The organism is Paenibacillus sp. FSL R5-0912, from assembly GCF_000758605.1.
In the GTDB taxonomy this organism is placed as follows: domain Bacteria; phylum Bacillota; class Bacilli; order Paenibacillales; family Paenibacillaceae; genus Paenibacillus_AQ.
Genome location: NZ_CP009282.1, coordinates 576,715 through 1,499,460 on the forward strand (window position 1 = coordinate 576,715; position 922,746 = coordinate 1,499,460).

At 51.5% G+C, this 922,746-nt stretch carries 779 protein-coding genes, 19 tRNA genes, 6 rRNA genes, 5 pseudogenes, 8 riboswitches and 1 other annotated feature (2 of these 818 cut by a window edge); of the genes and pseudogenes, 587 read left to right on the forward strand and 222 right to left on the reverse strand.

Translation table 11 applies throughout. From position 1 onward, the window contains the following. Positions 1–744: the 3' portion of an aspartate aminotransferase family protein gene (locus R50912_RS02495; protein ID WP_042232165.1), read on the forward strand. The gene continues 552 nt to the left of window position 1, outside the view; only the last 744 of its 1,296 coding nucleotides appear in the window; the start codon falls outside the window, past its left edge; its stop codon occupies positions 742–744. A gap of 18 nt (positions 745–762) precedes the next feature. After that, positions 763–1,647: a UbiA-like polyprenyltransferase gene (locus tag R50912_RS02500; protein WP_042232167.1), complete on the forward strand. Its 885-nt coding sequence runs from the start codon at positions 763–765 to the stop codon at positions 1,645–1,647. 937 nt (positions 1,648–2,584) lie between these two features. On the opposite strand, the gene R50912_RS02505 is transcribed toward R50912_RS02500, so the two are convergent. The 4 genes from R50912_RS02505 to R50912_RS02520 form a co-directional block, all read right to left on the reverse strand. Beyond that, complete coding sequence (locus R50912_RS02505) at positions 2,585–3,565, reverse strand: polyprenyl synthetase family protein (RefSeq protein ID WP_042232169.1); 981 nt, start codon at positions 3,563–3,565, stop codon at positions 2,585–2,587. A gap of 18 nt (positions 3,566–3,583) precedes the next feature. Continuing rightward, positions 3,584–4,033 (reverse strand): hypothetical protein, encoded by a 450-nt coding sequence (locus tag R50912_RS02510; protein ID WP_042232171.1) that lies wholly within the window; start codon positions 4,031–4,033, stop codon positions 3,584–3,586. A 233-nt stretch (positions 4,034–4,266) separates the two neighbouring features. Next, positions 4,267–6,144, reverse strand: coding sequence for an FAD-dependent oxidoreductase (locus R50912_RS02515; protein WP_042232174.1), 1,878 nt, complete (start codon positions 6,142–6,144; stop codon positions 4,267–4,269). A gap of 49 nt (positions 6,145–6,193) precedes the next feature. Further along, the gene (locus R50912_RS02520) at positions 6,194–7,108 is read right to left on the reverse strand and encodes a hypothetical protein (RefSeq protein ID WP_042232176.1); all 915 of its coding nucleotides are present in this window, start codon (positions 7,106–7,108) and stop codon (positions 6,194–6,196) included. Between the two features lie 480 nt (positions 7,109–7,588). On the opposite strand from R50912_RS02520, the gene R50912_RS02525 reads away from it, so the two are divergent. The 6 genes from R50912_RS02525 to R50912_RS02550 all read left to right on the forward strand — a co-directional run bounded on the left by R50912_RS02525 (position 7,589) and on the right by R50912_RS02550 (position 12,212). Continuing rightward, positions 7,589–7,792, forward strand: a complete 204-nt coding sequence (locus tag R50912_RS02525; RefSeq protein WP_039309803.1) for a CsbD family protein — start codon at positions 7,589–7,591, stop codon at positions 7,790–7,792. Between the two features lie 56 nt (positions 7,793–7,848). After that, complete coding sequence (locus R50912_RS02530) at positions 7,849–8,115, forward strand: hypothetical protein (RefSeq protein WP_042232178.1); 267 nt, start codon at positions 7,849–7,851, stop codon at positions 8,113–8,115. A gap of 126 nt (positions 8,116–8,241) precedes the next feature. After that, positions 8,242–9,639 carry an ATP-binding protein gene (locus tag R50912_RS02535; RefSeq protein WP_042232180.1) on the forward strand — a complete coding sequence of 466 codons (1,398 nt, stop codon included), beginning with the start codon at positions 8,242–8,244 and terminating at the stop codon, positions 9,637–9,639. Positions 9,640–9,756: 117 nt separating this feature from the next. Further along, positions 9,757–11,031, forward strand: a complete 1,275-nt coding sequence (locus R50912_RS02540) for an MFS transporter (protein ID WP_042232184.1) — start codon at positions 9,757–9,759, stop codon at positions 11,029–11,031. 29 nt (positions 11,032–11,060) lie between these two features. Continuing rightward, on the forward strand, positions 11,061–11,723 hold the full coding sequence (locus R50912_RS02545) for an oxidoreductase (protein ID WP_042232186.1): 663 nt from the start codon (positions 11,061–11,063) through the stop codon (positions 11,721–11,723). A gap of 108 nt (positions 11,724–11,831) precedes the next feature. Next, entirely contained in the window at positions 11,832–12,212 is a 381-nt protein-coding gene (locus R50912_RS02550) for a RidA family protein (RefSeq protein WP_039309789.1), read from the forward strand. Positions 12,213–12,393: 181 nt separating this feature from the next. Here the strand turns inward: R50912_RS02550 and R50912_RS02555 are convergent, their stop codons facing one another. Beyond that, positions 12,394–13,158, reverse strand: a complete 765-nt coding sequence (locus R50912_RS02555; RefSeq protein ID WP_042232188.1) for a TspO/MBR family protein — start codon at positions 13,156–13,158, stop codon at positions 12,394–12,396. Between the two features lie 225 nt (positions 13,159–13,383). On the opposite strand from R50912_RS02555, the gene R50912_RS02560 reads away from it, so the two are divergent. The 3 genes from R50912_RS02560 to R50912_RS33010 all read left to right on the forward strand — a co-directional run bounded on the left by R50912_RS02560 (position 13,384) and on the right by R50912_RS33010 (position 20,380). Further along, complete coding sequence (locus R50912_RS02560) at positions 13,384–15,831, forward strand: glycoside hydrolase family 31 protein (RefSeq protein ID WP_042232190.1); 2,448 nt, start codon at positions 13,384–13,386, stop codon at positions 15,829–15,831. Between the two features lie 636 nt (positions 15,832–16,467). After that, complete coding sequence (locus R50912_RS02565) at positions 16,468–19,557, forward strand: DEAD/DEAH box helicase (RefSeq protein ID WP_042232192.1); 3,090 nt, start codon at positions 16,468–16,470, stop codon at positions 19,555–19,557. A 34-nt stretch (positions 19,558–19,591) separates the two neighbouring features. Continuing rightward, entirely contained in the window at positions 19,592–20,380 is a 789-nt protein-coding gene (locus tag R50912_RS33010) for a hypothetical protein (RefSeq protein ID WP_052415940.1), read from the forward strand. Positions 20,381–20,455: 75 nt separating this feature from the next. Here the strand turns inward: R50912_RS33010 and R50912_RS02575 are convergent, their stop codons facing one another. Both R50912_RS02575 and R50912_RS02580 read right to left on the reverse strand, forming a co-directional pair. Continuing rightward, positions 20,456–21,127 carry a GTP pyrophosphokinase gene (locus tag R50912_RS02575; RefSeq protein WP_042241412.1) on the reverse strand — a complete coding sequence of 224 codons (672 nt, stop codon included), beginning with the start codon at positions 21,125–21,127 and terminating at the stop codon, positions 20,456–20,458. A gap of 304 nt (positions 21,128–21,431) precedes the next feature. After that, positions 21,432–21,806: a hypothetical protein gene (locus R50912_RS02580; protein ID WP_042232193.1), complete on the reverse strand. Its 375-nt coding sequence runs from the start codon at positions 21,804–21,806 to the stop codon at positions 21,432–21,434. Positions 21,807–21,996: 190 nt separating this feature from the next. Here R50912_RS02580 and R50912_RS02585 point away from each other — a divergent pair, with 190 nt between their 5' ends. The 4 genes from R50912_RS02585 to R50912_RS02600 are packed head-to-tail and all read left to right on the forward strand — an operon-like array spanning position 21,997 to position 24,618. Next, complete coding sequence (locus R50912_RS02585) at positions 21,997–22,797, forward strand: zinc ribbon domain-containing protein (protein ID WP_042232195.1); 801 nt, start codon at positions 21,997–21,999, stop codon at positions 22,795–22,797. Positions 22,798–22,833: 36 nt separating this feature from the next. Then, a complete protein-coding gene (locus R50912_RS02590; protein WP_042232196.1) occupies positions 22,834–23,652 on the forward strand; it encodes a TrmB family transcriptional regulator in 819 nt (272 codons plus the stop codon). A 42-nt stretch (positions 23,653–23,694) separates the two neighbouring features. Then, positions 23,695–24,000 (forward strand): hypothetical protein, encoded by a 306-nt coding sequence (locus R50912_RS02595; RefSeq protein ID WP_042133213.1) that lies wholly within the window; start codon positions 23,695–23,697, stop codon positions 23,998–24,000. 42 nt (positions 24,001–24,042) lie between these two features. Next, entirely contained in the window at positions 24,043–24,618 is a 576-nt protein-coding gene (locus R50912_RS02600) for a xanthine phosphoribosyltransferase (RefSeq protein WP_042232198.1), read from the forward strand. A 433-nt stretch (positions 24,619–25,051) separates the two neighbouring features. Here R50912_RS02600 and R50912_RS34685 read toward each other — a convergent pair whose 3' ends face one another. The 3 genes from R50912_RS34685 to R50912_RS02610 form a co-directional block, all read right to left on the reverse strand. After that, entirely contained in the window at positions 25,052–25,252 is a 201-nt protein-coding gene (locus R50912_RS34685; protein WP_156122910.1) for a hypothetical protein, read from the reverse strand. Then, on the reverse strand, positions 25,234–26,181 hold the full coding sequence (locus R50912_RS02605) for a diacylglycerol/lipid kinase family protein (protein WP_042232200.1): 948 nt from the start codon (positions 26,179–26,181) through the stop codon (positions 25,234–25,236). Before R50912_RS02605 ends, R50912_RS34685 begins: the two co-directional genes overlap by 19 nt. Positions 26,182–26,267: 86 nt before the next feature. Beyond that, positions 26,268–26,606, reverse strand: a complete 339-nt coding sequence (locus R50912_RS02610) for a DUF4870 domain-containing protein (RefSeq protein ID WP_042232203.1) — start codon at positions 26,604–26,606, stop codon at positions 26,268–26,270. Positions 26,607–27,233: 627 nt separating this feature from the next. Here R50912_RS02610 and R50912_RS02615 point away from each other — a divergent pair. From R50912_RS02615 to R50912_RS02645, 7 genes are all read left to right on the forward strand, one after another. Beyond that, complete coding sequence (locus R50912_RS02615) at positions 27,234–27,422, forward strand: hypothetical protein (RefSeq protein WP_019913840.1); 189 nt, start codon at positions 27,234–27,236, stop codon at positions 27,420–27,422. Between the two features lie 402 nt (positions 27,423–27,824). After that, positions 27,825–28,874: a cytochrome c oxidase subunit II gene (gene coxB / locus R50912_RS02620; RefSeq protein WP_039306711.1), complete on the forward strand. Its 1,050-nt coding sequence runs from the start codon at positions 27,825–27,827 to the stop codon at positions 28,872–28,874. A 137-nt stretch (positions 28,875–29,011) separates the two neighbouring features. After that, the gene (gene ctaD, locus R50912_RS02625; protein ID WP_042241416.1) at positions 29,012–30,850 is read left to right on the forward strand and encodes a cytochrome c oxidase subunit I; all 1,839 of its coding nucleotides are present in this window, start codon (positions 29,012–29,014) and stop codon (positions 30,848–30,850) included. Positions 30,851–30,856: 6 nt separating this feature from the next. Continuing rightward, positions 30,857–31,483, forward strand: a complete 627-nt coding sequence (locus tag R50912_RS02630) for a cytochrome (ubi)quinol oxidase subunit III (protein WP_042232206.1) — start codon at positions 30,857–30,859, stop codon at positions 31,481–31,483. 4 nt (positions 31,484–31,487) lie between these two features. After that, entirely contained in the window at positions 31,488–31,811 is a 324-nt protein-coding gene (locus R50912_RS02635; protein WP_042232209.1) for a cytochrome C oxidase subunit IV family protein, read from the forward strand. Positions 31,812–31,838: 27 nt separating this feature from the next. After that, a complete protein-coding gene (gene ctaG / locus R50912_RS02640) occupies positions 31,839–32,765 on the forward strand; it encodes a cytochrome c oxidase assembly factor CtaG (protein ID WP_042241419.1) in 927 nt (308 codons plus the stop codon). Between the two features lie 18 nt (positions 32,766–32,783). Then, positions 32,784–33,248 carry a DUF420 domain-containing protein gene (locus tag R50912_RS02645; protein ID WP_042133229.1) on the forward strand — a complete coding sequence of 155 codons (465 nt, stop codon included), beginning with the start codon at positions 32,784–32,786 and terminating at the stop codon, positions 33,246–33,248. A gap of 658 nt (positions 33,249–33,906) precedes the next feature. On the opposite strand, the gene R50912_RS34690 is transcribed toward R50912_RS02645, so the two are convergent. Then, positions 33,907–34,347: a hypothetical protein gene (locus R50912_RS34690; protein ID WP_156122912.1), complete on the reverse strand. Its 441-nt coding sequence runs from the start codon at positions 34,345–34,347 to the stop codon at positions 33,907–33,909. Positions 34,348–34,809: 462 nt separating this feature from the next. Between R50912_RS34690 and R50912_RS02650 the strand changes: the two genes are divergently transcribed. The 3 genes from R50912_RS02650 (at position 34,810) to R50912_RS02660 (ending at position 36,382) form a co-directional block, all read left to right on the forward strand. Then, entirely contained in the window at positions 34,810–35,262 is a 453-nt protein-coding gene (locus tag R50912_RS02650; protein ID WP_042232212.1) for a hypothetical protein, read from the forward strand. A gap of 33 nt (positions 35,263–35,295) precedes the next feature. Continuing rightward, positions 35,296–35,802 (forward strand): nucleoside deaminase, encoded by a 507-nt coding sequence (locus R50912_RS02655; protein WP_197073026.1) that lies wholly within the window; start codon positions 35,296–35,298, stop codon positions 35,800–35,802. Between the two features lie 79 nt (positions 35,803–35,881). Further along, the gene (locus R50912_RS02660; RefSeq protein WP_042232218.1) at positions 35,882–36,382 is read left to right on the forward strand and encodes a P-loop nucleotide/nucleoside kinase family protein; all 501 of its coding nucleotides are present in this window, start codon (positions 35,882–35,884) and stop codon (positions 36,380–36,382) included. A gap of 162 nt (positions 36,383–36,544) precedes the next feature. Here the strand turns inward: R50912_RS02660 and R50912_RS02665 are convergent, their stop codons facing one another. The 3 genes from R50912_RS02665 to R50912_RS02675 are packed head-to-tail and all read right to left on the reverse strand — an operon-like array spanning position 36,545 to position 40,619. Next, the gene (locus R50912_RS02665) at positions 36,545–38,134 is read right to left on the reverse strand and encodes a methyl-accepting chemotaxis protein (protein ID WP_042232220.1); all 1,590 of its coding nucleotides are present in this window, start codon (positions 38,132–38,134) and stop codon (positions 36,545–36,547) included. Between the two features lie 29 nt (positions 38,135–38,163). Further along, entirely contained in the window at positions 38,164–40,161 is a 1,998-nt protein-coding gene (locus R50912_RS02670) for a chemotaxis protein CheA (protein WP_042232222.1), read from the reverse strand. Between the two features lie 29 nt (positions 40,162–40,190). Further along, entirely contained in the window at positions 40,191–40,619 is a 429-nt protein-coding gene (locus tag R50912_RS02675) for a chemotaxis protein CheW (RefSeq protein ID WP_042232224.1), read from the reverse strand. Between the two features lie 205 nt (positions 40,620–40,824). Between R50912_RS02675 and R50912_RS02680 the strand changes: the two genes are divergently transcribed. The 7 genes from R50912_RS02680 (at position 40,825) to R50912_RS02710 (ending at position 46,951) form a co-directional block, all read left to right on the forward strand. Next, positions 40,825–41,790: a tyrosine-type recombinase/integrase gene (locus tag R50912_RS02680; protein WP_042232226.1), complete on the forward strand. Its 966-nt coding sequence runs from the start codon at positions 40,825–40,827 to the stop codon at positions 41,788–41,790. Positions 41,791–42,432: 642 nt separating this feature from the next. Beyond that, positions 42,433–43,161: a hypothetical protein gene (locus R50912_RS02685; RefSeq protein WP_042232227.1), complete on the forward strand. Its 729-nt coding sequence runs from the start codon at positions 42,433–42,435 to the stop codon at positions 43,159–43,161. 54 nt (positions 43,162–43,215) lie between these two features. Then, complete coding sequence (locus tag R50912_RS02690; protein WP_042241422.1) at positions 43,216–43,611, forward strand: GntR family transcriptional regulator; 396 nt, start codon at positions 43,216–43,218, stop codon at positions 43,609–43,611. Between the two features lie 14 nt (positions 43,612–43,625). Continuing rightward, positions 43,626–44,555 carry an ATP-binding cassette domain-containing protein gene (locus tag R50912_RS02695; protein WP_042241425.1) on the forward strand — a complete coding sequence of 310 codons (930 nt, stop codon included), beginning with the start codon at positions 43,626–43,628 and terminating at the stop codon, positions 44,553–44,555. A gap of 3 nt (positions 44,556–44,558) precedes the next feature. Then, complete coding sequence (locus tag R50912_RS02700; RefSeq protein WP_042232230.1) at positions 44,559–45,461, forward strand: ABC transporter ATP-binding protein; 903 nt, start codon at positions 44,559–44,561, stop codon at positions 45,459–45,461. Further along, complete coding sequence (locus tag R50912_RS02705; RefSeq protein ID WP_042232232.1) at positions 45,454–46,743, forward strand: ABC transporter permease; 1,290 nt, start codon at positions 45,454–45,456, stop codon at positions 46,741–46,743. Before R50912_RS02700 ends, R50912_RS02705 begins: the two co-directional genes overlap by 8 nt. A 13-nt stretch (positions 46,744–46,756) precedes the next feature. After that, positions 46,757–46,951: a hypothetical protein gene (locus R50912_RS02710; RefSeq protein ID WP_042232235.1), complete on the forward strand. Its 195-nt coding sequence runs from the start codon at positions 46,757–46,759 to the stop codon at positions 46,949–46,951. A gap of 76 nt (positions 46,952–47,027) precedes the next feature. On the opposite strand, the gene R50912_RS02715 is transcribed toward R50912_RS02710, so the two are convergent. Further along, the gene (locus R50912_RS02715; RefSeq protein WP_042232237.1) at positions 47,028–47,657 is read right to left on the reverse strand and encodes a class I SAM-dependent methyltransferase; all 630 of its coding nucleotides are present in this window, start codon (positions 47,655–47,657) and stop codon (positions 47,028–47,030) included. Positions 47,658–47,952: 295 nt separating this feature from the next. Between R50912_RS02715 and R50912_RS02720 the strand changes: the two genes are divergently transcribed. Together R50912_RS02720 and R50912_RS02725 are read left to right on the forward strand one after the other, a co-directional pair. After that, on the forward strand, positions 47,953–48,408 hold the full coding sequence (locus tag R50912_RS02720; RefSeq protein ID WP_197073027.1) for a hypothetical protein: 456 nt from the start codon (positions 47,953–47,955) through the stop codon (positions 48,406–48,408). A gap of 215 nt (positions 48,409–48,623) precedes the next feature. Next, positions 48,624–49,976: an IS4 family transposase gene (locus R50912_RS02725; protein WP_042241427.1), complete on the forward strand. Its 1,353-nt coding sequence runs from the start codon at positions 48,624–48,626 to the stop codon at positions 49,974–49,976. 1 nt (position 49,977) lies between these two features. On the opposite strand, the gene R50912_RS02730 is transcribed toward R50912_RS02725, so the two are convergent. Then, entirely contained in the window at positions 49,978–50,757 is a 780-nt protein-coding gene (locus tag R50912_RS02730) for a hypothetical protein (protein ID WP_042232241.1), read from the reverse strand. A 140-nt stretch (positions 50,758–50,897) separates the two neighbouring features. Then, on the reverse strand, positions 50,898–51,455 hold the full coding sequence (locus R50912_RS34020; protein ID WP_081956353.1) for a papain-like cysteine protease family protein: 558 nt from the start codon (positions 51,453–51,455) through the stop codon (positions 50,898–50,900). A 129-nt stretch (positions 51,456–51,584) separates the two neighbouring features. Between R50912_RS34020 and R50912_RS34025 the strand changes: the two genes are divergently transcribed. The 5 genes from R50912_RS34025 (at position 51,585) to R50912_RS02760 (ending at position 56,688) form a co-directional block, all read left to right on the forward strand. Further along, a protein-coding gene (locus R50912_RS34025; protein ID WP_269322090.1) for an IS630 family transposase occupies positions 51,585–52,621 on the forward strand; the annotation gives its coding sequence in 2 pieces (ribosomal slippage) (positions 51,585–52,082 and positions 52,085–52,621; 1,035 coding nt in all). Positions 52,622–52,804: 183 nt separating this feature from the next. Beyond that, entirely contained in the window at positions 52,805–54,340 is a 1,536-nt protein-coding gene (locus R50912_RS02745) for a tetratricopeptide repeat protein (RefSeq protein ID WP_042232247.1), read from the forward strand. A 323-nt stretch (positions 54,341–54,663) separates the two neighbouring features. Further along, positions 54,664–55,527: a hypothetical protein gene (locus R50912_RS02750; protein WP_042232251.1), complete on the forward strand. Its 864-nt coding sequence runs from the start codon at positions 54,664–54,666 to the stop codon at positions 55,525–55,527. A 257-nt stretch (positions 55,528–55,784) separates the two neighbouring features. After that, positions 55,785–55,982 (forward strand): hypothetical protein, encoded by a 198-nt coding sequence (locus tag R50912_RS02755; RefSeq protein ID WP_042232253.1) that lies wholly within the window; start codon positions 55,785–55,787, stop codon positions 55,980–55,982. A gap of 517 nt (positions 55,983–56,499) precedes the next feature. After that, positions 56,500–56,688: a hypothetical protein gene (locus R50912_RS02760; RefSeq protein WP_042210345.1), complete on the forward strand. Its 189-nt coding sequence runs from the start codon at positions 56,500–56,502 to the stop codon at positions 56,686–56,688. Between the two features lie 502 nt (positions 56,689–57,190). Here the strand turns inward: R50912_RS02760 and R50912_RS02765 are convergent. From R50912_RS02765 to ytxJ, 3 genes are all read right to left on the reverse strand, one after another. Further along, entirely contained in the window at positions 57,191–57,634 is a 444-nt protein-coding gene (locus R50912_RS02765) for a hypothetical protein (RefSeq protein WP_042232257.1), read from the reverse strand. A 176-nt stretch (positions 57,635–57,810) separates the two neighbouring features. Next, positions 57,811–57,978: riboswitch (cyclic di-AMP (ydaO/yuaA leader) on the reverse strand. A 699-nt stretch (positions 57,979–58,677) separates the two neighbouring features. Further along, a complete protein-coding gene (locus R50912_RS02770; RefSeq protein ID WP_042232260.1) occupies positions 58,678–58,920 on the reverse strand; it encodes a glutaredoxin family protein in 243 nt (80 codons plus the stop codon). Beyond that, positions 58,917–59,243, reverse strand: coding sequence for a bacillithiol system redox-active protein YtxJ (gene ytxJ / locus R50912_RS02775; protein ID WP_039306673.1), 327 nt, complete (start codon positions 59,241–59,243; stop codon positions 58,917–58,919). The genes R50912_RS02770 and ytxJ overlap by 4 nt, the downstream gene beginning before the upstream one ends. Before the next feature lie 233 nt (positions 59,244–59,476). Here ytxJ and R50912_RS02780 point away from each other — a divergent pair, with 233 nt between their 5' ends. The 4 genes from R50912_RS02780 (at position 59,477) to R50912_RS02795 (ending at position 61,815) form a co-directional block, all read left to right on the forward strand. After that, positions 59,477–60,199: an SDR family NAD(P)-dependent oxidoreductase gene (locus R50912_RS02780; protein WP_042232263.1), complete on the forward strand. Its 723-nt coding sequence runs from the start codon at positions 59,477–59,479 to the stop codon at positions 60,197–60,199. 73 nt (positions 60,200–60,272) lie between these two features. Beyond that, positions 60,273–60,908, forward strand: coding sequence for a ThuA domain-containing protein (locus R50912_RS02785; protein ID WP_042232265.1), 636 nt, complete (start codon positions 60,273–60,275; stop codon positions 60,906–60,908). A 137-nt stretch (positions 60,909–61,045) separates the two neighbouring features. Next, on the forward strand, positions 61,046–61,411 hold the full coding sequence (locus R50912_RS02790) for a MerR family transcriptional regulator (RefSeq protein ID WP_042232267.1): 366 nt from the start codon (positions 61,046–61,048) through the stop codon (positions 61,409–61,411). A gap of 62 nt (positions 61,412–61,473) precedes the next feature. Next, positions 61,474–61,815, forward strand: a complete 342-nt coding sequence (locus R50912_RS02795; protein WP_042232270.1) for a thioredoxin family protein — start codon at positions 61,474–61,476, stop codon at positions 61,813–61,815. A 179-nt stretch (positions 61,816–61,994) separates the two neighbouring features. On the opposite strand, the gene R50912_RS02800 is transcribed toward R50912_RS02795, so the two are convergent. Continuing rightward, positions 61,995–62,897 (reverse strand): CHAD domain-containing protein, encoded by a 903-nt coding sequence (locus tag R50912_RS02800; protein WP_042232273.1) that lies wholly within the window; start codon positions 62,895–62,897, stop codon positions 61,995–61,997. Positions 62,898–63,184: 287 nt separating this feature from the next. Between R50912_RS02800 and R50912_RS02805 the strand changes: the two genes are divergently transcribed. Then, on the forward strand, positions 63,185–64,090 hold the full coding sequence (locus R50912_RS02805) for a lipoate--protein ligase family protein (RefSeq protein WP_052415941.1): 906 nt from the start codon (positions 63,185–63,187) through the stop codon (positions 64,088–64,090). Positions 64,091–64,603: 513 nt separating this feature from the next. Here R50912_RS02805 and R50912_RS02810 read toward each other — a convergent pair. Next, positions 64,604–65,383, reverse strand: coding sequence for a carbon-nitrogen family hydrolase (locus R50912_RS02810; protein ID WP_042232276.1), 780 nt, complete (start codon positions 65,381–65,383; stop codon positions 64,604–64,606). Between the two features lie 108 nt (positions 65,384–65,491). On the opposite strand from R50912_RS02810, the gene R50912_RS02815 reads away from it, so the two are divergent. The 8 genes from R50912_RS02815 (at position 65,492) to R50912_RS02850 (ending at position 72,535) form a co-directional block, all read left to right on the forward strand. Then, the gene (locus R50912_RS02815) at positions 65,492–65,920 is read left to right on the forward strand and encodes a MarR family winged helix-turn-helix transcriptional regulator (RefSeq protein ID WP_042133283.1); all 429 of its coding nucleotides are present in this window, start codon (positions 65,492–65,494) and stop codon (positions 65,918–65,920) included. Between the two features lie 39 nt (positions 65,921–65,959). Then, the gene (locus tag R50912_RS02820) at positions 65,960–66,595 is read left to right on the forward strand and encodes a nitroreductase family protein (protein WP_042232279.1); all 636 of its coding nucleotides are present in this window, start codon (positions 65,960–65,962) and stop codon (positions 66,593–66,595) included. Between the two features lie 58 nt (positions 66,596–66,653). Further along, entirely contained in the window at positions 66,654–66,950 is a 297-nt protein-coding gene (locus R50912_RS02825) for a putative quinol monooxygenase (protein WP_042232281.1), read from the forward strand. Between the two features lie 271 nt (positions 66,951–67,221). After that, positions 67,222–68,850 carry a phospholipase D-like domain-containing protein gene (locus R50912_RS02830; RefSeq protein WP_052415942.1) on the forward strand — a complete coding sequence of 543 codons (1,629 nt, stop codon included), beginning with the start codon at positions 67,222–67,224 and terminating at the stop codon, positions 68,848–68,850. A 64-nt stretch (positions 68,851–68,914) separates the two neighbouring features. Continuing rightward, positions 68,915–69,292 carry a hypothetical protein gene (locus R50912_RS02835; protein WP_042232283.1) on the forward strand — a complete coding sequence of 126 codons (378 nt, stop codon included), beginning with the start codon at positions 68,915–68,917 and terminating at the stop codon, positions 69,290–69,292. Positions 69,293–69,403: 111 nt separating this feature from the next. Continuing rightward, a complete protein-coding gene (locus R50912_RS02840) occupies positions 69,404–69,730 on the forward strand; it encodes an ArsR/SmtB family transcription factor (protein ID WP_039306638.1) in 327 nt (108 codons plus the stop codon). A 108-nt stretch (positions 69,731–69,838) separates the two neighbouring features. Beyond that, the gene (locus tag R50912_RS02845) at positions 69,839–71,617 is read left to right on the forward strand and encodes a SulP family inorganic anion transporter (RefSeq protein ID WP_042232285.1); all 1,779 of its coding nucleotides are present in this window, start codon (positions 69,839–69,841) and stop codon (positions 71,615–71,617) included. Between the two features lie 216 nt (positions 71,618–71,833). Further along, positions 71,834–72,535 carry a DUF1361 domain-containing protein gene (locus tag R50912_RS02850; protein WP_042232287.1) on the forward strand — a complete coding sequence of 234 codons (702 nt, stop codon included), beginning with the start codon at positions 71,834–71,836 and terminating at the stop codon, positions 72,533–72,535. Here R50912_RS02850 and R50912_RS02855 read toward each other — a convergent pair. Beyond that, on the reverse strand, positions 72,511–72,897 hold the full coding sequence (locus R50912_RS02855; RefSeq protein ID WP_081956354.1) for an MGMT family protein: 387 nt from the start codon (positions 72,895–72,897) through the stop codon (positions 72,511–72,513). The genes R50912_RS02850 and R50912_RS02855 overlap by 25 nt on opposite strands. A 281-nt stretch (positions 72,898–73,178) precedes the next feature. Between R50912_RS02855 and R50912_RS02860 the strand changes: the two genes are divergently transcribed. The 10 genes from R50912_RS02860 (at position 73,179) to R50912_RS02905 (ending at position 83,200) form a co-directional block, all read left to right on the forward strand. After that, positions 73,179–74,726, forward strand: coding sequence for a spore germination protein (locus tag R50912_RS02860; RefSeq protein ID WP_197073028.1), 1,548 nt, complete (start codon positions 73,179–73,181; stop codon positions 74,724–74,726). 14 nt (positions 74,727–74,740) lie between these two features. Further along, the gene (locus R50912_RS02865; protein WP_042232289.1) at positions 74,741–75,877 is read left to right on the forward strand and encodes a Ger(x)C family spore germination protein; all 1,137 of its coding nucleotides are present in this window, start codon (positions 74,741–74,743) and stop codon (positions 75,875–75,877) included. A 2-nt stretch (positions 75,878–75,879) separates the two neighbouring features. Next, positions 75,880–76,083, forward strand: a complete 204-nt coding sequence (locus tag R50912_RS35495) for a hypothetical protein (RefSeq protein ID WP_042232292.1) — start codon at positions 75,880–75,882, stop codon at positions 76,081–76,083. Positions 76,084–76,109: 26 nt separating this feature from the next. Beyond that, positions 76,110–77,219: a GerAB/ArcD/ProY family transporter gene (locus R50912_RS02875; RefSeq protein ID WP_042232294.1), complete on the forward strand. Its 1,110-nt coding sequence runs from the start codon at positions 76,110–76,112 to the stop codon at positions 77,217–77,219. Positions 77,220–77,447: 228 nt separating this feature from the next. Beyond that, positions 77,448–78,068 (forward strand): BTB/POZ domain-containing protein, encoded by a 621-nt coding sequence (locus R50912_RS02880; protein WP_042232296.1) that lies wholly within the window; start codon positions 77,448–77,450, stop codon positions 78,066–78,068. 15 nt (positions 78,069–78,083) lie between these two features. Continuing rightward, complete coding sequence (locus R50912_RS02885) at positions 78,084–78,380, forward strand: antibiotic biosynthesis monooxygenase family protein (protein WP_042232297.1); 297 nt, start codon at positions 78,084–78,086, stop codon at positions 78,378–78,380. Positions 78,381–78,396: 16 nt separating this feature from the next. Beyond that, complete coding sequence (locus R50912_RS02890; RefSeq protein ID WP_042232299.1) at positions 78,397–79,212, forward strand: phosphotransferase family protein; 816 nt, start codon at positions 78,397–78,399, stop codon at positions 79,210–79,212. Positions 79,213–79,237: 25 nt separating this feature from the next. Then, the gene (locus R50912_RS02895; protein WP_042232302.1) at positions 79,238–79,783 is read left to right on the forward strand and encodes a DUF1697 domain-containing protein; all 546 of its coding nucleotides are present in this window, start codon (positions 79,238–79,240) and stop codon (positions 79,781–79,783) included. Between the two features lie 252 nt (positions 79,784–80,035). Then, positions 80,036–82,186, forward strand: a complete 2,151-nt coding sequence (locus R50912_RS02900; protein WP_042232303.1) for an ArnT family glycosyltransferase — start codon at positions 80,036–80,038, stop codon at positions 82,184–82,186. Positions 82,187–82,216: 30 nt separating this feature from the next. Continuing rightward, positions 82,217–83,200, forward strand: coding sequence for a glycosyltransferase family 2 protein (locus R50912_RS02905; protein ID WP_042232306.1), 984 nt, complete (start codon positions 82,217–82,219; stop codon positions 83,198–83,200). 220 nt (positions 83,201–83,420) lie between these two features. On the opposite strand, the gene R50912_RS02910 is transcribed toward R50912_RS02905, so the two are convergent. The 3 genes from R50912_RS02910 to R50912_RS02920 form a co-directional block, all read right to left on the reverse strand. After that, positions 83,421–83,987 carry an FAD-dependent oxidoreductase gene (locus R50912_RS02910; protein WP_042232307.1) on the reverse strand — a complete coding sequence of 189 codons (567 nt, stop codon included), beginning with the start codon at positions 83,985–83,987 and terminating at the stop codon, positions 83,421–83,423. Positions 83,988–84,170: 183 nt separating this feature from the next. Next, positions 84,171–85,799: a sensor histidine kinase gene (locus R50912_RS02915; protein WP_042232309.1), complete on the reverse strand. Its 1,629-nt coding sequence runs from the start codon at positions 85,797–85,799 to the stop codon at positions 84,171–84,173. Beyond that, complete coding sequence (locus R50912_RS02920) at positions 85,796–86,482, reverse strand: response regulator transcription factor (RefSeq protein ID WP_042232310.1); 687 nt, start codon at positions 86,480–86,482, stop codon at positions 85,796–85,798. The genes R50912_RS02915 and R50912_RS02920 overlap by 4 nt, the downstream gene beginning before the upstream one ends. Before the next feature lie 480 nt (positions 86,483–86,962). Here R50912_RS02920 and R50912_RS02925 point away from each other — a divergent pair, with 480 nt between their 5' ends. From R50912_RS02925 to R50912_RS02935, 3 genes are all read left to right on the forward strand, one after another. Further along, positions 86,963–88,126 carry a glucose-1-phosphate adenylyltransferase gene (locus R50912_RS02925; RefSeq protein ID WP_042232313.1) on the forward strand — a complete coding sequence of 388 codons (1,164 nt, stop codon included), beginning with the start codon at positions 86,963–86,965 and terminating at the stop codon, positions 88,124–88,126. Positions 88,127–88,148: 22 nt separating this feature from the next. After that, positions 88,149–89,252: a glucose-1-phosphate adenylyltransferase subunit GlgD gene (gene glgD, locus R50912_RS02930; RefSeq protein ID WP_042232315.1), complete on the forward strand. Its 1,104-nt coding sequence runs from the start codon at positions 88,149–88,151 to the stop codon at positions 89,250–89,252. A 105-nt stretch (positions 89,253–89,357) separates the two neighbouring features. After that, positions 89,358–91,790, forward strand: coding sequence for a glycogen/starch/alpha-glucan phosphorylase (locus tag R50912_RS02935; protein ID WP_042232318.1), 2,433 nt, complete (start codon positions 89,358–89,360; stop codon positions 91,788–91,790). Between the two features lie 140 nt (positions 91,791–91,930). Here R50912_RS02935 and R50912_RS02940 read toward each other — a convergent pair whose 3' ends face one another. Continuing rightward, positions 91,931–92,410, reverse strand: a complete 480-nt coding sequence (locus tag R50912_RS02940; RefSeq protein WP_042232319.1) for a GAF domain-containing protein — start codon at positions 92,408–92,410, stop codon at positions 91,931–91,933. Between the two features lie 221 nt (positions 92,411–92,631). On the opposite strand from R50912_RS02940, the gene R50912_RS02945 reads away from it, so the two are divergent. From R50912_RS02945 to R50912_RS02955, 3 genes are all read left to right on the forward strand, one after another. Next, a complete protein-coding gene (locus R50912_RS02945) occupies positions 92,632–92,931 on the forward strand; it encodes a hypothetical protein (protein WP_039309934.1) in 300 nt (99 codons plus the stop codon). A 171-nt stretch (positions 92,932–93,102) separates the two neighbouring features. Beyond that, positions 93,103–93,672, forward strand: a complete 570-nt coding sequence (locus tag R50912_RS02950; protein ID WP_042232321.1) for a GNAT family N-acetyltransferase — start codon at positions 93,103–93,105, stop codon at positions 93,670–93,672. A gap of 18 nt (positions 93,673–93,690) precedes the next feature. Further along, positions 93,691–95,196, forward strand: coding sequence for an MDR family MFS transporter (locus R50912_RS02955; RefSeq protein WP_042232323.1), 1,506 nt, complete (start codon positions 93,691–93,693; stop codon positions 95,194–95,196). Between the two features lie 125 nt (positions 95,197–95,321). Here the strand turns inward: R50912_RS02955 and R50912_RS02960 are convergent, their stop codons facing one another. Further along, complete coding sequence (locus tag R50912_RS02960; RefSeq protein ID WP_039309924.1) at positions 95,322–95,789, reverse strand: MarR family winged helix-turn-helix transcriptional regulator; 468 nt, start codon at positions 95,787–95,789, stop codon at positions 95,322–95,324. 402 nt (positions 95,790–96,191) lie between these two features. On the opposite strand from R50912_RS02960, the gene R50912_RS02965 reads away from it, so the two are divergent. Next, entirely contained in the window at positions 96,192–96,935 is a 744-nt protein-coding gene (locus R50912_RS02965; protein WP_042232325.1) for an ABC transporter ATP-binding protein, read from the forward strand. Continuing rightward, positions 96,914–98,182: an ABC transporter permease gene (locus R50912_RS02970; protein ID WP_197073029.1), complete on the forward strand. Its 1,269-nt coding sequence runs from the start codon at positions 96,914–96,916 to the stop codon at positions 98,180–98,182. Before R50912_RS02965 ends, R50912_RS02970 begins: the two co-directional genes overlap by 22 nt. Positions 98,183–98,261: 79 nt before the next feature. Here the strand turns inward: R50912_RS02970 and R50912_RS02975 are convergent, their stop codons facing one another. Continuing rightward, positions 98,262–99,530, reverse strand: a complete 1,269-nt coding sequence (locus R50912_RS02975) for a BaiN/RdsA family NAD(P)/FAD-dependent oxidoreductase (protein WP_042232331.1) — start codon at positions 99,528–99,530, stop codon at positions 98,262–98,264. A 445-nt stretch (positions 99,531–99,975) separates the two neighbouring features. Here R50912_RS02975 and R50912_RS02980 point away from each other — a divergent pair, with 445 nt between their 5' ends. The 3 genes from R50912_RS02980 (at position 99,976) to nadE (ending at position 102,958) form a co-directional block, all read left to right on the forward strand. After that, a complete protein-coding gene (locus R50912_RS02980; RefSeq protein ID WP_052415943.1) occupies positions 99,976–101,412 on the forward strand; it encodes a two-component system sensor histidine kinase NtrB in 1,437 nt (478 codons plus the stop codon). A 176-nt stretch (positions 101,413–101,588) separates the two neighbouring features. After that, complete coding sequence (locus R50912_RS02985; RefSeq protein WP_042232334.1) at positions 101,589–102,023, forward strand: BrxA/BrxB family bacilliredoxin; 435 nt, start codon at positions 101,589–101,591, stop codon at positions 102,021–102,023. 125 nt (positions 102,024–102,148) lie between these two features. Beyond that, the gene (gene nadE / locus R50912_RS02990; protein ID WP_042232337.1) at positions 102,149–102,958 is read left to right on the forward strand and encodes an NAD(+) synthase; all 810 of its coding nucleotides are present in this window, start codon (positions 102,149–102,151) and stop codon (positions 102,956–102,958) included. 112 nt (positions 102,959–103,070) lie between these two features. Here nadE and R50912_RS02995 read toward each other — a convergent pair whose 3' ends face one another. Further along, positions 103,071–103,889 (reverse strand): alpha/beta hydrolase family protein, encoded by an 819-nt coding sequence (locus R50912_RS02995; RefSeq protein WP_042232338.1) that lies wholly within the window; start codon positions 103,887–103,889, stop codon positions 103,071–103,073. A 166-nt stretch (positions 103,890–104,055) separates the two neighbouring features. On the opposite strand from R50912_RS02995, the gene acpS reads away from it, so the two are divergent. Both acpS and mutY read left to right on the forward strand, forming a co-directional pair. Continuing rightward, positions 104,056–104,448, forward strand: coding sequence for a holo-ACP synthase (gene acpS / locus R50912_RS03000; RefSeq protein ID WP_042232341.1), 393 nt, complete (start codon positions 104,056–104,058; stop codon positions 104,446–104,448). Positions 104,449–104,585: 137 nt separating this feature from the next. Then, positions 104,586–105,926, forward strand: coding sequence for an A/G-specific adenine glycosylase (gene mutY / locus R50912_RS03005; protein WP_042232343.1), 1,341 nt, complete (start codon positions 104,586–104,588; stop codon positions 105,924–105,926). 163 nt (positions 105,927–106,089) lie between these two features. Here mutY and R50912_RS03010 read toward each other — a convergent pair whose 3' ends face one another. Further along, positions 106,090–106,683, reverse strand: coding sequence for a TetR/AcrR family transcriptional regulator (locus tag R50912_RS03010; protein ID WP_042232345.1), 594 nt, complete (start codon positions 106,681–106,683; stop codon positions 106,090–106,092). A gap of 221 nt (positions 106,684–106,904) precedes the next feature. On the opposite strand from R50912_RS03010, the gene R50912_RS03015 reads away from it, so the two are divergent. Further along, positions 106,905–107,771 carry an SDR family oxidoreductase gene (locus R50912_RS03015; protein WP_042232348.1) on the forward strand — a complete coding sequence of 289 codons (867 nt, stop codon included), beginning with the start codon at positions 106,905–106,907 and terminating at the stop codon, positions 107,769–107,771. Positions 107,772–107,935: 164 nt separating this feature from the next. Here the strand turns inward: R50912_RS03015 and R50912_RS03020 are convergent, their stop codons facing one another. Further along, positions 107,936–108,544 (reverse strand): superoxide dismutase, encoded by a 609-nt coding sequence (locus R50912_RS03020; protein ID WP_039308673.1) that lies wholly within the window; start codon positions 108,542–108,544, stop codon positions 107,936–107,938. A 469-nt stretch (positions 108,545–109,013) separates the two neighbouring features. Between R50912_RS03020 and R50912_RS03025 the strand changes: the two genes are divergently transcribed. From R50912_RS03025 to folE, 5 genes and pseudogenes are all read left to right on the forward strand, one after another. Then, the gene (locus R50912_RS03025) at positions 109,014–109,433 is read left to right on the forward strand and encodes a GNAT family N-acetyltransferase (protein WP_039308670.1); all 420 of its coding nucleotides are present in this window, start codon (positions 109,014–109,016) and stop codon (positions 109,431–109,433) included. 209 nt (positions 109,434–109,642) lie between these two features. Next, on the forward strand, positions 109,643–110,260 hold the full coding sequence (gene lepB, locus R50912_RS03030; protein WP_081956359.1) for a signal peptidase I: 618 nt from the start codon (positions 109,643–109,645) through the stop codon (positions 110,258–110,260). Between the two features lie 38 nt (positions 110,261–110,298). Continuing rightward, positions 110,299–112,070: pseudogene (gene queG, locus R50912_RS03035) on the forward strand (tRNA epoxyqueuosine(34) reductase QueG). Positions 112,071–112,171: 101 nt separating this feature from the next. Continuing rightward, a complete protein-coding gene (locus R50912_RS03045; protein ID WP_042133331.1) occupies positions 112,172–112,423 on the forward strand; it encodes a YneF family protein in 252 nt (83 codons plus the stop codon). 54 nt (positions 112,424–112,477) lie between these two features. Beyond that, a complete protein-coding gene (gene folE, locus R50912_RS03050; protein ID WP_039308661.1) occupies positions 112,478–113,071 on the forward strand; it encodes a GTP cyclohydrolase I FolE in 594 nt (197 codons plus the stop codon). Between the two features lie 87 nt (positions 113,072–113,158). Here the strand turns inward: folE and R50912_RS03055 are convergent, their stop codons facing one another. Together R50912_RS03055 and R50912_RS03060 are read right to left on the reverse strand one after the other, a co-directional pair. Then, positions 113,159–114,340: a Fe-Mn family superoxide dismutase gene (locus tag R50912_RS03055; protein WP_042232355.1), complete on the reverse strand. Its 1,182-nt coding sequence runs from the start codon at positions 114,338–114,340 to the stop codon at positions 113,159–113,161. A 203-nt stretch (positions 114,341–114,543) separates the two neighbouring features. Beyond that, positions 114,544–115,539: an alpha/beta hydrolase gene (locus R50912_RS03060; RefSeq protein ID WP_042241442.1), complete on the reverse strand. Its 996-nt coding sequence runs from the start codon at positions 115,537–115,539 to the stop codon at positions 114,544–114,546. A gap of 348 nt (positions 115,540–115,887) precedes the next feature. Between R50912_RS03060 and R50912_RS03065 the strand changes: the two genes are divergently transcribed. The 3 genes from R50912_RS03065 to R50912_RS03075 all read left to right on the forward strand — a co-directional run bounded on the left by R50912_RS03065 (position 115,888) and on the right by R50912_RS03075 (position 120,232). Beyond that, positions 115,888–116,637 carry an IclR family transcriptional regulator gene (locus R50912_RS03065; protein ID WP_042232357.1) on the forward strand — a complete coding sequence of 250 codons (750 nt, stop codon included), beginning with the start codon at positions 115,888–115,890 and terminating at the stop codon, positions 116,635–116,637. A gap of 167 nt (positions 116,638–116,804) precedes the next feature. Beyond that, the gene (locus R50912_RS36155) at positions 116,805–119,021 is read left to right on the forward strand and encodes a helix-turn-helix transcriptional regulator (protein ID WP_052415944.1); all 2,217 of its coding nucleotides are present in this window, start codon (positions 116,805–116,807) and stop codon (positions 119,019–119,021) included. A 197-nt stretch (positions 119,022–119,218) separates the two neighbouring features. After that, entirely contained in the window at positions 119,219–120,232 is a 1,014-nt protein-coding gene (locus tag R50912_RS03075) for an ABC transporter substrate-binding protein (protein ID WP_042232359.1), read from the forward strand. 117 nt (positions 120,233–120,349) lie between these two features. Here the strand turns inward: R50912_RS03075 and acnA are convergent, their stop codons facing one another. Further along, positions 120,350–123,094: an aconitate hydratase AcnA gene (acnA, locus tag R50912_RS03080; protein ID WP_042232361.1), complete on the reverse strand. Its 2,745-nt coding sequence runs from the start codon at positions 123,092–123,094 to the stop codon at positions 120,350–120,352. A 443-nt stretch (positions 123,095–123,537) separates the two neighbouring features. Between acnA and R50912_RS03085 the strand changes: the two genes are divergently transcribed. From R50912_RS03085 to R50912_RS03130, 10 genes are all read left to right on the forward strand, one after another. Continuing rightward, positions 123,538–124,566: an amidase domain-containing protein gene (locus R50912_RS03085; RefSeq protein ID WP_042232363.1), complete on the forward strand. Its 1,029-nt coding sequence runs from the start codon at positions 123,538–123,540 to the stop codon at positions 124,564–124,566. Positions 124,567–124,585: 19 nt separating this feature from the next. After that, a complete protein-coding gene (locus R50912_RS03090; protein WP_042232367.1) occupies positions 124,586–125,677 on the forward strand; it encodes a D-alanine--D-alanine ligase in 1,092 nt (363 codons plus the stop codon). 46 nt (positions 125,678–125,723) lie between these two features. After that, a complete protein-coding gene (locus R50912_RS03095) occupies positions 125,724–126,041 on the forward strand; it encodes a hypothetical protein (RefSeq protein ID WP_042232370.1) in 318 nt (105 codons plus the stop codon). Continuing rightward, positions 126,038–127,045: a UV DNA damage repair endonuclease UvsE gene (gene uvsE, locus R50912_RS03100; protein WP_042232373.1), complete on the forward strand. Its 1,008-nt coding sequence runs from the start codon at positions 126,038–126,040 to the stop codon at positions 127,043–127,045. Before R50912_RS03095 ends, uvsE begins: the two co-directional genes overlap by 4 nt. A gap of 165 nt (positions 127,046–127,210) precedes the next feature. Continuing rightward, positions 127,211–128,098, forward strand: a complete 888-nt coding sequence (locus R50912_RS03105; protein WP_039308641.1) for an inositol monophosphatase family protein — start codon at positions 127,211–127,213, stop codon at positions 128,096–128,098. Between the two features lie 15 nt (positions 128,099–128,113). Continuing rightward, positions 128,114–128,404, forward strand: coding sequence for a hypothetical protein (locus R50912_RS03110; RefSeq protein ID WP_042232376.1), 291 nt, complete (start codon positions 128,114–128,116; stop codon positions 128,402–128,404). A 106-nt stretch (positions 128,405–128,510) separates the two neighbouring features. Further along, positions 128,511–129,803, forward strand: a complete 1,293-nt coding sequence (locus R50912_RS03115; RefSeq protein WP_042232377.1) for a stalk domain-containing protein — start codon at positions 128,511–128,513, stop codon at positions 129,801–129,803. A 72-nt stretch (positions 129,804–129,875) separates the two neighbouring features. Then, positions 129,876–130,475, forward strand: coding sequence for a peptide deformylase (gene def, locus R50912_RS03120; protein ID WP_042241448.1), 600 nt, complete (start codon positions 129,876–129,878; stop codon positions 130,473–130,475). Continuing rightward, on the forward strand, positions 130,475–130,726 hold the full coding sequence (locus R50912_RS03125) for a hypothetical protein (RefSeq protein WP_042232379.1): 252 nt from the start codon (positions 130,475–130,477) through the stop codon (positions 130,724–130,726). Before def ends, R50912_RS03125 begins: the two co-directional genes overlap by 1 nt. 33 nt (positions 130,727–130,759) lie before the next feature. Further along, positions 130,760–131,377 carry a hypothetical protein gene (locus R50912_RS03130; RefSeq protein WP_042232381.1) on the forward strand — a complete coding sequence of 206 codons (618 nt, stop codon included), beginning with the start codon at positions 130,760–130,762 and terminating at the stop codon, positions 131,375–131,377. Between the two features lie 72 nt (positions 131,378–131,449). Here R50912_RS03130 and R50912_RS03135 read toward each other — a convergent pair whose 3' ends face one another. Together R50912_RS03135 and R50912_RS03140 are read right to left on the reverse strand one after the other, a co-directional pair. After that, positions 131,450–132,775, reverse strand: coding sequence for a glutamate-1-semialdehyde 2,1-aminomutase (locus R50912_RS03135; RefSeq protein WP_042232384.1), 1,326 nt, complete (start codon positions 132,773–132,775; stop codon positions 131,450–131,452). 105 nt (positions 132,776–132,880) lie between these two features. Beyond that, the gene (locus R50912_RS03140) at positions 132,881–133,939 is read right to left on the reverse strand and encodes an LCP family protein (protein WP_042232387.1); all 1,059 of its coding nucleotides are present in this window, start codon (positions 133,937–133,939) and stop codon (positions 132,881–132,883) included. Positions 133,940–134,041: 102 nt separating this feature from the next. On the opposite strand from R50912_RS03140, the gene bcp reads away from it, so the two are divergent. Continuing rightward, positions 134,042–134,503: a thioredoxin-dependent thiol peroxidase gene (bcp, locus tag R50912_RS03145; RefSeq protein ID WP_042232388.1), complete on the forward strand. Its 462-nt coding sequence runs from the start codon at positions 134,042–134,044 to the stop codon at positions 134,501–134,503. Positions 134,504–134,623: 120 nt separating this feature from the next. Continuing rightward, a complete protein-coding gene (locus R50912_RS03150; RefSeq protein ID WP_052416818.1) occupies positions 134,624–138,910 on the forward strand; it encodes a 2-hydroxyacyl-CoA dehydratase in 4,287 nt (1,428 codons plus the stop codon). A 215-nt stretch (positions 138,911–139,125) separates the two neighbouring features. Here R50912_RS03150 and R50912_RS03155 read toward each other — a convergent pair whose 3' ends face one another. Then, positions 139,126–139,815, reverse strand: coding sequence for a hypothetical protein (locus R50912_RS03155; RefSeq protein ID WP_042232390.1), 690 nt, complete (start codon positions 139,813–139,815; stop codon positions 139,126–139,128). 209 nt (positions 139,816–140,024) lie between these two features. Between R50912_RS03155 and R50912_RS03160 the strand changes: the two genes are divergently transcribed. Next, entirely contained in the window at positions 140,025–140,477 is a 453-nt protein-coding gene (locus tag R50912_RS03160; protein ID WP_039310060.1) for a MarR family winged helix-turn-helix transcriptional regulator, read from the forward strand. Beyond that, positions 140,474–142,006, forward strand: a complete 1,533-nt coding sequence (locus R50912_RS03165; RefSeq protein ID WP_042232391.1) for a DHA2 family efflux MFS transporter permease subunit — start codon at positions 140,474–140,476, stop codon at positions 142,004–142,006. Before R50912_RS03160 ends, R50912_RS03165 begins: the two co-directional genes overlap by 4 nt. 91 nt (positions 142,007–142,097) lie before the next feature. Here R50912_RS03165 and R50912_RS03170 read toward each other — a convergent pair whose 3' ends face one another. Both R50912_RS03170 and R50912_RS03175 read right to left on the reverse strand, forming a co-directional pair. Further along, positions 142,098–142,394, reverse strand: a complete 297-nt coding sequence (locus tag R50912_RS03170; protein WP_042232393.1) for a zinc ribbon domain-containing protein — start codon at positions 142,392–142,394, stop codon at positions 142,098–142,100. A gap of 131 nt (positions 142,395–142,525) precedes the next feature. Next, positions 142,526–143,497, reverse strand: coding sequence for a helix-turn-helix transcriptional regulator (locus tag R50912_RS03175; RefSeq protein WP_042232394.1), 972 nt, complete (start codon positions 143,495–143,497; stop codon positions 142,526–142,528). 133 nt (positions 143,498–143,630) lie between these two features. Here R50912_RS03175 and R50912_RS03180 point away from each other — a divergent pair, with 133 nt between their 5' ends. Further along, entirely contained in the window at positions 143,631–144,908 is a 1,278-nt protein-coding gene (locus R50912_RS03180) for an MFS transporter (protein ID WP_042232395.1), read from the forward strand. A gap of 13 nt (positions 144,909–144,921) precedes the next feature. Here the strand turns inward: R50912_RS03180 and R50912_RS03185 are convergent, their stop codons facing one another. Then, entirely contained in the window at positions 144,922–145,608 is a 687-nt protein-coding gene (locus R50912_RS03185) for a DedA family protein (protein ID WP_042232396.1), read from the reverse strand. 109 nt (positions 145,609–145,717) lie between these two features. Here R50912_RS03185 and R50912_RS03190 point away from each other — a divergent pair, with 109 nt between their 5' ends. From R50912_RS03190 to R50912_RS03270, 17 genes are all read left to right on the forward strand, one after another. Beyond that, a complete protein-coding gene (locus R50912_RS03190; RefSeq protein WP_042241453.1) occupies positions 145,718–147,139 on the forward strand; it encodes a polysaccharide deacetylase family protein in 1,422 nt (473 codons plus the stop codon). Positions 147,140–147,260: 121 nt separating this feature from the next. Continuing rightward, positions 147,261–148,760 carry a DUF58 domain-containing protein gene (locus R50912_RS03195; RefSeq protein ID WP_042232397.1) on the forward strand — a complete coding sequence of 500 codons (1,500 nt, stop codon included), beginning with the start codon at positions 147,261–147,263 and terminating at the stop codon, positions 148,758–148,760. Between the two features lie 52 nt (positions 148,761–148,812). Continuing rightward, entirely contained in the window at positions 148,813–151,260 is a 2,448-nt protein-coding gene (locus R50912_RS03200; protein WP_042232398.1) for a transglutaminase domain-containing protein, read from the forward strand. Positions 151,261–151,960: 700 nt separating this feature from the next. After that, entirely contained in the window at positions 151,961–153,499 is a 1,539-nt protein-coding gene (guaA, locus tag R50912_RS03205; RefSeq protein ID WP_042232399.1) for a glutamine-hydrolyzing GMP synthase, read from the forward strand. 300 nt (positions 153,500–153,799) lie between these two features. Continuing rightward, positions 153,800–153,899, forward strand: a riboswitch (purine riboswitch). A gap of 124 nt (positions 153,900–154,023) precedes the next feature. Further along, positions 154,024–155,424 (forward strand): NCS2 family permease, encoded by a 1,401-nt coding sequence (locus tag R50912_RS03210; protein ID WP_042232401.1) that lies wholly within the window; start codon positions 154,024–154,026, stop codon positions 155,422–155,424. Positions 155,425–155,750: 326 nt separating this feature from the next. After that, complete coding sequence (locus R50912_RS03215) at positions 155,751–157,709, forward strand: glycosyltransferase family 39 protein (RefSeq protein ID WP_156122918.1); 1,959 nt, start codon at positions 155,751–155,753, stop codon at positions 157,707–157,709. Beyond that, positions 157,706–161,545, forward strand: coding sequence for a phospholipid carrier-dependent glycosyltransferase (locus R50912_RS03220; RefSeq protein WP_052415948.1), 3,840 nt, complete (start codon positions 157,706–157,708; stop codon positions 161,543–161,545). The genes R50912_RS03215 and R50912_RS03220 overlap by 4 nt, the downstream gene beginning before the upstream one ends. Positions 161,546–161,629: 84 nt before the next feature. Further along, positions 161,630–162,607: a glycosyltransferase family 2 protein gene (locus tag R50912_RS03225; protein WP_081956361.1), complete on the forward strand. Its 978-nt coding sequence runs from the start codon at positions 161,630–161,632 to the stop codon at positions 162,605–162,607. Beyond that, a complete protein-coding gene (locus R50912_RS03230; RefSeq protein ID WP_042232404.1) occupies positions 162,597–163,001 on the forward strand; it encodes a GtrA family protein in 405 nt (134 codons plus the stop codon). The genes R50912_RS03225 and R50912_RS03230 overlap by 11 nt, the downstream gene beginning before the upstream one ends. 169 nt (positions 163,002–163,170) lie before the next feature. Further along, positions 163,171–163,824, forward strand: a complete 654-nt coding sequence (locus R50912_RS03235; protein ID WP_042232406.1) for a class D sortase — start codon at positions 163,171–163,173, stop codon at positions 163,822–163,824. Between the two features lie 127 nt (positions 163,825–163,951). After that, a riboswitch (cyclic di-GMP riboswitch) is annotated at positions 163,952–164,032 on the forward strand. 73 nt (positions 164,033–164,105) lie between these two features. Continuing rightward, a riboswitch (cyclic di-GMP riboswitch) is annotated at positions 164,106–164,186 on the forward strand. Between the two features lie 32 nt (positions 164,187–164,218). Beyond that, entirely contained in the window at positions 164,219–165,010 is a 792-nt protein-coding gene (locus R50912_RS03240; RefSeq protein ID WP_231637763.1) for a transglutaminase-like domain-containing protein, read from the forward strand. A 403-nt stretch (positions 165,011–165,413) separates the two neighbouring features. Continuing rightward, a 16S ribosomal RNA gene (locus R50912_RS03245) occupies positions 165,414–166,971 on the forward strand. 388 nt (positions 166,972–167,359) lie between these two features. After that, positions 167,360–170,288, forward strand: a 23S ribosomal RNA gene (locus tag R50912_RS03250). Between the two features lie 127 nt (positions 170,289–170,415). Further along, positions 170,416–170,532: ribosomal RNA gene (gene rrf / locus R50912_RS03255) — 5S ribosomal RNA — on the forward strand. The 16S, 23S and 5S rRNA genes sit together here, the layout of an rRNA operon. 233 nt (positions 170,533–170,765) lie before the next feature. Next, complete coding sequence (locus R50912_RS03260; protein WP_042232410.1) at positions 170,766–171,512, forward strand: acyl-[acyl-carrier-protein] thioesterase; 747 nt, start codon at positions 170,766–170,768, stop codon at positions 171,510–171,512. A gap of 153 nt (positions 171,513–171,665) precedes the next feature. After that, the gene (locus R50912_RS03265; protein WP_231637764.1) at positions 171,666–172,259 is read left to right on the forward strand and encodes an RNA polymerase sigma factor; all 594 of its coding nucleotides are present in this window, start codon (positions 171,666–171,668) and stop codon (positions 172,257–172,259) included. Continuing rightward, on the forward strand, positions 172,234–173,370 hold the full coding sequence (locus R50912_RS03270; protein ID WP_042232414.1) for a DUF4179 domain-containing protein: 1,137 nt from the start codon (positions 172,234–172,236) through the stop codon (positions 173,368–173,370). The genes R50912_RS03265 and R50912_RS03270 overlap by 26 nt, the downstream gene beginning before the upstream one ends. Positions 173,371–173,446: 76 nt before the next feature. Here R50912_RS03270 and R50912_RS03275 read toward each other — a convergent pair whose 3' ends face one another. After that, the gene (locus R50912_RS03275; protein ID WP_042232417.1) at positions 173,447–174,352 is read right to left on the reverse strand and encodes an AraC family transcriptional regulator; all 906 of its coding nucleotides are present in this window, start codon (positions 174,350–174,352) and stop codon (positions 173,447–173,449) included. Between the two features lie 22 nt (positions 174,353–174,374). Next, entirely contained in the window at positions 174,375–174,824 is a 450-nt protein-coding gene (gene tsaA / locus R50912_RS03280; protein WP_042232419.1) for a tRNA (N6-threonylcarbamoyladenosine(37)-N6)-methyltransferase TrmO, read from the reverse strand. A 127-nt stretch (positions 174,825–174,951) separates the two neighbouring features. On the opposite strand from tsaA, the gene R50912_RS03285 reads away from it, so the two are divergent. The 19 genes from R50912_RS03285 (at position 174,952) to ilvA (ending at position 200,651) form a co-directional block, all read left to right on the forward strand. Next, complete coding sequence (locus R50912_RS03285; protein ID WP_042232421.1) at positions 174,952–177,093, forward strand: DNA topoisomerase III; 2,142 nt, start codon at positions 174,952–174,954, stop codon at positions 177,091–177,093. Between the two features lie 433 nt (positions 177,094–177,526). Next, entirely contained in the window at positions 177,527–178,780 is a 1,254-nt protein-coding gene (locus R50912_RS03290; RefSeq protein WP_052415950.1) for an MFS transporter, read from the forward strand. A 147-nt stretch (positions 178,781–178,927) separates the two neighbouring features. Next, positions 178,928–179,191, forward strand: a complete 264-nt coding sequence (locus R50912_RS03295) for a DUF1294 domain-containing protein (protein WP_039310312.1) — start codon at positions 178,928–178,930, stop codon at positions 179,189–179,191. A gap of 50 nt (positions 179,192–179,241) precedes the next feature. Further along, complete coding sequence (locus R50912_RS03300) at positions 179,242–179,676, forward strand: universal stress protein (protein ID WP_042232422.1); 435 nt, start codon at positions 179,242–179,244, stop codon at positions 179,674–179,676. Between the two features lie 162 nt (positions 179,677–179,838). After that, a riboswitch (purine riboswitch) is annotated at positions 179,839–179,940 on the forward strand. A 239-nt stretch (positions 179,941–180,179) separates the two neighbouring features. Further along, a complete protein-coding gene (purE, locus tag R50912_RS03305; RefSeq protein ID WP_042232424.1) occupies positions 180,180–180,665 on the forward strand; it encodes a 5-(carboxyamino)imidazole ribonucleotide mutase in 486 nt (161 codons plus the stop codon). Positions 180,666–180,745: 80 nt separating this feature from the next. Then, on the forward strand, positions 180,746–182,047 hold the full coding sequence (locus tag R50912_RS03310) for a 5-(carboxyamino)imidazole ribonucleotide synthase (protein ID WP_042241461.1): 1,302 nt from the start codon (positions 180,746–180,748) through the stop codon (positions 182,045–182,047). A gap of 6 nt (positions 182,048–182,053) precedes the next feature. Then, a complete protein-coding gene (purB, locus tag R50912_RS03315; RefSeq protein ID WP_042232426.1) occupies positions 182,054–183,349 on the forward strand; it encodes an adenylosuccinate lyase in 1,296 nt (431 codons plus the stop codon). Between the two features lie 362 nt (positions 183,350–183,711). Further along, complete coding sequence (locus tag R50912_RS03320) at positions 183,712–184,602, forward strand: phosphoribosylaminoimidazolesuccinocarboxamide synthase (protein WP_042232428.1); 891 nt, start codon at positions 183,712–183,714, stop codon at positions 184,600–184,602. A 65-nt stretch (positions 184,603–184,667) separates the two neighbouring features. Further along, positions 184,668–184,913 carry a phosphoribosylformylglycinamidine synthase subunit PurS gene (purS, locus tag R50912_RS03325; RefSeq protein WP_019913657.1) on the forward strand — a complete coding sequence of 82 codons (246 nt, stop codon included), beginning with the start codon at positions 184,668–184,670 and terminating at the stop codon, positions 184,911–184,913. A 5-nt stretch (positions 184,914–184,918) separates the two neighbouring features. Further along, the gene (gene purQ / locus R50912_RS03330) at positions 184,919–185,608 is read left to right on the forward strand and encodes a phosphoribosylformylglycinamidine synthase subunit PurQ (protein WP_042232430.1); all 690 of its coding nucleotides are present in this window, start codon (positions 184,919–184,921) and stop codon (positions 185,606–185,608) included. Further along, positions 185,586–187,832, forward strand: coding sequence for a phosphoribosylformylglycinamidine synthase subunit PurL (gene purL, locus R50912_RS03335; protein ID WP_042232432.1), 2,247 nt, complete (start codon positions 185,586–185,588; stop codon positions 187,830–187,832). Before purQ ends, purL begins: the two co-directional genes overlap by 23 nt. Then, a complete protein-coding gene (gene purF, locus R50912_RS03340) occupies positions 187,817–189,313 on the forward strand; it encodes an amidophosphoribosyltransferase (RefSeq protein WP_042241463.1) in 1,497 nt (498 codons plus the stop codon). Before purL ends, purF begins: the two co-directional genes overlap by 16 nt. A gap of 769 nt (positions 189,314–190,082) precedes the next feature. Next, a complete protein-coding gene (gene purM, locus R50912_RS03345; protein WP_042232434.1) occupies positions 190,083–191,123 on the forward strand; it encodes a phosphoribosylformylglycinamidine cyclo-ligase in 1,041 nt (346 codons plus the stop codon). Beyond that, a complete protein-coding gene (gene purN, locus R50912_RS03350; protein WP_042232436.1) occupies positions 191,123–191,740 on the forward strand; it encodes a phosphoribosylglycinamide formyltransferase in 618 nt (205 codons plus the stop codon). Before purM ends, purN begins: the two co-directional genes overlap by 1 nt. A 473-nt stretch (positions 191,741–192,213) precedes the next feature. Then, positions 192,214–193,761: a bifunctional phosphoribosylaminoimidazolecarboxamide formyltransferase/IMP cyclohydrolase gene (gene purH, locus R50912_RS03355; RefSeq protein ID WP_042232438.1), complete on the forward strand. Its 1,548-nt coding sequence runs from the start codon at positions 192,214–192,216 to the stop codon at positions 193,759–193,761. A 23-nt stretch (positions 193,762–193,784) separates the two neighbouring features. After that, positions 193,785–195,050 (forward strand): phosphoribosylamine--glycine ligase, encoded by a 1,266-nt coding sequence (purD, locus tag R50912_RS03360; RefSeq protein ID WP_042232441.1) that lies wholly within the window; start codon positions 193,785–193,787, stop codon positions 195,048–195,050. Between the two features lie 346 nt (positions 195,051–195,396). Beyond that, the gene (locus R50912_RS03365) at positions 195,397–196,743 is read left to right on the forward strand and encodes an SEC-C metal-binding domain-containing protein (RefSeq protein ID WP_156122920.1); all 1,347 of its coding nucleotides are present in this window, start codon (positions 195,397–195,399) and stop codon (positions 196,741–196,743) included. A gap of 309 nt (positions 196,744–197,052) precedes the next feature. Then, positions 197,053–199,134 carry a methyl-accepting chemotaxis protein gene (locus R50912_RS03370; protein WP_052415953.1) on the forward strand — a complete coding sequence of 694 codons (2,082 nt, stop codon included), beginning with the start codon at positions 197,053–197,055 and terminating at the stop codon, positions 199,132–199,134. Positions 199,135–199,388: 254 nt separating this feature from the next. Next, positions 199,389–200,651 (forward strand): threonine ammonia-lyase IlvA, encoded by a 1,263-nt coding sequence (gene ilvA, locus R50912_RS03375; RefSeq protein WP_039298277.1) that lies wholly within the window; start codon positions 199,389–199,391, stop codon positions 200,649–200,651. 137 nt (positions 200,652–200,788) lie between these two features. Here ilvA and R50912_RS03380 read toward each other — a convergent pair whose 3' ends face one another. Further along, positions 200,789–201,748 (reverse strand): hypothetical protein, encoded by a 960-nt coding sequence (locus R50912_RS03380; RefSeq protein WP_052415955.1) that lies wholly within the window; start codon positions 201,746–201,748, stop codon positions 200,789–200,791. A gap of 41 nt (positions 201,749–201,789) precedes the next feature. After that, the gene (locus tag R50912_RS03385) at positions 201,790–202,452 is read right to left on the reverse strand and encodes a DUF1129 family protein (RefSeq protein WP_042232446.1); all 663 of its coding nucleotides are present in this window, start codon (positions 202,450–202,452) and stop codon (positions 201,790–201,792) included. 224 nt (positions 202,453–202,676) lie between these two features. Here R50912_RS03385 and R50912_RS03390 point away from each other — a divergent pair, with 224 nt between their 5' ends. The 13 genes from R50912_RS03390 (at position 202,677) to corA (ending at position 214,750) form a co-directional block, all read left to right on the forward strand. Further along, on the forward strand, positions 202,677–202,877 hold the full coding sequence (locus R50912_RS03390) for a hypothetical protein (RefSeq protein ID WP_042232448.1): 201 nt from the start codon (positions 202,677–202,679) through the stop codon (positions 202,875–202,877). A gap of 187 nt (positions 202,878–203,064) precedes the next feature. Then, a complete protein-coding gene (locus tag R50912_RS03395) occupies positions 203,065–203,895 on the forward strand; it encodes an alpha/beta hydrolase family protein (protein WP_042232450.1) in 831 nt (276 codons plus the stop codon). A gap of 86 nt (positions 203,896–203,981) precedes the next feature. Next, positions 203,982–204,758 carry a DODA-type extradiol aromatic ring-opening family dioxygenase gene (locus tag R50912_RS03400; RefSeq protein WP_042232452.1) on the forward strand — a complete coding sequence of 259 codons (777 nt, stop codon included), beginning with the start codon at positions 203,982–203,984 and terminating at the stop codon, positions 204,756–204,758. A gap of 147 nt (positions 204,759–204,905) precedes the next feature. Continuing rightward, positions 204,906–206,009, forward strand: coding sequence for a DUF3048 domain-containing protein (locus R50912_RS03405; RefSeq protein ID WP_042232455.1), 1,104 nt, complete (start codon positions 204,906–204,908; stop codon positions 206,007–206,009). Between the two features lie 204 nt (positions 206,010–206,213). After that, positions 206,214–206,831 carry a DUF47 domain-containing protein gene (locus tag R50912_RS03410; protein ID WP_039298293.1) on the forward strand — a complete coding sequence of 206 codons (618 nt, stop codon included), beginning with the start codon at positions 206,214–206,216 and terminating at the stop codon, positions 206,829–206,831. A gap of 13 nt (positions 206,832–206,844) precedes the next feature. Next, a complete protein-coding gene (locus tag R50912_RS03415) occupies positions 206,845–207,834 on the forward strand; it encodes an inorganic phosphate transporter (protein ID WP_039298295.1) in 990 nt (329 codons plus the stop codon). Positions 207,835–208,184: 350 nt separating this feature from the next. Beyond that, positions 208,185–208,913: an amino acid ABC transporter ATP-binding protein gene (locus R50912_RS03420; protein ID WP_042232457.1), complete on the forward strand. Its 729-nt coding sequence runs from the start codon at positions 208,185–208,187 to the stop codon at positions 208,911–208,913. 32 nt (positions 208,914–208,945) lie between these two features. After that, positions 208,946–209,797, forward strand: a complete 852-nt coding sequence (locus tag R50912_RS03425) for a glutamate ABC transporter substrate-binding protein (protein WP_039298300.1) — start codon at positions 208,946–208,948, stop codon at positions 209,795–209,797. 168 nt (positions 209,798–209,965) lie between these two features. Beyond that, positions 209,966–210,616 (forward strand): amino acid ABC transporter permease, encoded by a 651-nt coding sequence (locus R50912_RS03430; protein ID WP_042232459.1) that lies wholly within the window; start codon positions 209,966–209,968, stop codon positions 210,614–210,616. Positions 210,617–210,647: 31 nt separating this feature from the next. Then, positions 210,648–211,298 (forward strand): amino acid ABC transporter permease, encoded by a 651-nt coding sequence (locus tag R50912_RS03435; RefSeq protein ID WP_042133429.1) that lies wholly within the window; start codon positions 210,648–210,650, stop codon positions 211,296–211,298. Between the two features lie 87 nt (positions 211,299–211,385). Further along, positions 211,386–212,675: an ATP-binding protein gene (locus tag R50912_RS03440; protein WP_042232461.1), complete on the forward strand. Its 1,290-nt coding sequence runs from the start codon at positions 211,386–211,388 to the stop codon at positions 212,673–212,675. 3 nt (positions 212,676–212,678) lie between these two features. Then, on the forward strand, positions 212,679–213,581 hold the full coding sequence (locus R50912_RS03445; RefSeq protein WP_042232463.1) for a response regulator: 903 nt from the start codon (positions 212,679–212,681) through the stop codon (positions 213,579–213,581). A gap of 209 nt (positions 213,582–213,790) precedes the next feature. Next, on the forward strand, positions 213,791–214,750 hold the full coding sequence (gene corA, locus R50912_RS03450; protein WP_042232465.1) for a magnesium/cobalt transporter CorA: 960 nt from the start codon (positions 213,791–213,793) through the stop codon (positions 214,748–214,750). Positions 214,751–214,874: 124 nt separating this feature from the next. Here corA and R50912_RS03455 read toward each other — a convergent pair whose 3' ends face one another. Further along, positions 214,875–215,423 carry a hypothetical protein gene (locus R50912_RS03455; RefSeq protein ID WP_042232467.1) on the reverse strand — a complete coding sequence of 183 codons (549 nt, stop codon included), beginning with the start codon at positions 215,421–215,423 and terminating at the stop codon, positions 214,875–214,877. A gap of 404 nt (positions 215,424–215,827) precedes the next feature. On the opposite strand from R50912_RS03455, the gene R50912_RS03460 reads away from it, so the two are divergent. The 4 genes from R50912_RS03460 to rlmD all read left to right on the forward strand — a co-directional run bounded on the left by R50912_RS03460 (position 215,828) and on the right by rlmD (position 219,608). After that, positions 215,828–216,118 carry a YerC/YecD family TrpR-related protein gene (locus tag R50912_RS03460; protein WP_019913624.1) on the forward strand — a complete coding sequence of 97 codons (291 nt, stop codon included), beginning with the start codon at positions 215,828–215,830 and terminating at the stop codon, positions 216,116–216,118. Positions 216,119–216,121: 3 nt separating this feature from the next. Beyond that, positions 216,122–216,892, forward strand: coding sequence for a sirohydrochlorin chelatase (locus R50912_RS03465; protein WP_197073030.1), 771 nt, complete (start codon positions 216,122–216,124; stop codon positions 216,890–216,892). A 264-nt stretch (positions 216,893–217,156) separates the two neighbouring features. Continuing rightward, on the forward strand, positions 217,157–218,050 hold the full coding sequence (locus R50912_RS03470) for a diacylglycerol kinase (protein WP_042232470.1): 894 nt from the start codon (positions 217,157–217,159) through the stop codon (positions 218,048–218,050). 43 nt (positions 218,051–218,093) lie between these two features. Then, complete coding sequence (gene rlmD, locus R50912_RS03475) at positions 218,094–219,608, forward strand: 23S rRNA (uracil(1939)-C(5))-methyltransferase RlmD (RefSeq protein ID WP_042232473.1); 1,515 nt, start codon at positions 218,094–218,096, stop codon at positions 219,606–219,608. Positions 219,609–219,736: 128 nt separating this feature from the next. Here rlmD and R50912_RS03480 read toward each other — a convergent pair whose 3' ends face one another. From R50912_RS03480 to R50912_RS03490, 3 genes are all read right to left on the reverse strand, one after another. Continuing rightward, on the reverse strand, positions 219,737–220,816 hold the full coding sequence (locus R50912_RS03480) for a heparan-alpha-glucosaminide N-acetyltransferase domain-containing protein (RefSeq protein ID WP_042232475.1): 1,080 nt from the start codon (positions 220,814–220,816) through the stop codon (positions 219,737–219,739). Between the two features lie 85 nt (positions 220,817–220,901). Then, a complete protein-coding gene (locus tag R50912_RS03485) occupies positions 220,902–221,453 on the reverse strand; it encodes a GNAT family N-acetyltransferase (protein WP_197073031.1) in 552 nt (183 codons plus the stop codon). Beyond that, positions 221,440–221,904: a MarR family winged helix-turn-helix transcriptional regulator gene (locus R50912_RS03490; RefSeq protein WP_052415957.1), complete on the reverse strand. Its 465-nt coding sequence runs from the start codon at positions 221,902–221,904 to the stop codon at positions 221,440–221,442. The genes R50912_RS03485 and R50912_RS03490 overlap by 14 nt, the downstream gene beginning before the upstream one ends. 599 nt (positions 221,905–222,503) lie before the next feature. Between R50912_RS03490 and R50912_RS33020 the strand changes: the two genes are divergently transcribed. After that, positions 222,504–226,532 carry an S-layer homology domain-containing protein gene (locus R50912_RS33020; RefSeq protein WP_052415961.1) on the forward strand — a complete coding sequence of 1,343 codons (4,029 nt, stop codon included), beginning with the start codon at positions 222,504–222,506 and terminating at the stop codon, positions 226,530–226,532. Between the two features lie 309 nt (positions 226,533–226,841). Here R50912_RS33020 and sstT read toward each other — a convergent pair whose 3' ends face one another. The 3 genes from sstT to R50912_RS03510 all read right to left on the reverse strand — a co-directional run bounded on the left by sstT (position 226,842) and on the right by R50912_RS03510 (position 230,297). Further along, positions 226,842–228,086, reverse strand: coding sequence for a serine/threonine transporter SstT (gene sstT, locus R50912_RS03500; protein ID WP_042232477.1), 1,245 nt, complete (start codon positions 228,084–228,086; stop codon positions 226,842–226,844). A gap of 305 nt (positions 228,087–228,391) precedes the next feature. Continuing rightward, entirely contained in the window at positions 228,392–229,399 is a 1,008-nt protein-coding gene (locus R50912_RS03505) for a hypothetical protein (protein WP_042232479.1), read from the reverse strand. Then, positions 229,377–230,297, reverse strand: a complete 921-nt coding sequence (locus tag R50912_RS03510; RefSeq protein WP_042232481.1) for an AraC family transcriptional regulator — start codon at positions 230,295–230,297, stop codon at positions 229,377–229,379. The genes R50912_RS03505 and R50912_RS03510 overlap by 23 nt, the downstream gene beginning before the upstream one ends. 157 nt (positions 230,298–230,454) lie before the next feature. Here R50912_RS03510 and R50912_RS03515 point away from each other — a divergent pair, with 157 nt between their 5' ends. Genes R50912_RS03515 through R50912_RS03535 form a run of 5 tightly spaced genes read left to right on the forward strand, consistent with a single transcriptional unit; the run spans position 230,455 to position 235,393 of the window. Further along, a complete protein-coding gene (locus tag R50912_RS03515; RefSeq protein ID WP_042232482.1) occupies positions 230,455–230,697 on the forward strand; it encodes an acyl carrier protein in 243 nt (80 codons plus the stop codon). Beyond that, positions 230,694–232,052: an ATP-grasp domain-containing protein gene (locus tag R50912_RS03520; RefSeq protein WP_042232484.1), complete on the forward strand. Its 1,359-nt coding sequence runs from the start codon at positions 230,694–230,696 to the stop codon at positions 232,050–232,052. The genes R50912_RS03515 and R50912_RS03520 overlap by 4 nt, the downstream gene beginning before the upstream one ends. 16 nt (positions 232,053–232,068) lie before the next feature. Further along, on the forward strand, positions 232,069–233,190 hold the full coding sequence (locus R50912_RS03525) for a glycosyltransferase family protein (RefSeq protein WP_042232486.1): 1,122 nt from the start codon (positions 232,069–232,071) through the stop codon (positions 233,188–233,190). Further along, the gene (locus R50912_RS03530; protein WP_042232487.1) at positions 233,190–234,383 is read left to right on the forward strand and encodes a radical SAM/SPASM domain-containing protein; all 1,194 of its coding nucleotides are present in this window, start codon (positions 233,190–233,192) and stop codon (positions 234,381–234,383) included. Before R50912_RS03525 ends, R50912_RS03530 begins: the two co-directional genes overlap by 1 nt. After that, positions 234,380–235,393 carry a Gfo/Idh/MocA family protein gene (locus tag R50912_RS03535; protein WP_042232489.1) on the forward strand — a complete coding sequence of 338 codons (1,014 nt, stop codon included), beginning with the start codon at positions 234,380–234,382 and terminating at the stop codon, positions 235,391–235,393. Before R50912_RS03530 ends, R50912_RS03535 begins: the two co-directional genes overlap by 4 nt. A 67-nt stretch (positions 235,394–235,460) precedes the next feature. Here R50912_RS03535 and R50912_RS03540 read toward each other — a convergent pair whose 3' ends face one another. The 3 genes from R50912_RS03540 to R50912_RS03550 all read right to left on the reverse strand — a co-directional run bounded on the left by R50912_RS03540 (position 235,461) and on the right by R50912_RS03550 (position 239,499). After that, positions 235,461–236,249: a nucleotidyltransferase domain-containing protein gene (locus tag R50912_RS03540; RefSeq protein WP_042232491.1), complete on the reverse strand. Its 789-nt coding sequence runs from the start codon at positions 236,247–236,249 to the stop codon at positions 235,461–235,463. Between the two features lie 82 nt (positions 236,250–236,331). Further along, positions 236,332–237,996 carry a cellulase family glycosylhydrolase gene (locus R50912_RS03545; protein WP_081956362.1) on the reverse strand — a complete coding sequence of 555 codons (1,665 nt, stop codon included), beginning with the start codon at positions 237,994–237,996 and terminating at the stop codon, positions 236,332–236,334. A 204-nt stretch (positions 237,997–238,200) separates the two neighbouring features. Continuing rightward, entirely contained in the window at positions 238,201–239,499 is a 1,299-nt protein-coding gene (locus R50912_RS03550; RefSeq protein ID WP_042232493.1) for an MFS transporter, read from the reverse strand. A gap of 339 nt (positions 239,500–239,838) precedes the next feature. Between R50912_RS03550 and R50912_RS03555 the strand changes: the two genes are divergently transcribed. From R50912_RS03555 to R50912_RS03570, 4 genes are all read left to right on the forward strand, one after another. Further along, on the forward strand, positions 239,839–240,828 hold the full coding sequence (locus R50912_RS03555; protein WP_042232496.1) for a tRNA dihydrouridine synthase: 990 nt from the start codon (positions 239,839–239,841) through the stop codon (positions 240,826–240,828). A gap of 305 nt (positions 240,829–241,133) precedes the next feature. Continuing rightward, positions 241,134–247,163: a fibronectin type III domain-containing protein gene (locus R50912_RS35790; protein ID WP_052415962.1), complete on the forward strand. Its 6,030-nt coding sequence runs from the start codon at positions 241,134–241,136 to the stop codon at positions 247,161–247,163. 377 nt (positions 247,164–247,540) lie between these two features. Next, positions 247,541–248,110 (forward strand): SF0329 family protein, encoded by a 570-nt coding sequence (locus R50912_RS03565; RefSeq protein ID WP_042232498.1) that lies wholly within the window; start codon positions 247,541–247,543, stop codon positions 248,108–248,110. A 235-nt stretch (positions 248,111–248,345) separates the two neighbouring features. Continuing rightward, entirely contained in the window at positions 248,346–249,368 is a 1,023-nt protein-coding gene (locus R50912_RS03570; protein WP_042232500.1) for a carbohydrate-binding protein, read from the forward strand. A gap of 52 nt (positions 249,369–249,420) precedes the next feature. Here R50912_RS03570 and R50912_RS33030 read toward each other — a convergent pair whose 3' ends face one another. Continuing rightward, positions 249,421–250,254, reverse strand: coding sequence for a hypothetical protein (locus tag R50912_RS33030; RefSeq protein WP_052415963.1), 834 nt, complete (start codon positions 250,252–250,254; stop codon positions 249,421–249,423). 145 nt (positions 250,255–250,399) lie between these two features. Here R50912_RS33030 and R50912_RS03580 point away from each other — a divergent pair, with 145 nt between their 5' ends. Continuing rightward, a complete protein-coding gene (locus R50912_RS03580; RefSeq protein ID WP_042232502.1) occupies positions 250,400–250,756 on the forward strand; it encodes a hypothetical protein in 357 nt (118 codons plus the stop codon). A 96-nt stretch (positions 250,757–250,852) separates the two neighbouring features. On the opposite strand, the gene R50912_RS03585 is transcribed toward R50912_RS03580, so the two are convergent. Beyond that, entirely contained in the window at positions 250,853–251,656 is an 804-nt protein-coding gene (locus R50912_RS03585; RefSeq protein ID WP_052415964.1) for a phosphotransferase enzyme family protein, read from the reverse strand. A 139-nt stretch (positions 251,657–251,795) separates the two neighbouring features. Here R50912_RS03585 and R50912_RS03590 point away from each other — a divergent pair, with 139 nt between their 5' ends. After that, on the forward strand, positions 251,796–252,413 hold the full coding sequence (locus R50912_RS03590) for a type 1 glutamine amidotransferase family protein (protein WP_042232504.1): 618 nt from the start codon (positions 251,796–251,798) through the stop codon (positions 252,411–252,413). Between the two features lie 136 nt (positions 252,414–252,549). Here the strand turns inward: R50912_RS03590 and R50912_RS03595 are convergent, their stop codons facing one another. Further along, on the reverse strand, positions 252,550–253,113 hold the full coding sequence (locus tag R50912_RS03595) for a hypothetical protein (protein ID WP_042232506.1): 564 nt from the start codon (positions 253,111–253,113) through the stop codon (positions 252,550–252,552). A gap of 174 nt (positions 253,114–253,287) precedes the next feature. Here R50912_RS03595 and R50912_RS03600 point away from each other — a divergent pair, with 174 nt between their 5' ends. The 6 genes from R50912_RS03600 to R50912_RS03630 all read left to right on the forward strand — a co-directional run bounded on the left by R50912_RS03600 (position 253,288) and on the right by R50912_RS03630 (position 259,492). After that, the gene (locus tag R50912_RS03600; protein WP_042232508.1) at positions 253,288–253,785 is read left to right on the forward strand and encodes a hypothetical protein; all 498 of its coding nucleotides are present in this window, start codon (positions 253,288–253,290) and stop codon (positions 253,783–253,785) included. Between the two features lie 42 nt (positions 253,786–253,827). Continuing rightward, positions 253,828–254,136 (forward strand): hypothetical protein, encoded by a 309-nt coding sequence (locus R50912_RS03605; RefSeq protein ID WP_042232510.1) that lies wholly within the window; start codon positions 253,828–253,830, stop codon positions 254,134–254,136. Positions 254,137–254,361: 225 nt separating this feature from the next. After that, positions 254,362–254,766 carry a DinB family protein gene (locus R50912_RS03610; RefSeq protein ID WP_231637765.1) on the forward strand — a complete coding sequence of 135 codons (405 nt, stop codon included), beginning with the start codon at positions 254,362–254,364 and terminating at the stop codon, positions 254,764–254,766. A 248-nt stretch (positions 254,767–255,014) separates the two neighbouring features. Continuing rightward, positions 255,015–255,344, forward strand: a complete 330-nt coding sequence (locus R50912_RS03615) for a MazG-like family protein (RefSeq protein ID WP_042232512.1) — start codon at positions 255,015–255,017, stop codon at positions 255,342–255,344. A gap of 733 nt (positions 255,345–256,077) precedes the next feature. After that, positions 256,078–258,234 (forward strand): ATP-binding protein, encoded by a 2,157-nt coding sequence (locus R50912_RS33805; protein WP_063840060.1) that lies wholly within the window; start codon positions 256,078–256,080, stop codon positions 258,232–258,234. Between the two features lie 28 nt (positions 258,235–258,262). Continuing rightward, positions 258,263–259,492, forward strand: coding sequence for an Eco57I restriction-modification methylase domain-containing protein (locus R50912_RS03630; protein WP_042232516.1), 1,230 nt, complete (start codon positions 258,263–258,265; stop codon positions 259,490–259,492). Between the two features lie 675 nt (positions 259,493–260,167). Here R50912_RS03630 and R50912_RS03635 read toward each other — a convergent pair. Beyond that, the gene (locus tag R50912_RS03635) at positions 260,168–260,413 is read right to left on the reverse strand and encodes a helix-turn-helix domain-containing protein (RefSeq protein ID WP_042232518.1); all 246 of its coding nucleotides are present in this window, start codon (positions 260,411–260,413) and stop codon (positions 260,168–260,170) included. Between the two features lie 153 nt (positions 260,414–260,566). On the opposite strand from R50912_RS03635, the gene R50912_RS03640 reads away from it, so the two are divergent. The 4 genes from R50912_RS03640 to R50912_RS03655 all read left to right on the forward strand — a co-directional run bounded on the left by R50912_RS03640 (position 260,567) and on the right by R50912_RS03655 (position 266,559). After that, positions 260,567–261,064, forward strand: a complete 498-nt coding sequence (locus tag R50912_RS03640; protein WP_042232520.1) for an aspartyl-phosphate phosphatase Spo0E family protein — start codon at positions 260,567–260,569, stop codon at positions 261,062–261,064. A gap of 186 nt (positions 261,065–261,250) precedes the next feature. Further along, positions 261,251–261,940 carry a nuclease-related domain-containing protein gene (locus R50912_RS03645; RefSeq protein WP_042232522.1) on the forward strand — a complete coding sequence of 230 codons (690 nt, stop codon included), beginning with the start codon at positions 261,251–261,253 and terminating at the stop codon, positions 261,938–261,940. Between the two features lie 43 nt (positions 261,941–261,983). Further along, positions 261,984–264,173 carry an McrB family protein gene (locus tag R50912_RS03650; protein WP_042232524.1) on the forward strand — a complete coding sequence of 730 codons (2,190 nt, stop codon included), beginning with the start codon at positions 261,984–261,986 and terminating at the stop codon, positions 264,171–264,173. After that, positions 264,145–266,559 carry a restriction endonuclease-like protein gene (locus R50912_RS03655; protein ID WP_042232526.1) on the forward strand — a complete coding sequence of 805 codons (2,415 nt, stop codon included), beginning with the start codon at positions 264,145–264,147 and terminating at the stop codon, positions 266,557–266,559. Before R50912_RS03650 ends, R50912_RS03655 begins: the two co-directional genes overlap by 29 nt. A 211-nt stretch (positions 266,560–266,770) precedes the next feature. Here R50912_RS03655 and R50912_RS36330 read toward each other — a convergent pair whose 3' ends face one another. Then, on the reverse strand, positions 266,771–266,854 hold the full coding sequence (locus R50912_RS36330; RefSeq protein ID WP_219214875.1) for a putative holin-like toxin: 84 nt from the start codon (positions 266,852–266,854) through the stop codon (positions 266,771–266,773). A 721-nt stretch (positions 266,855–267,575) separates the two neighbouring features. Here R50912_RS36330 and R50912_RS03665 point away from each other — a divergent pair. From R50912_RS03665 to R50912_RS03675, 3 genes are all read left to right on the forward strand, one after another. Beyond that, positions 267,576–268,679: a slipin family protein gene (locus R50912_RS03665; protein WP_042232530.1), complete on the forward strand. Its 1,104-nt coding sequence runs from the start codon at positions 267,576–267,578 to the stop codon at positions 268,677–268,679. A 135-nt stretch (positions 268,680–268,814) separates the two neighbouring features. Continuing rightward, a complete protein-coding gene (locus tag R50912_RS03670) occupies positions 268,815–269,609 on the forward strand; it encodes a hypothetical protein (RefSeq protein ID WP_042232532.1) in 795 nt (264 codons plus the stop codon). Between the two features lie 151 nt (positions 269,610–269,760). After that, positions 269,761–276,213 carry a DUF4972 domain-containing protein gene (locus R50912_RS03675; RefSeq protein ID WP_042232533.1) on the forward strand — a complete coding sequence of 2,151 codons (6,453 nt, stop codon included), beginning with the start codon at positions 269,761–269,763 and terminating at the stop codon, positions 276,211–276,213. Between the two features lie 74 nt (positions 276,214–276,287). Here R50912_RS03675 and R50912_RS03680 read toward each other — a convergent pair whose 3' ends face one another. Next, the gene (locus tag R50912_RS03680) at positions 276,288–277,391 is read right to left on the reverse strand and encodes a response regulator (RefSeq protein ID WP_042232535.1); all 1,104 of its coding nucleotides are present in this window, start codon (positions 277,389–277,391) and stop codon (positions 276,288–276,290) included. A gap of 282 nt (positions 277,392–277,673) precedes the next feature. Here R50912_RS03680 and R50912_RS03685 point away from each other — a divergent pair, with 282 nt between their 5' ends. Beyond that, the gene (locus tag R50912_RS03685) at positions 277,674–278,828 is read left to right on the forward strand and encodes a cobalamin-independent methionine synthase II family protein (protein ID WP_042232536.1); all 1,155 of its coding nucleotides are present in this window, start codon (positions 277,674–277,676) and stop codon (positions 278,826–278,828) included. Between the two features lie 97 nt (positions 278,829–278,925). Here R50912_RS03685 and msrAB read toward each other — a convergent pair whose 3' ends face one another. The 5 genes from msrAB to R50912_RS03710 form a co-directional block, all read right to left on the reverse strand. Next, a complete protein-coding gene (gene msrAB, locus R50912_RS03690) occupies positions 278,926–280,476 on the reverse strand; it encodes a bifunctional peptide-methionine (S)-S-oxide reductase MsrA/peptide-methionine (R)-S-oxide reductase MsrB (RefSeq protein ID WP_197073032.1) in 1,551 nt (516 codons plus the stop codon). Between the two features lie 19 nt (positions 280,477–280,495). After that, positions 280,496–281,221 carry a cytochrome c biogenesis CcdA family protein gene (locus tag R50912_RS03695; RefSeq protein WP_339842967.1) on the reverse strand — a complete coding sequence of 242 codons (726 nt, stop codon included), beginning with the start codon at positions 281,219–281,221 and terminating at the stop codon, positions 280,496–280,498. Positions 281,222–281,257: 36 nt separating this feature from the next. Further along, entirely contained in the window at positions 281,258–282,298 is a 1,041-nt protein-coding gene (locus R50912_RS03700; protein WP_042232539.1) for a sensor histidine kinase, read from the reverse strand. Then, a complete protein-coding gene (locus R50912_RS03705) occupies positions 282,298–283,002 on the reverse strand; it encodes a response regulator transcription factor (protein WP_042232541.1) in 705 nt (234 codons plus the stop codon). The genes R50912_RS03700 and R50912_RS03705 overlap by 1 nt, the downstream gene beginning before the upstream one ends. 75 nt (positions 283,003–283,077) lie before the next feature. Continuing rightward, on the reverse strand, positions 283,078–283,494 hold the full coding sequence (locus R50912_RS03710; protein WP_042232544.1) for a stalk domain-containing protein: 417 nt from the start codon (positions 283,492–283,494) through the stop codon (positions 283,078–283,080). Positions 283,495–283,751: 257 nt separating this feature from the next. On the opposite strand from R50912_RS03710, the gene R50912_RS03715 reads away from it, so the two are divergent. From R50912_RS03715 to R50912_RS03725, 3 genes are read left to right on the forward strand one after another with little or no spacing between them, the layout of a single operon-like run. After that, on the forward strand, positions 283,752–284,828 hold the full coding sequence (locus R50912_RS03715; RefSeq protein WP_052415965.1) for an ABC transporter substrate-binding protein: 1,077 nt from the start codon (positions 283,752–283,754) through the stop codon (positions 284,826–284,828). A 1-nt stretch (position 284,829) separates the two neighbouring features. Beyond that, positions 284,830–285,606: an IucA/IucC family C-terminal-domain containing protein gene (locus R50912_RS03720; RefSeq protein ID WP_042232546.1), complete on the forward strand. Its 777-nt coding sequence runs from the start codon at positions 284,830–284,832 to the stop codon at positions 285,604–285,606. Between the two features lie 51 nt (positions 285,607–285,657). Then, positions 285,658–287,346, forward strand: coding sequence for a helix-turn-helix domain-containing protein (locus tag R50912_RS03725; protein WP_042232548.1), 1,689 nt, complete (start codon positions 285,658–285,660; stop codon positions 287,344–287,346). Between the two features lie 59 nt (positions 287,347–287,405). Here the strand turns inward: R50912_RS03725 and R50912_RS03730 are convergent, their stop codons facing one another. Further along, positions 287,406–288,023, reverse strand: coding sequence for a TetR/AcrR family transcriptional regulator (locus R50912_RS03730; protein ID WP_042232551.1), 618 nt, complete (start codon positions 288,021–288,023; stop codon positions 287,406–287,408). A gap of 315 nt (positions 288,024–288,338) precedes the next feature. Between R50912_RS03730 and R50912_RS03735 the strand changes: the two genes are divergently transcribed. The 4 genes from R50912_RS03735 to R50912_RS03750 all read left to right on the forward strand — a co-directional run bounded on the left by R50912_RS03735 (position 288,339) and on the right by R50912_RS03750 (position 294,490). After that, positions 288,339–289,220, forward strand: a complete 882-nt coding sequence (locus tag R50912_RS03735) for an ABC transporter ATP-binding protein (RefSeq protein WP_042232553.1) — start codon at positions 288,339–288,341, stop codon at positions 289,218–289,220. Positions 289,221–289,243: 23 nt separating this feature from the next. Further along, positions 289,244–290,857, forward strand: coding sequence for an ABC transporter permease (locus R50912_RS03740; RefSeq protein ID WP_042232555.1), 1,614 nt, complete (start codon positions 289,244–289,246; stop codon positions 290,855–290,857). Positions 290,858–291,056: 199 nt separating this feature from the next. Further along, the gene (locus R50912_RS33040; RefSeq protein WP_052415966.1) at positions 291,057–292,769 is read left to right on the forward strand and encodes an ABC transporter ATP-binding protein; all 1,713 of its coding nucleotides are present in this window, start codon (positions 291,057–291,059) and stop codon (positions 292,767–292,769) included. Further along, entirely contained in the window at positions 292,766–294,490 is a 1,725-nt protein-coding gene (locus R50912_RS03750) for an ABC transporter ATP-binding protein (protein WP_042232557.1), read from the forward strand. The genes R50912_RS33040 and R50912_RS03750 overlap by 4 nt, the downstream gene beginning before the upstream one ends. Before the next feature lie 43 nt (positions 294,491–294,533). Here the strand turns inward: R50912_RS03750 and R50912_RS03755 are convergent, their stop codons facing one another. After that, entirely contained in the window at positions 294,534–295,445 is a 912-nt protein-coding gene (locus R50912_RS03755; RefSeq protein WP_042232558.1) for an SDR family oxidoreductase, read from the reverse strand. A gap of 327 nt (positions 295,446–295,772) precedes the next feature. Here R50912_RS03755 and R50912_RS03760 point away from each other — a divergent pair, with 327 nt between their 5' ends. The 7 genes from R50912_RS03760 to R50912_RS03790 all read left to right on the forward strand — a co-directional run bounded on the left by R50912_RS03760 (position 295,773) and on the right by R50912_RS03790 (position 306,360). Further along, positions 295,773–297,326 carry a response regulator transcription factor gene (locus R50912_RS03760; protein WP_231637875.1) on the forward strand — a complete coding sequence of 518 codons (1,554 nt, stop codon included), beginning with the start codon at positions 295,773–295,775 and terminating at the stop codon, positions 297,324–297,326. Between the two features lie 18 nt (positions 297,327–297,344). Further along, positions 297,345–299,078, forward strand: coding sequence for a sensor histidine kinase (locus R50912_RS03765; protein ID WP_052415967.1), 1,734 nt, complete (start codon positions 297,345–297,347; stop codon positions 299,076–299,078). A 118-nt stretch (positions 299,079–299,196) separates the two neighbouring features. Continuing rightward, positions 299,197–300,894 carry an ABC transporter substrate-binding protein gene (locus R50912_RS03770; protein WP_042232560.1) on the forward strand — a complete coding sequence of 566 codons (1,698 nt, stop codon included), beginning with the start codon at positions 299,197–299,199 and terminating at the stop codon, positions 300,892–300,894. Positions 300,895–301,009: 115 nt separating this feature from the next. Next, positions 301,010–301,969, forward strand: a complete 960-nt coding sequence (locus tag R50912_RS03775) for an ABC transporter permease (protein WP_442950499.1) — start codon at positions 301,010–301,012, stop codon at positions 301,967–301,969. Positions 301,970–301,986: 17 nt separating this feature from the next. Beyond that, entirely contained in the window at positions 301,987–302,901 is a 915-nt protein-coding gene (locus R50912_RS03780) for a carbohydrate ABC transporter permease (RefSeq protein ID WP_042232562.1), read from the forward strand. 611 nt (positions 302,902–303,512) lie between these two features. After that, positions 303,513–305,087: a GGDEF domain-containing protein gene (locus R50912_RS03785; RefSeq protein WP_042232563.1), complete on the forward strand. Its 1,575-nt coding sequence runs from the start codon at positions 303,513–303,515 to the stop codon at positions 305,085–305,087. Positions 305,088–305,196: 109 nt separating this feature from the next. Further along, positions 305,197–306,360 carry a DUF4317 domain-containing protein gene (locus R50912_RS03790; RefSeq protein ID WP_042232566.1) on the forward strand — a complete coding sequence of 388 codons (1,164 nt, stop codon included), beginning with the start codon at positions 305,197–305,199 and terminating at the stop codon, positions 306,358–306,360. A gap of 119 nt (positions 306,361–306,479) precedes the next feature. Here R50912_RS03790 and R50912_RS03795 read toward each other — a convergent pair whose 3' ends face one another. Next, on the reverse strand, positions 306,480–307,235 hold the full coding sequence (locus R50912_RS03795) for a GNAT family N-acetyltransferase (RefSeq protein WP_197073033.1): 756 nt from the start codon (positions 307,233–307,235) through the stop codon (positions 306,480–306,482). Positions 307,236–307,577: 342 nt separating this feature from the next. Here R50912_RS03795 and R50912_RS03800 point away from each other — a divergent pair, with 342 nt between their 5' ends. From R50912_RS03800 to R50912_RS03835, 7 genes are all read left to right on the forward strand, one after another. After that, a complete protein-coding gene (locus tag R50912_RS03800) occupies positions 307,578–315,494 on the forward strand; it encodes an S-layer homology domain-containing protein (RefSeq protein WP_081956368.1) in 7,917 nt (2,638 codons plus the stop codon). Positions 315,495–315,720: 226 nt separating this feature from the next. Beyond that, positions 315,721–316,242: a MarR family transcriptional regulator gene (locus R50912_RS03805; protein WP_042232571.1), complete on the forward strand. Its 522-nt coding sequence runs from the start codon at positions 315,721–315,723 to the stop codon at positions 316,240–316,242. Next, positions 316,223–317,002 (forward strand): Fe-S cluster assembly ATPase SufC, encoded by a 780-nt coding sequence (sufC, locus tag R50912_RS03810; RefSeq protein ID WP_042232573.1) that lies wholly within the window; start codon positions 316,223–316,225, stop codon positions 317,000–317,002. Before R50912_RS03805 ends, sufC begins: the two co-directional genes overlap by 20 nt. Before the next feature lie 23 nt (positions 317,003–317,025). Beyond that, complete coding sequence (gene sufD, locus R50912_RS03815; RefSeq protein ID WP_042232575.1) at positions 317,026–318,333, forward strand: Fe-S cluster assembly protein SufD; 1,308 nt, start codon at positions 317,026–317,028, stop codon at positions 318,331–318,333. A 54-nt stretch (positions 318,334–318,387) separates the two neighbouring features. Continuing rightward, positions 318,388–319,785, forward strand: a complete 1,398-nt coding sequence (gene sufB / locus R50912_RS03820) for a Fe-S cluster assembly protein SufB (RefSeq protein WP_042232577.1) — start codon at positions 318,388–318,390, stop codon at positions 319,783–319,785. 252 nt (positions 319,786–320,037) lie between these two features. Beyond that, positions 320,038–320,277 carry a NifU family protein gene (locus R50912_RS03830; protein WP_042232579.1) on the forward strand — a complete coding sequence of 80 codons (240 nt, stop codon included), beginning with the start codon at positions 320,038–320,040 and terminating at the stop codon, positions 320,275–320,277. A 176-nt stretch (positions 320,278–320,453) separates the two neighbouring features. Then, a complete protein-coding gene (locus tag R50912_RS03835; RefSeq protein ID WP_042232581.1) occupies positions 320,454–320,885 on the forward strand; it encodes a universal stress protein in 432 nt (143 codons plus the stop codon). A 611-nt stretch (positions 320,886–321,496) separates the two neighbouring features. Here the strand turns inward: R50912_RS03835 and R50912_RS33045 are convergent. Then, entirely contained in the window at positions 321,497–321,952 is a 456-nt protein-coding gene (locus tag R50912_RS33045; RefSeq protein ID WP_052415968.1) for an IS3 family transposase, read from the reverse strand. Positions 321,953–321,954: 2 nt separating this feature from the next. Continuing rightward, entirely contained in the window at positions 321,955–322,896 is a 942-nt protein-coding gene (locus tag R50912_RS03845; RefSeq protein WP_042232583.1) for a helix-turn-helix domain-containing protein, read from the reverse strand. A 176-nt stretch (positions 322,897–323,072) separates the two neighbouring features. Between R50912_RS03845 and R50912_RS03850 the strand changes: the two genes are divergently transcribed. The 7 genes from R50912_RS03850 to R50912_RS03880 all read left to right on the forward strand — a co-directional run bounded on the left by R50912_RS03850 (position 323,073) and on the right by R50912_RS03880 (position 332,319). Then, complete coding sequence (locus R50912_RS03850; protein WP_042241508.1) at positions 323,073–324,092, forward strand: glycoside hydrolase family 88/105 protein; 1,020 nt, start codon at positions 323,073–323,075, stop codon at positions 324,090–324,092. A 12-nt stretch (positions 324,093–324,104) separates the two neighbouring features. Next, positions 324,105–326,267, forward strand: a complete 2,163-nt coding sequence (gene gnpA / locus R50912_RS03855) for a 1,3-beta-galactosyl-N-acetylhexosamine phosphorylase (protein ID WP_042232585.1) — start codon at positions 324,105–324,107, stop codon at positions 326,265–326,267. 504 nt (positions 326,268–326,771) lie between these two features. Beyond that, positions 326,772–328,040 (forward strand): helix-turn-helix domain-containing protein, encoded by a 1,269-nt coding sequence (locus tag R50912_RS03860; RefSeq protein WP_042232587.1) that lies wholly within the window; start codon positions 326,772–326,774, stop codon positions 328,038–328,040. A 54-nt stretch (positions 328,041–328,094) separates the two neighbouring features. Continuing rightward, on the forward strand, positions 328,095–329,261 hold the full coding sequence (locus tag R50912_RS03865; RefSeq protein WP_042232590.1) for a GyrI-like domain-containing protein: 1,167 nt from the start codon (positions 328,095–328,097) through the stop codon (positions 329,259–329,261). Positions 329,262–329,347: 86 nt separating this feature from the next. Further along, entirely contained in the window at positions 329,348–330,118 is a 771-nt protein-coding gene (gene yaaA / locus R50912_RS03870; protein WP_042232592.1) for a peroxide stress protein YaaA, read from the forward strand. 485 nt (positions 330,119–330,603) lie between these two features. Next, on the forward strand, positions 330,604–331,239 hold the full coding sequence (locus tag R50912_RS03875; RefSeq protein ID WP_042232594.1) for a glycoside hydrolase family 11 protein: 636 nt from the start codon (positions 330,604–330,606) through the stop codon (positions 331,237–331,239). Between the two features lie 240 nt (positions 331,240–331,479). Beyond that, positions 331,480–332,319 (forward strand): formylglycine-generating enzyme family protein, encoded by an 840-nt coding sequence (locus tag R50912_RS03880; protein ID WP_042232596.1) that lies wholly within the window; start codon positions 331,480–331,482, stop codon positions 332,317–332,319. Between the two features lie 219 nt (positions 332,320–332,538). Here R50912_RS03880 and R50912_RS03885 read toward each other — a convergent pair whose 3' ends face one another. Further along, on the reverse strand, positions 332,539–333,105 hold the full coding sequence (locus R50912_RS03885; RefSeq protein ID WP_042232598.1) for a ClbS/DfsB family four-helix bundle protein: 567 nt from the start codon (positions 333,103–333,105) through the stop codon (positions 332,539–332,541). Positions 333,106–333,172: 67 nt separating this feature from the next. Continuing rightward, entirely contained in the window at positions 333,173–333,733 is a 561-nt protein-coding gene (locus R50912_RS03890) for a histidine phosphatase family protein (RefSeq protein WP_042232599.1), read from the reverse strand. Positions 333,734–333,799: 66 nt separating this feature from the next. Between R50912_RS03890 and R50912_RS03895 the strand changes: the two genes are divergently transcribed. Together R50912_RS03895 and R50912_RS03900 are read left to right on the forward strand one after the other, a co-directional pair. Next, the gene (locus R50912_RS03895) at positions 333,800–334,717 is read left to right on the forward strand and encodes an AraC family transcriptional regulator (RefSeq protein ID WP_042232601.1); all 918 of its coding nucleotides are present in this window, start codon (positions 333,800–333,802) and stop codon (positions 334,715–334,717) included. Between the two features lie 24 nt (positions 334,718–334,741). Then, positions 334,742–335,314, forward strand: a complete 573-nt coding sequence (locus tag R50912_RS03900; RefSeq protein WP_042232602.1) for a GNAT family N-acetyltransferase — start codon at positions 334,742–334,744, stop codon at positions 335,312–335,314. Between the two features lie 136 nt (positions 335,315–335,450). On the opposite strand, the gene R50912_RS03905 is transcribed toward R50912_RS03900, so the two are convergent. The 3 genes from R50912_RS03905 to R50912_RS03915 all read right to left on the reverse strand — a co-directional run bounded on the left by R50912_RS03905 (position 335,451) and on the right by R50912_RS03915 (position 340,233). Then, complete coding sequence (locus R50912_RS03905) at positions 335,451–337,226, reverse strand: ABC transporter ATP-binding protein (RefSeq protein WP_042232604.1); 1,776 nt, start codon at positions 337,224–337,226, stop codon at positions 335,451–335,453. Then, complete coding sequence (locus tag R50912_RS03910) at positions 337,213–338,988, reverse strand: ABC transporter ATP-binding protein (protein WP_042232606.1); 1,776 nt, start codon at positions 338,986–338,988, stop codon at positions 337,213–337,215. The genes R50912_RS03905 and R50912_RS03910 overlap by 14 nt, the downstream gene beginning before the upstream one ends. Before the next feature lie 255 nt (positions 338,989–339,243). Then, a complete protein-coding gene (locus R50912_RS03915) occupies positions 339,244–340,233 on the reverse strand; it encodes a DUF4003 family protein (RefSeq protein ID WP_042232608.1) in 990 nt (329 codons plus the stop codon). Between the two features lie 168 nt (positions 340,234–340,401). Here R50912_RS03915 and R50912_RS03920 point away from each other — a divergent pair, with 168 nt between their 5' ends. The 13 genes from R50912_RS03920 (at position 340,402) to R50912_RS03980 (ending at position 361,138) form a co-directional block, all read left to right on the forward strand. Beyond that, positions 340,402–342,789 (forward strand): GH36-type glycosyl hydrolase domain-containing protein, encoded by a 2,388-nt coding sequence (locus tag R50912_RS03920; protein ID WP_042232610.1) that lies wholly within the window; start codon positions 340,402–340,404, stop codon positions 342,787–342,789. 71 nt (positions 342,790–342,860) lie between these two features. Beyond that, the gene (locus tag R50912_RS03925) at positions 342,861–343,319 is read left to right on the forward strand and encodes a putative immunity protein (RefSeq protein WP_231637766.1); all 459 of its coding nucleotides are present in this window, start codon (positions 342,861–342,863) and stop codon (positions 343,317–343,319) included. A gap of 310 nt (positions 343,320–343,629) precedes the next feature. Continuing rightward, positions 343,630–347,517 carry an AAA domain-containing protein gene (locus R50912_RS33050; RefSeq protein WP_052415969.1) on the forward strand — a complete coding sequence of 1,296 codons (3,888 nt, stop codon included), beginning with the start codon at positions 343,630–343,632 and terminating at the stop codon, positions 347,515–347,517. A gap of 15 nt (positions 347,518–347,532) precedes the next feature. Next, positions 347,533–348,660 carry a DUF559 domain-containing protein gene (locus tag R50912_RS33055; protein ID WP_052415970.1) on the forward strand — a complete coding sequence of 376 codons (1,128 nt, stop codon included), beginning with the start codon at positions 347,533–347,535 and terminating at the stop codon, positions 348,658–348,660. Positions 348,661–348,745: 85 nt separating this feature from the next. After that, entirely contained in the window at positions 348,746–349,585 is an 840-nt protein-coding gene (locus tag R50912_RS03935) for an aldo/keto reductase (RefSeq protein WP_042241512.1), read from the forward strand. Positions 349,586–349,727: 142 nt separating this feature from the next. Next, the gene (locus R50912_RS03940) at positions 349,728–350,624 is read left to right on the forward strand and encodes an SDR family oxidoreductase (protein ID WP_042210599.1); all 897 of its coding nucleotides are present in this window, start codon (positions 349,728–349,730) and stop codon (positions 350,622–350,624) included. Positions 350,625–351,356: 732 nt separating this feature from the next. Continuing rightward, positions 351,357–352,058, forward strand: coding sequence for an ABC transporter ATP-binding protein (locus tag R50912_RS03950; RefSeq protein WP_042133636.1), 702 nt, complete (start codon positions 351,357–351,359; stop codon positions 352,056–352,058). Positions 352,059–352,071: 13 nt separating this feature from the next. After that, complete coding sequence (locus R50912_RS03955; RefSeq protein ID WP_042232614.1) at positions 352,072–354,642, forward strand: ABC transporter permease; 2,571 nt, start codon at positions 352,072–352,074, stop codon at positions 354,640–354,642. Between the two features lie 631 nt (positions 354,643–355,273). After that, a complete protein-coding gene (locus tag R50912_RS03960; RefSeq protein ID WP_042232615.1) occupies positions 355,274–357,019 on the forward strand; it encodes a peptide-binding protein in 1,746 nt (581 codons plus the stop codon). 123 nt (positions 357,020–357,142) lie between these two features. Beyond that, positions 357,143–358,114, forward strand: coding sequence for an ABC transporter permease (locus tag R50912_RS03965; RefSeq protein ID WP_042232617.1), 972 nt, complete (start codon positions 357,143–357,145; stop codon positions 358,112–358,114). A gap of 59 nt (positions 358,115–358,173) precedes the next feature. After that, positions 358,174–359,133 carry an ABC transporter permease gene (locus R50912_RS03970; RefSeq protein WP_042241515.1) on the forward strand — a complete coding sequence of 320 codons (960 nt, stop codon included), beginning with the start codon at positions 358,174–358,176 and terminating at the stop codon, positions 359,131–359,133. Further along, positions 359,100–360,116 carry an ABC transporter ATP-binding protein gene (locus tag R50912_RS03975; protein WP_042232619.1) on the forward strand — a complete coding sequence of 339 codons (1,017 nt, stop codon included), beginning with the start codon at positions 359,100–359,102 and terminating at the stop codon, positions 360,114–360,116. Before R50912_RS03970 ends, R50912_RS03975 begins: the two co-directional genes overlap by 34 nt. Further along, entirely contained in the window at positions 360,113–361,138 is a 1,026-nt protein-coding gene (locus tag R50912_RS03980; RefSeq protein ID WP_042232621.1) for an ABC transporter ATP-binding protein, read from the forward strand. Before R50912_RS03975 ends, R50912_RS03980 begins: the two co-directional genes overlap by 4 nt. A gap of 128 nt (positions 361,139–361,266) precedes the next feature. Here R50912_RS03980 and R50912_RS03985 read toward each other — a convergent pair whose 3' ends face one another. Further along, the gene (locus tag R50912_RS03985) at positions 361,267–361,914 is read right to left on the reverse strand and encodes a TetR/AcrR family transcriptional regulator (protein WP_042232623.1); all 648 of its coding nucleotides are present in this window, start codon (positions 361,912–361,914) and stop codon (positions 361,267–361,269) included. 173 nt (positions 361,915–362,087) lie between these two features. Here R50912_RS03985 and R50912_RS03990 point away from each other — a divergent pair, with 173 nt between their 5' ends. The 3 genes from R50912_RS03990 (at position 362,088) to R50912_RS04000 (ending at position 365,108) form a co-directional block, all read left to right on the forward strand. Further along, positions 362,088–362,840 (forward strand): SDR family NAD(P)-dependent oxidoreductase, encoded by a 753-nt coding sequence (locus R50912_RS03990; RefSeq protein ID WP_042232625.1) that lies wholly within the window; start codon positions 362,088–362,090, stop codon positions 362,838–362,840. 138 nt (positions 362,841–362,978) lie between these two features. Next, positions 362,979–364,430, forward strand: coding sequence for a hypothetical protein (locus R50912_RS03995; RefSeq protein WP_042232627.1), 1,452 nt, complete (start codon positions 362,979–362,981; stop codon positions 364,428–364,430). Between the two features lie 24 nt (positions 364,431–364,454). Then, the gene (locus R50912_RS04000) at positions 364,455–365,108 is read left to right on the forward strand and encodes a M48 family metallopeptidase (protein ID WP_042232628.1); all 654 of its coding nucleotides are present in this window, start codon (positions 364,455–364,457) and stop codon (positions 365,106–365,108) included. Between the two features lie 23 nt (positions 365,109–365,131). On the opposite strand, the gene R50912_RS04005 is transcribed toward R50912_RS04000, so the two are convergent. Both R50912_RS04005 and R50912_RS04010 read right to left on the reverse strand, forming a co-directional pair. Then, the gene (locus R50912_RS04005; protein ID WP_042232630.1) at positions 365,132–366,016 is read right to left on the reverse strand and encodes a GNAT family N-acetyltransferase; all 885 of its coding nucleotides are present in this window, start codon (positions 366,014–366,016) and stop codon (positions 365,132–365,134) included. 13 nt (positions 366,017–366,029) lie between these two features. Then, positions 366,030–366,617: a GNAT family N-acetyltransferase gene (locus R50912_RS04010; protein ID WP_042232632.1), complete on the reverse strand. Its 588-nt coding sequence runs from the start codon at positions 366,615–366,617 to the stop codon at positions 366,030–366,032. A gap of 282 nt (positions 366,618–366,899) precedes the next feature. Here R50912_RS04010 and R50912_RS04015 point away from each other — a divergent pair, with 282 nt between their 5' ends. The 6 genes from R50912_RS04015 to R50912_RS04040 all read left to right on the forward strand — a co-directional run bounded on the left by R50912_RS04015 (position 366,900) and on the right by R50912_RS04040 (position 372,602). Beyond that, on the forward strand, positions 366,900–368,825 hold the full coding sequence (locus R50912_RS04015) for an asparagine synthase-related protein (protein WP_042232633.1): 1,926 nt from the start codon (positions 366,900–366,902) through the stop codon (positions 368,823–368,825). A gap of 29 nt (positions 368,826–368,854) precedes the next feature. Beyond that, complete coding sequence (locus tag R50912_RS34705; RefSeq protein ID WP_042232634.1) at positions 368,855–368,980, forward strand: paeninodin family lasso peptide; 126 nt, start codon at positions 368,855–368,857, stop codon at positions 368,978–368,980. Positions 368,981–369,096: 116 nt separating this feature from the next. Beyond that, positions 369,097–370,032, forward strand: a complete 936-nt coding sequence (locus tag R50912_RS04025; protein ID WP_042241517.1) for a phosphoenolpyruvate carboxykinase (ATP) — start codon at positions 369,097–369,099, stop codon at positions 370,030–370,032. A 2-nt stretch (positions 370,033–370,034) separates the two neighbouring features. After that, entirely contained in the window at positions 370,035–370,334 is a 300-nt protein-coding gene (locus R50912_RS04030; RefSeq protein ID WP_042241519.1) for a lasso peptide biosynthesis PqqD family chaperone, read from the forward strand. Beyond that, entirely contained in the window at positions 370,331–370,789 is a 459-nt protein-coding gene (locus R50912_RS04035) for a lasso peptide biosynthesis B2 protein (RefSeq protein WP_042133659.1), read from the forward strand. The genes R50912_RS04030 and R50912_RS04035 overlap by 4 nt, the downstream gene beginning before the upstream one ends. 13 nt (positions 370,790–370,802) lie before the next feature. Continuing rightward, complete coding sequence (locus R50912_RS04040) at positions 370,803–372,602, forward strand: ABC transporter ATP-binding protein (RefSeq protein WP_042232636.1); 1,800 nt, start codon at positions 370,803–370,805, stop codon at positions 372,600–372,602. Positions 372,603–373,153: 551 nt separating this feature from the next. On the opposite strand, the gene R50912_RS34710 is transcribed toward R50912_RS04040, so the two are convergent. Both R50912_RS34710 and R50912_RS04045 read right to left on the reverse strand, forming a co-directional pair. Next, positions 373,154–373,291 carry a hypothetical protein gene (locus tag R50912_RS34710; protein ID WP_156122929.1) on the reverse strand — a complete coding sequence of 46 codons (138 nt, stop codon included), beginning with the start codon at positions 373,289–373,291 and terminating at the stop codon, positions 373,154–373,156. Then, a complete protein-coding gene (locus R50912_RS04045; RefSeq protein ID WP_042232637.1) occupies positions 373,272–374,462 on the reverse strand; it encodes a nucleotidyltransferase domain-containing protein in 1,191 nt (396 codons plus the stop codon). Before R50912_RS04045 ends, R50912_RS34710 begins: the two co-directional genes overlap by 20 nt. Positions 374,463–374,792: 330 nt before the next feature. Between R50912_RS04045 and R50912_RS04050 the strand changes: the two genes are divergently transcribed. Then, positions 374,793–375,503, forward strand: coding sequence for a DUF554 domain-containing protein (locus R50912_RS04050; protein WP_042232639.1), 711 nt, complete (start codon positions 374,793–374,795; stop codon positions 375,501–375,503). Between the two features lie 41 nt (positions 375,504–375,544). On the opposite strand, the gene R50912_RS04055 is transcribed toward R50912_RS04050, so the two are convergent. Further along, a complete protein-coding gene (locus R50912_RS04055) occupies positions 375,545–376,486 on the reverse strand; it encodes an NADP-dependent oxidoreductase (RefSeq protein ID WP_042232641.1) in 942 nt (313 codons plus the stop codon). 258 nt (positions 376,487–376,744) lie between these two features. Between R50912_RS04055 and R50912_RS04060 the strand changes: the two genes are divergently transcribed. The 4 genes from R50912_RS04060 (at position 376,745) to R50912_RS04075 (ending at position 380,414) form a co-directional block, all read left to right on the forward strand. After that, the gene (locus R50912_RS04060; protein WP_042232642.1) at positions 376,745–377,998 is read left to right on the forward strand and encodes an MFS transporter; all 1,254 of its coding nucleotides are present in this window, start codon (positions 376,745–376,747) and stop codon (positions 377,996–377,998) included. Between the two features lie 135 nt (positions 377,999–378,133). Then, positions 378,134–378,574 (forward strand): HEAT repeat domain-containing protein, encoded by a 441-nt coding sequence (locus tag R50912_RS04065; protein WP_039306501.1) that lies wholly within the window; start codon positions 378,134–378,136, stop codon positions 378,572–378,574. Between the two features lie 268 nt (positions 378,575–378,842). After that, on the forward strand, positions 378,843–379,415 hold the full coding sequence (locus R50912_RS04070) for a hypothetical protein (protein WP_042232645.1): 573 nt from the start codon (positions 378,843–378,845) through the stop codon (positions 379,413–379,415). Positions 379,416–379,523: 108 nt separating this feature from the next. Continuing rightward, complete coding sequence (locus R50912_RS04075) at positions 379,524–380,414, forward strand: CPBP family intramembrane glutamic endopeptidase (RefSeq protein ID WP_042232647.1); 891 nt, start codon at positions 379,524–379,526, stop codon at positions 380,412–380,414. A 155-nt stretch (positions 380,415–380,569) separates the two neighbouring features. On the opposite strand, the gene R50912_RS04080 is transcribed toward R50912_RS04075, so the two are convergent. Further along, positions 380,570–382,105, reverse strand: a complete 1,536-nt coding sequence (locus R50912_RS04080) for an acetate--CoA ligase (RefSeq protein ID WP_042241523.1) — start codon at positions 382,103–382,105, stop codon at positions 380,570–380,572. Positions 382,106–382,470: 365 nt separating this feature from the next. Between R50912_RS04080 and R50912_RS04085 the strand changes: the two genes are divergently transcribed. Together R50912_RS04085 and R50912_RS04090 are read left to right on the forward strand one after the other, a co-directional pair. Continuing rightward, the gene (locus tag R50912_RS04085) at positions 382,471–383,010 is read left to right on the forward strand and encodes a GNAT family N-acetyltransferase (protein ID WP_197073103.1); all 540 of its coding nucleotides are present in this window, start codon (positions 382,471–382,473) and stop codon (positions 383,008–383,010) included. 124 nt (positions 383,011–383,134) lie between these two features. Beyond that, positions 383,135–383,851 carry a stalk domain-containing protein gene (locus R50912_RS04090; protein WP_042232648.1) on the forward strand — a complete coding sequence of 239 codons (717 nt, stop codon included), beginning with the start codon at positions 383,135–383,137 and terminating at the stop codon, positions 383,849–383,851. Positions 383,852–384,007: 156 nt separating this feature from the next. Here the strand turns inward: R50912_RS04090 and R50912_RS34035 are convergent, their stop codons facing one another. Next, entirely contained in the window at positions 384,008–384,133 is a 126-nt protein-coding gene (locus R50912_RS34035) for a DUF4023 family protein (RefSeq protein ID WP_076248006.1), read from the reverse strand. Between the two features lie 276 nt (positions 384,134–384,409). On the opposite strand from R50912_RS34035, the gene R50912_RS04095 reads away from it, so the two are divergent. From R50912_RS04095 to R50912_RS04190, 20 genes are all read left to right on the forward strand, one after another. Further along, a complete protein-coding gene (locus R50912_RS04095) occupies positions 384,410–385,057 on the forward strand; it encodes a TetR/AcrR family transcriptional regulator (RefSeq protein WP_052415974.1) in 648 nt (215 codons plus the stop codon). A 40-nt stretch (positions 385,058–385,097) separates the two neighbouring features. Beyond that, positions 385,098–386,273, forward strand: coding sequence for an Acg family FMN-binding oxidoreductase (locus tag R50912_RS04100; protein ID WP_231637767.1), 1,176 nt, complete (start codon positions 385,098–385,100; stop codon positions 386,271–386,273). 400 nt (positions 386,274–386,673) lie between these two features. After that, positions 386,674–388,231, forward strand: a 16S ribosomal RNA gene (locus R50912_RS04105). Positions 388,232–388,617: 386 nt separating this feature from the next. Then, positions 388,618–391,546 (forward strand): 23S ribosomal RNA (locus R50912_RS04110). A 77-nt stretch (positions 391,547–391,623) separates the two neighbouring features. Beyond that, positions 391,624–391,740: ribosomal RNA gene (rrf, locus tag R50912_RS04115) — 5S ribosomal RNA — on the forward strand. 63 nt (positions 391,741–391,803) lie between these two features. Further along, positions 391,804–391,880: transfer RNA gene (locus R50912_RS04120), tRNA-Ile, on the forward strand. 3 nt (positions 391,881–391,883) lie between these two features. Beyond that, positions 391,884–391,959, forward strand: a tRNA-Asn gene (locus tag R50912_RS04125). Between the two features lie 3 nt (positions 391,960–391,962). Next, a tRNA-Ser gene (locus tag R50912_RS04130) sits at positions 391,963–392,052 on the forward strand. Between the two features lie 50 nt (positions 392,053–392,102). Next, positions 392,103–392,177: transfer RNA gene (locus R50912_RS04135), tRNA-Glu, on the forward strand. Positions 392,178–392,293: 116 nt separating this feature from the next. Then, positions 392,294–392,369: transfer RNA gene (locus R50912_RS04140), tRNA-Val, on the forward strand. A 33-nt stretch (positions 392,370–392,402) separates the two neighbouring features. Continuing rightward, a tRNA-Met gene (locus R50912_RS04145) sits at positions 392,403–392,476 on the forward strand. A 7-nt stretch (positions 392,477–392,483) separates the two neighbouring features. Further along, positions 392,484–392,561, forward strand: a tRNA-Asp gene (locus tag R50912_RS04150). Between the two features lie 94 nt (positions 392,562–392,655). Then, positions 392,656–392,730: transfer RNA gene (locus R50912_RS04155), tRNA-Gln, on the forward strand. A 27-nt stretch (positions 392,731–392,757) separates the two neighbouring features. Further along, positions 392,758–392,833, forward strand: a tRNA-Lys gene (locus R50912_RS04160). Between the two features lie 16 nt (positions 392,834–392,849). After that, positions 392,850–392,933 (forward strand) — tRNA-Leu (locus tag R50912_RS04165). Between the two features lie 7 nt (positions 392,934–392,940). Further along, positions 392,941–393,015, forward strand: a tRNA-Gly gene (locus R50912_RS04170). Between the two features lie 10 nt (positions 393,016–393,025). After that, positions 393,026–393,102, forward strand: a tRNA-Arg gene (locus R50912_RS04175). Between the two features lie 152 nt (positions 393,103–393,254). After that, positions 393,255–393,328 (forward strand) — tRNA-Pro (locus tag R50912_RS04180). A 12-nt stretch (positions 393,329–393,340) separates the two neighbouring features. Continuing rightward, a tRNA-Gly gene (locus R50912_RS04185) sits at positions 393,341–393,411 on the forward strand. 257 nt (positions 393,412–393,668) lie between these two features. Further along, positions 393,669–394,619 carry a helix-turn-helix transcriptional regulator gene (locus R50912_RS04190; RefSeq protein ID WP_042232652.1) on the forward strand — a complete coding sequence of 317 codons (951 nt, stop codon included), beginning with the start codon at positions 393,669–393,671 and terminating at the stop codon, positions 394,617–394,619. A 94-nt stretch (positions 394,620–394,713) separates the two neighbouring features. Here the strand turns inward: R50912_RS04190 and katA are convergent, their stop codons facing one another. The 3 genes from katA to glgP form a co-directional block, all read right to left on the reverse strand. Continuing rightward, positions 394,714–396,165 (reverse strand): catalase KatA, encoded by a 1,452-nt coding sequence (katA, locus tag R50912_RS04195; RefSeq protein ID WP_042232654.1) that lies wholly within the window; start codon positions 396,163–396,165, stop codon positions 394,714–394,716. Between the two features lie 337 nt (positions 396,166–396,502). Further along, on the reverse strand, positions 396,503–397,027 hold the full coding sequence (locus R50912_RS04200) for a discoidin domain-containing protein (protein WP_042232656.1): 525 nt from the start codon (positions 397,025–397,027) through the stop codon (positions 396,503–396,505). A gap of 388 nt (positions 397,028–397,415) precedes the next feature. Further along, positions 397,416–399,032: an alpha-glucan family phosphorylase gene (glgP, locus tag R50912_RS04205; RefSeq protein ID WP_042232657.1), complete on the reverse strand. Its 1,617-nt coding sequence runs from the start codon at positions 399,030–399,032 to the stop codon at positions 397,416–397,418. A gap of 320 nt (positions 399,033–399,352) precedes the next feature. Here glgP and rbsK point away from each other — a divergent pair, with 320 nt between their 5' ends. Together rbsK and aroD are read left to right on the forward strand one after the other, a co-directional pair. Next, complete coding sequence (gene rbsK, locus R50912_RS04210; RefSeq protein WP_042232659.1) at positions 399,353–400,294, forward strand: ribokinase; 942 nt, start codon at positions 399,353–399,355, stop codon at positions 400,292–400,294. 194 nt (positions 400,295–400,488) lie between these two features. Next, entirely contained in the window at positions 400,489–401,253 is a 765-nt protein-coding gene (gene aroD, locus R50912_RS04215; RefSeq protein WP_042232661.1) for a type I 3-dehydroquinate dehydratase, read from the forward strand. 189 nt (positions 401,254–401,442) lie between these two features. On the opposite strand, the gene R50912_RS04220 is transcribed toward aroD, so the two are convergent. After that, positions 401,443–401,850, reverse strand: coding sequence for a carboxymuconolactone decarboxylase family protein (locus R50912_RS04220; protein ID WP_042232662.1), 408 nt, complete (start codon positions 401,848–401,850; stop codon positions 401,443–401,445). Between the two features lie 101 nt (positions 401,851–401,951). Here R50912_RS04220 and R50912_RS04225 point away from each other — a divergent pair, with 101 nt between their 5' ends. Continuing rightward, entirely contained in the window at positions 401,952–402,329 is a 378-nt protein-coding gene (locus R50912_RS04225) for a MerR family transcriptional regulator (protein WP_042232664.1), read from the forward strand. A 160-nt stretch (positions 402,330–402,489) separates the two neighbouring features. Here the strand turns inward: R50912_RS04225 and R50912_RS04230 are convergent. Continuing rightward, positions 402,490–403,253, reverse strand: a pseudogene (locus R50912_RS04230) (MerR family transcriptional regulator). 272 nt (positions 403,254–403,525) lie between these two features. Further along, entirely contained in the window at positions 403,526–404,278 is a 753-nt protein-coding gene (locus R50912_RS04235) for a 3'-5' exonuclease (protein WP_039310164.1), read from the reverse strand. A gap of 280 nt (positions 404,279–404,558) precedes the next feature. On the opposite strand from R50912_RS04235, the gene R50912_RS04240 reads away from it, so the two are divergent. The 8 genes from R50912_RS04240 to R50912_RS33065 all read left to right on the forward strand — a co-directional run bounded on the left by R50912_RS04240 (position 404,559) and on the right by R50912_RS33065 (position 414,622). Continuing rightward, positions 404,559–404,921, forward strand: coding sequence for a nuclear transport factor 2 family protein (locus R50912_RS04240; RefSeq protein WP_042232666.1), 363 nt, complete (start codon positions 404,559–404,561; stop codon positions 404,919–404,921). 166 nt (positions 404,922–405,087) lie between these two features. After that, a complete protein-coding gene (locus R50912_RS33060) occupies positions 405,088–407,220 on the forward strand; it encodes a helix-turn-helix domain-containing protein (RefSeq protein ID WP_052415975.1) in 2,133 nt (710 codons plus the stop codon). Positions 407,221–407,514: 294 nt separating this feature from the next. Continuing rightward, positions 407,515–409,086 (forward strand): methyl-accepting chemotaxis protein, encoded by a 1,572-nt coding sequence (locus tag R50912_RS04250; RefSeq protein WP_197073034.1) that lies wholly within the window; start codon positions 407,515–407,517, stop codon positions 409,084–409,086. A 12-nt stretch (positions 409,087–409,098) separates the two neighbouring features. Beyond that, entirely contained in the window at positions 409,099–409,527 is a 429-nt protein-coding gene (locus tag R50912_RS04255; RefSeq protein WP_042232670.1) for a chemotaxis protein CheW, read from the forward strand. A gap of 22 nt (positions 409,528–409,549) precedes the next feature. Beyond that, on the forward strand, positions 409,550–412,111 hold the full coding sequence (locus R50912_RS04260; protein ID WP_042232672.1) for a chemotaxis protein CheW: 2,562 nt from the start codon (positions 409,550–409,552) through the stop codon (positions 412,109–412,111). Positions 412,112–412,114: 3 nt separating this feature from the next. Next, positions 412,115–412,459: an STAS domain-containing protein gene (locus tag R50912_RS04265; protein ID WP_042241535.1), complete on the forward strand. Its 345-nt coding sequence runs from the start codon at positions 412,115–412,117 to the stop codon at positions 412,457–412,459. Beyond that, a complete protein-coding gene (locus R50912_RS04270; RefSeq protein WP_042232673.1) occupies positions 412,452–412,865 on the forward strand; it encodes an ATP-binding protein in 414 nt (137 codons plus the stop codon). Before R50912_RS04265 ends, R50912_RS04270 begins: the two co-directional genes overlap by 8 nt. Next, positions 412,862–414,622 (forward strand): SpoIIE family protein phosphatase, encoded by a 1,761-nt coding sequence (locus R50912_RS33065; protein WP_052415978.1) that lies wholly within the window; start codon positions 412,862–412,864, stop codon positions 414,620–414,622. Before R50912_RS04270 ends, R50912_RS33065 begins: the two co-directional genes overlap by 4 nt. Here R50912_RS33065 and R50912_RS04280 read toward each other — a convergent pair. Beyond that, entirely contained in the window at positions 414,588–415,325 is a 738-nt protein-coding gene (locus R50912_RS04280) for a spermidine synthase (RefSeq protein WP_042232675.1), read from the reverse strand. The genes R50912_RS33065 and R50912_RS04280 overlap by 35 nt on opposite strands. A 14-nt stretch (positions 415,326–415,339) precedes the next feature. Continuing rightward, positions 415,340–415,492 carry a hypothetical protein gene (locus R50912_RS34715; RefSeq protein ID WP_156122931.1) on the reverse strand — a complete coding sequence of 51 codons (153 nt, stop codon included), beginning with the start codon at positions 415,490–415,492 and terminating at the stop codon, positions 415,340–415,342. 526 nt (positions 415,493–416,018) lie between these two features. Between R50912_RS34715 and R50912_RS04285 the strand changes: the two genes are divergently transcribed. The 8 genes from R50912_RS04285 to R50912_RS04320 all read left to right on the forward strand — a co-directional run bounded on the left by R50912_RS04285 (position 416,019) and on the right by R50912_RS04320 (position 426,299). Next, the gene (locus R50912_RS04285; RefSeq protein WP_042232676.1) at positions 416,019–418,556 is read left to right on the forward strand and encodes a beta-mannosidase; all 2,538 of its coding nucleotides are present in this window, start codon (positions 416,019–416,021) and stop codon (positions 418,554–418,556) included. A gap of 558 nt (positions 418,557–419,114) precedes the next feature. After that, positions 419,115–419,459 carry a hypothetical protein gene (locus R50912_RS04290; RefSeq protein WP_039310202.1) on the forward strand — a complete coding sequence of 115 codons (345 nt, stop codon included), beginning with the start codon at positions 419,115–419,117 and terminating at the stop codon, positions 419,457–419,459. A gap of 316 nt (positions 419,460–419,775) precedes the next feature. Next, positions 419,776–420,867 carry an ABC transporter substrate-binding protein gene (locus R50912_RS04295; RefSeq protein ID WP_042232678.1) on the forward strand — a complete coding sequence of 364 codons (1,092 nt, stop codon included), beginning with the start codon at positions 419,776–419,778 and terminating at the stop codon, positions 420,865–420,867. A 2-nt stretch (positions 420,868–420,869) separates the two neighbouring features. Beyond that, positions 420,870–421,850 (forward strand): nucleoside hydrolase, encoded by a 981-nt coding sequence (locus R50912_RS04300; protein ID WP_042232679.1) that lies wholly within the window; start codon positions 420,870–420,872, stop codon positions 421,848–421,850. Then, on the forward strand, positions 421,843–422,661 hold the full coding sequence (locus tag R50912_RS04305; RefSeq protein ID WP_042232681.1) for an ABC transporter permease: 819 nt from the start codon (positions 421,843–421,845) through the stop codon (positions 422,659–422,661). Before R50912_RS04300 ends, R50912_RS04305 begins: the two co-directional genes overlap by 8 nt. A gap of 4 nt (positions 422,662–422,665) precedes the next feature. After that, a complete protein-coding gene (locus R50912_RS04310; protein WP_039310212.1) occupies positions 422,666–423,454 on the forward strand; it encodes an ABC transporter permease in 789 nt (262 codons plus the stop codon). Positions 423,455–423,484: 30 nt separating this feature from the next. Next, on the forward strand, positions 423,485–424,555 hold the full coding sequence (locus R50912_RS04315; protein ID WP_042232683.1) for an ABC transporter ATP-binding protein: 1,071 nt from the start codon (positions 423,485–423,487) through the stop codon (positions 424,553–424,555). Between the two features lie 22 nt (positions 424,556–424,577). After that, on the forward strand, positions 424,578–426,299 hold the full coding sequence (locus R50912_RS04320; RefSeq protein ID WP_042232684.1) for an adenine deaminase C-terminal domain-containing protein: 1,722 nt from the start codon (positions 424,578–424,580) through the stop codon (positions 426,297–426,299). Positions 426,300–426,892: 593 nt separating this feature from the next. Here the strand turns inward: R50912_RS04320 and R50912_RS04325 are convergent. Beyond that, positions 426,893–427,174: a hypothetical protein gene (locus R50912_RS04325; protein ID WP_042232686.1), complete on the reverse strand. Its 282-nt coding sequence runs from the start codon at positions 427,172–427,174 to the stop codon at positions 426,893–426,895. A 177-nt stretch (positions 427,175–427,351) separates the two neighbouring features. Here R50912_RS04325 and R50912_RS04330 point away from each other — a divergent pair, with 177 nt between their 5' ends. From R50912_RS04330 to R50912_RS04365, 8 genes are all read left to right on the forward strand, one after another. Next, positions 427,352–427,897: a hypothetical protein gene (locus R50912_RS04330; protein ID WP_042232688.1), complete on the forward strand. Its 546-nt coding sequence runs from the start codon at positions 427,352–427,354 to the stop codon at positions 427,895–427,897. A 94-nt stretch (positions 427,898–427,991) separates the two neighbouring features. Further along, a complete protein-coding gene (locus R50912_RS04335; protein WP_042232689.1) occupies positions 427,992–428,486 on the forward strand; it encodes a CYTH domain-containing protein in 495 nt (164 codons plus the stop codon). 219 nt (positions 428,487–428,705) lie between these two features. After that, entirely contained in the window at positions 428,706–430,094 is a 1,389-nt protein-coding gene (gene thrC / locus R50912_RS04340) for a threonine synthase (protein WP_042232691.1), read from the forward strand. 404 nt (positions 430,095–430,498) lie between these two features. After that, positions 430,499–431,485 (forward strand): Gfo/Idh/MocA family protein, encoded by a 987-nt coding sequence (locus R50912_RS04345; protein WP_042232693.1) that lies wholly within the window; start codon positions 430,499–430,501, stop codon positions 431,483–431,485. Positions 431,486–431,542: 57 nt separating this feature from the next. After that, positions 431,543–432,418, forward strand: coding sequence for a radical SAM/SPASM domain-containing protein (locus R50912_RS04350; protein WP_042232695.1), 876 nt, complete (start codon positions 431,543–431,545; stop codon positions 432,416–432,418). Between the two features lie 101 nt (positions 432,419–432,519). Beyond that, positions 432,520–433,194: a response regulator transcription factor gene (locus tag R50912_RS04355; protein ID WP_042232697.1), complete on the forward strand. Its 675-nt coding sequence runs from the start codon at positions 432,520–432,522 to the stop codon at positions 433,192–433,194. Next, complete coding sequence (locus R50912_RS04360) at positions 433,191–434,558, forward strand: sensor histidine kinase (protein WP_042232701.1); 1,368 nt, start codon at positions 433,191–433,193, stop codon at positions 434,556–434,558. Before R50912_RS04355 ends, R50912_RS04360 begins: the two co-directional genes overlap by 4 nt. Positions 434,559–434,740: 182 nt before the next feature. After that, positions 434,741–435,679: an alpha/beta fold hydrolase gene (locus tag R50912_RS04365; protein WP_442950500.1), complete on the forward strand. Its 939-nt coding sequence runs from the start codon at positions 434,741–434,743 to the stop codon at positions 435,677–435,679. A 13-nt stretch (positions 435,680–435,692) separates the two neighbouring features. On the opposite strand, the gene R50912_RS04370 is transcribed toward R50912_RS04365, so the two are convergent. Further along, complete coding sequence (locus R50912_RS04370; protein WP_052415980.1) at positions 435,693–436,208, reverse strand: hypothetical protein; 516 nt, start codon at positions 436,206–436,208, stop codon at positions 435,693–435,695. 291 nt (positions 436,209–436,499) lie between these two features. Beyond that, a complete protein-coding gene (locus R50912_RS04375; RefSeq protein ID WP_042232705.1) occupies positions 436,500–437,333 on the reverse strand; it encodes a helix-turn-helix transcriptional regulator in 834 nt (277 codons plus the stop codon). A 117-nt stretch (positions 437,334–437,450) separates the two neighbouring features. On the opposite strand from R50912_RS04375, the gene R50912_RS04380 reads away from it, so the two are divergent. Both R50912_RS04380 and R50912_RS04385 read left to right on the forward strand, forming a co-directional pair. Then, positions 437,451–438,293: an NAD-dependent epimerase/dehydratase family protein gene (locus R50912_RS04380; protein ID WP_042232707.1), complete on the forward strand. Its 843-nt coding sequence runs from the start codon at positions 437,451–437,453 to the stop codon at positions 438,291–438,293. A gap of 176 nt (positions 438,294–438,469) precedes the next feature. Next, a complete protein-coding gene (locus R50912_RS04385) occupies positions 438,470–440,554 on the forward strand; it encodes a class I SAM-dependent methyltransferase (protein ID WP_042232708.1) in 2,085 nt (694 codons plus the stop codon). 145 nt (positions 440,555–440,699) lie between these two features. On the opposite strand, the gene R50912_RS04390 is transcribed toward R50912_RS04385, so the two are convergent. From R50912_RS04390 to R50912_RS04400, 3 genes are all read right to left on the reverse strand, one after another. After that, entirely contained in the window at positions 440,700–441,050 is a 351-nt protein-coding gene (locus R50912_RS04390; RefSeq protein ID WP_042232710.1) for a nuclear transport factor 2 family protein, read from the reverse strand. A 137-nt stretch (positions 441,051–441,187) separates the two neighbouring features. Then, entirely contained in the window at positions 441,188–442,102 is a 915-nt protein-coding gene (locus R50912_RS04395; RefSeq protein ID WP_042232711.1) for a YwqG family protein, read from the reverse strand. 76 nt (positions 442,103–442,178) lie between these two features. Next, entirely contained in the window at positions 442,179–443,096 is a 918-nt protein-coding gene (locus R50912_RS04400) for an AraC family transcriptional regulator (protein ID WP_042232712.1), read from the reverse strand. 127 nt (positions 443,097–443,223) lie between these two features. Between R50912_RS04400 and yicI the strand changes: the two genes are divergently transcribed. The 3 genes from yicI to R50912_RS04420 all read left to right on the forward strand — a co-directional run bounded on the left by yicI (position 443,224) and on the right by R50912_RS04420 (position 447,487). Continuing rightward, the gene (yicI, locus tag R50912_RS04405; RefSeq protein ID WP_042232714.1) at positions 443,224–445,545 is read left to right on the forward strand and encodes an alpha-xylosidase; all 2,322 of its coding nucleotides are present in this window, start codon (positions 443,224–443,226) and stop codon (positions 445,543–445,545) included. Between the two features lie 394 nt (positions 445,546–445,939). Further along, positions 445,940–447,103 (forward strand): SGNH/GDSL hydrolase family protein, encoded by a 1,164-nt coding sequence (locus R50912_RS04415; protein ID WP_042232717.1) that lies wholly within the window; start codon positions 445,940–445,942, stop codon positions 447,101–447,103. Between the two features lie 96 nt (positions 447,104–447,199). Beyond that, positions 447,200–447,487 (forward strand): hypothetical protein, encoded by a 288-nt coding sequence (locus R50912_RS04420; RefSeq protein ID WP_231637770.1) that lies wholly within the window; start codon positions 447,200–447,202, stop codon positions 447,485–447,487. Positions 447,488–447,607: 120 nt separating this feature from the next. Here R50912_RS04420 and R50912_RS35800 read toward each other — a convergent pair whose 3' ends face one another. The 3 genes from R50912_RS35800 to R50912_RS04430 form a co-directional block, all read right to left on the reverse strand. Continuing rightward, positions 447,608–447,703 (reverse strand): YjcZ family sporulation protein, encoded by a 96-nt coding sequence (locus R50912_RS35800; protein WP_206744043.1) that lies wholly within the window; start codon positions 447,701–447,703, stop codon positions 447,608–447,610. 111 nt (positions 447,704–447,814) lie between these two features. Continuing rightward, the gene (locus R50912_RS04425) at positions 447,815–449,476 is read right to left on the reverse strand and encodes a helix-turn-helix domain-containing protein (protein ID WP_042232719.1); all 1,662 of its coding nucleotides are present in this window, start codon (positions 449,474–449,476) and stop codon (positions 447,815–447,817) included. After that, the gene (locus R50912_RS04430; protein WP_042232721.1) at positions 449,473–451,311 is read right to left on the reverse strand and encodes a cache domain-containing sensor histidine kinase; all 1,839 of its coding nucleotides are present in this window, start codon (positions 451,309–451,311) and stop codon (positions 449,473–449,475) included. Before R50912_RS04430 ends, R50912_RS04425 begins: the two co-directional genes overlap by 4 nt. A 133-nt stretch (positions 451,312–451,444) precedes the next feature. Here R50912_RS04430 and R50912_RS04435 point away from each other — a divergent pair, with 133 nt between their 5' ends. The 4 genes from R50912_RS04435 to R50912_RS04450 all read left to right on the forward strand — a co-directional run bounded on the left by R50912_RS04435 (position 451,445) and on the right by R50912_RS04450 (position 456,760). Beyond that, on the forward strand, positions 451,445–452,326 hold the full coding sequence (locus tag R50912_RS04435; RefSeq protein WP_042232723.1) for a carbohydrate ABC transporter permease: 882 nt from the start codon (positions 451,445–451,447) through the stop codon (positions 452,324–452,326). Then, positions 452,326–453,159, forward strand: a complete 834-nt coding sequence (locus R50912_RS04440; protein WP_042232725.1) for a carbohydrate ABC transporter permease — start codon at positions 452,326–452,328, stop codon at positions 453,157–453,159. The genes R50912_RS04435 and R50912_RS04440 overlap by 1 nt, the downstream gene beginning before the upstream one ends. A 57-nt stretch (positions 453,160–453,216) precedes the next feature. After that, positions 453,217–454,527: an ABC transporter substrate-binding protein gene (locus R50912_RS04445; protein ID WP_081956372.1), complete on the forward strand. Its 1,311-nt coding sequence runs from the start codon at positions 453,217–453,219 to the stop codon at positions 454,525–454,527. A gap of 229 nt (positions 454,528–454,756) precedes the next feature. Then, the gene (locus R50912_RS04450) at positions 454,757–456,760 is read left to right on the forward strand and encodes a beta-galactosidase (protein ID WP_052416819.1); all 2,004 of its coding nucleotides are present in this window, start codon (positions 454,757–454,759) and stop codon (positions 456,758–456,760) included. 21 nt (positions 456,761–456,781) lie between these two features. Here the strand turns inward: R50912_RS04450 and R50912_RS04455 are convergent, their stop codons facing one another. Next, complete coding sequence (locus R50912_RS04455) at positions 456,782–457,015, reverse strand: hypothetical protein (RefSeq protein WP_042232727.1); 234 nt, start codon at positions 457,013–457,015, stop codon at positions 456,782–456,784. 153 nt (positions 457,016–457,168) lie between these two features. Here R50912_RS04455 and R50912_RS04460 point away from each other — a divergent pair, with 153 nt between their 5' ends. Then, on the forward strand, positions 457,169–458,083 hold the full coding sequence (locus tag R50912_RS04460) for a LysR family transcriptional regulator (RefSeq protein ID WP_042232730.1): 915 nt from the start codon (positions 457,169–457,171) through the stop codon (positions 458,081–458,083). A 54-nt stretch (positions 458,084–458,137) separates the two neighbouring features. Here R50912_RS04460 and R50912_RS04465 read toward each other — a convergent pair whose 3' ends face one another. After that, on the reverse strand, positions 458,138–458,974 hold the full coding sequence (locus R50912_RS04465) for an AraC family transcriptional regulator (protein WP_042232732.1): 837 nt from the start codon (positions 458,972–458,974) through the stop codon (positions 458,138–458,140). A gap of 118 nt (positions 458,975–459,092) precedes the next feature. On the opposite strand from R50912_RS04465, the gene R50912_RS04470 reads away from it, so the two are divergent. After that, on the forward strand, positions 459,093–461,123 hold the full coding sequence (locus R50912_RS04470; RefSeq protein ID WP_042232733.1) for a beta-galactosidase: 2,031 nt from the start codon (positions 459,093–459,095) through the stop codon (positions 461,121–461,123). A gap of 78 nt (positions 461,124–461,201) precedes the next feature. Here R50912_RS04470 and R50912_RS04475 read toward each other — a convergent pair whose 3' ends face one another. Genes R50912_RS04475 through R50912_RS04485 form a run of 3 tightly spaced genes read right to left on the reverse strand, consistent with a single transcriptional unit; the run spans position 461,202 to position 465,182 of the window. Then, entirely contained in the window at positions 461,202–462,365 is a 1,164-nt protein-coding gene (locus R50912_RS04475) for a Ger(x)C family spore germination protein (RefSeq protein WP_331281896.1), read from the reverse strand. 19 nt (positions 462,366–462,384) lie between these two features. After that, positions 462,385–463,488, reverse strand: a complete 1,104-nt coding sequence (locus R50912_RS04480; protein WP_042232738.1) for a GerAB/ArcD/ProY family transporter — start codon at positions 463,486–463,488, stop codon at positions 462,385–462,387. 29 nt (positions 463,489–463,517) lie between these two features. After that, positions 463,518–465,182 carry a spore germination protein gene (locus R50912_RS04485; protein WP_042232740.1) on the reverse strand — a complete coding sequence of 555 codons (1,665 nt, stop codon included), beginning with the start codon at positions 465,180–465,182 and terminating at the stop codon, positions 463,518–463,520. Between the two features lie 397 nt (positions 465,183–465,579). Here R50912_RS04485 and R50912_RS04490 point away from each other — a divergent pair, with 397 nt between their 5' ends. Further along, positions 465,580–466,137 carry an SLOG family protein gene (locus R50912_RS04490; protein WP_042232742.1) on the forward strand — a complete coding sequence of 186 codons (558 nt, stop codon included), beginning with the start codon at positions 465,580–465,582 and terminating at the stop codon, positions 466,135–466,137. Between the two features lie 13 nt (positions 466,138–466,150). Next, a complete protein-coding gene (locus tag R50912_RS04495) occupies positions 466,151–466,474 on the forward strand; it encodes a YciI family protein (protein WP_052415982.1) in 324 nt (107 codons plus the stop codon). 32 nt (positions 466,475–466,506) lie between these two features. Here the strand turns inward: R50912_RS04495 and R50912_RS04500 are convergent, their stop codons facing one another. Further along, a complete protein-coding gene (locus R50912_RS04500) occupies positions 466,507–467,964 on the reverse strand; it encodes an amidase family protein (RefSeq protein ID WP_042232745.1) in 1,458 nt (485 codons plus the stop codon). Between the two features lie 208 nt (positions 467,965–468,172). On the opposite strand from R50912_RS04500, the gene R50912_RS04505 reads away from it, so the two are divergent. Then, positions 468,173–469,075 carry a DUF6612 family protein gene (locus R50912_RS04505; protein ID WP_042232747.1) on the forward strand — a complete coding sequence of 301 codons (903 nt, stop codon included), beginning with the start codon at positions 468,173–468,175 and terminating at the stop codon, positions 469,073–469,075. An 84-nt stretch (positions 469,076–469,159) separates the two neighbouring features. Here R50912_RS04505 and R50912_RS04510 read toward each other — a convergent pair whose 3' ends face one another. The 4 genes from R50912_RS04510 to R50912_RS04525 all read right to left on the reverse strand — a co-directional run bounded on the left by R50912_RS04510 (position 469,160) and on the right by R50912_RS04525 (position 473,012). Beyond that, positions 469,160–469,900, reverse strand: a complete 741-nt coding sequence (locus R50912_RS04510) for a hypothetical protein (protein WP_042232749.1) — start codon at positions 469,898–469,900, stop codon at positions 469,160–469,162. A gap of 439 nt (positions 469,901–470,339) precedes the next feature. Further along, the gene (locus tag R50912_RS04515) at positions 470,340–470,834 is read right to left on the reverse strand and encodes a hypothetical protein (protein ID WP_042232752.1); all 495 of its coding nucleotides are present in this window, start codon (positions 470,832–470,834) and stop codon (positions 470,340–470,342) included. 97 nt (positions 470,835–470,931) lie between these two features. Next, positions 470,932–472,344 carry a sensor histidine kinase gene (locus tag R50912_RS04520; RefSeq protein ID WP_042232755.1) on the reverse strand — a complete coding sequence of 471 codons (1,413 nt, stop codon included), beginning with the start codon at positions 472,342–472,344 and terminating at the stop codon, positions 470,932–470,934. Then, on the reverse strand, positions 472,332–473,012 hold the full coding sequence (locus tag R50912_RS04525) for a response regulator transcription factor (RefSeq protein ID WP_042232756.1): 681 nt from the start codon (positions 473,010–473,012) through the stop codon (positions 472,332–472,334). The genes R50912_RS04520 and R50912_RS04525 overlap by 13 nt, the downstream gene beginning before the upstream one ends. 189 nt (positions 473,013–473,201) lie before the next feature. Between R50912_RS04525 and R50912_RS04530 the strand changes: the two genes are divergently transcribed. The 8 genes from R50912_RS04530 to R50912_RS04565 all read left to right on the forward strand — a co-directional run bounded on the left by R50912_RS04530 (position 473,202) and on the right by R50912_RS04565 (position 479,730). Beyond that, positions 473,202–473,918: a YceI family protein gene (locus R50912_RS04530; RefSeq protein ID WP_042232759.1), complete on the forward strand. Its 717-nt coding sequence runs from the start codon at positions 473,202–473,204 to the stop codon at positions 473,916–473,918. A gap of 696 nt (positions 473,919–474,614) precedes the next feature. Beyond that, positions 474,615–474,944, forward strand: a complete 330-nt coding sequence (locus tag R50912_RS04535) for a nucleoside triphosphate pyrophosphohydrolase (RefSeq protein ID WP_156122938.1) — start codon at positions 474,615–474,617, stop codon at positions 474,942–474,944. A gap of 242 nt (positions 474,945–475,186) precedes the next feature. Further along, entirely contained in the window at positions 475,187–475,588 is a 402-nt protein-coding gene (gene tnpA / locus R50912_RS04540) for an IS200/IS605 family transposase (protein ID WP_042232763.1), read from the forward strand. Between the two features lie 5 nt (positions 475,589–475,593). Beyond that, positions 475,594–476,745 carry an IS200/IS605 family element RNA-guided endonuclease TnpB gene (tnpB, locus tag R50912_RS04545; RefSeq protein WP_042241554.1) on the forward strand — a complete coding sequence of 384 codons (1,152 nt, stop codon included), beginning with the start codon at positions 475,594–475,596 and terminating at the stop codon, positions 476,743–476,745. Positions 476,746–476,853: 108 nt separating this feature from the next. Next, positions 476,854–477,852: a Gfo/Idh/MocA family protein gene (locus R50912_RS04550; RefSeq protein WP_042232765.1), complete on the forward strand. Its 999-nt coding sequence runs from the start codon at positions 476,854–476,856 to the stop codon at positions 477,850–477,852. Next, positions 477,845–478,219 (forward strand): hypothetical protein, encoded by a 375-nt coding sequence (locus R50912_RS04555; protein WP_042133833.1) that lies wholly within the window; start codon positions 477,845–477,847, stop codon positions 478,217–478,219. The genes R50912_RS04550 and R50912_RS04555 overlap by 8 nt, the downstream gene beginning before the upstream one ends. Further along, positions 478,216–479,139 carry an ADP-ribosylglycohydrolase family protein gene (locus tag R50912_RS04560; RefSeq protein WP_042133835.1) on the forward strand — a complete coding sequence of 308 codons (924 nt, stop codon included), beginning with the start codon at positions 478,216–478,218 and terminating at the stop codon, positions 479,137–479,139. Before R50912_RS04555 ends, R50912_RS04560 begins: the two co-directional genes overlap by 4 nt. A gap of 84 nt (positions 479,140–479,223) precedes the next feature. After that, the gene (locus tag R50912_RS04565) at positions 479,224–479,730 is read left to right on the forward strand and encodes a hypothetical protein (protein WP_156122940.1); all 507 of its coding nucleotides are present in this window, start codon (positions 479,224–479,226) and stop codon (positions 479,728–479,730) included. 185 nt (positions 479,731–479,915) lie between these two features. Here the strand turns inward: R50912_RS04565 and R50912_RS04570 are convergent, their stop codons facing one another. After that, the gene (locus tag R50912_RS04570) at positions 479,916–480,617 is read right to left on the reverse strand and encodes a class I SAM-dependent methyltransferase (protein WP_042232768.1); all 702 of its coding nucleotides are present in this window, start codon (positions 480,615–480,617) and stop codon (positions 479,916–479,918) included. A gap of 35 nt (positions 480,618–480,652) precedes the next feature. Then, positions 480,653–481,762, reverse strand: a complete 1,110-nt coding sequence (locus R50912_RS04575) for an ATP-binding protein (RefSeq protein WP_042232770.1) — start codon at positions 481,760–481,762, stop codon at positions 480,653–480,655. Positions 481,763–482,046: 284 nt separating this feature from the next. On the opposite strand from R50912_RS04575, the gene R50912_RS04580 reads away from it, so the two are divergent. From R50912_RS04580 to aroB, 8 genes are all read left to right on the forward strand, one after another. Then, a complete protein-coding gene (locus R50912_RS04580) occupies positions 482,047–482,421 on the forward strand; it encodes a Na-translocating system protein MpsC family protein (protein WP_197073036.1) in 375 nt (124 codons plus the stop codon). 125 nt (positions 482,422–482,546) lie between these two features. Continuing rightward, positions 482,547–483,332 (forward strand): ABC transporter ATP-binding protein, encoded by a 786-nt coding sequence (locus R50912_RS04585; protein ID WP_042232771.1) that lies wholly within the window; start codon positions 482,547–482,549, stop codon positions 483,330–483,332. A 111-nt stretch (positions 483,333–483,443) separates the two neighbouring features. Then, positions 483,444–484,253 (forward strand): ABC transporter permease, encoded by an 810-nt coding sequence (locus R50912_RS04590; RefSeq protein ID WP_442950511.1) that lies wholly within the window; start codon positions 483,444–483,446, stop codon positions 484,251–484,253. A 42-nt stretch (positions 484,254–484,295) separates the two neighbouring features. Continuing rightward, complete coding sequence (locus R50912_RS04595) at positions 484,296–485,345, forward strand: ABC transporter substrate-binding protein (RefSeq protein WP_042241559.1); 1,050 nt, start codon at positions 484,296–484,298, stop codon at positions 485,343–485,345. Positions 485,346–485,392: 47 nt separating this feature from the next. Further along, positions 485,393–486,031: a cysteine hydrolase family protein gene (locus R50912_RS04600; RefSeq protein WP_042232776.1), complete on the forward strand. Its 639-nt coding sequence runs from the start codon at positions 485,393–485,395 to the stop codon at positions 486,029–486,031. Then, complete coding sequence (locus R50912_RS04605) at positions 485,998–487,470, forward strand: MFS transporter (protein WP_156122942.1); 1,473 nt, start codon at positions 485,998–486,000, stop codon at positions 487,468–487,470. Before R50912_RS04600 ends, R50912_RS04605 begins: the two co-directional genes overlap by 34 nt. 118 nt (positions 487,471–487,588) lie before the next feature. Beyond that, entirely contained in the window at positions 487,589–488,482 is an 894-nt protein-coding gene (locus R50912_RS04610) for a WecB/TagA/CpsF family glycosyltransferase (RefSeq protein WP_231637771.1), read from the forward strand. A 48-nt stretch (positions 488,483–488,530) separates the two neighbouring features. After that, a complete protein-coding gene (aroB, locus tag R50912_RS04615; RefSeq protein WP_042232778.1) occupies positions 488,531–489,673 on the forward strand; it encodes a 3-dehydroquinate synthase in 1,143 nt (380 codons plus the stop codon). Positions 489,674–489,815: 142 nt separating this feature from the next. Here aroB and R50912_RS04620 read toward each other — a convergent pair whose 3' ends face one another. Genes R50912_RS04620 through R50912_RS34720 form a run of 3 tightly spaced genes read right to left on the reverse strand, consistent with a single transcriptional unit; the run spans position 489,816 to position 492,743 of the window. Next, positions 489,816–491,618, reverse strand: coding sequence for a hypothetical protein (locus tag R50912_RS04620; protein ID WP_042232780.1), 1,803 nt, complete (start codon positions 491,616–491,618; stop codon positions 489,816–489,818). A gap of 56 nt (positions 491,619–491,674) precedes the next feature. Further along, positions 491,675–492,598, reverse strand: a complete 924-nt coding sequence (locus R50912_RS04625; RefSeq protein WP_042232782.1) for a hypothetical protein — start codon at positions 492,596–492,598, stop codon at positions 491,675–491,677. After that, entirely contained in the window at positions 492,591–492,743 is a 153-nt protein-coding gene (locus tag R50912_RS34720) for a hypothetical protein (protein WP_156122944.1), read from the reverse strand. Before R50912_RS34720 ends, R50912_RS04625 begins: the two co-directional genes overlap by 8 nt. A gap of 242 nt (positions 492,744–492,985) precedes the next feature. Between R50912_RS34720 and R50912_RS04630 the strand changes: the two genes are divergently transcribed. The 14 genes from R50912_RS04630 to R50912_RS04705 all read left to right on the forward strand — a co-directional run bounded on the left by R50912_RS04630 (position 492,986) and on the right by R50912_RS04705 (position 519,640). Then, on the forward strand, positions 492,986–494,809 hold the full coding sequence (locus R50912_RS04630; protein WP_081956373.1) for a vWA domain-containing protein: 1,824 nt from the start codon (positions 492,986–492,988) through the stop codon (positions 494,807–494,809). Between the two features lie 89 nt (positions 494,810–494,898). Further along, complete coding sequence (locus R50912_RS04635) at positions 494,899–498,288, forward strand: tubulin-like doman-containing protein (RefSeq protein ID WP_042232784.1); 3,390 nt, start codon at positions 494,899–494,901, stop codon at positions 498,286–498,288. 4 nt (positions 498,289–498,292) lie between these two features. Further along, positions 498,293–500,716 (forward strand): FtsZ/tubulin family protein, encoded by a 2,424-nt coding sequence (locus R50912_RS04640; RefSeq protein ID WP_052415984.1) that lies wholly within the window; start codon positions 498,293–498,295, stop codon positions 500,714–500,716. A gap of 344 nt (positions 500,717–501,060) precedes the next feature. After that, on the forward strand, positions 501,061–502,332 hold the full coding sequence (locus R50912_RS04645) for a vWA domain-containing protein (RefSeq protein ID WP_042232786.1): 1,272 nt from the start codon (positions 501,061–501,063) through the stop codon (positions 502,330–502,332). Between the two features lie 34 nt (positions 502,333–502,366). Further along, a complete protein-coding gene (locus R50912_RS04650; protein WP_042232789.1) occupies positions 502,367–503,002 on the forward strand; it encodes a hypothetical protein in 636 nt (211 codons plus the stop codon). 565 nt (positions 503,003–503,567) lie between these two features. Continuing rightward, positions 503,568–504,830 (forward strand): hypothetical protein, encoded by a 1,263-nt coding sequence (locus R50912_RS04655; protein ID WP_042232790.1) that lies wholly within the window; start codon positions 503,568–503,570, stop codon positions 504,828–504,830. Beyond that, complete coding sequence (locus R50912_RS04660; protein WP_052415985.1) at positions 504,827–508,054, forward strand: GAP1-N2 domain-containing protein; 3,228 nt, start codon at positions 504,827–504,829, stop codon at positions 508,052–508,054. The genes R50912_RS04655 and R50912_RS04660 overlap by 4 nt, the downstream gene beginning before the upstream one ends. Before the next feature lie 516 nt (positions 508,055–508,570). After that, positions 508,571–508,759, forward strand: a riboswitch (cobalamin riboswitch). A gap of 193 nt (positions 508,760–508,952) precedes the next feature. Continuing rightward, positions 508,953–511,133, forward strand: a complete 2,181-nt coding sequence (locus R50912_RS33070) for an S-layer homology domain-containing protein (protein WP_052415986.1) — start codon at positions 508,953–508,955, stop codon at positions 511,131–511,133. 966 nt (positions 511,134–512,099) lie between these two features. Continuing rightward, a complete protein-coding gene (locus R50912_RS04675) occupies positions 512,100–512,963 on the forward strand; it encodes a DUF4430 domain-containing protein (protein ID WP_042232795.1) in 864 nt (287 codons plus the stop codon). Then, on the forward strand, positions 512,960–513,904 hold the full coding sequence (locus R50912_RS04680) for an energy-coupling factor transporter transmembrane component T (protein ID WP_052415988.1): 945 nt from the start codon (positions 512,960–512,962) through the stop codon (positions 513,902–513,904). Before R50912_RS04675 ends, R50912_RS04680 begins: the two co-directional genes overlap by 4 nt. After that, positions 513,820–515,712, forward strand: a complete 1,893-nt coding sequence (locus R50912_RS33075; protein ID WP_052415990.1) for an ABC transporter ATP-binding protein — start codon at positions 513,820–513,822, stop codon at positions 515,710–515,712. Before R50912_RS04680 ends, R50912_RS33075 begins: the two co-directional genes overlap by 85 nt. Beyond that, positions 515,685–516,371 carry an ECF transporter S component gene (locus R50912_RS04695; protein ID WP_042232800.1) on the forward strand — a complete coding sequence of 229 codons (687 nt, stop codon included), beginning with the start codon at positions 515,685–515,687 and terminating at the stop codon, positions 516,369–516,371. The genes R50912_RS33075 and R50912_RS04695 overlap by 28 nt, the downstream gene beginning before the upstream one ends. Before the next feature lie 143 nt (positions 516,372–516,514). Continuing rightward, positions 516,515–518,224, forward strand: coding sequence for a methyl-accepting chemotaxis protein (locus R50912_RS04700; RefSeq protein WP_042232804.1), 1,710 nt, complete (start codon positions 516,515–516,517; stop codon positions 518,222–518,224). 270 nt (positions 518,225–518,494) lie between these two features. Continuing rightward, entirely contained in the window at positions 518,495–519,640 is a 1,146-nt protein-coding gene (locus tag R50912_RS04705) for a hypothetical protein (protein ID WP_042232806.1), read from the forward strand. A gap of 197 nt (positions 519,641–519,837) precedes the next feature. Here R50912_RS04705 and qoxD read toward each other — a convergent pair whose 3' ends face one another. Genes qoxD through qoxA form a run of 4 tightly spaced genes read right to left on the reverse strand, consistent with a single transcriptional unit; the run spans position 519,838 to position 523,735 of the window. After that, complete coding sequence (gene qoxD, locus R50912_RS04710; RefSeq protein ID WP_039302907.1) at positions 519,838–520,131, reverse strand: cytochrome aa3 quinol oxidase subunit IV; 294 nt, start codon at positions 520,129–520,131, stop codon at positions 519,838–519,840. Position 520,132: 1 nt separating this feature from the next. Continuing rightward, positions 520,133–520,729, reverse strand: coding sequence for a cytochrome aa3 quinol oxidase subunit III (qoxC, locus tag R50912_RS04715; protein WP_042232809.1), 597 nt, complete (start codon positions 520,727–520,729; stop codon positions 520,133–520,135). Continuing rightward, positions 520,726–522,675: a cytochrome aa3 quinol oxidase subunit I gene (qoxB, locus tag R50912_RS04720; RefSeq protein ID WP_042232811.1), complete on the reverse strand. Its 1,950-nt coding sequence runs from the start codon at positions 522,673–522,675 to the stop codon at positions 520,726–520,728. The genes qoxC and qoxB overlap by 4 nt, the downstream gene beginning before the upstream one ends. Before the next feature lie 43 nt (positions 522,676–522,718). Then, positions 522,719–523,735, reverse strand: coding sequence for a cytochrome aa3 quinol oxidase subunit II (qoxA, locus tag R50912_RS04725; protein ID WP_042232813.1), 1,017 nt, complete (start codon positions 523,733–523,735; stop codon positions 522,719–522,721). A 504-nt stretch (positions 523,736–524,239) separates the two neighbouring features. Between qoxA and R50912_RS04730 the strand changes: the two genes are divergently transcribed. Beyond that, entirely contained in the window at positions 524,240–525,379 is a 1,140-nt protein-coding gene (locus R50912_RS04730) for a polysaccharide deacetylase family protein (protein WP_156122947.1), read from the forward strand. A 174-nt stretch (positions 525,380–525,553) separates the two neighbouring features. On the opposite strand, the gene R50912_RS04735 is transcribed toward R50912_RS04730, so the two are convergent. Further along, positions 525,554–526,171 (reverse strand): TetR/AcrR family transcriptional regulator, encoded by a 618-nt coding sequence (locus R50912_RS04735; RefSeq protein ID WP_042232815.1) that lies wholly within the window; start codon positions 526,169–526,171, stop codon positions 525,554–525,556. Between the two features lie 157 nt (positions 526,172–526,328). On the opposite strand from R50912_RS04735, the gene R50912_RS04740 reads away from it, so the two are divergent. The 6 genes and pseudogenes from R50912_RS04740 to R50912_RS04760 all read left to right on the forward strand — a co-directional run bounded on the left by R50912_RS04740 (position 526,329) and on the right by R50912_RS04760 (position 531,844). Then, entirely contained in the window at positions 526,329–527,765 is a 1,437-nt protein-coding gene (locus tag R50912_RS04740; RefSeq protein ID WP_042232817.1) for an MFS transporter, read from the forward strand. Positions 527,766–528,002: 237 nt separating this feature from the next. Next, positions 528,003–529,103, forward strand: a complete 1,101-nt coding sequence (gene aguA / locus R50912_RS04745) for an agmatine deiminase (protein WP_042232819.1) — start codon at positions 528,003–528,005, stop codon at positions 529,101–529,103. Between the two features lie 27 nt (positions 529,104–529,130). Then, positions 529,131–529,364 (forward strand): annotated as a pseudogene (locus tag R50912_RS36390) (hypothetical protein); the annotation flags it as partial. A 184-nt stretch (positions 529,365–529,548) separates the two neighbouring features. Continuing rightward, positions 529,549–530,193 (forward strand): ABC-2 transporter permease, encoded by a 645-nt coding sequence (locus tag R50912_RS04750; RefSeq protein WP_042232821.1) that lies wholly within the window; start codon positions 529,549–529,551, stop codon positions 530,191–530,193. Between the two features lie 28 nt (positions 530,194–530,221). Continuing rightward, entirely contained in the window at positions 530,222–530,464 is a 243-nt protein-coding gene (locus R50912_RS04755) for a YgiT-type zinc finger protein (RefSeq protein WP_042232823.1), read from the forward strand. Between the two features lie 858 nt (positions 530,465–531,322). Further along, the gene (locus tag R50912_RS04760; protein WP_042232825.1) at positions 531,323–531,844 is read left to right on the forward strand and encodes a mismatch-specific DNA-glycosylase; all 522 of its coding nucleotides are present in this window, start codon (positions 531,323–531,325) and stop codon (positions 531,842–531,844) included. A 226-nt stretch (positions 531,845–532,070) separates the two neighbouring features. Here the strand turns inward: R50912_RS04760 and R50912_RS04765 are convergent, their stop codons facing one another. After that, positions 532,071–533,030, reverse strand: coding sequence for an MraY family glycosyltransferase (locus R50912_RS04765; RefSeq protein ID WP_197073104.1), 960 nt, complete (start codon positions 533,028–533,030; stop codon positions 532,071–532,073). A 138-nt stretch (positions 533,031–533,168) separates the two neighbouring features. Between R50912_RS04765 and R50912_RS04770 the strand changes: the two genes are divergently transcribed. Beyond that, entirely contained in the window at positions 533,169–533,852 is a 684-nt protein-coding gene (locus tag R50912_RS04770; RefSeq protein ID WP_042232832.1) for a YjjG family noncanonical pyrimidine nucleotidase, read from the forward strand. A gap of 152 nt (positions 533,853–534,004) precedes the next feature. Then, complete coding sequence (locus R50912_RS33080) at positions 534,005–534,688, forward strand: stalk domain-containing protein (protein WP_052415994.1); 684 nt, start codon at positions 534,005–534,007, stop codon at positions 534,686–534,688. Between the two features lie 197 nt (positions 534,689–534,885). On the opposite strand, the gene R50912_RS04780 is transcribed toward R50912_RS33080, so the two are convergent. Next, positions 534,886–535,869, reverse strand: a complete 984-nt coding sequence (locus R50912_RS04780; RefSeq protein ID WP_042232835.1) for a ring-cleaving dioxygenase — start codon at positions 535,867–535,869, stop codon at positions 534,886–534,888. A gap of 192 nt (positions 535,870–536,061) precedes the next feature. Here R50912_RS04780 and R50912_RS04785 point away from each other — a divergent pair, with 192 nt between their 5' ends. From R50912_RS04785 to R50912_RS04825, 9 genes are all read left to right on the forward strand, one after another. Beyond that, positions 536,062–536,901 (forward strand): AAC(3) family N-acetyltransferase, encoded by an 840-nt coding sequence (locus R50912_RS04785; RefSeq protein WP_042232838.1) that lies wholly within the window; start codon positions 536,062–536,064, stop codon positions 536,899–536,901. Between the two features lie 88 nt (positions 536,902–536,989). Next, positions 536,990–537,922, forward strand: a complete 933-nt coding sequence (locus R50912_RS04790; protein WP_042232841.1) for a manganese-dependent inorganic pyrophosphatase — start codon at positions 536,990–536,992, stop codon at positions 537,920–537,922. Between the two features lie 168 nt (positions 537,923–538,090). Continuing rightward, the gene (locus R50912_RS04795; RefSeq protein WP_156122949.1) at positions 538,091–538,666 is read left to right on the forward strand and encodes a hypothetical protein; all 576 of its coding nucleotides are present in this window, start codon (positions 538,091–538,093) and stop codon (positions 538,664–538,666) included. A 30-nt stretch (positions 538,667–538,696) separates the two neighbouring features. Beyond that, a complete protein-coding gene (locus R50912_RS04800; protein ID WP_081956375.1) occupies positions 538,697–538,921 on the forward strand; it encodes a helix-turn-helix domain-containing protein in 225 nt (74 codons plus the stop codon). Continuing rightward, on the forward strand, positions 538,903–539,166 hold the full coding sequence (locus R50912_RS04805) for a nitroreductase family protein (RefSeq protein ID WP_042232846.1): 264 nt from the start codon (positions 538,903–538,905) through the stop codon (positions 539,164–539,166). The genes R50912_RS04800 and R50912_RS04805 overlap by 19 nt, the downstream gene beginning before the upstream one ends. 180 nt (positions 539,167–539,346) lie before the next feature. Beyond that, positions 539,347–540,048 (forward strand): pirin family protein, encoded by a 702-nt coding sequence (locus R50912_RS04810; protein WP_042232847.1) that lies wholly within the window; start codon positions 539,347–539,349, stop codon positions 540,046–540,048. A 37-nt stretch (positions 540,049–540,085) separates the two neighbouring features. After that, positions 540,086–540,415, forward strand: coding sequence for a hypothetical protein (locus R50912_RS04815; RefSeq protein ID WP_042232848.1), 330 nt, complete (start codon positions 540,086–540,088; stop codon positions 540,413–540,415). Positions 540,416–540,597: 182 nt separating this feature from the next. Next, on the forward strand, positions 540,598–541,692 hold the full coding sequence (locus R50912_RS04820; protein ID WP_042232849.1) for a Leu/Phe/Val dehydrogenase: 1,095 nt from the start codon (positions 540,598–540,600) through the stop codon (positions 541,690–541,692). Between the two features lie 248 nt (positions 541,693–541,940). Then, complete coding sequence (locus R50912_RS04825; protein ID WP_042232850.1) at positions 541,941–542,282, forward strand: DUF898 family protein; 342 nt, start codon at positions 541,941–541,943, stop codon at positions 542,280–542,282. A gap of 118 nt (positions 542,283–542,400) precedes the next feature. On the opposite strand, the gene R50912_RS04830 is transcribed toward R50912_RS04825, so the two are convergent. Continuing rightward, on the reverse strand, positions 542,401–543,054 hold the full coding sequence (locus R50912_RS04830; RefSeq protein WP_042232851.1) for a peptidylprolyl isomerase: 654 nt from the start codon (positions 543,052–543,054) through the stop codon (positions 542,401–542,403). 175 nt (positions 543,055–543,229) lie between these two features. Between R50912_RS04830 and R50912_RS04835 the strand changes: the two genes are divergently transcribed. Further along, entirely contained in the window at positions 543,230–544,447 is a 1,218-nt protein-coding gene (locus R50912_RS04835) for an MFS transporter (protein ID WP_042232852.1), read from the forward strand. 3 nt (positions 544,448–544,450) lie between these two features. Here R50912_RS04835 and R50912_RS04840 read toward each other — a convergent pair whose 3' ends face one another. The 3 genes from R50912_RS04840 to R50912_RS04850 form a co-directional block, all read right to left on the reverse strand. Next, on the reverse strand, positions 544,451–545,776 hold the full coding sequence (locus tag R50912_RS04840) for a voltage-gated chloride channel family protein (RefSeq protein ID WP_042232853.1): 1,326 nt from the start codon (positions 545,774–545,776) through the stop codon (positions 544,451–544,453). Positions 545,777–545,840: 64 nt separating this feature from the next. Continuing rightward, a riboswitch (Fluoride riboswitch) is annotated at positions 545,841–545,902 on the reverse strand. Between the two features lie 49 nt (positions 545,903–545,951). Beyond that, positions 545,952–546,557, reverse strand: coding sequence for a hypothetical protein (locus R50912_RS33085; RefSeq protein WP_052415996.1), 606 nt, complete (start codon positions 546,555–546,557; stop codon positions 545,952–545,954). Positions 546,558–546,578: 21 nt separating this feature from the next. Then, positions 546,579–546,758 carry a hypothetical protein gene (locus tag R50912_RS04850; RefSeq protein WP_042232854.1) on the reverse strand — a complete coding sequence of 60 codons (180 nt, stop codon included), beginning with the start codon at positions 546,756–546,758 and terminating at the stop codon, positions 546,579–546,581. A 284-nt stretch (positions 546,759–547,042) separates the two neighbouring features. Between R50912_RS04850 and R50912_RS04855 the strand changes: the two genes are divergently transcribed. Together R50912_RS04855 and R50912_RS04860 are read left to right on the forward strand one after the other, a co-directional pair. After that, positions 547,043–548,941, forward strand: coding sequence for a sensor histidine kinase (locus R50912_RS04855; protein WP_052415999.1), 1,899 nt, complete (start codon positions 547,043–547,045; stop codon positions 548,939–548,941). 116 nt (positions 548,942–549,057) lie between these two features. Next, the gene (locus R50912_RS04860; protein ID WP_231637772.1) at positions 549,058–550,974 is read left to right on the forward strand and encodes a sensor histidine kinase; all 1,917 of its coding nucleotides are present in this window, start codon (positions 549,058–549,060) and stop codon (positions 550,972–550,974) included. A gap of 15 nt (positions 550,975–550,989) precedes the next feature. On the opposite strand, the gene R50912_RS04865 is transcribed toward R50912_RS04860, so the two are convergent. Both R50912_RS04865 and R50912_RS04870 read right to left on the reverse strand, forming a co-directional pair. After that, complete coding sequence (locus R50912_RS04865; RefSeq protein ID WP_039302970.1) at positions 550,990–551,229, reverse strand: NHLP leader peptide family RiPP precursor; 240 nt, start codon at positions 551,227–551,229, stop codon at positions 550,990–550,992. An 83-nt stretch (positions 551,230–551,312) separates the two neighbouring features. After that, positions 551,313–552,251: a hypothetical protein gene (locus R50912_RS04870; protein WP_042232856.1), complete on the reverse strand. Its 939-nt coding sequence runs from the start codon at positions 552,249–552,251 to the stop codon at positions 551,313–551,315. Between the two features lie 220 nt (positions 552,252–552,471). Here R50912_RS04870 and R50912_RS04875 point away from each other — a divergent pair, with 220 nt between their 5' ends. Then, the gene (locus R50912_RS04875; RefSeq protein ID WP_042232857.1) at positions 552,472–553,548 is read left to right on the forward strand and encodes a Gfo/Idh/MocA family protein; all 1,077 of its coding nucleotides are present in this window, start codon (positions 552,472–552,474) and stop codon (positions 553,546–553,548) included. Positions 553,549–553,854: 306 nt separating this feature from the next. Here the strand turns inward: R50912_RS04875 and R50912_RS04880 are convergent, their stop codons facing one another. Beyond that, positions 553,855–555,786 carry a beta-N-acetylhexosaminidase gene (locus tag R50912_RS04880; protein ID WP_052416001.1) on the reverse strand — a complete coding sequence of 644 codons (1,932 nt, stop codon included), beginning with the start codon at positions 555,784–555,786 and terminating at the stop codon, positions 553,855–553,857. A gap of 84 nt (positions 555,787–555,870) precedes the next feature. Here R50912_RS04880 and R50912_RS04885 point away from each other — a divergent pair, with 84 nt between their 5' ends. The 23 genes from R50912_RS04885 (at position 555,871) to R50912_RS04995 (ending at position 586,479) form a co-directional block, all read left to right on the forward strand. Further along, on the forward strand, positions 555,871–556,725 hold the full coding sequence (locus tag R50912_RS04885; RefSeq protein WP_042232858.1) for a helix-turn-helix domain-containing protein: 855 nt from the start codon (positions 555,871–555,873) through the stop codon (positions 556,723–556,725). Positions 556,726–557,350: 625 nt separating this feature from the next. Further along, entirely contained in the window at positions 557,351–558,997 is a 1,647-nt protein-coding gene (locus R50912_RS04890) for a sensor histidine kinase (protein ID WP_042232860.1), read from the forward strand. Between the two features lie 23 nt (positions 558,998–559,020). Continuing rightward, positions 559,021–559,656 (forward strand): response regulator, encoded by a 636-nt coding sequence (locus tag R50912_RS04895; RefSeq protein ID WP_042210777.1) that lies wholly within the window; start codon positions 559,021–559,023, stop codon positions 559,654–559,656. 362 nt (positions 559,657–560,018) lie between these two features. Next, a complete protein-coding gene (locus R50912_RS04900) occupies positions 560,019–560,759 on the forward strand; it encodes a YveK family protein (RefSeq protein WP_039302983.1) in 741 nt (246 codons plus the stop codon). Then, positions 560,743–561,384 (forward strand): CpsD/CapB family tyrosine-protein kinase, encoded by a 642-nt coding sequence (locus tag R50912_RS04905; protein WP_042232862.1) that lies wholly within the window; start codon positions 560,743–560,745, stop codon positions 561,382–561,384. Before R50912_RS04900 ends, R50912_RS04905 begins: the two co-directional genes overlap by 17 nt. A gap of 46 nt (positions 561,385–561,430) precedes the next feature. Further along, positions 561,431–562,321 (forward strand): UTP--glucose-1-phosphate uridylyltransferase GalU, encoded by an 891-nt coding sequence (galU, locus tag R50912_RS04910; protein ID WP_042232864.1) that lies wholly within the window; start codon positions 561,431–561,433, stop codon positions 562,319–562,321. Between the two features lie 30 nt (positions 562,322–562,351). Next, a complete protein-coding gene (locus R50912_RS04915) occupies positions 562,352–563,044 on the forward strand; it encodes a sugar transferase (protein WP_039302991.1) in 693 nt (230 codons plus the stop codon). Between the two features lie 19 nt (positions 563,045–563,063). Further along, positions 563,064–564,005: a glycosyltransferase gene (locus tag R50912_RS04920; protein ID WP_231637773.1), complete on the forward strand. Its 942-nt coding sequence runs from the start codon at positions 563,064–563,066 to the stop codon at positions 564,003–564,005. 14 nt (positions 564,006–564,019) lie between these two features. Beyond that, positions 564,020–565,366, forward strand: a complete 1,347-nt coding sequence (locus tag R50912_RS04925; RefSeq protein ID WP_042232866.1) for an O-antigen ligase family protein — start codon at positions 564,020–564,022, stop codon at positions 565,364–565,366. After that, positions 565,363–566,136 (forward strand): WecB/TagA/CpsF family glycosyltransferase, encoded by a 774-nt coding sequence (locus tag R50912_RS04930; RefSeq protein WP_042232868.1) that lies wholly within the window; start codon positions 565,363–565,365, stop codon positions 566,134–566,136. Before R50912_RS04925 ends, R50912_RS04930 begins: the two co-directional genes overlap by 4 nt. A gap of 31 nt (positions 566,137–566,167) precedes the next feature. Then, the gene (locus tag R50912_RS04935; protein ID WP_042232869.1) at positions 566,168–567,667 is read left to right on the forward strand and encodes an O-antigen ligase family protein; all 1,500 of its coding nucleotides are present in this window, start codon (positions 566,168–566,170) and stop codon (positions 567,665–567,667) included. After that, positions 567,633–569,012 carry an oligosaccharide flippase family protein gene (locus R50912_RS04940; RefSeq protein WP_042232871.1) on the forward strand — a complete coding sequence of 460 codons (1,380 nt, stop codon included), beginning with the start codon at positions 567,633–567,635 and terminating at the stop codon, positions 569,010–569,012. The genes R50912_RS04935 and R50912_RS04940 overlap by 35 nt, the downstream gene beginning before the upstream one ends. 236 nt (positions 569,013–569,248) lie before the next feature. Further along, positions 569,249–570,103: a glycosyltransferase family 2 protein gene (locus R50912_RS04945; protein WP_042232872.1), complete on the forward strand. Its 855-nt coding sequence runs from the start codon at positions 569,249–569,251 to the stop codon at positions 570,101–570,103. Beyond that, complete coding sequence (locus tag R50912_RS04950) at positions 570,090–571,280, forward strand: glycosyltransferase family 4 protein (protein WP_042232874.1); 1,191 nt, start codon at positions 570,090–570,092, stop codon at positions 571,278–571,280. The genes R50912_RS04945 and R50912_RS04950 overlap by 14 nt, the downstream gene beginning before the upstream one ends. Continuing rightward, complete coding sequence (locus R50912_RS04955) at positions 571,277–572,416, forward strand: glycosyltransferase family 4 protein (RefSeq protein WP_042232878.1); 1,140 nt, start codon at positions 571,277–571,279, stop codon at positions 572,414–572,416. The genes R50912_RS04950 and R50912_RS04955 overlap by 4 nt, the downstream gene beginning before the upstream one ends. A gap of 101 nt (positions 572,417–572,517) precedes the next feature. Then, complete coding sequence (locus tag R50912_RS04960; RefSeq protein ID WP_042232879.1) at positions 572,518–573,618, forward strand: glycosyltransferase; 1,101 nt, start codon at positions 572,518–572,520, stop codon at positions 573,616–573,618. A gap of 4 nt (positions 573,619–573,622) precedes the next feature. Then, positions 573,623–574,963: a UDP-glucose dehydrogenase family protein gene (locus R50912_RS04965; protein WP_042232881.1), complete on the forward strand. Its 1,341-nt coding sequence runs from the start codon at positions 573,623–573,625 to the stop codon at positions 574,961–574,963. A gap of 729 nt (positions 574,964–575,692) precedes the next feature. Then, positions 575,693–577,066, forward strand: coding sequence for a sugar phosphate nucleotidyltransferase (locus R50912_RS04970; RefSeq protein WP_039302273.1), 1,374 nt, complete (start codon positions 575,693–575,695; stop codon positions 577,064–577,066). Positions 577,067–577,203: 137 nt separating this feature from the next. Then, a riboswitch (cyclic di-GMP riboswitch) is annotated at positions 577,204–577,284 on the forward strand. Between the two features lie 13 nt (positions 577,285–577,297). Next, a complete protein-coding gene (locus R50912_RS33810) occupies positions 577,298–579,733 on the forward strand; it encodes a PA14 domain-containing protein (protein WP_231637774.1) in 2,436 nt (811 codons plus the stop codon). Positions 579,734–579,944: 211 nt separating this feature from the next. After that, positions 579,945–581,459: a glycosyl hydrolase gene (locus tag R50912_RS04980; RefSeq protein WP_042232883.1), complete on the forward strand. Its 1,515-nt coding sequence runs from the start codon at positions 579,945–579,947 to the stop codon at positions 581,457–581,459. A 220-nt stretch (positions 581,460–581,679) separates the two neighbouring features. Further along, the gene (locus tag R50912_RS04985) at positions 581,680–584,226 is read left to right on the forward strand and encodes a discoidin domain-containing protein (protein ID WP_042232885.1); all 2,547 of its coding nucleotides are present in this window, start codon (positions 581,680–581,682) and stop codon (positions 584,224–584,226) included. Positions 584,227–584,313: 87 nt separating this feature from the next. Then, positions 584,314–585,792 carry a potassium/proton antiporter gene (locus tag R50912_RS04990; protein WP_042232886.1) on the forward strand — a complete coding sequence of 493 codons (1,479 nt, stop codon included), beginning with the start codon at positions 584,314–584,316 and terminating at the stop codon, positions 585,790–585,792. A 231-nt stretch (positions 585,793–586,023) separates the two neighbouring features. Continuing rightward, a complete protein-coding gene (locus tag R50912_RS04995; RefSeq protein ID WP_042232888.1) occupies positions 586,024–586,479 on the forward strand; it encodes a Dps family protein in 456 nt (151 codons plus the stop codon). Between the two features lie 86 nt (positions 586,480–586,565). Here the strand turns inward: R50912_RS04995 and R50912_RS05000 are convergent, their stop codons facing one another. Next, positions 586,566–587,270 (reverse strand): AIM24 family protein, encoded by a 705-nt coding sequence (locus R50912_RS05000; protein WP_042232890.1) that lies wholly within the window; start codon positions 587,268–587,270, stop codon positions 586,566–586,568. 52 nt (positions 587,271–587,322) lie between these two features. Continuing rightward, positions 587,323–587,832: a phage tail tape measure protein gene (locus R50912_RS05005; protein ID WP_042232892.1), complete on the reverse strand. Its 510-nt coding sequence runs from the start codon at positions 587,830–587,832 to the stop codon at positions 587,323–587,325. Positions 587,833–588,044: 212 nt separating this feature from the next. Between R50912_RS05005 and R50912_RS05010 the strand changes: the two genes are divergently transcribed. The 10 genes from R50912_RS05010 to modB all read left to right on the forward strand — a co-directional run bounded on the left by R50912_RS05010 (position 588,045) and on the right by modB (position 598,507). Next, positions 588,045–588,731: a M50 family metallopeptidase gene (locus tag R50912_RS05010; protein ID WP_042232894.1), complete on the forward strand. Its 687-nt coding sequence runs from the start codon at positions 588,045–588,047 to the stop codon at positions 588,729–588,731. A gap of 187 nt (positions 588,732–588,918) precedes the next feature. Then, entirely contained in the window at positions 588,919–589,602 is a 684-nt protein-coding gene (locus tag R50912_RS05015) for a hypothetical protein (RefSeq protein WP_042232896.1), read from the forward strand. 233 nt (positions 589,603–589,835) lie between these two features. Continuing rightward, positions 589,836–590,801 (forward strand): helix-turn-helix transcriptional regulator, encoded by a 966-nt coding sequence (locus R50912_RS05020; protein ID WP_042232898.1) that lies wholly within the window; start codon positions 589,836–589,838, stop codon positions 590,799–590,801. Positions 590,802–591,071: 270 nt separating this feature from the next. Beyond that, positions 591,072–592,061, forward strand: a complete 990-nt coding sequence (locus R50912_RS05025) for an ABC transporter ATP-binding protein (RefSeq protein ID WP_042232900.1) — start codon at positions 591,072–591,074, stop codon at positions 592,059–592,061. Next, positions 592,058–593,050 carry an ABC transporter ATP-binding protein gene (locus R50912_RS05030; protein WP_042232902.1) on the forward strand — a complete coding sequence of 331 codons (993 nt, stop codon included), beginning with the start codon at positions 592,058–592,060 and terminating at the stop codon, positions 593,048–593,050. The genes R50912_RS05025 and R50912_RS05030 overlap by 4 nt, the downstream gene beginning before the upstream one ends. Positions 593,051–593,170: 120 nt before the next feature. Beyond that, a complete protein-coding gene (locus tag R50912_RS05035) occupies positions 593,171–594,841 on the forward strand; it encodes an ABC transporter substrate-binding protein (RefSeq protein ID WP_231637775.1) in 1,671 nt (556 codons plus the stop codon). Between the two features lie 80 nt (positions 594,842–594,921). Further along, positions 594,922–595,926 carry an ABC transporter permease gene (locus R50912_RS05040; protein WP_042133990.1) on the forward strand — a complete coding sequence of 335 codons (1,005 nt, stop codon included), beginning with the start codon at positions 594,922–594,924 and terminating at the stop codon, positions 595,924–595,926. An 11-nt stretch (positions 595,927–595,937) separates the two neighbouring features. Beyond that, positions 595,938–596,831, forward strand: a complete 894-nt coding sequence (gene nikC / locus R50912_RS05045) for a nickel transporter permease (RefSeq protein WP_042232904.1) — start codon at positions 595,938–595,940, stop codon at positions 596,829–596,831. Between the two features lie 204 nt (positions 596,832–597,035). After that, the gene (gene modA / locus R50912_RS05050; RefSeq protein ID WP_442950501.1) at positions 597,036–597,815 is read left to right on the forward strand and encodes a molybdate ABC transporter substrate-binding protein; all 780 of its coding nucleotides are present in this window, start codon (positions 597,036–597,038) and stop codon (positions 597,813–597,815) included. 29 nt (positions 597,816–597,844) lie between these two features. Then, entirely contained in the window at positions 597,845–598,507 is a 663-nt protein-coding gene (gene modB, locus R50912_RS05055; protein ID WP_042133997.1) for a molybdate ABC transporter permease subunit, read from the forward strand. Between the two features lie 59 nt (positions 598,508–598,566). Here modB and R50912_RS05060 read toward each other — a convergent pair whose 3' ends face one another. Together R50912_RS05060 and R50912_RS05065 are read right to left on the reverse strand one after the other, a co-directional pair. Then, positions 598,567–600,186, reverse strand: a complete 1,620-nt coding sequence (locus R50912_RS05060; protein ID WP_042232908.1) for a helix-turn-helix domain-containing protein — start codon at positions 600,184–600,186, stop codon at positions 598,567–598,569. Then, positions 600,173–601,978 (reverse strand): sensor histidine kinase, encoded by a 1,806-nt coding sequence (locus tag R50912_RS05065; RefSeq protein WP_042232910.1) that lies wholly within the window; start codon positions 601,976–601,978, stop codon positions 600,173–600,175. Before R50912_RS05065 ends, R50912_RS05060 begins: the two co-directional genes overlap by 14 nt. A gap of 224 nt (positions 601,979–602,202) precedes the next feature. On the opposite strand from R50912_RS05065, the gene R50912_RS05070 reads away from it, so the two are divergent. The 7 genes and pseudogenes from R50912_RS05070 to dhaK all read left to right on the forward strand — a co-directional run bounded on the left by R50912_RS05070 (position 602,203) and on the right by dhaK (position 612,182). Beyond that, positions 602,203–603,768: an extracellular solute-binding protein gene (locus tag R50912_RS05070; RefSeq protein WP_042232911.1), complete on the forward strand. Its 1,566-nt coding sequence runs from the start codon at positions 602,203–602,205 to the stop codon at positions 603,766–603,768. A gap of 77 nt (positions 603,769–603,845) precedes the next feature. Next, the gene (locus R50912_RS05075; protein WP_042232913.1) at positions 603,846–604,754 is read left to right on the forward strand and encodes an ABC transporter permease; all 909 of its coding nucleotides are present in this window, start codon (positions 603,846–603,848) and stop codon (positions 604,752–604,754) included. A gap of 24 nt (positions 604,755–604,778) precedes the next feature. After that, positions 604,779–605,648: a carbohydrate ABC transporter permease gene (locus R50912_RS05080; RefSeq protein WP_039302214.1), complete on the forward strand. Its 870-nt coding sequence runs from the start codon at positions 604,779–604,781 to the stop codon at positions 605,646–605,648. A 42-nt stretch (positions 605,649–605,690) separates the two neighbouring features. After that, positions 605,691–607,901: an alginate lyase family protein gene (locus R50912_RS05085; protein ID WP_042232915.1), complete on the forward strand. Its 2,211-nt coding sequence runs from the start codon at positions 605,691–605,693 to the stop codon at positions 607,899–607,901. Between the two features lie 398 nt (positions 607,902–608,299). Beyond that, positions 608,300–609,307 (forward strand): AraC family transcriptional regulator, encoded by a 1,008-nt coding sequence (locus R50912_RS05090; RefSeq protein WP_042232917.1) that lies wholly within the window; start codon positions 608,300–608,302, stop codon positions 609,305–609,307. Between the two features lie 134 nt (positions 609,308–609,441). Continuing rightward, positions 609,442–610,542 carry a glycerol dehydrogenase gene (locus R50912_RS05095; RefSeq protein WP_042232919.1) on the forward strand — a complete coding sequence of 367 codons (1,101 nt, stop codon included), beginning with the start codon at positions 609,442–609,444 and terminating at the stop codon, positions 610,540–610,542. Continuing rightward, positions 610,539–612,182 (forward strand): annotated as a pseudogene (gene dhaK, locus R50912_RS34050) (dihydroxyacetone kinase subunit DhaK). The gene R50912_RS05095 and the pseudogene dhaK overlap by 4 nt, the downstream one beginning before the upstream one ends. Positions 612,183–612,272: 90 nt before the next feature. Here the strand turns inward: dhaK and R50912_RS05110 are convergent. After that, complete coding sequence (locus R50912_RS05110) at positions 612,273–613,283, reverse strand: helix-turn-helix transcriptional regulator (protein WP_042232926.1); 1,011 nt, start codon at positions 613,281–613,283, stop codon at positions 612,273–612,275. A 145-nt stretch (positions 613,284–613,428) separates the two neighbouring features. Next, a complete protein-coding gene (locus tag R50912_RS05115; RefSeq protein ID WP_042232928.1) occupies positions 613,429–614,205 on the reverse strand; it encodes a polysaccharide deacetylase family protein in 777 nt (258 codons plus the stop codon). A 247-nt stretch (positions 614,206–614,452) separates the two neighbouring features. Here R50912_RS05115 and R50912_RS05120 point away from each other — a divergent pair, with 247 nt between their 5' ends. Together R50912_RS05120 and R50912_RS05125 are read left to right on the forward strand one after the other, a co-directional pair. Next, positions 614,453–615,862, forward strand: a complete 1,410-nt coding sequence (locus tag R50912_RS05120; protein WP_042232929.1) for a deoxyguanosinetriphosphate triphosphohydrolase family protein — start codon at positions 614,453–614,455, stop codon at positions 615,860–615,862. Positions 615,863–616,070: 208 nt separating this feature from the next. Then, positions 616,071–617,855 (forward strand): methyl-accepting chemotaxis protein, encoded by a 1,785-nt coding sequence (locus R50912_RS05125; RefSeq protein WP_042232931.1) that lies wholly within the window; start codon positions 616,071–616,073, stop codon positions 617,853–617,855. A gap of 714 nt (positions 617,856–618,569) precedes the next feature. Here R50912_RS05125 and R50912_RS05130 read toward each other — a convergent pair. Next, positions 618,570–619,526: a D-2-hydroxyacid dehydrogenase gene (locus R50912_RS05130; RefSeq protein ID WP_042232934.1), complete on the reverse strand. Its 957-nt coding sequence runs from the start codon at positions 619,524–619,526 to the stop codon at positions 618,570–618,572. Positions 619,527–619,617: 91 nt separating this feature from the next. Here R50912_RS05130 and thpR point away from each other — a divergent pair, with 91 nt between their 5' ends. Beyond that, complete coding sequence (gene thpR / locus R50912_RS05135) at positions 619,618–620,229, forward strand: RNA 2',3'-cyclic phosphodiesterase (RefSeq protein ID WP_042232936.1); 612 nt, start codon at positions 619,618–619,620, stop codon at positions 620,227–620,229. 76 nt (positions 620,230–620,305) lie between these two features. Beyond that, on the forward strand, positions 620,306–621,214 hold the full coding sequence (locus R50912_RS05140; protein WP_042232939.1) for a cell wall hydrolase: 909 nt from the start codon (positions 620,306–620,308) through the stop codon (positions 621,212–621,214). Positions 621,215–621,367: 153 nt separating this feature from the next. Here R50912_RS05140 and R50912_RS05145 read toward each other — a convergent pair whose 3' ends face one another. Then, complete coding sequence (locus R50912_RS05145; RefSeq protein ID WP_042232940.1) at positions 621,368–622,564, reverse strand: UDP-N-acetylglucosamine--LPS N-acetylglucosamine transferase; 1,197 nt, start codon at positions 622,562–622,564, stop codon at positions 621,368–621,370. 296 nt (positions 622,565–622,860) lie between these two features. On the opposite strand from R50912_RS05145, the gene R50912_RS05150 reads away from it, so the two are divergent. The 5 genes from R50912_RS05150 to R50912_RS05170 all read left to right on the forward strand — a co-directional run bounded on the left by R50912_RS05150 (position 622,861) and on the right by R50912_RS05170 (position 633,134). Continuing rightward, complete coding sequence (locus R50912_RS05150; RefSeq protein WP_039302173.1) at positions 622,861–623,436, forward strand: TetR/AcrR family transcriptional regulator; 576 nt, start codon at positions 622,861–622,863, stop codon at positions 623,434–623,436. A gap of 195 nt (positions 623,437–623,631) precedes the next feature. Further along, positions 623,632–625,986, forward strand: a complete 2,355-nt coding sequence (locus R50912_RS05155) for a YhgE/Pip domain-containing protein (protein WP_042232943.1) — start codon at positions 623,632–623,634, stop codon at positions 625,984–625,986. 374 nt (positions 625,987–626,360) lie between these two features. Beyond that, positions 626,361–630,956 carry a glutamate synthase large subunit gene (gene gltB, locus R50912_RS05160; RefSeq protein WP_042241606.1) on the forward strand — a complete coding sequence of 1,532 codons (4,596 nt, stop codon included), beginning with the start codon at positions 626,361–626,363 and terminating at the stop codon, positions 630,954–630,956. Between the two features lie 467 nt (positions 630,957–631,423). Beyond that, positions 631,424–632,350: an ABC transporter ATP-binding protein gene (locus tag R50912_RS05165; RefSeq protein WP_042232945.1), complete on the forward strand. Its 927-nt coding sequence runs from the start codon at positions 631,424–631,426 to the stop codon at positions 632,348–632,350. Continuing rightward, complete coding sequence (locus R50912_RS05170; RefSeq protein WP_042232947.1) at positions 632,343–633,134, forward strand: ABC transporter permease; 792 nt, start codon at positions 632,343–632,345, stop codon at positions 633,132–633,134. Before R50912_RS05165 ends, R50912_RS05170 begins: the two co-directional genes overlap by 8 nt. A 55-nt stretch (positions 633,135–633,189) precedes the next feature. Here the strand turns inward: R50912_RS05170 and R50912_RS05175 are convergent, their stop codons facing one another. After that, a complete protein-coding gene (locus R50912_RS05175) occupies positions 633,190–633,639 on the reverse strand; it encodes a bactofilin family protein (RefSeq protein WP_042232949.1) in 450 nt (149 codons plus the stop codon). Between the two features lie 22 nt (positions 633,640–633,661). Continuing rightward, positions 633,662–634,888 carry a M23 family metallopeptidase gene (locus R50912_RS36160; RefSeq protein ID WP_052416005.1) on the reverse strand — a complete coding sequence of 409 codons (1,227 nt, stop codon included), beginning with the start codon at positions 634,886–634,888 and terminating at the stop codon, positions 633,662–633,664. Positions 634,889–635,101: 213 nt separating this feature from the next. Here R50912_RS36160 and cls point away from each other — a divergent pair, with 213 nt between their 5' ends. Then, entirely contained in the window at positions 635,102–636,532 is a 1,431-nt protein-coding gene (cls, locus tag R50912_RS05185; RefSeq protein ID WP_042232951.1) for a cardiolipin synthase, read from the forward strand. 168 nt (positions 636,533–636,700) lie between these two features. Next, positions 636,701–637,609 carry a YitT family protein gene (locus R50912_RS05190; protein WP_042232953.1) on the forward strand — a complete coding sequence of 303 codons (909 nt, stop codon included), beginning with the start codon at positions 636,701–636,703 and terminating at the stop codon, positions 637,607–637,609. A gap of 192 nt (positions 637,610–637,801) precedes the next feature. On the opposite strand, the gene ligD is transcribed toward R50912_RS05190, so the two are convergent. From ligD to ku, 3 genes are all read right to left on the reverse strand, one after another. Then, positions 637,802–638,686: a non-homologous end-joining DNA ligase gene (gene ligD, locus R50912_RS05195; RefSeq protein WP_042232955.1), complete on the reverse strand. Its 885-nt coding sequence runs from the start codon at positions 638,684–638,686 to the stop codon at positions 637,802–637,804. A gap of 84 nt (positions 638,687–638,770) precedes the next feature. Continuing rightward, positions 638,771–639,769, reverse strand: a complete 999-nt coding sequence (locus R50912_RS05200; RefSeq protein ID WP_231637776.1) for an ATP-dependent DNA ligase — start codon at positions 639,767–639,769, stop codon at positions 638,771–638,773. Beyond that, positions 639,762–640,742 (reverse strand): non-homologous end joining protein Ku, encoded by a 981-nt coding sequence (ku, locus tag R50912_RS05205; protein WP_042232957.1) that lies wholly within the window; start codon positions 640,740–640,742, stop codon positions 639,762–639,764. Before ku ends, R50912_RS05200 begins: the two co-directional genes overlap by 8 nt. A 216-nt stretch (positions 640,743–640,958) precedes the next feature. On the opposite strand from ku, the gene R50912_RS05210 reads away from it, so the two are divergent. The 9 genes from R50912_RS05210 (at position 640,959) to R50912_RS05255 (ending at position 649,339) form a co-directional block, all read left to right on the forward strand. Beyond that, a complete protein-coding gene (locus R50912_RS05210) occupies positions 640,959–641,138 on the forward strand; it encodes a hypothetical protein (protein WP_042232960.1) in 180 nt (59 codons plus the stop codon). Between the two features lie 12 nt (positions 641,139–641,150). Next, positions 641,151–641,336, forward strand: coding sequence for an H-type small acid-soluble spore protein (locus R50912_RS05215; RefSeq protein WP_039302140.1), 186 nt, complete (start codon positions 641,151–641,153; stop codon positions 641,334–641,336). Positions 641,337–641,726: 390 nt separating this feature from the next. Beyond that, on the forward strand, positions 641,727–642,737 hold the full coding sequence (locus R50912_RS05220; RefSeq protein ID WP_042232962.1) for a DMT family transporter: 1,011 nt from the start codon (positions 641,727–641,729) through the stop codon (positions 642,735–642,737). 236 nt (positions 642,738–642,973) lie between these two features. Then, on the forward strand, positions 642,974–643,465 hold the full coding sequence (tsaE, locus tag R50912_RS05225) for a tRNA (adenosine(37)-N6)-threonylcarbamoyltransferase complex ATPase subunit type 1 TsaE (protein WP_081956381.1): 492 nt from the start codon (positions 642,974–642,976) through the stop codon (positions 643,463–643,465). Continuing rightward, positions 643,462–644,295, forward strand: coding sequence for a tRNA (adenosine(37)-N6)-threonylcarbamoyltransferase complex dimerization subunit type 1 TsaB (tsaB, locus tag R50912_RS05230; RefSeq protein WP_042232966.1), 834 nt, complete (start codon positions 643,462–643,464; stop codon positions 644,293–644,295). Before tsaE ends, tsaB begins: the two co-directional genes overlap by 4 nt. Further along, a complete protein-coding gene (rimI, locus tag R50912_RS05235) occupies positions 644,292–644,816 on the forward strand; it encodes a ribosomal protein S18-alanine N-acetyltransferase (RefSeq protein ID WP_042232968.1) in 525 nt (174 codons plus the stop codon). Before tsaB ends, rimI begins: the two co-directional genes overlap by 4 nt. Beyond that, on the forward strand, positions 644,813–645,862 hold the full coding sequence (tsaD, locus tag R50912_RS05240) for a tRNA (adenosine(37)-N6)-threonylcarbamoyltransferase complex transferase subunit TsaD (RefSeq protein WP_042232970.1): 1,050 nt from the start codon (positions 644,813–644,815) through the stop codon (positions 645,860–645,862). Before rimI ends, tsaD begins: the two co-directional genes overlap by 4 nt. Before the next feature lie 393 nt (positions 645,863–646,255). Next, positions 646,256–646,557 (forward strand) — a binding site (T-box leader). Between the two features lie 81 nt (positions 646,558–646,638). Continuing rightward, positions 646,639–648,207 carry a 2-isopropylmalate synthase gene (locus R50912_RS05250; RefSeq protein ID WP_042232975.1) on the forward strand — a complete coding sequence of 523 codons (1,569 nt, stop codon included), beginning with the start codon at positions 646,639–646,641 and terminating at the stop codon, positions 648,205–648,207. A gap of 793 nt (positions 648,208–649,000) precedes the next feature. Beyond that, a complete protein-coding gene (locus R50912_RS05255; protein ID WP_042232977.1) occupies positions 649,001–649,339 on the forward strand; it encodes a hypothetical protein in 339 nt (112 codons plus the stop codon). A gap of 654 nt (positions 649,340–649,993) precedes the next feature. On the opposite strand, the gene R50912_RS05260 is transcribed toward R50912_RS05255, so the two are convergent. Continuing rightward, entirely contained in the window at positions 649,994–651,949 is a 1,956-nt protein-coding gene (locus tag R50912_RS05260) for an ABC-F family ATP-binding cassette domain-containing protein (RefSeq protein WP_042232978.1), read from the reverse strand. 309 nt (positions 651,950–652,258) lie between these two features. Here R50912_RS05260 and R50912_RS05265 point away from each other — a divergent pair, with 309 nt between their 5' ends. The 7 genes from R50912_RS05265 to groL all read left to right on the forward strand — a co-directional run bounded on the left by R50912_RS05265 (position 652,259) and on the right by groL (position 657,650). Further along, positions 652,259–652,918: a 5-formyltetrahydrofolate cyclo-ligase gene (locus R50912_RS05265; RefSeq protein ID WP_042232980.1), complete on the forward strand. Its 660-nt coding sequence runs from the start codon at positions 652,259–652,261 to the stop codon at positions 652,916–652,918. Next, entirely contained in the window at positions 652,909–653,385 is a 477-nt protein-coding gene (gene moaC, locus R50912_RS05270) for a cyclic pyranopterin monophosphate synthase MoaC (RefSeq protein WP_039302115.1), read from the forward strand. The genes R50912_RS05265 and moaC overlap by 10 nt, the downstream gene beginning before the upstream one ends. A gap of 90 nt (positions 653,386–653,475) precedes the next feature. Continuing rightward, positions 653,476–653,961 carry a MogA/MoaB family molybdenum cofactor biosynthesis protein gene (locus R50912_RS05275; protein WP_039302112.1) on the forward strand — a complete coding sequence of 162 codons (486 nt, stop codon included), beginning with the start codon at positions 653,476–653,478 and terminating at the stop codon, positions 653,959–653,961. Positions 653,962–654,089: 128 nt separating this feature from the next. Continuing rightward, positions 654,090–654,332, forward strand: coding sequence for a twin-arginine translocase TatA/TatE family subunit (gene tatA, locus R50912_RS05280; RefSeq protein ID WP_042232982.1), 243 nt, complete (start codon positions 654,090–654,092; stop codon positions 654,330–654,332). 115 nt (positions 654,333–654,447) lie between these two features. Then, positions 654,448–655,212 carry a twin-arginine translocase subunit TatC gene (gene tatC, locus R50912_RS05285; protein WP_039302107.1) on the forward strand — a complete coding sequence of 255 codons (765 nt, stop codon included), beginning with the start codon at positions 654,448–654,450 and terminating at the stop codon, positions 655,210–655,212. A gap of 323 nt (positions 655,213–655,535) precedes the next feature. Continuing rightward, on the forward strand, positions 655,536–655,817 hold the full coding sequence (gene groES / locus R50912_RS05290; protein ID WP_039302104.1) for a co-chaperone GroES: 282 nt from the start codon (positions 655,536–655,538) through the stop codon (positions 655,815–655,817). 204 nt (positions 655,818–656,021) lie between these two features. Further along, positions 656,022–657,650, forward strand: a complete 1,629-nt coding sequence (gene groL / locus R50912_RS05295) for a chaperonin GroEL (RefSeq protein ID WP_039302101.1) — start codon at positions 656,022–656,024, stop codon at positions 657,648–657,650. 185 nt (positions 657,651–657,835) lie between these two features. On the opposite strand, the gene R50912_RS05300 is transcribed toward groL, so the two are convergent. From R50912_RS05300 to R50912_RS05310, 3 genes are all read right to left on the reverse strand, one after another. Beyond that, the gene (locus R50912_RS05300; protein ID WP_042232984.1) at positions 657,836–658,813 is read right to left on the reverse strand and encodes a tRNA dihydrouridine synthase; all 978 of its coding nucleotides are present in this window, start codon (positions 658,811–658,813) and stop codon (positions 657,836–657,838) included. 193 nt (positions 658,814–659,006) lie between these two features. Further along, entirely contained in the window at positions 659,007–660,308 is a 1,302-nt protein-coding gene (locus R50912_RS05305) for an ammonium transporter (RefSeq protein ID WP_442950502.1), read from the reverse strand. A gap of 2 nt (positions 660,309–660,310) precedes the next feature. Continuing rightward, positions 660,311–660,850 (reverse strand): hypothetical protein, encoded by a 540-nt coding sequence (locus R50912_RS05310; protein WP_231637777.1) that lies wholly within the window; start codon positions 660,848–660,850, stop codon positions 660,311–660,313. 482 nt (positions 660,851–661,332) lie between these two features. On the opposite strand from R50912_RS05310, the gene R50912_RS05315 reads away from it, so the two are divergent. From R50912_RS05315 to R50912_RS05385, 15 genes are all read left to right on the forward strand, one after another. Next, entirely contained in the window at positions 661,333–662,784 is a 1,452-nt protein-coding gene (locus R50912_RS05315; RefSeq protein ID WP_231637778.1) for a type 2 periplasmic-binding domain-containing protein, read from the forward strand. A gap of 25 nt (positions 662,785–662,809) precedes the next feature. Beyond that, positions 662,810–663,763, forward strand: a complete 954-nt coding sequence (locus R50912_RS05320) for an ABC transporter permease (RefSeq protein ID WP_442950503.1) — start codon at positions 662,810–662,812, stop codon at positions 663,761–663,763. Between the two features lie 63 nt (positions 663,764–663,826). Further along, positions 663,827–664,705 carry a carbohydrate ABC transporter permease gene (locus R50912_RS05325; RefSeq protein WP_042241626.1) on the forward strand — a complete coding sequence of 293 codons (879 nt, stop codon included), beginning with the start codon at positions 663,827–663,829 and terminating at the stop codon, positions 664,703–664,705. A gap of 48 nt (positions 664,706–664,753) precedes the next feature. After that, positions 664,754–665,683 carry an AraC family transcriptional regulator gene (locus tag R50912_RS05330; protein WP_042232986.1) on the forward strand — a complete coding sequence of 310 codons (930 nt, stop codon included), beginning with the start codon at positions 664,754–664,756 and terminating at the stop codon, positions 665,681–665,683. 36 nt (positions 665,684–665,719) lie between these two features. Beyond that, positions 665,720–667,717: a glycoside hydrolase family 31 protein gene (locus R50912_RS05335; RefSeq protein ID WP_042232988.1), complete on the forward strand. Its 1,998-nt coding sequence runs from the start codon at positions 665,720–665,722 to the stop codon at positions 667,715–667,717. A 318-nt stretch (positions 667,718–668,035) separates the two neighbouring features. Then, positions 668,036–668,290, forward strand: coding sequence for a hypothetical protein (locus R50912_RS05340; RefSeq protein WP_042232989.1), 255 nt, complete (start codon positions 668,036–668,038; stop codon positions 668,288–668,290). 159 nt (positions 668,291–668,449) lie between these two features. Beyond that, positions 668,450–668,824, forward strand: a complete 375-nt coding sequence (locus R50912_RS05345) for a hypothetical protein (protein WP_042232991.1) — start codon at positions 668,450–668,452, stop codon at positions 668,822–668,824. Between the two features lie 174 nt (positions 668,825–668,998). Beyond that, positions 668,999–669,976: a peptide-methionine (S)-S-oxide reductase MsrA gene (gene msrA, locus R50912_RS05350; protein ID WP_042232993.1), complete on the forward strand. Its 978-nt coding sequence runs from the start codon at positions 668,999–669,001 to the stop codon at positions 669,974–669,976. Positions 669,977–670,286: 310 nt separating this feature from the next. Continuing rightward, the gene (gene hutH, locus R50912_RS05355; RefSeq protein ID WP_042232995.1) at positions 670,287–671,831 is read left to right on the forward strand and encodes a histidine ammonia-lyase; all 1,545 of its coding nucleotides are present in this window, start codon (positions 670,287–670,289) and stop codon (positions 671,829–671,831) included. Positions 671,832–672,007: 176 nt separating this feature from the next. Further along, positions 672,008–673,687: a urocanate hydratase gene (gene hutU, locus R50912_RS05360; protein WP_156122957.1), complete on the forward strand. Its 1,680-nt coding sequence runs from the start codon at positions 672,008–672,010 to the stop codon at positions 673,685–673,687. Then, positions 673,687–674,961, forward strand: a complete 1,275-nt coding sequence (gene hutI, locus R50912_RS05365) for an imidazolonepropionase (protein WP_042232997.1) — start codon at positions 673,687–673,689, stop codon at positions 674,959–674,961. The genes hutU and hutI overlap by 1 nt, the downstream gene beginning before the upstream one ends. Next, positions 674,961–676,373 carry a Zn-dependent hydrolase gene (locus tag R50912_RS05370; RefSeq protein ID WP_042232999.1) on the forward strand — a complete coding sequence of 471 codons (1,413 nt, stop codon included), beginning with the start codon at positions 674,961–674,963 and terminating at the stop codon, positions 676,371–676,373. The genes hutI and R50912_RS05370 overlap by 1 nt, the downstream gene beginning before the upstream one ends. A gap of 12 nt (positions 676,374–676,385) precedes the next feature. Then, positions 676,386–677,708, forward strand: coding sequence for an amidohydrolase family protein (locus R50912_RS05375; protein WP_042233001.1), 1,323 nt, complete (start codon positions 676,386–676,388; stop codon positions 677,706–677,708). A 390-nt stretch (positions 677,709–678,098) separates the two neighbouring features. After that, a complete protein-coding gene (locus tag R50912_RS05380) occupies positions 678,099–678,833 on the forward strand; it encodes a ZIP family metal transporter (protein WP_081956385.1) in 735 nt (244 codons plus the stop codon). Positions 678,834–679,003: 170 nt separating this feature from the next. Beyond that, positions 679,004–679,297 (forward strand): hypothetical protein, encoded by a 294-nt coding sequence (locus tag R50912_RS05385; protein ID WP_042233002.1) that lies wholly within the window; start codon positions 679,004–679,006, stop codon positions 679,295–679,297. Positions 679,298–679,417: 120 nt separating this feature from the next. On the opposite strand, the gene R50912_RS05390 is transcribed toward R50912_RS05385, so the two are convergent. The 4 genes from R50912_RS05390 to R50912_RS05405 all read right to left on the reverse strand — a co-directional run bounded on the left by R50912_RS05390 (position 679,418) and on the right by R50912_RS05405 (position 683,139). Next, positions 679,418–680,326, reverse strand: a complete 909-nt coding sequence (locus R50912_RS05390; protein ID WP_042233004.1) for an aldo/keto reductase — start codon at positions 680,324–680,326, stop codon at positions 679,418–679,420. A gap of 255 nt (positions 680,327–680,581) precedes the next feature. Continuing rightward, complete coding sequence (locus R50912_RS05395) at positions 680,582–681,571, reverse strand: aldo/keto reductase (protein ID WP_042233006.1); 990 nt, start codon at positions 681,569–681,571, stop codon at positions 680,582–680,584. Between the two features lie 159 nt (positions 681,572–681,730). Further along, entirely contained in the window at positions 681,731–682,576 is an 846-nt protein-coding gene (locus R50912_RS05400) for an AraC family transcriptional regulator (protein WP_042233008.1), read from the reverse strand. A gap of 251 nt (positions 682,577–682,827) precedes the next feature. Continuing rightward, complete coding sequence (locus tag R50912_RS05405) at positions 682,828–683,139, reverse strand: (2Fe-2S) ferredoxin domain-containing protein (protein ID WP_042134087.1); 312 nt, start codon at positions 683,137–683,139, stop codon at positions 682,828–682,830. Positions 683,140–683,512: 373 nt separating this feature from the next. Between R50912_RS05405 and R50912_RS36395 the strand changes: the two genes are divergently transcribed. Beyond that, positions 683,513–684,598, forward strand: coding sequence for a YsnF/AvaK domain-containing protein (locus R50912_RS36395; RefSeq protein WP_042233010.1), 1,086 nt, complete (start codon positions 683,513–683,515; stop codon positions 684,596–684,598). A 177-nt stretch (positions 684,599–684,775) separates the two neighbouring features. On the opposite strand, the gene glpX is transcribed toward R50912_RS36395, so the two are convergent. From glpX to R50912_RS05425, 3 genes are read right to left on the reverse strand one after another with little or no spacing between them, the layout of a single operon-like run. Next, positions 684,776–685,771, reverse strand: a complete 996-nt coding sequence (glpX, locus tag R50912_RS05415; RefSeq protein ID WP_042233012.1) for a class II fructose-bisphosphatase — start codon at positions 685,769–685,771, stop codon at positions 684,776–684,778. Between the two features lie 34 nt (positions 685,772–685,805). Further along, complete coding sequence (locus R50912_RS05420) at positions 685,806–686,606, reverse strand: pyruvate, water dikinase regulatory protein (protein WP_039302045.1); 801 nt, start codon at positions 686,604–686,606, stop codon at positions 685,806–685,808. Between the two features lie 18 nt (positions 686,607–686,624). After that, entirely contained in the window at positions 686,625–687,269 is a 645-nt protein-coding gene (locus tag R50912_RS05425; RefSeq protein ID WP_171717486.1) for a helix-turn-helix transcriptional regulator, read from the reverse strand. A 316-nt stretch (positions 687,270–687,585) separates the two neighbouring features. Between R50912_RS05425 and R50912_RS05430 the strand changes: the two genes are divergently transcribed. Continuing rightward, positions 687,586–688,185, forward strand: coding sequence for a hypothetical protein (locus tag R50912_RS05430; RefSeq protein WP_042233014.1), 600 nt, complete (start codon positions 687,586–687,588; stop codon positions 688,183–688,185). Between the two features lie 104 nt (positions 688,186–688,289). Here R50912_RS05430 and R50912_RS05435 read toward each other — a convergent pair whose 3' ends face one another. Beyond that, positions 688,290–689,240, reverse strand: a complete 951-nt coding sequence (locus R50912_RS05435; RefSeq protein WP_042233017.1) for a DMT family transporter — start codon at positions 689,238–689,240, stop codon at positions 688,290–688,292. Positions 689,241–689,467: 227 nt separating this feature from the next. Here R50912_RS05435 and R50912_RS05440 point away from each other — a divergent pair, with 227 nt between their 5' ends. Both R50912_RS05440 and R50912_RS05445 read left to right on the forward strand, forming a co-directional pair. Beyond that, a complete protein-coding gene (locus tag R50912_RS05440) occupies positions 689,468–690,904 on the forward strand; it encodes an aminotransferase-like domain-containing protein (protein WP_042233019.1) in 1,437 nt (478 codons plus the stop codon). A 321-nt stretch (positions 690,905–691,225) separates the two neighbouring features. Next, the gene (locus R50912_RS05445; RefSeq protein WP_052416006.1) at positions 691,226–691,897 is read left to right on the forward strand and encodes a hypothetical protein; all 672 of its coding nucleotides are present in this window, start codon (positions 691,226–691,228) and stop codon (positions 691,895–691,897) included. Positions 691,898–692,122: 225 nt separating this feature from the next. Here the strand turns inward: R50912_RS05445 and cysC are convergent, their stop codons facing one another. The 17 genes from cysC to R50912_RS05530 all read right to left on the reverse strand — a co-directional run bounded on the left by cysC (position 692,123) and on the right by R50912_RS05530 (position 710,414). Then, on the reverse strand, positions 692,123–692,683 hold the full coding sequence (cysC, locus tag R50912_RS05450; protein WP_042233021.1) for an adenylyl-sulfate kinase: 561 nt from the start codon (positions 692,681–692,683) through the stop codon (positions 692,123–692,125). 445 nt (positions 692,684–693,128) lie between these two features. Beyond that, the gene (locus tag R50912_RS05455) at positions 693,129–694,031 is read right to left on the reverse strand and encodes an STM4011 family radical SAM protein (protein WP_042233022.1); all 903 of its coding nucleotides are present in this window, start codon (positions 694,029–694,031) and stop codon (positions 693,129–693,131) included. After that, a complete protein-coding gene (locus R50912_RS05460; RefSeq protein ID WP_042233024.1) occupies positions 694,028–695,416 on the reverse strand; it encodes an STM4012 family radical SAM protein in 1,389 nt (462 codons plus the stop codon). Before R50912_RS05460 ends, R50912_RS05455 begins: the two co-directional genes overlap by 4 nt. Positions 695,417–695,447: 31 nt before the next feature. After that, positions 695,448–696,233 carry an STM4013/SEN3800 family hydrolase gene (locus R50912_RS05465; protein WP_042233026.1) on the reverse strand — a complete coding sequence of 262 codons (786 nt, stop codon included), beginning with the start codon at positions 696,231–696,233 and terminating at the stop codon, positions 695,448–695,450. Beyond that, positions 696,230–697,678, reverse strand: a complete 1,449-nt coding sequence (locus R50912_RS05470; protein ID WP_042233028.1) for an STM4014 family protein — start codon at positions 697,676–697,678, stop codon at positions 696,230–696,232. Before R50912_RS05470 ends, R50912_RS05465 begins: the two co-directional genes overlap by 4 nt. After that, positions 697,678–698,523 carry an STM4015 family protein gene (locus R50912_RS05475; protein ID WP_042233030.1) on the reverse strand — a complete coding sequence of 282 codons (846 nt, stop codon included), beginning with the start codon at positions 698,521–698,523 and terminating at the stop codon, positions 697,678–697,680. Before R50912_RS05475 ends, R50912_RS05470 begins: the two co-directional genes overlap by 1 nt. Positions 698,524–699,489: 966 nt before the next feature. Beyond that, the gene (locus R50912_RS05480) at positions 699,490–700,899 is read right to left on the reverse strand and encodes a nucleoside recognition domain-containing protein (RefSeq protein WP_042233031.1); all 1,410 of its coding nucleotides are present in this window, start codon (positions 700,897–700,899) and stop codon (positions 699,490–699,492) included. Continuing rightward, a complete protein-coding gene (locus R50912_RS05485) occupies positions 700,877–701,608 on the reverse strand; it encodes a FeoB small GTPase domain-containing protein (protein ID WP_042233034.1) in 732 nt (243 codons plus the stop codon). Before R50912_RS05485 ends, R50912_RS05480 begins: the two co-directional genes overlap by 23 nt. Further along, on the reverse strand, positions 701,605–701,859 hold the full coding sequence (locus R50912_RS05490; protein WP_042233036.1) for a FeoA family protein: 255 nt from the start codon (positions 701,857–701,859) through the stop codon (positions 701,605–701,607). Before R50912_RS05490 ends, R50912_RS05485 begins: the two co-directional genes overlap by 4 nt. 295 nt (positions 701,860–702,154) lie before the next feature. Next, the gene (locus R50912_RS05495) at positions 702,155–702,613 is read right to left on the reverse strand and encodes an SRPBCC domain-containing protein (protein ID WP_042233038.1); all 459 of its coding nucleotides are present in this window, start codon (positions 702,611–702,613) and stop codon (positions 702,155–702,157) included. A gap of 84 nt (positions 702,614–702,697) precedes the next feature. Beyond that, the gene (locus R50912_RS05500; RefSeq protein ID WP_042233040.1) at positions 702,698–703,657 is read right to left on the reverse strand and encodes a helix-turn-helix transcriptional regulator; all 960 of its coding nucleotides are present in this window, start codon (positions 703,655–703,657) and stop codon (positions 702,698–702,700) included. 113 nt (positions 703,658–703,770) lie between these two features. Then, entirely contained in the window at positions 703,771–704,868 is a 1,098-nt protein-coding gene (locus tag R50912_RS05505) for a GerAB/ArcD/ProY family transporter (protein WP_042233042.1), read from the reverse strand. A gap of 9 nt (positions 704,869–704,877) precedes the next feature. Beyond that, positions 704,878–705,111 (reverse strand): hypothetical protein, encoded by a 234-nt coding sequence (locus R50912_RS05510; protein WP_042233044.1) that lies wholly within the window; start codon positions 705,109–705,111, stop codon positions 704,878–704,880. 12 nt (positions 705,112–705,123) lie between these two features. Further along, positions 705,124–706,356: a Ger(x)C family spore germination protein gene (locus R50912_RS05515; protein ID WP_042233046.1), complete on the reverse strand. Its 1,233-nt coding sequence runs from the start codon at positions 706,354–706,356 to the stop codon at positions 705,124–705,126. Then, a complete protein-coding gene (locus tag R50912_RS05520) occupies positions 706,353–707,456 on the reverse strand; it encodes a GerAB/ArcD/ProY family transporter (RefSeq protein ID WP_042233048.1) in 1,104 nt (367 codons plus the stop codon). The genes R50912_RS05515 and R50912_RS05520 overlap by 4 nt, the downstream gene beginning before the upstream one ends. Continuing rightward, positions 707,453–709,075 (reverse strand): spore germination protein, encoded by a 1,623-nt coding sequence (locus R50912_RS05525; protein WP_081956386.1) that lies wholly within the window; start codon positions 709,073–709,075, stop codon positions 707,453–707,455. The genes R50912_RS05520 and R50912_RS05525 overlap by 4 nt, the downstream gene beginning before the upstream one ends. 187 nt (positions 709,076–709,262) lie before the next feature. Further along, entirely contained in the window at positions 709,263–710,414 is a 1,152-nt protein-coding gene (locus R50912_RS05530) for a phosphodiester glycosidase family protein (protein ID WP_042233049.1), read from the reverse strand. A gap of 193 nt (positions 710,415–710,607) precedes the next feature. Between R50912_RS05530 and R50912_RS05535 the strand changes: the two genes are divergently transcribed. Together R50912_RS05535 and R50912_RS05540 are read left to right on the forward strand one after the other, a co-directional pair. Continuing rightward, positions 710,608–711,189, forward strand: coding sequence for a histidine phosphatase family protein (locus R50912_RS05535; protein ID WP_331281899.1), 582 nt, complete (start codon positions 710,608–710,610; stop codon positions 711,187–711,189). Positions 711,190–711,425: 236 nt separating this feature from the next. Then, complete coding sequence (locus tag R50912_RS05540) at positions 711,426–712,277, forward strand: GGDEF domain-containing protein (protein ID WP_052416008.1); 852 nt, start codon at positions 711,426–711,428, stop codon at positions 712,275–712,277. 237 nt (positions 712,278–712,514) lie between these two features. Here the strand turns inward: R50912_RS05540 and R50912_RS05545 are convergent, their stop codons facing one another. Further along, complete coding sequence (locus tag R50912_RS05545) at positions 712,515–713,249, reverse strand: glycerophosphodiester phosphodiesterase (protein WP_042233051.1); 735 nt, start codon at positions 713,247–713,249, stop codon at positions 712,515–712,517. A gap of 386 nt (positions 713,250–713,635) precedes the next feature. Between R50912_RS05545 and R50912_RS05550 the strand changes: the two genes are divergently transcribed. Next, positions 713,636–714,100: an NAD(+) diphosphatase gene (locus R50912_RS05550; RefSeq protein WP_231637779.1), complete on the forward strand. Its 465-nt coding sequence runs from the start codon at positions 713,636–713,638 to the stop codon at positions 714,098–714,100. Between the two features lie 8 nt (positions 714,101–714,108). On the opposite strand, the gene R50912_RS05555 is transcribed toward R50912_RS05550, so the two are convergent. Continuing rightward, positions 714,109–714,711, reverse strand: a complete 603-nt coding sequence (locus R50912_RS05555; RefSeq protein WP_042233056.1) for a hypothetical protein — start codon at positions 714,709–714,711, stop codon at positions 714,109–714,111. A 145-nt stretch (positions 714,712–714,856) separates the two neighbouring features. Here R50912_RS05555 and R50912_RS05560 point away from each other — a divergent pair, with 145 nt between their 5' ends. Further along, the gene (locus R50912_RS05560) at positions 714,857–715,309 is read left to right on the forward strand and encodes a NanQ anomerase/TabA/YiaL family protein (RefSeq protein ID WP_042233057.1); all 453 of its coding nucleotides are present in this window, start codon (positions 714,857–714,859) and stop codon (positions 715,307–715,309) included. Positions 715,310–716,542: 1,233 nt separating this feature from the next. Here the strand turns inward: R50912_RS05560 and R50912_RS05570 are convergent. Beyond that, the gene (locus R50912_RS05570) at positions 716,543–717,535 is read right to left on the reverse strand and encodes a serine hydrolase domain-containing protein (protein ID WP_042233059.1); all 993 of its coding nucleotides are present in this window, start codon (positions 717,533–717,535) and stop codon (positions 716,543–716,545) included. A 459-nt stretch (positions 717,536–717,994) separates the two neighbouring features. On the opposite strand from R50912_RS05570, the gene R50912_RS05575 reads away from it, so the two are divergent. Further along, positions 717,995–718,393, forward strand: a complete 399-nt coding sequence (locus tag R50912_RS05575) for a DUF1835 domain-containing protein (protein ID WP_042233060.1) — start codon at positions 717,995–717,997, stop codon at positions 718,391–718,393. 19 nt (positions 718,394–718,412) lie between these two features. On the opposite strand, the gene R50912_RS34745 is transcribed toward R50912_RS05575, so the two are convergent. After that, positions 718,413–718,652, reverse strand: coding sequence for a hypothetical protein (locus tag R50912_RS34745; protein WP_156122961.1), 240 nt, complete (start codon positions 718,650–718,652; stop codon positions 718,413–718,415). Between the two features lie 41 nt (positions 718,653–718,693). Here R50912_RS34745 and R50912_RS35510 point away from each other — a divergent pair, with 41 nt between their 5' ends. After that, entirely contained in the window at positions 718,694–719,413 is a 720-nt protein-coding gene (locus tag R50912_RS35510) for a DUF1835 domain-containing protein (protein ID WP_231637780.1), read from the forward strand. A gap of 353 nt (positions 719,414–719,766) precedes the next feature. Here R50912_RS35510 and R50912_RS05590 read toward each other — a convergent pair whose 3' ends face one another. Next, positions 719,767–720,426, reverse strand: a complete 660-nt coding sequence (locus tag R50912_RS05590) for a sensor domain-containing protein (RefSeq protein WP_081956389.1) — start codon at positions 720,424–720,426, stop codon at positions 719,767–719,769. 200 nt (positions 720,427–720,626) lie between these two features. Between R50912_RS05590 and R50912_RS05595 the strand changes: the two genes are divergently transcribed. The 3 genes from R50912_RS05595 to R50912_RS05605 all read left to right on the forward strand — a co-directional run bounded on the left by R50912_RS05595 (position 720,627) and on the right by R50912_RS05605 (position 723,406). Continuing rightward, positions 720,627–721,505, forward strand: a complete 879-nt coding sequence (locus R50912_RS05595) for an AraC family transcriptional regulator (protein ID WP_042233066.1) — start codon at positions 720,627–720,629, stop codon at positions 721,503–721,505. Positions 721,506–721,618: 113 nt separating this feature from the next. Continuing rightward, positions 721,619–722,350 (forward strand): ThuA domain-containing protein, encoded by a 732-nt coding sequence (locus R50912_RS05600; protein WP_039309665.1) that lies wholly within the window; start codon positions 721,619–721,621, stop codon positions 722,348–722,350. 363 nt (positions 722,351–722,713) lie between these two features. After that, positions 722,714–723,406: a copper homeostasis protein CutC gene (locus R50912_RS05605; protein WP_042233068.1), complete on the forward strand. Its 693-nt coding sequence runs from the start codon at positions 722,714–722,716 to the stop codon at positions 723,404–723,406. Between the two features lie 232 nt (positions 723,407–723,638). Here R50912_RS05605 and R50912_RS05610 read toward each other — a convergent pair whose 3' ends face one another. Together R50912_RS05610 and R50912_RS05615 are read right to left on the reverse strand one after the other, a co-directional pair. Next, a complete protein-coding gene (locus tag R50912_RS05610; protein ID WP_231637781.1) occupies positions 723,639–725,351 on the reverse strand; it encodes an ABC transporter substrate-binding protein in 1,713 nt (570 codons plus the stop codon). A 146-nt stretch (positions 725,352–725,497) separates the two neighbouring features. Further along, complete coding sequence (locus tag R50912_RS05615) at positions 725,498–726,502, reverse strand: ABC transporter substrate-binding protein (protein WP_052416012.1); 1,005 nt, start codon at positions 726,500–726,502, stop codon at positions 725,498–725,500. Positions 726,503–726,851: 349 nt separating this feature from the next. On the opposite strand from R50912_RS05615, the gene R50912_RS05620 reads away from it, so the two are divergent. Together R50912_RS05620 and R50912_RS05625 are read left to right on the forward strand one after the other, a co-directional pair. Further along, positions 726,852–727,907 carry an SPFH domain-containing protein gene (locus R50912_RS05620; protein WP_042233072.1) on the forward strand — a complete coding sequence of 352 codons (1,056 nt, stop codon included), beginning with the start codon at positions 726,852–726,854 and terminating at the stop codon, positions 727,905–727,907. Continuing rightward, entirely contained in the window at positions 727,904–728,911 is a 1,008-nt protein-coding gene (locus tag R50912_RS05625; RefSeq protein WP_042233074.1) for a diacylglycerol kinase catalytic domain-containing protein, read from the forward strand. Before R50912_RS05620 ends, R50912_RS05625 begins: the two co-directional genes overlap by 4 nt. 117 nt (positions 728,912–729,028) lie before the next feature. Here the strand turns inward: R50912_RS05625 and R50912_RS36345 are convergent, their stop codons facing one another. Continuing rightward, the gene (locus tag R50912_RS36345) at positions 729,029–729,592 is read right to left on the reverse strand and encodes a hypothetical protein (protein WP_063840064.1); all 564 of its coding nucleotides are present in this window, start codon (positions 729,590–729,592) and stop codon (positions 729,029–729,031) included. Positions 729,593–729,847: 255 nt separating this feature from the next. Between R50912_RS36345 and R50912_RS05635 the strand changes: the two genes are divergently transcribed. Next, entirely contained in the window at positions 729,848–730,756 is a 909-nt protein-coding gene (locus R50912_RS05635; protein WP_052416013.1) for a L,D-transpeptidase family protein, read from the forward strand. A 64-nt stretch (positions 730,757–730,820) separates the two neighbouring features. Here the strand turns inward: R50912_RS05635 and R50912_RS05640 are convergent, their stop codons facing one another. Next, complete coding sequence (locus R50912_RS05640) at positions 730,821–731,801, reverse strand: N-acetylglucosamine kinase (protein ID WP_042233075.1); 981 nt, start codon at positions 731,799–731,801, stop codon at positions 730,821–730,823. A gap of 446 nt (positions 731,802–732,247) precedes the next feature. On the opposite strand from R50912_RS05640, the gene R50912_RS35520 reads away from it, so the two are divergent. Both R50912_RS35520 and R50912_RS05650 read left to right on the forward strand, forming a co-directional pair. Continuing rightward, entirely contained in the window at positions 732,248–732,610 is a 363-nt protein-coding gene (locus tag R50912_RS35520; RefSeq protein ID WP_197073037.1) for a hypothetical protein, read from the forward strand. Then, the gene (locus tag R50912_RS05650) at positions 732,603–732,911 is read left to right on the forward strand and encodes a hypothetical protein (RefSeq protein ID WP_042233079.1); all 309 of its coding nucleotides are present in this window, start codon (positions 732,603–732,605) and stop codon (positions 732,909–732,911) included. The genes R50912_RS35520 and R50912_RS05650 overlap by 8 nt, the downstream gene beginning before the upstream one ends. Here R50912_RS05650 and R50912_RS05655 read toward each other — a convergent pair whose 3' ends face one another. Further along, positions 732,912–733,823, reverse strand: coding sequence for a copper amine oxidase N-terminal domain-containing protein (locus R50912_RS05655; protein ID WP_042233082.1), 912 nt, complete (start codon positions 733,821–733,823; stop codon positions 732,912–732,914). A 159-nt stretch (positions 733,824–733,982) separates the two neighbouring features. Here R50912_RS05655 and R50912_RS05660 point away from each other — a divergent pair, with 159 nt between their 5' ends. Both R50912_RS05660 and R50912_RS05665 read left to right on the forward strand, forming a co-directional pair. Then, the gene (locus R50912_RS05660) at positions 733,983–734,447 is read left to right on the forward strand and encodes a hypothetical protein (protein ID WP_042233084.1); all 465 of its coding nucleotides are present in this window, start codon (positions 733,983–733,985) and stop codon (positions 734,445–734,447) included. A gap of 96 nt (positions 734,448–734,543) precedes the next feature. Then, positions 734,544–735,095, forward strand: coding sequence for an RDD family protein (locus tag R50912_RS05665; protein ID WP_042233087.1), 552 nt, complete (start codon positions 734,544–734,546; stop codon positions 735,093–735,095). Positions 735,096–735,188: 93 nt separating this feature from the next. On the opposite strand, the gene R50912_RS05670 is transcribed toward R50912_RS05665, so the two are convergent. The 3 genes from R50912_RS05670 to R50912_RS05680 are packed head-to-tail and all read right to left on the reverse strand — an operon-like array spanning position 735,189 to position 738,341. After that, positions 735,189–737,534: a carboxypeptidase-like regulatory domain-containing protein gene (locus R50912_RS05670; RefSeq protein ID WP_042233089.1), complete on the reverse strand. Its 2,346-nt coding sequence runs from the start codon at positions 737,532–737,534 to the stop codon at positions 735,189–735,191. After that, positions 737,524–737,868: a hypothetical protein gene (locus R50912_RS05675; protein ID WP_042233091.1), complete on the reverse strand. Its 345-nt coding sequence runs from the start codon at positions 737,866–737,868 to the stop codon at positions 737,524–737,526. Before R50912_RS05675 ends, R50912_RS05670 begins: the two co-directional genes overlap by 11 nt. Next, on the reverse strand, positions 737,865–738,341 hold the full coding sequence (locus R50912_RS05680; RefSeq protein WP_231637782.1) for an RNA polymerase sigma factor: 477 nt from the start codon (positions 738,339–738,341) through the stop codon (positions 737,865–737,867). Before R50912_RS05680 ends, R50912_RS05675 begins: the two co-directional genes overlap by 4 nt. A 573-nt stretch (positions 738,342–738,914) precedes the next feature. Between R50912_RS05680 and R50912_RS35525 the strand changes: the two genes are divergently transcribed. From R50912_RS35525 to R50912_RS05700, 4 genes are all read left to right on the forward strand, one after another. Further along, positions 738,915–739,670 (forward strand): YjgB family protein, encoded by a 756-nt coding sequence (locus R50912_RS35525; protein WP_052416020.1) that lies wholly within the window; start codon positions 738,915–738,917, stop codon positions 739,668–739,670. Positions 739,671–739,984: 314 nt separating this feature from the next. Next, positions 739,985–741,139 carry a winged helix-turn-helix domain-containing protein gene (locus R50912_RS36165; RefSeq protein WP_042233095.1) on the forward strand — a complete coding sequence of 385 codons (1,155 nt, stop codon included), beginning with the start codon at positions 739,985–739,987 and terminating at the stop codon, positions 741,137–741,139. A gap of 86 nt (positions 741,140–741,225) precedes the next feature. Beyond that, positions 741,226–742,515: an MFS transporter gene (locus R50912_RS05695; protein WP_042233097.1), complete on the forward strand. Its 1,290-nt coding sequence runs from the start codon at positions 741,226–741,228 to the stop codon at positions 742,513–742,515. An 85-nt stretch (positions 742,516–742,600) separates the two neighbouring features. Next, a complete protein-coding gene (locus tag R50912_RS05700; RefSeq protein ID WP_042233100.1) occupies positions 742,601–743,176 on the forward strand; it encodes a histidine phosphatase family protein in 576 nt (191 codons plus the stop codon). 208 nt (positions 743,177–743,384) lie between these two features. On the opposite strand, the gene R50912_RS05705 is transcribed toward R50912_RS05700, so the two are convergent. After that, positions 743,385–744,164, reverse strand: coding sequence for a TatD family hydrolase (locus R50912_RS05705; RefSeq protein WP_042233102.1), 780 nt, complete (start codon positions 744,162–744,164; stop codon positions 743,385–743,387). A gap of 25 nt (positions 744,165–744,189) precedes the next feature. After that, positions 744,190–745,314, reverse strand: a complete 1,125-nt coding sequence (locus R50912_RS05710) for a stalk domain-containing protein (RefSeq protein WP_042233103.1) — start codon at positions 745,312–745,314, stop codon at positions 744,190–744,192. A gap of 193 nt (positions 745,315–745,507) precedes the next feature. Between R50912_RS05710 and R50912_RS05715 the strand changes: the two genes are divergently transcribed. The 4 genes from R50912_RS05715 to R50912_RS36170 all read left to right on the forward strand — a co-directional run bounded on the left by R50912_RS05715 (position 745,508) and on the right by R50912_RS36170 (position 748,148). Next, on the forward strand, positions 745,508–746,422 hold the full coding sequence (locus tag R50912_RS05715) for a DMT family transporter (RefSeq protein ID WP_331281901.1): 915 nt from the start codon (positions 745,508–745,510) through the stop codon (positions 746,420–746,422). Between the two features lie 61 nt (positions 746,423–746,483). Next, positions 746,484–747,068: a sigma-70 family RNA polymerase sigma factor gene (locus R50912_RS05720; RefSeq protein ID WP_042233105.1), complete on the forward strand. Its 585-nt coding sequence runs from the start codon at positions 746,484–746,486 to the stop codon at positions 747,066–747,068. A gap of 109 nt (positions 747,069–747,177) precedes the next feature. Next, complete coding sequence (locus tag R50912_RS33095) at positions 747,178–747,813, forward strand: DUF3600 domain-containing protein (RefSeq protein WP_197073038.1); 636 nt, start codon at positions 747,178–747,180, stop codon at positions 747,811–747,813. A gap of 2 nt (positions 747,814–747,815) precedes the next feature. After that, positions 747,816–748,148 (forward strand): aspartyl-phosphate phosphatase Spo0E family protein, encoded by a 333-nt coding sequence (locus R50912_RS36170; RefSeq protein WP_042233107.1) that lies wholly within the window; start codon positions 747,816–747,818, stop codon positions 748,146–748,148. Here the strand turns inward: R50912_RS36170 and R50912_RS05735 are convergent. Next, on the reverse strand, positions 748,113–748,688 hold the full coding sequence (locus R50912_RS05735; protein WP_042233109.1) for a TetR/AcrR family transcriptional regulator: 576 nt from the start codon (positions 748,686–748,688) through the stop codon (positions 748,113–748,115). The genes R50912_RS36170 and R50912_RS05735 overlap by 36 nt on opposite strands. A gap of 182 nt (positions 748,689–748,870) precedes the next feature. Between R50912_RS05735 and R50912_RS05740 the strand changes: the two genes are divergently transcribed. The 5 genes from R50912_RS05740 to R50912_RS05760 all read left to right on the forward strand — a co-directional run bounded on the left by R50912_RS05740 (position 748,871) and on the right by R50912_RS05760 (position 755,117). Further along, complete coding sequence (locus R50912_RS05740) at positions 748,871–750,073, forward strand: MFS transporter (protein WP_042233111.1); 1,203 nt, start codon at positions 748,871–748,873, stop codon at positions 750,071–750,073. Between the two features lie 276 nt (positions 750,074–750,349). Next, on the forward strand, positions 750,350–751,675 hold the full coding sequence (locus R50912_RS05745; protein ID WP_231637785.1) for an ABC transporter substrate-binding protein: 1,326 nt from the start codon (positions 750,350–750,352) through the stop codon (positions 751,673–751,675). After that, a complete protein-coding gene (locus R50912_RS05750) occupies positions 751,672–753,375 on the forward strand; it encodes a methyl-accepting chemotaxis protein (protein ID WP_042233113.1) in 1,704 nt (567 codons plus the stop codon). The genes R50912_RS05745 and R50912_RS05750 overlap by 4 nt, the downstream gene beginning before the upstream one ends. A 267-nt stretch (positions 753,376–753,642) precedes the next feature. After that, on the forward strand, positions 753,643–754,155 hold the full coding sequence (locus tag R50912_RS05755) for a sigma-70 family RNA polymerase sigma factor (RefSeq protein ID WP_231637786.1): 513 nt from the start codon (positions 753,643–753,645) through the stop codon (positions 754,153–754,155). Further along, positions 754,152–755,117 (forward strand): DUF4367 domain-containing protein, encoded by a 966-nt coding sequence (locus R50912_RS05760; RefSeq protein ID WP_042233117.1) that lies wholly within the window; start codon positions 754,152–754,154, stop codon positions 755,115–755,117. The genes R50912_RS05755 and R50912_RS05760 overlap by 4 nt, the downstream gene beginning before the upstream one ends. Before the next feature lie 104 nt (positions 755,118–755,221). On the opposite strand, the gene R50912_RS05765 is transcribed toward R50912_RS05760, so the two are convergent. After that, entirely contained in the window at positions 755,222–757,285 is a 2,064-nt protein-coding gene (locus tag R50912_RS05765; protein WP_042233119.1) for a methyl-accepting chemotaxis protein, read from the reverse strand. 275 nt (positions 757,286–757,560) lie between these two features. Here R50912_RS05765 and R50912_RS05770 point away from each other — a divergent pair, with 275 nt between their 5' ends. The 10 genes from R50912_RS05770 (at position 757,561) to R50912_RS05815 (ending at position 768,721) form a co-directional block, all read left to right on the forward strand. Then, positions 757,561–758,643: a LolA family protein gene (locus tag R50912_RS05770; RefSeq protein ID WP_042233121.1), complete on the forward strand. Its 1,083-nt coding sequence runs from the start codon at positions 757,561–757,563 to the stop codon at positions 758,641–758,643. Between the two features lie 180 nt (positions 758,644–758,823). Beyond that, complete coding sequence (alr, locus tag R50912_RS05775) at positions 758,824–760,005, forward strand: alanine racemase (RefSeq protein ID WP_042233123.1); 1,182 nt, start codon at positions 758,824–758,826, stop codon at positions 760,003–760,005. Between the two features lie 210 nt (positions 760,006–760,215). Continuing rightward, positions 760,216–760,497, forward strand: a complete 282-nt coding sequence (locus tag R50912_RS05780; protein WP_039307597.1) for a CopG family ribbon-helix-helix protein — start codon at positions 760,216–760,218, stop codon at positions 760,495–760,497. Between the two features lie 3 nt (positions 760,498–760,500). Further along, complete coding sequence (locus tag R50912_RS05785) at positions 760,501–760,851, forward strand: type II toxin-antitoxin system PemK/MazF family toxin (RefSeq protein ID WP_019913013.1); 351 nt, start codon at positions 760,501–760,503, stop codon at positions 760,849–760,851. 273 nt (positions 760,852–761,124) lie between these two features. Next, complete coding sequence (locus tag R50912_RS05790) at positions 761,125–761,688, forward strand: TetR/AcrR family transcriptional regulator (RefSeq protein ID WP_269322105.1); 564 nt, start codon at positions 761,125–761,127, stop codon at positions 761,686–761,688. A gap of 320 nt (positions 761,689–762,008) precedes the next feature. Beyond that, the gene (locus R50912_RS05795; protein WP_042233126.1) at positions 762,009–763,220 is read left to right on the forward strand and encodes an MFS transporter; all 1,212 of its coding nucleotides are present in this window, start codon (positions 762,009–762,011) and stop codon (positions 763,218–763,220) included. Positions 763,221–763,734: 514 nt separating this feature from the next. Continuing rightward, positions 763,735–765,945: a Tex family protein gene (locus R50912_RS05800; RefSeq protein ID WP_042241667.1), complete on the forward strand. Its 2,211-nt coding sequence runs from the start codon at positions 763,735–763,737 to the stop codon at positions 765,943–765,945. Between the two features lie 538 nt (positions 765,946–766,483). Beyond that, the gene (locus R50912_RS05805; RefSeq protein ID WP_231637787.1) at positions 766,484–767,398 is read left to right on the forward strand and encodes a GNAT family N-acetyltransferase; all 915 of its coding nucleotides are present in this window, start codon (positions 766,484–766,486) and stop codon (positions 767,396–767,398) included. A 6-nt stretch (positions 767,399–767,404) separates the two neighbouring features. Beyond that, positions 767,405–767,854: a GNAT family N-acetyltransferase gene (locus tag R50912_RS05810; RefSeq protein WP_081956391.1), complete on the forward strand. Its 450-nt coding sequence runs from the start codon at positions 767,405–767,407 to the stop codon at positions 767,852–767,854. Positions 767,855–767,956: 102 nt separating this feature from the next. Further along, positions 767,957–768,721, forward strand: a complete 765-nt coding sequence (locus tag R50912_RS05815; protein WP_042233128.1) for a hypothetical protein — start codon at positions 767,957–767,959, stop codon at positions 768,719–768,721. 116 nt (positions 768,722–768,837) lie between these two features. Here R50912_RS05815 and R50912_RS05820 read toward each other — a convergent pair whose 3' ends face one another. Next, a complete protein-coding gene (locus R50912_RS05820; protein WP_042233130.1) occupies positions 768,838–769,806 on the reverse strand; it encodes an S-layer homology domain-containing protein in 969 nt (322 codons plus the stop codon). Positions 769,807–770,094: 288 nt separating this feature from the next. Between R50912_RS05820 and R50912_RS05825 the strand changes: the two genes are divergently transcribed. The 5 genes and pseudogenes from R50912_RS05825 (at position 770,095) to R50912_RS05845 (ending at position 775,020) form a co-directional block, all read left to right on the forward strand. Next, on the forward strand, positions 770,095–772,074 hold the full coding sequence (locus R50912_RS05825; protein ID WP_042233132.1) for a GTP-binding protein: 1,980 nt from the start codon (positions 770,095–770,097) through the stop codon (positions 772,072–772,074). A gap of 81 nt (positions 772,075–772,155) precedes the next feature. Further along, complete coding sequence (locus R50912_RS05830) at positions 772,156–772,569, forward strand: hypothetical protein (RefSeq protein ID WP_042233134.1); 414 nt, start codon at positions 772,156–772,158, stop codon at positions 772,567–772,569. Between the two features lie 473 nt (positions 772,570–773,042). After that, a complete protein-coding gene (locus R50912_RS05835; protein WP_156122965.1) occupies positions 773,043–773,636 on the forward strand; it encodes a hypothetical protein in 594 nt (197 codons plus the stop codon). A 111-nt stretch (positions 773,637–773,747) separates the two neighbouring features. Continuing rightward, on the forward strand, positions 773,748–774,146 hold the full coding sequence (locus tag R50912_RS34770) for a hypothetical protein (RefSeq protein WP_156122967.1): 399 nt from the start codon (positions 773,748–773,750) through the stop codon (positions 774,144–774,146). Positions 774,147–774,362: 216 nt separating this feature from the next. Then, positions 774,363–775,020, forward strand: a pseudogene (locus R50912_RS05845) (Type 1 glutamine amidotransferase-like domain-containing protein). A 141-nt stretch (positions 775,021–775,161) separates the two neighbouring features. Here the strand turns inward: R50912_RS05845 and R50912_RS05850 are convergent. Both R50912_RS05850 and R50912_RS05855 read right to left on the reverse strand, forming a co-directional pair. Next, positions 775,162–776,160 (reverse strand): S-layer homology domain-containing protein, encoded by a 999-nt coding sequence (locus tag R50912_RS05850; RefSeq protein ID WP_042233141.1) that lies wholly within the window; start codon positions 776,158–776,160, stop codon positions 775,162–775,164. A 103-nt stretch (positions 776,161–776,263) separates the two neighbouring features. Next, on the reverse strand, positions 776,264–777,103 hold the full coding sequence (locus R50912_RS05855; protein ID WP_042233143.1) for an aldo/keto reductase: 840 nt from the start codon (positions 777,101–777,103) through the stop codon (positions 776,264–776,266). 625 nt (positions 777,104–777,728) lie between these two features. Between R50912_RS05855 and R50912_RS05860 the strand changes: the two genes are divergently transcribed. The 3 genes from R50912_RS05860 (at position 777,729) to R50912_RS05870 (ending at position 780,573) form a co-directional block, all read left to right on the forward strand. Then, positions 777,729–777,965, forward strand: coding sequence for a hypothetical protein (locus R50912_RS05860; RefSeq protein ID WP_042233144.1), 237 nt, complete (start codon positions 777,729–777,731; stop codon positions 777,963–777,965). 262 nt (positions 777,966–778,227) lie between these two features. Further along, positions 778,228–779,181 carry a phosphotransferase gene (locus R50912_RS05865; RefSeq protein ID WP_197073039.1) on the forward strand — a complete coding sequence of 318 codons (954 nt, stop codon included), beginning with the start codon at positions 778,228–778,230 and terminating at the stop codon, positions 779,179–779,181. 267 nt (positions 779,182–779,448) lie between these two features. Further along, positions 779,449–780,573 (forward strand): GGDEF domain-containing protein, encoded by a 1,125-nt coding sequence (locus R50912_RS05870; RefSeq protein ID WP_331281902.1) that lies wholly within the window; start codon positions 779,449–779,451, stop codon positions 780,571–780,573. A gap of 30 nt (positions 780,574–780,603) precedes the next feature. On the opposite strand, the gene R50912_RS05875 is transcribed toward R50912_RS05870, so the two are convergent. Then, the gene (locus R50912_RS05875) at positions 780,604–781,176 is read right to left on the reverse strand and encodes a CGNR zinc finger domain-containing protein (RefSeq protein WP_042233150.1); all 573 of its coding nucleotides are present in this window, start codon (positions 781,174–781,176) and stop codon (positions 780,604–780,606) included. Positions 781,177–781,445: 269 nt separating this feature from the next. On the opposite strand from R50912_RS05875, the gene R50912_RS05880 reads away from it, so the two are divergent. Both R50912_RS05880 and R50912_RS35530 read left to right on the forward strand, forming a co-directional pair. Next, positions 781,446–781,940, forward strand: a complete 495-nt coding sequence (locus R50912_RS05880) for a DinB family protein (protein ID WP_042233153.1) — start codon at positions 781,446–781,448, stop codon at positions 781,938–781,940. Positions 781,941–782,063: 123 nt separating this feature from the next. Continuing rightward, entirely contained in the window at positions 782,064–782,231 is a 168-nt protein-coding gene (locus R50912_RS35530) for a hypothetical protein (RefSeq protein WP_167549522.1), read from the forward strand. A gap of 113 nt (positions 782,232–782,344) precedes the next feature. Here R50912_RS35530 and cmpA read toward each other — a convergent pair whose 3' ends face one another. Then, on the reverse strand, positions 782,345–782,482 hold the full coding sequence (cmpA, locus tag R50912_RS34775) for a cortex morphogenetic protein CmpA (RefSeq protein WP_099052445.1): 138 nt from the start codon (positions 782,480–782,482) through the stop codon (positions 782,345–782,347). 127 nt (positions 782,483–782,609) lie between these two features. After that, positions 782,610–782,969: a hypothetical protein gene (locus R50912_RS05885; RefSeq protein WP_042233154.1), complete on the reverse strand. Its 360-nt coding sequence runs from the start codon at positions 782,967–782,969 to the stop codon at positions 782,610–782,612. Between the two features lie 121 nt (positions 782,970–783,090). Here R50912_RS05885 and R50912_RS05890 point away from each other — a divergent pair, with 121 nt between their 5' ends. Beyond that, on the forward strand, positions 783,091–783,576 hold the full coding sequence (locus tag R50912_RS05890) for a SprT family protein (protein ID WP_042233156.1): 486 nt from the start codon (positions 783,091–783,093) through the stop codon (positions 783,574–783,576). Here R50912_RS05890 and R50912_RS05895 read toward each other — a convergent pair. Further along, positions 783,573–784,214, reverse strand: coding sequence for a pentapeptide repeat-containing protein (locus tag R50912_RS05895; RefSeq protein ID WP_042233158.1), 642 nt, complete (start codon positions 784,212–784,214; stop codon positions 783,573–783,575). The genes R50912_RS05890 and R50912_RS05895 overlap by 4 nt on opposite strands. Before the next feature lie 227 nt (positions 784,215–784,441). On the opposite strand from R50912_RS05895, the gene R50912_RS33100 reads away from it, so the two are divergent. Next, positions 784,442–791,347 (forward strand): S-layer homology domain-containing protein, encoded by a 6,906-nt coding sequence (locus tag R50912_RS33100; RefSeq protein ID WP_052416024.1) that lies wholly within the window; start codon positions 784,442–784,444, stop codon positions 791,345–791,347. An 849-nt stretch (positions 791,348–792,196) separates the two neighbouring features. On the opposite strand, the gene R50912_RS05905 is transcribed toward R50912_RS33100, so the two are convergent. Next, positions 792,197–792,625 carry an Lrp/AsnC family transcriptional regulator gene (locus tag R50912_RS05905; RefSeq protein ID WP_081956393.1) on the reverse strand — a complete coding sequence of 143 codons (429 nt, stop codon included), beginning with the start codon at positions 792,623–792,625 and terminating at the stop codon, positions 792,197–792,199. Positions 792,626–792,758: 133 nt separating this feature from the next. Here R50912_RS05905 and R50912_RS05910 point away from each other — a divergent pair, with 133 nt between their 5' ends. From R50912_RS05910 to R50912_RS33115, 29 genes are all read left to right on the forward strand, one after another. Further along, the gene (locus R50912_RS05910; protein ID WP_042233160.1) at positions 792,759–793,511 is read left to right on the forward strand and encodes an MBL fold metallo-hydrolase; all 753 of its coding nucleotides are present in this window, start codon (positions 792,759–792,761) and stop codon (positions 793,509–793,511) included. Positions 793,512–793,615: 104 nt separating this feature from the next. Then, positions 793,616–793,691: transfer RNA gene (locus tag R50912_RS05915), tRNA-Asn, on the forward strand. A gap of 6 nt (positions 793,692–793,697) precedes the next feature. After that, a tRNA-Ser gene (locus R50912_RS05920) sits at positions 793,698–793,786 on the forward strand. Positions 793,787–793,989: 203 nt separating this feature from the next. Then, the gene (locus R50912_RS05925) at positions 793,990–794,994 is read left to right on the forward strand and encodes a Gfo/Idh/MocA family protein (RefSeq protein ID WP_042233162.1); all 1,005 of its coding nucleotides are present in this window, start codon (positions 793,990–793,992) and stop codon (positions 794,992–794,994) included. Positions 794,995–795,036: 42 nt separating this feature from the next. Then, entirely contained in the window at positions 795,037–795,954 is a 918-nt protein-coding gene (locus R50912_RS05930; protein WP_042233164.1) for a helix-turn-helix domain-containing protein, read from the forward strand. 17 nt (positions 795,955–795,971) lie between these two features. Continuing rightward, a complete protein-coding gene (locus R50912_RS05935) occupies positions 795,972–797,054 on the forward strand; it encodes a Gfo/Idh/MocA family protein (protein WP_042233165.1) in 1,083 nt (360 codons plus the stop codon). Positions 797,055–797,527: 473 nt separating this feature from the next. Then, the gene (locus R50912_RS05940) at positions 797,528–798,433 is read left to right on the forward strand and encodes a branched-chain amino acid ABC transporter permease (protein ID WP_039296535.1); all 906 of its coding nucleotides are present in this window, start codon (positions 797,528–797,530) and stop codon (positions 798,431–798,433) included. 12 nt (positions 798,434–798,445) lie between these two features. Next, positions 798,446–799,414 carry a branched-chain amino acid ABC transporter permease gene (locus tag R50912_RS05945; RefSeq protein ID WP_197073040.1) on the forward strand — a complete coding sequence of 323 codons (969 nt, stop codon included), beginning with the start codon at positions 798,446–798,448 and terminating at the stop codon, positions 799,412–799,414. Then, positions 799,383–800,165 carry an ABC transporter ATP-binding protein gene (locus tag R50912_RS05950; RefSeq protein WP_042233168.1) on the forward strand — a complete coding sequence of 261 codons (783 nt, stop codon included), beginning with the start codon at positions 799,383–799,385 and terminating at the stop codon, positions 800,163–800,165. The genes R50912_RS05945 and R50912_RS05950 overlap by 32 nt, the downstream gene beginning before the upstream one ends. 4 nt (positions 800,166–800,169) lie before the next feature. Further along, entirely contained in the window at positions 800,170–800,871 is a 702-nt protein-coding gene (locus tag R50912_RS05955; protein WP_039296330.1) for an ABC transporter ATP-binding protein, read from the forward strand. Between the two features lie 75 nt (positions 800,872–800,946). After that, the gene (locus R50912_RS05960) at positions 800,947–802,143 is read left to right on the forward strand and encodes an ABC transporter substrate-binding protein (RefSeq protein WP_042233170.1); all 1,197 of its coding nucleotides are present in this window, start codon (positions 800,947–800,949) and stop codon (positions 802,141–802,143) included. A gap of 159 nt (positions 802,144–802,302) precedes the next feature. Continuing rightward, positions 802,303–803,439, forward strand: a complete 1,137-nt coding sequence (gene ald / locus R50912_RS05965) for an alanine dehydrogenase (RefSeq protein WP_042233174.1) — start codon at positions 802,303–802,305, stop codon at positions 803,437–803,439. A 172-nt stretch (positions 803,440–803,611) separates the two neighbouring features. Next, positions 803,612–803,686: transfer RNA gene (locus tag R50912_RS05970), tRNA-Glu, on the forward strand. Positions 803,687–803,803: 117 nt separating this feature from the next. Beyond that, positions 803,804–803,886, forward strand: a tRNA-Leu gene (locus R50912_RS05975). A 222-nt stretch (positions 803,887–804,108) separates the two neighbouring features. After that, positions 804,109–804,324, forward strand: coding sequence for a response regulator (locus R50912_RS05980; protein WP_042233176.1), 216 nt, complete (start codon positions 804,109–804,111; stop codon positions 804,322–804,324). 53 nt (positions 804,325–804,377) lie between these two features. Then, positions 804,378–804,791, forward strand: coding sequence for a hypothetical protein (locus tag R50912_RS35535; protein WP_197073041.1), 414 nt, complete (start codon positions 804,378–804,380; stop codon positions 804,789–804,791). A gap of 120 nt (positions 804,792–804,911) precedes the next feature. Further along, complete coding sequence (locus tag R50912_RS35825; protein WP_231637788.1) at positions 804,912–805,244, forward strand: ABC transporter permease family protein; 333 nt, start codon at positions 804,912–804,914, stop codon at positions 805,242–805,244. A gap of 27 nt (positions 805,245–805,271) precedes the next feature. Further along, on the forward strand, positions 805,272–805,637 hold the full coding sequence (locus R50912_RS35830; RefSeq protein ID WP_231637789.1) for a carbohydrate ABC transporter permease: 366 nt from the start codon (positions 805,272–805,274) through the stop codon (positions 805,635–805,637). Positions 805,638–806,331: 694 nt separating this feature from the next. Beyond that, a complete protein-coding gene (locus tag R50912_RS05995) occupies positions 806,332–807,069 on the forward strand; it encodes a hypothetical protein (protein ID WP_042233180.1) in 738 nt (245 codons plus the stop codon). Between the two features lie 40 nt (positions 807,070–807,109). Continuing rightward, positions 807,110–808,345, forward strand: coding sequence for an S-layer homology domain-containing protein (locus R50912_RS33105; protein WP_052416026.1), 1,236 nt, complete (start codon positions 807,110–807,112; stop codon positions 808,343–808,345). Between the two features lie 10 nt (positions 808,346–808,355). Continuing rightward, positions 808,356–808,988 carry a hypothetical protein gene (locus tag R50912_RS06005; protein WP_042233182.1) on the forward strand — a complete coding sequence of 211 codons (633 nt, stop codon included), beginning with the start codon at positions 808,356–808,358 and terminating at the stop codon, positions 808,986–808,988. 79 nt (positions 808,989–809,067) lie between these two features. Next, positions 809,068–811,722, forward strand: coding sequence for a DUF5704 domain-containing protein (locus R50912_RS06010; protein WP_052416027.1), 2,655 nt, complete (start codon positions 809,068–809,070; stop codon positions 811,720–811,722). A gap of 190 nt (positions 811,723–811,912) precedes the next feature. Continuing rightward, positions 811,913–812,212, forward strand: coding sequence for a WXG100 family type VII secretion target (locus R50912_RS06015; protein ID WP_042233184.1), 300 nt, complete (start codon positions 811,913–811,915; stop codon positions 812,210–812,212). A gap of 106 nt (positions 812,213–812,318) precedes the next feature. After that, entirely contained in the window at positions 812,319–814,421 is a 2,103-nt protein-coding gene (locus R50912_RS34060; protein ID WP_052416028.1) for a hypothetical protein, read from the forward strand. Positions 814,422–814,440: 19 nt separating this feature from the next. After that, positions 814,441–814,803, forward strand: coding sequence for a hypothetical protein (locus R50912_RS06025; protein WP_042233186.1), 363 nt, complete (start codon positions 814,441–814,443; stop codon positions 814,801–814,803). Between the two features lie 86 nt (positions 814,804–814,889). Next, positions 814,890–815,180, forward strand: coding sequence for a hypothetical protein (locus R50912_RS06030; RefSeq protein WP_042233188.1), 291 nt, complete (start codon positions 814,890–814,892; stop codon positions 815,178–815,180). Between the two features lie 9 nt (positions 815,181–815,189). Next, entirely contained in the window at positions 815,190–815,420 is a 231-nt protein-coding gene (locus R50912_RS06035; protein WP_042233191.1) for a hypothetical protein, read from the forward strand. 606 nt (positions 815,421–816,026) lie between these two features. Beyond that, positions 816,027–816,464 (forward strand): DUF3788 domain-containing protein, encoded by a 438-nt coding sequence (locus tag R50912_RS06040; RefSeq protein WP_042233193.1) that lies wholly within the window; start codon positions 816,027–816,029, stop codon positions 816,462–816,464. After that, complete coding sequence (locus tag R50912_RS33115) at positions 816,461–817,453, forward strand: NHL repeat-containing protein (RefSeq protein WP_052416029.1); 993 nt, start codon at positions 816,461–816,463, stop codon at positions 817,451–817,453. Before R50912_RS06040 ends, R50912_RS33115 begins: the two co-directional genes overlap by 4 nt. 19 nt (positions 817,454–817,472) lie before the next feature. Here R50912_RS33115 and R50912_RS33120 read toward each other — a convergent pair whose 3' ends face one another. Both R50912_RS33120 and R50912_RS35835 read right to left on the reverse strand, forming a co-directional pair. Next, positions 817,473–818,117, reverse strand: a complete 645-nt coding sequence (locus R50912_RS33120; protein WP_052416036.1) for a nitrogen regulation protein NR(II) — start codon at positions 818,115–818,117, stop codon at positions 817,473–817,475. Between the two features lie 36 nt (positions 818,118–818,153). After that, positions 818,154–818,351 carry a Rha family transcriptional regulator gene (locus R50912_RS35835; protein WP_076242814.1) on the reverse strand — a complete coding sequence of 66 codons (198 nt, stop codon included), beginning with the start codon at positions 818,349–818,351 and terminating at the stop codon, positions 818,154–818,156. 146 nt (positions 818,352–818,497) lie between these two features. Here R50912_RS35835 and R50912_RS06055 point away from each other — a divergent pair, with 146 nt between their 5' ends. The 3 genes from R50912_RS06055 to tnpB (R50912_RS06065) all read left to right on the forward strand — a co-directional run bounded on the left by R50912_RS06055 (position 818,498) and on the right by tnpB (R50912_RS06065) (position 820,536). Continuing rightward, positions 818,498–818,866 (forward strand): helix-turn-helix domain-containing protein, encoded by a 369-nt coding sequence (locus R50912_RS06055; protein WP_042233195.1) that lies wholly within the window; start codon positions 818,498–818,500, stop codon positions 818,864–818,866. A 119-nt stretch (positions 818,867–818,985) separates the two neighbouring features. Beyond that, a tRNA-Leu gene (locus R50912_RS06060) sits at positions 818,986–819,068 on the forward strand. 346 nt (positions 819,069–819,414) lie between these two features. Next, positions 819,415–820,536, forward strand: a complete 1,122-nt coding sequence (gene tnpB / locus R50912_RS06065; RefSeq protein WP_042233197.1) for an IS200/IS605 family element RNA-guided endonuclease TnpB — start codon at positions 819,415–819,417, stop codon at positions 820,534–820,536. A gap of 293 nt (positions 820,537–820,829) precedes the next feature. Here tnpB (R50912_RS06065) and R50912_RS06070 read toward each other — a convergent pair whose 3' ends face one another. Continuing rightward, the gene (locus R50912_RS06070; protein ID WP_042233201.1) at positions 820,830–821,309 is read right to left on the reverse strand and encodes a glutathione peroxidase; all 480 of its coding nucleotides are present in this window, start codon (positions 821,307–821,309) and stop codon (positions 820,830–820,832) included. Between the two features lie 172 nt (positions 821,310–821,481). Here R50912_RS06070 and R50912_RS06075 point away from each other — a divergent pair, with 172 nt between their 5' ends. The 3 genes from R50912_RS06075 to R50912_RS06085 all read left to right on the forward strand — a co-directional run bounded on the left by R50912_RS06075 (position 821,482) and on the right by R50912_RS06085 (position 823,004). Continuing rightward, positions 821,482–821,916: an organic hydroperoxide resistance protein gene (locus R50912_RS06075; RefSeq protein ID WP_042233204.1), complete on the forward strand. Its 435-nt coding sequence runs from the start codon at positions 821,482–821,484 to the stop codon at positions 821,914–821,916. 283 nt (positions 821,917–822,199) lie between these two features. Then, complete coding sequence (locus R50912_RS06080; RefSeq protein ID WP_039296361.1) at positions 822,200–822,478, forward strand: hypothetical protein; 279 nt, start codon at positions 822,200–822,202, stop codon at positions 822,476–822,478. 127 nt (positions 822,479–822,605) lie between these two features. After that, positions 822,606–823,004 carry a thiol-disulfide oxidoreductase DCC family protein gene (locus tag R50912_RS06085; RefSeq protein ID WP_042241697.1) on the forward strand — a complete coding sequence of 133 codons (399 nt, stop codon included), beginning with the start codon at positions 822,606–822,608 and terminating at the stop codon, positions 823,002–823,004. Between the two features lie 109 nt (positions 823,005–823,113). On the opposite strand, the gene R50912_RS06090 is transcribed toward R50912_RS06085, so the two are convergent. Beyond that, positions 823,114–824,304 (reverse strand): copper amine oxidase N-terminal domain-containing protein, encoded by a 1,191-nt coding sequence (locus tag R50912_RS06090; protein WP_042233206.1) that lies wholly within the window; start codon positions 824,302–824,304, stop codon positions 823,114–823,116. Between the two features lie 293 nt (positions 824,305–824,597). Between R50912_RS06090 and R50912_RS06095 the strand changes: the two genes are divergently transcribed. The 10 genes from R50912_RS06095 to R50912_RS06140 all read left to right on the forward strand — a co-directional run bounded on the left by R50912_RS06095 (position 824,598) and on the right by R50912_RS06140 (position 835,348). Beyond that, a complete protein-coding gene (locus tag R50912_RS06095; protein ID WP_042233208.1) occupies positions 824,598–825,755 on the forward strand; it encodes a P-loop NTPase family protein in 1,158 nt (385 codons plus the stop codon). After that, a complete protein-coding gene (locus tag R50912_RS06100; protein WP_042233209.1) occupies positions 825,752–827,023 on the forward strand; it encodes a TadA family conjugal transfer-associated ATPase in 1,272 nt (423 codons plus the stop codon). The genes R50912_RS06095 and R50912_RS06100 overlap by 4 nt, the downstream gene beginning before the upstream one ends. Positions 827,024–827,085: 62 nt before the next feature. Then, positions 827,086–827,877, forward strand: coding sequence for a type II secretion system F family protein (locus R50912_RS06105; protein ID WP_042241704.1), 792 nt, complete (start codon positions 827,086–827,088; stop codon positions 827,875–827,877). A 9-nt stretch (positions 827,878–827,886) separates the two neighbouring features. Continuing rightward, positions 827,887–828,768, forward strand: a complete 882-nt coding sequence (locus R50912_RS06110; protein ID WP_042233211.1) for a type II secretion system F family protein — start codon at positions 827,887–827,889, stop codon at positions 828,766–828,768. A 13-nt stretch (positions 828,769–828,781) separates the two neighbouring features. Beyond that, positions 828,782–828,970 carry a Flp1 family type IVb pilin gene (locus tag R50912_RS06115; RefSeq protein ID WP_042233214.1) on the forward strand — a complete coding sequence of 63 codons (189 nt, stop codon included), beginning with the start codon at positions 828,782–828,784 and terminating at the stop codon, positions 828,968–828,970. Beyond that, positions 828,967–829,632, forward strand: coding sequence for a TadE family protein (locus R50912_RS06120; protein WP_042233216.1), 666 nt, complete (start codon positions 828,967–828,969; stop codon positions 829,630–829,632). Before R50912_RS06115 ends, R50912_RS06120 begins: the two co-directional genes overlap by 4 nt. A gap of 362 nt (positions 829,633–829,994) precedes the next feature. Then, the gene (locus R50912_RS06125) at positions 829,995–832,070 is read left to right on the forward strand and encodes a hypothetical protein (protein ID WP_197073043.1); all 2,076 of its coding nucleotides are present in this window, start codon (positions 829,995–829,997) and stop codon (positions 832,068–832,070) included. 15 nt (positions 832,071–832,085) lie between these two features. Further along, positions 832,086–833,060: a TadE/TadG family type IV pilus assembly protein gene (locus tag R50912_RS06130; protein ID WP_042233217.1), complete on the forward strand. Its 975-nt coding sequence runs from the start codon at positions 832,086–832,088 to the stop codon at positions 833,058–833,060. Between the two features lie 27 nt (positions 833,061–833,087). After that, entirely contained in the window at positions 833,088–833,600 is a 513-nt protein-coding gene (locus tag R50912_RS06135) for an A24 family peptidase (RefSeq protein ID WP_042233219.1), read from the forward strand. Positions 833,601–833,641: 41 nt separating this feature from the next. Beyond that, positions 833,642–835,348, forward strand: a complete 1,707-nt coding sequence (locus tag R50912_RS06140; RefSeq protein WP_042233221.1) for a DUF6382 and FHA domain-containing protein — start codon at positions 833,642–833,644, stop codon at positions 835,346–835,348. On the opposite strand, the gene R50912_RS06145 is transcribed toward R50912_RS06140, so the two are convergent. Both R50912_RS06145 and R50912_RS06150 read right to left on the reverse strand, forming a co-directional pair. Beyond that, complete coding sequence (locus R50912_RS06145; protein WP_042233223.1) at positions 835,339–836,244, reverse strand: TIGR01777 family oxidoreductase; 906 nt, start codon at positions 836,242–836,244, stop codon at positions 835,339–835,341. The two genes, R50912_RS06140 and R50912_RS06145, sit on opposite strands and share 10 nt — an antisense overlap. Before the next feature lie 52 nt (positions 836,245–836,296). After that, positions 836,297–836,761 (reverse strand): DUF2621 domain-containing protein, encoded by a 465-nt coding sequence (locus tag R50912_RS06150; protein WP_042241709.1) that lies wholly within the window; start codon positions 836,759–836,761, stop codon positions 836,297–836,299. Positions 836,762–836,932: 171 nt separating this feature from the next. Between R50912_RS06150 and R50912_RS06155 the strand changes: the two genes are divergently transcribed. From R50912_RS06155 to R50912_RS06215, 14 genes are all read left to right on the forward strand, one after another. Then, positions 836,933–838,060: a deoxyribonuclease IV gene (locus tag R50912_RS06155; protein WP_042233225.1), complete on the forward strand. Its 1,128-nt coding sequence runs from the start codon at positions 836,933–836,935 to the stop codon at positions 838,058–838,060. Positions 838,061–838,106: 46 nt separating this feature from the next. Further along, on the forward strand, positions 838,107–839,003 hold the full coding sequence (gene purU, locus R50912_RS06160; RefSeq protein WP_042233227.1) for a formyltetrahydrofolate deformylase: 897 nt from the start codon (positions 838,107–838,109) through the stop codon (positions 839,001–839,003). 273 nt (positions 839,004–839,276) lie between these two features. Beyond that, the gene (locus R50912_RS06165) at positions 839,277–840,056 is read left to right on the forward strand and encodes a hypothetical protein (protein ID WP_042233229.1); all 780 of its coding nucleotides are present in this window, start codon (positions 839,277–839,279) and stop codon (positions 840,054–840,056) included. 31 nt (positions 840,057–840,087) lie between these two features. Beyond that, the gene (locus R50912_RS06170) at positions 840,088–841,152 is read left to right on the forward strand and encodes a CpaE/TadZ family protein (RefSeq protein ID WP_042233231.1); all 1,065 of its coding nucleotides are present in this window, start codon (positions 840,088–840,090) and stop codon (positions 841,150–841,152) included. After that, entirely contained in the window at positions 841,149–842,717 is a 1,569-nt protein-coding gene (locus tag R50912_RS06175) for a P-loop NTPase family protein (RefSeq protein ID WP_042233233.1), read from the forward strand. The genes R50912_RS06170 and R50912_RS06175 overlap by 4 nt, the downstream gene beginning before the upstream one ends. A gap of 11 nt (positions 842,718–842,728) precedes the next feature. After that, positions 842,729–843,778, forward strand: a complete 1,050-nt coding sequence (locus R50912_RS06180; protein WP_042233235.1) for a hypothetical protein — start codon at positions 842,729–842,731, stop codon at positions 843,776–843,778. Positions 843,779–843,789: 11 nt separating this feature from the next. Then, a complete protein-coding gene (locus R50912_RS06185) occupies positions 843,790–844,659 on the forward strand; it encodes a hypothetical protein (RefSeq protein ID WP_042233237.1) in 870 nt (289 codons plus the stop codon). A 61-nt stretch (positions 844,660–844,720) separates the two neighbouring features. After that, on the forward strand, positions 844,721–844,930 hold the full coding sequence (locus R50912_RS06190; RefSeq protein ID WP_042233239.1) for a hypothetical protein: 210 nt from the start codon (positions 844,721–844,723) through the stop codon (positions 844,928–844,930). Positions 844,931–844,935: 5 nt separating this feature from the next. After that, positions 844,936–845,079 (forward strand): hypothetical protein, encoded by a 144-nt coding sequence (locus R50912_RS34785; RefSeq protein WP_156118554.1) that lies wholly within the window; start codon positions 844,936–844,938, stop codon positions 845,077–845,079. A 15-nt stretch (positions 845,080–845,094) separates the two neighbouring features. After that, positions 845,095–845,475 (forward strand): hypothetical protein, encoded by a 381-nt coding sequence (locus tag R50912_RS06195; RefSeq protein WP_039296416.1) that lies wholly within the window; start codon positions 845,095–845,097, stop codon positions 845,473–845,475. Positions 845,476–845,495: 20 nt separating this feature from the next. Then, complete coding sequence (locus tag R50912_RS06200) at positions 845,496–845,993, forward strand: hypothetical protein (protein WP_042233240.1); 498 nt, start codon at positions 845,496–845,498, stop codon at positions 845,991–845,993. A gap of 57 nt (positions 845,994–846,050) precedes the next feature. Further along, on the forward strand, positions 846,051–846,683 hold the full coding sequence (locus tag R50912_RS06205) for a hypothetical protein (RefSeq protein WP_042233242.1): 633 nt from the start codon (positions 846,051–846,053) through the stop codon (positions 846,681–846,683). 9 nt (positions 846,684–846,692) lie between these two features. Beyond that, entirely contained in the window at positions 846,693–848,957 is a 2,265-nt protein-coding gene (locus R50912_RS06210; protein ID WP_042233243.1) for a hypothetical protein, read from the forward strand. 489 nt (positions 848,958–849,446) lie between these two features. Further along, entirely contained in the window at positions 849,447–852,716 is a 3,270-nt protein-coding gene (locus tag R50912_RS06215) for a hypothetical protein (RefSeq protein ID WP_197073044.1), read from the forward strand. A gap of 81 nt (positions 852,717–852,797) precedes the next feature. On the opposite strand, the gene R50912_RS06220 is transcribed toward R50912_RS06215, so the two are convergent. Continuing rightward, entirely contained in the window at positions 852,798–853,442 is a 645-nt protein-coding gene (locus R50912_RS06220; RefSeq protein WP_197073045.1) for a hypothetical protein, read from the reverse strand. A 318-nt stretch (positions 853,443–853,760) separates the two neighbouring features. Between R50912_RS06220 and tkt the strand changes: the two genes are divergently transcribed. Further along, the gene (gene tkt, locus R50912_RS06225) at positions 853,761–855,812 is read left to right on the forward strand and encodes a transketolase (protein WP_042233247.1); all 2,052 of its coding nucleotides are present in this window, start codon (positions 853,761–853,763) and stop codon (positions 855,810–855,812) included. Between the two features lie 35 nt (positions 855,813–855,847). After that, entirely contained in the window at positions 855,848–856,165 is a 318-nt protein-coding gene (gene ppnP / locus R50912_RS06230; protein WP_042233249.1) for a pyrimidine/purine nucleoside phosphorylase, read from the forward strand. Between the two features lie 91 nt (positions 856,166–856,256). Here the strand turns inward: ppnP and R50912_RS06235 are convergent, their stop codons facing one another. The 5 genes from R50912_RS06235 to R50912_RS06255 all read right to left on the reverse strand — a co-directional run bounded on the left by R50912_RS06235 (position 856,257) and on the right by R50912_RS06255 (position 860,840). Beyond that, positions 856,257–857,048: an ABC transporter permease gene (locus tag R50912_RS06235; protein ID WP_042233251.1), complete on the reverse strand. Its 792-nt coding sequence runs from the start codon at positions 857,046–857,048 to the stop codon at positions 856,257–856,259. Between the two features lie 9 nt (positions 857,049–857,057). Then, complete coding sequence (locus R50912_RS06240) at positions 857,058–857,888, reverse strand: ABC transporter permease (RefSeq protein WP_042233253.1); 831 nt, start codon at positions 857,886–857,888, stop codon at positions 857,058–857,060. A gap of 53 nt (positions 857,889–857,941) precedes the next feature. Then, complete coding sequence (locus R50912_RS06245; protein ID WP_231637790.1) at positions 857,942–858,757, reverse strand: ABC transporter ATP-binding protein; 816 nt, start codon at positions 858,755–858,757, stop codon at positions 857,942–857,944. A gap of 535 nt (positions 858,758–859,292) precedes the next feature. Continuing rightward, entirely contained in the window at positions 859,293–859,766 is a 474-nt protein-coding gene (locus R50912_RS06250; protein WP_042233257.1) for a GNAT family N-acetyltransferase, read from the reverse strand. A gap of 171 nt (positions 859,767–859,937) precedes the next feature. Then, the gene (locus tag R50912_RS06255; protein WP_042233259.1) at positions 859,938–860,840 is read right to left on the reverse strand and encodes an NAD(P)-dependent oxidoreductase; all 903 of its coding nucleotides are present in this window, start codon (positions 860,838–860,840) and stop codon (positions 859,938–859,940) included. A 262-nt stretch (positions 860,841–861,102) separates the two neighbouring features. On the opposite strand from R50912_RS06255, the gene R50912_RS06260 reads away from it, so the two are divergent. The 3 genes from R50912_RS06260 to R50912_RS06270 all read left to right on the forward strand — a co-directional run bounded on the left by R50912_RS06260 (position 861,103) and on the right by R50912_RS06270 (position 863,805). Then, on the forward strand, positions 861,103–862,458 hold the full coding sequence (locus tag R50912_RS06260) for a glucose-6-phosphate isomerase (protein ID WP_042233261.1): 1,356 nt from the start codon (positions 861,103–861,105) through the stop codon (positions 862,456–862,458). A 128-nt stretch (positions 862,459–862,586) separates the two neighbouring features. Further along, positions 862,587–863,219 carry a YigZ family protein gene (locus tag R50912_RS06265; protein ID WP_042233263.1) on the forward strand — a complete coding sequence of 211 codons (633 nt, stop codon included), beginning with the start codon at positions 862,587–862,589 and terminating at the stop codon, positions 863,217–863,219. Between the two features lie 4 nt (positions 863,220–863,223). Then, on the forward strand, positions 863,224–863,805 hold the full coding sequence (locus R50912_RS06270; RefSeq protein WP_039296452.1) for a TetR/AcrR family transcriptional regulator: 582 nt from the start codon (positions 863,224–863,226) through the stop codon (positions 863,803–863,805). A gap of 148 nt (positions 863,806–863,953) precedes the next feature. Here the strand turns inward: R50912_RS06270 and R50912_RS06275 are convergent, their stop codons facing one another. Then, positions 863,954–864,355 carry a secondary thiamine-phosphate synthase enzyme YjbQ gene (locus R50912_RS06275; RefSeq protein WP_042233266.1) on the reverse strand — a complete coding sequence of 134 codons (402 nt, stop codon included), beginning with the start codon at positions 864,353–864,355 and terminating at the stop codon, positions 863,954–863,956. A gap of 195 nt (positions 864,356–864,550) precedes the next feature. On the opposite strand from R50912_RS06275, the gene cysT reads away from it, so the two are divergent. The 5 genes from cysT to R50912_RS06300 all read left to right on the forward strand — a co-directional run bounded on the left by cysT (position 864,551) and on the right by R50912_RS06300 (position 869,400). Further along, positions 864,551–865,366 (forward strand): sulfate ABC transporter permease subunit CysT, encoded by an 816-nt coding sequence (cysT, locus tag R50912_RS06280; RefSeq protein WP_042233268.1) that lies wholly within the window; start codon positions 864,551–864,553, stop codon positions 865,364–865,366. Then, positions 865,363–866,160, forward strand: a complete 798-nt coding sequence (locus R50912_RS06285; protein ID WP_042233270.1) for a sulfate ABC transporter permease subunit — start codon at positions 865,363–865,365, stop codon at positions 866,158–866,160. The genes cysT and R50912_RS06285 overlap by 4 nt, the downstream gene beginning before the upstream one ends. A 2-nt stretch (positions 866,161–866,162) precedes the next feature. Next, positions 866,163–867,227, forward strand: coding sequence for a sulfate/molybdate ABC transporter ATP-binding protein (locus tag R50912_RS06290; protein ID WP_042233272.1), 1,065 nt, complete (start codon positions 866,163–866,165; stop codon positions 867,225–867,227). Positions 867,228–867,280: 53 nt separating this feature from the next. Beyond that, positions 867,281–868,345: a sulfate ABC transporter substrate-binding protein gene (locus R50912_RS06295; protein ID WP_042233274.1), complete on the forward strand. Its 1,065-nt coding sequence runs from the start codon at positions 867,281–867,283 to the stop codon at positions 868,343–868,345. A 272-nt stretch (positions 868,346–868,617) separates the two neighbouring features. Next, the gene (locus R50912_RS06300; RefSeq protein ID WP_042233275.1) at positions 868,618–869,400 is read left to right on the forward strand and encodes an MBL fold metallo-hydrolase; all 783 of its coding nucleotides are present in this window, start codon (positions 868,618–868,620) and stop codon (positions 869,398–869,400) included. A 92-nt stretch (positions 869,401–869,492) separates the two neighbouring features. Here the strand turns inward: R50912_RS06300 and R50912_RS06305 are convergent, their stop codons facing one another. Next, on the reverse strand, positions 869,493–869,813 hold the full coding sequence (locus R50912_RS06305; RefSeq protein ID WP_042233277.1) for a MazG-like protein: 321 nt from the start codon (positions 869,811–869,813) through the stop codon (positions 869,493–869,495). Between the two features lie 499 nt (positions 869,814–870,312). Continuing rightward, a complete protein-coding gene (locus R50912_RS06310; protein ID WP_042233279.1) occupies positions 870,313–870,768 on the reverse strand; it encodes an S-ribosylhomocysteine lyase in 456 nt (151 codons plus the stop codon). A 450-nt stretch (positions 870,769–871,218) separates the two neighbouring features. Here R50912_RS06310 and R50912_RS06315 point away from each other — a divergent pair, with 450 nt between their 5' ends. The 12 genes from R50912_RS06315 (at position 871,219) to hydF (R50912_RS06370) (ending at position 888,240) form a co-directional block, all read left to right on the forward strand. Then, positions 871,219–871,800, forward strand: coding sequence for a GNAT family N-acetyltransferase (locus R50912_RS06315; RefSeq protein WP_042233281.1), 582 nt, complete (start codon positions 871,219–871,221; stop codon positions 871,798–871,800). Between the two features lie 14 nt (positions 871,801–871,814). Continuing rightward, a complete protein-coding gene (locus R50912_RS06320; protein ID WP_052416042.1) occupies positions 871,815–873,647 on the forward strand; it encodes an ABC transporter ATP-binding protein in 1,833 nt (610 codons plus the stop codon). Between the two features lie 421 nt (positions 873,648–874,068). Further along, complete coding sequence (gene hydE, locus R50912_RS06325) at positions 874,069–875,127, forward strand: [FeFe] hydrogenase H-cluster radical SAM maturase HydE (protein ID WP_042233283.1); 1,059 nt, start codon at positions 874,069–874,071, stop codon at positions 875,125–875,127. 62 nt (positions 875,128–875,189) lie between these two features. After that, positions 875,190–876,179, forward strand: coding sequence for a 2-oxoacid:acceptor oxidoreductase family protein (locus tag R50912_RS06330; protein ID WP_042233285.1), 990 nt, complete (start codon positions 875,190–875,192; stop codon positions 876,177–876,179). A 26-nt stretch (positions 876,180–876,205) separates the two neighbouring features. After that, on the forward strand, positions 876,206–878,497 hold the full coding sequence (locus R50912_RS06335; protein WP_042233287.1) for a thiamine pyrophosphate-dependent enzyme: 2,292 nt from the start codon (positions 876,206–876,208) through the stop codon (positions 878,495–878,497). A gap of 154 nt (positions 878,498–878,651) precedes the next feature. Continuing rightward, the gene (locus tag R50912_RS06340; protein WP_042233288.1) at positions 878,652–879,149 is read left to right on the forward strand and encodes an NADH-quinone oxidoreductase subunit NuoE family protein; all 498 of its coding nucleotides are present in this window, start codon (positions 878,652–878,654) and stop codon (positions 879,147–879,149) included. A 42-nt stretch (positions 879,150–879,191) separates the two neighbouring features. Then, positions 879,192–881,069 carry an NADH-quinone oxidoreductase subunit NuoF gene (gene nuoF / locus R50912_RS06345; protein WP_197073046.1) on the forward strand — a complete coding sequence of 626 codons (1,878 nt, stop codon included), beginning with the start codon at positions 879,192–879,194 and terminating at the stop codon, positions 881,067–881,069. A gap of 17 nt (positions 881,070–881,086) precedes the next feature. Then, positions 881,087–882,823, forward strand: a complete 1,737-nt coding sequence (locus tag R50912_RS06350) for an NADH-dependent [FeFe] hydrogenase, group A6 (RefSeq protein WP_156122977.1) — start codon at positions 881,087–881,089, stop codon at positions 882,821–882,823. Positions 882,824–882,859: 36 nt separating this feature from the next. Beyond that, complete coding sequence (gene hydG / locus R50912_RS06355) at positions 882,860–884,284, forward strand: [FeFe] hydrogenase H-cluster radical SAM maturase HydG (RefSeq protein WP_042233290.1); 1,425 nt, start codon at positions 882,860–882,862, stop codon at positions 884,282–884,284. Between the two features lie 27 nt (positions 884,285–884,311). Next, complete coding sequence (gene hydF / locus R50912_RS06360) at positions 884,312–885,502, forward strand: [FeFe] hydrogenase H-cluster maturation GTPase HydF (protein ID WP_042233293.1); 1,191 nt, start codon at positions 884,312–884,314, stop codon at positions 885,500–885,502. Positions 885,503–885,515: 13 nt separating this feature from the next. Further along, positions 885,516–886,928: an aspartate ammonia-lyase gene (locus R50912_RS06365; protein WP_042233295.1), complete on the forward strand. Its 1,413-nt coding sequence runs from the start codon at positions 885,516–885,518 to the stop codon at positions 886,926–886,928. Between the two features lie 43 nt (positions 886,929–886,971). Further along, complete coding sequence (hydF, locus tag R50912_RS06370) at positions 886,972–888,240, forward strand: [FeFe] hydrogenase H-cluster maturation GTPase HydF (protein ID WP_042233298.1); 1,269 nt, start codon at positions 886,972–886,974, stop codon at positions 888,238–888,240. Positions 888,241–888,356: 116 nt separating this feature from the next. Here the strand turns inward: hydF (R50912_RS06370) and R50912_RS06375 are convergent, their stop codons facing one another. Both R50912_RS06375 and R50912_RS06380 read right to left on the reverse strand, forming a co-directional pair. Then, entirely contained in the window at positions 888,357–889,163 is an 807-nt protein-coding gene (locus R50912_RS06375; protein WP_042233300.1) for a Cof-type HAD-IIB family hydrolase, read from the reverse strand. A 111-nt stretch (positions 889,164–889,274) separates the two neighbouring features. Further along, entirely contained in the window at positions 889,275–890,186 is a 912-nt protein-coding gene (locus R50912_RS06380) for a DMT family transporter (protein WP_042233301.1), read from the reverse strand. 231 nt (positions 890,187–890,417) lie between these two features. On the opposite strand from R50912_RS06380, the gene R50912_RS06385 reads away from it, so the two are divergent. Then, entirely contained in the window at positions 890,418–891,140 is a 723-nt protein-coding gene (locus tag R50912_RS06385) for a metal-dependent hydrolase (protein WP_042233302.1), read from the forward strand. Positions 891,141–891,499: 359 nt separating this feature from the next. Here R50912_RS06385 and R50912_RS06390 read toward each other — a convergent pair whose 3' ends face one another. Both R50912_RS06390 and R50912_RS34790 read right to left on the reverse strand, forming a co-directional pair. After that, a complete protein-coding gene (locus tag R50912_RS06390; RefSeq protein ID WP_042233303.1) occupies positions 891,500–892,504 on the reverse strand; it encodes a lipoate--protein ligase in 1,005 nt (334 codons plus the stop codon). A gap of 96 nt (positions 892,505–892,600) precedes the next feature. Continuing rightward, positions 892,601–892,744 (reverse strand): hypothetical protein, encoded by a 144-nt coding sequence (locus tag R50912_RS34790; protein WP_156122982.1) that lies wholly within the window; start codon positions 892,742–892,744, stop codon positions 892,601–892,603. Positions 892,745–893,074: 330 nt separating this feature from the next. Here R50912_RS34790 and cobD point away from each other — a divergent pair, with 330 nt between their 5' ends. The 5 genes from cobD to R50912_RS06415 all read left to right on the forward strand — a co-directional run bounded on the left by cobD (position 893,075) and on the right by R50912_RS06415 (position 903,125). Continuing rightward, on the forward strand, positions 893,075–894,166 hold the full coding sequence (gene cobD / locus R50912_RS06395; protein ID WP_042233304.1) for a threonine-phosphate decarboxylase CobD: 1,092 nt from the start codon (positions 893,075–893,077) through the stop codon (positions 894,164–894,166). Positions 894,167–894,850: 684 nt separating this feature from the next. Then, positions 894,851–899,821: an S-layer homology domain-containing protein gene (locus R50912_RS06400; protein ID WP_052416045.1), complete on the forward strand. Its 4,971-nt coding sequence runs from the start codon at positions 894,851–894,853 to the stop codon at positions 899,819–899,821. 253 nt (positions 899,822–900,074) lie between these two features. Further along, positions 900,075–900,989 carry an adenosylcobinamide amidohydrolase gene (locus R50912_RS06405; RefSeq protein WP_081956767.1) on the forward strand — a complete coding sequence of 305 codons (915 nt, stop codon included), beginning with the start codon at positions 900,075–900,077 and terminating at the stop codon, positions 900,987–900,989. A gap of 52 nt (positions 900,990–901,041) precedes the next feature. Then, positions 901,042–902,007 carry an adenosylcobinamide-phosphate synthase CbiB gene (gene cbiB, locus R50912_RS06410; protein ID WP_042233305.1) on the forward strand — a complete coding sequence of 322 codons (966 nt, stop codon included), beginning with the start codon at positions 901,042–901,044 and terminating at the stop codon, positions 902,005–902,007. An 11-nt stretch (positions 902,008–902,018) separates the two neighbouring features. Then, entirely contained in the window at positions 902,019–903,125 is a 1,107-nt protein-coding gene (locus tag R50912_RS06415) for a histidine phosphatase family protein (protein WP_231637877.1), read from the forward strand. A gap of 168 nt (positions 903,126–903,293) precedes the next feature. Here the strand turns inward: R50912_RS06415 and R50912_RS34795 are convergent, their stop codons facing one another. Beyond that, complete coding sequence (locus R50912_RS34795) at positions 903,294–903,533, reverse strand: hypothetical protein (protein ID WP_156122984.1); 240 nt, start codon at positions 903,531–903,533, stop codon at positions 903,294–903,296. A 226-nt stretch (positions 903,534–903,759) separates the two neighbouring features. On the opposite strand from R50912_RS34795, the gene R50912_RS06420 reads away from it, so the two are divergent. The 8 genes from R50912_RS06420 to R50912_RS06455 all read left to right on the forward strand — a co-directional run bounded on the left by R50912_RS06420 (position 903,760) and on the right by R50912_RS06455 (position 912,210). After that, positions 903,760–905,220 carry an aminotransferase-like domain-containing protein gene (locus R50912_RS06420; protein ID WP_042233306.1) on the forward strand — a complete coding sequence of 487 codons (1,461 nt, stop codon included), beginning with the start codon at positions 903,760–903,762 and terminating at the stop codon, positions 905,218–905,220. Positions 905,221–905,234: 14 nt separating this feature from the next. Beyond that, complete coding sequence (locus tag R50912_RS06425; protein ID WP_052416048.1) at positions 905,235–906,206, forward strand: D-alanine--D-alanine ligase; 972 nt, start codon at positions 905,235–905,237, stop codon at positions 906,204–906,206. A gap of 65 nt (positions 906,207–906,271) precedes the next feature. Next, on the forward strand, positions 906,272–907,435 hold the full coding sequence (locus R50912_RS06430; RefSeq protein WP_042241736.1) for an aminotransferase class I/II-fold pyridoxal phosphate-dependent enzyme: 1,164 nt from the start codon (positions 906,272–906,274) through the stop codon (positions 907,433–907,435). A 203-nt stretch (positions 907,436–907,638) separates the two neighbouring features. Next, positions 907,639–908,700 (forward strand): nicotinate-nucleotide--dimethylbenzimidazole phosphoribosyltransferase, encoded by a 1,062-nt coding sequence (gene cobT / locus R50912_RS06435; protein WP_042233307.1) that lies wholly within the window; start codon positions 907,639–907,641, stop codon positions 908,698–908,700. Then, positions 908,697–909,260 (forward strand): bifunctional adenosylcobinamide kinase/adenosylcobinamide-phosphate guanylyltransferase, encoded by a 564-nt coding sequence (gene cobU / locus R50912_RS06440; protein ID WP_042233308.1) that lies wholly within the window; start codon positions 908,697–908,699, stop codon positions 909,258–909,260. The genes cobT and cobU overlap by 4 nt, the downstream gene beginning before the upstream one ends. Next, complete coding sequence (gene cobS, locus R50912_RS06445) at positions 909,257–910,066, forward strand: adenosylcobinamide-GDP ribazoletransferase (RefSeq protein WP_042233309.1); 810 nt, start codon at positions 909,257–909,259, stop codon at positions 910,064–910,066. The genes cobU and cobS overlap by 4 nt, the downstream gene beginning before the upstream one ends. Positions 910,067–910,327: 261 nt before the next feature. Then, positions 910,328–911,881 carry a cobyric acid synthase gene (locus tag R50912_RS06450; protein WP_042241738.1) on the forward strand — a complete coding sequence of 518 codons (1,554 nt, stop codon included), beginning with the start codon at positions 910,328–910,330 and terminating at the stop codon, positions 911,879–911,881. Between the two features lie 2 nt (positions 911,882–911,883). Continuing rightward, positions 911,884–912,210: a YnfA family protein gene (locus R50912_RS06455; protein ID WP_042233310.1), complete on the forward strand. Its 327-nt coding sequence runs from the start codon at positions 911,884–911,886 to the stop codon at positions 912,208–912,210. 258 nt (positions 912,211–912,468) lie between these two features. On the opposite strand, the gene R50912_RS34070 is transcribed toward R50912_RS06455, so the two are convergent. Together R50912_RS34070 and R50912_RS06470 are read right to left on the reverse strand one after the other, a co-directional pair. Next, a protein-coding gene (locus R50912_RS34070; protein WP_156123452.1) for an IS3 family transposase occupies positions 912,469–913,802 on the reverse strand; the annotation gives its coding sequence in 2 pieces (ribosomal slippage) (positions 912,469–913,421 and positions 913,421–913,802; 1,335 coding nt in all). A gap of 172 nt (positions 913,803–913,974) precedes the next feature. After that, entirely contained in the window at positions 913,975–915,663 is a 1,689-nt protein-coding gene (locus R50912_RS06470; protein WP_042233313.1) for a methyl-accepting chemotaxis protein, read from the reverse strand. A 394-nt stretch (positions 915,664–916,057) separates the two neighbouring features. Here R50912_RS06470 and R50912_RS06475 point away from each other — a divergent pair, with 394 nt between their 5' ends. Next, positions 916,058–916,783 carry a queuosine precursor transporter gene (locus R50912_RS06475; RefSeq protein WP_042233315.1) on the forward strand — a complete coding sequence of 242 codons (726 nt, stop codon included), beginning with the start codon at positions 916,058–916,060 and terminating at the stop codon, positions 916,781–916,783. Between the two features lie 71 nt (positions 916,784–916,854). Here the strand turns inward: R50912_RS06475 and R50912_RS06480 are convergent, their stop codons facing one another. Then, the gene (locus R50912_RS06480; RefSeq protein ID WP_042233318.1) at positions 916,855–917,949 is read right to left on the reverse strand and encodes a M24 family metallopeptidase; all 1,095 of its coding nucleotides are present in this window, start codon (positions 917,947–917,949) and stop codon (positions 916,855–916,857) included. A 186-nt stretch (positions 917,950–918,135) separates the two neighbouring features. Here R50912_RS06480 and R50912_RS06485 point away from each other — a divergent pair, with 186 nt between their 5' ends. Further along, positions 918,136–919,494, forward strand: a complete 1,359-nt coding sequence (locus tag R50912_RS06485) for a PQQ-dependent sugar dehydrogenase (protein ID WP_231637791.1) — start codon at positions 918,136–918,138, stop codon at positions 919,492–919,494. Positions 919,495–920,060: 566 nt separating this feature from the next. Here the strand turns inward: R50912_RS06485 and csaA are convergent. Then, entirely contained in the window at positions 920,061–920,390 is a 330-nt protein-coding gene (csaA, locus tag R50912_RS06490) for a chaperone CsaA (protein ID WP_042233320.1), read from the reverse strand. A gap of 182 nt (positions 920,391–920,572) precedes the next feature. Here csaA and R50912_RS06495 point away from each other — a divergent pair, with 182 nt between their 5' ends. Together R50912_RS06495 and R50912_RS06500 are read left to right on the forward strand one after the other, a co-directional pair. Continuing rightward, entirely contained in the window at positions 920,573–921,415 is an 843-nt protein-coding gene (locus tag R50912_RS06495; RefSeq protein ID WP_042241745.1) for an SDR family oxidoreductase, read from the forward strand. A 156-nt stretch (positions 921,416–921,571) separates the two neighbouring features. Further along, positions 921,572–922,075 carry a GNAT family N-acetyltransferase gene (locus tag R50912_RS06500; protein WP_042233322.1) on the forward strand — a complete coding sequence of 168 codons (504 nt, stop codon included), beginning with the start codon at positions 921,572–921,574 and terminating at the stop codon, positions 922,073–922,075. Positions 922,076–922,112: 37 nt separating this feature from the next. On the opposite strand, the gene R50912_RS06505 is transcribed toward R50912_RS06500, so the two are convergent. Next, on the reverse strand, positions 922,113–922,460 hold the full coding sequence (locus R50912_RS06505) for a winged helix-turn-helix transcriptional regulator (protein WP_039299846.1): 348 nt from the start codon (positions 922,458–922,460) through the stop codon (positions 922,113–922,115). A gap of 90 nt (positions 922,461–922,550) precedes the next feature. On the opposite strand from R50912_RS06505, the gene R50912_RS06510 reads away from it, so the two are divergent. Then, positions 922,551–922,746 carry the 5' portion of a YqkE family protein gene (locus R50912_RS06510; RefSeq protein ID WP_042233324.1) on the forward strand. Its footprint extends 65 nt past the window's final position, so only the first 196 of its 261 coding nucleotides appear in the window; the start codon lies at positions 922,551–922,553; its stop codon lies off the right edge, out of view.

Genomic DNA, 922,746 nt, shown 5'->3' on the forward strand with positions numbered 1-922,746 from the left:
GCCGCTGCGCGGTCGATTCAGAGCCTGAAGCGTGTTCTCACGGAGAAAGGCGATACCATCGCCGCCATGATCGTCGAACCGATTCAGGGAAATGGCGGCATGATTATGCCTGCCCTGTCTTATTTCCGTGAGGTGAAGGCGCTGCTGGAGCAGTATGGTATCTTGCTGATCGACGATGAGATTCAGACCGGCTATGGCCGTACAGGAGCTATGTTTGCCATGGAGCACTTCGGCGTAGTTCCGGACATTATCAGCATGGCTAAGGCACTGGGCAACGGAGTGCCTGTCGCCGCATTTTCGACTACAGATGAGATTGCGGCTTCACTGAACAAGCCTTCGGCCTCGACGTTCGGGGGCAACCCTGTATCTGCGGCCACGGCGCTTGCTGTGCTGGATTATATCCAGGGTGAGCGGCTGCCGGAGCGTGCGGCTGAGCTGGGTGGACGTTTGAAGAAGGGCTTGCTCCGGCTTCAGGAGCGCTATCCTGCGCTGATTACCGATGTGCGGGGAACCGGATTCATGCTGGGTGCCGAGCTTGCCGGCTCTGAAGCTGAAGACGCTGCTGAGCGGACGGACAATGTGCTCGAAGAAATGAAGGACCGCGGCTATCTGATCGGCAAAAACGGCATAGGCCGCAATGTTCTCGCCTTCCAGCCGCCCCTGGTTGTCACTGCAGAGAATATTGATGCTATGCTTGCTGCCTTGGATGAAGTGCTGTCCCTGGTCAAGCAAGCGATTCATTGAAGAAAGAGGCACAACATTATGGTTATCATTAATGCTTTTAAGCATACGGCACTTAAATTGAAAATGTTCAGCGAGCTGGTTATGTTCTCCCATACGCTATTCTCCCTGCCTTTTGCCATCATCTCGATGGTATGGGCGGCGGGAGGCTGGCCTTCCGGCCATATGATGCTGTGGGGGCTGATCGCTCTAATCGGCGCGCGTAACGGGGCCAATGCGTTCAACCGCCTGGTGGACCGTACCTTTGATGGCAATAATCCGCGTACCGCACACCGGCATCTGCCGCAGCGTCTGCTCGCTGAGAAAGAAGTTATCCTGTTCATCATCATCAACTATGCACTGTTTATTGTCGCTTCCGGGATGCTCAATCTGCTCTGCCTGCTGCTGTCCCCGGTGGCCATTGTGCTGATCTCGACCTATTCGTATACGAAACGCTTTACCTTCCTGAGCCATCTGTATCTGGGCTTCGTTATTGCTTCAGCGCCTATCGGCGCCTGGTTTGCAGTAACGGGCAATATTGCGTTCACTCCATTTGTTATCGGAACAGTGGTCATGCTCTGGATTGCCGGCTTTGACATCATCTACGGGACCCAGGACATCGATTTCGACCGGAAAAATGGCTTATGGTCCATTCCGAGCTTCTTCGGACTGGAGAACGCGCTGCGGATCTCCAAGGGGCTGCATTTCATTATGATTATGCTGCTGCTGTTCCTGTACCTCTGGCGTGATCTTGGCTGGATGTATCTGGTCGGCATCGGGATTGCTACATTGCTGCTGATGACAGAGCACAAGATCATTAAGCCTTCAAACCGTAAGATGATGAAGGTGGCTTCTTATAATTTGAACCAGGTGATCAGTATGGTGATATTGCTATGTACGTTGATTGATTATTTTTACGTTAACTAGTATGCGTGGGGCGCGGCTGGCGGCTGGTGGCTGGCTGCCGGCAGCGCGGTAGAGGTTGGGAGGCTGCACTGCGATGAATATTTGGACCTCCGATCGCTATTAACTTCGGATTCCCTGATTTGAACCGCTGTTTGCGGTAGGAATCCGAAGTTAAAGGCGAACGCTGACGCTTCTCCAGTTCCAAAATTCCTCTCCGTTCCGTCCTAACCTCTCCCCAGGCAAGATTAACTTCAAAAAGACAACAAGCTACCCAGCAAGGGTGGGCAGCAAAGAGCGCGACAAGCTTGGCTTCGCGCTTTTCTTTTTGCCTCCGTAAGACACCCCCCCAAGGGACAACCTCAAGAGACACCCCCAAGAGAAACCGCCAAGAGAAACCCCCAAGAATAACCCCCAAGGGACAACCCACAAAAGCAAACCAAAAAAGCCACTAAGCTAAACACGCTCACGTTCGCTTTGCTGCGTTCGCTTGATTAGCAACATCAAACCGGTAAAATTAACGCCCCACTTAACTAGTTCTGTTGCACGGCGTACAGTAGAATCCATCAAAAAACACGAATGAATCGTACCTATGGGGTTCTTGTATAGTTTAGGTCTCTATAAAGTACCTGAGTAACTCTGTGCGAGTATAATGTCGTACGTATTACAACTCTGATTCATCAATAGTAGGGTGTTTGGACGGATTGTTGTATGAAATACAACAATTGTTCCGTTAAGAGGCTTGGAGAAGAAGGAATGCTGCAGTTTGTACAACAATTTTGGTTTAGGACCGAGTTTATGAGGGGAATGTTGTATTCTGTGCAGGATTATCAAAAAAATCGCTGGGATAAAGGCGGGGGGGGGGCATAAAGCAAAAAAAACGAGCCCTAAAGGGCCCGTTTTACTTAGTAATTCATGCGGTGTTCAGAGGTTATCCTGCTGCACGGACAACAGTTCCGGTTCACCGGTCGCGTCCAGCAAAATACTGCAGCAGGATTTCCAGATCGGCATGCGCCGGGAAGCTGGAGAGCTGCTGCACGATCGCTGCAGCCTGGGACAGGTAGTCCTGGCTGACAGCTTCTGTGCGGGCCAGAGCGTCGCTGGCTGTGATCAGCTCCAAGACATGCGCAATCTCTTCGGAAGAAGAAGAGGGGCCAATCCGGCGGATCACAGGAGCAAGCTCAGGGTCCTGCAGGGCGAAGAGTACAGGCAAGGTAACCTGGCCATGGCGCAGGTCGCTGCCAGCGGGCTTGCCAAGCACATCCGCAGATTGCGTGAAGTCTAGGATATCATCCTGAATCTGGAATGACATGCCCAGCGCTTCGCCGAAATTATAGAGAAGATCGGAGACTTCTTCGGTGCTTTCTGTGGATAGTGCACCTACCCGCAGGCAGGTAGCCATCAGCAGCGCTGTTTTGTTACGGGACTTCTCCAGGTATTGCTCCAGTGTCAGATTGTAATCAAAGGCATGCTCCATTTGCTGGTATTCCCCCAGACATAACTGGGCAGTGGCCACAGAAGACAGATCGTGAACGTAACGGTTCTTATCACCCGAGTACTTGCTTAGCAGCTCAATGACGCGGGCGGACATATAATTGCCGATATGCACAGCAGATAAGATGCCGGTCTTGGTATGCAGCGCAGGCTCGCCCCGCCGCAGTTCGGCGTCGTCAATAATATCATCATGAATCAATGAGGCGGCGTGGATGAATTCAGCGGCTGCGGATAATTGCAGGGTTCTGCGTCCGGCCGGAGTGCGTCCGAACCGGCTGCCGACTATGACCATCAGCGGACGTAGCCGTTTGCCGCCAGAGCCGGTCAGTTCAAGAATACTCTGCGCCAGCAGCGACTTTTTGGGAACATCCTTATCGCGGGTCACCAAATTCTTAATTTCGCGGTTAATTTCATTCAGATCAATATGCAAAGCTTCGTGCAGCTTCATCTTTTGTGTTCCCACCTGTCAAATGGCTTTGCTTGTGCGGCTTCGCTGTCTGCGCTCCTGAATGAGGAATTCATCAAACCCCTGGGCCGGATCCTGTTCCGTGAAATCTCCATTTGACCGTCCAATTTGCATTTTTTTGATTGAGGGAGCCAAATATGCAACCAGATCCAGCTCTCGGCATTTCACTGCAAACTGCAGGTAAAAGCTGTATAGGTAATCTCCATCCAAAATGCTACGGGTCAGGTCAGGATGATGTGGGACACATTCCATATGGCGCTGTGCAGCCACGGTAAGAATGGTATAAATACCTAGCAAATGGACTTTGCGGTCATATTCCAGATCATGGCGTTCCAGTACCGAGAGCAACTGCTCGCATTCTGCCGGAGAGAGATACAACTGAATTCCGGCGACCTTTGACATTTCAGCCTGAAGCATCCGGAATGTATCTTCAATGAGTTTTTTGTTCACAGGATTCTCTCCTTCTTGTCGGTTTTGCCGGAAGAAACCACAGCCCTGATTATCCCTACAAAACCATTCTGTACATTTTTATGCAGATATGGGCTTTCACCTTGATAAACAAGGAGAGTAATGTGTCCAAGGGACACATTACTCTTAAGAACATCATATTCATGCAGCAACATAGAATGCACATAAGTCGGTGCTATAATTAAGCGGTGCTCAGAAAAAACTTACCCAAAGCGTCAGTCGGTAAACAGATACCAGCGCCGGACGAGCGGGATTCTCTTCCACTGCTTCTTGAGCCAAGGAAGAACATAGTAATCCAGGCCGAACACGCTGCCGGATCCGCCGATGCAGGCAATAGCTGCCGCAACGTACCAGAGCATTTCTGTAGCTGCCATCTTGGTGGTCCAGATCATAACCGCCATACCTATAGTAGCCAGGGCAGAAATAGCTGTGAACAAACCAACGATAAGCATAACACCGAAGACGATTTCGGCACAAACCATGCCGATTTGGAACCATTTAGCCAGGAAGGTGTAAGAACCGTCCGGGTTGTAGAACATAAGATCCATGAACCAGTTAGAAATATCGTAGATGAAACCTGGAACCGGCAAAGCCGATACTGCTTCTTTGGCAGTGGATACTGCGGAAGCTGCAGATTGGGCATCTACGGTGTCTTTAACGGCATCCACAGCCACGCTGGCTGCAGAAGTAGCGTCTGCATAAGGAGCTGCAGGAATCAGGAAAATCTTATTGGGATCAACCCAGATTTTTCTGATCTTCTCTATACCTTCATATAGCCACATACCACCCAAAAGCATACGGAGCGGAACGAGCCAGAAGTTCGGCGAGCGCTTGGAGAAGTATCCGCCGACAAAGCTCTTGCGGTTCTCAACGTGGAAGAACTCGTGCATCATGTAAGTCCATACTTTGTTGAAACCTACAACCTGGGACAGGTAGAACATATTGATGAAATGTTTGGACAGCATAGCCATGAAGCCGGTCAGCATGAAGAATTTGCCCGGAAGACCAACGTTCGCTACACCGTAGCGGCTGCCGATCGAAACCATGGTGCCATGGAATCCTGGTTTGTAAGCCTTTTTAGGCGTGCCCTTGATATCGGCAGTAATATTGCCTGCGATAATAGGTGCAGCTTGTTCAGCATTCTCAACCATTTGTGGAACTGGACGTTCTTCGCCTTCAGGGATGAAGAAGATGTTATCCCCTACAACGTATACGTTCTTATGGTCAACACTTTCAAGGTGTTCATTCGTAACGATACGTTTGCGGCCTTGCTGCTGAACATCAAGACTGCCAACGATTTCGGAGCCTTCAACACCGGCAGTCCAGACGATGGTCTGAGCATCCACGATGTTTTTCTCACCGAGGGCTACAGAACCTGTGCCTACTTCGGTGATTTTGGCGCCGGTAACAATTTCTACGTTCATCTTACGCAGGCGGGCTTCGGCTTTCTGAATCAGCTTCTCTGGAAGGATAGGCAGAATCTTCGGAGCCATATCAGCTACAATCAATCTTACTTCGGAAGGATCAATGAAGAATTCCTTACACAGTTCTTCACGTTGCTCAGCCATTTCACCAACCAGCTCGACGCCAGTGAAGCCGGCACCGATGATTACGAAGGTCAGCATGGAACGGCGTACTGCCGCATTCTTTTCCTTCGCAGCTTTGGTGTACATGTCGCGGATTTGACGCTTCAGGGCAACTGCATCGTCATAAGACCAGAAGGAGAAGGTATTCTCTTCAGCTCCGGGAATTCCGAAGAAGGTTGGTTTGCTTCCTGTGCCGATTACCAGGTAATCATAAGCATAGGTAGCTTTGTCGGACTTCAGCTTCTTGTTCTTGAAATCAATGTTGCTGATTTCGTCGAGAACAACATCCACTTTCAGGCCGGCAAAGATTTTCTTCAAGTCGATTTTGATCGAATCCTCAGGTGCGCGATTCGCAGAAACCTCATGCAGCTCAGTCAAGAGAGTGTGGTATGGATTTCGGTCGATCAGTTTGATTTCTACATCTTTGTCGTTCTTAAACTTCTTTGCCAGTTTCTTAGCCGTGAGTACGCCGCCGTAGCCGCCGCCCAAAATGACTATTTTCTTCAAGAGAAACTCACCTCATTCATCTGATTAGCTGCAAAAGGATAGCGAATAATTATTTCGCGCCTTCAAGTGCTTTTTGTGCCAGTGTGAAATATTCGCCAACGTGGATAGATACGCCGGAAATTGCATCGGTTTTGCCTTCAGCATCCAGGGTAGGAGCTGCGCCTTTATTTTCAAGGAAGTATTTCTCAGCAAGTGCGATCTCTTCATGCCATTCAGCTGAAGCGCCGCCGGCTTTCATGCCGTATTTGCCGTCTACCGAATATTGTTTCTTATCATCGCCTGCAGCATTCACGCCGCTGAAATTAACAGCTACAACGTTACCGCCAGCAACGGATAGAGCTACAGTGGATTTCCAGCCGGATTCAGCATCCATTTCGCCTTCAGCCTTGTAACCGCCGTCTTTGTAAGGACCCACTTGTACTGGACCAGCAGTAAGAGCAGCTTGAGCAGCGCCTACGAAGTCACTAACATGTACAGATACGCCGGATACAGCGTCAGTATGTCCTTCAGCATCAAAAGCGAGTGCTGCCGGATCTTGTTTTTCAATCAGGTAAGCTTCAGTAAGGGCAGCTTGCTCGTGCCATTCGGATTGAGCGCCGCCGATTTTTACCAAACCATAGTTACCGTCTTCGGATACTTTTTTCTTCAGATCACCCGCTGTTTTGGTATTGAAAGCATTCCAGTCAGCTTTGGTGATTTTGCCGCCTTCTACAGTGAGCAGAACAAAAGTCTGCCAACCAGTCTCTGCATCGACATCAACTGTTCCGTAGTAGGTTCCGTCCTGGTATTTGCCTGTTTCGGTTCCGGCATCAGCAGCAGGAGCAGTAGTTGCTTCAGTTGCAGGAGCAGTAGTCGCAGCAGGTGCATTTGTTGCAGCAGCATTGCCCGCATTGTTGTTGCCACAACCGGCTAGCAATGTGCCAAGTACCAGAGCGCTCGACAAGATTACAGAAGCTTTTTTCATTTTGATATGACCTCCAAAGAAAATAGTTTAAAATATATATATTAAAATGTAAAACATTTTAATAGTAAATGGAAGTGATAAAAATCACTTTATAAATGACATTTGTCACTTTGGAATCGGTCTAAGGTCCCTTTTTGTAGCAGGCATACGACATATATCGGCAGGTAATAAGAAAAAATTTAATTATCTCGTTTCTTGTTCGATGGCATTCTAGCACAAGCTGGGAAATACTCATGTGAAAATAATCACTTAAACGATAATAATTTTACTTCTGAAGTATATCAAATTTTAAAATATATGAACAGCTTATTAAAAGACTATTATGTGACAAACTATGACTTTCTTTGCGGTTTGCGCTGCAGTTCTATTATGGGGCTTTTCCCGTAGTTTTGGATTCACACAAAGGGCCGACGGGTAATAATTCACTGAGAATCATAGCTTATGCCAACAATAACCGACAGCTAAGGAGATGAGTTTGTAATGGACAATAATGTGCTGAAAGGTAAATGGTTGCAGATCAAAGGTGAAGCCAAGAAGCAGTGGGGCCAACTGACGGATGATGACCTCGATGTAATAGACGGCGAAAAAGATAAACTGGTAGGTAAGCTGCAGGAGCGTTACGGCCATTCCAAGGATGATGCAGAGGCGGAATACCGCAACTGGGAGCAGTCGATCCGCAGATAAACGAAGAATATGGCCTCAGATCAGATCACCACAAATGCAGGGAGAGGCGGATGTGTATGAATGATTCCCTGGTCGTTACAGGCCGGATTATTGAGATTCATGCTAACCGGGTGCTGACTCAGCAAGGAGATACTATCAGCACCTATCACCCCCGGTACTATATACTGCCGGAAGCAGAGATGTGGACACCGGCCGAAGCTGATCTGAATGAGGCATCTTTTATAGAACTTGGCGGCAAAGGCGGAGCCTCCGTACCCAAAAGGCGCTGGAAGGCAAGGATGCCCTGGTTCACACCGCAGAAGAAGAGCGCAAATCGTATCTGATTTGCGCTCTTCTTCTGCGGACAGGCTATACATATGCAATAGCAATGTGGCTTCATGATTTCATTCCTCTATGATAGTATAAATAATAATCGTTGTTATATCATTTTTTGCTGCAGGAGTGAGGCTATGGAATATGTAAAAATATTTTTTGTAAATACCGCTTTGCTGATTACATTGTCTTATCTGGCAAACTTAATATACAAACATACTGTGACCTATGCTTCAGAACCTGTGAAGAAAGTGAGCTGGGTCCTGCTTGCGATCTTCGCCGGTTGGGTAAGTACAATTTTCGGATATAGACTGGACGAGCATGTGATCTTTGACCTGCGGTTTGTGCCGCTTATTATTTCTACGCTGGCATACCCCCAGCCTCTGGTCCTGATCATTATTGGAGTCGGCACCGGGCTTACGCGGTTGACCTTCGGTGTTACCGAAGCAGCTGTGGTAGGCGTGCTGAATTTATCTATCCTGGGCTTCGTCTGCGCCGGCCTGAGCCTCTGGATGCAGCGTTCTTCTGCCTCTGTGATCCAAAAGGGACTAATTGCTGTCCTGGTGGTAAATGTTGTGAATGCGCTGAATATTACGGTATTTGGGGTCATCCCTGCGCAGGAATACATAACGGATATCCTGCCGGTCACGTTCCCGGCGGGCTTTGCTCTCAGTGTGCTGTTTGCGCTGATTATCCGCGACTTCCAGCTGGATCTGATGCGCACCGGACAGATCGTTAGAGCCAATGAGCTTTTGTCAGAGCAGACGGAGGAGCTTCATAAGAATAAAATCGTGCTGGAGGAGAGGGCCAAGCAGCTGATGCTTGCCTCGCAGTTCAAGTCGGAGTTCCTGGCCAATATGTCCCATGAGCTGAGAACACCACTTAACAGTATCATTAACCTGTCCCAGCTAATTGAAGAAAGCGAAGATGAACTGAGTGTAGAAGAGCTGTCAGAATATGGAGGGATTATTCACCGCTCGGGTGAAGATCTTCTCTCACTTATTAATGATGTTCTGGACTTGTCCAAGGTAGAAGCCGGAAAACTGGATATTATTAATGAAGACTTCAATGTCAGTGAGATCCCTGATCTGCTTCTTCAGCAATTCAGTGTGGTAGCCAAACAGAAACAGCTGGCCTTCGATATTTCACTGGATGCAGACATGCCGGGGGTTATCTATACGGATCCCCAGCGGGTGCAGCAAATTCTCCGCAATCTGCTCTCAAATGCCTTCAAGTTCACTATGACAGGCGGTGTATCGGTGAATGTCCGCGTAGTGGAACGGCAAGAGGGGCTCTCCTCGCGGAAATGGGTCGCCTTTGAGGTGCAGGATACCGGGATTGGCATTCCCCCGGAGAAGCATGATCTGATCTTTGAAGCGTTCGAGCAGGCGGATTCAAATATCAGCCGTAAGTATGGCGGCACGGGGCTTGGCTTGTCGATCAGCAATGATCTGGCCAGACTGCTTGGCGGGTTCATTACCCTGCACAGCCGCGAGGGACAGGGAAGCTTATTCTCCCTGTATTTGCCGCTATAACCTTAGAGTATGGGTAGATTCCGGGCTCCAACTTTATTTGTGATTTCGGTGTATTGACAGGAGATTGATGCGGAGTAGAATGAAGCAAAAGCCGCATCAAAGGAGTGTTATCACCCCATGAACATCATGAGAAACCGGCCGCTGCGGAACCGCTCCAAGGAAGTACGCAAGGCCTCGATACACCGCAAGAATCTGCAGATCGCTACTTTTGAGGGGATACCATCCACAATATTTCAGGTGCTGCTGCAGGGGCAGTTCCTGACAGGCTTTCTGTTATATTTGGGGGCGAGCTCCAGTCAGATCGGATTCGTCCTGGCACTTACCACACTGGTGAACGTAGCGCAGATTGGCGTAGCCTTCCTGATCCAGAAGCTGCCAAGCCGCAAATGGGCTATGGTGACTTTTATCGGCCTGCACAGACTGCTCTGGGGATCCACCGGTCTTGTGCCGTTTATTTTTCCGCAAGAGTACTGGGTTACTGCTTTCATAGTAATGTATACCATAGCATTCATTGCTAATACGGCAGGCGGTGTGCTGTGGAGTTCTGTCATCAGCGACCTGGTTCCGGCACGGGTCAGAGGCCGGTATTTCGGCATCCGGAATACGTTTCTGAATGCACTGGGAAGCCTGGTAATGTATGGGGGCGGCATTATTCTGGACCGTTATCCGGGTGGACACGGGTTTCTAATTCTGTATATTGTCGTATGGATTTTCTCAATCTCGAATATTGTTGTTTTCTTCTTCTATCCGGATGTGCCGTTTGAGAAGTCAGAAGAAAAAGATTTTCTGCCGATGCTCAAAAAACCGCTTCACGATAAGCTGTTTATGAAGTCCACCCTGTTCCTGTCCGCATGGCTGCTGCTGCAGAATCTGACCGTGCCGCTGTATTCCTATGTGATGCTTCAGCTGCTTCATATCAATTATGAGAAGCTGTCACTGCTCAATGTATCGCAGACGATCTTCATGATGGGGAGCTTCTATGTATGGGGTAACCTGAACGCCAAATACAGCAACAAAAGGCTGCTGCTCTGGACCCTGCCGATCATCGCGCTCTCCTCCCTGATGTGGGGACTGCTATCCGTACTGCCGATGCTACCGGTTCTGTTTGCCGCGCATATTGTATTTGGCATGGGCGTAGGCGGCTTCAACCAGCTGGCCTTCAATTTCATTATCGGGGATACGCCGAAGAAGGAACGGCCGATGTATATGGCTATGTATGCGGCGCTCACCGGCCTCGCGGCATTTTTTGGTCCGCTGCTGGGCGGCCGGATCTACGAATGGATTAAGAACTGGCCCGAATGGACGCAGGTGTATGGAATGCAGCTTGTGGTAGGGACGCTGATGATCACGTTGGCGCTGCTGCTGGGCCGGCGTATTTTGCGGGATGAATAGAAGAATATTCTGAATAAGGAGGCAGCCCGGTGACAAGAATTGCGGTAGTATTGGGAGCCACGGGTCTGGTAGGCAGGGCACTGACGGAGGATTTGCTGAACGGGGATTGGGACGAGGTCCGCGTACTGGTGCGCCGGCCGCTGCAATTGGAGCATAAGAGGCTCAAGCAGATTGAGACCGATTGGGAACAGCTGGAGCAATATAAGGAGCAGTTCGCCGGAGTATACGCGGTGTTCTGCTGCCTGGGAACTACGATTAAGCAGGCAGGTTCACAGGAGCAATTCGAGAAGGTGGATCTGGACTATCCGCTTGCTGCTGCGGCTCTGGCCAAGGCCTATGGTGTGAAGCAGTTCCTGGCAGTGTCCTCAATAGGAGCGAACGCGAAATCGCGCAACTTCTACAGCCGGACCAAGGGGCGGGCAGAGGACGGGCTGATTGCTGCCGGATTCCACGGCTTACATCTGTTCCGGCCTTCGCTGCTGCTGGGAGAACGCGAGGAATTCAGGCTGGGAGAACGTGTCGCTTCCGTAATCATGAGGGGGTTGGATTTCGCTATGGTCGGCCAAGCTGCGAAGTACCGGGCAATCCCCGCTGCCAAGGTGGCGCGGGCGATGAGGAATATTGCCCTTGCCGATACAGGCGGCGTGCATATTTATACCAATGATGTGATTCATGTGATCGGCAAGCATTAGATCTTCAGCAGGTTTGCAATAAACAGACCTCAGGACTTACAATGAAACATAAAATGATATGTACATAACGGCCCGCAGGCTGCGTACAACAAGCAGGAGGAGCGAGACATGAGTAAAAAGCAGGTAGCAACGAGCAAAGCCCCGGGGGCCATCGGACCGTACAGCCAGGCAATCACCGCCGGCAACTGGGTGTACACCTCCGGCCAGCTTGGTATGGACCCGGAAACGGCAGCACTGGCGGACAATGTGCAAGAGCAAGCGCGCCAGTCGCTTAGCAATGTGAAGGCCATTCTTGAAGAGGCCGGGGCATCCATGGAGCATGTAGTCAAAACAACGGTATATCTGAAGGATATGAATGATTTCGCAGCTGTTAATGAAGTATACGCCACTTTCTTTACTGAGCCTTATCCGGCCCGCAGCGCAGTCGAAGTGGCGCGTCTGCCGAAGGATGCACTTGTTGAGATCGAAGCGGTAGCACGCAAAAAATAAGCCTTACTGAAGATAGAACCCGAAATGCCGGGCCGAATCCCATGTACCTCTTTGCAGGTGCGTGGGATTTTTGCTGCGGATTAGTGTGGAATAATGAAATCGGCCGGTAAGCCGGCAATGATAAAGGCTGTCCCGACCCTATACAGGAGCGGGGCAGCCTTATGTCTTTTCACCGATATCGTCAATATCTGCTGCGGGTACGCGGCGGGGTGAGCAGCAGCCAGATGCTGTAGAGCAGCAGAAGTCCTGCAGCAATCAGCCCGGTGAAGAAAATATTATCTGTATCCTTCTGTTCAATAGCAATGGCAATGAAGGCCCAGACGAAGACGAGCGGATAAATGCTGTCCCGGTGAGGGAAGCTTACAATAACAGCCAGCACTGCACCTACACAGAGCATAATTACAGCCCAGAGTGAATCGCTTAGCCCGAAGCCGTCCCAGTTGTTCTTCTCCAGCACGATGCTGACATTAACGATGGTAGCTACAGAGATCCAGCCGAGATAAATGCTGAAGGGCAGTCTAACCAGCCATTTCTCGCCGGAGGTAGGGTCCGGGATGCTGCGGGTACGGCGGTAGATTACAATCAGTGAAACCAGCATAAGCACCATGGCAACCAGCGACAGCTCAATGTACAAATAATGCCAGAGAAATAGCCAGCCCATATTAAATATACAGCTGAGCACGAACCAGATGCCTATATGCTGCACGGAATCTCTGCCTCCGGTATCACTGCGGAACTGATAAATAATGAACCCGGCGAGCAGCAGGTAGATCAGAGACCAGATGGAGAATGCGTAGCCGGCCGGTGTAATGTAAGTATGATATCTGTCTGAAATTTCTCCAGTACTGTTCCCGCCAAGCGGCAGCGCCACCGACAGCGTATTGACGGCAATCATGCCGAGGTACAGCAGCAGATTCCACCACTTATAAGGATTGCTTCTTCTCATTCTTGTCACTCCCTAAATTAGGTTATTTAGCATGTGCCTATCCTTGGCCTACATAGAATATACCCGCTTTAACAGCAATTAAGACTATCTCCCGCAAAAAAATGACCAACAGGTCATGAATTTAACGGATAGCATTCCGTAAGCTCGGGGTAATATGTAGAGAAGAAGAGCTAATACGGGAACGATGAAGATCAAGCAGGCAATAGCCGAAGGGGGACAAAAGGCATGGAGAGCAGCGAGGCGATACGCCCTGAGAAGATGGGACCACTCGTAATGAAGGAGACTTGGAACACTCCGGGAAGCGTGGTTTCCTGGGAACGGTCGGAGAATGTTTATATCTGCCGGGGGGAATGCGCGGGGGTTGTCTTTATCTTTTTGAGCGATGATATGTTCCGGATGAAAGTCTTCCATGGTGAGGTTCCGGACCTGACCACATCGGAGGCGGTGATGAATGAGAGCTGTATCCCGCATCTGTTTCCTGTGGATGAGACAGAGGATCAGCTAATCTTCACCACAAGTGCCATCCGGCTGATTATCGAGAAAACATCGTTTCTTCTCCGTGTGGAGAATACCTCGGGCACGGTGATTATGCAGCAGAATCTGACCAGCTGGAACCCGCGCGGTGCGAGTCATGCGGAGTATGATATGCAGCCGGATTCGCATTTTTACGGACTGGGTGAGAAGTCAAGCTTCCTCGATAAACGCGGGGAGCGTTATACGAACTGGAATACCGATGTTTTTGCCCCGCATCTGCCGGAGATTGAAGCGCTCTATGAGTCTATTCCGCTGCTCATTCACATGCACGGCGATCTCACCTACGGATTATTTCTGGACAATACGGGGCGGAGTGATTTCGACATGCGTTCGCATGGCGTTGCTTTTACTATTGGCTGCTCTACGGGGGAATATGACATTTATTTCATTAACGGGCCCGAGATGAAGGATGTTGTCAAAAGATACACCTCGCTCACCGGCCGGATTGCGCTTCCGCCTAAATGGGCGATCGGCTACCATCAGTCACGCTACAGCTATATGAACCAGCAGGAGGTGCTACAGCTTGCCCGGACCTTCCGTGAGAAGCATATTCCGTGTGATGTCATTTATCTCGATATCCATTATATGGACGAGTACCGCGTATTCACCTTTGACCCCGTCAACTTCCCGGACCCGCAGAGAATGATCTCAGAACTCGGGGAGCTGGGTGTGCGGATCGTGCCCATTGTGGATCCCGGTGTCAAAAAAGACCCCAAATACGAGGTGTATAAGCAAGGTGTGCTGGAGAAGCATTTCTGCCGCCGTCTGGAGGGCGATATCTTCTTCGGCGAGGTCTGGCCGGGGATCAGCGCATTCCCCGATTTCAGCGACAGCCGGACCGCCGAGTGGTGGGGCGACCTGCACAAGTATTACACGGACCTGGGCATCCAGGGGATCTGGAATGATATGAACGAGCCGGCGGTCTTCAATGAGACCAAGACGATGGATCTCGATGTGATGCATTTCAACAACGGCAGGCCCGTTACCCATGAGGAATACCACAATCTGTACGGGATGATGATGTCAAAAGCAACGTATGAGGGACTGGCCGAGCATATGGGGGGCGAGCGTCCTTTTGTGCTGACCCGTGCCGGGTATGCGGGCATTCAGCGGTATGCCGCCGTCTGGACCGGGGATAACCGCAGCTTCTGGGAGCATATGGCGATGGCGATGCCGATGGTGCTGAATATGGGGCTGTCGGGGCTGGCGTTCTCGGGGCCGGATATCGGCGGATTCGCCCATCATACGTCTGCACAGCTGCTGGTGCGCTGGACGCAAATGGGCGTCTTTTTCCCATACTGCCGCAATCATTCCTCCATCGGAACGCTGCGTCAGGAGCCCTGGTCCTTCGGGGAAGAAGTGGAGGGGATTCTGCGCGAATTCATCGGACTGAGGTACCGCTGGATGCCGCATTTATACAATCTGTTTCATGAGGCGGAGATGTGCGGGCTGCCTGTGATCCGTCCGCTTATCCTTGAATATCCGCGTGACCCGCATGTGACCAATCTGTGCGATCAGTTCCTGCTTGGCGAGAATGTGCTGATTGCCCCTGTCTACCGCCCGGATACAGATCACCGCTCGGTCTACCTGCCCGAAGGCTGCTGGATTGACTATTGGGACGGGAAGATTCACGAAGGCGGCCGTCATATTCTTGCTGCTGCGCCGCTGCATATTATGCCGATGTATGTGAAGGCAGGCAGCTTCACGGCCGAAGGTCCGCTGAAGCAGTATGCGCTGGAGGACACGGAAGAGACGGTCACCTTCCATCTGTACGGAGCGGAAGCTGCCCAAGGATTCTCGGCGGCATTCAAGCTGTATGAGGATGACGGGCACAGCTTCGGTTACCGTAAAGGGGAATATACAGAGCTTGCCGTGCAGGCTACAGGTACCGAAGGTGCCCTGGTGCTGCAATGGGGATATGGCGTGCATGATTATAAGCCGCGCCGGGAGATGCTGCGGTTTGCGCTCTGTTATCCGTTCTTCACCGTGGCGGCGGTGGACGGACTTGAGGAGATCACCCTGGAACAGCTGGAGGAAGGCAAAGCGGGCTGGGTTTATAACGGCAGGAAAGGTGCGATTATTGTACAGGTAACGGATGCTGCCGACGGCGGGGAGCTGCGGATTCAAGCGAACAAGTAACCCCTTTAGTTTATAAAGAGCCGGCTTCGCCTTGCAAAGAGGGGGCGGACGGTTCTTTGTGTTGCCTGGAAAAAATCAGTTCTGTCGGACACGGACGATGCAAAGGACCGGAATAAGTGGATTATCTCCACCTGCTGGCTGATGACGGGCCCGCTGATAAACAACAGTTGGAAAAAGAGCACTTAAATTTCTGCATAAAATACAACATTCCTTTCGGAAACCTTCTTATTATGGGATCAAAGAGTTGTAATACATACAACATTTTGAATTATTTGATCTGACCACCGTTGATTGAACGGGTGCTTGTTTAAAATTAGTCATAAATACGGACTTCAAGCAGCTGCGACTGGGTCTGAGAGGCCTCTCCGGAATGCTGCCGGAACTGCGGATGAGGGAGATTTGCAAAAGAATCTGCAGATTTTCTGCAGAAAACGTGCAGAAAAGTTTTTAAATGTAGACTTTTTCGTATAAGATGAAGGGATGAAGAAAAAAGTTGCAGTGATAACCACAATGGGATGGCTGTACAGTTACTGCTGCTAGTACAGCTTCATAATATATTTCTCGCAGAGAAGGAAACAGTCTTCCCGCTGGGACGGACTGGCTCTTTCTGTTTGCTTAAAAGAATGGAGATCATCAATGATTAAGCATCTGTATGCAATATGGTTAGGGGACGTATTATTTTGCTTCTCGGGTGAAACTTCTGAGCCGAAGGTGGACGCGTGGACACGCGTGATTAAACGGCTGGAATTTCGGAGTGGCTGGCGTCCTTTTGCGGGTGCTGCGCTGCGGCTGGCGGAAGTGAAGTATCCTGCTGCCGCCGCCGTGGAAGGGAAGACGGCGCGGCGCGGAATGCCGGGGCGCACCCTTGAAGGGCTGGCCCTGTCGCCCAAGGACGCTTTTGAGCTGCTCCTTGCCTGGGATGAGCAGGCAAGCCGCGCCCAGGGCATAGAGCCGGGCGGAGAACTGCGCTACTGGTCGGCTGCGGCCCGGTTTGCGCTGGAGCTGATGGGCAAGGGCGGGATTGTCCCCGGCGCTCAGCCGCCGCGCAAGGTGGGCTCACGCCGCCGCGGCGGCGAGCAGGCGGCAGCGGTATGCTGGTCGCCGGCTTTCCGGGAAGAGGCGGATAAGGAATTCTTCCTGCAGATGGCGGCTTCCATGCCGGTGCTTGCGCTCGGCACTCACGTAGCCGAGGAGGGGGATCTGTCCTCGCGGGAGGAAGCAGGCGGGTATGTGCTCTATTCGTTCCTGCAGGCTGTGATGACAGCGGAGATCAAGAATGTGGTCGCGGCCAACGAGAGCGCACTGGGTCCATTCAAAGCGAACTACCGCCGCGGTTACTCGCCGCTTACTGAGCTGTGGTGGAACAGTCTGCTGACCGGCAGCCGGGATATCCCTGTTCAGGGGACTCCGGCTGAAGTGACCGAGCTTCTGGCTGCCGTGAGTGAGACGGCAGGCAACGAGGTGCCGCATTTCGAGACGGAGGAAGCACGCAGCGGACAGCTCAGCCTGGGCCTGCGGCTGGAGCCGCCTGCAACCGACAGTGAGCTGTGGCGGCTGACGTTCTGGGCGGAGAGCCGGGAGGAAGGTGAATTCTGGATTCCGGCCGAAGCGGTCTGGAGCAGCCGGGAACGGGAATTCACGCTGTGGGGCAAGCGCTACCGCAACATTCAGCAGCAGCTGCTTGCTGCGCTGGGGCGGGCAGCCAAGATCTCCCCGGACATTCAGCGAGCGCTGGCCGAACCGGCGCCGCGCGGGGTGGAGCTGCTTCCGGAGCGGCTGTATTTCTTCCTGAAGGAGAGTGTACAGCAGCTGCGTGAACGGGGAATTACGGTGCAGATGCCTTCACGCTGGAGCCGCGAAGGACGGCGGCGGATCGGGATGAGAATGAAGATGCAGCCGCCGCCGGGCGGAGTGGATGGGCCTGTACAAGCAGCGCTGGGCATGGAGGAGCTGATCTCCTTCCGCATCGAAGCTTCCCTGGGCGATTCGGAGATCAGCGAGGACGAACTGAATGCGCTGGTGGAAGCCGGAGTGCCTTTTGTACGTTTCCGGGGTGAATGGATCGAAGTGGACCCGAAGGAGGTCCGTCAGGTCCTGAGATATATGAAGCGCAACGAGAGCGGAGAGATGACGGCAGCAGACTGGATGCGCCTGGAAGCCGAGGATGGCGAAGAACGGCTATGGAAGGGCATGTCGGTCACGGGCATGGAGACCTCCGGTTTACTGGCCTCTCTTATGCATGGCGATGTGCTGCGCGGGCTGCCCATGCGTCCGGTGCCGGATGATCTGAACGGTACCCTGCGGCCTTATCAGGAACGGGGATATCAATGGCTTACGGCGCTTAGCGGCCTTGGCTTCGGGGTCTGTCTGGCCGATGATATGGGGCTTGGCAAAACCGTGCAGGTGATCACCTGCCTGCTGGACCGTGCGCTGAATGCGCCGCCGGGAGAGAAGCGGGAGCCTGTGCTTATCCTCTGCCCGACCTCACTGCTGGGGAACTGGCAGCGGGAATTGCAGCGGTTTGCACCTTCGCTTAGTGTGCATATCCATCATGGCGGCCGTCGGGTACGCGGAGAAGGATTCACCGAGCTTGCCGCCAGCCATGAGATTGTACTGACTACGTATCATCTGGCAGGCCGGGACAGTGAGGATCTGGCCGGGGTGCGCTGGTCAACCGTTGTGCTGGATGAAGCGCAGTATATTAAGAACCACCGCACCAAACAGGCGCAGAGTGTCATGAAGCTGACCGCGCCGCACCGGATTGCGATGACCGGTACCCCGGTAGAGAACCGGCTAGGCGAGCTGTGGTCGATCTTTCATTTCTTGAATCCGGGGTATCTCGGAACCTATCATTCCTTCCGCCAGCGGTATGTATCTGGCGAAGGCGGGGAACGGCTGCGTGAGCTTCACCGTCTCGTATCTCCATTCCTGCTGCGGCGCCTGAAGAGTGATCCCGATATTTCGAAGGATCTTCCCGAGAAGATCGAGCTGAAGTCGTATTGTCCGCTAACAGAAACGCAGGCAGCCCTGTATCAGGGCGTTGTGGATGAGATGCTTGGCGTAATCGGTGAGCGGTCGGGCATGGCCCGGCGGGGGCTGGTGCTGTCCTCCCTGACCAAGCTGAAGCAGATCTGTGATCATCCGCAGCTGTTCCGCAAGGATGACGGCCGGAGCCTGCGCAGTGAGCCCTCCGGCAAAATGGATGTGATGTTCGAGGTGCTGGACAGCATCTCCGAGCTTGGGGAGTCTGCGCTGATCTTCACGCAGTATGTGGCGATGGGCGAGCTGCTCGTCAGCCGGCTGGCCAGAAGGTACGGGGAGACACCGCTCTTCCTGCATGGCGGCATTCCGAAGCGTGAACGCGACGAGATGGTGCATGCTTTTCAGGAGGGGGAGGGTCCTGCATTCTTCGTCCTGTCCCTCAAAGCCGGGGGCGTAGGCCTCAATCTGACCAGGGCCAATCATGTGCTGCATTACGACCGCTGGTGGAACCCGGCAGTTGAGAACCAGGCTACGGACCGGGCATTCCGGATCGGACAGCACAAGAATGTTCAGGTGCATAAGCTGATCTGCCAGGGAACGCTGGAGGAACGGATCGATGAACTGATTGAACGTAAAAAAAGTCTGTCCGAGCAGGTTGTCGGCTCCGGCGAGAATTGGTTGACCGAAATGTCCAACCATGAGCTGAAGGAGCTTATCGAACTGCAAGGACAGGACTGGATGTAAATGATAGTTGTATGGCAGAAAGAGGGGAACATCCATGATTGAACTGCTGGAGTTGAAGCTGGAGGTGCTGCCGGGAAAGATCAAAGCCACCGGGAGCCTGGGAACCGCCGCTGCGGAAGGTGTAGGCAGACGGAACGGCAAACCCGGTGCAGTTGCAGAGGAACAAGCGCAGCGCGCGGTGTTCACTTTGCATATTCCGGAATGGACGGCCGCCCGGAAGAATGAGGTGCTGCTACAGCTCTCTGCGCATCCGGGTGAATTGTATGAGCTGCTCCAGGGCAGCCTGGAAGGCGGGCTTGCTGCCCTTGAGGTGCTGCCTGCTGATGCTGAACTCGAAGAGGCGGCCAATGAACAAGGCACAGGCTTGCTGCCCGCCGGGGAGCTGCTGCTTCGGGTGAAGCAGCAGCTAACGAAGGAGCCGCTGCTGGCTTTTGCCCTGCGCGGCCTGTCCAAGGAGGAACTGCTCTCCGGGGTGTTTGCTCTCTGGGCGGAGCAGGAGAATGAGCGGGTTATTGAAGAGGGGGCTCCTCCCCCTGTAACGCTTGCTTCCGAGTTGGCCCGGCTGGAACGTAAAGGTCCGGCGGTGTCCTCGGGAGAATGGCTGGCCGAGGCGGCTGCGGAGGGCTCGCTCCATCAGCCGGGGCCGCTGTTTCATGAGATCTCTGCCCGGCCATTTCCGGCAATGCCTGATGTCATTGAACCGGAAGAGGACTGGAGCTCGCTGCTGCCGCAGACGCCTAAGGCCCGGGAAGGACTTGCCCTGCTGATGCGCCGGGTATCGGAAGCCGCCGCCAAACGTGCGGCTGGCTTGAATAAATTGTAAGCGCACAACGCCAATAAAGGCAGTACTTTAACATCCTAGCTGTTAAAGTACTGCCTTTATTGTATACAAATATATTTATACTAAGGGGTCATTACTTTTGCCATCCGCTTCTGACAGTTCGAGGATCTCCCGGCGCAGGCGGAGCATCTTCTGATCCAGTTCATCAGCGGCACGTGCAGCCTCTTTTAATTCCTCAGCCACATGCGGCGGTAGCTGTTTGTCAAATTTATAGTAGAGAATATGCTCCATGCTGGCCCAGAAATCCATAGCGAGTGTACGGAGCTGAATTTCGGCTTTGACCCAGCGGGTTCCTTCCAGCAGCACAAGGGGGATGGCGACGATAAGATGCAGACTCTGGTAGCCATTTGGCTTCGGATGGGCGATGTAATCCTTGATTTCCAGCACGCGGATATCCTCGCGCGCGCACAGGTGATCCACCAGCCGGTAAATATCCTTCACAAAAGCACAGACGATCCGCATACCTGCAATATCGTGAATGTGCTGCTCCATATTCTCCAGCGTGAAATCATGGCCTTTGCGTTCCATCTTCTGTACAATGCTCTTCGGTTCCTTAATGCGTGACTTCACATGCTCAATGGGACTGAAGCCGTCGCGTACCTGCCACTCTGTACGGATGACATCAATTTTATTCTCAAGCTCATTCAGAGCATGTCGGTAAAGCGCCGGCAAAGCTTTGAAATTCTCAACCTGCTTGGCAAAATCTTCGTGTACCTGCCACTTCTGCATATCCTTCACATGGACCTGCAACTTGTGTAGTGTAACCTGTGTACTATCGTATTCTTCCACTGAAACTCTCCCGGTATTCGTTATTTGTGACTGTAGACCATGAACGGATGACTACGGCGTTCGCATAAAATGCGCTGCAGTTTATGTGATTCTATTTTAACCGAAGTACAGCCCCGGAAGCAAAACAAAGCCGGATGAAGCCGAAGAGAAACATTCTTCCCGCAGCAGCGTATTAGCTCACTATAGGCCTATCTATCTGGCGGGACGGGGCTTTACGTTCCAGATTAGGGCGGCAGAGGCGTTTCTACTTGTTAGTCGGAGAACCGCCGCCGTACCCTTCATCCTGATAGCCGGTATTTCCGAGCCTCTGCAGAACATTCATTTCATCAATGAGCCGGCGCGTTTCGTCTGTGCCGTGGTCATGCAAATACTGGAACAGATGAATGGTGGCATCGTCAAACTGCTCCGCAGCATCATCATGATCGGCTGATTTATAGGGGACAAAAGCACGCCGGAAGGCATAGTCGTCCTCACCGGCAAGACCTTTCAGAAGATCCTGGAGCACGGTAAGCTCTTCATCCGAGAGCAGAACCTCAAATTCGTTCGAGTCGTTACGCACATCCTGAATCAGGCCATGATTCACGGATACGAAATATCGTTTATGGTTATCGTTAGGCAATGTTATCCCTCCATTATTCGATAATGTTCGTCATGTAGTATTTAACACCTGACGACAAATAATGAATCTGTCAGGGACTTTTGGTATGATAGAGTCACGTTTCCACTGCTGTACGGAGCGATAACGATGTATGGGGTTATTTTGCGGCTGCGAATCAGCCTATTCTCACTCTGGAGAAGGAGGAACTACAATGAATTTTCTGCAACGCATTAAAGACGGTGCCAGCCGGGTGAGTGAAAAAGCGCAAAGCTCGGTGGAAGTAGGCAAGCTGAACGGGCAAATTTCTGATATCGAACATGAGATGCAACTTGAATTTTTGAAAATGGGAAAGCTTTTCTACGAAGGATATCGTTCCAGAGATATGTCGGTGGCAGAGGGGCAGATGATCGAGCTGGCGCGCGGCTGTAACAAGCTTCAGGAGCAGATTGAGGGCGTGCGCTCAAGAATTGCCGAACTAAAGAATGAACGGCTCTGTGCCTGCGGCCAAATCGTAGCACTGGATGCCAACTTCTGCCCGCACTGCGGACGCAAGCTTGAGGAGCTGCCACTGCGCAAGGAACCGGTGCTGCGCAAGGAACCGGCGCAGGCCGTTACGGTACATACCGTACATGAGCACGAAGATGAGGAAGATCAGTACTACGGTGAGGAAGAATTGACAGAAGCGGAGCGGGAACTCGCTAAGAGACCTGAACAGCCTGTCCAGTACGCCGAAGCCTTGACGGAAATTGAAGTGGAACCGGAGCCTGAAGAGTATGAACGGGTTCTTCCGGATACAGAACGGGGCCGCCGTGAGGCCGATGAACTGGAGCGTGAACGTGAGCGCCAGCTGGAGCTGGACCGCCGGATCCGCGACTGGAAAGCCAGTGAGCCTGCAGAAGAGACTGCCGTCAGCGAATCGGGTACACGGGATATTGTGAAATGCCAGATTTGCCGCGCCGATCTGCCGAAAGGCTCAATGTGGTGCCCGCGCTGCGGTTCGGAGCAAATTTAGACAGGGTTAGACAGACAGCTTAGGGGGACAACATAGATGGAACAGTTGCTGCTGCATCTGCGCAATTTGGGTTTCACAGAGATGGAATCCAAAATTATGGTTGAGCTGGCCACCAAGGGCCAGGCTTCGGGCTACGAAGTGGCAAAGCAGCTAGGAGTATCAAGATCGAATGTATATGCGGCGCTTCAGCGCCTGACTCAGCAAGGCTACGTACGCTGCGGGGAAGGGGAGCCGGCCCGCTACAGCGTGCTGGACCCGGAAGAGCTGGCGACGATGATATCCGGCCGGGTACAGGCGTCGCTGGCCTACATGGAAAGTGAAATGCCGCGCGGAGGCCCGGTCAGCCCTTCATTTTATAACGTGGAAGGTGACCGCAACGTAACGGGAGCGCTGATCCGCCAGCTCAATCTCGCGGCTCAGGAGATCGTGGTTGATGTATGGCGGGAGGAAGCCTCGCTGCTGCGCAGTGAGCTGGAGCAGGCAGAGCTGCGCGGAGTGAAGCTGCTGTGGGCTTTTGACGGCGGCAACGCGGCCTCTGCGCCATACCCGATATGGCCGCCGCTGGACGGTAAGCCACAGCGCAGCGGGGGGCGGAAGTTTTCTTTTGTCATCGACCGTTCCTGGTGTATGCTGGGCATGCGTTATGAGGACGGAACTGCGCAGGCGGTGGTTACCGAGCACCCGGTGCTCGTGGAGCTGCTGCTGAATCATTTTACACAGGAAATGGTATTGTTCGAGCTTGAAGAAGATATGGGACCTCAGCTGCAGAAGCGGTACGGGGAACGCTATGGCCGGATTTACAGCAAATATGTATTGCATGACCAGGATGAAGCCGGGGAAGAACAGGCGGAGTAGCTCCTGAGATGCAGAGGGTACTAAGCTAGGGAGGTGACAAGCGTGGAGTGTATTGTTCATTTTGATGTGCAGCATTCGGAAGGCGTGAAGCCGTTACGCGGATTGCTGTTTTTGGACGAAGGGAAGACCCCGGGAGAGCAGGATTTAATCGGCATGTTCAAGGACATGAATTTTAATGTCCGGCTTGAGGACCGGGAGAAGTTAGTGTTCAAACCTGTAGCACCTGGAGAGAAGTATTCAGAGATTCGGATTACGAGCTTTGACAACGGCAAAAAGAACAGCAAGCAGGATAACGAGCTGAAGTCGATTGTCGGTAACCTGCTGCCCCAGAAACCTACGGGGCTGTAGCAGACGAAGCAGGGTCCATTTGAGGATAGAGGAGGAGCACGGATGGAGTTATTGAGACAAAAGGTCATTAACGAAGGTATTGTTCTCGGCCCTGGTGTGCTCAAGGTTGATTCTTTTCTGAATCACCAGATGGACCCTTTCCTGATGCGTGAAGTAGGACGCGAGTTTACCCGCCGTTTCGCCGGGGAAGGAATCACTAAGGTGCTGACTATCGAATCCTCGGGGATTGCTCCCGGCATTATGACGGCGCTGGAGCTTGAGGTCCCGATGATTTTTGCCCGCAAGCAGAAGTCGCTGACGCTGACGGAAGATATTTATGTGGAGAAGGTCTACTCCTTCACGAAGAAGGAAACTAATGAAATTACCGTCTCCCGAAAGTTCATCGCACCCGGTGAGCGCGTGCTGATCGTCGATGATTTCCTGGCGAATGGTGAAGCGGCCTTCGGGCTGGCACGGATCGTTGAACAGGCGGGCGGCAGCGTTGCCGGGATTGGGATTGTGATCGAAAAAGCTTTCCAGCCCGGCAGCCGCCTGCTGAAGGAAGCCGGGTACCGCGTGGAGTCGCTGGTGCGGATCGCTTCGCTGGATGACGGCGTTGTTGGCTTCGTGGAGGAATAAGGAATACTGCCGAGTGGACTTTTGCGGCAGACGTAAATAACAGGCAGGCCCCCGGAAGGAATCGGGGGCCTGCCTGTTTGTGTTTGAAGGCGGGCATAGGTAGTGCAGCTGAGGGGGAGTGCCTGTTTGTGCTTATAGGCAGAGCGCAAATAGCGCGGCTGAAGCTGCAGGGGGTGGGGTGCTAGCTGCAGCCCCGACTAAAAGCAGAAGCGCTCGCGGCTGGACGCCTACTGCGTGCGGCCAGCCCTACGCCTCCTGTGCTTCGGTTAGGCGAAGCGGACTCCAGTGCGCTTATTTGGTCATTTGGGGTATCATATTGATCCATTTGTGAGGGATAGCGGAATCTCAGTCCGCAAGTCAACTAAAAACCCCCTTGCCGGAGAGAATAAGGTCCTCTCAGTCCGCAAGGGGGTACATAGTGGTTAGATAATGGCTAGATCGCCGGAACGTCGTTGGTGGAAGCAGCCTTAAGCAGTAAAGGGTGCGTTGGCTGCTGCGACTGTGGACGGTACCGGCTGCAAGCATTGAGACCACAGGCAGCCGCTTTTGCCGGCGCAGCCGTTAGCTTAACCGGCTGCGCCATGCTTCCCACAGCCGCAGCGGCACGAGCCCCGCCTAGCCGCTCGCGTGGCACGGCCCGGCTGCGCCCTGCGCGCCGGCCGCCGCCAGCGGCGAGAGCACGCGCAGTGCCCCCGGCTCGCAGCGCACGGCCAGCGGCGCGGTGCCGAGGGCCTCGCCGTCGCCGATGGCATGGCGCGGCTGCGCGAAGTGGACGGCTACGCTGCGTCCGCGCAGCATGGTGACGTAGGGCAACGCAACGTGCTTGCCCTTCACCACCGTCGGGAACAGCCGCAGCAACTGCCCGCGGCTGATCCCGTGGACAACGCAGACGTCGAGCAGGCCGTCGCCTGACTCCGCCTGCGGGCAGATCAGCAGCCCGCCGCCGTAGCTGGGCAGGTTGCAGACCGAGACCAGCCACGCCCGGTCGAAGGTCTGCTCCCTGCCGTCGCAGGTCACGCTGACCCGGCAGGACTTGAAGGTAATCAGCGTATGCAGAATGCCGATGATATAAGCCAGGCGGCCGGCGCCGATGGCATTGCACAGCCGTTTGTAGCGGCTGTTGTTCACATTGACGGCTACCTGGGCATCGAAGCCGCTGGCTACGGCGGTCAGGGTGAGCCCATCCGCGCCCGAGAGCAGATCAGCTTCGAGGCAGCGGTCCTGCAGCGCGTTATCCAGCGCGGCCTCCGGGGTGAGCGGGATGCCGAATCCCCGCGCGGTGTCGTTGCCGGAGCCCGCGGGGATTACGCCGAGCGGCACCCCTCTGCGCCGCAGTGCGCCTAGCACGCTGTGGATCGTGCCGTCTCCGCCGATAACGATGGCGGCGCGCCAGTCCTCGCGGCGGGCAAGGGCGTGCAGCACCTGATTCTCCGCGCTGTCTGCGCTTTGAGTGAACAGCGCTTCATGCGGAATGGCGCGCACCTTGAGCATGGCTTCAACGGTATGCCAAGTCCGCCGCCCCGCTCCGCCGCCCGAGCGGGAATTTATGATCAATAAATACATGGATGTTCCCCCAGCCTGTAATGTTTCCTGTATGTCCTGATTCCATTGTACGGAGAGGACAGGCAAAAGGGAATCTTTTTTACCGGTTACAGCTGCCGCAGCTGACTCTCGGCGATTGCTCCTGCCCAGGGCAGCCTATACCATCTTCCGCCCAGTGCGTGGTAGATCATCAGCAGCCATACGGCAAAGCCCAGCAGGGAGAGAAGGGCGGCCGCGACAGGACCGAGAAAAGGGATGAAGCCGCTCAGTACATGGGCTACCATCAGCGCTCCGAAGGCAATCAGGGATTGCAGCGAGTGGAACAGGACGAACCGGCTGCGCTTCTCCAGCGCGAGGAACACAATGGCACCAATGAACGGGAAGAAGTAACACAAGGCGGCGGCAATATTATCGGGCAATCCGGTGGAAGATCTGAAAGGGGACAAAGGGCTCACTCTCCTTGGTTTGGAGAAGAAAGGTACGGATAATCAACCTTCTTCCCTTCAAGCCTATGAAGAATCACGTTAAAGTATGAACTGCACTGGGGATATGTCCAATATTTTCTGCAGCATTGGGTAGACTAATATTAGGTTCCCGCTGCTGGCGGTAGACATACAATAAATTTTAGCCAGAGAGAGCGGGAGGCGCGGTTGAGGTCAGGTTAGGAGTAGTGGTTGTAGCGGAAAATGAGGATCTTACTTAACGTGGAAGCTAAAGAAGTATAAAAAATTTCCATTCGCATATTTTACAAGGAAAGGTGGAACTTGGACTGGAATATGATACAATATAACGATAAAGCCCGAAAGGAGTGATTCAGCAAGTGGCTCTTCGGGTAACTAAAGTGTCAAGGTGTCTTTACTCTGAGACATCCTTACTCTCAGCCCAAATCACGACGAACCTGCTTCACCGGCAAGGCGGATTTCCGGAATACCGGAAGGATGGTCAAGGCGGATAATGCAAGCCACGTATGTGTAATGGTTTCTTAACTTGCATTTCAAGGTTACGGCGGACTTTTCATCATGCATTCTCTACAACGGAGCATTCATTTTCAATGTTTTGGGAGGGAACTGATCATGGCAAGTAAAGGTCATAACGAAGTCAAGGAAAGTCTACGGGAAATGACACGCATTTTCCGGCCCAAAGATCCCAAGAAATTTGTGAAGGAGTACGTCCGGAAGTATCGGATCACGGGAGGCTATGAAGAAGAGCTGACCATGGTTGTGGAGCATGAACTGGTAAGAATGAATTCGTCCGTTTCTTAAACAACAGATAGAATTGTTCTGCTTCTGCTTTTTGATGACAACATTTTGCGCTATAACATCCATGAGGATTCTCATAAACCGTGCCCGGGCAGCCTGTTTGCCGCTGGAATCGGTTTTTTTTGTATGCCCGGTTTACCGGATACAGAGCCATATCATTAGTCAAATGAATTAATAGACACAAATACATATGAATGCGCTTTAAAAGTAGTTTAACAGTTTTCGACTTATTTTGAAAGCGCTTTTAAAATCAATAAAGACAAGCTTTTTTCTTTTTCGAAATGATTATGTGAAATTGTTGTGAACGATTGACAAAACAGTGGGGCGAACTTATATTAATAGTGATTGTTATAATTGACAGGAAAATACTCTAATCTACGAATTCGGGAAAAGCGGGGTAGATCAATGATGAAAACGTGGCAGGCTGGAAAGCGGCTTCTTCCCATGACCGCAGCGCTTGGACTCATTCTTGCCGGATGCGGGCGGGAAGACTTGTCGGTACTCAGACCGCAGGGACCCGCAGCAGAAAGCTCGTTTGCACTGATGAAGCTGTCGATCTCAATCATGATCGTGGTGCTTTTGGTCGTCTTCTCTATTGCAGCTTATGTATGGATCCGTTTCCGCCGGAAACCGGATCAGAACGAGATTCCCAAGCAGGTGGAAGGCAGCTTCAAGCTCGAAGTGCTGTGGACGGTCATCCCGCTTATTCTTGTAGTTGTACTGGCGGTTCCTACAGTGAAGGCGGTGTTCGCTGCCGGCAATGATCATTCGGATGATAAGGATGCCATTAAGGTCAAAGTGACCGGCCATCAATACTGGTGGGAGTTTGAATATACGGATTACGGGGTGACAACAGCACAGGATCTGGTGATTCCAGCCGGTAAGGATATCGCTTTTGAGCTAAGCACCAAGGATGTCCTGCACTCCTTCTGGGTACCTTCGCTCTCCGGCAAAATGGACACCAACCCCGACGGAACGGTCAACCGCTTCAGCTTCAGTGCGCCGAATGAAGGCGTTTACCGCGGCAAATGTGCGGAGCTATGCGGGCCTTCCCACGGCTTCATGGAGTTTAAGGTGAAATCAGTCAGTAGTACGGCCTTTGAGGAGTGGTTAGCTTCGATGAAGGCTCCTGATTCTGTGTTGCCGGATGATCCGGCGCTCGCGGAGACCTTCAAATCCCAGTGCCTCACCTGCCATGCGACTGGAAGTATGCAGGATCTTTCCCAGGCTCCCAATCTGACCGGAATTGGCTCCCGCGAATCGGTGGCCGGCATTCTGCTTAATGACGACACGCGCGTGGACGGGGCACCGGTAGAAGAGAATCTGAAGACGTGGCTGCATGATCCCCAGAGCGTGAAGCCGGGCAACAAGATGCCGGATCCCAAGGATCTGGGCTTAAGCGATGAAGAGATCGACGGAATTGCCGAGTTTCTGGCCGGTTACACGCTGGACTGAAGCCGGATAGCCTATAGCCCGAAGCGGAAGCAGCATATTTGAAAAAGGGGGTACGTACCTTGGCCGAAGCAGCGCAATCCTTGCATCCCTCCCAGCCCTTGAAGCATGGCCACAGCGTTAAACGGCATACCGGGCTAATGGACTGGATCACCACCGTCGATCATAAGAAGATCGCGATTCTCTACCTGTGGGCTGGAGGCATCTTCTTCGGCATCGGCGGATTGGAAGCGATTCTGATCCGTATTCAGCTGATTAAGCCGATGAATACCTTTCTCGATGCCCAGACCTTCAACGAACTGATTACCATGCATGGCACAACGATGATCTTTCTTGGCGTTATGCCTGTCATCTTCGCACTGATGAATGCAGTCATACCGCTGCAGATCGGTGCGCGTGACGTAGCCTTTCCTTTTCTCAATGCGCTCGGATTCTGGACCTTCCTGTTCGGCGGTATTCTGCTCAACCTCAGCTGGGTAATGGGCGGTGCGCCTGATGCGGGCTGGACCGCATATACCCCGCTCTCCAGCACGGGCTACAGCCCCACGCACGGGGTGGACTTTTATACCATCGGGCTGCAGATTGCGGGCCTTGGCACACTGATTGGCGGCATTAACTTCCTGGCCACCATCATCACGATGCGCGCACCGGGGATGTCCTTCATGCGGATGCCGATGTTCGCCTGGACTACTTTTATTACTTCAGCTATTATTCTATTCGCTTTCCCTGCTATTACTGTAGGCCTTGTCCTGCTAACTTTCGACCGGATACTGGATGCCAACTTCTTCAATGTGGCCGGAGGCGGCAATCCGGTGCTGTGGCAGCATATCTTCTGGATCTTCGGCCATCCCGAAGTATACATTCTGATTCTTCCGGCCTTCGGCGTCATCTCTGAGGTTATTCCGACCTTCTCGCGCAAGCGGCTGTTCGGGTACAGCTCTATGGTGTTCGCAACGATTCTGATCGCCTTCCTGGGCTTCATGGTCTGGGCGCATCATATGTTCACCACCGGCCTCGGTCCGGTAGCGAATGCGTTGTTCTCAGTCTCCACCATGCTGATCGCCGTTCCGACCGGGATCAAGATCTTCAACTGGCTGTTCACCATGTGGGGCGGACAGGTACGCTTCACCACCCCTAATCTGTTCGCAGCCGGCTTCATCCCGACCTTCACCATGGGCGGGGTAACGGGGGTCATGCTGGCCTCTGCGCCTGCGGACTTCCAGTTCCATGATACTTACTTCGTAGTGGCGCATTTCCACTATGTTATTGTCGGCGGTCTGGTGCTCGGTCTGTTTGCCGGACTTCACTACTGGTGGCCGAAGATGTTCGGGCGGATGCTCAGCGAGACGTTAGGCAAGTGGACCTTCTGGACGTTCATTATCGGCTTCCACCTGACGTTCTTCGTGCAGCATTTCCTGGGACTGATGGGCATGCAGCGCCGTGTATTCACCTATTTGCCGAATCAGCAGTTTGATCTGCTTAACCTGGTCAGTACTATTGGTGCGATGCTGATGGGGGTCGGCATGCTGATCTTCCTCACGAATATCTTCCTGACCTCGAGACGGCCGGCTGATGCAGCCGATGATCCGTGGGAAGACGGGCGGACACTTGAATGGACGATTCCTTCTCCGCCGCCGGAATATAACTTCAAGCAGACGCCGCTGGTGCGGGGCCTGGATGCCTTCTGGAAGGAAAAAATGGCCGGACACAAGGCGATGACCCCGTCCGAACCGGTGGGCTCGATTCATATGCCTTCGGCAACGATTCTGCCGTTCCTGATGTCGGTCGGTATTTTCATAGCGGGACTGGGCTTCATGTTCAGCCGTGATGAGTTCAGCAGCAGTATAATGAGCTTTCTGTTCAATAACTATATCGTTACGGCACTGGGACTGCTTATTACCTTCGGTTCCATGCTGATGCGGTCGCTGTTCGATGATCCGGGCTGGCATATTGAACCCGAAGAGCTGGAAGGAAGGTGAGCGGATATGACTACAGCACATGCTGAAGCAGCCAATGGAACTCTCCCGCATGAACCGGAAAAAGCAACCCTCGAAGGACGCAACAAGGTGCTGGCCTTCTGGCTGTTCCTTGGTGGGGAAGCGGTGCTTTTTGGCACCCTCTTCGCAACCTTCCTGGCGCTGCGCAATCAGACCAATGAAGGCCCGTCTGCGAATGAGCTGTTTCATCTTCCGCTGGTCGCGGCAGCAACCTTTCTTCTGTTGGTCAGCAGTCTGACCAGTGTCTTCGCGATCCAGGCGATGCACCGGGGCCGCGTCACTATGCTGCGGAACTGGCTGCTGGTCACGGTCCTGCTCGGACTATGCTTCCTGGTCCTGGAGATTTACGAATTCAGCGTATACATCAGGCATGAGGAATTCGGAATGACCACCAGTGCATTCAGCTCGGCTTTTTATACTCTGGTCGGCTTTCACGGTGCCCATGTGGCCTTCGGTATTCTGTGGATATCAGTACTGATCGGCCAGTTATTGCATAAGGGGCTGACGGTGGTAACCGCACCGAAGATTTATGTGTCGGCGATGTACTGGCATTTCATCGATGTGGTATGGGTCTTTATCTTCACGGTAGTATACCTGCTCGGAAAGGTGGGATGAAGCCATGACGACGAAGCAGCATTCTCCGGAATCTCCGGTGAAGCACCGGCACCGCCCGGAAGGACCGCAGCGGCATATTGTAGTCTTTGTCTTCTCCATTGTACTGACGCTGATCGCCTTTGCCGCAGTGGCTGCCGGAGGGGTGAATGCCACCTTTGCCGTTATTCTGCTGCTGGTGATGGCTGTGCTGCAGGTGATCCTGCAGATGGGCTTCTGGATGCATCTGAAGGACAAAGGGCATATGATGCCGATTATCTTCATGCTGGGCGGATTTTTTATCGCGGGGACTTGCATTATAATGTCGCTCTACTGGGTATGGTGGGATTAATACTGTACGGGGGGAGGGCTTGCGATGATGCCGGGATTACAATACTTCAGCTTTACTGAACTGTGGAGTCCGCTGTTTCTGGCCCTGATGCTCCTGCTGACTGCCGGATATTTTGTGCTGATCGGTCCGCTGGCCTCCCGGTTTGAGGGCAGTACTGCAGTCCCCTTCTGGCGGAGGGGGCTGTTCTTATGCGGAATGCTGGCCCTCTATCTGGCGCAGGGGGGACCTGTCAGTCTGCTGGGGCATATCCTTTTTTCGTTCCATATGGTCAGTATGGCCTTGTCTTATCTTGTCGCAGTCCCGCTGATTATGCTGGGGATTCCTGACTGGTGCTGGCGTGCGCTGCTCCGGGTGAATCCGCTGCGCGGCCTTGCTTTTCTGGCTAAGCCCATCGTTGCCGCACTGCTCTTCAACGGATTATTCTCGCTCTACCATATCCCGGCGATTCATGATTATGTCATGCTGCATTTCGCGGTTCACCGTCTGTACTACGCCGTATTATTCCTGACTTCAGGGCTCATGTGGTGGAATCTGATCAATCCCCTGCCGGAATACCGCGCACTGGGCGGCCTCGGTCAGGTAGGGTTCATCTTTCTGAACATGGTCCTGCTGACACCGGCCTGCGGGCTGATTATTTTTGCCGGTTCTCCCCTGTATGCTACGTATAGTGACCCCAATACCTGGGCGATGGCCATGGGCTACTGTGTACCGCAGAGTCCGGCTGCTTTGCTGCAGGCTTTTGGCGGACCCGGCTTCTTCGGATCTCTGTCCCCCAAGGTAGATCAGCAGGTCGGCGGCATCGTGATGAAGTTCATTCAGGAATTTATTTTTGCCTCGATGCTTGCTTATGTGTTCTATCATTGGTATAAAAAAGAGAACGGACAAGAGGACACGGAGTTGTCCGCGCCTGCCTCTGATCTTGCGGAGGAGGGTCTGAACTATAAGGGCTGGTAAGTGCCGAGGGGGATAATCATGGATATTTTCACATTGTTTCCAACGATCAGTACATCGTTCATCGTCATTAGCGCGGTGCTGGTGGCTATCGGCTGGAGACAAATCATTCAGGGCAAACGCGAAGCGCACAAGAAGACTATGATTGCAGCTGCTGTGGCGGCAATTCTCTTTTTCCTGGTGTATTCGTCAAGAACGATATTCGTGGGGAATACGACCTGGGGCGGACCGGATGATCTGTCGACGCTGTATCATGTCTTCCTGATCTTCCACATTGTGCTGGCTACCGTAGCTGCTGTATTCGGCATCACTACGCTGACGCTGGGCTTCAAGGCCAAGTATGCCAAACACCGCAAGTGGGGAAGAGTGACGGCTATGATCTGGTTTGTCACCGCTATTACGGGTGTTGCCGTTTATGTGCTGCTGTACATCTTCTATCCAGGCGGACATACGCTGCCGGTCTGGAAAGTCATTATGGGCGGTTAGCTGTAATTGAAGACAAGCCTGTACATCTGCTGTTCCGCTTATGCGGGGCGGGTGTACGGGCTTTTTTTTGTTGTACTGAAGCCTGCGAGTGAAGCGGACTGAGAAGACGTTATATCTCCAATAAACCTTATAGCGGGGATGAATCGGACTGAGAAGCGCTTATATGGTTCATTTGAGCTCCAAATGACGGATATCCGGACGCTTAACAGAATCTCAGTCCGATTGACCTGCCATTTCATCAGATTTGACCATATAGTATGCGAAAAACTGAACACCGACAATGTGCTGGCGCGAAGTCCATCGTACCAAATGTAAGCGAAAAACCGAATACAATGTGCTGGCGTGAAGGCCATCGTGGCAAATGTAAGCGAAAAACCGAATACAATGTGCTGGCGTGAAGGCCATCGTGGCAAATGTAAGCGAAAAACCGAACACACTGTGCTGGCGCGAAGGCCACCGGGCCAAATGTAAGCGAAAAACCGAATACAATGTGCTGGCGCGAAGGCCATCGTGGCAAAAGTAAGCGAAAAACCGAATACAATGTGCTGGCGCGAAGGCCATCGTGGCAAATGTAAGCGAAAACAAACATGTCTTTCAAGGCACAACTCCAGCATGAAAATGAGCAGCGTGGCTAAAAAACAGAACATCGTCTTTTCATTTATTTAACATATTTTAACGGAAAACCGAACACAATTGGACTGGGTAAGCCACGTAAGCCAAATGTAATCGAAAAACCGAACACAATTGGAAAGGGTGCACCGCGTAGGCCAAATGTAATCGAAAAACCGAACACAATTGGACTGGGTGCACCGCGTAGGCCAAATGTAATCGAAAAACCGAACACAATTGGACTGGGTGAACCGCGTAGGCCAAATGTAATCGAAAAACCGAACACAATTGGACTGGGTACGCCGCTTAAGCCGAATGTAATCGAAAAACCGAACACAATTGGACTGGGTAAGCCACGTAAGCCAAATGTAATCGAAAAACCGAACACAATTGGACTGGGTAAGCCACGTAAGCCAAATGTAATCGAAAAACCGAACACAATTGGACTGGGTGCACCGTGTAGGCCAAATGTAATCGAAAAACCGAACACAATTGGACTGGGTGCGCCGCGTAGGCCGTGCGTTTATCGCAGTGCCAGACGTATTTTCACAGAAAAACCGAATACAATGTGCTGGCGTGAAGGCCACCGGGCCAAATGTAAGCGAAAAACCGAACACAATGTGCTGGCGCGAAGGCCATCGTGGCAAATATATTTTACAAACCTCAAACCGTGATTGATTCAGTGATTCGTTTATTGAACTGACGGAAATAGAAATACAAATTTGGGACAATGTGGTAAAATGGTTTCGATAACATTTTTGTGCCAATTCTTACGTTCATAGGTATGATCCTTTTCGTATATGGGTTCCCCCAAAAATAGGATGAGATAAACTCATTCAACAGGAAACGATAGCTCACCTAAAGCGAGGTCAGCCTGTCTAGAGGGACGGCTACCTTCGTTGCGCTAAGGGGGCAGGAGAGTTGATATTTAGTGAACAGGGGGGCGATGTTGATGGAAATAAATCATTCAATTAAGAGTCCATCAAAAATCGGAACCATTATAGGGATGATAATTATGATATCGAGTCAATCTATTATTGTATTGAGAATGTGGGATCAGAGAGGTGTATTTTATGCTTCGGTTACAGCGATTCTTATTGGTTTAGTTGTACTGTTATTCGCATTGTATAGAACGTTTTTTAAGAAGCTAACCGAGTTATGCCTATCCGATGACCAAATTGTTCTTAATGGGAGAATAATCAACTCAAGCGATATTAAAGTGATAATGATCAGAGGCTACTTTAAACCTGTTGTCGGGATATTACCTTATAAGAGGAAGATCGTCCCATTGGATATGGCATATAGGTATTCAAAGGATGAAGATAAAGGTATCTCTGATCTAAAGAGTTGGGCAAAAATGAATAATGTAAGTATGGTCAATAAATCGTTTCAAACTTGGATATAAGACGAGGACGAATATAGCTGAGGATGGGTGAAAATGGACAACCACTATGAATACCTTCTGCTTGCCTTCGAAGAGGCGGAAAAAGCAAAAGAAGAAGGGACTTACCCTATTGGGGCAGTCATTATTGATTCTAACGGAACCGTTGTTAGCCGGGGTAGAAATAGAGTTTTTTCCAGCTGTGATACAACATCTCATGCAGAAATTGACGCTATAAGAAAGGCTGGACATAAAATAGTAGATGTTGAAAGCAAGAAATTTGTTGTGAAAAACGGGCTTACGTTATATACGACGTGTGAGCCCTGCCCGATGTGTACGGGGACTATAGTTCTCTCCAAGACTAAAAAGGTAGTGTGGGCAGCAAATGATGCTGATATCGGAGCATTTAAAAAATTCAAAGAAATGACCAGTCCGTTACCGATTTATAATGATTTATTCAATGACATTGAAATTGTGGCTGCTCCCTACTCTGATTTAGAAATTAGACAAAGACGAATGTTGGCTGAATGGAATAATGAATTGATATGTGACGCGGAGTGTTGATCGAAAATTACTAGAATCATATTAATCGACGCAATATACAGTAAAATGTAAGCAGGTTGTCTTGCAGGAGGGAATCAATATGCTGTATATATTTGGCGGGTTGCCGGGCACCGGCAAGTCTGCGTTATCATCTGCTTTAGCAAGTGAACTTCGGGCACCGTATCTTCGGGTTGATGTCGTAGAACAGGCTATGCGTGTTGCCGGGGTCAAGGTTGACGGACCTGAGGGTTACATCGTTTGTTACGAGATAGCGAGGCAGAATCTTATTTTAGGTCTGGATGTGATCGCAGACACGGTCAATCCCATTCACTATACACGCCAAGCTTGGCGTAATGTAGCAGAGTCTTTAGAAATTCCGTATGTCGAAATCGAAGTGGTCTGCTCAGACGAATGTGTACACAAGCATCGGGTCACTACTCGTACAACAGATATCCCCGGCTTTACTCTCCCCACTTGGGACGAGGTTAAGAACAGACATTACGAAGCTTGGGACCGCGACCACATCGTGATCGATACGGCTCATCAAACCGTGACGGAAAGCTGGATGTTATTACGTGAACAGCTAAGTCTGAAGAAATAATAAACTTGAGCTATGATTGTCGTAGACGATGCCTGCCTTACATTTGGATAGGGGAAGAAGCTAAATAAACAGCGACAGTCAAGGACTTGAATTTCTGTCCACAACTGCCGCTGTTTCACTTTCAAGGTCTGTCTAATGTTGCTGCTTGGAGCAAAGGTGAAGCTACAGGCGGAAGGAGGAGACAGTGCTCTGCAGCTCTTCGGCCAGGCTGGCCAGAGATTGGGCGGAAGAAGCGGTCTCTTCGCTGCTTGCAGCCGACTGCTGAGTGGTGGCGGAGATATTCTCTACAGCGGCCAGTACATTGGTCGATTGGGCCGCTTGTTCTTCACTGGCTGCGGCGATTTCGGAAATTTTCTGTCCGGCATTATTCACCATCGTAACGATTTTATGGAAAGAGACACCGGTTTTCTGTGACAACTCGGCACTTTCCTGAACGGCGCTCACACTGTCGCGCGTGTTCAGCTGCATCCCCTTGATGATGCCAGTTATCTGCTTGGTGGCTTCACCACTGCGTTCGGCAAGCTTTCGTACCTCATCGGCAACGACGGCGAAACCTCGTCCCTGTTCCCCGGCCCGTGCGGCTTCAATGGCGGCGTTCAAAGCGAGCAGATTGGTCTGGTCAGCGATATCCTCAATGACATCGATGATATCGCCGACCTTCTGGGAGTCCTCTTCCAGACGGGACATCTGACCGCTGACGGCCAGCATGCTCTCCATCGATTCCTGAATGATGCTGTTGCCGTTCTCGGCAATCGCCACGGTCTCATCGGAGATGACCGAAGCCTGTTCGGTGTTCTGGGCTACAGAGTGGATGGCGCTGGAGAGCTCTTTGAATAGCTCGCTGATCGTCCCGGCATCATTCGCGGTAGAAGTGCTGCCGCTCGCCACCTCCTGCGTACTGGCGGAAATCTCCTCTGCGGCGGCGGACAGGCTCTGGGAATGCAGCAGGATGGACCCTACGGTCTTGCGGAGATTGCTGACCATCTCATTAACCTTGGCTGCCAGTATGCCGATTTCATCTTTGGTGTCGATCTCTGACTGGCTGCGTAAATCGCCATCGGCTACCTTGGAGAGGATCTGTACTACCTTCGCCAGCGGATTTGAAATGATCCGGGAGATCATATAGCCGAGCAGGATGCACAGCAGCACGGCACCTACAATGATAGCAAGCGTAATTGTGCGCGAGGAGCTGTACAGGGAAGCCCCGTCCTGTTTGGCCTGATCCGCTTCCTTGATATTGATGCTGATCAGATTGTTGATGATTTGCTTGAGCTCCTCTGCTTCATTGGCGAGAGCAGGGCTGCGGAGTATGCTCAGCAGTTCGTCGTCCCTCTGGGCGATGGCGGCGCTGATCAGGGAATCGTAAGTTTTTACATAGGCGTTCCAGGCGTTGTCGAACGGTGCGATCGCTTGGACGGAGTCCTCGCTGAGCTTTGTTTTACGGAAGGCTGCGATGCTGTCCAGCACATTCTGCTTTTCGGTTTCATAGTCTTCCACACGCTGATTCCGTTCAGAGGCCGTTTCTTTAATATACAGGTCACGGGCAATGCCGCGCATCACGGAGAAGCTGTTCTGCGAACTCTGGAGTGAAGAGACAGGCACCAGATTGTTTGTGTACATATCATCCAGGCTGTTATTGATTGAACCCAGATTGCTCAGACCATAGAGACCCACGAAGGCTAAAATGACAGCGACTACCAAAAAGGATGAGATTAACTTCACGCTTGTTTTTAAATTATAAAACCATTTCATACCTGTTTCCCCCAGTAATCATGAATTTGTTAAACAAAAGTACCTGCTGTGACAAACAGATTTGCCGTGTCTATGATAAGCGCAATTTTGCCGTTCCCCAGAATGGTAGCTCCTGAAATGCTGTCTGTTTTGCCTATGTATGAGCCTAGCGATTTAATCACAATATCCTGGTTGCCAACAAGCGCGTCTACTGCCAGTGCCAGCCTTTTCTCTCCACGTCCCAGAATGATCAGTGGAACTGAAGCTTCGCTTGCGTCTGCTTCCGGTGGTATCCCCAGGCAATCCTGCAGCCAGACCACCGGGACGAGCTGATTGCGTGCGGTAATGACAGGCTGTCCGCGAACAGAGCGGATCTCACCGGGGGCTGTACGGATAATTTCGGCCACGCTGCTCATCGGAATAACGAAGGTGGCTGAGCCGACATGTACGAGTAGTCCGCGGATGATAGCGAGTGTCAAGGGCAGCCGGATAGTAAAGCGTGTGCCTTGCCCTTTGGTGGTCTCAATATCGATCATTCCATTGATCCGTTCAATGTCATTCCGGACGATATCCATTCCTACCCCGCGGCCGGAGATATCGCTGATCTGACTGGCTGTGGAGAAGCCGGGTCTGAAAATAAGGCGCAGGGCCTCATCGTCAGTCATGTTACGGGCCTCTTCAGCGGTAATGATGCCCTTCTTTAAGGCGGATTGGGCAATCGCTTCGGAATCAATACCGGCCCCGTCGTCTTCAATAACCAGAACGACCTGATTATCCTCATGTGAAGCGGCGATCCGTACGGTTCCTGTTTCGCTTTTGCCGGCGATGCGCCGGGCTTCCGGGGTTTCGATACCATGATCGACAGCATTCCGCAAAAGATGGATAAGCGGGTCACCAAGCTCTTCAATCAGTGTCCGGTCCAGCTCGGTCTCCTTGCCTTCAATGACCAGCTCAATCTGCTTGTTCAGGGAGCCGGACAAGTCTCGGACCATGCGCGGGAGACGGTTGAACAGCTGTTCCAGGGGCAGCATTCGTACCTTGATCATGCTCTCCTGCAGCTCACCAGTAATACTTGCCAGATGGTCAGCCAGCTGACCGAGCTCTGCGGTCAATTCATTCGCACCATATTGTTGGTGGAACCTGCGGTTCAGGAGATGAAACCGGGTTTGATCAATGACTAGTTCGCCCGCGAGGTTCATCAGCTTCTCCAGCCGCTCCACCTGAACGCGGATGGTTTGCGGCTTGGCGATCTGGGAGGCAGCCGGCAGTACTTCCGGCTCTTCCAGGAGATCCTGTCTCTCTGGCTCCGGGAGGGGCGGCTTCATGAATTCAGCGGGACGCAGGGAACTGTCTGGCAATTCTTCTATGTAGATACTCTCAACATCCATGATGGAGAGGACCTCCTGCCGGAGCTCATGGATATTGCCTTTGGGGGACAGCATCCAGGATGCCCCGTCAATCCCGTTGTCATGGGCCTGGATCTCCTCCAGCTCCGGCTTCATTCGCAGGACCGTGGAGAGGCTCCGCAGCTTGGCATCGATCAGGTGAAGCCGCGGCAGCTTCATTTCACAACCGGGAGAGAGCCAGACATGAAGCCAGAACGGCTGGAGAGGAATGCCGGCCCTGCTTGGCCGGACAGACGGTTTCTGTTCATGTCTCTGCCGTTCTTCCACTCCAAATGTGCTGAGCTTCTGAATAAGCCCGGATACATCTGTCGTCTCCTGATCATTAGCGGCGATCTCACTTTGCAGTGCGCGCATTCCGTCCAGCGCCTGGAAGAACAGGCGGATCAGCTCATTCGTAACTTGCCGTTCTCCGTTCCTCATCTGGTGAAGCAGATGCTCAAGATGATGTGTGACCTCCTTCAGCCTGTTATAGCCCATGGATGCAGAGGAGCCTTTCAGGGTATGGGCCGCCCGGAAGAATTGCTGTATTCCGGCTTCCGTTTCTCCGCTCTGTTCAAGCCGGAGTACTTCATCTTCGATCAGCTGTAGCTGATCCTCCAGTTCTTCAAGAAAAATCCCGCGGTATTCTGATAAGTCAACCATAATTCACCTTCTCTCCGTGTAGCCGCCGATTACTCACGCAGCAGTATCTCATCCAGCTTGAGGATTCCGACCAGTCCCGAAGATGAGAAGCCTACTCCGTTGAAGAAGGAAGGGCTGATTCCGGAGAAGCTGTCAGGTGGGGGCTGAATATCGTTAAATGTAGTCACTTTATTCACCTTGTCGACTATGATACCAACAGCGTCCTCCAGGTGATGGACGACCAGAATACGTGTATGCTTGGTATAGTCGAGCTCTGCCATATCCAGCAGCACCCTCAGGCTAAGCACAGGCACGATTTTTCCCCTCAAATTGATGATCCCTTTAACGTAATGGCGGCCGTTAGGAATATCCGTAATCTCCTGCATTCTAATAATTTCATGAACATCAGAAATGGGGATGGCGTAATGCTCATGATCCACCCCGAATTCAACATATTGCTTCTGTAAGGCAGACTCCATATTTTACCTCCGGCTTCTCTAATAATTGCTTGTACGCAGCTGCTCCTTGGGTACGGATTCCTACCCCCTTTTCTTCACAATCGATAATCCTGCTGCTCCTGCAGTGCCCGGTATTCAAGATCGCATGTCGTAAAAAGACAAATTACCGGAAAGATGTCGTACAATATCACTTATGCGACATTTTTATACATGGAGGAGCAGTGAAATGACAATAAAACAGGCAGAAATGAGCAGCGCCCAGTTAAGTTTGGTTTACTCGGGTGCGGGCAATATCAGTGATGATCAGATTGTTCAGATGTTTGTGGTAACCTGCTGCGCCAATACCAATACAGAACGTAATTACAGGAGGGCCATTGCTGACTTTCGTAAATATATAACGGGTACGCCCTTACGGGAAGTGACCTGGAGGGAGATAGAGGCGTATAAATTCTTTCTGACCCAGGGAGGCTACAGCTATCCGAAGCAACTGGCTCCGGCAAGTATTGCCGCATTTCTTGCGCCTTTGAAGTCATTTTATAAATGGGGTAGTGATCAGCATATCGGCATCTTTGCAGCCAATCCCACCTTAAGCGTGCGCATTCCCAAAATTTCAATAACAAGCCGGAAGAATTTCCTGACCAAAAGAGAAGTGGGGAATTTGCTGGGGGAGCTTCAGAAGCAGAGCCTGCGCAATTACCTGATCGGGCTGACACTGGTGATGCTGGGACTCCGCGTATCTGAGCTGACAGCGATGAAATGGGGCGATTTCCATACGGATCCTCTGGAGGCCTCTGTCTGGCTGACGGTCGCGAATGCCAAGGGCGGCAAGCGCAGAGAAATCAAAGTGCCGCCAATGCTTTGGCGTCTGTACTCTCAATTACCCGGTGCCCCTGATGTGAAGGGGAGTGCTGATGCGGAGCTTCGGATGTTTCCGTTATCCTCAAGACAGGTTGAGCGGATCATCAAGACAGCCGGAGAGTCAAGCTCCATTGAGAAAAAGGCTACTCCGCACTGGCTGCGCCATACCAGTGCCACACTGGCGTTGCTGCAAGGGGCCTCGCTTCAACAGGTACAGGAATCGCTGGGACATTCCCACATCAATACCACTCAGCGTTATCTCCACACGGTTCAGCAAATTCAAAAGGCCGCCCCGGATTTTGTGGAGGACAGCCTGCGGAATTTTATTCAATAAGACAAGGTTTGACAAAATGTGCAGGAACACGGGCAGGACTGAATTTTGTCCTTGAAGCCGTCCGTCAAAGCATAGAAGGTTTATTCTACGGAGAATTCAAGCGATTTGCAGGTGGAATCAACTTAAAAGCGGATCGGTTGGAGAGAGTTTTATCCGGGAAGTTTCTATACAGAAGTTAAGAAATGGCCTATAATTAACGCATTGCTGCTTCGTTATGCGTAAATGTGAAGGGTTATTCTTATTTTTGGTGAAAAATGTCGCATAAGTGATATTGTACGACACAATTCGTCAAGTCATACATAAATATTTAATGTATAATATGGTTAATAATGTGTATGATGGGTGAAAAAACTAAATTTATTCTACTGCATCCATGAAGCACATCCGTTTGTCCCACAGAATGAACACAGTGAATCTTTTCAAACGCCAACCCCCTATATGGGGGTTATTTGCTTATGGGGAGCTTTCCTGACCTGGAGATGAAAAGTTCGAATTATCGATGTACTTTGGGTTGACACCGGAAATCACAGGTCATATACTGTGTATATAGATATATACAGTAAGCACAGAGAGAAGCACACTGAACCGTGTGAATCTACTGCCGCCTGCCGCTGATGAACTCACAAAGCGAGGTTAGAGATTATGACAACATTAAAGAATGCCTGGTTCATCGTGCACAGCGATTTCCGCGGTGACAGGCTGAAGCTGCTGTGGGCGCTGCTGTTCGCCGTCGTATTCATGGGGTATATGGCCGCACTGGCCGGAATGGTATTGGATGATGCGATGGACCGGGGCGAGGGGAGGCTGCTGAGCGATGTTTTACTGGTCACCATAATTACTATGCTGGGCATTACCTTCTCCCGGAGGAACATGAAATATTTGGCGGATGATACCTATACCCGGATGCTGGCGTATATGCGTTCCCTGCCGGTACCTGCTGAGGTCATTCTCTGCAAAAGAAAACTGAATACGCTGTTTGCCTTTATCCTGAACAGCACACTGTACTTTGGTTTAATCTATACGATCGGCGCCAATATACGCAGCGAGCTGCCGGTCACCATGTACCTCGCATTCGCCCTTACCTGGATTGGATGCGGTCTGGTTATTGCCGGAATATACATTTTTATCGAGTTCTCGGTCAGCGGCAAAGCATATTTCCTGATTATGATCATCATCATGTTTCTGGCCATAGGCATTGCTGGACTGGTCTATCTGGCCGGAGGGAATCTGCTGCTAGCAAGTGTGGCTGTCTCCAAGGAGTGGGGGCTGTTGTCTCCGCTGATGTGGGGTTCACTGCTGCTCGGCATTGTATCGGTGCAGTTGTTCTCCCGGTGGACGATTCACCGGCTGAAGAGCCGTGATCTCGTATGAAACGGGGCAAAGCGTTAGTCCGGCATGCCGGAGCTTGGAAGGCAGGTGCGTATGATGTGGATACCCATACAGATAAATGAGAACAGCGCAGAGCCGCTGTATCATCAGATCGAAACCCAGCTGAAATCGCTGATTATCTCTGGCACGATCACGGAGGGAACCCTGCTTCCTTCCATCCGTGAATTTGCAGGTGACCTGAAGTGCAGTGTGATTACCGTCCGGCGGGTCTATCAGGATCTGGAGAATGAAGGGCTGCTGCGCACAAGACAGGGAACGGGCACCTTCGTCTCCCATGTAGGCGACGGAACCATGGCAGGCTATAAGCAGGACGCCATCCGCAAAGCGCTGGAGAGTGCAGTGGATGTGGGGCTGTCCGTACATTGCAGTGAAGATGAGCTGACACAGCTGTTCAAGGAAATTGTGCAGGACAAATACGGGAAACAGGAATGAAGGACGGGGATCTCATGGTACAGCAAGCCATAGAACTACGGAATGTGTGCAAGAAGCGGAGGGGCAAGACGGTAGGGCCGCTTAATGTTAATCTGCCGCAGGGTTACATTACTGCGCTGGTGGGTCAGAACGGCTCCGGCAAAAGCACGCTGCTGCACATGCTGCTGCAGCTGACTTTTCCAGAGGAAGGTGAGATCCGCTGGTTTGAGGAAGCCTACCGTGACGGGCTGCCGCTCCAGCTCCGCCAGACTATCGCTTATGTACCGGAGATCTCGCAGAATGAAGAGAATTTCTGGACAGCCAGCGAGGCTGCCGGATTCCGCCGACACTGGTATCCTGCCTGGGACCAAGGCTATTACGAGGAGCTGCTCCTGAAGCTGGAGGTGCCGGAGAATGCCAGGCTGGGCAAGATGTCCAAGGGTGAACGCCGCAAATTCGAGATTGCCGCGGCCCTGGCTGCGAAGCCCCGGCTGCTGCTGCTGGATGAGCCGTCTTCCGGCCTTGACCCTTTTGCCTGGAAGATTATGATTGAGACTCTGCAGCGGTACATGGATGAGCATGAGGCCACCATCGTGATCTCGACCCACATTGTGGAAGAGGTGCGGCGGCTGGCGGATTACATTGTCCTGATGCATCAGGGGCAGCTGCTGGGAATGGCCGAGAAAGACAGCTTGTTCGGCTCCTGGAGTGAAATATGGGTTCAGGCAGAAGGCGGACAGGCGCTGGAAGAACTGGCAGCAGAGCTGCCGCAGGCGCTGGAGCTTAAGCTGGAAACTCCGGGAGTGGCTTCATTTTTGACCCAGCAAATCTTTCAATATGAGAAACGCATTCATGATTTGGGCGTAAAGGTTATCAAGAGCCGCAGCCTGGAGCTGGATGAAATCCTAAGCTTGTGGACCCGGGGACATCGTCCGGTTCTGATCGACCAGAAGAGAGGGGAATAACGAATGGAAGCTTTGCATTTGGAGCAGGTAGTGAAGCAGTACGGTGATAAAACAGCAGTCAACGGAATCAGTCTGAAGGTGGAACAAGGCGAAATTTACGGTCTGCTGGGTGCAAACGGCGCCGGCAAAACGACGACTATGCGCATGGTGCTGGGGTTGATCTATCCAGATGAAGGCAGTATCCTCTATAACGGCAAGCCGTATAGTACGGAGCTTCAGCATCTGATGGGCTATCTTCCAGAGGAGCGGGGCCTATATCCGAAGGTCAAAGTAAGCGATCAGATTATCTATCTGGCGCGGCTGCGCGGGATGCCCGCAAGTGAGGCGGATAAGAGCCTGCGCTACTGGCTGGACCGGTTCGATGTTCCGGAATACTACAATAAGAAGATTGAAGAATTGTCCAAGGGCAATCAGCAGAAGATGGGCTTCGTTGCTGCCGTCGTCCATAAGCCGAAGATTCTGATTCTGGATGAAGCCTTCAGCGGCCTCGATCCGGTGAATGTGGAGCTGCTGAAGGATACGGTCCGGGAGATGCGTGATCAGGGCACAAGTATTCTTTTCTCCACCCACCGGATGGAGCATGTAGAAGAATTATGCCGCAATATTACGATTCTTGACCGCTCTAACACTGTAGTGCAGGGGGATATCCGTGAAATCAAGAAGGGGTATCCGCGCGAAGAAGTCTTACTGCGTACGGCCGGGGATGTGAACGGGCTTGCGGAGATTGCCGGAGTCACTGCAGTGCAGCGCCAGGAACGCGGGTATCTGTTGTCCATCAGCGAGATTGGCGCAGCGCAGCGTATTCTGCAGCTGGCAATGGCTCAAGGCGAGGTAGAGCATTTCGAGATTAAGGAACCGACGCTAAACCAAATCTTTATCAGAGCGGTGGGTGAATCTAATGAATAAGATGGGGAGTATTATAGGCTTCACATTCAAGAATAAGGTAAGAACCAAGTCCTTCATGATTACAACATTAATTCTGGTGCTCCTGCTGAGTATCGGGATGAATATTCCTTATTTGATCAAAGTATTTAAGGGAGAAGACGGTGCTAAGGAAGCTACGCAAATCGGAGTGGTTGCCGAGCAGGGCTTCCGCCCTGCCGAACTGCTTCTGGCGTATACACCACCGGCTGAAACAGATGCTCAAGTCGAATTCACAGCTTATACCTCCGCAGATGATGCAGCGCTGAAGCAAGGGCTGGAGGACGAGAAAGTTGAGGGGTATCTCACCTTTGCTTCAGAAGGCAGTGAGGGGGTACCGCCGGTAACGTATCATAGCAAAGACGGGGATATCAGCGACAAAGTGCAGAGTTATCTTCAAACTGCTTTGCAGCAGGTGAATACCGGACTTATTGTTGGCGATAAGCTGACGGAGAGCCAGGTAGCCGCGATATTCGCTCCGGTCTCCATTGGCACTGAACAGCTGAATGCCGATGCAGCAGCGTCCGGTGCAGAAGAAGGGGATGCCAAGCCGGTCATTAACTATGTTGTCGTCTACGTCCTGCTGATGCTGTTCTTCATGTCCGTGATGATGACAGGCAACATGATCGCCGCTGAGATTACCTCGGAGAAAAGCTCGCGTATCATGGAGATTCTGATCACCAGCGCATCACCCTTAACACAGATGTTCGGCAAGGTCATCGGGATCTTCCTCGTCGGCCTGCTGCAGATCGCCATTATATCTGCCAGCATCGCTGTCAACCTGATGCTTCCGCACAATTCCAGTATACTGACTGACTTTAATCTGGATCTGGGACAGCTGAATGCCGGCATTCTGGTGTATGGATTTATCCTGTATATCCTGGGTTACTTCCTGTATGCCCTGATGTATGCAGCTGTAGGTTCGATTGTCAGCCGGACAGAAGATCTGGGGCAGGCGATTATGCCTGTGCTGATGCTCGGCTTCGTCAGCTTCTACCTGCCGCTGTTCAGCATCTCGAACCCGGATACCCTGCTGGTTAAGGTAGCAAGCTTCGTTCCATTCACCTCTTCACTCAGCTTGCTGCTGCGGATCGGCGTTGGCCATGTGGCCGTTTGGGAGATCATAGTCTCGCTGGCCATCCTGCTGGCAACGACCTTCGTCTTCGGCTGGCTCGCCGCCAAGATTTATCGCACCGGCGTCCTGATGTACGGCAAGCGTCCTAGTATTAAGGAGATTAGAAAAGCGATGAAGGCTTATAAGATCTAAGGAGCGGGAACTAATGGATAAAAAACACCAACAAAACGCCGGATTACTATTTGCAGCTTCTTTTCTTTCCCTAACAGCGGCCCGAATGCTCGATTCTAACGGAAGTAACCTGATGGATTTCACGCAAGGGATGCTAACGGGTATAGGCATTGTGGGTATGGTGGTGACCATCATAGCCTTTGGCAGATATCAGAAGCGCAGCCAGTAAAAATAGATCAAGGCCCATTCGCCGGAGGAGGCGGGTGGGCTTTTTCTACGTATGCAGACAGTGAGCTTGGTGGGCTCTATCCTTCTTTTTTACATTTTACAATTAAGAAGTTTATGAAAGGTTTGTTTTTCATATTCTTACCGGGCTCATCTATTTCTGAACTCTCGACCAGGCCATAATTGGCAAAGTCCTGTTGAATGGAGTCAGCATCATAAAAAAACATTTTCACTCGGTCCATGATCTCGAAATAGTCTGTATCCAGTTGGACACCCTTACCGTACATTGGAGCTTTTTTGGATACCGTTGTAAAGACCATATATCCACCCGGCTTCAGCTGATTATAACAATCCTGAATGAACTTCTCCCGCTCACGCTGATCCAATAAGTGAATCAGGGCATAGCAGAATATACCGTCATAGAGCTTGTTATCAAATGGCATATCGGTTACCGAGCCGTGAAAAATATTCATATCCAGCCCGCTCTGCCTCGCCAGGTCAATCGCTGTTTGCGAAATTTCAATACCAGTAACTTCTATTCCATTGTCCATAAAAACCTTTGCATTTCTGCCATATCCAATGCCGGGAACCAGGATGTCTTTAACATTCTTTTCAAGGAAAAAATCCTTGGTTAGGATGGCCGAGTCAGAAGGTTCAAATCCCCACATCGTTTGTTTTTCTATGAAGCTTGCTTCCCAAAACTCCGTCATAGCCCGGTCTCCTTTAATTCACTAAATAGTTATTGAAGATACATTATATCTACAATGGAATCGATTTGCAATGTTATTGTTAATCCTCGTATCTAAACAGATAGACTTTTGTGAAGCGGGCGGATATTATAGATAACTCGGAAACTAAGGCGATAGATGAAATGAAGGATCTGTAAATAAACACTGATGAATATGAAGTGATGGTGGACAGGTCCTGGGATAACGGGAGTGATGATTCCGCTGTCTATTCAATAATTAAAATGGATGGGGTATGGAAGGTGGATGACCGGTATTGATGAGGAGAAGCAAGAAGACAAATAAGGCGATGCGTTATTTACTTGAAAATGTGCCACCTTCAATCCATGTAGCCTTGGAGAGAGCGAGTCCTAATTTTACGGAATGGGATCATTGTATTTTGATAGATACCACGGAACTTGGAACTTTAAAAACAGTCAAAGAAACAATATACCTAGACAGAACTGAATTAGAAGCATCTATTAACCATGTGCATCTAAGTGATTTTGCAAGTGGCATGAAAATAATGGATCAGTGGACACGGAAACTGCAAGAGGACTATAGCGGCAAGCAATTTATTATCATACTGAGCTGTCAGCCCGACGGAGGAGATGTGGTTGTAAGATTCTATCAGTATAGAAAAGATGACCCGGAATGGGTGGCGCTAGATAATCTTGAAGGCTATAAGGAAGAAGCAATACTTGTTATCGGGCTTATGAATAATGCTGTTCTATAGAGTGATCACAAATCACCCCAAACTGGTTAAACCCCCGCAGATAGTGTACCTTAGTAATATTAGTAACTCAACTTTCGCACCTGGAATATTGTCATAAACCGTTGAGGGCGTAAGAAGGATTCAATATATTGGTCTCTATTGACAAAAAACACCTTCTTGTTTGGTATCATGGAAGTGTCGAATCAACCATGCCAACAAGAAAGGTGCGTAACACTATGGTACAACAACATTCCCTGTCTGAACAGTCTCGCTTTTCCAAACTTTTTGCTTCGCTCCACATCGGGAAAGCCTTACGGCACGCAGGCATTTCCAAATCCTTTGGTCTTTCGAGTCTAGCGGTTTTTCAAATCGTTTTCTCTTTGGTCTTCGAAGGAAAGAACTGGTTTCGACTTCTGGAAAGTGACCGTAGAGCAGATCTTCCCGGCAAAGATGTCATCTATCGATTTTTGAATCAAGCTTCTTTTGCGTGGCGGCGCTTTTTGCAAACCTTAAGTCTTCGCACCGTGCAGGGTTTCGAATCGCTTATTTCATCTACGCGTGTACGAGTGTTCATCATCGACGATTCCGTTTTGAGCCGAAACCGGAGCAAAAAAGCAGAGTTACTGGCACGAGTCTTTGACCATTCCACGGGCAAATTTACCAAAGGTTACACCATGCTAACCCTGGGCTGGTCGGACGGTTTTAGCTTCGCTCCGCTTGACTTTGCCATGCTGTCTTCAGCTAAACTGGCCAATTGGTTGTGCGAAATGGCTTCGAATCTCTCGAAACGCAGCAACGGGTACAAACGTCGAATGGAGGCCTTTTCTCGGAAGCCGGATGCCGTTGTTGCCTTGCTGGAACGGGCTTTACGTGCAGGATTCACCGCCGATTACGTACTCATGGATAGCTGGTTTACGCAAGCTCCACTGCTTCGTCAGCTCACAGGCAAAGGCTTCGCTGTGATTGGTATGGTCAAGGAAATGAAACAGCGCTATCTGGTTCAAGGCAAGCGAATGACGCTAAGTGAAGTTTTTCAAAGCCTTCCGAAGTCCAATTCAAAAGACATCAAAGGCTCCGTCATCGTACACACGACCTGTGATCTGCCCGTGAAGCTTGTTTTTGTCCGTAACCGGAATAAAAAACGGGAATGGCTGGCGATTTTAAGTACAGACGTAACGTTGGATGCTGCTGAAATTGTACGAATCTACGGTATGCGCTGGAGTATAGAGACCTTTTTCAAAGTCACCAAAAGCTATTTGAAACTGGGTACCGAATTTCAAGGCCGTTCCTTCGACCAATTGATCAGTCACACAACGATTGTGTTCAGCCGTTATTTGGCAATGGAATACGAACGGCGTCAATCGAGTGATGACCGGACACTGGGAGGACTCTTTTTCCTCTTTGCAGATGAAGTTCGCGATCTGGACTTCCAGACCGCGCTTCAGCAACTCATGAGTTTATTTCTCGAAATGTCAGAGGCCAAAACCAAGAAGAACAAAACAGCTGTTTTTTGTCAACTACAAGATTGGATCTCTAGTTTACCCAGCTATATCAAGGGTTTGTTTGGAGATTTGGGCTGCGAAAGTTGAGTTAATTATTATTTTTCTTCTTTAAAATGAATAAGATGGGGAGAAATACAATAATGCCAGAGATGAATAAAATTAATGGAAGGTTATTAGAGGTGTCCTCAGATTTAGTGAAACCAACTTGACTTGACCCCATCTGAATTACTCCTTCTTCATTAGGTGTAGCAGCCCGTTCTTCTTTAATATTTTTTATTTTTTCATCAAAAGTTGATTTTGATATAGTATTATTTTCAGTGGATTTTTGAAAATTAGAGTTATCACTATTTAAATCTAATATACGCTCCCCTGTTTCTCCCTCAATATATAAAGCATCTATACCATATCTAGTGTCACTAACAAGTTTAACATTTTCTCCTTTTATAAGAGCAGATTCAGCCGCTATTAAAGATTGCTCAAAATTCACTTTATTAGTGATATTAAAGATCTGCCACGAACCTGAATCATTATTTGAATAAATTGTTCCAGCATCTCGATCATTTATTTTTATTGAAAATAAATAGCCTGCAAATACTAAATCACTTTTATTCGCATCATCAGATATTTTGTAGTAAGCAACCCCCGAACTTAATTGTGCGTTTTCAAAATTTTCTTCCTCTTGAAGCCCATATTCTGATTTCACTGAATTTAAAGAATCGAGATACTTTTGTTTGAATTCATTTTCTATACTAGCTTTAATTTCATTATTGGGAGTCATTTCAAAAGAGTCAGCAAATATGAAGTTATTTAAGTTAAATAGCAAAAGATTGAAGATAATATAAAAAGAAAAAACCATTTTCTTTTTCATTAATTAAACCTCCTTGATTTTATTTAATTACATTCTTTTGTAGAAAGACTCAACTGGTAATGAATTTATTATAGAGTATTCTAAATGCATAAAAATAAGAACGAAATGGATGTTTTGTTGTTTTGAGAAGAATTAAGAATTTAATTTATATAAACTGCAGTTAAAGTATTACCCCAATACCAATTGCTATTATATGAAAAACTACTATAGGACATGGTATTATAAGATCCATTAAAAGGATCAATGTAATATACTGTTTGTGTTGAATTACTCGTATCTTGGTAATATCCTCTGATGAGTAATGCATGTCCACCTCCACCATGATAGCCAATTGCAGCGTTCATATTCATATTTCTATCAATATTGTAAATAATATCTCCAAAAGAAATTGTTGTGAGCAATGCAGTCGAAGATACATTCCAGTTGGCTAATGCATTTTTCATATCGGTAACAGTACCTGTCTGGTCAACTGGAGATCCATAAATGTAGGTAACAATTTGCGATTGTGTCGGTGTAGCACCAAGATAATTACCAAGCATACTTGAAACTGCTGCCCAGCACCATAAAGTTTTTTGTTGAACTTGTGCTGTCACAGAGTTGTATCTGTAATTAATATAAGCAGAAGCGCTAGATGCAAATAACGAGAGAGAAAGTAATAAACACGGCAAGACTAATAATAGTTTTCTTTTACGAGACATTTTTTCCCCACCTTTATTTTAGTGTAAAAATATAGCTATATAAAATGATCTAAAGAAATACCCAAATTAACCTTCATGTCCAAAATCGGGTAATAAAAAGTAAGACGATTTGAAAAGGACGTGAAGGAAATGCAAGTTCAGACAGAAATTGAAGCAGTGGAACAAGCGATGAAACAGACAACAGATAAGCGAATGTACGAGCGTTTTCTTGCAGTTCGCCTTCGATTGGAAGGACAGACCCTTGAACAAATATCAAAGACTCTTCATCGTACGCGAAAAACTATAGGTGGCTATCTGCATAAATATCGGGATGGTGGACTGGATGCATTGGCGATGGAGCATTCACCGGGTAAACCTCCAAAACTGACGAAAACACAGACGGACCAACTCACCAAAGTGCTTACCAACAAACGTCCGGCTGACGTTGGATTTGATGCGAAATACACATGGACCTTGAAACTTGTTATTGGCTATATTGAGCGTGAATTCGATCAAACTTTTAGCGAGCGTGGTCTATCTTTGCTTTTGCATCGACTTGGATTCAGTTACACGAAAGCAACGTATACCTTGACGGCTGCGAATCCAGAAGAGCAACAAAGGTTTCGGGAGAAGACCGCAATCACTTTAAAAAAAAGCTCATGGACGGACAAATCGCCCATTTGCTCTTTGAAGATGAATCCATGATTCGAGCCTACCAATCCCTGCAGTACAATTGGTTTCCTCGGGGGCAACAACGAAAGATTAAAACCTATGGCAAGCATGAGGGCGCGAAGCTCTTTGGAACACTGGATTATGCAACGGGTAAAGTGTTTTACCAAGAAAGCGAATCATACGATGCAAAGGCGTTCGAACACTTCTTGAACTCACTTCTCACCGAATATCCTACCGGGCAAATCGTTATGGTACTGGACAATGGTCGTATTCATAAAGCAGCTTCCATTGAACGTTTTCTACAGGATGAACCCCGGCTAGAGTTTGTGTTTTTGCCCAAATATTCTCCTAATCTCAATCCCATTGAGGGACTCTGGAAATGGTTAAAAAGTGATGTCATCCACAACGTTTTTTACGATAAAACATACAAAATTCGAACCGCTGTCAGCAGTTTTATGAAACGCATAAACCAGAATCCAATGGAAGTGATTGATCGATTGTGTATAAATGTGTAATTCTTTAATTCAATTTATATAGTTAGATTTGATGGAGTTAGTTGGGAGGAAATTGAACAAGATACACTTCAATTCCCTCATTACGAGGATAGCAACGGACAGATTTTTTTAGATAGGTTATTTGAGCGTCATTTAAAGTCAATAAACCGTGAAATTGCTGCTATCAAATGGCTTGATAATCAAGTGATTAGCGAAGCGTTACTTATTAAATTAATATCAAAAATCGGTTTGAATAAACTGAAGATCCGAGATTTAATAAGTGACAATGGAATAAATGGATTAAAAGTCCATGATTTAATATATCAATGCATTTCTCTAAAAGCTAGTCATATAGATTATTCGGATTATTTTGAATCACAGTTTATTGCTTTTTTTAAAGAGCATTTAATAAAAAAAGATTACTTTTATTTTAGAACATTGCATCTTCATAAAGAAAAATTAATTAATATGACCAAAAAATATCCGGATGAGTTTGCCTTAATTTATGTTTCACTTGAACATTTAGAATTAGAAGCTCTAGTAGAAACACTTGAAAAAATCAATATTCACAAGTTTCTTGGTTCAGAATACAATTTCAATCAAGAGGATTACTTTCAAATATTAGCTTTTATTGATTGCATTGAATATATTCATAGGCTTAGAAAATGGAGAAGTACTGATGAAGGTATTAAATTTGCTGAAGAACAGTTACCTTTCCTAGAACAATTGATGGGAATTAAAGGGTTGAGTAATGAAGTTAAATATGAACTAATGCACCATAGAGGAAAGTTTTATGTTTTTGTCAAAGATACTGATAAAGCAGAGGAATATTTTCGTCAAGTAATTGAAAATGTCCCCAAACCATTTCATAGTAAATTGCAATTGTTAAAAATAACTTATACTACAAAGACTGAAGAAGCAAAAGAACATTTAATAGACATCTTTAAATCCTTTGATGAAAATCGTCAGCAGGTAAGTATATCCATTGTACTTGCGGCTTTTAATGAACTTAAAAAAACTGAGTTTAAAGAAGTTATTGACGAATATTTATTTAACGGAACTCTTTTTGAAGAAGCGATATCTATGTCTTCTATTTGGGGATTCACGCAACCGTATCAAGTTATCACTGAGATTGGCAAGACAATATCTTACCATGATCCGACAAGATTTATTAAGATTATGGAGATGATACCAGAACCTTCTGAAGAGTCATCTACTGATTATATGTTGTTTTTATCAGGCCAATTATACAAGGAGCTTGGCAAATGTTATAGGCAAGTCGAAGGTTTGAATTCTGAGAAAGGCCAAAGTGCGTTTGAATCATCAAAAATATTCTTTGAAAAAATGTTCAAAACAAATAGCTTTCAAAAGACCCAGATTTGCGAGTTGTACCAATTATTAGCGTTACCTTCACTTGCAATAAGTAAATTAGAAGAGGTACCAATTAAAGATAGAGACAATAGCTTTTGGCACCATCGATACTCTCTGTCATTATATGATCTATCTGATTTAGGTAATGCTCTATTAGAGATTAATACTGCAATTGATATAATTAAAAAATCTGAAGAACGGTTCAGAACTACTTTTCTTAATCACAAAGCTCAAGTATTAACTGCACTTGGTGATCAAACTAATGCACTAGCGATTTATCAAGAAGCGTTAAAATTCTGTACAAGTGATAAGTTTAGAAATTCAATTGAAACAGCTATAGGAAACTTATCTGGAACTCCAGAAAAATAATTAACTTCAACTTCTATGTAGATTGAACTTGAAAATATACAAAAAGGGAAAAGTGGTGTAAGGGGATTTTGGAACTGTAGGAGCGGAAGCGTCCGCCTTTGTCTGCGGATTTCCACCGCGAACAGCGGTACGAATAAAAGAAATCTGTAGATAACAGCGGCCGGAAGTCCAAACATTCTCTGGAGTCACGGCCCATCCCTAAATAGTGAAATCACAAGTTCAATCTATATAGTTGACTATTTTAACGAATTGACCAATTAGTGTTGAAATACAAAAAAATATATCGCAGTATGAGGGAATTATAGTTAAGGTCGGTGTATATAATGGAAATTAACCAAGAAATTGACTTGCATTCACCCTATGTCTATATAGACTGGAATGTAGTCAAGTATATAAAAAATCCGAGAGCAAACAAGCTAGCTTTAGATATGGAGTTCGGAGAGATTGTTCGTAAAATAAGTAAAAAAAAATATAGGCTCCCTTTTAGCCTCGCGCATATTAATGATAGAATAAACCGATTTAAACCTGAATATGAAATGGAAGTTCAAGGAGATTTGGAGTTTCTCGAGAAAATTACTGACGGTTGGGTGATTGGTTGGAGCGAAGAGTTAAGCCGCATAATACTTTCAAAGATATCACCAGTCAGATTATTTAAACAAGAAATACTTAAACAAGCAGATAACAATGAGAAGAACACTCTAAACCAATTACTCACTAATTTTTTTTCATCTGTAGATTCATACAAAAATCTACGTGATAGGGTAATGGAATTTGTTAAAGAAAGCACAGATCGGAATAATATGGAGTATAGTTACCTGCTTAAATATATGTCGCCTATTCTTGATTTATTAGATGTTTCTGATATAGAAAAATTGAAAGCAGGATGGAAGGATGCTGTTATTCAATGGTCTAAAATGAATTCAAAGGAACCGTTACCTATTGGATTGTTGCTCAGCAATGGCTACATGCTGCTAGACTTTCACCCTTTGTTTAAAGAAGGCATTACTGAAAAAAATACATTAGATAACATTCTTCGAGATGAGAATCATGCATTCTGGGGTATGGGTGCAGAATATTTTATTTCTGAAGATAAAAAAACATTGAAAAAAATTAAGTTCTTATATGATGCATTTGAAATTAAAACAAAGGTTTTATCTATGAGCCAATTCGTCGCAGTTTTTAGTTAGTGGATTGAAAATGAATTAAGATGTCTAACATATTGATTTAATGGTGTAAGATGCTTATTTTAAGCATAGAATAATGCCTTCTGAATAAATCTGATTTATACATGATAAAAACACGCCTTATCTGATTTCAAGTTGTCGATAGTCTGATTTGGGTATTAAAAAAGCATCCTTTTCGGCGTCTTTTTGTCCGATCTATAATGGCTGCTCACAGTCCAAAGATAAACAAAGTACTACTTACCTTTTGGGGAGTGTTTAGAATGGATAAAAAGAAACAGGAATTCGTGATGATGGTATTCTCGGGTCTGATGCTCATTATGCTAAGTCTGATAACCCCGTCTAACGGATCTGAAGTGCGTATATATTTTAAGGGATTCATGACAGGGGGCGGGATCATCGTATTGGCGCTGGCCGTCTCGATGTTCCTTAAGAATAAGGGATTTAAGAGCATGAAATAATTTGTGGATATAGGCAAGGCTGCTTGCTTTCGCTCAGGAGCTGATCTCGTCGCTGGGCGGAATCCTCAAGCTGAATGTAACGATTATGGTCTCCGGTCAGGCCGGAGCACTCAGCCAAGTGCCCGAACTGCTGGAGCAGGCAAGGCAGGCGATGCGGTACCGGAATCTATCCGAGGCGCATCAGGTCTCGTTTGTTTTTCTATGAAGCTTGTTTCCCAAAACTCCGTCATAGCCCGGTCTCCTTTAATTTCACTAAATAGTTATTACAGACATATTATATCCACGATAAAACTGATTTGCAATGTTATTGTTAATCCTCGTATCTAAACAGATAGACTTATGTGAAGCGGGGGATAGGATGTTATTAATTAGTTGCATGTAAGTGATTTAGCGAATCAACCGGATTGGGCTTATGAATAATGCTGTTCTATAGAGTGATCACAACCCCCCCAAACTGGTTAAAACCCCGCAGATAGTGTACCTTAGTAATATTAGTAATTAGGAGTGGTGATTTTTCGTGAAAAAAAGTAGACAAACCCCCGTGCTGGTCGCGGTCTCCATCCTGCTGATCATTATCAGCAGTCTGATCCCGTCGGACAAATCAACCTGGCTGGGAGCACTGCAGACCATCTTGCTGGGCGTCGGGCTGCTCGGATGCTGCATGGCTTTTTGGCGGTTCGCTAAGGGCGGCAAGGGCAAGCGCTGATTTCTGGAATGGAGCAGACAGCATAGGCAAGAACAGGGTATGGGTTGGTTAGTGAATTCAATACAAGTGTTAGTGTTTTAAGCGCTGGCACGAGAGCAAATAGAGAGCCGTGGCGGAAGCTGCGGCTTTTCGTTATTGTCAGGCAAATGTACATTGCCAAAGGCGTGCATGTGTATAAGTTGGGAGCTTCAGTGAGCGTAACCTGGAGCCTTAAGGGAATGAGAACTTATTAGCTTGCCGTCAGCGGAATTCTCCCATACGTAGTGCTACGCGGACTGAGAGGACCTTATTTTGTGAAAAAGCCTGCTTTTTTGCTCGTTGCGGACTCAGGAGCGCTTATATTGTTCGATGGAGCTCAAAATGAGGCGAAACGGGTTAGTTAAGGTCCTCTGAGTCCGCATGGATCGCTGAATGGCCTGACCGGACGAAATAACGGATCTACAGTCCGCATAGATCGCAGCAGCCTGCCTGAGTCTATTGGTGCAGGCCCCAGCAGCTTTCCCTATCCCGCCGACGGACGCGGGACAGCTGGCCGCGCAGCAGCCATATGTTCGCGAATCTCTCTGAGCTGCGCTTTCAGCTCAGGAACGCTTCGCTGCAGGATGAGGCTGATCTCGGGCAGCGGCAGCTGGATGCCGTACCATAAGGCGCTGGCAATCTGATCCTCCCAGGTGAGCAAGGCAGAAGAGCAGCGGCCGCGGTCTTGAGCAACCAGCGAGCATTGCCGGATGCATTCCCTGTAGGCGGCAAGGGAGAAGTCCGATTGGATGCTACCCTTTAGCCAAGGCTCAAAGAGTGCCGCGAATGTGGCAGTTGTGGCTTGATCGGCGCGGGTGCCCTTCTCCAGCAGAAGACAGCTAAGTGCATATACGGTTCCGCTGTATTGCTCAATATAGCCGGTGAATCCGGCAGCGGCAGCTGCCTTGGTCGATAATGGGTCTGGCATGTGGACACGTTCCTTCCTGAATGTGGGCGATTTTATTGTTTGGATATATAGCTGATTGGTTTGCCGAAATGCTGATCCGCCGGAATAAGTGCGCAAAAAACCGCAGACAGAGGAGGACCTCTGCTGCGGTTTTGTTACAGGCGTAAGAAGCCTGGGGCAAAATCGTGGCGGATCAAGATCTCTCTCTTTACGCTTACGGGGTTAGCTGTCGGATTCGGACGGTGAGAGTCGCCCTACCTTTTGAGACTGCGCAATTGAAGTCTCCTTCGGATTCACCCCAAGTAGGCCTGCGGCCTGATGGTTCCCCCGTTTTCCGCTTGGCGGAAATTCAGCGTGCATTCACATTATCGCTGTTAACTTTCAACACGAATCATACCCTTTTAGGATTGTCTTTGTAAAAATGGAAAAGAGTGCTTCTGCGCCGGATTTGCAATAAATTGCTGCTTCGCAAGGAATATTGGAGACTAAAACCATATATGTGGCCGGTTATCATCCGTTTATCTCGCTCAATCGCCGTTTTTTATTTTTGGGAGGCAGTGGCAGGGGAACTCCGGAAATATTAATGCGTTAGACGGAAATACCGTCGATAATGGATTTTTGAAAAATGGTGTATTAGTGAGTAATCGGGAGATAACGGGAGATAAATGTTATTGTATGCGTTACCCGTCAGGCAAATAGATTCGTGATTGTGTTATTAGGGTAATTATGGCGGTTTACAAATTGTCCCTGAATTAGAGTCTGATTTTACGAAAATGCTTCCGTTCTAGCCCTGCAAACGATACATCCCGGAGGGCCTAATTCCCGCTTTCCGAATGCTTGACTTGGACCATACTCCAGGGATTATCATTTGATTCTGTAAGGGCAGACTGTCAATAAAGAGGCGCTGGATCTGCTGGAACCGTCATCGGTGGATGCCTTCGCCCGGCGGTGTGGAAACGGAGTGAAGCTATGACGGAGTTTTTTCCCGGCAGAATAATTTTGAACCCTAAAAAGGTGCCGGCCCTGCTGGGAGGGCGGCACCTTTTTGCATACGGGTAAGCTTATTAATGACCAGCTGCTTCAATAAGCTCCTGAAGCTCAGGAAGATTGAAGCCCTTGACAGCCCGGTCTCCGGATACGGTGACTGGAACACCCATGAAGCCCAGCTTCTCGACTTCTTCCTGATAGACAGTACTGGTCATCACATCTCTGACTTCGAAGGGAATGCCTTTGCTCTCAAGCAGCTGCTTCACCTGATTGCAGTCGCTGCAGCCGGATGTGGAATAGATGATTACGTTCTGGCTCATTGCTCCACAGCTTCCTTGATGGCGCCACGGGTGATTTTCCAGTGGGAAGTGTTCCAGCGGACCTCACCATCCTCCAGCAGGAAAATCTGCGGCGATTCATGCTTAATCCCGAAATCCTCGGCAATCTGATTGGAAACCGGACGGTCTTCGATAACATGTACAATGGCGGCAGGCGTGTCGGAATTCTGTGTATAGGCCTGGAACTCCTCATTTGCTTTGGCGCTGATCGGGCAGGTGGTGCTGTGCTTGAAGAGCAATTTTTTGCCGGGTTGCCCTACGTATTGTTGCAGTTCATCCAGTGTATGGATTTGTTGAATAGACATCAGAGGATCACCTTTCTGGAATAGAATTTTGAAAGCATCTTGTCAACAATTGTGTTGTTAACAACTATTATTCTTGATTGTAACATAGTTCAAAATTAAAGCAAAAGAATGTTCAGCAGGCTTATCCCCCCCTCCCTTGGGGGATGTTGTTAAAGGCTAAATGCCATGCTAATGTGTGAGAGATGCAGTAACGCTCTGCGCATAAATAAGCAGGTATGAGGGGTGTGCAATTCATGAAAAGGGTCGCTTTTGTTACCGGTGCTGACCGCGGGCTCGGGTTTTACATGGTACGCTTTCTTCTGGAGAATAAGTACACAGTTTTTGCTGGCCAGTATTTAGCAGAATCGGAGGCTTTGGGAGTTTTGCAAGCGCAATACCAGGACATGCTGATGCTGGTCCCTCTTGATATCGGCAGCGCAGAGAGTGTGAAGGAAGCAGCACGGAGTATTGCCGGCAGTACGGGCCATATCGATATTATTATCAACAATGCCGGTATTATCCACCGCGCAGACAAAGCAACAATACTCGTGGATATGGATGATGAGGCCATGGCGCAGCTCTATAATGTGAACACACTCGGTGCGCTCAGAGTGAGCAATGCGCTCATGGGATTGCTGCTGCAGAGCAAACAGCGTCTGATTATTAACATCTCCTCAGAGGCCGGCAGTATCAGCCGGAATAAAAGGATTAATATGTACGGCTATTGCATGTCGAAGGCGGCGCTGAATATGCAGTCCTCGCTGATGCACAACCATCTGCGTATGCTGGGCGGACAGGTCATGGTCTTCCATCCCGGGTGGCTGCAGTCTTGCATATACGGAGAGAAGGATTTGAAAGCGGTGACAACTCCGGAGGAGTCGGCCTATAAGATCATGAATATTGTTCAGGAGCATAAGAAGTATCTGGGCGAGGAACCGGTTTACATCGATCTGGACGGCAATCACTGGCCCTGGTAACAGCAGCGCAATATATGAAATAATGGACTAATAAATTATAGATTAACTTTGTAACAAGAGAGGTGTGAATGCAATGACTTCCTTCAAAGCACTTGCGTTTGGCAGCTATACCGAGGTTAAGTACCATCCTTTCGCCGGAGTTGACCGCGAGATTGAGCAGCTGCTGGAACCGGAATTTCAGGTGGCTTCGACTGAGGATTACGGGCTGATGAACAAGGAACAATTGTCGGACTGCAAGCTGGTGGTCTCCTATACTGAATTCTCTGATGAGAAATTATCCGCTGCGCAGAGCGGTGCCCTGCTGTCTTATGTGGCTGGCGGCGGGGGGCTGCTCGTAGTGCACAACGGAATCTCCCTGCAGCGCAATCAGGAGCTCGGCGTAATGCTGGGCGCCCATTTCACCCATCATCCGGACTATACCGCGCTTCATATGACGATTCCCAACCGGGAGCATCCGATTATGCAGGGTATCAATGACTTTGTGATTGAGGATGAGCCGTACTATTTTGAGCAGGTGCCATACTTCGAATCAACCATTCTCGCAGAATATCCCCATGGAGGGGCGATGCGGCAGGCGGCCTGGTGCCATGAATTCGGACAAGGGCGGGTAGTCTACCTGATGCCCGGCCATCATCTGCCTTCCTTCTCGGTAGAGCCGTTCCGCCTGATGATCCGCAGAGGCGGGTTATGGGCAGCCGGACTGCTGTAAGATAATGTGGCGACCAGCTTAAGTTATGCTTAGGCTGGTTTCTTTTGTTTATTCTAAAAAAACACCTTGACCCTGACACTAGTGTCAGGGTTTATACTGAGGGCAGACCATTTCTCATGAACCCCGGGGAGAATACCATGAAAATAGGTGAATTAGCCACACTTACGGGCGTAAGCGTCCGTTCATTGCGATATTATGAGCGTCAGGGACTGATCAAACCGCTGCGCCAGGACAACGGGTACCGTGAATACTCTCCGCTTGCCGTGGATACGGTGGAGACAATTAAGCTGTATTTGAATCTTGGCTTGTCGACAGAAGAGATTGCCGGATTCCTGCACTGTGTTCTGAAGAATAAAGAGGCGTTCTGTGCAGAAGTGATGCCGCTGTACCGCAGCAAGCTGGAAGAGATTGAACGTCAGCTGATTGAGCTGAATCAGATCAAGCTGAACCTGCAGGAGCGGATGGCTTCAATTCTGCAAGAGCAGCAGAATGAAGCGGAATAAGGCGGATCGATTGAAGTTGTTTCTGTGAATATTGAATGTTAAATTTTGTGGGAGGGCTTAAGATGGCTATGATAATTGCCGATAACGCCGGAGCTGTACGTGAACAGCTGAAGGCCGGCGGAACCGTGCTGGTGGATTACGGTGCGTCCTGGTGTCCGCCCTGCAGAACCCTGCTGCCGATTCTGGAAGAGCTGAATGCCGAATACGGGGATGACGTAAGTATGATTAAGGTGGACTGTGATGAACTGCCGGAGCTTGCATCGGAAGCCGGTGTGATGAGCATGCCGACAGTGATCGTATACAGCGGAGGTCAACCTGTGGAGAAGCTGGTCGGCCTGCGGCCAAAATCCGTATATCAGGGTGTGTTGAACAAAGTTGCCGGAGTGGTACGCGGCACTCTTTAAGGTATTGTAACGGGGAGGGGCGGTAGCGCCGCTTTGCCGCCGATATCGTGGAGCACAGGCCCGCGATTCTTCCCAGGCAGCGTTTCCTGGCACCCGCAGCCCAAGAATTAAGGCAGGATGCCGCATGAGGATCATGCAGCGTTCTGCCTTTGTATTTACCGGAAATATATATAATGCCGTTATTTCGTGCTCTCTGCTGCAGGAACAACAGGGACAACCTCATTCTGGTGCAATGCTTCCAGTACCTCTGCGCGCAGACTTTCGGTGAATGCCGCCCATGTTTTTTTGCCGACATCCAGCTCTTCACGTCCAATGGAATTCAGTGTTTCGAGCCACACCCGCTTATCATTAATCACCCCGAGCTGCTCCTGAATATCCTTGTAGATGGCCTCGTGGGCATGGAATTTCTGATTCAGCGCAAAAGCGGCCGCGTTAGCGGTATAGCGCAGATGCTTGGCGGCAATCCGCAGCTCATGAAGAGCTTCGAAGGCTTCCTTCGATTCAGCCTCAGGCCCCTTGAACAGGGTCTTGCAGGCTTTTTTCTTCTGCTCAAAAGCGACCTCAAGCTCGCGCATGACCACATTGGCATCTTTTTTGGCGGCGAGCGGCTCCAGCTGTGTATCGATAAAAGGGGTCCACTGCGCATCAAGAGCTTTGCCGGACAGCTTCGGGAGCCCTTCCTCCAGCTTCTTGCGGAATATCTTCCGCTTGGCCTTCTGGTGTTCGATTACTGCTGTGAGCAGTTCGGCGGTTTTGACATCGCCCGCCTCTTTGGCGGCCTTGCGCCGTTCCTTGAACGATGCGATCAGTACATCTGCGTCCCGTACCTTGCCGAGCTTCTTCTGTGCCTGCTTGAAGGTGCTGTACAACTCTTCCGTAGCCGAATGGCCCGGATCAAGAATGGACAGGAGCGTCAGAAGCTTGCGGCTGTTGACTCTGGCCTGATGAATATCTTCATCTCCGAAGCCCTTCAGCACATCTTGGCTGTAGTCCCGGAAGTTGATATACAGCTTGTTCATTGCCTGCTCCCATTGTCTGGCCTTGCTTACTTGCCTGTCCTTTGTCAGTTGTTCGGTTGTCATGCGGCATCACTCCTAAGGGTTGTGTATAGCATGAGCTTCAACGCGATTCTTATGGCTGGGATTATCTTCTTACCCTCTAAGGATAACGGGTTCCAGCCGCCATTTCAAATACAGAGTCTATATTACGGGGGCTTCGCGGCCAGGACGCAGATCGGTTACAATAGGATTAATTAAGAAAGTGTAATTACAACACAGCGGAATACGCAGCGTAACTTGCGGGATCAGGGCGGTGTCCGGCCTGCCGTATCCGGGAAAGAGGTAGTCAGTGGGACTCGCAGGCAATCCGAATGAGAAGTGAACCTTATAATGTGCTGGAAAATGGAGTGGCGGGCAGGCTGCCTGAAGAGATGGTGCTCTTCACGCATTTGAGCGGGGAAGCGGAGGAAACGGAGGAAACGGAATCCGGGCAGGAAATGCTGGTTCCGTTTGCCTTCGAGGAAATGCTGTGCCGGGATGTCGGAGCCGGACAGGTTCCGCCGGTACTGCATCTTTGGAGCCACCCGGGCGGTGTGGCGCTGGGGCTGCGGGACAGCAGGCTGCCCCGTGCAGGAGCGGCGATGCAGGCGCTTGAGGCGCAGGGAATTCGCACGGCGGTCCGGCATTCAGGCGGCGCTGCGGTGCCGCTGGATGCTGGGATCGTGAGCGTGTCCCTGCTGCTGCCCAAACGTCCGGGCAAGCTGGACTTTCACGATGATTTCCGGCTGCTGGCTTCGCTGATTGCCGAAGCCGTAGCTGTGAGCCATCCGCAGGCGGCGGCTCTGATCCGTGCCGAAGAAGTCACCGGGTCGTATTGCCCCGGTGACTTCGACCTGGCTATCGGCGGCCGCAAGTTCTGCGGCATTGCCCAGCGGAGACAGAGCAATGCGTACTTCGTCCACGCGTTTGTTGTCGTGTCCGGCTCCGGGCAAGCGCGCGGAGAACTCATCCGCAGCTTCTATGCACAGGCAGCGGACGGGGACGAATCGCTGGAATATCCCCGCGTGCAGCCGGAGACGATCGCCGCGCTCGGGGAGCTTGGCGGCCCGGATTCGGCCGCAGTCTTCACCGCAGGCATCCGGCAGGCGGTTGCCCGCCGGGGCACGCTGCTGAAGCCTGCGGATCGCCTGCAGCAGGAGACCGGCTACAGCCTTCAGTACGGCGATCCGCGGGTACTGCAGGCGGCGCATGTGCTGCGGGAGCGATACGCGCGCTGAAGCAAGTAGGCAATGTAACGGGAGTCCTTGGGAGCGTGGAGAGCGGCGAGCGGGCGGCCATTGAAGAGTGCAGACAGGTGCACACGAGAAGGGTGCAGGCAAATGAAGACGAGTGCAGGCGAGCTAAATTCGCCTGCGCTTTTTGCTGCTTGGGGAGGAGGAGGGGGAAATCCCTTTAAGTTGGTTGGTGGGAGGGTATTTGGCTGAAATGAGGGGCAGAAGTGCCCCTGAATCCGAGGGAAGTGGGCACTTGGCGGAAATGAGGGGCAGAAGTGCCCCTGAATCCGAGGGAAGCAGTCACTTGGCGGAAATGAGGGGCAGAAGTGCCCCTGAATCTGAGGGAAGCAGTCACTTGGCGGAAATGAGGGGCAGAAGTGCCCCTGAATCCGAGGGAAGCGGGCACTTGGCGGAAATGAGGGGCAGAAGTGCCCCTGAATCTGATGGAAGTGGTCACTTGGCTGAAATGAGGGGCAGAAGTGCCCCTGAATCCCGGGAGAGGGCGTCTTACCCGCCCTACAGATACAGCTCCGGCCGCCGGTCGGAGAAGACCGGGATGTGCCCGCGCACTTCCTGCACCCTGGCGAGGTTGATCTCGCCGCTGAGAATCTCTTCGCTGCCGGAAGCCTCGCTCACAATCTCTCCCCAAGGGTCAATAATCATGGAATGGCCGCCAAAAATGTTGGCCGGATCAGAACCGGAGCGGTTGCAGGCCACCACGTAGCACTGGTTCTCAATAGCCCGGCTGATCAGCAGCGCCCGCCAGTGGGATAAGCGGGGCAGCGGCCATTCTGCACTGACGAATAGCACTTCTGCGCCCTCTGACATATGAACACGGACCCATTCCGGAAAACGGATGTCATAGCAGATTAATCCGGCGCATAAGGTGCCGTCCAGCTTGAACAGTCCTTTGGCAGAGCCGGGCTGGAGGTAGAGATGCTCATCCATCAGCTTGAACAGATGCAGCTTGCTGTACTGCCCGGCGAGTGCTCCGGTACGGTCAAAGACGAACATGCTATTGGTGACTCCGGTATCCTGTCTCACGGCGACTGAGCCGGCGATGATATTAATCCCATATTCCAGGGCTAGACTGGAAATCAGTGCCCCGGCAGCCTGGCCCCCGTGATCAGCGATCTCATCCAGCCGGGTCAGATCGTAGCCGGTCGTCCACAATTCGGGAAGGATTATGCAGTCCGGGTTGCCGGCGGCGGCTTCGCGAATTTTTCGTTCTGCCGCAGCATAATTCACCTCCGGATTGCCGAATGCTATATCGAGCTGAATCAGGGCTATTTTCATAAGGCGGTCTCCTCTGTTTTTTAATTAGTTGACGGGTCAATGATTTCGGTGTAAAGTAATCTTTGTCAAAAAGATTTTGCACAATATATTTGCGTAAGGGGGTTAATTTTGACAGAACATCTGCCCGATGAAGATACGATCTTTGAGCTGCTGCAGGCGCTGCATAAGGGAATCAGCCCGAAATTCGAGCGCTGTGCTGGCATTACACCCACCCGGTTCCGCCTTCTCCAGGAATTGTTTCGAGTCTCCGAGATCAGCCAGATTTCGCTGCAAAAGACACTCGATATCGATGCCGCAGCGGTCACCCGCCACTTGAGAGGACTTGAAGACAGCGGAATGATTGCCCGCCGGAATAATCCTGCCGATAACAGGGTCACCCTCGTCTCCCTGACCGATCACGGCCGGGAACATATTAATTCCTACCGGGAAGAGAAGACCCGCTTCATCAGCGAACTGCTTACCGGGTTCAATGAACAGGAACGTACCGTACTCGCAGAGATGCTTACCCGGCTGCAATATAATATTAATCTACTGTAGCCGTCACCTATAATCAAACCATAAAGGAGTTAATTATTCATGAACGCAACCAGAAACAATGATTTCACAAGCATTATTACAGGACGCCGCTCAATCCGCAAATACGATACCTCCGTCAAAATCAGCAAAGAGGAAATGACAGAAATCCTTACTGAAGCGACTCTGGCCCCTTCCTCCGTGAATATGCAGCCTTGGCGTTTCCTTATCATCGAAAGCCCGGAAGCCAAAGCCAAGCTGGCCACCATTGCCAAATTCAATCAGCTTCAGGTAGAAACCTCCGCAGCAATGATTGCCGTATTCGGTGATCTGAACAACTTCGATTATGCTGAAGAAATCTACGGGACTGCGGTAGAACGCGGGCTGATGCCTGCTGAGGTAAAAGAAAGACAGCTGGCTGCCCTGGGTGCCCACTTCGCGAAGCTGCCTGCGGACGTGAACAGAGAAACGGTAATGATTGATGCGGGTCTGGTCTCGATGCAATTGATGCTGGCAGCCCGCGCCCACGGCTATGACACGAACGCGATCGGCGGCTTCGAGAAGGATCAGATTGCGGAATTGTTTGATATGGACAAAGAACGTTATATTCCAGTTATGCTGATTTCGGTCGGGAAAGCGGTTGAAGAAGGCTATGCATCCGTCCGTCTACCGGTTAACACCGTTGCCCAGTGGAAATAAACATTGGATAGTGCTGGCCGTGTAAGCTAATATTCAAGAAACTTAGGAGGAATACTAGATGATTATTACCCATGCATTGCTTCAGGTAAATCCCGCACGGGAGCAGGAGTTCCTTGAAGTCGCCAAGACCCTGGTTGCCGCAACCCACGAAGAAGAAGGCAACATCTCTTATGAATTGTATAAGCATACAGCTGGCGGAAATACCTACATTATGGTCGAGATCTGGCGTGACCAGGCGGCTGTAGCCGCCCATAATACAAGCCCGCACTTCACCGGCTTCGCCGCCAAAGCAGGAGAATTCCTGACTGCACCGCTCGATGTTAAGCTGTATAACGCTGAAGAATTGAGCAAATAATTCCGGCTTGAAGAGGGGGAGCATGCCCTCCGGGCTATAGTTCTGTAGCTCTCCTAAGCTAGCTAATATCCCCCCTGGGAAACCCCGGCAGTCCTAACGGCTGCCGGGGTTTCCCATTTTGCATCCGCAGCAGGATTTGGAAGAAAACATTGCTAAGAAGCAGAACGTTTATAAAACAGGCGTGCCGGGTAACTAAGCTTACCCTTACACGCGCTGTAACGCGCAGGCAGGACCTGAAGAGAGTGGGGGATGAAAGGGATGAGGGGATCGAATGGGAAATATACATAGGAACAAGCAACTGCCGCAATTACCTGCAGCGCAGTGGGATGAACGGCTTCGGCAGGATCTCGCGGATTACGTGAATTACCGGATATCCGGCGGCTCATTAAGAACTATCGCTAAGAACACGGACGCCGCCGATTCTATTATTGAGCCTATTCTGGACAGTGCGGTTGTCCGCGCTTACCGGCAGGCACAGCATGGGGGTGTGATCACCGATGTCCGGCAGCTGGAGGAGCTTCCCGGATTCAGCCCGGAGCTGCTTGAACAGCTCGCATCAGCCGTGTCCGGCCTCGATTCCGGCAAGCTTAGAGCGCTGGCGCCGCAGACTACCCGGCATAACCGGGTAGATCCTTATGTGAACGGGCCGCAGTGCCTGGAGATGCTGCTGGAAGAGATTCGCAATGCACAGCGCTATATCCATCTGTCCGTGATGCTGTTCTTCAATGACCATTCGGGAAATCTGATCGCTTCGGAGCTGCTTTATGCGCTTCAGCGGGGAGTAGAAGTCCGGATGCTGGTGAATTACACCGTCACCGCCATGGGATACGGAAGTAATCTTGAAGTAGGAAGTTTCTCTGAGATTGCAGAAGTTCTTGAGCAGGCAGGAGCCCGGCTGAAAGATACATTTCATTCCTGCTACGCTGCTGCGGAATGGGCAGTGAAGCGTGAGGAACTGAAGTCTCAGGGCGTCCCTGAAAGTATCCTCTTTCTGCAGGACAAGGTACAGGAGGATGTGATAATTACCGGGCTGAATGTGATCGACCACCGTAAATTTATGGTCATTGACGGGATAACCTCCGTTATAGGCAGTCTGAATATCGGTGACCAATATACTTTTGCGACGCCTATCCAGGAATCGGCAACTGAACAGATAGACGGACGACCGCTTGGGATTCCCTCCAGGGAAGAGGAGTGGCATGACGGCTGTTTCCGGATTCAAGGGGAGGCTGCCCGGCCGCTGAATGAGGCTTTTCACGCCAGGTGGCTTCTGCTTGGAGGAGATCACTTTGAGGTGGAAGCGCCGTTCTACCACCCTGCAGGAAACTATGAATTCGGCGGGGAAGAATGCACGCTCTTTCTAAGTTTTCCCGGAAATCCGGTGAATCTAATTCAGCAGTATTATCTGGATTTGCTTACGTATGCCGCCGAAGAGACAATTATTGTGAATCCTTACCTAATCGACCAAGATTTCTGGGACCGGCTCGGTGAAGTTGGACCGGAGTGTTCCTGCCATATCTCGATATGCAATTCGCTTGAGGTCAATGATCATCCTACGAACAAGGCAGCTGTGCGCAGCAATATGTACATTCCTTTCTGCAATGGGGTGTCCTTCTATGACTACAGCTTTACAGAACGCTTCTCCCACTGGAAAATCACTTATGACCACAGAGCGCGGGCTGTATTTCACGGCTCCTATAATATCAACGAACGAAGTGCCTGCCACGATTTTGAAATGGGAATGCTGGTTAAGAGTGAGCCGTTCGCAGACAAGGTGAAACGGATGATAGATTATGATCTTGGGGTATCCCGTAAAATCAGCGACAAGCACGAATTCTTCAAGTACCCCTGGCTGCATCCCAGCACGTATCTGAACAAGGCGACGCATAATTACACCTGATATGCCTGCTGGTCCATGTCATGTATAATGAGCGGTATAACATATGAAGATGGAGCTAAAGAGGATGAACATTAACATACTTGGGACAAGCCTGAAGAAGGATGAGGTACTCTTCGCGTCCGAATTCGGCGAGGGCAGAGGAACCTGGCGCGGTGCCGCTGTGGCTGCCGGGGAGGCCTGCGAGGCTGAATTTGAGCTGCCCTCGCTGTTCATGCGCTGGGTGGATATTGTGCCGGCGCACGGAGGCCGCTTTGAGATACGTATGGACGGGAAGGTTGTCATATTGACGGGTATACTGGAGAATATTGAGGAGGACGGCACCGGGTATCTGCGGCTTGGCCGCGATGTAATCATGTTCGATTGCCTGGGTGAACCGATGGCGCTGGGCGGATTCGTGGAGATCAGAACCGGGGAGCTCATGCTGTACCCTGTCAATCTTTGAGCCTGCGGGGCGGATACCGGACTAACTATTTCCTGTCCGGCATAGCCACCTTCAGCTAAATGAGCTAAGATAATATACATTAGAAAGTATAGCAAGAGGAGCAGAAGTCCCATGAACAGCGATATTCAACAATTTAAGACGGAATTCTTCAAGGCGCTGGCTCATCCGATGCGGATTCGCATTCTGGAGCTGCTCAGTGAAGGCGAGAAGAATGTGAATGAGCTGCAGGCGATCCTCGGCTCGGAAGGCTCTGCCGTATCCCAGCAGTTGGCCGTACTCCGTGCCAAGAACGTAGTGGCCAGTGTCAAGGAAGGAACCACCGTAATTTATGCCCTCAGAGATCCTCTCATCAAAGACCTTCTGGCTGTAGCCAAACAAATATTCGACAATCATCTTGTAAACACCATCTCCCTGCTTGAAGGCATCCGCAGCGAATGACCCCGGCTTCCCGGGGGGCTGATTACCCCGTTGACAAGAACGGCAGGCAGGAGTAATGTGAGTCTTATATTCAAATAATCAGATATTCAAAGAAAAGAAGGTTAAATGATGACAGGGTGGGGCCGTTTTAAAGGCTATAATATTGCTTCTCTGCGTAAGGATATTATTTCAGGGACGATTGTCGGCGTGATTGCCATCCCCTTGGGGATGGCATTTGCTATTGCCTCCGGTGTCAAACCGGAGTACGGAATTTATACGACCATAGTAGCCGGTATTCTCATTTCCTTATTCGGCGGTACAAAGTTTCAGATTGGCGGGCCTACGGGTGCGTTTATTCCTATTTTATTCGCTATTGCCATGCAGTATGGATACGAGAATCTGCTGATTGCCGGAATGATGGCTGGGGTCATTCTCGTGGTGATGGGCGTTCTGCGGCTCGGGGTGCTGATCAAGTTCATTCCGAAGCCGGTGACAATCGGGTTCACGGCAGGAATTGCCGTTATTATCTTCAGCGGGCAGATTGCCAACTTTCTGGGTCTTAGGGATATGGAGCGGCATGAGAGCTTCCTGGACAATATGAAAGAGATCGGCGCCCATATCTCGACAATCAATCTGTACAGTATCCTGACAGCAGCGATTTGTCTGGCTGTCGTAGTGCTGGGGATGCGCTTCGCGCCGAAGGTGCCCGGTTCTCTGATCGGGCTATTGTGCGCTACGATTATTGCTGCTCTATTCTTCAGCGGCAAGGTGACTACGATCGGTTCAGCTTACGGGGATATCCCCAATACACTGCCGAGCTTTCATTTCCCTGTCATTACCTGGGAGAAGATCAGACTGCTTATCCGCCCGGCCTTCATCATTGCGATGCTGGGCGCCATTGAGTCGCTGCTGTCCGCAGTAGTCGCCGATGGCATGTCAGGCAGCCGCCATGACAGCAACCGCGAGCTGGTCGGCCAAGGGATCGCCAACATTGCTGCGCCGTTGTTCGGCGGAATACCAGCGACCGGAGCGATCGCCAGAACGGCCACCAATATCCGCAGCGGTGCGGCTTCGCCGCTCTCCGGTATCATTCACGGCGTTGTTGTGTTTCTGATTCTGCTGTTATTCGCACCCTATGCTTCCAGCATTCCGCTGGCCGCGATGGCCCCGATCCTGATGGTCGTGGCCTGGAACATGAGTGAACGTAAGGAATTCCTTCACCTGCTTAAGCTGAAGACGGGGGATTCACTGGTGCTGTTCATTACCTTCCTGCTGACTGTGTTTGCGGATCTGACGCTGGCGGTAGAGGTGGGGCTGGTGCTTGCGGTGATACTCTTCGTGAAGCGTATGGGAGAAGTACACATGGTCTCCAAAGTGCTGCCGGACCCTTCCTCCGTGAAGGTTGAGGCACATATGGTGACGGACAGCCACGATTGTCCGCAGATCGGAATCTATAATGTCGAAGGACCGCTGTTCTTCGGAGCCGCCTACCGCTTCGACAGTACCATGCCGGGACTTGGGCCGGATCAGCCGAAGGTCATTCTGCTTCGCATGGGGAAGGTGCCGCTAATGGACACCACCGGTGAAGCCAATCTGGCCGGTCTGGTGAAGCAGCTGCACGCGGATGGCGGAAGACTGATGATCTCCGGTATCCAGAGCCAGCCGCTGGATCTGCTGAAGAAGACAGGTCTGTATGACAGAATCGGGGCTGCCCAGTTCTATGATCATACAGGGGAAGCGATCAATGAAGCGCTGGGAAGCATTGATTACAGCCGTTGCCTGGGCTGCAAGCATGCTGCCTTCAGAGAATGCAGTGCATTCTCAGGGCTTGATGAGGCCTACCCGCGCAGCGCAGCCTTCAAAGGGCGTACTCCGGCTGTCGCCAGGAAGCTGAGCGGCGGGGTGTAGATAACGGAACCCGTTTCCTGCTGATACAGACTTAACATTAATAACATCAATAGCAACAGCTCCAGCCCGGACATTTACGCGTCCGGGCTGTTTGTATAGCTGCCGCATACAATGTTGGACTAAGCGGTTCCATATTTGTACAATTAGAAGAGTGAAAAGACAATTGAAGTGTGTACATAGCTGAACTATATAACAAGGTAAGGAGATTATCCTCTCATGAAGGAACTGAATTATTCGAAGGTATTTATACTACTGGTTGGAATGACGGCAGCGACACTTGCCGTATATCGCGTAGTTTCGCTGCGGACGGATACGTTCTATGCTTTTCTGCTCTGGAATCTGTTTCTGGCTTGGGTGCCGTTCTTCTTCTCCATGGCCGCGCATGAGCTGGATAAGCGGAAGATCGGGGGGCTGCTGATTCTGCCGCTCGGTATAGCCTGGATGCTCTTTTTCCCGAATGCGCCCTATATTATGACTGACCTCGTGCATTTAACCATCCGCAAAAGCAAATACATCGTCGGCGGGACGATCCAGAACCGGTACTGGTACGATCTGACCACCCTGCTCTTGTTCACCTGGAGCGGCTGGCTGACCGGATTCTTCTCCCTGTACCAGTTCCAGCATGTGATCTACCGCAAGACCAATGGGGTGCTGTCCTGGATCTTCGTGCTGTTTGCCTGCGTAATGGGCGGTTATGGCGTTCTACTGGGCAGAGTCTACCGCTTGAACAGCTGGGATGTGCTGACAGACCGCCATCAGCTGTATCAGCTGGTGATCACCAGTCTGAACCAGCAGTCTGTATTCTTCAGCTTGTTCGTAGCCTTTGTGCTGCTGGTGATTTATGCTACGCTATATTGTCTGCTGAACGGTCTTGCCAGCGGGAGCGGCAAAGCTTATTCGAAGGGCGGCAGAAGATGATCTTCAGCGTAAAGGTTGGAATCTTGCTCCGGATCTAGTTCCAGTTCCAGCCCGGGTCCTGGGTGATACTGATAACGTGCAAGGTCAATCACTCCTCGCTCGTCAATAACAATCCCTTCACCCAGCAGATACAGCTGCTGCAGTGAGCCGGATTCGTCTTCGGTAAGCGAGATCATTCCTTTGGAATTGATGACCCTATGCCACGGCAGCTTATACTTCCTGCTCATGGAGTGCAGAATGCGCACTACCTGCCTGGCTCCCCGGGGACTTCCGGCCGCGCGGGCGATTCCACCGTAGGTCATGACGGCTCCTTCCGGAATGGACTGAATAATGGTGATCACTCTTTTGGTGAATGGTGTCATGTACAGGCTCCTTTGTCTGTAATAGAACTATCCGCTGTATGTACTTAGGACAACCATAACATAAAGCGCTGCATAGAGCATCTGCCGGGATGGAGCAGTTGCGATAGCCTGATAATAGTTCTCCCGGTCCTGCCCTGCCAAGCCTCTGTCTGCACAGACAGGGGCTTTTTGCTGTTCGTTGCCTAAGCCTGAGTTCTTCCTCTACAGCATAATTATGGCGAATAGGAGTTAGAGAGACGGGGGATAATCAGAGCAATAGAAATGCGACAGGGGTGACTGCTGTGAAGAGTAAGGATGCTGCAATGAATAATGAATCTGCCGGCAAAATATCTTCTTACCAGCCGCTGAGTCCTTCGCTGGATGATACGATAGCGCTGTTCCGGAGGATATTTAACAACGACGGCACCCTGAGGGTCCGGGTCATTGAGAATAAACACGGCGTACCGGTCCGCTGCGGTTTAATCTACGTGGAGGGAATGATTGACCGGGATCTTATTCAGAATGGGATTACTAAGCCGGTGATGAACTATGAATTCTCAGAGAAAGAGAGTGGAAATCCTGCCGAGCTGATGGAGAAAATCCGTATGGAAGTTATCAATATCAGTGACATTATGGTCTCTACGGAGCTGGAAGAACTGGTCGGTGCAGTAGTGAGCGGGAAGACCGTATTTCTCTTAGACGGCTATGCCGGGGCGCTCAATATCAATGCCCAAGGGTGGGAGACACGCTCAATAGCAGAGCCTGAGACGGAAAAAGCGGTGCGAGGTCCCAGAGAAGGCTTTACCGAATCGCTGCTCGTTAATCTTACCCTTATCCGCCGCAGAGTGCAGAACTCTGATTTGAAATTTGTCTTCACCAATATCGGAACACGCAGCAAGACACAGACCTGCATCTGCTACATGGAAAGTTTGGCCTCCCCCGACATTCTTAAGGAGCTCTATACACGTCTGGAGCGTGTGGAGATTGACCATTTATTGGATACAGGCTATCTTGCCGAGCTTATCCGCGACGAACCCTATTCACCCTTCGAGCTGATCGGCAGTACTGAACGGCCGGACTCTGTAGTTGGCAAGATTATGGAGGGAAGAATTGCTCTTCTCATTGAGGGGACTTCCTTTGTATTAACACTGCCGTATGTGTTTGTGGAGAATTTTCAGGCCAGCGAGGATTATTATATTAATTATTATTTTGCCTCCTTTAACCGGCTGCTTAGAGTACTTGGAGCCTTCATGTCGGTCAGCATACCCGCCGGGTATGTTGCACTGGTTACCTATGCTCAGGAGATGGTTCCGACGCAGCTGCTGTTAAGCATTGCCAATGCCAGGATGTCAGTGCCTTTCCCTACGATAGTTGAGGCGATAATTATGCTTACAATCTTCGAGGTACTGCGGGAAGCGGGAGCCCGTATTCCAACCTCCATTGGCCAGGCTGTCAGTATCGTAGGAGCACTGGTTCTGGGTCAGGCTGCTGTTGATGCGCGAATTGTCAGTGCACCGATGGTTATTGTCGTGGGATTAACGGGAATCACGACACTGCTCAATCCGCGGCTGACCGGACCGCTAATTATTGTCAGGCTGGGACTGCTTCTGGTGACCTTTTTCCTGGGGATATACGGATATTACTTCGGCCTGCTCGGCCTGGTGATTCACCTGATGAGCATGCGCTCCTTCGGGGTTCCCTACATGCTCGGAGTAGGCTCCATCCGTCCGCAGGATATTAAGGATACAGCCATTCGGGCGCCATGGTGGGATATGTACCTGCGTCCCGCAATGATTGGAGCGCGCAATATGAGGCGGCAGCCATCCAAGAAGCCGGCAAAGCGGTCATGAGGATTTTGCGCAGAATGCTGTCTGTTCAGATCTCGCTGCTGCTGCTGCTGAGCATCACCGGGTGCTGGAATTATACTGAGGTTGATGATATGGCCATTGTAGCTGGAGTAGCGATTGACAAGAACAAGGAGGACGGGAAGCTGCAGCTTACAGCAGAGATAGTTGATACCACTGGCGGAAAGGACAGGAATCAGTCCGGATTCAGGATGTTAAGTCTCAGCGGTGATACCATGTTCGAAATTGTCCGCAATATGATTTCCTTGACTGGCAAGAAGCTATTCTGGAGCCATTCGAAGAGCATTATCGTCAGTAAAGAGATTGCCCGAGACGGCCTAATTAAAGCGTTGGACTGGTACAGCAGAGATACGGAAACCCGGTCAGATGTATTCATATTTGTCTCGGGCGAGAAAACAGCACATGAGGTGCTGGATTTGAATAAAGCGACGCAGACCGTGCTGTCGTTTGAATTGGCCCAGATGATGCGGGACGAGAAGCATGTCGGCTCAGCACCCGTTGTAGAAATATGGGATTTCATTGATAAGTTAGAGACAGTGGGCAAAAGCGCCATAGCTCCCATTATCAGCATTCATGATGAGAACGGGAAGAAGACCGAACGCGTGGACGGCACCGCCATATTCAAGAAGGATAGAATGGTAGGAAGTCTGAACGGTGATGAGACGAAGAGCGCACTGTTTGTAAAGAATAAGATACAAGGAGGAGTGCTGGAGGTGGGTAATAAAGACGGAATCCCTTCGTACTCTCTGGAGATCTTAGGAAGCCGGACCAAGCTGAAGCCTAGAATCGTCGAGGGTAAGGTGCTGATGCAAATTCATACAGATACCCAAGTGGGGCTGGATGAAGTGATGACACATGAAGGCTTCCAGAAGGATGAGACGACCCAGGATATTGAAGCGAGGGCTAGTGAGCAGCTTCAGACGAATATCCTCGCTGTAATCCACAAGGTGCAGCAGGAGTACGGGGCCGATATCTTTGGCTTTGGTGAAGTGATACATGCGTATCATCCCAAATTATGGGCTGAGATTAAGGGGCAATGGCCGGAAGAGTTCGTCCAGGTGGATGTGACAGTCCGTTCAAAAGTTACCATAGAGAGCAGTGCCAAAACCAAGCGGGCCATCAAGCGGGGGGATTAGCCATGGCTATCTACCTTATAGTCATCTATTCGGTTATTGCTGTACTTGACCCTTACGGGCTGCTAAAGCGGGGGATGAAACGTGATTTCTACGTATGCTCCGTGCTGTGCCTGATATCCTTCTCTCTGGCCTTCGCGCTCGCGATGCATTGGGAGATCCCCAGTCCATCACCGGTTATCGTAAATCTGATAAAAAAACTGTACTGAAGCACGCTCCAGAAGGAGGAGATCACATGAGCAAAGAGATCATACCAGCGGGCCAGGCCATTAGCATAACCGTACAGTTTATTATGGGTAGTTCATTATTCATGGGCGTGGCCGGGCAGTCCGGCAGCAGCAGCTGGATTGCCCTGATTATAGCCATAATACTGGCTGTGCCGCTCATGCTCATCTACGCGAGGCTTCATGTCCTGTTTCCGGGTAAGAATCTGTTTGATATGCTGATCGAAGTATTCGGTCCTATTGTTGGCCGGCTGGGTTCCTGCCTGTACATCTTCTACGCGCTGCATCTGGGGGCGCTTGTGCTGCGGAATTTCGGGGAATTCAGCAAGACGGTTGCCTTAACCTCAACGCCGATGATCGCTCCTATGCTAATGATCGGACTGCTATGCGTCTGGGTAGTCATTGCAGGAATAGAGGTGATCGGCAGAAGCGCTAAATTCCTGCTGCTGTTTAGTTACATGGTGATTATACTGATCCAGTTCCTTTCGGTTCCTAAATTTGAGTTCCATCATCTTTTGCCGCTGCTGGACCGCGGATGGAGGCCTGTCTTTGGAGATGCAGCAGGAGCATTTACGTTTCCATTTGCCGAGATTGTGGTCTTTCTGGGCGCCTTCAATGTGCTGCCTGCCAAAGGCTCCGCCAGACGGGTGCTTGTAAGCGGAACACTGATTGCGGGAATAACTATAATTATAATTACTTTCCGTAATTTACTGGTGCTGGGTCCTGATATTATGTCAAGTCTGTATTTTCCCTCGTATGTGGCTATCAGCAGAATTAACATTGGCGATTTCCTGACCAGAATTGAGGGCTCGGGGGCCATAGTATTTGTAACCACGATGTTCATTAAAGTCAGTCTTTGCCTGTACGTCACCTGTATTGGCTTGGCCAGAGTTTTCAAATTGAAGAGCTACCGGTCGGTGGTGCTGCAGATGGGACTTATCATGGTCTATCTATCCGATTTCATTTACACGGATATTATGGATATGCAGTATTTTGCGTATCATATCTATAAGATATACGCACTCCCGTTCCAGGTAGTTATTCCTGTAATTCTATGGATTACTGCGGAGATTCTCTCCCGGGGAAAGGGGCGCAGGCTTGCGGCTTCCCGGCAGCAGTAGCCCGCAAGCGCTGAAGAACAACGTTTAACACGTTTTGAGATAAGATACTTAACTTAGGCGTTATTACCCTTAGTCCCACATTGTGGGGCTATTTAATGTCCAATGATTTAGAATTTAGCTATAATGAGAGGCAGAGACTAACGTTTGAGAATCAGAGGGGGATTTTGGAACTGCAGGAGCGGAAGCGACCGCCTCTATACAACAGGTTAACGAAAGGCGTGAGAATAGATGAGTGTGTCCAGCATCGTAATGTCCTCGCATTGGGGCAGGGAGGTCAGACATAAGTATGTTGTGCAAGGCTCCAAAGCGCTGGTCGTGGTATTTCCGGGACAGAATTATTCTGCCGAGCGGCCCCTGCTGGAATATGCAGGCAAGCTGGCCCGTGAATACGGCTGTGATCTGCTGCTGCTGGAATATGGATACCAAAGTGCACGGATGGCCTTCAAACGTGAAGAGATCGATATTGTCGCAGAAGAATGCAAGGTGGCACTTGCTTCGCTTCCGGAGTATGAGCAGCTGCTGTTCATCAGCAAGAGCATGGGGACCGTTATCGCCGGTAAGGTGGCTTCAGAGACGGGAATGGGGGAGAAGATATCCCAGCTGTTCCTTACTCCGGTAGCTGAAAGTATCCCTTACATTAAGCAGAGCCGGGGCAGCGTTATTTACGGCGGGAGTGACCCGATGTTCACCGAGCAGCATTCCACCGAGCTCAGCGGCTTGAAGCAGGTACGGGTGTACAGAATTGATGACGCTAACCATTCTCTGGAAGTGGGCAGTGTCAATGAATCGCTGGCCGTACTGCTGGTCATTATTAATTTCTATCATGAGTTTTTCCGCGATTCACTTTAAGGGAGAGATAAAAACATGATTACAGAAGCGGCAATGCTGCAGGTGAAGCCGGGACTGACCCGGCAGTTTGAACAGAGCTTCAAGGAGGCCTCTCCGCTGATTGCCTCGATTGATGGTTATTTGGGGCATGAGCTCCAGCACTGTATGGAGGATGACCATAAATATCTGCTGATTGTCAGATGGCGCAGCCTGGAGGATCACACGGTGGGATTCAGAGAATCGGCCCAGTATCAGGAGTGGAAAGCGCTGCTGCATCATTACTACAGCCCTTTCCCGGTAGTGGAGCATTATACCCGGATCAATCTGGACTAGAGGAAAGGAAGAGCGGATGCTGGGGAAAATAATTGGAAAAGGCCGGACTGCGGAAGTCATGGAGTATGGCGAAGGAAGGATTCTTAAGCTCTACCTGGATGAGGTTCCGGAGCATCATGTGGACTGGGAATACGACATCAGTACATATGTCTTTGAACAGGGAGTGCGTACCCCGCAGCCGGTTGAGCTTGTTGCGGAAGAGGGCAGGAAGGGAATTGTGTTCCAGCAGATCCATGGTCCTTCGCTGCTGAAGCTGATGGGTGCCAAACCTTGGCTAATCTCCAGCTACGCGAGGCAGATGGCGGCTCTTCATTACAGCCTCCATCAGCTTGCAGGCCCGGGTGAAGCTGGAGAACAGAAACAGCGGCTGAAGCAGAATGTTATTGCTGCACCTATGCTTAATATGGAAGAGAAGGCACCTATTCTATCTCAGCTGGAGCTGCTTCCGGACGGGAACAAGCTTTGTCATGGGGATTTCCATCCGGACAATGTGCTGATGGACGGGCAGCTGTGGGTCATTGACTGGATGACTGCCGTTTCGGGAAATCCTGCGGCAGATGCTGCGCGGTCCGTAGTCATGTTCAGTATAGGTGCCATGCCTAAACATGCCTCTTTGTTCACCAAAATGTTCTTAGGCTTCGCCAGAAAGCGGATGACGAGTCAATATACCCGTGAATATGTGAGACTATCAGGGCTATCCCTGGCAGACATTGAAGCTTGGATACTGCCGGTAGCGGCCGCACGGCTGGTAGAGTGGCTTCCGGTACCTGAGAAGGAGCAACTGGTCCGCGAAATCCGCAAACGCCTGAGAGCAATGCCGCCCGCCCAATAATCTTCAAGAGAAAGCAGGTACGCTTATGAGTACATACATTGCACTGCTGCGCGGGATTAATGTCGGCGGCAACAAGTTGATCAAAATGCAGGAGCTTAAGGCAATGTTCGCAGAGCTCCAGTATGAGAATGTACGGACTTATATCCAGAGCGGAAATGTTGTATTTGAGAGTGAAGAGTCTTCCGCCATCCGGCTCTCTGAGGTGATCAGCCAGCGCATTCAGGAGACCTTCGGATTCGGGGTGCCCGTGATCATCCGTTCCCTGGAGGAACTGGAAGCGGTCATTGCCGGCAATCCTTTCCCGCTGACGGAGCCGGAGGAATTCAAACGTCTGTACGTTTCGTTTCTGGACGCTGAGCCTTCGGCTGAGGCGCTGGAGATGATTCGTCCCTATGAGGATGGAGCGGACAGGGTGCGGGTGGTCGGTAAAGAAATGTACACCTACTATGAGGTGAGTGTAAGTGAATCGCCGCTCTTCAAAGTACAGTTCGACAGACTGCTGGGCACAACCCTCACCGCACGCAACTGGAATACCCTTGGTAAGGTGACAGCATTGGCCCGCAAGCCGTAGCTTGAGGATTTCGCACTTTGTGCTTTATTTTATAACCCCGCTTCCGTTATTACGGTGCCGCTCCTGAAGCATGGACGGCGAAGCGGGGCTGTTTGCCGTTCATTTGTATTAGGCCAGTGTTTCAGCAAACATTCAGCCTGATTTCATTATGAGTTAAGGTAAGGATGCAATAATACACCTATACAAAGATAAGGCCGGTCAACAAGGCGTCTTACCGGATGTCAAGAAGAACGGATGGGAGTGGATGAATCAATGAAATTACTGAAAAGGCTGGGTTCAGACGTTGTATTGCTGGGTATTCTGCTGCTGGCGGCGGTTCTGTACGGGTATGGAATCTGGAATGATCAATATGTCAATACGTACTACACTACCGCAGTAGGGAGCATGCTGCAGAGCTTCCATAATTTCTTCTTCGCCTCCCTTGACTCGGCAGGGTCAGTGACTGTCGATAAGCCGCCGGTAACGTTCTGGCTGCAGACATTAAGCGCGCTGATCTTTGGCCTGCATGGCTGGAGTGTCATACTGCCGCAGGCACTGGGCGGTGTAGGCTCTGTATTCATTGTCTATCTGCTTGTGAAGCCTACCTTCGGCCGGGCAGCGGCACGGCTCGCGGCGCTGGCTATGGCGGCTACACCGGTAGCAGCGGCGGTAAGCCGCACGAACAATATTGACGCGCTGCTGGTGTTTACTTTGCTGCTGGGGGCATGGTTTCTGTTCAGAGGCATCAGAATGCACAGGATGGGCAGCTTGCTCGCTGCATTCGGGCTGATTGGTGTAGCCTTCAATGAGAAGATGCTGCAGGCTTATATGGTCGTTCCGGCATTCTATCTGTTCTATATCTTGGCGGCCAAGGTCAACTGGAAGAAGAAAACAGGCACTTTGGCAGCCTGCACCGCAGTGCTGCTGGCCGTTTCGCTCTCATGGGCAGTAGTCGTAGATTCCATTCCTGCGGACAAACGTCCTTATATCGGAAGCAGCGGAACCAACTCTGTACTCAATCTGGCCTTTGGATATAACGGTGTTTCCCGTTTGACCGGTGACCGAGGGACTGGCGGTGGCGGAATGCCAGCAATGAATGGGGAGATGCCTGGATTTGGCAGTGAAATGCCGGCAATGAATGGAGCCGGCGGTTCGTGGGCTGCTGCCGGGCAAGAACAGGTGCAGAGCCAGGATTCTGCGGCCGGGGATGATCAGGGCCGTGGCAACAATGGAGCCGCCCCAGGCCAAGGCGACGGAAGCCGGGAGCCGGCTGCCGGACAGGATGGCGGAATGCAGGGACAAGGTGGCGGAAGAGGGTTTGAAGGAGGTGGTCCCGGGTTTGACGGCGGTGCCGGCGGTCAAGGCGGCCCAGGCGGCCCAGGCGGAATGAATGGCGGAGGCGGGATGTTCAACACAGGTACAGCCGGCCCGCTGCGGTTGTTCCAATCCGAATTATCCGGTCAAGCCAGCTGGCTGCTGCCGTTCGTGTTGTTTGGCTGCATCGGAATTTTTGCCAGCCTTCGCCGCAAGAACTTCACCCGGAAGCATAAGGAGGCCTTGTTCTGGCTCGCCTGGCTGGTGCCGGTGATGGGATTCTTCAGTATCGCAGGATTCTTCCACCAATACTATCTGATCATGATGGCTCCGCCGGTTGCGGCGCTGGCAGGTGCAGGCTGGTCGCAGCTCTGGAGCTATTACAAGGAACGTGCGACCAGGCTGTCCTGGCTGCTTCCCGCAGCGGTACTTGCTACCACGGTACTTGAGGTGTATATCATACATCCTTATGACGATACCATCGGCAGCGGCTGGTCTACCGGTGTTCTGGCAGCGGGCGTTGCAGTATCGGTACTGCTGGTGATCCTGCGGATGCTGAAAGGCACCATAGTTAAGCAGTCTCTGGTGCATGCCGCGGCTGTAACAGGACTTCTCGTGCTGCTGATTGGCCCGCTCTACTGGGCGTTTACACCGATCATATACGGCAATAACAGCATGACTCCGGCAGCCGGCCCGGACAGCAGCGGCTTTGGCGGTATGGGCGGCAGGAATAGTGCTACAGGAATTAATGAGAATCTGCTGGCTTATCTCAAGGAACATAACACCGGTGAGAAATACCTGTTCGCAGCGATGGATTATGGAACAGCTGGTGCTTATATTATCGACGAAGGCGAGTCAGTGGTTATCCTTAACGGATTCAACGCCTCGGATGTACCGTATACAACAGATTCACTGAAGGCATTGGTGGAGAGCGGTCAAGTGAAGTACTTCCTGGTATCCAGCGGCGGTATGGGCGGAGGACGCGGAGGCGGCAGCTCTGAAATTACTTCCTGGATCACTGATAACGGGACTGAGGTTCCTTCCGCAGACTGGCAGGGAACACAGACTGGCGGCAATGGCGGAACATTATACGAAGTAACCCTTAATTAAGTTACTACATCATTTGAGGAGGAGCTGCCCATGAGCACCAAAGTACGCTATTCCATAATTATACCGATGTTCAATGAAGAGGAAGTGATTCAGGAGACGTACCGGCGGATCAAGAAAGTGATGGGAGCTACTGGTGAGTCCTATGAGCTGCTCTTCGTCAATGACGGAAGTACAGACAACTGTGCGCAGATGATCGAGGAGTACAGCTATTGGGATGAAAGTGTCAAGCTGATTGATTTGTCCCGTAATTTCGGCCACCAGATCGCCATCACTGCAGGTATGGATTACTCCCTGGGCGATGCCGTTGTCATTATTGATGCGGATCTGCAGGACCCGCCCGAACTGATCCTCGATATGATTGCCGAATGGAAAAAAGGCTATGAGGTCGTATACGCCAAACGCATCAAACGAAACGGGGAATCGCTGTTCAAAAAGTGGACAGCAGCCCTCTTCTACCGGGTGCTCCGTTATTCAACAGATATCTCTATCCCGGTAGATACCGGCGATTTCCGCCTCATTGACCGCAAGGTCTGCGATGAGCTGAAGCGTCTGCCGGAGAAAAACCGTTTTGTCCGCGGACTGGTAAGCTGGGTGGGCTTTCGCCAGAAGGCGCTCGAATACGAGCGGGAGGAACGTTTGGCCGGAGAAACCAAATATCCGCTGAAGCGCATGATTAAGCTGTCGCTGGACGGTATTACATCCTTCTCGTATAAACCGCTGAAGCTGGCGGGCTATCTCGGAGCCCTGCTGTCCGCATCCGGCTTTTTGTACCTTATGTATGTGCTCTACCTGGCGCTCTTTACGGACGCGGCCGTTAAAGGGTGGGCGTCGATGATCGGCATTACACTAACCTTTAACGGCTTTGTGCTAATTATGCTGGGCGTGCTGGGCGAGTATGTCGGCCGGATCTATGATGAATCCAAGGGACGTCCGCTTTACATTGTACAGGAGTTCTACGGCGGCAGACCGCAGCAAAATACGCAGAAGCACAGAGTAGCCCATCTTGACAAATAATTGAAGGCTGCTCGGGCCGATCACGGCAAGCGAGCCGTGATCGGCCCGAGCAGCTTTTTGCTGCGGCTGAACTCTGGAGCATTCTCGTTAACCCCCAAGCCTCTAAGGCTCAACGCCCCGTTATGGCACCCGGCTCAAGAATCCGACCCGCCCCTCATCCATGGATGAAAGGCGGGTCGTTTAGGCATTGTTTAATGGGATTCTTAATAGTCTGCGTGAATTAAGCCTTTAGCAAGTCATGATCAACATACCGCGCGCCGTTCAGCTCACTGATAATATTAACCGCAACCTTGGCCCCGTCTCCGGCAGTAATAATTGCGTGCACACTTACACCGGCAACTGTTCCTGCTGCCCAGATGCCGTCAATGTTCGTTTTGCCTTCTGCAGTAGCTGCAATAACCGTCTTGATTCTTGGCTCCGTGCCATCCTTGGTTTCCACTCCGGCCTTGGCAGCCAGATCAGTCAGAACCCCTGTAGCCAGAATAACATGCTTGGCCTCATAGGTAGCGCCGCTCTCGGTCTCGATTACGAAGCCTTCACCGCTTGCGCTCAGTCCGGTTGCCTGCTCGGCTACGAGTTCAGCTCCGAATTTCACGGCCTGCTTATGTCCGGTCTCCACAAGGTCGGGTCCGCCGATTTCGCTGATTCCGTAAAAGTTCTCATACCAGCCTCTGCGGGTCATGCCTTTGTCATTGTCGATCAACAGTGTTTTTTTGCCCGCCTTGGCGGCGAACAATGCGGCACTTGCCCCGGCAGGACCGGCGCCGATAATAGCGATTTCGTACATGATGTAACCTCCTAAAAGTTTTGTTAGTAGCTTAGCTTCAGTGAAATCCTTCCGACAAAACTCACTTCGGAAGCTTAAGCTTAAGTTTGCTAGCCTAGCCTCTATGAATGATCTTGATGAAGCATTCTATGAGGGCGGCCCTTTCTTCTGCTAACTATTATATCGTTAATTACAGGTCATTAGCTAATCCGGCAGGCAGGGGAGAGAGACTTGGAAGATTGTGAATTCACCAGGAGTGCTGGTTACAGTAATCTCTCCTTGATGCGCCTCCACGATAGACTTGGTAATGGATAATCCGAGCCCCGAGCCGCCGTATTTTCTGGTGCGGGAAGAATCACTGCGGTAGAACCGGTCGAAGACATGCGGGAGATGTCCGGCAGCGATACCGGAGCCGTTGTCCTTCACAGTCAGAACAGCCACTGTTCCTCTGGCATGCAGCGAGACTTGTATCGCTCCGGATTCCGCATCCGTATGCTGCACGGCGTTATGGAATAGATTAAGAATAACCTGCTTTATTTTGTCAGCATCAACAGGGCCGCTCACGCCATAAGAAATATCGAAGTTCACCTCGCGCTTACCGGCCAGTACCCGCAGCTGCGGCTGCATCTCGTCAATCATCTCACCGAGCAGCAGATTCTTGACCCGCAGCTGCGGAGCACCATCCATACGGGCAAGCAGCAGCAGATCCTCCACCAGTTTGTTGATGCGTTTGGCCTCTCCATGCATGCTGTTGAGTGCGCTATAGAGCTGATCCCGGTTATCGGCCGCTCCCCGGAGCAGTACCTCCAGGAACCCGTATATTGAGGTCAGCGGAGTTCTTAGCTCGTGGGAGGCATCTGCCGCGAACCGGCGCATCTGTTCTTTGGCCTCACGTTCATTGTGAAAAGAAATTTCCAGGCGCTCCAGCATTCCGTTGAAGGACTGGGAGAGCTTGTCGACCTCAAGCTGACCCTGCTCTACAGGGAAGCGCACATCGAGATTGCCGGCGTCGATGCTTTGGGCGGATTCCCCCATATTGGACAAGGGAATCAGCGTTTTGCGCAGTGCGGGCAGGTACAGGAACAGTCCGGCCAGCAGTGCGACTACCGATAACGCGCCAAAAATAAGCAGCTGCTGCATAATTACATCTCTCAGCGGCCCGGTTTCCACGCTCATTTGCAGCAGCATTTTAGTAGTACCCGGTCTGCCGAGGTTCATGAAGACAGCCAGATGCTCGTTGCCGTCTGCTGCCGTAATCAGCCTGTATTTCCCGGTAGCCTTATCGGATGCCTGCTTCAGCAGGCTGTTATATTCCCCGTTGCTCATTCTTGGTGCTGCTGAAGCAGACAGGGTTTCTTCCTGCAGATCCTTGAAGGTGCCGTCTGAGCTGTATATGGCTATCGTAGTATGGGCATCAAGCAGCAGCGGGCGGCGGTCTGCGTAGAACCGCTTGTTGCCAGGGCCCAAGTTGGCGTTATTCCCGGCGCTGTCAGCCCCGCCAGGATTCCCGCTTTGGAGAGGGTTACCCGGGCTTATTGTTCCGCTTACAGCTCCGCCAGGAAAATTGCCCCCCGCACTGTCGTTTAGATCTGCTGCATTTCCCGCAGGATTATTAAGATTAATGTAATAGAATTCGCGCGGCACGGAGCGCATCTGGGTTTCCATAGCTTCCGCGCGGTTGCTGTAAATGAAATTCCGCATCAGAGCATACTGGAGTACCCCGATCAGAATCAGCAATACGGACAGGATTAACAGCGAGGTGGCCAGCAGCTGTTTGCGGAGGGATCGCGGTGCCTGCAGTTTGCTGAAGAAGCCCCGGGTCCGGGCAATCATACAAGGTCCACCCGGTATCCCGCGCCGCGCAAGGTGCGGATAATCCGGTGATCCTTGTCACCAAGCTTCTCCCGGAGGGAACGGATGTAGACCTCAACGATGTTTTCCTCACCGCCGAAATCATATCCCCACACCTTGTCCAGAATCATGGGTTTACTCAGCACCAGCCCGTGGTTAATAACCAGATATTGCAGCAGCTCATATTCTGTGGGCGAGAGCTCCAGCACCTCCTCCTTGTGGCGGATTTCCTTGCGCCGGCCGTCAATCCGGAAGGGGCCGCAGCGCACCTCGCCGAGCAGTCCCGGGAACTGGTTGCGCAGGCGGGCCTGAATCCTGGCCAGCAGCTCGTCGAAGCTGAAGGGCTTGACCATATAATCATCCGCACCGATAGACAGGCCTTTAACCCGGTCATCCACTTCATCCTTGGCGGTAAGCATGATCACAGCCACCTCCGTTTCCTCTGAACGGAGATAGCGGACGACCTCGAAGCCGTCCATGCCGGGCATCATGACATCGAGAATCACGACATGCGGCTTGAACTCTGCGGCTGCAGCGATTGCACCTGCACCATCCGGCGCAGTCTGTACTTCAAATCCTTCGTTCATTAATCCCAGTTCAAGAAACTGGAGGATATGAGGCTCATCATCCACCAGGAGCAATCGGACGCCTTGCGCTGCTTTCATTAGCATTTCCTCCATATTCAGTGATTATAGTGTCCATAGTATGACGCTATCCGTTGAACGTTTGCTGAAAATAGGTCATTGGAGCCAAAGATTGGATTCAGAATTGTCGTTCATGGTTAATCATAATGGTTAAACTAATTATACGGAAATATTAATGTTATTAATAAGGATTATAGTTAGAAATTAAAAGTTTTTGAAGCGGACAATAAAGGGTTTTGACGGCGGGTAGAGAACACTTTACAATAAGGATACAATCCCGGTTTTGAGCGTTTTTTTCTGCTAAACCGGTAGCTTGTCCCGATTCTCTGTTTCCTCCCCCGTTTTAAATCTTATTCATTCCTGTCACACGCATTTCTTATGGTTTGCTTCTTTCCGCTTCAATTCTTTTTGGGTTTCAAGGTGGGATCTACACTACACCGCACCAATCATTCAACCTATTTATTACATGCTTCATTACCCATAAGTCAAGGAGGCTCTTCCATGAAGAAAAAAGAGATGGTAGCCATGCTATTGGCGGGAGGCCAAGGAAAAAGATTGAAGGGATTAACCAAATCGATTGCCAAACCGGCTGTTTATTTCGGAGGAACCTACCGCATTATCGACTTTCCTTTAAGTAATTGCTCGAATTCAGGTATCGACACAGTGGGTGTGCTGACACAGTATGAACCGCTGGTGCTGCATTCGTATATTGGAGTCGGCAGTGACTGGGATTTGAACCGCAAGGACGGCGGGGTGTTTGTATTGCCACCGCATGAACGGGAGAATGGAAGCAGCTGGTACCGGGGCACGGCTGATGCGATTTACCGCAATCTTAAGTTTGTTGATCAATTTGATCCGGAGCATGTACTGATTCTGTCCGGTGACCATATTTACAAGATGGATTATCATGCTATGCTGCAGTACCACAAATCTAAGAACGCCGACTGCACCATCTCGGTCATTGACGTGCCCTTGGAGGAAGCGAGCCGCTTCGGCATACTGAATACGGAAGACGATCTCAAGATTTACGAGTTTGATGAGAAGCCTGCCAAACCTAAGAGCACACTTGCTTCTATGGGTGTATATATTTTTAAATGGGATGTTCTTCGCAAGCATCTGCTTGAGGACGGGGAGAACGCCGGCTCGTCCCATGACTTCGGGAAGGACATCATTCCGCTGATGCTGAATGACGGAGAGTCCCTGTATGCTTATCCTTTCGAAGGCTACTGGAGAGATGTCGGTACTGTAGACAGCCTGTGGGAAGCGAATATGGATCTCCTTAGTGACACTCCTCCGCTGAACCTGAATGATACCAGCTGGAGAATCTTCACCCGTAATCCGAATCAGCCGGCACAATATGTTGCACCGGGAGCCAAGGTGTCCAGCTGCATTATTAACGAAGGCTGCATTGTATACGGCGAGGTTAAGCATTCGGTACTGTTCTATGGGGTAGAAGTGGGCGAAGGCAGCGTGATTACGGATTCTGTAATTATGCCTAAGGTGAAGATCGGCAAGAATGTAAGAATCCACAAAGCCATCATCAGTGAGAGCACAGTCATTGAGGATTATATGGAAATCGGCGTCAACCGGGAGAATGAGGACGAAATTCTGCTGATTGACAAACGCAGCAAAAAAAACAAATCCGTAGCAGCCAAAACCATATAACCACAGAGGGCGGGGGATACCGATGAAAGAGCTTATGGGCGTAATCAATCTGGACCATGAACTGGATAATTTAAATGAACTGACCTATTTCCGCTGCGGGGCAGCGGTCCCGTTCGCCAGCCGCTACCGACTGATCGATTTCGTCTTGTCCAACATGATGCGTGCGGAGCTGGAGAGCGTGGGACTGTTTGTCCGCCGCAAGTACCGCTCGCTGATGGACCATCTCGGCGACGGGAAATCTTGGGACATGAACCGTAAGCACGGTGGCTTGTTCATTCTGCCTCCGGACTGGAATGATCCCACGGACACGTCCCTTGGCGACCTGCAGCATTATCATAACAATCTGGATTTCTTCAAACGGGCTTCTGCGAAGTATATTGTGTTCTCCGGCAGCCAGCATATTAACACAGTTGATCTGCAGGAGGTATACCAATTCCATCTGGAGCAAGGCGCTGATGTGACTATGGTCTATAAACAGATTGATGAGCTCCAGCCGGAGCATGATCCCTGCCTGCGGGTTGAGGTAAATGAAGACCATACAGTAACGAATATTCACCATGAGAAGCATCATCCCAATGTATATCTGGATATTTTTATTATGGAGAAGAAGCTGTTCCTGGAGCAGGTGGAGCATTGCATCGCCCATGGCGAGAGCTATTTCTTCCGCGATGCCATTCAGAAGAACCGCCACAAGTTCAAGATTGCCGCATATGAATACACGGGTTATCATTCCGTTATCAATTCGCTGGAGAGCTACTACAAGAACAGCCTGGAGCTGCTGAAGCAGGAGAACTATTTCGGCCTGTTCAAAGAGAGTCCGGTCCAGACCAAGATTAAATATGAAGCCCCTACCCGTTATCTGGATAGCGCTTCAGTCAGCAATTCACTTATAGCTAACGGCTGTATTATTGCCGGAACTGTAGAGAACAGCGTGATCTTCCGCGGTGTGCAGGTCCGCAAGGGAGCCAAAATCATCAATTCAGTAATCATGCAGAAATGTGTAATTGAAGAAAATGCCGTAATTGAGAATGTCATTATGGACAAAGACGTGCATCTGAGCAAGGAACGGATACTTGTCGGAGACAGCAGACGTCCGTTTGTCATTGCCAAGAGCAGCAAGATATAATATCTGGATCAGGGGAACTGTGCAGTGTGGCAGTTCTTCTGATCCAGTGTTGTAATACGCAATATTTTCCCACAAATACAAGCATCTGTTAGGAGGAACCTGCTGTTGTTCAACGATAAAGAGACTTTCAAACAAGTGTTCCGCGAGAAACTCATCGGGAAATTAGGCAAACCGCTGGAGGAAGCTTCAAACGCCGATATTTACAATATCCTCGGGAATATGATCCGCGAGAATGCCGGCAAGAACTGGGCGGACACCAATCAGAAGTTCAAGATCGATCAGGATAAGCAGGTCTATTATTTCTCCATGGAGTTTCTGATCGGCAGGCTTCTGGGCAATAACCTGCTGAATATGGGTGTGCTGGAGGTTGTCCGTGAAGGTCTCTCGGAGCTGGGCTTCTGCCTGCAGGATATCGAGGAGGTTGAAGCGGATGCAGGGCTGGGCAATGGCGGTCTGGGCCGTCTGGCCGCATGTTTCCTCGATTCGCTCGCCTCACTGCAATATGCAGGGCATGGCTGCGGCATCCGCTATAAATACGGCCTGTTCGAGCAGAAGATTGTAGACGGATATCAGGTAGAGCTGCCGGACTACTGGCTGCAGAATGATAATGTGTGGGAAGTCCGCCGTGAAGACAAACAGGTGGAAGTGCATTTCTGGGGACATGTGGATACCCGCTGGGAGAACGATGAGCTGTTCTTTGAGCATAAGGACTATGAAGCCGTGAGAGCCGTTCCGTATGACATTCCTGTTATCGGGGCAGACCGCAGGCATGTGAATACACTGCGCAACTGGAGTGCAGAGTCGATCACGCAGCCTTCGAGAGTATTCGGTGCGCTAGGGGGGACAGATTATCACAAGTTCCTGGAGTACAAGCGCTCCGTAGAATCAATCTCTGAATTCCTGTATCCGGACGATTCACAATACGAAGGCAAGCTTCTCCGCCTGAAACAGCAATATTTCCTGTGTAGTGCAGGACTGCAGAGTATTCTCCGTACCTTCGCCAAGACAGGTGCTCCGATCGACAGCCTGCCTGATAAGGTAGCCTTGCACATTAATGACACGCACCCAACACTGGTTATCCCCGAGCTGATGCGTATCCTGATGGACGTACACGGTCTTGGCTGGGATCAGGCCTGGAGCATGACCACACGCATGGTATCTTATACGAACCATACCATTCTGAGCGAGGCGTTGGAGAAATGGCCGCTTGGCATGGTTAAGGAGCTGCTTCCGCGCATCTTCCTTATCATTGATGAGATCAATGCCCGTTTCTGCGGCGAACTGATGAGCAAATATCCAGGCGATCAGGACCGGATCAATCAGATGGCGATCATTCATGATGATCAGGTCCGGATGGCGCATCTCGCCATTGTGGCCAGCCACAGCGTAAACGGCGTAGCGGCATTGCATACGGAAATTCTGCAAAAGCGTGAGATGCGCCTGTTCAATGAGATGTATCCGCACCGCTTCAATAATAAGACCAACGGCATCACACACCGCCGGTGGCTGCAGCATGCCAATCCTGAGTTGGCCGGACTGATCAGCGAATCGATCGGCACCCGCTGGATTCATCAGCCGCAGGAGATGATCGGACTCATCAAATACAGTGAGGATACCTCCTTCCAGGAGCAGGTGGCTGCAATCAAACGCCGCAACAAGCTGCATCTGGCTGACTACATCTACGGGAAGCACGGTGTCCGGGTGGACCCCGACTCTATCTTCGATGTGCAGGTGAAGCGGCTGCATGCGTATAAGCGCCAGCTGTTGAATGTATTGCACATTATGCATTTGTATAATCAGATCAAAGACAACCCTTCGCTGAACATCGTACCGCGTACGTTCATCTTTGGTGCCAAGGCGGCTCCGAGTTATCATCTGGCTAAGCGGATCATTAAGCTGATAAATACGGTGGCTGATGTAGTGAATAAGGACCCGGACATTAACGGGAAGATCCGCATCTTCTTCCTGGAGAATTATTCGGTATCACTGGCGGAGAAGATTATTCCGGCAGCCGATGTGAGTGAGCAGATCTCTACAGCGAGCAAGGAAGCCTCCGGTACAGGGAACATGAAATTTATGATGAACGGTGCGCTGACCGTCGGGACAATGGACGGAGCCAACGTAGAGATGCATGAAATGGTGGGAGATAATAACATGTTCCTGTTCGGTCTCCGGGCAGAGCAGGTCATGGACTACTACCAGTACGGCGGTTACCACGCCCGCGATATCTATAATGGCGACGGCCGGGTGAAGGAAGTATTGGATCAGCTGATTGTGCCTGGACCGTTCTGCGCTCATACCCAGGAATTCGATACGCTCTACCAGTCGCTGCTTGATAATAATGATGAGTTCTTCGTCCTCAAGGATTTCGCCAGTTATGTGGAGACCCATGTCAAGATTGACCTGGCCTACCGCAACCAGAAGGAATGGCTTAAGAAGTCAATTATCAACATCGGCCATTCCGGCAAATTCTCCAGTGATAATACGATCGCCCGCTATGCCTCCGAGATCTGGCATATCCATCCGGTCCAGGTATAACGCTGAGCTACAGGTTGAATCTCCGCAAGTAGGAGCTTCAGCCTGTACTAATTCTCCACATGGAAGAAGCCGCTCCATCAGCAGGACATTCCTGCAGTGGAGCGGCTTCTTCATGCTCAGGCTTAAGGAGCGGAAGAGAATTACAGCACCTCGGATACCATGGCTGCGAACCGCTCAAGGAAACGGCGTTCCTCATCGTCGAAGCGGTGTTTGAGCGGGCTGTCGATATCCAGTACGCCGTACAGGGTATCCTCCTTAACCAGCGGAACTACGATTTCGCTGTTCGAGGCAGCATCACAGGCGATATGCCCCGGAAAGGCATGGACATCGCCTACGACAAGGGTACGGCGTTCCGCAGCCGCTGTTCCGCATACGCCACGGCCAAGTGGAATACGGATGCATGCCGGAAGTCCCTGGAACGGGCCCAGAACCAGCTCTTTGCCGTCAAATAAATAGAAACCGGTCCAATTCGTGTCCGGTAGAGAGAGCTTTAACAGAGCCGAAGCATTGGATAAGTTGGCGATAGCATTGGGCTCGCCCTCCATAAGTGCCCCGAGCTGGCTTAGAACGGCTTCAAACCGTTCGCTGCGGGTGCCATCATAAGGCATGGCTTGAAACATGAAGCATCACCTTCCTGTACCTTGAGTCAGTATGAATCCATAACTGTTAACTAACAAGATAGTACAGCGGAGCGCAATACGTCAAGCAATAACGGATTTATCCGGTTAGTGGAAAATCAGGAAGATGTATGAATTATCTCCGGTCGGATGTTTCCGGCAACCCCGGGCAGGGTAATGCTTTTATAAATATACCGAAGGCTTATAGCCGGAAGGAGTGGAATATGCGCGCCGACGTACAGAACTTGTTTATTGGAATCCATATGCTATATTTCGCACATGAGAGGAATCTGACACTGACGGAGATGCAGCCGGAGCTGGAGGATCTGGGGTACCGGGTAGCGGAACGCGAAGTGAAACAGGAGCTGGAACGGCTGACCCAGGAGAACTTTCTCACGGCTCATGGTGAGGCATACAGCATTACCGGAACGGGGATAGAGGAATTCAAAGCGATTCAGGCCAAGCTGGGAGTGCTATGTACCGAAGTGCTCAAGCCGGTTAAGGCTGCGGGTACATCGGGTTAATTCTACATCAAGTAACCATTCATGTTCAGGAAACGTACAGCGTCTGATCGCGCGGGAGCAAGCCGCGTGGAGCAGGCGCTATTTGTGTGGAATTCGGATTCATGTTAGATTTCGCTTAAGGGAATGCTTACACCCTGATGTATACTTATTAGGATGAAAGGGGGCGGGAAGATGTATACATGTGGCGGAGTCATTCCGGAATTAACCGGCCGGAGAGTGCGGCTCCGGGCTATGGCTGCCGGAGATGCAGGAGCGCTGTTTAAGATCTGGTGCCATCCCCAGGTTGCGCCCTGGCTGGACGCCCCCTTCTTGTCCTCTGCAGAAGAAGCGGGAGCACTGATTGCTCTGCTGGCACAGATGGCCCTGGAAGAAGAAAGCATACGCTGGAGTATTCTGGGGCTGGATGAGGAGGTTATCGGAAGCTGCGGCTATAATCACTGGCAGCTTGAGGGTGCTTACCGGGGGGAGATCGGTTTCGAGCTGTCACCTGCCGCCATGGGTCAGGGGTATATGCGGGAAGCGCTGGAGCTTATGCTGGACTTCGGCTTCGGCAGCATGGGGCTGAACCGGATTGAAGCCTTATGCCATCCTGACAACATCCGGGCTGAGAAGCTGATTACAAGGCTCGGCTTCCGGCAGGAGGGGCTGCTTCGGCAGTACCGGCATACGGCTTCCGGCTATCAGGATGTAAGGATGTATTCCTTGCTGCAAGGAGAGAAAGTGCAGGCCCTGAGAACATAGAGAGAGGATTTGGATTCATTGAAGTCACCTGGTGAAACTGAACGCAAGTTAATTTTAATTGGAGTACTGCTGGCCACTTTTCTGGCTGCAATCGAAGGGACGGTCACGGGACCGGCGGGACCGGCCATTGTCGGCGATTTTCAGGGAATGCAGTGGCTCAGCTGGATATTCACCGCTTATCTGCTGGCTATGGCCGTTACGACACCTATTTTTGGCAAGTTAAGTGATCTGATTGGCCGCAAGCCTGTATTCATTGGCGGGGCTGTGGTCTTTCTGGCAGGCTCGCTGTTATGCGGGATTTCACAGAGTATGCAGCAGCTGATTATTTTCCGGGGGATACAGGGGATCGGGGCGGGTGCGCTCATTCCTATGACTTTTACGATTATCGGGGATATCTACAGCATTAAGGAACGGGCGAAGACTCAGGGGCTGCTCAGCTCGGTATGGGGGATTTCCTCCCTCGTAGGACCGCTGCTTGGCGGCTACGTGGTTGATTATTTGAGCTGGCGCTGGGTGTTTGTCTTTAATCTGCCTTTTGGGCTGCTATCTATTATATTCATCTCGCGGTATCTCAAGGAAGAGAAGGTCCGGCGCAAGACGAGAATTGATGTGGCTGGAGTGCTGCTGTTCGCGGCAGGAATGGGAGCACTGCTCTTTGGTCTTACGGCGGGAGGGCAGAGTCTGGCTTGGAACTCTCCGCTGCTGCTGGCTATCTTAGCGGGGGCTGCTGTGCTGCTGGCCGTGTTCCTGTTCGTGGAGCGCCGTGCTCCCGAGCCAATGCTGCCGCTGGAGCTCTTCTCTATCCGCAATATCGCTGTCTCTACAGGAGCTAACCTGCTGGTCAGCACCTTAATTATTGGGCTGTCTACGTACGTACCGCTGTGGGTGCAGGGCGTCTTCGGCAAAAGCGCGGCCCTCTCGGGCCTGCTTCTCGCCCCGATGTCGGTGGGCTGGATGCTCGGCTCTATCGCTGGCGGAAGAATGATTCTGCGCGCGGGTACCCGCCGTACAGGGATGCTAGGGCTGTCGCTGATTGTTGTTGCAGCGGTAGGGCTGACTCTGATGAACGGGGATTCGTCCCAGCTGCTGCTATTGATTCTGATGCTGTTCTGCGGCGTAGGTTTTGGTTATGCTTCTACAGTCTTTACGATTATCGCGCAATCCTCTGTACAGCATGAGCAGCGCGGTGCGTCAACGGCCCTGAATACCTTCACCCGTTCACTCGGACAGACGGTGGGGGTGGCGATCTTCGGGTCGTGGCTGAACTACAATATCGACAGGAAGCTGGCGGAACAGTCTGGGGCTGCTGCTACAGGGGCTGATATCAACCAACTGCTTAACCCGCATAGCGGGAGTACCCTGTCTGCTGAGGCCTGGGGCAGTCTGCACGGCGCGCTGGAGAGCGGCCTGCACTCGCTCTTCATTGTGATGGCGGTCTTTGCTGTGGCCTCCCTGGTTATTTCTGCAGGGCTTAATAAAGGGCTGCCAACCATTCAAGAGGGAAGTACCGTGTCCAAGCCGTAATCTTCAATCCTGCTTGTTCATAACAAAGCGGCAGCGCCATCCATCCGGATTACGCTGCCGCTTTGTTATCTTTATATCATGCAGGTTAGTGAATAGATTCACAACCATATCTGCCTTAACTGCGCTTATTTGCGTGGAAGCGGGGAGAGCTTCTCAGCCTGCAGGCCCATCTTCTTCAGAAGAATAATCATTTGTTCCTTTTCTTCATCGCTCAGTCCGCTGAAAGCCAGATGCAGGCGTTCCGAATACTTCGGGTACATCTCGTTCATCAGGCGTTCGCCTTCTACAGTCAACTCGGCAAAAATCACACGTCGGTCACTCGGGCAGGGCTTGCGCTGCAGGTAGCCGCGTTCTTCCAGCTTGTCGATTACGTAAGTAACGTTGCCGCTCTGCAGCAGCAGCTTGGCGCCGATCTGCTGGATAGGCTGTGCCCCCTTATAATAGAGGACCTCCATAACGGCGAAGGCTGTAGGATTGAAACCTTCAATCTTGCTGCCAGTAACGGCGTGTTCGTTAATGCTCTTGAAAGACTTGGCAAAAACCCTGTACAAATGCAGTGTCAATTGAGTATCGCGTTCATAAGATTGTATCATGCTTCTCCACCTCTATTGTTAATCGTACGGGCTTCCCCGCACGGTTTGGAATACTGCTTTTCTTGATCTAGCTCTACATTACTTCAAACAAAGAATGAAGAACATGTCATTTGTCACAATAAGCACACTTTTAATTATTAAAAATCAAACAATTTTTTGAAGGTGCATAGCTGCTGCGGATTTGACACGATTTTCACATGGTGATCGTACCAAAGCTGTAGCACAGGCTTGGAAATAGCGGTATCCGGCGCGGATTTGAGGTCTGTCCCCGGTAATTCGTATAATGGGGATAGAGACCAGGCCGCTGACAGATAGCGGTGGTGAAATTTTTTGCAGCATAGACCCGTCTATGGTGTTATGATCGCATTACTATGAACGATTGCCTAGGAGATGGAGAGTCATATGAACCAGATTACGAATTATTACGAAGAGCGTGAAGACGATGAGGATGTCGTGCTTGATGTTGTGATTGAGGAAGCCGGTTATGAAGCAGGAGATATACGGATATCAGGGATTTCCTTTCAGGTGCGTAAGGGCGAGCTGCTTGGATTAATCGGACCGAACGGCGCAGGCAAAAGCACCACGATCAAGACCCTGCTCGGTCTGCTGAAGCATGCCAAGGCCAAGGTGAAGCTGGGCGGCGAGAACAAATCCTACGCCTATGTACCGGAGCAGCCGGTATTCTATGAGGATCTTACGCTGTGGGAGCATCTTGATCTTGCGGCTGCAGCCTATGGTTTAAGCTATGAAACCTTTGAAACTACAGCGGAGCGGCTGCTGATCCAGTTCGGCATGGAAGGCGTACGCAATGATCTGCCTGCCGGCTTCTCCAAAGGCATGAAGCAGAAGATGATGCTGATGCTGGGCTTTCTGGTCCAGCCCGATGTCTATATCGTGGACGAGCCGTTCATCGGGCTTGATCCCCGGGCAACCAAGGATTTCCTGCGCCTGCTTGAGGCGGAGCGCGAACGTGGAGCCGGTGTGCTGATGTCTACGCATGTTCTGGATACAGCGGAGAAAATCTGTGACAGCTTCATACTGATCTCCGGCGGCAGAATTGCTGCCGAGGGCACATTGGAAGGTATACGCGGAGATGCAGGGCTGCCGGAGGGGTCGTTGTTTGATTGCTTCGACGAATTAACATGAGCAGGAATTCATTTGCGTTTCCTACAGCTGCGGCTCTTTTCCGGCGCCGGCTGGCTTCCCACTTCCGTGAGCAGTCTACTATTATCCGTACAGCTGTGGACTGGACCGTCCTGCTGTATATTATTATCCCGGGAGGCTTGCTAGGCGGACGCTTCTACTATGGTTACTGGAACGGGGAGCAGCCAGCATGGATCAGCTCTGTCCCCTATTTGCTCGTACCTGCGCTGCTGGCCATTCTGCTGGCTACTGGAGGAATCGTATTGCTGCTGCAGGAAGGTGACTCGCTGTTTCTTAGACAGCGGCAGAACTGGATCAGCACCATTATCCTGCGGGGAATGGTCTACAGCCTTGCGGTAACCACGCTGAAGATGGGGGCGGCTGTTGCCGTTCTGCTGCCGTTTCTAATCAAAGGGTTCGGAGTCAGTGCGGCAGGGGCCTACGGGCTGCTCGCGCTGACGGTAACCTGCAGCTGGTCCGTTAAGCTGCTGGGCCATATCGTTAAGGTACAGCGGCAGGGCTTCCGCCGCTGGCTGTGGCTGATTCCGGCTGTCACGGTGCCCTGCGGAGTCTATCTGCGTCTGGCAATCCTCTGGAAGGATAGCCCCGTCCTGCTGTTCATTGCTGCTGGCGGATTCGCCGTGATGGCAGCCATAGTGTTCAGGGCCCGTCTGCGGCTGCGCGGCACCTTCATGAACGATGTGCGCGAAGACTACAAGCAGCGGATGAAGATAGCGGCCATTCTGCTGCGCGGTGTACTGGATAAGCCGCGGCCTACAAGGTATAAACCGTGGATCTTCCGCAAATCGCAGCCGCTGCTGGCCTCCAAGGAACCAGAGAGCCGCTTCTCGGCGGCAGCGGTCAAAGCGATGCTGCGCAATCCGGCCCATTTCAAGCTGTATTTGTCGTTTACCGGCGTGGCGCTTGTGGCCATCTTTATTGTGCCGGTGGTTCTGAAGTGGCTGCTGTTTGCCATCCTGACTACACTGATGGCGTATTGGCTGTCTTCCTTCTGGCTGCTGTTCTCCGGCGATGACTACATCGGTATTCTGCCGTTCACCAAAGCACAGAAGGCGGATGCCGGTTCCAAGGCTATGCCGATTCTATTAATGCCGTTTGCAGTCCTCAGTGCAGCCGTTGTCTGCATCCCCGTGTATGGCTGGTGGGGGCTCCTGCTCTTTATACCGGTAGGCGCTGCGGCAGCCATCTGGATCGCCCGTATATTCAGTGTCATGCGGTTTGCCAGATAACATACAATAAGCCTTCCTCCGTAACCTGGAGGAAGGCTTATTTATTTACAGGAATGAGCCCGGGAACCGCAGCGGCTGCTTATCCGCGCGGCTGCGCGGCCGCATGTTTGCCGGCTGTGTATCCGGTCGAGAAGGCTGCAGTAATGTTATAGCCCCCGGTATATCCGTGAATATCCAGAATCTCGCCGCAGAAATACAGCCCCTGCGTTAGTTTTGATTCCATTGTTCTCGGATCAATCTCCTTCAGATTCACCCCTCCGCCAGTCACAAAAGCTTCCGCCAGGGAACGCGTTCCGTAGACCAGTACCGGCATCCGCTTCAGCAAGGCAGCCAGTGCCTGAAGACCGGTCCGCGGCAGGTGATGCCCTGTAACCTCACCGTCCAGTCCGCTTTTGGCCAGCAGCAGCGGAATCAGGCGCTCAGGCAGCAGGCCCTTCAGTGAATTGCGGATGGCCTTCTTGGGCTCCAGCTCCAGCTTATTCAGCAGCAGGTTCTCTGCCTCTTGCAGAGTCAGGTCGGGGAAGAGGTCGATAGACAACTCTACGGTATCTATACCTGATTTCTTCTGAACCTGGCGCAGGAACTGGCTGCAGCGCAAGGCGATCGGGCCGGACAGCCCGAAATGAGTGAAGATCATATCTCCGCGGTGGGAGATCACCTTCTTGCCCTTGGGATTCCAGACCGTAAGACTCACGTCACGCAGGGATAAGCCCTGCAGCTCACCGGATTTAATCCATTCCTCCCTTGAAAGGATTGGGACCTCCGTCGGGAATAGCTCCGTGATCGTATGTCCTGCAGCAGCGGCCCACGGATAGCCGTCACCCGTAGAGCCGGTCTGCGGCACGGATTTGCCGCCGGTAGCGATAATAACGGCCCCGGCACTGAAGGCTTTTCCCGATTCCAGACGTACGCCCGTGACCGCACCGTCCTCATAGATAACCTCGCGCACCGGACTGTCTGTCATAATCTGCACCCCAAGACTGCGCACTTTGCCAACCAGCGCGGAGACAACACTTGCAGCCTTGTCCGATACAGGGAACATCCGCCCGTTGTCCTCTTCCTTCAGGGCGATACCGAGGGCTTCGAAGAACTCAATAATATCCCGGTTGTTGAAATGATCGAACGAGCTGTATAAAAATCGGCCGTTGCCCGGAATATGGGCGATCAGCTCTTCAGTTTCCTTAATGTTAGTAACATTGCAGCGCCCGCCGCCTGAGATGCCCAGCTTCCGCCCCAGCTTGGCACCTTTATCAACCAATAATACAGCCGCCCCGTGTCCGGCTGCGGCTACGCTGGCCATTAACCCGGACGGTCCGCCTCCAATGACGATTACATCATAATTACTCATAACTCTGCTCCTTTACATGTTGCAACACTCTTCTAACGGCATCATACCATTCCAGCCGGAGTGTAGCCAGGCCCGGAGAAATCTGATGTGTTTGTCGTTGTCAGGAGTGCGCGGTTGTGCTTTAATCTAAGGGGATAGGGTATATTGTCCAAATTGGGGAGTGATTGCAATTACTCATGCGGTTAAGGATATTTTATTGCAAATATCGGCTGCGTGCACCTTCCTGTTTCTGTTTCAGTGGCGTTTAGATCAGGGCCATTTCACACGCAGAAACCGCAGATTTCCGGATGACCAGACTTTTCTGATAATATGCTGTGCACTCGGGGTTACATTGTGTATGGCCTTGTCGACTACAATGTTCGGAGTAGTGTATCTGAATCTGGCTATCCTTCCGGCGTATATAGGGATCTTGTACGGGACTTTTCGTTCAGGAGCTTACCTGGCAATGTATTTCATATTTTGCACTGCACTATTCTCGGTTCCTTCAGGATTTGAACATCTCATATTAAATACGGGAGGCCTGCTCTATCCACTGTTGTTTGGGATGGCCAAGCCCTTTAAGCATGCCACCCTAATCCATAAAGTCGGCATGCTGTGGGGCGCCTTATTTCCCAGTATGCTGTTCATTGTAATTGCACCTAGGATGCAAGGGCATATTATTCTTAACACACCCCCCACTGAAGCGATTCTGTTAGGGGTGTATTTATTAACGGCTGTTATTTTGGGCGGACTGTTTATTGTATATATTGAAACGGCCTGGGATAGGCTGCAGGTCAAGGAACGGATGAAAGGAATCTCCGAGAAATTCCAGTGGGAATCGGAGAAGCTGCAGCAGATTACCAATGTGGTGCCGCTGAATATTATGTCGTTTGATGACAACGGATATGTGACAGAGCTGAATGAATATATGCTCAGCCTGATACAGCGCCATTACCCCCATTTAACCAGAGAGATTATATTATCCCAGCCGGCAGACCAGGTCTTCGGTAAAAGCATGGATCGGGAAATCTATGAACGCTTACGGGGAATTCTGCTGAACAAGCAGCGCTCCAATGCCAAGATCAATTATGATTCCATGACCTATCATATATTTACTGCGCCACTAAAGCATGAGTCCGGTGTTCCGGGCGGCATTGTCATGATTATACAGGATCTTACGGAAGAGGAGAAAATCCGCAGCGAGCTTGATAATGTTGAACGTCTGACACTGGTCGGGCAGATGGCTGCCGGGATTACCCACGAGATCCGCAACCCCATGGCGGTAGTGCGCGGATTTCTGCAGCTGATGCGGGAGAAGAGTCCGGAGGACCTGCACTCCTACTATCATATTGTTATGGAAGAGCTGGACCGGGCCAACAGTATCATCAATGACTTTCTGTCACTGGCCCAGAGCCGGGTATCGGAAAAGGAGATGGTCCAGCTGGAGCTGATTTTGGAAGAGCTTACCCCCTTAATCTGGGCAGATGCCAATCTTCGCGGCCAGAGTGTTGAGCTGAAGCTTAGCCCGTCACTGCCGCCCCTGCGGCTGAATGTCAGGGAGATCAAGCAGCTGATTCTTAATTTGGCCCGCAACGCCATGGAGGCGATGGACGCCAAGGGTGTGCTGACGCTGGAAACCTGTGAGCAGGAAGATACCGCGCAGCTGATCATCACGGATACGGGAAGCGGTATTCCGCAGAGCCAGCTGAAGCAATTATTCACCCCGTTCTACACAACCAAAAGTCAGGGTACAGGACTTGGGCTCCCGCTGTGCTTAAGTATCGCCGAACGGCATAACGGAACCATTCATGTGGAATCCGAAGTGGGAAAAGGAACCTCGGTCATCGTTACGATCCCCTTTGAGCCCGAGAAGGAACCCGCTGAGATTGAAGTCTATTCTTAGGGATTCAAGGCTCGAACTATGCCATATAGCGCTGCCGGATAACGGCTTGGAGGCAGGCTGCTTCTCTTGCTTTCACTGAGTATGTATGTATAATAAAGTTAGCAAGTAGTACAGTAACGCGGCGATGTTATCCGGGTTCTGACAACTATTCAAAGGGTAAAGGAGAGTGCAGAGAAATGTCCATGTCTTTTAATCAATATATGAAGGATTCCATTCAGCCTATGCGCGATGATCTGACGAGTATCGGATTTCAGGAGCTGCTGACTCCGGATGAAGTTGAAGCAACTCTTCCAGCCATTAAGGGAACTTCACTTGTGGTCGTTAACTCCGTTTGCGGTTGTGCCGCCGGCCAATGCCGTCCAGGTGTAGCCCAGGCGCTGCAGAACGAAATTCTCCCCGACCACCTGTTCACGGTATTTGCCGGCCAGGAGAAGGAAGCTACAGCCAAGGCGCGTGAGTATTTTGCTCCGTACCCGCCATCTTCACCATCCATTGCATTGATGAAGGACGGCGAGCTTGTTCATTTCATCGAACGTCACGGCGTTGAAGACCGTTCGGCTGCTGAAATTGCTGCTGAGCTGAAGGAAGTTTTCAATCGTCTGTGCCAGTAAGCTCATTTTCTGTTAGGGATATTCCCGCATCAGCCGGAGGCTAGGCTCATGCGGGATTTTTTCTGAACATATAGGCACCTGAGTCTCTTCGGACAGATCAAGATATGAGAAAAGGGGTGTGTGAAGTGGGAATCCAGGAAGAGATTATTAAGGCCTTGAGAGTTAAGCCGGTGATTGATACCGGAGCGGAAGTGCGCAAACGTGTGGATTTCCTGAAAGCATATACGCTGCAGGCGGGTGCCAGGGGGCTGCTGATTGCAATCAGCGGAGGAGTGGACAGTGCAGTGGCTGCGGGTCTATGCAAACAGGCTACGGACGAGCTGACGGCAGAGGAAGGCAAAGAGTATATTACACTCGGTGTATTCCAGCCTTACGGCGAGCAGGAGGATATTGAGCACAGTTACGCGGTGGCCAAGGCGTTTGAGCTGAAGCATACGGTAGAGACTAATATTGAAGAAGCTGTAAACGAGATCGCGCTGGAGGTAGAGCATAGCCTGAAGGCGCTGGGACAGCACCGCCACATCACCCATCAGGGTAAAGGAAATGTGAAGGCGAGAACGCGGATGGTTATGCAGTATGCACTAGCCTTCGAGAACAATCTGCTGGTAGTAGGAACAGACCATGCCTCTGAAGCCATCACCGGCTTCTATACCAAATGGGGCGATGGTGCGGTTGATATTACACCGCTGTCTTCACTGAATAAACGGCAGGTGCGGCAGTTGGCTGCGGCGATTGGAGTACCGGCCGATATCGTGACCAAAGCACCGACAGCCGGCCTCTGGCCGGGCCAGACGGATGAAACTGAGCTTGGGATCACCTATGATGACAACAGTGACTATCTGGAGGGCAAAGCGGTATCTCCCGAGGTCGCCGGGAAGCTTGAAGCCTACTACCGCAGAACGGGGCATAAACGGGATGCAATCCCTGGAATATAAGCAGTCAGAAGAATAAAAGAACCGCCGGAGAAGCTGCATTCATTTCGCAGAATTCCCGGCGGTTCTGGCTTTCATATAGTAATGCTGGAGAGGCGCTGCCTAACTTGTAAGCTTAGCCGGCCAGGATCTGGTTAATAAACTCCAGGGAGGCGGATATTGCCTCCTCCAGCTGCGGGGTAGCTCCTTCGAACGGGTGCACGGTTCCGAAGGTGTGATTGCCGCCGGGAATCTGCACCCAGCGGATATCCGGGCGGAGCTCCGTTAATTGCTCTGATCCCCGGCGCAGCCGTTCACTGTCCTGGCTTCCCTGAATAAGAACCGCCGGGAAGCTGGCCGTTGTCATCCGTTCCAGCAGGTTGTAGCGCACGGCATGCTGTTCCAGGTCTTCCAGCAATACGGCATCCAGCGGCATTTGCTGGCCGGTCCGGCCATTAAGCACATGGGTCCGGCCGCTGCGCCTCATCTCAATCTTCTGTTCCTCCGTGAACAGGTCGAGGTCGGTAATGCCGTTCCAGGAGATCACTCCGGTGATCTCTCCCGGATGGTCCAGCGCATACAGCAGGCTGTCTCCGCCGCCACGGCTGTGGCCCAGCAGGAATAACGGCAGGCTGCCGAATTTGTGGTGCTGGCTGAGATAAGAGAGCAGGATCTCCATATCCTTGATCTCACGGGTATAGGTATTGCGGGCGAACTTCTCAAGCTCCGTGAAATTCTGCAGATCTTCGCCGATTCCGGCATGTGAGAAGTTGAAGGTTATGACCTCATGCTCCTGGCTGAGGGCTGCCGCAGCATAAGGAAACATCCCCCAATCCTTAAACCCCTTGTAACCGTGGGCGATAACAATCAGGCTCTTAGCCTTATCCCGGGCGGGGAAATGCGAGCAGCGGAGTACAGCATCTTCTCCTGCGGGCAATTGGAAATTACGGGTCATCGGGTAAATCCCCTCTCTATATAATCTGAAACGGATTTGAAGGTTGTATTATTTATAATGTTTATGAATAATGTTCAAGAAGATCATACCATTATTAAAGCAGGTAAGGATAGGGCGGTTTTTTACAGTAATTGCATATTGCCTGTCCAGCTAAGGAGTGGATATAGTGATTTATGGAATCGGAAATGATGTGCTGGAAATCCGCCGGATTACGGCTCTGCTGTCAAGCGGACAAGCAAACGGATTTCTGCAGCGCATTCTTACAGCGCGTGAGCTTGAGCTGGCCGCAGGGCGGAAGGGTAAGGCAGCGGAATTCGCTGCGGGGCGTTTTGCCGCCAAGGAGGCAGTAGTGAAGGCACTGGGCTGCGGAATCGGCGCGAAGGTGGGATTTCAGGATATTGAAATTCTGCCGGACAGCCAGGGCAAACCGGTCGTTTCACTGTCGGAGGCGGCCTGGGACCGGCTGCTTCTGCCGGGCGGCCGCCCTGTCATCCATCTGGCCATTACACACAGCGGGGATCTGGCTTCAGCTTTTGCCGTAGTGGAGCAGGTAAACTAAGCTGCTGCGGAGTGCCGAATCCTGCCCTGCCGCTTCGCAGAGCGGTATTTATACGGGGGAAACCATACGCAATAAGGGGACGAGCCTGCTTATCGCGGAATATAGATACATTCAATATAGAAGCAAGGAGATTAATGATGACTACAAATGAGCAGCAGGAAGCCAAGTCCTATTTCAGCCGTAATTTGCTGGAGTGGTACCATGGGCAGAAGCGGGATCTGCCGTGGCGGCGCCACCGCAATCCTTATTACATCTGGATTTCGGAGATTATGCTTCAGCAGACAAGAGTCGATACGGTCATTCCTTATTTCAACCGGTTCATCGAGCGTTTCCCTACGGTGGAGTCACTGGCCGATGCACCGGAGGAGGATGTCCTGAAGTGCTGGGAGGGGCTTGGTTACTATTCACGCGCCCGGAATCTTCAGCATGCCGCGAAGCAGGTGAAGGAAGAGTATGGCGGGCAGGTTCCCAATGACCGCGATGCCGTATTCGGGCTTAAGGGAGTAGGGCCTTATACGGCTGGAGCTATTCTCAGCATTGCCTTCAACCGGCCGGAGCCCGCTGTGGACGGCAATGTGATGCGGGTGCTGTCCCGATACTTCCTGCTTGAGGATGATATCGCCAAAGGCCCCACCCGCGTCAAAATGGAGCGCCTGGCGGCAGAGCTGATTCCCGAAGGGGAAGCCTCGCACTTCAATCAGGCGCTGATGGAGCTTGGCGCGCTGATCTGCACGCCGAAATCACCGCGCTGTCTGTTGTGCCCGGTGATGGAGCACTGCTCAGCGCGCCTCGCGGGCTGCGAGACCTCGCTGCCCGTCAAGACCAAGGCCAAGCCGCCGCGCCCGGAAGAGCGGCTGGCAGCCCTGATAGAGGGCCGCGGCGAGCACGCGGGCCGGGTCCTCATCCGGCAGCGGCCATCCAGCGGGCTCCTGGCCCGCATGTGGGAGCTGCCGCACTGGCCGGCGCCGCCTGCGGAGGGCGGCGCTTCCGCTGCGCTGCTGCCGGAGACGGCAGCGCAGGACCGGCTGCGCCGGTCCCTGCTTCAGGCCGGGATCTTCGCCCGGCCTGAGGGGCACTGGATGGCTGCGGAGCATACATTCAGCCATATTGTCTGGACCCTGCAGGTGTACCGCTGCAGGGAAGAAGCGGCCCTGCCGCTGGCTGCGGAAGGGCGGGCCCCGTACGGCGCAGCCAGCACAGCTGAGTCCACGGGTGCAGCCGCTTCTGGCGCTGCCGAAGCTGCGGCCGGCGTTTACAGTACCGGCACGGTGCCGCCCGAACCGTCCTCCTCCGCAGGATTGTTCGCGGAAGAGCCCGTCCCGGCGGAGCGGTTCGCGGACGGAAGCGGCCATCCCGAGGACGCAGGTGCAGTACGCTGGATCAGTCGCAGCGATATGGCGAATTACGCCTTTCCCAATGTGTTCCTCAAGCTGCTCAACGCTTATTTCGATGAGCAGGTGGGGAAGTCCGGTAACTGAGGCCCTCATCTGCTGAACCGTACCACAAGTAACGGTAATTGAATTTCCCAGAAGCCCCTTCCGTAGTAACAGGAAGGGGCTTCTAACCTTTTTCACTCTGTTGTTTGCTTATCAGATCCCTCTTGCCATTCGTGCAGAATGAGGATGCCTTCCTGCACGGTCCTTATTCCGTTCTTCGTTCCAAAACAGGTGCCAAACTGGCCCCTACAACCTCTAAAACCTCTTTTACCATTGTTTCCGCCTTGCGACCTTGGGGGTTCCGGCTCCACTGCAAGGCCGACCCGAATATGCCCCAGCTTATGACTAGAGATGTAGCCTCCAGTTTCTCTTGCGAAACCCCGGTAACGGCATCCTCCCTTAACCATTTGAGCAGGAGCTGATGAACTTCCTTTTGCATTGCGATCTCAAACATCGGTTCAAACTGCTTGTCTCCTGGAGTTATATGCTGTCTAAATCCGGTAAGAAATTCGAATACGATTTGGATGAGGGTTGGCAGACAGTCGAAAGTAAATTTTGATTCGTGGGGTAATCTTTTCTTCAAGATGATTTGGGATTTGTCCAGCATCCAGTTCTCGAGAAAAGCAAACTTATCTTCGAAATGGGCATAAAAGGTAGCGCGGTTAACTGTCGCTCTGGTCGTAATATCGTGCACAGAAATAGAGTAGATATTCCTCTTTTGATCGAGTAGTTCCGTGAAGGCCTGCATTAATAATTGACGCGTTCGTTTTACTCGAGGATCGTTAAGGTTCACAATCATACTCTACCTCCCTTATTGATGAACCTAAAACCAACAAAATTACATGAAATGTTGCTAAGGCAACGAAAAGGCCCTTTTGCTGGTAGTCCAAAATGCACAGTTTTCTTATACTTTTTTTATAAAGTGTATTTTACACGCCCTTATATGTGTAGACAACACTGCATTATTATCATCAGTTTGATGGACCCATTCGTGTGAGTAAAGAAAGGATGAGTGTTGTCATGATCATTGTTACAGGAGCCAACGGAAAATTGGGCAGGGCGGTGGTAGAGCAGCTGCTTAAGCGTGCTCCGGCCGAGCAGATTGCTGTGAGTGTCCGGGATCTGAATAAGGCACAGGATCTTAAGGATCGTGGAGTTCGCGTCCGTCAGGGTGATTTCGACGATGCCGATAGTCTTCTCCACGCCTTCGAAGGAGCATCACAGGTTCTCATCGTATCGTCCGGCATCATGGGAGAGGGAGGGATTCGTCAACATCAAACAGCGATTGAAACGGCAAAGAAGGCTGGTGCCGGTCGGGTGCTGTACACAAGTCACATAGGTTCTTCCCCGAACTCGTACTTTCCCCCTATGCTCAACCATGCTGCAACAGAAGAATTACTGAAAGCTTCAGGTATGGCCTACACGTCGCTACGTAACGGCTTTTACGCAACATTAGCGGGGATGTTGATCGGAAGAGCAATCCAGACAGGGGAATTGATTACTCCTGAGGACGGTCCGGTTGCCTGGACATCTCACCCCGATTTGGCCGAAGCTGCGGCGGCTATCCTAATGGAGCAGAAATTCGACGGCCTAACTCCTAATCTTACGGCCTGCGAGGCGATGGATATGGATGGACTCGCGACTATTGCCTCGGAGATTACCGGCCGCCCACTACGCCGAATTGTTGTGTCGGATGAAGAATATCAGGACCATTTAAAATCCCAAGGTCAACCTGAGGATAGGGCTAACATGCTCATGGGGATGTTTCTTGCGAGCCGGAATGGAGAATTCGCGCAAGCGAGTACCACACTGTCTAACCTGATCGGACGACCCCCGATGAATATTAGAGAGCTCTTGAAAGAGTCAATTTCTCATCAACACGGTTGATTTGCTGATGTGGAAATCTATAATTAGGGTCAGAGGACGGTCTGGAAACCTTGCAAGATACTTCCTGCTTCATCCCCCAAAACACAAAAAACCGGGAGCCACCCACAAGGGTGCTCCCGGTTTTTCTTTATACCATGATGCTGCGGCATCAAAGCCGCAATTCGTTATTTTGCGCTTTCGTAACGTTTGCCGACTTCTTCCCAGTTCACTACGTTCCAGAACGCCTTGATGTAGTCAGGACGTTTGTTCTGGTAGTTCAGGTAGTAAGCATGCTCCCATACATCAAGGCCGAGGATTGGAGTTGCGCCTTCGCTGACCGGGTTGTCCTGGTTAGGAGTGCTGGTTACAGCAAGCTTGCCGTCTTTCACGACGAGCCAGGCCCAGCCGCTGCCGAAGCGTGTAGTAGCTGCAGTAGCGAAGTCTTCCTTGAACTTATCGAATCCGCCCAGTTCGCTGTCAATTGCAGCAGCCAGAGCGCCAGTGGGTGCGCCTCCGCCGTTCGGTCCGATAACTTCCCAGAACAAGGTGTGGTTGGCATGTCCGCCGCCGTTGTTGCGAACAGCAGTGCGGATAGCTTCAGGTACAGCGTTCAGGTCAGTCAGCAGCTCATCAATGCTCTTGTCTTGCAGTTCAGGTGCTTTTTCCAGTGCGGCGTTCAGGTTCGTCACATAAGTGTTATGGTGCCTGTCGTGATGAATCTCCATCGTCAAAGCGTCGATGTGTGGTTCAAGAGCGTTGTTTGGATAAGGAAGTGCCGGTAATTGAAATGCCATGGAAAAATCCCTCCTGAGTATATTAGAATTTGTATAGATAAAGAATTTTGGCGGTCTTGACGTCAAAACCCCTTATTTCCGATGTGGCTTATAGGTTATATATCCGTTGAGATACTTATTATTAAACCGTATCTGGAACAATAATGCAACATTAAACAAACATTATTGTTTATAAAGTGTTTTTTCATCTATAGTTCACTACAAATGTTATGGGTGTGTTAAAGTTATAAAACTTCTTAAGAGAGTGCGATAATTTCCTTAATCATGAAAAAATGAACTTTTATTCAATGAAAACGCTTCATATCAAGCGCTTTCAAAAGAAAATTGATGATATCGGGAGAAAAGTGTGTTTTAATAGATTTAAAAGCAGGTATTCCTCGGTTTTTGATGCTTTTTTCCTCTTTACACTGTTATGGAAACTCCTTCTTTTTGTAAAATTCTAAGCCATAGAAAAGGGAGACTTTTAAGTATGCACGTTCGTTCCTTTCAATTAAGCGACGTTACTCCAGTGACTGAATTGCTGCAGACCGCATTATCGGAAGAATGTTTCGAGAGCACGATCGAGCCCTTCTCCAGGCAGCTTTCATGGGATTCAGATCTCATTGTAGTTGCAGAGGATGAAGGAGAAATCATCGGCGCACTGATTGGTACGATTGAGAAGAACCACGGCTGTTATTTCCGCATTGCCGTCCATCCTGAATACCGCCGCAGAGGAGTCGGCAAGAGTCTCGTATCGGCGATGGAACACAGATTCCAGGCACGCAAGGTCAGCGGTATTTATGTAGCCGTTGATGAGCATAATTCCTTCGCACTGCCGCTGTATGAGGCCATGGGTTATGGTGAGGACCAGATCTTCAAATCTGTACGCAAGCTGAGCATTGTCGGGTAATTATTTTTTGAAACGGTGCTGTAAGCGGAAACAATTGGTAGAGTAGAGAACTATTGCAGCCTGTACTTTAGAATAAGATCACACCTGCATAGTCTGTTTCATTATACTAAAGCATATCTTCCCAGTGTCCATTGCATTGCAAATGGGCGGAAGATATGCTTTTCTATTGTTATGGACTTATAAACCCAATCGAAGCAAGTAGGTGGCCTATGAACCGGGAGCTTGAAGAAGAATTCATGCGGAGCCGCAAACAACGATACAGATCAGTCACCCATAACAAATCCAAGCGGGAATCGAGAAGAATTTGGCTTAAGGATATGCGGGAGTGGATCATCACTGCGGGGATTGTATTCGCGATCATGTCACTGCTTAATATATTTGTGTTCAATGTGTCTACTGTGATTGGCCAATCCATGCAGCCAACCCTCTATGAAGGGGAGAAGCTGATTATTAATAAGATTGCACTGAGCTTCGGGAATCCGGGCCGGGGCGATATTGTTGTTCTGCATGACCCCAGTACAGGTCCGGACCGTAAGGAGTACCTGGTTAAGCGGATTATTGGTATCCCCGGGGATATCGTGGAAGTTCAGGACCAGCAGCTTTACGTTAATGGTAAAGTAGTGGATGAGCCTTATATCGATACGGCCATTCAAGACCCGGATTTCAGTCAGCTGACTGTCCAGGAAGGTACCTACTTTGTGATGGGGGATAACCGCCATGCCGGGGCCAGCAAGGACAGCCGTTATTTCGGCGCCGTTGCACAGGAGAGTATCGTGGGGAAGGCATCCCTGATCTGGTGGCCTGTAGCTAAGATGAGAATCCTGTAAGGGATTTGTATAGACCTAATAATAAAGGAGAGGCGGAAATGAATTCTAACTTCCAGTCACCTTATGCTCCGCCGCCTTCCAAGTGGGAGGATCTCAAGGCTGCAATCAAGGCTGCTGCGCCGGCGCTCGGTATTGACGATATCGGGTTCACCACCGCAGAGCCGTTTTTATATTTAAAAAATATACTTCAGGAACATAGGGACAACGGATACGACTCGGGCTTCGAGGAGCCGGATCTGGACAAGCGGACGGTTCCGGCGCTGCAGTCGGGAGAGCAGCCGCTCTCTATTATTGCAATTGCTGTAGCCTATCCCTCCAAAATGGAGGAACCGCCCAAGTCCGAACCCGGAGCACGCAGAGGTATACTGGCCAGGGCATCGTGGGGGCAGGACTATCATCATGTACTCCGTGAAGCGCTGGCGAAGCTGGAGAACTTCATCCGCGAGCGTATTCCGGATGCCGTACTGGAGAGTATGGTGGATACGGGCGCTCTTGTTGACCGGGCGGTTGCAGAGCGGGCGGGCATCGGGTTCAGCGGCAAAAACTGCGCGATTATCTCCCCCAAATGGGGATCGTGGATCTATCTCGGGGAAATGGTGACGAATATACCGCTGCCTCCGGATCAGCCGGTGCAGGAAGGCTGCGGGGACTGTACGAAATGCATCGACGCCTGTCCTACCGGCGCACTGGTCGGTCCGGGACAACTCAACGCCCAGGCTTGCATATCCTACCTGACACAGACCAAAGGGTTCCTCAGTGAGGACTATATGACCAAGATCGGGAACCGGCTGTACGGCTGCGATACCTGCCAGATTGTCTGTCCCCATAACCGCGGCAAGAACTGGAATCACCGCCCGGAGCTGCTGCCTGATCCGGAGATCGTGAAGCCGCTGCTGATGCCGATCCTGGATCTGAGCAATCGTGAGTTCAAGGAGAAATTCGGCAGCAGCTCAGCTGCATGGCGGGGCAAAAAGCCTATCCAGCGCAATGCGGTAATCGCGCTTGGCAATTTCAAGGAAGCTTCTGCCGTACCGAAGCTGACCGAGATTCTGCTGCAGGAGCCGCGGCCGGAGATGCGCGGGACTGCCGCCTGGGCCCTAAGCCGCATCGGCGGCAGTGAAGCCCTCACAGCCGTGGAACAGGCACTGCAGAAGGAAGAGGACGTTACGGTGCGCGGAATGCTAAGCCGGGCACAGGACAAGCTGCTGGGGCAGAAGGAGGCGGAAGGAGAATGAATCACCGTCTAGAGAGCAGCGAAGGGGCGGAAGCTTCGCTCTATTATAAGGAGATCGATTCAATCATTGGCCCTTTGACGCTATGCGCTACAGCTTCCGGACTATGCATGATCAAGTTCGGCACCTATGATGCGAACTCGGACACTATCGCAGGCTGGGTGAAGGCGCAGCTGGGACCCGCTGCACGGATTTATGCGGATGCCAGGAGATTATCCGAGGCGGAGCGGCAGCTTGCAGCGTATTTCGCCGGGGAGCTGCAGAGCTTCAGTCTGCCGCTGGATACGCGCGGAACGGATTTTCAGCGCCAGGTATGGGAAGCTCTCCTCAGCGTGCCTTACGGGGAGTCCGCCTCTTATAAGGATATTGCGGTCAGGATTGGCAATCCGCAGGCAGTACGCGCTGTTGGCGGGGCCAATAACCGCAACCCGGTTCCGGTCATTGTACCCTGCCACCGGATTATAGGTGCCGGAGGCTCGCTCGTCGGCTACGCCGGAGGCCTGGGAATCAAAAGCCGGCTGCTGCAGCTGGAAGCGGAGCAGGCGGGGCCTGATACAAGCGGCACCTATCTCTTCTGATCACGGGATTTGCCAATTGCTGTCCAGTTGTTGAAATGCTATGATAGATTCGCGTGCCTTAAGGGCATTGCCAGACAATAGAGTACAAAGGTGGATTACAGATGAATATTGCATTGCCTATTATTACGCTTGTTGTAGGTCTGATCGGCGGATTCTTTATCGGTGTGTATTATCTGCGCAGACAAATGACAACGATGCAGAATGATCCCGAAATGCTGCAGAAGGTTGCTAAGCAAATGGGATATAACCTGAACGGAAAGCAAATGCAGCGTGCCCAGCAGATGATGAAGAACGGCAATCAGCCGGGGCGTGCGCCTGCGGCAGCCAAAGGACAGGCCCGCAAGAAGAAATAATCAGGATAGAGAAATAGATAAGAGTCAGCTGGTGGTGCGGAAGGGGGAGATTTCATGGGGAGCATCAAGGAGTACATGAACGGGAAGGTTTCTGTAAACCGTGAGCAAATCGAGTATCATGTTGAGAAAATATTAGAACTGATTGGTGAAGATACCAGCCGCGAAGGTTTGCTGGAAACACCGGCTAGAGTCACGCGGATGTATGAAGAGATATTTGGCGGCTATTCGATTGATCCGCGCGAAGCGCTAGGCGTTACTTTTGACGAGTCTCATGAAGAGCTTGTCATTGTGAAGGATATCGTCTATTACAGCCAGTGCGAGCATCACATGGCTCCTTTCTTCGGCAAAGTGCATATTGGCTATGTCCCCAGCGGGCGGATTGCCGGACTGAGCAAGCTGGCCCGGCTCGTGGAAGCGGTCAGCCGCCGCCTGCAGGTGCAGGAGCGCATTACTGCCCAGATCGCCGACATCATGACCGAGGTGCTGAATCCGCACGGTGTTATGGTGGTTGTCGAAGGAGAGCATCTGTGTATGTGTGCCCGGGGTGTGAAGAAGCCCGGGAGCAAGACAGTAACCATGGCAACCCGGGGCACTTTCCGAGAGGATGCTGCTGCCCGGGCTGAGTTTCTTGCTCTGATCAAAGAATAGTACGCGGGACTAATATTCCCTGACTTGTGCAAGGCAAAGCCCGGCGGCCACTTTCGAGTGGCCGCCGGGCTTTTTTGGGGAAAGACCTCAAAAAGGCTGCCATACCAGCTTACGGGCGGCGCTGTACCGCTCGGCTACGTAAGGCCAATTCACGACTTTCCACCAGTCATGGATATAATCCGCGCGCTTGTTCTGATGCTTGAGATAATAGGCATGCTCCCATACATCCAGCGCCAGTAGCGGAACAACATCCCATTGGGACAGATTCTGATGCTTCTCAGCAGTCAGAATCTCCAGCCTGCGGCTGCGCGGGCTCCAGACCAGGATAGCCCATCCGCCGCCCTCCACTTTATTGGCCGCTTCAGTGAACTGGGCCTTGAAGGCATCGTAGCTTCCGAAGCTGCGTATAATGGCATCCAGCAGTGCTCCGGATGGCCGGCCTCCGCCCTGCGGGGACATGACGTTCCAGAAGATCGTGTGCAGATAATGGCCCGCCCCATTAAAGGCAAGCTCCCGCTCCCAGTGTTTAACGAGATCATAATCGTTGTTCTTCCGGGCTTCCGCCAATTTAATCTCTGCTTTATTGAGTCCGTCTACATAGCTCTGGTGGTGCTTGTCGTGATGAATAATCATCGTCTTCTCGTCAATGTACGGCTCCAGCGCATTATAAGCATAAGGGAGCGGGGGCAGTGTGTGCCCGCCGATCGGGACCGGCCCTAATTCCCGGGCTTCCCACAGAGGAGCCGTTTCCTGGGGAGGATCTTCACTTAGGGACACCGCAGGCACAGCAGCCGGTTCATCCTGCTCTAGAGGGCTCTGCCGCATCATCCCGGCGCCGGCGCCATATCCCGGGGCGGTGAGGGCCGTAAGCACGGCAAGGAAATACTCCGATTCGCAGATAAAATGTTTCACTACGACACCGGCCAGAGGGGAGACGCTCATGGCCTGGCTAGCCTCGACCATAGCCTTCAGCTGGCGGATGAATTCACTGGATTGGCTGCAGGCTGTATGAAGCAGCAGCTCTGTTTCGGCGGTAAGGCTTCCCGGACCGCCGTAGGCCGGAGCCTGTGGGCTACGGAGCAGGTGACACGCCGCCTGCTCCGTAGCCAGGAAGACAACTGTCCATTCCTGGAGCAGCTTGACATAAGGCTCCTCCAGGTTTGGAGTAAGCTGGATAAGAACCTCGGCATGTTCCTTCTCTTGTTTTTTCCAGAAAGCGATTTCCCCTAGAATGTGCACTGGCAGCGGCGCACCGGATACATATTGCATAGCATGCAGTCCCCCCCGTCCTGAATTTTCAACGCTTCATTATATGACCGGGAGAGTGCGCTTATGTAACGGTATTCGTTGTGGCCTAAGGCACAATGGTGAGCAAACCCCAAAAAAGCATGCACAGCATGTATAAGGAAATACAGCTGCGCATGCTTATTCAATCCAATATAGGTATAGAACGTTTCTGTTTCTACTTGTGGTTACTTGCTGGCCTGACTTCCGTTGTCCCCGCTGATGCGGGCCAGCTGGACATTTCCGAGAAATGCTGAGACACGGCGCAGGTACTCGCGCGGATGCTCACGGAACAGCAGCTCATGATGACTGTCCTCCACAATCCATGAGTCGGAGTAAGGGTTGGTCTGGTTCGCGGCCAGTTCTTCGGCAATCGGATAAGGGGCCTTCTCGTCCATAGTACCGTGCATGAAGAGTACCGGGAACGGATAGTCCTCGGATTTCACCTTGGAATAGGGAATCTGATTCAGCCCTGTACCGTTCAATACCGGGAACAACAGCTCCATAATCTCCAGTGAAGGCTGGCGGGGAAGATCTATATTCTGCTTGATATTGTGATAGAGTGTATCCGGCTCCAGCAGGAAGGTGCTGTCCAGAATCATTGCATCCACGTCTTTGGTTACGAGACCCGCCTGCAGCGCGGTACCAGCGCCCATGGAGAAGCCCCAGACTACAATTTCGTTTGCCCCCTTGTCCTTGGCATATTCAATCGCCCCAAGGAGCTGCTGGGATTCTTTTTTGCCGCCGGTAGCGATATCCTTATTGATCTTGGAAGCAAAGCCGTAATCAAACATGACCACATTAAATTTCAGGCTGTGCGCATAATGGGCCAGGTCGTACATGGGAACCCAGCTTTCCTCGCGGTTAGCACCGTAGCCATGGCTGAAGACAATGGTCTTCTTGGCTCCCTCTGAAGGAATATACCAGCCCTGCATGATACGGCTGCCGTCCTTTGCCGGAAAGGTGATCTCCTCATACGCCAGCCCTTTGGCAAGATAAGGGTTAGAGTAGAGGGGGGCTACAGTAGGATTCGAGAGCACCCAAGCTATATAGCCGTGCAGGGCGATGAAGCAGAATAATAAGAAGAAGAACACAGATAACAGCAGAGCTACGACAATATGCTTAACGCGTATCATCCGCAGTGAAATAATAGGTATGGAATTAGGCTTATCCTCGTTAGGCATACGGGAGACCGGCGAGCCGGGGTGACTTGTTACAAGATCCATAAGGTCCCCTCCTAAAAGTTTTGTGGAACATCCGCTTCCTATGAGACTACTTTGCAGTGTAACTGCTTGGGAAGCATAAGCTTAAGTTTGAATAGCATAAATACTTCATATATTTAATCGTATGGTTATGCCCTTACAAAGTCAATGAATTGAGCGGTTTTGTAATGTAACTGTAAACTGCGGCCCATTCTTTACCGTACAGTGAATATGCTGGACTTTTTTCGGACTTTTGCACTAAGATAGAATGGATCTGAAGAATAATGTAACCGGGTTTCAAGAGGTGAAACACGTGAGGGGGAGATCAGGGTGGAAGACCGGAAACTGACTGTACGCGCCGTAGAACGTGCGCTGGATATATTGCTGTGCTTCACTCAGGATAATGATTATGACCTCAGTCTGACGGAGATTTCCGCCAAGATTGGCCTGCATAAAAGTACGGTACACCGCTTGCTGACTACGCTTGAAGAGAAGGGCTTCCTGCAGCGTGATGAGGGCACGGAGAAATACCGGCTGGGGATTCGCATCTGGGAGCTGTCAACGCATTTGCCGACGCTGAATGAACCAGCGGTACTGCTGCTGCCGGCGATGGAACGGCTGCGTGACCGTCTGGGAGAGACGGTCAGCCTCTATTTGCGCGACAATCTGGAGCGCGTGCGCATCCAGGCTGTGCAGAGCCGGCAGGCAATCCGCCGGGTGGCACAGATCGGCGCAAGGCTGCCCCTCTCTGTAGGCGCATCGAGCAAGGTGCTGGCCGCTTACGCGCCTCCGGAAGTGCAGGTCCGGCTGCTGGCCGACCCGGCCTGGCCTGAAGCTGTAGACCGGAGCCTATATCTGGAGCAGCTCAAGGAAATCACCCGCAGCGGGTATGCGACCAGCTTCGAGGAACGCGAGCCGGGTGCGGCTGCAGTGGCGGTGCCTATTACCGGGCGTGCCGGGGGAGTGGTTGCAGCACTCTCCCTGTCCGGTCCGGTCAGCCGGCTTTCGCGGGAGACGCTGGAGGATTATGCAGTGATACTGGGTGAGGCTGCAGCTGAAATGGGTCTGATGATGGGCTGAAACGGCGCTTCCCGTTAAATGCCGTGCAAGGGGGTAATTATAGTAAATAGAGGCTAACCAGGCCTGCCAGTTCCATTGTGTATCTAGTTAAAATGAACTATTATTAAAAAATATTAGTTACAATTATTAAAAGTTATGAAATGTAATCCAGAGCATGAGGTGATGGGATGAAAGCTGTAATACCCGATTCACTGATGGGAGAAATTCAAGAGCTCCAGGATACGTTCGGTTCTGTCACGAGTCAGGCTATTGTGCTTACGGATCAGGCAGGGAATGTAATAACCCGTCCAACGCTTTACGGAATATTCTATCAGAAAATGTTCAGTTCTTTGCAGGAGACGCAGCGCCCTTTCGAGCCGGCTTTGCTCAGACTGGGTCCCTTATCGCATCCTGCTGTATTGGAAGAATGGGTTCCCGGGCTAAAGTATGTGGTCAGTCCGCTGGTTCCCGAGTATGGACAGACTTATTATTTGTGGTCGGGCCTATACATGGAAGAAGGGACCCGGGAGCTTGTACTGCAGGCGTTTGAGGCCAAAATGAGGATTCACCCCCACTATGAGGAGTTACGGACTGAACTGCTTGCCATGCCTGAGCTTAGCCGGGAGCATATCGGTAAGATCAGGGGCAAACTGGCCGTTCTTGGAAACATAATGTCTAAATTACTGGCGGGCTGTGTGCTCAAACCCCTGGCGCAGAGAAGCGGCATGGTGGTTTCACAGCTGCTCTCCAATCTGGAAACAGACTTTCTGAAGATTGAGGATGTTTTGCAGCAAATGGCAGGAAGGCTCTCGGATGCCGATTTATATGCTTTTGCCAAAGAGGAAGAGGCAGGCAGGTATAAGGTGAAATATTCCGCCGGCAAAGAAGCGAATCTGTTGATGAATGCCGAGTTCCAGCAGGGGGACGGGTTTCTGGGACAAGCTGTTCTCGGCAGGGAGCCCCGGCACTGGCAGGGCGTTGCCAAAGATCCGAGATCGTTATTCTTCACCCAGCGCGGAATTACGCAGCCGGAGTATTTGTCATGTTATCCGGTTCAGATTCACAGCGGCAAAAAAGCGCTGCTGCTGGCTGTGGGCTTTGGTGAAATCCGCCAGTTGCAGGACCACGCCCAGCAGGACCAGATGGTTGCTTCTCTGCTTGGGCTATCCTCACGCGGGGAGAAGCTCAGGCAGCGCGAAACCCTGCGTAATGATGCTACACTGAGACTTAAAGAGGCCGCGTGCCTGCTGCCGCAGACCACATCATCACAGGAGCTGGGTATTCAACTGCTCGAGATCATTATGGGGATGCCGTTCTATCCTTCATCTGTACTCGTCTACTTTGAGGAGGCAGCAGGAAGCAGCCATCATGCCAAGGGCTGGAGCCCGGAGGCTGCTGCCCAGTATGTCCAGGAGATTGGGGACCGGTATTCGCCGCAAGCCTTTCTCTCCTCCGCTATTATTAACGAGGATGCCGAGGAGCAGGTGCTGCTGGAATGTCCGCTGATTGCCGAGAAGGTATTCAAAGGAATTCTGGCGGTAGGCTTCAGACGCCGCAGTGAAGCAGAGGAATGGCTGACATTCGCGAGCTGTCTAGCCAGTCTGGCCAGCACGGCAATCCGGCTCATCGAGAAGGATAGCAGGCTTGTGAAGCAGGCGGGGGTATTCCTCCAGCATACCCGGGATTATCTGGGGAGCACCAATCCTGAGCTGGAGAGTATGTCGCTGGATGCCTCTTCAATGGCGCATGAGCTTGCCCGCTACACCGGTCTGCCGGAACGGGAAGCGGAACGGATGAGAAACGCCTGTCTGCTGGCTCCGTTCAAACTTGAATTTCTGCAGGGATACGGCTTCTATCAGGAAGAGATAGCTCTGCTGAAGCAGGTGGATCAATTGGCATCCTTCTATTTCAAGATGGATAAGCCGTCGGTTTCTTTGCCCGCACAGCTGCTGGCACTTGTGCTTCATCATACCGCCAAACATGCGGATAGGGATAAGCTTGCGGAACCGGAGCTGGAATGGCTGGAACCCTCCCGCTACAGTCTGGATGAGTACATTGTCGGGGAGATTGACAGTGAGCCGCAATCAGCCCTTCAATCGTTTCTGCGCAGCCGCTCGGATGCTCAACCAATGAGGAGAAAGGTATCGGCGGTCAAGCTGCTGAACAACGCTGCACTGAAGACACCTAAGGAAGAATGGGGAATCTCGCCGCGTGAAGAGGAAGTGCTTGAATTGATTATTCTGGGCAAGACGAATAAGGAAATTGCCAGTGCCTTATTTATCAGCGAGCATACCGTTAAGAATCATCTAAGCCGTATTTTCACCAAAATGAATGTAACGGACCGTTCACAGATCATTGCTCTGGTCTATAAAAGAATACTCGACTCTGAGCGCATCGAGATCTGATCATTAGCCGGTTTAACTGCTTTGCTCCATATGGATATCCATCCCCTTTCGGCTGAAAGGGGATTTTTGCATTCATATGCTGCAGGAAGGCAGGTGGACTATTTAAAATTTAATAAAATGAAGTTGTCAGAGAGAAAACGCTGTGCTATATTATAATTGATAATGATTATCAATATCACATACATAGGGGGATCATTTTGCGACATTCTAATAAAAGTCTGGTACTCATCATCCTCACCTTAGCCTTGGCTCTGCTGCTGGCAGCTTGTGGCCAGTCCGCTAATAACTCTGCAAACCACTCCGCTGCTTCTCTTGAGACGTCTTCTACGGCGACTCCTGCTGCAACAGCCCGCACTGCGGATTCAACCGCTGATGTAGAAATGGTCACTTTCCAAGACAGTGCAGGAGAAGTTCAAGTACCCAAGAATCCGCAGCGAATCGTTGATACTACCGCGTTCTACACAGGATATCTCCTGGCGCTTGGCGTAAAGCCGGTAGGGGTTATGGAAGGAGCCAAGGCTAGTCCGTATCTTGCAGAAATGCTTGAGGGTGCAGAACCACTTGGTGATGATGTCACCCCGGAGAATATCCTGTCCTTGGACCCTGACCTGATAATTGTGTACACCGGCACGGAAGGCATCGATAAGCTGAAGGAGATTGCGCCTGTAGTGCAGATTCAGTATGGCGCAAAGAATTTTAAGGATCAGATGTTGGACTACGGCAAGCTTGTGAATAAGAATGATGAAGCGAAGGCCTGGATCACACAGTGGGAGGCCCGGATTGCTGATTTGAAGCCGCAGGTGCAGGCCGCTGTCGGCAACAAAACTGTATCTATCCTGAACCCGTATGCCAAGGGTCTGTATGTATTTGGACATAATTATGGACGGGGCGGCGAAATTCTATACGGGGAATTTGGTTTGAATGCACCTGCAGAAGCGCAGAAAGAGGCGATTGACAGCGGGACAGGCTGGGCCTCCATCTCTCTGGAGAAGCTTCCGGACTTCGCCGGTGATATTATCTTCACTTGTCCATGGTCAGGGGATACAACAGATCCTAAGATTGTATATGATAATCCGATCTGGGCAGGCTTGCCAGCAGTTAAAGCAGGAAACGTCTTCCAGCTCAATCCTGATGCAGATACTTACAATGACCCGATCTCACTGGAGAAGCAGTTGGATTTCATCACAACAAGCCTGCTGTCCGTGAAATAATCCATAAATGAAATAAGGAAGCTATCTGCAAATCTGCATATAAAAAGCTGCGCCGGTGTCAGATCAATATCTGATACCAGCGCAGCTTTTGTAATATTTAAGCTTGTGTGTATAAGGTTATTCTACCGGCAGAGCCGTTTCCGAAGCTGTGGCATCAGCCAGCATCTGGCGGAGCACCGTCTGCAGGATACCGCCGTTACGGTAGTAGTCGATGTCAACAGTGCTGTCGAGCCGGGCAATGACCGGGAAGTCGAACTGGGTTCCGTCTTCGCGTGTGGCGGTGACGGTCAGCTCCTGACCGGGTAGTACATCGTTGTCGAGACCGGTAATGTCGAAGGTCTCACGTCCGGTCAGGCCCATGCTGCTCCAGCCATGGCCTTCCTGGAACTGCAGCGGCAGTACGCCCATGCCGACGAGATTGCTGCGGTGAATCCGCTCGAAGCTCTCGGCGATGACGGCTTTGACTCCCAGCAGCAACGTGCCCTTGGCGGCCCAGTCACGCGAGCTGCCGGTGCCGTATTCCTTGCCGGCAATGACGATCAGGTTCTGGCCGGCGGACTGGTACAGCATGGATGCGTCATAGATCGACATCACTTCGTCGCTCGGCAGGAAGGTGGTTACCCCGCCTTCGGTTCCCGGAGCAACGGCGTTGCGGATCCGGATGTTGGCGAAGGTACCGCGCATCATCACTTCATGGTTCCCGCGGCGCGAGCCGTAGGAGTTGAAGTCCGCACGTTCTACGCCATGATTACGCAGATATTCTCCGGCCGGACCGGAGGTGGAGATATTCCCGGCTGGTGAGATATGGTCGGTAGTGACGGAATCAGCCAGCAGCGCCAGAACACGCGAGCTGCGGATATCCTTGATGTCGCCGATACCGTCTGCCAGATGCTCGAAGAATGGCGGATTCTGAATATAAGTGGAATTATCGTCCCATTCATACAATTCGCCTTCCGGTACCGGAATGGAATTCCAGCGCTCATTGGCCGTGAAGACATTCTCATATTTGCTGCGGAACATTTCCGGACTGAGCGAGAGTGCTACAGCTTCACGGATCTCGGCAGTAGTAGGCCAGATATCGGCCAGGAAGACAGGCTCGCCCTGCGGATCGTAACCCAGCGGCTCGGTCTTCAGGTCAATATTAACGGTACCAGCGAGCGCATAGGCTACCACAAGCGGCGGTGAAGCCAAATAGTTGGCTTTGACCTGGGCATGTACGCGGCCCTCGAAATTACGGTTGCCGGATATAACAGCGGCAACGGTCATATCATGTTCTGTAATGGCCTGGCTGACTTCATCCGGCAGCGGACCGGAGTTGCCGATACAGGTGGCGCATCCGTATCCGGCCAGATAGAAGCCCAGCGCTTCCAGCGGCTTCAGCAAATTGGCCTTTTGCAGATATTCCGTAACGACCAGCGATCCGGGCGTCAGGCTGCTTTTGACATAACCTGGTTTGGTCAATCCGCGTTCGACAGCCTTCTTGGCGAGCAGTCCTGCTCCAAGCATAACGCTTGGGTTGGAGGTATTCGTACAGCTGGTAATGGCGGCAATTACAACGGCTCCTGTGCTGAGCTTGCTGGTGCTGCCGTTCTTGTGCTGTATTTCCACGACTTCGGCAATCTTCTCATCACTGAGGCCATAGCCGCCCTTGTCAACAGGTGTGCGGATGATGCCTTCAAAGGTTTCTTTCATATGGGTTAGCTCGACCCGGTCCTGCGGACGTTTCGGTCCGGCCAGGCTGGGCACTACAGAGGCAAGATCCAGTTCGATGATATCGCTGAACTGAGGGTCCGGCGTACTTGCGGTGCGGAACATCCCCTGCGCTTTGTAGTAATCGCCTACCAGCTCAACCAGCTCATCCGGGCGTCCGGTGCTGCGCAGATAGGCCAGCGTCTCGTCGTCTACCGGGAAGAAGCCGATGGTTGCTCCATATTCAGGTGCCATATTGGCTACGGTCGCGCGGTCCGCCAGACTGATATTAGCCAGACCAGGACCGTAGAATTCGACAAATTTGCCGACTACGCCTTTCTTGCGCAGCATTTGGGTAACGGTCAGGGCCAGGTCGGTAGCGGTGGCGCCTTCCATCAGACTGCCGGTCAGCTTGAAGCCCACGACATCCGGTGTCACGAAATAGAGCGGCTGGCCGAGCATGCCTGCTTCCGCTTCAATCCCGCCTACACCCCAGCCGACCACGCCAAGACCGTTGATCATTGTGGTGTGGGAGTCCGTTCCAACTAGGGAATCCGGGTATACGACCGTTTCGCCGTCAATAGTCTTGGTAGTGGCTACAGAAGCCAGATACTCCAGGTTAACCTGATGCACAATCCCGGTTGCCGGGGGAACTGCGCGGAAGTTGTTAAAGGCAGTCTGCGCCCAGCGCAGGAAGCGGTAACGTTCCTCGTTGCGCTCGAATTCAACGTTCATATTATATTCCAGTGCGTCGGCAGTTCCGAAGGCATCGACCATAACCGAGTGGTCAATAACCAGGTCAACCGGCACAAGCGGATTAATCTTCTTAGGGTCGCCGCCGGCTTTCTTGACGGTGTCGCGCATTGCGGCAAGATCAACGACTACCGGTACGCCGGTGAAGTCCTGCAATACAATCCGGGCCGGGATGAAAGGGATTTCTTTATTTCGGTCAATGCCGCCGGACCAGCCGGCCAGCTGCTTCACATGCTCTTCTGTAATTGCCCGTCCGTCATACTGGCGGACAGCAGCTTCAAGTAATACCTTAATGGAGAATGGCAGGGATGAAATGTCGCCCACGCCTTGTTCTTCCAGCGAGTTCAAATGATAGTAGCGATAAGTTTTGCCGCCTGATTCCAGGTTCTTAGCCAGTGAGAAATGGTCCTTGCTTGGCATATATGCGCCTCCTCGTTTCATCTGGTGAAACTACATTTCATATTCCTATACTTTAAGTATAACGGTTGCAAAGAGGGGAGTAAAGTTTTTTTTCCTTCTTCATGGAAGGTTTGTAGAGGGTGAAACTGCGCTAAATTAAGCGAAAAAGCCGTTCATTCAGAAAATTTATATGCTTCATGCTGCAAAGCCGTTTCCGCCTATTTCCAGCCATGCCTGGAGCGGATGGTTTCCCGGATTCAATTGTAGTTAAATCGTTCCCGTCCTGTATAGCGGCAGGCAATCCTTCATATATATAGGACTACATAGGACAGCAGCCAACACGGCAAGGGGAAACGGCTATGCCGCCCTAAAAAGGACGGCACAGTTTCAGCGTGAAATAGAAGGATAATTTATAGTGCCGGAGCCTATAAATTCTTATATTTGAACGAAAGGGCGGAGAATGAATGGAGCAGCAGTGGAAGAAAAGTCTCTATGTCTATGTGGATCAGCTGAACAAGGGGCGGGTTGCACCTGGAATTGAACCGCGCCAAACCACAATCAAGGATCCGCGGTTCCTGGACGAACAGCGTACACGCTTCCGCCGTATTGCGCAGTGGTACAGCATGCGGGGAATCACTCCGCTGCGCGGGGAAACAGGCGTCAGGACACTGCGTACCGTGCGGCAGAATCCCGCCGAGGTGGTCGCCGATGTGGCGTTGCACAGCGCATTCTATTATGAGAAGGGCGGAATGACGCACCGCGAGGATGTGATTGAGTCCGAGCGGCTGACCTTTGTGCGGAAAGATGGAGACTGGGAGATAATCAACGTGGAGCGAAGTGTTCCCGAGCGGAATGCTGTGCGCAAAGTGGTGGAGACTGAGCCTGCCTTGCGGCTGTCGCAGTGGGGGGAGGTGCTGCCTGCACCGCGGCCATCCCAGCCGCTGCTGAACCGCAGGGTCCTGCGCGGAGTGAGCAGCGCAAGGGAGGTCCGCTACCGCCGCGAAGAGGCGGCGGCGTATGCCGACCGCTGGTGGAAGGACGGCAATCCGGAGTTCGAGATTTTCGAGGTGGACTGCACGAATTATGTCTCCCAATGTCTCTTTGCAGGGGGAGCACCTATCAACTATACTGGTAAAAGAGAAACGGGCTGGTGGTACAAGGGCTACAATGGGGCACAGGAATGGTGGAGCTTCAGCTGGGCGGTTTCAGACAGCCTGCAGCGTTATTTGAGCGGCAGCCGGAGCAGTGGTCTGCGCGCTGAAGTTGTCGAGCGGCCGGAGCAGCTGATGTTAGGCGATGTGATCCAATACGACTGGGACGGCAACGGACATTACCAGCACAGCACGATTGTTACCGCCTTTGATGCGGGAGGCATGCCGCTGGTGAACGCCCGGACGGTCAGCAGCCGCCACCGCTTCTGGGATTACAAGGATTCCTACGCCTGGACGGACCGCACGGCCTACCGTTTTTTTCATATTAATGACTACTTATAATTCAGAAAGAGGTTAGGGCATGGGGAACGTTAAATTGACCGTAGGACTGGTGTACGGCGGCAAATCCGGAGAGCATGAGGTATCGCTCCAGACGGCTTATGCGGTTATGAACGCTTTTGACTACGATAAATATGAAATTATTCCGTTCTACATTTCCAAACAGGGAGTGTGGAAGGTAGGAGCAGCCCTGGAGGCTCCATTCAGCGGAATTGAAGAGCTTAAGCTGTCCGGAGCTTCCGGTGATATGGGGATGGCCCTGAATGCGTTGTTCAGCGGACTAAGCGGCGGAGATTCCATTGTGGATGTGATGTTCCCGCTGCTGCATGGCACGAACGGGGAAGACGGCACCATCCAGGGGCTGTTCGAAATGGCGAATATTCCGTATATTGGCGCAGGCGTGCTGGCTTCATCGGCGGGTATGGATAAGGTTGTCATGAAGAAGCTATTCGGCGAGGCAGGGCTTGATCAATGTGAATATTGTTATTTCAATGCTGCGAACTGGAACAGCAAAAGCCATGAGCTGATCGTTGGTGTAGAGGATAAGCTGGGGTATCCGGTATTCGTGAAACCGGCCAACCTTGGCTCCAGTGTAGGCATCTCCAAAGCAGCCGACAAAGAAAGTCTGATCAAGGCTGTTGATTACGCGTTCCGTTATGATACCAAGGTCATCATCGAGGAATTCATCGATGCCCGTGAGGTAGAAGTTGCCGTACTTGGCAATGAAGAGCCAGAAGCCTCAGTTCCGGGTGAAATCGTCTCTTCCGGCGAATATTATGATTATGCCGCCAAATACACAGACGGTAAATCGCAGATGCTGATCCCGGCACCTGTCGATCCCGAGGTGGCAGACCGCCTGCGCGAATCGGCATTGCTGGCTTTCAAGGCCATTGAGGGCAGCGGGATTACCCGGGCCGATTTCTTCCTGCGGAAGTCTGACGGCAAAATTCTCATTAATGAAGTGAATACAATGCCCGGCTTCACCCCGTTCAGTATGTATCCTCTGCTGTGGCGTGAGACCGGCGTATCCTATCAGGCGCTGCTGGACCGAATGATCGGGCTCGCGCTGGAGCGGTACCAGTTCAGACAAGGGCTTAAGTACGATAACGAATAATATAGGTGATCGGCGGGAGCATTCCGGCCGGGAAGGAGAGAGAAGCATGGGGTTTCTATCAGAATTCAATTCAGTGTGCAAATTCAAGAATGAACAGGAGCTATATGAGCTGCTGGAGTACGGACGAACCAAAATGGTGAAGCAGGGCTTCCGTGTATACCCGACCGGTCAGAAGGTCATCGCCTACAACCCGGAGAATGTTGCTGTAGCGATCGTCAAGATATCGGCTTCCATAGCTGAAATTAACTTCCAGGGCAATGAGGTTACAGCTGTGGAGATGGATCTGGTACGCAAGCTGAATGAGGAAGAGTCGCGTGTACAGACGGCACTTGCCTACGAAATGTTCTTTGGAGAAGAAGGATGATTGTCCGCTTCGGCTATGTCGCCATGTCTACCGTCATCCCGGACTGCTCACCCTCTAAGACAATGACTATGGCAAGCTTTAACAAGCTGGGCGACCGGGAAGCCGGACTGCGTAAGCTGGAATCAATCGCACGGATTAATCTGCATAATACACTCCGCCTGCTGAAGCATAATGCAGGCTCGGATATTAGGGTCTACCGCCTGACCTCCAAGCTGATTCCGCTGGCTACCCATCCTGATCTGGCGGATTGGCATCCGCTGTCAGCACTGGCGGAGGAGTTCGCTGAGGTGGGCACTTATGTGAAGAGGCACGGCATGCGGGTCAGCTTTCATCCGGACCATTTCACGGTCCTTAGTACTCCGCGTCCAGAGGTCCTCGCAAGCTCGATCCGCGACCTGCAGCATCATGCCGATATGCTTGAGGCCATGGGGTTGCCGGCAACCGCCAAGAGCAATATTCACATAGGCGGTGCTTATGGGGACAAGCCTCTGTCTGCGGCGCGTTTCTGTGAGCAATGCTCCGCGCTGCCGCTTGCACTCCGGGAACGGATGACGCTGGAGAATGACGACAAGACGTTCAATGCGGTGGAGACACTGGAAGTTAGCCGCAGCCTGGGGCTGCCGATGGTGCTGGATATCCATCATCAATGGGTCAACAACGAAGGCGAGCTCCCCTGGGAGCTGTGGCCGGAGATCCAGAAGACATGGACAAGCAGTCTTGCCCTGAAGGATGTCCTGCCCGGGGAAGTACTGCCTCCGAAGATTCATGTCTCCAGCCCGCGCAGCCCGTCCGATCCGCGGAGCCATGCCGACGGCGTGGAGCCGGCTCCGATATTTGCTTTTCTGAAGCGAATCGCCGAAGGTACTCCGGCAGTGGATGTCATGATCGAAGCGAAGCTCAAGGACGGAGCCTTGTTTGGTCTGATGGAGGCCATGAAGGAGCTTGCACAGGGCGGGAACGGAATTACGGTACTAAACGGAGCCAGCGTGAATATACAAGCATAACAGCCAACAAACAAGGGGATTAGGCCTTATTACGGTGCCAATATTGACTTGATAAGTGGGCTGAAATAGGGTACGTTGAATGAAAGTTGAGCAGCAATTTGACGTCCTGCGCGTAACAGCGTTCCATGGGAGAACGATCATGCTCAAAGAAAGCGGAGTGAAGAGATGAGTCCTGTAAGTCCTGATAACCGAAATGAACGGGAACCCTATGTAGTTACAAGCAAGGGACATACGGCGGCGGCAATTAATGCTGCAGCCAAAGCGGGGGAATGGATCAAGAGCAGACAAGGCCAGGTGAAGGAGCTGGGCAGCAAGACATCCGCCCAGGATCTGGTTACGGAGGTCGATAAAGGTGTGGAGCAAATGATCCGCCGGCTGATCCTGACCCATTATCCCGACCATGCCATCCTTGGGGAGGAAGGCGTTCAGCCGGGAGCGGACGCGCTGACTGCTGCCCTGGATGAAGCGCGGGAGCATGAGTATTTGTGGATCGTTGATCCCATTGACGGCACTACCAATTTCGTACACGGATTTCCTTTCTATTGTGTATCTATTGCCCTCGTCGTCAAGGGAGAGCTGACAGTGGGAGTCATTTATGACCCGATCCGTGACGAAATGTTCGTAGCCGAGAAGGGCAAAGGTGCGTATATGCACGGAATTCCTACCGCCGTGTCAGCGGAGGCGGAGCCTGGAAGCAGCCTGATTGCCATGGGCTTCCCGCCGGACCGGGTATTCGCCCAGCCTGCCAATATGGCTGGACTGCAGCAAATTCTGCCTCAGGTGCGCGGCGTTCGCGCCGGCGGTTCGGCAGCGCTGCACCTGGCATATGTTGCGGCAGGCCGGGTGGACGGCTACTGGGAAGTGGGCCTGAGTCCGTGGGACTGTGCGGCAGGTGTGCTGCTGGTACTGGAATCCGGCGGGAAAGTCACTGATACCCAGGGCAATCCCTACGATATCAGTACACGCCATGTAGTGGCGAGCAATGGACGGATACATGATTATCTGGTGAACTCCCTGCAAGCAGCTGACGCCACGGGATTCAAGAAGCAGTAAGGAGGCGGCATTGCCATGAGTGACAATGATGATCTGGAGCGCAGACTGAGTGAGCTTCTGCAGGATGGCGAGATGGAGCAAGACGACAGGCAGGCCAAGGAAATACGCCAGATTTCGCCCAAGTATGAGATCCGGATACAGACTACGCTCGATCCTATAGTCGAAGAAACGCGCCGATACCGCAAAATCGCTTACGAATTGGACAGCCGGTATGATAAATATGTGCAGCGTTCTGATCAAATCAGCGACCCGTCTAGCGCGGGCGGCCATAAGAATTCTACAGAATCCGGCAGCGGAGAGCAGTAAGCCGCAGCGGACCTCAGGAGCGGTTTTCCGATTTATCGGGAAACCGCTCTTTTGCGTAGCGTGGCTGGGTGTTAGAATGGAATTATACTAATGTAGGGGGAATACGATGCTGAAGACATGGAGAAGATTCATATCAGCCGGAACTAGCGGGCTGCTGCTGTTCGCCGTATTGATTAATGTGCATGCAGGCCCTGCCGGTGCCGCTGCAGCAGCTGTTACGCAGGGCTCGGAGCAGGATGTCTTTCGCATCGTGGCACTTGGAGATTCTATTACTGCCGGGTATGAGCCGGGTATGACCGATCCCAATGTGAAGCCGTACGGATACGCCGAGAGATTACTGGAGCAAGGCTGGTATCACGGCAGAAGTACGCTAAGCAATTACGGTATATTAGGCCTGAAGACATCAGGATTGCTTCAGTATACCGCTGCCATCAAAGAGGGTACGGCAACTACTCCTGAGAGTATTCAGCCGGGGTTGCCTGATCCGCGGATTGCCCAGTTTGCCGCTATGACGCCGCAGATTAGAACGGAGCTTGCTGCAGCGGATTTGATTACGATTACTATAGGCGGCAATGATGTCAGCAGTCTGTTTCTGAATGTTAAGACGCTTACGGAGGCTGACTTCACCGCCCAGCTTGCGGAGCGCCTCGCGGCGTACAGCAGCAATGTGAAATCGGCGCTGGATAACATCCGGGCCGTGAATCCCCTGGCAACGATTCTGCTGGCCGATCAATATCAGCCTGCTCCAAGAATTGCCCTGGGCGCTTCATATGACAAGCTGATGAGTGCAGCTGCACAGTTCACAGTAGCGGCTGAGAATATCGCAGCTACCTTGAACCAGGCGGGAGCGCCCGTAAAGGTAGCCCATGTTGCCGCGAAGTTTGCGGGTGTAGAGGGATCGCTCACCCACATTATCGGGGCTGGAGCGGCGGACTTCCATCCGACGCAGCTAGGCTATGAACGGATTGCCACAGTGTTCGCAGAGCTGCAGTGGGGAGGATACCTTACTCCGGCAGCTGCAGTGATGATTTCAGCCGCCGCACCGATGTCAATTGTAGTGAAGGGAACCACACTTAATACGCCCAATAAGCCCATTCTGAAGAATGGACAGAATTTCCTGGCGCTGAAGGACATTCTGAATGCGGTAGGCGCAACCGGTAAATGGGATAACAAAACCTCCAGCGCGACGATTATTTACGGCGGAAGAACCGTGGTGATTACGATTGGCTCGAAGACGATTAAGGTGAACGGAACGGATGTGGCGATTGATACCCCGGCTTTCCTGCAAAAGGTCGGCAAAGAGGATAAAACGTACCTGCCGCTCGCCGCACTCGCTACCGGACTTGGCTTCGATGTGAATTACAGCAGCAAGCTGCGGACAGCTTTCATTAATCCTTAATCCAGCATAATATATCAATATTGCATAATAAAATCAGGCCCGTAAGGCAAAGGTGGATGAACGCAGTTGTCTATTACAAAATATAATGCCGAATATATAATCACGATGGATGATATCGTGCGTGAAGGGGATCCCGTACTCCGTGCGGTAGCAGAACCCGTACAGCTGCCGCTGCAGGAGGAAGACCGCGAAGCGCTGAAGTGTATGATGCAGTTCCTGAAGAACAGCCAGGATGCCGAGATGTCTGCCAAGCATAAGCTCCGTTCAGGGGTAGGCTTATCCGCCAATCAGGTGGGGCTGAAGAAGCGGATGTTCGTGATGTGCCTGAAGGACGATAACGGCAAAAATGTAGAGTATACCTGGGTGAATCCCAAGATCATCAGCCATTCTCTGGCGATGGTATATTTACCGGAGAGCGAAGGCTGCCTGTCCGTGGACCGGCCTGTACACGGCTTTGTGCCACGGTATGAGACCGTGAAGGTTCGGGGGTTTGATCTGAACGGTCAGGTGATTACCCAGAAATTCAAGGGTTATCAGGCGATCGTGATTCAGCATGAGATGGATCATCTGGACGGGATCATGTTCTATGACCGGATTAATCAGCAGAATCCGTTTAAGCTTCCGCAGGATGTGGAAATCCGCAGCCTGTATGAACAGAAGAGCAAGGGGTAATGATGGATATTCAAGGATTGCCGCTAACCCTTCTATATACAGGATTGGCACTAGTCATTGCGCTGGTTTTTGTCTACAGGATTAGAAAAGGTACATTCCACGAGCACATCATGGCGGAAGTGGCCATCGTTGTAAGTTATGTGGTTGTCGCTATTGCGGGAGGCAGTATGCCGCTCGCTGTAAGGCTGGTGACCCCGCTCGCGGTTGCTGCGCTGTTCATGTATGGACAGCGCAAGAGCGGCGGGAGCTGATCATTTCAACCCTGAAATCGGGAGTGAAGCGGTATGGAGTGGAACAGAATAGCTATAAGAGGCTTGCAGAATGTATACAACGATGAAGCGAAGAAGATTGATGAGCAGATTCTAAGACTAGTGCAGCAGAGGAAGTCAGTCGCAGAAGGACAACAGCTGTTTCCGGATCCGGAGCTGATGCAGCAATGGTCCAATGATCTGGGGCTGGAGCTTTCGGAAATATCGCTTGTACTGGGCAGCTTGAATCAATCAGTGCCCAGACGTCACTTTTGGGAAGAGCCGGGTGAATTGCGCGGAGTGCTTCCGATCATGAAGACAACACGGGATGGGGATTTTGAATATGCGCTCACTCATTCCATGCAATATGAGAACCTGAGTATTCTTTCGGTCGAGATCAAGTGCCTGACAGCGTCCGTAGAAAGCGTCAGCATCGAAGCCCCTCTTACACTCGCAATTCTGGGAGAGGCTGAATATGAGGTGCAGATGCATGGTGGCCGGGGCGGCGGTGCCCAGGTAGAGATGCGGTTTTTAATTTGGCCCCCGCTCCCGGAAGCGCTGGATTCCATTGAATTCTCACTGGTCCCTGACGGCAGAGGACTTAGACGTCCGCGTCATAAGGAGGTCACTCTGGACAAGCGGATTGATTTCTAAGGAAGCTGTACGGTATATTGGGTGTGAAAAGAGGCTGGCCCCATTGGGGCCAGCCTCTTTATCTAGAGTTTCTTACAGCTGTTGCTGCTCCGCCGCCATAGCCGAGAACGAGGCCTCTGCTGCCTCCAGCGTAATATCGATGTCGGCGTCCGTATGGGCAGTGGTCAGGAACCACGCTTCATATTTGGAAGGCGCCAGATTAATGCCGCGGTTCAGCATATGGCGGAAGAAGCTGGCGAACATTTCACCGTCGGTATCCTGCGCTTCATCATAATTGGTAATCGGATGGCTACAGAAATGCGTAGAGAATGCACCGCGTATCCGGTTGATGGTCAATGGAATACCGTGCCGTCCGGCAGATTCCTGCAGCCCTTCGGTCAGGCGGATAGCGAGCCGTTCCATCTCATTATAGACACCCTCGGCACTCAGCACCTCAAGGCAGGCAATCCCAGCCGAGATCGAGGCTGGGTTACCAGCCATCGTTCCGGCCTGATATGCCGGACCCAGCGGAGCGACCTGCTCCATGACATGCTTACGTCCGCCGTAAGCGCCGATAGGCAGCCCGCCGCCGATGATTTTGCCCAGTGCGGTCAGATCGGGAATGATATCCTCATGGCCCTCAAGACCTGCATAAGTCTGGGTGGAGCCGTAATGGAAACGGAAAGCGGTGATGACCTCATCGTAAATGACAAGCGAGCCGTTCTCATGCGTCAGCTTGCACAGGCCTTCGAGGAAACCAGGATGCGGCATGACCATGCCGAAGTTACCGACAATCGGCTCGACCATAACGGCAGCCACATCTTCACCCCACTGCTCAAGCGCCTCGCGTAGCCCGTCCAGATCATTGAAGGGTACAGTGATGACTTCCTGGGCGATGCTGGCCGGAACGCCTGCACTGTCCGGGATGCCCAGCGTAGACGGTCCAGAGCCTGCAGCTACAAGCACAAGATCAGAGTGGCCGTGGTAGCAGCCTGCGAACTTGATAATCTTGCTGCGCTTCGTGTAGGCGCGTGCTACTCGGATCGTTGTCATGACGGCTTCTGTACCGGAGTTGACGAAGCGTACCTTGTCCATGGAGGGGATAGCTTCCTTCAGCATTTTGGCCAGCCTGATTTCAAGCTGGGTCGGCGTGCCATAGAGCAGTCCGTTCTGTGCAGCCTCTGTAATGGCAGCGGTGATATGCGGGTGGGCATGTCCGGTAATGATCGGGCCATAGGCGGCCAGATAATCAATATATTCATTGCCGTCCTCGTCCCAGAAGCGGGCGCCTCTTGCGCGTTTCATGAATACGGGGGCACCACCGCCTACGGCCTTGAAGGAACGGGAGGGGCTGTTGACGCCTCCAACGATATGCTGCAGAGCTTCCTGGTATAAATGTTCTGATGTGCTGCGGTTCATGGAATAACATCCTTTCGTATGTCGGAGGCGCAAGGGAACGGGCGAACAGGCGGTGTATCCCGCTGTCCGCCCGCCCCAGTGTGCCAAGCATGGTTATATTGTATTCTAGTTAGATCCAGGTGTAGCGGAAGGGCTGCTGCCCGGGGAAGCCTCTGCTTCAGGAGTCGGAGTAGGATCCGGCGCAGTGACTGTATCCTGCACGAACTGCTGCAGATCTTCATCACTGGTGAAGCCGATGACCTGGGAGCCATCCTTGGTGGTTTTCTCTCGGATCAGCTCCATCGGCGGGATTTGCGCACTGCCTCCCATGGAGCTGTCATAGCCAACGCTACCCAGCTTCCACATATCACTTAACGTAAGATTGGTATCAATATAAGGCGTAACCTCTGACAGAATCGTGGGCAGCTTAATAATAGAAGTGGTACTGATCACCTTGTCCGCCACGGCCTTGAGGAATCCGCGCTGGCGTTCCGTCCGGGTGAAATCGGAAGTGGCGTCATGGCGGAAGCGCACGTACTGCAGCGCCATATTGCCATCCAGGTGCTGGAAGCCTTTTTTGAGATCGATATCGAACTCCGGCCCGTCCGCTTTGGAAGTATAGTGCATGTCTTTCTCAACCTCATAGTCGACACCGCCAACGGCATCTACAAGCTTCATGAAGCCCTGGAAATCGGTATACACATAATATTGAATCGGGATGCCGAGCAGGTCGCTTACCGTCTGCATCGCCGTATTGGGTCCATAGGTAATTGCAGCATTGATCCGCTGTGTCCCGTGGTCAGGGATAGGGATATAAGTATCGCGAAGAATAGAGAACACATAGAATTTTTTCTTGACCGGGTCTAGTGAGGCAACCAGCATGGTATCCGAACGTGGAACCTCGCCTTTCTTCACCCCGCGCGCATCGACACCCATAAGCAGGATGTTCACAGGCTCTGTACCTTCCCATTCAGGGGGCTGAACAGTTTCCGCCGAGGCTGTTGGCACATTGACAAACGGAGAATCTTCACCTGTCTTGTGCAGGTTGTCCAGCTGGTTGTAGATCGCGGTGAAATAATAAACCAGACCTCCGATAATTAGAAGGAGTATGATTGCCAGAGTCCAGAGCAACGTCTTCTTTTTTGATTTGCCGGCTTTTGCGTGCCGGTTCTTTCTTGGCGGCATTTCGTTCTTCCTTTCCGGTTCACATTCTCTACATTATAATTTCTTTTGGGAATACACGCAATTTCCGAATCATCAGCCATATCCATAAGGAGTGAACATTAAATGAATATCAAGCTTGGACAAGCGGTCCCGGACTTCAAGCTCCCCGCTTCCACAGGGCAGGAAATTAGCTTAAGCCAGTATCGCGGCAGGAAAGTCCTGCTCTACTTCTATCCCAAGAATATGACACCCGCCTGCACGCAGGAAGCCTGCGACTTCCGTGATGCCCATGACAGGGTTACAGCCCATGGAGCGGTCCTGCTGGGAATCAGCTCCGATAATCTCGCCTCACACGGCAAATTTATCGCGAAGAACGGTTTGCCATTTCCGCTGCTCTCCGATGAGGAGCATAAGGTCAGCGAATTATTCGGAGTATGGCAGCTGAAGAAGCTCTACGGCAAAGAATTTATGGGCATTGTGCGCTCCACCTTCCTGATTGACGAAGAAGGAATTCTGCGTGCGGAATGGAGAAAAGTCCGGGTCAAGGGCCATGTGGAGGCAGCATTAGAACAAATCGTGAAATAATTAAGTATGCTGGGAGTTAATTGTATTTGTCTGTTACTTTTTTAACAGCTTTGGTCAGCCTCTCTCATGATATAGTTGCCTCATATTACTTCAAATTTGGAGCAAGGCATGGGGGATGGCATGAAAATACTGCGTATTGGGCTTGACGTCGGATCAACTACGGCCAAATTGGTTGTTATGCAGCGGGATACAATTATTTATCAAGATTATGTGCGTCATTTCAGCGATATAAAAAAAGCAGCGCTATCGCTCCTGTCCGATGTACAGGACCGGTTCCCGGATAGCGAAGCGGCACTCACTGTAAGCGGCTCCTCCGGTTTATCACTATCTAAACTGGGGGAGATTCCTTTTGTCCAGGAGGTCATTGCCTGTACCAAGGCGATCAGCGAACGGATTCCGCAGTGCGATACAGCGATTGAGCTTGGCGGTGAAGATGCCAAGATTATCTATCTAAGCGGCGGCATAGAGCAGCGGATGAATACCGCCTGCGCAGGCGGTACCGGAGCCTTTATCGATCAGATGGCCTCGCTGCTGCAGACAGATCCCGGCGGGCTCAATGAGCTTGCAGTGAAGCATGAGCGGATCTATCCAATCGCTTCACGCTGCGGGGTATTTGCCAAGAGTGATGTGCAGCCGCTGCTTAATGAAGGAGCACGCCGCGAGGATGTGGCAGCCTCCATCTTCCAGAGCATTGTGAACCAGACGATCAGCGGACTTGCCTGCGGCCGGCCGATCCGCGGCCGTGTGGCTTTTCTGGGCGGACCGCTGACGTTCTTGTCTGCACTCCGCGACCGTTTTGCGGATACGCTGGGACTTAAGGAAGGCGATATACTGTTCCCGGAGCATTCACAATATTTTGTAGCGATCGGTTCGGCGCTTGCGCAGTCTGACCCCCTATTCCTGCCGCTATCCGGCTGGATCTCGCGGATTGCTTCCGTGGACTTCTCGCTGGACCGTGCGGAGGATGCTGAGCTGGCACCGCTGTTTGAGACTCCGGATGATCTGGCGCAGTTCAGACTCCGCCACGGCCAAGCGACGGCACCGCGTTCGGAGCTGTCCGCCTATCGCGGACCTGTTTATCTCGGCATTGATGCCGGCTCTACAACGACAAAGCTGGTGGTTACCGGCTCGGCGGATGAGATTCTATACACCTCGTACGGAAGCAATAAAGGCAACCCGCTGCAGTCTGTCACGGATGCGCTGAAGGCAATCTACCGGATTCTTCCGGAGAGCTGCTACATCGCCGGAGCTTATGCTACCGGTTACGGCGAGGGATTGGTCAAGGCCGCGCTGCGGACAGACGGCGGCGAAGTGGAGACGGTAGCGCATTATAAAGCGGCCTCCAAATTCATGCCGGAAGTAGACTTTATCCTCGATATCGGCGGCCAGGATATGAAATGCATCAAGATCCGCGGCGGCGCTATCGACAGCCTGATGCTTAATGAAGCCTGCTCGGCAGGCTGCGGCTCCTTCCTGGAGAGCTTCGCTTCTGCGCTGGAGCTCGGCATTGAGGAGTTCGCCCAATCGGCGCTCCAATCCGTCAAGCCGGTGAACCTCGGTTCCCGCTGCACAGTGTTCATGAATTCCAAGGTGAAGCAGGTACAGAAGGAAGGCGCGTCCCTGGCGGATCTCTCGGCCGGACTTGCCTATTCAGTTATCAAGAATGCCCTGCAAAAGGTAATCAAAATCCGCAATCCGGAGGATTTGGGCCGCAACATCATTGTTCAGGGCGGTACTTTCTACAATGAAGCTGTACTGCGGGCCTTCGAGCAGCTGACCGGGAGAACCGTGGTCAGACCTGATATTGCCGGCGTTATGGGCGCCTACGGCTGTGCGCTGATTGCCAAAGAACAGGCTCGCCCAGAAGGGATTAGCACTATTCTGGGACCCGAAGAGCTGGAGACATTCCAATACTCAGTCTCTCCCGGCCGCTGCAGCCGCTGCGCCAATAACTGCGCGCTCACAATCAGCCGCTTCCCGGACAAGAGCTTTCACGTGACCGGGAACCGCTGCGAGCGCGGGGCAGGCGGCAAGAAAGAGAAGAATACGCTGCCGAATCTGATGCAGTATAAATATGAACGATTCTTCGATTATGAGGGATTGCCTGAAGAAGCGGCGGTACGGGGCACGGTTGGAATTCCGCGGACGATGAATATGTTCGAGAATTATCCGTTCTGGCATACCTTCTTCACCTCTCTGCGCTACCGGACCGTACTGTCTCCGAAATCCAGCAAGAAGCTGTATGAGAGCGGGATGGATACCATCCCTTCGGAATCGATCTGTTATCCGGCGAAGATGGCTCACGGACATGTCCAGAGTCTGATTGGGAAAGGCGTTGATTTCATCTTCTATCCTGCGGTAGTCTTTGAGAAGAAGGAAGATGAAGCGGCCCAGAATCATTTCAATTGCCCGGTAGTTGCCTCCTATCCGGAGGTTATCCGCAACAATATGGATGGTCTGAAGGAGCAGGGGGTTCCTCTTGTCAGTCCATTTCTGACCTTTGATGATATTCCGGCGCTGACGCGGGTGCTGGTGAAGACCTTTGCCGATGTTCCCAAGGAGGAGATCGCTGCAGCTGTACAGGCGGGACTTGCTGAAGCTGATCGGGCGAAGAATGATGTGCGTACGAAGGGTGAAGAAACGCTGGTCTTCCTCACGGAGACGGGGACGAAGGGGATTCTGCTCTGCGGTCATCCCTACCATGCTGATCCGGAGATCAATCACGGCATAGCCGATATGATCACCGGCATGGGTCTTGCTGTGCTGACCGAGGATTCGGTCTGCCATCTGGACCACAGTGAAGGAGACGTAGGCGTAGTCAACCAATGGACCTACCATGCGCGGATGTACCGTGCGGCCCGGCTGGCTGCGGGAAGAAACGATCTGGAGCTTGTCCAGCTGACTTCTTTTGGCTGCGGTATTGATGCGATCACCTGCGATGCCGTTCAGGAGATTATGGAACGTCACAACAAGGTCTATACGCTGATTAAGATTGATGAGATCAGCAATCTGGGGGCAGCGCGTATACGTCTTCGTTCCTTGCAGGCAGCTATGCGTGAGCGGGAGAAGGGGGATGTGCAGCCTCAGCTGCTATACAAGACGCAGGCAAATATGCCGTTCACGAAGGAAATGAAGGAAACCTATACCATTCTGGCTCCGCAGATGTCACCGATCCATTTCGAGTTGTTTGAACGGGTGTTCCAGGATGCAGGTTATCGTCTGAAAATTCTGGAATCAACCGGACCGCAGGAGACCGAGGAAGGCCTAAGGTACGTGAACAACGATGCCTGTTATCCGGCGATTGTAACCATTGGGCAGATGCTGTCTGCGCTGAAGAGCGGGGAATACGATCCGGACCGGACTGCCGTGATCATGTCACAGACCGGCGGCGGCTGCCGGGCGACCAATTATATCTCCCTGCTGCGCAAGGCACTGAAGGATTCGAATCTGGGGCAGATTCCGGTCATTTCGCTGAATGCATCCGGAATGGAGAATCAGCCGGGCTTCCGGATCAGCCTGAAGCTGGCGAACCGCCTGATTGCTGCGGCCTGCTACGGTGATCTGATGATGCGTCTCCTGCACCGCTTCAGACCGTATGAGACCGTTCCGGGAAGCGCCGGAGCCTTATTCCGCAGAGGAATGGAGCGCTGCAAGAAAAGCCTCTCAAACTTCTCGTTCCGTGAGTACAAGCGGCTGTGCCGTGAGATCGTTGCTGAGTTCTCCCGGCTCGCGGTCAACCCGGCAGTGAAGCCGAAGGTGGGCATTGTCGGTGAAATACTGATCAAGTTCCATCCCGATGCCAATAACCACATTATCGAGATGATTGAGGCAGAAGGCGGAGAGGCTGTAATGCCGGATTTCCTGGACTTCATTTTCTATTGTGTCTATAATCCGATCTACAAAGCCGAGCAATTCGGCAAAAGCAAACGGCTGGGATATATTAATCCCATGCTGATCTCGTATCTGGAGATTTACCGCAAGCCGGTCAAAGTGGCACTGGAGCAAGCCGGACTGGCCAAAGGCCGGGAGAATATTTATGGGCTGGCCGAGAAAGCAGGCCGCCTGGTCTCTGTAGGCAACCAGATGGGCGAAGGCTGGTTCCTGACAGCGGAGATGATGGATCTGCTGGATAATGGCGTGAACAATATCGCCTGTATTCAGCCATTTGCCTGCCTGCCGAATCATATTACCGGCCGGGGCATGATTAAAGGTCTGAAGGAGCTGTATCCGGGCGCGAATATCGTTGCTATCGACTATGATGCCGGGGTCAGCGTCGTGAATCAGGCTAACCGGATCAAGCTGATGATGTCAATTGCCAGCGGGCTAGAGAGCGGTAAACAACCGTCAGCAGAGGAAGTCGCACGGCTGCAGCCTACTTTAACTGGCACTGTGGGCTGCGGGGTATAAGCTCAGTTATGGTGACAACCCTGCATATGCCAAAGAGCGGACCGGATTAACCTCCGGCCCGCTCTTTTGCGATTCATCCGCTTTCTGTGGCGAAGATCACGTAACTCGTCATAAATTCCTGCCCATTGCTAAAGAAGCAAGTGTAAGGCCTCCGCCAATCCCGCAGCGAATGACCGTAATATGAAGGGTTGTTCTCTTAAGGCGGTTTATATAGTTTACCTCTGCAGCTTCTGCTTCACGCGCATCGCTTTGTTAAGATGGACGAAATTATGCCGTGTGGCAGGCATCAGCACCAGTCCGGCAAGGGTCTTGCCGCTCCAGTAATCGAGCAGCCATTGCTCGGTTTCCAGGACGGCTTTTTCCTTCAGCACCCTGCTGAACTGCGCCGGAGTGGCTTTGCGTCCGAATTGCCCCGGCTGCACAGCGGAAAGGATGGAGCGTGTTCTGATTGCTACAGCACGCCGGTATGCCGCTAATGCCCCGATATTCACCTCGGCACTGAATGCAGCCACTTCCTGATCATTCATTCCATTACCGGAGTGGATGAACGGGGTCTGCAGGCTTTCTGCATAGTGCTCTGAATGAAGCACCTGCGCATGGTCTGCACCAAGGATGTTCATGGTGATGTCCTCGATCCGCGCGCTGTGCCATATATGCCAGACTATAGAGTTACGGCTGCCGGGTGTATGTACAGGATAGCTGCGCAAAGTTGGCTCTAACAGATTATTCCATAAAGAATCCTCGAGACTAGGCTGTTCCCCGCTGCTTATGTCTGCAGTATACAGGGCTGAATGCAGCTTCAGGAATAAAGCAACAGCTTCAGCATGCGCTTCAGGCTTTACGATGATCCCCGACAAAAGCTTATGGTCCCCGCTCCAGCTCTTACGTTGTTGCTCCAGACTCATTTGATTTCCCCGCTTTCTGTGTGGTTTATATTTTGGACCCGGGAAGTCCACAATAAACGCAAACTTTTGCCGGCGGCATCCCGGAAGGAGTGAAAGAATAATTACTTTTTCAGAAAATTTCTGCAAGTTATTGACGAATAAATAGGTAAATAGTAAAATAGTTCGTATACGAAGTATTATTTTATATTGGGTAATTGGAGGGATTGAGGTTGGAGGAAAAGGAAAAGCAGTTGGACGATATTCTGTCCTCTTTCCGCTGTATCAACCATAATTTCCAGCAGCTTTTGTGGAAGGACGCAGAAGAGCTGAAGATTACATCCACCCAGCTAATGGTATTGCGTAAGTTGTCGGCACATCCCGATATCGGTATCACTGAGCTTGCAGACCTGCTGCATCTTGGCAACAGCGCGGCAAGCGGAGTGGTGGACCGGATGGTGAAGGCTGGACTGATTACCAGAGAACGCTCGCAGAGCGACAGACGTATATTTAAGCTGGCGATGACCGATAAGGGCAAGGAGATCCGGGAGTTAAGCAAACAGTCTCTGCGCAGGTACCTGCAGCCCTTGGCTAATATACCTGCTGAGGATGCCGGAGAACTGCTGCGGTTGCATGGTGAAATCATCAAGATTCTAGAACAAGGGAGAGACAAAAAGAAGCTATGAGTACAATTACTGCTGACGCTGCATCGTCCAAGACGATCCGCAGAGGTCCGATTATCGCAGCGCTTCTGATCGGCGCCTTCGTGGCGTTATTGAATCAGACACTGATGAATGTGGCGCTGCCCAAAATGATGGAGGACCTGAAGATCGCCGCCAATACGGCACAATGGCTGACTACAGGGTTCATGCTGGTTAATGGTGTACTGGTGCCGATCAGCGCTTATCTGGTAGAGAAATTTACGACCCGCCAGCTCTTTACGACGGCGATGATGCTATTTTCCATAGGTACACTGGTTTGTGCAATAGGATCGGGCTTTGAAATGATTATGGTAGGCAGAGTTATTCAGGCGGTAGGTGCCGGGATTCTGATGCCGCTGATGAACATTGTGTTCCTGCGCATATTCCCGATTGAAGAACGCGGCAAGGCTATGGGACTTATGGCGGTTGCGATGATTTTTGCTCCGGCAGTCGGACCTACCTTATCCGGATGGGTGGTTCAGAACTACTCCTGGCGCGTGCTGTTCTACATTGTGCTTCCGCTGGCTATCTTCTCGATGCTGCTTGGCATGAAGACGATGCAGAATGTAGGCAAGCTGACTTCTCCAAAACTGGATAAGCCCGGTGTAGTCTTATCTACTCTGGGGTTTGGCGGACTGCTGTACGGCTTCAGTGATGCCGGAACAGACGGCTGGGGGAGTACAACCGTTATCCTCTGTCTGATTCTGGGTATTGTCTCCCTGGGGCTGTTCGTATGGCGTGAGCTTACAGCGGATAAGCCGCTGCTTGAATTCCGGATTTTCCGCTACAACATGTATTCACTTACTACTGTAATTAACATTATCGTGACCATGGCTATGTACGCCGGTATGATTCTGCTGCCGATCTATCTGCAGACGATCCGCGGCTTTACACCGATGGAGTCCGGACTGATGCTGCTGCCGGGTGCGATTCTGATGGGTATTATGTCTCCAATTACCGGAATTATATTTGATAAAATCGGTGCAAGATGGCTGGCAGTTATCGGTCTTGCCATCACGGCTATTACGACTTGGGAGTTCAGCCAGATCAGCAACAGCACAACGTATACACATCTGATTCTGACGTATACTGCACGGATGTTCGGGATGTCCATGCTGATGATGCCCATTGTAACTGCCGGTCTGAATCAGCTTCCGCAGCGTTTGGCTTCGCACGGTACGGCAATGTCCAACACCCTGCGGACCGTAGGCGGTGCACTGGGTATGGCGCTGTTCGTCAGCCTGATGACCAACCGTACGAAGAGCAACATTACCGATGCACTGACAAGCGGTGCGGTATCGCAGACCGATAAGGCGGCGATGCTTAAGCTTACGCAGGAAGCAACGATTAACGGGATTACTCATGCGTTCACTGTAGCTACCTGGGTGACAGTGCTTGCCCTGGTGCTGGCGTTGTTCATCAGAAAGACTTCTCCGCAGCCGGATTTCCTGAAGACGGAAGAAGAGGATGCAGTACAGCCACAGCCTAACAAGGTGAAATCGCAAAGAGCTTAAATGTATGCGCAGGCTATAATTTCATCAAAAGGACTATCCGCAAAGCCGTAAAGGTTTTGCCGGGTAGTCCTTTTGTTGTCCGTTTACAGCCTCAGCTAACCCCGGCTCCCGTGCTCCAGCGCTTCAGCTGAGGCAGGGAATCCCCCAGCATCTGTCGGGCGGCAGCTTCATCCATTCCTTCCTCCACCAAGTACCCGGCACAGAGATCGGTCATCTCCTGCAGAGTGATGTCCGGCTGCTTGAATTCACCGTTCTCATAACAGTAGATACAATACTCCTCCGTTTTGTTGCCTTCCTTGTCGCTGCCCTGCAGCTCTGTTTCGTTAACCGGCATTCCGCAGCTTTGGCAGAACAAGCTCTCCGTTTGTTTCGTTGACGCCGTTTCCATATTGCACACTCCTCAGGGTTCTGGTTCAGGCGGTGTTTGCCGCCTCTTCCTGTCCAGTATAAGCCGGCAAACCTGACAGCATAGTTTCAGGTTCATGTGCGGGTTATGGAAAAAAGATACTATTCCGTTCTTTAATCAGCAGGGTGTGTCGGCTGCGGCTGAGGGAGGCTGGAGGCGTATTTGGCAGCAACGCCTCCGGCCAGCTCGCCTATTCTCCGGCGGATATGTTCCGGCCCAAGCACCTCCAGCACGGTTCCGAAGCTTAGCAGGAAACCGAACAGCCAATCATTCTCAGGATAATGGACCGTGAGGGTGTACCCGCCGCGATCATCCTGCTGCAGTTCCTCGGAGTCGAAATACTCTTCCGCAAGATGCCTGCCTTCCGGTGCAAATTGCAGCCGGATCGGCTGGATATTCTGCGGTTCTTTCCAGCCGTCCGTCCAGGGCAGCTCCTTCAGCGGAATATCCTGGCGGGTATAGTTCCGCTTCTCCTTCACCAGCGCTTTCATCCGCAGCAGCTTGAAGAGCCGGAAATCCCGGCGTTCTGTGCAGAAACCGTATAAGTACCAGCTTTGTCCTTTGAGTACAAGGGTGTAGGGTTCAACGGTACGCGTACTTGCCCGGCCTTCGGCCGAGATATATTCGAAGGAGATGACGGTATTTTCCTCCAGCGCCTCTTTAAGAAGGCTGATCCGCTCTTCCAAAGGGCCCATCAGTCCCCAAGGAGAGAGATCTACGATCATCTGAGTGGTCTTGCTGCGGAAGGCAGCAGTCTGGGAAGGCGGGATCACACTGCTGATTTTCTCCATTAACAGCTGGTGCCCTTCACCGCCATAAGAGGAGACGCTTTGCAGTGCACCGAAGATATCGGCCAGCTCACGCTCGGACAGCACATTACGGTCCAGCCGGTAGCCTTGCATGAGGCCGATACCGCCCCCGGCCCCTTGATACGTGACAACAGGAATACCTGCGGTGTTAATGCTGTCTATATCGCGGTAGATGGTGCGTACGGAGACTTCGAACATATCGGCCAGCTCCTTGGCCTGAATCAGCGGCCGGTTCAGCAGCAGAATGACAATGGAGAGGAGACGGTCTATTTTCACAGAAATGCACCTGCTTTCATTCGGGTTAATGATCTAAGCTTAGCAAATTGTCTGAAATAAAGCATTGCTCCAAATTTCATATTATATTATCATCTAATTAGATATTTATATAATTTAATGAGGGGCTAAAGTTATGAGTACAAATGCAGGATCACTTGCCGGACGCAATAAAGGCTATCAAAGGCTGTTTGCAGCCGGGTTAATCAATGGTATCGGCGACCGTTTCAGCAGTATTGCCATGCTGGCTCTGGTTCTTCATTTGACCGGGTCGGGAATGGCCGTAGGGATATCGCTTGGCGTGCGGGTGCTGCCTTATCTGTTCATGGCACCGCTTGGAGGATTCCTGGCTGGCAGACTGCCGCGCAAAACGATCATGATGGCTGTGGATTTCCTGCGTATCCCGGTAGCCTTGTCTTTGCTCTGGGTGGACGGGAACCATAGGCTGTGGCTGGTGTATGCCGGCAGCTTTGTGATGGCAGCGGGTGAAGCCATCTATAGTCCGGTGCGCAAATCATCCATCCCGCTGCTGGCAGCGCCGGAGGATTTGCTGCGGATCAACGGCCTGGAACAGCTTTTGAACGGCTGCGTGCTGATTCTTGGCGCCTTTACGGGAGGGATTGTCTCGCTTTATTTCGGTCCGGATATGGCCTTTGTTATGAATGCTGTGTCGTTTCTGGCGGCAGGACTTTTGATAAGGGGGATTCATTATCCCAAGCAGGCCCTTGACGGAGACGCCCGCCGGGAGTCTGCACTGCATACTGAAGGCGGAAATCCTAACATAGGCTTGTCTGCCAAAGGGACACGGCGGCGGGCGTTGCGTACAGTTCTTGGAGGCAGCCTGGCACTGCAGATTGTGCTCTGTTATGAATTGCTGGTGCCGGTGATCAATGGCTGGGATAATGTGCTGATCAGCGTATATGCTGTGCAGGTATTTCATGCGGGTGACAGCGGGGTGGGGGCGTTCTACGCAGCGCTTGGCATCGGGCTCAGCCTGAGTTTCTTTGCCGGACGTTTATTCCGCAAAAGGCTTTTAGCGGTAGCACTGGGCGGTCTGCTGCTCGAGGGCATTCTGCTCATGATGATTAGCAGCAGCGGTCATTTCGCTGCAGCATTTCTGCTGTACATTCTGTTATCTTTGGCCGGAGGAACCGGCAATGCCTGTCTGGATACGCTGGTGATGAGAGAAACGCCGCCTGCGCTGCAGCCGGCTGTATTCGGCCTGCTGGCGGCAGTAAGCGGAACCCTGCTGGGTCTGTCCATGTTAGGGGCCGGCTGGCTGCTTGATGAGGTGGAGCCCAGAATGCTGGGATTCGCGGGCGGGGCGGGTTTTACTGTGATTGCGCTGCTATTGGGAGGTTATTACCTGCTGCGCAGCAAATGGAATAAGCGGTACAGGGAGTCCCAGCCTTAATGGTCTGAAAAAATCAGCGGGTTTTGGAGGTTTCTTTGACCTTGACCTTTACTTTGACCTTCGTCTCCAGCGGAGCAGCGGATTTGCGCCGGGACAGCCGGAGAAGGATGGCATTCCGGTAACGGTACATCACAATCAGCGCAGCAATGGCTCCGGCAAAGAGGGCAATCCAGAGGGCATAGGTTTCGATTACGTGGAAAATGCCCATCCACTGCGGTCCGAAGATTTTGCCGATACCGAGGAATAGCAGTACCCAGAACAAGGCGCCGCCATAGGCGTACATTGCAAATTTGCGGAAAGGCAGTGCGATAATACCGGCGAAGTAGCCGGTGAAATGGCGGACGCCCGGAACGAAGTAGCCGATTGAAATCAGCACGCTGCCGTACCGCTCGAACCAGCGCTGGGTCTTTTCCAGCTTGGCCGGAGAGAACATGAACCATTTGCCGTAACGCTGGATGAAGGGCAGCCCGGCCCTAAGCCCAATGAAATAAGTAATGGTCATGCCAACTGTGGTCCCTGCAAAAGCTACGATAACCAGCGTGAAGAAATCCAGCCTCCCGGTATAGGACAGAAACCCGGCGAAGGCCATGGTAGTCTCCCCGGGAAAAGGTAGAGCAATGAATTCCAGCAAAAGCCCAAAGAACAATACGCTATATCCATAGCTGGCGAACAATTCCTGTATCCATTTCAGCATTTCCATACATCCATCACTCTCCGAAGGCTGCGCGCCTGATTCTATTTTGGAGCTTGTCTTCATACAATCTACCAAATGGCGTGAAGGCGCCAATAGAATGCTGGAGGTAGAGAAGATGAAGGAAAGCCGGGAAAATCGTATCCGCCGGTATATGATCCGCGGGTTGCTTGTTATGGCAGTGCTTCTAAGTATGTCAGCCCTTGGGGACAAGGGGCAATCCCCGGCTTCATGGAGGACATTCTCCCTGCAGGCTGAAGCAGGCAGTGCAGCATCTTTACTCTCTAAGAATAATCCTCTGGAAGTCCCGGTGCAAGATTTGCCGCCGGCTGCAGTCAAGAATGCGGAAGCAGAGCCTCTGCTGCCTCCTGTTTCAGGGGGGGCAACTTATGCATCCGCCACCAATCAGCAGGCTTCTACCCTACAGAAAGTGTCCGCCGCTGCGGGCAAATCTAATCAGGATGCTAAGCGCAGCAAGGCAACAAGGGTCGTCTATCTTACATTCGATGACGGGCCAAGTGCAGTTACTCCCCGGGTCCTCAAGATATTGCAGGAGCAGGGAGTGAAGGCTACCTTCTTCGTGCTGGGGGAGCAAGCTGCCAGCCGCCCTGAGCTGGTCAATGCCATTTGGGAGCAGGGGCATGCCATCGGCAATCATTCCTATAACCATAATTATCATGATCTCTATAGCGGATTCACGGAGTTCTGGCGTCAGATCAAACAGACAGAGGAAACCGTCAGAGGCATTACAGGGGTTCGTCCGCAGCTGGTCCGTGCACCGGGAGGCACCTTTGGCCATTTTGACAGTACTTATTTTTATCTGCTGAAGCAGGCGGGCTATGAGGTGATGGACTGGACCGTAGACAGCGGAGACTCCAGCCGCCGGGGAGTACCTGCCGCAGAGATCCTGCAGCATTCGGTTGCTGATCTGGATTCCCGGAGTGTCATCCTGCTGCTGCATGACGGGTCGGGTCATGAGCAGAGTGCCAAGGCGCTGCCGGCTATTATTGAACGCTACAAAGCCGCCGGTTATGAATTCGGCTTACTTAATGCGCAGAGTGAGCCGGTACAGTTCAGAGTGTCGGCTAAGGCAGCGGCACTGCAGCGGGTGAAGCCGTCCAAAGCCTGGATCTCGGCGAATATTGTTCCGAATGCTGAACTGTTTGCACCCGGCAAACCGCTTGCTCTGGAGGTAGGAAGGCTGGAAACCATCCTGAAGCCTGGAGAGTACAACGTTAGAAACGGGCAATATTTCGTACCTCTCCGTACCGCCGTGGAACGGCTGGGCGGGCAAGTTGGCTGGGATGCGGCTGCCCGCAGCGGACAGGTGAAATGGAATGGACGAACAGTGACTGTGAATTCAAAGAAACAGCAGATAGAAGTCATCCAGCCGGACGGAGCAGTGGAGCTCAAGACAGCAGAGATACAGCTCATTGGTTCTTCCCTTTGGGTACCCCTGCGGGATTTGCTCGAAGCCACAGGGCATCCACCGCTTACGGCCAGTGTAAATGCAGAAGAGCGCAGAGTGAAGGCTTATTGAACCAGTGCTAAAAAGAATTCCCTGGATGTCTGGGTACCCTTTTTGATGGGAAGAATAGATAGTAATAGGCTCCCGGAAGCCGAATAGCCAGCGAAATTGCGGGCAGGCGGGGAGCTAGTCTATGACCGAAGAAAGGGTGTCATCCTTGTCCTCTTCATCATTGATAGATCAGATCAAATATGAGCATGGAAAGCGGGAGAGTTCAGGGAAATCTGCGGCTGCGTTCCTGTCCCGCCGGCGTGTCCGCAGCACTGTACAGGAGTGGGCACGGATGCTGCTTTTAACCGCAGCGACCTTGGGATTATATCTGTGGCGGGGCGGGGAATCACTCTTGCTGCTCCTGACGGCTGGCGTAATTGTAATGTCCGGCGGGCTGCTCCTGCATCTCTGCGGTCCACGGAGGGTAGCGGTTCTCCGCACAATAACACCCGCACGTCCTTCGGCCGGGGATACCGTTACCGTTAAGGTACAGATCAGCTTTGTCTCCAAGATCCCGCTTCCCTGGATAGTTGTTGCCGATTACTGGAGTGAAGGCAGCCATCAGGAGCTGCTGTTCCCCGGATTCCGGCGCTCCTTCACCTATTCGTATGAACTGAAGTCTGTTCCCAGAGGGATCCACCAGCTTTACGGCTGCGGTGTCACCTGGGGGGATCTGCCTGGTTTGTTCACAGGCGGCTGTCAGCCGGGAGGCAAGGAGAGCTTCAAGGTGCTCCCGAAGGCGCTGTATCTGGCCGGCAGCTTGCCGGATAACCGTGCAATGCCGGGAGACCGGATGCTTCCCGGACGGGGGAAGCAGGGCAGTGCAGAAGCAGCTGATATCCGTGACTATGCTCCCGGTGATCCGCTCAGCCGGATTCACTGGAAGAACAGCGCCCGTAAGGGAACGCTGCAGAGCAGAGTACCTGAACGGGAAGCCGGGCAAATGACCTGTATCGTGCTTGCCAACTGTCCGGAGGATTATGAGGTTCCTTACGGTGCCCTGGTACCGCGCGGGCAGCGGGGATCGGTTATGCCTGCTTTTGAACGGGCGGTGTCGGCGGCAATGGGCCTGATGCTCTCTGCCGAACGTTCCAGCAGTTACCTGCAGCTCTTCAGCGGCGGTTGGCCGGAAGGAATGGCCAGACATGAAGGCCTGGGTCAGATCCCCGGCAGGGTACAAGACCTGCTTACGGAAATATCCCCATCCGGCTCACAGAGTCTCACCCGGCTGCTGGAGGATGCTTCGCGGGGCTGGATTCCCGGCATGACGGTGTCTGTCATTACCGGCCGGCTTGAAGAAGATTCTGCCCGGACGCTTGCCCGTTTTTTGGTCCAGGGAATTAAGGTTGAGCTGTACTATGTCTGGGATCAGCCCTCTCCGGCCGGAGGAGCGGCGGACGATCCGGTACGGAGTTCAACCGGAACCAAGGAGGCCAGGGAAGGATTCCCTGAACCTGTAGAGAGTTATCCGGCCGATAACTATAGCCCGGGTTCCGGCGGTAAGCAGCGTACATCGGGCACTATAGCCGGAAGTCTGATGCGGCTGGGCGCGCGGATCCATTGTCTGAACGATGTCTCTCCTGCACAAGTGTACAAGGGGGCGGAGTATTATGGATATCCGGGCCAACCGACATCCCATTAGGGTTACGCCAGCAGACTTAGGCGGCCCTATAATTTCATCAGGGGGCAGCAGGTTGCCGGAAACGGAAAGTACGGAGAACAGCTTCGCCGATAAAAGGGAGAGCAGTCCCCTGTATTATCGCGGGCTGTTCTCTTTGGCTATTATGGGAATGTTCACCCTGTGGCTGCTGCCGCTCAAGCGGCTGGCGGCATCGGCGGAGACCGCCGAGCTTCTGAAGCTCCTGATGCTCTCGGCTGCCGGACTGCTGTTATGGGGATGCATTCAGCTTCCTCGCCTTCTGCAGGCCTGCGGGCAGTTCCTCCTGATCTTCCTGACCTGGTTCTACCAGTGCGCGGCACAGGAGGGAACTGCCTGGCTGCGGCTCTATACAGCAGATATCCGTGAGGATGCCCTCCTGCTCCTGTCAGGCCGGATTTCTGCCTTAAGTGAGGACAGCCGGCTGCTGATTCTGGTGCTTGGCTGGGGCCTGTTAGTATCATCTGTCCAGCAACTGGCTCTGTACAGGGGAAGTATCACCTTATTTACAGGTGTAACCCTGGTATATCTGCTGGCGCTCGATATGGTCTATGCTGTCGATACGTCCGGTGATGTACTGGTCTCAGCAGGTCTGATTCTCTGGATGCGGTCATTAAGCGGACTGCTCCGTCTGCAGGAACGGACAGGAAGCCACGCTCTTCCTTACGCCCGCTGGGGAATATGGGCGCTCTCTACAGCGGTGGCCGTGACGGTGGCAGCCTGGATAGGCGGGCAGGGAATTGGTGCCCGGCCGGTGGTCCCCATTACACTGCAGCCGGTTCTTAATAAGCTGGAGAATTGGGCGGAAACGCAAAGGCCCGGAGAATCTGCCGGACCTCAGGCTGCCAGCACCGGTTACAGTGCGGGAGACGGGGAGCTGGGAATGCCCTTGTCGCCAAGCAGAGAGGCCGTCTTTAGCGTAACCGCTGCACGTGCGTCCTACTGGCGGGGAGAAAGCGTGGCTTATTATGACGGCCGCCGCTGGATTAGAAGCGTGGCTTCCTATGAACCGCTTAATTTAACGAGCCTCCCGGTTGCGGAGCCGGAAGCGGCCGGGCCAGCGCCGCTCATTCAGCGGATTCAGTTCGCGAAGCCTTCATCCGGCGGGCTTCCTATCTTCAGCGCCGGCACGGCAGTCGATGTACAGAATATCCGGCTGGCCGATGGGAGCCAGCTTGGTTATGTGCTTGCGAACGGCGAGAAGAGCAGCTTCCGGCTACCGGAGATTTCCGGCTCTGCCAAGTTAACGGAATATACGGTGAAGTCCGTGCTTCCGGAAAGTGATCCGGCTGTGCTGCGCAAGCTGCAGGGGATTGATCCTGAGCGGGTGAGCAATCTGTATTTGCAGCTCCCCGCAGCCGTGCCGGAGCGGGTGAAGCTTCTGGCAGAGCAGCTTACCGCTGCTGCGGCTAACCGTTATGATGCCGCTGCTGCGGTTGCAGATTATTTGCAAACCGGCTACACCTACACCCTGCAGACCCGAGTGCCGCCGTCCGGTGCGGATTTCGCCGACGATTTCCTCTTCGGGACCCGGCAGGGCTACTGCGTGCATTTCGCCACGGCAATGACAATCCTGCTGCGCAGCAGCGGCATTCCGGCCCGTTACGTCCAGGGCTACGGCCCGGGGACGCTTGTGGCCGGCTCCATGCCGCAGCGCTACAATGTGACCGGAGGCGATGCCCACGCCTGGGTCGAGGTCTATTTCCCCGGCGCCGGCTGGGTTCCCTTCGACCCCACGCCTGCTGCCTCCGCCGCTGCCGCAGGCGCGGTGGAGACGAATCTGGCGGCTGCCTCCGCGCCGCCGGGAGCCCGCATGTCCGCGGCGCAGCTCGCGGACGCTCTGTCCGCCGCCCTGCCGCAGGCGGGCGGCACAGCTCCGGCGCCGCTTGCCGCTGCGGCGCTGGGGCTGGCCGCCGCCATCCGCTGGCGGCGTTGCCTGGCCCTGCTGCCGGCGGTGCGCCGCGCCGGCAGATTAAGCCGTGAGCGGCAGCTTCGCGCCGCCGCTCTGGCCTGGCACGGGCTGGCGGCGCGGTATGGGCCGCCGCTGCCCGGGGTTACCGCCAGGGAGTACGCAGACTCCCTGGCCATTGAGGACGGGCGGCTTCGCGCCGCCGTCCGGGACTTCGTACGCCAGTGGGAAATCCTGGCGTACAGCGGATGCGCGGGCGGGCTTGCCGCGCGCGCGCATCCACCGCGCCGGGGCGCAGCCGTATCGCTCCCGCAATCGCCGCGCCCCGGCGCAGCCGTCGCGGTCCCGCAGCCCCCGCGTCCTGGGGCAGCCGTCGCGGTCCCGCAGCCCCCGCGTCCTGAGGCAGCCGGCGCGGTTCTGCAATCGCCGTGCCCCGGCGCCTCGGAGGCGCACGCGCAGTCTCCGCGCTCCATTCCCACCTTGCGCTCCAGTGCTCCTGCCAAGGATGCGGAAGCCATTGACGCAGCCGCGTTCATTGCCAGATGTATGACGATTACATTCCGTCTGACCCGATAAGATAAGAGGCGTTCACTGCTAATGCAGCGGGCGCCTTTTCATCATTTACATCAATATTTAAGTTGAACTTAGATGCCGACTGAATGCCTGCACGAAATACAACAATCTCCTCATAAAAACGAGCCAAATCAAAAACTGTTGCATAAAAAGCAGCATTTCCCCCGTAATCAGGCGGCTAAGCGCGTCAATTCCTGCATTTCATACAACAATTGTTACGAATCCCCCAGCATTCATGAATCCATGTTGTAATACTTACAACATTTAGCCCTTTCTTTGCAGGTGAAAATTAAGTGAGCTCACTTTGCGGCCGGGCGGTGCCCCGGAGAGTACAGCGTGACCCTTGGAGGGCTGCAAAAGTTTAGCTCTGGCGTATTAGTTGGTTTTCCGGCGAATTAGTTAGTTCATAGTCATTTTCCCGATGTACGCCCGCCGGCCAGCCCTCTGTTCTGTCCAGCATATGACGGCATTCCTGAAAGAGGAAATCACTTTTTGGCAACTATAACAGCAGACCTATCCTCACTCGGCTAAGGTGGAAGCGGATACGCATTCCAAGATCTGGATACTGTCTTTACAGGCTCCCCTAAATCGCCCCAGACCCCGTCACATATGGGAGAAATCCCCGAAGACAAGACGTCTCCTTTCCTTGACGCTGAGAATTAACCATGAGTATAATGAATCCAATAATCAAGGGAGGCAAGTAATGAACAAGCCAAATGAAATTATCGTTGTTCTGGATTTCGGGGGACAGTATAACCAGCTTATCGCGCGCAGAATTAGGGACCTGGGGGTATACAGCGAGCTTCTGCCGTACAATACACCAATGGAGAAGATTAAGGCACTGTCGCCCAAAGGGATTATTTTCTCAGGCGGGCCAAGCAGTGTGTACGCTGAGGATGCACCACATGTAGATCCGGCGATTTATGAACTCGGACTTCCGATCTTCGGAATCTGTTACGGGATGCAACTGATGGCCCAGCAGCAGGGCGGCAAGGTAGAACGCGCATCCAAGCGTGAATACGGCAAAGCGGATGTGGAATTCTCGCCAGGGTCCGTGCTTGCAGCAGGTCTTGAGAGCAATCAGACCGTATGGATGAGCCACGGCGACCATGTTGTGGAGCTTCCGGAAGGCTTTAAGCTGGATGCCGGGACAGAGAGTGCTCCAATCGCAGCTATGAGCAATGATGCACGCAAATTCTTCGCCGTACAGTTCCACCCTGAGGTGCGTCACTCTGTGAACGGGAATGAGATGATTTCGAACTTCCTGTATGAGGTCTGCGGATGCGAGGGCAAATGGACGATGGAGTCGTTTATTGATGATGCCATTAAGGATATCCGCGACAAAGTCGGCGACAAAAAAGTGCTCTGCGCGCTCAGCGGCGGTGTAGATTCCTCTGTTGTGGCTATGCTGATTCACCGGGCCATCGGCGATCAGCTGACTTGTATGTTCATTGACCACGGCCTTCTGCGCAAAGGTGAAGCGGAGAGCGTTATGGAGACTTTTGTCGGCAAATTCGATATCCATGTGGTCAAAATCGACGCTCGTGACCGCTTCCTCGGCAAGCTGGCCGGTGTTTCCGATCCCGAACAGAAACGTAAGATCATCGGCAATGAATTCATTTATTGCTTCGACGAAGAATCGGCCAAGCTGGGTGATTTCGCATTCCTGGCGCAAGGCACACTGTATACAGATATCGTGGAGAGCGGTACAGCAACGGCTCAGACAATCAAGTCCCACCATAATGTAGGCGGGCTGCCTGAAGATATGAAATTCAGTCTGATCGAGCCGCTGAACACCCTGTTCAAGGATGAGGTCCGTAAACTGGGTGAAGAGCTCGGAATGCCGCATGCCATCGTTTGGCGTCAGCCTTTCCCGGGTCCGGGTCTGGCCATCCGTGTTCTGGGTGAAGTAACCGAAGAGAAGCTGACTATTGTCCGTGATTCGGACTTTATCCTGCGTGAAGAGATTGCCAAAGCCGGTCTCGACCGCGAAATCTGGCAGTATTTCACCGCATTGCCTAACATGAAGAGTGTTGGTGTGATGGGCGACGAGCGTACGTATTCCTATACCGTAGGTATTCGTGCTGTAACTTCCATCGACGGAATGACGGCCGACTGGGCGCGTATTCCGTGGGATATTCTGGAGAAAATCTCCGTGCGCATCGTCAACGAGGTCGATAACGTAAACCGCATCGTGTACGATATTACTTCGAAGCCGCCTGCAACGATCGAGTGGGAATAGTCTCAGCAGCAGCTGACTATAGAATTCCGGAGCCGGAACGCCTTCATTGGCGTTTTCGGTTTTTTTTGCTGATATAAGAGCAAGCCACCCGGCTATGCCGCTTAGCGCTCCATCATACGTGTTTTAACCTGCTTAAGTACAGTACCGTCCGCGTTTATGCCGAGATGTTTGGCAGATCATCTCTGTACCAAGCGGAATTTGTCATGAAAATGTTCGATTTACGAACAATTGCATAAACCTTACGCTTAATGTTCGTATTTACCATTGACAACCCATGTCATATACACCTAAAATGATAAAGCGCTACAGCAAATATATATTCGTATAATTCCGGGGATTGGCCCGGAAGTCTCTACGAGGTCACCGTAATGACCTGGCTACGATTAAGAAGAGCAGCTTACCTGGAATTCCGGTTAACACCGGATATGCCGGACAAGAACCTCTTTTTTCGGGCCGGTGTCTTCCCAGATGCCGGCTTTTCTGTTGCTGTGATGGCATAACATACACCTTAGGGGGAGAACAATTTGAATCGCTTTTTCAAGTTGAAAGAGAACGGCACCACAGTACGCACAGAGATTATGGCCGGTTTGACTACGTTTATGGCAATGGCTTATATCCTATCGGTGAATCCCAGCACGTTGACTGCCTTCGGCCGGATTGATATGGGCTGGTATTCCGTATTCCTCGCTACGGCGCTGGCAGCTGGTATTTTCACAATTGCCATGGGATTATTCATTAACTTCCCGGTAGCTTTGGCACCAGGTATGGGCCTTAACGCATATTTTGCATCCGTAGTATTGTCTTCAGCCACTACTGACCATGAGTTCACTTGGCAAATGGGGTTAACCGCTGTATTTATCTCCGGTATCATCTTCATTCTGCTGACCGTTACGCGGGTCCGGCAAATATTGCTCACTGCAATTCCTGACAGCCTGAAGCATGCCATCACGGTCGGTATCGGGATGTTCATCACCATTATCGGACTGAAGAACAGCGGACTGATGACGATCGGCGTTGAAGCCGGAAGCGACATTGCTGCTAATAAATTCACAGATGTCCTTTCCTTCGAAACTGTAATTCATATGGGCAGCCTGGAGAACACGAATGTTCAGCTCGTTATTATCGGACTGCTGCTGATCTCCATCCTGATGGTGCTGCGCGTCCGCGGCGCAATCCTGTTCGGTATTCTGGGTACCACGCTGGCTGCAATCCTGATGGGCGCTGTAGATTTCAGTTCGCTGAGTAATCCGCAGACCCCTTGGGTTCCTGACTTCACGCAACTCAACTTCTGGGAATTCGACTGGGAAGGCATTATGCACACCGGTATCGTTTCCGCAATTGCTACCTTCACCTTTGTAGAATTGTTTGATACCTTCGGTACACTTGTAGGTACTGCTGAACGTGCAGGAATCATGAAGGATGCTGAAGAAGGCAAAAGACGTGTTGGTAACGCCATGTTTGTAGATGCAGTAGCCGTTGCCGGTGGTGCGATGCTGGGTACTTCCACAACAACTGCTTATGTTGAGAGTGCTGCCGGTGTAGCTGAAGGCGGACGTACGGGTCTGACTGCAGTAACTACAGGCGTATGCTTCCTGCTTGCCTTGTTCCTGGCTCCGGTTGTAGCGCTTATTCCCGGCCCTGCAACAGCCGCTGCACTGATTATTGTCGGTGTCCTGATGGCCCAGTCCATCCGCGACATTGATTTCCAGGATATGGTCCTGGCGATCCCGGCCTTCCTGACCTTTGTTATTATGCCTTTTACTTACAACATCGCTAACGGTATTTCGTTCGGGATTGTCACTTATGTTATTCTGGCTTGCGTAGCGAATCTGGCCGGCAAGAAGAAATATGATATCCACTGGATGATGTGGGTACTGGCTGTTCTGATTATTCTGCGTTATGTTCTGATCGGCAGCCAAGGCTAAGAGAGAACGACATCCGTCTTTAACTTAAACGGTTCCTTCATTAATATGAAGGGGCCGTTTTTTTATAGAAATATAAGAATTTATTTGCTTCACGCTATCAATTATCCTTCTATTTCTCGCTGAAACGGTACCGTCCTTATAAAAGGACGGCAAAGCCGTTTCTACTTGTTATAGAAATGTACAGGTTTCACTGGAGAATCCCTCATAGGGTGGCTGCAGCTGGGGGGAACTCTGCTTTACCCTTTTCTTCATCCAGTATTTAGATTATATTGTTGAAGAGGTGATAAACGTTGTCCGGCTTACTTACGAGAGCTTACAAGTCCTGCATGAACAATCCCTGGCCGTACCTTTTGTTTCTACTGGGGGCAATCGTTCGTATCATATACATAAATTCAATTCCTCCGGGACTGAACCAGGACGAAGCATCTATCGGCTATGATGCTTACGCCATTCTTCACTACGGGATGGACCGCAATGGTGTACATCTGCCCGTTCATCTTATCGCCTGGGGCAGCGGACAGAATGCGCTGTATGCCTACTTGTCCATGCCGTTTATTCTGCTGTTCGGCCTGACGCCGCTGTCTGTGCGGGCACTCAGTATGGTCATGGGCTTGCTGGCCATGATTTTCTTCTACCTGATTATGAAACGGCTGTCCGCCTCATCCGGAGCAGGAATCGCAGCCATGTTCTTTATTGCGATTAATCCCTGGCATATTATGATGTCAAGGTGGGCGCTGGAATCGAATCTGTTTCCTACGATGATTTTGATAGCTGTGTACCTTCTGCTAAGATCCTTCGACAATCCGAGATGGTTTTATGCGTTTGCCGGCATGCTGGCCCTCTCGCTGTATGCCTATGGAACAGCTTACTTTTTTGTCCCGTTATTTGCACTTGGTACGGCAATTCTTCTATTGTATAGCAAGATGCTTAAGCTCCGGACTCTTGTGTGGAACAGCCTGCTGTTTGCAGCAATGGCCCTACCTATACTATTATTTATTGTTATTAACCGTTACGCTATGCCGGACATAGCCACTCCATTGTTCACTATTCCCAGGCTTACGATGCCGCGTGTGGAGGAGATCTCATCCGTGTTCAGCGGACAGCTGGGGAGGGCAGCTGCGGATAACTTCAGTGCATTCAGCAAGCTTATGCTTAGCGGGACTGACGGCTTGCCATGGAATTCAATTTCTCCTTATGGCTATGCGTACCCGATCGCGCTGCCCTTTGCGTTGCTGGGACTGGTTGTCCTTATACATTCATGGTGGACCAGGCGGCGGGAGAACGCAGGGTATGGAATCTTGCTGCTCTGGTTCCTGATTGCCGTGCTGATGGCGTTTATTACAAGTGTAAATATCAACCGGATCAATATTATTTTCTATCCGTTCATCATGCTGGTAAGCGCCGGATTTGTGTGGCTTGCGGGGAGAGTCAAGGGGGCTGCTGTACTGGCCGCTGCAGTGTTTACAATATTTTTTGTCCTGTTCTCCAATGATTATTTCCGTGAGTTCCCCGGCCGGATCGGGCCGGCTTTTTATGATTCTTTCGGCGAGGCGGTGCAGTATGCTTCCGAACACAGCCCGGGAGAAATCTATATTACCAATAATGTGAATATGCCATACATTTATGTGCTGTTCTATGAGCGGATCAATCCGCAGGACTTCCAGAATTCCGTCGTTTACGCCAATCCGGGAGAAGCTTTCCAGCGTGTATCCTCCTTTGGGAGATACAGATTTGACGATTTGAACATGGTGCCTGCCAATGCCGCATATATCTTTGGGAATAGCTCTCCGCTTCCTGCGGCAAGTGCAGCATATACAGTTAAGCGTTTCGCCAACTACAGTGTAATGCTTACTAATGACAAAGCGGACAGGCTTCCGGTAGCTCCGGAGAATCCCGCTGCTGAATTTAGGAATGGGGGGTTTGAAGAAGGAACTTCGGGCTGGACATTCACTGCGGGAACGGGAGTGGCTGATAATAAGCCTTACGCCGGAACTAGGCTGGCTTATCTTGATGCGGGAGCTGACAAAAGCGTGTCGCAGGTTTTTGCCGCGGCAGCCGGTGACTACAAGCTGTCCGCCATGGTTAGTGCAGGCGGCAGCGGCGGCGGGAAGATCGGAATCCGTGCAGCCGGCACTTTGCTGGCAGAAGCCGAACTGCAGGCAGGGGAAGATTATCATCAGGTTACACTTCCTGTGGTCGCGCTGGAGCAGGGGATGCAGGCAGAAGTTTACATAACCGGCGGTAACGGCTGGATTAACATTGACGAGGTGAGGGTGGAACGATGACCAAGAATACACGTGCGGCGGCAACCGTTATACTGATGCTCTTATTATTTATTCTTCCTGTAACAAACGTTTATGCTGAGGGGAATTTACTGCAGAATCCGGGTTTTGAGGATGGGGAGGACGGTGCTCCAGCCGGCTGGAGCAAAGATATGTGGATCCCGGGCGATGCCTCCGGTCTGCTGTCCGTTCAGTCCGAGGATGTTCACTCCGGCAGCAAAGCGGCAGTCATTGAGAACCTTGAACCCAATCACCTGAAGTGGGTACAGACGGTTGCCGTCTCGCCGGACAGCTACTATAAGATCTCGGGTTATGTCAAAATAGTCAGTACAGCAGGCGGGGGAATGGGTGCTAATATATTCCCAGTCGGGATTGGCGGCGGTTATCCCGCCACCCAGGATACAGCTGGCGATTGGCAGTATCTCGAGTTCATCGGCCAGACCGGCAAAGAGCAGACCGAGATCGGGATAGGTGCTGCCCTGGGCGGATATGCCAACCTGATTCAGGGCAAGGCCTATTTCGATGATCTGTCCGTAGAACAGCTGGATACAGCCCCGGAAGGCGTGAGCATTGTATCGCTGGACAGCGGTGCACCGGCGGCCGGGGCGGATGCGGGCGGCGGGAGCCAGCCGGCAGAAACACCGCATAAGGTGTCACCTGCCAAGCTGCTGCTGATATCGGCAGTGTTCAGTGTGTTCTTTGCTCTTTTATATCACAGAGCCTTCAGCAGTAAACGCCTGCTGAACCAGCAGGACGTGATCTATACACGCTGGCTGTATGTCTTGTTTGGTGTAGCGTTTATTCTGCGGATCTGGATTGGCCTGACTGCGCAGGGCTATCAGAATGATATGAATACATTCATGGCTTGGAGCCATCGTCTGACTGATCTTGGTCCGGGCAAATTCTATGAAGAAGGCTATTTCGCGGATTACCCCCCAGGCTACTTGTATGTGCTGTACCTGCTGAGTCTGCTCCGAGGATTGTTTAGCTTTGCGGGCGGATCAGGCGCAGAGACTGTGCTGTATAAGCTGCCGGCCATCATCTCCGACCTCGTGCTTGGCTGGATCATCTACAAAGGCGCGCGCACCAAGATCGGACCCGGACTTGCGATCGGGCTGATGATGCTGTTCCTGTTTAACCCGGCAGTGCTGATGGACTCTGCAGCGTGGGGACAAGCAGACTCCTTCTTCCTTATCTTCCTGCTGCTCAGCATAATGGGAGTAGTGGATAGAACCTTTGTACGCGCAGCAATCTTTTTCGCCATTGCCACACTGATCAAACCGCAGGCGCTGATTTTCACACCGGTCCTGCTCTTTGCCTTCTATCATCACCGTGCCTGGAAGCAGCTTGCTCTGGGCGCTGTCTATGGACTGGGAATATTTGCTCTGCTCGCAGCCCCATTCTTCTGGAATAACGGTGGTTTTGCCGGAGTGATTGAATTATATAAGAGCACTTTATCTTCTTATCCGTATTCTACGGTTAATGCATTCAATCTTTATGCTTTGACGGATCCGATGTGGTCAGCGCTTGATGTCACCTGGCTCGGCATACCTTACCGCATATGGGGCTTTATCTTCATACTTGTAGCAGTAGCTCTTGCTGCTTATTATTCCTTCAATACCAAGGACCGTAAGGATCTATCTAAATCGTATTTCCTCGGCATGGTGCTGATCACGGTTGTCTTTGTATTTGGTACCAAAATGCATGAACGCTACCTGTATCCTGTTCTGCTACTGTCTCTATTCACCTTCATTGAGAGCAAGGACCGGCGTTTCCTGACGCTGTTTCTCGGATTCTCACTGACTCAATATATTAATGTAGGCTATACGCTGGCCTATCTCAATACCGGCAGCAATCCGCCGACAGACGGAATTGTCCTGGTTACAGCGATTACGACCGTAGTTCTGGCATTATATCTGCTGTATGTTGGGTACGATGTATATATCCGCAAAGCAACAAAGCTCCTGCCAGAGCCTGTTACTACGCAGGCTGAATTTGAAGCAGATGTGCGGCTTGCAGAGGGGATTCAGCCCCTTGCCAAGCAAGAACGGCGTTCCCCGCTGAAGCTGCAGCGCAGAGACTGGATCTGGATGATCGCCATAACGGTGCTCTATGGAGCGCTTGCGCTTTATCATCTGGGGGACAATAAGTCGCCTGAAACCCTGTGGGAGCCTGCCGCCAGCGGCGAGAGCTTCTATGTGGATCTGGGGCAGGCCCACCAGCTGGAGCGGGTAAATATCTTCGGCGGTGTCGGCACGGGCAAGTTTCAGCTGGAGTTCAGCCAGACTCCGGATAATTGGAGCAGCCCGCTGGATGTGAGCGAGGATGTCGGCAATGTCTTCATATGGAAAAGCCAGCCGCTGAACGTATCGGCAAGATACGTCAAGCTGACAGTCACCTCTCCGGGCTTCACCCTGAATGAAGTGGCGTTCTATGGCCAGGAGGCACCGAAGACGCCTCTGCCGATTGCCGGAGTTACACCGGATGCCGCTGCTGCCGCCAAAAGAGGGGAACCAGCCCATCTGTTCGATGAGCAGTCCTTGATCCCGGAAAATTCGAATTTCATGAACAGTACGTATTTTGATGAAATCTATCATGCGCGGACGGCTTATGAACATTATCATGATATTGTCCCTTATGAGAATACGCACCCGCCGCTTGGCAAGCTGCTGATCGGTGCCGGCATGGAGCTGTTTGGCGTTAATCCGTTTGGCTGGCGTATCATCGGCACGCTGTTTGGAATTGCTATGCTACCGCTGATCTATATTATGGCGATGCGGCTGTTCCGGAAGACTACGTATGCTGCATTAGCAGCCGGACTGTTCGCCCTGGACTTCATGCATTTCACCCAGACGCGCATCTCGACGATTGATGTATACGGCGTATTCTTCATTATGCTGATGTTCTATTTCATGCAGCGGTATTATACGATGAACTTCTACCGTATGCCGCTGCGCACAACGCTGGTTCCGCTGTTCTGGTCCGGACTGTTCTTCGGAATCGGAGTGGCCTCCAAGTGGATTGTCCTGTACGGAGGGGCAGGACTTGCGGTGATGCTGGCACTGGCGCTGTTTGAGCGGTATAGGGAGTATAAGGCTGCAGGCCGTCTGCTGGCTGAAGGCAAGCTGACCGGTCAGGGGCTCAAAGCGGCCTGCCGGACAGCGGACCAGTCCTTCTGGAAGAACACCATCATCACTTTGGCCAGCTGCATCCTATTCTTTATTGCTATCCCGGTTATCATCTATAGCCTGTCCTTTGTACCGGCGCTCTCTGCTTCGGCGGAAGGCTTCACCATTAAGGGACTGATTGATGCCCAGAAAAATATGTACAACTATCACAGCCAGCTTGTAGCAACGCATCCGTTCGCCTCCTCCTGGTGGGAGTGGCCGTTCATGAAACGTCCGGTCTGGTTCTTCAGCGGCGGTGAAGGATTGCCGGAAGGCAAGGCCAGCAGCATCGTGACCATGGGGAATCCGCTCATCTGGTGGACAGGAATCTTCGCTATGCTGGCAGCCGTGTGGTTTACCGTGAAACGCCGGGACAAGAATCTGTACATGATCTGGATCGGGTTCTTCTCACAGTATGTTCCGTGGATGCTTGTGCCGCGTGAGACGTTCCTGTACCATTATTTTGCGATGGTGCCGTTTATGATTCTGTCGGTTGTCTATATCCTGAAGCTGCTTGACAGCAGATTCGGCGATGCTAAATACCTGCGGTATGCCTATGTGGCTGCAGCAGCCATCCTGTTTGTAATGTTCTATCCGGTATTATCCGGAATGCAGGTTAATAGCAGTTATATAAATACGGTACTGCGGTGGTTCCCTTCCTGGGTATTCTAGGGGGCACTATTTAATGAGGCACAGATGCTTAAAAAGTCAGTTTTATTGCGGGGGATCTCGTAGAAACTTATAGGAGGAACTAAGGTGAAAGCCAGATACAGTGTGATTGTCCCCATGTTCAATGAGGAGGAAGTCATTCAGGTAACCTATGAGCGGCTCAAAAAAGTAATGGATGGTTGCGGCGATTCCTATGAACTGGTTTTCGTCAATGACGGCAGCCGGGACCGTACGGCGGAGATCATGCGCGAGATCAGCAGCCGGGATGAGCATGTCAAGCTGATCGACTTCTCCCGTAATTTCGGCCACCAGGTGGCGATTACGGCTGGTATGGATTATGCCGAAGGCCAGGCAGTCGTGGTGATTGACGCAGACCTCCAAGATCCTCCTGAGGTTATTCTGCAGATGATTGCGAAGTGGAAAGAGGGCTACGAAGTTGTGTATGCCAAGCGGTTGAAGCGTCACGGGGAGACTTTATTCAAGAAAGTCACCGCTAAGATCTTTTACCGCCTGCTCAGCAGTATGACCAGTGTTGAAATCCCTACCGATACCGGGGACTTCCGGCTGATCGACCGTAAAGTCTGTGATGTGCTGCGCGGTCTGAAGGAGAAGAACCGGTACGTCCGGGGTCTGGTGAGCTGGGTAGGCTTCCGGCAGACCATGGTAGAATATGTGCGGGAGGAGCGCTTTGCCGGGGAAACGAAGTATCCGCTCAAGAAAATGATCCGGTTTGCGCTCGACGGCATCACCTCCTTTTCCCACAAACCGCTCAAAATCGCATCCTATATCGGATTCTTTCTGTCCTTTTCCAGCTTCATCTATCTGTTCCTGGTATTGTTCCAAAAAATCTTTACCTCCTGGACCGTACCCGGATGGGCATCTATAGTTGGCGTGAACCTGCTCTTCAATGGGATTGTGCTGATGCTGCTGGGGGTAATTGGAGAGTATATCGGACGGATCTATGATGAGTCGAAGGACAGACCGCTCTATATTGTGCGTGAGACCAAAGGCTATCCGGATGCGGAAATAGAAGACACGCGGAAGGAAAGCGATTATGCCAGATAAGAGATGGAGTGCGGGGTTCATCCAGTTCCTGAAATTCAATGCGGTAGGCCTGCTGAATACATTGGTTGACTTTGCTGTATTCACACTGCTGCATTCCCTTGGGATGATCAATACCCCTGCGCAGATTATTTCCTATAGCGCCGGTACGGCCAACAGCTTCTTCTGGAACAAAAAGGTAACCTTCCGTGACAGGGACATCGGCAATAAAGAGGGCTTCGACCGGATGCAGCTGGTCAGGTTTATCGTGCTGAACCTGTTGGTGCTGGTTATATCGGTGCTGCTGATTCATATATTGACCGATTCTCTCGGTATTCAAGTGCTGATCGCCAAAGTGCTGGTCACATTTGTTACGGTAATCATTAATTTCTTCGGAAGCCGGAAGTGGGTATTCTGAAAATATATGAATTTATATGCTTGCTGCTATAAATTACCTTCTATTTCTCGCTGAAACGGTACCGTCCTTAAAAAGGACGGTAAAGTCGTTTCTACTTGTTATATAGAAGCATTGCTTCTTAATTATTCCGGAAGGGTATCATCTATTCTATATTACGGAGGCGATTGTCATGCGGAAATTATCCTATTTGATTATACTTGCCGGGGTGCTAATTATGCTCTATCCCAAAGGAAGCGAATGGTACAATGACCGTCAGCAGCAAAAGCTGCTGGAAGAGGCTGAACAGGCCTACAGTGAAATCGTTCCGTCTGCCTCAGCTCCGGCCAGTGCTGATCTAAGTAAGCCTTACGCGGAAGTAACCCAGCTGCTGGCAGATGAGTCGGCTGCGGAAGAGCCTGAACCCTCTGCAGCGCCTGAGATTGAAGTCGGAGGCAAGGTGATGGCGATTATCAAAATCGACAAAATAGATCTGAAGCTGCCTGTACTGGAAGGCGCCACCAAGGCGAATATGAAGCATGCAGCTGCGCATATGAAGGAGACGGCTCCGCTCGGCGCTACTGGCAATGCTGCGATTGCAGCGCATAGATCAAGAACTACGGGAAGGCTGTTCAATAGATTGAATGAAGTCGGAGTGGGGGACGCTATTTCCGTTACAACCGGTAAGCAGGAATACAATTATGTAGTTTATGATGTAACTATTGTGGAACCGACCGATGTATCCGTATTGAAAGGGAATGAGGATGACAAGATTCTTACACTCATTACTTGTGATCCGCTGGTGAATCCAACGCATAGACTTATCATTCACGCAAAGTTATCCTGATGTTTGTAGAATGATGACGGAAAAATTTAAAATACTTAAAATTTTTATTTGTTTTCGCAGAAATCTAGTGATTTAGGTCTTGATAATAGAAATAGATATGGTAAGATATAACTATATAAAGCTAATACACGATAAACGGCAAACCTATCGAAAGGTAGGGACGCAAAGCTAAAGGGCCTTCCCGTAAGGATGGCAGCCAGCTACCGAATGAAGAGGCTTTTTTTGTTTGTTCTTATTGTATATCTAGCATTTTATGGTAGAAGCAAGGACAGATAAAGCTTATACGATAACGGCAAACCTATCGAAAGGTAGGGACGCAAAGCTAAAGGGCCTTCCCGTAAGGATGGCAGCCAGCTACCGAAAGGGGTTTTATCCAATGAAGAAGTTCTATCTAATGTTGGTTACACTATTCGTAGTGGTTACGTCGATGCAGACAGGTACAGCTCAAGCTGCTAATGCAGATGCAGGCTGGTTGAACATAGGTCAACTGGATCAGGGTGTTATCGGAGTATCTTATAATGTTCCTAAGGATAAGAAGATTAAGCTGATGATCACCAAAGACAATAACAGCTACACTTACAACTTGTACACCTCCAAACCAACTGAAACATTCCCGCTGCAACAAGGTAACGGTTCATACAAGGTTTCCGTACTTGAGAACACTACCGGCAACAAATACAAAGTAATTTCTTCCGAGACGGTAGATCTTAGCCTGAGCAACGCCAACGCAGTATATCTGAGCTCCGTACAGAATGTTAAATGGAGTTCTTCCGATAAAGCAGTTCTGAAAGCAGCACAACTTACACAAGGTTTGACATCAGATGAAGACAAAGTGAAGGCTATCTATAATTATATCGTTGCCAATGTGAAGTATGATTATTCCCTGGCTTCCAGTGTAACTACAGATTACATCCCTAACAACGACAGTACTCTTGTTTCCAAGAAAGGAATCTGCTACGACTACGCTTCCTTATTCGCTACTATGCTTCGCAGTGAAGGTATTCCTACCAAACTGGTTATGGGTAACACAAGCTATGTGACGTCTTACCACGCTTGGAATGAAGTGTTCCTTAATGGCAAATGGGTAACTATTGATACTACAGTTGATGCTGGACTTGCCAAGAACAGCAAAACAGCAGATCTGGTTAAAGTAGCAAGTAAATATACTGCAGCTAAGTTCTACTAAGAGCAGATGCATTTATAGTTTCATTGAGGATAACCCGCTTAATTATTAAGCGGGTTATTTTTATTTAGGAAAGGGTTGCTTTTTAGTAGAGAGATAGGGTATTATAAGTAAGCGTTGTTGGAGCGGCAAACTTAATGAGAAATGACTTAAATAAGTGATTTCAAAATAAAGCTTGCATTACTCGGATGAACGTGATATATTATAAGAGTTGCTGGTGACGCGGTAGTCGTCGTTGACAACAAGCTTGATCTTTGAAAACTGAACAACGAGTGAGTGGGAGATCGCTTCGGCGAGATCCAAAAATGATGAGTTTCACAGCGTCTTGTACGCTTTAGAAACTTCATCGTGAGAATGAAAATTCTCGTCAGATGTTTCAAAATGAGCAATCGCTCTTTCTAAAACCAATTTGGAGAGTTTGATCCTGGCTCAGGACGAACGCTGGCGGCATGCCTAATACATGCAAGTCGAGCGGAGTTCATTTGAAAGCTTGCTTTCAAATGAACTTAGCGGCGGACGGGTGAGTAACACGTAGGCAACCTGCCCTCAAGACTGGGATAACTATCGGAAACGGTAGCTAATACCGGATAATTTCTTTCCTCTCCTGAAGAGAGAATGAAAGGCGGAGCAATCTGCCACTTGGGGATGGGCCTGCGGCGCATTAGCTAGTTGGTGGGGTAACGGCTCACCAAGGCGACGATGCGTAGCCGACCTGAGAGGGTGAACGGCCACACTGGGACTGAGACACGGCCCAGACTCCTACGGGAGGCAGCAGTAGGGAATCTTCCGCAATGGGCGAAAGCCTGACGGAGCAATGCCGCGTGAGTGATGAAGGTTTTCGGATCGTAAAGCTCTGTTGCCAGGGAAGAACGTCCGGTAGAGTAACTGTTACCGGAGTGACGGTACCTGAGAAGAAAGCCCCGGCTAACTACGTGCCAGCAGCCGCGGTAATACGTAGGGGGCAAGCGTTGTCCGGAATTATTGGGCGTAAAGCGCGCGCAGGCGGTCATTTAAGTCTGGTGTTTAAACCTTGGGCTCAACCTGGGGTCGCACTGGAAACTGGGTGACTTGAGTACAGAAGAGGAAAGTGGAATTCCACGTGTAGCGGTGAAATGCGTAGATATGTGGAGGAACACCAGTGGCGAAGGCGACTTTCTGGGCTGTAACTGACGCTGAGGCGCGAAAGCGTGGGGAGCAAACAGGATTAGATACCCTGGTAGTCCACGCCGTAAACGATGAGTGCTAGGTGTTAGGGGTTTCGATACCCTTGGTGCCGAAGTTAACACAGTAAGCACTCCGCCTGGGGAGTACGGTCGCAAGACTGAAACTCAAAGGAATTGACGGGGACCCGCACAAGCAGTGGAGTATGTGGTTTAATTCGAAGCAACGCGAAGAACCTTACCAGGTCTTGACATCCCGATGAAAGCATTAGAGATAGTGCCCCTCTTCGGAGCATCGGAGACAGGTGGTGCATGGTTGTCGTCAGCTCGTGTCGTGAGATGTTGGGTTAAGTCCCGCAACGAGCGCAACCCTTGACTTTAGTTGCCAGCAGGTAAGGCTGGGCACTCTAGAGTGACTGCCGGTGACAAACCGGAGGAAGGTGGGGATGACGTCAAATCATCATGCCCCTTATGACCTGGGCTACACACGTACTACAATGGCCGGTACAACGGGAAGCGAAACCGCGAGGTGGAGCCAATCCCAGCAAAGCCGGTCTCAGTTCGGATTGCAGGCTGCAACTCGCCTGCATGAAGTCGGAATTGCTAGTAATCGCGGATCAGCATGCCGCGGTGAATACGTTCCCGGGTCTTGTACACACCGCCCGTCACACCACGAGAGTTTACAACACCCGAAGTCGGTGGGGTAACCCGCAAGGGAGCCAGCCGCCGAAGGTGGGGTAGATGATTGGGGTGAAGTCGTAACAAGGTAGCCGTATCGGAAGGTGCGGCTGGATCACCTCCTTTCTATGGAGAATCGTTTCCTGCAACGGAAACATTCAAATCGGAAGCTAAAGCTTCCACAACGAACCTTAGGGTTCAAACACTCACTCGTTGGTCAGTTTTGAGAGTTTAAGCTCTCATCTTTAAACGGTCTGAATTTTCGAACATCACAGTCGTGATTGTCCCGAAATTTCAGCGCCTTGATCCTTGAAAACTGGATACCGAAACGAATTTGCGTTTTAGAACATCTTTTAGCTGAAACTTGTGTAAGCAAGTTGAAATAGTTATTAGTCATGCTGAGCGATGGTTTTGGATTATGAGCGACTTTTGGCTTTAAACAGACTAGCGGACGGATTCATCCGGAAGCGCTGTTTAAAACAAGATGAGCGAATGAGCCAATACCGGAGCGATTGGTTAAGCTAATAAGAGCACACGGAGGATGCCTAGGCGCCAGGAGCCGACGAAGGACGTGGCGAACAACGAAACTGCCTCGGGGAGCTGTAAGCAAGCTTTGATCCGGGGGTGTCCGAATGGGGAAACCCAGCTGTGGTAATTCGCAGTTACTCGTATCTGAATACATAGGATACGCAGAGGCAGACCAGGGGAACTGAAACATCTAAGTACCCTGAGGAAGAGAAAACAATAGTGATTCCGTCAGTAGCGGCGAGCGAACGCGGAACAGCCTAAACCAAGGGGCTTGCCCCTTGGGGTTGTGGGACGTCTCACATGGAGTTACAAAGGAATATGGTAGGTGAAGAGGTCTGGAAAGGCCCGCGATAGAGGTAAAAGCCCTGTAGCCTAAACTGTGTTCTCTCCGAGACGGATCCCGAGTAGTGCGGGGCACGTGAAACCCCGTATGAATCCAGCAGGACCATCTGCTAAGGCTAAATACTACCTGGCGACCGATAGTGAAACAGTACCGTGAGGGAAAGGTGAAAAGCACCCCGGAAGGGGAGTGAAATAGAACCTGAAACCGTGTGCTTACAAAAAGTCAGAGCCCTATTACTGGGTGATGGCGTGCCTTTTGTAGAATGAACCGGCGAGTTACGTTTAACATGCAAGGTTAAGTCGAGAAGACGGAGCCGCAGCGAAAGCGAGTCTGAATAGGGCGATTAAGTATGTGGACGTAGACCCGAAACCGTGTGATCTACCCCTGTCCAGGGTGAAGGTGCGGTAACACGCACTGGAGGCCCGAACCCACGCATGTTGAAAAATGCGGGGATGAGGTGGGGGTAGCGGAGAAATTCCAATCGAACTCGGAGATAGCTGGTTCTCCCCGAAATAGCTTTAGGGCTAGCCTCGGTGAATGGAGTGGTGGAGGTAGAGCACTGATTGGGTGCGGGGCCCGCAAGGGTTACCAAGCTCAGTCAAACTCCGAATGCCATTAACTTCTTGCCGGGAGTCAGACAGTGAGTGCTAAGATCCATTGTCAAAAGGGAAACAGCCCAGACCATCAGCTAAGGTCCCCAAGTGTGTGTTAAGTGGGAAAGGATGTGGAGTTGCACAGACAACCAGGATGTTGGCTTAGAAGCAGCCACCATTGAAAGAGTGCGTAATAGCTCACTGGTCGAGTGACTCTGCGCCGAAAATGTAACGGGGCTAAACACACCACCGAAGCTATGGCTAGATACTTTGTATCTGGGGTAGGGGAGCGTTGTATGTAGGTTGAAGGTGTACCGTAAGGAGCGCTGGACAGCATACAAGTGAGAATGCCGGTATGAGTAACGAAAAGATCAGTGAGAATCTGATCCGCCGAAAGCCCAAGGTTTCCTGAGGAAGGCTCGTCCGCTCAGGGTAAGTCGGGACCTAAGGCGAGGCCGAAAGGCGTAGTCGAAGGACAACAGTTTGAAATTACTGTACCACCGTAATCCGCTATGAGCGATGGGGTGACGCAGGAGGGTAGTGACGCGGACTGATGGATATGTCCGTCTAAGCAGTGAGGCTGATGTGTAGGCAAATCCGCACATCAATAAGGCTGGGCTGTGATGGGGAGCGAAAATTGTAGTAGCGAAGGTCATGATCTCACACTGCCAAGAAAAGCCTCTAGCCAGGAGAAGGTGCCCGTACCGCAAACCGACACAGGTAGGCGAGAAGAGAATTCTAAGGCGCGCGGAAGAACTCTCGTTAAGGAACTCGGCAAAATGACCTCGTAACTTCGGGAGAAGAGGTGCCTCGGTAGGGTGAATAGCCCGAGGGGGCCGCAGTGAAAAGGCCCAAGCGACTGTTTAGCAAAAACACAGGTCTGTGCGAAGCCGCAAGGCGAAGTATACGGGCTGACGCCTGCCCGGTGCTGGAAGGTTAAGGGGAGTGGTTAGGGGCAACCCGAAGCTGTGAACCGAAGCCCCAGTAAACGGCGGCCGTAACTATAACGGTCCTAAGGTAGCGAAATTCCTTGTCAGGTAAATTCTGACCCGCACGAATGGCGTAACGACTTGGGCGCTGTCTCAACGAGAGATCCGGTGAAATTTTAATACCTGTGAAGATGCAGGTTACCCGCGACAAGACGGAAAGACCCCATGGAGCTTTACTGCAGCTTGATATTGAATTTGGGTACGATCTGTACAGGATAGGTGGGAGCCGTTGAGGCAGGAGCGCAAGCTTCTGCGGAGGCGCCGTTGGGATACCACCCTGATCGTATCTAGGTTCTAACCTAGTACCCTAAGCGGGTACGGGGACCGTGTCAGGCGGGCAGTTTGACTGGGGCGGTCGCCTCCTAAAGAGTAACGGAGGCGTTCAAAGGTTCCCTCAGAATGGTTGGAAATCATTCGCAGAGTGCAAAGGCATAAGGGAGCTTGACTGCGAGACCTACAAGTCGAGCAGGGACGAAAGTCGGACTTAGTGATCCGGTGGTACCGCATGGAAGGGCCATCGCTCAACGGATAAAAGCTACCCTGGGGATAACAGGCTTATCTCCCCCAAGAGTCCACATCGACGGGGAGGTTTGGCACCTCGATGTCGGCTCATCGCATCCTGGGGCTGAAGTAGGTCCCAAGGGTTGGGCTGTTCGCCCATTAAAGCGGTACGCGAGCTGGGTTCAGAACGTCGTGAGACAGTTCGGTCCCTATCTGTCGTGGGCGCAGGAAATTTGAGAGGAGCTGTCCTTAGTACGAGAGGACCGGGATGGACGTACCGCTGGTGCATCAGTTGTTCCGCCAGGAGCATGGCTGAGTAGCTACGTACGGACGGGATAAGCGCTGAAAGCATCTAAGCGTGAAGCCCCCCTCAAGATGAGATTTCCCAACTAGTAAGACCCCTTGAAGACGACGAGGTAGATAGGTTGGAGGTGGAAGTGCAGCAATGCATGGAGCTGACCAATACTAATCGGTCGAGGGCTTATCCAAATTTCTTAGAGCGCAGATTCGTTTCGGATTCAGTTTTCAGGCGATCAAGCCTGTACGCCATGAAATTCATTCACACATCCGTGATGAACCGAATTTCAAGCGGCAGCGTCTGTTTCACAGACGCATGTTTGGTGGCGATAGCGGAGGGGTTCCACGCGTACCCATCCCGAACACGACCGTTAAGCCCTCCAGCGCCGATGGTACTTGGACCGAAGGGTCCTGGGAGAGTAGGACGCCGCCAAGCACATGAAGCCATTGTTGAGCAATCGACAATGGCTTTTTTGTGTCCTATAGAGAATAGTATTACAATTACTTAGGGCCCTATTTCTGGTGCTGCTTGTGAATTTTGTGCATAGCTTGTGTATAATTCGGCGGTAAATAGAAAGAAATGAAAACTTATACACATGTGGATATCGTGTTAGATAATGTGGATACACAGAGGGAATTGTGGATGGATGCGTAAAGGAGCGTAAAGTTATGGACAAGCACGGCAACCTTTTGTGGACAGAGGAATTTATGGTTCATGCAAGTGACACTGATTTTCGGTCAAGGGGCAAGCTCTCCTTTCTTCTTGATATTATGCAGCGTGCTGCGGATTCGGCTGTAAGCAGTCTGGGTTTAAGTATTGATACAATGCTTAATGCAAGAATGGGCTGGATGGTTATCACACTCGATCTAGAACTTCGACATTTACCGTCGCCTAACGAGCTTCTTAATGTGCGTACCTGGAGTAAAGGAAACAAAGGAGCGCTCTGGCAGCGGGATTATCGGATTTTTGATAGTAATGCTGTAGAATTGGCAGCGGCACGCTCGATCTGGGCGCTTGTGGATATGGATAAGCGGAAGATCCTTCGACCTTCAGCCCTTCCCATTGCTGTAGAGCCTTATCTGGAGGATTCGGTAGGAAGTCTCCCGGACAAAGTAATGATTCCCGCTGATCTTTCTCTGCAGGAAGCCTATTGCTATCAAGTAAGATATAGCGGGCTCGATAACAACGGGCATCTGAACAATGCAAGGTATGTAGATTTATGCTGCGATGCGCTGACCTTGGAGGAATGGGGGGAACTGGAGCTCAGCGGTCTTCACATAACCTATGCGCAGGAAGCCCAGTATGGGGAGGAAATTAGTATTTTACGGTCCTCCCGGACTGAAGAAGGAGTATATGTACGCGGGCAAGGCGGGGACAAGGTGTTTTTTGAAGCTTGTCTTAGACTGGCGCGATAGTCCTTTAACAACTAAAGTATTATAAATAGCATTAACTAACGGTAGCTACCCGGTGTTCAAAGGACTGCCGTTTTTTCGTATATAAAGCTAATTCCCGGGATGTCACAAATCCGCACCTGGCATTCGTTATATAGAGGTAAGAGGTAAACGGAGGTGATTCTTTTGGAGCAAGGCAATCCTGGGGGCCAAGTGAATCCAAATCGAATTGAAGAAGCGATTGATAAGGTACGTGCAGGTGAAAAGCATGCTTTTACTTCAGTGATAACTGCATATGAACGGCAAATATATACGTATTGCTATTATATTTTGAGGAGCCGTGAAGAAGCAGAGGATGCTGTACAGGATATATTTGTGAAGGTGTATCAGGAGCTTGGGCGTTATGAGAAGCGTGTCTCTTTTTCAGCTTGGTTATATAAGGTAGCTTATCATCATTGCCTGGACCAGCTTCGCAGGAATAAGCGCCGCAACCGGTTAATGTCACTATATAAATTGCAGCTGGTACGGGAAGCTCCTGAGTCTCCAGATGATTCACCTGTGGACAAAATGTTCGGAGACCTAACTTCGGAGGAGCGCAGTTTGTTGATCCTGCGTGTCATCGAACAATACAGCTTCGAAGAAATTGCGCAAATTACCGGGAGGAGTTCAGCGGCGCTCCGCAAGAAGTATGAAAGGCTCCGGAGAAAACTGATCTTGCAAAAAGCGAACGAAGGAGGCTGCACTCGTGGAGAAGTGGCAGAATCAAACTGAGAAGCAAACGGTGGATTACATTCGCAGCAGCATCGGAAAGATTCAACTCCCTGTAGACACCTATAATGAGCAAATTATGAACCGTATTGAGCATATGGAGATAAAAAGAGGCAGTAAATTGTTTAAAAAGACGTTAGCAGCCGCATGTGTGGCCGTAATGATCGGGTTAGGTACAGTAACAGCAGGATTCATCTCCCCTGTATGGGCCGATACATTGAGTCAATTCCCCGTATTTAGCAGTATATTCAAGCACATGGAGGACCCTGGTTTGAAATTGGCGGCGGAGAAGGGCCTGACTACTTCACCTAACATGAGCGTTACAAAGGATGGAGTTACTTTAAGTGTTACAGAAGTATTTTATGACGGTGCCCGGTTAGCCATTGGATTTGAGAGAGCGGGAATCATGGATGAACGGGTTCTGGCGGAGATTACTGATTTTAAAACCCATGACTTTGATCAATCGACCAAAGGGCTACTGGGGCTGCCTGTAGTTACTCAGGTGTCCGGTGAGCCCATTAACTTCGGCTCCTCTTCTACAGGTGACGTACATGGACAACCGCATACCCTGCTATTAGAGCTGAATAATCTGCGGAACACTGCAGCCTTAGGAGACGAATTCAAGGTGGATATCCAGGTGCCTGTTGCTCAGATCGCAGAGCCGTTTGAGTTCCAGGTAACGGTGAAAAAAGTAACGGAGGGGGTCATTAATCTTACTCCAGGTCAGGGGGCAAGCAAAGGCTCCTTCCAGTACACAGTGAAGAGTCTGGACATTACGCCTGCTACCCTAAGATTGATCGTAACCAGTGAAGGGGAAGTGCCTGCCTCGGCGGAGCAGACAGGAGAATATGCGCCTACCGAAGTATTCTATGAGCTTGTGGATGATGTCGGCAATGTGATCAATCCCCGGCAAATGGGATATGGGATGGGTAAAGCACTTCGCCATCCTATTCTGGATAATATATACGATGTCTTCCCGCAAAAACCAAAGACGGTTACGGTTAGACCGTATACTTGTACTTTTGATAGTGAATTGAATCTCTTGCTGGATGGTAATGGTGAGAGGTTAAAAACTTATTATAAAGAACTTGAGACCACAATAGTGATTCCTTAAATCAGAGAATTAGTTATGCGTAAAATGAACTGGATTCTTGTCCGCGTCTGCTCTGCAGAGGCGGACTTGTTTGTATTCAAAGCAAAGTTAACGGAATGTAGATCTCACTTACTGAATCCGGATTATCCGGGCCAAGATAGCCTGCACCATAATATTCAAATTCATAAGTGAGGTTTAGGCGATAATCGGTTCCGGGCAGAAATACGCCATATATATATTTGTATGTAGCCGAGACTTCTGCTGAGGGACCTTTATGCAGAAACTTGAGATAACGCGCTGGTGGCAGGATGTGAACGGGAAGATCACTATCTGCTTGTCCTCTGTTTGCCCGAAGTGTAGTGCCGGATGGTAAAGGCGGTGATGCGTTCAACTCACAGCCACAGAGAAAAGAGATGCCGCTATCCTCATAATTATCCGGCCAATAGCCAAGCTGATAATACCGCTCTGGAAGCTTACGGCAGGGAATGGAAGAAATACCGCTAAATAGCTTTTCCCAAGCGGCACCTATAATAGAAGGATCGTTGTTAACTGTAATAAACGGTCCCTGAAGTCTGATTTCCCCGAGCTCAATGATTTCCGGAGATCCGGTGTTGTGGACGGTCCAGTGCGGCAGATCCATTCCCCGTATAGGATGCAGCAGCAGAGGGATATCCGGATTTGATTTTTGGCGGATACGGGTGGGGGTGGTATGGAGCAATCTTTTGAAGGCACGGGTGAAGGTCTCATAATCGTTAAAGGAATAATCCAGGGAAATATCCTGGAAGCTGCGGTCAGGCGTTCTCAGAATCTCACGGGCAGCCTCGGAAATTCGACGTCTTGCGATGTAGTCGCCGGGTGTTAGCCCGGTAACCCCCTGGAACAGCCGGATAAAATGATACAACGAATAACCGCTCACTCTGGAGAGGTTCAGGACAGACAATGGTTGCTTCAGATTGGATTCAATGTACTCAATCGCTTGCAGAATAAGCTTGCAGTTAGTCATGAGCTCTCTCCTCGTACTAGTTTTACTCTAGAGCCCACTCTCCCCAAGAGGACGCCCATTCAGGGACTCTGACATGACGGACACGGTCGGTAGCAGGAAAATAGGCTTTGATATCGAGCACAGGCGTTCCTGGATAGGCATCCAGTCCGGTAACCTCAACCATTCCCTGTCCAACATCAACGGACACAATTTCGGCCACAGAAAGGCCAATGGGATTAGGGCGTACGGGAGAACGTGTGGCAAATACACCCGTTACCGGAGCCTCATATGGAGGCTCAATCTGCGTAGTACGCCGGAAGGCATCGTCTGCAAATTCATGAATCCACCAGAGAATCTGGCAGTGGCTGAAATCAGCCAGCCCCTTCAAGGCAGGTCTGTATTGAGGTTTAATCTCGAGACGCAGGTTGTGCTGTGATCCGGATACGGATACTACACCTACTGATATAACATTATACGGTTCTGATGTGAGCATTGGCTGTGACTCCTTTCGGCTGGGGAATAATTCTAGTTTAGCTGAAATGAAATGAAATCAGCCTGATGATATTTGCGGTCTTTTATCCCGTGGTATAATAGGTTGTTGATATGGAGGGGAGAGAATTATGAAGGTACTGGTACTGGCGGAGAAGCCATCGGTTGCCCGGGAGATTGCCCGGGTGCTGGGCTGCGGAAATAAGCAAAAGAGCTATATGGAGGGGCCGAAATATGTGGTTACCTGGGCTCTGGGGCATCTGGTTGGCCTGGCTGAGCCTGAGGACTATAACAATAAATATGCTACCTGGGCATTGGAGGATTTGCCGATTCTTCCGGAGAAGGCCAAGCTGAAGGTGCTGCGGGAGACCAGCCAGCAATACAAAGCGGTACAGCAGCTGATGAAACGGCAGGATATTGAGGAGCTGATCGTTGCGACGGATGCTGCGCGTGAGGGAGAGCTGCTGGCACGCTGGATCATGAATATGGCTGGGTGGAAGAAGCCATTCAAGCGGCTATGGATTTCCTCGCAGACGGATAAGGCGATTAAGGAAGGCTTCGCCGCGCTTCGTCCAGGCAAGGACTTCGACCGGTTGTATGAGTCTGCCCGCTGCCGTGCAGAGGCGGATTGGATGATCGGGCTGAACATTACGCGCGCCTTAACCTGTAAGTTCGGTGCGCCGCTCTCGGCAGGACGTGTACAGACACCAACGCTTGGCATGATTATGGACCGGGAGAATGAAATCACGGGCTTCCGTTCCCAGGAATACGATCAGCTGACTGCCGATTTCGGCAATTTCCAGGCGGGATGGCGTGCGCAGGGCGGGGACGGCCGGATTTTTGACAGAGACAAGACGGGTATTCTGAAGGAGAAGCTGACTGGCCGCAGCGGACGGATCACTAAGGTGCACAAAAGCGAGAAAAGCGAACCCCATCCGCTGGCCTATGACCTGACGGAGCTGCAGCGGGATGCAAACCGTAAATTTGGCTTCTCGGCCAAACAAACCTCAAGCCTGCTGCAAAAGCTGTATGAACAGCATAAGCTGGTTACTTATCCGCGTACGGACAGCCGCTACCTGACTGCCGATATGACGGGTACGCTAAAGGAAAGATTGGACAGCGTAGCAGTCGGACCGTATGCGGCCCTCGCTAGACCGCTACTGCGCAAACCGCTGCCGGTTACGAAACGGATTGTTGACGACAGTAAGGTCAGTGACCATCACGCAATTATTCCAACAGAGCAGACGGTATTGCTTAATCTATTAAGTGCGGAAGAACGGAAGCTGTATGATCTGATTGTACGGCGGTTCATCAGCCTGTTCTATCCTCCGGCACGTTATGATGCAGTGGCTGTGACGGTGAGCGTGGAGGGAGAAACGTTCCAGGTTAAAGGCACTACGGTTAAGGACGCGGGCTGGCGCGAAGTCTATGGCGGGGATATGAGTTCGGATGAGGAGGATGAGAATGCGGGCGACGAGCCTGCAGCGGGCAGTGTGAAGCTGCCGGAGCTGCGGGAGGGCGACAGCGTAAAAATTGAGCGCTGCATCATCAAGCCCGGCCGGACGCAGCCGCCTAAGCGTTATAATGAAGCTTCGCTGCTGACGCAGATGGAGAAGTACGGGCTGGGAACACCGGCAACCCGTGCCGATATTATCGAGAAGCTGGTCAGCTCGGATACGATTGAGCGGCAGGGTAATCTGCTGCATCCGACGGGCAAAGGGAAACAGCTGATCGGACTGGTCTCCGGACAGCTGCGCACGCCGGAGCTGACGGCACGCTGGGAAGCGGAGCTGGAGAAAATCGCGCGCGGGCAAGGTCGTCCGGAGCCTTTTCTGCAGAGCATCCGCAGTATGGCCCAGGAGCTGGTGTCCGGGGTCAAGAATAGCGGGGCGGAATACAAGCCGCATAATGTCTCTAACAGCCATTGTCCGGAATGCGGGACAAGAATGCTGGAGAAGAAGACCAAACGCGGCAAGCTGCTGGTCTGCCCCAAAGAGGACTGCGGCTATACCCGCGCAGGGGAGAAGCAGCTGTCAAACCGCCGCTGTCCGCAGTGCCATAAGAAGATGGAGCTTAAGGAAGGCAAGGCAGGGATGTATGTGCAATGCCTCGGCTGCGGGATTACGGAGACGATGGATAAGGACCACAAGCATATTAACAAACGTGAACAGCAGAAGCTGGTCCAGCAGTACAGCAAGCCGGAAAGCGCCGGCGGCTCTAACCTTGGTGAATTGCTGAAGGCAGCGATGGAAGCCAAGCAGAAGGGGAAATAAGATAGCCTACTGTGTATAGGCAAAAGTGCATTAAATGAAGTGAGCGACTTAAATGAAGTGAGCAACAAACGATGAGCCAAGATACAAACGAAGATACAAACGAAGATAGAAGCCAAGATACAAATAAAGATACAAGCCAAGGCAAGCGTAAGACTAGTTAACGTAAGAGCAGCATGTTTATTCTAAGCTCTGTTATATAGAAGTTAGTTTTCCTTCCAGAGAGGGAAGGCTTCGAGAACAACAAGACTGCCGGAGCATCCGGTAGTTTTGTTGTGTTTATGGAAAAGCGGATACGGCTGGTGTGAAACTGCAGATTAATGCGTAATGTACTTTACGGGGGCTGTCCAAGGGGCGGCAGATATGTTTTACTTAGGAGATTGAGGCTGGAGAGGACTGTTAGGATTCCGGCAAATATAGTGGAGCGGGTGATGAAGTGGCGGCGGCTAAGCAACAAGAGGATCAAATTCAATCGGTACAAGTCTCGGGCAGCCGGGGAGGCAGCCGGTTTTTCTTTCTAGTGATTGTCTTTATGTTCTGGTTCTCTTCTTATATCTATGTGCCTGTGCTGTCTCCGTATGTGGAGCATCTAGGAGCTTCATATATCATGGTTGGAGCGGTGCTGGGCGTATACGGCCTGATGCAGATCTTGTTCCGTCTGCCGATTGGCATCGGTTCGGATTATCTTAACCGGAGGCGGCCGTTTATTTATCTGGGACTGATCGCAAGCGGCTTGAGCTGTCTGCTGTTCCTGGCTGGTGCACATCCGGGCTGGGCGCTGGCTGCACGTGCCGTCTCAGGGATTGCGGCCTCCGCTTGGGTCGTGTACTCGGTGATGTTCGCGGGGTATTTTCCGAAAGAAGAGGCTGGTAAAGCCATGGGCATGCTGCAGTTCACAACGGTTATTGCCCAATTGACCAGTATGATGATCAGCGGCTATATGGTCGATCACTGGGGCTGGAACACTCCGTTTATTATCGGCGGGATTGTGGCGGCGGCTGCGCTGCTGCTTGCACTACGTCTGCCTGAACAGAAGCAGGAGAAGCGGAATGCGATTCAGATTAAAGATCTTGCCGGAGTAGTCCGGGAACCGCTGCTGGTCAAGGTCTCGCTTTTGTCCGTGCTGGCACATTGTGTACTGTTCATTACGATGTTCGGCTATACGCCGAATCAGGCGCTGGATATCGGTGCGAGCAAAGAGAGTCTTGGCTGGCTGACGCTGGCTTTCATGCTGCCGCATGCGATTGCCACATTGTACGGCTCACGTCTGTTCGGCAAATGGCTTGGGGACCGGGGAACGTTAATGCTGGGTTTTGCCGGGAGTGCGGTATTCACGCTGCTGATTCCCTCTATGCCTACTCTGGCCGCTCTCTGTGCAACGCAGGTTGGGAACGGCTTCATGCAGGGGCTTATTTTCCCGCTGCTGCTGGGTAAATCGGTGTCGGGAGTCGCTCCATTCAAGCGGGCAACGGCTATGGGCTTCTATCAGGCAGTGTATGCTATAGGCATGTCCGGGGGGCCTTTTGTAGCGGGCTGGATGAGTGCGGCGTATGGACTGACCGGAGGGTTCTGGCTTGGCGGAATTGCAGCGCTGCTTGCTGCAGTGTTGTCCTGGGTCTGGATCAGAGAGGCCGGGGAACCGGGCACAGGGAGCAGACAAGAGCGGCGGATACTTGGCAGGCAGGGTTAGGTTTATTGTAATAGAAGGGGTCCCCGCAAAGTACCTGAGTGATCACCTGCGCCAAAACCTCACTTTGTGGGGGAACTTATTGGTTTTTTGCCCGAAAGGGTAATATAATAGAGAGTAGATAGGATGCAAGGAGGAGGGGCCGGAAGGATGGTCAAGGTTGTATTGCTGTGGTTCGCACTGATCAATATTATCGGGTATGTAGTGATGTCGGAAGACAAGAACAAGGCCCGCAAAAGACGGGATCGGGTGCCGGAGAAAACACTGTTTCTGCTCGCGTTCATGGGCGGCGCGCTGGGTGTGCTGATTGCCATGTACCGCAAGCGCCACAAGACGAGGCATACTTCCTTCAGGATCGGAATTCCGCTGCTGCTGCTGCTGAATATCCTGCTGTATGGATATTTTTTGAGTTAAGTTTCTTGTAGTTTGGCTAAGGCTGTACACAATAGAAAGAGGTGGCGTATATGTTATTCTCTAAAATTTTGCTAGCCTATGACGGTTCGAAGGCTTCCAATCAGGCACTCGAGCGTGCGATTGAACTGGCTAAGGTAACTCCAGGGTCCTCCCTGTACGTCGTACACGCATTTGAATTCCCGCGGTTCTTCATCGGGGAAGCACTCGCGCCTCTGCCGGCTTCAGTGAATAAGGACTACTATGACCTCGCCGTACAGACTACCGAAGAAGTGAAAAGCCGGCTGGAAGCCGAAGGCCTGAACGCTACTGTAGAATTGCTGCAGGGATCGCCTGCCGAAGTGATTCTGAGTTATGCCAAAGAGCACACGGTGGATGTCATCGTTATCGGCAGCCGCGGGCTTGGCGGAATCCGGGAGTTCGTTCTGGGCAGCGTCAGCCACAATGTAGTGCAAAGTGCCCGCATTCCGGTGCTGGTTGTTAAATAATAGAGATACTTGCAGAGGAGCGCTTAGGCGTTCCCCTTTTTTTCTGTGGAGATGGCCGGAATAGGCAGAATAAGAAAATTAAATGTGCCCAAAAGCGAACATTTGGGAGACATGATATGACAATGTTCGTGTTTAAGTTGACACGAAGTGTAGGGCATTGTTAAACTGAACCTATGAAGAGCTCGTATAAAACCGGGGATAAGGCCCGGAAGTTTCTACCCGGTAACCGTAAATTGCCGGACTACGAGGAAATAGGATAACTGAAACGGCCAGCCGCCGCCGCGTATACCGGGGGTGTGCTCTGCGCCGGCTCTCTTAAAGGCCGGGTATCTGCAGATGCCGGGGCAGTACTCTCCTAATTCCTTAGTAGTCCGGGTCCACCCGCAGCAAAATGCGTCTGGAATCCGGGCTATTTTTTTCGGATTTATGGGAAACTAGAGGGAAATGGGACACACTTAAATCCAAGGAATATCTATAACGGGAAACGGAAGGCTGGGTGAACAATGTCTGTGCAAGTAGGTGTCATTATGGGCAGCAAATCGGACTATGAAACTATGGAGCATGCATGTGCTGTGCTTGAGGAGCTGGGTGTGCCTTATGAGAAAAAGGTCATCTCTGCGCATCGCACACCGGATCTGATGTTCCGTTATGCCGAGGAAGCGGCGGAGCGCGGCTTGAAGGTGATTATCGCCGGAGCGGGCGGTGCGGCGCATCTGCCGGGTATGGTGGCAGCCAAAACGACGTTGCCGGTCATCGGTGTGCCTGTGCAGTCCAAGGCGTTGAACGGCCTGGACTCGCTGCTGTCGATTGTGCAGATGCCGGCTGGCATCCCGGTAGCCACGGTAGCCATTGGCCGTGCCGGAGCTACCAATGCAGGGCTGCTGGCTGCGCAGATCATCGGTGCATTCGAGCCGGAGGTGGCGAGAAAGGTGCAGCTGCGGCGCGAGGCAACCCAGCGCGAAGTGCTGGAAAGCAGCGAGACGCTATGAGGCCGGAGGAATCGACGGCCGGAGGCTCGGAGAGCGTGGCGCAGCAAAGAGCAGAGCGGGATCAAGCCGGAGCTGAGAGAATGGAGCGCCGGGATGAGGCAGCCGCTGGTGCTGTTGAAGCATCAGGGGCGGGAACGTCCCGGACGCTGCTGCCCGGCGCGACGATCGGCGTGCTCGGCGGCGGGCAGCTCGGGCGTATGATGGCGCTCTCCGGCAGCGCCATGGGGTACCGCTTCGTGGCGCTGGACCCCGCGCCGGATGCGCCCTGCGGGCAGGTTACGCCGCAGATTATTGCGGCGTACAACGACCGGGACGCGGCGCGTGAGCTGGCGCAGCGCGCGGACGTGATCACGTACGAGTTCGAGAACGTCGACGCGGGCGTAGCCGCGCTGCTGACGGAGGAATCGTACGTGCCGCAGGGCAGCGCGCTGCTGTATACGACGCAGCACCGGCTGCGCGAGAAGGCGGCGATCATCGCTGCGGGCGTGCCCGTTGCCCCGTACCGCAAGGTCGGCAGCCTGGCGGAGCTTGAGGCCGCGGCTGCCGACCTGGGCCTGCCCTGTGTGCTGAAGACAGCCACAGGGGGGTATGACGGCAAGGGACAAGCCGTCATCCGCCGGCCGGAAGAGCTTGCAGCAGCGTTCCGGCAGGTAGCGCCGGGAGCGGCGGCTCCAGCACCGCAAGCAAGCGGGGCAGCGGCTTCGCCCGACTCGCCGGGAGCGGCTGAAGCGGAAGACGCTGCCGAGGCCACGGCACACGCACCCGAGCTGGTGCTGGAGAAATTTATCGCCTTCAAATGCGAAATTTCGGTCATTGCCGCCCGGAGCCCAGCGGGTGAAGTTAAGAGCTTCCCGCCCGCAGAGAACATCCACGTGGACAATATCCTGCATCTCTCGATTGTGCCCGCAAGGGTGCCGGAGGAGATTCAGCGCCGGGCCTGCGAGCTGGCCGAGCAGATTGTCTCCGGCATGGATGCCGTCGGACTGCTGGCTGTGGAGATGTTCGTGACGGAGGACGGAGAGCTGTTCGTCAACGAGCTGGCTCCGCGCCCGCATAATTCCGGGCATTATACAATGGATGCCTGCGTAACCTCACAGTTCGAGCAGCATGTGCGGGCGATCTGCAATCTGCCGCTGGGTGACACTACGCTGCTTACGCCTGTAGTTATGGTGAATGTGCTCGGCCAGCATCTGGAGGGTGCCATTCAGGCGGCCTGCACTGCGGATGAAGGAACAAACCGGCTTGGGGTATCCCCTAAGCTTCATATATATGGCAAGACTGAGAGCAAGACTGGCCGCAAAATGGGCCATATCAACCTGCTCTGTAAGGACACCGGAGACGGCCTGTCCTGGGTAGAGCAAACTAACCTTTGGAGGAACTGACAAGCTATGATCGAACGTTACAGCAGACCTGAGATGCGGGCCATTTGGACCGAGGAAAATAAATTTAACGCGTGGCTGGAAGTTGAGATTTGCGCCTGTGAGGCTTGGGCCGAGCTGGGAGTGATCCCGCATGAGGATGCCGCGAAGCTGCGCAAGGACGCCAAATTCGACATCGCGCGGATCGACGAAATTGAACAGGAAACGCGTCATGATGTAATTGCTTTTACCCGTGCAGTATCCGAGAGCCTGGGTGCAGAACGCAAATGGGTGCATTACGGACTGACCTCCACGGACGTTGTCGATACGGCGCTTGGCTACCTGCTGCGTCAGGCCAACGAAATTCTGGAGCAGGATATCATCCGGTTCATTGAGATTCTTAAAGATAAGGCAGTAGCTTACAAGGATACCCCGATGATGGGCCGTACACACGGCGTACACGCTGAGCCAACGACTTTTGGACTCAAGATGGCGCTCTGGTATGAGGAAATGAAGCGTAATCTGGAGCGTTTCCGTCATGCGGCGAATGGCGTCCAATTCGGTAAAATCTCCGGGGCTGTCGGCACCTATGCCAACATAGACCCATTCGTTGAAGAATTTGTCTGCCGCAAGCTGGGCACCAGCCCGGCACCGATCTCCACACAGACGCTGCAGCGTGACCGTCACGCGGAGTACATGGCTGCGCTGGCACTGGTCGCCACTTCTCTGGACAAGTTCGCTACTGAAATCCGCGCTTTGCAGAAGAGTGAGATCCGCGAGGTGGAGGAAGCTTTTGCCAAAGGTCAAAAGGGATCATCCGCTATGCCACATAAGCGCAACCCGATCGGCAGCGAGAACATCTCCGGCCTGTCCCGCGTGATCCGCGGGCACATGGTTACAGCATACGAGAACGTGCCGCTGTGGCATGAACGCGATATCTCGCATTCCTCGGTAGAGCGGATCATTCTGCCGGATGCGACCATGCTGCTGAACTATATGCTGAACCGCTTCGGCAACATCGTGAAGAACCTGACTGTATTCCCGGACAACATGAAGCGCAACATGAACCGCACCTTCGGTGTTCCGTTCTCCGGCCGCATCCTGACGAAGCTGATCGACAAAGGCTTCAGCCGCGAGCAGGCATACGACACTGTACAGCCGCGTGCGATGCAGGCTTGGGAAGAACAAACACAGTTCCGTGACATCGTTGAAGCTACACCGGAAATCACTGCTGTGCTTAGTCCGGAAGAGATCGAGGATGCTTTCAATCCTTCTTGGCACCTCAAGCATGTGGATACCATTTTCCACAAGCTGGAGCTAATCTAAAAAAAAGGTGAGTCAGTGGTGAACTGATGAGCTGGAGAAGATACGGGCGGAGGGATGGGGAGTTGTTGTTCTGGAGCGATAAGCGACAGAATTGAAGCTGAGAGATTAGTTAATAAGGAACGGAGAGGAATTTTGGAACTGGAAGAAGCGTCAGCGTTCGCCTTTATGGTCAGATTTCTACCACAGCCTGTGGTTCAATCAGAGAAATATGACCATAACAGCGATCGGAAGTCCAAAATTTTTTGTAGTGGCCGATTAACTAGCCGTTCAGTTCAATTCTCCCGCGTAGCGGGGAATGACAGCGTCCCAGGCGCTTTTAGCCCAAATATAAGCAAGATCATTTGTTCAAGGGAGGAAAGGTCATGACATCAACGGCCGTATCCACAGCCGTGGAACTCGTAAATGCGCCGCTGCTCTACAAAGGTAAGGTTCGTGAGCTGTACGATTTGGGGGATGAGGTACTGATCGTCGTTACGGACCGCATTTCCGCATTTGATTACGTGCTGGACCCGGCGATTCCGGACAAAGGCAATGTGCTTAACCGGCTTAGCGCTTTCTGGTTCGGTCAGACCAAGGAGCTCATTGAGAACCATGTGGTTCATATCGATGTAGACCGGCTCGGGGATATTGTACGGGACCGCGAAGCACTGAAGAACCGCATCATGGTTGTCCGCAAAGCAGAGCGGATTGATATCGAATGTGTCGTGCGCGGCTGCATTACCGGCGGAGGCTGGCGGCAGTACCAGGAGACAGGTAAAGTGAACGGCATCGAGCTTCCCAAAGGGCTCCGCAAGAATGCGGTGCTGGCCGAACCGATTTTTACACCGGCAGCGAAGAATGATGTCGGCCATGATGAGGACATTCCTTTTGAGCAGATGCAGGAGCTGATTGGCGCGGAGCTTGCACTGGAGCTTAAGGAGAAGAGCCTGAAGCTGTTCGCTTTTGCCAGAGAATATTGTAACGACCGCGGCATTATTCTTGCGGATTGCAAATTCGAGTTCGGGCTGCTGGACGGCAAGGTCATCCTGATCGATGAGATTTTCACACCGGATGCTTCCCGTTTCTGGGCCAAAGACAAATATGCGCTGGATATCGAGATCGACAGCATGGATAAAGAGCCTGTACGGACGTACCTTTCGGCATCCTCCTGGGACAAGAATAGTACACCGGACCCGCTGCCGGCAGAAGTCGTTGAAGAGACCTCACGCCGTTACCTGGATATTTATCACCGCCTTACCGGGAAGTCGTTATAGATTGTTTTTGACGGAATGCTCTTATAGAAGTTAGCTCAATAAATTTTAGGAGGAACTACAAGCGTATGTTAAAAGCGACAGTCTACGTCACCATCAAAAAAAGCGTGCTCGATCCCCAAGGTGTAGCCGTGCAAGGGGCGCTGCATTCTGTAGGTTTCCAGGAAGTTGAAAGTCTGCGCATCGGCAAGTATATGGAGCTGACCCTCGATACCGATAACCGCGCAGAAGCGGAAGGACGCCTCAAGGAAATGTGCGAGAAGCTGCTGGCCAACACGGTGATCGAGGATTACCGCTACGAATTGGAGGACTAAAAGTCATGAAATTTGCTGTACTTGTCTTTCCAGGCTCCAATTGCGACATTGACTGCTACAAAGCAGTAGAAGACAGCCTCGGTGAACCAGTAGATTATGTGTGGCATACGGCGACGGATCTGTCGGCTTATGACTGCATTCTCGTGCCGGGCGGTTTCTCTTATGGTGACTATCTGCGCTGCGGCGCAATTTCCCGGTTCGCTCCGGTCATGGCTGAAGTGGCCAAGGCTGCGGAGCAGGGTAAATTCGTGCTCGGCATCTGCAACGGGTTCCAAATCCTGACCGAAGCGGGCCTCTTGCCAGGCGCTCTGCGCCGCAACATGTCGATGAAGTTCCGCTGTCATGACACGGTGCTTAAGGTCGTGAATAACACAACCCCGTTTACTATTGACTATGCGAAGGATGAAGAGATCGTCATTCCGATCGCGCATGGTGAAGGCAATTACTACTGCGATGAAGAGACTTTGGCTGAGCTTAAGGCTAATAACCAGATCGTGTTCACATACAGCGACAATCCGAACGGTTCAGTCGCTGATATTGCCGGAGTCAGCAATGTGGCGGGTAATGTGGTTGGTATGATGCCTCACCCGGAACGCGCAGCGAACAGCCTGCTTGGTTCGGAAGACGGCAAACGGATGTTCACATCCATTCTTACAACATGGAGGGATCGTTATGACGCAGCAAGTATCCGCTAAGGAGCCGACCGCAGAGCAAATCGCGGAGCAGAAAATCTACAGTCAGTTCGGTGTATCGGACAGCGAATATGAGCTCATTACCTCCTTCATGGGACGTAAGCCTAACTATACGGAGATCGGCGTGTTCAGTGTGATGTGGTCCGAGCACTGTGCCTATAAGAACTCGAAGCCGCTGCTGGGCCGTTTCCCGACAAGTGGACCGAAGGTACTGATGGGGCCGGGCGAAGGCGCGGGGATCGTCGATATCGGAGACAACCAGGCGGTGGTCTTCAAAATCGAAAGCCACAACCATCCATCAGCAGTTGAGCCTTATCAGGGCGCGGCGACCGGGGTGGGCGGGATTATCCGCGATATTTTCTCCATGGGCGCAAGACCGGTGGCGCTGCTGAATTCCCTGCGTTTCGGGAAGCTTGAGAGCGACCGGGTAAAGTATCTGTTCGAGCATGTTGTATCCGGGATCGCAGGCTACGGCAACTGTATCGGCATCCCTACCGTCGGCGGGGAAATTATGTTTGATGACAGCTATGACGGCAACCCGCTCGTCAACGCGATGTGTGTAGGACTGATTGATCATGATAAAATCCAGCGCGGTGTCGCCAAAGGTGTAGGCAACCCTGTGTTCTACGTGGGTCCTCCTACCGGCCGTGACGGGATTCACGGTGCGACCTTCGCCTCGGTTGAGCTCAGTGAAGAGTCCGAAGCGAAACGTACGGCGGTACAGGTCGGTGATCCATTCATGGAGAAGCTGGTTATGGAATCTTGCCTGGAGCTGATCGACAGCGGGATCGTACTCGGAATTCAGGATATGGGCGCAGCCGGTCTTACCTGCTCCAGTGCGGAAATGGCGAGCAAAGCGGGCAACGGTCTGGAGCTGTATCTGGATCAGGTGCCGCAGCGCGAAGATGGCATGACCCCTTATGAAATGATGCTCTCGGAATCCCAGGAGCGGATGCTGTTCGTGGTTGAGCCTAAGGATGAAGCTCAGGCGCAGGAAATCTTCGACCGCTGGGGCGTGATTTGCCGCAAAGTGGGTAAGGTTACTGACGATGGCCGCCTGAAGCTGTTCCATCACGGTGAAGTGGTCGGCGACATGCCGGTAACAGCTCTGGTCGATGAATGTCCGATTTATAACAAACCATCGGCAGTTCCTGCTTACTATGAGGAGAATGCTGCGGTGGATACGCTTCGCTATGATGAAGTCACCGATCTGGGCGGAGCCCTGCGCACCGTACTGGGATCACCTACAGTAGCCAGCAAAGCATGGGTATACAACCAATATGATTATATGGTGCGGACCAGCACGGCCGTTCGTCCGGGTTCCGATGCAGCGGTGGTAACGATCCACGGCACACGCAAAGCTCTGGCGATGACTACGGACTGTAACGGACGTTATGTCTATCTCGATCCTGAAGTGGGCGGGCGTATTGCTGTCAGCGAAGCCGCACGTAATATTGTCTGCTCCGGTGCCCAGCCGCTAGCGATTACGGACAACCTGAATTTCGGCAGTCCGGAGAAGCCGGAAATCTTCTGGCAGATGGAACGTGCGGTAGACGGTATGGCTGAAGCCTGCCGTGTGCTTGATACCCCTGTAATTGGCGGTAACGTCAGTCTCTACAATGAAAATGCTTCAGGAGCTATCTATCCGACACCGGTTGTCGGCATGGTGGGATTAGTTGAAGATACCGATCATATTACCACTCAGGCCTTCAAGCAGGAAGGCGATTCGATTCTGTTGCTTGGTGTTACGAAGGCAGAGCTAGGCGGCAGTGAATTTCAGTATGCTGTTCACGGCCTGACCGAAGGACGTCCGCCAGAACTCGATCTGGCAACGGAACGCAAACTGCTGGATGCCGTACTTGCTGCGATCCGCAGCGGGCTTGTCCGCTCGGCGCATGACCTGTCCGAAGGCGGCCTGGCCGGAGCACTGGCAGAGAGCTGCATCAGCGGCACCATTGGAGCGAATATTGAGCTGTCCGCCAGCGGATTGCGCCGTGATGTGGCGCTGTTCAGCGAGAGCCAATCCCGGATTATTCTGACTTCTGCGCCTAGCCGTGCGGAAGAATTACAAGCAGCGGTTGCCGCCTACGGCGTACCGGTCGAAATCATTGGAACTGTTGGCGGAGACCGCCTGCGTATTGCATTGGACGGAGCGGCAGCACTGGATGAAGCCGTTACTGAACTCAAGACCATTTGGGAGGATGCTATTCCATGTCTTATGAAATAAAGACCGGGAACAAGCAGGAAGCCCCTATCCTGTGGACCGGCGACTTTTACAACGAAGGAACGGGCTCGGGAGATATTTTTGACACGTTAAAAGAAGAATGCGGCGTCTTCGGGGTCTTCGGACACCCGGAAGCCGCTTCCATGTCCTATTACGGCCTGCACGCCCTGCAACACCGGGGAGAAGAAAGCGCGGGCATCTGTGTGGCGGATGGACGCGACTTCAACTATCACCGCGGCATGGGCCTGGTGAAGGAAGTATTCGACAAAGATAAGATCGCTTCGCTGATCGGGGACATGTCTATCGGGCATGTGCGTTATTCGACCAGCGGAGACAGCCGGCTGACCAATGCGCAGCCGCTGGTCTTCAAATACCGTGACGGTGATCTCGCGATTGCCACGAACGGCAATATCGTGAATGAACCTCTAATCCGTAAGCAGCTGGAGCAGGGAGGCTCGATCTTCCAGACCACCAGCGACACCGAGGTGCTGGCGCATCTGATCGCGCGTTCGCAGAAGGATTTTGTCGAAGCCACGAAGGATGCCCTGGCCCAGCTGGTTGGTGGTTTCGCCTTCCTGCTGATGACCAACGACAAGCTGATTGTTGCTTCTGACCCGCATGGCTTGCGTCCCTTAGTGATGGGCCGGCTGGGTACGGCGTATGTCTTCGCTTCCGAATCCTGTGCACTCGAAGTCATTGGCGCCCAGCTGGTGCGTGATATTGAGCCGGGTGAGCTGCTCGTGCTGGATAAGGACGGTTTCCGCGAGGACCGCTTCGCGGAACCTAAACGCAAAGCACTGTGCGCGATGGAATATATCTATTTCGCCCGTCCGGACAGCGATCTGAACGGCTCCAACCTGCACTCCGCCCGCAAGCGGATGGGTAGCCGGATGGCGCTTGAAGCCTTTGTGGACGCAGATATCGTAACCGGCGTGCCGGATTCCAGTATCTCCGCAGCTATCGGCTACGCTGAGCAGACAGGCATCCCGTACGAGCTTGGACTGATCAAGAACAAGTATACCGGCCGGACCTTCATCCAGCCGAGCCAGGAGCTGCGTGAGCAGGGCGTGAAGATGAAGCTCAGCGCGGTGCGACGTGTCGTGGAAGGCCAGCGTGTAGTCATGATCGACGATTCCATCGTGCGCGGCACGACCTCGCGCCGGATTGTTAATCTGCTGCGCGAGGCCGGAGCGGCTGAGGTTCACGTGCGGATCACCTCGCCGCCGTTCAAGAATCCCTGCTTCTATGGCATCGATACCCCGGACCGCCGCGAGCTGATCGCCTCTTATAAGACAATCGCCGAGATGTGCGAGGAGATCAATGCGGATTCGCTTGCGTTCCTTTCACCGGATGGACTGATCCAGTCCATCGGCGGCTATAATAGTGACGATTACAAAGGCGGATTATGCCTGTCCTGCTTCGATAATGATTACCCCACGCAGGTGGATTTCGGTGGGGAAGAGAAGGACGGATGCTCGTGTTAGGTGGGACATCCCCCTAAATCCCCCTTGCGAAGGGGGACCCCGGAGGGCGCTACCCTCCGGCCACCCGGAAGTTTGGTGGAAGGAGTTTGCTCTAAACTTGCTAAGAGGGCGTGGGTGCGGGTGCCCGCTTTGTCCCTGTGTGCTGCGCACGGCCGGGACACGCTTCACGGCGCTCCGCGCCCTGGCGGCATGCTTCCCGCCGGGCCTTAGCTCCAGAACCTGCCCTGTTTGCTGCGCAAATCCGGAGGTTCTGTCGCCTTAGGGATCGCACGGCTTCGCCCCGTGCGGGAAGAGCCCCAGAACCTGCCCTGTTTGCTAACGCAAATCCGGAGGTTCTGTCGCCTTAGGGTTCGCACGGCTTCGCCCCGTGCGGGAAGTGCTCCAGAACCTGCCCTGTTTGCTGTCGCAAAATCGGAGGTTCTGTCGCTTTAGGGATCGCACGGCTTCGCCCCGTGCGCTTGGAGGCGCTGGGCTTCGCCCACAGCGCCGAAACATTGCTGCTGTGCAAGGCGCGTAATTCGGCTTGCGGCACGGGTTTGAACCCCGGTGGTTGGAGTCATGGAGAGGAATTTTGGAACTGTAGGAGCGGTAGCGTCCGCCTTTATATTTGGATTTCTACCGCGGCCAGCGGTTCAAATCAAGGAAATCCAAATATAACAGCGGCCGGAAGTCCAAATATTCTTCGTAATGACGACTATAACCACCAATCCGGCCAAACCCAGGCCGCCCCGAACCGCGCTCTAAACTAATTTAAATGAGGTGTCCAAAAGTGTCGGAAGCTTATAAAAACGCCGGAGTGGATATTGCGGCTGGCAATGAAGCGGTAGAACGCATGAAGAAGCATGTGAAGCGCACCTACCGTCCTGAAGTGATGACGGAGCTGGGCGGATTCGGCGCATTGTTTGGCCTGAATAAGGACAAATACGAAGAGCCGGTCCTCGTATCGGGAACGGACGGCGTGGGCACGAAGCTCAAAATCGCGTTCGCAGCGGACCGCCACGACACAATTGGCATCGATGCTGTAGCCATGTGTGTAAATGATATCGTAGTCCAGGGCGCAGAGCCGCTGTTCTTCCTCGACTATCTGGCCTGCGACAAGGTAGTGCCGGAGAAGATTGAGGCGATCGTTGCCGGAATCGCCGAAGGCTGCCATCAGGCAGGCTGCGCCTTGATTGGCGGAGAGACTGCGGAGATGCCGGGCATGTACTCGGCCGGTGAGTATGATATCGCCGGATTTACCGTAGGGGTTGCTGACAAAGCGAAGCTGGTAACGGGAGCAAACATTGCAGCTGGAGACACTGTAATTGGTCTGGCATCAAGCGGCATTCACAGCAACGGATTCTCGCTGGTGCGCAAGCTTTTGCTGGAGGAGGGCGGCTACGGATTGAACGATGTAGTGCCTGAACTCGGCGCTCCACTCGTGGACGTTCTGCTGGCTCCAACCAAAATCTATGTGAAGCCGCTGCTGGCCCTGCTGGAACAGCTTCCGGTTAAAGGCATGGCTCACATTACCGGAGGCGGGTTTATCGAGAATATCCCGCGTGTACTGCCTGAGAATGTAAATGTAGAGATTAACTACGGCTCTTGGCCGATTCAGCCAGTCTTTGCTTTGATGCAGAGCAAAGGCAAGGTAAGCAACCGCGATATGTTTACCACTTTCAATATGGGCATCGGCCTTGTACTGGTGGTAGCTGAAGCGGACGGAGCGCGCGCGCTCGAGCTGCTGAAGGCCAGCGGGGAAGAAGCTTATCGTATCGGCACTGTAACAGAAGGTGAATGCAAGGTTACCTTCACGGGGGCTGAAGTCTGATGGAGTGGAGCCGGATCGCTGTATTTGCTTCGGGGCAGGGCAGCAATTTCGCCGCACTGGTCCAGGCGCAGCAGGAGGGGAAGCTCGGCGGAGGCAGCATAGAGCTGCTGGTCTCAGACAAGCCGGAAGCGCCTGTGGCACAGCGGGCGGAGGAAGCGGGAATTCCCGCCCTCCTGCTGCGGCCGAAGGACTTCGCGGGCCGCGAGCTGTACGAGGCAGCGATTGTTGCGGAGCTTCAGCGCCGGGACATCGGACTGATCGTGTTGGCCGGATACATGCGTCTGATCTCACCGGTGCTGCTTGAGCCTTACGCCGGACGGATCATCAACATCCATCCGTCGCTTTTGCCGGCCTTTACAGGTAAGGATGCGATTGGCCAGGCGCTGGATTATGGCGTGAAGCTGACGGGAGTGACGGTGCATTTTGTCGACGGCGGCATGGATACCGGACCGGTTATTGCCCAGCACAGCGTTGAGGTGAAGCCGGGAGACACAGCCGATTCACTTGCAGAACGTATCCACCAGGTAGAGTACGGGCTGTATCCCGAAGTGGTGGCAGCTTTGGCAGCCGGCAGAGTGGATCTGAACGGAAGAATAACGACAATCGGCGAACAATAGCAGAAGCCATACCAGCCGGATCTGACACACGAATAAATGTATTTCAGGCAGGTGCGGCTGATTCTGATATTTCTCGGGAAATATTGCACAAAGTCTGCAAGATGTCGGATGGGCTGACTGAGCAGTTTGAAATTGCCGGAATTACGGGTTTGCTGAGATGCCGGTTGCTGTCGATATAGCAATTGGATTCACTCCAATTAATTTGTCTGAATACCAGCGATCGTAGAACGTAATTGGATACAGTACAACTAATTCTGGCGCTCATAGGCTCTAAGGCGCATATGGCATCATTTAGATGGACAATATCCAACTAATTTATCCGGCTGATAACAAGCCGAAATTAAATGACGTAAATCCACTTATTATATAAACACTACAAACTCAAGTATAAGCACGGGCTAACCGGCGACAATGATCCTGCGATCATAGGCCACAACCTAATCTAGCGTGAATCCAGAGGAGGACTATTCAAAGTGAGTATCAAAAGAGCGCTGGTCAGCGTATCCGACAAACAGGGCATCGTGGATTTTTGCCGCGAGTTGTCTGCACTAGGCGTAGAAATTATCTCCACAGGCGGCACCAGCACACTTCTGGCTAAAGAAGGCGTTCCGGTCATCGGTATTTCCGAAGTAACGGGCTTCCCCGAAATTATGGACGGTCGTGTCAAAACGCTGCATCCCGCTGTACATAGCGGCCTTCTTGCGGTTCGTGATAACGAGGAGCACACTCGGCAGATGAACGAGCTTGGACTCGACTACATCGACCTTGTAGTGGTGAATCTGTATCCGTTCGCGGAGACCATTGCTAAGCCGGATGTGTCGTATGAGGAAGCTATCGAGAACATCGATATCGGCGGACCTACGATGCTGCGTTCGGCGTCGAAGAACCATGCTTTTGTCAGTGTGGTAGTGGATGCGGCTGATTATGCTACAGTGCTTGAGGAGGTTCGCGCCAGCGGAGATACCACCCTTGCAACCCGCAAACGTCTTGCGGCCAAAGTCTTCCGCCACACGGCGGCTTACGATGCCCTGATTGCCGATTATCTGGCGAATGTAACCGGTGAACCGCTGCCGGAGCGCTATACGGTCACTTATGAGAAAATCCAGGATCTGCGTTACGGGGAGAACCCGCATCAGAAGGCTGCCTTCTACCGCAAGCCGCTGGCTGCGCAGGATACACTCACCGCTGCCGAGCAATTGCACGGCAAGGAGCTGTCCTACAACAACATCAACGATGCGAATGCCGCGCTCCAGATTGTCAAAGAGTTCGAAGAACCGGCTGTTGTAGCTGTTAAGCATATGAATCCTTGCGGCGTAGGCGTGGGGGCGAGTGTATATGAGGCTTATCAAAAAGCGTACAATGCTGATCCAACCTCCATCTTCGGCGGAATTGTAGCAGCGAACCGGATCATTGATGAGGATACGGCTAATATGCTGAAGGATATTTTCCTTGAGATCGTGCTGGCTCCGGGCTTCACGGATGAAGCGCTGGAAATCCTGACGAAGAAAAAGAATATCCGCCTGCTCAAGCTGGGCAACCTCAGCACGGCGGCTTCCCGCAAAACCAGCTTTGTCGTAACCTCCATTGAAGGGGGAATGGTTGTGCAGGAAAGTGACGTCCATTCCGTGAATCCGGAGGAGCTGCAGGTCGTAACCGACCGCAAACCAACGGAAGAAGAGCTGAAGCAGCTGCTCTTCAGCTGGAAGGTTGTTAAGCATGTGAAGTCGAACGCGATCGTGCTGGCGGCTGATAATATGACCGTAGGAGTAGGTGCAGGACAGATGAACCGTGTCGGCGCGGCTAAGATTGCGATCGAGCAGGCTGGAGAGAAATCCAAAGGCTCCGTGCTGGCTTCAGATGCCTTCTTCCCGATGGGAGATACCCTGGAGATGGCTGCCAAGGCTGGTATTACGGCAGTTATTCAGCCGGGCGGCTCGATTAAGGACGAGGAATCCATTAAGGTTGCTAATGAATACGGCATTGCCATGGTCTTCACCGGCGTTCGCCACTTCAAACACTAGAACGCTGGGAGGGTAACATACTTATGGATATTTTAGTGGTCGGCGGCGGCGGCCGGGAGCATGCGATCATCTGGAGCTTAATCCGCAGCCCCAAGGCCGGTAAAATCTACTGCGCACCCGGCAACGCCGGGATTGCGCAGCTTGCGGAATGTGTGCCGATCGGTGTATTTGAGTTCGATAAGCTGACCGCGTTCGCCAAGGAACGGGAGATCGCGCTGGTCGTGATCGGACCGGATGATCCGCTGGCAGCAGGGATCGTCGATGCATTCGAAGCACAGGACATTCCTGTATTCGGCCCGCGGAAGAATGCGGCTGAAATCGAGGGCAGCAAGACCTTCATGAAGGATCTGCTGCATAAGTACAGCATTCCGACAGCGGCGTATGAGAAGTTCAGCGATTACGGAACTGCACTTGCCTATCTGCGGACTCAGGAGCTGCCGATTGTAATCAAGGCGGACGGATTGGCCGCAGGCAAAGGGGTGACCGTGGCGTATTCCCGTGAGGAAGCGGAGGCGGCCCTGGAGGATATTATGGTGGCCAAGGTCTTTGGTGAAGCCGGCGCACAGGTCGTGATCGAGGAGTTTCTGGCGGGGCAGGAAATGTCGATTCTGGCCTTTGTGGATGGCGAAACAGTGCGTCCGATGGCAGCTGCACAGGACCATAAGCCGGTATTCGACGGCGATAAAGGACCTAATACGGGAGGTATGGGGACATACTCCCCGCTTCCGCATATCGATGAGGCTATTATCCGCGAAGCGGTGGAGACCATCATTGAGCCGACGGCCAGAGCCATGGTGGCTGAGGGGCGCCCCTTCAGCGGCGTGCTGTTCGCAGGGCTTATGATCTCGCCGGACGGCAGACCGAAGACGATAGAATTCAATGCCCGCTTCGGTGATCCCGAGACGCAGGTTGTTCTTCCCCGGCTGCAAAGCGACTTGCTGGAGATCTTTCTGGCTGTTACAGAAGGCAGGCTGGCGGATATCCAGATTGAGTGGAGCGAGGAGGCCGCAGTCTGCGTGGTCCTGGCTTCGGAAGGTTATCCCGGTCCGTATCCGAAGGGTGTGCCGATCAGCGGACTTGAAGCGGACACGGACGGACTGGTCTTCCATGCGGGAACCGCGCGCGGTGAGGATGGCAGCTGGGTAACCAGCGGCGGCCGGGTGCTTGGAGTTGTAGGCATGGGGCCTACGATTGCGCAAGCACGTGCAGCCGCATATGCCAGCGCAGCGAAGATTACATTCCCGGGCAAACAAAACCGCAGTGACATCGCTATGAAGGCTCTGATCTGAGGATAAAGCACTGTATTTCAGCCAGATAAGAGTGCCTATGCTTTGGGGCCAATGCAAATTCCCCGTATAGTCATCGAAGCTAAAGCCCCACTTTGCGGGGTTAGTTTATGCTATTAGACCCAAAAAAAGGACTGACAAGTAGTAGGAGAAGTGCTATAATACAACTCGTACGGGGGAAAATGTGCGGATATATACAGAAAAAGGGTCTTTCCTTTCATGGAAAGGCCTTTTTTAAAATTTCAATTGACGTAAAAGTTGTTTCCACTTGCTGATTTTCAGGAGATATAGAAAACCCCGTGCCGGGAAATGATACTTAAGTACAATAACAGCGATGCGGTTTATGCGGATGTTTAGTTACAGATTTAAGGGGGAATTAGTTTTGAGTAAGGTCGGAAGAAATGACTTATGCCCATGCGGAAGCGGGAAAAAATATAAGAAGTGCTGCTTGGATAAAGAAACGTCAGCAGTCGAATCCATACTGCGGCTGGTAACGACGGAGGATGCGGCAGCACAAGAGGCTGTATTCAGCGAATCCGTACAGGAACAGTCAGCAGCGGAGGCCGCTGTACGTACCGAGAGTAAGCTTACACTGCCCAAGCTGAAAAAGATGGTCGCACGCGAACTGAAATGGGAGCATCCGGCCCATGAACAGCTGGCGCTGCAGCTCATTGAGAGCATGAGAAATCAATACGACCGGGAACTGATTCTGGAAGCCCTGGTGCTGTGGAATGGCTTCTCCCGGCAGACCAAACCTGCGGTGAAGAAAGCCGGCTCGTTCTGCGCGGCTATCGAATATCTGCTGTCAGAGGAATACGGCTTCATGCTGTCGCAGACGGAGCTTGCTGATAAATACGAAGTTACGGCGGCCACCATCTCCCGTAAAGTCAAAGAAATATATAATTATGTCGAAGAACACGGAATGGGCGGAGAAGCTGATGAGCTGATCGCGCTGAATGGTCCGGGCACTCCCCAGGAGAAGGCGCAAGCCCTTCTGTACAAAGCGGTGGAGGCCACTTCTGCGAAACGCCGTGTTCAGCTGGCGGAGACGGCACTGGAGATTTATCCGGACAGTCCGGATGCCTATCTTATTCTGGCCGAGGAATCGGAGAATGAGCATGAGGCGCGTAAATTCCTCAAAGCGGGAATCGCTGCAGGCAGACGTGAACTGGGCGAGCTTTATTTTACCAAGAACAAAGGGTATTTCTGGGGGCTTACGGAGACCCGCCCTTATATCCGTATCTGCCAAAGCTATGCGGAATCCTGCTGGTTCGGCGGAAAGGCAGAGGAAGCAGCGGAGATTCTGGAGCATATTCTCGAGCTTAATCCGGGTGACAATACCGGCGCCCGCTATCTTTTGGCCGCTGTCTACTTGTACAGCAACCAGTTGAAGGAAGCGGAGCGGGTGATCAAGAACTACGGGGAAGACGATGCCGCAGCGGCTTTTGCCTATGACCGGATTGTACTGGAGTTCAAGAAGAACGGAATTACCTCACAGCTCAAAATGCTGTACCGTGTTGCGCGCGGAGTGAACAAGCATGTGCCTGATTATCTGCTGGGTGTGAAGCGGCTGCCGCATAATCTCCCGGATTTTGTCGGAATGGGCGATTCCAATGAAGCCATTGAATATGTCATTATGCATTCGCGTTTGTGGGCAAGCATGCCGGATCTGCTCAAATGGATGCTGAAACAATAGAACGTATACACGGGAATATCCAACACAGTCCTCCGGGGCTGTATTTTTTTTGTAGATAACCTGACATGGATTAACCCTCCGACCTACATTATCCGATAAAAATAGTAAATGAAGCCTATTTTTAAATGAAAATGTTTGTTTAATGCTGTGTTTTTCTGAAAATACCTGACATGGTCACACTTATTTCACAGCTCGAAGTAAAACGTTAAAGGGATAAAGAGCTTTTTTGCAGAAATAAGTCGAAAAGACAGGGAGCATTCGAGTGAGAGTATTGCCTGAGCCTATTTACATTTGAAGGTGGGGAGTCCTATGGCACTGAGGAAGAGCAAGAAAGATAAGGCGCTGCTGACATCATTTTTAAGCAATATGGGGATTCGCGCCAAGCTGTTTTTGTCGGTGATTATCTCTGTAGTTGCTATTTTCGTTATTGTATCCGTAGTGATTTACAGCAATGCCAAGCAAATTATAGTCAATGACTTGAACAATTCGCTGACTTATGAGAAAGGAGAGATCAGCGTTAAGGTCAATGAGCTGCTGCAGCCCGCTTCGGACAGTGTAGAGCTTCTGAATGCCAACGCCTATATCCGTGACTATATTGCCAGTGTAGATTATCCGGAAACAGCGAAGACCACCAGCGGGTATAGTGAACTGATCCGCACCCTCAATCTTGTCAAGAGCAACAATAAGAACCTGTTGAATGTGTACATAGGTCTGGATGCTGCGAACAAGGTGATTACGCAGGATGAGTTCGAGCCGCCGGCGGACTTCGTGCTGAAGGAACGGGGCTGGTATGCCAACACAGCCAAGAATAAGCGTGTTACGGTTACGGACCCCTATATTGATGCCGGCTCAGGCAAAATGGTCGTGAGTGTCAGCGCACCTATTCTCGACGATACCGGTAAGCTGATTGGTGTGGCGGGTGCGGATATCTCCACGGAGCAGATTACCCAGGCGCTGAGCGCTTTTAATTACAATGGCAGCGGGTATGCGGTACTGATTGATAAGACTGGAACCTTCATCTACCATCCGGATACAGACAATATTCTGCTGAAGAAAATGTCCGATCTCGGTGAAGACTGGAAAGCAGTCGGGGATAAGATGGTACAGTGGGGCTCGAATGTGATGAAGACGGATATTGACGGAGAGACCAGTTATGTGTCGTATTCGCCGGCAGTAGAGAACCAGTGGTCCGTGGCGCTGATTGTGCCGGAGAAACATGCGGAGAGGGAGCTGCAGAAATTCCAGCTGATTTTTATCCTGTCGATTATTGCTTCAATTGTAGTGATGTCTGTGTTGTTGTATTTTGTCTCGGGCAGTATTCTGAAGCAGATTCCTATCCTGACGGCTGCCTTCCGGAAGGCGATGTCCGGCGACCTGTCGGTAAGAGCGAAGGTTACCGCCAAAGGGGAAATCGGCGTACTGGCAGAGGGCTTCAACGATATGATCTCCTCACAGCAGTCGCTGATTCAGGAAATCATGCGCAGCTCGCAGAGCATCTCTGGCGCTGTGGAGAATACGGAGAAGAATGTATTCGTACTCGACGGCAGCATCACCGATGTGTCGGGGATTACCGAAGAGCTGTCAGCGGGCATGCAGCAGACGGCGGCTTCGATGGAAGAAATGAACGCCAGCACGATTGAATTCGAGCATGCCATTAACGGTATCGCCCGCAAAGCCCAAGAGGGTGCGGAAGCGGCCAGGGAAATCAATGTGCGGGCAGATAAGCTGAAAGAGGGAGCCGCCCAGTCGCGCAGGCAGGCGGATCATATCTACGGAGAGAGTGAAGAGAAGCTGCGCATGGCGATTGAGCAGTCGAAGTCGATCTCACAGATAGACGCGCTCACGGGAGCAATTCTGGAAATTGCCGCCCAGACCAATCTGCTGTCGCTGAATGCTTCCATCGAGGCCGCTAGGGCCGGGGATGCGGGCAGAGGCTTCGCCGTTGTGGCGGAGGAGATCCGCAAGCTGGCTGATAACTCGCGGGAGACAGTGACCGAAATCCAGGGAGTGACTGAAGCGGTTGTCCAGGCGGTATCCAATCTGGTCGAGGGCGCGGAGAGCATGCTGCGCTTCATGGACCGGCAGGTGCTGAAGGATTATGATGCGATGCAGGAGACGGGTGAGCGGTACAGCGAAGATGCCAAGTATATTGATGAGCTGGTTACGGACTTCAGTGCCACCTCTGAAGAGCTGCTGGCCTCCATTCAGAGCATGCTGACCGCGATCAGCGAGACGGGCAGTGCAACGAATGAAGGCGCAGAAGGGGCCGGGGTCATCGCTGTCCAGGCCGAGCAGATCATCGGCAAGTCCGGCAGCATCGTTGCCGAGATGGAGGAGATCAAGATGAGCTCGGCGCAACTGCTGCAGACGGTCTCGCGGTTTAAGGTCTAGTTATAGTGAAGGATGGACGGTCCTGCCGGTTTGCGGCAGGGCCGTTTTGCTTGTTGCGCTCCCTTTTCACTGTTTTTAATTGTACATTATACAACTATATAAGATGAACTTAAGAATGGAGGAGTGGAGTAGCAGGATTCCACGGGCAGTGGATGCTGTGTTGTGTGACGAGGACAAGGGTTGAAAAAATGTCCATGGAAGAGTATGTTACAAGAAGCGAAACGATAAGAAAGAGACAGTGAGGCGAGGAAAAGATGAGAGAAGGCGAAAACCGGATCGTAGGAATGGAAGATATTGTACGCGCACATCATGTGCTGCGGGAGGTTATCGTCCGTACGCCGCTGCAGCTGGATGCGGTACTGTCAGCTAAATACGGCTGTAATGTGTATTTGAAACGTGAAGATTTGCAGATTGTACGCTCCTTCAAGATCCGCGGGGCCTACAATATGATCCGCAGTCTGTCCGACGAGGACAGAGCCAAGGGGATTGTCTGTGCAAGCGCGGGGAACCACGCCCAGGGTGTGGCGTATTCCTGTAAGGCACTGGGAATCAAAGGGAAGATCTTTATGCCGAGCACTACACCTAATCAGAAGATTAAGCAGGTCCGGCGTTTTGGCGGCGAATTCGTGGAAGTGATTCTGAAGGGGGATACCTTCGACGATGCTTACGATGAAGCGCTGCAGGCTTGTATAGACTATAGCATGACGCTGATTCACCCGTTTGATGAGCCGCGCATTATCGCTGGCAATGGTACGATTGCGATGGAGATTATGGAGAGCCTGGACAAGCCGGCTGACTTTGTCTTTGTTACGATTGGCGGAGGCGGCCTGGCGGCAGGTGTAGCCACCTATGTGAAGACCGTGAGCCCGGCGACCAAGGTGATCGGTGTGGAGCCTACCGGAGCAGCTTCCATGAGCGAGGCGATGGAGTGCGGTGAGGTGATCACCCTGAAGGAAATCAATAAGTTTGTGGACGGTGCGGCAGTGAAACGTGTCGGTGGCTTGACCTTCGACATCTGCTCGAAACTCCTGGATGATGTAGTCAAAGTGCCGGAAGGCAAGGCTTGTACAACCATTCTGGAGCTGTATAACGAGAATGCGATTGTTGTGGAGCCAGCAGGCTCGCTTCCGATTGCTGCGCTGGACATGTACCGGGATCAGATCCGCGGCAAAAGCGTGGTCTGCATCGTCAGCGGCGGCAATAATGATATCGACCGGATGCAGGAGATCAAGGAGCGTTCACTGATCTATGAAGGCCTGAAGCATTATTTCATGGTTAATTTTCCGCAGCGTGCGGGTGCCCTGCGTGAATTCCTGACTGAGGTAGTCGGACCCGACGATGACATTACCCGGTTCGAATACACGAAGAAGAACGAGAAGGAGAACGGCCCGGCCCTGGTAGGCATTGAGCTGATGTCTACAGATGCATACGCCCCACTGATTGAGCGGATGAAGCAGAAGGGTGTGGATTACGTAGAGATCAACAAGGATGTCAATTTATTCAGCATGCTGATTTAATATAATCGTTATCGGCGGCAATAGCCGTTTATATGGACATGAAGAAGACCCGCTCCGGGTTCAAACCGGGCGGGTCTTCTTCATGATGATAAGAGTAGGATGCTGCGCGCATCACGTACTGCTGATGTATTCGCTTATCAGGACTGAGGCACCTCTGTCTTCAGATACTGCTCGGCGTCATCATCCAAGAGATAACCGTTGCTCTTCATCAGCTTCATGAAGCCATCGAGCTTCTGCAGGAAAGGGCTGGTGCTGCTGTTTTTGGCCAGGATGCTGCTGTAGGCTTTCTGTGCCTCCAGATCCATTTCCAGATTATCGTAATGGAAGAGCGGCGTGTTGTTCTGACCATAGAATGTATTCACTGCGTACATGTTATAAAGTGTCTTGACTGCTGATAGGCGGTTGGATTTGGGATAGGTCTGAATGAACTGCTCCTGGGTTAGTGCACGGGAAGCGACATCCCCCCAGGCGATCACAAGCCCGTTATCCTTGGAAGGGGGCAGATCCGACTCGGTCGCCATTATTGAAATATAATCACGGATATCCTCTGTCACGTACAGTTTATATTTGCGGTAAGCTGCATAATCAATCACCGGGAAAAAGGTGCCTTCGGCCGTCTCCAGCTTATAGCCGCTCTCTCCCGCGCTTTTCAGCAGCGCACGCAGTGAAGCATTCTCCGTACTCTCGGCCAGCTTCACCATGCTGACTCCCGCCTTATAGACGGAGATGAGCTTCCGTTGTACCTCACTGCTGCTGAATTTCTTCTCCCAGGAAGGCAGGAGCGATTTGTGCAGGTTCTCGAGCTTCAATGTCAGAACAGTCGCCTGATAAGGAGTGACAGCATACAGATTGGTATTCATATAAGTAATAGCACCCGGCAGGTTGCCTGAGGAGAACAGCGGCAGCGCAGCCCTGTAGACAGCCTCAGCATGGCTGAGGACGGCCGTACCGGTAACACCCGCCTTAGCGCTGGTAGCCGCCTCAGAGGTGCCTGTGCTGCGGCCCGCGCTGCTCTCAGCACGGGCAGGAGCGGAGCTTGCTGCCTCCAGCCCCATGAGCAGAGCAATAGCGGCGGTTAGAACGACGTGCTTCTTCATACAAGTCTCCTCCTGTGTGGAATAAAAGTTGAATATATTCTCTATGATTTGAAAAATATTAATTTCAGTCCAAGACCACCGGCTGCGGCAAGAACCAGACTGACCCAAGGTGCAATCCGGATGACCGGGAACAGATTATCGAGGAACATTCCGGCAAAAACGGCCGCAATCGCAATTCCGACATAGAGTCCCAGGCCTTTGATATCAAAAGCCTTGGGCTTCGGGCTATCGTCCTCAGACAACGAGGCCATCCATTTCATAATAAGCTCAATCAGAACAATCGAGCCGATACCTACTATGATAAGGGTGAAAATACTGATCTGGCCGAAGATTTCATCCGGCCCGCCGCTCCACTGCATGATCAGTCCGGCAGCGCCCATCACTCCGAACAGAATGGTCAGGGCGGACAAAGAGATCATCAGGGAGTTCTTCAGCTTGCCGCGCGGAGAGCGCGGGGGGCTGCTGTTCATCACATCTTTGAAATAATCTCCGGGGTTCTCGCCGAAGATTTGCTTGGCATTCCTGCCTTTGGCCTGTCCCTTCAGCAGCAGTTCAGCCGCCTCCAGCAGCAGCTCCTCCGCACGGACAGAGTCTACCGAGCTGGCCCGCATGGCCAGAATCATATCTTCAAAAAAAGAGCGGTTAAATGGCGTCATCTGCTCACGCAGCAGGTTGTTTTGCTTAATCATAGCTTTGACTTTCATAGTATGGACGTATACCTCCAAGGTGGATTGATCAGGTTAGCCTTTAACCTAGAGTATACGTTTGTGCAGCAGTGGTGTGCAAGGACAACCCTTGCAGGCGGATAAGAAGATTCCGCTTCTGCGTAACTTTTCTTTCGTTTATCCCTGAATAATCCGTTTGGAAGAGAGAACACTGAAGAGGTGGTTGCTTCACCAAATATAGCTAGAGGAAGGCAGGGAGCGTTATGAAACAGGAGAACAAACAGGAACCCGGCAAATTTGTGGGCGACGGCTTCGCGCCTGCACCTGTTAATGAAGTGGGGGATTGGGGTAACTCTGACGGCTTCAGTCTTTGGGATGCTGCGGGTGTGGCGCCGGAGAACGGGCTTGATGACTGGGAAGGCCGGCGGGAGACCCACGATATGTTTCACGACAGCTATGACTGAGTGAAGCTCAAGCTTGACCCACGGCCTCTTTTGCTCCTGCGGGAGCGGAAGGGGCTCTTTTCTGGAAGGAGGACTATAGTTATTGACAAGAATTTAATGAGAATCGTATAATAAAGATATAAATCATACTAAATTAATCGGAATAATTATAATTTGAAATAAATCAGCTTTCAGGGAGGGCGCAGCAATGGAACGGAATATTATCATCCGGCATAATGGAGAGGAACTGACAGCGAGCATCCACTATCCATCCGCAGACAAGGCAGGCACCGGACGGTGCAAGAACCGGGTGCCGCTTGCAGTGATCTGCCACGGCTTCGTGGGCAGCCGGATTGGTGTAGACCGGATCTTCGTTAAGGCAGCCCGTGAGCTGGCGCAGGATGGCTATATGGTTATCCGCTTTGACTACGTAGGCTGCGGGGAGAGCAGCGGTAATTACGGGAGCGAAGATATGGAGTCGATGATCAGCCAGACCCGGGCGGTGCTGGATTACGGCATCAGCTCGGCCGATGTGGACCCGCAGCGTGTGACGCTGATCGGACATAGTCTGGGCGGTGCAGTAGCGCTGCTGACCGGTGTCCGTGACCGGCGGGTGAAGAACCTAGTGCTGTGGTCTGCGGTTGGTTATCCGTTCAATGATATCGTAAAGATTGTCGGAAGGGAAGCCTATGACCGGTCGGTGAAGAGCGGCTCAGCCGATTATTCCGGCTATTCGTTCACCCCGGTATACTTCAACTCACTGGCAGCGTTCCAGCCCTTCCAGGAGGCCGGGAAATTCAGCGGTGATGTGCTGGTCATCCACGGAACCTCCGATGATGTTATTCCCGTTGACTATGCCTTCCTCTACCAGAAGCTGTTCTGGACACGTCCTGAAGGCCGCTGCGACAAGGAGATTATTTTCCAGGGCGATCATACCTTCTCGTCAGGTCCGGCACAGGAGCAGGTGCTTAAGCGCACCCGGGATTGGATGAATCAGCAGGAGCATCTGCAGGAAGAATGGCAGAATTGGATGATATAGGATAATACCCCATGCGTGCAATACCCAAGAATAAGCGGTAAAATAAAGGGGCAGACCATATACTGGGTTATGGAGGTTAGCACCCTATGAAATTACCGGCCTTCTTTATTGCGCATGGCTCTCCGCTGCTGGCTCTCGAGGATAACGAATACACTCGTTTCCTGGAGCGGCTGGGTTCTGATCTGGGGAAGCCCCGCGGCATTGTAGTTTTCTCGGCGCACTGGGACAGTCCCAAGCAGCTGATTACAGTGGACGCACAGCATGAAACGCAGCATGATTTCTATGGTTTTCCGGAAGAAATGTATAAGCTGGCCTACCCGGCCCCGGGCGATCCCGCGTTAAGCAGCAGGATATCTGCACTCTTCAAGGATAGTAATCTTTGTCATCAGCCTATACTCGGCCGGGGCCTTGACCATGGGGTCTGGGTTATTCTGAAGAAAATGTTCCCGCAGGCCGACATTCCGGTCGTAGCCTTGTCCGTCGATTCGATGCGTTCTCCCGAGGAGCAGTACAATATCGGACGGATGCTGGCTCCGCTGCGCGATGAAGGAATCCTCCTGATCGGAAGCGGAGGACTGGTCCACAATCTCAGGCTGCTGAAGCAGGATGATCAGCCCGAGCCTTGGGCGCTCGACTTCGATGCCTGGATCGCTGAGCGGCTCGAAGCATGGGATCTGGCTTCACTTTTTGCTTTTGAGAAGCAGGCTCCGCATGTGCGGGAGGCCGTTCCCACTTACGGTAAGGAACATTTCGTACCGCTCTTCTATGTAATGGGTACAGCCGATGAGGGCAAACGGGCGCAATTAATGATTCAGGCCTATCAATACGGTACCCTAAGCTTAAACTGCTGGATGGTCGACTAATACACAAATAAATGCAGGATACAGCCGCTCTAATGGCTGTATCCTTTTTTGTATGCAGATTTTCCGGTGTGCTCAAGACAAACTCTGCCAGCTATGATTAAATGAAAGAAAGCTTACATACAAAACTTTAGGAGGAACAACAAGTTTATGACGATAAACCGGTCTTCAGCCCGTCCTATATCAGTCTTCGTCCTTGCTGCCGCCCTGCTCTCCGCCTGCGGGACAGAGAATGCAGTAACGGTTCCAGTGCCGACTACAGTAGCAGCTACTGCTGAACCCCAGCCGACAGAAGCTGCGCAGCCCACTCCGACAATAGCGCCTGCAGCGGGAATAGTATCCGGATTAACGGGGCTTCCGGCTACGGACGGAACGCTGCCCCGGCCGCTCGCAGTCATGATCAATAATGCCCCGGCTGCCCGGCCGCAATCCGGAGTCAGCGAAGCGGATATCCTCTACGAAGTACTGGCGGAGGGCGGAATTACCCGGCTGATCGGAATCTTCCAGAGTCATACCGGGGTGGTGAAGATCGGCCCGATCCGCAGTATCCGCCCTTATCTGCTCGACATTGGCGAGAGCTACGGCGGTGTGACTGTGCATGCGGGAGGCAGTCCGGCGGCTTACGCCATTCTGCAGAAGCAGAAGAAGGAGGACATGGACGAGATCGGCCGTGCAGGTGCCTACTTCTGGCGGGACAAGGAGCGCAAAGCCCCGCATAATCTATACAGCAATGCCGCCAAGCTGCGGGAAGGTGCAGGGAAGCTGGGATTTGCCGAAAGTGTGGAGGTTCCCGGGTTGCTTTTCACAGATCCGGATTATGCGCCTACTGAGGGGAAGCCCGCGCTGGAATTCAATGTAAGCTTCCTGCTGAAGAGCTATACGGTGGGGTATAAATATAATGCTGAGCAGCGCACCTATGTCCGCTGGGTGAACGGCAAACCGCATCTGGATCTGAATAATAACAGTCCGGTGGCAGCGGCGAACGTAATCGTAATGGGCTCTGACCATAAGGTGCTCGATGATGTCGGCAGGCTGCAGGTGGATGTGGAGCTGGGCGGGGAAGCGCTGCTGTTTCAGCGCGGAGTAGCGATTCCCGGCAAATGGTCGCGCAGGCCCGGAGACATCATCCGGTTCGTGAAAGAAGACGGCAGGGAAGCGCTGATGTACCCCGGCATAACGCATATTCTGATTGTACCGAACAGTCCATCCTTCGGCAGCCATGTCGATTATGCGCTGGCACCTAGTCCCACCTGATAAGCACCGGATAATTAACCGTTCATATGATTATTTTCGCAATTACAGGGAATTGTTATTATAGTGTAAAAAAGTTCGGTTTTTTACTTCTATCCATTCTATTGATATGATAAGATAACAAGGGTTGTCATTCATTTTCATGCTGTTTACATTTGGGTGGCTTCACGTTTTCACGGCAATTTTATGTAAAGGGGTTTAAAGCTAATGAAGTTGAGAAAAAAGGATATATTCTTTGAGACGCTGGAAAACATGGCGGATACCATTGTTCAGGCGGCAGATTACTTCGCTCAGAATATTTCGACTCTCCAGGACAATGTTGAGAATTTCGCCGGGGTGATGAAGAAATACGAATCCCAGTGCGATACCTACACGCACACCGTCATCAAGGAACTGAACAAAACTTTTATTACGCCGCTGGAACGTGACGACATCATGGACCTGATCACAAGCATGGATGATGTTATTGATGGTCTGGAGGCTTCTGCCTCGCGTTTCTATATGTATAACCTGCTGGATGCGGATGAGTATATCGTCCAGTTCGCGGAAATTCTGCGCCAAAGTGCGTATGAAATCCAAAAAGCGGTTCATTTGCTCTCCCAGAAGAAGCTGCTGGCGATCCGTGAATACACGATCCGTCTGAATGATCTGGAGAACCAAGGCGATGAAGTGCTTCGTATCTGTACGAAGGCCCTGTTCGAAACTGTAAAAGACCCGATTGAACTGATTAAGCGCAAAGAATTGTACGAGCGGTTGGAGACGACCACGGATAAATGTGAAGACGTAGCCAACATGCTGGAATCGATCATCATGCGCAATTCATAAGGGGCTCTGAAATATGGATACATCTATATATGTACTAGGTTTTGTTATATTTCTTGCGCTGGCGTTTGACTTTATCAATGGTTTCCATGATACAGCCAACGCAATCGCTACCTCAGTCTCTACACGCGCGCTGAAGCCGCGTACAGCCATTATGATGGCAGCAAGTATGAACTTTATCGGTGCGCTGATGTTTGAAGGCGTAGCGAAGAAGATCGGCGGCAGCATTGCTGACCCGGCACTCCTGGATAACGGGATAGATATTCTTATTGCGACGCTCATTGCGGCGATTATCTGGAATCTGGTAACCTGGTGGCTCGGGATTCCATCATCGTCCTCCCATGCGCTTATCGGAGCTTTGGCCGGAGCGGTATATGTAGGTGCAGGTTCGGAGAATGTGAAATGGCATGGCTTCATTGAGATTGTGGAGGGGCTGATCTTCTCCCCGCTGATCGCATTTGCCATCGGTTATGTTGTGATGATGATTCTAAAGTGGATCTTTGCAAAGCGCAGTCCGCATACCGTGAACAAGGGTTTCCGTTCCATGCAGATCATTACGGCGGCGCTCCAATCCTTCACACATGGTACGAATGACGCCCAGAAGGCGATGGGGATTATCACCTTTGCCCTCGTAACATCGGGACGGCTCGACACTATGCATGTACCACTCTGGGTTAAGATTGCAGCGGCAACATCCATGGCGCTCGGAACGTCCATCGGCGGCTGGAAGATCATTAAGACCATGGGTACCAAAATTTTCAAAATTGAACCGATTAACGGCTTCGCAGCAGATATTTCGGCCGCGTCCGTTATCTTCACAGCTACACTGCTTCATCTGCCGGTAAGTACGACACATGCCATTACCTCTGCAATCCTCGGGGTAGGCTCAGCCAAACGCTTCTCCGCCGTGAAATGGGGAGTAGCCGGACGTATCGTGGTGACCTGGTTTATTACCATTCCGATCAGCGCAGTGCTGGCGGGAGTAATCTTCAAACTCTTTTTCTAGACTTGAATTGAATAGATTGCCCGTACAAGATGTCGCGGAAGCCACGAATGGCTGCGGACATCTTTTTTTGTGTTTCCAGCTTTTTTTGTGTTTCCGGCTTTTCTTGATTTTGCGGGGAGTATTTTGGTTTTTCAAGAGAGGAATGTCACAATAAGTTACAGCGAACTGATAAAAAACATTAATAGGCGTAAAAAGAAAATGAAATACGTCACATTTAGAAAAGAAAATGACATGAGCGATTAAAGGTTTTCGTAGTTTTTTGTAGTTTTCGGTAGTCTTTAAAGTAAGGTGTGTTTTAAGTGTTACCATAGCTGACAAACACATAATGATATACAAAGGAGGCCCTGTCGTTGATCGACTTTCATCAGGTAGACAAACATTACGGACATTTCCATGTACTGAAAGCCATTGACCTGCATGTTCAGGAAGGGGAAGTGGTTGTCGTAGTCGGTCCTTCCGGCTCCGGCAAGAGCACTATGCTGCGCTGCATTAACCGACTGGAGACTATTACGAGCGGCGGACTGACCGTTGACGGTATAACTGTAAATGAACGCAAGACAGATATCAACAAGCTGCGCAAAGAAATCGGAATGGTCTTCCAGCATTTCAATCTGTACCCGCATAAAAAAGTAATCGATAATATCACACTCGCGCCGGTTAAGGTGCTTGGGCTAAGCAAAGCGGAAGCCGAGAAGACGGCAATGTATTATCTGGAAAAGGTCGGGATTGCCGATAAAGCACAGTCCTATCCTTCACAGCTGTCCGGCGGACAGCAGCAGCGTGTGGCGATTGCCCGGGGGCTGGCGATGAAGCCGAAGATTATGCTGTTCGATGAGCCGACCTCGGCGCTTGACCCGGAAATGGTCGGGGAAGTACTCGATGTTATGCGGACTCTGGCCCGCGAAGGCATGACGATGGTTGTCGTTACCCATGAGATGGGCTTCGCCCGCGAGGTGGCCGACCGGGTAATCTTCATGGATCAGGGACAGATCGTGGAAGAAGCGGAGCCGGAGCAATTCTTCGCCAGTCCGCGTGAAGACCGGACACGAACGTTTCTCAGCCGTGTATTAAGTCATTAAACAAATATATAGGATTCAGGGGAGGAACAGAAATGAAAATGTCAAAAAGCTTCAAAATGTTAAGTGTACTGATGATTGCGGCTATGCTCGTGATTGCCGGCTGCGGCAACAACAATGCCAAGAACAATGCCGGAGGGAATGACGCTGCTGCAGGAACGGCTACTGACTCTGAGGCGATTGCCAAGATCAAGGAACGCGGCAAGCTGCTCGTAGGCGTGAAGTACGACACCCGCCTGTTCGGTCTGAAGGACCCTGCATCCGGCAACGTAGAGGGCTTCGACATTGATATCTCCAAAGCCATCGCCAAAAAAATTCTGGGTGACGAGAACGCGATTGAGCTGAAGGAAGTTACCTCCAAGACACGTATTCCGATGCTGAATAACGGCGAAATCGATATGGTTGTAGCTACAATGACCATCACTGAAGAACGCAAGAAGGAAGTTGATTTCTCCGACGTCTATTTCCAGGCAGGCCAATCCCTGCTGGTGAAGAAGGGCAGCCCGATTACCGGACTGGATGACGTAACGAAGGATACGAAGATCCTGGGCTCCAAGGGCGCAACCTCCATTAAGAATATCAAAGAAAAAGTGCCGGGTGTAACCGTGCTTGAATTCGATAACTATCAGGATGCATTCAGCGCCCTGAAGGCCGGCCAAGGCGATGCACTGACTACGGATGATGCGATTCTGTACGGTATGGCTTCGCAGGACCCGGGCTATGAAGTTGTAGGCGAGCCGTTCACCGATGAGCCTTACGGCATTGCAGTTCAAAAGGGCAACACCGATGTAGTTAAAGCCGTGAATGATACACTGGCTGAACTGAAAGCAAACGGTGAGTATGATGCCATTTATACGAAATGGATTGGTAAAGCTCCAGCGAAATAAGCATGTTCTAAGCTCCAGCTTACTTCACAACCTGCCTTATATTACTCGCAGAAACGGATGCCATCCCATAAGGATGGCACTGCCGTTTCTACTTGTTTATAGGAAGGATTCCTATGTAGAGCAAGAACGAACTACGAACTCATCTTTGGGCAAAGGCAGGTGAAATCAATGGAATTTTCAATATTAACGGATTATTTCGGGTTGTATATGGAAGGGTTCTACGGCACTGTGATGTCCAGTGTATTGGCCCTGATCGGCAGCTTCCTGATCGGAGCAGTGATTGCGGTCTTCCGCATTACTACTGTGAGAGCGCTGCGCTGGTTCGGAACGGCGTATGTGGAGTTCATCCGCAATATCCCGCTGCTGCTTGTAGTGTACATCTTCTATTATGGACCTTCTGCTCTGGGCTTTACGCTGGACGGCTTCAAGGCGGGAACGATCGGACTTGCGGTATACACCTCGGCCTTCATCGCCGAAGCGATCCGCGCCGGAATCATGGCTGTTCCCAAGGGACAAATGGAAGCATCACGTTCATCCGGCCTAAGCTACATACAGACGATGCTGCATATCATCCTGCCGCAGGCGATTAAGCTGGTCATCCCGCCGCTCGGCAATCAGTTCATCAACCTGATCAAGAACTCCTCGGTGCTGACGCTGGTAGCCGGCCTTGATCTGATGTATTTCGCGGACAGTATCTCAACAGAGACTTACCGTACCTTCGACACCTACATCTTCGTGGCGTTGTTCTATCTGGTACTTACCCTTCCGCTCAGCTACGGCGTACGCGTGTGGGAACGCAGACTGCAGCGCAAATATTAAGAAGCCACTCAAAGCATAAAGGAGGGATATCATGGATTTTATTGGTGCATACTCCGCCGATAATTTGAAGTTTTTGCTGGACGGACTGTATATTACGCTGATCGTTGCCTTTGTATCGATCATTCTGAGTTTTGTCATTGGCTGTATTATTGGAGTCATCCGTTATTCAGAAGTGCCGGTATTGTCTCCGGTGATGTTCTACCTGGTCGAGCTGATCCGTAATCTGCCGCTGCTGCTGATTATATTCTTCATCCGCTTCGCCTTGCCGGAGGTAGGAATTAAGCTTGGACTGATTACGGCGGCGATTGCTGCACTAACGATATTCGAGGCGGCGATGATCGCTGAGATTGTACGGGGCGGGTTGACGTCCATTGATAAAGGGCAGATTGAGGCTGCACGTTCCTCCGGTCTCAGTAATTTTCAGACTCTGTGGCATATCGTGCTCCCCCAGGGACTGCGTCGTATGGTTCCGCCACTGGTCAGCCAGTTCATTTCGCTGCTGAAGGACACCTCACTCGCGGTAGTCATTTCATTGCCGGAGCTGATGCACAATGCGAATATCGTAATCGGGCACAGCTATGGCTATGCTATACCGACGCTCGCGCTTGTGGCACTGATCTATTTCACCGTAAACTTCCTGCTGTCCATGCTCTCCAGAAGACTTGAGAACAAAACAGCATAAATCGAGCGGGTTCGGGGCAAAACCGTATAAAATAAAGTGCGGGTATGATACTATAGTTGTCAACATCTCTAGGCAGGAGCAGTGGCGATGGGACAATCTATTCTGAGAATGAGAGTTGCAGAGATTCTGCTGGTAGCGGTCGTTACCGCTGTGGCCGGTGAATTCAAAATAAATCCGTTTGATGGCGACATCTTCCGGATTGCTATGGGCAGCAGCGCTTTTCTGCTGTTTTTGCTTTTAATGAGGCAGTTGCCGTATATCAGTACAGGCATTGCTACGGGTGTGGTCGTCCTGCTGTTCCGGACCGCAATGGATGCAGTAGAAGGAAGCGGACTGACGTTTGAGCAGAGCCTGAACAGTCATTTCTCCGCGATGGTCTATTATATTGTGTTCGCCATGCTGATGCATGCCATCAAAAGCCGGCTGGATACCTTCCATCCGCTGGTGCTGGGCGCTGTTGCCGCGGTAATCGATCTCTTGTCGAATGAAATGGAGCTGCTGACCCGGCTGATTGTACTGGATTCGGCCTCCTTCCGGCTGAACGAATGGACGTATCTGATGGCGATCGCTGTCCTGCGTACGTATTTCACGACGGGGGTATACAGCAGTATCTCCGTCAGCCAGATGCGGATCAGGGCGCGTGAACAGAACGAACGGATCGAGCAGATGCTCGGCTTCGGCTCCGGCCTGTACGGGGAAGTATTCTATCTCAAGAAGTCGATCGGAACGCTGGAGAATGTGACTCTAAACAGCTTCGAGCTGTACCGCAATCTGAAGGCCGGGGAAGGACCGGAGCCGTATAGCCGCCAGGTGCTGGATATCACCCAGCAGATCCATGAGGTGAAGAAGGATTCCCAGCGGATTCTGGCCGGGCTTGTGAAGCTGGTGGAGCGCGAGGTTACCGGTGATATGCCGTTATCGGGAATTCTGCGGTTCACGGTCAAGAGCAATGCCAAATACGCCGAAATGCTGGGCAAGCAGGTCAATTTTCATATTCATATTACCTCCGATTACACAACCGACAGTTATATTCCTCTGCTGACTCTGCTTAACAACCTCACTGCCAATGCGGTGGAAGTCATCAAACGTAAAGGCAGCATCAACCTGGATGCCTATGAGAAAGACGGCATGACCATTTTTACAGTGACCGATAGCGGGGCAGGGATTCATAAACGCGACCTGGAGCTGTTGTTCGAGCCGGGTTTTACTACGAAATTCGATGAAGAGGGAATCGCCGCTACTGGGATTGGACTCTCTCATGTACGGGATATAGTGAATATGTTCGAGGGAACGATTACCGTTCAGCCGGTGTCACATGCCGGAGGGGCCATGTTCCAGATTATTGTGCCGAGCGCAAAGCTGCGGAAGGAGGAATAGAGAATGCCACTTTCTTTCTGTATTGTAGATGACGACGCGTCGGCAAGAAGAATGCTGCAGCATATTATTGAGGATAGCGGACTTGGCGAAGTGGTGGGTACGGCGGAATGCGGGCAGGAGGGGGTAGCCCTGATCCTGAGCGAGACGCCGGATATTGTGCTGATGGATCTGTTGATGCCGGACCAGGATGGTATTGAGACGATCATATCCCTGCAGGCGCAGGGCTGCCGTTCCAAGTTCGTGATGATCTCACAGATTGAGAACGGGGATATGGTCAGCCGCGCCTATAAAAGCGGGATCGAGTTCTTCATCCGCAAGCCGATCAATAAGATTGAAGTCGAATCTGTGCTGTACAAGGTGAATGAACGTTATGCGATGGGCCGTTATCTGGATGAGATTAAGCTGACGCTAGGCAAGCTGGAGGGGCTGCAGTTCGGAATGCCGCAGATGCCGTCCGGCAAACGCTCCGTCAAGGAGATTATCCAGCCGATTCTGATGAATATGGGAATGATCTCGGAGAATGGCAGCCGGGATATTATCACGATCATGGAACTGGTGGTGGCGGGGGGGAACAGCGGGAGCCTTCCGCCGCTCAAGGAGTTGTATGAAATGGCAGCCGCTACATATAAACCGGTGCCAGCCGATGCTGCCAAGGAAGTCAAAGCGATTGAACAGCGTCTGCGCCGCGCGCTGGCTGCCGGACTGGCGAACCTTGCTTCCATCGGTCTGACGGATTACGGCAATCCGAAGTTCGAGCATTATGCGCCGCTGTATTTCGACTTTGAAGAAGTACGCCTGAAGATGAAAGAGATTGAACAGGGGAGAGACACCGGCAAGGTGAAGGTGAACATCAAGAAGTTCCTGCAGGTGCTTCATTTGGAAGTGCTGGAGGGGATGGGCCGCTAGAGCGGAATGGATACGGAAAATGAAGCAAGGAATAAACCTCCGGAACCGCTGCCCAGCGGACTGGCGGTTATTTTTTTGAGATTGATAGCAGGAACCGGGAACGATGCAGAAGTTTCATAATAGTAGGCCTCATGCGTTACAATAGTAGCAGGCCGACAGGCAACGGGCTGTTGCCATGCGGATAGCAGGATAAGGTGGAGGACTCATATATGATACGAACGCTTGCGGTAACGCATAAGGGTGAGGTGCTGACTGACCTGCCGCTTCAGAGTATAGTGCTGGATAACTATGCCTGGATTTGGGCGGATTTTGCCATGCCTACGGAAGAAGAAACATTGCTGCTGGACACTTATTTTCATTTTCACCCGCTGGCCATTGAAGACTGTATGCATGTGCTGCAGCGACCGAAGCTGGATTATTACGAGGAAGTGCAGTTCTTCGTGCTGCATGCGCTTAATGAGCGTACGTTGGAGGCGGAAGAGGTCGATCTTTTTCTCAGCAAAAAATTCCTCGTTTCCTACCATCACCAGAATAAATCGGAAATGGAGGAAGCGTGGCAGATGGTCCAAGCTGAAATTCATAGCCGTAAGGGCTGGTCGGGCGGGCCGATGGCTGCTGCTTACACCGTAATGGACAAGCTGGTCGACAGGTATTTCCCTTCGCTGTACACCCTGGAGGATGAACTGGCAGATCTGGAGAGCAAGAGCGACAGTGAATCGGTGGAAGAGCTGATGAGCCAGGTGTTCAACGTGCGCGGAAGACTGCTCAAGCTGCGCCGGACCATCGTGCCGATGCGTGATCTGATGTACCGGATCGTCAACTCGCAGCATGTGCAGAGCAACGGGGAAGAACGGATCTACTTCGGTGATATTTATGATCATCTGCTGAAGCTGACCGACATGATTGAAGTTGACCGGGAAATGACCGCCGATCTGCGTGACAGCTACATCTCGCTCAACTCCAACCGGATGAATTCCATTATGAAGACACTGACGGTGATTACTACCGTATTTATGCCGCTGACGCTGATCGCCGGAATATACGGGATGAACTTCAGGGTGATGCCGGAGCTGGATTGGGATTATGGTTATTTCGCGGTGCTGGTGCTGATGCTGGTGCTGGGAGTTGGAATGTTCAGATGGTTCCGGCGGAGCGGCTGGTTTAAGTGAGACCGTGCAGAGAACCGGACAAGGAGCAGCGGTATAAAAGAATGGTTATGGCTGACGACGCACGGGTATTCTTGGAATACAGCGGCCTCGCAGCAGACAGACAAGGCGTGTTAAACGCCGCCGCTTAAGAACGACGGCGCTTAACAGAGGAAGGGGCCCCGGTTTTGCGGCTCTTGGAGGTATTTTTGCGGCGCTGCGTGGTTGGGCGTCTTTTTTTGCGCCGTTTGGGGGTATACAGTGCCGCATCTTCTTCCGCCGCAAGTGCTCCCGCTGCGTTTCCCTTGCCTTTGCCGAATCCGCCCATCACGAGCTTCACCATGGGAGCCATCTGTGAAAATCCCTGCATGACCTTCTGTACCTTGCCCATGGAGTTGACGATCCCGTCAATCCCGCCCATCCGGTCGACAATTCCCTTGATCTGCTCCATATTCGCCAGACTCCCGAGGTTGCCCAGCCCGCCCAGCAGACCCCCGGCCTTCGCAGTAGCAGCTTCGGCAGCGGGCACAACAAGTGCGGTATCGGCAGCTTCAGCACCCAAGGCAGGCAGTATTCCGGGTTCTCCGGGAAGCGGGGCAGGGGCGTAGGAAGTGAGGCCCGGATAGGGTGACAGATTGTACGGCTCAGCCAGTGAACGCCCTTCCCTGCGGGAATGATTATAGTAATGCTCAGGCATAATATCACATTCCTTCGTTAGTGGTTTGCTATACTGTATGTCATGGGCGAACATACGGTATAGACGAATGCCCGGGTAACCGGGATACTAGCGGAAAAGGGCGAATGCCTACAAGTACCCTCTGGAAGTGAAGAAACCGTGTCCATGCTTGATTTCGTGAGGTTTTGTAGTACTATAGTTAAGGCGGTAAATCCTATGAAGCTAGGGAAAAGGGCCGTTAGCCCCATGAGCGATGTGCGCCCGGGGTGGACGTTTGTCCATTATTTTCGTTCTTTACAGCGTGAAACCGTTAATGCTTGAAAAATGTGCTCCAGTGCAATATAGTAGAGGCAAGATAGTCACATTAAATTTATGCTTCCGAGTATCCATTTTGTATGGACCAAACTTTTAGGGGATGATAAACGATGCAGCTTAAGAAGCTAAACGATAAAAGTATCGATCAATTATTTGAGGCTATTTTAACATTGAAAAATATGGAAGAATGTTATGTGTTCTTTGATGATTTGTGCACAGTGAACGAAATTCAATCGCTCTCGCAGCGCCTTGAAGTCGCGCGGATGCTGGGCAAAGGGTCTACATACAATCAAATTGAAGCAGAAACAGGTGCCAGTACAGCAACAATCTCCCGTGTGAAGCGCTGCCTGAACTACGGCAATGACGGTTACAAGCTCACGCTGGAACGTCTGGGACGATAACTGATGCAGCCGGGTGTGCTGATGATCAGCCACGGCTCCCGCGATAAGACCTGGGTGTCGATCGTAGAGGAAGCCGTGAGTCATTTATCGCTGGGGGAAGAGATTCCCGTGGCGGTATCTTTCCTGGAGCTGGTAGAAGGGCGATTGATCCAAGACGGTATAGACGAGCTGGAACGTGCAGGGGTCACAGATATTATTGTGATCCCCTTGTTTGTTTCTTCCGGCAGTACGCATATCGATGAGATAGAGTATGCACTGGGTGCTAAGCCGGTTCCGGAACGGGAGACGGATCTGGAGCGGTTCAGGGTCACAGCGCGGATTCATTACGGCTATCCGGTTGACGACGATCCGGACATTGCCCAGATGATCTGGGATAAGCTCCGTGGACTCTCGAAGCATCCCGAGCGGGAGACCCTGCTGCTCGTCGGACACGGCAGCATTCATGAGGGCTTCCGGCAACGCTGGGAGCAGGGGATCTCCTCACTCGCGGCGCGGGTACGGGACATAAGCGGGCTGGCTGCGGCCGATTACGGGCTGCTGAATCCGGACAGCGTAAGAAGCAAAGTGGAGTATTGGCAGGAGCAGGGCCATGATGTACTGGTGGCTCCGCTCTTTTTAAGTGAGGGGTATTTCACCAAGGCTGTTATCCCGCAGCGGCTGGAAGGGCTCAGTTATGCCTACTCCGGCCAGACCCTGCTGCCGCATCCGCTGCTGCCGCGCTGGATTGAACGGCAGGTCGAGGCGGCGCTACAGCGTCTGCGGGGCCGGGGTTAGAAAATAACAAAAAATCAAGAAATCTGGGGGCGGGCAGTGGCAGAAAGTCCAAATAGTCACCGTAGAAAAAATAGAATGCGTCCAGTATTTATTTTGGCAGCCGCCGCATACATATATCTATACTTTCTGCCGGGCTGAGGGGTCTCCAGCGCTGCGCGGGAGTATAAATATAATCCTCTGAAGCTCCCTGACATTGCTTGTGGGGTCCTGAATTGGGTATAATCAGTAAGGTTATCCATTATATAAACAGGTGGCGTTCCGGTAATGAAAACTGCGAGATTGATTTATAATCCCACTTCTGGTCGGGAAGAAATGAAAAGACGACTCGCCGATATTTTAGACCGGCTGGATGTTGGCGGCATTGAAGCCTCCTGTCATGCAACAACCGGAGAGGGCGATGCCACAGCAGCCGCAGCTGAGGCTGTAGAGCGCGGTACGTATGATCTGATCATAGCTGCCGGAGGCGACGGTACGCTCAATGAAGTAATCAACGGGATGGCTGAGAAGCCTAACCTTCCCCCGCTCGGCTTGTTACCGCTCGGGACTACCAACGATTTTGCCAGGGCTATGGGCATTCCGAAGAATTGGGAGGATTCCTGCGACCTGATTCTGCGCCAGGAGTCGCGCCTGATTGACCTCGGCAAAGCCAATGACCGTTATTTCATTAATATAGCCGGCGGCGGCCAGCTGACGGAGCTTACCTATGAGGTTCCCAGTAAGCTGAAGACCATGATGGGCCAGCTTGCCTATTACCTGAAGGGTATAGAGAAGATGGCCAGCCTTGCTCCGCAGGAGCTGTACATCCGCGCGAACGGCCAAGAGATGATCCATGACGAGTTCATGCTCTTCCTGATCGCCAATACGAACTCCGTCGGCGGCTTCGAGAAGCTGGCTCCGGGGGCCAGAATTGATGACGGCCTGCTCGATGTAATTGCCGTCAAGAAATGCAACCTGGCCGAATTCATCCGGCTGGTCCGGCTTACGATCCGCGGCGATCATCTGAATGACAAGAAGGTCATCCATTTCCGCACCGATGCAATGGAGGTTACTTCTCCCGGCCACGTCCTGCTTAACCTGGACGGCGAACTCGGCGGCACGCTGCCGGGCAATTTCAGTATTCTGCCGCATCATCTGCGGATCTTCGCGCAGAATAATTAACAAGATTAATAGTGAAGATAATGAAAGAAGTGAACCTATACACATGAGTAAACACCGCAGCGGGCGCAGCGCAAGCCGCCGGGAACAAGGACCGGCCTCTGTCGCCGGACTGCCAGTGATTAAGAATGATGAGGTCCTGCTCGATATTATCGGCATGACCCATGAAGGTGAAGGGGTAGGCCGCGTAGAGGGCTTTACCCTTTTTGTGCAGGGCGCTCTCCCCGGTGAGAAGGTCCGCGCCAGAGTGCTGAAGACCAAGAAGCAGTATGGCTATGCCAAGCTGATGGAGCTGGTACAGGCTAGCCCCGACCGTATAGGGCCGCCTTGCCCGATCTATGATCAATGCGGCGGCTGCCAGCTGCAGCATATGGATTATACCGCCCAGCTGGCGTGGAAACGGCAGCTGGTGGTGGACAACCTGGAGCGGATCGGGAAGCTGCAGGTTGCGGGTGTGCCAAACGCAGGTGCTGCAGGGTCTCCGGGTGCAGGTGCTAATGTGGCAAGTACAATGGCTGCGGATTCCCTGAACGAAGGAATCGTTGTCCTGCCTACCCTTGGCATGGACGAGCCTTGGCGTTACCGCAACAAGGCTCAGGTGCCGATTGGCGTGACCGACGGCGGTCTGGTCGGCGGATTCTACGCACGCGGCAGTCACCGGATCATCGACATGGAGACCTGTCTGATTCAGCATGAAGACAATGACAAGGTCGTTGCTGCCGTGAAGAGCCTTGGCCGTGAGCTTGGCATTACCGCCTATGACGAAGAGACCGGCCGCGGGCTGCTGCGCCACGTTGTGGTGAAGAAGGCCTTCCGCACCGGCCAGATGATGCTGGTGCTGGTTACGAATGGCCGGGATATCCCGCATCTGGATGCCTGGCTCGGCAGTATCCGTGAGCAGCTTCCTGAAGTGGCGAGCATCTGCCAGAACATTAACACCCAGAAGACTAATGTAATCTTCGGTAACGATACCCGCGTCTTATGGGGCAGCGATGTCATCTACGATTATATCGGAGATGTGCAGTTCGCTATCTCAGCGCGTTCCTTCTACCAGGTGAACCCGGTCCAGACCGAGGTACTGTACGGCAGAACCCTGGAATACGCTGCGTTAACCGGAAGCGAGACTGTAATTGATGCCTACTGCGGCATCGGAACCATCTCGCTGTTCCTGGCCCAGCATGCAGACCAGGTCTACGGGGTGGAAATTGTGCCTGAAGCTATAGAGGATGCCCGCGCGAACGCGAAGCTTAACAACATGAGCAATGTGAAGTTTGAAGTTGGTGCCTCAGAGGATGTCATCCCTGCCTGGAAAGAGCAGGGCATCACCCCGGACGTCATCGTCGTCGATCCCCCGCGCAAGGGCTGCGACCCGCGCCTCTTGGAGACCATCTTGCTAATGAAGCCGGAGCGGGTAGTATACGTGTCGTGCAACCCGTCGACACTGGCCCGGGACTTGCGGGTGCTGGAGGATGGCGGGTACAGAACCGTGGAGGTCACTCCGGTGGATATGTTCCCGCATACGGTGCATGTGGAGTCGGTAGTGAAGTTAGAAAGAAGATAAAACAAAGTCATATCAATGAGTATGAAGCCACTGAGTGTTATATTGCACATTCAGTGGCTTTTAATTGTGGAAATATCCACGCACTATTATAGGAACAAGTGTATATTACTAATGAAGTGAATGAGCGTTCAGTGCAGTTGCTTTTTACTTTTTTTTATTGTTAACCATACGAAACTTAAGCCATAAGAAGTCAGTAGTATTGAAACAAGAAGGATGATTTCTGTGAAGTGCGATAGAGAAATGGAAAAAATTGTTGATAAGAATCCGATAATGGTCCATTGGATGACATAGACTGAATTTATATTTTTGCTTAAGCCAGTCATGAAGGCTATCACTGGACCTTTGGTTTGATTAAATAATAAATAGAGTAGTCCGATCCATCCTATTACCAAGATAATGTTAAAAATCATACCTGTGAATGTCATAAAGAAGAATGAATGTTCATCAACAAACATACCCTTTTTAGCGATAAAACAATAAGCGATATAGGTTAATGAGATGGCGAGGGCGAGTGGTGTGACCTTAAAGAAGAAGCCTTTTTTATCTTTTAAATACCGATATAAGTGAGCAAAATAAAACCCTGAGACAACAAAAATAATCCAATTCACAAATGGAAAGGTCACATTGCCATTTGTCGGTATGATTAGACCAACGATATCAGCAATGAGAAAATTGTCTGATTTGAACAAAAAAATATCTCCTAAGAGTGAACAAATGAGGGCGATGACAATAACGGCTGTGGAAGGAATATTTAATTTCTTGACAATGCCAATAAAAATAAATGCCAAAGCTGCGAATTGGAGAATATCCATCATAAAAAAGTTATGAAGTGCAGTCATATTGAATGCGTCTCCAGCAATAAATGTTCGTATTGTTTCAGGGATGATCCACCTGCAGACATTCAGAACAAATCCAATAACAAAGAGATGTAATCCTCTACTAAATAAATCAGATGGGTGGTTCTTACGGGAATAGGTAATGCCCATCCCCATAGTAAACATAAAGACAGGAGCAGCAAAAGGAGAGCCTAAAATACTGACAGCGAAATCCTCAAAAGCACTATAGGTTGGTACTTCAAATACACCAAGAATATGTTGCCATATCATAAAAATAACTGCGAGACCTTTTGCAATATCCAATTCCTTTTGACGCCCAGTGTTTACAGCTTCTTCCGAAAAGAAGCTTCTTAAATAAATAACTTTTAACATAGTATTCTCCTTATAAGTGTGAAGTATGATCTTATACTCCAAGTTGTATTAAATGGGGGTAATGGGCCTCTTTTATGCAGTTTATCTATTTATGATTGTTGGATTTCATGATCTTTATAAAATTAAAGAACCCATCATCAAACCCATCATGATCATCTGAAGGGTCTTCATGTTGGAAATGGGGATCTGGATAGTGTTCATTGTAAAATGCATTGATTTGAAAGCCGCATTTATTCACGTAAAAGTGGATGTTTCTCTTTTCAAAGTAAGGTGTACCAGTTTGCCAGACTAGAGTATTGGGATATTTTTCTTCGATTGCTTGCCACACTTCAAAACCAATGCCCTTGCTGTGATGTTCTGGTTCGATAAAGAAAAAGTCCAAATGATTATGGTTTGTTACGTCATTAATAGACACAATAACGCCGCCGATACGATGGCCGCTCTTGTAGATGTTATAAGTTTCTGCTCCTTTGCTATAAAAATTTCTCTCAATATCTTGGTCGGGTGGAATAAGCTTGTCAGAAGCATCTTCATCCATGACTATTATGGCTAGAGAAAATGCATGCTGGAGTCTCTTTTTAAACGACGTTAATCCGGATTCAATGACGGGTTCGAAGATGAGTTCATTCATTTTCATTTTTTTTTACCTTCTCCTGTTTGATATTGTTCAGTGATGTTTCAAGAGATACGACAAATTCTGAAATGACATGTGTCACAATGTCTACACATGGCTCTAAAGTGGATCTAAATGCATCACTTTCAGCGGCGAAAACATCTGAAAAGATGGTTGTAAGATAGTCATTTCCAGTTTCTGTTAACGATAATTCCTTTTCTTTATGACCGGTAGGAACAAGATCTATATATCCTAACTTTACAAATTTCCGAGTGACTGAGTTGATCGTTGTGCGAGGTACCTGCCATTCATCACAGATTTGGCGTTGTGTATGTGGTTTCCTGTCTGAAAGGGCGTATAATAGCACAAATTCATTCTCATGGACCCCTATTTGCTTAGCAATAGAGTAATATAAGCCGTCTAGTTTATTGATTGCAATCATAAAGTTTAGTATTTTTGTGCGTTCAGAATTCATAGTTGATCTCCTTAATAATAATACGATATCGGATTTACAATAATACGATATCGTATTATTGTCAAGGGTTCATTATCCATGTGCAGCGCACCTCCTGATTTCGCTTAATTACAAGACCGCATGCCTTTGCGAGAGAGGGGCCGGTCTATTTTCGTTTTATATTAAAATCATTCGTGCATTACCCGTATTTAGACTTTCCCTTCCTGTTGTTAATATGAAAATTGTTACAGGGAGTAATTGGCGTTTAAGCACTGCTGGAGAAAGCGTATACAATTAACATTTGGAAGGGAAGGGCAACGTGCGGTTACTGCGCAAGACGTTTTGACGGATCGGTGTAGTCAGCGAAAGCTGGGCTGCATTCAACTGTCAGTGCTGTAGATCATCGAGGCCTTCTAACCGTCAACTTTTGTGAATGCGTTTTCAAATTTTGTCTACCATTTATGTTCAAAGGGAGGTGTGCATTGATCGCAAGTCAGACATGACGTAACCCAAGGAGAAAATATTAACAAATACGATATTTTCCCCGAAACAGCATCTTAACTGGGGTAACTCTATAGCCAGACTTTAGAGACTTCCTCAAGAAAAGGAGTCAGACTAAGATGAACAGTAGAAAATGTGTAATCAGCATCTCCCGCCTCCTAGTCATCATCATGTTGTTCTCCGTATTCACGTATACTCCTGTCCCGGCTGCTGCGGCCGGAGAAGAATTGCCAGTTGAACTGAGCGACCTCATTGCTCAAGCCGAAGCCCTAAAAACCGGCAATCCGGAATTTCCGCTCCAAGTCAGCCAGTCTGTCTATGGTTCCGTCTATGGTTCTGATGTGAACCAGGCTTTGCCCTGGGTGCATGTCGACGAACTCCAAGCTCTTAATGATGCGCTTGAGCTCGCGCGTAATGTGAACACTCCCGCCGACGAAGCTATAGCCATTCTTAAAGCAGCCATAGTCACTTTCAATGAAAATATTAAGTCAGACGGCTCCGATCCTTATTTCCGTCTTGATCCGGGTCCGGGTAAGGTTCCTGTAAAAGTTACCGCGCCCACGAATACCTGGACGGCCAGAACTCCGCTTGACAACCGTGTCCCCGCTGACTTTGCCGGCGGCACGTTCAAGACGATCCCGTATCCTTTTGCAGATTCCCAAGGTAAAGCTGAAGTGCTCCAGATTCATTACGCACATAACGGAAAAAGCACGTTCGGCGGTATAAGTCTGGAATCCCCGTTGTCCCCGGCCGTAAATGTCACAGAGGGTTCAACGATTGAATTCGATGTCTACTATCCCAAGAGTGCGCAAGGCAAATTCATGAGATGGAGAATCAGAAATACGGGCACTAACCTCGATACCTATCTTAGGGATTACCAGTACAACAACCTGAATCCTGACTGGGTGGGCAGCTACAACGGTGAATCCTGGTTGAAGGCGCATCACAGCATTACTGCCTCAACGGGCAATTCCTCGAACTTCATTCTTGAGCTACATGGCGAGAATGCCCGTCCTGCAGAAACCGGTATGCTGCTTGTCGCCAACATTGAGATTACCGCACCTGATCCTAGTGGCGTTGCACTTCCGAGTGTAGTCAACAAGGAAAACCAGAGTGCCGTAGCGCCTCTAAAGAGTCTGTACAATAAGGAGAATGGCCTGTTCATGGTCGGCGCGATCGGCACGGGACCCGTAACCGGAACCCGCGCCAATCACTATGAAATCTTCGTCGACGGCAACAATCTGAAGGCCGATGGTACGCATCCCCGTGGCCCGGAGTGGCTGAAAAGCGTTAGCGGCGAGGCCCTGAACGGCGCAACCACTACCCCTGGATTAGCGGAATATAGCTTCCCGACCAATTCTTATCAGGCGATCAGGGATTCCGGAACTCCCGGACAGTACAAGTCTCACGGCCATGTTCTGGCATGGTACAACCAGGCCCCCGGATGGATGACACAGATGATTCCCGCGAACCTTACTTCCGGGTATAATGGCGGGACCGATTTCTACGGACTGGGCAACGGCGTCACAACTACGGTCAAGGTAGACAAAGAAATGGCGAGAAGGGTGCAGTTCAACCACACCATGTATGTGATGCGGCACTTCCTGACCACAGATACGAAGTACGGCTCCAGCGAATCCCGTGGCGTCATTCCCTTTAATTCCTGGGATGTACTCAACGAAGAGGTTCACGAGAGCCGCCACAGCGAACTCATCCCCGGGGATGCGAACAGCTGGAGAACTAGCCTGAAACATACCAACTGGCTTGCTGCCATGTCGGATGATCAGATTGGCGGCGACATCACCGACCATTACATTTACCTGCTCTTCAAAAACGCGCACATCGCGGCTCCCAACGCCAAGATGGCGGCAGCTTACAAAGCCAATTACACTAATCTTCCGGAGTACATGAAGCTTGATGGACACGACAACGACGGCAGCATTGACACTTACATCGTTGACAATCCACCGAAGCTGACCTATAACGATTACGGACTTGCGACCCGCAGCAAAGCGAGAACAGTATACAATATGGTTCTCGAATTAAATACCGCATGGCGTTCCGATCCGCTGTATGACGGAAGACCCCTGATCGAAGATATCGGTATCCAGGGACACGATGCGGTGGGGAAGACCCTTGCGAGCGATAACCAATATGCGATGGCCCTCTATGCCTCTCTCGTTGACCGGGGCCTGCTATCAGGTATTACTTATTCAGAGCTTGACCTTAAGGTACCGACCGATGCCCCCGGAGGAGGCGCGACCGCTCCCGCAGTGCTCAATGTGAGACAGTCGGATGCCCTTGGTTATCAGTACGCGCTGCTGTACAAAACGTTTAACAAGTTCGCCCCGTATATCGATCACATCATCAGCTGGGGAGTATCCGGTTCCGGATGGCAGGGAAGCTATGTCCTGTTTGACGGTCAGAGCAATGCAAATGCCGGCTACTATGGCGCCATGAAACCGGACAGATTCATTCTTGGACATTCGTATCTGGATGGTTTTTTTACAGGCGAATTCGAGAAAATTCAGAACGATGTCATTGACCTTGGCGATCTTGGAGTCTATAGACCCGGCAGTGTGAATGCGGACCTCAGCAGCTTGACACTGAGCGCGGGAACACTCCAGCCTGCGTTCAACACAGCCACCACAGAGTACGATGTTTCTCTAAAGGATGCTGACAGCATTACCGTGACAGCGGCAGCGGCAGACAGCAGGTCATCCATTAAAGTGAACGATAAGGTGGTTGCAAGCGGTACAGCTTCCGAAGCTATAGCGCTGACACCTGGAACAAGAACGGATATAAAGGTTGAGGTAACAGGTGCAGACGGCAGGGTCAAGACGTACACTCTAAAAGTAGTCAATGGCAAGACGGAGACTCCGTCCACTCCGGAACCAGGAACACCATCTGCAACACCTACGCCTGCAACATCTTCAACGCCTGCACCTGAAGTACCTTCAGCCCCTGCACCTGCAGCTTCTGCAACACCTGCCCCTTCCGCACCAGTGGTACAGGGTCAGACAGTAACCATGCAGGCGACAGTGAACAAGGGTACAGCATTGGTTAAGGTATCGGATCTGGCAAAAGCAAAGGAATTCATGGAGAAAAATGTTACCCTGGACATTCCTGCCGCGCAAGGAGTGAATTCATACTCGGTCGGCTTGCCTGCTGCAGCACTGACAAGCGGAACCAAGGATGACAAACTCACCATTTCCACAGAATTCGGTCAGGTCGTCATTTCCGGGAATATGTTGACAGGCGTGACTGAAAGCAGCGGTAAGGAAGTAGCGCTGGAGATTGGAAAAGGCGACAAGTCAGGGCTCCCGGCGGAAGTGAAGGCGGCTCTTGGCGATAGGCCGGTCATTCAGCTTAGCCTTAAGGTGGACGGAAAAGAAGCAGCCTGGAGCAATCCGGATGCCCCTGTGACGGTATCCGTGCCTTACAAGCCGTCTGCGGATGATTTGAAGAATCCCGAAATGATTGGGGTCTGGTACATTGACGGAAGCGGGAATGTGATGACTGTACCAAGCGGACGGTATGCTTCCAAGACCGGTAGGGTAACCTTCACAACTACTCATTTCAGCGACTTCGCGGTAGCTTACGTATCCAGGACATTCAAAGATCTCGGAACGGCAGCATGGGCCAAGAACGCAATCGAAGTCCTGACGTCCAAGGATATTCTCAAGACTGAGGGCGGTGAATTCCATCCGTCAACCGAGATCACCAGAGCAGATTTCCTGTACTCCCTCGTTAGGGCACTTGGCTTGACTGCCAAGGGAAATGGGAATTTCAGCGATGTGCAAGAGAATGCTTACTACTATAATGAAATTGCCATAGCCAAAGCACTTGGTATTACGAACGGCCTGGACAACGGCAGATTCGGCAGCGCTCTTAAGATCACAAGACAGGACATGATGGTGTTGACCGAAAGAGCCTTGAAGCTGGAGAAGAAGTTGAATAACCCGGGTGCGGCTGAGGATCTGGAGAAATTCTCTGACAAGTCCAAAGTGGCTTCCTATGCGGTGAACAGCGTAGCTGCCATGGTGAAGGAAGGATTGATCGAAGGCAGCGGTAACAAAGTCAATCCGGCCGGCAACACCACCAAAGCAGAAGCTGCGGTATTCCTCTACAGACTGTATAATAAATAAGAGATTCGCATAAGAATGTGGAAACCGTGACAGCTATTGCTGGCACGGTTTTTGCTATGTGCGGCGAAAATATGGATATACGGGATTAAGCACAAGCGTGTAAAAGAACGCAAGAAGACGCTCGGGAATTGCTCCCCGTAGCGTCTTTATTTTTGCGTTTTTGACTTGTTGAGGTATGGCGCAGATCGTGGAAGCGGATATAGCGTAGGTTGTCCGCTCGATTTCCATTTCCACCCTTGAGAATGGATTAATCCAAGCCTCGGTCATGCATGCGTTCCAGAATATTGCTGAGGGGATTCTGCCATTGACCTATAGGTCAGTCACTTTTTTCGTATTAACACGAACTCCTCCTTCTTTACGTTTTTCCGCATATTCAGCGGTTGCAGTAAAGAGTAAGTCCGAGGAAGAATTAAGCGCAGTTTCAAAAGAGTCCTGCAACACGCCGATGATGAAACCTACACCAACGACCTGAATGGCAACATCATTCGAAATGCCGAATATGCTGCACGCTAGAGGAATCAGTAAGAGCGACCCTCCAGCAACGCCTGAGGCCCCAGCAGCAGCTACGGCAGATAGGATACTAAGAATAAGTGCTGTGCCAAAATCCACTTCAATGCCGACTGTATGAACAGCAGCGAGAGTCAAGACGGAAATCGTAACCGCTGCACCCGCCATATTAATGGTAGCACCTAAGGGAATGGACACCGAATAGGTATCCTTATCAAGCTCCAATTGTTCACATAAGCTCATGTTGACTGGAATGTTTGCAGCAGAGCTGCGAGTAAAGAATGCCGTAATCCCACTTTCCTTCAGGCAATAAAGAACAAGCGGGTAAGGATTTCGGCGGATTTTCAGATATACAATCACTGGGTTAACAACAAGCGCTATAAATAACATACAACCAATAAGCACGAGAAGTAGTTTACCGTAATCAAGCAAGGATGAAAGTCCATTGGCTGTAATAGAATCATACACAAGTCCCATGATGCCCAGAGGCGCCAGGTTGATTACCCACTTAACGATATGGGATACCGCATCAGAAAAGTTAGTGAGCATTATTTTTGTACTATCATTGGCACCTTTTAGAGCTATACCAAGAAGGAGAGCCCAAGTCAGGATACCTATATAGTTGGCATTCATTAGGGCGTTTACTGGGTTGTCGACAACCTTAAACAGCAAGCTCTTCAGTACTTCTATAATCCCGTCAGGTGGAGATAGGTCGTCCGCACCCGTTACAAGTGACAAGCTCACCGGGAAGATAAAACTTGCAATAACTGCAGTTAGACCGGCCAAAAAAGTACTTAACCCATATAGAGCAATAATCGACTTCATATTCGTCTGGTGGCCCTTTTTATGCTGCGAGATAGCAGTCATCACTAAGAGCAGGACCAATACAGGCGCGATGGCCTTTAATGAGGATACAAACAAGGAACCGAAAATGGTGAAGCCTGTTGCATCAGGAAACGCTAAAGCCAGGATACTACCAATTATGATCCCCACAAATATTCGTTTTACTAGGCTTACTTGATTCCATTTGAGCAATAAAGCGTTCATGTATTCCCTCCGGTATCAATATGGAAATATAACTAAGCCCTACAGCTTTACTATGTTGATACATAGCCGCTTTACTATGTTAAGGCAATTATATTTAGGCTAGTTTAACACGGAAATAACCTTCTATGTAAGAGTGGGAGAAACTGTGCGTAATTTTTCACATAGAAGTGTAGACCATCCAGATACAGTAGGTTCCTATTAAAACAATAAAAGCCGGACTCATAGAAGGAGGGATCATGAGATGCAGCCGCGTGGGCACAACAGCTTTGGAGAGAAGGTTGAATTCAGATATTTCATTTGGAGCATTAATAATGCTTGTTAATGAACTTACCGGGCCCGTCCACCTGCATCGTCAATTGCACCAATTCCTCCAGAAGCTGCTCCTCCAGATTGATGATTTCACACATTCTTCTGTGAATCTTCACCCGCCCGGCCGGCTTATTGCCGGAACACATCACCTTGATCATGAATTGATTAATCAGATCCCACTGCTCTCCTGCATGACGGTAGCCCTCGGCGGCCCGGGAGAGTGCCGGAACAGAGGCCTCTTGGTTAAGCAGCTGCAGGAACTGGCTGAACCGGATCCGGCTGATGGGCAGGGCGTTCGCGTACAGCTTGAGGCGGGAACCGGCTTCGGCGGAGTTGTCAGCGGGAATTCCTGTATGCAGATAGGTATCGGCATAGATTCTGAGGTTAGCAGCAACCTCGCCGGGCTGAACCTGATGGGCTGGATTCGTCAGCATTTCATGAAGTGTTGTCTCCCAATCTGTGTAGGAACGCGAAGTATCACAGAGCTCAAAGGTAGCATAGAAATGGCAGGCTTGCTCAAGGATATTGAAATCTATTGCCTCAAGCTCTTTGCCATAGTAGGCATCCGTCAGATAGATGATGTTGCCGGGCCGATCCAGTCCAACCGCAAGGCAGGCATGGCTGGTATGCAGCCTGCGGAAGGCCACACACCAGGGGCAGTCATAGGAATCGAAGCCGACCAGCACTGGCATTCCCGAAGACAGTCTTCTCTCCAGAAGGTCAAGCATAAAGTCCTTCTCCATCGCCAGCCCCTTCCGTTCGATGTAATTGAACATAAGGCCATGGTATGCAGAGAGAGAGTCTGTACTGATCCGCGGCAGCGCTAGCCGCTCAATGAGCGGCTGATCCGGGGACTGCTGTTCTGCGAAGGACATCTGCCAGGCATTGCCGTACATACACTTGATGTCCTTGCCCTGCCACTGGGCAACAGACTGGATACAGTCATCTATACAGCTGCGCAGGGTAGGATAGGGCGTACTCTTAATGGGAGCAATGTTCAGCACTGCTCATCATCTCCTTCGCCGACACAAAGTGGCTCTGCAACCGGTTTCGATAAGAGGCAGGAGTCATACCGCTATATTCACGAAATAGCCGGTAGAAATATTTCATGTCGTAAATTCCGACCTCCAGGGCAATGGACTGTATCCCAAGCTCTGTGAACATCAGCAGGAGGCAGCTATATTTCATGCGGATTTCCTGGAGCATCTGGATATAGGACCTGCCGGTCTTAATTTTGAATAATCGCTGAAACTGGCGGGAGCTCACCGCAAACTGGCGGCTCATCTCCTTCAGTGTGATTTTCTCTCTGAAATGACTGATCATATACAGGATGACGTCATGCAGCGGATCATAGTCCATCCCGGGCTGCTGAGCGAACGGAATGGCGGCTGCGGGCAGTATGAGGTCTGCCAGTTCGAACAGCAACGGGTATAGCTGCTGTGGGTCCCCAAGGGAGCCGCAGCTCTGCATCTCATGCATACGGCGGAGTACTAAGGCCAGCTCCACGCTGCTCTCTCTATACCCGAACCATTGCTTCACCTCCAGAAGCTTCAGGAGCGGGAGCATCTCTTCTTCAGAAAAGGGTTCCGGCAGCCCGCTGAGCATCCTGCCAAGCTCAGGCCTGAGCATACAATTGTAGATGAGGAGCGGCTCTGCACCGGTCAGATCCTGCGGCTGAAAGACATGGGAAACCCCGGGTGGTATAACTAACAAATCTCCTTGCATAACCTGCATTTTATCCTCATCCGCTTGGTGGATGCCTTCCCCCTGAACCACATAGGCGAGCTCTACAAAATCGTGCTGATGACGTACGGAAGTGACCGTTTCCTGAGTCAGGAGCATTTGTACCGGCGAACAGGAGTCAAATAGATATTCCCCAGTAAAGACCGGAAAAACTTCCATAACACAAACCTCCGTTTCCTGCTTCCTTAAGATAGACTTCTGGAATCCATCCTAGTATATCTGAATATTTTGGCGTATTCAACCATATATTAACAATCTTTATTTTGGTATATTCATCCTATTAATTCCTAATTTGCATATTGAAAGGGGTATACACATGCAGCAAAAGGTTATTGAGATTATCGCGGAAATCAAGGAGGAGCCGGGCCTGCTTCAGACGCTGAGCGGAGCTTCCGATCTGACACTGGACGCCGCACTGGATTCGCTGCAAATCATCAACTTTATTCTGAGAATCGAAGACGAATTCGATGTCGAAGTAGACTTTGATACCTTTGATCTTGAGCATTTGAAATCGGTGGACCGCTTCTCCGCGTATGTCGAGGGGCTTGCTGTACGATGAAGAACGCTGTACATTGCGGCAGCCTGGAGTCGGAGCGATACTGGCGGGAGGAAGATCTGGCTGCTCTGCCATCCGTTCCTGATGCGAAGGCTCTGGCTATCGTGCAGGCCATGGATGAACTGCTGTTTGTCTTCTGCGGGAGCGGAGATATTCTATTAACCCGTCATGGGATGAACAAGGCTCAATATGATTATCTGCAATCTCTCGATTATTCGTTCAAGACCAATATGAATCCGTTAACCCTGGCCGTGGAGGCATCTGGCACAGCACAGAACGTACTGAATACAATGAATGCAATGAATGTATTCGAACTGCTGGGCAGGCTGAACCCCGGGCAGGAGCCGGACAGGTTAATACCGGAAGGAGCATGGCTTGAGCCCTTTGCCGTGCTTCCCGGAACGCATGAGGCGGTTAAGCGGTATAAGCTTCAGCCCGTTCTCCCGGATGAACAGACTGTGCGCAGAGTGAACACCAAAACCTACTCTGCTGCTATGCGGGACAGGCTGCTGCTGCCGAATATCGCTCTTGTCGTTGATAGCGTGGAAGAGCTGCTGCAATCCGGACAAGCGCTGCTGGAGAAGGGGGCTTTGCTGATCAAGGATGAGTATGGTGTATCCGGCAAAGGCAATCAGCTCGTGGACTCGGAGCGGATCTTGCGCCGGATTGCCGGGTACCTGGAATCCAGCCGGAACCAGGACAAACGAATAAAGTTTGTGCTCGAACCGCTGCTGGACCGGGAGACCGACTTCTCCTGCCAATTTCACATTGACCCGGAAGGCCGGATCTCGATATTGTCCGTTCAGCAGCTGGTCAACCATGGCTTTGCCTTCGGAGAGTCTCATTCTCCGGAGCCGGCTCTGCTCGAAAGGCTGGACCGGGAGGACTATTGGGAGATCATGCACAGCATTGGGCGTGAGCTGTATGCAGACGGTTATTTCGGTGATGTATGCGTGGACTCCATGCTGCTGCGTGACGGAAGCCTCGCCCCTCTGGTCGAGATCAATGCCCGGAAGTCGATGAGTCTGATCAAGCATAATGTAGACCGCCAGCTCAAGCAGGAGGGAATGCATACCTGCCTGTTACAGGTGCCGCTGGCAACCATGGGCGAGGTTCATTATGCAGATCTGCTGGGGCGGCTTGAGCGGGAAGGCATATTATTTTCGCGGGGAGCGGGGGAAGGAGTGATTCCTTTGGCTTCGGGCACACTTCAGCCTCCTGACCCGTCCCGGTCTGCCGGTTCCACTAAGGGCAAGCTGTATGCAGCACTCGCTTACCGGGATGAAGACAGCAAGCACAGACTCACCCGCAAGCTGGACGAATCGCTTCTGCGCTCGGGCTACACTATACTGCGATAAAGAAAGGGACCCTCCAATGAATAACACCGTGACGATTCTATGCTCTGGTTTCGGTCTGGGCTTCTATGTCCCCGGCCTGCTTCTGGAACGGAGACTTACCGCACTTGGCATCCAGGCGGAGATTGAGGTATTTGAAACACTCATGTCCGACAGCAAAAAACAGCAGACAGACAACAGCCGCAAAGCGTACCAGCAGAGCTTCGCCGTCGCCTTGACCTCGCAGAAAATACCGGGAGATATCCGGGGCAGCCTGGATGCTGCGGCCGTGGAACATTTATTACAGCAATGGAAGCAGCAAGAACGGCAGCGCTTCATTGTATTATCCGGGCACTGGGTTCATGTCATGGACCGGTACCGTGAACTGGCCGGCTTTCCTGTGGAGGCTGACCTGCTCTATATTGACGCCGATCTTTCGCCGTCATGGAAGAACCTCCGCAGGCTGAACCCCGGTTACGCGGAAGGCTACCGCGAAGTAAGCATGTATGATCCCGCAAAATGCGAAATTCTGTGCAGCATAGATGCCGGACTCGCGGAAGCACTGCCCGCTTCGGCCAGGAACGGGAGACTGGTTGTTCACGGCGGCGGCTGGGGAATTGGCACCTTCCGCGAGAAGTTTGATAGCCTGGAGTCGGCAGGGTATGAACTGGATATTGCCGCGTACAGTACTCAGGAGATTGGAGAGGCCGTTCATGGTAGACGTTATTATATGAACGATCCGGAGTGGCGGACCTGGAAGCGTGACAGCAGCGGGCAGTATACCTTCCCGCCTTTTGCCGGGGTAACTGTCAGCCAGGCAGACCACTTTCCGCCCTGCCATAACTACGAGGACGGGATGTATGGCGTCATCCGGCAGGCATCCGCAGTCATCAGCAAGCCGGGAGGCGGCGCCCTGATTGATTCCCTGGCTTCGGGCACTCCGCTGGTGCTGCTGGACCCCTTCGGACCGCATGAGAAGATTAACAGCGATCTGTGGGTAGAGCTTGGGTACGGCATCCGTTACGGGGAGTGGGCCGAGATGGGCTTTGAGCGTGAGGCGCTGCGGAAGCTGGCGGACAACCTCCAGTCAGTCAGGGGCCGTTATCCGGATTATGCGGCAAGCTATGCGGAGCAGCTATCCGCAGCAGAAGGGAGAAGCTAATGCAGCCTACCAGTAGAGTGAGCCTGGACGCCAAGTCCTTTGAGGCTCTGAAACGTACGATTAAGAATGTCGTGGTCCCGCACAGGGAACGCAAGCATGATCCCGGCTTCCGGACGGTGATGCCGGAGATTATGTCGCTGAAGCTGACCAACCGCTGTAATCTCCGCTGCAAGCATTGCTACCAGTGGAATGAATCCGGCTATCATCATGATATGGACACTGCCGAGCAGAATCTCGATATGGATGTGGAGATGATCCGGAGGCTGCTCGAGGAGACGGATGAAGCGCAGTCCCGCCTGTATTTATGGGGCGGCGAGCCGCTGTTTCACCGGAATACCAAGCAGATTCTGGAGCTCCTGCAAGAGCATCCCCGGGACACCACGATCTGTACCAATGCCTATCTGATTCCTAAGTATGAAGAGGAGCTGTGTGCAATCTCTGACAACCTGGAGCTGCTGATTCCGATCGAGGGGTTCGAGGAGGAGCATGATTTGCTGCGCGGCAAAGGCTCCTTTCAGAAGGTGATCGACAGCGTCGAACGGCTGCTCGAGCTGCGCAGGCAAGGCCGCTTCCGCGGCCGGATCTCTGTGCACAATGTAATTAATGACAATATGATCGGCCGATTGTATGAGCTGGTGGAGTTTTTTGAGCACAAGGGCGTCGACCTGGTACTGCTCTGCTTCCCGTGGTATATCTCTGCGGACACGAGCCTTGAAATGGACCGCTTCTACGATGAACACTTCCAGTGGCTGGCGGAGCTTCCGCCGGATCACCGGAGCAGCTGGCATGCCTTCAAATACCATATCAAGCCGGAGAATGTCACCAGGCTGACCGAAGACCTGAAACGGATCAACAGCAACACTTGGCAGAATACCCGAATACGTTACCAGCCGGGGCTCGACTTTGATGAAATTGAGGATTTTGTGGCCGGCAAGCCTATGCTCTCCCGCAGTACGTCGAAATGTCTGGCGCTCAGTACTAGGGTGGATATTGCTCCGAACGGGATGGTGAGTGCGTGCAAATTTTTTGGCGAGCTGGCCATTGGCAATGTGAAGGAGCAACCGCTGACGGAAATATGGAATTCAGCCCGCTATGACAGGCTGCGGCGGATTCTGGATGAAGGCTTGTCGCCGGCCTGCTCCAAATGCAATGTGCTGTACCTGAACACTTATGCTGCCCTGACACATGTATGAAGAACGGGTGTGATTCACCTGCCTATAGGCTCGGTATCCTGGGTGCCTCGAATATTGCTGTACCTGCCATGCTGGAGCCTGCGCGGGTTGTGGAGAAGGTGCGGATAGCCGCAATTGCCAACCGGACACGGGAAAAGGCAGTGACTCTGGCGGATGCTTACCAGATTCCTTATGTGGCGGGCAGTCTGGAGGAGCTGCTGGAGCTTGGTGATCTGGATGGGGTATATATTGCACTCAGCAATGACCTTCATGCAGAATGGGCAGTCCGGGCATTGGAGGCGGGGAAGCATGTATTGGTAGAGAAGCCGATATGCTTACATCCCGAAGAAGCTGAACGATTGCAGCTGGTACGGGAAAGCTCCGCCTCCCCGAAGCTCGCCGAAGGTCTGATGATAGCCTTCCACCCCTGGCAGCAGGCTTTGAAATCCATAGTCGATTCCGGGCAATTCGGTCCGCTCCACAGGATCAGTACTAGAATATCCGTACCTGCCAGGGACAGATATGCCGGGAATTACCGCAGTGTTAAGGCGAAAGGCGGCGGCGCTTTTGCCGATCTGGGCTGCTATTGGCTGCAGTTTCTGCAGACCCTTGTTGGTCTTCAGCCCAGAGAGATCCGGGCGCAGTCGGCTTTTGACGGGCCGGAGGGCTGTGATTGGACCTTTCAGGCGGCGCTGCAATATACGAACGGTCTGGAAGCCGAGTGCCTCACTTCCTTCGAGCTGCCTTTCCGGGCTTCGCATACGCTGTATTTCGAACATACGGTGCTGACGGTCCCGGATTTCTTCCGGCCGGTCAAAGGCTTCTACAAAATCAAAATACGGCATGACCGGCCGGACAACCGCAGCACCCTGTGCGAATTCGAGCCGATGAACTATTATGTGAACCAGCTTGAAGCTTTCACGGAGATAATGAGCGGCCAAAGGGCAGAAAGGCTGGAGGATACGTGGGAACGCGTACACCTTCAATCCCTGATCATGGCCGAGGCGCAGCAGCGCCGGGTCTGTCTATGAAGCAATCTTCCAATAACCCAAACGTCAAAACAGCGATTCCCCATCAACGGAGAGTCGCTGTTTGTTGTTAACGGTCCTGCAAGGAAGGGGGCTGCTCTAACCAGGAGCGCTCGTTGTTGATCACATAAATCCCCAGCGCCTGCTCGAAGGTAAGGCCATGATTATAGAAAGCCAGCACCTTCGCGGCGAAGCGCATACTCTTATCTGCTCCGGGCGACTGCAGCAGCTCTGCAGCGAGCTTACGGAAGTCCTTCGGCTTAGCTTCTGCAGCATCAACGGCATCCAGCAGTCCCTTGTGGCTTGGAAAGAGCATGCGGTTATAAGCCAGGATCATTCGCCCGCTGAAGAAGACCAGGTTGCTGGCTGTGTGAGCGAGCAGGTAGGCGTCGTTCTTACGGGCCGCTTCTTTGGCGAAATAGAAAGCGTACAGGAAGATCTGGGCGCAATAGTCCCGCAGATTGCGTTCCCGGCTCTCTTCAGGGTAGAGCGCAATTCGGGCGACCAGTTCACCCAGCTCCGGGATTCTGGAGAATAGAACGCTTGAACCGGTAAAAGCATACCTTGTCGGCTCGTTGCCCCGCCCCGCGGCAAGCTCCAGGAACCGGAGGTTGATCACCTTGATATCGGCGTATCCGCCTTCATAGGTACTGACTTCCCGGTCCACGTAGGACAGTCTATTCTTCCGGTCATACTCTGTGTAGGCTTCATCGGTGAATACCAGGTGAACATCCACATCCGAGGTCTCCTTGGCGGTTCCCTGGGCTACTGAACCACTGGTGATTACCGCCAGGCAGGAAGGATCCTTCTCCTGCTTCTCCACCAGCTTCGCCAGCGTCTGTCTATGGTGCGCATACATCTTCTTTCATCCTCCCTTAACGTGCTCCTGCACATTAAGCGTAACCATTAGACGGCTCACCAGCTATGGTCAATTCAGACATTTAGGGTTCAATTCCATAAATCAGCTGGCCTTGATGATAGATCGTGATGCGGTCATTCGCGGCGTAGCTGATGATGGCGGGCTGGAATGAGTAGTCATTGGCCTGATTGAGATTCGACCAATTCGAGTTGTGAATGCGAAACTGGATATCTCCGGTTGTGCCGGAAGCGGCGAGTGAGCCTGCACTTGCCGTAAACCCGATCTCCGCATAAGTATCCGCACCTGTCCGCGGTGTAGCCAAGGGGACGATTTGCGTCAGCAGGTTTTCTTTGCCGATGACTGCATAATCCAATTCCAGGGTCTGTGCAGCGCTTCCATCTCGATTGTACCAATAACGTATTGTAAGCTCATTCAGCGGAATAGAGGTACCGGACTCGTTCTTCAGCTGCAGGCTCGCCCGGATTGAGCCCACGGCTGTCCCCGTCTCACCGGCACGGTAGAGCAGGCTTGCTTGAGGGTCGCCCTGCCCGGGTCCTTCCCCAGGTCCACCTGGATCACCAATAGGGGTGAAGGTGACCGGTTTCATAATAAGGTCCAGCATAGCCTGCTTCGGCGCATTCCAGGAGGTCCAATCATCCAGCAGCAGCCCGCCGGTATCTCCGCTGTTCGGATTAAGACTCCAGTACGTCCAGTAGAGATTATTCTGGCCGATGTAGCTTACAAGCGCATTCTGCCATTTCCCTTCCACTGAGAGAGTATCCACGCTGCGTCCGCCGAATTCCCCTGCAAGGATGGGAGCGATTTGTTCCTTGCTGATGTATCCCCAGGTATCGTCCCACAGCTTCGGCAGATTATTGGGGAAGTCGGCAGCACTGAACCAGGTCTGTGGGGAAACGCCGGGACCATAATCATGCGGGGAATAGACCACCCGGTCCGGTACAGTAAGCGTGACAGGGTAATTACGCACGCCTGTCAGATTTCCTCCCCACCAATAGCTGCTGGAGTTGCCCTGAACGTTGGTCTCAATGCCTTCGACAATAATGAGCCAGTTCGGATTCGCGGCGAGAATCGCATTGCCTGCCCGTTGACTGGCCAGCCGCCAGTCTGTGGACAGATTACCTGTTCCCCAGCTTGCCGTACCATGCGGTTCGTTATGCAGATCGGCTCCAATGACGGTAGGGTTACCCGCGTAGCGCTGGGCCAGCATCACCCAGTCACTGATCCAGCGGGTTTCGGGATAGGCCGCAGTGTACCACAGCGTCGATTGTCCACCGGAGTCCGGCCGGTGCCGGTCCAGGAAAATCCGGATGCCGCGCTGCCCGGCTTTCTCAATCAGTTTATCCATAATCTGCACCGGCGTAAGACCGGCCAGATCAGGATTCTTGGCATAATCGATACTATTGGCTGCAGAGCCTGAATCGAACATCTGGTTGCAGTAGGGCAGCCGGATCAGGTTATAGCCTTCCGTCTTGATCTGGTTGAGTACATCATCCATGGAACGGGACCACAGCCCATGCGGAGAGTAGTTCGCAGTTTCGAAGCCGAACCAGTTGAGGCCGTTGAATACGGCCGGATTCCCGGCGGAATCCACGATTGAGTTGCCTGAGGTGTGGTAATAGCCTGTTGCACCCTCAGCCTGCACTTCATGACCCGGATACGCATAAGCACTTGCCAGCATTACCAAAGCTACAAACCATACACTGAGTTTCCGTAACCCAAACGACATTCATTTTCCTCCTCTTAGTGGTTTCAGTGAGGTCAGACTGTATAGCATACGATCAAGATGTTAACGTATTCGTCTGAATAAGGATGAATTATGAATAATTGGAAACATTATGTTAATGTGAGTGCGATTGGAATATGGTGATATAGAAAAGCACAGGGCAGCTCTACGGCTGCCCTGTGCTGATTGCAGTTTGGGGAGAAGAAGCTATTCTTCCAGCCTCCAGATATGTTTGTCTGCCCGGAACGGCAGACAAGAACATGCACCGAAAATTCCGATTGCAAGGAATAGCAAAGCTGCTCCGGAGCCTTTGCCTGTTCCGACCAGTGCAACCCACAGGCTGCCTAGCGGCTGTACTGCCATAAAGGGTTCAAACACCCTGTCTACCAGAACACCCCCGCACAGATATCCCAAAGGAATGGTGAAAAACTGTAAGGTATTCCTTGCCGAATAGACACGTCCCTGCATCTCAATAGGAATTGTGGAGCGGAACAGCACATCCATATTTGCGTTCATAACAGGAATGAATATCCATCCGAGGATTGCACCCAAACACCACATAGGCGTGCTTCTGCCAAAGGCAAGGAAGAAATTCTCGGTGCTCATGGAAAAAAGCAGGCAATTACAAATGACTCGAACCCGGCTTCTGGGCGGCGGCAGGATAGCAACCGAAATACTCCCAATCATCAGGGCTATCCCTGTAACGGTGTTGACCATCCCCAGCGCCAGCTCTCCGCCACCCGTCCGTGAGAGCATCATTGCGGGCAGGGCAGCATTGAAAATGGAGGCGGTGAAATTGATCAAGGCCAAAAAAAGGATCAAATCCAGAATTCCCCGGTTATCCCTGAGATACCGCAGGCCGCTTGAAGCTGATTGCAATAAGGTCTCGCTATCGGTGCTGCTCCGCTGTGGAACCTGCGGGATATGGACACAGCATAGCAATACCGTGAACGCTGTGGCAAAGGTAATCAGATCAAACAGGATCACAACCCGGATACTGGTAAAGGAAAGTATTGAAGTGGCAAGTATAGGCGTCAATATGGTAACCAGCGAATTGGAAAAGGACCGCATTCCGCTAACCTTCTGGTAGTGTTGCTGCGGAGCCAGCAGGCTGATGGCTACATCCGACGCCGGCTGCTGTACAGTGTTCATCACGCCAGTCAAGGTATTGATCAGATACAGATGCCAGATCTGGAGTTTACCCATTGTCATCAGTATAAGGACCGTAACGGTACAAAGTGCCGCAAAGCTGTCACTGATCAGCATCGTAGCCTTCTTGTTCCACCGGTCGCTCAGTGCACCTGCGAAGATACTCAGCAGGACATAAGGTGCGTAGGAACAGATAACCAACAGAGCGCTGGTCAGAGCCGATCCATGCTGCTGATAAGACCAGATCACCAGGGCAAAGGCGGTCATTGCACTGCCCAGTGCCGAGAATGACTGTGTAATCCATAAAATCAGGAAAGTACGAAGCTCCCTGAGGTTCATTTTGAATTTTGTTATCATGACTCTGCTCCTCTTTCAATGAATTCTTAACGATTCAATGAAAGTGCAAAGCCGAACGGACGAACTCAATCCGCTCCGTGCAGTTTCGTCCGGTTCAGACTTTGCACGGAGCGTTGTCACTGCATATTCTCATATTCATTCTCCTTCTTGAAGCCTGAAGTTGAATTCACCCCAAAGTAAATTCTTCTTTATTTTACCATATGGAATCGGGGAAATAACTATACAATTGCCAATTTTAAGGGTAAGTATGTTTCTCACGGGGTTATGATATAATTTGGTTTAGTTTTACTACTACTAAGGATAAAGATTTGTCCTGATAAGCATAGAGAGGTTATTAACATGACGAATAATTTCTGGCGTGAATTACCACGCCCCTTTTTTATACTTGCACCTATGGAGGATGTGACGGATGTTGTGTTTCGTCATGTCGTCAGTGAAGCGGGCAGACCGGATGTGTTCTTCACGGAGTTTGCGAATTCAGAGAGCTATTGTCACCCGGAGGGGCATCATGCGGTGCGCGGGCGTCTGACGTATACAGAGGATGAACAGCCGATTGTCGCTCATATCTGGGGGGATAAGCCGGAATACTTCCGCCAGATGAGCATCGGCATGGCCGAGGAAGGCTTCAAGGGCATCGATATTAACATGGGTTGTCCTGTAGCCAATGTAGCCGAGAACGGGAAGGGAAGCGGCCTGATCTGCCGTCCCGAGCTCGCAGCGGAGATTATCCAGGCGGCCAAAGCCGGAGGACTGCCCGTCAGTGTGAAGACCAGGCTCGGGTTCACTGACCTGGGCGAATGGCGCGGCTGGTTAACCCATATCCTGCAGCAGGACATTGTCAATCTGTCGATTCATCTGCGCACCAGGGAGGAAATGAGCAAGGTGGATGCCCACTGGGAGCTGATTCCGGAGATTAAGAAGCTTCGTGATGAGATCGCACCGCATACCCTGCTGACGATTAACGGGGATATCCCCGACCGGCAGACCGGCCTGAGGCTCGCGGAAGAGTACGGTGTGGACGGGATTATGATCGGGCGCGGGATTTTTCAGAATCCGTTTGCGTTCGAGCAGGAGCCGAAGGAACATAGCAGTGAGGAATTGCTTGATCTGCTGCGGCTGCATCTGGATCTCTATGATGAATATTCGGGGCAGAAGCCACGTTCATTCAGCCCGCTGCAGCGATTCTTCAAGATTTATGTCCGCGGCTTCCGCGGGGCAAGTGAATTAAGAAATAACTTAATGAACACCAAGTCTACCAGTGAAGTGCGTGCGCTGCTGGATGAGTTTGCGAGTAAGGAACAGGATGGGACGGAGGGACTTGGGGATTAAGCTGCTACGTATCCAAGCCTTAATTCTTAAATAGTTAAATGATCGAGTCAGAGCTGTAGCAGCTCTGGCTCTTTTTGCTTTTTCACAGAATTGTCTGTTTTTATCACATAAGTGAGCCGACTTAGCGTTAAAAATATCCAAATATTTAAGGAAAATTTAAAGGAACAAGCAGCTTTATGTCGAAACCTTAGTCTTAGCTAACTATGAAAGGACGGATATCTATTAATACTATGAGATTAATAAAAAAGACATTGATGTTGCTCCTTTGTATGCTCATTCTATCAGGAGGACTCACTAATTTTCAAATGATGGGGGTTATATCCGCAACGGCTTCATCAACGGTGACTTTTAACGCGACTGAAACTAACGCAGGCGTGTGGGACGACGGCATTGCTGAGGATGGCGATGGAGGTTCGTTTAATATTCCTAACCTTACTTTACAATTTTTTAATATCAGCGATACTAACGGTACATTAATTTCAAAGACATTAGTACATGGAGATTCGTATGCGGGTGACTTTTTCGATGCACTTTCAAGCTATGATATGGACCTAACTAATAATGGCTGGAAGGGAATGGGGATAAGGTCAGCAGACGGAGCAGAGTTTCAGATCAATGATTTCCTTTATGCAAATTATGGTGAGGCGGTTCCGATTACAATTGACGTGGTTGGATACCGCGACGGAATTATAGTTGCAAACGCTTCATTTCAAACAGATGAGATGATGGATGGATTTGTATCCAAGAATGTCTCACTGAATGAAGATTTTGATAACGTAGACACAGTCTATCTGTATTCAAGTGCGCCAAGCTGGCACGGGATAAATAATATTGTGATTGACGACGCAGTTGTCCCTTTGCCAATCACCGACTTTGCAAGCACAGCGAAGACAAGCACGAGCGCAACGTTTGACTGGACGGCAGCAAGTGGAGCGACAGGTGTAATCATTCAGCAGTCTCCTGCGGGAGCGAATAGCTGGACCACAGCGACGACGGGAGCCATTGCAGCGAATGCTGGAACAGCAACCGTGACGGGATTAAGTCCGGCAATGAGCTACGACTTCCGGCTGGTGGTGACAGGCGGAGCGAACGCGGGGAACTCAAACACGGCAAATGCAACAACTGACGCAGCGCCAATTACCGACTTTGCAAGCACAGCGAAGACAAGCACGAGCGCAACGTTTGACTGGACGGCAGCAAGCGGAGCGACAGGTGTGATCATTCAGCAGTCGCCAGCCGGAGCGAATACCTGGACCACAGCGACGACGGGTGCCATTGCAGCGAATGCTGGAACAGCGACCGTGACGGGATTAAGTCCGGCAATGAGCTACGACTTCCGGCTGGTGGTGACAGGCGGGGCGAGCGCGGGGAACTCGAACACGGTAAATGCAACAACTGACGCAGCGCCAATTACCGACTTTGCAAGCACAGCGAAGACAAGCACGAGTGCAACGTTTGACTGGACGGCAGCAAGTGGAGCGACAAGTGTAATCATTCAGCAGTCGCCAGCCGGAGCAAATACCTGGGCCACAGCGACGACGGGTGCCATTGCAGCGAATGCTGGAACAGCGACCGTGACGGGACTCACCATAGCAACGGACTATGACTTCCGATTGGTAGTCACAGGCGGAGCGAACGCGGGCAACTCGAACACAGCAAGTGTGACAACTGACGCCGAACCAATCACCGACTTTGCAAGCACAGCGAAGACAAGCACGAGCGCAACGTTTGGCTGGACGGCAGCAAGCGGAGCAACAGGTGTAATCATTCAGCAGTCGCCAGCCGGAGCGAATACCTGGACAACAGCGACGACGGGAGCCATTGCAGCGAATGCTGGAACAGCGACCGTGACGGGATTAAGTCCGGCAATGAGCTACGACTTCCGGCTGGTGGTGACAGGCGGGGCGAACGCGGGGAACTCGAATACGGTAAATGCAACGACTGACGCAGCGCCAATCACCGACTTTGCAAGCACAGCGAAGACAAGCACGAGCGCAACGTTTGGCTGGACGGAAGCAAGCGGAGCAACAGGTGTAATCATTCAGCAGTCGCCTGCGGGAGCGAATAGCTGGACCACAGCGACGACGGGAGTCATTGCAGCGAATGCTGGAACAGCAACTGTGACGGGACTCACCATAGCAACGGACTATGACTTCCGATTGGTAGTCACAGGCGGAGCGAACGCGGGGAACTCGAACACGGTAAGTGTGACAACTGACGCCGAACCAATCACCGACTTTGCAAGCACAGCGAAGACAAGCACGAGCGCAACGTTTGGCTGGACGGAAGCAAGCGGAGCAACAGGTGTAATCATTCAGCAGTCGCCTGCGGGAGCGAATAGCTGGACCACAGCGACGACGGGAGTCATTGCAGCGAATGCTGGAACAGCAACTGTGACGGGACTCACCATAGCAACGGACTATGACTTCCGATTGGTAGTCACAGGCGGAGCGAACGCGGGGAACTCGAACACGGTAAGTGTGACAACTGACGCCGAACCAATCACCGACTTTGCAAGCACAGCGAAGACAAGCACGAGCGCAACGTTTGGCTGGACGGCAGCAAGCGGAGCGACAGGTGTAATCATTCAGCAGTCGCCAGCCGGAGCGAATACCTGGACCACAGCGACGACGGGAGCCATTGCAGCGAGTGCTGGAACAGCGACCGTGACAGGACTCACCGCAGCAACGGACTATGAATTCCGACTGGTAGTCACCGGCGGAGCGAACGCGGGCAACTCGAACATAGCAAATGTGACAACTGATGCCGAACCAATCACCGACTTTGCAAGCACAGCGAAGACAAGCACGAGCGCAACGTTCGGCTGGACAGCAGCAAGCGGAGCGACAGGTGTTGTCATTCAGCAGTCGCCAGCCGGAGCGAATACCTGGACCACAGCGACGACGGGTGCCATTGCAGCGAATGCTGGAACAGCGACCGTGACGGGATTAAGCCCGGCAATGAGCTATGACTTCCGGCTGGTGGTGACAGGCGGGGCGAGCGCGGGGAACTCGAACACGGTAAATGCAACAACTGACGCAGCGCCAATTACAGACTTTGCAAGCACAGCGAAGACAAGCACGAGTGCAACGTTTGACTGGACGGCAGCAAGTGGAGCGACAAGTGTGATCATTCAGCAGTCTCCTGCGGGAGCGAATAGCTGGACCACAGCGACGACGGGAGCCATTGCAGCGAATGCTGGAACAGCGACCGTGACGGGATTAAGTCCGGCAATGAGCTACGACTTCCGGCTGGTGGTGACAGGCGGGGCGAACGCGGGGAACTCGAATACGGTAAGTGAGACAACTGACGCCGAACCAATTACCGACTTTGCAAGCACAGCGAAGACAAGCACGAGTGCAACGTTTGGCTGGACGGCAGCAAGCGGAGCGACAGGTGTGATCATTCAGCAGTCGCCAGCCGGAGCAAATACCTGGGCCACAGCGACGACGGGAGCCATTGCAGCGAATGCTGGAACAGCAACCGTGACGGGACTCACCATAGCAACGGACTATGACTTCCGATTGGTAGTCACAGGCGGAGCGAACGCGGGCAACTCGAACACAGCAAGTGTGACAACTGACGCCGAACCAATCACCGACTTTGCAAGCACAGCGAAGACAAGCACGAGCGCAACGTTCGGCTGGACGGCAGCAAGCGGAGCGACAGGTGTTGTCATTCAGCAGTCGCCTGCAGGAGCGAATAGCTGGACCACAGCGACGACGGGTGCCATTGCAGCGAATGCTGGAACAGCGACCGTGACGGGATTAAGTCCGGCAATGAGCTATGATTTCCGGCTGGTGGTGACAGGCGGGGCGAACGCGGGCAACTCGAACACAGCAAGTGTGACAACTGATGCCGAACCAATCACCGACTTTGCAAGCACAGCGAAGACAAGCACGAGTGCAACGTTTGGCTGGACGGCAGCAAGCGGAGCGACAGGTGTGATCATTCAGCAGTCGCCAGCCGGAGCGAATACCTGGACCACAGCGACGACGGGAGCCATTGCAGCGAGTGCTGGAACAGCGACCGTGACAGGACTCACCGCAGCAACGGACTATGACTTCCGGCTGGTGGTGACAGGCGGGGCGAACGCGGGGAACTCGAATACGGTAAGTGAGACAACTGACGCCGAACCAATTACCAACTTTGCAAGCACAGCGAAGACGAGCACGAGCGCAACGTTCGGCTGGACGGCAGCAAGCGGAGCAACAGGTGTAATCATTCAGCAGTCGCCAGCCGGAGCGAATACCTGGACCACAGCGACGACGGGTGCCATTGCAGCGAATGCTGGAACAGCGACCGTGACGGGATTAAGCCCGGCAATGAGTTATGACTTCCGGCTGGTGGTGACAGGCGGGGCGAACGCGGGGAACTCGAACACAGCAAGTGTGACAACTGACGCCGAACCAATTACCGACTTTGCAAGCACAGCGAAGACAAGCACGAGCGCAACGTTTGACTGGACGGCAGCAAGCGGAGCGACAAGTGTTGTCATTCAGCAGTCGCCTGCGGGAGCGAATAGCTGGACCACAGCGACGACGGGAGCCATTGCAGCGAATGCTGGAACAGCAACTGTGACGGGATTAAGTCCGGCAATGAGTTACGACTTCCGGCTGGTGGTGACAGGCGGAGCGAACGCGGGAAGTTCGAACACGGTAAGTGTAACTTCAGCTACGGTTCCAGCAGCCCCGGCGAATGTTTCAGCAACTGCTGGAAACGGGCAGGCCGTGATTAGCTTTACAGCCCCAACCGATAATGGTGGAATGGCAATTACAGGATACGAAGTGACAGCTTCACCAGGAAACGTAGTTATGGGCGGAACTGCAAGTCCGGTTACAATGACAGGCTTAACGAATGGAATAAGTTATACATTTACGGTGAAGGCGATTAATGGAGCGGGCAGCAGTGTATCCTCTGGTGCATCTAATGCTGTTATCCCAATGGCACCTCCAGAACCTGTAACTATACCAACACCGGCACCAACACCGGCACCAACACCGGCACCAACACCGGCACCAACACCGGCACCAACACCGGCACCAACACCGGCACCAACACCGGCACCAACACCACAGGCCGGAACAGGCGTTGATGTTCTCGTTAATGGTAAGGTGGAAAATGCGGGAACGGCAACAACAAGCAACCGGGATGATCAAACGGTGACAACAGTTGCCATTGACCAGAAAAAGTTGGACGACAAGCTTGCCTCTGAAGGCCAAAATGCGATTGTAACCATTCCAGTTAATGCGAAGTCCGATATAGTCGTTGGTGAACTGAATGGTCAAATGGTTAAAAATATGGAAAATAAACAGGCTGTATTAGAGATGAAAACGGATCGGGCAACGTACGTCCTGCCAGCACAGCAAATTAATATTGACTCGATCTCCAATCAATTTGGTAAGGCAGTTGCCTTGCAGGATATCACCATTCAGATTGAAATTGCTGTGCCGACAGCAGAAAGTATGAAAAAAGTAGCGGATGCGGCGGCAAATGGATCGTTTACTTTGGTAGCACCACCCATTGATTTTACAGTGAGAGCAACAAGTTCTGGTACAACCGTTGAAGTATCTAAATTTAATGTTTATGTAGAACGCACTATCGCTATTCCGGAAGGGATTGATCCTAACAAGATTACGACAGGAGTTGTAATTGAACCGGACGGAACAGTTCGTCATGTACCCACTAAGATAGTTACAAGCGACGGTAAATATTACGCCAAGGTAAACAGCTTGACGAATAGTACCTATTCGATTGTCTGGCATCCGCTTGAATTTAGTGATGTCTCGGACCACTGGGCAAAAGCTGCTGTCAACGATATGGGGTCAAGAATGGTGATTGAGGGCACAGCAAACAGCATGTTCAATCCTGAACAGGATGTTACACGTGCTGAATTTGCAGCGATCATCGTTCGTGGATTGGGGCTCAAGTTGGAGAATGGTGTGAGTGCCTTCTCGGACGTGAAGGCTGCAGATTGGTTCAACAATGCTATAAATACAGCTAAGACGTATCACTTGATCGACGGGTTTGAAGATGGAACCTTCCGTCCGAACGACAACATTACCCGTGAACAGGCGATGGTGATTATCGCCAAAGCGATGATGATCACGAATCTAAAAGCGAAGCTATCTAATCCATCCGTAGAAGCAGCACTTCTTCCTTATGCTGATACGGCGGAGGTTTCCAATTGGGCACGGAGCAGTATTGCTGACACCATACAGGCTGGCATTGTCTCGGGAAGAAGCAGCACAGAGGTTGCACCGAAAGACTACATGACTAGAGCTGAGGTGGCAGCGATTGTGGAGCGGCTTCTTCAGGAGTCGGGATTAATTTAGTATCCTTTCAAAAGCGGGGGTAATCCTTTGATGTCCTAAGAGACATAAACGGATTACCCTTTTCTTTTGGTGGGAAAAATAACGTGGAATATAAGGGGATCGATACGGGCGGAGGGGCTTGGATGAAAAAGAGTCAATAACTATGATATTATGAGTTATGTTTCTCATCTTGGTGATGCAAGTGATAGCGGATTCCCCTGAATTAAGTGAAAAGGTTTATCGTTACGAGCTTAAAGCGGGAAGAATCTATCTGTATCGCCTGCATGAAGACAATCTTGCGGAATATCTGAGTAATTGCAATGACAATCAGGATCGGATGAATAGGAAGGGACAAGCCAAGAGCCGTTCCTCTTGTTGGTTATGGAAGGTGGAATCACATGTCCTGGAGCAAATTGAAGCAACAACTGGAGGGTTTTCTCAGTCCTGCGTTAGAGGGAAGGGTAGAATACCGCGCACCGGGTTACCGTTATTTTGCGGATAAATCAGGGATCTGTTACATCTCGGTGGATAAAAAGAACGTACTCAACATGGGTGATAAAACGAACAGGATCAGGTGGTATCAGACAGAGCTGGAGATTAAGAATGATCCGCATCTCCAGATTCCTGTCAGCGAGGACGACATTGAAGCAGTCAGACAAGCTGCCAAGGGGCCAGTGCCGGAGGATCGCCTGATCGTAATGGCTAGAAGCCGAAAAAGTACAGAACACGCCAAAGAGCTAATGTCAGCGCAGACTGCTCTCACTAAATCGAATTTCATCGTGGTGGCGAATAAGTTCCTGACGACGCCTATTGAGGAGAGCCTGGAGAGTAATGATATGGTACTCAATATTCTGGCGCTGGTGGACAGACGGGTCGGGAAAAAGCGGATCGTGGGAATGGCGGAGATAATGGAGCTGAAGCATCCGGCTGTGCAGTATTTCTATGAGCTGCGGCGGGGGGCGTTGTGAGGCGTAATATGTTGCAGGCAACCATAAGAGAATGTAATGCGATAGGAACGGTATTCCATGGAATATCGGCTTGGATAGCTCCACTGACGGCGAATGTCAGTGGAGCTATTTCGTTATGGAGGCAACCCGTTAAAGTTCATCAGTTATGGAATTATTTTCACAAACGACAATACAATATACCTGTGGTTCGCCCAATGGGCGAAACCGGTAAATTAAATAAAGGAGGTTTAAGAGATTGATCAATAAAGTTCCAGCCAAAGCCTTATCCCTCTTGGTAGTCGCAGCCATATTCCTATCCCTATTCTTCACAGCCTTACCGCAGGCAGACGCGGCCGCCAGAGGAGCATGGGCTCCCAATACGGCATATGCAGTAAATGATACCGTAACCTATAGCGGAGGTACCTATACCTGTCTTCAGGCACATACTTCCCTCACAGGCTGGGAGCCAGTTAATGTTCCTGCGCTATGGAAGAGCGCCAGCACCACAACGCCGACACCGACACCTGCGCCGACAACACCCCCGGCAACGAATGGAGTTATCTTCTATGCGAATATTAATTATGGAGGCAACGCCGTAACCCTTGGCGTAGGCAATTATGTATTATCTCAGTTGAATGCTGCCGGAATTCCGAATGACTGGATGTCCTCGCTCAAGGTTCCTAACGGTTGGACGGTTGAAGTCTATGAGAATGATAATTTTGGAGGAACCAAGTGGACCTATACGGCAGATTCCTCCTGGGTCGGCGACAGTGTCAATGACAAGATGACTTCCGTAAAAATCTATACGGGTTCACCGAATCCTTCGGTAACGAGGCCCTCCGAGGTTCCCAGTCAGATCTGGACCTATGTCATGAATGTGGACAATACATTCGGGAAAGGCGGAGATTTCGCACTACTACTGAGCGCGGTGATCAAGAAGGAGAGCAGCTTCGGAGCAGGTCTGCCGGGCAGTCCCTCCGCCGGTGACGGATTGATGCAGGTCGAACCGAACACACGCAATGCCTATCTATCCCAATTCAGCGCCAAATTCGGCCGCACGTATAATCACAGCAGCGAACAGGATCAGGTAGCCTTAGGCGGACTGATTCTCGATGAGAAGATTGTCAGGTTCGGAAATATCTACAACGGACTCTTACACTATAACGGAGGCGACAACTGGTATCCAGGCGCTACCGATTCCTACGGGCGTCCGATTCTGGCGGATCAGTATGCGAATGCTGTGTACGGGACGTATAAGGGGTATGGAGGGCAGAATTAAGGGAAAGCAAAAAGACGCTCGGGGAGTTACCCCGCAGCGTCTTTTTTTCGAGCTAGTATTTAATAATATACCATCCGCTGAATGTAGAATAATTGAGACCATTACCATAATTGCGATCAGCGGTCTGCGGGTTGCGAACGGAGTTGCCGCTTGCATCTCTGAAATCAATGGCGGTCAGGCCGCGTTTATGTGACCAGCCTCCGTCAGCATCTTGTCTATACCAGTGATAATCATAATTGGGAGCAATGACTAATGCCACTTTGTATTCCCTATAACCTGGAACCTCGCTATAAGAAGAACTACGAAGAGATTTACTCATGTAAGGCATGTCTGCTTTTGCTGCAGTAATGATACTGTTTGTTGTTAAACTTGAAAAAATACTTCCTGCCTTTTCACCTGGTTGTAACTTGTGGCCTGAATAGGTAGAGGTATTTAACATATAAGCGTAGCAATTCGCTTTATCTGTCAATGGTGCCCAAACACTGGTGCTATATGGATGTTCGTATCCTCCAGTTACCATGGTTTCAAGTCGTTGGACTTCTGCAGATTTATTGGAATCCTGCTTAGGTTCAGAAGAACTTTGAGTGTACTGTGTTTCATTAATTGGTATTTCACTGGCTGGTAAGGCTGTTTTACTGAATGTGGAGGTATATCCAGCAGGTCTGTAATTTACTTGCAATTGTACTTCCTCAGGTAAGCTATTAAACCATTCTAACCATTCTTTTGGATCCGGATTAAAAGAAGCTAAAGGGTCAACAGATGATTCCAGTTGATTTATTGAAACATTTTGTGAATTGATTTCGTTAGTATTTGTGCTTGCTAATACTGGGGTAGTAAGCAGAAATACCATTACAACAGCTGTGAGCAAGGAAAGTAGTTTTTTCATTCAGAAACCTCCTGATTTTTTAACACACTTGACTTGCAGTTGTTTATCACGCCTCCTTTGTTCTATTATTAGTGTGTTTTACATAAATATGGTATAATAATTTCCAATATATAGCAATTAAAAAATGGAAGAAAAGAGGGATTGTATGACATTATCCAAATGCTTTAAGCTTTCAATGACATTGTTGTTCGTATTAATGTTCTGTGCAGCCTGCCAAAATAAAGAGAAAGAAGATGTAAGGGAATATATTTCATTGCATGAATTAAAGAGCTTATCTGAAAAGGGAGCCTCACTAAGCTGGGATGATTTCGACAAGTATCCGTTCGAAGATATCGGCTCAGGATTGTATATTAGAAAGTACAAAATCGAAGGGGAACGGCAGTTGCTGGTCAGGGGGAAGAGTCTTGATAACCCGCCTGAGCAAATTTCCATTATTGAATCAAATGGTACAGAACGGGAGTTCACACCAGAGATTGTGAGCGAAATGGAAGATATGAAGTGAAATTCTATAGAGAGTATAGGAGGTAGAATGAGAAAGACGCTCGGGAATTTCCGTAGCGTCTTTCTTTTTGCGCGTGTGCCAAGCCCAGGTGAAGGGTCATTCCCAATGCGGCACTCCGCCAAAGAGGAACGATTCATTGTTTACGTAGGCATAAATCTCTCTACTGGCTAATCTACCGATGTGCTCGGGCAGCCATTCTTGCGAGTCTGGTAGTCCCAGCCAGAAATTCATGGTCTCAAGCTGTCCCGCAACGAAGAAACCTTCGAGCAGCTCAATATAGTTCCCTGGCAACAAATGATAGTTAGAATAGGATTGAAGTAACTGTTCTCTGAATGCAGGGTGTATATATGAGAACGTCCAGCCCAGATCAAATAAGTAATAACCGAACCCGCAAGCGCCAAAATCGATGGGCCGCACTTCTTGTTCATAAAATAATAAATTATTTGGAATCAAATCCGCATGAATCATTCCCCAGTTGCTGGTTGTTCGTTCAATAGAGTTCATCAGGTTAATTATCCGCTCACCCGCATGGAGTAGAAGCTCTGTATCACCTGCATCAAGCAGTCCGGTATTAGCGCGTTCCTTAAGCATATTAAGGGATTGTAATATCCGGGAGCCGTCACAGGCAGGGCGTTCAAATGAACCTGGGATTTGCCAAGTAGAGGATTGTCTATGTAACTTGCCGATCATTTCACCTACGGCCCTGGCGTCTTCTATTGTAGGAATAAAAGGTTTCTGCGCACCTTCCACCCAGACCATCTCGGATTGAAGAACTTCCCGCTTACTCCAAATTTGTTCAAATGCGTCACCTTTGGAGATATGTAACCGGAGGCTGTAACTGTTGTTCTCCAGATCAGTGACTTTGTAGATGGGTACAATAACACATCTGCTTTTGGACAAAAATGTAACTGTTGATTATATTTGTTTTTGACTGGAGGTGCTCAGGTTTAATAGCTTCACTGACAGCAGCTGTCAGTGAAGCTATTCTATAATATAGAAATTATAGGGTTCACATGAATCCTTGAAGGAGGACGTACAAATGAATAATAAGGTATATCTATATGTGTTAGACACCATGGCAGACTGGGAGGTAGGGTATCTAACGGCTGAACTGAACTCGGGAAGGTGTTACAAGGAGGGACAAGCTCCATCTACAATAGTAACCGTAGCCAATGAGAAGACACTTATCACTACCATGGGCGGACTGAGAATAATGCCTGACCTCACGGTGGATGAGTTCAGCATGACAAGCGGAGATGCCTTGATTCTACCCGGCGGAGAGACGTGGACCGAAGCCATCCACAAGCCCATCCTCGGGCTTGCTGAGAGATGTATACAGGAGAATGTATTAGTGGCAGCGATCTGCGGGGCTACCATGGGACTTGCCCAGGCTGGACTATTAAATTCACGCCCGCATACAAGTAATGATCTGGAGTACCTCCGAATGATCTGTCCCGCGTACACCGGCGAAGAGTTCTTCCAGAAGCAGCCTGCTGTAACGGACGGCAAGCTGATCACGGCATCCGGCATCGCCCCGCTGGAATTCTCGATGCATGTGTTGAAAGCCCTGGATGTATTGGCTCCACACAAATTAGATGCCTGGTATGGTCTGTATAAGACTCAGGAAGCGAAGTATTACTATGCGTTGATGGGATAAAAGAAGCAGTTAATAAGGGTACCCTCTCTTCACGGAGAGGGTATTTCTGTTGGTCTGGTCAGGGTTGGTAGGACACATCTTCTGGGCATCTATAAGTAGTAGTGGGGGATTTGTCGTGTTCCACTATAGGGTGAATTTAAGTTGCAGTTTTCATGTTACTGCGTAGAATTTTGAAATCCTCTAATATATTGGAGATTCTTAGAATCATATCTCTATTCATATCTTGTTCGGTAGGGTTATTGGGTAAGTATAAGCCCCACTGCTGAAACCTGCCCTCTAATAGAACAAATCCGGCTACATGAGCTCCAAAACCATTTATTCTTGCGGATTCAAGAGTTAATCTGTCGTCATGAAATACATTCACCAGTAGATTCTCAGTCCCCATGAAAAATACCGGATATGTTATATTACTGAAAAAATCTTTATATTCCTGCCCGGCTGCTTCAGCCAGATAATCCTTTGTAATGATTAAGCCATCATAATTTATATTAGTGTCTTCAATAATATCTTTGAGGCTTTTGGGTATGTAGCTTAGATTCCTAATGTTATCAAAAGGAACATCACCAACAACTGCAATTTCTAACTGGATTGAAGGGGGATTATAAAGCTCCTCCGACTGAGGCTCATTTACAATTTTGATGTCACAGCTTATAAACAACACAGATAACAATGAAAGAAGTAATAACATTTTGTTTTTCATTAGAGGGTATCCTTTTTTATTTTAATGGTTACTTTATATTCAAAAATATAGAAAAATAATCCTTTTTGCAAGTGGATAATTGACTCGATTGAGCCTCGGACGATAGGAGGGGAATTCCATCATATGATACGATATGATTGAAATCTATCTGAAGGTTGGAGCTATGACCATACAATGATTGATTTTCTCAAAAATAAGGGCATAAAAGCATTCCACGAAATATTGGAGATAGCAGAACGTCCGGATTTGCTGTTCTCAAACGACAAGAAACAGTACCATGCGGAGGCTCGCTATAACCTCTACACCATTCAGAAGTTGAACAAGCTGATCAAGAAGAACAAGATCTCGCTGAATAAATTAGAGCAGACTATAAGCTTTATTGAGGATTCTTGGTCCCGATATTTGAGCGAACACTATCTAGGGAAGTCCTTTGTCTTTTATTGTTGGGTTGATTACCAGATTCCCGCGATACGCCTTTCCGTAGTTTCTTTTTACGAGGGGTTAGAACTACCTTTTGGATGTGTACTAGAGAAGGTCAATGACATAAGTAAAGTTCTATCGCCATATCTAGATATCGCAGGATTTGAGAGTAGTTTTGAGTCCGGTGACAACGATGATGAGTTGAACGATGTTTATACGTTAAGGGTCTATTCCAGGAAGATTCTTACGTAAGGTTTGATTGGAATAAGCTTTTAGGCTAAGGGGGGAAGGCAGATGAAGGAAATAAATTCTCATAATTGCAATCTGAACATATGGTATTATCTACCTGATGAAGTATGGAATAAAGTTGCTAATATATGCAAGCTTATGCCTGGTTGGAAAGGGTACATAGATGGGATTCCACACTGGTTTGGGCAGGAAGAGGATGATGTTTATATTCAGGCATCGCTTGAGCCAAGTGGATTGTCATTTTTTGCGCGAATGAGTCAGAGCGATTGGGATTCTTGGATAGCAAGGTTTAAATCAGAAGCGACAAAGGTATTAGGGTTTGAGGTGGGGGAACCTGAGGATGGGTTTGTGTAGTATGAAATTTTAGAAGTTACGGCAATTCATAGATAACTCGAAAGCTGATGAAAAACATGAATGTAAACCAAGCGATAAACGTTATAGATATGGAATTATCTCAAACATTAAGTGACTACCAACACTGGTTTACTTTAAATTCCGAAGTACTATCTTTTTAAACCTCAGGTTGGATGGAGTATTGAACAAATATTAGAGCATGTAACACTAACCAATCATTTTTTATTGATCCTAATAAGAAAAGGGACTCGGAAAGCAATTGAACTATCCACAAAGAAAGACTTGAATACAATAATAGAATCAAGCCAAATTAATTTACAAGAACTTGATGTGATAGCTATACATAAGTCTTTTGATTGGATCAGACCAGAACATATGGAGCCAGAAGGGGAAACAGAACTAGGACAAATAAGAGCATTACTAGATAATCAAATAAACGAATGCAAAGAGCTTTTGAAAGAGATGAGTAACGGAGAAGGAATACTTTATAAAACTACAATGACGGTAAATAACTTAGGCAAGATTGATGTTTATCAATATATCTATTTCCTTTGTCAACATGCCAAACGCCACATTGTACAAATGCAAAAGGTAATAGAGGAGTATAGTAAATCTAGTGAGGCTGAGTAACTCAGATTCACGGAATCAACATTTGAGTTTGCGAATTGAAGATCGGATGCATGGCGGGAGCGGATGAGTTCGATCCTTATAAGGATTGAGGGGGGAGCGTGTCGATTAAGGATTAATAAGGACTTCTGATTAACAGAAGTCCTTTTCTGTATAATTTTAGGAATTTCATGGATTTACATTGGCTATCATTATTTTGTGCAGAGCAAGTGTTAGAGATTGAATTAGATCAACATGAAGAGGTGCTAGAAATGGACGAACTAATCGAGAGAATCATTCAATTCCGCGACGAAAGGGACTGGAAACAATTCCATGATCCTAAAGATCTGGCACTCTCTATCTCGCTAGAGTCGAGTGAACTGCTGGAACTCTTCCAATGGAAAAATAGCCAGCAAGCCATAGAGCAAAATTATTCCGGCATGCAGGACGAAATTGCTGATATTCTCCTCTACACGCTAACGCTCGTTCATGATTTAAATATTGACGTAAAGGATGCCATTCTTCAGAAAATAAACAAAAACGCAGAGAAATATCCGGTATCCAGTTCTAAGGGAAGTTCGAAAAAAAGTACGCGGCAGTAAATGAATAGGGGAGAACTCCATGATTATCTAAGAATCGACCAAGCAGCAATTTATGAATGATGCGACCGAAGACAGCATTGCGGTAAAGATTCATAACCAATACGTCCAAAAAGTCGGCAGAGTTTCCATGGGCGAAATCAACGCATGGAAAAATTCCATGAACTACTTTTATAAAGTATTAAATACAGACCATTTTGTTATGAATCAAATTTATAATATAGATTCAAAAAATGACAATTCAAGGAATTTATTAATATATCCCTGGTAATAGAACGTTTGTTTGGAAGGTGCTGGTAGGAAAATGACGAAATATGTATTTAGCTTAGTTTTAAAGTCCTACAGCTAAGTTAGAGTACATACAGGTAGATATAGATTTTCGACATTTTTTTCTGGAAGTTCACGTTGAAGCGAGGGCAACTTGGAAGTACTGCCTCTTGAAGATGAATTATAAGAAAAAAATTAAACTGAGTTACATCATTTTTAAACGCTCTAAAGAAAAAGCTTCTAAGGAGGCGGGCAATATTAGAGAAATTTATTTTATTATATTTAGAGACTCCAACTAGTCCCTACCATTTGAAAGCTTAAAAGGTCTTTTGGAGTAGTTTTTTGTGTCGAAAGTCTCATGGTTTGTTGGTTTTTCTATTTTTATGTCTTCCTTATTATGTTATAGTATAAGGATTAAAATTACATTGATGTTAAAAGAAAGATAATTGTATTCAGGAGTGTGTTGAATTTGGCAGAGTATAAATTAAAAGTGTCTGGAAATGCAATTGGAGAACTCTCTGAGAAGATTCCTTCCAATATAATTGCATTGAACGAGTTAATTAAAAATGCCTATGATGCTGGAGCAAATTCTGTATCAATAAATTTAGATACAAGTAAACAAATAATGACAATTCAGGATGATGGAAAAGGAATGAATGAGGAAGACATCTCCACTTTGCTTCAAATATCAAAGAGCACTAAGCAATATGGTAAGCTTGTCAATAACCGCTACATACAAGGTTCTAAAGGGTTAGGCTTCTTATCTGTTTTTAAGTTCGGGGATAAAGTTACGTGGAAAACGATTAAAGATAAGGAACGATGTTTTTCAATTGATTATAATGAAATATTAGGTCTAGATGATGTGTCAAATTATAACGTGATTATTGATGATGTTCTCAATGGAGATCTTAGGAAAGGTACAAAAATAGAGATTCAATTGAGAAACAGTTTTGGTGTTGAAAATTTAAAATCATATTTATTAGATCAAGTCAATAGAGATAAAATATTGAATTCTTTTATTGACAATACGTTTGAAATTATTCTGGAAATAGAAGGGAGGATATATCGAACAAAGAAGGAATTGTCCCTTGAGAAATACTACGAAGATAATAAAATGTTTCGAGTAACATATGATTCAGATTCTCATGAAATTGATATTCAATATTTTAACCATTCTAAATTTGGACCGTGGAATCCGGATAAAAAGTCTATCCCTGTAGATAGTTTTACAAATATAAATAGATTCAAACTGGAATTAGACCTTATGCTATATGATTTTACGGGAGGTAAAGGAAAGACAAGCCCGGATAAATTGTTTATTGATCCTACTAATACTTTAACTGAAAAATTAACTCCTTTGATTTTTATCAATAAAAACCTTTTTAACAATTACACATTGTTTGATCCCGAAATTTCCAGGTATAAAAGAGCTGGAGATAGCATGGCTCAAATGATTGGAATTGTTCAAATTATTACTGATGATTCAGAACTACAGTTTAACTCAGACCGAACTCAGTTCCAAGAAAACGAACTAACAAATGATATAAAGAACATTCTATCTGCTATAAATTTGTTTATTCAAAAGCAAGGGTCGGAAATTAAGAACGAAATCAAGAAAAGAAATAAAAAGAAAGCAGAAGAAGAAAAAAAGAAAGCAGAAGAAGAGAAAGCAGCCCATGATCATAATACATATCCACCTGAAAATGATCCACCTAAGAGTGATAAAAAAGAAGAAGGAACAAATCCTGAAAACCCTCAGGATGGAACTTCGACACCATCCAATAAACTTCAAGAACCATTTTTAAATTTAAAAGAAAGGGAACTGGCTTTCGAGTTACCACTTGAACCAATCAATTTAGTCGATTTCTTTGAAGTAGCAGAAGACTCATATGGTAATTCGGTTAATTTTGATAAAATTCAATGTGAAGCAAATGGATTAATTATTGAAAACAAAATATTAATAATTTCTTCCTCCGGAGAGCGCGATATATCATTTGGCTTTGAGGATTCATTAAGCGGAAAAGTAACCACTAGTCTTAAGATTCATGTTTTAGAAAAGATAGCAGAGCCGTTAGAAACAAAAAAAACAGATCGTATTCTTATTCCTAATGAGGCCAAAAGTGGATACAAAATTAAGTTTCAAAATACTCCAATTAATGATCTTGTTGATCAACTAAACAGATTGTTTAAGAATACAAGAACATCATATATTGAGGTCATTGCTTGTTCATTACGCTCTGTTTTTGAATTATCAGTTTATGAATGGGAAATGTCTGGAAAGGTAACGTATGTATTTAAAAAAAGTTCTTCGGACAGATTGATGGACAAGGTGGTTACCTTAATAAAAGCAATTATCGAAAACGATTATCTTGTAGGAGAAATAAGTAAGGGTTTAGGTTTGCCAAGTTACCGAGATTTTAAAAATGTCTTAACTGCGAAGGATTATGAGTCAACAATTAAAAAGTCTCACTTAGGAGCTCATAAATCTACAAAATCACTTTCTGAAAAAAATCTTGAGGATATAGGGAAAGATGTAGGTTTGTTTTTAGTGATCATAAACGAACTTTTGAATAATACTGTGATAGACTGGAGAAGAATAGGTTCACCTTGGCAGCTTGAGGTGTAACACTTAATAACTCGGAGATGATCAACAGATGAGAAATATAGCCTTCAAGGATTATAAAAAAAAGAGTGATATTCATGGTACCGTATTATATCCTGCTGTAATGGTTGCTCCGGTTCAGAAAAGTATTTTGGCTGACTTAATTGATACAACAAGAACAATCAGCATATTTGATCCTTTCCATGGATCAGGAACTTCATTATACGAAGCCTTGGAAATATCTGGTAATGTGCAATTGGTAGGGTGTGATATCAATCCTCTTGCCAATTTAATTACAAAAGTTAAACTCCAAGGGATTACGCATAATATTACTTCTGATATACACAAGATTAAGAAGATTTTGTCATCTCCATTTGAAGGAAATGCGCATACTTTTGTAAACATAAATAAATGGTTTAGAGAAGATATTATAATTTCATTGACGCACATTAGACAAGCAATTAAAGAAATAGATGATCAAAAGAACAGGTTGTTTTTTTGGTGTATGTTTAGTGATATCGTTCGAAAGTATAGTAATTCACGTAGTTCAACATATAAGTTACATACAAAGAATAATGAAGATATTAATAAAATGGAGAACAATTCGATCAATGATTTTATCAAATCAATTGAATTAAATTGGTACAAGTTTAACAAAAGTTTTGAACATTTCAGGCTCTATAAAGGAAATACACTTGAATTGATGGACTCCTTTTCTGAAAATAATTTTGATATCTGTATTACTTCTCCACCGTACGGTGATAATAATACAACAGTTCCATATGGGCAATTCTCAATGTTAGCATTATATTGGATTGATGATCAAGATTTAGTTTTGGAAGGTTGGGAGCTTGATAGTTATGCAATTATAGATTCAAATAGTCTAGGTGGAGCATTTTCTCAAGGGAAAGATGGCCATGTTGATAGTGAGCTATTAGTCCCCTATTTAGAAAAGATAACTCCTGAAAAGCATAAAAAGATTTTAAGGTTTTTTAGTGATTATTTTTTATTTCTTGATCAATTAGCTAAAGTTACAAGTTCACATATTATAATGACTTTAGGGAATAGAACAGTTGATGGTGTTAAAATTGATTTGAAAGAAATTACGGTCAATTATTTAACACAAATTGGATTTATAACATTAGAAATGTTGGAAAGAGAAATTGTATCTAAGCGAACTCCAAAAAAAATTTCAAGAGTTAAAAGTAAACCTGTTTCTTCGATGAACAAAGAGTACGTGATTGTGATGGAAAAAAAATATGATAAAGTTGCTTCCTTATAGCTTTTTCGGAATCTTAGATAATACAACGGCTTCATTAAAAATTTTTAATGGTTAATTCAATATACTTCTCACCATTTCACTATTGGGAGCGATTAGTTTTTATACTTAAGAGGGCAGTAACATAAAGTTGCTGCCCTTCATTCTGCTAACATTTTTGCTAACATGGCTGCATATCCCAATCCCTGAACGTAGAAGTGTTTTGAACAAAAAAACGTTAACCCGCGTGGTTAAAGGATTTATGTGCGGTCTTTCTATGGTATAGATAAGGGGCTAAAGTAGCTACTTCAAGACTTAAAATCCTGTGATGAATAACCACCTAACCGGCGCTATTCCAAAATTTTATATTCAAGGCTGAGATAGGCTCGAGTTCTGCGGTGCCTGATAGCCACGGAAATCAGACTGGAAATCCCTTTTTCGTAACTTGCTCAAACAAGCCGGAGGAGGGATTTTTTTGAGAAGAACTTTTACCGATTTGTTAATATCTTGTTGACGAAAAGCTTCTACAAGCAAAAAAATGTATACAGAAGGAATAAAATTAATAGTTCTAAATATGTAAGTTAAGGATTTAGCTACATGAATTACGGATAAGCTCATATATTCATATGTTCATAGTGCATGTGAGCTGCTATTCACTTAAAGATTAGATATTAAATGAGAAATTTGTAATATCCTTCTTCACCCATCCCCCAACAACTCCCCAACAGAAACCTCCAGCGCCTTTGCTATTGCCACCACCTCATAATCCTGCACGAGCCTATATTGACCCTCCAATCGCGATAAACTGGTTGGGCTGATGTCTAAACCAAAGGTTTGTAACCTAGCGAGGAAATCCTTTTGCTTCATTCGCTTAGCCTTTCGAATAGCTATAACTCGGGTCCCGATGATGTTTTTGTCACCAGGGGGCTCTTTGCGATGTCTCATTTCCGTGTCACCTCACAATTTAACCAAATTGTATGCGAGGTAACTGTTGTTTTAATGCGAATATCGAATTAAAATAAAATAAACCGATAAACGCAGTAAAATTTTTCTGTACATCGTCTACAGATATAGCTTTCCCACGAAGGAGAGGGTGCGATGCAACATCTGATGCAGAAATATGAGGAGGAGAAGCGCAAGCTGAATGAACTCGGAAATAAATCATTGGATCAGGGAATTCCGCTAAGCAGCAATGAAGCGGTTCAGGCTCAAAGTCGTAAGGTAGATGAACTCATTAATCAGATGTATCAAGAAAAAAGTGGACATACAGCTTCATTTCGTTTGAAATTCTGTCTTGGAGGGGATGTGGTGAGCTTTCCAGCATGGTTTATACAGACGATTCAAAGTCGATTGAATGAGGTTACCGCACAGATCGAGTATCAGTCCGAGCCTAGACTTCCTTTTGAAGAAGAGAGTAAAGCTTTTCAAGCATTATTTGAGTCCATAGACACTGCACATATGCCAGAGTTTGAGTACTGGGAGGACAAGCTTCAATTGAAGCAAGCCGTTATTTATGAACGCTTATATCTACAAGGGCTTAAGGATGGTATGCAGCTTGCAAATGCCTCTATTGCCCCTCCAGTGCTTTCGGACTAGGACATGTCCTGTGAAACATGCTGTTAAAGTACATTAGTATCAGAGCAAAGAGTGATAAATGCATACTTTATTATTAGGCTGTCCATGTGACAGTCTTTTTTCTTATGCTGATTTTTGGAAGGGAATCCCTCCCATATTGTCGAATTACCATACATATTGTAAATCCAGATGATATGAGGTTGGACTATGTTTAAAGCACTAAGGACACTCTTTCAAAAATCAAACCCTAAACCGCCACAGGCTGTGACTAAGGCACAAACTCCAAAGCCCAAATCAAAGGTTGCCTCCACACGAATTGGTGAGCTAGGCGAGCATAAAATCAATATCCAACTGGATCAGCTACCTAAAGAATGTAAATCGTTAAGTGATCTGTTGCTCCCTAATCCTAAGTCTCGAACAGGCTATGCTCAGATTGATCATATTGTCATTTCCCCATATTGCTTATTTGTCATTGAGACGAAAAACTACAATGGGGAAATTAAGGGTGGGCGGACGGATCAGCAATGGTCAGTGAGCAATCGTTATAAGATGTATAATCCGTTGAAGCAAAACTACGGACATATCAAGGCCATTGAGAGTCTGATAAAAGGTGTAGCGGCAGTGAAATTCATCTCCATGATCTCATTCACCATGAGATGTCGGTTCAGTATTGATCCTGAGCTGCGGAAGATTCATTCAGACGAGCTGGTTGTCTATGATGTGGAACTAAGTGAGTATATCTCTAGGAAGCTGATCAGTTTGAAGACGGGAACTCATGAACCTCCTATTTCTGCGGCGCAGGTCCAAACGATATACGATCATTTGATTAAGGCTAATATCACCGATCCCGAGATTCGTAAGCTTCATGTACAGAGAATAAAGGGAACTAAGGCGTAGCATCAGTACAAGACCTATCATTGGACAAAGGGAGTTAACATACATGATCAAACAACTACGAAGCTGGTGGAAGGATACAGAGATAGCTAACCTAATCGGCCGTAAAAAAGTGGACTTTTCTATCTTTCGTGACGGTACTCATATTCCAGTTGAATTTCATCCGGATTTCTTAGAAGCTAATCAAGGTCAACAGCCTAACCTGGGTGAAGGAATAAAGGTTAAGCTCATTCACGAAGATCGAGACTATGAAGCTACGCTATTTAAAATTGATCAAGCATCGGCTAGTCGGGAAGCTCTTCAACTTCGCTATAACGGAAATCAAACGCTGAAGGAGTTGTTAATTGAAGCCTTCAAGCATTCGTATTCCTACATTATGCAAGAGAGAACGAATCAACTAGCGGATGATGCGAAGCGGCCTCAGGTTGTTGTTCCTGAAGATCAAGCCGAATACATAGATTTCTTTGCGACAGGAGTTCCTTTCGAATACCGTTTAGAGTTTATAACGTATAAGCCGAAGCCTAATGTATGGTGGGTGAATCAGGGAACCACCATTCAAGCGGAGAAGCAAGCGGGAATTCTGTGGGCACCTCTACTGAATACTCAAGGCCGTAAGCTATATCACTGGGAGACGATGAAGGAAGTTAAAGAAGGAGATATCATCCTTCATTATTCCAATAAGGCTATTCGTTATGTTAGCCAGGTTACAGCTGCGGCAGTCGAGGCACCGAAACCAGGCTCTATGGCTAATACGGGTTGGCAAGAGGAAGGAAGACTGGTTCGCACCCATTATGTAGAACTTATTCCGTCCATTGCGCTACAACAGTTCAATCAGCAAATTATGCAATTGAACATAACCCAAGGACCGCTCCATACTGGAGGCGGAGTGAATCAAGGGTATTTGTTCCGCTTTTCAAGACAAGGGCTTCAAGTGCTTCAATCACTCACGACAGAAGTGAATTGGCCTGATTTTACTATTCTAGAGCAAGATGAGGTTGCCTCCAGTATGGAGAGCTTGCGTGAGGTGATTCCTATTCTACCGCCATCCGATTCTAGCATTTCAGCCTTCCTCCACCAAATCCAATCCCACATCCGCCGCCAAGGCTTCTTTTTCCCTGAGCATCTGATCGAGAACTTCTACCTCTCGCTGAAGGCGAAGCCTTTTGTCATCCTAGCAGGTATATCCGGCACGGGGAAGACGCGGCTGGTGAAGCTGTTCGCGGAGGCGCTGGGGGCGACGCGGGATAATGGGCAGTATACGTTGATTCCGGTGCGGCCGGATTGGAGTGATCCTGCGGATCTGCTGGGGTATAAGGATCTGTCGGGCAGGTTCCAGCCGGGTCCGATGACGCAGGTGTTCGTGGAGGCGCGGCAGCCGGAGAATCGGCATAAGCCGTATTTTATCTGTCTGGATGAGATGAATCTGGCCCGGGTGGAGCATTATTTCAGTGATCTGCTAAGTGTGCTGGAGACGCAGGAGTGGCGGGAGAGTGAGATTCAGACGCAGGAGCTGATCTCTCGTGCCTTGCTGGGTACGCCTGAGGACCAAGTGAAATATGGAGGCCTGGGCATTCCGGAGAATGTATTTCTGATCGGGACGGTGAATATGGACGAGACTACGCATCCTTTTAGCAAAAAAGTTCTCGACCGCGCAAGCACCCTAGAGTTCAATTACATCAATCTGCAGCAGTATCCGCAAGGGGCTGAGCAGGACGCTGGTGATCCCGCTGATCTTAAGGAGCTGAATCATCTCTTCCTCCGTTCCGATTATTTGCAGCTGGTGGATGCCTATGATACTCATCAGGAGCTCGTTGTGCGGACGACGGAGAGACTGGTTCAGATCAATACGCTGCTGGAGGATATCCATGCTCATGTGGGCTTCCGGGTGCGGGATGCGATTTGCTTCTATATGATCTATAACGAGCGCTTTGGCCTGATGGATGAGGAAGAGGCGTTTGACTGGCAGCTGCTGCAAAAGATTCTGCCGCGTATCCAGGGAAGTCATTCCTCCGTGCGCCGGGTGCTGCTTAATCTGATGAAGGTTGCTACAGGCAGCGGTGCCGGCATTGCGGTTAATGTTCAAGAACTCATGGACGATGATGCTTCTCCGCTCTATATGAAATGGGCTGCCGGGCAGAATCCGCCTGGGGTCAAGCATCCGCAAAGTGCCCGTAAATTGGCTTATATGCTGAGGAGGCTGGAGGAAGATGGATTCACCTCATACTGGCTTTCTTAATCAGGCGGTGGAATTGCTCCGTATCGAGACGGAGCTTTTTACGCTATATGTGCAGGGGCGGCCCTATCATCCTACGGTGGAGACGTTGCAGCTTCATCGCTCTCCGGAGCAGGAGTGGGTGAATGCTCAGCTTGGAATTACCTGCTCGCAGCGGCTTGGGGAAGTACAGATTAAGGTGTTCTCGCCTGAAGCCTATGGGCTGATCGACTGGCAGCCGGGGGAGTCTTCCTTTCCTTGCTTTTATGAGACGCAGCCGTATGAACTGGTGATTCAGAATAAGAAGGCGGCCAAGCTTACTTTCTATCATGAAAATGTGCTGCTCCGGCAGGCGGTTAAGCCTCTAGGTGAGTCTATCCTTGCAGGTGTGCTGAACTTTGGGAATGAGGTTGGGCTGACGGAATGGGAGATCCGGGGCGAAGGGCAGACGCTGCTGCGGGTGGAGATGGAGATTTTCCCCTCGAAGATGGAATATAAGCGGGATTACCAGAACCTTCTGCATGAGGTGAATGCGCAGATCTATAATTTGGCTTTTGATTTTCTGCGCCGGACCTATCAGCTAACTGGCCTTAAGGAGACGCAGCATCAGAGCCTGACGGAGTTCTTCGCCATCCTACAGCATGTATTCAGACAGCTCTTGGATGCCGTTGAGCGGATCAACAAGAATCCTAATGTTGCGCTGCTCCAGGAGCGGCGGTTAATGGATGCAGGCCGGGTCAAGAAAGCCGGAAGAGAGAACATCCGTGAGCTCGCGAAGCATCCTGAACGGTTAAGAGAAGACATGAACCATGGGTTCTTAACCATCGGTAACCGGAGCTACACAGCATCCCACTTAATGGAGACACGGAAGCGCCTCGCCTATGATACAAGTGAGAACCGGTTCGTCCGCTGGATGCTGGAACGGATTCATGGCAAGCTGAAGGAGCTTAAGAACCGCTGGAAAAAGAACAACCGGACCTCAGATCCGCAGCTCATCCGAAGAATCGACACGATGCTCACTCAGCTGGAGCGGGTGCTTAAGATAGATTTTCTGCGGGAGGCCGGAGCGCTGAAGCAGATATCCGTAACACTAGTGCTGCAGATGGCCCCCGGATACCGGGAGGTCTATCGCTGTTATCTCATGCTGCTCAAAGGCCTGTCAATTCAAGGTGACCTGCTTCGCCTATCCATGAAGGATGTCGCGCAGCTCTATGAATACTGGTGCTTCCTTAAGCTGAATCAGCTTCTGGGGCAGAAGTATAGGCTGGTGAAGCAGGATATCATTAAGGTGAACCGGAACGGGATCTTTGTGACGCTGGATCGCTCGCAGAGCTCGAAGATGGTCTATGAGAATCCTGTTAACGGGGAGCAGTTCATCCTGTACTATAATGCGATTCCTGGAACAGATAGGACCCCAACGCTCAGTCAACGTCCTGACAATGTGCTTACCTTGAAGAAGAAGGATGCGGGTCAGATCAAGGAGTATAAGTATGTGTTCGATGCGAAGTATCGGTTGAATCCGGCGTATGAGGGGACTTCTTATCAGCAGAAATATGGTCAGCCTGGGCCGGAAGAGGATGACATTAATACGATGCACCGCTACCGGGACGCGATAGTCTATCAGGAGATAGGCTCCGGGGAATACGAACGAAGCATGTTCGGGGCGTATGTGTTATTTCCGTACCCTGATGAGGAGCGGTACAAGTCCCACCGTTTCTACAAAAGCATCGGGCTGCTCAACATTGGCGCCTTGCCGTTCCTGCCGAATTCCACAAGTCTGGTGGAGCAATTCCTGGCAGAGATTATTCAGGATAGTCCGGAAAAAGCTTACGAACGCTCGACACGTCCACGTGGGACGAAAGAATACTACGCCAATCAGCTGGCGGGCAAAAATGTGCTGGTCGGTTCAGTCCGGGGGCCGGAACAGGTAGCGGTGGCGGTGCGGGAAGCTTTTTATCATATGCCGCTTAAGAATCTATCCGATGTAAAAATCCTCACTCAGCTCGAATACGTCGCCATGTGCCAATCTCGCAAAAAGTTCGTTGATCCCGCCAAAACAGGCATTCACTGGGTAGGGAAGGTAGCGGATTGGAAGGTGCTGCAGCGTAAGGAGATTAAGGAAGTCCCTTGTCGGCCGGGTACCGAGGAGGATCTGTATGTACGCTTCACGGTTGAGGAATGGAAGAGCTTAGCTGTTCCTATTACGCTAGGAGGACAAGGAATTCTCACGGTGCTCTACACCAGTAAGTATATCCTGGACCGGTCCTTGGAGATTGCTGAGCTCCGGCTGGAAACGGAGGAAGCGCTCCGGGAATGGCGGGAGAAGCGGCGTAAGGGCAGAGTTAAGGTGAGGCTGGATCATGAGGAGTATGTGGATTTGGGTAGTGTTGTGGAGGTTAGGAATATATAGTGAAATAAATAGAGTGAAGAAAGTGAATCCATGGTTGTGTTTTACGTTGTAAAACATTGTCACCATGGTATAATGAACTCAGAAACAGCGTACAATGGCAAAGAGAGCCGTGCTGGTAACACGACTCTCTGCGCAATAGCCGCTTTTAAGGGCGGAGGCTTTTAAAGGTAGACCAGTCAAAGAATAGACCGCTTCCCTTGAGAAGGGCGGTCTATTTCTTTTTGAGGTAATTTAGCAGCGCGATAATGAACATGCCGAACATGAACATCAGGGACAATGCTTGATAAACCTCCATTGGCGTCACCCCCCTTCCGGGAGATTAGCCGACCGCCCATATAAGCCTTCCATTGCTTCTGCGATTATATCATGAATGGAAAAATTTGAATATACGAACCCAATCCCCCAAAAAAGCTCAAGCGCAGGGCTCCCCACACCTGCCTTTGGGCTTTTTTCTATGCCCCCAAGTTCCTCTCTTGGAAATTTATTCTTCCGTCGTAATACTTTCGCCATGTTCGTTGCGCTGGATATCAGCGATGATAGGACCTGTAAGATAACGCCGAGCGCGTTCATCATGCATCCGGTTCTTATCCGGGCGGGCGTAACGAGGCGGGGATCTCAGTTGATCCCGCAGTGCCGGCATGTATGTTACGGTATCCTGTACGGTCCGTTTCGGTAAGAGTCCCTAATCGCCTTCTAAGCGACGTTGGTACAGTACTCGATTTCCATCGAGCGACAATTGAAGCACAATCTGAGTAAGGAAACCAATGGACAGAATCTCCAGCGGCTGGTATAGCGCACTGTAGTAGGGCTTTGCAATCCGTGGATACCGATGGTGCGGCAGCTGGGGAGGCTGTGGCAAGGACAGAAGGGAACGAAGGCCGGCTGAAGTATGGGTTAGCCTCGGACTCAAATGTCCTCCCGGACCTCCCGGCAGACCCGTCTGTCTCAAATGTGATTCCGCCTGAGCTGCAGCGGGATTCTGTCAGCCATTGGTCAAACATGAAGGGGGCATACATATGTTGAAGCAAATCACGATTCAAGCGGATCAGCGCGGTCTGCTCTTTCATAAGGGAAGTTATGTGAAGCGGCTGCTACCGGGAACCTACCGTTACTTATCATGGTCGCAGCATACAGTGGCAGTACTGAATATTGCCAAACCGTTTATTGTCGAGGGCAAAGACCTGCAGCTATTTTTACAGGATGATGAACTCCTGCGGGAGCTCGATGTCGTACGCGTACAGGATCATGAGATTGTTCTGCACTATGAGGATGGCCAATTCATGCAAGTGCTGAAGCCGGGTGTGTATGCTTATTGGAACCTCCTCAGGAAGCACACCTTCGTACATACGGATATAGGGCAGCCGGAGCTGCCTGCCGGGATCGACCGCTCGATTATCCCGAAGCTTACTCCGTACGTGCAGTGCTGCGAAATCGCGAGCTACGAGCAGGGATTCCTGTTCTATGATCATACGCTCCAGCGGGAGCTTACGCCGGGTAAGTATTATTTCTGGAAGGGACCGGTCTCGGTGCTGACGAAGACAGTCGATCTAAGACAGCAGCAGATGGATCTGGTTGGCCAGGAAATGATGACAGAAGATAAGGTCTCGCTGCGTCTGAATTTCGTATGCCAGTACACCATCGTAAGTCCGCACCGCGTTCTGGAGATGAAGGGGTTTGACGAGCAGATACACATCCAGCTTCAGCTCCTGCTCCGGGAGTATGTCGGGACGCTGAAGCTAGACGATCTCCTGAAACGAAAAGAGGATGTTGCCACATTCATTCTGTCCCGTATCCAGGAGAAGGAAGAAGCGTTCGGGGTACGCTTCCTCGGGGCGGGGGTGAAGGATGTCATTCTGCCGGGGGAAATGAAGGATATCCTAAACACCGTCCTGCTCGCAGAGAAGAAGGCGCAAGCGAACCTGCTTACCCGCCGGGAAGAGACAGCTTCGACACGAAGCCTGCTCAATACGGCGAAGCTGATGGACGAGAATCAGACCCTGTTCCGTCTGAAGGAGCTGGAATTCCTTGAGAAAATATGCGACAAAATCGGTTCCATCTCTGTTACGGGCGGTGGAGACCTGCTGGAGCGGTTAAGCTCGCTTATTGGCAGTAATAAGTAGATCGCCTCCTGGCGGTCTATTTTTTATAGATAGATAGAATTAAGCTTAGTCAAAGTTCCGGAAAACAGGTGATTACATAGAAGCTATAGAACTAAGCTAGAGAGCCGATTAAGCCAAACCCGAGGAAGTGATCCCATGGACAACAAAGCAAAGAAAATCCTGATGAACACCTTCTGGACCTCTGCCGGCTGGAAGAATAGTCCTGCTGCCTTCACCGGTGAGGATTTCGACTATGCCAAAAGCAAAGGCCTAATGTTCGATCCTGTGACCATATCTCATGACGAGATTGTCTTGCGGCTGCATGAGCTGCACCAGACGATTACTAAGGAGCGGGTAGCCGCTGCGTTCCTGCACAGTCTGTCGACGAAGAAGGTCCATTTGCGGAGCGCCCTTTCGAGCTGGGTCCTGACTTCCGGTGTACCTGTGCATACCTATGAGCAGCGGAGTGTTGTACGGCCCAATTATAGCAGCTGCGGGGATTGTAACTTTCGCAGATTAATGTCTGACCGGGAATATATGAATGAGGACTTGAATGTGCAGAATTTCGAACGGGTGAAGTGGGGTGGGATTCGTCTGAACTGGCTTTTATACTGCTGGCTGGACCTTGAATTATTAAGTAAAGAAGAAGAGTTCGAGGTTACCGCCGAGGATACTGCCATACTCTCCGGGATGCTCGAAGCGATACGGGATTGTGCGGACCATGAGAGTGCGCGGATGCTGGAGAAGCGGTGGAAGGACGTGGTTCCTTCGAGCAAGAATGAGCGGGATGTAATCATGGAGATCTGGGGCTATGCCGGATTGCTGGTACCGCGGGACACACCCCGGAAGCGCAGAGGCGGGAGTTCTGATTATAACTCTATGGCGGAGTGGCAGGGGGATGACGGTTATTCGCAGGAGGCGGTAGAGTTGTATTTCGGTGCGTTTTTGTAATGACGTCTTTAGAACTTCAATAAGGATTCGTAAGTACTCTATTACTTCATGCCGCCACCATTCGTGGCGGTTTTCTTGTTTATTCTACGTTTAGCGCTGTCGTGTAGAATAAATTGATGTAGAAAAAATGAAAATAATGGAGGAAAAGGCATTGAGATTTAAACGGATAATCGCCTTGTTGCTAGTGTTTGCCATGATCATACCGACGAGCTTGATACATGCGGCTGATCTGGTGTTGAAAGAGGATGCAAATATAGTGAAGCAGACGCCTTCTGGTTTGACAGACCTGGAGGATACTATTGATGTTACGAATGAATCGTATGAGGCAGAGATCATTGTTACCTCTATGAATGGGATGTTGGCGTATAGTCCACAATCTGTTCAATTATCAATTGTGGAAGATAGTCCGGTAGGCAAGCGGATTGTGGGCAATACACTGCTCATTGATCAAGGCGCACCAGCTGGAACGATTACCATCAAAGCTGTATTGCCGGATGATTTCTATACTATTCATACTATTACTGTGAATTCAGGTGCGGGTACTCCGCAACCGGCGCAGCCAAGAATAGCCCATACGCTGCTGGATACAAGTGATCTTAATCATCTCATCATAAGTGCAACGGCACTGGATGACGGAATTCACAAATTACAGATAAGAACATTTTATAAGAATGCCTCTGGTATGGTAGGGGGGGACATTTCCAATCTGACCCGGGAAGGCAATAGTTCAGTATTTTCTGCAGACATTACCGATCAGGTCTCCAGTAAGATGAGAGATTCCAATGCCTATGAAATGACTTATTTCTTCACGATGTTAGATGAAAATGAGGGATTCCTGCAATACCCCGAGGTTATTGACATGAACTCGTTGGAGGGAGCCTTGACGGTTAAGCTGGCGGATGCCCCGGACAACGGATCGGGAGAGCCTGAGTTAGATATAACTAATTTAGTTGCTAAGATTAATGAAGCGAAGGACTTATATTCCTTTTCAGTAGCTGGCAACGGCTTTGGGGAATACCCGGGAGAAGTGATGGATGCATTTAATACAGCTATCGAAGCTGCATCCCAGGCTAAAGATACAGCTACAACCCAGGCTCAAATTGATGCTGCCTATCAAGATTTGCTGGGTTCCATATCAGCATTTAAGGCTGATGCCATCAAGGGAGCGAGTCGCTCGGACCTTATGGACAAATATGACGAAGCGATTATTCTTTATTGGGATGATACAAGAGGCGAAGGGGTTGGACAATACCCGCAACATGCAAAAGAAGCTTTATTTACAGCCATTTTGTCAGTAGAGGGTGTCCTAAACAACCCAGCACCCCCTCAAGAAGAAATTGATAATGCCTACCAAAGTTTATCTTATGCGATAAAGGTATACAGCGCTGCACAAATCAAAGCAGGCGATCCTGCACGGCTTCAGGTTAAAATTGATGAAGCCTGGGACCTTTTTATTGAGAGTAAAGTGGGCGATGAACCTGGACAATATCCTGAACAAGCCTATTCGGCCTTCCTTGATGCTATTTCAGTAGCTGAAGAAGCGATCCGTTATACAACAACGCAAAAGAAAATTGATGAGGCTTATATAGCTTTATCAAATGGGATGCAAGAATTCCTTGCTGCAAAAAATCCCGAGCCGGATAAAACAGAGCTGCTTCAGGCGAAAATTAACGAAGCGCAACGGTTATGGGACTATGCTGACGTAGGGCCATACGTAGGTCAATATCCAGCTGAGGCAAAAGACGCGTTGGGAGCTGCTATTTATACCGCTAATGAAGGGTTGAACAACTCCTCCACAGAAGCTGAGCTGGATGCCACCTACCAAGCATTGAATGCTGCAATCACAACCTTTAAGAATGCTGAAAATAAAAGAGGAGATGCGACGGCACTCAAGGCCAAAGCTGATGAAGCTTCGAATCTTTTACAGCATAGTCAACCAGGTAATGAACCTGGACAATATCCGCCGTTAATATTCACCATGCTGGATCAAGCTATTGGAGAAGCAGAACTAATAATTATGAATTCATCAACTCAAGCGGAAATTGATGAGGCATACAGAGTCTTGGTGGATGCAGTACAAACTTTCCTTGATGCGAAGATTACCGGTCCCGATAAAAAACCGCTTCAAGATAAAATTGCTGCAGCCGAAAGTTTTTTGAACGCCAGTGTAGAAGGTACTAAAGTTGGACAATATCCGGTAGGTTCGAAGGATACCTTGCGTGGCTTCATAGATAAGGCATTTGCTACGTTAACGAACCTATTTGTTACACAAGTGGAAGTTGATGAAGCCTTAACTTCTGTGAATGGTGCATTGGCGGATTTTAAGGCCTCTGTAATTAAGGTTGGAGATAATACAGCACTTCAAGCCGCAATTATTGAGGCGAAAATCCTTTTGGAGGGAAGTACAGAAGGAAATACTGTAGGAGAATATCCGCTAGAAGCCATGGACTTACTGGCATCCGCGATTACAGATGCAGAAACTTTGGCTAACGAAGAAGCGACTCAAGCAGCTATTAATACGGCTATCCTAACTCTGAACAACGCAGTTGCAGCTTTTGAAGCTGCGGTGATCAAGGAAGGAAACAGCACAGAGCTCCAACTCAAAATTGAAGCAGCGAGAAATCTTTTGAGTTATAGCGTAGAGGGTGATCGCCCTGGAGAGTATCCGTCAGAAGCCTTCGATGCTTTGGATAAGGCTGTTGAAGCTGCTGAGATTCTGATTGATTCCCCCGGGACCCAACAACAGATTGATGATGCCCATCATGATTTGGTACAAGCAATCGTAGCTTTCGAAAATGCTAAGATTCAGGAAGGCGAGTATACCCCGCTTCTAGCGGCGATATCGGAAGCAACGACACTTTATGATAGTAGCCCGGAAGGCTACGGCGCAGGACAATATTGGCCGGAAGTCAAAGCGTTGTTCATGACAGCCATTGAGGCGGCAAACGTAGTAGCAGGCGGGCCGTCAACTCAAGAAGAAATAGAGGAAGCGCTCCAAACACTTGCGGATGCGGTTGAAGATTTTCAGCAATCTGTAGTTCGTGCCGGAGACAGCACAAACCTTCAATCGGTCATTACGGAATTGAACACTCTTCTGGGCAACAGCAAAGAAGGTGATGACGTAGGAGAATATCCGGCAGGTTCAAAAACGATTTTGCAGGCAGCGGTTACGGCAGCATCGAATGTGATCAGCGAACCGGCTACCCAGCATGAGATTGATCAGGCTTATGAGGAACTGGTAGATGCGGCAGATATTTTCATAGCTAAAATAATTCTAGCTGGGGATAACTCGAAAGCTCTCGATAAAATTCATGAGGTAGGCAGTCTTTTGGAGGCCAGCAAAGCAGGAACCGCAGTAGGACAATATCCGGCTGAAGCAATAGCAGCATTGGAGGCAGCATTTGATGCAGCGGTTATTGTGGTCGATAAACCATCTTCTCAAGTGAAGCTTGATGCTGCTTACCAAGCCCTTGTAGACGCGGTTGATGTGTTTAAGAAGGCACAGATACAGGCTGGCGACACTGAAGAAGCTGACGCGGTAGTGACCGAAGCAGGAACGCTGCTGAAAGATAGCATTGTAGGAGAAGGCGTAGGCGAATATCCACTGGCAGCCAAAACCGCACTGGAAGCTGCTATTACAGCAGCCAAGGAAGTGCTGGAACATCCAGCGACGCAAGCGCAGATTGATACAGCCAAAGCAACGTTGGAGGCGGCAATTACCGCATTTGAAGCTGCGGTGAATAAAGAAGGCAGCAGCGAAGAAGCTGGAGCGGTAGTAACCGAAGCGGGGACGTTACTGAAAGACAGCGTTGTAGGAGAAGGCGTAGGCGAATATCCGCTGTCAGCCAAAACCGCACTGGAAGCTGCGATTGCAGCAGCCAAGGAAGTGCTGGAACATCCAGCGACGCAAGCGCAGATTGATATAGCCAAAGCAACGTTGGAAGCGGCAATCACGACATTTGAAGCTGCGGTAAATAAAGAAGGCAGCAGTGAAGAAGCTGACGCAGTCGTGAGCGAAGCAGGCACGCTGCTGAGAGACAGCATTGTAGGCCAAGGCGTAGGTGAATACCCGCTGGCAGCCAAAACAACACTGGAAGCAGCGATTACAGCAGCCAAGGAAGTGCTGGAACATCCAGCGACGCAAGCGCAGATTGATACAGCCAAAGCAACGTTGGAGGCGGCAATTACCGCATTTGAAGCTGCGGTGAATAAAGAAGGCAGCAGCGAAGAAGCTGGCGCGGTAGTGATCGAAGCAGAAACGTTACTGAAAGACAGCGTTGTAGGAGAAGGCATAGGCGAATATCCGCAGGCAGCCAAAATGACATTGGAAGCTGCGATTGCAGCAGCGAAAGAAGTGTTCGAAAACCCGGCAACACAAGCACAAATTGACGCAGCCAAAGCAACATTGGAAGTGGCAATCACTACTTTCAAAAATGCAGTGAATAAAGAAGGCGACAGCGAAGAAGCTGGAGCGGTAGTAACCGAAGCGGGGACGTTACTGAAAGACAGCGTTGTAGGTGAAGGCGTAGGCGAATATCCGCAGGCAGCCAAAACGACATTGGAAGCTGCGATTACGGCAGCGAAAGAAGTGCTGGAACATCCAGCGACGCAAGCGCAGATTGATACAGCCAAAGCTACGTTGGAAGCGGCAATCACGACATTTGAAGCTGCGGTAAATAAAGAAGGCAGCAGCGAAGAAGCTGACGCAGTCGTGAGCGAAGCAGGCACGCTGCTGAGAGACAGCATTGTAGGCGAAGGCGTAGGTGAATACCCGCTGGCAGCCAAAACAACACTGGAAGCTGCGATTGCAGCAGCCAAGGAAGTGTTTGAACGCCCAGCCACACAAGCACAGATCGACGCAGCCAAAGCTACGTTGGAAGCGGCAATCACGACATTTGAAGCTGCAATGAATAAAGAAGGCAGCAGCGAAGAAGCTGATGCGGTAGTGGCCGAAGCGGGGACGTTACTGAAAGACAGCGTTGTAGGTGAAGGCGTAGGCGAATATCCGCAGGCAGCCAAAACAACACTGGAAGCAGCGATTGTAGCAGCGAAAGAAGTGTTTGATCACCCAGCAACACAAGCACAAATCGACGAAGCCAAAGCAACGTTGGAAGCGGCAATTACCGCATTTGAAGCTGCGGTAAATAAAGAAGGCAGCAGTGAAGAAGCTGGCGCTGTAGTGACCGAAGTAGAAACGTTACTGAAAGACAGCGTTGTAGGAGAAGGCGTAGGCGAATATCCGCAGGCAGCCAAAATGACATTGGAAGCTGCGATTGCAGCAGCCAAGGAAGTGCTGGAACATCCAGCGACGCAAGCGCAGATTGATACAGCCAAAGCAACGTTGGAAGCAGCGGTGGCAGCCTTTGAGGCGGCAGTCATTCAAGCTGGAAATGCTGGAGAGATTCAAGCCCAAATTACTGAAGCGACCACTCTTTTAAATGAAAGCACTGAGGGCAACGGCGTAGGCCAATATCCGGCGGGTTCCAAAGCAATCCTGCAAGCCGCAATTATGGCGGCGGAAAATGTCATCCGTACGGCGGCAACACAAGCAGAGATTGACAAGGCCAATGAGCAGTTAACAGCGGCTTATACTGCCTTCCGGGCAGCTGTAATCAAGACTGCACCAGTTGATTCGTATACACCGCCCGTTAATTCCTATACACCTCCGGCGGCTACGCAGCCTGGGGTGGTACAGCCGTCTATCCAAATTACAGATGGACTGAACACGGTTGAAACGGGACAAGGCACGGTAAAAACAGCTGCGTCTGAGGTTCAAGAGATCATGAAGGCTGCGAAGCCGGTTATTCTTGAATCTACGCTTGGTGTAATTTATTTTGGTAAGAATGGCTTGAACGTACCGGAGCTCAAACTAGGATTAGGTGCTTCCCTGGAGTTAGGAATACTTATGACAGAGAAGTCCAAAACCGATGAGGTGTTGGCAGGAGCCAAGCTGGATCAGGCGGGCTTGCACCCGCTCGGCGGGAAGGTACTCGACCTGATTGCCCAGCTGAATTATTCGAATGGCACCAGCACGAGAATCAAGAGCTTCGCTGAACCGGTCAAAGTCACGATTAACTTGAAGGAGCTGGGATTGACCGGGGATACAACGAATTTGACAGCGGTTCGATTCGTACCTCAGGCAGACGGCACGTATAAGACGATCAAGCTTGGCGGGGTCTATAACCCGGCAACGAATAGCTTTGAGTTCTATACGGACAGCTTCAGCTTGTACAGCATCGTTAAGGCTGATTCGGTCACCAAGATTACGTTCAAGGTTGACAGCAAAGAGTATTCCATTGGAGCACTTGCTAAGCAAAACGATGTGCCGCCTGTTATCCAGGAGCAAAGAACCCTGGTGCCGATCCGGGCTGTAGCGGAAGCTTTGGGCGCTGAAGTCAAGTGGGACCACGCAACCAAAACAGCGACCATTACGCTTGACGGTAAAGTGCTGACCATGACTTTGGGAGAATTGATTGAAGGCATGGACGTACCTGCGCAGGCGATTGACGGCAGAATTATGGTGCCGCTGCGCTACGTTTCGGAAGCTTTAGGAGCTTATGTCATGTGGTTCCCGCAAGACAAACGGATCGAGATTATCCGTTAGTCTCATCCTAATCTAAAAAGCCGGTTGCCTGTTTCAGGGCAATCGGCTTTTGTCTGCTTATTTAAACTTTCTGCTTACCTGTTCAATCTATGCATCATCTCTCGGATGGGGGTGCCCGGCTGTGTTCCCAGCTCCTGCAGCAGGACTTCCTCCAGCTTGCGGTACCGCCGGATGGCCTCGCTTGTTCTTCCGAGTCCGATCAACAGCCGCAGGGTCTGCCCGGCGATATCCTCGCGCAGGGCATCGATCCGGAGAATTTCATCATATGCCTGCAATGCCTGCTCCATCTGATGCTGCTCGAGATAGTTACGGGCGGCCAACTCTTGCAGCTCTATATAATCCTGCTCCAGGCGGCGCGCCTTGGTGCTGGCCCATTCGTAGGTTTTACCCTTAAGAAAAGGTCCGGTATACAAAGCTGCTGCCTGTTTCAGTAATTCCTTATGTCCGTCCCGGTTCATTCTGATTTCTCTCAGCAAACGCTCGAATGCATACAGGTCACAGGACAGGGAATTCTCCACGATCTGTACCTCATTCCGGTCAGGCAGCAGGCATATCTTAAGCCCGCTTTCACTGATAGCTTTGCGGATATAATACAGATTGCTATTCAGGTTGTTGCTTGCCTTCCCGGACTCAAACCCGCTCCACAGGGTGTCCATAATCTCGTCACGGCTGACTGAGCGTTTGTACAGGAGATAAGCGAACAGTTCCTCCGTCTTGGGGCTCCTCAGCTTGAGTGGCTTCCTGTCCGGTCCGGGGTGCATCAGCTTAAAGCCGTCAAACATGCATACCTCCAGCACAGGCTCCACCTCTTGCCGCCGCGGCCGCCGCCTTATTTTATCCAGAGTCTGTCTCACCCGTTCGGCAGAAACCGGCTTCAGCAGATAGTCAGTCGCGCTGGCGTCGAACGCCTGAAGCGCATATTCCTCATAGCCGGTAACGAATACCACGTCCATAGCATCATATAGCTCATGGAGCTGCCGGGACAACTTCATCCCGCTTACCTCCGGCATGGAAATATCCAGAAAAGCAATATCGATAGGGTTGTCCCTGGCATATTCATAGGCCTTCAACGGATTCCGGAAGGTCTGGCAGATCTCGACCTCTCCACTCTCGGACAGAACCCAGCTGAGCTGATTAAGTGAAAGCCGTTCATCATCGACAATTATCGCCCGAAGCATCTGTTCACCTCTTTAATCATCATGAGTCATTAGTCCTAGAAAATCCAATCAGTCATTAATATTAGCAAATTACAGATAGGCTTTCAATTAGAATTCACACCGGCAAAAGTCTATTTGTGTCGGCACGGAGGGGTAAAGGTACGGTCACTACAAAACCAGATCCTTATTATACCTTTTGACTATAGCCAGATATCACTTTTAAGTGTTACGTACCTCTAAGCCCTCCGTGCTAGAATTTAGACACAAAAGAAAGAGATATGTGAGAATAGAGGAGGACTATATATGTGCAATAGATTTCAAATCGTAGGCAGCCTGCTGCGTCCGGCGGAGCTATTAGAATATAAACAGCAGATTGAACACCGTGATGATATCCAGTATCCCTTTTACCAGGACTTTCAGGGGTATGAGCAGTGTGAAGCGGAGGCCATTCAGGCTGTAGTGGATAAAGAAAGAGACAACGGGTTGTCCATTCTTACGGATGGGGAATATTCCAAGTCGATGTGGCATCTGGACTTCGTCTGGGGCTTCCAGGGGGTTGACCGCTATATCGCGGATCATGGATATTTCTTCAGAGATATAGATGGAGCCTCCAAATACGAGACTAGAAAAGATATCGGTCTGCGCATTACAGGTGAATTGGGCGGAAAGAACCATCATTTCATTCATGCCTATAAGAAGCTTCAAGCTCTTGCCGGTGACCGTGAGACCAAGCTGTGCGTCCCTTCGCCGTCCCATATTTATGGTGAGCTATCCTGGTCGGATAACATTGGCAGTACACAAGTGTACAAGGACAGACAGGGACTGAAAGAGGGCCTGGTCCAAGCGTATAAGGAGTTTGTAGAGGAATTTGCTGCGGCTGGCGGACGTATTCTGCAATTCGACGATTGCTTATGGGAGTTATTTGCCGATGATAACCCGAACTCTCCATTTACCGGCGAGAAAATCAATCATGAGGAAGTACAGGGTCTGGCGGCAGAATTCATTGACATTAACAATACAATCATTGATTACGGCCATAGCTTGGGCCTCCTCATGTGGACGCATAACTGCCGCGGCAACTATGATTCCCGTAATATGGGCGGCGGCTCGTATGCCAAGATTGCGAATCTGTTCCTCAAGCAGCTGAAGTACGACCGCTTCTTCCTGGAATGGGATGATGACCGTGCAGGCTCTCTTGAGGCGCTAGCGGTGTTCAAAGATAGACCGGAGACGGAGATTGTACTGGGATTGCTGTCTTCCAAAACGAATACGCTTGACGATGAGGCCCGTGTAGTTCAAATGCTTGATGAAGCAGCGAAAATTATTGATAAGGACAGATTGTTACTGTCCCATCAATGCGGGTTCGCGTCCTGCGATGGCGGTAATGAATTAACGGAAGATGAGCAGTGGGCGAAGATTAGACAGGGACAAGAGATTGCCCGGCAATATTGGGGTTAAGTAACAAACAACAAGATCGCCCTCCACACAGCTCTCTTGAGCGGATGGAGGGCGATCTTGTTATGAGAAACTCCTGTATCTTCACTATTCCACTAGTCTACTCCACCAGCCTGAGCAAATAACCGTAATGCTCCGTTTCCATCTGGTCCAGGGGGATGAAGCGGATGGAGGCGCTGTTGATGCAGTAGCGTTTGCCGCCGCGGTCTTCGGGGCCGTCATCGAACACATGACCCAGGTGGATATCGCCGGATTGGCTGCGGACCTCGGTGCGTTCCATGCCGAAGCTGGTGTCCGTGGTGTAGGTTACCACCTCCGGGGTAATGGGCTTCGTGAAGCTGGGCCATCCGCAACCGGAATCGTATTTATCCTTGCTGGTGAATAAGGGCTCTCCTGTCGTGATATCGACATACAGACCGGGTTCGTAGTTATCCCAATATTCGTTGCTGAAGGCATGTTCGGTATCATTATTGACTGCGACCGCATACTGTTCAGCGGTTAATTGTTCCTTCAATTGTTCATCGGAGGGGCGGGGGTATTGGGCAGGATCAATCACAACCGCTTGCTCATCCAGAATACTTAAGTCAATGTGGCAGTATCCGTTCGGGTTCTTCTCCAGATAATCCTGATGGTACTCCTCAGCCAGATAATAGTTCTTCAGAGGCAGAACTTCCGTTACGATCGGCTTATCATAGTTCGTCTGCTCCTGATCTACGGCCTGCTGAATGATGGCTGCATCCTCTGGGGACGAATAATAGATTCCTGTCCGATATTGAACGCCTCTGTCATTGCCTTGCTTATTCCGGCTGGTAGGATCAACCACTTTGAAATAAGACTCCAGCAATTGCTGCAGCGTCACTTGCTTCGGATCATATTTCACATGAACGGTCTCCGCGAACCCCCGGTCCCCGCGAATGACATCTTCATAGGCCGGATTCTCGCCTTCCCCGTTGGCATAACCCGAGGTTACATCCTGAACTCCCTGAATGCGGGACATATAGGCCTCCACCCCCCAGAAGCAGCCGCCTGCGAGGTACAGATTGTGCAGATCCTTATCGGCGATGGTGGTGGTCTTCACGGCCCGGACCGGGGCTGCTGAGGCTGACTTCATTCCCTCGAAGGTCTGGGTAATTTGCTCATTGGAAGCATGACCCGGGAGTGATTTCACTAGATTTCCGTCTGCATCAATATAATAGGAGGTAGGGAATGCCCTGACTTCAAATTTCTTGGCCCATACCCCATCCTCATCCAAAAGTACGGTTAAGTTATCATAAGACTGTCTCTTGAACCACTCTGTAAATTCCTTGGAAGACTTTTCTCCCTTGGCATCCGGTGTAACGATCGTGACCACCTGGAAATCATTCTCTTGCCCGGCCAAGGTATTGAGGTCCTCAAGTCCGGCCAGACAGATGGAACACCAGGAAGCCCAATATTTCACATACACTTTCTTACCCTGTAGATCCGACAGTTGAAGAGAGTTTCCCTTCAGATCCTGTAATGCAAAATCAGGTGCAGGCTTTCCTTTGTCCATTGCAGCGGGGGAGCCGGTATTGCCGGCGGGTGCGTCCGGTTTCGTACCACAGGCCATCAGGAGCGACAGCATTCCGCCAATCACCAGGACATATCCCATCCATTTCCACGCACGCCTCATAGCTAACCCTCCTAGCGATTTATTGAATCCAGCCGACAATCGTGTTCAGCCGGTCTGTCATCAGCAGCAGTCCCATTATAATCAGCATACAGCCGGACGCGATTTTGATTCCTCCCATGAATCTGTACAAGCGGCGAATCCGCTTCACTAGAACCTCCGAGAACACGGACATGATCAGGAAGGGGATAGCTAGACCGAGCGTATACAGGAACATGAGGAAGCCTCCATAAGCAGGAGAGCCTTCACCGGCAGCGATGCTGAGAATGCCTGCGAGTACCGGGCCGATGCAGGGAGTCCAGCCGAAGCTGAACGTCAGACCGAGCAGGAAGGCGCCTATATATCCGCCTTTGGTCACACGATTGCTGGATAGTTTTTTTTCCCGTTCCAGCCAAGATAACTTGATGAGGCCTGTCTGATAGATCCCGAACAAGATAACGATGGCTCCGCAGATGGCAATGAATCTCGGGCTGGATATGATATTGCCAAGGATGCCGGAACCGAAACCAAGTAAGATGAAGACTACAGAGAGTCCAAGAACAAACAACAACGTCCGCATCATGAAACTGGAACGAAACCGGAAGGAGCGGGTGTCAGCCACTCCCTGATTCGCGCCATCCACTATACCGCCAGACAGATAAGACACATATACCGGAAGCAACGGCAGAATACATGGTGCAAAAAACGATAACAGCCCTGCGCCGAATACGCCGAACAGAAATATAGAATCACCGGCCAAATCTGTCACCACCTTAATAAATGCTATTTACCGTGACGCTAAGGCTTATCGGCTGGTATAGATGGGGACGGTGAACCAGAAGCAGCTGCCTGCTCCCTGAACACTGTGCACCCCAATATCGCCGCCGTGAAGCTCAACAATCGATTGTGCGATGGCGAGGCCCAGACCGGCGCCTCCATTGTTCTTGCTGCGTGATTTATCAATCCGGTAGAACCGTTCAAATATACGTGCGGTCTCCTCCGCTTCAATTCCCTGACCTTCATCGGTCACTGAGATTCGCAGGTATGTACCCTCCTCAGTGGCAGCCAGAACGATCTTTCCTTCCACTGGGGAATGCTGAATGGCATTCTGCAATAAATTGGACAGGACCCGCTTAATCTGCGCAGGCATCATCAGAGCGGCAGGCAGTTTATCCGGCAGATCAATCTCCACGTTCAGCTTCTTCTCCGTGAGGTGAAACGAGAAGCTCTCCAGAGTACTGATCAGCAGCTCATCGGCATGACAAGGCAGCGGGTCGAAGATTTCGCCGTTGGCTTCCAGACTGGATAATTCAAATAGATCATGGATCAGCCCCGCAAGCCGCTTCGTCTCCAGCCGGATAGTATTCAGATAACGTTGAAACGTCTCTTCATCCTGAATGACATCGTCCTCCAGCGCTTCAACAAACGATTGAATCGAGGCCAAGGGTGTCCGCAGATCGTGGGAGACATTCGCAATCAGTTCCCGCCGTGCAGATTCAGAGTGGTGCAGGTTGTCGAAGCTTTCCTTCAGCTTGAAGCTCATTACATTGAATTGCTGTGCCAAGAGCTTGAACTCCTGCGGGCCGATTAAGGGGACTTCGGTATGGAAATCCCCCTCGGCAATTCGCACAGTCTGCTGTGTAATCCGTGCAATGGATTTCTCTAACGGCCTTGTCAGCAAATGCTGCAGGATGAAGGAGAGCAAGCCCACCCCGGCCGTTATACCGGACAACCAATAGAGTTGATTGATGTTGAGCAGCATTTTGGAGTAGCTGACGAATAAACAGATCAGTAGTACCCCAATCCCCGTGAGGCTGGACAACAATAAATACGTACGCAGTTTCATTAGATGCCATCCCCCGCAAACTTATAGCCTATTCCCCAGACCGTCTTGATATATTTCGGATCAGAGGGAGTCTGTTCGATCTTCTCCCTTAATCTCCGGATATGCACGGTAACTGTGGTGGTATCTCCTTCGTAGCTGAAATCCCATATCTTACTCAGAATCTGGGTCCGTGAGAACACCTGGCCAGGATGACTTGCCAGCAAGTACAGCATCTCGAACTCTGTAACCGTCAAGTCAATTGCTTGCCCGCTGATCTCCACGGTACGCTTCGCAACGTCCACGGTAAGTCCTTCATACTTAATGGTGTGTTCAGCAGCGGTAACAGGCGATGCCTGAACCACTCGCATTCTGCGCAGGATCGCCCGCACACGGAGCACGAGTTCTCTTGGACTGAAGGGTTTGGTCAAATAATCGTCAGCCCCCATGGTCAGCCCCATCAGACGATCCTGTTCCTCCCCGCGCGCCGTCAGCATAATGATCGGGACATCTTCGGTCTGCCGGATCTCGTTGCATACTTCCCAGCCATTCTTATGCGGCATCATCAGATCGAGTACAATCAGGCTGGGAGTCTGACTGCGCCATAGCTCTAGCGCCTCTAGTCCGTCTTTGGCGGTTATCACCAGATAACCTTCCCGTTCGAGATACCTCCGGCACACATCGGTAATATTTGAATCGTCATCAGCGACCAGCACTCGTTCATTCACACTAACCCACCCCATATCCGGAAAAATACATTTGACTCCATCATATCATATGGTGATGGTAAGGCTCGGTCCGTCTTATTTCATAGCCTTGGCAGGCTTCATGTAATCAGCAATCACCGTATTCACCACATAGGTACTGCCATCGTAGAGAGCAGGGGCCATATTCAGGTTAACGTTCTTTCCGTCGACCATAATCTTTTTCGATCCAATCCATACCTTGATCATCTTGCCCGCCGGCTTCATGCCGTCATCCATCATCTCGCCGTCGTCCATCATCTTGTCCATGTATACCAGGGATACAGAGCGGTCCTTGCTGCTCCACTCGATGCTGTAGCCGTACATCCCGGCCGCCTGTCTTAAGTTCATAAGCTCCATGCTGTCTTTTTTCATCGTTGTGATTCCTGCCGCCGCACCGGCTATTCCAGACACCGCCAGAGAGAGCACCAATACCGCTGTCATCATTACCATTTTGCCTGATTTACTTTTACCCATGCTTATCACGCTCCATCGTTTTTTTGGATTACATGGAACAGCATAAGCAAGAGAGCTTACGATTCTCTAAGCTAAGTATTACGATTGTCTTACGAAGCGAGCAGAGATTGGATATCCGGGCTGCTATGAAACACAATGTCGCATTAATCCGGCTGCAATGTCGCAAAAGTACATGGAAACGGAGCAGGCAGATCGATTATACTCACTTTACAAATATGATAATGAAAATCATTATCATATAAAAAGGGGGAGTCAGCATGAAGGCAGCAAAGAGGCAGACAACCGGCAGCAGGATATACGCCGCTCAGAAATCAGGACTATTAATGGTATGGATGCTGGCACTGTTACTTGTGCTGACGGCATGCGGCACTGGAGGAGACACTAATGGAGGCGCAACCGCACAGCCGTCGGCTGTAGCTTCAGCCTCAGCCGAGCCGTCTGCGCCACCGGATACAGAGGCTCAGTCGTCGCCGGAGGCGCAGGCTGCTGCAGCTTTTCCGGTAACGATCTCACACCTGAAGGGCGAATATACACTGACGGAGAAGCCGAAGGTGATTGCTGCGCTTGATGTGAAATTCGTCGATCAATTGATAGCAGTGGGTGAGCGCCCGGCGGGCAGCGTTGTGGCTGGGACGAAGGATGAATTTCCGGAATATTTAAACGCCCAATTGGGGGATGTGAAGGTCCTTGGCACACGGGATGAGCCCAATCTTGAGGCAATTGTGGCACTGAATCCGGATCTTATATTGATGACCGACTTTCAGGAGGAGGTATATGACAGCGTCAGCCAAATTGCGCCTACAGTGGTGCTCGATTTCTACGAGGATTGGCGGGATACGCTGGCTGTCATCGGTACGATAACAGGTAAGCAGGCGGAGGCAGAGTTGGTGCGGCAGGCTTACGGGGACAAAATCACCGGACTGCGGGAGCAGCTGGCGGCGAAGCTGGGCGATGAAACCATAGCGCTGATTCGTCCGAGACCGGAGGGTATCCGTGTACATGGTCCCGAACACCGGACCGGAAGTATTCTTTATGAGGATTTGGGGTTAAATGTCCCGGCCTTCGTTCAGGAGATTAAAGATGACACCTCCGTTGAAATTTCGATGGAGACAGTTGCTGATGTCGGAGCTGATCATTATTTCCTGCTGTCGGATGATTTGTTCGCCAAAGAGGCAGAGGCTCTGGCGGGCAGTCCGGTCTGGAAATCGCTTGATGCCGTCAAGAATAACCGTGCCTATGACGTGAATTCAACGCTCTGGATCGCTTACTATGGCCCTATTGCGCTCAATATTATTGTAGATCAGGCCTCGGAAGCACTGCTGGGAACGCATTGAAATGGACAACTATCTGTCGTCGGCCTCATGGAAGGACATGGCGGAGGAATACCGCCTGTGGATGGGCGGTCCGCCTAAAGACAGCGTCCGCACCCTTGCTCTGGGCCAGCTGCAGGAAGAAGCGGCATGCCGCGAGTATGTAAGCTGGCTTAAGGATTATATTGGCGTGCCGGACATGCAGGTTGCGGCTTCCATGCTGGCTAAGCGGATCGGCTATCTGTGGATCGCGCCGTTGCTGACTGCGATGACCTTTCATAACCGGGAGGTCTCCTTCCCGCTGGACAATAGCTTCCTCTATCATCCGGCTTCCCCTGAGTTTAAAGGGGATACGCAGTTTCCTTTCCTGGCGGTGAGCGGGGTTCGATCAGCATCACCACCGGAAGACAGGGAAGCGTGGCGGGAGGCGGTTATAGAGGAGAATTTTGCGGTTCGGCTTGCCCCGCTGCTGCAGACGCTTGCCGCCATAGGACCCGTCCCGATGGCGGTGCTTTGGGAGAATATTATGGTGCGCATTGCCCCGCTATATTCTCCTGGAGCTGAGGAATCCGGGCAAGACAGGCAGCGGCTGCAAGCCGATTTTGCTTTTCTGACCCGGACGGCCCCCGGGAAGTTGTTTGGTACAAGACGCAATCCGTTTACCCCGTTCATAGAGAACAAGGACGAGATTCCGGCGGCGAAGAACAAACGCATCACCTGCTGCTTCTATTCCCGGATGTCAGGGGAGTATTGCAGGAAATGCCCGAAAATTGACAATGAGAATGAATCTCAATTAAAATGACAACAAGCACGTCCGTTTAGCAGAGGATGCTATTGTCAGGAGATGAGAGAAATGCCGCTGCAGGAGCAGGCAAGTTTATGGAGTGATACGGCGATCAAGACGCTTAACGTACGCAGCGGTACTTTGCCGCCCGGCGGTGTTCTGAGCGAAACGAAATTGTCAGCCAATCTGTTGTTACTGGCAGGCGGCGGGGAAGGGAGGCTTGTGATCAATGGCGAGGTTCGCCATATCCAGGCCTCTTTTGTCTGCCACGCTGTCAAGGGGTCGGCATTTACGATGACTGCCGGACCGGAGAACATTCATTATACCGTTATTATCTACAAGGCTGTTCCAATGGCGGGAGCGGCCCGTGTACTGTTCCCGCAGCAGAGCCACCCGCTGCGCACTTCGTTTGTTCATCATCCCGCGCATCCGGCAGAACTGCATCAGACAGCAGACAAGCTCGCAGCCAAATGGAGCCGGGGAGAAGGGCTGGAACGGTTCCATGCCAATGCGCTACTGCAAGGAATGCTGTACGAGCTTATTATGGAGCATGAACGCGGTCAGGGCGGCGGGGAGCCGGACATGGTGGAGGTTGTTGCTGCCTATATAGCGGGGCATTATCGTCAGGAGCTGGAGCTTAAAGAGCTGGCTGCGCTTGCCGGATGCGGTGCAAGACAGCTGCAGCGGAGGTTCAAGCAGGAGAAGCTGCTCGGCCCGATGGAATATGTGATCCGGCTGCGGATGGAGAGCGCAGAGCGGATGCTGCGTCATACGGATGCTCCTATCGGCGAAATCGCTGAAAGAACAGGCTACCGCGACATGTATTACTTCAGCAGGGCGTTCAAGAAATATTATGGAGTCCCCCCGCAGCTCTACAGGCGGACTGCCGCTTCAGGGCCCGGTGCAGGCGCTGCTTATTCCGGGCTGCCGGACCCCGTGATCGGCCATATGCGGGGCGAATATAACGTCATTGCTTCTCCGCAGCGTATCGCTGTACTCGATGTCCAATATGCTGATCATTTGCTTGCCCTTGAGCTGTCACCCGCAGGAAGTGTAGGATTGGGCGGTGCAGTGTTGAAATTCCCCCAATATATCAGGGAAAGGCTTAAGGCAACGGAAATGCTCGGAACCTACGAGTATCCGGACCTGCAGGCTGTGGAACGGCTGCAGCCGGATTTGATTATCTGTACTGAGGTGCACGATCAGCATTATGAACGCTTAAGCCGGATTGCTCCCACTATCATGTTTCGGCGCAATGAGAGCTGGCAGACGATTCTGAGCCTGCTTGGTGAACTGACGGGCAAGCGGGCCGAGGCGGAACGTATTATTGCCGATTACCTTCGCCGCACGGCATTGCTCTCAGAAGAGCTTGCCCCGGTGCTGGCAGGCAAAAGCGTGGCTCTGATCCGCCCGCGGGAGTCACTGGTCCGGGTACATACGGCTTCGCACCGCACGGGCGCCGTGCTGTACCGGGACCTGGGTCTGCCTGCTCCGCTATTTGTCGCAGATACCTCCGACACGGCGTATCATATTTCCGTCGATAGGCTACCGGCTGTGCATGCCAGCCACTACTTTTGGCTAAGCAACGAGATGCTGCAGGATGACATAGCTGTGACCGAGCAGAACGTCCGGGGATTGCTGGATGCAGATGAACGGCAGCATATATACCCGGTGGATGCCGCTACATGGATCGGCTGCTATGGACCGACAGGCATCAATTGCATTGTGGACCAGGTAGCCCGCGCCTTGCTGGCCTGAGCGGTGCCAATAGTTCTTAATTGAGCGGCGTTTTTAATTATACCGATTGGCGGTTTGTCTTATTTATAGGCTGACCCGGACGGGGGACTTGGTGCAATACCTTTAATCATCAATTCCGTCCATTGGGCGGTATAAGGAATGATCTTGTCGTAGATATGAGGGCTGGAGATCCCTTCAACTAAGGCCTGGAAATAAATCAAAAGAAATTCATCTGAATATTTCAGATCAACCTTGCCTTCTTTACGTCCGCGGTGGAATAAATCCAGCATGATATTAAAGCTTTCCTTAGCGTATTGCTGCATCAGCAAAGATAAGCCATCATCCCCCTTCTTGGTGAAGTAATCCATCAGGTCTAAATAAAACTTTTTGTTGATTTTGTCCAGATAATGGATTTTGTTTTGACTCATGGCAATGAGGGTCTCTTCGAAGGGTTTATTTTCGGCCATGATTCCCCGGGCGACTTCCCCCATTTTATTCAAAAAATACTTAAAAACCTCATGGATCAGATTTTCTTTACTCCCGAAATATTTAAAAATCGTTGTTTTTCCAACGTTGGAATTTTCAGCAATCTCATCCATTGTTACTTTTTCTATACCGGCATCTGTATTCATTAAGTTAAAGGTTGCTTCTAATACTTGATTTTTCTTCTCCTGTGTCCTCTTTTCGAAACCATTCATTTATCATTCCTGCCTTCTATCTGAAGTAAGTAAAAAATGTTTCGAGGTGATTCAGTTCATATTTTTCTTTCCTATATATTATATATCCATAGTTATGGGTTATCAAGCATGCAATAGTTCTAAACTAACGATTTTTAAATTGACTAGGTCTATAAAAAGAGATATAACTGAATATGTAAATGAACTTTGGTTTAAAACAAAGGGTAAATTAGAAAATTATGAACTTTAATGCTGTTAATAGTTCATATTAATCTGAAACTTTGCTTTAGACTGGAAAGCACGTTACTAAAACTGTTTAAAAGGAGTTTTAGTGCTATGGATAAAATTGTGAATGTGCAAGGCCTGCAAAAAAAGTTCGGGAAATTTAAGGCGCTGCATGATGTGACGTTCACAGTAAATGCCGGGGAGGTTGTGGGCTTTATTGGGCCAAATGGTTCGGGTAAGTCAACAACGATTCGTACTTTGCTGGGAATTATCAATCGTGATGCCGGGGATGTGAAGATCTTTGGCAAGGATGTATGGAAGGATAGCCTGGAGATTCATAAGCGGATATCCTATGTTCCAGGGGATGTGGCTCTGTGGGGCACCTTAACAGGCGGCGAAATTATTGATCTGTTTATTAAGCTACATGGTGGAGGAGACAAGGAGAAGCGTGATTATCTGATTCAACGTTTTGAACTCGATCCTAAGAAGAAGGCTAAAGGCTATTCAAAAGGGAACCGGCAAAAGGTTGGCTTGATTGCGGCTTTATCCGTTGACTCCGATTTGTATATTTTCGATGAACCGACTTCTGGTCTTGACCCGTTGATGGAAGCGGTCTTCCAAGATGAGGTTGAGAAAATTAAGTATACAGGGAAAGCAATCTTATTATCCTCGCATATTTTGAGTGAAGTGGAACGTTTAGCAGATAAGGTGGTTATCATTCGTCAAGGAAAGGTTGTTGAAACCGGGACATTGGATGAATTGCGTCACCTGACCCGTTCTACAGTGACTCTCGTAACCGAGGGGGATGTAGTTGAGATGGCATCAGTTAACGGTGTCCATGACTTTAAGCATACAGGCAATCAGGCGACATTCTCTGCGGATAATGAATATATCAATGACATATTGACTAGAGCGGCAACATTGGGTGTGAAGAGGTTTGAAGCTGTACCTCCAACGCTGGAAGACTTATTCATGCGGCATTATGAAGTCTAAGAGTTGGAACGGAGGAACATGCGATGAAAGAAAAATTTGCACGCTGGAATGTACTATTCATGCTATATCTGAAACGTGATTGGAAAAAAATAATGATCTGGATTCTAGGCCTGGGTTTATTTTCAGCAGGTTATGTTCCGGCGTTTGAAGAAATCGGCAAGGGGCAAGGTTTGCAGGGGATGTATGAGACCTTGCAGAATCCCGCCATGATCTCAATGGTTGGGCCGACACCGGTTGATACCGCAGCGGGTTATACCTTGGGTGCAATGTATGCGCACGAAATGTTGTTATTCTGTGGTTTGTTTGCGATGATTATAGCTGCTCTGCATGTTGTGAGCCATACCCGTAAAGAAGAAGAATACGGACTTACTGAACTGGTGCGCTCCTTTCAAGTAGGCCGTCAAGCCAATTCGTTTGCTGTCATTGCCGAAGTAGTGTGTATCAATATTGTATTGGCACTCCTTATTGGCGGGGTTATGACTAGCTTTGGTGCAGATACGATTTCGGCCGAAGGATCATTCCTGTTTGGCGCATCCATCGGGATCGCTGGTATTTTGGGAGCTGTGATTGCATTAGTTATGGCACAAATTATGCCCACCTCCTCCGGTGCAACGGGTTCATCGCTGGGAATTGTAGGTTTACTCTACATTATTCGTGCCGGTACGGATGTATCGAATGTTGATTTCTCAATGATCAATCCTATGGGTTGGACCTATCTGACTTATCCATTTACAGACAACAATTGGGTTCCCCTAATTCTGGCCGTAGCCTTCAGTGTCATTGTATTGATTCTTGCTTTTGCCCTTGAGGGCGGCCGGGATATGGGGGCTGGATATTTACCGGAAAGAGAAGGGCGTGAGGCAGCAAAAAAGTCATTGTTGTCCGTACCCGGCTTGTTTATGAAGCTTAACAAAGGCATTATCATTAGCTGGCTGATTGCCTTTGTAATTATGGGTGCCGCCTATGGTTCGATTTATGGAGATATGCAGACCTTCCTTAGTAGCAATGAAATGATGAGTCAAATGTTTACGATAGCAGGAGTTTCAATCGAAGCATCGTTTACTGGAACAATTATGATGGTAATGATTGGAATGGTTTCTATTTTACCCATTGCCATCGTTAATAAACTGTTTGCGGAAGAATCACGACTGCATTTGAGCCAGATATATTCAACCAAAGTGACCCGGGCTCAGCTCTATTGGACGAGTGTCATTATGGCAATTATTGCTGGATTAGTGGGCGTTCTGCTGGCTTCAGCCGGTCTTGGGGGCACAGCGATTTCTGCAATGGGTGACAGCTCATCCATGAATATAGTGGACTTCTTGGCTGCAGGCTATAACTTCCTGCCGTCTGTGTTGTTCTTTACCGGACTAGCAGCTTTGACTTTAGGCTGGGCACCAAAACTGGGCAAAGCTATTTATGCCTATCTTGGTTATTCTTTCGCCTTGAACTACTTTGGCGGGATTCTGGATTTACCGGAATGGTTCTCTAGTACAGCCGTTCAAAGTTGGATTCCGCGGATGCCGGTAGATAAGTTTGATGGAGTAGTCTTTATTACGATGACAGTGATTAGCATGGCCTTAATGGGATTGGGCTATATGGGATACCGCAAACGGGATATGGTTGAAGGGGCTTAACCGCTTACCGCTACAGGAATTCAAAGCTAAAAGACACGAATGGACTCGTGTCTTTTTTTTTGCGTGGTACATCTTTAGTCAATCGGTCATGGTTCCGCAATGGAAATCATCATTCGCATATACGAACATTTGTGCTACAATACCTTTTGTGAATATATGGAAGGGGCTGCGTGGGTCTATGACAAAAAGGCGATGGGTCATGAAATTTATGCGGATGCACAAATGGGTTTTTCTATGCGGGTTCCTGATCACAACATTGATGACGATGGTCAACCTGATTTATCCGTTCCTGGGCGGTAAGATGATCAATATCGCTTTTTATGATAAAGACATGAGTGCCTTCTTGAATCTATGTCTGATCTATGCCGGTATACTCGTGTTCAATCAGTTTGTCGTTGCGACGCTAAACAATCTTATTTCGTCACAGCTGATGACGGGGTTTGTCTTCGATATCCGGCGGGCTCTGTTCAACAAGATATTACATAAAAAAGGCAAAGACCTCTCCGGGATGTACAGTGGGGATATGATCAGCCGGATGAACCACGACGCTACGGATATTATGAATCTCGTCTTCTGGAGCGGACTGTGGGGATACTCCAACTTGCTGCATATCCTATTCGCTGTCTGTTTTATGTTTTACTACAATGTACTGCTGGGTGCGTTTACAGTCGTTCTGGTTCCCACCGTGTTTCTCGCCTCGAAAGTTTTCAAGACCAGAGCGCAACAGGTCAACAAGGAGCTTCGGGCGGAACAGGGGAAGCTATCCTCGTATGTATTCGAAATTGTGAAGAATCTGCAGGACGTCAAAATCCTTAGCGCAGGAAAAAAAGTAACAAGCACTTATCTAAGGAAAACGGCTGCCATTAATAAAATGAATGTGGAAAACGGAAGAATCGAAGTGACCACAGAAAGGGTGAATACGTTCATCACGCTTGCCGCACAATTGCTCATATTTGTCATCTGCGCCTATTTCATTGTGAAAGGCCAAATGCAGCTTGGCGTCTTTGTAGCCGCCATCAGCTATTTCAATATGGCCGTGAATTACTTCAGCTCCATTAACGGCAAAATTACCGATGTCTGGGGGCAAATCGTCTCCCTGCAGCGAGTCGTGGATATTCTGAATGAGGAGGAAGAGGATTACCAGGAAAACCAGCCTCCGCAGCGTATAAAAGAGGGCATGATTGAATTTAATAATGTCACCTTTGGATACAGCGAAGACAGACAGGTTCTGAACGGGTTCAATCTCTGCGTCGATGCAGGCAGTACGATCGGTATTGTCGGTAGGAGCGGCGCGGGTAAAACAACGATGGGCAACCTGCTCTACAATCTATATCACGTGGACAGGGGCGAGCTTCTGATCGACGGTGTGAATGTTAATGACTATAACCTGCATAGCTTGCGGAGCCAGGTGGGGATTGTCCATCAGGAGACGATTCTGTATGATCAGACCCTGCGTTACAATCTTTCATTTACAAACAGCAAGGACAATGATGAAACCTTAATGGAAGCGATTAAAAAAGCTGCTCTGTATGATGTGGTCATGACCTTCCCGGATGGGCTGGACACTCTGCTGGGGACGGGCGGGCAGGAATTATCCGGCGGGCAGAAACAGCGTCTGGCAATCGCCAGGATATTAGTCAAGAATCCGAGGATTCTGATCTTCGACGAAGCTACATCCTTCCTCGACAGCCGGAACGAAGCGCTGATCCGGAAAGTAATGCGTGAGCTTTCGCAGGACCGGACGCTGATCATCATCGCCCACCGGTTCTCCACCATCCAGAGCTGTGATAGAATCGCGGTGTTAGCAGACGGTGTTGTCAAAGGCTACGATACTCACGACGTACTGATTACGAGCAATCCAACATACATAGACTTATTCAGTGAACAGTATGCAGGAGGGGAAGCAGTATGAAACGATGGGACACCTATAAGGCCTTAACCCGGGATATAGACGGTATCCGAAAACCGCTCCTTGCGCTGGGGATGTTCAAGATATGGAGCTTAGTATTCGGGCTGATCCCCCTGTTCTTGTACTCGTTATTGGTTAACCGCGTTTTGGTAGATAAGCAGTTGAATGAGCTTTGGCTAATCATCGGCGGGTATCTGGTGGTTTTCCTGCTTACTACAACCGGGATTGCCGTCAGTAAGCAGTTTTCCAACCAGTTAATCCTGAAATATGATCTGAGAATCAAGAATAAGCTGCTCAAAAAGCTCATCAGCCTCGATAACGCTGACTATAGCCAATATAGTATTGGCGATGTTAGAAGCCGGATTGAGAACGATTCAACAATTGCCGGAAAATTTTTCGAGACGCATGTCTTAGATTTTATCTACGCTGTTGTTTACGCTTTTGCACTGGCAGTGATTTTACTGTGTTATGACTGGCGGATCGCACTCATTAGTTTTATTTTTGTTCCGGTCTCTTTGGTAACGGTTAATTTTCTGGGAGGGAAAGCGAAGCATACCGGAGAGGAGCTCTGGAAGCTGCAGATTCAATATGAATCCTTTTTACACTCCAATTTTCAAAACTGGAAGGATATCAAAACCAATAATCTTGAAGACACCCAATTGGCTGAGCTAAACGGACATTACAAGAAGATCAGGCATGTGTGGTTTCTTAACCAGCTCTATATGCACCTGGGGATTACCTATTCGTTCTTCACCAAAAACTTCATTACCCAGCTGTTCATCTATTTTATCGGCGGATTATTTGTCATTAAAGGCTACTCGGAGGTTGGTGTGCTGCTTGTGTTTATCAGCTTTTACGGGCAGTTCTTCGGATACATCGAGAACATTAGTAATTCCATGATGAACTTCAAGAATGACTCGGTGAGTATCGGTAAAGTGATCGGGATTCTAAATATAGAAGCAGCTAAGAAGCCTTATAAGAAGATTGAAGGAACAGATATCAATGTTGACCAGCTGAAATTCACCTATGAGGGGAACGATTCATTTGCGCTTGAGAGTATATCATTCTCTGTGGGTAAGGGGGAGCATCTGGCGATCGTTGGTCAAAGCGGCAGCGGCAAATCCACCATCGCCAAGCTGCTGACAGGGCAGCTGGAACCGCAAGAGGGAACGGTAAGCATTGGCGGCACAGATATCTCTTCGGTGAACAGTGAGAGTGTGTCCGATAAAGTGAGTATTGTTGTGCAGGAACCCGTCCTGTTCAATATGTCGATCAGAGACAACCTGTTGCTGGCCAAGGCCGGGGCAACCGACACGGAATTGATAGAGTGCTGCCGCAGGGCGAGTATATATGATTTCATTGTCACCTTGCCGGATCAATTGGATACGATCATTGGAGAAAAGGGTGTGAAGCTCTCCGGAGGCCAGAGGCAGCGGTTATCGATTGCGCGTGCTTTGTTACAGGACAGGGACATCATTATTTTTGACGAAAGCACAAGTGCGCTGGACAGCGAGAACGAGAGTGACATCATTGCAGAACTCAAGTCCCTTTCCTCAGGGAAAACCATGATCTCCATTGCTCACCGTCTATCTTCCATTCTGGACTGCGACAAAGTAATGGTTCTGCAAGCCGGCAGGGTCGCAGCCTTCGATACCCATGAGAACCTGTTTAACCGGAACGAAGCTTATGATTTGCTGTTTCAGAATCAGTATAGGGCAGGTTGATCTAAGGAGACCCGGACGCCTTCAGCGCCCGGGTTTTTGCATTTTATCTGTAACCTTCAGCATCCGCCGGTTTACCGGCATCTACGACCTCGACCATATAACGCCAGCAATCCGGCTGCGAGCCGTCGAGGTCTGTGTACCCGTAGACTTGCGCCAGCTCCCCACTTGAAAGGGACCGTCCGTTCCATCTGGATAATTCGGGGTCTTGAGCAAGAGCAGCGACGGCCCGGCCTACATAACGTGGGGATTCCGAGATGATGAAGTGAGGCTCATTGGCAGCAGCATCCCGCCAGTTATCTTCTTGTACCCCATAGTGTTCGAGCATCATTTCTGAACGGAGCCAGCCTGGCGTGAGCGCTACCGCTGTACAGCCATAAGGCTTAAGCTCCTGGGCAAGAGCCCAGGCCATGCGGGTCACGGAGGTTTTGGCCTGATCATAGAACATCGATACCCGGTAATTTGTGGCATTATATTCAGCGATTCCATCCGTCATCTCAACAATCAGACCATTCTTATTCTTAATCAGAAGAGGGAGCGCGAAATGGCTTGTAATGAGGTGGGTGTCAATAGCGAGCCGTAACATCCGCAGACCCTTCTCTAGGGAATGCTCCCACAACGGGACATTCCATTCGATGATCTTCTCCGCGCCCCAGATATCATTCACGAGAATGTCGAGCCTCCCTTGCTCCTCTTCAATGCGATTCACCAATGTCTCTACCTGGACAGGATCCAGATGATCGACTTGAACCGGGATTCCATGACCGCCAGCCCTGGTGACGAGCTCAGCCGTTTCTTCTATGGTTTCAGGACGGTCATATTCGGAGCGTTGGGCTAGCGTTGATCTTCCTGTCACATATACCGTTGCGCCAGCTGCCCCTAGCTCGGTAGCAATCCCCCGGCCAGCTCCCCTGGTAGCTCCGGCTACTAAAGCAATTTTCCCTTGTAAACTCCTCATTCCGTGATTACCTCCTTTGTTGAATACAGCTTCATTATAGAGTATAGGAATGACATCTATTGTCATATATAGTTTAGTTTTCGTTGCTGCTGACAATGATATTACCGGCAATAACCTGTTTCAATAAAGAGGCTGTCCCCAACTAACATGGCCTGACGGCCACCCTCGTGAATGAAAATGTCTTGGCTTGTGAAGCTGTGTCTTCCATAATGGAAGGGAAGGTCACAGGCCGAGGCTTTTTTGAATTATTAGCTAGAATATATATGCATTTCATAATAAATGAATACACAACCAGATGAAATCGAAGGAGGAAGGGTATTGTATAAGGTGCTGATTGTGGATGACGAAATTTTTGTGCGAAAAGGCTTGATTACGATCATGAATGAATGTTCGCTGGAATTTGAAATCTGCGGTGAAGCTGAGAATGGAGAGCAAGCGCTTGCTCTTATTGAAGAACTAACCCCGGAGCTGGTCATTGTGGATATACGCATGCCTGTGCTTGATGGTCTGGAGCTGATCCGGAAGGTGCAAACGGAAAAGGAGCATCAGCCGCTGTTCATTATATTAAGCGGATATCCTGATTTCTCGTATGCTCAGCAAGCTTTAAGCTACAATGTTTCAGAGTATATCCTCAAGCCGGTTGATGAGCAGGAGCTTGCTGCTGCTTTGAAAAAGATAGCCCATACCCTGAATCAGAAGCAGCTTTTATCAATAACGAGAGAGAAGCCGCTTGTCGAAACTGTCATCGAGAGCTTACTGCAGACGGAACCTGATGATGAGGTTATGGGGAGGATTGCCTATGCCCTGGAGCTTCCGCTCGCCTCTTCCTATACGTATGTCATCGCAGAAATGCAGGACAAGCTTCCTCATGGCGAAAAGGACTATATGCCCGCATTGAAGGCATCGCTGCAGCGTTATTTTCATAAAGAGCTACAGACCTTGCTCATTCATGTACGTGCGAATAATCAATATGGGATCATTGTACCTGAACTCTGGATGTATGAGCGGAATGTGCCTGACCAGAGGAACTATGTCAACATGCTGGATGCGCTGGAGAGAGAGCTTGAAACGACCCTTGCTTTGTTTATAGGCCATAAAGCAAGTCAGCTGAAGCAGATCGATGTGTCCGCCTCCAGTGCCGAGAAATGCCTGAATTACCGTTTTGTCGCTGGCTTCCAAGGCATCTTTATGGCAGGTGAGCTGCTAGAGCAGCCCTTATATTATTTTGATATTGAAGAAGGACTGCACAGCAAGCTCATTTATGAGGTCGAAGCCAACAGCAAACAAGGCTATAGCTCCGTTGTTAATACTATTTTCAACGTGTTTCAGGAACGTTATTTTGCTCCCGGGGCGGTTTCGAACACCATCAGGCGAAGCATGATTTCCATTATTAACATTATCCGGCAGCTCGAAGGGGACGAGAACGATCTCTATTGGACGGACGAACTGCTCAACTGGCAGGTGAAATACCGCAATCTGAATCAGCTGAAGCAGGTTTTCCTGCATTTTGTGGGGGAGGCCGCTGAATATATTACCGAGAAACGCAGCGGTAAGAGCGAAGGCAATATTGAAAAAATCAAAAAATATATTGATGGGCATTACAGAGAAAACATCTATTTGAAAGGGATTGCTGCCGATTTCGATATGAATCCGATCTACCTCGGACAGCTGTTCCGTAAAACTTACGGTACGTATTTCAACGAATATCTGTTATCGCTGCGTATCGAAGAGGCCAAGCGGCTGCTGCGGCAAACGAAGAAACGCATGTACGAAATTGCTGAGCAGGTCGGCTTCCAGAACGCTGATTACTTTGCCACCCAGTTTGAAAAGCTGGAGAATATGACGCCAACCGATTATCGCAATAGGATGATCGGGCAGTAAATAAGGAGGCTCTCTTCTGTGTTCAACATTCGCCTGCATCATATGAAGCTTCGAAGCAAGCTGATCGTAATCTACATTGTATGCGTGTTCATCCCAATTATATTGACCAATGTGATGTTCTACCAGGTAACCACCGTGAATATCAAGAATCAGAAGACAGCGGACGCAGAACAGGCAATGACCCTTTTACAAGCTGAACTTAGGACGGTTATTGAGGATGCGGCAGGCATATCCTACCTCTATTCTATAGACAGGCAGCTCCTCCAGCATTTAAACACCACCTATGTGTCTAATGACCGTTATGTGGAGTCGCTGAATGCTATATCGAATCTGTTCAATCGTACCGACACGGAGAATAAAATAATCAGCTCCTCCGTTATTATGACCGACAATCCCACCGTGCTTGCCTCGGGAAATATCATAAGACTTGAAGCTGAAATGCGGAATAAGGACTGGTATAACCAGATCAATAACACACATCCGCATCTCTTTGTAACACCGGAGAGCATCAGCGTGATTCAAAGACTCACCGAAAGCCGGTTCGATACCTATGAGCATGTGCTTAAAATCGATCTGAATATGAATCATATTAAACAAATTCTGGATTTGTCCAGCTTTAGCGGCGACTTCTACATTCTGGACCCCTCCGGTCAAGCGCGCTTCGGACGTCTCTCGAGCGGACAGCCGAGCGAGCTGATCACTCAAGGACGGACTATATCTCTGGATGAGATTCCCAGGCCAAATAAAGCAATCGTAATCGGCAAGACCTATCAAAACAACCGTTATTTGGTTGGATGGTCGGTATACGGGGTTTTGGATGAAGAGATCATTTTGTCTGATGTCAGACAATCGGGGCAATTTATCCTTTGGTTTGCGGGGATAAACTTCATTGTGCCTACCATCGTTATCCTAATCATCTCCCGCTCGATCCATACACGCATAAAGAGCATTCTGAAGCACATGAAGTCGGTAAAGGGCAATAATTTCGAGTTGATTCCGTATCACCGGGAACGGGATGAGGTCGGTGAGCTTGCCGTGGAGTTTAACCGGATGAGCATACGGATCGAGAACCTGATCAATGATGTATATGTAGCGGAAATACAGAAGAAAGAACTGGAGCTGCGTCAGCGTCAGGCACAGCTGCATGCGCTTCACAGTCAGATTAACCCACACTTTTTGTTCAATGCACTGGAGACGATCCGAATGCGGAGCCTGATGAAGGGCGAGACCCAAACGGCCCGGACGATTCAGAATATGGCGAAGATCTTCCGCAAATCGATCCAGTGGAAGAGCAGCTTCGTGACCATCCGTGAGGAGCTTGAGCTAATCGAGAGCTTCCTGGAGATTCAGAAATACCGTTTTGACAGCAAGCTCGACTATCACATCGAGGTGGATCAATCCTTGCTGGACATTGAAATACCGAAGATGGCTTTTCTTCCATTTGTGGAGAACGCAAGTATTCATGGCATTGAAAATATAGCAGGCATCGGATATATCAACATTCAGATCGCACAGGAGAACGGTCAACTCGTCTTCGTTATCGTGGATAATGGCAAGGGGATGGATCAGGAGAAGATTATTGAGCTTCATCATTATTTTGAGGCGGAGTCAGCCATGGGTGATTCGATCGGCATGAAAAATGTCATTACACGACTGAGAATTTACTATGGTGAATCGTTCAATTTCACCATCGACAGCGAGTCTGGAGGAGGAACACGTGTCCTGCTGCGGCTACCTTTCGACAAAATATAAGTTTTGTTTTCTTTATTATTCAAAGACCGATCTAAGGTTTGCCATATAACGAAATTAAGCGCTTTCTTTTATAATGAAAATGTTTACAAGACAAATCACCATAAAGGGGGATTATGCAATGCGTACAAAGAAATGGTTGCAAACCGGCCTGGCCGTTGTCATGGCTTCGGCTCTCCTTATTGTCGGCTGCTCGAACGGCAATACAGGAACCAAGAACAATGAGAATGAGTCCGGTGGAAAGAACAGCGAGGTCAGCGAGGTCAGCACGGAGCCGGTCACTTTTGATTACTTCGCCTTTGGGACCAACCGGGATACAATGGCCAGTGATACTACAATCGGCAAGATTCTTCAGGAGCAAACGGGTGTCGATTGGAAGATGGAATTTGTGGTTGGGGATGCAAGCACTAAGTCCGGTGTAATGATTGCCGGAGGCGATTATCCTGATGTCATCTCTCCGGTCGGCGAGCTGGCCAAGTTCCTGGATGCAGGGGCACTTATTCCGCTTAATGATCTGATTGAGAAATACGGCCCTAACATCAAACGTGTCTACGGCGACTACATGAACAAAATTACGAATGAGGATGGCAACATCTATATCCTTCCCTTCACTGCTAATGTAAACGGATACTTGTCACCGCCGGACCCGACCAGCACCTTCTGGATGCAAAGACGCGTCCTTAAGGAATTCGGTTATCCTGAAGTGAAAACGCTTGACCAGTACTTTGATCTGATCGAGAAATATCAGGCGAAGTATCCTGCCGTTGACGGAAAAGACACCATCGGCTTCGTAACGTTCGCCGGTACAGCTGGTGAATTCTTCACCATTACGAATCAGCCGATGCATCTGGCCGGTTACCCGAATGAGGGCGGTGTCATGGTCGATATGGAGAGCCATGAAGCCAAGCTGTATCAGGGGACTGAGGATGAGAAACGCTGGCTGGCCAAATTGAACGAGATGAATGGCAAGGGCCTGGTTGACCCTGAAACGTTCACCGCGAACAAAGACCAGTATCTGGCTAAGCTTACCTCCGGCCGTGTACTCGGATTTGCCAGCTATTCATGGCAGATTCCAGATGCCACTACCAACCTGAGGACTGCCGGTAATGACGATCTTCGTTATGTAGCACTCCCTATCGTATATGACGAGAGCATTACAGACGCTTATGTCGATCCACCGTCCTTCGTTAATAACCGTGGCCTCGGCATCTCTGTCAGCGCAAAAGATCCCGAACGCATCATTAAATATTGGGACAACCTGCTGACCGATGAGAATCAGAAGCTGGTTCAATGGGGTGAGGAAGGCGTTACCTACTCCAAGAATGCAGACGGCCGTATGGTGATGTCCGAAGAGCAGCTTACGAACCGCAACGACAATGATTTCAAGCACAAGTACGGCTTTGCATACTTCGATTACGAATGGCCGCGTTATGGTGATAACTCTCTGTATGAGGACGGCAACGCCCATGTTCCGTTCAACCAGCCGGAAGTAGCAGCCATCAACTATACTGAAGGCGACCAGACTCTGCTAAAAGCCTATAACCATAAGACCTTCTCTGAATTCTATGCCGAGCCAGTGGAACGTCCATGGTACCCTGCCTGGAGTATTGAGAAAGAGCCGGGTTCCCCTGAGCAGCTCTTCAGCCAGAGATCCGGAGATTTGCAGCAGAAGTACTACCCTCGTATGGTGCTTGCCGCACCGGGAGGATTTGAAGCCGTCTGGAATGAATACTTGGCAGAGTACAATAAATTGGATATTAAAGGCTACGAGGAATTTATGACGAACAAGGTGAAGAATCGCATCGACGGCAAATGGTAAGCTGACCGCTTCTCCATAGCATGATGAACCGGGAAAAGTGAAGCCAGCCTTCACTTTTCCCTTCTACCCTTGTTACGAAAGAGAGAATATGGAGCTAGGAAAGGGGACGGTACAGGTGGGGAAAACCGCTGTGCAGTTGTCAAAATCAAATACAGGCACTTCGCGCTTCACAACTTTTTTTAAAGAGTTATCTAAACAGAAAATGCTCATGCTGATGTCACTGCCCTTTCTAATCTGGGTGTTTGTATTTAAGTACCTCCCGCTTTGGGGATGGACCATTGCTTTTCAGAAATTCAAACCAGCCAAAGATTTCTTCGACCAGAAGTGGGTCGGTTGGGACAATTTCAAGTTTTTATTTCAGGAGCAACAGTTTTATCGGGTGCTGCGCAATACACTCGTTATGAGCTCCATTAACCTGGTACTCGGTTTTGTAACGTCCATTGTGCTGGCTCTGCTGTTGAATGAGCTGCGTAATATTTTCTTCAAGCGCACGGTACAGACGATCAGTTACTTGCCTTACTTCATCTCTTGGGTCGTTGCATCCAATATCGTGCAAACGGCACTGGCACCGGAAGGGATCATCAATGTGCTGCTGCTCAAGATGCAGCTCATTGATCATCCGGTTCTGTGGCTTGGCGTCGGCAAATATTTCTGGGGAATTCTCGGAGCAACAGAGGTCTGGAAGAATGTCGGCTGGAACACCATCATTTATCTGGCGGCCATCACTTCTATCGACCCGTCCCAATATGAAGCGGCCGAGATTGACGGGGCTTCCCGTCTGCAAAGAATGTTCTACATTACACTTCCAGGCATCAAACCAGTTATTGTGCTGATTCTAATTATGAATCTGGGCCATATTCTCGAGTCCGGGTTCGAGGCACAGTACCTGCTGGGCAACGGTATGAATTTGGACTTCTCGGAGAATCTGGATATCTTCGTACTGAAATACGGGATGCAGATGAACAACTTCGGGCTTGCCACCGCAGCGGGTATATTCAAGACGCTGGTCAGCTTTATCTTCTTAATCTCAGCCAATAACATCGCCAAACGTATGGGCGAAAGCAGATTGTACTAGAAAGGAGGACACATGTTATGACTCAATCCAAATCATTCCGCAACTCTTCAGTAAGTGACCGGATCTTTGATATATGCAATTTTATCTTCATGATTCTATTGATTATTGTCACCCTCTATCCGTTCTTGAATATGTTCGCTTTATCGTTTAATGATGCGAATGATTCCGTCCGGGGGGATATTTACATTTGGCCGCGGGAATGGACGCTGCGAAACTTTGAATATGTGTTTAGCGAATCCAATATCTTCTATGCCACGTTTATCTCTGCGGCACGGACCATTGTTGGGACTGTGGTCTCTGTATTCTGTACTGCGATGCTGGCCTATACGGTAAGCCGCCCGGAATATAAGCTGAAGAAGTTTGTGTCCGTCACTTTTATTTTCACTATGTATTTCAGCGGCGGTCTGATTCCGGGCTACCTGCTGATCAAAGAGCTGGACATGCTTAATACCTTCTGGGTCTATATCATCCCGGGCATCATCGGCGTATTTAATATGATTGTCATCCGCTCCTTCATCGAAGCATTGCCTGAAGGGCTAATGGAATCAGCCAAAATTGACGGCGCTGGGGACTTCATTACGTTCGCGCGCATTGTACTCCCGTTGACCGTTCCGGCCCTTGCTACAGTCTCATTGTTTGTGGCAGTCTATCAGTGGAATTCCTGGTTCGACGTATTCCTGTATAACTCTTCCAAGCCAGGTCTGAGTACCCTGCAGTATGAACTGATGAAAATGCTGTCCACCACAAACACCTCCTCTGCAAGCTCGGCAGCCGATGCCTTTGCTAACGCACAAGCCAACAAGGGCGCCGTGACACCGACTTCTGTACGTGCAACGATGACTATTGTGGCCAGTGTGCCTATTATTATCGTGTATCCATTCCTGCAGAAGTACTTTGTCAAAGGGATGGTTGTCGGTGGTGTGAAAGGCTAAGGTGCAAGCTAAAAGACTACCAACAGGGCCAGCCCTCACGTAGTAAAATAGAGTCATTATAAACAAGCGATCTTCGAGCGGCAGCCAGCCTCTTCTTGAAGATCGCTTGTTTGCTTATAGGGGCTTAACTTTCTAAGGAGATAGTCTTGGGAATCAACGCTTACATCATCCTGATCAAGGATAAAGTTCATTACATATTGTCTGATTCGGGCGGCCGATTCCCGGTCTCCAACCAATTTCCGGACCATTTTGTACGTTCTCACAAGGTCAGGGAAGTCGGTAAATGTGAAATGTGAGGAATCTTTAATTTGAATCCATATCCGTTTATTCGTTGAATGGGCAAATGGATCCTGACTCAGATGTCGATCTGAGGCCTCATTCCTACGGGACCGAGGTCAAGAGAATGATCTGAAGAGGATAAATCGATAGGCGCAGCTATTATCAATGTTATTGTTAGTACTGGTATTAAAAGAATCTGCCGGCAGAAGAATGGTGGTTACATCCACTTTCGTATTCCTATTGCTATTGACGGCATCCCCCGCCGGTATATATATTGAAATTAATATATTCCCGTGGTGTAACGGGTTGACAGACTGCAGAGGAGAACAGAAATGAGCCCGACCCAAGTATGGATCCCCATCGTGTTTTATTGGTTGCCGATGCTCTTCTTCTTCTACATGGGGGTGGACGTGCTGCTGCGCAACCCCAAGAAGATTGAACATCGTCTGGTTAGCGCAACGATCCTGTGCTACTTCCTGCTGTTCCTGGAGGAGTATATCCGGTATATGCTGCCGATTGAATATAGTCCTGTGCTGGCTGCGTTCTGGTTCGCCAATGCGGGCATCTTCATTCCCGGGCTCGGCTTTCACCTCGTTGCCCGGTTGATTGGCTTGCATAAGCGGCTGCCGCGGCCCTGGTACCCATACCTGTTTCATGTACTGGTGCTGGCTATTCCGGCTGGCCTGATCAGTCATCAATCGTATACCTCTGTCCAGGTGTTCGTTACCGCAGGAGTCTGGAAATGGCCGGTGGCCAACGCGGCTTATTACGGTACCTTGACGGCAAGCCTGCTGCTTAGCTTCATCCCCATCGTGATGTTGCGCAGCGCACGCAAATGGAGCGCGGCGGATCCGGCTTACCAGGAGCATGGAGGCATCTTCAAGCTGCTGGAGCACGGCTCCTGGGTTACGTTCGTCTGGGTAGCACTGTTCGGCTATATCCGCTTCGAGGAATTCATGCCGCCCTATGCCTATATTTACGGAGGACTGATCTGGTGCTTCGTGCTGCGTCTATCCATGCAGAAATACGAGTTCCTCAATCATGCGGGACAACGCTACGAGAAGATGTTTCAGATCAACTCCCAGGCAGCACTGCTCGTCTCGCTGCCCGGCAGCATCAAGGAAGCGAATTCGAGTGCCGGTAAGATGTTCGACCGGCTGGCTCTCGGGACGGCCAATCTTACCGATCTGGGCGGTGCGGATATCGTAGCCAAGCTGAGGGAGCAAGAGGATATCGGCGAGATGGAAAGGGTGCTGCGTAACGGAGACAGTATGATCGAGGTCATGATTAATGGTGATTACGTGTCGGTGGATCATGAAATCCATGCTGTTCTGCTTATTCGTGACATCGGGGCGCGCAATCAGCATTTGCGTCAAATCGCGTTCATGGCCTATCATGATCCGCTTACAGAGCTGCCGAACCGCAGGCATTTCTATGATGAGCTGGAGAAGGCTCTTACGGAAGCGGACCGTAACGGTGACGAGCTGGCGATTATGCTGATTGATCTCGACGGGTTCAAGCAAGTTAACGACCGGTACGGCCATGCGGCTGGGGATCTTGTGTTATGCCGGGTGGCCGTCATTATCCGTGAGCTGGCCCAGCCATCCGGACTGGCTGCCCGCTTCGGCGGCGACGAATTCGTGCTATTCTGCCCCTTGGGACACGATGGCCTTACTGCCGCGGAACTGGAACGCCGGCTGCAGGTAGCCTCCGAACAGGCTGTACTGGATTACGGGGGCGAGCAGCTGAAGATTGATATGAGCATCGGCATCAGTCTGTACCCGCGAGACGGCAGGACATCGGACGATCTGCTGCGGCAGGCCGACAAACGGATGTATGAGGTGAAGCGAAGAAGTCCAGGAGCTCCCACTGACAGAGACGATATGGCAAGTGAGACATTGCTGTAAGCTTGTACACAACTGAATAGAACCAGCAATAAAAACCCTTCTGGCGAAGGGTTTTTATATCGTTTATACTGAATAAACCAATTTACTTCATAGGAGCTGTGCCCAGAACATGATAAAGAAAGAAGCCGCACATATACGTAAGCAATTTAAGATGGACCATGATCAGCTGCATCTGTTCGATATTCTGAACGTGTATATTATGAAGGAAACCAATGAGATCTATCATTGTGAGCGCCAGCCGTTCGCTATGCTGGACCGCGAGAAGCAGGAGCTGTACATGGGCAATTTCCGGAAGCTGCTGACCGGAGAGCTGGATCATAAATTGTTCGAGCTGAAGTTCCTGGAGGAAGCCGAGGAACCGTCCCAGGTCATGCTTCACCAGGGTCTGGTGACGGGTGATCCGGAGGAATGGCAGGATCTGATGCTGATGCTCGTGGACAAAATGCTGGTGGATGTCAAGTATGAGAAAGATGCGGTAATCACATTTGTCCGCGGACAATACTTCCGGCCGACCAAGGCACGGAATGACGAAGCCGAAGAGACCGGTAAGGATGAGATGTTCTCACATCCGTTCATTCTATGCAGTGTGAACTCTACGGAGCAGCAGCGCAAAACCCTTCTGTTCGATTACGTGGAGCGGGAGTTCAAATACAACGTGATGGTCGATCCGATCATCAAGCTAAGTACGCCGGAGCAAGGGTTCTTCTACCCGAGTGTGACGGACAACTATTCCGATGTAAATCGTGTTCTGTATTGTACGGGGAGCTCGAATAATCCGAACCCGCATTTCATCGAACAGGTGCTCAATGCGGAACGGTCCGTGACAGCCATGGAAGAGAGATCCATCTTCGAGGATATTGTGAAGGAAATAACGGGCGAACAACTCGACGTGGCGACCATTGCGCAGGTATACGAGGAGATTCACCAGGTCATCGAAGACCACGAGGATGAGGAAGAACCGCCGAAGCTCGATTACCGGGATGTGGAGCGTGTCCTGAAGGCGAGCGGTGTAGAGGAAGTGACAATGGACAAGGTAGAGCGTGCATTTGAAACCATCGTCGACAACAAGCATTATGAGATGAAGGCAACGAGTGTGATACCGAAATTCACATCCAAATCGATCAAGATTGATACGAAGGTAGCTTCGATTACGGTCAGCCCACAGGATCTGAAGTATGTGAGACAGGTGAATTATCAGGGGAAACGCTGCATCATGATTGAGATTGATGAAGATGCCGTAATTGAAGGCTTCACGCTGCTTACGGAGATATGATAATAATCTTGGGTGTGCAGATAGACTTATCATAGAAAATATAGATAGAAAAGTAATGGGTTATCCCCGAAGTCTCTACAGACAGGGGATAGCCCTTGTTGCATTTGTAAGAATAGTTACTAATAAATGCGGAATCCAAGCTTTGGCAGCAGATATTTGATGGGTCCCGTCGCCCTTAAGGTTATAAGCTCAGCACCTTGGGCGGCAGCATCCTGGGCTGCAGCAATGATTGCAGCGGTAGCAACGCCTCTTCTTCGGAACGCGCTAGACACTGCAACAAACTCCAGGGAGAAGATTCCATTATGATTCATAAGGGAGGATACGCCAGCCAGTATTCCTTGATCATATATATTGAAGCATGCAAGAATACCTTCCTGACACACAGGGTAATGAAACTCGGGATGGATAATCGGATAACCTTGGTGAATGACAAAATTATTCAATAGCGCCCATAGCTTGAAATCCTCAGCACTGCTAACCTTCTTGATGCTAATACCTTCGGCTATGTCTGGATAATCAGGCATGTCGGCAACCAGCAGAGCCATCCCTGCCTCATCCTCATTAGGTTCTGACAATGGCTCTGGTCTATGTGCGCCTTCCCCAAAGTACTGAAGCAATCGCTCAGAGGGATACATCCCCCAGAAGGTATGCTCCTTGTGGTCTTGGATCTCCTGAACAACGCGAAGCGCTTCGGATTCTGGCAGCTGATCGATTTGAATATTATAAATGGACGTTCCGCCATGCTGTCCCTTTATAGGACGTATGATCGTGTAATGTGGAAGCTGCGCTGTCTCCATGTGTTCAGATTTTCCTAGAATATCCAGATAAAAAGTAGCGCTTTCTTCGATATGCCTTCTTATAGTTTGGTGATCCATATTCATCGCCCATTTCATATTTTTTTGTAATGTATACGCTATCATTTTGCTTGATTATACGGAATACGGATGAGAAGTACTGTAATAAATGTCAGCGGACTTTAAATTAAACAGGCCTATTCTGTTCAGTGGACAGAGTAGGTTTTTTGTATTGTCTCATGATAATGCAAGGGCGAAAGATATATTAATATCACTTTTTGATATATTTTTTTGTCTAAATGATTAACTTTTTTGCGAAAAATGTCGATAAACTAGGATGTAAACAATTTAACGCTGTAATGGAGAACATCGCGTAAGCGCCATCAATAATATAGGAATGGTCATTCGACAAGGAGGAAAGCTATGTTAAAAAAGATAGGGAAAATAGGAATGGCTTTGATGCTGGTAATTGGGCTGCTGCCGGTGATGTCACTCCGGGCTTATGCTGCCATACCTTCATTCACTGAAAAGGCAGACTTTGTTATTGAGCCTCCGTTAGCGAACACCACGAACAAGAGTGTAACTGATGCTGAGGGTCTTCCGAACGGGAATACGGCAGTAATTCTAAGCACATTTAATTATGTAGGGAATTCGTATGTTTATACTCATTTTTTGAAGGTTTATGATAACACAGGAGCGCTGATTACGGATATTAATCTGAGCAGCTTAATGGATACCTATTACAAAATGACAGATGTGAGTATGCTTGCGCTAAGTGACGGAAATCTGTTGATCACGTACAACAAAAGCGACAGCAGCAGTAACAATCTGCAATTAGGAACCGTTATCGAGAGCACTCCCAATACCTATTTCATGGTGATTAACGAGTCGGGACAGAAGGTGACTAGTCAGACTCAGATTAATACATTTTCTGCCGCCAGCAATCCCGCACTCACGCGTTTTGTAACGATCGCGGAGTTGTCTGACGGCAATATAGCTTTTTCGTGGCAAAGAAATGACAATGTCAGCACGGTTACGCGTGTATTCAGTGCTACGGGCACACCTGTTTCAAGCGAAACACTTCTAGTGAACTATAATGCAAGCATGTCTTATGTATCCGCTGGAGACGGCGTGTATATGGTTGCATACAACTCTGGAGCGTCAGCCGATAACATCTATCTGAAGCTCTTCACTAACAGCGGTGCGCTGTTAAAGACCATTGACTTGGGAGCAAGAACAGGCGAGAAACAGCTGTTTCTGTCTACGCTGGGCAACGGGAATTTCATGTTTAGTCAATATGACTGGAGAACCGGGAACTCCGAGGTCTCCTTATATGACAACGAGGGTACAAGCCAAGGCGGATTTACAGTAAGCGGCTATCTGGGCGAAACCTCAGCTGCTGTTTACAGGAATGGTGCCATGCCGGGCTTTGTAACCATAAGCACGGACCCCACCTCCAATGCTGCAATCAACGATGCGTACAATATCGGTACAGAATGGTCAGGAACCCAGTATGCTTACCTGAATTATTATGACTATGACGGTTACCTGGTCTCAGCACCCAATCAGCCTGTGGATTCCGCTCCGGTGGTCTTTGAGGGCTACAATGAAGCGACCTGGATGTTCGATGTGGAATATTATCCGAAATTCTCTGTATATCCCGCCTTCGGCGATAAAGTTGTCTTCATCAAAACAGATAATACCGATGCCAGCCATTACAGGATTAACGGGAAGCTGTTTGATACCGGACCGGCTCAGGGCAATCATGTATTTACGGTCACTAATACGAATGACAGCGGTGCGGGTTCGCTGCGCTGGGCATTAGAGCAGGCGGGTGCTGTCAGTGGCGGGCAGGTTGATTTCGATCCTTCGCTTGCGGGCCAGACGATTACGCTTCAGTCGAATCTGACAGGCTGGAACGATCAGGACTGGAAAGGTACGACCATCGGCGACGCTTCAACCGGCGGCTTCAAGCTTACAGGTATACAGGATGCCACGGGTCAACCGGCCATAACGATTAACGGCAATGGATACCGGGGCATTCTGGCCACCGGTTCGGGGATATTCGAAATGTCGGATGTTCGCCTGACTGGCTTTGATATTACCGACAGCAGTGGTATGTATGATGCTTTCGGCTCCGCGCTGGCGGTCGGCGGCAACTACTACAGCAGTATTCAACTGAATAACATAGTTTTTGACGCTAACACAATGACGTATAAGCAGACCGGATCGATCGCATCTCTAGCCGCGCTTGCTGCTCCGTACGAAGTTGATCTTGACCGGATAGTGTTCAAGGACAATGTGCTCACAGCCACCAGTACGACTGAAGTAATTCAGGGAGCTGCGCTATACTACAATGGTTACATGGATGGCGTAATCAGCAATTCTCTGTTTGCTAATAACAGCTCGAACAGCAATTCTACAAATGATGCTTACGGATCGGCCATCGGTGTAATGTTAGATCCGCATCTGAAGATCTGGAATAATACATTCTATAACAATCATGCGAATAATACAGGGACAGGGGCATCTTATGGTCCGGCAATGTATGCTGTGTCCAGTTCTCCCGGCTCCAGCTCACTGGATATCTACAATAATGTGCTGATTGGGAATAAGCAGGAGGCGGCTCCGGCAGGCACTTTGGAGGAATTGTTCTACAATTATAATAACGATACTCTTGTTGAGAGCGGAAATAATGTCATTTCCGGCGATCCGTTTGTGGATGCAGCGGGCGGCAATTTCCTTCTGAAGGGCTCCGCAGTATCGGCAATTAATCAAGGGGATAACACGAAAACAGCTGGAGCCCTGGATTTGGCAGGAGTGGCGCGTATTTACGGGGGGACGGTAGATATCGGAGCATATGAGTATGTTCCCGGACCTGCAGTCCCGGTTGCACTGCAATCGGTGGTTGCTGACGGCGTATCCGGAACAACAACCTCTACGAAGATTGATCTGACCTTCGATACCGCGATTGCCGGACTTACGGCAGATGATATCACGATTACGGATGGCACAGGCTCCGCATTAAAAGGGACTTTGAGCGGCGCAGGCACCCATTGGAGCATAGCGCTGACTTCTGTAACACAAGAAGGTACCGTATCTGTAGCGGTAATTGCACCTAACGGTTACACAATCAGCGGTTCGCCGATGGAGGCGACCGTATCGCTGTTCACGGCATCGCCGGAAGCGACGCCATCAGCCGTCATTGACTATGCGGCAGAGCAGCTGATGGATCTGACGCCGAACGGTTCGTACACGATAAACGGTACACTGGCGGTAACGGCGACAGCCGACGGTAAGCTGGCTATAGATAGCAGCTGGCTCGGAACATCGCTGAGTATTCTGAAGAAAGGCAACGGTTCGACAACTATAGACAGTGCGGCGCAGACAGTAAATATTCCTAATCGTCCGGCGGCACCTACTGGTGTGGCGGCAACGGATGAGACAGCGATCAGTGCGAATAACGGCACGCTGACAAACGTGACTATCGCGATGGAGTACAAGAAAGGCGCGACAGGCGCCTGGACGAATGTACTCACGACAAGCGTGACGGAACTGATTCCGGACACGTATTATGTCCGGACGAAGGCAACCTCGATGGCGTTTGCCTCAGAAGCACAGAGTGTAACGGTTGTGGCGTTTGTGCCAACAACGGAAGCGACCCCGGTCGCAGAAATTGACTATGTGGCAGAGCAGCTGACGGATCTGACGGCAAACGGCGAGTACACGATAAACGGTACGCAGACGGTAACGGCGACAGCCGATGGTAAGCTGGCTATAGATAGCAGCTGGCTCGGAACATCGCTGAGTATTGTGAAGAAGGGCAACGCATCGACGACTATAGACAGTGCGGTGCAGACACTGAGCCTTCCTGTTCGTCCGGAGGCACCGACTAGTGTGACAGCGACGGATGAAACAGCGATCAGTGCGAATAACGGCACGCTGACAAACGTGACTATCGCGATGGAGTACAAGAAAGGCGCGACAGGCGCCTGGACGAATGTACTCACGACAAGCGTGACGGAACTGATTCCGGACACGTATTATGTCCGGACGAAAGCGACCTCGATGGCGTTTGCCTCAGAAGCACAGAGTGTAACGGTTGTGGCGTTTGTGCCAACATCGGAAGCGACCCCGGTCGCAGAAATTGACTATGTGGCAGAGCAGCTGACGGATCTGACGGCAAACGGCGAGTACACGATAAACGGTACGCAGACGGTAACGGCGACAGCCGATGGTAAGCTGGCTATAGATAGCAGCTGGCTCGGAACATCGCTGAGTATTGTGAAGAAGGGCAACGCATCGACGACTATAGACAGTGCGGTGCAGACACTGAGCCTTCCTGTTCGTCCGGAGGCACCGACTAGTGTGACAGCGACGGATGAAACAGCGATCAGTGCGAATAACGGCACGCTGACAAACGTGACTATCGCGATGGAGTACAAGAAAGGCGCGACAGGCGCCTGGACGAATGTAGCAGGCACAACCGTAACAGGGCTTGTCCCGGACACATATTATGTCCGCACGAAAGCGACCTCGATGGCGTTTGCCTCAGAAGCACAGAGTGTAACGGTTGTGGCGTTTGTGCCAACATCGGAAGCGACCCCGGTCGCAGAAATTGACTATGTGGCAGAGCAGCTGACGGATCTGACGGCAAACGGCGCGTACACGATAAACGGTACGCAGACGGTAACGGCGACAGCCGATGGTAAGCTGAGTATCGAGAACAGCTGGCTCGGAACATCACTGAGCATCGTGAAGAAGGGCAACGCATCGACGACTATAGACAGTGCGGTGCAGACACTGAGCCTTCCTGTTCGTCCGGAGGCACCGACTAGTGTGACAGCGACGGATGAAACAGCGATCAGTGCGAATAACGGCACACTGACAAACGTGACTACCGCGATGGAGTACAAGATTGGCGCGACAGGCGCCTGGACGAATGTAGCAGGCACAACCGTAACAGGGCTTATCCCGGACACGTATTATGTCCGGACGAAGGCAACCTCGATGGCGTTTGCCTCAGAAGCACAGAGTGTAACGGTTGTGGCGTTTGTGCCAACATCGGAAGCGACCCCGGTCGCAGAAATTGACTATGTGGCAGAGCAGCTGACGGATCTGACGGCAAACGGCGCGTACACGATAAACGGTACGCAGACGGTAACGGCGACAGCCGATGGTAAGCTGAGTATCGAGAGCAGCTGGATCGGAACATCACTGAGCATCGTGAAGAAGGGCAACGCATCGACGACTATAGACAGTGCGGTGCAGACGATAAGCCTTCCTGCTCGTCCGGTGGCGCCTACTGATGTAGCCGCTACGGATGAAACGGCGTTAAATGCTAACGATGGTACATTGACGAACGTAACAACCGAAATGGAATATAGGAAGGGGACTGCGGGTGCCTGGACAGATGTAGCAGGCACAACCGTAACAGGGCTTATCCCGGACACGTATTATGTCCGGACGAAGGCAACCTCGATGGCGTTTGCCTCAGAAGCACAGAGTGTAACGGTTGTGGCGTTTGTGCCAACAACGGAAGCGACCCCGGTCGCAGAAATTGACTATGCGGCAGAGCAGCTGATGGATCTGACGCCGAACGGTTCGTACACGATAAACGGTACGCAGACGGTAACGGCGACAGCCGATGGTAAGCTGGCGATCGATAGTAGCTGGATCGGAACATCACTGAGCATCGTGAAGAAGGGCAACGCATCGACGACTATAGACAGTGCGGTGCAGACGCTGAGCCTTCCTGCACGTCCGGTGGCGCCTACTGATGTAGCCGCTACGGATGAAACGGCGTTAAATGCTAACGATGGTACATTGACGAACGAAACAACCGAAATGGAATATAGGAAGGGGACTGCGGGTGCCTGGACAGATGTAGCAGGCACAACCGTAACAGGGCTTATCCCGGACACGTATTATGTCCGCATGAAAGCAACGGCAGCGGCATTCACCTCGGCTTCGGTGCAACTGACGGTATTGTCGTTCACGGCAACGCCTGAAGCGACTCCGGCAGCGGACATTGAATATGCGGCTGAGCAACTGACCGGTCTGACACCGAACGCTTCATACACAGTGAACGGTATACCAATAACAGCGGCAGCGGATGGTAATTTAGCCATCGATAAGAGCTGGCTGGGATCGTTACTGAGTATCGTGAAGAAAGGTAACACCTCGACGACTACAGACAGTGTGGCGCAGACATTGAGTCTTCCAGCCCGTCCGGCAGCACCGGTTGGTGTCAGTGTTACAGATGTAACGTATAACGGGGCGAATGACGGTATTCTGCAGAATCTGACAGTACAAATGGAGTACAAGATAGGCAGTACAGGCCTTTGGTCAGAAGTTACAGACACAATCATTACTGGCCTTGCACCAGACACGTATTATGTACGGGAGAAGGCAACGGCAACAGCATTCGCTTCTAATATTGCTCAGGTTACCGTTCATGACTCGGATGCAGTCATCCCGGCTGCACCTGAAGTGGCAGCGGATGACCAGAACAATACCATTGTTGGTCTGGATACCAGTATGGAATTCTCAGTGGACGACGACGGAACTTTCGTACGCTACGACGGAACCAACCTGCCGGACCTCAGCGGTGAACACACCGTTAAGGTAAGGGTTGCGGCCAGCGGATCGGTTCCGGCGGGGCCGGCAACTACGCTAACCTTTACAACTAATGAGCTTATCCCTGCGGGGGGCTTGACCGTGAGCGCCAGCGATCCAAGTGGTACGGGGAATAACGGATATACGCAGATCAGCGTTACACCGGAGCCAGCTCCAGGACATAAGCTGCTGTACAAGAATTTTGGCACTGGCAGCGTTGTTGCACCTAATGCGGGGGAAATCCTGACGGGATACACCCTTATAGGAATCAATGGGCTGATTCCAGCGGCTAATGGCGATAGGATCGGGATAGCAGAAGTAGATGCTGACGGTAAGGTAGTGAAGTACGGCAGCACAACAGCTGCTGTGGTGGCTGAGGTTGTTGCACCGGAACCCGATCCGGTTAGCCCGGGAAGCGGAAGCAACCCGAATAGCGGAACTCCTACCGGGAACACGGCGGGCAATGTTACCGATGTGATCGTCCTTGTTAACGGCAAGGAAGAGAACGCAGGCAAAGCAACAACAACGACCTCCGGAAACTTGAGAACAACTACAATTGCCGTAGACCCCGCTAGACTCCAAGCCAAGCTGGATGCGGAAGGTAATGGAGCTGTAGTTACCATTCCGATGATGCTGGATTCGAATATTATCGTTGGCGAGTTGGACGGCCAGATGATCAAGAACATGGAGAATGTATCGGCTACCCTGGTGCTTCAGACAACCAAAGGTACGTATACTTTGCCGGCATCCGAGATCAACATTGGTGCGTTGGCCGAGAGACTAGGAAACGGGATTAAGCTGGAGGACATTACGCTGAAGATTACGATTGGCGGGACCCCGGCATCCATGAACCAGGTAGTGACAGCTGCTGCAGGCAGAGGGAGCTTTACCCTTGTTGCACCGTCTCTGGATTTCACCGTTACCGCAACTTACGGTACATCGACAGTGGAAGTGAGCCGGTTCAATGCTTACGTGGAGCGGACAGTAGCTCTTCCGGATGGTATTGACCCTAACCGGATTACGACGGGAATCGTGGTTGACCTGGATGGAACAGTACGTCATGTACCAACCAGACTCGTCCAGAAGGACGGCAAATATTACGCAGAGATTAACAGTCTGACGAACAGCACGTATTCTGTGGTCTGGCATCCGCTGACTTTTGCGGATGTAGACAATCACTGGGCGAAGAACGCAGTGAACGATATGGGATCGCGTCTGGTCATTAACGGTGTGAATGAAACGACCTTCAACCCGAATGCAGATATCACCCGTGCAGAGTTCGCAGCGATTATCATACGCGGCCTGGGATTGAAGCTTGGGGAAGGAACATCGGCGTTTGCAGATGTTGCAGCGGATAGCTGGTATGCAGCGGCGGTGGAAACAGCATCCGGATACGGGCTGATCACCGGATTCGAAGATGGAACCTTCCGTCCGGAAGCCCGGATCACACGTGAGCAGGCCATGAGTATTATCGCCAAGGCGATGAAGCTGACAGGCCTGGCAGACCAGACTGGTACAGTGGATACAGCAAGTGTACTTGCAGCCTTTACAGATGCAGGCAGCATAGGCGCCTGGGCCGGGGATAGCCTGGCACTTGCTGCTAAGGCGGGCTTAATCACCGGCCGTGGGGACAGCAAGCTGGAGGCGAAAGCTAATGTTACCCGCGCGGAAGTGGCAGTGCTGATTCAGCGGCTGCTGCAGAAGTCGGATTTAATTGATTAATTAGGTTAATTAAGGAGAAGCGAATTCAGACGTAGAGCTGAATTCGCTTTTTTATTGTTTAGAAAATTATACAATTTCCAGAAATATGGAGATGGAGTTAATTGATATTGATTATCAATATCAATTATGTTAATATAATTTTGTTCACTAGCGAACAAAATAAAACAGTCTATAGCTGACACTGAACTTGGTCTGCAACTATTACAAGAGAGGGGAGATAGCGAAATTGGAGTTTCAAAATAATTTTAAGGGTCATCTTTACGAGCAATATATTAGAATGCTGCATCTAAATGAGTTGTATACAGAACAAGAATTTAACTCGTTTCGGCAACAGGCCAGAAAATACCAGATTGATATGCTCTCTAACAATATTACGAGTGTACACGTGATTGATTGCATTGGTGACAATGAACCGATAAATCACACCGGGATTGTGGAGAAGATGGGGTTGTCCAAAGCTGGCATTAATAAAATTTGTTCAAAGCTGCTGGAAATGGGCTTCATTATGAGAAGTCAACTGAACAACAATCGTAAGGAGATTTACTTTAGTTTAACGGATAAGGGAAGACACGTTTATGATTTGCATAAAGAGCTCCACAAAGAAAAAGAAGAAAGGTTCTACCAATTCATTGAATCCTATACAGAGGCTGAACTGCAGACTATTGGCAAATTCATGAGCGATTTGGTGGCGCGTGCCGAAGAATACTCCGAAGGGAAGTTTACGATAGATGACGACATTGAAGATTGAGGAATTAAGATCCAAGATTGAAGGGAAAGAAATTTTAAAAGGGCTCTCACTGGAGATTCAGGGCGGAGAGATTCATGCGATTATGGGGCCCAACGGGACGGGGAAAAGTACGTTAGCTTCAGCTTTAATGGGCCATCCCAAATATGAGGTTACTGGCGGCAAGGTGACACTAGACAATGAAGATCTTTTGGAGATGGAGGTGGATGAGCGTGCCCGGGCAGGCTTGTTCCTCGCTATGCAATACCCAAGTGAAATTGCCGGTGTAACCAATTCGGATTTTCTCAGAAGTGCCATCAATTCACGGCGTGAAGAAGGAGAAGAAATATCCTTAATCCGTTTCATCCGTGAAATGGAGAGCAAAATGAAGGGGCTGGAGATGAACCCGGAATTTGTACATCGTTATTTAAATGAGGGTTTCTCCGGCGGTGAAAAAAAGCGGAATGAGATTTTGCAAATGATGCTGCTTGAACCCAAGTTTGTGATCCTGGATGAAGTGGACTCCGGGCTTGATATTGATGCACTGCGTATTGTGGCCAATGGTGTAAATGAGATGCGCAGCGCGGATAGAGGCTTTTTAATCATCACCCATTATCAACGATTGCTGAATTATATTACCCCGGATTTTGTGCATGTCATGATGAAGGGCCGGATCGTTAAATCTGGCGGTCCGGAGCTTGCCAACCGTTTAGAGGCAGAAGGGTACGATTGGGTAAAAGAAGAGCTTGGGATTACCGATGAGGCAGTAGGCGAGGAAGTTTAAGGGCCGGAGAGGAGGAATAGCAAATGGCTATACAAGCAAGAAATTCAATGAATGTGGACAATTTACGCGCATGGTCAAGCGCTAAGGATGAACCCCGCTGGCTGCTTGAACGCCGGATTCAGGCACTCGGGCTGGCAGGGACGCTGGAGCTGCCAAGCGTGGAGAAAATCAAACTCGAAAAATGGGATATCCACGAAAGTGGAGATTACAAAGCTGAGAATGCGTGGTCAGGTTTGGAAGATGCGCCAGAGATTGTTCGAGGTTTGGTGGCTTCTCCAGTGAAAGGCGGACTAATCGTTCAGTTCAATTCGGATGTAGTGTATACGGAATTGTCCGGGAGCTTAGCCGCCCAGGGAGTAATTTTAACAGACCTGCATACTGCGGCAAAAGAGCATGAGGAGTTGGTTCAACGTTATCTCTTTCATGCAGTGAAGCCGGAAGAGCACAGATTGTCCGCTGTGCACAGTGCCTTATGGAGTGGTGGCGTTTTTCTATATGTCCCAGACGGTATAGAGGTAGAAGTTCCCATTCAAGCGATCTTTTATAGCGATACGAGCGGGGGGCGCTTTGCTCCTCACATCTTAATTGTGACTGGTAACAACAGCAAGATCAGCTATGTGGATCATTATATATCGAGCAGAGATGATATCAAGGTTTTGCATAACGGTGTGGTAGAGGTGTTTGCAGGGGCAGGCTCCAAGGTGCAGGTCGCTTCTGTTCATCAGCTTGCTGCAGCAACAACGGACTTCACCCAGCGGCGTGCGGTTGTGCTTGCGGATGGCGGTGTAGAATGGATTGTCGGCGAGATGAATAATGGCTATACCGCCAGTGATACCAAGACATTACTCCAAGGCAACGGGTCCATCTCTGACGCTAAGGTGATTGCGATAGGCTCTGGGGGGCAGAAATTGAGTTTTACTACGCAAGCCCAGCATTTTGGCAGAAGCTCGGTGAGCCAGATGATCACACGCGCAGTAATGCGTGAAGAAGCTACAGCCATTATCAACGGGATTACAAAAATTGAAAAAGGTGCGACCCATTGTGATGGTCAGCAAACAGAACGTGTACTGATGTTAAGTCCAAATGCGCGCGGCGATGCCAATCCGATCCTGCTGATAGATGAGGATGATGTAACCGCCGGTCATGCTGCATCCGTGGGGCAAGTCAATGCGGAACAAATCTATTATCTGATGTCGCGCGGGATCTCACGGAGTGAAGCCGAATATCTTGTTATTTTCGGATTCCTCGCTCCTGTCATTTCGGAGATCCCGCTGGAGGGAGTGCGTAGCCGTCTGCAGGATGTAGTGGAGAAAAAGCTTGGCAGATCATAGGGAATCAGGGGCCAATCAAAGTGAGTCGTATGAAGGTTAAAAGGAGCGATACTAATGGCTAAAAAAGCGCCGGATATGGGTGAATATAAATATGGGTTTCGCGATGAACACCAGTCTATTTTTCAATCTGGAAAAGGTCTGACTGAAGAGATTGTCCGGGAAATTTCCCGAATCAAGGAAGAGCCGGAGTGGATGCTCGATTTTCGGCTGAAAGCTTTGAAGCAATTCTACAAAATGCCGATGCCTGGGTGGGGAGCGGATTTGTCCGGGCTAAATCTTGATAACATCCAATATTACGTTCGCCCTTCCGAAAAACAGGGAAAGACCTGGGAGGAGGTTCCCTCCGAGATTAAAGCAACCTTTGACAAGCTAGGTATTCCTGAAGCGGAGCAAAAATTTCTGGCAGGCGTATCCGCTCAATACGAGTCGGAAGTAGTCTATCACAGTATGCGGAAGGAACTGGAGGATCAGGGAGTGGTTTTCCTTGATACGGATACTGCTTTAAAGCAATATCCTGAAGTGTTCAAACAACATTTTGGAACGATCATCCCTCCCGCCGACAATAAATTCGCTGCGCTTAACAGCGCGGTTTGGTCAGGTGGCAGCTTTGTATACATCCCGAGAGGTGTTCAGGTTGAGGTTCCGATCCAAGGGTACTTCCGGATTAATTCTGAAAATATGGGACAATTCGAGCGGACATTAATTATTGCCGAAGAGGGCAGCTTTGTCCATTATGTTGAAGGATGCACAGCGCCTATTTATAGTACCAGTTCTCTGCATAGCGGAGTTATTGAAATTATTTGCCGGAAAGATTCCCGTGTCCGTTACACGACCATCCAGAACTGGGCTCCTAATATCTACAATTTGGTAACCCAAAGGGCTGTGGCAGAGGAAAATGCCACAATGGAATGGGTGGACGGCAACATCGGCTCCAAGGTAACCATGAAGTATCCGGCTGTACTATTGAAAGGAAGGGGAGCTAAGGGGTCCATCCTGTCTATTGCCGTAGCCGGAAAAGATCAGCATCAAGATGCCGGCGCGAAGGTGATTCACCTTGCTCCCGAGACAACATCTACGATTATATCCAAATCCATCAGCAAGCAGGGCGGCAAAGTAAACTACCGGGGATTGTCCAGCTTCAGCCGTGATTCCGCAGGCTCCAAGGCTAATATTAAGTGTGATACGTTGATTTTGGACAATCTGTCATCATCAGATACGATTCCGTACAATGAAATTAAGAACGATCAGATTACCTTGGAGCACGAGGCAACAGTATCCAAAGTGTCCGAGGAGCAATTGTTTTACTTAATGAGCCGCGGGCTTACAGAACAAGATGCCACACAAATGATTGTAATGGGCTTCATTGAGCCGTTTACCAAAGAATTGCCGATGGAATATGCCGTTGAAATGAATCGGCTGATTCAATTTGAGATGGAAGGAAGCATCGGTTGATTCATAAAGGAAGTACGAGGTGTTGGTAATGAAGAAAAAGAATTCGGACAATTCAGAACTAGCTCAACTTACCCGGGAGATACGGAAACTTCAGTTCTACTACAATATGCTGTCAGGATTGAGCGCAAGCTGTGGTGCGTTGATACCTTTAGACTCTGTTTATACGCTTATAAGGGAACTTTCGGATCAAGAGGCCAATCTTAGGAAAAAAGCAAAGGACCACTCAGTAAAACAATGAGAGGAGTTGGCATAATGGAGGAGAATGGAATTTTATTCGATGAAGTAGCGGAAGTGCTACTCAAACTACGTCCTTTCTTACTGCGTGACGGTGGTGATGCTGAACTCGTCGAGGTTGAAAACGGTATAGCCAAATTAAGATTTTTGGGAGCTTGCAACGGTTGCCCAAGTGCTACGATTACGTTAAAGGCTGCTATTGAGCGCGCAATTCTTGAGGAAATCGATGATATTAAAGAAGTTGTACAAGTATACTAAATTCCTTTTAACAGAAGAGGCTGTTATACAAAAATCCGCATAGAAGATGTCGCCGGAAAGGAACTCTTCAGGGGTTCCTTTTTCAATACTCATACCGTTCTTCATCATGAGGATGACATCCGCAGAAAAAAAATGCCGAATCATTAAGACATACGAAGGAAAGGATTGATTTAAAAATGTTCGAGAAAATTTTCGTGGCCATCGATAATTCTGAAATAACTAACAAAATCCTTGAAGCAACCGTTGAAATTGCACATAACAAAAATACTCAGGTAACTTTGGTGAATGTCAGCCATGCATATGTAAACAGCGGAATGTCATATATACCAGAGAGCTACTTGGAAGAAATGTTAAATGAAATGGAAAAGATGAGTTTAGAACAGCTTCAACAAGCCCAATCCAAATTAGCGACTGAAGGGATCTTTGCAGAAACGATTCATCTTAAGGGAGACCCTGCGCATGAAATATTAAATTATGCTAAAAACACCAAACAGCAACTAATTATTATTGGAAGTCGTGGGCTAAGCGGTATAAAAGAAATGATGTTAGGTAGTGTCAGTCACAAAGTTTCACAGTTATCGAATTGCCCCGTCCTGATTGTTCACTAAATTTCATATTTTTTGGGTGGAGGCCAGAACGAGCACGGCCCGACGGACCTGAACCGGATCGGATCTCTGATGGGGCACTAGTTGGAATTTCTCCACTTGCTCATGAACGGAGGCACCCTTGCCGGGCAACAGTTGGATAATCAGCACTTAATATGCCGGAAATAGTCCACAATAGAGGGAATGCATGAAATTAAATGACGTTTATACAACTAATTACTCCAGTCACTCCGAAACGTCTAAATTAAGATACGTTTATCCATTTACTAATGTTATCAATCGATTGATGTAGCGGGGAAATATCTGATGCCGGGCTGATCAATGCGCATATCCATCTGTTTGTAGATGGTAAGCCGTTCACGTTGTCCGTCAGCGAAGGGCTGCTGCATTTTGCCTATCATCATATTCTGAAACGAAGCTTGGCCGGAGTGTACTGAAGAAAAGAATGAAGCGGAATGCTCTGACCGCACTGCATTCGGGGGTAACCACTATGCGCAGTGTAGGGGAGTTCTTCTATACAGATGTTCAGTTAAGGGATGAAATGAAGGCGAAACCAGTATGTTGGGCCTAATCTGCTGGTCAGTGGATGAGCTACTTGATTCGGTATAGGGCATTCAGGAGTGATCCTCTGCGAGTTTATCCACCTGCTTGTTGTAAGACGCACGTAAACCAAGTTCCCGCATGTACTTTCCTACTGTCCGCTCGCTAATAATATAGCCCTCTTCCCTTAAGAGGAGGGTGATTCTTGGACTGCCGTATTGGCCGTGGTTAGCCTCAAAGAGGTAAGCGACCCGCTTTAGCAGTAAGGCTTTGCGCTTCGCCTGAGGGCTGACTTCGGCACTTCTCCATTTGTAAAATCCGCTCCGCGATACTTCAAGAAGGCTGCACAGCTTCTCTACCGAAAATTCGGAGCTATGGTCTTCGATGAACTGAAATCTCTGTGCTTTAGATGGCGGAAGATATGCGCGGGTCTTTTTTAGGACGGCAAGCTCCTCTTCTTTTGCCAGCACCTGCTTGTTCAGTTCGTGAATCTTGTCTGCAAGGATAGACTTTTCACCCTCATTATTCATTCTCAAACCCACCCCGTAAATTCCAGAATACTTGCCTTCGCCGACTGCGTCTCGGACTGTGCACTCTTACGCCATTCCTTGGGCGACGTGCCCATTAGCTTAGAGAAACAGCGGTTGAAGCTGGAGATGGAATGAAACCCCACCTTTTCAGAAATCTCAAGAATAGAATCCTCGGTGCTTTTCAGCTGCTTGCAGGCCTCTTCGATCCGGGTACTGCTCAGGAAATCGAGAGGGGCGGTGCCCATCATTTCATGGAATTTGCGGCGGAAGTGGGTGGTGCTCAGGTGGCAGAGGTCAGCCAGGAAGTCGATGGTCATCGGCAGCATATAGTTTCTGGTGATATACTCCAGCGCCGGGGAGATGACGAAGTCGCCCTTCAGATTATGCCCTGCTTCCTGATCGGTCAGCGCCTCATTCGTGGAATGGATTCGGAGCAGCTCGATATACAAGGACAGCAATAAGCCGTAGGCGCTCTCCTGATAATAAGGCTTCTGCTGCAGCAATTCCTCTACGATCGACGTGGCAAGGGTATACACCATGGGATGCTTATCCTTATTCAGGATACAGTTCTTCCCCAGCACCGCCCACAAATTCGGCTCGAAGTTGCTATAGGCGCTTTTGAAGGAATGCTGAAAGAGGTCCTCCGGCGAGAAAAAGAGATAAGACCACAGACTGGCCTCACCCGGAGAACTATACGTCGTATGTGGAAGGTACCGGGGGAGGAAGGTCACATCACCGGCTGTAAAAGGTACAGACTCGCCCTTGATCTCCATGATGCCGCTATCCGAATAGCAAATTCCAATCTCCAGGTGGTTATGGAAATGGAGGTGCTCACTTTTGATATCGGAGATCTTCCAGCGTTCACCGCAGAGCAGCAGCACCGGGAAATGGATCGGCAGGCTGTAGTGGCGGTACTCGATGACGGGCTTCTTTTTTCTGGGCATATCCGGGGTCTCCTCTAGAATATTAATTAGATAAATGGTCGAAAATGCGCAGTTTTGCTATGAATGTGCTTAGATATAGAGTATTTTACTGCTTACAATGGAGTATGTAAAGCGCTTGCAAATGAGACGCTTAGTAAGCGCTCTTGAGGTGCGTGAGACAAGAGAGGGGTATGGAGATGATTCAAGTGGATTTCAACAGGGAAGAGATTCTGAGTATTATCGACAAGATCACCCAAAAGACACTGGCGATGGATTTAACCTGGGAATGGCCTTGCGGCGTAGCATATTACGGGGTATCAAGAGCTTACCAGACTACGGGTAACAAAGAGTATATGGACAGGCTTGTGCAGTGGGTGGATGAATATATTGAGCTGGGGCTGCCGGACTGGACGGTCAACACCTGTGCCATGGGCCACATGCTGATCACCTTATATGAAGCGACTGGAGAGCAGAAATATTGGGATATTGCCATGAGCAAGGTGGAGTACATCCGTAAGAATGCGCTGCGGTTCGGAGACAATGTGCTGCAGCATACGGTATCAATTTCTAATGATTTTCCGGAGCAGGCTTGGGCGGATACGCTGTTTATGGCGGCATTTTTCCTGCTGCGTGTGGGCAGTAAGCTGAAGGATCAGGAGCTGATCCAGGATGCCCTCAACCAATACTACTGGCATATCAAGTATCTGCAGGACCCTGGCACCGGCTTCTGGTTCCATGGCTACAACCATGTGAAGCAGGATCATATGTCCGGATTATACTGGGGCAGAGCGAATGCCTGGGGTGCGTATACGATGTCGCAGGTGAAGCCGCTGCTCAAAGACTGGTATTTGTATCCGCAGTGTATGGACGTGGAATGCTCGCTCCGTGATCAGCTGGCGGCGCTGAAGCTTGTCCAGACGGAGAACGGCTTGTGGCGGACGGTGCTGGATGACGAGGAATCTTATGAAGAAGTATCGGCATCCTGCGGAATTGCAGCAGCAATGATTAATAACGGCAACCCGCTGCATACCAAATATGTGCAAAAAGCGTTAAAAGGCATTCTTGCAAACATCAGCGAAGACGGACGTGTACTGGGCGTATCGGGCGGCACAGCCGTAATGAAGGACCGGGAAGGGTACCGCAATATTCCAAAAGACTGGATTCAAGGCTGGGGCCAGGGCTTAGCACTTGCTTTCCTGTCCGATATGCTTAAATAGGAGGGAACCGAATTGTCCAAACCATCAACAGGCGCTTTCACACTGCCGGGAGAATCCGGTTACGAAGCGCTGACGCTGGAGCTTGCTGAACGCTGGGGTGCGGATGTCATCCGTGACAGTGACGGTACGCAGTTGTCGGATGAGATTATCCATGCCGGATACGGCATTTACTCGACGATCTGTATCATTCGGGATCATAACGAATGGGCATCGCAGAATCCGGATAAGCTGCAGCAGAGCTTCCTCATTACGAATCCGAAGGTGGCTGTGCAGGATTATTTGTGGGTCTACCTGATGGAGGATTTCTTCGCTGCACAATTCAGGGTGAACGATTCCCGTGAGGCGTATAAGTACTGGCAGGTGTATGACCGGACGACTGGTGAAGAAGTACCGAGAGAGCAGTGGAATTACGACCGGGAATCAGGCAATGTGGTGCTTACCGGAATCATACCCTGGCATAAATACACCGTCAGCTTTCTGGCCTACCGGATCTGGGAAGAGATCTCCATGTACAATCACACCACGAATAACTGGAATAAAGAGCATCTGATGCAGATTGATCCTATGTATCGTGACACGCAGAAATACCTGCTGGATTGGATGGAAGACTGGTGCGAACAGCACAAGGAAACAACGGTTGTCCGCTTTACTTCTCTTTTCTATAATTTCGCCTGGATCTGGGGCAGCAGTGAGCGTAACCGCCATCTGTTCTCAGACTGGGGTTCATACGATTTCACGGTGAGTGCCAGAGGTCTGGATCTGTTCGCCCAGAAATACGGCTATCCGCTGACGGCAGAAGATTTCGTGAACGGCGGCAAATACCGCGTCAGCCATATCCCTGCGGAGCAGCGTAAGCTCGACTATATGGCTTTTATCAATGATTTCGTGATCGGATTCGGCAAGCAGCTAATTGAGATTGTACATAAGCATGACAAGCTGGCGTATGTCTTCTACGATGACAGCTGGGTTGGCGCAGAGCCTTACAATGACCGCTTCGGTGAGTTTGGTTTCGACGGAATGATCAAATGCGTGTTCTCGGGTTATGAAGCAAGGCTCTGTTCAGGGGTGAAAGTGGATACGCATGAGATCCGGCTGCATCCGTACTTGTTCCCGGTGGGTTTAGGCGGCACGCCTACCTTCATGGAAGGGGGGAATCCGACACTGGATGCCAAAAAATACTGGATCAACATCCGGCGAGCCCTCCTGCGTGAGCCGATTGACCGGATTGGCCTGGGCGGATATCTGCATCTGGTTGAGCCTTACCCGGATTTCTGTGATTATATCGAGAAGATTGCGAATGAATTCAGAGAGATTAAAGAGCTGCATCAGCAAGGCAAGCCTTATCATATCAAGACCAAGGTTGCTATTCTGCACAGCTGGGGCAAGCTGAGATCTTGGACCTTGTCCGGCCACTTCCATGAGACGGATATGCATGATCTGATTCACATTAATGAAGCCTTGTCCGGCCTGCCGGTTGAGGTGAAGTTCATTGATTTCGAGGATATCCGCAAGGGCGTGCTGCAGCATGTGGATGTGGTGATTAATGCAGGCAGCGCCGGTACAGCCTGGAGCGGCGGGGACTACTGGAAGGACAATAAGTGTGTGGACGTTCTGACTGAATGGGTCTATGGGGGCGGTACCTTTATCGGAGTTAACCAGCCTTCAGCGGTTGAGGGTTACGACTGTTACTTCAGAATGGCGCATGTTCTAGGTGTGGATGAGGACACGGGTGCGCGGGTAGCACATGGCAAATGGACATATGAGGTTCAAGCTGAGCAAGGTCTTGTGCCTGATGGCGCCAGCATTACACCGAAGAATGGCATCCATCTTACGGATGGTTCCGCTGCGGTGATCAGTGAGGCAGATGGCAAAATTACATTGTCTACGAATAACTTCGGCATTGGAAAAGGAATCTATCTGCCTTCCTTCGAATTCGGCTGGGAGAATACCCGCCTGCTGCTAAACCTGATCCGCTATGCCGGTAAGGAGCTACAGGAAACGAAGTATATTCCGGATAACCTGTATACCGAGTGCGCGTATTATCCGGAGAGCAAGATGCTCGTCGTGATCAATAACAGCGACCAGCTGCAAAAGACTACGATCGAGACGGAGTATGGACCGCAGACGCTGGAAGTAGAACCGTTCGATACGATTATTCGGACTATTGGGGAATAACCGGGCCTAATGTATGCGGAAACAAACATGTCTTTCAAGGCACAACTCCAGCATGAAAATGAGCAGCGCGCCTAAAAACAGAACGTCGTCTGTTCATCTATTCAACAAATTTTAACGAAAAACTGAACACAATTAGACCGGGTGGGTAGCGTAAGCCAAATGTAATCGAAAAACCGAACAAAATTGGACTGTGAGCGCCACGTAAGCCGAATGTAATCGAAAAACCGAACACAATTGAACTGTGAGCGCCGCGTAGGCCGAATGTAATCGAAAAACCGAACACAATTGAACTGTGAACGCCACGTAGGCCGTGCGTAATCGAAAAACCGAACACAATTGGACTGGACGTGCCACGTAGGCCGTGCGTTTATCGCAGGTTGTGCCAGAAGTATTTTCACAGAAAAACCGAATGCAATTTGTCACTAGAAGGAGTTCCTTAACATCTGTGGAATTACAAAGCAAAGATGCTGAAGCTTTCAGCGACAAGCTCCCGGAGGACATTCCATGGACAAATCCGCCCGCTTCAAGCAATCCATAGCCTTCATAGAGGAACATTTATACGAAGACATCAACCTCGGACAAGCTGCGCAGGCCGGGTACACCTCGCTGATGCAGCTGTATCGAGACTTCTATACCTATACCGGACACTCGGTAAAAGAATACATACGCAAGCGCAGGCTGTCAGCCGCGCTCGGGCTGATCCGGGCTTCGCAGAGACCGCTTGCCGAGATTGCTTACTCCTGCGGCTATAGCTCCCAGCAGGCTTTGTGCAAATACGTGAAATCCGCAACCCATATGACACCGCTAGCCTACCAGAAGAGTGAAGCCTGCTACTTCTTCCCCAGATTCGACAGTGAAGCCATCCGGCAGGTAACCGTCACCGCTGAAACGATCCCCAAGACTATACACATACAATTCTATGATCCCAACCAGCATGGCATTGAACAGCAGGCGTTGGCTGCACTGCGTTCCTTTTTACCTGAATACCAGGGCAGAATCTTTGGCAGAGACGGGCAGCTGCGGGACGGCTTATTCTGTTATGAGCTCGCTGTGGAGTATGATACGGATTTACTAGACAGACTTGCAGACAGCACTATTCAGGGAATAAAGGTGGCTCAAGAATTCAGTTTAACCTTCGCGAAGACAACCGTTAGGAACGATGAGACCGAGATCGGGCTGGCGTGGGATTATCTCTATCTGAAGTGGCTGCGAACCAGTATGTTCGTGCAGGATAACGGGCGTTATTTCGAAGAATACATCTGCAAAAGCGGGCAAGTGAGGAAGCTGATTCTATATTTGCCGGTGAAGAGGCGGACGGATTATGACAAGATCAGTGTAAATTTCTCTGCAGGCTTAGAGTTTCTGGTATCGTCCCGGGAAGGGGGTCAGGCAGAGGAAGAGGCATCTGCTGCGGTGATGAACTATATTTCCCGGTATACCCCTGAGGCGATAAGCATAGTAAGGGAATTCTATGTAGCCCAAAACGGCTTAAGCTACACCTGCGGAGTGCGGCTGGAACAGGCCATCGAGCTTCCCGTGAATAGCGGGCTTGAAATACTGCGGATTACCGCAGGCCGTTATGCGATGCTTGAGAGCGGCAGCTGTAGTGACCGCGGAGTGTTTATTGCTCTTTTGGATGCATGGGTACAGGAGAACGGATGGAGTAAGGACGATCTGCCCGCTTTTACAACCTATGAGACCGGAGGTCAGGCTGACCCGGACGCTATCACAATGAGAGTGTGGATCAAGCTGAAAGATGTTAAGAACGGATAATATTTAGTGCGCGGTCATCTATAAACTAGATCTATATAGGAAAGGAGCACAATAATGAATCTAAGAAAACAAGCACTGCCGCAGCAAACGCCCGAAGACTACAGCCCCCGTGTGAAGCCGGTAATCCTGAGAATGGTGGAGGAGATGAAGCAGATGGGAATTCCAAGTGAGATCCATGTAGAACAGATTACGGAGCTGTGCAGTATCGTGGACCGGCCGGAGATGAAAGTGGTGGGTATCGCGCTGCCGGTTTCGTATGAGAGCCGGGGGTATGGCGGTTTCTATGGTTTTGAGCATGCGAGCTGTACGTTGAATGATTACTTTTATACCAAGAAGCTGACTTCAGAAGGCGATATCGCGCTCCTCTCTGGTCTCATCAGCCGGCAAATCAAAGGCAAAGAGGTTGTTACCGTACGATCAGAGGTGCAGGGTGACGGCAATTATAAAGTCATTGTGGGTTATGAGGTAAGCAGCTTCGACGGGTTGCCCGCCCATTTGCCGGAATATACGGAGACGCTTACAGTACCTGCTTGCCGCTATGCCAAAGTCCTGATCAACGAGACTAAGGAGGCTGGACGGATCGGCTACGATGAGCGGATGCATGCAGATGAATATTTTATCGGCCAATTTCGTAATGACACCAGCTACGTCTATAACCCTTCCGGCCTTAGCTTCAATACATATGACGACTCAGGGGATATTCTCACCAAATACGAGCCCGTTAGAATTCCGGAAAATGATGCGGAGCGGTTTGACTCTTTGCGCTTCAAGGCGGTGACATTGCCGGAGATGAAGATCGCGTGCAGCATGACGCTGCCGGATGATGAGGAGTTTGTGATCACGAAATATTTCGGTGTGCAAGACCAGGTATTCGCTACTGAGGCGGCTAAATATTATCTGCATGATTATTACGGTTTTCCGGTGAATAGTGAGGAGGAGGGGAAGATTAACTCCTGCTTCGGCACAAGAGTCAGCACCTTGGAGTCACTTCCTGACTGTGTTGAAAAAATTACGGTGCCCGGAGGCATCTATCTGCACATTACCCAGCTCGAAGTGAATGGTGATAATCCCGGAATACCGTATGATGTGGCGTTCAATCATCTGGATGAGCTGTTTCTGAATGCTCACCCGGAGTATACGCGTGATTGGAGCAGGCATGTGATCGCCCGTTTCCGGCAGGCGAACTGTGCCTCTGTATTTGTGCCTCTTGTGCTTGAATAACTTCCCCGGAGCCTGTGAGGGGGAATTATGATAGTATATATAAAGGTATATTTAGTTTTCCCCGCGGGGGTAGAAAAGAGAGCAGCATGAGAATCATTATATCGCCTGCCAAGAAGATGAAGACGGACACGGATTTCTTGGATTACCGCCAAGTGCCGCAGTTCATCAGCGAATCGCAGACTCTTCTGGCCTTATTACGCAAGTTGAATTATGAAGAAGCCAAAGCGCTATGGAAATGCAATGATGCCATCGCCACGCTGAATATGGAACGGATCCGGGAGATGGATGTCACCAGGAATCTGACGCCAGCTATCTTCTCATATGAGGGAATACAGTACCAGTACATGGCGCCCGGAATCTTTCAGACGGAAGAGCTGGATTATCTTCAGCAGCACTTGCGGATTTTATCCGGATTCTATGGAATCGTTAGACCTTTTGACGGCGTTGTGCCGTACAGGCTGGAGATGCAGGCTAAGCTGGGCGGGAGGGGCTTCAGTTCTCTCTATGCGTTCTGGAATAGAAGACTGGCGGATCAGCTGTTCGCGGAGAGTGACATCATTCTGAACCTGGCCTCTAAGGAATACAGCAAGTGTATCTCCCCGTACCTTGGCAAGGACGCTCGAATGATTAGTGTGGTGTTCGGGCAGGACATCGGCGGCAAGGTGGTTGAGCGGGCGACGCTGGTCAAGATGGCCAGGGGTGAAATGGTCCGCTACATGGCCGAGCGGCAAATTACCCGGGTGGAGGATATCCAAGGCTTTAACGGGTTTGATTTCGCATTTGCTGAGGCCTTGTCGGATGAGAAGACTTATGTGTTTATCCAGCAGAAGCATGATAAGAATGAAATGGTAGAGTAAGCCATACAACAGGCAATCTTGAAGACGGTTGAATAACCGTATTTGGGATTGCCTTTTTTTGAAATATAAGAATTTATATGTTTCACGCTATAAATTATCCTTCTATTTCTCGCTGGAACGGTACCGTCCTTTATAAGGACGGCGAAGCCGTTTCTGCTTGTTAAGAAGATTATCTAAGTAACAATAACGCAAAGGATCGGAGGGCTTATGATTTTGGCTGGAAGCAGCGAAGAAGCTGGGCACATCCCTGCTAATCAACGCCATTGCCGTCTCGCCTCCATAAGACCTATAAAAATTGGGATTAAACCTTTAATTTGGAGAGAGAAATGTAAACGCTTACCTTATATAATTTACTCGTGAAGGAGGACAAGTAAATATCTGGGAGAAGACTCAGGATAAGTTAGAATCTGCGGACAGAAGCTACGGGCAAGTGAGGGCGGGGAAGAAAGGCTGTACACCACAAATTATTCTTAGGAGGTAATTCAATGTTTAAGCTAAACAAGAAAATTCTAACGGTATTCATGGCAGCCACAATGAGCTTCAGCGCGTTTGCAGCGACCTCAAGTGCAGCGACAGATTATTGGCAGAACTGGACTGATGGCGGAGGTACAGTCAATGCTACGAACGGAACTGGCGGAAATTACAGTGTGAACTGGTCCAATACCGGAAATTTCGTGGTCGGTAAAGGCTGGAATGTTGGATCGCCAACACGAACAGTCAACTACAATGCAGGCGTCTGGGCGCCATCCGGCAACGGGTATTTGACCCTGTACGGCTGGACAAGAAATTCACTCATCGAATATTACGTTGTTGACAGCTGGGGGACCTATAGACCTACCGGAACGTATAAAGGCACTGTGAACAGTGACGGGGGTACCTATGATATCTATACCACTATGCGCTACGACGCGCCTTCCATTGATGGTAATGCCACATTCCCTCAATACTGGAGTGTAAGACAGTCGAAGAGAGCGACGGGAAGTAACGCTGCTATCACGTTCAGTAACCATGTTAACGCATGGAAGAGCAAAGGGATGAATCTGGGAAGCAGCTGGTCCTATCAGGTGCTTGCAACAGAAGGCTATCAGAGCAGCGGCAGCTCTAACGTAACGGTGTGGTAACAGGCGGCTGACAGGCACTAACCGGGTTCTTAGCTATTGAGCAAGACGGCTGATCATTGATAGGACTGAGGCCTGCCGGTTACACAGCCGGCGGCCTTAATAAGCCAGCTATATGGGCTGAACTCCACATGAGACCTATATGATAATCCTGCACCTAATACATTTATGTACTGTGCGTCCTATATAGATGTTGTTTAGCAGGTCCGTACCTTTGCCAATCGTTTCAAAGGAGATATATCCATGCGAAAACTATTGATTGTCTTATTAATAGCGTTAACGGGTATTGCCAGTGCCTGCTCGCAGGAGAAGCCTGCCAGGGAAGAGCGCCTTGTATGGGTCGAGGGCGGTGCCTTTGTAGACACGAAATCCAATTATTACGGAACAGATGTGACCCTCCCAGACTTTTATATCAGTAAATATGAGGTGACTCAACAAGAATGGCTGGAGGTGATGGGGAATAACCCTTCCCAGTTTCAAGGGGATAATCTGCCTGTAGAGAGTGTAACCTGGTATGATGCTGTGGAGTACTGTAATCAGCGGAGTATCAAGGAGGGCCTGAAGCCCTATTACAACATAGACAAGAACACTGTTGACCCGAATAATACAAGCGACCGGGATTTCATGAAATGGACAGTAACGGCCAATGAAGGAGTGAACGGTTACCGTTTGCCGACAGAAGCCGAGTGGGAATATGCAGCAGGCGGAGGCCAGATGAGCAAGAGCAACAGCTATAGTGGAAGCAATAAGCCAGAAGATGTGGCGTGGTACTGGAGGAATTCCGGAGATCAATTCTTAACCGGGGACTGGAACTGGCCGGCGATCGAGAATAATCATAGCCAGACGAAAATTAGCGGCCTCAAGAAACCCAATGAGCTGGGGCTATACGACATGTCAGGTAACGTAAGAGAATGGTGCTGGAACTGGTACGAGAACCCGGACAGCAACAGGGGCTCCCTCAGACTGGTGAAGGGCGGCGGGTGGATCGGCGGCGTTAATAATACAGAGGTATCGTTTCGGGGCAAGTTTGAGGGGAGCAGCAGGGGGAATGACCAAGGTTTTCGTGTGATCCGCGGTGAGTAAATGGCCAGACCTGTCTAAAGAGGGGGGCTACTCCGTCATTAGCCCCCAGCGGAATCCCAATTTATCTGTAACAGAAGCCATACAGGAACTGTAAGTCGTGCTGCGCAAGGGATGAAGGATACTGCCTTCCCTCGTAAGAGCCTCGTAAGCTAGCTTTACCTGAGCGTCCGTATTAAAAGTAACGGTGAGAAAGAAGGAGCGGCTTCCGGCTGAGTCCTGTTATACCCTATCGCGATCCGGGAGTGAACCTGAAGGGTGGGTTAGCAAAGCGGCGGGGAACTGTTTTTTCCACTTTCTGATCTTCCCCCGGAAGGATTTGAACGGAGCGGCTGAATTGATATGAATCCACCGGGCCATGGGCCAGTGTTCCTTGGTCCCGGTCCATTTACGTGAGCCCTGGGTGAACAGCTCTTCTTCCGTCAACGTGCTGACCCAGTCCAGCCACTGCTGCTCTGATTGCCGGAATAAGCTGCGCAGTTCAGCCAGTGAATACTCAGAATATTTGTCGTAAAAGGACTGATATAATCCGCCCAGCTCATTCCATTTATAATCCTGATCCGGCATGAGGAAGGCCCGTCCTTCCAGCTCGTTCTGATCCCAGCTCCTCACCAGCTCCAGCCATCCCAGCTGATAGGCGATGATCTCGGCGGGGGTTTTATCCACTTCAGGAATTCGCGTATCCTTGTACTTATCGTCTATACCGTCATACTCGGCGTCTAAGAGCAGGTATAGGGTGTGGATCGTTTCCAGCAGCTCCTGTTTGGAAGAATATTCATAGCTTGCCATAGCGTTCACTCCTTTACATTGGTTATACCATAGAGCTGTGACAGCAGTCTGTCCAGTTTAACCAGAGTCAGGTCCTGTTCCAAATCCGCTGCACGCCGGTAAGTGTGTCTCCATTGAAGCTTAGCTTATAGATATCCGGCATATCCAGCTGCTTCCAGAAGCCGTAATCATAACGCTTATCCAGCGCATTCATGATTAAGACCATAATATTACCGTGAGTCCCGATGACCGCGTTACTGCCTTGGTATTGCTGCAATACTTTGTGGAGTGCCTGAACTCCCCTGTCCTGGGCAATCAGGTTAGATTCTCCGCCTTCCCAGGCAAAAGAGGGATTCTCCCATACCTTCGTAATGGCCTGGCCGAAGTCGCTGACGGGTCCGCCGGACAATAACCGTTCTCTGAAATCGTCTTCGATTACAGGTTCAAGGCCCAGGGGGCCGGCCAGTCCTTCAATGGTCTGTATTGCCCGTTTATAGGGACTGGAGATCAGGACATGAATATTCTCATGGATGAGCCGTCCGCTGACCTTCCGCGCATCTGCCTGTCCACGTTCAGATAAAGGTCTGTTTAATTCATCGGCCGAATAAGCCGAGTGCGCATGCCTTACCAAAAACAAATTTGTAACCATTATTCATCCCCTCATCTGCTAATATTTGTAATGCATTGTATCATGAATGAAGCGGGGAATTCAGCGATGAATCTTGATTATAGAGAGCGAATCGATAAGGTCATTGCATACATAGAGGAACACAGCAGTCAGCCGCTTAAGCTCGATACCCTGGCGGAGATCTCCCATTTCTCCAAATTTCATTTCAGCAGAATATTCACAGCTATGGTCGGTGTGACTCCGATGGTATTTGTAAACAGGAAGCGTATACAGCACGCACTGGTGCTGCTGACCGAAACGAATAAGACCATCCTGGAGGTTGCGGGTCAATGTGGTTTCGAATCGGTATCGGTCTTTAATGCCCATTTCAAACGGTATTATGGCTGTACACCGGGCAGTATCAGGAACAGCAGCCGGAGAAACAGCAATTTCGCATCATCCTTTAGCAATATACAGGCAGAATCAGCTTCCCTGGCAGATTACAATAGAGCAAGAAGTAATCCGCTGTTAAGGAGGGCTTGGGATAGTATGGTAGAAATCAGACAGATCCCGGAGATTGAAGTTGCTTATATCAGGCATATTGGAAGTTACCTGGATACGTATAGCGCATGGGACAAGCTAAGCCGCTGGGCAGACCAGCACGGTCTTCATGCAGGGAATCAGCAGTTTATCGGAATATCTTTGGATGACGGGGATCTCGTAGAAGAGTCTGCGTGCCGGTATGATGCCTGCGTTACAGTTCCGGAAGGGTTTGAGCAGGGAGCACACCGGCCGCAGGTAGAATTCAAGACAGTGTCCGGCGGCATGTATGCGGTGTATTCATACTATGATACGGTGGACAAACTGGTCCTCGCGTACGACAGCATGTTCAGCGTGTGGTTACCCCGCAGCGGGTACGAAGCGGACGACAGGCCGTGTCTTGAATTCTGTCTGAATGATCCCATGAAGGATCAGCAAGGCAAGTGTAAGGTTGATTTGTATATCCCCATTAGGCAGCGCGTATAAGTTTCGGAGAATGGAGTGGCGGGAATGAATGTGGACGTTGTGTTTGACCGGTTTCCTGTACTAAGATCAGATGAACTTGTATTGAACAGAATTGAGGAGACTCATCTGGACGGGCTATTTGATATTTACAGCAATGACAAGGTGTTTGAATATTGCGGGATCATTCCGAAGCATAACAAGGCTACAGTCAGCAATATGATAGGACATTTCGAACGGGACTACGCCAAAAGATCAAGGATCAAGTGGGGCATCTTTGCTAGTGGTGAGGAGGGGCGTCTGCTCGGAATTATTGAAGCCTGCGATTTCAATCAGAAGGTGAATATGGTGACGATCGGCTACTTCCTGGCAGAAGCCCATTGGGGACAAGGCATTGCCTCTAAGGCTGTTGAAATCCTGCTGGACTATATCTTCAGAGAGGTTCAGGTGAACAGAATTCAGGCCGAAGTCATGCTGTTGAATGAACCGTCCAAGAAGGTGCTCCTGAAGACAGGGTTCATCAAGGAGGGGGTTCTGCGGCAAGCCGCCTTGTGGTCAGGCAAAGGAATTGTTGATCTGGAGATATACAGTATGCTTAGGGGAGATTATATTCAGGTGTGACCATAAGATAAAAAAGCTCAGGCCCGTTAATAGGCTTGAGCTTTTTGGTGCTGTAAGAACTAATAATCTGTCTGGGGTCCCCGCAAAGTACCTGAGTCAGCTTCGAAGCTGGAGCCTCACTTTGTGGGGAAACTGTTTATGCTTCCATCTTCTGCGCCGTATAGAGCCGGTGGTAGAGGCCGCGGCGGGCGATCAGCTCATCATGCGAGCCGCTTTCCGCAATACCCTTGTTCGAGACATACATGATGCGGTCGCAGTTCTTCACGGTGGACAGCCGGTGCGCGATGATGAACGAGGTACGTCCCTTGAGCAGCTCATTCAGCCCCTTCTGGAGCAGACGCTCGGTCTGCGCATCAATGGAAGAAGTGGCTTCATCCAGAATGAGAATACGCGGGTTGGCCAGCAGGGTTCTGGCGAACGAGATGAGCTGCCGCTGTCCCTGGGACAGCTTGGAGCCGCGCTCATTAACCTCCGTCAGGTAGCCCTGGTCGAATTCACGGATGAAATCATCGGCGCAGACGGCCTTCGCAGCGGTGATGACTTCTTGCTCGGTGGCATCCGGTCTGCCGTAGCGGATATTATCCAGAATCGTTCCCGAGAAGATGAAGCTGTCCTGCAGCATAATGCCCATCTGGCTGCGCAGCGATTTCAGCGTGATCTCGGCAATATCCTGCCCGTCGATCAGGATTCTGCCGCCGGTAAGGTTATAGAAGCGCGAGATCAGATTGACGACCGTAGTTTTGCCTGCACCGGTCGGACCGACCAGGGCGATGCTCTCTCCGGCTGCGACATCGAAGGAGATGTTCTCCAGGATGTTCAGCCCCGGATCGTAGGCGAAGGTTACATCGTCGAAGGTGACCCGGCCCTGAACGGGCGGCAGCTCCTTCGCCCCGGGAATATCGCTGACGGTAACCGGCTCATCCAGCGTTTCGAAGATACGCTCCAGGTAAGCTACCGCATTAATGAAGTTATTGTACAGCTGGGATAGATTGAGAATCGGCTGCCAGAAGCGGGCGGCATAACTGCTCATCGCGAGAATGACACCAAGCGTCATGCTCTGCGGGTTCAGAGTCAGCAGGCCAACCAGGAAAATCATTGCCGTAACCATGGTAGACAAGTTATCGACAGTGAACGGAATAAGCGTATTGTAACGCAGCGCCCGCATCCATTCCGTGCGGAAATTACCGGCTAGGCGAGTAAAGACGCCCTCATTGCGCTGTTCCCGGGAGAACATCTGCGTTACGCCGATCCCGCTGATACTTTCCTGCAGATAGGCGTTCAGATTGGAGCTTTTGTTCGATACCGCCTGCCATGCCCGGCGCTGCCGGGTTTTGATGAGCAGCATGACACCGAGGAATACAGGCAATCCTGCAAGGATGACGAAGGAGAGCCGGACATCAACGGCGAACATGAAGGCAGCGATGAAGATCAGATTCACGATTTCTAGGATAAAGTTAATAATTCCGTTCGACAACACGTCGGACACCGCATTAACGTAGTTTACAACCCGGATCAGGATCTTGCCCTGTGGCCGGTCATCGTAATATTTGAACGGCAAATCCTGCAGATGCTTGAACAGATCGGTACGGATATCGAAGATAATATCCTGCCCGACACTGGTCATTATCCGTGAGCGGATGGTAGCCAGAATTACGCTGACCACAATGGTCGCCAGCATCAGCGCGGACCAGCCAACCAGCGCGCCCATTTCTTTTGCCGGAATGGTTACGTCTACCACATGCTGCATAATCAGCGGGGCGGATAGGGCGATAGCCGCTGACAGTGCGCTAAGCACGAATGCGAGAATCATCGGTTTCTTCTTGCGTCTGATATAGACCATGGCCCGCCGGAAATGCTTAATATTAAACGGCGATTCCAGATTCTCATCGACATCGAATTTATTCCTGGCCACTCTCGGTCACCTGCCTTCCAATGCCCTCGTTCTGCAGCATGAATACATCGTAGTAATACCCCCGCTTGGCCAGCAGCTCGGCGTGGGTGCCTTCCTCAATCAGACGGCCGCCCTCTAAGATCAGGATGCGGTCTGCCTGGGCGGTAGTGGATACCCGCTGTGCAATGATAATCTTCGTGCAGGGATACTCCAGCTCACGCAGACTCCGCTGAATATGCTCCTCCGTCTCCAGATCGACGGCAGACGTCGTATCATCCAGGATTAGGATCGGGCGGTGCACCGCCAGCGCGCGGGCAAGCGCAATACGCTGCTTCTGTCCCCCGGACAAGCCGACACCGCGTTCGCCGACTACCGTATCATAGCCTTCCGGCATTTTGACGATGAAGTCATGGGCTGCTGCGAGGCCGGCATAGGCCTGCGCTTCTTCCTCCGTAAGATCGGGGTCGCCATAGGCGATATTGCCGTCAATCGTATCGGAGAACAGGAGGACGTCCTGCGTAGCCATCCCGATATTCCCGCGCAGTTCATCAAGCTCAAGCTCACGGACATCCCGGCCGTCTACCAGCACGCGGCCTCCGGCCACATCGTAGAACCGGGGGATGAGGTTGATCAGCGATGTCTTGCCTGAGCCTGTCGCGCCCATAATGGCGATCGTTTCACCGGGTTCAATCGTAAAGCTCAGGTCATCAAGCACGGTAGCGCTGTCATATTTGAACCGGACATGCTCGAACTCAATCCGGCCCTCATAGCGGCGGCGCTCTGTGATATTATGCTCGTTCACAATAGCGGGGCGGGCATAATAGATATCGACGATTTTGGATAAGCTGGCAAAAAAGCGCTGGATATCATTGATAATGATCCCGATATTGCGCATAGGGTTGGATACCGCCCAGATTAGCGAGGAGAAGGCTGCGAACTCACCAAAGGTGATCCGGCCGTGCATCAGGAAGTAGCCGCCGGCCAGCATCAGGATGACGTTGAAGGCTTGGGCGAAGGACTCCAGATAAGGAAAGTAATCGAGCCAGACGAGGGCCGCCTTCTTGTTCGCCACAGAGTAGTTGACATTCTTCTCCGTGAATTTGGCAATCTCAAACTCTTCACGGGCGAAAGCCTTGACTACACGGTTGCCTGAAATGTTCTCCTGGGTCGTCGTGTTAAGCTGGGACAGCCGCTCGCGCAGATCAATGTACATGGGACGGACACGTTTGGCGAAGATAAAGGCCACGACAAAAATCGGTGGCGACAAGATCAGCATCCACAGCGTCAGCTGGACATCAATTGTAAGGAAATAAATGACGGCAGCCAGAAAAATCGTCAGCGATTCAATGATCATCTTGAAAATCCACGCCATCGAATGCCGGACCATATCCAGATCGCCTGTCATCTTGGTCATAAGATCACCGGTACGATTGCGGTCATAATATTCCCGGTCCTGCCCCTGAATCTTGTTGTACAAATAAATGCGGATGTTGTACATCATATTCTGGGAGGATATTTCGTACTGCATGGTTGTAAGATAAGCCAGACCTGTGCGCAGCAGGGAAAAGCCGATCATGCCCAGGCAGAGCGCAATGAGCAGTCCCCTTTCTGTAGCAAGATTCTGCCCTGCGTGGTCGCCGGCTATAAACGTATCGACGATACGCTGGCTGAGGTACGGGTTCACTATCGTAAGACTCGAGCCCACTACCGAGAGACAAAGCGCCACGATATACCGTGCCCGGTTGCCCTCGAGGTTTTGCCACAGCCATTTAAGTTCAAACATCTGATCACCTGCTTCTGTTTTCTTATTTTCTTGTGAATAAATCAAAGTGATTATAACACTATGAATCAAAATGTATAGGTTTACAGCTAATTTTCTTGTTACAATCAACCGAACTTCCGCAGGAATAGGTATTATAAAAAAGAGCCGGTCCCTGATCATCATCTGGGTACGGGCTCTTTTAATGTAAATCTATAAGTAAACACTATAGCGGTCTACACAGAACCGGTCTCTGCCACACACGGCAGGCCTATAAATCTAATTCGAAGAAGACGAGGCCGCAGCAGCGGATGTTGCGGCTGCAACCGCAATTGCCGTCTGCTGGGCAATGATGATGTTGGTAATGCTGGTGGATAACGCGGAAGTGATAATGCCGCTTTTCACGTCGTCTATATACGTATAGGACACCAGTGCCGCAGACAGCAGGAGTAGCTCCTGCTTGTTAATCGACCAGTTCCCGAAGCCCTTCCGGGTACGCAGTAACTCATACGTCTCTGAGACATCGCTTACTAGCTCTTTCTGTTCATAGGGGAGCAGCGACAGGATGCCAAGCGAAGGTAGTGTATATTCCTTGTCCATCCGAATGTCCTGTGCACGGAAGGCCTCGCGCAGGCTGAGCACCCGTTCTGCAGATCCGCCATCTTCCTCCCCAAGCAGCATTACCTGTGTCAGCGCCTGAACGCTGTTGCCGGAGAAAAACTCAGGCTTAAGAGCAACATAGAGCTGTTCCAGGCGCTCTACTCCGTGCTCGATTCCGATAGTGGAAATTCCAAGCATGGCAGCGAAGATATAGTCATCCTGTCCAGTCAGGAAAGGATGCTTCGCTCTCATGCCATCGAAGAATGCCTTCGTGCGTTCGATCACCTGGACATATTGCTCGGATGTAGTATGGGCAGCAATCTGATAGGCGGCAATAACGAGATAGTCAGAAGCTCTGAATTTGACATCCTTCATCAGATCATAGACGGCCAGCGTTTCGGCAAGCTGCTGCTCCGGTTTAGCACTAAGAGAGAGCAGGGTAGCAATACTGATGGCGGAAGTCCCGCGGAAGGAAGAGAACATCCGGGTGTTCTCCTTGATCAGCGCATGGTTCGCACGGATCGCTTCAGGATCGGCTGTTTTGTTCTCCACGGTGTAGAGCAATGCGGCCAGGCGGTTCACCTGAGCATTTTGCCAGGGGAATTCTTTCTTGATTCTCTGTGCATTTTCAGCGAACAATTCAAGTCTTGCCAGGTATTGTTCCTTCATCGGGTACACCTCTCATCTATACTTGGACACTTGGGCTAATTCTACTATACAAACCCAAATGATGAAAATGAATCTAATCGCATACTTGCCGCTTAACCTATGAGAGCGTATTCTTGAATTAAGAGAACATGCAGCGCAGTAAACAATTCTTGGAAGAGAGGCATGAGAATGATAAGAGCATCTGAAGATAACGAGTATTACGAGTTGTCGAGTCCGACAATTCTGCCCAAGGCTTCAGGATTTCTATGGAATGAGCGGATGATGATTCATATGAATTGCCGCGGGTATGCGGTAGCCCAGTTCATGCAGCCCGAGCCAGCCAAGTACTCCTATGCGCCGAACCTGGAAGCCAAGACCTTCATGCAGCCGGAGCAGCCCTATTATGCCCACCATCCCGGCCGGTTTGTCTATGTTAAGGATGAGGAAAGCGGTGAGATATTCTCTGCCCCGTATGAGCCCGTCCGCTTGCCCCCTGATCACTATACCTTTGCTGTAGGCAAACATAATATTGTGTGGAAAATAGAGAAGAGTGGTATCGCCATCGAGATGACGCTGAGCCTGCCCAAGGATGAGCCGATGGAGCTGTGGCGGGTGAAGGTAACCAATCTGTCTTCAGCTCCACGGAAAATAAGCATTTATCCCTACTTCACCATCGGCTACATGTCATGGATGAACCAGTCCGGCGAGTATAAGGAGGCTCTGCAAGGGATCGTAGCTACAGCCGTTACGCCATATCAGAAATATCAGGAATATGACAGGATCAAACACCTGAAGGACAAGACCTTCCTGCTGGCTGATCACGCTCCGGCATCCTGGGAGGTGAATCAGGAAGCGTTCGAGGGGGAAGGCGGGATTAGCTCTCCGTCAGCGCTGAGAAGCAGTCTGCTATCCAAAGGGGAAGCCCGCTACGAATCACCGGTTGCCATTCTGCAGTATAGTATCGGACTGGAGCCGGGTGAGGATCGTGAATACCGGTTCATCTTCGGACCCGCCCGGAATGAACAGGAGATTGCTGATATCCGCCAGCGGATGTTCCTGAATGCTGATGCCAACGGCGCAAACGGATTTGAGCTTGCGGAACGTGAATACGCGGAATACATCCGCGAAGGCAGAGGCTGCATTGAGATCACGACTCCGGATGCGGACCTCGATAATCTGGTGAACCACTGGCTGCCCCGGCAGATGTACTATCACGGGCAGACGAACCGCCTGACGACTGACCCACAGACCCGTAATTATCTGCAGGATAATATGGGCATGAGTTATATTAAGCCGCAGACGGCGAGAAGTGCCTTCCTGACTGCTCTAAGCCAGCAGGCGGTAAGCGGAGCTATGCCGGATGGCATTATTTTGCATGAGGCCGCTGAACTGAAATATATTAATCAGGTTCCGCATACGGATCACTGTGTCTGGCTGCCCATTTGCCTCAGTACCTATCTGGATGAGACGGATGATTACAGCATTCTGGAAGAGATTGTCCCGTATGCGGGCGGTGAGGAAGCCGAATCTGTCTTCGAACATATCGATCGGGCGATGCAGTGGCTGATTCATGAGCGGGATGAACGGGGGCTGAACTATATCAACCAGGGTGACTGGTGTGACCCGATGAATATGGTAGGCTACCGGGGCAAGGGAGTATCCGGATGGCTGACGATAGCTACGGCGTATGCCTGCATGATCTGGGCGGATATCTGCGTTCACAGCGGCCGGCTGGAGGCTGGCAAGGCATTCCGCCTTGCGGCCGATGAGACGAATGCGGTCGTCAATCAGTATTTCTGGGATGGTGAGTGGTACGCGCGGGGAATCACCGATGACAATGTCGTGTTCGGAATCAGTGAGGATAAGGAAGGCCGGATCTTCATTAATCCGCAAGGCTGGGCGCTGCTCAGCGGTGCGGCCGATGAAGAGAAGCGGGAGAAGCTGATGAAGTCGGTCACGGAGCAGCTGGAGACACCATATGGGGTAGAAAAGCTGGCACCCTCCTATACCGCCATGCGGGAGGATGTAGGCCGGGTTACGCAGAAGCATCCGGGCACTGCCGAGAACGGGGCAGTCTATAATCATGCCGCAGCGTTCTATATCTATGGCCTGTATGCGGTGGGAGAGCAGGATCAGGCCTACCGTCTGCTGCGCAAAATGCTCCCGGGACCTGACATCGGGGATATCATCAGACGGGGCCAATTGCCTGTCTTCATCCCCAACTATTACCGAGGTGCTTACAAGCAATTCCCGAAGACTGCCGGACGCTCCAGCCATCTGTTTAATACTGGCACCGTTCCATGGGTATACCGCTGCCTGATAGATGGCCTGTTTGGACTCCAGGGCACGCGCGAAGGACTGCAGGTGAAGCCGCAGCTCCCTTCCGATTGGCCGGAGGTTACGGTTAAGCGTAACTTCAGAGGTGCCGGGCTGCATATCAAGATGCAGCGTGAAGCTGGGGTTAAGGGGACAGAAGTCTATCTGGACGGCCAGTTAGCAGAGGCAGGTCTTCTTAAGGATCTGAAACCTGGTACGGAGTATACTGTGCTGGTTAAGCTTCCGCAAGTCACGAACTGATAGCTTATCATAACAACTGAGGGGGCCGGGATCTTTGGAAGATTCCGGCCTTCTTCCATAGGAGGAATATAGTGAATACGAAACTGGCCGCGGGCGGGCTGGATAAGTCCATCGCCGCGCTTGCAGGCGCAAGTAATCATCAGGTGTTAGCGCTCTGGGCTGCCGACTGCGCTGAACGCGTGCTGCCTTATCTGGAGGCAGCATGCCCGGAAGACCAGCGGCCGCGGCAGGCGGTTGAAGCAGGGCGCGCCTGGGTTCGCGGTGAGCTTAAGATGGCCGCAGCCCGCCAAGCTGCGTTTGCCGCTCATTCGGCGGCCCGTGCCGCCGGTCCGGCAGAGGCTTGCGCTGCAGCCCGCGCTGCCGGACATGCTGCGGCAACTGCGCATGTTGCCACCCATGCAGTGCATGCCGCAACCTATGCCGCCAAGGCGGTACATGCCGCAGCGGCTCCTGCCGGAGCCGAACTCGCCGTCACGCAGGAGCGTGAATGGCAATACCGGCATTTGGCCCAGCTTACGAGGACTGATTAGTGATTAAATCGACCGTAATCGGAAATTGTTGTACAAAAGGCAATTTTTCTCCTCTTGCAGGCGGCTTAGCGGTAGAATTCTTGTACTTCATACAACAATTGCGAATTATGGCTATGCCGGCTGAACTAAAGATCCCGATTTAGTCATCCTGATGTCTATGAAAACCAGATCAGGGGGATGAGGGGCGGCGGGTATCCGCGCCTCCTTTTGGAGTATAGAAATCCGGGTATTTAAACCTGGCCGATTATATTATAATTAGTTCAAAAAACAGGATCTTTGTCGCGAAAAGGACAGAGAAGAAGGGCTTTGTATGGGAATTAGTGAAGATCAGCGAATCGCGGCGAGACAGAAGCTTATCCAGGTATTCACCTATCTGCAGGCTCTGCACCAGCTGAAGCAGCCGATAATCAAGCAGATATCCGGGCAGTTATGGTCGCAGTCCCTTGCGGATTTGCCGGTTCATTCTAATGTGACCTGTGATTTCACAGAGGGGATAAGTCCCTCTGAACGTATAGACGAGGAGATGACTGAGGTTCTGCTTCGCGTGAAGCGGCCTGACCGGACAGCCTGTCCGAAGCCGCCCGAGCTGCTGCAGCGCTGGCTGAAGCCGGATTGGGAGAGGATCCATACCCGCCCGGAACGGCTGGAGAGCATGGACAGCTACCGGGAGGCTGCGGATTCCGGGGAATATGAGGCTTATGTCGAACGTTTCGATCAGGACGAAGAGAGAGTGCGGCTCTGGGAGAATTGGATTCTGGAGCATGAGGCCTGGCAGGAGCGGGAGTGGCCTGTCCGCAGAACGATTAAGCTGTTCGAGGATTTGTACATGCTCTATTCTTGGATTGAGCGTGAGCGGGACGCTGTGGAGCTGATGATCGGCGACGGGATTCTGCACTGGGAGCTTACACCGGAGACGATTCACCATCCGGTGCTGTTACAGAGAATCGAGCTCATCTTCGATCCGGAGGGACCCGGATTTACAGTCATAGCCTCCGAAGCCGCCCCCGAATTTCATGGCTCCTTGTTCAGAGATGTGCCCGAAGTCAGTCCGGGGTCAATTAAGAAATGCACCGCGGATTTGCTCGAGGCTGCATGCTCCCCTTTGGATTTCACGGATACGGATGAATATCTGCGCAAAGTATCCGGATACTTGTCTGCCCAGACAGCGTTTATTCCTTATAATAGAACATCTGCACAACCGGCTCAGGACAAGGCAGCAGTGTATATCCGGAGAGAACCGGTTATTTTCCTGCGCAAGCGGTCGGCCGGTTTCGATCATGCCTTCGAAGAGATCATACAGGATCTGAATGACAGAGAGGAACTCCCGCAGGCAATCGCCAGAATAACCGGCATTGATCCGGGGGAGGCTTCGGAAGGAACCCAGGTTTTTTCGTATTCGAATTTGAATGTGAATGGTGAGAATGAAGAGATTCTGTTTACCAAAGAAGCGAACTCAGAGCAGCTGGATATTGCTCTTAAGCTGGGCAGATACGGTTCTGTTCTGGTGCAGGGCCCGCCGGGTACCGGGAAGACGCATACGATTGCCAATCTGCTGGGCCATTTCCTGGCGGAAGGCAAAAGCGTACTGGTCACCAGTCACACCTCAAGGGCACTCGCCGTGCTGCGTGACAAAGTGGCAATGCCGCTTCAGGATCTGTGTGTCAGTGTGCTGGATGATGCCAGCGGACAGAAGCAGCTGGAGAACTCCATCGATAAGATTACTTCCACCTTAAGCTCTATATCCATTGAACAGACGGAAGCGGAAGTAGAGCAGCTGACTGCCGGACGCAAATCCATTCTGGAACAGATCAGAGTCATTGAAGACAGATTGCGGCTCTCCAGAGAGAACGATTACCGGTCTATTGTTATGTTTGGTACTTCCTTCGATCCATCTGCAGCTGCCAAAATGATCTCCGCAGGCCGGGATACGATGGAGCTGGTGCCGGGAAGGATAGCGGCCGGACAGGCTTGTCCGCTTACCCCTGACGAGCTGGAACATTTATATAGAAGCTCTGGGGAAATCAGCGTACTGGATGAAGCGGAATTCCGGTACTTACGCAATCGTATAGAACTGCCTGTCACTCCTGAAATTTTCCATGAGCTTGTGATGGAATATCAGGCACTTGCCGCTGCAGATACCGTCAGACATCTTCCCTACTTCAAGCCCGGTCTGACTGTACATCCCGGGAAGCTGAACGCTGCTCTCCAGCAGCTGCGTGAGGCGTTTGGTGCCGTTACTGAGGAGGACTGGAAGCTGAATCTGGTCTCATCCAAGGAAACGGAGAAGAAGGATTGGACTGATCTGCTGGAGGAAGTGGAGAAGTGGCTTGAGCTGTACCGGGCCGCCAGAACTGCGCGGTACAGATATGGTTTTGAACATTTGGTCGATACGGATCTGCAGCCGCTGCTGCCTGTACTGGAGGAGATGAAGCGGTATCTGGAAGACGGGGGGAAGCTGAGCACGTTCCAGCTGTTGCTTAAGAGGCAGTGGAAGAAGGCCTGCGAGCTTATTGCGCCTCCCGGCAAAGGCATTGAAGAGGTCAACGCTGCCTACCTGGAGGCTCTGCTTACTATCGGTACCTATCAGGCGCAGCGGGCCAAGTCCGTCATCCGCTGGAAGCGTCAGGTTACGGACGGGGGCGGATATGATCTGGCCCGGTTCGGACCGCAGCCCGAAGAGTATATGGATAACATTATTCAGGAGATCCGCAGCCTGCTGGACTGGCGGCAGACAAGCTTTGATCCGCCGCTTCATTCCCTCGAGAGCGAGGGGCTGCTGTGGAATGTTCTGCTGAACGCCAAGCCTATGACGGTAGGCAAACATATGGATTGGGTTCATATGCGGGGGCTGGTAGAGCAAGAGCTTCCTTCTATTATTGGTTCCATTATTAATGCAGAGAAATGGAGAACAGTTAAAGAGCAGATTGCGGAAGCAGGCAGGGCTGCAGATTCGCTGGCAGATTCCCGTTCCGCTATAGCCCGCCGGCTGCAGGAGAGTGTAGCCCGGCTGGATCCGCAGTCCTATGAGCAAGCGTATCAGGCAGTTCGGCGAATATGGGATAAAAGCGCGCTGATCGGCCAAAGGGAAGAATGGCTGGAGCGGCTGCAGCAGAGTGCTCCGGATTGGGCGGAGGCGCTCAGGGACAGAAGCGGGATCCACGGAGAGCACCGGGCCCCCGATGGACTTGAAGCGGGTTGGCTGCTTAAACAATTGGATATGGAGCTTGATCAGCGGGCGGAAATCTCGGCACAACAACTTCAAGAAGAACTGGTGGAGATTCGTAAAAAGTTCAAAGCGGCCACACTTCAATTAGTGGAGAAGAAGGCCTGGCTGGCGCTTGCCCGGAAAACTACGCTGAAGCAGCAGAACGCTCTTCACGGCTGGAAGCTGCTGATGAAGAAAGCCGGCAAGCGTACGGGAAAAGCGGCTCCCCATCTGCTTGCCGAAGCACGGAAGCTGATGCCGGTCTGCCAGACGGCTGTTCCAGTCTGGATTATGCCCACATACAGAGTGGTCGACAGCTTCACTCCATCGGAGAACCGGTTCGATGTGGTTATCGTGGATGAAGCCAGCCAGGCAGATATTATGGCGTTGACAGCACTGTATCTGGGTACACAAATTGTCGTGGTAGGTGATGATGAGCAGGTAAGCCCGGAGGCCGTCGGCCAGCGGCTGGATGAGACCAGAAGACTGATGGATGCCCATTTGGAGGGGATTCCGAATGCTGCACTTTATGACGGCAGCACCTCAATATATGACTTAGCCAAAACCTCATTCGCGGGCATGACGCAGCTTCGGGAGCATTTCCGCTGTGTGGAGCCGATTATCCAGTTCAGCAACCTGCTCTCCTATAATGGTTCCATTCTTCCGCTCCGCGATGCCGGCGGCGTTACCACGAAACCGTATACTGTGGAATACCGGGTCCAGGGCGGGAACCGGAACAGTAAGCGCAATGAGGCAGAAGCAGAGGCCATTGCTTCGCTAATTCTGTCTGCAATCCAGCTGGAAGAATACAAGGATGCTACATTTGGCGTGATTACGCTGCTTGGCGAAGAGCAGGCCATTCTGATTGACCAGTATTTGCAGAAGTATATTCCGGCAACGGAATACAAGCGGCGGAAGATACGCTGCGGCAACTCCGCCCAGTTTCAGGGGGATGAACGCGATATTGTGTTCTTGTCTATGGTGGACGCTTAAGAGGAAGCTGTGCCTTTGCGCCTCATCTCTGATCCGGGGAACCGCACCAAGAAACGGTATAACGTAGCTGTAAGCCGCGCCCGCGACCAGTTATGGCTCGTACATTCGCTTGATTCCTCAACCCAGCTCAAAGAAGGGGATTTGCGGAAACGTTTAATTGAATATGTCAGAAATCCGTATGCAGCGGATGGAGCGTATAAACAGCAGGAGCCCGTGCTGGAGTCCGAATTCGAGCGTCAGGTTATGCGGCGGGTGTTGGACGAAGGCTACAGAGTATTGCCTCAATGGAAAGTAGGGGCGTACCGGATTGATATGGTTGTTGAAGGCGGCGGGAAACGTCTGGCTGTGGAATGTGACGGAGACAAATGGCATCCGGCAGAGAAGCTTAAGGAAGATATGGACAGGCAAGCCATACTCGAACGCCTTGGCTGGAGTTTTGTGCGGCTTCGGGGCGGTGAATATTTCCGGAATCCGGAGCAGGCGCTGCAGCCGCTGTTCCGCAGACTGGAGGAGCTCGATATTCCCCGTGAGCTTCACCGGCAGGAGGCGGATGCGGATGACGGAAATGCCGGACAACCTGCGCTTAAGACGGTTATCGTAAACAGGGCAGCGGAGATCCGGCGGGAATGGCAGGAGCTTATACGGGAACCTGGTGTTGAAGATTCGATCTCTCCGGGGTCAGCGGCGGAGCCGGCGGGGTTCATTGCTGCGGAGCAAGCGCAAGAGAAGACGGCGGAATTCTTTTATCAGGAAATCAGCCGGCAGCCGAATTTGACGGACTATTGGACGGAAGAAATGCGAAGCAGGGAAGAAGACAGACAGGCGGTGCTGGAGCAGGAGCTTAGCTTGCTGGAAGCGGATGCGGGTCTGGAGCTTCCTTACTGGCAGGGCTTATCGGCCGACAGTGCTGAAACGGGAGATGATGGGGACTCCGGCCCCGGATTTAACCTGGTGGAATATTTGTACTGCCGGAATTTGCAGTTTGTAGATACCAGAGATCAGGACGGTGCAGTCTGGATCATTGAAGACTTGAATCTGATCCGCTACTTGCCGGAATTACGGCGGAAGGCTGTACCGTTTAATTATCTGAAGGAAGGGGTCTATGCTACCCGCTGGAGAGCCGCCTGGTATAGCAGATCATGAGAATAATGATATGGGAGATTTTGATATTACCTTCATTCTTTGCGATAATGTAAGCAACTATCTTAATAGAGGAGGCTGCATCATCATGGCTAATCACATTCCAGAAGTATTGTTGAACGACGGGCTGAGTATGCCTGCGATTGGCTTTGGAACGGCGTGGATTAAAGGCACGAAGGGTGTACAGAGTCTGAAGACTGCCCTCGATTTGGGCTACCGCCTGATTGATTCAGCATTTAACTATGAGAACGAAGGCGTTGTCGGGGAAGCGGTGCGGCAGGGCGGAGTGCCAAGAGACCAGCTGTTCATTACCTCCAAGCTGCCGGGACGTCACCACAAGTATGATGAGGCGATCGTGACCGTTCAGGAATCGCTGTACCGGGCAGGGCTGGATTATTATGATCTATACCTGATCCACTGGCCGAATCCGAAGGTGAACCTGTATGTAGAAGCATGGCAGGCACTTATCGATGCCCAGAAGCAGGGGCTGATCCGCTCGATAGGGGTAAGTAATTTCCTGCCGGAGCATCTGGATCGTCTGGTTCAGGAAACAGGAGTAGCACCGAGCATCAATCAGATTGAGCTGCATCCGTATTACAATCAGGCAGAGCAGCGTGCTTACCACGGGAAACACGGGATTATTACAGAATCCTGGAGTCCGCTGGGACGCGGCACGGAGCTGCTGAAGAATGAACAGCTCGGTGCAATTGCCGCCGCCCATCATAAATCCATCTCACAGATTGTTCTTCGCTGGCATGTGCAGCTGGGTGCTGTTCCGATTCCGCGATCCTCTTCGGAAGAGCATCAGCGGGAGAATATTAATATTTTCGACTTTACGCTGTCAGATGAAGAGATGAAGCTGATCGCGGAACTCCCGGCAACCGGACCGCTGTGGGATCAGGACCCTGCGGTGTACGAAGAGTTTTAAGAAGGGTTGAATGGGAAGTGTTAAGCCTCTTGCTTATTTAAGCAGGGGGCTTTTTCATATCCTTGTCATACATAATTCGTTTAGGAAAATGGGAAGCTGGTTACATAGAAAGAGTCAGAAGTTTGCAGAGGAGGAATACACAATGAGCGATCAGTATACGATTCAGGACCCTGCGAAGCAGTATGAAAAAGCTACGCCGGAGTTTGAACAGCAGCAGCCGAGTCCCGGCCTGGAGAAGAAGATGCACCCGCGTCCCGATGATGGGGCGGGAACGTACCGCGGCAGCGGACGGCTTACCGGCCGCAAGGCCGTGATCACCGGAGCGGACAGCGGAATCGGGCGGGCGGTAGCCATTGCTTTTGCACGTGAAGGGGCTGATGTGGTACTTGCCTACCTGCCGGAGGAAGAGGCTGACGCGAAGGAAGTTGTCCAGCTGGTGGAGGAAGCCGGCCGCAAAGCCGTTGCCGTGCCAGGCGATCTGAAGGATGAGAAATACTGCGAGCAGCTGATAGCCAAAGCCGTAGAGGAGCTTGGAGGGATTGATATCCTGGCCAATATCGCCGGCAAGCAGCAGTTTGTGCCGGATATCGCCGATCTGACCACCGAGCAATTCGATGCAACCTTCAAGACCAATGTATATGCGCTGTTCTGGCTCTGTAAAGCAGCGGTGAAGCACATGAAGCCGGGCAGTACAATCATTAACACTGCATCCATTCAGGCTTATGAGCCTGCGCCGATTCTGCTGGATTATGCCACCACCAAAAGCGCAATCAATACCTTCAGCAAATCACTGGCTCAGCAGGTAGCCGCCAAGGGGATCCGGGTCAATGTTGTAGCACCTGGACCTGTATGGACTCCGCTTCAGGTAAGCGGCGGACAGCCGCAGGAAGCGCTGAAGGATTTCGGAGCCAAAACACCACTCGGCCGTCCCGGACAACCGGCTGAAATGGCCCCGGCCTATGTATTTCTGGCCAGCCAGGAATCCAGTTATGTCAGCGGCGAGACTTTGAATGCTAACGGCGGCATGCCGACACCTTAAATCAGCGTATAGGCTCAAACCTCCGCAAGGAGGTTTTTTATTATACTGGAAACTATGATATTCGTTTGTAGTGGATAAAGTCGGATTAGAGCAGATTCGTCTGACGGACGAATGTGTTCTTATAGCAGGATTCCCAGTGAATCCGCCGAAAGTGGGCGATATGGGGAAATCAAAGGGATAAATCCCTCTAAATCAGCCGAAAGTGGGCGGGAGGCGGAAATGAGGAGCATTAGTGCCCTTGATTTCACTGAATGCGGGCAAAAGGAGAAAATGAGGAGCATTAGTGCCCCTGATTTCACTGAATGCGGGCAAAAGGAGAAAATGAGGAGCATTAGTGCCCTTGATTTCACTGAATGCGGGCAAAAGGAGAAAATGAGGAGCATTAGTGCCCCTGATTTCACCGAATGCGGGCAAAAGGAGAAAATGAGGAGCATTAGTGCCCCTGATTTCACTGAATGCGGGCAAAAGGAGAAAATGTGGAGCATTGTGGAGTGGCCTTTATATCTACATAAGCTGCACAGCCTGCATAACCGCATAAGCTACGGCTTGATTTACCGTTAAGGTGATTTTGGTTTGACCCTAGTATCCTGGAGAAGGAATCAAGCCGGGGTGCCGGAACTCCCCTTTTGTATTTATAGGGGACTCTTGTGCTAAACTTGAGAGCAGGACTGCATTTGCCGCTACGTATGCAAAGTGCAAAGGCCGCATGTGGAAATGACAGGAGGAGATGGCATGGCGTTTGTTACTGTGAAAGGCGAATATAAGCGTTACAAAATGGGGGAGACCCTGATTGTCGCCAATGACGGGATTGATTTTGAAATTGAACAGGGCGAGTTCGCTGTGATTGTAGGACCCAGCGGAGCGGGGAAATCGACGGTGCTTAACATACTGGGCGGGATGGATTCCGCCGACGAAGGCCAGGTCATTGTGGACGGTACCGACATCGCTCGTTTCAGCGCCAAAGAATTGACCGGCTACCGCCGTAATGACGTGGGCTTTGTGTTCCAGTTCTATAATCTTGTGCCCAATCTGACGACGCTGGAGAATGTTGAGCTGGCGTCCCAGATCTCTCCGCGTGCGCTGGATGCCCGCAAGGTGCTGGAGGATGTAGGACTTGGAGAGCGGCTGAATAACTTTCCGGCCCAGCTGTCCGGCGGGGAGCAGCAGCGTGTCGCCATTGCAAGAGCGCTGGCCAAACAGCCGAAGCTGCTGCTCTGCGATGAGCCGACCGGTGCGCTCGATTACAATACCGGCAAACAGGTACTGAAGCTGCTGCAGGATACCTGCCGCAATACCGGAACCACGGTTATTGTTATCACGCATAACCTGGCTATTGCGCCGATGGCAGACCGGGTTATTGAAATCAATAACGCGAAGGTACGGAAAATGGTGAGGAACGCAACACCGGTATCCGTGGAAGATATCGAATGGTAAGGAGCCGGAGGCCATGAAGAAACGGGCATTATGGAAGGATGTTTTTCGGGAAATCCGTCATACGAAAGCAAGGTTTCTCTCGATCTTTGCGATTATTATGCTGGGGGTAAGTTTTTTTGCCGGGATCAAGTCAGCAGGACCGGATATGCTGGATACCGCAGCGACTTATTATAAGGATCATAGGCTGATGGATTTACGTGTTCAGTCCACTTATGGGCTGACAGAGAAGAGTATTGATAATCTTCGGGACATCCCCGGAGTGAAGAGTGTTCAGCCTGTGTACAGCTCGGATGTGTTTCTTGGTGAGAGCGGACTGATTGCTAAAGTGTATTCCTATGCTGACGATAATGAACTGAACGGGTACAAAATTATCTCCGGGCATCTGCCTGAGGCATCCGGGGAGATCGTACTTGACGCCTATCTGCTGCAGGAGGAGAAGTTCTCGCTGGGAGATTCAATTACCTTCAGCGGGGACGCCGTGGATGATCTGGCGGGGAATTTCCAGACCTTGAGCTATACCGTGGTCGGCTTCGCGCAGAGTCCGCAATATATTGAAACGTCGACCCGTGGAACGAGCCGGATCGGCAAAGGGACAGCCGATGCGTTTGCTGTCATCCGGGAGGATGACTTCAGCCTCCCGGTGTACACAGAGGCCTATCTCAGCTTCACGGATACGGCTGCAGAAACAGCTTATACGCCGGCTTATGATGCTCTCATCGAGCGGCATCTGCCGGAGACCGAGGAAGTACTGAAGGATTACCCGCAGCAGCGTCTGGAAGAGCTGAAAGCGGAAGCCGCAGAGCTACTGGCTGCGGGCCAGCAGCCTATGGACGCGGCGCAGCAGCAACAGCAAACGCAGCAACAGCAGGCGGAGGCATCGGCAGCGCAGAACCCGCTGGAGCTGCCGAAGGTGTATGTGACAGACCGGACGATCAACCCGGGTTACGCCGAATACAAGGATAATGCAGACCGGCTTTCGGCGATCGCCACGGCTTTTCCGGTGTTCTTTTTCCTGATTGCGGCACTCGTCAGCTTAACAACGATGACCCGTATGGTTGAGGAGCAGCGTCTGCAGATCGGTACCTTGAAGGCCCTGGGGTATGGTGCCATGGACATTATGACCAAATTTCTGGTCTATGGCACATTGGCCAGTCTAGCCGCGTCCATTGCGGGGCTTGCGATCGGCTTCACCTTATTTCCGGGCATTATTTATAATGCCTACAGCCAGCTCTATAACCTGCCGGGCGTGATCAAAAGCTTCTATCCCGCCTACGCTATTATTTCCATAATAGTAGCGCTGGTATGTACAGCCATGACGGCAATGATCGCTTCCCGGGTAGAGCTGCGCAGCAATGCGTCGGTGCTGATGCGGCCCAAAGCGCCCAAGAGCGGACAGCGTATTATGCTGGAGCGGTTCAGCTTTTTGTGGAAACGGCTTAGTTTTGTGCAGAAGGTGACGGCCCGCAATCTGTTCCGCTACAAGCAGCGGATGTTCATGACCGTAATCGGGGTGGCGGGCTGTACCGCGCTTATTCTGACCGGCTTTGGGCTGAAGGATTCCATTGGCAGCATAGCAGGCCGGCAGTTCGGCGGGATTATGAAATATAGCGCCCTGGTGGCGCTGCATGACAATGCAACAGCCGAAGATAAGGCGTCCTATGCAGAACTGATTAAACAGGAGTCCGCAATTACGGGAACGCTGGATGTGCTTCAGGAAGCAATGACTGCCCGGGCCAAAGGGGTTAACGATCAGGAGGTGCGGATTTTTGTTCCTGCGTCTACAGATCAGCTAGCTCCGTTCGTTGTACTGAAGGACCGCATAACGGATGAACCGAAGATGCTTACTGACGAGGGCGCAATCATTACCGAGAAGCTCGCCAAGCTGTATGATCTGGTTCCCGGAGACAGCCTGACTGTTGTGGACAGCAACAATGAGGAATTTCAGGTCAAGGTGTCGGCGGTTACCGAGAACTATGTACTGCATTATGTGTATATGACGCCGGCTTACTATGCAAAGGTATTTGGCGGCGGGCCGGTCTATAACACTCAGCTGTTGAACTATAGCGCGCAGGATAAGCAGTGGGAAGACACCTTCGGGGAAAAATTAACCGCGAGCGGGCAAGTAGCGCTGGTCAGCTTTTCCAGCGGGGTGGGCGAGGCTTTTGACGGGACCATGAAGAGCATGGACGTTGTTATTGTAGTGCTGATCGTGTCCGCTGCTGCGCTGGCCTTCGTGGTACTCTATAATCTGACCAATATTAATGTGTCTGAACGGGTCCGGGAGCTGTCCACAATCAAGGTTTTGGGGTTCTACGATAAGGAAGTCACTATGTATATATACCGGGAGAATATCCTCTTAACACTGCTCGGGATCATCTTCGGCGGTGCACTGGGGATACTGCTGCATAGCTTTGTCCTGTCTACGGCTGAGCTGGATGCCACGATGTTCGCGCCGCTGATCAAGTGGCAGAGTTATCTGTATGCGGCCCTGCTGACCGTGCTCTTCTCGGGGATTGTAATGGCGTTCATGCACCTTAAGCTGCAGCGGATTCATATGATTGAAGCGTTGAAATCTGTGGAGTAGCGTAGTCACTACTTTGTCAAAAATATAATAAGAGCAAGAAAATGAGGAAGAAAAACAGGCTGCCGGAAGAGTTCTCTGGCGTGTTTTTCTTCCTCTTTGTGTATGGAAAAATAGAAATCACTGTGCGACTAAGCTCGAAAAAAAGATAATCATGCTGAAAAATGTCGAATTAACACGAAAATGACAATATTAAGTTATGAAAACTAACCGCATTAAACATAGTCGAATAGTTTGGAAAGGTGGTTTAAAGGTGTTTATTTTACTATATTGGAAGGAATTATTTTTTGTACACATAAATAAGATAGGGAAGTGATGAATAAATATATTGACGTAAGATATATTCACATGTAATATAAACCATAATTTATAGGGAATTGTTAAGACTCCCAGCCGGGAAGGTTACCCCTGTCTCGAATTGACCTGTGGTCTATTCGATCCTTGAATGTCATATGTACTGCATGTAATGTTTTATTACATGGGTTACAGGTGTCAGCTCAATTATAGCGGCAGGGGCAGAATCATCCAGAACATCCCAGTCTCCCGAGAAGCTTTGAAGAGAAGGCGGGTGAACCGGGCTTATGGTTCCGGGTATCGCTCACTACACGCACTTAACTAAGGAGGAGTAAAAGGAATGGCGAAAAAGAGAAAATGGTGGTCTGGTTTACTTGTTTTATCGTTGGTAGGGGTTCTATTCACGGGTTGCAGCACCAATAACACTGCGAGTTCTCCAACTAATGCTCCTGCAGCAACTGCTGCCCCGGCTGAGAGCGCGGCCCCTGATGCTACTGAAGCGCCTGCGGCAGACGGACCCGTTGACGGCGGAACTCTCGTTACAAGCACATTCTCCGATATTGTTAATCTTAACCCTCTCTTAATCAATGACACCTCTTCAGGCGATGTAGCCCAATTCGTATTCGCCAAGCTCTATAACCTGGACCGCGAAGGCAATGTACAGGCAGAGGATTGGTCACTGGCTGCCGAGCTTCCTGAAATCTCCGAAGATGGTCTGAGTTATACAGTTAAATTGAAGGATACTCCCAAATGGAGTGACGGCCAGCCGATCACTGCGGATGATGTAATTTATACCATTGAAACCGGCAAAAACCCGGAAACGGGTTCACCGCTGATCAGCCAATATGACAAGGTGAAAACGGTGGAGAAGATCGATGACCATACCGTGAAATTTACATTGTCCCAGATTTATGCCCCATTCCTGTATGCGCTGGTTCAAGAAATTGTGCCTGCCCATATTCTCAAGGATGTAAAGCCAACTGAAATCCAAACTAATGCCTATGGTACGGACCCGGCCAAGACCGTAACCAGCGGACCATGGAAATGGACAGCCTGGAAACAAGGCGAAAGCCATACCCTTGATGCCGATCCGAACTACTGGGGTACGGTTAAGCCTCATATCGCTCAAATCGTCTACAAAATCTACGCAGACCAGAACACTGAAGTTCAGGCAATCATGAAGGGCGACACGGACCATATCAGTGCGATTCCGGTAACGCAGGTTGAAGCCGTTAAAGCTGACGGCGATATCGACATTATTCAGAAGCCAGGCGCACAGTATGAATATGTAATGTTTAACTTCGACGGTAAGAACTTCCCGGATAGCTATGGCCTGTTCGCAGGACAGAAGACCAGACAGGCAATTGCACATGCACTGAACCGTCAAGGTATGGTAGACAATATTCTTAAAGGCGTAGGCGCCCTGATGAATGCCCCATTCCTTCCGGACACTTGGGCTGACCCGGGTGATGCCGCTGTGAACTATGATTACAACGCCGAAACCGCCAAGAAGCTCCTGGCAGAAGACGGATGGGTTGCCGATGCCAAAGACGGTATTCTCACTAAAGACGGACACCGCTTCTCCTTTGAACTGCAGTACAATGCCGGCAACAGCCGCCGCGAGCAAGTAGCCGCTGTTATCCAGCAGAACCTGAAGGATGTTGGTATTGAAGTAACACCTAAGGCAATCGACTTTGCAGCTTGGATTGACCAGAACGTAACACCGGGTAAATTCCAGGCTCTGCTGCTGGCATGGTCTCTGAATACACCGGATCCGGATGCAGAGAGCATTTTCTCCTCCAAATACTTCCCGCCTGCCGGCCAGAACAGCGGCTGGTATAAGAATGAGAAGCTGGATCAACTGTGGGTTGATGGTTATTCCACGGTTGACCAGGCTGAACGTAAAGAAATCTACAAAGAAGTAGGTAAAGAAATTTCCACGGATCTTCCTTATGTATTCCTGTATCAATATGGTCAGGCTATCGGAACAGGTCCTAGAGTTCACTGGGCAGAAGAAGATGCTCCTGAGCCATCACTGGGCTACGGACAATTCTTCCACGCTATCAAATGGTGGGTAACCGACTAACGAACCGAACTAACTGAATAGAATTACGGGAGGTGAAAGAGAATTCTCTTTCACCTCCCCCTTTTGTATGAATGGGGGAGTCTTCCGTAATCTATCGCCTTACCATCTCTAGGAGGATAGCCCATGACAGAATATCTGATACGTCGAGTGCTTCAATCGGTATTGGTCATCTTTCTGATTACCATACTAACATTTCTACTCATCCACGCTGCTCCGGGTGGACCGACTCAAGTGATGCTCTCTCCGGGACTCACGCCGGAAATATTCGAACAGCAAGCCAAGAACCTTGGCCTGGACCAGCCTATTCCCGTACAGTATGTCCGCTGGATCGGTGACCTGCTGCAAGGGGACTTGGGTTACACTTTTAAGAACCACATTGCGGTATCCGATCTTCTCTGGCCGCGTATTGGCAACACCGTGATCCTGATGGGTTCGGCTTGGCTGGTATCACTGCTGATCGCAATTCCTTGGGGAATCTATAACAGTACCAAAGTATATGGTCTATCTGACCAGACGGCTTCATTCATTTCTTACTTAGGCTTCGCGATGCCGACCTTCTGGTTCGGAATACTCCTCCAGCAATGGTTGTCACTGAAGCTGGACTGGTTTCCGTTGTCGGACATGTATACAAGAGGCAAGGAAGGCGATATAGGGGATTTGTTCATGCATCTGGTGCTGCCGATAACAGTGCTTGCACTTGGTTTCCTGGCCTCTTATATGAAATATGCGCGGGCAAGTATGCTGGAAGTGCTCGATCAGGATTATATCCGTACGGCACGCGCCAAGGGCGTCAAAGAACGCAAAGTGGTCTTCCGCCATGCGCTGCGCAATGCACTGATTCCAATTATTACAATACTCGGCCTTGATCTTCCCATACTAGTGGGAGGGGCTGCATTAACTGAGAATGTATTCAACTGGCCGGGAATGGGCCGTTGGTTTGTAGAGATGGCAGGCGCGCGCGAATATTCGGCACTGATGGCTGTTACTATAGTGACGGCTGTTATAGTCGTTATCGGCAATCTCCTTGCTGATATACTGTATGCCGTAGTTGATCCCCGGGTGAAGCTCGGTAAGCAAGGGGGGAAGACGGCATGAATACAGAGAATACTGAGCTTACCAAAGGGGCTGTATCTAAGCCGCTTGGAACCCCGGACATGAGTCCGATGCCCGGAGGGACAGACCCTGAGATTCCGGTATTGGATTCCAAGCGGCCGCCGGGCCCCTGGAGAGTTTTATGGAAGAAATTCTCGCGCAATCCGTTCGCAATGGGTGGTTTGCTAGTCCTGATTATATTTGTGCTGCTGGCGGGCTTCGCACCCAAACTGACCCAATATAGACCGGAAACGATTGATTTGATGTTCGCCAATCTGAAGCCGGGAGCAGAGGGGCACCCTCTTGGAACAGACGAGCTGGGCCGCGATATTCTCAGCAGACTGCTGTACAGTGCGCGTGTTTCACTCGCCATCGGTTTCTCCGTTGCGTTTGTTTCCGTAGTTGTCGGATCGGTTGTCGGTGCGATCTCAGGTTATTTCGGCGGGTTTGTAGATACAGTATTCATGCGCATTGTAGATGTGATGAACTCAGTTCCGACCCTGTTCCTGAACATCCTGATTATGGCGCTGTTCGGCACACAAATTAAATACATGATTCTTATTCTGGCATTTACCAGCTGGATGAGTATTGCCCGGCTCGTCCGGGGGACCTTCCTGCAGCTGCGTGAAATGCAATATGTGGAAGCAGCCAGAGCGATTGGAGTATCTAGCTGGGGTATTATTTTCCGGCATCTGCTCCGTAATGCAAGCTTCCCGATTATCGTAAATGCGACCCTGATGGTCGGCGGTGCGATTCTAAGTGAATCTGCATTGTCGTATCTGGGCCTCGGTATTCAGGCACCGGCCACAAGCTGGGGACTAATGCTCAGCAACGCTCAGGAATTCATGCTTGTAGATCCGATGCAGGCGGTATATCCAGGACTCTGCATCCTGCTCGTAGTACTCGCGGTTAACTTTATCGGCGACGGCATCCGGGATGCGCTAGATCCCAGACAGCAAGTGACCAAATCCCGGAGGAGGCTGGAACAATGGCGGAAAAACTACTCGAAATCCGGAAGCTGACCGCCGGCTTTGCGGCAGAGAAGGGGCTGCTCAAAGCAACTGACGGTATCTCCATTTCTATTGATAAAGGCCAGACGGTCTGTATTGTCGGTGAATCCGGCAGTGGCAAAAGTGTGACCTCACTCGCGATAATGCGTTTGATTGATTATGCCGGAGGGATGATTCTTGACGGCAGTATTGAATTTCACGGCCAGGATTTGGCGGCGAAGAGTCAGGAAGAGATGCGGGAAATCCGGGGGAATCAGATTGCCATGATCTTTCAGGACCCGATGTCGTCGTTGAATCCGGTATTTACGGTAGGCGAACAGATTGCGGAGAGCCTACGGCTTCATCAGAACAAGAGTGATGCCGAAGCTATGAGGATGGCCGTTGATCTGATCAAATTAGTTGGTATCCCGGCCCCGGAGATCCGTGCCAAGCAGTATCCGCATGAGCTGTCCGGCGGGATGTGTCAGCGTGTGGTAATCGCCATCGCTCTGGCTTGCAAACCTGAGCTGCTGATCGCCGATGAGCCGACAACAGCGCTCGACGTAACTGTGCAGGCCCAGATTCTGGATCTGCTGCGCAAGCTTCAGTCCGAACTCGGGATGTCCATTCTGCTAATCACCCATGATATGGGCGTAGCGGCGGAGATGGCAGACCGCATCGCTGTAATGTATGCCGGAGCCATTGTGGAGGAGGGGACTGTAGAAGAGATCTTCGACCATCCCAGCCATCCGTATACGGTTGGACTGCTCCAGTCGATTCCGGGATTTGAAGGCGGACGGGGAGGCGAGCTCTACACCATCCGGGGGACGATTCCTCCGATTGGCCAGCTGCCATCCGGCTGCCGCTTTAATCCGCGCTGCCCTCATGCCATGGATATTTGCAGGAATCAGGAGCCGCCGGATTTCATGATCTCGGATGATCACCGGACGGCCTGCTGGCTGTTCAAGGATAAGCCGGTGCAGGCGGATTACAGTAATGAGGTGAAACGCGCATGATGAATGAAGCTGTAACCAAACCGGTAAGAGCACATATGCCTTCTTCAGAAATATTGCTCGAAGTTAAGGACGTGAAGAAATATTTCCCGATCACCAAGGGTCTGCTTAACCGCACCGTTGGACAGGTCAAGGCTGTGGATGGCGTTAATTTATCCATCCGCAAAGGAGAGACCTTCGGGCTGGTCGGTGAATCCGGCTGCGGCAAATCCACGTTCGGCCGGGTGCTGCTCCGGCTGCAGAGTGCAACCGGGGGAGAAGTGTTATTCAAGGGGAAGGATATCCATTCCCTGAGCTCAGGTGACATGCGGAAGCTGCGGGAAGAAATGCAGATTATCTTCCAGGATCCGTTCGGCTCACTGAATCCGCGGTTCCTCGTTAAGGATATTATCGGAGAGCCGCTGCGCATTCACCGGAATATGTCGGGGAAGCAGATCGATGCCCGGGTAGTGGAGCTGATGGAGCTGGTGGGGCTGGATGCCAGCCGCCGGAACCGTTACCCGCATGAATTCTCCGGCGGACAACGCCAGCGGATCGGGATTGCCCGGGCGATTGCCCTGAATCCGCAGTTTATCGTTGCCGATGAAGCTGTATCGGCACTGGATGTATCGGTACAATCCCAGGTAATCAACCTACTCATGAAGCTGCAGAAGGAACTGGGGTTAACCTTCCTGTTCATTGCGCACGGCCTTAATGTGGTCCGGCATATTTCGGACCGCGTCGGGGTGATGTATTTGGGCAAGCTGGTGGAGGTGGCTGAGACGGAGGAGCTGTTTGCAGCTCCGCTGCATCCTTACACTGCCGCCCTGCTCTCGGCGATTCCGAAGCCCACGCCAAGACGCAAGCAGGACCGCATTGTGCTGGAGGGGGATGTGCCATCGCCGGCTAACCCGCCGTCCGGCTGCCGGTTCCATACCCGCTGCCCGTTTGTTCAGGACAAATGCCGCCAGGTGGAGCCGCTGCTTGAAGAGGTTGTTCCAGGCCGTCCGGTGGCCTGTCATTTCCCGTTGCTTCCAAATTCGTAGATAATCCGCGATTTCCTAAGGATGTCCCGCAGATTAAGGGGGTGACCCCGCAGCCATATCCACAACTGGCTGCGGGGTCACCCCCTGTTTTTGTATCTCTGGAATAGTCATTGCCCTGCATAAGTGCTCTATGCGAGGGGCTTCAGATAGTCGAGAAACACCCGCTTGAGAATATTCAGCTGGAGCTCTGTCGTAAGATCCGCTTCAAGCATAGGGATGTTCTTCTGCAGTGAGAGCTTCTTCGAGAAAATGCCGAACGTGTTAATTAATGTAGTTAAAGTGTCGCGTACCTCAAGATCAGAGCGGATGGAGCCGTCTTCGATGCCATTCTGAATGATCCGGGAATAAACCTGCGAAATTCTGCGGGTCAGAGCATTGAAATGATGAATATCCTCCAGCGGTTCCGGGAAATGAGCGGCGTAGCTTTCGAAGTCAACCATGAAGGTTGTGCTTAATTTATAGTGATCCTCAATGAAAAAATCAAATAATGCTTCAAGCTTGTCCAGGCATGGCACAGGCAATCCGGCCACATATTCAAACCGCTCCAGCATCGGCTCCAGCAGCCGGGTAGCAACGGCGACAATCAGCTTTTCTTTCTTGGGGAAATATCTGAACAGGGTAGCAATGCCGATATTCGCGTCAGTTGCAATATCCTGCATCGTGGTTTTCTCAATCCCCTTCTGATTAAATACGCGTTCTGCTGCTTCCAGAATCAGGGATAAACGCTGTTGTTTGCCGTCAAGGCGTTCCTTCTCGTATCTTGTTTTGGGATCCATAAGAGCTTATACCCTTTCACCATCGGTATTTGAACTACCAGTAGTATAGCTAGTGGTTATTCATTAAGCAAGGAGGGTTTGAGTTTATTCGCACAAAGTGATATGATAAATATCACAGTGATAGTTTAACTATCACCATATAGTTTAACTCACACAACGAAGGGGATACAGCTATGAATCGACTGAAGGATAAGGTTGCTATTATTACCGGAGCCGGCAGCGGCATGGGACGTGAAGAAGCACTGCTTTTTGCACGGGAGGGTGCCAAGGTTGCCATTACCGATATTAATGAAGCTGCGCTGCAGGCTGTAGTGAAGGAGATTGAAGCTGATGGCGGTCAGGCTACAGCTTATGTGCATAATGTGGTCTCTGAAGAGCAATGGGTCCATGTGATCGAAGAAGTGATGAAGACTTACGGAAAAATCGACGTGCTGGTTAACAATGCGGGAATTTCGCTTGCAACCGGACTTCTGGATACAACTATGGAGCAGTGGAACAAGGTCATCAGCATTAACCTGACCAGCACCTTCCTTGGAATGAAATACGTCGTTCCGCATATGCAGGAGCGTAACGGAGGCTCAATCGTCAATATTTCATCGATCGCAGGACTGACGGGAAGCAGCGGTGCAGGGGCTTATACAGCCTCCAAAGGCGGGGTCCGCATGCTGAGCAAAGCGGCGGCTGTTGATTTCGGTAAAGATAATATCCGGGTCAACTCTGTGCATCCCGGCTTTATCGAAACACCGATGAGTGCTGAGTTCGTGAATGACGAACAAAGGCTGAAATGGTTCCTGTCCCAGACGGCGCTGCCGCGTGTCGGCCGTGCCTCCGAGGTGGCGGAAGCCGTGCTGTTCCTCGCTTCCGATGAGTCGGCTTATATCACTGGTGTAGAACTGCCGGTAGACGGCGGTGTTACAGCGAAATAAGTGCCGAAGCCGGGCTGCCGGGAGGGACAAACTTGAAATAGATGAAGAGGAGTGCTGCCGGGTTTATGGGCAGCGCTCCTCTTTGCTTTTGATAGCGCCGTAAACTAATTATTGTGTAAAAGCCACTTCTATAAGAAAATGAGAAAAAGACTGATTATTGTAATTCTAATCCTAATCAATGCCGCAATGGATGCGGAACCGGAGGCTATGGTGAAAAAGGTCGACAAAGCAGTTTCAGCTCTCTTTATTCTCATTATGATTGTGGCCGCATGGAGATGGGCGGTATCCGTGCATACATGGAGCCTGATGGGGACACTTGCCTCGCTAGTCTGTCTGGGGCTGTTTGTCTGGACAGGGCTGCGGGCCATTCCCGCTTTGACCGGATACATAAGTTCATGGAATATGCAGGAACCGGTAAGTATCAACAATCTGCCTGAGGAGCGGCAGCGGACATGGTGGAAGATTGTGCTCTGGGTGGTGGCCAGCCGTGTGCTGCTCATTGTCATAGCCTATGTATTCTGGACGCTTAAAGACGGGGGATCCGGAAGCCTGTTCTCCCGCTTTATTGATACCTGGCATATCCGCGGAATTGATGCTATGTCTTACCTGGGAATCGCCGAGCACGGGTATGTCACGGAAGGAGACTCCCGGTTCCACATTGTGTTCCTGCCTCTGTTTCCGGTCGTCATTAAGCTGGCGCAGTTTTTCACAGGCAATTATATGGTTGCCGGCTTTGTTGCCGCTAACCTATGCACCCTTGCTGCGGCGTTGTTCGCTTATGAGCTGGCCAGGCTGGACATGGGACGCAGCAATGCGCTGCGGGTCGTGAAATATATTTTCATCTTCCCGTCGGCGTTCTTTTTCTTCATCCCCATGACGGAGGCGCTGTTCCTGCTGCTCTCCCTGATGGCATTGTATTATGTGCGCCAGAAGCGCTGGCTGCTCGGCTGTCTCTGTGCGGCGCTGGCCGGCTTCACCCGTTCTCCGGGGATACTGCTGGCTGTACCGGTTGCCGTGGAATTTGCCCGGGACCTGGCTGCAGGCTACAGACAGCTGGAGCGGAAGGCTTTTATTAACAGACTGGTCAAAGCAGTGCTCTCTCTTGCTACAGTCTCCTTCGGTCTGCTGGCTTATCTCTATATCAATTACAATGTTACGGGCAACGCGTTCCAGTTCAGTATTTATCAGCGGGAACACTGGTCGCAGCAGTTCTACTTCTTTTTCGATACGGTGAGATATCAGATGGAGTATGCCGTGAATACCTTCAAGGATGCGGACTTCCGTTCCTTCCTGGGGTTGTGGCTGCCGAATTTGATGAGTATCTTCCTGGTGCTCTTGATGATGTTCAAAAGCGCAAAGAGACTTCATCCTGCTTATATGGCGTATTTAATCGTCTATTTCGTCTACGTTGTGGGTCCGACCTGGCTGCTGTCCGCTCCGCGTTATTTCGCCGTGGCTTTTCCGCTGGCCTTCGCGGCAGTAGTGTTGACCCAAGATAAGAAATGGAAGGATATCGCGCTTACCTCCTTATTCATTGCAGGGAGCCTGCTGTATCTGGCAGTGTTTGTAGCCGGATATCCGGTATATTAGAAATTACAGAGGGCGATGGTGGCTATGCAGATTCAACTCGAAGATCAGATGATTACGCTCCATGTTCAATATGCCAAGCGCAAGAAAATGTCCGTTCAGATTGACGGATCAGATCTCATTACCGTTAAGGTGCCTACAGGAACAAGTGAAGAGAGTATCCGCAGTGCGGTGGAAGGGCTCGGCCCGAAGATTCTGGAGAAGCTGCGCAGCAATGCGGCGGCCAGGCAGGTGCCGAAGGTCAAGGAGTATCAGGGGGAAGAGAGATACCTCTATCTGGGGAAGGAATATGCGCTGCATGAGTTGATTGCCGTCAATGATATGGATGCGGAGGGCCTGAAGCTTGCGCTAAAGAAGTTTTATTTCAATAGTCTGAAAAAAATCGTTGCAGAGCGCATCACCCGTTATGGGGCACAGCTGAAGGTGAAGCCGAAGAGTATCGAGATTGTGGAATCGCGGACCAAATGGGGGAGCTGCAGCTTTGATAAAAAACTGACCTTTAACTACCGCCTTGCCATGGCGCCGCCTGAGGTGATCGACTATGTCATTATTCATGAGCTGTGTCATCTGCTGCATATGAATCATGACCGTTCCTTCTGGCGCCGCCTGGGAAGTGTAATGCCGGACTACAAAGAGAAGGAAGCATATCTGGCCCGGCAGGGGCAGTTCATGACACTCTGAATCCTATGTGATGACTGCTTGGCTTAAGCGATGGATGTTGCCGGAAGTTTGACGTTCGCAGGGTACTGCAGACTGCTCTGATTCCGCACAAACAAACCGCTAGGGCAGCTCCTGCCCACCAGTTCAAGGTTATCGTCACTTGGCGTGAAGTGGAAGACTATAGTCTCCGTGGCGTTATCCGCAAGCTTCATGGCGGTTTCGCGGACGGCGACGGGCTTCCTGCTGATCAGATCGTAAATCTCTAACCGGCCGCTCTCCTGCAGGCAGATGGCGATGACCTCCTCGTCCTCCAGGTAATATAGATTGCCGCCGAAGACGTTCAGGCAGTAGAACATCAGCAGTCCATCGGTGCCGCTGACGCCAAGGCGTTCAGATACCGGCTGCCGCTGCGCTGCGAAGGTGGCGACCAGGCTCAGATCACAACCTATGGACAGATCCAGCTTGCGGATTCCCGCAGATCCTGCGGACCCGGCTGAACCGGGAGGGCAGTTCATAGAGAAGATCTGCTCCTCTACGGGCTGGAATCCGAACTTGGGATAGAAGTCCATTACCGTATCATTGGCAAAAAGATACATGAATTCACACTGTGGTCCGTAAACCTCCAGCACTTTGTTCATCAGCCGGGCGGACAGGCCCTGTCCCCGGTAGTCAGGATGCGTCATCACCGTCCCGATCTGCACTGCGCGGGACTTCACACCATAAATAATCAGCTCAAGCAGGTTCACCGAGACATTTGCAATTACCCGATGTCCCTCCGCGTAAGAATAAGGAATGTGCCGTTCCCCCCAGAAGCCCTGCTCATACCAGCGCTCCAGCTCAAGTTCAAACGTATCAGCAGCCAAAGCGAAAAAGCTGTTTCTTAGCGGCTCCTGATCTTTATAATTGCAGACAAATTGAAGATCATCCATGGTAGCTGCTCCTTCAGTAATATTCAACCCCGCGAACCTTCGAATAAATCATAGTGTCTCTTAAGGCGCCTTGTACATCTAATTTGTCATTCCGCAGAATGCCTTCCAGAGTGAAGCCTGCACGTTCAGCCACCCGCGCACTCTGTGTATTGCGGGAATCACAGCGGATCTCCAGCCGGGCCGCCTGCAGCTCCTGTACGGCGAAATCGGCAATGGCACTTACCGCCTCCGTGATATAACCTTGTCCGGCGCAGGAGGTGCGGACCCAATAACCGATTTCAAATTTCCGCACCTGCCAATCGATCCGGTGCAGGCCGCTGCTGCCTACCAGATGACCGGTCTCTTTCTTCACGAGCAGCAGCCGGATATCCTTGCGCTCCAGAAATTGCAGCCGTGACTTCCGGAGGGAGGCTTCGGATTCCTCCACGGACGGGATATGCTGTGCCCAGGGCATCCAAGGGCTTAATTCGGCTATGCTCTCTTGGACGGCTTCATTTACAGCGGCGCCGTCTCCCCATAGAGCGGCACGGATCAGTAGGCGGCTGCTTTCAAAGCTCTCCGGCATGGAGATGAGGATCGGGTCAATCGGATGAATAGGCATAAGTTCAGCTCCTAGAGAGATATGTATTCTAAGCGTGAGTATTATATAGAGTTACATATTAAATGAAGCTAATCAGTGAAGCTATTTTTTTAGCAAACTTATATAGGTCTTCACTCAGTTGCTATATATCATATAGCTAGTGATAAGTCAATACGCTGAAGGCTACCTAAAAGTACTCTCTGGTACTATTCACAATCAATGGAAAGAACGTTATCTTATATAGTAAGAAGTGTTCATTATTAAGAACGAATATCGAATTCTTAGACAGCTGGAGGTCGTACAATGAGCGCAATCGCCGGGATCTATTCTATGCAGCATGGGCCGCTGGACCCGGAGCTGGGTCCGCGCCTTATGCAGCAGCTGCAGCGTTATCCGGCTGATGATGACAGGTCCTGGAGGGCGGAGGGACTCTTCCTCGGCTGCCGTTCGCAGTGGATTACCCCACAGTCAAGGAATGAGATTCTCCCCTATTATGATCCGCAGCGCGGGCTGGCGATTGTGGCTGATGCAATCATTGATAACCGCAGCGAACTGTTCGGACAACTTCAGGTTGTCCGGGAAGATCGTGATTCCATTCCAGACAGTCTGCTGATTCTCTTGGCCTATGAGAAATGGGGGGGAGAGGCGCCGGTTCATCTGGTCGGTGACTTTGCCTTCATGATCTGGGACGCACGCAAGCGGACGCTGTTTGGGGCGAGGGATTTCTCGGGTAACCGGACGCTTTACTTTCGCCGGTCCGGCAGAGAGTTCTCCTTCTGTACCGTAATTCATCCCTTGCTGGCTTTGCCTGATGGTCAGCAGGGTCTGAACGAAGGCTGGATTTCAGAGTATCTGGCGAGCCAGGCCCGGAACGATGTGGCAGATATGTTCTCCACGGTTTATCAAGGGGTGGAACAGCTGCCGCCTTCCCACTCGGTTACAGTCAGCGCGAAGGGGGTCTCCTTCTCCCAGTATTACACCTTCCGGACTCCGAATCCATTAAGGCTTCGCGGTAACGGCGAATACGAGGAAGCGTTCCGTGAGGTATTTGGGCAGGCAGTCAGAGATCGGCTGCGGACCCATCTCGCCGTAGGCGCCAATCTGAGCGGCGGACTGGATTCCGGCTCAGTGGTCAGCTTCGCTGCAGAGGAGCTCCGCCGCCGCGGCAAGCCATTATTTACATTCAGCTCTTATCCGCTTGACAATTTTACAGGTTTTAAACTAGGCCAGCGGGTCACCGATGAGCGTCCATATATTCAAGAGACCATCGACCATGTGGGGAACATTCAGCCCAGCTTCTTGAACTTTCCTGACCGGAGCCCTTATGGTGAAATTGACGAATGGCTGGATATTATGGAGATGCCCTACAAATTCATTGAGAATTCCTATTGGCTCAAAGGCATATATGAACAAGCACAAATGAAAGGCGCCGGTGTTCTGCTCAGCGGACAACGGGGCAACTGGAGTATCTCCTGGGGGCCTGCACTGGATTACCAGGCGAAGCTGCTGCGCGAATTTCACTGGATCTCCTTCTACCGGGAGAACAAGCTTTACAGTCGTTCGATGGGGGCAAGCCGCAAGAAAATGCTGAAGATTGTCGGCCGCAAGGTGTTCCCCGGCCTGGGCCAGCTGATCTCCGGGAAGCAGGAGGCCCCTCCAGAGCTGATTCATCCTGAATTCGCACGGCGGACAGGGGTGCAAGAGAAGCTGAGAGAGCTTGAGGGAATTCCTTCGTCTCAGACGGTATACGATATCCGCAGACAGCATTTCCAGCAGCCGCATATCTGGAATGTGAATGGAACGGCAGCTACCAAGCTGTCGCTGAAGTACAGGGTATGGGATCGTGACCCTACGAATGATCTGCGTGTCATCAACTTCTGCCTATCTGTCCCTGAAGGGCAATACGTCCAGAACGGAGTGGACCGCTCGTTAATCCGCCGGGCCATGGAAGGACGGCTGCCGGACAAGGTCAGACTAAACCAGACGCGGCGCGGTATACAGGGAGCAGATGGGATTACACGTATGCTGCCCCAATGGCAGATGTTCCTGCAGGAGCTAAAGGAGATGCTTCAGGACCCCCGGATTTCCTCTTACTTGAATCATGCCGGGCTCGCCGGGTGTTTAGACCGGCTGGGTAGTGAGCCCGCACCATTATTAATATTCAACACGGATTTCCGCCTTCTTACGAGAGGACTGGTGTTCTACCGCTTTCTGAAGCGTGTGACCTGATGGATGTTTCTTGAAAGGGGGTGACAAATATGAAAAAGGAATACAGCAAGCCTGCATTGGAAGTTCTGGATGTTAAAATGACTATGGCTGGACCTGGGATCGCTATTGCCGACTCCTTCCAATCGGATCCGGAAGAAATCGTTAATCACTCCTAGTTTTGCTTGGCAACATCCCGGCCCTCATCCCTCTTAGCTTGCTGGAGGGGGATAAGGGCTATCCTCACATCACCGGCAGGCAGCCGGGTGAAATTGATAAAGGTGGAGTGAACCGTATGGCGAGCACAGTGCAATGCCTGGGGTATAAGGCTTTTGGTCTGCAAATTCTCAGTGAATTCCCCTTGCCGGAACTTCCCCGTACGGAGCAGCCCGGAAGGTTGGGCAGCGTATCTGTTGTGGAGGCTGATTTGTCTGAGCGCTGGGAGGCGATACCGAAGATTTCACGGAATCTGGGTATGGCAGAGCAAGAAGTGATGTTCATGGTTAAAGGCACAGCTGTCTTTTCCATACAGAATGGCAGCACCATTACCGTATCTCCCGCAGTCCATGCTGATCCGGATAGCATCCGCCTGTTCATTCTGGGCAGCTGCATGGGTGTTCTTCTGATGCAAAAAGGCGTATTGGCTCTTCATGGAAGCTCACTTGTTCTGGAGAATAAGGCATACGCGCTGGTCGGGCGTTCGGGAGCGGGCAAATCTACGCTTGCCTCCTATTTAATGGATCAGGGACATCTCCTGGTCAGTGACGACGTTATTCCCGTGTTGGTGCATAATGGAACTCCATTAGCTGTTCCAGGTTATCCGCAGCAGAAGCTGTGGCAGCAAAGCCTGGACTATTTGGGAATGAATTCGTCTGCATACCGCCCGTTGTTTAAGCGGGAGACCAAGTTTGCCATACCCGTTTATGACCGGTTCCAGACTGAACCGCTGCCGCTTGCAGGAATATTTGAATTGTCCGTACAGGACGGGCCGGTGTCAGTGGAGGCTATCAGCGGCTTGGAGAGGCTTCATACCTTATATAATCATACTTACCAAAAAGCGCTGGTGGACCCCATGGGGGTCAGGGAATGGCATTTCAGTATGCTGGCCTCATTCGTTAACCGGCTGCCGATGTACCGGCTGACCCGTCCGGAGCAGGGCTTCAATGTACCAAAGCAGACGGAGCTGATCTTTGAGACGATTACCCAAAAGGTGAAGGAGATGAAAATATGAATATGGATACAGCAGCAGTCCTGTCCCTTGATTCGGTTCTGGTTCAGCGGGAAGGCAATATCGCCAGTGACATGGATGGCGAGAAGGTGATGCTGAATGTGAAGAACGGTAAGTATTACAACCTTGGCGAGGTCGGGGGCGAGATCTGGGAAGCCTTGGCTTCACCGGTGTCCATCCGCCGGATTGCCGAGATCATGCAGGAGATCTTTGAGGTTCCGGCGGAGCTGGCACAGCAGGACGTAGTTGATTTTGTGCAGAATCTGCTGAATGAGGATCTTGTCGCCATCGTCAACGGGCCATGATTACCCTCCGGCGCATCGGTTTACTGCTGAAGTATGACAAAGCCGCGCTGGCGCTGATTCCTGAGGCGTTATGGCGGCTTTTCCTGGTTAGAATCCAGCTGCTATTTCCTTTTGCCAAGACGGCTCCGCAGCTCGGGGTGAAATCCCTGGAGACTCCGGCGGTATCCAAAGACACGGATATTCCCCGCATTCAGCAGATCACGAAGGCCATTCGGGTGATCAGCCGCTATACGCCCTGGAAAAGCACCTGTATGGTCAGAGCCGTAGCCGGTCTGAAGATGCTGGAGAAGCGGGGGATTGAGAGCACTCTCTATATGGGGGTGGCGCGGGATAAGCAGGGACAGATGATTGCCCATGCCTGGCTGCGAAGCGGGGCGTATTATGTCTCCGGTGATGATGCCATGCAGGGATTCGTGGTTGTGGAGAAATTCGCCAAAGTGTTACAAGCTGAGTGATCGAGGTGGGCCCATGCAAGCGATAATCTATTATTTCCGGCAGCTTCAGCGCTTGTCGGGAGCTAAACTATATCTCAACTTGTCCGGTATGGTGATCAGTGGTCTGCTGGAGAGCTCTGCCATATTGCTGCTTGTACCTATGCTGGGTATGGCTGGTATTCAGTTAGGCGGCACAGCCACCACCGGTCTTCATCTTCCGATGCTTGGCTTCATCTCCGAACTGCCGCAGACCACGGCGCTCCTGCTGGTGCTTGGCAGTTATGTATTGATTGTGCTCTGCCAGAATCTGATCTCACGGTCCGTGGCCATCCGCAATGTGGAGATTCAGCAGACCTACGGCAGACAGCTGCGTTATGAGGTATACAGCGCGTTGCTGAGGGCCGAATGGTCTTTTTTTCTGAAAAAGCGCACCTCCGATCTGATCAACGTGATGACCACGGAACTGGCCAGAGTGCTTGCCGGCATCAGCTGCTTCCTGCAGTTTCTTACCTCGCTGCTATTCACGCTGGTGCAGATCGGCTTCGCCTTCTGGCTGTCCCCCAAGATGACGCTCTCCGTACTCGTCTGCGCTGTCCTGCTGTCCCTGTTCTCCCGCCGCTTCATTCGTAAGGCTAAGAAGCTGGGCAGCCGCAGCACGGAGCTTGGCAAGACCTACTTGGGCGGAATTACGGATCAGCTGAACGGAATCAAGGATATCAAAAGCAATAATCTGGAGCATTCCCGGCTGGAGTGGCTGCATGCCTTCACCGGAGAGGTGAAGCAAGAGCAACTGGACTATACCCGCCTGCGTTCGAACTCACAGCTGCTGTACAAGTTGTCCTCTACACTGCTGATTGCCGTGTTTATCTTTGTCTCCTTCCGGTTTATGCAAGCAGAGGGTCCTAATCTGCTGCTGGTTATTCTGGTATTTACCCGGCTGTGGCCGACATTCTCTACCCTGCAGTCGCTGATGGAGCAGCTCGCCTCCGTACTGCCCTCCTTCAAGCAGCTGCAGCTGCTGCAAGACGAATGTCTTGCCGCTGTGGAGCATGACCGGGTGGAAGGCGGGGAAGCTGTAGCCCCTATGATCTTGAAGCATAGTCTTGAAGCTAGAAATGTTGACTTCCGCTATCATCCGCATGAATCGGAGTATTCGCTTCAGAACGTAAATGTCTTGATTCCGGCCCGGAAGATGACCGCCATAGTTGGACGTTCGGGCGCCGGGAAGAGCACGCTCGTTGATCTGCTCATGGGACTGATGCAGCCGGAGACCGGCGAGATCCTGGCTGACGGTGCGCCTATCACAGGTGAGAGGCTGCTGTCCTACCGGAGATCCATCGGGTATGTTGCGCAGGACCCTTTTCTGTACAATGCGACCATCCGCGACAATCTGACGATGATCAAGCCGGATGCGGAGGAAGCGGAATTGTGGGAGGCGCTGGAGTTTGCGTCTTCGGCTGACTTTGTCCGCAAGCTTCCGGATGGACTGGATACGCTGCTCGGCGACCGCGGCGTACGCCTGTCCGGCGGGGAACGGCAGCGTCTGGTGCTCGCGCGCGCGATTATCCGCAAGCCGTCCATCCTTGTGCTCGATGAAGCGACAAGTGCGCTCGATACCGAGAACGAGAAGCGGATTCAGGAGGCACTGGAGCGCCTGAAGGCTTCCGTGACGGTCATCGTCATTGCCCACCGCCTGTCCACCATCCGGGGAGCTGATCAGATTCTGGTCATCGACCAGGGACGGGTGATCCAGCAGGGGATATACAGCGGCCTGGCTTCAGAGAAGGGCGGCATGTTCAGCCGTCTGCTTAGCGGGCAGGAGGAAGCAATATAGGGGAGGGGCTAATTAGCCCCTCCCCTATATTGTCTTTGGCCTATGCTGGGCGTTACTGCGGTGGAGCTTAATGAAAAACAGATGCGGATACGAAGAAAAAGACGTGCCGGAGAGCACGTCCAAGGAAAAGGCGTTAGCTTATTACTTGAAACAAATCGAAAAGTTAGGCTTAACGGTTCAAGTGACGTCCCCCGAAACGAGCTGATTTTTAAAAAATCGCTCAAGATTGGGGTAGGGGGACTTTTTGCGCCTTTAAGAGTAAGTTTATCCCGAAAGAGTTACTTTTAAAACACGGGCTAAGCTCATGCCTACTAAAGCCTGCGTTTATTTTCGTATAAAAATGCAGCATTTCGCCGTTCTCAAGCGGCTTTGCAGGATTATTCTTGTATTTTGTACAACAATCCTCCCGCAAACCCTGCGATCCAGAAATCAAAGTTGCAAAACGTACAACATTTCTGCCAATATTGCTTACTTAAGGGTACACTTATGTCCGCATTGACTCGATTTTGCCGGCAATCAATCAGAAGTGAGGGTTTTTAGTGTTTAAGGGTTTAAGTGTCTATTCCGTTAGTCCCGCCCGCAAGTCCCAGCAGTCTGCCCAGTCCCGCCAGCGATTGACCGGCAACTCGCGTGGTTGTTGAGTAAAGTGCGGTTACCGCATCCCGCTCGTTATATCCGTTTCTCTGCACCCGTCATCTTCCGCCAGCTCCACAGGAAAGGACGCAGGGGGAAATACAAGAAATGCAGCACCTCCGGCAGCGGCAGTGTCTTCGCATCCGCTGCGTAAGGGTACATAAAGCCGGTTACATAGAGCACCTGATGCCAGCGGGATAGAATCGCCGGCTGATAATATTTATAATGACGCTCGACCTCCGGCTCCAGCGGAGGGTTGTGCAGATTGACCATCCGTGCCACATAGAACAAGGCGCGCTGCGCTAAACTGCGGGCTTTGGGTTGGTCCGTCAGAGCGGACAGTCCGGGCTCTATCTCTGCCTCCAGCAGACCGGCTGCCAGAATAAGTGCCTGTCCGCCTACAGCGCTGTAATTGTAGCGCCGCAGCAGCCGGGTCAATACAGCGGAGTCCGGCTGCTGCAACAGCAGCATTTTGATGTCCAGCAGCCATCTCAGCCGGGACCATCCATGTCTGGCTCCATGGGCAGCCAGGAACAGGAACAGATCCTCCTGGCCCAGATAATGGACATTGCGGCCGAATGGGCTGCTTGTCCGCGCATGCTTCCACAGGGTATCGAAATCGGGTTCTTTGGACGGCCCCGGGCTTAATCTCCAGTGTACCTCCGCCTTGATCTTACTGACCGGATGATTGAATGTAGTATGATGCTCACGCCATTTCCAGTCTCCGAGTATGCTCTCGAACGTCTCTTCCTTCACATACCCCAGACGGATCAGCAGGGCTTCCGTATCCTGCAGCTGCGCCATCGGCACCAGGAAATCAAGGTCCCGTGAGGTCCGCAGCGAGATATCTCCGTACAACGCCTGCGCAAGCACCGGACCCTTGAGGAACAGGCAGCGGATATTCAATTCGGCCAGCTGAGTGCCGAGATTACTCATTTCACCGCTGAGCTGAAGCATCTGGACGGTATTGCGGCGATATTCCATTTTTATCCGCTCCAGGACGCTGGCAGGAATCACATCCCCATCCATCCGGCTGAGCTTCGGGTACAAATATGGATATACCCGGTGATGCAAGGTAAGCCGCAAGAATACATCCCAGTCCAGGCCCGTGAACAGCCGCGGATTCTGGTGTGCCGTTTCATTGATATTCTCAGAAGTTAAAAGCGCAAGAAGAAGTAATGTTTCCTTAGATAAGCTCCCCTTATCGAGGGTAGGCCGTTCACTCATAGAGACTCTCCTTACTTGGCTTTGAACAGATCCGCACCGGATTTGTTCAAAGATAAGAATATATATGCCTGACGCATTAAAATGTCCTTATCTTTCCCGCTTAAACGGATACCGTCCTTCACAGGAAGGCTGGCCGTTTCTACTTGTATTTAGAGAATGATATTAGTGAGCGTACCATCGTTAACAGAAATCTGTCAATTTAATCTGGCGATGTCATCCTGATAGGCGCTGTGCATCTGCTCAGCCGGCAACACTCTTGACGCTACGGTGCCTGTTACCCCTATAATGCTAGGATAAGAGAGAAATTATAGTTAGGGGAACTGCTGAGCGATGGTGCTGTTGGGAGCTTTGGTGAATGGAGTAGCTATTATTATCGGAACAATGCTGGGGAAGCTGCTGGAACGCATACCGGAGAGCATGAAGAATACGGTGATGAACGGGATTGGACTGGCGATTGTCGTGCTTGGGGTGCAGATGGGCCTCAAAAGCGGGAATTTCCTGATTGTCATTCTAAGCCTAGTGATTGGAGCGGTAGCTGGTGAATGGATCAACATTGAGGACAAGTTCACCCGTGCAGGGAATTGGCTGGAGCGCAGAGTGGGGGCAGGCGGACAGGGCAGCATCTCGCTGGGATTCGTTACGGCAAGCTTGGTGTTTGTTGTCGGTGCAATGGCTATTCTCGGAGCGCTGGACAGCGGCATCAAAGGTGATCATCAGATTCTGTATACCAAAGCGATTATGGACGGATTCATTTCGATTATTCTGACCTCGACGTTGGGGGTAGGGGTTCTGTTCTCGGCCATCCCTGTTGTTCTATATGAAGGAATTATTGCTCTACTCGCTACACAGATCACCCGGTTTGTGCCTGATGCGCTGTTAAATGACATCATTGCAGAGATGACCGCTGCGGGCGGCATTATGATTATGGCAATCGGCCTGAATCTGCTGGGAATTACCAAGATCAAGGTAGCCAATCTTCTGCCCGGCATTCTTGTGGCTGTGCTGCTAGTCGTGCTGGTGCAGGGATTTCAACTGAATTGAGGGAACCTGGGCGATGAACGGGCATGTGCATTGCCGGACCGTTATTTGATAGTGATGGCTATTTTGCCCTGAACCAGCCGGCCTTCACTGAGCAGATGTGCGCTGCGCAGTCCTTCTGCAGTGAGCGGGAAGGACTGGCCGATTAGCAGCTTCAGCCGGCGCTCGGCCGTCAGCCGGGCCAGCTCGGCTAACTGAAAAGGGTCGGCGGCGGGAGTGAGGTACGCTGCAGTGATGTCCCCGGCCGCCGCTTGTACCGGGTCAGGCCGCTCCGCAGTGGAGATCAGCCTCCCGCCGCCTGCAAGAACTGCGAAGCTCCGGTTCAGGATGAGACCTCCGGCGGTGTCGATTACAACATCTATGCTCTGGCCGAGAATGGCGGCGAAATCCTGCTCTTGGCAGTCTATCACCTGGTCGGCCCCGATGCCCCAGACCAGATCAAGCTCATCGCCGCTTACCGTCGTAATCACGGTAGCTCCCCGGAGCTTGGCAAGCTGTATAGCCAAGCTGCCTATACCTCCCGCACCGTCATGAATCAGCACGCGGTCCCGGCTGGAGACCTTGGCACTGGCCAGTGCCTGCCAGGCGGCAAGTCCGGCAGCCGGCAGAACCCCAGCTGCTTCAAAGGATAAGCCCGGGGGAATCGGCGCCAGCTCCTGACCGTGTGCCAGTGTATATTCCGCGTAGGCACCGCCTTCCATAACCTGCATCAGCCCAAACACCGCATCACCCGGTTTGAACCGGCTTACTCCACTGCCTGTACTCACTACCACTCCGGCAACGTCTATTCCGGGGATTAGCGGAAAGGATGCAGTATGACCGCTACCAGCGTACAATAAGCCTTCCCTGACCTTCATGTCCGCCGGATTAACAGAAGTCGCATACATTTCAATCAGAATTTCTTGTTCACCCGGAATGGGAACAGGGATATCAAGCTCTATTAAGTTTCCAGCGGGGCCGAACTCAAGAATGGCGATGGCTTTCATGGATGGTATGCCTCCTATTACTGCGTGCTGATCAGTTTATACATACTATACTTTTGCAGATTTATTTAAAAGATAAGAATTTATATCCCCTGCGCATGAATTATCCTTATCTTTATCCTTATCTTTCTCGCTGAAACGGTACCGCCCTAAAAAAGACGGCAAAGCCGTTACTGCTTAATCAAAACCATTAGGTAGCGCTGTGGAACTATGCTAGAATATGACTCTAAAGTGCTGAGAAAGAGGAGGAATCCCCTGACAATGAACACTGACTGGAAGAAAAATATTGCCTTTTTCCTTACCAGCCAGACCGTCTCGCTATTCGGGTCTTCACTGGTCCAGTATGCGATTCTCTGGTATATTACCCTGAACACACAGTCCGGAGTCATGATGACGTTAGCGATTATCTGCGGATTTGTGCCGATGTTTCTGCTGTCGCCCTTTGCAGGCGTCTGGGCAGACCGTTACAGCCGCAAATGGCTGATTGTCCTCTCGGATTCCATTATTGCAGCTTCGACGCTGGTTCTGGCGATATTGTTTCTGCTGGGATACGACCAGATGTGGTTGCTTTTTGTGGTGTCTGCCCTGCGGGCGCTTGGAGGCGGAGTGCAGACACCGGCTGTAGCGGCCATGCTGCCGCAGCTGGTGCCGGAAGACAAACTGACCCGGATCAGCGGAATCAACGGCAGCATTCAGGCGATGGTAATGCTGCTGTCCCCGATGCTGAGCGGAGCCCTGCTGAGCATGGCAAGTATTGAAATTATATTTTTCATCGATGTGATTACTGCTGCAGTGGCGGTTATGACGATGTTCTTCTTCGTGCAGGTGCCGCTTCATGCCAAAGCTGCTGCAGAGCAGACACTCAGCTATTTGAGTGATCTGCGCCAGGGCTTCAGCTATATCCGGCAGCATGCTTATATTAGAAGCTTTTTTATTTTCTGTGCTTTTTTCTTTGTGCTGGCGGCCCCGGTGTCGTTTCTGACTCCGCTGCAGGTTACGCGAACCTTTGGCGGGGATATCTGGCGGCTGACCGCCATTGAGATTACGTTCTCGATCGGGATGATGCTTGGCGGGCTGCTGATGGCCGTCTGGCCGGGGTTCCGGAACCGGGTTCATACGATGACCCTATCGGCCCTTGCCGTCGGGTTATGTACGTTTGCGCTGGGTGTAATTCCGGTCTTCTGGATTTATCTTGCCGTAATGGGGCTGGTGGGACTGGCGCTGCCGTTCTTCAATACCCCCTCCACAGTTCTGCTGCAGGAGAAGGTGGAGCCGGATTACCTGGGCCGGGTCTTCGGGGTGCTGGGTATGATTTCGAGTTCTATGATGCCGCTGGGCATGCTGGTCTTCGGGCCGTTGGCCGATCTCATACAGATTGAATGGCTGCTGATCATTACGGGAATGCTGCTGTTTATCCAAGGCTTTTTCCTGCTGGGTAATAAGGTGCTTATCGAGGCAGGCAAGCCTGCTGCTGTTCCTGGTGTTGAGGCGGGGAATGCCGGAGGAAATGAGTAAGATCTGCCGGTTGCTCCGGAATCGCATGAATGTTTGTACAAAAGATTGAAATCAAGGAGTACAGTACTGTAGAATTGCACTATGTAAGATAAACGTTCTATATATCAGATTTAACCAAGAAGGGGATTGTATCGTTTGAATAATGAAGAAGTAATCCAAGAGCTGCCAGAGAATTATGAGGAACTGAAGAAAGCCGCCGGCCGCTCCGCAGATTGGAGAGCGCGTCTTGAAGCAGTGGAAGAGCTGGGCCGCTACAACCACAAACAAATTATTGATATCCTTAATCGTCTGATGATCAGCGATCCTGTATATACCGTTCAAGAAGCCGCGTACAACAAGCTGAGAGCCTTCGGCGAAGAGGTCAAGGTTCCGTCGAAGAACAAGGCCGAACTGTTCAGAGGGGTATCGAAGATTATTCTGCGGATTAAGAAGAGTCTTCCGAAAGACCATTCTTACGAAGAGTTCAAAGAGAAGCTCAAGAAGATGCGGATTGACGTCTACGATGCCTACGAAGGCGAGAAGGGCGAGAATTTCGATGAATGGCTGGAGAAAATGTGGGTTTCGGCTACCAAATAGGTAGAGCACAGCAAGCGGAGAGATGGGGGGTCCTTCCTTATCGATCCGCTTTTTGGTGTGATAAGTGGAAGGATTATGAGTATTGGAAGGATGCTGTGGACTGGGAGTCATTTCCACCAGGGGGATGATTGCGGACCGGCTGCGGGAAGAAATTCATAAGTATAAAAGCCTGCCGGCTCCCAACCGGGATGGCCGATGATGTTCATACAGGTGCACTGTAAGCCGGCATTTGCTATATAACTATTTCACTCAAGAAAAGGATGATTTCATGCTTACTCCTAAATTTCAGGAATTCCTGGAGCTGTCCGCGCATTTGCGGCCCGGCTACACCGCCAGTCTGGGCAAGGCCCAGGCAGGAGGTAGTGCCGCTATTTCAGAGTATGCCCCCGAGGTTCCTCTGATTTTACAGGCAATCTATGACACTGTTCTGGGAACGGGCAGCAGCGAAGAGGACCCCAGCCTGGTTGAATTCATTCCGGGCTACCGGCTGATTCATATCGGGGAATACGGCCAGGAGGTGGCGCTACTGTCAGGTATCCTGCAGGAGAAGGGCTATGCCGGCGGCGGGGTCGTGCTGCCGCTGCTGACGAACTACGGCAGTGATTTTATCTGCTACTACCGGTCTGAGGATGGGGTCGAGCGGGTATGCGACCTGCTGCATGACTACGGCGATTTGGTGACCATGTATGATTCACCGGAGAAATTCCTGGAGACCCTGTGCGAATTCTATAAGCAGGAGGTATATTTCCTGGATGAAGAGGGCTACCTGGACTGTGATCTGGTAACGGAAGGCGAGGTAGGCGCGACACTGAATCCGGATGCGAAGTACTGGTCGGAGTAAGAAGCTGCAGCTCTGGATTATTTGGCATATATTCAATTGTTTTGCAGGGCCCTTCCCTTTCGGTCCGTCTAAAGGATGAGAGGATGAGGAAGGGAAGGGTGACTGCACATGCAATTTCTATTCAGGAACCGGAACGGGCAGCTCAGAGCAGGCTGGGAGATTTTATGTGTCGGCGGGGCTATTGCGCTTCTAACGGTAATTGTCTCCTTTGGTCTATCGCTGCGCGTGGGTTCCACAGGACTATTCGATCCGGACGGCTGGGTGCGTGTCTTCAAATCTACAGCCATCTATTCGTTTATTGCCGTGTGTTATACGGTACGAATAATACATAAGCGTCCGCTGTCCAGCATTGGACTGTCCAGGCCTGACGGCAAGAGATTCGCTGCCGGCTTCGCAGGCGGAGCACTGCTGCTATCCTCCATTCTGCTGGTGCTATGGGGTCTGGGGAATGCTTTGGTTCAGGGAGAGTGGTCACAGCCCCGGTTCGGACAGCTCGATGCGGCGGATATTGTGATTACGGCACTGCTGGCCGGAATCTGCGAAGAGGTGATATTCAGAGGATACCTTCAGCAGCTGCTGTCCTCAAGGCTCGGTATTCCGGCCGCAGTGGGCCTGACCTCCATCTTATTCTCGCTTGCCCATATGGCGAATCCCGGATATAGCTGGATCAGTGGACTGAATATCGTGATTATCGCTTTAATCTTCTCTTGGGTTACTCTCCGGACAGGCAATTTGTATGCTGCGATGGCGCTGCATATTTCCTGGAATCTGTTCCAGGGCTACATATATGGCGTTGCGGTGAGCGGGAATACGCCCAAAGGGATCTATTCGATATCCTTACAAGGAAATGATCTGCTGACCGGGGGCAAGTTCGGCCTGGAAGGGAGTCTGGTCACCACACTTATTCTTGTCATTCTGTATACAGCGTTGCTGCTTCTGTCCAGCGGCAAATGCGGTACAAGGATACAGAGACGGGAAGGTTCGATTCGTATTCGATAGAGCTTAAGGCTGTCTTGAGGTAAAAGCACAAAAATCCCCGTTCCTACGTCACTGTAGGAACGGGGATTTTATTGTTTCCGCTAGTTAGAAACTGCCCTTACCGGCGCGCTTCCAATCAACAGGAGCCAGCCTGCTGCTGCCGGCCAAGCTGCTGCCTACTCTTGCGCAGCCTTCTTCTCCTGCTCACGCAGCTCGATTCTGCGGATTTTGCCGGAGGTTGTCTTCGGTAGATCCGTAATGAATTCGATTTTGCGCGGGTACTTGTAAGGTGCAGTCTGTTCCTTGACATGGGACTGCAGCTCTTTGGCCAACTCCGGTGTGCCGGCATGGCCGTCCTTGAGCACGACAAAAGCTTTGACGACCGAGCCGCGGATCTCGTCAGGACTGGCTACCACTGCGCATTCCTTGACCAGGCTATGCTTCATTAATGCTTCTTCTACTTCAAACGGCCCGATGGTATAACCAGAGCTGATGATGATATCATCCCCGCGGCCTTCGAACCAGAAGTAGCCGTCCTCATCCTTGCGCGCCCGGTCGCCGGTTACGAAATACTCCCCGTGCGAGCAGTTTGCTTTGCGCTCCGGATCTTTGTAGTAATTCTGGAACAGGGCAGGCATGCTCAGATGCACGGCGATATCACCTACGACCCCGGCAGGAAGCGGATGTCCTTCCTCATCGATTACTTCAACAATACCGGGAGCGATTGATTTACCCATGGAGCCGACACGGATCGGCTCATCCTTCAGCGCCGCGATGATCAGGGTGCTCTCAGTTTGTCCATAGCCGTCGCGGATCGTAATATCGAAGTGCTGCTGGAAGGTGTGAATAACTTCCTGATTCAGCGGCTCACCGGCGGATACCGCACAACGCAGATTCGACAGATCGTACTGGGCGAGGCCTTCAGTTTTGGCCATCAGACGGTACTCTGTAGGTGTGCAGCACAATACCCCGATCTTCTCATCCTGCAGCAGCTGAAGATAACGGTCCGGATGGAAAGGGCCATTATAGACGAAGCCGGTAGCCCCGTTGCCGAGTACAGTGAGGAATGGACTCCAGATCCACTTCTGCCAGCCCGGCGCGGCCGTTGCCCAGACAGTATCCGATTCACGGATATCCAGCCAGAGGGAAGAGGTGATCCGCAGATGCGCATATCCCCAGCCGTGGGTATGGACTACGGCCTTCGGGTTGCCGGTTGTGCCGGAAGTATAGGCCAGGATGGCGATATCGTCCCGGCGGCTGGCAACCGCAGGGAAGGAGTCGGATTGTCCGTCCATCAGGCCTTCCAGGTCTACCCAGCCGTTGCCAAGCTCAGCTTCGCCGACAGACAGGCGATAGTCCAGTGAAGGCAGATCTTCGGCGATCTTGTTCACTTCACCGGTAACCTCCGACCAGACAATGACCGCGCGGGCTTCGGAGTGGCGCAGCCGGTAGGACAGATCCTTGGCCCGCAGCATTTCAGAAGATGGAATAACGGCAAGTCCCAGCTTCAGGCAGGCCAGATAGATGACGTAGGCGATAATGCGGCGTGGTACCATAACCAGGACACGGTCCCCTTGCTTCAGACCGAGACCTGACAGCCCCCCGGCCAGACGGTTAGCCTGAGCCATAAGCCGTCCATAGGTGATTTCTTCGAAATCCCCGTTCTCTTGTAACCATTTTAGGGCAACCTTATCTTCAGGATGCTGCTCCATTTCCGAAGTGAGATTGTAGAATTCAGGTGCGATCCAGCGTTGATTATCCAATTGAACCTCTCCTATGCAAACATGATGATGTATCTGATAAATATAGTATAGCACGTTCTCCTAGTACCAGATGCTAAATCGCCATAACGGTACCGAAGAATGTTCTGTGACAGCTTTTATTTTTGATCCTAAGGTTCCGGTAGGCGCATCTATGGACTAGGCCCATCAGATGATGCCTCCGGGTATCTTTTATATAAGCAGGTCCAGACATGTCTAATGTAGCTTCCGATGAAGTTATTCAGACAGGAATTACGGGTAAAATAAAGAGCAAGACGCTTCACACAATAGAAACAGCAGAAAGCGGGCAGCAGAAAATGAGCAATCAGTCGCCAATCAGCGGAACAACCTTTGATGAGATATTCGCCATTATGGAAGCTTCTTTTCCGGCAAGTGAGATCAGAACCTATAGCGGGCAGCGGGCTTTGCTGGCGAATCCGAATTATCACCTGTATACCGACAAGGATGCAGAGAACCGGACGCTCGCTTTTATGGCCGCCTGGGAATTCCCTGAATTGCGGTTTGTTGAGCATATTGCCGTTAACCCGGATATACGGGGCGGGGGAATCGGCAAGAAGCTGATGAACCGCTATATCAGCCGTTCGGACAAGCCGGTGGTTCTAGAGGTGGAGCCGCCTGAGGGGGAAATGGAACAGCGGAGGATCGGATTCTATGAGCGGCTGGGCTTTTATCTGAATCCGTACCCTTATGTGCAGCCGCCGCTGCGCGCGGGTCAAGCTGATCTGCCGCTGCGCATCATGACCTATCCCCGGCCAGCTACTCTGAAGGAATTCCAGCGGTTTAGAGATATCCTGTACACCGAGGTGTATCAGATTACGGTCCCGAACAGACGTTAACCCCTGGTGCAGATTCGGAATTACTTCTTTACAATCCGGATACAAGTTAGAAACAAGTTAATGGTTTAATGAATCTATAGCAAGGGACACTACAAACAACACACACACAAGGGAGACGATAATAATGAAGAGCAAAAAAATGATCATAGCAACCATGGTATTCGGAATGGCTATTACGGGTTCAGCAGGTGTATATGCAGGAACGAATATGCAGAAGATCAGCGCGTACCTGAACCACAGCATCGGCTTCAAAGTAAACGGAGCGGCTTACACGCCGGTAGACGGCAATGGCAAAACACTGTCACCAATTACTTATAATGATACAACTTACCTTCCGGTCCGGGCGCTGGCGGATGCACTGAAGGTGCCGGTAACCTTCAATGCTTCTACTAACCAGGTTATTCTGGGCAGCGGAACGGCAACACCAACACCAGATAACGGTTCTGCTATCACTTTAACGGCAGTACAATACAGTGCAGCGCAAAAAGAACAGATCACCAAGGCGTTCGCTAACTTCGAAGGCTTCGAGACCGCTTATGCTCCGGCACAGATGATCAGCGGCGATGCGTTCCAGAAGGTTGTAGGCGGCGATGACGGCGTGAGCTTCCTGTTCAATAAAATGCGGGTGAATGTATCACCGCGTGACTATTCTTACGATTATGACGGAACTACCGTGAAGCTATCCAACGGAACTGAAGCGAAATGGTACACACCTTCAGATACAGCTATGCTGACCTTTGCGCTGGCAGACCGGTTTGTAACGATCAGCTCACCTGACAAAACACTCAGCAAAGCACAAATCGAGAAAGTAGCCGTAAGCGTTGCGAAGTTGAATAAATAATCACTACTGCTTCTATAGAGATAGAACACACAGAGAAATCTTCAGAAGCATATTTATAGCATGTTCTCATAGTAAAAAGGGATGTCCGCAGAGCCAGCTGAACTGGTCCTTGCAGACATCTCTTTTTGATATACAGCTCTTGCTGAATGTTGTAGCCTATTTATTGGTGCTGTGCTGTTTGTTCGCAAGGCGTGCGCCCGGTGTTCCTTTGCCCCGGTTTCTGTTCTTCAGCGCTTTCCGCTGATTCTCCTGGAATTTCTCCACGAATTCATGAGTGTCCATTACGGCGGTCCTCCTAAAAGTTTGCTCAGCTTAACCCCAGTGAATATACATTGAACAAAACTCACTCCGGAAGCATAAGCTTCAGTGTTGTTAAGCATAGCTATGAAAGCATACGCTTACGTTTGGTGTAGTTAATTTATCCACTTCGGACTCTTCTCATGCATGCTTATTTCTTTCGAATGTAACCAACCTCACAGACATCAGGACCCCAAAAAGCGCAAAGTAAACTCATAGTTTACTTAATTACATTGCGGTGCAGATTGAGGGGGCGAGACTGTGGGAAGCGTCGAACGCAGAATGAAAGAGAAGGAGATTCGCAGGAACGACATTATAGAAGCAGCGGAGACAGTCTTTTTTGCCAGAGGGTATCAGAATACGACCATGGATGACATTGCTACAGCGGCAGAGTTCAGCAAGAGAACGCTATATGTATATTTCAACAGCAAGGAACAGCTTTACTTTGAGATCATGATCAGGGGCTATAGATTGATGCAAGGGATGCTGCAGCAGGAATTGCTCGAGACGAAGACCGCTAATGCCATAGAAAGCCTTATGCAAATGGGCGAGGTTTTTTACCGTTTCAGCAAAGTGCACCCGGAATACTTCAAGGCCATTATGGAATACGAGACCGCAGAGATTGACTTCGATAGGGGAATCACGGACGCCTCCAGAGAGGAATGTTATGCCTTGGGTGAGACGATGACAGAGTACTTAATCGGGCTAACCCGCAAAGGGATAGAAGAGGGCGTAATCCGTACAAGCCTGAATCCAGTCCAAACCGCGCTGGTGCTGTGGTCTTGTGTGATCGGTGTTTTGAATACAGCGCGGAAGAAGGGGAATTATCTCAGGCAGATGCATTCGACAACACCGGATGAACTCGTAATGGCAGCCTTCCATCTGATGCTTGAGTCTATAAAAGTCTAGAGGAGCGGGTCCATTGAAAGGAAAGAGGCGCATTAAAATATTGAAGCTAATTATTTCGCTTATTGCCGGGCTAGTCCTTGCCGTGTTTGCCTTATTAATGCTCTTTAGCGGGGTCTTCAGACAGCAGCATTACTTGCAGCCTTGGAAGCCGGGCTACTCCGCAGCTATGACAGATCCCAGATTGAGACTGGCCGCACATGGTCTGCTGGCTGCAAGCGGGCATAATATGCAGCCTTGGCGGATCAAGCTGGATCAGAAGAATGATAAAGTGTTTACGCTATATGCCGACAACAGACGTCTGTCTCCGGCGGTCGATCCTGAAGCAAGACAGTTCATGATTTCACAGGGAACCTTTCTGGAATATGTACGGATTGCAGGACAACAGCTGGGTTATCAGGTAGATATCAAACTGTTTCCTGAAGGCGAGTATGATGAGAGCAGACTGGAAGAGAGTATGGCTAGCAAACCAGTTGCACGTCTTACGCTCAATAGCATAAGTCTGGTGAGCCAGCCGCCGCTCTACAATTATTTGTTCCAGCCGGATACCAACAGGGGACCTTATACTTCCGATAAGCTCAGCCTAGCTCAATTGAAGGGACTGCAGAGTATTAATGATATCAGCGGTCTACATATGAATATTGCTCAGGATCCAGGCAATATGAAGATATTGGGGGACTATGCCGTGGAGGCGGCAGTAATAGAGGCTGGTGTAGATTCTGTGATGCAGGAATCCGCACGGATCTTCCGTGCCAATGAACGGGAGAAGAATCAATTCCGTGATGGATTCTCTGTAGAAGGACAGGGGACTAGCGGTATTATGCGCCATATCCTTCAGGGTGCAGTAACTCTGTTTCCATCCATGAACGAAGGGAAAGCCGCTTCGAAGCAGTTTATCAACTCCACAACGGCTTCGGTCAACAGCACACCTGCGTACGCGCTAATTATCAGCGATGACAACAGCCGGATCAGTCAGGTCCGGAGCGGCATGCTCTACAGCCGGTTAACCTTGACCGCCCACCTCGAGGGGCTGGCGATGCAGCCGTTAAGCCAGGTGCTGGAGGAATATCCGGAGATGAGTGTGCTGTACAGCGGAATTCACAGCGTGTATGCCGCTCCAGGTCAGACGATTCAAATGCTGGCTCGTGTGGGTACTCCGCTTAAGACAGCGCCGCTTAGCATGAGGCGGGATGTGCTGGAGCTACTGGACAATAATTAAATCCGTAAATCTGCTAGAGATAGGAACAAGCCTTCACTCTGTGGATATTCTCTATCCTGTTGGATCAAATCCGTGAAGAACCTGGAGTTCAAGGTAATGTACAAAATAGTTTCAAAAAAATGCTTGCAATCACAATCCATACATGATATATTCTATTTCTGGCCGCGAAACATCAACGCCGAGCTCGAAAAGAAGTTGAAAAAAAGAGCTTGCATTGATCGGTTGGATGTGATATATTATAAGAGTTGCTGGTGACGCGGTAGTCGTTGCTGACAACGAGCTTGATCTTTGAAAACTGAACAACGAGTGAGTACCTGGAGATCGCTTCGGCGAGATCCAAAATAGAGAATGAAAATTCTCGTCAGATGTTTCAAAATGAGCAATCGCTCTTTCTAAAACCAATTTGGAGAGTTTGATCCTGGCTCAGGACGAACGCTGGCGGCATGCCTAATACATGCAAGTCGAGCGGAGTTCATTTGAAAGCTTGCTTTCAAATGAATTTAGCGGCGGACGGGTGAGTAACACGTAGGCAACCTGCCCTCAAGACTGGGATAACTACCGGAAACGGTAGCTAATACCGGATAATTTCTTTCCTCTCCTGAAGAGAGAATGAAAGGCGGAGCAATCTGCCACTTGGGGATGGGCCTGCGGCGCATTAGCTAGTTGGTGGGGTAACGGCTCACCAAGGCGACGATGCGTAGCCGACCTGAGAGGGTGAACGGCCACACTGGGACTGAGACACGGCCCAGACTCCTACGGGAGGCAGCAGTAGGGAATCTTCCGCAATGGGCGAAAGCCTGACGGAGCAATGCCGCGTGAGTGATGAAGGTTTTCGGATCGTAAAGCTCTGTTGCCAGGGAAGAACGTCCGGTAGAGTAACTGCTACCGGAGTGACGGTACCTGAGAAGAAAGCCCCGGCTAACTACGTGCCAGCAGCCGCGGTAATACGTAGGGGGCAAGCGTTGTCCGGAATTATTGGGCGTAAAGCGCGCGCAGGCGGTCATTTAAGTCTGGTGTTTAAACCTTGGGCTCAACCTGGGGTCGCACTGGAAACTGGGTGACTTGAGTACAGAAGAGGAAAGTGGAATTCCACGTGTAGCGGTGAAATGCGTAGATATGTGGAGGAACACCAGTGGCGAAGGCGACTTTCTGGGCTGTAACTGACGCTGAGGCGCGAAAGCGTGGGGAGCAAACAGGATTAGATACCCTGGTAGTCCACGCCGTAAACGATGAGTGCTAGGTGTTAGGGGTTTCGATACCCTTGGTGCCGAAGTTAACACAGTAAGCACTCCGCCTGGGGAGTACGGTCGCAAGACTGAAACTCAAAGGAATTGACGGGGACCCGCACAAGCAGTGGAGTATGTGGTTTAATTCGAAGCAACGCGAAGAACCTTACCAGGTCTTGACATCCCGATGAAAGCATTAGAGATAGTGCCCCTCTTCGGAGCATCGGAGACAGGTGGTGCATGGTTGTCGTCAGCTCGTGTCGTGAGATGTTGGGTTAAGTCCCGCAACGAGCGCAACCCTTGACTTTAGTTGCCAGCAGGTAAGGCTGGGCACTCTAGAGTGACTGCCGGTGACAAACCGGAGGAAGGTGGGGATGACGTCAAATCATCATGCCCCTTATGACCTGGGCTACACACGTACTACAATGGCCGGTACAACGGGAAGCGAAACCGCGAGGTGGAGCCAATCCCAGCAAAGCCGGTCTCAGTTCGGATTGCAGGCTGCAACTCGCCTGCATGAAGTCGGAATTGCTAGTAATCGCGGATCAGCATGCCGCGGTGAATACGTTCCCGGGTCTTGTACACACCGCCCGTCACACCACGAGAGTTTACAACACCCGAAGTCGGTGGGGTAACCCGCAAGGGAGCCAGCCGCCGAAGGTGGGGTAGATGATTGGGGTGAAGTCGTAACAAGGTAGCCGTATCGGAAGGTGCGGCTGGATCACCTCCTTTCTATGGAGAATCGTTTCCTGCAACGGAAACATTCAAATCGGAAGTATTACTTCCAAAACTCAGGTTTAGGCCTGTTACTCACTCGTTGGTCAGTTTTGAGAGTTTAAGCTCTCATCTTTAAACTGTCTGAATTTTCGAACATCACAGTCGTGATTGTCCCGAAATTTCAGCACCTTGATCCTTGAAAACTGGATACCGAAACGAATTTGCGTTTTAGAACATCTTTTAGCTGAAACTTGTGTAAGCAAGTTGAAATAGTTATTAGTCATGCTGAGCGATGGTTTTGGATTATGAGCGACTTTTGGCTTTAAACAGACTAGCGGACGGATTCATCCGGAAGCGCTGTTTAAAACAAGATGAGCGAATGAGCCAATACCGGAGCGATTGGTTAAGCTAATAAGAGCACACGGAGGATGCCTAGGCGCCAGGAGCCGACGAAGGACGTGGCGAACAACGAAACTGCCTCGGGGAGCTGTAAGCAAGCTTTGATCCGGGGGTGTCCGAATGGGGAAACCCAGCTGTGGTAATTCGCAGTTACTCGTATCTGAATACATAGGATACGCAGAGGCAGACCAGGGGAACTGAAACATCTAAGTACCCTGAGGAAGAGAAAACAATAGTGATTCCGTCAGTAGCGGCGAGCGAACGCGGAACAGCCTAAACCAAGGGGCTTGCCTCTTGGGGTTGTGGGACGTCTCACATGGAGTTACAAAGGAATATGGTAGGTGAAGAGGTCTGGAAAGGCCCGCGATAGAGGTAAAAGCCCTGTAGCCTAAACTGTGTTCTCTCCGAGACGGATCCCGAGTAGTGCGGGGCACGTGAAACCCCGTATGAATCCAGCAGGACCATCTGCTAAGGCTAAATACTACCTGGCGACCGATAGTGAAACAGTACCGTGAGGGAAAGGTGAAAAGCACCCCGGAAGGGGAGTGAAATAGAACCTGAAACCGTGTGCTTACAAAAAGTCAGAGCCCTATTACTGGGTGATGGCGTGCCTTTTGTAGAATGAACCGGCGAGTTACGTTTAACATGCAAGGTTAAGTCGAGAAGACGGAGCCGCAGCGAAAGCGAGTCTGAATAGGGCGAATGAGTATGTGGACGTAGACCCGAAACCGTGTGATCTACCCCTGTCCAGGGTGAAGGTGCGGTAACACGCACTGGAGGCCCGAACCCACGCATGTTGAAAAATGCGGGGATGAGGTGGGGGTAGCGGAGAAATTCCAATCGAACTCGGAGATAGCTGGTTCTCCCCGAAATAGCTTTAGGGCTAGCCTCGGTGAATGGAGTGGTGGAGGTAGAGCACTGATTGGGTGCGGGGCCCGCAAGGGTTACCAAGCTCAGTCAAACTCCGAATGCCATTAACTTCTTGCCGGGAGTCAGACAGTGAGTGCTAAGATCCATTGTCAAAAGGGAAACAGCCCAGACCATCAGCTAAGGTCCCCAAGTGTGTGTTAAGTGGGAAAGGATGTGGAGTTGCACAGACAACCAGGATGTTGGCTTAGAAGCAGCCACCATTGAAAGAGTGCGTAATAGCTCACTGGTCGAGTGACTCTGCGCCGAAAATGTAACGGGGCTAAACACACCACCGAAGCTATGGCTAGATACTTTGTATCTGGGGTAGGGGAGCGTTGTATGTGGGTTGAAGGTGTACCGTAAGGAGCGCTGGACAGCATACAAGTGAGAATGCCGGTATGAGTAACGAAAAGATCAGTGAGAATCTGATCCGCCGAAAGCCCAAGGTTTCCTGAGGAAGGCTCGTCCGCTCAGGGTAAGTCGGGACCTAAGGCGAGGCCGAAAGGCGTAGTCGAAGGACAACAGTTTGAAATTACTGTACCACCGTAATCCGCTATGAGCGATGGGGTGACGCAGGAGGGTAGTGACGCGGACTGATGGATATGTCCGTCTAAGCAGTGAGGCTGATGTGTAGGCAAATCCGCACATCAATAAGGCTGGGCTGTGATGGGGAGCGAAAATTGTAGTAGCGAAGGTCATGATCTCACACTGCCAAGAAAAGCCTCTAGCCAGGAGAAGGTGCCCGTACCGCAAACCGACACAGGTAGGCGAGAAGAGAATTCTAAGGCGCGCGGAAGAACTCTCGTTAAGGAACTCGGCAAAATGACCTCGTAACTTCGGGAGAAGAGGTGCCTCGGTAGGGTGAATAGCCCGAGGGGGCCGCAGTGAAAAGGCCCAAGCGACTGTTTAGCAAAAACACAGGTCTGTGCGAAGCCGCAAGGCGAAGTATACGGGCTGACGCCTGCCCGGTGCTGGAAGGTTAAGGGGAGTGGTTAGGGGCAACCCGAAGCTGTGAACCGAAGCCCCAGTAAACGGCGGCCGTAACTATAACGGTCCTAAGGTAGCGAAATTCCTTGTCAGGTAAATTCTGACCCGCACGAATGGCGTAACGACTTGGGCGCTGTCTCAACGAGAGATCCGGTGAAATTTTAATACCTGTGAAGATGCAGGTTACCCGCGACAAGACGGAAAGACCCCATGGAGCTTTACTGCAGCTTGATATTGAATTTGGGTACGATCTGTACAGGATAGGTGGGAGCCGTTGAGGCAGGAGCGCAAGCTTCTGCGGAGGCGCCGTTGGGATACCACCCTGATCGTATCTAGGTTCTAACCTAGTGCCCTAAGCGGGTACGGGGACCGTGTCAGGCGGGCAGTTTGACTGGGGCGGTCGCCTCCTAAAGAGTAACGGAGGCGTTCAAAGGTTCCCTCAGAATGGTTGGAAATCATTCGCAGAGTGCAAAGGCATAAGGGAGCTTGACTGCGAGACCTACAAGTCGAGCAGGGACGAAAGTCGGACTTAGTGATCCGGTGGTACCGCATGGAAGGGCCATCGCTCAACGGATAAAAGCTACCCTGGGGATAACAGGCTTATCTCCCCCAAGAGTCCACATCGACGGGGAGGTTTGGCACCTCGATGTCGGCTCATCGCATCCTGGGGCTGAAGTAGGTCCCAAGGGTTGGGCTGTTCGCCCATTAAAGCGGTACGCGAGCTGGGTTCAGAACGTCGTGAGACAGTTCGGTCCCTATCTGTCGTGGGCGCAGGAAATTTGAGAGGAGCTGTCCTTAGTACGAGAGGACCGGGATGGACGTACCGCTGGTGCATCAGTTGTTCCGCCAGGAGCATGGCTGAGTAGCTACGTACGGACGGGATAAGCGCTGAAAGCATCTAAGCGTGAAGCCCCCCTCAAGATGAGATTTCCCAACTAGTAAGACCCCTTGAAGACGACGAGGTAGATAGGTTGGAGGTGGAAGTGCAGCAATGCATGGAGCTGACCAATACTAATCGGTCGAGGGCTTATCCAAATTTCTTAGAGCGCAGATTCGTTTCGGATTCAGTTTTCAGGAATCAATTCCTGAAGCATTTACGCTGTAAATGCCCGTTTGGTGGCGATAGCGGAGGGGTTCCACGCGTACCCATCCCGAACACGACCGTTAAGCCCTCCAGCGCCGATGGTACTTGGACCGAAGGGTCCTGGGAGAGTAGGACGCCGCCAAGCGGACAATCCACACACACTGTGGTATTTTTTTTGCCCTTATTAGTTAAATAGGTGTATGAGAACGGGCCTTTAGCTCAGCTGGTTAGAGCGCACCTCTGATAAGGGTGAGGTCAGTGGTTCGAGTCCACTAAGGCCCACCATATTCCCTGATAGCTCAGTTGGTAGAGCACTCGACTGTTAATCGAGTTGTCACAGGTTCGAGTCCTGTTCGGGGAGCCATCTGGAGAGGTGTCCGAGTTTGGCCGAAGGAGCACGATTGGAAATCGTGTAGGCGCCACAAGCGTCTCGAGGGTTCGAATCCCTCTCTCTCCGTAGCTTTACCTTCTCTGTATAGGGATGAGAAAGACAATTTTAAACAGCATGGCTCGTTGGTCAAGGGGTTAAGACACCTCCCTTTCACGGAGGTAACATGGGTTCGAATCCCATACGAGTCACCAATTTCTTCTTCGATTAATGGGATGAGAATTCCCTGGGTTCGTTGAAGCATAGGCATCGTAAGGAATACATCGCAATCTCGTAACGGAGTGGAGAGTATCCCATACGAGTCATACATGGAGGCTTAGCTCAGCTGGGAGAGCATCTGCCTTACAAGCAGAGGGTCGGGGGTTCGAACCCCTCAGCCTCCACCATCTATCTTTAACAGAATAGATCTTTAACATTGACGCGGGGTGGAGCAGCCCGGTAGCTCGTCGGGCTCATAACCCGAAGGCCGCAGGTTCAAATCCTGCCCCCGCAATTAATTTGGAACCGTGGTGTAGTTGGCCTAACATGCCTGCCTGTCACGCAGGAGATCGCGGGTTCGAATCCCGTCGGTTCCGCCATTTTTATTGTATGAAGGTATCAGGGATTGAGCATCCTATATCTCGAAGTATAGAGTATCCACCCGATTCCGTAGTGTCTGCTAATTATTAATATTGGGGATTAGCCAAGCGGTAAGGCAACGGACTTTGACTCCGTCATTCATAGGTTCGATTCCTATATCCCCAGCCATTTCATTTATGTTTATTTCTCTTATGAGAGCCATTAGCTCAGTTGGTAGAGCACCTGACTTTTAATCAGGGTGTCGAAGGTTCGAGTCCTTCATGGCTCACCATTTTCTTATAAAGTGTGCGCGTGTGGCGGAATGGCAGACGCACCAGACTTAGGATCTGGCGTTTCACGACGTGGGGGTTCAAGTCCCTTCACGCGCACCATGTTTTTGCGGACGTGGCTCAGCGGTAGAGCATCGCCTTGCCAAGGCGAGGGTCGCGGGTTCGATTCCCGTCGTCCGCTCCATATAGATTTTGCGCCCTTAGCTCAGCTGGATAGAGCGTTTGACTACGAATCAAAAGGCCGGGAGTTCGAATCTCTCAGGGCGCGCCATTTATAACTTCATTGGATCATCAAAGTGTCCCCAGATTCGAACGAGTTCGTTGGAGCATAGACTTCGATAGAATAACTTCGCAATCGGATGCGAAGCATCCGTATCTCTCAAGGCGCGCCATTATTACTTTGCAGTATAGCTTTTATATTTACGGGATGTAGCTCAGCTTGGTAGAGCACCTGGTTTGGGACCAGGGGGTCGCATGTTCAAATCGTGTCATCCCGATATTTCACCTTTGCGGGTGTAGTTCAATGGTAGAACTTCAGCCTTCCAAGCTGATAGCGTGGGTTCGATTCCCATCACCCGCTTAAATAATAGTTGCAGAAACCCTTGATATTCAAGGGTTTTTGTTTGTTTTATTCCAGGGACACGACAGGTTGATGCTGTTGTGTTTTTTTAGTGTGGGGCGGAAGTGTTACTTACTAAAAATACATAGTATATGCTGGTGGCCGCCCTATGGGCTGGTAATGCTATATTTTGCAGACAGTCATGTTTATATAGACCTGTTATATTAGAACTATGGAAGTACAGGCACTATTTACTTGGAAGTTGAGGAGCATTTATTATGACAGACAAAGTAATACGGATCTTCAAGATTATTAACGCCATCCAGTCGAATCCCGGGATTACGGCTGCGGATCTGGCATTCCGGTGCGAGGTGAATATTAGAACGATTTATAGGGACCTGGATGTGATCAGTCATTTTGCACCGGTGATGAATGAGGGGAGAGGAACGGGGTATAAGTTTATGGGGAAATTCTTCTTATACCCGCTGGATTTCTCCGAGCAGGAGGCGATGGCTTTCTCTCTGTTGCCCTCCGTGCTGGCTCCCGGCAAAATCCCCCCAGGTTTTCTATCTGCCTTTGACAAAGTCATGGGCACACATCTGAAGGAGAAATCCAAACAGAATGGAATGCTTGAGAATATTTCAGATATTATTCAAATGGGCAAGCCTGCGTACCGCAAGGAGAGCCGGAATTTCCTGCAGCCGCTGATCGGGGCGATTATGGAACAACGGCGGATTCGTACGGTCTATCACTCGCAATTGCGGAACGAGACAACGCAGCGGGAGATTGATCCTTATTATTTGATTCCGCGTGACCAGAGATTCTATCTGATTGGCTATTGCCACCTGAAGAGGGCAATCCGCACGTTTCGCATCAGCCGTTTTCAGCAGGTTGAGGTGACGGATACCTCCTTCGACAAAAGGGATTTTAATATTAAACAGTATCTGAAAAACACCTGGTCGATCGACCGGGGCAATAAGAATACGACCTTCAAAGTGCGGTTTCATCCGGAGGTAGCACGTTACATCAAAGAAGAGGAATTGTTCGTTCATCCACGGATGACCGACGAAGAAGACGGAAGTCTGCTGTTTGAAGTCACTGTCAATAATGACAAGGAATTTATCAAGTGGATTCTGCAATATGGTCCTAACGCCGAGATTCTTGAGCCGGCATCCGCGAGACAGGGACTGAGGCAGCAGCTGGAGCAGTGGATGAATGTGTATTATTAGGGAATATACATAGAAAAATGCAAATACGATGATCCCAAGAAACCCCTGACTTATGAAGTCAGGGGTTTCTGTGCGCTGAAGGGTGCAAGTGGAGTTACTCCGGTACCACCAGTCCCAACCCGTCCGCAATACGCCGGCCAAATTCCGGATCAGCTTTGTAGAAATGGCCAATCTGGCGAAGCTTGATCTCATCTGACTCGACAGGAGTCATCGCGCCTACAATATTGCGTACGAGCCGGGCACGCTCCTCTTCACCCAGCAGACGATAGAGATCACCCGGCTGGGTGAAATGATCGTTGTGATCATAAGGGACACTATCGGCTTGGCCGGAGACTGCAAAAGCAGCCGGTTTATCCTGCGGCGATTCAGTTGCCCCGCCGAAGCTGTTAGGCTCGTAATACACGGAGCCTCCGCCGTTATTAGTGTGATTCAGCGCGCCGTCCCGCTGATTATTGTTCACCTCGGCGATGGGCCGGTTAATCGGCAGGTGGTTGTGATTCGCTCCTACCCGGTAGCGGTGGGCGTCGCCGTAGGCGAAGAGGCGGCCCTGGAGCATTTTATCAGGAGAGGCTTCTATCCCTGGCACAAATGATCCCGGAGAGAAGGTAGCCTGCTCTACTTCGGTGAAGTAGTTCTCCGGATTGCGGTCCAGCACCATGCGGCCCACCTCAATCAGCGGGTAATCCTTCTGGGACCATACCTTGGTAACATCAAACGGGTCGAAACGGTAGGTGTCAGCATCCTCTATAGGCATGATCTGCACATGCAGTCTCCAGGCGGGGAAATCCCCTTTGTCGATCGCATTAAACAAGTCCTCTGTATGATAATCCGGGTTATCGCCGGCAATCTGCGCAGCCAGATTAACATCGAGATTCTTGACGCCCTGCTCTGTTTTGAAATGGTATTTCACCCATACTGCCGCGCCTTCTGCATTCACCCACTTGAACGTATGGCTGCCGAAGCCGTGCATATGACGGAGGGTGGCCGGTATGCCGCGGTCAGACATCAGAATGGTAACCTGGTGCAGGGATTCCGGGGAGAGCGACCAGAAATCCCACACAGCGTTCGGGTTCTTCAGATGCGTCTGCGGATGGCGTTTCTGAGTATGGATAAAGTCCGGGAATTTAATTGCATCACGGATGAAAAAGACAGGTGTATTGTTGCCGACGAGGTCGTAGTTGCCTTCTTCGGTGTAGAATTTCACGGCAAAGCCGCGCGGATCGCGCACGGTATCGGAAGATCCCGATTCTCCGGCTACAGTGGAAAAGCGGATGAACATCGGTGTGCGTTTGCCGACTTCAGACAAGAAGGAAGCCTTCGTATATTGGGAGAGATCATTGGTGACTTCAAAATAACCATGGGCACCGGCGCCTTTGGCATGGACGACACGTTCAGGAACACGCTCCCGGTTGAAATGGGCTAATTTCTCCAGCAGATGAACATCCTGCAGCAAAGTGGGTCCGGGGGAACCGGCTGTCATAGAATTCTGGTTGTCACCTACCGGGGCACCCCAGCTTGTCGTTAGTTTGTTATTGCTCTCACTCATGAATACAGTCACCTCGTATTAGGATTTGATTTTAGATTAAGTATAAGTTTTATAATAACAAAAAATTAAATAAAATCAATCCTTTTTTATAATTATTATAATTAACTATATGCGGAAGAAGTTGTGATCATGATAATGCGGACTGCCTCTGGGCACGGAATATATCTCGCAATATTGGATGGCAAGGGCAAGAGCGAGAGAGAGGGAAAGGGAGGTATGAAGCTGAAGAAGTAAGGTGACAACGTCAAAAACCCTCTACGTTAGGCGTAAGAGGGTCTCTATTGCTGCCATCAGTCAGGAAAGCGGCCTGTATCAAATAAGCAGATGTGAGCGTTAATTATTCGTACAGTTCCAGCTCGCCTATAGAAGTGGAGTAAGCGCCGTTGTTGGCGGTAATGACCAGCCTGTAGCTGGTATAGTCACCTGTTGAAGAGAGGTTGAAGTAGTAAGAGGAACCCGGATAATAAAGGCCGGACTGGCTGCTCAGAACGACCCAGCTGCCGCCGTTACTGGAGCCCTGTAGGGTCCAGGTTTTTGGCACATTCGCCTGAGGCTGGGATGAGGTGGTAAGCCTATAGCTGCGTACCTTTTTGGAAGTGCCAAAGCTGTATTGCAGATATCCTGAGCTGCCGCTGGAAGTGGAATAATAGGTGCTGTAATCATGGTCAAAAGCTTTGTAGGCTTCATGGAATGCCCATTCGCTGCTGGCGGAGGCGGTACCCGCCGGACTTGTGTTGGAGGTCATCACTGGAACAAGATTTCCGGCAGCACTAGCTCCGGTTAAGCTGATCGCAGAAGCCATAAGCAGAGTCCCCAAGCCGATACCTACTTTTTTGAAGCTGCCCATTCGTTGCAATTGCATTTGCCCATCTCCCTTTGTAGTGGTTTTACCTGCTTCACTTGTGCGTGTTTGGCCTAAATGAACTCCCGGGAACTTCTAGCCGCTCATCGCCTACCTTATTGTGCAAACGTTTGTAGCACAGTATCACTGTAACCTAAGTGAACTGAAAATATTGTCGGAATTGGACAAGCAGCCAAAAAAAATTGGTTTGGGAAACTGATTTCACTAAGAGTAGGATATTTGCCCGGAATTCCGCTGAAAAGCAGATTAAATGAAGATGATTAATGTTATTAAAGATAAAGAATATGAACTAAAAACTCGTGAAACCTAAAAATTCCCGCCCGCTAAAGCGGGCAGGAGGGAACGAAGAAAGGGCATATAGGAGGAAGCTGCAGAACTGCGACGCGAATCAGCCTTTGATGTACATCCGGTTATAGTATTCATCCAGCATGCGTTTGGTGGCGAACTCGGTGCGGGTGGTCTCAATGCTGCGGTGCATCATCTGCACCCACTTGTCTTTGTTCTCATAGAAGGTCGGCAGAACGCGGTTCAGGAGTGTATCATACAGGGCATCGCTATCGTGCTGGTCAAGTACAGCAAAATCAGTAGTCTCAAAGCCGTCCCCGATCTGCCAGCCGTTCTCGCCGTCTATACAGGCCTCCGGCCACCAGCCGTCAAGGATGGAGCAGTTGAGGACGCCGTTCATGGCGGCCTTCATACCGGAGGTTCCGCTGGCTTCCAGCGGTCTGCGCGGATTGTTCAGCCAGATATCGGAGCCGCGGGTGAGCTGGGCCCCGATGGTCATATCGTAGTTTTCCAGGAAAACTACACTTTTCGGGTATTTTTTCATCATGGCTACGAGGTTGCTGACGATTCTCTTGCCGTTATCATCCAGCGGATGCGCTTTGCCGGAGAAGACAATCTGAACTTTGCCGCTCTCCAGGTAAGGCTCAATCACCTCGGGCTGGGAGAAGATCAGGTCACTGCGTTTGTAGGGAGCCGCGCGGCGGGAGAAGCCAATGAGCAGATTGTCTGCATTCAGGGCAATCCCGGAACGCTCTTCGATGAAGCTGATCAGCTCCTGCTTGATCTCCTTATGCACAGCCCACAGGTCGCCGCCTTCTTCAAAAGCACGGGTCATCCGTTCATCTACCCAGGTAGGCGTATGAATTGCATTGGTAATGCCGATGATCTCGGACCGGCCGGCGACTTCCTTCCACATTTTATTAGCGGTGTCGGCATGGAGCTGGGCAACGGCATTCGAGATGCGTGACAGGCGCAGGCCGGCTACCGTCATGTTGAACGGTTCTCCGCCGATCCGTTCCATCTGGGCGCGGGTTAAGCCGTTAAATGCACCCATGTACTCCAGACGGTCGAGCGGATGGGTCTCATTACCTTCCTTGATCGGTGTATGTGTAGTGAACACAACCTCTTCCCGTGTAGCTTTCCAGGCTTCCTCAAAAGTACTGCCGCCGGACATCTTCTCACGGATCAGCTCAATTGCAGCAAGGGCCGCATGCCCCTCGTTGAAGTGATAGACATCAACCGGAATTCCCAGAGCACGCATGGCTTTGACGCCGCCGATCCCCAGGACAATCTCCTGGGCAATGCGTTCTTCCCCGAACCAGCCATAGAGCTGGCCTGTAATCCAGGCATCACTGTTCTCGGGAATATCGGTATCCAGCAGATAAAGCGGGCTGTTGCCGAAATGCTCTGTTTTCCACACTTTGCAGACGACATCGGTTTTTCTGACTTTTACCGTAACCTTGACGCCGGTATCTTCAAGGAACTCATACACATAATTATGGTAGGAGTCGTACGGATTGCCGTTTGCATCAATTTTCTGGTCCGTGTAGCCTTGTTTCCATTTGAGTCCGATGGGGATGACGGGAGCTCCTATATCCTTGGCACCTTTGATGTAATCTCCGGCCAGAATGCCCAGGCCTCCGGCGTACATTTTGAAGTCGGAATGGAGCCCGTACTCCATGCTGAAATAAGCTACTGACGGCAGTTGGTTCTCGTTCACTTGATAAGCCTCCTAAATATGATTTAGATTATTATTGGCCAAGCTGCAGGCTTTATCTAAGATGCAAACGTTTGCTCAAAAGAATATGTTAGGCTCTGGAAGCGATTGCACACCTATTCTAGCACATTTGTCTTTAAAAAGCACAACGAAGTTTTGATAAAAAAAATTCTTCAAAGCTTCCATTCATAAAAATTTGATTAACCCGGCTGAAGGCCATAAGATAAGAGGATAACAACCAGTAACGCCGGTGCCGTCCCTTCCATGGAGAAGGTAGCCTTAATGGCGAAGAAACAATGGAAATAAACCAAGTGGTGGTGTTCATGTTGAGTATAGTCGTAATTGGAAGTCTGAATATGGATATGGTAGTACGCGCGAAACGGGCTCCGGAAGCGGGCGAGACGCTGTTTGGCCAGGAGTTCGCATTGTCCCCCGGCGGGAAAGGTGCCAATCAGGCCGTTGCTGCAGCCAGACTTGGCGCAGAGGTAACCATGATCGGCAGAGTGGGCCGGGACTCTTTTGGCAGCGGACTGCTGGAGGTTATGACACAGGAGCAGGTTCACACCGGATATATCACGCAGAGTGAGTCACAGGCTACAGGAGTCGCCTCCATTGTGGTGGACGGAGAAGGCGAGAACCGGATTATCGTGGTGCCCGGTGCGAATGTCGAGATGAAGCCGGCTGATATTGAAGCACTTGAACCGGTTATCCGCCAAGCCGGAATTGTCGTCATGCAGCTGGAGACGGACCTGACGATGGTAGAGGCTGCGGCTGCCGTTGCTTCCCGCCATGGAATTCCGGTGATCCTCAACCCGGCACCGGCTCAGCCGCTCGGAGATGAATTGCTTCATCATGTGACTTACCTGACTCCGAATGAAACAGAGGCGGGCATTCTGGCCGGTATTTCGGTAGGGAGTGTGGATGATGCGGAGCGTGCGGCACGGATTTTGCTGCAAAAAGGGGTTCAGCATATTATTGTCACACTGGGCTCCAAAGGGGCGCTGATTGTGAATGCCGCCGGCAGCCTGCATGTTCCCGGGTTCCCGGTACAAGCTGTAGATACAGTGGCGGCGGGCGACTCCTTCAACGGGGCATTGGCTTGGCAGCTTACCCGCGGGAAAACGCTGGATGAAGCGGTCAGATTCGCGAATGCGGTCGGTGCACTGGCGGTTGGCAAAGCGGGAGCGATTCCTTCGCTTCCAAGATTGCAAGAGGTGAAGCAGTTCCTGCAGGAAGCTGCTGATGCCGAGCCGGGCGCACAGTAGATTTAGCGTAAGGAACGTGTAAACGGTCCTTTGAGATTCGTAAGTTCATTCTGTATAAGGATTCTGGTTAATATATTGCGGGGATTGTTGTATTCTGTGCAGGATTGTCTAACTAACCAGACACGGAATGCTGCGGATAAGCGGGCCGGGCGGTTAATTCACAGGCTTAGCCTGATACCTAAGGAGCTGGAGCGATGAGCGGTACAGTAACCGTTAAGAATGTAACCCTCGGGGAGGGGATGCCCAAAATCTGCGTTCCGCTGGTCGGAACAACGTTATCCGAGCTTCGGGAAGAGGCGGAGGCCCTTAAGGCTCTGGCTCCGGATGTGGTGGAGTGGCGGAGCGATTTCTTCAGCCAAGTGGAGGATATCGCAGCGGTAACGGAGGTATTGGAGGAAATCCAGCGTGTTCTGCCGGAGGTTCCGCTGATCTTCACGTTCCGCAGCGCCCAAGAGGGCGGGGAGAAGGAAATCTCCACGGAATATTACTTCCGGCTCAACAAAGCTGCTGTGGAGAGCGGATACGTTGATATTGTGGATGTGGAGTTGTTTAACGAGGAACAGGAGGTCCGCGGGCTGATTGCCACAGCGCATGACAATGCGGTATTCGTGATTATATCGAATCATGACTTCCATGGCACGCCGTCACAGGATGAAATCGTCTCCCGGCTGCGCAGAGCACAGGAGCTTGGCGGAGATCTGCCGAAGATTGCTGTGATGCCGCAGAGTGCGGGGGATGTGCTGACCCTGCTGGCAGCGACAAACAAGATGCAGGAGCAGTATGCGGACCGTCCGATCATTACGATGTCGATGGCCGGAGAGGGCGTAATCAGTCGGCTTGCCGGTGAAATCTTCGGCTCGGCGCTGACCTTCGGGGCGGCGCATAAGCCTTCGGCTCCGGGTCAGGTAGCGGTTGCCGAGCTGCGCAGTGTGCTGGAGCTGCTGCACCGCAGCTTATAATCAAGAATAGAGAAGGATGTTCCCGGGCCTGTGAAATGGCGGGAGCATCCTTTTTCGAAATATAAGAATTTATATGCTTCACGCTATCAATTATCCTTCTATTTCTCGCTGAAACGGTACCGCCCTTGTGGAATGATGGCATATCATACTCGGTCTTTCAGTACGGCACCCCGACATACCTGCAAACAGCTACAACTCAGGGAGGCTGCTGCTGTCTATTTCCAGTCCACGCTCCATAAATACCTCTTTGGCCACAAAAGTAGCATTAAGCACACGCGGAAATCCGGCGTATGGCACGCAGTGCAGAATGGCCTCGATAACCTCTTTTGGGGAAAGTCCTACATTAAGGGCGGCATTGATGTGAACAGTGAGCTGGGGCTCGCAGCCGCCAAGTGTTGTCAGGGAGGATAGGGTTACTAACTGCCGCTGCCGCAAATCCAGCCCTTCACGGGAGTAAATGTCCCCAAAGGCAAACTCGATCACAAATTTCCCAAGATCGGGAGAGATGTCTTTTAGGGATTCGATTACCTTTGCTCCTCCAGTACCATCCACCTCCATCAGCTTCTTCCAACCACGTTCATAACGTTCTGTAGTCATAGGTTAACCTCCATTTAATTTCGTTTTGTTGTCCTGTATTCAGGTTACAGCTTAGAGCGCGCTCTAATGCAACCTTTCATTTGGTGTGCTAAGATTGGGCAATGGAGAACTTACTAACAATTCAGGAAATGTCCCGTCTTACGGGACTGTCGGCACATACGCTGCGGTATTACGAGAAGGAAGGGATGCTGGAGAATGTGGCGCGGAATGAACAGGGCTATCGGGTATATTCGGAGGCTGATGTCTCTTGGGTACAATTCCTCGTTATTTTGCGGGAGCTGGATATTCCGATCCGTGAAATGAAGCGGTATTCCAATCTGCGCAGTCAAGGGCCATCTACCGTCTATGAGCGGCGGCTTATGCTGGAAGCCCACCAGAGCAGGGTTGAGCAGCAGATGCATAAGCTTGGTGAGAATCTGGACAAGGTCGCCAGTAAGATTAGGTATTACAAAGAAATGGAGAACGAGGTTCGAAAATGACTTAGAGGAATGTCAAATACACTTGTAGCGTTAAAACGCTACAAGTGTATAAATGAAGTTAAAGGACTCTGTGAACCCGTATCTTATTCGTTAACAAACGGGAGCTCCAGTTGTATGGAAATTCAGGCGATATAGTGTTAGTGTGGATTCCTTGGTTTCCTTATTCCTGCTTGGTTCCAGTGTAGACATGTACTGCATCCCGCAGGAACCCGGCCAGTCCAGGACGGCGTTTGTCGTAATAGGCGGTAAAGCGTTCATCATCGACATACATCTGCGCTACCCCTGCGTGAGCTTCCTTGGTGTAGGTATCCCAGTAGAAGCTAAGCCACTGGCGGTGCAGATCAGCTGCCTTCTGCGCAAGCTCACCCGCCGAATCTCCGTCCTCCATTGCCCGCTCCAGCGAAGCGAACATGTCTGCTTCAAGCTGCTGGATGGCAGCATACTGCTCCTCGGTCATGTTCTTCAGCTTGCGGTTCGACTTCTCTACGGCGTCTTCGCCGTACTTCTCCCGTATCTCCTGCCCGTACTTCTGCTCGTTATTGTCAATCAGCTTCTGCTTAAAGCCTGCGAATTTCTCATCATTGCTCATTATGATTCTCCCTTCTGTGTGTGCAAGTGTCTGCTCGACGTTCGCGATCAGCTGGTCCAGCTGCTGTCTCCGCTGAAGCAGCTTGTCATGGTGCTCGCGCAGCGCGCGGGCTCCATCGAAGGAAGGTGATGTGACAATCTCCCTGATTCCCTCCAGGCTTAAGCCCAGCTCCCGGTAAAACAGAATCTGCTGCAGCCGGTCCACCTCGGCCTGGCCGTAGATGCGGTATCCCGAGGTATTCTGGCCGGCTTCAGAATCCCGAATTCATCGTAATACCGCAGTGTCCGCGTGCTGATTCCCGCGAGTGCTCCCAGCTTCTGAACAGTGTACTCCATTGTCATTTCAGCCTCCAACTCTGTCTTGGCGTATACAGCATGGACGTGCTCTAGCGTCCCCGCCGTGTAAGCTGCTGCTTACAAAAACTACTCTACACCTTCACGTAACGGCAATGTCAAATCCTAATTTTAGGATAACCCGAGGGCTGGCCGGATAACCTCCCAAACAGCTAACAGCTAACAACTAACAACTAACAGCAAACAGCAAACAGCGGCAGTCTCCGTAGCTGCTGCTAGGAAACTGCCGCTGTCGGGCAGAGCATGCGAGATGTCTATTTCTTGCCGACCTGGGCGGCGAAATACGCCTGCAGTTCCGCTAGCTTCCGGGGATCGGCCAGAGCATCTTCAGCAGGGAAGTAATGCTCGGCCACAAGCTCCCAGGTGGGAACGATCTTCTGGGAGGTCATGGCTTTGATGGCGATCTTGACGGTCTTGCGTTCTCTGGCGTTGGAGAAGGTGTCGATATAGTGCTGAGAGCGCCCGAAATCGAGTTCATTGAAGACCGCACGGAAAATATCGGCCGTCATCTTGGCATCGTCCAGCGCGCGGTGTGCAGAGCCTGAAGGCTCAAGGCCGAACAGGGCCATAGCGCCTTCAACGCTGATGTCATTGCTTAGGCCGCGGGCGCGGAGCACGCCTTTGAGCAGATCAAAGTAGGTCGCTTCCATCCAGTAGGCATCATCGATTTTGTGCATCCGCACGTCCTGGATGATCCGTTTCATATCCTCGCCGCCCCAAGTCAGCAGCAGCACGCCGTCCGTGCTCTGATCAAGCCAGGCTCTGAAGGCGGCTATCACCTTCGGGAACCGGTCGGCGACATCGATATCCTCTTGGGGGATGCCGGTTTTTTTCTTGATAAAGGAATTGAGGGTGGAGAAGTATATGGGTTTGATTAAGGCAGAGAACTCGCCCTTATATTGCAATGAAGCGTCTAGACGGACAGCTCCGATCTCAATGACCTCCATAGGGTGCTCACTGGCAAATTTGCGGCCGTTGAATTCGATGTCCAGAATAATATAATCCACAGGTAATGCCTCCGTTTCAGTGACTGGCGCCGGATTGCCCGTAATTGCGCCGACATTTCTATTTTAACAAAAAAAGTGCTTGTGTGGGGAATTCGGCGGTGAAATGGCAGATTGATGCAGGAACGGCGGCAATTCGGTGTCGAATAGCTTAATAGCAGGTAATCTATTGGATCGGCGGTTCGGCCTGTGCCGGAAAAAGTACGCTAGCGAGGTGGCGGGCCTATTGTTGTGAAGGGAGTCAGCTGCTGCCAGCGGCTCTTGTAAAAAGGAGGAAATTAATATGACAGCTAAAGAATGGCTGGCAGACCATATCTGCGATCTCGAGGAACTACTGCTGAGCAATGAAGTGCGTACGAATCCTGAAGCGGTGTCACTGCTGATCGCAGATGATTACACTGAATTCGGAAGTTCAGGCAGGGTATGGCGGAAACAGGATCAGGTTGGTGAAGGGGGCGCAGGCGAGGTACGGATGACCTTGAGTAACTTTGAACTTCATACATTGTCTGAGGATAATGTACTTGCGACCTACCGGACCTTCAACGAAGAGTCCGGTATGCATTGCCTGCGCAGTTCAATCTGGAAATTCCGCGATGGACGCTGGCAGATGTTTTTTCATCAAGGAACACCGGCCCATGAAATTTAACGCGGATACTACGTATAACAGCATAAAAGTTGCATTATTATGCATTTTTTTATGAAAATTTTGGGTATTGTATCTTTGTTTGTAATTTTATATATAGGTAAAGCAGGAGAATAGTCATAATACGTCGAATTTCTACCTTATGCAGTAGGCAGGAAGAGAGGTATGTATGATGAAGAACAAGCTGAAATCGAATTTGCAGATGCTGCAGAATGCTTACTCTTCTTTATGCGGATTGACGGTTATGATAACTAATCAAGCGGACGAACGGTTAACTGAGCCTTCCGGAATGACTGATATGGTTGGCTTATTATTAGGTTATCAGAGTAACTCCACTGAAGATACCATAATGAAAATTATCGAAAAAGTACGGGGCATTTCCAAGCCGATTATATATGAAACCATCTCAGGGTTTAAGCTTCTGGTGGCCCCCGTGCAAATTAGAGAACAAACGCCATATTATATTCTTGCAGGTGTTTGGATTGATGGAAGTACTAAAGAATTGATTACCGGCAAAATAAAAGAAACGATCACTCCGGAAGAATGGCAGCATTGGATTCGCGCCCTTGATAGGGTTGAAGTATATGACAAACAAAATATTGATAATTTCTTCATTCAACTGGAAGCGCTTGCAGACACAGTGGCGGCTTTACTCGAGTGTGAGCAGAATGGAAATAATTCTTCGAATAATCTGCAGCTGCTGAATCTCGTACATCTGCTGGATTCAGGAAGCCTAAGCTGGATACAAGGTGTGCTGGGCATATTTGTACGTGTGCTGGGACTTGAATTTGCGGGGTACGCCAGTAATGTTACGAATAGTGAACAATTTACTGTAATTGAAACAACCGGGATTCATGGGGATAATCTGCTATTTAGATCTTCCTTTTATGTAGGGGAAGGCTTTTTGGGGCAGGTAGGGCTCTCCAGGCAGATGGGGTATTGGGAGAAGGTCGACCGTGACCCGCGGGTTTCTTTTTTTACTTCAAAGGGAATTAAGCCAAAAGTGATCATCTGTTATCCCATAAAGTATAAAAATAAGCTGTTCGGGCTGTTGTTTGGCGGAGATTCCTTAAGGCAGGAAATATCGGAAGAGCAGGCGGATATGGGTATGCTGATAGCCCAGCAATTCTCATCTACCGTATATCATATGGATAACGAAGCAGAATACGAACGGCGAAGAATGCGGATTGATGCCTTTCTCGAAATCACCCAGACAATGGTCTCCATCCATAACAGGGAGAACTTCCTGCAAATGGTTATGGAAACCGTACAGCAGCAGGTTCAGAGTTCTTTTATTTGTTTGTTATTGCACCTGCCGGATGGTGAAAGAATGGAAATATACACAGCCTCGACTGCTCCTAGTGAACAATATAACGTTTATGCTTCCGATGTTGAAACAACCTATTTTGGAGACGGGGTACCTATCGTTAATATGCTGCGCAGACCTATACAGCGGGAATGGAGGGGAAGGGAATTAATAGAATTCCCGTTGGCCTTTGAGCAGAGACTGCTGGGGCTGATCACGGTCCAATTTAATAATGAAAGTCATCATAAGGAATTTACTACATTTCTTCGGGGAACCTCTGGTTTGGTAGTCACTAAGCTGCTAGGGGTTTCAAAAGAAATCCTATCTGATAAAAAGGATATTCTAAAATTGCTTCTGGATACATTGCTCATGTGGAGACCGGAATCCTATAATAAGGGAATCCTGGTAAAGGAACTTGCGCAGGGCCTGCTACAAGAGTTGAATCGTCCCGCTGAAGAGGTGGAATGGATAGGACAGGCCAGTCTGCTCAGCGAATATGATCCGGAACTGCTGGCTTTGTATGTCGGGGATATCCCGGCTGTAAAGCTGCTGCGTCAATTGCAGCGCTACAGGTCGGGCCAGACTAGAGAGGATGAAGTAAGAGACAACTCCTATACCTTCCTGGGAAAAGCGTTGCTGATGGTTCACTTGTATATCGAGCACGGGGAGAAAGAATGGAAGGAATTCCTTCCTATTCCGATAGATGACCCTATCCTGCGATCGGTAGAACATTATTTGTCTGTCCAGTCTACATCGCCTATCTCTCTATCTCCCCTAGACAGCAAAGGCAGTCTGACCTCAAGGGAAGAGGGAATTCTGAAACTTGTCTTACTGGGATTCAATAACAAGGAAATTGCTGAGAAACTCTTTATTAGTACACATACCGTTAAGAATCATATCACTAAAATATACGAAAAGCTTGGTGTTAACGGCCGGGCCCAGGCGATTTCTCAAATGTATAATTCCTCCTTAACCTATACTTTGAAAAAGCAATGATACCGCATCATAGGGTATCATTGCTTTTTTTTATCCCTAGGAGAGGGAAAATATTCCTGAAATAAACAGGAATATTTTGTCGAAGAACAGGAACTAGTGATGATAGGCACAAGGACCTATATAGGGGATAATGTAAGAGAAATATTTCACAATGTAAACCATTTTGAGCAAAGGAGTTTTCCCCATGAAGAACATAGGGGGATTTCACAATGGAATTAAATATATGCAGCGAAGTACAGTTGGATGAATTGTGAAAGTGAAAACAAAGAGAAATCACTAAAGGGAGTGTTTCATTTGAAATTAACGATCCGTACAAAGTTGTTGGGAAGTTTTCTGGGTATTGTAGCTTTGCTTCTATTGATTAGTGGATTGTCGATTGTGAAGATGGGGCAAATGAATAGCAATTCTGTCGAAATGCGCAGTTATAACTTTCCGGCACTGGTCCAAATGGAGAATATCCGCACAGATCTCTATAAACTACGCGGGGATTTGATGAAGATTATACTGGAGACGCGTACGGCAGAGTTCAGTAAAATACAGACAGCTATTCAAGAAGACCAGGCTAAGCTTGCTACCAGTATTAAATCCTATGGAGCGCTTGACCTGAATGAAGATCAAAGGTCATCCCTGGAGATCATCAAGCAAAGTGTGGAGAAGTATAATGCAATTGTTCCGGACGTTGTTGATATGGGAATGAGAAACGATAATGTTAATGCCTATCAAACCATGCTTGATTCAGTAGCTGATCTGCAAAAGGCGCAGGATACAGCGAATCTTGCCGCTGAGAATGTAATAACAGGAGCAAATAACACAATTGAAGCCAGTGTAGACAGCTATAATTCCGGAAGAACTACCATCCTTATCTTTGCTTTTCTGGCGACAGCGATTGCTATCGCGCTGGCTTTAATTATCTCTCAAGGAATCGTGGGCCCCGTATCCAAGCTTCTAGCTGTCATGATGAAAATGGCGGGCGGCGACCTCAGGGATCAAGTTACGATCAAAAGCCGTGATGAATTCAGCAAGCTTGCCGCGGCTACTAATGAAATGATATCCAACTTAAAAAAATTAATCGGAAATACCGCAGAATCTGCTCAGAATGTGGCTGCTTCCTCTGAGGAAATATCGGCAACCACCGAACAAATTGCCAGCGGCAGTCAGTCACAGGCTCAGGCCGCGCAGAACATCAATCAGCTGATTCAGGATCTGCTCAGAGGCATTGACGAGGTTGCGAAGAATGCGGAGCAGGTGTCGGAACTATCCATACTGACACGTCAAGGCGCCGAAGAGGGAAGTAACGCCGTACGGAATTCCAGTTTGGGCATGAATAATCTGTCGGAGAAGATGGAGCTGCTGGAGCAGGACTCCCAAAAAATTGGTGAAATTATTGAAGTGATTGATGAAATCGCCGAGCAGACCAATCTGCTTGCCCTAAATGCAGCCATTGAAGCAGCGCGTGCCGGAGAGCAGGGCAGAGGTTTTGCCGTTGTGGCCGATGAGGTCCGCAAGCTGGCGGAACGAAGCAGTGAAGCCACCAAACAAATTGCCTCTATTATCCGGGGAATGCAGAAGAATACGGTACTGAGTGTTCAAGCTGTGAGCGAGGTCTCGGTGCTGTCAGACCGGACAGAGGTGCTGATCAATGGCATCGTATCCCGTGTAAATGAGACGAACCAACAAATTGCCGGTATTGCGGCAGCATGTGAGGAACAGGCGGCGCAGACGAGCGAGGTATTAGTATCTATTGGGACTGTGGCTGCGGGAAGTCAGCAATCTGCAGCAGCAGCGCAGGAAACAGCCGCTTCCTCACAAATGCTCGCCACTCTGGCGGATGAGCTGAATGGCGCTGTAGCAGCCTTCAAGCTGTAAGGAGGAGAAGCCATGCTCACAGCGGAATCTGAACAATACATCGTATCCCGGCTGGGAGGCGAGAAGCATGCCATCAATATCCGGGATATTGATGAAATTATCAAGATGGAGCATATCACGGGAGTGCCTAACAGCAAGCCATTCATCAAGGGAGTCATTAATCTGCGCGGCAGGATTGTACCGGTGATTAGTATGTGTAGAAGATTTGGTATTCCTGAAACACCTGTAAAGGCACAGTCACGAATTATTGTGGTGCGATATAAGCAAGAGGCTATGGGCATTATTGTAGATGCTGTGGAGAAGGTGACTTCATTTCAGGAAATCGAGTCTCCCTTAGAATCCCATGAGTCAGATGGAGCGCAATACATGGATGGAATCGGGCAAAGTTCTGAAGGTTTAATTAGTATACTGAACATCGAGCGCTTGTTTGGTGAAGGGTGACGCTTAAAGGAGGGCTTAGAAGATGAATGAGTATCATAATTCCGCATACTTGGGAGTATTTCTGGATGAAATGCACGAGCAGCTACAATACTTGGATGAATCCTTATTAGTGCTGGAAAGTTCAGGCTGTCAGGATACCATCATCCAAAAAATATTCAGGGCGGCACATACCTTAAAAGGATCTTCGGCAGTAATGGGATTTAAGCAGCTTAACGGGTTGACGCATCAGATGGAAAGTGTGTTTGATCTGATCCGTGGCGGGCAGCTGGAGGTATCTCCTGAATTACTGAATATCCTGTTTGACTGTATAGACTTCATTAAGCAGCTGCGCCATTCCATCCTGGGTGGGGTGATGGAGGAAGGAGATACTTCAGACCTGATGAGCCGGTTGGAAGAAGTCAGGGTTTCGGCTGCAGTTGGAGCCGCGACACGTGAACCCGAGGCACGCCCACCCTCACCTGCCCTGCATATTGTGTTTAATGATGTCCACAGGAAACAAATACAGGAAGCCCTGGATAGCGGTTCAGAGGTAATGGCGATTCATGTGCAGTTGGCTGAAGAAGAATCGATGAAATATGTTCGCGCCAAGCTCGCGGAAATCAATCTGATGGAGCAGGGGGAAATTGCTGTCTGCTTCCCTGAGCTGGAGATGATTGAAAAGGATGAAATGTTTGCCGGAGCCATCGTTTATATACTGATTACCAGACAAATGCAGCAAGACATTATGGCCAGTCTGAAGCAAATCTCCCAAATAGACTCTGTGCATGTGGAATATATTACAAATCTGAATCTCAATACTTTTGTAGAAGGGAAAGTTGTGCCCCGAGTCGAAAAGGATAAAGATCACCAAAAGGGTACACTTAAAGCAAAGGAAATAACAGGGGTACCTGAAACTAAGTTACAGGTGGCGCAAACGGTTCGTGTAGACGTAGAACGTCTGGAGGGTCTGCTCAATCTGGTAGGTGAATTGATCATTGATAATACAAGGCTGCACAGCATTAGCGTCAAATTAGGCGAGCAGCTCAAAAATAATAGCGATATCAATGTACTGAATGACATTGCCAATCATTTGAACATGGTTATTTCTGATCTTCAGGAAGGCATGATGAAAACGCGGATGCTGCCGATAGAGCATTTATTCGGCCGATTTCCGCGGATGATTCGTGATCTGGCGCAAAAGTCGGGTAAAAGTATTGAACTCGTCATTGAAGGCAAAGAGACTGAGCTGGACCGCACCCTCATTGAGGTGATAAGTGACCCGCTCATACATATTCTGCGGAATTCCGCTGATCATGGACTGGAGGCTCCGGAAGAACGTGCCGCCATGGGGAAACCACGCAAAGGTACCATAGTACTCCGGGCAAGTCATCAAGGGAATATGATCGTGATTACTATCGCTGATGACGGCAGGGGGATTGATGCCCATAAAGTAAAGGAAATGGCGGTCCGCAAAGGATTTGCTTCAGCTGAAGAGGTTGCCCACATGAGCGAAAAGGAGCTGGTTCTTCTTATATTCCGTTCAGGTGTATCGACAGCACAGCAAGTTTCAGATCTGTCCGGCCGCGGGGTTGGAATGGATATTGTGAAATCGCATATTGAGAAATTGAATGGCGTCATTGATATTGAAACGACACCGAATGAAGGAACCGTAGTTACGATAAAGGTTCCCTTGACCCTTGCGATTATCCGCTCCTTGCTCATTAAGCTGGGGACTAGCACTTTTGCAGTCCCGTTAGTAAATGTTATTGAAATTTTTAGGCTGAAAACATCTGATATTCTTACGGTACAAGGGAAAGAAGTATGTAAATTCCGCAATCAGGTGCTTCCGCTTGTCCGCCTGCACAGCAGGCTGCAGGTAGAGGAGGCGCAGGATGCCGCCCAAGACCGCTTGTTCGTTGTCATTGTCGGATTGGCAGATAAACGAGTCTGTCTGATCGTTGACCAAACGATTGGAAATCAGGAGATTGTAATCAAATCACTGGGTAATTATATCGGCAATGTGTCTTATATCGCCGGTTCGACTATTCTTGGAGACGGTCATGTAGCGCACATCCTGGATGTAGGCTCTATTGCTCGTGAAGCAGGTTCTTCCTATGAATCCATTCTGCTGTCTGAAGCCGCTGAAGGCGCAAAGCTGGATGAGGAAAACGGGAAATATGTAACCTTCAGGCTGTCGGAAATGCATTTTGCCATTCCAATCAGGAAGATGAAAGAAATTGTACCGGTACCGGAGATTCATCCGCTTGCTTCAGCTTCCTCCCATGTCCTGGGAATGATTAATTTACGCGGATTGTTATTTCCGGTATATGATATACGACTCCGGTTAGGTATGAGCACACACGACCGATCTTCGAGCTCTCGAATATTGATCTGTGAAGTATCTGGGCATGAGGTGGGGCTCCTGGTGGATGAAGTATCAGAGGTTCGACCGCTTCCCAAAGCACATCTGGATGAGACACCGGATCACGTACTGCGGAAATCCGAAATGCTGGAGGGCATTTATAAAAATGATCAGCAGTTCATTCATTTATTGAATTTAGAAAAGCTGATCAATCTGGAACCTAAAAGAAAAGAGGTGGGATGATTGATGGAGAATTCTTTACAGGGAAAGATACAACTGCTGAAGTGGAATAAAGACGTGACCTTAAAGAATGTCGATGAGTTCCGCGTGACGATTCTGAAGCTTATAGAAGGTGACTCTGCCGGGCTTATCCTTGAGCTCACTGATGTATCCTACCTGAACAGCGCTGGACTAGGTGTAATAGCAGATGCTGTGCTGACCGCAGGACGTATGGGCAAGGAACTCGTTATTGCGGGTGTACAATCCACCGTGGGTGAAATATTTGAAATTGTACATTTCAGTACACTCATGAAGATATTCGCGGACCTTAATGACGCTTATGATTATTTAAATGGTGTACGGAATGAATAGCGTCTCAGGAAGAACATATGGTCAAATTCTGGTTATTTATAGACGTAATGATATAGCCCTTGCCATAGATATTACCAGGAAAATTGCTCAAATCTCAGGATTTTCTGAGCATGAGTCGATCCTGCTTCAGCTGGTAACCGAAGAGGCCTGCACGAATGCATTTGAGCATGGGAGTTCTTCAGATATATGCAGATTCAGAATTTCCTGGCTGGTTGAATCGGACATCATGGAGATTAAGGTTTGTCAAAATGGCCCATCCTTTGAATTGCATAATGGAGAGGTCTTCCCGGTCGGACTGCATGGCAGGGGATTGATGCTCATTCATGGCATTATGGATGATGTAAGATTGATCTCCGAAGGTGCCTATGTGACACTCTACATGTGTAAGAAAAGGAGAGTGACATGAACAACAGATGGTTATACCGGTTGAGAGAATGGTCTGTCAAAAACAGATTTTTTCTTATTCTAGTCATAATAGTTATTTTGAATTTGTATAATTTTTTTTTCGTTGATAAAGTGTTCAGTTATGAATTTAGGGTCAGCCTTGTGACCCAATTTTTTATTCTTACCTCACTGATTATCTTACATAGCCAGTATGATAGGAGTACAAAGAAACTGAGGGACAGTGAGCAGCGGTATGAATCGTTATTTCTGTACAACAATGCAGGAATATACGTAGTGGATCTAAAGGGTTCAATCATCAGTGTAAGTCCTAATCTTCTTAATAATCTCGGATATTCAGAGGCGGAAATCAAGAACACCCCGTTTATCCATTTATTTCTACCGGAGGATGTACCGTTAATTCAGCAGACCTTTCAGAACATCACGAACGGTAGTATTCTTTCAACTTCACGAAAATTGCAGTTGATTAATAAGAGCGGAGAGACACACATCTTTGATTTATCCAGTGTTGCTCTCATGGCCGACGGAGAAATTCAGGGAGTTATCGGTTTTGCCAAGGATATTACAGAATTTGAAAGAATGCAGGAAAAGCTGGGGGTAGTACAGACCCAGCTGAATAATATTATGAGAAGTATTGATATTATTTTATGGTCCTATGATGTGACTCAGGATAAATTACTGACCATCTCACCAGCAAGTGAAAAGGTCTTCGGTTATACTCCGGAGGAGTATTATCAGTATCCCTATTTATGGTCGGCGCAGGTCTATGAGAAGGACAAGGATATGGTCGGTGCCAGAATAGCCGCCGCCGCCGCCGGGGAAACCTTTCAAAAGAATCTGGAATATCGCATTGTCCATTCAAGCGGGGAAACCCGCTGGGTTGAAAGCCGGCTATTTCCTTTTTATGCTACAAAAAATGATTCGGTTATTATGAATGGAGTTATATTGGATATTACCCATAAGAAGTTGATTGAGCAAAGTATTCGAATTGATCTGGACTTGGCCAGACAGGTACAAAAAAGCGTTCTTAGTCAGCCGATCTATACACAATCATTTGCCATTGATGCCAGATACGTTCCTTCACAGAACCTGGGGGGCGATATGTATGCCTGGTACCGGATAACTGAACACCGTTACGGCATTCTGATTATGGATGTAATGGGTCATGGGGTATCTTCGGCACTCATTTGTATGTCTATACGTTCACTGCTCAGAGGGATCATTCAAACCAGTACGAGCCCGGAAGAAGTAATTGAAGATTTGAACAATCATATGAATAAGCTGTTTAGTGAGTCAATGACAGCTGCCAATTTCTATTTCACAGCCATATATTTGATCGTGGACACAGAGACTAGTTCCATTGAATATATCAACGCGGGTCATCCCAGCGGTTTGCTAATCGACAGCAGCGGGCAAGTATTCCATTTGAAATCATCCTGTCTTCCTATTGGACTTATTCCCCGCTTGAATGTGAAGAAACAAACGATTCAATATACAGGTAAGTCCAGAATCCTTCTGTATACTGACGGCCTAATCGAGAGACCCGGCCAGATGCTGAAGGAACAGATTAATCTGATCATAAATGAAATGAAACAAACGATATCGGAGCCGATTGCCGGAGTACTGGACAAGCTGCTTGTATCCGGTAATGATAGCAGTCTCGCCGGATCGGATGAACTGGATGATGTCTGCCTGATTTACATGGAGATTGGCAGTGAAACAGGATCTAATCCAGGATCACATGCCCTTGCCCAAGCGTAATTTCAACAAAACCAGCCATCTGGCGGGCTTGATAGCGGATGGGCTTGTCACTGGCCATCAGAAGGATGTTGCGGATGTCAGAGTGGCCTTCGGAGGGCAGGGCAAAAGCCTTGATATAGGCGAACTGTTCGCCAAGCGTAGTATGAATGGCGTCCATCAGCCGGTTGTTGTCGCTGCGGCCCATCAGGTTCATGATTACAGAACCGCGGCGCTGTAGCTTCTGGCGGGTAAGGCTGAAGAACCCGCTGGAGATTAAATGCTGCGGAGTTCCTTCGGAGGTGAACGCATCCAGAATGATGTAATCATAGGTATGATCCTGCTCGCTCTCCAGCAGGGTGCGTCCGTCTCCAACCCGCACATTATTTCCGGTATAGCCGAAGTATTGTCTACTCAGTTCAACTACCTCAGGATTCACCTCAGCGATTGTGAATCGCTTCTCCGCATAGTACCCGGCAATCGTTCCGATCCCGTGCCCGATGACAAATACATCCTCGAAAAACGGTTCATTGCACTCCATCAGATGGATGATCGCCCGCGGATATTCAAAGACGATACGACGCGGATGCGTAAGGTCAAGCGCACCTTGAATCGCCTCGCCTGAGAACTGCAGCACTCGGAAGCGTCCTTTCTCGCCATATAGTTCTGTCGTATCATATACCTGGATTTCCTGATGATCTGTTGTCGAATGGAATAGTGGATGCAAGCGGATCAGACTCCTTACACAGATGAGATTCGTTCATATTCATTCGGCGTGACACCGACAACCTTCTTGAACAATTTATTGAAATAGGCGGGGGCGGGATAGCTGACATCGGTGCCGATTTCATGGATTTTGGGGTCTGGGGCATTCTTCAGCAGCAGCTTGACCACTGCTTAGGGCAGAAGCTAAGGAGGAAGATAACAGCTCTTCCATATCGGAAAAAGCCAAACGGGTCTCCAGCTGTTCCTCCAGCACCATAGTTAATCCGTCACAGTAGACCGACTCGAATTCCTGCACTTCCTTACGGTCAAGCTCTTCAATAGTAACATAATGCAGCGGCTGGGATGGGGATATTCAGCAGTCACAGGGACTGTTAGGGATGAATTGAAGATTATAAGGATAACAAAAGATAACGAAAATAACATATTGCTTATTATGTAGTTCTCTTTTTGTTTATTGTTAACGTTTCCGCGACTATTATAGCGCTGAAATATCCGATAAGAAGTGTATTCATTTATTATTTATTGTCTTTATTTGTTCTATTTATAAGGTTATAATTAAGTTATTGCTAACAATAAAATAACAAAATAAAATGATGGAAGCGAATGCTGGAAAAAATTAAAGCGTATGCTTCCGAAGCGAGTTATGCGAAGTGGATTGGAGAAGAATATGCTATCAAAACTTTGAGGAGGACTTATGAAACAACTGCACATCAACCTGACGAACTGGGAATTTAGAGCCTGCGGAGATGAAGCCTGGCTTCCGGCGGTCGTACCGGGAACGGTACATACGGATCTGCTCCGGAATGGAGTGATAGATCAGCCCTTCTATGGAACCAATGAGCATGACCTGCAATGGATCGACAAGAAGAACTGGGAATATAGAACCGCACTTACATTAGAAGAGAAATGGCAGACACTGGCGGTTACGGAGCTGGTATTCGCCGGACTGGATACGTATGCAGATGTGTATGTGAACAATGTGCATGCCCTGTCTGCAGATAATATGTTCCGTTCTTGGACTGTGAATGTGAAGGGGCTTCTGCAGGCTGGAGAGAATGAGATCCGCATCGTATTCCGCTCTGTAGTGACCGAGGATCTGCCGAAGCTGGCCCAGCTGGGCTATGATCTGCCTGCACCGAATGACCAGTCCGAGCTCGGTGGGCTTCAGGAGCAGCGGATCAGTGTGTTTGCCCGCAAAGCGCCGTACCACTATGGATGGGACTGGGGCCCAAGATTCCTGACCAGCGGCATCTGGCGTGAAGCCGTGCTGTGGGGCCGGGACATTGCGGTAATTAAGGATCTGTACATCCGCCAGAATGCGGTGAGTCCGAAGGATGCGCGGCTGACGGCTGTAGTTGAAGTGGATGCTCCGGAAGCTTGGAGCGGCCTGCTGCGGGTAACAGCCGAAGGGCACGAATGGATGAAGGCAGCTTCGCTGGTTCCGGGCAATCAGGTGGTGGAGCTGGAGCTCGTCATCGATACGCCGCGCCTGTGGTGGTGTAACGGGCTGGGTCTACCTGAGTTGTACAATTTCCGTGCAGAGCTGCTGCAGGGAGAGGAAGCGGTGGCCGTGTCGGAAGTTACGACAGGGCTGCGGGAAATTAAGCTGGTCCGTACACCGGATGAGCATGGGGCTTCATTCCGTTTTGAGCTGAATGGTGTACCGGTCTTCGCTAAAGGGTCGAATCATATTCCAAATGATAGCTTCATAACTGAGGTTACGGAGGAACGTTACCGCCATGAGATTGCTACGGCGGTGGAATCCAATATGAATATGCTGCGTGTGTGGGGCGGCGGATTCTATGAAGAGGAGGCGTTCTACCGGCTGTGTGATGAGTACGGGCTGCTGGTCTGGCAGGACTTCATGTTCGCCTGCAGCATGTACCCGGGAGATGAGCCGTTCCTGAACAATATCCGCGAGGAAGCGGTATATAATGTCCGCAGATTGCGGAATCACCCTTCTATTGCTGTATGGTGCGGGAACAATGAGATTGATTCGGCCTGGTCGCAATTCGAGGAGAATATGGGCTGGGGCTGGAAGGAGAAGCTGAGTGCTGAAATCCGCCAGACCTTGTGGGCCGCGTATGAAGAAATCTTCCACAAGATTCTGCCTGACGCTGTTGCTGCCAATCATCCGGGTGTGGATTACTGGCCTTCCTCACCGCTGCGTGAGCTTACCCGCGGTCAGGATCAGCATGCTACGCGGATTATGGGCGAAGGCGATATTCACTACTGGGGAGTATGGCACGGAATCGAGCCATTTGAGAACTATAACCTTAAGGTTGGCCGCTTCATGAGTGAATATGGCTTCCAGTCCTTCCCGGAGCTGAGGTCGGTGCTCAGCTATGCAGAAGAAGCGGATATGGAGCTGGAGTCGAAGGTGATGCTGGCCCATCAAAAGAACGGACGGGGCAATCAGCTGATCAAAGAATACATGGATATGTACCTGCCGCAGCCTAAAGATTTCAGAGGGTTCCTGTACATGAGCCAGGTGCTTCAGGCAGAAGCGATCCGCATCGCGATTGAGAGTCACCGCCGGAACAAGCCTTACTGCATGGGCACGCTGTACTGGCAGATGAATGACTGCTGGCCGGTAGCTTCCTGGGCGGGTATGGATTATTACGGGCGCTGGAAGGCACTGCAATATACTGTGCGCAAATCCTTCAAGGATATACTGCTGTCCATTGACGGCACAGACGGAGAAACCTTAAATATCCACGCTGTCTCCGACCGGCGCCAGGCGCTGGACGGTGAGCTGGTGATCCGTCTTCAGGACTTCAGCGGCGCGCTGCTGCGGGAATGGTCGCAGCCGGTAACTGTGGCTGCGGATTCGGCAGCGGTGGTCTTCACGCTGCCGGTTGCTGAACTGCTGGCAGGCCGCGAGCCGGCTCAAGTGCTGCTGACGGCTTCCCTGCTGGAAGGCGGACAGGTGCTGGAGCGTGGGGAGCATTACTTCGCGGCAGCCAAGGATATCCCGCTTAGCAAGCCGGTGATTACGGTGACGGAAGTTCCAGGCAGCGCCGGGAAGAGCTTCACGCTCAGCAGCGATGTGCTGGCGAGAGGCGTGCATCTGACCGTAGAAGAAGAGGGCATCTTCTCCGACAACTTCTTCGATCTGCTTCCGGGCGAGCCGAAGACGGTAGAGTTTGCGCTTAGCGGCGGTGCGGAGTCTGACTTCACGCCGGCGGCCCCGACGGGGCTGGTGGTCCGCTCGATGGCGGACTATATCTAAAGTAAGAATTAGTTGCGATTAGAATGATTCGCTATCGTGCATCCTTCTATTTCCCGCTGAAACGGATTTCGTCCCTTGATGGGCGGAATCCGTTTTTACGAGGAAAGCGGGCAGGCTTGCGGACTGACAAGACCTTATTGTCTGAAATAAAGCATTATTTCCACGCTTGCGGACTCAGGAGACCTTAATTCCCGCTCAGGAGGCCATTTGGACGATGAAGCGGTGCAATAGGGGCTTTTGAGTCCGCGTGGAAGGAAAAAGTGGTATTTTCAGCGAAATAACGGCTCTCCAGTCCGCTTGGACTTGTCTAGTAAAGATCTAGAATTAAACAGGTTAACTGTAAACAGGCTTAACTTCATTTCACGGAAGCCGGGGCAGAAATGGGCTAATCATCCGCTCATAGATTGACAAGCTATATAACTATGAGCTGCATCGTTCGGGTTTGGCGTCACTTTCATGTTATATTCAGCTTTTTTCTTGCCGGAAAAGCTAGAATTATGTATAATAGCAATTATTATCGATGTGAATGTACGATATTCTGTTTTTGAAGGTGGTTTCATGGCAGAACTGGAAAACAGCGAGCAGAAGAAGAAGATGTGCCAGATCTACAATGAGATCTCCAAGGAATTGTTTGGCTTCGGGACGACCCTGCTCCGCGTTACTGTCGATCAGCGGGTCATTACCTTTCACGCCAAGCACCGCAGGTCTCCACGGTCGACCGCCCTGGAAGGGGAGGCGCCGGAGCTTAAGCAGGAAGTGGACTTCCGGATGTCGCTGCTGTTTAAGAAGAGATTCAAAGAACGGCTTGAAGCAGAGATGGGCTTAACGATTGAGGTTCTGCTGAGGGACTATGATGCACCAACCGGATGGGCTTTTACCAATATGATATTGGCCGGGGAATGAAGCATTTCAGTCATTGAATTCTGAATATCACGGATTTTTGCTTTTGATCTATCTTAAGCGAAGACCGTCCTTCTATAACGGGGTAGCTCTTTCCTTTGTTTATACAAAGAAAGGTGTTCTTGTTCCTACAAGAATGCTTTTCTTTTTTTTGTGAAAAAATAAGGAAAACCAAGTTTTTATTACCAACAGGAGGTGCTGCTGATCCGTTGTCTGCTGCCGATTGCTTAATGGAAGACTGACAGAACATGCCGTATGTATAGGATGACCGCTGGAATTGTACCGCATATATTAATTACATTTGGGAGGTTATTTACTAATGAATAAATTAATGACTACAGGCCTTGCTCTTGCTTTGACTTCTCTGCTTGCCGCTTGCGGCAGCAACAATACCGCTGCGACAAACGGCGCCGGTACGGACAATGCAGCTACACCGGAAGCAACATCTGCGGGTGCGCCAACGGAATTAGTGGTCTCTACCTGGGGATTCTCGGAGGACTTCTTCAAGGAAGCCGTCTACGCTCCGTTTGAGCAAGAGCATAATGTCAAAATCGTCGTCGAGATCGGCAACAACGCCGAGCGTCTGAACAAAATCCGCCAGGGCAGCTCCGATGTGGATGTAGTCTACCTGTCTGATTATTATGCGCAGCAGGCTATCAATGAGGGACTGTTCGAAACGATTGACCGCAGCAATATTCCAAACATCGATAAGATCTATGATATCGCCAAAGCGCCGCTCGGTGAAGAATATGGTCCGGCATATACCGTTGGCCGGCTGGGAATTGCCTATAACCCGGCACTTGTTGAAGGAGAAGTCGGTTCATGGGCAGATATGTGGAGTAAGTTCGACAAGAACCTGGCGCTGCCGGCGATTACTGCCACAGCGGGTCCAATGATTGTGGATGCGGCATCGCTCGTGTCGGGCGGTACCGAGTTCAATGAAGACGGAGCCTTCACGAAGCTGAAGGAGCTGGACAGCAATGTGGTCAAATATTACTCCCAGACTTCGGAGTATGTAAATATGTTCGGCCAGGAGGAAATTGCCGGCGGTCCGATTATGGAAATGTACTTCAAGGATCTCCAGGCAGCCGTGCCGGATGCCAAGTTCGTAGCACCGTCTGAAGGTGCTTATGCCGTAATGAATACGCTCAACGTGGTCAAAGGCAGTGACAACAAGGAGCTTGCTGAAGAGTTCATCAACTGGCAGCTGAGCCAGGAAGTGCAGGAGAAATCGGCCAAAGCCAAAGTCGATTCCCCGGTAAACACAGAAGTTGTGCTGACGGATGAAGAAGCAGTAGGCGTAACGTACGGTGCAGAGGTAATCAGCAAGCTGCGCAAGCTGGACATGTCCTTCGTGAACGAGCATATCTCCGTGTGGACAGACCGCTTCAACCGTGAGATTGGCGGCTAAGGATGACAGGGCGTAAAAAAGTCATTCTCGATGTAGACACAGGGGTGGATGACGCGCTGGCAATTATGCTGGCCGTCACGAGCGGACAGCTCGACATCCTGGGAATTACCACGGTCAGCGGCAATGTCTCGCTGGATCAGGCGACCCTGAATACCTGCAAAATTCTGGAGCTGCTCGGCGTGTCCGGGCAGATTCCGGTCTTCCGCGGAGCGGACAAGCCGCTAATCCGTGATACGGTGTTCGAACACCGTGTACACGGCTCTGATGGCATCGGCGGTGCACTGCGCGATATGACGGTAACGAAGCAGGGGGAAGCAGAGCGGGCGGAGGACTTCATCATCCGCCAGGTGCTGGCACATTCCGGTGAGGTCACGCTGATTATGACCGCGCCGCTGACCAATCTGGCGCGTGCGCTGCACAAATGCCCGGAGCTTACGCAGCATGCCGCCGAGGTGATTGTGATGGGCGGTGTGGTGCAGGGCTTCGGCAATATTACGCCGACTGCGGAATACAACATGTACGTCGATCCGGAGGCGGGCAAGCTGGTGCTGGCTGCGGGCTTCCCGCAGCTGACGCTGGTCGGGCTGGATGTAACCCGCCGGGCGCTGCTTAGCGCGGAGGATATCGCGAAGCTGCGCATTCCGGCGGTTCGCGAATATGTGGAGCAGAGTACGGCGGACTACCGTACGCGTTATTTTGAACGCAACGGGGTGCAGGCCTGTGCGCTGCATGATCCGCTGGCGGTGGGTGTGGCGCTGAACCGGGGGTTTGTTACCGTGCAGAAGTATTATGTGGACGTGGAAACCCGCAGCGAGCTATGCGATGGGCAGACGGTCTGCGATTTCCAGAACAGGCTGAACAAGCCGGCCAACGCCGGGGTCTGTCTTGAGGTGGACGCGCCGGCTTTTCTGGAGTACTTCATTAATAGCCTGAATAGCTTAAATCAAGAGCCGAAGAAGGACGGGAGTCATGAGAATGAATAAAAGAGTGCTGCTTCTCCTGCTGCCGGGCCTCTTATTCCTGGCGGTCTTCATGCTGGTCCCAATCACGCTGACCATAGCCTCCACCTTTGTGCAGGACGGCAAGCTGACGCTGGAAGGGTATTTGTATTTTTTTCGCGACGGGTACTTTAACCGCATCCTGCTGACTACGCTACGGGTAAGTGTGGTGACTACGCTGGTCTGCATGGTGCTCGGGTATCCGGCGGCTTATTATATCTCGCGGGCCAGCGCGCGTAAGAAGAGCCTTCTGCTTGCGCTGTCGATTTTTCCGCTGCTGACCAGTCCCGTTGTGCGTTCGTTCAGCTGGATGATTATTCTCGGCAAAAAAGGGCTGATCAACTCGTTCCTGGTGAACACGGGATTGACCGCGAAGCCGCTCGACATTCTGTATACACCGACCGCGATGATGATTGGGCTGGTGCATCTGTTCCTGCCGCTGATTATTATTACGCTGCTGGGCGTAATGGAGAATCTGGACCATGAGCTGGTCCGGGCGGCGCGCAGTCTTGGAGCTTCCCCGTTTGCCGCGTTCCGCAAAATCACCTTCCCGCTGACCGTGCCGGGGCTGATCATCGGCGGCATTCTGGTCTTCGTCGGCAGCCTCACGGCTTATACTACGCCGGCGCTGCTCGGCGGTAAGGAACGGGTGGTCTCCACCTTTCTGTATCAGAACGCGATGACGCTGAATGACTGGCAGGCTGCTTCGGTGATCGCGGTAATTATGATCGTTATTACATTTGTGGTGGTCGGGCTGATGAATGCCTGGGCTAACCGCTTGAATCCGAAGGGGTGAGAATATGAAGGAAGGCAACCGCATGCTGTCCCTGTACACGCTGCTGGTCTTTATTTTTCTTCTGGGTCCGCTCGTGATCATCTCTATTACTTCCTTTGAGCCGGGCACGGTCCTGAAATTCCCCCCGGAGGGCTTTTCGCTGAAGTGGTATAAGAACATCTTTGAGGTCAGCGCCTTTATGGAGACCTTCAGGACTTCCATTGTCATCTCGCTGCTCGGCAATCTGCTGGCGCTCCTGCTGGGTGTGCCTGCGGCTTACGCACTGAGCCGTTACCGGTTCCGCGGGCGGGACACGCTGAATGCGGTCTTCCTGTCGCCGGTGCTGATTCCCGGGATTGTGCTGGGCTTCACGCTGCTGCGTTATCTGATTGTGGTGTACAATCTGCCGATTGTGGCGGGGCTGCTGATCGGACATACGGTGATTATGCTGCCTTTTATTATCCGGGTGATTGCTTCGAGTCTGGAGAATTTCGATTTCGCGGTGGAAGAGGCGGCGCAGAGCCTGGGGGCGACCCGAGTATACACTTTCTTCAAAGTCGTGCTGCCCAATATCCGCTCAGGAATTCTGGCGGCGATTCTGATCGCTTTCCTGGAGTCGTTCAACAATGTGGATATCTCCGTGTTCATGACGGGGCCGGGTATCAGTACCCTGCCGATTCAAATGCTGACCTATGTGCAAAATTACTTCGATCCCACGATTGCCGCGATTTCGGTCATTCTGATGGTGCTCACGGCAGCACTGATGTTCATCATCGAGCGGCTGATGGGCTTCGCCTATTTCACCAAACGATAACCTATTCAATGATAATGGGGGCCTAGAGCAATGTCACTACTCAGTCTTGAACATGTATCGGTTGCTTATGACAACCGTTTGATCTTAGAGGATTTCAACCTGTCGCTGCAAAAGGGCCAGCTGCTCTCCCTGCTCGGACCCAGCGGCTGCGGCAAAACAACAACCCTGCGGCTGATCGCCGGATTCCTGAATGCTGAGGCGGGGAACTTCATGTTCTCCGGCAAGGATTACACCAAGGTTCCGGTGGAGAAAAGGAATTTCGGCTTCGTGTTCCAGAGCTATGCGCTGTTCCCGCATCTATCGGTCTATGACAATGTGGCGTTCGGCCTGCGGCTGCGCAAGCTGAAGGAAGCGGAGGTCAAAAAGCGGGTGAACCGGATGCTGGAGACGGTCAGTCTGGGCGGTTTTGAGAAAAGACTGCCGGGTGCCCTGTCCGGCGGTCAGCGCCAGCGGGTAGCGATTGCCCGGGCGCTCGTCATCGAGCCGGATCTGCTGCTGTTCGATGAGCCGCTGAGCAATCTCGATGCCAATCTGCGGGTCAACATGCGGGTGGAGATCCGCCGTATCCAGCAGGAGCTGGGCATCACCACCGTCTACGTCTCCCATGACCAGGAGGAATGCTTCTCCATCTCCGATCAGGTCGCTGTTATGAATAACGGGAAGATCGAGCAGCTGGACCATCCGGCGAATATCTTCAAATATCCGGCCAGTGAATTCGTAGCCCGCTTTATCGGGTTCGGGAATTTTATTGCTTTTGACGGCCGGAATGATGAAGGTTCGGATATAGAGCTGAGCAGGGGTGAGCTGAAGTTCCAGGCGGCTAAGCGGCCGGGCGGCGAGGGGAATACCGGACTGCTCGGAGCGATTCGGCCCGACGATCTGCAGCTGCTTGGCGGCGTGGCGGATACGGGCACAGGCATGGAGGGGAATGCTTTGACCGGCAAGGTTCAGGTCAGCACGTACCTCGGCCGCAGCTACCAGTATCAGGTAGAGACGGAGCTTGGGGTATTCACGGTCAATCAGGAGATGGAGCAGCCGTTCATTCAGGGACAGCAGGTCACGGTTTATTTTCCAAAAGAGAAGCTGGTGCTGGTGCAGTAGCGCGTCATAAGGAGCATACACGATGAATACAGATCAACTTATACTGAACGCTAAGGTCTACAACAGTTACTATAAAAGGTTTATGGCGGCGAATGTGGCCGTGAAGGAAGGACGCTTTCTCTATGTTGGTCCTCTTGGCGCAGAGACGTTTGTGGCCGCTGAGACCATTGATGCTAAGGGGCAGTACCTGGTGCCCGGGCTCATTGATATCCATCTGCATATCGAGAGCACAATGATTACACCGGAAACCTTCTCCTACGGCATTCTGCAGCACGGGGTAACCACGATTGTTCCTGAGCCGCATGAGATGGCCAATGTATTCGGGGTAGAGGGCGTCCATGAGATGATCCGGGCCAGCCGGGATTGCCAGGTGGACATGTTCTATGCGATTCCGAGCTCGGTGCCGGCGACAACGCTTGAGACTACGGGCGGCTCCATTGAGATCTCTGATATCGACGAGCTGATGGAGACGCAGCGGATGATCTGCCTGGGCGAGGTCATGAACTTTGTGGATGTGATCCGTGATCCTGAGGGGAAAAGCAACCGTATCCTCCAGCATGTCCGCAGCCGCTATCCGGGACTTGTGATTGAAGGGCATACGCCGAAGCTGCTGGACCTCGATCTGCACCGCCTGATCTATGCGGGGATTGATTCCGATCATACCCATCAGAGTATCGAAGGGCTGACCGCACGGATCGCGGCCGGGATGTTCATCGAGATCCAGGAGAAATCGATGACACCTGAAGTCGTGGAGTATCTGATCGGTCATCCGGTCAGTGAGCATTTCTGCTTCGTGACGGATGATGTCATGACCGATTCGCTGGTGCAGACCGGCCACCTGGACCATCTGGTCCGCAAAGCCATCGCCATGGGCATGACGCCGGAAGACGCAGTCTATGCGGCTACGTTCACCCCGGCGCGGAGGATGAAGCTGGATGACCGCGGCGTGATCGCACCGAACAAAACCGCCGATTACCTCCTGCTGTCCGATCTGGACAGCTTCGCGATTGAGGCGGTGTACAAGCGGGGCTTGCAGGTCTTTGACCGCAAGCGCCCGCAGGCACAGGTCATGAGTGAGCCGCAGTTCCCGGCTCACTTCTATAAGAGTGTGCAGCTGGAGCCGCTGGCGGAGGCTGACTTCACGGTGCCTGCTGCGCTAACGGACGGCCGCTACGGCGCCCGCGTGATGATGGTCAACAACGTGTCCACGTTTACCGAGGAGAAGCATGTGGAGGCCGGAGTGAAGGACGGCCTGCTGCAGTGGGAGGAGACCGGCTGCGGTCTCATCGCGACCTTCGAGCGGTACGGCAAGAACGGCAACCGCGCCTTTGGCCTGATCGGCGGAGACACGATCAAGCGCGGCGCGATCGCGACGACGTATTCGCACGACAACCACAATCTGCTGGTTGTCGGACATAATGCGGCGGACATGGTGCTGGCCGCCAATACGGTCATCGCGGAGCAAGGCGGCTTCTGCGTCGTCTGCGATGGCGAGGTGCTGGCGCTGCTGGCGCTGCCGGTCGGCGGCATCCTGACCGAGGCGCCGCTGGCCGAGACTGCGGAGCAGGTGCTCGCGCTGCGCACGGCGATGGAATTGCTGGGCTATAATCACTACAACCCGATTATGTCCATCAGCACCCACTCGCTGCCGGTCAGCCCGGCGCTGAAGATTACGGACCACGGCCTGATCGATGTCGGAGCCGGCAAGGTCGTGCCGCTGCTCTTCCCGCTTGGGGACGAGTGAGGGGAGCCGGGATTGCGGTGGGATTAGGCTGAAGAGTTGGCAGAGTAGCTAGCGGATAGGCTGGCGGAAAGGCTGGCAGAGAAGGGTGTCCCGGTGGGATGCCCTTCTTTGTTATTTAGCAGTACCTCTGTATTCACCGCCGGAAGTGGGCTGGATGGAGGAATGAAAGGGATAAATCCCACTAATTCTGCCGGAAGTGGGCTGGATGGAGGAATGAAAGGGATAAATCCCACTAAATCCGCAAGAAGTAGGCTGGATGGGGAAATGAAATAGTCGAAAGTGGGCGGCAGGCAGGGATGAGGAGCAAAAGTGCCCCTGAATCCGCCGAAAGTGGCGACAGGCGTTAATGAGGAGCAAAGTACCTTTGGTTTCACCAGGCGTAGGCCATATAGGGATCGCCAGTGGAGTGAAGTGGACTGACAAGCCCTTATTTACTGGAAAAGCCTAGTTTTGAGACGGATGCGGACTGAGATTCCGTTAACTTGTGACTTCGAGCTTAAAACGTGGCATATGCGGACACATAGCGGAATCTCAGTCCGATTGGCCAGCGATTTCGTCTGATCTGACCAAATAACGGAATCTCAGTCCTCTTGCTAGTCGAGGAGTGGCAAAGCCTTAGTAAGTCCCGCCAAATCCGCCAACTCCCGCCAATCCCGCCGTCCCCCCATTCCCCGCCAAGTTCCGCTAAGCCCCAGCTCCCGCAAGCCGCAACTCCCGTCAATCCCCGCCGTTCCGCTAAGCACCGCTAAGCCCCAGCTCCCGCAAGCCGCAACTCCCCCCATTCCCCGCCAAGTCCCGCTAAGCACCGCTAAGCCCCAGCTCCCGCAAGCCGCAACTCCCGTCAAGCCTCTGCCAAGCCGCCGCTCCCGCAGCACCGGCCAAGCCCTCACCCATACTTTAAACTTCGCCCTTTTTTGCCCAACGAACGGTTTTGTACCTGAACACCCGGGCAGGAGCGGGTTTTAGCATACATACCTGGCGAGCGGGGTTTTTAGTGTAACCTATATTGTATATAATGGAAGCAATGTTTGATTTCGGAGGAGGTGCTCGGGGTGACGGAGACGGAGCGGTTGAACGGGCCGGAGAATGTGGAGCAGCGGGGAGAGCGGGGAGGGTCTGGAATGCGGGGGAAGCCGGGAAAACGGAAGAAGCTCACGCTGGGCCGGATCTTCCTGATTATTTTTCTATTGGGGCTTGCGGTTTACCATGTGGGGACGATCGTACAGATGTTCACTTCCTTCGAGGCAAGGGTGTCCAGCCGCATCAGCCTGCAGGATATCACCTCGATAGAAATTACCCGGTCTTTGCCGGAAACAGCTGATGACGTCGTGGTCACGGTGACCGATCCGGCAGAAATCGCGGGGATCATGAATGCTTTTGCCGGCGTGAAGTTAAGAAGCTCTTATGCTTCGCATGATTTCACCAGAAGCTATTGGATTCATATCGATGTGAACAAATACTACCGATTCTCGATTAGAGTGGATGACGCCAAGTATATCTCGATCGGTGACTCCTCCCGGCGAGACAAGTACAGCAACGGATCTTTTAAAATCATCAACGATTATGACATCGGGTCGATCGACCGCTTGTTTCCGTAAGAATCCGCCGCTTCCGGTTGACTTGCGTAGGACCCGCCCCTATGATGATAAATAATATGTAACATTAGGCTCGTACACAGAGGAGAGAAACAGCATGGCTATGGAAATTGAACGCAAATTCCTGCTGCCGGAATACCCGGAGCGGCTGATTGAAGAAGGGCAGCTGAAGGTGCTCACCCGGCACAGCATTGACCAGACCTATCTGGCTATTGAGGACGGACAGGAGCTGCGGGTGCGCAAAATTACCGATCTGGACACGGGCGAAGTTACTTACACTCATACGTTCAAGGATGGCAAGGGCATCAGCCGCCAGGAGATCGAATATTCCATCTCGGCAGGTTTATATAATCAGATGATCGAGGCTGTGAAGGCTGTAGCACTGGTCAAAACCCGCATTACAGGCGAATGGAACGATACCACGGTGGAGATTGATCTCTACACACAGCTGGAGCTTACGGTGCTGGAGGTTGAATTCGATTCGCTGGAGGAAGCGGAGAGCTTCATCGCCCCGGAATGGTTCGGCCAGGATGTCAGCACAGAGAAGAAGTACAGCAACAAAACCGTCTGGAAGCAGCTGCAGAACAAATAGTGGCCATAGGCATCATGCGGTGAATAGGATACGGGCGAAACTTGGCTTCATTTTATGAGAAACGCTAATAATTAACGGACTTTAACGCGTAAACGTGTTACTATGTAAAGTAAAATTAAACACCATATAAGCTGAACTTAAGAATGATGGCGAGTATTGTTATAGGGTCAGTTAATATCAGCAGGTTAAATAAAGAGGGGTTCAGGAGGATGAGGCGGTATGGAGTATGTAAGCACAAGAGGCAAGGTGGAAGCAAGAGGCTTTATTGACACGGTTCTGATGGGGCTGGCGGATGATGGCGGGTTGATGGTGCCTTTTCAGATTCCTGCGGTTTCCCCTGCAAAGCTTGAAGAATGGAGAAGCCTCAGCTTCCAGGAGCTGTTCCTTGAGATTTTCTCCTACTATACCAATGATGAAATTCCCTATGATGACTTGAAAGAAATGGTCTACACCAGCTACGGCAATTTCCGAGCTCCGGAAGTCACGCCGCTGCACAAAGTAAACGACTCCCTGTATGTGCTGGAGCTGTTCCACGGGCCTACGTTTGCCTTCAAGGATGTGGCGCTGCAGTTCATGGGTGAGCTGTATTCCTATATTGCCAAGGTGCGGGGCGAAATTATTCATATTCTCGGCGCAACCTCGGGCGATACCGGTGCGGCTGCAATCCAGGGTGTTCGCGGCAAGGAAGGCATCAAGATCTGTATTCTTCATCCGCATGGCAAGGTCAGCAAGGTGCAGGAGCTGCAAATGACGACCGTGGATGACAGCAACGTGCTGAACCTGTCCGTGGAGGGCAACTTCGACGATTGCCAGAAGATCATCAAGGAGCTGTTCGCCGACCTCGACTTCAAGGGACGGTATCACCTGCGGGCGATCAACTCGATCAACTTCGTGCGAATTCTGGCACAGACGGTCTATTATTTCTATGCCTACCTGCAGCTTCCGGAGAGTGACAAGAAGAAGGTGAATATCAGCGTGCCTTCGGGGAACTTCGGCAATATTTTCTCAGGCTTCCTGGCGCAGAAAATGGGGCTGCCGATCCACAAGCTGATCATCGCCACCAATGAGAACAACATTCTCGAACGGTTCGTGTTAACCGGCGAATACAAACCGGGCAGCTTCACAGGCACCTATAGCCCGTCGATGGATATCCAGGTAGCAAGCAACTTCGAGCGTTATCTGTATTATTTGCTCGGTGAGGATACAGTGAAGCTGTCCGAATATATGGCAGCGTTGCAGAGTGAAGGCGCCATTACGGTTGACGGCGAGCTGTTTGCCCGGGTGCAGGCCGACTTCTCCGCGCTCGGCGTTAAGAACGCACAGTGCCTCGAGATCATTGCCAAATATGAGCAGGAATCCGGCTACCTGCTGGACCCGCATACGGCCTGCGGCGTTGCGGCTTACGAGAAGTTCAGCACAGCAGATGAGACAAGCATCGCCTTCGCGACAGCGCATCCCGCCAAGTTTGACGAGGCGATTGCCCTGACCGGCATCAAGCAGGAATTCCCGGCGCAGATTGCTGCCCTGTTCGAGCAGCCGCAGCATCAGGTCGTGGTCGATCATGATAAGGCGGAGATTGTGCGCCAGCTGCAGGCTTTTTACGGTTAAAATGGCCTGCGGGTCGGGTAGTGGCCCGCCGCCTGAATATTAACAAACAACCCGGGCTCCCAGTAGAGCCCGGGTTGTTTGTTGTACTGTTATAGGCCTCACGCTGCGGATGAACACCGTATAGACGATGCATAAAAGACTGCATAAGAGGCGAAGCGGCTGCATTTATGCAGGTGCTTTTTTTCACAAGCGGAATCTAGCGGAATTTGTCGGAAATTACAGATGAAAAGTGGACATACCTACCACGGAATGAGAAAATAGCAGTTATAGCTCAGTATAACAAGCAGAAATGTAAATGCCGTCCTTCACAGGACGACGATATACGTTTCAGCGGGAAATAGAAGGAAAAGTATATCATGTGAAGCAGATGAAATCTTATATCTACAAAAAGGACGGGATCATTCATGACAATTCGTTTCGGGGTCGTAGGCACTAACTGGATTACTGACCGCTTCGTTCAAGCCGGACTGGAGAATGAGGAATTTATCCTCACAGCCGTGTATTCCCGCACTGAGGAGAAGGGACGGGCTTTTGCCGCAAAATATGCAGGGGCATCGATCTATACGGATCTGGAGGAGATGGTAACCGGCGCAGAGGTGGACGCGGTTTATATCGCCAGCCCCAATTCGATGCATGCGGAGCAGTCCCTGATCTGTCTGAACCATGGCAAGCATGTGATCTGCGAGAAGCCGGCTGCCTCCAACAGCAGAGAGCTGAAGGCGATGATTGACGCGGCGCGCAGCAATGATGTGCTGCTGATGGAAGCGATGAAATCGACCTTTATGCCGAATTTTGGCGTAATCCGGGATAATTTATATAAGCTGGGTCAAGTGCGGCGATATTTCGCCGGGTATTGTCAATACTCATCGAGGTACGATGCTTACCGTCAGGGGACAGTGCTGAACGCCTTCAATCCGGAATATTCGAACGGCTCGCTGATGGACCTGGGCATCTATTGCCTGTATCCCATGGTGGCTTTATTCGGCAAGCCGGATTCGGTCAAGGCAGTGGGCATGTTGCTCTCCTCCGGAGTGGACGGCGAAGGCAGCATGGTGATGCGTTATCCGGATATGGATGCCGTGGTTATGCATTCCAAGATTGCCGACTCTTATCTGCCGGCTGAGATTCAGGGCGAGAACGGGACGATGGTCATCGACAAGATCAACCAGCCGTATCAGGTCAAAATCCATTACCGTGACGGCACCATCGAAGAGCTTACGCTGCCGCAGGTGTTCGAGCCGATGTATTATGAGATTCAGGAGTTCATTCATCTGTTGAAAAGCGGCCAGCGGGAGAGCGGAATTAACAGCCACGCGAATTCCCTGGCGGTCGCCGAGCTGATGGAAGATGCCAGAGCGCAGATGGGTCTGCGCTACGCCTCAGATCTATAGCTGTACGGGCATGTACGGCCTGAATTAGGATGTACGACTGGAAAAGGGGAGCGGAACTTGAAAACTTTCAAAAAGGTATACATCGAGATTACAAGCGTCTGCAACCTGGCCTGCAGCTTCTGTCCGCCAACCGAGCGGCAGAAGAATTTCATGAAGCTGGAGACGTTCCATACCATACTCGATGAGATTAAACCGCATAGCAATCATATCTACCTGCATGTCAAAGGCGAACCGCTGCTCCATCCGAAGCTTGGTGAGCTGCTGGATGCAGCGCATGCCAAAGGCTTCAAGGTCAACATCACGACTAACGGGACGCTGATCCATAAGGCGGGGCCGAAGCTGCTGGGCAAGCCGGCATTGCGGCAGATGAACTTCTCGCTGCACAGCTTCGACGGCCACGCAGGCTCCGAGAACCGCGAAGGCTATGTGTCGGAGATTATTCATTTCGTCCGGGAGATATCCGCCCAGGGCGTCATTGTCTCGTTCCGGCTGTGGAACCTGACGGAGGACAACCGGACGAATCTGGAGAAAAGCCGCAACCGCGAGACGCTGGCTCTGCTGGAGGAGGCCTTCGGGCTCGACTACCGGATCGAAGAGAAGGTTGTCCCCGGCAGCGGGGTGAAGATTGCCCCGCGTGTCTATCTGAACCAGGATCACGAGTTCAGATGGCCGGCTCTTCATGAGCCGGAGGACGACGGCAAGGGCTTCTGCCATGCGCTGCGCAGCCAGGCGGCGGTGCTGGTGGACGGCACGGTTGTGCCGTGCTGTCTCGATGGCGAAGGGGTAATCAACCTTGGCAACATTCACGAGACGCCGTTCTCCGAGATTGTTGAGGGTGAGCGGGCGAACAACCTGTTCTATGGCTTCTCCCGCCGTGAAGCGGTGGAGGAGCTGTGCCGCAAATGCGGGTACCGGCAGCGGTTCGGAACTTAGCGGGATAGCGGGTGCTGGTGAATACAGGAAGCTGCCCCAGGGGAAGTTAAGCTTATATCTGGATATCAGTACAGGCCCGACTATAGGAAAAGAGGAAACGGATGCCTACTATACTTGTTGCAGACGACGATGCGAACATCCGCGAACTCGTCTGCCTATTTCTGCGTAACGACGGATACACAACAGCTGAAGCTGCAGACGGCAAAGAGGCACTGGCCGTCTACGCCTCCATGCAGATTGATCTTGTCATACTGGATATTATGATGCCGGTGATGGACGGCTGGACGTTATGCAAGGAGCTCAGAAGAGCCAATCCCGAGCTTCCGCTGCTGATGCTGACAGCCAGAGGCGAGACCTGGGAGAAGGTGAAAGGGTTCGAGCTGGGCACGGATGATTACCTGACCAAGCCGTTTGATCCGCTGGAGCTGACAGTCCGCGTCAGGGCGCTGCTCAAACGGTACCGGATTGGCAGCGCGCAGATGATACGGTTCGGCAACACTACTCTTGACCGGCAGACCTATAAGGTGATCAGCGGTACAGAATCTATGTCTCTGCCGCTCAAAGAATTCGAACTGCTGTATAAGCTTGCCGGAACGCCGGGACAAGTCTATACGCGTGAGCAGCTGATCGATCAGATCTGGGGAATAGATTATCCCGGGGATGACAGGACGGTAGATGTGCATATCAAGCGGCTACGGGAACGGTTTGCGGCCACACCTGATTTTCGCATTGAGACTGTGCGCGGGCTGGGCTACCGGCTTGAGGTTACCGAATGATCAAATCCTTATATACCCGCGTAGTCCTGACCTTCCTGGTCTCCGTAATCGGGGGGACGGTCATCTCCTTTTTTATGGCCACTTGGCTATTCCGGGATAAATTGAACGAGAATATGCAAATCCCTTTGCTGCACTTCGGGAAGGACATCGTCCGGATCTACGACACCTTTCCGCTGGCAGAAGCGGATGCGTTCGTACGCGGAATAAACCAGCTCTCATCCTACCATATCCGTATTTATGAAGAGACAGGCCAGTTTCAGACTTACGGGGAGCTTAACGGAAATAAGCCGGCTAGAGTGACTATGGAGCAAGTGAGGCAAGTATTGGCCGGGGACATTGTTCAAGTCAATCCGAGCAGGGTATCCACTATTCTTCTGGGGCTGCCGCTCCCAACGGATGCAGGAACGAAAGCGCTGTTTGTAGAATCCACCGGTCCCCCGTCCACCCCTTTTTTGCTGAAATGGCTTCTGAACTTTTCGCTCTATTCGCTAGGATCAGGAAGTCTTGTGATTCTGGTGGCTGCTATGTTCCTCGTCCGGCCGATCAAAAAGCTGACCACTGCAACCCGCCGGATCGCAGCCGGAGATTTCAATGTGAAGCTGAATATTAAGCAGAAGGGTGAGCTTGGTGCTTTGGCGCGCAGCTTCGAAGAGATGATGCGTGATCTGCAGCAGCTGGAGCAGATGCGCAGGGAATTCGTCACCAATGTATCGCATGAAGTTCAGTCACCGCTGACCTCCATATCCGGGTATGCGCTGGCGCTTAAGCAGATGAATATCCCGGAGGGCGAGCGGAACCGTTATCTGGATATTATCATCAGCGAAGCGGAGCGGATGTCCAAGATGAGCGACAGTCTGCTGAAGCTCAGTCTGCTTGAATCGCAGTCACAGCAGCTCCAGCTCACCACGTTCAGCCTGGATGAACAAATCAGACGGGTAATCGTGGCACTCCAGCCGCAATGGTCGGCCCGCAGTATTAGCTTCGAGCTTCATCTGAAGGCCGTCCGGTTGACGGCTGACCATGATCAATTCAATCAGGTGTGGACGAATCTGCTGGGGAACAGCATCAAATTCTCCAGGGATGGCGGCGTGATCAGCGTCAGCCTCAGACAAGACAGCAAGAATGTAACGATAAGGATTTCAGACACGGGCATTGGGATCTCGCCAGAGGATCAGAAGCGGATCTTCGAACGATTCTTCAAGGCCGACCGTTCCCGCAGCCGCCAGTATAACGGAAGCGGTATGGGACTGGCCATCGTTAAGCAAATCGTCTTGCTCCATCAAGGCGATATCCGGGTGGAGAGTGAGCCGGGGCGGGGTGCGAGCTTCATTGTCACCCTGCCGGTCGCTGCACCGGCGGATTAGTCTCTTCTGCTGCGGCATACAGCTCAAGGCTCCTGCTTGGGCAGAGAGCCGCAGCATTTTTCCAATTGCAGCTGTTCATATTCCGTTCATATTGCCGTCACGGGGAGTACATCTTCATTGTGTAAGCTTACCTTATTGGTTCGTAAGGATCTTATCAAACGATGAGGACAGGTGCATGTATAATGAAAAAATGGCTTAGGGTTACGCTTAAATCTATTGCGGCAATAATGATCGCCATAGTGCTTTTCTTAGCCGTTGTGTTTGTAGTGAATATCATCAGCAGCAAATCGGAGCTGGGGAAAATTGAGTCTTACGGCCAGCTGGTGCCTGTAGACGGCAAAAAGATGAATGTACTGATTCAAGGGACGGGCGAGGAAACTGTGGTGTTGCTGCCTGGTTATGGCACGGGCGCTCCGGCACTGGATTTCAAACCGCTGATCGATGAGTTGTCTCCGTTCTACACGGTGGTGGCGGTTGAGCCGTTCGGCTATGGATTAAGTGATAGAACCGATAAGGAACGGACTAACGATAATATTGCAAGTGAAATTCATGAGGCATTGCAGCAGCTGGGTATTAACCGTTATACGCTGATGGGGCATTCCATTGCCGGTATATACGGGCTGGATTATGTGAACAAGTATACAGATGAAGTGACTGCTTTTGTAGGAATCGACAGCAGTGTGCCGACACAAGGGGGCATGGATGCTGAAATGCCAGTCGGAATGTTCAAATTCCTCGACAAATCAGGTCTGATGAGATTGCTCAAGAAAGTAGGCGGTGATCCCTATGCCGGCCTGCCGTTTGATGATCATATCAAGCAGCAGATGAACATGATCTCGAATAAAAACTCCAGCAACGACACTACCATGAATGAAATGAAACATTTCAATGATAACTTTACAGCGGCTCAGGCTTTGACATTCCCTAAAGAGCTCCCGCTGCTCCTCTTCATACAAGCCAATAATACTGATGTTGAGGGCTGGCAGACGCTGCATGAAGGGCAGTTGAAGGATTCTGCGCATGGCAAACTGATCCCGCTTGAAGGGGAGCATTACTTACACCATACCCTGTCTAAAGAGATCGTTCAGGATTACAAAGCGTTCATGGAACAGGTTAAATAATAGAAGCTTTGCGCTATATTCTGGTAAACAGAAACAGCGGCAGCCCGGGACAAGGGGTCCTGGGTTGCCGCTTTTTTGTGGCTTCAATATCATGAAAAGTCTGAAGCCCATGCTCCTGTAACAATTGGTGTAATTCCACCAGCTTATTAATCAATCCCTCTGCAACACGTACGATATTGCCCCTTGAGAAAATATACTTGGTGAAAGTAGCTTGTTCTGTACCCCAAATGACTGTTTCTTTCTTATACAAAACATCAATATAAAATCCTCCGCAACCAAAAATACCACACGAGCAGGTATACATAGGGATTCTCCCTTGACGGGTAAGGGATTCGAAGAACTCAGTGACTACAAATACTTCACCCTCGTCTTCATTTAGCCTTAGTCCATTTACATATAGAGATATAGTTGAAGTAACTACCGGAGCTAATACCCGTTTCTGCTTAGAGATATTCGTATATTTCTTGGATATATCAACCAACATTTCAAAATTCAGGGTGTCTAGACTGTTATCCTCAGAAGCAGCCATATATCATTACCACCTTTAGTTGGAGGTCTGAGCGGACTGAGATTCCCTTATTTCACCAAAAAAACTCATAATAAGGCTGAAACGGACTCAGTCCGAATTACCCGCAATTTGCCGAGATCTTCCTCAATAGGGGAATCTCAGTCCGCTCCAGAGCTGGATGAGCCATGAGGACCCGCCGAAGTTCCAGTTGAGGAATGGTAAGCTCCATACGCAGCCGCTAAGCAGCAACCGTGGACGGGGGGAATCATGTCCTGGTTTGCTGCTGTTATTTTTGAACCCATAACTGCATGATTAATGTTCGCTGGTGTTCATTAGACTTTGCAGACGCGCAGCTGTTTCGGCAGTAGCTGTATAAATCATGATCTTCAGATCCGGATGGCCCTGAGGCTGCAGGGTCACATGTTCAAACTCCAGCTCTCCGATGCCCGGCGCATTCCACTGTTTGTGGCAGTCCGTTACAACCTGAACATCATGCAGCGGCCATTTCTCGCGGAACAGCGGGCTGCTCTGCATAAATTCTCCGATAAGCTCCTTGAGCCTCGGGTCATTAGGGAAATGTGCGTAATCGGCACGAAAGCGTGCAACGAGGACCTCTGCTTTACTCTCCCAGTCCTCCAGATTCAATCTCCGCTTCCCGGTCGTCAACAGCAGTCTCATCCAGTTGGGACGCTCCTGCTTACCCTCTGAGAATGAAGGGAAGCCGAACACTAACTCCGCTGCCTGATTCCATAACAGCAAATCCCAGCTTCTCCCGATTACGAAGGCCGGATTGGGCTCCAGGGCCTTGATCATCCGTTCCAGGCCTGTATTCAGTTGCTGATCTTCTACGGCCTGCTGCTGCACCGGTCTGGCAAGAAGATGAAGATGGTGACGTTCATCCTCCGTTAGCCGCAGCGCGCCTGCTATGTTATTCAGTACATCCTCTGAAGGATGGATACTTCTACCCTGCTCCAGAGAGGTGTACCATGAGGTTCCGATATGGGCAAGCTGGGCCACTTCTTCCCTGCGGAGACCCGGAGTCCGCCGTCTTCCATAAGATACTAACCCGACATCTTCAAGAGTCAGACGTTCCCGGCGCGAACGCAGAAATTCTCCTAACGGCATCCTGGAAGGAATCTCTTCCATGTTGAACTCCTCCTTATCCTGACAGTGGTAGTCCTACGATAAACGCAGGAAGGATGCTACTGCCGCATTCTATTATACTGCCAGTATAGCATCTATACACTTAGGAGGATTTGAACAATGAACATCTTTGTCACAGGAGCCACCGGTAAAGTAGGAAGCCGTTTTGTTCCGCGTCTGCTGCAGCGCGGTCATCACGTTAAGCTGTTGATTAGGGATGCTGCCAAGGCAGATTGGCTTAAGCAGCTGGGGGCTGAGATTGTAGAAGGCGAGCTTCTGCAGCCGGACCATTATGTGGAGGCTCTCCGGGGGATTGATGTTGTGTTTCATCTGGCAGCTCAGTTCCGCGGGGTAGACGAGAACACCACCTGGATATCCAATTTCGATGGCAGCATCGCTCTGGCCAAGGCAGTACTGGAGGCAGGGGTGCCAAGGTTTGTTTTTGCGAGCACCAATAATGTCTATGGCTCCGGAAGTAACGCGGGACCCAGTCAGGAGGATGACGAGCTGAAGCCGGCGTTTGCTTATCCGCAGTCCAAAGCCAAGGCTGAGGCAGCGCTGCTGCAGCTTCATCATGAACATGGATTAGGCTTGCGCATTGTAAGGCTGCCTTTTGTCTATGGTGAGCGGGACCCGCATATCACAGAATTTCTCCCGCTCGTAGGCAACTGGAATCCGGCGAAAAGAATGCATATGGCGCACCATGCAGATGTGGGTCAGGCCCTGCTGCTCGCAGCCTCCGCAGATGGGATAGATGGCCGGATCTACAACGTCGGCGACGATGCACCGATCTCCATTGCGGAGCTGCTGAAGCTGCATCATTTGGAAATTCCCCCGGCAGCCCAGCAGCAGGAATTCAATCCATGGGAGGGAGTCATCGATACCACCCGGATCAGGGATGAACTACATTACCGGCCGATTTTCCCGTCCTTCTATACGGCGAGGGATGCAGGTGCACTTTAAATTGGATTTATCTTCTCCCGGCAATCTGGTATACAATATACAATAGTAATGCATTTTCTTGACCGCAGGCTTCTCTTCAGAAGCTTGCGGTTTGTTGTATGAACAGTTTTTCATGATTCAACCGCAGCCAGCAGGGCTATTGTATAGAGATCGTTATTACATAGGGAGGCAGGCAAATGCTGAAATCATTGCAGGCTATTGAAACATACCGTGAAGAAGGAAGACTCCCCGGTGAAGGATGTCTGTGGCTGGAATATATCGCTCAGGCCGAGCAGACGATTGTGAACCTCGAACGGGTGGAATCGCTGGGGGAACTGGAGCAGCAGAGTCCGGTGCTGGATTATGTAGAGCGGAGCCTGCGTGTACTGGACAGTCTGCCGCTATCCTACTGGATCAGGGAATTGGCTGAAGAGACGCTGATCTGGTCGGAGACTGCCAAGGGGGGTACGATCCGGCAGCGCAGGAGCTGGCAGAAGGACGGCATTAATATATTTGTGCATAATATCGGTTCGGCACAGCTGTACTGGCGTTGTGGAGAGGATGACCGGGAGGACGCTGCCTCTGCGGATAAGCGGCTGATCGTGCACCGGCTGATCGAAACCCACGGGCTGATCGGGCAGCAGATCCGCGGCGAGGTTCCGCCTTCGGTCAATCTTCCATTATCCGGACTGGTGGAGCAGGGGCTGCTGACCGCAGATGAGCTGGAGCGGCTGCTGTTCGCGCTGAATCACTGCATAATCTCAGCTGTAGCCCCGGAGCTGTGGCAGGAGGTTCGTCCTCAGGTGATGGAGCTGATTGCCGTAATCTCCTCGGGTAATCTGCATGCTGAAGTGCCGATGAAGGAGCGTCTGCGGAGAATGCGCTCCGGATCTATCGCGCAGGGTGAGGATTATGAGACGGAGTGGAGCAGTCTTGTGCAGGAGGGCTTCAATCCTGCTGTACTGGAGCCGCTGCAGCCTGTCACCTTCTGGTATGTGGAATCTGCACTGCAGACCTTCTCGCTGGAGCAGTTCCTCAAAGTAGTAAGCCTCTCGGCTAGCAGTGATTTGTCCGCTCTCCACCATATCAGCTTCGAAGCGGTGATGAACAGCATTTATTATGACTACAAGGGCAGCAAGAAGATCAACGTGTACAAGAAAAGGATCATTGAGAAATACTTGTCTGAGCTGGATTGGACAGAGATCTATAGCGGGGAGCAGCCTTCGGTCAATCCGCATCTGTTGCACCGGCTGCTGCGGAAGGAGCATTTGCCTGATACGCTGTTCTTCCATTTCGAATTCTCCCCGGCGGCTGAGAAGCTGATTGAATTCTGCACCGAGGCCGAGAAGTCGGCGCTGTATGAACGGGCGGTGCTGCTGCTGTTCGACCTGTTCGATCTGCGCCGGGATGCGTTCGACCGCTTCCATAACGAGGATACGTACTTAAGCCAGATGAATGATACGGCGGATTATAAGGCGGTCATTCTGGATTACGTCACCGGCCGCAAGGTGCTGGACATCGGGCCGGGCGGCGGGGTGCTGCTGGATCTGATTGAGCAGCGGATGCCGGATGTGATTCCGGTCGGCATCGATATCTCCAGCAATGTTATTGAAGCATTGCGGCAGCGCAAGCAGCGGGAAGACCGCCGCTGGGAGGTGCTGCAGGGCGATGCGCTGAACCTGAAGGATTACGTGGAGGCGGGCACGGTCGACACGGTGATTTTCTCCTCCATCCTGCATGAGCTGTATTCTTATGTGCCGCTGGATGGGAAGAAGTTCAATCACGGGACGGTTGCTGCAGCGCTAACCAGCGCCTTCGGTGTGCTGGCGGACGGCGGAGTCATTATTGTCCGCGACGGTATTATGAGTGAGCCGGAGGATCAGCAGCGAAGAGTGCGGTTTCTGGAGGATGACGGAATGGCGTGGCTGGAGCGGTATGCGAAGGATTTTGCCGGCCGGAGTATCCGGTATGAGCAGCTTGGCGGTCAGGAGGTCCTTATGCCGGTGAATGATGCGATGGAATTCCTGTACACGTATACGTGGGGGGAAGAAGCCTACATCCATGAAGTACAGGAGCAGTTTGGATACTTCACCCCTTCGCAGTATGCTGCGTTCATTGAGCAGACGCTTGGTGATCAGGCGAAGATTGAAGTCTTCCGCCATTACCTGCAGGAAGGGTATACGGAGGCGCTGCAGGATCGGGTCGTGGTGATGGATGAGAGCGGGCAGGCGGTCGCACTGCCGGACAGCACCTGCTTCATTGTAATCCGTAAGGCAGGCTGAAGCCGGGCTTGAGTGGAACATAAAAAGGGGCATTACCGCAGCCGTGTCCGGCCTGGTAATGCCCTTTTTTCAATCGGTATTTGCCGGCATATAATGGGAAAGCATCGCGTTGCGGACCATACTAGAAGAGAATGATCCTGTCCGGCTACTTAAGCGTGATGATCAGGGTGCTGATTTTACCGCCCTGCACCGTGAACTCATGTCTGAACAGCTGCGGAGCGGGAACGCGATTCTTGTTAAATTCCCCTTCCATCTCTGCTGTCACAGCGATGGCTTCTCCGGATTCTTCGATTTCCATGATCGTGTAGCGGACCTTGGCAGAGAACAGCTCTGCTTCCCCCCAAGCCTGTATAGCCTCCCTGCCCGCAATCTCTTTACCGTTATCCTTAACGCTGGCGCCGGGAGTGAACAAATCAATAAAGGCTTCAGGCTGATAGTGGTTGATGGCATTGTAATACTCCTGTACCTCACTCGGCAAGGTAACATGTTGATTCATGGATATCTGCCTCCTGTAAGTAGAGTAGCGGAAGCGGCATGGCTCCACCCTTACACGTAACTTAAACGTATCCGGGCATCCGTAAGCAGATTGGAGGGTGAATAGAGAGATGAGCGATCCTATCGAACCCGCTGACCTCACGTCCCCACGCGATACGTATAGATATTCTCGAAGAATAATTTTTTGAAATCATCCGCTTTGATGAAAAAATGCAACAAACCGGACAAGTCCCATTCCATCCCGATCTGATCATCAGAATCAGCCTGGAATAATAGAATCTCATCGCTGGGATGACCTCCGTATTGCAGTGCTGTCATATGGCCCAGGAAACGGAATCCGATTCCACGGTCGTAAGTAATCAGTAATTTCGGTCTGAATTCCAGGGAATAGCGGTTCAAGTCCGTTTCGTTGTTCATCAGATGGTTGGCTTCCAGATAATCTGAATCGGGAATCGTTAATTCAAGCTTTTTTTCGAGCAGCGCGGATCTGAATAATTGATCTTCCGATAATGTCATCGGTGGCTCCATTCGAACCAATTCTGTAGTTTCAGGGGAGTAATATACAACATTATTATTCTTCTTGTCTGAATCATAGTCATCGCTGTTATACCACACCTCATAATCATACTCGTAGAAAAAGTAGAGAATTCCGGTAGCCGGATACCCCGGGTTAACCAAATTCATAGGGAACTCTTCAAGATTGATTTGAGCGACAAACGACATGGGATGGTTCTTCCACGAAGGCCATTGAAAGGAAGAGGGCATATCAGGATGTCCCCCGATTTTGCTGGCGCCAAGCTTGATTTCCGTTTCATCTGTCATTTTAGGAACCATGTAGAATCCGGGCAGAATGTGATGTTTCAATGTATCCCAATACTTATCAAGACCTGCTTCTCCCAGCATCAAGCGGATCTCACCCATGGAAGGGTCTGTGATTTGATCAGATGCCAGCGGGTGCTTGTATATGGAGGTATCATTGCTGCCTGCTGCATCACCTGTTATTAAGAAGCGGAGCAGTAGTATAAACGCTATTATTATCTTAAATGTATTCAAAGTTTCTCCCGCCCTTCTAAATTGCTATTCTACACGGGCCGGTTAAATTTGTCAGTTCGAAATTATTCCATTGATCTTATGGATAAAGCTGGCCCTGACCGGCTACCGGCATAGCATCCTTGCGGAATTCGGAAGGCGAGCAGTTCATCGCTTTGCGGAAGACTTTGATGAAGTAGCTGACGTTGTCGAAGCCGACATCCATGGCGATATCGGAGATTTTGCGGTCACTCTGCTGCAGCAGGGCTGCGGCTTGGCGGATCCGGTAGGAGTTGATATAATCGACGGGCGTCTTGCGGGTCATGCTTTTGAAGAACCGGCAGAACTGCCCCTCACTCATCGGAATCAGCTCTGACAGATCGCGGGTGCGGATCGGCTCCTGATAATTGTCCTGGATATAGAGGATGACTTTCTTCAGCCGGTCGATCTTCGTGGTATCCACGCCTGCCGACTGGCTGTAGTTCACCGAACGTCCCGGCGGCGCAATCTGAGAGAGCATGATGAGCAAAGTTCCTTTCATAAAGGATTCGAATCCGGGCATTTTATTATCATATGCCTCCATCATCCGCTCCAGGTGCAGCAGAAGCTCCCCTTGCCAAGGGACGGAGGAGGTGATGTGACGCGGAAAGCTCTGGCGTTTCTCCTGAAGCGGCAGAATTACAGTCTGCTGTATCGTATCATATTGGGCGCTGGCCAGGAGATCGGGGTGAAAGACAAGTGCACAGAACCGGCAGGGAGTGTCCTTAACCGCGTAGGCGGCATGAATATCACCGGATTCAATAAACACGGCTTCGCCGGGGCGGAGCGTGAAATAATCCGTATCCACCTGAAAGAGAATCTCGCCTTCAAGCAGCAGGAAGAACTCCGCTTCCTCATGCCAGTGGGTATCCAGGACAGGGGCTCCGGCCGGGAGCTCTATCCAATAGGCGGCCAAGGGAAACATAACATCCCCGTGTTCACGGTCTTCTTTGAGCAATCGCTGCGATGTGCGGTCCATTATAGCCCTCCTTGAGAGAAGAATATCAAAATAGTGTTATAAATAAGCTATATTTTATTAGTTTTGTGATTTTGTTATCGTTATAATGCAACTATAAACACCAAATTGAAGGGTGGCAAGTGCACACATGAAATTTACAGACGGCCTTTGGCTGGTTCGCGACGGAATTACAATCAATGGTGCAGTTCAGAACTATGCGGTGGAAAAAACTGCAGAAGGTCTGACAGCAATTACGCAGACAACTCCGATTACAGGACGTTCGGCAACACTGAACTCTACACTGCTCACCGTAAAATTCCATTCCCCGCTTCCGGGTGTGGTTGGGATTAAGATTATTCATAATGACGGCGTTATCGACCGTGGTCCTTCCTTTGAATTGACTAAGGGAACAGGCGATCATGTTCAAATCGAAGAAACCGAAGCACAGACCGTGCTGATCAGCGGCGGACTCCGCGTGGTCATCAACAAGGGAACTCACTGGTCGGTAGACTTCTACCGCGGCGACGAGCGCATTACAGGCAGCGGTTACAAATCGATGGCCTATATCACGGATCAGGACGGTAACACGTTCATGCGCGAAGAGCTGGATATCGGTATCGGCGAATTCGTGTATGGTCTGGGCGAACGCTTCACTGCTTTTGTGAAGAACGGCCAGGTGGTTGACCTCTGGAACAAGGATGGCGGTACCAGCTCCGAGCAGGCCTACAAGAACGTTCCGTTCTATGTAACCAGCAAAGGCTACGGCGTATTCGTGAACCAGCCTGAATTGGTTTCTTATGAAATCGCTTCTGAGAAGGTGAAAAAAGCCCAATTCAGCGTAGCTGGAGAGAGCCTGGAATACTTCGTTATTGAAGGACCGACTATTAAAGAAGTTATTACTAAATATACTTCCCTGACCGGCAAGCCTGCGCTGCCACCGGCATGGACCTTCGGCCTGTGGCTGACGACTTCGTTCACTACAGACTACGATGAAGCTACGGTTAACTCCTTCGTAGAAGGCATGGCAGAGCGCGACCTGCCGCTGCATGTGTTCCACTTCGACTGCTTCTGGATGCGCGAATACCAATGGACCGATTTCCAGTGGGATTCCCGTGTGTTCCCGGACCCTGTGGGCATGCTGAAACGCCTGCATGACAAGGGGCTTAAGATCTGCGTCTGGATCAACTCGTATATCGGACAGCGATCACCGCTGTTTGAAGAAGGCAAGAAGAACGGCTATCTGCTCAAAAAAGCCACCGGCGATGTTTACCAGACAGATCTGTGGCAAGCGGGCATGGGCCTCGTGGACTTCACGAACCCTGCGGCTTGTGAATGGTATGCAGGTTACTTGCGCGGCCTGGTGGACATGGGTGTAGACAGCTTCAAGACCGACTTCGGCGAGCGTATTCCTACGGATGTTGTCTACTTCGACGGCTCCGATCCGCAGAAAATGCATAACTACTACACTCAGCTGTACAACAAAGTTGTCTTTGAAGTACTGGAAGAGAAGCTTGGCAAAAATGAAGCGGCAGTCTTCGCACGTTCGGCAACCGCCGGCGGGCAGCAGTTCCCGGTTCACTGGGGCGGCGACTGCTACGCAGATTACGAGTCCATGGCAGAAAGCCTGCGCGGCGGCCTGTCGCTCGGCCTCTCCGGCTTCGGCTTCTGGAGCCATGATATCGGCGGCTTCGAGAACACCGCTCCGGCGCATGTCTTCAAGCGCTGGCTGGCCTTCGGCCTGCTCTCCAGCCACAGCCGTCTGCACGGCAGCACCTCGTACCGTGTGCCTTGGGCTTACGATGATGAAGCCGTGGACGTTACCCGCTTCTTCACGAAGCTCAAATGCAGCCTGATGCCTTACCTGTATGATGTAGCCGGACAGGCGCATGAGCAGGGCTGGGCTTCGATGCGGGCGATGGTGATGGAATTCCCGGAAGATCCGACCTGCGAAGTGCTGGACCGCCAGTACATGCTGGGTGATTCTCTGCTCGTGGCTCCAATCTTCCAGGAGAACGGCGAAGTGAAATACTATCTGCCGGCCGGACGCTGGACGCATCTCTTGAACGGTGAAACCGTAGAGGGCGGATCATGGCGCAAGGAGAAGCATGACTTCTTCAGCCTGCCGCTGTTCGTACGTCAGAACTCCCTGCTTGCAGTAGGCAGCGAGGACAGCCGTCCGGATTATGATTTCGCTGAAGGCGTGAAGTTTGGTCTGTACTCCCTTGAGGATGGCAAGGCAACAACTGCAACTGTACGCGATATCAACGGCGCTCCTGAGCTGAAGGTAGAAGCTGCACGCAGCGGCAACACCGTAACTGTAACTGCTGAAGGCAGCGGCAAAGCATTCACATTTGCTGTGAAGGATCTTGGCGCTATCGCTTCCGTAGAAGGTGCGGAGCAGGCAGATGAAACTACAGTGAAGGTAAACGCCGGAGCTACATCCGTATCGTTCACCATTACGCTGAAATAAGCTTATACCGCCTCATACTCAAGCTCTCTGATGACGGGGGACATTCGTCCCCGGTGTATCAGGGAGTTTTTTGAGGATTGAACAACGGTTACGGTATTTGAGGCTATTGGAACTTCTCAAGCTGTTCTTGCCGCGCAAATCCTGCACGAAATACAACATTTTCCTCATATTATCAATCCTAATCCAGAATTGTTGTATAAAAGGCAGCATTTCGCCTTCTCCCGGCTGCTTTGCGGGGGAATTCATGTATTTCGTACAACAAATTCTCTCAAATTGCCTATTATTCAGGCATAGAAGTAGAATGTACAACATTATCGCCTTTTCCATTCATTACAGGTGTGCTGAGAACTGGATAATCCAATTTCTGTAAGAAACGATAGGAGAATAGAATGCTATGAACAATAAAGTGAATACAGGAGTGCTAAGCCAGCCGGAATTCACTTCAGCCACAGCGCTGTCCGCAGCCGCCAATCATATTATGAACTCGCCGGAGCCGTTCACCCATACATACCGGACCTATATCCGCCTGCGGGAGAATGGAAGCCTGACGCTGAAGTTCTGGCACAGCAATGCTGTGGATTCGACATGGGACATGGGGGCGGAGTCTACAGCGAGTGAACCGGGCGGGGAGTGGAGCATCGAAGCGGCATATATGGCTGATGGCGGAGCCGATCCGGATGGCACTGTCGTGCCTGGTTCGCAGGTTCCGTTTACCTTCGCAGGCGAGGCCTCCCGGCTGGTGAAGCCGGGCGAGAAGTTCTGGAGCGATGAAGCCCGGCTGGATCTGCCGGAAGGGCACTATCTGGCCTTTACCTGGACCCTTAAGGCGGATGCCGGCAAGTCGGTTCCCTTCAACGTGGAGGGTATGCTGGTCTCCGGCTACGACGCGCCGGGCAATCTGGCTGCGCAGGAAACCGCAGATGCTTTCAGCGTATCGGATAAGCTGCAGGTATTGCCAAGCTTCCTCGGGTATAAAAAGGAAGTAGCGAAGAAGCTGGTATTCCTCGGGGATTCGATTACACAGGGAGTGCGGACTGCCAAGGATGAATACGCCTTCTGGACGGCAAGAATAGCTGAAGGATTGGGGGCGGAGTACGGGCTGTGGAATATAGGCTCCGGCTGGGGCCGGGCCTATGATGTGGCCACGGATGGCGCCTGGCTGCACAAAGCCTTGCAGGGAGATGAGGTGCTGATTGTGCTTGGCGTTAACGATCTGGATATCGGGCAACGTTCGGCTGAGGAACTGCTGGAGGATCTTACGCATATCATCGCCAAGATCAAGTCAGCGCGCCAAGGCGCTTCCGTCATTCTCAGTACCGTGCCGCCGTTCAACTTCGAAGGTGACCGCGAAACGGCCTGGCGCAGTGTCAATGAAAGCATCCTTACGAACCCTCCGGCTGGTGTGAACCGTGTGTTCGACATCGCTGCGGTGCTGTCCGTGCCGGCTCCGGCAGATCACAGAATCAAGCCGGAGTATATGAGCGACGAGTTTGATCCGCATCCGAACGGCCATGCCGGTAAGGCGGTAGCGGAAGCGTTTTTGGCTTGGTACGCTTAAGAAGCATAAAGAACCCCTTGAACCGGCTAGGCATACTATGTAGTACATTAACAGAAGGGTAGTGTGCCTGTAGTGGGAATGCAAGCGGGAGTACAAGTGCAGCCAAAAGTGCTGTATCAGGCAGATCAGAATTATATTCAAAGTATGAAGTCGATCAGACATCACATGCACCATGTATGCAGACAACATGCAAACCAGATTGTCCAGGTGCAGACGATTGACGGTCAAGTCGTTACAGGGAGAATTCTCGGCTGTGACAGGGGATTGTTTTACCTGGGGGTACAGAATCATCATGGAGCAGGACGCGCCTTCTTCGGAAGCAGTGAAGAAGCCATCCTGACCCTGGTACTGTACGAATTGCTGGTTATAGTTTTATTGTCCTAACTTGAATTGGCTGTCTCATAAGCTGTTATAGGCTAATGGATGGGCGGTATTCAAGGCAAAGGCTATCCCAAGCGGCCATATGATGGCTTTTAGGATAGCCTCTTTTTTGCGTTCACCGGGTTAGAATGTTTTGAGAATAATCACCAGTAGAATATAGAGTACTAAAATTGTAGTGGTAGAAGTGAAAAGTCCGCCGACATTTGCGCAACCGCTCATCGCCTTACCTCCTTCGCAAGTTCATCTTTCAGAACCATGATATGCACTTTCGGCCATCATGGTATAGACAATTGACCAAGAGAACTGCAATGAGTTCTGGCATCCATTCTGTTATGGGGAAACTTGTACACGGTAATCCTTCGGTGAGCAGCCGACCTGTTTCTTGAATACCTTGCTGAAATATTTGACGTCGTGGAAGCCGACCATCTCCGAGATCTGCACCAGCTTCAGGTTTGGATTCTGCATGAGCAGCTTGGCTTTCTCGATCCGGACGTTGACGATATAGTCAGAGAAGTTGATGCCGTATTCCTGTTTGAACTTGCGCGAGACGTACTCGCGGCTGACATAGAATTTGCCGGCAACCTCCTGCAGGGAGAGATCGGACGGGTAGTTCTGCTCGATATACTTAATAATCTCCGTCATCGGATTCCGCTCTTTAATCTGTCTGGCCGAGAGTATCTGAGACAGGCGCTGCATCAGCGCGAAGGACCAGTCACGCCAGGCGAACAGGGAGAAGGAGTAGCCGCTTGGCAGCGGAGACGGGTGCTGGAGGTCCTCCTGCTCAAGCTCAGCCAGCACGCTGTCGGCCAGGCTTCCCAGTGCTTCCCGGACCAGCCGGGAGCGGAACAGCAGTGCGTCCGCTTTCCATGAGTTCAGCATCTGCGGGGTAACCACACCGCGGCGGCTGAGTTCATGGGTCCAATGCTGTGCAGCCGCGGACATTGTTTCGGGAGTGCCGCTGATTACAGCCATCCGCCAATCGTCCTGGACATCAGCGAAATTCAGCGGCGCTTCGGCATCGGCACTGCTGCGCACCTGGCTGCCTGCCGGGAAGCCGCCTTCTCCTGCAACCGGAGCAAAGTGACAATAATCCTCATGTCTTAGCAGATTCCTCCGGAGCAGGGCTTCGGCGGCTTCTGTGCGCTGCGCCGGCAGCTGTCCGGGGAAGTGGCCTGCGGTGCTGATGCCGAAATGCATACGGAACTGCAGGGTATGGTAGATTCCCTGATTGATCCGGCTGATCAGCTCGACTACAGATTCCCGGCCATCCCAGAGAATGATGGCAATCTCCGGGGGGCCGCCCCAATACCGGAAGGCGATTCCGTTATTCTGCTGCTGCAGAAATTCATTACAGATGTTCACAATGGCGTAGTACAGCAGTTCGCTGTCCCCCCCGAACCGTTTGAGCAGCGGATTGTTGCCGCTGTCCGTCTGCACAAGAATCAGCCGCGAGGTCTTGGCACTCTGCGGCATGATGCCGTCCCCAATAAGCCTGCGCAGCGAGGCTTCGGCATTAACCTTATCGTCAATCAATGCGGAGAGCAGCTTCTCTCCGTAGATTGGCTTAATCTCATTCAGCCGGAGGCTCTGACGCTGGCGGTGGCTGCGCTCCGCTTCTTCGGAACGCCAGGCGGCAACCGCCTTGGACACCGCGTTGTTAATCATATCTGCTTCAATCGGCTTAAGAATATAATCTATTCCGCCGTGGCGTACGGTCTGGCGTACGAAATCGAAATCATTATGCCCGCTGACGACAATGAATTTGGTGTTGCCGGCGAATTCATCTACCCAGGTCATCAGCTCAACACCGTTCCCCGATTCCATCATCATATCCATAACCACCAGCGCCGGCTTCTCCTTGCGGATCAGCTGGATGGCTTCATTGCCGTTCCCCGCTTCGAGAATCTCATCAATCTGATGGGCATCCCAGTCCACCAGCAGCCGGACCGCCTTCCGGACTCTTGCTTCATCATCCACTATAAGCGCCTTCATATCCGTTCACTCTCCACTAATATATCAATTTCCAGCCGGATGATTACCCCGCCGGCCTTAAGATTATCCACTGTCAGCATGGCATTATCCCCACACACCAGCCGCAGCCGTGCCAGCACATTCACGAGGCCGATGCCGGCGCCGGGCGCATCGCGTTTGCTGTAACCGTCCTTGTTGTCCGTATGACTCAGATTAACAGGCTCAACGGCTCTGGGCTGCTCCAGCTCCTTGCGCAGCGCCTCCAGCCGGGTGGCCGGAATGGTCAGACCGTTGTTCTGAATGCTGATTTCCATCCGTCCGGAGGTAAGGGGGGCTGCGGTAATCTCGATGAATCCGTCCGTACGGTCCAGATTGAAACCGTGCTTGAAGTAATTCTCCACTATGGGCTGAAGGATCATCTTGGGCATCAGCGCCTGCAGCAGCGATTCTTCCATATCGTAGCGGAAACTGAACTTATTTTCAAAACGTTCCTTCTGCAGCTCAATATAAGCTTTGACATGCTCCAGCTCATTTTGGATCGTCACAATCTTCTCATCATTGTACATGCTGTAGCGCATCATCTTGGCCAGTGCCGAGAGCAGCCCGTAGATCTGCGGCACCTTCAGCTCCAGAGCGAGTGTACCGATAATCTGAAGAGTGTTGTTCATGAAATGCGGATTGATCTGCGATTGCAGTGCCCTCAGCTCATTGGTTTTGTTCGACAGCTCCAGCCTGTACTCCCGCAGAATCAGATTGTTAATCGTATCCATCATGCTGCGGAAATGCTCCGTGACCACTCCGATCTCATCCTTGCCCGCCGGCCGGATATCAATCTCCAGATTGCCGGTCTGCACCTGGTTCATATACCGGGTCAGCTGCTTGATCGGCGCGGTAATCCGGAAGGAGACCAGAACGGTCAGGATAATGATCGTGATGAGCAGCAGCACCAGCAGCAGCATATTGATCCGGGCCGCTTCAAGCGCTTCACGGAACAGATAGGAGACAGGGATCTGCTTCACCAGAGTCCAGTGGAGACCCGCGCCTTCGATTCTCTGATATATAAAGACGGCGCCGCTCTCTTCGAAATAACCCTGCGAGTCACTCTTATCCGCAATCTGGCTGTTATACCAGTCCGCATTCAGCGGTTTGCCAAGCGTGGTGCTGTCATTACTGTATACGAGCGTGCCGCTGTCATCCACCAGATAGAGGTTCTCCTGATCCTGCTCGTACAGCTGGTCCATAATATCGGCAAGTGCGCTCAGCCTGACATCAATCGATAAGAATCCTAGCGCTTCTGTAGATGGGATGCGTTCAATTCTGCGGTGCAGCGTAAAGACCGGCTCCGGAACGAACTGTATGATAGGCAGCTTCAGCCCGTAGGCGTTACTGATATGAGTGCCCTGTACTTTAACCGGGGAGCTTCCCGTAAGGTTGGATTCCTGGTAAGGCATATTCCCCAGCCACCGCTTGGGTGTTGTATTATCGGTTATCAATGTAGCCTTGCCGTCTTTGACGCCGTATAAGTACACCTGTGAGATGTTGGGCTGGGAAGTAGAGATGTAACTGAGCGAATTATAAATTGCAATATCAGAAGACAGATCATCATAACCGGCTTCAAGCAGGCGGTAAAAATCGGAGTCGGCGTATACGCTCAGCGACAGCCGGTTGATCTCCTGAATGAGGCTGCTGATATTTTTGTAGCCCTGGTACAGCAGATTCTTATTCTCATCGACAGCCCGGGTTCTTAATGAGTTTGTTGTATAAGAGTAGTTAATGAACATTGTAGCCATAATACAGATTAGTGTGGGCAGGAGTAAAAAAACAATCAGTTTGGTGCGGATACTGTTCCACTTCATGGGGCCTTGTCACATCCGATCAATATTTTACACCCTAAAGATCACCTGCGTAGGTGTAAGGAGTTCTGCAAAAAACAGATAATATGTTTAGATCATAAACAAGTAAGTGAGCAAAAGAAAGGGGGGCCATTAAATGCGCGGCAATAAGTTGTCCCAATTTGGTCAACAGCTATTTTTCGTTGGCCCGGCGTTATTGTTCTTTACCTTGATTACTATTATCCCGTTTCTGATGGGGATGTACTACTCCTTCACAGACTGGAACGGCGTATCAGGTAATGTAAGCTGGGTGGGCGTTCAGAACTTTAAATCGATTTTTACGAATGATCCCGACTTCTGGTCATCCTTCTGGTTTACCGTGAGATTCACTGTACTGGGAGTAATATTGACCAATGTGGTGGGCTTTTTCCTGGCCTATCTGCTGACCAAACCTTTAAAAACACGCAATATGCTCCGGACCATATTCTTCATGCCGAATGTGATCGGGGGATTGCTGCTTGGTTTCATATGGCAGTTCATTTTCATTAAAGGGTTCGCCACAATGGGCGATGTTACAGGCTGGTCCTTCTTCAATCTTCCTTGGCTTGGGGATGCAACCACCGGCTTCTGGGCAATTGTCATGGTATTCATTTGGCAGTCCTCCGGTTACCTGATGGTTATCTACATTGCTTCACTCAGCAACGTGTCCAAAGAAGTGCTCGAAGCTGCTGAGATTGACGGCGCATCCCGGATGCAGGTGCTTCGCAACATTATCGTGCCGCTGATTATGCCTGCGGTGACGATCGGCTTGTTCCTGGCCATTTCCTGGTCCTTCAAAATGTTCGACCTGAACCTGTCGCTGACTAAAGGCGGACCGTTCAAATCGACGGAATCCGTAGCCATGAACATCTATAATGAAGCCTTCCTGAACAACCGTTACGGTCTGGGTACGGCAAAAGCGTTGTTATTCTTCGTCATTGTAGCGCTGATCACTGTCATTCAGGTTCGTCTTACGAAGAGCAAGGAGGTAGAAGCTTAATGAACGCTAAAACTAAAGGCAGATGGAACATTGGAATTGAAGTAATTATGATTCTTCTGGCGCTTCTATTCCTCTCTCCTTTCTATTTCCTGCTGGCGAACTCGGTGAAATCCTTCGGTGAGATTCTGAGCGATGCGGCAAGCTGGCCGCAGACCTTCATGTGGTCAAACTATGCTAACGCCTGGAAGCTGGCCCGTTTCTCCGAGGCCTTCCGCAATTCGCTGATCGTCACAATCATTAGTGTGATTCTGATCTCCCTGTTCAGCGCAATGGCCGCTTACCGCATGGTACGTGCCAATACCCGGTTTAACCAGGTTCTGTTGCTGCTGTTCGTAGCGGCAATGGTCGTTCCGTTCCAGACGATCATGATTCCGATCTTGAAGGTCGTAAACATCATTGGGGTCAACAACTCGTTCGCGGGTCTGATTATTTCCAACCTGGGACTTAGCATTCCGATGGCCATCTTCCTGTTCCACGGCTTCATCAAATCGGTGCCGCTGGAAATTGAAGAAGCGGCAACCGTGGATGGCTGCAATCCGATCTCGGCTTTCTTCCGGATTGTGCTACCTCTGCTGAAGCCCATGCTGATGACCATTATCGTGCTGAATGCACTGGGCATCTGGAATGACTATCTGCTTCCATCGCTGATTCTTCAGGCACCTGAATTGCGTACCATTCCGCTTGCTACCTTCTCGTTCTTCGGCCAGTATACGAAGCAATGGGATATGGCACTTCCGGCGCTGACTATCGGGGTTGCCCCGATTGTAATCTTCTATCTGTTCATGCAGCGTTACATTGTTGAGGGAATAGCGGCCGGCTCGGTGAAGGGTTAATCACCGGGCTCCCGTTCCACATATTAAGCAGTTAAATTAGTCAAGGGGGAAATACAAATGATGAAGAAACGGTCTGCAGTGATGCTGTCCAGCGTAATGCTGATGTCTGTCGTGCTTGCGGCATGCGGTGGCAACAACACTAACAATAATGCTTCGAATGGTGCTTCGAATGGAAGCGCTGGCAACACTTCCGGCGCTGTGAAAACGGTTAAGATTTTCCAGTTCAAGACCGAAATCGTGGAAGGCCTGAATGAACTGAAGGTTGAATTCGAGAAAGAATACCCTAACATCAAGCTGGACATTCAAACGGTTGGCGGCGGCGCAGACTATGGGGCAGCCCTGAAGACGAAATTCGCTTCCGGCGATGCTCCTGACATTTTCTCGAACGGCGGTTACGCTGAAATGGCACTGTGGGCTGACAAGCTCGAGGATCTGTCCGATCAGCCTTGGGTGAAGGATCTGATTCCTTTGGCTGCTGAGCCAATGACTAAAGATGGCAAAACCTATGGTATGCCGATGAACCTTGAAGGTATTGGTTATGTCTACAACAAGGATCTGTTCGCCAAAGCCGGTATCACTGAAACGCCAAAAACAATCACTGAGCTTGAAGAAGCAGCAAAAAAATTGCAGGCGATCGATGTTATTCCTTTCGGAAACGCATACCAGGAATGGTGGCTGCTGGGTATCCAGGGCATCAGCGTAGCATTTGCACAGCAGGATAATGTGGATGAATTCATCAACGGCCTGAACGCCGGAACTTCCACCATCGTGGGCAACGAGAAATTCAAGGATTGGAGCAACCTGCTTAACCTGACTGTGAAATACGGACAGAAGAATCCTTTGACTACAGATGCTAATACTCACCTGGCTATGTTCGCCAATGGCGAAACCGCTATGATGCAGGAAGGCAACTGGGCACAGACTCTGGTTGACAACATCACCCCTGGCATGAACATCGGTATGTTCCCTATGCCAATCAACGACGATCCTGCGATGAACGATAAGCTGTCTGTAGGGGTTCCTGCCAACCTAGTCGTGAATAAGGATTCCGGATCTAAGGAAGAAGCTAAGACCTTCCTGAACTGGCTTGTAACTTCCGACATGGGTAAAGAGTATCTCGTTCAAAAGTGGAAATTCATCCCTGCCCTGTCCACCATTCCGGCAACACCTGAAGATATCGGTCTTCTGGGTGCGGATGTATGGAACTATGTTCAAGAGGGTAAAGTCTACGGACTTCAGGCTTCGAAATTCCCTGATGGTGTAACTCAAGAATTTGCAAGTTCCATTCAAGAGCTAATCGCCGGTAAAGTGGACGAAGCAGGCTGGGAAAAGAGCATGCAGGCAGCTTGGGATAAGCTGAAGAAATAATCAGTACCTGCAAAGCAAGTACAACGAGTAATTGTAATGTGGTGCTAAACAGAGAGTCCTTATAAGGACCTAACCCGGATAAAGTGGATTGCCAGGACGCTCCAGCCCAATCTCAGCATATGAGGTGAGGCGGGGGCGTTCTTTTGGTTGTCCGGAAACTGGCGGTCTGATATATACTCGAATGGAGAAGATTTCTGTACATGAATGATGAGGAGGAGTGATGGGGCTTATGGAACTTAACAGCTATACTAACGTGCAGATCGGTGTGGATTATTACCCCGAACATTGGGATGAGTCTATGTGGGAGACGGATATTAAATTAATGAAGGAAACCGGAGTCAAGGTGGTCCGGGTGGCGGAATTTGCCTGGAGCCGGCTTGAGCCGGTAGAGGGGACCTTTGATTTCGCCTGGCTGGACCGGGCGCTGGATCTGTTCCACGCCTACGGAATTCAGATTGTGATCGGGACGCCGACAGCGACACCGCCGCGCTGGCTGACTTCTGCCTACCCGGATGTGCTGCCTGTGTTCGCAGATGGAGGTGTATTCCATCCGGGAGTACGCGGCCACCGCTGTTACAACAGCGCATCGCTGCGGAAGTATGGCCGCCGGATTATTGAGGCGCTGGCCCGTCATTACAGCGGTCATCCTGCCGTTATCGGCTGGCAGACGGACAATGAATTCAGTATGCTGGATTGCCATTGTGACAGCTGCAACCTGGCGTTCCGCAAGTGGGTTCAGGAGAAGTACAGCACACTCGCGCAGGTTAACGCAGAGTGGGGAACTGTGGTCTGGAGCGGAGAGTACAGCAGCTGGGACGAGCTGACGGTGCCTTACGGCGGCTCACCATTCCAGAATCCCTCGCTGCTGCTGGATTTCCAGCGGTTCCAATGGGATGCGGTGATCGCTTTCCAGAAGATGCAGACGGAAGTGCTGCGCGAGATCTGCCCGAAGCACTTTATCACCCACAACTTCCATAGTTATCCTCAGCGGCTGGACATGCACGGGCTGGCTGAGGATCTTGATGTGGCTGCCTTCGATTATTATCCGAACCCTTCGCCGAAGAAGCAGACGACGGCTCCCTACAGCGGCGCGCTATCCCTGGATCTGACCCGCGGCATCAAACGCCGCAATTTCTGGATCATGGAGCAGCTGAGCGGCCCGCCGGGCTGCTGGTTCCCAATGTGGCGGACTCCTAACCCGGGGTTTATCCGCGCTTATGCCTGGCAGGCGATTGCCAGAGGCGCAGATACCGTGGTGCATTTCCGCTGGAGAAGCTCCGTAGCCGGGGCAGAACAGTTCTGGCATGGGCTGATCGACCACAGCAATGTGCCCGGGCGGAGATTTGCCGAGTTCGCGCAGCTATGCAGTGAGGTGAACGGTTTGGCTCCGCTGCTGACGGGGACTAAGGTTATCAGCCAGGCGGCTATCCTGTATTCGCATGAGCAGCTGGCTGCGCTGCGCATCCAGCCTCAGGCTGAAGGATTGGACTACTACGATAACATTAAGCAGTACCACCGGGCGCTGACGAAGCTTGGTATCGGGTGCGATGTCATCGACTGGCGGCAGCCGCTTGAGGGTTACAAGCTGGTGATTGTCCCGAGCCTGTACCTGCATGATGAGGAAGCTGCACAACTGCTGGAGACTTTTGCCGGAGGTGGCGGAATCGTGATCCTTACCCATCGCAGCGGTGTGAAGAATATGAACAACATCTGTGTAATGCAGCCACTGCCAGGGCTCTTCTCCCGTGCAGCGGGTGTAACGGTGGAGGAATATGATCCGATCGGAGGCGAAGTTCATTCGCTTCGCAGCGCTGAGGGCCTTCTGTATGAATGCAGCCAGTGGTGCGACATTCTGCGGCCGGCGGGAGCCGAGCCGGTCGCCTGGTATGAAGACGATTTCTTTGCCGGAGCTCCTGCGGTCACCGTAAACCGCTTCGGAGCGGGCCAGGTTTATTATATCGGAACACATGCCGGGGAGAACTACTGGCTGAAGCTTTTGAGTGATATCGCGCTAGACGTTGGGCTTGAGCTGTTCCCGGAATTACCGGAGGGTGTACAGGCATTCAAGCGCACAGGAGAGAGAGGGGGACTGCTGTTTCTGCTGAATCTTAGCCGGACGCCTCAGACTGTAGGGCTAAACAAGCTTTACCGCAGCGCTTTTACCGGTACCCTGATGACTGGCCCGGTAGAGCTTGCGGCGTATGGTGTAGAGATTCTGGAGACTGAAGGCTGAAGCTTGGCAGGGAGCTGAACCTCAGGCGGAAGGATGACGTCTCTTATCCAGCATGCGCGAGAGGAAGGGAATGACCACGGTTCTATGTTGTGGAGGGTTCAATCCTGCAGGCTGGTCCTTCTGCGGGGTCTGAAGCTCTTCTTGCCGTAGCATGTCCAGCAGGTCATAGACCGTTGTGATTTGATCCGAAGTTATAGCTAATTCTTTACCCTCAGGGTTACCGGGGACCTTGAAATTCCATTGTTTGTTTCCCATGGTTATCGCTCCTATTCGTGTGTGCCATTCGGCTGAGGCAGCATGCTTCTTTTATATTTCCATCATAATCTGCGCAGCAGATCATGTATAATGAAGGGAAATGATGGAGGCCATCACTACGGCTGATGGGTGATCCGGGGAGAGAGGTGCGGAATGGATATGGGTCTTCTTAAAGTATTTCTGGCGGTTGCTGAAGAAGGTAGTATCTCTAAAGCAGCCCAAAGCCTGAACTATGTGCAGTCGAATGTGACAACCAGAATTCAGCAATTGGAGCAGGAGCTGAAGACTCCGCTCTTTTACCGGCATAGCCGGGGGATCACGCTGACCTCAGCGGGACAGACGTTCATGGAATATACGGTCAGGATTCTTAAGCTGCTGGACGAAGCCAAGCAGGCGGTTCTGGATTCGCCGGTTCCCAAAGGCTCGATTACGGTCGGCTCGGATACGACGGCTGCCGTCCGGCTGCCTGCCATCCTGTCCACTTACCGGGTCTGTTACCCTGATGTTGAAGTTCATCTGCAGGTCGGGCGGGCGAAGGAGCTAATTGATTCTGTCCTGCAGCATACCGTGCACGGAGCCTTTCTGGACGGACCGGTGGAGCATCCGGAGATTGTCCAGGAGCTGCTTATCCATGAACGGATCGGCCTTGTGATTCCGGATACGATGGAGTATCAGGGCATCCGGTCCATTCATGACAAGACTCTGCTGATCCTGAATGCGGAATGCTTGTACAGGATGAAGCTGGAGCAATGGCTCGCGGAAGTAGGCTGCCGGCTTGGGAAGGTGATGGAGTTCGGGACGATGGAAGGACTCCTCGGCTGCGTGAAGGCGGGAATTGGCTATGCGGTCTTGCCTCTATCCTATTTCACCAGGATGAATGTAACGGAAGGCATCCGCATTTATCCGTTTCCGGAGAAGTATGCAGAGGTTCCGACGGTGTTCATCCGGCGGCGTGACCTCTATATGACGAGCGCTTTCCGGGAGTTTATAGAAGAGCTTAAGGCAGGGCTGCCTGAAGCGGTGAGCGGGGCAGATAGGACGGAGGACAGCGGCAGTGCTGTGAATTAACAGTTATAAAATCAAACAGCGGCACCCCAGCTGGCTTAGCTGGGGTGCCGCTGTTTAATGCAGCTTCCTGAACTGCTCCGGCGTAATCGCCGACTGCTTGCGGAAGGTGGCGACGAAATGGCTGACGTCGCGGAAGCCGACGCGCTGGGAGATGGATTTTACCGTAAGGTGGGGCTGGGTCACAAGCAGTTCCTTGCTCTTGCGGATACGCAGCCGGACGAAATAGGCATAAGGGGAGAGTCCGAAGGTCTGCAGAAACAGGCTGTTCAGATATCGCCCGGATACATCAAGATGTGCCGCGAGATCATAGAGTCCGACATCCGGGTCTCCGTAATGGCCGTCCATCCATTTCAGCAGCGGCTGCAGCTTATCCACATTGCGGGAGATTGCCGTATTATTATGCAGCTGCCCATATTTGTTCAGCGTTAGCAGGAACCGGTAGGCGTCCGTAGATTCACCCAGGTTGAACATGTCTCCGGAAGCATCATGGCGGTCAAGCATCTCCTTCAGCATATAGCGGAGCGGAGATTCATTCTCCCAGCGGTAGAGAAGATTGGTATTCATCGCGAGTGAATCCAGAATATGCCGGGCTGAAGTCCCGCCGAAGGTGAGATAATAGGTGCACCATACTTCGGAAGAGAGGGATTCATAGCCGTGTGGAACACCGGGCATAAGCAGAATGCCGCTGCCTTCAGTGAGTGTGATTCTTTTATTATCGATATGGATGATGCCCTCACCGTTCTCCGTCTGCAGCCAATGGTAAGTATGATAGCCTTGAGGACGGGTTACTTTTTCCTGATTCGGGTTATAGCCCATACTGTCGAGGGTAATCGGAAGCTGCTGCCCGCTCTCCTGGGCAAACACGATTCTTCGCACGGCACTCTCAGACATAATTGTCAACTCCTGTAGTTCCATATTATTATATATGAGTTCGTTTATTTTATATATAAAGCGGAACCGATAGTGATTAGAATAAGAATATACTTATATTATAAAGGATGTGCAAAGTGTGATCAACGAGAAATTATCTAAGATTTGGTACGGTGGAGATTATAACCCGGAGCAATGGGATGCCCCGGTATGGGCAGAGGATGAACGGATGTTCAAGCTGGCAGGAATCGATGTCGCTACCATTAATGTGTTCAACTGGGCAGCGCTTCAGCCGTCCGAAGAGACGTACGATTTCAGCGGTCTGGATGAATTGATTGACCGTCTATATAAGAATGGAACTTATGTATGTCTGGCTACCGGAACCGGAGCGCATCCGGCCTGGATGGCTCACCGTTATCCTGAGGTTACCCGGGTCGATGTCCAGGGCAGGAAGCGTAAATTCGGCGGACGGCACAACTCCAATCCGAACAGTGCGGTATACCGCAAATATTCGACACTTCTGGCCGGCAAGCTGGCAGAGCGCTACAAGGATCATCCGGGACTGGTGGCATGGCATATCTCCAATGAATATGGCGGATATGATTACTCCGAGCAGTCTGAAGTTGCCTTCCGCAACTGGCTGAAGGAACGTTACGGAACGCTTGACGGACTGAACAAAGCTTGGAATACCCGCTTCTGGGGTCATACCTTCTATGACTGGGAGGAAATCGTGGTGCCGAACGAGCTCAGCGAAGAGTGGAACGGCAACCGGACCAACTTCCAGGGGATATCGCTGGACTACCGGAGATTCATGTCGTACAGCCTGCTGGAATGCTATAAGCTTGAGTACGATGCCATCAAGGAGCATAGTACCAATATTCCCATTACGACCAACATGATGGGCTTCTACCCGGAGCTTGACTACTTCGAATGGGCTAAATATATAGACGTTATCTCCTGGGACAATTATCCGGCTCTGGATACACCGGTCAGCCATACAGCGATGACGCATGACCTCATGCGCGGCCTGAAGAACGGCCAGCCGTTCATGCTGATGGAGCAGACGCCAAGCCAGCAGAACTGGATGCCGTACAACTCGCTGAAACGTCCGGGCGTGATGCGCCTGTGGAGCTATCAGGCGGTGGCGCGCGGCGCGGACACGGTGCTGTTCTTCCAGCTGCGCCGGTCTATCGGTGCGTGCGAGAAGTATCATGGTGCGGTCATTGAGCATGTGGGACATGAGCATACCCGGGTATTCCGTGAATGTGCTGAGCTTGGACGGGAGCTGGAACAGCTGGGCGATGAGCTGTTGGATGCACGCAGTGCAGCACAGATCGGTATTATCTATGACTGGGAGAACCGCTGGGCGCTTGATCTCTCTAGCGGCCCGTCGGTGGCGCTAGATTATGTGAACGAGGTTCACAAATATTATGATGCGCTGTATCAGCAGAATATAGAAGCGGATCTGATTGGCGTAGAAGAGGACCTAACGAAGTACAAGGTTGTAATTGCACCGGTCCTGTATATGATCAAGCCAGGATTTGCGGCGAAGGTTGAAGCTTTCGTTCAAGCGGGCGGAACGTTCATTACAACCTATTTCAGCGGTATCGTTAACGAGAACGATCTGGTTACCGTTGGAGGCTACCCTGGAGAGCTGCGCAAGGTTCTGGGAATCTGGGCTGAAGAGATTGATGCCCTGCTGCCGGATATGCGCAATGAAATCGTGATGAATCAGGAATGGGGTCAGCTTAACCGTTCCTATTCCTGCGGTCTGCTCTGCGATCTGATTCATTCCGAAGGTGCGGAGGTGCTTGCCCAGTACGGCACTGACTTCTATCAGGGGATGCCCGCTCTGACCGTTAACCGCTTTGGCGAAGGCAAAGCCTATTATGTAGCCACCAGTCCCGATGGTGCGTTCCTGCGCGCATTCCTGGCTACGGTAAGCGCAGAGAACGGTATTGCTCCACTGGTAAGTGCACCGGAAGGCATCGAGTCCGTTCAGCGTGTGAAGGATGGCGTATCCTACCTGTTCCTGCTCAACCATTCCGCAGAGGAGCTTAGTGCAGATATCGGCACTGATGAACGGACAGACCTGCTATCAGGCAAGAAATGCAGCGGTTCCACTGTAGTGCCAGGCCGCGGAGTGCTAATTTTGTCGGATAAACAATAAACAGTAAACAGTAAATATAATACCTGGTTATGAAAAGCCGCCGCCCGTAATTACAGGGCGCCGGCTTTTGTGTTCTTTTTATTGGGTTAAGGAGCCGAAGTCCGTAAATTTCAGCTCAACGGTGATATGGATAGGCGTCCGGCTGAATACATCATCCCAGTGATCCTTCACCTTGTTCCACATCGCTGGTTCCTGGATACTGAGTCTGGTGCCGAAACCGGCGACATCGGTCTTATATTCGGACTGCAGCTTCTGAATCAGCGACTGCATCATCTGCTCCAGCCGCTTTTTAAACAGCTCTTCTGCTTTTTTTGAATGCTGTAAGTCCGAGGGGGATTTCTCTACATCCCACGTTTCAATCAGCCTTCCTTCCGTAGTGATTTTAACCTCGAAGGCCAGGGCGTCACCGTCTTTTTTGGTATTAATCTTACTTTTCATTGCTTTTAATTCGTAAGTCATTGGTTCTTTGTTCCAATCGTAGGTTTTGATCGTGCCGCTGTCACCCTCATTGGTCAGCCAGGAGAGACATTCGGTATCCTCCTGATTCAGCGCTCCTACCCAGTGTCCGCTATCCCCTTTAATAATGCCCGCACCGGAGAACTCAAGTTCGTCATTCGCCTTCACCAGATTCTGCAGCGCATAACTTCGTTTGGAGTGCATCAGGGCATCCAGTTTGGTTAAAATAACCGGGCTCAGCACCTTGCTTGTCCGGATCTGGTTACGGATCATACTTCTGATGTGAAATGAAGGAATCTCATTTTTTTGCATGGAGGCAAGGGTCTCCGCTGCACGGCCTTGACTTAAGAACACCATCGTACTGGGGCGGATATCATTGTCGCGAAGCAGGAAGTCCATTAATTGATTCATATTCTGCTGCTTGAGCAGCTCGGTCGATAGCACAATAACCTTGAGGTGATGCCCTATAATCGGATGGTCCCGGCGAATAGAGAACTGGCGGAAGATCTCCAGAACAGAATCTCCGGTTCCCGCTAAGTTAAAATATTGAGAATCAGTATTGTTGCCCTGTTGCTCCTTACCTCCTACAGAATTAACTGGAACAACCTGCACTGTGGCCGTAAGTTTATTCTGTTTGTAATAAGTTGCACCCTGCTCTTGAAGTACCTTTTCTGTATCGGTGAGTTCACCTATATCCAGGGCCATGCCGGTGTATAACGCCAGATCTTCAATCTCCTTACTGCTCCAGCAGGAGGTCTGTGTAGCCAGAAGGATTAGGCTGCACATTAAGAGGATAAGCCTTCTTCTATACATGTTGTTTCAACCCTTTCACACGGATGAGCCAGATAACTGAGAGCAGTACGGGCACCAGCAGAAACAGGACGGTTCCCATCTTCCCGATAGCATCCCCGACTGCGAACAGATCTGATAACGATTTAGGCAGCATAGCCGAAATGAAGATAACCGGAATCAAAGCATAAAGAATGGTGTGGAATTTAAGCCGGAAGATCTGCGAAATGCCGAGTGTGGCCTGGAAAAAGAAGCTGCTGAAATTGCAGAACATCTGCATCAGCCAGATGACCATGAACGGAAATTCCATGCGTTCGAAGATGAAGCCCGAAACTTCGAAGCTGCGCATCAGATCAATTGTAGGCCAGGTGCTGGTAACGGCCGAATCCACAGAGATGCCGCCAATAACCATGACCACGGTCAGCAAATAGATAACGAGCAGGACTGAAAGGCCTCCAAGCATCGCTTTGACTGCCTGCTTTGGGTTCTGCATGAACGCTACGAGTGTCAGCGTAACCTCACAGCCGGTGAATATAAGCACAGTAGATTTCAGGCCGCTGAACACAGGGGCCAGTCCATTGCCGAGCACAGGGCGCAGATTATTGATATCAAACATCCGGAAGCTGAGTGCATAAGAAATGAACAGAGTCATAAGGCTGATTGGAAACACAATCTGAAAGACGCGGGCAATGGAATTGATGCCCCCGTACACCAGGTATGTACTGAGCCAGATTATCGGAAGAAGAATTGCCCAGATCGGGGTGCCTTCCAGCAGGAAGAACATAGTCACTTCAGCAACTGTACGGATTTCAAAGCCGGCAATAATGATGAAATAGAGGATCAGCAGCAGGCATAAGGCTCCGCCGATCACCCGGCCTGAAACTTGTCCGGCATATTGGAACACCGTTTTGCCCGGGAATTGCTGACTGATCTTCACCATCAGGAGTACTACCAGCATTACGATGGCTCCGCCGAGCAGGACGGACAGCCAGGAGTCCGGGGTCTTGACACTTTCGCTTACGCTGCGTGGCAGTGTAAGAATACCTGCACCCAGCAAAGTGTTGCTCAAGAAAACGGCCGCTTGTGTAGACGTGATTTTATCATCGGTGCGTATGAACATTAGGCAATCCTCCTTCCGTGTAGGCGCAGTTATGACTTTCGTTTATTCTGCCGGGTTTTCATCATCACAGGTCTGCGTTTCATCAGAGCCAGCGGGGCACGCAGGAACAGGTCCTTCCAGTCACTCAGCCGGTAAGGTGATACTGGTGTGAGATACGGTACGCCGAAGCTTTTGAGCTTAGTGAGATGGCTGCAGATCAGCAGAAAGAACAGGATGGTCCCGTACATCCCGAGCATTGCCGCGAACATCATACCGACGAAGCGCAGCAGCCGCAGTGTGATTCCCGCACTGTACATTGGAATAGCGAAAGATGAAATGGCAGTCACGGCAACAACGATGACCAGAAATGGGCTGACTATGCCTGCCTGTACTGCGGCATCGCCGATGATCAAGCCGCCAACGATACCCATGGCCGGACCAATCGGCTTCGGTAGGCGGATGCCGGCTTCCCGCAGAATCTCGATAGCAACCTCCAGAATCAGTACTTCGATCAGGGAAGGAAAGGGGACACCTTGCCTGGTCTTGATGATGGAGATCGCCAGCTCTGTGGGAATCAGTCCCGGATGAAAGGAGATGAACGAGATGTACAGGGAAGGAGCCAGCAGTGCCAGGAATGCAGCGGCAAAACGCAGCAGCCGCAGACTGGTGCCGGGAAGCCAGCGCTCATAATAATCCTCCGGTGATTGCAGCAGCATACTGAAGGTCACCGGCACGATCAGAGCAAAGGGTGTTCCGTCAAGGAGGATGCCGATCCGTCCTTCGAGCAACGCGCTAATGACCCTGTCCGGCCGTTCTGTATTTTGGGCTTGCTGGAAGGGACTAAGGTAGTTGTCTTCAATCAGCTGCTCGATATAGCCGGATTCGGCCAGGAAATCGATATCTATTTTGTGGATACGGTTCTTAACCTCCTCCAGCAGCTCTGGATTGACGATATCCTTCATGTAGGCCAGAACGATATCCCTCTGAATGGTATTGCCTATCCGGTACGTCTTCATCTCGAGCTGCTCACTGAATCCCTGACGACGGAGCATGGAGGTATTCTCGCTTAACACCTCGGAGAAGCCCAGCCGGGGGCCTCTCAGCAGGGCCTCGGAGACTGGCTCTGCAATTGCACGGTTAGCTCCTCCGGGAAGCTCAATAAGGAGCCCGCAGGGCAGTCCTTCAATCAGCAGGGCACTGTGGCCGAAGAGGACGGATTTATTGAAGCTCCGTACACTGTCTGCTTCATTTAACTGGCTGAAGGGCAGCAGCTGGTTGGCAAGCTCTGCAGAGGACACCGGTCCGCGGGGTATCTCGTACATCAGAAACTGCATAATCCGCATATTAAGAATCCTGTCATTCTGCATGCCGTCTACGTAGATCAGCGCTCCCCGGCCTCCGCCATTCGCAATCATAAATTCCCGGATATGCAGGTCGCTGTTGGCACCGATAGCATTCTTCACCGCGAGCAGGTCGGTAGTGTAGTTGCCGCTGAAGGGGATTGCAGACGGTGTGCCGGCTTTTGCCCCGGCTGCAGACAGTGCTTGTGACCGGGGAACGGTCTTGGTGCCGTAGCCAGTCTGTCCCCGTCCGCTCCCTACGAGCAGGTACAAAGCTTTGTACAAGTATCCGAGGACAAGCGGAACGAGCAGTGCAACACCCGCTTGACCAAAGATTGCCCAGTCGGGTATATAGGATACAATGGTAGCAAGCAATCTGATCAACCCCCAGCCGCAGAAATTAAGAATCCGTGTTAATGAAGTTTTCCAAAGATTGCTTAGATTTAGTCATTTTCTCTAAAAAATATAAAATAAAAACCGGATGCACTCTTGTGGATACGCATCCGGTTTTTATTTATAGGTCTTATACAGATAAGAATTTAATGGAATGACGGGCGCCGCCTCTCCGCCAGGTAACGGACGCCATACAGTCCGTATGAATCTGGAGATGGCTGCCGGACTGCTCTGGGTATGGGCTGCCGGCCAACCTGAAAGCAAGCTTAAAGTTAGGCAGAGCTTTCCCGTAAGTTTCGCTTGGTGAAATGTTATATAATGCATAATAGAGTGGATTTGACAGGGAACAGGAATGAAGCGTTCAGGAAAGAGGCTGCACATGAAAACCTTACTGGTAACAGGCTACCGTGCGCATGAGCTCGGGATTTACGACAGTAAACATCAGGGTATTCCTTATATCAAAAAAGCGCTCGCCAACCGGCTCGCTCCGCTGATAGAGGAGGGGGTGGAGTGGGTTATTACTCCCGGCCAATACGGCGTCGATCTATGGGCTTGCGAGGTGGTGCTTGAGCTGAAACGGCAATACCCCGGACTGAAGCTGGGGATCATTACAGCCCATGCTGCGCCGGAAGAGAAGTGGAAGGAAGAGAAGCAGAATGAATACCGCCGTATTATTGCCGGAGCAGACTACTACGGAGCTGTGAGTAATGCACCCTATGACGGTAGCTGGCAGTTCAGGGCGAGAGACGATCTGCTGTTCCGCAAAAGCGACGGGATTCTGCTGTTCTACGATGAGGATGCTGCGGAAGGCAGTGCGAAATTCACCAAGGAACGGGCAATGAAGCTGCACGCTGAAGGTGATTATGAACTCTATCTGATGCATGCAGAGGAGATTCAGAACATTGCGGACGAAGAGAGCCAGCGCGATTACGAATGAGGAGGAGAGAGTCATGAACCAGGAAACCGCATTTACCGAGGATGTCTGTTATGTTATTCTGCTGAGCCCGACTGCACAGGACCGCAGAGATATGGATATCATCCGGGCGCATGTCAGACATCTGCAGGAGCTGGAGCGCAGTGGACAGCTGGTGCTGTGCGGTCCCTTCAGTGACAGTCCCGGCGGGATGGTCATTATCCGCGCAGCTTCACGCGAAGCAGCGGCAGACATCGCCGAGCAGGACCCGTACGTAACGTCGGGTATCCGCAGCTATGAACTACGCACCTGGGGCCTGTCCCATGAAGGCAACAGGCACATGGGCATAGCCACCGATTAGCGGCTTACAGCTTGCAGGGACTATGAAGGAATTTAGATGAAGCTCTGCAGTGAAGGCGCCTTACGGACCTTGTAATTCTGCTCGTAGGCATAAGCCAGACGGATGAGCACCGGCTCTTCATAGGCCCGTGCCGAGAAGGTTACGCCAAAAGGGGCGCCGGCCGATGTGTAGCCGGACGGTACTACAATGGACGGGTAACCGGCTCTTGACGTGATTCGTGCGCCGAAGTCAGCCGGGAATAAGAGGGCATCCAGCTGATGCTCCCGCATAGTGGCATCGATACCCATTTCCTTGCAGAGCCGCAGATCCGTCGCACGGTCGCGCAGATACTGCGGCTCGGTGAGGGTGCCGGAGGTGGTATATTCGGCATCCAGCAGGGTGGCTTGCCCGAACTTCAGTGTTTCTACCGGATGGGCATGATTGAAATCAATGATATCCTTCAGGGTTCGCATGGGAGCACCCGGGCCCAGTTTTGCCAAATAGGCGTTAAGTGAGGTTTTGAACTCATTCAGCACCACAGAGGAATAGCTGATCTCCCGTGCAGTTGTAATCTCTGCCGGATCAATAATGGTCGCCCCGAGCTCGCGCATTCTGTCCACTGAGGCATTGAACAGCGCGAGCTGTTCGTCTGTAAGCTCCTCGAAATAATAATCCCGCGGAATCCCGATGCGCGCACCCTTCAGGCCGTCTGCATCAAGGAAGACCGTGTAATCCGCGTGCAGTCTGCCTGTATTCGTACCCATTGAGGCATCACTGTTGTCCTGTCCAAGCAGGGCATTCAGCAGAAGTACAGCATCGCGGACGGTTCTCGCCATAGGTCCGGCGGTATCCTGCGTATTGGAGAGCGGAAGAATGCCAGAGCGGCTGATCATTCCCACAGTAGGCTTAATGCCGATGACCGATCCAAGGTTGCCGGGATTGAGGATCGAGCCCGAGGTTTCCGTTCCTACGGACACGGAGCAGAAATTGCAGGCAACCGCCACTGCAGATCCGGCGCTGGAGCCGCCTGTCGGCGTGGAGATATTGTAAGGGTTAAGCACCTGACCGCCCCGGGAGCTGAAGCCTGAGGGCATGCCGTTCGTCATGAAATTGGCGAATTCCGTCATATTGGCCTTGCCCATAATAATCGCCCCGGCTTCGCGCAGCCTGGTAACAATGAAGGCATCCTCCTGGGCAAAAGAATCCGCCAAAGCCAGCGAACCCGCACTGGTATGCATTTTATCCCCTGTGTTGATATTGTCCTTCAGCAATACCGGTATACCGTGCAGCGGTCCCCGGGGCCCCTGAAGCTGTCGTTCCACGTCCAGGGATTCAGCGATGAACAGCGCATCCGGATTAATCTCCAGCACGGAATTGATCGTCAGGCCGTTTTTGTCATGATCTGCAATGCGTTCAAGATACATAAGGACTAATTGTCTGGAAGTGATTTCTCCGGAATCCAGAGCGGCCTGAATCTCCGGTAGGGTAGCCTCTACGATTTCAAAACTCATGCGGGTTCACGCTTCTTTCCCTCTAGGTTTTAGGTTTTCTCCTTCATCTAACCATAGTTTTCCCTGTCTTCATAGTGTTGTTTTTGCTGTCCGGGTTACTCTTACAGTTCATGTTAGTTCTTAAAGAAATGTTAGAGGCGTATCTCCCGTGGTTAATAGTTGACATGCACTAACACATCTTGCCAATAACGATTAGGAGGATTACAACTTGAGAAAATGGACTGCATTATTCATGGGGGTTATTCTGTCTGCTGCCTTAACCGCATGCGGCAACAATGATACGGCTCAGCCGGCTGCTGATGCTTCTGAAGCCCCGGCAGCAGCTGCCGGTACTGCCGCCACTACAGCCCCAGCCGAACAGACAACCGCCGGCGTTCCGGCTCTGGAGGAACTGCTGCAGAAGACGGCTGCTGCACAATCGGAATTGAAGAGCTTCGCCATGAACTCGCAAATTCAGCAGAATATGGTGATGAAGCAGGGCGAAACCAATCAGGAACAGGCCATTGAGATGGCAGTGAACGCTGAATACACTAAAGATCCGCTGGAAATGCATCAGGAGATCGTTATGACTCTGGCAGGCCAGGGAGAACAGAAGATGGAGCAGTACGTAACCGCAGACGGTTTCTTCTCGCTGACGAACGGGCAGTGGGTTAAAATGCCGGCTGCGATGACTGAGCAGTTGACCGCTACTATGCAGCAGTCTGCAAATCCTGAGAAGCAGCTGGAGCAGTTCAACCAAATTGCTGACCAGACGAAAATCACCGAGGAAGGTGACAATTATCTGATAACAGCAGAAGTATCGGGCGAAGAAGTGAAGAATCTGGCGAAGAGCTATCTGAACCAGAGCGGAAGTGTAGACAGCCAGATGACTGCGATGATGGAGCAGATGAATATCAAGAGCATGAACATCGCTTACACCGTGGACAAGAAGACTTATTTCCCGACTTCATCGGATGTTAATCTGGTCATGGATATGATCAGCGGTGAACAGACCGTCTCGATGGATATGAAGATGAAGGCGACCATTAGCGATCATAACAAAATCACGGAGATTAAGGTTCCGCAGGAAGCTCTGGAGGCGCAAGAGGTTCAAATGCCGGCAACCCAGTAACCGGCCCCAACTAAAGAGCATGCCAAACAGGAGGACCCGTAGACCGGGTCCTCCTGTTTGGTCAGGGCAATGCTGATTACATGTTTACAGGCCAAAGGGGGACATGCTGTTGAACAGTCCGTAGGCTGCTCCAGCCAATACCGACATTACCAGCTTGTAGAATATATATCCGGTTGCAACGTTTGCAGTGGCAATCAGGTATAGGGTATCGATTCCGCGGTTGGAGGTGTTCAGCGGATATTGAAACGCCACGGTGTTGATGCTGGCAAAGACGAAAAGAAAGGACAGCACAATCAGGATAGCTGAGAAGGAATAGAGGCTGAGGATCAGCGACAGGATAGCCAGAACCAGCAGCGCTACAGCGGGAACGAGCAGAGTGCCGAATCTTGCGATCAGCAGCTTGAGATCGAAGCTGACTTTCTCCAGCCGGAGTGCGGCATAAGTAGTCCCGCAGCCAACGGCAATTCCTGCAGCCGTTAATAGAAGCGGCTTCAGAAATCCGGGTCCTATGATTGGCGAGATATCCCATTTGATGAACCAGGTGAGAAAATATAGGGCTGACAGTATTGCCGTCAGTCCCATTGTAATCAGACTGTTCAACAATTGGGCGGCCTGGACCTCTTTCATCGTACTGTAAGGACGGGTTAGAGCACTCAAGAAGAATCCCCAGTACTGTTTGCTGACCCGCTTAGCCTGCCTGACGCGTTCATCCTGGAGCAGATTGTCCCATTGCCCGGATGCTCTGCGCTGGGGCTGCGGTTGCCCGTTATCTGAATTTGGCCCTCCGGGATTCGTAAAGGGAGCTCCGCCTTCCGGATTGTTCATTGCTCATCCTCCTTAAGAAAAATATGGAAATCATAGCATTGGCTATAGTATAAGGGGGTTGCCCTATAAATACTATAAATTTGCCAAAGACATAAACCGCCCATAAAGGATTCGTTGCCGGGAGAACCTGGAATTCTTAAGTTTCATAGGGTTTAGGCTTAATGGGCTTAATTGTTGTACGTAGTACAACCTTGCTTCCTAAAATACCTGGGTGTTCGGACAGATTGTTGTATGAAATACAGGAATTGTCCCGCTTCACCGCTATGTGGGAAGAGGAATGCTGCCTTTTGTACAACAATTTCCGATTATAGCCGGGATTACGAGGGAAATGTTGTATTATGGGCAGGATTTAAAAAAGCCTGTATTCCGCAGATAAAATGCGGTTTACAGGCTTTGCGTTGAATGTACCTTACAGGGAAGCTGGCGGGTAATCAGGAAGTTACTCCTGTTCCCGGACAAATCCCTCTTCCGCCAAATACTCCCCGGCTTCTTCTACGGTTTCGAAGGCCATCTCCAGCTGGAGGCCTGCATACAGGTACCACAGATCTTCCTCGAATCTGAGACTCAGCGTGTGGCCATCCTCATTCTTCCATAGAGATTCAGCACCAGTCTGCGCTTTTTTCTTTCTTTTGGCCGGAGCAGGGGCATCGGGAATGAACATGGATAGAGACGCAATCGAAGCATCCACCAGTTCCCGCAGTTCAGCTTCCGAATAATTCCTGATGTTCACGAGACCCTTGTCATCACTCTCATAGCCACGCAGCAGGCCGGCATAGACGAAGCCGTTGCCGTTCGGGTGGATATGGGAAGCAACGGTCTTCTTGTCGTGCCGGCTCTCCTCGAAGTGGTAGTTCACCCGCCCAAGCGAGACATTCCGCCGTTCCAGCTGGGGGTAGGAATCAAGAATAGCTAATTTCTGTTCAAAAGTAAGCATATGCAGCCTCCGGTTCGCATTTTCGTCAGTTGATTATACCATGCCGGCGGGCAGTGGACTATATAGCCTGCCGTAACTGTTACTGCCCTTAAGCGGCTTAACCGGCAAGCGGCAGCCGCAGCACGAACGAGCAGCCCTGCTGCGGGGCGCTGCCAAGCTCAAGGCTGCCGCCCATACCTTCGGCGAGCAGCCTGCTGAAGGTCAGGCCAAGCCCGAGTCCGCGCAGCACGCTCTGCTTGGCGGTGCTGCGGAAGAAGGCTTCGAAGATCAGCTCCCGGCTCTCCGGAGGAATACCCGATCCGTTATCTGTCACCGTGATTTCGGCGCTGTTCTGCGGCGTGGCCGCAAGCTCCAGCGTTAACTGAAGCTTGCGGTCCTGTGCCTTCGCCTGCACGCTGTTATTGAGCAGATTGACGATAATCTGCTGGATACGCAGCGGATCTCCCCGCAGAAACAGCTGGCTCTCCGGCAGATGAAGGATGGGTTCGCAGACATCCTCGCCTTGGGTCAGCTTCCATTGATAGAGGATTTCCTCCAGCAGCGGAGCGGCCTCCAGCCTATCATGACGGACAGCGACAATGCCCGCTGTCAGCGCGTTATAGTCGAGCAGATCCGCGACCATGCGCTGCAGCCGCTCGGCTTCGTGTAAGGCAATGCCCAGGAACTCTCCGGCCTCATCCCCCTCGACCACACCCTCGCGGACCGCATGAAGCAGACCTTTAATAGAGGTGACCGGTGTCTTCAGTTCATGGGACACTCCGGCCAGCATGACGGCCCGGGACTGCTCGAACTGCTGCAGCTTGCCTGCCATCTCCTGGAAGGATACCAGCAGTTCATGGATTTCCCGCTCCTTGGCTCCGGTCTCCAGAACGATGTTATACTGGCCGCCGCTGATCTGTGCAGCAGCGGCAGCGACCCGCTGAATCGGCTTGGCCAGCTTGATCGACAACAGGTAGATCGTCAGCCAGCTTAAGATAATCAGGAAGACAATGATGATGGAGAAGAAGGTGATCTCTTCCTGCGGGATATGACGCAGGGAACGTTTGGACTGTAGGACAATTACCTGCCCGAGCGTTCCCTGATCTCCCTGGATCTGCGCAGCGGCGGCCTTGAATTCCGGGCTGCGCGAATCGGTCAGCGTATCATTCAGCTTATGCCGCATCTCTTCATCCGTCAGCGGAGGCTGGGAATACAGCAGCTCGCCCGCCGGTCCGGTAATGATCACGCACATCTCCATGGTTACCTTGAAGAACCGTTTGCGGTCCTCGACCAGCTTGTCGAGGCCCTGGGTGATGGCGAGCTGTCCGTCTGTGCCGACGCTGCGGTCGGCAATCTCCTGTGCCAGCAGGCCGGTGGTCTGCATCCGGTTGTTCATCGCCTCCTGCTGAATCCACCAGAAGGTTACCAGCGCCGTCAGCAGCAGCCCGATACTGATAATCAGCAGGTAGCGGACGGTCCAGTAGGAGAGAATCGATGTGGGTTTCTTTGTTCTGTTATTCATGTTGTCCATAATTGATAACCTGTTCCTCTCAGGGTACGGATCTCTCCTTCACTGTCCGGCCAGTGCGAGAGCGCCTGGCGCAGTCTTTTAATGGACAGGTCAACGGCCCGGTCGCTTCCTTCGTAATCCATTTCCCATACATGCTCCAGCAGCTGGTCCCGGGTGCAGATCTGATTCGGGCGTTCGGCCAGGAACAGCAGCACGGACATATCGCGCGGACTAAGGCTGACCTCAGCCCCGTTCAAGAACACACTGCGCGCAGTGTAATCAATGAACAGGCTGCCGAAATGGCGCTTGCGGCTGCCGTCCGACCACTGCGAGGGGCGGCGCAGCACCGCATTCACGCGGGCGACAACCTCCTCGGGAATGAACGGCTTCGACATATAGTCATCGGCCCCGCCGTCCAGTCCCGCCAGCCGGTCATTGATGCCGTCCCTGGCCGTGAGCATAATGACAGGACAGCTGCTTTTCTCGCGGATCAGTCCCAGCAGCTCGAAGCCGTCCATGTTCGGCAGCATAATATCGAGCAGAATCAGCGAGGGCGGCGCCACCTCGAAGGCTTCCAGGGCACTCCGGCCGTCGGCGGCACGGGTGACGTGGAAGCCCGCTTTTCGCAGATAAGCACCGAGTACACGGGCAATCGCCTCCTCATCCTCAACAATCAGAATGGATTTCATCTATTCAGCCTCCTTCTCAGGCCCGGCGGGGAATGCTTCTCCCAGGGCTACGGCTATGTGTTAGTTAAAATTACGACAATTCTACCATACTGCGGGCCGGTGTGCTTTGACTTCTTCCCGACATATTGCTTTGTTAGAATGGGAACCAAGCCTAATAGGGCATACAGAGAATTGGATGGAGGGAATAAGATGAAGAAGAAAACAATCGCCTTAATCGCAGCCGTAGTCGTTATCGCAGGAGCCATCACAGCATTCATGTTACTTAACAATAGCCTGGGCAATAATGTTGAGATCGAATCTGTTATTCCTGCGCAGAATCAGGGAACTGAAACCCAGGAGGCGGGAACTGCGAACGCGGCGGCAGCGACTGGTGCTGCAGTTACGGCAGAGCAGCTGAACGGTGCCTGGAGCATTGCGGATACGTCCAAAGTCTACTGGTCAGTGACAACTTCCAAAGAAACTGTTAACTTCGTAGACCCTTCCGTTACCGGAAACTGGGATGTGAACCTGGAGGATGCCAGCTCGATGACGGGCGAAGGAACCGTAGAGATGAGTGCGCTGGATTCCGGCAATGGCCAGCGGGACGAGCATGTCAAGGGAGCAGACTTCCTGGCAGTGACGGAGTTCCCGGAGTCCACATTTACCGTGAGTTCCTTCTCGGAGCTTCCGGCGGAATGGACGGAGGGCACAGCGGTGCCGGTTGAGCTCCAAGGTACGCTGACAGTCAAGGGGATAGAGAAGGATGTTACGTTTGACTCGCAGGCCGTATACAGCGGCGGACAGCTAATGCTGTCGGGCACAACCATGGTTACCTTTGAAGATTTCGGCATGAGCAATCCGCATTCGATTGTGCTGGATACCGAGAATAACCTTGAGGTCCGCCTGGAGCTTGTACTGAGCAAATAATATAGGAATAGCTTGTTTATAAGAAACTCTCCCCGTCACTGCGGATTCGCGGCTGGCGGGGAGAGTTTTTGGCTCGAGTATAAGAATTGATATGCTGTATAGCTTGAACTTGAAAATACACAACGAGGGTGGAGTGGCGGAAGAGAAGTTTGAACTGTAGGAGCGATAGCGTCCGCCTTTAGGTTTGTATTTCTACTGCGAACAGCAGTTTAAATCAGGAAATACAAACCTAACAGTGGCCGGAAGTCAAACATTCTCTGTAGCACGGCTAATCCCCGCAGTGGGATTTTCCCGGTTCAATCTATATAGTGCCTGGGGTGTGAACCGTCAATTAACGGATTCTGAGTCCGTTTGGCCAGCGAATACATCTGATTTGCTGCAATAGAGGATTCTCAGTCCTTTTCACCGGCGGATGAGTTGATTTGTTAAACATTTGATGGTGTACTAAAGGGGGACCTCTATACCCGCTTGCGGGTTCAGAACAAACTCTTCACCCTCCATTTCGAAGGCGGCACTGCCCGGCAGAACAAAGGGGAATTGGTGTGACTGCTGGTGATAATGCTTCACTTCTGAAGTATGAGCTAGCTTCAATGGATTATGTTTGATTCAATGAATTATGATTTGTGGTTGGATTCATCCGGTGATCGTACATAAATATGTCTATAAATTCAATACATCCCCAAGGAGGCAATGAAGTTGGCTGATTATCCGAAACTGGTGCGTGACGGAATACCGGCGCTAATTGCGGCGAACGGGCAAACCTGCAGGACAAGAATCATGGACGAGGAGGAATATATACGGGAGCTGCGTGCGAAGCTGCATGAGGAGCTGGCAGAGTATCTACGGGAGGACAATGACGGACAAGCGCTCGAGGAGCTGGCGGATCTGCTGGAAGTCATCCAGGCTTTGGCGGTAACCCATGGCGGGGACAGCGGTATTCTGGAACAGATCCGTGCTGATAAAGCGGAGCGCCGCGGCGGATTCAAGGAACGGATTCTGCTGCTGCGGGTGGAGAGCAGGGGCTGATAATATTGCCCCGGCGGACGGCGGGAAGCGGGCATCATGTACACACCAGGCACATTTTGATATATTAGTTTTCGCAAACTCGTGACTTAGTCGTAAGTTAGGAAACTTCGGATAAGGCATGTCTATGATATATTAAATCTCCGACATGTGTTCGATTGAAAAATAACTTATATGCCTTATTATCAATGAAAAAACCGATTTTTTTAATGACATATGTTATGATGAATAAGAGGTGACTACATATGTCTGAGATTAAGTATGGACGAGGTTATGTATTCTCCATCCAGTATCATATTGTTTGGTGCGTAAAATATCGTCATAAGGTATTGCTCAATGATGTAGAGATAAGACTTAAAGAAATCCTTAGCCAAATCGCATTAGACAACCACTTTGAGATTGCGGAGATGGAAAGTGACAGCGACCACATTCACTTGCTGGTAGAATGTTCACCGCAACACGCCATTCCTTCCATGATTAAGGCTTTAAAGGGAGTGTCAGCAAGATTGTTGTTCAAAGAGTTTCCTCCACTTAAACAGAAATTGTGGGGCGGTCATCTATGGAATCCCTCTTACTTTGTAGCTACGGTTAGTGAGAACACAGAGAAGCAGATACGGGAATATATTCAAAATCAGAAAGTGAAGTGAGACCCCTGCTAACACATAAAGCGTACAAATTCCGTATATACCCAACCGTAGAACAGCAGATACAGATTGCAAAAACGATGGGATGTAGTCGCTTTGTGTTCAATCACTTTCTGAACCAGTGGAATGAAGCATACAGGGAAACAGGCAGGGGATTAACGTACGCTTCCTGCTGCTCTGAACTCACGAATCTGAAAAAAGAAATCGATTGGCTGAGAGAGCCGGATAAGTTTTCACTGCAAAATGCGTTGAGAAACCTAGATGATTCGTTTAAACGTTTCTTCAAGAAGCAGAATGACGCTCCAAGATTTAAAAGTAAAAAGAATCCTACCCAGTCCTATCAAACGAATTTCACGAATGGAAACATTGCTCTTGTAGGCAAAAAGATAAAGTTGCCGAAACTTGGGCTCGTTCGCTTTGCGAAAAGTCGTGAGGTAGAAGGGCGTATTTTAAATGTGACCCTTAGACGTAATCCTTCGGGTAAGTACTTTGTCTCTGTTCTTGTAGAAACGAATGTAGAGCCCCTTCAACAAACGAATAAAGAAGTCGGAATAGATGTAGGGGTGAAGGATTTTGCGATTTTGTCGGATGGCACCGTATTTGGCAACCCTAAATTCTTTCGTACGCTGGAAGCAAAGCTAGCCGATGCACAACGTATACTTTCTAGAAGACAGGAGTTGGCGCTTACGCAAAAGCGTCCTCTTGCCGAATCCAAGAACTATCAGAAACAAAAAAAGAAAGTTGCACGTATACATGAACACATAACCAATGCTAGGAGCGACTACTTGCATAAAATCTCAACCGAGATCATCAAAAGCCACGATGTAATCGGAATTGAAGATTTATCCATAAGCAATATGCTTAAGAATGGTAACCTTGCCAAAGCGATTAGCGAAGTGTCATGGTCGCAATTCAGAAGGATGCTTGAATACAAAGGAAAATGGTACGGCAAACAGGTTGTAGTCGTAGCCAAGAACTTCGCAAGCAGTCAACGATGTTCAAGTTGCGGATATAAAAATAAAGACGTTAAGAATCTTGCCTTACGTGAATGGGATTGTCCAGAATGCGGAAGCCATCACGATCGAGATATTAACGCAAGTTTAAATCTTAAAAATGAAGCGATAAGACTTCTAACCGTGGGAATTACGGGGATAGCCTAATCAATTAGAAGCCATTAGGTTTCCGTACTTAGGAATCTCGTCACTTTAGTGATGAGTGGTTCAAAGAATCATAGGGACTAAGTTTCATTTAAGAGGAGGATTTAACTAATGACAGAAGATAACGCTTACATGATAAAATGGGGCATTCTCAGCACAGGCTGGATCGCCCATCAGTTCGCTACAGATTTGGCCCATGCCAGCAATGGTGTGGCTTATGCGGTTGGATCGCGCACTCAGGAAAGCGCAGATGAGTTTGCCCGAAATCACGGCATCCCTGTGGCATATGCCACCTACGAGGAATTGGTCAGCGATCCTGAAGTGGATGCGATTTATATTGGAACGCCGCATCCGTTCCACAAAGAGAATGCGCTGCTCGCATTGCGTGCCGGTAAAGCCGTGCTCTGTGAGAAGCCTTTTACCGTGAACAGTGCAGAGCTGGAAGAAATCGTGGCGTATGCCCGCCAGCAGAAGCTGTTCCTGATGGAGGCTATGTGGAGCCGCTATATTCCGGCCAATGCCAAGGTTAGAGAATGGCTCGCAGCAGAGCGTATCGGCGAAGTGCGGCTGGTCAAAGCGGATCTTGGTTTCCGCGCGGACTGGAATCCGGAGGGGCGTCTGCTGAACCCGGCCCTTGGCGGCGGAGCCCTGCTGGATGTCGGTATCTATCCCATCTCCTTCGCGTCGATGGTATTCGGACCTCACCCGGAAGCCGTCTCCAGCACCGTACATATCGGCGAGACTGGTGTGGACGAGCACTTCTCCCTGCTGCTGTCTTATGGGGATGGCAAGTCGGCTTCCCTGAACGGCGGGATTCGCCTGAAGCTGCATGAAGAAGCCTATGTCTATGGAACTGAAGGCTATATCGTGGTCAAAGGCACGCTGGTAAATCCGAAATCGGCTGAGCTGTATATCGGCGGGGAGCTGGTGGAGACCTTTGAGGATGACCGTGCTTCGATCGGGTATTCTTTTGAAGCTGAGGAAGTGGGACGTTGTCTCCAGGCAGGGCTGACGGAAAGCCCGGTGATGACGCTGGATGAGTCCGTTGCGATTCTTAAGCTGCTGGACGGTGTGCGTGAACAATGGGGGCTTAAGTATCCCGGTGAATAAACTGAACCTGACGCCATTATCCCGCAAGCTTCTGCTTCACACTGTAGTCTATCTTGTATTGTTTCTGGTGATCCCGTATTTTCAAAGCGGCGGTTCCGGGGTAATGGAGGATCTTGGCAGCTGGCTGCTGCTGCTGGTTCTGGTGAATCCCACAGCCGTGCTGATTCTTGCTGCGGATTCGGGACTTAAGCTGGGTTTCAACCTGCTGGTATGCCTGTTGCCGTTGCCGCTGTTCGTGTTATCCATCTACGTGTTGTTTGACGGAAGCGGTGCGTTGTTCTATGGCATCATGTACTCCGTAATCGCTCTAATCAGCAATAGTATAGCTGCAAGCGTAAGAAGGAGGAAAAAGGGGGAAACCAAATGACATTGAATGCTGACCGCTACCAGGGCTGCCTGCAGGGTCTGGCCGCTGGAGATGCGCTGGGAACGACCGCTGAGTTCAAAGCACCCGGAACCTTTGAGCCGCTTACGGATATTGTCGGCGGCGGGGTATTTGGTCTCCAGCCGGGACAGTGGACCGATGATACGTCAATGGCGCTCTGCCTTGCGGAGAGTCTGCTTACGAAGCAGGCATTTGATCCTGTGGATCAGATGCAGCGTTATGTGAAGTGGTACCGCGAAGGAGAGCTCAGCAGTACCGGCGAATGTTTCGATATCGGCAATGCGACACGCGCAGCGCTGCATCAATTCGAAGCCGGCGGCGAAGGGTTCAGCGGATCGGAGGATCCTCATTCTGCCGGGAACGGCTCCATTATGCGGCTTGCGCCGGTGGTCATGTACTACGCAGAGAACCCTGCAGAAGCTATCCGCTATGCGGCGCTCAGTTCAAGAACGACGCATGGCGCAGTTGAATGTCTGGATGCCTGCCGTCTGCTCGCGGCGTACATCCTTGCCGGACTGCACGGGTGGAGCAAGCAGGACATGCTGGCCCCGGAGGCTTACCGTGATTGGCTGAATGAAGACAGCCTGACGCCGCATATGCTGAATATTAAGTATGGCTCCTACCGGATCAAGGAGCCGCCTGATATCCAAGGCTCGGGATATGTAGTAGAGTCGCTGGAGGCGGCACTGTGGGCTTTTCACAAATCCTCCAGCTTTGCGGAGGGCGCACTGCTCGCTGTGAATCTGGGCAATGACGCCGATACCACAGGGGCGGTCTACGGCCAGATCGCCGGAGCGTATTACGGGCTGGATGGTATACCGGCAGAATGGCGGAGTAAGCTGGCCATGCGTGAGCTGATCAGTGACTACGCCGGCCGGTTGTTTACAGAACGGGTGGAATAGAAGGAAATAGGCTGCATGAGACAGGCTGAGCGCATCTATAACGGGCACTCAGCCTTTTTTAATTATGGAAAGGGGAGAATGGATATGGGCAAGGGTTGGCGGAAACTGCTGATATGGCTGCTGATTAACATCATCCTGGTAGTATTGACGGATGGGATGACATTCACATATAAAACCGGCGGAACGATATCCGGCAACGGCAATCCGGGAATTATCATGCTTGCGGCGGGATGGCTGTTTGGCATTATTCTTTTGTGCAGTGCGGGCATGGTGCTCTATAGATTATTCCGGTTGAAATCCGTATTCAGCATTCCAAGTCTGTTGATTGCCGTCTCTGCGCTTATTGTGCTGCCGCTCGCGATCTGGCTGGAAGCGGGATATGTCGATGCGTTGAGAGTGCATCTGAGGGGTTTTACCAGAGATGAGGATTCCGTCGTATTCCGCTTCGGCTGGATCAATCAGTATACCAACAACCTGTTCTATAATGCTTATATCCTGGCCGGCGGGATTGCCCTGGTTATCCTTGTGATGTGGATTGCAGCACTGCTGCGGCGGAAAGCCGATATACAGTCCCGGTCGAATTCCGGTTAGTCAGGAGCCGAGGGCAGCGGCGTTTTGTCGATCGGCGATCCTTTTAGGCTGGCTGAATACGATAGGTAGAGATAAGTAGAATGTATGCGAAAAACCGAATGCAATGTGCCAACGATAGGGTTGATGAGCAGTACACTTACGCCAAACCTGACATGGTGTGGATGTGGAAGAAGAGAAGTACGCCGTTAATTTTTTCTGAACAAGGCAGTCCACAGAAAAGCTTCACCAAACAGCGCATCCTCCTGATCCATCTGGCGCATGCGTCTGAACTCTATAAGCTCCAAACCGCTGAAAAAGCTCTTAAGTTTATCCTCGCTGAATCCTAATCCGCCCCGGAGGCTCCGCTGCCGGTATACTTCCCAATCCGTGATCTCCGCACCCATGGCGCCAGCCGCGAAGCAGACCAGTCCGAAATACCCGCCAGGCTTGAGCGTCCTGTTCACCAAATCGAGAAAGGTAACTCTCCGGTAGGGGTAGATGTGATGGAAACATCCGCTGTCATAGATGAGGTCGTAGCTGCCTGGCTCCAGGCTCAGGTCAAAAATATTGCTGCGGGCGAAATTCACCTCCACCTGATGTTTGCGGGCGCGTTCCCTTCCCCAATCTACCGCTGCCTGAGAGATGTCAATGGCATCCACGGCGTAGCCCTGCCGAGCCAGATAAACCGCATTTCTGCCGCCCCCGCAGCCTAATTCCAGCACCTTGCCGGGTGTAATATGCCGCTTGCTTACGTATTCAACCAAATTCTCATCCGGACGATCCTTGAAGAAAGGAATCCCTTTATTCCGGTCCCCGTAGAACTGATCCCACCATTGCCCTTCTTCCCGAAAAAGAGAGTCAAGCATCTTCAGCGTATCCTCATGACTATAGATCGTTTCATGTTTCATATAGCAGCAGTCTCCTTTCATTTCATTCACCCGGTTTAGTTGTTAATGAAGATGGAGAGCCCCGGATATGCCTTCATCAGCTCATGACTGTGTTCATTCAGCCGTGCCTGTTCAAAGCCTGTGCCCAGAAATTCCTGATCCGGCTTAAAAGTCACACTCGTCCCCGTATCCTTCGCGATTCCAACCGTCATCAGTCCGGACTGCGGCACACCATGCCTATATTCCTGGCGGTACATTCTGCCGCCTCGCCGGATATCAACGGTAAGTCTGCCGGAGAGGGCGTTGACCACGGCAATGCTGATTCCCTGCTCAGCACCAGGCACCTTAAAAGCTCCGTCTCCATTAAATCTATGAATATCGGTCAGAATGGATTGAACAGCCGGTATATTGGAATTTGGTAGAGACGCTACCGGAATCCCCCGGCCATTGTCCGTTACGGTTACGCTTCCGTCATCATGCAGAAATATCCCGATTTCGCTGCAATATCCGGCTGCATGCTCCATCACCGGATTCTCGATAACGGCCCACAGCAGGTGATGAACATCGAAATTTTGTGCAGGACCCAGGTAGATCCCCGCGTTATTTCTTGTTCTCATCGTGTCCATATAGTCACTTGTATCCTCCAGAGTACTAACCGAAGCTAGCAGCAGGAGGAAGGGGAGGAGGCGATGAGAAGGGAAAGCATAACGGCCTCCGCTCTCCTGCACTAATAAATCTGCGCCAGTCAATGCTTTGAGATGATGATACAGTTGGCCGGTAGTGCCCATACCCAGACGCTCCACCAGCTCAATGCCTGTAAGCGGCTCCTGAATGACGGATTTCAGAATGTCCAGCCGTTGCCGGTTGCTTAATGCCGCCAGTACTTTGGCTGATTTCTCGTTGTTCACTTCGAGCAGCTGTTCCATTGGGCGCTCCTGGGGTTCCCAGCGGTAGCTTTGTCCGTTAAGACGGGCATGGCCGGAATAAAATACAGATCCGGGTCCCGCGCCGGACTGCTCCGCTTCTGCAGCTGAATTCAAAGATTCCGGCGGAGCAGCATAGGCTGCCAAACTTCTCCGCTCTGTATTCCAATGCTGGACTGCCGCCTGAAGCTCGGCCACCTGCTGCTTCAGCGTATCCAGTTCGCTGCTTAAGTCACGGGTCATGAAAGAAGATCACCTGCTTTCGAAATTATGTAATTACGTAGTTACGTAGTTATTATAATTCATTAGTATTGTTTTGTAAATATTTAGGATGATAGCTTTTATGTGTAAACTAACATTACATATATTCCGAAATATTAATTAACGTGTTAATTTATCTTACGTAAATTTATTGACAACTCTACCTTTTTATCTATAATGATGTATAAGCGGTGGACAATGATGCAGTTGTTGACGTTATTGTGACATAATGTAACATTATTAATAGCTATGAAGGTGTGATCGCAATGATCGCTTCCGCCGGACAATGGAAACAGGATATTTTACGGATTTACAACGAAATCAACAAGAAGCTGTTTAACGCCGGCGTCAAGCAGCAGAAGGTCGACTTCATGGGGAACAAGATTATTATTCTATCCATTAACAGCCGGGTACCCGTACTGAAGGTGCTGGATACCCATGATGCCACGGCCAGCCGCCAGATTAATCTGGTGCTGCATGAAGTATTCAAGTGTGAAATCAAGCAGGCATTTCTGGATGAATTTCAAGTGAATATCAAGGCCGTTCTTAAAGATTATGATGTGGAGACCGAGTATTCGGGTACGATCATAATTTTGGAGAAGGACCTCGAGCATTACCTGAACGTTACGTTGGAACTCTGATCTTCCGGAGAGCCGACCTGCCGTCAGTTTTCGGACATCTGCCCTCTGGGGCTGTGTCTAAAACTGGCGGCTTTTTGTTTATCCGGGCTTACAAATGCTATTAAACCTAATAAGGAGCTGAGTCTATGAAAGCAAAGATTGAGATTGCCGGTGTAAGCAAGTGGTTCCGCCGTGACGGCCAGGAGATTATCGCCATGCAGGAGACGAATCTCTCCATAGAACAAGGCAGATTTGTCAGTATAATCGGCCCCAGCGGCTGCGGCAAATCCACATTGTTCAATATCATAGCAGGTCTGATTCCGCCGTCTACCGGCCGCGTGCTTGCTGACGGTGATGATATCGCCTCAAAGACCGGATATGTCGGATATATGCTGCAGAAGGACATGCTGCTCCCCTGGAGAACGATCCTGGATAACATTATTCTGGGCATGGAGATCCGCGGGGTGCCGCGTAAGGAAGCGGTAGCCCGGGCCCAGCCGCTGATGGACCGCTATGGATTGAAAGGCTTCGGCGGCCATTATCCGGCAGAATTGTCCGGGGGCATGCGCCAGCGGGCAGCGCTGCTCCGCACGCTGCTGTACGACCGGGATATTATTTTGCTGGACGAGCCCTTTGGCGCACTGGATGCCCAGACCCGGCTGACCATGCAGAACTGGCTGCTGGAGATCTGGGAGGATTTCCGCAAGACGGTGTTATTCGTCACCCACGATATTGATGAAGCCATCTACCTGTCTGACGACATTTATGTCTTCTCCGGTCGGCCGGGCAGAATCATTTCCAAGATTACTGTGGATATGCCGCGCCCGAGACATAAGGAGGATACGGTATCTGCGTCATTCATGGAGCTCAAAGCCCATCTGCTGGACCTGCTGTCAGGCGGAGGCGAGGAGCCGGCAGCCCATATCTCGTAGAACTTACAAAACTTGTAGAAGGAGAGAACAACCATGGAGAGTGTGCAAAAGAAAGGGTATGTGATTCACAAGCTGGAGCCGGCCCCGATCCATTCGGTCAAACCTGAGAAAATGCAGAAGGAACCCGTCATCGTGGATGAAGAGGGTATGAAGCGCCGGACACAGCGGATTATCGGGATCGGGCGGCTGACGGTCGGGCTGCTGATCGTGCTCTGCTGGGAGCTGTTTACGCGGATCGGCTGGATGGATTCGTACTATTGGAGCAGCCCGGTTCGGATCCTCAGCACAACCTGGACACAGATGACGCAAGGTACTCTGCTGGAGGATATCGCTTATACCTCCAGCTCGACGGTTCTGGGCTTCATCGGCGGCACCCTGATCGGATCGCTGCTCGGTCTATCCTTCTGGTGGTCACGCAGATTCGCCGGCATCAGTGAACCGTTCCTGATCCTGCTCAATGCCATGCCGAAGCTGGCGCTTGCTCCTGTGCTGGTGATTCTGCTGGGCATCGGATTCTTCTCCAAGGTGGCGCTCGCTTTTGCCATGACGGTAGTCGTTGCAGCCTTATCGGCGCACAGCGGCGTGCAGAGTGTGGACAAGGATATGGAGAAGCTGATGTATTCGCTTGGCGCAAAGCGCCATCAGGTATTTACCAAGGTGGTCATCCCCTGGGCGATGCCCTGGATGATCAGCAGTCTGCGGATTAATATAGCCCTCTCGCTGGCCGGTGCGATTGTCGGGGAATTCATCGCTTCCAGCCACGGAATTGGCCGCATGGTGATCTACGCCGGTACGATCCTTGATATCAATCTCGTCTGGGTAGGGGTTGTGGTCTTGTCTGCTCTGTCGATGGTGATGTATGCGGGAGTGGTGCTGCTGGAGAAATGGCTGTCCAAGGGATACGGGATGAAGAAGGCTTGAGGCGAGAGCAATCATTTATAAGATAAAGGGGAGAAACCAATGATGAATGTAACCAAAGTGAAGTTGTCCGCTGTCCTGCTTGCCTCTGTAATGATCCTGCTCTCCGGCTGCAGCAGCAAAGGGAATGCGGAAGTTGAAGCCGCCGCTGCCGGCAACGAAGCGGGGAAACTCAAGAAGCTGATCATTGCCGAGCCGCTGCACTACACAGGTTATCTGCCGCTGTACGTGGCGCAGCGCGAGGGGTATTTTGCCGATGAAGGGCTTGAGGTTGAAATGCTGCAGGCTGCGGGCGGCACCCATGTGACCTCGGTGGTCAGCGGGGATGCCTGGGGTGTCATCGGCGGACCGGAGTCCAATGCATTGGCGAATATCGGCAACTCGGACCCGATCGTCTCGGTCAGCAATGTGGTGAACCGCGCGAATGTCTATCTGATGGCCAAGAAAGGGACAGCCCCTGCGGGCAGCTCTGAGGAAGAGCTGAAGGCCTTCCTGCAGGACAAGAAATTGAATGCCGGACGTCATGGCGGAACGCCGAACCTGCTGACTCAATATCTGCTGCTGGAGCTTGGGCTTGATCCCCAGAAGGATGTGCGGCTGCTTGAACCGGCGGATGGCTCCACCGTGGTGGCGATGGTTCAGCAGGGGGCTGCGGATATTGCGAACGGTGCGGAGCCGCAGATCAGTGACGGGATCGCCAAGGGGGTATGGGATGAACCCTTTTACAAATTCCATGATATGGGCGACTATGCCTATTCGGTGCTGAGCGTGAAGAAGTCGACCCTGGAGAAGGACCCGGAAACGGTGCAGAAGGCGGTTAACGCCGTCGTGAAAGCACTGAAAGCCATCCAGGAGGATAAAGCTCTGGCGATGAGCGTCCTGAAGGCTGAATTCCCTACACTCTCCGATGATGCGGCACAAGCTGCGCTTGACCGGGCGTATGCCGATCAGCTCTGGAGTCCGGATGGGATGATTTCGGAGGAGGCGCTGGACAAGGACATGGACGTGATGATCAAGACCGGAATCTATAAAGGCGAATATACCTACGATGAGCTGGTCGATATGCAGTTTGTGAACAAGACAGCAGTGAAATAAGCTAAGCGGCGGGCCATAGACCTTCAAAAACTAAAGAGGTGAAGACGATGGAATTAACTGCAGATCTGATTATGCCTGATAAAACCGCACTTATTATAGTAGATGTACAGAACGATTACTGCCATGGGGAAGGTGCACTTGCCACTGGCGGAAATGATGTGTCAGACGTTCGCGAGATGATGCCGCAGCTGCATGGGTTGATCGCAGCGGCGAGGACACAGGGCGTGCCGGTGATCTATATCCAGACCTTCCATGAAAAGGCGACCGATTCGCCGGTCTGGACTTCCCGCTCCGGGCGCGGTTCGCTGGGGGTCTGCCGCAGAGGAAGCTGGGGGGCTGAATTCTACGAGGTGGCCCCGCTTCCTGAGGAGATTATTGTCAATAAACACCGGTATAGCGCCTTTATCAATACCCGCCTCGATTCTGTGCTGCGTTCGCAGCGGATCGAAACCCTGATTATGACAGGAGTGAGCACCAATGTGTGCGTGGAGTCGACGGCAAGGGACGGCTTCATGCTGGATTATCAGATTGTGATGGTTCAGGATGCCTGTGCCTCCTATTCCCGGGCCGCCCATGAGATGACGCTGGAGAACATGAAGGGCTACTTCGGCGTGGTGGCTTCAGCCGCAGACATTGAAGAGAGCTGGAAGATGTGGAATCAGCCCGCCCTGCAGCGGATGATATGAATTCACCGGTACGGTCTTCAGGGCAAGCCGTGAACCGTTCGGCGGTCAAGGTGGTTATCTGCCTCGGGGCCTTTCTGTCCAATCTATCTGCCGGTATGTTCAATATTTCGCTCATCGATATTGCGGCTGATCTGCGGTTCCCGGTGGCCTCTGCCCAGTGGATCGTCAGCATCTATCTGCTGGTGATCTCGGTGCTGCTGCCTGTAATGGGCCGGCTGGGAGACAGGTTCGGCCGCCGTAAGGTGCATAATCTGGGCCTGTTCGCTTTCGCGGCGGGCGCCCTGGGCTGTGCGCTTGCCCAGAACGAAGCCATGCTGCTTGGCTTCAGAGTCATGCAGGGAGCCGGGGCCTCCATGTATCAGGCGACCAATATGGCCCTCATTGTCTCTGTATTTCCAGCCGGGCAGCGGGGCAGGGCACTTGGGCTGATGAGCACCTTCGTCGCTGCCGGCTCCATGGCAGGTCCCGGTCTGGGCGGGTTCCTAATCCAGTGGTTCACCTGGGAGAGCAACTTCTGGCTGCTGGCCGTAGTGGCGGCGGGCGTAGGCGTGCTTGCGCACAGGCTGATTCCCCGGGATTCGGAAACGGCCGGGGGCAGGCTGGATCTCGCCGGAGCTGCCTGGTTTGCGGCCTGTCTCTCCTCGCTGATGATAGCCTTCGATCTCGGCGGCCGCTCCTCATTCCTGTCTCTGCCCGTGCTGCTGTTGCTCGCAACTTCAGCCGGAATGGCGGCTGCTTATACGGCACATGCCCGCTTCTCCCGCAGCAGGGATAAGAGGGGGCCGCTTGGTGAATTCCCGCCAGCGGACAGCGGTGTCAGCCTGTTCACTGACCGGAGCTTTGCCGCCGGCATCGCCATTACGGTTATCACGTATATGGCGGCCTTCGCCGCACAGCTGGCTTTGCCCTCGCTGCTGCGTATATCCGGGGCCGAGCCTGCCTGGGTGGGGCTGATCATGATTGGATATCCGCTGGCGCTGGTGGTGACCGCTCCTGTCAGCGGGAGCATCGCGGACCGCAAAGGGCCGCTCGGCATCCTTACCGCCGGACTGCTGCTGATGAGTGTCACGCTGCTGGCGCTGGGCTTCGGCTCACCTGTGCTGAGGACAAGTGCAATGGTGCTGCCGGTTATGCTGCTCGGCTGCGCAATGGGGATGATTACTTCACCTAACACAAGTATTGTTATGGGGCAGGCGTCGAAATCGCAGCTTGGCCGGGTCAGCAGCCTGCTCGCCTTGTCACGCAACATTGGCATGATGTTCGGCACGGCGGCAGGCGGATTGATGATTGGTGACAGAGGCAGTCCGAACGGGAGCTTTCTGGCTGTATTCGCTGTCTGTGCAGCCGCAGTAGGCCTTTCTTCAGTCTGGCAGCTGTATTCTTTCCGTCACAGCAGCAAGCGCAAAGCGGCGGAACAACTCCATATACCCTATAAATAAGAAGGAGCCTCTGCCCGCTGGGCGGAGGCGCCATAACCGGCTAAAGTAATTTTCAGCATTGAAAAGAAATACCGATGTTGGTATGGTGAAATTGCCCGTGTAAATATATGGTTATCTTATGAGATTCATAGCCTACTACGATCTGTCGCTGCGGTATATTATTCACCGCGTGAAGGATGATCAGGAGATCCGCATTCAGTATATTTTTACAGGTAAGGTGGCAGCGGGCCATTCTGCAGGATTGGGAAGGACAGGTGAAACGATGAAGGACAAGGTTTCCATTCTCGGGGTTCCATTCTCCAAGCTGACGCTTGAACAGACAACCTCGCTGCTGGACAGGCACATCGGGGGCGGACAGGGAGGGGTGTTTCACCTGATTACAGCGAACCCGGAGATTACATTGGCCAGTCAATCGGATGGGCGGCTCCGGGAGATTATCTGCTCGGCGGATCTGATCGTGCCAGACGGGATCGGGATTATAATGGCAGCTCGAAGACAGGGCAATCCCATTCCGGAGCGGGTGACCGGCTACGATCTGCTGCTAAGCCTGCTTGTGAAGGGGAATGAGCAGGGCTGGAGTTTCTATTTTCTCGGGACGGATGAAGTGACCAGCGGACAAGCGGTGGAGAGAATTGCCCTGCGCTATCCGCAGGTGAAGATTGCCGGAAGGCATCACGGATTCTTTACGGCAGCCGAGGAGCCAGGGGTTATCGCCGGTATTCAGCAGGCCAAGCCGGATATTCTCATTCTTGCGATGGGCGCTCCCTATTCGGACAAATGGCTGTATAAGCATAAGGAGGCGCTCAGCGGGGTTAAGGTTGTGTTTGGCGTTGGCGGCAGTCTGGACGTAATCTCGGGCAAAGTGAAGCCGGCACCGGCCATCTGGAAAAAGCTGAATCTGGAGTGGGCCCACAGGCTCCTGTTCGCACCTGTTGCCAAAGGCCAGAAATCACGCTGGCGCAGACAATCCGCCCTGCCCAAATTCGTCTACCGGACGATGATCCGAAAATGAAGGAGACGATTCAATTAAAGAGTGTTGAACAGGAAAGGGGCAGAGTTCATGTCTAAGAGCTTTGAAGTGGTACTCAAAAAGGTAGTCGATCATTCTTACATTATTGAGATTGGCGAGGGTCTGTTCGGTTCCCTGATCCGCGATCTGCAGCAGGGACTTCTGCCGGATGTAAGCAAGTTCGCCATTATTACCGATTCTACGGTCGAGCCGCTGTACGGCCGTCCCTTACTGGAGCTGCTGCGGCGTAGCGGCTTTCAGGCGGATTTATTTTCTTTTCCGGCCGGAGAGAGCTCCAAAACCCGTGAAACTAAGGCACTGCTGGAAGACCAGCTGTTAAGCCAGGCCTACGGGCGGGATTGCTGCATTATTGCCGTGGGCGGCGGAGCCGTAACGGATCTGGCGGGTTTTCTGGCCGGCACCTTTGGCCGCGGGGTCCCTGCCCTGAATTATGCAACCACTCTGCTGGCAGCGGCAGATGCCTCTGTCGGCGGCAAAACAGGCGTGAATACACCTGTCGCCACGAACCTGATCGGCGTGTTCCACCAGCCCCGCAAAGTGTACATAGACCTGGCAGCATGGCGCACCCTTCCAGCCCGTGAGTTCCGCAGCGGCCTGGCGGAGACGATCAAGCATGCCTGCCTGGCCGATGAGACTTTCTTCCGTTACCTGGAGGAGAATATCGGCAGGATCATCTCAGAACAGGGTGGGCTTATCCTGGATGCGGAAGTGTGCGGACATATCGCGCTGACGAACTGCCGGATCAAATACGAAGTGGTGGAACAGGATGAGCATGAGAGCAACCTGCGGCAGATTCTGAATCTGGGTCATACGGCAGGCCGGGCGCTTGAGGCGCTCAGCGGCTACCAGCTGCTGCATGGTGAGGCCGTTGCAGTCGGGCTTGTCATTCAGGCCAGGCTGGGTGTGAAGTATGGATATATGACGGCTGAGCAGGCTGATCGTGTAGTCTCACTGCTGAAGAAGGCAGGCTTGCCGACGGAAATCCCGGATTCTATTTCTAACAGGGCACTGGTGGACAAGATGTACACAGACAAAAAAGTGCGCAGCGGCCGTATCCGCTTCGTCTTCCAGGACGGCATCGGAGAGATGAAGCGTTTCGCAGACGGCTCCTATTCGGTTCCGGTTGAAGAGGCGGATATCATGGAGCTGCTGGAGGAAATACGCGGCAACTGATGCATATAAAGAGTGCCGCGATTTATTTTAACCGATCGGGAAGTTGTCCCCTCCATGTTTCGCAAAAGAAGACGCAAGAGACAAACGGCAGAATCACCGTTCATCTCTTGCGTCTTCTGGCATGCCCGGATCATCCGCCGGATCAGGGTATCTGAATGCTTAAACTACCAATCGAATCTACAATAAAAACAGGTACATACTGCTCGCCGGCATCCGTCTCCGCATAGTCATAGCCGTTCTCGAACTGGCCGCTGACGACAGCTAATCCGGTAACCCCGCCGGTTTCGCCTTGGAGGATCAGATAACGCCCGTTCGAGCTGGCGACCATTCTTCCGGCAGAGTCGATGTAAATATCGCACGAGAGAGTCACTTTCTCATAAGGATGAAGTTCCAGCTGTGTAGCGTCTATAGTGGTATACGTAACCTCCCGGTAGATTTCCGAGAACTCATACGCACCGTTCACTTGGCGGAAAATGGCTGTCTGCCCGTCTTGACCTTCGGCTAGGTCTGTATCCGATACGCGGATGGAGCCGTCTTCTGCCATCAGCTCATAGCCGCCGCCGGCAAAGCTGAACAACTGCGAGATCCCCTCGGGCCTAATGGTGTAGGCTGTAAACGTACGGCGCCCGTCCTCACGGCTGCCTATAGCTGTAACTACAGGTACTTCTGAATAGACAGACAGTGACTCGTCATAAGTAAGCTCTATCAGCGCATCCGCATCCGGAACGGTGCCGCCGGTGCGGGTGGAGAGTGTTCCGTCATCGCTCATATCGGCGTAGACCAGCCTGCCGCTGGCGTCCACTCCGGCCACAGCCACCTTAGCGCCGTAGCGTCCGGTCACGGAGGCCGTAAGGGTATAGCTGCCTTGCACATCTCCGCCGGGCAGCAGCCGCACCGGTTCAGCGGTATTCCAGGCGAGTGTCGCAGCGGCAACCGCCTCGGAGGTGTCCTGCAGCGGATTCAGATCCCCGTAGAGCCGGATGGCTTCGGCATATTGCCCGCCCCGGACCTGGCGCGCCGCCTCGCGGAGCAGCCTGCTAGTGCTGCTGTCGATTAGCTTCAGCACTTTGGAGGATTTCAGGCCAGCTGACTCAGCGTACTTGCGGTAGGCAACAGCGTGTCCGGCGAAGGCAGCGGCACGATCGCCGTCCAGGTCCTTGCTCAGAATAAGTGTGGTACTTTCCTGAACCTGATCCGCTATCCAGTCTGCTGTATAACTATGGCTTTGATAAGCCTCTTCCATTGATAAGGCGCTGTCCAGCATAGGCTGGAAGCTTCCGGCTGCTGCCAGAGCCTTCAGCCTGGCGGTGTCATGAGCCTCGAATTTCGCAGCCAGTAATTCTTCCTTGGCCCCGGGCCCGCCGTAATAGGCATCGGGGATTTGCAGCAGGCTCCATTTGACACTCTCTGCGCTTCCGGCGCCGGTCGTGTTATTCGCTGCGTTCTTCTGGCTCTCCGTGAGCCCGGCAAGAAACTGTTCCTTGAACTGCCGGAACCCTGCCGTCATCTTCTCCGAAATGCCTGAATCAGCAGACAGCTGTCGATAATAGACCTCATAAAGTCCTCCCGTAACCATATACTTGCTCTTCAGGCTGAGCAGGGAGGCGTAACTCTCCATATATCCGGTGAAATCCTTGACCGTTAACTGGTCTTCCAGGGTTAATACCAGTCCCCGTAGGCTGCTGCGTATAGCCGTTATGGGAGCGAGCTCTTTAAGCCGTGCGTTAATCTGCTCTTCCTTGTATAAGATTGCCGTGTTTGCCGCTGCCAGCCGGTACTGGTTCTCGGCAGCGATAAGCTCTCCTGCAGCATACAGCCGCTCAGCCTCACGCACGGTCTGAATCTTGTCCTCTATCGCCAGGGCCTTCTGTCCCAGCAGAACCAGCATGAAGATACACAGAATGATCATAATATTCCGCAGGGTTAATGCTTGTTTGATCGTCATATAGTATAGCCCCTTTATTCGGATATAAGGATTGCGCGTGCTGCCAGCTATCATCCTTATACTTCAGGGTCCCACCGGTACTTGAGCTCGCGGATTTCCGCCACCTTGGCATCCAGGCCGTTCCACGGCTCATAGGGGTTCGCAGCGATCAGCCGGGATAAGCGCAGGAAGCGGTCCTTGGGCAGCTCCTGTACATATCTTCCGATCAGGCCGGAATAGAGCAGCGCATAACGCTTCAGGCGAACGGCGGCCCCGGCAACGACTGTCAGAATAGCCAGCCCTTTGTCCATTTCGAGAATCTGCACTTCGTAGTTCTTCACATAGCGAAGGGTGCGGTCTTTAATCAAATCGGGCCGGACCTTGGCGATTTCACCGATATATTCAGCGAGCAGCGGCTCGAAGTCCTTCAGCAGCAGCTGTTCCAGCTCCAGAACCATGTCCTTGCGCAGCTGGAAGCCGTGCAGCAGGGCGACGCGCTGGCGGGAGATCCTGTCTCCGCGCAGCAGAATGGAGAGCTCGCGGAGCTTCTCATAAGCGAGGACATCATTCTCACGGAGGACGGATACGGCCTCCTGGCGGTTAATCTCCAGATCTTCCTTAATTCTGAGGATGTTACGGCCCAGCAGCTCATTAAGGGCATACAAATTTTCGTTCTGCCGTACTTTCCGCTGCGTATAGTAGACCAGTCCGGCTATCGCGATGCCGCCAGCACCGCACAGCGCCATCTGCTGCAGGCTCTGGCCGAAATAGACCGAGGCCAGAGTCAGCAGAAGAATAAGCAGCAGCCGGGTATGCATCTTGCGCCCGGCAATGGATACCGCCTGCTTCTCCACGGGGGTCAGTGAGGCACGGCCGCAGCGGGTGCAGCGTTCCTCGCCCAGGGCGGTGTAACGCCCGCAGCGGCGGCAGATGCGGAGCTTCTCATAAGAATAGCGTGGAGCCTTGAACGGCCGGAAGGTAACAGGTTTCTTCTTACTCACGGGTTGTGTCGCCTCCGTTCAGTGCAGCAAGGAGCCGCTCGTCTATATCCTCACGGGTAAGCGGCTTCCGCTGGCGTGAAGCGTATAAGAAGATCTGAATAACGGCATAGAGGAACGTTATCCCGAGTATGACGTATGTAATCATGGAACTCTTCCTTTCTCTCTGGTTACGGTCTTTTAATCAAATATTCAGGAACACGGCGTATACTTAGAATAATCCATCCGTCTCAAGATGGCGATTCTACCAGACGGGAGTGCCGGTCCAGCGGTCACAATGTTGATGTTTACAAGGTTTAATTATATCATAATGGCATACTATTTACAGAATTTAGCTATGCTGCCGGATTTGCCAGATCCGCCGAATTTAACACAAGAGGAGCCCTATTTATGCTTCGTACACACCGTAACCCCAGAACGATCAAGAATAGACTGCAGCGCATTTTTCCTGCATTGCTGCTGATCCTATGCATCGCTGTCCTGCCTTTCGGAGGCGCAGCGGCCAGCGCTGCTTCTGCCGCGCCGTCCCATATTGATGCTGTACTGCTGATTGATGTCAGCAACTCCATGAACAAGAGTGACAAGAACAAGATCGCGAATGAAGCGATGAAGATGTTTATAGATATGCTGTCCACGCAAGGAGACAAGGTAGGGATCGTTGCCTATACCGACAAGGTGCAGCGCGAGAAGGCCCTGCTTGGCATCACCTCTGCCGGGGACAAACAGGATTTGAAGGATTTCATCGACGGACTGAACCGCGGACCTTACACGGATATAGCGGTCGGAATGGAAGAAGCTGTGAAGGTGCTGGAGAACGGCAGCGATCCTGGCCATGAGCCGATGATCGTAATGCTGGCCGACGGCAATAATGACTTAGATGAAGCCAGCGGAGCTACACAGGCCCGGTCGGATCAGGAACTGAAGGCCGCTGTAGAAACTGCGAAGCAGAAGGGGTATCCGGTCTATACGATCGGGCTCAATGCGGATGGTAAGCTGAACAAGGAGATTCTGTCTAATCTGTCCGATCAGACAGGCGGCAAGGCGTTCACAACAGATTCTGCGGATGATCTGCCGCAGATTCTCAGCGAGATTTTTGCCAGCCATCTGAAGCTGAAGGTGGTGCCGGTGCCGTCGATTACGGCGAATGGCGACTATCAGGAAGTGACGGTCAATGTGCCGAACGGCAGTGTACTGGAAGCGAATATTTCAATTATGTCCTCGCAGCCTGTAACCGCTAAGCTGAGTGATCCTTCCGGGAAGGAAGTCGCGATTCCTTCGGATGATGTGCTGGTGTCCAAGTCGTCTACCTACACGCTGATCAAGCTGCTCTCGCCGGAGCAGGGAGACTGGAAGCTCCAGGTCAAGGGTGTGGCGAAGGACAAGATCGATATCAATCTGGTATTCAACTATGATCTGGAGCTTAAGATTGATGCGCTGCCTTCCCAGTCCTACCGCAAAGGCGACACCGTCGACATCTCCTCGCATCTGTTCAGCAACGGTGCTGAGGTTACAGAGAGCAGCTTGTACCAGGAGATGAAGGCAGTGCTGCTGGCTACAGATGTTGATACCGGCACGGTGCAGCAGATTCCGATGGACAATTCGGGTGCTGAGTTTAAGGGTGCTTTTGAAATACAAGACAATCATGAATACGACCTGAAGGTCCGGGCTGAAGAGAGCAGCTTCTACCGGGAGAGCGATGTACTTAAGATCAATGCCAAGACGGGAACGGTGGCTACCAGCCCGCCGGGAGCGGGGACTACTACTGGTGAAGAACCGGTAACGGATCAGAAGTCCTCGAACACTCTGTACTATATTATTGGCGGGATTGTACTCCTGCTGGCTGCCGCCGCCGCATTCTGGCTGTTGCGCCGCAGATCAAACCGCGGTTTTGTCGGACAGCTGGTTGTGGAAGTGCTGGACGGCAATACCGGAGAGAAGACCTATCCGCAGTATAAGAAGCTTGCAGGCTTCCGGGGTAAATTCACATTACATCAGCTGCTGCAGCTGGCTCCTGAACTGAAGGAGAGCGAGAAGCTGGCCTTCACTCCGGGGAACAATGACCGGCTGATGCTGCGCGGGGGCGAAGGCATCTCCGTGGAACGGTCAGGGCGTGCCGCTGATACCTCGCGGGGCCTGGAAATGAAGAGCGGTGACCGCGTATCGGTCTCTCTGCAGACAGTAGACAAGACGATATTACTCGAATATTTGATATAACAGCTGACTAAGCGTAAGCTTCCGGAGTCAATTTTGAACGAAGCATGTTCAGGAAGAAGCGCTACGCATAACTTTTAGGAGGATAACCTATGAAACCGATAGTAAGAGAACATATTCAGCAGCTCGATGTATCGCTTGGCGGAGGAATCGTCAGCGACAAAATAAGAGTGGACACCATAGACAACCCGATTCTGATTATCGGACTTGGCGGCACGGGCATCGATGCCCTGCTGCGCTTGAAATACCAGATTAACCGCCGCTTCAAGCTGCCTGAAGATCCATTGTCCAAGAAGAAACGGGATAAGCCCGACAATGTGGAATTCCTGGCGTTCGAGACCAATGAACAGGACCGCGGCAAAAAATACAAAGGCATCGGCCTCGACCCGCAGAATGAATTCGTGCTGCTGGCCAATGCCGAGATCGGCGGACTGCTGCAGAACCGCAGCATTCTTGATTCGTACATTACAGACTGGCTGTCGCCGGAGCTGAGCATCACGGACGGGATGAACGGAGCCGCCGGGGTGCGTCAGGCCGGACGTCTGCTGCTGTTCACCAAGATCAATCAGGTTGTGGCTGCGATTGATAAGAAGATCAAGACGCTGTCGGTCGGCACCAGCAAGAAGCTGATGGTTTTCCTGCTTACCGGCTTGTCCGGCGGAACAGGCAGCGGAGCTTTTCTGGATATTGCCTACATTGTCCGGGGGATTATTGAACGTGACTATGGCGCTGCCGGAATCGACCGCGTGAATACGCTGGGTTACCTGTTCACCCCGGATGTGAATCTGGCGAACAAGAGCCTTAGCGAGCATACCCGCGAGTATATCCGCAAGAACGGTTATGCTGCGCTCAAAGAGCTGGATTACTGGATGAATGTGGACAGCCGGGGCGAACGGTTCCGCCAGCAGTACGGCAATATCCTGAGCGTCAATTCGCCGCTGCCGCCGTTCAATCTGTGTCATCTGATCTCGGCGACGAATACGGAAGGCAAGCTGCTGGAGAATGCCTATGATTACTGCATGAATGTAACGGCGGAGAATATTACCAACTTCATGGCCAGCGAGGAAAAAGCCTCCGGCGAGGAATTCGCCATCCATGACTATATCAGCAACATCCGCACCAACATTGCGCAGATGAATAAGACGTATCCTGCGAATTATGAATACAACATCATCGGCGCTTCCTCGGCGGTGCTGCCGATTGAGGAAATGACCACATATCTGGCCTTCCGCCTCTTCGACAAGATGGACAAGATGTTCCATCACGCCCCGGGGCAGGAGGATGTGGAGAAGATGGCACGCAAGCTCGGCATTGATCTCGATACGATGATCAAGACCTTCGAGTCCCGTGTGCCGGAGCCGCTGCCCGGCTATCAGAACAGCGAGCGCCTCAGCCATGCGAATGTAGTGAAGAACCAGGTGGTCAGCATGGATACGGAGCTGGAGCAGAACTTCCTCGCCCGTGCGCGGGAAGAATACATCAAAGCGAAGAAGCAGCTGCCGGGCGAAATTACCGGACGTTTCGGCGAGGAGCTGGAGCGGATCTTCCTGCATCCGGAGCAGGGGCCGTTCTATGTATCCCGGCTGCTCTACACGGAGAAGGGCTTCTGTATCCTGAAGCTGATTCAGTCGTATATTGAAGCGCTGCGGGAGAGCCTCTTGCGTCTGCCGCGTGATATCGAGACGGCGCAGGACAGTGCAGAGGAGAAGCTGGGCGATGCGCGCAGTGCTTTTGTCTCCAAGGAGAAGAAGAAGAACGCCTATATCGAAGCCAAGATCAATGAATACTGGCTGCATGCCGATGTGGAGCGCACCGAGCAGATGATCCAGTTCTACGAGGATCTGTACGAGCTTCTGAATGAAGAGAACAGCCGGATCTATGGCGTATTCACGGAAATTCTGACAGCGCTCAGCTCAATCTTCGAGAAGAATGGCGACATTCTCATCAATGGCGAAGAGCAGGCTGATCATAAGGGTAACAAAACCTACTATTGGAATATCGTCAACGTGCCGGATATTTCGGCAACGATCTCTAAGGTGATGGACCAGAAGGACGGCGACGATCTGATCCGTGATTTCACGCGCGAAATGCTGAAGCATTCCGGACGCTGGGTCAAAGAGCAGGAGATTGATATCGTCCGTTCGATCTCTGAATTCCTCAGCGACAAGTTCGGTGATCTCATTACCCGTTCAATGGAAGATTTCCTGGTGATGAAGTACGGGCGCGAGGAGCCGCTGGATAAGTTCGTGGAGCGGATTATCGCCGGACGTCTGGATGAGGATGCGGTGCCGATTTTCCACCTCAGCAACAGCTCCGGCAGTCTGCACTTCCCGTCTTGGGGCTTCGTATCCGTGCCGGTGAAGGCGCCGGGTATTCTGAAGGGAATCCGCAATTATCAGAACAATGCGCTCGGCAAATCGCAGTTCACGATCAAGGAAAGCCAGGTTAAGAACCGGATTTTCTGGCTCAATACACGTAACGGGGTGCCGCTGTTTGTATATACGCCGCTGCGGGTGTTCGAGGAGAACTATGAACGGACCATCCTGGACAAGGAAGGCATCGGCCGCCATCTGGTGATGACTGACAAGGATAACTGGACCTACCTGCCTTCCCCGATTCCGGAGAAGTCATGGGGCGATACCTACGTAAATGCGCGGGTCCGTGATTATAATGCCAGAGTGCGTGCTGACTTCTTACGTGCCCTGGAGGCGGGTGTAATTATCGAGAAAGGCATCGACGAGAATACGAGCAGCCGCTTCTCGGTCAACTTCACGAAGCCGTTTGATCTGGATAAAATGCTAAGCGGTTATGATCTGCAGCTTGGCTCGTCGCGTCCGAATCTGGGCGAAGTGAGAAAAGCCGCTGAAGAGCTCAAAGCGCTGTGTGCGGGCGGCCTGGAACGTGAAGGAATTAAGGACATCTTCGGCAGCATCAACCGTGAGCTGGCCCAGGAGAACCTGATCCGCTCACCGCAGCTGATTGCCCGTGTCCGCGAAGAGCTGGCGAAATACGACGCATTGTCGGCCAAGGCAGCGGAACTCGAAGTGCTGGTCCATCAGCATCTGGATGAAGACAAGTGGATCGACCAGTTCATCGAGGCACTGTACACCGATACCATCACCAAAAAAGGTGCGCTCTATGTCTATGACCGTGACGAGGACGAAGATGCCTGGGAGCCGTTCGCGAACCTGATGAAGGAGCGCAGCTATGTGGAGTATGCCGTCTACCGCCATTTCCGTGCACTCGATGAGAAAAGCCGCAGTCTCCTGCTGCGCAAGGCGGCACGCCGGGCGGGAGAGATGACGGCGGCGGAAGATGTGACTCCGCTGCTGTATAAGCTGGAAGGGATGTATGTATCCTTCCTGGAGGCGCGCGACAGCCTGGAATATGAGCGGGTAGAGCATGCAAATGGCGATGAAATGTACGGCTTCTATAAGAGCCTGACCGGCAAGCTCGGCAGCATCCGCAGAAAGCTGAAGTAGGCCTATGATCAGAGATCAGGCCTTACAATATGCAGAGCAGTACGCTGCGCAGGAGGAAGCGCAGCATAACAAGGGGGATGGGCGCAGCAGCATCCATTACCCTGCTCTCTTTCTGTTCCTCGGCGACAAGGTGACCCCGGCCATCGGTCCGGTGCTGGAGCGCTGCGAGCGTAAATGGGACAATGCAGGCGGTGTCATGGCGCTGCACGCGGGTTCTCCCAGCGGCAGCGGCAGTACGCAGGAGAAGGATGGAATCAAGGGATGGATCGGCAGCGGTAACAGCAGCGTTCATGAACGCGTGTTGCACATGGCCCTGCCGAACATGGCGGGCCGTGATCCCCGGACGGTCCGGCGAGAGCTGTACCGTGAATTTCATGAGGACAGCCAGTACCTGGCCGGGATGAACCGGACGCTGCGCCAGTTAAGCAACAGCATAGCGGACTATGGACGACTGTATTCTTCGTTCGATGTCATCCATCTGTCGGTCGTTACGCGTGTTGATGACCCGCTGAATGTGCTGCTGCCTGAGGTTGCCCTGCTGGCCCGCGCCATCCTCAGCCAGTCGTTCAAGTCGGTGCAGACCGATCTGTATGCGCTGATCAACGAGCGGGAGCAAGGGGATAACTTTGGCTATTCCAGCTCGGTAGGGCTGGCTTTTCTGCGTGAGCTGGACGGGATGCAGGCGGCGGATTATGCCTTAAGCGCTCCGCTTCTGGTTACGGAGGAAGGGCTGTCGATCCCCGTGAACCATGGCCCTTCCGCATTGTTCGATCTGGTCTATCTGCTCTCCGACAAGAACGAGCGCGGACTGATGTCCGTCCACGGGATGGACGACAATTATGAGATTATTGCCCATATCAGCCTGCTGAAGAACCGTGTCCGGCCTGCGGCTGATCATGCTTCCGGGCACGGCGGCTACAATAATATGACCTTCAAAAGCGGCATCCGGGGCAGCACGGGCAGACAAGGCTATGCTTCGGCCGGTTTCTCGGCGGTACGCAGGCCGAACCGGCAGATTGCGCTGGCGGTGCTCTACCATGCCCTGCATTACCTGGCTGAGAAGCTGCGTGCCGGCAACAGCCGGAGCCTTAAGGAACGGCAGGCGCTGCTGGGACTCGGAGCGGATTCCCTGCGTTCCCGCGCGGCGGAGCTGCTGCCGGATGAGTCCGGTCTCTCGGAGATGACCGGGCTGATGAGCCATGGACGCCCGTCCTACTCGGAGCTCAGAGCGCTGTCGCTGCGCGAAGCTGAGGAGCTGCTCTTCGGCGAAGGCGGGCAGGCTTATTTCCGCAGCAACTTTGCGGAAGTGTCCGCAAGAAGGACTGCGGCCATCGATCCTCCCCGGGAGTGGGCCGGCGTTCTGGCCGCCGAGGAGCAGGCAACTCCGCCGGTGACTTTCTACCAGCTCGCAGAATGGACAGCTGAGCTGGCAGAGGGCGGAGGGAGTGTGCTCCATGCCCTGCGCCAGCATATGGGCGGACTGCGTTCGGCACTGCTCTCTGCGCAGGAGGAGCTGGAACGGCTCTATGCGGAGAGTGTAGAACGCCAGCCGTTCCAGCGGGTGCCGCTGCTGGATAAACGGACTGTGCGTAATTTCATTCATTATTTATTCGATACCGTATATGGTAAGAAATACGAGATTCTCCGGCTCGAAAGCGAGCTTGCCCTTTGCCTCCGCTATGATGCGGCGCTTGAACAGCTGCATTCGGACAGCAGAGCCAAGGTCCTGGCGATGAAAGCATTGGAGGAGGAGCTGCAGAGCCTGGCCCTCACCAGTATCGGTCGCAGCAAGGATACCGTGGATCAGAACATCATGGAGTATTACCGCAGCGTGACAGAAGAGGTCATGAAGGATATCGAGACGCGGCGGGGCGGGAATATCTTCTTCAGTGAACGGTTTATGGGCAGCCTCTCGGAGCTGCTGCGGCGCGGCGGCGATGCTGTAGCTGAGCGGCTAATTGAGATCTGCCGCCGGGAGCTGCTGACGGCGGGGCTGTTCACGCTTCCGTTCGAGGAGGAGCTGCTGCGGCGTGCCAATGTCGCGGCAGCCTATGAGAACCGGGACATTGTCTCCAAGGAGGAGCTGTTCAAGCAGCTCTACCGGGGTCTTGAGGAGGAGGCGGCAATGAATGTCCGCCTGTTTGAATATACACAGGAGCACCGGCATGAGGAGAAATACTTTTTCGGCGACAGTGCTTCCGAATTCCTGCGCTATGCCTTCGGTGCGGACGAGACGACCCGCATCTACCGGCTGGGCTTCGTGCATGAGCAGCGCAGGAGCGGGGTGGAGAAGCTGAATCTGATGGGCGGCTTCCACCTGGAGGATCTGCTCTATTACCGCAACGGCAAGGTATATTATGAGACCTATGCGGGCAGCGGCTATGCGCTGCATGGTCTTGCTGAGGAGCAATTGCCGGAAATGAGATGAGGTTCGTACATTGGAAATGCGGCGGAACAGGGCGGCAGCAGCTTCGCTGCAGCTAATCTGCTGCAAAAGTACAATAGATTGGTCCTGATTTGTCCTGAAAAAAGGTTCTATTGTATTTTGTGCAACAGAGTTGGGCCAACTTAGTGAATTAGGATAATCCTCATACATTCTGCTGCATGAAGTGCAATAGAATGAAATTTCAGCCCCTTTTTATGGCAATCTGTTGTACAGAATGCATCAGAATAGAATTTACAGCCTATTCACCCTGCAGTTGAAACTCCAGCACCAAAGCGCCGGCTTCAAGCGCATTATTATTAAGTTTTTCCCGGAAAGGATGAATATTAATGCAGCGTAAAATCAATCTGCTTCTGCTCCTCTTCAGTCTGCTGGGCGGTGGCGTGGCCTTTGTGCTTGGCGAGCTGCTCCTGGACCGCAGGCCATATGACCTGCCGCCGATTGTTCTGGTGGGGATCTATTTTGCCATTGCCGCGCTCTGTGTCCTGGTGGGCAGTGTGGTTGCAGAGACGATCTCGCCCAAGCTGAATGGCCAGTCCTGGAAGCTCCGTTATCTCGGTACGTCATGGAAAATGCTTCCACTGGCTGTGGTGCTGCTGTTTGGCATAGGTACGCTGACCGAGTTCGTGTATGAACTGAACTTTGGCGGCATCAAGCCAGTCAAGAATGTCGTCATGGTCATCGATGATTCCGGCAGCATGCTGGAGAGTGATCCTAACAACAGCCGTTACGAAGCAGCCAGAGCACTGGTGCAGCAGTTGGATGAAGATAACAAGGTGGCTGTGGTTACCTTCAGCCATGAGGCTTCCGTAGTCCAGCCGCTGATCTCGCTCTCCAAAGCGGAGAACCGGGAGAAGGTGTCGGAAGTTATCAGCAGCCTGCAGACTACCGAAGGCGGAACGAATATCAGCGGTGCCCTTACAGAAGCGATGAATGTGATTAATGAAGACGGGGCGGACCGCGGAGCGATGGTCATTCTGTTATCCGACGGCTTCAGCCAGTTTGATACGTCAACGGAGCTGAATGCATTTGTGGATCGCGGCATTGCGGTCAATACCATCGGGCTTGCCCTGGAGGATCCGTCCGGCTCCAATCTGCTGCAGGATATCGCCAGTGTGACTGGCGGCCAGTATTATGATGTTACAGATGCGAACCGGCTTGGCGAGGTATTCCAGCAGATCTATGACCGTCTGGGCGACCGGACCCTGCTCACCGAGCGTAGCGATAGGGCAGCAGATAGTCCTTATTATGCTGTAGTGAGGATTCTTGCGTTGATCCTGATTGGTACCGCACTGGGCCTCGGTCTTGGCATTATATTCGATAACCGCCATCTGGCCCGCAGCTTCAGCTTCGGAGGCGCATTATCCGGGCTCGCTGCCGGACTGATTCTCGAATTCGGTCTTAACGGGGATACGGTTACAGACCCGATGATCCGCCTGCTGGCACTGCTGGTGCTCGTTGCTATTCTTACATTGTTTACGTATGTAGTACCTGTAGGGGAAGGACGCCTGTCCCGCAAAGGGAGAGCCGCCGGAGCTGCGGTCACACCTGCGGACGGCTTCCCTCCGCCGCGCCGGAATCGCGGCAGTAAGGGGTTCTGAGTTTGATTTTCACCTAATGAAAGGAGCATGTTGCATGAGGTACGCCGAGGTTCATTCTGCAGCACCGGCTATTACAGAAGTCGTATCCAGAGTGGAAGACCGCTTCTGCACGCTGCGGTGGCGCTGGCCGGATGGCGTGCAGGCAGTATGTATTCATAAAGCCTCTGCGGAGGCGCCGGAGAATGAGGAACATCCGCCTTCCGGCATGAAGCTCTACACACGTGAAGAGTACAAAGCGAATAACGGCTACCGTGACCGGCTGGATGAGATCGGGCTGGTGGCGTATACCATCTATGCCCGGCTGGCCGGGAACGGGGAGACGCTGCTGGTGCGTCAGCGGGATGGTGCCAACAAGACACTGGTCAGCGCAGGCAAAGCGAGAATCTATTATTCCGTCCAGCACAAAAAAGGCCTGTTCAGCAAGCTGAAAACCGTGCAAATGACGATCACCGCTGAAGTGCCTGTACCAAAGGAAGTACTCTGCTACGTGAAGAAGCGGGACGGCCATCCGGCCTCCAGGGAGGACGGGGCGCTTTTCCCGTTCGTGCAGGATTTCGCCCCCGGACGAAATCAGCTTCCCCCGATTGAGGTCAGCAAAGACGACTTCATCCGTATCTTTTTCACGGACGGCCGCAAGTACGGTTTATATTACGAGCTGGTGCCGGAGTAACCGGGCCGGCAAGGTGTAAGAAATAACAGTTGGAGCACGGAGCTCAGCCTGATACGTCCAGATATGGAATAACTGTATTTCATACAATTAAAGTGGATGATTTCTGCCGCATCGGCTGTTTAATTGTATTTTGTACATCTATATCGCGGGGAATCCCTCTAATCATGCTCTCTGCTCCGGTATAGTTGCACGAACTGCAGCTATTCGGACGCAAGCGGGCGGAAACGGTAATATAGCTGTACAAAGTGCAGTTATATGCGCTCCAAGAACTGCGTACAGGCGGAATGCCGGGGAAGTGTAGTGTGTAGGCCGGAGAAATTAAGCGAGCGGACCATCTGAGCTCAGATATAGTAGCGAATTTGTGCGATACCCGTTTTGCGAGCAGCTCGTTCGCCTGAGCAGCTGTTGCGGCAAAACTTTAGGCTTAAACTTTCGAAGCCAGTTTTGTCAGCTGCTCATTCGCCTGAGCTCCTGCATCCAAACTTGGAGATTATGCTTTCGTAGCCAGTTTTGTCAGCCGCTCATTTACCTGAGCTGCCGGCCAAAACGTTGAGGAGGAAGAGAAATGTCTTTTTTTAGCCGCTTCATGAAGAAGAATCAGCCCCCGGCAAGGCCGCTGTATTATGATATCGTCTGCCCTTACTGCTTCTCGAGGTTCGAGCCGGAGGAAGTGGTATTCCGGGCCATGCACAGCCGTGAGGATGACGAGAATTATGCGCTGGGCGAAGATGATCTGCTGAATAAGTACCGTGAGCGCTTCGGCCTGGATACGGTAGACGATATGGAAGCGATTCTGAATCCGGCGGATATTCCGGAGGAGTATCATCATTATACGGACCATGTGCTGACCGGCATCACCGACCGCTATGGCGTGCTGACCCGCAGACGGCTATGTCCGTCCTGCCATAATGAGCTGCCTGTAACTGCCGGCAAGGTGCCGAGCAATATTATCTCGATTATCGGCGCTTCCCAGGTCGGGAAGTCGGTGTATATGACCTCGCTGATTCACACGCTGCAGCATACGACTGCGGGGCATTTTGACGCCGCCTGTATGCCGCTGAATGCCGAGATCAGCCGCAAATTCCGCACACTATACGAAGAGCCGCTGTTCGAGCGGGGAGATCTGCTCGCTTCTACCCAGAAGGAGAAGATGCAGGAGCCGTTCATTTTCCAGTTCGTATTCAAGGATGAATCCAAGCCTCCACTGACGCTGGTGTTCTTCGATGTTGCCGGTGAAGGGATGGTCGATCAGGACTATCTGGGCTTGCACGGCCAGCATATCAAGAACTCCGCAGGCATCCTGTTCATGGTCGATCCGCTGCAGATCCGCTCCATCCGCGAGAAAATCCGCATCAACTTCGGTGACCGTCCGGGCGAGTGGGTGTCGCAGTACGATGAGCCGCGCGATGTGGTGCTGACCATGTTCGGCGACTTCATCGCTTATCAGGAGAAGAGCAAGACCAATATTCCAACGGCCATTGTACTGGCCAAAAGCGACATGCTGCACTCACTCAAGGATGAAGACGGCGATTACATCAAGTCCAACAGCAACGTGTTCAACAACTATGTGCACCGCAACACGCTGAATCTGGACGAGTTCCACAACATTGACGGTGAAATCCGCCGCTTTATCGAGAAGGTCGACCGACCGTTCAAGGACACGATGGATGTGTACTTTGCCAACACCGGTTACTTCGCGGTATCTGCGCTGGGCAGCAATCCGGTCAATCAAAGGATAGAGGGTGTGGTCAGTCCGATCCGTGTGGACGAGCCCTTTATCTGGCTGCTGCACAAGCTGAATTATATTGAGGGGAGCGACGGGCCGTGAACAGATTTTCAGGGTCCATGATCACCCAGCAGATGTATACCCGCGAGCGCCGCGGCGTTTACCGGGCGACAGAGGGATTCGATACGGTAGCGAAATCGGAGAGTCTCGACAATAATTTTGTCAAAAAAATCCTGCACCCCTTCTGCCTCTACGATGCTCCGGCTGAGCTCGCGGCACGGGGTGAGAAGGAGGAGGAGCTGTATCCTGACGCGCTGCATCTGTTCCATACGGAGAGCAATGAGACAGTGATTGGCCTCAGCCGCTATCTGGCGGCGGATTTCACGGGGCAGCGGAGCGCTTTTTTTGCCCATAATTTCGTGGTGCCACCTATCCGCTCGGAGGAGATTGTTGAGGGGTACGGGGAATGGCTGCATGCCGGCTTTGCGCGGAGTTATGAAGGGGAGCCGGGCGGAACACTGCCTGAACTGGAGTCCATTCCAGCGGGGGGCCGTGAAGAGTCTGCAGACCCGCTGACCGTGCTTCGCAGCCTCGGGTTCACCGAAGAGCTGTTCAAAGCCCTGCTGCAGGCGGTTATGCTGTCTGTAGCCGGCAAGAAGAAGATATATGTGGCGCTGGATGTACCGATCAGTGAGTTGTCGCAGCGTGCGGTGGAGCTGACGGAGGTTCTCTATGCTGCATTGCCGCCTGACTTCCGCCGCAGGCTGGGAGTGATCACTTATGCCAAAGAGCCGCAGAGCCGCAAATATATTCACCTGACCTTCGTAGAGAAGGGCTCGCTGCGCCCGGGGGACCGGAGTATTGAGAAGGATTATATTTTTGATCTGACAGGCGCGCGGATTCTGAATGCAGATTTCGGGGAGTCCCGGCAGACGTATGCAGACCTGGCCTGGAAGACGCTGGGGCAAAAGGGCGGGAGTCTCAGAGACTTCGCCAGATTCGCCGACTCCCTGCTGCTTGGGGAGAGTGTGGACCGCAAGCTGTCGCTGGCACTCTACAATGAGCTGGCTGTCTTTTATGAGATTGAGCAAGGCGATGAAGATTTATATACAGGGAACAAGAATGCTGTGCTCGGCGGCCTGCTGTCCTATCTGAAGCCGGAGGGGGCGCTGGAATCCCGGGTGCGTCTGAATGATATGTTCCTGGAGCGGTTCGACCGGGAGTATGATCTGATCCGCAAAAAAGGGGTACCGGCGCCGGAGATTCTGGAGTGGTTCAAGGAGTATTATGCACTGCCTGGCCATAATTACCGGGTCAAAATTGTGGATTACTTCATCAACGGGATGCTGAACTGCCAGTCGGCGGGACGTGAGGATGCGCTTGCTGCCGCTTACGGTATTATTGAGGGTAACGATGAGCTTAGTGCGGCCTTCTTCAAAAGAGTGCTGGCCCAGCCTATATTCCGCAAAGCGCTGCTGGAGCCTTATATGGAATCCCGGCTGGCTGACGCGCCGAAATCGGCGGATATTCTGCGGTTCGTGGCGCATTGGGGCCGTTTCCTTCCGGAGGCGCTTCAGCAGGCTTTCGTGCGCGATACCGTCAAGGAGTATCTGCTGGAGAAGCTGCAGCGGGACAATGATCCGGTGGCGGCGGTGGCATCGGTTCATGAGTCGGTGCAGAAGGCGGAGAAAGAACGCCGCAGAGGCGGCGGTGTGCATCCTGAAGCGCTGTCACTGCTGCAGGAGCTGGGAACCGTTGCTGACCGCTTCCTGCTGAACCGGATTTCGCTGGACGAGCTGACGATGGAGCAGCTGCTGGAGATTTCCTTCCTGCGCTACCGGGATACGGCGGACTGGCAGCCGCCGCTGGATGCAATCGCTAAGCGTAAAGCGAATGCGCTGCGCGCTGCCTACCGCTGGTTCGGGGAGGAGAAGCCGGACGAGGAGATCTTTGCCGGGCTGTCTCCCCGGGAGCTGGATGATGTACAGCTGCTCGGAGGACGCTGGCTGAAGGAGTCGCGGAGCATCGAGCCGTTCGAACGGCTGCCGCTGGCCTTCTACCACAGCAGTGAACGTGAGGGCGGTCCGCTTGATTACGATGCGCTGCTGGAGCTGGTGGCGCGCAAAGCGGGCAATGATAAGGAAACGGTCTACCGTTTCCTGGCCTGGTCGCAGCATAACCGGCTGTTCACCATCTCGAGCAAGAAGCTGTGGCCGAATTACCGGCGGGCGGTGCTGAAGTATTTCCTGAAGAACGACCGCGAGGCGTTCAAGAACCGCGATTTCCGCAAAAGCTATAGCTCGGCCGCAACGCCCGCCATGCAGAATGTCTACAATGAAGCCCGCTCCCAGCTGGCTTCGCCGCTGGCGCGGTGGGTCAGCCGCAGCCGATTTCAGATCCTGATCTCCGGCAGCGTGCTTGGGATCGTACTGATCATCGCCATCATCGCCATCAGCTGGCTGCGGCCGGATGCGGATACCGCTGCACCGCAGCCGACGGTGAGCCCGGTTCGGGGCGATATCAAGAATTCGGATGGGCAAGTTCAAGCCCCTGTCTCTGTACGGCTGGTTGGCAGCGGAGTGGCAGGTGCCGGGACGGGCACTGGGGCCGAAAACGGTGGAACAGAAGGTACCGGGAACGCTGGCGGGGGTGAAGGCGGCGGAACGGAAGGCGCCGGGAACGCAGGCGGGGGTGAAAGCGGCGGAACGGAAGGCACTGGGAATGCTGGCGGGGATGCAAGCAGCGAGGAAGCAGGCGTCAAGCTGGTGTTCAGCTTTGCCGCTGTGGCGGACTGCTCCGCCTTCAACCCGGCGGAGATCATTGTGATGTCCGGTAATAACGTTGCGGACACTTACAAGGTTGTAGCAACTGCGAGCAGTTGCCTGGCCGCCGGAGTTGACGGCGGCTCTGATGAGGGAGCCGTGGGGACTGACGGCGGAGGAGATGCAGCCGCTGGGAATAGCGGCGGCTCTGGTGGAGCGGGCGCCGGAAATGATGGCGGCTCTGATGAGGGAGCCGTAGGGACTGACGGCGGAGGAGATGCAGCCGCTGGGAATAGCGGCGGCTCTGATGAAGCCGAGGCCTCCCCGGCAGCGGGTGCATCGGGCGCAGGAATCCCTGCGCGCGTATATGAAGTGACGGTGGAGCTGGAGCCTGGCGCGAAGCTGGCCGCGGATGATATGATCACCGCCGGAATCTATACGCTGAAGCTACAGGCACAGGCTAGTCCGGGGAGCATTCCGGGAAGTACCCCGAGCACTACTCCGGAGACTACACCCGGCACCGACCCCACTCCTTCCGCCAGCCCGGACACGGATGCGGAATGATTGAGTGAGAGCCTGAATTGGCCAAACCGGATGTAAGAGAAGTCCGGCATTTCATCAACGGTGCTGCCGCCAAAGTTGGCAGAGGGGTCATTGTATTTTATACACTCAAATCCGGAATAATCAGCCCTATTATGCGTTCTATTGTATTTGATGCATTAGATTTCGGATTTCTGAGCCTATCAGGGGTATATTCCACAATCAATTGTATGAAATACAGCAGAATGCCTTATCGCCGTCTTTTATTCCCATTCTGTTGTACATAATACAATCAACAAGCTTCTGGCTCTTGCCGGAAGCGGAAGAATCACTATTTAAGTCCTGAACAGCACGATATGCCGGGAGAATGCGGCAAGTGTTGTTCAGGCTTTTTTGTGCGGAAGGGGCAGGGTCTGCCTATAATTGAAGCAGCTTGTCTATAGACATACAGGGGAATAGTAGATATGATTGTTTGAGAATATTAAAATTTAATAAGCTTTGGAAAAAGGTGCGGATTTCCGTAGAAACAGGCGCTGTCATGCAACAGATAGCCATGCTGGTTCTACGAGAGTAATCTGCTTAAAAGGGAAGGCCGGTGTAAGTCCGGTGCGGTCCCGCCACTGTAAATGCGGAGCGACTCCTGAGAAGCCACTGTCTGATGATCGGATGGGAAGGCGGGGGAAGCAATGATGCGTAAGCCAGGAGACCTGCCTTTTTCGTTGTTGTTTCTATTCTTCGGGGGTAAGAATGCGGAACAGGTGCAAATATAAGCAGGGGCTGTGTGTAGGGAATCCTCATTTCAGCCGCATGTATTGTATCCTTCCCCGGCCGCCCTGTACAGGGCGGTCTTTATGTTGCACCCGCATCAGCGGAGGACGCAGGATTCATCTATACCATTCTATTCACAGAAAGAGGTCAAGCAATGAAGAACAATCTATCATCTAAGTTTATCCGGCTGGGTCTGATCGTTGTCATGATGTTCGCGGTTCTGGGGGCATCCGTGGCTCCGGCAGGACAGGCTTTTGCCCAGAGTGATACCGCATCAGCCCAGTTAAGCTTGAATGCCGCGAATACAGCCTCAGCTCAACCGGCAGGCACAGCAGTTAATGTAGCTGAGGCAGTCTATGCCACTTCGGAGTTTGTGCTGAAGGCCGAAGTCCGGTCCGACTGGCAGGCCATCGGCCTTGCGCAGGCGGGCTACAAGGTTCCGGATAGTTATTTAAAGGCGCTTGAGAGTAAAGTAGCCGCAGCCAAGGGTGTTTACGCCAGAGCTACGGACTATGCGCGGATTACGCTTGCGGTTAGAGCGCTTGGCGGGAATCCGGCGGATGTCGCAGGCTACAACCTGATTGAGAAGCTCTACAATAACGATAAAATTACCGGCCAGACGCTGAACAACGCAGCCTACGTACTGCTGGCGCTTGATTCCGGAACTTATACTATGCCTGACAATGCCAAATGGACGCCGGCGAAACTGCTGGCTGAGATCCTGTCCAAACAGAATACTGACGGAGGCTTCACCCTGACTACGGGGGCTAGTGATCCGGACATGACAGCGATGGTGCTTACGGTGCTGGCAGGACATAAGGATGATCCGGCAGCCAATACCGCGGGTCAGCGGGCGGCAGCCTGGCTGGCGACTGCACAGGACAAGAACGGCGGCTATGGTGACAGCAGCGAGAGTGTCGCTCAAGCCATTATTGGCCTGTCTTCCTTTGGGATTGACCCGGCAGGAGCGGAGTATACCGCAAACAATGTGAACCTTGTCAGTAAGCTCCTTAGCTTCAGTGCAGCAGGCGGCGGGTTCGCTCATACAGCGGGCGGAAGCTACAATCAGCTCTCGACAGAGCAGGCGCTGGAAGCATTGGTAGCTTACAAGCTTTTCAGCACAGGCAGCAAGCTCTATGATCTTAGCAATTCATCTGTGAAAAGTCCTCAGGTTAGTGTGTCTGTTGCCATTGAGGGCCCTAATGGAACCCTGGCAGAAGGCACTGTATATGCTGGAAATGTACTTCAAGCCCTGGAGAAGGCAGCGGCGGCGAAGAAGGTGGCCCTGGTCAATGAAGCGGGTAATTATGTGACGGGAATTGGCGGCGTGACTGCAGGTGCTTTTGGCGGCTATGACGGATGGATGTATGTTGTAGCGCGTGGTGGAGCATGGATTTATCCAAGTGTAGGCATGGGTGATTTCCTTCTTGCGGAGAATGACCGCGTGCTTGTCTATTATGGCGGGGATAATACACAGGTGGTAGCGTCCGTGACGGTCTCCCCTGCACAGCCGCAGCCTGGACAAGATATTACTGTAAAAGTAACTCAAAAGCAGTGGGTATGGAATGAAGCGACCTTCACTTCCGACCCGGTATCCTCAGCAGCCGCAGGGGTTCAGGTATCTATCGGCGGTAAAACTGCTGTTACGGATGCTGCGGGTTCAGCTGTTGTTGCCGGCGGCCTGCCAGCGAATAAATATACAATTACCGTTACCGGATATCTCAAGGACAGCACACCTGCGGTAGTCCGCTATTCGCAGCCGCTGACCGTGGCTTCTGCTGCGGCTAACCGTGTTGCTTTTACCGATGTGAAGTCAATCTCGCCTTGGGCGCTGGAGTCCGTGTATACGGCCTATGACCGCAAGCTGATGGACGGCGTCAGTGAGAGCAGCCTCGTGTTCGCACCGAAGCAGAATATTACCCGCGCTGAATTTGCGGCACTGCTGCTGAGATTGACTGGAAATGAGCCGTCTGCGGCATCGTCAACCCAGAGTTTCAGTGATGTTAAGGCGGATGCGTGGTATTATGGAGCAGTGAACAAAGCGAAGGAACTGGGAATGGTCAGCGGAGTAACAGGCACAGCCTTCAAACCGGACGGCCCCGTTACCCGCCAGGATATGGCTGTAATGATCGTGAGAGCCTTGAAGCTGGACGAAGCTTCGGCAGCAGCAGGAACCGGGAAATTCACCGATGAAGACCAGATCAGCGCCTATGCATTAACGGCGGTACGTACTGTAACCGGACTTGGAATTATGAGCGGTACCGGCGGCGAATTCGCTCCTGCCACTGCTGTAACCAGAGAAATGGCCGCTGCTGTAGCGGTTAGATTGCCTTAGGTGAGCTTTGAAGGATGATGGGTTACACCAGCTATTCTCCTTATAGACGCATCTTCAGATATGCCTTGATCCTGCGCACATGTAGAGAAAAATGCTATATATGCTGAACTTAAGCTATGAATATAATGCTTAGTCTTCACCACAGTTTAATTTGATTTTCAAGGCTGCTGGCGCAAGAATTTCACGATCTCAACCCGCTTTTGAGGTGTGAGTTCGATTGCCTGTTGGAAATCATGCCCATAATACAACATTTCCATCACGATCCCGGCTATATTCGAAAATTGTTGTACGAAAGGCAGTATTCCTCTTCCGACAAGGGGTGTAGCGGGATAATTCTTGTATTTCATACAACAATCTGCCCGAACCCTTTAGGGATTATGAAGCTAAGTTGTATTATCTGCAAGATTTTGCATGAAGCAGTCTAAAGCGAAAGTGCTGGCGGGATATGCAAGTGGATAAATGCCACTTAATTCCGGGTGAATCTCCCGATATGGCGGCGTAGTTGGAAAAACAACACTTAATCTCGCTTGAATTAGTGAATGACCCGGCTAGGGGCAGAATTAAGTGCCATTAATCCAACTAGAATCGGCAGTGAAGTCCGTATAGCATAAATAAGTGCCGAAAATCCAGTTACTGTTCCGGTGGTGGGATATTTTGCGGAGTTTCGCTAGGGAAGGCGAGGCTACTGCAGCTAGTTAATTAAGCTAGAGCAAATGATGCTGATAAAGCTACAGCAGGTGAAACTGAGAGTATGGTGCCAGCCAGTATTCAAAGAGGTTGATTGCTGATAGAGAAGCTCCTGCAGGTTGCGGGACGGATGCTCAGCGGCCAAGGGGCTGGCTGACGGTGCTTTGCTCAGGATTAGTTTGTTTCATGTCACACTAAGAAATCATAAGGTGTTTGAACGGAACGGGGAACAGGCTGACTGCCCCCGTTCTTTTCCCTTTTGTGGAGGTGCTCGAGGAAATGTTCAGTCTATTGAAATCAAGAAGGTCGAGGCTCTATCCGCTGCTCCTGCTCCTGCTTGTCCTGCTGCTCGCCGGCTGCTCCAAGGCGCAGCCGGATTCCGCAGGCGGCGGGCCTGTGCCGCCCGCCAGTTCCCAGGCCGCGCAGACGCCGCGGCCTGAGGGCACTGCCATACCCTCCGCCCCGGCGGACGGCATGGCAGCTTCCAGCTCCGGCGCAGCGCCAGCCGGAGCCGCCCCCGGCGTAACGGAGCAAGCTCCCGTTACGCAAGCCCCGGTGCCGGCTGCAACCGCGCCGGCGCCCGGCCACACCGGTGCCGCCGCGCCAGCCCCGGCGGCTACCGGCAGTGCCGCCGCGCAAGCCCCGGCGGCTACCGGCAGTGCCGCCGCACAATCCCCGGCGGCCACCGCCAAGCCAGCCGTGCCAGCCCCGGCGGCTACCGCCAAGCCAGCCGCGCCAGCCCCGGCGGCTACTGCCACGCCAGCCGCGCAAGCCCCGGCGGCTACCGCCACGCCGGTGAATACGGTGACTCTCTCCATTACTGGAGATGAGGAGCACGGCGTTATTCTGGCCCCGGCGGCTTATGAAATAGAGAAGAATGAGACTGCGCTGGAACTGCTGCGGCGGATTACCCGCCAGCACAAGATCCAGATGGAATATCAGGGCAGCAAAACCTTTGCCTATGTGGAGGGTATTGATAATCTGTACGAATATGATCACGGGGCAGAGAGCGGCTGGATGTATAAGGTGAACGGAGAATTTCCGTCCAAGGCTTCCGGCAGCTGGATTATGAAGCCCGGAGATACGGTTGAGTGGCTGTATACGCTTGATCTTGGCAAGGATATCGGGGCAGCGGCGCCATGAACAGCGGCTTCGGGTCCATGCATCCTGCTGTAGCCCTGCTGTATTATGCCGGGCTGCTGCTGTTCGCCCTGCTGGGGCTTCATCCGTTGTTTCTGGTCACGGAAATAGCAGGTCTGCTGGCGTTGCTGCTGCTGCAGGGCCAGGGGAAGGCGCTGCTGCGCGGTCTGCCTTTTATGCTCCTGATGGCGGTATCGGTTGCAGTGCTGAATCCGCTGTTCTCGCACAGGGGGGCGCATATCCTCTTCTACTGGCTGGACCAGCCGATTACGCTGGAGGCTGTGCTGTACGGACTTATAATGATGACCGTACTGCTGACAATCTTCATCTGGTTCATGTCATACAATTACACGGTAACGACAGATAAATTCATGTACCTGTTCGCCGCAGCTGCGCCCAGAACGGCATTACTTACACTGATGGCGCTCCGGTTCGTCCCCTTATTCCAGCGGCGGCTGCGCCAGATTACCCTGATCCAGCGCCTGCGCGGGGTGGATGTCCGCACAGGAAGCCTGCGCAAGCGGATGCAAGACGGCATGACGCTGCTGAAGGTGCTGCTCACCTGGTCGCTGGAGGAAGCGCTGCAGACCGGAGATTCCATGACGGCCCGCGGCTACGGGGTTGCCAAACGCAGCACGTACAGTATATACAAGCCGGATCGGCAGGATAAGCTGCTTCTGCTGGTACTGATAGTCAGTGGAATGATTGTACTGTTCTTGTGGCTGCAGGGCTACGGTACGCTGGAGATTTATCCCCGGATGAGGAGTATGGATTTGAGCTGGCAGGATGCCGTGATGTACGGCAGCTTCTGTTTGTTCGTCCTGCTCCCTGCAGGTCTTGAAGGAAAGGAGAAATGGTTATGGAGATCCTCAAAGCGGAACAAGTATCCTTCCGCTATCCTGAAGAAGACAGAGACTCGCTCCATGAGCTCTCGTTCACAATAGAAGAAGGCGAATTCGTAGTGCTCTGCGGTCCGTCAGGCGGCGGCAAAACGACACTGCTGCGCCATCTGAAACGCGAGCTTGCCCCGGTAGGCATGTTCAGCGGAAGCCTGACATTTAAAGGGCAGCCCCTGCCCGATCTTCCGGCAGCCGTTGCCGCAGGGGAGATCGGAATGGTCTTCCAGAACCCGGATGCGCAGATCGTGATGGATACCGTCTGGCATGAGCTGGCCTTCTCTATGGAGAATCTGGGGATACCGCCTGCAGTGATGCGTACCCGGCTGGCTGAGATCTGTGGATTATTCGGGCTGGAGCCGCTGCTCTACCAATCCGTGCATGAGCTGTCCGGCGGGCAAAAGCAGCTGCTCAATCTGGCCTCGGTGCTGCTGCTTCAGCCCAAGGTGCTGCTGCTGGATGAGCCGACCTCACAGCTTGACCCTGTAGCTGCCCGGGAATTCATTATGGCGCTGCAGCGGCTGAACGAGGAAATGTCAGTGACGGTAATCATCAGCGAACACCGGCTGGAGGAGGTGCTGCCGTTGGCCGACCGTGTGCTGATGCTGGAGGGCGGCAGGCTGGTGGCAGATGCAGGTCCGCGTGCTTTCGCCCAGCTTGCCGGAGGTGCGGAATTCGCCTCGCGTCAGGCTTATCTGCCGGCAGCTTCGCGGCTATATCTGGCGCTGTCAACGGAAGCGGAGACAGCCGCGCCGGAGAATATCCCGCTGACTGTGCGCGAGGGCAAACGCTGGCTGTATTCTCTGACTGCTGGAGCGGGAGTGAATGCCGCTAATCCCAGCGTAAATACAGCGGCTATAGCTGCACCAGGAGTATCCGGTACAGTCGCCGGTGACATTGTGCCTGCTTATTCCGGCGCAGACCCCGCTGTACACTCTTCAGGACCATCTGTTAACGTCTCCCGCGAACGGTCTAAACTAGCTCCGGATACTGGCACTCCCTACAATTCAGCCGCTGCTCCCGTTACTTATCCACCTGGAGCCTTCGGCCCGGGCGGGCCGGAGTCACCCGTGAACCTTCCTGCATCCTCCGCAGAAATTCTGCTCAGCTGCCGGGAGCTTACCTTCCGCTACGACAAGGAAGGCCGGGAGGTGCTGAGGAAGCTCTCACTAACGCTGAAGCGGGGAGAGCTTCTGGCGGTTATGGGCGGGAACGGTGCCGGGAAGTCGACCCTGCTGCATGTACTGAGCGGCCTGATGAAGCCGCAGCGCGGCAAGGCCGAGCTGTCCAAGGGGAGTACAACCGGGCTTCTGGCCCAGAATCCGCTGCTCTATTTCAGCTATGATACTGTGGCCGAGGAACTGCAGCATATGGCGCAGTATGCCGGGGTATCCCTGGAAGAAGCCGGGCGGGAAATAGATGCCCTGCTGGAAGTCTTCCGGCTCCGCGAGGTACTGCAGAGCCATCCGCATGATCTCAGCGGCGGGCAGCAGCAGCAGACCGCGCTTGCTATGATGATGCTGCTGAAGCCGGATATCCTGCTGCTGGATGAGCCGACTAAAGGGCTTGACCCGGCAGCCAAAGACAGGCTGGCTGCTCTGCTCCAGCAACTGCGCGGGCAGGGGGCCAGTATTCTGATCGTAACGCATGATGTGGAGTTTGCCGCTAAATATGCTTCCCGCTGTGCGCTGCTGTTTGACGGCAGCATAACAGCGGAAGGGGCGCCGGCAGAGTTCTTCAGCAGTAATTACTTCTATACTACGACAGTCAACCGTATGGTCCGGGACTTACTGCCGCAGGCATTGACGATAGAGGATGTGATTCAAACATGGTCCGGTTCCGCGCACCCCTGCTGATTGCTCTGGGATTATTTGTGGCTGGCCTTGCGCTAACAGCGGCGCTGAAAGACCATCATTATATACTGCTCAGCCTGGTGCTGCTGCTGGCGGCGCTGCTGCCGATGTTTCTCCGTCTGGAGCGCCGCCAGCTGGCATCCCGAGAACTGGTACTGCTGGCCGTATTATCTGCTATTGCTGCGGTCAGCCGGATTCCTTTTGCCGCATTGCCAAGTGTCAAGCCCGTGTCTGCCGTTGTCATTCTGTCCGCTTATGTCTTCGGGGCAGAGGCAGGGTTCGTCATCGGTGCAGTGGCGGCGCTGGTCTCGAATATCTACTTCGGCCAGGGCCCCTGGACACCATGGCAGATGTTCGCCTGGGGGATGACCGGACTTACGGCGGGCTGGCTGCGCAATACCTGGTGGATGAAGAACCGGACCGGGCTGCTGATCTTCGGTTTTATCTGGGGATTCCTGTTCGGCTGGATTATGAATCTCTGGGTTATTCTCAGTCTTCCGGATGCGTTCAGCTGGGGGCTTGTGGCAGCGACCTATGGAGCCAGCTTTTATTTTGACCTGGCCCATGCTATATCCAATGTCTTCTTTCTGGCTATTCTGGCTGGAGGATGGACTAAAGTGCTGAAGAGATTTCGCAAGAAGTATGGACTGCTTCAAGAGTGAAAAGATGTTTATAGGTCTTTGTTCATATAAAACGATAATATTTTTCATTTTTCGACATTTTTTTCAACGTATTATCAACATTTTGGCCTAATTCTCCGATAAATACAGTACAGCAAGATATCGAGAAGGCGGGATTATAAGAAATGAGACATCTGAAGATTAAGCATAAAATGACTTTGCTGATTGCAGTGATTGTAGTGTTACTTATAGGCATTGGGACGACAGGCATTATGACCACCAGCAGGATGGCGGACAGGTCCCGGGAGACCTACGAACAGAATTTGCTGCCGATTTATCTCATTACCGAGATCCGCGGGAATAACCGGGCAATCGAATCTTTTCTGCTGGAGGATCTCATTACCAGGGATGCTGCCAAGAGTCAGGAGCTTAAGGCGGCTATTGAAACGAATATCACTACGAACAATGAACTTATAGAACAGCTCAAGACGGTTGAGTTCAGCAATGACAAAATCGCGGCTAATATCAACGAATATCTGCTTCTCCTGCCGGACTACCGCTCCCAGCGTGATAATATCATCCATCTTGCCGATAATAGTCTGAATGATGAAGGTTATCAGGTTTTCTCGGGTGGAGCATTCAGTGAATCGCGCCGGACGATGGTTAAACTGCTGGAGGATACTGCAGCTCTGTTTGTAGAGGATGCATCCGCGCATAATGAGGACACTGTAGCAAGTGCCAAGAGCTCCATCACTTTAAGCGGCATTCTGATTACCGTTGCCTGGGTTCTGAGTATTGTGATCAGCATCATGATTACCCGGTTGATTACGAAACCGCTTAAGGAACTGCAGCAGCTGATGAAGCGCGCAGAGGATGGGGATTTGACTGCCGCCGCCTCCTATCAGTCGAAGGATGAAATCGGCCAGATTAACACTTCGTTTAATACAATGCTGGAAGGTCTCCAGAATATGATGCGAGGAGTTTCCGAGAGTGCCGAGATTCTGTCGGCTTCCTCAGAGGAGATGAGCGCCAGTGCAGAACAGACGGCGCATGCTTCCCAGATGATCGCCGAGACCTCAAGTGAAATCGCTGCCGGATTCGATGTGCAGGCCGAGAGCATCGCACGTACCGCCCGGTCTGTCCGGACGATGACGTATGATATTACCGAGGCCCGGCACAGCGGCAATGAAATGAACGGTCTGATGGCACAGGCTGCCTCATCAACGGACCGGGGTGCCGAAGCGGTTGAACGGATTCTGATCCAAATGCGGGAGATTGACTCCAGTGTATCGGCAAGCCAGAGTATTGTCGGAAGTCTGGGCAGTCTGTCCGAAGAGATTAACACGATCATCACAACCATTAATGACATTGCTACCCAGACTAATCTGCTGTCACTGAATGCCTCTATTGAAGCGGCCAGAGCGGGAGAACATGGGCGGGGCTTTGCTGTGGTAGCGGGTGAAATCCGCAAGCTTGCAGAAGCTACCGGAAGAAGCTCGCTGCAGATTACGGAGATTATTACCCATATCCGCAAGCAGACTGAAAGTGCAGTGGAATCCATGGAGCTGGGCTCCGGGATTGTCTCCCATGGCGTAGCGCAGAGCGAAGTGGTCTCCGCCGCATTTACTGAGATACAGACCTCTATTCAAGCAGCCAGCGAGCAGATGGAATTGATTACGGAGGTTATCGGACATGTCGCCCAGGAATCGGAGGGCGTAACCCAGGCGATGGCCCAGGTGGATGAAATCTCGCGTAAAGGCGCCGGTGATGTTCAGGATACAAGCGCAGCGAGTGAGCAGCAGCTAACCGCTATGGGGGAGATGTCTTCCTCTGCCCAGTACCTCGCCACATTGGCCGAGGATCTGCAGAAGCATCTGGCCCGGTTCAAGCTATAGGAAGTACTGAAGCCTTGTTCGGCAAATGATAGCAGAGAGTTTCCTGTTATCTGCAGCTGAACAAGGCTTTTTTTGAATGATTAAGGTCATCCGGCCTTACAACAGCAAGCAGTTTCCTGCAACATACGGCTTACTGCTCGCGTCTTAAATGTTACTGGGAGAGTAGCTCCGGGGTATTGCTAAGGAAAAGGAAGGGCGCCTTGAGCGCGATTCCACAATTCCAGATTCATTCCGGGTTATAAACCCGAATTCAAGGAGGCGATTCACAGGATGAGAACCCCAATATTCAAGCTGGCAATAGTTCCGGCATTAATGATTACACTTATTGCCTGCAGTGCAGAGCAGGACGGAAATAACGCCGTTGTCCAAGAGCCGGGGAACAGCACGGCTGGCGCGGGTACACCAACCGATCCTGCCCCAACGGCTGAAACCGTCAAATCTGCCGAACCAACCCGGGAAGCAGCCGGGCCTGAATTGACGCCGGGAGAGATCGTGCAATATGAGAATATATCGATTTCAGACTGGTTGGACGAAGATACGGTTGTAGTGTCTAAGGAGAACGACAAGTTTGGCACAATGAGTCTGGTGGAGCTGGCTGGGTCTTTGCCCAAAAGCCTGTATTTCTACCACCTGGATACAGAGGAATACGAATTGATCAAGGAACAGGAAAATGTGTTTCTGGGTGACGCTGCCTTGTCGTCCGATAACAGGTATCTGCTATACAGCGAATTCTCCTTAGGTGATCCTTCCTACCATGTGATGGATCTAGGCTCCAAGAAAACATTCAGCATCACGGGCGATGATATTGCAGGAGCTAAGAGCGCCCGGTGGGCTGAAGATGATACCGTTATAGGAGCTGCATACAGCGGCGGTGCCTTTACAGCAAATACTTCCGGCAAGATCGCTGCTGTGGAGGGACTAGGCGGCGAAGGATTGATTGTTGTCCGGCAAATCCAAGATAAGATTTATTACACTACCAATAGCAATGAATCCTTGCAAACGCTGGATCTGAATACAAAGCAAAAGGCGGATCTGAAAATTGGCCGTATCGGCAACGTAATCCCTTCACCGGAAGGAGATCAATTGCTGATCCTGCAATATCAAGAATCTGGCCAAACGCTTCTCCTCACTGATACAGACGGGGGGAATCAGAAAATAATCGTGGAAGGCGCGGAGCTTGGCGGTATCTCCTGGTCGCCGGACCAGCGGATGATTGCCTACAGCATGTCAGCTGACGGGAACGGTACGGCCTCTGCTGCTCTCTATGTCTATGACCTGGAATCAGGTAAGCCTGCCAAGGTTGCAGACGATACAGGGAACCTGACGACCTCCTGGAGCCCTTCGGGCAAGCAACTGGCATATACCGAGTGGAGCGGGGATGAGAGCAGCAGCAGTGTGGTTCAGTTGAAGTATTAGATATTTTTAGCTTTCGGACTTGAAGGGACAATACAAGATGGAAGTGACGGTGGGAAGTTCAAACCTTCACCGCAGTTACGACCACATCAATATTGATTCATGTACTGCACCAAAAAAGCGGCCCGTCCCGGAACATACCGGAGACGGACCGCTTTTATTATGCTGCGTGGAAGGGGCGTTCCCGCCCCTCATAAAGTTTAAGAGTACCAGCCCCACACGAAGATGAACAGGGTTCCGAAGATGGTAACCAGACCCACGAACAGTGCATAGGCGATGTTGATGTACAGCTCTTTCTTGGAGTCTGCCGATTCCCCGATGTGCATGAATACAAATAGCTGCAGAGAGGCCTGGATAAGCGCTGTAATCAGCAGCACGGCCATATTGGCCCCGGAGGAGAGATCTCCGTAGATGACAATCAGCGCAGCGGCAGAAAGGACCAGAGAGGCCAGATAACCCATCACATGGCGAATTGGGAACAGTTGCTTCATCATGTCACATCAGTCCTTTCAGGTAGACGAAGCTGAAGATAAAGATCCAGACAACGTCCAGGAAATGCCAGAACAAGGAGAAGATAAAAGCTTTGTTGGCGGTGGCTGGTGTGATGCCGTGGCGCCACAGCTGAATCATGATTCCCGCTCCCCACAGGAAGCCGAAGCTGACGTGGGCACCATGCGTTCCGAGCAGTACGAACAGACTGGAGAGGAAACCGCTGGTTTGCAGTGTCGCACCCTCATGCACGTAAGTGAAGAACTCATCGATTTCAATACCGATAAAGCCGAGGCCCATAAGCAGCGTAAGGGCCATGAAGACCATCATCGCTTTCTTATAACCATGCCGCATGGCATGGATAGCCAGGCCGATCGTGAAGGAACTCGATAGCAGCAGGAAGGTCTCGATCAGCACGGGGCCGATTTCGAACAGCTCGCTGCCGCTCGGGCCGCTGGCGAAACGGTTGACCATTACGAAATATACAGTAAACAATGTAGCGAAGAGAGGGATTTCAGCTCCGAGAAAGACCCAGAAGCCGAAGATCTTGTTACTGTTCTCTTCCGTTGAATATTCGAGCGGCTTGGATGCATCTATTTTCATACAATCTCACCCCGCTTCAATTTCTTTTCTGTAGCGATAACCTCTTCAGCCGAAATATAGTAGCCGTGGTCACGGTCGAAGGACATGAAGGCCAGCATGACAATGACACCGATACCCGAGAGGATAGCCGGAATCCATAGGCTGAATACCAGGGCGAATCCCAGGATGAAGAAGATTACGCCCAGAATGAATGGCTTGCCGGTATTGCTAGGCATATGGATCTTGGTTATTTTTGTGTCATCATAGAGCGGAATATTGTCCTGCTTCGCGGACCACAAGGCATCGCGGGTCTGCACAGTAGGTACAATGGCGAAGTTGTAGATCGGCATCGGGCTATGTGTAGCCCATTCAAGTGTCCGTCCATCCCATGGATCACTTGTTGTGTCTCTAGGCATATAACGTGTGCTCCAGTAAATATTGTAGACCAGCAGCAGGAATCCGATAGCCAAGCCGACTGCCCCTACGAAGGACAGCATATTAAGCGGACCGAAGCCTGATTCCTCGGAATAGGTATACGTCCGGCGTGTCATTCCCATCAGACCCAGGAAGAACAGCGGGAAGAAGGTTACGTTGAAAGAAATCACGATCCACCAGAAGGAATGCTTACCGAGCCGTTCGTTCAGGCGGAAGCCGAACACTTTAGGGAACCAGTAATGGAATCCGGCGATGACGGCGAACACGGCACCCGGAATGAGCACATAGTGGAAATGCGCCACAAGGAACATCGTGTTGTGATACTGGTAATCGGCACTGGCCATTGCGAGCATGACACCCGTTACCCCGCCGATGGTGAAAATCGGAATAAAGGCGAGCGTATACAGCATTGGCGTTGTGAAGGTAATCCTGCCTTTTCGCAGGGTGAACAGCCAGTTGAATATTTTAACCCCTGTAGGTACGGCAATGGCCATTGTGGTAATCGAGAAGAAGCTGTTGACCATGGCGCCTTGACCCATCGTATAGAAATGGTGAGCCCATACGAGGAAGGACAGGAGCGAGATAATCAGCATACTGAATACCATTGAGGTATATCCGTACAGGTTCTTTTTGGAGAAGGTCGCAATAATTTCGCTATAAATACCGAAGGCCGGCAGAATAACGATATAGACCTCGGGATGACCCCATACCCAGAACAGATTGGCCCAGAGCATATCCATCCCGCCGTTGGCCATCGTGAAGAACTGGGAGCCGAACAGGCGGTCGAACATCATCAGCGCAAGCGCAACAGTAAGTACCGGGAAGGCGAAGACGATAATGACGTTGGTGATGAGTACGGACCAGGTGAACATCGGCATCTTCATCAGCTTCATGCCCGGTGCACGCATTTTGAGAATCGTTACGATAAAGTTGACCCCTGTAATCAGCGTCCCGATACCGGAAATCTGCAGGGCCAGGGAGTAGTAGTTGTTACCGACTGTCGGGCTGAATTCAAGACTCGCCAGCGGGAAGTAGGCTGACCATCCGGCATCCGGCGATCCGCCGATAACGAAGGAAATGTTCAGCAGCATGGCCCCCATGAAGAAGAGCCAGAAGCTGACGGCGTTAAGCCGCGGGAACGCGACGTCACGCGCGCCGATCTGCAGCGGTATGATCACATTCATCAGACCGATGATGAACGGCATGGCCATGAACAGGATCATGATTAGACCATGCGTGGTAAATACCTCATTGTAATGCTGCGCATCGAGGAATTTCATTTCCGGCGCGGCCGTCTGCAGACGCATCATCATCGCGTCCACACCGCCGCGGAACAGCATGAGCAGCGCCGCGAGGATATACATGACACCGATTTTTTTGTGATCTACAGTAGTAAGCCATTCACGCCAGAGGTATCCCCATTTCTTGAAATAGGTAAGCCCGACGAGAATCCCGATGGTGGCAAGTGCGATGCTGACCATGGCTCCGTATATCAAGGGTTCGCCGTGAACCTTAAATTTGTCTAAATCCATTAGGGTGGCTCCTTTCAGTGTGTTACGTTAAGCTCTTGCAGAGCTAGTTGCCTTCATGAGTCTCGGCATCTACGGGTGAGCTTGGCAGCGGCTGTTCGACTTCCGGATCAGGTTCGCTGTCAAATTCGGTTCCGCTGGACGGCACAGGAGAAGGATGGATTTCTTTGTTATCCTGATGCTCCTCACTGCCGTTGTCCATGTCCATTTCACTTCCGTTACCACTCATGTGTTCACTGTGGTCTCCAGGGGGAGGACTGAACTCTAAGTGGGTCGAGGAATAAGTTTTACGTCCGAGGAAGTCCGTGGCGAGCAGGCCTTTGAATTCATCCTCTGTAAGCTCTGGCGCGGTTTCCTTGACGTCATTCACCCATTCGTCGTAATCCTTGCTGCTCATAACAAGCGCTTCAAATTCCATGTGGGCAAAGCCTTTACCGCTGAAGTTGGCATTCTTTCCAATATAAGAGCCTTCGGTATCAGCTGACAGGTGAAGCGTGGTGAGCATGTCACTCATGGCGTACTTTTGTCCGGCAAGCTGTGGAATCCATAGGCTGGTAATGGTGCCGAATGAGTACATTCTGAATTCAACTGCACGATGCACAGGCATATTCACGTAGTTAACCGTTTCAATGCCTTCCTCCGGATAGCTGAAATGCCATTTCCAGTTGGAGGATGAAGCGTAAATGACCAGCGGTGTCTGATCTTTATAGTCCGCGGCCACGTTCTCGACTTCGGTAGTTGTCTTGACGGTTACAACTGACAGGAAGGCGACGATAATGATCGGGATAATAATCCAGATCGCTTCAAGTACCTTGTTGCCCTCCTCGTGTTCAGGAATGTAACCCTCGTTACTCTTCTTCGCCCGGTACTTAACCAGTACAAAGATATATAAGATGTAGACAACTGCCAGAACACCAAGCATTACAACAATGGAGAGAATGATGGTATCCGATAACGTCCTTGCAGACGGCCCCTTCGGGTTCAGAACAGCGATCGAGCTGCATCCCGGCAGGAGAAGGATCAGGCTTAGAAACAAAGCGTATAACGGTCCCTTTTTTTTCATATAGAACTCCTTCCTTCAATACTACTTTTCATTCGCCGTTCATTAAACGGGCGTACTACTTAACCTGTATCTATAGTAAGAATTACTTACCCATAATGCAAAATACATATTTTGTATAAATAGATAAAAAAGTCCTTAAAAATGGCGAACAAGTTAAATATGTGTGATCAAATTGTTACAACTACTTAAGGGTATGATAAAGATCACTGTAGCGGCGCAGTTTAAGCTAATTTTAAGGTTGTTCAAACTTTGTTCAAGATTGCATATTTGTTATTAATATTGTCACAATTATTTTGGGTCAAAAACACGTGAGTGAACCGCTTATGGCCTGCTGTGACAGCATTCGATGAGAATTGTCGTATTTCAGAAAAAAAGCTGAATATTCATTTTATCATTGCAAAAAGGGTGACAATATTTTAGCTTGCGGTTACAATCTCTCAAATTACGTTATATCTATGTGTGATAAAGTAATAGACAAATATACATAGATTGGAGATTGCTGCTGTGCCTATTAAAAAAATAATGTTGTTATTCCTCTCTTTATTCCTGGTTACGGTTCTTGTACAGATCCCTGCTAACGCTGAAGGTAAGACTAATGTACTGAAGCTCGGGATCAACGATAAATTGAGCGGTATAGAAGCCGTGTCTGTAAAAGGCACTTATTATGTCCCGCTGCGTGCTCTAGCTGATGAATTAAAATGGACGCTTACCGGTCTAACCGACGGAGTTCTGGTGTCGGGCGGCTCCGGGTCGCTGACTTTGCAGGGCGATGCCGGCGCTGTGCTCAAAGATGGTACAGTGGTGCCTGTGAGCACTTTTTTGCAGGACGGTAAACTTATGGTTCCGCTGAAAGTAAGCGGGTATCTTGGGTATATCATATCCTTTGCGGGGGATAAATATTTACTCCGGGTGAAGGACGGCTCAGCGGGACTTACAGATGAAGCTTATGTCACCAAGTATGCAGCTGAACTGAAACCTGTGGAGACAGCCCCGGCGGAGCCTGAACCATCCGCTGAACCCGGCAAGCCGGGACAAACCGTGTATCTTACTTTTGATGACGGCCCGTCGGCGACGACTTCCCAGCTACTGGATATCTTAAGCAAGTATGAGGTGCAGGCAACCTTCTTCATGCTGGGAAATAACATGAGCAAATATCCTAACCAGGTGAAGCGGATTGTGAAGGAAGACTACGGCCTGGGGCTTCATGGCATGACACACCGTAAGGAGAAATTCTATGCTTCCCCGGCTGCGGCGCTTGCGGAAATGTCGGGTGACAATGCTGTCCTCAAGAAACTGACGGGCGCTACTACATCGCTAATCCGGCCGCCTTATGGCAGCAAGCCCTATTTCACCAAGTCTTTCCGGGATAAGGTGCTTGGACAAGGCTATCATCTCTGGGACTGGAATGTGGACTCGAATGACTGGAGATATAAAGAGGACAGTGACAAGATCTACAATACAGTAATGGGGCAGGTTCGCACGCTGAAGAAGTCGAAGACGAATCCGGTTATTCTAATGCATGATCAGAAGGCCACCCTCAAGGTGCTGCCGCGTCTGCTAGAAGCGCTTAAGAAGGAAGGCTACACCTTCCAAGTCATTACGAAAGATATGGAGCCGGTGAATTTCTGGAAGGATAAACGGTGATCCGAAGGGTTTGAATGCAAAAGAGCAAGCTGCGGGAGTTTCCGCCGGCTTGCTCTTTTTTGCGGCTTGTACCGGGAAATTTGGACAAACCTTTGTGAGAAGTAAAGTACAACAATGCAGGTTTGCGGCTGAATCAGCGGGCAGAGATGTGTTAGCACTAGAGTAACGATGGCGCTACTTGTACAGATAATGGACAATCATATTGACCAGCTCCGACTTCAACCGGTCCACGGCGATCCGCTGCGGGGAGAAGGAGATGACATCGACGATGGCGCTCACCGCTTCGAACACAATCACGGAAGCTGCCTCCACGTCTTCAGTCTTCAATTCATCCTGACCCATTTGCAGGTACTTAAGCGTTCTGAGCCGGCCTGTTTCATACTGGGCATCCATCAGCTGCTTGATGACCTCATCACTGTGGTACATGATGCTCAGATCTTTATGATATCCGATAAACGCCTTATGCGAGAGCAGAAGGGTGTCTATCAGATGCAGAATCAGCTCGGAGCGGCCGATCGTTTCGAAATTAATCTCTGACATTGAAGCATCAATCCTGGCTAGAAGGTCATCGCCGTACATATGGAGAACGTCGATGAATATGGCTCTTTTATCAATAAAATAGGAATAGAAGCTGCCTGTGGATACCCCGGCCGCCGCAGCGATTTCCTTGGTATTGGTCTGATGAAAGCCCTTGTCCGAGAATAGCTTCATTGCCGCCTTGATAATGGCTTCCTTGGTTCTGATACTGCGCTCCTGCTGCGGAGTTCTAACCTTGTCCTCGATTTCACCCATGTCTTAAGGTCCCCCTTATAGTACAAATTCTAGAGGAGCAGTTTTGAGCTGTCAATAAAAGTTGAACCAGGGTTCATTTTTTGTGATTGACAAATGTGAACTTTGGTTCATATAATGCGAATATGAACTTTATTTCATATTTTGAAGGGTGATGGAGATGGGCCTTAGAACACGCAGAGCGTTATCTTTTACGGCAATAGTCCTGGGGTTTTTCATGGCGCTGCTGGATACGACGATTATTAATATTGCCCTGCCGGAGATGACACGTCATTTCGGCGGAAGTGTATCACAAGTCTCCTGGGTGATGAACGGCTATAACCTGGCATTCGCCGTGTTTATACTCACCGCCTCCCGTCTGGCCGATCAATTCGGGCGGAAGAAGATGTTCCTCATCGGAGTGGCGCTGTTTACGCTGAGCTCCCTGCTGGCGGGTTTCTCTACTTCGCTCGGCATGCTAATTGCACTTAGAGTCATTCAGGGATTGGCCGGTGCGGTGATAGTGCCGGTCACGATTCCGCTCACCACAACAACCTTTCCCAAAGAAATGCACGGCCTGATTATCGGCATCTGGGGTGCCATCTCCGGGGTAGCGGCTGCAAGCGGTCCGGCGCTTGGCGGGATTCTGACACAGAAGCTGAGCTGGGAATGGATCTTTTTTGTGAATGTGCCGCTTGGGCTGCTGAGTATTGTGCTGACGGCCATATTTATTAAGGAATCACGGGATAACACAGCGGGCCGTTCCATAGATTACGCCGGGATCCTGGGGATCACCGGAGGGATGTTCTTCCTTACATATGCTCTGATCAAAGTGCAGGATTACGGCTGGAGCTCACGAATTTTCCTTGCGCTGCTGGCTGCGGGAGTATTGCTTGTGGTGTTCTTTTTTATTACGCAGTACAAGGGGAAGGCGCCAATGCTGCCCTTGTCATTGCTAAGGATCAGAGCCTTCAACAGCACATCGGTTTCTATGATCATTCTGGGTGCGGCGCTGATGAATGTTTCGCTGCTGACCTCCTTTTATCTTACCCGGGTGATGGGGGTGTCTGAGCTGAAGGCGGGCCTTGTCCTCTCCATGATGGCAGTCGGCTCCATCGCCAGCTCAGCCATTTCCGGACCGCTGTCTGCGAAATATGGCAGCAGCCGGTTTGCCGCAGCAGGCATGGTGTTGATAGGCGGCGCCACCTATTCAATGAGCGGGCTGCACGCCGGCTCTACACTGGGCGCGGTGATGCTCCGGCTCGCACTGGCCGGCCTCGGGGTGGGGCTCTCGATGGCGCCTGTGATGTCTTCGGCGATCAGGGTCGTTCCTGAAGACAAGGTGGGGATTGCTTCAGGGGTAACCAATATGGCGAAGTCACTCGGCAGTGTAATCGGCGTGGCCATTATCGTCACCGTGCTGCAGCATAATACAGCCGGGCAGCTGAGAGCAGCGAGCTCCGCTAACATACGGGTGATACCTGGAGCAGATGTGCAGCAGCAGGCTGCCGTAGATGCTTTCAGCCAGACTTATAAGTTCGCAAGTTACCTGATCCTTCCCGGCATCGCCGCAGCTTTATTCAGTGATGAACGCAGACAGCGGCGGGGCAGCGTTTGATAATTAGCGTGTCGTATCTCTACAGCTGTTTGTCTGTGTCTGGCAGAATCCCTAAAATAATATTATTCTTATAACAACGAAAATTAATTGTTTGCGAAACTGGACAGTGATTATTTTGTTCACCGGTGTTCCGAATCGTAGCAATAAGTCCCGGCCCCGCATAAATTGGAACAGGACGAGATGCCGGGCAGCGTTCTCTGCGGTCCCCATCCTGTTCAAGTGCCGGGAGGGATGCTTATGCCACGCAGAATTACCAGTACACCCAGACAAGACGGCTACCGTATGCCCGGAGAATTCGAGCCGCATCAGGGGACATGGATGCTCTGGCCGACCCGGACGGACACTTGGCGGCTGGGGGCGAAGCCGGCGCAGGCTGCTTTTGCCAGAGTGGCGGCAGCGATTGCGGAGTTTGAGCCTGTAACGATAGGCACCATCAGTGCCCAATATGAGCATGTCCGGGCACTTGTGCCGCCGCAGGTACGTGTGGTGGAGATCTCCTCGAACGATGCGTGGATGCGGGATATCGGCCCGACCTTTGTAGTGAACAGCAGCGGCGGGGTGAGGGGAATTGACTGGGGGTTCAACGCCTGGGGCGGACTGGACGGAGGGCTGTATTTTCCCTGGGACCAGGATCTGCTGGTGAAGCGAAAGGTGCTGGAGATCGAGAAGCTGGACTATTATGACCTGCGGCATTTCATCCTTGAGGGCGGAGCTGTTCATGTGGATGGAGAAGGTACGCTGATAACTACTGAGCAGTGTCTGCTGCATAAGAACCGCAACCCTCATCTGTCCAAAAGGCAGATCGGGGGTTATTTGCGCGATACGCTGAACGTAGACAAGATTATCTGGCTGCCCCGAGGAATGAGCGATGATGAGACGGACGGGCATATTGATGAGGTGGCCGCTTTTGTGAAGCCGGGCGTAGTGGTGATGAGCTGGACGGACGACCGGGAAGATCCGCAATATGAGGTGCTGCACGAAGCCTATTCACGGCTCATCCGGCAGAGGGATGCCCGCGGGCGCAAACTGGAGGTTCACCGGCTGCACATCCCGGAGCGGCTGATCATTACAGATGAAGAGGCGGGATGGATCGACCCGGCCAGCGGCAGCTACAGCCGTGCCTCAGGTACAACATTCGCTGCGACTTATGTGAATTTCTATATCTGCAATGGCGGAGTGGTAATGCCGGCATTCGGGGACAAGCGGGATAGGGAGGCGCTGGAGACCGTGCAGCGTTTATTCACCGACCGCAAGGTGGTTCAGGTCAATACCCGCGAGATCGCCTTGGGCGGCGGGAATATTCACTGTATTACCCAGCAGCAGCCCCAGGGCTGGTAGGTTTACAGAGTACTTCGAAAGTTTACAGAGCGAGTCGGAACCTGGCTGAAATCACACCGACACTGGAAGAGAAGAGACCAACAAAAGCAATTGACTAGGATGCTGCAAGGTTTCTACCAGTATTTCGCACTGTACCACTGTGACTACAAGCTTCATAGTCTGAAACGGCAAATTGAACGACAGTGGGTACGGGTATTGCGCAGAAGGAGCCAGAGACATCGGCTGTACTGGTCTTACTTGAGAAACAGGGACTGGTTTTAGATTGCCGGAGAGAATACCGTTCTGCAAGGAAAGTATGCCCGTCACATCATCGGTACCCGGGTGACCGGTTCCGGTTTTGAAGGGCTTATCCCGAGAAAAGATCTCCAACTTTTTCCGGAGTGCGGATTTCAGTCCGCAACGCTAGACGATATTATATACCTTGCAAGCAAAAGGGAGGCCTAAAGTGAAAAAAGCGATACTGATGACCAGACTGGATCTACTAACAACCAAGTCCTCCATGGGAGCCAATATTTCCTTGCTTGTTCCGGTATTGTTATTGGCTTATCTTAATTCTCCGTCATGGGTCATTTATATGACATGCGGCTGGTTCGCAGCCTTGACTTCCGTCAACATATTTGCTCTGGAAGAGAAAAGCAACCTAAGGCAATTGTACGGTACGCTTCCCATTGGTTGGCGCAATGTAGTTTTGGGCCGTTATTTGTATTTTCTGCTGCTCTATGTATCCTTCCTCATTATTGTGGTGCCTCTTTATTCGATACTTTTGCTTGTCAATGAGCGGGCGCTTGAATTGGATTTGATTAACGGGCTATGCGCGAGTTTAGTCTTGTTCTCCGTGATTATCTCTATGCAGCTTCCTATTTATTTTAAGCTGGGCCATAGTAAAGGGCGGTATTGGTCCCTTGTCCCGTTTATCGGTGCATTAGTAGCAGTTATGGTGTTTTTTTATTTTTTTCCACTTGAGAATGTAATTGGATTTTCGAGGCGGAATACAGTATATTTTATCATAGGCGGGTTTCTGTTGGCTGCTGGTTTGTTGTTTTCTTCCTACAGATTATCGGCCAGATTTTATCGCAAATCCGGTATGTAACCAAAACTGTGGGCAGGAGCGGATTATTATGAAATGTAAAACGTGCAGAAAAAGAATGAAGGGCACCGAAACCAGCTTGAAGATTACCGTCTGCGGAAAAGACAAAGAGGCGGTCCGCGTGCCCGCTTACAGGTGTCCGGTATGCGGAAGCGTCATTGTGCATGACATCATTATGGAAAGACTTATGCGTTACGCGATGCGCAAAGAGGGCAGAATAGTTGATTATGCGGAATGCGAAAACGAGGAAGCCGTAGCCGGTCAAGTTTTATGACCGGCTATAGCTGTCCCCTCAGCCCGTCGGCTTTCACGAGCGCAATGAGCCGAAGATGGTTGAGGGGCTCTTACGAAAAAATATACTAGAATTAATATGCTTCATTGTGAATGAATAAACATTGAGATGAATATTGTGAATACTATACATAAAGGAAATGCTTTTTTTATCAGTATATGTGAAGAATTCTTTAGTGGAATAAAGCATAGGGTGTGCTTTTCTCACCTATTTTTCACTATCACAGTAATATGTTGTGCACTGTAATTAGTTTGTCATCACTTGGAAATTAGTTTGTCACCATATATGAATTGTCAAAGCCTGAACCCTAGTTGGTTCAGGCTTTTTTTCTAGGCCCGATCCCAGGAATACCCCGCGATACGATTATACCGGGAACCGGGAGATTAGTCTGGCTTACAAGCTGGAGAGAGGCAGGAAGCTCGTACGGACCTATATTGTTCCGGAAAAGGGGTTTGAGCCGGAGATGAAGTCCGTCATGTAGAAAGAGGATTTCAAGCGATTATCTGGCCCAGCTGGATGAGCGGGATATGTCGCCGGCACTTAAGGCCCTTCTACCATAGTCTTCTTGTTTATTAAATTAAACCAATGTCAGATTAATGCCCCGTATCCGGTGATGTTTCCCGGGCGGGGGCATTGCTCTGCCGCATCCATGGAATGAATAGCGGTTGAGGCTGCTGCTTTCGGGATGGATGCTCTTGATTCCGCCCGAAGCGTGCCGGAAGAGGGAATGAGGTGCGGATAATGAGGCGCTTGCGTGTCTTAAGCCTCTGCTTTGGGTTATGCTTATATCAAGTAAGCATAATGACTCACATGGGGCTGCCGTGTAAGGAGGGAACTTTAATGGAAGAGGTAACGGATCATCTGGATCATGGACTGCAGATCGTCTTCATAGGATTTAACCCCAGCATCCGTTCCGGAGAGCTGGGTCACCACTATGCCAATCCGCGCAATAATTTCTGGCGCATCCTGCATAAGTCCGGTCTGACGCCGCGGTTGTATGATGCCTCTGAGGACGGCGAATTGCTGAAGCTGGGCTACGGGTTCACTAACATTGTCGCCCGCCCCACGGTAGGCGCTGAAGATATCACCCGGGAGGAATACACGCAGGGCAGGGAACTGCTCCGGGCCAAGCTGGAGCAATACCGTCCGGACATCGCCTGCTTTGTCGGCAAAGGCGTATACACGGAATTCAGCCGCAGAACCAAAGTGGACTGGGGATTTCAAGAAGGTGTGACTCCGGTGGTAGACGGAGTGCGGGAGTTTGTCGCGCCTTCGTCCAGCGGGCTCGTCCGTATGCCAATGCCGGAGATCGTTGATATTTACCGGCGTCTGCATGATTTTACGGAAGAGAAGGAGACTTGAGGCGAGGGTCGCCATTCGCTTGATTCGTAGTTTCCGCAGAATGGGGACTTCTTAGGCCGGTAGGATGAAGGGAATGTTGTATTATGGGCAGGATTTTATTAAAAGTCACCAGATTTCTGCCACGGAAAGCAGATAAGCGGATAAGCTGGTAAAGTCGAACAATGGCAGTCAACTGCACATCAAACAAAAGCCCCCTCAGCTCAAAGGCTTAAGGGGGCTTAGCTAGTTAAATCTGAATCAGCAGCAGAATGATTGATGATAACGACAGGCAGACACTGACCAGATACAGCACAGCGACGACCTGCTTTTGATTCAGGCCGGCTTTGAGCAGGCGGTAATGAACCTGGGTGGCGTCGGCCTGATAGATGGCCTGTCCCTTGAGGAACCTTTTGACGACAACAAAAATATTATCGAAGATCGGCACGCCGAGCGCAAGAATCGGGATGCACAGCGACAGCACCGTTGCCTGCTTGAAGGCACCGTCGAGCGCAATCACGGCCAGAATGAAGCCGAGGAAGGTGGCGCCGGCGTCACCCATGAAGATTTTGGCGGGAGCCTTGTTGTAGCGCAGATACGCGACTGTGACCCCGATTAGTGACATCGCCATGATGGCCGACGAGGATTGTCCCATGGTAATGGCGACTATGAACAGGGTTACTGCCGATATCGCCGTCAGTCCTCCGGCCAGACCATCCATGCCGTCAGAGAAATTAATCACTGTGGTGACGCCGAAGATCCAGATAATCGTCAGCAGGAACTGCAGAATGAACGGCAGTGAGATATAATCTCCTGAGAAGGGATTGATGAATCCCGTGAAGGCATTGCCTGAGAAAAAGACGAGAATCGCTGCGGCGATCTGAACAATGAATTTCGGAAGCGCCGGGAAGTCTTTGCCTTTGGTTTTGTACCAGTCATCAATGGTTCCTATAGTCAGCAGCAGCACGCCGCCGATGAACAGGGCCAGCGTCTCCAGTGAGAAGTCCCGGGCAAACAGCAGATATGTAATAAAGAAGCCTACGAATATAGCATAGCTGGCCGTGAGCGGAATCGGCTCCCTATGTATTTTGCGTTCTACATCTTCCCTGGGCCTGTCCACAAAATCAAGCCGGAAAGCGAGCTTACCAAGAGGGGGAATCAGCAGATAAACGATAAAAAATGACACGAGAAACGCTAAAACGTATAAAATGACAATCACCCCGTTGATTTATTTAAAATATAAGAATATATAGCTTTCACACGATAACTGATCCTTCTATTTCTCGCTAAATTATATCGCAGAAGGTTATACGTTGTCGAACCGGCAAACAAGATGGAGGGAATTATTTTGAAATATGAGTGTGTTTTATTTGATGCTGATGATACGCTGTTTGATTACGGTATGGCGGAGAGCCATGCCTTGTATCACGCCTTTGCCCATTTTGGCCTGCCGACAGGGGCGGAGGACTATGCGTCCAGCTACAAAGCAATTAACCATTCGCTATGGAAGGATTTCGAGCAGGGGCGGATTACCTCTGCCGCGCTGCGGGTGGAGCGGTTCAACCGGCTGTTTGCTGCACATAGCCTTGAGCTGAAGCCGGAGGAATTCAGCGAAGCTTATCTGCGGTTCCTCGGTGAAGGCACGTTCCTGATTCAAGGCGCGATAGAGCTGTGCGGAGAGCTTGCCGGATGCAGGCTGGCGATTATTACGAACGGAATCAAGGATGTGCAGCAATCCAGAATCAAGGGTTCGCCGCTGAGCGAGGTGTTCGAGGCGATTATTATCTCTGAGGAGACTGGGTATCAGAAGCCGGAGACGGGGATTTTTGACTATGCTTTTGAGCGGCTTAAGATTACCGATAAAAGTAAGGTGCTGATTGTCGGTGACTCCCTGACCTCGGATATCCAGGGCGGGATCAATTATGGCATCGATACCTGCTGGTTCAACCCGCTGGAGAAGCCGGGAGATCCGGATGTGCTGCCTACCTATGAAATCCGCAGTTTAGATGAGCTGCTGGAGATTGTGCGCTAGGGTAGGGCGAAATTTGTGGCAGGCGGGTGAAGTGGAGCGCCAATTCCTCTTGAACTTAGCTTCCCGCAGGTTGAAAGATACTCCCCTGTGTTAAATATATAAGGACGCTATATTCATCCTATATTGATAACAACACACGGGAGAGGATTACTATGAACAAAAAATGGCTGATTGCCGCCGTGGTCACCGGACTTACGGTAACCGGCTCTGCAGGAGTCTATGCAGGCGCCAAGCTGCAGCAGATCAAAGCCTATCTCAACCACAGTCTCGGGATTGTGGTGGATGGCACTCCTTACTGGCTGAAGGACGGTAACGGCAAAACTCTAACGCCAATCACCTACGAAGGCACCACTTACCTGCCCATCCGTTCAATCGCGGATGCGCTGGATGTGCCGATAACTTATGATGCCGCGAATTATAAAGTGCGGATCGGTACCGGCAGTGAGGTCACTCCTTCACCGGGAACTTCACCGGGAACCTCCGCCGGCGGCGGGACTACAGCTCCGGTAGAGGGTACTGCCCGGCCGGTTAATCTGCCGAAGGATTTCCCGATTCCGCCCGATGCCCTGATTGCGACTACCCTTGATACGGATGCAAACGGCGTGAAAAAGGTTGCTTTCAGTTACTCCACACAGGAAACGCTGGACATGATGGGATTCGTATACAGTGAATATGTCCGGATTAAGCGGCTCGATAATGCCTCTGAGACCGTATCCGCCAGCACGGTCAAAATTACCGGCAGACTCGGTGGTACAAGCCCGGTATCGATCATTGGTAAAGCTTCGACTGCCCGGCCGGGCTTCAATATCTTCACCGTTACCTGGTCAGAGAGCTGACGGAGTAAGTATGCCGTCATACAGCCGTATACAGACCAAAAACTCCGGACCGCTTGTCGGCCGGAGTTTTTGCTGGGATGCTGCAGATTCAGGCGCTGCCTGGTACCCGGACTTCTGCACTCGGAGACCCTGATTGTGAGCTGACCGTGGGTCCTCTAAGCAGGATAGATGCTGTGCCCGATAGCCGGGCAGAAGCCTTAAGCCTGCTGCCGGGTATCCAGCGGCTTCAAATGGGCTTCGATCTGTACCCGTTTCGACTCCAGGAACGGCGGCAGGGCCAGGGCTTCGCCCAGATGCTCCACCTCTTCATCGGTGGCGAAGCCCGGACCATCTGTAGCCAGCTCGAACAGGATTCCATTCGGCTCGCGGAAGTACAGTGAGCGGAAGTAGAAGCGGTCGACGAATCCTGAATTGGGCAGCTGTACGGTGCGGATACGTTCGATCCACAGCTTAAGCTCTTCTTCGTTATCCACGCGGAAGGCGACATGATGCACGCCGCCCCGTCCGAGGCGCTCCTGCGGCAGATCCTTGCGTTCCTCCAGATGAATCTCGGTGCCGGACCCGCCTTCTCCGGTCTCGAACACGATGACATCCGGCTGTCCGGTTACCGGCGAAGGATAAGTGCCCGCGCGGCGGAAGCCGAGCAGATCTTCCAGAATCAGTGCTGTATGTTCGGCTGTCTCTACTGTTAGATGTGCCGGGCCCAGTCCAACAATGGCATATTCCACCGGAACGGGGCTCTTGTCCCAGGGCTTGCCGCCGGCCATACCCTGATTATGCTCATCCGAGACGAGGATAAGGCGCTGTCCCTCGTGGTCGGTGAAGGCCAGCGTCTTGCGGCCGCCGCGTTCGGTAATCTCATCGTGCTCTACACCAAACACAGTGAACCGCTGAGTCCAGAAGAGCAGCGCATCATCACTTGGTACACGGAGTGAAAGTGCAGAGATGCTGTTGTTGCCGTCGCGGTTGCGGCCGGCGTTCGGCAGCTCGAAGAAGGTAAGCTCCGTACCCGGATTCCCGGTCTCATCCCCATAGAACAGGTGATAGACAGAGACATCATCCTGGTTTACTGTTTTTTTGATCAGGCGGAGTCCGAGCACTTCTGTGTAGAATTTGTAGTTTTCCGGTGCTTTGGCTGTAATGGCGGATACATGATGAAGCCCTTTTAATGTTAAACTCATGGGAAGACCTCCTAATAAAGTTTTGCCGCTTCGTAAGCAGCAGCTATAATTTTGTGACCTTAAGCGGATATATTTGAATGTGCCGGATACTTAATGAGTATTTTTAAGTTACTATAATTTTAATAGTTAATAAGAATAAACGCAAGATGTATTTTATAATCCTATATAGTATCCAAGAAAGCGGGGTTAAACATGCATACCCAATCAAGTCTGCTGCGGCAGCTGGAGAACCTGCGAATCGATCCGCGCGGAACGCTGCTGGTCCATTCCTCCTATAAAAGCATTGGTGAAGTAGAAGGGGGGGCCGACACCGTTCTGGATGCGCTCTCCGAATATATGAAGGAAGGGCTGCTTGTCCTGCCGGCGCATACCTGGTCATATATTAACGGGTCGAATCCGAGGTTCTCTGTTCTGGAGTCTCCCGTCTGCGTAGGCATCCTGCCGGAGCTGTTCCGGAAGCGGCCGGGTGTAATCCGCTCCTGGCATCCGACCCACTCTGTAGCTGCGCTTGGCGCGGACGCGGCGGTCTTCACTGCCGGAGACCAGCGCTGGGATACGCCCTGTGCGCGCGGCTCGGTCTACGGCAAGCTGCTGGACCGCAAGGCAGAGATTATGCTGCTGGGTGTGGATCTGCGGAGAAATACCTTCATCCACGGCATTGAAGAATGGGTGGATATCCCTGGCAGAATGACGGACGGGCATGAACTGCTCTACACTGTTACACCTGAAGGGGAGGAAATCGCTGTTCCTTCACGCAGACATTCCGGACTGTCCTGGTCGCAGCACTTCTGGAAAGTGGAGCCTGTGCTGGAGGAAGGCGGCGCTCTGCGCCGGGGCAGCTTCGGGAATGCCGGGGTCATGATCTGCGGAACCGTGGAGACCACGGATATCCTGAGCCGCATGCTTGCGGATAATCCGGATTTGTTCTCGGACAATGAACCGCTAAGCGGAGGGGATGTGCCTGAAGCATTACCCAAGACGAAGTCCGGAATTCCGCAGCACCGGCCAGCCGGGGAGCGCTCCCGTCCTTAATCCGGGACCGGGTATCTGTTCATTATGGCAAGGCTCTATCAATGTATGGTATATTATTCTCACATAAAACAAAGTAAGGAGATTGGAAATGACAAAAACTTTGATCTTTGGACACAAAAACCCGGATACTGATACCATCTGTTCAGCAATTGCTTATGCAGTGCTCAAGAATGAACTGGGCTGGGATGCCGAGCCGGTCCGGCTGGGAGAGGTCAGCGGCGAAACTCAGTATGCGCTTGATCACTTCGGGGTACCGGCGCCGCGTCTGGTGGAGAATGTTGCCGCTGAAGCGAAGCAGGTTATTCTCGTCGACCATAACGAACGTCAGCAAAGTGCGAATGATATCGGTCAGGTCCGTGTGGTTGAGGTTATCGACCATCACCGGATTGCCAACTTTGAAACTGCTCATCCGCTGTACTATCGTGCAGAGCCGGTAGGCTGTACTGCAACCATCCTGAACAAGCTGTACAAAGAGAAGGGTGTAAGCATTCCGAAGGACATCGCCGGTCTGATGCTCTCCGCTATCATTTCCGACTCCCTGCTGTTCAAATCGCCGACCTGCACAGATGAGGATGTTGCCGCTGCACGTGAGCTGGCTGACATTGCTGGTGTAGACGCTGACAGCTATGGCCTTGCTATGCTCAAGGCAGGTGCCGACCTAAGCGACAAGAGTATTGCCCAGCTGATCTCCCTGGATGCCAAGGAATTCAAAATGGGTGAATACAAAGTGGAGATCGCCCAGGTCAATGCTGTAGATGTGAACGATGTGCTCTCTAAGCAGGCAGAGCTGGAAACAGCCCTTACCGCGATTATCGACGACAAGGGACTTGATCTGTTCCTGTTCGTAGTTACCGATATCCTGAACAACGATTCGGTTGGACTGGCTCTGGGCCGCGTGGCTGTTGCCGTAGAGCAGGCTTATAACGTGAAGCTGGACGACAACAAAGCTGTGCTAAAGGGTGTAGTTTCCCGCAAATCACAGATCGTACCGGTGCTGACCGAAACGATTGCCAAGCTGTAACAGGCACGCCCGGAACTCATCCGGAACAGTGAATTATCCATGATTTTACATAAAACCGGCTGCAGCATTCTTAAGGGGATGAAGCAACCGGTTTTATTTTACAATTGACAGCAACTCCTTCCGGTTTGGCGGGTATAATCAGCATAAGAATATTTGAGGGGGACGGGAATGATGGGGAAGATACGTAAGCTGGCGGTTTCCACTCTTGGACTGATGATTATCTCAGGAGGAACTTTGCTGTATGCTGCTGCGGGCAAAACGGATCTCTCTGTATACATAAATAACGTGCTTCAAAAGCAGCCGGGGATATCATCGGAAGGCCAGACCTATGTGCCGCTGGACCAGCTTCCTGACAATATGCATGCGATCCTGTCTCTGGATGAGTCGGCGGGGACGGTCCATATCTATAAGCCCAATGTGAACACGGTGCTGCTTGATGAAAAGGGTACTATTTTCGGCAAAGTAAGAACCTCGTCCAGCAGCACGTTCTACACACTGGTGCAGGTGGATCAGCTGAAAACGGATATTTCCGATTTGAAAATCACAATTACTGACCCGGCCGGCCAAACGGATACCGTGGACAATCAGCAGATTACGGAGAAGAAGGAGAGCTTCTGGTTCAAGTCGGCGGCGTATAATTACACCTTCACGGAGAAGGGCAGCTATACGATTCAAGTCTATTTGAAAGACGCTGCATCCAAGAAATGGTTCATCGTTTCCGAACTGCAGATATCGACCACTTAAGGTCATCATCATGAAGTAGGAGCGGGGAATATGGCAAAAACACGAAATAGCGGAGCTCCCCAATATAAGTCGTTTGGTCTTGTGCTGCAGGCATTAGTGATTCTCGCGAAAAAAGGAAGTACCTGTTCCAGCTGCGAAATCGCCGAATTGCTGTCGTCTGAAGCCACACTATTGAGGCGCATTATGGCTAATCTGACCCGTGAGCGGATTCTGGTGACCCGCGAGGCTATTCGGGCATGCCTGCTGAGAAGCTGAAGGATATTGCGCTGATAGACGGCGGGCTAATCTCCATGCAGCTTATGCTGGCAGCCAAGGCGCGAGGTTATGATACCGTACCTATGGGCGGATTCGTTCACGACAGCTTCAAGGCGCTGTTCGGGATTACAGAGCGTTATGTGCCGGTGATGCTTATTGCGCTGGGCAAGGCAGCAGTAGAGGGTCGGCCGACAGCCAGACTTCCGCTGGAAGCTGTTGCGCAATGGAACGCTTTTCAGGCCTAATTCTGAAGGATTAAGCTTCACACTATATTACTGTACCTGCTGTCTTCTGAAGAAACGGATGCCGCCCCAAGGGCCGGTGCCCGTTTCTTCTTGTTTGCAGAGCTTTCTGCTACACTGTAGGTATGCAAGACCCTGAACTTCATTAAGACAGACCATAACAGCCTTTAGGAGGAGATCACATTGATTACAGTATATCCTGCAGAGTCTGCACACCGGTTCGATCACGGCTGGCTGAAGGGCAGTCATGTCTTCTCGTTTGGCGATTTCTATGATCCTGACAATACAGCCTTCGGCCCGATGCGGGTCTGCAACGACGATACCATCTCTCCGGGAAGAGGTTTTGGTGCCCACCCGCACAGTGATATGGAGATCGTCTCCATTGTGCTGTCCGGCGTGCTGCGCCATGAGGATAACCTGGGCAATGTGGCGGAGACTTCTTTTGGCGGCATTCAGCGGATGTCAGCCGGAACGGGAGCCATTCATACGGAGCATAACCCTTCTGACAGCGAGCCGGTGCGGCTGCTGCAGCTGTGGTTCATGCCGAGTACCCGGGGAACGGCCCCTTCCTATGCGACAGGCCGCTTCGATCCGGCGAAGCTGGATGGAAGACTGCTTCCGGTAGTGGCAGCTGAAGCTTCGCCGGAGGTCGCCGGCATTGCCCAGGATATGACCATTTATCTGGGCAGAGCGCAGGCTGGCGGATTGCTTGATTTCCGGCAGGAGCCGGGCCGGCGGATCTTCATCTACTTAATCGGAGGACAAATTACGCTGAACGGGGAAGCTGTGCTGAAGCCGGGGGATTCTGCCCGGATTGAAGGGGTGAGCCATTTGGAGCTGCAGGCAGACGAGGATATGCTTGTCATGCTGATTGATCTGCCTTAAATAAGGCTTAAACCTAAATGTGGAGGAGGAATCCTTGATGGCAGAGCAGGAAAGAGTACTGGTAAAGCATTCCGTAACAGGGCGTATGCTGATCAGCAGTACAGAGGGCATAGGCTATACCTTTGATGAGCAGGGCGGGCTAACCGTGATTACCCTAACCGGAGTTCCGGCCGACAAGGGTGCGGCAGTTGCTGAACTCAAGGCTGAGCTGAATGTATTCCGTTTCGAGGAACCGGCTGGCGGGCCGGTGATTAAGCACTGGTATTATGTAGGTGAGCATCCTGTAGTATATGATGCGGCCACGGGCCGTCTGACGATAGCTGTGCAATCCGAGATCGAATACCGGCCGGACCAATACTGGGAATAGAGCTGCAAAGACATCAATCTGACTCTCTAACGCTTCGCGTGAGGTTGATGTCTGTTGCTTGCTGGATTTTGCTGAAAAAAGCTGAAAATGGGACAAAAGATATTGACAACATGTCCTGAAAGGTCTAGCTTTGTTATGAAACGTAACATGTAGATAAAGTGGAGATAGGAGAAATGAATCTAATGGAATTGTTTGCGGCAATGGAGCGGGACGACTACGAGGAAGTGCTGTTTTGTCAGGATAAGGCCTCAGGCTTGAAGGCAATCATTGCTATTCATGACACAACACTGGGTCCCGCACTGGGTGGAACGAGAATGTGGACCTATGCTACAGAGGAAGAGGCGGTTGTGGACGCGCTTCGGCTGGCCAAAGGCATGACGTATAAGAATGCGGTTGCCGGGCTGAATCTGGGTGGCGGCAAGACGGTCATTCTCGGGGATCCCAAAAAAGATAAAAATGAGGCGATGTTCCGCGCCTTCGGCAGATACATACAGGGCTTGAACGGCCGTTATATTACAGCCGAGGATGTAGGCACTACGGAAGAGGATATGGACATCATCCATCAGGAGACGGATTTCGTCACCGGGATCTCCGCTACCTACGGTTCATCCGGCAATCCTTCACCGGCTACAGCTTTTGGGGTATATCAGGGCATGAAGGCAGCGGCGAAGGCTGCATTCGGCAGTGATTCACTGACAGGCAGAACCGTCGCCGTGCAGGGTGTCGGCAATGTATCCTTCACACTGTGCAAATATCTTCACGAAGAAGGCGCCCGCCTGATCGTCACAGATATCAATAAAGAGGCTGTCAGCCGTGCAGTAGAGGCTTATGGTGCTACAGCGGTGGATCCGGACGAGATTATTAAGGCAGATTGTGATATCTATGCTCCATGTGCGCTTGGAGCCACGATTAATGATGAGTCCCTGCCGCTGCTGAGAGCCAAGGTTGTGGCAGGAGCCGCTAACAATCAGCTTAAAGAGCCGCGCCACGGGGATGCCCTGCATGAGATGGGGATTGTCTATGCCCCTGACTATGTAATTAATGCCGGCGGCGTAATCAATATCGCCGACGAGCTGAACGGGTACCACAAGGAACGGGCATTCAAGCAAATCGCCAAAATCTACGACAGCATCACCCGCGTGCTGGAAATCTCCCAGCTGAGCGGGATTCCGGCTTATGTCGCAGCGGATCGTCTCGCAGAGGAGCGGATCTCCCTGCTGCGTAACAGCCGCAGTACCTTCCTTCGCAACGGGCAGCACGCCCTCAGCAGAAGATAAGAATAACCAGCCTGGACAGGAGCGGTGATCCAATCACCTGCATACCTCCGGCATTGCTGAATCTGTTAATCGCACGGCCCTGTTCTCCCGCTAACCAGCGGTGGGCAGGGCCGTCTTTTTGTAGCGCAGATGATTCGACAAAAGTTTGCTATTTCATACAGAATAGTGAGAAATGTAGCAGTGAGCGGCATGGATAATAAGGAAAATAGAACCAGGAAAGATCTTGCAGGATTGAAAGGTGGATACACATGTCAGCGGTGAATATGAATGCGGCAATGAATTACGGAAGCAGGGAATCCTTTTTTGACGGGAAGCTTATCGAGTATATTGGCTGGTGCCTGGCAGGCTGGCTGGTTACGGTCTGCACTCTCGGGATTTGCTATCCCTGGTCTGTGGTAATGATCTACCGCTGGAAGGTGGAGCATACCGTAGTAAACGGGCAGCGTCTGCGGTTTGACGGTACGGCAGTAAGCTTGTTCGGACAATGGATCAAGTGGTTCCTGCTGTCGGTAATAACGCTGGGGATCTACAGCTTTTGGGTCATGATCAAGCTGGAGCAGTGGAGAACGAAGAATACCCATTTCCAATAATCCGCCGCATGATTTAATACGTTTTATAGGCAAAGAGCCATCGTCCGTAACCGGATGATGGCTCTTTGCTGGTTTACTTAGAGTCAGGGCAGGCCTGCGAGGCTGGTTCGCAGAGCCTTTATTGCACCTTTTGCGGCTCCGGGTAGGTTACGCCGAGTGTATCAACCGTAACCTTCTTCATTACCGGCGGCTGTTCAGGGCGGTCATTAGCATCACGCGGCAGATTGACGATATCCTGTACGGCTTCCAGTCCTTCGGTAACCTTGCCGAAAGCGGCATAGTCCCCGTCGAGACTCGGATATGCAGCGGTCATAATGAAGAACTGTGAACCCGCCGTATCCATTTCCCGGCTTCTGGCCATAGACAGAACGCCTTCCGTATGCAGCAGATTGTTAGTGAAGCCGTTGTTCAAGAACTCTCCGGCGATGCTATAGCCCGGACCGCCCATCCCTGTACCGTCAGGGTCGCCGCCCTGAATCATGAAGCCGGGAATAACCCGGTGGAAGATCGTTCCGTCATAGAAGCCCTTCTGGATCAGCGAAATGAAGTTGTTGACCGTGCCCGGGGCAACCTCGGGATACAGCTCGGCCTTGATGATGGCGCCGTTATCCATTTCAATGGTAACCACCGGATGGCTGGCAGTTGCAGAAGGTACGCCTTCTGTAGCTGCAGCAGCATTATTGTTTACAGGCTTGTTGCCGCAGCCCGCCAGAATCACGAGCATCAGACACATCACCGCAAGCAGGATGACGGGTTTTCTTGTAGTAAGCATCAGTCACAATCTCTCCTTTTATCTTTGAATAATCTGGTACAGTCACCCTTGTATCATACCTTCTTTGTCCCGCTTCTTGCAAAGCCTGCCCCTTGGGCCGGGATTGGCACATTCTCCAAAGAGGGGTAGAATGGGGGGATGTGCTTCCAAGAACCACTGAAAGGATGTGTGCAGCATGAATTTTTCATGGAAGCGGAACCTGATCGTGCTCTGGGTAGGGGTTTTCTTTTGCAGTACGGCATATTCGATCTCGATTCCGTTCCTCTCCATTTTTCTTAGCGACCAGTTAGGTGTTACAAGCCATTTGGAGATCTGGTCGGGGGTCAGCTTCGGCATTACGTTTCTGGCCAGCGCGCTAATCTCGCCTTATTGGGGTTCACTTGCCGACAAATACGGCCGCAAGCCGATGCTTATCCGTTCGGGCTTCAGCCTGGCGGCCCTATATCTGATTAATTTCTTCGTGCATGATCCTTATGTATTCTTAGTCGTGCGTATCCTGCAGGGACTGCTCGCAGGGTTCGTTCCGGCAGCAATTGCTATGGTAGCGACCAACACACCGGAGGATAAGACTGGCTATGCGCTTAGCATCATGTCTACAGCCGGAGCCACCGGCAGTATCATCGGGCCGCTCATCGGCGGTGTAGTCAGCTATTATTCCAGCAATCGCATTGCGTTCCTGTTCTCGGCTGTTATTGTGCTGGTCTCCGCGCTGATCGCCACCTTCTTCGCCAAGGAAGAGAACTTCGACCGTTCAGCCCCGCGTTCCAGGGTACGGGATGATATCCGGGAAGCCGGCCAGAACCGGGCATTTATCACCCTGCTTCTGCTGGCGGGCATCAGTACCTTCTCCGTCATGATTCTGGAGCCGCTGCTGCCGATCTATCTGCTGGACATGGGGATTTCGCGCAGCAGCGCCTCGCTTAGCTCCGGAATCGTTTTCTCTGCAGTCGGCATCGCTACCGTAATTATGGCACCGCAGTGGGGAAGAATCGGCAGCCGCAAAGGCTATGGCTTTATTCTCTTCATCGGGCTAATCGGTGGAGGCATCGGGAATATTCTGCAGTATTTTGTATCAGGTTATGTAGAGTTTGCTATTCTTCGGTTTGCCTACGGCTTGTTCTATGCCGGTGTGCTTCCTTCCGTGAACGCGATGATAGTCCAGGTTATTGAACCGGGATTTCGCGGGCGGGCCTTCGGGCTGAATCAGGCGGCCAGCCAGCTGGCAACGATGGCGGGCCCGATTATCGGCGGTCTGCTCGGAGCCTTCCTGCCGATCCGCTGGGTATTTGTCATTAACGGCATCATGCTGCTTGTAGCAGCTGTGCTCGTGAAGACACACAAGCTGGAATCGAAGGTGAATGCTGCCCACGCAGGAATCCAGGTGACACCCTGAGAATTAACTGCCGCCGTTTGTTTTCTTGTGAAGATCTTTGACGGCGGCCAGCGTTGTTCCTTCAGGAACAGGGAGCAGTGCGCTTTTGGAGATGCCGATGAGCTGGGAGCTGTATATGCCGCTGTGTCCGGAGAACAAATAGCTGATTACGCAGGCGATGAACATATATACCGCTCCGCCGGAACCGAACAGTTCAATGCCCATAATGAAGCAGGCAAGCGGTGTATTGGTTGCTCCGCAGAAGACGGCGATGAACCCGAGCGAAGCCAGAAAAGGTCCATAGAGATGAAGCAAGCCGGCCAGACTGTTCCCCAGCGTGGCTCCGATGGCAAATAGCGGCGTCACTTCACCGCCCTGGAATCCGGTCCCCAAGGTGAAGGCTGTGAAGATGAGCTTCCATAGAAAGGCGAAAGGATGTACGTCTGCTTCGAAGGAGCTGCTGATCAGCGGGATGCCCAGACCGAGATAATCTCTGGTACCTGCAATATAGACCAAGGCGATAATGATCAGTCCGCCGAGGGCGCTTTTGAGCATAGGATTACGGATAATGGCTGTGAAGCTCCGCTTCAGATAATGGGTGAGCTCGCTGAACAGCAGGCTGACCAGACCGAATACAATAGAGGCCGCGATGACCTTGACCAGCACCAGCGCGTCCATGCCGGGAAAGACATCCACCTTATAGTGGATATGGTGAACGTCCCACAAGCGGGAAGCCACTAGGTCGCCGGTGAAGCTGGCAACAAAACAGGGCAGCAGTGCCTTGTGGCTGATCAGGCCTATGGCGATAACCTCCAGACCGAAGACTGTCCCAGCCAGCGGAGTCCCGAAGATCGAGCCGAAGCCGCCGCTGATTCCGCACATCAGCAGTATTTTCCGGTCAAGCGGATTGATTCGGATCCATCTTCCAAGCGCATCGGCCAGACTGCCGCCCATCTGCACTGCCGTTCCTTCACGTCCGGCAGAACCGCCGAAGAGATGAGTAATCAGGGTCCCAATAAGGACCAGAGGCGCCATTCGTAGCGGAATGGCTTCATTCCCCTGCTGAATCTGCTCCAGAATCAGATTGTTCCCCTTTGCGCTATTCTTGCCGAACCGCATATACATACCGCTTACCAGAGCGCCCCCCACAGGCAGCAGGAACAGTAGCCAGCCATGCTCCACCCGGACCTTGGTTACGGCATCCAGGCTTTTCAGGAAAATAGCCGAGGCACTCCCCGACAATAGTCCAACCCATCCTCCCAGCACCACCCATTTCACAAATGTACTCCAAAGAGCGAGCTGGCTCTGCCGCGCTGCAAGCTCCACCCACCGTGCATACTTCCTCTTCATCCTGCTATGCCCCCGTATCCCTAGTCTATTCCCTGAAAATAAACAGACTCCTACCAGCGAGTAGTCACTGGTAGGAGTCATTAGTCCCGAAGGACGGTTATGGCGAACTCCATCGCCGTATTGAATGCAATTATAGTAAGGTTATTTCGTTCAAAAGTCAATACAGTTCTGCCGCTTATTCCTCTTCGCCGCTCGAGCCGTTCAGCACATCGGTACCGGGCATAGCATCGGGGTCCGGGGAGACCGGGTCAATGGGGCTTTCGGGATCAAGATCGTCGGCATCCGGAATATCCTCCAGCGGAAGCTCTTCCTCTTCCTCCAGCAGCTCCTCCTCCTCCGCATAATCAATTACATTGCCGGTCAGGCCTGCCGCGCCGGCAGCGTACAGTGCATCCGATTCCAGGAGCTCGTCCCGTTCCGGCGCCGGAGTCCCTGCCTGTGGGGGAGTCCGGTCCGCCCGCGGGCCCAGCCCGGAATCGGGCACATTCAGTCCGATGTCGGCAGCCAGAATATTATCGCCGACCAGTGCCGGATCTGAACCGTCGTCCACTACACCGTCGAAATCTATGGGTGTGAAATTAGCGGGATCATGGCTGGCCAGAGCAGATTCAAGCGGCCGGTTCCCGGCAGTGTCCACTTCGTCGCTTGGACTTTGTTCGGTAATCGTACCGAGCGGACGCAATTCTTCCAGCGGAATATCCTGTTCCGGGGAAACGCCGCCCATTTTGGTATAACGCTCGTACGCAAAGTCGGCTTCGGTCTTATTGAATTCATTGCCCATTGCTGTTCAGCTCCCTTTATTTTAAGTCTGCCCCTCTTTGGGGACAGCATGATTAACCGCCGCTTTCTGATCCTTGTCGGGAAGTGCGCCGGGATAGGTTGCTTCCTGGAACAGTCCGGAGTCTTCATCAATATCCCGCTCGGTAATCAGGTCCTCACGGTCTTGTTCTTCACCATCAGCGGGTTTCTTATGAGTGTCCATCGCGAGCCTCCTTTACCTTTACCTATAGTAATTGTATACCCTTTAAACCGGCGGCGAATCTATTCGGCAGCCAGGCAGGTAGCCATCTGCTTAATATATTCAATCCTCCCGTGGAATAACCACATTTAGCGTGTAAATATAAGAATGCATAAGCTTCACAAGCTAACTTAGCTTCTATTTTTCGAGGTTTTTTGCAGGATAAGGCAGGTATAGTGCGAACGTTGTCGAAAATAAGAATCATATGAACTACATAAATACAACTAAGGATTCACTGGGGTGCCACAATGAAGTTGCCTTCAACTAAAACAGCAGCCGCACTAATTATGCTGCTGCTCGTAATTTCCATAATCCTGGTTGGCATTGCCATGGAATGGGGCGGACATAAAGAAGTAGCCTTACCGGCATGGCAGCTTAAATGGGAACATGCAGCTATACATGATATCCAGGAGGCGATGGCTGCTCCTTCCGGGGAGTGGAGGACCGTGCAGGCGCGGGCAGACAAGCCGCAACCGCCTGCAGAAGCGGATTCAGTCTGGCTGCGGTTTTCTTTGCCGCAGACAGAGGCGAATTCAGCACTCCTGATCGACAAAGTATACGGCGACAGCCTTAAGGCATATATAGACCACCGGCTCATCTATGATTCCAGTGAGGTGATCAATTACAGCGGCAACAAGGTGCTGATTCCGCTATCCGGGGAGGACAGTGCCAAGCAGCTGTATCTATGGAGTGCCGGCGGCGGCAGAGATTTCGGCATCGGGGGTAAGGTCAGGGTAGGCAGCTACGACAAGCTGCTGTCCTTCTATGTGAAGCAGGATCTGGTGGATATTGTCATTGGAGCGGCGCTGATATTTATGGGCGGAGCGCTGATGATCTGTCTGTTCTTCCTTAAACCGGAATTTTTCACAGGCGGATTTTTTCTGATTCTGGTCATTATATCTTTTGGTGTGCTGCTGATTACGTATTCCCCGTTTCTGCGGCTGATCGTGAACAGCCAGGAGCGGCTTACGGGAATCTGCTTCGATCTGGCGCTCTTCACACTTTTGCCGGCGTTTACGATCTACTTTGAACAATTATTTGGACCCGGCAAGCGGGGATATACCACCCGGCTGCGCAATGTTCAGCTGGCTTACTCCTTGTTCTGCCTGGGGGCGCTTGCTCTGAATGCTGTGCTCTCTTTCCGGCTCGACTATCTGTACTCCTTCCTGACCATCAATGTTACAGGTGTGCTGATTATGGCGCAGTTTGTTTATTTGCTGTATATGTCGCTGACTTATGCCCTCAGAGGCAATAAAGATGCTGTGATTTTCTCGGTGGGGTTCTCTGTCTTTGCCTTCCTGTCCCTGAGTGAGCTGCTGATCTATTATTTCTCTTCGGAGAGGTATCATCTGTATTGGTGGAAATGGGGAATGGTTCTGTTCGTTATTTCCCTGATTGTTATTCTGGGAAGACGGTTTGCGGGGAGTCATGAGCAGGCTTTGGAATACTCCAGGGAACTGGAGAAGTTCAATAATGATCTTCAGCGGTCGGAGAAAATGGAGATTATCAGTGAACTCGCGGCCTCGGTTGCCCATGAGGTACGGAATCCTCTGCAGGTAACCCGCGGTTTCCTGCAGATTCTGGGAGAACGCTCCGCACAGAAGGAGAAGGAGTATCTGCAGATGGCCATGGAGGAGCTGGACAGAGCCTCGGTCATCATTACAGACTTTTTGACGTTCGCTAAACCTGGTATGGATACGGTAGATGTATTTGAAGTCTCCGGAGAGCTGAAGCATGTGTCAGGTATTCTGGTGCCCCTCGCCAATCTGCAGGGTGGAGCCATTGAACTGCATCTGCAGGAGGATCTTCAAGTCTCGGGCAGCCCGGCCAAATTCAAGCAAGCGTTCATTAACCTGATCAAGAATAGCATTGAGTCCTTGCAGGAGGAAGGCCTGATTGTAGTAACTGCTTGGAAGACAGGCGGACATGTGGTCATCAGTGTGCAGGATAACGGCGAAGGCATGAAGGTCAGTGAGCTGGCCCGGCTCGGTGAACCGTATTATTCTAATAAGAAGAAGGGAACGGGGCTTGGCCTCATGGTTACTTTCCGGATTATTGAAGCGATGAATGGTTCCATAGAGTTTCAGAGCAGGAAGAATGAGGGGACAGAGGTTATTGTTAAATTACCAGCTAACGGAAATAATTAGGAATTATTTTTGTTTATCCCGTTTTTTTGAAGGGATGGGCGGAGGGTGAAGCGAAATACTAACATTAACAGAACTTTGTTTCTGAAACTTTCTTCTGAGGTGTTTGCATGTCTTTGATGTTCAAAAGTTTACATATATCGTTGGTGCTGTTTCTGCTCTCAGTAGCCTGTGGGCCGTTTCTGGTGTCCGCGCAAAGGTACTATCCTGCCAGCGAGATCAGCCATTGGCAGATGAAGTGGCAGGAGGGGCCGGGAGACAGCGGGCGTAAGATTCCTCTGACGGACACGGAGGGATGGATGGAGATCGAAGCGAGGACTGAGATGCCTCAGCTGCCTTCCGGGGTATCCTCCGCCTGGACGAAGATAACACTGCCCTCATATAGCTATGCAGCCCCTTCTGTCTATATTGATGCGATCTATGCCCTGCATGTCAGAGTGTATGTAGAAGAACGGCTGATTTTCGAGAGTGACCGCAACTTTATCAAGGATAATTATTCACTGCTTGTGCCTCTGGATATGAGGGACAACGGTAAAATAATGTATATTTGGACGGAAACCCTGAAGGACCGGATCGGAATCAAGGATAAGATCGTGGTCGGTGAGCATAGTGTTCTGATTAAGGATTATATTAAAAATGGACTTATCGATGTGATCCTGGGCGGCGCCTTTGTGTTCGTGGCGGTGGTCCTGTTTGTCTGCTCATTTTATCTGAACAAGGAGTACTTCCCGGTAGCAGCTTCTTTAGCCATAGTGATAGCCTCCACCGGAGTGCTGTCTATTACCTACTCTCCGTTTACATATACCTTCTACAGTTATCTGGGACCGGTCAGCGTGGTGTTCTTTGACGTGGCACTGTTGTCGCTGTTGCCTTCACTGACCTTTTTGTTTGAGAAAATATTCGGCGGCGGCAAATTTGGCATCATCCGCTCGTTCCGCAAATTCGAGTCCTGCTACTCCCTTTTTTGCATCCTCTGTCTGATTGTTAATACGCTCTCCGGCGACAGGATTATAGAATTCTACTATTTTGTCTCGACTAAGATTCTTGGGATCATCATGATCTTGCAATTCATTCTGCTAATCGCCTGTGTGATCATATTCTCCCTGAAGCGTAATAAGGATGCCATCATTTTTGCCATTGGTTTCGGTACTGCGGCATTAACCGGGGTCTCGGAGCTGGTCTGGTATTATGTTAAGGGCGGAAATTATGACCTGTTCTACTGGAAATGGGCGCTGGTTGTATTCATTCTGTCGCTGATCGTCATCCTGGGCCGGCGGCTGGCACAGAACCATCAGCAGGTGGTGAAATATTCGCGTGAGCTGGAGCTGTTCAACAATGAACTGCAGCGTTCGGAGAAAATGGAGATTATCAGCGAGCTTGCGGCGTCTGTAGCCCATGAGGTGCGCAACCCGCTTCAGGTTACCCGGGGGTTCCTCCAGCTGCTCAGCGAGAAGTCGAATGGCGATGAGCGGAGATATCTGTTCATGGCACTCAGTGAACTGGACCGTGCAGCGAGTATTATCACGGATTTCCTGACCTTTGCCAAACCGGAGTTTGAGCAGGTTTCCCTGCTTAACGTGAACGATGAATTCAAGCATATCCAGAGCATACTCTTGCCGCTGTGCCATTTAAATGGAGGCAAAATGATTCTGGATGTTGAGGATTGCTTATGGGTTAAGGGCAACTCGTCCAAATTCAAGCAGGCGCTGATCAATATTATCAAGAATAGCATCGAATCACTGGGAGAAGACGGCGCGATCCACCTGCGGGCCTATGGTAAAGGGGATAAAGTATATATTCATATTAAGGATAACGGGGTGGGAATGGAGCCTGCGGTCCTCAGCCGGCTGGGTGAACCGTATTTCTCTTCCAACAAAACAAAAGGTACGGGTCTTGGACTGATGGTTACCTTCCGTATTATCGAGGCGATGGAGGGTGAAATCCGCTTCATGAGCAAAAAAGGAGCCGGAACCGAATCCATCACCATTCTGCCGCGTGCAGAAGGTCCGGATGATTCCAACTCCCTATTAGCTTAATTTCATTAATGAAAGTTACCAGATGCCGAGCGCAGAGACATTAGTCTTCATCATTCCGGAAGCCGGACTCGGAGGAATAACGAGATAGAACTCATTGGAGCCTTCCTCTACTGTCTTCAGTGTAATGTTATCAGGAAGGGTAATGCCGAGCACTTCTTTGAGGGCTGCTTTCGGATCTGTGAGTAGTCTCTGTTTGAAACTTGGATCTTCCCAGGCCTTCTGAATCACTTGATTCTTAAGAATTGCGTCTGACAATACAATCACCCTTTCAAAATGGTTATATTTTCCTGATAAGCATAACATAGGCCAATCTATAATTCTATTGCTTTTTGTATATTTTATAAAATATTCATATTTTTGGTTAACCAATAATTGAGCCCTCCGCTTTGCAATAATTGCTTCTCGGCTTCGATCGCTGCGGCCATATGCTGCAGGTTCTTCACCAGCACCTGATGGAAGGATAGCAGATGGGGAAGCTCCAGCGTGAAGGCTTCAAGTGTGCTGTGATTAACCAGAGCTGTCCCTGCATACGTAGCAAGTCCGCCTGTTGTAAAAATAAAATCCTTCACCGATGATTTAGTGAGCGGTACTCCGTCATCCTCCCCATAGCAGCGTGCCAGAGATAGCAGGCAATTGTAATTTCCCTCCTCCAAATCCTGTTCCCAATCCTCATAGTCGTCAAGCATCTGCAAGGTCAGCAGTACGCCATGAATCATCTCTTCGGCTTCGGTTATCAGGTGGGCTTGGTCTGAGAGCAGCAGTGCCGCCGTGCTGGTAAGCTTAAGCGGACTGGCTTTATGGGAGATGCGGAGGCGATCCCTCAGGAAATAATCTCCGCCGGCTTCACCGCTTACACTGTCTGCCCACTCCGAGATATAACGGCCAAAGTATGACCAGAACGGGGAATCTGCCGGGAACAGCGGACGGTAAATATTCAGAAACTCGACATAGAGCAGATTGGCCAGCGGCAGTGCCTGTGCAGCGGAGAGCTCATTACTGTCCATCAGATCATCCTGGAGGAAAAAGTAGAGCATAAAGAAGACATTGCCGACCGACATTTGACGGGTCAGGGGGATACTCAGGCCGCATCTGTCTTGCAGCCAGAAGGGGAGAAGATAACATATGTAATTTTTGTGGCTTCCTGCCCTAAATACGTTAAACTGATCAAGATAGGCCAGGCCTTGAGCATTAAGCGGTTCGGGAAACGCTGAGATAACCGTGCAGCTCTCCTGAAAAACCAGGCGGAGCTCGTCCTCGTAATCATGAAGCCAATCCATGGGCTTGTCTCCTGTCAACAATGTATTGTTCTTCTACTATTAGGAAAAAAGTGGGTATTTGTCATGATTATAGTCCTAGATTCAGCCTATTTCAATCCAATTTTGGAAATGAGGTCTCTGGGGTCTAACGGACTACTTAACCGGAGAAATTCCAGACCGGGAGAAGGCTGGAACAACGGAATAACATTATGTGAGCACTGCAGAAAGGAAGAAGTTAAGCATGGATATTATCAGGTTCGGACTGGTGGGCGGAGGCTGGCGGGCTGAATTCTATCTGCGGATCGTCAGGGCACTTCCGGAGCGCTTTGCCGTAGGGGCAATGTACGTCCGGAATAAGGATAAAGCGGAAGCATTGAAGAGAATCTGGGGAGTAGAAGTATATACTTCCATCGATAAGTTTATAGAAGCAGGTGGCTATTCCTTTGCAGTCATCTGTCTGAAGCGGGAGATCAGTAAAGACTACATTATTAGACTGGCGGCGGAAGGAATTCCGCTCCTGGCGGAAACCCCGCCGGCGCCGGATCTGGAACAGCTCACTCAGCTATGGAAAGCGCTGGACCGTTCAGCCGTTATCCAGATAGCCGAGCAGTATATGTTCCAGCCGATGCATGCAGCCCGGATCAGGCTGGCCCGCTCAGGACGCCTCGGGACAATCAGTCAGGCTCAGGTGTCAGCGGCCCATGGATATCACGGGATCAGCCTGATCCGGCAACTGCTGGATCTCCGCTTCGAGAATGTGAGTATCCGTGCACAGCGTTTCGGTTCTTCTATTATTAACGGCCCGCAGCGCAGCGGGCCTCCGGCTGCCGAGGAGCTGGTGCAGACCGAGCAAACGCTGGCTACCCTCGATTTCGGCGGCAAGCTGGGGGTCTATGATTTCACCCGTGACCAGTATTTCTCCTGGATTCGCGCTGGCCGCGTGCTCGTCCGTGGGGAACGTGGAGAGATGATGAACGATGAGATATCCTGGCTGCAGAGCTATGACACTCCAGTCTACAGCCAGCTGCGCCGGATCGATGCCGGCCACGGCGGGAACCTGGAGGGCTTATATCTCAGGGGAATTATGGGGGACGGGGAGTGGCTGTACCGCAATCCCTTTATTCCTGCCCGGCTAACGGAAGAAGAAATTGCTATCGCGGAGAGTCTGTACAGAATGCAGCGGCATGTAGAGGGAGGTCCTTCCGTCTACAGCCTGGCCGAAGGCAGCCAGGATCAGTATCTGGCGCTGCTGATGGAGCAGGCAGCGGCAAGCGGGGAGACCGTCATTTCAACTACTCAGCCTTGGGCGGCGGAGTGACCAACTGGCGGGTGGCGGATGGAAGAGCGGAGCAGGGAGTATCAGTATCAGGGAAGTGCCGGATGTAGTGAAAAAACGAGTCCCTATCCACAAAAGTGGATAGGGACTCGTCTGCTTAGAGATACTAAAGGGTTGGGTACCGCAACCGCAATGCAGTGCAACTTCGCTCAGAATTCCTGCACGAAATACAACATTCTTCGAGATATAGAACCCTTAACCGGAAATTGTCTCATTCTTACAACATTTTTTTTGCGCTTACCTGTTCTGATCACACCAAGCGAGTGTATAGTCCTGGGACTAACTCTATTATTGTACTTCAGCTTCACTGAGCCTGGCTGCAAGCGCAACATACTCTCCGCGCAGGCGGACTAGCTTCGACACACTTTGCTCCAGGCCGCCGAGCCGGTTGCGCCGGGTCCATAGCTGCCGGTAATGATGAAGCAGGAGGTCCAGATCATGGATCAGCTCCTGAACGAGTGTCGCATCAATCTGCGGCGTTGCCCCGGCCATTTGTTTCTTAAGCCGGGTCAGCTGCACGGCATGCTTCACGAAGTGAACCCCGTTGCTTAGCTCTTCTGCGACTAGACCGGCATCATCGCATTCCAGGGCGAGCCCTTCAAGCTTGGCTTCTATGCCGGCGATGTAATGCTCAAGCTGCTGAAGCTGCTCTCCGGTCAGCTTCTCTGCCAGATGCACATGATCCAGACTGCTGCGCAGCAGCATGGACATTTCCGTATCATTCGGGCGGAGGGTTCCGGATTCGAAGGTGTAGTAATTACCGAGATCGAGCAGTAATTGCCCGATGGCTCCGGAGCGGTCATGGAAGATGGATGTGTTCAGGTATCCGGCAACATCCGCTTCAAGATTGCCCTCCACATGCCAGGCCAGTGCAGCCCCGTATACCAATCCGGCGTAGCTGACCGGCAGATGCTGCCAGTGGCCGAAATCGCCCCAATCTGTAATCAGGTAGCCGATTGCACCATTACGTTTGCCGTGGACTGCCGCACTGCGCAGATTAGCCAGCATATTGTCGGTCCGTCCGGTAAGTGAATTCCAGGAGCTGGTTCCCGGACAGACATAGAACGGAATCTCTGCTTCACGGAATTTCAGGGTATCCGCTTCGAAAGGATGAGCGGCGCTATAGCCCCATTCCATGGCGATAATATCCTTCGGCAGGCGGGGAATCAGCTCCGGATGCTGGATAATGATATCACCCCAGAACTGCATGGTTTTACCGCGCTCCGTAACGAGCCCGTGGATTTTCTCCAGGAAAGAGAGATAGAGCTCGCCTTTACCTTCGGAGTCGGCCTTCGCTTTGCTTTTGCCAAGCCCCAGTTCATAGGTCTCGTCACATCCGACATTGAATAGCTGCGAATGGAAGTAAGGAAGAAGGTCATCATACATTGCGCCCAGAAGCTTCAGTACTTGCGGATCTTCCGTATCGAAGGTTCCGGGATGCATAAACAGCCCATTGGGATACAGATCACTGTCATACATATGATCAGGGAGCATGAAGCCTTCGGGAATTTCGGCCAGACTATTGAATTCAGGACGGGTCAGCCAGCCCTCCATGTGGCCGAAGCTGTTCTGGTTAGGCACCAGCTCAATATATCGCTCACGGCAGTAGGCATCCAGCAGCAGAATTTCCTCACCGGTAATGGGCGTTTCCAGCTCCCAGACCTGCGGGAAAGACTCATAGGCAAATGGAACTCCTTCTATATATAGCTGTAACTGATTCAGCTTCAGATCGGACATCAGATCAATGATCCGGTACAGGGTCTCCAGCTTGGGGATTTTGTTGCGGCTGATATCGATCATGAGTCCTCTGGCGGCAAAATCCGGCTGATCACGGATAACCAGCTGGGGAATACTTCTGCCATATTGCTCCAGCAGCTGCTTCAGCGTTCCGACCGCATAATAAGCGCCCTCCGGGGAGCCATAGGCAACGGTGATTCCGTGTTCATCAATGTGAATCTCGTAGGCTCCGGCCGTCAGCAGGGCATTATAGCTGAAGGTAAAGGCGGAAACAGTGGAGGGGCGTATCCCCACCGACAGAGACAGACGGAGCTGAACCGCCTGTAAAGTAATCTGTTGAAGCTTGCGGGCTGCCGGGAGTGCGGTTTGATTCCTCTCACCGGCCAGAACAATGCTCCCCCTGGCCGGAAGGAGAAACAGGCCCTGGGATACTGAGACCTGCTGGGGGTAAGGGAGCAGCTGTAAATTACGGATTTCAGGCATAGCGTGGACACCTCTTATTCATGTAGAATATGATCATCTTCATAACAACCATATCACTCCTAAACAGGTGGAGGAATGCAATGTATGCCCAAGCTCATGGATTATATGATCAGTCCCTATCCGATCCGGATTATCGATCCTAAGGTGGAAGCTTCCAGGCTCCGGCTGAAGTCGGTACGGATAGGGCAAGCGGGTCATCTGCCGGGAAGAACGCTTTTTCGTTCAGGTGTGGTGTTCGAGCACTGGGCACTAGTATACATAGTTTCGGGAGGCGGTTCGTATAGTGAGAACGGAGGCAAGGAGCAGCAGGTCCGCGAAGGGAGCCTGTTCTTTTTCCGTCCCGGCTGCAGCTACAGTTTTGGACCGCCTTCAGGAGGGTATTGGGATGAATACTATATTAATTTCGCCGGAAGCCGTGTCACGGAATGGCTGGAGACTGGAATGATAGCCGGAGGGGCTGTCTGTCAGGCGAATGCGGTACAGGGACTTACGGCCTTGTTTGAAGAAGTTCTGGGGCTAATGGACGGCGGGGCTCCCGGAGATGCGGACCGGGCGGCCTTGAAACTCGAAGAGATGCTGCTGGAATGTTCACTGTGTATCGAGGGCAATAACCGGCTCCAGCAGGCAGAACCTATGTCTCATATCCGCGAAGCGCTGAATGCATGCATCTATGAGGAGCCTGATCTGCCTGGAATCGCTGCAGGTCTGCACATCTCCATGTCCACACTCCGCCGTACGGTTCGCAGAAGCAGCGGTTACCCCTTGCATGAATATATCCACCGCCTCAAAATGGCAGAAGCCAAACATCTTCTGCTCAACACTCCCCTGCAGGTGCAGGAAATCGCGGCGATGCTTCATTATAGAGATTCCTTCTATTTCTCAAGGTTGTTTAAGAAGTATATGGGCATTTCTCCGCAGAACTGCCGCAACAACATATAAAAACCGACATAATTCTACTTTATTTTTGGATATATGTCGTAATTTGCAGATTATTGTTGACATGCGGAAAAAGACAGTGATATGATTTAGTATATATTAGCAGTTTTTTGAATAGTTCTTCTAGACTATGCCGGAGATGAAGCCATGAGAGAATATTACTGCATCAGTTGCCGCAGTCTCCATAAGGTGGACGCAAGAAATCATACCTTACGTATTCTGTCCACCGGGTATCATATCGTTGGCGAACAGCGTTACCAGATTTGCATATGCAATAGCGCCAAGCAGCAAATAACCTTGCCGGCGGTGACTGATTAGACTGCAGACGACAGAATGACCATGACGGTAGTGAATATTATATAAGCAACAGCCTGTCCCTCCAGGGAGACAGGCTGTTCGTCTTGTGCAGGAAATTATTGATTGACCATGAATTCGCTTTTATTTCGAATTATGGATATAACTGAGTGCGATTTTGTAAAAAAAGTTATTTAACATGCTTTTTATTTTAAAAGTAAACGCTGTCATAAAAAACGAAACTTGTTATTGTGATTTTTCTCATGTATGATGCTTTTAAACATAGCTTAGAATAAGCTCGAATTTTCCACAAACTGGAGAATAGGGTGGTGGGATGAAAATTAAAGTAACAGCTGAAGACAGAATGATCGCATTTTACAGAACCATTTCTTTGTCCCTCACATCGTTTATGTTCCTCATGGTTCCTGCGGGGCCTTCCGTAATATACAAATCCCTACTAATCATTGTGCTATTCTTATTTGCTCAAGTATTCACTTTCTATTACCGGAGGCTTCGTGCAAGACTGCGTATTCTTAAGCTCGTTATCGGCATAGAGCTGACGGGAATCATTGTACTGACGCTATTTACAGGGGGGTATGACAGCCCGTTTAAGCTGTATGTGCTGAGTCCCGTCCTGATTGCTGCAGGAACGCTATCATTCTATTTTGTATGGAGCCTGCTTCTCGGGTATTTCGGCATCGTTGCCGCGCTATGTTATTTTCTCCCCGGTTCTTCTGGGAAATCTTTCTCCGAAATCGTGCTTGCGAACGGCAACATGTTTCTAGCCCTGGCTCTTGCGGTTATAGTTATGCAAATGGTTAATGGGATAAAGCGGCAACGGGAGGAAGCAAACGCGCGGACCAACGATACCATGGAACATATCAAGTCGCTGTATCACATCGTGGAAACATCGAGCCAGCATGATTTCATGAACATCGGCCAAGTCATTACCGACTACGTTGTAAAGCTTACCAAGCTGGAGAAGGCCTTGTTCTGGTTCGCGAAGAAGAGCGGGGAACCCGCTCCGCAGAGCCGGCAGACGGGCTGGCAGCATGAGGAAGAACGGTTTCTGTTCATGGAGCTGGAGAAGCATGAGCATGAATGGAGGCTGCAGCGGGAACCGGTATTCAAGAGTCTGCCGGGTCTTGGAGATTTCCTGCTGATGCCGGTAAGGATGAGCACACGTTTCGTCGGGATGATCGGTGTTAGGCTGGAATCCTCCGAAGGGCTGGAGGGCCGCAGATGGTATATCCAGCAGCTGATGTTCCTGTCAGAGCTGAGTGCGATTATTCTTGAGCGGCATGAGCTGGGCGTGATCGAGAACCGGCTGATCATCACGAACGAACAGAACCGGATAGCCGATGAAATGCATGACAGTGTATCGCAGAGTCTTTTTGGCATTGTATATGCTACGCATTCCCTGAAGCAGTCGTGGCGCAAAATGTCCGAAGGCGAGCTGGAGGAGCAAATTGAGCTGATCCACGATTCAGCCACCAAGGTGGCCAAGGAACTCAGGATCACCATCTACAGCCTCAGCTCCAAGAAGAGCGGCGGCCCCAGCTGGCTTGGCATGGTCCGTTCACATCTTAAGAGCCTGTCCCGGCTCAATGATGTGGAAATTGAACTAAAAATAACGGGGGATGATTTCAGTCTCCCTTATCCTTACCACAAGGCGCTCTTCCGGATTATCTCCGAAGCGACAGGCAACGCCATACGTCATGGTGCGGCCAGCCGGGTGGATGTTGAATTGTCCCTTAAGCCCAAATGGATCAGACTATCGATTATCGACGATGGCGTCGGATTCGATACGGACTTGATCTGGACCGAGTCTGAGGATAACACCGGCGGACTGGGAATGAAGAATATGCAATATTTGGCACAGTCCCTTGGCGGTGACTTCCAGTTGACCAGCAGTGAGAATGCAGGAACCAGAATTTTGATCTCCATCCCTGTCGGTGTGGCTGAACTGAAAAATGCATAAACTTTAGGCAGGAGGTCGTTCAAGTGAAAATCGTCATTGTTGATGATCACCCTTTGGTGAGAAGAGGATTGGCTGCTGTGATTTCAATGCAGTCTAATCTGGAGTTTGCCGGTGAGGCTACGAATGGCCAGGAAGCTCTTCTCGTTATAGAAGAGATACAGCCTGATCTTGTGCTGATTGACCTGAAGCTGGCCGATGAATCGGGTCTGGACATTATCAAAGCAGCACGTATCCGCGGAATTGTCAGCAAGTTCATTCTGCTTACGTCCTCCGCCAGCCGGGAAGATTTCCTGAAGGCGGAAGAAGTGCTGGTAGACGGCTACGTGCTGAAGGAAGCTTTGCCGGAGGAATTGCTGTTTGCGATTCAATTGGTGCACAAAGGCAGAAAGTATTATGATCCCGGCCTGATGGAAGACAAGATGCGGATGAGCGGCAACAGTCCAACGGATGAATTGACACCGAAGGAGAAGGAAGTGTTGATTGAGCTTGGACAGGGGGCCTGCAACCGGGAGATCGCTTCCCGCTTGTTCATCAGTGAATTCACAGTCAAGAAGCATGTCAGCCAGATTCTGGCGAAGCTTCAGGTAGCGGACCGGACGCAGGCGGCATTATATGCCAATGCGGTTGGGCTTACCAAATACGAGATGTCGTACGACTAAGGTTACCTCATAACGGATGATTTATGAACACGGACAATGATGTCCGTGTTTTTTTGTGTTCTTAGGTCAATAACCTACCAAGGGCATCTGAACATTTTCTGAACAGTTTCTTTAGCTTTCAAAGTATGAGGTGACACGTGAAGTAGGTAACGCTACCAGATGCTGTTAGTTATTACCAGCCATATGGTACTAAAGTATACCATCCCTACCCTCTTAGGGACTAAACGGCATCACACGAAAGTGAAGTGTAAAGGGATGCTATGAGGCATGTGACAAATGTTGCGCGTTGATAGAATAAAAGCAAGAGTTCTGAAATTTTCATGATTGCTTTCAAAATGAACACATGCGGAAGGAGGGTTACTGTGGAAAAGACGATTTTGGATTACATTAACCTGATTAAAAAAAGATTATGGTTAATCACGGTGTTCGTGCTTATCTCCTGCGCCACCACCTTCTATGTCAGCAAAAACTTCGTTGTCCCCGTCTACTCCGCCTCTGGACAGCTGCTGGTCAACAACGTCGTAAATGTTCCCGAGAGCAACAATCTCAACGCACTCAACTTCAGTCTTAACCTCATCGAGAGCTATAAGGAAATCATGAAGTCACCAACGATTATGAAGAGTGTGATTGCGGAGCATCCGGAATTTGGTCTGACGGCAGGCCAACTCGCTGCCAAGCTGCAGATCAAATCCTCAGAGAAAAGCCAGGTAATTAATCTGAGTGTGCAGGATGAGGATTACGCCACCGCAGCTACGATCGTAAACGCGGTCTCGCAAACATTCATCCGCAGCCTGCCGGCGCTTATGAATCTGGACAATGTAACGTTCCTGACCCCGGCGGACCCGGCAAATCAGCCTGGACCGGTCAATAGCGGTTCTACCATGAACATTATCATCAGCTTTGTAGTCTCGCTGATGGCGGCAGTAGGAATCATCCTGCTGATGGAAACGCTGAACGGTACATTAAGATCGGAGAAGGAAGCAGAGTTCGATCTTGGCCTCCCGGTCATTGCCAGTATTCCGGCAATCCGTAAACGTGATTTGGGCAAGGCGGCAAATGCTAAGGCAAGAGTAGGGGAGGGCGCTTATGTTACGGCTGAATAGAAGTTTGATTACGGACATGAACCCGTCCTCGCATATCTCTGAATCCTTCCGCTCGCTGCGTACCTACATCCGCCAGCTCGGTCTGCTGAAGGGCAATGGTGGACAGGTGCTGCTCTTCACTTCTGCGGAAGGCGGAGAAGGCAAGACAACGATCCTCTCCAATCTGGCCGTATCCTTTGTCCAGGACGGCAAGAAGGTGGCTGTTGTAGATTGCAATCTGAGGAAGCCCGGACTGCACAGTGTGTTCGAGGTAGAAGGAAGTCAAGGGCTGGCCGCATATCTGGGCGGTTATGAGGAAGCCAAAGATATTGCCGTATACGGTAGCCTGGCTAATCTGGCCGTCATTCCTGCCGGTATTACCAGTGTCAGTCCCCCGGATCTGCTCGGCAGCGACAAGATGTCAGCCCTGCTGGAAGAACTGAAAGCAAGCTTTGATCTGATTCTGCTGGATTCGCCGCAAGCGGTGGAATTCAGTGATGCCCGTATTCTGGCTCCGCTCTCAGACGGTGTTATCATCGTGGCCAGACATGGCCGGACGAAGCGTGAGTCTCTCCGCAAGCTGAAGGCTCTTATGGAACAAACAGGTGTAAGGATTCTCGGAATTGCGATGAACCAGACCAAATAATGTACTGAAGCGGCAAGGTGAATGAAACTTTTGGGAGGTATGTGTGATGAAAAAGGTCAAAAAGGTAATAATCCCGGCAGCCGGGTTAGGCACACGTTTCCTTCCGGCAACCAAAGCGATGCCTAAGGAAATGCTGCCCATTATCAACAAACCAACGATTCAATATATCGTGGAGGAAGCGATCGCTTCCGGGATCGAAGACATCATCATCGTTACCGGTAAAGGAAAGCGGGCGATTGAGGATCATTTCGATAATGCCTTTGAACTCGAATCCAGATTGCTTGAAGACGGTAAGCTGGAGCTGCTCAAAGAAGTACAGCGTTCCTCAAAAGTGGAAATTCACTATATCCGGCAAAAGGAACCCAAAGGTCTGGGCCATGCCGTATGGTGTGCCAGACGGTTTATCGGGGATGAACCCTTCGGCGTTATGCTCGGCGATGATATTGTAACCGGACAGGTCCCCTGCCTGAAGCAGCTGATTGACCAGTATGAAGAAACACAGAATTCAGTGATTGGTGTTCAGGTCATTCCTGATGAATTCACCAACCGTTACGGGATTATCGAACCGGATCTGCAGGACGGACGGCTCTACCGGGTTAACAACTTCGTGGAGAAGCCTCCGCTTGGAACAGCTCCTTCCAATCTGGCGATTATGGGACGTTACGTGTTCACACCGAAGATCTTCAAGTATCTGGACCTTCAGGAAAAAGGCGCGGGCGGCGAAATTCAGCTCACGGACGCGATCCAGAAGCTGAACCAGAGCGAACGGGTATATGCTTATAACTTTGATGGTACGCGATATGACGTTGGTGAACGCCTTGGTTACATTTTGACCACACTGGAATTTGCTCTACAGAGCGAAGATTTGCGCTATCCGGTCATGGATGCAATGTCGGAATGGCTGAAACAGGCTGGACAAACCACACTGAGCAGCTGAACCAACAATATTTAGGAGGAATGAGGAGAGATGAGCATGCAAAAACTGCCGGAAGACTATGAGGCCGTCCTGCCGAAACTTTACATGCTGCATGCCAATGAAGGAAGTAAGGAAATGGATTCCTATCTGGTATTGAAGCGGATTATCGACATTTTTTTCTCCGCTCTTGGCCTTCTCGTACTGCTGCCGCTGTTCGCGGTGGTGGCTGTCCTAATCAAGCTGGAGGATCCTAAAGGCAAAGTATTCTTCCGCCAGAACAGGGTCGGCAAGGATGAGAAGCTGTTCCCTATGTACAAATTCAGATCCATGGTCTCCAATGCCGAGGAGCTGAAGGCCAATCTGATGGCCTACAACGAGGTGAGCGGCGCAATGTTCAAGATCAAGAATGATCCCCGCATCACGCGGACAGGAAGATTCCTGCGCAAGACAAGTATTGACGAACTGCCTCAGCTCTGGAACGTGCTTATGGGCCATATGAGTCTGGTCGGCCCCCGTCCCCCGCTCGTTGAAGAGGTGGCGCAGTATACGGAGTATGACAAACAACGGCTGATGGTTACACCGGGCTGCACCGGGTACTGGCAGGTTAATGCCAGAAACAGCGTTGGCTTTGACGAAATGGTCCAGCTGGACCTGACCTATATCCACATGCGCAGCACTATGCTGGATCTTAAGATCATTGTCAAAACCGGCCTGATGCTGCTCGGCTCCAAAAATGCTTATTAAAATTATGGGAATTGGGTGAATGCCGATGCTTGTACACGGAGAAGTACCTAAGATTTCCATTATCATCTGCACCTACAACCGGTCGGCGCTGCTGGTCAAGACTCTTCATTCGCTGCTTCCGCTGGAGAATCTGGACCAGGCCGAAATCATCGTAGTGGATAACAGCTCCAAGGATGATACGGCAGCCGCCATCCGGAGGTTTATTGATACCTATGGTGCTGATATGGATATCCGTTATCTTCTGGAGCCGGTGCAAGGACTGTCGGCGGCCCGGAATACGGGAATTCTGGCTTCCAAATCGCCGCTCATCGCCTTCCTGGATGATGATGCGATACCTTGCCGGACCTGGATTAGTACGATCGTAAGTACGTTTGAACAGAAGCCGGAAGTGATGGCCATGGGCGGTAAAATTGCTCCGATCTTCGAGAGCAAACGGCCGGAATGGCTGATTAAGCCATTCGAGCTTCCATATACCATAGTTGATCTGGGCAACCGGATCAGGGAATATCCGAAGCGTCTGCACCCCTGCGGAGCCAATATGGCGATGCGCAAGATCGTGTTCGACATCAGCCTGTTTCCGCTGGAGCTGGGGAGAAAAGGTGATTCGCTGCTCTCCGGTGAAGAGACCTGGCTGTTCGGCCAAATCCAGCAGGAGGGGCATTCCATTCTCTATCATCCGGAGATGGCGGTGGATCATTTCGTACCGGCTAACCGATTGACGGAAGACTGGATTATGAAACGTTATTACAGCCAAGGCATATCCAATGCGATGAAAAGCGAAGGGATGAAGGGCAACCTGCTGCTGCTGGGCAAAACAGGAGCCAAGGTGATGTACATTCTGGCAGATTCCATTCTCTCCCGCAGTCAGGGAAGAAGGCTGCTGAATAAATGCCGGCTGGAGAGTATTCGCGGAACTCTCCATATGATTTGGAACCGGAAGAGGGAATCCGCAGCGGGGTGAGGGGAGTGCGTGACATGACTAATTTTGAATGGGGCTCCAAAATAAACGCTTTGCCATACGGAATGCTCTATCTCATGTCCGCATTATTCCTGGGGGCAGCAGTCATCTACCAGCCGGTCATAGCCATAGCTGCTGTACTCCTGATTATGCTGCTGTTCGTCTCCATCTCCCGTCCGGAACTGATCAGCTACTTCGTTCTGCTGACCACCGCAGTCTCGATTAACTTCCTGTTCAGCGGCAGTATGTTCGGTGTTGAGATTCTCTCACTCTACAAACTGGTTATCCTGATGCTGCTGGTGCCGTGCATTCTGGTCAACGGCCTGAAGTTCCGGCTCAGCCCCCCCCTGTGGGCGATGCTGGCGCTGGTCTTCATCACCTTCACCTTCTCCATCTGGCTGCCGGAGATGAGCTCATCGATTGCAGTCAAAGCTTTTATCGGATTATCGCTGCCCTTCGTATTCCTGCTTATCAATTGGAAGAAGGAGGTGGCTGAGAAGCAAATCCGCATCATCACCCTGCTGCCGCTGGTCAGTGTATTAGCCGGAGTGGTGCTGCAGGCGGCTCATCTGCATTCCTTACTCGACATCGAATTCACCGGCGCAGTACGGATTCAGGGGGCGAACATTCCGGCGCATCTGGCTATGCTGGCTTTCATGGGAGTCGCGATCGCATTCATTGAAATTAAGCGAAGCCCGCAGCATATCCGCTTTTACTACACAATGCTGGGTCTGAATTTCCTGATCCTCATTGGAACCGGGACACGGGGGCCGATTCTGGCACTGGTCCTGATGGTGCTCTATTATTTCTACGACATCTCACGCCAGTATTTAAAAGGCAAAACGAAATTCCTGATCCCGCTGCTGTGCTCGCTGCTGGTAATTACCTCAGCAGTATACCTGCAGCTCGATAACATCAAGAAACGTTCCTTCGAACGTACGACGGAAACGGGGGTCGACCTGTCAGGGCGTGCGGAAGCCTGGGAGTACTTCCTGAACAAAGCGGAGGATTCCCCCTATGCGGGACGGGGTCTTGGAGCGGTGACGGTGGCGAATGACGGATCGCTCTACAAAGGGTTTGTTGTTCCGCACAATGAGTATATCCGCTTCTACTTCGATGGAGGGTATTTCGGCGCAATCCTGCTGCTGCTTTCCTTGTTGGCTGTGTTCCTTCTGGTGTACAGGGCTTTGGCACCGCCGGTCAAACCTTATTATCTGCTCTTTATAGCAGCGTTTCTGATCTACTCATTTACAGATAACACGCTGTCGACGGTCCAATTCATCATTCCGTTCTGTTGGTACCTGAACTGCCTGTATCGATCTTCACAGCTGGCCGATTCCCCACAAAAAGAAGTGATACGATGAACCAAGTGAATATGTTCGATGTCAATTTCGATAACTATGATTTCATGGACCTGCTCGATTACATTGACAAAACGATTCAGGAAAGGAACCAGTCCTACATCCTGACATGCAATGTCGATCATGTGATCAAGCTCCGCAAGGACAAAGAGTTCCAGGAAGTCTATTCCGAAGCCGGAGCTGTTGTGGCAGACGGAATGCCGCTCATCTGGGCTTCCAAAATGCTCGGTAAGCCGCTGAAGCAAAAGGTATCGGGAGCAGATCTGTTCAGCAGGCTGGGCAATGCTTTTGAACAAAGGAAATACCGGCTGTTCTTCCTGGGCTCAGCGGAAGGCGTGCCGGAGCAGGCGACGAAGAACCTGAAAGCAGCTTATCCGGGTATCAATGTTGTCGGCTGCTATTCTCCTTCCTACGGCTTTGAGCACAACGAAGAAGAGAACCAGCGGATTATCCAGATGCTGACCGAGAGTCAGCCGGATATTGTGTTCGTAGGCGTGGGAGCGCCGAAGCAGGAGAAATGGATATACCGTCACTATACCTCTTATCAGGCGCCGATCTCGATCGGTGTGGGCGCAACCTTCGACTTCCTGTCAGGCTCGGTCAAACGGGCTCCGGATTTCATGCAGAGAACCGGAATGGAATGGCTGTGGAGGCTCAGTCAGGAGCCGGGCCGTCTATGGAAAAGATACCTTGTCGATGATGCCCAGTTCCTGGTGCTGCTCCTGAAGGAGCTGCGCAAGCGGGAAAAAGTGAAGAACAGCAAATCGCAATAAACGAGAAGCGGCGGAGACGGGAGGCGGGGGAATGAAGATGCTAAGCAGGGATGAGAACAGTCTGAGTCTTCCCTCTAGATCAGCTGTGAAGTCAGCGGCAGTGATGACCATGATCTGCGGCGCAGCAGTGATTCTGCCGCTGCTGATCGGCTTCGCCAGTGCGAAGCTCAGCTCATCGAACAGTCTGCAGGGCGTGATACTGGCAGGAATCCTCTTCCCGGCCTTCCTGCTGGCGCTGCTGAATACACGGCTGCTGATTCCTTACACGCTGCTGATCTGGGCGGTTGCTCCGGAGCTGCGGCGGATTGCAGACTGGTATGAAGGAGTGTATCACTCCGTATCACTGCTGAGTCTGGCGCCCCTGCTCACCGGAGCTACCTTAGCCATTCCGGTGCTGAAGGAGATTCACAAGATCCGCAAATCCTCTACCCGGATCCTTCTGCTGTTCTCCATTGCGCTGGCCTACGGCGCGATGATTGGCCTCGCGAAGAACGGCATTGGCTCGGTATACGATCTGGCGAATTATATCGTACCGCTGCTGCTGATTCCGTTCTTCGCGGTAACCCCGTACAAACCGAAGGATATCGACCGGCTGCTGTATGCTTTTGCCAATATCGCCGTGCTGGTTGCAGCGTATGGAATTGTACAGTATCTGACGGTTCCTCCGTGGGACGCCTTCTGGATGCGGAACGCGGATATGATGTCCATCGGAACACCGTATCCCCTGGAGATCCGGGTGTTCTCCACTCTGAATTCTCCGGGCCCGGCGGCAACCTTCCTGGTCTTCGCGCTGGTCCCGATGATTCTGGAGAAAAGATGGCAGGGAACACTGCGCTGGATTGGTGTTCTGCTCGTAGTAGTCTGCCTGCTGACTACGCTGGTGCGTTCCGCATGGCTGGTCCTGCTGGTAATGCTGCTGGTGTACATTGCCTCCTCTCCCTCCAAGGGCAAATGGAAAACTCTGCTGCAGCTTGTATTCGTGGCAGCCGCGCTGTTCACGATAGTTCCCAAGCTGCCGGGGGCAGAGGGGCTGGTCGCCCGGATGGAGACCCTCACCTCGGTGCAGGAGGATCATTCCTACAATGAACGTCTCAGCTTGTGGACGAACATGCTGCCGATGGTGGCAGGCAATCCGGTCGGTCAGGGTATCGGCAGCGTAGGACAGGGGACGAAGATCGGCAACGGCGGGGAGCTTGGTGAATACGGCAACATGGATAACGGTGTGATCGCACTGCTGCTTACCTTCGGAGTACTCGGCGCATTGTTCTTTTTCGGAGCCCTGGGGGCCGTCATTAAAGAGATTGCCGTCAGAGTAACCAGCAAGGATCACCTTCAGCCTTACGCCCGCCTGTCGCTGGCGGCATGGATGGGGGCTGTGGTAAGTCTGGTATCGGATAACGGATTTCCGGGTCTCAAGGGTTATCTGATCTGGATGCTGATCGGACTCGGACTCAGTGCCAAAGAGATTACTCAGAGCAGAAAGAAGGGTATACCACATGCAGCAGTTGAACGCGAAATCACTTCCCGCTAATACAGTCTGGTCCTCCCTCAGGCGCTTCACGAAGAGTAAGGACAACAGCTCGGCGGCCGTAAAAACAATGTTCGTCAGCGTATTGATTCTGCTGGTCAATATGCTGACCGGTGTGCTGACCGCCCGGTATCTCGGTCCGACAGGGCGGGGGGAACAGACCGCTATGGTGAACTGGTCACAATTCCTGGCGTTCAGCATGAGCTTCGGCATCCCCTCGGCACTGATCTACAACGCCAAGAAGAACCCGGATGAAGCCGGAGTACTGTACAGGGTGGCGCTGCTGATTGGACTTGTGTTCGGGACGATGGCCATGATCATCGGGATTATTGTTCTCCCGTATTGGCTGAAGTCCTTCAGCCATGATGTTGTGGTCTTCGCCCAGTGGTCGATGATCCTGTGTCCGCTGATTGTGGTCTCGCAGGTCAACAATGCGGCGTTCCAGTTCAGAGGGGATTACAAAACCTTCAACTGGCTGCGTTATCTGATTCCTCTGCTGACGCTGGCCGCGATTGGGATACTCATCCTGACCGGACACATGAATCCTTATACAACAGCGCTGGCCTATCTGGTCCCGTCGGTTCCGCTGTTCATCGGAATGACGGTCTCGCTGCTCCGCACCTACAAAGTAAAGCTGCGGGATGCCTATCTTAACTTCAAAAGATTGTTTACTTACGGTATGGGCTCCTACGGTAATGATCTGCTTGGACAGTTCTCGTATTACATAGACCAGATCATTATTGCCGGGCTGCTCCGGCCGGCCGATCTGGGGCTCTATGCGGTTGCTGTAAGCTTGTCGCGAATGGTCAACTTCTTCTCTAATTCGATTACGGTGGTCCTGTTCCCCAAAGCCTCCGAGATGTCAAAGGACGAAGCAGTAGCCCTTACCTTCAAGGCTTTCCGGATCAGCACCACCTGTACACTGCTTGGCGCACTGTTCCTGATGCTGGTTGCCCCGTTTGTTATCCCGCTGCTCTACGGCAAGGATTTCAACACGGCGCTTACCGTGTTCCGCCTGCTGCTGCTGGAAGTGACCATCAGCGGAGGGACGCTGATTCTGGCCCAGGTGTTCATGGCGCTGGGCAAGCCGAAGTTCGTATCCATCCTTCAGGGAGTCGGCCTGATCCTCGTGATTCCGCTGCTCTTCCTGCTGGTGCCGAAATTCGGATTGTTCGGAGCGGGAGTGGCTATGCTCTCATCGGCAGTGCTGCGGTTCCTGTTCATTATTCTTAATATCAGATACAACCTGAAGGTTAAGCTTCCGCGGCTGCTTATTAACGCCCAGGACCTTCAGTGGCTGAAGACGACGATGAATTCGTATATTCGCAAAAAACCTATGGATGTGTAAGCGGAAAGTGAGCAGAGGCACGATGCGAACTGCCTTTCTGCTTAAATGAAAAAGGACAGTGTTTGGAGGAAAGTAGAGAAAATTTGGAGCTGGAAGAAGCGTCAGCGTTCGCCTTTGTCTTCCGATTTCAACCGCAGTCAGCGGTTAATCAAGGAAATCGGAAGACAACAGCGATCGGAAGCCCAAATTTTCTCGGATTGACGATAGACACTGGACTGAAAAAGGAGGATACCTTCATGGATTCAATGACAAGCGTGCTTGGCGGCCGGGGGAGTTACCCGATATCGGCGGTCATCATCGCTCAGGATGACGAAGTTCGAATCTCCGCGGCTATTCAGTCCTGCCAGTTGTTCGCCGACGAGGTGGTTGTAATCGACGGGGGCAGCAAAGACGGGACAGTCCAACTGTCCGAGAGCCTGGGATGCCGGGTGTATGTTAACCCATGGCCCGGATACGCGAAGCAAAGGGAATTCGGAGTGGAACGCGCCGTCCATGATTGGGTCTTCCTGATTGATACCGACGAAGTGGTCAGTGAAGAGCTGGCGCGGGATATTCTGGAGCGCAAGCCGGGACTTACGGATGCCACCGTAGCGTTCTCGCTATACCGGATTGGTGATTTTCTCGGCAAATGGCTGGATAAGGGTGAGTACCTGGTGCGGCTGTATAACCGCAAGGAGTATGGCATCCGTAACAGCCTGGTGCATGAGATGCCCGAGGTATCCGAGGAACGGACGGTGAAGCTGAACGGAACGCTGTGGCATCAAGGCTTCCGCAGCATCAACGATCATGTAGCCCGGTTCAACAAATACACGGATCTGGAAGCGCAAAGCGCCTTTGCCAGCGGCAAGCCGTTCAAACTGAGCCACTTGCTGCTGCGTCCGCCGGCACGTTTCCTGCAGAAGTATTTCGTGCACGGCTTATTCAAAAAAGGGATTTCAGGCTTCGCGGTATCGATATTCTGGGTGATGTATGAATTCATGGTCGGCTTCAAGCATTACGAATTACACAGCTCCGGTAAGCTGACCCGGCATAACACCCAGGGCCAGGCCGACAAGGAGAACAAAGGGGAGAGAAGCTATGTCGTACAATGACGGATTGAACATTATGACGACCGGCCTCAGCTGGCCCTCGTTACAGCCCGGAGGACTGAACACCTATTTCAAATCCGTATGTGAGCAGCTCTCCACACGGAACCTGGTGCATGCCCTGATCTGTAGTCAGGAGACACCGGCTACCCCAAAGGAACTGATCATCCATAACGCCGGCGATCCCAAGGAGACGATCTGGAAACGCAAGGATGCCTTCCAGCGCAAGGCGGCGGACCTGATGGGAGACGGCAGCGGGCGGATTGATATCCTCTATACCCACTTCGCACCTTACGGCATCGGACCGGCGATTGAAGCGAAGAAGCGGGGCATTCCGGTGGTGATGACCTTCCACGGCCCCTGGAATGAAGAGATGAAGATCGAAGGTCAAGGCATCAAGCACAAGGTGAAAACAACGATTGCCAAATCGATTGAACATAAGGCTTACAAGCTGGCGGACAAATTCATTGTCCTAAGCGATTACTTCCGGGGTATGCTGCATGATCTGCATGGGGTGCCGCTGCACAAGATCATCGTCATTCCGGGGGCGGCCAATGTGGAACGGTTCGTGCCTTCCACCAACCGGCTGGCGGTCCGGCGGACACTGAATCTGCCGGAAGGCGCAACGACCGTGCTGACGGTCCGGCGGCTGATGAACCGGATGGGGCTGCTGCAGCTGCTCGAAGCCTGGAAGCAGGTCGCCGAGCGGTTCCCGAACGCGATTCTGCTGATCGGGGGCAAAGGCCCGCTGCGCGGGGAGCTCGAAGAGAAAATAGCCGATTACGGACTGGGCAACAAAGTCCGGCTCCTGGGCTATATTCCCGATCATGAGCTGGCCTCCTATTATCAGGCGGCGGATATGTTCGTCGTTCCTTCGCAGGCGCTGGAAGGCTTCGGCCTGATCACCGTTGAGGCGCTGGCCTCAGGACTTCCGGTGATGGCGACGCCGGTCGGCGGCAACAAGGAGATTCTGCAGGGCTTCCGGCCGGAGCTGCTGTTCAAGAGTGCAGGCAGCGATGATATGGCAGAAGGCATGATTCATATGCTGAGCAACCGCAAGCTGCTGCCGGGCCGTGACGAATGCCGGAATCATGTGCTGGAGAAATATACCTGGCAGCATGTGGGCGATCAAGTGGAGTCCGTATTCCTCGAAACTTTGGGAAAGGGTGTGAGCGTAGGATGATCAAAGTCGCTTATATTGATCACACCGCCAAATGGAGCGGCGGAGAGGTTGCCTTGTTCAACATTCTCACCAACATCGGTGAACAGATTCAACCGCTGGTGATTCTGGCGGAAGAAGGCACTTTGGCCGAACGCCTGCGGGAAAAGGGCATCGATGTCCGCATTATCCCGCTGGATGAGAGCATCCGCAGCCGCGGACGCAACGCTGTGAACCTCGGTGCTCCGGCTGCTGCAATGAAGCTGTTGGCCTACGGCCGTAAGCTTGCTCCGCTGCTCAAAGAGGAGAAGGTCGATTGCGTGCATACCAATTCACTGAAATCGGCATTTTACGGAGCGGTGGCTGCCAAAAAAGCCGGGGTGCCCCTGATCTGGCATATCCGGGACCATATCGGAGCCCCGTACCTGAAGCCGGTTGTCGCCAAGGCGATCCGGCTGCTGTCACGCCTGCTGCCGAACGGCGTCATCGCCAATTCCCATTCCACACTGAATGCCCTGGAGCTGCCGCGGTCAAAGAAGACGCTGGTCGTTTACTCCGCTTTTGCCAAAGCGATTGGTGAAGGAATCGGCAAGCGGGACCAGAAGGACTTCAACGTCCTGCTGGTGGGACGCCTGGCTCACTGGAAAGGCCAGCATATTGTACTGGAAGCCGCCAAGGCCTTCAAGAATGACAGCCGGGTGAAGTTCTGGCTTGCCGGAGACGCGCTGTTCGGAGAAGAGGAATACAAACAGGAATTAATTCAGCAGATGCAGCAAGGCAACATTACCAATGTCAGCCTGCTGGGTCATGTAGATGATATACAAGGACTTATGAACAAAGCCGATTTACTGATTCACACGTCGATCACCCCCGAGCCGTTTGGCCAGGTCATCGTCGAAGGTATGGCGGCTGGACTGCCGGTGATTGCCTCCAATGAAGGCGGACCGGTTGAGATTGTAGTTCCTGGCGTAACAGGAATGCTGATCCAGCCGGGAGATGCTACTGTACTTGCAGACTCCATCACCTGGATGCTGAACCATCCCGAAGAGCGTAGACGGATGGCGGATAATGGAATGAAACGGGTGAAAGAGCATTTTGTCATCGAGAATACGGTCAAGGATATCGTAGCGTACTACAAAGGTCTGCTGGCGGTTACCTGACCTCGCGCTTGGACAATGCTTAAGACTTGCTTCACGATCCGTTTCTACCATGCGTTCACTGCATGATGATGCTGCTCCATAAAACTTTGAGGATGATTCACATGAAAATTGCGATAGCGCACGATTACTTAATCCAAATGGGCGGAGCGGAAAGAGTGGTGGAGGTTTTTCATCACATGTATCCGGATGCTCCGATTTTCACAACGGTTTTTAACGGAAGCCGCCTGACCGATAACCTCAAAGATGCGGATATCCGGGCCTCCTGGCTGCAGAAAATCCCCGGCGTGAAGCGGAATTTCAAAGGGGTGCTGCCGCTCTATCCGATGGCTGTCCGCGATTTGGACTTCAGCGGATATGATATCGTCCTTAGCTCCAGCAGTGCTTTTATGAAAAGCATCCAGGTGCCCGAGTCTACGTTTCATCTGTGTTACTGCCATACCCCCATGCGGTTCGCCTGGGATTATGACACTTACATGGAGCGGCAATCCAATTCAGGATTATTCAAAAGACTGCTTAAGGTATATATGCAGCGGCTGAAGAGCTGGGATCAGCGTACCTCCAAGAATGTAAACCAGTTCGTAGCCAACTCCTCCGTCGTGAAGACGCGGATTCAGAATTATTATCACCGGGATTCCGATGTCATCTTCCCGCCGATTAATACAGCCCGCTTCACCAGCTCCCCTACCATTGGAGATTATTATCTGATCGTATCCCGGCTGGTTTCCTACAAGCGGATCGATCTGGCGGTAGAGGCATTCAACCGTAACGGCGTGAAGCTGTACATCGTGGGAGACGGGCCGGACCGCAAGCGTCTGGAAGGCATGGCCAAGGATAATATCTCTTTCCTGGGGCGGCTGGAGGATGAAGAAGTGACAGGACTGATGTCGCAGTGCCGGGCTTTTGTTTTTCCCGGAGAAGAGGATTTCGGCATTACGCCCCTGGAGGCGAATGCTGCAGGAAGACCGGTCATCGCCTATCAGGCCGGAGGAGCGCTGGACACGATTATTCCTTACGTCAACGGCGTGTTCTTCCAGCACCAGGAAGTTGATGATCTGCTCCAGGCCATTGATGAAGCAGAATCCTATGCGTGGGATATCGAGCAGATTATGGGCCATGCACGTAAATTTGATGAGCAGGCGTTTATGGTCCAGTTCAAGCAGTATGTGGAACAGGCCTACGTCAATTTCCTAAAAGGAGGATGATTGTATGAAACTCGCAGTAATCGGTACCGGCTATGTAGGTCTTGTCTCGGGCGTATGCTTCACCCTTAACGGAAATCATGTCATCTGTGTCGATAAGGATGAGGAAAAAATCAAGAAGCTGAACCGGATGGAATCCCCCATCTATGAGCCGGGCATTGAGGCGCTGATCGAAATGAATCTCCGCGAGGGCAGGCTGAGCTTCTCGGCCGATCTTAAGGATTCGGTCCGCCGCTCCGACATCGTCATCCTTGCCGTAGGGACCCCCTCACTGCCGGGCGGTGAAGCAGATCTAAGATATATTGAAGGGGCCGCCATTGAAATTGCGCAGGCGATGGAAGGCTACAAGATCATCATGACCAAGTCGACCGTACCCGTAGGCACCAATGAGAAAATCCGCAATTTGATCGCTTCGCATACGAATCATCCCTTCGATATTGTCTCCGCCCCTGAGTTCCTCCGTGAAGGCTCCGCGATCCGCGACACGCTGCATCCCGACCGGATCGTGATCGGACTTGATAATCCTGAGCTTGAGCCTACGATGCGCCAGCTGCATCAGGGCTTCACGGACAATGTATTCGTCACGGATATCCGCAGCGCCGAGATGATCAAATATGCATCAAATGCGTTCCTGGCCACTAAGATATCGTTCATTAACGAGATCGCCAATATATGCGAAAAAGTGGGAGCTGATGTAACCGAGGTAGCCGAGGGCATGGGAATGGACCGGAGAATCGGGTCTACCTTCCTGCAGGCCGGCATCGGTTATGGAGGCTCCTGTTTCCCGAAAGACACCAATGCGCTGATCCAGATTGCCGGCAACGTGGACTACGAGTTCAAGCTATTGAAATCGGTGGTCGAGGTCAATAAAGGACAGCGGTTCATGATTATCTCCAAGCTGCATGAATCGCTTGGCAGCCTGCGCGGCGCAGTTATCGGCATCTGGGGCCTTGCCTTCAAGCCGAACACCGATGATGTCCGCGAGGCGCCTGCCCGCGAAATCGTTGAAGCGCTGGTAGCTGAAGGTGCTACCGTCAAGCTGTATGATCCGATTGCCGCCGATAACTTCCGGCGAGAGTACGATCACCCGCAGCTCCGCTGGTGCGGACTGGCGGAAGAGGCTGCCGAAGGCAGCGACGCAGTATGCCTCCTGACCGACTGGAGCCAGTTCAAGGATATCGACCTGCATCAGCTCGCTGGGAGCATGCGCCGCCAGGTATTAATTGACGGCCGCAACGTCTATACCAAAGAGCAGATCGAAGGAACCGGCCTGGAGTATCATTCCGTCGGACGCCCGCAGATGGGCGGCCTTAGCGGCTTCTCCGCCAGCGTTGCTGGCGCGATCTAATCGTCTAGCGGATATCCCGCAGCCTCCCCAGAAGTGGCTGCTTAGGGAAATTAGAGGGAAAAATCCCTTTGATTTCACTGGATGCGGGCTAAACGAGGAAATGAGGAGCATTAATGCACTTGATTCCACCGGATGCGGGCCAAACGAGGAAATGAGGAGCACAAGTGCACTTGATCCTTGCCCTACCCGCCGCGTGAGTGAGCGGCAAGCCCTTGGAACAAGAGTCTTGTGTCTTGGTCTTGTGAGAGTCTTGTGAGAATCTTGTGTTGCCCCCGCTGCTACGGCGAGCGGGAGTCCCTTGGAACAAGAGGCACTTAAGCATCTTTAAATCTTTCCTGCCGCGCAAGCATAGCGGCAGCCACGGTTCAATTGCCGCAACAACAAGCGGCAATAGCTGGATCTTTAGCCGGGAGCTTCGCCTGCGGGCGAAGCGAATAGCCCCAGCTGTTATGTAATGGAACGGAGAGGAATTTTGGAACTGTAGGAGCGTTAGCGTCCGCCTGAAAGCTTTCCGTAGGAAAGCTAGCTTCGGAAGCATATGCTGTCTCTGGATTTCTACCGCGAAGAGCGGTCTAATCAGGAAATCCGGAGGCAACAGCGGCCGAAAGTCCAAACATTCCTTGCAGTGACTCTCATAACAGCCAGCGCATTAAGCTTTTCCGCAATCTGCAGCTCCCAATAACAATCCGATATTTTCGCGACATCACATAAACTTAGGAGGGTTCACTTATGAAACTAGTACTTCTATCAGGCGGTTCTGGTAAACGGCTCTGGCCCTTGTCCAATGATTCACGTTCGAAGCAATTTCTGAAAGTACTGGAAAGCCCGGCAGGTGAACCGGAATCCATGGTACAGCGGGTATGGAGACAGCTGCAGGAGACAGGGATGGCGGAATCGTCCTACCTGGCTACCGGCCGCAGCCAGGTAGAGATGATTCAGAGCCAGCTGGGCAGCGGGGTGCCGATTATCGTTGAGCCGGAGCGGCGCGATACCTTCCCTGCTATTGCATTGACTGCAGCATACCTGTATTCGATCGCCGGTGTTTCACCAAGCGAGACGGTAGCCATCCTGCCCGTCGACCCTTATGTGGAGTCGTCCTTCTTCGATACCGTTCTGCAGCTGGAGAGCACGATGCTGGAGAGCGGCGCCAATCTGGCGCTGATGGGCGTAGTTCCGGAGCATGCTTCCGAGAAATACGGCTATATCATTCCTACCAGCGCCGAAGCGGGAGCGAGCGGGTATCTGCAGGTCAGCCACTTCCAGGAGAAGCCGGACCGCAAGCAGGCTGAGGAGCTAATCAGTCGGAACGCCCTCTGGAACTGCGGCGTGTTTGCTTTCCGTCTTGGGTATCTGCTGGATATTCTGCAGCGCAAAGGACTGCCACTGAACTATGAGGAACTGCAGAAGCAGTATAAACTGCTGGCTTCCATCAGTTTTGATTATGAGGTGGTAGAAAAAGAAGAGAATATCGTGGTTCAGCCTTACGCCGGATTCTGGAAGGACCTGGGCACCTGGAATACGCTGACCGAAGAAATGACCAGCAATCATGTTGGCAAAGGTTTCGTCACTGCAGATTCCGAAGGCACCTGCCTTATCAACGAACTGGACATTCCGATCACCGTGATCGGGGCGAAGGATCTGATTATCGCCGCCAGCCCGGACGGAATTCTGGTTACGCACAAGGCGGAGAGCCCGCGCATTAAGGAAGTGCTGAAATCTTTTGAACAAAGACCGATGTACGAAGAACGCCGCTGGGGCCACTACAAGGTAATTGATTATGTGAAATATGCGGAAGGTAATGAGGTGCTGACGAAGCGGATCTTTATCTCTGAAGGTAAAAATATCAGCTATCAGCTGCATCACAAACGCAGTGAAATCTGGACCATTGTCAGCGGTGAAGCCAGCATTGTGCTCAATGAGAAAATGCATAATGTAAAGGCGGGGGATGTCGTACGGATTCCGGAAGGCACCAAGCATGCGATCCTGGCATTGACAGATATGGAATTTATCGAAGTGCAGACCGGCTCTGAGCTGGTGGAGGAAGATAACATCCGAATCACCTTGGATTGGGAAGATATCGCCTTGCAGCAATTTATTTCGTAGGTCTAATCTATCTATATAACCAATTGTTACAAATCCAAAACAGGTATTAAGAACCAATTATTAAGAAAAATTCATTTTTGCTCTAAATTAAAACTAAATAGAGACGATACTTACGGTAAGAGGGATTAATCCTTCCAATACGACAAAGGCAAACCTAATCGAAAGATAGGGACGCAAAGCTATAGGGCCTTCGCAAGAGTGGCAGCCTGGCTACCGAAAGGAAGATGGATTTTGATAACTTACCGTAAGTCTCGTTTGCTGTGCACTGTGCTGTCTCTGGCCCTTTTATTGACTGCAGTACCTCTGGGACTCGGCGGAATGCCTTCATCTGCAGAAGCTGCATCTAGTTCCAAAGCGCCCGTTAATCCGGAGGCTTCAACCGAAGCAGTCAGATTGCTGGACGATCTGTATTCTATCACTGGAAAAGGCATTATTACCGGCCAACATGACTATCTGGAAAGTCCGGACGAATTCAGCAACAAGCTGAAGGGAACCAGCGGACAATATGCTGCTCTTCACGGGTATGAACTGGGCGTAATTAGCGGGCAATCGGAAAGTACAGCAGCGGCGCAGCGCAGAAATGTTGTGAACAGCGCGATCAACTGGTATAAGGGCGGCGGCATTGTAGCCATGACTTTTCATGAGAATCTGCCCGGTACCGCATACCTCTGGTCCAATGTTCAGAAACCGCTGAGCCAGGCGGAATTCAATAAATATATTACTCCAGGTACAACACAGTACACTGCATTGATTGCAGATCTGGACAAAGTGGCAGTTTCACTTAAAAGCCTGCGGGATGCTGGTGTTCCCGTACTCTGGAGACCTTACCACGAAATGAACGGTAACTGGTTCTGGTGGGGGAAGAAAAATAACTTTGCTTCGCTTTGGAATATTATGTATGACCGTTTCGTGAACGTTCATAAATTAAACAACCTGCTGTGGGTATGGAACCCCAATGCACCCAATGCCTGGTCTGATCCTTATGCGCTGACCTATCCGGGGGCTGACAAGGTGGATGTACTCGCGGCAGATATATATGAGAACGATTATATGAATAAATACCATGACGGCCTGCTTGCCCTTGCGAATGGCAAACCGATTGCCATTGGCGAGAATGGACAAATGCCAAGCACGGCAAAGCTGCAGCTCTCCCAGAAAAATTGGGTATATATGATGAGCTGGGGAAAAATGCTGTATGAAACCAATACCGATGCTACCATCAAAAGCTTCATGAGCGACAGCTATACGGTGACCCGGGACGATTATAAAGCAGGCACATTTGCTCCGTCAACGCCGGTACCAACAGCAACGCCAACGCTGGTACCAACAGCAACGCCAACGCCGGTACCAACAGCAACGCCAACGCCGGTACCAACAGCAACGCCAACGCCGGTACCAACAGCAACGCCAACGCCGGTACCAACAGCAACGCCAACGCCGGTACCGACAGCAACACCAATGCCGGTACCGACTGCAATGCCGATCCCGACGCCCCCTGCTTCCAATGATACTGTGACGGCCCCCGTCGTTCAGAATGGTCTTCAGGGGGAATACTACAAGAACATGACGCTTTCGGGCACTCCGGTTCTGGTCCGGAAGGATGCGCTGCTGAACTTTAACTGGCGCCAGACAGCGCCGGATGCGAAGCTCGGAGTGGATAGCTTTTCTATCCGCTGGACGGGTCAGATCAAACCGACTTTCAGTGAAACCTATCAGATTATCACTACATCCGATGACGGTATCCGCGTCTATATTGACGGCACAGCTGTAATCAACAGCTGGACCAAACAGAGCGGTACCGAGCGTACAGGAAGCATAAACCTGCAAGCAGGCCAGCTCTATGATATCAAAGTGGAGTATTACGAGAATGCAGGCGATGCCAATATCCGTCTGATGTGGCAGAGTCCAAGCCAGGCGAAGGCAACTGTACCTACAAGCGCGTTATTTGTGAACACGGCTGCTTCTTCAGCCAGCAAAGCAGGCTTGGATGCTCCGGCAGTGACTGCAACACCAGTACCAACAGCAACGCCATTACCAGTATCAACACCAACACCGGTGCCAACAGCGGCACCGACGCCAACAGCGGCACCGACGCCAACAGCGGCACCGACGCCAACAGCAACACCGGTGCCAACAGCGGCACCGACGCCAACAGCGGCGCCAACACCAACAGCGACACCAACGCCGACAGAAGGTTCAACGCCGGAGAATCTTACGGCGGAGGCTCCGGCGGTGAACGGGCTGGTTGCGGAATATTTCAATAATATGACGTTGTCTGGTGCCCCGGCAGTGGTACGTACCGATGCAGTGCTTGACTTCAACTGGCGTCAAGGCACGCCGGATGCCGCAATCGGCATAGATTTCTTCTCTGTACGCTGGAGCGGTAAGCTCAAGCCGCTATACACTGAGACTTATCAGATTTATACCACTTCAGATGACGGCATCCGCGTACGGATCAATGGTGAGCTTGTGATCGACAGCTGGATGAAGCAGAGCGGGACCGAACGCACAGGAAGCATAAGCCTGACAGCCGGTCAGCTATATGATATACAAGTGGAGTACTACGAGAATCAAGGAGATGCCAGAGCACGCCTGATGTGGGAGAGTCCGAGCCAAGTTAAGGCAACGGTTCCCGCGAGCGCACTGTTTCTCCCTTCCGCTTCCTAGGATCATACCCCCGCAGCTGTATTCATTATTGGCGCTGATACTGGTTAAGACGTTACAATTCTAAATCCTATAAAGTCCAATCTTAATGGCCCTGCTATTAGCAGGGCTACTAAGCTATAGACCATCCGGTTAATTCATTGCAGCCTCTTAACAGAGAACTGCATACCTGCCTGCCTAAGGCGGCAGTGAAACCCGGGGAAAGGAGATTATATTGAACACTTACCGTAAGTACAGGCTATATACAACAATTATTCCTATTATCCTTATCCTTTCACTTCTGCCATGGGGGGAGGCGCGCAGTCTTCCCGTAGCACGCCCCGTAAACACTCCTGCCGTTTCCATCAAACCCGTTAATCCCTCCGCTTCCAAGGAAGCTGCTGCACTGCTCAGCTATCTGTCCGATCTCAGCGGCAAGGGCATGATCTCCGGCCAGCATGATTACCTGGAGAGCCCCGATGAATTCAATAATAAGCTTAAGAACGCAAGCGGACAGTACGCCGTTCTGCACGGCTACGAGCTGGGAGCCATCAACAACCAGTCCAAGGAGACCATTGCCAGGCAGCGTCAGGCTGTCGTAGACAGTGCCATTAAGTGGCACAAAGGCGGAGGCATTGTAGCGATGACCTTCCATCAGAATCTGCCGGGAACCTCTCCCGAATGGGCTAATGTAAAAATGAATCTGAGCCAGGACAAATTTGACGCATACGTTACTCCGGGAACTCCTCAGTACAAAGCTCTGATCGCCGAGCTGGATGAGGTAGCCGGGTACTTGGGAGAACTGCGGGATGCCGGAGTTCCGGTTTTATGGCGTCCATATCATGAAATGAACGGCAACTGGTTCTGGTGGGGGCACAAGGATAACTTTGCCCGGCTGTGGGATATAGTGTACGACCGTATGGTGAACACACATAAGCTGAATAACCTGCTCTGGGTATGGAACCCGAATGCACCGAACGAGTGGGCGAAGCCTTACAGCGATTATTATCCGGGTGCCTCCAAGGTGGATGTACTGGCAGCCGATATTTATAACAATGACTTCAAGCAGTCCTATTACGAGAACCTTCTGATGCTGGCTGACGGCAAACCCATCGGTATCGGGGAGAGCGGAGAGCTTCCAGACCCTGTCATATTGTCTCAAACCCAGAGTAAATGGGTATATACGATGACATGGGGGAAAATGCTGCTTGAGAATAATAATCTCCAGAAAATTCAAAGCTTTATGAGCAATAAGTACACCGTATCACGGGATGATTACAAGCTGGCACTGAATGCTCAAATCAACACACTTGCTGCGGTATCGCGCAACGGTCTCAAGGGGCAATACTTCGGCAATACGGAGCTGTCCGGCAAACCGATGCTTACCCGGAATGATAACAGGATTGACTTCAACTGGCATGGGGATTCGCCGGCGCCGGGAATCGGCAAGGACTCTTTTTCCGTACGCTGGACCGGTAAGATCAAGCCAGTCTACAGTGAAAAGTATACTTTCACAGCCTCTTCTGATGACGGCATCCGTGTGTGGATCGGCGGCAAGCTGATCATTGACAGCTGGAAGAAGCAAAGCGGTGTCAGCCGGGAGGGAAGTATAACTCTTACAGCCGCAACTGCCTACGATATTAAAGTGGAGTATTATGAGAATCACGGTGACGCAAGCGTTCGTCTGATGTGGCAAAGCCCGCGCCAGAAGCAGGCGTTGATTTCCCAGAATGCGCTGACTCTTCCTTAAGGAATGAAGCTGGTCATGATGAATGAAGCTCTACGGAACCCAGTACATTACAGCCACCCCGGAAGAAAGCGAGGACAAAGGAATGAGGACTAGACTCAAGACAAAGAGAAACAAACCCATTCATCTACTACTAAAATTTGCAGCATTGATCATCTTGTTTCTGTTGTCCGTTTCTGTCTTCGGAGAGGATGGGACAAATAGCGGCGAGGTGGAAGTTGACATGTCGGAATTATCTGCGGCCAAGGATGCGGGTCCCGCAGTTCCGGAGGGGACTGTGCTATGGAAGCTTGGCCAGCATGACGGTTCATCCGCAGAGTTTGCATCAGCCGGATCAAACGGGGCCAAGGGGGTATTCAGCGTTGCTTCAACCGCAGTCAAGGCGGCGGAGCTTCAGAGTATCCCGTCCGGGCTGCACGGCGCTACCAATCCTGAACTGCGGATTACCTACAAGCTGGATAAGATCCCGGTTAACGGGGTCTTATTTCGTGTCAGCATCCTTGATGCCTACAAATCCGTACCGCAGATGAGCGTATTCTCCAACCGGCAGCTGTCAGGGATTATTCAGATTGCCGGTGTGGACGGTACGGACAGTAAATACGATTTCCGCAAAACCTATGAGCTGTACATTCCCAAAGAACAGCTCATCAGCGGAACCAACGAGCTGACGCTGCGGGCAGCGCGCGGGATCTATTCCTCGGCTGCGGAGGATAAGTATAATTGGTGGACATGGGATAACCTTAGTCTGGAAGCACTGAAGACTCCGGTCAAGGAGCCGATTCACGGGAGCTATACGCTGACCGGAACCATGGTCAACAACAAACAGTTCTATTTTGACAAAGGTGCAGTTACGCATTTGCCTTATATTATGAAATGGCTGGGTTTAGCCTACAGCGGCAACATTATGCGGACCAGCTGTGCCAGCGATGTGGGCAGATCCTGTGAGAATATGGGGGAGTACTACGAGGTCCTGAAGGATTATAATATGCAGGCTGTTGCCCTCTATCTGTACACGGGTGATATCAAGCTCAAGGAAGACGGTTCACTGCCGGATGATGCGGAGAAGAAGCTGACCGATTATTTCAAGCAGTACGGCCAGTATTTCCAGTATTATGAGGTGGATAATGAGCCCGGACTGTTCAACCGTTCCAAAGCAGTCAATCTGGCGATAGCCGACTGGCTGAATAAGAAAGGCAAGACGATCGCACCGCATCTGCAGACGGTGGCCCCGGGCTGGGCATACTGGCCGGGTTACAGCGAAGATTCCTGCGGTAATCAGAAGGGGATGCTTAAGCAGTGCGGAGATCCGGACGGCTGGGAACGGGACCCGGAGCAGCGGAACGAGTTGGAGGAAGTAACGGATTTGACCAATGGGCATTCCTATGGTGAATCGTATATTTTCAGCAATGGAGGCAGCTTTACAGAGAACCTGAAGACCTTTGGGGGAGCTGTAGACGGCCTCAGCAAAAAAATGCTCACCACCGAATTCGGCACCTCGGATACTCATGTGGATGCCTATCAATACGGCGCGTCCGAGCGGACAGCGGCAGTGTTTGACCGGATTATGCGGGGGCATATCGGATATGCCGATATGTTTGTGCAGCATGCCGCTTTCTTCAAGAACTTCAGTCTGTTCAAGTACGGCTTTAACCTGGAGGAGCATGATCCGGGAGCTACAGAGATTTATTATACCAAAGAAGGTGAAGACTCACGCGTAAGTATTATGCGCCGGCTGGATCTGGCTTATGCCACACACGGGGCGCCGCTGAGCTATCAGATTACGAACAAAGATGATTTGGCAGACAAAATGGTGTATGTACGGGCGGTAGACACTTCCACCCTTGAGCCTCTGGCAGGCAGCGGAGCCACATCCAACAAGCTGCTTGTGAACTTTGTCAACTTTGAAGAAACCGAGCAGACCATTAAAGTAAAGGTGACCATGCCGGAGAAGACCGTATATGAGGGTGAACGCTTTGGCCGCGGAGATACTTATGAAGAGGCACGCAGCTATATGTCGGGCAGGAATGCCACACCTATACTGGAATTCACCGAAACGCTGGCTCCGGGTGAGGCGGTGCAGTATATTCTGCAGCCCTCTTCCGAAGTAGCGGATATTGCGCCGCAAGGCTTCAAGGCCACGGCAGTTAAAGGGCTGTCGATGCATCTGAGCTGGCTGGAGGCTCCCGGGGCAAGCTATGAAGTGCTCCGGGCCGACGGCCCGGGCAGTGAACTGAAAATGATTGCGGCAGGTGTGCGGAACACAGAGTATACTGACAGCAAACTGCAGGAGGGCACATTGTATACTTATGCGGTAAGAGTGTCGGGCTCTGGTGTCATGTCGGAGAAGACACAGATTTCAGCAACCGGACTCGTCCCGCTGGACCGGACCGGCTGGAAGGTTACGTCTAATGTGAACACGGCAGCGTCGAAGCCGGAGAGTGCCATTGATGGAGACAGGCGTACACGCTGGGATACCGGCAAACATCAGGCATCAGGTGAATACTTCCAGATTGATTTAGGTGCAGTACATGCAATAGAAGCCATAGAGCTGATTTATACTTTATCATCGTATGATTATCCCCGGGGATATACCGTCCAGGTATCCGATGATGCCAAAAGCTGGAATCAGGTAGCATCCGGCAAAGGAAAGCTGGAATTGACCAGGATTGCCTTTTCCCAGGTCCAAACCCGTTATATCCGCATACAGCAGACCGGTTCCGGAGGCAACTATTGGTCGATTCAGGAGCTGCAGGTGTATTCAAGAGAATAAAGGACGGCATAATAAGCTCCGTGGATTTAACAAGCCACCGGGGTTTTTTGCTGCGAAGTATGAATGGGAAAGGGGTGAACCGGATCGATGACTCATCTTGCAGATCAAATTATTCTGCTGCTGGCGGTCTTGCTGCTGGTAGGCGTGCTGTCCACCAAATTCTCCACCCGTTTTGGTATGCCCGCACTGGTTCTGTTTATCGCTGCCGGTATGGTGCTCAGCCATTTCATTTATTTCAACAATGCTTCATTAACACAGATCGCCGGGATTTTTGCGCTTGTGGTTATTCTGTTTGAAGGCGGAATGCAGACGAGTATGAAGGATATCCGTCCGGTCATGAAGCCGGCGCTGTCGCTGGCTACGGCAGGTGTGCTTTTGACAACGGGAGTTGTCGGTGTTTTTGCCAGATTTATATTAGGCGTGCCGTGGGCGGAGAGCTTCCTATTCGGGGCGATTGTCGGCTCGACGGATGCGGCTGCGGTGTTCTCAGTACTGGGCGGCAAAAACATTGATAAACGCCTGACCTCTACACTCGAAGCAGAATCCGGCAGCAACGATCCGATGGCGGTATTTCTCACCGTCTCCCTGATCGAATGGATACAGCATCCTGATACTGCAATCTGGAGTCTGGTGCTCTCCTTCTTCTGGGAGATGGGGATCGGTCTCCTGCTGGGGATTCTTATCGGTAAGCTGGCTACATATCTGATCAACCGGATTAATCTGGACTCTACCGGGTTGTATCCGGTGATGGCTATCGGCTTTGCGGTTCTGACCTACGGGGTTTCGGCGATGGTCCACAGCAGCGGCCTGCTTGCCGTCTATGTTATGGGGCTGGTGCTGGGGAACTCCGAGCTGATGTATCACCGTACGATTATGAATTTCAATCACGGCTTTGCCTGGATGATGCAGATTGCCATGTTCATCCTGCTCGGTCTGCTGGTCTTTCCCCAGGAGCTGGCGGATATTGCCTGGCAGGGCATACTGCTGTCCGTTATTCTAATGGTAGTAGCAAGACCTGCGGGCGTATTCATCAGTCTGCTGTTTGCCAAGTTCTCCTTCCGCGAAAAGACACTGATCTCCTGGGCCGGACTCAGGGGTGCCGTCCCCATTGTGCTTGCGACCTACCCGCTGCTCGCGGGGCTTCCGCAGGGCCGGCTGTTCTTCAATGTAGTATTCTTTGTTGTCCTGACCTCTGCGGTCATTCAGGGAACGACCATTTCACCACTGGCCTCACGGCTGAAACTGGTCGGCCGGGAGGATGCGGGCCAGCCGTCACTGATGGAACTCGTCGCCCTTGGCAAGACGGATTCCGAGTTCAATCATATCGGAATAGACCGGCATATGCCGATTGCCGGGATGCAGATAGCGCAGATCGGCCTGCCGGATGATATCCTGTTCACGGCAATTATCCGCAACAAGAGCATTGTGACGCCCCATGGCAGCACGGTTATTGAACCGGGAGACACGGTGTACGTGCTCAGCCCCAAGAGCAAACGGGACGAGATGCGGGCGATCTTCCGGAGCGGGAAGGGGAAGGCAGCGGAGACAGATATCACATTGGTTTAGGATAAATGTGAGCTTCTCTGCCGGACGGGGTGACTTGTGTCAATATAGGTTTTTTAACAGCATTGTGACGGAAATAATAGGATGTTCTGAAAGGGGAGTGCTAGAATTTGCAGTAACCTTATATTAGTAAAACGAGTTGCAATACGGCGTATTCTGTGTTAAATTGTATATAGATTTAGAATGAGTCTAAATACAATAACAAATAAATACACATCCCAGGAGGTTATTAGAATGAGTACACAAGTCAAAAGCCAAACTGAATTGCATGCTGCCCTGAACCGTCAGACAGCGAACTGGACTCTGCTTGGAGTGAAGCTGCATCATTACCACTGGTATGTCAGCGGAGCACAATTCTTCACGCTGCATGAGAAATTTGAAGAGTTGTACAATGAAGCTGCCGGTTATGTGGATGAGCTGGCTGAACGCTTGCTCGCCATTGGCGGACAACCGGCTTCAACCATGGCCCAATACCTGGCCCTCTCCGGACTGAAAGAAGCTGCCGGCGGAGAAAGCGCGAAGGATATGGTTGCTCAGCTGATTAAGGACTTCACTGTTGTAGCCGAAGAGCTGAAGCAGGCGATCTCTGCTGCCGAAGAGCTTAGCGACCAGCCTACTGCTGACCTGCTGATCGGTATTAGAACAAGCGTAGAGAAAACGTCCTGGATGTTGAACGCTTACCTGGCTTAAATCACATCAAGAGTATATAAGAAGAGCGCCCGTGGTATCCCCACGGGCGCTCTTTGCAGTGGAATGGCCGGTTATCCCGGCACGTTTTACTTGATAAATACTCCGCCAAACGGCAACGCCTCCCGCAGGAAGCGTTTGATAATGCCGTCTTCATTATTATCCCGCTGAAAACGCCTGCTCTGGCGTCCGGCCTGGAACAGTACAGGCCCGTGGCCGGTCATCTTCCAGTGATAGCTCATATGCTGGCTGGCGAGATGATTGCCGTAGACCGTAAGCTCAAGCCGGGCATTCTCGGGATAGGCAATAATACTGCCGGCATCGACGTACAGCGGATCAAACGGGTCAAGCTCGGCTTCACAGACGGTGCCTTCTGTCAGAATGCCGATGCTGCCATGACCGGAGAATTTCACCTTGATGATATCCCGGGTAATCAGCATATTCTTCATATTCAGCACTCTGGTCTGCATGGTGACTCCTTTGCTGTAGAAGAACAGATGCCTGAAATCATATAGCAGATCGCTCTTGCCGTCGAGCTGCAGCGTTTTGACCCGGTAACCGGGCGGCAATGCAGCGACGAACCGGCAGGGTCCGGTGATATCCGAACGGATCAGCTTCCGCTTGCGGTACATGCCCTTCACATCCATCAGCCGGTCCGCCCGTCCTGAAGAGGGGCCTTGATAAGCTATAATCTGCTGCGGATGGAGCACATGAACCTCTTCATTCTCTGCGACGGTAAAAGCAACGGCCTGTCCGCTGCCGCTGTCGCCTTCATCCTGGACGTCAACGTTCATTCTTCATGCTCCCCTCGTGCATTGCCGTGTATATGCGCTTCCTGCCCCGGTCTTAACGCAGCCGGTCGCTTCTTCTGGAACGGTGGCGCATGGTGAAGCGCAGCAACCGGATAAGCAGGAAATAACCCAAGATAAGAGCAAGTCCGGTGATCACAGTCACCTTGATCCGGTTATAGTAATTTTCACGTGCCGTACGGTCATTCTTCAGTTCATCGACGACTTGGCTGAGCTGGCGGTTCTGTTCCTGCAGGGCAGCGTTCTGGGCCTGGTAAGTCGCCATTTGCTGCAGCGTCTGGTCCAGCTGGTCTTTGGTCTGCCCCAGCTCGTCCACTGCCGTTCCCAGGTTCTCTTTGGTCTTCTGAAGCTCCTCTGCCGTCTGCTGATAGCTCTCCTGCAATTTGTTGACCTCTCCGGGCAGCTCCGAGAAGCTCTGTAGTCCATTATATAAATCAGTGAAATAGTTGGCTTTTGCCGCGGGGATATCATAGCTGAAAGAAATCCCGAGCAGCAGCAAGGCCGACCCCAGCAGCTTTATCATATTTCTTGTTGCGCGATTGTTCATTACTGATCACCACCTGTTATAGGCTTGTTGTACTCTTATTTTATCATAGCCGGTCCTGATTTGGGCAGTGCGGGCAGCTTTAGGCATAATTACCCTTCCTGTCTATGCAGGTAACCATATGTGTAATACAGCACAAATCATATGAAGGTTTCTATTATATTGAGTGTGCACATAAATTAACGTATACTTTGAACGGAAAGGAGCTGCTTCGAGTGAATAAATGGCTCAAAACGTTGTTGTTTCTGGCGGGTTCTGCACTGTTGACCCGGTTTATTCCGTTCTCATCCTTATTCCGTAATCTGGATACGATGTTTCACGAATTCGGCCATGCGCTGGTAACCCTGCTGCTCTCGGGGAGTGTGCTGCGGATAGAGCTGTATCCCGATCATAGCGGTGTAACCTATTCAGCGATTGCCGCAGGGGGGAGGGCAATTCTTGTATCGCTGGCCGGATATCCTCTGGCCTCACTCTTCTCATTGCTTCTCTTCTATTTATATAGTAGAGACAAGCGGCAGTGGGGGCTGATGATAGCCAGCGGTGTTGCGCTGGTGATGCTGGTGCTCTATGTACGGGGTGGCTTTGGGATGATTTGGCTGAGCGGTTTTATTCTGCTGAATGCCGCTATGGTGTTCCTTTGGCCGAAGGTCAGCAAATATTATTATTTATTTCTTGCATTTCTGACTCTGGAGGAGTCCGTGATGGGAACGCTGTTTCTGGTAACGGCTTCGGTACTGACGCCTTCCCGTGCGGGCGATGCAGCTAATTTGGCCAGATTAACACCGCTGCCGGCTATATTATGGGCGCTGCTGTTCTTCCTCTTCTCGCTGCTGTGTGCCAAGTGGGCGCTGGGCTTTTTTTTCAGGGAAGAAAAATCAGTGAACCGGGAAAGAAGCCTATAATGCGCAAAACTGTGTTCGTCATATTTTGACAAAATAATAGACTTTCGCAAAGAGGCAATTACCTTTAGTGGTAGGTTGGCTCTTTTTTTGTCGATATTATAGGACCGAACATACATTCCATGACAAGGAGTTGTCCGCCATTATTGGTACATTAATAGAAGACCCAAAAAAAGAAAGAGGTGGAAATATGCAAGCAAGTATTCAGCCCATATTTACTTGGAGCCAGGATCGAATTTTAGCAGGAGGTGCGAAGAATATTATCCTGCTCGTGGAATGGAAGGGAATGTCACAAGGAGAGGAATTCCGCAAGAAAAGCCGAAAGGTTGTAGCACGGGAGATTGAGCTGCGCGTATGGTTGGAAAGTCACGTATCGGTAACCGGATGCTACGGGTGTACAGCAGAAGAAGGAGAAGGCCGCTCCCTGCTGCTGAAGCTGGGCAAAATCCATTCCGGGCAACGCAGGTTTATTGCTTTGGAATTTACGATGTCAGGCATGCCTGCAGGCATACATGAGGCGCTTTGGCTGCAGTGGCAATACAGACAGCCCACGGTAGAACGTATACGTGAGCTACCGCTCAAGAAGCTGGGAATGGAATATTCACGTCATACAGATGTAATGAACGCTCAGTGTTGTTTTCATGTAGAGAAGCATGTAGAGCTGCTCAAAATGGAGGGATTATTAGCAGAAAGGGAAGTGACCAGAGCCCAAAATCATCAGCAGGTCTCCACGGAGAAGCTGCGGCGTCAGGCGGATAAATTGCTGCTTCTTGCTGCACGTTCGGGCGATATGCAGCTTGTGAAGGAAGCGGAAGCGCTCTATAAGCAGCTCGAGGCGGAGATGACTCCCTTAGGAAAGGTTGTAACGATATAAATGTAAAGAAGGTAGCAGGGATATAATAGGCAGTGATCATACATATAGGTTAAAATTTGAACCCAATTCGCAGAAATAGATAACGAATCGTGTAATATATAAATGTGGTAATATAGTAAAATAGTTCTATTATATTTTCTTATCTCGGTTATTACATCCTTGGTTATAGATATATATAACTAGTTTATTTAAAATAATGGGTCTATTTTACCATGAATCAAGGAGAACTGAAAATGACAGACCGATTAATCCGGCTGATGCGCATTATTACGCTAGTTCAAGCCAAACCGGGAATTCTGGCCCGTGAGCTGGCGGAACGATGCGGCAACAGTGAGAGAACGATTTACCGGGATATGGATGCGCTGAGTGCCATGCATATCCCCATTACCCATATGGGACACGGTAAGGGATATGCTTTTATCGGTAATTTTGCACTGTACCCTTTGGATTGGTCAGAAGAAGAAGCAGCCGCATTTTCACAGTTGCGCAGTATTATGACGGATATCAAATCTTTACTGCCCCCGGAGTTCGAAGACGCCTATGAGAAAGTGATGGCCGCAGAATATAAGCAAAAGGCAGAAAGGGAAGAAACGATGGAGAGCGCGAAGAAGGAAGCGGGTCAGCATTGGATGGAGAGAAGCGGATCTCATGGAGATCAGCCATTCTATCTGGCCGGGATTCTGGATGCCGTGATGAAGCAGCGCAGTATACAGGCGGACTACAGTGAGAATGCATATGAAGAAAAAGGTATCAAAATTGATCCCTACTGCCTGGTCCCGTTGGAGAATCGTTTTCATTTGATTGGGTTTTGTCATCGCTTCGGGATCATCCGCACTTTTCATATTAACGGGTTCTCCAGTGTGAAGCCGCTGGACAGCTGGTTCTCCAAGGATAAATTTGATTTACAGGCTTTTATGGAGCAGAAGTGGTCTCTGGACCAGGATAGTCTGCAGGTCGAATTCAAAGTCAAGTTCTCGGAACGGATGATGGAGCGGCTTAAGCATGAGGAGATGTTTGTGAAGCCCAGCAGGGTAGACCGCCAGAACCGCTGTCTGCATTTTAAGGTAGCGGTAGAACAGGATATTGGCTTTGTTCACTGGATTATGAGATACGAGGAAGAAGCTGAGATTATGGAGCCGGTCTACTACCGGGAAGTTCTCAGAAATCAGCTCGAGAAATGGCTGTCGCTATACAAATAGCGCAGTTTTTCTTTTTATACATAAATAATTCCACTAATTGGTATTTAATTATTCATACAAAAACGCTCATGTTAGTTATATGTGCAAATTTTCCTTGTCTAGTCGAGGTATATATAGTAAGTTATACATTAAATAACAACAATGTGTATTTATGCGGATTATTATAACGTTTCATGTCAGGTATTCGTTAATATATCTAACTTTTTAAATATATTTTCTATCCTGTCATTTGACCTTTGTTCAATTTTTAAGTAGAAGAGAGGTAGAGATTTGATCCAGCCCATTCTAAAAATTGAAAATTTGCACACCCACTTTTTTACCGACCGCGGTGAAGTTCCTGCAGTTGACGGTGTTGATTTGTACATTAATCCGGGTGAGGTTCTGGGTGTGGTCGGCGAATCCGGCTGTGGTAAAAGCGTAACCTCCCTGTCCATTCTAAAGCTGGTTCCGGATCCCCCGGGAAAAATCGTGGACGGACGCATCCTGCTGAAGGGCCGTGATCTTGTCCCGCTCAAAGAGAAAGAGATGCGTAAGATCCGCGGTGATTCGGTCTCGATGATTTTTCAGGAACCGATGACTTCGCTCAATCCGCTGTTCACGGTCGGACAGCAAATTATTGAAACCGTACGCCTGCACCGTGGCCTCTCCAAGAAGGAGGCCCGGGAGCACGCTGTAGAGATGCTCCGTAAGGTAGGCATTCCCCGGCCGGAGGCCATTATTGATGAATATCCGCATCAGCTGTCGGGAGGCATGCGCCAGCGTGTAATGATCGCCATGTCCATCTCCTGCAGTCCGGAGCTGCTGATTGCCGATGAGCCGACGACTGCGCTTGATGTGACGATTCAGGCACAGATTCTGGATCTGATCCGCCGGCTTAACGAAGAACAGGGGACGGCCGTTATGCTGATTACCCATGATCTTGGTGTTGTAGCAGAGATGTGCCACCGTGTTGCGGTTATGTATGCCGGCAAGGTAGTGGAGGAAGGTAGCGTACGTGATATTTTCAAGAATCCGCTGCATCCGTATACCCGAGGGCTAATCGAATCTGTACCCCGGATGGATGAAACCAGAGACCGCCTGCATTCTATTCCGGGCAATGTGCCGATTCTCAGCAAGGAAATGCAGGGCTGCCGGTTCGCGCCGCGCTGTCATGAGGTGATGGATATTTGCCGTCAAAGTCTTCCTAAGCTTACGCTCCAGGAGGAACAGCACAGCTGCAGATGCTGGCTGCATGAAAGTCAACAGGAGGATGCGGTATGAGTGAGAGCCTGCTAGAGGTCAAGGGTCTTAAGAAGTATTATCCGATCAACAAAGGATTCTTGGGTAGGGCACAGGGTGATGTCAAGGCTGTGGACGATATCTCCTTCTCGGTAAGCAAAGGTGAGACCTTTGGCTTGGTTGGAGAGAGCGGCTGCGGTAAATCCACAACCGGCCGTGCCTTGCTTCGGCTGATTGAGCCCACGGCGGGAGAGATTTGGTTCGAAGGTCAGGATATCACGAAGCTATCTATAGAAGAGATGCGGGGGCGGCGCCGGGAGATGCAGATTGTTTTCCAGGACCCGTTCTCATCCTTAGATCCACGCAATACTGTACAGCGTATTCTTGAAGAGCCGATGATTGTGCACGGAGTAGGCGATGCCAAGCAGCGCCGGGCTGCAGTAGAACGTCTGGCTGATGTAGTCGGGCTGGCTAAAGCGCATTTGCAGCGTTACCCGCATCAGTTCTCCGGCGGACAACGCCAGCGGATCGGGATTGCCAGAGCACTGGCGCTCCAGCCGAAGCTGATTATCGCCGATGAGCCTGTATCTGCACTGGATGTATCGATCCAGTCACAGGTCATTAACCTGATGCAGGATTTACAGAAGGAATTCGGATTGACCTATATCTTCATCGCCCATGATCTCAGCGTGGTGAAGCATATCTGCGACCGTGTAGCCGTGATGTATCTGGGGCGGATTGTTGAAGTCACCGATAAGCATAAGCTCTATGCCGATCCGCAGCATCCCTATACGCAGGCACTGCTGTCCGCAGTTCCTGAGCCCGATCCCGATATCCGTAAGGAACGGATCATCCTGCAGGGTGAGGTACCGAGTCCGGCGAATGCGCCGGTCGGATGTGCTTTTAATACACGTTGTCCCCGGGTGATGGAGATATGCCGTAATGTCAGACCTCCGCTGCAGGAGACAGGGTCCGGACATTTGACCGCCTGCCATCTGTATGATGAGGAAGTCCGATCCCGGCTTGCGTAATGAAATAAGGAAGAATTCAATACCGCTCTCTATGCATTGGCCCTGATATATGGCAGCGCTTTGGCGCAGCTCCATATAAACGCTTTAATACTTTTAATGAAAGAAGGGAGTTTTCTAGAGATGAAGAAGTGGAGTAGTCTTGCACTGGCAGTAACGCTGGGGGCGGTATTAACATTAAGCGGCTGCGGGGGTAACAATAACAACGCTGGCACAGAAGCGACAGCAGCAACGAATGCAGCGGCGACTACCGCACCGGATAGCTCGCCTGAAACATCGGCTAACACGCAGGATACGCTCATCCTTGGACGCGGCGGCGATTCTGCATCGCTGGATCCTGCCATTGTCACAGATGGCGAATCCCTGAAGATTGCCCATCAGGTATTTGATTCCCTGCTGGAATACAAGCCGGGTACCTCTGAAGTACAGGCTTCCCTTGCTGACAGCTGGGAGGTATCGCCTGACGGTCTGACGTATACCTTCAAGCTGCATCCGGGCGTGAAGTTCCATGACGGAACGGATTTCAACGCTGAAGCAGTAGTCTTTAACTTCACACGCTGGAGTGATCCGGCAAGTGAATTCAAGTTCGAAGGAGATTCCTTCGACTACTATGATTCGATGTTCGGTCCGGACGGCAGCCGTGTAATCAAAGAGGTTAAGGCTGTAGACGCAACTACGGTAGAGTTCACACTCAATCAGCCGCAGGCACCGTTCCTGCAGAATATTGCTATGACCTCCTTCGGGATTGCCAGCCCTGCTGCCATCCAGGAGAAGAAGGAGAACTTCAAGAACGAGCCGGTAGGCACAGGACCTTTCGTGTTCACGGAGTGGAAGCATAATGATTCCATTACACTGGACAAGAATTCGAATTACTGGAAAGAAGGGCTTCCTAAGCTGAATAAAGTCATCGTCCGCTCCATTCCGGACAACTCGGCACGTTTCAATGCTCTGCAGAACGGGGAGATCGATCTGATGGAGGATTTGAGCCCGGATGATCTGTCCACGCTTGAAGGCAACACTGAACTGCAGAAGATTGAACGCCCGCCGTTCAATGTAGCTTACCTCGGCTTCAACTTTAAGAAGAAACCTTTTGATAATGTGAAAGTAAGACAGGCGCTGAACTATGCGGTGAACAAACAGGCAATCATTGATGCATTCTTCTCAGGTCAGGCTACTGCAGCTGTTAACCCGATGCCGCCTTCACTGTGGGGCTACAACGATGCTGTGAAGGATTATGAATATGATCTGGACAAAGCGAAGGCGCTGCTGGCGGAAGCCGGTTACCCTGACGGTCTGCCGGATACAGTAACCCTGTACGCTATGCCGGTATCCCGGCCTTACATGCCTGACGGCAAGAAGGTTGCGGAAGCCATTCAGGCGGACTGGGAGACAATTGGCGTGAAGACTGTAATTGAATCCCCGGAATGGGCGACTTATCTGGATGACACCAAAGCTGGCGAGAAAGATGATATCTACATGCTCGGCTGGACTGGCGATAATGGTGACCCGGACAACTTCCTATATACGCTGCTCGACAAGGATGCTATCCCAGGCAACAACCGTACCTTCTATGTGAATGAAGAACTGCACACGATCCTGATCAATGCACAGAAGGAGACGGATCAGGCGAAACGTTCCGACCTGTACAAACAGGCTCAGGAAATCATCAAAGCGGATGCACCGTGGATCCCGCTTGTGCACACTACACCGCTGCTGGCTGCGAAGGCCAATCTGAAAGGATTCGTTCCAGGCCCTACAGGTACGGAATATTACAGCGAAATTTACTTCGAATAGTATGCTCCATAAGCATTTCCTTGCCGCCGCGTGCCTGCTGCGGCAAGTTATGCTTAAGGACCACTGGAAGGTGAGCCAACTTGAACTCCTACCTATTAAAACGTGTCATGGTTTTATTCCCTGTGCTGATCGGAATGACGATTATCGTCTTCTCCATTATTCACGCCATTCCGGGTGATCCGGCAGAAACCATTCTGGGCCAAAAGGCAACCGAGCAGTCCAAACAAGCGCTGCGCGAGCAGTTGGGTCTAGATAAGCCTTGGCTGCAGCAATACTTCAACTATATGGGAGATTTGGTGCAGGGCGATCTGGGAACCTCAATCCGGACCAAAACACCGATTGCCAAAGAAATTATGCCTTATCTGGCGGCAACGCTGGAGCTTACCGCAGCGAGTATGCTGTTCGCTACCATTGTAGGAGTGAACGCCGGTATTCTAAGTGCCTGGCGGCAGAATTCCTGGTTTGATTATACCGCGATGATTATAGCGCTCATTGGCGTGTCCATGCCGATCTTCTGGCTGGGGCTGATGGAGCAGATGTTATTCGCGCTGAAGCTGCACTGGCTGCCCTCTATAGGCAGGATGGATCAGCGGAATCCCGTGGAGAGTATTACCAATCTATATGTGATCGACACGATACTGGCAGGAGACTGGCGCCAGCTGTGGACGGTCATCAAGCATCTGATCCTGCCAAGCATAGCACTGGGCACCATTCCGATGGCAATTATTGCCCGGATGACCCGTTCGAGCATGCTGGAGGTCATGAACTCTGACTATATCCGTACGGCAAAGGCCAAAGGGTTGTCGCAATTCCTTGTCGTATATAAGCATGCTCTAAAGAATGCACTGATTCCCGTGCTGACCGTAGTAGGTTTGCAGACAGGTGCACTTCTCGGCGGTGCAGTGCTGACAGAGACAATCTTTGCCTGGCCCGGCGTGGGAAGATATATATTTGAGGCGATCAGCTCACGCGACTATCCGGTAATCCAGACCGGAATCCTGATCATTGCTTTTATCTTCGTGTTCATTAATCTGCTGGTGGATCTGCTCTATGCCGTCATTGATCCGCGCATCAACTACAAGTGAGGGGTGAACCTATGGGACAGGCATCAATTCAAGTAACGCCCCCGGCTGTACCTGCTGACAAGGTTTCCGGGCCTTGGCGGGATGCGTGGAAGGCTTTCCGTAAGAATAAGACGGCGATGCTCGGCCTTGGCATCATTGTGTTTTTTGTGCTGATTGCCCTGCTGGCACCCGTAATCGCACCTTACGGCTTCAAGGAGCAGGAGCTGGTCAACCGGCTCAAAGCGCCGTCTGCCGACCACTGGTTCGGCACGGATGATCTGGGAAGAGATATGTTCACCCGCATACTATACGGTGCCCGGATCTCCCTCTGGGTCGGCTTTTTCTCGGTTATCGGCTCGATTGTTGTCGGTACGTTTCTGGGGATTCTTGCGGGCTTCTACGGCAAATGGATCGATATGCTGATATCCCGCATGTTCGATATTCTGCTGGCCTTTCCGAGTATTCTGCTGGCCATTGCAATCGTAGCCATTCTCGGGCCTTCGCTGCAGAATGCGCTGTATGCCATCGCCATTGTTAATATTCCTACGTATGGCCGGCTGGTACGGGCCAAGGTGCTCTCCCTGAGATCGGAGGAGTACATAACGGCGGCCCGCGCAATCGGAATGACGAACAACCGCATTCTGCTGACCCATATTCTGCCTAACAGCTTAACGCCGATTATCGTGCAAGGGACACTTGGCATCGCTACCGCGATCATTGAGGCCGCTGCGCTTGGCTTCCTTGGACTCGGCGCACAGCCGCCCGATCCGGAATGGGGCAAGATGCTCTCGGATTCACGGCAATTCATCCAGAAGGCACCCTGGACGGTTATTTTTCCGGGGTTGTCCATTATGCTGACCGTGCTTGGCTTCAACCTGGTAGGGGACGGCCTGCGCGATGTGCTTGACCCGCGGATGAAGAATTAACTTCTGTTCACTGATAGCCCTGCAGGCCTTTGGCTTGTAAGGGCTATTTTTTCAGAGTAGCAATACATAAAGCTGGAATTATCACTTATTCATATCAATAATAACTAAATATAATTAAACATAATCAAAACGTATAGAAAAACCAAAAAAGATGTGATAGAATAGCACCAAAATATATAAGATACATATACGGGAGGAATGGAAATGTTCAAGAAGCTGGGGGTAGTGTTAGTGGCGGGATTGGTAGCGGCGGGATTGTCTGCTGCACCTGGTGAACAGGCACAGGCAGCTAAGAAAACTGAAATTATTGTATCTGCGGCAGCTAGCCTGCAGGATAGTCTTGACAAGATTGCCGCGACTTACGAGAAGCAGCATCCTGGTATTGATCTTATTTTCAACTACGGTGCTTCCGGTACGCTGCAAAAGCAGATTGAACAGGGCGCTCCGGCTGATCTGTTCTTCTCTGCAGGAGACAAACAGATGACTGCCCTGGTAGATGGCGGGCTCATCAGTGATCATACCGGGCTGCTCAAGAATCAGCTGGTCCTCGTGGTGCCTTCTGATTCGAAGACTTCCATTACTACTATCACCCAGCTTACCGATAAAGCCTTCAAGAAGGTGGCTGTCGGCCAGCCGGAATCCGTGCCGGCCGGGCAATATGCGCAGCAGTCATTGACGGCTAAGAAGGTATGGGATACGCTGCAGAGCAAGCTGGTCTTTGCCAAGGATGTCCGTCAGGTATTGTCTTATGTGGAGACGGGAAATGCAGATGCCGGCTTCGTCTACAAGACAGACGCGCTTACCTCGAACAAAGTGAAGATTGCCCTGACAGTGGGCGGACATGTGCACAAGGCCATTAATTATCCGGTTGGCATTGTGAAGGAGTCGCCGCATCAGGCGGAGGCCAAGGCATTCTACGAGTATGTACAGACAACAACGGCGGACGCGGTATTTACAAGCTACGGCTTTCAATTAGCACAATAATACCTACTATACAAATGGGGTGAGAAGAGATGGAGATCAATTGGACCGATTTTTTCGCCCCGGTCTGGCTTTCGGTCAAGATTTCGGTGATTACCAGCATTATCGTGTTCTTACTGGCTACGCTCGCAGCCAAGAAGATGGCAGGGCGGAGGTTCTTCGGACACAGCCTGGTTGAAACGGTCCTGCTGCTTCCGCTGGTTCTGCCGCCGACGGTTGTCGGCTTCGTCCTGCTGGTGATCCTCGGCCGGCGGAGCTGGATTGGCAGGCTGTATGAGCAGTTCACCGAGCATACTATTTTGTTTACATGGGGCGCGGCAGTCATTGCCGCAGTAGTGGTTGCCTTCCCTCTGGTGTACAGGACGGTTAAGGCGGGCTTCGAAGGTGTGGAGAAGGACCTGGAGGATGCCGCGCGGGCGCAGGGAGCCAGCGAGCTTCAGGTTCTGCGCTATGTAACTCTCCCGCTGGCCAGCCGTTCACTGGCCGCAGGTTATGTACTGGGGTTCGCCCGCGGACTGGGCGAATTCGGCGCTACGATTATGGTAGCAGGGAACATCCCCGGGCGTACCCAGACGGTGCCGACGGCAATCTATGTAGCGGTTGACGGCGGCAATATGACGCTGGCCTGGATGTGGGTATGCTCAATCATTGTCATTTCGGCCCTTATGCTGATGTTTGTTAACCGCCGGTCCTGACGGAGTGTAAGCTAAATTACCCCCGGTATCATCAGAAATTCTGGAGATACCGGGGTTTTTCATTGGGGCATTCCCATCCCCATTCTGCGGTAATCGGAAGGGGATACGCCGGTCTCTTTCTTGAAGATCCGGTTAAAGGACCGGTAATTCTCAAAACCGATAGATTCGGAAATTTCAAATGTCTTATGATCCGTGGTAAGCAGCAGCAGCTTTGCCTTTTCAATCCGCAGACGGGTCAGGTATTGAATGAAGCTTTCGCCTACTGCTTTTTTGAACATGGAGCTGAAATAAGGCACACTGTAATTAATCGAAGCTGCCAGCTCCTCCAGCTTATAGGGATAGCTGAGGTCTTCGCGCATATGTTGAATGATTCTTGTAATCGAAGCATCGATCTTCCGGCCGCCCTCCTGAAGCTGCTGAAGCTTGCGGAAATAATCGCAGGTCGCCTCGTGTACGGAGTCGAAGGTTTGGCACAGCTCCATTTTTTTGCGCAGGTTCGCTTCGAGATCCGCACCGCCCTCTGTTCCAATAACGTTATGGCTCATATCCAGGAAGACTCTCAAATATAAGGATTTGATCTGCTCCGGATCCCAGGATTGCTCCATAGCCTGGCGGTATAAGGAGAGGCGCTCCTGCTCCAGTGCAGCCGTGTTCAAATGCGGCTCCAGCAGTGCTTTCTTGAGTACCTTGCTCCAGAACCGGCTGAGCGGCTCCGGAATCCGCTGGAAACGGGCGATTTGTTCCCAATCCTCAATAGCGATGCTCTCGCCAAAGCGGTAAAAGAAAGGATAGGGTGCAGAAGCCAGCCGTTTCAGTGCCTCAGGCCTGGCCTTCAGCCCCTGTCCGAAGCTGCACTGCAGGGCAATGCAGCTCATTTTAAGATTGGTGGCAAAGGAATCCAGCACCTGTTCCGGGAAATTGGGGCGCATAGCCTTTGACGTTTCGGTGTATATGGCGAGAAAACGTCCCTTGTCGAGCGCGATGACTTTATGCGGGCCTATGCCGGCCAGCAGCTCCTTGAGTACGTTGACTCCGGCGAATTGCCACAGCTTCAGCTCTTCAAGCTGATCAATCGGGAAGCGAAGGGAATTCCTGTCCAGCTCCAGCAGCAATACCTTGAAGCTTTGTTCGTGAAGAGGGAGCTGGGAGTCCTCCAGACTGCGCAGCCATTTGGCTTCGGCTGCCGGATTCAGCAGCATATCCAGAAAGAGGCTCTGCTCAATCTCCACCTCGCTGAGCCGGACCTGCTGTTCCAGCTGGAGATGCTTTTCCCGGGTTTCATCAAGTGAGTTCACCTGGGAGGCCAGCTCCTCCATCGTCCGGGTCAACAGGCCGGGATCAGAAAGACAGTCATCTTTAATGAGATAGGCTGCAGCCTTCAGATGAATGGCCTGCTGGGCATAATGGAAATCCTGGTGGCAGGTAAGGATGATGATCTGCGGCGGACGTTCCCCGCTTTTCTCAATTTCGCTTAGCATCTCAAGTCCATTCATGCCCGGCATGGTGATATCGGTTACGACAAGCTCCGGCTTGTGCTTCAGGAACAATTCCAGTCCGTCCCGGCCGTCTTCGGCTTCGCCAACCAGCGTGAATAAATCGGCACGCTCTTCAATGAAATGACGGAATACCGTTCTTGCCGGAATTTCGTCCTCCACGAGTACAACTCTATAGGGATTCATGAGGCTCCTCCTTTACAAGAACATTCTCAGACGGCAGCATAATACGGATCGTCAGCCCTTCACCCGGGGCACTGGAGAGCAGAATTTGCGCATCCCCTCCGAATAGCAGCTTCATCCGCAACCATACATTCTGCAGCCCGATGTTCTCCGTGGACTCTTCATGGAGCAGATGGAGCTGCAGCTTCTTCAGTTCGGCTTCCGCAAGGCCAATCCCGTCGTCAGTAATCTCAAGAATGATATAGTTCTTGCGGGTATCGGTGAAGACCCGTATACTGATATGCCCCTCCGGCGTTTTACGCGGAAGAATCCCATGGAACACAGAATTTTCGATCAACGGCTGGAGGCTCAGCTTCGGAATCTGCATGCTCTGCAGCGGCTCCTCGATGCTTGATTCCAGCCGGATTTGACATTTATACCGCATATTGAGCAGCCCCACATAATCCGCCAAATAATCAAGCTCCAGCCGAAGCTGCACGGTCTGCTCGAAATTCTCCATAGAATACCGCAGCAGCGCCACCAGCCGGCCCATCAGCGAATTTATCTTCTCATAATCCTTCATCATCGCGAACATGCGGATGGTATTTAAAGTATTGTACATGAAATGGGGATTAATCTGCGATTGCAGCGCCCTGATCTCCAGCTTGCGCTTCAGGTCCTCCGAATCATGCAAATCTGCCACCAGATCCTGAATGCGTACCGCCATCGTATTGAGCATCCGCCCCAGATCCCCGATCTCATTATTGGCAAAATGGGTGACCCGTGCATCGAAATGGCCTTTCTTCAGCGCATCGACCTGCCGCTTCACGGCCTGCAGAGGCCGGTACAGCTGATACCCGAAGCCGACCACACACAGCGCCCCCAGCAGGGCCAGAATCACCAGGAAGTAAGTAACCGTCCGGCGGATAATTGCGGCACTGGCAGTAAGCTCCTTGGACGGGATTTCCGAGACCACAATCCACTTGTCATAGGTGGAGGTCTGCTTGACGGAGACAATGGAGGAGCCTGATGCGAACTGGTCCGGACGGTTCAGCTCTGTCCAGTGCTTCAGAATCTCCTGTACCCGCCGCGTATCCTCCTGCTTCCCCAGCTTGCTGGTTGTGGCAATGGTCATGCCGTCTTCAGTCAGCAGCGAGATGGAGCCCTTGCTCCCGAGCTGGATATTCTCGATCTGCTGCTGATATTGGCTGTTGTTCATGGAGATCAGCAGCACGCCCTTGAGGTCCTCATACAAATCAAAGGGAACGCGTGAGATATAATAGGTTGAAGAGTCCAGCACCGCAAGTCCCGGCAGCGAGTGCTTGTCCAGGAAAAGATTGGGCCGGCCCGATTCCAGATACGCTTCTATCAGCGGACGGTACCGGGACTCCCCGAGCTGGGCCGGGGCTTCCGTCGAAGAGAGCACCTCTCCGGTGATTGCGGAATAGACCTGCAGCCCCTCCACATTTCCGATAATGGCCGAGGCGTTGCTGAGCACGGAGATCAGATCCTTTTTGCGGACAACCTCCTCAAAATATTGAGCCGACGGGGAGACCAGCGCGCCCTGAATGGACGAGATACGGGAGTACTGCTCGCTTAATTCCCGCAGTCTAATCATGGTTAATTCAATCCGGTCTATGACCTGATTGACCAGCTGGGCGTTCAGGCGGTTCACCTGCTGCTCCACCGTTGTGCTGGAGACGCTTACAGAAATAAATGACAATACAATCAGCGGAACCACAGAGATGGCGAACATAACCACAATCATCTTGATATAGAAGCTCCGCCGCAAAAAGCTGAAGAAGGGTGAATTCATAGGGGCCACATCCGTTACTGGGTTTTGGACTCCGGATACCGGGCAGGCTATCCTATAAAGATTATAGTACATTGTAGAATGGGTAGAAACCTGGAACACAGCGAATCTTAAAAATGGTGACACTTTGGCTCGAATCCGGCATGTTCACAAGCCGGGGCGTCTTCTATAATCCAAAGTGTAAGGATAATGTAAACGCAATCAATACAAGCAAATGGGGGATGACAATGAGTTTCAAAAGAAAGCTTGTACCGCTTGTGGCCTCAGCGGCGTTGATGGTAACCACCCTGGCGGCCTGCTCCGGTGATAATAATCCAGCGGCAGGCAGCACGGCCGCACCGGAAGGCGGGACACAGGCGGGCACGGCCGCCAAGCCGGCCAGCATCAAGGCGATGACCATTCTCTTCGGCAATCCGCCGGAGATGACCAACAACAAAGCGCTCGAGGATCTGGAGAAGCGCGGTAATGTAGATCTGAACGTAACCTTCGTGCCATCCGAAGCCTACACTGACAAGCTCTCCGTGGCTGTATCCGCCGGAGATTCCTATGACCTGCTGCTGATGGATGGAGGGAAGGATGACAAATTCAACAACCTGGTGAAGATGGGCGCTTTTCATGACCTGACGCCTTATCTGGAGAAGACGGAGAACATCAGCAAGATTGATGAGGTTGTCTGGAACGGAGCTAAGATTGAAGGCAAAACATACGGAATTCCCCGGCCGCGCGGCCTGTACGGCGGCGGTGAAGCCAACATCCTGATCCGCAAGGACTGGCTGGACAAGTATAATCTGGAGGTCCCGAAGACCATCGATGAGCTGACAAATGCTCTTATGGTATTCAAGGAGAATGATCCGGCTGGCGGCGGCAAAACCATTCCGTTTACGATCTATGGTTCAGACGGCGTGAACAGCCCCGGACCTTTCTCGGGGGTACTCCCGATTCAATATGCTTTTGGTATCCCGAATGTATGGAAGCTGGAGGGGGAGAACGTCGTACGTGATTTCCAGACTCCCGAATACAAGGCATTCCTGGAGTGGCTCAGAGATTCCTGGAGCAAAGGCCTGATTGACAAGGATGCGCCGGTGCTCAAGAACCAGGGTCAGGCACGGAGTAAATTCCTCGCAGGTACTGCGGGTGCTTTTGTAGGGAATGTCAGTGACATCGTGGAGACCAACGTGGAGAAGCTGAAGCAGACGGACCCGAATGCTGAAATAGCGATTGTCGATGTGCTGGAAGGCGCAGACGGACAGAAGGGTGCTTCGATCCTCTCCGGGTACTACGGATTATGGGCGATTCCAAGCTCTGTGCCGGAAGAGAAGGTACAGCAGATTGTCGATTTCCTTGATTTCACCGCCTCCGAGGAGAATGTAGCCTTCTCCAAAGCGGGAGTCACCGGCATACATTCCAGTGATTTCAAGGATGGGGTGGCTGTACAGACCGAGGAGCAGAAGAAGCAGTATGAGCTGGATAAGCCGAACAATTTCATCCTGGAGAACCGGGCAGATCCATATGTGTACGCCAACTCCAAGGAACCGGAGATTCTGACGCTGCAAAAGACCGTGCTGGATACGATCAGTACCATCGGGGTGGAGAATCCGTTCCTCAGCTACAACTCCCAGTACGCCAGCAAGAATCCGGACAGCTATAAGAAAATGAGTGCTGTCATGACCAAATATGTGCTGGGTGAAGGCACCTGGGAGGATGTACAGAAGGAGATTGATACCTGGACTACGGGTGCAGGTGTACAGATTACCAAGGAGCTGCTGGATCAGTATCGTGCCGAGCATCAATAAGGAACACCTAAATATAAACAGAGGCAAAGGAGGGGGAGATCCCCTTTCTTTTGCCCATGGATAAGGAGGTTTAGCCTGTGCAGAGAGCTTTACGCCCTAGACGGTTTCATCAATTGTGGCCTTTTTATTTACTGGCGGCACCGGGTATTCTCTATTTTCTCATTTTTCATTACATTCCGATGACGGGACTCATTCTGGCCTTCAAGGAATACAGCCCGTTCAAGGGCATTATGAACAGCCCGTGGGTGGGGCTGGATAATTTCAGACAGTTTTTCGGAACCTCCGATTTCTATATGTTGCTGAAAAATACACTGCTGATCAGTCTGCTGAACCTGATTATTTATTTTCCGTTTACGATCCTCCTGTCGTTACTCCTGAATGAAGTGCGGCTCAAAGTGTTCAAACGGGTATCGCAGACGATCGTCTATCTGCCTCATTTCCTGTCCTGGGTCGTTATTTACGGGATTACGATTTCGTTCTTCGGGCCTTCAGGCGTTATTAATCATTATCTCAGCCAGTGGTTTGACGGCAATGCCAATTTCCTGGTGAGCAATGAATGGTTCCGGCCGCTGGTCATCTTCCAGTCCATCTGGAAGGATGCAGGCTGGGGGACAATTATCTTCCTGGCGGCACTGGCGGGGATCAACCCCGAGCAGTATGAAGCGGCCAAGGTGGATGGAGCGAGCCGGCTGCAGAGCATCTGGCATATTACCCTCCCCGGCATCAAGAGCACGATTGTTATACTGCTGCTGCTCCGCCTGGGCTCCTCTATGGACTCCAACTTTATGCAGATCTTCCTGATGACCAACAGCCTCAACCTGGATGTCTCCAATGTGTTCGATCTGTTCGTCTACCATATCGGTCTGGAGCAATTCAATTACAGCTTCGCGATTACCGTAGGCATGTTCAAATCCGTTGCCAGTCTGATCCTTGTAGTCGGGGCCAATTATGCGGCAAAGCTGCTTGGCGAAGAAGGCATATTCTAGAACAAGAACAGGAGTGGAGACGCTATGAAGCTCAAGGCAACAGGGTTTGACACCATTATTGTAGTTATTATCTGCTTAATCAGTCTGCTGGTTATTCTGCCTTTTCTATACATTATCGCGGTATCCTTCAGTCCGCCCGGAGATTCAATGGCCGGGAATTTCTTCATCTGGCCCAAGCACTGGACGCTGGATGCTTACAGCTATCTGCTGAATGCGAATACGTTCCTGACCTCGGTCAAGAACTCCGTTATTATCACGGTAATGGGTACGCTGCTTAGCCTGTTTGTATCGATTACCCTGGCCTATGCCTTATCCAAGAAGTTTCTGCCCGGCCGCCGCATCATGCTGCTGATTATTTTCTTCACCATGATCTTTCACGGCGGTATGATTCCCAGTTATCTGGTGGTCAAAAATCTGGGTCTGATCGATTCTTACTGGGCAGTGGTGCTTCCGGCGGCTTCCAGCGCTTTTAATATCATGGTCATCCGCTCGTTCTTCCAGAGCCTGCCGGAAAGTCTGGATGAAGCGGCAAGAATTGACGGGGCAGGAGAGTTCAGGATTCTGTATTCGGTCGTGCTCCCGCTGTCCAAACCGATCATCGCCACGTTTACGCTGTTCTTCATGGTGCAGTTCTGGAATGAGTTCTTCTCTGCGGTCATCTATCTGAATGATACATCGCGCTGGCCGATTCAGCCGCTCCTGCGGCAGATGGTGGCGATCAGTGCCTCCAATATTTCGGCAGAGGCTGCAGTTGACGCACAGCTTGCGGCCAACCTTGGACCGAATGTCCAGAATGCGGCGATATTGCTCGCCATGCTGCCAATTGTAATCGTGTATCCGTTCCTGCAGAAGTATTTCGCCAAAGGAGCCATGCTCGGTTCGATTAAGGAATAGATGCGGATCAGATCCGTTAAACCAATAAAGGTGAGGGTTCAAATGACGATTGGGTATAAAGACTTGCGCCATAATCCTATATATACAAAGCCGCAGCTGTCGGATGAAGAATTCCTCGGCACCATGCTGGACTTGAGCAGACCTGAGCTTGCCGGTGTGGCCGTACAGCTGAAGACAGGTGATGTCCTGGCTGCACGGAATGCCTATCTGGAGGTCGTTGCAGCAGGTAACAACGGGAGATATTACTTTGAAGTGAAGGATGTTCCCAAGCTTCAGGCGTATGCCGCAAGCTACTACGGCCATGAGGAGGAAGCGTTGCAGACAATCGCTGAGGCAGACCGGATCGTAGAAGGGGATATCCCGCTATTCAAAGGGAAAAGAGTGGTCTTTCCGCGCGGCACCTATGACTGGAACAGCTGGCTGTATGACAGCTCACAGTATCAGCTGCATCTGACCCGGTTCGTATATGTGAAGCATCTGTCCAGAGCTTATGCGCTGACCGGTGATGAGAAATACGCCAAATGCTTCAATGACATGATCAGCGACTTCATCGATGATAATAGGGTGCCGGTGGATGATACGTTCCGTTCCGAGCATTCGACCTGGGACCCGCTGTCTGTCGGGGTGCGGCTGTTTATGCTGCCGGAAGCCTTCATCATCTTCTTCAGCTCACCTGCGTTCGAGCCTGAGGTTAAGCTGAAGCTGATCAAGTCCTTCCAGGAGCACGGGCAGTATGTGCGCAAATACCATGCCGGCGGCGGCAATCATGTCTGCATGCAGCTGCGGGGGCTGATCCAGACGGCGCTGCTCCTGCCGGAGCTGAAGGATTCCGCAGAATGGCTGGAGTACGGGCTGCGTGAGCTGCCGGGATATATCCGCCAGAACGTATATGCGGATGGGGTACAGTTCGAAGGCAGTCCTAATTATCATCTGATCGTGATGCGCGATCTGTATGAACTGGTGGCACTGTTCCATAAGCTTGGAATCGACGCCGGGGAGTATCGCGACACCTTGGAGAAGATGTTCACTGTGACGATGCATCTGCTGGCTCCCGACGGACAGCTGGTCAAATTCGGCGATACCGATGTGCAGGTGGTCAGCGAGCTGCGCAATGTCATGAGCCTAGGCGCTTATCTGTATCAGCGCGGCGATTTCAAAGCGCTGGGGCATGAGCGGCTGCCGTTCTCCCTGCTCTGGAGAGTAGGGCCGGATGCGGTGCAGCAATATGAGCAGCTGAAGGCGAAGCAGCCTGCCGAAACGGCAGCCTGCTTCCCGATTGGAGGTTACATTACCTCCAGGCAGGGCTGGAGCCGGGAAGACATGTACATGGCGATGCGTGCAGGTGTTGGAGTGGGCGGACATGCCCATTCGGATGCGCTGAGCCTGGTACTCTACGCCGGAGGGCGCGAGCTGCTGGCGGATTCAGGCATGGGCTTGTTCGAGTGGAACAAGGAACGCAAGTACACCGTATCCACCCGCGCCCATAACACGGTAGTGGTGGATGGCGAGGACCAGCATGTCCGCAGCTTTCACTGGAATACGCCGGCTACGGCAAGCTGCAGAATCTGGGATACCCAGTTTAATGAAGGGTATGACTACACCTTTGCGAGCCAATACGGATATACCCGTTACGATGATCCGGTGATCCATTCCCGCAAGGTGCTATTCATCAAGAACAGCTACTGGCTGATCGTGGATCTGTTTGAAGCGAAGGAGCAGCACCATTATGAGCAGTATTTTCATCTGCCTACCGGAGGGGCGGGGTATGACTGCCACAGCGGGGAAGTATCCACACAGCTGGCGGAGGCCAATCTGCTGCTGAAGCATCTGCCGGCCGGCCACGCTGAGGACCAGCTGGTGCTTGAGCCGGGACTGATTTTCAAGCAGGGGGAGTATGCTGAGAGTCCGGTGGTGAAGCGTTCGCTAACTGTGACGGGGAGGACGGCAATCGTAACGCTTGCCATTCCGTTCGGAACGGAGAAACCTAAGGTGACCATTGAGCCCCTGCCTGCACGGATGAACGGGAACGAGCTATCTGCTGAAGAGGCAACGGCCCTGCGTATTGTAATGGGAGATAGAGTAGATGAAATCTGCTTATACCATGGCAGTGTAGAGGTGGAGGGCTACCTTGATCATACCGGCAATATCATTGCTGAAGCACTGCTGCCGCGCAAGAAAGAGCCGGAAGGCTTGGAGTTTGCCGGGGGCAGCTATAGCCGGGATGTTATTGTACATACCGGTTCCAAATCATAAAGGCTGAAATGAACAACGTCCATCCTGAACCGGGGTGGGCGTTGTTTTAGTTGTTCGTTGCGATTGGAATGCTGGCAGGACCGGCTAAGTCCAGGGGGTTCTAACTCTGCCAGGTTGTTTGAGAACGGACCGGGTGCGACTAGGGCAACTCTTACTCCTGGCCAAAATCAACTTTGGCTGGATAAACGGACTCCATGCTTACTTCCCTGCGACTATCTGTCCCCCAGCCGCCGCAGTAGCATTGCAAGAAAGCTTACCTTCTGGACGAGTCTGAAAAGTGGATAAAAATGAGACTGTTTTAAAGTGTGAAAAATAAGATTCCAATCTTCAATATAGTTGTTGCAACCGTTATCATGTTATAATTTTAGATATAATTTGAATGATTATGGAGGGACTCTATGCGGAACTCTTTGGAACTGCTTGAGGATGTCGTGGATACACAGGCGCTGCAGATCATTCAGGACGATCTTGCTGCGGTGACGGATATGGCTGTGCTCACCGTCGATGCTGGCGGCAAGCCGGTGACTCGGCACAGCAAATGCACGGACTTTTGCAGAGCGATGAGATCGGCCACCCAGTCCTCCCGGTTATGTGAGAGCTGTGATTACCGCGGGGGATATGCCGCACAGAGTATGCAGCGCCCCTATGTCTATAAATGCCATATGGGGATTGTGGATATGGCGGTACCGCTGGTAGTCGGCAGCAAGTACCTTGGCTCCATTATGCTGGGGCAGATCTCTATTCCCGCACAGGATACCGGTAAGAAGCTTGATATGCTGAGCGCAACCAGCACTCCAGATCAGAGGGAGCATGACAGCATGCTGGAGGAATATTACCGGAGCCTTCCGGTGATGTCTTATGAACGGATCGAATCCGTAGCCCGTCTGGTCACCCACATGAGCCATTATATAACCGGCAGGGTAGGCGCCAGGAACCGGACTTATGTATTCGGCACTTCTGCAGCTGCTGCGGATGTGAAGCTTACAGAAGAAGCAGCACTGGTACATGAGCTTCCCCGGCAACTGGTACAGGAAGAGGTGGACGGGCCGACTGACAGGAAGCAGGCTCCGGGCACAATAGGCGGGAGCCTCAGGCTGAAGCCAGCGCTGGAGCATATGCATGGGCATTTCCGGGAGCGGCTGAGACTGGCGGACATGGCCCAGTTATGCTGGATCAGCGCGGATTATTTCAGCAGGCTGTTCCGGCAGGAGACGGGCAGCACCTTTTCTTCCTATATAAATAGCCTTAGGCTGGAGGAAGCGAAACGTAGTCTGGTGGAGGGGGAAGAATCTGTGGTGAGCATCGCATATTCGCTGGGTTTTGAGGATAGCGGGTATTTCATCCGGACCTTCAAAAAAGCTACAGGAGAAACACCGGCGGTCTACCGCCTGAAGAGCCGTGCATAATCCATGCTGCGCTGGGAGTTTATAGGATGAAATGACGGAATAGTTCTATACAAGATCGTGCAATGCCAAACAGCAGCAAAGCGTTTATACTGAGTAGGAAGCGTTTACAAATCCTGCCTAAGGAGTGCTGTGAAATGAGAAAAATACTAACCTCTCCCTCTAAATATGTTCAGGGCAAAGATGAGCTGTACAACATCGGGGACTATGTAACGATCTATGGACGGAAAGCGCTGTTGGTGGCGCATAAGGATGATCAGGCCCGGGTTCAGGAGTACCTGGACAAAGCGGTTGCCAAAGGCGGATTCGAATTCGTAACCGGCGGGTTCGGCGGGGAATGTACACTGAAGGAGATTGACCGGCTGGAACAGTTCGCAGCGGCAGAAGGCTGTGACGTCATTGTCGGCCTCGGCGGCGGCAAAGCGCTGGATACCGCCAAAGCCATCGCCAACCGGGCGAGAATTGCCATTATTGTCGTGCCGACGATTGCGGCGACCGACGCACCGTGCAGCGGCTCTTCCGTAATTTATTCGGAGCATGGCGAGTTCGAATCCTATCTGTATGCGCGGCAGAATCCGAATGTGGTGCTGGTGGATACCGGAATCATTGCCAATGCACCGACTCGTTTTCTGGTGGCCGGGATGGGGGATGCGCTGTCGACCTTTTTTGAGGCGAGATCCTGTGTCAGAGGGTTCACCTATAACAATTCCGGGGCGGTAAGCACGAAGGCGGCGATGGAGCTGGCCCGTCTCTGTTACGAAACACTGCTGGAGGACGGACTGAAGGCCAAAGCGGCCAATGACAGCAAGGTGGTTACGCAGTCGCTGGAGAATATTATCGAGACGAATATCCTGCTCAGCGGGCTTGGATTCGAGAGCGGGGGACTTGCGGCAGCGCATGCCGTGCATAACGGGCTGACCCTTCTGGAGGAGACTCATCATTATTATCACGGGGAAAAGGTGGCTTTCGGCACGCTGGTGCACATGGTGCTGGAGAATGCGCCGCAGGAAGAACTGGACACGGTGCTTGGCTTCTGCAAGTCGCTCGGATTACCTACCTGCCTGAAGGAATTGGGTGTTACCGATATCAGTGAAGCCCGGCTGATGCCGGTGGCCGAAAGAGCCTGTGCCGAAGGGGAGTCCATTCATAATATGCCGTTCCCGGTTACGAAGTATGATGTATATGCGGCCATTCTGGCTGCGGACCGGCTGGGCGGAAGCGGAGGCGAAGCCAGATGAAGAAGATCATCAACGCCCCTGAAGATGTAGTCGTGCAGATGATCGAAGGCATGGTGCTTGCCCATCCGGAGCTGCTGGAGTGGAACCGGAAATACAGGATCATTACGCGTAAAGAGCTGAACCCGGACAAAGTCACCCTGATCAGTGGCGGAGGCAGCGGACATGAGCCGGCCCATGGCGGATACGTAGGCAAGGGAATGCTTGATGCGGCGGTATGCGGTGATGTGTTTGCCTCTCCTTCGACCATTCAGGTCTACAACGCGATTACGAAGACGGCATCCTCCCAAGGAACGCTGCTGATCATCAAAAACTATTCCGGCGACTGCATGAATTTCGATGCGGCGGCGGAGATGGCGTTCGAGGACGATGATATTTCTGTGGAGAAAGTGTATGTGAACGATGATGTGTCCGTGGCAGACGATGCCTCAACGGCAGGCAGAAGAGGCGTGGCCGGAACGGTGTTTGTGCATAAAATCGCCGGAGCGGCTGCAGAACGCGGAGATACACTTCCGGAGGTCAAGGCCATCGCGGAGAAAACAGTACGCAATGTCCGGTCGATCGGCTTCGCGCTGACTTCCTGTACCGTGCCGGCCAAAGGCTCGCCAACCTTCGCGCTTGGAGAGGATGAGATCGAATTCGGTGTAGGCATTCACGGCGAACCGGGTATTGCCCGGGAAAAGCTCGTTCCGGCCGATGAACTGGCCGTGAAGGCGGTGCGGGCGCTGCTTGCCGATATGCCGGTTAACCCGGAGGAAGAGGTTGCGCTGATGATTAACGGCTTCGGGGCAACGCCGCTGCAGGAATTGTACATTCTGAACCGTTCCGTCAGCCTGCTGCTGGAGGAAGCCAAGATTAGGGTATACCGGACCTTTGTCGGCAATTATATGAGTGCGATTGATATGGCGGGAGCATCGGTCACCCTGCTGAAGCTGGATGATGAGCTGAAGCAGGCACTCGACTATAGCGCGGAGACGGCAGCTTATAGATGTTAGGAGGCGGAAGCAATGGAGAAGCTGCTTACAGCTGATATAGTAGTGATGATCGATGAGATGGCAAAGCTTATCATTGAGAAGGAAGTCGAATTCTGTGAACTGGATTCCTTTGCCGGAGACGGGGACTTCGGCATGTCGCTGGCCAAAGGCTTCCGGCAGCTGAAGCTGGAATGGGAGGAGCTGCCGCAGGAGGAAATCGGTGAATTCCTCAAAGCCTGCGGGATGGTGATCATTGAGCACTGCGGAGGCGCCTCGGGTCCAATCTGGGGCTCAGCCTTCCGCAGCGCGGCGAAATACGCCAAGGGCCGGACAGAGCTAAGCGGACTTGAACTTGCCGAGCTGTTGGAGCATGCGGCGGAAGGGATTCAGAAGCGGGGCGGAGCGAAGCTTGGCGATAAGACGCTGCTCGATGCACTGATTCCTGCTGCTGAAGCCCAGCGGAAGAGTGCGGAGAATGGCGACGCCCTGCTGATTAGCATGCGCAAGGGGGCAGAAGCGGCGGTGCAGGGAGCCGAGCACACCAAAGACATCATCGCTTCCAAAGGGAGGGCAAGCTATGTGGGCGAGCGGAGCCTCAGCCACCCGGATGCCGGAGCTACAGCGATAGGTATTCTGTTCACCGGGATTGTAGACCGGATGCAGCAGTAAGGCTTGAATGCCCAATTGACATACAGATGCAGTGAAAAGGGACGCCCGGTGGTATATCTCCGCCGGGCGTCCCTTTGCTGTTCCGCTAGTTCAAGTCTCGTAAATGATAATTCCAGTCTCGGTCAGGTCATAGCTGTGAATGGACTTCAGCTCATTCTGGAAGGCGGATGAACGCAGAATATCAATAACCGTGCTGATCCATTGTTCATTCTCGGGTTTCTTGACCATGACCAGATCGTAGCGTTCCTTGATGAGCGGAATGAAGTCGATGCCGTCAATAATCTTGGCGGCCTTCTCGGTGCCGATGCCCACATCGGCACTGCCCCGCGCCACCATTCCGGCTATAGCCAGATGGCTATTCTCTTCGGTTCCGTAGCCCTCCAGCGATGCGGATGGAATTCCGAGCAGGCGGAGCTGCTCATCCAGCAGCACCCGGGCCCCGGAGCCGCGTTCGCGGTTGATGAGGGTCAGCCCGCTCTGCCGGAGATCACTCCAGCTGCGGATGCCTTTGGGGTTGCCCTTCCGCACATAGAACCCGGCACTGCGTGATAGCAGATGTACTACTTTATAAGAAAAGCCTACAAGCAGCTTGCGGATATAAGGCAGATTATATTCGCCGGTATCCCCATCCAGGAGATGGGTGCTGACAATATCCGATTCCCCGTGATACATGGCAATCAGGCTGTCCAGACTGCCGGCATACGAACGGAGCGGGCGGGTGGACGGCAGCGTACGCTCCAGATAGGTCGCCAGAATATCAAGCGACATATCCTGGCCGGTAATGACCACATTCATACTGGTGCTTTTGCCGGTGTGGGGCGGCGGCGGGGCGAAGGCCTGATACGGAGCCGCGAAGGAAGCGGGCGTCTGCAGCGGCTGTATTTCCTGTAATCCGCTTCCGCCGGGGAGTGGATGCCCATAGGCCCCGCTGCTGCGGGAGTTCTGCTTGTATGCCTCCAGATCAGAGAGGTCAACACGCATTTGTTTGCCGACACGGTAGGAGGGCAGCTCTCCTTTTTTGATCAGATCATAGACTTTAAGTTTGGATATTTTGAGTAACCGGGCGATTTCCTCGGTTGTATAGGAAGTATTCTCGGACATGAATTAAACCCTCCCAGGGGATGCACTGCGGCAGTAGTCACAGGTAGCCATTATAATGCTTATAATGCTCAAGACTACCTTATTTTGTGGACCTGCGCAATCTAAGAAACCCCCGGACAGCAGGCGGAGAGCGGAAGACGGAGCTTCAATAAGTCCCGTGCCGCTCTGTCTTCACCTGCTGCGCATCGGATAACGTGATCAGCTCGGAGACGGTAACGAACCGGAACCCCTGCTTCTCAAGCTCGGGCAGGATGATCTTCAGCGCTTCCTTCGTTTGCGATTGTCCATGGACATGGTCGTGGAACAGGACGATATCGCCACTCTTGGCATTGCGGATCACTCTATTGGAGATGCTCCAGACTCCGGGGCGGTTCCAGTCGCGGGTATCCTGATGCCAGGACCAGAGCACCGGCTTCAGGCCCATGCTGTTGGACACATCAATCATCGTGTCGTCGTACATTCCGCCCGGCGGTCTGAACAGGCTGCTGTGTTTGCCGGATACTTTGACAATCTCCTTCTCCGTCAGCTCCAGCTCCTCCTGAATCTGCTTCCCGGAGACCGGTTTTTTGAAATAAACGTGATTATAGGTATGGTTCGCAAGCTCGTGGCCTTCATTAATGACGCGTCTGGCGACCTCGGGATAAGCGGCGATCCGTTTGCCAATTGCAAAAAAAGTGCATTTCGCATTGTATTCATGCAGTACCTCCAGAATACCATCCGTTTCGAAGGGGTCCGGGCCGTCGTCGAAGGTGAGTGCAATAACCTTTTGGCTGGTCTGCACCTCCCAGATCATGTCGCCCCGTTCCTCATAATAATAGCGGTTCTTGGCCCTGTTCGGGCTGCCGAGGGCAATGTCTGCAGAGCCGTTTATAAGCGCGAGCGCTGCAAGGGCCGCGGCAGTGATTCGGATTCCTCTTTTCATGCGTCTCAAGTTTCACTCCACACCCTGTGTTTTTATAAGCCGTTCCTGCGCTGCTTGAGCCTTAGAATGCTCCATTTGCCCCGGGAAGTATGCATTTTATGTAGAGGGAACTGGAAGGTTAATGATAAAGGTGAAAGTAATCATCTGAACCAGAAACTGTTTCGGTCGCATTTTAGAGTGAAAGTTCTGCCGTAAATGACTTATAATGAGATACTAAATACAGATCAATGGAATAGGGGCAGCGGAGATGACACTAATTGAGAAAAGAGAGCATAGGCAATATCCGGAAATTACCCGGCTGGAAACGTCCAGAGCCGCATATGAACGCGATTATTCGCGTCTGATCCATTCGCCGACCTTTCGACGGCTGCAAGGCAAATCACAGGTATTCGGTGCAGGCACCGGAGATTATTACCGCACAAGGCTGACCCACTCGCTGGAGGTGGCGCAGATTGCCCGTGAAGCGGCCAAGAGTCTGCTGCGTTCTTACCCTGAGGTAGAGACGGGGGCCGCTGAGAACCCAGGTCTGGTTATTGATCCGGAGGTCGTGGAATGTGCGGCCATTGCGCATGATTTCGGCCATCCGCCGTTCGGGCACAAGGGGGAAGAGGTGCTGGACAGTCTGCTCGAAGGGCTGATTGCCAAGAAGACGGCAGAGGCAGCCGCGAAATCCGGGGCCGGTCCGGTACAGAAGCAGACGATCCATGAGAGCATGAAGCGTAAATATGAACATTTTGAAGGCAATGCCCATAATTTCCGCCTGATCATGTTTCTGGAAAAACGCGAGAATATCGATGGACTGAACCTCTCCGATGCAGTGCTGCTGGGCATTAACAAATATCCGTTTCCCGGTACTGTGCTGAAGAAGGGCATGTACCTGCATGAATGGGAGTACATCAACGAGATCCGTACCCAATGGGGGGTTCCGGCAGGCAAAAAGACGCTGGAAGCACAGCTTATGGACTTATGCGATGACATAGCCTATTCAGCCCACGACCTCGAAGACGGCATTAAGGCCGGCAAGATAGAGGTACACGAGCATTTCATGCACGACGAATACAGCCAGCGGCTGATTGTAGAGAAGATCACCACGCTGGAGGATGCCTTCTGGTCAGGCTGGCAGGCGGAGGCGATCAGCGCCAAGGTGGAGGAAGTGCTTAGCTCATTCCTCCGGGTATGGATGGAGAAAATGCCGACCTGTGAGAATGACTACTCCCGCACGCGCCGTGAAGTGAAAGCTTATTGGGTCAGTACTTTTGTCGCCAGCCTCGGCGTTATCGAGGACGGGGACTGGAAGAAGGTTACCTTCATCAAGGAAGGCCAGGAGGATGAGGATATGCTGCGGACGGTCAGTGTGCTCAAAAGCTTCGCCTGGGTAACGATGATCCGCGATTTGCGTGTGCAGCGCCTGCAGAAACGCAGTGAATGGATTCTCCGGCGGCTGTGGGAGGCCTTCCTTGATCCCGAGACCTCGCGGAGTATTATTCCGACCGACTGGCTGCAGCGGTATGAGAAGGATCAGAAGTCGGGCAGGCCCATCTGGACCTGGGAGCATATGGTGATTGATTATATCGCCGGAATGACCGATGCGTTTGCCGAGAAAATCTACAATGAGCTGTACGGGCTGAAGGTAGGCTCGATTTACGATCTGGATTAGGGCATACTGCTGCGTCTATAGTACCTGTCAGCCGGTTTGGCTGGCGGGTACTGTTTTTTATATGATGTGGATATACATATAAAATTTTTTAGGTATTTTGCCGAAATAGTACTAGCAACCTATTTTTTTTGTTCTTTTATGAAAATGGAATGTAAGTGAATGGAATTCCAGTCATGTTTTCGGAAAAAGCTTGAGGAGGCACGCGTATATGGGCAAGGGTCAACAATTGAAAAGTGCAGTTAAACAATGGGCGAGCCGAACAAGAAAGGTGCGCCAGACCGCTGTAGCTAAAGGCAGTAAAAGTATTGGATTCAAGATTGCCTCCGGTTATGCGGTTTTGGCAGTACTGGTTCTGGTTACCGGCGGGGTCTCGCTCTATCAAATGAACGGTATGCAGAAGAACACAGGCGATATTATTAATCAGAGCATTCCCGCACTGGATAAAATCCACAATGTAAATTACCTGACAGATCATGTTATGTCTATCAGCATGCAGCATATTCTGAGTACGGATAGCGCAGAGAAAAGCACACTGGCGGAAGAACGGGCCAAATTCATCCGCGAAGTGTCAGATACATTGAAGGAGTACAAGCTCACCTTGCGCGGAGAGCAGGAGCTGGGGCAATTACAGTCGCTCGTCGGGAAGTGGGGAGAGTTCCTGACCGTCAACAATCAGGCAATCCTGCTGAGCAGCTCGAATGACGAGGAATTAGCACTGGAGGTATCCCACAAGGGGGTTGAGGCGTTTAATTCGATGCAGATTGATCTGGGCGCGCTTGTTGCACACACTCAGGATGAAGCAGCGAGTGAGGGCAAGGTTTCCGAGAAGATTTTCCGCACCTCCCTTACGTTGAGTATTGCAACTGTGCTGATTGTCCTGGTAGTCATCGGAATGATTAACATGGTGATCCGTAAGACCATGATCAATCCGCTCAAAAAGGTAACCGTACACCTGCAGCGGATCTCCGGCGGTGATCTGACTGCAGAGGATACCCTGATCGGCAATATGGATGAAATCGGCCAGCTTGCCAAGACCGTTAACGAAACTAACCGTACCTTGCTGGAAATGGTCAACCGGATCAGGAATGTCTCCGAGGTGATTTCGGAACAGGGCGATGAGCTGATGCATACGATTTCCGATACCAAGGAGGGCAGCAGCCAGATTGCCTTGACCATGGAAGAGCTGGCCAAAGCCTCCGGAAGCCAGGCCGAAGCAGCGGTTGATGCTTCTAAGGCGGTAGAGGAATTAAATGCTATAATTGAGAATTTTGCCGGCAGGGGAACTGACCTCTCGCTTCATTCGGAGCAGGTGCGGCAGAAGGGTGAAAAAGGCAAAGCGCTCATGGAGAGCTCAGTGGCACAAATGAACCAGATTGCGGACGCTGTGTCGCAGTCTATGGACACGGTGGAGGAGCTGAACCGGAAGAACGAGGGGATCTTCCGGCTTGTGGGCTCCATCCGCAGCATCTCCGAGCAGACGCATCTGCTGGCGATCAATGCGGCCATTGAGGCGGCGAGAGCCGGTGACAGCGGCCGGGGCTTCGCGGTAGTAGCACAGGAGGTGCGCAAGCTGTCGGAGGATGTGCAGCGGACCGTAGCGGAGATTACCGGAATTACACAGGGAATCCAGCATGACTCCAGAGCGATGGTTGAACAATTGCGCGGCGGCGTGGCGAAGACAGAAGAGGGCAGCCGGCAGATTGTCGAGACAGGCGAAGCCTTGGCCGATATCAACGGCTCGGTGGGGGTAATGGCGCTCACGGTGGAAGGAATGGCCAAGGATCTGGAGCAGATGACCGGAGCCAGTGAAACCATGAACGAGTTCAGCCAGCATATCTCGGCACTCGCCCAGCAATCTGCGGCCGGTGTAGAAGAGACTTCAGCTTCGGCCCACGAGCAGCTTAGCGCGACTACGGAAGTGGCCAACGGTATCGAACATCTGAAGCTGCTGCTTACTGAGCTTAAGGAGTCTGTTACTCGGTTTCAAGTGTGAGGGGGCTATATAGGCTGAATTAAAGATATTCACTTAAAGCACGCGCGTCACTACGGTGAATATTTGGACTTCCGGCCGCTGTTAGGTTTGGATTTCCTGATTTAAACTGCTGTTCGCAGTAGAAATCCAACCCTAAAGGCGGACGCTAGCGCTCCTACAGTTCCAAAATCCCCCTCCGATCCTTTGCTCTTTTTGTTGCACTCTTAATTCTTCTTATATAGTGAGATGGGAATAAAAAAACAGCCTCTGCTTAGTTTTGCAGAGGCTGTTTTTTTGTCTTGGGGATAAAGCATTGGGAGCAAAGCTATATTGCTTTTCAGCTTGAATAGGTGATTTTTCGGATGGCCCCGGCTCCTAGCTCGAACCCATGGCTCGAACTCCTGGCTAATCGATGACGAGACCCGCGCCGCCAAAATGCTAACTAAATGTATTGTGCAACTAAACTAATCCATTATTGCGCTGCCAGGACTTTAATTGCATCCTCTGCAGTTAAAATCTGCATATTCTAGAAAAAAACTGCAGGAAGTACAATTAACGTAACTGCAATTCACTCCGCACAGCTAATTATTCTCCATAGACTTGTAAGTGCAGGAGCCTTGCTGGCGCAGGGCTCTACGGAATAGTTGATATTCAAGTTCAAATCATATCGTTGAAATCCTGATAGTTGAAATCCAGCAACCCCGCAGCCAGCTCGCCAGCTCAGGCGGCAGAGGTTTAATATTGGCGGCTGTAGTCGACCAGATTGAGTGAAGGCGTTCCGGACTCCAGATAGGCCTTCATGTTCTCAACGAAAATATCCACTACCCGGTCCGCGTAACGGTCGGTTACTCCGGCACAGTGAGGGGTCATAATGACCTGCTCCATTCCCCACAGAGGGTGATCCTCCGGCAGCGGCTCTTTCTCGAAGACATCGAGTCCGGCACCGGCAAGCTGTCCGCTGTGCAGCGCAGAGATTAGATCGTCCGTATTGGTAGTCGCTCCGCGGCCAATATTAATGTAATAAGCCCCCTGCTTGGCAGCGGAGAAGATGTCTGCATCGAATAGTCCTTGCGTCTCGTCGGTGATCGGCAAAGTGTTGATAATAAAGTCGGCGTCACTCAGGGAAGCCTTCAGCTGTCCGGTCGTGAAGACCTCATCGAAGCCGTCAACCGGCCGGCCGGAACGGCTCACACCGATCGTCTTCATACGGAAAGCCTTGGCAATTCTGGCGGTTTCACTGCCGATGGAGCCGGTTCCGGCAATCACTGCCGTCTTGCCGGTCAATTCACTCTCTTGTCCATCCGAATGCCAGCGGCGTTCCTGCTGGTTGCGGATAGCGGTATGCATGTTCCGGGTGAACATCAGCATGAAGCTGAAGATAACGGCAGTAATCGGTTCGGCATGAACACCGCTGGCATTCGTCAGCAGAATCCCGCGTTCATGCATGGCTTCGAGCGGAAGTTTCTCCACACCGGCAGACCAGGCCTGGACCCAGCGCAGCGGTGAACCCTGGCGCAGAAGGGTATCTCTGATGCCCTTTCCCCAGCCGATGATAATTTCCGCACCGGAGAGCAGCTCAAGGTCCGGATTCCTGGAATCTCCGAGGGTAAGAGTATAATCTGGTGCAGCGGCGCGGATCAGCTCCTGCTGCCCGGCTGATAGATGCTGCATACAAACGATGGATTTTGTCATGTTGGTTCCCTCCTATTCTACATTTCAGTAGAGAAATGGACGATAAGTATAGAATAAGCATAACAAATCTGCCTGGAAAGGTGAAATTAGAATGGAACATAAGGAGCCGGAGCAAGAATTTGAGCGTCTGTTTATCGCGATACCTTTGCCGGAAGCACTGCGCTATTATCTTAAAAATGAGTCTGCCCGCGTGTCTTCCGGACTTAAATTTGCCAGATGGACACATTTTGAAGATTTCCATATTACGCTGCAATTTCTTGGCGACACTCCGAAGGAGGATATCTCGGCCCTGTTCGAGGCGCTCCGGGAAGTTTCCTCGTCAAGCAAAGGCTTTCAGCTGAAGCTCGGAGAATGGGGGACATTCGGCCTCCCGGACTCGCCAAGAGTGCTCTGGACGGGGGTTTCCGGAGAGCTCGAGCCGCTCAGGGAGCTGCAGAAAAGGGTGGTTTCCGCGACACTTCCGCTAGGGTTCACAGCAGAAACGCGAACGTATAATCCCCATTTGACAGTGGCCCGCAAATACCGTGAGGAGCAGCCGTTTACGCTGGAACGGCTGGAAAATTTACGGGCAAAGGGACGTCCCGCAGGCAATTTACTTCCAGACTTAGGCTGGACGGTGGATGCTTTTGTGGTGTATGCTACCAGGATGCATGCCATTCCTATGTATGAAATGACCGAAAAATTTACATTTTTCTCAACATAAATCGACAAGAAAGTTTTCAAAGCTTCCATTTTCGGTTACATACAATAGGAGTGTGCCGTAAAATAGGAGGTAAATAATGTTAATATTTAAACAGAGCCGCTGTATTGCGCTGCTGGTTAGTGTAATTCTAGTGTCTTTCTCAGCGATAAGTTTGATGAACCCCGAAGGATCTGCTGCTACCGGGGAGAATGCAATAGAAATGGGTAAATTGAAGTCTGCCGGCCATGAGTCTCTGGAGCCCAGTGTTCCGAAAGCTGCATCCGTTGTATATAGGACAAGCCCTTCATCCAGCACAATGATTCCCATGCTTTACACCACAGCTGCCGAACCGGTCCACACCTGGGCCCGCATGGTAAGCGCCGGATGGTTAAGCCCCGAGAAGCTGCAGCGTCAAGAGGCTGCGAAGACGGGCGCCGTTCAGCCTAAGCCTAAAGCTAAGGTAACTGTGGTGAAAGCAACGCCGTCAGCGGCGCAAGCGCTGAAGAAAGCGGCCAAGGGGACAACGAGCGTAAATAAAGTCAAAGCGGCAACTCAGCAACATCCCCCCGCAACATTGTTCTTCTCTCGGACTAAGCTACTAAGCCAGGAGCAGCAAGCTGAAGCCACCTGGAGCTACGCCGTATCCGAAGAAGACCTGCTACTGCTGCGAAAAATCGTTATGGCAGAAGCAGAAGGCGAACCGTACCAGGGCAAGGTGGCAGTTGCCAACGTTGTTCTGAACCGGCTGCGGTCAGCCAATTTTCCCGACACCATTCATGATGTAATCTATCAGAAAAGCCAATTCAGTCCTGTCGCCAACGGCCGTCTAAAGCGTGTGAAACCTAACGCAGACAGTATCAAGGCTGTTAATGCTGCACTTATGGGAGTTAAGGAAGTTACGGATGACACGTACTTCTTCTTATCGCTGACACTCGCGCAGGATCTTACTGTGCATCATTCACGTACACTCCTTAAGACCATCGGCAATCATACCTTCTACAAATAATCATTGTTACAGTCTTGCCATCCGAATTCACGCTGGCTGCGCGCGGAGAAGGTTTCCGCTGCATTCTCATCTTAATGTAATGCAAAAGAACCTCCAAATCCACGCTTACCAGTGGCTGGAGGTTCTTTATGTTGTTGTTCACCTGGGGGCCGTTTACGGGGTGACATAGACGGCCTCTTCATTGCGCACCTGTGAGGGGGAGCTCCACGACTCGGATTCGGCAACAGCCTGGCTGGCGGGCTTGCCCAGCAGCTGGAGCACAGTAGCTGCACAATGCTGAGGCTGCTGGCGTTCCGGGGAAGTCCGGCGTTTCCGCTGTAATTCAGGTCCGGCATATTCATGCAGCAGCATGGAGAACCATTTGTTCACCACTTCCGAATCCAGCACTTCGGCCAGCCCCAGCTCTACAAAATACTGGCTGTTCTTCTCTTCCTGCCCCGGGATGGCGCTGTAGAACAGCATCGGAATGCCTTTGGCCTGACCTTCAGTACAGGTCATTCCGCCCGGCTTCGTAATCAGCAGATCGGAAGCATCCATTAATTTGTTGATCTCGCTGCTGTAGCCGAGGATCTTTACATTGGGATGGTCCAGCAGCGGGTTGGCTTTCATTTTGGCTACCAGCTTGTCATTGCTGCCCATACAGAATATAAGCTGGATCTCATCCATCCGGGCCGTGAGCGAATTCATGATATCCTTCCCGAACATCAGGCCCCAGCCGCCGCCCATAATGAGCACGGTAGGAATGTCGGCGAGCCCCAGCTCCTTGCGGAGCTGAGTCTTGCTATGGCGCTCCCAGAACTTCGGATGCACCGGGATACCGGTAACCGTCACCAGCTCAGGAGATACGCCCCGTCCGGTAAGAATCGATTTGACGCGTGAAGTAGAGACGAGATAACGGTTGGCTTCGGCGTTCACCCAGCTGCCGTGCGCATCATAATCTGTAATCAGCGTGTAGAGCGGGACATCCAGCCCCTGCTGCTTCAATCTGGAGATGACTGCGGCCGGAATCGGATGAGTGCAAATAATCAAATCGGGTTTAAGCTGCTCTATGACCTGTGAGGCATGTGTATAAAAAATCCGGTGAAGAGCCAGCTTAGTCAACCGGTTCAGTGATTTATGATATTGGGTCTTATACATCATGCCGACCAGCTTAGGCTGGCTGCTGACTGTTTTGCGGTAAGCGGAAAGAATCCATGGTGCGACCGTAGGATTGAGGAATTTTCCAAGCTCAATGACCCGGCACTGCACATCCGGACTCAGCAGTCTTATTCCTTCGGCCAGAGCATAGGCTGCCCCTGTATGGCCCGTGCCGAAGCCTTCCGAAAACAGCAGTACTCTTTTCTTTCGCATAAGTTCACCTGCTACTTTCCATCATGGGTAGAATTACGAGTTCTCTTCATCGGTTCATTCGAGATCCCATGTACATGTTCTATTATATTATACTAGGGTTTTTGCTTCTTTTCTCACATTATACAAATAAGACGTAAATAGAAAGTTAAAACACTGCAATAAAATAAAAAAAGTTGGGCATAAGTATTGCATTGGCAGGAGCATCGTGATAAAGTTGGTCTTGACCGAGTGACCGGATTAGTAAATTGGTCAGAACGCGGACGCAATGATATTTCCTGACGAAAGGGAGTGCACGGGTGGCTGTGGTAGATCGAAGGCAGCAGGTGCTTCAAGCGGCGACGAAATCTTTTTCATTATTCGGCTATAAGGCAACTACAATGGATCAGGTCGCCAAGATTGCCAATGTCGGCAAAGGGACGATTTATACCTTTTTTACGAACAAGGAACAATTATTTGACGAGATTCTGCGAGATGTCATTATTGAGATGAAAAGAATCGCCGAGCGGGAGATTAAACGCGACAAGCCGTTTTTTGATAATCTGCACCGCGTGCTGGACGCCCTGCTGGAATTTCGGAGCGAACATGAGCTATTCATCAAGCTGTCCCAGGAAAGTCGTGATTTCGGAACGCCGCAGGCCGGTGATGGGCTCGACAAGATCGAGAGTGTCGTACTTGAATATTTGGAACGGGAGGTGGAACAGGCAATCCGTCAAGGGGAGATCAAACCCTGCGATCCCCAGATTGTCTCGGTAGTAATGTTCAGGCTTTATATCGTACTTACTGCTGAACTGAGCAAGGTGCATGTGCCTTTGACCAAAGAGCAGATTAAATGCTACTTTCATTTATTTTTGGCAGAAGGCCTGTCACAGTAGAATTTAAGTCCGGTATAGGGACGGCGCCCTGCGAACCTGCGCTTTCCCTGATGTGAACAGGCAATTTTTTTTGCTCTTGACTGACTGAGTGGGGAAAATGGTCAATCGGTGTTACTGTAACATTCACGAAAATATCATTTCAGAGGAATTTATAGCATTTTAAAGAGAGCATATGATTAGAAGGAGAGAACCAGAATGAAATTTTTATCCGTGTTTATCAAGGATCTTGGCGCGGTTTTTAAGAATCCCAAGATGCGTATTTCCATGTTTGCCATTCTGTTCATTCCTGTACTGTACAGCGGATTATTCCTGAAAGCATTCTGGGATCCTTACGGCAAAATGAACGAGCTTCCGGTGGCTGTCGTCAATGAAGATAAAGGCGCTGATTATGAGGGCTCCAAGCTGAGCGCCGGATCAGACCTGGTGGCGGAGCTGAAGAAGACGGACGGGTTCAAGTGGAATTTCGTCAGCCGTGAAGCAGCAGAAGCCGGACTTGCGGACAACACCTATTATATGGCGATTATTGTTCCGGAAGACTTCTCGGCCAAAGCTACTACCCTGCTGGATGCGGATCCGCAGCCGGCCAAAATCATCTACGAGCCTAATGAAGGCTACAACTTCCTGGCTGGCCAAATCGGCGGCACGGCAGTGAAGGATATCAAGAATAAAGTGTCCGCCAAGATTACAGAAGCGTATACCGAATCTGTATTTGATAAAATCACGGATATCGCCAGCGGCCTTGGTGAAGCCGGGGACGGCGCCACCAAGCTTGCTGACGGTGCCACCAAGCTGGATGACGGAGCGCTTAAGCTGAAGGACAATCTGCTTGTCCTGACTGAAGGCACCGGCAAGCTGCTGAGTGGCGTAGCGCCGCTTACCCAGGGTGTGACGGATCTGAATACCGGAGCAGCAGCTCTGGAAGCCGGCAGCAGCACGCTGGCCGGAGGGCTTCAGCAGTTGTCCGCAGCCCATAAGCAGCTGCAGGATGGTGTGACCCAGTCGGCAGCCGGCAGCAAGCAGCTTGACGCAGGGCTGCAGAAGACTGCAGCCGGAGCGGCTTCGCTTAAAGACGGCACACAGTCGGCTGTAGACGGAACTGCCAAGCTGCAGGCTGGCACGAAGTCGGTGGTGGAAGGCAGCGCGAAGCTGGAAGCGGGCCTGACCTCTTCCGCAGAAGGCAGCGCGAAGCTCGAAGCCGGTCTTACGGCTTCGAAGGAAGGCAGCGCGAAAGCGGCAGCCGGAGCCAAAGCGGTAGCAGACGGTCTGCAGGCACTGGCGAAGTCAAATCCGCAGCTTGCGGCAAGCCCGGATGTGCAGAAGCTGCTGGCGGCAAGTACAGCAGTGGCCACTGGCACTGCTCAGCTGGATCAGAGCCAGGAGCAGCTGCTGGCAGGAGCAACGGCACTGCACAGCGGCCAGGAGCAGCTGGTGCAGGGAGCGAATCAGCTGCACAGCGGTTCCCAGCAGCTTGATGCAGGTGTAACGCAGCTGCATGCCGGAGCGCAGCAGCTGAACGCCGGCAGCGCACAGCTGCTGGAAGGACAGCAGCAGCTGTCGGCTGGCGCGGGCACACTTGCAGCAGGCGGCGCTAAGCTGTCGGCAGGCATGCAGCAGTTCGGCGCGAAGCTGGACGAAGCGGCCGCAGGCGGAGTGAAGCTGGCAGACGGCGGCAAAGCGCTTGAAGCCGGAACAGCGAAGCTGCTGAGCGGCGCAGGACAGCTTGGCAGCGGCCTCAGCTCTGTAGCTGACGGCTCGAAGCAGCTGAGTGACGGAGCAGGTCAGCTCAAGGACGGTCTGGATGAGCTGAAAGCAGGCTCCGGTGAGCTGGCCAGCAAGCTGGTCGATGCCGCAACGCAGACTAATGCTGTGAACAAGAGCGATGCGCTGGTATCCATGTTTGCCCAGCCGGTACAGATTGAAGAAGTGAAAGTCAGTAAGGTACCGAACTATGGAACAGGGTTCGCCCCTTACTTCCTGTCGCTCGGTTTGTTCGTAGGCGCACTGATCTGTACGATTGTTATTCCGATGCGAGAATCTGAAGTAATCGGAGCCAGCCGGTTCAACCGGTTCATGAGCCGTACCCTTACGTTCTCCATGATGAGCTTGCTCCAGGCGCTGCTCGCCATCCTGATTGTTCTGTACGGCCTGGGCCTTGAAGTGCAGAGTGTAGGCTTGTTCTACGCCTTCTCCTTCATTACCAGCCTTGCCTTCATGTGGATGATCCAGGCGATCGTAACCTGGCTTGACCAGCCGGGCCGTTTCGTAGTCATCCTGATTCTGATCTTCCAATTGACTACGAGTGCGGGTACATTCCCGCTGGAGCTGATTCCGAACTGGATGAAGATATTCAATCCGCTGCTGCCGATGACTTACAGTGTCAAAGGCTTCAAGGCAGTCATCTCTACTGGCGACTTCAGCTCGATGTGGAATGATGCCGGACTGCTGGCCGCTTACGGCATAGTATTCCTGGCCCTTACCTTCACCTACTTCATGACCCGTGACCGCGGTAATGAGGCTCTGCTGAAAAGTGAACAAGTTTTGACTGTATAATGGAACACTTTTCCTTGTAAATATGAGGACACAAAAACGCCCCCGAGGGGGCGTTTTTGGCTTATACAGAAAACTAAATGGGTAAAAAAAGTACCATATCTATGGCAGGAAAATAAATGGAACGCTTTCAATGCATAAGAACTTATTCGTCTTTTATGCATAATTATGCACCGAGAAGATTTTTTACGCTTTTATCCGCTAAAGCTGCGCTGCAAAAGCATTTGTTAATCAAGCTCATAAAAAAGTTTAAATTGCACTCATGTCAGGTCGATGATAAAATAATATAACCAATCTGGCTTGAATAATTATTAAGATTTTCCTCTGAAAAATTTTCCTGGAATTCCGTCTACTTTATAATAGAAAGGTTGCGTATGATGAGACACACTGAACTGCCCGGCAAACAGGGCCTTTATGATCCTCAGTTCGAAAAAGACGCTTGCGGCATGGGATTTGTTGCCCATATTAAAGGCAAACCGTCCCATGATATTGTTAGCAATGCTCTGACTATGCTCTTTAATATGGAGCATCGGGGAGGCCAGGGAAGCGAGCCGAACTCTGGTGACGGAGCCGGCATTATGCTGCAGATTCCGCACCGTTTCTTTGCCGGCGAAGCAGCGAAGCTTGGCTTTGAGCTGCCGGAACAGGGCCATTACGGCGTGGGCATGATCTTTCTGTCTCATAACGAGGAGATCCGGGCCCGCCATGAGGCGCTCCTGAGCGAGATTATCGCTGAAGAGGGCCAGCAGGTGCTCGGCTACCGCGATGTGCCTACCTTTGACGAAATGCTCGGCAAGACGGCCAAGGCTGCCAAGCCTTATGTGCGGCAGGTATTTATCGGCCGCTCTGAAGGAATTAAGGATGATCTTTCTTTTGAACGCAAGCTGTACGTGATCCGCAAACGTGCGGAGCTGTCGATCCGCTACGGCGGAGCAGAAGAGGGTGAATCCTTCTACGTACCGAGTTTATCCTGCAAGAAGATCGTATACAAGGGCATGCTGACTACTGTACAGGTAGGACAGTTCTACCTGGATCTGCAGGATGAGAAGCTGGAGTCGGCGATTGCGCTTGTCCACTCCCGGTTCAGTACCAATACCTTCCCAAGCTGGGAACGTGCCCACCCTTACCGCTTCATGATTCACAATGGCGAAATCAACACCCTTCGCGGCAATGTGAACTGGATGCATGCCCGCCAGTCACTGTTCAAGAGCGAAGTGTTCGGAGAGGATCTCGGCAAGATCAAGCCGGTAGTTAACCCGGACGGCTCCGATACTGCGATGTTCGATAATACGTTCGAGTTCCTGTACCTGAGCGGACGCTCCCTGCCGCATGTTGCGATGATGATGGTTCCTGAGCCTTGGAGCAATCATGACAGCATGGACGGGAAGAAGAAAGCCTTCTATGAATTCCACAGCACCCTGATGGAGCCATGGGACGGGCCTGCCGCTATGGGCTTCACCGACGGCGTGCAAATCGGGGCGATCCTCGACCGTAACGGTCTTCGTCCTGCGCGTTATTATGTCACCAAAGATGATCTGATCATTCTGTCCTCCGAAGCGGGAGTCCTTGATATCCCGGCAGAGGATGTACTATACAAAGACCGCCTGAGACCGGGCCGTATGCTGCTCGTGGATACGAAGCAGGGACGGATTATCTCTGATGAAGAGGTCAAGGCTGAAATCGCTGCAGAGCAGCCTTATCAGGATTGGCTGGATGAGCACCTGATCAGCCTGGATGAGCTTCCGGAGGCACCGGAGCTGCCGAATCCGAAGCATGATAATGTGCAGCAGCTTCAGCAGTCGTTCGGTTATACCTTTGAAGATCTGCGCAAGGTGCTGGAGCCTATGGCTTCCACAGGTGCCGAGGCTGTCGGGTCCATGGGTTATGATTCACCACTGGCGGTATTGTCTGACCGTCCGCAGCGGCTCTACAACTACTTCAAACAAATGTTTGCCCAGGTAACCAACCCGCCGATTGATGCGATCCGTGAAGAACTGGTAACGTCCACGGCAACAACGATCGGGCCTGAACGCAATCTGCTCAAAGCAGAACCGGAGAGCTGTCGTCAGATCTCGCTGGATTCTCCGATTCTCTCGAACGAGGATTTCGCCAAGCTGCGTCATGTACGCCGTGCCGGCTTCAAATCGATGTCCATTCCGATTCTCTTCCCGGCAGAGCTGGGGGCGGAAGGGCTGCGTATCGCTCTGGAGCGTATGAATGAGGCGGCAGACCGCGTTATGGCCAAAGGACATAATATTCTTATTCTGTCCGACCGCGGGGTAGACCGCGACAATGCTGCAATCCCGGCGCTGCTGGCTGTCTCCAGCCTGCATCACCATCTGATCCGCTCGGGAACACGGACCAAGGTCAGTATCCTGCTGGAATCCGGTGAACCGCGTGAAGTTCATCATTATGCGCTTCTGCTTGGTTATGGTGTCAGTGCGGTCAACCCTTATCTGGCCTTCGAGAGTCTGGATGATATGATCGGCCAAGGCCTGCTCCGCGGAATCTCGCATGAGAAGGCTGTGAAGAACTATATCAAGGCAGCTACGAAGAGTGTTGTCAAAATTCTGTCCAAAATGGGTATCTCCACGATTCAATCCTACCGCGGCGCACAGATTTTTGAAGCTGTAGGCCTGAACTCGGAGTTCGTAGACCGCTACTTCACCTGGACACCATCCCGTATCGGGGGAATTGGCCTGGAGGAAGTGGCTCTAGAAGCACTTGCCAGCCATAACCGCGCCTTCACCGACAAAGACGGTAATGACAAGGTGCTGGATTCCGGCGGTGAATACCAGTGGCGGAGTGACGGGGAAGAGCATCTGTTCAACCCGCAGACGATTCATCTGCTGCAGCATTCCGTACGCAGCGGAGATTACGAGATGTACAAGAAATATGCGGCACTTGTTCAGGGCGAAAGCGAGAAACACCAGACGCTACGCTCGATGCTGCAGTTCAAACCGGCTAATGGACCTGTGCCGCTGGACGAGGTAGAACCGGCGGAATCGATCATGAAACGCTTCAAGACCGGCGCCATGTCCTTCGGCTCGATCAGCAAGGAAGCCCATGAGACACTGGCCATTGCCATGAACCGTATCGGCGGCAAGAGCAATACCGGTGAAGGCGGGGAAGATCCGGCTCGCTTCATTCCGGACGCTAACGGCGATTCCCGCCGCAGTGCGATCAAGCAGGTGGCATCGGGACGGTTCGGCGTAACCTCGAACTATCTGGTGAATGCCGACGAGATCCAGATCAAGATGGCACAAGGCGCCAAGCCGGGTGAAGGCGGACAGCTTCCAGGCCGCAAGGTATATCCTTGGGTTGCCGAAGTCCGCGGCTCTACAGCAGGTGTAGGTCTGATCTCACCGCCGCCACATCATGATATTTACTCGATTGAGGATTTGGCGGAGCTGATCTATGATCTGAAGAATGCCAATCCTCGTGCCAATATTAACGTTAAGCTTGTATCCGAAGTCGGCGTAGGTACCATTGCCGCCGGTGTGGCCAAAGGCCGTGCCGATATTATCCTGATCAGCGGTTATGACGGCGGCACCGGTGCTTCACCGATGAACTCCATCCGTCATGCCGGACTTCCTTGGGAGCTGGGTCTGGCTGAGACGCACCAGACACTGATGCTGAACAATCTGCGCGACCGTGTTGTGCTGGAAACAGACGGCAAGATGCTCAGCGGGCGTGATCTGGCAGTAGCTGTTCTGCTTGGCGCCGAAGAATACGGCTTCGCTACTGCACCGCTGGTAGCTGTAGGCTGTATCATGATGCGTGTGTGTCAGATGGATACCTGCCCGGTCGGCGTTGCTACGCAGAATCCGGAGCTGCGCAAGAACTTCATGGGAGATCCGCAGCATGTCGTTAACTTCATGACCTTTGTAGCACAGGATCTGCGTGAGATTATGGCAGAGCTTGGCTTCCGTACCATTGAGGAAATGGTCGGCCGCACGGATTGCCTGGATGCGGTTCAGGCTTCGACCCACTGGAAGAAGCAGGGCGTTGATCTGAGCAGCCTGCTGCACACACCGGCTATGCCGGAAGGAAGCACACGCTTCCGCAGCAAACACCAGAATCATGGCCTGGAAGAAACGCTGGATATGACTCACCTGCTCGATATTGCCGCTCCTGCACTGGAATCCGGCACAGCAGTTGAAGCATCTCTGCCGATCACGAACGTCAACCGTGCAGTGGGTACGATTCTGGGCAGCGAGCTGACGCGCAAATATGGCGCAGCAGGTCTGCCGGATGACACCATCAAGCTGTATTTCACAGGCTCGGCCGGACAAAGTCTGGGCGCATTCGTACCGAAGGGCATCACGATTACGGTCGAAGGCGACTCCAATGACTATGTCGGCAAAGGGCTGTCCGGGGGCAAGCTGATTATCAGACCGTCCCGCAAGGCAACCTTTGCGGCAGAAGATAATATCATCATCGGAAATACGGCGCTGTATGGAGCAACTGGCGGCGAAGCTTATGTCAGCGGTATCGCCGGTGAACGCTTCGCAGTCCGCAACTCCGGGGCGAATGTAGTCGTTGAAGGCGTGGGTGACCACGGCTGCGAATACATGACTGGCGGCCGTGTAGTTGTTCTGGGTGAAACGGGCCGCAACTTTGCGGCAGGGATGTCAGGCGGTATCGCCTATGTATATGATCCAGACAGCACGTTCATCAAACGCTGTAACCTGGAAATGGTATTGCTGGAGCGTGTGGAGGAGGCGGATGAAATCGCTGAGCTGCATGGCCTGATTACCCGTCATACCGAGCTTACAGACAGCAATGCGGGCAGAACGATTCTCGATTCATGGGATCAGGCCCTGCCGAAGTTTGCCCGTGTCATTCCGAAGGATTACAAACGGATGATGGAACAGATCCGCAAGGTGGAGCAGAATGGCCTGACCGGCGAAGCTGCCCTGATGGCTGCTTTTGAGGCGAATATGCGTGAGCTTGCCCGTGTCGGCGGCTAATTATAAGTGGCAGTAGTAATTAATAATGAACAGCCAGTCCGTATAGATAGCCCAATTCACCGCTGTTAATCGCTAATGATTGAGCATCCGTACCCGACTAGTTCAACATACTATGTCTCACGACCAAAGGGACAGTATCCTCTTCGTATACCGAAGGGATACTGTCCCTTTTACTATTACTGCATATTTTTCCGGTTTTCAGGAAAAAGGAAAGTTGTGGTAGAATATAAAAATGTATGAAATGGGTTTTTGTTTTACACTAAGGTGAAAGTAGCGGAGGGGAAGTTTGGAACTGTAGGAGCGGTTGCGTCCGCCTTTGTCTGCGGATTTCCACCGCAAAAGCGGTATGAATCAAGAAATCTGCAGACAACAGCGGCCGGAAGTCCAGACATTCCCCGCAGTTACGACGGACACTTTAAGTAAAAAGATAGCCCGTTTCATCCAAACCGACGAAAGGAAGTGAAGTTATGCCGAATACGGCAGAAGTTGTGAAACCTGTGGCCAGCCTGATGGGGGTTACCAAAAAGATCGGCTCCAAAACGCTGATCAACGACTTGACCCTCGATATTCCGCCCGGGCAAATCTTCGGATTCCTGGGCCCGAACGGTGCCGGTAAAACAACTACCATCCGCATGATGGTAGGTCTCATCTCCATTAGCCGCGGGGATATACTCATCTGCGGACGCAGTATTAAAGATCATTTTGAAGAGGCGATAGCGAATGTAGGGGCTATTGTGGAGAATCCGGAAATGTACAAGTTTCTTACCGGATACCAGAACCTGCGCCAGTATGCCCGCATGGTCCCCGGTGTGACTAAGGAGCGGATTAATGAAGTAGTAGAACTGGTAGGTCTCGGCCAGAGAATCAACGACAAGGTTAAGACCTATTCTCTGGGGATGCGCCAGCGGCTGGGTGTGGCCCAGGCACTGCTGCACCGGCCGAAGCTGCTGATTCTCGATGAGCCGACTAACGGGCTGGACCCGCAGGGCATCCGCGAGCTGCGCGATTATCTGCGCCTGCTGTGCCAGAAGGAAGGTACTACTGTTTTTGTCTCCAGTCATTTGCTCGCTGAAATGGAACTCATGTGTGATAGTGTGGCGATAATCCAGAACGGCCGCCTGATCGAAGTGAAACAGCTTAAAGCTGTAGGCAATGTGATGGTGCCGGTGGGTGAGACCCTGTTCGAAGTGGATCAGCCTGAAGCTGCGCTGGAACTGATGGGCCGTGGCGTGGTGAAGGACGGGGGCATTGCTGTAGAGGCGGTGCGGGAGGAAATTGCCGAGCTCAACGCGAAGCTGGTGGCCGGCGGAATTAAGGTGTACAGCATCAAGCCGCTGTTCCGGTCATTGGAAGATCAATTCTTGGAGATTACAGGAGGTGAAGGCATTGGGTGAGTTCGCTGCTCTCATACATAATGAGAATATCAAAATTTACAGACGTCTGCGGACATGGATTATGCTGTTCATTCTGGCGGTTATGAGTGCGCTGTTTCCGGCGCTAATCCATTTCACCAGTGGGGGCAATGAGGTAACGATCGGGTTATGGGACAGCTTCCAGACTACCGTAGCAATTGCTTTTTTCCTGAATACCATCTTCACAGCCCTGGTGGCTGCTGACTCCGTTGCGGGCGAATTCACCTGGGGAACGATTAAGCTGCTGCTGATCCGCCCTTGGAGCCGCTCCAAAATCCTGCTCTCGAAATATATATCGATGGTGCTCTTCAGCTTGTTCAGCACTCTACTGCTGATCGTGTTTGGTTATGGCTCAGCCCTGATCTTCTCGTCCTCAGCCGTGGATTCGTTAGGGGGCCCGACGATGGACTGGAGCCAGGGAGAATACGTTTTTCTGACGATTATGTGCGCCTACATTGAGCTGTTTCTCACAGCAGCCATTGCCTTTATGATCTCCAGCGTATTCCGTTCCAGCGGCCTTGCAATTGTACTGTCGCTGTCCATCATGTTCACCAAAGATATCTTTATCGCCATCTTCAGCCCGGAACGGTATGAGTGGGCCAACTATCTGATTTTTGCCCATATGAATCTAAGCGGCTATCTGCTGTCGGACACCGGCCCCGGAGGCGCTACATTAGGGTTCGCGATTGCTGTCCTCGCGGTGTATTACGTTATTTTCATGCTCGTCTCATGGATTGTATTCCGTAAAAGAGATGTAGCTGCTTAATGTGGTACAAGGCTGTACAAGGACTGGAAGCAAGCATATGCGGGGTTATGCCCGCTCAGCCTGCTTCCAATTTGTTCTGTTTATGGGAACCCCGCTCACCTGCCTTGTCCGCAGAATCACCTGCCTGAAGCCCGCCCGCTGTCTTTGTGGCGGGCTGTTCGGCCATGGCCACAGATCCGTTCAGCACGCTGCCTTCCATAATACTCAGCGCACCGGCCGCAATATTACCGTGCAGCTGTCCGGTTTCGGTCATGATCAGCTTCTGATCAGCGGTCACGTTGCCGTAGACCTTGCCGGCGATAATAATCTCCTGTGCCTTAATGCTGGAGTGAACGGTTCCCTGTTCACCGATCGTAACTGTCCCCTGACACAGGATTTCCCCGCTGAAATTCCCTTCAATCCGCAGATTGGTATCGCAATGGACTTTACCTTCAAGTGTGCCTCCATGTCCGATAAGTGAATCGGTCGATTTATAGGGAGCACTTTGTCTACGTTTGTTCCACATGCCTGCATTCCTCCTTGTATTCTTAAGGTTTAACATAATTCAACGGATTCACCGGCTTATTCTGCTTCACAACCTGGAAATGGAGATGGGGACCCGTGCTGCGTCCGGTGTTGCCGAGCATGCCAATTTGCTCCCCTTTGCTGACCTTGTCACCGGGCGAGACCACCATGCCGTTCAAATGCATATACCAGGTTTCCAGCCCGTTCGCATGTTTGATAATGATATATTTGCCTCTGGCGCCCAGCTGGTCGGCAGAGGTGACCACACCTTCCATCGCTGCGTATACAGGGTCACCGATGCGGCCGGCAATGTCGATTCCGGAGTGGTAGGCGGAGACACCCTTGAAGGGATCGGAACGATAACCGAAGCTGGAGGTGATCACCTTCGAGCCTGTGGGCCATAGAACAGCCGGGGCCAGTCTCGCTTTTTCTTCATGTGCCTTCTTGGCTTGCAGGTTAGCTTCCAGAGTATTGGCTTTTTCGGCCTCTGTAATCGTAGTGGAGATACGGCTGACCATTTCGTTCAGCATCGTTTTTATTTCTTCGTAGTCGTCTCTTGTTTCCTGAACCAGCTCCAGCGGGTCATTGGCATACACAGCGATGTACTCCCCGCCAACCTGGGAGGGGACTGTACTTCCTAATGCAGCGGTAACTACACCGAAACGGAAATCAACTGCAGACAGAGTACCGGCAGATGAGTCTGATGAAGGTTCTGCAAGGAACAAGGTCGTACTTGAACGGCCTAAGGTTCCCTTGACGTCTCCCGTAGTCCCGCTTGCAGCCACTTTGGCTGATGCAGCAATGAACGGCCGGCTGCTTGCAGCAGAAGCTGCAGAGGCTGTGGGTTCATTGTCGTCTGTACCGGAAGAAGAGGTCGTCTCTTGCTCAATCAGCGACTGCAGCTGCTGCTCCAGTTCAGAGACACTCTTCAGCTTCTCTTTGATGGTCTGGGCTTCCTCCGAGAGCTCGGTCACCTGGCTGCGGAGCTGCAGCAGCGCCTGGTCCTTGTCGGCGACCTTAAGCTCCATCCGGATATTCGTCAACGATAGTGCTGCAGCTTCGGCCTCCAGCTCAGAAATGGACTGGGAGGCATGAATATGCATAGAGGTGACCAGACTGGAGAGGGAAAGGGCAGCCGCAGCAGGCAGGGCGAAGGCAAGCGGCTTGGACAGCTGCAGCTGTCTGACCGGCCGTCCGGCCTCACGGACGACGAGCAGCGTAATCTTTTTATGATCGGGCTGACTCTTCATAACGTCTCCTTCCTGCGGCCTTTAGCAGCCGCGTGGTATGAACTGAGTGAATCCAGCATTGCTATATCGCGGGGCTCATCCGATTCGTCCTACTACTCTATGTATTCCATTCCTCTGGCGAACATGACAACGGTTTGTTTGAATAAAGAAGGTGAGTTACGGCAAGACCTGTAGTAGATCATCTTCAATAACATAACTTTTAGGAGGCCCGGAATGAGGATATTCGCTGTTATCTTATGTCTTTTTATCATACAGATTGCCATTATCGTTATATCGGAGTTCCGCCGTCCGCAGAGGGCACTGGCCTGGATAATCATTACCTTCTGCTGTCCGCCGCTGGGGCTGCTGTTCTATTATTTCCTCGGGCGGGATTATTGGCAGAGCCGGAAGCTTGGTAAACGGTGTGTGTCTCTGCTGAGGGAGATCCGCGCCCATGTTGCCGGCAAAATCCATATCGTCAAAAGCACGGCAGATACCGGGAATCCGGGTTTTGAGAACCGTAAGGAGCTGCTGCATTTGCTATCAGGCCTGTCAGAAAGTCACATTACAAGCCATAATCAATGTCAGGTGCTCAATAATGCCGGAGATGCCTATAAGGCGATGCTGGATGTGATGGAGAATGCGCAAGAGCATATCCACATGGAATTTTATATTTTCCGGGATGATGATATTGGCAGGCAGTTTCAGGAGATTATGATCCACAAGGCGCGTCAGGGGGTTAGGGTGCGTCTGCTTTGTGATGGGCTTGGGAGTCATCAGCTGAGCCGGAGATTCGTGAATACGCTCAAGAATGCAGGGGCGCAGGTTCACTTTTTTCTGCCTCCGCTTACTTCGCTGCTGGACCGCCGCTTCAATTACCGCAATCACCGCAAGATACTCGTGGTCGACGGGCTGACCGGCTTCACCGGGGGAATGAATGTAGGGGATGATTATCTGGGAAAAGACTCCAAGATGGGCTATTGGAGAGATACGCATCTTCGTCTTGAAGGGGATGCTGTATATCATCTGCAATATGTGTTTCTCAAAGACTGGAGACTGGCAGCCGGTGACAGTATGAGCCATCCGCGTTTTTTTCCTGCTCATGCCTGCAGCGGACCGGATGCTGTACAGATTGTTGCTAGCGGGCCCGATGGGGCAATTGATGCCACACAGGAGATGTTTTTCGCTTCACTCTGTGCGGCGAAGGAGCGCATCTGGCTGACCTCCCCGTATTTCATTCCGGACCCTGCCATCTGCCGGGCGCTCAAGAATGCGGTGCTCAGCGGAGTGGATGTGAGGATCATTATCCCGGCGAAGCCGGACAACAAGCTGGTGTATAAGGCAACCCTGTCTTACCTGGAGAATCTGCAGGATGCCGGAGTGAAGTTCTACTGCTATACAAGAGGCTTCATGCACGCGAAAGTTATGATTATTGATGATGTACTGGCAACGGTAGGCAGTGCGAATCTGGACATGCGCAGCTTCTATTCCAACTTTGAACTGACGGCTGTTCTGCTCCGTCCGGCGATCATTGCGGAACTGGCAGAGGACTTCAGACAAGACCTGAAGCACAGCGAATTCATCGATCCCAAAAAGTTTATGAAGAGAGCGCATAATGTCAAATTGATTGAGGGGCTTTGTCAGCTCTTATCACCGCTTTTATGACGTTAAATATGAAGTAAGCATCGTTTTTCGAAGGTTATATCATGTTCCATGCGTTATTTGAGCTTCCTTTATGATATAATAGGAATATAAGAAGCAAAGGGGAGAAAGCCTAGCTGTGAAGTCTGCTTTCGTATACTTCTTAGATATACTATTTATAGGGGGAGTTCTATGACTGTAAGCCAACAAATCTTTACGAGTGAGGAACAGAAGAAGCCTCAGAAATCAGGGGCTTTCAAGACAGCGAAGCTGGCCCAGCGGATTGTGATGATTATCATCGGAGCGGCCATGATGTCTGTTGCGCTTGAGATTTTTCTTGTTCCCAATGAGTTGATTGACGGCGGAATAACCGGTATTTCTATTATGTTGTCCCATATTTTCAATATACCTCTGGGTATTTTATTGACACTGCTTAACCTGCCGTTTCTGGTAATTGGTTATAAGCAGATTGGTAAGACCTTTGCCTTATCTACTTTATTTGCGGTAGTTGTGATGTCCATCGGTACTCAATTGCTCCATCCTGTAAATCCGATTACGGTTGAACCGCTGCTTGCCGCAGTATTCGGAGGGGTAATTCTCGGAGTAGGGGTTGGACTCGTTGTACGTTATGGCGGATCGCTTGATGGTACAGAAATTGTGGCCATCCTTGTGTCCAAGAGGCTTCCGTTCTCTGTGGGAGAAGTTGTAATGTTCTTTAACCTGTTTATTCTTTCCAGCGCGGGCTTCGTTTTTGGCTGGAATAATGCCATGTTTTCACTGATTGCCTATTATATTGCTTTTAAACTGATCGATATTACATTGGAAGGTCTGGATCAATCGAAATCGGTATGGATTATCAGTGATAAATTCCGTGATATCGGTGAAGCATTGACGGAGCGTCTGGGACGTGGAGTAACGTATCTGGATGGTGAAGGCGGATTCTCCGGCGATAACAAGAAAGTTATCTTTGTAGTCATTACCCGTTTGGAAGAAGCAAAGCTTAAGTCCATTGTAGAAGATTGGGATTCTGACGCATTCATCGCGATCGGCAATATCCATGATGTCAAAGGCGGCCGATTTAAGAAAAAAGCAATCCATTAGCGGGTACGGTATAACCGGAGCGCTTCCGAAGGAAGGTATATTTACGAACGTCAGAGTAATCAATGCGGCGGTCCTTGCTTGCTGCGCCGTATTCTCATATATAATACCTTCTGTCCATATGCTGGACGCCAAATAAGCCCGCAGCCTAGAGTATAGGTAACTGCGGGCTTATTGCTGTCTTCAGGGCCATTCTCAGGGCAGCTTGGCAATAATATCACCCACCCGCTGCGGAGGGACCTTGGCGATAAGATCGCCCATCCGGGCCAGACGCTCCTCAATGTTCAGCAGATGGTAATCGGTAGGCTTGACGTTACGCTGCACTTCCTCCCACAGGAGGGGCGTTGAGACTGTTGCCAGCGGACGGGCCCGCGGGGTGTATGGGGCAGCGAGAGTTTTGCCGCCGTAATGCTGGAGGTAATCGAAATAGATTTTGTCCCCGCGGTTTTTCTTCAGGCGCTCCAACGTGAACAGGTCGGGACGCTTCTCCGTGACATAGCGGCCGACGAAATGACCTACCCGGCGCAGGCCGTCGAAGGTGACTCCCGGCTCCACCGGAACAATGATCTGCACTCCGGTGGCACCCGAGGTCTTGGGCACAGAGGCCAGCCCCAGTGACCTCAGTACTTCGCCTACCGTAGCGGCTGCCTCCATAATGCGCGGCTCGACCTCAAGCGAAGGGTCCAGATCAATCATCCATTCGCAGGGGAGCTCACTGCCCGCATAATGCAGCGAGGGATGGAATTCGAGCGCGGCCAGATTGCCGAGCCAGAGCAGCTCCGGGAGCCCCTGCAGCACAATATAGGTAATATTCTCATGAGTTGCTGTATGCACGAATTCCGGCAGCGGCTCGGGGGCATTCTTCTGGTAAAAGGACATCCCCGGAACACCATGAGGGTAGCGGATTACCGTGAGTAGCCGTCCCTGGCAGTAGCGCAGCAGATAAGGAGAGAGTGCGGCCAGCTTAAGCAAATATATCTGCTTGGTGATGCCGCGTTCGGGCCATAGCAGCTTATCCGGGTTCGTAATTCCGATCTCATGTCCGCCTGCGGTAATGGAGCCTCTGATCGTCTTCGGCATGCGGTATCCTCCTTGTATAGAGTTATACGAGCTAAGATAAGGCGAGGCTTAGTCAGGGAAGGATCAGGCCCGGTGATCCCGTTACTACGTCTGTGTTCTCTGGTCCATGCGGCAGGATAGCGGAGGGAGCTCTACCTGGGACTGTATAACCGGCTGGCGGAAGGTTCCGGAAGTATTCCATTCCAGATAGTGCAGCTTGAACACCAGCTCAGGCTTAATCCAGACCGACCCTTTACTGCGCTGGGGCAGCTCTGCAAAAGGCATCTGCTCTGTGATCAGGCCGCTGATCTGTGCGGTCAAATTCCGCCAGTCCTGTACGGTCATTTTGCCTGCTCCTGCATGGCCGATATAGTGCAGCTTGCCCGCATCATCATATAGTCCGAAGAGCAGGGCGTTAACCAGACCGTCACGGAAGGTGACGCCGCCGGCTACAGCAGTGACATCGGAGATAATTTTGCATTTCTGCCAGCGCTTGTCTTTGCCTCCCGGGGCATAGGTACTGGTGAGCTCTTTGCATACAATCCCCTCCAGCCCGCCCTTCAGAGCGGCAGCGTACAGCTGTGCGGGCTGATGGTAGCTTGGCACATTCTGCACATGGGGATGCGGCAGCAGCATTTCACTTAACATCTGCTGCCGCCGGGACAACGGCTGGTCCAGCAGCCAAATGCCATTGCAGTACAGGATATCGAAGACCATATAGAGCACCGGTACCTGCGGACTTACCGCCCGGATCGCTGCTTCATTCTTCAGGCTGTCCCGCCGCATCACCTCATGGAAGGAGGGCTTGCCGCCGCTGAGTGCAATAATCTCGCCATCGAGAATGACCGAACCGGCCCGGCAATACGCCTCCGGTCTGGCAAGCTCAGGATACTGCAGCGTGCGCCGGTTGCCCCGCCGGTTGATCAGCTCGGCATGGCTTCCATCGGAATAGGAGAGCATCCGCACGCCATCCCATTTGATCTGGGCGATCCACTCCTCGCCCTCCGGGAGCCTGGAGGCCAGCACGGGCTCGAATGGAATAATCGGCTGCAGCGTAAGCGGACCGCCTATAACTGGAGGCGCGGATGACCTGCTCCTAGGCACCGGTTACCTTGCTCTTGGCCGTCCGGCGTTTCGGCTTCGGAGCGATGACCGGAATCGGCCCTGTTGCCTCGTTACCTGCCGGCACTGCCGGTTCAGGGGCAGGGGTTCCGGAGGCTGTGGCCTGTGCCGGTTTTTTCTTGCCGCCCGCAGCCGTCCGCGGCTTCTTGCCTGTGCCGGACAGTGAAGGTCCGGGGTCGGACGGAATATGCTGTACTGCTTCGATACTGGCCTGCAGGGCAGCCATCAGATCGATCACATTGTTCTCCTGGCGCGCCGGAGCAATATGGAATTCCTCACCGGCGATCTTGTGCGTGATCAAGTCAAGCATCCGCTGGCGGTAATCGTCCGTGTATTTAGCGGGTTCAAACGGTGTGGACAGCTGAGAGATCAGCACCTTGGCCATATCCAGCTCTTTGTCGTTCACGGTCCCCGGCTCCGGCAGACCGGGTACCTGCGATACCGGACGGACTTCGTCCGGGTAATAAATGGTTTCAATCGCCAGGCAGTCGGCGAGGACGCGGATCGCAGCCAGACTGCTTTTGGAGCGGATGGAGATTTTGGCGATCCCGATTTTGCCGGTCTGGCGCATCGCCTCCATGAGCAGACGGTAGGCGTTGGCGCCGGCCTGATCGGGAGACAGGTAGTATGTTTTCTGGAAATAAATCGGGTCGATCTCCGTCAAATCCACAAAATCCAGAATCGTAATGCTCTTGCTGCTCTCCTCGGTTAACTGATCCAGCTCTTCCTTATCGAACAAGACAAACTTGCCCTTCTCATATTCGTAACCCTTGCCGATCTCTTCCCAGGCCACTTCCTTCTCGCACACGGGGCATTTACGCACGTAGGATAGCGGACTTCCGCATTCTTTATGGATGTAACGCAGCGAGATGTCCTTGTCCTCCGTAGCGGAGAACATTTTGACCGGAACATGCACAAGCCCGAAACTGATGGCTCCTTTCCAAACGGTATGCATGAGAATCGCCTCCTGAGTATAAGTGCTGTTTATAATTGCTGTATCAAGATGAGTTCACGATCAATATGGCTTAGTATGACGCGCTGGGGCTTTTTCTAGCCGGATGCATTATTTGCGATTCATGGGAAAAAATAAAGCCGTTCAGCATAAGCATTGCACAGTGAATGAGACATTCATTGCTGGTCATTGCTGGATATCATGCAAAGGGAGGCTGTTATGGAAAAAGAGCGGAACAACTGGAGCGACGCCCTGTCCGAGCAGGATATCCCGGCGGAGGCTGTCGATTGGGAGAGCATTATTGCCGAGCCCGGGGAAGAGGCGCTGTACGGCGAAGCCGGACTGCTGGATGCCGATGCAACCATCGGCGAACTTTCTGCAGAAGATGAGGATGAATAGGGAGGCGACAAAATGGATGTGAAACGTGCGGGGGATATTTACGCCTCCAAGGATAGGATTGCTGTCCATCTCGATGGTGAACCGGTATGGATTGAGCATGTGGATGCCGATAACGGCATGGCCACTGTACAAGTAGGCTCCAGGCCGGATAATACACGGACCGTTGGTGTAGACCGGCTGGAGGAGCAGGGAAGCTAGGGTAGGTTGATGCCTACCTAGGCAGAGGCCGGATGAGGTAGAGAAAAGGACGGATAGGAACGAACAAGAACGGATAAGGCAGAAAAAAAGAGTATATAAAACCGGTTGAGGAGGTATCCAATCAGCCGGTTTTTTTGTAGTTTAGAAATTATGTGATGAACGCAAGTTGCTACGGCGAACCGAGCCAAACGTATGCGAAAAACCGAGTACAATGCGCTGGAGGGGGCTGGTTGGTGAACATAAAGGGGGATGTCTCTTTAAATCCGCCAGAAATTGGCCAGAGCGTCATTCCGGTAAAAAGATCATATTAGAGCTGACACAAAGGTTGACGGAATGCGCCATAACCCCCTATATTTGGGGGAAGAATTTTGACGAAAAGAGATGATAGGCGTGCGTCCCATTTTGCTTGGCGTCTGTTCGGCGCTGTTTTTTGCGGTAACGTTTGTGCTTAACCGTAGGATGGAGCTTGCAGGAGGAAGCTGGGCCTGGAGCGCCTCGCTGCGTTATTTCTTTACCCTGCCGTTTCTGCTGGCCCTTGTGGCCGGAAGAGGGCGGCTGAGGCCACTGCTGTCTGCGATGAGAGAACGCCCGGGGGCCTGGCTGTTGTGGGGGACGGTCGGTTTCGGCCTGTTCTATGCGCCTATTTGCTTCGCGGCTGCGTATGCACCCGGCTGGCTGACAGCAGGGACCTGGCAGATCACGATTATCTCGGGATCGCTGCTCGCTCCATTCTTCGGACAATGGGTGAGCGGCTCATCCGGTTCTGTATACATAAGAGGTAAAATCCCGCTCCGCGGGCTGCTCCTGTCCCTGATCATTCTGGCCGGAGTAGCGCTGCTTCAAGTGGAAAATGCGCGCCAGCTGACTCCAGCCCAGCTGCTGCTGGGGATTATTCCGGTACTTATTGCTTCATTCGCCTATCCGCTCGGCAACCGCAAGACGATGGAGCTCTGCGGAGACCGGCTGGATGTGTTCCAGCGGATTCTCGGCATGACGCTGGCCAGCCTCCCCTTCTGGCTGGCAGTCGCATTATATGGCCTGGCAGATGCGGGCCTGCCGTCGCCCTCGCAAGCGGGTCAGTCCGTGATCGTTGCCCTATCTTCGGGAATAGTGGCTACCGTACTCTTCTTCCGGGCTACGGATATGGTCTGGGGCAGCATGAGCGGTCTGGCGGCAGTTGAAGCGACCCAGTCCCTGGAGGTGCTGTTTGCCCTGCTGGGTGAGATGCTGATTCTGGCTTCCCCGCTGCCTTCCCTCCTATCATGGGTTGGGATTGCGGTAATTATTGCCGGCATGGCGCTGCACAGTCTGTTCTCCCGGCATCCGGGAGAAGCGCCTTCCGGGACAGTGAAGCGGCGCGGAGGAGCTGAAGTTCCTGCAGCCGGAGGGAAGGCTACATAATAACAATCCGTGCAGCTTGCTTTGTACACTGGCTCCTTATACAGATAACAGCGGCCTGTTGCGGTGCAAGTATCATACCGATATAATTAAAAGTATTGTTAACCGTTAAGGGATATCAAGTAAAACGGCTACGCCGTCCTTGAAGGACGGTACCCGTTTCAGCGAGAAATAGAAGGATAAAATATAGTGTAAAACATATCCCTTCTTATATTTTCTAAAAGGTGGTAGTTGCAGTTTTGGACAATAATATTGAAACGGTGTTTACTTACCGTTCCTCCAGCCTTCAGGACACTGAGGCGCTTGCAGCCGCCATCGCAGCCGTGTCGGAGCCGGGGATGGTGATCGGCCTGGACGGGGATCTGGGCGCGGGCAAAACCGCGTTCTCACAGTGCTACGCCCGCCACTTAGGTGTGGAGGGGATTGTGAACAGCCCTACTTTTACAATTATCAAAGAGTATGAGGGTCGTCTGCCGCTGTATCATATGGATGTATACCGGATTTCCCTCCAGGAAGCGGATGAGCTGGGGCTGGAAGAGTATTTCTACGGCCAGGGAGTAAGTCTGGTGGAGTGGAGCAGTATCATTACGGACCTGATGCCGCCGCGGCATTTGCATATAGAGCTGAAGTCAGCCGGCCCGGAGAAGCGGGAGATTACGGTAACCGGAATCGGGGAGCCTTATGGCGGAGTGTGCCGGGCACTGATCCAGAAGTGGGGTAAAGAAACATGACGAATCTGAATAATGAGCCGCGTAAGCGGTTTTTGGCGCTGGATACATCAACGGCTGTGCTGGGGGTGGCAGTGACCGGGAACGGGGAGCTGCTGCATGAGATGAATGCTTCCGGGGAACGGAATCACTCGGTACATCTGCTGCCGATCATTGAGCAGGTGCTGCAGGCCTCGGCTACGGCTGCAGACATGATCGGCGGTATTGCAGTCGGTGTCGGTCCGGGATCGTATACCGGGACAAGGATTGCTGTAACTGCAGCCAAAACGCTGGCCTGGGCCTGGAACGTGCCGGTCACCGGGGTATCCAGCCTGCATGCGCTGGCGTGGGGCGGTTATCATGCCGCGGCTCTTCAGCAGGAATCCGGACAGGCTGATGTGACGTCCGCGAACGGGACAACGGGTCCGGACTGGATCATCCCGCTGATCGACGCGCGCCGTGGACAAGCCTACACTGCGCTTTTTGCAGCGGACGGGGACAACCCTCCGCAGCGGCTGGCGCCGGATGCCATCCGTCTGATGAGAGACTGGGTACGGGAGCTAGGAGAACGGCTGAAGGATGCTGCAGCGGAAGGCATGCTGCCGGGCACACTATGGTTCACCGGGGACACCGCACTGCATGGAAGTGCAGAATCGCTGGCCCCGCTAGCCGGAGCAGGTATTGTTCAGGCAATGCCTTACGAGCTTGAAGGCCGCTGGACCGGATTCTTAGCCGAAGCGGGTAGCTATAAGGAATGCGCAGATATTCACGTATTGATTCCCAACTATACGCAGCTTACCGAAGCAGAGGCTAATCTCCGCCGGAACAGTGAAGGGAGCCTGAACCAAGGATGACGGAACCGGTACCAGGAAGAGATCAGGGGACTGAGCTTGTTTTTCGCCTGATGCGGCTTGAGGATATCCCTGAGATTCTTGTGATTGAACGCGAAGCCTTCACGATGCCATGGACGGAGGAAGCGTTCCGCAACGAGCTGAGCCATAATCATTTTGCTAAGTATATGGTAATGGAGCTGGCCGGGCATATCATCGGCTACGCCGGGATGTGGGCGATTGTCGATGAGGCGCATGTGACGAATATTGCGCTGCTGGAGGCCTACCGGGGACGTAAATGGGGAGACCGGCTGCTGGACGAGCTGATGAAGACGGCGGCGTATCTCGGGATGAAATCCATAACCCTTGAAGTGCGGGTCTCGAACGAGGTGGCCCAGAATTTATATCGCAAAAAAGGCTTCCGTCCTGCCGGCACCCGCAAGGGCTACTATTCGGACAACCGCGAGGATGCGCTCATCATGTGGGCGGATCTGCCGGAGTATGGGGAGCAAGGTTTGACGGAAGGAGGCGTGGACTTGAAATGAAGACCGAAACGGGCGCACTTAAGCCTGTATATATACTCGCAATTGAAACCAGCTGTGACGAAACATCGGTAGCTGTGGTGAAGGATGGCTGTGAGGTGTTATCAAACATCATTTCCAGCCAGATTGAGACACACCGGGCATTCGGCGGCGTGGTGCCTGAAGTGGCCTCCCGCAAGCATGTAGAGGTGATCACGCTGGTTATTGAGGAAGCCATGAACGCGGCGGCAATCTCGCCGCAGGACCTGACGGCAGTCGCGGTCACCCAGGGCCCGGGGCTTGTCGGGGCGCTGCTGGTCGGTGTCGTGGCGGCCAAAAGCCTGGCGCTGGCCTGGGGCAAGCCGCTCATCGGCACCCACCATATTGCCGGCCATATCTATGCCAACCGGCTGGTCAAGGAACTGCAGTATCCGAATATGACGCTGGTGGTATCCGGCGGTCATACGGAGCTGGTCCTGATGGAACGGGAAGGCGAGTTCAAGATCATCGGGCGCACCCGGGACGATGCTGTCGGCGAAGCTTACGACAAAGTGGCCCGGGCGCTGGGCTTTCCTTATCCGGGCGGTCCCCATGTGGACCGGCTGGCGCGGGAAGCAGAAGAAGCCTTCCCGCTGCCGCGTGTGTGGCTGGAGCCGGGTTCGTATGACTTCAGCTTAAGCGGCCTGAAGTCTGCGGTGCTCAACGCGGTGAATCAGAGTAAGATGAAGGGGCTGGAGCCGGATGTGGCCGGAATTGCCCGCGGCTTCCAGGAATCTGTCGTCGAGGTACTGGTCGAGAAGGCTGTGCGTGCCGTACGTGAGTTCAGCGCGGGGCAGCTTCTGCTCTGCGGAGGGGTGGCTGCGAACAAGGGCCTCCGTGAAGCTCTGACCTTGAGATGCGCCGCAGAAGGGATCGAGCTGATCATCCCGCCGCCGGTGTATTGCACGGATAATGCAGCGATGATTGGGGCTGCGGCCTATGTGAAATGGAAGCATGAAGGCGGAATTCCGCTGGATATGGTCGCCGATCCCGGCTTCTCGCTGGAGAAATGGTCTGTATCTGCCTATTGACTTCTTTTGTCGAAGCCGGGTATAATCAGTTCAATTCATGAATCTTATATTTGAACAAACGCGATGATTGGAAGCAGTAAGGTAACTCCGGGATAAGAGAGCTGCGGGCGGGTGCGACGCAGTCGAAGGAGACCTGAACTCGTCCGGGAGCGGAGCGGTGGAAGCAGGGTACTTCTGGATAGGAGTGCTGACCGGTGAAGAATGTAGACCGGGCCCTTTCGTACACCGTTACGGTTGACCTCCGTAAGAGGGTTGTTGAGTGGATACCGCAGGCGCAGCAGAAGAGTTGCTGATCCGGGGATCAACAAGAGTGGTACCGCGAGGGTGAACAGCCTGTCGTCTCTTGAATGAGATGGCAGGTTTTTTTGTGCGCTGGTATAGGCATTCATAGAAATACACGCAATGAACGGGAGCAGTAGACGGCCAAGGTGAACAGAGAGCTGCGGGTGGTGCGACGCAGTCACCGGAGGCCGGCGAATCTCGCCCGTGAGCGGAGCGGCGGAAAGAGCTTCAGGTACGCCGTTACGGATGTCCCCGTTACCGGACTGTTCGTATCCCCCGAGCTTACCGTTACGGGAGCAGGGAGATATGAAGCGGAGCTGGACGCAGCTTGGGCATGCCTGGACTGGATTGAGATCAGGAGCCTATGCGTCAAAAAGAGTGGTACCGCGGAGGGGTGACCCGCCGTCTCTTTAATTAGAGACGGCGGTTTTTTGTGTTTGTTGAAGTTGATCTGGAAGGCTGGCTGGATGAACCCAATTTGAGGAGGATGAACAATGATTATTCCGGTAAAGAAACGAATTCAGATTTTTGATACGACGCTGCGTGATGGAGAGCAGGCCCCGGGGGCTAGCCTTACCCCGGAGCAGAAGATCATTCTGGCCGGCAAGCTGGCCGAGCTGGGCGTGGATGTCATGGAGCCGGGCTTCCCCGTATCCAGTCCGGGTGACTTTGCAGCGGTAGAGACCATCTCCCGCAAGATTCAGGGCGTAGAGATCTGCGGCTTCGCCCGCGCGGTCAAAGGGGATATCGATGCTGCTGTGCGGGCAACCCGGGATGCGGAGCGGCGGAGGATTCATCTGTTCATCTCCTCCTCCGACATTCATCTGCGCCATCAGCTGCGCAAGAGCAGACCTGAGGTAGTTGCCGCCGCGCGCGAGATGACAGCCTATGCCCGCCAGTTCAGTGATGTAGTGGAATTCACCGCCATGGACGCTGCGCGGACGGGAATCGATGATCTGATCGAGATGGTCGAGGCGGTGATTGAAGAAGGCGCAACCATTATTAATCTGCCCGACACAGTAGGCTATGCATTGCCGCAGGAATACGGGGAAATGTTCCGGCGTGTGCGGCTCGGCGCGCGGGGCGGCGACAAGGTCATCTATAGCGCCCATTGTCATAACGATCTGGGGCTGGCCGTGGCGAATAGCCTGGCGGCTATTGCCGGCGGTGCCACACAAATTGAGGTCACCGTCAACGGAGTGGGCGAGCGGACCGGCAATTGTGCGCTGGAGGAACTGGTTATGGCGCTGGAAACGCGGGGGGATGCCATCGGTGCAGAGACAGGCATCCGACTTGAGAAGCTGTACGATACCTCGCGTATGATCAGCGGGGCGATGCATTTCCCGATTGCCTTCAACAAGCCGGTGGTCGGCCGGAATGCCTTCCAGCATGAATCCGGCATCCACCAGGACGGCTTGCTCAAGGACCGCAGCACGTATGAGATCATGGACCCGGAACGGCTGGGCATCCCGCGCAGCATGATCATCCTCGGCAAGCATTCCGGCAGGCATGCGCTGAAGGACCGCGCAGCGAAGTACGGGATTGCCCTGGATTCAGCGGAGCTGGACGCGCTCTATGAATCCTTCAAGGAAACCGCTGACCGTCAGAAGGCCGTCAGCGATGATGAGCTGCTGCGGATGGTCAGCAGCACCACCGGGCAGCAGGCGCAGGTCTATGCGCTCGGCGAGGTGCAGGTACTGGCAGGCAGCGCGCCGCGCCGCGTAGCCGCCGTAACGGTGCGCCATCTGCAGAGCGGCGCAGACACCACGCACACCAGCACCGGAGACGGTCCGCTGGAAGCGATCATTGCCGCCATCGGGCAAGGGATCGCTGAGGATATCCGCTTCGACGGTCTGGAGCTGCACTCTCTGGGCAGCGGCGGGGATGCCCAGGCTGAGGCTGCTGTTATGGTGGAATGGAAGGACACCAAGTTCCGGGGGACGGCCATCCATCATGATATTGTGATGGCAGCGGGAATTGCTTACATTGCTGCCTGCAATGCAGCGCTGCTCTCGGCATCGGCTGCGGATTCTCCGGAAACGGGAACTGCGGTGAACGGCTAAGCATTACCTGGAATGCTGCTCCGCTAACATCCGCAAGCGCGTCTTGCCATGTTCATTCCGACATGGCGGGGCGCGTTTTTTAGCGGATAATCCGGAGATGCAGCGGCGCAAGAAGCTGGCACGGGGGTTGCTGGTGCCGGCGGCCGGAAACAAGTGGATTTTCTCCACTTGTTTATGGACTGAGGAGCTCTTGCCAGGAAACAGTTGGATAATCAGCACTTAATCGGCTGCGAATGTCCAGACTTGAAGGAATGCATGAATTTAAATGACATTTATCCACTTAATGATCTCAAATGCTCCAAAACAGCCAAATTAAGATACGTTTATCCAACTAAATTATTATGCATCGTGGAGGCCCATCAAACTCATCACCGCCATTTCATACACCTGCTAATGCAAGTGGGAATTTAGCCGGGAGCGGCGGTTATGGTCTAATCCAATCTTAGTGTGTTGCTGATCCGTCTCCGGTGACGGCGTTCCGGGCTGACAGTACATACGTCCGGCAGCGGGAATGCAGGAATTCGGAGGCGGAGGCAGACTTCAGCAGAAGCATCACAATGCTGTATAATTTTACAGCAGAAATTGGGATAAAAACGAGTAATTCCGTTTAGTAGAATCCGCCCTGATCTGCCTTTCCGCTGCAAGCGCGGAGAGCAGGTCTTTTTTATTGTTTTGGAGATTATGGTGTTCATCTGTAACGTTATTGAATCCCCAGAAAGCCGACAGCAGGGTCAAGTCAAAGGGATAAATCCCTCTAAATCCGTCAGAAGTGGGCTTAAGAGCAAAGGAGGAAATGAGGAGCACTAGTGCCCTTGATTTCCCTAAATACGGGCCAAAGGAGGAAATGAGGAGCATTAGTGCCCTTGATTTCCCTAAATACGGGCCAAAGGAGGAAATGAGGAGCATTAGTGCCCTTGATTTCCCTAAATACGGGCCAAAGGAGGAAATGAGGAGCACTAGTGCCCTTGATTTCCCTAAATACGGGCCAAAGGAGGAAATGAGGAGCATTAGTGCCCTTGATTTCCCTAAATACGGGCCAAAGGAGGAAATGAGGAGCATTAGTGCCCTTGATTTCACCCGTTGGCGGCCCCGGAAGTATTCTGAATTGGGTAATGATGTGAGTTGGCTTTAACAATCTGCATCAGCCGCACAGGCTGCATAAGCCGCATTTAAGCCGCATAGCTACATACGCTCAGCTCGATTCATCTGTTAGGGTGACTGTTTTCGTTTTGAGATTTGTAATTGCTTTTCCCGCTTGAAACAGCGTAGAGGGTGGAACGATTGTGTACAAGCGGCCGTGGTCGCGGCCGCTTAAAAGCTTTCCGCGCAGGAATTTGCACTTCGGAATCATCCGTAGTCTCTGGATTTTCACCGCTAAGGAAACTGATAAACTGGAGAGCACCGCGATGAGGAAAATGGTCAGCTTTAATCTTTTTATCAACAAATTTTGGTGCATTGCGGGTTTTGTCAAGCTGTGGACAACGTTATCCACATATTCCGCACGAGTTGTGTAAAAACCGTGTGAAATCAGCAGCAACGCCCTTTTTTCGAAGGCCATAAACAGGAGGTTATGCATTGAAACGGTTTTGTGAAAACTGTGGATAATGTGGATAATTCGGTGGATAAAAAGTCCTTGACAAGGAGAATAGCGATTTTACGCATAAAAAAAGCCCCGGAGGGCTATTTTTCAACAAGAGTTATGCACGAAAACTGTGGATGGCGCTGTGGATAACTATTTATGAACAAATCGGAAACAGTTGAATTTTATTTTTTTACTGCCTTTACATTATTCGTCAGCCAGTTGCTCCCATTCGCTAAATAAATCTGCCAGCTGCTGTTTCTTGTCCTTCAGATCACTTTCATGCTCCTGAAGCGCCAGGTAATCCTGATATACCTCAGGTTTGGTCATTTCATGCTCAATCCCGGAGATGGCTTCCTCCAGCCTGGCGATATTCTCCTCAAGGTCAGAGATTCTCCGCTGGCGGTTGCGCTCCTCACGCTTGGCCTGTTTGTCTGCTTCATAAGAGAGGGAGGTCCCTTTCTCGGCAACAGCAGCCTCTCTGTCCGCATTCCGGGAGGACTTGGCGGCGGCAAGCTCCGCTTCCTCCTCGGCAATGGCTTCTAGTTCACTTTTTTTCTCGACATAGTCGTCATAGTTACCGAGATACTGATCAATACCGTCAGGATGCAGCTCGAGTACCCGCTCAGCCATTTTGTTCAGGAAATAACGGTCATGGGAAATGAACAGCAATGTGCCTTCAAAATCAATCAGTGCCGCTTCCAGCACCTCACGGCTGACCAGATCCAGATGATTGGTAGGCTCATCGAGAATCAGCATGTTAGCTCCGCGCAGCATCAGCTTGGACAGCGCTACCCGTGCTTTCTCGCCGCCGCTGAGTGCGGCAACCCTCTTCAGGACATCCTCGCCGCTGAACAGGAAATTGCCGAGAATGGTACGGATCCGTGCTTCCTCCAGCATCGGGTACTCACTCCATAGCTCCTCCAGAACGGTGTTGCGCGGATTCAGCCTCGTCTGCTCCTGATCGTAGTAAGCGATCTTCACCTTGGTTCCCCAGTTGACCGTTCCGGCGGAGGGTTCACGGGTGCCGGTCATGCACTGCAGGAGCGTGGACTTGCCAATACCGTTCGGACCGATCAGCGCTGCTGTCTCGCCGCGTCTAAGCTCAAAGGAAGCATTGCGGAACAGTGGGGTAGCCCCTTCGTTAAAAGCCACTGCAACCTCGCGGACCTGCAGCACTTCCTTACCGGACATAAAGTCAGGCTCGAAGGAGAAGCTGGCCTTCTTCAGATCGCCCAGCGGCCGGTCGATACGCTCCATTTTGTCGAGGGCCTTGCGCCGGCTCTGTGCCCGTTTGGTGGTGGAAGCCCGCACAATATTGCGTTGTACGAAATCCTCCATCCGCGAAATCTCGTCCTGCTGCTTCTCATATTGCTTCATGCGGATCTCATATTCCGCAGCCTTCAGCTCCATATAGCGGCTGTAATTGCCTGTGTATCTGCGGGACTGATGCCGCTCAATTTCCACTATGGTCGTGACCAGACGGTCGAGGAAATACCGGTCATGGGAGACCACCAGGATACCGCCGGGATATCCGCGCAGATAATCCTCCAGCCAGGTGAGCGTCTCGATGTCCAGGTGGTTGGTCGGCTCATCAAGCATTAGCAGATCAGGGGCCTGCAGCAGAATGCGCGCCAGTGCCAGGCGTGTCTTCTGACCGCCGCTGAGCGTAGCGATCGGCGTATCGGGTGCAAATTCCCCGAAGCCCATCCCATGCAGGACGCTGCGAATCCGCGTGTTCATCTCGTAGCCGCCATGATCCTTGAACCAGTCTGAACGTCTGGCGTAGCGCTCCAGCAGATCCTCATAACGCTTCGGATCTTCCGCGAGCGCCGGATCAGCGATATCTGTTTCCAGCTGCCGCAGCTCCGCCTCCGCCTCAAGCAGCGGCGCAAAAACAGCGAGCATCTCTTCCTGAATGGTTTTATCGGATTGCAGGCCGCTGTTCTGGGCCAGATATCCTATAGTAGTTTCTTTGGATTTATGAATTTGCCCGCTGTCATACGACATCTCGCCTGCGAGAATCTGCAGGAAGGTGGACTTGCCGGCCCCGTTGACGCCTACCAGACCGACTCTTTCCTTCTCATTGACCATCAGGCTGATGCCGTCCAGCACGCTTTGTATTCCATATGATTTCGAAATTCCTGTCGCTTGAAGAAGCATTCTGATGAAACCTCCGCCCTTGCATATTCGCCTTGGCTCATTACGCCCGGCTTGTAATAATCTTATTCTATAGTTTACATGAAAAAGGTTTGCCGCGCGAGGGGGCAGCATCATTCCCGAGGGTCCTGACGGCAGCAGATCAGCTGTCCGGGCTCCCGGCATTTCACGGCGGAGCGGACAAAGACAGTGCGCAGAACATTCTTCTAACAATGTAAATACCATAGCCTTGGCGAACCGGGGAGAAGAGTGGTAAACTGAGCTTACAAACTATGATAAGCTAGGAATATGTTGAAGAGGAGGCGGCTGCCTATGCAGGACAGCAGCATGCGGCTTGCTCTCCGGAAGCGTGAGCTGCGGGCCGGGAAGGCCGCTCTCCGGGACGGACTATCCGCGGAACAGAGAGGCCGGTTGTCTGCTCTGGTATGCAGTCATGCCTTGACCTGGTTCTCTCAGGAGCAAAGGGATTCACTACTGGCCTATGCCCCGTTCCGCTCCGAGCTGGATTGCCGTCCACTGCTGGCTGAGGCTTGGACCAGAGGACATGAAGTGCTGCTTCCGAGGGTCGTCCGGGAGAGCGGAGTCCTGAGCATTCATCAGGTCCGGTCCTGGGAAGAGCTTGCTCCGGGAGCTTACGGTATACCGGAGCCCGTAACCGAAATAGCAGGACCAGGCTTATACGCCGGCAAGAGTGAGAGATCCGGCCTGCCGGATGCCGTATTCGTACCCGGCCTAGCCTTCGACTTGCGCGGTGGACGGCTCGGCTATGGGCAGGGCTACTATGACCGCCTGCGGGCAGCCTGGGAAGCAGAGCTTCCTGAATCTGCCACCAGGCCCCTGTGGGTGGGACTGGCCTTTAGCCTGCAGCTGGTGCCTGAAGTGCCGCTGGAAGAGCATGATGCCTTAATGGATGTGCTGATTACGGAGAACGGCATTTGGGACTGCCGGAAGGAGAGGAAGACATGGAGTTAACTCATTTCAATGAACAGGGCAGAGCCCGCATGGTGGATGTGAGCGAGAAGGAAGTCACCAGCCGGACAGCGGCGGCGCGAAGCCGGGTGCAGATGGACCCGGAGACGCTTACCGCCATTAAAGCGGGCAGAATCAGCAAGGGCGATGTGCTCGCCGTAGCCCAGGTTGCGGGAATTATGGCTGCCAAGCAGACCTCCGCCTGGATTCCGATGTGCCATCCGCTGCCGCTTACCGGGGTGGATATCAGCTTCTCGGATAACAGCAAAGATGAACTATATATAGAAGCAACCGTCAAGACTACCGGCAAAACCGGAGTGGAGATGGAGGCGCTGACTGCAGTTTCAGCAGCGGCGTTGACCGTATACGACATGTGCAAGGCGCTGCAGAAGGATATGATTATCGGACCTACCCTGCTGGTGTCCAAGAGCGGCGGCAAGAATGGCGATTACGCGCTGGAGGAAGAATAGCTAACAGCATGAGATTTACGCTGAAGGTGCGGGCAGCGGCTGTATCAAGCAGCCGGACTTACATAGTACATAGAGAGGGAGGGACAACCTATGGCGTGGAAAACAGCAATCCTGACGGCCAGCGATAAAGGGGCCAGAGGCGAACGGGAAGACACGAGCGCCCAGGTTATTCGGGAACTGGTGGAAGAGGAGCTTGGAGGCGAGATTGTAGAATACCGGATCGTACCCGATGAGCAGGATGAGATTATTGCTGCATTGATTGAACTGACGGATTATTTCCAGGCGGATCTGGTGCTGACTACCGGAGGAACCGATCTGGCGATCCGCGATGTTACACCGGAGGCTACACGGCGTGTCATTGAACGTGAAGTCCCTGGACTCTCCGAGGCGATGCGCAGCACCGTGATGCAGAAGAACCGGGCGGTGATGTTGTTCCGGGGAATCTGCGGCATCCGCGGCCGGACATTAATTGTCAATCTGCCCGGCAATCCTAAGGGTGTGCATGAGAACCTGGCGGCTATTATGGATCAGCTGCCTGAAGCCTTGCTGATGGTTACCGGGCAATATCGCCAATAATAGCACATGCTCCGGTAACTTCAGCATGATTCGTCACTCTAGACGATGGATGTGTGATATAAGTTATGGTATTATTAATTTATCGTTAACGATATCATGAACGGATAGAGTGATGGGAGGAAATGGTAATGCTAAATGGTATTGGTGCACCCGGAATTATTCTGTTGGTTATCTTGGCGCTCCTGCTCTTTGGCCCGAATAAGCTTCCTGAGCTTGGGCGGGCAGTCGGACGTACCTTCCGTGAATTCAAGGACGGGGCGCGGGAGATCATTAATGAACCGGAATCGGCCCGGAAGAGTGAAGTGCCTGCTCCCCCGGCTCCGCAGACTGTAGCAGCAGAACTTCCGCAGGACCGCCGTCTGCCGGAATAATTTCCATCCACTTACGCAGGGGCGTCTTTCCCAGGTCTGCTTCAGACTGGGGCGGCGCTCCTTTTTTCTCTAATCTATATAGCCATTTTATATGTCATTTCGGGTGGTGTCAGTCATGTCTCTGGAAGCGGAAGAAATGTCTTTGGTCGATCATCTGACTGAGCTGCGCAGACGGCTTATCTACGTGCTGATTGTATTTGCAGCCGGACTTGTACTCGGGTTGTTCGTTGCCAAACCGATCTATTTGTATCTTATCAGTGCTGACCCTGCCCAGGGATTCGTGCTGCATGCCTTCTCTTTCTGGGACGGGATCGGCATGTACATGAAGATTGCCATGGCCGTGTCACTGGCGTTCTCCGTGCCGTTTATTGTCTTTCAGCTGTGGGCCTTTATCAGCCCGGGCCTCCGGCCTGTTGAACGCAGCGCAGCGCTGCGTTATGTGCCGTATGTGTTCGTTCTGTTTATTCTGGGCATAGCCTTTGCCTATTACATCGTATTTCCTATGGCCTTGTCCTTTACGATCTCGATTACACGCAGCATGGGACTTGAGGAGACATACGGCATAGCCGAATATTTCAATTTCCTGTTCAGTCTGGTGATCCCGCTGGCCTTGCTCTTCGAGCTGCCGCTGATTGTCATGTTCCTGACCAAGCTGAGAGTGCTCAATCCGCTGCGCCTGCGCCGGATGCGGCGGTATGCATATTTTGCACTTGTATTTATTGCTGTGGTGATCACACCGCCCGATTTCATCTCGGATTTTCTGGTGACGATTCCGCTTCTGGTGCTGTATGAATTCAGTGTATTTCTGTCTGCGTTCGTTTACAGGAGGCAGTTGGCGGAGGATGCGCAGCGGGAAGCACGTTATATTAAGGCGGAGTAATGGAGGGGGCATATTTTGCCCCCTGGTGGATAGAATGTAAGAGAGTGTGTGCCGGACAACCCCCGAAACCATAATTTTCCCCAAAACAAATACGATTTTACGTAAAAGGACTTGAAATCCGTCTTCAAGTTGAGTATCATAAAAATTGTTGTTAGCACTGCAAGCAGTTGAGTGCTAACGCTGTGGAAAATAGGGAATGGGCCGGCGAAACGGCATTTAATTATGCTGATTCTCAACATTGCCATAAGGACCGCTAAGATTCCCGGCAGTTCAATCTATGTTTTCAAGGTAAACAACATAATTTCAAAGGAGGCTATTTTTTCATGATTAAACCACTAGGTGAACGCGTATTGGTAGAACCAAGCGAGCAAGAGCAAACCACTTCTTTCGGGATTGTGCTTCCGGACTCTTCCAAGGAGAAACCCCAAGAAGGCACTATCATCGCTGTAGGCAGCGGAGCTTTGAAAGACGGAGTTCGTGTAGCGCTGGAAGTTAAAGAAGGCGACCGTGTGCTTTTCTCGAAATATGCCGGAACTGAAATCAAATACGAAGGCAAAGAATATCTGATTATGAAAGAAAGCGACATTCACGCGATTCTTGACTAGTCTGCTTAGAGCCTTTCATAAGTTAGACCCCGATTACTTATATAACACAAAACTTAAGTTTATGCTTTCGAAGCGAGTTTTGTACGAAGTGAAATCAATGAAGCGAATGCTACACAAAACTTAGCGTATGCTTTCGAAGTCATTTTTGTACACAGCTGAATCACCGAAGTATTCCTGACAAAAATTTAGGAGGTTAACAACACAATGGCAAAAGAAATTAAATTCAGTGAAGATGCCCGCCGCGCTATGCTGCGCGGAGTTGATGCTTTGGCAAATGCGGTTAAAGTTACACTCGGACCTAAAGGCCGTAACGTGGTGCTTGAGAAGAAATTCGGCAGCCCGCTGATCACTAATGATGGTGTTACTATCGCCAAAGAAATCGAGCTTGAAGATGCATTCGAGAACATGGGCGCGCAGCTTGTTAAAGAAGTTGCTACCAAGACTAACGATGTAGCCGGTGACGGTACTACAACTGCAACAGTTCTGGCTCAAGCCATGATCCGCGAAGGTCTGAAGAACGTTACTGCAGGCGCTAACCCTATGGTTATGCGTAAAGGGATCGACAAAGCGGTTAAAGCTGCTGTTCTTGAACTGCAGAGAATTTCCAAGCCTATCGAAGATTCCCAGTCTATCGCCCAAGTAGCTGCTATCTCTGCTGCTGACGAAGAAGTAGGCCAACTGATTGCTGAAGCTATGGAAAAAGTCGGCAAAGACGGCGTTATCACCGTTGAAGAATCCCGCGGATTCCTGACTGAGCTTGAAGTGGTAGAAGGTATGCAGTTCGACCGCGGTTACATTTCCCCGTACATGATTACAGATACGGACAAAATGGAAGCTGTTCTGGAGAACCCGTACATCCTGATCACTGACAAGAAGATCAGCAGCACTCAGGAAATTCTTCCTTTGCTGGAGAAGATCGTTCAACAGGCGCGTCCGCTGGTTATTATCGCTGAAGATATCGAAGGCGAAGCTCAGGCAATGCTGATCGTGAACAAGCTGCGCGGAACGTTCAATGCTGTAGCTGTTAAAGCTCCTGGATTCGGCGACCGCCGTGAAGCTATGCTGCAGGATATCGCTGCTCTGACAGGCGGCCAAGTGATCACTGAGAAGCTTGGACTGGATCTGAAAAGCACTTCCATCGAGCAACTGGGTAACGCACGCCAAGTGCGCGTAACCAAAGAAAACACGACAATCGTAGACGGAAGCGGCGACAAAGCGGATATCAATGCACGTGTAAGCCAAATCCGCTCCCAGCTGGAAGAAACGACTTCCGAGTTCGACAAAGAAAAACTGCAGGAGCGTCTGGCTAAATTGGCTGGCGGCGTAGCCGTTGTCAAAGTCGGTGCTGCTACTGAAACTGAACTTAAAGAGCGCAAGCTCCGCATCGAAGATGCCCTGAACGCAACCCGCGCTGCGGTTGAAGAAGGTATCGTATCCGGTGGGGGTACTGCTCTTGTGAACGTATATGCTGCTGTTGCTGCTGTAGTAGCTGAAGGCGACGAAAGAACCGGCGTTAACCTCGTGCTGCGCGCACTGGAAGAACCTGTTCGCACCATCGCTGCTAACGCAGGCCAGGAAGGTTCCGTTATCGTGGACCGTCTGAAAAAAGAAGCTGTAGGTATCGGCTATAACGCTGCTACCGATGAGTGGGTAAACATGTTCGAAGCGGGTATCGTTGACCCTGCGAAAGTAACCCGTTATGCTCTGCAGAACGCGGCTTCCGTAGCTGCAATGTTCCTGACCACTGAAGCTGTTATCGCTGACAAGCCAGAACCGGAAAAGGGCGGAATGCCTGATATGGGCGGCATGGGCGGTATGGGCGGCATGATGTAATCAAATCATTATCGAAGTAATTCGATGATGAGCGACCGCGTATAAGCGGTAGATTTCATCGCCGATGGAGCAGAATAACGCTCCCTGCGGTAATCAGGACCACATAGTGCAAAAAATGAGAGACCTTTCAGGAGTTCATTGAACTTCTGGGAGGTCTCTCATTATTTTTGATAAGCATGTATGCTTCAAGCTAATTCCTGATCTAAAAGAGGTTTTACTAAACGACGTACTTCGTCTGTTGACGTGGTATCCATTAATTGGTCTCTTAGTTCGCCTGCGCCTCTAAATCCACGAGCATAGATTTTGAAATAGCGAAGAAGGGGTCTAAATGAACGTGGCAGGGTTTCTGTTGAATATTTATCGTGAAGATCCAACTGTAAAAGAAGTAAATTGAGAAAATCCTTCGCGCTATGTTCTTTAGATTCTTTCTCAAAAGCAAAGGGATTGGTGAAAATACCGCGGCCAATCATGACACCATCAACGCCGTATTGTTCTACTAATTGTAATCCTGTTGCGCGGTCCGGAATATCTCCATTAATGGTTAACAACGTATGTGGAGCAATCTCATCGCGCAATTGTTTTATTTCAGGAATTAGTTCCCAGTGTGCAGCTACTTTACTCATCTCTTTTTTGGTACGAAGGTGAATGGAAAGATTCGCAATATCTTGTTTCAATATATGTCCTAACCAATCGCGCCACTCATCAATTTTAGAGTACCCCAATCTTGTTTTAACACTAACCGGCAATCCACCTGCTTTTGCAGCTTGAATAATTTCTGCTGCAACTTCAGGATGCTTTATTAATCCAGCCCCTTTTCCACTGGTTGCGGCATTTTGTGCTGGGCATCCCATGTTTATATCGATACCACGAAAACCAAGTTTTTGCATATCAATACTCATCTGCTCAAAAAGTGCAGGTTTATTGCCCCAAATATGAGCGACAATCGGTTGCTCATCATCTGTGAACATTAATCGTCCCCCTACATTTTCTTTTCCAACAGGGTGACAATAATTTTCTGTACTTGTGAATTCCGTGAAAAATACGTCAGGTGTTGCAGCTTCACTAATGACGTGACGAAATACAATATCTGTGACGTCTTCCATGGGTGCTAATATAAAAAACGGTTTTGGTAAATCAAGCCAAAAATTTGGTTCGTTACTCATATGATCTTCTCCTGTTGCAACATATAAATCGATAGAATCTATAGCAAAGTCTTTTACCCATCATAACATAGTATCATTATTTTTCGTTTGATGCACAAAACAAAACGTCCTTTCGCATTCCTGTTGGAAAGTGAAAGGGCGTTGTTTGTGTCCACAATATTTGGGGTTTGGTGGTGCAGAGAGCGATGTACCCTTATCTTCTTGTATTATTGCGGGAATCCATGTCGTCATCCGCCAGATAATGATCTTCAAGTTCAATAAATTCGGCTGAACGGTGCGCGGCGATCATGCCGTGATAACTGATATCTAGGCCAATGTCTTCCTCTTCCTCACTGGACCGTACCTGAACCAGCTTACCGATCAGCTTCAGCCCGCACCAGGTGGTTGCGAACCCCCAGACTGCCAATGTGACAAGACCAAGGAGCTGCACCCCGAGCTGGTGCCAGCCTCCGCCATAGAGCAGTCCGCCATCGGTAGCGAACAAACCTACAGCCACAGTTCCCCAAGCGCCGGATACGGCATGCACCGGAAAGGCGCCGACGGGATCATCGATACGGCGGGCTTCCAGCCAGTTGGCAGCCGCCATCATAAGCAGTCCGGAGACGGCGCCAATCAGGATGGCTGCACCGTCACTGACAAACGCACAGCCGGCGGTAATCCCGACCAGACCGGCGAGCGAACCGTTAATGACGGAAGGTGCATCTGAACGCTGGTAACGGAATAAGGTGTAGATCAGGGTGATCCCGCCGCCCGCCGCCGCCGACAGCATCGTGGTAATAGCGATATGCCCGATCCGGACATCGGTAGCACTTAAGGTGCTGCCTGCATTGAAGCCGAACCAGCCGAACCAGAGCAGGAAGGCACCCACTGAAGCGAGCGGCAGGTTGCTCGGAAGAGCAACGGTGCTATTCCCGGCCTCATTGAACTTGCCCTTTCTGGGGCCGATCACCATAGCCGCCGCCAGTGCCGAGAATCCGCCCAGGGCATGAATAACAGCTGAACCAGCGAAGTCCTGCAGGCCTAACTGGCTAAGCCAGCCGCCGCCCCAGGCCCAGTGACCGCCTAGAGGATAGATCAGGCCGGTCATTAATATGATGTACAGCAGATAAGCGCGGAAATTGATTCGTTCAGCAACCGCACCTGATACGATGGAGATAACGGCAATGGTAAAAGCCGCCTGGAAAAGCCAGAAGGTATCCATCGAGATGGTGAAATGAAGATGGGAGAGATCACCGCCAAGCATAAATCCGTTGGTGCCTACTAAACCGCCGGCATCTTTGCCGTACATTAGCCCAAATCCAAAAATATAAAAAATCAGCGTTCCAATAGTAATATCTGCGAACACTTTCATAATAATGTTCACACTGTTTTTATATCGTACAAAACCGGCCTCCAGCAGAGCGAAACCGCCCTCCATCAGCAAAATCATAGCGGCGCTCAATACGACCCAAATCGTATCTACACCTCCGCCAAGCGATTCCAGCGTCACATTCATTTCTATAATGCCTCCATGCCCCTAATGGATTTGATCTCTCTTATGATTTCAGGTGACAGCGGAATCTCTTCTGTAGCCGGGCGAGAAGCGAGCAGCAGCAAGACCTGATTCAATTCTTGGATGTCTCTTTTAATGCGGTCTATTTGTTTGAACCGCTCTTTGACATGAACAATATATTCTACGGCTGTGTGATGGCTCGCCGGATGCCCTGCAAACCATTTCCGGATGGGGGAGAGGGATTGGTACATTGCCTCTTCTGCCCGCCTTTTTTGTTCATATTTATTGATTTTACTCTTAATTCCCTCGATTTCTTCTTCTTTCCTGACCTTGAGGCGTTCAATGAGGTCCTTTATTTCCTCGCTAGTCAGATGATATACAACATTTTGGTATACTTCATCCACAATAATCATGTCAGATCTCCTTACATGAAAAGTCATAGACTGATTATAGGGACAATGCAAATACAAGTCAACAGGTTTTTCAATGGTTGAAACAAGAATTTGGTCATTATTCGTCGATTCCCCGAACAGGATTAATTTCATGATGGACGGGCCCCCTTATGATGAACTGCCCTTCTTCCGGCTAGTTTACACTTCTGTGGCTTCTTATCCGGAAGCAAACAGATCCTCCTCATTGAGACAGGCCACAGCCAAAAGGGTCAAAATACGATGATTAAAAGGTAATATACGGTGAGACACAGTACAAGAAGAGCATCTATAATTATGATAACGCTTTAATTAATAATTAATCTATTTAATGTATTAATTGTTGGAATTTTTTTGGCAGACAGGGCCTTGCCCTTAAGCATAGTAAGTTGATTAATTACAATTAGGGGGTATGTGTAGTGACAACGAAGAAACTCCTTGCCGTCTTAATGACAGGTTGCTTGATTGGGGCGGTATTGGCGGGTTGCAGCAAGGAGAATAGTCCGGATTCAACGAATACCGGCACAAACTCACCCGCAGAAAAAACAAAGTTGAAGGCTATCATTGTAAAGCATTCCCTGACCAAGGACGTTACTCAAATGAAGTGGCTCATGGATTTGGAGGAGAAGGCAAATGTAGATATTGAGTGGCAGCAAATCTCTGCAGACTGGGATCAGAAGAAAAGTGCGCTTTTTGCAAGCGGGGAAATACCGGATTTGTTGTTTAATGCTACCCAAAATTCAGATTTTGTCCAGTTTAACGGATTATTTGAGGATATGGGGCCACTGATTGAAAAGGAAGCCCCCAATATACAAAAGATGTTCAGCGAACATCCTGAATTGAAAGCGCTTGCCACGCAGATGGACGGGAAAATCTATGGTACCCCAAGATATAAGGGGATCTGGCCCGGCTCCACAGCCACCATGTTTATCAACAAGACCTGGCTTGACAATCTTGGCCTCAAGGTGCCAGCCACCTGGGATGAGCTTGAGCAGGTGCTGATTGCTTTCCGGGACGGGGACCCGAATCAGAATGGCGACAAGACGGATGAGGTACCGATGGACTTCAACCCGATCGGGTGGGATTTCACTCCGAAGCTGCTGCTGGGCAGCCTGGGTCTGCCTTTGTCCAACAGTGCCGGTGACGGGTATTTCACAGAAGACGCCCAAGTCAAGAATTTCTATGTGGATGAGCGCTTCAAGACCTTGATGCAATTCCTCCAGAAGCTGTACGGCCAGAACCTGATCAACAAGGAAGCCGTTACGCAGGACTACTCGAAATTCCAGTCACTGGCCCGGGGCAACGGGACTACAGCCAAAGTGGGCTTCACCTGGGGCTGGGAAACGGGTGACCGTTTCGGCAATGAACTGAAGGATCAGTACATTTCACTCTCGCAGCTCAAGGAGCATGCAGATTCCACCAATGAGCTGTACTGGAGCAATGACTACTACTTCCAGAACTATGGAGCCAATGCCGTTTCCATAAGCGCCAGCTCCAAAAAGAAGGATGCCGCCATGCGGTTCATCGACGCTTTCTATGATCCGACGGTCAGTATGCAAGTGTTGTTTGGCGGAATGAACGATACGGACAAGGGAATTAAGGATAACGGGGACGGGACGTATCAGGTTCTGCCGCCTGCAGATTCTTCGCTTGACCCGGGCTCTTGGAAATGGACGAACTCGTTCGCGGATAACGGCCCGATGTATATTGCCGATGAACTGAAGGACAATTTGAAGCTGGGCACGGATATGCAAAGTGTACTGAAAGAGAAAGACATTTATACGGAGCTGCTTAACAAGGCAGATCCGAAAACAAATATCTACCCGCAGACATTTATGAAATACAGTACGGAAGACACGAATACACTGGCCATGAATCAGGCGAACATCAATAATATCACCGATCAAAAATGGGCCAACTGGCTGACAACGAAGGCAAATATCGAGAGCGAGTGGGACGCCTACGTGGCAAGTGTCAACAGCTCCGGTCTTGAACAGAATCTGCAGATCCGTCAAAAAGCTTACGAGGAATACCTCTCGACCTTGAAATAGAAACCTCATGGAAGGGGAGCTTGTTATGAAGCAGGCACAACTAAACGGATCGCAGCACACCCTTCAAGGGAAGAGCTGGCTGCAGAAGCTGGGAGGACAGTATCAGCTGTGGATTATGGTTCTTCCGGCTATTATTTACATTGCTATTTTCTGCTATGGTCCCATGTACGGAATTCAGCTTGCCTTTCGGGATTTTGATTTCAGCAAAGGGCTGACAGGTGGCGATTGGGTCGGATTTAAGTATTTTGAGCAGTATTTCAACAGTCCCATGTTCTGGCCTACGCTGAGGAATACTTTTGTCATCGCGTTTGTCTCTATCTTGTTTGGCTTCCCTATGCCTATCCTGCTGGCGCTGGTTGTTAATTCAATCCGAAGCAATAAGCGTAAGCGTGTGCTGCAGACTACCGTGTATATGCCCTACTTCATCTCCACCGTTGTCCTTGTAGCGTTGCTGCAGATCATGCTCTCCCCTACAACAGGGCTTATCGACGGTTTGCTCAAAACACTGCATTTGCTCCCGGCGGATACTAATCTCATAGGCGATCCAGGGTCGTTCGTGCCCGTCTATGTCATCTCTGCCATCTGGCAGACCTGCGGCTGGAACAGCATTATCTTCATTGCAGCACTGTCTTCGGTAGATTCACAGCTGTATGATGCCGCCCGGATTGATGGCGCGAACCGCTGGCAAACCGTCTGGCATGTGGAGATTCCGGCAATCCTGCCGACCATTATTATTTTGCTGATTATGAATATGGGGAACATTCTGAGCGTCGGCTTTGAGAAAACCTTTCTCATGCAGAACAGTCTCAACAAATCGGTATCTGAGGTTATCTCTACTTATGTATTTAACGTAGGGGTGAAGTCCAATCAGTTCAGCTTCGGATCGGCTGTGGGATTGTTTAATACAGTCATTAATTTCATGTTCTTAATATTGGCCAACTCGCTGGCCAAAAAATCTTCTAACATCAGTCTAATGTAAGGAGGGGATGGGATGTCAAGCAGACAAGCCTCTCATTCGCAACATACGGTCTATTCGGGCGGCATGGCAGACAGATTGTATACACTGATTGTTGTGCTTGTGAGTATTGCCGCATTTTTGATGGTAGCGTATCCGTTGTATTTTATCATCATCGCTTCAGTCAGCAATTCGACAATGGTCAGCCAGGGGAAGGTTATTCTCTGGCCGAAGGATATTAATTTTTACGGCTATGAACAGATTTTTAAGGATACCCGCATATGGCAGGGGTATTTCAACACGATTGTCTACACGGTGCTTGGCACTATTCTGAATCTGCTGGTTACGCTGCCGGCTGCTTACGCGCTGGCTCACCGGAAGTTCAAGGCCCGCCGGGTGATTATGCCGCTCTTTGTGTTTACCATGTATTTTGGCGGCGGGATGATTCCCACGTATCTGCTTATCCGTGACCTGCATCTGCTGAACACCCCTTGGGTAATGATCATTAACGGGGCAATAAGTGTTTTCAATCTCATTATTACAAGAACTTTCTTTGAAAGCTCAATCCCGGAAGAGCTTTACGAGGCGGCTACACTGGACGGATGCTCACATTTTCGCTATTTTATCTCTGTTGTGATTCCACTGTCCAAAGCGGTGATTTCCGTGATCACACTCTATTATATGGTGGGACACTGGAATGACTTCTTTAACGCGCTGCTCTATATTAATACCGATAGTCTTCAGCCTCTGCAGATTATTTTGCGCAACATTCTGCTGTCTAATCAGGCCTTTGCAGGCGGAGCAGGGTCAGGCGCCGGGGCGGGAGCCGGCAGCTATGCCCAGCAGTTTGCGGATCAGATTAAATACGCTGTAATCATCGTTTCCACGGTTCCGGTGCTGATGATCTATCCGTTTATTCAAAAATATTTTGAAAAAGGTGTAATGATCGGCGCCGTGAAGGGCTAAGTCAGAAATGTGAAGGGCTGCTTTTTTCAATCCGGGAGGGAGGCTTATATGAAAAAAAGTCTTGAACTGCCGGCTTTCAAAGGTGTACCGGTATCACGGGATATGAAGGAAATACTGACGCATGGCAGCAGGGAGTTCCGCATGAGTGCGCATATGACAAAGGTGCATCCGATGAACAATCTTGTGCTGTATTCACATTGGCATGAGGAACTGGAACTGCTCGTTATGGTCAAAGGCTCTGCAAAGTTTCACGTCGGGCAGGAGAAGTTTGTTGTTCAGAGCGGGGAAATTGTCTTTATTCAGCCGAACCTGCTGCATTCCGCGATCCGGCTGCAGCAGGAGGAGATCGTTTTTTATGCGGTGCTGGTACACTTCAATTTTCTCTCCAGTCTGGAGAATGATCAGATTCAACAGCAATATATTCTTCCCTTGTTCCTGAACAACAGTCGCTATCCCGTCTTGATCATGCGCGAAATGGAGGCAGAACTTCGTCTTATTCCTCTATTGGAGGAAGTATGTGATATTTACCAGCAGGAGCCTCACGCCTTTGAGATGCTGGTTAAGGCCAAGCTGTTTGAGGTATTGTACCGTCTGGAGAAGTGTGCTGCCGAGTTCAGCAGACCAGCGTTGCCCGGACAGTCACGCGGGGGCAACAGCTCCCTCTTGGCCAAAAAAACGCTGGCCTATGTCCAGCAGAATTACAGCAAACGGATCACACTTACAGAAATGGCGCGGCAGGTCAATATGAGCCCGTCTTACTTCTGCCGCTTTATGAAGAAGCAATTTGATCTTACTCCCCTGGAGTTTCTGAATGAATACCGGATATCGGAAGCCGTTGGTCTGATGGAGACGACGGATAAAAAAATCATGGAGATTGCCGAAATGACAGGCTTCAGCAATGTCAACCGATTCACGGAGACGTTCAAGAAAATGTATGGCTGCCGGCCGATGGATTACCGGAATTCAATTCGGAATTAGAGTGCAGTTGAAAGCTTGGAGGGAACTGGAGGGAATATGGATATTTTTCAGAGTTCAGACAATCGGCTGATTTGGCAGGGAAACGGGGAGACGTTATGCCTGGAGGCATGGGGCAAGGACAGTCTTCGCGTACGCAGTGCGATGATGGGAGATATTCTTGACACGGATTATGCGCTGCTGGCGCAGGATAATGAAGAAGTGGAGATTGTCATCAACGGGCATGAAGCCTCCATCCGTCATGGTAAGCTTAAGGCCATTCTGCGGTATCACAGCTGGTTCAAGAATTGCCGGATCAGCTTTTATAATCAAGAGGGAACACTGCTTCTGGAGGAATTAGACAACCATGGCAGTCTGAATCTTTCTGCCCGTAAGTTCAAGCCTATCATCGGAGGCGATTTCCGCTTGACTGCAAGCTTTGAATCGAACGCAGCCGAGAAGCTATACGGAATGGGGCAATACCAGCAGGATATTCTGAATATTAAGTACTGCAATCTTGAGCTTGCACACCGGAATTCGCAGGCCAGTGTTCCTTTTGTACTGTCGAGTCTGGGATACGGGTTGCTGTGGCATAATCCGGCTGTCGGCCGGGTCAGCTTCGGCAAGAATGTCACGGAATGGGTGGCGGAAAGCACGAAACAGCTGGATTATTGGATTACTGCAGGAGATGCACCGGCTGACATTGAGGCTAATTATGCAAGCGTTACCGGATTTGTGCCGATGATGCCTGAATATGGGCTTGGGTTCTGGCAGTGCAAGTTGCGGTACTGGAACCAGGAACAGCTCCTGGAAGTGGCCCGTGAGTATAAACGCCGCAGCCTGCCGATTGATGTGATTGTATGCGACTTTTTCCATTGGCCCAAAATGGGGGATTTCCGCTTCGAGGAGGAATTCTTCCCTGATCCGAAGGCGATGGTGGAGGAGCTCAAGCAACTAGGCATTGAGTTAATGGTATCGGTGTGGCCGCAGATTGACCTGCAGAGTGAGAATTTCGAGGAGATGCGCCAGAAGAACCTTCTGGTCAAACCTGAAATGGGGGTTAATATCTGTATGCGTTTTGGCGGTGAGAGCGTATTCTATGATGCGACCAATCCCGAAGCGCGCCGTTATGTCTGGAAGAAGTGCAAAGAAAATTACTATGACAGCGGGATTCAACTCTTCTGGCTCGATGAGGCGGAGCCGGAATACGGGGTATATGATTTTGATAATTACCGCTACCGGATGGGACCCAATGTGCAGGTCGGCAACATATATCCCCAGCTGTTCTCCCGTACCTTCTACGACGGGATGATAGCTGAAGGACAGCGGAATGTGGTTAATCTTGTTCGCTGTGCGTGGGCAGGAAGCCAGCGCTACGGTGCACTGGTCTGGTCCGGCGACATCCATAGCTCGTGGACTGATTTTCGGCGGCAGCTGTGTGCGGGATTGAATATGGGGATCGCAGGCATTCCGTGGTGGACTACAGATATTGGCGGCTTTAGCGGCGGAGACCCTGGCAATGAGAGCTTCCGGGAGCTGCTGGTGCGCTGGTTCCAGTACGGAGCCTTCTGTCCCGTAATGCGTCTGCACGGTGACCGTCAGACAACAGAGAAGGTATACCGCCAAGACGGCTCGGAAGCCCTGTTCACCGGAAACGACAATGAGGTGTGGAGCTTCGGGGAGGAGGTCTATCCGGTTCTCGTGAAGTATATGAATCTTCGTGAAGCCATGCGCCCTTATACCCGCAGCCTGATGCAGGAGGCTCATGAGAAGGGATCACCTGTTATCCGGCCTATGTTCTACGACTTCCCTCAGGAGGAGACCTGCTGGGAGCTGGAGGACCAATATATGTTCGGACCGGATATGCTGGTGGCCCCCGTGCTGGAGGAGGGAGCTTCAAGGCGCAGTGTCTACCTGCCTGCCGGGGCCCGATGGACGGAGCTTCACAGCGGGAGCGTGTATGCAGGCGGGCAGACCCTTGAAGCCGCAGCCCCGCTTGAGATCATTCCGGTCTTTTTGAAGAATGGCGCCTGGGAAGAATTAGTGGGTATGATATAGGGAGGATAAGAAATCTGGGGCGGGCAGTGGCAGAAGTGCAAATATTCACCGTTATGACGAATGAACTTTAGTGTGATCTGAAAAAGCAGTCATTCCGCTTGGGGATGAACTGCTTTTTTTTATTTTATGTACCCAGCTTTTTTAACAATATACTGCTCTACCCAATCAGAATTGCATTTGAAAGAGTAGATTACTATGAGGGTGTTGTGGTTGGAGCGGTAGCAATGGCTTGTGGCGAAAAAGTGGACAGGGGGTAAAGGGCGCATTCATTTCTGATGACAGAATTCAGATTTCATTATAGGAACGGGGGGACTATCCATGGATTTCAGTGCATTGACTGGCCTTTTTGTGAATAACAATGGTTCGGTCGTGCTAAATGTCCTGTTATCTACTGCATTAATCTGGAGTATTAAGCAAATTGCGAACAAAGAGAAAGTGATTCAGAATTACCAGAAACGTGATGAAGAGAACGAAAAGCAGTTGAATGAATATAACCGTACGCTCGTGAAGCTGCTAATCGAGAGAGGCCATGCGGAGAAAAAACCTAAAGATGAGGAGGTCGTCAACAAGTGAAGCTCCTCGATATATTCAGAAAACACGAGGTAAAGCCCTGCCGTGTGGAGCATGAGATAGATACCTTGGGCAAAATTCAGGAAGCGTACGAATCCAATGATCTGGAGAAACTCATTGATCTGCACCGTACCGGCTTAGGTAGAAGGGGAGATGATCTGCATGGAAATTGTTGACTTGACACTAATCACACTGGAAACGATAGCCTTTATGGCTTTTACTGCTTATGTTATCCGTTACCGCAGATATTTTATGGGACGAGGCGCCTTGCGGACGTATAATTTGTATCTCCGGAGTGTATGGGTTACCTACGGGGCTGTAGCACTGCTATGTCTCAATTTGTTGTGGGGACGGCTGAACATCATTCTCGGATATAATACAGACGGCAGCCTATCGGACATCATGAGGGAATATGTCCTGATTCTGACCCTTATAATGCTCGTATTCTCAGGCTGGATGCATAAGGAGCTATGGGATTCCAACCGGCGTGAAGAAAGGACCCGTGCCCGTTCAAGCCAATCAAGCAGACTCAAATAGGCCTGAATTGGCCCAGAGAGGTGCTGATTCACCTCAAAGCTATTCTGGTGCAGGACGAGCTGGCCAACGGACGGGATCTCCCGGGGAAGTATACAGCATTCACAGCGTATTCTGCTCTCGTGAACAAGGAAATTCATATATAATAGGGGAAAAGAGTACAAGGAGGCGGTCTGTTTGACTACTAAAAATACACTCCAGGTGGCCACCTTCGCCGGCGGCTGCTTCTGGTGTATGGTCAAGCCGTTCGACGAGCTGCCGGGTATAGTCTCGGTGGTATCCGGTTACACGGGAGGACATACGGAGAACCCTACCTATGAGGCATTAGGAAGAGAGGCTACAGGGCATAGGGAGGTGGTGCAGATCACCTTTGACCCGGAACGTTTCCCTTATGAACGACTGCTGGACATTTATTGGCAGCTGATTGATCCGACAGACGGCGGCGGGCAATTTATGGACCGGGGGCGTGCGTACGAGGCGGCGATTTTTGTACACAGCGAAGAGCAGCGGCAGAAGGCGGAGCTGTCGAAGGCGGCGCTTCAGGCCAGCAAACGGTTCAAAGCACCGATTGTGACGGAAATTCTGCCGGCAGCAGCCTTCTATCCGGCGGAAGCGGAGCATCAGCATTATTATAGAACTCATCCGCTCGACTATAAGCTGTACCAGAAGGGTTCAGGCCGTGATGATTTCACGGAGCTGCACTGGAACAGCCGGGAAGATAAGAAGCAGCTGCTGAATCAGCTGACAGAGCTGCAATATGAAGTATCGCAGAGGAAGGCCATGGAGCCGCCGTATCAGAACGAGTATTGGAACCACTTCGGGGAAGGGATCTACGCCGATATTATCAGCGGTGATCCGCTATTCAGCTCCACTGACAAATTCGATGCTGGCACCGGCTGGCCCGGATTCACCAGGCCGGTGGAAGAGGGGCTGATCCGCCGAGAAGCAGACTACGGCAGCGGCGAAGTGCGGACGGTCCTGCGCAGCAGGCTGAGCGGGGCTTATCTGGGGGATTTATCCTACGATGGCCCGGAGCCGGCGAAGCTGCATTACCGGGTGAATTCCGCCGCACTGCGTTTTATTCCGAAGAATGAGCTTGCGGAGAAAGGGCTTGGGCGGTATTTAGAGCTATTTGAGCGGGAGAGCCAAGGATAACCCCGGATTGAAGGCTGGCTTCAGGACTGTATATCATATGTATTAGGGCAGGCTCCCGGATGTGGGGGACTGCCCTAACTTGTTTTTAACGAGGATTATTCATGATTAGCGAGTGTAAGGCATATTATATAACGTGATGAGCCGGAGGACTCTTTTATTCGCGGAATCAATGTTGTATTAAGTCGCATTCCCGATTGTGAAGAAGCAGCCTGAAACAGAATAAGCCGTAATTTAGTGATTAGTGATATAGAAGCCGGTACCTCTATTAGGGTATGGGCTTTTTCTATTACCCGGGAAGCAGGTGAGGCGTATGCTCCAAATAGACAATCAAACCGTCATGATCCACGGCAATACATTAACTATTGAGGAAGTTATTAAGGTGGCCCGGTATCATCGGATGGTGGACCTGGGCGTGGAGAGCTGCCGCAAGGTGGACCGTAGCCGCAAATATGTAGAGAAGCTCCTGTTGGAGAAAAAAGTAGTGTACGGCCTCACGACCGGCTTCGGCAAATTCAGTGATACGTGCATCTCGCCGGAGGACACGAAGCAGCTGCAGCTTAATCTGATCCGCAGCCACTGCTGCGGAATTGGCGAGCCGTTCCCGGAGGAGATCGTGCGCGCAATCTTGCTGCTGCGGATAAACGCCTTATCCCTTGGTTATTCCGGCATCCGTCTGGAGGTGATCCGGCTGATGGTGGAGATGCTTAACCGGGGCGTCATTCCGGTGATTCCTGAAAAAGGCTCCCTGGGCGCAAGCGGTGACCTTGCCCCTTTGTCGCATATGGTACTGGTTCTGATCGGCGAAGGCGAAGCTTATTATCAGAGTATACGGATGCCCGGTGCTCAGGCGCTGGCCAAAGCGGGGCTTGCGCCAATTGTTCTTGCAGCCAAGGAAGGGCTGGCCCTGATCAACGGAACACAGGTGATGACCGCTGTCGGCACGCTGGCCTGCTGGGATGCGCTGAATCTGGCCAACTGGGCGGACTGCACAGCCGCACTCAGCTGTGAGGCGCTGCGGGCGGTCCGTGATGCGTTCGACCCGGCGACACATGCAGTTCGTCCGCATAAGGGCCAGCGGCAGGTAGCCGACAACATCCGCAATCTGACGGACGGCAGCAAGCTGATGACCGGCCAGGGAGAAGTGCGGGTGCAGGACGCCTATTCGCTGCGCTGCGCGCCGCAGGTTCACGGCGCAAGCCGTGATGCGCTGGCTTACATCGCAGAGAAGCTGGAGATTGAGATCAACTCGGCCACAGACAATCCGCTGATCTTCGCGGATGAAGACAAGGTGATCTCAGGCGGGAATTTCCACGGGCAGCCGGTTGCGCTGCCGATGGATCATCTGTCCATCAGCGCGGCGGAGCTGGCGGATATTGCCGAGCGGCGGATCGAGCGGCTGGTCAATCCGCAGCTGAACGAGGGACTGCCCCCGTTCCTGACGAAGAACGGAGGGCTGCAGTCCGGGTTCATGATCGCCCAGTATGCGGCGGCGTCTGTGGTGTCCGAGAATAAATCACTGGCTCATCCGGCCAGTGTGGATTCGATCCCCTCCTCCGGCAATCAGGAGGATCATGTAAGCATGGGCACGATCGGCGCCCGGAAGGCGAAGCAGATCGTCGATAATGCCTATGCGGTGCTGGCGATCGAGCTGCTCTGCGGGGCGCAGGCCATTGACTTCCGGGGGCCGGAGCTGCTCGGGGCGGGCACGAAATGGCTGTATGACCGCTGCCGCGAGCAGGTCCCGTTCGTGGATGGTGACCGGGTGCTGTCCGGTGATTTCGCCACCATCGCCGAGTGGATGAAGGAAGCTGATGTACTGGAGGAGCTGTTCGCACTGGTTCCGTTTCATTCCTGATCAAGGGCAACCGATTACGGCCGATTTTGATGAAGGGAATGTTGTATTTTGCACAAGATTTTTAATCAAACCAGCACGTATGAAAGTTTCCCGCTGGAAGGGGAGTTATCTCCAGCATAAGTAGTCACCGGGTTTCCGGCATGATCAGCGTGTTCAATGGAGGGGGAGTTAAGAATATGAATATGGATGAACCAAGAGTCTGCCGCGCGCCAAGAGGCAACGGGCTGAACACCAAGGGCTGGGTGCAGGAAGCGGCGCTGCGCATGCTGATGAACAATCTCGATCCCGAGGTGGCGGAGCACCCGGAGCAATTGGTTGTCTATGGCGGAATCGGCAAGGCCGCGCGCAACTGGGAGAGCTATGGTGCTATTGTGCGCTCCCTTAAGATGCTCGAAGACAACGAAACCCTGCTGATTCAGTCCGGCAAGCCGGTTGCCGTCTTCCGCACCCATCGTGATGCCCCGCGCGTGCTGCTGGCGAATTCCAATCTGGTCCCAGCCTGGGCCAACTGGAGTACCTTCCATGAGCTGGATCAGAAGGGGCTGATGATGTACGGGCAGATGACGGCAGGCAGCTGGATTTATATCGGCACACAGGGAATTGTGCAGGGCACGTACGAGACCTTCGCGGAATGCGCCAGACAGCATTTCGGCGGTTCGCTGCAGGGGACGATCACACTTAGCGCGGGACTCGGCGGCATGGGAGGCGCGCAGCCGCTGGCTGTCACCATGAACGGCGGGGTATTCATCGGCATCGATGTGGACCGGACACGGATTGAGAAAAGAATCCAGTCCCGCTACTGCGATGTACTGGCCGAAACGCTGGATGAGGCGTTGGCTCAGGCTGAAGCGGCCCGAAGCGCCGGGCGGGCGCTCTCGGTTGGCCTGCTCGGCAATGCAGCGGAGCTGCTGCCGGTGATGATTACCTGGGGCTTCGTCCCGGATATTCTGACCGACCAGACCTCGGCCCATGATCCGCTGAACGGCTATGTGCCGGAAGGCTTCACGGTGGATACGGCTAAGCTGCTAAGAGTTCAGGACCCGCAGGAATACGTCAAATTGGCCAAACAGAGTATCGCCCGCCACGTCGAAGCGATGCTGGAGCTTAAGCGGAGGGGAGCGGTTACCTTCGACTACGGTAATAATATCCGCCAGGTGGCCTATGATGAAGGCGTGAAGCAGGCTTTTGACTTCCCGGGCTTCGTCCCGGCCTACATCCGCCCGCAATTCTGTGAAGGCAAAGGACCGTTCCGCTGGGTCGCCCTGTCGGGCGATCCTGAAGATATCTATAAGACGGATGCGGCTATTCTGAAGGCATTCCCGGATAACGAAGGGCTGCAGCGCTGGATTACTCTGGCGCAGGCGAAGATCTCGTTCCAGGGGCTGCCTGCACGGATTTGCTGGCTCGGCTACGGTGAACGGGCGAAGTTCGGGCGGATTATCAATGATATGGTGGCAGCCGGAGAGCTGTCTGCGCCGATTGTTATCGGCAGGGATCATCTCGACGCAGGCTCTGTCGCTTCCCCCAACCGGGAGACGGAAGCGATGCGTGACGGCAGTGATGCGGTGTCGGATTGGCCGCTGCTGAATGCACTGGTCAATACCGCTGCCGGCGCCAGCTGGGTATCACTGCACCACGGCGGAGGCGTCGGCATGGGCTATTCGCAGCATGCCGGAATGGTTGTGGTGGCGGATGGAACGAAGGAAGCGGAAGCACGGCTTGAACGGGTGCTGACCTCAGATCCGGGGATGGGCGTAGTCCGCCATGCGGATGCGGGTTATCCTCTGGCTGTGGAGACAGCCAAGGCGCAAGGCATTGTGATACCCATGCTGATTGACCCGAAAGGAGTCAAGTGATGATCTATATTCAGAACGCTGCCCAGATCGCGACGCTTGGCGGTGCCAGCAATAAGCCGAAGACAGGCAAGGAGATGGAGGAGCTTGGGCTAATCGAGTACGGGGGAATCGTGATCGAGGACGGTATCTTCACCTTCGTCGGCAGTGATGAGGATGCGCGCGGCTATGTGAAGCAGCATGCCGGGAATAAGCAGGTGACGGTGTTCTCAGCGGAAGGGAAGACCGTCACGCCGGGGCTGGTCGATCCCCATACCCATGCCGTTTTTGCCGGCTCCCGGGAGTTTGAGCTGAATCTGCGGCTGCAGGGCGCTAAATATATGGACATTCTAAATGCCGGAGGTGGAATCCTGTATTCCACCGAACGGACCCGGGAAGCTACGGAGGAGCAGCTGATCGCCGAAACCGTGAAGCGGCTGGACCGTTTCCTGGCGCATGGAGTAACCACCATCGAAGCCAAGAGCGGATACGGCTTGCGGCTGGAGGATGAGCTGAAGCAGCTGCGCGCGGCCCGCAGACTGGATGCTTCCCATCCGGTAGAGGTGGTGTCCACATTCATGGGAGCCCATGCCGTGCCGGTGGAATATCGCGGCGATGCAGATGGATATGTCCGCAGTGTAATTGAAGAGATGATTCCGGCTGTGGCCCGGGAGGGGCTGGCGGAGTTCTGTGATGTGTTCTGCGAAGAGGGAGTATTCACGGTGGAGCAGTCAAGGGACATTCTGGAGGCAGGCCGGAGCTGGGGGCTGAAGCCCAAGCTTCATGCCGATGAGATTGTCTCCTGCGGAGGAGCGGAGCTGGCCGCCGAGCTGGGGGCAGTGACAGCGGATCATCTGCTGCATGCTTCCGAAGCTGGCATACAGGCAATGGCGGAGAACGGGGTAATCGCCGTATTGCTTCCCGGCACAGCCTTCTTCCTGATGGCGAAGCCGGCCGATGCCCGGGCCATGATCAATGCCGGTGTGCCTGTCGCGCTGTCGACCGACCGCAATCCAGGCTCCTCCCCGACGGAATCGCTGCCGTTTATTATGAATCTGGCCTGCCTGACGATGGGCATGACTCCGGCGGAGGTGCTGACGGCCTGTACAATCAATGCGGCACATGCCCTTGGCCGGGCTGATAGGATCGGCAGTATTGAGGTTGGCAAACAGGCGGATCTGGTGATGTTCGATGCACCGAACGTTCTCTACCTTCAGTACCATTATGCGGTAAATCTGGTGGATACCGTGTTCAAGAAGGGTGAGGCAGTCATTCAGAACGGACGGAGGGTATGGTGATGAGATCCTTGCGGATTAATGCGGACCGTCTGCAGAATAACATCCGGGAGCTGGGCATGTTTGGCCTGAATGAGGAGACCAGAGGGTTGGACCGGACGACCTTCACTGAGGCTGAACTGGCCGCACGGCAGTGGCTCAAGAGTAAGCTGCTGGCTCTGCAGCTGAAGGTCAGGGTAGATGAAGCGGCGAATATCTGGGCCACCCGTAGGGGAGCGGGACAGGGGAATGCATCCGGAGTCTCGGATGCTATGGAATATCCAGAGGTTTCCGGAGATTCAGAGGTTTCAGGAAATATGGCTGGAGTGGAGGGTTCAGATCCTTCAAGAGATTCCGCAGCTGCCGGTGGCTTCGGCGTTTCCGGCAGAGCACATCGCAGCCTTCCCGTCATCGCATTCGGCTCACATATCGATACGGTCCCGAACGGCGGTAAATATGACGGTGCGCTAGGGGTTCTGCTGGCGCTGGAAGTAATGACAGTACTGGTAGAGAATAAGACCAGTACCCGCCATCCGCTGGAGCTGGTCTCCTTCAGCGCCGAGGAGCCGAATCCGTTCGGACTTTCTACGTTCGGCAGCCGTGCGGTCGCGGGAAAGCTCAGCCGGAGTGATCTTACCGGAGTGCGTAATGAACGTGGGGAGCTGCTGACGGAGGCCCTGCTGCTGGCCGGCGGTGATCCTGAGCATTTCGGGAACTGCCGGAGAGCCCCGGCGGAGCTTGCTGCTTATCTTGAAGTCCATATTGAGCAAGGCAAACGGCTGCTGGACCGTGACATTCCAGTAGGGATCGTGACTGCCATCACGGGGATATATCGCGAAGAAATTACCGTTACGGGAGAAGCCAATCACGCCGGGACAACCCTGATGGCTGACCGGAAGGATGCGCTGATGGGCGCCTCAGAGATGATGCTGGCGTTCGAAGCGGTCTGCCGGAAGCATCCGGCGGATGAAGCCGTAGGCACGATTGGCCGGATCTGCAATGAACCGAATGCCGCCAATATTATTCCGGAGAAGGTAGTCTTTCACCTGGAGGCCAGAGGGGAGACGCGTCAGCGTATTCAGGAACTGATAGAGGCCTGGGGCGAGCAGGCTCAGGCTATTGCCGGGAGAAGAGGTCTACTTCTGGAGCGGCGGCTGATTCTGGATCAGGCACCGCAGCCAATGGATGCGCTGATCATGGATGTGAGTGCTGTACAGGCGGAGGCCCTGGGGATTTCTGCCCTTCACCTGGGCAGTATGGCGGGGCATGATGCGACCCATATGGCTTCGCTGACCCGCGCAGGAATGCTCTTCGTTCCGAGCCTGGGCGGTAAAAGCCACTGCCCGGAAGAAGAGAGCCGGATAGCGGATATTGAGAAGGCGGGCAATGTACTGCTGCAGTCTATTCTGGCACTCGATGAGCAACTAAGCCGTTAGGAGGATCAAACCATGCGCGAAATATATTCAGCAGATGTTCTGTACACGCAGGACGAATTCAAGAAGAATGGCGCGCTGTTGGTAGAGAACGGGATAATTGCGGATGTGGGAGAGCGTGAGGAGCTGCTGCGCCGCTATCCCGACGCCAGGCACATCCCCTGGGAGGGCAGAGCTATCGTTCCCGGCACCGTTAATTCACATAATCACTCCTTCCAGAGCCTGCTGCGCGGGATTGCAATTGATAAGCCGTTTCTGGAATGGCGGGATCGGGCCCTGTACAAGTACACGCCGCTTCTCGATGAAGAAGCCATCTATACCGGTGCGCTGCTTGCTTTCGGGGAGATGCTGCGCTACGGAATCACGACAGTCTGCGATTTCTTCTATGTGCATAACGGCGGAACTACCTATGATGAAGCCGTAATCCGGGCTGCGGGTGATCTGGGTATCCGGCTTGTATTTGCCCGTACCATGTATGACTGGACCGGGGCGCCGCTGGCTTACCGGGAGACGGTTCCGGAGGCTGTGGAGCGTACCCGGTTATTAGCCAAGAAGTATCAGGGCAATCCCATGGTTACGGTGCATCCGGCTCCGCATAGTCCGCATGCGGCTTCATCGGAGATGATTAAGGCCGGGCATAAGCTGGCCATGGAGCTGGATACACCTTTTCACATTCATGTGGCGGAAGAAATATTCGAGGTTGAAGAGATCCAGCGTGACTATGGCCTGCGGCCTGTGCATTATCTGGATTCCCTGGGCGTGCTCGACGAGCGGATGATTGCAATTCATCTGGTCTGGCTGGAAGAATCCGAGATTGAGCTAATCGGTGCTAGACACGGGTCACTGGCGTATTGCCCGTCCAGCAACATGTTCCTGGCTGACGGTGTGACCCGTATTCCCGACCTGCTGAAGGCAGGCGTCAGAGTAACACTCGGGACCGACGGAGGCTGCAGCAACAACCGGATCAGTGTGTATGAGGAGATGCGCATGTGCGCGCTGCTGCAGAAGGTCAGCCGGCTGGACGGCACCTGCATCACCGCCGGGGAGGTGTACCGTATGGGCACCCGGAGTGCCGGTGGGATTCTACGGCTGCCGGTGGGCTCGCTCGAAACCGGGCAGTACGCCGACTTCGCGGCGCTCGACCTTCATGATCTGTCACTGGCACCTAAGCGGGAATTGTTCGCGAACATGGTCTATGCGATGCAGCCGGGAGCGATCCGGACAGTAGTCGTGGGCGGGAAGGTGGTTTTTGAGCAAGGAAAGATTCAGACCGTGTCCGATTCGTCTATCGGCCGGCGGGTAGACCAATGGTTTGAGAAATGCGCGAAGCTGGAGTAGTTCTAGATAGATCTTCATTGGAGGATGATTGTATTTAGTACAGTAGAACTCAACTTATTTGGGGTTAAAACTCTTTCTATTGTATTTCATACATTTGATTTCTGGAGTTTGGCTCCATAACCCCTTTACTGCTGGATTCTGCTGTACAGAATACAACAGATGCAGTTTTTACGTAGATATGGAGCTGATTTATTGTGCAAAATGCAATTGAACTCTCGTTTGGGCGCTTTGAACGCTTAACGTAACTCCTATGGAGTTGTAGAGCAGCTCTAACGTAAATTCCACCAGTGCGATCTGTATAAAAAGTAAATAATGGAAGCCTGGTTATAATTAAAGCTGCCGAAAGCATAAGCTTGTCTATAGGTCCTGTCCACAAAAGGGGTTGAAGACTTGGCGAGTGCACTTCTAGGCAGCTTTTTATCTGCAATGGCTACGGTGCTTGGCGTGATTCCCATCCTGTTCGTGAAGCGGCTGTCAGAGCTGTGGAAGGATGTTCTGGTTGCCTTCACCGCCGGAATTATGGTGTCAGCGACCACCTTCGGGCTGATGCCGCAGGCGATCAAAGAGTCGGGAATCATCGCCCTTACGCTTGGCTTGATTACCGGGGTGCTTCTGCTTGATCTGATCGAGAGTCATATTCCGCATATTGATGTGGAGAACAAGCCCGGTCTCAGTAATCTGGATTCCAAAGCGCTGCTCGTGATGATCGCGCTGTTCATCCATAATATTCCCGAGGGGCTCAGTACGGGCTTCAGCTATGCGAGTGAACAGGCAAGCCTGGGTCCCATGGTGGCTATTGCAATCGGAGCCCAGAATATGCCGGAAGGCCTGATCCTGGCAGTGTTTCTGATGAATGCCCGCGCGACCCGGCGCAAGGCATTGACTATTGCTGCCCTGACCGGCCTGATGGAGATGGTGTCTGCGGTTATCGGGTATTTTACAGCCAGCTATGTGCAGAATGTAGTCGGTTACGGGCTGGCCTTCGCGGCCGGAGCGATGCTCTTCATTGTCTATAAGGAGCTGATCCCGGAGAGCCACGGCCACGGGTATGAGCGGCCTTCAACTTATTCGTTTATATTCGGCCTGCTGGCGATGGTGTATATTACAACGTTTTTTGGCGGATGAAGGATTTGATTCTCAATAATCAGACCGCCTATGGTGCCATGGACACCAGGCGGTTTTTCGTATTGGAATGGAAACTTCGCACCATTTGCGTCTGCTTCCCAAAGCAGCTATACTGGCTGTTATCCCAGCGATTCATAGAGCGCTAGCTTGAAGATGGAAGGTGTGAATGGATGGACAGACTAACCTGGGAAGCTTTGCTGACATTTGTACTTCTGGTTGCTGGTTTCATAAGCTTGTATGCTGCAATTCACAAACGGACGAATTTTGCCCGTTACAGTATGACGGTTCTGCTGGCAGCCAGCGGGGCGCCGCTCGCGGTAATGCTGGTGCTGGAGAGCCGGAGAGACGCGCTCGATGCGAATATTGGACTGGGTATGGCTTTTTTGCTGACATGGCTCATTACTGCCCTGGTATTTGCCGCTTCGGTGATTATATGGATCGTTAAGAAGAGAAAGCAGGGTTAACCGGATTTATTGCTGTAATTCAAACTTGTTCCCCGGATGTATGAAAAAAGAAGCTGTCCAATGACTGCAGATTTCCTGCAGCTTCAAAGGCAGCTTCTTTGGCTTTGTAAACATTCAACTCTACAAGTGCAGTGTATACCGTCCTGCCTTGCTCACCTTACGGACAGCCTCTAGCTCAAGCGCAGAGAGCGGCGGTGAGGCAGCGGATGCAACATTCTGCCGCAGCTGCGCAAGGCTGCTCGCTCCGGGAATAATAGCGGCAACGGCCGGCTCGGCCAGCGGATACTGCAGCGCTGTCTGTGTCAAGGTACGGGTGAGGGTAGTCTGCTGCATCAGCTGGCCGTGCAGCTCTGACAGCTCCGCGGCAGTATAGTCCAGATATGCCCGCTTCGCCTTGCTGCGGCCATGTTCTGTCAGGATGCCGCTGGCCAGCGGTCCCCGCGCAATCAGGCTGATGCCCTCCCGGGCCAGCAGCGGAAGGATACTCTCCTCCGGGCGTCTGTCGAGAATGCTGTACTGGCTCATCACGCTGACAATTCCTGAGCGCTGCACATATTCCCGGATGACATTCGGCCGGATGGAGGAAATCCCGTAATAGCGGATGACCCCTTCCTGCTTCAGCTCCTCAAAGGCTTCGATCGTCTCGTCAATCTCATCCTCCAGTGTTCCCCCATGCAGCTGATACAGATCGATATAATCGGTCTGCAGCCTGCGCAGACTTTCTTTCACCGCCGAGCGGATATAGGCTTTGGAAGCATCCCAGCTCCAGCCCTCTTGACCGGGAATTCTGCGGTTGCCCACTTTGGTGGCCAGAATTACATCTGCACGGCGGTGCCGGATCGCCTGGCCGACGATTTCCTCATTGCGGCCTTCATCGTAGAGATCGGCGGTATCCAGGAAATTGATTCCGTGATCAAGCGCCTCGTGAATAATAGCAGCAGCCTTCGCCTCATCCGTCCCTAGCGACATACAGCCGAGGCCCATAGAGCTTACATATAAATCAGATTGTCCCAAACGGTTAGTGTTCATCTGACCTGACGTCCTTTCGTTACTGTAATTGTGTCTATTATATCATCAGGATCAAGTGGAAACGGCTACACCGTCCTTCAAAGGACGGTATCCGTTTCAGCGAGAAAGATAAGGAACATTTATTGCGTGAAGCATATACATTCTTATCTGTGCGCAAAAACGGCAATCCTGCCGCCGTTGACTGTCAGCCGGGCGTGTAGGATTGCCGTCATAAGTATGAATAGAAGTTGTCTTACAGTCTTCCAGGCGCTTGGGTTATCCGCGTAAAATGTTCTCAATCTGCTCCAGCTCTTCTGCACTCAGCTCAGGCGCATTCAGGGAAGCTACAGCATCTTCGATCTGGCTGACTTTGCTCGCGCCGATCAGGGCGGAGGTCACTTTGCCGCCGCGGAGTACCCAGGATAAGGCGAGCTGGGACATCTTCTGTCCGCGGGCTGCGGCAATATCGTTCAGCTTGCTTACCTTGGCGATCACCTCGGCCGTGATTTCCTTCTCGGAGAGGAACACGCTTGGTCCGGCTGCGCGGGAATCCGCGGTAATGCCTTTCAGGTAACGGTCGGTCAGGATACCCTTTTGCAGCGGAGAGAAGGCGATAGTGCCGATGCCTTCTTCAGCCAGCACATCCTGCAGCCCGTCTTCGATCCAGCGTGACATCATCGAATAGTTCGGCTGATGAATCAGGCAGGGAGTGCCGAGACGGCGGAGAATCTGCGCGGCTTCACGCGCCTCTTCAGGCTTGTAGTTCGAAATACCGACATACAGCGCTTTGCCCTGGCGTACTAACAGATCCAGTGCAGACATGGTTTCTTCGAGCGGCGTATTCGGATCTGGACGGTGGTGATAGTAGATATCCACATAATCCAGGCCGAGCCGCTTCAGGCTCTGATCGAGACTGGACACGAGATACTTCTTGGAGCCCCATTCGCCGTACGGGCCGGGCCACATATAGTAGCCGGCTTTGCTGGAGATGATCAGCTCATCGCGGTACGCGGCGAGATCCTTCTTCAGAATCTGCCCGAAGCTCTCTTCGGCGGTGCCTGCGGGCGGACCGTAGTTATTGGCGAGATCGAAGTGGGTAATCCCCAGGTCGAAAGCGCGGCGGACCATGGCCCGGCCGTTCTCGAACACATCGTTGCCGCCGAAATTATGCCAGAGTCCAAGCGAAATCGCCGGGAGCAGCAGGCCGCTGCGGCCGGTGCGGTTATATTTCATAGTGTCATAGCGTTCAGGACTAGCGGTATACATATTATTCCTCCTGTAATTTGTTGGTTAGTGTGTTCTGTGATTAATGTGTACAAACTGGCGCTCCCTATCCGGGGAATGTTAGCGTTTGCTTCTCAGGGCAGGGCACGTCCTTATTGTAGCGAATCCGTGGGGATAATCGTATGTCAGCATGGATGAAGTTTATAGAACAATGTCAGTATCCGTGTGGCGGATGCGGTATTCTTTGGGGGGGCAGCCTTTAACCTTTTTGAACATACGGGAAAAGAGCAGTGCATCCTGATACCCGACCGAATGCGAGATCTCGCCGATGGTGCAGCTGGTCTCGGTCAGCAATTCGCAGGCCTTGGCAATCCGGAAATTAAGCAGATACTGCTGCGGCGGCAGACCGATCGTCCGTTTGAACAGCGTGGACAGATACTTGCGGTCCAGCTTCAAGGAAGCGGACATGCTCTCCACGGTGACATTCTCACAGTAATGGGCATGCAGGTAGTGGAGGCATTGCTCGACATAGACACTCTTTTGACGCGGAATCACCAGGTTGGCAGTGGCCGGAACCGTGCGCAGCAGCAGGGAGAAGAACTCATAGAGGATTACCTTGAGCGGCAGATCCAGCATATCCTGGCAATCAGCGGCTTCAGACAGCTTCTCGAATAGAGACGGCATGAGCTCTTGATCCATCGGGAACACCGGCTGCTCCGGCGACAGCGACGTCCGCGACAGCAGATATCCGGCTTCTTCTCCGGTAAAAGCAATCCATGAGTAGGTCCAGGGACTGTCCGGGTCTGCGGCATAATGCGTCACAACATGGGGATAGGTGAGGAAGGCTTGTCCTGCCCCCAGCGTGTGGCTCGCTTCCCCGACAACGACTTTGCCGGTGCCTTCGTGAATGAAGTGGATTTTGTACAAATCACGGACCCCGGGTCCGACGGAATGGCCGGGTGCGCATTGCTCCTGTCCCCAATAATGGAGATGGAGATCGGGACTGGTGCGGTGTGGACGATGGGAATTATATTTGAATATGGCCATGCTTCAGCCTCTTTCCTGTATAGGGAGTGTTCTTTGCCTAAAAAGCGTATATTCCCCATTATACATCAGTTTCACCAAGGCTGATCAACCGCAAAATAACCCCATAAAGTGAGGCTCTGGCTTCGATGAATTGCTCAGGTACTTTACGGTGACCCCAAGGCAGATACACCGCAAAAAGTCCCGGCTCCGCTGAAAGGGAGGGGGACCTTACGTACATATTTCATAACACAGATGCCGGAGTTTCGGCAGGGTCAGGCTTCCATTTTGAGCATAACGAGCTCTTCCACGGGCACCCCGTTCACCAGATGCTCCTCCACAATGCGCGCCACATCATCGGTGGTTACATTGTAGTACCAGATTCCGTCAGGATACACGATGACAAAAGGGCCGTTGCCGCATAGGCCGAGGCAGCTGGTTTTGTTGATTTTGACCGTTTTGTTAATCCCGTGTTCCACCATCTGCTCTTTGAATTCCTGCATGACCTCTTCGACATCCTGGTTATTGCAGTGTTCGCTGCAGCAGAAAAGTAAATGCTTCTTGAGCACCTTCAAACGCATATTCATCGCGGTTCCCCCTAAATGATATCTGAGTGGCTGACCTGTCTTATGAGGAGTATAGTCTCTTTTGGCGGTGCTGTAATGTGGTTGAGCCCATTGTTCTAAAAGGCTTAATAAATGCCATGAGGAGGATAATTGGATGTGATCTATGCTGACTCCGAAACGGGAAATATGAGTAAAATGTGTCCGGGATGCAGGAGAAAATGCGCTTGGGAATTATTTCCCGGATTATTTCCTGTTTCATAAATAATTTTGAGGTTACGTTTACAGTTTTATAAAATATCAGTTTCGCGGATGCCTGTTTGGTTAAGTAAGGGATGTGAAAGTTAAAGTGAGACCAATCCTTATTCACAAAATAAGCTACCAGGAGGGAATCGTTATGAATAAGAAAATTGTAGGTGTATTCTATACCGAGCATGAAGCTTCACGGGCCATTGAAGACTTGAAAAGTCACGGGTTTCTGACAGAGGATATCTCAGTGATAGCGAGAAATAAACGGGATGTTGAAGCGATCAGTGATGAGACAGGAACCAAGGCGCCTGAGGGCATGGCATCGGGTGCAGCAACAGGCGGTATACTCGGCGGTGTCACCGGGCTGCTGGCAGGCATCGGCGCGCTGGCGATACCGGGGATCGGGCCTATTATTGCTGCGGGACCAATTGCCGCGACATTGACGGGAGCAGCCGTAGGTGCAGGAACAGGCGGGCTTGTGGGCGGTCTGATCGGGCTGGGTATTCCGGAGGATGAAGCGGAGAGTTATGACAATTATGTGGATGAAGGGCGCATTCTGGTTATGGTTGATACAGATAACACGCGGGAAAGTGATGCATACTCGATATTCCGCAACCATAATTCAGCGAACGCAGACCGTTATATGGATGATCCTAATACAACCGGCGATGCTGCGGATACCGCACGTCATTCGGTAACAGATACCGTGGATGCCGCGTTCAACGGCTCGGGTCTTGAAGGCAGGGATGATACAGGGCTGGATACGATGAATTCGGCAACGGAGCATGATCTCCCGGGGACAAGAGCACTGGATGATGTGAACCGGCCGGGAATGACGGGAGATGTATATTCCGGTACAGCGAATGGCATAGACGGGACGCTGGATCATACACGAACTGGCAGGTCCAATGATCTGGATGAAGACCGCAAGCTGCGTTTGCGTGAAGAACAGCTGGATGTATCCAAGAACAAGGTGCAGACAGGTGAGGTCAACGTACACAAGGAGATCATTGAAGAGCAGAAAATGATCAATGTCCCGGTGAGCGAGGAGCAGGTGGAGGTCCGCAAGAATACGGTCGATACCGGTGAAGTCGGAATTCACAAACGTGAGGTTCAGGGAACCGAGCAGGTACAGGATACGGTCAGACGCGAGGAAGCGCGGGTCAACAAGAGCGGTGAGGTGAAGGTGGACGGCAGTGACGAGCTGCTGAGAGACCACAGCCGCAGCCGGTAAGAATCAGGGACGTTATGACGTGCTGACAGGCTAGATGACGGAATTTGTCATTAAAGCTAAAGCTAATGGGAACGGCTTTGCCGTCACTTTAAGCATGGAACTGTGTCAGCGAGATAATAAAAGGGTTTCCGTGAAGTCCAGCCGGACTTCACGGAAACCCTTTTGTATATCCAGATCCTACATAAAGGCCGCATTGGCTCTGGCCGGAATGACCTCCGGGATGTCCTTGCCCGGCAGGAAATGAATGCTGCGGATGTAGCGGATCGTGCGGCTCTGCGCCCGCATGATCACCGAATGGGTCTCGGCGCGTTCCTTGCCGATGAAGCGGACGCCGCTGAGGAACTCGCCGGAGGTTACCCCGGTGGCGGCGAAGATGACATCGCCGGTGCCGACCATATCCTCCATGGACAGCACCCGTGCCGGATTGTCCAGGCCCATCTGCAGGCAGCGCTGCATCTCGAAGGGGCCTTCGGGCAGCAGCCTGCCCTGAAGCTCGCCGCCCAGGCAGCGCAGTGCGGCAGCGGCGAGGACACCTTCCGGTGCTCCCCCGGAGCCCATGTACAGATCTACATCGCTGTCCGGCAGCGCAGCGGCTATTGCCCCGGCGACATCGCCGTGATTGATCAGCTTGATGCGCACGCCTGCTTCACGCAGGATGCTGATTAAGCCTTCATGCCGCTTGCGGTCCAGCACCATCACCGTCAGCTCGGAGAGCGCTTTGCCGGTGATCATGCCGGCTTTGCGCAGCGTTACTTCGGCCGGTTCGTCCAGGCTTAGCTTACCGGCCAGCTCCGGTCCGCAGGCCAGCTTCTCCATATAGATATCCGGCGCATGCAGCAGGCTGCCCTTGTCAGCAATTGCAATCACCGACTGTGCATTATGCAGTCCGCAGGCGACGACCTCGGTCCCTTCCAGCGGATCTACCGCTACATCGACTGAAGGCCCGCTCTGGTTACCGACACGTTCTCCGATATAGAGCATCGGCGCCTCATCCATCTCGCCTTCGCCGATCACCACGGTTCCGTCAATGGAGACAGAATCGAACATGGAACGGATTGCGGTTGTGGCAGCATCATCTGCCGCATTCTTGTCGCCCCGGCCAATCCAGCGTGCTGAGGATAAAGCACCCAATTCAGTGACCCGTACAATTTCCAGTGCCAATTCGCGTTCCATAATGATTCCCTCCAGTGTAGTTAGAATAGTTAGATTAGATATATCCCATGATAATGCCGGCGGTTTCTTCAATCGCCTTATCCGTAATATCAATAACCGGGCAGCCCAGCTTGGCGAACAGTGTTGCCGCATATTCCATCTCTTCTGTAATGCGTTCGAGGCTGGCATATTGCGAGCCGGTAGGCAAACCCAGCATCTTCAGCCGCTCAGAGCGGATCTTCAGCATGTACTCCGGCTTCATGGTCAGTCCGATGATCCGGTTCGGCGGCAGGCTCAGCAGCTGCTGCGGCGGACCGACCTCCGGGACAACCGGATAATTCACCACCTTCTTACCGCGGTGGGCCAGAAAGATGCTGAGCGGTGTCTTCGAGGTGCGGGACATGCCGAGCAGAACAATATCTGCCTTAAGCATGGCCCCGAGATCACGTCCGTCATCACAGGCGACGGTGAATTCAATCGCCTCGATCCGGCTGAAATATTCCTCATCCAGCTGATGGAGCAGTCCGGGCCTGGCCTCCGGAGCATCATCGAAGGTATCGATGAAGGCCTGCATCATCGGGCCCATAATATCCACAATCCGCAGATCGAGGCGGACCGCCTCCTCGCGGATCATCTCCCGCAGCTCCGGCTGGACCAGGGTATAAGCTACGAAACCCTGAAGCTGGGCGGTCTCTTCCATTAATTTGCGCAGTTCATCTTCATGTCTGACATTGCCGTATCTTCTGATCGTGACACGCTGATTCTGAAATTGGTGAATGACGGCCTGCACGACAGCTTCCGCCGTATCTCCAATAGAATCCGAGCATATCGTAATGTAATGGGTGGATGGCTCCATGCTCTATCGATTCCTCCATTATCCTTTGGCTTCAAGCTCGAGGAGAAGCTTCACGATGGAAGTCTTCGTGAGCCGCCCTACTACGTCCAGACCTGAGCCGGACCCTTCCCCGCTGCGGGGAACAACTACCGGCAGACTGTCTACCTCGTGGTATATCATGCGCTGCGCGGCGTCAAGCACCGTGTCATCGGGCGAAACAGTTACTACCTTGGGCTGGCGGGTCATGACCATGCTCACAGGCATGGTTACCGCTCCGGGATTACCGAGCGTGACCTTCAGGAAGTCCTTGCGCGAGGCGACACCGGTCAGCTTGCCGTCGCTATCACAAATGATCAGCGTACCGACATCCTGAAGAAACAGTGTAACTACAGCGTCCTGAATCGTTGTATTCTCGCGGATAATGACCGGGATGCTCTGGATATCGCTAACCTTGGTATCCTGCAGCAGCCCCCGGCTGTTATGGCGCGCTGCAGCTTTGGTACCGGGGAAGTAGCCGACCTTCGGCTTCGCATCGACATATTCGAGCATAACCAGGATAGACAAGTCCCCCCGGATGGTCGGCCGGCTCAGGCCCAGGCTTTCCGCGATTTGGTCTCCGGTAATCGGCGCTCTTTTTTTCACAATCTCAATAATTTGCAATTGCCGGGTTGTCAGTTCGATCACAGTTTTCCTCCACTTTCCGGTTTACGTTATAGATACAGGCACTCCCTTGGCAGAAAAGGAGCACCGTGCGCCGATTCCCCCTCTTCATTCAGACGTCCTATTTGGAATTAAATTCCCTAACTTGCTTATATAATACGCAACAATGATCATAAATGCAATATATAGTACGTCATATATAATAATTTTCTGAAAAAAATAGGTAGCTTAATCAGATTTGCGTTAAGGAAAAAATAGAAAATTCTAATATATGGTATTTATTTAATGCTCTTTCCTCACATGTATGGTAAGGTTTGATCAGGCAAGGAGGTGTATTCATTTGAGGAAATCATGCTTCGTTCTCATATGCGGGATAGTCATCCTAACGTTGTTATCTGCCGGATGCAGCAAGGACACCCCGAAGTACGCAGAATTGTTCACACAGGTGGAAGGGCACAGGGCTGTGTTCAACCAGCCGCTCGAAGACGGGCTTGCCGTTCTGGAAGTTACGGATGCTGTTGGGGAATTTGATCCGAATTTGGGTACAATCATGCAGGATGAGATCCTGACCGTCAATCCAATGGAGTTCATCCAGCAGATTACGGCAGATGTTACAACGGGTACAATCATTGGGTACCGGATAGGGACGGTCTTCCCCAGATCGGACAGCGGTTATGAGGATGCAAGAGAGCTGGTGCGTGCTTTTCTGGACCAATACAAACCTGCGGACGCTGAAGAGACTGACAAAGTCGAGCAATCCGTTCAATCTATTGACCGGATGGCCTTTCCGCTTAAGCCGCTGACAGGCTCAATCGAAGAATCCTGGGCATACGGCGAGGGTGAGAACAAGCTGTTTATCACCTACAGGATATCGAACAGTAACCAGAGTGATGAAGAATTGCCGCTGAATTTGTATTTCAGCTCTGTGGAGCAGCATTAAGGTTCATGGTGCTTGAGCCATATTTGAGCCATATATAAAGACAACAGAACAGCCCGGAGCCCTTTGATCAGGGTCCAGACTGTTTTTGTTTGGCACGGGCAGAGCTACTCCTGCGGAAGAGCTTCAATACTTGTTTTATGTAGTACGGGTATTGCCGGTTTTTGTTTGAAAATCAGCTGCTTCAGCGCGCCTGCATTCACAAGGACCGTGCCAGCGATAATGGTGAATACACCAAGCAGCGTTACCCAGGTTACCGTCTCGTTATAGAACAGGAAGCCCACCCCGACGGCAATCGGCGGAGAGATATACAGCCAGGTTGACGGAAAGACGGGATTCGTCTTGGAGACGAGCCAGTAGAACATGGTATGACCAACCATGGAGCCGACAACGGTCAGGTAGAGCAGGGAGCCTGCGGTTTTGAACGATAGCAGGAAGGAGGGATGCAGCGGCTCGGTAATCAGCGATATGATGAACAATAACGCTCCGCCGTACATCATCTGGGCCGCATTCAGTGCCACAGGTGATACTCCGGAGAAGGTAGTGGTTACTTTTTTGGAGTAGATCGCACCTGCCGCATAGCAGATTTCTCCGATCAGGACGACAACACAGCCGATCAGCCAGAGCGGAGTGACATCAGCCGCAAGGCTGGGCAGCACAAGCAGCAGTACGCCGGTGAAGCCGATGATACAGCCGAACAGCGAGTAGCCAGGAGCCTTTTGCCGGAGAAAAGCCATCTGCATCAGCAGAATCATCATCGGCCCGGTTGCCGATAATACGGCCGCAAGTCCGGAGGATACATATTGCTCGGCCCAGTAAAGTGCGGCGAAGGTGCCGAAGGTCAGCGTTGCTCCGGTGAACAGCATTTCCTTGCGCAGTAGCAGCGAGAAGCTGGCTTTGCCTTTCACTACCATGAACAGGAACAGCACCGCCCCTGCCGTGAAAAAACGAAGTCCCGCAGAGAAGAACGGCGGCGCTCCGGCGTCTACGCCGATTTTGATCGCGAGAAAGGTTGTGCCGAAGATCAGACAGACCAGTGAATAAGCTAACATAATCATGTTTCCGTGCCCCTTTGTGGTGGTAATGTGGCAATCTCTTGAAGTATTCTGTTAATCATATCCTCATAGGCGCAGAACAGATTGCGGAACACAGAACAGTTGCCGGGCGGAATGCTGTACAATAGGGCAAAGAGCAGTTGGCGAAAGTGTGCGCAGGAGTGAGCGGCGAGCGGTGAGCTGTGGGCAGCGGGGCGGCTGTGAGTATATTGTGGAGAGGGCGGGGGTATATGAAGAAGTCAGTGGGAGCAGAGCAAAGTAATCCCTTGTTCCGCCAAGTCTATGAGTTCATGGCGAATCGGATCGGGCGCGGGGAGTGGAAGCCCCATGACAAGCTGCCGTCGATCCGGCTGCTGGCGGATGAGCTGGGTGTCCACCGGCTGACGGTATTTAAGGCTTACCGGGCACTTACGGAGAACGGTATGCTGTATGTCAAAGACAAATCCGGTTATTATGTATCGCCGGGCAGCCGGCTGGCCAATTCGGTGGAGGAGGGGGCAGCCGTATTAGGGTATACGGTCAAGAGTCCGATGTCTGATATTCAGCGGAAGCCGGTGACTTACCAGTTCTCTCAAGCGCTGATTGATCCGGGTCTGCTGCCCAACCTGTTCCTGTCCGATTATGTCAAAAAAGTATTCGACCTCTACCCGAAGGTCATGGGTACCTATTCCACCGTGCAGGGGGATGAGGAGCTGCGCGCTACGCTGAGCAGCCATTTCCATGACCGGTACCGGCTGCAGCTGTCGGCCCGCGAGCTGCTGATTACTTCGGGAGCGCAGCAGGCGATCAATCTGATCGCCGGAATCATGCTCGGCCCGATGGATGCCGTGCTGGTGGAGCGTCCGACTTATAGTGTGGCGCTGGATATTTTCCGCCGGGCAGGCGCGCGGCTGGTTCCGGTGGAGATCTCGCCCCAGGGGTATGATCTGGCGGCGGTCGAAGAACTGATGCGCAGGCATAAGCCGCGGATGTTCTATATTAACCCGACGCACCATAATCCGACGGGTTATACGGTGCCGGCTAAGCAGCGCAAGCTGCTCGTTGAGCTGGCGGAGCGCTACCGCTGCCTGCTGGTGGAGGATGATCCGTTCCGTGATATGCACTTTGAGGAGGAACCGCCGGCACCGTTTTTTGCCTATGATACCGAAGGCTGGGTCATCTATATCAGCAGCTTCAGCAAGTACGTGGCCCCCGGGCTGCGGATCTGCGCAGTAGCCTGCCGTTATCCGTTCATGGAGCGGCTGATTGCCGCCAAGTCGCTGGCGGACAACGGGACGCCGCTGCTGAATCAGAAGATATTTCTCCACTACTACACCTCGCCGCGCCTGCAGCAGCATCTCGGCAAGCTGCGGATCGCGCTTCAGGTGCATAAGGAGATTATGGAGGAGGAGCTTGCAGCCACCGGCTGGGAATGGACAGCGCCGCAGGGCGGGCTGAACCTGTGGGTGAAGCTGCCGGACACAGTGTCCGTAGATACGCTGTTTGTACGCTGTATGGAGCAGTCTATCTCCTTCGTTCCCGGTGAAATCTGTGATCCGCTGGGCGAGATGAAGTCCTGGCTGCGCCTCAGCTACTCCTTCGCCAGCGAAGCACTGCTGCGCGAAGGGATGCGGCAGCTGACCGCAATTGCGCGGGAGATCGAGGCGGAGGGTGGACATAGAGAGTGAATTTAGAGAGTAAATACGAAGAGCAGATGCAGAAAGTAGATGCGGGTAAATATTGGGGGTTAGCCTGCAGACATGATGAGCCAGCCGCTATCATATATCCGTCAGGCATAGCTGGTAGCACATGCTCATGATGCAGCCGTTATCACGTAGCTGTCTGGTCGCAGCTTGCTATCACATGCCCATGACGCAGGCGTTATCACGTAGCTGTTATTACGCTGACTGTCCTATTATTCCCGCGTGCCTTTTAGCTGGTATGGGATTTTATGGTTTATAGAGTAACCTTTCTCTGGGAATTTCGTCTGGGGAATAAGGAGAGTGATTATGATGATTGCGATAAAAAGAATCCCGGGCGTCTTGCTCATGATCCTGTGCGTCCTGCTTGTCTCCATGACACTACTGACTGTACGTCCGCAGGTTACCTATGCCTGTTCTTGTGTCATACCAGCTCCGCCGCTGGAGGCTCTGGAAGACAGTGCGGCTGTGTTTGAAGGCACCGTAATATCGGTCACCAAACCATCCGGAATTATGCAATCCAGTGCTGATCCCATGCAGGTTACCTTTCAGGTGGGGGCCCGGTGGAAGGGGGATTTGGGTAATCAAGTGACCGTAAATACGGCGCAGTCCGGAGACAGCTGCGGCTTTGAGTTCGCCGAGGGGGAACGCTATATGGTTTATGCAAGAGGAGCGGAAGCAGATGGAAACCTAGCGAAGGGGGATGAAGAACAGAGTGAGTTGACTACGAGCCTGTGCAGCCGAACTGCCCTGTATGCTGACGCGCAGGAAGATCTGAATGAGCTGGGGCCAGGTACCGGCGGCGGGTCGCCGACAGCTCCGCCAGAGACCGCTGAAGGTGATGCACCTTCAGTACCTGTAGACAACCATTCAGCAACAGCACCCTGGCTGCTATATGTGGGAGCGGGTGCGGGGATGGTGATCTTGATAGCACTAGGGCTAACCTGGCAGCGCCGTCAAAGTAACAAATCACGGAAATAAGCAGCAGCTGATGATCACTGTGTAAGACATAATGAAGCAGGATGAGGCGGAGTAAGAGGAGGCGCGGTAAAGCAACGGTGGAGGATGCCTGGGCAACGCAGCTGGTTTGTTAGAAGAACGGGAGCTTCATATCAATAGAAGGGAGGCTCATGGCTAAACGCTATAAGTCTCCCTTCTATTATGCTCATAGTGCAGGCGAAGCAGGAGAATGTCCGAACTCTAACTTTAGCGCCACGGCTGATAGAGCCGGTTCTCCGTAAGCCAGTCTATCATTTCCTCCACGCATTCCTCTGGGGTACGCTCTGCCGTGTGCAGCCTCAGCTCCGGGTGGTCCGGAGCCTCATAAGGATCGGAGATCCCGGTGAAGGCCGGGATTTCACCGGAGCGGGCCTTGGCGTAAAGCCCTTTGACATCCCGCGCTTCACACACGGGGAGAGGGCAGTCTACATAGACCTCCACGAACCCCGGCAGCTCCCCGCGGGCATAGCTGCGCATGTCGGCATAAGGGCTGATCACCGAGACCACGGTGACGACGCCGTGCCGGTTCAGCAGGCCGGCGATATAGACCGCCCTGCGGATATTCTCGAGCCGGTCCTCGCGGCTGAAGCCAAGGCCCCGGCTCAGTATGCGCCGCAGCTCATCACCGTCAAGCCATTCGACTGCCCGGCCCTGCTCCTGCAGCCGGTCCTTGAGCAGAGCGGCAAGCGTGGACTTGCCCGCCCCGGACAGGCCGGTGAGCCATATCGTTACCCCTGTTTGTGTCTGAGCATGTAGCTGAGCCGTCATTGCTTTGTCCTCCCGTAACTTTTCGCTTCATTGTAGCCACCTTGTAGCCATATTGTAGCCACATTTGCTCTATCCACTGAACGGTACTCTTTCGAAATAGCGGCCTAGGAGATAGAACCAGACTTCTGCTCGAAGCTAAGAACCTCATCCGACAATAACTGTATTAACTACAACTAAAATCACCAGCCATTGTCTTTCCAGTCTAATAGCTGCACTTTCTACAACTAAAAGGACAGACTTTCCCCAAATGAGCGCCTTCGGCCATTTTTAGTTGTACAGCATACACTTATCCGCACACATCCGGTGTTTATCCTTCTTTTAATTGTACGAAATACACACATAGAAGAGAAAGTGTGTTTGGAACTCGCCCGACCTTAGAGGTATCTATCCATCGCCGTATCCATTCTATCGAATCTGCCAACCCAATCTGCCAACCCAAACCCGCTCACCGCTGGATCCCCATTTCCCTCATTTCGTCTGGGATTCTCTCTCCCGCGCCGTAAGGGATCCGCTCCAGCAATCCGGAGCCGTAAATCTGCTCCAGGCCAAGCTCCGGCATATGAATATAGCCGATGTAGCAGTCGCAGACCTTCATCCGGCAGCTGCGCAGCGCAGCGAGTCCTTCGAGACCATCGTGGTAGAGGTTACCGATGACCGCGCGGTCCTTGTAGCAGCGTTTCACGAGACCTGCCCCTTGCACATAGAACACGTTGCTGCCTGCATTGCAGCTTTTGCCCAGACTGTCGTAGTCAACGGCATTGATCCGGAAATAAGGATCTATCCCACTAAGGAAGCCTACATCCTCTGGCGCATAATAATCCGGCTTGTCCTTGTAGGCGTTCACCCACAGATAGACATCCTCCGGCAGGGCGGCACGCAGCGAGGCAATAGCCGGAAAAGCGCCATGAACACCTACACTGCCCACGCTGAATGGAATGCCCTGCCCGTATACAGTCATACACTGCGCCAGGAACCGTTCCTCACTCACCTGCCCGGGATGATAGGTCGCCCAGAAGGCGGATTTGGCCGGATTCAGCTCTGCGGTGAAATCAAGCCGGGCCGACAAATTCGTCTGGATGGCGACTTTGTCCACATGCTCCAGATGGGATAGAGTGATTAGCGCGTCCCGGTACCAGCGGTGTGTCAGTCCTTCCCCGTAGGGATTGAAGAAAATAGACAGCCGGTGGCCTGCCGCTCCCTGCTCCGACACCCAGTGGACGAAGGCCGTAAGATGCTCACGGTCTTTGGCGAGGGTAGCGGCGCTGTCTTTTATTTTGCCGAAGGGGCAGTAAGGGCAGTCATAGTTGCAGGAGGAGAGGGAGCCGCGGTAGTAGAGGACCGCCTTCATGGCAGGATGAACCCCTTCATCTGCTCCCTGATCTCGCCGGAGATGAACCAGTCCCCGATGGAATCGGAGTAGCCGAGCCCATCCGGAGTCAGCCGCAGGATGCCCTCTTCATCCTTGGCGAAGCCGCTCTGTACCAGCAGGCCCAGCTCGGGATGATCTTCCCGGACCGCAGAACCGAATCTCCTGCTGTAATCTGCCACGGTGAGACCTTCGCTATGCAGGATAGCTTTGAGAATGAAGCGCCGTTTCTGTTCTGCAAGGCTCAGTACAATCCCGTAGTCAGCAGTATCATAACGTTCGGCTGCTACATAGTCAGCGATGATGCGCTCTGTAGCTTTGCGGCTGACGCCGTAGCGTGAAGCGTAGTGCACATTCCGGGTATAGGAGCGGGCACCGCAGCCGAGACCGACCATGCCTTCCTCCTGGCAGCTGTAATCCAGAAGATCCTTCCCGGTTCCTGCATCCTCCTTGGCGAACCTGCGCATCGAGTACTGGCGGTAGCCATGCTCCGCCAGCAGCCGGCATGCAGCCTGATAACACTCATGGCGGATATCACTCTGACGCAGCAGATCGCCCGGCTTCACAATCGTATGCTCACGGGTGTAGAGCGGATAGATGAAGATCTCCTCCGGCTCATGCAGCAGCGCCTGATTCAGCGAATACAGCCATGATTCCACCGTTTGCCCCGGAAGTCCGTAGATCAGATCCAGATTGAGGATGGGGAAATCATATTTGCCCAGCAGCTCAAGCGCCCGGTATACCACGTCCGGGTCCTGCGGCCGGTAGATGGCAGCCGACTCGGCGGCCACGAAGCTCTGGATGCCCATGCTGACCCGGTCCACGGCATGCTCCTTCAGAATCGACAGCTTCTCCTCCGTCAGCGTCTCGGGTGAGGTTTCGACGGAGATGGATGTGGCTGAGAGATCCACTCCCATGATATCCGCAGCAATGCCGAACAGCCGGTTCAACTGCGCGGGAGCCAGCAGGCTTGGCGTTCCGCCGCCGATGGCGAAGCGCGCATAAGGTTTGTGACTGGTAAAAGCAGCCCACTGCTTCGCCTGCCGTTCCAGCGCGTCTACGTACTCGGCGTGGACATTCGCTCTTTTATCGGGCAGGGTGAACAGGTTGCAGAAGCCGCAGCGTGCGCCGCAGAAGGGAATATGCATATATAAGAAGAAACTCTCCGCAGGCTCGTTCCGCCACAGTTCCTCTAAAGAAATGGGGGCCGCGAACTCGCGGTAAGCGGTTTTGTGCGGATAGGAATAGAGATAATTGCGGTAAGGATTGGCCGTAATCTGTCCGGTCCATTCCTGAAGCTCCCCGGAGGAGAAGGGAGGTTGCCCGTCATTGCTCTTGTAATAAGTGGATTGCCGGATTGACGTCATACGTTCTCCTTCCTTTTGCGGGATAGTACAGCTATATAAAAAATTCGCGGTAAGGAACATTCCATACCGTTTCATGCGCCAGCCGGTGGCCCTGGTAGCCGTCTTCACCGTAAGCTTCTCCATGATCGGAGAACGCCAGGCAGAACACAGGGTTACCGCGTTCGCGGAAGGCAGCAAACAGACGCCCCAGTTCACCGTCGGCATAGCGGAGGGCAGCGCGCTGGCTGTCCACAGAATCACGCTTCGCCCCAGGCAGGAACATATGATTCGGGCCGTGGATCGCCGAGACATTAATGAACATAAACAATCGCTGGTCCAGCGCGGTATTGTTCAGTATCTTGAGCGCATGATTTACCTGATGCTCCGTGGAGCGCGGGTTCGTCACCCCGAACGTCATCCGCCAGTAGCTATGCTGGAAGTAACCGGGCAGGACACGGGCGAGGGGAACCTTTTTGCTGAAAAAGATGACGCCCCCGATACACACCGTCTGATATCCCGCCGCCGCCAGCCCTGACACCATATCCGGCGTATCGAACAGCCAGGTATGGGGATGCGTCGCAAGGCCGGTATTCCGGGAATGGAAGAGCCGCACATGCTCAGCCTTATTCGTAGTGGCCGGAGTGGGCAGGAATCCGCCGAAGAAGGCGTGATGGGCCGCATAGGTGAAGCTGCCGGGTGTATGCCGCTTTTCCCAGGAACCGCTGCCGCACAGATTGGGACAATTGGCCTCCTCCAGAACAGCGGCATCATAGCGCAGCGTATCGAGCGTAATCATTAAGATATCGTGGGTGCCGACAACGGCATTCATATCGGTCATAGGGCCAGGTTCCTCCCGGATAGCTGTTTCATTTCCCATTCATAGGTGCTGCAGCCGTGGTATTCCACATCGTACAATAAGTCGCCAAAAGGGTTCACATCCGCCGTATACGTCCGCCCGGTGCTCCCCAAGAGTACATCAATTCCCGCCACGGAGGAACGCGGAAAAGCAGCCAGAGACTGCTCGGCCGTATGCCGTACCTCTGCCTGCATGTCCTCCGTGAGACCGGCTTCGGCCGGGGTCATCCGGCGGCTGCGCAGATGCAGGTTCGTTATCGGTGTGCTGCTTACCCGTGCAACCGAGTGGCAGGCCACACCGGCAACAACCAGCTGGCGGATATCGAACGATTGCCCGCCCGCGCCGGGCTTCGGAATCCACTGCTCGGCATAGGCGCCGTGGCGGTAGAGCCAATTGATGATTCCGGCGAGGAGCGCAGAGTCCGTATAGCGCCGCAGCTTGCCGGAATTATAATACACCGGGGGGCGGGTGATATAGCTCTCGACCCCGATGGTAGTGACCGCCACCTCGGCTCCCGTTGCCGGATGGAGCTGATAGGCAATGACGCCGGATGCGGCTGAGCCGCTGGCCAGCTTGATGAATACGCGGTGCATCCGCTGCGAGAGCATCAGCCCGCGGAGGGAGGCGTAGTCCACGGGTGCTTGTCCGCTGCTGCTCCTGAGCGGCCGGGGAATAGGGACGCCAGCCGCGGCCAGAATCTGCTGCGTCCGGCGTTTATCGGTCATCGCGGCAATCTCGCCGGGATGGTTGGTCCAGCGGGCGGAGGGCAGGAGCTGCGCGGCTTCACGCTGAATCCGGGCCAGCAGCCGGCAGTAGCCGCGGAACCACTGGGACGGATGATGCAGCACGCCGGGCATATCCTTGAGCGCGCCGGCCGTCTTGAAGCTCAGCGGACGGAGGTCCGGCTGGCCGCCGTAAGGATGCAGCGAGTCGTCTGCGTCCGGCGCATCCGGCGCACCGAGCGCGATCAAGGCGCGCTCGGTTTCGAAGCTGCCGCCCGGCGACTCCAGCCGCAGCAGCGGCGGGGCCGTGTCCGGGGCAGGCGCTGCGGGGGCAGATGCGGCCGGCATGGCCAGCCGGCTGATGTCGCGGCCTTGGGCAGCCAGCTCTGTTAGCTCCGGCAATCTGTCCGGTGCCGGTGAATTCACCTTTGCTTGTCCCTGCAATGCATCCAGTACCTGCATTGCATCAACCCGCTGCCCCGCCTGCCCGGACACTCCGCCCAGCGGCTGCTCCCGCACCGGTAGCATGTCCAGCCTATACCCCGTCTGCTCCAGCAAATCAGCCAGCGGCTGGCCCTGCAACAGCCCAGCGTACGGAATCAGGACTGCCGGAGGCATGCCGAGGCGGCTTCGCGCCTGCTGGATGCCTTCCGAGCGCCTGTCGCCGGGATTGCAGAACACAATCAGCGGCTCTACGGGTGGCATCACTCGGTGATCGACGGATAACGCCAGTCATCCTCGTCGTCGCTTTTCTGCTGGTCGCTGACATCGGCAGGCAGTCCGCTGTTCTTCCAGCGCTGAATCATTCCGTCAGACATATAATGATGGCTCAAGTTGAGCAGCTTTAGTCCTTTGATCTTCCCGCTGGCGAGCAGCGCCTCGGCGCCGGTATCGCTAAGGGTTCCGAGTGACAGGTCGAGCGTCTCGAGCTGATCCAGAATAGGTGCATCGGCTAAGGCTGCAGCGATTTCATCCTGGATTTCACTGTTTTTGAGTCCCAGATAGGTAAGCTTGGGGAACTTTCCGGGTTCGATCAGCGGATACAGGTCTTCCAGACCGCCGTCAAAGCCGTAGTTGTCCACGCCTAGATATAATTCCAGCTTTTGCAGATTAGGCAGATTGGCGGCGGCGATATCGGCCAGGACATTTTTACCGAGTCCGCCTGTTATAATAATCAGTTCCTCGAGCTTCTCATGCTGCAGTTGGCTCAGCCGCAAGTCCGTGCCGCCCTGCGCAGTCAATGACTGCAGCTCCGGATAAGCGGGAAGCAGTGGAGAGAGGTCCGTTTGGGTAATCCACGAAATTTCACATTCCTCATACCCCATTTCCCCAATAAAAAGCTTGCGCAACGCAGGGAAACTTGCACTGTGCTTCACCAGCGCCTGGACGGCATCCTCCGAGCTGTTCTCGTAGGCTTGCCCCCAATCCCCAATCGTCAGACTGCTTACTCCAGCGGCTTCGGGGCTTTTGCTCAATTGTTCAATCTCCGTCTCTATCCGCTTACCTTCTTCAAATGCATCGTAATCGATACTGAGCTTCACTGCTGTCATGAACATTCCCTCCCGGAAAATTATGGCTTCCAAATCACCCTAACATTAAGCAGAAGGGGAGTCAAATAGCCAAGACGGAGGGTCACGGGAGGGATCGGCAGCAGCTGGAGCGGTAGGGTAGGAGGGACATTAGAGTAGGATGAGGGAGGCTGGAGAGTAGCTGGAGAGTAGCTGGAGAGCAGATGTAGAGTGGGAGTATAGCAGTAGTAAAGGTGCTTGTTGAGTAGTATGTGGTATAGCAGAGAGTGGCTGGAGAGCGGTTTTAGAGTAGGAGTAGAGCAGTAGTAAAGGTGCTTGTTAAGTAGCATGGGGAGTGGCTGCAGAGTAGCTTGAGAGGGATGATTTTCGCAAATTTATGGAGTTTTTGATATCTGCAGAGTAATTTTAGGCTTTTGTGTACGCGAAATGAAGTTATGCAGCCTGTATGTAACGCTACTCCTAATTAGCAGCCTTCCCATCGCTGATAATAAGATGAACTGATTCAAATGTTGCACAAATTACAACTTTGAGTAGCGGTACCGGGCCATTAAAGAGAATTATTGTAGAAAATGCAAGAATTTTAACATAAATTCAATGAAAACAAGGGAAATCCTGTATTTTTGAGGCGTCATGGGAGTTTTTACAACAATTTCGATTTTCATCGCTTATCGCGATGGGAATGTTGTATTTCATGCAGGATTTTGAAGAGGAAGGGGAGGAGGGGCAGCAAGCCCCGAAAGTACCGTGAAGCCCCCGAATCACCAGCCCCCCCGATAATGCACCAAGCGGCGTATAATGCATGGCAGTGGAATCGCAGCCTAATGCAGCACCGCCCGCACATTTTCTCCCTGGCATTCCGTCCGGCCCCGACGCTCCACTCCATCGCCTAGCCCGGGCGTCCCGCTTCATCGTCCGGCCCCAACGTCCGCCCCAACATCCCGCTCCCCCCGCCCTAAAGCGGCAGAGAGACGGGCCAGCGGCGTGCCATCATACCCAGCCGAACAGCCGGGCAGCGGCTGCAACCAGGAAGGTTACCGCGATGGCGATGCCGAGCGGAATGACGGCGGAGAGCACCGCCCACTTCATGCTTTTGGTCTCCTTGTAGATGTTCACCAGCGTGGTGCCGCAAGGATAATGCAGCAGGGAGAACAACATCATATTCAGTGCAGTCAGCCAGGTCCAGCCGTGGCTCAGGAAGATATCCTTGATGCTGCCAAGACCTTCAATATCGACCATGGCACCCGAGGACATGTAGCCCATGAGCAGGATGGGCAGCACAATCTCATTGGCCGGGAGCCCCAGGATGAAGGCCATAATAATGAAGCCGTCCATGCCGAGCAGTTGGGCAAAAGGATCAAAGAATGCAGCCATATGGTTAAGCACGCTCTCCCCGCCGACAAACACATTGCCGAGAATCCAGGTGATAATGCCGGCCGGTGCGGCTACGACGATAGCACGGGTCAGCACATTAAGCGATTTCTCTTTGGAGGAGCGGATGATTGTCTTCCAGATCTGCGGGCGGCGGTATGGCGGAAGCTCCAGCGTGTAATGGGTAGGCACACCGCGCAGCGCTGTTCTGGACATGACCCAGGATACACTCAGAGTTACGGTAATGCCGACCAGCACGATGCCCATCAGTACCAGAGCCGTGGAGAAGGTGCGCAGCATTCCGGTTGTAGCGGCTCCGACCATGAACATGGAGGAGAGCAGGATAAGTGTGGGCCAGCGGCCGTTGCAGGGCACGAAGTTGTTGGTCAGAATAGCCAGCATCCGTTCACGGGGCGATTCAATAATGCGGGTCGAGAGAATGGCGGCAGCATTGCAGCCGAAGCCCATCGACATCGTTAAGGCCTGCTTGCCGTGGCCGCCGGATTTCTTGAACAGGCGGTCCATGTTAAAGGCTACCCGGGGCAGATACCCGAAATTCTCCAGCAGCGCAAACACCGGGAAGAAAATCATCATCGGCGGCAGCATGACACTGATGACCCATGAGGTTCCGCGGTACAATCCGAGCACAAGGACGCCATGCAGCCAGGCCGGCGCATGAAGAGCGGTGAATCCTGCAGTCAGATAGCCCTCGATCCAGCTGAAGAGGGAGGCAAGCCAGCTTGAAGGATAGTTGGCCCCGGCAATCGTAATCCAGAATACCAGGCCGAGACCGGCAAGCATGATGGGGAAGCCCCAGAGCTTGGAGGTAACGATATTATCCAGTTTATAGGTGCTGCCAAGCTTCTTCTTATCTTGGTAAGTGACTGCATCGCTGCAGATGGCGGCGGATACGCCGTAGATCCCGCTGACAATCTCATCGCGGATTCCCCCTTGATCAGCCAGCTTCTTAGCGGCCGCGAGCAGAGAATCCACCGGGTCGTGACCGTTAATGGCATGCGGTGATTCCATGGCCGACCACCTCCTCGCTTACGGGAATATCCTTGCGGCCCATGCGGGCTTTGAGTGAAGTAAGCAGGCTGTGATCACCATCCAGCAGCCGGAGGGCAATCCAGCGGGCGGGGTATCTCGAACCGATGGTCTGCTCAACCATAGGAATCAGCTCGGCAATGCCTTGCTCAATGTCGGTGCTGTAGGTGATTTTCAGCGGCTCTGCCTTGAATGCACCCGTGGCCACGCGCTCGATTTGATCAAGCAGCGCTTCAATACCGATTTTGTTACGGGCAGAAATAGCGGTTACGGGAACGCCGAGCCTCTTGGAGATCCGCTTCAGATTGATATCAATTCCAAGCCGGCGGGCTTCATCAATCAGATTGATGCAGACCACGGCACGGCCGGTGATCTCCAGTACCTGCAGGGCAAGGTTAAGATTGCGTTCCAGCGAGGTAGCATCCAGGACCACTAGCGTTACATCCGGCTGTTCAAAAATAATATAGTCCCTCGCAGCCTCTTCATCGGCGGAGTTGGAGTAGAGCGAGTAGGTGCCCGGAAGATCCACAGCCAGGTACGTGTGGTTCTTGTGGTAGAACCCGCCTTCGGCGGTGACTACGGTTTTGCCTGCCCAGTTGCCGGTATGCTGGCGCATGCCGGTCAGCAGATTGAACAGCGTGCTCTTACCCGTGTTGGGATTGCCTGCAAAAGCGACCGTGTACTGGCTCATCCTTCACCGCCTCCCATTAATTGCCCGTAGATTAAAGAGCTCTCTTCCCGGCGCAGGGCAATCGTCGTATTGCTTACCCGGAATGCCGTAGGATCTCCCAGCGGGCTGCGCCGCAGCACTTCTACGCTATTCCCGACGACGAATCCCAGATCAAGCAGTCTTCTCCGCAGCACACCTTGAACTTCAATGCCGCTGATGCGCAGCGTACTGCCGTTCACAGCCTCTGACAATGGAATAACGGCTTCAGCCATAAGATCTCCTTCTTTCGTATGAAATGGAATGAATGAATATATAGCCATAAGTATGGAGTATGCATTTATATAGTGTATTGTGCACGCGGCATAGATTATTGCAGCCTGCCACAATAATAGTATATGTGAATAAATTTGTCCTTGCAACAAGAATGTTTCCCTAGGGAAAGAAAAAATAATCCCTGCTATAAAAGCGGCACAGGCCTCTTTATAGCAGGGATACGGAAGAGTAATAAATTAGAAGCGTCTATTCTGTGGTGACGATTGTTTGAACATAGGCGGAGGCTGTCTGCTGCTACTCCTGGCTGCCGAAATCCAGTGTGCGGCCGGTTTCTGCCAGCGTCTTCGTATTGCAGAGAATCTGCCACCATGAACTGTTGCTGGCATCGTAGGAAGGATCATCCGGATGCCAGTCTCCATGAACCAGTGTCAGCCTGGTACAGCCGCCCGCTGGCTCCAGCTTCCAGGAGATGACAGACTCATAATTCTCTCTATTCGTGAGGTAAGCGGGGCCGGTCCTATGGGTATAGCGCAGCGTCTGCTGCGGAACATATTCGAGCAGAGTGCCGTAGACATGTACCGTCTCTTCCCCGGCTGCCCCCGGGCCTACATACTCCAGCTGCTCACCCACAACAAAACTGGAGCGGATTACACTTCCGTAATAGATTTGCCGGACCTTCTCCGGGGAGACTAGAACCTCCCATACTTCTGCCACGGCAGCACCGATATAGAAGTCATACTTCAATTCTCTCATTCCCTGTTCCTCCTGGCATTATTGGATTCATGAACAATATACACAAGGATCACTGACAACTGCGGTCAGTGATCCTTCAGGAGATTAAGAGTCCTTATAATGTTCGGCAAGATCCGCAGCAACCCTGGACAGCTTGTGCTTGAGGGACGCGGGTTCCACAATGGCCAGCGATTTGCCGTAAGGCAACAGGAAATAAGGGGCGTAGCTGTGTAAGGCAGCCTGATTCAGCAGAAACCGGGCACTTCCCGTGCTGCGCCGCTCCAGCGTATGCCCGAATAGCCAGTGACTGCACAGATCGTTCAGGGTGGCTTCGGCCGCTTCGATGACCACAGCGGTTAACTCAGAGTCCTCCTCCGTTGCAGGAAGCAGCCTCTGCAATAAGAAATCTCGTGCCGAGAATCCGTCAGGACGAAGGAAGGCTGCCCCTGTCCGCTGCAGTCCGATGATCCGGTCCACCCGGAAGTTGCGGATATCCTGGCGCAGATGGCAGAAGCCGGAGAGATACCACTGGCCCTTCCACATCACCAGACCATAAGGGTCGATGCACCGGGAGGACGCCGGGGTACCGTTCCCCTTGCGGTATTCCATCTGAAGAGAGAGACCCTCCGCAGTGCAGACTTCCAGTTCTTCAAGCAGCAGCGAAGGGTGCTCTCCAGGGGAGTGGAGGATCGCAAGTCCGCTCTCATGGCGCTCCATCTGCGACAGCTGGGCCTCATTGCTGTAACGCTTAAGCTTGGCAATTGCCCCGTCGAGCGCATCAACGTAAGGGTAGCCGCTCCCCCTGGCAAAGGCAGATGCCTGTACAAGTGCCCGCCGTTCTCCATCATTGAAGAATAGCGGAGCAGTGCTGAATTGCTCCGGCAGCCAGAAGCCGCCGCCCGGCCCGGCATCGGCCTCTACAGGGACACCGCTGGCGCACAGCGCATCGATGTAGCGGTAGATCGAGCGGACGCTCAGCTCAAGCTCGTCTGCCAGTTCGGCGGCCGTTCTTTTGCGCTGCTTCAGCATCCAGAGTATAGACAGCATATAATCGGCTTTGGCCATTGGCTTGTTCCTCCTGGGCAGATAACTGATTCTTACAGCCAGTGTACCTTCAACAACCCGTTTTGCCAACCTTCTGCAGAGCCGCCGGGTGATGAAGCCAGGCCGGGACCGGCCTACGAAGTGGATCGCTTAGACCCGCTGTGCACCAGGATGGAAATAGCCAGCAGCAGCGGGATGGCGACTTGAAACACCGGATCAAGCTTAAGGCTTGGGCCCAGGCCGATGGCAATATGCTGTGTGTAGTCGCGCTCCAGAAAGGAAGCTCCATAGATAACGGCGCCTACCGGAAAGACCCACCACTTGGCCGGTTTGCCGGTCAGCTCCGCAATAGCTTTTACCGAACAGAAATAGAAGAGCATCATCTTAATCAGCAGCCCCAGGAAGAGCTGGATGGTCACCAGGATATCGAGCCGTTCCACAAACTTGAGGTTCGATAAGGTCCGGACAGTTTTGAGAAAAGGCAGCTGGCTGATCCCCGCTATGGTCGGACCGAGAACCGCCACATTGAGCGCGTTCATGAAGATCAGGAACAGACTGATGAGCAGATAGGCGTTCACTGTATATTTTACGGGCACACCAGGCTTATCCCATAGAGACCACAGCATCAGGAACACAATCATCTGCCCGAAGGGGAACGAGACGATATCCGGCAGCGCAGCTTTGACAACCGGCATCAGTCCGCCATCCAAGACAGGACCCAGGCGGGTGAAATCAATGGAACCCATTATTCCAAGCAGCACAACAAGCACAATGTAAAAGAAGATCATCACCGGCAGCAGAACCTCAGGCAGCCTGAAAATAACCTCAGCCCCCTTCCAGATAGCATACAGGGCAAGAAGTACAAAGATTATCATCGTGATCGACATTGGCGTTCTTGGAAGCAGAGTCATTGACGTCAATTCACCCAGATCACGGACATTACGCATGGACTGGTAGGCGAAATATAAGCTGTAGATTCCTCCGATGAATGATCCTGGAACCTTGCCGAAATGGAATTTAAGCATACCAATCAGATCTGTATCCTGAGAACGGTGCTGGATCCACATCAGAAGAAGCAGAAGGATGAATCCGGCAGCAGAACCTGTACACATCGCCAGCCAGGAATCCTGCTTGGCCTTGCCACCAAGCAGAAACAGCGGCGTGCTGCCGATTTCAAACAGCATGATCATGAACGCGATTTGCAGGGAAGTGACCTGTTCTTTCTTGGGCATGGTCCGAAATCAGCCTCCTAACCAATAGATAATGGCTCTGCCTACAGGCTGGAAGAACGCCGTATAGAAGATACCCAGCGAGAAATGGGGCGTTTCAGTAATCCCGCATATATTAATATAGGCGCAATAGCCAAGGATGCAGCCGAACCAGAGCCGGTGCAGCTTGCGGCCTGGTCCGCGCAGCTTGGTCCAGCCCCATAAGAATGCAATCACATAGAGTAGAAGAGTTATGGCTATTTTCATAGTGAAGCTCCTTTACTCCTGCTGGACGGATTTGAACGATTTATTGCTGAGGCCTGTCCGTTCAATCTGGAACGAGACATGCGGGCGGATCTCAATCTCCTTAAATACGCTGTCCCAGCTCTTCTCCTTCTCAATCTGCTTCCAGTGCTTGCGGTCGCTGCGGTGAATTCTCACCGCAAATCCCGTGACGTCAGCACCCAGCTTTTTGATCTCCGCCCAAGAGGTATTCACGAGCTCCGTCACCTGCTGTTCGAGGGATTCCTCCATTCCGGTGATGGCAGCGCGGTCATTCAAATCCATAACGCTACCGAGCTCGGTGAGCACACCGCTGCCTTTGATATTTATATCCATAATATAATGATCCTTGGCCCAGACCGGACGCACGGAAGTAGTTGAATTCTGGAGAATAAATGAAGCATCCGGCTTGCCGCTTATTGCGGGCTGGGATGCAAAGGCTATAGTAGCCGACTCGATATTGTCAGTCATAAAAGATAATCCGAAGGCTTGTTTCTGGTTAAGCCAGCCCACAAACTTCTCACCCTTTAGCACACCCAGCCTTCCCAGCTCCAGGCGCGAGGGCAGGTCCGTAACTCCGGTCTCACTGGTCTCATCCATAATCTTAGGTCCGGTGAGCCGGATTTCCGGCAATACCGCACTGCCGGATTCAGAGGAGAGTGCCATGGCCAGCTCATACAGGCGGGTGCCGGGATAATAGGAGAGGAGCTTTGCTTCCTGCTCAATCATAAGCTGGATGCCGGCGCCCTGATTCTTGGTCATCTGCATCAGCTGATCCAGAATATCACCGGCATCTCCCTGGGAAATAAACATATATACTGTTTCCCTGGCATCCTGCTTGCGCAGGAACAGGTCCAGCAGTTGGTTAATCCCGTGCTTAGCCAGGCTTTCCCCGATGACGGTAATCCGTGAATGAGAGAAGAACATCTCGCGGGTGCTGGTCAGATTGGTTCTTTCAATGGCTTCCATGATCGTCCTGCCTTTTACCGTGAAGGTGAGGAATGGCGGAGAACTTGTACTGCCGCCTCCGCTGCCTCCCATGCCGCTTGAACCTGAGGAAGGATTGATGACCTGATAGGTGGCCTTCCACTCGTTGTTCTCCCAGTCATAAGCCGAACCCGAAGTAATGCCGAGCTCGCTCAGTTCGCGGTTATCCCAGCAGCCGGAGAGAAGCGCGGATAGAAGCGGGACCATGAGTATAAGGCACAGCGTTCTTCCCGGTTTATTCATGTTTCCCACCCTTTCCGTTTGGATCTCGATTTCTGGAACCGGTACAGCAGAACCGCTCCCAGCGGAACCAGTACGTTGAACAGGAAGAAGACCAGGAAACGGCCTTCTTTGTTATACTGGTTGAGTTTGGCCGGGTTTTGCCATGTGAACAGACATTCCAGCGCAATGACCAGACCTAAAGCACCAATGAACGGACGGCTGCTGCTGACCCGGAAGGTCTGCTTGAAGCACTCTACCGTCACAAACAGGAAAATAGCTAATTTCAGATAGATGGACAGCACCCAATAGGAGATAAAGAGAATATCCAGCTTCTCAATGAACCTCCCGATCCGTACGATACCAACGGTTGTGAATCCCGGATACGCGCTCAGCTTGATAAATTGAGGACCAAATACCATCAGGGCAGAGATCAGGGAGAACATCATCAGTGCAGCAACGAATATCAGTCCTGTCCAGCCGATAACCCGTGCTCTCTGCGGATATTGCAGGTAAGGAGCCAGGAACAGCAGAACAGCGACTTCGGACATCCAGGCCGTTGGAGTGAGACTGGCCAGTGTCAATTCAGCCAGGGTATGGTCGAACATCGGCAGTAATTGATGTACATTCAGATCATGGAGCAGCCCGAACAGATACAGCGGCGCAAAGAACAGGTAGAGCAGAATGATCAGACTGTTCACTCTGGAGATGGCTTCAATCCCCTGTCTTACCATGTAGATGGTAATGAACAGAATGAGGATAACCAGTACGGTTACTGGTGTATTGATCAGCACGTTGTCTTTGATGAAATTGACAAACTCGCGCAGGATCGTTGCTGTTGTGTCCAGGTAGAACTGCAGCATCAGCAGACCGAGGATGGTAGAGATAACCGGGGAGGTTTTCTCCCCAACCCAGTCCAGAAAAGGAGCCCCATTGCTATAGCGGATTACTGTCCCGACAATGGCCGCGATGAGCAGCCCCGCCAGCGTTGACATAATAATGGACAGCGGTGCGTCTTGTTCAGCATAGCTCGTGATAATGATGGGCAGCACGACGGTGGCCGTCGGCAGAATCGTATTGACAACGAGCATAGCTGCCTGGGTAGTGCCGATTTTTCCGTTCAAGCTGGATCCTCTCCCTGCGGCTTAGGCTGTTCCGTAGATTTTTGATTCGCTCCTTCAGCTGGCTGAGGCTTCTGGTTGGGTCCTTGTCTGCGGGTTTCTTTGCCCAGATCGGTTTTGGGACGCATGGTCATACTCCATAGCGGGACGCGGATGAAGATATCCTTCAGATAACGCGGAATCATCGGCGCTACCGGAGACAGATAGGGAACGCCGAAGGAACGCAGTCCCGCCATATGAATCAGGAGCACCATCATGAAGGACATGATGCCGAACAAGCCGAGCGTTGAAGCGATGAACATCATTACAAAGCGGATCAGGCGGATGGAGTTGGCAATCGCCAGTGACGGTATCACAAAGTTCGAGATAGCGGTAAAAGAAACCACAATAACCATAGCCGCCGAGACAAGACCGGCCTGAACGGCAGCCTGCCCCAGCACCAGTGCGCCGACAATGGAGATAGCCGGTCCGATGGTACGCGGCATGCGTACCCCGGCTTCGCGCAGCACATCGAAGGTGAGCTCCATGAGCAGCGCTTCCGCCAGCGCGGGCAGCGGTACCCCCTCGCGCTGGGCAGCGAGACTGATCAGCAGGGTGGTCGGCAGCATTTCCTGGTGAAAGGTAGTGACAGCAATATAGAGTGCGGGCAGCAGCATCGACACAAAGAAAGCCCCGTAGCGGATCAGCCGCAGAAAGGAGGAGATATCGTACCGCTGGTAGTAGTCTTCACTGGACTGAAAGAAGTTGAAGAAGGTAGAAGGCGCCAGCAGCGCAAAGGGCGTGCCGTCAATAATAATCCCGATCTGGCCTTCCAGAATACCTCCGGCTACAGCATCGGGACGTTCTGTGTTCTGAATGGTAGGGAAGGGGGTCAGGCCACCGTCCTGAATGAATTCTTCAATATAGTTGCTCTCCAGAATGGCATCCGTATTAATGGCATTAAGCCGGCGGCGGATTTCTGTCAGCACCTGTTCACTGGCGATGCCCTTCAAATAAATGATGGCGATTCCGGTCTGGGTACGTTGGCCGATTTTATATTCTTCGATCCGCAGATCGGTAGTTTTGAGCCGGCGGCGCAGCATGGAGGTGCCCGTGCGCAGACTTTCCGTGAAGCCCTCCTTCGGACCGCGGATGACACCCTGGGAGGTCGGCTCGTTAATGCTTCTCTTCTCCCAGCCGGAGGTGTCTGCGGCCAGTGCGACCTGAAGTCCTTCGAACAGAATCAGCGTATAGCCTTCAAAAAGCAGAGCCAGCAGAACTTCCAGCGTTTTGCCTTCCTTGACGCCCCCGACCGGCAGCATCTGGTCCTTGATCATACTGAAGGCCGCTTCGGCGGTAATCGTATCTCCTTTCAGTGTCACATTCTCCATCAATGGCTGGAGCACCGTCTGGTTGACAGAATCGGCATTCACCAGACCGTCAATATATATGAACGTAAGGGAAAGGGAGCTTAAGGATTCATTGGTGAAGTTGCGGATAACGATATCCGAGCTGCTGCCGATCCGCTTTCCGATTTCCTGCAAATTCACCTCAAGTGAGGCGTTCAGCGGGAGCGGTGCGGGCACAGAGGTTTCCACGGGATCTTTGCCAGTCTTCCGGCCTTTCTGCTGATTCTGCGGCATCTTCGGGGGCTCCTTTCTGCTGGATTCTGGATTCTTTGGCTGTATTATCCCCCGCAGGTGGATTCCTTATTCTGCCTGATTTACGGAGTCAGTGGTTGAATTACAGGCTTATGAACGCGAAAAAGGCATTTCTCCAACCTGTTCAGGATGGGAGAAATGCCTCCATATAGATACTTATAGCCGGATATTATTTGGTCTGGACGACCAATGCGTTGCTGATCAGGCGGCCGGGTGTGGTCAGATATTTGCCGTTATAGTAGAGGCCGCTTGAGGCGCCGCCATCCAGATTCATCGCCTGGTACGCACCAGCCTGCTTCATAATTTCCGCCAGCTGGGGGATGGTTGCCCCGCCGGAGGTCAACAGAATCAGCTTGTGGTCGCGGGTCAGACCCAGCGCGCTGCGGGAGCCTCCGCCTGTCAGTATCTTAGGGTCCTTGAAGCCCTCGGCGAGCACATTGAGGGATATTTTGCCGTTCACCAGCAGCCGCGGGCCTGCCTGCAATGCGCCTTGAATGGAGCCGGCGTTGAAGCGGTTCATGAATTCGCTGCCTGGGATCAGCTCAGCCAGCAGGTTGCCGTCATAGGCAAAGACCGTCCGCTTGTCGCCGGGGCTGTTCTTCAGCATTTTGCCACCGCTGATAATATAGCCGTAAGGTGCATAGTAGGTGCCTTTGGTGTAGGCATCGAAGAAGGTGCCGTTGATGGCGGCTGCGGCATTGCTGCGCTTAGCGATGCTGGCGAGCGCCTCTGTCTTGCCGACAGTATTTCCGGCAAGGACGGCATCCAGCTTCACTGACGGATGCAGCAGGGAGACTGTAACGGTCTGCACGGCGAAGGAACGTCCGCCGACCTTATAGGTATGCTTGCCGCTGACTACAGCAGGCGTACCGCTCTTGAACAGGGCGCCGTTCTGCACGGGCAGGGTGGCTGTTGCCCCGCCGCTCGTGAGGGTAAGCGCTGCGGAATCTTTATTCCACTGGAGCTGTATGCCAAGCGTTTGGCTGACGAGAGACAATGGAATATAGGTCATGCCATTCCCGCTAAAGGGACGTTCGCCCAGGGTAACGGACTTGCCGTTGACGGAGGCTCCGGCCTTGCCTGGAGTGAAGGTAATAGACACATCATCACGTGTTACCTGGATCTGGCCTCCAGCAGAGCTTACTACAGACTGTATGCCGGCGAAGCCGTTCAGGAATCTTAGCGGAATGAACGAATGGTTCTCCTTATCAACATAGATGGCAAGTTTGGCTGATGTCGCCGCAGCGGCCCGGGGTTGCAGGGGAGCAAGAAGGACAGTGAGCAGACAGAAAGCGGTGAAGAGGACAGACATTCTTTTCATAGTAAACGAAATCTCCTTCAGATTGTAGCAGTATAACTGCAATTTTGGATGAACCCTGGAATGGACTCCAGAAAGAAACACTTGAAATACAATAATATAGCGGGCTCCGTTGACCGTCAATGGAACATGCATAGAGAGGGATGTTCGTTTATAATGAGATCACTTACGGATATTCGCACAAAGGCGGGAAGCGATGATAACAAGAATAGGCTTGATTCGGCACGGCAGCACACTCTGGAATCAGGAAGGCCGGATACAGGGCCACACGGATAATCCTCTGGACGAGGAGGGCTTCCGGCAGGCAGCCGTACTTGCAGAGCGTCTCAGCGGTGAATCGTGGGATTATATCTATTCAAGCGATATGCTGCGGGCCAGACAGACAGCGGAGGTCATTGCCGGGAGGCTGGGGATTCCGCTGGCTGGTCTGATCCCGGGGATTCGGGAAATGAACGGCGGGTTAATAGAAGGTACTACGGAGAAGGAACGGATCGAGCGGTTCGGCAGCGGGTGGAAGACGATGGATATGAAGCTGGAAAGCCGGGACCTGGCTCAGCAGCGGGGTGTCCGGGCCGTTGAAGAGGTTGCCGCCCGCCATCCGGGGCGCAATGTCCTCATAGTCAGTCATGGCGCCATTCTGCGCAGTACGCTGGCTGGACTTGTTCCCTCACTGGATCTCAGTGTAGTGCTGAAGAATACATCAATTACCCGCTTGATCAGAGATGCCGGCGGCTGGACCTGCGAACTGTACAATGACGTGGAACATATGAACGAATAGACAGTCTGGATGATTCTGGAATAGAAGAGAGTCTCCCGCGCAAAGGGTGGCTCTCTTCCATATGTCCCAGAACATACCATCTCAAATCCTGCAGCGTTTGCCGATAATATTCTTAGCATTCATGCAAAGCCCGGCCTTACCTGCCGGATATGTTTAGAATATGTTCAGACTAACCCTGTACAGTAGCGCTTAAATGCGATATATCATATGGATTATCAGAAGGAGGGCAGAGTAATTTGGAAGAGGCCCGGAATTATATACTGGTTGTATTCTCTATTCTCGTTGGTGTGCTAACGGTGTACAGCATCCTCAGGCTGACGCGGAATTTCTCCAAATGTCACCCAAGAGCCCGCGCGGTCCGCACGAGCCTGGTTGTACTAGTTATTAGTGCCGGTCTTGGCAGCATGCACCTGCTGGGCAAGAGAACTTTGTCGGGGTTCACCGCTGAAGATAGCAATCTGTTTATTACTATGGCACTCTATGCGCTTACGCTCGCCGGAATATTGTACCTGTTCCTGCGTGTGCGTATGCTCCTCGGAGAGCGCGAGCAGCTGAAAGAACTGGCCTACCGGGATACCTTAACCGGGCTGCTCAACAAGAACGGAATGGATCATTTCTGGGATCACTGCAAATCAGGCGAACAGCTTGCGGTATTATATCTTGACCTTAACCGCTTCAAATCGATCAATGATACACTCGGCCATCATGCGGGAGATGTGCTGCTTGAAGCCGTTGGCGGCAGTCTGCAGCAATTTTCCCGTAAAGGCAAACGGCATATCTTCAGGGTGGGCGGGGATGAATTCGTCATCATCGCCAAACGCTGCAGCCGTAAGGATGCGGAGCAGCTGGCCCTTAAGGTTCTGGAGAATATCACCCGGAATTACAAATTGGAGACGCATGAATTGTTCGTATCTGCGAGCGTCGGCATCACTATGAGCCAAGGCAGAATTGACCGGAAGCGGCTGCTCCAGGAAGCTGATTCCGCTATGTACAATGCCAAGCAGCTGGGCAGCGGGCGTTATGCGGTTCATAAGCAGGAGAATAGTCTTCCTCCTGTGAAGCTGGTCAGCAGCTCCAGAGCCCAATAGCTTGTGAAATCCTTCCCGAAATACAACATTTTGCTCATAAAATCGGCTAATCTACAATTGTTGCCGAGGCTGCAATGAATCTGGTATGAGCCAGGTGTGAGACATTGTAGCTTTACGCAGAAACGGATACCATCCCTTAGAGGACGGTATCCGTTTCTGTTTGGTACGGCTGCTGCCTGAGTGCTTCAGACAGCTCATGATCCGGAAGCGGCAGCCAACCCGGCCTTTATGCCAATACTATAATCCCTTTGCTGCCAGCAGACCGGCAAGGACATCCGGGTGGTCCGTAATGATGCCGGCTACTCCGGCCTCAATCAGATAGGTCATCCGTTCGGGATCATTGACAGTCCAGGGATGATAGACGATCCCGCTCTCCGCTGCATCGGTGACGAACTCCGGCAGAACGGAAGAGAAATGGGCATGCAGCGCATCCGCCTGAAGCGTAGCCGCATAATCCCAGGGACGGTATAAGCCTTCGCCATACAGAATGCCGGTGCGGATCTCCGGTGCCAGCGACTTGCAATAAGCAAGGGAGTAGTGGTTGAAGCTGGAGATGACTACCCGCTCACTCATGCCCTGCTCCCGTACAGCGGCTATTACCTTTTCCTCCATACCGGGATATAGGAACGTGCCGTTCTTCAGCTCAATATTAAGTACTGTCTCACGCCCCTGAAGCAGATCCAGCAACTCGTCAAGTGTCGGAATCCGCTCTCCAGTGAACTCAGGACTGAACCAGGAGCCTGCATCGACCTCCAGCACTTCACGAAGCGTCTTATCCTTCACATATCCGCTGCCTGTAGTGGTGCGGCTAAGATTCTCATCATGGATGATTACTATTGCTCCGTCACTCGTCATCTGCACGTCTGTTTCAATGCCGGTTGCGCCAAGCTCAAGACCCTTGCGGAATGCCGCCATTGTATTCTCCGGGGCGACTGCCGATGCGCCGCGATGCGCGAAATTAATGATGTTCATGTACTGTAATTCCCTCCGTCTCTTGGTTGTGATGATGCCCGTGCCAGACGGGCCCCCTTGTAGTGTATTCCACATAACATGAAGAAACCCTGTCCGCAAGCAGCGAAAAGGGTGTGATTTCTTGGAAACTTGGAAATTACCATTGCACCGGCAGAAGCCAATAAAATGAAGGATTAACTCTCCGGCGATAGCGTCTTACTGGAGAGCGGGTTTTTTTTGCCGGGAAGCGTTCTATGTGCGGTATTGAATTACGGCTGGTGTGTTCTTCAGCAATCGCTTAGAATAAGTCTGAACTATACCCATAACAGAAAGAAGCGATACACTTGAAGTTTTGTCTCGAATGTGGAAGCCGTCTGGTCCTGAAGGAATGTAACGGAGAAGGGGAGGTGCCATACTGTGAATCCTGTGCTGCGTTCCGGTTCCCGGTGTTCAGCACGGCGATGAGTACAGCGGTGCTGAACAGGGGGCTGGATAGAATCCTGCTCATCCAGCAGTATAACCGCAAGGATTATATCCTGCTGGCCGGTTACGTGAATAAAGGGGAGAACGCCGAGGCAGCGCTGATCCGCGAAGTGCAGGAAGAAGCAGGGCTTGAGATCATCGCTTATGAATATATGCGCAGCCAGTATTTCGCCCCTTCCAATACGCTGATGCTTAATTTCATCAGTGTGGCTGACACGGAGGACTTAAGTAGGGTGAGCGCTGAGCTGGATCATGCAGCATGGTTTACGCTGGATGAAGCTGCGGACGCCATACTGAAGGGCAGTCTCGCGGAGAGCTTCCTGCTGACAATCATGGATAAGCTTAGACAAGGGCGGACCCTTGATAGCTTCACTGCAGCCTCACGCTAAGCATGGTTTCAGGCCGAGACGATATTGCGGATTCTTTCGTGCACCTGCTGCGCCTCCAGAAAGGCTGCGGAGTACTGAAGATCTGTTTTTCGGGCCGGTAGCAGCCTGGGCAGGAAGGGAATAGATACGACAGGCGTGTCCGCGTTGTTAAAATAGATTTTTAGCGTCAGCTCGTTGATCTCTTCGGCATTGTTTCTGGCTTGGACAGCTTCTGCGAACCCGGGGGCGGCGGCTACACTTGGGCGGATTCTCGGCACACTGGTCGTAATCCGGCTGGTTTTGCTGACTTTGCTGAGCGTTAAGGCATTCTCGACGATCTCCGCTCCCAGAATGGTATCGAACGTGTAGATGGTGGCTGTCGCCGGCTCCTGTCTGCCGGGATGCAGCAGACCGATGGCCATAGTCTGGCCGGCCTCATCCAAGGCGATCATATGGGATTCATCAGGTGTGATGAACCGCTGGGGGAACTTAAGATTGAATGCGGACAGAGCATGGATGGTCTCTTTCCCGCCGGGTGCTTGGGGATGGCAACGTATGAACTGAAGCACCGCAGCTGACAGCAGGAGTGAAACGCCAAGTACAGCAAACATGTACATCAGAATAATAAGCACTGAACCGCCTCCTAAAAGGTAACTATTTAATAGATATGCGGAGAGTACATGAACAAATACATAGACCTGGCCTGCCGGGATCATATATTATTTGGGTATTCTGCAAGGCGGGGAATAATTCAGAGATTTCAGGGGGATTCCAGGCATGATTATTGATACACTTAGCCATTTGCTCAAAGATGAGGCTGCATACGGAGAGAAGGTCCAGAGGGGGCTGCAGTTTCTGCGCGATACCGATTTCACCGGGCAAGCGGCCGGACGCCATGAGGTCAATGATGAGATGTTCTATTTCATCAACGAATATCAGACCAAGGATGCCGGAGAATGCTTCTGGGAAGCGCACCGCGTGAATCTGGATCTGCACTATATTCTGGAAGGTACAGAGCGGATCGGCTATGCTGCTGTTGAGCAGCTTGATGTGAGAGATGACTACAGCGCAGAGAAGGATGCAATCTTCTTCACCGGTGCAGTAGAATCTACGGTAACTGCAGGACCAGGTGCTCTTGTCGTGTGTTATCCGCAGGACGGACATATGACAGGGATTGAAGCAGATAAGCCCGAGGCGGTGCGGAAGGTAGTTTTGAAGATTAAGCTATAGTCCATTGGACAACCAGAAACGGCTATGCTGACCCTCATGGGCCGGTATAGCCGTTTCTGGTTAAGCTGCAAGAACTCATAAGAAGCGAGCAAACAAGAGGAGATAGACGAGAGAAAGTATCAGTCTTTATATTCCATTATATGTTAATATATAGGTGGCGTTGATATAAAGAAACGCCATAAGGAGGACTATGATGAAACGGATGCCATTTGAACGTCCAACCGAGCATTATGATGAACGGATTTTTAATATTGATGAGCAAATTTGTGCGTTGCTAAATACGAACTCTACGAAGACTTTTTGAAGTCGGTATTCGGAACTTTGAGAAGTGAAGAACATTTTAAACCTATGGTTGAACCATCTGGATTCAGAAAACATATCCCAGTCCTTAAATCAATTGAAAAAGATGAACATTTTTATTCTATAACCTCTTTACGACAATATAGCAATGCAAGCGTAATAACTTTTAGCATAGATTGGGACATGACAACTGACCTTTCACCAAATACGCATATACACAGTCATTTTGATTTGTACTTAGGAGAAAAATACGACTGTCGACTGACTAATGGTGGAAGTGACGGAGGGATGCATAAATAGGAGAAAGACGATGGGCTAACAGACAAGAGCGTGCGGAATCAAGTTATACTAGGTGACTAAATAAGAGGAGGTGAACAAATGAATAAGATTTGGGTAAATAACTTGTTTATTTGGGATTCTTAGTAATCGTGGGCTTAGTTTTTATATTCGGATTAAGCTATCAACATCATTTAGAGGTAGAAGCACGCATAACGTATCACCCTCTAACAAGTGCTGTCTTTTCTGTTCTTTTTCCGATTTTCTTAGGATTATTACTCGGTTTACTAAGATTATTTGAATTACTGCGAAAGACTGGAGAATGGAAAATAAATTGGATTAAGCTCTGTATTTTCGGCTTACCTTCACTCTATGTCTCCTTATTTCCACTATTATTTTGGTCTGGTTTGTCTATTTCATATAATGCTTTACCTTTGGGCTACCTTTTGATTACTTCGGGAACAACAGCTCATACAATTAGCGGTCTGATATTCGGTTTTTTGTTATTTTACGTAATTGAAAGGAAAAGCAAAGAAAGTTAGAGTATTCATTAGCTAACAGCAAAAGATAGCATTATGACAATAGGCAGTTGAGCCTAGCTGTCGGAACAAAAAACGGCACTTTTTTAGCGTCAGATTGTATTATTAATTTGGGATTTTATAAAGGGTTATGAGCAATAGCAGCTAGTCCCTTGCTAATCTCACTAATATCATTCGAGATATTACTGAGTACAATAACTGTTATTCCACTATCTAAAAATCTTAAAAGCATTGAGGTATAACCAGAGATCCCCCCGCTATGTAAAGCAACTAGCCCGAAAGGAGTGTCTTGTATAAACCATCCGTAACCATATTGTGAATTGTATAATATAGGTTTGTACATTTTGCTTTTAAGACTGGGGGAGATGAACTTGTCGGAATATAAAGCGCTGTCCCATAGATGGAGGTCCGAAACTGTAGAGGTAATATTCCCAGTAGCAAAGGCGTTAGTGGTGTTAAAAAATGGTGAGTAAATTAGTGACTGCGACTGATCCAGCTCATATCCTGTTGAGCGATTCTCCACAATTCTAAAAGCTACTTCAATGTCTGAATCTTGCATCCCCAAAGGGTCGAAAATACCTTCTTTAATAACAGAATCATAAGATTTACCGGTTATTTTTTCAATTACCATACCAAGAATAACGTAGTTTGAATTTGAATAGGAATACTCAGTTCCAGGACTAGATTGTAATTCTTTGTTTGAAAAACGTTGGAATATTTCATCGGGGCTTACGTTAACATTAGCCCATTCGTTCATAGTGGGATTTTCGGTATAATTTTGAATACCAGATGTATGAGACAACAAGTGGCTAATTGTTATTTTGTCCCCCTCTCTCTGTGACGGGAAAAACTTTTCAATACGATCATCTAACTTTAGTAAACCTTTATCAACCAACTGTAATATGGAAACGGCTGTGAAAGTTTTTGTGATGGAGCCAATCCTAAATTTTGTTTTTGATGTAATAGGTACACCTAACTCATAACTTGCTTTTCCATGGCCTTCACAGTATATAATCTCAGATTGTTTTGAAATCAAGACCGCGCCTGAAAACAAATTATTGCTTTGATATTCTTTTATATAATCACCAATATTTTCAGCTATACTCGGCAATATTGACACTCCTTAGTTTTCAAAATATTGGTTTATTATGTTTCTCAATGCTTCTGACTGAGATGTTTCATTCGCATTACAATAAGAATTAATTTTTTTCCATTTATCTTCTGTTAGAGTCAAGGATATCTTTTTTGTTATACCTAACCGTTTTTTCCCCGATCCAGTACGTGCCCCCCCTTTATTTAATATAATACTTAATTGCCCGTCATTTCGAGGTATACCTAGACTAATCTCTTTCTTCTGCAAAATACCACACCCACTTTTCTTTGAAATAGGTAACCTAAATCAATATGTCATTAAACTAATGATAGCATCAAATGGAAAATGCTACAATAGAGATATTCCTTCCTCCCTAGATAAACGATAGCGGCAGAGGCAGTAGCTACTATACAACTAGAGGTAGGATTATTACAATATATGGTACTATAGTGGATATGCCCTGTGAGGAGGATATCCATGGAGAAGTTCTACGATAGCCTACATCAATTTGATGGAAATGATCTGCGGTTGTTCCTTTACAATTTGTTAAATACAGTAGATCGTTATGGTAAGGACGGCAGTATTGAAGAAAAAAAGTTAGCAGCAGGACTCGTTAATATACTTCAAACCCAGATAGAGGCGGTTCACAACCATAAATTACAAATGAATGAACTCCAACAATATGTCTATCTTGTTTTCAGCCTCTCTGATGCAGGTTCATTAAAAGTAACTCTAAGTAAAATCGGCAAACGGGAGCTATGCCAAGTCTTAGCATTCAATGAATTGTTTTCAGTTGGACCCATAACTAATTTAGATACGAAAACAAACATGTCTTTCAAGGCACAACTCCAGCATGAAAATGAGCAGCGTGGCTAAAAAACAGAACATCGTCTTTTCATTTATTAACATATTTTAACGGAAAACCGAACACAATTGGACTGGGTGCACTGCGTAGGCCAAATGTAATCGAAAAACCGAACACAATTGGACTGGGTGCACCGCGTAGGCCAAATGTAATCGAAAAACCGAACACAATTGGACTGGGTGCACCGCGTAGGCCAAATGTAATCGAAAAACCGAACACAATTGGACTGGGTGCGCCGCGTAGGCCAAATGTAATCGAAAAACCGAACACAATTGGACTGGGTGCGCCGCGTAAGCCGTGCGTTTATCGCAGTGCCAGACGTATTTTCACAGAAAACTGGGCAGCAGAATAGACTTTTTTGGTTGACGGAAAACGATGGAGACTTTAGCTATGTCCCAGAGCATCTGCTTGCGAAAATGGTAGAGGCAGTAAAGAATATTCCAGAAAGTAAAACCATTGTCATTTGGTGCGCGGATAACGCACATGATCAGACAGGCTTACGTTTCGTAATACATTTGTTGAGAGATCGAAAACAGCCAGTTAATGTTGTCAATGTGACAGAACTCTTTAATGCTACTGGGCTTCATTACAAAGAAGGATTAAACCCCTATTTTAGTGGTTTAATCGATCGAGAGCATTTTCAGGAAATCGTAAAAAAGAATTATGAAGGTGCTCCTCTTGATCCTAACCAAAGAAAAAGGTATGAATCAGAATGGCTAATGCTCTCGAATGAAAATCATGTGCTCCGTTTGTGGAAAGAAGGTTCTGTTAAAGGTACTGATGAATCTGCTCTGGACGAAGTGATAATAAGGTCAGTCATTGAACTAGAGCAAGAACAAGATGAGAATGGGTTTATCAAGGCGGGGAGTGTCGTCGCGAGAGTATGTGATACGTCTCATCAACTCGTAGGGTATTCATTTATTACCAATAGAATATGGAGCTTAGTTAACCAAGGGGTTTTAAAGTTTAGCGGACTGCCAAGGCCCTTGTATCAGTTCTCTGTTAAACTTGGCACCCGTAGGTTGAGCTAACGGATAATGATAGCAGCATGACAATAGGCAGCCAAAATCATTGGCTGCCTATTGAATAGAAGGAGGTCACTATGAAAAAACCATTAATCCGAAGCCTGATTGTAGGACTAATATTTGCATTTGTTTATTATGCTATTCAGATTATTCGCGGGATGTATCTTTCAAAGAAATATGTTCCAGACATTGTAAATGAGTATACGACTATGGATTATCTACAACATAAAATAACATTTGGACATGAATATAGTTCAATGTGGAGAATAATTGAATTCTCCAGTCTAATGCTACTTGGAATAATTGTATATTTTACTTGGAGAATATTGAGAAATATAACCACTAAGAGTGACAAATCATTACGCTAATATTTCGAGCGGAGCTTTCACATCCTGATGTGTTCCAGAGATCATGTTGATCCAGGCAGTATACAAACGTCCAAGGCCCGATAGCAGTAGCGGCAGGATCAGCAGCAGTACAAATCCCATTCCGCATACGATCCAGGAGCGTTCGTCCGGTGTAGTATCAGACAGGAACACGAAGACATCCGGGTCCAGCACATTCTGGTCATAGGAGAATACGGAAGAGCTGACTTTCTGGACTACAGGCGACAGGAGGGCGCTAATGGCAACCGAGGGCAGGGTAAGAGCAAGGGTGAATCCCAGAATACCTGCGGGCAGCTGCAGTATGCTGTACAGAATTCCCCGGTAAGACTGGCCTTGGCGAAGCTGGTATCCTAATGTCCGCAGACCTTCCCAGCGGAAGGCAGGCGGATGGTCTGGCATAATTTGCTGCGCGGCCCCCCCTTTACCATGAGACCAGGCTTCAGCAGCCTTCTGTTCACTGATCATCATCGTGCGGCACCAGGTTAGTGTCAGGGCCAGCAGAGGCAGCCCAACCCATATAATTACCAGAGGCAGACTTACACATAGGCCTGTAACGGCAATAACAAAAGCGATAATTCCTTTAGGCAAAGAAAGCATGAGCATTTTCCACGCGTTTATACTTCGTCGTAACATCAGGGCAACCCCTCTCCAAATTTTACCTTCTTCAGTATAAAGGTTAAATCCATACAATACACGCACCCGGAGGCGGGAATAATACTGGTCTTTGGTCTAGTGCGGCTCTCCTTTACTTTAAGGTGGCATGGGCAGGCATATTTCTCTAAAATGAATATAGAGTGTGCAGTGATCAATATCCCGGACAAGGAGCCGCGCTTATGAATATCTATCTGGAAATTCCGGATGTGGACAAGCATTTTCCGTTTCGCAGCCTGGTCTGCGGAGGAGATGATCTGACCTATCCGCATTGGCATAAAGAAATCGAAATTATCTATGTAACCAAGGGAAGCCTGAATCTGGGAATCAATGATGTGCCGATCCGGATGGAGCAGGGTGAAGTGCAGTTCATCAACGGCGGAGATGTGCATTATTTCCTGGCGTCAACGGGCAGTGAGCGGGTAGTGATACAGTTTGATCTGAATTTCTTTCAGGAGGTTGCAGCACTGGGAGGCAATGATTATCCGCTGCGGGATATGTTCATGGAGATGGAATTCTCCAGTTCAAAGTGGCCGGAAGGGGCTGCCGCCAGTATAAAGGCTCTGATTGAGAGCATTTATGAGGAGGATACACAGCGCCGGGAAGGCTACGCTTATCTGATTAAGGCCAGGATGTTTGAAATGCTGACGGTTATTATGCGGGAGGTGCCGAAGAGCAGGGTCAAGAAGCAGCCCAAGTTCTCGGAAGACACATTGTCCCAGTCCAGAGAGACGCTGGAGCGGCTGGAGCGGATCTTCAGCTATGTGGAGCAGCATTATCAGGAAGCGATTACACTGAATGAGGTGGCCGGGTACATGGGCTTCAGCCCGTATTATTTCACCAAGCTGTTCAAGAAGAATACGGGGATGACCTTTGTCGCGTTTTTGACGGAATACCGGCTGAATAAGGCCAAGTGGATTCTGCTCAATGAAGACCTGCCGATGTCAGCGGTAGCGGAAGCGGCCGGGTTCGGCAGCGGGAAGACCTTTCACCATTTATTCAAGGAAGCTACGGGGATCTCTCCGCTTAAATACCGCAAGACAATATCCGGGAATAATTGAGCAAGAATGCAGGAAGAAAGCCTGCTTGCAGATTTGTATGATAGAGGTATAAAAAGTAGTCAAAAACTAAAATTAACCGTAAAATTCACCTTTGAAACAGGAGAGTGTCCATAGTGACCAGAGTAACCGTATGGAATGAATACCGCCATGAGCGGCAGGAAGAACGAATCCGCCAGGTCTATCCGAATGGCATACATGTACAGCTGGCCTCTTTTCTGAGCGCAGCGGGACTGGATACAAGAACGGCAACGCTGGATGAGCCGGAGCATGGCCTGACAGAAGAAGTGCTGAATAACACTGATGTACTGGTATGGTGGGGGCATGTTGCCCATCAGGAAGTGAGTGACGAGGTAGTGAACAGGATTCATAAGCGTGTGCTGGAGGGGATGGGGCTGGTGGTGCTGCATTCAGGCCACATGTCCAAAATCTTCATCAAGCTCATGGGCACAAGCTGTGATCTGAAATGGCGTGAAGCCGGGGAGAAAGAACGCCTCTGGGTGATGGAGCCCAGCCATCCGATTGCCGCAGGCATCGGCGAATATATTGACCTGGAGCAGGAAGAGATGTACGGGGCGCACTTTGACGTGCCTGCACCGGAGAGCCTGATCTTTGTCGGCTGGTTCGAAGGCGGCAATGTGTTCCCGAGCGGATCAACGTACCGGCGCGGCAGCGGGAATATTTTCTATTTCCAGCCCGGCCACGAGTCCTATCCAACCTATTACAACAAGGAAATTCAGCAGGTTATCATCAACGGCGTGAACTGGTGTGCTCCGGTCAAGCGTGATGTTCCGGTGTACGGCCATTCCGAGGCACTTGAGCCGATTAGAAGCACAGTAGGTGTATAACCTCTAGCCTTGCAGTCGATAGAAAAGTTACCCGTCAGACCTAACGGTTTGGCGGTTTTTTGTGCTGCTGCGCTTAACGGATACAACAATCCTTAAAAATGCTTCAGTATAGGGAGGCTCGAGTAGCACTACGTACAATATTTTCATTTTGAGGCTGGCCTTCACAAATTTGGATGGTGAACATTTCGATGCATCAGCCTGCGGAATCCTTTATACTGAATGAAATTTATTGGATCGTGGAAGAGGCTGATGATATGTGGCGGTGGAGCAACTAGAGGCAGCGGGCGGCTGGGATAGAAATGACCGGGCGCGGCGTGGATGATTAGGAACAAGAAAAAACAAGGAAGGGAAGGAGCGTGAATTATGCTGCTAGAGGTCATAGCCACGACAGTAAGTGATGCAATCACAGCAGAACGTTATGGAGCGGACCGGATCGAGTTGATTACCGGGATCCGTGAAGGCGGATTAACACCCAGCCTAGGGCTGATTGAAGCTGTGCGGGAGGCAGTCAGTATTCCCGTAAGAGTGATGGTGAGGCCGCATGCATATTCCTTCATGTATGACCCATCCGACGCAGAAACGATGCTGCGCGATATCCGCCACATTGCCGGGATAGGCGGCTTATCCCTGGTTATGGGTATGCTCCGCAGTGACCGGACTGTAGATGAAGAACTGCTAATCCGGCTGATTGATGCTGCGGACGGAATGGAGGTTACGTACCACCGGGCCTTTGATGAGGTGCGGGATCAGCTTGAGGCCCTAGAAGTTTTGAAGCGGTATCCGCAGATTACGGATATATTGACCTCCGGCGGCAGTGCCGTAGCTACTTCGCCGGAGGGAATGGCACGGATTGCCGTACTGCAGCAGCTGTCTGCAGATACTCCGCTATCCATCCTGGCCGGCAGCGGCTTAAACGCTGCAAGCCTGAAGGATTTCCTTGCCCATACCGCAGTCAGCCGGGTACACTTCGGCTCAGCGGTCCGGTTGGACGGTGATCCGCTGAAGCCTGTTGACCCCCGGCGGCTGGAAGCTGTCCGCAGGATACTCCAGCCATAGAAGAGGTGAGCTTTGGCACTTTGACATAACGGACGTTGCATGAACTGCGCAAAGAGCAGAAGCTGGAACGGAGAGCTGAAATGGAGCCGGGCCGCAGGCGGCCGCACTATAGAACTGCCGGAAGCGAAGCCGGCCTGGGCATTCTGTTGCTGAAAATCAAGGACTTTACTCCTGAAGCGGCAAAATAAACATTTGAGCTGTAGAGAGGCGGCAACCTAAGCCACTGCCCGGGCTACCCGCCCGCTCCCCCCAGCAGCCTGGGCAGCAGGGTCAACAGCCGCTCGCGGGTCAGGGCATCGCCGGAATTCCATTTGGCGCCGTCGAGCATATAGACGCGGCCCTCCTGTACGGCGGGCAGGCTGTTCCACAGCGGCGTCCGCAGCAGCTGCTCCATGGCTTCCCGCGAGTCCGGGCGCTCCGGGATGAGCATGAAGACGCGGTCCCCCGCATAGCTGTGCAGCTTCGCCGGATCAACCTCGCCGAAGCCAAGCCCCTGGTCCAGCAGGCCCTTAATCTCTGCCGTCGGCTGCAGGCCGCCGGGAGCATACAGGGCCGTGGACAGTCCGGTCATCGCCATAGCGAACAGGCGGTTGCCATGGTCGTAGACCAACGCGGAGGCGGTTTCTCCCGGCTGGAGTCCCTCTGCGTACAGACGCTGCCACATGGCAGCGTTTTTGGCGTGATAGGCCTCCAGCCAGGCTTCCGCTTCACGCTGCCTGCCGAGCCACCCGCCAAGTATCCGCAGCCGCTGCTCGAGCGGCGCGAACGAATCGAAGGTGAGGGTCGGGGCGATACCGGAGACGCGCGTATAGGCGCGCTCGTCCGAATTCGCGATAATAATCAGGTCGGGGCTGATCAGCCGGGTCAGCTGCGGGTCCAGCGGGAAGCCGACATTGGCCAGATTCTTGACCCTGTGCTTATAGACGCTGTTCCGGGCGAAGGCCTCATCGCCTCCGGCAGGCTTGACTCCCAGCGCCAGCAAATCTCCCAGTGTCTCCCCGTGGTAGACAATCCGCTTCGGCCGCTCCGGAATTTCCACTTCATGCCCCGTCCAATCCTTGACGGTAACTTTGCGCTGCTGGGCCTGGGCATACTGCCCGGGCGTGACTCCCGTCTTCTGCCGGAAGCGGCGGCTGAAGTAATATTCATCGGAGAAGCCGACCAGCCGGGCGATTTCGCGCAGCGGCTCGGCCGATTCCAGCAGATAGTTCTTGGAGTGCCCGATGCGCAGATCGGTCAGATAATCGAGCGGCCGCTTGCCGGTCAGCTTCTGGAAGATAGGGGTGTATTGCCAGGGAGAGACCTGTGCCAGCTCCGCAAGCTGCTTCACCGTAATGCTCTCCATATAATGATCCTGCAGGAATTGGATCGTACTCTCCACGGATTGCGCGGGACTGGGCAGCTGGCGGGTGGAGTAATTATGTTCAAACAGCAGGAGCAGCAGCTCCTGGAACTGCAGCTGCTGTCTGAAATACTGGAGCTCGTCCCCGCTGCCCGGGTTCGCAAGCAGCTCTTCCGCGAGCCGGATCACCCGGGTGAAAGGGTGGACGATTAGCTCTTTCCGGCCCGGCAGCAATTCAGCTGTATGGGAAGCAGGGGAATCTCCAGCCGTAATAGCGGCAAAGGATATCAAATAATAGTATAGTGTCATTTCTGCGTTATCCGTACTGTAGGAAGTTCCGGGGGACAGCAGACAACACTTGTCTGCATGTACTGAAAGGGCCGGCTGCTCCCCGATACAGAGCTCACCGCGGCCTCCGGTAAAGATCAGAAGTGTATGCTGACCGGCAGTCTGCACAGCGGACACAGTGTTGGCACTCTGGATTACCAGCTCAATGCCCTTCAGCTGAAACAGCAGGGAGCGGAGCGGAACCGCCGGCAGGGCCGGAGCCGCTGCGAGTGCGGAGGCAGGGGGGAGTCCCGGATTCAAGGCATTCTGTCTCAAGGCTCAGCACTCCTTTCAGGGCAGTTGAATTTAGATGTATATTGAGAACGATTATCAATAAACCTCATTGTATATAAAATAAAGCAGCTTATCAACATTAGTTGATAAGCTGCTTTTAATATTCGTCCTGTCTGCATGCGTAATCGTTACTTATTCAGCATGGCGGGGATTTCACCCAGCAGCCATTCTCTGGTGGCGGCATCACTGGAGGTTTTCATGATGTCCTGTGTATAGACATAGCCGTTCTTAACAGCCGGCAGGCTTTTCCAGACTGCACTCTCCAGCAGCTTGTCGGTCGATGCCTTGGCTTCGTCAGCTACCGGCGTCAGAAGGAAAATACGGTCCCCTGCGTATTCCTGGATAACCTCCATCGAAATCTCCTGGAAGCCCATGTCGGCGTCAAGCACCTTTTGGATCGCCGGAGTAGGCTTGAATCCGTTCTCCCCATACAGTACCTGCGACAGGCCGGTTGTAGCCATTACAAACAGTCTGTCGCCCGGATAGTAGGTGAAGACTGCGGCAGTTTCGCCTTCCTTCATGCCTGAAGCTTTAAGCTGGGCCCACATGGCATCTTCCTGTGTCTGGTACTGGGCCAGCCAGGCTTCTGCTTCTGCCGTCTTGCCCAAGATACCGCCGATTTCCTGCATCCGTTCCTTCAGCGGGGCGAAGGTATCGAAGATAATCGTTGGAGCGATTTTGGACAAGGCATCGAAATCAGCCTCTTCAATTCCGGCATAGATGATCAGATCCGGCTGAAGCTCAAGCGTCTTCTCCAGGTTGATCGGGAAGCCGACATCTTCTACCCCGGTCAGCTTGTCCTTGAACACCTGGCCTTCAGCCATGGAGAGCGGATAGCCGATGGCCTGTACGCCCAGGGCAATCAGATCGCCGTAAGTTTCCCCGGAGTAGATGATTCGCTGCGGGTTCACAGGAATCTCAACCGTATGGCCTTTGTAATCGGTGTAAGGGCGTGTTGTGGCTGCCGGTTCTGAAGTAGCTTCTACGGTTGGAGCGGCGGTTGCAGCGGTATTGCCGGCAGCTGTGTTAGCCGCAGCGTTGCCTTCATCATTCTTGCTGCTGCAGGCGAGCAGTAAGGTGCTCATCAGGAAGATGATGCACAGGATAGCGAAAGGTTGTCTTGCCTTGTTCATTGTAAGTATGCCTCCCATGTGTATACCGATTACCAATAATGATAATCATTCTCGTTTAAATTATCATAGAGGATAACCCTTCGTTACTCAATGGACAAAACCCAAAGCGGGAACTCGAGTTTGTGCAAAAGAAGAATGCCGCCATTCAGTCAATATTCAGTTTGGGTTGTAATGATGCATGAAATCCGTCCCTTCCGCAGGTCTTCTTAGGTGTGGGGAAATATAGCGGATTTTAGTTATTAACATATTGATAATATCATCAAAGTCTGCTAAGATGTTGTTAATAACAAATTAATAATAACATTAAGTTAATATCAATCTCTAAAATAAACAGCAGGAGGTAATGACCATGTTCGGATTCCGCTTCGTAAAGTTCCAGCCCAGTGAATATGTCCTTAAGGTGAAGAACGGTAAGGTAGTGCAGGAAGGTGTAGGACTTTCTTTCCATTATTACGCGCCTACGACCTCGGTTGTAGTGGTGCCGGTCTCTTCGATTGATGTACCGTTTATGTTCGAGGAAATTACGGCTGATTATCAGACGGTGACCGTGCAGGGGCAGCTGACCTACCGGATCGTGGATTACCGCAAGACTACACAGATTCTTAACTATACGTATAATCTGCGGAAGAATACCTACCTCTCCGATGATCCGCACAAGCTGGCCCAGCGGGTGATCAATATCGCCAAGGTGCTGACCAAGAAGCAGCTCGGGCAGCTGCCGCTGAAGGAAGCCATTCAGTCGAGTGAACGTCTGGCTAAGACAATTACGCTCGAAATCGGACAGAGTGCGGAGATAGAGAAGCTGGGCATCGAGCTAATGGGGCTGTCCATTCTGGCGATCGTGCCGAATAAGGAAACGCTGCGCGCGCTGGAGGCGCAGGCCAGGGAGGAGATTCTCCGCAGCGCCGACGATGCGCTGTATGAACGGCGCAATGCCTCGATTCAGCAGGAGCGGCGTGTGAAGGAGAATGAGCTGAATACGGAGATCGCCGTGGAGACGAAGAAGCGGCAGATCCGCGAAACCCAGCTCGATGCCGAACGCTCGGTGAAGCAGAAGCAGAACGAGATGAAGGAAGAGCAGCTCAGCTTCGATACTGCGCTGGAGGAGAAGAAGCAGGAGCTGATTGAACTGACGGTGGCGAATCAGAGAGCGGAAGCGGATGCCAAGGCCTACGAGTTGTCGGCGGTGATGAATTCGCTCCAGGGCGTAGCACCAGGTGTACTTCAGGCACTGACGAATGTAGGCATGAATCCGGATAAGCTGATTGCCATCGCGTTCCAGGAGCTGGCTGAGAATGCCGGGAAGATCGGGCAGCTCAATATTACCCCGGATCTTTTGCAGGGAATTATGGCCGGGTCGCCGGGTAACGGGGCGGGCGCGGCAAGAGGAGGCAACGGACGATGAGCAGCCCGGTATCCGAGAACAAGATTATTCTGATCAAACGCAAGACGCGCCTGGAAGAACTGGTGGTCCGCTACAATACGATCCAGCAGGCCCAGTTCTATATTGAACGGCTGGGGGCCGATTTCAGCGATTATCTCAGCGAGGACTTCACTTACCGCAAGGCGGTAGAGGCTGCTGTAACCGAGCTGAGCGCGGTAGGCCGGCTGCAGCTTCTGGACCGGCAGCATGTGCCTAACTTTATTTTTGGAGAGCGGGATACAGTAGTGGTGCTGGGGCAGGATGGTCTGGTCGCCAATACGCTGAAATACCTGCGGGAGCAGCCGCTGATCGGTGTGAATCCGGATCCGCAGCGCTGGGATGGTGTGCTGCTGCCCTTCACGGTTAAGGACCTGCGGCAGCTGGTGCCGGAGGTGCTCCGCAGCCAGCGGCAGGTGCGCGAGGTTACACTTGCCAGGGCAGAGCTGAACGACGGACAGAGCCTGTACGGTGTCAACGATCTGTTCATCGGCCGCCGGACCCATGTCTCGGCCCGTTATCAGCTTGAACTGAACGGCACGCTGGAGCAGCAGTCCTCCAGCGGGATTATTGTCTCCACCGGCATGGGCTCCACCGGCTGGCTCAAAAGCGTTCTCGCCGGAGCAGCAGGAATTGTCAGCCAGGCGGCACAATGGCAGGCAGCGGAACAGGCGACGGTAAATGCGGGCATGGAAGCACATGCGTCTGTACACGGGGACAGACCACAGGAAAACGGGGCGGCGCTCAAGCTGGCCTGGGATCATCCGGAGCTCTACTTTACGGTACGGGAGCCTTTTCCCAGCCGGACGACTTCGGCCGATCTGGTATTCGGCAGGATCAACAGCCGTATGCCGCTGCGAATTACTTCGCAGATGCCGGAAGACGGGGTAATCTTCAGCGATGGAGTCGAGAGCGACTACCTGGAATTCAACTCCGGCGTAGAGGCGACGATTGGTCTCGCGGAGAAGAGGGGACGGCTGGTAGTCTAACATGCATATGTATGAATGCCGAGGCGCAAAGCGCAGATACAAAGAAGGGGTTCTCCGCGTGCCGCTGGTATGGCTGAGAGAACCCCTTTTGTCTTGAACCGCGTAGTCCGGCGTATATTACTGCTGGAAGCTGCGTCCCTGATTCATCATAGAACCGTAGGAATGGTTAGTCTGCATGGGTGTATGCAGCGGCTGCGGGTTAAATGAAGAGTTAATTGAAGCGTTAATTGGGCTATGCAGTGAATTTACCGGCTGGCTATTGGAAGTGAAGGATGGGCTGAAGGAAGAATTATATCCTCCAGAGCCTGTGCTGAAGCTTTGATTGCCAGAGTTACCAGTGCTGAAGCTTGGGATTCCTGTATTGAAGCCCTGTTGTTCGGTATTGAATCTTTGAATACCACCTGTATTGTAGCCGGCAGTCTGCGGAATCTGCTCCAGCTGTCTGATTAACTGCGAGACCTGCTGCAGCTGCTGCATAGCGGTCTGATGGCCCTGCAATGCCTGCTGAATCATCTGAATGGCCTTATTGCTGTGCTGGCTGAGCTCCTGCAATTTGGCGGCATGCTCCTGCTCCTGCTGCAGAAGCTGCTGGTAATTCTGCGTGCCCTGCTGGGTCTGTGTCATCAGCTGCTGGATGATTTGTTCGCTTTGGCTGATCTGGCTGGAATGGTTTGAATTCAAGTAAGTGGCCTCCTTGGCGGGTGCTGTAATGGTCATGCGGGCTTATTATCTCTGGCGGAGGCATTTAATATTCATCCTCATGAAACCGCACGCGAAGCACCGCTTGAACGGTTACAATTGTGCAAACTCTGCTTCAAATCCGCAGGGACGAGTTGATAAGAATAGGTACATGCTGCTGTGCAACTAATGCGGCAGACTGGCGTCTATGTAGAAAAGAGTTTCCAGAATCACCCATAACCTGGAGGTGGGGCAACCATGAATCTGCGTGAGCGTATCAGCCTGACTACAACTTATGTTCCAAGGAGCATCAAGCTTATGCTTGTGTTCGCAGTGCTGTTCACAGCATGCTTCACAGGATCAGCCGCAGCAGCGTCATCATCATCCTCAGATCTGATTATTGTGAACAAAAAGACGAATAAGCTGGCCTATTTCAGCGCCGGTAAGCTGGAGAAGGTTTTTCCGGTCGCCACCGGCAAGACCAAGAGCCTGACGCCTGAAGGCAGCTTCAAAATTGTGGTCAAAATCAAGAACAGACCCTATTACAAAGAAAAGATTCCCGGAGGCGATCCGGCCAATCCGCTGGGCGACCGCTGGCTGGGGCTGGAAGTGAACGATACCTACGGCACGACCTATGCCATTCATGGCAACAATAATGAGGCCTCCATCGGTAAATATGTCAGCGCCGGATGCATCCGGATGCATAATGAGGATATCCACTGGCTGTATCCAAGGATAGCCAATAATACTCCCGTGATCATTACTACTTCAGGACTTGATATGGCAAGCATCGCAGTGAAGAGCGGCTATTCCGCGGGGCCGACAATGATTGCGGGCGTCTTTATCATCAATGGAGAAAAGCTGGAGGTTAAGGATTCTTTCCTGCTGGAGAATTCACGGGTATTCGTTCCGCTCCGCGAATCGGTTGCCCTGCTGGGCGGAACTTTGAAGCTGGAGGCGGGAACCGGAGCGCTTATCATTACTATAGGTGGGCACACCGCGGTCCATCAACCGCTTAGCGAAACAGCGAAGGTGAACGGCAAAACGGTGGCCATGCTGGCCTCGCGGAGCGTAAACGGGCGGTTGTATATTCCCTTAGGCAGCTTGACGCCGCTCTTTGGCCTTCCCGTCATATGGAATGCCAAAGAGGCGACTGTGGAGCTGTGAAGCGACTAAGCTAGAAGCTGCCAGATGGAAGGTCTGTTCGTAGCAATTACGCGCTGCATATATGTCATTGTGGCAGCTTGCTGCTATGCTGCAGCCGGCTGATTATGTTTTCTGTGACCGGCCGGCCTAATTGCTCCATTGCATACAGGACAGCTCCTGCTTCGGGCGGGAGCTGTGGCGTTACCACCTTATACTGTTTGTTGGCCCCGTTCTTCAGTAATTTGCGCAGTTCAGACTGGAAGTAACTGCTATTCGCTACACTGCCGATGAACGCTACGGGGACTGTATGCTGTGCAAAAGATGCGGCCAGCAGCTCAATGCCGACCTTGATCTGCGCTGCCGCTCTCCCGCAGATCCTTAGGGCGGCGGAGCTTCCGCGCTCAGCCTCCTCCGTTACTACAGGTGCGAATTGTCCAAAGCATTTGTCCCGGGCTTTCCGGTCAATGTCGAACCCTTCGCTCGCAAGCCGGTATAATTCAGACACGGCAGTAACATTCCAGTGTGCCAGCATCCGGTCGACAAGCAGCTCATCGCTTGAATCCGTGTGACCGGCCAGCACTTCAAACACGGTATCGTAAGAGAGGAACCGGGCGGCACTTGCGGCATAATGATGGAAATCATAATTGCGTAAATAACGTCCGTCTTCATTAATGGCAATAATGATGGAGCCAGTTCCCGAGATGACAATAATGCCGGGCTGCGCAAGCAGTGCTCCGTAATGGGCGATAAGCGCGTCATTGACATGCCACCTGGGACAAGTCAGCTCCGGAACTCCGGTGAGCGGCAAGATCCAGTCCAAATCCTCAGGTGAGTCATATCCGGCAACACCGGCAGCGATGCCAATGACCCTTCCGGGCTCGATGCCGCCGCGTTCCAGCGCTTCTATAATCGCTGACCTCACGTTATGCTGAGCGGCAGAGTCCCGGTACGCGGAAGCGCTTCCTTTTTTACAATAAGCCAGTACATTCCCTTCGATATCAGCGGCTATGACCCGGGTATGAGTTCCTCCTCCATCGATTCCAATTACCACATCTGTTCGTTGCATTCTAGACACCTCTTCACGTTCTTTTCTACAGAATACTATAATCACTCCGGCGTTGGATATAACACAGGCAGATACTGCAAGGGAGAAATGCTCCTTCACGACAGCCGCTATACCGCCAGCTTGCGGTTGCTGAAGCAGGATTAACAGGATAAATATAGAAGTTATAGAAGTAAACTGGAGGGGTATTCTTCCGGGTTGCGACGTGGACGGTTGATCAGTCGGGCATTCCATAGGAGGGAGCTAGGATTAGAATACGGATTATAGGTGGCTGCGGCAGCGGTAAATCGTATATAGCCAGAGAATTATCACGAATCTACGATATCCCCTGCTATGAAACTGACAATTATGTCTGGGACCGGAGTACGGACAATACCCGCAACTCAACAGAGGTCAGGGATACCCGGTTAGCTGAAACAGTCGCTGAGGAGTCGTGGATTATAGAAGGCGTGCATCACAAATGGGGGACAGAGAGCTTCCGGGAAGCGGATTTGATTTTTCTGATTCAACCTGATTTGTATGTGCAGAATGGGCGGGTAATCCGGAGGTTCATTAAGACAAGGCTGGGTCTGGAGAAGGGAAACTATAAGCAGACGTTCAAGAACCTGTACATGATGCTGTTCGAATGGAACCCTGGATTCATCAGGGAAGGTGTTCCTGCCATTATGAAATTAACTGAAGCGTACAAGGCTAAGAGGATAATAGTGCACAATAGCAGCGAGATTCTACAGCATGTAAGCAGATACATCGGAAATGCCAGTCTTCTGGAGGCGGGCAATGTAAATCATGAAACCGGAGGACAAAATGAGTAAACTCGCAAGTTTTATGGCAGAAATGCTGCGTTTAGTGGTTCTGCTGGTTCTGACACTAGGTATACTCGGGGGTGTGGAGCAGTGGATCTTCAAAATGTTATATGGATGGACCGGGTATTTGTATACTGCAGTAATCGGTAATTTTCTCGTATTCTTAGTGATGTACCGGAATTATTGGCAGTTCAAGGGCTGGTACAAATCGGAGAAGAATCAGAAGCTGAAGCCGGTGTGGACCCGGAGTCTGAGTGCCGCCGCGCTGCTGCTGATTCTTGTTCCGTTTGCGGTACCGATCTTGATGTAATTAGTTTTGTACAGAGGATGATGCTTCCCCTGGAATTTCAAAGAACTCATTTAGCTTCATATTTTGTTGCCCGGCCGTCCTGGAGGCACCCGTAGCATCAATGAATCCATAGGTTGCCTCCATAACCGGAAGCATCAGATGATAGAACGCGAGGCTACCCTTATAGGAGGGCATTTTTCCGGCCTGATCCACAATTTTGTACGGTATAAAGAAGAGTCCGGCAGAGGATGGGGCACTGTAGTCTATTTTGGCAGACCAGATTTCTTCCGCATAATTACCTGCAACTTCATAATACGAAATACCAGGCCCGCCTTGAATGAAGAAACGGCCCGCTGTGCCTTCCGGGAAATAATAGTCCTGATTCTGTGACTCATTAATGATAGGGATTTGCTTAAGCGTGCTGACGCGGGGAAAATGAAGTGCTGCTGTACGTGCTTCCCCCAGATTCGCGGATTGGAGTTGAGTGATCAGCGCCTCATCTGCTTTGGCGACATACACAATCCGGGTGGCCGCATTCCAGGCTACATGCGCATCTGCGGCTTCTGCTATAAAGCGGATCGGCACCATGACTCTGCCATTAACCAAGACCGAGGCGACAGGCAGGGCGGCTTGTTTGGTACCAATAAGGGCGGTCTTGTGACCCGCAACCAGTGTGATTATTACCCCGCTCCGGTCAATCGTAACCGTCTTGGTGGCATTGCTCCAAGCGACAGTAATCCCCGGGATATGCTTCACTACATTTAGCGGGACCATGGTTGTGCCTTGTGTGAGATAAGGGGGCATGTCGGTGCTTATCGTGGAGTTGTTTAATTCTACTGAAATGGTTGGAGCTGAAGCAGGGGCCGCCAGGGCAGTGCCGGACAGCAATATTAACAGCAGCAGCGGCAGGCAGATAAATTTGATGACCTTCATCTTGAGTAGTCCTCCTTCGGGAATATCGTTGATTTACTAAAATTATACAGTTATAGACGCCGGATCTAATTGAAAGTTGCGTATATGCCAGTTGTACTCCGATATGTCTTGGAAGTTCATAGTAGAGGAGGGTGAGCTCTGATCCGGAAATCATGGATAGTGTCCGCAATAACAGTACTGATCGTGGCATTCCTCGGCTATGAATGGTTTCGTCCGCAGCATGTGGAGCGGGAGTACCCTAGTGTGATCTACTCCAATAATGAAGTCGTGAAGCATAGCGCAATCGGGCTGAGGGGTGAAGTATGGAGAGGTGTGCCCGGAAGCAGTGAGTTTACCGGCGAGCTTACACTGGATGGAGGTCTTCATTATAATGTGAAGCTTAAGGATGGCGGCGGATACTACTTGGGAATTCTGACGGTCCTGGATGCAGACCGGTCACTGCGTTCGATTGGCTCTATTATAACGTCTCAGAAGCTGGATAAGTTCTGGATTATGCTGACCCATCTTGATGAGCGCTACGGGCTTACCGCCGGAGAGGGATATATCTCGGGTCCGGCTAATACGTTAGAGGAGGCCATACAGACCGGGAAGGATATTATGGGTTCAGCCAGGGATAGCAAGTAGAAGGCCGAGATACATATCTTGGTACATACCGGATGGAAATGCTGCGTCGCACAGCAGGCTGCCGGATTGATTATTATACACTGAGGGGAGAACAGTATGGAGCAGCGGATAGAGGAACAGCTTGATTGGAGTGACTATGTAGGTTTTTGGAAAAGGGTGCTGATCCATTTTGTTGATTTTCTGATTCTGGCCCTTCCTACGTATTTGCTGAACAGGATTTGCGTCTCAGCCGCAGAATCGGCGGAGTCGGCGTTTCCGCTTTTTATTCAGTTTGTGCTGCTGATGGGCTTCAATGTGTTCATGGTTGTCAAATATGGGGGGACTCCGGGCAGACTAATTCTGGGGGCAAGAATAATTAATGGGGACGGTAGGTATCCGGCGCTGAAGCAGGCTCTGATCAGGGATTGCTTCCTCATCATCAACGGCTTTCTTGCAGTTATTGTGAGTCTGAACACAGAGGAATTATCTGCGGTTTCCAGCAGTCTTGCCAATTGGAGTCCGCTCGCCACGAATTTGAATGTGTTCTTTGGCTGGGTAGTGGTCGCCGACTGCCTATTCGTTGTATTCACCCAGCGTAACCGGGCGCTGCATGATATGATGGCCGGAACCTATGTGGTTAAGAAAATTGCTCTGGACCATCTTGTTTGAGCCCACAGGATAGAATTAACCAAGTACAAAGGGAATAGATCAGGCGGCGTTACCGCTCTTGTTCTATTCCCTTTGCCCTGTTTCGGAGGTGGATCAGCCCACCTCCAGAACGGCTTTCATGAACGTCTTCAGCGCGGAATCCCCGCTTTCTTCAGTCCATTCCCTAAGTTTCCCGGACCTTGCTGTATATAGCTCCAGCATCTGCTTCAGCTGCCGGTCAAAGAGCTCCGGCTGTCCCGTACGCTCTGCCTTCATCTGGGTTATCAGCTTCGCCCAGTTAACAGTGCCGGAGCCGGGACTATGCTGGGGATAACGCAGAGCAAGCTTTAGTACGTCATCCAGCGGCTGTCCCGCCGCCAGCTCTGCAGCCAGATAGCTGCCGGTGAAGCGGTGGCTGCCATCCTCCTCCAGTGAGGCGACGAATTGCCTGCGGGCTTCGTCCAATTCCCCCTGGTGCATCAGCGCGGTAGCGTTAATTCCCTGATCATAGCTGTGCGGTTTCTGCTCACGCAGCTCAAGAAACCAGGAATAATAGTGATTGTAGCTTTTCCAGTCGGACTGCTCATAGTAGTAGAGCGCCAGGTTGAAGACAGAGTCTGCAGTCGGACGCAGCTCTACAAGCTTCACTAGCAGAGGTATCGTTGCGGCTTCTAAGGATTTGTCTTTAGTATAGGAAGCCTTGGCTGTCATGAGATGAACCAGCATTTTGAGCGCATGATCATCCTGTGGATCTCTGGCATAGTCGTGGCGGTACGCTTCCAGTGCCTGTTCAAGCTTCTGCGCTTTAACCAGCTGATCGGCAGCGGTAAGACTGCGTGATTGTAAATAGAAGAAAGGCAGATTGCCGACGGTGTCCTCGTTCAGCCGGTAGCCATTGCTGCGGGTAATCACCCGCCCGGATACATCATAGGCTTCTATGCTCCACGAGAAGCGTCCGCTTGGATCGGCGAAGCCGAGCAGCGAGGAGGGCTCAACGGATTCCCAGCCTTCTCCGCTGCTGCTGGTGGAGAAACCGCCGCTGTTATACAGATCTGTTACAGGGATGGAAATCTTATTCCCCGTGATATGCTGGCGGATTACATAACTGAAGGTGCTGCCTTCGGCTGAGACTGTGCCGCTGAGACTGTAAGAGGCCGCATTCCGGACAGTCTCCCACTCGAATTCTACAGAATCACCTGTAAGGAGCTGCGAATTTACCGGTGACTTCAGCTCCAGCAAGGGCTGAAGGATAATATTATTAGTCAAACGGTCATTTGGTTTGATTTCGATCCAGTCATCCGCCTGCACAGGCCAGGTCCAGCCATCGATCTGCTCAAAGCTCAGGCCCAAAAATAACTGATAATAGCCGGGAATGACGCCTGAGAAGGAAAAACGGCCCTGTGCATCTGTGACGATTTCATACGGCTCCGAGCCATAAAACACACTATGACTAACTTCGCTCTCCGGCCGCAGGAAGATGCCTGCCCGGGAGACCGGAGTGCCGTCGCTGTAGGTTAGTGTCCCTGACAATGTGGCAGGAGCAGAGTTTCCTGCTTCCGCAGTAGCTGTAAGTGCGGTCTGCAGTGCAAGCAGCTGCCGCTGCATTTCGGAAGTGGGTTCACTCATATTCTCTGTAGCAGCTTCAAGGGAATCTTGAGCCGATGAAGGTTGCTCTGTGGAGCCCTGGGGGCTTAAGTCATTTCCTTCGTTCACTTCATGATAATTCTTGTCACGTGACTCCTGGTAACTCTTCAGACTGTTGTTCACCAGCTCCAGCGCTTCGCTGCACTTACCTTCTGCAAAGAGCAGCCGCGCACCAAGCCAGGCTGAACGGGCTTCATGTTCGTATTCGCCATCATGTACGGGGGAATGGGCTTGCTTCAGCAAGTCTCCTGCAGCCGCCCAATTCCCTGCGTTCAATGCCCTCTCAGCCTGAAGCAAAGCCAGCTCTCTGAACATAGAGGATTTACTGCTGATTCTGGTGCGTACTTCCGTAAGTACCGCATCCCCGTCATCTCCGGCACCCAGTACATCGTATTCATAGACAAGCTGTTTAGCGGCAGTAAGCAAATAGCCGTCTATAGGGCCTTCTAGCATATATTCTCTCAGGAACCGGAGCTTATCTGCGGGTAGCAGCGGCAGTGGTGTCTCTTCGTTATTGTTCTGGCTCCACTGGCTAGAAGAGGAGCCGATATACACATTGAAATCATAGGGCTGTATCCAATTGCCTGGTTCAATTATTGTAGTGCGGATAAGCGTCATACGCTTGCTCCCGCTGCTGGCATCCAGCTTGCTCAGCAGCATTTCGCGTGCCAGAGTCCCGGTATCCGCTGTGGCGGAGGTTGCAAGCTGAACCGATGGCGCTGCTGCCTGTTGAAGAACAGCTGGTATTAGAATTAGCAGCGCAAGCGGAAGCAGCACGAACAGCACCAGCTGCTTGACCTTGATCCTAATTTTCATGGCTTCTCACCGCCTGTTCATAGATGTCTTTCCAGTACGTATTGCCGCCAGCTTCAATCAGTTCCCGCTGGCCCTGTACGGGCAGTGTACGGGCCCCATGTTCCGGGGGCCCGCTCTGCGGGTAGCAGAGGATCAGCGCACCTGCGATTAATAGCGCAGATAGCGCACCCAGTGGCTTGAGTGGAATTTCCAGCTCCTTATTCCATAGTGCCCGCAGGCGGGCCAGCGGTGCGGTAGGATGAGTCTGCTGCAGAACCCGTTCCTGTCCGCTGAAGGAGAGGCTGCTCAACTCTTCATCCAGACGGCGTTTGATGTGTTCTTGTTCATTGCTCATAGAACATGCCCCTCCTTCTCCAGAATCTGCTTCAACAGTGTCCGTCCCCGGGATAACCGGGATTTCACCGTATTGTCCGGTAATCTCAACTGCCCGCTGATCTCACGGATGCTCATCTCATGGTAATAGTACAGCGTCAGACATTCGCGGTAGATGTAATCCAGACTTCTTACAGCTTCACTTAGCTGCAGATTATGCCATTCTGCTATAAACAGCTCTTCTGCGCCTGCGGAGGCGCCTGCTTCATTCTGTACCCAGGCCCCGCCCTCCGGCGCAGGACAAATATTTCGCCAGCTCCATGTCCGCTGCCTCATCCGGCAGCGGTTAACCACGATGGCAATCAGCCAGGGTCTCAGACGCTGAGGGTCCTTCAGCTGCCCGATTTTGGCATAGGCCTGAATGAAGGTATCCTGCACGGCTTCCTCGGCAGACTGCCGGTCCCGCAGGAGCAGCCAGGCGGTCCGGAGCAGCATATCCCCATATTGCTCCATCAGCTGGCGGAGAGCGGACTCATCCCTGGCTTTGATTCTCTCTATAATATCCAGATGAAGCTCCCCTCCCTTTATTAGTAAGATGCGTGCTGCGGGAGGAAGGTTGCGTGCTGCAGGGAAATAATTCCTGAATTGAAGGGCTTGAGCAGCGAATGTGCTCTCAATTGCAGAATGTGCAATAGAAAACCCGTTTTTGGAGGCTGGAAAGCAATCTGCTGTATTTGATGCAACAGAATTTTGAGGAATGACTGTATAAGGGTGTTTTTCTGATTGTTGCCTGCAGAAAGTGCAATAGAATCAAATTCCGGGTAATTTTTAGGGAGTTCTATTGTACTAAATGCAACAGATCCGGTATTGCAGCTTTGGGGCGGGTAGCGGTAAGAGAAACGCTGCAACTACACGCGGCAGTATCAGTCCCAACTGGAACATGCCAAAAATGTTCTATAGAAGGGCGGCCTGAAAAGGAGCATCGTGCAACCTTTAGCGGGGGCACTGCGTCATAGGTTAACAGTTTAGATTGTAGAGGAAGTTCCCGAAAACGAAGGAGATGGCATCATGATCACATCATTCAAAACGATAGCAGGCATAATTCTACTTGGCGGAATGCTCAGTCTAACGGCTTGTAATTCCGGTAAGCCGGATGCGGTGAATACCGGCGGGGCGGCTGCGCAAGCCTCGGAGGCTCCGGCGTCTGCACAGCCGGAAGGGAGTCCCGCCCCTGGTGCGGGCACGGAGCCGGCTGAAGCTGGCGGCGGTGCAGCAACAGCTCCACCTGACGCGGCTCCTGCTGCGCAAGGCGGCACTGGAGCGGCCGCTTCACCTGCGGCTGCAGAGCCTGGCGCAGCGGCAGGAGCCTCGTCGGCTGCTACGCCGCAGGAGCTGAGCAAGCAGCTGAAAGAGCTGCTGCAGCTTGCCAAGCAGGGCAAGGTGCCCGGCGTGGAATATGCTGCACACAGTGGACTCATTGACGATGTGGAAGCAGCATGGGGAGAGCCGGACACCAAAGAATCGGCAGGCAAAGGCATTTATTCCACGTATGCCGGCAAGCACGTGGTATTCGGCTTTAACAAAGGCAGCCAAATCTTTGATGTGCGTTCAAGCGCCTCCGATTTACAAAAGCTGACGCTGAAGCAGATTGAAGAAGTCCTCGGCAAGCCGGACGCTACCTCAGTGAACGGCAGCGATGACATTTATATATACCAGGCGGGCAAGCAGTACCAGCTCAAGTTCATCATCCCGGATTCAACGGGTACCGTGGATCATATCTCAGTATTCTCCAAACAGGATTCCATCAACAATATGGCTGGTTAGAACAGCATCTGTAAGCCCCCGGATTGCGGCAGCTGCAGTCACATAGATAGCAATTTATGAAGAGTCCCTTCGCAGCGGCAACTGTGGAGGGACTCTTCTTGTTAACCACAAATAATATTGCAGATAAGTACCTGCCAGCAGGCTCGGCTTCCGACGAAGTCTGCTGGTTACATGCTTCCCTACGCTCCCGATGAAGTTACGCCATCCCCGAACCGGCTGTCCCTCATGAATGCAGTTGCTGCTATCGTGCGCAGAACTTCTTGCTGATATAATCAGTTTATGGGTTGATCTGTAGAAAGAAGAGAGGCACAGCTATGCATCTGGAGTTGAACGAAAGTGAATATAAAGTATCTGCCGGCGGATTAACCATAGAGCTGCTGCCCAAGGAGTTTGCGCTTCTGCAGTTTCTGTACCGCAACAGGGGGAGGACCTTCAGCCGCGAGCAGCTTCTGGATAAAGTCTGGCCCATGGAGTATCCGGTGGAGCGGACCGTCGATGATCATATCTACCGGCTGCGGAAGAAGCTGCGCGGCCTTAGCGGAATCGACATCAAGACCATCCGCGGATTCGGATACAGTCTGGCTGTGCAGGGCTCTCCGGAGGGCGTAGCGATGAATCCGGCAACGAATGATCCGGAGCTGCGGAATACAATGAGTGAGGTATTCATGAAGTTTCATATCTACGGTCAGGGCAAATCGATGCTGACCCTCGCACGCCAGCAGGACATTCTCGGCTACGAGCTGGACCCGCATTATTCGATGGTCGTTCATTTCGTCCAGGGAGATTTGGAGTGGCTGATCTACACGGACGAGGTTCCGCTGAAGGACCGGCTTTTTTACCTCAACCTGTTCTATTTCTTCATAGGTGACCCTAAGGTGAAGATGGAATATGCCGAGCGTCTGATTGAGCGGAAACTGCTGAACCCCCCTGAACAGCTGGAACTGGAGATTCTGACCATGCTGGATTTGTACACCTTGGCAGGCCAGCCGGACAAAGCGCTGGAACGCCTGAAACGTTCCTATCAGGTAATATCCGAACCGGATTTTGAGAACTTCGTTCCGGCGACGCAGATTACGGAGCTGTTCATTCATCTGGTGGCGGGAACCGGGGATGAGCAGTTGGAGCGTATGGACGAAACCGTCAGCCGGACCCTGAGGGACAAGCCTTTTCTGCGGGAGATCGGCGGTTACAAAGTAGTAAAGGGACTCTGGGCGCTTCGGCGGGCACAGTGGGCAGAGGGAGAGAAACTGATCAATGAAGGATTGCAGGTGCTCGATATGTCCGGGTTTGTGCCGCTGCGGTTCTATTCGGTGTACCGGATCAACCATTTCTGCCGCATGTTTCTGGCCGGAAGTCCCTTGGGACGCAAATACGAGAGCCTGTTTACAGCAGAGCTTGAAGCGTTTGGTCTGGTAAGGCTGGAACGGGCACTCGAAAATCTGCTGCTGCCGCTGCTCGAGGCCCACTGATAATTCTCTGACAATTCTCCGTTACAGTAGGATCATGAATGTTTCGCACATTCAATGATATTACATGTAACCTGGAGGAATGTCAGATGGAGCTTTCAACGAAGCAGGGAACCAGCCTGCTGCATAACAAAACGTACATGCGCGTGTACAGCGCCTTCGCCACGGCAAGCTTCGGCGACTGGTTCGATGCACTGGCTATTCAGGTGCTGGTCGGCTACCGCTGGCAGGCCGGGCCGCTGATGCTGGCGCTTATTCCGGTGGCGCTGGCGCTGCCGAGCATTCTGTTTGGCTCGGTTGCCGGAGTAGCCGCCGACCGGCTGAACAAGCTGAAGCTGATGCGTGTATGCGATCTGCTGACTGCGCTGTTGACTGTACTGGTGCTATTCGCCCCGAGCATGTTCTGGCTGCTGCCTTTGCTGGCGCTGCGTTCAGCGCTATCCATGCTGAATATGCCTGCCCAGCAGTCTTTGACCCGCAGCCTGGTCAGAGAGGACCAGCTGCTGCAAGCCTCGTCGCTCAATGGGCTGGTTAACCAGGGCTCCAAAATTGCCGGCCCTCTGCTCGGAGGTCTGGCGCTCGCTTTCCTTACGCCGCAATGGTGCATCCTGATCAATGCCTTGCTGCGCGGCTGCTCTTATCTGCTGCTGCTGTCCGTGAAGAACATCCGCACGGATGAAGATAACAGCAAACAGCCTGAGGCGCCGGAAGACAAGATTCCGCTGCATACGATGTGGCGGGAAGGCTGGAGCTTCATGCTGCGCAGCCGGATCCTGCTGAGTACTATGCTGTTCGGGCTGGCCGGGGCACTGGTGATTCAAGTGGTCGACTTCCAGTTCACCAGCCTGTTCCGGGTGTTTGCACCGGAGCGGGAATCCTTGCTCGGCTGGATGGTAGCCGCTACCGGAGTAGGAGCTGTGCTGATTATACTTCTCCTGAACAAGCTGAATCCGGAAACGGGATATAGCTGGAGGCTCGGCTCGGGATATGTATTGATTGGCGGTTCCATTGCTGCACTTGGATCGCTCCAGCCGGGCGCTTCGATAGTATGGGTTCTGCTGATCGGATTTGTACTGGGGATCGGAAACGGGGTATTTATGGTTACGTTCAATTATTGCCTGCAAAAAGAAACCCCGCCGCATATGACAGGCCGTATCTTCGGCATCCAGAACACCGTACTCAGCACGGTACTTATTATTGCACCATTGCTGGGTGGTCTGCTTGTCCAGTATGCAGGCCCTGCCCGTATTTTTATCAACACCGGCCTGCTGCTGCTCCTTCTGGGTCTGGCGGGTCTGCTGTTCGGGCGGCTGCTCTGGCCTGAGGCCAAGCTTAAGCTGGAAGGTGCACAGCCTGTAGCCGCAGTAGATCAGGGGTAGATTAAAAAAAGGCAGACAGTAAGTTTAAGATCAAGCCCTTCGGGGCTTTTTCTGCACTGCCACATTACATATTCAGGAGGAGCCAATGACGACATATATTTACATGGTGAGACACGGGGATTCACTCCGGACCGGGGTGGACGAATGGACGCGCGGCCTATCTGCAAAAGGGGAAGGGGATGCGCGCAGAGTAACAGCATGCCTGCGTAATGAAGGCATTAACACGCTGTACAGCAGCCCGTATATCCGGGCCATAGATACGATAGCCGATTTGGCCAAGGTACTTGGGCAGGAAATTACCCTTAAGGAGGACCTGAGAGAGAAGGTCTGGATGGAGGGCAACCGTCAGTTGGCTGATGAAGATTTGCTTCCGGCACTGCAGAAGATGTACGACGATCCGGACTTTGCCCTGCCGGGCGGTGAATCGAACCGCGAATGCCAGGCAAGGGCGGTAGAGGCGCTGCAGGAAATCCTGCAGGCACATGAAGGAGAAAGAATTGCCATTGGGACTCACGGGCTGGTAATGGCGCTAATGATGGGTTATTTTGCCCCCGGATATGATCTGGACTTCTTGCTAAAGACCACCAAGCCAGATATTTATGTCATGGCCTTCTCGGAAGGCCGGTTGACCGGGGTGGAGCGTCTTCTAGTTAAGGAATGAGCATGGAGAATGGCCGGAACAACGTCCCAAGCCGCGGATTGGCTGGGTGCGTTCTTTGGCGCGAGGGAGTAGAAATGCTACCTTTTCTACAACAATTTGAGATTGTGGACGATTTGATGCGGGGAATGTTGTAGTTTGTACAGGATTTGCTGGCGGTCACCGCGGCGCGGCCGAGTCCATCATTCACCGGGGTACGGTGACGGCTAAGCTACAGTCCGTAGAACCGCACCGTATTCGCTGTTAGAATAGCCTTCGCCTCGCTCCCGGTATATCCATGCAGCGCTCCCCAGGCGGCGGCAACGTCATGCACCATTGCCGGATGGGTGGTACGCCCGGTGAATGGGCCTTCAAAAGGCCACGGACCATCGGTCTCCGCCATGACCAGCTCCGGCGGGTAGCGGCGCGCGAGATCCTGAATCTCCTCTTCATAGAGAATATCGGGAGTGAACGAAATATAATAGCCGCGGCTGATCATACGGTCGACAGTATCTTCCGGGCCCTTGAACCAATGGAAATGGGCCCGGGTAATGTGATGCTGCTCAAGCAAATCACATACGGTCCAGGCATCTTCATAGACGGCATGCAGCACCACCGGTTTGGCTAAACAAGCTGCCAGCTCAAGGAGTCTGTCCAGAAGCCGGATATAAGGTTCCATATCCCATGCCTCCCCGCGTTCTATAGCTTCGGCCCTGGAATAGTAAGGAAGCCCGATTTCACCTATAGCTGCCATATCCGGGGCATGGAGCGTGATCCAGTCCAGCAGCGCGGCCAGCTCCTCCTCCGGCGGCAGCGGCTGCTCGGGATGGAAGCCGTAGGCGGGTCTCACCAGCCCGGGATAACGGGCTGCTATCTCCTGAGTACGCAGACTGGAAGTGAGGTTCATCGAGACCGCAATCAGCGCCTCAATGTCCTGCTCCGGCAAGCTCTGCAGCAAGGAGGATAACAAAGTCTCTTCATATTGGTCCAGATGTATATGGGCATCAATCATGCGTAATTGCTCCTTCCTCCGCAGGTTACTTCTCTACAAATTGCTGAGTGCTATCATGCGGTTCGAAAATGATCGAGCCAAGCTCCAGCCCCGCTGTCCCTGCCTTGTATTCCAGCTTCAGCGTTCCCATGCTCTCGGTCATTCCTACCATTAGGCTGGTATCCGCTAACAGCTTGCCGTCTTTCACCGAGTAGTAGGTAACAGCACCGATTCCTGCAGTCTTGCCGAAATATTTCAATCCGTCTTCTGCACGGTCCGGAATTCTTATCGTTACTTTGGACGGGGTTGCTCCTTTGAGCTCAAGCTTCAGCAGCACATCCTTCTTATCCAGCGAAATGCTGGAGGATACTACAGCAGAAGCAGCTTGTTCCGCTGCAGGCACGGAGAGCTCCTTCCACTGCTCAGGCTTGACCACATGAACTTCCTGCACTACCAGCGAAGTTCCGGTACCCAGTGTGAACACAACGGTTACTTCAGGTTTCCCGTCTGAATCTACATCCGCATAGAAGAGCTGGGGCGGATTCGAGAAATCTCTGTCTACGGTCCAGTCGAAGCTGTGCTTCTTGCCGTTCACTTCCAGGATGAATCCTTTGTAGGTGTTGCCGTCCTTCAGCGCGGCATACAGCTTGACCTTGGCATGACCCCCGGCCACAACGAGGGGTTCAGCGGGAACCCTGACGGTTGTGCTGAGACTGCCCGGCGTAATCACGACCCGGGTTCCTCCCGATTCCAGCTCTGTGGTAGCACCCGTAAGCGAATTCAGACTATCTGCCGGAATATATACATGTCCGGCCTTAAGAATAACAGTAGCCTCCAGGCTATCTTGATAACTTCCATCTGTTTGTGTATAGCGGACCTGGATAGAGGAGCTGCCGGGGGTAAGGACTTTAGTATCCCAACCAGTCGTGAGAGTAAGCTGCTTGAGGACATTATTCCATTGCAGCTGGATAGGGTAAAATTCCTTCAGGGCAAGAGCCGGTACATATAATATCCCATTGGAATGGAATGGCGGAACTTGGGGAAGAACGGCTTGTCCGTCTACCTTAAGGGCTAGTGGAGCTGCAGCAGAATGGGCAATATTTATGGATGATGCCGCCGCATGACCTGCGATGAGCAGGGCAATCGCGGAAGCGGCAATTAATTTTTTCATAAGATAACCTCCGGAGTCTGGAAATTCCAATCCATTTTATTATAAATGAAAAACTCCGCTTGCGGGTCACGTTCTGTTAACAAAGATAAGTCAAGCCTGTTACGGTTCAAGTTTAGTATGATCTATCTACCAGAGGAGACAGCCGGTAATTCCGTATAATTAACACTAAATATCTATACATATACGCAGGAGGGTGGAGTTATTGTTGCGGACCCAAGGAATTATTATGGCCTCCGGCGGAGCGTTATTATGGGGAGTATCGGGGACGGTCGCCCAGCATTTGTTCCAGCAGTCCATGCTGCCTGCAGCCTGGCTGGTGACCCTGAGACTGCTGGTATCGGGAGTCCTGTTCCTGATGTTTACACTCCGTAAGGAGGGCTCGCAGGTATGGAAGCTGTGGCTGGACCGGAGATTCGTTCTTCAAATGCTGCTGTTCGGGCTGCTGGGCATGCTTGGGGTACAGTACACGTACTTCGCTTCCATTGAGTCAGGCAATGCTGCAATCGCCACACTGCTGCAGTATTTAGCCCCGTTGTTTATTCTCCTGTACACTGTTATCTGGACAAGAACGAAGCTGGCTCCGCTGGATATCATCGGTGCGCTGCTCGCGCTGGGAGGAACGTATTTACTGCTGACCGGCGGCGATTCCTCGGAGCTGACCGTTCCCCTGAGAGGCTTGATCTGGGGGATTCTATCCGCAGTGTCCTTGACGTTCTATACCCTCTATTCAGGTCCGCTGCTGAAGCTGTACAGCACTTCACTGCTGATGGGCTGGGGGATGATTGTGGGAGGAGCAGGGATGAGTCTCATTCATCCGGTCTGGTCCGTTCCGTCTGCCGATTGGTCGCTGTCTATCATTCTGGCTATTCTATTCGTTATTCTGCTGGGAACATTAGCCGCCTTCTATCTATACATCGGCAGTCTCCGCCACATTGCTCCGCATGAAGCCAGCCTGCTGTCCTGTACGGAACCGGTCTCAGCAATTGTCTCCTCCGTAATCTGGCTGTCCGTCCCCTTCAATCTGTACCAGGCACTGGGAGCGGGAATGGTTGTACTTATGACTGTAATGGTTTCTTTGAAATCACGGACTAAAGAGACCGCGAATTAAATCGAACGAAATCCCTGAATCCTTCCAAGTAGATAGTGTAAGCCTGAAGGGGGAATGACGGATGAAGACAACAGAACCATATTCGCAGCTCATCGGACTCACGCTAGCCGGCAGCCGTGAAGCTTACGGTGAGTTATACGAGGCGACTATTCATGATGTCTATAAGGCCGTGCGTTTCCTCGTTTCCGGGGTTTCAGATGCAGAGAATATTGTGCAGGAGATATATATTGAGCTGTACCGTTCACTTAGGAAATTTGACAGGACACAAGCGTTTAGACCCTGGCTTATGGGGCTCACGATACGGCAGATTCATGCCCATAGGCGAAGAAGGTGGAGACAGTTCCGAATTCAGAACAAAGCGGAGCAGACTTGCCAGACTATAGAACATGATCTCGCCAGCGATGTTGTGGACCGGATGGCAAACCGGGTACTTACCGATATGGTAAGCCGTTTGCCGTACAAGCTGAAGCAGGTCATTATCCTGCATTACTTGCATGAGTATACTCAGGAAGAGATCGCTGCCATCCTTCAGATTCCGCTGGGAACGGTGAAATCACGGCTCCATGCCGCTCTGCAGAAGCTTAGACGGAAACATCAGGTGACTACGATCAGGTTAGGGAAGGTGGAGGATCTGCATGAATCTTGAGCACAATTTGCGGCGGGCGCTTCAGGAAGAAGCCGGAGCTATGCACGCTCCACCCGAACTGAAAGGGGAGATCCTTAACAGGATTGCACTCAGACAAGGAGGGAAACGCATGAAAAAATGGCTGGTAGCGGCAGTAGTAGCTGCAACCTTAATAATCCCTACCGGAGCGTATGCCGGTTACAATTATCTGGCGGATTCACTATACGGCTCGCAGGACAATACAGCGAAGATCGGCGGCACACAGCAGCATTACGACCAGCTTGAGGCTAAGTTACAGCAGGCCAAGTCCAGTTTGAGCGGGGATGACTTCACTGCACTGTCAACTCTGCTGCATGAGTTAGCTGGCTATAATCTGCAGATCGCCGATGATCAGGGGGGGCTTCATCCTGAGAAGCTGAGTGCCGCAGATCAGCAACGCTACAAGGAGTTGGCTGCAGCAATTGAGCCGTATAATGACAAGCTGAATCAGGCAGAAGCTCCGGGAACTGCCGCAAGCACCACGGATACGGATTTCGCCGCCTTTAGCGATCAACTGCTTGTTAAGGCTGAGCAGACGTTTAGCGGTGAAGAATTGGCTGCAGTCCAGCAGCTGATTGGTGAATGGAAGATGTATACAGCCCGAATGAGCGGTCCGGATCATAGCATTGTATCAGATGCTGAGTTAGCCGAGCATGCCGCTCTGCTGGAGAAGCTTAATCCATATCTGGAAAAGATGGGGTATAGGATAAAGCCTTCTAACCGTTAAAAATGCCGCCATGCACAAAATCAAAAACCACCGGACAGGGGAAATTCCCGTATATCCGGTGGTTTTTATATAAATATAAGAATTTATATGTTTCACATGATAACTTATCCTTCTATTTCTCGCTGAAACGGTACCGTCCTTACAAAAGAACGGCAAAGCCGTTTCCACTTGCCATACTGCGTTGTAAGGAGCGTACCCGGCTGAATCAGATGGATGAGCAGCACGGCCGCCTGCATCCCAGTGTAATCAGACAGTCTCAAAAATTGGACGACCTCACTAATGAATATCACAAAGAGCAGTCAGGCCTGAATTCCCTCAAGCGCCAGCAAGACTAAGTTCCGGACAGATTCCTCGTTCAGTGCATCCCCCGTCAACAATAACCGGTAAAAAATAGGCCCGTAAATCAAGTCGATACTGCTCCAGATGTCGAGCTCTTGCTTCAATTCTCCTCTCGCCACTCCCCGTTCGAGCAACTGCCAGGCCTCCTGGCGGCGAGGACCGAAAAATCTGCTGCGGTAAGCCTCAGCCAGTCCTGGGTCGAATTGCCCTTGACCGATCAGTTCAGTAATGACTTTGCCTTCCCGGCTGGACAGGAACATGGCCAGATTTCCCGCGTGGATCACCAAATCCTCCTTCACAGAGCCGCTGTCTGGTATAGGCAGTCTGGCGGAAGCGGCAAAAAGATATCCGTCTATCACTACCGCAGCTTTATTCGGCCACCATTTATAGATGGTCGCTTTGCTGACCTGAGCCAGTTCCGCGATTTTCTCCACCGTAACTGCACCGAATCCCATCTCCAGCAATAAATCATATGAAGCGTTCAGAATGGCATTCTTCGCCTCCGTATTGCGCGGCCGGCCCCTCTTCTTATCCATGGCGCGTTCCTCCTAATAGATGACTACATATATAACCTGCGACATCCAAACTCAAGATCGATCTGTAACTGGAGTATATCATAAAACCGCCTATTTACAAAACTGAACGTTTAGTATATTATTTGGTCATAGGAATTACTAAACTGTACGTTCAGTATTTAAAATTGAAAGGTGGAATTGATATGCAACAACAAGCTGTATCTTCTGTAAACCACAAGGCTATTCCAGGCTGGATCACATTTCTGCTCGCAGTATCCTGCGGCCTGATTGTGGCGAATCTCTATTATGCACAGACGCTGGTCGGACCGATCGGGCAGGCCATTCATCTGTCTCCAGGAGCCACGGGGCTGATTGTGACGCTGACACAAATCGGTTATGTTGTCGGGCTGCTGTTCATTGTCCCGCTCAGTGATATTATCGAGAACCGGCGGCTCGCTGTAACGTCCCTAATTCTGGTCGTAGCTGCACTTGCAGCTGCGGCACTTGCACCGAATGCTCCGCTGTTTCTTGCAGCCTCCATGTTCATCGGGCTAGGTTCAGTGGCAGCGCAGATCCTGGTGCCGTATGCATCGTATCTGGCGGCAGAAGAGGAACGCGGCCGTGTGGTAGGCAATGTGATGAGCGGACTGCTGCTGGGTATTATGTTTGCCCGGCCGGTGGCAAGCTTCATGGCCGGATTGTGGGGCTGGAAGTCTATATTTGTTGTCTCTGCAGTTGTGATTGCGCTCCTGACCCTGCTTCTGTCCCGCATACTTCCGGCACGCAAGCCAGAATCTACGTTGAATTACGGCCAATTAATCCGTTCGCTGGGTACACTGTGGATGCATACGCCGCTGTTACGCCGCCGGGCGATATACCAGGCCAGCCTGTTCGGCGCCTTCAGTCTGTTCTGGACGACAGTTCCAATGCACCTGTCCAGCTACTATCACCTGTCCCAGCAAGGCATTGCCTTGTTTGCTCTCGCCGGTGTGGGCGGAGCGGTAGCAGCCCCGATTGCGGGAAGACTGGCGGACAAGGGCTGGACCAGACCCTTGACTGGCCTTGCCATATCCCTCGCCGCAATATCGTTTATCATGGCTTATCTGCTAAGAGATGATTCTAGACTTACACTTGGCCTGCTGGTACTGACGGCAATCCTTCTGGACATGAGTGTATCCGGCAATCTGGTACTGGGACAGCGGGTCATTTATTCACTCGGCAATGAAACCAGAGGACGGCTGAACGGGTTGTTTATGGCGATATTTTTTGTAGGCGGAGCGGTGGGTTCTTCTCTGGGCGGTTGGGCCTATGCTTACGGCGGCTGGAACCTTGCCACACTGATCGGGCTTATTCTGCCGGTGCTGGCGCTGGTCTACTTTTTGACCGAAAAGAAGAATAACGGATAAGCACGGAACCCCTGCCTGCGGTTCACTGGGAATCTCCCTGTTTGAGGACCTCTTACACCAAGAGGTCTTTTTTGTGCAATAACTATTGATATGGAAAATAACTTTTTGGAGAAGTTCTGCTATGGAAACAGATACAAAGTGACATTTTTTTCACAAGTACTATTTTCCATTTCATAAAGACGATAGAGTGTCCGATAAAGAGAAAGTAGCATAGAGATAAAACTACAATATATTCAAAAATTCGACATTAAACGACAAGAAAAGGCGGCTGATGAAGTGAGTGTAAGACGATTGAGGACAGTTTCACAGGTGTTAATTAGTATTATTGTACTGGCGGCTATGTTGGGCTGCAGTTCATCAAACGGAAGTACGGCGGACAAGACCGCCAAGGATCAGGAAGTGAAGCTGAAGTTTATCTGGTGGGGGAAGGACCAGCGCAAGCAGGATACCCTGAAGGTTATTGCACTCTATGAGAAGCAGCATCCGAACGTACATATTATGACAGAAGATTACTCAGTGAATAATGATGTTGCTACCCAGCTGGCAATGGAGACCGCCGACCAGGCTACACCTGATATTATACAGGGGGATTACAGCTTCATCTTCGATTATATTAACCGTGATCTGATTGAACCGCTGAATCCTTACATAAAAAATAAGACGCTTTCGACTTCCGATATTGCCAAGTCGACACTGCTTCCGGGGATGAAGGGTGATGAATTATTTGCGCTGAATATCGGCATGAATTCTGAAGCTCTTTTGTACGATCCTGAGTTTTTCCAGGAGGCCGGCCTTGCAGTTCCTTCAATGGACTACACGATTGATGAACTGCATACCCTGCTAACGCAACTGAAAGAAACAGTGGATACTCCGGATTTCTATCCGCTTGGGAATATGTTTAATGCGAATTATTATCTGAGAACCCGCGGAGCCTCGATGTTCAACGCTGCAGGAACGAATCTGGGATATGATGACGATACTATATTATCCGATTATCTGTCCCTGTATAAGCAGTGGTATGACGAAGGCCTGATTAAGCCGGATTCCTACCAAGATATCCCTGTAGATGAGAGTCATCCGGTTATCAGCAGACAATCGGCTTTTTACTTCGGGTTCAGCAATAATGTTGCTGCGCTGAGCAAGTTAGCCGGCCACACCATCAAGCTGCTGCCCCTTCCTGTGATCACAGAAGACGGTGAAGGCAGATTCATCAAGCCGTCGATGTTCCTGGCGGTGTCTTCCTATTCCAAATATCCGGAGGAAGCTGTCAAATTCCTGGACTTCTTCGTGAATAATGCAGAGGCGAATGATATTCTCCAGGGCGAACGCGGCATTCCGGTATCCAAAGTGATCTCTGCCAAGCTATCAGCAAAAGCGGATGAGACCGGTAAGCAGCAATTGGAGCTGATCAACTATCTGAACACCCATTCGGCGCCTATAGATGCTCCTGCTCCCGGGAACTCCATTGTTGTAAGTAATTCTTTCCTGTTAATCCTCAAGCATGTAGTAGAAGGCAGCATTACACCGGAACAAGGTGCTAAATTTTACCGCTCAGAGGCGACCGGGATCCTGCAGGGTTCTGGGACGGAGGGCGAGAAATGAGCAGATTGATTGGTGAATATACGATCAGAAAAAAACTGTACAGCGGGTTTGGCCTAGTTCTGCTGCTCCTGATCATCGTGTCTGTCAGCAGCTACTCTTATCTCTCAGAGGTAAATAACTCTTATACTTATCTGCTGCGGAATAAATCGGAGTCGGTGCAGTTAATCAAAGATTTGCGGATCACGGTAGAGACGGAGAAGTCCAGTCTTTACGGATATGTAATCAACGGCGATGAGGAGAGCCTGACGGCATTTACAGAAGCACAGTTGAACTTTGACAAAATATTAACACAGCTGAAGCCGCTGATCGAGGACCGGAATGATAAACAGATCATCGCAGGTCTGGATCTGCTGCAGAGCCGCTACAGCAGTACGGCCATGCAGGTGATCGACAGCAAGAAACAGAATGACAGTGCCGCCTACCTGGAGCTGATTGCCAGCCAGGCCCCAGTGTTGGAGAAATTCAGCAGTACCGCAGAGCGGTTCGTGAAGCTCCAGGAGGATGATCTGAAGGCAGCAGCCGATCAGACGTTTGATCAAGTCGCTCACATTAAGATCCTGGTCCTTACCTTGACAGCAGCTGCCCTGCTTCTCGGCGTGCTTGCCAGTATTCTGATCAGTAGAGCCATATCGAATCCGATCCGCAAGCTCCAGAAGATGGCCGCCCAGATTGCTGAAGGCGACTTAAGGAATACACTTGTTGAGATTAAGAACAAGGACGAGATCGGCCAATTGGCGCAAGCCTTCAATAACATGGGCAACCATTTGCGGAGCTTAATTCAGGAGGTCGGCATGAATGCAGAGCAGGTGGCTGCTTCTTCTGAAGAGCTGACTGCCAGCGCTGAACAGACCGGACAAGCTACAGAGCATGTCGCGCTGATTACAGAGAAACTGGCCGAAGGTGCGCAGGTCCAGGTGAACAGCATCGAAGAGAGTGTGGCCCTTGTTCAGAAAATGGATGGTGAAGCAAAGGAAATCGCACAGGCATCTATTCATGTCAAAGACTCGGTGGATGCAGCATTCGGGCTGGCCACAGACGGTATCGTGGCTGTAGAAACCGCTGTTGACCAGATGAATGCTGTGTCCGCGAATGTAGGAGATGTCTCACAAGTGGTCAGAGCTTTGGGTGAAAGCTCCAAAGAAATTGGCGATATTATCGCTATTATTACGGATATTGCCAATCAGACGAATCTTCTCTCCCTCAATGCAGCTATTGAAGCCGCGAGAGCGGGGGAGCATGGCCGCGGGTTCGCTGTTGTGGCCGGTGAAGTGCGCAAGCTGGCGGAGAAGACGGCTGAATCCGGAAAGCGGGTATCCGATGTTATCCATTCGATTCAACAGGAAACGCACCGTACGATAGAGATGGTCTCCCAAGGAGAGAAGGAAGTAGTGCGCGGAATTGATGCGGTTCAAACCGCAGGGAAGTCCTTTGCAGAGATCAAGGATTCTATCCGGGCGATTAATGAACAGATTCAAGGCGTATCGGACTCTTCACAGCAAATGTCCAATGGCACCCATGAACTGGTCATTGCTTTTGAGCAGATTAATCAGATCACCATTGCTTCCTCTGAAGGAACGCATGATGTCTCAGCTTCAGCGCAGGAGCAATTGGCCAGCGTAGAAGAAATTGCTGCCGCATCGCGTCTGTTGTCGGGACTTGCGGAAGAACTTCAGGAGAGTATATCTAAGTTTACGGTTTAATCAATTTCGTTCATCTGCAGTTAATAGACAGAGGGTGTTCTTCGTGGCCATTTAACATGGCGCTGAGGACACCCTCTTCGTATTCGGATTGGGAGGGCTGGGATTTTCTTTCTTTTTATTTGGTCTGATGATGTAATGGAATGGCTATAGGTGACGTATTAGCTGATGTACATTACTTGGCCAAGTAAATTCAGCCGGGAAGGGAGGGCCATCAGGATGCAAGAGCGCGCATTGCAGCCTTTGATTCACGAAAGGGTTCGAGGAAATATGGAGACAGAATTGCAGTTCGCTGCGATCTTTGAAACCTACTATAAACGGATATTCAATTATATTGCCTACCGGGTGAGCTGCCGTTACACCGCCGAAGACCTGGCCAGCCAGGTGTTCGAGAAGACACTGTCCAAGCTATCCGGTTACTCCATGGAGAAGGCGCCGCTGGAAGTGTGGCTGTTCGCCATTGCCCGAAATGTAGTGAATGACTATTACAGAAGCCGGGCCAGGCACCGTTTCTTCTCGCTGGATACCCTCCGGGAGCTGGTATCGGGCAAAAAAGAGCCTGAGGCGCTGATCTTGGACAGCGAGCGGAGTGACAGGCTGAACCGGGCGCTGGATACACTCAGCGCGAAGGAACGGAACATTATCGCCCTTAAATTCGGGGCAGATCTGAAGAATACAGAAATTGCACGGGTTACAGGAATATCAGAGAGCAACGTCGGGGTTATCCTCTACCGGAGTATGAGGAAGCTGAAATCTGAGATTAGGAGCGTGGAGGGATTATGAACAACAAGTATATGTGGCAGAAGTTCTCCATGGATATTGACGCCAGGTCCGGGAATCCGGCATCCGGTGCAGAGAAGGATGCTGCGGAATATCTGGAGCTCCTGGAGCTGGGAGAAGTTCTGGCCCGGCAGGATTTCAGCCAGGGCTCGAACAAGGCGGCGGTCCTCCTCCAAGCCAGAAACCGTGTCTTAACAGAACAGGAGGAACCAAAGATGAGCATTAGACAACGGATCAAACGGCCGGCCATGATCGTGGCTTCCCTGCTGGCAGCAGGCATAGTGAGTATTTCCTTCGTCAGGCCTTCTTTTGCACAGGAGATGCTTGTCCGGGCGTTGAATACCATCAATCTCGGCCACATTATTGCGAGTGAAATGGATCCGAATTACAAGCCGGAGTTCCCGGAAGCGTGGAAAGGCAAAATGTTTGATAAAGACGGCCATCCGATCACTTCATTTAATCATAAGCTTGGCACAGTCTTTAATGCTGAGGGTGAACGTATAGTGAATTTTGACGGAGACAAACTCATTACCCAGAGTGAGCAGGAGAAGCTGGATAAGGAACAGGCGGCGCGCATCTTTGCCGTCAAGGATCCTGCGGAGCTGGATAAATACGCTCTCTTCAGAGTGAAGCTGCCGGAATATCTGCCTGAGGGCTTCGCCTTTGACCATGGAGAATTCTACAAGGGCGAGGAAGGGGTCAATGGACAGGTTGTTGAATTGTTCTTCACTAGTGAGCAGACCGGCAAACGGATCTGGATGCAGCTGCGCTTATCTAATAAGGACAACGCCTATGAGATGTCGACGAGCGGCAAGATGGAGCAGGTGGAGCTCAATGGAGTCGATGCCGTCATGATGAACGAACGGACCTTGGACTGGGAAGCGAACGGAGTATTGTATGACCTCAGCACCCATGGTCTCGACCGGGCCGAGGTGCTGAAGATCGCCGAATCGATCCGCTGGTAACCGGATAGCAACCGGGACAGATGGTGAACCGCAAACAACAGGCAATGATCCCTGAACGGGGGTTCACAGCCTGTTGTTTTTGTTATATGGGCATGCGGTGAAGGTTACTCCACCTTGAAATTTGCTGCAGAATCGGCGAGGGTCTTGGTTAACTGATCGATAGTTTCGACCATATCCGCAAGCCGCTGTACGGTAGAGGATTGTTCATGCATGGTAGCTGTAACTTCCTCAACCGAAGCTGAGATTTCTTCTCCTGAAGCGGACAGGCTTTGGGCGGATTCCATGACTTCATCTTTGTCATTTTGCAAATAGGAAATTTCATCTGCCATGGTTTTGATCTGGGCAGTTATTTCTGTGATTTTCTTCAGAATGGTTTTGAATGAATCCTGGGTATGCCCCACGAGTTCATCCTGTTTATTGGAAATTTGGTTAATGGCTGCGACACAACTATTATTTTCAGTTACATATGCAAGATTCTGTTGGATGATCGCATAGATTTCATTCGATTGTCTGGAGCTTTGCTCCGCCAGCTTACGGATTTCGGAGGCTACGACTGCAAATCCTCTGCCGTGTTCCCCTGCCCGTGCAGCTTCAATAGATGCATTCAGCGCCAGCAGATTGGTCTGACTTGCAATTTGGCTAATCGCATTTGTAATTTGGCTGATGCTGCTGGAGCTCTCCTGAAGCTTCAAGGTAATTTCTGAAATTTTATGAACTTCCTCTTCATTCTTTACGTTGATTTCAATTAATTGTTCAACCACTTGTGTGCTTGTATGGAAGACTCCGACGATTTCTTCTGCTCTTGTCCGGACCAGCTGGGCATTGAGATTCATTGCAGCGAATTTCTCGCCAAACCCATGAAATTTTTGGACAATAGTATCGGTATCTTCGGACTGGGATTCCATAGCCTGGGCGATCCCCATGGAAGTGACTGAGGTTTCATTAATGGACCGGGAGGTTTGCTTCGATGTTTCGTCCAGTTCATTTGTACTGCTATGAAGAATGGCGATAGAATCGTTCATGCTGCTGATCAGAGCTTTATTTTGCCGGGCCATATGGTTGAAGCTGTCAGCCAATTCCCTGAACTCATTGTCATAGCGGCCTTCGGCTTCAACGGTCAAATCCCCGGTAGCTAATTGTGTGAACAGGCTGGTCAATTTGACAATGGGATTGGCGATCGAACGGGATAACAGCAGACCGAACCCGACGGCTATAAGAAGCGCCACAGTCGTAACGATCAGCAGCTTGTTAAACATGTCCTGCACAGGGCGCTTAATGTCATTATAAGGATCTGACACCGATACCGTGAGGTCAACACCCGGTATTTTACTGATTCTTATATAATCATCACCTATCGTGGTGGTTTGGGTTTTTATCTCTGTAGTAGCACGGTCAGCTAGAAAAGCTTTGATCTCCGGAGTGTTTCCAAGGCTTTGCCCTTTCTTCGACGGATCGGCTGAGTTGTAGAGGATGGTTCCGCCACGGCTGACAATCTGGACGAAGCCTTCCTGATTGATATTAATGCCGCCTAATTCGTCCAGAAAAAGATTGCTGTCTATGGTGAAGACGAAGAGGCCAAGCAGCTTGCCGCTTTGATCTTTGATGGGCTGGGCAAATGGGATAACTAATGTACCGTTTGATCTAGACACAATGGCATCAGCGATATAGGGAGCGCCTTTCAGACCTTCTATGAAATATTCGCGGTCCGACCGGGATTGGCCATGACTATCCGCATTGGTTCCCGCCACGATAGTCCCCTTTAAATCCAGCACGAGCATAGAGTCTGTACCTACGCTACCCTTCATGCTGTTTTGCAGAATTTTATTGGCTTTGCTGTAGTACGGATTTTTTGACGAGTAGAACTCCTGGTCTGAGAGTGTGCCTTCTGCTCTAAGCTTCAGAAGCTCCTTGAAAGTATCGTGTACTGAAATTACGTAAGACGCCTCTTGCTTAAATTTCATCGAATTCCAGAGTCCTTCACCGATCCGGTCCGCATTGGCATTGATTTCATCTTTGCTTTTTTTCACTAATAAATCGGACGATACCCAATATATCGTAACGGAAGTGGCCAGCAGTACTGCAGCAACAAGCAAGCTCATTAAGAGAGGCAGCTTAACCTTTAATGAAATCGTGTTAAATTTTTGGGTGAATCTACTAATGTTCTTCATCTGATCCAGTCTCCTTCAATGTATATATGTCTATGAAAAATTAGGCGTTCTACGCGACCTATCCTAGGGATGACTTATTTATAACAAGCAGTTATAGAGAATTTGTGATCTAAAAATATAAAATTGTGAAAACATATGAAACAGTCGTAGCCGGTGCTTTTTTCTTTTCACTGGTCCAAGTCTTACGCTTGTCATGCCCGTCTGCATAATGCGGCCAAGTTCCTCATAGACATGTACTAATCAATGCATTCAAAACAGGTTAAGGGGATGATGTCATGCGCCGGATAACATGGGTACTCGCGATCATTATGAGCGTGGCCTTAGTATTGACGGGGTGCGGGAAGAAGGATGCCGCCTCTGTGGTCAAGGATTTGAATAGTGTGTCTGACAAGCTGGAGAGCAAGCAGGGAGCTTATCAAGGCTCAGGCACGATGACCTTGTACACCGGGGAGCAGCCGCAGGAATACAAAGTGGAAGTGTGGTACAAGAATCCGTCCTACTACCGGATCAGCCTGTCTAATGTCCAGAAGGATGTGAAGCAGATTGTGCTGCGCAATGATGAGGGCGTATTCGTACTGACACCAAGCCTCGGCAAAAGCTTCCGCTTCCAGAGCGACTGGCCGGACAGCCAGGGACAGGTATATCTGTACCAGACGCTGCTCAAGGGAATTGTCTCTGACAACAACCGCCAGTTCGTAGAGGACGGGGACAATTATGTGTTTGAGGTAGCCGCAAATTATCAGAGCAGTGCGCTGGTCCGCCAGAAGATCTGGCTCGCCAAAAAGACTTATGAACCCAAGCAGGTTCAGGTATCGGATTCCGAAGCCAAGGTTGTCGTTAACGTGACCTTCGACAGCTTCAAGTTTGATCCGGAATTCGCCGCAGATTCTTTTGATATGCAAAAGAATATGGCCACGGGCTCACCTTCAGAGAGCACTGTAGCTGAAGTGGATGAGAACGGAAATCCGGTAGTGGCGGAAGACGGGGAACAGGCCGGCCAGCCGGTTACGGCAGAACTGGGTGACTTCGGAATCATCGAGCCGGATTATGTTCCGGCAGGCGTGAAGCTGAAGGATACGAACAAAATCGAAGGCAGCAAGGATCATGCGGTGCTTATCCGCTATGACGGTATCTACCAGTACACCATTATGGAAGCCCGTCCGCTGGACCGTGCGGTATCGCTGGCTCCAGGTAGTGTGATCGATCTCGGGTTCACCTGGGGACTTCTCAGCGGAGACGAGCAGCAGACATTGACCTGGATGAATGAGGGCGTCGAATACCGGATCACGAGCGATAATCTGCCAGTTACGGAAATGATGCAAATAGCCGCTTCTATGGAGGAACAATCGGGTAAATAAAGTTCAGTAGGCGGATACTGCGCAATGTGGGAATTATTCCTCTACACGCAGTGTCCGTTTTTTGCTAGTTCTGCTTACATTGACAGCGGCCTTCCCGAGCATTACCATTGCAGTAAGACCCCAAGTTCTATGTGATTTCGGCGTAGATGTTTTACTACAATGTAAGAAGGTGAACCTGAAGTGCAAGCAAGCTATCGACCGACAGTAGCCGAGATCAATCTGGATGATTTGCGTGCCAATTATGAGGCTTTCCGGGCGGCACTGCTGCCGGAGACCAAATTCATGGGATGCGTCAAAGGAAATGCGTACGGACACGGTGCCGTGGAAGTGACCCGGGAGCTGGAACGACTTGGAGCGGATTATGTTAGTGTCGCCTTTTTGGATGAGGCATTGGAGCTGCGTCAGGCGGGAATACTACTTCCTATTCTGGTGCTGGGCTACACCTCCCCGGAAGGAATAGCCGTTGCCTGGAAGAATAACGTTACCGTAACACTGTTCACACCGGAAGTACTGGAAGCTGTTAGAGCGCTTCCTGTAGAGAAGGAGCACCGGCTGAAGGTGCACATCAAGATTGACAGCGGGATGGGCAGGCTGGGATTATTGCCGGCCGATGCACCTGCTTTCATTGCTGAAGTGCATTCAGTAGCGCAGGCGGAGCTGGAGGGCATGTTTACTCATTTTGCTAAGGCAGACGAACAGAACAAAAGCTATACACTGATGCAGCACCGACGTTTCATGAGCGTGGCGGAAACGCTTCGGGATATGGATATTAAGATCCCGATCATACATACGGGCAATAGCGCTACGGCCATTGATACACCTCTCTTATCCAGCAACATGGTGCGTGTAGGCATAAGCTTGTACGGATTCTATCCTTCAAGTGAGGTGAACCGTGAGCTGGTGGCTTTACACCCGGTAATGACGCTGAAGACGCAGGCTGTCTATATCAAGACCCTGCCGCCTGACTCAGGCATCAGCTACGGCACCCGGTATTTCACGGACAGCGATGAGGTTATCGCTACGCTTCCCGTGGGATACGCTGACGGATATTCCCGCATGCTAACGGGCAAAGCGGAGGTGCTAATACGCGGACGCCGCGTTCCTGTCGTCGGAACCATCTGCATGGACCAGTGTATGGTATCACTCAAATCTTTCGCTGAAGAAGCGGAACAAATCAAAGCTGGCGAAGAGGTTGTACTCATCGGCCGCCAGGGAGCTGTGTCGATCACGGCAGACGAACTGGCGCTCCATCTTGGGACGATTCACTACGAAGTCATCTGTATGCTGGCTCACCGGGTGCCCCGCGTATATGTACGCGAAGGCATGTTACCCAACCTCGTGAATCCCTTGCTGCAGACTTGAAGCCCTGACCAGAGACCTTATCCAGGAATTGAAAATAAGGACTACCCGTATAGAGCATGTGACTTATAGTCTATACGAACCGCCATTTCTAGTTTATAATGGGATGCAGCATACTTGATATACTGGCGGCATATATTCCTTGTATAAAATTCCTTGTATATTGTAACACTGGAACACAAGGGCAGAAGGTTTGTGGGGGTGGAAGAGAAGGTGGCCAATTTGCAGAACACCAAAAGAATCATGATCAGCTTGCCCGATCATCTCTTGCAGGAAGTGGATGGGATCGTTCAATTGGAGAACTCTAACCGTAGTGAATTGATCAGGCAGGCCATGAAGCTGTACTTGACTGAACGGAGGAAACGTACCATCCGGGAGTCGATGCAGCGGGGATACATGGAAATGGCTAAGATTAATTTGACCATGGCAAGCGAGGCCTTTCTCGCAGAGGAAGATGCAGACAGTACTCTTGGCCGCTTAGTAAGCGGGGTGTAAATATTGATTGTTAAACGCGGCGACGTTTTTTTTGCCGACCTTTCACCGGTCGTGGGTTCAGAGCAAGGCGGAGTTAGGCCGGTACTGGTCATTCAGAACGACATTGGCAATCGCTTCAGCCCGACTGTAATTGTGGCAGCTATCACTGCCCAGATCCAGAAGGCCAAACTGCCGACGCATGTGGAGATTGATGCGGCTGCCCATGGCTTTGACCGGGATTCCGTTATATTGCTGGAGCAGGTTCGGACCATTGACAAACAACGCTTAACCGATAAGATCACCCACTTGGACGATGAGACCATGAAGCTGGTGGATGATTCGCTGCAAATCAGCCTGGGTCTGATTGACTTCTGAACCATATAGGGCTATGACATCAATAATTGTACTAAAAGGCATGCCGGAGATGTATCCGGTATGCCTTTTTTACAAGGATAAATACGTTCGGAGTTCACGGAAAGTAGCTGCGTAATCATCGAAGATAATGTCCCGCTGTGTGGGTTATTGGATAGTCTCACCGGGTGTTGTGCTAGGGCTTGACCTTATGTTATAATTAGACCGGTCAGTCGGTCTATAGGGGGGATACATATCAAAGGACGCTCGGATGGAGAAGAAACCAAGAACCGCATTCTGCAGAATGCTTCACATTTGTTCGCACACAAGGGTTATGGTGCGGTAAGTATGAATGAAGTCTGCTTAGCTGCGAAGGTCAGCAAGGGTAGCCTGTATCACCATTTTCCCAGCAAGGATGAACTGTTCTTGTATGTGGTGGAGGATGATACCCAGAAGTGGCTCTGTGAGTGGGAGGAGCTGCGGAGCAAGATCAGCGGGACGGAAGCCAGGCTGTTCGCGCTGGGAGACCATTACGCGAATGACTTCCAGAATCCGCTGATTCATGCGCTGGAGGAATACGCCAGATCCCGTACGCTTACCGATGATATCCGCCAGCGGCTCTCGCAGATCTACGAATCTGCATCACAGGCCTGCCGTGACCTGCTTCAGGAGGGTATGGATTCCGGATATCTGATTCCAGGCAATCTGGACAACTATGTGACCATCGTCAGCGGCATGCTGGAAGGGATCGGCAGGGTCAGCGAGATTACAGCACTCGCCAAGGGGCCTGAGGATATCAGGGAATATTACCGCGGGGCCATTCAGCTGTTGCTTCAAGGACTGCGTACCCGGGAGAGCTGAACGGTAAACGGGATTATTAATCCACAAGCAGAAACGGCTAAGCTTCATTCATAGGAGCTTATGCTTCCGAGGCAGCGATATTGCATATTGCTTTCAGGCTGTTTCTGCGTGAAAGATAGGGATAATTATTTGCGGTGCGAAGCGTATAAATTATCATTTTTTAAATAGACCGGATGGTCGGTCTAGTCCACGGCGTTATGCAAGCAGCTGTACCCGTGCCGTTATGAGTTCTTTGCCGTTAATGGGAGAGACTGTTATTACATGAGATGAAGTACACCTGGAGCCTGAAGATTTGCCCGGGAAATACGGAGGGATTTACAATGTCATTATTACTAAGAAACCGGGGCGCGATGCTGCTCCTGATGTTGAATATATTTTTGGCGTTCACGGGGATTGGTCTGGTTGTCCCTATTATGCCGACCTACATGAATGAGCTGGGCATTGGCGGGAGTGTTGTCGGACTGCTGGTGGCCGCTTTTGCCCTGACACAGCTGCTGGTATCACCGTTTGCCGGGAACTGGTCGGACCGGATGGGCCGCAAAAAAATCATTATCGCCGGACTAATTGTCTTTGCCTTTTCGGAGCTGCTCTTTGGTCTGGCCACGGTACCCTGGCTGCTCTTCGTATCCAGAATGCTCGGCGGTGCGGGTGCGGCGATGATTATGCCGGCGGTTATGGCTTATGTTGCCGATACGACTTCTTCTGAAGAACGCGCCAAAGGTATGGGCTTGATTAATGCGGCCATCACTACGGGATTCATCATTGGTCCGGGAATTGGCGGGTATTTGGCTGAGCTCGGCATCCGGGTCCCTTTTTTCGTCGCTGCCGGAGCGGCTGCCGTTGTGGCACTCATTACTTTTGCCGTTCTGCCGGAATCACTGTCTGCGGAGAAGCGACATGAAGCGAAGTCTGATGAGGGGAACAAGGAGAATCTGGGGATGCAGATGCTACGCTCTTACCGGGAGCCTTATTTCTTCGGTCTGGTGATCATATTCGTGCTCTCCTTCGGACTGGCTAACTATGATACAGTGTTCGGGCTGTTTGTGGATCATAAGTTCGGGTTCACTCCTAAGGATATTGCGTTTGTCCTGACATTCGGTTCCATCGCGGGTGCGGTGGTTCAGGTTACAGTGTTTAGCTGGATTTTGAACCGTTTCGGCGAAAATAGAGTGATTTCCATCTGTCTGCTCATTGCCGGACTGTCTATCTTCCTCACGCTGTTCGTTCATGGGTTCGCAGCTATTGTTGCAGTGACCTTCATCGTATTCTTGGCGATGGATATTCTCCGCCCCGCCGTCGGTACGCAGCTCTCCAAGATGGCGGATGAATCACAGCAGGGGTTTGTCATGGGGATGAACTCTGCCTACACCAGTCTTGGCAATATTGCCGGCCCGATTGTTGCCGGAATCCTGTTCGATATGGATGTGAATTTCCCTTATGCGGCGGCTGCGCTCGTCATGGTGCTCTGCTTCCTCATGTCGCTGAGTTACGGCAGAAGGAAACGGAGCCGGCGGAGTCCGGTGATGCGGTAACGTGAGGGTAAAGACACCGGGAACCTCCTTATTAACCAGGGTGGGCTGCAGCAGGCCAAGGAAATAGTTGGATTTTTTCCACTTCCTCATAAATGAAGAAGCCGCTCTCAAACAGCAGTTGGAAAAACAGCACTTAATCTAAGGCATATCAGCCAAAGCAGAGGAAGCGCATGGAATTAAACGACGTTTATCCAACTAATTCACTCAAATGCTCCAAAACAGCTAAAATAAGATACGTTTATCCAACTACTGTTGCAGAGCGGGTGCCTAAGGGAACCTTAAACGGGCAAGATATGTAAGGTAGGCTCCAATTAACCTTGGTAAGCTGCATATGAAATATGTTTTGGGATCCCGCAAATCTGCTGAGTTATCACCGGGTTGGTAGCTTGCGTTGCGGGGGTACTTTACCGTGCCAAACTTTGGTCCTGCGGCAAACTGTGATAGTATTTTAGTAGAGAGTTATGAACTCAGACTGTGTATAGAAAGAGGGATATACTTGAGCGTTGATACTAATATGGCAGGTCAAGCGGCGGAAGAAGCAGCTGCCCGCCAGGAGCAGGAACTGATTACTGCAGCAATTGCGAAGGAACTGGGCATTAGCCTGAAGCAGGTACGGACTACGGTAGGGCTGCTGGATGAGGGCAACACGATTCCGTTTATTGCCCGGTACCGCAAGGAAATGACCGGAGAGCTGGATGAGAACGCGCTGCGCGACATCGAGGAACGGCTTGGATATCTGCGCAACCTCGGTGAGCGGAAGAAGGATGTCATCCGCAGCATTGAGGAGCAGGGCAAGCTGACCCCGGAGCTGCAGGCGCAGATCATGAAGGCAGTGAAGCTGCAGGAAGTGGAGGACTTGTACCGTCCGTTCAAGCAGAAGCGCAAGACACGGGCCAGTGTTGCCAAGGAGAAGGGGCTGGAGCCGCTTGCCGATTGGATCATGGAGCAGCGCCGCCAGGGTAATCCTTATGAAGAAGCGGCGAAATATATAGATGCGGATAAAGGTGTAGACAGTGCTGAGCTTGCTGTCCAAGGGGCAATGGATATCATTGCCGAGAATATTGCCGATGATCCGGCCATCCGTTCCTGGGTGCGCCAGTATACGGCGAGCCAGGGGATTCTGGTCTCCGAAGCGAAGGATGCGGAGCAGGAGAGCGTATATGAGAATTACTATTCCTACCGTGAGCCTGTGCACAAAATGCCGCCGCACCGTATTCTGGCCATTAACCGCGGGGAGCGGGAGAATGTGCTGAAGGTCGGCATTGAGATTATTGCCGACAAGATTCATGCTTTCATTATCCGCAAGCTGGTGAAGGGTCCGTCCCCGGTCAAAGAGCTGCTAGAAGCAGTGACCGAGGATGCCTACAAACGGCTGATTGCACCTTCCGTCGAGCGCGAGGTGCGCGGGGAGATGACGGAAAAAGGGGAGGCGCAGGCGATTTCCATCTTCTCCGGAAATCTGCGCAGCCTGCTGCTGCAGCCGCCGGTGAAGGGCCGCCATGTGCTGGGCGTAGACCCGGCTTACCGCACCGGCTGCAAGCTGGCCGTTGTGGACGATACCGGCAAGCTGCTGGAGGTAGCGGTCACGTATCCGACGCCGCCGAACAATAAGAAGCAAGAGGCGGCGACCAAGTTCAAAGAGCTGATTGCCAAATATGGCATCCAGCTCATCGTAATCGGCAACGGCACCGGCTCGCGGGAGACGGAGCAGTTCACGGCCGAGGTCATTGCCGAGGTCGGGAATCCTGAACTGGCCTACCTGATCGTTAACGAGGCAGGGGCCAGCGTGTATTCGGCCTCCAAGCTGGCGCAGGAGGAGTTCCCGGACCTGGATGTGGCGGAGCGCAGCGCCGCCTCCATTGCCCGCCGCGTGCAGGACCCGCTCGCGGAGCTGGTGAAGATCGACCCGAAGGCGATCGGTGTCGGGCAGTACCAGCATGATGTGTCGCAGAAACATCTGGAGGAGAGCCTGAAGGGCGTAGTGGAGTCGGCGGTTAACCACGTCGGTGTCGACGTGAATACCGCTTCGGCCTCGCTGCTGTCCTATGTGGCGGGAGTCAATGCGACGATCGCCAAGAATATTGTGAAGTTCCGCGAGGAGAACGGCAAGTTCGCCACGCGCAAGGCACTGCAGAAGGTGCCGCGCCTGGGCGCGAAATCCTACGAGCAGTGCATCGGCTTCCTGCGTATCCCCGGAGGGGATAACACATTGGACCGCACGCCGATCCATCCGGAATCCTATCCGGTGGTCGACCGGCTGTTCCGTGAGCTGGGCCTCGATGTGGAGAGGCTCGGCAGCAAGGAAGTAGCACAGCAGCTGGAGGTGCAGGATGCCGCCGAGCTGGCTGTGAAGCTGGATGTCGGCGTGCCTACGCTGCGCGACATCCTGGAGAGCCTGCAGCGCCCGGGCCGCGATCCGCGCGAGGAGCTGCCCCTGCCGATCTTCCGCACGGATGTGCTGAAGATCGAGGACCTGGTTCCCGGCATGGAGATGCAGGGAACCGTCCGCAACGTGATCGATTTCGGCGCGTTCGTCGATATCGGCATCAAGAACGACGGGCTGGTCCATATCTCCCAGCTGAGCGGCAGCTTCGTGAAGCACCCGATGGACGTGGTCTCCGTGGGAGACAATGTCACCGTATGGGTGATGGGCGTCGATCTGAAGAAGGGCCGCGTCAGCCTCACCATGCGCCAGCCGCGCGAGGTGGCCGGCAGCGTGAAGTAGACCCACGATATCGCCGGCAGGTTGAAGCAAGGGCAGGCGGTATACGGGGAGTCTCTGGAGTCCGCAAGGAAGAATGCCGACATGTCCAGTGGAGTGGAGCACCCGGGCAACTGGATCTTGGACAGTCACTGTGGAGCTCCAGCAAACTAACCTATTAATATGGCCAGCCAATGAATACAGCAGCAGAAGAAACGAATACGAAACACCACGGCTAATAACCAATCAAGATAGAATAAGACCCAAATCAGCACCAACCCAAGCACCAACCCAAGCACCAACCCAAGCACCAACCCAAGCACCAACCCAAGCACCAACCCAAGCACCAACCCAAGAACCAACCCAAGCACCAACCCGCTTGACCAGACGGACGGCTGCGCTTCCTTGACCAGGACGGCGCAGCCGTTTTTTGGCAATCTTAAATAGCAGAAGAAACGCTACAGGCCAAGCTGCGGTAAAGAATGGTTATAATTATTAATGATCTTAATCCCTCTTCTACACAGTGTTATGATGAACAAAAACAGAAGGTGGCGGACTGGTATTGAGCAATAGAGTGATCCGGAATTTCGGGCAGAATGATATGGCGGCGCTTGGGGAAATGTATGCGCAGGTATCGGCACAGGAGGATGTGCTTTTTTGGTGGGTAGGGGAGGAGAGCAACTGGAAGAATGTAATCTGTGCCTTTGAAGGGGACAAAATGGTGGCCAAAGGCCAGCTGCAGATTTTCAATGTAGTTCCCCCTGGACGTCTGCCTGGGAGCAAACATAAGATTTTTGTGAATCTGAAAACACTGCCCGGGCGTGAACAGGATATCGGACTGCTGGATAGTATCTACTCCCTTCTGCTGGAACGGGCGCATGAGCTAAAGGGAACACTGCCCCGGGAATACGGAACGGTTCTGTGTACGGGGAATTACGCTGCGGAGGAGAGCTGCAACACTTATTTCGCACAGCATCTGGGTTACCTGCCGCATAGCCGGTTATATACGCTCCATCGTGACTTGAACGAAACTATACCCGTAGTAGAGCTTGCGGCAGGTCTTGAATCAGCGTGGGTTCAGTTGGATTCGCCGGAGCAGAGAGAAGCTTATCTGGAACTGGAGGCGGAGATCTGGCCGGATACCCCGCTGGGCGTGGAACGTCTGATGGAATATCAGGAGCATCCGCTCTGGACATCGGCTGTTGTACGGGATGCAGGCAAGGTTGCCGGCAGTCTGATGGTCTGGCAGGAAGATCAAAAAGGGATTATCGAGGATGTGTTTGTCCGTGAGCCATGGAGAAGACGGGGGATCGCCAAGGCGTTGCTGGTCCGTGCCCTGGCGTATCTGAAGGAGCACGGGCTGGAGCAGGCGCAGCTTATCGCCATGACTACCAATGAATCAGCGCTGTCCCTGTACGAATCCGTGGGTTTTCAAACCGGACGGCAGGAGATTAGATTGTATACGGAGCTGGGATAATTTTATATGACTGTGGAACTAAAGCCAGTGTGTATTAATAATTGGTATGAATGCACCCAGCTTACAGTTAAGCAGGAACAGCTTTATGTTTTTCCTGCACCTGTGGTTTATTGGATTGCTGAATCGAAATATGTTGATGAATTTGAATTGCGTGCGATTTACTCAGAAGAGGTCCCCGTTGGATTTCTCGTATTTTGTACCCGTCCAGACAAGGATGATAACTGTTGGATTCCTGCCTTAATGATTGATCACAAGCATCAAGGCAAAGGTTATGGCAAGGCTGCAATGGAAATCTTGATTCAGCTGATGAGTGATTCCAATTGTACTAGAATCATGATTGGACACCGGCCAGACAATCTGATTGCGGGAAGAATGTATGAAGCTTTAGGGTTTCTAAAAGCCAGTGAAGAAGTAATTGACGGTGAAATTGTACGTCTGCTGCAAATCAGTAACTAGCCCCCTCCCAATGCTTACCTCCCCATGTGACAAGCGCCCTGCAACTATATCGGGGCGGGCAGCGTCTACAAGGGTAAGAATAGCAGCATGAGGAGGGATATCATGTATAAGGCAAGATCCATTGGATTCGCTGCGTTAACGGCCGGAATGCTAATGCTTACAGCCTGCAGCTCAGCGCCGGAAGCGGCGCCGGGGACCACATCCACACCGGAGCAGACTCAGACATCTGCCCCAGCGACTGCTACGGCCGTACCATCGCTATCTCCATCCCCGGCACCGGCGGCAACGCCAGCTCCAAGTCCTGAGGCTACGGAACCAACTCCGGTAGCGGAAGACCCCGGACCGCCGGAGGAAGGCACACCGCCTACAGCGCTGGAAGCGGCAACCACAGTAATGCGGGCGCTGAAGAACGGGAATATGGAGACGCTCGCCGCGTGGGTACACCGGGACAGAGGGGTCCGCTTCTCCCCTTACGCTTATGTAGATGTTGATAAAGACATTGTGTTAAGCCAGGATGAGCTGAAGGCTGCCATGCAAGATCCGGTAAAGCGCGAATGGCGTGAGTTCGCCGGTACGGGAGAGCTGATTAAGCTGACCTTTGCGGACTACTATAAGCGGTTTGTGTACGATGCGGATTTTTCCGGTAAATCTGAAGTTGCACTGAATCAGGGCTTGGGCCAAGGAACAACTCTAAATAATCTCAATGAGGTGTACCCCAAGGAGACCCATGACTTCTTAGAATATCATATCGCCGGTATCGATCCTTCCTTAGAGGGCATGGATTGGCGCAGCCTGCGGCTGGTTTTTGAGAAGAATGGCCAGGACCATATTCTTGTAGGGATCATTCATGATCAGTGGACACCTTAACGTAAGGACTGAAAGCGCCAGCCAGTTATTCATAAAATCGCAAAGAGCCGCATCCCTTGGTTATCCCAACGGTGATGCGGCTTCTTTTGACGAATATGCGTTTATAAATTTCTCACTTACATCCCTGCGGATGAAGCAGCAGAAGCTGAACCTGTTACAGATTTGGCTACCGCTGTATAACCTTCTGGCAGGTAAGTCACGGCGGTGGCGCTGGAGATGACCTGCAGATTCATGGAGCCGGCAGGCGGTGCAGTCACTTTGAAATAGATCACTGCTGTTTGGTTAGCGCCGAATTCAATCCGCTCAATCGACAGGCCGTAACCCGGGTTAGGCAGATTCTCAACCGTTACAGTGGCTTTGTTTACGCCTGTTGCCGCTTTTTCCAGTGTAACCGCTGCTTCATAGTCATTAACCGGAGCAGTGGCGCTGTCATCGGGAGTGATTACCTCTTTGGCAAATTTGGCTGCATCATAGATCAGGACTGCGGCTTCCGCGCGGGTAACCGGTTCATTCGGACGGAAGGTGTTATTCTTCTCTAGTGTGATCAGGCGGGTATTGACCAGAATCTGCAGACTGTTCATTTCTGCTGTAGACAGCTTGCCGCCATCTGTGATCTCCGCATACATCAGCGTAACCGGGAAATTCCCTTTACTCTGCAGCGCCTGGGTCAGCAAATGAGCGAACTGGATCCGCGTCATTGCCGCATTGGGGTCGATGGACTTGTCCAGAGACAATCCGCTTTGCTTGGCAGCCACGAATGCGGAGGCATACCATGCGTTATCTTTTACCTTGTCGAAGTAATCGCTGGCTTTGCTGCCGGTAGTATTCTGCGGAGACAGCTTGAGGCCGCTGACGATGAACTGCAGGCCTTGGGCGTAAGTCAGCTTGGATTTCGGTGCGAACCTATCACTGGTAATTCCGTTAATGATGCCATTTTGATGAAGTGCATTAATTTTGGATTCGGAAGCATGGCCTTTCATATCCGAAAAGGCGGAAGCCGATGCTCCGAATGATACTGTTGCAGCCAGAATGCTGCACGCTAGAGTGATTTTTGTAGCGCGCTTCTGGAATGATTTATTCTTCATTGTGCCTCACCTCTTATACTCTTAGATGGCTAAAGGGGCCGAAATGTTGCAGGCAGATCTGATTAAGCTGAAAAATATTAGTTAGGCTGAGTGATGTTCGTCTGTACCCTAATTGCAGAAGACTCGTTCGTTGAGGGTAGTATCAGCAGACGGGAGGACTGTCATCCGGGAAAGTGCTTAACGATTGAACATTAGCGGCATTTGGCTGTACACTTGAAGCAGAGTCAGTAAACGGATTCAACTACTATCGGGCCATTCATAAATTCAGCTCATGACAGGAGAACATAGATGATTCAGCAGCAGGAGATTGAACGGATCAACGTGGGGATTTTTGCCCATGTGGATGCGGGGAAGACGACTACGACGGAGCATATTTTGTATGAGAGCGGGCGGATTCGCGCACTTGGCAGTGTGGACAGCGGAACGGCGTTGACGGATTCCATGGAGGTTGAGCGGCAGAGGGGAATTTCGGTGCGGGCGGCTCTGGCTTCGTTTACATGGCGGGGAGTGCAGATTAACCTGGTAGATACCCCGGGGCATGTGGATTTCCTGTCCGAGGTGGAACGCAGCTTGCGGGTGATGGATTGTGCGGTATTGATCCTGTCAGCAGTGGAGGGCGTGCAGGCACAGAGCGAGATGATCTGGAATGCGCTGCGTAAGCTGGGAATTCCGACGCTCATCTTCGTGAATAAAATGGACCGGATTGGCGCGGATCCAGCCGCTGTGCTAACACAGGCGCGGACCTATCTGTCCGGGGATATTGTGCCTGTGCAGCAGCCCTTCTATAGGGAACGGGAATACATAGGGGCGGCGGATTTGTGGAGTGAAGGCGCAGACGCGGCGGCGCGGACAGAGCTGCTGGAAGCGCTCGCGGAGCGGGATGAAGAGCTGCTGGAGCTGTATATGGCGGGCGGTACGGCAGATCTGGCGCGGTGGAAAAGAGAGCTGGCCGTTCGGACGGCTGCAGGAAGAATGTATCCGCTGGTGTATGGCGTAGCGGCCAAAGGTCTCGGTGTCACGGCGCTGCTCGATGCCATGACGCAGTATTTCCCCCGCGCGGGCGGGGATGCGGAGCAGCCTGTGTCCGGCATCGTGTACAACATCCAGCGTGACAAAAGCATGGGCCGCATGGCCTTCGTGCGCCTCTATCAAGGAACTATCCGCAACCGGGACACGGTGATGAATTATACGCAGGAGGTTCAGGGCAAGGTGACGCAGATCCGCAAGGTCGAAGGCGGACGCACCGAGGATGTGGGGGCGCTGGAAGCGGGTGACATCGCTGTAGTCTATGGGCTGTCCGGCGTGCGGATCGGCGATGTACTGGGCCGGCCGGAGGCCATTCCGCAGGAGGCGAAGCTTGCCGTGCCGCTGCTGACCGTGCGTGTCTTCTGGGGAGCGGATGCCGACGACCATAAGGTGATTGCCGCATTTCAGGAGCTGGCCGACGAGGACCCGCTGCTGGATACCCAGTGGCTGCAGGAGGAACGGGAGCTGCATATCAAGGTGATGGGGCCGATCCAGCTGGAGATCCTGGATAGTGTATTGCAGGAACGATTCGGGCTGAAGGTCACCTTCGGCCCGCCGTCGGTGATCTACCGCGAAACGCCAAGCCGCGCAGGGGAAGGCTACGTTGCCTACCTGATGCCGAAGCCGTGCTGGGCGATTCTGAGGTTCCAGATTGAGCCCGGCCCGCCGGGCAGCGGCCTCGTCTATGAATCATTGGTGCGCAGCTCCGATCTGCTGCCGCAATACCAGAACGAGACGGCCCGCCGCGTGCCGGAGGCGCTGCAGCAGGGTCTGCGCGGGTGGGAGGTTACCGACCTCAAGATCACACTGGTGGAGGGGAACCACCATGTGTGGCATACCCATCCGCTGGATTTTGCCGTGGCTACGCCCATGGCCATCATGGATGGGCTGGCCCATACCGGCACCAGCCTGCTGGAGCCGGTCCTGCAGGTGCGCATCGTCGTGCCTGAGGAGAACGGCGGCCGTGTGATGAACGACCTTGTGCAGATGCGCGGCACCTTTGAGCCGCCCGTGCTGCAGGGCGATCGGATGATCATTGAAGGCAGGCTGCCACTGGCAACCTCGCTAGAGTATCCTGTGACCTTAAGCTCCTACACGAAGGGGCGGAGCACGTTTACTTCCTTTTTTGCCGGCTATGAACCGTGCCCGCCGGACGTCACTGCTGAGCGTACCCGCCGGGGCGTGAACCCGCTGGATCAGGCCAAGTATATTCTGAGCGTGCGGAAGGCGCTGCAGGGGTAGGATGGGTAGAGAAATAGGCAGGGCGTGAGAATCAGTAGCATAGTATAACGAGAGAAGCAGCAGTGGAGAGGAGTGAACCGCATGTTCAGAAGCCTGAAGCGGCGAATCGACAATGCGAACCAAATGCAGCGAATGCGAAGCGAGAATCCAGTGGAGTTCCGGCGGGCACTGGAGAAGCATACCCGTGAACAGCAAGCCCCTGATAACACTCTCCCGGTACAATCCGGACCAGTTATCCGGTTTACCCGTTGGTTCCTCTACTTGCTGACTGCGCTCATACTGCTGGTCATTTTCCTCGGTGTGCCCCAGGCGGATAACCCCATATTTTCACTGCTTAGCTTCGGCCTGCTGCTGTCACTCCTGTATATGACGGCTGGTCTGGCCCATCCCTCTATTTTATTTTTCCGGAAAAAACGTTCCCGAATGTTTGCACTCGAACTGTTCGGGCTGATCAGCGGTTTGCTGATTCTTCTAATGACGGTTTTTCATACTTAGGAGGGAAGACTTGTGCGTGGGGATATAAACCCTAGGAAGCCCTAATAAAATCTTCGGGTTTAAGTGAATCTGGTAAATTTGGCCAACCAGGAATTTTCGCCAGCCTTAAGGTCGGACTTTCATTTTTTGAGCAGAGGCCAGAATAAGTAAAGTTCGACGGACCCGAACCGGATCGGCTCCCTTGCAGGCAATCCGAAGGAGGCAGGTGCCTTATTCCTGAGTAAGTACGAACAAAAATAGTCATACCGCTCACCTCGAGAGAGTTGGATTTACGTAAAATTACCCGTTGTCCCAACAACTATAATCTCGGAAAGGGCACTAGTAGCCAGCTTCATAAGGGGATGTATAATATCCTACCACTAATTGAGTATCCAATTGGAAATTATCTCAAATTTTGACTTTCCATTTTTTATGAGATAGAATAGGTTTTGAGATTGGCCAATCTACTAATATTTAATCGAGGTGCTATTTTGTTGAAATTGAGTAAATATTTTAAATTCATTGCAGTTTCTCTATCTCTCGCAATTAGTATAAACCCAATTTTCGCATTCGCATCTTCTTCCTCAGCAAATGTCACTGATCAAGCGGCAACAAACGTCCAAGTTATAAGTAGCGATCCTTATGAAGAAGGGTTGCTGGAATATCAAAAAAGTCAAATCAATCAAAACGAATCTGATCCTCAAGCAAGAGCTGGTATTGTTAGTTTAGTAAAAGTTGTTTTTAAACTTCTTGCTAAAAATGCAGATGACGTTGTTGTAACTGCAACAAAGAAAAACGTTACAACTACTCTCAAAAATCATGCAATTAAACAAGCTGTTGCACGAGGTATTACAGAAATAATGTTAGATAATATATTATCCGAAACTGCAGTATCAATGTTAAGAGTTTTAAAATTTGAAGATGTTCTAGGGCAATCAAGAATAATGTATGACCCTGGTAGCAAACTCACCGTTGTCTTATCTTTGGTTGACAACATCATAATTACCACTTACGTTGACAATGATAATACTATGCCAAATAGAGTTAATGCAGGTCGTTGGAAGCCTTCAACATTTACTTTTAGATAATATAATTATTAGTTATTGGACTAGGCATTTTTATAGTTGATATTGTTTTTAATCAGTGAACAATCGATTATAGATTTGCATAGTCCTTTAACTGTTAACGGGGGTATTACTGTGGCTAAATTACAAGACCATTATGACAATAATAAATTTTTGGATTTGGAATTTATTTATCGTGATGTGAGACCTGATCAAGGCTGTAGATTTATTGTTTCAAATACTGAGAATAGAAGTATTATAGATAGTCAAATAGGATGGACGAACTTTACCTTAAATAAATTCATTGAAATGCTTATTAATTTTCCCGTGATCTCATACAATGGTTATTTTTCACATTATGATGAATCGTTTGAATGGAAATGGACTCAGCAATCTGATAAAGAGATGTATTTAATTACAATTTATTCTTCGGGCAAAGTATTTACTTATTACAGCAGTATTAAAGACATTCAGGAATTTGGAACAGCGGTTCTTAAGGATATTGATACTGCTCAAGATTTAGATTCAATATAAAGAACCAACACAACAATTCCAAAGACGACAATTAAGAAGATGATTACAAAAAAATCGTCCTAAACTCCTCGCTCCTTCCTCGCCATACATCATCTAACGGGCAGTTTAACGTGCAAACATATTCCACATACTACAATTCTAGGTTATGGTAATGTAGGATTGAATTTATGAAAAGTGTTCATAGGATGTAAATAATACATATGGAGGTATCTAAGTTTGAGTGCTCACTACTATTTCAGTTGGTTTAATAATTATTTTCCAGAGAAGCTGGTCCATTGTTTGCATGAGGATATACAAGACAGACAATCGCTTGTCATGATTAGCGCTGACCCGTCTGGTTATACAGATGAGCAAATTAACTTTGATGATATTTCTGAATGGACATGGCTCTATCAAGCTAAATGAATATCATTTCATTGATTACCGTATGCAGAAGGAGGATGCCCAGAGGTTCATTCACAACGCTTCTGTCATTTTTTTATGCGGTGGGTATCCTGCTTTGCAGAGCGATTTTTTGACGGATTATGAATTATTAGATGTTATTAAGAACAGCGATGCCGTTATACTGGGTGCCAGCGCCGGTGCGTTAAACATGGCTGCCAAATGGTTAAGCCTGGATAACACTGGCGATGAAGTTGAAACAAGTACGATTTATGAGGGAATTGGCTTTGATCCTTTTGCCTATGAATCCCATTCTCAACGTGACTACGCCACGTTTGTTCGAGGCTACCTGTTCCCTTTGTCTGAAGAGATTGATGTATATGCGGCAGAACAAGAGAGCGCTATACGAGTAAAAGACGGCAAAATAGCAACAATGGGTCCTATATATTTAATTTCCCGCTCAAAGATTCAGAAATTGGCTGAGACGCTCTAAAGGCTTACGGCGAGTCATCTCAGGTTTCCTAACATGGAATACGTGGAAGTAAAAAACAGATCATGTCCCGGAAGGCAGGCATGATCTGTTATTTACTTTATTTGTAATTATTTTTACAATTAGCCTTGCTTCACAAATTAATCACTCAACATCGGTTGCCGGCTGCAGCCAACGCGATCCCATAACAGGCTCTGCTGTAGCAGTGTAGCCTTCGGGCAGATAAGTGGAGACCGTCCCTTTGGTGATGACTTGCGGGTACATCATATCCGGATCGGGCAGGGTTATTTTGAAGTAGATCACTGCTTTGGTGGGACTGGTGAATTCGATGCGCTCTACCGCCAGGCCGTAGCCGGGATTAGGCAGATTATCGACGGTGATGGTGGCTTTATTAACGCCTTCAGCAGCTTTTTCCAGGACAACATTGGAAACGTAGTGATTAACCGGAACCGGTTCTGGTTCAGAAGGCTCAATTACTGTATCGTCTTGGTTGATGGCCCGTGCTGCAAACTCAGCGGCATCATGAACCATAACAGCAGCCTCGGAGCGGGTGATGATATCCGCCGGGCGGAATTTTCCGTTGTCCAGCGTAATAACCTTCGTGTTCAGCAGAATTTGCAGGCTGTTCATGACATCAGAAGAGAGCTTGTCGCCATCCTCAACCATGAAATACATTTTGGTAACGGCAAAATTACCTTTACTCTGCAAGGCTTCCGTGAGCAGATGAGCGAATTCTGCGCGGGTCAGGTTTGCATTCGGATTGGCATTCTGTGCCAGAGTCAAACCGCTCTGTTTGGCGGCCAGGAAAGAGGAAGCATACCAGGCATTATCTTTTACATTGTCAAAAAAACTGCTGGCTGTAGAAGGGGTGTTGCCCATATCCGCCCTTGGTGTCAGCGCCAGCCCTTTGACGAGAAATTGAACGCCTTGCGCCAGGGTTACTTTAGCGTTAGGAGCAAAAAGATCACTGGTTATACCGTTAATCACACCGGCATCATGCAGCGCATTGATTTTGGGTTCGGCAGAATGTCCGTTCAGATCAGAAAAGGCAAAAGCGGATGCTCCAAACGACAAGCTGGCAGCCAGGATTCCGCACGCGATGCTCATTTTTTTTGCGCGCTTTATAATATTAGTTGTTCTCATTGTGCATCACCTCTATATACTATGATGGTTATTAGAGGGGAAATGTTGCAGTTGGTGTAGAAAAATCTAAAGCGGGAGATAAACATTACTTTGTTAATGATAGTTATGACAATGGGATAAAGCGGGTTGTCCATAGGTAAAATTTGTTTTGAGGATCGACAAAGCCTCTTTTATTTTGTTCCAGGGCACAGATTTGGTTCATCTCTTCGTCAGACAGCGCAAAATCAAACACTTCCATATTTTGTTTCAGCCTTGCGGGAGTAACCGATTTCGGAATCACTGCGATATCCCGCCCAAGGTTCCATCTCAGGATGACTTGCGCCGCTGTTTTATCATATTTGGCTGCAATTTCGGTTAGTACAGGGTGGGCAAGCATCTGCTTGTTCCCGTGTCCAAAGGGACTCCAGGCAACATGCTGGATACCATGCTTACCCATGAATTCATGAAGCGCACCTTGCTGCAGAAGCGGGTTCGTTTGGATCTGATTCACAGCAGGTATAATCGTTCCCTGCATCATGACCTTTTCCAGATGATGCTGCTCAAAATTAGAGACTCCAATGGCCCTGATCTTTCCTTCTTTGTATAGAGACTCCATTAGATGCCAACTCTCCAGATAGTTTTTGGCTGGCCAGTGGATCAAATAAAGATCAATATAATCGGTTTGCAGTTTTTGCAGACTGGTCTCAAACGCCTGACGGGTCTTCCGCCCCAGATCAGTACTCCATACTTTGGTTGTAATAAAGAGATCGTTTCTGTTTACGCCTGATTTCCGGATGGCACTGGCGATCAGCTCCTCGTTGCGGTAAGCTGCCGCCGTATCCAGATGCCGATACCCGTTATTGAGCGCCCACAGTACAGCGTCTTCATTATTATCTTTGATGTTATACACACCCAGACCAATCTTCGGCATCATCACACCATTATTCAAAACGAAATGTTCCATTTAAGAGTCACCCTCCTCTTTTATTTCAGGCATGGAAGCTTCCTGAAGATCGTCCCCTTCATTAATGGTTTGACTTTGTGAACGATTATAGCACAAGAAGGCAGGGATCAATCTTTGGGAAAGATAATCGAGACGAACCAAATGGCTGAACGAAGGGCCTTGCTCGCTGTGAATGCCAAGCCCCATGAAATCCCCGGGTCCTTCGCACCTCGGACTTTGTCGAACCCATAAGGAATAAAGAGTGTTTATCAAAAGTCAATGATTGATGTATACTTTTTCTCGTATAGTTTAATGAAAAAATAGAGAATTGATGCGGGGGAAGCATAGATTATGCGGATTTCCACTGTCGCACTCCGTGTGGGGAGCGTGGATTGAAATCCGACTGCCTGTGTCTCTGTGATATAAATGTACTTGTCGCGCTCCCCGTGCGGGATCGTAGATTATAATTTGTTGTGCCTCTTCTAGAGCAGCCAGTAGCTTAGGTCACTCCCCATGCGGAAACGTGGATTGAAATCATATCTTCAATTCTTTGCATCTTCGTATGTTCATATGTTCGGAATACCTTTTTTAACAACATGTGATCGCGAACATATATTAGTACAGATGAGAAGAGGAGGTACAGAAATTGGCCATTGATAAGGACCTACGCGATATTGAAATTGCCCAGTTGGCTTTTATTGGAGGCTCTATTGCTGCATTAGGTGACGGAATCGCGGCGCTGGCTGCCGGATTAGCGTTAGATGCTTTAAAACAGGATTATAAAACCAAAAAAAATAGTCGTACTGCTTCTATTAAATCAACTAAGAATCAACTTGATTATTTTATTAACGAGCTAATTAAGATCAGAAATATTGTTGATTGACAAGATCGTTAGTAGGCTTAATGATACATTGGATAATCTACCGGCACTTTTGCCGGTTTTTTCTTTGCATCTTACTGGCGTTACCTCTTCGTACTGCGTAATAACTAACGGAACCACTTCTCATAAGAATATAAAATATTAGCCGTCGAAGGCATTAAGCTAACAGGCAGATTAGTGGAGCAAAAGGTCTAAAACTTTTCTCACATTGAAACTAAGGATTGTGGTACATTTAGGTAAAATATTACATGATTGGGTGAGCAACTTGGCTTTAATAAATAACAATCTCCTAAAATTGTTACAAGAGACTGCAAAGAAATATATGGACCCTAAAGCAGAAGTTTTAAGCATTGAAAGCACTCCTATCAGTATGGGCTCACAAGCAGTTGAGTTAATGCGCCATAGTGTACTAATAAAAGTACTTGACGAAACATCGAAGTTGTCCCTTGTTTCAAAATATGCAACCAGGATTGAACGTCAGGTACTGACGAGGCTTTACTCCCAAAGAGCAAGTGTACCTTTTTCTTATTCCGATGGTTCTGAATTAGATGAAAGGTTTCTTATTTGTATACAGGATGTTGATTATCAAACAAACTATAGAAACATAAATGTTAGGTTACTTCAGAAAAGTGAAACGAAGGCACTATCATACATTCACGCCTCTAACTTTGGCCAAAGGAGAGAACTTTCATGGTTACCTGAAGTAGACAGCTTACATATAGAAAAGATGATATACGAGCGGTGGAAACCCCAATGGCAAGCTGCTAAGAGAAACGAACAGTTTATAGACATCTTCGGGGATTACATCCCCTTTGTGGAAGCTGTAGCTAATACGATTTTCGAGGATATTCAACATTTAATAAATGATGAAAGCAGCCAAGCATTAATTCATAACGACCTTAATCCAGGAAATGTATTGGTACATAACAATACTGACGTACTTTTTATTGATTGGGAAGAAGCTAGGTATGGCTCTTTATTTTTAGATATCCCTCTGCGTTGTGGTACCTCGGAACAAATTGAGGATTACAAGGGGCTACTGGCTGATAAAAGCATAGAATTTTCTTATGATCATTTCAATCAAATGTATGCAATCGCCTCCCGCTACCTGGGACTTAGATATATGAGTTGGAATTTAGGAGCTTGGACTAGTAATTCACACGCCAAAGATGACTTAAAGAAATATTTAGACATGGTGGTGGGAACTTCGCCAACCTAACGAGAAACGTTAGTGAAACAACAACACAGCGGCAGTCTATGGCTTTGGTTTTCGTTTAGAGCTGCCGCGATAGGCTAAGTTTTCTCACCATAATTTTCCTCCTTACTGCACAGTTTGCGTCTACTGCTCAGCACGTGCAGTCACGCTCTATACAGGCATGCATCCCCCATAATAGTACATATCCCGCAAGTGAGTATCGCACCAGATCCATACATGTTAAAATAGCAGAAATGTGTTGATCAAATCTACGTGCAGCGGGTGAATGGTTTGAGATTAAGAGATTTCATGGGCCCCTCGGATACTTCCGCACAGCGGCAGGCCAAGTGGATCAAGCGTTTTTTGCGTACCTATTGGCTCGTGATTGCTCTGCATTTTGCTGCGCAGCTCTGGGCCTTTCTGTTTCTTACATACCCTATGGGACCGTATGAATTTTATTATGATGTCCTGCTCTATCCGACGCTGCTGATGAGTGCGGTTGTCGGGGTGACCCAGTTCGTCGATGCGATTGCGCCAAAATATTCCTTTGTCCTGCTGTTTGTGTCCGGGACCATTATTGCCATGATGATTATCCATCTGAATATGGATATCCGGATTATCGGGGCGCTGATGCTGCTGCCGATTTTTGCGTCGGCGATCTTTTTCCGGCTGGATCTGACCTTATTTACGTCTGCCCTGCAGGCGGCTGCGTTCTTCATTCTCTACCGCTGGGATTACTGGTTCCAATATTATCTGAATGATTTCGATCTGATTGCCATTCCGCTATTTCTGCTGGTGGGCACGCTGGTAGCCGGCATTATTATTATTAACGGGCGGGAGCTGGCGAGTGATCTGGAAGCGACACTGACCGCCAAGCAGAATCTGATGATCGAGAATGCGGTGATCCGCAAGCTGTCCACTACGGATGCGCTGACCGGCCTGTACAATCATATCTCCTTCCATGAGTTCTACGACAAAGCGCTGGAGTATGGGAATCAGGGTGCGCCGTTTCATCTGGCCTTGATTGATATAGACAATTTCAAGCTGGTTAATGATAAATATGGACATCGTACAGGGGATATTGTGCTGGCGAGGGTCGCGAAAGTGATTAAGGAATTCATCTCTCCAGCGGATATCGCCGCACGTTACGGCGGTGAGGAATTCGCCATATTGTTGTTTGAGAAGACCTTTGAGGAAGCATATGAGCGGATAGAATGTATCCGCCAGAAGCTGTCGGAAACATTCCATGAGGAAATGGAAGGCCGGGAAGTTACCGTTAGTATCGGCCTCCAGAGCTATTCCGAAGGGATCACCAAAGAAAAGCTGTTTGAAGAAGTTGATAATCTGCTCTACACGGCTAAGCATTCCGGTAAGAATAAGACCCTCACTCCGCTGACCCAGCTGATTGTGGTGTAGCCTGCACGGTTGCGCTCTATAACCGGGGTGTTATCCGGGCGGGCCTTCATCCTCCGCAGCCTTCTTCCGCGCCCGGAACCGTCTGACCTTCATCAGATTGCCGCACATCTTGTCATCGCAGTAGCGCTTCGAGCGGTTGCGGGTATCGTCGTAATAGACCCAGAGACAATCGGGATTCCCGCAGATCCGGAAGCGTGAGGACTCCTTCTCCATTAATGCTTCGGCAAAAGAAGCCGCTATCTCCGCCATAATCTGCTCCCAGTCTGCACGCTGGGGGAGCAATGAAATCCCGGCTTCGCCGCCGGTACCCCAGACTACTTTCCGCAGAACAGGCCCGTTGCTCATATATTGATTCAGCTGTACCAGCAGAGCGTTTTCCGTAGGTTGTCCCTGTACCAGCCGTTGTACCTCGTCCCATAATAATCCGCGCAACTGCTTCAGCCGCTCCAGTTCAACCGGCAGAATCGGTCCTGCCGCAGGTAATTTCTGTGCCGCCAGCCATTCTGCCAGCCACTCCGGTTCATCCAGCCTGTCCCGGTCCTTGCTCCGGTCGCCTGTCCGCCAATTCCGCCAGTAGCTGTTAATGAAATCCTCCCACAGCAAGCTTCATCGTTCCTTTCACCGTGATGTTTCCTTTGATTGTAACAGTTAAAAATAAGTTTTGCTAGTTACTTGAAGCGCTTCGGCAAATATGCTACATTGCTAATGTAACCTTCATTAAGGTTGTTTAACCGTTACGAAATTCGGATTTTCTAAGCTCTGTAATCAGGGAGCGAATGCTCCGAGAAACGAAGCTGATGATTTCGAAGCTTGCCTTACTGCGAAGAAACTCGAGGTGCATAGGCTCCGCAAAACTTTTAGGAGGGTGAAATATGCAAAATAAGATTAGCGATGTTCTGGTGGAGAACTGGGATTATGTGATGGATGTTGAGGATTGGCAGCCGCCGCTTAAAGACGCGCTTGAAGGTGTGACTAGTGAACAGGCAAGCTGGAAGCCGGAGGGGGCAGCGGGCAATTCTATCTGGGAGACCGTCAACCATCTGACTTATTATAAGGAACGTCTGCTGCGCAAGCTTAAGGGCCTGGAGAAATTGCCTGATCTTGAGAGCAATGATGCTACGTTTACGGTAACGGAGAGCGGGGAAGAGGCGTGGAAACAGGCAGTTGCCAAGCTGAAGTCCGTTCATGCCTCTTTGCGGGAGATTATTGTGGCCCTTGAGGAAGGCGCTTATGAATGGGGCGGCTCCGGACATGCACCGGGCGAAGAAGTGATGAGTCTGATTCTGCATGATTCCTACCATACCGGACAGATCGTACTGGTCCGCAAGCTGCAGGGCTCCTGGCCGGGCCAACGCAGTTTTGACTAAAAGCTGATTTTCAGCAGAAACGGATGCTGTCCCTTAGGACGGCGCCGTTTCTTTTTGTTTCAGTCCGAAACACGGGGGTTAATGGAAGACATACAGCTAACGAACCGAGAGGAGAGATTGAAGATGGAACCGAATACCAAGGATAGAAGCATTGAGGTCGAACGGACAGAGGTACACAAGAAATCCGATTCCAGTCTCGTCGCATCCACCTTTATTAAATATGCCGCGTATATTATCATCATTTTTGGACTGCTGTTCTTCCTGGTGAAGTATGTATTCCCGATGTTCTAAGCAACAGAATCCGGCCTGGATATATATGTTAAAGGGAGTGCCTCACAGCCATGATTTCTACGGCTGCGCGGTCACTCCCTTTTGGCGCTTACGGATATAATGCGGAATAATACCTATACGTCTTTGGTGATGAATTCACGGGTTTCGGCAGAATTCCGGTAAAAGAACCAGCATTCATTCAGCAGTTTGATCTGACGGCGGTCTTTCTTGAAATAAGCCTTCATGAGCTGTTGGCAAAGCCACTGCGGCAAGGGTACCCCTCCTCTGGCATGCATCCTATGTACAGATAGCATATGGAGAAGGCCGCCCAAAGGTGCGGCAGCAGCATTCATTTACAGGTGGTAATTAGCCGTACAGCTCGATCCATACAACTGCTAGCTACTGCACACTTTCCTCTTCCTCTTCGTACCATTGCTCCAGCTGGGCCTGCAGCGCGCGGATTTCCGTTAATAACGAGATCAGCGGATACTCAGTCTCTTGTATAGAGGCAAAAGCATTTTCCAGACGGTTGATATAGGCCAGTCCGGACTCCAGGTGATGCTCCTGACGCAGCAGCTCCAGGGAATCGCACTCGGCAATCGCCCGCGGCAGACCGGGTACATTCTCCGCAGTCAGCTTGTCAATTTCTTTATTCAGGCGAAGATTGAGGGCGCTCAGCTGGTAAGCATACTCCTCCGGCATCTCCACGAATTGCAGTTCCTGATCCTGCTGCAAAATTACATACCGCATTTTCGGCATAACTCATTCTCCCTCCGGACTTGTCTTCCTTCTTGACAGTGTAGCCTATGGGCAAGTTACAATTCAAGTAGAGATCTTATTTCCTTAAGGAGAGGAGCCGTGAAGGAGCGTTATGATAAGTATGAGCAACGAAGAGCTGCAGCAGTGGATCGAGCAGGTGTCACTGAACAGCTTCGGCGTGCCTTTCCGGCATACAGCCAGCTTTAACAGCAGACTTACGACAACGGGCGGACGATATTTTACCAAAAGCCATAATATAGAGATCAATCCCCAGCAGCTTGCCATCCACGGCCGGGAGGAGACGGAGAAGATTATTAAGCATGAGCTCTGCCACTACCATCTGCATCTGGCGAAGCGGGGATATATGCACCGGGATGATGATTTCAAAACACTGCTCGCCCGGGTCGGGGGCAGCCGCTACTGCCAGACACTGCCGGGAGCCAAGGCGCGTAAGCCACAGCCTTACCGGTACAAGCTGGTGTGCGTGGCCTGTGCCACCGAATATCTGCGCAAACGCAGAGCCGATCCGAAGCGTTACCGCTGCGGGAAATGTTCGGGCAAGCTGAAGCTGGTCACCCTGGAGGCAGACGGGAGTCCGGCTACTTAATATTTAATCACGAGTCCCAGCAGTCCGGCGAATGAAGCCGCCTGCTCCGCCGAGATTACACAGCCGTCCAGATCCTGGAGGTCAACCACTAGGCCGGTGAATTCGCAATCGCTCAGGTCAATATCCTTCAGCTTGCACCCGGCCAGTGTGGCCTGATCCAGATTGCATTCAGAGAAGTAAAGGCCGCTTAGGCTGGACTGATAATAATCCGCGCTGATCAGCGAACAGCGCTCGAAGGACGCTCCTTTGAAATTCGCAAACCTGAACACCGCGAACTCCCCGATGCACCCGGTCACCGATACATTTTGAAACCGCGATCTCGTGAAGTCCGTGCCAATCAGCCGGCAATCCCTGAATTCTGTCCGGTGCATGAAGGCATCGCTGAAATCCACATTGGACAGGTCACAATGATCGAAGATGACGTCGGTAAGCTCAATTCCGTGTAAGGAAGATTCAGTAATGGTGACGTTCTTGAAGATGGTTTTGTCAAAAGAAACTCTGGCGGCGTCCTGATATTCAATGAGGGAACCTGAAATGAGGCAGCGGCTGAATTCGTCTTTGGAAGACAGAGAATGAATCTGCTGCGGCAGCAAAAGCTCCGGTTCCGGGATTCGAGGTTGTTCGATCTTGTTATTCATGAATGCCTCCGTAGAATTAGTTCCATCCGTTCAAGTATGGACAACTTGGCGGCTGAATGAGTTAACTATCCTGCGAACCGGGACTTTTGTCAATTACAGCGGCTACAGCCCGCCTTAAGCATGTACGTACAAATACACCTGTGGATGGATAAAATCACACATCGTCTTGTAAGCGTTACCACACTAAGATGAACAAGAAGTCCATTTTAGTTAGAGGGGGCGCACTTATGAAACGATTCAGGTCCGCGGTCGCGGGTCTGCTGGCGCTGTTGCTGTTTTTTCCAACCCTGAGCCTGCAGGGAGCCGGCGGGTTCGTTCATGCAGACGGTATCGGGGGGACAGGTGCAGCGCAAATTCCTACAGGCACCGTTCTGATCAAGAACAAGTGGAAAAACAATTTTTTGTACGAGACCAGTGAAGGCGTTGTCCGCTACGGGATGACCAATCCGGCTGACACCTCTTCCCACTGGACCGTGGCGACGGAGGGGGGCTTGTCACGGATTCAGAATGTGAAGACAGGCCACTTCATTACGCTTGAAGGCAATGCGGGCAAAGAGGATTCACTCAAGGCAGCTGCTGCCCCGGGCGGGGGGAGCACTGCTGACCAATGGCTGATAGATACTTCAAACAGAGCCGGCTATATGGTCATCCGCAGTGCAACCGCTCCGGAGAGCAAGCTGGTCATCCATGAGGAGAATCAGCTGGGTTATGCCCAGGCCAGCGCGGATATCAACATTACATTTGAAAGTCCGCAGTGGACTTTTGTAGACCTTGATACCGCACTTAGTGTGCGGCTGGAGAGCCGCTTCCGCCCGGGTCAGGTCATGTATGAGGATAAGCAAGGCAATGCCCTCTATGGAGAGCAGCCGTCCAGCAATAGGGCCGCACTCTGGATCTTTGAAGAGGGGACAGATGCGGGAAGCCTTCGGATCCGCAATCTGGAGACAGGCCACTTTCTGGGGCAGAACGAGATTACCTGGGCCGGGCTTCAGGTAACGGTAATTGATCCGGTGAAGCCGGGCTTAAGTGAATGGATTCAGGAAGCCGCACCCGGGACAGAAGGAATGGGGTATGTGGCTTACCGGAACTATGGCTTGACCGAGGGCGGCGGTTCTTTATGGTTAAACGCCCAGTTTCCTACGGACAATAATGTCCGCTCCAATACTTGGACGGGCGGACCGGGTAATCCCAGTGCACAGTGGCGGATTGTTCCGTTCATTGGTTCGCAGCCGGTGCGGCTGGGCACCTATACGGATGAACAGTCTGCAACGGATTTTCTCTATGAAGCGGCAGCTGCCGGTCAATTGGGGCACGGGACCATTGGCGCAGGCGGCCTGAACGGAATGGTCTATCAATGGATTGCCGAGGACTATGACGGCCATAAACGCATCCGCAATGCAGCAACCGGACATTATCTGAACTATGCGGATGGTATCGCTGCTGCCGTGACGATGAATAGTAGTCTGCCTTCTGATCAGTGGGATTTCAATGAATCGGATGATTATGATGACTACCAGACGATTGAGAATGTAGGGACTCCGGGGATATATCTGGCTCAGCTGGGAGGCGCGCAAGCCGGCGCCGGCTCTGATGCCACTTCGCTGTCCGCCCAGTGGCAGCTGCTTGATCCGAATATGCCGGCAGACGGGGCCCTGCACTACTTCAGGATCCAGAATACCTGGCAGTCCTTCTACTGGTATGAGAGCAGCGACGGTGTGCTGAAATACGGCAATATGCAGGAGGATGGGTCAGACCAGTGGCTGATTGAGAAGTACAACGGCCGCAAGCTTTTCAAGAATAAAAAAACAGGCCACTACATGAATGTAGCGCAGATGCCGGATGGTCATATTTCAGTGGCTCCGCTTGGCAGTAAGGATAATGTGGACCCGGCGTACATCTGGACTGGCAGAAATACCGGAGACAGCACGTATGTTATTGCCAATGTGCTGGATAAGGAGCCAAATAAGCATCCGCTGAAGTATATTTCTTTGCAGAATCTGACCAAATATGCCGAATATGGGGTGATCAATCCCGATTGGGGCAGTCCCAAGTGGACGTTCGTACCCGTAACCGAGAAGAAACATGATTTGTTCCGCTTCAAGCTGGATGGAGTGAACGGGGAAGATCAGTATCTTAAGGATGATGCTGTTCCTGCTCCTGTGCTGAAGGTTACGCTTCCGGTTAATGATGATACCGTTACAGAGGATGTATATGATCCGCAGGATCAGGCTGGCGGAGACCTGGAGGATATAGCGGAGAAGGCTGGTTTGGAAGAAGAGCCCCCGCTTAGTGCAGGTGGCGGTGCTGCTGCTGCTGATCCGACGGTCGGTCAGGCTACGTACGGAGAGCTTATTCCCGGAGACGATTCCTTCGTCTGGCAGCTGATCGATATCCCGGGCAGCAATGGTGCGGTAAAGATTAAGAATAGAGGGACCGGCAGGTTCATCTCTCTGGAGAGTCTGGGGGCGGTGATTGAACAGGAAGAACCGCCGGCTCCTGTCCGGACTGAGCAGACGGTATATGACGTCTGGGCAAGCATCAGATGGATAGTTGATATGCAGGAATCCGGACGGACTACCTTCAAAAGTGCCTGGGCAGGCCATTACCTGTATGGCGCCGCTGATGATAACGGCTATCCGGTAATCCGGATTAGCAAGGCTGCGGATGCCCCCACCAGAAACAGTGCGCAGTTTACTGCTGAACCTGTTTTCGAACCGGTACCGCCTCTTCCAGTCACCCCTGTCCGGTTCAAAAATGCAGGCACCGGAGATTACCTGTACGAGAACGAACACGGCGTGGTCCTATACGGCCAACCTGCTTCAGATAACGGCTACTCGCACTGGAGCATCGTTACGAATGAAGGGCAGCAATATATCGTGAATCGGGCCACGGGCCACTATATTACTTTGAATAGTGATTACTCATTCCTGGAGAGTACCGGCGGTGATCCGGCGGATACCGGCGCTTCAGCATGGGATATCAGTCTCGCTGCGGATGCCAAGCATTATACCGTCCGCAGTCTCTACGGTGAATATAACGATGAGTACATCCATCTACAGAACAAGACGGGATATGCTGAGCGTGCATTGCTGCTGGACACTGAGGCCTCATTGCAGTGGACCCTGGAAGCTGCACCGCAGGACTTCGGCATGCCGGAAGGTGAAGCCAGAAACACGGATACGGCTACACCGGTTCAGAACGACACGAATATCATTACCATCGCACCGCAAGGAATGGACGGCACATTCGTGGCGGAAAAGGACGGCAAGCTGGTTTATGCCGATGCTTCTACAAGTCCCGCCCAGGCGCAGTGGCTGGTGCAGGATTTCAATGGCCGGAACCGGGTGATGAACGTTAAGACCGGGCATTATCTTGCTCGCGATCAAGAAGGCGCTATTGTCCTCGTGGATTCCGGTGTCAAGGAAGACTCGCAGTGGACTATCCAGGATAAGCTGGGATACCGGCTGCTGTTAAGTGCAGATAAGCAATCTGCGCTTACTTACGGGGAGGCAGGAGTTCAACTGGGAGCGGCTGGAGCACAGGCTGCGCTATGGAGCTTCGTTCCCGTAGCTAAGGATGCTGCGTATGCCGGGACAGAGGCTTTTCATGGGGACGGGGTGCTGCGGTTTGCCGTGAATGCTGATGTAGCGGGGGAATACGACGTTGTGCTCCGTTACCGGAATGCGTCCGCCGCTGCGGCTGAGCTGGAAACCCGGGTCAATGGCCTTAAGCAGAGTGAGGTAAGCCTTGCTGCCAGAGCCTCCGCTTCCGTATGGCAGACGGCTGAGCTTACGCTGGACCTGCGGACAGGAATCAATACGGTTTCATTCAGTGGCGCAGAGGCGTCATGGAGCGGGATTACAATTGATAGCCTGACTGTCAAAAATAGCATCAATAAAACCTACCGCGGAGCTACGCTTCCTTATATCAGCTATGAAGCAGAAGATGCCGTTACGAATGGAACGCTGATCACGCCTTCAAGGAAATACCGCAGTCTGGCTTCCGAGGCTTCAGGACGTGAAGCCGTCATCCTGAAGAACACCGGCGAGTATGTGGAGTTTACGCTGGCCAAACCTGCGAATTCAATAGTACTCCGTTATTCCATACCGGACAGTCCGGATGGAGCGGGTGCAGAGGAAACATTGTCGCTCTTCGTGAACGGGGAACGTCAGGTGCTTAACCTCACGTCAAAATACGCCTGGGAATATGGCAGCTACCCATGGTCGAATGACCCGCGTCAAGGCAGCGGACACCGCTTCTATGACGAGATTCATGCGCTGATCGGTGAGGCTCCGGCAGGAGCGGTGATCCGCCTTGAGAAAAGCACGGATGATCATGCTGCCTCATATGTAATCGATCTGGCAGACATGGAGCAGGTTGCACCTGCGCTGGCTCAGCCTGAGGGGTTCCTGTCTGTCACTGATTTTGGAGCTGTCGCCGGTGATGATGGCGATGATACTGCCGCATTTAAGGCAGCACTTGCCGCAGCCGAAGCTCAGGATGCAGGCGTCTGGTTCCCGGAAGGCAGCTTCAATGTCGGCAGCGGACTACTGGATCTGGACGATGCGCAGATCCGCGGCGCAGGCATGTGGTACACGACGCTGAACGGCGCCAAGTTCTACGGGCACGGCGGCAAGATCGGCGTATACGATCTGCTGATTGAGGGCGGCATTAACGTGCGCGACGATGAGGCGGTTACGAATGCTTTTCACGGCGCCTTCGGTCAAGGCTCGGTCATTCAGCATGTATGGATTGAGCATACCAAAGCAGGCTTATGGCTGACCCAGCCCAAAGGTGAGAAGGCGCGCACCAATGGCCTCTATATGGCCGGGCTGCGTATCCGCAACCTGATGGCGGACGGGATCAACTTCGCTGTAGGCACAGGGAACAGCATGATGGAGCAGAGCGATATCCGCTATCCAGGCGATGACGGTATCGCCATGTGGTCCTTCACCGATGCCGGGCTGAATGATGTCAATGGCAGCGAGCGGACGCCAAGCTTCAATAATACGGCGCGGTTCAACAATGTATCCCTTCCTTGGCTGGCTGATAATATCGTTGTATTTGGCGGCAGGGATAATAAGATCCAGGATAATATTGTGAAGGATACTGTGACGAACGGAGCGGGGATCGCCGTATCTACACGCTTCAGCGCAGAGCCGTTCCAGGGCACAACCGTTGTGGAGCGCAATACGTTGCTGCGGACCGGCAGCTATGATTCCGGGTATAGTGTGAATCTGGGAGCTATATGGCTCTATACCGGGGAAAATAACATCAACAGCAATGTGCTGATCCGCAATAACATCGCACTGGACAGCACCTATTCCGGACTCATCGTCCACGGCAATCTGAATATGGAAGGAATCACCCTAACAGATAACGTGATCGACGGAGCAGGCACTAACGGAGTAGAGATTACGAAGGAAATGAGAGGCAGTCTGCTGGCCGATAACCTGATTATCCGCGGGGAGCGGATGAATCTGGTGGCGAATACCTCGTCAACATTTACGGTTCTGGAGAAGAATCAAGGTATCGCAAGCAGCGTCAAACCATTCTCGATCAAGCTTGGGGATGGACAGACCGGACCTGTGGTATTAAAAGAGGGAACAGGCTCCAAGCTGCAGGTACTGGATCAGAAGGGGACAGATATCACTGCACAGGCAGTCATCAGTATTGCAGGCAGCAGCCTTGCCACTGTGAAAGAAGGGAAGCTGCAGGCAGTTGCTAAAGGGAACACTACCTTTACCGTGTCCGCCCTTGGCAGCACAAGAGTGTATGATCTTGTGATATCGGCCGCTGACCCTGTCGATCCAGTCGATCCAGTCGATCCAGTAGACCCTGTCGATCCGGGAACTCCAAGTCCGACCCCGAGTCCGACTCCGAGTCCGACGGCGGCTCCGGGGCCGAATACGAACCCGAACCCGCAGTCAACTCCTGCGGCTACCCCGGCGCCAGTGATTGTGCCTGCGGCAAATAACGATGCACAGCTTAAGAGTATTGCCGCCGGGCAGAAGGTAATTGAAGTGGCGGCTATTGCAGACGGTACCGCACGCTTCAGCGGTGCGGCTCTGCGGGCAGCGGCAGCGGCGAGTCCGGACGCTGTGCTGGTGGTCCGGAGCGGGGAGGCGTCCTACCGTCTCCCGCTGGCCCTGGCAGACAGCGTTCTGAAGGGCGCGAAGCTGCCTGATGGAACGCTGGAGTTCAAGCTCGCGCCGCAGACAGGCGCGGAGCTTGCGGGGCTGCTTGCCGCTGCAGGCAAGCAGAACTATAAGGTGAAGGGAACGCCGGCAGGCTTCACCTTGAATGTTACGGACGGCAAGACCTCATTGCCGGCCGGAAGCTTCGGCACTGTACATGTCGAGCGTACCTTCACCATTAACGAAGGAATGGACGTCAAGACAGCGGTGGCGCTGGTCTATAATGCCAAGGACGGAACCTTCCGATACGTTCCGGCAGTATTCGAATCCGGGGAGGGTATGACCCGGATTACCGTTAAGAGCAGTTTGGCCGGAGGTGTAATGGCCGTTGCCATGAATCCGGCAAGCTTCGGCGATCTCTCCGCCCACTGGGCCAAGGATGAGATCAATCTGCTGGCCAGCAGATTGATTGTAAACGGCCAGTCGGCCGGCGTCTTTGCCCCGCAGCGCACCGTCAGCCGGGCGGAATTCGCATCCATGCTGGTCCGCTCGCTTGGACTGCAGCCGGATGCGCTGCCGGAAGCTGCAGCCGTCGCTTTCCGCGATGTGCCGGCCAGCTCCTGGTACGCCACCGATGCGGAAACCGCCGTATTGTTGGGGCTGGTTCAAGGCTACGCGGACGGTTCCTTCCGTCCGGATGCGCCGGTCACCAGAGAGCAGATGGCGGTCATGGCCGCCAGAGCTTGGAAGCTGCTTCACGCCAATGCAGCAATTAATGAAGCAGCTTCTGCGTCAGCACTGCCGGGGCCAGGTGCGTTTAAGGATGCTGCCAGCATCTCTGCTTGGGCTAAGGAAGCTGTGGGCACATTAACCGCCACCGGCATTATGAACGGCCAATCCGGCGGATATTTTGCGCCGGACAGCAACACCAGCCGTGCAGAAGCCGCCGTTATTCTGACCCGCCTGCTCCGTGCCGGCAAGCTGCTGAACGAGTAGCCGCAAGTCGTCACGGCTTAACGAACAACCTACAAGCCGCTGCAAAGGAACGCGGGATTTCCCCCCGTCTTCCTTCGCGGCGGCTTATTTTTATCTAGGCCAGGAGGCCGTGTTTTTTAACTCGCTCGAAGTGGACTAAAGAGGAAAGAAGCGCGGAAGTGCCTTTGATATCGCTCAAAGTTGGCAGAATGGAGTGGAGGAAAGGAGGCGACTAAGTATCCGAATTATCGCTCAAAGTTGGCATATTGGAGGAACAGAGACGCAGAAGCATTTTTGAATAAGCTGAAGTGTGTTAGAAAATTAGCTAAAAGTTAGCAGAAGGGAGTGAGGGAGACGCATAAGTCTGTTTAAGATCGCCCAAAGTCGGCAGAGTGGAGGGACAGAGTGATGCGAGACGGCAGAAATCCTGCAGAAAATACAACAATCCCGGATCTGAAGGTAACAATTCTCCAGTACTCCCGCTCATATAGGAAGAGTAGCTATAATTTCACTCAAAGTCGGCTGAGCGGGACATACAGGGATGGAGAGTGTTTATAATTTTCATCTGCAGCAGCAAATAATATTTTCATCGAAATTATCGCTGAAGCTTTCGTAGGGGTCCACTGCTGGTTCCATAGCTACTTCCGCTGCCGGTCTTATGGATGATTCCATACGTAGTTCTATCGTGAGCACATCGGCGGGTGCAGCTCCTAGAGAACCAATTAAATCGCTGCCCGGATAACTTGTTTCTAACTATGACTTTAACCTCGCCCCCTATCCGCAAGGAAGGCAATCCTTACAAAAGCTTCGCTCTGTTTGCCTTCGGCTGCCCTCTGCCTGCCCTATACTTGCCCTCAGCCAGCAACAGAACTACTTGATCTGGCCCATGTCCAGGTTGACCCGGTAATTGCCGTACCTCAGCAGCTCGTCGAGAAATGCAGTCAGCGCTTCCTGATTCACAGTGCGTACGCGCATCCAGTAACAGCCTTCCCCGCTGATGCGGTACAGCTCCGCAACACTCTTATGGTTCTTCGCAAAGTTCTGGAAGGGCAGATGAGCGGCGTTGGTGCTGAGAAACACTGTAATAAAGGCATGGATATTCTGCCCGATCCGGAGCGGGTTCCAGCGGATGGTGTAGCCTTCAATAATCTCCAGCTCCCGCATTCTGCGGATACGCGCGCCTACGGCTTGGCCGGTCAGGTGAACTTCAGCTCCGATATCTTTGTGGCTTAATGTAGAGTCTTCTATGAGAAGCTGTAAGATGCGGTAATCCGTATCGTCAATGAGGTAGGGCATCATAAGTGTAATTTCCTTTCCGGGTGAAAGTAGAACAGGCTAAACTCTTTCGCGGCACAATGTATTCTAATCTGCGGCCGATTTATAATTGATTGTAGCAGAACACAAGCACAAGTATAAGGAAGAGGTGTTTATTATGAAAATCCAACTGATCCGCCACGCCTCATTATGGCTGGAATACGGCGGAGTAACCTTTCTGGTTGACCCGATGCTGAGTGCACAGGGAGCCAATCCGCCAATTATTAATACCTCGAATGAGCAGCGGAATCCGCTGATTCCTTTACCTGAACCTGTACAGCAGTGGCTGGAGCCGGATGCTGTGCTCGTGACTCACCTCCACCAGGATCACTGGGATGCAGCGGCGGCAGAGCTTTTGTCGCATGAGCTTCCGGTACTATGCCAGGAGGGAGATGGAGAGAAAATTACATCACAGGGCTTCGCCCGAGTTACAGAGATTAAAGACAGTGCGGCAGCTTCTGTGCGTGGAGTAACCCTGATGCGTACTGGTGGCCGCCATGGAACGGGAGAGACCGGGGAGAGAATGGGCAAAGTCTCCGGGTTCGTATTCCAGGCGGAAGGAGAGCCCGATCTGTATCTGGCGGGAGACACAATCTGGTGCGGCGAAGTCCGGCAGGTACTTGATGATTATCACCCGGAAGTTATCGTCGTGAACGCCGGAGGGGCAAGCTTCGTAAGCGGAGGACATATCACTATGAACGAACAGGATATTGTGGATGTATGCCGTGCAGCCCCGGAAGCATCCGTGATTGCCGTTCATATGGACGCCATTAACCACTGCCACGTTACCCGTAAACAGCTGAAGCTCCGCCTTGAACAAGAGGAACTGCTTAACCGTGTCGCTGTACCATTGGATGGAGAATGGGTGTAGTCCCAAGGAAATTTGTATAGTTTGAAAACGTTCTTTCAATCTCTTTTGCTAAGCTTGACTAACCTAAAGAATCATGATAAATTAATCCTTGTTCATGTTAATGTTCCCTGATAGCTCAGTTGGTAGAGCACTCGACTGTTAATCGAGTTGTCACAGGTTCGAGTCCTGTTCGGGGAGCCATTACTTGGAGAGATACCCAAGTGGCTATAAGGGGACCCTCTGCTAAGGGGTTAGACTGCGTAAGCGGTGCGAGGGTTCGAATCCCTCTCTCTCCGTATGATTAATACAGAAGGAGCTCATTTTGAGCTCCTTTTTTTGCGTTCATCCAGTCAGGGCGATGTGAAGCCTTGAAGTATGCGGGTTTCTTCTCGTGTCGTAATTACATATAGTTATTGTCGTATTTATCTACTAAAAAACCTGCATGTTATGTGATACCTTATAGTTAATGTCAGAATACTATATATGGAGGTGCAGGCGAATGAGCATTAGGATTGGCAAAATCAGCTTTTGGCATGTGCATGCCTGGGATTATACGAAGCAGGCTCAGGAACATAGTGATACTGCAATCGCTGCGGTGTGGGACGAGGATGCGGAGCGCGGCAAGACGGCTGCGGACAGCTTGAATGTTCCGTTTTATGATTCTTTGGATGACCTGCTTGCCCGGAAGGATATAGATGCCGTTATTGTGGACGCGCCAACCTGTCAGCACCGGGATATCATCATTGCGGCCGCCAAAGCCGGTAAGCACATCTTCACCGAAAAGGTTGTGGCTGCAACGTTGAGTGAGGTCAATGAAATCCTGTCAGAAGTCTCGGATCATGGAGTGAAGCTAACGGTCTCCCTCCCGCGTCTAAACGATGGTTATACTTTATCGGTTCAAGAAATTCTAAACCAGGGACTGCTTGGAGAAATAACGTATGTCAGAGTCCGCTTATCTCATAATGGCGCAACTGCAAACTGGCTTCCCGAACATTTCTTTAGTCTGGAGCAATGCCAGGGCGGTGCCTTAATTGATCTTGGCTGTCATCCCATGTACCTGACCAGGCTCTTTCTAGGTCAAGAAGTGACCGGTGTAAGTGCGAACTTTGGATATGTAACAGGCAAGGAAGTTGAAGACAACGCGGTGGCGACGCTCTATACCGATTCAGGAGCTATTGGTGTGGTGGAAGCCGGATTCGTGAATAGCTACTCACCGTTTACGATCGAAGTGCATGGAACGGAAGGAACCCTTTTATACGGAACGCCTGAAGAGAAGCTGCTCGTTAGAAGTACTAAAGCGCCAGACAAAGGGGATTCCTGGATAGATATGCCTCTGCAAGACCACCGGGAAACTGCATTTCAACAATGGGTCAGCCACATTCAGAACAACACGCTTGCTACCGAGAATATTGAAATCGCAACTGAGCTTACAAGGTTAATGGAGGCGGCGAATCTCTCCGCGAGTGCAGGCCGTGTTATCCGGTTAGCCGAATTGAACGCCTGATTACTCATCCATGAAGAGCTTAGCTCAAGCAGGAGGATTACCATGAGCCATTTTCCCTTCGGGATTATGTTTGAGAAGCAGGATATGCTTGAAAGGCTGGATATTTCAATCCTGTGGGGACATTATGAAATTTCAGTTCTCCGGTTTCATTTGACCTCTTTTCCCCCGGGAAAGGTCATTGATTTCCATAACCATGCTGAATTTGAATTTCATTTCATTCCGCGGGGCAAGGGGACGGTTATTCTTGGCGATCAGCGGTATCCTTTATCGGAGGGAATGCTCTATTTAACCGGACCGGGAGTCATGCATCGTCAGGAAGCGGATTCGGAAGTATCGATGGAGGAGCTGTGTCTGCATGTCAATATTGCAGCAAAGCCCAGAGAAGATGCGGATCCATGGGAGGTTGCGGAAGCCGAGGAATGCGTGGAGAAGCTGAGGAGGCTTCCCACTGTTCCTGCACAAGATTATCACAGAGCTATGAAATGCTTTCTCGAAGCTTATGAGGCCTGTGACGGCAAGCTTACGGGATATTACACTTCTATTAAACATCTCGTGATCAGTATTTTACTGAAGGTAACCAGAGCTTACGATGCAGGCGGGATGGGAACCTCCGCACCGGTCCGGGATATGTTGACCTCCCGCTATCAATATGCCATTCAATACATGGAAGCGAATTCTTCAGCAACCGTAACCCTGGAGAATGTTGCGGAGAAGCTCAATATCAGCTCCAGGCAGCTGCAGCGAATATTTAAGCAGATCGATCCGGATAGAACATTCAGCCGGGTTCTTGAAGAGATAAGGCTGCAGGCCGTATGCAGCAAACTTGAGACCAGCGCTCTGCCGATCGAATACATCGCTGAGTCTGAAGGATTTACGAATGCGACTTACCTGCATTCGGTTTTCCGCAAGCGGCTCGGAATGACCCCGGCGGCCTACCGCAAGTCCAAAAAACTAAATTAAAGTGAGGATGAGAGGATATGAGTAAAGTGTATCGTGTTGGAGTTATCGGATGTGGAGGTATTGCTAACGGGAAGCATCTTCCGAGCTTGAGCAGACAGGATAAGGTCCAAGTGGTTGCCTTTTGCGACATTATTAAGGAACGGGCGGAGTCGGCTGCAGAACAATATGGAAACGCGGAGGCTGTTGTCTATACGGATTATCAGGAATTATTGAAGGATGCTTCTATTGATATTGTCCATGTGCTTACTCCGAATGATGCGCATGCGGAAATATCTATTGCGGCATTAGAGGCAGGAAAGCATGTGATGTGTGAGAAGCCAATGGCCAAAACAGCGGCAGATGCCAAGCGTATGGCCGAGGCGGCGAAACGTACAGGCAAGAAGCTGACGATCGGTTATGACAACCGGTTCAGACAAGACAGCTTGTATTTGAAAAAGGTTTGCGAATCAGGGGAGCTTGGCCATATCTATTATGCGAAAGCACATGCCATCAGACGGAGAGCCGTTCCGACCTGGGGTGTTTTCCTGGATGAGGAGAAGCAGGGTGGAGGCCCGCTTATTGATATCGGGACCCACGCGCTTGATCTGACGCTCTGGATGATGGATAACTACAAACCGAAGGTTGTGCTGGGTACCAAGTACCACGAGCTCGCACAGAAAAAAGATGCGGCTAACGCCTGGGGCCCATGGGACCCGGAGAAATTCACCGTAGAGGACTCCGCGTTCGGAATGATTGTGATGGAGAATGGCGCAACGATTACGCTGGAAGCAAGCTGGGCACTGAATTCGCTTGATGTGGATGAGGCTAAGTGCAGCTTAAGCGGAAGCGAAGCGGGTGCGGATATGAAGAATGGTCTCAGAATTAACGGGGAGAATCATAGTAAGCTATACACGAAGGAAGTTGAGCTTGGTGCCGGAGGGGTAGCGTTCTATGAAGGCAAAGCAGAGAAGGCTACGGATGTGGAATTGAGAAAGTGGATTGAAGCCATTGAAGAGGATAAAGATCCGGTCGTGACTCCTGAACAGGCTTATGTAGTCTCCCGGATTCTGGAAGCTATCTATGAATCGGCACAGACGGGTAAGGCGGTTTATTTGGACTAAACGTTAAACGGTCTGCAGAGTGTATCAGGCAAATAAGCTGGACCTCCCGATGTAAGAGGTGCCAGCTTATTTGCTTTTCAGACAAATAACGACAAAAAGTCTGTCGGTTCAACCCGTTACCCCTTTAATAAAATGAAGGAGTGATGCTGTAAAGAGACAAATGTTATATTAATTGCGTGAAAATAAAGTATTGTATAAGAAAAGGAAACAAATCCTAAAACTATCCTGCTTTAAAATCCTCTGTTTTACTCCCGTTTTCTACGAATTTTTCGAAAACTAACAAAAACCTACCGAATACTACACATACCATGTAATGTAACATAACATAAAATCTTGAATTTTATATTAATTCACATAAAAATTAGTGACGACACCCAACCCTTGTGTTAATATAAATGACATCATAAAGAAATAAAAGAGAGGCAAGGCAGAGAAAGGGGAATTATGATTATTATGGGGAAAAGGGGATGGCGATGGAGTACTTCATTCAGCAACTAATTAACGGGATTTCCGTAGGCAGTATCTATGCTCTGATCGCCCTTGGTTACACTATGGTTTACGGTATCATCAAACTGATCAATTTTGCGCACGGCGATGTATTTATGGTAGGTTCGTTCATCGGACTCTACAGTGCCAAATATCTGGCGAATGCCGGATTGCCGCCCATCGTTGTCCTGCTCTTGTCGCTGATCATTTCGATGACCATCAGCGCATTGCTCGGTATAACAATAGAGCGTCTGGCTTACAAGCCGCTTCGCAAGTCAACCCGGATTGCCGCGCTGATCACTGCGATTGGTGTATCCTTCCTGCTGGAATATACCGGGGTATTGATTCTTGGCCCTCAGGCTCAAGGCTTCCCGGATATTATGGAGAAGAAGCAATATCATCTGTTCGGTTCTTCCATCCAAGTGGAATCTAATCAGATCATGATTCTTCTAACAACGATTATTCTAATGCTTGTCCTGCAGTATATCGTCCGTTATACCAAAACCGGTAAAGCAATGCGGGCGGTATCATTCGATGTGGAAGCGGCGCGATTGATGGGGATCAACGTAGACCGCACCATTTCAGCTACATTCGCAATCGGTTCAGCGCTTGCTGCTGCTGCCGGAGTCATTTTTGGAATGACATATAACTCAGTAGATCCTTTGATGGGCGTTATGCCTGGACTCAAAGCTTTCGTAGCTGCGGTGCTCGGGGGAATCGGAAGTATTCCTGGTGCCCTTGTAGGCGGATTGCTGCTGGGAACGGTAGAGACAGAGATTTCTTCACTCGGGTTCTCCTCATGGCGTGACGGCGTGGCATTCGCGGTACTGATTCTGATCCTTATCTTTAAACCATCCGGACTGTTTGGCAAGAATGTCCGGGAGAAAGTGTAGGAGGGAACTGCCGTGAAAAATATAAATAAAAAGTTCTGGATGGGCATAATCGTTGCCCTTGCGTTCTATGGAGTCGTCAAAGTTCTTTTAACAACGGGAGTGCTAAGTGATGTAAACCAATCTATGCTGCTTCTCATTGGTGTTAACATCATGCTTGCGGTGTCCCTCAACCTGATTACCGGGATTACCGGGCAGTTCTCCATTGGTCATGCCGGATTTATGTCCGTAGGTGCATACACTTCGGCTATCCTTACCCTTGACTACAACGTGCCATTCATTCCAGCCATTATTGCAGGCGGACTCCTGGCGGCGGTGTTCGGCGTATTGATCGGGATGCCTACTCTCCGGCTTAACGGTGATTATCTTGCCATTGCCACACTGGGATTCGGTGAAATCATCCGGATTATCATGCTGAATACAGAATTCGTCGGCGGAGCTTCCGGGCTCAGCGGTATTCCTGCCAAAACAACGTGGACGATGTTATTCTTCTTCACCCTGATATCTGTAGTTCTGATTAATAACTTCATTAGATCTACACACGGCCGGGCGTGTATTGCTATCCGTGAGAATGAAATTGCAGCAGAGGCTATGGGTATTAATACGACACGCTACAAAATTATCGCTTTCACCATCGGTGCATTGTTTGCCGGGATTGCAGGCGGGCTGTCAGCTCATACGTTCTACGTTATTACACCGGGTAGTTTCAACTTCCTGAAGTCGTTTGAAATTATCGTTATGGTTGTTCTCGGGGGACTTGGCAGCACGGCGGGTTCCATCGTCGGAGCGGTGTTCGTTACCCTGCTCTACACCTACTTACGTGAATTCCCGGAATGGCGGATGATTATTTACTCCATTGTGCTCATCCTGATGATGATCTTCCGCCCAAGCGGCCTGCTGGGCACAACCAAATTCTCATTCGGCAAGTTCGGCAAAAAGGAGGCTAAGGCAAATGACGCAATCGAAGGCAGCAGTGCTCCTTGATGTTAAGGAGGCCAGCCGATCCTTTGGCGGACTTAAGGCAGTCAGTGAGGTTTCCCTTCATATTAACAAAGGTGAACTGATTGGTCTGATCGGACCCAACGGCGCCGGCAAAACAACATTGTTCAATCTGCTGACGGGGGTTTACCCCCCTTCATCAGGCAGCATTCTTCTGAATAACGAATCCATTGGCGGGATGAAGCCTTATAAAATTAACCATAAAGGTGCCGCCCGTACGTTCCAGAACATCCGCTTATTTACGGCTATGACTGTGCTGGAGAATGTCAAAATTGCTTTTCATCAGCATGCCAAACACTCGTTATTCTCGTCTATGCTCCGTTTGCCGAAGCATTTCAAAGGAGAGGACGAAATTACCCGGAAGGCGATGGATATTCTCAAAATATTCAATCTTGCCGATCAGAGTCAAGAGGTAGCCAGCAACCTGAGCTATGGTAACCAGCGCCGACTTGAAATTGCCCGGGCGCTTGCTGCCGGACCTAAGCTGCTGCTGCTCGATGAGCCGGCAGCCGGAATGAACCCGAATGAGACGCGTGATCTGATGAATCTGATTGCCTGGATCCGTGAGGAATTTGACCTTACCATTCTGCTGATTGAGCATGATATGTCACTGGTTATGGGTGTCTGCAACCGGATTTACGTACTGGACCGCGGAATCCTTATCGCTGACGGAACTCCGGTGGAAATCCGGAATAATCCGAAGGTTATCGAAGCGTATTTGGGACAGGAGGCGTAGAACTATGCTTACAGTACAAGGAATCAATGTTTATTACGGAGCTATTCATGCCTTGAAGGATCTCAGCATCAACGTGAAGCAGGGAGAGATCGTTACACTGATCGGTGCTAATGGCGCCGGCAAGTCAACGCTGCTCAAGACGCTGTCGGGGCTGCTTAAACCCAAGACAGGAAGTATTGAATTCCTGGATAAATCGATTGCCAATCAAAGTGTTCAAGCGATTGTTAAGGAAGGGCTAATTCATTGTCCTGAAGGACGCCGCGTCTTCGCGAATATGTCCGTTGAGGAGAACCTGGAGCTGGGTGCTTATCTGCAGGATTCCGGCAGCCTAGCAGCTGACTTCCAGAGAGTCTACAACACTTTCCCGCGTCTGCTGGAACGTAAGAAGCAACAAGCCGGAACGCTGTCCGGCGGGGAACAGCAGATGCTTGCCATGGGGCGGGCGATTATGGGACACCCCAAGCTGCTGCTGCTGGATGAACCGTCCATGGGGCTGGCGCCGCTGCTGGTCCAGGATATTTTCAAAATCATCAAAGAAGTCAATGACGCCGGAACCACTGTACTGCTGGTTGAGCAGAATGCCCATCAGGCGCTCAAAATCGCTGACCGTGCCTATGTTCTGGAGACAGGTAGAGTAGTGCTTGAAGGGGACGCCAAGGAATTGGCCGATTCCGATGAAATCAAAATGGCTTATCTTGGTCACTAAACAGATACGCCTAACTACAGCAGCATCACAGAAACAACATATAAAAATTAATTAATCGGGAGGCTGGGAGAAACAATGAAGAAAATTGGGGCCATTATTTTGTCGACAGTACTGACTGCGGTATTAGCATCGGGCTGTGGCAACAACACAGAGAACAGCGGTAACTCTGCAAGCGGCGGAAATGCTGCCGGAGGCACAATCAAAATCGGGGCTGACCTTGAGCTCACAGGCGGTCAAGCTTCTTTCGGCGACTCCGCATCAAAGGGCGCGAAGCTGGCTGTTGACGAGATCAATGCTGCAGGCGGGATCCTGGGCAAACAGCTCGAGCTGGTCGTAGCTGACAATGCTTCGAAATCTGAAGAAGCTACACAGGCGGCACAGAAGCTTATTACCAATGATAAGGTTGTTACAATCATCGGGGCTTCCACTTCTACCAATACGCTGGGTATCGTTCCGGTTGCTACCGAGAAGAAGATTCCACTCGTTGCAGTAGGTGCCACCAACCCTAAAGTTACTGTAGATGAGCGCAGTGGCAATGTGAATGAATATGTGTTCCGCGCAGCCTTTATCGATCCTTTCCAAGGTGAAGTGATGGCTAACTTTGCAATCGACTCCCTGAAAGCCAAAAAAGCAGTAATCTATACAGATACTTCGAGTGACTACTCCAAAGGTCTGCAGAAGTTCTTCGAAGAGACCTTCAAAGCTAAAGGCGGCGAAGTGCTCAGCCAAGAGTCCTATCAGCAGAAAGACTCTGACTTCAAAGCGGTTCTGACACGTATCAAAGCAGCAAACCCCGATGTAATTTACCTTCCTGGCTACTATGAAGAGGTTGGTAAAATCGTGAAACAGGCCCGTGAAATGGGCATCACTGTTCCTTTCCTGGGCGGAGACGGATGGGATTCCCCGCAGCTGGCTGAAATCGCTGGTGCAGAAGCCTTGGAGAACACTTATATGTCCAATCACTACTCGCCTGAAGATACAGCTACTGAAGTAACCAGCTTCGTTGAAGCCTACAAAGCAGCTAATGGCGGCGCGGTTCCAGATGGTATGGCTGCCCTTGGTTACGATGCACTGAAGCTGGTGGCTGATGCCATCACCCGTGCCGGTGAAGCGGATCCGGCCAAAATTACAGAAGCTTTGGCAGCAACCAAAGATCTGCAGCTCGCTACAGGAAAAATTACCCTGAACGAAACACATGACCCGGTTAAAGCGGCTGTCGTTCTAAAATTCGTTGACGGTAAACAGACCTTCGAAACAAAGGTTAATCCTTAAGAGGTAAATCCGCATATACTAGGGTGAATGGAATTGGGGTTCTAAACCGCAGGGGGCACACTGCCTCCTGCATCACCTTAGCTGAGAAGAGAAAGGCTCAATTCTGAGCCTTTCTTTTCGCATATCACTATGCTTACACAACTTGGAGGGGGAATCAGCATGATTGTTGGGGTACCCGCAGAAATCAAGAATAATGAGAACCGCGTTGCCATAACCCCGGCCGGGGTAGAAGCACTCCGGAAGGCGGGGCATGAAGTGTATATTGAAGCCTCTGCCGGCTCAGGCAGCGGCTTCGATGACCAAGAATACCTGGATAAAGGTGCTGTGGTTCTGGACACCGCTGCGGAAGTCTGGGGCAAGGCGGAGATGATCATTAAAGTCAAGGAGCCTCTGCCGGAGGAATATGCTTATTTCCGCAAAGGGCTGATTCTCTTCACATACCTGCATCTGGCGGCGGAGGCGGTTCTGACCAAGGCGCTTGTGGAAGGCGGGGTAACAGCGGTAGGGTATGAGACCATCCAGCTTGAAGATGGCTCCCTGCCGCTGCTTATCCCGATGAGCGAGGTTGCCGGACGGATGGCTGTGCAGATCGGTGCCGGGCTGCTGGAGAAGCCGCAGGGCGGTAAGGGTATCCTGCTGGGCGGGGTGCCGGGAGTTCAGCCTGGAGAGGTAGTGATTGTCGGCGGTGGCATTGTCGGCACCAATGCGGCGAAGATTGCCCTGGGGATGGGAGCACGCGTGACGGTGCTCGATCTGAATGCGGGCAGGCTGCGTGTTCTGGATGATATTTTTGGCGGAAGGCTTGTTACAGTGATGTCGGATTCCTATCATCTTGAGCAGGCTGTCCGCAAAGCGGATCTGCTGATCGGAGCTGTGCTGATTCCAGGTGCCCGTGCTCCCAAGCTGGTTAAAGAGTATATGGTACAGCAGATGGCAGAGGGTTCTGTAATCGTGGACGTGGCGATTGATCAGGGCGGCTCGATTGAGACCATCGACCGGATTACAACCCATGAGAACCCGACCTATGTGAAGCATGGCGTGGTGCACTATGCGGTGGCCAATATGCCGGGGGCGGTCGCCCGGACCTCTACACTGGCGCTGACCAATGTGACAATCCCTTATGCGCTGCAAATTGCCAATCATGGCATTCATGTGGCTGCGGTCAACAATGCTGCGCTTGCGCGCGGCCTAAATGTGGTGGCTGGATACGTAACGAATCTGGCAGTAGCGCAGAGTCTGGGCTATGAATGCTCGGATGGAATCCGCGTCCTAGCTGCGGCTGGCGGACGTATTTAAGAAGGGGAGAATATTGTTTTCGGCTTCGCGGGAAGGCGGGGCTGGGAGAGGGAGAAGCGGAAGCTGCACGCCCAATTCTCCCTGATATTTTCTTGAGAAAATAAAGCTTGTCAAATTCATTAAGGTTTGATATACTCATTTTTGTTGTGACAAACACACAAACTTATCATCTGGCTCGTTGGTCAAGGGGTTAAGACACCTCCCTTTCACGGAGGTAACATGGGTTCGAATCCCATACGAGTCACCATAATCTTCTTCGAATGATGGGATGAGAATCCTTGGGTTCGTTGAAGCCTCGGCTACGTTAGGAATACTTCGCAATCTCTTAACAGAGTGGAGAGTATCCCATACGAGTCATCAATATGCGGTAGTGGTGGAATGGCAGACACGCTATCTTGAGGGGGTAGTGGGTGTATACCCGTGGAGGTTCGAGTCCTCTCTACCGCATAATTTGAAATGAACGGGAAACCCTTGATGATTCAAGGGTTTTTTTGTTATATAAATAGAGCGTTTAGAATAGCGACTTGTCTCCGGATGAGTTGCTATTTTGTTGTTGGTTGTGAATTATTGTCATCCCTACAGTTAGGGAGGTATTTCCATTGACGGCGTCTTCATGTCCCGTTATACCTGCATATATATCCGAAAACGACAGGAACGGGAGGATCTGCAATGAATTTTGTAATTTCGGTCATGCCTGTGGACGATGAGCCGCTTGCACTGGAGAATGTATATGATATGGTGCCTTGGGCAGAGCATGGTTTTGAGGTAGTTGCGAAGGCAACGAGCGGGCGTATGCGCTGCGGTTATTCGAGAAATTGCAGCCGCAACCGCCTGCTGGAACAGCTGAGGAAGAAGGCCGCGGACATGCACTTCAAATTCTGCTGAAAGATATGTTAGCGGGCAAATATCAGGTCCCTGCGGGGAATCAGGAGTCCCGGATGCACCGGCTGGTTACAGAATATCAGCAGAGGCAGCCTGCGCTGCTGTATTTTGAGCTGACGGCTGCCATGCTGCTGGATGGCAGCCGCCGGAACACACGCTGGCCGGTATCCTCCGTGTGGAAGAGCATCGAAGATGAAATCCGCCTACAGTCCACGGAGATAGAGGGAATTCACATTTTAGAGATGGATGAAGGAGGCTACATAGTGCTGCTGAAGCTGTCATCTTCCAGCAGTCTGTTGCTCCAGCATTATATCTTGCGGCAGATTGCAGGCCAAATGCTAGTTACGGCTCGACCTTCACACCAATCTGGTATATGTTCGACGCTTCCTTCAACGGCAGTGCGTTCAAGTATGGCAAAGGGGCAGCAATCGCTTATGGCACCTTCCTGTTCATCGCCTTGTTCACGGTAGTTGGCATGAAATGGATCAACAGGGATGGTGACGACAAATGAGAGCAAAGAAATTTTTTACCGTATTGCTGCTTAGTCTGATCGCTGTCGCTTTCCTGTTCCGTTCTATATGATGATTGTGATGGGAACCTATTCCGAGGACCTGTTCAAGCAGCTTCCAATTCTGCCCAGCGGCTATCTGCTGGAGAATCTGCAGACTATCATGTCCGCCAGCTTCCTGCGGAATTATTGGAACAGCTTCTATGTAGCCGTATTGTTCACCCTGGTGACGGTGGGGGTGGCCTCGATTACCGGGTTTGCTTTTGTCAAATATGAATTCAAGGGTAAAAATGCGCTGCACGGCTTCATTCTGCTGACGATGATGATTCCCGGACACCTGGGCCTGATTGCTTATGTCATGGAGATGAAGTGGTTCCATCTGAACAACACCCATGCGCCGCTGATTCTGGCCTGACTGAACAACGCCTTCGGCGTATTCTTCATGACCCAGTTCATCCGTTCCTCTGTCCCGACCGAGGTCATCGAAAGTGCGCGGATCGACGGCTGCTCGGAGCCGGCGATTCTCACCAGAATCGTCGTTCCGTTCCTGATGCCGGCCATCAGCACCCTGGGGCTCATCTCCTTCCTGGGCTCATGGAACGGTTATCTGTTGCCTCTGGTAACGATAAACAAGCCGGAACTGTACACGCTGCCGCTGGGAATTGCCAATCTGTCTACCGTCTTCCGCACGGATTATTCGGCAAGTATCCTGGGGCTGACCCTAGGCACGCTTCCGCTGATCGTCCTTTTCCTCTTCGGCTCCAAAACATTGGTCCGGGGACTCACCGGCGGTGCGGTTAAAGGGTGAGGCCAAAAATCAAGCAGAATACCTGAACTAGTTCAGCAGAAGAATAGGCCGCCATTTTGGCGGCTTATTTGTTTTTGAGTACTACAAAAATTGAGGTGAAGAAGTATATTCCCGCAGGTATTTTATTTTAATAGGACAATGGAATAGTTTTGGCGCAGTCATTATTCATAGTATCGAAGTCCTGATGCAGAGAAGCCGGCTGTGGCTGATAGCTAAATAAAAAAATGACGGAGATGTAGTGATAACAAAATACATTTAAAGTAAAAATGTACATTGGATGGGGAATAGGGTAGGGAGTGGGTTGGGAATGTAAATATGCCATTATGCATAATTCTGGTGCTTGCGGAAATGAGCAGTGTGGCTATGGAACTATATCTTTATCCTCTGTTAATTTTAATGTGATAAAGAGAATGATAACTTATTAGGGATTAATGAACTATATTAACAATAAATGTTATGGAAAATATAAACTATTGTCGAGGATTACCGATAATGCTAAATATAAATCCCGAATTAATGAGATTTTATATTTTTTATTCAAAATTTTAAATTAAATGAGCTTGGTAATCCAAAATTCCTATCCAGTGGTGATGAAAAAAATGAGTGTACAAGAAATGCTGGTCAATCAGGTACGATAACGGCAGTCCATTATGGCCGGGAGCGCCAGCTGAAGCTGGATCAGGATGTGCTGAGTGTGTTCTACAGTAACCTGGCGATGAAATTCGGACTGGAGAATAATAGGGCTGAATTGAACAATCTGAAAATGCATATGCCGGCTCTTGTGATGTTCGGTTATAGCGGATATACGCTGGTTACGCTTGATGATACAGCCGGTAACGGGGGAGAGAAGGAGCTTAAGCCTGTCAGCTGGCCGGAGCGGCCCTACTACTACAAGCTTCGGAATAATAACCTGCTCTATTTCACCTTAGATGATAACGCCCGGGTATACGACACTGGGACCAATGAATTCTATGAAGGAGAGTATGCAGAACTGGCTGCAGAGACGAATCTCGCACCTATTAACTCACTTGAGCTATTCCGCGAGATTCGCCAGAGCACGATCACTTCACTGGTCGAACAGGATCTGGCCACGGCCATTAATAGGCACATGGAGCTGGTGAAGCGGATGGGCTTGTCCATCCAGTTCACACTCCCGCGGGGTCTTCAGGAGCAGTCAATTCAGGATGTGGGAATTATGGCCTTTATACAAGGCTATCCGCTTCCCGGCGGGGAACTGCTGGATGCTTATTCCCTCGGCAGCGGCGCGGTCATGCGGCGCAAGGTGCTGATCGGAACCCGGAATGCAGCAGGCCGGCGTACGGCCTACGGTGAAAGCTGCTTGCCTGCCGGAGCGAATGTCATTGAGAGCCTATTCGATCCGGAGGAGGCAGCGAGGAAAGGGTATTTTGTGGAGGATTGTGCGGTTAGGTGAAGGAACATGAATGAGCCCAATACAATAGTGGAGGTACATAATGAGAAAAATAATACTTAACAGTCTATTGATTGTTTCTATGATATGCACAAGTTTGTTGGTGCAGAGTCGTCCAGTGCTAGCAGCAGAGCAGTCTGCTACATTTACGGACATTAAAGGACATTGGGCCAAAGCAGCTATCGATACGGCGGTAAAAAATGGCTACTTCAAAGGTTATGCTGACGGCACATTCAAACCGAATGGATCAGTAACCCGGGCAGAGTTCGCGGCATTGTTGGCAAGGGCGTCGAAGGCACAGCCTGAGACAGCACAACCGGGAAATTTCCCGGATCTGGCAGGGCATTGGAGTGAGACTGAAGTGAACCGGGCAATTGGACTGGGGTACATTAATGTCAGTGATTATCCGAATGGGTTCAAGCCAAGCACGCCCATTACACGGATGGAAATTGCCAAATGGATGGCATCCGGACTTGCGGCAGCCGATCCAGAGTATAAGGAGGCCTTGCAGGACACGGTTACAACGGTGCTTCCGGTAAAAGAGTATTTTAAACCGGGAGTCTCACAGTCCCAAGCTCCGTATATTGCGGTTTCGCTTGGGACCAAGCTGATGAGCGGCTATCCGGACGGATCCTTTGGATTAACTCAAAAAGCGACACGAGCGGAAGCATCCGCTATCCTGCTGCGTTTGAATGAGATTAGCCAGCAGGAGGCAAGCAGCTTTGTAGGTTTAAACGAATTGCGGGAAGTGGGAACCAAGCGGACGAATATGGAGAGCATCAGTCCGTTTACGACGGGTAAATCTTCCTTTAATGATGCTGCTGAGAAAACATTCACATTCAAAAATAAAAGCTGTATTGTCAAATTAAATCATTTCATTTTTGTGAATGCACAGGATCCCAAAAATCCTAAAGGGATTTATGCACCTTTGTTTTTCGATGAAAGTGAAATAATAGCTGAACAAGATAAACCTGGAGTATATAGGGCGTATGTTGAAGTTACTATTTATCCGTTGAAAAGTCCATTCTCCATAGGTGATTATTACAGTGATCATGATAGTGGTTTATTTACAGGAAATAGAACAAGGACTGATAATCTTAAAAATAAATATGGATATAATACTTTACCCTATGATGAACCTCAGCAATTCTTTGCAAACTATATGGACGGAAAAGGGGTTACTTTATGGCAGGTGCAATTCATAGAAGTTGGGCAAAGTAAAAAGGGTTTGACGATGGATGACGGATACTGGCTCTATTATAAACCGAAAGAGGAATAGGTGAGGCGGTATGAGAAAATGGGGCGTTGGCTTACTCCTTCTAGCTTTAATACTTGCTCTATTTCCAGTTCCGTCTTATGCAACAGGATTTAATCAGGGATACCCGGAAGGGGTCCTAGACATTGATGTAACTCCGCAAGGTCTGGCACCCATGCAGACTGTGAAAGTAAAAGTAAGAGGTGAGAAAGAGGCACGTCCCAAAGTCGTATGGGTGCAATCAGATGGTCCCGAATGGACAGCAACTTATACAGGCGGGCCAAAAACAACTTTAACGAATGGATCTGGAGACTCTGCGGTTCCGAAGAAAGAACGTACCGATTTTATTTTGGATATGAGAGATTATGCCCCTGAATCCATGAAAGACCAAAGAGAAAATGCATTCCCCATATCTGAAATCAAAAATCTGGAAATATCAGATATGGCATGGAAAGCAGTTGGGGACACTTATACGCCAGCTGTGGCTGGCGGAAATCCGGAGTTTCAGGCAGGTACAATGACAGCTAACATCAAGGTCTATACGGGCTATCCGTTAAATTATAATCTAAAAACAAAATTTGGTACTAGAGCGGATGGGGCGAATAAATATACAGCAGAATACTATATTCCAATGGATGTAAAATACGAAGGGTATGTATGTAGTTGAAAAAAAACAAATGCGTGTACTCCAAAATGCTACTCTTCAAGTTAATGATTCGAAAAACCTGCAGGCTCAGGTGCGGACAATGGCTACTGACATGACCGAATTCCCCAACAACTGGAACGATGTGACATCGGCGACAACGAATACGACCTGGAGCTCAGATAATTCAGCAGTAGCTACTGTAGACCAGTATGGGAAAGTAGTGGCCCATGCAGAAGGAACTGCACATATCACAGCCAAGTGGAACAAATATCCATATTCCCTATATGGAACTGCTACCATAACCGTAGGCGGGGGAGAAGGCTCAGGTTCAGGCGAATGCACCTACACCATTCAACCTCCGAACAAGATCGCGGCTCCGCAAGCATCATTTATGGACCCGTCAGCGAGCGGGGTAATTCTGGGTGATGATGCATCGAATGGGATACACTTTGATGCACCGACCGGAATTCCTACCTCAGATCATTTATACGCTAATGCGTGGGGAAAGAATTATTTGTTTGAACATACCTTTGCCAATATGGCAGGGCAGATACGCTATTCCTGCAGTGTGGATGTTACCTATCCTACTAAATGGGAGGAAGCCCAGCCGGATCTTCCGGGAGAGGATGGTGGAGATCCGATCCCCCAAGATCCAATTCCCAAAGATTCATCCTTTGACAAAACCTATACCTTTGAACTGACGCCTAGAGAATATGCGTACTGGCAGATCGATCAGTTATCCGTCTATCAAATCGACCGGGCACTGATGGAGAACTATGCCCTGCCGGGAGGGTCGGTCACACTTTACCCTAACAACTATAATGCTCCGGCGGTTGAACTTGCCAACAGTACTGTGGTGGAAGAGCATGTTGTTCCCCAAGAGACAGGAACCCTATCGTTTACGCCGGAGGTGGTCGATGGCGGGGACCATGAACCAAGCCCGAGCGATGTTGATGATAAAGATGAGCTTAAGAGTCTTGCAGAATCGCAAACGAACGATCCAAAGGTGCAGAATGACCGGCTGGTATTCAACGGACAGATGATTATGGATGACACTGTCTCTACAAAGACCGGGCCCGTTCCAGGAAGGATTGCCGATCCGCAGGATACCGGAGGCGATGTACTTTATCAAGGCCAGTTGATGATTAACCGGAGTCTGCTCAACCGGGCAAATGCGGCCAGTTCTGGCTCAATATATTACACGATGCTGCCGGAGAATGTGGAGGGACAGGGGGACCGGGCGTATTCAATCAATGGCATTAACTCCATCACCGTACACACACCAGTCGTCAACTATTCACTTCTCCCGGATGATAACCGTCCTTACGACCAGCGGATGGACCCGGATTACGACCGGACGGTGCTGATTCTGGACCGGCCCTTTACTGTTCATTTCACAGAGAGCGGGCAGCACCTGAACATCCCAGGCTATGGCAACCGGGATTATGGCAAGTACACGCAGAACAAACGCATCCAGTTTCCGTTCGGTGTGTTCCAAGAGGGAATGTATTACCCGGAGAACACCTGGATCAATATCCCTGTCGGGACACTGTACATGAACTTTACCATGCCGACTTGGGTTAACGAAGGGGACTACACCATTCATACACAGTCTTGGGCAATCAATGCCCCGTCGGACGGGGCGGAGTTGTGTCAGGTGAATCTGAACGGAAATCTGGCAAATTACTGCGCAGCAGAGAGCTTCAATGTCGGGGTGGTCGGCCGGCTGTTCGATTTTCGGATCTGGGATATCGGGGATTTCCGGTTTGAAAAAGTATTCCGCACGGGAACGGGCAACCTTGATCATAGCAACGCAATGTATTATACGGGCGGGAACGATGAGAATGGAACACCAACGGCTTTAAGCAGCCAAAAACAGTGGCATCTCCCAATCCGCAAAGGCTCACATCCCACGGAGCAGATAACAGTTCCGCATAATGGCTACTCGTTTCTGTTTGACTTTCGGACCATCGGGAATCTGTGGCAGCCGGGAGAGGGAATCCGGATTGAGCCAAGCTTCTATTTTATTCCGAAGACTGGAGGAAGTGCAGCGCCCGTTGATCTGTATTATGACGTCTCGGGTTCGGGCAATAAGATGATCGGCGTCGGCTCACCGAAGGACAAGCTGAGCTATACCCGCACCTACCGCTTAGCCGATGGTCTGCGGAACATATCAGGTGGCGAGTTATCCACGGCGGCCAGCTATGAGTATAACTACATCCTCACGGAGGCGGAGCGGGGACAAACGAATTGGCTGAAGTTCTACGAGAAGTATCTAAAGCGCAAAACCGAGATTTCCGAAGGCTATAACCTGGAAATTCTGCCTTATACATCGCGTACCTTAGTCGGTCCTACGAATATTCCGAATGGAGTAAACCCCATTGCCGCAGTACGCAGCGTGCAGCACTGGTACGGGGAATACAACCTGCCGATAGCTCCTTACATCCTGCCCAAGGGGACTAACATTGTGACTTTGGCGACTCATTATGGCGGCGCACTGGACGGCCATGAACAGGAGTTCATTTCCGGCGGCTATATTCTGGTGAAGTTCGAAATTTATACGGTCAAAAATAGTGATGCCGGCACCCGCATTCTGGGCTACAAGGCGCCTGAAGCCAATATGTGGGCGATTGAAGGCCAGATGACCACAGACACTGATGAAATGGGACATCCGTTTTCTTTTTCCTCCGGGGACATTATCCTGTTCGAATCGGATTTCTCGGTGCGCAATGACTATCAGGGTCAGGGGAAATGAACCTGAATTAAGTAGAGGTAAAAAATTCTTTAAAAGGAATAAAATATAAAATTATCAACGCATTAGACCGATAAATAAATTATGCAGAACCAGAGCTATACTAATGGACTTGAAATTTTCTGCAAGTTTATAACTGTGTTTTTCAAGTTCATTTTTATATAAAAATATGATTTATAAGGAGCGATTTATAATGGCAGACAAAGTTACGGTAAATTACGATGGTTTGAAAACACTTGCAGACAATATTATAAAACAAAAAGGAGAATACGATAATTTAATGAAAAAAATTACGACTACAGCTACGACATTGAACAGTATCTGGGAGGATACTGCCGCAAGAGAGTTTGCCGAAAAGGTGAAAGGAATGGATAAAACCTTTACTGCATTTGGCCAAGCGCTTGAGAATATTGGAATTCATATGAGAAATGTTTCGAACAGTTATGAAACTCTTTCTAAAGAAATTAAAGCTGCTCAGAACAAAAGCTTCTAATATTTTCTTTATCCAATAAACAGCAAGAGTCCCACTACATAAGAATGCAATCAGCTATGCAGCATGCTGCATAGCTGATTTTATTAGAAATTGGCAGGGGGAAGCCATGGCGACGACGAAATTATTGTTCAATGTCGATGAAGTAGAGCGCCTGCGGACGAAGATTGGACTGGTCAGCCAGGACACAAACCGCCTGCATCTGCAGTTCAAGGGAAAAGCCTCGGACTGGGGCGGCATCCCGCTGGGGCAGGAGCTGCTAAAAGCCCAAGTGCTCATTAAGGAATTAACCAGCGAAGCTGAGAAGCTAGAGGATCTGATCCGAAGTGCCGTCCAGGGAGTCCAGAGTGTTCAAGCCGAGAATAAGCGGCAGGCAGGTCAGCTCAGCCAGCAGCTGGGTATACTGGCAGGGCTATTCGGAAGCGCAGGCAGCCGTGGGTCATTCGGTCCGCTTTCTATCCCCTTCTTGGCACAGAAGGCCGTGACCAGCCTGATTCGTACGTTAACGATCCTGAGTGCCAAGGATGAATGGAGCAGCGATCCGGTGGTGCAGAAGCTGCGGGGAATGATTCAGCAGTCAGGCCTGGTAAGCATCGATGGACTGGCCGCGGAGATGAAGCTGAAAGAGATTTACGAAGCACGGGAGCAGATTGGAAAGTCACAGATCGCCTACGAGGTGTACAAGACCTTTGGCAATCAGGCACAAATGGAGGCGGCCCATCAGCAGGCGGAGGAAGCGCGCAAGAAGCTGAAGTCGATGGGGATCAGCGAAGTCCAGTATCAGCCCGGGAAGGACCTCAGCGGATATTACAAGGAGTCCGCCATCAAAGCCTGTGACTACGATCCATCCATTACAGACAAAAGCGTTCCGCTGCTGGAGAAGGAAGAATATGCGCTTTTGCTGCGGATGGCGATGGAGCCGGGAATACAGGGGGAGTGGGCGAAGCAACAGCTGGCCCTGATCCAACCGGAAGCAACGATAGGGCCGGTAGACCCGTATAACAGCGTGTCAGAAGCGGACATTCTGAACCGGAACGATCCGAAGGTGATAGAGCGGTTGAAGGGCACGTACTGGTTTACTTTGCCGCCTGAGGAGCAGGACCGGCGATATGAAGAGCTTAAGGCATATTACGAGAAGCTGGATAAGGAAGCAGCAGACCAAGACCGATTGGTGAGAAGCGGAGTCGGAAACCAGACAGTGGCGAACATCCTGATGGGTGGAAGCAATATAATTGTCCAAGCGATTAATACGGCCTCATTTGGACTCCCAAGGACGCTGGGGGACTGGATTGCGGGTCCAATGCCGGAATGCTATGTGAACCCAATGGACGATCCGTATGGGAAAAAAGCGGGACAAATAGCCGGAACCTTCATCAGTATCGGCCTGCCCTGGAAGTATCTGAGCGCCGTGAAGACGCCAGGCGTGGTAGGTAAGTTCTCGCCTACCTTACTTAAATCCATGGTAGCCGGAGCGATTAGCGGAACCCTTGAAGAAACCATGGACGCTGTCAATGATTACCGGGAGGATGGGAAGCAAAGCGTGGGAGCGCGGTTACTCTCGGTAGGCATCAATACCGTAATTGCCGGGGCGGGAGATGCGTTATTCACCGCCGCCAGCAAGGGGCTGGCGAATGTGAAGAAGCTCGTGAACGGTACGATAGGCGATGTGAAGGTCAAAGAGGTGGATGGTACCGCTAAGGCTAAGGCGGAGATCGATGGGAAGGGTAAGGAGCTTGAGGAGGTTCGGGTTGGGGGGACGGAAGGAGTTGATTTTGATCAATTTAAAGGAGATCCTGCTCGAGTATTAAATGATTCGGGAAGGATATCACAACCTGAAGAGTGGAATAAAATAATTGCTGATGTTGAACAGGCAGGGGGAACGGTCCGACTAGTTGATGGGGATACTATGGGGTACACACCTAAAATTGGAGATACACCGGGCGAGATTACGATAAATAAGGATGCTTCTTTATCAGCTTTAAAGCATGAAGCACAACATTTTTATTATGATAAAGAGACTGGCTGGCCAGGCTGGATGTCACTATTTGATCCGGAAGCACGTATTGCGAACGAGTTGAAAGCCTACAGCCAAGAAATTGATCTGGCCAAAAGTTTGGGGCAAACAGACTTAGCGAATAAGTTATGGGATAATTTTCTATTAGAAGTTGAAACGATTTGTAATGACTATAACTTTCCAAACCCATACAAATAATATGTAATCAGGAGGTAGTATGCAAAAATCAGATTGGGAACAAAAAATGGATATGGCGTTGATAGACGTAGCTGCGATAAACTCAGCGTTGGAGTCTAACCTGAAAATGATTCAACTTAAAGCAATGTTCAAAATTGTTCAATCAGGATTGTTTAATGATAAAACAATTGCGGTTCTTCAAAGTATGAGCAAACGTTTTGAAAAAGATAAGGATCAGGTTATGGGAGTATATATGCTCGGGCATTTTAGCCTAGCTACCTTGTTTGAAATTTGTAATAAAAAAAATTCAGATTCATTTAAATCTGTTTTTGATGTTTTAGATGAGGATACCCAAAGACAAGTGAATATTTTAATAAAATCAAAATCCTTATATCAATCATAAACTTATTTACAAAACAAACAACAAGATCGTGCAATACATTCTGCCAAGCCACAATGCAAGCTACACGCCTGTATTGTGGTTTTCTGTTGTCCCTTTCTCAACTCCACACAGTGCCGAATGTGAAGGGAACCTACTGGTTCACCTTACCAACTGAGGAACAGGACCGGCGGTATGAAGAGCTTAAGGCATATTACGAGAAGCTGGATAAGGAAGCAGCAGACCAAGACCGATTGGTGAGAAGCGGAGTCGGGAACCAGACAGTGGCGAACATCCTGATGGGTGGGAGCAATATGATGGTCCAAGCGATTAATACGGCCTCATTTGGACTCCTAAGGACGCTGGGGGACTGGATTGCGGGTCCAATACCAGAAGGCTAAGTCAACCCAATGGACGATCCGTATGGAAAAAAAGCGGGACAAATAGCCGGAACCTTCATTAGCATCGGCCTGCCCTGGAAGTTTATGGGCGCAGTGAAGACGCCAGGCGTGGTAGGCAAGTTCTCGCCCACCTTACTTAAATCCATGGTAGCCGGAGCAATCAGCGGAAACCTAGAAGAAACCATGGACGAGATCAACGATTACGGGATGATGGGAAGCAAAGCGTGGGAGAGCGGTTAATCTAGGTAGGCGTGAACACGACGGTTACCGGAGCGGGAGATGCGTTATTCACCGCCGCCAGTAAAGGGCTGGCGAGTGTAAAGAAGCTTGTGAACGGGGTTCTACGTGAAGTGTAGTTCAAGGAAGTAGAAAGCACCGCTAAGGCTAGACGGAGATGGATGGGAAGGCGAAGGAGCTTCAAGAGGTTGGGTTAGGGGACGGTAACCCTGGTAGACAGATAATTGATGATCTTTATGATACTGGACAGTCAAAAGTTCTACACCTGTAAATAAGCGGCGACGGTAGCCTTGGAAACCACGGCATGGGACGGCGTACGCAAATTGGGAAAAACAACGCTGGCGTCAGGCTGGATAAGCGCAAGGCATTAACTGCAGCAGTCCCATTGTGATGCACTGGCACATGACAAAACACTCGATTGCTTGAATCGTTTGTTCAATCCGATACTGATCCTGTTCATCTTTTACGGTTTTGAGCGCGAAAACTCCAGTGGAGAACGGAAATCCTTAGCGATAAGGGTTTCCGTTTTTTTGCAATAAAATGCTACAATACTCGTAATGACAGCCTGCGAATGCTTGCTTTGAATCATAAATTCAGGGGAGTGTAGGTATGAATAGTGACCGGTTTACCGATAAAAACGAAATGCCAACGGAAGACGAGCTGTATTCATCTCTTGGAAGTGGGGCGAAGGCTGCCTGGGTTCAATTAATGAGCTTTGCAGAGGAGCATTACGACCACGTAGCCGAATGGAATTACGGAGGCAAGAATTACGGCTGGAACGTCAGGTACCGTAAAAGCGGAAAAACCCTATTTAACATGTTCCCGGAGAAAAACGGATTTACCGTCCTGCTTGTCCTTGGAAAAAAGGAGATTGAAGGATATCAGGACAGATGTGCAGAGTTCAGCGGCGCTTTCCGCTCCTTGTATGATTCTGCAGCCCAGTATCATGACGGGAAATGGTTATGGATAAGGGTCGAAGCTGCAGGACAGCTTGAGGATATCCAAAGGATGATTCTGATCAAGAGGAAAGCGAGAGTCCACCGATGAACTGGACGGTTGAACGTATTCTGCATTTTGAAGAGCGGAGCACAATTATCGACGGATACTGTCATTTCGGTTTTCACGACGGTCAGGGGAACCGGTTCATACTGGATCATGATACACATTGGCTGGGGAAAATAAGCGGGAGCAGCAATGCGCTCAGCTGGACGGCCGGGAAGTCACCGATGAGGGCTGGAGTCCGGCATATCCATGTTGATCTGGCTAACCCCACTTATATGACTACAATAGATTCAGATACAATCATGGTTGTAAGCAGCGGGAATAACAAGGTATTCCGGATAAATCACTTTACAGGCAGTTCGCAGCTATTGATCGCCGGAGACGTATGGGGGCTGAAGGACATCGGCAATTGCGAGTATGATCCGGACGGTTTCCTATGGATTAATGAGGTGACCGGATGCAGAGTGCACAAGTTCGACCTTGAAGGCCAGCTGCTTACCACTTTTGGCAACGGTGTACCAGGGTTTGCGCAGGATAAGGCGGCAAGGGATGAAGTGCAGTTTAATTGGATTTTTGATCTGCGGCGCGGGCCTGATGGCAATATCTATGTTCTGGATAGCGGGAATTATTGCGTACGGATGATTGATGTTAGCTGTGATGTAGTAATACGAGTGGCAGGTACGGGGACAGGTGGTTATTCCGGAGATGGCGGCCCGGCATTAGAGGCAACCTTCGGATCTAATCCGGATGAGCACTTCGATGGGCCCTGGTCTTTGGCGATTGATGAGGCGGGCAATCTATTCATTGGTGACACTCAGAATCATGTGGTTCGAATGGTCGAACGGGAAACGGGGAGGATAACCACGATTGCCGGCCGTACCCCAAGGGTCCCTTCCTACATTAATGATTCAGCTATATCTATAAATCCGCTTGCTCTGCAGCTGCCCAAAATTTGCAGTCTTGACTATTATAACAACCGCTTGTTCATTCCCGAATGGGATGGAGAGTTAATTATTCTGGCAAGGCCTCGCTAACAGAGCTTATTAACCGGATTCACCACTTCAGGGCTGCGGCGTATTTAGGGTACAGCTCGCGGATGCAGTCCGGGCAGATATCATGAGTGAATTGTAAAGAGAGCTGCAGCTGCAGGAAACGTTCAATGGAGATCCATTCCTCCTGGCTGCTGCGGACTGATTTGCAGGCTGCACAGATGGGGACGAGCTGGGGGCTCGGGTGTAGATGGACGACGCTGGGGCACTGGGTTACAAGGGCAGGACCGGCAGATTCCTCTGCATTAGGGGAAGGTCCAATATCACGCAGTGTAAGGACGGCAGTCTGATGCGCGGGTGCTTGTTGTTCAGTAAGGAGCGGGAAAATATCCAGGTGAAATATTCTGTTGCCGTTATTCCCGGTCAGGAGTGTTAGCTCAGCGCTGGCAACAAGGCGGATTCCCTTGAAAATATCACGCAGCAGCTGCTCCAGCTTTACCATCCCGTCCGGATCAGCCAGCTTTTGCCGAAACAGCTCTAGCACATTCAATTCGAGCCAGTTCCCAGCACTTGAGAAGCCATACAGCCGGTTAAAGTCCTCCCAGTGATCGCTGGCGAAACGGATGTTTCCAGTGCTGCCGATTACCAGCGAGTTATGCTTCATGGCATTCAGGGATTGGATGATGGAAGAAGAGATACTGTCCGGCAATGGTAATCGCTCCTTGGGTGGTGCAGGAATGACAAGCTAGGATGGCGGGAGGTTCAGCAGCTCGGCGACTTGGCGGCGGTAACGGTCGGCTTTGCGTGTGCCGTGAATCAGGTTGGACAGGCGATAGGGTGGGATGCCGTGTAACTCACAGAATTTCTTCTGGTCCAAATGCAGTTCTGTCAGACGTTGTTTGATAGCCCAGCCATATGGAGTAATAGGTCGTTTGCTGTTCAGATCACTCACCTCTTATCGACTATCCAGCCGCTATGTTATAATTAGGAAAAGACATAATAATAGTTAATTATATACTTTTTTACGTCATTTTACAATAAAAATAACGTTTTTACGTATAAAATATTTTGGCGGAAGGCGGGTACCGAATGCACTCCATTTACGAACGAATTGAATCTCTGATCAAACGGCAAGGACTTACGAAGAAAGCTTTCTGTGAGCAGCTGAATATCAGCACCGGCAACATGGGCGACTGGAAGCGGGGCAAGTCGACGCCCGGCACGCATAAGCTGATTGAGATCGCCGCATTTTTTAATGTCAGCCTCGATTGGCTGATTCTGGGCAAGCGGAATGTCGACACGGTGAAAGAAAGCGGAGAGGATTATTTTTTTGGCCAAATGCGGCAATTGAATTGCCAAACGGATGAACTGCTGCAGAAGGAGAAGGAGTTTATCAAGGAATACATTGAATTTACAGAGTACCGTAAGCGCAAGGCGGATGGCGATAATTCTATCTGAGTATGGGATGCTCTGACAGGATTAAAAATTCTTAAAAGGGCATCTTTACTTTTCGAAGCAATGGATTTATAATATTGAATGTTGGCCTCAAACAAAGCTATAACTTTTGTACACACCGCGCGGTAGTGGTGGAATGGCAGACACGCTATCTTGAGGGGGTAGTGGGTGTATACCCGTGGAGGTTCGAGTCCTCTCTACCGCATACTATGTAAGCAGAAGAAACCTGAAATTCCTTATCTATAAGGGACTTCAGGTTTTTTGCTGTTTAGGAAATTATGAATTTCGTCTGTTGTGGATAAGAGTGAATAAAGATGCGGAAAACCGAAAACAATCTGCAATGTGCTGGCGCGAAGGCGTTCAGACCAACTGTATGCGAAAAACCGAAGGCACCAGCATCGTTTACCCGTCAGGGTGATTTATTTATGTTTATCTAAAAAAGCTGAGAATACCCCACCCTCGATAGGGTGGGGATGAATCTGTAGTTTTCGATTTCAAGACGAACGTATGTGCTATAATATGGATGAGATCACTAAAAGGAGGTGTTGCACATGCTCGTGTCTGCGCAGGAGGTTTCTTCGAAACACCTGGTTCATCAAGCCTATAAATATCGGATCTACCCCAATACAGAGCAACAGCAACTCATTCGTCGAATGTTTGGCTGCTGCCGTTTTGTGTTCAATTACTTCTTGGGAGCTTGGAATCAAAGCTATGCGGAAACGGGAAAAGGCTTGTCTTATCACGCTTGTGCGACACAACTCCCCGGTTTAAAAGCACAATACGACTGGCTGAAAGAAGTCGATAGCATCGCTTTGCAGTCGGCTGCTCGTCATGTGGCGGATAGCTTTGATCGTTTTTTCAAGAAGCAAAATCAAGCGCCACGCTTCAAGAGCCGAAAGCATCCGATTCAAAGTTACACGACCAAATTCACCAACGGGAATATCGCCATGGAGGGCAGTCGCTTGAAGCTCCCCAAACTCGGCTGGATACGTTTTGCAAACTCCCGGAAGCTGGAAGGCCGGATATTGTCCGCTACCGTTCGTAAAAACGCCAGCGGGAAATTTTTCGTCTCGCTCGTTTGCGAAGTTCAAAAGAACCCTCTGCCTCAGGTGGATACACCTATTGGCATCGACTTAGGCTTGAAAGAATATGCAGTATGCTCAAACGGCGAACATATCGCCAATCCTCGCTTTTACCGTCAATACGAGAACAAGCTGGCGCTTTGGCAGCGGCGGATGGCTCGGCGTACTCCGGGCGGCTCCAACTGGAAGAAAGCAAGGCAGCATATCGCTCGTATTCACGAACGCATTGCCAATAAACGAAATGACTTCCTCCACAAGCTGACCACGAGACTGATTCGTGAAAACCAAACGATTAGTATCGAACATCTGCGTGTGGCGAATATGATTCAGAACCCCAAGCTTTCAAAATCCATTGCTGATGCGTCTTGGGGCGAGTGGGTGCGACAGCTGACGTATAAAGCGAAATGGTATGGACGAAATCTTCGGATCGCCGAAACGTTTGAGCCGACCAGTCAGCGTTGCCATGTGTGTGGCACAATCCACCCCGAGGTGAAGAACCTGTCCATTCGGGAATGGACGTGTACGGCCTGCGGGACGATCCATGACCGTGACGAAAACGCCGCTCACAATATTGAACAAGTAGCGGTTTAACCCCCACCTAACCAAACGATAGAATTCAACATTTCACTAGCGTCAAAAATGTAAAACTGCGGGAACGCAGGGATCGCTTGCTCCATAAGAAGAGGGTACTCTTCTGTTCGCAAGAATCCGCCACTTCAAGCGTTAGCTAAGTGGGGGAGAATTCAATTGGGTTTGTAGCTGCAAGGACTGGAAGCAAATATGAAGGAGCTTAGATTGTAATAGAAAAAAAACCCTTCACACCCGCATTCATTCGGGCAGAAAGGGTGTTTGTGTTTTGCGGCAGACAGATGAATTAGGTCGCTCTACCCCAGCAGCTTGGCGATGTCTGCTTCAATCTGGTCCGGTGTGGTTTGCGGTGAGAACCGCTTCAGCACGCGGCCTTCCTGATCCACCAGGAATTTGGTGAAATTCCATTTGATGCTCTTCGAGCCGAGTACACCGGGTGCTTCTTTGGACAGATATTTGAATAACGGATGGGCTTCGCTGCCGTTGACATTAATTTTCTCGTACATAGGGAAGGTTACGCCATAATTAATCTCGCAGAACTCGGAGATATCCTCACTTTTACCCGGCTCCTGTCCGGCAAATTGGTTGCTGGGGAACCCGAGAACTTCAAACCCGCGGTCTTTGAATTTATCGTAGACCTCCTGGAGACCCTTATACTGGGGGGTTAATCCACACTTGCTGGCTGTATTCACGACGAGCAGTACTTTACCTTTGTATTTGGAGAGTGATTCTTCCTGGCCCCGCAGGGTGTTGGCTTGATAATCATAGACACTCATGGATAATTCCTCCCGAACATTGATTTATCACAATTTAATTGTACACTATTTACCGTCAGAAGCAACCCTCCAGGTTGTGACAACATTGCATAATCGTTTCAAAATGCAGGGGATGTTTAAGTTAAAGGTATGTGTCGATACAAAATCCGCTTGAAAAAGGAGAAGATCAAAGATGACTGCAGTGCAACTTAAGGCGTTATATACAGCTACAGCAACCGTTCGCGGGGGTCGCGAGGGTTCAGTGGAATCATCGGATGGAGCCCTTAAGCATGACCTCAAAATTCCGAAGGAGCTTGGCGGTCCCGGCGGTGCCGGTACGAATCCTGAGCAGTTGTTCGCAGCGGGATATGGTGCCTGCTATGAGAGTGCGCTAGCCAACATTGCGCGTAAAGAGGGCGTGAAGCTGCAGGATGTGGAGATCACTTCCAACGTTCTGATTGGCAAGGACGAGAGCGACGGAGGCTTCAAGCTTGCGGTTAAACTGGATGTGAAGCTGCCGGGTATTGAACGGTCTGTAGCGGAAGATCTGGCGAAGAAAGCTCATGATTTCTGCCCGTATTCGAAGGCGACCCGCGGGAATATTGAGGTTGAACTGAACGTACTGTAAGGTATGGTGAAGTTATATCATTGAAAGTGATATGTTCCCGTATAAGGCCGGACAGCCGATGTCCGGTCTTATCCTATGTGGAGCCGCAGAAACAACGGGTAGGAATGAACAAAGCTGGGAATAATGGCTAAATAGAGTCGGAGAAGGTTAGAAGTGCAATAAATAGCGGGCGCGAGCTTGCTGTTTGGTTGACATCACCCCGGAAATTCTTTAATATGTCTAAGTATCTGTTAATGTCGCGTGTGCTATTAACTACCAAAAATTTAAATAATGGGTGATGAAGATGTCTTACAGACCGAATATTACGAATGTGACCAAAGCCAGCAGCAATGATAAGGAAGGATTGTACGAGTTCATTATCAAGCTTGCTGACGGAACGGAGTGCCGCGCGTTCTACAATCGGTTTCCGGAATGGAAAATGACGAACATCAGCCGCCTGCTCAAGACGCCATGTCCGGTATGCCGCAAAGATTTCATCTGCAGATGCATGGATTCCTTCACAGCTGATTTCGAAGGGCAAATGATCGGGGACGAGTGGATTAACAAGGCAATTGCTGAATAATTACACGTACGGACGTTGTAGGCGCGGGAGCTATCCCGCGTTTTTTGTTTTTTTTCAGAAGAGGATATGATGGGTACACTATGCTTAAGAGGAAGGGGGCGGCGAAGTGGCTGAAGAGTACAAGGAAATGCAGGGTAAATCCATTGTGCTGATTGATGGAGTCTGTCATCTGTGCCAGGGGCTGGTCCGGTTCATTGTTCCCCGTGATCCCCGGGCGAACTTCATGTTCGCCTCCTTGCAGAGTGAGGCGGCCAAGGAATTGCTGAGGGCTGGCAGCCTGCCAGACAATCAGTTAAACACTGTGGTGCTGGTGGAGAACGGCAGCTATTATACAGAGTCGGCTGCAGTGCTGCGGATTGCCCGCAGACTGCGGTTTCCGTGGCCGCTCGCCTATGTATTCATCCTGGTGCCGAAACCGCTGCGTAACGCCTTGTACAGGCTTGTGGCAAGGAACCGCTACCGCTGGTTCGGCCGTGATGAGCAGTGTCTGCTCCCTTCACCGGATCTGAAGCGGAGATTCCTGTAGCGGGGAGCCCTGTTTAATGAAAAGCAGTGCCGGCCTCTGAGGGCGGCACTGCTTTTTGGCAAGAAGATGATTAAGACTTAGATGAATTCCACGGTTTCTGAACGGGGCCTTACGGCTTCAGAGGTTCTGTCTTAAGCATATAGCTCTGGGAAAGCTTCCATTTGCCGTCAGCAGACTTCTTCAGGGTTGTCACAGTGGTGGAGCGGCTATCCGGTAATGCAGGACCGCTTAGTTTCTTGGTCGTCTGCACCAGATATACGGAGGCTTCATCAGCTGTATAATCAATGATCTTCGAAGACTCGATAGCGGAATCCAGATCATAGACCTGGAACATCTGGGCATACGCCTGCTTGGTCTGAGCATATGCCGGAGAAGTCTCGTCAATGGTCGAGAGCAGGCCGTCCAGGTTCTCTTTGTTGGTATAATCAAAATTAGCCTGAACCACAGCATTGATCAGATCTTCGTCAGCTTTGGGGACCGAAACGGCTGCTTCGAGCGTTCCCTCCGGAAGGGAATACTCTATAGCTTTGATCTGCAGATTACTAATCTGCCACTGTGTGCTGGCGGTACTCCGGGTCAGGGAATAGATGTATTCAGCTTTGCTGTTCAGCATAAAATCACCGCCGAGCTTCTTGCTGGTTTCAATCGTCTGCACGGTTGCTTCACTCTTCTGCACATCAATAATGTTCAGCTGCTCAATGGTGGTCTTGGTATCATACTTCGCCATTTGTTCCTCAAGCTGCGGACCAATCGCGGTTAGCGGAGACTGCGGATCGATAAGCGACACGAAACCTTTGGCATTCTCCTTATTCAAATAGTCGGCGTACTTATCGAACAGGGCTGAGATTTCTTTGGTGGATGCAGCAGTGTCTACTGCACTGGTGATCGCTACGGTATTGGCTTTGGCATCCCAGGTCACCTGATTGCCAGTAGCTTCACTGACGAAGCGCAGCGGGACGTACGTCACATTATTAATCATCCGGGGAGCGGATACCAGCGACTTGACCGTTCCATTCACGCTGGCTTTTTTGCTGCCGATCTGCAGCTTGATGCTCAGGCCTTCCTTGCTGGCGGTGACGGTGCTGGTCTTGGCATCCCAGGCTAGCTCCAGGCCCAGCTTCTCGAAGATCGGGCGCATAGGCACGAGGATAGAATCGTTGTCTTTGACCGGCGAGCTGGAGCTCAGGTTCAGCTTCTGCTGATCAATGAGGACAGTAATAGGTTGTTCTGCTGCGGCAGCGGATAAGCTGACTGCACCGGATAAGGCAAGAACGGCAAGGAATCCGGGAATTAGTTTCATAATTGTAAAACTCCTCTCTATAATCTGGACTAACTTATGTATGTACGTTTGTATTATAAAGGTTTGCGGAGAATGATCACATATCCCTCGCAGGACATGTAAGGTAGGGGGATTCTGGGAGGTTCACTCGGATATTGGTAAAAAAGCTATTGCTGAGCTCTTATATATATGCTACTATAGCTGTAAATTATAGGAACAGTAACGGAAGCACCGTTCAATGACCGTATCCCACGGTTATTGGCGGTGCTTTTTTGCTGCCATTTTTGCCAATTTTCTGAGAGGAGAGTGATTTCATGACGGCAAGAATTGTACTTGCAGTCCGGGAGAGCGAGTACATTGAACCGCTGCTGCATTATCTACACCATAGTGAGTATGGGGAAATGCTGCGGATCACAGCGTTCAGCAGACTAGACACTTTTATGGAATTTATGAAAGGAGACGAAATTCCGGATGCTGTTGCCGGAGACCCATCCTTCATAGAAGCCTGGCTGGTTGAAGGAAGGAGCGCGGTTCCGTGGGCAGTGTTGAGTGATGCGGGAGACCTGCCGAATGCCGGTAATGTGGCAGGAGGAATGAGGATTGCCAAATACCAGGCGCTCCCCTCTCTGCTGGAATCCATTCTCCAGCTGTGTGATCTGAAGCGGGTCAGAACTGCTGCTGCCCCCAAGGAGCAAACGCTGCTGCTGGGAGTTGTCTCGGCAAGCGGCAGCAGCGGTAAAACAACGCTTGCCCTGAATATGGCGAAGCAGCTTGGTGCACTCGGCCTCTCCGTGTTCTACCTCAACCTGGAGAGTGTGGACAGCAGCGGATTATATCTGCGGATGCCGGGCGGTAACGCTCCAGGCTTTGAACGCCTGCTCTACGAACTCAAGGCTGGGGGAGAGAATAAGGGAGGGAGGGGGAAGCCCTTATGGAAAGATTATGCGTTCAGGCATGATAGCCTGCGTTGTGATGCATTCAGACCTGTGGAGAATTTCAGGGAAATGCTCCAGATGTCACGGCAGGATACGCTGGAGATATTAGAAGGGCTGGCTGCGTCCGGAAGCTATGATGTGATCATTGCGGATACCGGAAGCATTGAGGAGGAGCGGGCTCAGGCTGTATTGCACAGATGCGGACTCCTGCTGTGGGTACTGAAGAACGAGCAGGTAAGCCGGCACAAGACGGAACGCTGGCTTACCCACGTCGACAGCCCGCACTCCGGCATGCCTCCGGAACTGAGGGGCAGGAGCAGATTCGTGATGAACTGCTGCACGGAAGCGGTGAATGACAACCCGGCGGATGCCGGAACCGGGCTGGCGGGTACACTTCCGTATATTCCTTCCTGGGGGATGCAGCATTACGGAGAGCTCTGCCTGAGCTCACCCCAATTCATAGCGGGAGTACAGCAGCTCTGCAGAAGCATTATTGAACCGGCATTGCCAGGCGTATTTACCGGGAGTTCTGCATGAATGAAGAAATGTTCAGAGCACTGCGCAGCGACATCCGGGCAGGGCTGGACGTTACTTCGGCCATAGGAAACCATGAGCTTGCCGTCTTTATTGAACGGATTATTCTTGAACGGGACAATTTGCAGTTTTTGACGGCTAAGGAGAAGCACGAACTGGTGAAGAAGCTGTTTGACTCCTTCCGGGGGCTGGATATCCTGCAGCCGCTGATAGATAATCCGGCCATTACCGAGATTATGATCAACAGCCATGAGGAGATCTTTGTGGAGGAGGACGGGATGATCCGCAGACTGCCGCTGGCTTTTGAATCCAGAAGCCGGCTGGAGGATATTATCCAGACTGTAGTCTCAGGCGTTAACCGGGTGGTGAATGAGTCTTCGCCAATTGTAGATGCCCGGCTGCAGGACGGTTCGCGTGTCAATATCGTGCTGCCGCCTGCTGCGCTAAGGGGCCCGGCAATGACCATTCGTAAGTTCCCTGAGACGCCTATGACCATGGCCGAGTTGGTGAAGCGTGAAGCACTCAGTAAAGAAGCCGCAGAGCTGCTGCAGATTCTGGTAGCGGCGAAGTACAACATCTTCATCAGCGGGGGGACAGGCTCGGGAAAGACTACCTTTCTGAATGCTCTGTCGCAGTTCATACCGCCGCAGGATCGCGTGATTACGGTAGAAGATTCTGCAGAGCTGCAGATTGTTACGGTCCCGAATCTGGTCTCGCTGGAGACCAGAAATGCTAACACGGAAGGAAGGGGCGAGATTACCATCCGCGATCTGATCCGCACTTCACTGCGGATGCGGCCGAACCGTATTGTTGTCGGTGAGGTGCGTGGAGCAGAGTGCCTGGATATGCTGCAGGCGATGAATACCGGCCATGACGGGTCGTTATCAACGGGGCATTCCAACAGTGCGCAGGATATGGTCAGCCGGCTGGAAACTATGGTCCTCAGTGCCGCGGAGCTGCCGGTGGCTGTAGTCCGTCAGCAGATCGGGTCAGCGATTGATATATTCGTACATCTCTCACGGCTGCGGGACCGTTCGCGCAGAGTCATGGAGATTAGTGAAGTTGCGGGTCTGCGCAGCGGAGAGGTCGAGCTGAATCCGTTATATGAATTTCGGGAAACCGGAGAACGGGATGGCCGGGTACTGGGCGGCCTTGCCGCCTGCGGCAATCCGCTGCTGCATACAAACAAACTGCGAATGGCCGGAATTAGTGATTATTCATTGCTGCGCTTCAGCGCAGCCAGCCGGAAGCCAGAGGAGGTTGTGTCCTGAATGCCTTGAAGAACAGAAGCCAGAGTGTACCCCAAGCGGATAGAAGGATATTCGCGAAAGGAATTAAGCCGGTTCAGCCGTCTGGCGGGTCTGCTGCGGGTGAGCAAGCAGTGCTTCCGGATTATACCCGGTACGAACTGAACGCTCTGCAACGAATTCTGGTCATTCTGATGGGTGGTGTACTGTTATTTGGCCTTGGTTACCTGTTCTATCATCACCTGCTTCTCTCTGTGCTGCTTGTGCCGGGTAGTGCAGCCGGCCCACGCCTGCTGCGCCAATACCTGCTCCAGCGCAGGCGCTCAGCGCTTAATCTGCAGTTCAAGCAGATGCTCTTCTCGCTCTCTTCATCGCTATCCGCCGGACGGTCGGTAGAGAATGCATTTCGCGAGGCTGTGCTTGATCTGCGGATGCTTGACCCGGAGGGCAGCGGTGACATGATCGCTGAGCTGAATATTATCTGTACCCGCATGGAGTACGGGGAGCCGGTAGAAGAGGCGCTGTATGATTTCAGCAAAAGGGCAGGCATGGAGGATGTGGAACGTTTTGCAGATGTATTCATGGTCTGCAAGCGGACGGGCGGTGATCTCGTGGAGATCGTGCGCCGCACTTCGACAATTATTGGAGAGAAGCTGGATATCCAGCAGGATATTGCGGTCAGTATTGCCCAGAAGAAATTTGAGGCCAAGGCCTTACTCGTCTCTCCGCTGATGATGGTGATGTTCATGAGCCTGACAGCGGGAGACTACATGGAGCCAATGTATACAGGTGCTGGAATAGCGGTCTCCACACTGGCGCTGATTGCCTTATTTCTCTGCTATCTCTGGACCTCCAAGATCATGGATATTCCATTGTGAAGAGAAGGGATGGATGACATGTCACTGTTATGTGCTGCAGTCATGCTTATCTTCACCGCCGGCTGGCTGATTCTGCGCTTCAAATGCGGCGGCCGCTACGCAGCGTTGCGTGAGCTGCCCATGGCAGGGCTCCGGCTGCGGTGGCTGGGCGAGCCAATCCTGCTGCTTGTGGAGAAGGGGAAGGTCGTTAGCCTAATCCCGGCAGTAATGTTCAAAATTCAGCGCTCGCTGCAGCGGATCTACGGCATGCGCCATAGCGCAGAAAGAACTTTGCTATTCATGGGAGAGATGCTTAGCTACAGCTTGCTGTTGATCACAGGAGGCAGCGTACTGACCTTGTTCACGGGTGAGCAGGCGGGAATCTCAATTGGCGGCCTCTTGGCAGTTCTACTTCCGGTTGCGATGGTCAGTGACCTGCACAAGAAGGTGCGGCTGCGGGAGCAGCTGATCCTGCTTGAATTGCCGGAGCTACTGAATAGTTTAGTTTTACTTGTTGGTGCCGGCGAGACGGTGCAGCGGGCGATTCTCCGCTGTGTCAACAGCCGCCTGGGAGACAACGCCCATCCGCTGTATGCTGAACTGCTGAAGATGACAGCGGAATGGGAAGGCGGCTATTCGTTCCAGCAGGCGTTTGAGAACTTCAGCAAGCGTTGTGCGGTGCAGGAAGTCTCCATCTTCACAACTACAGTACTGCTAAATTACCGCAGAGGCGGAGCTGACTTTGTTCTGTCGCTGCGTGATCTGTCACGGATGCTCTGGGAGAAGCGGAAGGCTATCAGCCGGACGCAAGGGGAACAGGCTTCCTCAAAGCTGGTCTTCCCGATGGTGGTTATCTTCTTGATTGTGATTGTGCTGGTGGGGACACCGGCGCTGATGATGTTAAAAATGTAGGAGGTAGAAGCATATGATGACGCTGTTTGCAGAAGGTGTGAGGAATTTTTGGAGAGATGAAGATGGACTGGGTACGCTCGAGATGATACTGATTATTGCGGTGTTGATTGCGGTAGTGCTGGTGTTCCGTGAAGAGATTGTAAAGGTAGTTAAGGACTTGATTAGTACTGCCGGAGATAAGAGTCAGGAAGTATTTGAGTGATCCCTCTACAGGAGGAGGAGGGAAGCTTCACAATCGAGGCTTCGCTCCTGCTGCCGATCATTATGTGCATCACAATGCTGCTAATGTTTTTCTCACTCTATAGCTACCAGAAGTCGATGCTGCTGCAGGTGGGCTCAGCTGCAACCGAGCGTGCGGCCTATAATTGGGAGAATAGCAACAGGGCGGTGGATGGGGAATTCGCAGCTGGCAATTATGATCCGCTGTACTGGAGAATCAGCGAAGATGGATTATTGGGGTCCTTGTTCGGAAAGAGTGCTCAGAATGGTAGTACGGCAATTGCACTGCCTGGTGAGGCGGAGGGTGGGGGCGAATTGCCCGTAGTGAAGCTGCGGCAAGCTTCGAAGATTGTCCCGTTGAATCTGACGGGTGAGCTTAGCTACACTTACGGATTCACAGGCCGCAAGATCAGCGCTGAATTAAAGAAGGTGCTGCGTTTACCTGTCTTGGATGAATTATTGGCGGATGAGGCGGTTCCCGAGGTGTCTGCCAGCTCCTATGTTACTGAGCCTGTTGAGTTTATTCGAACCGTAGACCTCATGCGTTACTACGGGTCCAAGTTCAAGAAGCATTCATCCGGCAGCAAGGAGGACACGGGCATGGAGAAGAAGAATGCTGCCCTCATGCTGGACAAGCTGCACTAAGCTGCCAAAATCTCGGCGGGACTGGTTCAGGGGATAGGGCCTGAGGGAGGTAATAACGGATGCAGCATTCCAAGGAATGCAAGTTGTTCAGCAAGCTTCCTAGCCCGAGCAGCTGCTGGAATTATGCTGGGCGGAGCGGAACTAGGAACAGAACTAGGAACAGAAGTAGGAACAGGACTAGCAACAGGGGGAGCGATAGTAATAGAACCGGAAGATTAGTGAGGTGTACCGTCAGATATCTGCATACAACTGAAGGATCTGTCTCCATTTTTCTGATTATGATACTGGCTTTCGTATTTCTTTTCACCACTGTGCTCATAGATTACGCGCGAATTGCGGCTGTGAATGTGCAGGAGGAACGTTTGGCGAGAGCAGGGGTCCGCTCCGTGATGTCCTCTTATGATATTACTTTACGGGACCGGTACGCTCTGTTCGCCTTCGGCGGTAACGATGGCAATCAGCTGCTGTCCAAGGTGCTGAACGATAATCTGTATGAGGGCGGGCGGGCAGATGCTTTTAATCTGCTGCCGGTAAAGCTGGATTCCTCTTCCCTGAACTGGAGCCGGCCGCTTGGCAGCTATGATATCTTCCGGCGGCAGATTATTGAAGAAATGAAGTATAAAGCACCTGTTGATTTCGCACTGGAGCTGGCAGGAAAGCTGAAACCCCTGTCTGCGGCAATGACGGAGGCTTCACAGACAACACAGATACTGGGAGACCTGCAGCCTTTATATACTCAGCGTGAGGAAGCGTTGGAACTTATGCTGCAGAAGAGAAGAGATGCCGCTGACAGTACAGTGAAGCTGCAGAAGCTTCTGATGAATCCTCCTGCTGATCATATATATCCTACTGAGCTGGGCTCCATTACTTCAGCAGCGGATATCCCGGCGATGTATAACGATTATTTTGCCAAGTATTACGAGGATTTGTTCCGGGATACTAAAAAATCGCCGAAGTACTCAGGTGTTCTATCGCTGTATAGAAATCAAGTATCTGATTTGATCAGCCGGATACCTGGTGTTCTGGCTGAGGTTCAGGCAGACCATAACTCCCGGTTACAGGAGGCCAGGTCAGCACTTACGAAGGCTGAGGATCTAAACCGGCAGATGAAAACCATGCTCGATCAGTCAATGGCTGACGCAGATCCAGCCGGAAATGATCCTGCGCGGAACTGGGACATCCCGGGGAGCGCGGAAGAAATGAATTCAGAGCCGCTCAGGAAGCTGAGGGAGCAAGCAGCAAGTCTTATTCTCCCATCCTCCGAGTTCAGTACTATGGACAATAATTTAGGGGAACAGGAACGGGCAGCAATGATCCTGGAGCCGGCAGTATCCGGATTACCAACCGTATTGAGTTCATTATCTGAATCATCTGGAGAGTATTCAGGCATGGTTACAGGTGTTCTGAATGCTTCAGGGACAGTTCATAGTTATATACAGAATTATGGCGAGCATGGATCCATTATTACAGCTGAGGCCGCGCAGATTGACGGCCGCCGGACTTCGGACAGCGGGCGCAGGCAAACGGAACAACAGGCGAAAACCAAGCTCGGGGAGGCCATGAAACTGCTTGATCAAATCCGCGGTGTGGGTGAAAGTGCGGGGGAAGCCATGGAGCGGTACCGTAGTCTGCGCCAATACTACGAGGAGAATGTCTCTTTCAATGAGGGTATTGAGCAGGACGCAGCAGCTACCGTGAATAGTGGTGATCAATATACTGCCGGAAAGTCATCGATGAAGAATATGGACGGCTTGTACACAGCGATGAGCAGTGTTCTGGAAGGTGCCAGGGACAGAATATATCAAACAGAGTATTCAGCAATGTATTTCCGTCATTTTGATCTATCCGCGCTGACTCCGCTGGCTTCCGGGTCTGCTGAAGAATTCGGAGAACAGCTGGGGGAACAACTCGATCCTCAGGCTCAGGAGCTGGAGTATATTCTGTATGGCTTCTATAATCCTGCCGGGAATGTAGCGGCGGCATATGGGGAGATCTTTGCCTTGCGGCTGGCCGTACGGACTATGGAGGGAATGATAGAGAAAGCCAGTCTGGGTAATCCGCTGGCGGTCTTGGCTGCTGCACTTTTGTATGGAGTTGAACAGGCTGTTCAGGACATGCTCCTGCTCTGCCGGAACGGGGAGATTCCCTTATCCAAATATATGACCGCGAAGCTTACCTATCGTGATCATTTGCGGCTGTTTCTTCTGCTGCATGGAGGAGGGGAGGCGCAATTGGCCCGGATGCTTGCACTTATCCGCCTGAATACCGGCACTGATCCGGCGGGTAAGTTCACGTATGCCTCAGCAGAGCTCACAATGAGCATGCCTCTGTGGTTTCTCCCTGGAGTAGTGAAGCTGGTAGATTATAGTGCAGGACTCTCCGGGGACGTCCGGGGCAAGAATTATTTCAGGAAAGTAGGGGCCGACTTTTCTTATTGAAGGAGGATTGGCTGAATGAAGCTCTGTCTGCGGAAATCGCCGGGCCCGCGTGATGAAGGCAGCATGGTTGTAGAGGCGGCGCTGGTTCTACCCATGTTTCTGTTGTTTGTCTTGTTCCTGATCTTTATTGTGCAAATGACACTATATTCCACGGCGCTGCAGAGCACGGTATCCGATACGGTTAAAATAGTCTCGGCGCATATGTATCCTGCGGCTTTGGCCGCACAGCAATGGGATGCTGCAGGTGAACCAGAGAACACAGATTCGTCCGCTGGCTCTGCCTCCCCGGATGTATGGAGTATTCCGCGGTTGTCGCTTGCCGAATGGAGCGAGAATTATGTAAAAGAGCTTCCTGAACCTATGGAATCTTGGGTCAGCGCTGCAATCCAGCAGGGAGAAGGACCGCTCCAGAAGATGCAGGCCGGAGCTTCCGAGGCCGTACTGGATATAGCACTTAAGCCTATGCTGAAGCCGTATCTGTCTTCGGACTGGCTTGAATACAGCCGGATTCATGTGTCTAATGTAACCGTCCCTGATCTGAATAAAGGAACACATCCCTACTTCGGGCTGGTAGTCAGCTATGACTTGCCGATGAAGGTCCCGTTCCTGAATCAAAAGATTGTACTTGAGGCCAGTGCAGTCGAACGCTTATGGATCGGCAACACAGATGTATCCGGAGATGGTGCTGCGGCCGGACCTGATGAAGAAACAGGCATCATTGTCGTCCTGGAGAAGCCTAATCCGGGCGTGGCGAACCATCAGGGCCTGATGAAGGTTAAGGTGCCTCCGGGTGCTTCGGCGAACCTGGCCATTTTTTACAAAAGCGGTCAGAGCACAGCCAAATATCTGGGCTGGAAGCAGGCGGATGAGAACGGATATATCGAATGGGAATGGAAGATAGGCGTAAATACAACACCGGGGACCTGGCCCTTCGTTATTTGTTTGGCTGACGGCACCACCTTGGAGGCTACTTTTACAGTTGTGAAATAACTGAAGTTTACGGGAAGGGGAGTGCGGATGACAGAATGGGCTTTTTGGGGCTTCCTGCCGTTCCTGACAGCAGCATTATTCACAGATATACGCTGGATGAAGATCCCTAACTGGATTACATTGCCTGCACTTGTTGCGGGGATATCCCTGCAAGTGATTATGAACGGCCGACATGGACTGCTCTTATCTCTGTGCGGTGCAGGTTCGGGGTTTCTGCTGCTGCTGATCATGTATTTCATCGGGGCAGTGGGGGCTGGAGATGTTAAGCTTTTTGCCGGAATTGGTGCCTGGACTGGTGTATTGTTCTCCCTGCAGGTAATTGTGTATTCTGTGCTGTTGGGAGCCGTTGTCGGCTGGATCATGATTCTCTTCAGGCGGGAAGCAGGCCGGAGGGTACGCGGTGTGTTAAGCAGAACAGCGGGATTCCTGCTGCTCCGTAATACGGATATGTTCAAAAAAGGGCAGGGGACTGACCTGCTCCGGTTTCCTTTTATGCTGGCTGTTTTTCCGGGATTTATCTGTGCGTATTATTATTTCTGACTTGAGGTTTGGAGTTATAACAGCTCAGGAGGTGAAGCTGCTTGTTTGGACTGGAACGTGATTTCGTGCAGCAGGATGGGATAACGATGCTGCTCGGCAAGCCAGAGGGGTTGGCGGCAGGAGAGCTTAACATGGTTCAGGCCCGCATGCTGATGAACACAGGTATTCCGCATCATCTGCGGCTGTTGCTTAGAGAGATAGACCTGCAGGTGACACTGGAATATACCGTATCAAGACGAAAAATGCTGGGGGCTCTGCTCAAAAGTGAGAGGCTGAGCATGCTGGAATTCTTCGGGCTGCTGCTGCAGATCGCTGCAGGAATGGAGGAGGGGCGCCTGTATATGCTGCGTGCAGAGCAGTACGCGTTGCATGAAGACTACATCTTCATTGAGGGTCCATTAAACAGTGGAAAAGTGTTCCTTACCTACCTTCCGCTGCAGCATACAGAATCAGCTGTAAGTCCGGGGAAGTCACTCAGATCGCTGATCATGGTTTTTATGGCGGCCATCCACGAGCTGTCCGGTGACGGAATGCAGCGGCTGCTGCAATACTGCGGGGAGGAGGCTTTCAGCCCTGCAGGGCTTAAGGAACTATTAGCAGAATTGCTGACAGGGGCAGACCAATACAGGGCTCCTCCGGAAGCCATGGGGCTGGTTCAGGGGAAGCTGGCAGGAGCGCCGATTCGGTCAGCAGACAGAATGGAACAGCCTCCGCTCCGTAATCTGGAAGAGCCAAAGACGGCTTTCCCGGGAAGAGCAGCCTTCGCGTGGGAGCAAGAAGATAAAGACACAGTGACTCCTGCTCCTGGACAGGCGCCAGATCAGGCTCCATGGATGAGCGGCGCACCGCGGCTGAAGCGGAAGGATGGGGGAGCAACCGGAGAACAGCTGAGGCCTGATATGCCTGAACAAACCCTCCAAGCTGCTGTGGACGGAACATCATCGTATCGGACGTATATTGTACTTGGTGCAGTGCTGTGCGATGCGTTGTTATGGAAGTTTCTCTATTTAAATAATCCCTTGATGCTTTGGCTCGCGGTCTGTGCAGCAGTAACTCTGGGGATGGCAGTTGTATGCTGGATGGTGTGGAGCGGTAGGATTACCTGGGGCGGATCTGCTGAAGAGGAAGAATTTTTGGAGGAGGGGACAGAGGAACGGAAGGGTGCAGGCCGGCAGCTGAGGAATGAGCTGGAATGGGATTTTGGCAGAAATCCTGTAGCGCCGCTCCGGACTTCAGCTCCCGCTAATATGCGTTCAGAACAAGCAGTATCTGCTGAAATCTCTTACCCAAGGGTGACAATGGCAGGCGGACAGGGTACAGCCCCGGAGATTGCGGAGGGCCGCCTTCATGTGAAAGAAGCACCTGCTGCTGTAGCTGCCACAGCGCTGCTTATCCGGGAACCGGAACCGGTCAAAGGGGGCGGGCTCTCATCATGCGGGCGGGCAGCTCCTTATCTGGAAAGAAGCGAGGCGGATGCTGGCGGAACTCCTGAGAGAATTGAACTGAACCGCCCCAGCTTCATTATTGGCCGCTCTTCAGAGGTTGCCCAGTATGTAGAGACATCTGAAGGGGCATCGCGGGTACACGCCGAAATTTCCAGAAGCTCCGGCGGGTATATCCTGAAGGATCTGGACTCCAGGAACGGCACGTTTCTCGCTGGTGAGCTTATGGTTCCTTATAAAGAGTATCCGTTGACCGAAGGAACGGTGTTCACGATTGTTAAGGGCTGTTATACGTTTCACACTTGAGATTTCAGCTGTTCAAGCGCCGGCTGCAGGGTTGGAAAGGTGAATGTGAAGCCGATATTCACTGCTTTGGAAGGAAGTACGCGCTGTCCCTCAAGCAGAATTTCCGACAGCTCACCTACGGCAGCCTTCAGCAGAAATGCAGGGACGGGGAACCAATGCGGACGATGATAGACTTTGCCGATCATCCTTCCGAATTGTTCGTTCGTAACCGGCTGCGGAGCAGTAGCATTAACAGGACCTTTGATCTCAGGATGAAGAATGCAGAATTCGATTAGCCGGACGATATCTGTCAGGTGAATCCAGGACAGCCACTGCTTGCCGCTACCGATTCTGCCGCCGAAACCAAGGGAATAAGGCAACTTCATTTTGGGGAAAGCACCGCTCTCATTGCCCAGCACAACGCCTGTGCGCAGTTTGACCAGCCGGCAGCCGGAATATGCTTCATCGGCAGCCTCTTCCCAGGTCTTGACGACTTCTGAAGGGAAGTCTACAACGCGGGTTGGAGAGGATTCATTATAGGTATCCTGCCGTGAAGTCCCGTAAATGGCGACAGCAGAGGACTGGACAACTACCTGGGGCTTATGCTGCAGCGACTGCAGCAGCTTCCCTGCTGCGGTAACGGTTTCCAGCCGCGATTTCATAATCGCCAGCTTGCCGCTTTGAGTCCAGCGCTGGCTAAGGGAAGCTCCGGCAAGATTAACCAGTGCATCTGCGCCTTCGGCAGCTTCGGGATTTGATTTCAGACTGTCCCAGGTAAGATAGCTCAGACCCGGATGAGATCGTGGGTTCGCCGGAAGCTTGCGGCCGACACTGATGAGCTGATGCCCGCTTTGCAGCCAATATTCGGTCAGCTCGCTGCCGATGAAGCCGCTGCCTCCGCAAATGATATATTTCATAGGGGGTGCTCCTGTTCTGGACGCCTGACCATGGCGTGACCCTGATTAGCAGTTATTTGACTAAATGTTTATAAGGTGTGTAGTCGATGCCGTTCTTTTCCAGGAAGGTAACCAGAAAGCGGTTGTCGCGCCGTGGTGTAGCTATAATATAGCCTTTGATGCAGTGCTCGCGGGTTACCTCCGGAGCGTTGCTCTCCACAGCAATTCTGCCGATCTCGGCAGCAATGGAATGTTTGGCGATGTCGCGGAAGGGGCTGGGTACCGGCTGAACCAGCTGGTCCAGAAAAGCCTTCATCTCGTCGCTCCATAGTGGACGGCTGCGTTCTACCCAGTAATTCTGCCAGTCCAGCTTGGACTTGCCGTCAGCCTTGGGCAGTACCTTCAGAAATTTGCGGAACATAAAATAGCCGCCGATGCACATACAGCCCAGCAGTAAAAAGGTCCAAAATGCGATGGAATTCATAAACCAGTTGCTCGGAGCTGCAGATAACAAGCTTGAGGGTGAATGAAAATGCATGTATACACCGCCTTTGACAATGATGATTGTCACTTTCCTTTTACTCATCTAAAGTATAGCGTATTTCCAAAGTTTTGCGAAGCGGAAGCAGCCTTCTGGGGCTTGCCTAGATTTATTTTCCCGATCACGGTAGAATAAGGGTTAATTCGTGAAGGAAAGAGGGAAATAGGCATGCTGAAAATAGGTTCACATGTGTCCTGCGCGGACAAGGGTCTCCTGAGCGCGGCCAATGAAGCAAATGAGTACGGATCTACCTCGTTTATGATATATACGGGAGCGCCGCAGAATACGCGCCGTAAGCCAATTGAATCGATGTTCCCTGAGGAGGGGAAGCTGGCTATGGCGCAGAATGGCGTCGAAGAGATTGTGGTTCACGCCCCATACATTATTAACCTGGGCTCCTACAAGGAAAGCACCTACCAGCTGGCAGTTGATTTCCTGCAGGAGGAGATCCGCCGTACCCATGCGCTTGCCGTTAAGCATATTGTCCTGCATCCGGGTGCATTTACCGATAAGGATGCCGAATATGGCATTCAGCGTATTGCAGACGGACTAAATGAGGTCCTTGGCGGTACGAATGAGACGGAAGTGCATATTGCTCTGGAAACAATGGCCGGCAAGGGAACAGAGGTCGGACGCAGCTTCGAGGAGATTGCTTCCATTATCGATAAGGTCGTACATAATGAGCGGTTGTCCATTTGTCTCGACACCTGTCACATTCATGATGCCGGATACGATATCGTGGGCGATCTGGATGGCGTGCTGAAGAAATTCGATGATACCATCGGCCTGGGACGGCTCGGCGTTATCCACATTAATGACAGCAAGAATCCGCGGGGAGCGGGCAAAGACCGTCATACTCCGATCGGCTCGGGCTATATTGGTTTTGAGACGATCAACAATGTCGTACATCATGAAGCACTGGCGGGTCTGCCGTTCATTCTGGAGACCCCGTGGATAGGCAAGGATGCCAAGAAGCTTCGTCCAATGTATGAAGTGGAAATTGCTCTGCTGCGCGGCAATGTGGCTGAACGTTTCGGAGCAGAATTCCTGCAGGAGCTGGAAGAGCTGCATGCTTTTTTTGCCAAACAGGAGCTGGACTCCCGCCGCTATGTGCTTGATGTATGGGAATTGCTGAAGAATGATGCCAAAGCGAAGAAAGCCGATCCCCGTGAGCCGCTGGAACGTCTCTATGATCAAGTAATTGCCGCCGGATTATTCCCTCAGCTTAGTGAGGAAGCCGTCAACCAGCGGCTGATCGCCTGGCTGGCAGGCAAGCAGCTGCTCGTGAACGCTTAATCCAACAACAGATTGCGCAAGCAGATGAGAGGATGGACGGAGAAATATGGAGTTACATGTGAAAAGAGATCATTCATCAGGCAGTCAATATCCGGACCGGGCGCGTATGCTCATTTCCTGTCCCGACGGGCCGGGTATCGTAGCGGCTGTGTCGCATTTCTTGTACCAGCATGGTGCGAACATTGTGCAGTCGGATCAATATACGATGGACCCGGACGGCGGAATGTTTTTTATGAGAGTGGAGTTTGACCTGCCTAAGCTGAATGAACGGCTGGAAGAGGTGCGTACGATCTTTGGCGGCGTTGCCGAGCGCTTCAAGATGAACTGGCAGATCTTCAATGTAAGCCACAAGAAGCGGCTGGCGATCTTTGTATCCAAAGAGGATCACTGTCTGGTGGAGCTGCTATGGCAGTGGCAGGCCGGTGATCTGGATGCGGACATTGCTCTTGTGGTCAGCAACCATACGGACATGCAGGCTTATGTTGAATCCTTCGTCATTCCTTTCCATCATATTCCGGTTACGGCGGATACGAAGGAAGCCGCAGAGAAACGTCAGCTTGAGGTGATCGGTGATGATATCGATGTGATCATTCTGGCCCGGTATATGCAGATTATCTCCCCTTCGTTCATCGAGCATTACCGGCACCGGATTATCAATATCCACCACTCGTTCCTGCCGGCATTCGTCGGTGGCAAGCCGTACGCTCAGGCGTATCAGCGCGGGGTCAAGATTATCGGCGCTACTGCCCACTATGTGACTGAAGAGCTGGACGGCGGTCCGATTATCGAGCAGGACGTGCAGCGGGTCAGCCACAGTGATGATGTGAACGAGCTTAAGCGCATCGGACGCACCATTGAACGAGTAGTTTTGGCCCGTGCAGTGAAATGGCATATTGAGGACAGAATTCTCGTGCATCATAATAAAACAGTAGTTTTTAATTAAGCAGCGAAGCTTTCCAGTTAAACTATTACAACCACTCCGGTAAAAGTCAGGAATCACACGGATGCATATAACATCCTTCCGGCCTGATTTTTACCGGCATCATCTTCAGCCGGGAGCTTCTCCCGCAGCCTCAAGCTATACAACAACCTCACAGTAATAATCTAATACACTTCTCACCACGACAGGTAAAAAAGCATTTTACCGGCATTTTGGATCTTAAGCCAAAATGTATTTTGTTATGTGCAGATTTCACATTCAAAGGGGGTAAAGGGCTTGTCATCACAACGCGGACATTTATTAAAACGCAATTACATCTTTGCCTTCCTCATCCTGACCACCGGCTTCGGCGGACTGCTTGGCTATGATCTCTATTTCAAACCCTATGTACTCTCTCAGACTGTCGTCAAAATCAAGGTGGATGGCGGAGGCTTTTTACCGAAAAATTATGAGCTGAAGCCCGGAGATCTCTATCTGGATTCCGTGCAGACCAAAGACATTCCGGCTGGTGTCATCCGAAGCCTGGATCAGGTGGAACGGAAGATTACGAATGTGAATCTGACGGATGGCAGTATTCTGACCGAATCACTGATTGATGTGAGCAATCTGGAGCCGCAGCAGGATGAAGGGATTTTCCCCATACCCAAAGAGGCGATCTATGCCATTAACGGTTCTCTCCGCAGCAGAGATAAGGTGGATATTTATCTGGTCGAAGGGGATTCGCCGGTTAAGGACCGGACAGGCTATAGCCCGGCAGCTGGGGCAGCAGAAGCTTCTTCAGGAATGAAGGTTTCAGGACCGGCATCTGCGGTGGATGAGGAAATTCAGCCGGCGCTTCCCGGCCGCAAAGCATTTCTCAGCGGAGTAACCGTGAATTATGTGCGCACCGAAGACAACAATGATGTGCTGGATTCGGAGAATGGCAACAATAATAACCGCTTTACCTCGACCGGCAAAGTGGCGGCACCGGAGCTGAAGCTGAAGAAGAGCGACGGGGAGCTGATGGGGGCATATCTGGAACAGGGCAAGAAGCTGTGGATCGTAAGAGTGGAGTAGCAAAGTGAAGCAGAAGGGAGGAGGGATGAGCTTGAAAATATTCAGTCTGGGTATGGATCAGCTGACAATTAATGAAATAAAGCTTGCCGGATTTACGGTCATTGCCCAAAGCGTGCTGCCTGAGCCTGCGCAGGCCGGAGGACATCTGCTGATGGTGACAAGCGAGCAGGTACCCGTATCTGGACTCAGCGGGCTGCGCCGGAGTTATCCGGATTCCAACATTTTGTATGTATATCTGCAAAAAGGGGTGAGGGGTTATCAGGCTATTCATATGCTATGTGAGAGCCTGGGGATCTTCTTCATGCCTCCGCGTTCGACCTCATCGGCTATTATCGATAAGCTGCGCTACATGCTTGAGGATGAGCAGGCAGAGCGGGGGAATCTGATTGGATTCTTCGGGTCCGGGCCGGGCATTGGCTGTACAAGTGCAGCTAAGCTATTCGCCAGACGAATTGCGGCTTCGGGGCTGCGGGTAACCGTGCTGGGTCTTGATCTGTACGATCCGGGTTATGACCGTAAGACAGCAGTCAGCCTGGACAGGCTGCGGCCGCGGATTACCGGCAAAATGCTTCACGATGAGGACTTTGCCGGGTTTGTGAAGCAGGAAGGATATTCGTATCTGCCGGGCAACTTCGATTATTTAAGCGCTCAGGACTATCAGGAGGAGGAGATCGAGTATTTGCTGGACAGAGCAAGTGACAATGCCGATGTGGTGGTGGCTGATTTTGGGTCCATTCCGGAAAGTGCCGCCTGGTATGTGGGCATGCAGAAATCCGTCCTGCGGATGATTGTAACGCATCCCCGTCATGAGTACAGGCTACAGCCTCTGATGGAGCTGGCCGGGCATATGGATCTGCATCCGCAGGATTTCCAGTGGATCATTAACCGCAGCAATGTAGAAGAGCTGACCTCTTCCAAGAATCTGGCGCTGCGCTTTGGCAGTGAGATCCTGCTGGAGCTTCCATATTACCAGCCTTTCCTGGAGAGCCTGCCGCTCGGCAAAAAAGAACTTCAGCATTTAGACGATAAGGTTCATGCGCTGCTGGTCTCGCTGGGTCTGGCTTTGGAAGTCCGAAAGAAGGGGATATTTCAATGATTGAATATCCGGATGAAGCTTGGCTGCTGAAGCAGGGACGCCCTTCATCAAGATGGACGCCGCGGGACCCTGAGCATGGAAGGCGGCAGGAAGAGGAGGACGGGAGCGAACAGTTAAGGTTGTCGGAGGCTACTGAGAACAGGCGGCTTTTCTCACTGAAGCAAAGTGTGCTCCGTACCAGCAAACCCGGCAAGGAAGACTTCTACAGCTTTCTGCAGAAAATGAAAAGTGAAATGAACGCCGGACTAGAGCGTGAGGATGACAGCTATTTCGAGCTAAATGCCAAGGCATTGATTGGTGATCCGCAGGCAGTCAGCTTTTTCATGAACGAGATCGAGAAGTATTTGCGCCGTACCCCGTTTACGGGCAAGGTGCCGGAGGCTTACCGTACAGCGGCAGAGGCGCTGTTCCATGAATGGAAAGGGTTCGGACCCGCTTACCGCTGGTTCACGGACCGGGCTTATAGTGAATCAACCGGTCTGCAGATGATCGGACGGCAAATTTTCTATAACCACCAGGGCAGGTTTGTAGCTTATCCGTATGAGATGCCTTCGCTGGATCGTGTAGAGCAGCTGAAGCGATCTCTGTTGAAAAGCGATCCCAACAAAAAGCTGAACAAGGATAATCCTTCGGTGGAATTCAAAATGGATGATCCCCTCTGGCCGGGGCGGTTCATCCGGCTAGCCATCTGGGTATCGCCACGGGTCTGGGAAGGCTTCACCACCATATCCCTGCGCCGCCAGGTCGTCGAATTTCTGGATCTGGATGATCAGGCCGGCACGGAATGCATCCCTGCGGAAGCGATTGAACTGATCCGTGCGCTTACGGGGACGTTTCGTAATACGATTATCGCGGGTGCCGTAGGCTCGGGTAAAACCACTTTTGCCAATACAATTGTCGGTGAGCAACTGCTCGGTTCCTCCTCCTGCATGGGAGTGGTGATGATTGAGAAGCATCCGGAGTCTATTCTGCCATATCAGATCAAGGGCCACCGGATCATTCCGATCCAGGCATCCAATGAGGAGCTGATGGAGGTCGGCGTGGAATCGTTGCGGCATGACCCGAACATTCTCTATATGACGGAGATGCGTTATAACGAATGGGAATTCTATCTATGGAGCGGCGAAAAGGGCTATGACGGCATCACCGGAACCTTTCATACCGTGGATTCGGAGGATATTCCTTACCAGGGCGCATTTGCCGTATCTACACGGATTGGCGGCAGCCTGAAAGGGCATTTAATCTCAGCGCTGAAATCCTGTGAGCTGGTCTTTATTCTGGAAAGTGTGCCCGATGGGAAGAAGCGGCTCTCGCGGATATCCGAGGTTTTTTATGAGGAAGCCAGCAACTCGGTATTCGCTAATGATCTGATGCGCTGGGAGCCGGAGCAGTCGGCCTGGAGCTATAATGACAAGCTGACGCCGGGGCTGATGGTGAAGATGAAGAAGAAGAATGCGCGGGCCACGCGGATGATGCTGCAGGAGCTTGGACATCTCGCTGCCCAGAAACCGATGGTGGGCCCGCTGAAGGAAAGCTTGAAATCCAGGATTGTTTTGAATGAATGAGGGGGGAGCCTGTGGCGCTGCTGTACTATATCATCCAGTTTGTCTTTCATTTACTGGTCGCGGGCGGATTATGGCTATTGGTGAAGCCGCTTATTGAGCGGCATTTATCGCAGTGGGGACAAAAGATGGATTTCCGGATGAACCTGAGGATGAGTCTGTTCGGCAAAAAAGTAAGCATGATTAATAAAAGAATGTGGCTATACCGCCATCTGGATGATTTGCTGTATTTTGCCCATAAGCGGTATGAGCCGGGAATCAGTGTTATGCGTTTTGTCACTCGTTCAGGCATGCTGTTCACGGGGATATTTCTATCGGTTCTGCTGACTCTGCGGGAGCTGCCGGGACATATGAGCTTTAATAATCCTTTCCTGGAGGGGATTGTGTTAAATGAGGGTACAGCTGTGCAGGACGCTTGGCGGCTCCCGCTGTTTCTGGCAATTCTCTCGGCAAGCATTCCATACTTACGGATGAGGTATACCTATGTTCAGAGGAAAGTGCGGGGGAGCTACGATCTGCTCGATGTGATCAAAATCGCCACCAAATTCACTCATTTATCTGCGGATTCCATTCTGTCGAGGACCAGTGATTTGCTGGCCGGGGATAATGTGCTGAAGACTCCCTTGAAGCTGCTTGGAGCGGCGTTTGCCAATTACAGCAATGAACGGGAGCTGAATGAGGAAGCGGGGCGTTTTGCCGGAGCGATCGGAACGACCTTTGCCGTAGAATTCGTATCGGATCTGCTCTATTGCGAGAAGGAAGGCACACGTTATCTCAAAAGCTCGCTCATGATGCTTAACCGCTCCATGGAGCAGCAACGGGAGACGATTCTGACGGTCAAAGCAAGCAGCAGGGATGCGATTAGCCTGGGGCTGTACGGAAATCTGGTTGTGCTCGTTTCTTCGGTTGGAACATTTATGTATATGCTGAAGCCAGACGTCTATTTCAAATTGCAATTTGAGACTACAGTTGGCCTTACATTTATGATGGTCATCATTGCGGGAATGTTCATCTCGTTCATGATCAGTACCATCCTCGCCAGGCCCAAGCTGGACTACCACTAAGGTGATGAATAATGGATAGATTACTACTTTTAATAGCTGTAACAGGTATTGTGTATCTCGCTCTATTGGTTTTTGTCAGCAGCAGCAGCCGTCAGGAACGTTATGTACTCCGTCTCGGTGTGAAGTGGAAGGCCTTTGGGGAACGGGTGCAGAATGAACGGCTGCAGCACTTGCTGAATCAGAGCGGTCTACCCATATCAGCAGCCAAAATCACACTGTTCCGGTACTCGGCGGCGCTGATTTATCTGCTGGTGCAGACGGCAGGTGACTTCGTACGTTCAGAGCCTTTATCTATCTATGATCCGCTTATTGCTGCGCTTATTCTCCTGATTACCAGTCCGCAGCGGGTTCTGCCGCTTGGCTGGCTGCTGATCTGGCTGCATCAGAAGACACTTATTCAAAAAGACGGGGAGCTGATTTCCTTCATCCGTCTCTATGAGAATAACCGGCTGCGCAAGCGCGGGTATGTGGAGTTTGGAGCTTTTTGTGCAGGGACAGCCAGCCACTTCAATTATATCCGTCAGGATCTATATGAGCTCTCGGAAAGGGCGGTAGATGAGGGAACCGAGCGTGCGATTGAATGGTTTTGCGGAAAATTTCCCGAGAACCACGCTTTTATCAACGATATCCGTTCGATTCTGCTGGCGACGGAGGGCATGGATGATGATCATGAAGCAGCGAATTATTTACGGGAGCAGGGCAAGATTATCACCAAAATATCGAGCGACCAATATTTGAAGAAGTGGTCCTTCATCGGCGATGTATCGACCATCATTAATGTAATTCCGTCTATCGCTACCTTCCTGATGATTGTATGTCTGGCTATGCAGTACATTATGCTGATTAAGGGCAATTTTAGCGGTGTGGGGATGTTTCAATGAGTGAATTTTTGTATATTCAAACAGCAATTAAAAATATAAAATAAAAAGGGAGATATTAACAATGAAAAAGGACGCTATTTCTACTGGTTTATTTATCGCTATCGGATTTCTGTGTGTGGCTATCGTAATCGCAATACTGATTCCTGTCGTACGGGACGTAATCGACGATGCAGATGATAACAGACCGCTCATTCCGGCGGTTAGCCTGGTTAAGCCGTCAGGCTCGGGTGTGGATGCGGCAGGACATAAGTTAGTTGATTTCCTGGTTTAACGGAGATGAAGAAGGACTCGATTTCCGTCGCACTGTTTCTGGCTATTGGCTTTGTGATTGCGGGAATTTTTATCGCCGGGGCAACAAGTATTATCGGCGGCAGCCAGGATGATATCATTACCCATGTCAAAGCAGTTGAACAGTATTAAAAGGAGGCGCTGCGCTTGAAGGCAACCGTCCTCCGGGCATTGTTTATGTGGCTGGTGCTGTTCATTATCCTGCAGCCGATTTTTACGTATATTGATTATCTGCTGGATTTGCAGGTCAAAGCCAACACATCCTATATCACACAAAAGGCCGCAACGGAAGGCATGGTTACAGCCTCTATGCGAGGCGAGGTCATCTCGAACCTGAAGGCGGTCGGTTTTCCGGAGAGCTCTATTGAAATTACTAGCAGTACGGAAATGATTCTTGAGCGCAAACAGCGGATAGATGTGTATGTAACAGCACCAAGGGTAAACCTGTTTCCCTACAATTTCTCCGGCGTATCCCAGCCGACAAGGTATTATGGGCACGGCTCGATCATGAGTGAATATCTCGATTAATTAAGGGATGAAGCTAACCTATGGATTATATTATTAAGCTGGCATTTGTCCTGCTGATCTTTATCTACTCCTGGTTTTTTCAAATTCAGAATCAGGAGTGGGACATCATGCGCAGTATGCTCAAGGATGCTAACAATATGGCGGTTCACGATGCATCACAGGAGTTGAACGAAGCAGCGCGTGCACAAGGACGGTTGGTTATTGATCCTGATGAAGCCTATGCTACCTTCCGCCACACGCTGCAGAATAATCTGGGACTGGACGACGGCTTATCCCCCTTAGCGGGGAGCCGACTCCAGGCTCAAGTGAGGATCGTCAAGTTCGATATTGTGGATGAATCAACGGGAAATACGTTTCCCATGCTCTATGAAGACCCTGCTTACGGCATCACCAAATACATACAGGGACCATCGGTCATCGCAGTTATTCAAACGGAGCATCCGGTCCTGATCTCCAGAAACAAAGTACAAGAAGCAATTACCGTGCCGGCGGTTCAAGAATATAAGCTGAATCATTAGCCATATGAGCTTCGGCGGGTCCTGACCCAACTACTACAATTAAGGGAGAGTTCGATTATGAAAAAGACGATGCTCAGCAAGACAATGGTGGGGAGAACAGCTGTAAAAGCCTTACTGGCAACAGCATTGTTAGCCGGTGTAATTGTAGGTCAAGTTGGGCCTGTCAGTGCAACAGCTGCAAAGCCGACGGCGGCTCCGATTATGAGAGATAATCTTTCGAAGTATGGGTTGGTGAAAGATGTGGAGCTGCCAGTGACGGTTACGGCCGGGGGACTGAGCTATACATTGGAGAAGATTATGATTTATGATTTTAATTCTAAAGATGCAATCAATTTGAGAAAAACATATAAATATGGCGAAGAATCATCGCTTATTTCAAAGCCTACCTATTTTGTTTGGACAAAGATAACAATAAAAAATAATAGCAAAAAAATAGTGAGTAATGATAAAAACGGAGAATACTGGGTATTGAGCTTTAAAGGATTGGTATCAGTTGATCCTGTAAGAAATTGGTCACGCATTAAAAAGCCAAATGATAAAATGGCTCTTAATAGTTTTATTCTTAAGCCAGGGGAACAATTATCAACCTATCAAGCTTATATGTATGGCAACACTGCTTTCGATCATTTTGCTATTCGTTTGTACTTCGATGGTCAATTCAGCGAAAAATTCGTAGTGGAAGAACTGTAAGGAGGAAGTATGAGGAAATTTAGTTGTTTGATTTTGATTATTATTTTACTGGCAGCAAGCTTTCCGAATGATTATGCTCAAGCTTCGAATGGCACTAAATCAAGTTCTGTCGCTGTTCCCATCACTACAGGTTTAGTAGGATCAAATAATAGTGCAAAAAGTTTTTACTTGGATTTGCCTAGCGGAGTTACCAGCTCTGCAATCTTACACAATACACTTAATTATACTGGCAATAATCAGACCATTGGAAGTATTAATATAGAGAATGGAAAAATAAAAGTTACTTTAAAAGGTACGGAAAATAAAAAAGTTCTTGAAAAAGTTAAAGGGTATAGGGCTTCTTTTGAAGCAATGTACAAGACTGAAATCTACAATTCAATATGGCTGTATTCAGATGGAAGACGTTGGCAAATTAATGAATATGATGAACGTAATGATCGAATGAAGACAAAAGATGTAACAGCTACCGATGATTATCCATCACAAAATCCTCCATCTATAGTAGTAACAGCTGGTCCTTTACAAGATCAGCTGTATCTCAAATGGTATAACGGTTCTAAAACAGAAGATATTGATTCAAAAGATATTGTTGCATCGTCTATAAAACCAATATTACTCGAACATTCTTCATATACTAAGGGGTTACCAACATTTAAGAATGGAAGAGTAATTATAAACTATTTTATCCCCAATAGTACTCCATGGAAATCAGAACCGGATGACGGACTTTCAGGAAAAGCAGAAGGTCGGAGATATTTTGCACTGGTTACTTATTATTACGAAGCAAACGCAAACGTCACCTCCTACAGCTACGGCGGCCTAGTCACCTTCGACTACGGCCTCCCGGATGAAGCAACGCTCACCGGGGCAGCTATTCTTGAAAAGCCCTCACCCAACCCTGTGAAATTTGAGGAAAAGGACGTACCGGTGCAGATCAACCTGAAGGGGGAGTTGTTGGCATATAAAGATTCGTCTAACATCGAAGAATGGGTGTTTTATGCTAAAGAAAAAGGAAATGAGAGTTCGCTGAAAACGCTAAAGGATTATTCTAAAACCCTTACGGCCGCCAAAAAGATTGATTTTACCATTCCAAAATCAAAAGTGAAATCTCCTAGTATCACACAGGAGTACGAATTAAGTGTAGTCGTGAGGTTCAAGAAACCCGTTGTAACCAAAACGGGAACCATCACTTCATTGAAGGAGTCCTACAACGTTAAAGCCGGAGTGTATACAACTCCAACTCCTCCAGGCGGGGACTTTCCAGGACCAACTTCTCCTCCAAATCCTCCGCGAGAGCTGAAGCCGCCGATTGCCCTTATCTCAGCGCCAAAGACGATTAAGGCAGGACAAGAGTTTGAAGCCAGCGGCGCAGGCTCTTTTGATCCGGACGGCTTTATCAAGAGCTATTATTGGGACACGACGAATGCTATAGGAGAATTGACGGATCGGCCGCGGGGGACCCTTTGGTACGATAAGGAGCATTTGGGCGAGCAGTCGCTGGCACTTACGGTTTTGGATGATGATTCAATGTCCGGGAGCACCAGTACTGAAATTACGGTCATTGAGCCGGTTCCGAATGCGTCCATTTATGCTGAAGGAACCTTGAAACAGAACCGGAAGGTCATTATTCGCAGTTATAGCAGCAGCCCTACACATTACCCGTTGGTAGATTCTAAAACTAAAATCACCATCACTGCCGTTTCTGGGGGGGCTAATGCAGACATAAAATACAGCGGGTCGCTGAATGGCGTGCCAAGTAAAGATGTACTGTTTAAAAAGCCAGGCAGATATAAAGCAACAATCTATGTCGAGAATACCCTGGGGCTGTCTGCGAGCAGCGAAGTGTCGTTTGATATTGTACCGGATGAGAAGCCCTTTGCTTACTTCACACTTCCTGGATCCGCGTACCGTAACCCTGCAGATGGCAATCAGGCGACGATCTCTATCGATGACATGTCCTATTCTCCGGATAAAGACATTGTGGCCCGGAGGCTATGGGAATATCGCTACGATTCGAATAACAACGGAAATTTTGCAGATGAGAGCTGGGTCATCTTTAGTAACGAGAATTTAGATCACCTTAATCTTAAAGTGCGGGATGTTGGACAATACCTGGTACGGCTCACTGTGTTTGAAGAATTTGGGCAGCCAACCATAGATGAATTTGTTACCCAGGATGATCGCCAATCGAACAACTCAGACGTTACACAAAATACCATTGAGCGAATCTTTAAGGTTAAAAATCAGGCGCCAGATGTGGATTGGTCATGGTAGAAAGGAAAGAATATGCAGAAATTTAACAAGGCACTCTCAATATTCATGGCTGCTGTTTTACTGCTTCTAACATGGCCTGAAGCTTTGCCGGGAAAGATGCGGGTAGAGGCAGCGGGTGATTCCAATGTAATCAACTATATCGATATACATGTTAAGGCATTTAGCGATACTAGGTATTGGGAACCATATATGGGGGGAATCGGAGATGTAACTCTTGATATGCCAAGTTTTACGCTTAAAAATGTCCGATTTGACCTAACAACTCTTATATTTGAATATGATGTTGTTCTGGATGCACCAATTATAATGAAATCGTCAAATAAGGATTGGTATTCTGACTACTGGAGAACTAGATTTGCGAGCATTTCCACAAGTTTTAGTTCGCCAACAAAGAGCGCTACAGTTAATTATAGGGAATGGTTAGTAAATGAGTTCCCGGCTACTCAAACATATAATACATTGAGTCTATCAGGACCACCTACGAGTCAGGTGAGTGTACCATGGGATCGGGAACTTCCTACCAAGTTAGATATTATGGTATGGGCAAGAGATAGTCATTGGTATAACAGTCCTACGAATGGTTGGGCGAATGCCGCCCAACGTTATATTTACGATGTGCCGTTAATTATCAATTCAGCTCCAAGTCTAACCGTAACGACTCCGAGTGAACAGCAGCTAATCAACGAGCCTGGCTTCAGCGGAATGAACATCGAAGGATACGTACGCGATGTGGACAATAACGATTTGGTGGTCAGTGCGGAGATCCCGAATGTGTTCTATAAGAAAGTAACCATTCCGCAAGCTTTATATAATAAACCATTTTCCATACCCATCGACGTTTTGGCAGACGGTATACCTCCAGGGCGTCATACGATCACTGTCAAAGTCGTAGATCCCTACAACTTCAAAGACGAGAGGACGCTACATGTAAATGTGTCCTACAGGTTAAGGAATAAGTCATTTATCTTAATCAATACACCTGTAGACATTTCGACATCCTACACAGATTATGAAGGGGACCCGAAGGTTCAAGACAGGTACCGGTATGATCATGACCCGAACTTTTTTGACAATTCAATGGGAATCATTGGTGACAGTGGTCTATGGCGAAATTCAAAGTACCAGTCATTCCCCTACAGCGGGGTGTATGTGGCCACCTTCCAGGCTCGGGATAATCCGAAAAGTGATGATCGGTTCGATGAATACCGGCTATGGAGCCGCGATAATTTATCATCCATGACGTTTCATGTACACCGGAAGCCAATTGCTCTGTTTAGTGCGAAGCTAACGGGAGGATGGCTGCAAATCACAGATAGCTCCTACGATCTTGATCATATCAAGGCGTATAACAAGGGGTTGATGGATTGGCAATGGCAATATAAAAAAAACGAATCTGAAATGTGGATGGACGGGCAACCGCCTGCACAGCTGCCAACAAACGAGCAATATGATATCCGGCTACGTGTGCGTGATGTGGACGGAGAAAATGGAGCAGGAGTTTGGAGTGACTGGTGTGTGCGTACTGTTGGCAATGGGGGGAATCTCCCACCGGTTGCACTCTTTACGGTAGATCCCAACATTGTATCCTATCGTAAGTCTACGACGGTCACAGACAAGTCCTCTGATCCGGATAATGATCCGCTTGATGTGTATAGCTGGACGGTGGTTAAGGACGGCTGGCAGCAGGTATGGAGTCATTGGGGCGGGGCAACTACACCTCCGAATATTGCCGCCTACGGGGTGGGGACTTACCAGTTAACCTTACAGGTCCACGATAATCGGGGGCTGTGGTCAGAACCTTACAGTCAAACCGTACAAGTCATGAACCACCCGCCTGCAGCAGCATTTAATATGCCATCTGAAGTGTACCGGGATACGTTAATTTCAATTGAGAATTTGACGCCCGATCCGGACGAGGATGGGGACGGACTGAGTTATGGCTGGAACGCACGAATCAATAACTCCGGCTATTATTATGCCAGCGGTAACCGGAGTCCGATGATGACGATCCGTGATTTAATTGCAAACTATGGCATATCCCAGCAGCAAGCAATTTCTGAGGGATGGGAAATGAGGCTTACGGCTTCAGATGGTTCGTTAAACTCGAATGCTACCCGTTTGTTTACGGTCAAGAATCATATTCCAACGGCTGAGATTAATGGACCAACGGTTGTATATCAATATGACAACAAAACCTACTATGGTGTGGATACGGATGAAGACTCGTCGGATGCGAGCAGCTTACAATACTACTGGAAGGTTACCAGTAGCGATGGAACTACAACAATGTACCGCACAGCCAATATAAATATAGATTTCCCTGACACAGGGGCCTACACCATAGAACATTGGGTAGTGGACCAAATCGGTGCAAAGTCAAACGTGGCTAAGCTGAAGGTTGATGTCATAGAAAACCAGGCTCCAGCTATCACGCTGACGGATCCGGCGGGTACGGTTACAAATCCAACTATTCTGGATGCAGAGGTGCAGGGAGATCCTCTCATTAGGTGGAACTACAGTGATCCGGAGAACGACCCGCAGGAGAAATACCGGCTGGAGTTCTTCGCGACAGACGGGCAGTTGACCAAAACAGTCGAGAATACAGATTCGACCGGCGGATTGCGGCAATATCAGGTGCCTAATCCCACCTTTGAACGGTTCTCAATTTTCAGCCTCTACGCCCGGGCTTATTCAAAAGGCTCATGGTCAGAAGTCTCCAATGAAAAAGCCTTCATCATCGATAATCCGCCGCATGCCGGTTTTAACCTGATGACGGATACGGGCCGCAATGCAGCAGCGGTGCCCATTTACCGGACGGATGTACTGCAGATTACCAGCACTGCAACCGATGCGGATATCCCGAAGGGTGACAGTATTAAACATCAATATTTTCTGAAGCCTTCAAGCGGGACGGAAGGGCTGGCCAGCGTACAGGAGAGCTTCACCAAGCAATTCACATCAAACGGAACCTTTACGCTGCGGCAAATCGTTACGGATACTCTGGGGTTATACCGGGAGCTGTCGCAGAATATCACTGTCGTGAACCGGATCCCGGCTGTGAATATTATTTATCCAACCAGCACCAACCCATCCAGTCCGACCATTGTTAGTACACTCACCCCTGTGATTCAGTGGGATTATCAGGATGAAGACGGCGATGTGCAGCAGCGCTTCAAAGTACGCATTGTTAATCTGGCAAGTGGTGCGGTAAAGGCCCAGTCTGGTGAACAGGTATCCGGGGCTAAGCAGTGGAAGGTTCCTTCCGGCACGCTTGCAGAGAATGAGAAATATGCTGTGGAAGTTGAGGGGTATGACGGGTTCGGCTGGAGTAGTGTGTCTCCGCGCAAATATATGATGGTCAATCTGCTCAGCATTAAGGGGGCTGTCCAGCACACAGAGGAGTGGAACAGTAACCGTCAGGCTTACAATTTGAATAAAAGCGGGAATGCGGAGAATCCGCGGGGGTATACTGTTTATTGGGCGGGGGAGAAATTCGTGCTGCAGGGCACGGCAACCGGATTGCCGGATACCGTTCAGGTTACAATGAGCGGAGGGTATACAGCGCAGCTGAGTCCGACCGGAAGTGACAGGACCAAGTGGATAGGCGAATTGGCAGACCCGTCGTTTGAAGAGTTGCCGGATGGTCCGGTTACGTTCACTTTTACCGCCACTAATGAATTCACGACCAAAGTCGATTCGGTTACGGTAACCATCCTGGGGGATTGGTCAGAATATTATCAGAGTCATCGCGTAAAATAACGGAACGTAGTCACTCCGTTACCGGTATCTTGTTCTTACGTGTCTATATCACGCAGCATCCTACGGGCGGAGGGGGATCGTTCAGACGATCCCCTCAGTCCGTTCTTCGTTTAAGCGGAGCATTCGTGCGGCAACCGCCCCCGGAACGGGTGAACTGGTGGTATGTAAGCTGGATGTGAAGAGAGCCACACCATTATTACGGCGCATATAATAGGAAAGTTTGCCGCTGAATATCTTGTGGGCACACAGGGACGAGGCGAAATCCTCCGGAGTTACGAAGCAGGAGGGCTTGGCCACCGGATGCACGGCCGTTTCTTCAAATACAGAGGCTACAAATTGTGAGCAGAAAAAAGCATCCTCCCTGTCGATCCGGATATTCAGCAGCACACCCACCAGGCCGAGCAGATGATATTTATAGCGCTCCTGATTCTGCATCATACCTTGAACATGATTGTACATGGTGTCATACTCTTCGGCACTGACTCTAAGCTGGTAGATGGCACAGTCTGCACTGCTGTAGAACGGATGGATAAAGTTCTCATGGATCAGTCCGGCGATAAATGGATTGTGCACTCTTTTTCTCCCGAAGCTGTAGACCTCGCGCAGTTCACTGTCAAAGGCGATCGAAGCATGATTCAGCTCTGCTTTGGTGAACCATTTAATAATTCCGCTGAAGGCCGTACCCGTTCCGGTAAGCACAACATAGATATCTCTATTTGCAGTCATCTTCGAAATCCCTTTCTGCTGGAAGTAATGGATAATCCGGTAAAAAGTATTGCTGAGGTACTTCCATCTTACTGTATAAATCAGCTTTGTAAAACAAACTTTAGTCTTAGATAGAAACTAGACTTAAGGCTAAGTCCCTCCATTCGCGGCTTGCATCCTCCCAAACCCTCCTGAAACTCTGTAAAGCTGGCGGTAGAGTGCATAGACCCGGCAGAAGCCGCTAACTATAAGCTGTAGCAAAAACAATTGGAAATGCTTCCACTTACGTGATACAATAATAGTCAAAATGACATTCTTGATTTGAGGAGGATTATTTTAATGACTGAACAAGCAAAAAAAGATCAAGCCATTCATAAAGAAGAAAACTCGACGGTGGACAACCTGGCCATCACTACGATCCGTACCCTTGCTATTGATGCGATTGAAAAAGCAAATTCCGGTCATCCAGGCATGCCAATGGGTTCTGCACCCATGGGATACCAGTTGTTCGCCAAGACGATGAATCATAACCCGGATCACCCGACTTGGGTAAACCGTGACCGGTTTGTATTGTCCGCCGGTCATGGCTCCATGCTGCTCTACAGCTTGCTCCACCTGAGCGGTTATGATCTGCCGATGGAAGAATTGAAGCAGTTCCGTCAATGGGGCAGCTTGACACCGGGACATCCGGAGTTCGGCCACACTGCAGGTGTAGACGCGACAACCGGTCCGCTTGGACAAGGTATCGGTATGGCTGTAGGTATGGCGATGGCTGAAGCGCAGCTGGGTGCTACTTACAATAAAGACGAACATAATGTAATCGACCATTATACGTATGCGATCTGTGGCGATGGCGACTTGATGGAAGGGATCTCTTCCGAGTCCGCTTCGCTTGCCGGCCATTTGAAGCTGGGCAAACTGATTGTAATGTATGATTCCAATGATATTTCCCTCGATGGCAAGCTAAACCTTGCGTTCTCCGAGAATGTGGCTAAACGTTTCGAAGCTTACGGCTGGCAGGTTCTGCGCGTAGAAGACGGCAACGATCTTCCTGCACTCAGTAAGGCTCTTGCTGAAGCTCAAGCAGACAGCAGCAAACCGACGCTGATCGAAGTGAAGACCGTTATCGGCTACGGCAGCCCGAATAAACAAGGTAAAGGCGGCCACGGCGGTACTCACGGCTCCCCGCTGGGTGCCGATGAGGCGAAGCTTACGAAGGACTTCTACAAATGGGTATATGAAGAAGATTTCTTTGTTCCGGACGAAGTGCGCGCCAGCTTTGCTGAAGTGAAGGCTAAAGGAATCGCGGCTAACAAAGCATGGGATGAGAAATTTGCAGCTTACAAACAAGCTTACCCTGAGCTTGCTGCACAGCTCGAAACTGCACTTAGTGGTGAGCTTCCAGCAGGCTGGGATGCCAATCTTCCATTCTACAAAGCAGAAGACAAAGCAGTGTCCACGCGTGTAGCTTCCGGTAGTGCACTGAACGGTCTGACTGCCGGTATCCCGCAGCTGGTTGGGGGTTCCGCTGACCTTGAGAGTTCGACAATGACTCACTTGAACGGTCTGTCCCAGTTCACTTCTGAATCGTATGACGGCCGTAATATCTACTTCGGCGTCCGCGAATTCGGTATGGCTGCGGCCATGAACGGGATTGCGCTGCACAGCGGGCTCAAAGTATTCGGAGGTACGTTCTTCGTATTCACAGATTACCTGCGTCCGGCTGTCCGCCTGGCTTCCATCATGAAGCTGCCGGTAACCTACGTGCTTACACATGACAGTATCGCTGTCGGTGAAGACGGTCCTACCCATGAGCCGATTGAACAGCTCGCGTCCCTGCGCATTATTCCAGGCCTTACTGTGCTTCGTCCGGCTGACGGCAACGAAACTTCGGCAGCTTGGGCTTATGCTATGGAGAACACGTCCAATCCGGTAGCACTGGTACTGACCCGTCAGAACCTGCCGATCCTGCCAGGAACTGTTGAAGGCGTACGCGATAACATCAAACGCGGCGGCTATGTAGTTTCTGATTCCAAGAACGGTACCCCGCAGGCACAGATTATTGCTACAGGCTCTGAAGTACAGCTGGCTGTTAAGGCTCAGGCTGCTCTTGCCGAAGAAGGCATTGATGTCCGTGTAATCAGCTTGCCGAGCTGGGATCTGTTTGAGAAACAGGACAAGGCTTACCGTGATTCCGTAATTCTGCCTGAAGTAAAGGCCCGTCTGGCGATTGAAATGGCGCAAACCTTCGGCTGGGAACGTTATACAGGCGATCAAGGCGACATTCTGGGGATCACTACCTTCGGCGCTTCCGCCCCTGGCGACACAGTAATCAGAGAGTATGGCTTCACCGTGGAAAATGTAGTCAGCCGCGTGAAAGCCCTGCTATAATAGATTGACCTAACGACAAAGGGGAGAATAAGCATATGAGTCAGTTTACGGGCGCGACAATTAAAAAAGCAGCGAACATCTATTACGACGGAAAAGTTACCAGCCGTACAGTTACTTTAGAGGACGGTACTAAGGTGACACTCGGTATTATGCTGCCTGGAGTATACGAATTCGGCACAGAAGGTCCAGAGACGATGGAAATCCTCTCCGGCAACCTTAAAGTACTGCTTCCCGGTACTGACGTGTGGAAGGACATCGACGGAACAGAAACGTTCCATGTTCCCGGCAACTCCAAGTTTGCGCTGGAAGTCTTCGCATTAACTGATTATTGCTGTTCTTACCCGATTGTGTAATTAATTATCAGAATGAAATATCCCGGCAGCCTAAGCTGCCGGGATATTTTTGTTTGTTCCACAAATCAATAATAGATGAAATAAACGGGAATCAGCTCCCCGTGCTTTTGTAATGCCTCACACCTATGCGCCAGATCAGCAGAGAGAGTCCGAGGAAGGCAGCTCCGGCGGGAAGTGAGAGGAAGCCGAGCCACTTAGGATAGTCCCAGCCGCATACTGTAGCTGCCGGATAGAAGCTGATGAACAGCATCGGCAACACAAAGCTAAACACCGATTTCAGTGCCCGTGGCATGTATGGCTCCGGGCAGCGGGTAATCTGGTAGCTTGCATTGGTCAGCAGATAAATCCAGTCGAGACCTTTAATAGTGAAGAAAGCAAGCCCTGAGGTCAGAACGAATACTCCGCAGTACATCAAGCAGCCTCCTGTCAGCGCCAGCGCCAGAATTCCGAGCCTGCCCGGCGTCAGGGAGACGCCCAGCTCCCCGAGCGCCCAACCTGCCGCACAGATTCCGGTGACAGGCCGGACCAGCCGGTGCAGATGGAATCTGGAGGCGGCAACCTGGACGAACAGAGAACGTGGACGGAGCAGCAGCCGGTCGAAATCTCCGGAGCGCAGCAGATGCCACGGGAAATAATCAAAGCCGCGGCAGAGGCTCTCGGCGAGTCCGAAGGAAGCTACAGCCAGTGAGTACACGAGGATGATATGGGCAACGGTCCATTCACCGATATTGCCAAAGCGGGAGAACAGCAGGACGGTGGCAATGGGATCAGAGACCACAACGGTTAGTACCTGAATCAGCATTAGCCACCAGCCCTTATATTCCATGCCGGACAGCAGATGCATCCGTAAATATTTGAAATAGATTTTACCTTCAGCAATCATTCGTTTGTCTCACCCTCCCTGGACGATAATGCTGTTCAGTCTACGTTTCATTATGATCCGGCCCGCCGCAATGAAGAGCATGCTCCAGAAGAACTGAAGCCCTATGCCGGGCAGCGCGGCGGACGGAGCCATGGTTCCTACATACAACTGCAACGGGATATCTGCGAACCCTCCAAACGGCTGAAGGTACAGGAAGGTCTGCATGAATTCAGGCCAGAGCCGCAGGGGGAGATAGGTGCCGGACAAGATACTGCTCACTAGTAAAAGCATATAGGTCGGCCCGTCCCCCCAAGTAATGTTTAAACGGATAGCGGTCACAAGCATGGCAAAGGCCGAGCAAAGCACAAACGCCATGACTACCGAGAGAAGAAAACAGAACAGTGCAGTTATTGAGGCTGGCCCACCCAGTGCATATCCTGCAGGCATCAGAAGACCCACAAACACGGTGGACAGGCCCCGAATCCAAGAGGTGCCGAGCTTGCCGGCAGAGCTTTTGACAAACCAGTGGGTATACAGGTTCATTGGCCGGCATAACTCGATCCCGACGTCGCCGTTGTTGATTTTGCCCAAAATCTCACTGTCGATGCTCATACTCTGCAGCACAAACAGCCCCTGGGCCAGCCACACATAAGATATCGTTTGCGGAAGTCTCAGCCCGTTATTGTTCCAAGAGCCGTTCTCGCTGTATGTATAGAACACGGTGAACAGCACACATTCCATAAGCGCCCAGAACACGCCGACCATCATGCCTGATAGTGCTGATATGCGGTATTGGAGCCCCTCGGCCATTCTGATCCGGAAGAGGGAGCCACAGGCCCGGCATGTATTTCTGAAATTCATCTTGCACCTCCTGATTGATGAGCTTAGAGACACGGGTATCCCGCCAAACGGGCTTAAGTCAAAGCCAAATCATTGTACATGGCAGCAATCATCGCATCTGTGTTGACCTTCATAACGACCTCAGGTGCATATTTCTCTTGTAGACCGGCGAGTTTTCCGTCATAGAGCAGTTGGCCGTGCCCAATCACCATGACCCGCTCGCATAAGGCCTCAATGTCATCCATGTCGTGAGTGGTCAGCAGCATCGTAACCCCGTGCTGGCGGTTCTCTGCCTTTAAAAAATTGCGCAGTGCGAGCTTCGATACCGCATCGAGTCCTATGGTTGGCTCATCCAGAAACAGAATTCTCGGCCGGTGCAGGAGCGCCGCCACCAGTTCACAACGCATCCGCTGCCCCAGCGATAGTTGTCTCACCGGTATCCTTAATAGTGTTTCCACACCAAGAGTTGCTGTTAACTCCGAAAGTCTCAGCCTGTAGTCTCCGGGGGGAATCGCATAAATATCCTTCAGCACATCAAAGGAATCAGCCACAGGTACATCCCACCAAAGCTGAGAGCGCTGGCCGAAGACAACGCCGATCTTGGATACATGATCTACGCGGTGCTTCCAGGGAACTTTGCCTAAAATGGTGCATTCTCCGCTGTCCGGCGTCAGGATACCGCTCATCACCTTGACGGAGGTGGATTTACCTGCACCGTTAGGGCCGATGTAACCCACCAGCTCGCCTTCAGCAATGTCAAAACCGATTCCGCCGAGTGCCTCTACCTTTGTCACATTCCTCATAAAGGCTCCTTTCAGCAGCCCCCATTTTCCTTCGGGCCGTTTATAGACTTTAAAGCTTTTGCGGATATCTCTGAGTCTGATTTGCATCCTAGTCGCCTCCTTCGTGGAGAAGATCATATCATTACAGGGGAATAGGAAGACATCAGCGCAAAGTACCTCCTTGATCCTTTGCTTCCAGTCCGAGGGGGGGGATTCATTTATTTCCTTCGTTTTCCACAAAAATGCTTGTTATGTTGACATTTCTGTGCTACATTAATTTTATAGTTAACGCAAGGAAATTAGATGTTTTTTTGTATATGTATCTCAAATACAACCTTTAACATACCGGTGATGAGAATCACCGGTATTTTTGCGTTTTCTTATAAGAACTGAAAGATTTGATGAAACCAGTTGTTAATGCTTGCCATATAATCGGGAATTTGCTATCTTAATATAAGAACGTATGTTTGTGGATGTATACATAAGCTTTAACTATGAGGAGGCCGGAGAGGGCTGCTCCAGGCAGTGAAGAAAATGATCGAAGTGTTGATACCTGACGAACATCTGCAGCTGGAGCAGGAGGAGCTGTTCGGGATGATGACCCGAGAATGGCTGACCAGAGTAAACCGCGCCAGTTAAGGGCTCATTCCGCGGTAATCCGCTCATATTCCCAGATGCTCTCATTGTTCTCAATGTCCTGAATTTCTCCAGTCCGGACGAATCCGTGCTTCTGATAGAAGTAATGATTCCGGACTGCCCAGGAAGGTGTATCCAGTGTCCATTTCTTCGCCGCAGGATAGCTTGCATACAGGAAATGAAATGCCTCATGCCCGAGACCCTGATTCTGATACAGCGGATCGATGAAGATCCGGCCCAAATGGCACTCCTCTTCACTTACCGGGATGATAATCATTCCGCCGATAATCTGGCTGCCTTTCAGGAATTTATAATAATGGCTCTTGTTCATCTGCTCTGCCTGCCAGGTCACGGAATCGTAGCCGGGAGGCCCGTCTTCTTCTTTGTTCTGATAACGCCGTGCATCTTCATCGAATGTTCTTTTCTGTACATCAGCCAATGCTGAAGAATCTTGCGGTTGGGCTAATTCAATGGATAGCATTTCATATTCCTCCTAAGGGATGTGTAATTGTACCGCCGGGCTTTATTCTATGCAGTTGTAGAGAATTCTGCCGTTATATTGGTTACAGTATCCTAATTAGAGTTCTATGCATAATGCTGCACAAGAAAAGACGCAGCCTGTGATCCGGCTGCGCCTGAAGTGGGAAGTCTGTTATTCCTTGCCGGTTGCGCCGCCGATCTTCTGGCCGATCCAGTCTTCGTAAGATTTCACCACAGCAGACAGGTCCTCATCCCCGTAGCCGTGATTGAAGCCCGCCTGGAACATACTTTTGGCGACACCAAGCATAGGGGAAGGTACGCCGGTGGAATCGCTGAGCGAGGATGCCAGCTTGAGATCCTTGAGCATCAGGGCAAGGGAGAACTGGTTGCTGAAATCATTATCAATAATCTTCTGTCCCTTCAGCTCAGCCTGCTTGCTACCTGCCGATCCGTTCTTCACCAGCTCGAGGAACTTATCTGCGGGAACACCTGATTTCACGGCAATGGAGAAGCCTTCGGCGAGTGCGACATTATGAATGCCGACCATGGCATTGTGAGCGAGCTTGGCTACGGCACCGCTGCCGTTAGCACCCATATGCAGCAGCAGTCTGCCCATGGAGTCGAAGATATCACGGTGCTCTTCAATCACAGCGGCGCTGCCGCCAACCATGAAGACCAGTGTGCCTTCGATAGCCGCAGGTTTGCTGCCAGTTACCGGAGCATCGAGGAAGCTTCCGCCCCGTTCTTCCACGGCTGCGGCAATTTCCTTCGCAAGCCCGGGCGAGATGGTGCTGGAATCCACAACGGTGGTTCCCGGTTGAAGGGTAGCCAGAATACCGTTATCACCGTAGAATACTTCCCGGATCGAATCATCATTACTGATCATGGTGATAATAACATTCTTGCCTTCAGCCGCAGCCTGCGGAGTTGCGGCAACCTTCGCGCCTTCCTGCTCCAGAGGTCTGCATTTCTCTGCTGTGCGGTTGTACACCGTAACCTCAAAGCCGCTGCGCAGCAGGTTAGACGCCATAGGCGCTCCCATCGTTCCGAGTCCGATAAAGCCGATCTGTTTCATTTCATTTCCACCTTTGCTCTTTGAGATCATAATATAGAAACTAAGTTTGTCTACATTCTATCAGATGGTCCTGGCATGTTCCACAGACAGGTTTCCGGTTCCGGACAGCAAGCGCTTCCATGAAACTTTCATAAACATGGTTCCAAAGCCGGGGATATGCCTTAAGACCTTGCCAGTCAAGGCAAATTAAAGTATCCTAGATAATAATGTTGCAACAAACGGTGTCAAATCTAAAGAGATAAACAGGAGGCTACCATTACCGATGTCCAAGAAGATTAATTTTGACTACACCAAAGCCCTTTCCTTCTTCAGCCAGACTGAGATTGACTATTTCGCCGCTCCGGTGAAACTGGCCCACGAACAGCTGCATAACAAGAGCGGAGCAGGCTCCGATTACCTGGGCTGGATTGATCTCCCTACAGCGTACGACAAAGATGAATTCGCCCGTATTCAGCAGGCTGCCAAGAAAATTCAAAGTGATTCCGATGTACTGATCGTTATCGGTATCGGCGGTTCTTACCTGGGAGCACGCGCAGCTATTGAGGCGCTTTCTCATTCGTTCTACAATAACCTGTCCAAGGATAAGCGCAAGACTCCGGAAGTTTATTTTGCCGGCAACAACATCAGCTCCACCTACATCACGCATTTGCTTGATCTGGTAGAAGGCAAAGACTTCTCCGTGAACGTAATTTCCAAATCCGGTACGACTACTGAACCGGCGATTGCCTTCCGTATCTTCCGTGCAGCACTAGAGAAGAAATACGGCAAGGAAGAAGCACGCAAACGTATCTACGCAACTACAGACAAGGAGAAGGGCGCACTCAAGAAGCTGGCTAATGAAGAAGGCTACGAGTCGTTCATTATTCCTGATGATGTTGGCGGACGTTATTCCGTACTGACACCAGTTGGCCTTCTGCCAATCGCTGTAGCCGGAATCAACATTGAAGAAATGATGCAAGGGGCCGCAGCTGCAGCGGATGAGTTCAACAATCCGGATGTAGCTACGAACCAGAGCTATCAATATGCGGCAGTGCGTAACGCACTTTACCGCAAAGGCAAGACTACAGAAATCCTCGTGAACTACGAGCCGTCCCTGCACTTTGTATCTGAATGGTGGAAGCAGCTCTACGGCGAAAGCGAAGGCAAGGATTACAAAGGAATCTATCCTTCCTCCGTTGACTTCTCTACAGACCTGCACTCCATGGGTCAATTCATTCAGGAGGGTAACCGCAATATCTTTGAAACGGTTATCCAGGTAGAACAGGTACAGCACCATGTATCGATCGAGTCTGATCCGGATGATCTGGACGGACTGAACTTCCTGACAGGCAAGACAATGGACTTCGTGAATAAGAAGGCCTTCCAGGGAACCATGCTGGCGCACACAGACGGCCAAGTGCCGAACCTGATCGTCACTATTCCTGACCAGACTCCTTATACTTTCGGCTATCTGGTCTACTTCTTCGAGAAAGCCTGCGGCATCAGCGGATACCTGCTGGGTGTGAATCCGTTCGATCAGCCGGGCGTTGAGGCTTACAAGAAGAATATGTTCGCATTGCTGGGTAAACCGGGCTATGAGAAAGAAAAGGCAGAGCTGGAAGCCAGACTAACTGAGTAGTTCACAACATAAATACGGATCATTCATACTAAGGTAAGTCATCAGGGAGCAGTCCATAGGTAACCATTACCTGGGCTGCTCCTAATATATATCAAGTTATCATATGTAGATTAAGGAATGGACAACAAATGCTGGAACAATACAGGACGGTACGTGCTTCCGGTTCACGGGAAGTCGTAATCCGTAAATCACGTTTCATCGGACATGTAATGCCGGTGGAGAGCGAAGAAGAAGCGATGCAATTCATTGATGACATCAAGAAGCAGCACTGGAACGCTACACATAACTGTTCTGCTTATATGATTGGTGAGAGGGATGAGATCCAAAGACAGTCGGATGACGGTGAACCGAGTGGAACGGCCGGGAAGCCGATTTTGGAAGTAATCCGCAGCCAAAAGGTTAAAAATGTCGCTATTGTAGTTACCCGTTATTTCGGAGGCATTATGCTGGGAGCAGGCGGACTGATTCGGGCCTATACAGACGGTGCAGTGCTGGCACTTGAAGCCGGAGAGGTGATCACCCGTGTGCTGAGGCGGGAGGTGTTCGTGGAAATCGAATACACCTGGCTGGGCAAGGTGGAGAACGCGCTGCGGGGCAGAGGCATCCAGACTGGTGAAACTTTATTTACGGATAAAGTTACGCTGCTATGTCTTCCGCGCAATGATGAAGGTGACGCATTTATCGCATGGATAACCGATCTTACCGGGGCGCAAGCCCAGGTTACGGAAGGGCGGCGGCTTTACTACAGCGAAGGGGAATAAATTTATGGCAAGAAGAGCAGTGGAGCAGGAATTGTCGAGGGAGAGGATACTGGAGGCGGCGAGGCATCTTTTTATAACCAAAGGGTACCGGGCCATTTCGATGCGCAGCATCGGCCAGCATCTGGGTTATAGTCACGGTTCTCTCTATTATCACTTCAAAGAGAAAGCTGAATTATTCTACGCAATCGTAGTCGAGGATTTCAATCATGTGGCTACACTGCTGAATCAGGCAATGAGCATGCCCCCTGAAGAGGGAATGACCCGTGTTGAACAGCTGATCATGGAGTTCATCCGTTTCGGGCTGGATCATCCGTACCAGTATGAGATCATGTTCATGATCCGCGATGAAGAGCTGCTTGCCTATTGTAGAGCAGAACAGGGCCGATGTTTCGAGTTGTTTGCAGGTATTGTCCGCCGTCATATGAAGGAAGAGGGATATGTCTCGGAAGACTGGCAAAGTGTACCGCTGACGCTGTTCTTGTCTGCTCACGGATTTATCTCCTATTATATTCAAGATAAGGTGCTGTTCGAAGATGTGAAGCAAGCCGCACTTACGCATGTCAAAGTACTAAGCCGCAGTTTATAATAACTGTTTTTTTTAACAATCCGTACTTTAGAGCGTTGCATTGGTATAACATTGATTGGCGAAAGTGTTATAGAAGCTATAAATAATATAGTGAGCAGCTCCGCAGGAACCGGCGAAGCTGCTTTTCTATAAGCATCATAAGACTGGACTAACCCCCGATGATTTTCAGATAACATTGCCGGTGTCTTGGACCATCGAACTCACAGAAATAGATCCCCTGCCAGCGGCCCAGCAGCAATGCTCCGTCGTGAATGATAATGGTTTGGGAAGGGCCTGCTGTGATTGACTTCAGATGGGAAGCGGTATTACCCTCGGCGTGGCGGTATTTCGGATGTTCCCACGGATAGACTTCATCCAGACGCATCAGCACATCATGTTTCACATCCGGGTCGGCGTTCTCGTTAATCGCAATCCCCGCGGTGGTGTGCGGACAATACACTACAATAATTCCGCTTCGCACTGCGCTTTTCTTCACATAAGACTGGACCTCGCGGGTGATATCCCGTAACTCATCCCGTTTGCTGGTACTGATCTCCATAGTATGAAGCATAATAAACTCCCCTCTCTTACATAGGCAAAATGATTGATATATATACTTTAACCCAAAAGCTACGAAAGTAATTGACGGCAGCAACCGGTGTTTGGTAAAGTAGTGATAACTTTAAACCAAGTATATTAATAGGAATAATTACAGCTTTAAAGACGAGTATACCGACCGGATAGCCGGAGGTGGGAGGCTTAACCATTGAATTCGTTAATTAGACACAAAGGCTGGACCTGGGGATTCCGTACAACTATTTTACTTTATTTTGTAGTGCTGATCGTGCTGCCAATACTCGGTGTCTATTACAATTCATTCTCGCTCGGTATTGGCAGTTTTGTCGAGAGTATTATGGATCCGATTGCCTGGAAGTCGGTCATATTAACGCTTAAGCTGGCGGTGATCGCCACACTCATTAACGTGCTGCTGGGGACGATGATTGCCTGGGTACTTATACGCTATAAATTTCCCGGTAAAGCGCTGCTGAACAGTCTCGTTGATCTCCCGTTTGCTCTGCCTACTGCCGTAGGAGGCCTAATGATTCTGCTGCTGTTGGGTCCGGGAAGCCTGATCGGCGGTTTGGCGGAGTCACTGGGGTTCGAGATTGTTTTTCACCAGCCGGCGATTGTGATTGCCATGGTCTTCGTCACTTTTCCCTTCGTGATCCGGGCGGTGCAGCCGCTGCTGGAGGAGCTGGACGCTTCTGAAGAAGAGGCGGCGTATACGATGGGGGCTAAGTCTAGCCGGGTGTTCCTGCAGGTCATTCTGCCGTCGATGACACCGGGTATGATTGGCGGCGGGATGCTGGCCTTCTCCCGGGCACTCGCTGAATTCGGAGCAGTTGTGCTGGTGGCGGGCAATATTCCTGGTCGGACGCTGGTGTCTTCGGTATTTATTTTCGGCGAAGTTGAGAGTGATAATCCGGTGGGGGCCGCAGCGGTCTCGATCATTCTCCTGACCTTGTCCTTTCTGATTCTCTGGCTGATTAGTCTGCTGCAGATGCGGGGGAGAAGATCATGAGAAGACTCTGGATTATACTGACGTATCTCGTATTCTTCCTGCTGATTGCCGCGCCGCTGGGTAAAATGACAATCGGTGCCTTCAGCGAAGGCTGGGGCGGCTTCTGGAATGCCCTGACCCGCCCGGAGGCACTGCACGCGCTGATGATGACGGGGTTCGTGGTGGTCGTAGTAACGCTGTTGAATACGCTGTTTGGCATCATGATGGCCTTGTATCTGGTACGTGCAAATTGGCTGGGACGGCGCCTGAAAAGCCTGCTGAACAGCATCGTTGACCTGCCATATGCGGTATCGCCGGTGATCGGCGGTCTGATGATCGTTCTGCTGCTGGGTCCGGACAGTGCGCTGGGAGCGCTGTTTGAACAAATCGGAGTGAAGATCGTGTATGCTTTTCCCGGAATGGTGATTGCCACATTGTTCGTGACCTTCCCCCTGATGGTGCGTGAGGTGATGCCGGTGCTGCAGGAGATTGGCTCCCAGCAGGAGGAAGCGGCTTCGACGCTTGGTGCGTATGGCTGGACGACCTTCTGGAAAGTTACCTGGCCTTCGATCCGTTGGGCAGTGATCTATGGGGTGATTCTGACGGTGGCCCGTTCGCTTGGTGAATTCGGTGCGGTGCTCGTTGTGTCCGGCAACATTATGAACAAAACGCAGACTGCGACCACGCTCGTCTATCAGGATGTCGAGAATTTCAATGTTACGGCTGCAGGCGGTATAGCGCTGGTGCTGGCCGCATTCTCCGCAGGTCTGCTGCTGTTGATGGAATGGAGCAAGAGAAGAAAGGGTGTGCACTAGTTATGCATGTAGAGGTCCGGGGACTGAATAAGCATTTTGGAGATTTCCATGCCGTGAAGGACGTCAATTTCGGGATTACCAAAGGTCATCTGATCGGACTGCTCGGCCCGAGCGGAGGCGGCAAAACCTCCATCCTGCGCATGCTGGCCGGCCTTGAGACACCGGACAGCGGGGAGATTATTTTCCACGGCAAAACTGTGAATAACCTGCCGCCCCAGGAGCGTGAGATCGGCTTCGTGTTCCAGAACTATGCACTGTTCAAGCACATGACGGTGTTTGAGAATATTGCTTTCGGGCTGAAGGTCAAAAAAACTTCGAAAGATACCATCCGTGACCGCGTGGCCGAGCTGGTGGAGCTTACCGGGCTGAAGGGCTTCGAGAAGCGGTATCCGCATCAGCTGTCCGGCGGTCAGCGCCAGCGTGTGGCTTTTGCCCGGGCGCTCGCGCCTGAGCCGCAGCTGCTGCTGCTGGATGAGCCGTTCGCGGCGATTGATGCCAAGATCCGCCAAGAGCTGCGTTCCTGGCTGCGGGAGCTGATTGAACGTGTCGGTATAACCTCGATCTTCGTTACCCATGACCAGGATGAAGCGATTGAGGTGGCGGATGAGATTATGATCATCAACCAGGGCCGCCTGGAGCAAAAGGGTACGCCGTGGGATATCTACAAGGAGCCGAAGACACCGTTCGTGGCGACCTTTATCGGGGAATCGACGCTGATCGAAAGTGCTTCCGAGCTGAAGGGCTTCAAAGGGGCAGGCGGCGGAAAATTGACCAAGGCGCTGATCCGTCCCGAGTATATCGAGGTGGGCCATCTGCATGAATTCAAAATGGCTTCGGCCACCGAGCAGGGCATTGTGAAGCATCTGCATTTCCGCGGCAGCGAGTGGCTGGTGGAGGTTGAGGTGAACGGACATAAGCTGGTAACGTACCGGTCACTGGAGAAGGAGACGCTGATTCCCGGTCAGCAAATTTCTGTGCTTGTGCACCGCGCCTACCTGTTTAATGATGAGCGGAGCTGGATTCAGGAGAACGGGCTGAAGGAAGACCCGATGCCTGTATTTATTTAATAAATATAACCCGTATGTAATTAAAAATATAAGATGTGGGATGTGTCGCCGGTATGAGGCTTTTCAGAAGGAGCAGACAACTGCACGGCTGGCTGGCTGCCTTAATGCTGGCGGTGCTCACACTGACCGCCGCCGGCTGCGGAAATGAGCAGGAAGGTTCAACTGCTGCTGCGCAGCAGGGGGACTTGACCCTGGTGGTCGGTGCGTACAGCGTAGCGAAGGATGCGATGGGTGAAATTCTGCCCTTGTTCGCGGAGGAATGGCAGGCCAAGACCGGCCAAAAAATTGTATTCCAGGAGTCCTATGAGGCTTCCGGAACCCAGGCGCGGGCGATTGCCGGCGGATTCGAGGCGGATGTCACTCTGCTGGCGATGGAAGGCGATGTTGAGAAGCTGGTCAAAGCGGGCCTAGTGGAGAAGAGCTGGAAGGGACGCGGCGAGGCCGGAATGGTCACACGTTCGGTTGTGGCCCTGGGTACACGGGAAGGCAACCCTAAGGGCATTCATGATTTTGCCGATCTGGCGAAGCCGGGCGTGAAAGTGCTCTATCCGAATCCGAAGACCTCCGGCGGTGCGCAGTGGGACATCAATGCGATCTATGGGGCGGGTCTGAAGCTGTCTGAGGAGCAGGAGGGAGCGAAAGACCCTGCTGCCGCGAAAGCTTTTCTCGAGAGCATACACGCTAACGTAGAATCTCTGGATAAAAGCGGACGCGCTTCGATGGCGGCCTTCGAATACGGGGTAGGCGATGTAATCGTCACTTATGAGAATGAGCTGCTGGCGCGGATAGCCCAAGGGGTAAAGTATGAGGTGATCATCCCGCAGAATACAATCCTGATCGAGAACCCCGCTGCAGTGGTGGACAAATATGCGGATGAGCATGGCACCCGAGAGGCGTCAGAGGCACTGGTGGATTATCTGACCACACCGGAGGCACAGGAGGTCTTCGCCAAATTCGGCTTCCGTCCGGTGAACGAGCAGGTCTATGCGGAGCATGAGAGCCAGTATCCGGTTCCTGCGGGACTGTTCGACATTAACTATCTTGGCGGCTGGAATGAAGTCCGTACAACCTTGTATTCTAAACGCGGGATCTGGTATCAGGTGCTGGCGGGGATTTAGGCGGAGAAAAAGGGATGGTAATAGAAGGTCAGACAAGGATGGATACTGATGTAGACTGAAGGAGATCGGGAGCCGGTGATTCCGCATACTGTGAAGTCTGAGTGACTAGGAGAGCTGTTCTGCGGCCGTTATGCGGTGCAGGACGGCTCTTTGTCTGTCCACGTGTTACGGGCGGAGGGGAAGTAAGAAGCGGGATGCAAGATGCAAAGCGGAGCCTGCTGTTTTATAATAAACAGGTTGATACATTGTGTAATGTGAGGGAGGGCTGGCTTATGGATACATTGGTTTTTGCGGGAACAGGGGATGCCATGGGCGTACCCCGGGTCTATTGCGACTGTGACACCTGTACGGAAGCAAGAACAAGTGGGCGCAATAACAGGCTGCGTTCTTCTGTTCTGATAGATAATGGCAGCAATTTTCTGATGATTGACTGCGGGCCGGATTGGCGGCGGCAGATGGAGCTGCTGGGGCACCGCGGCATGCGCAGACTGCTGGTGACCCATGCCCACTTCGACCATATCGGCGGACTGCCGGAGTGGGCGGACAGCTGCCGCTGGATGGGCTACCGGGGTGAACTCTACGCTCCGGCGGAAGTGATTCCCGTCATTCAGCGTCAATACCCGTGGCTTGCCGGACACATCGACATGATTCCCTGCGATGACGGCATTACACTGGACGGCTGGAGGATCAGTACGTGGCGGGTCAATCATGGCAAGAACGGATACTCGTACGCCTACCGGCTGGAGAAGGAGGATTATGTCTGGGTCTACTGCCCGGACTCCATTTCTCTGGGGCCGGACGAAACGAAGCCTATGCACGGAGCAGATCTGCTGGTGCTGGGGACCAGCTTCTACTACGAGGCAGCGGAGCTGTCCACCCGGTCTGTATACGATATGACAGAAGCGGCAGAGCTGCTGAACATTGTGCAGCCGCGCCGTGCGGTATACACGCATATGTCGCATGACGTGAATCTGGAGAAGGAATATATTTTGCCGGAAAAAGTAACGCTTGCCATTACCGGGATGAGGCTTCCGCTGTATCGGGAGAAACCCTAATCAGCCGGAGCAGCTTGTGATTTCAGCATGGACAATCCTGCCTGTATGTAAAGAAGCTCCGGATGCCCCGGAGCTTCTTTACATACAACCTGTTATTCTTGTCCAAGCAGCTTCTCAGTTTTGGATAAGAAGGTTTCCAGTGCTGAGGCGAAGTCGATATTCATCCGTTCAGCAAGAACCATCAACCACCACGCACATTCCCCAAGCTTATGCTCGAGTTCGGTTACAGTATCCCCTTGAGCCAGCCAGCGCCCCTGCTGGGACATCGTCAGACGGCCCACCAATCTGGCATCCGTCAGAAAAGCAAGCGCATCCTCTTCTACAGTCCACTCTTTACCATGATGCTGCCGCTCCAATTGATGATAAAGCTGTCTGATTTGAGCGGAGCGCAGAGCTGCTTCTTGAATATTCATGTTTCATCCCCTGCTTTCTTTTACCAATATAGCACTCTTAAGTAGACGGCAATATGTCATGTTACAATTACAGAATGGACAGGAGAAGCCTGCGGTGAAAGCTGCTTGTGAATCTGCCCCCGGCTTAATATGACATAATGTAGTCCTATTACATGGCGTATATTGAACTTGTAGTCTTGAACCTGTCAATTTAACCTGGAGAATGAAAAATTGCACATTTAAGCAGATATGGAGTGAGCGCGGGTGAACATGAATATGAGAACTCTGCAGCATGATTTTGAGCTGGATAATGCTATTTTTTTCGGCAGCTATGTTCTGGTGATAACAGATGGGAAGATGACAGGCGGGGGCGTGTGAACGGGTATGATGAACATGAGGTAGTCGTGGGAGGACGTAAACATTCGCGACACCTCTCAACGTTCGTTCTTACGCTACCTCCGCAAATTGAAATCGACTTTATATAATGAGTACGGATGCACGGCAGCAGCTTCCTTTCGTTCTAGCCTCTGAAGGGATCATCGCTGATTCCGGCATCCAGCACAATCCGGGCGTACTCCTTAGCGCTGAATAAGGAATGGTCCTTATAGTTGCCGCATTCCAGTGCAGAGACCGCAGGAACAACCTCTGTATCCAGTACTTTATGAAGAACCTTGGTTAGCGCGGCAGCGACGTCAGCAGGATTATGCTCATCCCAGATAATCAGATAGAAGCCGGTCCGGCAGCCCATCGGAGAGATATCGATAATGCCCTCCAGCTCATCCCGCAAATAGGTGGCCAGCAAATGCTCCAGCGTATGGACAGCGGCAGTAGGCAATGCGTCTGCATTCGGCTGCAGGAAGCGCAAGTCATATTTCTGAATCGTACTGCCCTTCGCATTCTTCTCCGTACCGGCAATCCGCACATAAGGGGCTTTTACCTTCGTATGATCCAATTGGAAGCTTTCAACCTTCGCCATCTTCTTCCTCTTCCCTTCTAGCTTTTCATATCAAATTATCACACCGGATAAAAGAAGTAAACCTGTATTGACCCGTACTCTCAGCGTCCCTCCAAGAGATACCCCGTCAGTTTCAGTCTCAAGACCGATCTCTGATTCCGTCTGCCGACGCTGGGGAAGAGTCCTCCAGTTCTGTAAACTGAAGTCATAATAGGCAATAGAGTTAAGAATGAATAGAGGGGTCTGGCATTTTTATGCAACTAATGTGTATATTTCTTTATTTTCAAGAAGAGTAGGACGCACTATAATAACGATATTCTAATGGAATATTTTAAAAGATAAGGATTTATATGCTTCCCGCCTACAAATATCCTTAGCTTTCTCGCTGAGACAGATGCCGTCATCCAAAGGACGGCGTAGCCGTTTCGCTTGTAATTTCATTAAATCGATTATCGTGGAGGGTGAAATTGAATGAGTGAGAATATGGTTCCGATTCTGCTGGATATCCCGGAGAGCTTTGAAACCGAGCGCCTGCTTGTCCGGGCTGCGCAGCCGGGGGACGGTGCTGAGATGAATGAGGCCATCGGGGAGAGCCTGAAGGAATTGCAGCCGTGGATGCCCTTTGCCCGAAGCATGCCTGCGGTGGAAGAGACCGAGCGATTTGTCCGGGAGTCGCGGGTAGCGTATCTGAAACGCTCTACGCTGAATATGCAGATCTACAGCAAAGCGGAAGGGAAGTTCATCGGCAACATTGGCCTGCATCACATTGACTGGGAGGTCCGCTGCTTCGAGACGGGATACTGGATCAGAAGCTCGTGCGCAGGCAACGGATATATTACGGAAGCGGTGAACGGGATTACGGATTTTGCTATCCGTGAGCTTGGGGCTAACCGGATTGAAATCCGCTGCAGTGCGCGGAATAAGCGGAGTGCCGCTGTCGCCGAGCGTGCAGGGTTCACACTGGACGGCATTCTGCGCAAAAGCACCCGCGAGACGGACGGGGAGCTCCACGACAGCAAGGTATATGCTAAGGTGCGTGGTACAGAATTTTAAAGGGAGATGATGATGTGAAGAAGAAGGGTGCTTTCGCCAGATTAAGTACATACATGCTGAGGCATAAGCTGACTTATACCATATTGCTGCTCGTTACCCTATTCAGTATCGTACTTGATCTCACGATGGCCTGGTTTCTGGCCCGGATTACAGATGCTGCGGTCCGTCTGGATGTGGAGGCCTTCGAAGGTCTAGCCTGGTTCGGGGTTATATTCTTGGCTGTTGCCGGAATTAATACGTTTCTCAGTATGTATCTCAAAACCAATATATCAGCCAAAATCAGAAATGAGCTGCGGCAGGATATGATGGGACATACGCTGGCCTTGCCGCAGTCGTATTTTGACCGTAATCATTCGGGCGATCTCTTGTCCCGGTTCACGAATGACAATCAATCGGTCGGTGAAGCCTGCGGACAGGTCATGATGGACCTGCTGCGCAATCCGCTGCTGGCGGTGGCATCCTTCGCCTATCTGATCTATATTAATTGGCTGCTTGCACTGATCTGTCTGTCCGTAGGACCGCTGTTGTTCCTGACCGGCAAAGTATTTGGTAATGCGATGCGTGCCAACAGTGTACGGGTGCAGGAGAGTATGAGCAAAACGACGGCTTTCCTGAATGATATTCTGGGCAGCAGCATGGTGTTCAAGGCCTTCTCAATGGAGCGAAGACTGCAGAAGCAATATGTGGGATACAGTGAGAGCATTGCCTCCGGAGAGAAGAAAAAGGCGAGAATCGAAGGGGCAACGGGGGCTCTTTCCGCTGTGCTGGGTAACCTTACCTTTCTCCTGGCGCTGGTCATTGCCGGATGGTTCGTGGCCAACGGAAGGCTTGAGGTCGGAGCGATGATTGCCTTCATTCAACTGATGAATTATCTGGTAGGGCCGTTCTCGGTACTGCCGGGGCTGGTTGCTTCCATGCAGCAGTCGCTGGGTGCGGCGCAGCGGATTTTTGAAGTAATGGATGCTCCTGTTGAGGTTGATGCACTTCCTCACCAGCTGGTGGAGCAGCCGGATTTCAGGGTATTGCAGCTCTCAGATCTGTCATTCGGATATCCGGAGAGTGAGAAGCTGAGTCTAAACAAGGTTAGTCTGGAGCTGACGCAAGGGAAACAGATGGCGGTGGTTGGCCCGAGCGGCGGCGGTAAATCCACACTGTTCAAGCTGCTGCTCGGTTTCTACAAACCGGATGAAGGCGAAATTTCAATCAATGGCCAGCCGATTGGCGGGATGCCGCTGGAACAGCTGAGAAGTTATTTTGCCTATGTACCGCAGGAGTCGGGGCTGTATACGGGAAGCATCCGTGACAATATCGAGAGCGGCAAGCCGGAGGCAACTGAAGAAGCGATTATTGAAGCGCTGCGGCAGGCGAATGCTTATGAGTTCGTAATGGAATTGCCGGACGGCATTCACACGGATATTGGGGAGCATGGCTCCAGATTGTCCGGCGGGCAGAAACAGCGCCTGTCCATTGCCAGAGCGATGCTGAAGAATGCGCCGATTCTGCTGCTGGATGAAGCTACGGCTGCGCTCGATAACGAATCGGAGAAAATGGTCCAGCAGGCGATCCGGAAGCTGATGAAGGATAAGACAACACTTGTCATTGCCCACCGCCTCACAACCATTCAGAATGCTGACATCATTCTGGTGATGGAGAACGGGGAGTTTGTAGAGCGGGGCAGACATGAGGAGCTGCTTGCTGCAGAGGGGCGATATTCCGGTCTGTATCATTCGCAGCTGGACGAAGAAGTGGCGTCAGAGGGGCTGGAGAGCTGTAAGCCTGGTTTACAGCCAGCGGGAAGTGTGGAGTATGAGAAGCCGGGTCTGGAGATCGCGGTAGGCGAAGCCTAATATCAAGGGATCAATATAACTGTCTTCAGGGTAGCCTACGGCCTTCCCGAAGCATAAACAGCGGGTTTCCGGTTATGGGGGCCCGCTGTTTTTGTCGGATTTTTTTGTTGCGAATGACAGTTCTCACATACAGAGTCAGTAGTCACAAAATATAATAAAAGCAGATTATAAATTTTCGATCTATTCCTCATCAACCCCCTCTAGTACAAACATACGCTGTTGGTTTTGCAGTTCCTTATGGAAGAGCTTTTTAGAATTATACAAAAAGCAGAAATGTGCAAATCACACCCGGCATGTAACCCTCATATGCAGCATAATCTTTAGTAATTCATTGTTTATTCCAACCTGTTCGATTGACAGAAGATTGAGAGAAAGGTAATTAACCAAATATCCAGCATAGGGAATGGAGGAATACGCCCTGATGGAGGTATTGCTCGGCAAATTAGTTGAGCAGAATGAGCTGACTAAGGAAGAAATTATGTATTTCCTTAAGAATCTAACTCCTGATTTCAAGCATCGCTTGTACATTCTAGCGGCACAAACTAGAAAGAAACACTATAATGAAAGCGTTTTTTTGCGAGGCTTAATAGAATTTTCAAACTTCTGTAAACAGGATTGCCTATATTGCGGCCTGCGCAGGTCCAACTCTAGGGCTAGTCGTTACCGGCTGACCGAGGAGGAAATTCTGGAGTGTGCGGCAGAGGGCTATCGTCTGGGATACCGTTCGTTTGTCTTACAGAGTGGAGAGGATTTTTACTTCACGGAAGAACGGATGATCCGCTTAGTCACGAGCATGAAGGATCAGTATCCTGATGCAGCAATTACCTTGTCCATTGGAGAACGAAGCGAAGCATTTTATCGTGCGCTTTTTGATGCAGGGACTGACCGATACTTGCTAAGGCATGAGGCAGCCTCACGCTCGCTTTACGAGTCTTTGCATCCAGGGATGTCGTATGATAACCGCTTGAACTGTCTGCGGACTCTCAAGGAGATTGGCTACCAGGTTGGAGCCGGTTTTATGGTTGGACTTCCGGGTCAGACCTACGAGCATCTTGCAGAGGATCTGCTATTTCTGAAAGAACTTCATCCGGAAATGATAGGCATAGGTCCATTCATCCCGCATAGCGCAACACCGCTTAAAGATGCTCAAGGTGGAACTGTTGAGGACACGCTCGTGATGATTGCCATGGCAAGATTGCTCGTTCCAGATGCTCTTATGCCTGCTACCACGGCAATGGGAACTCTGGATAGAGAAGGCAGGGAGAAGGCGCTTTTGGCAGGAGGAAATGTTGTTATGCCTATTCTGTCACCGCTGAAGGTTCGCGAGAAATATGCCTTGTATGAGAACAAGATTTGCACGGGTGACGAAGCTTCACATTGCAGGAACTGTATTGAAATGAGAATCGCAGCCGCTGGATTTAAGATTGAACTCAGTAGAGGGGATCACTGCAGCTTCATTCGCACACCAGATAAAAGCTAATGCTGTGAACATCATTCTTAATAATGTAAGTGAATACTTTCACGTTCTAAGGAGGAGATTTAATGTCAACTTTGCCAAAAAAGAATGCGCTAGGTTTTTACGAAATCCGTCTTGAATCCATCGGCGGACTTGGTGCCAACCTTGCAGGTAAAATGCTCGCCGAGACAGGTGCTATTGAGCTTGGCTTCAATGCAGCGAACTTCTCGTCCTACGGCTCGGAGAAAAAAGGCACCCCCATCAAAACCTTTGTCCGCTTCTGTGATCCCGAAGTGGAGATCAGGGACCACAGTCCGATTGAAGAGCCCCATCTGGTTGCGGTTTTTCATGAAGCCTTGTACAAGACAGTTAACGTGGTAAGCGGCATGCAGCCGGATGGAGTTGTACTGGTTAACACCTCACGTGACTTCGATGAGGTTCGCGCAGACCTGAAGCTTGAATACGGCACGATTGCATTAGTAGATGCGATGGGGATAGCCGTTGAAGAGAAAACCAAGGTAAATACCTCGATGCTTGGTGCTATGTTCCGTATCTGTGACTTCCTGGATCCGGAAGCGATGCGTAAGGTAATCCGCAGAACCTTTGAGAACAAATACCCGCACTTGGTAGAGCCGAACATCCGTACCTTTGATCGCGGTTACAATGAAGTGAAATTCAAAACCTATGATGTGCCGGAAGGTACCGAAGCCAAGCCTTTTATACGTGCCAAATCCGTACTTGGCTATCTAACACAGCTGCCCGGTGGCGTTATTACAGCTCAAGGCAACAGTATGCTGAAGGATTTGAGCGGCTCGCGGTCTGGAATGCTGCCGGTACTCGATTCAGATTTGTGTGTTAGCTGTGCGGCTTGCGACAATGTTTGCCCTGATTATTGTTTTGTTTGGGAGACCACTGAAGATAAACGCGGACGCCAGCAGCAGCAGCTCCTCGGGATCGATTATCAATACTGTAAAGGCTGTCTGAAATGCATCGATGTATGCCCAACAGAGGCACTCACCAGTCTCCGTGAGGAAGTTGGGTTTGCCGAACAACATCGCGTTCCTCAAGTGTTGTAAATCAATCGAAAGGGAGGATACAAAAAATGGCTGTAGTTGAAAATCAATTGACAGGGGTTAAACTTGCCGAGCAAGTCACACACTTCGAATCCGGAAATGAAATGGCTGCAACAGCAGCAGCTCAAATTAATTACCATATCATGGGGTATTTCCCGATAACGCCTTCCACGGAAGTAGCTCAATACCTGGATCAGATGAAAGCCCGCGGTCAGCACGACATTCAGCTGATCGCAGCGGATGGTGAGCATGGTTCTGCCGGAATATGCTACGGTGCGGCGATGGCGGGCGCACGCGTGATTAACGCTACCAGCTCCCAAGGCTTTCTATATATGCTGGAGCAGCTTCCCACCCAATCCGGGACCCGGTTCCCGATGGTGCTCAACCTCGTTACCCGTGCAGTCAGCGGACCGCTCGATATCCGGGGGGATCACTCCGATTTGTACTATGGTCTGAATGTAGGCTGGGTCATCCTGACAGCCAGTACACCGCAAGCAGTATATGACATGAACATCATGGCACTCCGAATTGCTGAACATTCTGAAGTACGTCTACCCGTTATCGTTGCTTATGACGGCTTCTTCACATCTCACCAAAAACGCAAGGTCCAATATTTCAAAGAGAACGAAGTCGTACAGCATTTTGTGGGTCCAAATCCGAATCACAATTATCCCAACGTCTCAGATCCTTCCCATCCGGTAACCATTGGTGCACATATGGGTGGCGATGACCTGCTGAATAACCATTATCAGCTGTCGGTAGCGCTTGAAAAGGCGGGTGAAGTCTATGCGGAAGTTGCCCGGGAGTATGCCCTCTTGTCAGGACGTGAATATCCGATTCTTGACCTGTATCGTATGGATGATGCCGACGTAGCTGTGTTTCTGCTCAACTCAGCAGGTGAATCAGCCAAGGATACCGTTGACGCGCTGCGCGCCAAAGGCATCAAAGCAGGGTTAGTTCGTCCGAACATCATCCGTCCGTTCCCGGCTGAACAGCTGCGCCAAGCGCTCAAGAACGTCACAGCACTGCTTGTCGGTGAACGCGCAGACTCTTATGGTGCTCAGGGCGGCAACCTGACTCACGAAATCCGCTCCGCTCTGCAAGTAGATCCGGAGAACAAGACTATCATTCTCTCCCGTATCTTTGGCCTGGGCGGTAAAGACTTCTATGCTGATGATGCAGAAGCATTCTTTAAATTGGCTGTTGAGGCGGCAGAAAAGGGCTATGCGGAGACACCTTTTGACTATCATGGATACTACCCTGGTGAAGAAAAGGATGCTCTTGCTCCGGTGATGGAACCGATGCATGGGGATGCCTTCAAAACGGGCCTGATCACAGTCACCCAAAACGAAGATACCGGTTTGTTGAAAGTGAAGCTTCCGCCACTTAGTCAATTGACTGTGAAGCCGCACCGCTTGGCTTCAGGACATGGAGCATGTCCTGGCTGTGGTGCACTCTCCGCACTGGAGCTGTTTTTCAAGGGAATCGAAGGCGATATGGTCGTCCTGTTCCAGACAGGATGCGCGTATGTTGTAACGGCAAGCTATCCGTACTCGTCTCATAAACAAACCTTTGTCCACAATCTGTTCCAGAATGGTGCAGCCACCTTAGCCGGTATGGTGGATGCCTTCTATGAATTGAAGCGGCGCGGCGAAGTTCAGGTTAGTGACGATGTGACCTTCGTGATGGTATCCGGTGACGGCGGCATGGATATCGGGATGGGCGCAACCGTAGGTGCAGCACTCCGCAACCATAAAATGATCATCCTTGAATACGATAACGAGGGTTACATGAACACTGGCTCTCAATTGTCCTACTCCACACCTATGGGACACATGACCAGCACCTCTGGTGTCGGTAAAACTCAAAAAGGGAAGAAGGGGCATCACAAGGATACGGCTCAAATTCTGGCGGCCTGCAACATCCCTTATGTATTCACCGGTGCCGAATCCAATCCTCAGGATTTGCTGCAGAAGGCAGCCAAGGCACAGTGGTACGCCAATAATGTCGGGACTGCCTACGGGAAGCTGCTCTGCGCCTGCCCGCTGAACTGGAAATCCGCTGACCATAGTGGCTATGACCTAGTGAAGGCGGCTGTGGATTCCTGCTTCTTCCCGCTGTATGAAATTGAGCAGGGCATCACCAGCATCACCTACAATCCGGAACTGAAGGGCAAGCGTATTCCGGCAGTGGATTGGCTGAAGGGAATGGGCAAAACCAAACATCTGCTCAAGGATGAAGAGCTGCTGAAAGACTTCGAAACCGAAATTGAGCGCCGCTGGAGCAGGCTGAAACTTAAGAGCGAAAGTTCGCTGCTCTAGTATGGGTTGTGATGAGGCTGACAACTGCCGGAGTTGGCCTCATTCTTTTCACTGAAAATCATTCTCAATACATTATATCCGGAGTTAAGCAAAAAATTCAAGATTCCTGAGTACCTTGCCTAACTTTTTTACCTTGAATGGAGGGAGTATGGACATGGAACAACAAGCCAGCAGTTGTGTGGGCGTAGCCGAAGCGGATGAGAAGCTGATGAAGGTACAATCCGCGATTTCTCAGTTCAAAATGATCAAGGGGGCACTAATCCCCGTACTACATGAAATTCAGGATATTTACGGGTATCTGCCGGAGCCGGTGCTCCAGATAGTGTCTGCCGAGCTAAACTTGCCGATGAGTGAAATCTATGGTGTCGCGTCCTTTTATCATTTCTTTTCGCTAACCCCCAAAGGGGAGAATGTGGTCCATCTATGCCTCGGGACAGCCTGTTATATCAAAGGCGCACAAGGGATTCTCGACCGTCTGAGCACGGAGCTTAAAGTGCCTGTTCAGGGAACTACTGAGGACAACAAATTCACACTTGAAGCCACACGCTGCTTGGGGGCCTGCGGTCTTGCACCAGTTATGACGATTGGCGAGAAGGTCCATGGACGGCTGGCGCCTAATAACATTCCGGTAATTCTGAAGGAATACAAATGATGATCCTGCGCCTCTGGCGCATGTGATAGGGGAGGTATGAGTATGAAGCTTCTAACGGATCTTGAGGCCATCAGAACGCTTACGCAAGCTCGTCTGGACAACCGGAGAATCACCGGGGAATCTCCGGATTCCATCTCGTTCAGATCAGTGATGGTATGCGGGGGGACGGGATGTACATCGTCCGATTCCAATCAGATTATTGCTAAGCTTAACCAGGAAATAGCAGGCCACGGCATTCAGCGGCAGGTGGAAGTGGTACGTACAGGCTGCTTCGGACTATGCGAGCTCGGGCCGGTCGTTATCGTCTATCCGGAAGGGATTTTTTACAGCCGGGTGGAGGTTCAGGATATTCCAAAGCTGGTGGAAACGCATCTGCTTCAGGGCAAACCATACGAGAAGAAAATCTACGAGAAGACCAAGCAGGACGGCGAAATCCTGAATTTTGAAGAAACCGAATTCTACAAGAAACAAGTGCGGATTGCTTTGCACAACTGCGGTGTCATTGACCCGGAGAATATTGATGAATATATCGGCAGTGACGGCTATCAGGCGCTTGACAAAGTACTGAAGACCATGAGCCGTCAAGAGGTTATTGATACGATGAAGCAGTCCGGACTGCGGGGACGCGGCGGCGGCGGATTCAACACTGGTCTGAAATGGGAGTTTGCCGCGAAGCAGGATAAAGAGCAGAAGTACGTCATTTGTAATGCGGATGAAGGAGACCCGGGGGCATTCATGGACCGCTCGATCCTCGAAGGCAATCCTCATTCGGTCATTGAGGCGATGGCGATTGCCGGCTATGCGATTGGCTCTAACCAAGGCTTCATCTATGTCCGTGCGGAATATCCGATCGCAGTCCAGCGGTTCATGAAAGCGCTTGAACAAGCCCGTGAATATGAGCTGCTCGGCGACAATATTCTGGGAACAGGCTTTAGCTTCAACATCGATGTGCGGCTTGGCGCGGGGGCTTTTGTCTGCGGAGAAGAAACGGCTTTGATCCATTCGATTGAAGGGCACCGGGGAATGCCGACGCCCAAACCGCCTTTTCCGGCTGTTCAGGGCCTGTGGGGGCAGCCGACGATCATCAACAATGTGGAAACCTTGGCGAATGTTGCCCAGATTATTCTAAAAGGCGCCCCGTGGTATGCAAGCATCGGGACCGAGAAGTCTAAGGGCACTAAAGTATTCGCTCTGGGCGGAAAGGTTGTGAACACCGGGCTCGTTGAGGTTCCTATGGGAATCACGCTGCGCGAAGTTATTTTTGAAATCGGCGGCGGGATTCCGGGCGGCAAAAAATTCAAGGCCGTACAGACCGGCGGGCCTTCCGGCGGCTGTCTGACGGAAGAGCATCTGGACTGTACCATTGATTTCGACACGCTGACCAGCCTGGGCTCGATGATGGGCTCCGGAGGCATGATTATCATGGATGAAGACACCTGTATGGTTGACGTTGCCAGGTTCTACCTGGATTTCACACGCGATGAGTCCTGCGGGAAATGCACGCCTTGCCGCATAGGCACCAAACGCCTGCTGGAGCTGCTGGATAAGATCACGGAAGGTAAAGGAAGCTTAGACGATCTTGAGAAGCTGGAGAACCTTTCGGTGCAGATCAAGAATGCCTCACTGTGTGCGTTAGGTCAGACTGCTCCAAATCCGGTATTATCCACCATTAAGTATTTCCGCGAGGAATACTTGGCCCATATTGAAGGTCATAAATGTCCGGCTGGTGTCTGTAAATCGCTGATTTCTTATGAGATCGATCCTGATCTGTGCCGGGGCTGCAGCCTTTGTGCCAAGAAGTGTCCAACGGATGCGATCTCCGGCGAACTGAAGGAACCGTTTGTCATCGATACGGCGGTCTGCATCAAATGCGGCGTCTGCTTCGATGTATGCAAGTTTGAAGCCGTAGCGATAGTCTGACGAGAGGAGTGAACACTTTGAATACGATAAAAATCATGATCGACGGGATCGAGACAGAAGTCCAGAAAGGCACGACTGTGCTCGAAGCGGCGCGAAATCAAGGCATTGATATCCCCTCCCTGTGTTATTTGAAAGGAATCAACCACTCGTCCAGCTGCCGGGTATGTGTGGTGGAGGTGGGTCCGAGGCTTATTGCCTCCTGCACGCTGATTGCGGAAGAAGGCATGAAGATTCAGACGAACACCCGGAAAGTCCGGGAAGCCCGTAAAGCTTCCGTTGAGCTTTTACTGTCCGATCATAGTCAGGAGTGTCTCGGCTGCTCCCGCAGCGGCGGTTGTGAGCTGCAGGACGTCTCCAGTACGCTGAATATCCGCAAAGTGACCTACACAGGTGAGAAATCCAGCCAGGAGAAGGATTATACATCTCCGTCTATCGTTCGGGATGCATCCAAATGTATCCTTTGCGGCCGCTGTGTCGGGGCTTGCGGGACGATGCAGACAGTGGGTGCCATCAGCTTCGCGAAGCGCGGGTTCGATACGGTAATCTCTACCGCGTTCGGCCGTCCGCTTGCGGAGTCCACCTGTGTCAACTGCGGCCAGTGTATTATGGCTTGTCCGGTAGGTGCACTTAGTGAGCGTGAGAACATCGATGATGTGTGGAATGAGCTCGCAGACCCGGGCAAATATGTTGTGGTCCAGACAGCACCTGCTGTTCGCGTAGCCCTGGGAGAAGAATTTGGCCTGCCGGTTGGAACCCGGGTTACCGGTAAAATGGTCGCAGCACTGCGCAGGCTTGGATTTGATAAAGTGTTCGACGCCAACTTTGGCGCGGATCTTACTATTATGGAAGAAGGGACTGAACTGCTCTCCCGAATCAGCAGCGGAGAGAACCTGCCGCTCATGACATCCTGTTGTCCTGGCTGGGTGAAATTTATGGAGCATAACTTCCCGGACCGGCTGGATAACCTGTCTACCTGCAAGTCACCGCATGAAATGGAAGGCGCTATCGTGAAGTCCTTCTTCGCCAAGAAAATAGGGATGGATCCCAAAAATATGTCCGTAGTCTCCATCATGCCTTGTACCGCCAAGAAATTCGAAGGAGCGCGTGAAGAGCTGTCAAGTGAAGGGCTGCAGGATGTCGACTGGGTCCTCACCACCCGTGAGCTGGCATCCATGATCAAGGAAGCCGGTATAGACTTTGCGAACCTGAAGGACGAAGCGTTCGATAATCCGATTGGCCAGGGCTCGGGGGCAGCCGTTATATTCGGTGCAACGGGCGGTGTAGCAGAAGCAGCACTCCGTACGGTATTCGAAATCACCTCAGGCAAGGAACTGGATACGGTCGAATACACAGCTGTGCGGGGAATGGATGGCATTAAGGAGAATGTGATCGAGCTGCCGAATGGCCAGAAGATCCGTACGGCTGTTGTTCATGGTCTGGGCAATGCCCGCAAGCTGATGGAAGCGATGGAGCTCGGGGAAAAAAGCTATGAGTTCATAGAAGTTATGGCCTGCCCCGGCGGCTGTATTACGGGCGGAGGCCAGCCGATCCTGAATGCGGGGACATCCGAGCGGATCAATATTAAGGCTGAGCGTGCCAAAGCGATCTACACGGAAGATGAGGCGCAGACGGTTCGCAAATCGCATAACAATCCTTTTATCAAAGCGCTCTATGAAGAATTCTTAGGGGAGCCTAACGGTCACCTGGCCCATGAGCTGCTGCATACTCATTATAGGGTGCGTTCCAAAGTATAAGCTTATGGCCTACACATTTAAGAGGAGGTGAAGAATTTGCGGAAGGGCTGGGAAGCGGCGGATTTTATCAATGATGAAGAAATTCTGCTTAGTCTGGAAGAGGCGAAAGTGAAGGCTGGCGATCAGGCCTATGTGCAGTCTATCTTAGAAAAAGCAAGGGCCTGCAAGGGGCTTACGCACCGGGAGGCAGCTGTCCTTCTTGAGGTTACAGATCCAGAGGTGCTAAGCAGTATTAACCGTTCTGCAAAGGTGATTAAAGAGAAAATATACGGCAACCGTATTGTATTATTCGCTCCTTTATATATAAGCAACTACTGTGTGAATAACTGCGACTACTGCGGATACAAGCACACCAACGGGGATTTCCTGCGGAGGAAGCTAAGCCAAGAGGAATTAGCCGCTGAAGTACGTGTGCTTCAGGAGCTGGGGCATAAGCGCCTTGTTCTGGAAGCGGGGGAAGATCCGGTGAACTGTGACATTGACTATGTTGTCGAAGCCATCCGGACGATCTATTCTGTCAAGGTGGATAATGGCAGCATCCGCCGTGTGAACATTAATATTGCGGCTACTACAGTGGAAGATTATACGAAGCTTAGGGATGCGGAGATAGGCACCTACATTTTGTTCCAGGAGACCTATCACAGACCCACCTATGCAGTCATGCATCCCCAGGGACCCAAAAGCGATTATGACTGGCACACTACGGCCATGGACCGGGCACAAACGGGGGGGATCGATGATGTGGGCATAGGCGTTCTCTACGGCCTATATGACCATAAATACGATACTGTTGCTATGCTGATGCATGCCGAGCATCTGGAAGAGAGGTTTGGTGTGGGTCCTCATACGGTATCTGTTCCCAGGCTGCGTGAGGCGGAGAATGTAAATCTGGATGTGTATCCGCATCTGGTGAAGGATGAGGATTTCAAGAAGCTTGTTGCCGTCCTGCGCCTGGCTGTTCCCTATGCCGGAATGATTCTCTCCACCCGTGAAGAGCCAGCCTTCCGTGACGAGGTGATCAAGCTGGGGATTTCACAGGTGAGTGCAGGCTCCTGTACCGGGGTCGGAGGCTATATGGAGAACAAACAGGGGGCCGCAGGCCAGCAGGGAGAGAAGCCTCAATTCGAAGTCAGTGATCACCGGTCACCGGAGGAGATTATTCTTGGACTATGCCAGGATGGATACGTTCCCAGCTATTGTACCGCCTGCTACCGGGAAGGGCGGACGGGTGACCGTTTCATGCGGCTGGCCAAATCCGGGCAGATTCATAACATCTGCCAGCCCAACTCTCTTTTAACCTTCAAAGAATACTTGCTGGATTATGCGGACGAAACGACCCGTACCTTGGGGGAAGAGATCATCCGTAAGGGGCTTGAGGATATTCCGAAGGAAGCTGCGAGGAAGGCAACGATTGACCGGCTCCTGCGCCTAGAAAACGGTGAACGGGACATACACTTCTAAAAATCGCATATTGAGGAGAGAAAAGTGATGCAATTTACACCCCAATCTAACAAAATGCATATTGCTGTTTTTGGAAGAAGAAATGCAGGAAAATCCAGTCTGATTAACGCGCTCACCGGGAAATCAACGTTGCTGGTCAGTGATGAGCCGGGAACGACAGCTGAACCGATATTCCAATACCTGACTATGAAAAATATGGGCACCCAGATTATCGTAGATACAGCAGGAATTGATGATGAGGACCTGTTCCGGGTCCAAAAGACGAGAGAGGTCATGGATCTGACAGATCTTGGAATCATGATCTTCTCGGATGAGGCCGGCGACTATAAGCTGGAGAAGGAATGGGTCCGGGAAATGGATAAACGGAATATCCCTGTTATCGGGGTGATCACCAAAACGGACGACCATTATACAGATATTGATTCCTTAAAAGCGGCGCTGACTATACCCTTCGTGAAGCTCAGTGTGAAGCGGAACACGAACCTTGGCAGTCTGCGTTTTGCCATGAGCGACCTTGCTCCCGCCGAGTTTGAGCGGAACAGCATCGTAGGGGACCTCGTGAACCTGGGCGATCTGGTCGTAATGGTGATGCCTGAACTGATCCCTGCACCGAAATACCGGCTGGTCGCCTCACAGCAGCAGATCCTCCGCGACCTGCTCGATCATCACGCCATAGCCGTATCTGTTACTGAAGAAGAACTGCCGGAGCTGCTTGCGGGCTTAAACCGTCTGCCGAATCTGGTCATTACCGATTCACAGGTGTTTGACAGAGTGAACGAGATCATACCTGCGAGTGTGCCATTAACCACGTTTGCGATCCTGATGGCGCGCTTTAAGGGGGATTTGAACACCTTTGTGGCCGGTGCCGGAATGATCTCAAGCCTCAAGCCCGGCGACAAGGTTCTGCTGTCAGAGGCCTGCATCCATCACCCGCATAACGGAGAGATTGACCGTATGCTGGTCAAGGCCAAACTGGAGGAGATCGCCGGCGGCAGACTGGAGATTACGACCAGCGTGGGTCCGGATTTCCCGGATGATATCTCCGGGTATAAGCTGATCGTTCACTGTGGGGGCTGCATCTTTAACCGGAAGCAGCTGATGATGCGGCTGCGGAGCTCGGGAGTGCAGAACGTGCCGATTACCAACTACGGCATCGCTTTTGCCTATTTCCGCGGGATCCTGCCGCGTGTGCTGGAAGTTCTGGAAGTAAAGGCCTAAGCAGATTATCCCCATGGAGAATCCGCTGAACGCCTTCCGTATGGAGCAGGATGCATTAGGCACCAGAAATATACCGCAGTCAGCGTATTACGGGATTCATACTGCACGGGCCATGGATAATTTTGCGGTAAGCGGCAGAACGGTTAATGCGCATCTGCTGCATGGCCTGGTGACGGTGAAGAAAGCTGCGGCGCTGGCCCATATGAAGCTGAATACCTATCCGGCAGCGATAGCCCTGGCGATTGTTGAGGCCTGTGATGAAATTCTGGCAGGTGCTTACCGTGAACAATTCACTGTAGATGCCATGCAGGGCGGTGCCGGGACATCAACCAATATGAATGTGAACGAAGTGATCGCGGGCCGTGCGATTGAGCTCCTGGGCGGAGAGCGGGGCGACTATTCAAGGGTACATCCTCTGGATCATGTCAACTGCTGCCAGTCCACCAATGATGTCTATCCCACTGCGCTAAGGATTGCCGCTATCGGGCTGGTCCGAAGGCTGAGTGAGGCCTTCGCGTCTTTGCAGGAAGCCCTTCAGGAGAAGGAGAATGCCTTCGCGGATGTGCTCAAGCTGGGCCGTACGGAGCTGATGGATGCGCTGCCGATGATGGCAGGGCAAGGCTTCGGAGCCTATGCCAAAGCGGTAGCCCGGGACCGCTGGCGTCTCTACAAAGTGGAGGAACGGCTCAGGGAGATCAACATTGGGGGGACTGCCATCGGAACAGGTCTCAATGCACCGGTGAAATATACGTTTTTGATTACTGATATCTTGCAGGATTTGACCGGGTATGGTCTGGCCCGCAGTGAATACCCGATGGACCTTACGCAGAATATGGATGTGTTCGCTGAAGTATCCGGACTGCTGAAGGCTGCGTCTATTAATCTGTTGAAAATATCGGGTGATCTGCGGCTTCTGGCCAGCGGGCCGTCCGGAGGCCTCGGGGAGCTTGAACTGCCGGCTGTGCAGGCCGGCTCCTCGATTATGCCGGGTAAGGTCAATCCCGTCATGGCAGAGATGACGGGGCTTGTTGCGATGCGGGTCATTGCGAATGACACCGCTGTGACGCTGGCGGCGGCCGGCGGCCAGCTGGAGCTGAATGCATTCATGCCGCTGATCGCCGATGCGCTCCTGGAGTCTCTGGAGATTCTGGCAAATGCCGTTAACCTGTTCGAAGAGCGGTGTGTCCGCGGCATCCGTATTTGTGAGCAGCGTTGTCAGGAGCATGTGATGAATTCCTCTGTGCTGGCCGCTGCGCTGGTCCATCACATCGGTTACGAGAAGAGTGCGGAGATCGCCAAGCAGGCAAGCCGGGAAGGCAAAACGGTACGGCAGGTGCTGCTCGAGGCACAGCTTCTTCCGGAGTCTGAGATTGCACAAATCCTGAATCCCAGTCAAGTGACCAGACCGGGTGTTCCTGGCAAATAAATACGGACACGCGCTAACCGTTATTGGGGAAGGAGAGAGCCGTATGAGTATGAATCATACGCCCCGTTCGAATCGTCTGCACATCGCTATATTCGGCAGGAGCAACGCCGGGAAATCAAGCCTGATCAACGCGATCACAGGGCAGGATGCCGCGCTTGTGTCCCCCGTCAAAGGAACAACAACAGATCCCGTGTATAAAGCTATGGAGCTGCTGCCGCTCGGACCAGTCGTATTTATTGATACCGCCGGCCTGGATGAGACGGGAGAGCTCGGTGAACTGCGGAAGCAGAAGACGCTGGATGTTCTTAACAAATCCGATCTGGCCCTGATCGTCGTTGATGCTGCTTGCGGTGTGCTCCCGCTGGACCGACAGATTGCTGAGACCGTCCGCAGCAAGGGTATTCCAGCGATGGGAATACTGAATAAAATAGATTTATTGATTGGCAATGAGTCTTCCCGGACAGAAGAGTTTGCCGCTCTGGCCAGCCGGACGGAGCTGGAGCTGGGGATGAAGGTGATTCCCGTTTCTGCGTTGGACCGGCAAGGGATACCGAAGCTGATGAAAGCGCTGGGCACTGCTGTGCCGGAAGCCGAGGATAAATTCCGCATTATCGGCGATCTGGTCTCTCCGGGAGATTTGGTCGTACTCGTGGTTCCGGTTGACCAGGCTGCGCCCAAAGGCAGGCTGATTCTTCCCCAGCAGCAGACCATCCGTGACTTGCTGGAGAGCGATGCCATTGCAGTGGTAACAAAGGAATTCGAGCTGAAGGAGACCCTGGAGAGTCTCGGCAAGAAGCCGCGGCTGGTGGTGACCGATTCACAGGTGTTTCTGAAGGCTGCGGCGGATACGCCAAGGGATATCCCGCTGACTTCATTCTCAATCCTGTTTGCCCGGCAAAAGGGCAATCTTGAAGAGATGGTTAGAGGCGCGCGTGCCATCGACAGGCTGCAGGATGGGGACAGGGTGCTGATTGCCGAGGCCTGCACCCATCACAGTCAAGCCGATGATATCGGCACCGTGAAGCTTCCGCGCTGGCTCCGCCAGGCTACCGGCAAGCAGCTGCAGTTCGAGTTCGCCAGCGGCATGAGTTTCCCGGACGATCTGGAGGATTTCTCGCTTATTGTTCATTGCGGGGGGTGTATGCTCAGCCGCAGGCAGATGCTCTGGCGGATGGAGCAGGCACAGGACGCCAGGGTTCCCATCGTCAATTATGGGGTTGCGATTGCATTTGTGCAGGGTATACTGGAGCGGGCAATTTCACCGTTCCCGCTTGCGCGTATGGCCTGGGAGGAGAACAAGCCGCAGGAATAATTGTGATTCTATTTGAAAAAAAGAGTGCCTACCGCCGGGTTCAGTAAACCGGCGGTAGGCACTCTTTGTGCTGCTGCCGGAGGGCAGCAGGGGGAAGCGGGTAAAGCTTAGGCTGCTTATTCAGCAGTGTTCAGAATGAATTTATCAATCGCGTATTTCACGCCGTCCTCATTGTTGCTGAGGGTAACGAAATCGGCGATTTCCTTCAGGGCAGGAATAGCATTCGCCATCGCGACACCGAGACCGGCGGCTTCGAGCATCTCATGATCGTTCCAGGAATCGCCGACAGCGATGGTCTCGGACAGCTCGCAGCCGAAATGCTTAGCCAGGAATTCGAGCGCTAGGCCCTTGGTGCCTTCATGATGCATGATCTCCAGGAAATGCGGCTTGGACTTCGTGATGTGAACCGAATCACCAAGCAGATTGCGCAGGATCGGAGACAGTTCATCCAGGAAGGCCGGATCGTCGATGATGAGCATTTTAGGTGTTTTTTGCGGAACCAGCTTCTCTTCCCAGTTCGGCTCAATGTAGTATTGTGTTCCGTTCAAGGTAGAATAATCGATCAGCTTCTGGTTCTCTTCGCGGGCATAGAGCTTGTCGTCGATGTAAGTCTGCAGATGCAGGTCATGCTCCACACAGTACTGGAACAGCTTGCGCACTGCATCCTGCGGCACATAACGCTCATAGAGCACTGCTTCATCCAGCAGATTCTTAACTAATGCACCCTGGTAGGTGATGATCGGCACATTCAGTCCGGTCTGGCGGGCAATCGCCTGGGCGGAGGCATATGCGCGTCCGGTAGCGAGTGTAACTACAACGCCTGCGGCGACAGCCTGTTCCAGGGCGGTTTGGGTGGCAGGGGTAACTTCCTTGTTGTCATTAATCAGGGTGTCGTCAATATCGATAGCAATCAATTTGTACATTTGGGTTCTCTCCTAAAAGGTTGGTTTAGTCTGGCTTTCCGCTGAATCTTCTATAAGAAGGGGAACAGAAGCACGACTTTTTGTCTGAAGCATGTAACTTTTAAAATGGGGCTAGCCCTCCGCCTTCGTCCGCACTGGATCAGGACTCAGCTCCGCCATCAGCATGGCGGCAAGTATGCATCCACAGCCTAGCGCAGCGGACAGGCCGAGTATCTCTCCGCCGAAGAGCAGGCCCGTTACTGCAGCGAATACCGGCTCTGTGGCATAAATAATCGCCACCCGGGACGGGGTGGTGTATTTCTGGCAGGCGGTCTGAATCCAGAAGGCGAAGGCGCTGGTCGGGCCGATGGAGATTAGCATGGCCCAGAGCACTTCCGGCTTCGCGAGCAGCTCTCCGCTGTGCATAAGCGGTGCGGGGCCATCCACCAGAAGGGAGGCCAGGACGCTGAACAGGCCCACAAAGGCAAGCTGCAGCGCGGCCAGCGGCAAGGCCGGATAACGCGGCGCATATATGCCGGTATACACGATCTGCAGTGCAAAGAAGGCGGCGCAGAGCAGGATCAGGCCATCGCCCTTATTCAGGGAGAACGCAGAGCCGGTGAAGGTCAGCAGATACAGGCCAACCGCAGCGAGTCCGGCACTGAACCAGGTGAAACGGGAGATGGCATGCTTCAGCAGCGCCAGAGACAGGAAAGGTACAAGTACCACTGACAGTCCGGTAATGAACCCTGTATTGGAGGTGGTAGTATACAGCAGTCCTATGGTCTGGAAGCCATAGCCCAGGAAGAGCAGCAGGCCCAGCAGCAGAGCATGCAGAATCATACGTAAGCTTAGCTTCTTCCATTCCTGACGGTAGAAGACGGCAGTAATTAGGGCAAGCAGCAGGGCGGCACCTATAAACCGGATGCTGTTGAAGGCAAGCGGCGGCAGTACCCGGACGGCAGATTGCACAATAAGAAACGTACATCCCCACATCATCGCCACCAGCAGCAGACTTAGATCGGCGATTCGGGAGCGATTCACAAGGTGTCATCCTTTCAGGGCCGGTTGAGTTGTCCAAATTGTATCCTAAATCAGGGGGCAGGACAAGCCGAAACTGCGTAGCGGCCGTGTCCGTACGGGATACAGGAAGCTTGTAACCCGTTATCCGCTGGACAAAAAAGGAAAGCCTTGGTATACTTCGATAACCGCACACTTGTTCTTATTTCGGGCATCCAGAATCATTATACTCTCATATGAAGGAGCGGATTCACCATGATGGGCAAATCCCATTTAGTTATCAGCACCGGGGTTACCTTGTCCGCCATGAGTTTGCTTGGGCTTGAAATCACTCTTCCGGCCGTCGCCGTTGCGGTGGTCAGCTCGCTGCTGCCCGATATCGACGAGCCGAATTCACTGCTGGTACGCAAGGCAGTTCCCGAGTTTCTGCTGCGTATCCTGCAGGTATCCCTGATCGGGGCGGCTATTTATCTTTATTTTGCAGGAATCGCTGCTCCGCCGTGGAATATGGCCCTGGCTCTGCTGGTCGGCAGTGTGTCTTTTCTGCCGGGCAGGAGGCTGAGGCATCTGGTGATGCTGCTGATTGCGCTGGCGCTGTTTGCTTTTGCCGATGCCTATGAGCCATGGAACTATATTGCCGCCTGTGTGCTGGTCGTAGCTTCCGTTGTCCCGCACCGGGGAATCACGCATACGCTGTATGCCGTGGCCGGCTGGGGGGCGCTGCTGTATTTTGTATCAAAGGGCATGGATGATGGCGGCAGTCTCTGGATTGCCGGGAGTATGTCCTACGGCCTGCATCTGCTGGCCGATTCCCTGACCCAGCGCGGAATTACGCCGCTGCCCCCGCTGCCGGTCAAGCTGCGGCTGAAGCTGATGAGCACCGGCACGAAGAAAGGCAATGCGGTGGAGAAGGTGTGCGTAATGCTCACGCTGGCGCTGGTTGTCTTTGTGTTTGTGCTTACACCCTCTTTGGGATGACGTCTGATAGCGAACGGGTTAGGTCAGGATGCGGTGAGGACCGGAAATAGTTGGATTTCGTACACTTGCTGATGAATGAATGCTTCCTGCTGCAACAGCAGGTGGATAAACAGCACTTATAACCTCTCGGTTCGGCCTAAGTAGCGAATGAGAGCAATAATAGATGCTGTTTATCCACTTGCTTCCCTGGAATCCTCAGAAACGGGCGATTTAAGATACGTTTATCCACTTGCTTGTTGAGGGGGAGCGGCAGTGCTTGGTTCAATACCGGCAAGCGTATACGGCAAAGCCCTCCGGTGCGGAGATCATCCGCGCGGGAGGGCTTTGGCCTGTAATGCCTTCTATTTTATTCCTCAAGTTTATTCTTCAAGAAACACCAGTCCGATGAAGTCTTCCGGCTCAATGCGGCCGAAGTAATGCTTCAGATCGAGATCAGCCAGTGCCTCTCTGACGTCAGCTTCCGCATAACGTTTGCCGCGCAGCGCGTTCTCCACATCCGCCACATCGCCGACGCCGAAGAAGTCCCCGTAGATTTTGATCTCGCGGATGACAGAATCTTCAATATCCATGCGGATATCCACCAGCCCTGCCGGGAATTTGCGGGTATGCTTCACATTGCTTTTTGGCGAGAGGCCGTAGTTCCAGTCCCAGTTCTGGTAATGCTCCTTGGAGATTTCATTGATCCGCACCCAGTCGTCCATGGTCAGCTTGTACTGGGGGACCTCGGACGCCTCCATCCCGAAGATGGAACGCAGCAGGCCTTCGCGGAACGCCTCAATCGTCATATCGGGGTTGCCCAGCAGCTCTTTGATATTGGCGACGCGGCTGCGTACGGACTTGGTGCTCTTCGATTTGAACTTCTCGGGATTCACATTCAGTGAAGCCTGGACATCATCCAGATTAAGGTCAAACATTAAGGTGCCGTGGCTGAACATACGTCCGCGTGTGGAGAATTGGGCATTGCCGGAGATTTTCTGCTCCCCTACCTGAAGATCGTTGCGTCCGCTCAGCTCGGCGTTCACTCCCATCGACTGCAGATAGTCGATAACGGGTTGGGTGAATTTGAGGAAGTTATGGAAAGACTGTCCGTCATCCTTGGTAATGAAGCTGAAGTTCAGATTGCCCAGATCATGATAGACCGCGCCGCCGCCGGATAACCGCCGTACAACCTGGATATTGTTGTCCTTCACATATTCCTGGTTGATCTCTTCGATGGTGTTCTGATGTTTGCCGATAATAATCGACGGGCTGTTGATATAAAAAAGCAGATAGCTCTCGTCCATCGGCAGGTTCTTGAGTGCAAATTCCTCAATGGCCAGATTGACCGATGCGTCTGTAATTCCGGTGTTATCGATAAAAAGCATAGTGATTCCTCCGCTTGGCCATAGTAAACTGCTGTACTTATTCTAAACTAAAAGAGAGATTTCCACAAAATCGAAAGTTTACTTAGCCGGCCGGAGTTACGCAAGGGCCGCCAGTTTACCCTCCACTGAGGCTGGAGGAGGACTTCTGCCCGGCATAATCAGCTTCGCCCGGTATTTCTCCGCTTGATAAGTGCCTGGGATCATCATGCCGGGCGCACCTGTGCGTTTGCTGTGGAGCATTGACGTACTTCCGGCAATTGGCCGATAATTGGGTGACGGATTGCTAAGTTTCACACTACATAGGCTTATGTGTTGTACGTATTGCAACTTTGCATCCTAAATACCTCATTATTCACACAGATTGTTGTATGAGATACAAGAATTGTCCTGCTAAACCGCTTGGAGGGGACGAAATGCTGCCTTTTATACAACAGTTCTGGATTATTGCCGGGATCATGCGGAGAATGTTGTATTATGGGCAGGATTTTGGCAGCGGCTGATCTGCTACTCAAATAAGTGTAGTTCAATTAAATTAATGAAGTAATGATTGAGCGTAAAGGGAGTGTACTCATGCTTGAAAAATACGGACACGGCGGCGATCTGTTGACTGCGGCCGAGCTATACGGAGAGAATAGCGGTGGCTTCCTGGATTTCAGCGCCAATATTAATCCGCTGGGCCCGCCGCCGGGGGTGCTCGCGCTGCTGCGGGATGCAGTCTCCGCGATTACAGCGTATCCTGATCCGGGACACCGGAGGCTGAAAGCGCTGCTCGCGGAGAGCCTGGGCGTAGGCACGGACTGGATTACCGTTGCCAATGGAGCCGCCGAGTCGATGGCCCTGCTCCTGCTGGCAGCGGCCCCGCACCGCGTAGGCATTGTCGAGCCGTGCTTCTCCGAATACCGCCAGCTGGCAGAGCAGTTCGGTGCCGAGGTTTTGTCCGTTCAGGGGACCCGCGGCAGCGATTACCGGGCCTCCGTGGACGAGATCTCCGGCCTGCTGGAGCAGACGGATCTGCTGTTCCTCGGCCAGCCGAATAATCCGAACGGCGTCCAGTATCCGCTGGACGAGCTGCGGGTGCTGGCCCGCAGGGCGGAAGCCTGCGGGACGATTCTTGCCGTGGATGAAGCGTTCATTGACTTCATCCCGGAGGCGGACCGGCAATCCCTGCTGCCGGAGCTGGGGGCTTACCGTCATACGGTGCTGGTGCGCTCGATGACGAAGTTCTTTGCCATTCCCGGGCTGCGGCTGGGCTTCACCGCCGCGCACCCGGAGCTTGCCGCGGCGATGACCGGCAAGCAGGTGACCTGGAGCGTGAACGGCCTGGCGCTGCTGGCCGGTGAAGCCTGTCTGCAGAGCGGCGACGGCTACGGGCAGGAGACGCGCGCGCTGATCGCAGCAGAGCGGCAGCTGCTGCGCCAAGGTCTGCTTGAGCTCGGCTGCGAAGTGCCGCCGGGCGAAGCGAACTTCCTGCTGCTGCGGCTGCCCGCTCCGTGGAGCGCGCAGGAGATGCAGCGGCGGCTGGGCGCGGGCGGCATACTCGTCCGCAGCTGCGCGATGTACCCCGGCCTTGAGCCGGGGCATATGCGCGTCGCAGTGAAGGGCTGGGCGGACAATGCCCGGCTGCTGCGGGAGCTGGGGGCGGCGCTGCGTGCGGGGAGCTGAGAGCTGCTGCAACAATGGAGAGTGAGCCCGCCGCCATCCGTTAGCGTGCCCGCCGTCATCCGTCAGCGAGCCCGCCAGCAACGGTTCTCCGTCTCGCTTCGCTGCCAGTGTGCACGTAGCCTCTCCTCAAGAAATTAGTGGAAAAAGAGCATTTATTTAGCCTGAACCAGACATTTTCGGGACAGCAGTTGGAAAAAGTACATCTATTCGTCCCGCATCCCCGTTTGGAGGCGAAATCAAGAGAATTAGATGCTGTTTTTCCACTTAATAACCGCCGTATGCACGGTTAAAGCATATAATTAAATGTCATAATTCCACTTATTAGGCCGGCTATAGCACGGAACGGAACCCGTCTCTTATCGGAAGGGTCCATCATCTGGTGAGTATACATAGAAATCGCTCCTTTAGAAATGGCGGGTGATACCTCCATTAATTACAGGAACGGTTTTTTTGTGTTTGAAGAATGTATTTTTGTGTTTGAAGAATGTATGTTACCTGGATATTACCGGCAACGCGTTCACCCCGCAGACTTGTTGCTAAGCGTACATGAACCCAGGCATTAAGGTTAACCGGATGGCCGGGCCGTAAAGAGGTAAAAAAAGTCGGCTGGATGTAAAGATATTCGTATGTTTAAATTTACCGGGTTTTTATATGCTTAAATCAAATACACAAGGAGGTTAAAGAATGTTCAGAATACCCTTACGAAAAATCCCCGTCTTGATATTGCTGGCTTCACTGGTCCTATCCTCAACCCCGCTTGGCCAGCCCCCGGCCGCTTATGGAGCAGAAGGCACAGATGCCGCTGTAAGCTCCGCCGCACTTGATATTACCCAAAGTAAAGTAGAAGGTGAGTATGCGCTGGATCTGTCGGAGGTTGGGAATGTAGACTGGCTGCATCTGAGAGGCAATGGACCGGACGACATCATTCAGATTAAAAAGGCCGTTCCCAGCTCTGTAACCTTCAGCGTGTACGGGAACGGTACGACAGGTACCGAAGGGAAGCCAGATAGGGGCAATGACGGGAATTATTTGTCCTATTCCTGGAATGACGGCATGCCTGGTTATGAAAGGGCTGTCAAGGATACCGGATTCGGCGTGTTTTTCCCCAAGAATAGAGATTCGGGGATATACGGGAATGTAGGCTGGACCTTCCAAATTGCCCCGCAGCCGCAGGAGTCAACGGTCGTCTTCGGCATCGGGCTATGGCAGGCGAAAGCTGCTGTGAGGATCTATGCAGATATGAACCTCATGGAGACGAAGGAAATCAATGCGGGTGGGACCTCGGAAGTATACAAGTATCAAATTAAGGTGCCCGCCAATGTGCAATTAAAGGTTGAGGGTCTGCAGGCAGAAACCCTTTCACGGTACGGTAACATGTCCTTCTCGGGACTTGCGGTAAGCAGCAAGGAGGTAGCCGACAAAAGTGCGCTGCAGCTTGCCTATAATCAGGTGAAGGACAAACTCCAAGGTGTACACACGGATGAATCCTGGCAGGACTTTGCCAAAGCAAGGATTCAAGCCAAGGAGGTTCTGGACAAGCCGGATGCCCTTCAGGCGGAGATCGACACGGCCCTGTCTCTTCTAGAGCAGAAGCAAGCGGCTCTGGTAAGAAGAGAAACCAATCTGATGATCGATTACACAGGTGCTGCGGAGAATGAATACGAGTTCGGCAGTAATGGGGATCAGCAGGATAGATATCAGACTTTTACTGCTCAGGAGAGCTTCGAGATGCAGTACGCACAAGTAAATGTGAGAAAAATGTCCAATAGCGTAAGCGACTTGACTGTGAAGCTATATGGGACAGACCCTTCCGGCTTCCCGGCAGGTGCTCCTCTTGCAGAAACCGTGGTCAGCCGGGACCGTGTTGCGGACGGTGAAATGACTACGATTCCACTCCGTTACAGTCTTGCCGGAAATACAAGGTACGCTCTGGTTTTATCACAGAAGAATCTCTCCGCCGGCAAATACCGCTGGATGGTCATGAAGAAGAACGGGGAAACGGCAAGTGAATTTTTTGGCAAAAGCGTCTCCGGAGCCTTCCAATCCGAAGCACATCTGGGCACCGGCATTTTAAGAATTATTAAGAATACGGATGTGGACAGAACCGCCTTGCAGGCCTTAATCGATGATATTGCCAAATCTAACTACAACAGCAGGCTGTACACCGTGCAGTCGTGGTCTGCACTCGAAGCCGCGTTGGCTAATGCCGGTCTGGTTTTGAACGATTTTGACGCTAATCAGGAGGGGATCGATGCAGCACTCAGCCATTTACAGGCGGCAAGGGACCAGCTGGAGATTAAGATGGATATGGCGGCGATTGCCGGACAGATCGATCTTATTAGCCGGGCCGTCATTAAAGGCTACACCCTCAGTTCCCTGAACACCTTGAATGAAGCTGTGCAAGCTGCCAAGGCGCTGGGGGCCAACGCCCCGGATAACGAGAAGCTGACCGCCTACTCCGCTGTTTTGGAAGCGGTTCATAATTTGAAGACTGCGGGCAAATACCAGTACGATACCCATGCACAAATGACTGCGGCCTTCGGCTTCGAAGGAGATAAGAATGCTTCCCTCGCTTTTCTGGACGGATCGTATCAAATCGGCGGAAGCCGTCCGGAGCAGCATGGTCCGGTGGCCCCGAAACAAATGGTTACCTTCGGAGTTGCGGACACAAGCAACATCAAGTGGACCAAGGGGGAAGGTTATTTACCGGTAATGATCAGTGAATATACGAAGAATAAAGTAGACTACAAGATTGAGACCTTCGCCAACAAGCATACGGTGGACCATAAGGATTATGTCGTCAACTATTCGAGAGTCACGGCTGCGAATCATTCAGGCGAGCTCATGCTGCTGCCGGTCGTCTCGGGCAATCTGGTGCCACTCAATGCGGACGCTGTAAATACGTACACCGTTCAGCCGGGGGAAAGCGTTGTCAGGGAATATGCGATTGAAGCTGATAAATATGAATATTTTGACAAGAACTTGACCCGGTTTACTTCCTTAACTAAAGAGCAGGTGGCGGGTCTGGGAACCTTCGAAGCCAACTACAGTGAGATGAAGGCTTATTGGCTGACGAGACTCTCAGCAGTAGTGGATATCGGATTACCGAACCGGGAGCTTGAAAATGCGTTCAAATCCGGCTATATCGATACGCTGATTATTAAAGATGATTCGTATCTGCATGTGGGGGAGAACGGCTATGCCCGGTTATTCTCCCATGATACGCTGGGTATTCTGGTGAACCTGATTCAGAGCGGGGATTTCGCCCATGCGCAGGATTATCTGAAGAGTATCCCATTGACAGGTGGAATCAACATGGAGACGGGGCAGGTGGACAGCAATCTGTATTGGGATACGAACTGGAAAATTCCGTGGGCCTATGCGGTTTACTTAAGTAAAACCGGTGACGCCTCCATATTCGATGAGCAGATGACCGCCGATGACGGCTCTACCGGTACCGTATTTGAGAAGCGGGTTAAATTCGGGGCGCGAACCATCGAGAGTGACCGCAACGCTGACGGAATTATGAAAAAAACGTATGCGATTGATTCCGAGGGCAACTGGACGATCGACAATTATTCCGCCCTGACCGGTCTGACCGCCTATGAATATGTAACCCGCGAGCTCTACCGTATAAAGAATGACGAAGCCTATTTGCAGGAAGCAGAGTGGGCAAAAGCAAGGTATGACGACTTATTGGCCAAATTCACAACCAAGCTGCAGCAGACGATAACCGAAGAAGGACTTGATTATATTCCGGCTTCGGTCGTTGAGACCAATGATGAGAACCGGATGAGAGACTCCAGAGATGCGAACTGGGCTTCCATGTTCCTGTTCGGCAGATGGCACTGGGACGGATATCTGTATGGGGCGGAGCAGCCCGAGGACAACATCAGCCTGAAGCTGCTGGACGATACGTATTCCTATGGAATCAACCGGCGTATTCAAGAGGATACGACAGATTCTCCGTACAACTTCGGGGGGTATCCGCATGGCTTTTATTCAAGCGCATACAACGCCGGATACGGAAGCGCTGCGCTGCGCGGAGAAGAATACCGGGATATGGGCATTAAAGCGTATGAATTCATGATTGAAAATTCGATGAGCGGGCCGTTCAGCTGGTGGGAAGGGATCAATTATCCCGTTCCGGGAAGTCCTTGGGCACAGACGAATGATCAGCTGAACCTTCAGAATGCACCGGGCGGCGGTGGATCGGCTCAGCATATGTGGGGACAATCCGTTAACTCCAAGGTACTCATTGACTCCCTGATTGCCGAGCGGATTTATGATCAGAATCAGAAGACGGAGATTATTGTAGGCCGCGGTATTCCTAAGGAGTGGGTCAAGGATGCTGCCAGGAACAATAATGCGGTGGCCCGTGTGCAGAATTACCCCGCCCTGCAAGGCGGCAGAGTAGGGTACAGCATTGTAAGACAAGATAACCAGCTCATGGTTACCTTCAGCAGCGATTTAAGCCAGGCGAAAGCTGGTGCCGGAGAGGCTAGCTTCAGTGTCCAATTGCCGAGCATGGTGAACAATATTACGGATGTATCTGCAGGCATAATGGATAACAGCAAAGGTATCGTTACGGTTCCGTTAAATACAGCCTCAGTAACAATAACTTTAGGTGATTTACCGAAACCGCTGGCTGTTAACTTAGATAAGGATCAGCTTGAAATTGTTTATGCCGATGGAGACCTCCAGGCCTCGGTTACGAAAGACGTTATTTTGCCGGCAGCAGGTGAGCATGGAAGTGTAATTACCTGGACCTCAAGTCATCCGGATATCGTTTCGGGCAAAGGGGAAGTTAAGCGTCCGGCGAGTACAATCGGGGTGACTTTGACAGCCACTCTGAAGAAAGACGGGGCGGAGGCGCAGAAAAGCTTTGTATTGACGGTTCTAAAGGCAGACACCAAGCCTGACGGAGGCACGGATACAGGGAACACCGGCAACAACAGCAACAATGGTAACAACGGTAACAACAGCAATAATGGGAATTCAGGCAACAGCAGCACGGGGAGCGCCGGAACTATCGGTACTATCGTAACCACCGGCAATACGGGCAGCACAGGCAGCACAGGAAATACAGGCGATGGCGGTCTGGCTACTCAGCCTGCGTTCAAGGATGTAGAGAAGCACTGGGCAAAAGAGAGCATTATAACTGCGGCGCAGCGCAAGCTGGTGAACGGTTATGCAGACGGAACCTTCCGTCCGGACGGAGCCGTTACACGCAGTGAATTCGCGGTGATCCTGGGCCGCGCTTTACAGGTGAACCTTTCGCAATCCGGACTTTCCTTCACGGATGAAGGCATCATTCAGCCATGGGCGAAGCCATATGTTGCCGCAGCGGTTAAATCCGGCTGGATTACAGGCTATACGGATCAGTCCTTCAGGCCCGGCGGAAAGATTACCCGTCTGGAGATGATTACAATGATCGCCCGGGCGCTGGAATGGAAGACTGACTCCAAGGCTAAGGCAGCATTTGCTGATGCGGATCTTATTCCTTCATGGGGTCAGCCGTATGCGGCAGCCGCCTATGAAGCGGGTCTGGTTGAAGGCCAAGGCAATAACCGGCTGGCTCCGAATGATCAGGCAACGCGGGCAGAGGCCGTGACCCTGATTCTTAGACTGTTAGACAAAACTGAACAGCAGTAGAATGAGGCAGAGTAAGCTGGCGTCCGGATTTCCGGCGTCAGCTTTTTGTTTGCAGGCTACAAACCTTGATACAGAGGAGACGAGAAACTATATATCAAGAAATCTGGGGCGGGCAGCGGTCGGAAGTCCAAAGGTTCACTGCAGTGACGACTAAGCTTCAGGTTCAAATCTTAAGTGCGTCTTATATATATAATGATATAGTGGGTTTAGGAATAGTTTACTGCGCGAGAGGAGCGGATGTAATGTGAAAGAAATGAATGTGAACCTACCCTTTAATCTTGACGGTGGATTGGCGGTGTACCAGAGCAGGGTCTGGCAGGGACTAACGCTGGAGTGGCGGGAAGGCCATCTGCTGCTGGAATTTCCGGCTGAGGCGGACAGTATATCAAGCGCGGTGTATGGCGGAGGAACAGGCCGCCTGAAGCGGGCGGTGAACCAATATGTCTCCCGGGACTACGAATGCAGCAATCCGGTACGGGATATGGAAAATAAGCTGCAGGAGTGGGGTTATCCGCTGGACGGCTGTGCCGGACTGATGACGGCCGTTCCGCTTGAACATGCCGCAGTTGCCGAGGAGGATACCGGCTCTGCGGGGATTATGTGCTGCGTGACAGCGGCTGCGGGCAATGCCGCCCGCGCCGGCTCGCAGCGCAGCGTGCTGGCGGCATACCGCCCGGGCACGATTAATATCATGCTCGGCATTGACGGCTGGCTGTCGCCATCGGCCATGGTCAATGCCGTGATGACGGCCACGGAAGCGAAGGCTGCCGCACTGGCAGATCTCGGAATCACGGATTCCGAGAACGGTCTACTCGCAACCGGGACCACAACGGATGCCATCGTGCTTGCGGTGAGCGGGAGCCGCCGCTATGCAGCGGAGCATGTGTATGCCGGAACAGCGACCGACCTCGGGGGAGCCATTGGTAGGCTGGTGTACAGTGCGGTGACGGAAAGTCTGCGTTCGGTGAAGGCGGCGGAAGCTGTGCGGAGAGCGGAACTAGCTGACTTGGCGCAGGCAGAGCAACTGGCGGCTTCTGTGGAAACTAGGCAAGCCGCGGGTGGAGAAGAAGCAGTTGAAGTCGAAGCAGTAGTGGCAGCTGAACTGTTACCGCCGAAAGAAGCACTAAATGGGCAGCACGGCCATCTGAAGAAAGGCGGCCGGGAATAATGTCTGGATTGATAAACATGGTCCGCCAGGAACTGCAGCGGGGTGAACCAAGGTGAAGCTTGCCATCATACTGTTGGCTGCTTATATAGTGGACCGGATTGTCGGCGATCCGCGTAAATTTCCCCATCCCGTTGTTTATATGGGGAAGGCCATCAGCGCGATAGAGGGGCTTATCCGCCGCTTCGCATCGGCGCCCCGTGCCCTGAAGCGGGCGGGGCTGCTGCTTCCGCTCCTGATAGCAGGAGGCGCATGGGTGCTGACAGCGCTGCTAGTGCTGCTGCTCTACCGGATATCCCCCTGGCTGGCCGGGGCGGCCGAAGTGTGGCTGATCTCGACAACGATCGCCTCCAAAGGCTTGAAGGATGCCGGGATGGCGGTATTCGCAGAACTCCGCCAAGGGGATATTCCCGCTGCCCGCAGAGCGCTGGGAATGATTGTCGGCCGGGATACGGGCCACCTGGAGAGTCCGGAAATCGTTCGCGGCACAGTGGAGACAGTGGCGGAGAATATCGTCGACGCGATCATCTCGCCGCTGTTCTTCGCCCTGCTGGGCGGGGCTCCGCTGGCAATGGCTTACCGTGCGGTGAACACGCTGGATTCCATGGTCGGCTACAAGAACGACAAGTACCGCGATCTGGGCTGGGCATCCGCCCGGCTGGATGACGTGGCCAATTACATACCGGCGCGGATTACAGCGCTATTGCTAACCTTATGTGCAGCACTGCTGCGGCTGGACTGGCGGAGATGCTGGCGTACCGTCCGGAGGGATGCACGTCTTCATCCCAGCCCGAATAGCGGTTACCCGGAATCGGCAGTTGCCGGAGCACTGGGCATCCGGCTGGGTGGAGAAAATGTATACCACAGCGTAACCTCCTTCCGCGCCTACATGGGAGATCCCCTGCGGACAATGGAGCCGGAGGATATTATCGTGACTGCGCGGATAATGATGCTGTCTTCAGCCATATTTGTCTGCCTGTGTGCAGCGGTTGCCTTGTTATGGCAGGGGATGGGGGGCTGAGCGGAGTGCAGATGGACAAGGACAAGGGTAAGGATACGAGTAAGGACAAAGATAAGGACACGGACAAAGATAAGGATAAGGACAAAGATAAGGACAAAGATAAGGACAAAGATAAGGAAGGCCGCTTGGCTCCGTCAGGTCGCAGTAGCATAAGAAACCCGGCACCGCAGCAGGAGCTGGAGTTGAAGTTGGGGCAGGAGCAGGAGCAGGAGCAGGAAATGGAACGGGAGCAGGAAATGGAACAGGAGCAGGAGTTGGGGCAGGAGCAGGAGCTGGCACGGGAGCCTCAACTGGAGCAGGAACTGGAGCTGAAGTTGGGGCAGGAGTTGGAGCAGGAACTGGAGCAGGAACTGGAGCTGGTGCTTGTCCGTCATGGGCACACGCAGTGGAACAAGGAACGGCGCTATTTAGGGAGTACGGATCTGCCGCTGCTGCCGGAGGCGCGGCAGCAATTGTCCGCACTAAGCGACCAGCCTGCGCTCGGCGGGGAATTCTGGCGTGTCTATTGCAGTGACCTGCTCAGGTGCAGGGAGACGCTGGTAGCCGTGGCTCCACACCTGGAGCGGCAGGCCAACTATGATTCGCGGCTGCGCGAGCTGGATTTTGGTGCCTGGGAAGGATGCAATTATGACCAGCTGAAGGATAACGGGCATTACCGCAGCTGGATTGACCACCCCGAGTTAGTAACACCGCCGGAAGGGGAAGCGTGGGAAGAGTTTGAAGCCCGGGTGGATGATTTCTGGGCTCAGCTGGTGCAGGAATTTGAGCTAAGAAGCATGGACGACGGTATGCCCTGTCTTGAAGCCAGCAAACCAAGGGTGGTTCCACCAGCGGTAGTTCCTCCAGCAGAAGTTTCACCAGTGCCCATTTCAACTGTGGCGGTTCCACCAGTACCAATTTTATCTTCGGGAGTTCCATTAGCGCCAGACTCACCGCCCAATCCCCCGCCTCCGCGCGTGCTGATTGTAACTCATGGTGGTATCATCCGTCTGCTGCTGGCGCGTCTGACCGAAGGAGTAACCTTCTATACAGCAGCTGCACCCGCTCCGGGTGAAGTCACTGTACTGAATCTTCTGAAGGATGAAGGAGCCTGGCGCATGATGCCGCGCGAAGTGTAGCTACCACGGGTGGACTAGGGACAGCTACAACTCGGGTGCGAAAAACCGACTACATTGCACCACCGATAGCGTTCACGAGCCAAATGTATGCGAAAACAAACATGTCTTCCAAGGCACAACTCCAGCATGAAAATGAGCAGCGTGGCTAAAAAACAGAACATCGTCTTTTCATTTATTAACATATTTTAACGGAAAACCGAACACAATTGGACTGGGTGCACCGCGTAGGCCAAATGTAATCGAAAAACCGAACACAATTGGACTGGGTGCACCGCGTAGGCCAAATGTAATCGAAAAACCGAACACAATTGGACTGGGTACGCCGCTTAAGCCGAATGTAATCGAAAAACCGAACACAATTGGACTGGGTAAGCCACGTAAGCCAAATGTAATCGAAAAACCGAACACAATTGGACTGGGTGCGCCGCGTAGGCCGTGCGTTTATCGCAGTGCCAGACGTATTTTCACAGAAAAACCGACTACAATGCGCGTCGACAGGGTTATCCAGCCAAGTGTATGCGAAAAACCGACTACATTGTCCCCCTTAGAACCACAGCCGGAAGAAAATCCCGGGGCTGTGGTTCTTTTTTTACGGCGGCGTCTGTGCCATGATAGCTATGGGGGCGATAGCGGTATGTTTAAGGATTTCAAGCTCATTGCCGGACGTCCGGTATATATCCAGGTGAAGGATTACATGAAGCATCTTATTATCAAAAGCGCGCTCCAGGGCGGGCAGAAGCTTCCCTCTACACGGGAACTCAGCACACTCCTCAAGGTCAGCCGCAACTCCATTATCTCAGCCTACGAGAGTCTGGAGGATGACGGCTTCGCGTATACGGTGCAGGGCCAGGGAAGTTATATCTCACCAGGTGCAGCAGCGGGGCACGGAGATCCGGAAGCGGCCTCCTGGAGCGTGGACTGGAAAGAGCGGCTCAGCGGCCAGGCGCTGCTCGCGGAAGAGCTGGACATTATGAAGCGGGGAATCCGCGCGGGGAAAGGAACGATTTCTTTTACCAGTATCGCGCCGGATGAGAGCCTCTTCGATCTGGATCAGGTCCGGAGAGCTTTTCTGGAGCGTATGTCCGTAGAGGGCAACGTTCTGCTGAATTATGGATATGCCAAGGGATATAGACCTTTAATAGATTATTTGCGGCAATATATGGAGCACAAGGGCGTGAATATGCGCGGGAAGGATCTGCTGATCACCAACGGGTTTACGGAGGGGTTTGACGTGGTATTGTCGGCTCTCGGCAAGCGGCATGGCGCTGTGGTCTGCGAGAATCCGACGCATCATACGGCGATCAAAAATCTGAAGCTGCACGGCTTCGGGATACATGGGGTAACGATGGAGCGGGACGGCATCCACTTAGGGGAGCTGAGGCAGGCGCTCGAAGAGCGGGAATATGACTGTGCCTATCTGGTCCCCTCCTACCATAATCCCACGGGCATTGTCGTGTCTCCCGAGAAAAGACAAGGGCTGATGAAGCTGATGTCGGACTACAAAGTGCCGGTCATTGAGGACGGCTTCAACGAGGAGCTGCGTTATTCGGGTGCCCATGTGGCTCCGTTAATCGCGGCGGCGGGCGGCGGGAACAGCGTCATCTACCTCGGCAGCTTCTCCAAAGTACTGTTCCCCGGACTGCGGGTGGGCTGGGTGCTGGCGGATCAGGAGCTGATCTATTATCTCGAAAGTGTCAAAAGGGCACGCAGCATTCATACCTCGACGCTGGACCAGTCTATCCTGTACCAATATCTGCTGGGCGGCAATCTGGAGAAGTATCTGAAGAAGGCCCGGCTGGAGTATAAACGCAAATACGAGCTGACGCTCGCGTACTGCAAGGAGCATATTCCATATGCCTCATTGTCAGGGGATGGAGGGCTGCATCTGTTTGTAACGTTCGCCGAAGGCTTCAGCACAAGGGAATTGCTGGCGGCCTGCCATAAGCAGGGAGTGATTTTTACCGCAGGAGACATCTTCTTCACTGACGGGAAGGGACAGAATACACTGCGGCTGGGCTTCTCCAGAGTGGCGGATGAGGATATACGCAGAGGGATCGAAATTATCGGCAGGACAGCACGGCAACTTATGGGATGAAGGGGTGTACGGATATGATTAAAGTGGGAGTTATTATGGGCGGCGTATCGTCTGAATATGAGGTGTCCATGAATACCGGCAGGGAGATGCTGAAGGCACTGGATCCGGCAATATACACCGGGATTCCTGTACCCATCACCTCGCGTAAAGAGCTGCTGGAGGGAGTCGTGGGGCTAGACTTCGCTCTGCTCGCCCTGCATGGGACCTACGGCGAGGATGGCACTGTGCAAGGTACGCTTGAAACGCTCGGCATTCCTTATTCCGGGAGCGGCGTGCTGTCCAGCAGTCTCTGCATGGATAAAGGGCTGGCCAAGACGGTTATCCGCAGCAAAAGCATCCTCACACCCGACTGGCTGTGCTGGGAGCATATCAATGAATATGCACCGGAAGCCGTGGACCGGCTGGGTTATCCGGTGATGGTCAAGCCGAATTCCGGCGGCTCCAGCATCGGCATGACCAAGGTGAATCATCCGCGGGAGCTGCGCGGGGCGGTGGAGAAGGCTTTTGCCGCAGACTGCTCGGTGCTGATTGAGCATTATACAACAGGACAGGAGATTACCTGCTCCATTCTCGGTGGAGAGCTGCTGCCGGTAATCGGGATTCAGTCGCTCGGTGCCGACTGGTTCGATTACAGCGCCAAATATGAGCAGGGCGGGGCGGAGGAACAGATCATCCAGCTGCCTGCGGAGGTCGAGGAACGGGTGCGGACGGCGGCGCTTACCTGCTACAGGGCGCTGAAATGCGCGGTGTATGCACGGGTGGATATGCTGCTGAAGGACGGGATTCCCTATGTGCTGGAAGTGAACACCCTGCCCGGCATGACTGCAACCAGCCTGCTACCCCAGAGTGCAAAGGCCGCAGGTATTTCCTTCACCCGGCTGCTGGATGAGATTATCACCGGATCGCTGCGGGAGCATGGAGGTACGGGGGAAGCACCAGAAGCACCAGAAGCACAACTGGTACAGCAAGGGGGTGGCGGGTTATGAACAGCAAACAATCCGCTTTGCCTGTGGACCGCCACCCCCGCATCCAGCGCCTCTCTGGCATCTCCATGCACAACGACCCCATTACTCCGCGTCTAAGGGAGATTCCGCCTTCGGGCATCCGCGCTTTTTTTGATCTGGCTGCGGGTAACAACGATATTATTTCACTCGGGGTTGGCGAACCTGACTTCGCTACTCCTGAACAGGTCAGAGCGGCCTGTATCCGCGCCCTGGACCGCGGGGAGACGATGTATACGCCTAACAGCGGGAGGATGGAGCTGCGGGAGGAGATTGCCGGGTATTTGCAGAAGGGCTTCGACCTGCAGTACGATCCTGCGGATGAAATAATGGTTACTGTAGGGAGCAGTGAAGCCGTGGATCTGGCGCTGCGCGCCTTCATCGCACCAGGCGATGAGATTCTGATTCCTTCCCCGGGTTATGTCGCCTATGCGCCTATCGCCTATCTGAATGGCGGAACGCTGGCCACGGTGGAGACGAAGGTGGAGCAGGGCTTTAAGCTCACGGCCGAAGCATTGAAGCGGGCAATCACTCCGCGATCCAAGCTGCTGATGGTGAATTTTCCGAGTAACCCTACAGGGGCGGTAATGACCTATGAGGACTGGCTGCCGGTAGCTGAGGTGGTGAAGGAGCACGGGCTGATCGTGATTTCGGATGAGATCTATGCCGAGCTTACCTTCGACAGCACACATGTAAGTATTGCCTCACTCCCCGGCATGAAGGAGCGGACGGTGGTGATCAGCGGGTTCTCGAAGGCTTTTGCCATGACCGGCTGGCGGGTCGGATATGCCTGCGGGAACGGCGAACTGCTGGCGGCTATGCTCAAAATTCATCAATACACGGCCATGTGCGCACCCGTGCTGGGCCAGATCGCCGCTGCCGAATCCCTGCGCAGTGCTCTGCCGGATAAAGACCGGATGAAGGCATGCTTCAAGGACCGCCGGACAATGTTTGTAGACGGCCTGCGGTCTGCAGGACTGCCCTGCCATGTGCCTGAAGGGGCATTCTATGCCTTCCCGTCCATTGCCCGCACAGGCATGAGCTCGGAGGAATTCGCCTTAAGGCTGCTGAAGGAGTCGGGAGTCGCAGTTGTTCCGGGTCATGTGTTCGGGGCTGGCGGAGAAGGGTATATCCGCTGCTCCTATGCAGCTTCTACAGCGAAGCTGACCGAGGCGCTGGAGCGGCTTGAAGGCTTCATGAAGGTAAAAATCTAATTGTAAGATCAATCTATATCACCTATAATCCTTTAAGGAAGAAATAGGGATATGTTAAAATTCAATTGGCTTGCAGCCAAGTCAGCGGAAGCTCCCTTCTTCAGAGCAGGGGAGCTTTTTTTGTGTTCTGATGACAGGATGATGAGCAGCTAGAAGTAGATTGTTTTTGATAGAATATACAATAGATAACAGGAGGCAATATCATGATCACAGCCATACAAGAAGTAACCGGACGGATCGCTCCGCCTGATGAAAAAGCGACCTTGCGCGCGGTGCTCCGCCTGAACAGCCTGACCAAGCCGCCGGGAAGCCTCGGGCGGCTGGAGGCGCTGGCCGTCCGGCTGGCCGGGATCTCCAAAGTAGAACAGCCCTGTTACAGCAAACGTACGGTAGTAGTTATGGCAGCGGATCATGGGGTCTGCTGTGAAGGGGTCAGTGCTTTTCCGCAGGAGGTTACCATGCAGATGGCCTATAACTTCCTGAGCGGCGGCGCCGCAGTGAATGTGCTGGCCCGCCAAGGCGGTGCAGAGGTGCAGTTCGTGGACATCGGTATTAACGGAGACATCAGCCATCCGCACTTGATCGACCGCAAAGTGCGCCGCGGCACGGACAATATGGCGGCAGGTCCGGCCATGAGCCGTGATGATGCGCTGCGCGCGATTCTGGCCGGAGTTCAGGTGGCCCAGGAAGCGGAGAAGAACGGAACGGAGATTTTTATTACCGGTGAGATGGGCATCGGCAATACTACGGCAAGTGCTGCGGTGCTGTGCGCACTGGAAGGCATCCCGGCGGAGACAGCAGCCGGACGGGGGACAGGTATCGACGACGAGCGGCTGCGCCACAAAATATCGGTGATCGAACGCGCCCTGAAGATTAATGCGCCGAATCCGGCTGACCCGATCGATGTACTCTCGAAGGTAGGCGGACTTGAGATTGCCGGTCTGGCCGGTCTGATTCTGGGGGCGGCGGCCCTGCGGATTCCGGTCATTCTGGACGGCTTCATTTCCGGAGCGGCAGCCCTGGTAGCGAAGGCATTAGCGCCGGAATCGACGGCTTACATGATTGCTTCCCATGTCTCCGGCGAACAGGGGCATAAGCTGATGCTGGACCGCCTCGGTCTGGAAGCCCTGCTGGATCTCGGACTGCGCCTCGGTGAAGGCACCGGCGGCGCGCTGTGCCTGCATTTCATTGAAGCGGTCTGCCGGATTATGCGGGAGATGGCGACCTTCGAGAGTGCGGGGGTCTCCGGTTCGGAGAGCGTATGAGCATCCTTGTAACCGGAGGGGCCCGCAGCGGGAAAAGCGGCTTCGCCGAGCGCTTAACCAAGAAGCTGGCAGACCCGCAGCAGGCGGTCTATGTGGCGACCGGGCAAGCGTTCGATGAAGAGATGAAGGCGCGGATTGCCCTGCACCGGCAGCAGCGGGAGGAGGGGGGCTTCCGCTGGGAGACTCTGGAGGAGCCGCTTGAACTGTCGGCGCTGCTCCGGCGGCTGTCCGGCAGCGGCAGCGGTCAGCCAGTCTTGGTGGACTGCCTGACGCTCTGGCTGTCCAACCAGCTGCTGGCTGTGGAGGAACGCAGTGACCGGCAGCCACTGGTTGAAGCGGCAATTACCGGGCTGGAGCAGAGTGTCTCCAGCTTCAAGGGAACGCTAATTCTGGTTACCAATGAAGTAGGCGACGGCATTGTGCCGGAGTATTCACTCGGCCGGCTGTACCGTGACCTGGCCGGACGGATGAACGCGCGGCTTGCCCGGCAGTGTGAGCAGGTATTCCTGGTTACAGCCGGGATTCCTGTGGAGCTGAAGAGCCGGGAGTACCTCCTGTGAGCGCGCGGGGGGATGCCGCTGCCGCGTTTCAGTTCCTGTCGCGGTTTCCGGTCAAATACAGCCCGGATTTCTCGCCTGAGCTGCTGCGCCGCAGCGTGGTCTATTATCCGCTGGTAGGCGCAGCGATCGGCCTCAGCGCCGTGCTTGGCGCAGCTGCCGCCGCCTGGCTGCTGCCGGCCTGGCCTGCCGCTGTCATCACCCTCATCCTGTGGGTGGGGCTGACCGGCGGGCTGCATCTGGACGGCTGGATGGACAGCGCCGATGCGCTGCTCAGCTACCGCTCGCGGGAGCGGATGCTGGAGATCATGAAGGACAGCCGCGTAGGCGCTATGGGCGTGCTGGCCTGCGTGCTGCTCCTGCTGCTGAAGGCCTCGCTGCTAGAGGCATTAATTGAAGGCGGCAGCTACAGCATGCTGCCGCTGCTCCTGCTGCCGCCGATCTGGAGCCGCTGGTACATGGTGCGGGCCATGGCCCGCTATCCGCTGGCCCGCGGCAATGAAGGGCTGGCCGCCAGCTTCGGCGGGCTGCCTGCCCGGCTGGAGCGGCGCGCGCGTCTAAGCGCCGCGCTGCTTACGCTGGCCGCTGCCGCGGCGCCTCTGGCGCTCGGCGCGGGCAGCGGGGCCTGGCCGCAGCTGGCGGCGGCGGCCATCCTGGCGCCGGCGGCTGCGGCAGCCTGCGGCATGCTCGCAGCGCGGCGGATCGCCAGCCGGCTCGGCGGGCTCACCGGCGACGTCTACGGCGCGCTGGGTGAGCTGCTGGAGACGGTGGTTCTGCTGGTGCTGGTGCTGCTGCAGCACAACCTGTAGCGGACAGCGTCCGCCATGCACTTAGGGCAGCGCCGCACAGCGCTCCAATAGGCCATAGGGCTGCACCGCCCTGAACACCGGCAGCAGCAAGAAAGCGAGGAAGTGAAGAAGATGAACATGGAAGTTACAGCCTCAGGTAAGGCCGCGCTTCAGGCAGCGACGGGAGCTGCTCGGGGAGCGGATAAGCAGCAGCCAGCTACCGTCCAGGCAGCGCCGGTGGTTGCAGATGGACGCGGCAAGCAGCACCCAGCCGCCGTGCTGATGGTGCAGGGAACCGCCTCCGATGTCGGCAAGAGCCTCGTCACCGCCGCCATCGGACGGATTATGACCCGGGACGGCTACCGTACGGCACCGTTCAAGTCGCAGAATATGGCGCTGAATTCTTATGTTACAGCGGACGGCAAAGAAATCGGCCGCGCCCAGGGGATGCAGGCGGAAGCCTTCGGTATTACGGCTACCAGTGACATGAATCCGATCCTGCTGAAGCCTTCCGGTGAGATGAGCGCGCAGATTGTGGTGCATGGTGTGCCGCATGCCGCGCTCAGTGCAAGGGAATACCGCGAGAAATTTCTTCCCGAGGCCAAAGGGACCGTAATGGATGCGCTTGGGCGTCTGCGCGAGGCATACGATGTTGTGCTGATGGAAGGCGCAGGCAGCCCCGCGGAAATCAACCTCAAGGCGCGGGATATCGTCAATATGAATCTGGCTGGCTGGGCAGATGCCCCTGTGCTGCTGGTTGCCGATATTGACCGGGGCGGCGTGTTTGCCTTCATCGTCGGGACGCTGGAGCTGCTGGAGCCGCATGAACGGGCCCGGGTCAAAGGCTTCATTATCAATAAATTCCGCGGCGATGTCTCGCTGCTGCAGCCCGGGCTGGACTGGCTGGAGGAGCGTACAGGCATTCCGGTGCTGGGGGTGCTGCCGTTCCTGCCGCAGCTGCGGATTGAGGCGGAGGACTCCGTAGTTCTGGAAGGAACCTCAGGCCGAGTGCGTGAAGGTTCTATGAAAGAACTTGATATTGCGGTCATCCGCTATCCGCGCATCTCCAATTTCACCGACTTCGATCCGCTGGAGGATGAGCCGGATGTTACCGTACGCTATGTACTGTCGGCAGACGAGCTAGGAACGCCGGATGTCATTATATTGCCGGGCACGAAGAATACGGCTGCCGACCTGCAGTATTTGCGGGAGCAGGGGTTCCCGGAGGCAATAGAGCGTGCATTGGGACAGGGGACGCAGCAGCTTGCCGGAATCTGCGGCGGGTATCAGATGCTGGGGCTGAAGCTGCTTGATCCTCATGCGGTTGAGAGTGCTGAACCAGGTGAGAGTGAGGGCCTCGGGTATCTGCCGCTGTCAACGGCGTTCCTGCAGCAGAAGACCACGGTACGCGTGAGCGGAACACTGGCTGCGGATCATCCGCTGCAACTAAGCACACAAGCGTCCGCCTCAACCGGAGAGATACCCATTACCGGCTACGAGATACATATGGGAACAACGAAGAATCATGATGCTGCTTCGGTACGTTGCCTGTTCAGTCTGGACGGGCCGGAACGACAGGCTCTGCCGGAAGGCTGGGGAACCCCGGACGGCAGAATCTGGGGCAGTTATCTGCACGGCTTGTTCCACAACGACGGGCTGCGCCGCAGCTGGCTGGACGGATTGCGTATTGCCAAAGGACTCGCACCGCTGTCGGTAACCTCCTCGGCTGCTGCGCTCCGTGAGCAGGAATTCGACCGGCTGGCGGATGCTGTAAGGTCACATTTGGACATGAATGCCGTTTACAATATTATGGGCTTGCGGGGAGGAGGGGAATAGGGATGACTATTGCGGTTCTGCTGTTTATGGTTGCCGGACTGGCCGAGATCGGCGGCGGGTATCTGGTCTGGCTCTGGCTGCGGGAATCGCGGCCGCTGTGGTACGGTTTGGCAGGCTCTGCCATCCTGATCGCGTATGGTATTATCCCGACGCTGCAGAAGTTTCCTTCCTTTGGCCGGGTATATGCCGCCTATGGCGGAGTATTCATCGTGCTTGCTGTGCTGTGGGGCTGGCTGGTGGACCGGAAAACACCGGATCTCTACGACTGGATCGGCGCCGGCGTCTGCGTGATTGGAGTCTCTGTCATCTTGTGGGCACCGAGGCACTGAGCATGTCCTAATCAGTTATCGCACGAATCCCTCTATTCTCATCCACGGATTGTGATGGAACCTTGTTGTTCCATGGAATCCTGCCCAAAATACAACATTTATCCTGAACCCGCGTGAACTTAAGAATCTCAAGGTGTCAGCAACGAATCAAACTTGAGGAAATGAATGCTTGCGCTTGTCCCTATGCAAAAAAGCAGCTCCAACAGCCGTGTGAACTGTGACCCGATTTGAGGACGGTTTAAAAGAAATACCCTAGAGCTAGCTCGCAAGGAGATGACTTCTGAATTCGTCAGGAGTCATCTTCTTTAATGTCCATTGGTATCGCTCGGAGTTATAGTAGGCAATATATTCCGAAACACGAGCCCTGACTTCTGTGAGATTCTGACAATCTCGAACGCTCATTTCATCTTTCATATGCCCAAAGAACGACTCCATCGATGCATTGTCCCAACAGTTCCCTTTACGGGACATAGACTGTTGAAAACCTGCCTGCTCAATTTGGAGACGAGTTTTAGGATGTGTGTAGTGCATGCCCTGATCGGAGTGGAAAATGGCTTCTGGATGAAGATTTCCATCAAGCCGTTCCAGCAGACGCCGAATGGTTTTTTCAACGATTGGTAACTCTAGTGTCCCTGCTACACAGTCAGCAAGAATTTGCCGGGTTGCTCCATCTTTTATGCACGAAAGATAAGCCCACTGTCCGTTTCCGTACCGCAGATAGGTGATATCGGTTAGAAAGACTTTCTCCGGCTCTTTCTGGTCAAATTGGCGTTTCAGTAAGTTTGCGCAGGTCTGATGCTCCTGCGTTGCCTTTGCCATCTTACGGTACGGATTAGCTTGCCGTAAGGCTGCGACAAGGTTAAATTTACGCATTAATCGGCGAATCTTCTTGTGATTCATGGTGACACCGCTGAGATGCTCCAAACGCATCTTAATCACCAAAGCGCCAGCTCTTCCTTGTAATGCGTTGAAGTGTTGCTTAATAAGAACAAGGTCGCGCTCGTCGTCGGCTGCACGAAGTTGACGCCTTTGCTCGGCGCCCAGCCATCTGTAATAGCCACTGGTGCTCACAGCGGCGACTCCACATAGATAACGAGTCATACGGCTTAATCCATGGGCTCTCAGGGTGTGATAAATGATTTCGTAGCGCTCCGAAGGTGTTAAGGTTTTCCTTGGTTCCGTTCGAGCGCTTCGAGCTTTTTTAGAAAGTCGACCTCAGCTTCTAGTAATTTAATCTTCGCCTTTGCGCGCTTCAGTTCTTCGTCAGCAGACAAGGCACATGCAGGCTTTCGTCCAGCGCTGCCTTTGCCACGCCGTTCTTCCAGTAGTCCTAGTTCACCATATTTAGCAAAGCTATCTCTCCAGCGTTTCAAACTATGCTTTGGTTTTTTAGAACCGATGAGATTTAGGTCAAAGCCCGCCTTAAGAAATATTTCTGACGGGGGTGTCCCCTCGTTGTAGGCCTTCACTGCCGCCAACTTAAACTCAGCAGTATACGAAATATTCGTCTCGGATACTCGCTGAACATTTGGATTCTTCTCTAATCTTCTAATGATATCTTCCGTAAATAGGGTTCGATTTAAATTTCCCACAGTCTTATCCCGCTCCTTTTCCAATATTCTGATTAAAACACAAAAGACCCACAAGAAGGTCACTTTTTTCAAAGTGTCTTTCTTGTGGGTCACAGTTCAGTGTGGCCTTTGGAGCTGCTTTTTATAGTTTACTATTCTATTGCATTATAGATTTGATTGAACAGGGAACAAGCTAAATCTTAAACTGCTCGACAGCCTTCTGCAGCTTCACGGCCTGCTCATGCAGATGCTCTACGGTCAGCGCGTGGCCTTCCAGCTCCTGTTGCTGGCGGGCAGAGTTGCCGGCCAGCGTATCAGCGCTCTGCTGCGACTTGGCTGTAATCTGTGCCGTTTCTTCCACCGAGGCGCTGACTTCTTCGGTGCCTGCCGAAATCTGCTGGGTAGCGGCAGATACGGACTGGATGCTGTGGTTGATGCTCTGAATAAGAATAAGCAGATGATTGAAGGCATTGCCTGCTTCCACCACTTTGTTCATACCTGAAGCTACTTCAGTATTCACGTGGTTCATCTCGGATACCGAGTGGTTCATATCTTCCTGAAGTCCGAGCAGGAATTCACGGATCTGCTCATTGGATTCCTTGGACTGCTCAGACAGCTTGCGCACTTCACCGGCCACGACAGCGAATCCCCGGCCATGCTCTCCGGCGCGCGCGGCTTCAATAGATGCGTTAAGCGACAGCATCTGAATCTGCTTCGTGATTTCGGTAATGCCCTGCACCACTTCCCCGATCATCAGCGAGCGTTCATTCATGATACGGAATTGCTCGAGCGACTGTACCGAGGCCTGTTCCACCTGGCGCATCTGCTGCACAGCACTCTGGGCAATGTCATTACCGCCCATGGCTTCGGTGGAGGCTTCACTGATCTGCTCCGTGACCTCACCGGCGGCAGAAGCGATATGCTGGATGCCGATGTTGATCTCATCCATAGCCCGGGAATTATCGAGTGCGCTGCTTGCAATAGCGGTGCTGCCTTTACCGATTTCTTCTACAGAAACAGCGGATTGCTCAGCCATATTGTTCAGAATCTGAACACGTTCCTTCAGATCATTGGAATCGGCAACGACGGCGCCCGATGTATCCAGCACATGCCCGATCATCTCCTTGAGCCGCTCGCTCATGATCCGGAAGCTCTCGGAGAGCTGGCCTACTTCATCGTTGCCTTTAATCGTAAGTTCTTCGGTGAAATCACCTCCGGCCAGCTTGTTGCTGTAGGCCGCCAGCAGTTTAATCGGACGGATGATTCTGCGGCTCATCAATGTGGCGCCGGAGAGTCCGACAATAAGTGCCAGCAGGGTGATTCCCGCACTGGTCCATAGAATGCTGCTCATCTTTTCTTGAATAAAGCCGACATCCGAGCTTACGCCAACGAGCATGGGGGTGCCGGGAACGCCAACAAATGCAGTCTTATGTATACCATGACTATCACTATAGATTTCACTAAGTCCGGACTTTCCTTTGGAGGCTTGCTCCATGGCAGGCAATACCTCAATGGATTCTTCACGTTGAAGCTTGGCGTTATGATCTGCGACCAGGACAGTAGCTTTGCCTTCCTTCAGTTCAATGAGGAAAATGGTCTCAACATCGTGCTGCTTCCGCTTTTCCTCGAAATAAAATTCTACATTGGTCCCCGCCTGTTCATTCTTGTTAAGGGCCTGCTGCGCGCTTGTAGCATTCAGATTCTTATATACATCCTGGGCTGAGGCAGTCAGAGACTTGTTGATCTGCGGCATCACATAGCTGTCGATAATATTAATGGATATGAAGTAGAAGCTGATACTTAGCAAAAGAGAAGTGAGTAACAGAACGACAAACAGCAGAAGCGTAAACTTGCGGCTAATTGATTTTTTGAGACGGAACATTTCTTTCTCTCCTTTTCTGTCAATTGCATCTGAATATCCCAAGCCAGACAAAGTGCCAGGCAAGCAGCAATATATTCCATTGGTATAGGTCATATATGAAGCTATCAGTGAACGGGAATGGTGATTGATAACTATTCTATAGAATTAACCTCAGGTTGAATAGTGAAAGTTTGCTCTATATTGCACTATTTTTCAGAAAAAATTGAATATTTAACGAGTCTATCACCAATTTGCCGAAAAAAATGAATTATACGCTGTTTTCGTGAAAATTTAAAATTTCATAGTATGTTAGCTTTTTCTGTGGTAGAGTATTAATGTTTTGTTTCTATAAGAGTGGATAGCCGCGGTTCGTAACCATCCCGCGTAACCAAAACTAGGAGGAGTTAACAGAAATATGTTTAATTTGTTGTGGGGGATTTTGTTTGTTGTTGTTAATTTTGTGTTTTTTCTGCTCTGCTACCGGCTGTTCGGTAAAAAAGGGCTCTATGCCTGGGTCGGCATGGCAACCGTGGTCGCCAATATTCAAGTCGCCAAGACGATTGCGATGCCTTTCGATATCGTAATGACGCTGGGAAATACGATGTATGTCACGTTATATATGACCAGTGACCTGCTGAATGAGAGATACGGGCGGGCTGAAGCGCGGAACGCCGTCTGGTTCGGATTCTTCACCTTGCTGATGACTACCGTCATTATGCAGATGGTGCTTGTCTTTGAGCCGCAGGAGGGAGATATGGCCCAAGAGTCTCTTCAGAGAATCTTCGGTCTGATGCCGAGACTTGCGCTGGGCAGTCTTACCGCATATTTTATCAGCCAGTTTCTGGATGTACGCTTATACGCATGGATCCGCAAATACTACGGCAGCTCACGGCAGCTCTGGATCCGCTCCAACGGCAGCACCATGATCAGCTCTTTTGTCGACACTTTGATCTTCTGCACTATTGCGTTTGCCGGAATGTATGACCTGAAGGTATGGACTGAGATTCTGCTGACCACCTATCTGGCCAAATTCCTACTTACAGGTGCAGGCACACCGGTACTTTACCTTGCCCGCTCCTTTAAATTCGCTGAAGAGGAGCAGGCAGTCAGCTCCCAGGAGACCAAGCGCAGTATTTCATAGCATAGTTTATATAAAAAAGCCCTGACCTCCATTGATGATCTGGAGATTGGGGCTTTTTTTTGATTTCTGAATTACAGGCTCAGCACTGTCAATTCTTTGGGGAAGCTGGTCAGCGTCTGCGGGCCCTCTGCCGTAACGAGCACATCATCCTCAATGCGCACGCCGCCAAGATTCGGCACATAAATCCCCGGTTCTACTGTGAAGACGTTGCCGTTTGCGATAATATCCGTATTGAGTCCATGCAGTGATGGATATTCATGGGTATCCATGCCGAGACCATGTCCGACGCGGTGCATGAAGTATTCGCCGTAGCCGGCGGCTTCAATAACGTCACGGGCAGCCTTGTCAATAGAACCGAAGGTGGCTCCGGCAACAGAAGCGGCGATACCAGCCTCATTGGCAGCAAGCACAGTATTGTAGATATCTATCAGCTTGCTGTCGATTTCGCCTACAGCGAAGGTGCGGGTAATGTCAGAGGCATAGCCTGCGGCGTATACGCCAAGATCGAACATCAGCAGATCACCCGGCTGAATCTTGCGTTCACCCGGTACGCCATGCGGCAGGGCCGTATTCGGGCCGGAGAGCACCATGGTGTCGAAGGAGGGGCCGGAGGCTCCGACTTTTTTCATCAGGTATTCCAGCTCCGCTACCAGCTCATTCTCGCTGACACCGGCTTTGACATGTGACAGGCCCCGGCGGAGAACTTCCTCCACAAGCTCGGCGGCATGCTTCATAATGCGGATTTCTTCAGGCGTCTTCATGGCGCGCATAGCGCGGAGCAGATGGCCGATGTCGCTGAATGCCCCCGCTGGGATGGCGTCTGCCAGCAACTCATAGCGGCTGACGGAGAAGTGCTCCTTCTCTATGCCGAAGCTGCCCGGAGCAGCGCCGCCGAAGCGGGATTTGAGCAGCTCGTACGGGTTGTCCGTATCGCTGTGTGTCAGAATAGTCTTCACCGAGGAGGCGGCATGCGCCGCTTCGGCGTCCAGCGCCGGAACGATCAGCACAGGCTCCTCGCCGCGGATCAGCAGCAGGCCCAGAAAGCGTTCATGCGGGTTGCTGGCGAAGCCGGTCAGATAGTATACATGCTTGGGATCGGTTACGAGGAGAGCATCCAAGCCCTCTTCTGTAAGTCCTTGCTCCAGTTTAAGCAGAGCTTCATTCATTGCAATAGTTCCCCTTTCATATACACGCTTGAAACAGCATTATTCTCATTATAATTCATAATCCGGGAGGCTGCACGTTCCTGGAACGGATGCAACAGGGAGTTTAGTGAAGTTAAGCACCGGGTAATAGTTGCCACAATCATTTCTGGTTTCTATTCCCGCTTCACTTAACAGGAGGTTATGAATATGTCCGGTACATCGGCCCTCTTCCGTACAGTTCTGCTGCGCGGAGCTTTGGTCCTGCTGATGGGCCTGCTGTCAGCCTGCACCTCTGCTGAACAAAATCCTAGGCAAGGGCAGCTGACAGGTGAGAATCCGCGGCTTGACGCACAGCCTGCCGGCACTGCTCTTCCATCTTCGATGACTACGATGACCGAAACGCCGGTGACAAGAACACCGGGAGCGTCTGCGGGTGCAGGAAAGGGTGCACCGGTTGGCGCAGCATCACCTAATGCCTCTGGAAGCACACAGGCACCGGAAGTAACGGCTGCCGCGCCGAAGCCGCCAGCTTCGTCAGCCTTCCCCTATACCACCCATACGCTGGCAGACGGATTGAATGTGCCTTGGGAGATGGCATTCGCTCCGGACGGGCGGATCTTTTTCGCCGAACGGCCGGGTAGTCTGCGGGTCATAGAGAACGGCAGGCTTCGTGAGGCCCCGCTGCTGGAGCTTGAAGCCCCCTTTATCAGTAAGGGAGAGGGCGGATTGCTGGGACTTGCACTTGACCGGGAGTTCGAGAGCAACGGATTGGCTTATGTATATCATTCTTACCGCAATGCGGAGGGGAGCATGGCAAACCGGGTCCTGCGGATTAAGATCGGCAGCAGCAACGCGGAGATCAGGCAGGTCCTGCTGGATAATATACCAGGGGACACCAATCATAACGGCGGACGGGTTAAGCTGGGCCCGGACGGCTACTTGTACATCACCACAGGTGAACGCTATGAGCCTAAGCTGGCGCAGGATAAGACCAGTCTGGGCGGGAAAATCCTGCGGATTACGACCAGCGGCGGCATCCCTGACGATAACCCGTGGCCGGGATCTCCGGTCTATAGTATGGGCCACCGCAATCCGCAGGGTCTGGCCTGGCAGCCGGAGAGCGGAGTCTTATACAGCTCGGAGCATGGCCAGTCGAGCCATGATGAGATCAATCGTATTCAGGCCGGGTCCAATTACGGCTGGCCGCTGATTGAAGGCGATGCGAATGGAGCCGCAAAGCTGAAGCTGAAGCTGAAGCTGAAGGCTCCGTTGGCACACAGCGGGGAGGAGACCTGGGCGCCATCGGGTATGAGCTTTATTACGCAGGGGCCATGGAGCGGCGAACTGTTGGTTGCCGGTCTGGCCGGGCAGCAGCTGCTGCGTGTATCTTTGTCTCCTTCGGGCGGCAAGCCTAAGATTACGGCTGTATTCAAAGAGAAGTATGGCCGAATCCGCAATGTGGCGGAAGGGCCTGACGGCACCCTGTACCTTATGACCAATAACCGGGATGGCAGAGGCAACCCACGCGCACAAGATGATAAGCTGATTGCGCTGCGGCCGAATTAGAAATAAGGGCTGTTAGGTGCATTTTCCGTGTACTTCCTCCGGAACTTTATCACGGCCATACTATTGACGAAGGGATTTCACGGCCACCCGGCGCTGAGCGGACTGAGAAGCCGTTATTTCCGGATATTAGCCCGGTTTCTGTCCGTTGCGGACTCAGATGCCCTTAATGGCTCAGTTTTACCGTATTCGGGTCTACAATAATCCCAATAAGGTCTCCTGAGTCCGCATATACGTCAAAATCACCCTTTTCCGCAAAATAACGTCATCTGAGTCCATCTCACTCTGTAACTATGTAATGTAAGTATGTAACTATGTAACTATGTAGCAAACAAAGGCTGTCCTCCTTGCAGATCATCTGCACAGAGGACAGCCTTTCCTGTTATGGGCCTGCAGCGTGTAAACCCCGCCTACAGGTAGCCCGCAAGCGAACCATCAACACCTGCAGGCTGTCTTCATAACGTGCAACGTGGTAGCAGAAGATATTCTGTACCGTCAGGTCTGAGAGCTTATGCAGACTAGGCAGCGTAAGCGGCATACCCTGGGGAGCCGGTTCAGCGGCGGGTCCGCTACGCGATCGGCGTCCCGTTCGGAACCTGCTGCTCCGGAGCCAGCAGAATCACATCGCCTTCCTCCGGCACACCGCCCAGGACGAGCACTTCCGAGAGGAAGCCGGCAATCCGTCTGGGCGGGAAGTTCACGACAGCGGCAATCTGCCGGCCGATCAGCTCTTCCGGAGTGTAACGTTTGGTGATCTGCGCACTGGAGGCCTTAATGCCGAGTTCCCCTAAATCGATCTGCAGCTTAATCGCCGGTTTGCGTGCCTCAGGAAAAGGCTCTGCGGACAGAATGGTTCCTATGCGCATATCTAGCTTCAAGAAATCTTCAATAGTAGCCATGTCCCCGCCTCCTGTAGTGGATAAGTTGCTTCGAACCGGGAATAGACCTCTTGAGAAGCTATTCCATGCCCAGGGGCTATTTTAACCCTCAGAAATGATGTAACATTATCATAAAACATATACTCTGAAAAGGCTACGCCATGCTCTGGCCTGGCTGGCCCGCAAGAGAGGGGAAGATGTCCATGAAAGGAAAGACCGTGCTTGTCACCGGTGCGAATTCCGGCATGGGACTGGCTACGACAGTGGAAATGGCCCGCAGAGGAGCCCATGTAATCATGGCCTGCCGCAGCCGCCAACGCGGGGAGGAAGCTCTTGCAGAAGCGGTACGCCAGAGCGGCTCTGATCAAATCCGGCTGATGCTGTGCGATCTGGGTTCGTTCGCAAGCATTCGCGCTTTTGCAGAGGAATTCACGGCCGGCTATCCGGTGCTTGATGTTCTGATCAATAATGCTGGCGTAGTCGCCATCAGACGTGAGCTTACTTCAGACGGCTATGAGCAGGATTTGGGCGTGAATCATCTGGGTCATTTTCTGCTCACCATGTTGTTATTGGATAGACTGAAGCATGCTGAACAGGGCAGGATTGTGGTAGTGGCTTCAGGTGCCTACAAGATTGGCAAGCTGCATCTGGAGGATCATACGCTGTCACGCGGCTTCAATCCGGCTAAGGCTTACGCCCGTTCCAAACTGGCCAACATCCTGTTTACCCGGGAGCTTGCTGCTCAACTGAAGGGCACAAGGGTTACTGTGAACTGTGTGCATCCGGGAGCGGTGGGAACGAGCATCGGAGTGAACCGGGAGACAGGCTTTGGGCGCTCGCTGCTGAAGCTGCTGTCCTACTTCTTCCTGACTCCTGAGAAAGGTGCGGACACGGCCATTTATCTGGCGGCTGCGCCGGAGCTGAGCGAAGTAAGCGGGCAATATTATTACCGCCGCGAGATCAAGGAATTATCGCCAAGGGCAAAGAATACAGAAGAAGCCGCACGGCTGTGGAAGTGGAGTCTGGAGCAGACAGGGCTGAACTAGCCTCGTTTTCCGCAATGCAATGAAACTAGTGGACAGACGTCAACTGATTATAAGGATCTCTGTAAATGCTTTTGAACAACCATTTTGGATTCGGGCCGATATGATGAGGGGAATGTTGTTCACATATCACATACAACTTCTAGGAGGAATCATAGCATGGATTGGAAAGGTTACAGTATAGAGGATGCGGCAATTGAGGATTTGGGAGCGATTGTGGAGATTTATAACACGACGGTTGCCGGAAGAATGGTGACAGCGGATCTTACGCCGGTGGCCGTGGAGGATAGAGTAGAGTGGTTCCATGAGCATAAAAGTCATCACCGTCCGCTCTGGGTCCTGCGGCAAGGCGGCGAAATTGCAGCCTGGTTCAGCTTTCAGTCATTCTATGGGCGTCCGGCCTATAATGGAACGGCAGAGATCAGCGTGTATGTAAGTGAAAAATTCCGCGGCAGCGGCGCCGGAAGTATCCTGCTGACCAAGGCGCTTGAGGAATGTCCGCGACTTGGTCTGCAGAACTTGGTAGGCTTTGTGTTTGGCCATAATGAGCCAAGTCTTGCGCTGCTGCGGAAGTTTGGTTTCGGACAATGGGGCCTGCTGCCGGGTGTCGCCGTGCTGGACGGCATTCCGCGTGACCTTGTTATCGTAGGCCGCAAGCTGTAAATTTATATAAGGCTTTCGCAGAAACAGTGTGTGAAACTTATTGCGGAGGAGCAGCTGAAGCAGACCGGCATTCCTCTTCTGTAATCCAGTCTTCCGACCATACCTGCAAATCACGGATGACGGATTCCAAGGCCCGGCCCTTGTCAGTTAACGAATACTGGATTCTTACAGGCGTTTCGGGAAAAACCTCGCGCAGGACGATGCCCTCCTGCTCCAGTTCCTTCAGCCGCTCGGACAAAAGCCTGCCGCTGACCGGCAGCGAAGCTTCAATGGCGCCGAAGCGCTGGGGACCTTGCAGAAGCTGATAGATGATTAAGCCCGTCCAACGTCTGCCGATAATATCCATGCTTTTTTGTAACCTTGGACATAACTCTGTGGATTTCATTAGGCTCACCTCTTACTGTACATTATAAACGAAAAGACCTATAACTAAAACAAATTTGAACTATTTGCACTACTTGAAAGGATGATTCCCTTGGCTAAAAAGAAGAAGATAACCCCGGCTCCGCGGCCTGCGGCGACCGATGCTCAGGCAACACTCAAAGACCTGCTCAGCCGAGAGGTGCTGGACAAGCTGAAGGCGCAGTCCGATGCGCTCAAAGCCGAAGAGCAAGGCAAGAAAGACGCCGCCCTCAAGGAAGCGGAGGACAAACGCAAGGCAGAGCAGAAAC

What these genes read in the sequence shown, in the direction of transcription:
- R50912_RS02500 (WP_042232167.1), top strand. Translation starts at nt 763, where the DNA reads ATGGTTATCATTAATGCTTTTAAGCATACGGCACTTAAATTGAAAATG.
- R50912_RS02505 (WP_042232169.1), bottom strand. Translation starts at nt 3,565, where the DNA reads ATGAAGCTGCACGAAGCTTTGCATATTGATCTGAATGAAATTAACCGC.
- R50912_RS02520 (WP_042232176.1), bottom strand. Translation starts at nt 7,108, where the DNA reads ATGAAAAAAGCTTCTGTAATCTTGTCGAGCGCTCTGGTACTTGGCACA.
- R50912_RS02525 (WP_039309803.1), top strand. Translation starts at nt 7,589, where the DNA reads ATGGACAATAATGTGCTGAAAGGTAAATGGTTGCAGATCAAAGGTGAA.
- R50912_RS02530 (WP_042232178.1), top strand. Translation starts at nt 7,849, where the DNA reads ATGAATGATTCCCTGGTCGTTACAGGCCGGATTATTGAGATTCATGCT.
- R50912_RS02535 (WP_042232180.1), top strand. Translation starts at nt 8,242, where the DNA reads ATGGAATATGTAAAAATATTTTTTGTAAATACCGCTTTGCTGATTACA.
- R50912_RS02540 (WP_042232184.1), top strand. Translation starts at nt 9,757, where the DNA reads ATGAACATCATGAGAAACCGGCCGCTGCGGAACCGCTCCAAGGAAGTA.
- R50912_RS02550 (WP_039309789.1), top strand. Translation starts at nt 11,832, where the DNA reads ATGAGTAAAAAGCAGGTAGCAACGAGCAAAGCCCCGGGGGCCATCGGA.
- R50912_RS02555 (WP_042232188.1), bottom strand. Translation starts at nt 13,158, where the DNA reads ATGAGAAGAAGCAATCCTTATAAGTGGTGGAATCTGCTGCTGTACCTC.
- R50912_RS02560 (WP_042232190.1), top strand. Translation starts at nt 13,384, where the DNA reads ATGGAGAGCAGCGAGGCGATACGCCCTGAGAAGATGGGACCACTCGTA.
- R50912_RS02565 (WP_042232192.1), top strand. Translation starts at nt 16,468, where the DNA reads ATGATTAAGCATCTGTATGCAATATGGTTAGGGGACGTATTATTTTGC.
- R50912_RS33010 (WP_052415940.1), top strand. Translation starts at nt 19,592, where the DNA reads ATGATTGAACTGCTGGAGTTGAAGCTGGAGGTGCTGCCGGGAAAGATC.
- R50912_RS02575 (WP_042241412.1), bottom strand. Translation starts at nt 21,127, where the DNA reads ATGCAGAAGTGGCAGGTACACGAAGATTTTGCCAAGCAGGTTGAGAAT.
- R50912_RS02585 (WP_042232195.1), top strand. Translation starts at nt 21,997, where the DNA reads ATGAATTTTCTGCAACGCATTAAAGACGGTGCCAGCCGGGTGAGTGAA.
- R50912_RS02590 (WP_042232196.1), top strand. Translation starts at nt 22,834, where the DNA reads ATGGAACAGTTGCTGCTGCATCTGCGCAATTTGGGTTTCACAGAGATG.
- R50912_RS02600 (WP_042232198.1), top strand. Translation starts at nt 24,043, where the DNA reads ATGGAGTTATTGAGACAAAAGGTCATTAACGAAGGTATTGTTCTCGGC.
- R50912_RS02605 (WP_042232200.1), bottom strand. Translation starts at nt 26,181, where the DNA reads ATGTATTTATTGATCATAAATTCCCGCTCGGGCGGCGGAGCGGGGCGG.
- R50912_RS02615 (WP_019913840.1), top strand. Translation starts at nt 27,234, where the DNA reads ATGGCAAGTAAAGGTCATAACGAAGTCAAGGAAAGTCTACGGGAAATG.
- coxB (WP_039306711.1), top strand. Translation starts at nt 27,825, where the DNA reads ATGATGAAAACGTGGCAGGCTGGAAAGCGGCTTCTTCCCATGACCGCA.
- ctaD (WP_042241416.1), top strand. Translation starts at nt 29,012, where the DNA reads ATGGACTGGATCACCACCGTCGATCATAAGAAGATCGCGATTCTCTAC.
- R50912_RS02630 (WP_042232206.1), top strand. Translation starts at nt 30,857, where the DNA reads ATGACTACAGCACATGCTGAAGCAGCCAATGGAACTCTCCCGCATGAA.
- R50912_RS02635 (WP_042232209.1), top strand. Translation starts at nt 31,488, where the DNA reads ATGACGACGAAGCAGCATTCTCCGGAATCTCCGGTGAAGCACCGGCAC.
- ctaG (WP_042241419.1), top strand. Translation starts at nt 31,839, where the DNA reads ATGCCGGGATTACAATACTTCAGCTTTACTGAACTGTGGAGTCCGCTG.
- R50912_RS02645 (WP_042133229.1), top strand. Translation starts at nt 32,784, where the DNA reads ATGGATATTTTCACATTGTTTCCAACGATCAGTACATCGTTCATCGTC.
- R50912_RS02650 (WP_042232212.1), top strand. Translation starts at nt 34,810, where the DNA reads ATGGAAATAAATCATTCAATTAAGAGTCCATCAAAAATCGGAACCATT.
- R50912_RS02655 (WP_197073026.1), top strand. Translation starts at nt 35,296, where the DNA reads ATGGACAACCACTATGAATACCTTCTGCTTGCCTTCGAAGAGGCGGAA.
- R50912_RS02660 (WP_042232218.1), top strand. Translation starts at nt 35,882, where the DNA reads ATGCTGTATATATTTGGCGGGTTGCCGGGCACCGGCAAGTCTGCGTTA.
- R50912_RS02665 (WP_042232220.1), bottom strand. Translation starts at nt 38,134, where the DNA reads ATGAAATGGTTTTATAATTTAAAAACAAGCGTGAAGTTAATCTCATCC.
- R50912_RS02670 (WP_042232222.1), bottom strand. Translation starts at nt 40,161, where the DNA reads ATGGTTGACTTATCAGAATACCGCGGGATTTTTCTTGAAGAACTGGAG.
- R50912_RS02675 (WP_042232224.1), bottom strand. Translation starts at nt 40,619, where the DNA reads ATGGAGTCTGCCTTACAGAAGCAATATGTTGAATTCGGGGTGGATCAT.
- R50912_RS02680 (WP_042232226.1), top strand. Translation starts at nt 40,825, where the DNA reads ATGACAATAAAACAGGCAGAAATGAGCAGCGCCCAGTTAAGTTTGGTT.
- R50912_RS02685 (WP_042232227.1), top strand. Translation starts at nt 42,433, where the DNA reads ATGACAACATTAAAGAATGCCTGGTTCATCGTGCACAGCGATTTCCGC.
- R50912_RS02690 (WP_042241422.1), top strand. Translation starts at nt 43,216, where the DNA reads ATGTGGATACCCATACAGATAAATGAGAACAGCGCAGAGCCGCTGTAT.
- R50912_RS02695 (WP_042241425.1), top strand. Translation starts at nt 43,626, where the DNA reads ATGGTACAGCAAGCCATAGAACTACGGAATGTGTGCAAGAAGCGGAGG.
- R50912_RS02700 (WP_042232230.1), top strand. Translation starts at nt 44,559, where the DNA reads ATGGAAGCTTTGCATTTGGAGCAGGTAGTGAAGCAGTACGGTGATAAA.
- R50912_RS02705 (WP_042232232.1), top strand. Translation starts at nt 45,454, where the DNA reads ATGAATAAGATGGGGAGTATTATAGGCTTCACATTCAAGAATAAGGTA.
- R50912_RS02710 (WP_042232235.1), top strand. Translation starts at nt 46,757, where the DNA reads ATGGATAAAAAACACCAACAAAACGCCGGATTACTATTTGCAGCTTCT.
- R50912_RS02715 (WP_042232237.1), bottom strand. Translation starts at nt 47,657, where the DNA reads ATGACGGAGTTTTGGGAAGCAAGCTTCATAGAAAAACAAACGATGTGG.
- R50912_RS02720 (WP_197073027.1), top strand. Translation starts at nt 47,953, where the DNA reads ATGAGGAGAAGCAAGAAGACAAATAAGGCGATGCGTTATTTACTTGAA.
- R50912_RS02725 (WP_042241427.1), top strand. Translation starts at nt 48,624, where the DNA reads ATGGTACAACAACATTCCCTGTCTGAACAGTCTCGCTTTTCCAAACTT.
- R50912_RS02730 (WP_042232241.1), bottom strand. Translation starts at nt 50,757, where the DNA reads ATGAAAAAGAAAATGGTTTTTTCTTTTTATATTATCTTCAATCTTTTG.
- R50912_RS34020 (WP_081956353.1), bottom strand. Translation starts at nt 51,455, where the DNA reads ATGTCTCGTAAAAGAAAACTATTATTAGTCTTGCCGTGTTTATTACTT.
- R50912_RS02750 (WP_042232251.1), top strand. Translation starts at nt 54,664, where the DNA reads ATGGAAATTAACCAAGAAATTGACTTGCATTCACCCTATGTCTATATA.
- R50912_RS02755 (WP_042232253.1), top strand. Translation starts at nt 55,785, where the DNA reads ATGGATAAAAAGAAACAGGAATTCGTGATGATGGTATTCTCGGGTCTG.
- R50912_RS02765 (WP_042232257.1), bottom strand. Translation starts at nt 57,634, where the DNA reads ATGCCAGACCCATTATCGACCAAGGCAGCTGCCGCTGCCGGATTCACC.
- R50912_RS02770 (WP_042232260.1), bottom strand. Translation starts at nt 58,920, where the DNA reads ATGAGCCAGAACGTAATCATCTATTCCACATCCGGCTGCAGCGACTGC.
- ytxJ (WP_039306673.1), bottom strand. Translation starts at nt 59,243, where the DNA reads ATGTCTATTCAACAAATCCATACACTGGATGAACTGCAACAATACGTA.
- R50912_RS02780 (WP_042232263.1), top strand. Translation starts at nt 59,477, where the DNA reads ATGAAAAGGGTCGCTTTTGTTACCGGTGCTGACCGCGGGCTCGGGTTT.
- R50912_RS02785 (WP_042232265.1), top strand. Translation starts at nt 60,273, where the DNA reads ATGACTTCCTTCAAAGCACTTGCGTTTGGCAGCTATACCGAGGTTAAG.
- R50912_RS02790 (WP_042232267.1), top strand. Translation starts at nt 61,046, where the DNA reads ATGAAAATAGGTGAATTAGCCACACTTACGGGCGTAAGCGTCCGTTCA.
- R50912_RS02795 (WP_042232270.1), top strand. Translation starts at nt 61,474, where the DNA reads ATGGCTATGATAATTGCCGATAACGCCGGAGCTGTACGTGAACAGCTG.
- R50912_RS02800 (WP_042232273.1), bottom strand. Translation starts at nt 62,897, where the DNA reads ATGACAACCGAACAACTGACAAAGGACAGGCAAGTAAGCAAGGCCAGA.
- R50912_RS02805 (WP_052415941.1), top strand. Translation starts at nt 63,185, where the DNA reads ATGAGAAGTGAACCTTATAATGTGCTGGAAAATGGAGTGGCGGGCAGG.
- R50912_RS02810 (WP_042232276.1), bottom strand. Translation starts at nt 65,383, where the DNA reads ATGAAAATAGCCCTGATTCAGCTCGATATAGCATTCGGCAATCCGGAG.
- R50912_RS02820 (WP_042232279.1), top strand. Translation starts at nt 65,960, where the DNA reads ATGAACGCAACCAGAAACAATGATTTCACAAGCATTATTACAGGACGC.
- R50912_RS02825 (WP_042232281.1), top strand. Translation starts at nt 66,654, where the DNA reads ATGATTATTACCCATGCATTGCTTCAGGTAAATCCCGCACGGGAGCAG.
- R50912_RS02830 (WP_052415942.1), top strand. Translation starts at nt 67,222, where the DNA reads ATGGGAAATATACATAGGAACAAGCAACTGCCGCAATTACCTGCAGCG.
- R50912_RS02835 (WP_042232283.1), top strand. Translation starts at nt 68,915, where the DNA reads ATGAACATTAACATACTTGGGACAAGCCTGAAGAAGGATGAGGTACTC.
- R50912_RS02840 (WP_039306638.1), top strand. Translation starts at nt 69,404, where the DNA reads ATGAACAGCGATATTCAACAATTTAAGACGGAATTCTTCAAGGCGCTG.
- R50912_RS02845 (WP_042232285.1), top strand. Translation starts at nt 69,839, where the DNA reads ATGACAGGGTGGGGCCGTTTTAAAGGCTATAATATTGCTTCTCTGCGT.
- R50912_RS02850 (WP_042232287.1), top strand. Translation starts at nt 71,834, where the DNA reads ATGAAGGAACTGAATTATTCGAAGGTATTTATACTACTGGTTGGAATG.
- R50912_RS02855 (WP_081956354.1), bottom strand. Translation starts at nt 72,897, where the DNA reads ATGACACCATTCACCAAAAGAGTGATCACCATTATTCAGTCCATTCCG.
- R50912_RS02865 (WP_042232289.1), top strand. Translation starts at nt 74,741, where the DNA reads ATGCTGTCTGTTCAGATCTCGCTGCTGCTGCTGCTGAGCATCACCGGG.
- R50912_RS35495 (WP_042232292.1), top strand. Translation starts at nt 75,880, where the DNA reads ATGGCTATCTACCTTATAGTCATCTATTCGGTTATTGCTGTACTTGAC.
- R50912_RS02875 (WP_042232294.1), top strand. Translation starts at nt 76,110, where the DNA reads ATGAGCAAAGAGATCATACCAGCGGGCCAGGCCATTAGCATAACCGTA.
- R50912_RS02880 (WP_042232296.1), top strand. Translation starts at nt 77,448, where the DNA reads ATGAGTGTGTCCAGCATCGTAATGTCCTCGCATTGGGGCAGGGAGGTC.
- R50912_RS02885 (WP_042232297.1), top strand. Translation starts at nt 78,084, where the DNA reads ATGATTACAGAAGCGGCAATGCTGCAGGTGAAGCCGGGACTGACCCGG.
- R50912_RS02890 (WP_042232299.1), top strand. Translation starts at nt 78,397, where the DNA reads ATGCTGGGGAAAATAATTGGAAAAGGCCGGACTGCGGAAGTCATGGAG.
- R50912_RS02895 (WP_042232302.1), top strand. Translation starts at nt 79,238, where the DNA reads ATGAGTACATACATTGCACTGCTGCGCGGGATTAATGTCGGCGGCAAC.
- R50912_RS02900 (WP_042232303.1), top strand. Translation starts at nt 80,036, where the DNA reads ATGAAATTACTGAAAAGGCTGGGTTCAGACGTTGTATTGCTGGGTATT.
- R50912_RS02905 (WP_042232306.1), top strand. Translation starts at nt 82,217, where the DNA reads ATGAGCACCAAAGTACGCTATTCCATAATTATACCGATGTTCAATGAA.
- R50912_RS02910 (WP_042232307.1), bottom strand. Translation starts at nt 83,987, where the DNA reads ATGTACGAAATCGCTATTATCGGCGCCGGTCCTGCCGGGGCAAGTGCC.
- R50912_RS02915 (WP_042232309.1), bottom strand. Translation starts at nt 85,799, where the DNA reads ATGATTGCCCGGACCCGGGGCTTCTTCAGCAAACTGCAGGCACCGCGA.
- R50912_RS02920 (WP_042232310.1), bottom strand. Translation starts at nt 86,482, where the DNA reads ATGAAAGCAGCGCAAGGCGTCCGATTGCTCCTGGTGGATGATGAGCCT.
- R50912_RS02925 (WP_042232313.1), top strand. Translation starts at nt 86,963, where the DNA reads ATGAAGAAAAAAGAGATGGTAGCCATGCTATTGGCGGGAGGCCAAGGA.
- glgD (WP_042232315.1), top strand. Translation starts at nt 88,149, where the DNA reads ATGAAAGAGCTTATGGGCGTAATCAATCTGGACCATGAACTGGATAAT.
- R50912_RS02940 (WP_042232319.1), bottom strand. Translation starts at nt 92,410, where the DNA reads ATGTTTCAAGCCATGCCTTATGATGGCACCCGCAGCGAACGGTTTGAA.
- R50912_RS02945 (WP_039309934.1), top strand. Translation starts at nt 92,632, where the DNA reads ATGCGCGCCGACGTACAGAACTTGTTTATTGGAATCCATATGCTATAT.
- R50912_RS02950 (WP_042232321.1), top strand. Translation starts at nt 93,103, where the DNA reads ATGTATACATGTGGCGGAGTCATTCCGGAATTAACCGGCCGGAGAGTG.
- R50912_RS02960 (WP_039309924.1), bottom strand. Translation starts at nt 95,789, where the DNA reads ATGATACAATCTTATGAACGCGATACTCAATTGACACTGCATTTGTAC.
- R50912_RS02965 (WP_042232325.1), top strand. Translation starts at nt 96,192, where the DNA reads ATGAACCAGATTACGAATTATTACGAAGAGCGTGAAGACGATGAGGAT.
- R50912_RS02975 (WP_042232331.1), bottom strand. Translation starts at nt 99,530, where the DNA reads ATGAGTAATTATGATGTAATCGTCATTGGAGGCGGACCGTCCGGGTTA.
- R50912_RS02980 (WP_052415943.1), top strand. Translation starts at nt 99,976, where the DNA reads ATGTATTTCATATTTTGCACTGCACTATTCTCGGTTCCTTCAGGATTT.
- R50912_RS02985 (WP_042232334.1), top strand. Translation starts at nt 101,589, where the DNA reads ATGTCCATGTCTTTTAATCAATATATGAAGGATTCCATTCAGCCTATG.
- R50912_RS02995 (WP_042232338.1), bottom strand. Translation starts at nt 103,889, where the DNA reads ATGACCCGTAATTTCCAATTGCCCGCAGGAGAAGATGCTGTACTCCGC.
- mutY (WP_042232343.1), top strand. Translation starts at nt 104,586, where the DNA reads ATGACTACAAATGAGCAGCAGGAAGCCAAGTCCTATTTCAGCCGTAAT.
- R50912_RS03010 (WP_042232345.1), bottom strand. Translation starts at nt 106,683, where the DNA reads ATGATTGTGAACCTTAACGATCCTCGAGTAAAACGAACGCGTCAATTA.
- R50912_RS03015 (WP_042232348.1), top strand. Translation starts at nt 106,905, where the DNA reads ATGATCATTGTTACAGGAGCCAACGGAAAATTGGGCAGGGCGGTGGTA.
- R50912_RS03020 (WP_039308673.1), bottom strand. Translation starts at nt 108,544, where the DNA reads ATGGCATTTCAATTACCGGCACTTCCTTATCCAAACAACGCTCTTGAA.
- R50912_RS03025 (WP_039308670.1), top strand. Translation starts at nt 109,014, where the DNA reads ATGCACGTTCGTTCCTTTCAATTAAGCGACGTTACTCCAGTGACTGAA.
- lepB (WP_081956359.1), top strand. Translation starts at nt 109,643, where the DNA reads ATGAACCGGGAGCTTGAAGAAGAATTCATGCGGAGCCGCAAACAACGA.
- R50912_RS03045 (WP_042133331.1), top strand. Translation starts at nt 112,172, where the DNA reads ATGAATATTGCATTGCCTATTATTACGCTTGTTGTAGGTCTGATCGGC.
- folE (WP_039308661.1), top strand. Translation starts at nt 112,478, where the DNA reads ATGGGGAGCATCAAGGAGTACATGAACGGGAAGGTTTCTGTAAACCGT.
- R50912_RS03055 (WP_042232355.1), bottom strand. Translation starts at nt 114,340, where the DNA reads ATGCAATATGTATCCGGTGCGCCGCTGCCAGTGCACATTCTAGGGGAA.
- R50912_RS03060 (WP_042241442.1), bottom strand. Translation starts at nt 115,539, where the DNA reads ATGCCTAACGAGGATAAGCCTAATTCCATACCTATTATTTCACTGCGG.
- R50912_RS36155 (WP_052415944.1), top strand. Translation starts at nt 116,805, where the DNA reads ATGAAAGCTGTAATACCCGATTCACTGATGGGAGAAATTCAAGAGCTC.
- acnA (WP_042232361.1), bottom strand. Translation starts at nt 123,094, where the DNA reads ATGCCAAGCAAGGACCATTTCTCACTGGCTAAGAACCTGGAATCAGGC.
- R50912_RS03085 (WP_042232363.1), top strand. Translation starts at nt 123,538, where the DNA reads ATGGAGCAGCAGTGGAAGAAAAGTCTCTATGTCTATGTGGATCAGCTG.
- R50912_RS03090 (WP_042232367.1), top strand. Translation starts at nt 124,586, where the DNA reads ATGGGGAACGTTAAATTGACCGTAGGACTGGTGTACGGCGGCAAATCC.
- R50912_RS03095 (WP_042232370.1), top strand. Translation starts at nt 125,724, where the DNA reads ATGGGGTTTCTATCAGAATTCAATTCAGTGTGCAAATTCAAGAATGAA.
- uvsE (WP_042232373.1), top strand. Translation starts at nt 126,038, where the DNA reads ATGATTGTCCGCTTCGGCTATGTCGCCATGTCTACCGTCATCCCGGAC.
- R50912_RS03105 (WP_039308641.1), top strand. Translation starts at nt 127,211, where the DNA reads ATGAGTCCTGTAAGTCCTGATAACCGAAATGAACGGGAACCCTATGTA.
- R50912_RS03110 (WP_042232376.1), top strand. Translation starts at nt 128,114, where the DNA reads ATGAGTGACAATGATGATCTGGAGCGCAGACTGAGTGAGCTTCTGCAG.
- R50912_RS03115 (WP_042232377.1), top strand. Translation starts at nt 128,511, where the DNA reads ATGCTGAAGACATGGAGAAGATTCATATCAGCCGGAACTAGCGGGCTG.
- R50912_RS03125 (WP_042232379.1), top strand. Translation starts at nt 130,475, where the DNA reads ATGATGGATATTCAAGGATTGCCGCTAACCCTTCTATATACAGGATTG.
- R50912_RS03130 (WP_042232381.1), top strand. Translation starts at nt 130,760, where the DNA reads ATGGAGTGGAACAGAATAGCTATAAGAGGCTTGCAGAATGTATACAAC.
- R50912_RS03135 (WP_042232384.1), bottom strand. Translation starts at nt 132,775, where the DNA reads ATGAACCGCAGCACATCAGAACATTTATACCAGGAAGCTCTGCAGCAT.
- R50912_RS03140 (WP_042232387.1), bottom strand. Translation starts at nt 133,939, where the DNA reads ATGCCGCCAAGAAAGAACCGGCACGCAAAAGCCGGCAAATCAAAAAAG.
- bcp (WP_042232388.1), top strand. Translation starts at nt 134,042, where the DNA reads ATGAATATCAAGCTTGGACAAGCGGTCCCGGACTTCAAGCTCCCCGCT.
- R50912_RS03150 (WP_052416818.1), top strand. Translation starts at nt 134,624, where the DNA reads ATGAAAATACTGCGTATTGGGCTTGACGTCGGATCAACTACGGCCAAA.
- R50912_RS03155 (WP_042232390.1), bottom strand. Translation starts at nt 139,815, where the DNA reads ATGAGTCTGGAGCAACAACGTAAGAGCTGGAGCGGGGACCATAAGCTT.
- R50912_RS03165 (WP_042232391.1), top strand. Translation starts at nt 140,474, where the DNA reads ATGAGTACAATTACTGCTGACGCTGCATCGTCCAAGACGATCCGCAGA.
- R50912_RS03170 (WP_042232393.1), bottom strand. Translation starts at nt 142,394, where the DNA reads ATGGAAACGGCGTCAACGAAACAAACGGAGAGCTTGTTCTGCCAAAGC.
- R50912_RS03180 (WP_042232395.1), top strand. Translation starts at nt 143,631, where the DNA reads ATGAGTACAAATGCAGGATCACTTGCCGGACGCAATAAAGGCTATCAA.
- R50912_RS03185 (WP_042232396.1), bottom strand. Translation starts at nt 145,608, where the DNA reads ATGGAAATGCTGAAATGGATACAGGAATTGTTCGCCAGCTATGGATAT.
- R50912_RS03190 (WP_042241453.1), top strand. Translation starts at nt 145,718, where the DNA reads ATGAAGGAAAGCCGGGAAAATCGTATCCGCCGGTATATGATCCGCGGG.
- R50912_RS03195 (WP_042232397.1), top strand. Translation starts at nt 147,261, where the DNA reads ATGACCGAAGAAAGGGTGTCATCCTTGTCCTCTTCATCATTGATAGAT.
- guaA (WP_042232399.1), top strand. Translation starts at nt 151,961, where the DNA reads ATGAACAAGCCAAATGAAATTATCGTTGTTCTGGATTTCGGGGGACAG.
- R50912_RS03215 (WP_156122918.1), top strand. Translation starts at nt 155,751, where the DNA reads ATGAACAATCCCTGGCCGTACCTTTTGTTTCTACTGGGGGCAATCGTT.
- R50912_RS03220 (WP_052415948.1), top strand. Translation starts at nt 157,706, where the DNA reads ATGACCAAGAATACACGTGCGGCGGCAACCGTTATACTGATGCTCTTA.
- R50912_RS03230 (WP_042232404.1), top strand. Translation starts at nt 162,597, where the DNA reads ATGCCAGATAAGAGATGGAGTGCGGGGTTCATCCAGTTCCTGAAATTC.
- R50912_RS03235 (WP_042232406.1), top strand. Translation starts at nt 163,171, where the DNA reads ATGCGGAAATTATCCTATTTGATTATACTTGCCGGGGTGCTAATTATG.
- R50912_RS03240 (WP_231637763.1), top strand. Translation starts at nt 164,219, where the DNA reads ATGTTGGTTACACTATTCGTAGTGGTTACGTCGATGCAGACAGGTACA.
- R50912_RS03260 (WP_042232410.1), top strand. Translation starts at nt 170,766, where the DNA reads ATGGACAAGCACGGCAACCTTTTGTGGACAGAGGAATTTATGGTTCAT.
- R50912_RS03275 (WP_042232417.1), bottom strand. Translation starts at nt 174,352, where the DNA reads ATGACTAACTGCAAGCTTATTCTGCAAGCGATTGAGTACATTGAATCC.
- tsaA (WP_042232419.1), bottom strand. Translation starts at nt 174,824, where the DNA reads ATGCTCACATCAGAACCGTATAATGTTATATCAGTAGGTGTAGTATCC.
- R50912_RS03285 (WP_042232421.1), top strand. Translation starts at nt 174,952, where the DNA reads ATGAAGGTACTGGTACTGGCGGAGAAGCCATCGGTTGCCCGGGAGATT.
- R50912_RS03295 (WP_039310312.1), top strand. Translation starts at nt 178,928, where the DNA reads ATGGTCAAGGTTGTATTGCTGTGGTTCGCACTGATCAATATTATCGGG.
- R50912_RS03300 (WP_042232422.1), top strand. Translation starts at nt 179,242, where the DNA reads ATGTTATTCTCTAAAATTTTGCTAGCCTATGACGGTTCGAAGGCTTCC.
- purE (WP_042232424.1), top strand. Translation starts at nt 180,180, where the DNA reads ATGTCTGTGCAAGTAGGTGTCATTATGGGCAGCAAATCGGACTATGAA.
- R50912_RS03310 (WP_042241461.1), top strand. Translation starts at nt 180,746, where the DNA reads ATGGAGCGCCGGGATGAGGCAGCCGCTGGTGCTGTTGAAGCATCAGGG.
- purB (WP_042232426.1), top strand. Translation starts at nt 182,054, where the DNA reads ATGATCGAACGTTACAGCAGACCTGAGATGCGGGCCATTTGGACCGAG.
- R50912_RS03320 (WP_042232428.1), top strand. Translation starts at nt 183,712, where the DNA reads ATGACATCAACGGCCGTATCCACAGCCGTGGAACTCGTAAATGCGCCG.
- purS (WP_019913657.1), top strand. Translation starts at nt 184,668, where the DNA reads ATGTTAAAAGCGACAGTCTACGTCACCATCAAAAAAAGCGTGCTCGAT.
- purQ (WP_042232430.1), top strand. Translation starts at nt 184,919, where the DNA reads ATGAAATTTGCTGTACTTGTCTTTCCAGGCTCCAATTGCGACATTGAC.
- purL (WP_042232432.1), top strand. Translation starts at nt 185,586, where the DNA reads ATGACGCAGCAAGTATCCGCTAAGGAGCCGACCGCAGAGCAAATCGCG.
- purF (WP_042241463.1), top strand. Translation starts at nt 187,817, where the DNA reads ATGTCTTATGAAATAAAGACCGGGAACAAGCAGGAAGCCCCTATCCTG.
- purN (WP_042232436.1), top strand. Translation starts at nt 191,123, where the DNA reads ATGGAGTGGAGCCGGATCGCTGTATTTGCTTCGGGGCAGGGCAGCAAT.
- purD (WP_042232441.1), top strand. Translation starts at nt 193,785, where the DNA reads ATGGATATTTTAGTGGTCGGCGGCGGCGGCCGGGAGCATGCGATCATC.
- R50912_RS03365 (WP_156122920.1), top strand. Translation starts at nt 195,397, where the DNA reads ATGTTTAGTTACAGATTTAAGGGGGAATTAGTTTTGAGTAAGGTCGGA.
- R50912_RS03370 (WP_052415953.1), top strand. Translation starts at nt 197,053, where the DNA reads ATGGCACTGAGGAAGAGCAAGAAAGATAAGGCGCTGCTGACATCATTT.
- ilvA (WP_039298277.1), top strand. Translation starts at nt 199,389, where the DNA reads ATGAGAGAAGGCGAAAACCGGATCGTAGGAATGGAAGATATTGTACGC.
- R50912_RS03380 (WP_052415955.1), bottom strand. Translation starts at nt 201,748, where the DNA reads ATGAAGAAGCACGTCGTTCTAACCGCCGCTATTGCTCTGCTCATGGGG.
- R50912_RS03385 (WP_042232446.1), bottom strand. Translation starts at nt 202,452, where the DNA reads ATGAAAGTCAAAGCTATGATTAAGCAAAACAACCTGCTGCGTGAGCAG.
- R50912_RS03390 (WP_042232448.1), top strand. Translation starts at nt 202,677, where the DNA reads ATGAAACAGGAGAACAAACAGGAACCCGGCAAATTTGTGGGCGACGGC.
- R50912_RS03395 (WP_042232450.1), top strand. Translation starts at nt 203,065, where the DNA reads ATGGAACGGAATATTATCATCCGGCATAATGGAGAGGAACTGACAGCG.
- R50912_RS03400 (WP_042232452.1), top strand. Translation starts at nt 203,982, where the DNA reads ATGAAATTACCGGCCTTCTTTATTGCGCATGGCTCTCCGCTGCTGGCT.
- R50912_RS03405 (WP_042232455.1), top strand. Translation starts at nt 204,906, where the DNA reads ATGACGATAAACCGGTCTTCAGCCCGTCCTATATCAGTCTTCGTCCTT.
- R50912_RS03410 (WP_039298293.1), top strand. Translation starts at nt 206,214, where the DNA reads ATGAAGTTGAGAAAAAAGGATATATTCTTTGAGACGCTGGAAAACATG.
- R50912_RS03415 (WP_039298295.1), top strand. Translation starts at nt 206,845, where the DNA reads ATGGATACATCTATATATGTACTAGGTTTTGTTATATTTCTTGCGCTG.
- R50912_RS03425 (WP_039298300.1), top strand. Translation starts at nt 208,946, where the DNA reads ATGAAAATGTCAAAAAGCTTCAAAATGTTAAGTGTACTGATGATTGCG.
- R50912_RS03430 (WP_042232459.1), top strand. Translation starts at nt 209,966, where the DNA reads ATGGAATTTTCAATATTAACGGATTATTTCGGGTTGTATATGGAAGGG.
- R50912_RS03435 (WP_042133429.1), top strand. Translation starts at nt 210,648, where the DNA reads ATGGATTTTATTGGTGCATACTCCGCCGATAATTTGAAGTTTTTGCTG.
- R50912_RS03440 (WP_042232461.1), top strand. Translation starts at nt 211,386, where the DNA reads ATGGGACAATCTATTCTGAGAATGAGAGTTGCAGAGATTCTGCTGGTA.
- R50912_RS03445 (WP_042232463.1), top strand. Translation starts at nt 212,679, where the DNA reads ATGCCACTTTCTTTCTGTATTGTAGATGACGACGCGTCGGCAAGAAGA.
- corA (WP_042232465.1), top strand. Translation starts at nt 213,791, where the DNA reads ATGATACGAACGCTTGCGGTAACGCATAAGGGTGAGGTGCTGACTGAC.
- R50912_RS03455 (WP_042232467.1), bottom strand. Translation starts at nt 215,423, where the DNA reads ATGCCTGAGCATTACTATAATCATTCCCGCAGGGAAGGGCGTTCACTG.
- R50912_RS03460 (WP_019913624.1), top strand. Translation starts at nt 215,828, where the DNA reads ATGCAGCTTAAGAAGCTAAACGATAAAAGTATCGATCAATTATTTGAG.
- R50912_RS03465 (WP_197073030.1), top strand. Translation starts at nt 216,122, where the DNA reads ATGCAGCCGGGTGTGCTGATGATCAGCCACGGCTCCCGCGATAAGACC.
- R50912_RS03470 (WP_042232470.1), top strand. Translation starts at nt 217,157, where the DNA reads ATGAAAACTGCGAGATTGATTTATAATCCCACTTCTGGTCGGGAAGAA.
- rlmD (WP_042232473.1), top strand. Translation starts at nt 218,094, where the DNA reads ATGAGTAAACACCGCAGCGGGCGCAGCGCAAGCCGCCGGGAACAAGGA.
- R50912_RS03480 (WP_042232475.1), bottom strand. Translation starts at nt 220,816, where the DNA reads ATGTTAAAAGTTATTTATTTAAGAAGCTTCTTTTCGGAAGAAGCTGTA.
- R50912_RS03485 (WP_197073031.1), bottom strand. Translation starts at nt 221,453, where the DNA reads ATGAAAATGAATGAACTCATCTTCGAACCCGTCATTGAATCCGGATTA.
- R50912_RS03490 (WP_052415957.1), bottom strand. Translation starts at nt 221,904, where the DNA reads ATGAATTCTGAACGCACAAAAATACTAAACTTTATGATTGCAATCAAT.
- R50912_RS33020 (WP_052415961.1), top strand. Translation starts at nt 222,504, where the DNA reads ATGAACAGTAGAAAATGTGTAATCAGCATCTCCCGCCTCCTAGTCATC.
- sstT (WP_042232477.1), bottom strand. Translation starts at nt 228,086, where the DNA reads ATGAACGCTTTATTGCTCAAATGGAATCAAGTAAGCCTAGTAAAACGA.
- R50912_RS03510 (WP_042232481.1), bottom strand. Translation starts at nt 230,297, where the DNA reads ATGGAAGTTTTTCCGGTCTTTACTGGGGAATATCTATTTGACTCCTGT.
- R50912_RS03515 (WP_042232482.1), top strand. Translation starts at nt 230,455, where the DNA reads ATGCAGCAAAAGGTTATTGAGATTATCGCGGAAATCAAGGAGGAGCCG.
- R50912_RS03520 (WP_042232484.1), top strand. Translation starts at nt 230,694, where the DNA reads ATGAAGAACGCTGTACATTGCGGCAGCCTGGAGTCGGAGCGATACTGG.
- R50912_RS03525 (WP_042232486.1), top strand. Translation starts at nt 232,069, where the DNA reads ATGAATAACACCGTGACGATTCTATGCTCTGGTTTCGGTCTGGGCTTC.
- R50912_RS03530 (WP_042232487.1), top strand. Translation starts at nt 233,190, where the DNA reads ATGCAGCCTACCAGTAGAGTGAGCCTGGACGCCAAGTCCTTTGAGGCT.
- R50912_RS03535 (WP_042232489.1), top strand. Translation starts at nt 234,380, where the DNA reads ATGAAGAACGGGTGTGATTCACCTGCCTATAGGCTCGGTATCCTGGGT.
- R50912_RS03540 (WP_042232491.1), bottom strand. Translation starts at nt 236,249, where the DNA reads ATGTATGCGCACCATAGACAGACGCTGGCGAAGCTGGTGGAGAAGCAG.
- R50912_RS03545 (WP_081956362.1), bottom strand. Translation starts at nt 237,996, where the DNA reads ATGTCGTTTGGGTTACGGAAACTCAGTGTATGGTTTGTAGCTTTGGTA.
- R50912_RS03550 (WP_042232493.1), bottom strand. Translation starts at nt 239,499, where the DNA reads ATGATAACAAAATTCAAAATGAACCTCAGGGAGCTTCGTACTTTCCTG.
- R50912_RS03555 (WP_042232496.1), top strand. Translation starts at nt 239,839, where the DNA reads ATGACGAATAATTTCTGGCGTGAATTACCACGCCCCTTTTTTATACTT.
- R50912_RS35790 (WP_052415962.1), top strand. Translation starts at nt 241,134, where the DNA reads ATGATGGGGGTTATATCCGCAACGGCTTCATCAACGGTGACTTTTAAC.
- R50912_RS03565 (WP_042232498.1), top strand. Translation starts at nt 247,541, where the DNA reads ATGTCCTGGAGCAAATTGAAGCAACAACTGGAGGGTTTTCTCAGTCCT.
- R50912_RS33030 (WP_052415963.1), bottom strand. Translation starts at nt 250,254, where the DNA reads ATGAAAAAACTACTTTCCTTGCTCACAGCTGTTGTAATGGTATTTCTG.
- R50912_RS03580 (WP_042232502.1), top strand. Translation starts at nt 250,400, where the DNA reads ATGACATTATCCAAATGCTTTAAGCTTTCAATGACATTGTTGTTCGTA.
- R50912_RS03590 (WP_042232504.1), top strand. Translation starts at nt 251,796, where the DNA reads ATGAATAATAAGGTATATCTATATGTGTTAGACACCATGGCAGACTGG.
- R50912_RS03595 (WP_042232506.1), bottom strand. Translation starts at nt 253,113, where the DNA reads ATGAAAAACAAAATGTTATTACTTCTTTCATTGTTATCTGTGTTGTTT.
- R50912_RS03600 (WP_042232508.1), top strand. Translation starts at nt 253,288, where the DNA reads ATGATTGATTTTCTCAAAAATAAGGGCATAAAAGCATTCCACGAAATA.
- R50912_RS03605 (WP_042232510.1), top strand. Translation starts at nt 253,828, where the DNA reads ATGAAGGAAATAAATTCTCATAATTGCAATCTGAACATATGGTATTAT.
- R50912_RS03615 (WP_042232512.1), top strand. Translation starts at nt 255,015, where the DNA reads ATGGACGAACTAATCGAGAGAATCATTCAATTCCGCGACGAAAGGGAC.
- R50912_RS03630 (WP_042232516.1), top strand. Translation starts at nt 258,263, where the DNA reads ATGAGAAATATAGCCTTCAAGGATTATAAAAAAAAGAGTGATATTCAT.
- R50912_RS03635 (WP_042232518.1), bottom strand. Translation starts at nt 260,413, where the DNA reads ATGAGACATCGCAAAGAGCCCCCTGGTGACAAAAACATCATCGGGACC.
- R50912_RS03640 (WP_042232520.1), top strand. Translation starts at nt 260,567, where the DNA reads ATGCAACATCTGATGCAGAAATATGAGGAGGAGAAGCGCAAGCTGAAT.
- R50912_RS03645 (WP_042232522.1), top strand. Translation starts at nt 261,251, where the DNA reads ATGTTTAAAGCACTAAGGACACTCTTTCAAAAATCAAACCCTAAACCG.
- R50912_RS03650 (WP_042232524.1), top strand. Translation starts at nt 261,984, where the DNA reads ATGATCAAACAACTACGAAGCTGGTGGAAGGATACAGAGATAGCTAAC.
- R50912_RS03655 (WP_042232526.1), top strand. Translation starts at nt 264,145, where the DNA reads ATGGATTCACCTCATACTGGCTTTCTTAATCAGGCGGTGGAATTGCTC.
- R50912_RS36330 (WP_219214875.1), bottom strand. Translation starts at nt 266,854, where the DNA reads ATGGAGGTTTATCAAGCATTGTCCCTGATGTTCATGTTCGGCATGTTC.
- R50912_RS03665 (WP_042232530.1), top strand. Translation starts at nt 267,576, where the DNA reads ATGTTGAAGCAAATCACGATTCAAGCGGATCAGCGCGGTCTGCTCTTT.
- R50912_RS03670 (WP_042232532.1), top strand. Translation starts at nt 268,815, where the DNA reads ATGGACAACAAAGCAAAGAAAATCCTGATGAACACCTTCTGGACCTCT.
- R50912_RS03680 (WP_042232535.1), bottom strand. Translation starts at nt 277,391, where the DNA reads ATGCTTCGGGCGATAATTGTCGATGATGAACGGCTTTCACTTAATCAG.
- R50912_RS03685 (WP_042232536.1), top strand. Translation starts at nt 277,674, where the DNA reads ATGTGCAATAGATTTCAAATCGTAGGCAGCCTGCTGCGTCCGGCGGAG.
- msrAB (WP_197073032.1), bottom strand. Translation starts at nt 280,476, where the DNA reads ATGAGGCGTGCGTGGAAATGGATGGGATATGTCCTGGTGATTGGCGGA.
- R50912_RS03700 (WP_042232539.1), bottom strand. Translation starts at nt 282,298, where the DNA reads ATGAAACTGCGTACGTATTTATTGTTGTCCAGCCTCACGGGGATTGGG.
- R50912_RS03710 (WP_042232544.1), bottom strand. Translation starts at nt 283,494, where the DNA reads ATGGGTAAAAGTAAATCAGGCAAAATGGTAATGATGACAGCGGTATTG.
- R50912_RS03715 (WP_052415965.1), top strand. Translation starts at nt 283,752, where the DNA reads ATGAAGGCAGCAAAGAGGCAGACAACCGGCAGCAGGATATACGCCGCT.
- R50912_RS03720 (WP_042232546.1), top strand. Translation starts at nt 284,830, where the DNA reads ATGGACAACTATCTGTCGTCGGCCTCATGGAAGGACATGGCGGAGGAA.
- R50912_RS03725 (WP_042232548.1), top strand. Translation starts at nt 285,658, where the DNA reads ATGCCGCTGCAGGAGCAGGCAAGTTTATGGAGTGATACGGCGATCAAG.
- R50912_RS03730 (WP_042232551.1), bottom strand. Translation starts at nt 288,023, where the DNA reads ATGAATGGTTTCGAAAAGAGGACACAGGAGAAGAAAAATCAAGTATTA.
- R50912_RS03735 (WP_042232553.1), top strand. Translation starts at nt 288,339, where the DNA reads ATGGATAAAATTGTGAATGTGCAAGGCCTGCAAAAAAAGTTCGGGAAA.
- R50912_RS03740 (WP_042232555.1), top strand. Translation starts at nt 289,244, where the DNA reads ATGAAAGAAAAATTTGCACGCTGGAATGTACTATTCATGCTATATCTG.
- R50912_RS33040 (WP_052415966.1), top strand. Translation starts at nt 291,057, where the DNA reads ATGAAATTTATGCGGATGCACAAATGGGTTTTTCTATGCGGGTTCCTG.
- R50912_RS03750 (WP_042232557.1), top strand. Translation starts at nt 292,766, where the DNA reads ATGAAACGATGGGACACCTATAAGGCCTTAACCCGGGATATAGACGGT.
- R50912_RS03755 (WP_042232558.1), bottom strand. Translation starts at nt 295,445, where the DNA reads ATGAGGAGTTTACAAGGGAAAATTGCTTTAGTAGCCGGAGCTACCAGG.
- R50912_RS03770 (WP_042232560.1), top strand. Translation starts at nt 299,197, where the DNA reads ATGCGTACAAAGAAATGGTTGCAAACCGGCCTGGCCGTTGTCATGGCT.
- R50912_RS03780 (WP_042232562.1), top strand. Translation starts at nt 301,987, where the DNA reads ATGACTCAATCCAAATCATTCCGCAACTCTTCAGTAAGTGACCGGATC.
- R50912_RS03785 (WP_042232563.1), top strand. Translation starts at nt 303,513, where the DNA reads ATGAGCCCGACCCAAGTATGGATCCCCATCGTGTTTTATTGGTTGCCG.
- R50912_RS03790 (WP_042232566.1), top strand. Translation starts at nt 305,197, where the DNA reads ATGATAAAGAAAGAAGCCGCACATATACGTAAGCAATTTAAGATGGAC.
- R50912_RS03795 (WP_197073033.1), bottom strand. Translation starts at nt 307,235, where the DNA reads ATGGATCACCAAACTATAAGAAGGCATATCGAAGAAAGCGCTACTTTT.
- R50912_RS03800 (WP_081956368.1), top strand. Translation starts at nt 307,578, where the DNA reads ATGTTAAAAAAGATAGGGAAAATAGGAATGGCTTTGATGCTGGTAATT.
- sufC (WP_042232573.1), top strand. Translation starts at nt 316,223, where the DNA reads ATGACGACATTGAAGATTGAGGAATTAAGATCCAAGATTGAAGGGAAA.
- sufD (WP_042232575.1), top strand. Translation starts at nt 317,026, where the DNA reads ATGGCTATACAAGCAAGAAATTCAATGAATGTGGACAATTTACGCGCA.
- sufB (WP_042232577.1), top strand. Translation starts at nt 318,388, where the DNA reads ATGGCTAAAAAAGCGCCGGATATGGGTGAATATAAATATGGGTTTCGC.
- R50912_RS03830 (WP_042232579.1), top strand. Translation starts at nt 320,038, where the DNA reads ATGGAGGAGAATGGAATTTTATTCGATGAAGTAGCGGAAGTGCTACTC.
- R50912_RS03835 (WP_042232581.1), top strand. Translation starts at nt 320,454, where the DNA reads ATGTTCGAGAAAATTTTCGTGGCCATCGATAATTCTGAAATAACTAAC.
- R50912_RS33045 (WP_052415968.1), bottom strand. Translation starts at nt 321,952, where the DNA reads ATGAATAATGAGGGTGAAAAGTCTATCCTTGCAGACAAGATTCACGAA.
- R50912_RS03845 (WP_042232583.1), bottom strand. Translation starts at nt 322,896, where the DNA reads ATGCCCAGAAAAAAGAAGCCCGTCATCGAGTACCGCCACTACAGCCTG.
- R50912_RS03850 (WP_042241508.1), top strand. Translation starts at nt 323,073, where the DNA reads ATGATTCAAGTGGATTTCAACAGGGAAGAGATTCTGAGTATTATCGAC.
- R50912_RS03860 (WP_042232587.1), top strand. Translation starts at nt 326,772, where the DNA reads ATGGACAAATCCGCCCGCTTCAAGCAATCCATAGCCTTCATAGAGGAA.
- R50912_RS03865 (WP_042232590.1), top strand. Translation starts at nt 328,095, where the DNA reads ATGAATCTAAGAAAACAAGCACTGCCGCAGCAAACGCCCGAAGACTAC.
- yaaA (WP_042232592.1), top strand. Translation starts at nt 329,348, where the DNA reads ATGAGAATCATTATATCGCCTGCCAAGAAGATGAAGACGGACACGGAT.
- R50912_RS03875 (WP_042232594.1), top strand. Translation starts at nt 330,604, where the DNA reads ATGTTTAAGCTAAACAAGAAAATTCTAACGGTATTCATGGCAGCCACA.
- R50912_RS03880 (WP_042232596.1), top strand. Translation starts at nt 331,480, where the DNA reads ATGCGAAAACTATTGATTGTCTTATTAATAGCGTTAACGGGTATTGCC.
- R50912_RS03885 (WP_042232598.1), bottom strand. Translation starts at nt 333,105, where the DNA reads ATGGCAAGCTATGAATATTCTTCCAAACAGGAGCTGCTGGAAACGATC.
- R50912_RS03890 (WP_042232599.1), bottom strand. Translation starts at nt 333,733, where the DNA reads ATGGTTACAAATTTGTTTTTGGTAAGGCATGCGCACTCGGCTTATTCG.
- R50912_RS03895 (WP_042232601.1), top strand. Translation starts at nt 333,800, where the DNA reads ATGAATCTTGATTATAGAGAGCGAATCGATAAGGTCATTGCATACATA.
- R50912_RS03900 (WP_042232602.1), top strand. Translation starts at nt 334,742, where the DNA reads ATGAATGTGGACGTTGTGTTTGACCGGTTTCCTGTACTAAGATCAGAT.
- R50912_RS03910 (WP_042232606.1), bottom strand. Translation starts at nt 338,988, where the DNA reads ATGTTTGAACTTAAATGGCTGTGGCAAAACCTCGAGGGCAACCGGGCA.
- R50912_RS03915 (WP_042232608.1), bottom strand. Translation starts at nt 340,233, where the DNA reads ATGAAGGAACAATACCTGGCAAGACTTGAATTGTTCGCTGAAAATGCA.
- R50912_RS03920 (WP_042232610.1), top strand. Translation starts at nt 340,402, where the DNA reads ATGATAAGAGCATCTGAAGATAACGAGTATTACGAGTTGTCGAGTCCG.
- R50912_RS33050 (WP_052415969.1), top strand. Translation starts at nt 343,630, where the DNA reads ATGGGAATTAGTGAAGATCAGCGAATCGCGGCGAGACAGAAGCTTATC.
- R50912_RS03935 (WP_042241512.1), top strand. Translation starts at nt 348,746, where the DNA reads ATGGCTAATCACATTCCAGAAGTATTGTTGAACGACGGGCTGAGTATG.
- R50912_RS03940 (WP_042210599.1), top strand. Translation starts at nt 349,728, where the DNA reads ATGAGCGATCAGTATACGATTCAGGACCCTGCGAAGCAGTATGAAAAA.
- R50912_RS03950 (WP_042133636.1), top strand. Translation starts at nt 351,357, where the DNA reads ATGGCGTTTGTTACTGTGAAAGGCGAATATAAGCGTTACAAAATGGGG.
- R50912_RS03955 (WP_042232614.1), top strand. Translation starts at nt 352,072, where the DNA reads ATGAAGAAACGGGCATTATGGAAGGATGTTTTTCGGGAAATCCGTCAT.
- R50912_RS03960 (WP_042232615.1), top strand. Translation starts at nt 355,274, where the DNA reads ATGGCGAAAAAGAGAAAATGGTGGTCTGGTTTACTTGTTTTATCGTTG.
- R50912_RS03965 (WP_042232617.1), top strand. Translation starts at nt 357,143, where the DNA reads ATGACAGAATATCTGATACGTCGAGTGCTTCAATCGGTATTGGTCATC.
- R50912_RS03970 (WP_042241515.1), top strand. Translation starts at nt 358,174, where the DNA reads ATGAGTCCGATGCCCGGAGGGACAGACCCTGAGATTCCGGTATTGGAT.
- R50912_RS03975 (WP_042232619.1), top strand. Translation starts at nt 359,100, where the DNA reads ATGGCGGAAAAACTACTCGAAATCCGGAAGCTGACCGCCGGCTTTGCG.
- R50912_RS03980 (WP_042232621.1), top strand. Translation starts at nt 360,113, where the DNA reads ATGATGAATGAAGCTGTAACCAAACCGGTAAGAGCACATATGCCTTCT.
- R50912_RS03985 (WP_042232623.1), bottom strand. Translation starts at nt 361,914, where the DNA reads ATGGATCCCAAAACAAGATACGAGAAGGAACGCCTTGACGGCAAACAA.
- R50912_RS03990 (WP_042232625.1), top strand. Translation starts at nt 362,088, where the DNA reads ATGAATCGACTGAAGGATAAGGTTGCTATTATTACCGGAGCCGGCAGC.
- R50912_RS03995 (WP_042232627.1), top strand. Translation starts at nt 362,979, where the DNA reads ATGAGAAAAAGACTGATTATTGTAATTCTAATCCTAATCAATGCCGCA.
- R50912_RS04000 (WP_042232628.1), top strand. Translation starts at nt 364,455, where the DNA reads ATGCAGATTCAACTCGAAGATCAGATGATTACGCTCCATGTTCAATAT.
- R50912_RS04005 (WP_042232630.1), bottom strand. Translation starts at nt 366,016, where the DNA reads ATGGATGATCTTCAATTTGTCTGCAATTATAAAGATCAGGAGCCGCTA.
- R50912_RS04010 (WP_042232632.1), bottom strand. Translation starts at nt 366,617, where the DNA reads ATGCCTATTCATCCGATTGACCCGATCCTCATCTCCATGCCGGAGAGC.
- R50912_RS04015 (WP_042232633.1), top strand. Translation starts at nt 366,900, where the DNA reads ATGAGCGCAATCGCCGGGATCTATTCTATGCAGCATGGGCCGCTGGAC.
- R50912_RS34705 (WP_042232634.1), top strand. Translation starts at nt 368,855, where the DNA reads ATGAAAAAGGAATACAGCAAGCCTGCATTGGAAGTTCTGGATGTTAAA.
- R50912_RS04025 (WP_042241517.1), top strand. Translation starts at nt 369,097, where the DNA reads ATGGCGAGCACAGTGCAATGCCTGGGGTATAAGGCTTTTGGTCTGCAA.
- R50912_RS04030 (WP_042241519.1), top strand. Translation starts at nt 370,035, where the DNA reads ATGGATACAGCAGCAGTCCTGTCCCTTGATTCGGTTCTGGTTCAGCGG.
- R50912_RS04035 (WP_042133659.1), top strand. Translation starts at nt 370,331, where the DNA reads ATGATTACCCTCCGGCGCATCGGTTTACTGCTGAAGTATGACAAAGCC.
- R50912_RS04040 (WP_042232636.1), top strand. Translation starts at nt 370,803, where the DNA reads ATGCAAGCGATAATCTATTATTTCCGGCAGCTTCAGCGCTTGTCGGGA.
- R50912_RS04045 (WP_042232637.1), bottom strand. Translation starts at nt 374,462, where the DNA reads ATGAGTGAACGGCCTACCCTCGATAAGGGGAGCTTATCTAAGGAAACA.
- R50912_RS04050 (WP_042232639.1), top strand. Translation starts at nt 374,793, where the DNA reads ATGGTGCTGTTGGGAGCTTTGGTGAATGGAGTAGCTATTATTATCGGA.
- R50912_RS04055 (WP_042232641.1), bottom strand. Translation starts at nt 376,486, where the DNA reads ATGAAAGCCATCGCCATTCTTGAGTTCGGCCCCGCTGGAAACTTAATA.
- R50912_RS04060 (WP_042232642.1), top strand. Translation starts at nt 376,745, where the DNA reads ATGAACACTGACTGGAAGAAAAATATTGCCTTTTTCCTTACCAGCCAG.
- R50912_RS04070 (WP_042232645.1), top strand. Translation starts at nt 378,843, where the DNA reads ATGCTTACTCCTAAATTTCAGGAATTCCTGGAGCTGTCCGCGCATTTG.
- R50912_RS04075 (WP_042232647.1), top strand. Translation starts at nt 379,524, where the DNA reads ATGCAATTTCTATTCAGGAACCGGAACGGGCAGCTCAGAGCAGGCTGG.
- R50912_RS04080 (WP_042241523.1), bottom strand. Translation starts at nt 382,105, where the DNA reads ATGGAGCAGCATCCTGAAGATAAGGTTGCCCTAAAATGGTTACAAGAG.
- R50912_RS04085 (WP_197073103.1), top strand. Translation starts at nt 382,471, where the DNA reads ATGAGCAATCAGTCGCCAATCAGCGGAACAACCTTTGATGAGATATTC.
- R50912_RS04090 (WP_042232648.1), top strand. Translation starts at nt 383,135, where the DNA reads ATGAAGAGCAAAAAAATGATCATAGCAACCATGGTATTCGGAATGGCT.
- R50912_RS34035 (WP_076248006.1), bottom strand. Translation starts at nt 384,133, where the DNA reads ATGGACACTCATGAATTCGTGGAGAAATTCCAGGAGAATCAGCGGAAA.
- R50912_RS04190 (WP_042232652.1), top strand. Translation starts at nt 393,669, where the DNA reads ATGACAGACAAAGTAATACGGATCTTCAAGATTATTAACGCCATCCAG.
- katA (WP_042232654.1), bottom strand. Translation starts at nt 396,165, where the DNA reads ATGAGTGAGAGCAATAACAAACTAACGACAAGCTGGGGTGCCCCGGTA.
- R50912_RS04200 (WP_042232656.1), bottom strand. Translation starts at nt 397,027, where the DNA reads ATGCAATTGCAACGAATGGGCAGCTTCAAAAAAGTAGGTATCGGCTTG.
- rbsK (WP_042232659.1), top strand. Translation starts at nt 399,353, where the DNA reads ATGTTGAGTATAGTCGTAATTGGAAGTCTGAATATGGATATGGTAGTA.
- aroD (WP_042232661.1), top strand. Translation starts at nt 400,489, where the DNA reads ATGAGCGGTACAGTAACCGTTAAGAATGTAACCCTCGGGGAGGGGATG.
- R50912_RS04220 (WP_042232662.1), bottom strand. Translation starts at nt 401,850, where the DNA reads ATGACTACAGAACGTTATGAACGTGGTTGGAAGAAGCTGATGGAGGTG.
- R50912_RS04225 (WP_042232664.1), top strand. Translation starts at nt 401,952, where the DNA reads ATGGAGAACTTACTAACAATTCAGGAAATGTCCCGTCTTACGGGACTG.
- R50912_RS04240 (WP_042232666.1), top strand. Translation starts at nt 404,559, where the DNA reads ATGACAGCTAAAGAATGGCTGGCAGACCATATCTGCGATCTCGAGGAA.
- R50912_RS33060 (WP_052415975.1), top strand. Translation starts at nt 405,088, where the DNA reads ATGATGAAGAACAAGCTGAAATCGAATTTGCAGATGCTGCAGAATGCT.
- R50912_RS04255 (WP_042232670.1), top strand. Translation starts at nt 409,099, where the DNA reads ATGCTCACAGCGGAATCTGAACAATACATCGTATCCCGGCTGGGAGGC.
- R50912_RS04260 (WP_042232672.1), top strand. Translation starts at nt 409,550, where the DNA reads ATGAATGAGTATCATAATTCCGCATACTTGGGAGTATTTCTGGATGAA.
- R50912_RS04265 (WP_042241535.1), top strand. Translation starts at nt 412,115, where the DNA reads ATGGAGAATTCTTTACAGGGAAAGATACAACTGCTGAAGTGGAATAAA.
- R50912_RS04270 (WP_042232673.1), top strand. Translation starts at nt 412,452, where the DNA reads ATGAATAGCGTCTCAGGAAGAACATATGGTCAAATTCTGGTTATTTAT.
- R50912_RS33065 (WP_052415978.1), top strand. Translation starts at nt 412,862, where the DNA reads ATGAACAACAGATGGTTATACCGGTTGAGAGAATGGTCTGTCAAAAAC.
- R50912_RS04285 (WP_042232676.1), top strand. Translation starts at nt 416,019, where the DNA reads ATGAAACAACTGCACATCAACCTGACGAACTGGGAATTTAGAGCCTGC.
- R50912_RS04290 (WP_039310202.1), top strand. Translation starts at nt 419,115, where the DNA reads ATGGCAGAACTGGAAAACAGCGAGCAGAAGAAGAAGATGTGCCAGATC.
- R50912_RS04295 (WP_042232678.1), top strand. Translation starts at nt 419,776, where the DNA reads ATGAATAAATTAATGACTACAGGCCTTGCTCTTGCTTTGACTTCTCTG.
- R50912_RS04300 (WP_042232679.1), top strand. Translation starts at nt 420,870, where the DNA reads ATGACAGGGCGTAAAAAAGTCATTCTCGATGTAGACACAGGGGTGGAT.
- R50912_RS04305 (WP_042232681.1), top strand. Translation starts at nt 421,843, where the DNA reads ATGAATAAAAGAGTGCTGCTTCTCCTGCTGCCGGGCCTCTTATTCCTG.
- R50912_RS04310 (WP_039310212.1), top strand. Translation starts at nt 422,666, where the DNA reads ATGAAGGAAGGCAACCGCATGCTGTCCCTGTACACGCTGCTGGTCTTT.
- R50912_RS04315 (WP_042232683.1), top strand. Translation starts at nt 423,485, where the DNA reads ATGTCACTACTCAGTCTTGAACATGTATCGGTTGCTTATGACAACCGT.
- R50912_RS04320 (WP_042232684.1), top strand. Translation starts at nt 424,578, where the DNA reads ATGAATACAGATCAACTTATACTGAACGCTAAGGTCTACAACAGTTAC.
- R50912_RS04335 (WP_042232689.1), top strand. Translation starts at nt 427,992, where the DNA reads ATGGCTATGGAAATTGAACGCAAATTCCTGCTGCCGGAATACCCGGAG.
- thrC (WP_042232691.1), top strand. Translation starts at nt 428,706, where the DNA reads ATGGAGTATGTAAGCACAAGAGGCAAGGTGGAAGCAAGAGGCTTTATT.
- R50912_RS04345 (WP_042232693.1), top strand. Translation starts at nt 430,499, where the DNA reads ATGACAATTCGTTTCGGGGTCGTAGGCACTAACTGGATTACTGACCGC.
- R50912_RS04355 (WP_042232697.1), top strand. Translation starts at nt 432,520, where the DNA reads ATGCCTACTATACTTGTTGCAGACGACGATGCGAACATCCGCGAACTC.
- R50912_RS04360 (WP_042232701.1), top strand. Translation starts at nt 433,191, where the DNA reads ATGATCAAATCCTTATATACCCGCGTAGTCCTGACCTTCCTGGTCTCC.
- R50912_RS04365 (WP_442950500.1), top strand. Translation starts at nt 434,741, where the DNA reads ATGAAAAAATGGCTTAGGGTTACGCTTAAATCTATTGCGGCAATAATG.
- R50912_RS04370 (WP_052415980.1), bottom strand. Translation starts at nt 436,208, where the DNA reads ATGGCTGCTTCTGAGGATAACAGTCTAGACACCCTGAATTTTGAAATG.
- R50912_RS04375 (WP_042232705.1), bottom strand. Translation starts at nt 437,333, where the DNA reads ATGGAAGAGATTCCTTCCAGGATGCCGTTAGGAGAATTTCTGCGTTCG.
- R50912_RS04380 (WP_042232707.1), top strand. Translation starts at nt 437,451, where the DNA reads ATGAACATCTTTGTCACAGGAGCCACCGGTAAAGTAGGAAGCCGTTTT.
- R50912_RS04385 (WP_042232708.1), top strand. Translation starts at nt 438,470, where the DNA reads ATGCTGAAATCATTGCAGGCTATTGAAACATACCGTGAAGAAGGAAGA.
- R50912_RS04390 (WP_042232710.1), bottom strand. Translation starts at nt 441,050, where the DNA reads ATGAATCAACATGTTACCTTGCCGAGTGAGGTACAGGAGTATTACAAT.
- R50912_RS04400 (WP_042232712.1), bottom strand. Translation starts at nt 443,096, where the DNA reads ATGGACCGCACATCGCAGCGATTGCTCAAAGAAGACCGTGAACACGGG.
- yicI (WP_042232714.1), top strand. Translation starts at nt 443,224, where the DNA reads ATGAAATTTACAGACGGCCTTTGGCTGGTTCGCGACGGAATTACAATC.
- R50912_RS04415 (WP_042232717.1), top strand. Translation starts at nt 445,940, where the DNA reads ATGAACAATAAAGTGAATACAGGAGTGCTAAGCCAGCCGGAATTCACT.
- R50912_RS35800 (WP_206744043.1), bottom strand. Translation starts at nt 447,703, where the DNA reads ATGAGCGGTTGCGCAAATGTCGGCGGACTTTTCACTTCTACCACTACA.
- R50912_RS04425 (WP_042232719.1), bottom strand. Translation starts at nt 449,476, where the DNA reads ATGAAGGCGCTTATAGTGGATGATGAAGCAAGAGTCCGGAAGGCGGTC.
- R50912_RS04430 (WP_042232721.1), bottom strand. Translation starts at nt 451,311, where the DNA reads ATGAAGTGGAACAGTATCCGCACCAAACTGATTGTTTTTTTACTCCTG.
- R50912_RS04435 (WP_042232723.1), top strand. Translation starts at nt 451,445, where the DNA reads ATGCGCGGCAATAAGTTGTCCCAATTTGGTCAACAGCTATTTTTCGTT.
- R50912_RS04440 (WP_042232725.1), top strand. Translation starts at nt 452,326, where the DNA reads ATGAACGCTAAAACTAAAGGCAGATGGAACATTGGAATTGAAGTAATT.
- R50912_RS04445 (WP_081956372.1), top strand. Translation starts at nt 453,217, where the DNA reads ATGATGAAGAAACGGTCTGCAGTGATGCTGTCCAGCGTAATGCTGATG.
- R50912_RS04450 (WP_052416819.1), top strand. Translation starts at nt 454,757, where the DNA reads ATGGAACTTAACAGCTATACTAACGTGCAGATCGGTGTGGATTATTAC.
- R50912_RS04455 (WP_042232727.1), bottom strand. Translation starts at nt 457,015, where the DNA reads ATGGGAAACAAACAATGGAATTTCAAGGTCCCCGGTAACCCTGAGGGT.
- R50912_RS04460 (WP_042232730.1), top strand. Translation starts at nt 457,169, where the DNA reads ATGGATATGGGTCTTCTTAAAGTATTTCTGGCGGTTGCTGAAGAAGGT.
- R50912_RS04465 (WP_042232732.1), bottom strand. Translation starts at nt 458,974, where the DNA reads ATGTCTGAGAGTGCCGTGCGAAGAATCGTGTTTGCCCAGGAGAGCGGG.
- R50912_RS04475 (WP_331281896.1), bottom strand. Translation starts at nt 462,365, where the DNA reads ATGTGCAGCCTAATCCTTCTGGCTACACAGACCTCCTGCTGGAGCAGT.
- R50912_RS04480 (WP_042232738.1), bottom strand. Translation starts at nt 463,488, where the DNA reads ATGTTCATACGCACCGATGATAAAATCACGTCTACACAAGCGGCCGTT.
- R50912_RS04490 (WP_042232742.1), top strand. Translation starts at nt 465,580, where the DNA reads ATGAAAACCTTACTGGTAACAGGCTACCGTGCGCATGAGCTCGGGATT.
- R50912_RS04495 (WP_052415982.1), top strand. Translation starts at nt 466,151, where the DNA reads ATGAACCAGGAAACCGCATTTACCGAGGATGTCTGTTATGTTATTCTG.
- R50912_RS04500 (WP_042232745.1), bottom strand. Translation starts at nt 467,964, where the DNA reads ATGAGTTTTGAAATCGTAGAGGCTACCCTACCGGAGATTCAGGCCGCT.
- R50912_RS04510 (WP_042232749.1), bottom strand. Translation starts at nt 469,900, where the DNA reads ATGAACAATCCGGAAGGCGGAGCTCCCTTTACGAATCCCGGAGGGCCA.
- R50912_RS04515 (WP_042232752.1), bottom strand. Translation starts at nt 470,834, where the DNA reads ATGCTTACTTTTGAACAGAAATTAGCTATTCTTGATTCCTACCCCCAG.
- R50912_RS04520 (WP_042232755.1), bottom strand. Translation starts at nt 472,344, where the DNA reads ATGGACAACATGAATAACAGAACAAAGAAACCCACATCGATTCTCTCC.
- R50912_RS04525 (WP_042232756.1), bottom strand. Translation starts at nt 473,012, where the DNA reads ATGAAATCCATTCTGATTGTTGAGGATGAGGAGGCGATTGCCCGTGTA.
- R50912_RS04530 (WP_042232759.1), top strand. Translation starts at nt 473,202, where the DNA reads ATGAAGAAGAAAACAATCGCCTTAATCGCAGCCGTAGTCGTTATCGCA.
- tnpA (WP_042232763.1), top strand. Translation starts at nt 475,187, where the DNA reads ATGTCTGAGATTAAGTATGGACGAGGTTATGTATTCTCCATCCAGTAT.
- R50912_RS04550 (WP_042232765.1), top strand. Translation starts at nt 476,854, where the DNA reads ATGACAGAAGATAACGCTTACATGATAAAATGGGGCATTCTCAGCACA.
- R50912_RS04560 (WP_042133835.1), top strand. Translation starts at nt 478,216, where the DNA reads ATGACATTGAATGCTGACCGCTACCAGGGCTGCCTGCAGGGTCTGGCC.
- R50912_RS04565 (WP_156122940.1), top strand. Translation starts at nt 479,224, where the DNA reads ATGGGCAAGGGTTGGCGGAAACTGCTGATATGGCTGCTGATTAACATC.
- R50912_RS04570 (WP_042232768.1), bottom strand. Translation starts at nt 480,617, where the DNA reads ATGAAACATGAAACGATCTATAGTCATGAGGATACGCTGAAGATGCTT.
- R50912_RS04575 (WP_042232770.1), bottom strand. Translation starts at nt 481,762, where the DNA reads ATGACCCGTGACTTAAGCAGCGAACTGGATACGCTGAAGCAGCAGGTG.
- R50912_RS04580 (WP_197073036.1), top strand. Translation starts at nt 482,047, where the DNA reads ATGATCGCTTCCGCCGGACAATGGAAACAGGATATTTTACGGATTTAC.
- R50912_RS04585 (WP_042232771.1), top strand. Translation starts at nt 482,547, where the DNA reads ATGAAAGCAAAGATTGAGATTGCCGGTGTAAGCAAGTGGTTCCGCCGT.
- R50912_RS04590 (WP_442950511.1), top strand. Translation starts at nt 483,444, where the DNA reads ATGCAGAAGGAACCCGTCATCGTGGATGAAGAGGGTATGAAGCGCCGG.
- R50912_RS04595 (WP_042241559.1), top strand. Translation starts at nt 484,296, where the DNA reads ATGAATGTAACCAAAGTGAAGTTGTCCGCTGTCCTGCTTGCCTCTGTA.
- R50912_RS04600 (WP_042232776.1), top strand. Translation starts at nt 485,393, where the DNA reads ATGGAATTAACTGCAGATCTGATTATGCCTGATAAAACCGCACTTATT.
- R50912_RS04610 (WP_231637771.1), top strand. Translation starts at nt 487,589, where the DNA reads ATGAGATTCATAGCCTACTACGATCTGTCGCTGCGGTATATTATTCAC.
- aroB (WP_042232778.1), top strand. Translation starts at nt 488,531, where the DNA reads ATGTCTAAGAGCTTTGAAGTGGTACTCAAAAAGGTAGTCGATCATTCT.
- R50912_RS04620 (WP_042232780.1), bottom strand. Translation starts at nt 491,618, where the DNA reads ATGACGATCAAACAAGCATTAACCCTGCGGAATATTATGATCATTCTG.
- R50912_RS34720 (WP_156122944.1), bottom strand. Translation starts at nt 492,743, where the DNA reads ATGATTACATACGTCATACTCGGGATAACGTTCCTCTATGCCGTTATT.
- R50912_RS04630 (WP_081956373.1), top strand. Translation starts at nt 492,986, where the DNA reads ATGCTTCGTACACACCGTAACCCCAGAACGATCAAGAATAGACTGCAG.
- R50912_RS04635 (WP_042232784.1), top strand. Translation starts at nt 494,899, where the DNA reads ATGAAACCGATAGTAAGAGAACATATTCAGCAGCTCGATGTATCGCTT.
- R50912_RS04640 (WP_052415984.1), top strand. Translation starts at nt 498,293, where the DNA reads ATGATCAGAGATCAGGCCTTACAATATGCAGAGCAGTACGCTGCGCAG.
- R50912_RS04645 (WP_042232786.1), top strand. Translation starts at nt 501,061, where the DNA reads ATGCAGCGTAAAATCAATCTGCTTCTGCTCCTCTTCAGTCTGCTGGGC.
- R50912_RS04650 (WP_042232789.1), top strand. Translation starts at nt 502,367, where the DNA reads ATGAGGTACGCCGAGGTTCATTCTGCAGCACCGGCTATTACAGAAGTC.
- R50912_RS04655 (WP_042232790.1), top strand. Translation starts at nt 503,568, where the DNA reads ATGTCTTTTTTTAGCCGCTTCATGAAGAAGAATCAGCCCCCGGCAAGG.
- R50912_RS33070 (WP_052415986.1), top strand. Translation starts at nt 508,953, where the DNA reads ATGAAGAACAATCTATCATCTAAGTTTATCCGGCTGGGTCTGATCGTT.
- R50912_RS04675 (WP_042232795.1), top strand. Translation starts at nt 512,100, where the DNA reads ATGTTCAGTCTATTGAAATCAAGAAGGTCGAGGCTCTATCCGCTGCTC.
- R50912_RS04680 (WP_052415988.1), top strand. Translation starts at nt 512,960, where the DNA reads ATGAACAGCGGCTTCGGGTCCATGCATCCTGCTGTAGCCCTGCTGTAT.
- R50912_RS33075 (WP_052415990.1), top strand. Translation starts at nt 513,820, where the DNA reads ATGGAGATCCTCAAAGCGGAACAAGTATCCTTCCGCTATCCTGAAGAA.
- R50912_RS04695 (WP_042232800.1), top strand. Translation starts at nt 515,685, where the DNA reads ATGGTCCGGTTCCGCGCACCCCTGCTGATTGCTCTGGGATTATTTGTG.
- R50912_RS04700 (WP_042232804.1), top strand. Translation starts at nt 516,515, where the DNA reads ATGAGACATCTGAAGATTAAGCATAAAATGACTTTGCTGATTGCAGTG.
- R50912_RS04705 (WP_042232806.1), top strand. Translation starts at nt 518,495, where the DNA reads ATGAGAACCCCAATATTCAAGCTGGCAATAGTTCCGGCATTAATGATT.
- qoxD (WP_039302907.1), bottom strand. Translation starts at nt 520,131, where the DNA reads ATGATGAAGCAACTGTTCCCAATTCGCCATGTGATGGGTTATCTGGCC.
- qoxC (WP_042232809.1), bottom strand. Translation starts at nt 520,729, where the DNA reads ATGAAAATAGATGCATCCAAGCCGCTCGAATATTCAACGGAAGAGAAC.
- qoxB (WP_042232811.1), bottom strand. Translation starts at nt 522,675, where the DNA reads ATGGATTTAGACAAATTTAAGGTTCACGGCGAACCCTTGATATACGGA.
- qoxA (WP_042232813.1), bottom strand. Translation starts at nt 523,735, where the DNA reads ATGAAAAAAAAGGGACCGTTATACGCTTTGTTTCTAAGCCTGATCCTT.
- R50912_RS04735 (WP_042232815.1), bottom strand. Translation starts at nt 526,171, where the DNA reads ATGGGTGAAATCGAGGACAAGGTTAGAACTCCGCAGCAGGAGCGCAGT.
- R50912_RS04740 (WP_042232817.1), top strand. Translation starts at nt 526,329, where the DNA reads ATGGGCCTTAGAACACGCAGAGCGTTATCTTTTACGGCAATAGTCCTG.
- aguA (WP_042232819.1), top strand. Translation starts at nt 528,003, where the DNA reads ATGCCACGCAGAATTACCAGTACACCCAGACAAGACGGCTACCGTATG.
- R50912_RS04755 (WP_042232823.1), top strand. Translation starts at nt 530,222, where the DNA reads ATGAAATGTAAAACGTGCAGAAAAAGAATGAAGGGCACCGAAACCAGC.
- R50912_RS04760 (WP_042232825.1), top strand. Translation starts at nt 531,323, where the DNA reads ATGGAAGAGGTAACGGATCATCTGGATCATGGACTGCAGATCGTCTTC.
- R50912_RS33080 (WP_052415994.1), top strand. Translation starts at nt 534,005, where the DNA reads ATGAACAAAAAATGGCTGATTGCCGCCGTGGTCACCGGACTTACGGTA.
- R50912_RS04780 (WP_042232835.1), bottom strand. Translation starts at nt 535,869, where the DNA reads ATGAGTTTAACATTAAAAGGGCTTCATCATGTATCCGCCATTACAGCC.
- R50912_RS04785 (WP_042232838.1), top strand. Translation starts at nt 536,062, where the DNA reads ATGCATACCCAATCAAGTCTGCTGCGGCAGCTGGAGAACCTGCGAATC.
- R50912_RS04790 (WP_042232841.1), top strand. Translation starts at nt 536,990, where the DNA reads ATGACAAAAACTTTGATCTTTGGACACAAAAACCCGGATACTGATACC.
- R50912_RS04795 (WP_156122949.1), top strand. Translation starts at nt 538,091, where the DNA reads ATGATGGGGAAGATACGTAAGCTGGCGGTTTCCACTCTTGGACTGATG.
- R50912_RS04800 (WP_081956375.1), top strand. Translation starts at nt 538,697, where the DNA reads ATGGCAAAAACACGAAATAGCGGAGCTCCCCAATATAAGTCGTTTGGT.
- R50912_RS04805 (WP_042232846.1), top strand. Translation starts at nt 538,903, where the DNA reads ATGCCTGCTGAGAAGCTGAAGGATATTGCGCTGATAGACGGCGGGCTA.
- R50912_RS04815 (WP_042232848.1), top strand. Translation starts at nt 540,086, where the DNA reads ATGGCAGAGCAGGAAAGAGTACTGGTAAAGCATTCCGTAACAGGGCGT.
- R50912_RS04820 (WP_042232849.1), top strand. Translation starts at nt 540,598, where the DNA reads ATGGAATTGTTTGCGGCAATGGAGCGGGACGACTACGAGGAAGTGCTG.
- R50912_RS04825 (WP_042232850.1), top strand. Translation starts at nt 541,941, where the DNA reads ATGTCAGCGGTGAATATGAATGCGGCAATGAATTACGGAAGCAGGGAA.
- R50912_RS04830 (WP_042232851.1), bottom strand. Translation starts at nt 543,054, where the DNA reads ATGCTTACTACAAGAAAACCCGTCATCCTGCTTGCGGTGATGTGTCTG.
- R50912_RS04835 (WP_042232852.1), top strand. Translation starts at nt 543,230, where the DNA reads ATGAATTTTTCATGGAAGCGGAACCTGATCGTGCTCTGGGTAGGGGTT.
- R50912_RS04840 (WP_042232853.1), bottom strand. Translation starts at nt 545,776, where the DNA reads ATGAAGAGGAAGTATGCACGGTGGGTGGAGCTTGCAGCGCGGCAGAGC.
- R50912_RS33085 (WP_052415996.1), bottom strand. Translation starts at nt 546,557, where the DNA reads ATGGGCAATGAATTCAATAAGACCGAAGCCGACTTTGCGTACGAGCGT.
- R50912_RS04850 (WP_042232854.1), bottom strand. Translation starts at nt 546,758, where the DNA reads ATGGACACTCATAAGAAACCCGCTGATGGTGAAGAACAAGACCGTGAG.
- R50912_RS04855 (WP_052415999.1), top strand. Translation starts at nt 547,043, where the DNA reads ATGAAGTTGCCTTCAACTAAAACAGCAGCCGCACTAATTATGCTGCTG.
- R50912_RS04860 (WP_231637772.1), top strand. Translation starts at nt 549,058, where the DNA reads ATGTTCAAAAGTTTACATATATCGTTGGTGCTGTTTCTGCTCTCAGTA.
- R50912_RS04870 (WP_042232856.1), bottom strand. Translation starts at nt 552,251, where the DNA reads ATGGATTGGCTTCATGATTACGAGGACGAGCTCCGCCTGGTTTTTCAG.
- R50912_RS04875 (WP_042232857.1), top strand. Translation starts at nt 552,472, where the DNA reads ATGGATATTATCAGGTTCGGACTGGTGGGCGGAGGCTGGCGGGCTGAA.
- R50912_RS04880 (WP_052416001.1), bottom strand. Translation starts at nt 555,786, where the DNA reads ATGCCTGAAATCCGTAATTTACAGCTGCTCCCTTACCCCCAGCAGGTC.
- R50912_RS04885 (WP_042232858.1), top strand. Translation starts at nt 555,871, where the DNA reads ATGCCCAAGCTCATGGATTATATGATCAGTCCCTATCCGATCCGGATT.
- R50912_RS04890 (WP_042232860.1), top strand. Translation starts at nt 557,351, where the DNA reads ATGAAAATTAAAGTAACAGCTGAAGACAGAATGATCGCATTTTACAGA.
- R50912_RS04905 (WP_042232862.1), top strand. Translation starts at nt 560,743, where the DNA reads ATGTTACGGCTGAATAGAAGTTTGATTACGGACATGAACCCGTCCTCG.
- galU (WP_042232864.1), top strand. Translation starts at nt 561,431, where the DNA reads ATGAAAAAGGTCAAAAAGGTAATAATCCCGGCAGCCGGGTTAGGCACA.
- R50912_RS04915 (WP_039302991.1), top strand. Translation starts at nt 562,352, where the DNA reads ATGAGCATGCAAAAACTGCCGGAAGACTATGAGGCCGTCCTGCCGAAA.
- R50912_RS04920 (WP_231637773.1), top strand. Translation starts at nt 563,064, where the DNA reads ATGCCGATGCTTGTACACGGAGAAGTACCTAAGATTTCCATTATCATC.
- R50912_RS04925 (WP_042232866.1), top strand. Translation starts at nt 564,020, where the DNA reads ATGACTAATTTTGAATGGGGCTCCAAAATAAACGCTTTGCCATACGGA.
- R50912_RS04930 (WP_042232868.1), top strand. Translation starts at nt 565,363, where the DNA reads ATGAACCAAGTGAATATGTTCGATGTCAATTTCGATAACTATGATTTC.
- R50912_RS04935 (WP_042232869.1), top strand. Translation starts at nt 566,168, where the DNA reads ATGAAGATGCTAAGCAGGGATGAGAACAGTCTGAGTCTTCCCTCTAGA.
- R50912_RS04940 (WP_042232871.1), top strand. Translation starts at nt 567,633, where the DNA reads ATGCAGCAGTTGAACGCGAAATCACTTCCCGCTAATACAGTCTGGTCC.
- R50912_RS04945 (WP_042232872.1), top strand. Translation starts at nt 569,249, where the DNA reads ATGGATTCAATGACAAGCGTGCTTGGCGGCCGGGGGAGTTACCCGATA.
- R50912_RS04950 (WP_042232874.1), top strand. Translation starts at nt 570,090, where the DNA reads ATGTCGTACAATGACGGATTGAACATTATGACGACCGGCCTCAGCTGG.
- R50912_RS04955 (WP_042232878.1), top strand. Translation starts at nt 571,277, where the DNA reads ATGATCAAAGTCGCTTATATTGATCACACCGCCAAATGGAGCGGCGGA.
- R50912_RS04960 (WP_042232879.1), top strand. Translation starts at nt 572,518, where the DNA reads ATGAAAATTGCGATAGCGCACGATTACTTAATCCAAATGGGCGGAGCG.
- R50912_RS04965 (WP_042232881.1), top strand. Translation starts at nt 573,623, where the DNA reads ATGAAACTCGCAGTAATCGGTACCGGCTATGTAGGTCTTGTCTCGGGC.
- R50912_RS04970 (WP_039302273.1), top strand. Translation starts at nt 575,693, where the DNA reads ATGAAACTAGTACTTCTATCAGGCGGTTCTGGTAAACGGCTCTGGCCC.
- R50912_RS04985 (WP_042232885.1), top strand. Translation starts at nt 581,680, where the DNA reads ATGTCGGAATTATCTGCGGCCAAGGATGCGGGTCCCGCAGTTCCGGAG.
- R50912_RS04990 (WP_042232886.1), top strand. Translation starts at nt 584,314, where the DNA reads ATGACTCATCTTGCAGATCAAATTATTCTGCTGCTGGCGGTCTTGCTG.
- R50912_RS04995 (WP_042232888.1), top strand. Translation starts at nt 586,024, where the DNA reads ATGAGTACACAAGTCAAAAGCCAAACTGAATTGCATGCTGCCCTGAAC.
- R50912_RS05000 (WP_042232890.1), bottom strand. Translation starts at nt 587,270, where the DNA reads ATGAACGTTGACGTCCAGGATGAAGGCGACAGCGGCAGCGGACAGGCC.
- R50912_RS05005 (WP_042232892.1), bottom strand. Translation starts at nt 587,832, where the DNA reads ATGAACAATCGCGCAACAAGAAATATGATAAAGCTGCTGGGGTCGGCC.
- R50912_RS05015 (WP_042232896.1), top strand. Translation starts at nt 588,919, where the DNA reads ATGCAAGCAAGTATTCAGCCCATATTTACTTGGAGCCAGGATCGAATT.
- R50912_RS05020 (WP_042232898.1), top strand. Translation starts at nt 589,836, where the DNA reads ATGACAGACCGATTAATCCGGCTGATGCGCATTATTACGCTAGTTCAA.
- R50912_RS05030 (WP_042232902.1), top strand. Translation starts at nt 592,058, where the DNA reads ATGAGTGAGAGCCTGCTAGAGGTCAAGGGTCTTAAGAAGTATTATCCG.
- R50912_RS05035 (WP_231637775.1), top strand. Translation starts at nt 593,171, where the DNA reads ATGAAGAAGTGGAGTAGTCTTGCACTGGCAGTAACGCTGGGGGCGGTA.
- nikC (WP_042232904.1), top strand. Translation starts at nt 595,938, where the DNA reads ATGGGACAGGCATCAATTCAAGTAACGCCCCCGGCTGTACCTGCTGAC.
- modA (WP_442950501.1), top strand. Translation starts at nt 597,036, where the DNA reads ATGTTCAAGAAGCTGGGGGTAGTGTTAGTGGCGGGATTGGTAGCGGCG.
- modB (WP_042133997.1), top strand. Translation starts at nt 597,845, where the DNA reads ATGGAGATCAATTGGACCGATTTTTTCGCCCCGGTCTGGCTTTCGGTC.
- R50912_RS05060 (WP_042232908.1), bottom strand. Translation starts at nt 600,186, where the DNA reads ATGAATCCCTATAGAGTTGTACTCGTGGAGGACGAAATTCCGGCAAGA.
- R50912_RS05065 (WP_042232910.1), bottom strand. Translation starts at nt 601,978, where the DNA reads ATGAATTCACCCTTCTTCAGCTTTTTGCGGCGGAGCTTCTATATCAAG.
- R50912_RS05070 (WP_042232911.1), top strand. Translation starts at nt 602,203, where the DNA reads ATGAGTTTCAAAAGAAAGCTTGTACCGCTTGTGGCCTCAGCGGCGTTG.
- R50912_RS05080 (WP_039302214.1), top strand. Translation starts at nt 604,779, where the DNA reads ATGAAGCTCAAGGCAACAGGGTTTGACACCATTATTGTAGTTATTATC.
- R50912_RS05085 (WP_042232915.1), top strand. Translation starts at nt 605,691, where the DNA reads ATGACGATTGGGTATAAAGACTTGCGCCATAATCCTATATATACAAAG.
- R50912_RS05090 (WP_042232917.1), top strand. Translation starts at nt 608,300, where the DNA reads ATGCGGAACTCTTTGGAACTGCTTGAGGATGTCGTGGATACACAGGCG.
- R50912_RS05095 (WP_042232919.1), top strand. Translation starts at nt 609,442, where the DNA reads ATGAGAAAAATACTAACCTCTCCCTCTAAATATGTTCAGGGCAAAGAT.
- R50912_RS05110 (WP_042232926.1), bottom strand. Translation starts at nt 613,283, where the DNA reads ATGTCCGAGAATACTTCCTATACAACCGAGGAAATCGCCCGGTTACTC.
- R50912_RS05115 (WP_042232928.1), bottom strand. Translation starts at nt 614,205, where the DNA reads ATGAAAAGAGGAATCCGAATCACTGCCGCGGCCCTTGCAGCGCTCGCG.
- R50912_RS05120 (WP_042232929.1), top strand. Translation starts at nt 614,453, where the DNA reads ATGACACTAATTGAGAAAAGAGAGCATAGGCAATATCCGGAAATTACC.
- R50912_RS05125 (WP_042232931.1), top strand. Translation starts at nt 616,071, where the DNA reads ATGGGCAAGGGTCAACAATTGAAAAGTGCAGTTAAACAATGGGCGAGC.
- R50912_RS05130 (WP_042232934.1), bottom strand. Translation starts at nt 619,526, where the DNA reads ATGACAAAATCCATCGTTTGTATGCAGCATCTATCAGCCGGGCAGCAG.
- thpR (WP_042232936.1), top strand. Translation starts at nt 619,618, where the DNA reads ATGGAACATAAGGAGCCGGAGCAAGAATTTGAGCGTCTGTTTATCGCG.
- R50912_RS05140 (WP_042232939.1), top strand. Translation starts at nt 620,306, where the DNA reads ATGTTAATATTTAAACAGAGCCGCTGTATTGCGCTGCTGGTTAGTGTA.
- R50912_RS05145 (WP_042232940.1), bottom strand. Translation starts at nt 622,564, where the DNA reads ATGCGAAAGAAAAGAGTACTGCTGTTTTCGGAAGGCTTCGGCACGGGC.
- R50912_RS05155 (WP_042232943.1), top strand. Translation starts at nt 623,632, where the DNA reads ATGAAATTTTTATCCGTGTTTATCAAGGATCTTGGCGCGGTTTTTAAG.
- gltB (WP_042241606.1), top strand. Translation starts at nt 626,361, where the DNA reads ATGAGACACACTGAACTGCCCGGCAAACAGGGCCTTTATGATCCTCAG.
- R50912_RS05165 (WP_042232945.1), top strand. Translation starts at nt 631,424, where the DNA reads ATGCCGAATACGGCAGAAGTTGTGAAACCTGTGGCCAGCCTGATGGGG.
- R50912_RS05175 (WP_042232949.1), bottom strand. Translation starts at nt 633,639, where the DNA reads ATGTGGAACAAACGTAGACAAAGTGCTCCCTATAAATCGACCGATTCA.
- R50912_RS36160 (WP_052416005.1), bottom strand. Translation starts at nt 634,888, where the DNA reads ATGAAGAGTCAGCCCGATCATAAAAAGATTACGCTGCTCGTCGTCCGT.
- cls (WP_042232951.1), top strand. Translation starts at nt 635,102, where the DNA reads ATGAGGATATTCGCTGTTATCTTATGTCTTTTTATCATACAGATTGCC.
- R50912_RS05190 (WP_042232953.1), top strand. Translation starts at nt 636,701, where the DNA reads ATGACTGTAAGCCAACAAATCTTTACGAGTGAGGAACAGAAGAAGCCT.
- ligD (WP_042232955.1), bottom strand. Translation starts at nt 638,686, where the DNA reads ATGCCGAAGACGATCAGAGGCTCCATTACCGCAGGCGGACATGAGATC.
- ku (WP_042232957.1), bottom strand. Translation starts at nt 640,742, where the DNA reads ATGCATACCGTTTGGAAAGGAGCCATCAGTTTCGGGCTTGTGCATGTT.
- R50912_RS05210 (WP_042232960.1), top strand. Translation starts at nt 640,959, where the DNA reads ATGGAAAAAGAGCGGAACAACTGGAGCGACGCCCTGTCCGAGCAGGAT.
- R50912_RS05215 (WP_039302140.1), top strand. Translation starts at nt 641,151, where the DNA reads ATGGATGTGAAACGTGCGGGGGATATTTACGCCTCCAAGGATAGGATT.
- tsaB (WP_042232966.1), top strand. Translation starts at nt 643,462, where the DNA reads ATGACGAATCTGAATAATGAGCCGCGTAAGCGGTTTTTGGCGCTGGAT.
- rimI (WP_042232968.1), top strand. Translation starts at nt 644,292, where the DNA reads ATGACGGAACCGGTACCAGGAAGAGATCAGGGGACTGAGCTTGTTTTT.
- tsaD (WP_042232970.1), top strand. Translation starts at nt 644,813, where the DNA reads ATGAAGACCGAAACGGGCGCACTTAAGCCTGTATATATACTCGCAATT.
- R50912_RS05250 (WP_042232975.1), top strand. Translation starts at nt 646,639, where the DNA reads ATGATTATTCCGGTAAAGAAACGAATTCAGATTTTTGATACGACGCTG.
- R50912_RS05255 (WP_042232977.1), top strand. Translation starts at nt 649,001, where the DNA reads ATGAGGAGCACTAGTGCCCTTGATTTCCCTAAATACGGGCCAAAGGAG.
- R50912_RS05260 (WP_042232978.1), bottom strand. Translation starts at nt 651,949, where the DNA reads ATGCTTCTTCAAGCGACAGGAATTTCGAAATCATATGGAATACAAAGC.
- R50912_RS05265 (WP_042232980.1), top strand. Translation starts at nt 652,259, where the DNA reads ATGCAGGACAGCAGCATGCGGCTTGCTCTCCGGAAGCGTGAGCTGCGG.
- moaC (WP_039302115.1), top strand. Translation starts at nt 652,909, where the DNA reads ATGGAGTTAACTCATTTCAATGAACAGGGCAGAGCCCGCATGGTGGAT.
- R50912_RS05275 (WP_039302112.1), top strand. Translation starts at nt 653,476, where the DNA reads ATGGCGTGGAAAACAGCAATCCTGACGGCCAGCGATAAAGGGGCCAGA.
- tatA (WP_042232982.1), top strand. Translation starts at nt 654,090, where the DNA reads ATGCTAAATGGTATTGGTGCACCCGGAATTATTCTGTTGGTTATCTTG.
- tatC (WP_039302107.1), top strand. Translation starts at nt 654,448, where the DNA reads ATGTCTCTGGAAGCGGAAGAAATGTCTTTGGTCGATCATCTGACTGAG.
- groES (WP_039302104.1), top strand. Translation starts at nt 655,536, where the DNA reads ATGATTAAACCACTAGGTGAACGCGTATTGGTAGAACCAAGCGAGCAA.
- groL (WP_039302101.1), top strand. Translation starts at nt 656,022, where the DNA reads ATGGCAAAAGAAATTAAATTCAGTGAAGATGCCCGCCGCGCTATGCTG.
- R50912_RS05300 (WP_042232984.1), bottom strand. Translation starts at nt 658,813, where the DNA reads ATGAGTAACGAACCAAATTTTTGGCTTGATTTACCAAAACCGTTTTTT.
- R50912_RS05305 (WP_442950502.1), bottom strand. Translation starts at nt 660,308, where the DNA reads ATGAATGTGACGCTGGAATCGCTTGGCGGAGGTGTAGATACGATTTGG.
- R50912_RS05310 (WP_231637777.1), bottom strand. Translation starts at nt 660,850, where the DNA reads ATGAAATTAATCCTGTTCGGGGAATCGACGAATAATGACCAAATTCTT.
- R50912_RS05315 (WP_231637778.1), top strand. Translation starts at nt 661,333, where the DNA reads ATGAAGTGGCTCATGGATTTGGAGGAGAAGGCAAATGTAGATATTGAG.
- R50912_RS05320 (WP_442950503.1), top strand. Translation starts at nt 662,810, where the DNA reads ATGAAGCAGGCACAACTAAACGGATCGCAGCACACCCTTCAAGGGAAG.
- R50912_RS05325 (WP_042241626.1), top strand. Translation starts at nt 663,827, where the DNA reads ATGGCAGACAGATTGTATACACTGATTGTTGTGCTTGTGAGTATTGCC.
- R50912_RS05330 (WP_042232986.1), top strand. Translation starts at nt 664,754, where the DNA reads ATGAAAAAAAGTCTTGAACTGCCGGCTTTCAAAGGTGTACCGGTATCA.
- R50912_RS05335 (WP_042232988.1), top strand. Translation starts at nt 665,720, where the DNA reads ATGGATATTTTTCAGAGTTCAGACAATCGGCTGATTTGGCAGGGAAAC.
- R50912_RS05340 (WP_042232989.1), top strand. Translation starts at nt 668,036, where the DNA reads ATGGATTTCAGTGCATTGACTGGCCTTTTTGTGAATAACAATGGTTCG.
- R50912_RS05345 (WP_042232991.1), top strand. Translation starts at nt 668,450, where the DNA reads ATGGAAATTGTTGACTTGACACTAATCACACTGGAAACGATAGCCTTT.
- hutH (WP_042232995.1), top strand. Translation starts at nt 670,287, where the DNA reads ATGCTCCAAATAGACAATCAAACCGTCATGATCCACGGCAATACATTA.
- hutU (WP_156122957.1), top strand. Translation starts at nt 672,008, where the DNA reads ATGAATATGGATGAACCAAGAGTCTGCCGCGCGCCAAGAGGCAACGGG.
- hutI (WP_042232997.1), top strand. Translation starts at nt 673,687, where the DNA reads ATGATCTATATTCAGAACGCTGCCCAGATCGCGACGCTTGGCGGTGCC.
- R50912_RS05370 (WP_042232999.1), top strand. Translation starts at nt 674,961, where the DNA reads ATGAGATCCTTGCGGATTAATGCGGACCGTCTGCAGAATAACATCCGG.
- R50912_RS05375 (WP_042233001.1), top strand. Translation starts at nt 676,386, where the DNA reads ATGCGCGAAATATATTCAGCAGATGTTCTGTACACGCAGGACGAATTC.
- R50912_RS05385 (WP_042233002.1), top strand. Translation starts at nt 679,004, where the DNA reads ATGGACAGACTAACCTGGGAAGCTTTGCTGACATTTGTACTTCTGGTT.
- R50912_RS05390 (WP_042233004.1), bottom strand. Translation starts at nt 680,326, where the DNA reads ATGAACACTAACCGTTTGGGACAATCTGATTTATATGTAAGCTCTATG.
- R50912_RS05395 (WP_042233006.1), bottom strand. Translation starts at nt 681,571, where the DNA reads ATGTATACCGCTAGTCCTGAACGCTATGACACTATGAAATATAACCGC.
- R50912_RS05400 (WP_042233008.1), bottom strand. Translation starts at nt 682,576, where the DNA reads ATGGCCATATTCAAATATAATTCCCATCGTCCACACCGCACCAGTCCC.
- R50912_RS05405 (WP_042134087.1), bottom strand. Translation starts at nt 683,139, where the DNA reads ATGAATATGCGTTTGAAGGTGCTCAAGAAGCATTTACTTTTCTGCTGC.
- R50912_RS36395 (WP_042233010.1), top strand. Translation starts at nt 683,513, where the DNA reads ATGAATAAGAAAATTGTAGGTGTATTCTATACCGAGCATGAAGCTTCA.
- glpX (WP_042233012.1), bottom strand. Translation starts at nt 685,771, where the DNA reads ATGGAACGCGAATTGGCACTGGAAATTGTACGGGTCACTGAATTGGGT.
- R50912_RS05420 (WP_039302045.1), bottom strand. Translation starts at nt 686,606, where the DNA reads ATGGAGCCATCCACCCATTACATTACGATATGCTCGGATTCTATTGGA.
- R50912_RS05435 (WP_042233017.1), bottom strand. Translation starts at nt 689,240, where the DNA reads ATGATTATGTTAGCTTATTCACTGGTCTGTCTGATCTTCGGCACAACC.
- R50912_RS05440 (WP_042233019.1), top strand. Translation starts at nt 689,468, where the DNA reads ATGAAGAAGTCAGTGGGAGCAGAGCAAAGTAATCCCTTGTTCCGCCAA.
- R50912_RS05445 (WP_052416006.1), top strand. Translation starts at nt 691,226, where the DNA reads ATGATGATTGCGATAAAAAGAATCCCGGGCGTCTTGCTCATGATCCTG.
- cysC (WP_042233021.1), bottom strand. Translation starts at nt 692,683, where the DNA reads ATGACGGCTCAGCTACATGCTCAGACACAAACAGGGGTAACGATATGG.
- R50912_RS05455 (WP_042233022.1), bottom strand. Translation starts at nt 694,031, where the DNA reads ATGAAGGCGGTCCTCTACTACCGCGGCTCCCTCTCCTCCTGCAACTAT.
- R50912_RS05460 (WP_042233024.1), bottom strand. Translation starts at nt 695,416, where the DNA reads ATGACGTCAATCCGGCAATCCACTTATTACAAGAGCAATGACGGGCAA.
- R50912_RS05465 (WP_042233026.1), bottom strand. Translation starts at nt 696,233, where the DNA reads ATGACCGATATGAATGCCGTTGTCGGCACCCACGATATCTTAATGATT.
- R50912_RS05470 (WP_042233028.1), bottom strand. Translation starts at nt 697,678, where the DNA reads ATGCCACCCGTAGAGCCGCTGATTGTGTTCTGCAATCCCGGCGACAGG.
- R50912_RS05475 (WP_042233030.1), bottom strand. Translation starts at nt 698,523, where the DNA reads ATGACAGCAGTGAAGCTCAGTATCGATTACGATGCATTTGAAGAAGGT.
- R50912_RS05480 (WP_042233031.1), bottom strand. Translation starts at nt 700,899, where the DNA reads ATGGAATCACCGCATGCCATTAACGGTCACGACCCGGTGGATTCTCTG.
- R50912_RS05485 (WP_042233034.1), bottom strand. Translation starts at nt 701,608, where the DNA reads ATGAGCCAGTACACGGTCGCTTTTGCAGGCAATCCCAACACGGGTAAG.
- R50912_RS05490 (WP_042233036.1), bottom strand. Translation starts at nt 701,859, where the DNA reads ATGGCTGAAGCCGTTATTCCATTGTCAGAGGCTGTGAACGGCAGTACG.
- R50912_RS05495 (WP_042233038.1), bottom strand. Translation starts at nt 702,613, where the DNA reads ATGAGAGAATTGAAGTATGACTTCTATATCGGTGCTGCCGTGGCAGAA.
- R50912_RS05500 (WP_042233040.1), bottom strand. Translation starts at nt 703,657, where the DNA reads ATGGCCAAAGCCGATTATATGCTGTCTATACTCTGGATGCTGAAGCAG.
- R50912_RS05505 (WP_042233042.1), bottom strand. Translation starts at nt 704,868, where the DNA reads ATGCCCAAGAAAGAACAGGTCACTTCCCTGCAAATCGCGTTCATGATC.
- R50912_RS05510 (WP_042233044.1), bottom strand. Translation starts at nt 705,111, where the DNA reads ATGAAAATAGCCATAACTCTTCTACTCTATGTGATTGCATTCTTATGG.
- R50912_RS05515 (WP_042233046.1), bottom strand. Translation starts at nt 706,356, where the DNA reads ATGAATAAACCGGGAAGAACGCTGTGCCTTATACTCATGGTCCCGCTT.
- R50912_RS05525 (WP_081956386.1), bottom strand. Translation starts at nt 709,075, where the DNA reads ATGCCGCAGAATCAGCAGAAAGGCCGGAAGACTGGCAAAGATCCCGTG.
- R50912_RS05530 (WP_042233049.1), bottom strand. Translation starts at nt 710,414, where the DNA reads ATGAAAAGAATGTCTGTCCTCTTCACCGCTTTCTGTCTGCTCACTGTC.
- R50912_RS05535 (WP_331281899.1), top strand. Translation starts at nt 710,608, where the DNA reads ATGATAACAAGAATAGGCTTGATTCGGCACGGCAGCACACTCTGGAAT.
- R50912_RS05545 (WP_042233051.1), bottom strand. Translation starts at nt 713,249, where the DNA reads ATGAACATCATTAATTTCGCGCATCGCGGCGCATCGGCAGTCGCCCCG.
- R50912_RS05560 (WP_042233057.1), top strand. Translation starts at nt 714,857, where the DNA reads ATGATTATTGATACACTTAGCCATTTGCTCAAAGATGAGGCTGCATAC.
- R50912_RS05575 (WP_042233060.1), top strand. Translation starts at nt 717,995, where the DNA reads ATGGAGAAGTTCTACGATAGCCTACATCAATTTGATGGAAATGATCTG.
- R50912_RS05590 (WP_081956389.1), bottom strand. Translation starts at nt 720,426, where the DNA reads ATGTTACGACGAAGTATAAACGCGTGGAAAATGCTCATGCTTTCTTTG.
- R50912_RS05595 (WP_042233066.1), top strand. Translation starts at nt 720,627, where the DNA reads ATGAATATCTATCTGGAAATTCCGGATGTGGACAAGCATTTTCCGTTT.
- R50912_RS05605 (WP_042233068.1), top strand. Translation starts at nt 722,714, where the DNA reads ATGCTGCTAGAGGTCATAGCCACGACAGTAAGTGATGCAATCACAGCA.
- R50912_RS05615 (WP_052416012.1), bottom strand. Translation starts at nt 726,502, where the DNA reads ATGAACAAGGCAAGACAACCTTTCGCTATCCTGTGCATCATCTTCCTG.
- R50912_RS05620 (WP_042233072.1), top strand. Translation starts at nt 726,852, where the DNA reads ATGTTCGGATTCCGCTTCGTAAAGTTCCAGCCCAGTGAATATGTCCTT.
- R50912_RS05625 (WP_042233074.1), top strand. Translation starts at nt 727,904, where the DNA reads ATGAGCAGCCCGGTATCCGAGAACAAGATTATTCTGATCAAACGCAAG.
- R50912_RS05635 (WP_052416013.1), top strand. Translation starts at nt 729,848, where the DNA reads ATGAATCTGCGTGAGCGTATCAGCCTGACTACAACTTATGTTCCAAGG.
- R50912_RS05640 (WP_042233075.1), bottom strand. Translation starts at nt 731,801, where the DNA reads ATGCAACGAACAGATGTGGTAATTGGAATCGATGGAGGAGGAACTCAT.
- R50912_RS05650 (WP_042233079.1), top strand. Translation starts at nt 732,603, where the DNA reads ATGAGTAAACTCGCAAGTTTTATGGCAGAAATGCTGCGTTTAGTGGTT.
- R50912_RS05655 (WP_042233082.1), bottom strand. Translation starts at nt 733,823, where the DNA reads ATGAAGGTCATCAAATTTATCTGCCTGCCGCTGCTGCTGTTAATATTG.
- R50912_RS05665 (WP_042233087.1), top strand. Translation starts at nt 734,544, where the DNA reads ATGGAGCAGCGGATAGAGGAACAGCTTGATTGGAGTGACTATGTAGGT.
- R50912_RS05670 (WP_042233089.1), bottom strand. Translation starts at nt 737,534, where the DNA reads ATGAAAATTAGGATCAAGGTCAAGCAGCTGGTGCTGTTCGTGCTGCTT.
- R50912_RS05675 (WP_042233091.1), bottom strand. Translation starts at nt 737,868, where the DNA reads ATGAGCAATGAACAAGAACACATCAAACGCCGTCTGGATGAAGAGTTG.
- R50912_RS05680 (WP_231637782.1), bottom strand. Translation starts at nt 738,341, where the DNA reads ATGCTGCTCCGGACCGCCTGGCTGCTCCTGCGGGACCGGCAGTCTGCC.
- R50912_RS35525 (WP_052416020.1), top strand. Translation starts at nt 738,915, where the DNA reads ATGATCACATCATTCAAAACGATAGCAGGCATAATTCTACTTGGCGGA.
- R50912_RS36165 (WP_042233095.1), top strand. Translation starts at nt 739,985, where the DNA reads ATGCATCTGGAGTTGAACGAAAGTGAATATAAAGTATCTGCCGGCGGA.
- R50912_RS05695 (WP_042233097.1), top strand. Translation starts at nt 741,226, where the DNA reads ATGGAGCTTTCAACGAAGCAGGGAACCAGCCTGCTGCATAACAAAACG.
- R50912_RS05700 (WP_042233100.1), top strand. Translation starts at nt 742,601, where the DNA reads ATGACGACATATATTTACATGGTGAGACACGGGGATTCACTCCGGACC.
- R50912_RS05705 (WP_042233102.1), bottom strand. Translation starts at nt 744,164, where the DNA reads ATGATTGATGCCCATATACATCTGGACCAATATGAAGAGACTTTGTTA.
- R50912_RS05710 (WP_042233103.1), bottom strand. Translation starts at nt 745,314, where the DNA reads ATGAAAAAATTAATTGCCGCTTCCGCGATTGCCCTGCTCATCGCAGGT.
- R50912_RS05720 (WP_042233105.1), top strand. Translation starts at nt 746,484, where the DNA reads ATGAAGACAACAGAACCATATTCGCAGCTCATCGGACTCACGCTAGCC.
- R50912_RS33095 (WP_197073038.1), top strand. Translation starts at nt 747,178, where the DNA reads ATGAAAAAATGGCTGGTAGCGGCAGTAGTAGCTGCAACCTTAATAATC.
- R50912_RS36170 (WP_042233107.1), top strand. Translation starts at nt 747,816, where the DNA reads ATGCCGCCATGCACAAAATCAAAAACCACCGGACAGGGGAAATTCCCG.
- R50912_RS05735 (WP_042233109.1), bottom strand. Translation starts at nt 748,688, where the DNA reads ATGGATAAGAAGAGGGGCCGGCCGCGCAATACGGAGGCGAAGAATGCC.
- R50912_RS05740 (WP_042233111.1), top strand. Translation starts at nt 748,871, where the DNA reads ATGCAACAACAAGCTGTATCTTCTGTAAACCACAAGGCTATTCCAGGC.
- R50912_RS05750 (WP_042233113.1), top strand. Translation starts at nt 751,672, where the DNA reads ATGAGCAGATTGATTGGTGAATATACGATCAGAAAAAAACTGTACAGC.
- R50912_RS05755 (WP_231637786.1), top strand. Translation starts at nt 753,643, where the DNA reads ATGGAGACAGAATTGCAGTTCGCTGCGATCTTTGAAACCTACTATAAA.
- R50912_RS05760 (WP_042233117.1), top strand. Translation starts at nt 754,152, where the DNA reads ATGAACAACAAGTATATGTGGCAGAAGTTCTCCATGGATATTGACGCC.
- R50912_RS05765 (WP_042233119.1), bottom strand. Translation starts at nt 757,285, where the DNA reads ATGAAGAACATTAGTAGATTCACCCAAAAATTTAACACGATTTCATTA.
- R50912_RS05770 (WP_042233121.1), top strand. Translation starts at nt 757,561, where the DNA reads ATGCGCCGGATAACATGGGTACTCGCGATCATTATGAGCGTGGCCTTA.
- R50912_RS05795 (WP_042233126.1), top strand. Translation starts at nt 762,009, where the DNA reads ATGTCATTATTACTAAGAAACCGGGGCGCGATGCTGCTCCTGATGTTG.
- R50912_RS05800 (WP_042241667.1), top strand. Translation starts at nt 763,735, where the DNA reads ATGGCAGGTCAAGCGGCGGAAGAAGCAGCTGCCCGCCAGGAGCAGGAA.
- R50912_RS05810 (WP_081956391.1), top strand. Translation starts at nt 767,405, where the DNA reads ATGACTGTGGAACTAAAGCCAGTGTGTATTAATAATTGGTATGAATGC.
- R50912_RS05815 (WP_042233128.1), top strand. Translation starts at nt 767,957, where the DNA reads ATGTATAAGGCAAGATCCATTGGATTCGCTGCGTTAACGGCCGGAATG.
- R50912_RS05820 (WP_042233130.1), bottom strand. Translation starts at nt 769,806, where the DNA reads ATGAAGAATAAATCATTCCAGAAGCGCGCTACAAAAATCACTCTAGCG.
- R50912_RS05825 (WP_042233132.1), top strand. Translation starts at nt 770,095, where the DNA reads ATGATTCAGCAGCAGGAGATTGAACGGATCAACGTGGGGATTTTTGCC.
- R50912_RS05830 (WP_042233134.1), top strand. Translation starts at nt 772,156, where the DNA reads ATGTTCAGAAGCCTGAAGCGGCGAATCGACAATGCGAACCAAATGCAG.
- R50912_RS05850 (WP_042233141.1), bottom strand. Translation starts at nt 776,160, where the DNA reads ATGAGAACAACTAATATTATAAAGCGCGCAAAAAAAATGAGCATCGCG.
- R50912_RS05855 (WP_042233143.1), bottom strand. Translation starts at nt 777,103, where the DNA reads ATGGAACATTTCGTTTTGAATAATGGTGTGATGATGCCGAAGATTGGT.
- R50912_RS05880 (WP_042233153.1), top strand. Translation starts at nt 781,446, where the DNA reads ATGCAAAATAAGATTAGCGATGTTCTGGTGGAGAACTGGGATTATGTG.
- R50912_RS35530 (WP_167549522.1), top strand. Translation starts at nt 782,064, where the DNA reads ATGGAACCGAATACCAAGGATAGAAGCATTGAGGTCGAACGGACAGAG.
- R50912_RS05885 (WP_042233154.1), bottom strand. Translation starts at nt 782,969, where the DNA reads ATGCCGAAAATGCGGTATGTAATTTTGCAGCAGGATCAGGAACTGCAA.
- R50912_RS05890 (WP_042233156.1), top strand. Translation starts at nt 783,091, where the DNA reads ATGAGCAACGAAGAGCTGCAGCAGTGGATCGAGCAGGTGTCACTGAAC.
- R50912_RS05895 (WP_042233158.1), bottom strand. Translation starts at nt 784,214, where the DNA reads ATGAATAACAAGATCGAACAACCTCGAATCCCGGAACCGGAGCTTTTG.
- R50912_RS33100 (WP_052416024.1), top strand. Translation starts at nt 784,442, where the DNA reads ATGAAACGATTCAGGTCCGCGGTCGCGGGTCTGCTGGCGCTGTTGCTG.
- R50912_RS05905 (WP_081956393.1), bottom strand. Translation starts at nt 792,625, where the DNA reads ATGATGCCCTACCTCATTGACGATACGGATTACCGCATCTTACAGCTT.
- R50912_RS05910 (WP_042233160.1), top strand. Translation starts at nt 792,759, where the DNA reads ATGAAAATCCAACTGATCCGCCACGCCTCATTATGGCTGGAATACGGC.
- R50912_RS05925 (WP_042233162.1), top strand. Translation starts at nt 793,990, where the DNA reads ATGAGCATTAGGATTGGCAAAATCAGCTTTTGGCATGTGCATGCCTGG.
- R50912_RS05930 (WP_042233164.1), top strand. Translation starts at nt 795,037, where the DNA reads ATGAGCCATTTTCCCTTCGGGATTATGTTTGAGAAGCAGGATATGCTT.
- R50912_RS05935 (WP_042233165.1), top strand. Translation starts at nt 795,972, where the DNA reads ATGAGTAAAGTGTATCGTGTTGGAGTTATCGGATGTGGAGGTATTGCT.
- R50912_RS05940 (WP_039296535.1), top strand. Translation starts at nt 797,528, where the DNA reads ATGGAGTACTTCATTCAGCAACTAATTAACGGGATTTCCGTAGGCAGT.
- R50912_RS05950 (WP_042233168.1), top strand. Translation starts at nt 799,383, where the DNA reads ATGACGCAATCGAAGGCAGCAGTGCTCCTTGATGTTAAGGAGGCCAGC.
- R50912_RS05955 (WP_039296330.1), top strand. Translation starts at nt 800,170, where the DNA reads ATGCTTACAGTACAAGGAATCAATGTTTATTACGGAGCTATTCATGCC.
- R50912_RS05960 (WP_042233170.1), top strand. Translation starts at nt 800,947, where the DNA reads ATGAAGAAAATTGGGGCCATTATTTTGTCGACAGTACTGACTGCGGTA.
- ald (WP_042233174.1), top strand. Translation starts at nt 802,303, where the DNA reads ATGATTGTTGGGGTACCCGCAGAAATCAAGAATAATGAGAACCGCGTT.
- R50912_RS05980 (WP_042233176.1), top strand. Translation starts at nt 804,109, where the DNA reads ATGAATTTTGTAATTTCGGTCATGCCTGTGGACGATGAGCCGCTTGCA.
- R50912_RS35535 (WP_197073041.1), top strand. Translation starts at nt 804,378, where the DNA reads ATGCACCGGCTGGTTACAGAATATCAGCAGAGGCAGCCTGCGCTGCTG.
- R50912_RS35825 (WP_231637788.1), top strand. Translation starts at nt 804,912, where the DNA reads ATGGGAACCTATTCCGAGGACCTGTTCAAGCAGCTTCCAATTCTGCCC.
- R50912_RS35830 (WP_231637789.1), top strand. Translation starts at nt 805,272, where the DNA reads ATGACCCAGTTCATCCGTTCCTCTGTCCCGACCGAGGTCATCGAAAGT.
- R50912_RS33105 (WP_052416026.1), top strand. Translation starts at nt 807,110, where the DNA reads ATGAGAAAAATAATACTTAACAGTCTATTGATTGTTTCTATGATATGC.
- R50912_RS06005 (WP_042233182.1), top strand. Translation starts at nt 808,356, where the DNA reads ATGAGAAAATGGGGCGTTGGCTTACTCCTTCTAGCTTTAATACTTGCT.
- R50912_RS06010 (WP_052416027.1), top strand. Translation starts at nt 809,068, where the DNA reads ATGGCTACTGACATGACCGAATTCCCCAACAACTGGAACGATGTGACA.
- R50912_RS06015 (WP_042233184.1), top strand. Translation starts at nt 811,913, where the DNA reads ATGGCAGACAAAGTTACGGTAAATTACGATGGTTTGAAAACACTTGCA.
- R50912_RS34060 (WP_052416028.1), top strand. Translation starts at nt 812,319, where the DNA reads ATGGCGACGACGAAATTATTGTTCAATGTCGATGAAGTAGAGCGCCTG.
- R50912_RS06025 (WP_042233186.1), top strand. Translation starts at nt 814,441, where the DNA reads ATGCAAAAATCAGATTGGGAACAAAAAATGGATATGGCGTTGATAGAC.
- R50912_RS06035 (WP_042233191.1), top strand. Translation starts at nt 815,190, where the DNA reads ATGGACGATCCGTATGGAAAAAAAGCGGGACAAATAGCCGGAACCTTC.
- R50912_RS06040 (WP_042233193.1), top strand. Translation starts at nt 816,027, where the DNA reads ATGAATAGTGACCGGTTTACCGATAAAAACGAAATGCCAACGGAAGAC.
- R50912_RS33115 (WP_052416029.1), top strand. Translation starts at nt 816,461, where the DNA reads ATGAACTGGACGGTTGAACGTATTCTGCATTTTGAAGAGCGGAGCACA.
- R50912_RS06055 (WP_042233195.1), top strand. Translation starts at nt 818,498, where the DNA reads ATGCACTCCATTTACGAACGAATTGAATCTCTGATCAAACGGCAAGGA.
- tnpB (WP_042233197.1), top strand. Translation starts at nt 819,415, where the DNA reads ATGCTCGTGTCTGCGCAGGAGGTTTCTTCGAAACACCTGGTTCATCAA.
- R50912_RS06070 (WP_042233201.1), bottom strand. Translation starts at nt 821,309, where the DNA reads ATGAGTGTCTATGATTATCAAGCCAACACCCTGCGGGGCCAGGAAGAA.
- R50912_RS06075 (WP_042233204.1), top strand. Translation starts at nt 821,482, where the DNA reads ATGACTGCAGTGCAACTTAAGGCGTTATATACAGCTACAGCAACCGTT.
- R50912_RS06080 (WP_039296361.1), top strand. Translation starts at nt 822,200, where the DNA reads ATGTCTTACAGACCGAATATTACGAATGTGACCAAAGCCAGCAGCAAT.
- R50912_RS06085 (WP_042241697.1), top strand. Translation starts at nt 822,606, where the DNA reads ATGCAGGGTAAATCCATTGTGCTGATTGATGGAGTCTGTCATCTGTGC.
- R50912_RS06090 (WP_042233206.1), bottom strand. Translation starts at nt 824,304, where the DNA reads ATGAAACTAATTCCCGGATTCCTTGCCGTTCTTGCCTTATCCGGTGCA.
- R50912_RS06095 (WP_042233208.1), top strand. Translation starts at nt 824,598, where the DNA reads ATGACGGCAAGAATTGTACTTGCAGTCCGGGAGAGCGAGTACATTGAA.
- R50912_RS06100 (WP_042233209.1), top strand. Translation starts at nt 825,752, where the DNA reads ATGAATGAAGAAATGTTCAGAGCACTGCGCAGCGACATCCGGGCAGGG.
- R50912_RS06110 (WP_042233211.1), top strand. Translation starts at nt 827,887, where the DNA reads ATGGATGACATGTCACTGTTATGTGCTGCAGTCATGCTTATCTTCACC.
- R50912_RS06115 (WP_042233214.1), top strand. Translation starts at nt 828,782, where the DNA reads ATGATGACGCTGTTTGCAGAAGGTGTGAGGAATTTTTGGAGAGATGAA.
- R50912_RS06130 (WP_042233217.1), top strand. Translation starts at nt 832,086, where the DNA reads ATGAAGCTCTGTCTGCGGAAATCGCCGGGCCCGCGTGATGAAGGCAGC.
- R50912_RS06135 (WP_042233219.1), top strand. Translation starts at nt 833,088, where the DNA reads ATGACAGAATGGGCTTTTTGGGGCTTCCTGCCGTTCCTGACAGCAGCA.
- R50912_RS06145 (WP_042233223.1), bottom strand. Translation starts at nt 836,244, where the DNA reads ATGAAATATATCATTTGCGGAGGCAGCGGCTTCATCGGCAGCGAGCTG.
- R50912_RS06150 (WP_042241709.1), bottom strand. Translation starts at nt 836,761, where the DNA reads ATGCATTTTCATTCACCCTCAAGCTTGTTATCTGCAGCTCCGAGCAAC.
- R50912_RS06155 (WP_042233225.1), top strand. Translation starts at nt 836,933, where the DNA reads ATGCTGAAAATAGGTTCACATGTGTCCTGCGCGGACAAGGGTCTCCTG.
- purU (WP_042233227.1), top strand. Translation starts at nt 838,107, where the DNA reads ATGGAGTTACATGTGAAAAGAGATCATTCATCAGGCAGTCAATATCCG.
- R50912_RS06175 (WP_042233233.1), top strand. Translation starts at nt 841,149, where the DNA reads ATGATTGAATATCCGGATGAAGCTTGGCTGCTGAAGCAGGGACGCCCT.
- R50912_RS06185 (WP_042233237.1), top strand. Translation starts at nt 843,790, where the DNA reads ATGGATAGATTACTACTTTTAATAGCTGTAACAGGTATTGTGTATCTC.
- R50912_RS06190 (WP_042233239.1), top strand. Translation starts at nt 844,721, where the DNA reads ATGAAAAAGGACGCTATTTCTACTGGTTTATTTATCGCTATCGGATTT.
- R50912_RS34785 (WP_156118554.1), top strand. Translation starts at nt 844,936, where the DNA reads ATGAAGAAGGACTCGATTTCCGTCGCACTGTTTCTGGCTATTGGCTTT.
- R50912_RS06200 (WP_042233240.1), top strand. Translation starts at nt 845,496, where the DNA reads ATGGATTATATTATTAAGCTGGCATTTGTCCTGCTGATCTTTATCTAC.
- R50912_RS06205 (WP_042233242.1), top strand. Translation starts at nt 846,051, where the DNA reads ATGAAAAAGACGATGCTCAGCAAGACAATGGTGGGGAGAACAGCTGTA.
- R50912_RS06210 (WP_042233243.1), top strand. Translation starts at nt 846,693, where the DNA reads ATGAGGAAATTTAGTTGTTTGATTTTGATTATTATTTTACTGGCAGCA.
- R50912_RS06220 (WP_197073045.1), bottom strand. Translation starts at nt 853,442, where the DNA reads ATGACTGCAAATAGAGATATCTATGTTGTGCTTACCGGAACGGGTACG.
- tkt (WP_042233247.1), top strand. Translation starts at nt 853,761, where the DNA reads ATGACTGAACAAGCAAAAAAAGATCAAGCCATTCATAAAGAAGAAAAC.
- ppnP (WP_042233249.1), top strand. Translation starts at nt 855,848, where the DNA reads ATGAGTCAGTTTACGGGCGCGACAATTAAAAAAGCAGCGAACATCTAT.
- R50912_RS06235 (WP_042233251.1), bottom strand. Translation starts at nt 857,048, where the DNA reads ATGATTGCTGAAGGTAAAATCTATTTCAAATATTTACGGATGCATCTG.
- R50912_RS06240 (WP_042233253.1), bottom strand. Translation starts at nt 857,888, where the DNA reads ATGAATTTCAGAAATACATGCCGGGCCTGTGGCTCCCTCTTCCGGATC.
- R50912_RS06245 (WP_231637790.1), bottom strand. Translation starts at nt 858,757, where the DNA reads ATGCAAATCAGACTCAGAGATATCCGCAAAAGCTTTAAAGTCTATAAA.
- R50912_RS06250 (WP_042233257.1), bottom strand. Translation starts at nt 859,766, where the DNA reads ATGCTATCCATTGAATTAGCCCAACCGCAAGATTCTTCAGCATTGGCT.
- R50912_RS06255 (WP_042233259.1), bottom strand. Translation starts at nt 860,840, where the DNA reads ATGAAACAGATCGGCTTTATCGGACTCGGAACGATGGGAGCGCCTATG.
- R50912_RS06260 (WP_042233261.1), top strand. Translation starts at nt 861,103, where the DNA reads ATGTCCAAGAAGATTAATTTTGACTACACCAAAGCCCTTTCCTTCTTC.
- R50912_RS06265 (WP_042233263.1), top strand. Translation starts at nt 862,587, where the DNA reads ATGCTGGAACAATACAGGACGGTACGTGCTTCCGGTTCACGGGAAGTC.
- R50912_RS06270 (WP_039296452.1), top strand. Translation starts at nt 863,224, where the DNA reads ATGGCAAGAAGAGCAGTGGAGCAGGAATTGTCGAGGGAGAGGATACTG.
- R50912_RS06275 (WP_042233266.1), bottom strand. Translation starts at nt 864,355, where the DNA reads ATGCTTCATACTATGGAGATCAGTACCAGCAAACGGGATGAGTTACGG.
- R50912_RS06285 (WP_042233270.1), top strand. Translation starts at nt 865,363, where the DNA reads ATGAGAAGACTCTGGATTATACTGACGTATCTCGTATTCTTCCTGCTG.
- R50912_RS06290 (WP_042233272.1), top strand. Translation starts at nt 866,163, where the DNA reads ATGCATGTAGAGGTCCGGGGACTGAATAAGCATTTTGGAGATTTCCAT.
- R50912_RS06295 (WP_042233274.1), top strand. Translation starts at nt 867,281, where the DNA reads ATGAGGCTTTTCAGAAGGAGCAGACAACTGCACGGCTGGCTGGCTGCC.
- R50912_RS06300 (WP_042233275.1), top strand. Translation starts at nt 868,618, where the DNA reads ATGGATACATTGGTTTTTGCGGGAACAGGGGATGCCATGGGCGTACCC.
- R50912_RS06305 (WP_042233277.1), bottom strand. Translation starts at nt 869,813, where the DNA reads ATGAATATTCAAGAAGCAGCTCTGCGCTCCGCTCAAATCAGACAGCTT.
- R50912_RS06310 (WP_042233279.1), bottom strand. Translation starts at nt 870,768, where the DNA reads ATGGCGAAGGTTGAAAGCTTCCAATTGGATCATACGAAGGTAAAAGCC.
- R50912_RS06315 (WP_042233281.1), top strand. Translation starts at nt 871,219, where the DNA reads ATGAGTGAGAATATGGTTCCGATTCTGCTGGATATCCCGGAGAGCTTT.
- hydE (WP_042233283.1), top strand. Translation starts at nt 874,069, where the DNA reads ATGGAGGTATTGCTCGGCAAATTAGTTGAGCAGAATGAGCTGACTAAG.
- R50912_RS06330 (WP_042233285.1), top strand. Translation starts at nt 875,190, where the DNA reads ATGTCAACTTTGCCAAAAAAGAATGCGCTAGGTTTTTACGAAATCCGT.
- R50912_RS06335 (WP_042233287.1), top strand. Translation starts at nt 876,206, where the DNA reads ATGGCTGTAGTTGAAAATCAATTGACAGGGGTTAAACTTGCCGAGCAA.
- R50912_RS06340 (WP_042233288.1), top strand. Translation starts at nt 878,652, where the DNA reads ATGGAACAACAAGCCAGCAGTTGTGTGGGCGTAGCCGAAGCGGATGAG.
- nuoF (WP_197073046.1), top strand. Translation starts at nt 879,192, where the DNA reads ATGAAGCTTCTAACGGATCTTGAGGCCATCAGAACGCTTACGCAAGCT.
- hydF (WP_042233293.1), top strand. Translation starts at nt 884,312, where the DNA reads ATGCAATTTACACCCCAATCTAACAAAATGCATATTGCTGTTTTTGGA.
- R50912_RS06365 (WP_042233295.1), top strand. Translation starts at nt 885,516, where the DNA reads ATGGAGAATCCGCTGAACGCCTTCCGTATGGAGCAGGATGCATTAGGC.
- hydF (WP_042233298.1), top strand. Translation starts at nt 886,972, where the DNA reads ATGAGTATGAATCATACGCCCCGTTCGAATCGTCTGCACATCGCTATA.
- R50912_RS06375 (WP_042233300.1), bottom strand. Translation starts at nt 889,163, where the DNA reads ATGTACAAATTGATTGCTATCGATATTGACGACACCCTGATTAATGAC.
- R50912_RS06385 (WP_042233302.1), top strand. Translation starts at nt 890,418, where the DNA reads ATGATGGGCAAATCCCATTTAGTTATCAGCACCGGGGTTACCTTGTCC.
- R50912_RS06390 (WP_042233303.1), bottom strand. Translation starts at nt 892,504, where the DNA reads ATGCTTTTTATCGATAACACCGGAATTACAGACGCATCGGTCAATCTG.
- R50912_RS34790 (WP_156122982.1), bottom strand. Translation starts at nt 892,744, where the DNA reads ATGCTCCACAGCAAACGCACAGGTGCGCCCGGCATGATGATCCCAGGC.
- cobD (WP_042233304.1), top strand. Translation starts at nt 893,075, where the DNA reads ATGCTTGAAAAATACGGACACGGCGGCGATCTGTTGACTGCGGCCGAG.
- R50912_RS06400 (WP_052416045.1), top strand. Translation starts at nt 894,851, where the DNA reads ATGTTCAGAATACCCTTACGAAAAATCCCCGTCTTGATATTGCTGGCT.
- R50912_RS06405 (WP_081956767.1), top strand. Translation starts at nt 900,075, where the DNA reads ATGAATGTGAACCTACCCTTTAATCTTGACGGTGGATTGGCGGTGTAC.
- R50912_RS06415 (WP_231637877.1), top strand. Translation starts at nt 902,019, where the DNA reads ATGGACAAGGACAAGGGTAAGGATACGAGTAAGGACAAAGATAAGGAC.
- R50912_RS06420 (WP_042233306.1), top strand. Translation starts at nt 903,760, where the DNA reads ATGTTTAAGGATTTCAAGCTCATTGCCGGACGTCCGGTATATATCCAG.
- R50912_RS06425 (WP_052416048.1), top strand. Translation starts at nt 905,235, where the DNA reads ATGATTAAAGTGGGAGTTATTATGGGCGGCGTATCGTCTGAATATGAG.
- R50912_RS06430 (WP_042241736.1), top strand. Translation starts at nt 906,272, where the DNA reads ATGCACAACGACCCCATTACTCCGCGTCTAAGGGAGATTCCGCCTTCG.
- cobT (WP_042233307.1), top strand. Translation starts at nt 907,639, where the DNA reads ATGATCACAGCCATACAAGAAGTAACCGGACGGATCGCTCCGCCTGAT.
- cobU (WP_042233308.1), top strand. Translation starts at nt 908,697, where the DNA reads ATGAGCATCCTTGTAACCGGAGGGGCCCGCAGCGGGAAAAGCGGCTTC.
- R50912_RS06450 (WP_042241738.1), top strand. Translation starts at nt 910,328, where the DNA reads ATGGTGCAGGGAACCGCCTCCGATGTCGGCAAGAGCCTCGTCACCGCC.
- R50912_RS06455 (WP_042233310.1), top strand. Translation starts at nt 911,884, where the DNA reads ATGACTATTGCGGTTCTGCTGTTTATGGTTGCCGGACTGGCCGAGATC.
- R50912_RS06470 (WP_042233313.1), bottom strand. Translation starts at nt 915,663, where the DNA reads ATGTTCCGTCTCAAAAAATCAATTAGCCGCAAGTTTACGCTTCTGCTG.
- R50912_RS06475 (WP_042233315.1), top strand. Translation starts at nt 916,058, where the DNA reads ATGTTTAATTTGTTGTGGGGGATTTTGTTTGTTGTTGTTAATTTTGTG.
- R50912_RS06480 (WP_042233318.1), bottom strand. Translation starts at nt 917,949, where the DNA reads ATGAATGAAGCTCTGCTTAAACTGGAGCAAGGACTTACAGAAGAGGGC.
- R50912_RS06485 (WP_231637791.1), top strand. Translation starts at nt 918,136, where the DNA reads ATGTCCGGTACATCGGCCCTCTTCCGTACAGTTCTGCTGCGCGGAGCT.
- csaA (WP_042233320.1), bottom strand. Translation starts at nt 920,390, where the DNA reads ATGGCTACTATTGAAGATTTCTTGAAGCTAGATATGCGCATAGGAACC.
- R50912_RS06495 (WP_042241745.1), top strand. Translation starts at nt 920,573, where the DNA reads ATGAAAGGAAAGACCGTGCTTGTCACCGGTGCGAATTCCGGCATGGGA.
- R50912_RS06500 (WP_042233322.1), top strand. Translation starts at nt 921,572, where the DNA reads ATGGATTGGAAAGGTTACAGTATAGAGGATGCGGCAATTGAGGATTTG.
- R50912_RS06505 (WP_039299846.1), bottom strand. Translation starts at nt 922,460, where the DNA reads ATGAAATCCACAGAGTTATGTCCAAGGTTACAAAAAAGCATGGATATT.